This is a genomic window from Streptomyces sp. NBC_00094 (assembly GCF_026343125.1).
Taxonomy (GTDB): domain Bacteria; phylum Actinomycetota; class Actinomycetes; order Streptomycetales; family Streptomycetaceae; genus Streptomyces.
Genome location: NZ_JAPEMB010000001.1, coordinates 741,845 through 1,664,590 on the forward strand (window position 1 = coordinate 741,845; position 922,746 = coordinate 1,664,590).

Below are 922,746 nucleotides of genomic sequence, written 5' to 3' on the forward strand. Positions count from 1 at the left end.
GCCTTGTCCTTGCTGTCGTGCCGTGAGTGGTGACGGGGAACCCGGTGAGTCAGCACATTCCGGCCGGTTCCGAGAGCGTGCAGGTGTTGCGGGTGAAGGTGTTTCCCTGACCGGTGTCCCGGTTGGCCAGATCGGCGGGGCTGTTGCTCATCACCACGTTGTCGCGGATCGCGTTCTGCTCGTTCGGAACGCCCACGAAGCTCTTGAACAGCACGATGCCGCCCGAGAGCGGCGAGGTGCCCACGTTGTCGACGACCCTGTTCTTCTCCACCACCGTCTCCTCGGCGCCGGTGAGGACGATTCCCGTGCCTTGCAGGAAGGGCAGACGGGGGGTCTTCGGGCAGTACTTGTTGTTCGCGTGGATGTCGTTCCGGCGCAGGGTCATCGCCCCGGCGCGCGGGGTGGACTCGTCGCCCACCACGAACACCGCGGCGCAGTTCCCGGTCGCCTCGTTGTGCTCGACTGTCACGTTCCGCAGGCGCCTCACCGTGATGCCGATCCGGTTGCCGGACAGGGTGTTGTGCGTGAGCACCGTCCCCCCGGCATCCGTGGCGCCGTGCTCCGTGTCGGTGGTGTTGGCCAGGAACAGTCCGGCGTCCCCGTTGTTCCGGGCGATGTTGTGGCTGAACACGCCACGTACGGATCTCTCCTGGGCGATGCCCCACTTCCCGTTCTTGTCGGCGAGCACCTTGTGGACCGTGAGCCGGTCGGTCCTGGACGCCCACAGGCCGTTGCCGGTGAAGCCCCTGAGCGTGAGCGAGCGCACGGTGACGCCCTCGACGGGGCGGCTGTCCGTCCCGGTCACGCAGATGCCGTGACCGGCCTTGGCGCACGCGTCGTCGGCAGCGGAGTCGCCGGGCACGATGACGGTGGAGGGGTGGCCCGAGCCGCGCAGCGTCAGGCCCGACGTCGTGATGCGGACGCTCTCACGGTAGGTGCCGGGAAGCAGGATGATGGTGTCCCCCGGCTTCGCGGCGTCCACGGCCTTCTGGATCGATGCGCCGGGCCTCACCAGGTGCGCCGTCGGGCTGTCGGCCGGCGGGGCGGCTGCGCCCAGACCCGAGACCGAGAGAGCCACGGCGCAGGCCACGAGGGCAAGCTGTCGTTTGGTCATGTGCCGAAGCTATGAGCGCGTTTTCCGGCCTGCCACCGCTGATCCTCCAGGCGGACCTAGGCATACCTCCTTGTGGTCCACGCACGGGCGTGGCGCGCGGGTCCTGGCCGGGAACGCCTCTCCTCCATGAATCATGGAGGCCGCCGGGGGCACCTCTTCGGTGCAGCGGGCGGCGAAGGGGTTCGGATGCGTAAATGGTGGCCCTTGATCGCGATCTGCCTCGGCACCTTCATGCTGCTGGTGGACGTCACCATCGTGACCGTGGCGCTGCCCGCCATGGCGGCGGACCTCGGCACGACGCTCGCCGATCTCCAGTGGGTGGTCGACATCTACGCGCTGGCACTGGCGTCGCTGTTGCTCGGCGTCGGTTCCCGCGCAGACCGGATCGGCCGCAAGAAGGTGTACCTGGTCGGGCTGATCGTCTTCACCGCCGCTTCGGTGGCGTGCGCGGTCGCCCCGAACGCGGGTGTGCTGATCGGCGCCAGGGCCGTACAGGGCATGGGCGCCGCCGGGATGTTCGGTACGACGATCGCCCTGCTCGGCATGCACTACAGCGGCCGGGACCGGGGGGTGGCCTTCGCGGTGTGGGGCGCCACCAACTCGGTCGCCGCCGCGGCCGGGCCGATGGTCGGCGGACTCCTCACCCAGTACCTGGACTGGCGATGGATCTTCTTCGTCAACCTGCCGGTCTGCCTGGTCGCCGTCGTGATGACGCTGCGTTCGGTGCGAGAGGTCAAGGGCGAGGGCCGGCAGCGTACGGACGTGCTCGGCATGGTCACCTTCACGGTGGCGAGCGGGGCCCTCACGTTCGGGCTGATCCGAGCCCACTCCGACGGCTGGACGGCGTCCTTCACGCTCGCCCTGTTCGCGGCGGCGGCCGTCGCCCTCACCCTCTTCGTCGTGGTCGAGACGAGGCACGAGCACCCCATCCTCGACCTGTCGCTGTTCCGCAGGCCGTCGTTCACCGGCATCATGATCAGCGCCCTGTTCCTGCAAGGCGCCGCGTTCGCCTATCTGCTGTTCGAGTCGCTGTGGATGCAGTCCGTCCTGGGGTACGAGCCCGTCGAAGCGGGTCTGTACATCCTGCCCATGTGCGCCTCCGCGTTCGTCGTCTCGGCGCTCGCGGGCCGCTTCGGCCCCTGGTCGCCCCGGGCGTCCATCGGGGGAGGTCTCGCGCTCATCGCCCTGGGTTCCGGAATGCAGGCCACCCTCGACGCCGGGTCTTCGGGCGGCAGTCTTGTGGCGGGGCTCGTCGTCTCCGGCCTGGGGGTCGGGCTCGTGACGCCGAGCCTGTCGGCGGCGGCCCTGGCCACGGTGCCGCCGGAGCGCGGAGGCATGGCGGGTGGTGCGGTCAACACCTTCCGCCAGTTGGGCTTCGCCTTGGGGATCGCCGTGTTCGGCGTGATCTTCCAGTCGCGGATCGAAAGTGTGCTGAAGGCCGACGGCAGTGTCCCGGACCCGCACGGGACGGCCGTCGCTCTGAGCGGCGGACAAGCCCGGTCGATCGTCGCCGGCTGGCCGGAAGGCGACCGCGCCGAGATGGCCCACCTGGTACGTGAGGCGTTCGCGTCCGGCCTGAACGCGGTGCTGGTCGTGGCGGCGGCACTGGGGGCGGCGGCCTCCCTGCTCGTCGTCGCGACGGTACGCGTCCCCGCGGGCGGCGCCGAGCAGCGGAGGCCGCAACGGGGCGCGAGCCCGCACGGACACGAGACGCGCGCGGACGCCGCCCTGTAGCGCCGGCCGAGCAGCCCTTCGACAGCGCCACGAAACGTACCGCGCGCCGGCGGCTGAGGGGCGACGGCTCCGACGGCTAGCGGGCTCCCCGCGCGTACCGATCGCGGCGCAGGGTAGCCGGTCAGTGTGAGAGGCGAAGGAGGCGGTGCGGCATGAGGAGCTCGACGACCGGGCCGCCCACCCGTCCGATCCCCCGGGATCCTTCGGAGCCGCGCCCCGCGCCTCCCCCGCGTCCCTTCCCGGTCGATCCGGAGCCGCCGCGGCCCACGCCCGGGCCTGCGCCGGAACCGGCGCCGGGGCCCCGGGCCGGACCTCCGCCCTCGGGCTGCATGAAGATCATGAAAAGGCGATGCGCAGCCGGTCGCGGTGCGCGGCGATCCACGTGGCGAAGGACTGAAGGTCCGGGTCGAGGTCGCGGACGGCGGCGAGGTCGCGGGCCGCGACGAAGCGCTCCTCGCAGTCCGCGTAGTACTGGAACATGTTGCCCGCCTCGTCCGCGCCGGGAAATCCCTGGGCGCGGAACTCGTCCGGGGTCATCGGCTCGTACCGGACCGGCTCGTCGAGCGCGGCCCCGATCGACGCGGCCATGTCGGCGATCTTGAGGTGTTCCCCGGCGATGCTGACCGTGGCGGCGATGACGTCGGTGCCACGGCGGAAGAGGGCCAGCGCGGTCCTGCCGATGTCGGCGACGGCGATGCCGGAGAGCTTGTGGTCACCCATCGGGTAGGTCAGCAGGAAGGCGCCGTCCTCGCCGCGCCGTGGAGCGAAGTCGCTCAACAGGTTCTCCCAGTAGAAGGTGGTGCGCAGGAAAGTCGTGGGGACGCCCGCGTCGACGAAGTACCGGTCGGCCTCCGCCTTGCCGTCGAAGTGCGGCACCTTGTAGCGCTCCTGGAGCGTCGGCATCCGCTCGTCGTCCAGCGGGATGCACGCGCGCGTGTCCTCCAGCGTGGACCAGATCGCGTGCTGGACCCCGGCATGCGAAGCGGCCTGGGCGAGGGCCAGCGCCTGGGTCTTCTCCCGTTCGGCGGACATGTGTTCCCAGAAGGGAGTGACCAGATAGGCCCCGTACGCGTGCGCGAAGGCAGGGCCGAGGCTCGGTGGATCGTCCATGTCCGCGGCGACGATGTCCGTGACGCCGAGGCGCCTCAGTTCCTGAGCGGGATCCCCGTCGGGGTGGCGGGTGACGGCCCGTACCGTGAACTCTTCCTCCTGATCGGCCAGGACGGCTCGGACAAGGCCGCCGCCCTGCCGGCCGGTCGCCCCGATCACCGTGATGACCTTCTTCTCGGCCATGACTCGCCTCGTCTCGCAGCCGCCCGCCGATGCGGCGGACCTCGGGGGTGCCCTCCCTGTGTCTTCTATGACTCCTGGTGTCTTCTATGACTCCTGCTCCGTGCCGGGTTCCGGTGGCTCTGGTCGTACGGCTCACCCGCCGAGCCCACCGGCTCACGTTCCGTTGCCCGAAGTCTCGGGCCGCGACGTGAACCTCTGATCGGCTCCTGCCCGGGGTATCAGCCGGTATGCGCCCCGGCGAGCGCGTGAGGCGGGGGGTGACGTGGCGAGAGCACCACGCGCGCCGTGGTCCTTCACCGGGCTGACGGCGCTTGCCGTGAGCGGCGCGCTCGCGGACACGTGGCCTACCGACGAACCGTCGCCACCCGGTCCGTGCCGCCTGCCGGGCCTCAGGCCATGCCGTCCGCCCCGCCCGGTCCCATGCCCTGAGCCGGGCCGAGACCGGGCCTGCTCGCCCCGGGCACCGGGACCCTGCCGCGGGCCTCGGCCGCGCCCACACCGATGTCGGCCCTGCCGGGCGACTGCGGAACCGTGTCAAACCATGCCATAGCGGGCATCTCTCCTTCAGGACGCTCGACCGACGGACCGCCGCCGCTCCCCTCGCGACCGCGGCGGCAGGCCCACCGCCACCGTCGAAGGAGCTCTCATGTCGACCGTCAGAGCCCGCTCCGTCACCACGCGCTCCGCCACCCCCCGCCTGCCCGCGGCGGCCGCCCGGGGTGCGGAGGCCTCGACGCGCCGGGCGGCGCTGGGCCGACTGCCCGAGCCGGTCAACCCCACCGCCGCCTCCACGGACGACGCCCGCGCCCTCTCCGTCGGGCTCTTCACGCGGCTGCGGGAGCTGGACGAGGGCACCCCGGAGTACGCGTACGTCCGCAACACCCTGGTGGAGCTCAACCTCAGCCTCGTCAGGTTCGCCGCCCGCCGGTTCAGGAACCGCGCCGAGCCGATGGAGGACATCGTCCAGATCGGGACGATCGGCCTCATCAAGGCCATCAACCGCTTCGACCCCGACCGGGGCGTCGACTTCTCCTCCTTCGCCCTGCCCACGATCACCGGCGAGATGAAGCGCTTCTTCCGCGACACCAGCTGGGCCGTACGCGTTCCACGACGCCTCCAGGAACTGCGGATCGACCTGGCGAAGGCCACCGACGCACTGGAGCAGCGCCTCGGTCACCGTCCCACCCGGGCCGAGATCGCCACCCACCTCCACCTCACGCAGGAGGCCGTCGCCGAGGGCCAGCTCGCCGCCCACGCCTACTCCGCCCACTCCCTGGACATCCCCGCGAGCGACGAGGACGCGACCCCCGGAGCGAGCGAACGGCAGCTCGCGGCCTCGGAGCCCTCCTACGAACTGATCGAGTCCCTCATGGCGCTGCGGCCGCTCATCACCCGGCTCGACGCCCGCGACCGGCGCCTCCTCGAACTCCGCTTCGGCGAGGAACTCACCCAGGCCGAGATCGGCCTGCGGCTCGGCCTCTCCCAGATGCACGTCTCACGCCTGCTCAGCCGTGTCCTCGGCGAGCTCAGGCAGGGCCTGCTCCAGGACGGCGCCACGGCGGGCGGGACGGGCGACTGACCTCCACCCACACCACCTTGCCCACCGCCCCCGGCCCCTTCGCCTCACTGCCCCAGGCGCCGGCCAGCCGCTCCAGCACCATCAGACCGTGCCCGCCTGGCAGCGCGGGCGAGCGGGCCAGTACACGCGGGTGCTCGGGGCTCGAGTCGGCCACCTCCACCCGCAGCCGGTCGCCCTCGTGCCGCAGCACGAGCTCCTCGGGGCCTCCCGCGTGCAGACACGCGTTGGTGACGACCTCCGACACGAGGAGCAGGACGTCCTCCACCCGCTCCCCGGCCTCGTCGCTCTCCGCGGGGATCCACCCCCAGTCCGCCAGCGCCGCGGCGGTGAAGTCCCTGCACCGCGACACCACGCCCCGGGTCCCGTGCAGCACGAGCCTTCGCACCTGCTCCTGACGGCCGTCAGCCCTCTCGGCCATGGATCCCGCCACCTTCGCGCCCGTGCTCGGAGAGCGCCTCGTCCAAGGTCTCGTACACCCGGAAGACCGCCCGGGCCCCCGTGATCTCGAACATCCGGGCCACCGGCCGGCGGATTCCCGCGAGCTCCAGCCGTCCGCCTGCCTCCCGCATCCGCAGACGCGCCCTCAGCAGGGTGTTCAGCCCGGAGGAGTCGCAGAACCCCAAGGCGGAGCAGTCGACGACGATCCTGCCCGCTCCAAGGCGCTCCGCCAGCGCCTCCCGCAGCGGATCCACCGTGTCACGATCGAGTTCGCCGACCAGCACCAGGACGGCGGTTTCCTCCTGGGGCACGGGGCGGACCTCCACCCGGAACCTCTCGCGCGGGGACGCCTCCTTCTCTCCCTCCCCCGAAGCCTCGTCCTGCATGGGCTCGCCTTCCTCGCACGTTCCGTTCTCCCTTCACCTTCGCAGCGATCGGACGGTCTGTCGCGAGAAGCGGCGGCCGGTCAGGACCGGGGAATATCCCTCGGGATCCGGGGCAGGCGTCATGACATGGCCGAGCGCCGCGAAGAGACCCCAGCCCCGCCCCGAAAGCCGGGCAGGGAGTCGATGGACGAAGTGGCGACCAGGATCCCCGAGGAAGTCGGGCATGCCGCGCGCCGCCTGCGCCGTGGTGCCGCGCGGTTCGGGCGTGCCTCACCGACCGCTGCCGAAGACGGAGACGGAGACGGAGACGGGGACGGAACCGTCCGCACGTCTGACACTTCCGGAACCTCCAGCACCTCCCCCACTTCCCGCACCACCGGGACCTCCAGCAGCTCCGACACCTCCGCATCCCCTGGTCGGACGCGGACGGGCGGGTGAGTGCCATGGACGCCGGAGGCCCCCGTCTCCGCGTGGAGACCCGGCCCGGCGAGCGTCCCGGCATCGTCGTCCTGATGCTGGACGGCGTACTCGACCATGAGACGGCGGCTCCCCTGCGGGACGCACTCGAAGAGAACGTCGGCGCGGAGCGTGTCGTCGTCGACTGCTCCGGACTGCGGTTCTGCGATTCGACCGGCCTGAACGTCCTCCTGCGAGCGCGGTTGCGGGTGCTGGCCGAGGGAGGACGTGTGGAGCTCTCGGGCCTACACCCGCCCGTGGACCGGATGTTCGAGATCACCGGGGCTCGGAGGCTGTTCCGGGTGTACGCCGATCCCGGCACCGCGCTCCACGCCCCGCCGCCGGCGTCATAGGCGCGCTCGCGCGACAGGGCGCGTCCCCGCTGCCGTACCTCTCTCTCCTCCCTCTCCCCTATCCCTCTCCCCTCTCCCCTCCCTCTCTCCCTCGCGGATTCGTCGCCCCCTCACAGGGTTCGCCGCCGCTCACCGGGGCAGCGGCCGTATATGACCAGCCGGAACGTGCGGCCCGGGTGTGCCACCGACCGCACTCGCCGCTACGAGCTCACGGAGGGCGCAGGCGTGGCGCGGAAATGCCGTGACGTCACGCAGCAGGCGCTGACCGACTGGTTCGGGGCGGCGGGCGGACCCGGGCGGATCGCCGCCGAGGACGCGCTGCTGTTGGTGTCGGAGCTCGTCACCAACGCGTTCGCGCACGGTGGCGCCCCGTACGAGCTGCGCCTCGACCGCACCGACGGGCGGCTGTGGGTGCAGGTCAGCGACACGAACCCGAGACGGCCCCGCCCTCGTGGACCGCATCACGCGGAACGGTCCTCCGGTCACGGGCTGTATCTCATGGGACGGCTCTCCGCCGCCTGGGGATCGGTCCCGCGCGGACGCGGGAAGGCCGTGTGGTTCGCGGTGGAAGTGCCGCCCGGGGTCCGGCAGCCGTGATCGTCCTACAGTGGAGGGGTGGCATGGGGCCTCCGCCGTGCACCCCGCACTCGGGCCCGCACCACGATCGCCCTGTGCGAGGTCCTTCATGGCAGAGCGCAGACCGCCGCCCCCCGACGCGAAGCCACCGCCTGCGGAGCCCGGTGAGAACGGCCCTCATTCCGGGCTCGGCGACAACGGGCTCCGTCAGTTGCTCGCCGGGCTGACGGCCGTACGGGACGGGGACCTCAGCGTCCGGCTCCCCGAGGCCGGCGGCGACATCCTGGGAGAGATCGCCGGCGTCTACAACGACATGGTCGGCCGGCTCTCGCTCGTCACGTCCGAGGTCACCCGCGTGGCCGGCGAGGTCGGCGGGCAGGGCCTGCTGGGCGGCCGGATCCGCGAGCCCGGGGCACGCGGGGTGTGGCGGGAGCTGACCTCCGGCGTCAACACCATGGCCGACAACCTCACGTCCCAGGTGCGGTCCATCGCCCAGGTGGCGACGGCCGTCGCCCGCGGCGACCTCACCCGGAAGATCCAGGTGGACGCCCGCGGCGAGATCCTGGAGCTGAAGGAGACCATCAACACGATGGTCGACCGGTTGTCCTCCTTCGCCGAGGAGGTCACCCGTGTGGCCCGCGAGGTGGGTACGGAGGGCAAACTCGGCGGACAGGCCACCGTCCGGGGGGTGTCCGGCACCTGGAAGGACCTCACGGACAACGTCAACTCCATGGCGGACAACCTCACCAACCAGGTGCGCAACATCGCCCAGGTCACCACGGCCGTCGCCCAGGGCGACCTGACCAGCCGGATCGACGTCTCCGCCCGCGGCGAGATCCTCGAACTCAAGACCACGATCAACACGATGGTCGACCAGTTGTCGTCCTTCGCCGCCGAGGTCACCCGGGTAGCCCGAGAGGTGGGTACGGAGGGCAAACTCGGCGGACAGGCCGAGGTCGAGGGCGTGTCCGGCACATGGAAGCGGCTCACCGAGAGCGTCAACGAACTCGCCGGGAACCTGACCCGCCAGGTCCGTGCCATCGCCGAGGTCACCAGTGCCGTCGCCGAGGGCGACCTGACCCGTTCGATCACCGCGCACGCACCCGGCGAGGTCGGGGAACTCCGCGACAACATCAACGCGATGGTCGAATCGCTCCGTGCCACGACCCGGGCCAACGAGGAGCAGGACTGGCTCCAGACCAACCTCGCCCGGATCACCGGCCTCCTCCAGGGCACCCGGAGCCTGCCCGAGCTCGCCGAACTGATCACGGCCGAGGTGCCCCCGCTCGTCGCCGCCCAGTACGGCGCCTTCTTCCTCGCCGAGGACGGCGAGGACGGCACCGAGCTTGTCATGACCGCCTCCTACGGCTCCCCCGGCGGCCCCGACGCCGCACCGCGTCGCTTCTTCCTCGGGCAGGGCCTCGTCGGGCAGGCCGCCCGCGACCGGCGGACGCTCCTCGTCGAGCACCTGCCCGCCGGTTACGCCACGGTCGCCTCCGGGGCGGGTTCCGCCGAGCCGACCACGCTGATCGTGCTGCCGATCGTCGTCGAGGAACAGGTGCTCGGCACGGTCGAGTTCGCCTCACTGCACCCGTTCACCAGTCTGCGACGGGAGTTCCTGGACCGGTTCGTGGACAGCGCGGGAGCGGTGCTCAGCTCGCTGCTCGCCAATCTCCGCACCGACGAACTCCTGGGCCAGTCCCGCAGACTGGCCGACGAACTGCGTTCCCGGTCGAAGGAGTTGCAGAGCCGCCAGCAGGACCTTCAGCTGTCGAACGCCGAGTTGAAGGAGAAGGCGGCCCTCCTGGCCGTACGGAACAAGGACATCGAGTCGAAGAACCTCGTCATCGAGCAGGCCCGTCAGGAGCTGGAGGAGCGTGCCCGGCAGCTGTCGCGCACCTCCATGTACAAGTCCGAGTTCCTCGCCAACATGAGCCACGAGCTGCGCACACCGCTCAACAGCCTGCTGATCCTCGCCCGGTTGCTCGCCCAGAACACCGAGGGCAATCTGACGGGGAAACAGGTCGAGTACGCCGAGGTGATCCACTCCGCCGGTTCCGACCTGCTCCGGCTGATCAACGACATCCTCGACCTGTCGAAGGTCGAGGCCGGCAAGATGGACGTCACGCACGAGCCGTTCGCCCTTCACCAGCTCGTGGAGTACCTGGTCGCGACCTTCGGGCCGGTGGCCGACGAGCGACGGCTGGAGTTCGCCGTCACCGTGGCCGACGACGTGCCCGCCGAGCTGAACAGCGACGAGGCCCGCATCCGCCAGGTCCTGCGGAACCTCCTCTCCAACGCGCTGAAGTTCACCGAAGAAGGCCGTGTGGCGCTCACCGTCGAGTACGCGACCCCCAACGAGGTCCCGTCCGCCCTACGCGAGATTCGGCACGTCCTCGCCTTCCGGGTCGTGGACACCGGCATCGGCATCCCCACCGAGCAGCTGGAGCACACCTTCGAGGCCTTCCAGCAGGGCGACAGCACCGCTGCCCGCCGCTACGGCGGCACGGGCCTGGGGCTGTCGATCAGCCGCGAGGTGGCCGATCTCCTCGGCGGCACGATCACGGCGGAGAGCGCCCCCGGCCGCGGCAGCACCTTCACCTTCTACCTGCCCTCGGAGCGGTCGGCGCCGGGAACGGAAGCGGCTGTGACCTCCGACGTCGTCGCCCCGCGATCCCCTGGCTCCACCTCCACCTCCTCCTCCGACCGCCGGGCCCGGAGTGACATGCCGGAACGGCCCGAAGGGGAGGCGGTACTCGTCGTCGACGACGACGCCCGTAACGTCTTCGCCCTCACCGAGGTCCTCGAAGGTCACGGCCTGCGCGTGCTCACGGCCGACGGCGGCCGTGCCGGCCTCGACATGCTGGCCGCGCACGACGAGATCCGTCTCGTCCTGATGGACGTCATGATGGCCGGCATGGACGGCTACACCACGATCAAGGCCATCAGGGAGCTGCCGGGCCGCGCGAACCTCCCGGTCATCGTGGTCACCGCGAAGGCCATGCCCGACGACCGCGCGCACGCCCTGACGGCGGGCGCCGACGACTACGTGGCCAAGCCGGTCGACGAGGACGAGCTGACCGCCAAGATCCGCTCCTGGCTCTCCGGTTGACGCGACCGCTACCGGCTCCGCGGCGGTTCCAGCACGCGTACGACGACGATGCTGGTGTCGTCGTCGGTGTCGCCGGTCGCCGTGCTGAGCAGTTCGTCCACCAGCAGGTCCGGCGCGAGGTCCGCCAGCCGCTCGGCCTCGGCGGCGAGCCGGGCGAGGCCTTCGTCGAGGCCGTCGTGGCGGCGCTCGATCAGGCCGTCGGTGTACAGCAGGAGCGTGTCCCCCGGGCGCAGCCCGGTCCGCTGCTCCCGGTAGGAGAAGGCCGACACCGCACCCAGCAGGATGTCGTGGGGCGGGTCGAGCAGCCGCGCCCGGCCCTCCCGTATCAGCAGCATGGGCAGGTGCCCGGCGCTCGACCAGAGGAGGCCGCGGTCCTCGGGGTCGTACAGCGCGCACACCGCCGTCGCCGTGGTGCCTCCGCCGGTCCGCAGCGTCACCTCGTTGAGCCACCCCATCAGCCGCCGGGGCGAGTGGCCGGTGAAGGCGAGCGCCCGCTGGGCGTTGCGGAGGGCCACCATGCCGGTGACGGAGTCGATCCCGTGCCCCGCGATGTCCCCGACCGCCACCAGGACCTTGCCGCTCGGCAGGGCCAGGACGTCGTACCAGTCACCGCCGACCCGGTACTCCTCCGCGGCCGGCCGGTACCGGACGGCCACCACCAGGTCGCCCGGCAGCTCCTGGAAGGCGGGCACCTCGGGCACGATCGCCCGCTGGAGCTGGAGCGCCAGCTGGTGCCGGGTCTCCGCCTGGTCGTGCAGCGCGGTGAGACGGTCGAAGGTGGCCGTCAGGGCGGCCTCCGTGCGACGGACGGCCGACACGTCCTGGTACACGCCGGCGAATCCGGTGACCGTCCCTCCGGCGATCAACGGCTCCGCCGCCACCCGCACGTGACGCACGGTCCCGTCGGGGAGCACGATCCGCAGCACCGTCTGCGCGCCGGTCTGTCCCTCGGTCAGCTCCGAGAGCAGGTCGGTGAGGATGTCGCCGTCGTCCCGGTGCACCCGCGTCCGCAGGCCCAGCAGCGGCACCGGCGGCTCGTCGGGGTCCATGCCGAACATGCCGTACGTCTGCTCCGACCAGACCGTTTCCCCGCCGGTCAGGCTGTCCTGGAAGAGGGCCACGCTCCGCAACCGGCCGACCGCCCGGGCCGCGGCGAGACCGGGGTCGCCGACGGCGTGCCACAGGACGACGGCCCGCTCCTCGCCGACGGGCAGCACGCGGACGTCGAGCAGCGGCGCGCCCTCCTCCGGCAGGGGGGACGCCGGAAGCCGTGCGGCCCGCTGGGCACGAAGGGTGCCCAGGGCTCTCCGTGCCATACGGGTGAGGCCCGTGTGTACGAGAGGGAGGATCCGGGCGAGAGAGGCGTCCCCGGCAGGACGCGTGGCCTCGAGCGCGGTGACGGCCTCGTCGTTCAGGTGCTCCACGGTCGGAGTCCCGGCCCCTCCCGGCACGAGGAGCAGCATGGCCGGATGCGACAGGGAGTCGAGGAGGTCCACGAGTACGGGGACGGCGATCCGCACCGGTTCGGCGGTGTCCAGGACCGTGCCCGCCACCTCCAGGAGCCCGACGAGCGTCCGCCGCGCCGTTCCGTCGAGAGCTGTCGGTCCCGGCCAGCCGACGAGCGCCAGACCGACGGTCCTGCCCCGTCGCCGCAGCGGCAGCAGGGCGCGGGCCGCACGCCCGGACGGCCCCGGCAGCGGTTCGCCGCGGACCGGTCCCCCCTCCAGCCAGACGGGCCTGCCGTCCGCGAGGGCCGAACGGAAGGGCTCCGGCGCCGCTGGGGGGATCCACTGCCATGCCGTGGCTTCGACGGCCCCCACTCCCGCGTATCCGGCGAGCCTCAGGCAGCCGTCATCGGTCCGCTTCCAGAGCAGGAGGCTGTCCGCTCCCCAGGTCGAGAGACCGCTGTCCAGCAGGGTTCGTGCCGCTTCACCGACGGTCTCCGCGGTCTCGGCCGCGGCTGCGGCTCGGCGGACTCGTCTTCCCTCGTCAGGTCGCTCGACGTCGGAATCGCCTCGCGTCGAACCGGCGCCGGACAGTCCGTCCCCGCCCTCCCCGGCGACGGAGTTCACGATGTCCGCCGCGAGGTCACTGACCGACAGACCCGTGGCCTGCGCGAGCACGGTCAGGTGCTCGGCCGCGTCGGAGGTGGACAGGCGCATCTCGCCGGCGATCACGCCCGCGGCGAGATCGAGGAGGTGACGCTGCGCGATCCGGGTACGAAGCCACCGGTTCTCGGCGACCAGGCCGACGAGTGCGGGATCCACCAGGGCGTCGGCCGACGGCCCCGTGCCACCCGCCGAACCGGTCACGACGACCTCCGTTCCGTGACGGTCTGGACGTCCGGAGCACGAGCTCGCACCCGATCCGCATTCTACTCGTGAGACCGCTTTCACCCTTGGCTGTCCTGGTCGGGCGACTCACCGCGGGGGCTCCGAGCCGTGCGCGGCACGTAGGGCGGTCAGGCACGTCAGTCGGCCGGTCCCTCGCTCACGCGTCGTCGGCCGCCTTCCGGTGAGCCGTCCGGTCCGCATCGCGCGGAAGGGCGGCGTGATCCGGGTGACCCGGGGTTCGGCGCGGCCGCCTCGTCACCCCGCCCACGCCTCCCGCAAGGCCATGACCGGCGTCCGTCGCTGCGCATGACGGAACGGAAACCGGGAAGTCGCGAAGTGCAGGACACGACGCGTACGTGATCAGGGCCGAGATGCCCGGCGTTCGACGAGGCCGAGGCGGTCTCGGGCGGGCGGTCTCCGTCGCCGAGGTGGACGGCGTGCCCGTGGCGGGAATCGGCACCATCGCGAGTGAGCCGGCCGTCCCGGTCGCGTGGACCGCGTACTTCTGGACCACGTACTTCGCCGACGCCGACGCCGACGCCGACGAGGCCGTTGCCCACATCAGGGAGCGCGGCGGCACCGTCGGCGTCGGTCCCGTCTCCTACCCGCCGCGCGGCCGGGCAGCCCTCGCCACCGAGCCCGAAGGAGCCGGCCTCGGGATCCGGGAGGGCCGCATCCTCTCCGAGTGGCGCGTCGGCGACGTCCTGTGCGAGGGCACCGCCCCCCTGGTCCTCCTCGCCGACCAGGGCTGCGTCACCCCACACCGCCGGCCCTCCGGGGCGGACCGCCCCGACCCTCCGGACCGGCTCACCACGGCGGCCCGCAAGAAGGCGCGGGAAGGCCGGCGAGCTGTTCACCTCCGGCCTGCGGACGCCACAGGCGATGGCGGACTCCACCTGGCAGGAGCGCGTGAACGCCCTCGGACGGGCACATGACGTCCGGTACGACGAGAGCACCGCGACCGCGCTCGGAGACGGCGCGGAGTTGCTCCTCGACCGCTACGACGGCGACGGAGGAAACTCCGTGAGCAGGCAGGGGGCGACGAGGGAATGCTGCGCGAGCTCCTGCGGGAGGTCCCCCGCATCGGACCGGTGGGCGTGGACATCTTCTGCCGCGAAGTCCAGGCCGTGCGGCCGGAGTTGCGCCCGTACGCAGCCCTACGGGTGGGCCCCACTACCTGCCGGAACGGACCTCGGAGCGCCGGGACCCGGCCACCGGCCCTCCGATACGCGCACGCACGTGAGGTCCCCCTGGCTCACGCCCGCCGGACCACCCATAGATCCATGGGATCGGGGCAGGCGCTGTCCATGAGTGACGCAACGCGCCGGCATCGCCCGCGTCGCGCCCGTGGGCCTCACCAGGGGCCCGGCCCCCCCATCAAGAGATCGAGGCACGTCATGATCCTCGTCGGAGTCATTCTGCTCGTCATCGGCTTCCTCATCGGCAGCTCCGTCCTGTGGACCATCGGGATCGTCCTTGCCGTCGTCGGCGCCGTCCTCTGGATCCTCGGATCCGTCGGCCACGCCGTGGGCGGCCGGCGCCACTATTGGTAGCCGGGGCGGCGCCGACACTCCGCCGGTGGACGGAGAGGCCCCCAGCGCCTCACGGGTACCCGATACGGCCAGGGCTCGCAGGCCCCGGCCGTATCGGGTACCCGTATCGGAAGCGAGCAGGGGCCGCGAACTGGGTACGCGAGCAGTGGGAGAGGATCCGTACCGTCGGCGGGAGCGCGGCCCGCCGGCGTGCCGTCTTCCGTCACCACGGCCGGCTGAGCGCGGTGGTCGACGCGCTCGCCGCCGCCACCGCGAGGAGCTGACCCCGGTGACCTCAGCCGTCTCCGACCACCCCGGCTCACCCACAGCACTCTCCGCCCCCACAGCGAGAACGGGACGATCGCACCCCTACGTCCCGCGGCTCTTCGGGCTTCCGGGCGTGTACGCGCCCCGGAAGGGCAGCGACAGCGAGGCACCGGGCCCCGGCGTCGATGCCCCCTGTCGCCTCCTCATGGCCTCATGGCCTCATGGGGAGCCCGCCGGGCGCGTCCTTTCACGTCTTCGGATCGATCACGGGGTGGGGACAACGCGTCGGCCCGGGGCCGCCTTCGTCCCGACCACGGCCGCCACGGCCGCTCCGCTCCGTCGCGGGGCGGTCGAAGGTGGCCCAGGGGCGATGCGGAATCGGTGGAACTCCCTGGCGAGTTCGCGGCCGTCGGGGTCGATGAACCGTCCGGTCACCTCGTAGGTTCCCCAGTTCGTCCGCCCCTGGGGCATCCGCTCGGGAGGCAGGCGGAGTTCGTACGGTCCGCCCGTCCGGAATCCACCCAGCGCGGTACGGGTCGTGCCGACCACGTTCCCCTCGTACCGTCTGGTCTCCTCAAGGGTCAGCCCGTCGACCGCGCCCTTCACACGGAAGGCGAGGACGACGCTGATCACGGCCCCCTCACGCAGGACGACGGGCTCGCCACCCTGGGTGTCCAGGGAGAGGGTGCGCATGTCCCACGCGTCCGAGGCCACGGCCACGTCCAGCAGTTCGAGCTGCGCCATGGAACCTTCACGTCCTCTCGGCTCGACCTGGGCACCTGATTCGTCAGGCGACTACCCCACTCGGCACCCGCCAAGCAGCCTGGCCCCGTCAGGCCGTGGCCTCGGCGGAGCGCGGCGGGCCACGGGTCGGCAGGAAGTCGGTCAGGCCGCTGCGGCGAGGCGCCGTTCCGCCGCGAGGACGGCTTCATGGGTGGTCGCCCGGCCCATCAGCACGCACAGGGTGTACGCGGCGTCGTCCATCTCCCGGACCGCGGCGGGATCCTCGGGGGTGGACTCCAGGCGGGCACGACAGGCCCGCAACCGGGCCAGGACGCGCTCGGTCCTTTCCCGGCTCGGTGTGAGCGCGGTCGGCCCGGCGGCCGACGCCGGTGAGAGACGGGCGGCCTCGACGGCGCGCGCCAGGGCGCGTTCCACGCGTGCGGGGACTGGTCTGCCGGTCGCACCCGCGATCATCACGGTCGCCAGGTCGTCGACGGCGAGGAGGGCGAGGTCGGCCGCGGCCTCCAGGATCCGCTTCGCGTCCCGTGCCGAGCACGGAGTCGCAGCCATGAGCATCCCCATCGCCCGTGCGGCGGCCGAGGGCGCCAGGACCGGAGTGTTCGCCTGCCCCGTGGACGGAACGGGCAACCGGGAGCGATTCCCAGGTGTCGGCATGGCGGATCCTCTCGTTCCAAGGCAAAGGGGTGGGATGGCCGCGCAGAATCGATATGCCCAGCGGGCGGGGCCCGCACGCGGCTCGACTCACGAGTCCGGTGCGGCCGAGGGACCGTCGCGCCCGTCCCGGCCCTCCCGCCCTCTGCCTTTCTCCCATCGGAAGCGGGAACCTGCGGCCACGGTGCCGGTGATGTCGAGCAGGTCGCCGCAGGCGCGGCACAGCAGGACCGGCTCCGGACATCGCCACTCCGCCTAGGTCAGCTCGCCCCGACCAGTCGTTCATGAGCCAACGAGGCAGTAGACGGCATGAGCGCGGTCAACACCGGCGATGCCACCACGCCAACCCCGGATCCGACAGAGGCTCATGGTGCGTTCGTCCGAGGAGCACGTCGTCCAGGCGCTCGACCTGCACACGCAGTTCGGCGGCAGCCTTTGGCGGCAGCATGGACAGAGCCTGTTGCAGCTTGTCCCGGGCCCAGCCCCCGCCGCAGCACGGGCAGGTGAACTCGGCCTCCCACCTCTTCCACCGACGCTCGGTGCCGTGGACGCGGACCGACCACACGCTCAGCGCGACAGACACGATGCCCGGCGCCAGTCGACCTCGCTCGAGTAGGCGGACGGCCGCATTCGCCGCCCCCGACAGACCAGGGACATCGCGATAACGCACCCAGGGGCCCCTCCGGCCACGTTCCTGCGGCCGAAGCGAAGCCGGCGTTCTACGAGGCACGGCCCCTTCGCGTATCCGTCATGAACGGCATCCTCCCACAGCCGAGATCGGCCGGACGGAACCTGGCGGGCTGGGGGCGACGGCCGGTTCGCGCGGGTGTGTTGATCAGCTGTGCCCTACCCTGACGGGGCTTCGACCGTTCGAGCCAGGGGTGGGGATCCGCATGGCAACGCGCACGACCGACGACACGGGGGCGGGGCGGGTGTGGCGGCTGTCGGGCCGTCAGGGAACGGGGCGGCTCCGCCCCCTCCTCGCGGCCGTCACCGCGCTCCTCGTCGCCGGCCTCGCTGCGGGCTGCTCCGCCCTCGGGGGCTCGCTGCGCGTCGTCTGGGAGGCCCCGGTCGACAGCAGCGCCATGAACTACGGCAACGGGGCCTGGCTGGTCGGCGACACGCTCGTCCGCAGCCGTCATGACGCGGTCACCGCCTTCGACGCGGGGACAGGGAAGGGCCGCTGGGAGTACGCCCCACCCGGACAGGAACACATCTGCGCCGTCAGCCGCCGCACGGCCGGCTCCGTCGTCCTGATCGCCCGGGGGAGCATGGCGGACGCGGGCTGCTCGACCGTCGCCGCGCTGGACCTCACGACCGGCCGCGAACGATGGCACACGCCCCGTACCCCGGGAGGGGACCTGACCGAGACGTTCACCGACATGGTCGCCGTCGGGGGTGGGATCGCGGTCCTGCGGGACGCCGACGACATGTGGGCCCTCGACGACGACCTGTGGACCCCCGACGCCCGGCCCGCCGTCTCCGGAACGAAGGCCCTGCGCGCCTTCGACCTGCGGACCGGCGCCCCGCGCTGGACAGCGGCCGTACCCGAGGGCTGCGTGCCCGAGCAGGTCGCCGCCGGAGAGCGGCAGGTCGTCGCCGTACTCGCCTGTGCCCACACCGAACTGCGGCTCGCCGCGTTCGACCCGGCCGACGGCCGACAGCGGTGGACCGCACCCCTCGGCGGCCGGACGACGCCCGCACCGGACGGGCAGGTGACCCTGCTGTCCGCCGAGCCGGCGGTCGTGCGGACCGGCGGGACGACAGAGGGCCGGCCAGGCGCCTTCCTCGCCTTCGGCGAGGGCGGGAAGGCCGCCGGGCGGATCGAGACCACCGGCGGATACGGAACGGTCCAGGCGCACACGCCGGCCCTCGTGGCCGTCGCGGACGGGCGGCTCTATCTCGGCGCCGAGAGCAGGGAGCGCGAGGCGTACCGGGACCGCGTGGTCGCCTTCGACCTCACGAGCGGCAGCCAGGTCTGGCTGGAGGACGTGGCCGTCGCGGGCGGTCTGCGCGCCCTCGACGTGACCGGCGGCCGAGTGACCGTCCTCGCCGACCGCGGCTCCCGGCACGACGGCCTCGACGACCTGCGGGTGCTCGACGCCGCCACCGGAGACGAGAAGGAGAGCATCGACACCGGTCTCGACGTGGACCGGGCACAGGGCGAGCTGGCGGACCTGCTCGTGTACGAGGACCTGGTCGTCGCCGTGCGGCAGGGTTCGGGGGCGCGCCCCTTCTCGGTGTACGCGCGCGAGTGACGGACCGGGGCCTGCCCTGGCGATCACGACCGCGGGTTCACGGGGTGAGGACTACCCGCTCACGCCGGCCGACCTTGGCATCGGCCTCCCCCACCGCTGTACGAGCGCGCTCGTCCACGAGCCCGGTCCGTCGGCGGTGGCAGGATCGTGCATGGTGCGGAGGCAGGAGCATGCCAACGGGGGGTCCTGTGGAGGAGGGGGTTCGCTGCGATGCTTCCGATGTGGTCGGGGATCTCGTCCCGGGCACCTCTGAGGAAACGGCGCCGGGGCGCCGGGAGGGGAAGAACCATGATGCGTACCGCCACCAGCAAGGCTGCCCGAGGGATCGCGGCGGCGATGCTGACCGCGCTGGCGACGGCGGGGGCGTTCACCGCCCTCGCGGGGAGCGTCGCACCGGCGAGCGGTGACGCCGTCGCAGTGGCGAGCGGCTGTCTCGATCCCCGGAACCCGTGTTGGGTCAACGGCTGGCAGGAGAAGCCGGGCACCTGATCCTGTGCGGCGAGCCCGCCACGGGGGTGGGTCCAGCGGTCCGGGTGCCGAGCATGACGCGCGGCCCACCGCCTTTCCAGTACCTCGTCACCGACCGACCGTGGAGCACCGCCGATGCACCGCATGCAGATCCTGGGAATCACCCCCGCGGAGGAGCAGACGTACCGCCACCTGTTGAGGCATCCCGGCAGCGGCGTCGCCGAGATCGTTGCCGCGCCTTGGCACCCGTCCGGGGCCGGTGCGGCTGCCGTCGGGCGACTGAAGGCTCTGGGCGCCGTCGTCGAGAGCGACGGAGCGCTGTGGCCGGAAGAGCCGAAGGTGGTGGTGGGCCTGCTGGCCGAGCGGCTGCTGGCCGAGCTGCACACCATCACCCGCAGCCTTGCCCAGGTCTACACGGTGGTGCGCTCCCTGGAGGACGAGGCGGCCGCCGTCGGCCTGCCCGAGGAGGGTGACACGCCTCCGCCGGACAGCCGGCTGGTGGAGCGGATCACCGATCCCACCGCGTTGCGGGCGAGGGTGGAGGCCCTCGCCCTGAGCACCCGCTCCGAGGTGCTGGCGGGTGGGCTCTGCGAGGAGGTCGACCGCCGGGTCCTCCGGCTGACGTTGCCGCTGGGCCTGCGGATGCTGGGTCGCGGCGTCACCGTGCGGCTCCTGGTGCGGCAGTCCATGCTCGCCGACCCGGTGGTCGTCGCCCACCTGGGCCGGCTGGCCGACGCGGGCGCTCGGGTGCGGGTGCTGTCCTCCTCGGACAGCCCGATGGCGGTGTGCGACGGCGGGACCGCGCTGGTGCCGGTCGAGCCCTCGGACATCGCCAAGGGCGCGTTCGTCACGGCTGAACCCGGCATGGTGAGCACGGTCGTCAACCACTTCGAGCGGCTTTGGGCGGACGCCCGGGAATTCGGGGACGGCTGACGGCCGGGTCACGCCCCGGCCGTCAGACCCACCGACTGTCAGACCCACCCTCGTTCTCGGGCCAGCAACGCCGCATGGGCGCGGTTCTCCGCACCGAGGAGCCGCATCAGCTCCGATATGTGGCGGCGGTAGGTACGCAGTGCGGTGCCCACCTGGCGGGCGCCGGTCTCGTCCTTGCCGACCGTGCACATCGCCCGCAGCACCTGTACTTGCAGATCGGTCAGTTCGGGATCGCCCGACGCGTCGTCCCCCTGCCCGACCAGGTCGGTGAACTCCTCGGCCCCCGCCCACAGACGCTCGAAATTGTTGACGACGGTGGTGACGATCCCCTCCTCGCTCGAGCAGAGGGCGCCCTTGGAGGTGTTCTTCGGGTCCACCGGCACCAGCGTGGTGTGGTGGTCGTACACGATCATCAGCTCGCTCAGGTCCTCGACCACCCGGATCCGGGCCCCGGCGGCGGTCAGTTCCTGGAGGTAGGCCCGCGTGGTGTCGTCCGTCACCGCGGAGGCGCGGACCAGGTTGCGCAGGACGACGCCACGGCGCAGACAGCGCAGGTCGAGCGGGCGGGAGTGCTTGATGTTCTCCAGGGAGAGCGCGTCGTAAGGCTCGGAGGCCAGAACCTCCGTACGGGCGAAGAATGCCAGTTCGTCCAGACGTTCACGGATGGCCGATAACCCCATCAGCCGTTCCACCGGGGCGTGTTCGGAGTTCGGGCCCTGGTCGCGCGCGTCACGCGCCAGGGAGTCCACGATGGGTTTCAGGTCGGACAGCGTGCGGATGGTGTTGTAGAACTCCTCCAGGCGCTGCTGGGCCAGCCGGTTGACCACCAGGTCCGGCTTGTGCGGCCACGCCTTGCCGTCGTCCTCGCGGATGACGTGCAGTTCGCGCAGCCGACGTACCGCCGCGTCCAAGGTGAAGGGTTCCTGTCTCAACAGGACGTGCACTTCGTCGAGTTCGACGCCGGGGTTGCGCAGCAGGTGCCGGTAGAGCTCCTCTTCCGCCGCAGTGAGACCAAGGACCGCCATGTGGTGCACGAGCAAGAGGCACTCCCGTGGGAGAGGACATCGGGAAGGATCCGGCCGGCGTGTGCTGCGGGAATTGTAGAAGGGCGGTGCCCGAAGGGTAAAGGTTTCCCCAGGAGCCCCTGGTGACTCGGCAGTAGGATCTCCGGTGCGGGAACGATCAGGCCGGATCCTGCATCGGCTTGGCCGTATCTGGCCAACAGGCCTTGTTCCTCCCCGCCTTGGGCGCTGCCATATTCGGTCGGGAGGGAGGTGCGGTGCTGACCACGCGACGCGAGGGGGACAGGATGCCGCCGCCGGCGGCCCCTGCGGCCCGGGGCCGGTACCTGCCTCAGCACTTCACACGAGAGGTGGCAGAGCCAGATGCTTTTCCGACTGCTGGGGCCTGTGAGGATCGCGGGCGGTGCCGAGACGCAGTCGGCAGCCCGCCGCGCGCTGCTCACCGCGCTGCTCCTGCGCCGGGGACAGTTCGTCGGCATGGGCGAGCTGACCGAGCTGTTGTGGGACGACCCGCCGAGCTCGGCGGTGGCCAACATCAGGAGCCACCTCACCGGGCTCCGCCGCGGCCTGGACTCCGCACAGCCGGGACTGAGCAAGCGACTGACCACCAGCCGCGGCGCGGAGACCGGGTACGCCCTCGGCGTCGACGCGGACGAACTCGATCTGTCCTGCTTCCTGAAGCTCGCCCGGCAGGGCAAGGAACTGCTCGCCGCGGGCGACCACCGGGCCGCGGTCGGCCCCCTGGACGAGGCCCTCGCCCTGTGGCGCGGCCCGTTCGGCCAACGGCTTCCGGCCACCCGGTGGTTCCACGCGCATACCGTGGGCCTCAGCAACACCCGTTTCGAGGCCTGCCAGGACTTCTTCACCGCCTGCCTGCTGACCCATCGGACCGAGATGCTGTCGTACCGCATCGAGACCGTGCTGGCCGAGGCCCCCTACCGGCAGCGGCTGTGGCAGTTACTCGCCGCCACCTACTGCGCGCAGGGCGACGTGGCCGGCGCGCTGGGCGTGATCGAGCGATGTCGGACCGTCTTCGCCGACGAACTGGGCCTGGACGTCCCTCCCGGCGTCGAGGCCATCCGGGCCGCCGCGCTCACCTGGGACACGGAGCGGGCGCACCGCCTGGTGGCCGAGATGGCGCGCCAGTGACGGCGGGCATCCGGCCGGCGGGGGCTCGGGTCAGACGGCGACTTCGGTCGCTCGCGGTAGGGGAACTGGTCAACGTCCCGTTGCAGACGGCCATCTGGTTCGGCGTGGTCGGTGTGCCGGCGACGGCCGCCAACCTCTTCGGGTTCGCACTGGTCACGCTGCTCCTGCTGGAAGGCGCCGCGTACTGGACGGTCAAGCTCCGTGCCCTGTCCGCCGGTAGCGGCGCGCCGCTACCCGGGGCGGCGGTGTTCGCCGTCGCTCGGGTGGTCAACCTGGTGCTGCTCGGGCTCGGCGTGCCGCTCACCGTTCTCGCGGTGGCCGACGCCCCCGGGACCGGGAGCATCCCAGGCCTGCTCTTCACGCTCTTCGCCGTCCTGGAGCACGTCAACTATTTTCATACCCAGCTGATGTACGACACTCCCGAGGACCGGCGCAGCCGCCGCAGGAACGGGCGGCGCCGGGCACATCTGGCCCGTGACCTGGAGCGGGCTCGGAAGCTCGAGGCCGGGCAACCATCCGCCGATGAGGTCAGTCGCCCTGACGACTCAGGCGCACCGTGACCGGCCCGGTCACGGTGCGGCCTTCAGAATCTCGTAGAGGTCGGACGCGGCGGCCCGGGGTCCGTGCACCGCGCCGACCCCGGTGACGTTGAGGACCACCTCGTCCACGCCGAGCGCCCGGTAGGCGTCCAGCCGCTGGTGGATCTCCTCGGCCGTCCCGTAGAGGAAGATCCCGCCGTCCACCAGGGCGCGGACGTCGTCGGGTCCGCCGTCGCCGGTGACCTGGATCCCGGCCCGCCGCAGGACGGCCTGGTAGTGGGGGAACTGGATGTGCCCTCCGCAGGTCGCCCGCAGCAGTTTCGCCATGTCCCGGTCGGGGCCGGCCAGTGCCACCGGAACATAGGCGGTGACCTTGACCGGCTGCTCCGGACGCCGCTCCTTCGCGCTCCGCAGAGCCGGGATCAGGAACTCCTCGAGGTACGCCGCCGAGGCCATCCAGGTGATGGCCACATCGGCGAGTTCTCCCGCGAGTTCGGCCATCCGCTCCCGCAGGACGCCGAGGCCCAGCGACACCTCCGGCTTGTGGAACGGCATGAGCTGCGCCTTGGCGGAGAAGATCTCCCCCTCGCGGTCGCTGATCCCGCCGTCCAGCAGGTCCCGGACGATGGTGACGTACTCCCGGCAGGCGGTGAGCTGACTGGGGTAGGGCCGTCCCATGGCGCAGGTCTGCGCGGCGAGCGAGCCCGGGCCGTAGCCGGCCACCACCTCGTGCCCGGTGGCCAGCGCCACGGACCGGGCCTCGATCGCCGCGTTGTACGGCGAGCGGTAGGGCATCAGCGACACCCCGAACCCGGCGGGCACCCTGATTCCGGAGCCGGCCAACCAGCTCACGATCTGATGGCTGTCCAGGACGAGACCCTGGCCCTGCCACAGCCGGGCCGCGCCACCCCATTTGACGAGATTGGCGAAGGGGATCACCTGCTCGGGGCGGGTGGCGTTGACGGGGAGGAGGATCGAGTGCCGCATCCCGGCAGCCCTTTCGACGAGTGGTGGAGCGGATGACAGGCGGGCGGTCAGCTCCGGGAAGGCGCCGACAGTTCCAGCGGGAGGCGCAGACCGTCCGGGTCCGCGCCGCTGAGCAGGGCATCGACCATCAGGTCGGTGTCACCCACGCCGGCCCAGCCGAGCATGTATCCGATCAGTGAGGTCCGGCCGGCCGCGCCGGTGAAGTAGCCGTCCTCGCGGATCCGGCCGAGGACCTCGGTCTGATGGACGGCGGCCCGCTCGAACAGGTCCGGTCGTCCCAGGGTGCGGCCCGCGCCGATCAGGCACTGGACGACGCCGCTGCTGCCGTGGCAGACGGAGAGGTCCACCGCGCGGCCGGGCGCCAGGGCGGTCGCCCGGCCGACCAGATCGGCCAGCCGGGACTCGGTCAGCCAGTCCTCCCGGCCCGCCGCGGCGAGGATCTCCGAGCCGGCCAGCAGGAGGCCGGCAGCGCCCTTGCACCAGCCGTGCTCCGCCGGGACGCCGTCCCGCTCCCAGCGGCCGATCAGCCAGTCCGCCGCCTCCTTGGCGGTGCGCTCCAGTCCCAGGACGGATCCGGTCCGGGCGGCCGCCCAGCGCAGTCCCAGTTCGCCGTGGGCCAGGTCCGACCAGTGGGTGTCCCGCTCCCTGCCCAGGTGGGACAGGGTCAGGTCGGTGAGCCGCTCGACCGTCGTGGCGTCGGCGGGGAAGGAGGAGCCGTCGCGGCGGAGACGGTCGAGCAGGACCATCAGCAGCCCGGCCGGGCCGTTGGAGAGGTCGGTCTCCAGCACGCCTTCCGCCGCGCGGTCCTGGAGGGCCTGGAGCAGGCCGGCCAGCCGGGCGGACGCGGTCTCCGGGTCCTCGGGGCGGACCAGCAGAAGCGAGGCGGCCCCCGTGAACACCGACTCGGGGCGCTGCAGCAGCGCCTCGCCGTACTCGGCGAGCAGGGCGGTGAGCCCCCGGTCGGCGCTGCCGGCCGGACCGGCCAGGCTCTCGTCGCGGGCGGCGGCACGGTTGAGGAAGGAGACCACGCCGGCCGAGTCGTGGAAGGAGACGAAGTTGCCCGGGGTGATGGTGGAGGCGTCGCGGTCCGGGCCGATGCCGCCGACCCATCCGCACTCCTCTTGCCCGCCGGAAGCGGTGACCGGCACCCGCACCTCGGCGATCCGGCCGGCGATCGCCCGCCACCAGGTGCCGGGACGGGCCTCGGCCAGCAGGTGCCCCCCGAAGACCCCGGAGGCCGAGAGCCCGCCGGGCGTGTCCTCGCCGCACAGCTCGCCGAAGCACTCCTCCAGCAGGAAGTGGTGGTAGGCGTCGGTGCGGGCCGCGTTGTGGGCGACGCCGCGCCGGGCGAAGTCCAGCGCGGTCGCCGAATACACCCCGGGTGTCGACCCGTTGACCGTGCCGAGCGCGTCGGAGTCGCCCCGGGTGACGAAGTACGGCACGTTGCCGAGGTGCAGCGAGGCGCGCTCCGCGTCCTCCGCGAAGCGCTGCGCATCCGGGGACAGGTAGTCCTGGTGCATCTTCAGGAGTCCGAACAGCCGCTCGGCCTCCTTGGGGTCCACCAGGTACTTCGGGTGGGTGGAGGCGTCGATGAAGCGACCGTAGATCATGGTGGAGCGCAGCAGCAGCCGCACCGGCACCCCGGGGTGGGCCTCCAGGACGCGGGTGACGACGCCGTCCCGCAGAGCCGTCAGGGCCGCACGGCAGCCGGCCAGGATGGCGTCGAACCACTCGGTGGCGATCAGGTGCGTCTCGCCCAGCCGGGGCACGTTGTCGCCCTGCCGGTAGTTGAAAGGCTCCCGTGACACGGCGATGGCGTCCGTTGCCGGGTCGCGGATCACGGCGCTGGTCATGGACGACGGCTGGTCGCCCGCCACGCCGACGCCCGCCATGATGAAGTCGACCGGCGAGGTCGGGTTCACCATCGGCACCAGCATCGTGGAGGCGACGGACAGCTTGGTGTGGTTCATCAGCGCGTCGGGGAGCGACTCGTCGCCCACCCCGGCGTCCGGCCGGAGCATGGTCTCGGTGTCGATGACGCACGGGTGCTCGCCGCAGGCCAGCAGGTTCTCGTCGTGCAGGTCGGTGGCACCGATGGAGCCGAACAGCACCGCCAGCGCGCCGATCCGGTAGAAGTAGCGGTCGGGCTGGTCCGCCTGTTCCATGGCGGCCGGCACGGTGAACTCCTGCCAGCCGTGCGTGCCCACGGTGAACGACCGGGGGACGCAGCGGGACAGCGGGTGCTCCAGGTACGGGGCGACCGCCCGGTACAGGTCGCGGACGAAGTCGTCCGCGGTGAGCGGCCGCGGCTTGAACACCAGCCGGGTTCCGTTGGCCAGGTGGAGGATGTGTACCTGACGGTTGTCGTTGTGCAGGTCGGAGCCGCTGGGTGAGATCGCGGACAGCAGCCGGCCGTCGTCGCCCGGCTCGCCGAGCAGTCCGGCATCCGCCAGCAGCGGGTGGTCGTCGGCGAAGGCGGTGAGGAACTCGCGGTAGGCGTCCAGGGAGTGGGACAGCATCGCGGTCAGTCGCGACCGCAGCACCGGGTACTTCTCCAGCAGGGCGTCCGGGGTGCCGGGCTCCTCCAGACGGGCCGTGAAGCGGCGCAGGGCGGTGTCGCCGCCGGACTCCATCGGCAGGCCCAGCTGCTCGCGGAAGGCGTGGAACTCGCCGATGAGTATCCGGTAGGACTGCGTCTCCACCGTTTTCAGCAGGGCCTCGTGGGCCTGGTCCAGCACGCTGTCGCGGCGGTCCGGGACGGCAGCCCGCAGCAACGGCTCGCGCAGCTCCTTCTCGACCGCGGAGCGGGGGACCACATGGGAGTAGAAGGGGAGGAAGGCCTTGATGGCCACCATGCTCTCGCTCATGCCCCGGCACCTTCCACCAGCAGTTCGGCCGTCCGGCCGGCCCCATCGGCTGTCGCCGCGTACAGGTCCCGGTACACGCTGCCTCCGTCCATGAGTTCCGAATGTGTTCCTTGCTCGACGATCCGCCCCTGGTCGAACACGTAGATGAGGTCGGCGGACTCGATCGTCGACAGGCGGTGAGCGATGACGATCTGGGTGGCGCCGATTCCCTCGATCAGCCGGGTCACCCGGCGTTCGTTGACCGTGTCCAGGGAGGCGGTGGCCTCGTCCATGACGAGGATGGACGGCCGTTGCAGGAGGGTGCGCACGATCGCCAGCCGCTGCCGCTGCCCCCCGGAGAAGTTGGAGCCCATCTCGGCGACCAGGGTCTGCAGACCCATCGGCAGGTCGTCGAGGAAGTCCAGGATGCCGGCCTCGCGGCAGAACTCCCGGACGGTCTCCTCGGGGATGTCCTGGCCCAGGGTGAGGTTCTCCAGGATCGACCGGTTGTGCAGGTGGACCTCCTGCGGGATGTAGCCGATCACTCGGCGCAGGGAGTCCCGGTCGTACTCGCCGGCGTCCAGACCGCCGAAGCGGACCGAGCCGGAGGTGGGTTCGTGCAGGCCGCAGACGATCCGGGCCAGGGTGCTCTTGCCCGACCCGGAGGCGCCCACCAGGGCGACCCGGGCGCCGGCCGGGATGTCCATGGTGACGTCGCGGACCACCGGTTCGCTGTGCCGGGTGTAGCGGAAGGACACCTGGTCCAGTTGGACGGAAGCGGACGCCAGCTCCTTGCGGTCGCCGCCGGGGCCCTCGGGCTCGGTGCGGGTGATGTCGCTCAGACGGGACATGTAGCGGCTGGTCTCGGTGAACTCCGCGTACGCCTGGAACACCGAGGTGGAGATCGCGAAGTAGGTGGCGGCGACGGTCTGCACCGCGATCGCCCCGCCGATGCTGATGGTTCCCCTGCCGACGAAGTAGAGGCTGGCGAGCAGCAGGAGCAGCGGCCCGAACATCTGGATGGTGGCCGCCACACCGGTCACCTGGCCCTGCTGCAGCCGCATCCGCGCTTTCATCGCGTCGAGGGAGGCGGCGTAGGTCTCGCGCCAGGTGTCCAGGTACTGGTCGGCGTAGCCCCCCATCTTGATGGTCGGGATGGAGACGATGGCGTCCAGCTGCAGCGACTGGCTCCTGCCCAGGTGGGTGATCTCCATGTCGACCGCCTCGAGCACCCGCAGTCGGGTGGCGGCCAGATAGCCGGCGTTGGCCAGCACCAGGGCGAGCGCCATCAGCCCGAGCCGCCATTCCACGTGCAGCAGGTAGCCGCTGACGCAGACCATGGTGCCGACGTCCAGCACGCCCTGGGCGACCCGGGAGGAGAGCATGTCGCGGACGGCGTTGACGCTGCCGAGCCGGAAGAGCAGCTCGCCGGGCTGACGGGTGGTGAAGAACCGGTACGGCAGCAACAGCAGCCGGGTGAAGGCGTGGTCCATCAGATGCCGCCCGAGCGCCGACACCAGCGAGGACAGCAGCAGGATCCTCAGGAGATGCAGCAGGTAGTAGCCGACGGCGGCGCCGACCACCATGCCGATGACCCACAGATGGTCGCCGAGCTCCGTCCAGCCGGAGAACCGGTCCACGGACCATTCGGTGAGCAGCGGGATCCCCAGCACCGCGGCGTAGGCGGCCAGCGACAGCGCGCCGACACCGGCCATCCGGCGCCCCGCGCCCTCGGGCAGCAGGGGCATCGTCCGCCAGTCGGCGAATGGCCGGCGGCGCAGCCGGCGGAACGCGGGCCCGGGCTCGGCGGTGAGGACCACGCCGCTGAAGTGCCGGGCGAGTTCGTCCGAGGTCATCCGGCGGCGGCCGACGGCCGGGTCCATGACGACGGCCTGCTCGCCGTCGAAGCTCTCCAGGACCACGAAGTGGTGATCGTCCCAGAAAAGGATCACGGGCGAGTCGAACCGGGTGAGCGCTGCGATGCTCCGGGCGCTCAGCAGCCGGCTCCGCATGCCGCGGGACTCCAGGAACCGCGCGAGCTGCCGGGCGCTCAGGCCGTCCCGTCCCGCGTCCATGTCCTCGCGGACCTCGGAGATGCCTTCGTCCCGCCCGTAGTAACGGAGCAGGGACACGCAGCAGCACAGACCGCACTCGGTCTGGGCGACCTGGGTGACGGCCGGCACGCGTCGCGCGGTCCGACGTGATTCCGGGCGAGCGCCCATGGCTACCGCACCTCCGGGTTGTTGGACGTCGGGCAAGGAGAGGGGCTTGCATTGACGGGCCGTCGGACGGGGCGGGAGACCGGGAAGTCCGGCGCGGGCCGTCGGACCTCGGTCCGGCCCACCCCCACCCCGTCCGTCGTGACCGACGCGGCGGTCCGGTTCAGCGAGCCGCGCTTATCAGAGCCGTCAAGGACTTCAGCACTGGCTGGTGCACTTGGTGGTCGGGCAGGCGGAGGCGGACACCAGGGTCGCCACGGCGGTGACGATGGCGCAGCTCCAGGTCGTACCGCCGTACACGTCCGCCTCGCCCATCTCGACGAGCTCGAACTCGTCGTACCCGCCGAGGACGTCGGCCTGCATCTTCTCCATGGTCTTCTCCTTTTCGAGTTCTCCCGACACGCGCCCGGAACTCGTCTGGCGAAATACGGAACGCGTACCCTCCGCCTTCGGAGGACGCCTCCCAGTCTGTCCGCCCTCAATTCGTCGAACGCATAGACCTGGCGCCTTTGTACGCACACGCTGAAATGCGCCGGAAAACGCGCCGGGCCCCCACACATTCGCGTGGGGGCCCATTCACGGGGTGTGAGGTGCGTCGACCCCTCAGACATCCCGCCGCACAGTCATCCCCTGCCCGAGCGCCACCGCCCCCACCGTCCACACGGTGAGCACGCCAAGACCGGACCACGCTCCCAGCACCTCGTCGCCCCCTGAGCCGCGCAGCACCATCCCCCCCGCCACATCCGGCAGGAACCGTGCCACCTCCCCGACCCCCGGTATGTTGCTCAGGATCGTGGAGAGCATGAAGAACAGCGGAAGCAGAATGGACAGCGCCGCCGCCCCCGACCGCAGCAGCGTCGCCACTCCCATGGAGAACGCCACCAGCAGCATCGTGTAGAGCACCGCCCCCGCCACATGCCCCGCCGTGGCGAGTCCCGTCGGCGCCCGGTGCTCCCCGATACCGCTCTGCACGATCAGGAAGGCCGGCACGACGCCCACCACCGCCAGCACCCCGCTGACCAGGCTGACCAGTCCCACCTTGGCGTAGTAGAACCGGGCCCGGTCGGGGACGGCCAGCAGACTGCTCCTGATCGACCCCGACGCGTACTCGCCCGTCACCGCGAGAATCCCCATGATCACCAGAACGATCATCCCGAGCGGTACGGCCGACAGGCCGAGCCCGACCGGGTCGAACCCCGGCGCCGTCAGCTGCCTTTCGCCGGGAACCATCCCGTAGACGAAGGCCAGGCCGATCATCAGGACGAGATAAACCGCCGAGGACCATTTCGGGGACCGCAGCGTCGTCAACTTGACCCATTCCGCGGACACGGCGTGCTTCATCAGAACCCTCCCGTCGAAGCCCGGTATTCAGCGTGTTCCTGGGTCAGCTTCATAAACGCCTCCTCCAGCGAACCGGCGGAAGCGGTCAGCTCGAAAACGGCAATGTTCTCCGCGCTCGCGACAAGCCCGACCTTCTCCACGGACGCCCCGCTCACCGCCAGCGTCGCGTCGTCCTGCCGCACGGACTCGATGCCCTGCTCCCGCAGTGCCCGCCGCATCCCCTCCGGATCGGCCACCCGGGCCAACACGGTCCTGTCCGAGTGCGCGGCGATGAACGCGTCCACGGGGGTGTCCGCGAGCAGCCGGCCCCGGGCGACGACCACCAGATGGTCGGCGGTCACCGCCATCTCGTTCATCAGGTGGGAGGAGACCAGCACCGTCCGCCCCTCCCCGGCCAGTCCCCGCATCAGGTCCCGGATCCACCGGACACCCTCGGGGTCGAGCCCGTTGACCGGCTCGTCGAACAGCAACACCTCGGGGTCGCCGAGCAGCGCCGCCGCGACGCCGAGCCGCTGCCCCATGCCGAGGGAGAATCCGCGCACCCTCTGCCGGGCCACCGCAAGCAGGCCGACCCGGTCCAGGACCTCGTCGGCCCGGGTGGCGGGCAGGCCGTGGGAGGCGGCCAGCACCCGCAGGTGGTTCCGGGCACTGCGGCCCGGGTGCACGGCCCTGGTGTCGAGCAGCGCTCCCACCCGGGTCAGCGGGCGCGCCAGGCTCCGGTAGGGGACGCCGAAGACGGTGGCCCGGCCCGCGGTGGGCTCGTCCAGACCGAGGATCATGCGCAGGGTGGTGGACTTGCCGGCGCCGTTGGGGCCGAGGAATCCGGTGACCTTCCCCGGGGTCACGGAGAACGACAGACCGTCCACGGCGACCTTCGCGCCGTACCGTTTGGTGAGGTTCTCGACCTCGATCATCACAGCACCTCTCGTCCATGAACAGTCGTGACCGGACCGCCATGCCCACCGGCCCTCATACGGCCCCCGCCACCGGCTCCGCGTAAAGCCCCGCGTACACCCCGCCCAGGGCCAGCAACTCCTCGTGCGTCCCCCGCTCCACGATCCGGCCGCGGTCCAGGACGTGGATCAGGTCCGCGTCCTGGATCGTCGCCAGCCGGTGCGCGATGACGATCTGCGTGGCGCCGGTCTCCGCGATGATCCGGGAGACCCGCCGCTCGTTGGCGGTGTCCAGCGAGGCGGTCGCCTCGTCCAGGACGATGACCCGCGGCCGCTGCAGCAGTGTCCGCACGATGGCCAGCCGCTGCCGCTGCCCGCCGGAGAAGTTGGAGCCCATCTCGGACACCAGGGTCCGCAGCCCCATCGGCAGTTCCTCGACGAAGTCGAGGATCCCCACGGCCGCGCAGTACTCCCGGACCGTGGCCTCGTCGATGTCCTGGCCCAGGGTCAGGTTCTCGAGGATGGTCCGGTTGTGCAGGTGGACCTCCTGCGGGACGTACCCGATCTGCCCGCGCAGGAAGTCGGTCCGGTAGGCGCTCATGGGGTGGCCGCAGAACTCCACCGCCCCTCCGGTCGGCTGGTGGAGCCCGCAGACGACGCGCCCGACGGTGGACTTGCCCGAACCCGACGCGCCGACGAACGCCACCTTCGCGCCGGCCGGGATCTCCAGCGACAGGTCCTCCAGCACCGGCCTGCTGTGCCGGGTGTAGCGGAACGACACCTCCCTCAGCCGTATCGAGGTGTCGTGGAGTTCCGTGAGGGGCCCGCCCTCCGGCTCGCTCTCGTGCGCCGTGATGTCGCTCAGCCGGCTCACGTAGCGGGAGGTCTCGGTGATCTCCGTCAGCATCTGGAAGACGGACGTGCTCAGGGCGAAGAAGGTGCCCGCCACGGCCTGCACGGCGATGGCCGAGCCGATGGTCACCGTCCCCCGCGACACGAAGTGCAGGCCGGCCAGCAGCAGTGCCAGCGGGCCGAACATCTGCGTGGTGGCGGCGATTCCGGAGATCCAGCCCTGCTGGATCCGCATCCGGGTGCGCATCGCGTCCAGCGAGGCGCTGTAGGTCGCCTCCCATTCGTCGGCGAACCGGCCGGCGTAGCCGCCCATCTTGATGGTGGGGACGGACACGATGGCGTCGAGCTGTGTGGACTGGGAGCGGGAGAGCAGCGCGAGCTCGGTGTCCGTCACCTCCTTCACCCGGTGCCGGCTCAGCCACAGGAAGCCGCCGTTCAGCAGGAACAGCGCGAGCGCCAGAAAGCCGATGCGCCACTCGGTGACGAACAGGTAGACGCCGATGCAGGCCAGGGTCCCCACGTCCAGGACGCCCTGGGCGATCCGCGAGGAGAGCAGGTCCCGGACGCTGTTGACGGTGTTCAGGCGGAACAGCAGCTCGCCGGGCTGCCGGGTGGCGAAGAACTTGAAGGGCAGGGAGAGCAGTCTCCTGAAGACATGGCTCATCAGGTGATGGCCCGTCACGGCGATCAGCCCCGCCAGCGCGGCGGTGCGCAGCATCCACAGCAGCAGGTAGCCGATCGCGGCCGCCGTCACCGCCCCCGCGATCAGCCCCGTCTGGGACAGGTCGCTCCAGGCGTCGTCCCGGTCGACGGCCCATTTGGTCAGCGCCGGTATGCCCAGCACAGCCGCGTAGGAGCCCAGCGACAGCAGGGCGACCAGGGCGATCCGGCGGCCTGCCCGGGCCGGGACCAGCGGCAGCGACCGCCAGTGCCGGAAAGCGGGGAGGGACTGCCGGGTGAAGTCCGGGCCGGGGGAGGCCGCGATCACCACCTGGGAGAAGCCGGCCTCCAGTTCGTCGCGGGTGAGGCGCTTGCGGCCCACGGCCGGGTCCATCACCCAGGCCGTCGTGCCGTCGAAGCGCTCCAGGACCAGGAAGTGGTAGTCCTCCCAGAAGAGGATCACCGGCTCCGTGAAGCCCCGCAGGGCCTCCACGCTCCGGGCCCGGAACGCCTTGACCTCCATGCCCCTCGAGCGCAGGAAGTCCGCGAGCTGCTTGGCACCGAGACCGTCCCGGCCGGCCTCCAGGTCCTCCCGCACGGTCCGGAAGTCCTCGGTGCGGCCGTGGTACCCCATCACCGCGACGCAGCAGCACAGCCCGCACTCCGTCTGGGTGACCTGGGTGACGGAGGGAACCCGGAGGCCCATCAGAGGGCTCCGTGCCAGATCGGCGACACCCGGGGCCGCGCGTCGTCGAGGCGGCCGAGCAGGTGCAGCAGCACACCCGAGGAGCCCACCATGGCGCTGTCGGTGTGCGCGTAGCGGGAGCCGGTGTCGGCGAGCTTCTCCGCGATCACGTCGGGTCCCAGCCGGCGCGCCTCGACGGCGGCGGCCCGCTCCAGCAGCTCCTGGTCGTCGCCGGCGATCCGGCGGACCACGTCGATGTTGCCGAGGTCGCCGTGGCACCAGGTGAGGTTGCGTCCGAAGCCCTGCCGGAAGGTGTTGTCGAGGGCCGCCTCCAGGCGCTCGGCGGCCCGTTCGTCCGCTGTCCGGGCGGTCACGGCGGACAGCGCCATGGCGATGCCGGCGGCGCCGTGGCACCAGCCGGTCGAGAACCGGCCCGGGAAGGCGGAGTTGGTGGACCAGTTCCGCTCCTGGGGCACGTAGAAGGACTCCAGGCGGTCCGTCAGCACACCGATGGCGGTGTCGACGCGGCGTCCGGGGAGGTCGGGCAGCGTGGCGAGGGCGTACAGGACTCCCGCGACGCCGTGCGCGAAGCCCGACTGCTCCCACCAGGAGCCCGACGGTTCCTCCACATGGCCCAGCAGCCGGCCGGTGAGCCCGTCCAGGGCGTCGAGGCTGTGGTCGCCGCCGATCGAGGCGATCATCGTGGCGATCCCGGAGATCCCGGAGATCACCTCCGGGGTGTTCTCGGGGCCGAGCTGCTCCACGACCAGCGGCACGGCGTCCTGTGCCGCCTTGACCCAGCCCGGCTCCCGCAGGATTCGCCCGGCCTCGCACAGAGCGAACAGCAGGCCGGTGGTTCCCGTGTAGGCGCCGGCACCGCTCTGCCGGATGCTGCGCAGCTCGTAGACGCCGTCGGTGAGGATGCCGGCGCTGCGCTCGAAGACCTGGCGCGCCACCCGCTCGTAGCGTTCGTCGCCGAAGTGGGCCGCGGCCGCGGCCAGGGCCAGCGCGGGGCCGGTGCGTCCGGTGTACAGGTCGTACCCCAGCACGCCGGAGGGCCAGGGCCGGGCGGCCTGCGCGGAGGCCAGCGGGCCGATCCATGTGGCGGGGAGATGACCGTACTGGTCGGGGAGGCTGCCCGCGGTCAGGGCGTCGGCCAGCGACCGGGCGAGCCGCTCCAGGCCGGTGCGCTCTCCGGTGGAGGCCCGGCCGTTCCAGGCGGTCCCGCCGGAGAGGTGGTTGTCGGGGAAGCGGGAGCAGAAGGCCGAGTGGAGCAGCCGTAGCTGCCGCCTCACCGCCTGCTCGTCGAGCGCCGCGGCCTTGGCCAGCGCCCGGGAGAGCGGGGTGCGGTCGATCCGGACGCCGGTGTCCTCGCCGTCGCAGTCGTGGACGGTGGTGCCGGTGGCGGGCACGGTGAAGTAGGGGACGTCGCGTTCGGCCATCTGCCGCAGTTCCGAGCCGACCAGCCTGCGGTCGGAAAACCGGGAGGGGATGGCGATCCTGTGGAGCAGGGCCTGGGCGAGCGCCGGGTCGGCCATCGCGGCGGCGGAGGCTGCCATCCGCAGGATCTGCGCGTACTGCGACGTCGGGTTGTGGATGTAGCGGAGGCGCATGGCCGGAGCGAGCTCCTCCAGCAGGGTGGTCCACCAGGAGGGCCGGCGCATCACCGCCTCGCAGACCTGCCGGAACCCGTCGGCCATCTGTCCGGCGAGCCCGTGGATCTCCTGTTCGGTGCTCTCCCGGACCACGGTGGAGCGCTGCTCGGACGTGCGGGCCTGGAGGTGCACCCGGATCCGGTCGGTGAAGGGGTCCTCGAAGACCATGGTCTTGAAGGGGGAGACGCCCTGGTTGTCGCCGCCGAGGAAACCGAGGTCGACGTAGCCGGAGTCCTCGTTCTTGCCGGCCAGGACCAACGGGAGGATCCCGATGCCGTAGACGCTGCGGCCGATCTCGTCGTACGCGTTGCCCTCGGCCTCCGGGGTGGGGCCGGTGTGCACCCGGGAGGGGTGCAGCAGCGTCTCAAGGTCGATGGCCACCGGGCCCAGGCGGGTGGGCAGGATGTTCTCGAAGTGCATGTCCCGCGCGTCCAGCAGGTAGAACACGGCGGCCAACTGGCCGCAGGCCCGCATGAACGGCACGCTGAATCCGCCGATGTCCTCCTGTTCGACGTACTCGACGTACCCGTACCCGTCGCGCACCAGGGTGCGGGCGGCGGGCAGTGCGCAGTCGGCCTCCGCGTTGACGCGCTCGACGACGGTCTCGAAGGCCGCCTCACAGGAGACGTCGCGGGGCTTGTAGACCAGGCGGGCCCCCGAGGCGAACGTCAGGATGCTCACCGCCCTGCCGTGGGCGTGCGCGTCGCCGTCGGCCCGGCCGATGGACAGCAGCGGGTCGCCGGGGGCGATGCGGGAGAACCGGAACACCTCGTCCCGGTCGGCGTGGAGGCGCCGGACCAGTTCGCGCGCGGTCTCGCGGGCGTTGCGCACCACATGGCCGGCCGCGGAGCGGAGCACCGGGAACGGCTCCAGGGCGTCTCTCCACGCCCGGGTGACGAAGTCCTGGTAGCGCTCGTGCGGGGTCGCCCCCCGCAACAGCCCGTCGGTGGAGGCCTTGTTGACCGCGGCGACCAATGTACGGGTCGCCACGTCGCGCAGCCGGGCCTCGGCCCGGCCGAGTACCTGGAGCGTGAAGGCGTCCAGGTCGGCGACGGCCTCCGTGAGGTCCTCGGGGAGGAGCCTGCCGGCAGCCGGCAGTGCCAGCTGCCGGATCACGCGCTGGAACGGGTACTCCTCCGGCTCCAGCGACCAGGCGAGCGCGGCCGGCGAGGGGGCCTCTGGAGCGACGTCGGACGGAGCCGAGAGCTTGACGTGGACGGCGGGCGCGAAAACGCCGAGGGGCTCGATGGTTTCGCGGATTTCGACGCTGTCGAGTTCTGGGTAAAGATTCGCGGGCGAGATCAATGCTCCGGCTCCCTGCGCGGAAGATGATAGATTTCCACGTTGCGCCGGGGGCGGGGAGCATGAGCCGCTCCCCGCCCCCGGTCCATGCCCAGCCTTCGGGCTCAGTTGCAGTTGGGCTGGCACTCCTTGGTCAGCGTGCACCAGCCGCCCTGGTTGCCGAGGAAGTCGGACAGCGAGAACGTGTTGGTCGAACACGCGCCATAGGCGACGCCGTCGAAGTCCTGCTCCGCGATCTCCTCGATGAGCGAGATGTCACCGTCGAAGTTGTTCATGTGAATTCACATCCAATCCGGCCGCATATACCCGATGGGCCATTCTGCGGAAAGATTTCGGCCCATGGCTCGTCGCCCGGCTGAGCGACGAGGGAAAGCTATGCGCGTCGATAGCCAGTCCACAACCCATCGGTTGCCCGACGGGTCACTGAAATGCGTTTCCCGTGATGCTGCGGGAGCCCCCTGTGACACCGTTGAGCTGCAGCTTCGATGCCATGTGGCCGAATCCTGCCAGGGCGCTGGCAACTTGGTGCAGTTCATTTCCCGGCGGATTCGTGCGCGGTCGTATGCGCGACCCGATGCACTGGATATGCGCGGCGAATAGGGGGCCGAATGCGATCGGCCAATTTCCGCTCGCGATACTTTCGTGGCCGGGGATCGTCCCCGTGACACGGCCGGCCGGTCCGCGCCCGGCAGGAAGTGATGCACCGCCCGCGGCGCTCCTCGCGCAGGGGATCCCGGGCACCCCGCTTCGCCTTCGCCGTCCCGAGGTCAGTCGGGCGGTGGGGCCAGATCCCCGCGCAGCCGCCGGGTGCGGAGCGCCAGCTCCAGCTCGAAGCGGCGGTCCGGGTCGTCCAGGTCGTCGCCCCACAACTCACGGAGCTGCCTCAGGCGGTAGCGCACGGTCTGCGGGTGGACTCCGAGCCGGGCGGCCACCTCGGGAGCACCACCCCGCGTTTCCAGCCAGGCCAGCAGCGTCTCGGCGAGTCGTTGGGCGTGCGCCGGGCCGCCGGCCTCGTCCAGCCGCGCCAGCCGCCGCCGCGCCAGATCGTCGATCAGCTCACCAGCGGGCAGCAGCACCAGGGCTTCGACGTGCTCGCCACAGTGCAGGAGCCGCCCTCGTGGCAGCAGACCCTGCTCGATCATCCCGACGGCGGCCTCCGCCCAGCGCAGTGACGTGACGGCCTCCGCCAGCGGGACCGACGGCCCGATCGCCCCGGACCAGCCGGTCACCGCCCGGTCCAGCAGCTCCGCGCGTCCCGGGGCGTCCGGGTCCGGTACGACCAGACGCGGCTGCGCGCCCTCCATGTCGAGCAGCATCTCGTCGCCCACGGCAGGGGCGACGGCCTCCTGGGCAGGGCGGAGCAGCACCGCGACCGCCACCTTCCCGGGCAGCTGCCAGCCCAGGTCGGCCGCGCGGTCGGCGAGGAGGGCGGTCGGATCCGTGCGGTGTTCGGTGAGCAGGAGATCGACGAGCAGCCGTTGCAGGCGCAGGCGCTCCCCGGCCTGGCGGGCGACGGCTTCGGCGTAGCCGCGTACCGACTGGGCCACCATGACGTCGAGGTACTCGAACGCCGACTCGGCCAGTTCGTACATGGCCGACGGCGGGATGTCGACCTGCTGGCCGACCTCCGCCATGCGCCGCCAGGAGAGGCGGACGCCCAGCCGGTAGATCCCCTGCAAGGAATCCAGGCTGCGCCCTTGGGAGACCTCGCCGCGCCCGAAGTCACGGAACAGCTCCGGAAGGGCGCGCGGCCGGTCCGACCCCGTGGTCATCTGTTCCACGAAGAGCTCGAGGGCGTGCCGGATGGCCACCAGGGCCTTCGGTTCTCCGGACTCGTCGGGCAGGAGCACCAGGCCCGGATACTCCCGACGGATCTCGGCGAGGATGTCCTGGGCCAGTTCGGGGACCTGCTCCAAGGCGCGGTCGGCGAACTGCCGAATCCGTTCTCGTGGCACGTCGTGCCACGCTGACGACGTTTCCACCACACCGCTCCTGGGCGTCCGGTTCGTACGCACTCGGTCTGCGGGCCTCATGTTCCAACCTAGCCCGCACCGGAGCCGGCCGTGCCGGATGTGTCGTCCGCGGGCGGTTCGGGGAACGTGACGAGCGGCACATTCTGCTGCTCGGGTGTGGCGTCGAGAGCGGTGACGATTCCGAAGGCGGCGCCCGCGGCCAGGAGGGCGGCGGCGACGCAGGTCAGGAAGGCGGCAAGCAGTCTGGGCATGGGGATGATCGGCCTCTCGGTCATCGAGGTCTGTCACCCAGCGCACCGGCCCGGTCCGGCGCCGCCAGTATGAGAGGCGCATTGACAGGTGGTCAAGAGCCGCCTAATTTCGCCGCCACAGGACTGTTACTCCCGGGTACGCATTCTCGCCCCGGTCAGGCTGCACCCCATGTGTGCGCCTCCTTCCCACACGGCCCACGAGCCCCCTCGCACGTCGCGCCCGTATTGGAGTACCCGTATGCGTCGTTCAACATCACCTTTGTCCCTGATTCTGCTGGGTGTCGGAGTCTTCCTGCTGGTGCTCACCCAGCTGCTGGTCTGGTACGTGGAACCGCGCGCCAAACGCACACCGACCGATGTGGACTCCACGACGGTCTTCAGTGGTCAGGGCAGCTACTTCGACACCGGGTCCGTCTCCGCCGTGGACGGCCAGACGCTCACGATCACCCGTCGTGTCCTGGGAGACGTCGCCGCCGGCGAGCGCAGCGGAAACGCGATCTGGGACGTGTCGACCCAGATCGACTCGCCGAAGACGCTCGCGCTGGGCGACCCGCGCAAATCCCTGCAGTGGACCACCGAACGCTGGGTGACCGACCGCCGGACGAACCTGCCGGTGCGCTGCTGCGAGGAGAAGCCCGAGTTCGAGGGCGAGGCCTATCTGAAGTTCCCGTTCGACGTCGAGAAGCGCGCCTACTCCTGGTGGGACAGCACCCTGGGCGCCACCGTGCCGCTGGAGTTCGAGAAGGTCGCGAAGGTCAACGGGCGTGAGGGCTACCGCTTCGTCGGCAAGGTCGAGGCCACCGCGACCGGCACCCGCCTGGTGCCCGGCGTGCTGGTGGGCAGCTCGAAGGGGGGCCAGATCCTGGCGGAGGAGTGGTACTCCAACGCGAGGATCGAGCTGACCGTGGACCAGCGCACGGGCCGGATCATGAACGCGCTGATCGCGCCGAAGAAGACGCTGCGGGCCCCGGGTTCGCAGAAGGACGCGGTCACCCTGCTGGCCAGTGAGGGGTTGGAGTTCACGGACGCGACCCGTCGCGAGCAGGTCGCGCTGGCCTCCGACGACAGCGGCCGGCTGGAGCTGCTCGGCGAGACCGCGCCGCTCGTGGGCGGCGTGGCGGGCGGTCTGCTGGCGGTCGTCGGCGCCGTGCTGCTGATCCGCGGCCCTCGGCGGGGCGAACACTCAGCGGAGTGAGTAAAACGGGCCTGCCCGAAGTCCCGAAATTGTCATCGGCGTGAGTAGCCGGAACGAATGCTTGAACGAACACTGATGTTACCCCGCGGTAAGGCCAACGTTTCCGCTTGAACCGGCCGCCACCCTCGGCTGCCTGCCACCGCTGTGTCCGCAGTCCCGTACCCCGCAGTACCCGTGCCCGCAGTACACGTACCCGCAGCACCCCGTACGAGCCAGCCCAGCGCTTCATCCCCGGAAGCCCGGCACACCCTCATGCGTATCCCCCTACGCATCCCACCCGCAGCCGCCGAGTTGGAGCACCTCTATGCCCCAGCGCTCGTCCGCTCTGGCCCCCGGCCAGAAGGACTCCCGTTCCGTCCCCGCTCAAGCACGCACCGGCAGCCCCGTCACCGACTCGCTCGCCCTCGACCCGCACACCGCGTCCCCCGGGGCGCCCGTGCCGCGTCGGATCACCTTCCTCGCCCGCCGCGACCTGGCCAACCGGGCCGCCGGCGGATCGGAACTGCTCATCGACCGGATAGCCGACGGTCTGACCGCCGACGGCCACGACGTCACGCTCGTGTGCGGAGGCCCGGCCGCCGCACGCGACTACCGGGTGGTCTCCGCGGGAGGCGACGCGAGTCACTTCCTGCACGCCAGGTCGACCTTCGCCCGCGAGGTCGGCACCTGCGACCTGCTGGTCGAAGTGTGCAACGGCATGCCGTACCTGGCGCCGCTGTGGCACCGCGGGCCCACATTGTGCCTGGTCAACCACGTGCACACCGATCTCTGGCAGATGCGTTACCCGGGCCCGGCGGCACGGCTCGGACGAAGACTGGAGCACTGGGCACTGGCCGGCACCCATCGCGACAACCTGATGGTGGCCGTCTCCGAGTCGACCGCCGCCGAGCTGCGCGCCATCGGCGTGGCACCGGACCGCATCCGGATCGTCAACAACGGCGTCGAAGAGCCCGCCCCCCTGCTGCCCGAGGCGAAGGAACCGCTGTTCCTGGCCGTCGGCCGACTGGTGGAGTACAAGCGCGTCGACCTGCTCCTACGGCTGTGGGAGCGGGTGCGCCCCGTCACCGGCGGCCGGCTCGTCATCGTGGGGGACGGCCCCGAACGGGAGCGGCTCGAAGCCATGGCCGGCCCCTCGGTGACGTTCGCCGGCCGGGTGTCGGAAACCGAGAAGCACCGGCTGATGTGCGAGGCGTGGCTGCTGCTGCACCCCTCCCTCGTCGAGGGCTGGGGCCTGGTCGTCACCGAGGCGGCCACGCGGGCCACCCCCGCGATCGGATTCGACATACCCGGCCTGCGCGACTCCATCGAGGACGGGGAGACCGGGGTGCTCGCCCGGGGCGAGAGTTCGTTCGCCGCCGCGTGGTGTGCCCTGTCCCTCAGCGCCGACCGGCGCGCGGCCATGGGGCGTGCCGCGGTGCTGCGCGCCAAGCGCTTCCGCTGGAGCGCGACGGTCCGTCAGTTCCAGGCGGTCGCCGCCGAGGCCGTGGCCCGCACCGCGTCAACCGGACGCGGCAGGAGCGTCCATGGCTGAGACCACGGAACGCGAGCCCGGAGCTCCGTCGGCCGACGACGCCGCACACGGCTTCGACGACCCATCGGCGGGCACCGCCGAACACGGCTTCAAGGACCCGTCGTTGAGGCGGTCGGCCGCCCTCTTCCGGGCGTTCATGCGCGAACCCACCGATCCCGAGCGGTGTTACACCTTGCTCGCCCGTGACTCGGTCGCCCAGGTGGCACGCCATGTCGACCTGGCCGGCAAGATCGTCGTCGACATCGGCGGCGGCAGCGGCCACTTCACCGAGGAGTTCCGCCGCCGGGGCGCACAGAGCTACCTCTTCGAGCCCGACCCGCGGGAGCTGAACGCCCGCGGCCGTACCACCGAGGACGCGGTCCTCGCCGACGGATACCTGCTGCCGCTCGCCGACGGCGTCGCGGACGTGTGCTTCTCGTCCAACGTGCTCGAGCACGTGTCGGATCCGCAGACCTTCATCAGCGAGATGACGCGGGTGACCCGCCCCGACGGGCTGATCTACCTGTCGTTCACCAACTGGCTCTCGCCCTGGGGAGGTCACGAGACCGCGCCGTGGCACTACCTCGGGGCGGAGCGGGCCCGCGCGCGCTACGAACGCCGCACCGGCCGCGCGGCCAAGCACACGCTCGGGGAGAACCTCTTCCCCGTCCACATCGGTTCCACCCTGCGGCACGTCCGCGGTCGCGACGACGTGCAGGTCGTGACAGCGCGGTCACGCTACTGGCCGTTCCTCGCGAGCACGATCACCCGGGTGCCGGGACTCCGCGAGATCGCCACCTGGAATCTGCTGCTGATTCTCAGGCGAAGCCCATGAGCATGCGAAGCGAGGAACGGTCATGACCACTACGGTCCAGGCGCCCACCTGGGTGCCGCAGCCCGGCCCGACGCCGGCGGAGGCGTCCGGCGAACCGCGCGGACGCCGCCTGCTGTTCGGCTTCTGGGCCCTCGTCCTGGTGGCGTTCCTCGCGGTGTCACCGGGGAAGATGACGTTCGAGACCAAACTCGGCGTCGCCCTCGACCCCTGGCGCTTCCTCGGCGACCTCGGGTCGCTGTGGAACGGGAACGTCGGCCTCGGCGGCATAGCGAACCAGTACGTCGGCTATGCCTTCCCCGCACTCCCCTACTACGGGCTCATGGACCTGCTGCACGTGCCGGTCTGGCTGGCCGAACGGCTCTGGCTCTCGGTCATCGTGACCGCCGCCTTCTGGGGCGCGCTCCGGCTCGCCGAGCGGCTGCGCGTGGGGACGCCCGCGTCCCGGGTCCTCGGCGCCGCGGCCTACGCGCTGTGGCCCACCTTCACGATCGTCATCGGCTCGACCTCCGCCGCCGCGCTGCCCGGCGCCCTGCTGCCCTGGGTGCTGCTGCCGCTGACCTCCGCGGCGTACAGCCCCCGGAAGGCCGCCGCACGGTCGGCCCTGCTGATCCCCTTCATGGGCGGCGTGAACGCCGCCTCGACACTGGCCGCGCTGCTGCCGGTGGGCCTGTACCTCCTCAGCCGCCCGCCCGGCCGGCGCCGGCGCGCGCTGCTCGGCTGGTGGATACCGGGCGTCGTGCTTGCCACCGTGTGGTGGGTGGTGCCGCTGCTCCTGCTCGGCGCGTACGGCGAGAACTTCATGCCGTACGTCGAGCAGGCCGACACCACCACCGCCACCATGTCCGCGACCGAGCTGCTGCGCGGCGCCGGCAACTGGGTGGCCTATCTGCACTTCGGTGAGGCATGGCTGCCCGCCGGCTGGACCGTCGCGACCTCCGTCGTCACCGTCCTCGGCTCGGCGTTCGCCGCGGCGCTCGGCCTCGCCGGCCTGGCACGGCGGGACCTGCCGGAGCGCCGCTGGCTGCTCCTGACCGTCCTGGCCGTCGTCCTGATCGCGCTCGCCGGGTACGCCGGATCCTTCGGCGGTCCCTTCCACGGCGCCGTCCAGGACTGGCTGAACGGGCCGTTGAAGCCGTTCCGCAACATCTACAAGTTCCAGCCGGGACTGGCCCTCGCGCTCGTCCTCGGACTCGCCCATCTGACGGCCGTGCTGTCCGAGAGCAGAGGCTCTCGCGCACTCCGCGGTCGCCGCTGGGTGCCCGCGACCGCGGCCGTGCTCGTACTGCCCGGTCTGGCGCTCCCGTACGTCAACGGCTCGATCCTCCAGCCCGGGGCGTTCACCAAGCTGCCCACCCACTGGGAGAAGGCCGCCGGCTGGCTCAAGGACAACGCCCGGGACAGCAGGGCCCTGGTCGTCCCCGCGACGGCGCACGGCATCTACACCTGGGGCTCCCCCATCGACCAGCCGTTCGACGTGCTGGCCGAGACCCCCTGGGCACAGCGCGACTTCGTCCCCTTCGGCACCCCCGGAGCACGCCGCATGACGGACGCCGTCGAGCAGGCGCTGCTGTCCGGCGCCGAGGTCCCGGGCCTCCGGGCGTACCTCGCCCGGGCCGGTATGCACGAGGTGGTCGTCCGCAACGACCTCGACCCCGACCAGATCGGCTACGTCCCGCCGCAGACGGTGAAGCGGACCCTGGAGTCGTCCGGCTACCACAAGGTCACCGGATTCGGCCCGCTGGTGACCGGCGGACGCATCGCCGCCGGCACCCCGCTCCAGGTGCAGGGGCTCTACCCGCGGCTCCAGGCCGTGGAGATCTACCAGCCGCAGGACACCGAGCGGCCCGGCAGGGTCGGTGTCTCGGCCGTGGCCGACACGGCCGTGGTCAGTGGCGGACCCGAGGCGCTGCTCCAGCTGTCCGCCGATCCCTCGATGACCGGCCGTCCGGCCGTACTCGCCGGGGACACGCTTCCCCAGGGCGTCGTCGCACCGGTGAAGGCCGTCGCGGACGGGCTGCGCCGGGCCGACACCCGGTTCGGCCTGGTCAACAACAACACCTCGTACACCTACACCGCGGACGAGCGCAATCACTCCGGCAGCCTGCAGAACCCGGGCGAGAAGCCCCAGCAGATCCTGCCGTCGGAGGGCACCGGTCACCAGACGACGGCGGTGCTGCGCGGCGCCCAGGCCGTGACGGCCTCCAGCAGCGGCAACTGGCTGTTCCACCTGCCGCAGTACGACCCGGTGAACGCCTTCGACGGCAACCCGGACACCGCGTGGGCCGAGGGCAGCCCGGGCGAGCCGGTCGGACAGTGGCTCCGGGTGGACTTCTCCCGGCCGACCGACATCCCGGCCTCCCTCCAGCTGACGCCCCTGCCGGGCGACGCCATGCGCGCGGCGCCCACCCAGGTGCGGATCGAGACCGACCGCGGTTCGGCCGACAGCCCCCTGCGGACGGACGGCCTGCCGCAGACCGTCAAGGCTCCCGTCGGCGAGGCCTCCTGGATGAAGATCACCGTGCTTGCCGCGCAGCAGGCGCGCCCGGGACTCTCCGGCGCCGGATTCTCCGAGGTGTCGATCCCGGACGTGCAGGTGACGCGCCTGCTGGAGCTGCCCGCCGACGCGGAGAACACCGACGCGGAGGCGACCGTGTACTCCCTGCACCGCGGTACCGACGCGGGCGGCCTGTCGCCCGCATCGGCCGAGGTGGGACTGCACCGGCAGTTCGGCACCAAGGAGTCGGGCGAGTACCGGGTGTCCGCGCGAGCCGTCGCCGTACCCGGCGGCGCGCTGGACGAACTGCTCGACCGCTCGGCCCCCGGATCGAGGAACCGGCTGACGGCCGCCGTGGACTCCACCAGCCGCAACGGCACGTCACTCGGCGCCCGCAACCTGGTCGACGGCGATCTGACGACCGCCTGGATAGCGGGCGACCGGCCGGTCGTCCACCTGGGCTGGCCCGCGATGAAGAAGATCGACGAGATCATCCTCGCGCCGGCGGGCGGGGTGTCCACCCGGCCCGAGCAGGTGATGATCAGCTCCCCGCACGGCGCCGCGGTGGCCGACGTGGACGAGAACGGGCGGGTCCGCTTCCCGGCGATCGAGACGAACCGGCTCGACATCACGATCACCAGGGTCGCGCCGCTCACCGTCCACAACCCGGTGGCGGACGCGCAGTTGCAGCTGCCCGTCGGGCTGAGCGAGGTGCACGTTCCCGCGCTGGCCGACCTGCGGGTGCCGCGGCCGAAGCCGTCCGCCCGCTTCTCGCTGCCGTGCGGTGAGGGCCCGGACCTCGCCGTGGGCGGTGTCCTGCACAAGACGAAGGCCTCCGGGCTCGTCCGGGACCTCACCGAGCGACGCCCCGTCACCGTCACCCTCTGCGCGGGCGAGGAGAAGGACGGCACCCTGGAGCTTCCGTCCGGCGATCACGAGGTGGAGGCGAGTGACGCGGGCCCGCTGGCGATCACCGACGTCACGCTGACCCTCGGCACCCCGCGGGCCATGGACGGAGCGGCGGGCCGCGAGGCCACCGTCACCAGGTGGGCCGACGACAGCCGGACCGTCTCGGTGTCGGCGGGCGAGGCCGCCTACCTGCGGACCTACGAGAACGCCAACGACGGCTGGAAGGCCACCCTGGACGGCACGGACCTTGAGCCGGTACGCCTCGACGGCTGGCAGCAGGCCTGGGTGATCCCGGCCGGCGCCTCCGGCACGGTGACCATGGAGTTCGAGCCCTCCGGTTCGTACCGGACAGCCCTGGTCGGCGGTGCGCTCGCGCTCGTCGCCCTGGCCGCCCTGGCCTTCGTGGGCCGTCGGCGCGACGACGGTGGCACCGACGAGACGCTGCCCGAACCGGCGGCCCCGGGGATGCTGCTCGGAACGCTGGTGCTGACCGCGGTCGTCGCGGTGGCGGCGGGGCCGCCGGCTCTGATCGTGCCCGTACTCGCCGTGGCGGCGCGGTTCCGGCCGGGTGTGCTGGTGCCGACAGCGGCGGTGGCGATGGGCGGCGCCGGCGTCGTCGCGGCCCTGGGCGCCGGGGATCCGGTCGCCGACGGGGCCGGCGCGTTCAGCGGCCTGGCGCAGGTGCTCACGCTGGTGGCCCTGTCCGCCGCGCTGGTGACGGCGGTGCGGCCGACGGCCGCGGCCGCCGGGCGCGGGGACGACGACGGGCACGGAGGCGACGACGGATGGGCAGACGGCGACGGGCATGAAGGCGACGGCGGTTCCGCCGCGCCGGAAGCCGGACCGGTGGTCACGGCCAGGCCGCGAAACACCGGCGACGGGCACCGGCCCGAGCAGCCCGTCTGGCGGCCGGAGGGCGGTGGCCCCTCGTGACCGAGCCGTGCACCGCGACCGGGACGGGGACCGCGCCCGAGAAGGAGACCGCGACCGGGACGGGGGCCGCGCCCGGGACGGGGGCCGCCCCCGAGAAGGAGACCGCCGCCGGGAGGGGGACCGCTGTCCCTCCCGGCAAGGTCCGGATTCCCTTTCCGACCGTCGACGAGGTGTCGCGGCACTGCCTCAGCGACGACGAACCGGAGAGCGTACACATCGAGGTCCATCTGCCCGGCAGGCTGGACCCGGTACGGCTGCGGGCCGCGTTCCGGCAGGCCCTCCTCACCCACCCCCGGGTGCTGGCACGAGAAGTGCCCGGGCGTGGGCACCGGCGGTCCTTCGCGTGGGAGCTGACCGGTCGACCGGACGGCGATCCGGTGCGTTTCGTGGGGCCGGGACCCGACGCCCTGACGCAGGCCCGGGCCCGCGCCCTGACGGAATGCCCGCCGCTCACCCTGGTGCCGCCGATGCGCCTGGAAGTCGTCCAGGGGGAAGAGAGCGGGACCGTGCTGCTGCTGACGTTGCATCACACCGCTCTCGACGCCCCGTCGGGGCTGCGGGTGCTCGCCACGACCGCCGAACAGTACGGCGGCACGGCAGCCCTCCCGGTTCCCGGGCGGGTCCGGCCGGAGCACTCGGATCCGGCTCCGAGCGGGACCGGTGCCACCGGCCGCACCGTACGGGCGCGTCCCGTACGGGTCGCGCCGGACTCCCGCCCCGGGCCGGTGCGCGCGCGTGCCGTGGGCAACGGCATGGTCCAGGCGGACCTGCCCGTTCCGCGGCGTGTGGCGCGGAACGGAGGCCTCCCGCCCTGGACCGTCAACGACCAACTCCTTGTCGCCACCTCACTGATGGTGGGGCGCTGGAACGTCTCGCAGGGCCGGCCGGCCGGTCCGGTACGGCTCACGATGCCCGTGGACGACCGTCCGCGCGGCACGGACATGCCGATGGGCAACGGAACCCGGCTCGTCGAGGTGGCCATGACCTCCGAGGACCCGCGCGACACGGAGCTGCTGCTCGGTGAGCGGCCGGACCCGGAGGCCGTGGCCCGGCTGCTGCGCACCACCGCACGGCGCACCCGCGCGCTGAAGTCGGCCAACGGCGCCCCCATGGGTGCGGGGGCGAACCTGCTGACCGCACCGCTGCTGCCGGTCGGCGTCCGGGGCGTGCTCACCCGTGGCGCACGGCGGGCGGCGGCGTCCTGGACGTCGACGGCGCTGGTCACCAACATCGGACGCGTGCCGTACGCGCTGGACTTCGGCGACGCGGGACGGGCGACGGCCGTGTGGTTCTCCGCACCGGCGCGGATGCCGCGGGGGCTGAGCGTGGCGGCGGCGTCCACCGGCGGGCGACTGCAGGTGACGTTGCGCTGGTCGCGGGCGCTGCTCGGTGACACGGCAGGCGCGGAACTGGCCGGCCTGTTCGCGGAGTCACTGTCGACGACGTCTCTCACTCAGGCCGGGGACGACACACCGCGCCCGGACACGACACCGGTGGGAACCCGCTCCACCCAGGACAACCACAAGAGGCCGTCATGACCACCTCAGCCACCGACTCGGAAGTAGCCGACCCGGCAGCCACCGGCTCGGAAGTAGCCGACCCGGCAGCCACCGGCTCGGAAGTTGCCGATAAGTCGCCCGCGACAGAGGCGACTTCACCGGCCCCGCACGCCCCCGGGCTGCGGGACTTCTACGAGAACCCCACCGTTCCCGTCGCCTCCGGGGAGGCCCGGACACTGCGGCAGGCCCGGATGCTGGCCGACGCGCTCGGCCCCGTGGGGCCCGGCCGCCCCGCCGCGACCGTGCTCGACGTGGGCTGCGGGGACGGTTCGGCGGGCGCGATCGCGGCCCGCGTACTCGGCGGGCACCGCGTCGTGGGGATCGACTGGTCGCAGGACGCCCTGCGCCGGGCGGCCCCGCGCCTGAGCCAGGTCGTCCGCGGCGAGCTGACCGGCAGCGGGCTGCCGTTCGCCTCCGACAGCGCCGACGCCGTCCTGTTCAGCGAGGTCGTCGAGCACCTCGTCGACCCCGACAGCGCCCTCGACGAACTGCGCAGGGTCCTGCGCCCCGGCGGGCATCTCATGCTCTCCACGCCGAACCTCGGCGCCTGGTACAACCGCGCGCTGCTGCTCGCGGGAGTCCAGCCGGTGTTCTCCGAGGTGAGTCTGCGGCGCATCCACGGCAGACCGGGCAGCGAGGTCGTGGGCCATCTGCGGCTGTACACGGCGCGCGCGTTGCGCGAGTTCGTGGCCGCGTCCGGGTTCGAGGTGGTGAAGCTCGCCGGCGCGCCGTTCCACGGAGTCCCGCGCCCGCTCCGGCCGCTGGACCGGCTGGCCTGCGGGGCGCCGTCGCTCGCGTCCATCCTCCTCGTGCATGCGAGAAAGGTGTAGCCCGTGGTGTGGGGTGTGGCCGCCGCGCTGGTGGCGAACGTCCTGTACAGCACCGGCTTCGTCCTGGAGAAGCGGGCGCTGACCGGCATGCCGCCGTTGAGCGCCGCACAGCCGGGCCGGGCCCTCCTGCTGCTGGCCGGCCGGCCCTTGTGGATCTGCGGGGCCGTGGCGCTCGCCCTGGGGTTCGCCGCGCAGCTGGCCGTCTACCGCACCCTGCCGATCGCCGCCGCCCAGGGTCTGTTCCTGTCCGGTCTCGTCCTCCTGCTCGTGCTCTCGTCGGTGGTGCTCGGCGAGCGGCCCTCCGGCCGCGAGCGGCGTGCGGTGGCCGTCATCGGTCTGGCGCTGGTGATGGTGGTGGCCTCGCTGTACGAGACCAGCGAGGAGATCAGCCGTACCGCTCCCACCGGAATCCTGCTGGCCCTGTGCCTGCCGACCCTGGCCGCCGGTCTCGTGCTCTACGCGGCCGCGGAGCGGCGCGCCCGCCGACGGCATCGGCAGCCGACCACCGGAGTGGCCTACGCGGTCGCCGTCGGTCTGATCTACGGCGTCAGCTCGCTCGCGATCAAGGGCGTCTCCGGGCACCTGGACACCGAGGACCTCATGGGCTCCGTGCCCGCCGTGCTGGCCTCCCCGTACCCGTACCTCCTGCTGCTGACAGGCGTCAGCGGACTCGTGCTGTCGCAGACCGCCCTGCAGCGCTGCCGGGCGTCCCTGATCGTCCCGGTGTGCTCGACGGTGAGCTGCGTGTTCTCCATCGTGAGCGGCACGATCGCGTTCGACGAGCCGCTGCCCGACGACCCGTTGCGGCTGTTACTGCGTCTCGGCGGCACCGTACTGGCGCTGACGGTCCTGCTCACCCTGCCGCGACACGAGGCGAACACCCCCACTCCCGAAGGAACCCGGTCATGAAGTCCGACAACCCGCTGCTGAAGATTCTCGCCTGCCCGCTCGACAAGGGGCCGTTGATCCTGGACGAGATCGGGGGCGCGCTCTACAACCCGCGCCTGCGCCGGCGCTACCCGATCGTCGACGGCATCCCGCAGCTGCTTCCCTCCTCCGGTGTGCCCGCCGTCGCCGAGGAACCCGCCGTCGGGAGCGAACACGACGTGTGAGGTGCTCCCGGCCCGATGCGTGACAGCCCGATGCGCGCGGGCGCTCGGGATCGTCGTCCGTCCGCACAGAGAAGGACGACGAACCGCCGCCGTTGCCGGATGTCGGGCGTCGGGCGTCGAGGTTTCTACGCGCGTCGAATAGGCCTCGGCATATCGGAAAACACCATGCGGCTTCTTCTCGCTTGGAGTTACGACCACAACGTTCGACAGGGGGCACAATTCAGCCCCTAGCCGGGAGAGAATTTCGGACGCACTGTCTGAAAAGAACCAGAGGAAAGACCCATGCGACGAAGACTCTCCGGCATGACCACCTCCGTGGCCGCGTTCGGACTACTGGGCTCCCTCGTCACCGCCTGCGGCTCGTCCGGTAGCGAACCGACGACGCTGCGCCTGGTGGCACCCGAGTACGGCACAGGCCCCACGACCACCTCCAAGGCGTACTGGGACGAGCTGACCACCACCTTCACCGCCGCCCACCCCGACATCAGGGTCGAGGTGACGCTCTACCCGTGGGCCGACATCGACCGCAAGGTCACCCGCATGGTCGAGGAGAACAACGCCCCGGACGTGGCCCTGATGGGTGCGTACTCCGACTTCGCCGCACAGGGCCGCCTCTACGCCGCCGGCGAGGTGATGTCGGTCAGGACGGAGGCGAACTTCCTGCGGCCCCTCGCGGAGGCCGGCTCGGTCGACGGCGACCTCTACGGCTTGCCCTTCGTGGCAAGCAGCCGGCTGCTCTTCTACAACGAAGAGCTGTTCGACGAAGCAGGCGCGAAGCCGCCGAAGACCTGGTCGGACCTGAAGGACGCGGCCAAGGCGCTGAAGAAGGAGGGCGTGCTCTACCCGTACGCCCTACCGCTCGGCCCCGAGGAGGCGCACGCCGAAGCCCTGATCTGGGAACTGAGCAACGGCGGCGGGTACACCGACAGCAGCGGCGGGTACAGCATCGCGTCCGAGCAGAACGCGCAGACATTCCGCTGGATCAAGGCCAACCTGGTCGTGCCGGCCCTTACCGGCCCGGTCCCGCCGGCCGAGCTCAACCGGCAGGACGCCTTCGCCGCCTTCCTGCGCGGCGACGTCGGTATGGTCAACGGCTATCCCTCGCTCCTTCACGATGCGAGGGCGAGGGGCATGAAGGTCGGAACCCTGCCCATGCCGGTGTCGGACACACTGGATGACAGGGAGACCCCGCCGGCGGCGGGCGTCGCCGACTGGATGATGGCTTTCAAGCACGACGGCAATCGCGAACCGGTGGGCTCGTTCCTGGACTTTGTCTACCAGGACAAGAACATCAGCGAGTTCGCCGGGCGCTACCACCTGCTGCCGTCGACGGTGTCCGCCACCCAGGCATCCCGGTACGCGGCAGCAGACCCCAGCGCCGAGCAGTTCCTCACCGCACTGCGCACTGCCCAGCTCTACCCGGTCAACGACCCGTCCTGGCTGCAGGTCAGCAATACCATCAAGCAGAACATCGGCAAGGCCGTCGATCCCTCCGCCGACCCGAAGACGGTCCTGGAACACATCGCCCAGCAGACCCGGGACATGGCGCAGCCGAGATAGCGGTCTCCGACATCCGCGGGGACCCACGCGAAGGCATGGGCCGGGCAGCGACATGTGTCGGGGGTCACACGTCGGCCCCTTCGTGTCGCGGGCCGTCCCGATGCCCAGGATGAGGTCATGGAGATAGGCATCGCACTGCCCCAGTACGGCACCCACGCCCGCGCCGACCGCATCGCGGCCTTCGCGCGGGACGCCGAGGACGCCGGGTTCGACGCGTTCTGGGTCGGCGACCGCGCCCTGACCCCGGTCGCCCCCAGCGACCTCTATCCGGGACACACCCCGGAGAACCCGTACCCCCACCAGTACAAGACCTTCCTCGACCCGTTGACCGTGCTCACCGTCGCCGCCGGCGCGACTTCCCGCGCCCGGCTCGGCATGAGCACCCTCAACGGCCCCTGGTATCCGCCGGCCCTGCTAGCCCGCTCCCTCACCTCGCTCGATCAGGTCAGCGGTGGACGCCTCGACGTCGGCCTCGGCATCGGCTGGCTGCGGGACGAGTACACCGCCGTCGGCGCCGACTTCGGCCGGCGCGGCGCTCTCCTCGACGAGCTGCTCGACGTCCTCCACGGCTTCTGGACCCAGGCGGAGTTCGGCCACGAGGGACCCCACTGGACGATCCCCGTCTCGTATGTCGGCCTTCGCCCCGTCCAGCCCGCGGGACCGCCCGTCTATCTCGGCGGCTTCAGCCCGGCGGCTCTGCGCCGGGTCGGGTGCCGGGCGGCCGGCTGGGTCGGCGCCGTCCTGCCGCCGGGGGCGGCCGAGGGCCTGTGGGACGTGGCGCGGCGAGCCGCCGAGGAGGCGGGCCGCGACCCGGGGACGCTGCGTCGGCAGATCCGGCACAACCCCGCGCCCGGCGCCACGGCGGACGCGATCGCCGCCGTCCTCGCGGGCGTGCGGGACACCGGCGCCGACGGCTGCTTCATCGACCTCCAGCAGTCGGTCGACTCGCCCGACGAGGCCTTGGAGCTCGGGACCAAGGTCCTGGGCCTGCTGCGGGGCTGAGCACGGCGGAGGGGCCCTGACGTCGGGTGCCCCTCCGTGAATCGGGTACGACACAGAGCGCGACCCCAAGGCTGCCGTCGCCCGGTCGGCACGGAAGAAGGTGGCCCTCCCCTGGCGCGGAGGGCCACCTCCCGGTGGTTCACCGGCGTGCGGCCGTCACGCCGGGCGGTGGTGCGAGCCGTGATACGGCATGTGGTGCGGGCGGTGGTGCGGCCTGGGGTCCGGGCCGCACCACCGCCCAGTGGTGCGACGGTGTCGCTACGGGGCGACCTTCAGCAGCTTGTTGGCGGTGCCGGAGGAGGGGTTCTTGATGGCGTCCGCGGTGGCCGCCCCGGTCAGCGCGGCGGCGGTGTCGGCGGGCGTCGCGGACGGGTTGGCCGCCAGGTACAGGACGGCGGCGCCCGCCACGTGCGGGGCGGCCATGGATGTGCCGGAGATCGTCTTGGTGCCGGTGTCGCTGTCGTTCCAGGCGGAGGTGATGTCCGAGCCGGGCGCGTACAGGTCGACCACCGCGCCGAAGTTCGAGAAGTCCGACTGCTCGTCGTCCTTGGTGCTGGACGCCACGGTGAGCGCCTCCGGTACCCGGGACGGCGAGCCCTGCCCGGCGTCGGAGGACTCGTTGCCGGCGGCGACCGCGAAGGTCACACCGGAGTCGATGGCCCGCTTGACCGCCGCGTCCAGCGCCTCGTCGGCGCCGCCGCCGAGGCTCATGTTCGCGACCGAGGGCCCGGAGTGGTTCCGGGTGACCCAGTCGATGCCCGCCACGACCTGTTCGGTGGTGCCGGAGCCGTTGTCGTCCAGGACGCGAACGGCGACGACCTTGGCCTTCTTGGCGACGCCGTGGGAGGTGCCGGCGATGGTTCCCGCGACGTGGGTGCCGTGACCGTTGCCGTCGTCGGCGGTGTTGTCGTTGTCCACGGCGTCGAAGCCGTGGACGGCCCGGCCGCCGAAGTCCTGGTGCGAGATCCGTACGCCGGTGTCGATGACGTAGGCGGTCACGCCCTCGCCGCCGTTGTCGGGGTAGGTGTACTTCTGGTCGCCCGCCGTGTCGGCCTGGTCGATCCGGTCCAGGCCCCAGGACGGGGGCTTCTCCTGCGTCTCGTTGATGCTGAACCGCTTGTTCTGGACGACCGTCCCGACGGCGGGGTCGGCGGCGAGGCGCTTGGCCTCCTCGACGCTGAGGCCGGACGCGGAGAAGCCGTTGACCTCGGAGCCGTAGGAGCGCACGAGTGTGCCGCCGTACTTCTTCGCGAGGTCCGCCTTGTTCGCGGATGCGTCGAGGATGACGACGAAGCTGCCGGCGACGGCACCCGGGGCGCCGAGACCGTGCACGGTCCCTTCGGCCGGGGCTGCCGCCCCGGCAATGTTGCTCGCGAACAGCGCCACAGTGGCAGTGCCTGCCACACCAGCGGCTATGGCCGCGTGACGAAGACCGTGGGATCGCTTGTGAGTTGCCATGAAAGGGGATCTCTCCTCGTGTTGACGTGTGGGGCGTCAAACGTTCGAGAGAACCCTGTGCGGGTTGGCAGGAGCAAATCAAGAGCGAACCCGGGGTTCGGACTTATTCAGCAACGTTTCTTAATGATCTCTCCGCATCCTCTCCACGCCGCACACGCCGTCTGGCGAACTCCTGCCTGAAATGGGCACGTTCTCGCTCCGCCACACGACGGCCGGGGCTGCCCTCCGCCGCGGTCACGCCCCTTCGATCCGTTGCGCCGGCGCCGGGCCCTGTCCCGCCGCCTCGGGGACATCGCGGCCCGGTTGCTCCGCGTCGAAGCGGTCCGCCTCTACCACGACAACATCCTGTCCAAAGAGCCCGGTTGTGGCCGCACCCCCCGGCATCGTGACGGCGACCACTGTCCCCTGGACTCCCCCGCGGTGGTGACCTCGTGGGTCCCCCTGTACGACATCCCGACGGAGATGGGCCCGTTGGCCTGCCTGGCACGGCAGTTGACCCCAGCGGCACTCCACGCCCTACCTGCGTCTCCCCAGGAGCGGTCGTACGACGAACACGTTGCCGGTGAGATCCGCGCGGCGGGCGCGGTTCCCGATACGAGCCCGTACGCCATGAAGGACGACCCGGATGCCTCTCCGCTCACGCCCGTTCGAGCGGCGGATCACACGGAGCCGAGGCTGGGTGGCACCGCCCAACCGCGGCTCCTCGCCGGGCGGTCGTCCCTCACCACTCCGGACCGGTGGGAGCGCCCGACAACCGCGGCCGGTCCGGTCCTGGCGACGGGATCGAGGCCCACCCGCTCACCACCCGTCCGCCTGCACCAGGCGCCAGGACCGCTCCGGCCACGCGGCAGAGGAAGCGCGGCTTCAGACTGCCGGCGCCCCGCCGTCCACGGGGACACCCAGTCGGCCGGCCAGGGTGGTCAGGGTCGGCCCCAGAGGAAGAGCGACCCGGGCGACGGCGTGCCGGTCGCCCCGTGTGGGGTCCCGGTTGACGATCAGCACCGGCTTCCCCGTCTGGGCCGCCTGGCGGACGAACCGCAGCCCGGACATCACCGTCAGCGAGGAGCCCAGGACCAGGAGCGAGGTCGCCGCATCGACCAGTTCTCGGCAGTACTCGACCCGCTGCGGCGGAACGGCCTCGCCGAAGAACACCACGTCCGGTTTGAGGATGCCGCCGCACGCGGAGCAGGGCACCACGGAGAAGTCCCCGACCTGCTCGTCGGTGAGGTCGGCGTCGCCGTCCGGATTCAGTCCGGCGGCCACCGGCGCGAACCCCGGGTTGGCCTCCTCCAGTCGCCGGGCGAGTTCCCGGCGCGAGCCTGAGGCACCACAGGAGAGGCAGACGACCCTGCCCAGGCTTCCGTGGAGCTCCACCACGCCCTCGCTGCCGGCGGCGTGGTGCAGGCCGTCGACGTTCTGGGTGATCACACCCGAGAGCAGACCGTGCCGCCCGAACGCCGTCACAGCCCGATGCCCGGCGTTGGGCTGCGCCCGGCCGAACGTGCGCCAGCCGAGGTGACTGCGCGCCCAGTACCGGCGCCGGGCCCCGGCGCCGGCCGTGAACTCCTGATAGGTCATCGGCGTATGCCGCCGCAGGCTCCCGCCCTCACCCCGATAGTCGGGGATGCCCGACTCCGTGGACATGCCCGCCCCGCTGAGCACCAGCACACCGCCGGCCCTCAGCACCTCGGCGACCGGCTCGGGATCCGTGATGCCTGGCGGCAGATCCTGGGGCGGAGTCCAGCTCAGAGTGGGGCGCATGCGCATGCCGCCAGGATACGGAACGGGCCCGACAGCGACACGGGCCACGACCCCCGCGGAGCCGATGGCAACCGAAGGCCTCCTGCCACGGACGGGAGCGCACACGGCCTGCGAGGAAGGCGACAGCTTGCCCGACATCGCATTTCTGTCCGGTGCGTCCGGGGGCGCCCGCCAGCAGGGCGTCAGCGTTTGTCACACTGCTGACTGCGCTGTCATCGCGGGACCGGGAAGGAGACGACGGTGGGACTGGAAGAGCTCGGACTCACGGCGGAAGAGGCTGCCGTCTACCGTGCGCTCGTCGCCGTTCCTTCGGCGCAAGGGTCAGATGTCGCCGACGCGGCGCGACTGCCCCGGGAGCGAACCGACGGGGCCCTGAGTTCCTTGCTGGACCGGGGCATGGTGACTCTTGGCGGTGAGGGGGACGGGCGGTTCGCGGCGGCCCATCCGGCCGTCGCCCTCGGTGGCGAGCTCGTCGCGCATCGCGAACGCCTGGAGCACGCCGAGCTGACCGTCGCCCAGCTCGTGGAGACCTACCGTGCCGCCTCTGTCGACCGGGTCCAGCGTGAGCTGCTGGAGGTCGTCGAGGGCACCGAAGCCATTCGCAGGTGCTATCTCCAGATCCAGCTCTCGGCCCGGGAGGGTCTCGACATCCTGTCTGCCGGCGAACCCCGTGCGGTCACGCCGGACGACAGCGAGGAGGTGACCGTCATGAGTCGCGACGTGCGGGTGCGCGCCGTCGTCGACCAGGGGTTCCTCAAGCTGCCCGGAGCCGCCGGCCATCTGAACCGGTCCCTCGCCGACGGCGTGCATGTTCGTACCGTCGCCGAGGTGCCGTGCAAACTCATCGTCGCCGACGGCGAGGTGGCGATGCTGCCGCTGTCCGGCCGAGGCGTCGAGGTGGACCCGGCGGTCGTGCTGCGCGGTGGCCTCGCCCACGTCGCCCGCGAACTGTTCGAGCAGGTGTGGGAACGCGCCCACCCCTACCAGGATCCGGACCCGGCGATCGACCCGTCGGACGTCCACATTCTCCGCCTGCTGCTCGCCGGACTGACCGACACGGCGGTCGCGGGCCAGCTGGACATGTCGGTCCGCACTCTCCAGCGCCGACTCAAGGTCCTCATGGCCCAGGCCGGCGCGACCACGCGCATGCAGCTGGGCTGGCACGCACGGCATCACGACTGGGTCTGAAGGGCTCCGCACGCGGTGTTCGGCGACCGGATCACCTTCCGGGCACACCGACTCGTACGGATCCTCGGCGACCGGCGGACGGTGAGCGGCCGACGCCCCCGCGCGGCGCGACCCCGGCGGGGGCCGAGCCGATACGTGGCCCGGGACTGCCGTACGCGGCCGTACCCGGTCGCGATGCCCGCATCCCGAACTCGGACAGCAGCACCTGACCGCGGTTCCACCGAGCGTCCCGCTCCGGTCACAGGCGGTCCGATCGCCACCTCTCCGCCGTCACCTGGGTGTCGTACTTCCGACGTGTCGGAAGTACGACACCGCGTCAGGGGTGCGGCGGAGGCGGTGACTCCGGTAGACCGCTGGCATGAACCTGATACCCAGACGCCGCTCCGTGCTGGCCGCGACCGCCACCGCGCTCGCGATCAGCGGCGGGCTGCTGCTGCCTCCCACCGCGGCGACCGCCGAGGCGACCGCGCAGCCGTCGGCGAAGGCAGGCGCCGACGCGCCTACGTACGACATCACCCTGGTCACCGGCGACAAGGTCCACTACACGGACCTGCCCGGTGCCGACGACGTGGTCACCGTCGACCCCGCGCCCGGCACCGGCGCCGTCCACGTCCAGCGCAACGGCGACGACACCTACGTCATCCCGCGCCAGGCGATGTCCCTGCTCGCCGCTGACAAGCTCGACCAGCGGCTGTTCAACGTCACCGCCCTCGTCGAGATGGGGTACGACGACAAGCGCTCCGGCGGCATCCCGGTGATCGCCACCGGCACCACCGCCCGCTCCGCCAAGCCTCTCACCGCCCCCGTCGGCAGCGGCCGGGTGCGCGAGCTGCGCAGCATCAACGCCAAGGCCATGAAGGCCGAGTCCGACGAGGCACGCGCCTTCTGGCGGGACCTGGCGCCGACCGCCGCGTCCGGCGTTGCCAGGACGCTGGACAACGGTGTCACCAAGCTGTGGCTCGACGGCCGGGTGCGCGCCTCGCTCAGTGAGTCCGTCGCGCAGATCGGCGCGACGCAGGCCTGGGCCAAGGGCTTCGACGGCCGGGGCGTCAAGATCGCGGTGCTGGACACCGGCATCGACGCGACCCACCCGGACATGAAAGACCGGATCGTCGCGAGCAAGAGCTTCATCACCGGCGAGGAGGCGGACGACAAGAACGGCCACGGCACGCACGTCGCCTCCACCATCGCCGGCAGCGGCGCCGCCTCGGCCGGCGCCAAGAAGGGCGTCGCGCCCGGCGCGGACCTCATCATCGGCAAGGTGCTCTCCAACTCCGGCTACGGCCCGGACTCCGGTGTCATCAAGGGCATGGAGTGGGCGAAGGCACAGGGCGCCGACATCGTCTCCATGAGCCTCGGCGGCGGCAGCTCCGACGGCAACGATCCCATCTCGCAGGCCGTCAACACACTGTCCGCCAACGGCGGTCCGCTGTACGTCATCGCCGCCGGCAACGCGGGCGGCGCGGGCACGGTCGGCGCCCCGGGCGCCGCCGCCTCCGCGCTCACCGTCGCCGCGGTCGACAAGTCCGATGTGCGTGCCTCCTTCTCCAGCCAGGGCCCGCTGACCAACAGCTACGGCCTGAAGCCGGACATCTCCGCGCCCGGCGTCGCGATCTCCGCCGCCGCCTCGCAGTCCGTGCCGGGCTGGACGGGCGGCATGTACCGCTCGATGAACGGCACCTCGATGGCCACGCCGCACGTCGCCGGCGCCGCGGCCATCGTCAAGCAGGCGCACCCCGACTGGGACGGGGCTCGCATCAAGGACGCGCTGATGTCCAGCTCGAAGAAGCTGGACGCCTACAAGCCGTACTCGATGGGCACCGGCCGCGTCGACCTCGTGAACGCCCTGGACTCCACCATCGAGGCCACGGGCTCCGTCCCGGCCGCCGTCTACAAGTGGCCGCACGCCGCCGCGAAGCCCACCGAGCGCTCCCTCACCTACCGCAACACGGGCACCGCGGACGTCACCCTCCATCTGACGACCGGCACCCCGAGCCCGGCGTACACGCTCTCCGCCTCGTCCGTCACCGTCCCCGCGGGCGGCACCGTCGACGTAAGGCTCACGCTGGACCCGACGAACGTCGCGGCCGACACGTCGTTCTCCGGCCAGGTCGTCGCCACCGACGCCGCCACCGGCAAGGTCGCCGCGCACACCGGCTACGCGCTCCACAAGGAGCGTGAGCTGTACGACTTCACGATCAAGCTGAAGGGCCGGGACGGCAAGCCCGTCACGGACACCGTGGCCCTGACCTGGGCGGGCAACACCATCCCCGCGCAGATCACCGTCGATGGCGAGCGCACCCTGCGCCTGCCCCCCGGCACGTACTCGACCTGGGCCTGGATGGACGTCCCCGGGGACAAGCCCGACTCCAAGGGCCTGGCGATTGTCTCCGACCCCGAGACCGTGATGACCGACGGCCCGGCGACCGCCGAGCTGGACGCCTCGAAGACCAACCGGTCCTACGCCGTCACCCCGCGGGAGACCGAGGTCTCCCAGACCATCGTGCGTCAGCAGTACAGCTATGCCGGCGGCCGCGGCGGCATCAACGAGTCCAGTGTGGTGACGCCCTCCTACGACAGCGTCTACCTCGGCGCGGTCCCCGAGGTGGCCGTCGGCACCCTCCGGCTGAGCACGCACTGGCGGATGCGTGAGAAGTCGCTCGACGCCACGACCGGCGTGGGCGGCTCCGTCGAGATCGCGCCGCAGAGCGGTGGCGTCCGCAAGGACGGCACCCGCCTGTTGCGCACCGTCTACGCCGGAGCCGGAGCGCCCGCCGACTACGCGGGCCTCAACGCCGAGGGCAAGGCCGTCATCGTCGACCGGACCGACGCCGTCAAGCCCCTCGACAGGGCGAAGGCAGCCGCCGAAGCCGGCGCCGCCATGCTCATCGTCGTCAACGACGGCCGCGGCCGGCTGTACGAGGGCTACCCGGGCGACCACGGCCTGTCCGTGGCCAGCGTGATGAACGGCCAGGGCCAGGAGCTGATCCGGCAGGCCAAGAGCGGCCTGGGCGTGCTCCACATCAAGGAGAAGCTGGTCCCCGGCTACCGCTACGACCTGCTCCAGTCGTACGCGGGCGGCGTCCCGGACCGCGCCCTGCGCTACGCCCCGTCCCATGAGGAGCTGGCGGAGGTGAAGAGCACCTTCTACCAGGCCGTCAAGGGCAACTCCCTGGGCGGTGGCGGCCGTTACTTCCTGCCGGGTGGCGCTCCCGGAGTCGGCCTGGACGAGTACCAGAGCTACCCGTACACCGGCACGAGCTATGTCAGCGAGACCCCCGAGGACAGCTCCTGGTACGAGGGGTTCTGGCTGGCCCGCACCGACGGCCCCGGCAACCTGCTCGACGAGCGCAGCCCCAAGCTCACCTACCAGGCGGGCCGGCGCTATCGGAGCGAGTGGTTCAAGCCGGTGCAGGCCCCCCGCCTCGGTTCGGGCTACTGGGTCCCGTTCCGCGGCAAGTCCAACACCGTCCAGTGGAACGTCCCGCTCTGGTCGGGCAGTGGCGCGGGCCACGCCGCCAGCGCCACGTCCCAGTACGACGGCAGCGTCAGCAGCGCCCTGTACCAGGGCGACACGCTGCTGAAGTCGACCCCGAGCCAGTCGGGTTCGGCCTTCGGTCTGCGGCCGGAGAAACTACCGTACCGCCTGGTGATCGACGCCACCCGGCCCGCCGAGGAGTTCGCGACCTCCCTTAGCACGCACACCGAGCTGGGCTTCGGCTCGAAGTACCCGGCCGAGGGGGAGGCGTGGCAGAAGGAGATCGAGCTGCTGAACCTCACCTATGACGTCGACACCGACCTCGAAGGCTCGGTGCGGTCCGGACAGCGGGTGGACCTGGACCTCGGCTCGACCACCTACCCCGGCGGGATCAAGGCCACGAAGGCCGCGCTGGAGGTGTCGTACGACGACGGCGCGACCTGGCAGCGGGTAGAGCTGGACAAGCGGGCCGACGGCCGCTGGTCCGCGGAGCTCCGCACCCCACGCACGCCCGGCGGCTCCGTGTCGCTGCGAGCGTCCGCCGAGGGCCCGGACGGGCTGTGGATCAAGCAGGACGTGATCCGGGCGTTCGGCCTGAAGTAACCCCGAAACCCCATGACCGCGGCACCTCCCGCCAGGCGCCGCGGTCATGGCTTCCCGTGCTCCGCCGCCATCGCCCGTGACCGGGCCGCACGGCGTCAGCACCTTCACCCCCGAGGCAAGACGTGCGAGATCACGCACCCAGCCGCATCCGCCGGCTCACCCATCGCCGCGCTCGCGGTCGGTCTGACGGGCTCCCTGCCGAGCTTGTCCGACCTCTCCGCTCCGCTTGAGCCGGAGCACCCCGAGGTCGGCTCGTCCGGCGACCTCGACGGGAACGGCGCCGCCGGCCTGTGGCCCAGCCGCCGCTCTGTGGTCTCACCCGCCGCTCTGTGGTCTCACCCGCCGCCGAACCAGGCGCCCCAAGCCGACGATGCGGCGCTCGCCCGAATACCGTCGTCCGCCGCATCGCACCACCCGCGCCCGGATCGGAACCCGGCCTGTCGCAGATGTCGGAGTTCAACGCTGCGTAGTCAGCACCAAGTCAGCACGGGAGTCAGCACCCCACCATCAAAACGTTCCCGATCAGCGCAACCCGGACAGTCCCTCTCGGGCCTTCGGCAGGGTCGCCGCAGCAGGCCATGGAGGCCGCGCGCATACGACCCGCCCGAACTATGGTGTCCCACCGCATACGACCCTGACCTGCGTCTTCCTACGGTGTGGCGACACCGAATCGTCCCCGCACTTGCCTGGAAGTGGTGCACATGGCCGCCGCAACACCCTCCCCGGCCCCGCCCGGTTCCCTCACCGCGACGGATACCTCCCACGCGCGTGGGACACACGCGCCAGCACTGTTGAACTCGCCACCCCCAAGCTGCGGTAGGGCAGTTACTTCCCGCACTGGCTCCTGGAACGGTGCCGCCGGGCCGAGCAGGCCCTGATCTCGGTGGTCGCCACCGCCTACCTGCTCGGCGTTTCCACCCACCGGGTCGAGAAGCTCGCCGAGTCCCTCGGCGTCACGCGGCTGTCGAAGTCACAGGTCAGTGCGATGGCCAAGCACCTAGTACTCCAGCCGTAGTTCATGATCTCGATCGTGAGGGGCGCCGAGGAGACAGCCGGCAGCGTCGATCATCTGGACGAGACCGACCACGCCGTCGCGGGCGTCCGTTCCTTCTCCGCCTACCCGAGTCCACCGAGACGGAGGGCGTTCCTTATCTCGCTGAGCTTCGCGGTCGTCGCCGGGGTCCACTCCTTCGCCTGCTCACCGAGACGGAGGGCGTTCTCAATCTCGCTGAGTTTCACGGAGGACAGAACGCCCGCTCGCTCGATCAGGTCGTCCCGGGACACGGTGGTCAGCCACGTGCAAGGGGTAAAGCCCGGACGCGGCAACGCGAACCGCAGCACGCCTTCAAAGGGCAGTCCTTCCACGGCGCCTACTGCCACTTCGACGCCCAGACCGGTGATGTCGACACCCGCCCGAGCGACGACCTGCATCACCCGGATCCCGGACGCGTCGTCTCCCGACAGCAGCACGACCGGTCGCCGCTCGTCGAACTCCACCCACCAGACTTCGCCACGTTGCACATGTCCTCCTGACACAGGAACGGCGGGCGGACGCTGCGCGACCCCGACGCGCTGTGGAGACGGGTGCGGCCACCCGTTGATCATCGGTGTGTGAAGACAAACGATCACGCGGTGGCCGCAGGTCACAGCGTAGACCCTGCCCGCTGACAGGAGGCGTTCGAGGGCCTGATGAGCCGGATAGCGGGACGGTTCACACGGGTCGAACCCCGGTTCCGAGTCCGGAAGTTGGTGCTCGGACTGCTGTCGGACCTGCCGCGCAAGAACTGCTGGAGCATCGCCGAATGGGCCGGGGAGAGGACCCCGGACGGCATGCAGCAGTGGACCGGGAACTGTACGTCCCGCGTTCATGGACCTCCGACCCTGACCGCTGCCGGGATGCCGGGATGCCGGACTCGACCAGGACAACGCCTTCGCCACCAAGCCGGAACCGGCCACTCGTATGGTTGCCCGGTTCCTGGACGCCGGCCACCAGGCCGCATGGGTCGCCGGCGACGGGGTCTACGGCGGCAACCCCAGGCTGCGAACCGCGCTGGAGGAACGCGGCACCGGCTACGTCCTCGCGGTGGCCTGCTCGCACGAAGTCACCACCGGGGCGGGGAGGTTCCGTGTGGACACCCTGGCCAAGAAGGTGCCCAAGCGGGCCTGGCAGAAGCTCTCCACAGGGGCCGGGGCCAAGGGCCACCGTCTCTACGACTGGGCAGTCATCGACCTCGCCGACCCCCGACCCGGGAGTCGTCAGCTGCTGATCCGCCGTAACCGCAGCACCGGCGAACTCGCCTCGCCGCCTTCCGTAACCCGCCCTTGGACGCCGGGCCGTACTCGTTCGTCTGGGTCGACGCCCTGACCCAGAAGGCCCGCGAAGGCGGCCGCACCAGCAACGTCCACGCGCTGATCGCGGTCGGCGACAACGCCGACGGCCACCACGAGATCCTCGGCATCGACGTCGCCACCGCAGCGGACGGCGCCGGCTGGCCGGCCATCCTCCGCTCTCTGATCGCCCGCGGCCTCACGGGCGTCCAGCTCGTCATCTCCGACGCCCACACCGGTCTGGTGGCCGCGATCGGCGCCACCTTGCCGTGCGCCTCGTGGCAGACATGCCGCACCACCTGAAGCCGTAAGGATTCGACATGATGTTTCGCGGGGGCTGTAAACGACTTGCAGTCCCCGCAGAACCGCAGGCCGGCCCCCCATGACACGACGAAGCCCCTCCCAGCCCACGAAGGGCCGAGAGGGGCGTGCCGGTCTGCCGGGGCGTCAGAGAATGACGTCCAGGGCGCCCCAGCCGGTGCCGATCAGCGTGCGGCCGGCGGGGACGAAATCGTAGAGCTCCCCGTTGACCGTTCCGACCTGCTCTGCAGATCCGTCACTGTCGAGATCGCTGACGAAGGGGTTCCAGGAGCCGACCCACCAGCCGTTGCCGTAGAGCGAGCGGTCACCGAAGGTCATGGGACCGCCGGTCGTGGTGGTGTTGGGGTACAGGAACAGCTCGCTCTTGTCGGTGCGGCCGACGATGTCGATCTTGCGGCGTAGAAGGGGTAGGTCGCGGTGTCCGAGCGGTTGCCGGCCGCGTCCTGGCTGAACACATGGAGGAAGTGCGGACCGACGGCGGGCGGGGTCAGCTGGATGTCGGCCGAGGCTCCCGCGGCCACCTTGACGGTCTTGACGTCGGGGTCCCAGTCCGTGAAGTAGTGGTAATACACCACGTCGTCGGAACCGTTGGGCGAGAGGGTGAACGCGCCGGCCTTGCGGGCGGGCCCGGTGGTGGCGGGCCAGCCCTTGTCACCCTTGGGGAACGTGATGGAGCCGATCGCGGGGGCCTCAGCGGGCCTGGTGCGGTCGACGCTGAACTTGCAAGTGGCGCTCCAGTCGGAGTACTCGCTCTGGTCGTAGGCCCGCACCTTCCACGTGTAGTCGCCGGTCGGCAGCTTCGCGTCGGGAACGACGAGGGTGGAGATACGGTCGCGCAGGCCGGGGATCCACTCGTCGGCCACCAGGGTGGTGCCGCGGAAGACCTGGAACTGGGCGGAGAGGTTGCCCGCGTTGGGGTCCGTGACGAGCGCGTACAGGCTGATCGAGGTGTTGCCGATCAGGCCGCCGGTGGCACAGTGCGTGCGGGGGTTGGTCCCGAGGCTGGTGGGCGTCGCCGGGGGGGTGTTGTAGACGGTCTCCAGGGCCGCGGACTTCGCGTCGAACTTCTTCCAGGCGAAGGTGTCGCTCTCGTCGGCCGCGTACAGGCCGAGGGTGACGCTCGCGCTGCCCGCGGCAGCGACGCTCTGGATCCTGCTCGTCACGTCGAATTCGAGGTTGCCGGCGGCGCAGTCGCTGGACCAGCCCTTGGACTGGTTGACGCCGGCCACGAGCCCGCCGATCCTCCTGGGCGGGTTGTTCCAGGTGGTCTTGCTGCCGATGCCGGTGGTCTGGTAGAGATCCACGGCCCGCGCCTGGCAGGACCAGGACCACACGTTCTTGATCCGGAAGGTCGAACTGATGACCTTGGTCCCGCGGAGGTTCGCGGTGTCCACCTCGAAGAAGGACTGGGACAGGCCGTTGGTCTCGTTCTCGTAGCCGACCCGCGCCACTTCGTTGGCGTTCAGATAGTTCTTGTTCGGGTACTTCTTCGAGATCCGGGTCCAGTTGTTGCGGATGCCCCAGGCCCACGACGGGTCGATGAAGACCGGGTAGGACGTGTCGGGAGCCGTCAGCAGGCCCTGGTCCGGGGTGATCTGGAGGGTGCTGCCGTTCACGGTGGTCGGCATCACCGCTTCCTTGGCGCCCGGGGGCTGCTCGAAGGAGCTGCCCGGTGCGGCCTCGATCGCCGCGGCGACGGCCTGCGACGACGTCTGGGTGGCGACGAAGGACTGCGCGCTCGTGGCCGTGGTGGAGTCCCACATCACGGGGGACGGGCTCGTGAACACCAGCTGTCCGGCCGGGTTGGTCGCCGTGACCGCTCCGGTCGCCGGATCCGTGGCGACCGTGACGCCGACGGTGGACATCGTGTACTGGAGCGTGGCCAGCTGGGGGTTGGCGGCCGCCTCGCGGGTCTTGACGACCACGAGCTGGGAGAAGCCCTCGACCTCGGCCTTGAGCTGCAGGTCAACGCCGGGCAGGATCTCTGCGTACGTCGCCACGTTGCCGTTCAGCGTCGGCTTCGGCAGGGCGGTCGGCCAGGAGAGCGCCAGCGTACGGCCGTCCTTCACCCCACTCAGGATCGGTCCCGTGCCGCCGCCGGAGAAGGTGACCGCCACGGAAGTGGCCTTCGGCTTCACCGATCCGTCGGCGGCGAAGACCAGCGTCGGGTCCGTGTCCACCCACGCGCCGTCGCGCAGCACGCGCACGGGCGTGCCGTACTTCTTGACGACGAACTTGCCGTCGGGCCGGACCCAGGTGTCGGAGGCCTCGGTGCGTGCCGAGACCACCTCCACGGGGTTCCCGCCGGCCTGCGCGTCCCGGAGCGCCTTGTCCTCGGGGCTGACGCTGCCGTCGTCCTCCGCCGTGACGGCTGCCGGGCGGGCGAGCGCGCCGGCGGGTCCCATCGATGCCACCATGCCGCCCGACCCCACGCCGGCGACAACGGCAAGGGCGACGGCTCTTCGGAGAGAAGACCCTCATCCCCTGCGGACTTTCGTATTCAACACTCTCGTGACCCCTGTTGGCCGCCATTTTTCGTCGCGCCGACTGTAGCCGCTGATCAGCGATGCCAAATTCCCCGTACCGGACATTTGCGGACCTTGTCGAGCCAGAGGCCCAAGAGGAATGCCTAATTCCGAAAAATCCCTCGGCGACCGCCCCCACCTGCACCTCACCCCGGCCGAGCGCGGCAACCCAGCCGACGACCTGGAACATGGCGCCCCATTTGGGCAGCAAGATCATCTTTGCCACAATTTCCGGAGCACTGTGCGAATCAGAATCGCAGCCCAGCTTCCAAATCCATGAAATCCGGCTGTTAGCCTGCGCCGGTTGAATTTGCACGGATAAGTGGAGTAGATGTGAGAAGATTTCGCATGCGAGGGCTTTCTGCGGCGTTGGCCGCAGCGGTTCTCTCAGGCATGCTGCCGGGGGCTGTGGCCGTAGCGGCGAGCGAGGAGCGGCCCCGGCTGCCCGAGCTGAAGCAGCCGACGGCGGTTCCGGTGTCTCCGATGCGCGCGGGTGGGGCGAAGAAGACCGATGCGGCCGCAACCGGCTGGAAGGACCGGAGGGTCGCCTGGCCGGCGGCAGGTTCGGCGGAGGTGTACCTCGCCTCGACGGCGGTCTCGAACTCCTTCCTTTCGGATTCGGCCAAGGCCCGGATACCGGCCGCCGGGCCGGGCGCGGGCCGGGCAGGCATGCTTCCCGTCTCGGTGCGTCCGCTTCAGGCAGAGGCCGCCGAGACCCCCTCGAAGGTGAAGGTCACGCTCGCCGGCAAGGACGCGGCCCGCAAGGCCGGCATCGACGGTGTCCTGCTGTCGGTGGGACGCTCGGACGGCGGGCAGCGTGCCGCAGCCGCCCAGGTGGAGGTGGACTACACCTCCTTCCGCGGCGCCTACGGCGGCGACTACGCGTCCCGGCTCCGCCTCGTGGAACTCCCGGCGTGCGCGATGACGCAGCCGGAGCTCCCGAAATGCCGTACGCAGAAGCCTCTTTCGACACGCAACGACACGCGAGCGGGCAAGCTGTCGGCCCAGGTGAGCATGCCCGGGGCGTCCGAGCCGACGGCCAGGCCGGCCGGCGCACCGGCGAAGTCCGCCCTCGCACCGGCGAAGTCCGCCCTCGCAGCAGCGGATCCGGCCGGTGCGACCGTACTCGCCGCGACGGCCGGGCCCTCCGGTCAGTCGGGCGACTACAAGGCGACGCCGCTGAAGCCCTCGGGCTCGTGGAGCGCAGGCGGGGTCACCGGTTCGTTCAACTGGTCCTACCCCATCGACGTACCGGCGGTGCCCGAGGACCTCAAGCCCGGCATCACCCTGGGCTACAGCTCCCAGTCGGTCGACGGACTCACCGCGGCCTCGAACAACCAGCCTTCCTGGCTCGGTGACGGATGGTCCTACGAGCCGGGCTTCGTCGAGCGCAGGTACAAGTCCTGCAACGACGACAAGACCGGCGGCACCAACACCACCAAGGTCGGCGACCAGTGCTGGTTCAACGACAACGCCACACTGCACCTCGGCGGCAAGTCCACGGAGCTGGTGTATCAGGCGGGCAAGGGCTGGCACACCGAGGGCAACGGCGCCGAGAAGATCGAGAAGCTGACCGGTGCGTCCAACGGGGACCAGGGCACGGCCGGCGTCGACGGCGTCGGTGAGCACTGGAAGGTCACCACGCCCGACGGCACCCAGTACTTCTTCGGCCTGAACCGCCTGCCCGGCTGGAAGGACAACGGCGCCGCGGCCGACGACCCGGTGACCAACTCCGCCTGGACCGCGCCGGTGTTCGGCAACCAGTCCGGCGAGCCCTGCTACAACGCGGCCTTCGCCAACGGCTGGTGCCAGCAGGCCTGGCGCTGGCAGCTCGACTACGTGGTCGCCCCCGGCGGCGGTGCCATGGCGTACTACTGGAACACCGAGTCCAACAACTACGGCCGCAACGTCTCGGAGACGACCGGCAAGGCGACCGTCACCACGTACGTCCGCGGCGGCTGGCTGGACCGGATCGACTACGGTCTGCGCTCCGACGCGGTGTACACGGGCAAGGCCATGGGCCAGGTCGAGTTCGACGTCACCGAGCGCTGCCTGACCAACTGCGGCACCTTCGACGAGGCCAACGCCAAGAACTGGCCCGACGTCCCCTTCGACCTGTACTGCAAGGACGGCGCCACCGAGTGCAAGGACCAGTACTCCCCGAGTTTCTGGTCCCGCAAGCGCCTCGCCAAGATCACGACGAAGCTGCTGACCGGCGGGACGTACAAGGACGTCGACTCCTGGACGCTGGAGCAGGACTTCCCCGCTTCCGGTGACGGCATCTCCACACCCATGTGGCTGAAGTCCATCCAGCACACGGGTCTGGTGGGCGGCACGCTGGCCACTCCCCCGGTGACGTTCGCAGGCGAGCAGCGGGCCAATCGCGTCGACAAGCTGGGCGACGGGCTCGCGCCCTTCGTTCGTCTGCGGATGTACCAGATCACCACCGAGACCGGCGGCACCATCGGTGCCACCTACTCGCAGCCGGGGTGCACCAGCACCACCCTGCCGACGCCCGACGGCTCGAACAAGACGAGCTGCTTCCCCGTGAAGTGGGCGTACGAGGGCGAGACCGCCAAGCTCGACTGGTTCAACACCTACACCGTCGACCAGGTCGTCGAGGGCGACAACCTGGCCGAATCCCCGGACAAGGTGATCTCGTACTCCTACCTGGACGGCGCTGCCTGGGCGAAGAGCACCGACGAGTTCACCAAGGCCGAGGACCGGGTCCATTCCGTCGCGCGCGGCTACGAGCGCGTACAGACGCGCACGGGTGCCGCGAGCGACCCGAGGACCCTCACCGAGACCCGGTACTTCCGTGGTCTGGACGGCCAGGCGGTCCGGGACTCGGCGGGCGCCGCCGTGACCGATCGCGAGCAGTTCGCAGGCATGACCCGTGAGACCGCCACGTACAACGGTGACGACACCGCCAAGCTGGTCAGCGCCACTTCCTACACCCCGTGGCGCTCGTCCGCCGTGGCCACCCGCACCCGTGCGGGCCTGCCCGACCTGGTCTCCTACCAGACGGGCACGGAGCAGGAGTCGGTCCGCACCCCCGGCGCCGGCGGCACCCGGACCGTCGAGAGGTTCCGTACCTTCGACGGCTACGGCATGGTCACCAGCGAGTCGTCCACCGGTGACAAGGACAAGGCCGGCGACGAGTCGTGCACCACGACCGAGTACGCCCGCGACACCGGCACCGGGATCCTGAACAAGGTCAGCCGGGTCGAGAGCGTCGCCGTGGCCTGCGGTGCGGCCGTCAGCCGTCCCGGTGACATCGTCGACGACGTCCGCACGTACTACGACAAGGGCGCCCTGGGCACCGTGCCCGGCCGGGGCCTGGTCACCAGGACCGAGCGGATCAACGGCAAGGGCGACGGATACGACGTCCAGGCCGAGGTCCCCAGCCTCTGCGGCGCCGACGGCAAGCAGCTCTGCGCCGACGTCCACGGCCGTGTCCTGAAGGCGGCCGACGCCTACGGGAAGATCACGACGACCGCGTACACCCCCGCCACCGGCGAGGCGCCGACGAGCACGGTCGCGACGAACCCCCGCGGCCACGCGACGACCACGGTGCTGGAACCGCTGCGCGGCCAGGCGACCCAGACCACCGACGCGAACAGCAAGATCACCACCAGCGCGTACGACGCGCTGGGCCGGGTCTCCAAGGTGTGGCTGCCGACGCGCTCGGCCACCACCTACCCGGACTCGCCGAACTACGTCTTCGACTACCTGGTCCGCAACGACGGCCCGATCGTCACGACCAGCAAGGTCCTGACGCACGACGCCACGTACAAGTCCGCGTACGCCTTCGCCGACGGGCTGCTGCGCACGCGGCAGACCCAGGAGCCCTCGCAGGACGGGGCCGGCCGGATCGTCTCCGAGACGTTCTACGACACCCGGGGACTGGCCTGGCGCACGTCCGGTTCGTACTTCGCGACCGGTGCCGCCGAGCCCGTCCTCGTCACCGGTCAGGAGCTGAAGTACCCGGCGTCGACCGACACCGAGTACGACGGGGCCGGCCGGGTGACGGCCGTGATCTCCAAGAGGTTCGGCGACGAGACCAAGCGCACCACCACCCAGTACGCCGGTGACAGCACCACGGTGATCCCGCCGCAGGGAGGCACCGCGGTCACCGCCGTCGCGGACGCGCTCGGCCGGACTGTCGAGCAGAGGCAGTACACCGACGACGCCCGGACCGCGTTCCAGTCCACCCTGTACACGTACAACAAGGTGGGCAAGCTGGCGCAGGTGACGGACCCGTCCAACGCCAAGTGGACGTACACCTACGACGTCCGGGGCCGCCAGATCCAGGTCGACGACCCGGACGAGGGCACCACCAAGTCCGTGTTCGACCAGGGCGACCGGATCACCGACATCACCGATGCCCGGCAGGTCACCCTGCACTCGGACTACGACGAGCTGGGCCGGCGCACCGTCCTGAAGAAGGGCACCACCACGCTCGCGACGTGGGAGTTCGACACCGTCGCCAAGGGCCACGCAGCGAAGTCGACCCGCTGGGCGAACGGCAAGGCGTACGAGAGCGCGATCACCTCGTACAACAGCCGCTACCAACCGGTCGGCCAGCAGGTGACCATCCCCGACAGCGAAGGCGCGCTGGCGGGTACGTACAAGTGGATCAACTCGTACAACGCCCACACCGGCCAGGTCATGTGGGTACAGCACCCTGCTGCGGGCGGGCTGCCGCAGGAGAAGGTCAACAACACCTACACCGCCGGATCCGGCCTGCTCGGCACGGTCTACGCCGGCACCGACGCCATCATCTCCGGGAACACCTACGACCACTACGGCCGAAACGTCCGGCAGGAGTTCGGCGAGTTCGCCCAGCACCTGTGGGTGAGCAAGGAGTACGACGAGCACACCGGCGCGCTCCATCGCAGCTACATAGACCGCGAGGCGGCGCCGCAGAGGATCGAGGACGTCTCCTACTCCTACGACGCACTCGGCAACATCACGTCCATCGCCTCGGCGTTCGGCCAGGACTCCGCCCGGACCACCGACACCCAGTGCTTCGCCCTGGACGAGCTGCGCCGGATCACCGAGGCCTGGACCAACACCGGCACGGCCTGCGCCGGCGCACCCTCCACCTCGGCCGTCGGGGGACCGGACGCGTACTGGACCACGTACACCTACGACGCGGTCGGCAACCGCAAGACCGAGACCAAGCACAAGACGGCCTCCGGTCCCACCGACGACACGCTCCGTACCTACGCGGCCCCGGCGGCGGGTAAGCACAACCTGCCGAAGGTCACCCAGACCGGCACCAGCCCGCGCGACGAAGTCTTCACCTATGACGCCTCCGGCAATGTCAAGACCCGCAAGATCGGGTCAGCCGCCCAGCAGACCCTGACCTGGGACGACGAGGGCCACCTCGGCTCCGTCGTCCAGGGCACCAACACCAGCTCGTACCTGTACGGCACAGCGGGCGAGCGGCTGATCCACCGGGACTCCACCGGCACCACCCTCACCCTGCCGGGCGGCAACGAGCTCAAGCTCGACAAGGCCGGCACTACCGTCACCGGCACCCGCTACTACAGCGTCGCCGGGCAGACGGTCGCGATGCGCACCGGCGGCAAGCTGACCTTCGTGATCGGCGACCACCACGGCACCGGCACCACCCAGGTGTCCGCCGACGCCGCCCAGACCGTGGTCCGTCGCAAGACGGGCATCTTCGGCGAGGAACGCGGCGCCCAACCGGCCGGCTGGGCGGGCGACAAGGGGTTCGTCGGCGGCACGAAGGACGCGGACACCGGTCTGACCCATCTCGGCGCCCGTGAATACGACCCCGCCATCGGCCGGTTCGTCTCCGTCGACCCGCTGATGGACCTGTCGGATCCGCAGCAGACACACGGCTACACCTATTCCAACAACAACCCGGTCAGCCTTTCGGACCCGTCCGGTCTGAAGCCCATCGAGTGCATGGAGCACGGCTACACCTGCAAGTACAACGGTGGCGGCGGCTGGTCCGTCGAGGAGAAGGACTACACCCAGGAGTACAACGGGTACACGAAGCAGTACGCCAAGGAGGACCACGAGGAGCGCAAGACGCACTGGTCGAAGAAGGTCCGCGACAAGACGCGCAAGAAGCGGCTGGCGTATCTGGCTCAGAGCGACGAGGTCGATGTGCTCGTCCGGTTCCAGCAGAAGGAATGCGCCAAGATGCGCGGGCTCGGCAGGGCCTTCTGCGGCATCATCTCCCAGTCCCAGCGCGAGATGTTCGCGGAAAAGCTCTTCGGGGACGACCTCGACAGGATTGACGAAGGCTGGAAGGACGGCGGCCAGGACGCCTTCACGGAGGACGAGTTCGACCTGGCGTTCCAGCTGGCCCGCGAGGGGCACACCGTGGTGTCTCGCGGGGAGAACATCGCGGCCCCCGGCGCCGAGGGCAACAAGAGGTTCGACGCCTGGGTCGACGGCATCCGCTCGGAGTTCAAGATCCTTCCGACCGAGAAGGAGAAGGGCGTGCTCGATCAGCTGTCCGACGCGAACAAGAAGGGCGCGGACCGTCTCTACATCAAGTTGAAGAACATCGGTGAGGACGAGGGAAGGGCAATGATCGAGAAGTGGTCCAAGGACCCTCGCCGGACCGTCAAACTGAGCACGATCTTCTACGTGCACGAAGACGGCATCGAAGAGATCAACTTCCGCTAGCGAGAGAGGACCATGATGGAAGAGCGTGCAGCCGCAGCCGGGATGCTGGCCGCCGAGAGCGAGGCCGCCGGTCTCGTTCCCGGTCCAGTGACGGTGGAGTCCGCGGTCTCCGCGTCCGGCATCGCCGTGCACGGCTTCCGCGCGGAGCGCCGGTCCGTCCGGGCGGCGTGGACGTGGTGGCGGGACCGGCACGACATGACGGGACTGGTCCCCTTCGTCACCACCCTCGCGCCGCGCGCCCTGGTCGAACACGACCGGGGTGACGAGCCGTGGTCGGGGGGGAGCAGGGACCTCCTGGACTCCGCCCTGCGGGCCGTGCCGTCCGAGGTGATGGCCGAACTGCGTGCCTCGCGGCTGCGGGAGATGACCGACCTCTACGTTCCCCCGCAGGACGACGCCGACCGCAAGGAGATCGAGGAGTGCGAACTGCTCTTCGACCCGGAAGCCGTCGCGGCGGAAATCGCTGCCCGCCCCGAGCCCGGACCGGAGTCCACAGCTCGGACCGGGCTCGCGGGGGAGCCGGTGTGGTTGAACTTCGTGGAGGCGAAGGCCGGCTACGAGCTCCCGGCGCTCTTCCCTGGTCTCGTGCGGACGCCCAACTGGTCGGGCCATCAGGACCGGCAGCTGCTCCCCGCCGATCATGTCGCGGTGCTCCGTCATTGGCATGAGCGGTACGGAGCGGAGTTCTGCTTCGCGGACTCGTCGACACTGGAACTGGCCGTCAGCCGCCCGCCCCTGAACCTCCTGGAGATTGCGCGGGCCGCCGTGGAGCAGTACGCGTACTGCCCCGATCTCGGTGACGCGGCGATCGCCGGCGATCAGGTCCGGCGTTCCGTATGGACGTTTTGGTGGGACTGACGGACGGCTCACCACGCAATGCATAGGATCGGCGCCCCGGCGAGAATTTCGCCGGGGCGCCGGTGCGTCAGGGGACCCTGGCGGGCACGTCATTTCGATCAACACACTTGGACGCCGGCGTCTGATACTCCAGTGCGGTTTCGTGATCTATCCGCTGGTTTCATGGGCTGAGCGTCTTCGGTAGTGGCTGTGCCGGGCTGTTGCCTCGTGGCGTCTGCGCCGGCTCGACCACTGCAGCGTCTCGGGGGCGACCTTCAAATCGGCCGCGACGTCCCTGAACGTCCACCTGCCGTCCGAAGCCCGGCGCAACGCGATCGCGTCGTGCCGGGCTTCGGACTGTACTTCGAGGGCCGTGCCATGTGGATCTGCACCTTCCTGGACCATCAAGATCCGTTGTCAGGTGTGTCCACACTCCGGGAGTCACCTCAGGTGCCGTACACCTTGAACTCGTGGAGCGAGTAGCCGTACGGGGTGCCCCGCTGGGTGCCGTACATCCGTACGTAGCGGGCGTTGCCGCTCACCGTGAGTTCGTCGGTGCCGCCGTCGCCTCCCGTGACGGTGGCGAGGTCGGTCCAGTTCGTCCCGTCGGCGGAGGACTGGATCCGGTAGGCGGAAGCGTGGGCGGCCTCCCAGTCGAGACGTACGCGGGAGAGCGCGGCGGTGGTCCCGAGGTCGACGCGGAGCCACTGGGGGTCGATGCCCTCGGCGGAGGCCCAGCGGGTGGTGCTCTGGCCGTCGACGGCCTTGTCGGGCTCGTAGCCGGTGGCCTCCGTGGAAGAGGCGGTGGCCGGCCTGCCCTGCGAGAGCAGGGTCTCGGTGCCGGGTGCGGACGCAGTCGTGACGGAGAGGGGCACGGAGGCGGCGGAGCGGTTGCCGGCGGCGTCCTTGGCCCGGACGGTGTAGCTGTACGGGGTGGCGGCGGCGAGACCGGTGTCGGTGTACGTGGTGCCGGTGGCGGTGCCGACGAGGGCGGTGCCGCGATAGACCTCGTAGCCGGTCACCCCCACGTCGTCGGTGGCCGCGTTCCAGGCCAGGGAGACGCTGCCGGACGTGACGCCGGTCGCCCGCAGTCCGCCCGGGACGGTCGGGGCCTGGGTGTCACCGCCCGGAGCGGTGCCGGTCTGCTGGTAGGCGCGCATGTCGCGCAGGAGCAGATAGGTGTCGCGGAGGGAGCCCGAGGTGTCGCCGAGGGACCGGTAGATGCCCCACTTGGGGCGGACCCGGTCGGCGAGGAAGGTGTCGACGCCGGTCTTCGTCGCGTCGACGACCGTCGTGCCCGCGCTCTTGACCACCCAGCGGACGGCGCCGGCCGTCCCGTCGCCGATCTTGATCTCGTACTCGATGTCGATCCACTTGTTCTGGAGGGGCTCCAGGTTCGTCCGGCCCACCAGGACGTCCCCGGCGATGACCTTGTGCTCGATGGTCTGGACGCCGTCGACGCGCCGCAGCGACGTCACGGTGATCGGAGAGGTACCCGTGCCCGGCTGCTTGGTCTGCATGATGTGGGTGAAGCTGGTCGTCGCCATCAGCGAGCCGGGGATGTACATGGAGTACGTGACCCGCCAGGTCTCGCCGAGCCGCCACTGCAGATAGTTCGACGACGAGGTGCGGTTGCCGGTGACCTCGTGGCGCTGCCGGTCGGTGGAGGTGTCCCGATCCACCATGTGCATGTCAAATCGATAGGCGCCGTTCGCGACCTTGATGTGCGGTGCGGCCCCCGTGTGCGAATCGGCCCGGTCATCCTCGACGGTCTCGAAGGCGCCGAGGCCCTGGGTGGCCGGATCGGGCGACCAGCGAAGCGTCCAGACGGGAGCCGCTTCGGCGGGGGCGGAGGGAAGGCCGAGGCCGAGCAGCCCCAGGGCAAGTGCGGCCAGCAGGGCCGCCGTTGAGCGTCCGTACGTCATACGTCACCCCTCGATGAGGTTGTCAGGTACAGACCATGCTGCCTCAGGAGAGGAGGCAAGTAAAGCTTCCTAACAAACAACTTGGCGATGAGCTCCAGCCCCCGCCCGCACGCCGGGCCCCTCCCCCCATCGACCTCTTCGAAACCGAGGCGATCAAGCCGCAGCGGCCCTGACGATCCCTCGCCCAGGTCGAGCCGGCCACCGCTGAATGGACCGGTACACCACCCGGCTCCACAGTGAGACAGGGCACATCCCGCCCGCCGAATACGAAGCCGATCACTACCTGCGCACCACGAAGCCCAGGTCGCAACCACCGCCCGAGATCTCCACCGACCCCGGAACGGTTCAGACGCACGGAACTGTGGATGTGCGCGGTCTTGCGCGAGCGGTCCGGGATGCCTACCCTTCCGATCACTGTTAGGAAATCTTCCTAACGAAAGCAGCCGTCAACCCCACCTGGATGTCGACTGCATGGCCCTCCGAGGAGCCGGGATGAGACAAACCGCTCTCGTCTTCCGGCCGGACGCCGACACCCGTTACGTACGTATACGGCGCGCAGCGTGGCGCACGGTACGTCTGCTCCCTCTGGGCCTTCGAGGCATACGGGCCTCCGTACAGCTCTCCACTGAACAAAAAGGAGTTGTCATGCGCCGAAGAGGCGTCTCCCTGCTCGTCACGGCCGGCTTGCTGGGCCTGCCACTCACCCTGATGCCGCAGGCTCACGCGGCCGACAGCCTGGTCTCCGCGGGCAAGCCCGCCACCGCCTCCTCCGTCGAGGCTGCCGGCTTCGAGGCCGGCCGCGCCGTTGACAGCAACGCGACCACCCGCTGGGCCAGCGTTGAAGGCGTAGACCCGCAGTGGATGCGGATCGACCTCGGCACCAGCCACACGATCTCCCGAGTCAAGCTCAACTGGGAAGCCGCGTACGGCAAGACGTACAAGATCCAGACCTCCGCCGATGGGTCGACCTGGGCCGACGTCTACTCCACGTCGTCGGGTGACGGTGCGATCGACGACCTGACCATCGCAGGCACTGGACGCTACGTCCGCATGCACGGGACCACGCGCGGCACCCCCTATGGCTACTCCCTCTGGGAGTTCGAGGTGTACGGTTCGCCGGCCGGTAGTGGTGACACAGCCGCGCCTAGCGCTCCGGGCAGTCTCCGCTCCACCGGCTCCACGTCCACGAGCGTGTCGCTGGCGTGGAACGCCTCGACGGACAATGTGGGGGTCACGGGGTACAACGTGTACCGGAGCGGGACGCTGGTGGGCACGGCGGCCGGCACTTCGTACACCGACTCCGGTCTGACCGCGTCCACTTCGTACAACTACACGGTGAAGGCCAAGGACGCGGCCGGCAACCTGTCCGTTGCGAGCAACGCCCTCAGCGTCACCACCCCGGCGCCCGGTTCGGGCCCCGCGGTCCCCTTCGGCAGCCACAGCAAGCCGTACGCGGCCGGCATACTGAAGCCCTCCGGCTCCACGGCGACGCTGGATCAGCAGGTCGTCGACTACTACAACCGCTGGAAGGCCGCCTTCGTCCGGCAGAACTGCAACAACGGCTGGTACCAGATCATCTCGCCCGACGCCGATCACCCGTACGTCGCCGAGGCACAGGGCTACGGCATGGTGATCACGGCAACGATGGCGGGCGCCGACCCCGACGCGAAGAAGATCTTCGACGGCCTGGTGAAGTGGAAGCTCGACCACCCGTCCGCCATCAACCCCAATCTGCTCGCCGCCGAACAGGACGTGAACTGCGTCAGCGTCAACGGCGGAGACGGCGCCACCGACGGTGACATGGACGTGGCGTACGGTCTGCTCCTCGCCGACAAGCAGTGGGGCAGCACCGGCACGTACAACTACAAGGATCTCGCGGTCAAGCACATCAACGCGATCAAGAAGGACGAGATCAACGCCACGACCAACCTGCTCAAGCTCGGCGACTGGTCCAGCGCCGGCGACCAGTACTACTACATCACCCGCACCTCGGACTGGATGATCGACCACTTCCGTGCCTTCCGCACGGCGACCGGCGACGCGGCCTGGGACACCATCCGCACCGCCCACCAGAACCAGATCGCCAACCTGCAGTCCACGTACGCGCCGAACACCGGCCTGCTGCCCGACTTCGTCGTCAACACCAACACCACGCCCAAGCCCGCCCCGGGCCAGGTCCTGGAGGACCCCAACGACGGCCAGTACTGGTGGAACGCATGCCGTACCCCGTGGCGCATCGCCGATGACGCCGTGACCAGCGGCAACGCGCAGTCCCTCGCGGCGGCGCGGAAGATGAACAGCTGGATCAAGGCGAAGACCGGCGGTGACCCGAACAAGATCGCCATCGGCTACAAGCTCGACGGGACGCAGATCTCGGCGGGTAGCGAGGCCGCCTTCTTCGCCCCGTTCACGCTGGCGGCGATGACCGACCCGGGCAGCCAGGCGTGGCTGGACGCGCTGTGGAACAAGATGCTGGCGACGCCTGTCGCCACCAACAGCTATTTCTCGGCCAGCATCCAGCTCCAGGTGTTGATCACGGCCTCCGGCAACCACTGGGTTCCGTAACAGACCCGGCCCTGCTCATCGGGTGACGTCAGGCCGGTGAGCAGGGCCCTCTCCTTCCCGCGCCTCGAAGCAGTCGAGAAGGAGGAGTCGCGATGCGAAACGTGGTCCACTCCGACAACACAGTCCCCAAGGCGACCTCAGGGTTGTGGCTGTCCAGCATCACCGTCACGCCCTGACCGGACACCCCATGCCGGATGCCTGTCCTGGCGGCCATGGCCGCCAGGACAGGCATCCGTACGCGTGGCCGTCGGCTCCGGTGTTCACACCTCGCCCGCGCCCGGCACAGCCTCGCCGAACACTTCCTTGCGGGCGGCCGCGAGCGCCAGGTCCAGAGCACCGCTCAGGACGGGATTGTCTCCCACCGCCGACAGCCGGATCCGTGCCCTGGAATGGGCGAACACGCGCAGTTCCCGTTCCACGAGCTCGCGCAGGTACTCACCGCCCGCCGCGCTCAGGCGGCCCGCCAGCACCACGAGCCCCGGATCGACGACCGTCACGATGGACGCCAGACCGACAGCGAGTCGAGCCGCCACCACCCGCAGTCCCGCCCTGGCCTCTTCCGCCTGGCTCCCCGAGGTCTCGGTGGCCAGTCGCACGGCTTCCACCACCGCGTCAGGGAAGTCGGCGCCCCGCACACCGTAGGTGCGCAGCAGGTCGAGCACGGTCTCGCCGCCCGCCAACTCCTGGTATCCATGGCGCCCGAAACGGCCGGCGTCCCGGGCCGTGGCCGCGCCGGGGAGGGGCAGGTATCCGACTTCCCCCGCACCGCCGAAGAAGCCGCGGTGCAGCCTTCCGCCGATCACGAGGGCGGCGCCGATCCCCTCGTCGGCCCACAGCAGCACGAAGTCCGGGCAGTCGGCTGCCGCGTGCGTCTGTTCGGCCACGGCCGCGAGGTTGACGTCGTTCTCGACGCGGACCGGCACGCCCAACTCCTCGCTGAGGACCCGGTCCACATCGGGCAGCAGCCAGCCGGCCATGTCCGCCTCGCTGGCGTACTCGAGCCGCCCGGTCGTCGGATCGACGGCACCCTGCACACCGATGACGACATGGCGTGGCACCTGCGCGACGCGGACCTGGGACAGAGCCGCACGGAGGCCCTTGAGAACCGAGCTTCGGGTGGACGTCTCGGGTGCGGGTACCTCCGCCTCTCCGACGACGGTCCCCGCGATGTCGGCCACCCGGACCGCGATCCACTCCGGCGTGACATCGATGGCCGCGACGAACGCGGCGGAAGGATTGATGCCATACGTTTCCGGGACGCGGCCGGGCTGTCCCTTCCTGACGCCGTGGCTTACGACCAGACCCGCCTCTTCCAGGCGCGCCAGCACCTGGGAGGCGGTCGGCTTGGACAGGCCCGTGATCTTGCTGATCTCCGGACGAGTGAGCGGGCCCTGTTTGAGGAGCAGGTGCAGGGTGGTGCGGTTGTTGATGGCGCGGACGAGCCCCGGTGTCCCGCGGATGAGGTCGGTCACTTGTCCTCCGCACGCAGGCTGTCCGGCTTTCGAACGAGCAGCCTACATGCAGGTACGGTCCGGGCGGCCGATCGGTTGGGCGGTGATCGGCCCGGTGCGCTCTCGTTCAGTAGGCGAAGTCGTACGCGGAGTCCGGGGCGGGGCAGATTCGGCGCCCCTGGTGATCGAAGACGTAGAGGCGGTCGAGGTCGATCAGGAGGGGCACTCGGGTGCCCACGCGGATGTCGAACTCGGCGTTCGTACGGACCACCAGATCGGCGGTGGGCAGCTGCGGCGAGTCCGGTGAGGTGAGAGTGGGCCGCGTGCCGGACACGGAGGCGGACGAATCCGTCCGCGGGCCGTGCTTCCATTCCCGGGCATACGTCCGGAGCCGGCGCATCGCGCCGGGGGCCCGTCCGGCGCGTCCGCTGTGAACGTCGCGGTGCCGGGCGGCCTCCAATGCGGGCACGAGGGCCGGCCGTGCGCCGGTTCGTACATGGACCAGGCCTTCGTGGCCCTGATACTCGACGTGCTCGACGACGCCCTCAGCAGGTACTTCGTGGAGCCGTGCGTGCCTCGGATGGGCGATACGGATGGCTTCGGAGCGCAGTCCGATGATCACCGGTCTGCCCTGCTGGACACGGAGCAGCTGGTGATCGCGGCTGAGGGGTTCCGTGAGCGGCAGGCGCTGATGTCCGAGTTCGATGGTCATCCCGCCCCCGGGAGGCGCGTGCACCACGGCCTCCAGCAGGTTGATCCGGGGAGTGCCGATGAACGCGGCCACGAAGACATTGGCCGGCAGCGCGTACGCCTCGCGTGGGGTGGCGATCTGTTGCAGGACGCCGTCGCGCATGACGGCGATTCGGTCCCCGAGCGACATGGCCTCCGACTGGTCGTGGGTGACGTACACCGTGGTGACGCCGAGGTCACGAGTGAGGCGGGCGATCTCCGCGCGGAGGCGGCCGCGGAGCTTGGCGTCGAGATTGGACAGCGGCTCGTCCATGAGGAAGGCGGACGGTTCCCGGCAGATGGCGCGCCCCATGGCGACTCGCTGGCGCTCCCCGCCCGAGAGCTGGCCCGGGTACCGGTCCAGCGTGTCCTTGATGCCGAGCAGCTCGGCCGCGGCATTGATCCGGGGGGCGGACTCCTCACCGAGTCCCCGCATCTGGAGCGGGAAGCCGATGTTCTGGCTGCTGGTCATCCTGGGGTAGAGGGCGAAGCTCTGGAAGACCATGGCCATGTCCCGCTCACGCGCCGGAACGTGATTGGCGTACTGGCCGTCCAGCCTCAACTCGCCTTCCGTGATGTCCTCCAGGCCGGCGACAAGCCTGAGGACCGTGGACTTTCCACAGCCGGATGGGCCGAGGAGGACGAGGAACTCACCGGGCTCGATGTCGAGGGAGAGATCATCCACGACCCGGACCCCGGGTTCGTAGGCCTTGCTCACGTGGTGCAGGGAGATGGCTCGCGGCATGGGCGTGACCTGTCGTTCTGCAGTCGGGAATGAGGCAGCGTGCGATGCGTGGCGTGAGGGGTGAGCGAGAGGGTAGCGGAGGACCCCAGGTGCCGAGCAGGGTTTCGTAAACAACTCTTACGATGGCGGGCTTGGCGAACGCGTCGCGACGATCGGGAGGGTAACGAGTTGATTGCGCGCGACGACCGCGCATTGACGCGCCAAGGGAGGGGATCTACGTTCCCACACTAGTTAGGAAACTTTCCTTACTAGTGTGTCGGTGTGCCCGGCAGTCTCCACCGCCGGGCCTCTCTCTGGATCCCGCTCTCTCCCTGGAAGGAACCACCCATGCGAACCGCAAGCCGTTCTCCCCTGGGCGCGCTCACCTTGGTCGCGGCCCTGTCGTTCCTGGCCTCTGCCTGTACGGGCTCCACGAACAACGGTGCGACTGACGATCCCCAGGGCGAGACCACCATCACCTTCTGGCACGGCTGGTCCGCGCCGGCCGAGGTCAAGGCCATCGAGGACAGCATCGACGGCTTCGAGAAGGCCCACCCGAACATCAAGGTGAAGGTCGTCGGCAACATCAACGACGACAAGCTCGGCCAGGCGCTGCGCGCGGGCGGCTCCAACGGGCCCGACGTGGTCTCCTCGTTCACGACGGCCAACGTCGGCAAGTTCTGCCACTCGGGCGCGCTCGCCGACCTCAAGCCCTTCATCGAGAAGGACAAGCTGGACCTCGACACGATCTTCCCGAAGGTCCTGCAGGAGTACACCCAGTTCGAGGGCAAGCGCTGCACGCTGCCGCTGCTCTCCGACGCGTACGGCCTCTTCTACAACAAGGACGCCTTCGAGAAGGCCGGCATCAAGGCCCCGCCGAAGACCTGGTCCGAGTTCACCGAGGTCGCCAAGAAGCTCACCAAGGCCAAGGGCGACTCGTACGAGCAGCTCGGCTTCATGCCGAACTACCTCGGCTACGAGACCGTGGTCTCCCACTACATGTCGCAGTGGGACCACACGTACTTCGACGAGAGCGGCAAGTCCAACGTCGCCAAGGACCCGGCGTTCGCCGAGATGATGACGTACCAGAAGTCGCTGGTGGACGCCCTCGGCGGCTTCAAGAAGCTCGACAAGTACCGCACGACGTTCGGTGACGAGTGGGGCGCCAAGCACCCCTTCCACACCGGCCAGGTCGCCATGCAGCTGGATGGTGAGTGGCGGCTGAACTTCGTCAAGGACGCCAAGGTCGACTTCGAGGTCGGCGTCGCGCCGCTGCCGGTCGCGGACGACGAGGTCGCCGAGTACGGCAAGGGCTACCTCTCCGGCACGATCATGGGCATCGCGCCGCAGAGCAAGAAGCAGAACGCGGCCTGGGAGCTGGTCAAGTACATGACCACGGACACCGAGGCCGTGGTGAACTTCGCCAACGGCATCGGCAACGTGCCCTCCACCCTGGAGGCCCTGAAGTCCCCGAACCTGAAGTTCGACGCGCGCTTCAAGACCTTCCTGGACATCGCCCAGCACCCGCAGTCCACCACCTCGGACAACGCGGTCAACGGCTCCGCCTACCAGGACACTCTTCAAGGCTTCAGCCAGAAGTTCGAGAAGGGGCAGGTGGCGGACCTGAGGAAGGGGCTGGAGGAGACGGCGGCCCAGATCGACCGTGACATCGCCCAGGCGAAGTGACGGGGGCGCGTTCGATGAGGAGGGACATCCTGCCCGCGGTGGGGGCGGCCGCCCCGGTCGCCACTACCCGCGCCGCTACCCGCGCCGCTACCCGCGCCGCGCGGCACGAGCCGCGCCGGAACCGCCGCCGATCGGCGCTTCGGACGGCGGCATTCATGTCGCCCTGGCTGATCGGATTCGGCGTCTTCTTCGCCTACCCGCTCGTCTCGACCGTCTACTTCTCTTTCATGCGGTACGACGGCCTCAACCCGCCGACCTGGCGGGGCCTGGAGAACTGGACGTACGTCTTCACGGACCTGCCGAAATTCTGGCCGGCAATCCGGAACACGCTCTGGCTGGGCGTCGTCATGGTCGTCTGCCGGGTGCTCTTCGGCCTCGGCATCGGCATGCTGATCACCAAGATCAAGACGGGTGCGGGGGTCTTCCGGACCCTCTTCTACCTGCCGTACCTGGCCCCGCCGGTCGCCGCCACGCTCGCCTTCGTCTTCCTGCTCAACCCCGGCACCGGACCGGTCAACTCGCTCCTGGAGGCGGTCGGCATCCCCGCCCCCTCCTGGTTCAACGACGCGGCCTGGGCCAAGCCCGCCCTCACCGTCCTCGCCGTGTGGGGCGTCGGTGACCTCATGGTCATCTTCATGGCCGCGCTGCTCGACGTACCGAAGGAGCAGTACGAGGCCGCCGAGCTCGACGGGGCCTCTCCCTGGCAGCGGTTCCGCTTCGTGACATTGCCCTCGATCTCGCCGATCATCCTCTTCGCGGTCGTCACCGGGGTCATCGGCGCGATGCAGTACTACACCCAGCCGATCGTGGCGGCGAAGGTCGCCTCGGGCGTGATGGGGGGCTCGGGCGTCACCTTCGAACCGGGCTACCCGGACGACTCCACCCTGACCCTGCCGCAGCTGATCTACAGCCTCGGCTTCAGCCAGTTCAACTACGGCGCGGCCTGCGTGGTGGCGCTGGTGCTCTTCGCCTTCTCCATGGCCTTCACCGCCCTGCTCATGCGCAGGCGCGGCGGCCTGATCGGCTCGGGTGACTGAACCATGACGACCGCTACCGCTCCCGTCCGCCCCTCGGCCGGCGCCTCGGCGAGCTCCGCCGAGAAGCTGGCCCGCCGCAGGTCGCTGCTGCACTGGATCGCCGTGCACTCGCTCGGTATCGCCGCGGCTCTGTTCTTCGTGCTCCCGTTCGTCTTCGTCCTCCTGACGTCGCTGATGAGCGACCAGCAGGCGCTGACCCGGGACCTGACGCCGAACTCCTGGCACTGGGACAACTACATGAGGGTCTTCGAGACCCCGGGCTTCCTCACCTGGTGGAGGAACTCGCTGCTGTACGCGGGTCTCGGCACCGCCCTCGTGGTGGTGTCCTCGATCCCCGTGGCGTACGCGCTCGCCAAGTTCCGCTTCCGCGGGCGGCACCTGTCGCTGCTGCTCGTCATCTCGATGATGATGCTGCCGCCCCAGGTCGTGATCATCCCCATGTACCTGTTCTGGGCCCAGCAGATGGACCTCTCCGGCACGCTGTGGCCGCTGATCATCCCGATGGCGTTCGGCGACGCCTTCGCCGTCTTCCTGCTGCGTCAGTTCCTCATGACCATCCCGAACGAGTACATCGAGGCCGCGCGGATCGACGGATGCGGCGAGTTCCGCACCCTCCTGCGGATCGTGCTGCCGATGGCGAAGCCCGGCATCGCCGCCGTCGCCCTCTTCCAGTTCTTCTACTGCTGGAACGACTACTTCGGGCCGCAGATCTACGCCTCCGAGAACCCGGGCGCCTGGACACTGAGTTACGGCCTGGAGTCCTTCAAAGGCGCACACCACACCGACTGGAACCTGACCATGGCCGCGACCGTACTGGTCATGGCCCCTGTGATCCTCGTCTTCTTCTTCGCCCAGAAGGCGTTCGTCGAGGGAGTCACACTGACCGGAGTGAAGGGCTGAACACACCATGAAGCTCGCTGTCGTGGGGGGCGGTTCCACCTACACCCCCGAACTGATCGACGGATTCGCGCGGCTGCGCGACACCCTTCCCATCACCGAACTCGTCCTCGTCGACCCCGCCGCCGAACGCCTCGAACTGGTCGGCGGGCTCGCCCGGCGCATCTTCGCCAGGCAGGAACACGCCGGGAAGATCGTCACCACCACCGACCTGGACGCCGGCGTCGAGGGCGCCGACGCCGTCCTGCTCCAGCTGCGCGTCGGCGGCCAGACCGCCCGGAACCAGGACGAGACCTGGCCACTGGAATGCGGCTGCGTCGGCCAGGAGACCACCGGAGCCGGCGGCCTCGCCAAAGCACTGCGCACCGTCCCGGTGGTCCTGGACATCGCCGAGCGGGTCCGGCGCGCCAACCCGGACGCCTGGATCATCGACTTCACCAACCCCGTCGGCATCGTCACGCGCGCGCTGCTCCAGGCCGGGCACAAGGCCGTCGGCCTGTGCAACGTGGCCATCGGCTTCCAGCGGAAGTTCGCCAGGCTCCTCGACGTGGCCCCGTCCGAGATCCACCTCGACCACATCGGGCTCAACCACCTGACCTGGGAGACCGGCGTACGGATCGGCGGGCCCCAGGGCGAGGACGTGCTGCCGCGGCTGCTCGCCGAGCACGGCGACACCATCGCCGGCGACCTGCACCTGCCACGCCTGGTCATGGACCGCTTCGGCGTCGTCCCCTCGTACTACCTGCGGTACTTCTACGCGCACGACGAAGTGGTACGCGAGCTCGGCACCAAGCCCTCGCGGGCCGCCGAGGTCGCCGCGATGGAGAAGGAACTCCTGGAGATGTACGGGGACCCGACGCTCGACGAGAAGCCGGCACTGCTCGGCAAGCGCGGCGGCGCCTTCTACTCCGAGGCCGCCGTGGACCTGGCCGCGTCCCTGCTGGGCGGCGGAGGATCGCCGTACCAGGTGGTGAACACGTACAACAACGGCACACTGCCGTTCCTGCCGGACGACGCCGTCATCGAGACGCAGGCCGCGGTCGGGCCCGCGGGCGCGGTACCGCTGCCGGTCGCACCGGTGGACCCGCTGTACGCCGGTCTGATCGCGAACGTCACCGCCTACGAGGACCTGGCCCTCGACGCGGCGCTGCGCGGCGGCCGCGACCGGGTGTTCAAGGCACTGCTCGCACACCCGCTGGTCGGACAGTACGCGTACGCCGAGGGCCTCACGGACCGGCTGATCACGCACAACCGGGAGCACCTCACATGGGCCTGAACGCAGCCGTACTGGCGATCGACGCCGGCAACAGCAAGACCGACGTGGCACTGATCGGCGCAGACGGCCGGGTGCTCGGCAGGGCACGAGGCGACGGCTTCCAGCCGTCGGCCAGGGGGGTCGAGTCTGCGGTGGGCGTGCTCGACGCGGCGGTGCGGGAGGCAGCCGAGGCGGCCGGGCTCTCCGGCCCCGGCCCTGTCGCCCTGCACGTCGCCGCCTGTCTCGCCAACGCCGACTTCCCCGAGGAGGAGGGCGAGCTCGCCGACGAGATCGAGAGACGTGGCTGGGGCCGACAGGTCGCCGTACGCAACGACACCTTCGCCCTCCTGCGGGCGGGCACCGTGGAGCCCCGCGGGGTCGCCGTGGTCTGCGGGGCCGGGATCAACTGCGTCGGGATGACCCCCGACGGACGGACCGCGCGCTTCCCCGCGATCGGGAAGATCTCCGGCGACTGGGGCGGCGGCAGCGGCATGGCCGAGGAGGCGCTCTGGTTCGCCGCCCGTGCCGAGGACGGGCGCGGCGAGCCGACCGAGCTGGCGCGCGCGCTGCCCGCGCACTTCGGCCTGGAGACGATGTACGCGCTGATCGAGGCGCTGCACTTCGAGCGCATCCCGAAACAGCGCACCCATGAGCTGCCGCCCGTGCTGTTCGCGGTCGCGGAGGAAGGCGACCTGGTTGCGCGGGCCTTGGTGGACCGCCAGGCGGAGGAGATCGTGGCGCTCGCGACGGCCGCTCTGGAGAAGCTCGACCTGATGACCGGGCCGGCCGACGTCGTGCTGGGCGGGGGCATCCTGGCCGCGCGCCATCCCCTGCTCGACGGCGGCATCCGCCGGCGCCTGGCGGATCACGCCCCGATGGCCGTCCCCCTGGTGGTGACCGACCCGCCGGTGATGGGGGCCGCGCTGCTCGGGCTCGACGAGCTGGGCGCCCCGCCGAGCTCCTTCGCGAACCTCCGCGCCTGCTTCACATGACTCGTGGAACAAACCGTCCTGAACATCACTGCCTGGAGGCACCCAAGTTGACCCTCTCATCCGTGGACGTCGTCCCGGGCCGCTTGATGGCCCAGGAGCTGGCCGAGCAGCCGGACGTGCTGCAGCGCGTTCTGGACGACGGGACCCCGCGGATCAACGCGGTCGCGGCGGAGATCGTCGCTCGCGGACCTCGCTTCGTCCTGTTCACCGCGCGCGGCACCTCGGACAACGCCGCGCTCTACGGCAAGTACCTCGTCGAGGTCATGCTGGGCAAGCCGGCCGGCCTGTCCTCGATGTCGACGACAACGGTGTACGGAGCCCGGTCGGACCTGACCGGCTGCCTCGTCGTCACGGTCAGCCAGTCCGGCGGCTCGCCGGACCTGGTGGCCGCCGCCGAAGCCGCCCGCGAGGCCGGCGCGATCACGCTCGCCGTCACCAACACCCCGGGATCCCCTCTCGCAGCCGTCTGCGAGTACCACCTGGACGTTCTCGCCGGACCGGAACTCGCCCTGCCGGCCACCAAGACCTACACGGCCGAGCTGCTGACGCTCTATCTGCTGGTACGGGCACTGTCCGGGGTCGACGGCGCGTCGAGCGCGAGAGACATTCCGGCCTTGGCGCACACGGTTCTGAGCGGGAGCCTCGGCGGGCTCGCGGAGCGGTACCGGAACGCGGGCAGCCTCCTGCTCACCTCGCGCGGGTTCGCCTACCCCACGGCGCGCGAGGCCGCTCTCAAGCTGATGGAGACGAGCTACATTCCCAGTCTCGCCTTCTCGGGCGCCGACCTGATGCACGGGCCGCTGGCCATGGTGGACCGTGACACACCCGTGATCGCCGTGGTGCCCGGTGGGGCCGGCGGCACCGCCCTCCAGCCGGTGCTCGACCGACTGCGGGGGTGCGGCGCCGACCTGACCGTCATCGGGAACCCTGACCACGTGTCCGCGGTCGGTCGGGGCTTCGCCCTCCCGGACGGGGTACCGGAGGAACTGCAGCCGCTCCTCCAGATCCTGCCGCTCCAGCGGCTCGCCTACGAGCTGGCGATCGCCCGCGGTGTGGACCCGGATGCGCCGCGCGCTCTGGCGAAGGTGACCGAAACCCACTGAACGCCACGACGGGGCCGCCAGGCGATGCGCCTGGCGACCCCGTCGTCGTGTTCACGCACCACGCGGTGCGTCGGCGGCCCGGACCGCAGGCGCACCACGGAGGGGTCCGGACCGCAGACGCGACGCGGAGAGGTCCGGGCCGCAGACGCGCCGGATCGTCGGAGGCCTGCCCTCTCGGGCCTCCGACGATCCGGCAGTCAGCGTTCCGTGCGCCTGCCGACTACTGCGTGATCGAGAACGACTCGCCGTAGACGCTCCAGGAGAGCGGAGTGTTGAGGTCGAGGTTGTTCTCGTTCAGGAACCTGCGCTGGGCGGTACTGACCCGGGTGGTGTCGCTGTGGGCCTCTTCCGTACGCATCTCCTCCTCGCGGGCGTCGAGGAAGGCGTTCAGGTAGGTCTTCTCGTTCCCGCCCTGCGACGGCGGGACGGCGCGGGAGAGAGCGACCGCGCGGATGGAACGGAAGCCCGCCTCGCCGTGCATGACGGCCGCGTCGTAGTAGGCGAACTGGCCGAGGGCGCGCAGGCCGTCCTGCTTGGCTTGGGAGACCGCGGGGTTGAAGTAGACCCGGTCGCGCTCCTGCTCCTGCGTCTGCTGGAACACCGGGTCCTGCGCGGCCTCGTGCCAGGCGTCCTGGAAACCGGGGTCCAAGCCCTCGTGCGAGTCGGTGCCGTCCACCGCTCGCAGGGCAGGCAGGTAGGAGGCCAGCGGGTTGTCCGGGTCCTTGGCGGTGTAGCGCTCGACCAGGTCGAGCATGTCGCCCGTACCGGAGCAGAAACCGATGATGCCGGCGGTGTAGCCGCGACCGTCGGCGATGTCCTCGATGTAGGTGAACTGGGCGCGCCAGTCGAGGGAGGAGTTCTCGAAGGAGGACACCAGTTTCATGGCGACCTCCTTCTTGGCCGCGTTGTCGAGGTTCGTGCCGGTGGACGGCGGCGGGGTGGTCGGGCCGCCGCTGCCATAGGCCTCGACCTCCCAGAGCGAGTACCCGTACGCGGTGCCCCGCTGGGTGCCGAAGACACGGAGGTAGCGGCCGGTGCCGTTGACCGTGAGGTCGTCGGTACCGCCGTCGCCGGCAGTGGTGGTGTAGATCTGACGCCAGGTGGAGCCGTCGTCGGACAGTTCGACGCGGTAGGCCTTGGCGTAGGCGGCCTCCCACTTCAGGACCACGCGGTTGACGGCCGTGCCCGCGCCGAGGTCGATCCGTATCCACTGGTTGTCGACGCCCTCGGCGCTGGCCCAGCGGGTCGAGGTCGAGCCGTCGAGGGCCTTGGCGCCGCCGAAGGTGCTCGCCTCCGTGGAGGAGACGGTGACCGGCTTGTTGAGGGCGAGGTTACCGGCTGCGGCGGTGGCGGGCGTGAGGGTGATCAGGGTGGGCAGCAGGGCGCCCGCGACGACGGCAGCTCCGGCGGCAACCGCACGGCGGTGATTCCTCTTCAGGGACATGACGCTCCTCTGTTGAGACGGGAGATCGGTCGGTGTTGTTGGTTCGGCTTAGGGGGTGGCAACGCACTTGTAAGTTAGGAAAGTTTTCTAACTTACGATCCTGAAGGCTAGGGCGAGAGAAAGGCGCGGCGCAATACTTCTGCGCGTCGGAGGGGTCGGTCGGCGTCTACTTCCTGCTCGCGATGCGCGACGCGCTCGCGGGACCGCCGGCCCGGCCGACGGCGTCCGCCCAGTGAGCCTTGTCAGCGTGGCCACCGATCGGGTGACTGCGGCGGGTTGCGGGGACAGCCGCAACGCACGAGGCTCCCGCGCCGTTGGGGGGAGGTGTTCGAAGTCTCAACCCGTCGGCGCAGGAGCCTCGTTGGTTCCCTATCCTGCCGCACTCGACCTGCCGCACGCTCTGGTCGAGTGGGTCACCATGCTCAACGTCACCCGCGAGGGTGACCGGCGCTGCAAGCTGCGACCGCACCAGCGCGCACTGGTCGCGCTGGTGTACCTGCGCCGTCACGACAGCCTCGCCCGCATCGCGGCCGGCTTCGGAATATCTGTCGGCACCGCACACACCTACGTCACAGCCGTCGTCGGCTTGCTCGCCGACCGATCCCGGGGCCTGCTTAAAGGCCCTGCGCGAAAGCGACCCGGACTTCGTGCTGCTGGACGGGAGCCTCGCCGAAGTCGACTGCGTCGGCGACAGCCGCGCGGACTGCTCGGTCAAGCACCAACGCCAGTAAGTCAACGGATCAGGCAGTGGGATTGATGTGCCGACAAGGCCTCAGGCCGCCGCGGAGCAGGAACCCGCGCCGGTGCCGGGCTCGATCGTGCCACCCTGGTGCGAAGGGTTGCCCGTGACGGTGCTTGCGCCGGACTACCAGCGGATTCCGGGCGTGCCAGACGTCGACTCATCCGCGTGACCATCGACCACTGGACCACCACCGCGCTGGAAGCGGGCAGAGTCTCGTAATCCCTGGCCAGACGGCGGGAGTTCATCAGCCACGCGAACGTGCGCTCCGCCACCCAGCGTCTGGGGAATACCACGAACCCTGTCATGTCGTCGGTGCGCTTGACGATCTCCAAGGTCAGGGCGAGTTTGTCCCGGCACCAGCCGACAAGACCGCCGGTGTAGCCGCCGTCGGCCCAGACGAGGGTGATGTCGCGGTGCAGGCGGTGCAGGCGGTGCAGCCGGGTCCGCAGTCCCACCGCGGCGTCCCGGTCGCCGATGTTCGCGGCGGTGACCGCGGCGATCAGGAGCAGACCGAGTGTGTCGGTCACGATGTGCCGTTTGCGGCCCGGCACCTTCTTCCCGCCGTCGTAGCCGCGTGAGGATGTTGGCACCGTCGCGGCGGCCCGCACCGACTGCACGTCGGTGATCCCCGCCGTGGGCTCGGCCTCAGGGCGTTCGCGTTCACGGACCTTCCCGCGCAGCCGGTCGTGGAACTCGTTGATCAGCCCGTGCTCGCGCCGGCGGCAGAAGGAGGCGTGGACCCGGCCCCAGCCGGGGAAGTCCGCAGGCATCGCCCGCCACGAGATCCCGCCCGCGACCTGGTAGCGGATCGCGTCCAGCATCTGGCGATGGCAGTAGCCCTCGGGCTGCCCGCCCCGCCCCTGAAGCCAGGCCGGCACCGGCAGTACCAAACCAGCACGGGAGTCAGCACCGCACCACCAAAACGTGCCCGATCAGTGCAACCGGACAGCCTCTCTCCCGGCCCCTCTCGGGCCTTCGGCAGGGTCGCAACAGCAGGCCATGGAGGCCGGGCGCACACGACCCATCCGAACTATGATGTCCCACCACATACGACCCTGACCTGCGTCTTCCTACGGTGTGGCGACACCGAATCGTCCCCGCACTTGCCTGGAAGTGGTGTACAAGGGACACGGACGTGCTCGCTTCGGCTGGCCGTAGCCCTGATGGCATGCGCCGAGGACAGTCACTGATCGTGACGCAATCGACCCTTCGTAGCGATCGAGCCCCGCGCAAGCCGGCGGCTACACCGCAGGCCGCGCCCGCAGGCTCAACCCGGCCCAGGAGGAAGGCACCCGAGCCTCGCCGCCGGACGTGGGCCAGCCGAGAGAACCCAGGGCATAGGCCAGTCGAACCCCTCGTCGAGAGCGTCCGCAGGCCGGTGCCAGGCGATCACCGCATGGCGTTCCCGCCCCTCAGCCGCCGGCCGCGGCAGCCTCCTCGGAAGGAATCGGAAGGAAGTCGAAGGCGAGTCCGGATCCCTGGGCACCTCGATGGACCCGGCCCGCGCCATGCCATGCTCGAACATCGCAGCCGGCGACATCCGCAGCCCCGGCAGGCCCGAATCCACCAGACCGGCATGGGGCGGCAGCGGTAGATCACGGCTGTCCGCTCCCGGATCACCGCCTCCAACTCGTCGAGGAAGAACGCATCGCCTTCCGGATCCTCGCCGCGCGAATGATTGTCGGGCCCTTGTAGCCGGGCAGGGCCTCCAGGAGCCCTTCACGCAGCGTGCGGAAGAACCGCTCCACCGGGCAGGACCACGCCATGCGCGAGGAGAAGGTCCGTCGCGATGTCGCCCGCAACGAGACCTCTCGACCCGCCGCTTCAACCCGCTCGCCGCCGACGAAAGCCGAGGCCTCCTCCCCGTTCGAGCGCGATCTCAATGACGCGATGGCGCAGGGAGCGCGGCGAGAAGAAAAGCCGGTCAGGCGTCATAACCGACCTTCGCCCGTCTCGTTTCCCCTGTGGATGCCAGCAAGTCCTTGGCATCGATCATCCCATCGGATTGGAAGTTCACACGTGAGGCCTCAGGCCACCGACACGCGTCATATCGCCGAGCAGCGCCGGACGGCCGACCGTAGCAGCATCGGCCACCGCACCCTGACCGCGTCGGCCACAGTGCACGAGCCCACCGCCTGCCACCCCGGCCGGCACGGCCGTCTCGGCCCGCACGACCGTCCTGCCCTGCGCGCCGCCCTCGCCGCCGCCGCCGAGGACGTCATCATCTACGACCTGGACGGCATCGGTCGCCAGTACACCGCTCTGTGCGCCGAACTGCCTGGTGTCGTCATCCGGTTCGCGATGAAGGCCTGCTCCGTGGGCGAGGTGCTCGACCACCTCGCCCGCCTCGGTTCCGGCTTCGACGCGGCCAGCCCGCAGGAGATCGCCGAGGCACTGCGCACCGGGGTGGCCCCCGAATCGATCCACTACGGCAACACCGTCAAGTCCGACCGCAACATCGCCGAGGCCTACCGGCTGGGCGTGCGCGACTTCGCCACCGACAGCGTGGAGGACGTCGCCGCGATCGCCGAACACGCCCCTGAGTCGCGGGTGTTCTGCCGGATCGCGACGACCGGCGACGGCGCGTTGTGGGGCCTGAGCCATAAGTTCGGCTGTTCACCCGAGGATGCCCTGCGGGTGCTCGGTGCCGCCCGGGCCGCCGGGCTGGTGCCCTCTGGTCTGTCTGTGCACGTCGGCTCCCAGCAGATGACAGCCGAGGCCTGGGGTGAGGCGATCGAGACACTGGCCGCCTTACTGGAGAAGCTCAACCGTCACGGCGTCGTTCCGGACCGGATCAACCTCGGTGGTGGGCTGCCCGCCCTCGGTGTCCTCGACCGGCGCGGCCGGCCACTGGAACCACCGCTGGACAAGATGTTCACGGTGATCCGCGAAGGCATGGAACGGCTGCGCGCCGTCAATGCCGCTCCGCTGAACTTCCTGCTGGAGCCCGGCCGTCACCTGGTCGCCGACCACGGCGCGATCCGTGCCCACGTCGCCCGGCTCACCTCCCGCCATCGGCTCGACGGCACTCGTGAGGACTGGCTCTACCTCAGCTGCGGTAAGTTCAACGGCCTTTACGAGATGGACCAGTTGCAGTACCGGCTGGAGTTCCCGACCCGCCCCGGCGGGCAGTTCGTCAACGCCGTGGTGGCCGGTCCGACCTGTGACAGTGACGACGCGTACGCACAGGACGGCATGGTGCGGGTCCCGCGCACGATCGCGTCCGGCGACCCGGTCTGGGTCCACTCCTGCGGTGCGTACGCCGCCGCCTACGCCTCCCAGGGGTTCAACGGCTTCTCGCCGCTGCCGTACACCTGCATCGGCGGCCCGGCTCCGGAAGGAGACGGCGCATGACCGACACCCGGATCCGGCTGCTCCAGGAGGACGACTGGGACGAGTTGGTGACGTTGGAGGAACGCGCCTACGCGGCGAGCGGCCTGTCCGAGGGAGAGGCGGCGCTGCGCTCCCGGTACCGCGCCTCGCCCTCGACCTGCTTCGTGTTGGAGCACGCGGGCGGCTTCGGTGGCTACCTGCTCGCACTGCCGTACCCGCTCTTCCGCTGCCCGGACCTGAGCCTGGCCGAGGAAGGCGCGGCGCAAGGGAGCAACCTGCACCTCCACGACCTGGTGATCGCCGAGCGGGCGCGCGGTCGGGGTCTGGCTCACCGGATGCAAGAGCACCTGGAAGAGACCGGACGGGCAGCTACCTACCAGACACTCTCTCTGGTCGCCGTGAACGGCTCGCAAGTGCTGTGGACCACGCTGGGCTACCGCACCCAGCCCGGGATCGGGCTGCCCGCGAGCTACGGCGCCGAGGCGGTCTACATGACGAAGCCCCTGGAAATCGCTGTCACGAGCCGCCTCTCGGGTTCTCTTCCAGAGCCGAAGCGGGCTGACGCGGATGTTCCCGTCCCCGGCGTGTTCCGCCGATCCCGACCGGCCACCAGGGCGCTGTCCTTCCTCTCCGGGTTCCCGTACGCCACCAGGGCTTCCGGGTAACCGTCGCACATCTCGAACGACTGGGCGCACCATGGGCAACCGGGTGCGCCGGGCCACCTGTCGGTCCGAAGCAGCACTGGGCTGCGGCAGGCCCGGCGCGCCTGGCGCGCCTGGCGATCATCTGCCGAGCCGTCGGACCCTGGGCCGTTGCGTGATTCGCGCGTCAATACCGCCAGCGCGCCGCCTCGATGACGTACGCGTCGGTATGCGTCGCGAACAGCTCTGCCTCCGCCCGCCGGACGGCAAGCACGGCTTCGTACAGTTCGGCGCCGAGTGCCTGTCGAAGCAGAGTGGACTTCTCGTACGCGTCGGTCGTCTCCGGCAGGCTCGCCGGGAGGCGTTCGACGCTGCCGAGGGCGGCGGGGTCGCTCCGGGTCTCGGGGGGCAGGGGCAGGCCGGCGTCGAGACCGGCGAGTCCGGCGGCCAGCACGCCACCGATCACCAGATACGGGTTGGCGGTGGCGTCGAAGCACTTGAACTCGGCGTTGGCCTGCCCGGCGGTGGAGCCGGCGATCAGGCGCAGCGCCGCCTCACGGTTCTCCAGGCCCCAGCAGCGGTAGGCCCCGGCAAAGCGGGAGGGGACCAGGCGCAGGTAAGAGGCGACGCTGGGAGCGCCGAGGGCGAGCAGAGCGGGCAACTCGGTCAGTACGCCCGCGAAGAAGTGCTCGGCGTCAGGGTGCAACCCGTGGCGGCCGGTGCCGCCGTGTCCGAGGTTTCGGCCCTGTCGCCAGAGGCTGAGGTGCAGGTGGCCACCGTTGCCGATCTCACCCTCGGTGAAGACAGGCGCGTACGAGACACGGAGACCGTGCCGGGCGGATACGGCCCGGATGGTATGGCGCACCAGCATCGTGGTGTCGGCCGCCTCGACCGGCCCCTCGGCGGCCACCGAGACCTCGAACTGGCCGGCAGCGTACTCGGGGTGGAGCTGCAGCACGTCCAGTCCTTGCCCGGTGAGGGCGCGCAGCACCTCCCGCAGGTAGTCGGAGTGCTCGATGAAGCGGGTCATCCCATACCCGGGCCCGACCGTTGCGGGGTTTCCGGCGGCATCGGCCACCACCCACTCGATCTCGATCCCGGCGCGCACCGAGAGCCCGCGCCGCTCGACGGCCTCGGTAGCCCGGCGGGCGAAGCCGCGCTGGCAGCCGGGGTGCGGGGTGCCGTCCTGGGCGTACCGGTCGGCCGGGGCCCAGGCCCAGCCGGGCTGTGCGGCGAGCGGGGTGAGCCGGTCGAGGTCGGGGACGAGCCGCAGGTCGCCCATCGGGCCGGCACTCGAAGGCGCGGTGGTGAAAGAGTCGTCCATCAGGGAGACGTCGAAGCAGGGTAGGGCGCCGACACCGTACTGGGCGGCGTGTTCGAGCTGGGCGAGCGGGACGGATTTCACCCTGGTGAGCCCGGCGTTGTCGACCCAGCCGAACACCACCCCGTCGATTCCGTCGGTAGCGAGCTGGGCTTCGGCTGCCCGGGCCTGTGCGGCCCGTTCGGCCCGGGAGCGTGTGGTGGTCATGCCACCCATGCTGATGCTCGCGACAGCGGGTGCGTCAGGAATTGCCGAGAGTTCACTCGTCCGTGAACGGACAGAGCAGAGACGAGCCACGGGACGGAAAGCGACCGTGGAACACAGCGCCTTCCCTGTGCCCAGGGGTTCGCATTCCGGAGGCTCGCGTCGGCCGGGATCGACGGGGTTCGAGGTTCGACAATCCACCTCGGGGCATATCAGTTCCGTGGATCGGTCAGGCGTGCCGGAGGCAGAGGGTTCCCCACTGGAAGCCTGCGCCGATCCCGGACAACACGTAGGTGTCTCCCGGGAGGAGGGAGCCCTCGGCGACGGTGGTGTGCAGTGCGGTGAACAGTCCTGCCGATCCGGTGTTGCCCAGTCGGTCGATGGTGATGGGTGCCCGCTCGCGGGGAACGCCCAGGGCGGCCATGGCCTCCGTGAGGATGTTCACGTTGGCCTGGTGCAGGAAGAAGTACCGGACCTGGTCGATCGGCACGCCGGCGCGGTCGGCGGCGCTGGTGATGCTCTCGGGCAGGCGTGTGGTCGCGGCGTTCCAGACGGCGCGGCCGTCCATGGACATGTAGTGGTCTCCGGCGGCGACGGTGGCGCTGCTGGCGGGCAGCCGGGAGCCTCCGGCGGGGATCTGGACATCGTAGGAAAGCTGGGAGCCCAGGCTGTAGGAGAGCAGGCCCGCTCCAGGGGTGTCGGCACGGGTGAGGACGACGGCCGCGGCGGCGTCCCCGAAGAAGACACCGGTGGTCCGGTCGGTGGGATCGGTGACCCTGGAGGCGCAGTCGGCCGCGAGGAGCAGGACGGTGCTGACGGAGGGGTTCTGCAGGAGGTGGGCGGCGATCAGCATGGCCTGGACGCCGGAGGCGCAGGCGGCTTGGGTGACGTCCAGGGACAGAGCGCGGTGGGCACCGAGGGCGTCTTTGACGATCAGTGCGGTCGACACGAGCGGCTGGTCCCCCGTGTAGGTGGCGACGATGACCGCGTCCAGTTGTGCGGGCTCGATGCCGGCGGCGTCCAGAGCCGGGTGGGCGGCCGCGATACACATATCGGAGGTCGCCAGATGCGGCTCCAGACGGCGGCGTTCGCGGATGCCGGTACGGCTGGTGATCCATTCATCGCTGGTGTCCAGAGTGCGGGTGAGCTCCTGATTGGTGACGACCGTCGGTGGCAGGTGCATCCCTGTTCCGGCGACGGCGAACGGCACGGGCAGGCCGGCACCGGTCTGGTGGAACAGGGTCCGATCCAGGGCGACGGTCACTCGGCGGTGCTCCCCTCGGGCGCGTTCGGGGTACCTCGAAGAATTCCCATATTCCGTCCTCGATATCGGTTTACGAATGCCCGGCACTGCCAGGTCCGTCGTATTGCAACGCCGCCGCAGCATCTCACGGGGCACGGATCTGAAGTTCGCCCTTTAATCAATAAGAGTGCAGAAAGATACGACTGCTTGACGTCGCATTACTGGAAAGGCTTCGCCGTGCTCTGAGTGGGCGGGGGGCGGATACTGGCCGTGATCGATTTTCGAATACCTGCGCGGAGGGGCCGATGCGACGGGACCGGCGGGACGGACGAGTTGCGGATTCCTTGCTCGCGCTGTTGAGCCGGGACTGGATCGGGGTGCCGGTCGCGGTACTGATGGCGGGGGCGGGCGGAGGGCTGGCCGGAGCGGGGGCGGGGTGGGCGACGGTGCTCGGTGCCCTGGTCATGGCTGTCGGTGTGCTGCTGGCGGTGGGAGCCGTTCGTCACCTGGTGCTGATGGCCCGCGAGCGGCGGGAGAACCCGCCGCCGGGGCGGCTGGTCGATGTGGGCGGCCACAGGATGCACCTCCTCGCCGAGGGAGAGGCCGGGAGCGGGCCGACGGTGGTCTGGATGCCCGGCGGGCACGCCCCCGGGGAGGACTTCCGGGAACTGCACACGATGCTGTCGGCCGGAGCCCGGTCGGTGCTGATCGACCGGTTCGGTTCGGGCTGGAGCGATGTCGGGACCTTCCCGAGAACGACGGCGGGTGAGGCGGAGGAGCTTTGGGCAGCGCTGGAGGGAGCAAGGGAGCAGGCGCCCTTCGTGCTCGTCGGTCATTCCTTCGGAGGGTTGCTGGCCGCGAACGCGGCCCGGCGTCGGCCGGATCTGGTGGCCGGTCTCGTCCTGCTCGATCCGACGCCCCCGGAGGTTGTCGCCTTCGCGCCGCGCAGTCGGCAGCTCGCACGGATACGTCGCGGCTTCCTGCTGACGGCGGTGCGGGATCTGTTCGGTGCCCATCGCGGCACCGGGAGCCGGGCCGGGCAGGGCTGCGCCGCAGCGTCGATCTTCGCCGAGTTGTCGCCGTCCGGGCTGGCGAGAGTCGGCTGGGAGACAGTGGTGTACGACGGGGATCTCGGGGACCTGCCGCTGGTGCTGGTGATACCCCGGGATCTCATCGGCGGTGAGGCGGTGCTGGCCGGCGCCGGGGACGCTGCCGAGGCCGAGCGGATCAGCCGCTTCTACCTCCGGAGCAGGATCCGGTATCTGGCGACGTCGACGTCCTCACGACTGGTGCACACACCGGAGGGAACGGGCCACGACTTTCCGCACGAGGTTCCCTCGTTCGTGGTCGGCGTGGTCGGGGACCTGGTGCGGGAACTCCGCGCCACCGCCCCCTGACCATCCCCGCGGAGTCGGGCCCGACCGGGCGTCGGCGGGACGAGGAATCCAGGTTCATAACGGCCTCTCCTCGCCCGGGGACGTGCGCAGGGACGGCACGGAGGCGAGCAGTGTTCGGGTGTACGGGTGCCGCGGTGTGCGCAGGATCGTCTCGGTCGGGGCGGTCTCGACGATCCGGCCGTGCCGCATGACCGCCACGATGTCGGAAACATGGCAGACCGCCGGCAGGTTGTGGCCGATGAACAGCATGGACAGTCCGAGCCGTCGCTGCAGTTCGCGGATCGTGTTGAGGACGGAGGCCTGCACCGAGACGTCGAGCGCCGAGGTGATCTCGTCGGCGATCAGCAGGCCGGGGTCGACGGCCAGGGCGCGGGCGAGGGAGACCCGCTGGCGCTGGCCGCCGGACAGCTGCCGCGGCAGGCGATCGGCGAGCCGTGGCTCCAAGCCGACGAGGCCGAGCAGTTCGGTGACGCGCTCGGCGCGGGCGGTCCTGTCGAGTCGGCGGAAGACCGTGGCGGCTTCGACGAGAGTCTGGCGAACCGTCATCCGGGGGTCGAGCGCGGTGTCCGGGTCCTGGAGGACGACCTGGACACGGCGGCCGAGCCGACGCCGGTCGCGGACGGTGCGGGTGCGGACCTCCTGGCCGTCGATCAGGACCCGGCCACCCTGCACGGGGACGAGGCCGACGATCGCGCCGGCCAGGCTGGATTTTCCGGAGCCGGACTCCCCCACCAGACCGAGCGTGGTGCCGGACGGAATCTCCAGCGAGACACCGTCCACGGCGGCGAGGGAGCCGCGGGGGCCGGGGTGGCGGACGGTGAGGTCGGTCACCTGAAGGGTGGTCATGACGCGGTCACCGTCTCCAGGACCCCTGCCACCGGTGCCGGATGCCAGCAGGCGACCCGGTGGTCGGCATCAAGGTCCTCCAGTGGTGGAGCCTGCTCGGCGCAGCGGTCCTGGCGTCGCGGGCAGCGGGGCTCGAACGGGCATCCTGGTGCGAGTGCGAGCGGGTCGGGCGGTGCGCCCTCGATCGTCGGCAGCGGTCGGCCGCGGTCGGCGTCGAGGTTCGGCACCGAGGCGACCAGGGCCTGGGTGTAGGGGTGCTGGGCGCCGTCGGCGAGGCGGTCGGCGGGCAGGGCCTCGACGATGGTGCCCGCGTACATCACCAGCACCCGTTCGCAGAACTCGCCCACGAGGGCGATGTCGTGGCTGATGAACAGGATCGCGGCGGAGGTGTCCCGCCGGATGTCCGTGAGCAGCCGGGTGATCTGGCGCTGCACCGTGACGTCGAGCGCGGTGGTCGGTTCGTCGGCGATGATCAGCCCCGGTCGCACCATCAGCCCGGATGCGACCATCACGCGCTGGCGCTGGCCGCCGGAGAGCTGGTAGGGACGTGAACGCAGCAGTGCCGGGGGCAGGGCAACCTGGCGCAGGGCGTCGGCAGCCTCCGCAGCGGCCTGTGCCCGGCTCGCACCTCGGTGGGCCCGGACGGCCTCGGTGAGCTGGGTGCCGATCCGCAGGGACGGGTTGAGCGCCGAGGCCGGGTTCTGGAAGATCACCGACAGGCCTGTCGCAAGGTGCCGGTCCCGCTCCTTCAACGTCAGGGCTGCGAGGTCGGCTCCGAGCAGGCGGAGAGTGCGCCGGGACACCCGGGCACCGTACGGGAGCAGGTCGGCGATGGCGAGCGCGGTGAGCGACTTGCCCGACCCCGACTCGCCGACGAGTCCGACGATCTCCCCCGGCCGCAGCGAGAGGCACACACCGCGTACCGGCCGGATCGTGCCGTACGGGGTGGGGAGTTCGACCGAGAGGTCTTCGACCTGGAGGACCAGCCCGTCCTCGGCGGGGCCGCTCGGGGTGGGTGCCGGCACGGGTGTGCGCGGCGACGGGCCGCGGCGCGCGACGTTCCCGGCCAGGACCTCGCCGAGCAGCTGGAAGGTCAGGGCCGCGTAGAGGACGGCCAGGCCCGGGGCGAGAGCGGGCAGCGGTTCGGCGTAGATCCGGTCGAGCCCCTGGCTGAGCAGCTGCCCCCAGTCGTAGCCGGGCGGTTGGACGCCCAGGCCGAGGAAACTCAGCCCGGAGAGCGCGACCAGAGCGGTGCCCGCCGCCGTGGTGGTGCTCAGGAGCAGCGGCTCGGCGATGTTGGGCAGGACGTGCCGCCACAGCAGCCGGTGGCGGCGCAGGCCGAGGACCCGGGCCGCGGCCAGGTGGTCGGTTCCGGCGACGCCTGCGGCGAGGGTCTGGGCGAGCCGGGCGAAGCCGGGGACGCCCGCCGCTGCGAGCGCCAGCACCGCCCCGGCGGCGCCGGCACCGAACACGACCGCGAGGAACATCGCGACGAGGAGCGCCGGGAAGGCGAGCAGAAGGTTGATGAGCCCGGCGGTCAGCCGACGGCCGCGCCGGCCGAGGACGGCGGTGCAGGCCCCGAGGAGGACTCCCGCGGTCGCACTGAGCAGTGCCGCCGCCAGCGCGAGCAGCAGGGAGGGCCGGGCGGCCGTCAGGACTCGGGCGAGCAGGTCCCGGCCGAGGTTGTCCGTGCCGATCGGGTGTTCCGCGGAGGGGCCCTGGAGCACGGCCGAGGGGTCCGGGCGGTGTGCTGCCGCCCCCCAGACCAGCGGGCCGAACACTGCGAGCGCGACGAGCGACACCAGCATGGCCGCGGTGGCCCAGGCCATGGGCGAGCGCCGGAGGCCGGATGGAACGTTCATGATCACATCTCCCGGATCGCCGAACGAGGGTCGAGCACGGCGAGCAGCATGTCGACCAGGAGGCCTGTGAGCAGCACGGTGGTGCCCAGCACCAGCACCATGGCCTGTACCACCGGGTAGTCCTGTGCGACCACGGACTGGGCCATGGCGGAGCCGATGCCGGGCCATGCGAAGACCTTCTCGACCAGCACGGTGCCGGCGATCAGGCCAGGCAGCAGGCTCCCGGCGACGGTGAGTGCGGCGGAGGCCATGTTCGGTGCCGCGTGCCGGAGGTAGCGGCGTGCGGAGGACAGCCGTTTGCTCCGGGCGGTGCGCAGGTAGTCCTCGTTCAGCACCTTCAGCGCTTCCACCCGGATGATGCGAAGCAGGACGGCGGTGGGGGCGAGGGAGAGCGCGAGGACGGGCAGGACGAAGGACCCGACGCCCGCCGCACCGGCCACCGGGAGCAGGTTGAGGCCGACGGCCAGCAGCGCGGTGAGTCCGGCGGCGAGGACGAAGTCCGGCACTCCGGTCAGACCGGCGGTGACCGCGACGAACACCAGCTCGGTGCGCGGACGGCGGCCGTCGCGGGTGCGGACTGCCGCCAGCAGACCGCCGGGCAGGGCGACGGCGAGAGTGACCAGGAAGGCGAGGCCGGCGATCTCCAGGGTGGCCGGCAACCGGGTGCGCACCAGCTCCGCGACCGGTGCCCCGGTGACCAGCGAGGTACCGAGGTCGCCGTGCAGGAGGCCGCCGAGGTAGTGCTGGTACTGGGACAGGAAGGGCGTGTCGAGCCCGAGGGCGTGCCTGCGGGCGGCCACCAGGTCGGGGGCGGCGTCGACACCGAGCGCGGCCCGGACCGGATCGCCGGGGATGAGGCGGATCATCGCGAACGACGCGGTGATCACGACCCCGAGGGAGAGGAACAGCCGGAGGCTGCGGCGGCCGAGGAACACCGTCCAGGGGTGACGCAGCAGCTGGGGTAAGGACATGGTGGGCCCCAGGTCACTGGTGGAGGCGGATGCTGGTGGGAACGAGCTGGCCGCCGAAGGTGGTGGCGAAGGTGGTGCGGTAGCCGTACACGCTGCTTCGGCCTTCGGCGATCGGCAGCGCGTCGGCCGAGCGGAAGAGCGCGGCGGCAGCCCGGTTCCAGGTGCCGCATCCGGTCGTGTCGGTCTCCCGGAGGGCCTGGGCGACCAGGGCGTCGTACTCGGGATTGGTCACCCCCGCGAAGTTGAGGCCCTGGGCGGGGGTGGAGCCGGAGAAGAAGGGGATGAAACCGGCCGGCAAGGCGAAACCCGGGGTACTGCCGACCACCACGTCGAAGTCAGCGCTCTGGTACATGGCGTTGACGAGGGCGGGCAGGCTCTCGTTGACCAGGTGGACCTCGGCGCCGAGCGCCGTCCACTCCCGGGCCATCAGCTCGGCTACGGAGGCCAGGGTCGGGCCGAGGTCGGGGCTGGTGATCAGGCGGAGCCGGAGCGGCTGGCCGTCCTTGGTCAGCGGGTCGTCGGCGGAGCGGGTCCAGCCGGCGGAGCGCAGGGCCTCGACGGCGTTCTGCGCGGGCAGGTTGGCGTCGGCGAGGTCGGCGTGGCAGACGGCGCCTTCGGCGCCGAAGTCGGTGGCGGGGATGCCGGTGCCGCCGACGGCGACGTTGGCAAGGCCCCGGCGGTCGAGGGCGGAGACCAGGGCACGGCGCAGCGCCCGGTCGGCGAGTACCCGGCCGGGGCGCTGGTTGAAGAAGGTCAGCCCGACTACGGTCGCCACGTCGGCCGTGGCAAGACCGCGGCCGGTGAGCCGGGCCCGGTCGGGCCCGCTCACGCGCGCGATGTCGATGCCCCCGGTGAGCAGCAGGTTCGCCGCCGTGGAGGTCTGGGGCACCACCGAGATGACGATGTGCGCGGGGAGACCGGGTTCCGTTGTCGTAGCCCCGGCGGGTCCCCAGGAGTAGTCGTCGCGGACGGTGAACTCGTACGGCCCGCCCGGGGTGTAGTGGGTCAGTACGTAGGGGCCGGTCCCCTGGGTGGTGCGGTCCAGTGAATCGGGCCGGTCGAGGCCGGCGGGGCAGACGATCGGCAGCAGGCCGAGAGTGCGGGTGAGGAACGGGAAGGGAGCGGCTGCGGTCGCCGACACCGCGCCGGTCCCGTCGTCGGCGCTCGCGGTGAACGGGACGTTGGGGAGGACGGTCCGGGCACCGGCCAGCTGGTTGGCCGGGTCTCCCGCGTAGGTGAGTGCCCGGGCCACCGCCGAGGCGGTGAGGGGGGTGCCGTCGGAGCAGGTGACGCCCGGGCGGAGGGTGAAGGTGGCCGTGGTGGCCGTGGCCTGCCAGGAGGAGGCCAGGCCGGTGACCAGGGTGCCGTCGGGAGCGAGGTTGACCAAGGAGTCGTAGGCGTAGCGGGCCTGGGAGGCGCCGAAGGTCGAGTACGGGTCAAAACTCGGCGTCTCGCTCGAATCGGCGATCCGGACGGTGCCGTGGTCCACCAGGGGGGTGGTCGTCGAGGAGACGGCGCCACCACCACAGCCGGTCAGCGCGACGGCCGAGGCCGTCAGGGCGGCCGCGAGGGCGACCGTAGGGGGGCGTCGAAGCATGGCGTCATGCTGCCACCCGGGCTTGGCGGTGGTAAGTCAACCAAAGAGTGAGGCGCGGGTGTTCGAATGCCCGGAGATAATGTGGCCAATCTAGGGGTACGTAATCAAGCCATTGCATGAACTCATGTACGAACATGCGGGAATTCAGGTCGCACAGGATGGTCTTGAACACTCACAAGAGTGAACTCAGAGGCATCCATTTGGCCCAGGCGGGCATGGTTCCACTACGGTGATCACGGGATCGGACGGCGCGTTCCGATTTCTGGGAACCCGCTTCGTTAGGTGAATCCCGGATTTCGCGATGGAATGCTTTCACCCACCCGGCTGTGCGCTGCTCCGGTGGTCGCCGTACCCGGGTTCCCTGCCATACCTATCGTGGAGAGGATGGAGCATCATGCTGCCGCCCCTAGTCCCGCCCTTCCTGGTCGGCCTCATCGTCGCGCCGCTGGCCAAACGCCTGCTCAAGCCAGTGGTGAGTGGAGTCGTCAGGGCATCCGTCGGCATCGCGATGGAGGTGAAGAAGGCGGCAGAGGAGGCCGGCGAGAACATTCATGACCTCGCGGCCGAAGTGGCCGCCGACGTCATGGCCGCCCAAATCGCCGCCGGGGAAACCGGAGGACCTTCCGGTGACGGCCAGCGCGCCAATGGGCATGAAACCAAGGGGGAAGCGAGGACCCCTAAGATTCGCACGCCGTCCACCGGTAGCGCCGCCGGAAAGGCGCACTGACGACCCGTAGGAACTCACGGCCGCCGCCAGGCGCGTATGCCGATCGACATTCGGCGGAATGCGCCCGGGCGGCGGCCGTTCGCAGGCCGTTCGGCCGCAGAGATTTGCCGCCTAGAATTTCCCGCTCCGTCGCCGTAATTCCGTCGTGTCCGTGACGGTTTCCGCGACCTCCGCAAACAGGTGATCGTACACATGCCATCGCTACTGGGTGCCGCATCCGGATTCCGCTCCGTGGAATTGGGTGCAAGCCCACGCTCGGTCACACCGGGCCGCCAGCGCTGGGACGTCAAGCTGATTCTCGGACGACCCCGGACGGCCGAGGTCCTCGCCGCTACGCTGCGCCGCATTCCCGGGATCACCGAGGCCCAGGCCAACCCGGTCACCGGCGGGATGCTCATCCGGCATGACGCACGGCTGCGCGCCACGGACATCGGCCGGATCGTCCGCAGAGCCGTCGCCCGGGTTGCGGAGGAACCGACCGGGGTGGGACGTCCGGCACCCGCCCGCCCCGCCCCCGCGCCGGCCCCGCGGGCGGGCAGCGGCCTGGTCGTAGGCCCGGTACTCGCCGTCGGCGGCGGGGTCGCGGCCGGGGTCGCGCTGATCAAGGGGTCGGCGCTGAGCAGGCAGCTCGTGGCCGCGGCTGGCGTTGCCGCCGCGACCGCGGTCGTCCTCCGGAAGGCGTGGCGCGGAACGGTCGACACGTCCCGGGCCGCGGCCGGGCCCGGTGCCGAACGCCACGCCTTGCTGGAGATCGTCGGTCCGCACCGACGCCGCCTCTACCGCGCCGCCGCCCTGTCCGTCGCCTGCCAGGCCGCGGAGATGGCGCTCGGCACCTTCCTCGGATGGACCGGCCTGGTCCTCATCAAGGGCGAGGCAGCTCCGCTGGTCAGCCTCGGCCTGACCACGGCCTCCGCTCAACTGTGGGGCCTGGCCGGGCTGGTGGCCGCCGCCTGTGCCGCGGTGGCGGGCCTTTCCTACGCCTCGACCCTCCAGTGGCGCCGACTGGGCCAGGACATCGAGCACGACTGGCGGGGCCGCACGTACCGACACGTCCAGCACCTCGAACTGGGGCACCTGGAGGGTGAGCGGACCAGCCGGGTGGCCGGCGTGCTCACCAACGACGTCGGCCAGCTAGGCGCCTTCTTCGCCGGCCCGGCCAACGACGTGCTGCAACTCGCGACCAGTCTGGCCCTTTTGGTGCCGGCGTTCCTCCTGCTGGCACCGCAGATCGCCTGGATCGCGTTCCTGCCGATCCCGGTCATCGCCTGGCTGTCGCTGCACCACCAGAAGGAGGCTGCGGCAGAGTACGCCGTCACCGGCGAGTCCCGGGCCAGGCTGGGCAGCCAGGTGATCAACTCGCTGGAAGCCGGCGCGACCGTCAAGAGCTTCTGCACCGAGGACTACGAGGCCGAACGCATCGACGAGCTGAGCGAGGCGGTCCAGGAGAGCAACCGGCAGACCGACCGGAGCACGGGCCGCCACGCCGAGACCATCCGGTCCTGCACCACCGCATCGATGGCAGGCACCCTGCTGATCGGCGGTCGTTCGGTGCTCAACGGCACCCTGCGCTTCGAGGTGTTCAGCCCGCTGATCGGGTTGCCTCAGATGCTGCTGATGCGGATGAGCCGACTCGGCGGCATCGCCGACCAGTACCAGCGCACCCTCGCTTCCTACGACCGGGTCCAGCGGTTGCGCGCCCTGCCCGTCGAGGCCGACGGCGGCGACGGCGACGGCGACGGGACGCTCGACCTCGCCGCGGTGCAGGGCGAGATCGTCCTCGACCGGGTCACCTTCGCCTACCCCGGCCGATCGACGGCACTGAAGGATCTCTCGCTGACCGTCCCGGCCGGGCAGGTGACCGCCCTGGTGGGCGCCACCGGCTCCGGCAAGACGACGATCGCCAGACTGCTGATGCGATTCCAGGACGCCCAGTCCGGAAGGGTGCTGATCGACGGACAAGACATCCGGGGCCTGCGACGACACAGCTTGCGCCACGCCATCGGCTTCGTCGCCCAGGACCCGTTCCTCTTCGACGGCAGCATCGCCGACAACATCCGCTACGGCAGCTTCGACGCCTCGGACGAGGCAGTACTCCAGGCCGCCGCCATGGCCGAGGCGCACAGCTTCATCGCGACGCTGCCGGACGGCTACGACACCCTGATCGGTGAACGCGGTGCCGCGCTCTCCGGCGGCCAGCGGCAGCGGATCGCCCTGGCTCGGGCGATCCTCAAGGACCCGCCGGTCGTGATTCTCGACGAGGCCACCTCCGCGGTGGACAACGAGACCGAGGCCGCCATCCAGCGCACACTGCGCGGCTTCGCGGCCGACCGCACGATGGTCGTCATCGCCCACCGCCTCTCCACGGTCCGCCACGCGGACCGCATCTACGTCATGGACAAGGGCGGCATCGTCGCCGAACAGGGCACCCACAACGAACTCCTGGCCCAGCACGGCCTCTACGCATCTCTCTGGCAGCTCCAGGCCGGCGAACTCGCCGCCTGACCGCAGAAAAGCCGTTCCGCCCGCCGATCGCGTGACACCACCGCGGTCGGCGCGGCCCGGCACGTCCTGCGCGCATGCCCGCCCATACTTCTGGAGGTACCCCCATGTCCCGTCGCGACGGAGACGTCCTTCCCCTGACCGCGGCCCAGCGGGAGATCTGGCTCGCAGAGCAGCACTCCCGGACGCCCATCCCGGGCTACCGCGTCGGCGAATGCCTGGAGATCCACGGGCCGGTCGACCCGGAGCTGTTCGAAGCCGCGCTGCGCCTGGTGGTCGACGAGGTCGACGCCCTGCACGTGACCTTCGTCGACGACGGGGAAGGCCCGCGTCAGATCCTCCGCGAGACCTGGGACTGGGCACCCGTCCACCTCGACCTCGGCGCAGAGCCGGATCCCCGGGCGGCGGCCATGAACTGGATGGAGCGGGACCTGGCCCGTCCGTTGGACCTCGCCCGTGATCCGCTGTTCGGCCATGCGCTGATCCGGCTGTCGCCGACGGAGTTCCTCTGGTACCTGAACTACCACCACCTGGTGCTGGACGCGATCAGCAGCTCCATGGTCCGGCAGCGGGTCGGCGAGGTGTACTCGGCGCTGGCCGAGGACCGTGTTGTACCGCCCTGCCCGTTCGGCTCGCTACGGGACCTGGTCGACAGCGACGCCGCCTATCGCTCGTCCGCCGACTTCACCGCCGACCGCTCCTACTGGACCGAGCGCTTCACCGATCTGCCCGCCCCGACACGGCTCACCGACACCTCCGTGACCGACCCACACCGGACTCTGCGCGTGGCCGGGGAGCTGGAGCTGCGGAGCCCCGAGGCACTGCGGGCGGCGGCGGGCCGGGCCGGTGTCAGGTGGTCCCGGGTGGTGATCGCGGCGACGGCTCTCTACGCCCACCGGCTGAGCGGCGCCCAGGACGTGGTGCTCGCCCTGCCCGTCACCGCCCGTCGGGGCTCCGACCGGGACCTGATGTCGGTGCCCGGCACGATGTCCAACGTGGTGCCGCTGCGGCTGACCGTGCGACCGGACATGCCGTGGGGCGCTCTCCTCGCCCAGGTGGCGCGGGAGGTCGAGTCGGCCGTCGCGCACGAGCGTTACCGCAGCGAGGACCTGCTGCGCGACCTGGGCGCGCCGGGCAGCATCGGAACGGCGTTCCCGCTGATCGTCAACATCATGGCCTTCAACGCCAGGCCGAGCTTCGCCGGGCACTCCGCCTCGGTGCACCACTTCGTCTCGGGGTCGACCACCGACCTGGCCGTCTGGCTCTTCGACTACCGGGACGGCAATCCCCCGCTTCTCCGGCTGCACGGCGCGCCGGAGGCGTACGGCGACGACGACCTCGCCGCGCACCAACAGCGGCTGCTGGCCCTGCTCGACGCCGTCGCGGACTGCGACCCGGACGAGGCGGTCGGCCGGTTCGACCTGCTCTCGGCCGAGGAGCACGGTGAGCTGACGGAGCTGGGCACCGGGCCGACGGCGGCTTTGACGGAGAGCCTGCCGGAGCTGTTCCAGGAGCACGTCCGGGCGACTCCGGACCTCGTCGCGCTGGTGTGCGGCGACGTATCGCTGACGTACGCGGAGTTGGACGTGCGGGCGAACCGGTTGGCACACGCGCTGATCGCACGGGGTGCGGGGCCCGAGCGGCTGGTGGCGGTCGCGCTGCCGAGGTCGGCCGAGCTGGTGGTGGCGATCCTCGCGGTACTCAAGACCGGCGCGGCGTACGTCCCCGTCGACCCCGAGTACCCGGCCGCCCGCATCGCCTACCTCCTCGACGACGCCCGCCCGGTCCTCACCGTCACCGACACCCCCACCCTGGGCCGGCTGCCCGACGGTGGCCCTGTCGGCCGACTGGTGCTCGACGAACCGGACACGGCCGCCCTGGTGGAGGGATGCCCGGCAGCCGATCCGGCAGTGGCCGTCGATCCGAGCCACCCGGTCTACGTCATCTATACCTCCGGCTCCACCGGCAGGCCCAAGGGCGTGGTCGCAACCCACGGCAGCCTGCTCAACCTGCTCACCGACCACCGGCTGGTGCAGTTCGCACCCCTGCTGGAGGACCGGCGGCGGCTACGGGTGGCGCTGACCACCTCGGTGTCGTTCGACGCCTCCTGGAACCAGCTGATGGCCCTCTTCGCGGGCCACGAGCTGCACGTCCTGGATCACGCGACCTGGACCGACCCGGAGGCCTTCGTCGACTACGCGGCGTGCCACGGGCTGGACTACGTCGAGGCCACCCCTTCCTACCTCCACGTCCTCGTCGCCCATGGACTCCTGGACGATCCGCAGCGCCGTCCCGCGCTCGTCGCGGCGGGCGGCGAGGCCGTCCCCGAGCAGCTCTGGGAGCGGTTGCGGGCCTCCGACGGGGCCTTCGACGGGGCCTCCTGCCTCAACCTCTACGGACCGTCGGAGTGCACCGTCAACTCGGTGACGGCGCCCACGGCATCGAGCCCTCGTCCGGTCATCGGCCGGCCCGTCACCAACGCCCGGCTGCACGTGCTGGACGCCGCGTTGCGGCCCGTGCCCGTGGGTGTGCCGGGTGAGCTGTACATCGCCGGTGCGGGCCTGGCGCGGGGCTATCTGAACCGGCCGGGTCTGACCGCTGGTCGGTTCGTCGCGGACCCGTTCGGTCCCGGCGGCTCACGGATGTACCGCACCGGTGACCTGGTGCGATGGAACCCGGACGGAAACCTGGAGTTCCTCGGCCGCACCGACGACCAGGTCAAGGTCCGCGGCTTCCGCATCGAACTCGGCGAGATCGAGGCCGTCCTCGCCGAGCACCCCGGGATCACTCGGAACGCCGTCACGGTGCGCACCGACGAGGAACCCCTGCTGGTCGCCTACGCGGTACCTGCCGCGGGGCAGGTCGTCCACACGGACACACTGCGGGCCTGGCTGCGGGAGCGCTTGCCCGAGTACATGGTGCCGTCGGCGATCGTGGTGCTGGACGCGCTGCCGCTGACCCCGAACGGCAAGCTCGACCGGCGCGCCCTCCCGGCGCCCGAGCAGCAGCCCGCCGCGCCGGGCCGCGCACCGCGCACCGCTGTCGAGCACCTGCTGGCCGGGCTGTTCGCCGAGGTGCTGGGACTGCCGCAGGTCGGTGTCGACGACTCGTTCTTCGACCTCGGTGGGCACTCCCTGCTCGCCACCCGGTTGATTGCCAGGGCGCGGTCCGTGCTGGGCGTGGAGCTGAGGCTGCGCGACCTGTTCGACGCGCCGACGGTGGCGGAGCTGGCGGCCGCGGTGGACGCCGCGGGCCGGGCGCGCCCGGCGCTGGGGCGGCGCGAGCGGCCCGAGACGGTTCCGCTGTCCTTCGCGCAGCGCCGGCTGTGGTTCCTGCACCGGATGGAAGGTCCGAGTGCCACCTACAACATTCCACTGGCTCTGCGGCTGTCCGGAATCCTGGACCAGCGGGCCCTGGAAGCCGCCCTGACGGACGTGGTGGAGCGGCACGAGAGCCTGCGGACCGTCTTTCCGGTGGTCGACGGAGTGCCGTGCCAGCAGGTGCTCGGCATCGACGCGGTACGGCCGCGGCTGCGGGTGACCGAGGCCGACGAGCATGACCTGCCGGACCGGCTGGCGGAGGCGGCGCGGTACGGCTTCGAGCTCTCCGGGGAATCGCCGCTGCGCGCCGAACTCTTCCGGCTCGGCGCCGAGGAGCACGTACTGCTGCTGGTGGTGCACCACATCGCCGGTGACGGCTGGTCGACGGGCCCGCTCTCGCGGGATCTGGCGACCGCCTACGCGGCCCGCAGCGAGGGGGCGAAGCCGGAGTGGCCGCCGCTGCCGGTCCAGTACGCCGACTATGCCCTCTGGCAGCAGGAGCTGCTGGGTGACGGCGCCGACCCGGACAGTCTGCTCAACGGCCAACTCGCCTACTGGCGGGAACGGCTGGCGGACCTGCCCGACCAGGTCGAGCTGCCCTTCGACCGGCCCCGGCCGGCGGCGATGTCCTATCGGGGCGCCCACCTTCCGGTGCGCATCGACGCCGAGCTGCACCAGGGCCTGCGCGAGCTCGCCCGCGACGGCGGAGCCAGCCTCTTCATGGTGCTCCAGGCCGGTCTGGCCGCCCTGCTGGGCAAGCTCGGTGCCGGTACCGACGTCCCGATCGGCACACCGATCGCGGGACGCACCGACGAGGCCCTGGACGACCTGGTCGGCTTCTTCGTCAACACCCTGGTGCTGCGCACCGATCTGTCCGGCGATCCGTCGTTCATCGAGCTGCTGGGCCGGGTGCGTTCCGACGCGCTGGCCGCGTACGCGCACCAGGAGGTGCCGTTCGAGCACCTCGTGGAGGCGCTGAACCCGACCCGGACGCTCGCACACCACCCGCTGTTCCAGACCATGCTCACCCTGCAGAACGCTCCGTTCGGCACCTTCGACCTGCCGCGGCTGCGCGTGGCGACCGACCTGGTACCCACCGGAACGGCCAAGTGCGACCTGACCTTCGTCCTGGCCGAACAGCCCGGCGAGGACGGGTTGTCGGGCGTGGTGGAGTACAGCACCGATCTGTTCGACGCGGCCACCGTCACCGGGATCGTCGAGCGGTGGCTGCGGCTGCTGCGCTCCGTCGTCGCCGACCCCGGCCGACGGATCCGCCAGGTGGACGTGCTGTCCGCCGACGAGCTCCGGGCCTTGCTGCCGACCGGCACCGACCAGGGCGGGGAGCTGCCGGAGTGCGGCCTGGCCGCGCTGTTCGAGCGGCAGGTGCGGGCGAACCCTGCCGCGACCGCTCTCACCGACGGCGAGACCACTCTGACGTACGGTCGGCTGAACGCGCGTGCCAATCGGCTGGCGCACGCCCTGATCGACCGGGGGGTGGGGCCGGAGCAGCTGGTGGCGCTGGCCCTGCCACGCTCGGCGGAGCTGGTCGTGGCGGTGCTCGCGGTACTGAAGACCGGCGCCGCGTACGTACCGGTGGACCCGGAGTACCCGGCCTCCCGAATCGCCTATCTCCTCCAGGACTCCCGGCCCGCGCTGCTCGTGACGACGAGCCGGACCGGAGAACTGCCGGGAGCGGAGCACGTGGACCGGCTGCTGCTGGACACCGCCGACCTGGACGGGCTACCGGACACGGACCCGGAGGTCGCCGTCGGCCCGGACCACGCCGCCTACGTCATCCACACCTCCGGTTCCACCGGCAACCCCAAGGGCGTGGTGGTCCCGCACCGCAACGTGGTGCGCCTGTTCGACACGACACGGGAGCTGTTCGGCTTCTCCTCCGATGACGTGTGGACCCTCTTCCACTCCTACTCCTTCGACTTCTCGGTGTGGGAACTGTGGGGCCCGCTGCTGCACGGCGGCCGTCTGGTGGTCGTGGACCACGAGACCAGCCGCTCGCCCGGCCGGTTCCTGGAACTGCTCGCCCACGAGCGGGTGACGGTGCTCAACCAGACGCCGTCCGCCTTCTACCAGCTGATGCAGGCGGACGCGGAGGCCCCGGAGACCGGCCGTCGGCTCGCCCTTCGCACGGTGGTGTTCGGCGGCGAGGCGCTGGAGCACGCCCGGCTGGCGAGCTGGTACCAGAGGCACGCGGAGGACGCGCCGCGGCTGGTCAACATGTACGGCATCACCGAGACCACGGTGCATGTCACGTACGCGGCCCTCGACCGGTCCGGGACCGCCGCCGGCCAGGTCGGCACGGCCCTCCCGGACCTGCGGGCGTACGTGCTCGACGACGGCCTGCGGCCGGTGGCCCCGGGCGTGCCCGGCGAGCTGTACGTCGCGGGCGCGGGCCTGGCGCGCGGCTACCTGAACCGGCCCGGCCTGACCGCGGGGCGGTTCGTCGCGGACCCGTTCGGGCTACCGGGATCGCGGATGTACCGCAGCGGCGACGTGGTGCGCCGCTCGGCGGACGGCAGCCTGCGCTACGTCGGCCGGGCCGACCAGCAGGTGAAGGTGCGCGGCTTCCGGATCGAGCTCGGCGAGATCGAGGCGGCGCTGGCCGCGCACCCCGGCATCGCCCAGGCCGCCGTCCTGGCACGGCAGGACCGGTCCGACGACACCCGGCTTGCCGCGTACCTGGTGCCGGCCGCGGGCGCCGCACCGAGCACCGCCGACCTGCGGGGGCACCTGCGCGAGCGGTTGCCGGAGTACATGGTGCCGTCGGCGTTCGTCATGCTGGACGCGCTGCCGCTGACCGTCAACGGCAAGCTGGACCATCGGGCCCTGCCCGCCCCCGACCTCACCCCGGCGGCCACCTGCCGTGCGCCGCGCACCCCGCAGGAGCAGATCCTCTGCCGGCTGTTCGCAGAGGTCCTGGGGGTGGCGTCGGCCGGCGTCGAGGACGGGTTCTTCGATCTGGGCGGGCACTCGCTGCTCGCCACCCGCCTGGCCGCCCGGATCCGCGCGACGCTCGGCGTGGAGATGCCGCTGCGCACCCTGTTCGAGGCGCCGACCCCGGCGGGTCTGGCCGCCGCCCTGACAGCGGCTGGGCCGGCGCAGGCCGCCCTGGTCCGGCGCGAGCGCCCCGAGGTCATCCCGCTGTCGTTCGCGCAGCGGCGGCTGTGGTTCCTGCACCAGCTGGAGGGTGTCAGCGCGAACTACCACATCTCCCTGGCCTGGCGGCTGTCCGGTGATCTGGACCGGGGTGCCCTGGAGGCCGCCGTGGCGGACGTGACGGCTCGGCACGAGAGCCTGCGCACCGTCTTCCCGGCGGTGGACGGGGTGCCGCACCAGCAGGTGCTGGACGTGGAGGCGGCCCGCCCGCGGCTGCTCGTGAACCGGACCACCGAGGCCGAGCTGCCCGCTCTGATGACGGCGGCGAAGGACCGCCGGTTCGATCTGGCTGCCGATGTGCCGCTGCGGGCCGGGCTGTTCGAGTTGGCGCCGGACGAGCACGTCTTCCAGCTGGTGCTCCACCACATCGCGGGTGACGGCTGGTCGCTGGGCCCGCTCGCGCAGGGACTGACCGCCGCCTACACGGCACGCTGCCGCGGCCAGGAGCCGCAGTGGGCCCCCCTGCCTGTCCAGTACGCCGACTACACCCTGTGGCAGCACGAACTGCTCGGCGACTCCGCTGACGGGGACAGCCTGTTCGCCGGCCAGGCGGACTACTGGACCCGGCAGCTGGCCGGTCTGCCGGAGCGGATCCAGCTGCCCTCCGACCGGCCCCGCCCGGCGGTCGCCTCGCACCGGGGCGCTTCTGTGCTCGCCGGTCTCGACGCTGAGCTGCACCGCGGTCTTCGTGAGCTCGCCCGTGCGCACGGGACCAGTCTGTTCATGGTGCTCCAGGCAGGGCTGGCGGCGTTGCTGAGCAAGCTCGGCGCGGGCGACGACATTCCGGTCGGCAGCCCGGTCGCCGGCCGGACCGACCAGGCGCAGGACGACCTGGTGGGCTACTTCGTCAACACCCTGGTGTTCCGTACCGACACCTCGGGCGATCCGACGTTCGCCGAGCTGCTGGACCGGGTCCGGGACACCGCGCTGGCCGGATACGCCCACCAGGACCTGCCGTTCGAGTACCTGGTCGAGGTCCTGAACCCGTCCCGGTCGCTGGCGCACCACCCGCTGTTCCAGGTGATGCTGGTGCTGCAGAACGCGCCCCGGGCCGATTTCGCGCCGTCCGGGCTGCGCGTCGACGACATGCCGTCGACATCCACCACGGCCAAACTCGACCTGATCTTCACCATGTCCGAGCGGCACGCGGAGGACGGCTCCCCGGAGGGGATCGACGGGTCCGTCGAGTACGCCTGCGACCTGTACGACCCGGCAGCCGTCGAGACGATGATCGGGCGGTGGGAGCGGCTGCTCCGCGCCGCGGTCGCCGACCCGCGGCGGCCGCTCAGCCGGTTCGACCTGCTCTCGGCCGAGGAGCGCGGTGAGCTGACGGAGCTGGGTACCGGGCCGGCGGCGGCGGCTTTGACGGAGAGCCTGCCGGAGCTGTTCCGGGAGCACGTCCGGGCGACTCCGGACCTCGTCGCGCTGGTGTGCGGCGACGTGTCGCTGACGTACGCGGAGTTGGACGTGCGGGCGAACCGGTTGGCACACGCGCTGATCGCACGGGGTGCGGGGCCCGAGCGGCTGGTGGCGGTGGCGCTGCCGAGGTCGGCCGAGCTGGTGGTGGCGATCCTCGCGGTGCTGAAGACCGGCGCGGCGTACGTCCCGGTCGACCCCGAGTACCCGGCGGCCCGGATCGCCTACCTCCTCGAAGACGCCCGCCCGGTCCTGACCGTGACCGACACCCGCACCCTGGGCCGGCTGCCCGACGGTGGTCCTGTCGGGCGACTGGTGCTCGACGAACCGGACACGGCCGCCCTGGTGGAGGGCTGCCCGGCGGCCGATCCGATGGTGGCCGTCGATCCGAGCCACCCGGTCTACGTCATCTACACCTCCGGCTCCACCGGCAGGCCCAAGGGCGTGGTCGCAACCCACGGCAGCCTGCTCAACCTCTTCGCCAACCAGAACCCACTGGTCTTCCAGTCGGGGAAGCGGATGCGTGTGGGGCTGACTACATCCGTGTCGTTCGACGGCTCCTGCGACCAGCTGTTCGCCCTGTTCGCGGGCCACGAGCTGCACGTCCTGGACGAGGCGACCTGGTCCGACCCGGAGGCCTACCTCGAGTACGCCGTGCGGGCCGGGCTGGACACTGTCGGCGGCACCCCTTCCTATCTGCAGGTGCTGATCGAGCACGGTCTGCTGGACGACCCGCGATGGTGTCCTTCGGTGGTCGCGCTGGGCGGGGAGACCGTTCCGGACCAGCTGTGGAAGCGGCTGCGGGCGGCCGACGGGGTGCTCTCGCTCAACTACTACGGGCCCTCCGAGTGCACCGTGGACTCTGTCGTCGCGCGCCTGGAGTCGAGTCCGTGCCAAGTGATCGGCCGACCTCTCGGCGGCGTCCGGCTGCACGTACTCGACGCCGCGTTGCGGCCCGTGCCCGCGGATGTGCCGGGTGAGCTGTACATCGCCGGTACGGGCCTGGCACGGGGCTATCTGAACCGGCCGGGTCTGACCGCTGGTCGGTTCGTCGCGGACCCGTTCGGTCCCGGCGGCTCACGGATGTACCGCACCGGTGACCTGGTGCGATGGAACCCGGACGGAAACCTGGAGTTCCTCGGCCGCACCGACGACCAAGTCAAGGTCCGCGGCTTCCGCATCGAACTCGGCGAGATCGAGGCCGTCCTCGCCGAGCACCCCGGAATCACTCGGGCCGCCGTGATCGTCCGGCAGGACCGGGCGCAGGGCCCCCGTCTGGTCGCCTACCTGCAGACCGCCACCGGTGCGGAGCTTCGGCCGGAGGACCTCCGGACGCACCTGCGCGAGCGGCTGCCTGAGTACATGGTGCCGGCGGCGTTCGTCTCCCTCGATGCTCTGCCGCTGACCCCGAACGGCAAGCTGGACCGGCGCGCGCTGCCCGAGCCCGAGTCCACCGCGACGCCGGCCGGCCGGGCACCGCACTCTCCTCACGAACATGTGCTGGCCGGGCTGTTCGCCGAGGTACTGGGCCTGTCCCAGGTCGGTGCCGACGACGACTTCTTCGATCTCGGCGGGCACTCCCTGCTCGCCACCCGGCTGGTGGCCCGGGTCCGTGCGACGCTGGGCGTGGAGCTGGCCCTGTCCGCCCTGTTCCGTACCCCGACCGTGGCCGGGCTTGCCGCCGGGCTGGGCGGCGCGGACCGGGCCCGGCTCGCCCTGGAGCGGGCGGAGCGGCCCGAGCTGGTGCCGCTGTCGTCGGCCCAGCGGAGGCTGTGGTTCCTGCGCCAGTTGGAGGGCGCCGAGTCGGTCTACAACATGCCGCTCGCATGGCGGCTCTCGGGACCGCTGGACCTGGCGGCCCTGGAGGCGGCGCTGGGCGACCTCGTCGACCGGCACGAAACCCTGCGCACGGTCTTCCCGGCCACGGACGGCGTGCCCTACCAGCGGGTACTGGCCGCAGGGGAGGCGCGCCCGAAGCTGTCGGTCACCCCGGCCGACGAGCCGGCCCTGCCGGAACTGCTGACGGGAGCCGCTGCGCGCGGATTCGACCTTGCCGCCGAACCACCGCTGCGCGCCGAAGTGTTCGAGGTCTCGGCGAACGAGCACGTACTGCTCCTGGTGATGCACCACATCGCCGGTGACGGCTGGTCGCTGGGCCCGCTGGCCACCGACCTGACCACCGCGTACGCGGCACGCCGCCAGGGCGGGGCGCCGCAGTGGGCACCGCTGCCCGTGCAGTACGCCGACTACGCCCTGTGGCAGAACCGGCTGCTCGGCCATGCGGCCGACCAGGACAGCCTGTTCGCCCGTCAGACCGAGTACTGGACGCGGACGCTCGCGGACCTGCCGGAGCAGATCCGGCTCCCCGCCGACCGCCACCGGCCCGCGACCCCTTCCTTCTCCGGCGGCTACCTGCCGATCGAACTGGACGCGGAGCTCCACGCCGGGCTCGTCCGGCTGGGCCGGGAGCACGGCGCCAGCGTGTACATGGTGCTGCAGGCGGGCCTGGCTTCGCTGCTGGACAAGCTCGGTGCGGGTACGGACGTCCCGGTCGGCAGCCTGATCGCCGGCCGCACCGACCAGGCGCTGGACGACCTCATCGGGTTCTTCGTCAACACCCTGGTGCTCCGCACGGACACCAGCGGCGACCCGTCCTTCGCCGACCTGCTGGTCCGTGTCCGGGAGGGCGCACTCGGCGCGTACGCGCACCAGGACCTGCCGTTCGAGCATGTCGTCGAGGCCCTGAACCCGTCCCGGTCGCTCACCCGGCAGCCGCTGTTCCAGGTGCTGCTCGCGCTGCAGAACGTGCCCCGCGCCGAGTTCGAGCTGAGCGGTCTGACCGCCGAGATCGTCCTGGTGCGGACGCCGACGACGATGTTCGACCTCGGCTTCCACCTGCTGGAGCGCGGCGGCACCGGCGGGCCGGCCGAGGGCATCATCGGACGGGTCGAGTACAGCACCGACCTGTTCGACCCCGCCACGGTGGAGGCACTGGTCGCCCGGTGGCTGCGGCTGCTGGCCGCGGTGGTCGCCGCGCCGGAGCGTCCGCTGAGCCGGATCGACATCCTCACCGCCGAGGAGCGGCGCGAGCTGTTGGTCGACCGCAACGACACGGCCTGCCCGGCTCCTGATGCCACCCTGCCCGCGCTGTTCGAGGCACGTGCCCGGGCGACGCCGGAGGCCCCGGCCGTGGTGTTCGAGAGCACCGTGCTGACCTACCGCGAGCTGAACCGCCGGGCCAACCGCCTGGCCCACGCGCTGATCGCGCGAGGTGTGGGTCCTGAGCAGGTCGTCGCCCTGCGACTGCCGCGTTCGGCCGAGCTGGTGGTCGCCGTCCTCGCCGTGCTCAAGACGGGCGCGGCGTACCTGCCGATCGACTCGGACTACCCGGCCGCCCGCATCACGTACATGCTGGAGGACGCCCGCCCGGCCGTCGTACTCGACGACCTCGCGGCCGTCACACCGGCCGGCGAGCTGCCGGAGCACGATCCGGCCGTCCCCGCGGACGCCCGGCATCCTGCCTACGTCATCTACACCTCCGGTTCCACCGGCCGGCCCAAGGCCATCGAGATGCCCGCCGCCGGACTGTTGAACCTGCTGGAGTGGCACCACCGGACCGTCGGTGGCGAACCCGGCACGCGCACCGCGCAGTTCACCGCGATCAGCTTCGACGTCTCGGTGCAGGAGATGCTTTCCGCGCTGCTGTACGGCAAGACCCTGGTGGTGCCGACCGAGGAGCAGCGCCGCAGCGCGGAGCTGTTCGCCCACTGGCTGGACCGGCACCAGGTCGAGGAGCTGTTCGCGCCGAATCTGGTGGTCGAGGCACTGGCCGAAGCCGCCGAGGAGGCCGGGCTGGACCTGCCGCACCTGCGGCTGGTCGCCCAGGCCGGAGAGGCCATGCGGCTGAGCGGTGCACTGCGCCGCTTCCAGGCCCGTCGGCCGGGCCGGGTGCTGCACAACCACTACGGGCCTGCCGAAACGCACGTGATCACCGCCTACGCGCTTCCGGCCGACCCCGCCGACTGCCCGCTGCCGGTGCCGATCGGCCGTCCCATCGCCAACTGCCAGGCGTATGTGCTGGATTCGGCGCTGTGTCCGGTGGCCTCCGGCGTGCTGGGCGAGCTGTACCTGGCCGGAACGGGGCTGGCTCGCGGCTACCTGAACCAGCCCGGACTGAGCGCCGGGCGCTTCGTCGCCGATCCGTACGGTCCGGCGGGCGCGCGGATGTACCGCACCGGCGACCTGGTGCGCTGGCGTGCCGACGGCGAGCTGGAATTCGCCGGCCGGGTCGACCACCAGGTCAAGGTGCGCGGGTTCCGGATCGAGCCCGGTGAGATCGAGGCCGAGCTGACCGCGCACCCGGGCGTGTCCCAGGTCGCGGTACTCGCCCGGGAGGACCGGATCGTCGCGTACGTCGTCCCCTCGGACGCGACCGTGGCGACCGCGTCGGCGCTGGCGGTGTTCCTGCGCGACCGGGTGCCGGAATATATGGTTCCGTCCGCGTTCGTACTGCTCGACGCGCTGCCGCTGACGCCGAACGGCAAGCTCGACCGGGCGGCTCTGCCCGCGCCGGAGGCGGGCACGACCGCCGGCGGCCGGGCGCCGCGCACGCCCCAGGAGCAGATCCTGTGCGAGCTGTTCGCCGAGGTGCTGGGGATCGCGCGGGTCTGGGTCGACGAGGACTTCTTCGAGCTGGGTGGGCACTCCTTGCTCGCCACCCGGCTGGTCTCGCGGGTCCGGGCGACCCTCGGAGTCGAACTGCAGCTGCGCGCTCTGTTCCGGACCCCGACTCCCGCCGGACTGGCGGCCGGGCTGCACGACGCCGGAACCCCACGGCAGGCGCTGGTGCCCCGGCCCCGCCGCGAACTGATGCCGCTGTCGTTCGCCCAGCGCCGGCTCTGGTTCCTCCAGCAGTTCGGGGCGCCGAGCGCCACCTATCACATGCCGCTGGCCCTGCGGCTGTCGGGAGACCTCGACCGGGCCGCACTGAGCGCCGCGCTCGTGGACGTGGTGGCCCGGCACGAAACCCTGCGGACGGTCTTCCCGCACACCGGCGGAATTCCGTACCAGCGGGTGCTCGACACCGCCGAGGTCGCCGTCCCCCTGGCCGTGCGCAAGACCGGCGAGAGGGAGCTCTCCGCGACGCTGCGCGAGGCGGCAGTGCGCGGCTTCGACCTGACCTCGGAGGTACCGCTGCGGGCGGAACTGTTCTCGGTCGCGCCGGACGAGCATGTACTGCTGCTGGTCATGCACCACATCGTCGGAGACGGCTGGTCCATGGGCCCGCTCGCCCGGGACCTGGCCGCCGCCTACAGCACCCGGCAGAGCGGCGGGGCACCGGCATGGCCACCGCTGCCCGTGACGTACGGCGACTACACCCTGTGGCAGCACGAGATCCTGGGCGACGAGGACGACGCCGACAGCCTGTTCGCCCGCCAGGTCGCCTACTGGACGCAGACACTGGCCGGTTTGCCCGACCAACTGCAACTGCCTGCCGACCGGCCGCGCCCGGCCGCCATGTCGTACAGCGGTGACCTGCTGGAACTCCGCATCGGTGCCGAGCTGCACACCGCGCTCGTGGAGTTGGCACGACGATCGGGGGCGACCCTGTTCATGGTGCTGCAGGCGGCGCTGGCGGCGCTGTACACGCGGCTGGGTGCGGGTACGGACATCGCGATCGGGAGTCCGATCGCGGGGCGCACGGATGAGGCCTTGGACGATCTGGTCGGCTTCTTCGTCAACACGCTGGTGCTGCGCACCGACACGAGCGGTGATCCGAGCTTCGCCGAGCTGCTGGGCCGGGTGAGGGAGACGGCACTGTCGGCGTACGCGCACCAGGACGTGCCGTTCGAGCACCTCGTGGAGGCGCTGAACCCGTCCCGTTCCCTCTCCCACCACCCGCTGTTCCAGACCGGTCTGGTCGTGCAGAACGCGCCGGGCGGCGCCTTCGAACTGCCGGGCCTCCAGGTCACCGGGGTGGCCGTGCTCACCGGGACCGCGCGGCTCGACCTGACCTTCGGGTTCGCGGAGGAGTACGGTCCCGACGGCGAGCCGGCCGGACTCAGCGGTGCGATCGAGTACAGCACCGACCTGTTCGACCGCGCGACGGTCGAGACCCTGGCCGCCAGGTGGACCAGGCTGCTGGCCGCGGTCGCCGCCGCTCCCGACCGGCCGATCGGCGGGATCGACCTGCTGTCCGCCGAGGAGCGCGGCGAGCTGCTGCCCTCCGTCGAGGAGGAAGCGGGCGGGGAAAGCCTGCCTGAGCTGTTCGCGGCGCGGGTGGCGGCGGCACCGGACGCGATCGCGCTGGTCTGCGGCGAGGACGAGCTGACGTACCGACAGCTCGACGCGCGGGCGAACCGGTTCGCGCATGCACTGATCGCCCGGGGTGTCGGTCCGGAGCAGGTGGTCGCGGTCTCCCTGCCGCGATCGCTGGAATCGGTGGTGGCGGTCCTGGGCGTACTGAAGGCCGGGGCGGCCTACCTGCCGGTGGACCCGGCCTACCCGCCGTCACGGATCGCGTTCATGCTGGACGACGCCCGCCCGGCCGTACTGGTCGACGACCCCGCCATGGTGGTCGAAGGCGACTGGCCGGACACCGACCCGGAGATCACACTCGACATCCGCCACCCGGCCTACGTGATCTACACCTCGGGCTCGACCGGCCGCCCCAAAGGCGTCGTCGTGAGCCACGCCGGTGTGTCGGGCCTGGTGGCGGTGCAGGTCGAGCGGCTCGGCGTGGCGCCGGGCAGCCGGGTGCTCCAGTTCGCCTCGCCCAGCTTCGACGCGTCCTTCTGGGACCTGTGCAGCGCGCTGCTCACCGGTGCCTCCCTCGTACTGGCTCCTGCCGAGGCCCCGCTGGAGGCCCTGACGGACCGCCGGTTCTCCGTCACCCATGTGACGCTGCCGCCCTCCGCCCTGGCTGCGCTGGACGGCGCCGAACTCACGGCGACCACCCTGGTGGTGGCGGGAGAGGCGTGCCCGCCGGAGCTGGTGGAGCGCTGGGCACCCGGACGCCGGATGATCAACGCGTACGGCCCGACCGAGACCACGGTGTGCGCGACCATGAGCGACCCGCTGTCCCCAGGGTCCGGCGTGCCGCCCATCGGCCGGCCGGTCGCGGGCTTCCGGACGTACGTACTGGACGAGCGGCTGCGCGTCGTACCACCGGGCGTGCCCGGAGAGCTGTACATCGCCGGCCCGGGTCTGGCACGCGGCTACCTGGACCGGCCGGGCCTCACGGCGGGACGGTTCACGGCCTGCCCGTTCGGGCCGGCGGGCGCCCGGATGTACCGCACCGGCGACCTGGTGCGGCGTCGGCCCGACGGTGAGTTGGAGTACGTCGGCCGGGCCGACCAGCAGGTGAAGGTCCGCGGCTTCCGCGTCGAACTCGGCGAGGTCGAGGCCGCACTGGCCGAGCACCCCGCCGTCGCCCAGGCCGCCGTCGCGGCCCAGGACGACCGGCTCGTCGGCTACGTGGTGGCCCGGCACGACCTGGCCGCCCGTCCTGCGGAGCTGGCGGCGCACCTGCGCGAGCGGCTGCCGGACTACCTGGTGCCGACCGTCTTCATGGTGCTGGACGCGTTGCCGCTGACGCCCAACGGCAAGCTGGACCGGGCGGCACTGCCCGTGCCCGAAGCTGCTCCGGCGGGGAGCGGGCGGGTGCCGCGCACGCCGCAGGAGCAGATCCTCGCCGAGCTGTTCGCGGAGGTGCTCGGCGTGCAGCGGGTCTCGGTCGACGACGACTTCTTCGAGTTGGGCGGGCATTCCCTGCTCGCCACCCGGCTGGTCGCCCGGGTGCGCTCGGTGCTCGGCGTGGAACTCGGGCTGCGCGCACTCTTCCAGGCGCCCACCGTGGCGGGCCTGGCCGAGGCGCTGGCCGAGGCCGGCCGTGCCCGCCCGGCGCTGACCCCGTACGAGCGGCCCGAGGCAGTGCCGCTCTCCTTCGCCCAGCGCCGGCTCTGGTTCCTGCACCGTATGGACGCCGCCGCCGCGACGTACCACATCCCGCTGGCGCTGCGGCTGACCGGAACACTCGACCGCCCCGCACTGGATCAAGCGCTGGCCGATGTGGTGGCCCGGCACGAGAGCCTGCGGACGGTGTTCCCGGAGGCCGGCGGCGTACCCTGCCAGCGCGTGCTGGACCCGGCTGCGGTCCGCCTCCGGGCCCGGCCGACCGAGGTGACACACGGCGAACTGCCCGAGCGGCTCGCCGAGTCCGCCCGGCAGCCCTTCGAGCTCGCGACGGAGCCGCCGCTGCGGGCGGAGCTGTTCGCTCTCGCGCCGGACGAACACGTGCTGCTGCTGGTCATGCACCACATCGCCGCTGACGGCTGGTCCACCGGGCCACTGGCCCGCGACCTCGCCGAGGCCTACGCGGCCCGTTGCGAGGGCCGGACGGACAGCCGGCCGACCTTGCCCGTGCAGTACGCCGACTACACACTGTGGCAGCGCGAGCTGCTCGGCGACGCCGCCGACCCGCAGAGCCGGTTCGCCGAGCAGCTCGACTACTGGAAGCGGCAGCTGTCCGACCTGCCGGAGCTGCTCGCCCTGCCCGCCGACCGCCCCCGCCCGGCTGTCGCAGGCCGGCACGGGGACCACGTCGACCTGGAACTCGACCCCGAACTGCACGCCGCGCTGGCGGAGTTGGCGCGGGGTACCGGGACGAGTCTGTTCATGGTGCTGCAGGCGGCGCTGGCGGCGCTGTACACGCGGCTGGGTGCGGGTACGGACATCGCGATCGGGAGTCCGATCGCGGGGCGCACGGATGAGGCCTTGGACGATCTGGTCGGCTTCTTCGTCAACACGCTGGTGCTGCGCACCGACACGAGCGGTGATCCGAGCTTCGCCGAGCTGCTGGGCCGGGTGAGGGAGACGGCACTGTCGGCGTACGCGCACCAGGACGTGCCGTTCGAGCACCTCGTGGAGGCGCTGAACCCGTCCCGTTCCCTCTCCCACCACCCGCTGTTCCAGACCATCCTCGCCGTGCAGAACGCACCGATGGGCAGGTTCTCGCTGCCCGGCCTGGACGTCGCCACCTACGCGGTCGCGACCCGAACCGCCAAGTTCGACCTCGGCGTGAGCATGGTCGAGCAGTTCGGTCCCGACGGGAGCCCGGCAGGAATCGCCGGCGCGGTCGAGTACGCCACCGACCTGTTCGACCGCTCGACGGTCGCCGCCCTGGTCCGGCGCTGGACGCTCCTGCTGGAGGCCGTCACCGCCGACCCTGAGCTGCCGATCGGAGGGATCGACCTCCTCGGCGCCGACGAACGGCACCGGCTGCTGGAACGCGACAACGCCACCGCCCGGGACGTGGGCGCCGTACCGCTGCCGCAGGCCTTCGCGGCGCGGGTGGCGGCGGCACCGGACGCGATCGCGCTGGTCTGCGGCGAGGACGAGCTGACGTACCGACAGCTCGACGCGCGGGCGAACCGGTTCGCGCATGCACTGATCGCCCGGGGTGTCGGTCCGGAGCAGGTGGTGGCGGTCTCCCTGCCGCGATCGCTGGAATCGGTGGTGGCGGTCCTGGGCGTACTGAAGGCCGGGGCGGCCTACCTGCCGGTGGACCCGGCCTACCCGCCGTCACGGATCGCGTTCATGCTGGACGACGCCCGCCCGGCCGTACTGGTCGACGACCCCGCCATGGTGGTCGAAGGCGACTGGCCGGACACCGACCCGGAGATCACACTCGACATCCGCCACCCGGCCTACGTGATCTACACCTCGGGCTCGACCGGCCGCCCCAAGGGCGTCGTGGTCGGCCACGGGGGTGTCGCGAGTCTGGTCGCAGGACAGATCGAGCGCTTCGCGATCGAACCCGGCAGCCGGGTGCTCCAGTTCGCCTCGCCCAGCTTCGACGCCTCGGTGTCGGAGATCTTCACCGCCCTGCTGGGCGGCGCCACCCTGATGCTGCCCCCCGCCGCCGATCCGGTCGCCGCTTTGACCGATCCGGGCCTCGGCGCCACCCACGTGACGGTGCCCCCGTCCGTCCTCGCCGCTGTGCCGGACGGCACGGTGACCGTGTCGACGCTGGTGGTGGCGGGTGAGGCGTGCCCGCCGGAGCTGGTGGAGCGCTGGGCACCCGGACGCCGGATGATCAACGCGTACGGCCCGACCGAGACCACGGTGTGCGCGACCATGAGCGACCCGCTGTCCCCGGGGTCCGGCGTGCCGCCCATCGGCCGGCCGATCGCCAACGCCCGTGTGTACGTGCTGGACGACCGTCTGCGACCGGTGCCGCCGGGCGTGACGGGGGAGCTGTACGTCGCGGGCGCGGGCCTGGCGCGCGGATACCTTCACCGGCCGGGCCTGACGGCGGGGAGGTTCGTCGCCTGCCCGTTCGGACCCGGTGAGCGCATGTACCGCACCGGCGACCTGGTGCGCCGGCTGGGCGACGGCCAGCTGGAATACGTCGGTCGCGCCGACGACCAGGTGAAGGTCCGCGGCTTCCGCGTCGAACTCGGCGAGGTCGAGGCCGCACTGGCCGAGCACCCCGCCGTCGCCCAGGCCGCCGTCGCGGCCCAGGACGAGTCGCTCGTCGGCTACGTCGTCCCGCGTCAGGACACGGCCCGGGACAGCGGCCTGGAAGCGGACCACGTGGGCGAGTGGCAGGACGTCTATGACGCCCTGCCCATCGCCCCCGACGAAGCGGCCTTCGGTCACAACTTCGTCGGCTGGAAGAGCAGTTACGACGCCGGCCCGATCCCTGTCGAGCAGATGCGGGAGTGGCGGGACGCGACGGTGACCCGCATCCTGGCCCTGAACCCGCGCCGGGTACTGGAGGTCGGAGTCGGCACCGGTCTGCTGCTCTCGCAGATCGCACCCCACTGCGAGGCCTACTGGGCGACCGACTTCTCCGCCACCGCGATCGACGCCCTGACCGCCCAGGTCGCGAGGGAGGAGCGGCTGGCCGGGCGCGTGGTGCTGCAGACCCGTCCGGCGCACGACACCGACGGGCTGCCGGCCGAGGAGTTCGACACCATCGTGATCAACTCGGTGGTGCAGTACTTCCCGTCCGCCGACTACCTCGCGGACGTGATCGGGAAACTGATGAGGCTGCTCGCCCCCGGCGGCGCGCTCTTCGTCGGCGACGTCCGCAACCTGCGGCTGCTGCGCCCGCTGGCCACCGCTGTCGAGTTGCACCGGGCCGGCGACGGCGCCGACCGCGCGGCCGTGCGCCGCGCGGTGGAGCGGGCTCTCAGGGTGGAGAAGGAACTGCTGGTCGACCCGGACTTCTTCACCGTCCTGCGCCAGACCGGCACGGACATCGGCGCGATGGCCGTGGAGGTCAAGCGCGGCCGCCACCACAACGAACTGACCCGGTACCGCTACGACGTGACGCTGCACAAGCCACCCGTCACCCCGGAGACCCCCACCGGGTCCGTCGAGCTGGCGTGGGGGCGGCAGATCACCGGACCGGCCGAGCTGCGCGAGTTGCTCGCCCAGCCGCCCGCCGAGGTGCTGCGGATCACCGGGGTGCCGAACCGCCGTGTGGTGGGGGAAGCCGCCCTTGCCCGGGCGCTACAGGACGAGGACGGACCGCTCGCGGAACTGCTGGAGCGGTTGCACGCCCCGGAGGGAGGCGACCTCCCCGACCCGGAGGACTTCCACGCCCTCGGCAGGGAGTTCGACCACACGGTGGCCGTCACCTGGTCGGCCACCGCTGCCGACGCCGTGGACGTCGTCCTCGCCGGTCCACGGGCGCTCCACGGCCCGTCGGTCGAGCCGCGCCGGCCGGCCGGGGCCTCCGGCCGGGCACTGTCCTCGCTGACCAACCGCCCGGCCGGCAGCCGCGGCACCGGCGCCCTCCTCGGCGAACTCCGGGACTGGCTGCGCGAGCGGCTGCCGGACTACCTGGTTCCGTCGGCGTTCGTCGCGATGGACGCGCTGCCGCTGACGGCCAGCGGCAAGCTCGACCGCCGCGCACTGCCCGCCCCCGACCTCGGTCCGGCCGCTGCCGGACGGGCGCCTCGCACTCCGCAGGAGCAGGTCCTCGCGGAGCTGTTCGCCGAAGTGCTCGGGCTGGCACAGGTCGGGGTCGACGACAGCTTCTTCGACCTCGGCGGACACTCGCTGCTGGCGACCCGCCTGGCCGCCAGGGTCCGGGCGACCCTCGGCGCGGAGCTGGAGGTCCGGACCCTGTTCGAGAGCCCGACCGTGGCCGGGCTGGCGGCCCACCTGGACGGTTCCGGAGCAGCGCGGCCCGCGCTGACTGCCCGGCCCCGCCCGGAGCGCCTGGAACTGTCCTTCGCCCAGAGCCGCTTGTGGTTCCTGCACCGGATGGACGGACCGAGCGCCACCTACAACATGCCGCTCGCGCTGAGCCTGACCGGCAGCCTCGACCGGGCGTCCTTGCACGCCGCACTCGCGGACGTGATCGCCCGGCACGAGAGCCTGCGGACGGTCTTCCGCGAGATCGACGGCGTCCCGTACCAGGTCGTGCTGAGCACCGCGCAGGCACACCCGGCGCTGCCGGTGGTCGAACTCGACGAGAGCCGACTGGCCGAGCGCCTGGCGAACACGGCCCGACGCGGCTTCGACCTGGCCGCGGAGCCGCCGGTCCGGGCCGAGCTCTACGCGCTCGCCCCCGACCGGCACGTGCTGCTGGTCGTGGTGCACCACATCGCCGCCGACGGCTGGTCGATGGGGCCGCTCTCCGGCGACCTCGCGACGGCTTACGCGGCGCGCTGCCGGGGCGAGGAGCCGCAGTGGTCCCCGTTGCCGGTGCAGTACGCCGATTACACCCGCTGGCAACGCGACCTGCTCGGCGACGCCGCCGATCCCGAGAGTCTGTTCGCCCGGCAACTGGCCTACTGGAAGGACGAGCTGGCGGGAATTCCGCAGCAGGTGCAGCTGCCCGCCGACCGGCCCCGGCCGCCGGTGGCCTCCCAGCAGGGCGACCGGGTCGTGGTCCGGCTGGACCCCGAGCTGCACCAGGCGCTGCGGGACCTGGCCACCGCGCGCGGGGCCAGCATGTTCATGGTGCTCCAGGCCGGTCTCGCCGCTCTCCTCGACCGGCTCGGTGCCGGTACGGACATCCCGATCGGCAGCCCGATCGCCGGCCGTACGGACCAGGCACTGGACGAACTCGTCGGGTTCTTCGTCAACACCCTGGTGCTGCGCACCGACACCAGCGGCGACCCCGGCTTCGGCGAACTGCTCGGCCGGGTGCGGCATAAGGCGCTCTCGGCGTACGACCACCAGGACGTGCCCTTCGAGTACTTGGTCGAGGTGGCCAACCCGGTGCGGTCGCTGGCCCACCACCCGCTGTTCCAGGTCATGCTGGCCTTGCAGAACGCGCCGCTCGGCGAGTTCGCCCTGCCAGGGCTGGAGACGGGCCATCTGGAGGCGCCGACCGGCACTTCCCGGGTCGATCTGACGTTCAGCCTGGCCGAGCAGTTCCGCCCGGACGGCGGCGCCGACGGTCTGGTCGGCGCGGTGGAGTACGCCACCGACCTGTTCGACGCGTCCACGGTGGAGCTGCTGTTCGAGCGCTGGGCCCGCCTGCTGCGCGCGGCGGTCGCCGACCCTGACCGGCCGATCAGCCGGATCGACCTCATGTCCGACGCCGAACGCCACCGGCTGCTGTACGGCTTCAACGACACGGCCGTGGAGCTGCCGTCGGCCTCGGTGCCGAAGCTGTTCGCCCGTCAGGTGCGGGCCACCCCGGACGCGGTCGCGGTCGTGGCGGGCGGCACCGAGCTGACCTACGCGGAGCTCGACCTGCGGGCCGACCGCCTGGCAAGGGCGCTGATCCACCAGGGCGTACGGCCGGAGACGCCGGTCGCGGTCCTGATGGACCGCTCGGCAGAGCTGGTCGTGGCCATCCTGGCGATCGTCAAGGCGGGTGGCGCCTACGTACCGCTGGACTCCCGCTTCCCGTCCTCCCGGATCGACCTGATCATGCGGGAGAGTGGGGCAGCCCTGGTGCTCACCCCGGAGGTGCTCGCCGCGCTCATGCGGTCCGCGGCCGCCGACCCGTCCGACGTCGACGTCTCCTGTGAACCGGGGCAGGTGGCGTACATCATGTACACCTCCGGCTCGACCGGCCGGCCGAAGGGCGTGGCGGTCACCCACCGGGACGTGGTGGGCCTGGCGCTGACCCCCGAATGGCGCGGCGGCGGACACGAGCGGGTGCTGATGCACTCCCCGACGGCTTTCGACCTCTCGACCTACGAGTTGTGGGTTCCGCTGCTCAACGGGGGCCGGATCGTGGTCGCACCGCCCGAGCAGCTCGACCTCGATCTGCTGCAGCACACGATCGCCACGCACGGGGTGACCGGACTGTGGCTGACCGCCGGACTGTTCCGTCTGGTCGCCGAGGAGCGACCGGGCCTGCTCGCCGGGGTGCGGGAGGTGTGGACCGGCGGCGACGTGGTCTCCCCGGCCGCCGCCGCCCGGGTGCTCGCGGCCTGCCCGGGCATCGAGGTGGTCAACGGCTACGGGCCCACCGAGGCAACCACCCTGGCCACCCGTCACCCGGTGCACAGCCTCCCCGAGAACGCCGCGACCGTGCCGATCGGCGGGCCGATGGCGAACATGCGTGCCTACGTGCTCGACGACCGGCTGCGGCCGGTGCCGACCGGCATGGTCGGTGAGCTGTACCTCGCGGGAACGGGTGTGGCCCGCGGCTACTTCGGCCGGCCCGGCCTGACAGCGGAGCGCTTCACCGCCGACCCGTACGGGCCGGCCGGGAGCCGTATGTACCGCACCGGTGACCTTTCCTGGTGGCGCCCCGACGGCACGCTGGAGTTCGCCGGTCGCGTCGATCACCAGGTCAAGCTGCGCGGTCTGCGGATCGAGCCCGGAGAGGTCGAGGCCGTCCTGGCGGGCTGCCCGGGTGTCGCCCAGGCTGCCGTGGTCGCCCGGGAGGACCGGCCGGGAGAAAAGCGGCTGGTCGCCTACCTGGTGCCCGCGCCCGAGGGCGCACCCGAGACGTCCGAGCTGTCCGGCCGACTGCGTCGAGAACTGCCCGACTACATGGTGCCGGCGGCGTTCGTCACCGTGGACACGCTGCCGCTGACCGCCAACGGCAAACTGGACCGAGCCGCCCTGCCCGCCCCCGACTACGGGGCGTCGGACGCCGGGCGCGGCCCTCGGACGCCGCAGGAGCAACTGCTGTGCGGCCTGTTCGCCGAGGTCCTCGGGCGGGACCAGGTGAGCATCGACGACGGCTTCTTCGACCTGGGCGGGCACTCGCTGCTGGCCGCCCGGCTGGCCTCCCGGGTCCGCGAGATCCTCGGCCTGGAGTTGGGACTGCGCATGCTGTTCGAGGCGCCGACCGTGGCCGGACTCACCGAACGCCTGTCCATGAACGATCCGGACGACGCGTTGGATGTGCTGCTGCCACTGCGTTCGACCGGAGCGGACACACCGCTGTTCTGCGTCCACCCCGGCGGCGGCATCAGCTGGTCCTACAGCGGGCTGCTGAACCACCTCGGTCCGCAGCACCCGGTCTACGCGATCCAGGCACGCGGCCTCGGCCGGCCCGAGCCGCTGCCGACGTCCTACGAGGAGATGGCGGCCGACTACGCCGACCACGTCCAGAAGATCCAGCCGGAGGGCCCGTACCTGCTGCTCGGCTGGTCCGCGGGCGGGCTGATCGCCCACGCGCTGGCCTGCGAACTGCAGGCGCGCGGCGAGCGGACCGCACTGCTGGCGATCCTCGACGCCTATCCGGTGAAGGACGTGCAGTTCGAGGAGGAGCCGGTGCCCACCGTGCGGGACGTGCTCGTCGGGGTGCTCGACGTCGACCCGGACGAGCTGGGCGACCAGGAGATCACCTACGCCGAGGTCGCCGAGGTGCTGAACCGGCGGGGCAGCGCGCTGGCCGGCCTGAACGAGCGGCAGGTCGAGGTGATCGTCCAGATCATGATCAACAACGCGAAGCTGGCGGTCGACTTCGTCCCCGGCACGTACGAGGGCGACCTGTTGCTGTTCAACTCCACGATCGACCGGGGCCACGACGACGCCGGTCCAGAGGTCTGGCGCCCGTACATCACGGGCCGGATCGAATCCCACGAGATCACCACCCGGCACGATCAGATGACCCAAGCGGGATCACTGGCCCAGATCGGACCGATCCTGGCCGCCAGGATCACCGAGGCCACCGGCGACGCCGGTGGCACCACCCTTTCCCACCAGGAGGACTGACCCATGACCAACCCCTTCGACGACCAGGACGGCACCTTCCTCGTCCTCGTCAACGACGAGAACCAGCACTCGCTCTGGCCGCAGTTCGCGGACGTCCCGGCCGGCTGGACCGTCGTCCACGGCCCCGACTCCCACGCCGCCTGCCTGGAACACGTCGAGCAGTCCTGGACCGACATGCGGCCCAAGAGCCTCGCCGACGCCATGAACGCCCAGCGGTAGCGCGGCCGACGTGACCTCCACCGAAACACTGGGCGGGGCCCGCGACACCGCGGGCCCCGCCCGGCTCGACGACCTCGCCGCGGCCCTGCTCACCCCCGGGGCCCGGCGGGACCCGTACCCGTTCTATGCCCGCATGCGACGCGAGGACCCGGTCCACCGCAGTCCCCAGGGCATCTGGTACCTCACCCGGTACGCCGATGTCGAGGCGGCGCTGAGCGACCTGCGGCTGTCCAACGACCGGGACCGAATGACCCGCTCCTACAGCGCGCTCGGCGGCGACCTCAAAGCCCTCAGCCGGCTCACCGAGCGCCTCGGCCGGGTGATGACCAACACCGACCCGCCGGACCACGCCCGGCTGCGCAAACTGGCCAACAGAGCCTTCACCGCCCGGCGGGTGGAGGCCCTGCGCGACGGCGTCCAGCGGATCGTCGACCAGCTCATCGACGAGGCGGTCGCCGCCGGAACGACCATGGACCTGATCGAGGCGGTCGCCTCTCCGCTGCCGATGTCCGTCGTCTGCGAGCTCTTCGGCATTCCGGACGCGGACCGACCGCAGGTCAAGAGCTGGTTCCGCCGCTTCGGCCGGCTCAGCGAGGACATCGACAAGTCCGAGGCGGCGATCGACCAGTACGAGGAGTACCTGTCGGGGCTCATCCGGCAGCGCAGGCGTGACCCGGGCGACGACCTGATCAGCGCCCTGGTCGCCACCCAGGCACAGGACGACCGGCTCACCGACTCCGAACTGCTGTCCACCTGCTTCGTCCTGATCACCGCCGGCGACGAGACCACCACCCACCTGATCGGCAACGGCATGCTGGCCCTGCTGCGCCACCCGGACCAACTGGCCCGGCTGCGCGCGGACCCGGACCTGATCCACAGCGCCGTCGAGGAACTGGCCCGCTACGACACGGTGACCCAGGCGATCGTCCGGGTCGTCGCACAGGACCTGGAGATCGGCGGACGGACGCTGCGGGAGGGCGAGCTGGTGTACCTGTTCCTCGGCGCGACCAACCGCGATCCCGAGCGCTTCGAGGACCCCGACCGGCTCGTCCTGTCCCGCCCCGGCAACCGGCACCTGAGCTTCGGTCACGGACCGCACTTCTGCCTCGGCGGCCCGCTGGCCAAGCTCCAGGCGGAGGTGGCCGTCGGCACGCTGGTGCGCAGGCTCCCCGAGCTGCGGCTGGCCGACGGGGCAGCGCTGGACTGGCGGGACAACCCGCTGCAGCGGCGGCTGACCGCCCTCCCGCTCGCCTACTGACACCTGAACGACGACGAAGGAGAACCGACCATGGCCCGAGAGTTCGAGGTCTGCCGGGAGCAGGACCTGCCCGTCCCACCCGACCAGGTCTGGGACGCGGTCGCCACCGGCCCCGGCAACCTCGGCTGGCTCTATCCGATGGAGATCGAGCCGCGCGTCGGCGGCAAGGTCACCCGGGGAGACGCCACCGTCGTGGCGTGGGAGCCGCCGCACCATTTCGCCGTCCGGGCGACTCAGGAGGGCGGGTTCTCCAACACGCTCAGCTACCGCATCGTGCCGGCCGACGGCGACACGAGCCACCTGCGGATGGGAATCCACTGGGTCCACACGGGGATCGTCGACGACGCCTGGAACTGGGACGCCAAGACGGACGTGGCCGAGAAGTACGTCGACTTCCACCAGCACGCCCTCGCCGAGTACCTCCGGCACTTCGCCGGCCGCCCTGCCGTCTACGTCAGGTCCCAGCGCCCCGAACCCACCGCCGACCCGGCAGACTTCGCCGCCCTGCGCCGACGTCTCGGTCTCGCCGACGACGCGGCCGTCGGCGACCGGTTCACGCTGCTCGCCCCCGGCCCGGACCCTGACCCCGTGGAGGTGGTCGTCGACTGGCTCAGCGCCGACTTCGTCGGCTTGCGAGGCCCGGACGCCCTGTACCGGTTCTTCAACGGCAGCACCTGGAACGTGCCGATCTGGCTCGGCCACCACCTGTTCGCCGAGGACACCGACGAGGAGCAGGCCACCAAGGCGTGGACCGCCTGGCTCGACGACGACACCCATGCCCAGGAGCTCTGATGGAAACCTCCACGCAGACACTGCTCTTCGCCGCCGAACTCGTCGAGGAGAACGGCACCTACTCCCTCGTCGTCCAAGACGTGAGGCGGGATACCGTCCAGTCCACCCCGGTCCCCAAAGCCATGGTCGACAAGCTCCCGGCCTTCCTCTCGGCGCTCACCGCCAAGCTCCACCCGGTACCGCCGCGCCGCCGCTGGTAACCGGTCCGGGAAGCCGGCCCGGGCGCGGGAGCGCCGGGGCCGGTTCCCCGGCGACAGGGGCAGCGCGGCGGCACCGGACGACAGTCTCACCTCGCCGGCTCGAGCCGGCGGCGTCAGCCCGAAGCGATACCGCAAGGCGGAGGCCTTGGGAGCACTCACCCGTACCCCCTCCCACGGACACAGACGACAGGTGATCGTGAAGAAATCCGTGCCCGCCTGATCCGGCGTGGAAGTCGTCCTTGGTGACACGGTAGAAATCCGCTGCCGTCGTCAGGAGACACAGCCGAACAGCATCGACGATGGCCGGTGGGCGCAGGCGCATCCATCGGAACCGGTCTGTCGCAGATGTCGGAGTTCAACGCTGCGCAGTCAGCACCAAGTCAGCACGGGAGGGGTTGGCACGGGTGCCGACACGGGCTTTCAGTCAGCACCAAACCAGCACGGGAGTCAGCACCGCACCACCAAAACGTGCCTGATCGGTGCAACCCGGGCAGCTCCTCTCCGGGCGCATCGAAGGCCTTCAACAGGGGCGCGACAGCAGGCCATGGAGGCCGGGCGCACACGACCCGCCCGAACTATGGTGTCCCACCACATACGACCCTGACCTGCGTCTTCCTACGGTGTGGCGACACCGAATCGTCCCCGCACTTGCCTGGAAGTGGTGCACATGGCCGCCGCAACACCCTCCCCGACCCCGCCCGGATCCCTGAAGAGAATCGTCGCCGCCAGCCTCATCGGCACCACCATCGAGTGGTACGACTTCTTCTTGTACGGGTCCGCCGCGGCGCTCGTGTTCAACAAGCTCTTCTTCCCCGAGTCCGACCCGCTGGTCGGCACCCTGCTGTCCTTCCTGACGTACGCCGTCGGGTTCGCCGCCCGGCCGCTCGGCGCGCTCGTGTTCGGGCACTACGGGGACCGGCTCGGGCGGAAGAAGCTGTTGGTGCTGAGCCTGCTCCTGATGGGTGGGGCGACGTTCGCCATCGGACTCCTGCCGACGCACGCGACCATCGGGTCGGCCGCTCCGGTGCTGCTGACCGTGTTGCGCCTCGTGCAGGGCTTCGCGCTCGGCGGGGAGTGGGGCGGGGCCGTGCTCCTCGTGTCCGAGCACGGGGACGCCAGGCGGCGCGGGTTCTGGGCCTCGTGGCCGCAGACCGGGGCGCCGGCCGGGCAGTTGCTCGCGACCGGTGTGCTCTCCGCGCTGACCGCGTTGCTCTCCGACGCCGCCTTCGCCTCCTGGGGCTGGCGCATTCCCTTCCTGCTCTCCGGCGTCCTCGTGATCGTCGGGCTCTGGATCCGGCTCTCCGTCGACGAGTCGCCCGTCTTCAAGGCCGCCCTCGCCGCCGCCGAGGAGCGCAAGGCGGTCGCCGGGCAGGTCGAGAAGCTTCCGCTGGTCGCGGTCCTGCGCCACCACTGGCGGGACGTGCTCATCGCGATGGGCGCCCGGATGGCCGAGAACATCTCGTATTACGTCATCACCGCGTTCATCCTCGTCTACGCGACCACCCAGGTAGGCCTCTCCAAGCAGACCGCCCTGAACGCCGTCCTCATCGGCTCCGCCGTCCACTTCGCCGTGATCCCGCTCTGGGGCGCGCTCTCCGACCGGCTCGGGCGCCGTCCGGTGTACCTGATCGGCGCGGTCGGTGTCGGCGCCTGGATGTTCCCGTTCTTCACGCTGATCGACCGGGGCACCTTCGGCAGCCTGCTGCTCGCGGTCACCGTCGGCCTGGTCCTGCACGGGGCGATGTACGCGCCGCAGGCCGCCTTCTTCTCCGAGATGTTCGCGACCCGGGTGCGCTACTCCGGTGCCTCCATCGGCGCGCAGTTCGCCTCCGTGGCCGCCGGCGCCCCGGCGCCGCTCATCGCGACCGCGCTCCTCGCCGACTACGGCAACTCGACCCCGATCGCCCTGTACGTGATCGCCGCCGCGCTGCTCACGGTCGTCGCCATCGCCTGCGCCAAGGAGACCCGCGACCGCGACCTGGGCGAGATCGTCGAGCGGACCGCCGGGTCGTCCCGGGTCGGTGCCGACGTCTGACACCTGACACCTGACACCTGACGAAGCGCCCCCGTGCCCTGCTCCTCGCGAGCGGGGCACGGGGGCGCTTCGCGTCTCACTTCCCCGTGACCGCCGCCGCGAGCGCGTGCAGTCGCAGCGCGAGCTGGATCTCCAGGGCGCGGGCCGGGGACTGCCAGTCGGGACCGAGGAGCCGGCCGACCCGTTCCAGCCGCTGGGCCACCGTGTTGACGTGGACGTGGAGTTCGTCCTTGGTACGGGCGGGACTCATCCCGCTCGCGAAGTACGCGTCCAGGGTGCGCACCAGCTCGGTGCCGCGGCGCCTGTCGTACGCGACGACCTGGCCCACGGTCCGGTCGACGAAACCGTCGACGTCCCGGCTGTCCGCGAGCAGCAGCCCCAGGAACCCGAGGTCCTCGGCCGCCGCGCCCTGGCCGGAGCGGTGCAGCAGCCGGAGCGCATCGAGGCAGCGGCGGGCCTCCTCGTACGCGACGGCCACCTGGTCCGGGCGGTCGAGCGGCGCCCGGACCGGGGCGGAGGCGCCGACGGTGACGGGCTCGCGCAGGGTCTCGCCGAGGTGGCGGGCGGTCTGCCGGGCCAGGTCGGCGGCGCTCTCCCCCGGGCCGAGGGGCAGCAGCAGGACCGTGCCGCCGTCTCGGGCGGAGGCGAGTCCGTGCCGGGTGGCGGCGAGGTGCGAGGCGGCCGCGCCGAGGCGTCGCCGGTCGGCGCTCTCCCGGCGGCCGGCGTCGGTGTCGTTGCCGGTGTCGTCCGTGGGGCCCGCCCGGTCGACGCGGGCGGCGAGCACGACGTGCGGTGCCGCGCTGTCGGTACGGAGCCGGGCGGCGCGTTCGCGCAGCAGGCGGCGGTCCCGGTCGGGGGCGTCGAGGAGGTCGTCGAGCAGTTCGCCCCGTACCCGCTGCTCGGCCTCCCCCGCCGAACGGCGGGCGAGCAGCAGCAGGGAGGTGACGAGGGCGGCCCGCTCCAGGGTGCGCTGGTCGACGGGGTCGAGGTCGGGCTGCCCGTGGAGCACGAGGGCGCCCAGGGTCTCGCCGCCGGCGGCGACGGCGGCCACCCAGTCGTCGCCCTCGCGGACGGCATGCCCCTCGGCGCGGCGGACGGAGCCGGCGTCCGCCTCAGTGAACTCGACCGCCCCGCCGAGGACTTCGGAGACCGCGTCGGCCACGTCGAGGACGCCCCCGCCGTGCAGGACGAGCTCGGAGAGCCGGTCGTGGACCTCGGAGGCACGCTCGATGACACCGCTGTGCTCGCGGATGATGTCGTTGGCCCGCTCCAGCTCCGCGAGGGCCGAGCGGGTCTCGGCGAGGAGGTTGGCCGTGTCGATGGCGACGGCGGCGTGCGCGGCGAAGGAGCCGAGCAGCGCGACCTGCTCGCGCTCGAAGACCCTGGCTCTGCGGTCGGCGGCGAAGAGGACACCGATGACCTGGCTGCCGAGGCTGAGCGGCACGCCGAGGATGGCGACGAGGCCCTCGTCCCGTACGGCCGTGTCGATCGTCCGGGTGTGCTGGAAGCGCGCGTCGTCGAAGTAGTCGTCCGTGACGTACGGGCGGGCGGTCTGGGCGACGAGCCCGCCGAGCCCCTCGCCCATGCCCAGCCTCAGCTGCTGGAAGCGCGCGGAGACGGAACCCTCGGTGACCCGCATGTACGTGTCGCCCGCGGCGGTGTCGTTGAGGCTCAGGTAGGCGACCTCGGTGCCGAGGAGCGAGCGGGCGCGCTGGACGATGGCGCGCAGCACGGCGTCGAGGTCGCGGAGTCCCGCGAGGTCGTGGGCGGTCGCGAAGAGCGCGGAGAGCTCCGCCTCGCGGCGCCGCCGCCCCTCCAGCTCGGCCCGGACCCGCAGGGCCAGCACCTTGGCCTCTTCGAGTTCGGCCAGCGCCTCGGGGCCCGCACCGCTCGCACGGGCGAGGAGCACGGGCCGGTCGTAGGCCTCCGTCGCTGCTCCCCGAGTGAGGAGTTCCAGGTAGGAGACGTGTTCGTGGGACATGGACACAGGGATACCTGCCGAACGTGTGGTCGCACCACCCCTGTGGACGGCCTTCACCGGGGCATCCACAGGGGCATCCCTCAGTGGGCGGTCCAGCCGCCGTCGAGGATGAGCGAGGTGCCGGTGATGAACGAGGCCTGCGGAGTGCAGAGATAGAGGACGGCCTCGGCGACCTCCTCCGGCTCGATGAGCCGCTTCAGTGCCGAGTCCTTGAGCAGGATCTCGGTGAGGACCCGTTCCGGGGCGATGCCGTGGGCGGCGGCCTGGTCGGCGATCTGCCGCTCGACGAGCGGGGTGCGTACGTAGCCGGGGTTGACGCAGTTGGAGGTGACCCCGTGCGACGCGCCTTCGAGCGCGGCGGTCTTCGAGAGCCCTTCCAGACCGTGTTTGGCGGCCACATAGGCGGACTTGAAGGGGGAGGCGCGCACCCCGTGGACGGAGGAGAGGTTGACGATCCGCCCCCAACCCTGGCCGTACATGTGCGGCAACGCGCCCCGGATGAGCCGGAAGGGGGCCTCCAGCATCACGGTGAGCACGGTGTGGAAGACGTCCGGCGGGAACTCCTCGATGGGGCGGACGAGCTGCAGCCCGGCGTTGTTCACGAGGATGTCGGCCCCCGCGGCGGCGCCCTCGGCGGCGTCCAGATCGGTGAGGTCGAGGAGCCGGGGCTCGACACTCCCCGGGGACCCAGCGGCGGCCCCCGCCAGCGACTCCAGCCCCTCGGCCGCCCGGTCGACGGCTCTGACCCGGGCCCCGGCGGCGGCGAGCCGCAGCGCGCAGGCCCGCCCGATGCCGCTGGCCGCGCCCGTGACGAGCGCGGTGCGGCCGGTGAGGTCGAGGGCGACGGCGCGGGGCTGGGGGGAGGCGGAGGGGGAACCGGGGCCGAAGCCGGAGTCGGAGCCGGGTCCGAAGTCGGGTCCGGGTCCTGAACCGGGTCCGGAGTCGGAGCCGAGGACGGTGATGGGGGCGCTCATGCTCCGCACCCTATGAACGGCCCACTCCCCCACCGATGTGTGCCCAACCCACAGTTCAGCTGGTTCCTGTGGTGCGGAACCATGTGGGTTCGTCGGCGAGTGCCTTCTCGATCCGGAGGTACGAGAAACGCTTCATCTCCGGCAGGTCGTCCACCTCGAACCAGCCGACCTCCGTCGACTCGTCGTCGTTGACCTTGGCCTCGCCGCCGACGGCACGGCAGCGGAAGGAGACGTCCATGTACTGGCAGGTGTCGCCGTTCGCGTAGACGACGGGCTTGCGCAGGGTCTCGACGAGCACGATCCGCTCCGGTACGCAGCGCACGGCGGTCTCCTCGTACACCTCGCGCACCGCGCACTCCGCGGGCTGCTCGCCGGGTTCGACGATGCCGCCGATGACCGCCCAGATCCCGTTGTCGGACCGTCGCCCGAGCAGGACCCGGCCCCGGTCGTCGAAGACGACGGCGCTCACACCCGGCAGGAAGAGGAGCTGGTGGCCGGCCGTCTCGCGCAGTGCGCGGATGAAGTCAGGGGTACCCATGACACCGACCCTAGATCATCGGATCATCCGAGAGCCGGGGCGGAGGCCGGGTCCCGGCCGGATCCGGGGCTTGTGTCCGGAGCCCCGGATCGCGCGACGTCACTGCTCCGCGGGCGTGCGCCGGGCTCGTACCGAGCGGTAGGCGGACCAGCCGAGGCCGGCGGCGGCGAGTGCCACGAGCAGGGCCTCGGGCAGGGTGCCCATGCGGGTCGCCGGGGTGAGCGAGGAGCGCAGCGGCACCTCCTCGACCAGCACGTCCGGGGTGAACATCTTCGTCTGCGCGACGATCTCGCCGTCGGGCCGGATGACCGCGCTGACCCCGCTGGTCACGGGCACGACCACCGACCGGCTGTGCTCGACGGCCCGCACCCGGGACATGGCGAGCTGCTGGTAGGTCATCTCGCTGCGGCCGAAGGTGGCGTTGTTGCTGGGTACGGAGATGAGCTGGGCGCCGTGGGTGACGGTGTCGCGCACGGCCCAGTCGAAGGCCGCCTCGTAGCAGGTGGCGAGGCCGACCTGGGTCCCGGCGAGGTCGAAGACGCCGATCTTCGTACCGGGGCCGAAGTCGCGGCTGACCCGGTCGACGTTGCTGTTGAAGAGCCGTACGAAGGAGCGCATCGGGATGTACTCGCCGAAGGGCTGGACGTGCCGCTTGTCGTACGTCGCGACGGGGCCCCGCTCCGGGTCCCACTCGATGAGGGTGTTGCGGAGCTTGCCGGTCTCGGGGGCGATGACCGCGCCGATCACGGTGGGGACGCCGATGGCCCGGACGGCCTCGCCGATGACGTCGGCCGCGTCGGGGTTCGCGTACGGGTCGATGTCCGAGGAGTTCTCGGGCCACAGGACGAAGTCGGGCTGCGGCTCGCGGCCCGCCTTCACGTCCTGCGCGAGCTCGCGGGTACGGGCCGCGTGGTTGTCGAGGACGGCTCGGCGCTGGGAGTTGAAGTCGAGGCCGAGGCGGGGCACGTTGCCCTGGACGGCGGCGACGGTGGCGGTGCCGTCCTCGGCCGTGTCGTCGACGAGCGGCAGCGCCGCGAGGGCGCCGGTGACCGGGAGGAGCACGGAGAGCGCGGCGACGGTGAGCGGGCCGCGCGGGACGGCGCCGGTCGCGCGGTAGGCGCGGAACTGTCGGTACGCCTCGTACAGGCCGAAGCCGCAGAGGGCGACGGCGAAGCCGAGCACGGGGGTGCCGCCGACGGCGGCGAGCGGCAGGAAGACGCCGTCCGCCTGCCCGAAGGCGATCTTGCCCCAGGGGAAGCCGCCGAAGGGCACGCGCGCGCGTGCCGCCTCGCCGAGGACCCACACCCCGGCCGCGAAGAAGGGCCACCACGGAAGCCGGGAGACCGCCGCGATGCCGAGACCGGCGGCGGCGATGAACAGCGCCTCGATCGCGGCGAGGGCGAGCCACGGTCCCGGCCCGACTTCCTCGCCGGTCCAGACGAGCAGCGGCAGCATGAAGCCGAGACCGGCCAGGTAGCCGAGGCCGAACCCGGCGCGCAGCCGACGGCCCCGCAGGGTCCAGCCGAGCAGGGCGAAGGCGGGCAGCGCGAGCCACCACAGGGGGCGCGGCGGGAAGCTCAGGAAGAGCAGGACCCCGGACAGCAGAGCGGTCCCGGGCCGCACGAACCGTCGCAGCGGGGAACCCGGCGCGGGCGTGCTCTCGGCACCGGACGCGGGAGCGGGGGTGATGGTGGCGGTCACCTTGCGGAGTCTACGGGGCGTCCCTGTCGACGATGAGGCGGGACGCCGGGATACGGAACGCATACCTCCGGTACGACGGAGGCCTGGTACGGGGCGGGCCTCGGCCCCGCAACGACCCAGGCGCCCCGCAGGGGCGGGTGGCCGCCGACTCAGGCGCCCGCAGACCCAGGCGCCCGCCGACTCAGGCGCCCGCAGGGGCGGGTGGCCCCGCAGGACTCGGCGGCACCGTCGGGGCGGGCGGTGTGGGCGAGCCCGGCGAAGCGGGCGGGTCCTGCGGGGCCAGGTGCTGGAGGCGATCGCGGATGACGCGGACCGCGGACTCGGCGTCGTCGACCGTGACCGTGAACGTACGGCCGTCACCGAGGCGCAGGACCAGACCCTCGCCGCGCCGGACGATCACGGCCGTGCCCTTCTCGGGACGCCAGCGGTAGCCCCAGCCGCCCCACTGGCGCGGGGTGACGCTCGGGGCGAAGTCGGCGCCGACGACTTGGGAGAGGGGGATGCGCCGGCGCGGCAGGCCGATGTGCCCGCAGCGGACCTCCATCGCGCGGTCGTCGACCTTGACGGCCACGTGGACGAAGGCGAGCGTGCCGAGCATGACGAGGAGTCCGGCCGCGACGCAGCCGATCACCGCCATGAGGAGGGCCGCGACGCCGGAGGTCCAGGCCGACTCGACGGCGATCGTGATGCCGAGGGCCATACAGGCGGCACCGGCGGCCGCCGCCAGCCACTGGAGGCGGTTCGTGGCGCGGCCGGTCCAGACGGCGGGCGTCCGCTCGTCGGCACGCTGGTCCCGGTGATGCTGCCTCATATCAGGAAGCGTACCCAGGATCGGCCGCCCCAGCGCGTCGGAGAGCGGTCGCCCGCTCACGCTCAGTGAGCGGGTGCGGTGGCCCCGAGGAGACGGCCTTCGGCGTAGCCGAGGGCGGCGGCGGGGAGCGGTCCGGGGCGTCCGCTGAGCAGGACGGAGAGGCCGCCGGTGGGGTCCGCGTCGGGCGCGGGCTCGGCGCCGATCCGGCGGAGCGCCTGCGCGGCGACGGCGTCGGCGGAGCCGTGGAAGACGATCGGCGGCAGCCCGGCCCGGCGGCGCGGCTCCAGGGCGGCGAGGATCCGGTCCTCGACCAGTTCGTAGTGGGTGCAGCCCAGGACGACGGCGCGGACGTCGTCCGGAGTGAGGGCGGCCGCGGCCGCGACGGCCCGGTCCACGGCTTCCCGGTCGGCGTGCTCGACGGCGTCGGCGAGTCCCGGGCAGGGCACCTCGGTGACCTCGGCGCCGTCCGCGAAGTCGCGGATGAGCCCTCGCTGGTAGGCGCTTCCGGTGGTGGCGGGGGTGGCCCAGATGGCGACCTTGCCGCCGCCCGCGGCCGCGGGCTTGATGGCGGGGACGGTGCCGATGACCGGGATACGGGGTTCGAGCGCGGCGCGCAGCGCGGGCAGCGCGTGCACGCTGGCGGTGTTGCAGGCCACGATGAGCGCTTCCGGCCCGTGCTCGGCGGCGGCGAGGGCGACCGCGAGGGCGCGCTCGGTGAGGCCTTCGGGGGTACGCGGACCCCACGGCATCCCGTCGGGGTCGTTGGAGAGGAGCAGATCCGCGTCCGGTCGCAGCCGACGCACCGCGACCGCCGCCGGGAGCAGGCCGATTCCGGAATCCATGAGCGCGATCTTCACCCGGTCACCCTAGCCGATGGGCCGTGTGTCCCCGGCGAACTGGGGCAGACTGCGGCAAATGAGCATCCTCGCCTGGAGCGCGATCGTCTCCCTGGCCGTCTGGGTCTGGCTGCTGCTCGGCCAGGGCTTCTTCTGGCGGACCGACCAGCGTCTGCCGGCGGTCGACGACGGCCGCGCCCCGCTCCCGGCGGACGGGTGGCCGCGGGTGGTCGTGGTCGTACCGGCGCGGGACGAGGCCGAGGTGCTGCCCCTGAGCCTGCCCTCGCTGCTCGCGCAGGACTATCCCGGCGAGGCCGAGGTGATCCTCGTCGACGACGGGAGCACGGACGGGACGGGCGGGCTGGCCGGTGAACTGGCCGAACGGTACGGCGGGCTGCCCCTGACCGTCACGTCGCCCGGCGAACCGGAGCCCGGCTGGACGGGGAAGCTGTGGGCGCTGCGGCACGGCATCGCCCTGGCACGCGCGCGTGAGCCGGAGTTCCTGCTCCTGACGGACGCGGACATCGCCCATGAGCCGGACAGTCTGCGGCTGCTCGTGGCGGCGGCACGGGCGAACGACCTGGATCTCGTCTCGCAGATGGCCCGGCTGCGCGTCGCGAGCCGGTGGGAGCGGCTGATCGTGCCCGCGTTCGTCTACTTCTTCGCACAGCTCTACCCCTTCCGCTGGATCAACCGCGCACGGCCCCGCGCGACGGCCGCGGCGGGCGGCTGCGTGCTGCTGCGGACGGACACGGCGGTGGCCGCGGACGTACCGGAGGCGATCCGGCACGCGGTCATCGACGACGTGTCGCTGGCGCGGGCCGTGCGGCGGGCCGGCGGGCGGATCTGGCTGGGGCTCGCGGAGCGGGTCGACAGCGTGCGCCCCTATCCGGGGCTCGGCGAGCTGTGGCGGATGGTGTCGCGGAGCACGTACGCGCAGCTGCGGCTCAATCCGCTGCTGCTCGCGGGGACGGTAGCGGGTCTGGTGGTGATCTACCTGGTGCCGCCGGTGGCCCTGATGGCGGGCGCGGTGGCCGGGGACGCGCCGGCCGCCTGGGCGGGAGGTGCGGCCTGGGCGGTGATGGCGGGGACGTACCTGCCGATGCTCCGCTACTACCGGCAGCCGCTGTGGCTCGCGCCCCTGCTCCCCTTCACCGCTCTCCTCTATCTCCTGATGACCGTGGACTCCGCCGTGCAGCACTACCGAGGCAGGGGTGCGGCATGGAAGGGCCGCACGTACGCCGGCAGTTACGTGTCCCGGAACGGGGAGTAGCGCCGTCGACCGCCGGCACCGACACCGTCCGTCCCCGCCCCCACACCCCCACCGCACCGCCCCGCACCACGTCACGAAGCGGTGCGAGCGCACTCCACACCGGAGAGGAACCACCGTGCGCAGACGATCCGTCCTCCTCGCCGCGGGAACCCTGACCGCCTCGCTGGCCACACCCTTCAGCCGGGCGTTCGTCGCGTCACCCGCCGCACCCGCACCCGCACCCGCACCCGCACCCGTACTCGACCACCGGGTCGAGCGGGACTACGACGGGCGGTCGTACACCGACCTGTCCTCCGAGCTCGGGAAGGTCCGGGGACTGTCCTCGGGCACCGTCCTGGCCACGTTCCGCACCACGAGCCGCAACCTGGCGATGACGCTGATCAGCGCCTCGGACGCGACGAAGCCCGCCACCGACGTCACGGCCCGCGTCAGCGCCGGCAGACTGCAGTTCTCCGTCCGTCACGACGGCGTCGTGAAACAGAACCACCTCACCCGCACGATGTACGACGACGGCGCACTCCACACCGTGGCCATCACCGTCACCGACACCGGAACCACCTTCCACGCCGACGGGCGTCCCGTCCTCACCGCGAGCGCCTCGCACTTCTTCGACAGCGCCCCCGGCCTCACCGCGCTCGACATCGCCCGGAACCTCGACAGCGAACACCCGGGCGGCGAAGGCTTCTACACCGGCACCATCGCGCGCGTCGCCGTCTACGACCGCGCGCTGTCCGAGCAGGAGATCGCCGCCGAGAGCGTCCGCGTGGACCTCGCCGACCTCGGCCGGATCTCCGCGATCCTCAACTCCGACACCCCGGCCGTCTGGCTGACCACGGGCGACAGCATCACCCACGGCGCCCTGTGGACCAACGGCTGGCGCAGCTACGCCGAGCACTTCCAGGAGCGGGTGCGCTGGGAGCTCGGCAAGCCGAAGAACAGCGACTTCGTCATCGACACCGGGGTCAGCGGCAGCACCACCAAGGACCTGCTCGCGAAGTTCACCGAACGGGTCTCGGTGTTCCGGCCGAAGGTCGTGTCCATCATGCTGGGGACGAACGACGCCGCCACGGCCTCCACCGGCCCCGCCGTGTACCGGGCCAACCTGCGCAGCCTCGTGAACGACGTCCGCGCGCTGCCCGGCGGGGCGATCCCCCTGCTCCAGACCCCCAACCCCGTCGACGTGAACCGGTGGCCGAACCGGGCCGCCCTCGCCGACTACGCCCGGATCATGCGCGAGGTCGCGGCGGAACTGGAGGTCGTGCTCATCGACCACCACGCCCACTGGCTGGCGAGCAACGGCGGCACCGTGCCCCTCGGCCTCCTCGCCGACGGACTGCACCCGGACCAGCGCGGCCATCTCCTCCTGGCCAAGAAGATGGTCCGAGACCTGCGTGTCTTCGACCCCGCCAGCCGAGTGTGCGGGCTGACGATCCCCTGAGCGGGCGTCGGGCCGGCCCCGCGCGGCAGAACCGGACGGGCCGTCAGGACGTGTACACGTACGACAGTGATCACTGCGGAAGGAAGCACCGTGCACTCCGACGGATCAGGACCGTCCCGCCGAACCGCGCTCGCTCTGGGCGCCGGTACGGCACTCACGACCGCGCTCGCCCTGGGCGGCGGAACCGCGCAGGCCTTACCGGAGGCGGGCGGCGTCGTCGCGCGGCTGAGGCGCCTGGAGAGGGAACACACCGCACGGCTGGGCGTGTTCGCCCGCGACCTGCGCACGGGCAGGACCGTGGCGTACCGGGCGAAGGAACGCTTCCCGATGGCCTCCGTGTTCAAGACGCTGGCCGTCGCGGCCGTCCTGCGCGACCTCGACCACGACGGCGAGTACCTCGCCCGGCGAGTCCACTACTCCCAGGCGTACGTCGACAGGTCGGGCTACTCGCCGGTCACGGGCCTGGACGAGAACGTCTCGGGCGGCATGACCGTCGCCGAACTCTGCGACGCCACCCTCCGCTTCAGCGACAACGCCGCCGGCAACCTGCTCCTCAAGGAACTGGGCGGCCCCACCGGCGTCACCCGCTTCTGCCGTTCGATCGGGGACCCCGTCACCCGACTCGACCGATGGGAGCCCGAGCTCAACTCGGCGGAGCCCTGGCGCGTCACCGACACCACCACCCCGCACGCCATCGGCCTCGACTACGCCCGCCTCGTCCTCGGCGACGCACTGGAGCCCGACGACCGCCGGCGGCTCACCGACTGGCTGCTCCGCAACACCACCAGCACCGAGAAGTTCCGCCGCGGCCTGCCCGCCGACTGGCTCCTCGCCGACAAGACCGGCTCCCCGCGCTACGGCGGCGCCAACGACGTGGGCATCACCTGGCGGCCCGACGGCACGCCGATCGTCCTCGCCGTCCTCACCACCCAGCCGGAGGAGAACGCCCCGACCGACAACCCGCTCGTGGCCACGACGGCCGCCCTGCTCGCGGAGGCGCTCGGCTGAGAAGTCCCGCGGGACGGAGGCGTCGACCCGTGTCGGGGAACCCGGAGGCTCTTCGACGCGTTGACCGCGGGAGTTCCTCGACGGGTCGACAGCGGAAGTTCCTCGACGTGTCGACCGCTCGTCCAACTCCGTTACCCGACTCCGGCGATGGTGGCGGGCTCGATCTCGCGCTCGCGGCATGATCGATCAAATCGCAGGCGATTACTTTCGGTAATACGACGATAATCCTGAGTTTCGGTCACACAAGATCGAAAGCCGTCCGCCCTGGCCAGCGCAGGCGGACGTCAGCCGTACGCCCCTCCGCCACTCCATGCAGACCGTACTGCCGTCAACAGAAAAAGCCCTGCAGTTAACACAGGCTTTATCAATGTTTCGGCAGGTCAGGCGGACAAAACCAGCGTAAATCGGATGACCCGAAGTTGGGGGCTCCCCAATCAGCACATCGTGGGCTTAACTTATGTGCCATGACCTCCCCCCGCTCCTCCTATGGAGGCGGTTACCACACCGCGCCGTCCTTCCCGGACACCCCGATCTACGACTCCCTGGTCGCGGAGCGGGGCACGCCTCAGATCGCCCCGATCCGAGTGCCCGCCGCCTACGACACCGGCAGCAGCTTCCCCGGAAGCGGTTCCTACCTGCCGGCGCTCCCCGCGGCGCTGCCCGCCCTCCCGGCGGCGCCCACCCCGTACCCCGCCCCCGCCTATGGCGGCGGGTACGGCTACCCGCAGCCCTCGCCGCAGATGGCCCCCGCACCGCTCCAGCACGCTCCCGCCCCGTACATCCCGCAGCAGCCGGTGACCCCGCGCGGTTACCCCGGCGGCCAGTACCCGCAGCAGCCCCGCCCGGCGGCCGCCGGGTACGAGGCGATGCGCCCGGCGGCTCCGCGCCCCGTACCGGCTCAGGTCCCCGCCCCGGCCCCGTATCAGGACCCGTACAACCGTCCCTACCAGGGCGGGGGCTACTGACCGGCCCAAGCGAACCCGGCCGACGGCGGTGCGGAGCGGCTGGCAGGATGACGGTATGTCGACACCCGTACTCCGCTCCGTCCACGTCCACCCGGTGAAGGCCATGCGCGCACTGTCGCGCACGGAGGCCGAGGTGCAGCCCTGGGGACTGGCGCACGACCGACGCTGGACGGTCGTGGACGCCGGAGGCAAGATCGTGACCCAGCGCCGTCACCCCCGGATGGCGCTGGCCACGGCGGAGCCCCTGCCGGGCGGCGGGGTCGCACTGTCCGCCCCCGGCCACCCGACGCTGGAGGTCGAGGTGCCGACCCCCACGACCACGATCACGGTGGAGATCTTCGACGGGTTCGTGGAGGCGGTGCCGGCGGGTACGGAGGCGGCCGCCTGGCTCTCCGCGTACCTGGAGCAGGACGTCCGGCTCGTCCACATGGACGCGCCCGAGCACCGGCGCCCGGTCGACCCGGCGTACGCGCTGCCCGGTGAGACCGTGAGCTTCGCCGACGGCTACCCGCTGCTCGCCACCACCACCGCCTCGCTCGACGCGCTGAACTCGCTCATCGCGCGCGGCGACCGCGCCCACGAGGGCCCCCTGCCCATGAACCGGTTCCGGCCGAACCTGGTGATCGAGGGGACCGACCCCTGGGCGGAGGACGACTGGACCCGCCTCACCGTCGGCGAGGTCACCTTCCGCGTCGCCCGGCCCTGCGGGCGCTGTGTCGTCACCACGACGAACCAGCTCACCGCCGAGCGCGGGAAGGAGCCGCTGCGCTCCCTCGCCCTGCACCGCAAGCGGGACGGCCGCACGATCTTCGGGCAGAACCTCGTACCCGAGCACCGTGGCACGGTCCGGGTCGGCGACCCCGTGAAGATCCTCGACTGACGACCGGACGAGCCGCGCGACCCGCCCGATCCGCCCGACAGGCGGGGAACGCTCACCCAGGGCACACTCGTTGGAGCAGTGGCGATCAACGAGGGGGCCGACATGCGCGCAGCCACAGGAGTCTGGCGCTGGCGACGCAATCCCCTGCGCCGGAGCACGGATCTCATAGAGGCGTGGGTCGCCTTCGCGGCGGCCGCGCTGCTCTGCGTCGCCGTGCCCCTGGCCGGCTGGACGGTGGGTTCGTCCACGAACGGCTCGCTCCAGCGCGCGGTGCGCGTGCAGCAGGAGCAGCGGCTGCCGACGACCGCCCGGGTGGTGCGCGCGGCCGACGAGCCCACGGGCGGAGACCGTACCGGCGCGGACACCGGGGAGGCGGGTCTGCGCCGCTCCGTGGTGGCGCGGTGGACCTCCCCGGACGGCACGGCACGTACGGGCACGGTGACCACGGCGCGGGGGCACTCCGCGCCGGGTGACACCTTCTCCTTCTGGACGGACCGGGACGGGCGCCCGACGTCCCCGCCCATGCCGGCGGGTACGGCCCGCGCCCACGCGGCCATCGCCGGTCTGATGGCGGCGCTCCTCACCGGGCTCCTCGTCGAGACCGTCCGCCGCCTCGCCGTACGCCGGCTCGTCCTGCGGCGGTACGCCCGCCTGGACCGCGCGTGGGCCTCGGCCGGTCCCGACTGGGGCCGCGCCGACACCGGCAGCTGACCCGCGTCCGCGGCGGCGATCCCCCGCACGGTCAGCGGCGACAGCCCCGTAACGGCACCGGCGACCCACCCGTACGGGTAAGCCCTCACGACCCGTCAACCGCCCGGCGCCGCGCGCGCTACGGTGGGGCATCGGATCAGCGGCGAGGCGCGAGGCGGGGCAGGGCACACCCATGGCACAGGGCACGGTCCAGGTGACGCACACCGGTACATCGCGGTGGCGGCGCCGCACGGGTGAGTACGCCTCCCTCGCCGCCGCCCTGGAGGCCGCGAACGACGGGGACGTGCTCACCGTCGCGCCCGGCACCTACCGGGAGAACCTGGTCATGCGGCGGGCCGTCACCCTGCGCGGCCCCGAGGGCGGGGTCGGCTCCGTGCGGATCGCGCCGCCGGACGGGGTGGCGCTGACCGTCCGCGCCTCCGTCACCGTCCAGGACCTGCACATCGAGGGACAGGACGTGGCCGCGCCGGCCCTGCTGATCGAGGACGGCACCCCGGAACTGCTCGACCTGCGGATCATGACCCGCTCGGCCGCCGGGATCGAGGTCCGCGGCGCCGCCCGCCCGACGGTCCGCCGCTGCACGATCGACAACCCGGCCGGTGTCGGCATCGCCGTCGTCGACGGCGCGGGCGGGGTCTTCGAGGAGTGCGAGGTGGTCTCCGCCGGGCAGGCGGGCGTATCGGTGCGCGGCGGGGCGCATCCGCGGCTTGAGCGCTGCCGGGTGCACCACTCCTCGGGCGCCGGGATCGCCGTCACCGGCGAGGGCAGCGGCCTGGAGGGCGTCGGCTGCGAGGTGTACGAGATCAAGGGCGCGGGCCTCCAGATCGCGGCCCGCGCCACCGCGCACCTCACCGACTCGTCGGTGCACCGCACCTCGGCGGACGGCATCACGCTCGACACGGACGCCGTGCTGACGCTCTCGGACTGCGACATCCACGACGTCCCGGAGAACGCGGTCGACCTGCGCTCGCGCTCGGTGCTGACCCTGACCCGGTCGACGGTCCGCCGCTTCGGCCGCAACGGCCTCTCCGTGTGGGACCCGGGGACGCGGGTGGACGCCAACCAGTGCGAGATCCACGACAGTACGGGCGACTATCCGGCGGTGTGGGTGAGCGACGGGGCCACCGCCGTCCTCGACGCCTGCCGGGTGCACGACGTGCCGGACGCGTTGTTCGTCCTCGACCGGGGCTCGCGCGTGGACGTGGTCGACAGCGACCTGTCGCAGGTGCGGAACACGGCGGTGTCGGTGAGCGACGGGGCGACGGCCCAGCTCGACGACTGCCGGATCCGGGAGGCCTCCACGGGCGCCTGGTTCCGGGACCACGGCAGCGGCGGCACCCTGGCGGGATGCACGATCGACGCCGTGCAGACCGGGGTCATCGTGACCAAGGGCGCCGACCCGACCATCGAGCGGTGCACGGTCACCTCGCCCGCCGAGGCCGGTTTCTACGTGTCGGCCGAGGGCCGCGGCTCCTTCCACGGCTGCCGGGTCACGGGCAGCGGCGGGTACGGCTTCCACGTGACGGACGGCTGCCGGACGAGTCTGCGCAAGTGCCGTACGGAACGGTGTGCGCGCGGCGGGTACGAGTTCCCGGAGGAGGGCGCGGCAGCGGAGGACTGCACCAGCGACGAGAGCGCGGTGCGCTCCTCCGTACCGGACGGCGGCACCGTCCTGACGGCCACGCAGTCGCCCGGGCTCCTCGGGACCGTCCCCGTGCCGCGCGTCCAGCCGGCCGCTCCGGCGCCGGTGGTGGCGGAGCCCGCTCCCGAGGCCCGTGCCTCGCACGACGTGCTCGGCGAACTGGACGCCCTGGTGGGCCTGGAGAGCGTCAAGCACGAGGTGCGGACCCTCACCAACATGATCGAGGTGGGACGCCGGCGTCAGGAGGCGGGGCTCAAGGCGGCCTCGGTCCGCCGCCATCTGGTCTTCACCGGCAACCCCGGCACCGGCAAGACGACCGTGGCCCGGTTGTACGGGGAGATCCTCGCCTCCCTCGGGGTGCTGGAGCGGGGACACCTGGTGGAGGTCTCCCGGGTGGACCTGGTCGGCGAGCACATCGGCTCGACCGCGATCCGCACGCAGGAGGCCTTCGACCGGGCGCGCGGCGGGGTGCTGTTCGTCGACGAGGCGTACGCGCTCTCGCCGGAGGACTCGGGGCGGGACTTCGGCCGGGAGGCGATCGACACCCTGGTGAAGCTGATGGAGGACCACCGGGACGCGGTGGTGGTGATCGTCGCCGGGTACACGGCGGAGATGGAGCGCTTCCTCACCGTCAACCCCGGTGTGGCATCGCGCTTCTCACGGACCATCAGCTTCGGCGACTACGCGCCGGACGAGCTCCTCCGGATCGTGGGACAGCAGGCCGACGAGCACGAGTACCGGCTCGCGCCGGGTACGGACGACGCGCTGCTCACGTACTTCACGAAGCTTCCCAAGGGTCCGGCCTTCGGCAACGGCCGTACGGCGCGCCAGACGTTCGAGTCGATGGTGGAGCGGCACGCGGGCAGGGTGTCCGCGCTCGCCGAGCCGACCACGGACGACCTGACCCTTCTCTATTCGGAGGACCTCCCCGAACTCCCGTGACGGTCGGCGTCGTTGGGCTCGCGCTGGTGGGGCAGGGCAGGGGGAAGCCGGTCGAGGAGGCCGGAGCGCCGGTCGGCGAAGGCCGGGTCGGCCTGGTAGTCGGAGTGGCCCAGGATCGGTTCGGGCAGCGGGTGTTCACGGGTGCGGCCGTACGCGACGGGGTCGAGCAGCACGTCCCCGTCGACGGCCGGCCGGCCGTCCTCGGCGGGCACCCGGACAGGGCCGCCGATGGGGTCGGTGGCGCGGTGGAGGTTGCTCCAGCAGTGGACCGTGCGGTGGAGGGCGCGCAGCGCCTCGGGTCCGAAGTAGGCGGGGAACCAGCGGCCGTAGAGCCGCTCCAGTGGTGAGCCGTAGGTGAGCAGCGCGACCCGGCGGCGGGTGGTGGGCGCCAGCTGCCAGACGGCGGCCGCGGCGAGGACGCTGCCCTGGGAGTGGCCGGAGATGACGAGCCGGCCGCCGGTGCGGCGGGTCCAGGAGCTCATGCGCCAGGTGAGGTCGGGGACGGCCCGTTCGGCGTAGCAGGGCGGGGCGAAGGGGTGGGCGGCGCGCGGCCAGAAGGTGCCGACGTCCCAGAGGATGCCGATGGTGCGGCGGGCCGAGGCGTCCTTGTAGGCGCGGCGGCCCCAGGTGACGAAGAGCAGGAAGCCGAAGCCGACCATCCAGGAGCCGAGGGCCTGGGCGGCCGAGGCGGCGGAGGCGAGCGCGGGGTGGGCGCCGTCGAAGGCCCGGCCGGGAACGTTTCCGCTGGCCCAGGCGCCGGCGACGGAGCCGGCCCCGAGGAGCAGGGTGGCGCCGGAGACGACGCCGACGAGGACGGGTGCCGAGTCGGTGAGCGCCGCGCGGGCCCGGCCGGCCGCGATCTGTCCCGTACGGACCGGGTCGGGTGCGTCCGTGGCGTCGTAGTCGGCCTCGACGACCGGCCGGAGCCGCCGGGCCGTGAGGAGGGTCCGTACGACGAGGAGGGCGGCGGGCGCGAGCAGCAGCAGAAGCAGGACGGGGATCACGGACGCCTGCCAGCTGAGCAGCACGGGCGGCCCGATACGGGGCCCCTGTCCGGCGGCTCCCGGCCCGTCGAGCCAGTCGGCGACGCGCTGGGCGACGCCGCCGGACATGACCCCGGCGAGCGCGCAGGCGAGCATGGCGACGGCGGGGCCGCCGAGGCCGCGCAGGGCGGTGCGCGGGTCCCTGCGGGGCCGCTGGAGGAGCAGGGCGACGACACCGAGGGCGACGACCAGGCCGCCCTGGGCGAGGGTGAGGGCCCCGAAGACGGCGTCTCCGGGGAGGGTGCCCGCGGAGACCCAGCCGGGGCGCGACCAGCCGGCGTACAGGGCGGTGAGGGCGAGCAGGGCGAGGGCGGAGCCGGGCAGCCAGGAGACGAGGGCCCGCTCGACGCGCAGGTCGAGGCGGCGCTCGCTGCGGCCGCGACGGCACACGACCCACAGCACGACGGCGCAGAGGGTGACGAGGGCCCCCTGCAGGGCGAGGCCGAACGCGGCGCGCGCGCCGGTGTCGTGGCGAGCGGTGGCGGTGCCGAGGGCCGCGGCGACGGTGAGGAACCCGGCGGCGGTGTGCGCGGCCCGGAGCCGGGCGACGAGCCGCCGCCCGTACCAGAATCCCGGGCGCCCGAGCGCGGGGCGCGGCTCCTCGTCGGCCCCGGCCTCCGGGGCGGCGGGCCGCGGCTCCGGTGCCGGGGCGTCGTGGCCGGCGGGCGGGCGCTGCGCCTCGTACGCGCTCCACGTGCGGTTGGACAGGTACCAGAGCAGGCCGACGAGCGCGGTCGGCACCAGTGCGGCGAGGGCCAGGCGGCGCCCGGGCGAGGACCACCAGCCGCCGCGGTCGGCCGCGAGGAAGCCGAGCCAGGAGGACGCGTCGGCGCAGGCGGCGGTTCCGGCGCACTGCCAGGCCGTCAGATCGAGCGCGACCTCGCAGGCCGCGGCGGTGAGGAGCACGGTGAGGGTGAGGGCGACGAGCCGGACGAGGACCCCGTACAGCCGGACGAGTCCCGGTCGGCCCACGGTCGGCGGGCGCATCCAGTGGGCCAGGTTGGCGACCATGAAGGGCAGGAGCAGCAGCCAGAGGGCGCGGGCGCCGTCGCCCGAGGTGAGGTTGGACCAGCAGTACGCCTCCGGGACCGGGCGCGCCGCGTACCGCTCGGGGTGGTCCTCGGCGTCGAGGTCCTCGGCACGCCGGTGCACGGCGGCGGTGCGGTCTCCGGTCACTCGCACGGTCCTGGGATCGTCCAGCATGTCCTGCGGGGTGGCTCCGCCGACTCCGTGGACGAGGAGTTCGAGCGCCGCGCCCCCGGTCTCCGGGGCGGGTGTGGCAGGGGACACTTAGGGGACTTCCTCTCTGAGTGGGAGGATGCGACGTCGGCATCAGGATCGCGGACGACCGTGCGACCGCGCACGGTCTCTCACCGAATCCGACACTGATCCCCTTGTCTCCTGCGGAAGGACCGGCCCCGGCGGTGACTGACAACCAGAACCTCCTCGCGGAGCAGCGGCGCGCCCTGATCCTCGACGAGGTCCGGCGGCGCGGCGGTGTACGGGTCAACGAACTGACCCGCAGGCTGAACGTCTCGGACATGACGATCCGTCGCGACCTGGACGCGCTGGCCCGCCAGGGCATGGTGGCGAAGGTGCACGGCGGCGCCGTACCGGTGGTCGAGGCGAGCACCCACGAGCCGGGCTTCGAGGCCAAGTCGGTGCTCGAACCGAGCGCGAAGGACGAGATCGCGCGGACGGCCGCGGCGCTCGTCGCGCCGGGCACGGCCATCGCCCTGTCCGGCGGGACGACGACCTACGCGCTGGCCCGCCACCTGCTCGACGTACCGGACCTGACGGTCGTGACCAACTCGGTACGGGTCGCGGACGTGTTCCACGAGGCGCAGCCCGCGGAAGGCGGGGGCGAGGTGCGGCGCGGGGCGGCGACGGTCGTCCTGACGGGCGGGGTACGCACCCCGTCCGCGGCACTGGTGGGGCCGGTGGCGGACCGGGCGATCCGCTCGCTCCACTTCGACCTGCTCTTCCTCGGGGTGCACGGCATCTCCGTGGAGGCCGGCCTGTCGACGCCGAACCTCGCGGAGGCGGAGACCAACCGATGCCTCATGCGGTCGGCGCGCCGGGTGGTGGTGGTCGCCGACCACACCAAGTGGGGGACCACGGGCCTGAGTTCCTTCGCGGAACTGTCCGAGGTGGACACCTGGGTGACGGACCGCGGGCTGGGCGAGGGGATCCGGAGCGAGGTGGCGGAGCACCTGCCGGGGCTCCTGGTGGCGGGCGAGGAGCCGGCGTGACCCTGTTCCGGGTCGAGCGGACCGTTCCGCTGGCGCCTGAGGAGGCGTGGCTGCGGCTGACGGACTGGCCTGCGCACGGCTGCCAGGTGCCGCTGACCCGGACGAGGGTCCTGACGCCGGGCCCGGCCCGGGCCGGGACACGGTTCACGGCACGGACCGGGATCGGCAGGCTGGCCTTCGACGACCCGATGGAGGTCGTGCGCTGGGAGCCGCCGGGAGCGGGGCGGCCCGGCGGCCTGTGCGAGCTGGAGAAGTCCGGCCGGGTCGTGCGGGGTTGGGCGATCATCGAGGTGGCGGAGGCCGCGGGCGGCGGCTGCCGGGTGGCGTGGACGGAGGAACTCGCGGTACGGGGTCTCCCCCGCGTCTTCGACCCGGTCCTCGCGCGGGCGGGACAGGCCCTGTTCGGCCGGGCCGTGGACAGGCTGCTGCACGTCTAGGGGGTGTCTTGCCGATCAGACCGGGCTCGCGGGGCCGGGAGGCCGACCGGGGGACGTGGAAGCCGGGCGGGAGGGCCCGACCGCTTTTGCCCTCTGTGCTGTTGACATCGCGTCAGCTAGGGTTCACTTCCGCGTCCGTCCTGGGAGGTTCGGTCCATGGCACGCCGACTGAGGCCGGTGGAGCTCGACTTCACCGCATCCGCGCCCGTCCGTCTGACCTTCTCCGCGACACTCGCCGCACCACCCCAGGCCGTCTACCGGTCGGTGGCCGTGGAGGTGGGGAGCCTGCCCGCCTGGTTCACCCCCGTCGTCTCCGCCGTCCCCACGGGCGACGGGGCGGGCCGGACCATTCGGCTGCGGGGCGGAATCCGCTTCGAGGAGACGATCCTCGCCTCCGAGCCCGACGTCCGCTACGCCTACCGGGTGGACTCGACGAACGCCCCCGGCGTGACGGCCATGGCGGAGGAGTGGTTCCTCTCCCCCGCCGGGAAGGGCACGCACCTGCGGTGGATCATGGCCGTCGACGGGCCCGCGCCGCTCCGGACCGTGCTGCTCCTCGCCCGGCCGGGCGTGGGGCTGTCCTTCCGGGACGCGGCGCGGCGCCTGGACCGGCGGCTCACACCGGCCAGACCCCCGTCGCCAGGAACCGCTCGATAGCGGCGCTGTACGGGGCGATGTCGAGGCCCTGGGCGGCCAGCCAGTCGTCGGAGTAGTACTTGTCGAGGTAGCGGTCGCCCGGGTCGCAGATCAGGGTCACGACGCTGCCGGTGCGCTCCTGCTGGACCATCTCGGCCACGATCTTGAAGGCGCTCCAGAGGCCGGTGCCGGTGGAGCCGCCCGCCTTGCGCCCTATGGCGGTCTCCAGCGCGCGGACGGCGGCGACGCTCGCCGCGTCGGGGACCTTCATCATACGGTCGATCGCCCCGGGCACGAAGCTCGGCTCCATACGGGGGCGGCCGATGCCCTCGATGCGCGAGCCGCAGTCGGCGGTCGCGTCCGGGTCGCCGTGGGTCCAACCGTCGAAGAAGCAGGAGTTCTCCGGGTCGGCGACGCAGATCCGGGTGTCGTGCTGCATGTAGTGGACGTAGCGGGCGATGGTCGCCGAGGTGCCGCCGGTGCCCGCGGTGGCCACGATCCAGGCGGGCTCCGGGTAGCGCTCCAGCTTGAGCTGCTGGAACATCGATTCGGCGATGTTGTTGTTGCCGCGCCAGTCGGTGGCCCGCTCCGCGTAGGTGAACTGGTCCATGTAGTGGCCGCCGGTGCGCGCGGCGAGGGCCGCGGACTCCTCGTACATCGTGCGTGAGTCGTCGACGAAGTGACACTCCCCGCCGTGGAACTCGATGAGCCGGCACTTCTCGGGGCTGGTCGTGCGCGGCATGACGGCGATGAAGGGGACACCGACGAGCTTCGCGAAGTACGCCTCGGAGACGGCCGTCGAGCCGCTGGAGGCCTCGATGACGGGCTTGCCCGGCCGGATCCAGCCGTTGCAGAGCCCGTAGAGGAAGAGGGAGCGGGCGAGGCGGTGCTTGAGGCTGCCGGTGGGGTGGGTCGACTCGTCCTTGAGGTAGAGGTCGATGCCCCACTTCTCGGGGAGCGGGAAGCGCAGCAGGTGGGTGTCGGCGGAGCGGTTGGAGTCGGCCTGGACCTTGCGGACGGCCTCCTTCAGCCAGGCCCGGTACGCCGGGTCGCTGCGGTCGACGTCGACGGTCGCCGCGCTGGCCACCGGTGCGGTGGCCGTGCTGTTCTCCGTGGTGCTCATCCGTCCCACTCCTTGCTCACTGCCACTGGTCCCCACCGCCGACAATACCCCTCCGACCTGGGCAAACGTTCCCTTTGACGTCCCATAGGCCTCCCTTTGGCGGGGCCACTGGTGCCCTCGCCGACGGCCCGGCACACTGGTATCGGCAACCGGGTGAAAGGGGCGGACCGGCATGGCGGAACCCGAGTTCAGCGCGAGGGGCGTACGGATCGCACGCTGGCCCCGCTCCCTGACGCACGCCGGGGAGGTACGGATCGAGGACGGCCGGCTCGCGCTCCTCACGAGCTACGGCAGCGAGATCGACAGCGCGCCGGTGACCTCCGTCCGGGCGGGTCGGCCCTGGTTCGCCAAGGGCGACGAGGCGGTGGCGACCGTGAACGGGACCCGGTACCTGCTGACCCTGCGCCACGAGGACGGTGACGGGACCGAGGAGTACGGAAGCTTCCTCGCGGCGCTCAGGCGGGCGGGCGGCGGAAGTTGATCGACACCCCCTGGCATCGGACCTGACCTGCCGTGAATCGCCGCGAGTTGCGGTGCGGTCACCACTGGTTCACGCTGGAACCACCTCACCGAGGGTTCACCGGTGGTGACGTTACGCTTCGGTCGCCACCTTGCTGTACCGCACGAGAGATCCGAATCTTCGTCTTCTTCCGGACTACTTCGGGGAGTCGCAGCCGTGATCAGCGAGCCGAGCAGGTATTACGCGGTGGAGCTCCAGGCTCTGCCGTCGCGGATCGGTCAGGTCCGCAGGATTGTCTCCGCGCATCTCCGCCACTGGCATCTCGACGCCTTGATCGACCATGCGGCGCTCGGCGTCACCGAGCTTCTGACCAATGTCCACCGGCACGCGCAGCCGGACAAGCGGTGCACGGTCGAGATCGAGCTGCTGCTCGACCGGCTCACCGTCTCGGTCAGGGACCACGACCCCCGAATACCGGAGGCCGGAGCCCTGCACGACCGCGGCGGACTGAACGACCTCGACACATTCGACGGACTCGACGCATTCGACGCGTACGAGGGGCTCGCCACCTCCGGGCGGGGCCTCGCCATCGTCGGTGCGGTCAGCGAGAGTTGGGGCATCCGCCCGTGCGGCGCCGACGGGAAGGTCGTGTGGTTCACCCTCTCGGCGCCGCCGCCCGCCGTCCCGGTCGAGGAGCACGCGCACGCCGTGTACGGCTCCACGACCGAGGGTCCCTTCGCGGGGTACGGACAGTTCCCCGACGTCGTCCCGGACGTCCCCTTCGGTGCCCCGGTCGAACCGGCCCTGGCCCCGTTGCTCGCCGGCGCGGTCCTCGCGGGCCGGGCGGGCTGAGGTAGGCCGGTCCGGCTCGGCCGGTCCCGACCGGTCCGGCTCGGCCCGGCCCGGTCCCGACCGGCTCGGTCCAGTCCAGCCCTCCGGCTCGGTCCAGCCCGGTCCGGCTACTCCGTGGCGATCGCCCGGAGGATCTCCAGGCGCGCCGCGCGGCGCGCCGGACGCCAGGCCGCCACGACGCCGGCCAGCAGGCCTACCAGGGCAACGGCCGCCAGTCGCACCGCCGGTACGGCGAAGGCGAGGGCGCTGTCGCCCGACCCTTCCGAGGCGCGGACGAGGACCCAGCCGAGGAGGCCGCCGAGCACGAGCCCGCCGAGCGTTCCGAAGGCGGCGACGAGGACGGACTCCCAGCGGACCACCGCCCGCAGTTGGGCGCGGGTCTGCCCGACGGCCCTCAACAGGCCCAGTTCGCGGGTCCGTTCGTGGACGGCGAGGGTCAGCGTGTTCGCGATGCCGAGCAGGGCGATCAGGACCGCGAGCGCGAGGAGCGCGTAGACGAGGGTGAGCATCATGTCGATGCCGCCCGCCGAGGCCTCCGCGTACTCCTCACGGGTCTGCACCTCCGGGTGGCCGTACCGGTCCGCGACTCCGGTCACCGCCGCCTTGCCCTGCTCCGTGGACACACCGTCCGCGAAGGCGACGGCGACCAGCCGGTCGGCGTCCTGGGTGCGGTGCGGGGCCCAGGCCTCCCGGGTGACGAGGTAGTCGCCGGCGAGGTCGGCCCGCTCGTAGACCGCCCGGACGGTGAAGGTGTGCCGGGTGCCGTCCGTGAAGGTCAGCTCGGCCGTGCGGCCGGGTGCCAGACCGGAGGCGGCGGCCTCGCCGGCCGCGACGGCGAGCCCGTCCGTACCGAGGCCGGTGAGGGAGCCCCGTACCGCCCCCAGGTCGAGGGTGCGGGCGAGCGCGGCCGGGTCGGTGACGGTCAGGGCGCGGCCCCGGCCGTCGACCTCCGCGACTCCGCGCCCCAGACCGACGGCCGTGTCGACCTCCGGCAGCGCTGCGACGGCCGGGGCGAGGCGGGGGCTGAGCCCGCTGCCGCCCGCGCCGAACGAGGGTGCGCCGATCGCCACGTCGCCGGCGAAGGAGCGGTCGACGGTGCGGTCCGCGGTGGCCTTGAGGGAGGCGCCGAAGACGGTGAAGAGGGTGACGACGGCGACCCCGATCATCAGGGCGGTGGCGGTCGCCGCCGTACGGCCGGGGCTGCGCAGGGCGTTACGGCGGGCGAGGCCGCGGTTGGCACCGCGCAGGGGCCGGCCCAGTGCCCGTACGGCGACCGAGGCGGCGACCGGGCCGAGGACCACGAAGGCGGCGACGGCGAGCCCCGCACCGGTCGCGGCGAGCGCGAGCGAGGGGGTGCCGAGCGCTCCGGCGAGGACCGCTCCGACGGCGGCGGCCAGGAGGGAGGCACCGGTCAGCGCGCGGGCACGGGAGGTGCCCGAGCCGTCGACGTGCGTCTCGCGGAGCGCGGCGAGCGGGGACGTGCGCCCGGCCCGTACGGCGGGCAGGAGCGCCGATCCGGCACAGACCGCGAGTCCGACGCCGAGCGGGAGCGCGAGGGAGGTGGCGGTGACGACCAGGTCCCCTTCGGGGAAGGGGAAGCCGATGGCCGGGAAGAGCGCCTGGAGACCCGCGGCCACTCCGACTCCGGCGAGGAGTCCGGCGGCGGAGGCGAGCAGCCCCACGGCGAGCGCCTCGGTGAGTGTGGCCGTGACGGCCTGCCGGCGGGCGGCACCGATCGCCCGGAGCAGGGCGTTCTCCCGGGTCCGCTGGGCGACGAGGACGGCGAAGGTGTTGTGGATGGTGAAGACGGAGACGAGCACCGCGACTCCGCTGAAGACCAGCAGGAAGGTGGTGAAGAGGTCCAGGAAGCGGCCGGAGACCATCTCGGTGCTCTCCTCGGCGACGCGCTGCCCGGTGACCGCCTCGACTCCTTCCGGCAGGACGCGGCCGAGTGCGGCGACCAGCTCCGTCCGGGAGACGCCGGGCCCCGCGCGTACGGCGATGCCCGTGGCCTCGCCGGGCCGGGCGGTCAGGTACCGCTCGGCGTCGGCACGGGTCAGTCCGGCCCAGGTGACCTGGCCCATGCCGTCCGCGCCGCCGAAGGTGGCGAGACCGACGACGGTGACGCGTACGGGTTCGGGGGTCCGCAGGACGGTCGTGTCGCCGATGGCGAGGCCGGCGGCCTTGGCCGCGCCCCGGTTGACGACGACCTCGCCGGAGGCGCTCGGGGTACGCCCCTCCGCCAGCCGGTACGGGTTGAGGGCGGGGTCCTCGATCCAGTTCCCGGCCAGGGTGGGCGGGCCCTGGCCGCCGACGGGCGTCCCGTCGGCGGCGAGGAGCTGGCCCGCGCCCTCGATCAGGGGTGCGGCGGCGGCGACTCCGGGGACCTCGGCGAGGCGCTCGGCGAGGTCGGCGTCGACGGGGCCGCGCGTGCCCTGGGCCTCGCCGGCGGCCGTGACGGTGACCGCGCTGCGGACGACGGCGTCCGTGCCCCGGGTGGCGCCGGTGAACATGGCGTCGAAGCTCGCGCGCAGGGTGTCGCCCATGACGAGGGTGCCGGTGAGGAAGGCGACCCCGAGGAGGACGGCGGCGAAGGTGCCGAGGAAGCGGCGGCGGTGGGCGCGGAGGGAGGAGAGCGTGAGGCGGAGGGTGGTGCGGGTGGAGCGAGTGGTGCGGGTGGAGCGCGTGGCTTGCGGAGAGCGAGTCATGCGCGTGGAGTGAGTGGTACGGGTGTTCATCTCGACGCTCCTTGGGTCGCGTCGGCCCCCGGGGCACTCCCGGCACGCGTATCGGTCGCGGGCTCGAAGGCCTTCAGGCGGTCGAGGACGCGGTCGGCCGTCGGGGCGGCCATCCGGTCGACGAGCCGCCCGTCCGCGAGGAAGATCACCTCGTCGGCGTGGGCGGCGGCGACCGGGTCGTGGGTGACCATGACGACCGTACGGCCGGTCTCGCGCACCGTACGGCCGAGCAGGCGCAGGACCTCCTCGCCGGAGCGCGAGTCGAGGTTGCCGGTGGGCTCGTCGGCGAAGACGACGTCGGGGTCGCCGACGAAGGCGCGGGCGACGGCCACCCGCTGCTGCTGTCCGCCGGAGAGCTCGCTCGGCCGGTGGTGCAGCCGGTCGCGCAGACCGACGGTGTCGACGAGCCGGTCGAACCGGGCACGGTCGGCGGTCCTCCCGGCGAGGTCGAGCGGCAGGGTGATGTTCTCCGCGACGGTCAGCGTCGGCAGGAGGTTGAAGGCCTGGAAGACGAAGCCGATGCGGTCGCGGCGCAGCAGGGTCAGGCGCCGGTCGTCGAGCGTGGACAGGTCGGTGTCACCGATGAGCGCGGCACCGGAGGTGAGGGTGTCGAGTCCGGCGGCGCAGTGCAGGAGCGTGGACTTGCCCGAGCCCGAGGGGCCCATGACGGCGGTGAAGCGGCCGGCGGGGAAGCCGACGCTCACCCCGTCCAGGGCCCTGACCTCGGTGTCGTCGCGCCCGTAGACCTTGACGGCGTCCAGGACCCGGGCGGCGTCGGTGCCCGTGCCGGGAGCGTACGTGGCCGTGGTGGTCATGTCCGGCGCCCCTTGGCGGTCGCGGCGCGGCCGAACTGCTCCTCCAGGACGGTGAGCCGCCGCCAGTACTCGTCCTCGTCGATCTCGCCGGCGGCGAAGCGGTGGCCGAGGAGCGCGATCGGCGAGTGCTCGTCGGGCCCGGCGGGGCGGCCGCCGCGTCCGGGGCGCCATCCGGCGCGGCGGGCGAGGGTGACGAGCGCCGCGACGACGGCGACCCAGACGAGAGGGAAGAGGAGGATCCACGGGCCGGGGCCCGCGTGGGCGAGGGTGTTCATGAGGGTTCAGCTCCTCGGTGCGTGTGACGCGGTGATGTCCGTGGTTCGAGAGTCGCCCGAGGAGGGGGCTGATGGCGTCGTACGGGCAGCGGCTTCTCGCGTACGACAGCGGGAGTACGTCGGGAGGGCGTGACGGCCTTCCGCCGACCTCAGGCCGGCTTGCGCCACACGGAGACGTGCTTCGCGGAGTCCTGGGCGAACGGCGTCCCCTCCCAGTCCGCGACGCGACGTTCCAGCTCGAGCCCGGCGATCCGTGCCATCAGGTCGAGCTCTGCGGGCCAGGCGTACCGGTGCCGGGAGTTCTCACGACGGTAGCGGCCGTCGTCGCCGTCGCGGGTGAAGTGGTGCGAGACGAGGATCTGCTCGACGAGGTCGAAGGTGTCGAAGCCGAGGTGCTGCTCGGAGACGTCGAACGGCACCGCGATCTGGCCGGGCGGCAGGAACCGCAGCGGCGGCACGCCCAGTTCGATGACGAAGCGGCCGCCGGGCTCCAGATGACGTGCGGCGTTGCGGAAGCACTCGACCTGCTCGTCCTGCGTGAGCAGGTTCGTGATGGTGTTGTAGACGAGATAGACCAGGGTGAACTCGCCGGGAACGACGGTGGTGGCCATGTCCCCGATGACCACGGGGAGCGTGTCCTCGTCGATCTTGCGGCGCAGCACCGCCGCCATGTGCCGGGACAGTTCGATGCCTACTACCGGCACGCCGCGTTCCCGGAGCGGGACGCCCACTCGTCCGGTCCCGATGGCGAACTCCAGCGCCTGGCCGTCTCCGGCGAGGTCGGAGAGGAAGTCCAGGGTCGGTCCGAGAACGGCGGCCGAGGACGACTCGGTCTCCTCGGCGTCGTAGCGGTCGGCGGTCTCACGGGTCCACATCTCACTGCTCGTCACAGGGGGCCACCCTGCCGGGCGTTGAGGGGCGCTGTCGACGCATTTATCTTCCACCGGCTCCGGTCACACGGTTCAGGTAGGACCGGTACGGACCCTTCAAGGCACCGCCCGGCGCTGGGAACACCACCTCGAACCGGCCCGCCGGAGGCCCGCGCCGCTCCCGTCAATCGGTCGCCCCCTCGCCGTGGGGACTGCTCGCCTTCTTCCCGTGGGGCGGCCCGGAGGCGCCCGCCGACGAGGGCGAGCGCTTCCGGGGCATGCGCCGGTCGGCCCCCCGGGCGCGGGAGCCGCGGCCCAGGACACGACCACGGCCACGACCACGGCCGGGCTGCAGTGGTGACGTTGCGTCAGACCACGGCGACGAGGGTGAGGTAGGTGATGCCGAGGGCCCGGCGGTAGCCGTTGAGCCAGCTCGAACGCTGCCGGTCGACCCGCTCGCGGGTCTCGGCGGCGAGCGGGTGATCGGGGTGGGCGGCGAGCCAGACCTCGGTGTCGTACCGGTAGCCGGACTCGAACTCCTGCCACTCGTCGGCGCTCGCCGTCTCGATCCACGCGGGCCGGAAGCCCGCCTCGATGGCGAGGTCCACGAGAGCGCCGAGGGAGAGGTGGTCGCCCGTGCGGGCGCCGGGCCACATGGCGGCCAGCTCCTTGTCCGTCGGGGGGCGCTCCCAGAAGCCCTCGCCCAGCACGACCCGGCCACCGGGCCGGACCAGTCGACGGAGTTCCCGGAGGGCGACGGCGGGGTCGTGCCCCTCCTTGGGGTTGCAGAGCGCCTGGCTCGACCCGAGGCAGAGGATCGCGTCGACGGGGCCCCGGTCGGTGCCGAGCGCCGACTCCTCGACGAAGAGGACACGGTCGGCGAGACCGCGCTCCTCGGCGAGGGCCCGGCCCCTGGCCAGGTCCTCGGCGTTGATGTCGAGCCCGGTCCCCTTGGCCTCCGGCGCGCTCTCCAGGACACGGAGGAGCAACTCGCCCCAGCCGCAACCGATGTCGAGCACGTCGGCGGGTTGGGCGGCGGCGAGCCGCTCGATCATGCGGGTGGCGCGGGCCTCGGACAGCGGGCCGTGGAAGGTAAGGCTGCCGAGGCGCGGGGGAAGGTCTGAGTCAGAAGTGATCACGAGGCGGAAGGCTACGTCGTACGCCCTCCCCCGCCCACTTCATTTTCGCGACCCCGCGAGGAACAGGCTCTGTCGGGGATCCTGTGATGTCTCACAGGGCGGCGGCCATGGCCAGGCCTCGGCTCTGCCAGGCGTTGTCGGCGCCACGTACGGGATCTTGAGACCACGAGCAGCCCATGGCAGGCTCGTGCCGCATGAACGATGAATTCGCGAAAGCCAACCTGCACGGGAGACTGCGGCGGGACCGCGAGGCGCTGCTCTGGAAACTCGACGGCTTGTCCGAATACGACGCCCGCCGACCTTTGACAGCGACCGGGACCAACCTCCTCGGTCTGGTCAAGCACGTGGCCACCGTCGAGGCCCGGTACTTCGGCGAGGTCTTCGACCGCCCTTCCCCGGAACCGCTGCCCCGGTGGCAGGACTCCGACGGCAGCGATCAGTGGGCGACCGAGGACGAGACCCGCGATCAGATCATCGGGTTCTACCGGCGTACGTGGGAACACTCGGACGCGACGATCAACGAGCTTCCCCTCGACGCCCCCGGCCACGTGCCGTGGTGGCCGGAGCCTTTTTCCCACACGAACCTGTTCGCCGTCATGGTCCATGTCCTCGGCGAGTCCATCCGGCATGCCGGGCACGCCGACATCCTGCGCGAGGGCCTCGACGGCCGGACCGGATTGCGCGCCGAACACGAGAAGCAGATCGACGAGGAAGCCCGTGCGGCCTACTGCGCGAAGATCGAGCAGGCCGCCAGGTCGGCCGCACCGATCTAGGGGCCCTCGGACGCGCCCTGAACAGTCGGCCCGGCCTTCCTCAGCCACACCCCTTCGCGACCGCCTCGCGGACCGCGGGGGCGATCTCACGGGCCCAGCGCGCGAGGGTGTCGATGTCCTGCGTACCGCCGCCTGGAGAGAAGAGGACGAAGCCCGAGGCGCCGTGTTCCAGGACGGCGCCGGTGAGTTCCTCCACCCACTGGTCGACGGAGCCGCCGATCCAGCACCCGTCGCCGTCGCGGGTGGCGGTCAGCGGCCGCTCGGTGACGCGCCCCGGGAGGTTGAAGACGGTGCGTACGTCACGGGGGTCGCGGCCCACCGCTGCCGCCGCCTCGTCGACGACGGGCCGTGAGGTCCGGTACCGCTCGCTGTGCCGGTCCGCCGCGTGACCGGGGAGCCAGCCATCGGCGACCCGGCCGGTGGCGGCCAGGGACTTCCGGCCGCCGGAGAGCGCGGAGAGCGCGGTGACCGTCCGGTCGGAGCCCCGGGGAACGCCGCTCAGGCGGGTTCCCGGCCCAGCGCGGCCAGGGGGTCGTCGAGCACCGGCTGCCAGGCCAGTTCGGCCGCCCCGACCAGGCTGTTGTGGTCCAGGGTGCACGGCAGGATCGGGACGCCGCCGCTGCGGCCCCAGAGGCTGCGGTCGGCGACGACCGCGCGGAGGCGCTCGGGGTCGGCGTCGAGGAGCTCCCGGTGGAGCCCGCCGAGGATGATCCGGTCCGGATTGAGGATGTTCACCAGGCCGGCGAGGCCGAGCCCCAGACGGTCGATCAGTTCCCCGACGGCCACCCGCACACCCGGGTCGTCGCGGTTCGTCCGCAGCAGGTCACGGGCCTGCTGGAGCAGCGAGACCTCCGGGCCGGGGTCACGGCCGGCGACCATCAGGAAGGCGAGCGGGTCGGTCTCGACGTCGAGGCAGCCGCGGCTGCCGCAGTGACAGGGACGGCCCTCCGGGTTCACCGTCAGATGGCCGACCTCCAGGGCGAGGCCCGAGCTGCCGGTGTGCAGACGGCCGTCGAGGACGAGGGCACCACCGACGCCCCGGTGGCCGGTGGCCACGCAGAGGAGGTCGCGGGCGCCGCGCCCGGCACCGTGCCGGTGCTCGGCGAGGGCCGCGAGGTTGACGTCGTTGCCGGTGAAGGCCGGACCCTCGATGCCGGCGGCCCGTACCCGCTCGGCGAAGATCTCCCGGACCGGCGCCCCGGCGGGCCAGGCGAGGTGGAGCGGGTTGAGCGCGGTGCCCTCGGGTTCGGCGACGGCGGAGGGCGCGGCGAGGCCTGCGCCGACGCAGCGGCGCCCGGTCTCCCGGAGCAGGGCGGCGCCGGCGTCGACCACGGCGCCGAGGACCTGGGCGGGGTCGGCGGAGACGGTGACACAGCCGGGGGCCGTGGCGACGATGGTGCCGCCGAGGCCGACGAGCGCGGCGCGGAACCCGTCCGCGTGGACCTGGGCGGCGAGGGCGACGGGGCCCTTCTCGTCGACGGCGAGCCGGTGGGAGGGACGGCCCTGGGAGCCGGCGGCGGCACCGGGGTTGGAGTCGACGCGGATGAGGCCCAGCGCCTCCAACTCGGCGGCGACCGCGCCCGCGGTGGCCCGGGTGACGCCGAGTTCGGCGGTGAGGACGGCCCGTGTCGGAGCCCTTCCGGTGTGCACCAGCTCCAGCGCGGGGCCGAGCGCGTTGCGCCCCCTGTCCAGCCGAGTCCGGGTCGTCGTCGCCTTGCCGTTCATGGGGGCGAGTCTCCCATGATCGGACCCACGACCGGACCCGCACCCCGGCCCGACGCCACCGACGGACACCCCGAGCGGGCCGCGCCGCCGACCGGGCACGACCGGACCACCGACGGGCCGGCGGTCGACCCGCCTTCGACCCCTCGCCCCGTCTCGATCCCGCGCCGCGCCGCCTCGTTCCCGGGCCGACCCCGCCTCGTTCCCGGGCCGACCCCGCCTCGTTCCCGTGCCGACCCCGCCTCGTTCCCGCGCCGCCCGCCGCACCGGCCACCCGTCGACCTCACACCGGCCCGCGTGCCGGCCGGTTGAATCCGGGGCCCGTCTCCCCCTATCCTGAGTTTGTGCCGCTACTAAACAAAGTACGGACGGCCGCACCGGGGGGCCTCGGCGGAGACACCGCCATCCACTCCCTGTCCCGCCTCCGCTCCGCCCTGACCCTCTTCTTCGCCCTCGACGGATTCCTCTTCGCCGGCTGGGTGGTCCGCATCCCCGCCGTCAAGCAGCAGACCGGCGCCTCGGCGGGTGACCTCGGGCTCGCCCTCCTGGGCGTGTCCGCGGGAGCGGTCGTGACCATGACCCTGACGGGGCGGCTCTGCCGCCGCTTCGGCAGCCACGCCGTCACCGTCGCCACCGCCGTCCTGCTCTCCCTCTCGGTCGCCCTGCCGGCGCTCACCCGGTCCCCGCTCGCCCTCGGCCTCGTCCTGCTCGTCTTCGGCGCCGCGTACGGCGGGATCAACGTCGCCATGAACAGCGCGGCCGTGGACCTGGTGACCGCGCTGCGCCGCCCGGTGATGCCGAGCTTCCACGCCGCGTTCAGCCTCGGCGGCATGCTCGGTGCGGGCATCGGCGGGCTCCTCGCCGGAAGCCTGTCACCTGGCACCCACCTCCTCGGTCTCACCGTCGTCGGACTGGCCCTGACGGCCGTCGCCGGGCCCGTACTCCTGCGCCACCCCGCCCCCGTCCTGCCCGAAGCCCTCCCACGCGGGCCGGAGGCCGAGCCCGGGAAGCCGTCCGGGCCCGGGAAGCCGTCCGGGCCCGGGAAGCCGTCCGGGCCCGGGAAGCCGTCGCCGGCGGCACGCCGTACCGTCCTCGTCTTCGGCGTGATCGCGCTCTGCACCGCGTACGGCGAAGGAGCGCTGGCCGACTGGGGTGCGCTCCACCTCGAACAGGACCTGGGCGCCCACCCCGGAGTGGCCGCGGCCGGGTACTCCGTCTTCGCCCTGACCATGACCGCCGGCCGGCTTTCCGGGACGCTGCTCCTGGAGCGGCTCGGCCAGACCCGTACGCTCGTCGCAGGCGGGGCCACGGCCGCCGCGGGCATGCTCCTCGGCGCGCTCGCCCCGACCGTCTGGGCCACGCTCCTCGGCTTCGCGGTCACCGGCCTCGGGCTCGCCAACATCTTCCCCGTCGCGGTCGCCCGCGCGGGCGCGGTCGCCGGTCCCGGCGGGGTGGCGACGGCGTCCACCCTCGGCTACGGGGGCATGCTGCTCGGCCCGCCGTCCATCGGGTTCCTCGCCGACTGGTTCTCCCTGCCGGTGGCACTCACCACGGTCGCGGCGCTCGCCGCCGGTGCCGCGGCGATGGGCTACTGGGCCAGGAACGCGGCTTCCCAGCAGGCAAGTTGAGCACCCGTACTCCAGCGGACACCGCAAGGTCGCGCGACACCCCGGCCGACCAGTTCGCCCCGTAGCCGCGTAGCCCCGCCGACAGACACAGCCACGGCCGCGTGAGACGCCCGGCGCCCTTCGCCACCGCCGGGCGTCGGCGTCGGGCGTCGGGCGTCAGGCGTCAGGCGTCCAGCTTCGGACACCCGGCGGGCGGCATCGGGCGGGCGGCATCAGGCACCCGCCATCACGCCTCGCCGTCCAGCATCCGGGTCAGCACCTCGCGCTGCAGCGGCCGCACCTCGGCATGGCGCGCGAGTCCCTTCTCCGTGACGATCACCCGCACCCCGCGCCGGTCCTCGGGGCACATCCCCCGCGCCACCAGGCCGTCCTTCTCCAGCCGTGCGATCAGCCGGGACAGTGCGCTCTGGCTGAGATGGACCCGCCCGGCGAGCTCCTGGACGCGCCAGGAGGCCGGGGTGTCCTCGCTCCCACCCTCGGCCAGGACGTCGAGGACTTCGAAGTCGCTGGCACCGAGTCCGTACGGCTGCAGCGCCCGGTCGAGCTCGCAGGTCGTCCGGGCGTGCAGGGCGAGGACGTCACGCCACTCGTCCACGAGCGCGCGTTCGGACTTGTTCGCTGCCATGACCGCACGTTAGCAGAAACAACCCCTTTTGTTGCACGGGAATTAAATGCGCTTGCATTCAATGCACGTGCATGTACCGTGCTGCCCATGACCTCTCCGCTCACCGCCGCACCCACGGCCGCCGCGCAGGAACGCTGGAGTCCGCGGCTCTGGGGCACCCTTCTCGTCCTCTGCGCCGCGATGTTCCTCGACGCCCTCGACGTCTCCATGGTCGGCGTCGCCCTGCCCTCGATCGCCGCCGATCTCGACCTCTCCACCGCCACCCTCCAGTGGATCGTGAGCGGCTACATCCTCGGCTACGGCGGCCTGCTGCTCCTCGGCGGCCGCGCGGCCGACCTCCTCGGCCGCCGACGCGTCTTCCTGATCGCGCTCGCCGTCTTCGCCCTCGCCTCGCTCCTCGGCGGGCTCGTCGACTCCGGCCCGCTCCTGATCGCCAGCCGCTTCATCAAGGGCCTCAGCGCCGCCTTCACCGCCCCCGCCGGCCTGTCGATCATCACGACGACCTTCCAGGAGGGTCCGCAGCGCAACCGGGCCCTGTCGATCTACACCACCTGCGCCGCCACCGGCTTCTCCATGGGCCTGGTCCTGTCCGGCCTGCTCACCGAGCTGAGCTGGCGCTGGACCATGCTGCTTCCCGCCCCCGTCGCCCTGATCGCCCTCGTGTTCGCGCTGCGCCTCATCCCGCACAGCCCCCGCGAGAAGGCCGCCGGCGGCTATGACCTGCCGGGCGCCGTCACCGGTACGGCCGCGATGCTGCTGCTCGTCTTCACCGTCGTCCAGGCCCCCGAGGCCGGCTGGACCTCCGCCCGCACCCTGCTCTCGTTCCTGGCGTCCGCCGCCCTCCTCGTCGCCTTCGTCCTGATCGAGCGGCGCAGCGCCAGTCCGCTCGTACGGCTGGGGGTCCTCAGGTCCGGCTCCCAGGTCCGCGCCCAGCTCGGCGCGGCCGCGTTCTTCGGCTCGTACGTGGCCTTCCAGTTCATCGTGACCCAGTACATGCAGTCACTGCTCGGCTGGTCCGCGCTCCAGACGGCGCTGGCCTTCCTCCCGGCCGGCGTCCTCGTGGCGCTCTCCTCCACGAAGATCGGCGGGATCGTCGACCGTTTCGGCACGCCCCGGGTGATCGCCGTGGGCTTCACACTGCTCGTCGTCGCGTACGCGCTCTTCCTGCGGATCTCGCTGACCCCGCAGTACGCGGCCGTGATCCTGCCCTCGATGCTGCTGCTCGGCGCCGCCTGCGCACTGGTCTTCCCCTCGCTCAACATCCAGGCCACCAACGGCGTGGACGACGACGAGCAGGGCATGGTCTCGGGGCTGCTCAACACCTCGATCCAGGTCGGCGGTGCGATCTTCCTCGCCGTGATCACCGCCGTCATCACCGCGGACGGGGACGCGTCGGCCTCCCCGCAGGCGGCACTGGACAGCTTCCGCCCGGGTCTGGCCGTGGTCACCGCCATCGCCCTGGCCGGACTCCTGGTCACCCTGCCGGGCCTCCGGAAGCAGCGGAACGTCACCGAAACGGTCGTGGTGGCGCGCTCCGCGGCACCCGCCGACTCCCCGGCGAAGGTCGCGGTCCGCGACTGAGCCCCGATCGGCCGGGCCGACGGCTCCACGGCGCGGAGCGGCGCCGTCAGCCCAGCCATCCGGGCCGCACCAGGCCCGACTCATAGGCGAGTACGACGAGTTGGGCGCGGTCCCGGGCTCCCAGCTTCACCATGGCACGGCTCACATGGGTTTTGGCGGTCAGCGGGCTGACGACCAGTCGGCGGGCGATCTCCTCGTTCGAGAGCCCGATGCCCACCAGGGCCATCACCTCCCGCTCCCGCTCCGTCAGCGCCCCGAGCACGGCCGTCGCCCCCGGGGCCTTGGAGCGCGCCGCGAACTCCTCGATCAGCCGGCGGGTCACCCCCGGGGAGAGCAGCGCGTCCCCGTGGACGACGGCCCGCACCGCCCGCAGCAGCTCCTCCGGTTCGGTGTCCTTGACGAGGAAGCCGGAGGCGCCGGCGCGGATCGCCTCGAAGACGTACTCGTCGAGTTCGAAGGTCGTCAGCATCACGACCCGTACCTCCGCGAGCTCGGGGTCGTCGGTGATGCGCCGGGTGGCTTCGAGGCCGTCGAGCCGCGGCATCCGGATGTCCATGAGGACGACGTCCGGGCGCAGGGACCGCACCCGCTCCACGGCCTCGTCGCCGTCCGCCGCCTCCCCCGTCACCTCGATGTCCGGCTGGGCGTCGAGCAGCGCCCGGAACCCCGCCCGGACCAGCGACTGGTCGTCGGCGAGCAGCACACGGATCACGAGATCTCCTCGGTACGGAGCGGGAGCACGGCATGGACGCGGAAGCCACCGTCCGGCCTGGCCCCCGCCTCGATCGTGCCACCCAGGGCCGCGGCCCGCTCCCGCATTCCGGCGAGTCCGTTGCCGCTGCCGCCCGCCTCGGTGCCGGTGGCCGGGCCGTCGTCGTCGATGCGCAGGTCGAGACGGTCGGGGCCCTGCGCGATCTCCACCCGGGCGGTACGGGAGCCGGAGTGGCGGACCACGTTGGTGAGCGCCTCCTGCACGATCCGGAAGGCCGCGAGGTCGGCGCCGGGCGGCAGGGCGGCGGCCGGCGGCTCCGCTCCGTACGGGCCGCTCGTCGTGACCGTGACGGCGAGACCCGCGGCCGCCGCCTGCTCGACGAGTTCGGGGAGGCGGGCCAGCCCGGGGGCCGGCGCGCGGGGCGCGTCGCCGGGGGTACGGAGGGTGTCGAGGACCTGCCGCACCTCGCCGAGCGCCTCCTTGCTGGCCGCCTTGATGGTGGTCAGCGCGGTGCGGGCCTGCTCGGGGTCGGCGTCGAGCAGGGCGAGTCCGACCCCCGCCTGCACGTTGATCACGGAGATCGAGTGGGCGAGCACGTCGTGGAGTTCACGCGCGATACGGAGCCGCTCCTCGTCGGCGCGGCGCCGCTCGGCCGCGGCTCGCTCGGCCCGCTGCTGCGCCCCCTGCTCACGCCGGACCCGTACGAGCTCGGAGGCGGCGAGTACGGCCACGGCGAAGGCGCCCGCGGGCAGCTCCTGCCCCCAGGGCGCGGGGCCGTCACCGGTCGGGGGAAGCCACCGGTAGAGCCAGTGCGACAGCGCCAGATGACCCGCCCACAGCAGCCCGAGGGCCCACCAGGCGGCGGTCCTGTGACCGTGCACGACGGCGGCGAAACAGGCGACGGCGACGAGGACGAAGACCGGTCCGTACGGGTACCCGGCCGCGAGGTAGCCGAGGGTGACGGCCGCGACGCCGAACACGACCGGCACGGGCCGACGGTGACGGAACACCAGCGGCGCCGCCCCGAGCAGCAGCAGTGCCCGTCCGAGCGCGTCGAGCGTCTCCCGGTCGGGCTGGTTCCGCGCGGCGAACCCGGTCCCCGCCATGACGAGCACGGCGATCACCAGCGTGGACCGCCACGGCAGTTCGCCCGCGTCCGGCTCCTCGGCCCACCACCCCCGGCGCGCCCGGCCCATGCCCTCGCCACCGCGCCCGGCGGTCCGTTTCTCGTCCATACCCGCCACGCTATCCGCGTCCGCCCGACGGGGACGTCACCCCGACGGGGTGGTCACCCGTACTCCCGCCGGAGTAGGAGGGCGGCGTGCGGGTGTGGGTGCGGAGTACGGGGACGGGGGACGGGGACGGCGTACGAGGACGGGGTACGGGGACGTGGGTGGCGCACGGGGACGGGGTACGGGGACGGGCGTGGCCTACGGGGGACGGGCCCGGGTACGGGGCCGCGGCGGGCTCGTCAGCCGCGCGGGAGGAGGCCCACGTCCTGGCCGAGGCGGCGGGCGGCGGCCGTGAAGAAGGTGTCGCGGTCCTCGACGAGGCGGTTGAACTGGCCGAACACCTCGAAGGAGACCACGCCGAACAGGTGCGACCAGGCCGCCACCAGAGCGACGACGAGGGCCGGTGGGAGGTCCGGGGCGACCTCGGCGGCGAGACGGACGGCTTCGGGACGGAGCGCGTCCGGGAGCGGGGGCAGGGCGACGCCCTCGCCCGCGTGCGCCTCGCGGACGATGCCGACGAGCACGAGACCGGCACGGGCGGCCGGGGCATTGGTGTCCTGGGGTGCGGTGTAGCCGGGAACGGGTGAGCCGTAGATGAGCGCGTACTCGTGCGGGTGGGCGACGGCCCAGGCGCGGACGGCCCGGCAGACGGCGGTCCAGCGGACGAGGGGGCGCAGTCCCGCGGTCTCGGCGGCCGCGATCTCGGCGGCGGCGCCCAGGGAGTCGTACGCGTCGACGATGAGGGCGGTGAGCAGGTCGTCGCGGCTGGGGAAGTACCGGTAGAGCGCCGAGGACACCATGCCCAGCTCGCGGGCGACGGCGCGCAGGGACAGCTTGGCGGCCCCCTCGGCGGCCAGCTGGGCGCGGGCCTCGGCCTTGATGGCGGCGGTGATCTCGATACGGGCGCGGGCTCGGGCTCCCCTGACGGTACTCATGGAGAGCAGTGTGCCACTTGTGGAGCACTGGACCATAACAAGAGCAGTGCTCTTGCTTGAGAGCGCCGCTCCGTGCACACTGGAGGAGTCAAGCGAGAGCACTGCTCACACTTTGCCGCCCCAGCTGCCCAGGAGGACCCCATGTCCGCTCAGCCCGCCGCCTCCGGTACGCCCACCGACCCCACTGGGCTCACCAGCCCCGCCACTCCCGCCACCCCCACAGGCCCCACCAGCCCCACCGCGCACGTCATCAAGCCCGGCTGGTTCACCGTGAACGTCCTCAACCGCGCCGTCGCATGGATGACCCGTCGGGGCATCAGTGTCTGGGGCTCCCGGGTCCTCGCCGTCCGAGGCCGCAAGAGCGGCGAATGGCGCCGCACCCCCGTCAACCTCCTGACGGTGGACGGCGCCCAGTACCTCGTGGCCCCGCGCGGCCACGTCCAGTGGACCCACAACATGCGTGCCGCCGGCGGCGGTCGGCTGCACCTCGGCAAGCACGCCCAGGACTTCACCGCCGTCGAGCTGAGCGACGACGACAAGCCCGCACTGCTCCGCGCCTACCTCAAGCGCTGGAAGGCCGAGGTCGGCGTCTTCTTCGGCGGGGTCGGCCCCGACTCCTCCGACGCGGAACTCCGCGCCATCGCGCCGAAGCACCCCGTCTTCCGCATCACGACGACGGGCCCCGCCACCCCGGCCGCATGAACCGGCCGGGGCAGCGAAGCCCGTACGCGTCGACGACGCCGAAAGCGATGATCCGTCAGACCTGGTCCGCGGCCTCGGCAGCCCCGGCGGCCCCGGTGGTCTCCGCCCCGTCCGCTCCGTCCGCGCCCTTCGCAGCCGTGGCGCTCCGGGTGCCGTCCGGGCCTTCCGTGCCTTCCGTGCCCTTCGCAGCCGTGGCCTCCGCCGCCTCTCCCGTGTCCGGGAGCTCCTGGCCGTCGGCCTCGGCCCCGGACCCCGCGCGCTCCCGCGCCGTGACGCCGCGACCCGCCGGGCCGACGCCCGCCGAGGTGTCCATCCGCTTGTCCAGGATCTCCAGCGCCCGCCGGGCCATGCCGTTCGAGCGGACCATGCCACCGAGCGTGGCCGAGCCCCGCGTGATGTCGGCGAAGGCGTTCCAGGCGGGGCGGAAGCCCGTGATCGTGGCGTGCAGCAGCCCCGGGCGCCGCTCGAAGAGCGCGAGCATCCGGCGCCCGACCGCCATCTCCACGCCGAGGCCCGCCTTGATGGCGAAGGCGTAGTTCAGTGCCTGGCGCCGGGCGTCGACCGCGTCGTTCGCCTCGGCGACCCTGACCGCCCACTCCCCCGCGAGGCGCCCCGAGCGGAGCGCGTACGAGATGCCCTCGCGCGTCCACGGCTCCAGGAGTCCGGCCGCGTCACCACAGACCAGGACCCGGCCGCGGGAGAGCGGCGAGTCGTCGCTGCGGCAGCGCGTCAGGTGCCCGGAGGAGATCGTGGGCTCGAAGCCGGCGAGACCGAGCCGGGCGACGAAGTCCTCCATGTACCGCTTGGTGGCGGCGCCCTCGCCGCGCGCCGAGATGACGCCGACGGTCAGCGTGTCGCCCTTGGGGAAGACCCACCCGTAACTGCCGGGCATCGGGCCCCAGTCGATGAGGACGCGGCCCTTCCAGTCCTCGGCCACGGACGGCGGCACCGGGATCTCCGCCTCCAGGCCCAGGTCGACCTGGCCGAGCTTCACCCCCACATGTGCCCCTATGCGGCTGGCACTGCCGTCGGCGCCGACGACCGCCCGCGCGAGGACGGTCTCGCCGTCGGCGAGGACGACCGCGACGGTCCGCCGGTCCGGCACGGACGGACCGTGCTGCTCGACCCGGCTCACCGTGGCGCCGGTCCGCAGCTGGGCGCCCGCCTTCTGGGCGTGCTCGACGAGCTGCGCGTCGAACTCCGGCCGGTTGATGAGCCCGAAGAGCATCCGGCGCGAGCGGCGGGTGCGGGCGAAACGGCCGTCCAGGGAGAAGGTGACGGCGTGCACCCGGTCCTGGAGGGGCAGTTCGAAGCCGGGCGGAAGGGAGTCCCGGGAGGGGCCGATGATGCCGCCGCCGCAGGTCTTGTACCGGGGCAGCTCCGACTTCTCCAGGAGCAGGACCCGGCGGCCGGCGACCGCCGCCGCGTAGGCCGCGGACGCGCCGGCCGGGCCGGCGCCGACCACGACCACGTCCCAGACCTCCGCCGCCTCGTCCGCGCCCACGTCCTCGGGCACCGCGCCCTCGGGAACAGGGGCGCCGGGGGTGTCGGCGGCATCGGGGATGTCGGCGGCGTCGGGGATGCTCGCGGCGTCGGCGGTGTTGGCGGCGTTGGCGGCGTTCTCGGGACCGGCGTTCTCTACGTGCTCGCTGCTCACGATGTGCTTCTGCTCCTGATCCGACCGGTGGTCTGCTCTCGACGCATCCTACGGCGCGGTAGCCGGGGGCCCCGCGCCGTAGGATCTGCGGTGCGTTCGCCGTACCACGACATACGGAGAACGCCGTCCTTACGTCGTAACGTCGCACCCACCAGGAGCGTGCCCATGACCGCGAATCCGATCGCCGAGACCGTCCGGTCCCTGATGCCCCGCGCCAAGGCCGAGCTCACCGAACTCGTGGCCTTCGAGTCGGTGGCGGACGAGGCCGTGGCGCCCCGCAGCGAGTGCGAGGCGGCGGCGAACTGGGTCGCGGACGCGCTGCGCGCCGAGGACTTCCAGGACGTGGCGCTGCTCGACACGCCTGACGGTTCGCAGGCCGTGTACGGCATCCTGCCCGGCCCGGCCGGCGCGCCGACCGTCCTCCTCTACGCGCACTACGACGTGCAGCCGAAGCTGGACGAGTCCGCCTGGCTGACCCCGCCGTTCGAACTGACCGAGCGGAACGGCCGCTGGTACGGGCGCGGCACCGCCGACTGCAAGGGCGGCTTCATCCTGCACCTGCTCGCGCTGCGCGCCCTGAAGGCGAACGGCGGCGTCCCGGTGACGGTCAAGATGATCGTCGAGGGTTCGGAGGAGCAGGGCACCGGCGGTCTGGAGCGGTACGCGGAGCAGCACCCGGAGGTGCTGGCCGCCGACACGATCGTGATCGGCGACGCGGGCAACTTCCGCGTGGGTCTGCCGACGGTGACCGCGACCCTGCGCGGTATGACGATGATCCGGGTGCAGATCGACACCCTGGAGGGCAACCTGCACTCCGGTCAGTTCGGCGGCGCCGCGCCGGACGCGCTCGCCGCGCTGATCCGGGTCCTCGACTCGCTGCGCGGCCCCGACGGCTCGACCGTCATCGACGGCCTCCCGGGCGACAAGGCGTGGGAGGGCCTCCAGTACCCGGAGGAGGACTTCCGCAAGGACGCGAAGGTCCTCTCGGGCGTGGCCCTGCCGGGTGCCGGCACCGTCGCGGACCGGATCTGGGCGCGCCCGGCCGTGACCGTCATCGGCATCGACTGCCACCCGGTGGCCGGCGCGACCCCGTCGATCCCGGCGTCGGCCCGTGCGCAGATCAGCCTGCGGGTGCCGCCCGGTCAGGACGCCGTCGAGGCGACGAAGCTGCTCTTCGCCCACATCGAGAAGCACACGCCGTGGAACGCCCGGGTGTCCCTGGAGCAGGTCGGCCAGGGCCAGGCCTTCCAGGCGGACACGTCGAGCCCGGCGTACGCGTCGATGGCGGACGCGATGAGGATCGCGTACCCCGGTCAGGAGATGCAGACGGCGGGCATGGGCGGCTCGATCCCGCTGTGCAACACGCTGGCCTCGCTCTACCCGGAGTCGGAGATCCTGCTGATCGGTCTGAGCGAGCCGGAGGCGCAGATCCACGCGCCCAACGAGTCGGTCTCGCCGGAGGAGCTGGAGCGGCTCTCGGTCGCCGAGGCGCACTTCCTCGTCAACTACGCCCGCTCGAAGCAGGTCTGACGGTCTGACACCGGGGTCTGATTCAGCGCTCGGCGAAGCTCGCCGAGAGCGTATTGCCGTGCGGCGGACCCACGCGGGCCTTCGGGGCTGCGTAGGTTCGCCGTATGGAACTCCTCACGATCACCCCACGGCTGCATCTCCTCGACTTCTCCATCGGCCAGGCCTATCTCTGGCGGGACGAGGAAGAGCTGACGCTCATCGACGCCGGCTGGGCGGGCTCTGCCGACGCGACGACGGCGGCGATACGGGCGGCGGGCCTGGATCCGGACCTGCTGCGCCGGATCGTCCTGACCCACTGCCACCGGGACCACGTCGGCGCGGCGCAGGAGTTGGCGGACCGCCACGGCGCCGAGATCCTCGCCCACCGCCTGGACGCCCCCGTGATCAGGGGCGAGGACCCGGTCCCCGAGCCGGACCTCCTGGAGTGGGAACTCCCGCTGTACGAGCACGGTCTGACCGTGCCGGTGGCGCCGCCGACCCGGGTGGACCGGGAGGTGGAGGACGGCGAGGAGCTCGGCTTCGGCGACGGCGCGGTGGCGGTCCACACGCCGGGCCACACACCCGGCTCCCTCGCGGTTCATCTCCCCCGCCACGGCGTGCTGTTCACCGGTGACACGGTGGCGTCGGTGCAGGGCGTGACCTTCGGCGTCTTCCATGTCGACCGGCCCCTCGCCATGGAATCGATGCGCCGCCTCGCGAAACTGGCCCCCACGGTGCTCTGTTGCGGTCACGGCGCCCCGGTGACCACGGACACGGCGGACCGGCTCGCGGCCGCGGCCGACCAGAAGGGAACGGTGTGATCGTGGCACCTTCGCCCCGCACCACCACCGACCAGGCGCCGGCCGATCCGGCCGCCGCCGACGACGCCCTCGCCACGCAGCCGATCGGCTACTGGAGCGGCCTCGCCCACACGGCCGTCACACGGCATCTGCGCGACGCCATGGCGAGGGACGACGTCACGCAGCCGCAGTACTGGGTGCTCAACCGCGTGAACGGCGGGCCCGCGGCGCCGAGCCGCGAGGAGGTGGTCGACCAGTTGACCCACCTCGCCGACGGGCCGCACGAGATCGGGCGCGCCGTCGACCAGCTGCTGCACCGCGGCTGGCTCCGGATGGACGACGACGCCGGGCGCCTGCGCCTCACCGAGACGGGCGAGGCCGCCCGCGTACGGATCCGTCAGCTGGTGACCGAGCTCCGCGCCGAGGTCCACGAGGGCATCGACGACGAGGAGTACGTGGCCGCGCTGAAGGTCCTGCGCCGAATGGTCGCCAACATCCGGGGTGGCGCGGGCGGTTGACGGGCACGGCGGCGCGGCGGGCCCGTCCCGCCACTCCGCGCTCACCCCACCGGGACCCCGGCCTCCAGGTTGAGCACGGTGCCGCGTTCGCGGGCGCGCAGGGCCCAGTGGAGTCGGTCGTAGCGGACGGGAGGCAGGAGGCCGGCGGCCTCCTCCTCGGTGACGAAGCGCCAGCCGCGGAGTTCGGAGCCGGGGAGGCGGAGGCGCGCGGTCTCGGCGGCGCCGAGCCTGCCGCCGTCGAAGAGGAGCCGGAGGCCGCCGTATCCCGGTGGCTGGGGCCGTTCCCAGTCGACGAGCAACAGGCGGGGTACGGCGTCGAGTTCGAGCCCGATCTCCTCGGCCACCTCCCGCATCCCGGCGCGGGCCGGGGGTTCGCCCGGTTCGACGACGCCGCCGGGGAACTCCCAACCGGGCTTGTACGTGGGGTCGACCAGCAGGAAGCGGTCCTCCTCGTCGAAGAGCAGGACGCCGGCGGCGAGGGTCTCGCCGGTCGGCTCGGGCGTCTGGACGATCCCGGAGGGGGCGGCCCGGTCGGCCCGGACCGCGTCGGCGACGGCCCGGGCGGCCTCGGCCACGGTGAGCCGCGAGGTGTCGAGGACGTACGCGTCCCCGGCGAGCCAGTCGAGCGCGGCGCGGTACGGCGGGATGTGGCCGTGGCACCACTGGCGTACGCGGGCGTCGGCCTCGGGTTCGCCGTACTCGGCCCGGCCGTCGATCCGCTGACGCAGGATCGTTTCCTCCGGTGCGAGCAGGACATGGCGCACATCGATGCGGCGGGCGGCGAGCGCGCCGAAGATCTCGTCCCGGTACTCCTGCCGGAGCAGGGTCATGGGGACGACGAGCACTCCGCCGACCTCGGCGAGCAGGGCGGCGGCGGTGTCGACCACCATGCGCCGCCAGATCGCCAGGTCCTGGTAGTCCTCGACCTCGGCGAGCCGCTTCGCCGGCAGCAGCCGGGTCATGGCCCCGCCGATCAGCTCGGGGTCGTACAGAGTGCTGCGCGGGATCAGATCGACCAGCTCGCGCGCGGTACTGGACTTTCCCGCGCCGAACGCACCGTTGATCCAGACGATCACGATTCCCCCTTTTCGGTAGCCCCCAGTGGCTTGCCCGCAACACCCTGCCACGAAAACCACGAACACATGTCCGGGGACGGGCGCGCCGGTTCGGCCGGAGCCGGCGCCGACGGGACCGGGGCGAACACCGGTTGGACGGGGGTGAACGCCGGTTGGACGGGGGTGAACGCCGGTTGGACCGGGCGAGCGGGCCCGTCGGAGCGTGCGTGCGTGTGTGTGCCGCTTCGGCCGGGGCGGGCCGTCGGGGATCAGCAGGCGCGGCGGGGCCGGGCTCCCCCGCTCCCCGCGCACCCGGCCGCCGCCGCGGCGCCCAACAGGCCCGCGTCGGTGCCCGTTTCCGCCGGGACGACCGTCAGGTCCCGTACGAAGGAGAGCGTCGCGTAGGTCCCGAGGCTGCGCCTGAGCGGGCCGAAGAGGACCTCGCCCGCTCCCGCCACCCCGCCGCCGACGACCGCGACGTCGACCTCGACGAGGGTCGCGGTGGCGGCGATGCCCGCCGCGAGCGCCTGCGCGGCCCGCTCGAAGGACGCGACCGCGACGGGGTCCCCCGCGTGTGCGGCGACGGCCACCGCCGCCGCGGAGACGTCGCCGTCCCGCCCCGGCCGCCAGCCGTTCTCCAGGGCGCGGCGGGCGATGGACGGGCCGCTGGCGAGGCGCTCGACGCAGCCGCGTCCGCCGCAGGGGCAGAGGTCTCCGTCCAGATCGACAGAGATGTGCCCGAGGTGACCGGCGTTGCCGGTGGGACCGGGATGAAGCCGGCCGTCGAGGACGAGACCGCCGCCGACGCCCGTGGAGACCACGAGGCACAGCGCGTTGTCGTGGCCGCGCGCCGCGCCGAGCCAGTGTTCGGCGGCGGCCATGGCGACTCCGTCACCGACCAGGGTGACCGGGCGCCCGCCGGTCACGTGGCGGACCCGCTCGACGAGCGGGAAGTCGCGCCAGCCCGGCACGTTCACCGGGCTCACGGTCCCCCGCGCCGCGTCGACCGGGCCGGCGCTGCCGATGCCGACCGCCCCGGCCCCCGCCCAGAGCGGCGAGGCGGCGAGCTCTCCGAGCACTGCTTCGACGGCCCGCATGACCGTCTCGCCGTCCTCCCGCGCGGGCGTCGGCCGTCGGGCACGCGCCCGGAGCCGCCCCTCGCCGTCGACCAGCGCCCCGGCGATCTTCGTGCCGCCGATGTCGAGTGCGACCACGAGACCGGGGACGAGGCCGGTGGCGGGGTCGGTGCGCATGGGGATGGGGCCTCCAGTCGGCAGCCGGGAGTGGCCGAGGGCGTTCCGTACAGTCTGCCCGGTCTCCCGCTGCGTGACAACGTTGTCCAGGGCCTATGCTCGGACGGAGACCCTTGTACGGGACGGTCCGGGCGATCAACCGACCGATCGCCTGACCGGCCGGCCGGCCGGCTGAATGACTGCCTTCGTGCCGGACTAGCCGACTCACCGACTCACCGACTCGCTTACTGATCGACCGGACCGCTCACACGACGGAGGAACCGCACACCGTGGCCGACATCGCCCGCCGCACCGATCCCCGCTACGGCAACCGGCCCACGATGAAGGACGTCGCCGCCCGCGCCGGTGTCGGCCTCAAGACCGTGTCACGGGTCGTCAACGGCGAGCCGGGGGTCACCCCGGACACCGAGCGCCGCGTCCAGGAGGCCATCGAGGCCCTCGGTTTCCGCCGCAACGACAGTGCGCGCGTCCTGCGCAAGGGCAGGACCGCCACCGTCGGCCTGGTCCTGGAGGATCTCGCGGACCCCTTCTACGGACCGCTCAGCCGCGCGGTCGAGGAGGTCGCGCGGGCACACGGCGCACTCCTCATCAACGGCTCCAGCGCCGAGGACCCGAGCCGGGAGCAGGAGTTGGCGCTCGCGCTGTGCGCGCGCCGGGTCGACGGCCTCATCGTGATCCCCACCGGCGACGACCACCGGTACCTGGAGCCGGAGATCAGGGCGGGCGTCGCCACGGTCTTCGTCGACCGGCCGGCGGGGCGGATCGACGCCGACGCCGTCCTCTCCGACAGCTTCGGCGGGGCACGCGACGGCGTGGCCCATCTGATCGCGCACGGCCACCGCCGGATCGGCTTCGTCGGCGACCGTCCGCACATCCACACCGGCTCCGAGCGGCTGCGCGGCTACCACGCGGCGATGGAGGACGCGGGGCTGCCCGTCCGGGACGCGTGGGTCTCACTCGGGTCGACGGCCCCGGAGCGGGTGAGCTCCGCGGTACGGGAGATGCTGACCGGACCGGAGCCGGTGACGGCGCTGTTCACGGGCAACAACCGGATCACCGTGACCGCCGTACGGACCCTCGCGGAGCAGTCGTCGCCGGTCGCGCTCGTCGGCTTCGACGACATCGAACTGGCCGATCTGCTCGGCATCACGGTCATCGCCCAGGACGCCGCCGCGCTGGGACGGACGGCGGCGGAGCGGCTGTTCCGGCGCCTCGACGGGATCGACGCGGCGCCCGAGCGGGTGGTGCTCGGCACGAGGCTGCTCGCCCGTGGGTCGGGCGAGATCGCCGCGCCGCCCGCCTGAGGAGTCGGGCGGGACGCCCCTCAGCAGATCCTGAGGCCCTCCACGGGGCCTCCGGAGGCGCCGCCCGCGAGGTTCAGCACGCTGAAGTAGACGTTGGTGTTGCCGCTGTCGTCGTCGGCCCTGGCGAACCACCGGCTGCTCACTCCGCCGTACGACTCGCTGTGGTCGAGGTCGACCTGGCAGTGGAAGACGTGCGGTCCTGCGCCGATCGTGCCCATCTCGCCGCCGTCGTAGCGGGTCGTCGTGGCACTCCTGACGACCTGGCAGGTGGCGGAGGAACCGACGGGCTCGCAGCCTGCGGGCGGCTGCGGGGCCTGGGTGGTGGGCGCGGCCGAGCTCCCGCCGGCCCCGTCCCCGTCCCCGGAGGAGTCGCCCGTGGGCGCAGTGCCGCCGTCCGGGGTGCCCGGGGCCGTCGCTCCGCCGCCGACGGAGCCGCCTCCCGAGGCCGGGCCCGTGTCGTCGCCGGCGGTGCCGCTGTCCGCCCCTGTCGCGGTGCCCCCGGAGCCGGTGCCCGACCCCGTACCGGAGCCCGTGCCCGATCCCGTAGCGGAACCCGCACCGGAGCCCGTATCGGAGCCCGCGCTGGATCCCGCCACGGTTTCCGATCCGTCGCCCCCGGCGCCGTCCGTGGAGGAGCCGCGCTCGCCGGGTCCGCCGGGCTCCTGGCCGGAGGCGGTCGACCCGTCGGGACCCGTACCGGACGGCGAGGCGGAGCCGCCGGATGCGCCGGAGGGCGACGCGCCGGCGCTGCCGGGGTCCAGCAGGCGGCCGGTGTCCCCGTCCGGAGCGCCGCCGGAGCCCCCGTCCCCCGGGTTCCCGCCGGACGCCTGCCGCGTGGTGCCGTGGTCCATGAGGGTGTACGTGATGCCTCCCCCGGCCAGCAGGACGGCGGCCACGGACGCGGCGACGAGCGCGTTCCGCCGCCCTGCCGCCCCGGTCCCGGCCCCGGCACGGCGCCCGGCCCGGGCCCGACGGCCACCTGGCGCCACAGCCGCCGCAGAGGCCACAGGTGCCACGAGCCCCGCAGGTGCCTCAGGCCCCGCAGGCATCACCACCGCCACCGGCGGACCGAAGCCCTCGACCGGCGCGTCGAGCGGCCTCTCGTCCCGTACGCCCTCGTCCCGTGCGCCCTCGCCCCCTACCCCCTCGTCCCGTGCGCCCACCTCCGGAACCGTCACCGCGGGAACGGCCGTCTCCACGGCAGCCGCCGTCGTCGAGGTCTCCGCCACCGCCTCCAGGAGGAGTGCCGCCTCGCGGGCGCCCGGCCGGGAGGCGGGGTCCTTGTCGAGGAGGCGCAGCAGGACCGGGGCGAGCGGCCCCGCGCGGCGGGGCTCCGGAAGAGGTTCGGTGACGATGGCCGCGAGGGTCGACCAGGTCGACGTACGGCGGAAGGGCGAGGCGCCCTCGACCGCCGCGTACAGGGTCGCGCCCACCGCCCACACGTCCGAGGCGGGGCCCGGGTCCTGTCCGCGCGCCCGCTCGGGGGCGAGGAAGTCGAGGGAGCCGACGATCTCGCCGCTGCGCGTGAGGTGCGTCGCGGAGCCGTCGCCGGGGTCCTCCATCGTGGCGATGCCGAAGTCGGTGAGGACGATCCGGCCCCATGGGGTCTCCCCTGCTCGAGCGGAGTCGAGAGCTTGGGAAAAGTCGAGCAGGATGTTGCCGGGCTTCACGTCCCGGTGGAGCACGCCCACATCGTGCGCGGCAGCCAGCGCCTCCAGGACCCGGGCTCCGATCCGGGCGGCCTCGGCCGGGTCCAGGGTGCCCCGCTCCCTGAGGACGTCGTCGAGGGAGGGCCCGTCGACGAGCTCCATGACGATGACGGGCCGGCCCTCGTGCTCGGTGACGTCGTGGACGGCCACGACTCCGGGGTGGCGGACCCGGGCGGCGGCCCGCGCCTCGCGCGTCATCCGCAGGCGCAGATCGGCCAGTTCGGGTGCGGCGGCGTCCGAGTACGTACGGAGCTCCTTGACGGCCACCTCACGGCCCAGGACCTCGTCGACGGCCTTCCAGACCACTCCCATGCCACCGCGCCCGAGTTGGCGCACGATTCTGTAGCGGCCCGCGAGCCACCCGTTCTCCCCCGCTGACACCACTGCCCCGTTCCCCTGTCGAGCACATGCACGCTTCGCGCGCGAACTCGCACAGGGTACGGGGCAGTTGACTGGATCATGCCGTTCCGTCCATCAGGACGGGACGGTGCGGGACGGTGCGGGACGGTGCGGGACGGTTACTCGGCGGAGGCCGTGAGGTCGCCCCGGCGCGGGGCCGCGAAACGGTCGAGGGCGGCGCGGGTCATGCCGGTGAGCGCGTCGACCTCGGCGGTGTCGAGAGCGCCGCAGTCGATGCCGCGCAGCAGGTAGGAGGAGAGGGCCTTGGCGGTGGCGGGCTCGTCCATGACGTCGCCGCCCGCGTGGTTGGCGTAGGCCGAGAGGCGCTTGGCGGCGGCCTCGAAGCCCTCGCGGTAGAAGGCGAAGACGGCGGCGTAGCGGGTGGGGATGTGGCCGGGGTGCATGTCCCAGCCCTGGTAGTAGGCGCGGGCGAGGGCGCGGCGGGTGAGCCCGTAGTGCAGGCGCCAGGCCTCGTGGACGTGCTCGGTGGAGCCGACCGGGAGGACGTTGGTGGAGCCGTCGGAGACCCGTACGCCCGTGCCGGCGGCGGCGACCTGCATGATCGCCTTGGCGTGGTCGGCGGCGGGGTGGTCGCTGGCCTGGTAGGCGGCGGAGACGCCGAGGCAGGCGCTGTAGTCGAAGGTGCCGTAGTGCAGGCCGGTGGCGCGGCCCTCGGCGGCGCCGATCATGCGGGCGACGGCGGCGGTGCCGTCGGTGGCCAGGATGGACTGGCTGGTCTCGATCTGGATCTCGAAGCCGAGGCGGCCGGCGTCCAGGCCGTGGGCCTTCTCGAAGGCCTCCAGGAGACGGACGAAGGCGGTCACCTGCTCCGGGTAGGTCACCTTGGGGAGGGTGAGGACGAGGCCCTCGGGAAGGCCGCCGTTCTCCAGGAGGCCCGTGAGGAAGACGTCGGTGGTGCGGATGCCCCGGTCGCGTACGGCGGACTCCATGCACTTCATCCGGATGCCCATGTACGGGGCGGCGGTGCCCTTCGCGTACGCCTCCGAGATCAGCCGCGCGGCGCGGGCCGCGTCCTGGTCCTCGTCCGCGCCCGCGTAGCCGTCCTCGAAGTCGACCCGCAGGTCCTCGATCGGCTCGCGCTCCAGCTTGGCGCGGACGCGGCCGTAGACGTCCTCGGCAAGGTCGTCGCCGAGGCCGAGGACGGCGGCGAAGGAGGCCGCGTCGGGGGCGTGCTCGTCGAGCGCGGCGAGGGCCTGGTCGCCCCAGGAGCGGATGGTGCCGGCGTCGAAGACGTTGCCGGGTACGTAGACCGTGTGGACGGGCTGGCGGGTGCCGGGGTCTCCCGGGTAGCGGCGGTCGAGCTCTGCGTCCACCGGCGCCAGGGAGGCGCTGATGCCCTCGCTGACCGCGCCCGCGAGGCTCGTCGACACCTTCTCCTGCTGACCCATCCCATACCCTCCTGTTTTCCGCTGCACGGAATCAACAATCCGTATAGCGAAGTTAATAGTCGGTCGGGACCCACGTCAATGGGTGTCCGAAACGACCGGGGGCCGCGCGGCGACGAATCGCCACGCGGCCCCCGGACCGTACAGAACCGCAGGTCAGCCCTTACGGGCCTGAACCTCGGCGGTCAGCTGCGGGACGACGTCGAAGAGGTCGCCCACCACGCCGTAGTCGACGAGGTCGAAGATCGGGGCCTCGGCGTCCTTGTTGATGGCGACGATGGTCTTCGAGGTCTGCATGCCCGCGCGGTGCTGGATCGCGCCGGAGATGCCGGACGCGATGTACAGCTGCGGCGAGACCGACTTGCCGGTCTGGCCCACCTGGTTGGAGTGCGGGTACCAGCCGGCGTCGACCGCGGCGCGCGAGGCGCCCACGGCGGCACCGAGCGAGTCGGCGAGCGCCTCGATGATCGCGAAGTTCTCGGCACCGTTGACGCCACGGCCACCGGAGACCACGATCGCGGCCTCGGTCAGCTCCGGGCGACCGGTCGACTCGCGCGGGGTGCGCGCGGTCACCTTGGTGCCGGTGGCCAGCGGGCCGAAGGAGACCGCGAGGGCCTCGACGGCGCCGGCGGCCGGGGCGGCCTCGACCGGGGCCGAGTTCGGCTTGACCGTGATGACCGGGGTGCCCTTGGAGACACGGGACTTGGTGGTGAACGAGGCGGCGAACGCGGCCTGCGTCGCGACCGGGCCCTCGTCACCGGCCTCCAGGTCCACGGCGTCGGTGATGACACCGGAGCCGATGCGGACCGCGAGGCGGGCGGCGATCTCCTTGCCCTCGGCGGAGGACGGGACGAGCACGGCGGCCGGCGAGACCGCGTCGTACGCGGCCTGGAGCGCGTCGACCTTCGGGACGACGAGGTACTCGGCGAACTCGGGGGCGTCGGCGGTGAGGACCTTCACGGCACCGTGCTCGGCGAGCGCGGCGGCGGTGTCGGCGGCGCCGTTGCCCAGCGCGACGGCGACCGGGTCGCCGAGGCGGCGGGCCAGGGTCAGCAGCTCCAGGGTGGGCTTGCGGACGGCACCGTCGACGTGGTCGACGTAGACGAGAATCTCAGCCATGGGACTTCAATCTCCTGCGAACGAAAAGAGGGCGGACTGAAACGGCTCGCGCGAGCCTTAGATGAACTTCTGGCTCGCGAGGTACTCGGCGAGCTGCTTGCCGCCCTCGCCCTCGTCCTTGACGATCGTGCCCGCGGTGCGCGCCGGACGCTCGGCGGCCGAGTCCACCGCGGTCCAGGAGCCCTCGAGGCCGACCTCGTCGGCGTCGATGTCGAGGTCGTCCAGCTCCAGGGACTCCACCGGCTTCTTCTTGGCGGCCATGATGCCCTTGAAGGACGGGTAGCGCGCCTCGCCCGACTGGTCCGTCACGGACACGACGGCCGGAAGCGAGGCCTCCAGCTGCTCGGAGGCGGTGTCGCCGTCGCGACGGCCGGTCACCTTGCCGTCCTCGATCTTGACCTCGGAGAGCAGCGTGACCTGCGGGACGCCCAGGCGCTCGGCGAGGATCGCCGGCAGGACACCCATCGTGCCGTCGGTGGAGGCCATACCGGCGATGACGACGTCGTAGCCGGTCTTCTCGATCGCCTTGGCGAGCACGAGCGAGGTGGCCATGACGTCGCTGCCGTGCAGGTCGTCGTCCTCGACGTGGACGGCCTTGTCGGCGCCCATGGAGAGCGCCTTGCGGAGCGCGTCCTTGGCGTCCTCGGGGCCGACCGTCAGCACGGTGACCTCCGCGTCGTCCGCCTCTTCGGCGATCTGCAGGGCCTGCTCGACCGCGTACTCGTCGAGCTCCGACAGCAGGCCGTCGACGTCGTCGCGGTCGACCGTCAGGTCGTCCGCGAACTTGCGGTCTCCGGTCGCGTCGGGCACGTACTTCACACAGACAACGATCCTCAAGCTCACGCCGGCTCTCCTACTGCATCGTCATAACTTGGCTGCCTTGTTGCTCGCAGCATAGGCGCCTGAAGGGCTGGTTTCCGGTCGGGGCGCCGGACGCCCCGACCGAAATATTACTCGTCAGTACACCCAGTCCGTTACCAGTAAGCAAGCGCTCAGCCATGTGACCTTGACAACGCGCGGAGAGGGGCGCGGACGGGAACCGTCAGTCGCGCAGCGCGTTGAAGCGCCCGTGGTGGTAGAGGAGCGGCCGGCCCGCCCCGTCCGGGTCTCCCGCGACGGCCTGCGCGACCACGATCCGGTGGTCACCGGCGGGCACCCGGGCGATCACCCGGCAGACCAGCCAGGCGAGGACGCCGTCGAGTACGGGGACCCCCTCGGGTCCCACGCTCCAGCGGGTCGCCTCGCCGAAGCGGTCGGCGCCGCTGCGCGCGAAGGTGGCGGCCAGATCCTGCTGGTGCTCACCCAATATGTGGACACCGATGTGCTCGGCCTCGGCCAGCACGGGCCAGCTGGAGGAGGTGGTGCCCACGCCGAAGGAGATCAGCGGGGGTTCGGCGGCGACGGAGTTGAGCGAGGTCGCGGTGAAGCCGACCGGGCGCTCGCCGTGCGCGGTGATCACCGCGACACCGGCGGCGTGCCGGCGGAAGACGGAGCGGAGCAGATCGGGAGAGGCCTGCCGGGGCGCGCCGACGGTGGGGACGGTGCGGAGCTCGGGCGTAACCGTCATGGAATTGTCCTTCTGCGAGGGCGTCATGAGAGGGGTCCTGGGGTGGTCAGACACCCGGACAGCGCGAGCTCGCGTTGCGGGCCAGGTCCACGTGGGCCCGGCCGTAGAGAAGGAGTTCTGGGGGCACTCCGTCAGGGTGACGATCGGTGGCGGCTGCAGTCAAGTGCGTACCGCGATGTGGGAGATGTGTCACCGCGTCAGACCGCCCGCCCCAGTGCCGCGATGACGTCCGCCCTGCGGGGCTGGCCCGCGGCCCGGCGGACGATCCGGCCGGTCCGGTCGAGGACCAGGACGGTGGGCGTCCGCGCGATGCCCAGCTCCCGTACGAGGTCGAGCCGTTCCTCGGCGTCGATCTCGACGTGCCCCACGCCCGGCACCATGGCGGCGACTTCGGCGAGGGTGCGCCGGGTGGCACGGCAGGGCTGGCAGAAGGCGGTCGAGAACTGGACGAGCGTAGCCCGCTCCCCCAACGCGACGCCGAGCGTCTCCGGCCCCAACACCTCTCGCCCCGACGCCTCCTGCCCCGGCACCTCGGTCATCCCGCTCCCCTTCTCGCCCTTGGCTCCTGTGCGCCACTTCCCGCGCTTCCCGCGCTTCCCACCCCCTAGCAGCGTCGCACGGGACCGAGCGATTCCCGCCACGGCCACCGGGGGTGACGAGAATCTCCCTGTACGGAGCCGCCTGGACTGGTCACGGCGCCCCACATGGGGCACGATCTGCCCAAAGCCGAAAACCTACGGCTGCGTAACTTCGCCGGGAGAACCCGCTCCGGGCACACGAAGAAGAGGTTCCACTCCGATGGCAGAACTCGTCTATCGACCGGTCGTCGGCGCCGCGCTCACCCTGTTCAAGGCGCTCGACCTGAAGATCGACACCCAGGGTTCGGAGCACATCCCGCGCACGGGTGGTGCGGTGCTCGTGAGCAACCACATCAGCTATCTGGACTTCATCTTCACGGGCCTGGCCGCCCTGCCCCAGAAGCGTCTGGTGCGCTTCATGGCGAAGGACTCCGTCTTCAAGCACAAGGTCTCGGGCCCGCTCATGCGCGGCATGAAGCACATCCCCGTCGACCGCGCGCAGGGCGAGCACGCCTACGAGCACGCGCTGGCGGCGCTGCGGGCCGGTGAGATCGTCGGTGTCTTCCCCGAGGCGACGATCTCCCAGTCGTTCACCCTCAAGGGCTTCAAGACGGGCGCGGCGCGCCTGGCGCAGGAGGCGGGCGTCCCGCTGATCCCGATGGCGCTCTGGGGCACCCAGCGGGTCTGGACGAAGGGCCGCCCCCGGAACTTCAAGCGCAGCCACATCCCGGTGACGATCCGGGTCGGCGAGCCGATGGAGGCCCCCACCGACCAGTACGCGGGCGCCATCACGCGTCGCCTGCGCGAGCGCGTCCAGGAGCTCCTGGAGGCCGCGCAGCGCGCCTACCCGGTCCGTCCGAAGGACGCGAACGACACGTGGTGGGTGCCGGCGCACCTCGGGGGTACGGCTCCGACGCCCGCCCAGGTCAAGGAAGCCGGCTGACCGGGCCGGTACGCGGGCTCAGAGCTCCGTAGGGAGCGTCCGCCCGAGGTACGGCCGGTCCGGGGCGGCCTTCAGCGCGCCGAGGACGGCCGGATGCGGCGTCGCGTACAGCTCCGGGTAGTCCACCTCGCCGAGCTCCGGCCGTACGCTCCAGGCGAGGCGCTCCTCCCCCAGGGAGAACCGGGCGTCGACGCCCGGCTTGTTGCCCCGCACGTCCTGCCGGGCCCACTCCCGCTCCCCGGGCAGCAGTACGGCCACGAGGCCGTGGACCACCGGGTTCGAGCCGTCGTCGTCGGCGAGCCGCTGGTAGCAGAGGGCGGCCGGGACGCCACGGGCCCGCAGCAGCGCGGCGTACGCGACGGACTTGGCGTAACAGATGCCGGTGCGCTGCTCCAGGACGTCGGAGGCGCGCCAGGTGACGCGGAGGTCGCCCGAGTCCATGGAGTGCGGGATCGCGTCACGGACGTAGGCGTAGGCCGCCTCGGCGTATGAGTATGCGTCGTGATGCTCGCCGGAGAGCCGGGCGGCCACCTCTCGGACCGCCGGGTGTTCATGGTCGACGGCCTCGTCGGCCGCCAGATAGGCCGTGACGTCGGGGTGCTGCTGCACGAGTTCCATGCGGTGAGAGCCTAGGGAAACGGCCGGACGGAAGTCAATGACTTTCCATCCGGCCGTATATTCATGCAGACGCTTCCCTGTGATCCCGCCTGCGGTGCAGGTGCCGCTTGGGGCTACTGGCGCGCCATCTCTTCCTTCAGCGCCTGGAGGAAGGCGTCCACGTCGTCCTCCGTGGTGTCGAAGGCGCACATCCAGCGCACATCGCCGGCGACCTCGTCCCAGAAGTAGAAGCGGAAGCGTTCCTGCAGGCGCCTGGTCACCTCGTGCGGCAGCCGCGCGAAGACCGCGTTGGCCTGGACCGGGTAGAGGATCTCCACCCCGTCGACCTCGCGCACGCCCGCCGCGAGGCGCTGGGCCATCGCGTTGGAGTGCCGGGCGTTGCGCAGCCACAGGTCCTTGGCGAGGAGCGCCTCCAGCTGCACCGACACGAAGCGCATCTTCGAGGCGAGCTGCATGGACAGCTTGCGCAGGTGCTTCATGTGGCTGACCGCGTCCGGGTTCAGGACGACCACGGCCTCGCCGAAGAGCATGCCGTTCTTCGTCCCGCCGTACGAGATCACGTCCACGCCCACCGCGTTCGTGAACGCGCGCAGCGGCACGTCCAGCGAGGCGGCGGCGTTGGCTATGCGGGCCCCGTCGAGGTGGACCTTCATGCCCTTGGAGTGGGCGTGCTCGACGATCGCGCGGATCTCGTCCACCGTGTAGACGGTGCCCAGCTCGGTGTTCTGGGTGATCGAGACGACCTGCGGCATCGCCCGGTGCTCGTCCTCCCAGCCCCACGCCTGCCGGTCGATCAGCTCGGGGGTGAGCTTGCCGTCCGGGGTCGGCACGGTGAGCAGCTTGATGCCGCCCATCCGCTCGGGCGCCCCGCCCTCGTCCACGTTGATGTGCGCGGACTCGGCGCAGATGACGGCGCCCCAGCGGTCCGTGAGCGCCTGCAGCGCGGTCACGTTGGCGCCGGTGCCGTTGAAGACCGGGAAGGCCTCGGCACTGGAACCGAAGTGGCTGTGCATGATGCGCTGGAGGTGCTCGGTGTACTGGTCCTCGCCGTAGGCGACCTGGTGGCCTTCGTTGGCGAGGGCGAGGGCCGCGAGGACCTCGGGGTGGGCGCCGGCGTAGTTGTCGCTGGCGAAGCCCCGGACCGACGGGTCGTGGTGACGACGCGCGTCGGTCCGCGGGCCGAGGGCCGCTGTCACGGCTTGGGGGTCAGCCACAGACGCTGTCCATTCACTTCCTGGGCGGGCTTGGTCCACAGGCCGGCGATCTCGTCGGCCAGGTCCTTGACGTCGGTGAAGCCCGCGAACTTCGCGTTGGGACGCTCGGCGCGCATCGCGTCGTGCACCAATGCCTTGATCACCAGGATCGCAGCAGCCGCCTGCGGGCCGTCGTCGCCCCCCAGCTTGCGGAACGAGTCGGCCATGGCGAGGGTCCAGGCCTCGGCGGCCGCCTTGCCGGCGTTGTACGCGGCGTTGTTGGCGAGCGGCTTGTGCGCGCCGACCTGGCTGATCAGCGCGTACCGCCCGCGCCCGCCGGCGCGCAGCAGCCCGTCGTGGAAGGCGAGCGAGGTGTGCTGGACGGTGCGGATGAGGAGCTTCTCCAGGAAGTCCCAGTCCTTGAGGTCGGTCTCCGTGAAGGAGGCACTGCCGCGCCAGCCGCCGACGAGGTGGACCAGGCCGTCGATCCGGCCGAACTCCTTCTCGGTCTTCGCGGCCCAGTCGCGCGTGGCGTCCAGGTCGAGGAGGTCGACGGTGTCGCCGATGACCCGCGCGCCGCCGTGGGCGTAGCGGGCGGCGTCGACGGCCTCCGCGAGACGCGCCGGGTCGGCGTCCGAGCCGACCACGGTGGCGCCCGCCTCGGCGAGGCGCAGCAGGGTCGCGCGGCCCGCGGGGCCGGCCGCACCGGCCACCGCGATGACGGCGCCGTCCAGCGGCCCGCCGTTTCCGTTGGCGTTCATGGGCGACGCCTCCTCCGTGGTCTCCGTGCGGTCTGTGGAGTCGCTCACGCGGCGGCCCGCTCGGTGCGCGAGACGTCGGCGGCGGTGATCCCCTTGGTGTCGGCGATCACGCCCTTCAGCTTCTTGGCAAGGGCCTCGAAGAACATGCTGAGCGGAAACTCGTCCGGAAGCACGTCGTCGACGAGCTTGCGCGGCGGGAGGGACAGGTCGAGGGCGTCGGGACCCTTGGCCCACGTCGACCCCGGGTGCGGGGCGAGGTAGGTGGAGACGAGCTCGTACGCCTTGAACCAGTGGACCAGCTTCGGGCGGTCGATGCCGTCGCGGTAGAGATTCTCGATCTCGGCGCAGAGCTGGTTGGTGACCTCGGGGGCCCGCTGCCAGTCGATCTTGAGGGTGTTGTCCGTCCAGCGCACCACGTCGTTCTTGTGGAGGTACGCGAAGAGGAGCTGGCCGCCGAGACCGTCGTAGTTGCGGTTGCGGTCGCCGGAGAGCGGGAAGCGGAACATCCGGTCGAACAGGACCGCGTACTGCACGTCACGGCCGTGCGCGTTGCCCTCGGCCTCCAGCTTCACGGCCTCCTTGAAGGCGGTGAGGTCGCAGCGGAGCTCCTCCAGGCCGTACATCCAGAACGGCTGGCGCTGCTTGATCATGAAGGGGTCGAAGGGCAGGTCGCCGTGGCTGTGGGTGCGGTCGTGGACCATGTCCCAGAGCACGAAGGCCTGCTCGCAGCGGGTCTGGTCGCCGATCATCGCGGCGATGTCCTCGGGCAGCTGGATGCCCAGGGTGTCGACGGCGGCCTCGGTCACCTTGCGGAAGCGCGCGGCCTCGCGGTCGCAGAAGATGCCGCCCCAGGTGAAGCGCTCGGGGGCCTCGCGGACGGCGATGGTCTCCGGGAAGAGGACGGCCGAATGGGTGTCGTACCCGGCGGTGAAGTCCTCGAAGGTGATGCCGCAGAAGAGCGGGTTGTCGTACCGGGTGGCCTCCAGCTCGGCGAGCCACTCCGGCCACACCATGCGGAGCACGACGGCTTCGAGGTTGCGGTCCAGGTTGCCGTTCTGCGTGTACATCGGGAACAGCACGAGGTGCTGGAGCCCGTCCACGCGGTCGGCCGCCGGCTGGAAGGCCAGCAGGGAGTCCAGGAAGTCCGGGACCACGAAGCCGCTCTCGGCCCACTTGCGCAGGTCGGAGACGAGCACGCGGTGGTAGTCGCCGTCGTGCGGGACCAGCGGGGAGAGCTGCTCGACCGCGGCGGTGACCCGGTCGAGGGTGAGCTCGACGAGGGAGCGGGCGGGCGCGCCCTCGGGCTCGAAGTCGATGGAGCCGTCCGCGCTCTGCCAGGCGCGGATCTCCTCCACGGCATTCTTGAGCTCGGCCCAAGCCGGGTGGTCGATGACCCGGGCGTCGGTGGCTATCGCCCCACCGGTCACGTCCTGCACAAGAATTTCCGTCATGCCTCTTCCTCCACAGGAGAACCTCGCGTCAAGACACCGTAACCATTTACGGTTCCTCGCCACAAGTGGAGCAAGAGAAATTATCCTGCGCGACCCCCCCGATCGCAGAAGTTTTTCCTGTCAGTAGGGGTCGAAGCCGCGCTTCCGCCGTGCGGAACGGTTCCCGCGGGTCAGTCGAGCGGCGTGACCAGCAGCTTGATCAGCAGCTCGAACTGCAGATCGTCACGCTGCGGCACCCCGAAGCGCTCGTCCCCGTACGGGAAGGGGGTCATCCGCCCCGTACGCCGGTAGCCGCGCCGCTCGTACCAGGCGATGAGCTCCTCGCGCACGGAGATCACGGTCATGTGCATCTCGCGGACGTCCCACAGCTCGCGCACCCGCCGCTCGGCCTCCTCGATGATCCGCTTGCCCAGGCCCGCGCCCTGCAGCTCGGGACGGACCGCGAACATTCCGAAGTAGGCGGCCTCGCCCCGGTGCTCCAGCTGGCAGCAGGCGACGACCTCCCCGTCGCGCTCGACGACCAGGAGGCGGCTGCCCGGAGTGGTGATGACCGCGGCCACGCCCTCGGGGTCGGTGCGCTGCCCCTGGAGGATGTCCGCCTCGGTGGTCCAGCCGCCCCGGCTGGCGTCGCCCCGGTAGGCCGACTCGACGAGCGGGACGAGGACGGGGACGTCGTCCAGGACCGCCTCCCGGTAGTCGATCCGGCCGGTGTCCTGGGACGTGGCGGTCTCCATGTGTACGGGCTCCCCTCGGGTGCTGACGATCGGCGTGCGCGATCGTCCCGAGCCTAACGCGCGCCTTTCACTCCCCCTCGTACACCTGTGCGCGCCCGTGCGCCCGCGTGTGCGCTTGGGGAGGCGGGCATCCCTCTCCGAGAGGGGGAGGTGTGTGCCGTGCACGGAGGGGGCCTGTCCGGGTGGCTGCTGGTCGCGCTCTGCGCGGCCACGGGCGTGTACTGCCTGCTGCGCATGCGCGCGTGCGACGGGGCGGAGCGACAGGCGGCGGGCGGTGAGGCGGTGATGGGGTTCGGCATGGCCGCCATGGCTCTGCCCGCGGCGGTCCTGACGCCGCCTGGATGGAGCTGGGCCGTGTACGCGGCGGTGTTCGGCGGGACGGCGCTGTTCGCCTTGGCGGGGGCCGCCAGGGGGTTTCTTGTCGATCAGGCCGGGTCAGGGAGGCACGACGGTCACCGGCCGGACCATCTGCACCATCTCGTCGGCTCGCTCGCGATGTTCTACATGGCGCTGGCGATGGCGACGCCTGCCGGAGAGGGGGTACGAGCGGCTCAGGGGGCGCATGGGGGGCACGCGGCCGGCGCGGTGGGCGGCATACCCGTGCTGACGGGCGGACTGCTCCTCTACTACGTCGTGTACGTGCTCCGCTCGGGGGCGCGGCTGGTGCCGGTGCCGGCGCCGTCTCCCGTGCCGGCGGGTGGCCCCGGCATGACGGCGGGCGGCCCCGGGGCGGGTTGGGCGACCCGGCCCGAGCTGACGCTCGTGTGCCGCCTCTCGATGGCACTCGCGATGGTGGCGATGCTCGTGACGCTGTGAGCGCGGGTGCGGGGCCGCCGGGGCTGCGGGCCCGCGGGGCCACGGGCTCGGCGTCCGGGCAACGAAACCGTGGCGTACGTCACTTGCCGTCCGAGGCCATACCCCCGACCCGTACCGCGCTCATAGGCTGACGCCCATGTGGGTCTCCCTCGCGCTGCTTCTGCTCGGCGTCCTGACCGCCCTCGTCGCCCCCCGGCTGCTCGCGCGGGCCGACTGGGTGGAGCGAGAACCCGTGGTGGCACTCTGGGTGTGGCAGTGCGTGGTGGCGGCGGTGCTGCTGAGCTTCGCGCTCTCGATGACCTTCAGCGCGTCGACGGCCTGGCAGGCCGTGCGGGGGCAACTCTTCGCGCCCGCGCCGCGCGCGGTGGTCGACGCGTACGAACTCGGCACGACCGGCCCGTGGTCGGGGGTGCTCGCCGTCACCCTGGCCTGCGGCGGGGTCTGGTCCGGGGCGATGCTCGGCCGGGAGATCGGCCAGGCGCGCGCCCGGCGCCGACAGCGCCGCTGCGATCTCCTCGTGCGCGCCCCGCTGTTGCCCGGGGAGGAGCCCGGCACCGAGCGGCTCGTCGTCCTGGAGGGTGAGCGGGCGGACGTCTGGTGGATGGCGGGGGCCACGCCCCGGCTCGTCATCACCACGGCCGCGCTGCGGCGCCTGAAGGGCCGGCAGCTGGACGCGGTCCTGGCGCACGAGCAGGGGCACGCCCGGGCCCGGCACGACTGGCTGCTGCACTGTTCGGCGGCGCTGGCGGGCGGGTTCCCGGGGATCCCGGTCTTCGCGGCCTTCCGCGAGGAGATGCACCGGCTGGTGGAGCTGGCCGCCGACGACGTGGCCTCGCGCCGCTTCGGGCGGCTGACGATCGCCCTGGCGCTCGTCGAACTGAACGAGGACCGGGGCGTGTTCGGCCCCGGCCCGGCGCCGGACGCGGATCTGCCGCAGCGCGTGCACCGGCTCCTGACCGCAACACCCCGGCTCACGGCGGGGCGCCGGCTGCGACTGACGGCCGCCGCGGCCCTGGTGCCCGTGGTCCCGGTCCTCGTGGCCTTCGTCCCGGCGCTCACCGCGCTGGGCTAGGGCCTGTCTGACAATTGGCGTCGGATAGGCCGGGTCGTTCGGTGCGTGCGATCGGCGTGCGGCCGGGGCGTCCTCGTAGCGGAGCTACGGGGGCGCCCCGGCCGTGCGGCGAGCGTGCGTGCCGGGCGGGCCGGACCCGACGGGAATTGTCAGACAGGCCCTAGGGGGTGTCTTGTCGATCAGGCCGGATCAGGGAGCGGGGTCTGGTGCCGTGGATCGCAAGGCAGAGGAGGGAGTCATGGCGGAGTCATGGCGAGTGACGACAACGCGGCGAGGCGCGGTGCCAGACGCCGCGAGCCCGGCCTGATCGACAAGACGCTCCCTAGCGGGGCGGATCACCGGACGGGACCGGTCGTCGGGCAGGATCGGCGCATGCGCTCCTCCGCCGTGGTCTCCGGAGTCCTGTTCCTCGTACTCCTCGTGCTGGTCGCGGTGGGGTGGTCCCCCCTGCTCTCGCTCGACCGGTCCGTCGCGGAGGCGCTGCACCGCGACGCCGTCGCCCGCCCCGGCGTCACCGGGTTCAACCGCTTCCTCAGCGACTGGGTGTGGGATCCCTGGACGATGCGCGCCCTGGCCGCCGTGACCGTGGGGCTCCTGTGGTGGCGGCGGGAGCGACGCGCGGCCCTCTGGGTCGCCGGCACGAGCCTGGTGTCCGTGGGGCTGCAGCAGGGGCTCAAGTCGCTGGTGGGGCGGGAGCGGCCGCAGTGGCCCGACCCGGTCGACTCGGCGCAGTTCGCGGCCTTCCCCTCCGGCCACGCGATGACGGCGATGGTGACCTGCGGGCTGATCCTCTGGGTACTCGCGCTGCACTGGCGGGAGGAGTGGCGCGGCTGGGGCGTCCTCGCGTGCGCGGCGGTCGTGTCCGTGCTGGGGGTGGGCTGGACGCGGGTCTACCTGGGTGTGCACTGGGCCTCGGACGTCCTCGGCGGCTGGCTGCTCGGCTGGTGCTGCGTGGCCGTGGCCGTGCTCACGTACCGGTGGAGCGAGCGGAACGGCGGGACGGGCGGCGAGGGGCGCGGCCGGCCGGACGAAACCTCGCCGGCCCCCGGGGCCGCCGGGAGGAGAATGGGAGACACACGGTGAAACCGCCTGTTCTGGACGATCCCCCGTGTCGCCCAGAACAGACGGCCTCTGCCGTCGGCCTGCCACGGGGGCGCGCCGACGGATGCGCTGAGTATATTGGCCGACAGCCAGTCAACGCAGGAGCCAAGCATGTCCCCGCGTAGCCCATCGGTCAATGAAGAGCTCAGACGTCGCTCACGTGAGCGGATTCTGCAGGCCACGGTGGAACTGGTGTCGACACGTGGTTACGAGGCGACCACGCTGGGCGACATCGCGGAACGGGCGGGCTCGGCACGCGGACTGATCTCGTACTACTTCCCCGGGAAGCGGCAGCTGTTGCAGTCGGCGGTGCACCGGCTGATGCACCTCACTCTGGAGGAGGCGCTGGAGCGGGAGCCGCGCACGGAGGACGGCCGCGAGCGGCTGGCCAGGGCGATCGACGCGATCCTGGGTCTCGCCGTGGAGCGCCCCACCCTGATGCGGACCCACATGGCGGGAATCCTGCAGGCCGAGGGGTTCGTGCAGTGCCCGGAGCAGCAGCGACTCGCCTTCCTGCTGCGGGACACGGTCACCCGTTACGGCTCCGAGGACGTGGACACGGACTATCCGCTGCTGCGCGCGTTGCTGATGGGCGCGGTGGTCGCGGTGCTGCTGCCGGGAGCCCCGATGCCGATGGCGCGGCTGCGGTGGGAGCTCTTCCAGCGGTACGGGCTGGACTGGGAGCAGGGCGCGCCGCCGGACGGAGGTCCGCCCGACGGCGCGCCGGTGCCGCGGCTCGATCAGTCGTCGAGGTCGAAGTAGTCCGGCTGCGTCTGGACGTTGAGCTGGTCCATCCGGATCCGCTTCGCGGGGTCGGTACGGCGGTCGGAGAGCTTCAGGACGTCGAAGCCCTTGGCGATGTCGTTCGAGTAGATGTAGCCGTTGTAGTAGTACGCGGACCACGAGCCGGCCGTGGAGATCGCGGTGGCCGAGACCGGGCCGCGCTCGAAGAAGCCGATCTCCTTCGGCTGGGAGGAGTCGGTGAAGTCCCAGACGGAGACGCCACCCTGGTACCAGGCCTGGACCATGAGGTCCTTGCCCTTGACCGGGATCAGCGAGCCGTTGTGGGCGACACAGTTCTCGGTGTCGGCCTGGTGGCGCTGGATCTTGAAGTAGCTGCGGAAGACGAGCTTGCGGTCGTCACCCTTGCCGACGATGTCGTAGATGCCGTTGGCGCCCCGGTTCGGGCCGACCACGGCGTTGCAGGTGGCGCCGCTGCCGCCGCCGAGCTCGTCGGTGAAGACGACCTTGTTCGCCGTCTGGTTGAAGGTCGCCGAGTGCCAGAAGGCGAAGTTGACGTTGTCCTGGACCTGCTCGATCACCCTCGGGTGCTCGGGGTCCTTGATGTCGAAGAGGATGCCGTCACCCATGCAGGCACCGGCGGCGAGGTTCTTCGTCGGCAGCACGGTGATGTCGTGGCAGCCGGTGGTCTTGGAGACGCCCGGGTTGGTGGGTCCGCCCGGGTTGCCGCCGCCGTTCGGGCCCTCGCCCGGGAAGAGGACGGGGAAGTTGACGATCGCGGCCTGCTCGGGCGCCTTGCGGGGCACCTTGATGACCGAGATGCCGTCGTGCGGCGGCTGGCAGTCCGGGAAGGCCGCGTTGGGCGAGTACGAGGAGACGTACACGTACACGTTCTTGCCCTTCGGCAGGAGCGTGTGGGTGTGCGAGCCACAGGCGGTCTCGACGGCGGCGACGTACTTCGGGTTCGTGATGTCGCTGATGTCGAAGATCTTCATGCCCTCCCAGGATTCCTTCACCGAGGCGGGCTGCGTCGTGCTGGCGCACGAGTTGTCGCTGCGGGAGGAGTCGGTGGAGAGGAACAGGAGGTTCCCGGAGACGGAGATGTCGTTCTGACTGCCGGGGCAGAGCACCTGGGCGACCGTCTTCGGGGCCTTCGGGTCGCTGATGTCGAAGATCCGGAAGCCGTCGTAGTTTCCGGCGAAGGCGTACTTGCCCTGGAAGGCGAGGTCCGTGTTGAGGCTCTTGAGAGCGTCCTTCGGGACGTTCGCGAGGTGCTCGATGTTCTGGCTGTGGACGATCTCGTCCACGCCGGGTATCTCACCGCTCTGGATGGCGGATCGCGCCTCTGCGGCCTGCTCTGCCGAGACCGTGCCGCGGGTGAGGGCGTCTCCGGGATCGGGGGTGGCGGCCGAGGGGCCGGCCGCGAGCATGGTGGCCAGCAGGCCGGCCGCGGCGGAAGCCACGCCCAGGCGTCTGATCCGTGCACGCGGGGCACGCGGGGTACGCGGGGTTCGCAACGAAGTCACTCCGTCCTCGCTGGTATCCGTTCAGCCTTGAACGGATGTTGGACCCCGGCAGTATGGTCCGTGGCGTGCTCATCTCAACAGATGGCAACACAGACGTAATGAAGGTTTTTGATCGATCCCCCCGAGAAAAGTGCTAGGAACGGACACTGTCCCCGCAAGAACATCTGGAGGTCGCGTTGTTGATCCGCCGTCAGCGAGCCGTCGTCGCCGTGGCCCTGTCCGCCGTGGCCGTACTCGCCCTGGGCGCCTGCGAGTCGGGATCCGGCACCGCCGCCCCGGAGGCCCGGGCCACGGGCTCGGGTTCGGTGGTGGCGCCCGGGAAGCCCGGCGAGCCCGCCCGGCGGATATCGCCCGAGGAAGCCGCCAGGCTGCTCCCCGACGAGACCCCGAACAGCGCCGACTTCCGGTACGCGCAGATGATGGTCGTCCACCACCGCCAGGCCCTGACCATGACGGAACTCGCCCCCCAGCGGGCCGGATCCACGCAGGTCAAGAAGGTGGCCGAGCGGATCTCGGCCGCGCAGTTGCCCGAGATCACCGCGATGGAGGGCTGGCTGAAGAACAACGGCGGACCGCGCGAACAGAGCGGTCACGACGATCACTCGATGCCGGGCATGGCGACCGAGGCCCAGCTGAAGGAGTTGCGGAACGCGAAGGGCGCGGCCTTCGACACGCTGTTCCTGAAGCTCATGATCACGCACCACGAGGGGGCCGTGACGATGGCCGTCGAGGCGCTGAGCGAGGGCAACAACGTCCTCGTCGAGGAGATGGCCAACGACGTGATCGCCCAGCAGACCTCGGAGATCTACCGCATGAAGGCGCTCTAGGCCCACCCGCCTCGGGCGGCGCCGACATCTCCGTACGCCGCTGCGTACGTCGTTCCGTACGACCTCTCCGTACGGCCTCTCCGAACGGCCTCTCGCGACCCCTCCGTGCACCCCTCCCTGCGCGCCTCCGTGCGCGCCCTACGGCCTCTTCGCTATGCCTCTTCGGCGCCGTCCCGGCGGTCGGCCTGGGCCTGGGCCGCCGCCAGGACGGTGTCCAGGAGGCCGGGGAAGAGGGCGTCCAGGTCGTCCCTGCGCAGCGCGTTGAGCTTGGCCGTGCCGCGGTACATCTGCTGGATGACACCACTCTCGCGCAGGACCCGGAAGTGGTGCGTCGTCGTGGACTTGGTGACCGGGAGGTCGAAGTACGAGCAGCTCAGTGCCTCGTCCTCACGCGCCATGTCCCGCACGATGCGCAGCCGCACGGCGTCCGAGAGCGCGTGGAGCACCCCTTCGAGACCGATCTGGTCCCGCGTGGGGTGTTCGAGGGCGCGAGGGCTGGTGGCGGTCGTCATGACGGCGGCTCCACTTCATCCGGTTGACCCTCATTGTACGAGGCCTCTCGTAGTTTGACAGATGCCGTACTACGATGACTATCGTACGAGCATCCTTCGAGGCCCCCGAAACGGAGTCCGTCATGAGCGTTGCCCTGTTCCAGCCCTACTCCCTGCGTTCGCTGACCGTGCCCAACCGGGTCTGGATGGCGCCCATGTGCCAGTACTCGGCCGAGATGACCGGGCCGAACGCGGGTGTGGCCGGCGACTGGCACTTCGCGCACTACGCCTCGCGGGCCACCGGCGGCACCGGGCTCATCCTCGTCGAGGCCACCGCCGTCGCCCCCGAGGGCCGGATCAGCCCGGCGGACCTCGGACTGTGGAACGACGCCCAGACGGAGGGGCTGCGGCGGATCGCCGGCTTCCTCAAGGAGCACGGCACCGTGCCCGGCATCCAGATCGGTCACGCCGGGCGCAAGGCCTCGACCAAGCGCCCCTGGGAGGGCCGCGGCCCCGTACCGCCCGGCGGGCCCGGCTGGCAGCCGGTCGCCCCCAGCGCGGCGGAGTTCGCCGAGGGGTACCCGGTGCCGACCGAGCTGACCGTGGAGCGCATCCGGGAGATCACCGGACAGTTCGCGGCCGCCGCCCGCCGCGCGCTGGACGCGGGCTTCGAGGTCGTCGAGGTGCACGGCGCCCACGGCTACCTCATCGGCGAGTTCCTCTCCCCGCACAGCAACCACCGCACGGACGAGTACGGCGGCTCCTTCGAGAACCGGACCCGGCTCGCCCTGGAGGTCGTCGACGCGGTGCGGGCCGTGTGGCCCGAGGAGCTCCCCGTCTTCTTCCGGATCTCCGCCACCGACTGGCTGGAGGAGCAGGGCTGGACGATCGACGAGACCGTGCGGTTCGCCGCGCTGCTCCGCGAGCACGGCGTCGACCTCCTCGACGTCTCCAGCGGCGGCAACGGCGGACCGGCGGAGATCCCCGTGGGTCCCGGCTACCAGGTGCCGTTCGCTGCTCGGGTCAAGGCCGAGACCGGGCTGCCGGTGGCCGCCGTGGGCCTGATCACCGAGAGCGAGCAGGCCGAGAAGATCCTCGCCAACGGCGAGGCCGACGCGGTCCTCCTCGGCCGTGAGCTGCTCCGCGACGCCTCCTGGGCCCGCCGCGCGGCCCGCGAGCTCGGCGCGGAGACCCACGCCCCGGCACCGTACGCCTGGGCGATCTGACGGGAGCGGGGGGCGGGCTCAGGAGGCGTCGCGGCGCGCTGCAGGGAGCAGCCCGGGGGCGCCGCAGGGAGTGTCCTGAGGCGCTGCGGGGAGTGTCCGCGAGTGCCGCTGGAGTGTCCGGGGGCCGTTGTCAGTGGTCGGGTGCAGACTGGCCCGTATCCGCGACAACGGCGTCCTGGAGGTTGGCAGCCATGCCCGACGTACTCCTCACCGTAGGCACCCGCAAGGGGCTCTTCATCGGCCACAGGCACGACGGCCGTTGGGAGTTCGACGATCCGGCCTTCCCCGCACAGGCCGTCTACTCGGTCGCGATCGACACGCGGCGGCCGACTCCGCGCCTGCTCGTGGGCGGGGACAGCGCCCACTGGGGGCCGTCCGTCTTCCACTCCGACGACCTCGGCCGGAGCTGGACCGAGCCGGCGCGGCCGGCGGTGAAGTTCCCTGAGGACACCGGCGCCTCGCTCGAGCGCGTCTGGCAGCTGCACCCCGCGCCCGGGCACTCCCCCGACGTCGTGTACGCGGGGACGGAGCCGGCGGCGCTGTTCCGCTCGGCGGACGGCGGGGAGTCCTTCGAGCTCGTGCGCCCGCTCTGGGAGCACCCCACCCGCTCCCAGTGGGTGCCCGGCGGAGGTGGCGAGGCCGTCCACACCGTCGTCACCGATCCCCGCGACCCGGAGGCGATCACCGTCGCGGTGTCGACCGCCGGGGTGTTCCGCTCCCGGGACGGCGGGGCCGCGTGGGCGCCCTCCAACCAGGGCGTGTCCGCGGTGTTCCTGCCCGATCCGCACCCCGAGTTCGGGCAGTGTGTGCACAAGATCGCCCAGGACGCCGCCGACAAGGACCGGTTGTACCTCCAGAACCACTGGGGTGTGTTCCGCAGTGACGACGCGGGCGGCAGCTGGTCGGACATCGGCTCCGGGCTCCCCTCCGACTTCGGCTTCGCCGTCGCCGCCCACCCGCATCGCCCGGACACCGCCTACGTCTTCCCCATCACGGCCGACTCCGACCGCGTCCCGGCCGGTCGCCGCTGCCGCGTCTACCGGACCGTCGACGCCGGGGTCACCTGGGAACCGCTGACCCGGGGACTGCCCGAGGGCGACCACTACGGCACCGTGCTGCGGGACGCGCTCTGCACGGACGACGCGGACCCGGCGGGCGTCTACTTCGGCAACCGCAACGGCGAGGTGTACGCGAGTGCCGACGACGGGGACAGCTGGCACCTCCTGGCGGAGCACCTTCCGGACGTCCTGTGCGTGCGGGCCGCGGTGATCTGACGTCCAAGAGGCACGAACGCACGAGCGGCGATGCCGCGCACGGTCAGGGCAGGCGCCAGTCCACGGGCTGGGCGCCCTGGTTCAGGAGCAGTTCGTTGGCACGGCTGAACGGACGGGAACCGAAGAAGCCACGGTCCGCGGACATCGGGGACGGGTGCGCCGACTCGATCGCGGGCAGGTCGCCGAGGAGCGGACGGGCATTGCGCGCGTCCCTGCCCCACAGGATCGACACCAGGGGCTTGCCACGGGCGGCGAGGGCGCGGATGGCCTGCTCGGTGACCTCTTCCCAGCCCTTGCCGCGGTGGGCGGCCGGCTTGCGCGGGGCCGTGGTCAGGGCCCTGTTCAGGAGCAGGACGCCCTGGCGGGTCCACGGTGTCAGGTCGCCGTTCGACGGCCGGGGCAGGCCGAGGTCGGTATCGAGCTCGCGGAAGATGTTCTCCAGGCTCCCCGGCAGCGAGCGGACCTCGGGCGCGACGGCGAAGCTCAGCCCGATCGCCATTCCCGGTGTCGGATAGGGGTCCTGACCCACGATCAGGACCCGCACCTCGTCGAAGGGCTGCTGGAAGGCCCGCAGCACGTTCGCCCCGGACGGCAGGTACGTCCGACCCGCGGCGATCTCCGCGCGCAGGAAGTCGCCCATCTCCGCCACACGCCCCGCGACGGGGCGCAGGGCCTCCGCCCAGCCGGGCTCCACCAGTTCGTTCAACGGTCGCGCTGTCACGGTCCGTCACTCTACCGGCCTACAGTGACACCCAGGTCCGGTCCCGCCCGGTCCGGCCCGGCCCTCCGGACGACCTCCGGAATCCCGCCGCTCACCCGCTCCCCCACCGTCCCCCACCATCGCCTACCGCTCCCTACCGCTCCCTACCGACAGGACGTGCATCGTGGTCTCCGTGAACGATCCTTCCGACGGCCTGGTCGTCGGCGTCGACTCCGGTGGTTCAGGGCTGCGGATCGCCCTGGCCGAGGCGACGAGCGGCACCGTCCTCGGCACCGTCGCCTCCCGGGAACCGGTGCGGACCGGGCCGGGCGGGATCTCCGCCACCCACTTCCTGGAGCAGGTCCTACCGGCCGTCACCGACCTGCGGGAGCGCCTCGCGCCGGAGGTCACGCGGCGGGTGCTCGCGGTGGCCGTGGGTGCCGCCGGGATGGCGACGCTCGGAGACGAACTGCGGGCCGAGCTGCCCGGCGCCTTCGCCGGGGCGTGGGGCGTGCGGCGGCTCGCGCTCGCGGCCGACGCCGTCACCGCGTACGCCGGCGCACTCGGGCAGCGGCCCGGCGCGGTCGTCGCGGGCGGCACGGGGATGATCGCGCTCGGTACGGATCTGTCGACCTGGCGCCGGGCCGACGGCTGGGGACACCTCCTCGGCGACTGCGGCAGCGGCGCCTGGATCGGCCGGGCGGGGCTGGAGGCGGCGATGCGCGCGTACGACGGGCGGCGGGGCGGCTCGGCGGCGCTCCTGGCCGGGGCCGAGAAGCTGTTCGGCCCCGTGGCGGGGCTGCCGGGCGCGCTCTACCCCCGTACGGACCGGCCCGCGGTGCTCGCCTCCTTCGCCCCCGAGGTGGGGAGCTGCGCCGCGGCAGGGGACCCCGTGGCGGCCGGGATCCTCGCGCGGGCCGCCGACCATGTCGCGGACGCCGCCGAGGCCGTGTGCCCGGCGGGCTCCGGGGCCCTGGTGGCCCTGACGGGCGGCCTCTTCAAGATGGGCGACCCCCTCCTCGTACCCCTCCGGGCGGCGCTCGGGGAGCGGATTCCGCATGCCCGGACCGTGGCGCCGGCGGGCGATCCGTCGGCCGGGGCGGTCACCCTCGCATCGGCGCTGGCCACCGGCACGATGCGGCTGCCGGAGGACCCGTCGCTGCTCCGCCTGTTCGGCGACGGAACGCCGGAAGAGACGGCATCCGCCCAGGTCGGGGGTGGTGCAGCGGGCCCCGACGAACCACGCGGGGGCGCGGAGACCGGACATAGGGGGACAGACGGCATGCGACCGCACCTCACCGAACAACGTGGCGGGCGAAACCAGTAACATGCGGCGCCATGAGCTCCCCCACTGGGCCTGCTTCCGGCCTGCCTGTACGAATGCCTCGACCCCGCCAGTCCGGGCGGCACCGTCGCCCCGAACCCGCGGCGGCGCCCGAGGGCGCTCCCGCACTGGTTCTCGCCGTTCCCGGTGTGCCGTCGGCCGCCATACGCTCACTTGCCGAAGAGGTCGTGAGCATCGCCCGCTCGGAGCTGCCCGGTCTGGAGGCCGCGATCGGCTTCCTGGACGGCGACGACGGCGAGTACCCCTCGCTCACGACCGTCCTCGTGTCGACCGAGGCGCTGCGCACCCAGCGCTACGAGCTGGCCCTGGCGGCCGGCCGTGAGGTCGCCGCCCCGGCGGGTCCCGCCGCGGTCGTCGTCCCGCTCCTCGCGGGCCCGGACAGCGCCCTGATGCGCCAGATCCGCCAGGCCGTGATGGACAGCGGCAACACCGCCGAGCTGACCGAGGTCCTCGGTCCGCACCCGCTGCTCGCCGAGGCGCTGCACGTGCGCCTCTCCGAGGCGGGTCTCGCCCGTGCCGACCGCGCCCGGCTGTTCACGGTCGCGACGGCCGCCGACGGCATCATCCTGGCCACGGTCGGCGGCGAGGAGGCCGTGCAGGCCGCCGGGATCACCGGCATGCTGCTCGCCGCTCGCCTCGCCGTGCCGGTGATGGCCGCGGCGCTCGACCAGGAGGGTTCGATCACCTCCATCGCCGATCAGCTGCGTGCCTCGGGCTCGGCCCAGCTGGCGCTCGCGCCGTACCTGATCGGCCCGGAGCTGGCCGAGGGGCTGCTCGACGAGGCCTCGAAGGAGGCCGGGTGCGCCGCCGCCGAGGCGCTGGGCGCCTACCCGGCGATCGGCAAGCTGGTGCTCTCGCAGTACACGTCCGCGCTGGGCCTCCCGCCGCAGCAGCCGCAGGGCGCGCCGTCGTTCTGAGCCGTACCCACGGCAACGGAGAGGGCCCGCACCGGAACATCCGGTGCGGGCCCTTTCGCGCGTACGGACCGTTCGCGCCGACGGGTCAGCCGAAGACGACGCAGGAGGCGGCGGGGGCCTCGATCGCGCCCGCGCGGGCCGGAACGCCGGTCTCGGGGTCGATGTCGAACCAGGTGACATCCCCGGAGCGCTCGTTGGCGGCGTACAGACGGCGCCCGGCGGGTTCGAGGGTGAGGTCGCGGGGCCAGGTGCCGCCGCAGGGCACGGTGGCGACGAGGTGGGCCTTGGCGCCGTCCGGGTCGAGGGCGAGCACGGCGAGGGTGTCGTCGCCGCGGACGGCGGCCCACAGGAAGCGGCCGTCCGGGGCCACGACCAGCTCGGAGGGGTAGCTGGGGCCGGTGGTGCCCTCGGGGACGACGGGGGTCTCGGCGAGCGGTTCGAGGACGCCTGCCTCGGCGTCCCAGCGGCAGACGGTGAGGGTGGGCTCCAGCTCGTTGAGGACGTACGCGTGGGCGCCTGCCGGGTGGAAGGCCAGGTGGCGCGGCCCGGTGCCGGGGCGCAGCGGGGTCTCGCGGTGGAGGACGAGCGCGCCCGTGACGGGGTCGAGGGAGCAGATCCGTACGGAGTCGGTGCCGAGGTCCACGCTGACGATCCACCGGCCTGAGGGGTCGGGGAGCACCTGGTGGGCGTGGGGGGCGCTCTGGCGGTCGGCGACGGGGCCGCGGCCCTCGTGGCGCAGGACCGCCGTGGCCGCGCGGGCGGTGCCGTCCTCGGCCAGGGGCAGGGCGGTGACGCTGCCGGAGGTGTAGTTGGCCGTGAGGAGGTGGCCGGCGGCGAGGGCGAGGTGCGTGGGACCGGCGCCGTCGACGGGGACGGGCGGGCCGAGCGGCCGGGGTACGGGTCCGGTGACGTCGAAGGCCGCGACGGCGCCCGGCTCGGACTCGGAGACGGCGTGGAGCACGGGGCCCGCGAGGGCGAGGAAGGAGGGGTCGGCGACGGCGTCGGACGCGCCGCTGACGGTGAGCGCGCCCGTCTCCTCGTCGACGTCGGCGGCGAGGACGCCGAGCCCTCCGGCCGAGGTGAACGACCCGATGTACGCCCGCGGCGTGCTCCTGCCCCGTACCGCCCCTGTGTCGCCCATGGCGCCTCCCCTGTCCCGGGGCCGGTCACGGTCGACCGGCCGTCGTCCGGCCGACGGTAGCAGGCGGTCTAGACCAACCGCCTGCGGTGACGGAAGACCCGCCCCGCACGTCCCGTCTCAGGAACGGAGCATCCAGGCACCGGGCGGAGTCCGCAGCGGAGCGTCCAGCTCCGTGAGCACGCGAGCGAGCCCCCTGGCATGGGCGAGAGCCGGCGCACCCGCGTGGGCCTCGCTCTCGGACCGGAGGTGACCGTCCGGCTCCACCCCGGCCCCTTCGCGCGACGTGAGGGCTTCCACGGCGGCTTCGACTCGCCAGCAGGCGGCAGCCAGGCGGGCGTCGTGGCCGGCGTCCGGGTCGGCGGCGACGGCAACCAGTCCCCGCACCTCTCCGGCCGCTTCGTCGAGGAGCACGAGGACTCGGCGCGCCCGCTGCTTCCTCCCCCTGAAGGGGGTCAACGGATGTACCAGCGGAGCCAGCGAGAGCCGCACGCGCCCGAGAAGCGCCTCCAGCTCGGCGGCGTGCGGCGTCGGGTCGGCGGCGTCCTCGCCGGCCAGGCGGCGAACGGACGCCGAGGTGGCGGCCCGGACGCAGAGGAGCGCTCGCTGGATCCACGCGTCGTTCGTCGTATGCGTCCGGACGGGAAGGACCAGCGTCACGGCGAGGCCGGCGCACGCGGCCCCGACTCCGGTCTCGGCCACGCGCAGGAGGAGCAGCGCACCGTCGAGCACGCCCAGCAGCCCGTAGAGCAGGCTGGCCATCACGGTGACCGCGAGGATCATCCAGCTGTACGAAACGGCGGCGGTGTAGAAGATCCCGAACACGCAGGCGGCGACCAGCAACGCGGTGACGACGGGCGCGCCGCCCAACGGGATGGCGACGAGGAATCCTCCGGCGATCCCGGTGACGGTGCCGAGGACGCGGCGGAAGCCCCGTACGAGCGTCTCGCCCCGCGAGGCCGTGTTGACGAAGATCCACCAGACGGTGCCGACGGCCCAGTACCAGCGCTCCTCGGAGAGGAACTGTCCGATGACGAGGGCCGCACCCGAGGCGACGGCGACCTGGACGGCCTGACGGGTGGTGGCCCGGGCGAGCCCCGTCCCGGGCAGGGCGGCAGGGACCGCCGGCGGCGGGACCCGACGCTCGATGGGCCACAGGACGAAGCGCACGACCGCGACCGCGCCCAGGGCGATGCCGGTGGCCGCGTACAGCTCGGGGAGCTGGGCGGGCAGGGCGTGCAGGAACTGGGTCACGAAGAACTGCATGAAGGCGAAGATGCCGAGCGCGTGGCCGCGCGGTCCCCAGCGGCGCGCGTACACACCGGCGAAGATCACGAGCAGCCAGGCCGCGTCGCGCAGGAGCGGCACGCCGTGCAGGAGGGTCGCGACGGCGAGCACGGGAAATCCGACCGTCGGCAGCAGGGCCGTGGTGACGGCCTGGCGGCGCACGGTGGAGTCGGCGACCGTGAAGAGGGCGAGCAGCGCGGCGAGACCGGCGGTGATGGACGCGACGAGGGACAGACCGAGCAGCTCGGCCAGGGCGACGGCGAGCGCGACGCCGAGGACGGCACGCAGCGAGACCCTGAGCCTGACCCGCCCCGGATCCGGAGCCATGAAGTACTTCCGCACGGCGGCCAATCCCGCCCCCCTTGATCTGTTCCTCACCGCGCGAGGCTCCCCTGGGGTGGTGGGGGCTCGGACACGACGAAAGCACCGCGGGCCTGCCCGGCCTCGTCGCCGGACGGCGCTGCGCGGCGCCGAAAATGTGTGATGGCTACAAGGATAGACCGAAGGGGGTACAGCGGCTCAAACGACGGACGGAACAGTGGGCCATTGGCCCACCCCGACAGTGGGGCGGGTGACCGGACGGAGCCATTGGCCCAGGCCGCCGGACGGGGGGGCTCCGGCGGCCCTGCCCGTCCATGCGTTGCTTTTGCGCCCCATGCGCAGGTCAGAACCAGTGCAGGCAGTGAGGGGAGCGCTCGGCGCGGAAGAGGGCGTCGGCCAGGGTGGCCACGCCCGGGCGGTGAGCCCGGATGTGTCCGGCCCGCACCAGCGTGCTCGGGGCAGTGCCGCCGAGGTAGACCGAGCCCAGGTCGCTCACGTCCAGGGACAGGTCGGGCTCCCGGTCCGTCGGGACGCAGTCGGCCTTACCGTCCCGGACGGTCAGCAGATAGCGGCCGCGCTCGCCGAGGAACGGGTCCTCGACGTCGAGGACGAGCTCGCCGTCCATGAACCAGCCGCGCGCGGTCAGCGCGCCCGGGACGTCCAGCAGCCGCACCCAGAGCCAGTCGGTGTCGCCGCTCACCTCGCCGGCGCGGAAGTCCGCGAGCTGCCGGCGCAGCGGGTGCTCGGGCGGGACGTGCTTGAACACGACCCGAGAGACCAGGTCGTGTCCGAGTACGAACCGGGCCAGGGCCGTGAAGACGGTGTCGTCGGTGGCGATGGTCTCGTCGACCGTCAGGGTGCCGGACTCGATCGAGTAGCTCGCGTACCCGTCCGGGGCGCCGTGGGCATCCCGGTGGACGGCGACGTAGCGCGGCGCCGGCGAGATCGGGGGCTGCCCCGCGCGCAGGGCCCACCAGCGGTGCGGCCGGGACAACGCACCCGGCTGGGCACGGCGGTACCGGTCGTAGACCTCTTCCAGGATCTCGCCGCACTCGTCACGCCGCAGCACCTCGACCGAGCCGTTGTCCGCCCCGGTCACCGGCGCGTCGGCCGCCTCGCGCGCCCGGGGAGCGGCGAGGGCAGCCTGGTGGCGCGGCACGGTCAGCCGCGCCGTGTAGGTCGCCGGTCCGTAGCCGAACCTGCCGTAGATCGTGGCCTCGGAGGCCAGCAGAACGGCCAGGAACTCCCCGCGGGCCCGCAACTCTCCGAGCTGATGCCGCATCATCGCGCTGAGCACGCCCTGGCGCCGGTGCGAGGGCAGGACGCCGACGGCGGTCACCCCTGAGGCCGGGACGAGGGTCTCACCGGGCAAGGTGAGCTCGAAGGCGTGTGCGGCGGCTGTGCCGACGGGCCGCCCGTCCGCCGTCAGGGCAAGCAGGCAGCGGTCCTTCTCGAGCGCCGACCACCACAGCCCGCCGCCCTCGACCGGAGTCTCCGGGAAGCGCCCGAACGCGGCATGGACGGTGCCGACGAAGACGTCGAAGTCCTCGTCGGTCGTGGAACGGATCTCCATTGCTGCGGCCGCCTCCTCGAGATACCGGCACCACGACGTGTGATGTCCGGCCCCAGTGCAGCCTTGCCCCGTGGCCAGGGCAAGCGAATTACGGCCGGTGCGTGTCGATGCGGGCGTCGATGAACAACGGGACGCCTGCCTCGTCCGCGGACCGGCGTGCCCCGAGTTCCCCTTCAACCATTGAAGGTTGGACAGGCCCTGCCGGTGGCGCGCTCCTATCGTGGAGTTATGGACGGCTACGGAAGCAACACCGGCCGGTCCGAAGGGGACTCGGCCAACGTTCCTCTCCTTGAGGTCAGCCCGCGAACGTGTCGTCAGGGTATGGCGCTCGAGATCCGCGGCTCGGGCTGGCAGAGCTGGGCGGTCCGGATCACGGTCGACGGGCAGGGGGTACTGGCCGACCGGGTGCTCCAGGGGCTGGCGGTTCCCGATGTACGCGAAGCCGGCGACGATCTCGCGGCCGAGCGGCCCACGGAGTCCGATGTCCGGCAGGCCGTCGGCGAGGCGATCCTGCCCGACGGCAACGGTGCCTTCGTCTGTCGCCTCTCGACCTTCCGCCTGGACCCGGGTGAACACCACATCGCGGCGGCGTACGCACGGCGGGGATCGGACTACGTACAGGACGGGGACGGGACGGCCGCGTCCGTGACGGTGATCGTGCTGCCCCTCTCCGCCGCGGAGCACGGCCGGTCCCCGGAAGGCTCGGAGGAGGGGCCCGACGGTGAGCCTCCGGAGGAGGGAGACGCCCCCCTGGAGCGCGAGCGCTATCTGTGGGAGCGCCGCTTCGGTCACATCGGCCGCATCCCTCCCGGCGCGCGCGAAGCCCAGGTCTCGGGTGTCCGGGCGCTCCGCGAGCGCCGGGACCGACTGGAGGCGGGCATGCGGGCCGCTGCCGGCCGGGAGCCGGACGGAACGATCCGGTCGGCACCGGTTCCGGGCGGGACCAACTGGACGCCGATGGGTCCCGGTCCTGTGCTGGCCTGGAACGCCGCGTGGAGCGGCCGGGCGCTCTCCGTCGCCGTCGACCCCACCGACACGAACACGGTCTACCTCGGTACGGCGAACGGCGGGGTGTGGAAGAGCACGGACCGGGGACTGACGTGGACGCCGAAGTCCGACTACCAGCGCAGTCTGGCCATCGGGGCGCTGGCGATCGATCCCTCCGACCACCTCCACATCGTGGCCGGGACGGGTGAGCAGCAGGCCGCCCACGACACGTACTACGGCGCCGGTCTGATGAGTTCGTCCGACGGCGGTGACACCTGGACCGAACTGGCGGCGGCGTTCTTCGACAGGGCCCCCGTCACACGTGTGGTGTTCGACCCCACGGACAGCACGGGCAAGCGGCTGCTCGTGTCGTCCGGTATCGGTGTCTGCGAAAGCACCGACGGGGGCGTGAACTGGACGCGCCGGAGCCATGTCGGCCTGTTCACCGACATGGTGGTGTTCCGCGCTCCGGGGCCGCCCGGAACCGTGAGGGTCGTCGCCGCCCAGTTCGGCAAAGCCCTCTGGACGAGTACCCGCACCTCCGGGTCCTGGTCCGCATGGACGGCGATCAGCGGTCCGGGACTGCCGGCCCAACTGGAGTTCGAGCGGGTCGCGATGGCCCAGCAGGCGGGGAACCCCGACGTCGCCCTCGCCCTGTTCGCCTTCTACCCCGGCTTCGCAGCACTGGCGAGGACGACGGACGGGGGGAGCACCTGGGCGGCCGTACCGATGCGCCTCAACTCCGCCGCTGGAGCCGGGACATCGGGCAACGCGGGTCACGCCCACTCGGTCACGGTGCCCGCGGCGGACATGACGGCACCGACGGCCGCGCACAGCTACACGACCACCCCCGGCGGGACGACGCCCCACACGCACGTGGTCTCGTTCACGGCCCAGGAGTTCGCCAGGCTGGCCGGTGGCGGACGAGTGGGGCTCACCACGAACAGTGACGCCACGGGCCACACCCACACCGTCGATTTCTCCTTCACCAACCTGAGCTTCTACGCCCTGCACGTGGCGGTGCACCCCACCGACCCGAACGTCCTGTTCGTCGCGGAGCGGAGCCTGTGGCGCTCCGGCACCGGCGGTGGCGTGTTCGATGCCGTCCCCAACGTCCACGCCGACCACCACGCCTTCGTCTTCGATCCGGTCAACCCGGCCGTCTGCTGGGACGCCAACGACGGGGGCATCCAGATCTCCACGGACACCGGCGTGACGTGGACCGACCGCAACCGGGACCTGGCGACGCTCCAGTTCCACTCCATCGCCCAGCACCCCGAGTGGGAGAACGTGCTGATCGGCGGTACACAGGACAACGGCGTGCACCGCTACGCCGGCACACCGGCGTGGACGGTATCGGCGTATGGTGACGGCGGCTTCACCGCCATCGACCCGTCGAAGCCGGTCCGGATGTACCAGGAGTACACCAACGAGACCATCTACCGTTCCGACGACGCCGGCGCCTCCTGGTTCCTGAAGAACTCCGGAATCGGCGGCAGGGTCCCGTTCTACGCGCCGTTCGCGCTCGACCCGACCACCCCCACCACCTGCTATTTCGGCGGGGACCAGCTCTGGCGCAGCGCGAACAGCGCCGACAGCTGGGCAGCCATCAGCTCGGGGCCCGGACCGGCGGTCACCGCCATCGCCGTCCATCCGGGCGACAGCAACACCGTCTACGCCGGGACGGAGAACGGACGGGTCTACCGGTACCGGCGCACCGGGGCGACATGGAACCCCGCGGACGTGACGCGCACGGACCTGACGGGTCCGGCCCTGCCCCTGGTATGCGTGTCCGACATCGCCGTCGACGCCGCGGGAACCGTCTGGGTGACCATCGCCGGCCTGCTGAACGCCTTGGAGCCCGGCGAGTTCAGCTGTGACCACGTCTACCGGCGGGGCACGGCCGACACCGTGTGGACCTCGCGTTCCAACGGACTGGCGCCGGCCAATCCCGTCAACACGATCGTGATCGACCCGACGAACCCCAACCGGCTCTTCTGCGGCGCCGACAGCGGCGTGTTCCGCACCGAGGACGCGGGCCTGAACTGGACGCTGTGGGACCAGGGCCTCCCCAACACGCCCGTGTTCGACCTGGCCCTGCACGCCAAGCGCCGGCTGCTGCGCGCCGCCACGCACGGCAGGAGCGTCTGGGAGCGCCCCGTCGACGTGGCGCAGACCGCGATGGTCGACCTGTACGTGCGCGACACCGTGCTCGACTCCGGCCGGGTCCTTCCCTCCCCCTCGGGTGTCGCGGACCCCTTCGACCCGAGCGCCACGCCCGGCACCATGTGGTGGTGGCAGAGTCCCGACATCGTGGTGGACGCGCCGCAGCCCGACTACCAGACCGCCGGCCCGGTCGGCGACTACGTCGCCCTGGCCCGGCTGGCGCACCGCACGGCACGCCGGACGGCCGTGAACCGCTTCTACGTGCAGGTGCACAACAGGGGCGTACGTGCGGCGACGAACGTCCGGGTGCGGGCCTTCCTGGCCGACGCCTCGGCGAACCTGCCCGCCCTGCCCACGGACTTCTGGTCCAACGGCAAGCCCTTCGCCGCCGATCCCGTCAGCACGGCGTACACGCCTCTGGGCCCGGTCAGGACGATCGCCAGGCTGGAGGCGGCGGAGCCCGGCGTGGTCGAGTGGGACTTCCTCATCCCGTCCACGGCGGCCGCCCACTCGTGCATCCTGGCGGTCGTCACCTGCGACGAGGATCCCATCGCGGCGAGCGAGATCTTCGACGTGACGACGCTGGTCACCACCCGCAAGCACGCCGCGCTGAAGAACCTCCAGGTCGAGGACGCGCTGCCCGGCGGCGTCACACCGTCCCGCGCGTTCGTCATCCTCCTCAACAGCGTCAAGACGACCACCCAGCCCTCCGAGGTGAGGTTCGACTGGGCGAACCTGCCCGAGGGGACGCGGCTGTACATCGCCTTCGAGAAGCTCGGCAACGCCCAGGGGCCGCAGCCCGGCCACGGCGTCGAACTCCTCGACCACGCGGACGAGTTCCTGCCCGACCAGTTCGTCGACCGGCACGGGCGGATCCGCAAGTTCGACTTCGCGCGCTCGTACGTGATGAAGCCCGACGAGCACCGCAAGAACGAGCTGAAGGGCGTGCGCATCGACCCCGAGCTCGGTTCCCGGGGGATGGCCGTCAACGTCCGCCTCCCCGCGGACGCGCCGGACCGGCCCGTCGAGTTCCACGTCCTTCAAGAGGTGCAGAACAGGCTGGTGGGTGGCAGCACCTATGTGGTCCGTCCCACCACGCAGCAGGCCTCGCAAGCCGACGACGGGGAGCCCAGCGGGGAAGACGCGCCGTGACGGGTGCGACGGCGGTCGAAGCCGGGTGCCGCCGCATCGGGTGCGACGGCACCCGATGCGGAGTCACCCCGGTCTACGGGACCAGTGCCCAGCCCGTTCTCGCCATGGCGGCGGCCGCGCCGAAGGAGGCCGGGTCGTCGGCGATTCCGGCGCCGCCGGTGGCGACGTCCTCGGCGAGGGTGCCGACGATGAGCGCGCCGGCGCCGACGATGAGCAAGCCGGCGCCGACGTACTTCGCCGCCGTCTGGAGACGCGAGCGTTGCGGTTGCGGTGCGGTCACGGGCACCGGGACCGTCTGCGGTGCACGCTGCGAAGCGGAGTAGGTGATGACTCCCTTCCCGGGGTGCTTCGTCGACGACTCGACCTGCAGCATCGTGTTGGGCTGGGTTGCCGACGGAGCCTGCATGGGGAGCAGATCGAAGCCGGCCGCGACCCGGCGCATGTCGCCCTGGGCCCTGAGCTGCGCCGTGATGCCGGCGACGTACCACTCCACATCGCCGGCGCCGGAGTCCTCGGCCCGGCCGCCCTTGTTCTTGGCGTCCCAGACGTAGACCGTGGAGTCCGTCCACAGCAGCAGGTCGGCCCGGCCGCCGTTGGCGATCACCCTGTTCCGGGGATCGCCCCCGCCCTTGACCGACTGGAGGTCCATGGACACCTGCCAGGTGCCCCCGGGCCGTGCCGCGCCCATCGCCTGGAGCTGTGCCGCGGCCATCACGATCGCCTGGTCGTGGTGGAGCGTGTACTTCTCCCGCAGGTGCTGGCCCAGGTTGAACGGCTCTCCCGGCTGACGGCCGTCGTCATCGGTGTACCGCAGGGGGTTCTGGTAGGCGTAGCCGTAGAGCTGGAGGTTCGACGGCTGGTGGACGCCCTCGTTCGACCCGCCGTCCAGGTACTCGGTCAGCGCCGGGTCGGTGGACTCCCACATCCCGCCGCGCGGGTCGTAGTAGCGCGCGCCGTGGTAGGTGTAGCCGGTCTCCTGGTCGAGCTCCTTGCCGGTGAAGCCGTACGGATCCTTCTCGCCGGGGCTTTCGTCGACCCAGGTCTCACCGGACGGGAAGTAGTCCAGGTGCTCGGCCAGCCGGCCGGAGCCGTCCGTGCCGAAGTTGGCCGACCCCAGTTGGTCGCCGTGGAAGAAGAACTGGTCCTTCTCGTAGGCGTTGCCCGGCTTCGAGGTCTTGGTGGCGATGCGCGTGCCGCCGGCGTACACGTGCTTGAACTCGGTCTGGTTGCGCGCCGTGTAGAACTGGTTCGGGTAGAGGGTGGTCTGGGCTCCGTCCTTGACCACCCGGTTGCCCTGGTCGTCGTAGGTGAAGCGGACCGACGGCGGCTTGCCGGGCTGGTTGCAGGAGGACGGGTCCTGTGCCTGGTCCTGGTTCTTGGCCGTGTCGTGGACGCAGGCCAGCCGGTTCTCCTCGTCCCAGATCTGCTGGCGGCGTGGCTTGCCGGGCGCGGACGACACGCTGTCGGTCAGGTTGCCGTCGGCGTCGTAGGTGAGGGTCGCCCGGCCGATCACGGACGGGGCGTGCGGGCGAGAGGCCGCGTACGCGTAGCTCTGGCTGTACGTGGTGTTCTTCTGGACCTGCTCGTGACCGTTGCCCACGAGGATTCCGTGGCGCTGGTCCTTGGCGGTGATGTTGCCGATCGTGTCGTACGAGGTGGAGTAGGTGTAGCGGTCGGTCTTGTTCGCCATGAACCGGAAGGAGCCCTCGGCGCCGGTGAGCCGGTTCAGGTTGTCGTACGTGTAGGTCTGCTCCGTGGGGCCGCCCAGCTTGGGGGTTTCCGCCGGGAGTCGGGTCACGTTCTTCTGGCTGGTGAGGTTGCCGTTGGCGTCGTACTCGTAGGCGAGGTTCTGGAACGCGGACCCCGTCGGCAGAGTGGACGTGAGGGTGGCCATGCGGCGGTCCTCGGCACCGTAGGTGAAGGCGGTGCGGGTGCCGTTGCCCAGTTCCAGTGCGGCGCGGTCGCCGAACTTGTCGTACGTGAGCGACCGGACGTAGGTGTAGTCGAAGCCGTTCTTGGTGCCGACGGCGGCGCTGATCTGACCGCCACTGTCGTAGGTGTAGGACAGCCGCTCGCCGTCGGCATAGGTGAGGGACAGCATGCGGTTGAAGCTGTCGTAGCGGTAGCCGGTGGTGAAGGTGCGGACGTGCGGTCCGGGGCCGGGCAGGGTACGGGTCTCCTCGGTGACTTCGCCGAGCGGGCCGTACCGCCGTGTCACCTCGCCGCCCGCGTCCTCGATCCTCGTGACCCGGCCGGCGGCGTCGTGCTCCGCGCCCGGCGCGCCGTAGGTGTAGCGGACGTCGTTGTCGGTGAAGACCGGGTGGCTGATCTCGGTCACGCGGTCGAAGTCGTAGGTGTAGGTGATGGCCTGGTTCTTGGCCGCCAGGTTCGCGGTCTGCTGCCGGATCACGTTGCCGGCCGGGTCGTAGCCGGTGACGTTACGGCCGGCGTCCGGGGAGTCGACGACGGTGCGGCGTCCCAGGTTGTCGTAGGCGGAGGTGGTGATGTTGCCGTGGTCGTCGGTGACCTTGGTGATCTCACCCAGCGGGTCGTAGACGTAGCTGGTCCAGATCGGCGCGTCGCCGGTCTTCGCGCCGGGCTCGCGGACGGCGGTCTGCTTCTCCCGTACGTCGCTGTAGGCGGTGGTCCGGTTGCCCTTGGCGTCGGTGGACACGGTCTCGAACCGCACGGTGCCCGCGCGGTCCTCTCCGAAGCCGTACGCCACCGACGTGGAGTTCCCGTCCGGCAGGGTGGTGCGCAGCGTGCGGTCGAGGACGTCGTAGGTGAGGGTGGTGGGGCGGACGGTGTCGATGGCGGTGTTGAGGACGGTGCCGGCGTCACCCTTCGGTTCGGTGACGGGGTAGTGCTGCTCGACGGTGCGGCCCAGCGCGTCGAAGACGACATGGCCGGAGACCGTCATGACGTCCGCGCCGCCGACGGTCGCGTCCTTCTTCGTCTGGACCACGCGGCCGAGGCCGTCGGTGAAGGTGACGGTGTCGATCGTGTCGTTCTTCACCGTGCCCGCGGCGTCGCGGTCCAGATGGCGGGTCGCCGCGTACGGGACCGGCGCGTCGGGGTGGTACTCGAAGGCGATCGTCGGCCGCCCGGCGTCCAGGTCGTGCGGGCCGGTCACGGCGGTGAGGCGGCCCAGCGCGTCGTACTCCGACAGCGTCCTGCGGCCGTTGATGTCCGCGGACTCGGTCTGCTGGCCGAAGCGCAGGTCGTAGGAGGCGGTGGAGCGATAGCCGAAGCTGTCCACGATCGCCGTGGCCTGCGTGCCGGTCGGCTCGTCGTACTCGTAGGTGCGCTGGTAGCGCTGGCCCCGGTGGTTCTCGGGTGAGGTGATCGACTTGAGGGTGCCGTCGGCGTTGTACACGAGGTCGGTGACGGCTTCGGTGCCGTTCTCCAGGTGCGCGGTGTGCCGCGTCACGTCGCCCGTGGTGCAGTTCACCTCGGCGTCACGCGAGCGCATGAGCGTGCCCCCGCCGCGGACCTCCACCGACTGCCCGACGCCCACGATGTGGGTGTCGGCGCACGCGGTGTAGCTCGTCCTGGTCTCGACGTCGTCAGCGGCACCGGGCTCGCCGTAGTCCACCTTGCGCACCACGTTGCCGAGGTCGTCGTAGCTCATCTCGGTGGACGTGGACTGGCCCGGTGTCGCCCCGCCCTCGCCGTCGTACCAGCGTGCCTCGGTCCGCTCCAGCCGCGGGAAGACCGATCCGGAGAACACCTCCCGCAGCGCGTACGTGTTGAGGGTCTCGGTGAACAGGGCCCCGGAGGCATCGGTGACGGCCTCGCGCGTGAGCAGGCCGCGGGTGGCGTGGCCGCGGGTGTCGAACTCGCGGACCGTGGCGCGGTAGGGCTTGTCGGCCTCGCCCAGCTGGGTGCTGGTGACGGTGCCGTAGCCGAGGAACTCGCGCTCCAGGCGGTCGTACTTCCCGGCCTTGTACGAGAAGGAGAACGCCTGGGTGTCGGGGCCGTCGCCAGGCAGGGCGTCGTGGACCCGCGTGCCGGACAGCAGCCAGCGGGAGCCGGGCTGGTCGTAGGTGTTGCCGTCGCGCGTGTAGGTGAGGTCGATGCGCGAGCCCAGGGGTCGGGTCACGTTCTTGAGGAGGTTGGTGCGGCCGGTGCGGTTGGCGGCGACGACCAGCTCGTCGTCCTTGTCGGAGGCGAGGTGGTCGGCCAGGCCGTCGCCGTCGATGTCGCGGATCATCTGCTCGGCGCGCGAGGCGCCGGTGGACACGTTGACGCCCGGGTTGATGATCAGGCAGCCGACCACGAAGCAGATGGGGACGGTGAAGTAGACGCCGCCGCCGAGCTGGGCGTTGGAGTCGGCGTTGATGCCGTTGAGGCTGCCGTGGAAGGGGACGGGCTCGGCGAAGCCGGTGCCGGTGTTGAGCGCGACCCGCACCGGGTTGCCGGCGAACACCCGGTCGACGCGGCCGTCACCGTTGACGTCGGCCAGCGAGCTCTTCGTCGAGGACGACTGCTGCTGGAAGGAGGCGCCGCCGCCGAAGCCGTAGAAGTCGGTGTTGAAGCCGATGTTGAGGCCCGCGGTGGAGCCGCGGCCCTCGTTGAGCTTGCCGCCGGGCCAGGGTTCGGCCTGGGCGAAGCGGTATCCCAGGTTGAGGGCGACGCGGCCGTCCTCGTACGCCCGGTCCGGCAGGCTGTCGCCGTTGATGTCGAGCAGGTCGTACGAGGCGTCGGCACGGTTGGCGCCGAGGTTGCCGCCGATGCCGAGCGGGGGCATGTCGTTTCCGGCGGAGGAGGTGTCCGCCGTGACCCAGCCGGGCGGGGCGGCCTGGCCGCGGCCGGTGGCGATGGTGCGCGCCGCGCTGCCCGCGCTGGCGTTGCCGCTGCGGGTGTCGGAGGCGCGGACGGCTCCGCCGGGGACGGACCCGCGAGTGGTGCCGAGCACGCCGGTCGGGTCGGTGTACTGCACTCCGCCCGCGCCGACCACGTCCGGGAATCCGTCTCCGTTCATGTCGAGGTAGTCCAGCTCGCCGCGGGCGGTGCCCAGGGCGACGCTGCCGCCCACGCTGCCCACTCCGCCGCCGACCGAGCCGGTCAGGGAGATCTGCGTCGAGTGCGACATGCGGGGCACGGCGTGCGAGGAGGCCAGGGACTCGGCGGTGGGCAGGCCGATGGTCTGGCCACCGAACCGCGAGCTGGAGGTGGCGGAAGCCGCCACCCAGGTGAACTCCCCTGAGCCCCAACGGCCGTGTTCGGTGTCCGGGGCGAACGGCACGACGTCGGGCGGGGTGATCTTCGGGTTGTTCTCGAAGGCCTCGCGGTCCCGGTCCGGGTCGACGTCGGAGGGCAGTCGTTCCCTGATGTTGTCGGCGGTGAGGTCGGTCTGCTTGATCGGCTGTTCGGCGCGGTCCCTGTTGCCGTTGTAGCCGATGTAGGACCAGCCGCGGTACAGGCGGCCGAAGACGTCTTCGGCGGAGGGTGCGTGCAGGGTGGCGGGCACGGCCGGGCCGCCGTCCACCGCCACCGCGGCGCTCTCGATCTTCGCGGCGAGCTCCGGTGACGCCGCGGTGATGTCGACGTACAGGTTCTCGCCCGCGGGGGCCGTCACCTCGACCGACGGCTTGTCACCGACGTCGAAGGCCTTCTTCGCGAGGAGCGCGCCCTGCTTCTTGACCGTGAGCACCAGCCGGCCCGTGGTGCCCGCGGCGGCCGTCACGTCGGCGGTGACGGTGAAGGTGCCACCGGGGGACGTGATCGGCTGCTGGACGCCGGCCGGCCCGGAGGGCACGTACGTGTCGATGTCGTACGGGGGCCGGAACTGCAGCGGCTGGGCGTCGTCGCCGGCCGCCGGGGTCACGCCCTCCGCCTCGGTGTAGCGGGCGAGCGGCGCCCACTGCAGGGCGGTGACGTCGACCGGCGAGTCGGAGAGGATCCGCCAGGACAGCTTCTGGCCCTTGGTGACGCGGATCGTGGTGCCGGCCGGGAAGTCCCCGGTCTCGGCCGCGGCGATGGTCTTCTCCACCACCGGTGTCCCGGCCTGGGTGATCCGGACGGTGACGTCGTCGGTGGTCGCCGCGGTCTTGCGTACGTCACCGGTCAGCTGCAGCGTGCCGTCCACGGGGACCTCGACGCTGCCGGCCCGGCCGGCGAGGGTGAAGTCCTTCGAGGCGGCGTAGGAGTGGAGCGGCAGGCCGTTGGCGTCGGTCGCCTCGAAGCCGGTGTACGTGATCGACGGGTCCCAGGCGACCTTGTCGCCCGCGCCGTCGAAGACGGAGCCGACGCGGAAGTACAGCCGCTCGCCGCGCTTCACCTCGATCGCGTCCACGCCCTGGGGGGCGTACGCGGTGTCGTCGCCGGCCTCGATGCGCCGCGACCACAGTTCGCCGTCCTCGTGCTGCACGGCGACGCGCACGCCGTCCGGGCGGGAGAACTCCGCGCGCTCGTCGGTCTTCTCGAGCGCCACGGTCCCGGTGACGCGGATGGTGCCGTCGTACGGAGCCGTCCACCTGCGCACCGTGTCGACCAGCGGGGACGAGTCGATGCGCCGCTCGCGCTCGGCCGTGTAGTCGGGCAGCAGCCCGCCGGTGTCGACCTGGCCCGCGCCGATCGGCACGGGGGTCTGCGAGGCCGGTCCGTACGTCACCGTGCCGTCCGTGCCGACGCGGCCGAAGCGCACGGACGAGCCGTCGACCAGGTCCACCACGCCGTCGGCGTTGACATCGCTGAAGTAGCGCCGGGTGGTGGAGACGGTGTCGACGTAGTCCAGCTGTGCCGCCACGCCCAGGTAGCCCTCCACACCCACGGTGAGCGAGTTCGCGGACTCGCTGAGGATGCCCGGCAGGTTCCGCAGCTCGGTCGTGGTGTCGGAGAACCTCGGCTCACCGCCCGGCCGCGAGAGGTTCTTGCGGAAGACGAAGCCGCCGCCCTGCTTGAACACCTTGTCCGGCAGGCTGTCGCCGTCGACGTCCAGCAGCGAGAGGAGTCCCTCGTCGCCGGACCTGCTGTAGCCGGCCTTGATGCCGACCGAGCCGTTCTTGGAGGCCTTGGCGCCGTAGCCGACGTACAGGTGGCCGCCGACGCTCTTCGAGGTGTTGCCGTGCAGGGCGCCCGCCTCGCCGGCCCCCGGCTTCACGCTGTTGACGGCGCCGTTGCGGACGTTGTCGTCCGGCGAGGTCCAGTCCACCTTGGCGAAGGCGTCGTACGCGCCCTGCGCGTCGCGGATGTCGTCGAAGTACTCGAACGCGTGCCGGTTGAACTCCTTGCCGTCCGCACCGAGGTGGGCGATCGACGCCAGCAGCGTCTTGTTGAACGCACCCGTGGTGTAGGCGAGTTCGTAGGAGCGGACCGGCTTGTCCTGGAAGCGCACCTCGATCCGGCGGAGCAGGTCGGCCGTCACCCGCTTGAACCCGCCGCGTGCGTCGATCGACACGTCGGGCCGCCGCGCCTCGCCCAGCTCCCGGTCCCGTACGAACGTCACCGTGTAGGGCCCGTCGGTGTCCCCGAGCCCGGTGTACGAGATCCGCTGCACGTACAGGGCGCGGCCGGCGACGGTACCGCCCGCCACACCGGCGTCCTGGACCAGAGCGTGCCGGTAGCGCACCGTGTTGCCGTGCGGGTCGCGCACCTCGCGCAGGGCCCAGGAGAAGACGTTGCCCGCGTCGTCGGCGAGCGTGGCGCCCTCGCCTCCGTACAGGTAGCGCACCCCGGACTTGTCGGTCACCTCCCAGCCGTAGGTCGTCGGTGAGTCACCCGTCCGCACGATCCGCTCGAAGCCGCCCTCGACCCGTGCGTGGAAGACCTTGTCGCCGGTGCTCCGGGGTCCGGGTGTCCCTCGGTGGGCCAGGGGCGTCAGCTGATCGCCGCCCATCAGATAGGTCTCGGTCTCCCGGGCCGCGTCGTAGCGCGGCACACCCCAGCGGGTGTCGACGGAGATGGACGGGACGGACAGGTCCCAGCCCGTGCCCAGCCAGCCCTCGGCGGCCGACGAGGCGTACTCCACCGACAGGGACGGCGCCAGGCCGGCACGTCCGGACGGCAGTTCGATCGGGTACGAAAGCCGGGCGTCGCCCTGGGAGTTGGCGCCCGGAGCCGCCATCTGGTTGACGCCGGTGACCGGGGAGGCGGCCTGGATGTTCTGGATCCGGTTCGGGTCCGAGGAGACCTGATCGGGGCCCTCGGGGGCGGTGACCACCGCGTTCACCATGTCGGTGAAGTGATCCGTACGCGAGACGACGACCTGCGCCTCCTCGTCGACCGCGATCCGCTCGAGCGCCCGCCAGCAGGTGCCCGCCTCGTCGAAGTAGAAGGTCCTGATGTCGCCCGGGGTGTGCCCGGAGCTCTTCAGCGCCTCGGAGTCGTACGGCAGGGAGACGGTGATGCCGGTCTCGAAGGTGTGCGGCGTGGGGGTGAACCGGTAGCCCACCGGCCCCTTGGTGACGTTCTCCATGCCCGCGCCGAGCTCCGGCAGGGCGGCCTGGTCCAGCGGTTCGATTCCGACCTCGGTGGGTTCGGACACCGCCTCGGGCGCGAGCGTCACCTCGGCACCGGCCCGCGCGACGCGCTTGGTCACCCCGGTGTCCGGGTTGACCCACGCCGTCGACGGGCGCGCGGCCGTGTCCTCGGTACGCGCCGCAGCCCCCGGCACGCAGCCGCCGAGCGGCTGCACGACGGCGGCCACGGGCACCACGTCCGGCGAGTTCATCTCACTGGCCGAGACCATCGTCACCGGCAACGCGAGTGCCAGCATGAGCGCCGGCCCCCGGCTGCGAGCCCATGAGACCCGTGGAATTCTCCACGTCCAGCGATGTCTCCGTACCCCACTGGTCATCGTTCTCGCCCCGACCCTTCACACGCCAAAACGGCACACGACACCTGACACACGGCATGAACTGCGACAGCCCGCAGAGCAGCCACATCCTTCCCGCGGCTTCACCACAAAAACAGCAGCAAATCAGCCAGTACGTAAAGGAGTTGTGGATACGGCCATGTCGGTCGTCAGTGAGGTTCGACCGGTCCCCGCGCGGGAAGAACACCTTCCGCCCGCGCGGAGGATCCGGTCGCCGGTTCGGCCTCAGATGAGCCGGGGTCAGTACGTCAGGATGCCCGGGTCCGTGACGCTCGCGGCACCCGTCTCGACGTGTCCGGCCAGGCGGCGGAGGTACTCCGCGGACGACGAGGACGTGATCGTCACGTCGTACCAGCGGTGCGCGGCGGTCAGGTCCAGGGAGCGGGTGACCGTGGCGCCCTTGGGGACCGAGACCGTCTGCGGCCCGCCCGCGTAGACGTCGGCCACGGTGAGCTGGGCGTCGGCCGTGGTCGCGTTGGTGAAGGTGAGGTCGAGGTTGCCCGTGGTGGCGTTGTGGCGGGCGGTGACTTCGGGGACCGCCGTCTTGCCGGGGGAACGGAAGCGGCGCAGGAAGCCGTTGGGGCCGTGAACCGTGAGGTCGGTGAGGCTCTTGGAGTACTTGGTGTTCCAGGTGTCGGCGATCGACTTCCCGGCCTCGGCCGTGTACGTCCAGGGGGCGTCGGTGCGGTTGGCCGAGGTCACGTAGAACTGGGCGCCGGCCGAGGGTCCGCCACTGAAGGTGAGGCGGTAGGTGCCCGCGGTGGTGTCGGCGGCGCCGTCCACGTACGGGGCGTAGCGCAGCGGGCGCGTGGGCTTGGCGCCCGGCTCCTGGCGGGGCATCGCGCCGACGGCCGGGGCGGTGGCGAGGAAGTCGGGGTGGCGGTTCCGGTCCGGCGGGTAGTAGCCGTCGACCGGCGGGAGCGGGGCGGCCTGGGTGTCCGTCCGCGTGAAGTCGAAGGCGGAGGTCAGGTCGCCGCAGACGGCGCGCCGCCAGGGGGAGATCTGGGGCTCGTGCACCCCGAAGCGGCTCTCCATGAAGCGGATGACCGAGGTGTGGTCGAAGGTCTCGGAGCAGGTGTAGCCGCCGGTGGACCAGGGGGAGACGACGATCATCGGGACGCGCGGGCCGAGGCCGTACGGGCCGGCGACGTACCCCGTCTTCCCGGGGAAGTGGTCGAGCGTGGTCGGGGTGGTCGACAGGCCCTGCGCGGAGGAGGCGGGGACGTACGGCGGGACGACGTGGTCGAAGAAGCCGTCGTTCTCGTCGTAGGTGATGAAGAGGGCGGTACGCGCCCACACGTCCGGGTTCGAGGTCAGTGCGTCGAGGACCTGGGCGATGTACCAGGCGCCGTAGTTGGAGGGCCAGTTGGCGTGCTCCGAGAAGGCCTCGGGGGCCGCGATCCAGGAGACCTGGGGCAGCCGCCCCGCCTGCACGTCGGCGCGCAGGTCGGCGAGGTAGGTGTCGCCGTTCTTCACGTTCGTGCCCGTGCGGGCCTTGTCGTAGAGCGGGTTGCCGGGCTGGGCGTTCCGGTAGGTGTTGAAGTAGAGGAGCGAGTTGTCGCCGTAGTTGCCGCGGTAGGCGTCGTTGATCCAGCCCCAGGAGCCGGCGGCGTTCAGCCCGTCGCCGGTGTCCTGGTAGACCTTCCAGGAGACCCCGGCCGCCTCCAGTCGCTCGGGGTACGTCTTCCAGCCGTACCCCGCCTCGGCGTTGTTGAGGACCGGGCCGCCGCCGGTGCCGTCGTTGCCGGTGTGGCCGCTCCAGAGGTAGTAGCGGTTCGGGTCCGTCGAGCCGATGAACGAGCAGTGGTAGGCGTCGCAGATGGTGAAGGCGTCGGCGAGCGCGTAGTGGAAGGGGATGTCCTCACGGTTGAGGTACGCCATCGTGGCCTTGGTCTTGGCCGGGATCCACTGGTCGTACTTGCCCTTGTTGAAGGCCTTCTGCCCACCGGCCCAGTCGTGGTTGAGGCCCTGGAGGAACTCCATGCCGAGCTTGTCGCTCGTCGGCCGGAAGGGCAGGGTGACCTTCGAGCCGTCCGACTGGTTCCAGACCGACTTTCCGCTCGGCAGGGTCACCGGGCGGGGGTCGCCGAAGCCGCGTACGCCCTTCAGCGCCCCGAAGTAGTGGTCGAAGGAACGATTCTCCTGCATCAGCACGACGATGTGCTCGATGTCCTGGATGGTGCCGGTCGATCCCTGCGCCGGTATGGAGGCGGCGCGGGCGATGCTCTCGGAGAGCAGCGTGAACGCGGCGGCGCCGCCGGTCAGCTGGAGGAACCGGCGGCGATTGAGGTCGGTCATGGGGGGATTGCCCTCCGGGGGTGAGTACGGGCGGTGGGGGTACGGGTGCGCCGGCCGGGCCTTCCCGGCAAGCGCCCCAAGGACAGCGCCCGCGGGTCACCGCACGGCGACGGTCCCATGACTGCCCGCGGTACGGCGGGCGAACCCTCCGGAGGTCCCCGGGAGTCCTGAGGCGCACGGGGCGCGGGCTGACCCCCGGGGCACAGCCCGTTCGCCCATGCGCCGACGGGTCCGCGCCCGACGCCGCGGTCACCCTCGCCCCCGGACCCGGACCCGGACCCGGACCCGGTGCTCACCGACCTGGAGCGGCACCGCCGTCACCCGCGACCGGTTCCTCTCGCCGCGGGCCCCGTCCGGTCAGCGGGTGAGGTGCGCGTCCGTGAGGTAGGGGCCGGTTCCGGTCTCGTCGGCGATCGTGGTGAGGACGCCCGGTGTCGCGGTGACGGCGTCCAGGACCTGGTCCCGGTGGGCGGCGGTGGTCAGCAGGTGGACGTTGGGGCCGGCGTCGATCGTGGCGCAGACGTCCAGGCCGTCGGCGCGCAGTTCGCGTGCCAGGGCGAGGAGGGCGACGGTGGCCGGCTGCCAGTAGAAGACGGGCGGACTGGCCGACATCGCGATCAGGTGGAGGTCGACGGCCTCCTGCTCGACGGCTTCGGCGAGTGCGGCGAAGTCCCCTTCCCGTAGCGCGCGTTCGACGGTCGCTGTGCGCGCCGGGAGCGTCTCCAGGCGGCGGGAGAAGTAGGGGCTGGTGACGGCCCGCCGGTGGCCCTCTCGTGAGCTGATCTCCTTGGGCTCGTCGTCGACGACGGCGATCACGTCGCACAGGGGGAACGCGTCGGCGTCGAGGACCGGCGCGGCGGCGCTGTTCGGGTCCTCCGGTGTGCCCGGCCACCGGACGTAGCCGCCGTAGGCGGAGCGTGCGGCCGAGCCCGAGCCGGAGAGCCGTGAGAGGACGGACAGGTCGGCGGGGTCGGGCTGTCGGCCGAGCAGGGTGGTGACGGCGAGGGTGAGCGCGGTGAATCCCGAAGCGGACGAGGCGATGCCGGCGGCGGTGGGGAAGGTGTTGCCGGTGGTGATGCGCAGGGCCGGCCCTTCGTCGCCGCGCAGCCGCAGCAGGTGGCGGCGGATGCCGTCGGCGATCGGCGCCGGGGCGGGCACGGTGCCGCCGTCCGGGGTACGCCACCGGAGTTCGTCCTCTCCCGCCGCGTCCAGCTTCTCGGCGGTGCAGTGGGACACGCACCGGCTCAGCGTCATGGAGAGGGAGGGGTTGGCGGGCAGCACCGCCGTCGGGTCGGTCATGCCCCAGTACTTGATGAGGGCGATGTTGGCCGGTGCCACGGCCGTGACGGGGTTGGTCATAGCTCTTCCCAATGCAGTCCGGCGACGCCCAGCGGCGCGGCCACGGGTGTGAAGGGGGCGAGGCCCGGGGCGGTGGCCGGGCCGTCGTCGGGGCGGACGACGAGCAGGGCGCCCGCCCCCGGGCCGGTGAGTGATCCGGCGCCGCAGATCTTGGCCGCGCCGCCGTGCTCCTCCACGGTCCGGATCGCCGCCGCGACGCCCTCCGGTACGACCCCGAGCCGGGCGAGGAAGCGCGCGCTGTCCCGGATCGCGGCGATGACCTCCGACCGGTCGGGCCGTGGGCGGGCCAGTGCGGCGCTCAGAGAGGTGGTGGCGTGCTCGGACTGGGCCAGCGCCTGGGGTGTCAGGCGGGCGCGGACGGCTGCGACGACCTGGCCGGTGGGTTCGGCGGCCGGTCCCGTGTGATGGAGTGCGAACATGCTCAGCGCGGCCTCGTCGATGGGCAGGCCGACGGCCCCGGCGGTCCGGTGGGTGTCGCGAGGCAGCCACTGCGTACCGCCGCGTTGCACCGTCGCCGTGTCGATGCCGGAGGGGGTGCCGTGTTGCAGTTTCTCGGTGCGGGCGGCCACCGCGGCGACCGACTCCGCGTCGGGCGCCCCGTGGTGGTGCGCCAGCACGGCCGCGCAGGTGGCGACCGCGGTGGCGGCCGAGCTGCCGAAGCCCGCCCCGACCGGGAGGCCGGAGGTCACGGTGAGGCTGATGCCGGAGGGCGCGTGCCGCAGGTGCGGGAGTGTCTCGCCGAGGGTCGCGGCCACGACATGTGCCGGGTCGTCGCCGCGTACGGCCGCGAAGGCGGGACCCCCCGGGTCGGTGGCGAAGGCCGACCAGCGCCGCCGCGCCTCGGCGGTGTAGCGGCTGAGGGTCGGCCAGTCGGTGACACGTCGTACGCCGACGTCGGGCAGCAGCAGCTCGACGGCTCCGTCCCGGCGGGGACGTACGACGGCGGTGCAGTGCAGCCCGATGGCGGCGGCCAGTACCGGGCCGCCCACCACGGCGGCGTGCTCACCGGCGAGGATGAGCTTCCCGGGAGCCCGGGCGCGCACGGCCGCCGCGGTGGTCACGGTGCCACCGGTCGGCCGAGCCGCTGGTGCGCGGAGGCGAGCGCACCGCTCGACAGGGCGGCGAGGAGGTTCAGCTCCCCCGCGAGGACCACGGCGCCGAGGATCTCGGCGAGGCGTAGCGCGCCGTGCCCCTCCGCGGCGCCCGTGTCGGGGCCGGGGCGGATGCCGAGCAGGGCAAGGGCCTCGCGCTGGGTGTCGAGCCCGGTACCGCCGCCGACCGTGGCGAGCGGCACGTCGGGCAGGTAGACGGAGACGTAGACGCCGTCGCCGCGGGGTTCGACGCAGGTGATCCCCTGGCAGGCCTCCGCGACCTGGGCGATGTCCTGGCCGGTGGCGAGGAAGAGCGCCGCGACCATGTTCGCGTAGTGGGCGTTGAAGCCGCCGAGCGTGCCGGCCACGGCCGAGCCCAGCAGGTTCTTGCGGTACTGCACCTCGCACAGGCTCTTCCGGTCGGTGCGGAGGACCCGTGCGAGGACGTCCGCGTCGAGCCGGGCCTCGGCGAAGACGCGCTTGCCGCGGCCCTCCAGGAGGTTCACCGCTGAGGGCTTCTTGTCCGTGCAGTAGTTGCCCGACAGGGCGACGCAGCGGATGCCGGTGGCCGGTTCGATCAGCTCGCGCACGATCCGCTCGCAGGCGATGGTCGCCATGTTCATCCCCATGGCGTCACCGGTGGTGAACCGGAACCGCAGGTAGACGGAGCTTCCGACGGCCTGCGGCCGGACCTCCGCCACGTGCAGACGGCGGCTGCACGTGGCGGCGAGGTCCCGTATCTCCTCAAGGTTCTCCCGGACCCAGGCCATGAGGCGGCGGCTCTCCTCGATGCCGGAGGTCGCGAACACCGGCGCCCTGGTGATCCCGACGTCCTCCACCCGGGCGGTGACCCCGCCCGCTGCTCCCAGGGCCCTGCAGCCGCGCGCCACCGAGGCGATCAGGGCGCCCTCGGTGGTGGCCAGCGGCACGTACACCTCCTCGCCTCGCACCCGCTCCCCGTGGATGAGCAGCGGCCCGGCGACGCCCACAGGCACCTGGACGGCGCCGATGACGTTCTCGCAGCGGGCCCGCGCCAGGGTCATGGTGTAGTCGCCTGTCACCGGAAGCGCCACGCCGTGCTTGCGGGCCAGCGCGGTGCGCCGCACGAGCGCGGTCTCGTCCGCGTTCAGGTCGGCCGGCAGGGCGTGGAGGCCGCGGCCGCCCTGGGCGATCTCGTCGGCTAGGGCGTCGAAGGCGGAGGTCACCGCGGTCGCGGAGGTCACCGCGGTCGCGGAGCTCGCCTCGGTCATGGAGCTCGCCTCGGTCATGGATCGATGCGTGGCGTTCATGGATCGATTCGTCGCGTTCATGGCCGTCTCAGTACTCGTAGGCGTAGTAGTCCACGGCGAGGTCCTGGAAGTCCCGCCCGTACTCGGTGCCGGTCCGATCCACGGTGAACTGCTCCCACGGATGCAGGGCGAGGCCGGGGACCTCCCTCCGGTCGTGCAGTGCCTCGTACTGCTCGCGGTCGAGGTCGACGGGGTTGTCCAGGGCGTGCCGGAAACCGATCCGCGCCGCCGCGGCCTGCCATCCCTCGACGGCGGTGACCGGCAGGGCGAGCGCGGCGTCGCCACTGCCGTAGCCGACCGCCAGCAGGGGCGCGCCGGCGAGCTCGACGCCCCGCAGGGCGGCCTCCTCGATGCCGGCGGCCAGCCAGGCGGGCAGGGAGGCCGAGTAGAGGTTGCCGACCTCGACGAGCGGGTCCGCTCCGGACCCGAGCACACGCTGGGCGAACGCGCGGAAGGCGGGCTGCCCTCGCAGGTGGGAACTGACGGCGGCGGTGGCCGGCCACGGATCGGGTGCCTGCTGCCCGGCGAGGACGTAGCCGAAGAGGTCGGGTTCGACACGCAGCTCCGCCAGGACGTCATCGAGTCCGATGTCGCAGCCCTGGCAGAGCTGTTCCAGTTCCCGGTGGCGCGCCGGGGAGGCGGCCAGCGCGCGGACCCGCAGGAAGGAGAGCGCCTGCTGGGGCAGCTTTCGGTACGGACGGTGAATGAACAGGCCCTGGATGCCGTCGAGTTGGTCGGCCGGCGTTGCCGTGTCGGCGGCCCAGAGCGTCTCGACGGCACTGGTGACCGCATCCAGGTAGGCGGCGGCGGAGTACCGGCCACTGAAGACGGGAAAGTCGCTGAGCCGCTGCGTCCCGGCCGCGTAGCCGTCGACGCGGTGGCGGGCGGCGGGCTTGCGGAAGTCAGGGCCCCGGTAGGCGGATGCTCCGGCCGCCCGGCCGAGGTCGATGGCCAGCAGCGCCGGGGAGCGTTCCACCAGCATCGCCACGGCTCCCGCGCCCTGGGTCTGCTCGCCCGAGCTGCCGCGCTCGTACTCGGCGATGTCGGACGCGACGACGACGGCCTGCCGGCCGTTGCGGTCGAGCGCCGCGAAGCGGGCCGCTCCCTGGAGCGCGTACATCCCGCCCAGGCAGGCGTGCTTGTACTCGGGAACCTCCACGTCCCGGGGCAGGGAGGGCATCCCCCGCCTGCGCAGCTCCCGGTCGATCATCCCGCGCACGGTGACCGCCCCGAGGGCGTTGTCGGTGCTCGACTCGGTACCCAGCGCCAGGAACCCGATGCGACACGGGTCGACGCCGTTGTCCAGGATCAGCCGCAGGACGGCGGTGGCGGCCATGGTGTAGACGTCCTCGTCCGGGCCGGCCATCCGGAAGGCCCGGCCGGTGACGGCGGAGACCTTGTCCCAGTCGTGCGAGGTCCACTCGCACCACTGCCGCAAGTCCACCCGCAACCGGGGCAGGTAGCAGCTCATCGCGCTGATACCCACGGTTTCCTCATGCTCGAACATCGATACGCTCCCCGCTCCGGGCCCTGCGGTGGCCCTCGTGGTCTGCTCCGCATGTCCATTGCAGCAATCCGAGGCCGGGGAGATCGGCGGATTTCCGGTGGCATCGGTTGAAAGATCGCGGATGTTGAGAGGCCCGGCAGCGGTGCGATGCCACAGAGCCCCGACCGCATCAAGGAGGTCGGGAAGGCAGCTTGTTGAACCGTTGAAAGCTCTTGTCGCCTTATGTCCTGAATTATGAATATGTGTTGCTATTATCGACGCCCTGGAAGGTGTGTAGGACATATTCATGGGGCAGATTCCCGGCGCCGACCCGGCAGAGGAGCCGGGTCGGCCATCGCGCGGACCGAGGCCCCACCGCGCGAGAGCCCCCTCGGAGCACACGGAGCCAGGAGCACCCGATGGCAAGAAGCCGCAGACCGAACCTCGCGTTGCGCCGCACGATGGGCCAGGCCGGCTGGAACGGCCCCGCGCTCGCCACGGCCCTGCGCGAGATCGCGCGCGAGAGCGGACTGAGCGTCAGCTACGACCGGACCACCGTGGCTCACTGGCTGGCGGGGACTCAGCCCCGGCCGCCGGGGCCGCAGCTCCTGGAAGCGGCGTTCTCACGCCGGCTCGGCCGCGCCGTACTCCCGCACGAGATCGGCCTCCCGGCCGGCGGCCGGGCGGACGCCGAAGACCGGGACCCCCTGGAGAACGGCTCCCCGCTCGACGCCCTCGCTCTCCTGCATGACGAGATCCTGCGGTCCGAGAAGGGCGCAGAAACGATTCAGCACCGGATGTACGCGCTCGGCTGGCTGCCGGACCGCCGCAACCGGCCGGCCCCCACCGCGCCGGGCTCCGACGCCTCGCCCACCGTGCCACCCGCACCCGTCACCGGCCGGGGCGCCGGCAGAGCCACCCCCGGCCGCACCGAGCGGGTCGGATCACGGCACATCGAGGCGGTCAACGCGCTCAGCCGGTACGCGGCCCAGCACTACGACGCCTTCGGCGGAGCGGCGGCCCGCAGCCTGCTCACCGCCTGCCTGCGCGACCAGATCATGCCCTGGCTCCGGCAGCCCTCGACGAACGGCCATCACCGGGCCCTGCTCTCCGCGACCTCCCAACTCCTCCGCCTGCTCGGCCGCACCCACACCGACGACAACGCCCACGGCCACGCCCAGCGCCACTACCGGCTCGCCTACCTGCTGGCCGCCGAGGCGTCCGATCCGATAGCCCAGGCGATGGGGCTGCGCGACCAGAGCACCCAAGCCGGCGCCCTCGGACACCACCGCTACGCCGCGCAGCTCTCCGAGGCCGCGACGCTCTGCCTCCCGGCCTCCGCCGGCCCCGCGGTCAGGGCCTTCGCCCTCGCCCAGCAGGCGGTCTCCACCGCCCGGCTGAACCACGCGGCCAAAGCGCGGCGTGAACTGGACGAGGCCCAGGAACAGTTCATCCTGGCGGCGACCGAAGGCGGGCCCGACCGCTACCCCGAACCGGCGCTCCTCTACCAGAGCGCCCAGGTGCACCGGGTCCTCGGCGCACCCGAGCTGGCCCTCTCGCACCTGCGGGCATCGCTCCGCGCCCGGCCCGTGACGGAGCACCGCACGATCGGCGTCAGCCTGCTCCAGCTCGCCCAACTCGAGCTCGACAGCGGCAACATCCACGCCGCCCGCCTCGCCTACGAGAAGTACCTGGACCGGCACCACACGAACGGGTCGCCGGCCACGGCCGTCGAGCTGGCGAGGCTGCGCGGCCGGCTCTCCCGGCTGGGGCGCACCCCCGTGGCCAGGGCCCGGTGACTCCGGCAAACGGGTGACGGTCACCAGGGCCGTGCGTATGAGGCGCCCCCGGAAGGCACCACTAGTCCTATGAATGATCCGTCCGTGTATCAGTTCGCCAGTCGTCCGCCGTACGGGGTCCCCACGGCCCCGTACTCCACCGTGGCACCGCACGCGGTGGCGGCCCTCCCGCTCCTCGCCGGACGGTCGTCCTGCGCCATACCCGTATCGCACGCCGACCACGACCGGCCCCCGACACCCCCGCCCGGGAGTCACCGCTGATATCGAACGGCGGCCCGCTCGCCCTCCTCCGTCTCCTTGAGCCAGGCGGGCGTGCGGAACGTCCCTCCGTACATGGGGAGGTCGATGGTCGATCCGTACCGGGCGAGCTGGCTCCAGGGGCGGTTGATGCCCGCCGAGCCGTACCGGCGTACGCGGGTGACCGTGTCGAGGTCCAGGACGTCGACCAGGACCTCCTCCCCCGGGCCGGCCTGCTGGCGGACGGTGCCCTCCGGGTCGACGATCAGGCTTCCGCCCACGCCCGCCGGGTCGGAGGCGTTGACGTTGACGACGTACAGCTGGTTGGTCCAGGCGTTGGCCCGGGCGCAGACGATCTCCATCTCGCGGTCGCGGGTGGTGGTCAGGGTGGGCTGGATGACGATCTCGGCGCCGAGCCAGGCCAGTTGGCGCATGGTTTCGGGGAAGGAGCCGTCGTAGCAGATGGCCAGGCCCACGCGGCCCACCCCGGGCATGTCGAAGACGGTGAACGAGTCGCCGGGCTCGGCCCGTTCGTACGGCTGCCAGGGGAAGACCTTGCGGTAGCGCGCGGCGATCTCGCCCTCCGGGGAGATCGCCAGGGCCGTGTTGTGGATCGTGCTGTCGTCCGTGCGCTCGAAGACGCTGCCGGGCACCAGCCACAGGCCGGTCTCCACGGCCAGCTCGCAGAGCCGGTCGGTGAGCGGTCCGGGGACGGTGACGGCGGACCGCTCCATCCAGTCCTCGGGTGCCGCGGCGAGCAGGGGTCCCTCCGCGGCGAGCTGCAGTTCCGGTACGACGACGAGCTGGACGTGCGGGAAGAGCTCGCGGACGGTCCGGACCTGCTGGGCGAACCGGGACCAGGTGGCGTCGAGGTCGAACGGAACGGGTGCGGTCTGCAGCGCGGCGATGGCCAGGGTACGCATCGGTATCAGCTTTCGTTCCGGGGGGATTCGGTGGGGGTCGGCGGAGCGACGGAGGTTCTGCCCTCGCGGAAGAAGCGGGGGTGGCGGGCGCGGATCAGGACGACCACCGGCAGCCCCAGGACCATCGCTCCTACGCCCAGGAGGAAGACGCCGCCGACGCCGTGGAAGGAGGTGCTGCCGTAGGCGGCGTCGACCATGTCGTACGCGCTCCGCGCCAGGGCCGCGAGCATCATCAGGCCGCCGAGCAGCGGCAGTACGCCCTTGAACAGCAGGTCGCGCGCGGAGCCGTTCAGCCGGTGCCGGAAGTGCCAGACGCAGGCGAACGCGGTGGCGCCGTAGTAGCAGGCGATCAGCAGTCCGATGGAGAGGATCGCGTCGCCCAGGAAGCGCGGCGAGGCGAGCTTCAGGACCACCAGCGCCACGGCGGTGGCGGCGCCGAAGAAGACCGTGCCGACAGCGGGTGTGCGGTACCGGGGGTGGACGCGGCCGAAGGCCTTCGGCAGTGCTCCGTGGGCCGTCATCGACAGGAAGCCGCGGGGGCTGCCGACCAGGCAGGTGAGCATCGCGGACAGGGCGCTGACACAGACGGCGAGCTGCACTCCGGTGGCCATGGCGCCGCCGAGGAGGGGCGGCGCGAGGGCCGCCAGGACATCCGTGGCATTGTCGGGGTTGCCGAGGCCGATCCCGGTGGTGCCGGTTCCCGCGTAGCCGACGGCGGCGAACGCGGTGAAGAGATACGTGCCCAGCAGGACGAAGGTGGAGATCAGCACGGCCCTGCCGGGCACGCGGTCCGCGTCACTGGTCTCCTCGTTCACGGTGATCAGCGCGTCCCAGCCCCAGTAGATGAAGAGGCACAGCAGTACCGCCTCGGCGAACGGGCCGGCCCCGTCGAACGCGAAGGGGTTGAGCCAGGACAGCGAGGGCGCTGCGGCGCCGGGGCGGGCGAAGGCCGCGATGCCCAGTCCGAACAGGGCCACGAGCTGCAGCGCCAGGAGCACGTACTGGACTCCGGTGGCGATCTGCAGGCCGCGGCGGGCCAGGACCGTCGCCCCGCCGAGCAGGACGAGGGCGGTGACCGTCACGGCGGTGTCGTTGCCGGCCAGGGTGTCCAGGCCGAGGGCGGCGAGCAGGTACGTGGCGCCGACCTGGGCCAGCGCCGTCATCGCGAAGAGGGTGGCCATGGTGGGCACCCAGCTGCCGACGAGCCAGCCGACCCAGGGCCCGAAGGCCCGGGTGTTCCACACGAAGGTGGTGCCGCAGTCCGGCATGTCGCGGTTGAGCTCACGGAAGGCGAACGCGGTGAGCAGGATCGGTACGAAGCCGATGAGCAGCGCGGCGGGGGCCAGGTGCCCGACCGTCATCGTGACCAGGCCGAGCGTGACGGCGAGGGAGTAGGCCGGGGCGGTGGAGGAGAGCCCGAGTGCGACGGCGCCGAGCAGGCCCACGCTGCCGCTGCGCAGGCCCTTGCCGGGCGGGGCGGATGTGCCGGTTCTCGGACCGGGGTCGGTGGTGCCGGTCGTGCCGGCGTCGTGCGGGTCGAGCGTCACGGCGGAGACTCCTCACGGGGGACGCGTTTGTTAAACCGAGATTTAAGAAGAGCGATCCATCCCCGTCAAGAGCTGGATCGTTGTCGTTAAATCCAAACGCGGATACGATCGCCGCGACACGAGAGAAGGGCGGGACATGGCAGCAGGGAAGCAACGCAGGGAAGCCCGCCGGGCGGAGCTCAACGCGGCCGTGCACCGGGCGCTCCTGGCGCGCGGTCTGGACGGCCTGCGGCTGCGGGACGTCGCCGACGAGGCGGGAGTGACCCCCGCGGCGGTGCTCTACTACGGCGATCTGGACACGCTCGTCTACGAGACGTACCAGCAGGCCATCGAGCGGTACAGCCAGGAGCGGGAGCGGGCCGCCGACCGTTTCACGGACGCCAGGGAGCAGCTCCGCGCCTGCATCGACCTCGGCCCGGCCACCGGCCCGGACGACGCGCTGACGCGCCTGCTGTACGAGTACTGGCCGCGCTGCCTGCGCGATGCCAAGGCGGCCGCCCTGGACAGCGCGCTGACCGAGCGGCAGATCTCCGTCTACTACGGGGTCCTGGTGCTGGGCCAGGGGCAGGGCCACTTCACGCTCACCGACCCGCCCCGGCTCCTCGCGGCCAACTTCGTCGCCATGGAGGACGGCTACCAGATGGAGATCCTGGCGGGCCGGCGTACGCGTACGGAGGTCGTCACGGCCCTGCGGTCGTACGCGCGCGCGGTGACCGGCCACGACCTGGGCTGATCCGGGACGAAACGGGTGTCGGCGCCCCGCGGTCGCGGGACGCCGACACCGGCGGTGCTCACCGGCTACAGCAGCGCGGCCGCCTGGGTCAGCAGCTTCTCGTAGACCTCCGGGCGATCCTCGTCGATGACGGGGTAACCGACGCCGAAGTCGCCGTTGACCCAGCGCGCCCGAATGCCCGGGTTCGCGCTGTCCGTGCCGTCGTACAGGAAGACGTGCGGACTGCAGTCGACCCGGCCGTCCTGCGCCGACGCGTACTGGGCCATGATCGCCGGGCGGGCGGTGCCGCCGTCGAACGCCTCGGCGAGGGCCGCCACGTCGACCGCGCCCGTCTCCTCGGCCACGTCGAGGATCACATGGCGCTGGGAGACGCACCGGCCCTGGGCCCAGAAGGCACGGCGCAGGGCCCGGTCGAGCTGTTCACTGGCGTGCCAGCTCTGCGCCTTCGCTGCGTGGACCGCCTCCAGGGCAGGCAGCGTGGTCACCGGGTAGGTCCAGTCCGGCCCCTGCCACAGCCGCCAGCCGGCCTCCGGCTCCAGCGCGCCGAGGACCGAGATCTCCGAGTCCACCCCGGGGCGGGCGTTGACCTCACGGTTGAACAGCTCCAGCGGGAACGCCCGCAGGTCGAACCAGACGCGCCCTTCGAGGCCGAGACGCCGCCGGGTCTCGTGCAGCCGGTGCACGGCGACATGCGCGAAGGAGCAGTTGAGGTCGGTGTAGACGGCGATCGTGTCGGGGGCGGCGGGGAGCCGGGGGTCGGTCCACCCGTTCGCTTCCGAGGTCGCGACGGCGGTCGCGTCCGTCGCGCTGTCGGTCGTCCTGCAGGCGGTCCTGTCTGTAGTCCCGTCGGTGGTCCTGTCGGTGGCCTTGTCGGTGGTCCCGTCGGTCATGGTGCCTCCTCGACACGGATCAGTCCCCACCAGCCCTCACTGACACCCCAGTGGAGGTTGCCGGTGCGGTACACATGGTCGCCCGGGTGCTGCGCACGGAAGCGCACCGTCCGGGTGCTCCCCGTGCTGTTCATGTTCGTTGGCACTCCCCCGTGTTCGGATGCTTCCTTACGGTGGTCAGCCGGCGGCGCGACCGGTGCTGTGGGCGAACCGGTCCACCACCCGGGAGCCGGAGAGGACCTGCCCCTCCCAGCTGTAGGTCTGGCCGAAGGGGTTGCCGTCCCGGCCTCCCCCGCGGCTGAAGGTCAGGGCGATACGGTCCCCGCGCCGCACCCGCACCGGCCGCTCGACCGGCAGGTAGCAGTGCTTCCAGCTGTCGGACGTGGTGCGTCCCTCGATGTCGTCCCCGGAGATGTCCAGGGCGACGGTGTCCGAGAGCTGGGCGACGAAGTAGCCCTTGAACCCGGTGAACACGCCGTCCCGCTGCACCGTGTACGCCAGCGGTACGCGGTACGAGGTCCCGGCCGCCGGGGCCGCTGCCGGCTCGTAGCGCCGGACCGGCCGGGGCGAGGCGAGGTGGCCCGAGGCCGGCAGGATGACGTCGTAGTACAGGGAGAAGGCGTTCTCGGCGCCGCGGGCGGCGAGCAGGGCCGCGAACTCCCGTTTCCCTCCCGCGTCCTGGGGCGCCGAGCCGGTCAGCTGCGCGTGGGCGGACTCGGCGGCCACCGGGACCAGGAAGCTGTCCACCAGGCGGGGCAGCATGGTGCCGCCCGGCCGCAGGAATCGCTCCCGGGCGTCGTCGAGGATCGCGGAGAAGTTCTCGTTGTCGGCGAGGTTCCCCATGATCTCGGAGATCACGATGTCGACCCGCTCGGGCAGCTCCAGGTCGAAGGAGAGCCCGGCCACCGGGTGGAAGCGGTCGCCGAAGCCCGCTTCGGCGAGCCGTTCGGCCGCCGTGGCCAGCACCTTCTCGTTGAGGTCGATGCCGTACACCCGGGCCGCCCCGGCCTCCAGCGCCCAGCGGGCCAGGATGCCGGTCCCGGTGCCGAGGTCGAGGACGACGTCCCCGGGTCGTACGGCCTCGGCGATGGCGGTCCTGAACGCGGTCATCCGCAGGTCGTCCCCGAGCATCAGCTCGTGGAACTCCTCGCCCCATTCCAGCAGTTGCTCCGAGGCGGGGAGCCAGACCTGCTCGGCGCCGTAGTACCCGGGCCAGACGCCCGCCCGGTACACGGTCAGCGGGTCGCCGCAGGGGCCGCCGACCGCGGAGCCGGTGGCCAGGTCGAAGGTGCTGTGGTGGAGCGGACAACTGATGCGCAGGGTCCTGGGGTTCACGTGGCCGTGCGCCAGGCGCCCCTTCCGGTGCGGACAGGAGGCGTCGACCACGAACTCCCGGCCGGCCGCGCGGACGCGCAGCCGGTCACCGGGGAGCTCCCGGAGGGACGGCTCGGTGAGGGACGGCCCGGCGGTGGGTTCGCGGCCGGTCATGCCGCCACCCTTCCGGCGAGGCCCCTGGCCCGCGCCACGGCCGTGTCGAAGGCGTCGCCGATCAGCCCGGAGAGGAGCCGGGCGCCGGTCCACAGCCGCGCCGGGTCGAGTCCGTACACCGCCTCGTACTCCTTGATGGCCAGCTGCATCTCCCGCATGTGGAAGGTGTCGATGTGCAGGTGCTCCGTGTAGTAGCGGCCGTGCCGGATGGCGAGCCGCTCGCAGGCCCGCGCCTGGATCGTGAACGCGTCCGGTATGGAGGCCTCCAGGTAGGCCAGGGCGCCGAGGAAGTACTCGACGTGCGGGGCGCGCTGCGTCAGCCAGTAGAAGACGTTGAGGAACCGGAAGGTCTCGTCCCCTGTGGTGTCCAGGAACTCCTCGGGCTCCTGCGGCAGGCCCAGTTCGGCCAGGAGCAGCCGGTAGAGCTGGGAGTGCGCCTGCTGGAGGTTGCCGCAGCCGAACTCGTCGATGAGGACCCGCATCACGGCCATCTGCGCCTTGATCGGCAGCCTGGGCACGGCCGGGAAGAAGTTCTGCGCCTCGGTCAGTCCGTCGAGGGCGAACTCCCGTACCACCAGGGTGAATTCCTCCCGGGTGGCATGCTCGGCCAGATACGTCCCGGACGGGCCGCCCGACCGCTCATCCGCCAGCAGGCCGTCGAGCAGGCGCTGCCAGTCGGCCCGGTCGCGGACCGGCTCGCCGGTGGCGTCGAGGGAGGCCACGAGCGGGACGATCCACTCCCGCTCGATCTCCTCGACGCGGGCGAGCAGCCGGGAGTCGAGCAGCCCGCGGTTGTGCCGGAACAGCTCCCGGTGCGCCGATTCCGCACCGGCGGCACGGACGACGGTACGGGGGGTCTCCGACGCGACGCTCATGACGCGACCTCCCCGGCGTCCGCCGTACGGTCGTTCTCCAGCACTCCGCGGTGGAACAGCGCGGTCTTGACCCACCGGTACCAGTCGTCCTTCTCCAGTCCGTAGCGCTCGCAGGCGGCGGCGAGCGCGCCCGCCGGGTCGTCGAGCCGGCCGGCGAACAGATCGGCGCAGAGGGCCGGTTCGACGTTGGCGAGCGCGACCACGTACCCGTCGACGGGTCCGGACTCGAGCAGCAGGTGTTCGAGGCCGGCGAGCACCCGCGCCCCGGGTCCCGCCTCGACCAGCCGCCGGGTGAAGGCGGAGCTGCCGGAGGAGTCCTTGACGCCGACCACCGAGGGCAGCGCGCAGATCCGCAGCAGCGTGTCGAAGTCGGCGGCGTTCCCGGAGACCTCGGTGCCGTGGTAGACGATCACCGGAAGTCCGCCGCGCTCCCCGAGTTCCGCGAAGTGGCGGTAGATCTCGTCCTGCGTGACCCCGGTGCCGTACGGGCTGGTCGCGACGAGTCCGTGGGCGCCGAGGTCCGCCGCCACCCGGGCCCGTTCGAGGACCTGTTCCGTAGTGGGCCGCAGGGCGCCCGCGAGGACGGGCAGTTCACCGGCGTACCGCACGGTGGCCCCGAGCATGTCCTCCCACTGACGGTCCGTGAGCAGGCGCCCTTCGCCGGTGCTGAGGTTGGGCAGCAGCGCGTCGACGTGCGGGCGGAGGGTGTCGAGCAGCCGGGCGACGCCCTTCTCGGAGACCTCTCCGGTCTCCGAGAAGGGCGTCACCAGGGCCGCGATCACTCCCTGGTTCATCTCAGGCTCCCTCGGGTGCGGCACCGTGCCCGAGGGGCAGGCGCAGGGCGAGCGATGCGCGGTAGAGCTGTTCGAGCGGCTCGGGGAAGGAGGGCTCCGGCTCGCCGGCGGGCCAGGCGGCCACGGCGCGGACGGGAAGCCCGTCGACGTCGGACGACCGTGGACCGGCGGTGTGCAGCAGCCCCTTGCGGTTGATCACCTGCCCGAGCAGCATCCGGTCGACGAAGGGGAGGTGTCGCGGGGTGTCGGAGTCGGAGAGGGCGAGGCGGACGTCCGCCCGGTCGTACCCCTCCCGGCTGATGTGCATGACCGTGTGCAGGTGGTCCATGAACGGGTAGTAGAGGTCCTGGAGTTCGCGCGAGTAGCCCCAGATCACGTCGTCGCAGCGGCCCACCTGCTCCAGGCTCATCACCACGCGCGCGTCGAGGCGTCGCACGAAGAAGGCCTTGGCGGCCACGCGTAGGCCCTCGTCGGCGCTGTGCATGCCGAGGAAGAGCGCCGCGTCGATGAAGTCGTCGTGTGCCGTGGCGCTCTCGGCGCTCTCGGCTCCGGTGGCGTCAGCGGGCATGGCGGTCCAGCACCTCCCGCAGGCGCTTCATGGCGCCGGCGAACATCTCCGGCTCGCGCGCCAGGGCCATGCGGACGAAGGGCTCGCCGCGGCCCGGCTGGCTCCAGTAGAAGAACCGTCCCGGCAGGACGTACACGCCCACGGTCCGCAGCTCCCGCTGGAGTTCGGTGGCGGTCAGCTCGGGGTGCAGGATCCTCGCCCAGGCCACGCTGGTCTTCGCGACCGGCTCCTGGTACTCCAGGATCGTGCCCCGCAGGGCCTCCTGGACGGCCGCCCGGTTGACGTCGAGGACGTCCCGCACCGAGGCGAGGCCGTCCTCCTCGGCGCTCTCCACGTACTGGGTCAGCATGTTGAGCACGAAGGGCGAGACGTTCAGCAGGACGCTGGTGTGGAGGTTGTAGACCTCCTCCTTGATGTCGTCGCTGGCCGTGAGCATGGCGGCCTTGGCGTCCTGCACCGGCCAGGTCTTCCCGGTGTCCTCGATCGCCAGGTACCGCACCCCGGACTCCTCCAGCAGTTCGTATACGTCGAACCGGGCGAGCTCGGGGTCGTACAGGGTGAAGGAGGCGAAGCAGAAGTCGATGATCAGCAGCTTGTCGTGGTCCTTGCAGAACCGGACGACCTCCTCGAAGCCCCTGCGCCCGGACTGCATCAGGCTGAACCCGGTGGGGTTGTTGGGGTCGACGAGGAACAGAGCGTCGGTGCGGACACGGCTCCTGAGCTCGGCATAGATCCGGTCGGGGTCGTGCAGCGCCGACTCCTCGACGGGGTACAGCGGTACGCCCATGTTCGACAGGACGTCGTGCAGGTTGTCGAAACAGGGCTCGACGAGCGTGACGGCCATGCGCTGCCGCTTGAGGTACATCGCCACGACCATGGTGGAGATGGAGGCCGCGTACGACAGCAGCGTCTTCTTCTTGGCCAACGCGGTCGGCTGGCGGTGGAGGCGGAAGAACGCCTCGACGAACCGCTGCTCGTAGGTGGCCTGCAGCCCCTCCTCCGCCTCGTACCACAGCTCCGGAAGCCGGGAGACGATCTTGTGCTGGGCGGCGGACTGACGCTGGTGGGTATGGGCGTCGGCCAGGTTGAACTCGGTGAGCAGTGCCTGGATCTCATGCTGCGTCAGGTCGAGGAGTTCCTGGCTGCTCAGGGTGTTGCCGGCGTGCGCGGTCATGCTTCCTCCATGCGGACGGCATACGGGTCAGCGCGTGCGGGCGTGCGGGTGTGCCGGCGTGGCGTGAGACGCCACGGTGCTCTTCGCGTGCCGGCCGGCGGACTGCTGCTGCTGCTGCTGCAAGCCTCGCCCCCAGGGCACGCGGAAGACCGTCACAGACGGACGGCGGGGGGGGTTGCTCTTACGGGAGAAGGCCGAGACGCTCGACGGCGGGTGCGATGCGACAGCGGAAACAGGTACCGGACATGTTTCTCCCCCGTAAACGGACTGTGGTCCGATTGGGGGCGACTCTGCCACATCCCGCGGTGGCGGGACAAGCGATCCAGAAGGGTGCAAGGCACCGTCACCCGACGGCCGCGTGACGGATTCTGGCCGTAAACTGCGCAGACGCCGCCCGGCCCCCACCGGGACCCCCACGGAGCGAGAACCGAGAGGCCCCCAGGTGCAGCACGTGCAGCCCGACCGTCGCCCCGGCGCCCGCTCCGAGGCGACACCGGAGCGGTCGGACGCCGCGCGCAACCGGCTGCGCATCCTCATCGCGGCCCAGACGCTGTTCGACCGAGACGGGGTCGAGAGCGTCTCCATGGACCGCATCGCCGCGGAGGCCGGCGTCGGCAAGGGCACCCTGTTCCGCAGGTTCGGCAGCAAGGCGGGCCTCGCCGCGGCCCTGCTGGACGCCCAGGACAGCCGGCTCCAGGACCGCATCCTCTTCGGCCCTCCCCCACTGGGACCCGACGCGCCGGCCGCCGAGCGCGTCCTGGCGTTCTTCGACGCGTACCTGGACCTCCTGGACGACAACCTGGAGCTGCTGAGGCTCTCCGAGACGGCCGCTCCCGGGGCCCGCTACCGGATAGGTTCGTACGGCTTCTGGCGCGTCCATCTGGCGCTGATGCTCCGCGACGCCTGTCCGGATCTCGACGCCGACGCCACGGCCCACCTGCTGCTCGCCCCCCTCGACTCCGATCTCCAGCACGCCTTGCGGCAGGGCGAGTTCAGTTCCGAGCGCATCCGGACGACACTGCTCACACTGGTGGAGCGGGTCGTCGGCACCTGACCCGCCGTACCGCGACAGGGCACCGCGAAGCGCCCCGGTGCGCGTGCACGCGCACCGGGGCCCCTCACCAGGGTGGTCAGCCCTCCCTGACCGCCTCGAACTCGAGGGACAGCTCGATCTCCTTGGAGACGAGGATGCCGCCGGATTCCAGGACCATGTTCCAGGTCAGGCCCCAGTCCTCGCGGTTGACCTTGCCGTGGGCGGAGAAGACCGTACGGTCGCTGCCCCACGGGTCGCGCGCGTAGCCGAGGTAGTCCACGTCGAGCGTCACCGGGCGGGTGACGTCCTTGATGGTCAGGTCGCCGACGAGCGTGCCGCGCCGGCCGTCCCACGTCACCGAGGTGGAGACGAAGGTGGCCGTCGGGTACTTCTCCACGTCGAAGAGGTCGGCGGAGCGCAGATGGTCGTCGCGCGTGGAGTCACCGCTGGTGACGCTGGCCACGTCGATGACGGCGGTGACCTCGCTGTCCTCCGGGCGCTCGCCGATGACCAGGGTGGCCTCGACGCCGGTGAAGCGGCCGCGGACCTTGGTCAGCATGAAGTGACGCCCGACGAAGCCGACCTCGGCGTGTCCCGGGTCGATCCTCCACGGGCCGGCGGCGGGCAGCTCCACGCCGTCGACGGTACGGGTCGGTGCGGTGGTCATGTCCGTGCGCTCCTTCCGTCAGGCGACGGACTCGGTCGGCAGGCCGGCCTCGACCCAGTCGTCCTTGCCCTCGTAGTACTCGAACACCTGGGTGTAGCCGAGCTCGACGAGACGCTCGGCGGCGATGCCGGAGTTGGGGCACGGGCCGTTGGCGCAGTAGACGGCGATCTCCGCGTCCTTGTCGGGCAGCAGGCCCGGGGCCAGCGCGTCCACCTGGTCGTGCGGCAGGTTGAGGGCTCCGGGCAGGTGCTTGTCGTTGTAGTACTGGGCCGGCAGCGCCTCGACGACCGTGATCAGGTTCTCGTCGATCTTCTTCTTCAGTACGTCGCGCGCGATTCGCTGAGCCATGGGATCTCCCTCACCAATCAATAGTTCCGTGCGTCTGCACACACCTTAATAGTCTGTGCGTGCGCACACAAGCTATACTTTTCCCATGAGAGAAGGTGAGAGACGAGTCGAGGCCTGGCGAGCCCTGCTCCTGGCCCACAACGCCGCGGTGCGCGCGATCGAGAGCGATGTGCAGCGCAACGGCCGCATCCCGCTGACCTGGTACGACGTACTCCTCGAACTACGCGGGGCGGGCGAGCAGGGGCTGCGGATGCAGGAGGTCGCCGAGCGCGTGGTCCTCAGCAGGACCCGGGTGAGCCGGCTGGTCGACGAGATGGCGCGGTCCGGCCTGGTGAGCAAGGAGCCCGACGCGACGGACAAGCGCGTGACCTGGGCGGTGATCAACGAGGCGGGCCGGGCCGCGCTGCGCGAGACCGCGCCCGTCTACATGCGCGGCATCCAGGAGCACTTCGCCCGGCACCTCACGGACGAGGAGGCCGCCGTGATCACGACGGCCCTGCTGCGTGTGGCGCGCGCGGGCGACGACCTCAGACTGGGCTGAGCCGGCCCCCGGCCCCGCCCCCGCTCCCGCCCCCGCGGATCACGACGGTCGTCCGCCGAACTGCCAGCGGTGGACCTCGACGTCGGCGTACCCGTCGGCGCCGAGGACCGCGCGGGCCGTGGCCGGGTCCGGCGCGCGCACCAGCGCCGCGGTGCCCAGCCAGGCCTCGCCGTCGTCGGAGAGCAGCGGGCCGTACGCGATCAACTCGTCGCCGCCCGGCGGCACGGCGAGGTCGACGGGCTGTCCCGCGCCGAGGCCGAACACCAGGTACCGGTCACCCTCGGTCCCGCCGCCGGGGAACTCCCACATGGTGCGTCCCAGCATGTTGCGCCACCGGCGCAGCATCACGTCGCGGTACACGCCGGCCTGGTAGCCGGGCTCGTCGAAGGCGAACGCGCGGGCGGCGGCGGGATCCGGCAGGTCGACGATGTGCACGCTGCCGGTGGGCTCCTCACCGTCGCCGGTGAGGGTCGGGCCGCGCGCGATCATCTCCGCCCCGTACCCGTCCATGTAGGACCAGTGGGCCTCCAGCAGCTCCTGTCGCAGCTTCAGGGAGTCGGACCGGTCGCGGTGGTAACAGAAGAACTCCATGACCGCAGTCTTCAACACCGGTCCCGACGCTCCACCGGCGGCCCGAGGTAGGTTCGGGGGATGTGCAGCGGGGTCGTCGAGCGCCCCGGACGACCATCCGCAGGAGCGCCCGTGCCCACCCCCGCCCTCGTCTACGGCGACATCGCCACCGCCGCCGACCGCGTCTCCGGTCACGTCCGGCCCGTCGCCCTCGCCGGCCCCACCGAGCCCGGCGGGGTCCATCTCGCCCTTGAGCTGATGCAGCACACCGGCTCGTTCAAGGCCCGCGGCGCCCAGAACTTCCTGCTCGCGCACCGCGAGGCCGGCACCCTCCCCGCCGCCGGGGTCACGATCGCCTCGGGCGGGAACGCCGGGCTCGCCTGCGCCTGGGCCGCCGGCCGGCAGGGCGTCCCCGCCACCGTGTTCCTGCCGACGACCGCGCCGCGGGTCAAGGTCGCCCGGCTCCGGGAGTACGGCGCGGACGTCCGGCTGGTCGGCACCGAGTACGCCGACGCCCTCGCCGCCTGCGAGGAGTTCGCGCGGGTGTCCGGAGCGCTGGCCTCGCACGCGTACGACCATCCCCTGATCGCCGCCGGAGCGGGCACCCTGCTCGACGAGATCCACCGGCGGATCCCCGGCCTCGACACCGTCGTCGTCGCGGTCGGCGGCGGCGGTCTCCTCGCCGGTGTCGCCACGGCTGCCCTGCACCACGGCATCCGTACCGTCGCCGTCGAACCCGAGAACTGCCGCGCCCTGGACGCCGCCCTCCACGCCGGCCGGCCCGTCGACGTCACCGTCGACTCGGTCGCGGCGGACTCCCTCGGGGCCCGTCGCGTCTCCGCCACCGCCCTGCACGCCGCCCAGCAGGACGGCGTCCACTCCGTGCTCGTCCCCGACGCCGCGATCGTCCGTGCCCGGCAGGCCCTGTGGGACGACCACCGGCTCGCCGTCGAGCACGCGGCCGCCACCGCCGTCGCCGCGCTGGCCGGCCCCTGGGACGACACGGCCGGCTCCGGATACCGCCCCGCGCCCGACGAGACGGTCTGCGTGATCCTCTGCGGCGCCAACACCGACCCCACGGACCTCGTCGGCCCCTGATCAGGGCTCTCGTCCGGCGGATACTCGCGAAGGCGGCGGAGACGGTGGCAGACTGACCCGTCGATCCGCCGAGGGAGCACGTAGTGTCCATGATCCAGCGTCTGCGCAGAGCCGTCCGTCTGACGTACCGGCGCACCGTCGACCTCAGCCACCCGGCCCGCTCCCCGCTCGGCAGCGCGGTGGTCAACTGCGCCGTCTACCTCGACGGCGTACGAAGGAGCGGGCGCGGGTCGGCCGAGGAGGCCCTGCGCCAGGTCCGCAAGGCCGGCGACGGGTTCGTCTGGATCGGTCTGCACGAGCCGGACGAGAAGGAGTTCACGGGGCTCGCCGAGCTCTTCGGGCTCCACCCGCTCGCGGTGGAGGACGCGGTCAACGCCCATCAGCGGCCCAAGGTGGAGCAGTACGACGGTGTCCTCTTCGCCGTCTTCAAGACCGTCCGCTACGTCGAGCACGAGGAACTCACCGCCACCAGCGAGGTCGTGGACACGGGCGAGCTGATGGCCTTCGTCGGGCCCGACTTCGTCATCACCATCCGGCACGGCGGCCACGGTTCCCTCGGCCCGCTGCGCGAGGCCCTGGAGGACCTGCCCGAGCAGCTGGCGAAGGGGCCCTCCGCCGTGCTGCACGCGATGGCGGACCACGTCGTGGACGACTACCTCGCCGTCGCGGACGCCGTCCAGAACGACCTGGACGCGATCGAGAGCGCGGTCTTCTCCGAGCACGCGGACCGGCGGGACGCCGGGCGCATCTACCAGCTGAAGCGCGAACTCCTCGAACTCAAGCGGGCCGTGACGCCGCTGGGCCGGCCCCTCCAGCACCTCGCCACCCAGCCGATGCCGCTGGTCGACCCGGACATCAGGGCGTACTTCCGCGACGTGTCCGACCATCTCGCCCGGGTCGCCGAGCAGGTCACGTCCTTCGACGCCCTGCTGGACTCGATCCTCCAGGCCCATCTCGCGCAGGTGACCGTCGCCCAGAACGAGGACATGCGGAAGATCACCGCCTGGGCCGCGATCGTCGCCGTCCCCACGATGGTCTGCGGCGTCTACGGCATGAACTTCGAGCACATGCCCGAGCTGCGCTGGACCTACGGCTACCCGGTGACCCTCACCGTCATCGCCGTCGCCTGCTTCACCATTCACCGGGGCTTCCGCCGCAACGGCTGGCTCTGACACCGGGGTCGGGGCACCCCACGGGAACGCCCGGGGGTGCGGTGACCGCCGGTCCCGGCGGCTGGCACGCTGCTCCCATGACCGACCGAGAACTCCGCTCCCTCATGGACGACCCCGCCCTCGTCCTCCGCCACGACCGCGCCGAACTCCGCGCCCGGCTGGCCGCCCTGCCCGACGAGCTCGGCGGCGTGGGGCGCGAGGTGTTCACCCAGGCCGAGGCCGTGTTCGGGGGCGCCCGGGTGTCCTCCGCCGAGTTCGCCTCGTGGCTGCACTTCGCGGCGACCGTGCTGGGCCACGACGCCTACGCGGAGCGGGTCGCCGCCGCCGAACCGGGCCTTCCCTGGCGGACGGTGTGGGCGTGGTGGCGGCCGGTCGGCGTGTACGAGGCGGAGCCGAACCTGAGCGGCGACCGCTCGGCCGACGTGTACGAGGCCGGGGGCCGGCGGCTGGTGAAGGTGTGGGCGCTGTGGTGCGCGGACGCGTGGTTCGACCTGGCCACCGGCGAGCGCTGCGCCGCCCCCGAGGACGGCGACTTCGAGCCCCTCGACGACGAGGCCCCCGACGGGCCCTGGTTGTTCGACGGGGACGGGGACGAAGCGCCGCTGCACTGCCCGGAGTCCTGGGAGGAGCCCCTGGTGGTGGACGGGGGACGGTTCCTCTTCCTCGACGCGCGCGGGGTGGTGCTCGTCGAGCGGAACGAGGCGGCGGCCGCCCTCCCGAAGGACGGCACGGAGCCGTCCGGGTGGACGGCACCGGGCGACGGCGAGCCGTGGTTCCGGCCTGGGGGCGAGGGCGGGGTCGGAGCCGAGAGCGAGGTCGGTGACGGAGACGAAGGCGAGAACGGGGCAGGAGCCGGGAGCCAGGCCCGTGGTGACTCCAGGGGGCGGGCCGGAGTGCGAGGTGGTGTCGGGCCGCTCACCGGCGACCGGCTTGAGCGGGCGTTCGGGGCCGACGGGGTCGTCCGGGTCCCGGCGGCGGAGCTTCCCGACGTCCTCACCCACGAGCCGACCCGCGTCCTGCTCGCCCGGGTAGGCCTGCCCCGCCACTGGGGAGCCGGCGTCACCTCGTTCGCGCTGGAGAAGGACCTGCTGGGCCCCGGTCCCGACGGTCTGCTCCGGGTCGGCGTCTTCGACCTGGGTTTCTGCGACCCGGGCGAGGTCTTCGTCCACCCCGTCACCGGCGCGGTCGCGCTGCGGCAGCCCGACGGCAGCCACGGCCCCGGCGGGGACGCCGCCTTCCCCCTCGTACGCGATCTGGAGGCGTTCGTCCTGTTCCTTGAGGGCGTACGCCGTCACATGGGCGCCTGCTGGGACCCGTACCCCGGCGAGGAGGGCGCGGAGACGTTCCTGCGGGAGATGGCCGCCGTCGACGCCGAGGCGCTCGCCGAGGACGCGCCCGGTACGGAGGTCTGGGAGCACCTCTTCGCCTCCATCACCGAGCTGAGCGTCGAGGGCTACTGAGCGGGGTGCCGGGCGGCCGGGCGACGCGCCGCGGGCGGCCCGTCGGCACGTCGCCGCAGGCCACGCCATGGGTAGAGTCACGAACGGACAGCTCGACCCGCGGTGACGAAGGAGGCCGACCGGCCATGGCGGTGGACGAACTCGACACCCGAATCCTGCGTCTCCTCATCGAACAGCCGCGGACGAGCGTGCGGGAGTACGCGCGGATCCTGGGCGTGGCGCGGGGCACCGTACAGGCGCGGATCGACCGTCTGGAGCGGGACGGGGTGATCACGGCGACGGGCCCGGTCCTCTCCCCCGCCGCGCTCGGTCACCCGGTGCTCGCCTTCGTCCACGTCGAGGTGACCCAGGGCCGTCTGGAGGAGGTCGGCGACGCGCTCGCGGGCGTGCCGGAGATCGTGGAGGCCTTCTCGATCACCGGTGGCGGGGATCTGCTGACGCGTGTGGTGGCCCGGGACGCCGGGCACCTGGAGGACGTCATCCAGCGGCTGATCCGGCTGCCGGGGGTGGTCCGCACCCGGACCGAGATCGCGCTGCGTGAGCGGGTTCCGCACCGGCTGCTGCCGCTGGTCGAGGCGGTCGGACGCCGCTCGGGCAGCTCGTGAGGAGCGCCGCCCCGGCTTGTCGCTTCCTCCAATGAGGTGGGCAGATGCGCCGAGAAGCGCCTTGATCCATTGTAGATAGGAGGTCGAGCGGCCTACCGTGGCGCACATGCAGTCCTACACCATCGGACAGGCGGCGCGCCTCCTGGGCGTCAGCCCCGACACCGCACGCCGCTGGGCCGACGCCGGCCGGGTCGCCACCCATCGTGACGAGGGCGGCCGGCGTCTCGTGGACGGCCGTGACCTCGCCGCCTTCTCCGTCGAGCTCGCCCAGAGCGCCCCGGGCGACGAGGACGAGTCGTACACCTCGGCGCGGAACGCGTTCCCCGGGATCGTGACCGCGGTCAAGCTCGGTGACGTCGCCGCCCAGGTCGAGATCCAGGCCGGCCCGCACCGACTCGTCTCCCTCCTCACCCGCGAGGCCGTCGAGGAGCTGGGTCTGGAGGTCGGGATGCAGGCGACCGCCCGCGTGAAGTCGACCAGCGTGCACATCGACCGCGCCTGATCCGCGTGTGATCCCCACCTGATCCGCGCCACCGAAGATCCTCCGGGACGCCGGCCTCCCACGGCCGTGGCCCCGGAACCCTCCGTGGGGGCTGTCCGCGTCCGGGGGGACGGACAGCCCCCACCTCCACCTGCTGTCAGGGAACCCCGATGAAACGCCTCCGCGTCCGCCCCACCGGTCACGGCCCGCGCACCCCGATCGTGCTCGCCGTCCCCGCGCTCCTCGCCGTGGCGTTCCTGGTCCTGCCCCTCGTCGGCGTCCTGGCCCGTACCGAGTGGGGTGCCTTCGGGGCTCACCTGACGGACCCCGGCACCGTGGAGGCCCTGAGGCTGTCGCTGGTGGTCTCCTTCTGGGCGCTCGGCCTCTCCCTCCTGCTCGGCGTCCCGCTGGCCTGGCTGCTCGCCCGGGTGCCGTTCCGCGGCAAGGCGCTCGTCCGCTCGCTCGTCCTGCTGCCGATGGTGCTGCCGCCCACCGTGGGCGGTGTGGCACTGCTGCTCGCGTTCGGGCGGCGCGGCCTCCTGGGTCCCTGGCTGGAGTCCTCGTTCGGCATCACGTTCCCCTTCCACACCTCGGGGGCGGTCCTCGCCGCGACCTTCGTGGCCATGCCGTTCCTCGTCATCAGCCTGGAGGGCGCGCTCGGCGGGCTGCGGCCCCGGTACGAGGAGACGGCGGCCTCCCTCGGCGCCTCGCCGGTACGGGTCTTCTTCACCGTCACCCTCCCGATGGTCGCGCCCGGCCTGCTCGCCGGGGCCGCGCTCACCTGGGCGCGGGCGCTCGGCGAGTTCGGCGCCACGATCACCTTCGCCGGCAACCTCCCCGGCACCACCCAGACCCTGCCGCTCCACGTGTACCTGCTGCTCCAGGAGGAGCCCGAGGCCGCGACCTCCGTCTCCCTGCTGCTGCTCGCCATCGCCATGGCCGTACTCGTCGCCCTGCGCGGCCGCTGGACGGGCACGCCGTCGTCGCCCCGGCGGACCGCGCCCTTGCCCGAACCCGTCGTCGAGCCGGGCGCCGGTCCCGTCGACGGGGCGGCCCCCGTCCCGGCCGACGGGGCAGCCGACGCGGTGCCGGACGGCGGGGCGGCCGACGCGGTGCCGGACGGTGGGCGCTGGGCGTTGCGGGCGGAGGTCGGCGGCTTCACCGAACTGACCCTGGACGCCGACCCCGGCACGACGATCGCCGTCGTCGGCCCCAACGGAGCCGGCAAGACGACCCTCCTCCGCGCCCTCCTCGGCCTCACGCCCCGCGCCCACGCCACCCTGCGGCTCGGCGACACCGACGTCACCGACCTGCCGCCGCACCGGCGCCGGGTGGCCTGGGTGCCGCAGGACGGGGCGCTGTTCCCGCATCTGTCCGCACTCTCGAACACGGCGTACGGCCTCCGGGCCCACGGGGTTCCGCGCGCCGAGGCACGGCGGGCGGCCCACGGCTGGCTCGACCGGCTCGGCGTGGGGCACCTCGCGCACCGCCGCCCCGCGCAGCTGTCCGGCGGCCAGGCGCAGCGGGTCGCCCTCGCCCGCGCGCTGGCCGCCCGGCCCCGGCTGCTGCTCCTCGACGAGCCGCTCGCCGCGCTCGACCAGACGACACGGGCCCATGTGCGGCACACCCTGCGCACCCATCTCGCCGGGTTCGGCGGGGTCTGCCTGATCGTCACCCACGACCCCGTGGAGGCCGTCTCCCTGGCCGACCGGGTCCTCGTCCTGGAGGACGGGCGCACGCTCCAGGACGCCGCCCCCGGCGAGGTGTCCCGGCACCCCCGGTCGCCGTGGGTCGCCCGGATGCTGGGCAGCAACGCGTGGCCGGGTGCCGCGACCGCCGAGGGGCTCGCGCTCGACGGGGGCGGCGCGCTCGTCGCCGCCGAGCCGCCGCCGCCCGGCACGCGGGCCCTCGCGATCATCGCGCCCGAGGCGGTGGCCGTCCACCGGGAGAAGCCCGGCGGCAGCCCCCGTAACGTCTGGCCCGGCACCGTACGGGAGATCACCGCGAGCGGCAGCCGGCTGCGGGTCCTGGTCACCTCCGACCGGGCCCCGGACCTCGTCGCCGAGATCACGCCACAGGCGGCGGCCGAGCTGGGCCTGGCGGACGGGGTGCCGGTCTGGACGGGGGTCAAGGCGACCGAGGTGACCGTCGTCTCCCTCTGACCGCGAACGGCCGAGGGCAGCCCGGGGCAGAAAACTCCGAGCGCCTCGGAAAGGGCCTGTGACAGGCTCCGGACGCACTGTCCCCACCTGTTCCGGAGCACCTGATGGCCGTACCCGATCGCCTCGTCCCCCTGCTCGCCCAGTTCGACTTCGCGCGGCAGCGGCTCACCGACCGGATGTCGGGTCCGGTGATGGACAGCGGGAACGGTACGGATGTCGAGGTCGGCCCGATGACCGACGCGGAGTACCTCTGGGAGCCGGTCCCGGACTGCTGGTCCGTCCGCCGCCGCACCGACGGGCCGGGACCGCGCGCGACCGTCCTGACGGGCGTCGGCGGCTGGGGGCGGGACGCGACGCCGCCGCCGCACCCCACGCCGCCGCCGTTCACGACGATCGCCTGGCGGTTGAGCCACCTGAGCGAGCTGCTCGCGCTGCGCGCCGACCACACGAACGGCAGCCACTCCCTGACCCGCGACGACTACCGGATCAGCGGTGACGCGGCCTCCGCCGTGGCGGCCTTCGAATCCGCCGCCGGCTCCTGGCGGAAGGCGCTGCTCTCCGTCGACGACGCGGCGCTCGACACCGTCGGGTACAGCACCTATCCGCACGGCAGCGACCCGGAGGACCTGTTCCTGGAGACCGTCTGGTGGGTGAACCAGGAGCTCCTCCACCACGGCGCGGAGGTCGCCCTCCTCCGGGACCTCCACCGGCTCCACCGCCGGGACGCCTGAGCCGGTACGGCCGGACGGCGCCGTCAGCGGGTCGTACGGGCCATGAGGATCGCCACGTCGTCCTGCGCCGGACCGGCGGCGAGGAGCCGCGCGAGGACCTCGTCGCACAGGGTGCCCAGGGGCCGGTCGAGGCCCCGCAGCGCCTGGGCGAGCTGACTCATGCCCTGGTCGAGGTCCCGGTCGCGGGCCTCGATGAGACCGTCCGTGTAGAGGACGAGCAGGCCGCCCTCGGGCAGGGCGACCTCCTCCGTACCGAAGTCGTGGGCTCCGGTGCCCAGCGGGGTGCCGGGCGGGCCTTCGAGGAAGGTGATGGTCCCGTCCGGGGTCGCGAGCGCCGGCGGCGGATGGCCGGCGCGGGCGATGACCCAGCGTCCGGCCGCCGGGTCGTGGACCGCGTACACGCACGTGGCCATCTCGTCCTCGCCCAGATCGGTGACGACGTCGTCGAGCGAGCTGAGCATCCGGGCCGGGGCGATGTCGTGGCGGGCGAGGGTGCGTACGGCGGTCCGCAGCTGGCCCATGACGGCCGCGGCGTGGATGCCGTGCCCCATGACGTCGCCGATGACCAGGCCCGTGCGGCCGCCGGGGAGGGCGATGACGTCGAACCAGTCGCCACCGACGTCGTGGGCGCTCGCGGGCAGATAGCGGCCGGTGAGTTCGAGGCCGGTGACGGCGGGCAGCGCACTGTTGGTGAGGCTGCGCTGGAGGGTGAGGGCGGCCTCGCGCTGGGTGGTGTAGAGGCGGGCGTTGTCGATGTTGAGGGCGGCGCGGGCCACGACCTCGTCGATGAGGACGCAGTCCTGCGCGTCGAAGGGCTCACGGGTCCGCAGCCGGGTCACGGTGACCGCGCCGAGCACCTTCCCCCTGGCCACCAGGGGGATGAGGCGGGCCGAGCCGATCCGGGTGGCGAAGTAGGTGCGGAGCGCCTCCGTGCGCGGGTCGGTGAAGAGCGCCGGGAGGTCGGAGATGTAGAGGTTCGTGGGTCTCCCCCGGTCGACGACCTGCTCGTAGACGGAGTCCAGCGGGAGCTGGAAGGTCTGCCCCGGAGCGAGCAGCGACGTGGGCGCGGTCGGGTCGGGGAATCCTGCCGCGAGCCGGCGCAGGACTCCGCGCGTGGAGGCGGCCGGGTCGTCCGGTTCGAGGACGGCCTCCAGCATCTGCACGTCGGCGGAGTCGGCGAGCTGGGGTACGAGGAAGCCCACCACCTCCTCGGCCGTCTGCTGGAGGTCGAGGGTGGTGCCGATCCGGGCGCCGGCCTCGGCGAGCAGGGCGAAGCGGTGCCGGGCCCGCTCGACCTCGATGTGCGCCTCCTGGCTCTCGGTGATGTCGACGAGCGAGGCGATGAGCCCGAGGGGTTGCTCGGCCCGGTCGCTGAGAGGGGCGTACGAGCACGACCAGATGTGGTCGCGGCTGGGGTCGGCGGGCGTACGGCCCACCCGCCGGGCGTCGACGACGGCGGTTCCGCTGTCGAGGACCTGGCGCATGAGGGATTCGAGCGCGGTCGCGTTGACGCCGGGCACGACCTCGGTGAGACGCCGGCCGACGTGGCCGGAGGCCGGGACCCCGTTCATGTCGGCGAGGGCGTCGTTGACGCGGAGAAAGCGCAGGTCGGGGCCGAGGAGAGCGAGGCCGATGGGCGACTGGGTGAAGAGGCTCTCCATCGCCGCGAGGTTCTCCCGCATCCGCAGGACCTCGGACGTCTCCACGGCGATGAGCATCGCGCCGGGCCGTCCCTCCGGGTCCGCGGCGGGCACGATCCACATCTCCATGGTGATCGTGTGGCCGTCCCGGTGGCGGACGGGCAGCGTGCCGACCATGGTCTCGCCGTTCTGGACGCGCACGGTGAGCCCGGCGGCCAGCTCACGGTTGGCCTCGGGAACGAGGAGCGGGGTGGCGAGACGGCCGAGGACGTGCTCGGGCCGGTGGCCGAGGAGGTCCTGGGCGGCGAGGGACCATTCGACGATCCGGCCCTCGGCGTCCTCCCGCCAGAGGGCGATGGGCAGCAGCTCGCGAAGCACGCTCGCGTTGCCCACGGCCGCTCGGGGCGGCTGCGGAACCTTGCTCGACGACTGGTGAGTCTCCAACGCATCGACCTACGAATCGGCCTGGCCCCGGAGGGCGCAATCCCTACCGAATCACCCTAGCCGAGTCGTTCACGGCGGGCGCTGCGCAGTGCGGCCGTTCGATTCCGGTACGCGTGCCGGCGCGGGGTGCCGTCGGCTCCGTGGCGCTTCCGTGGATCTTCCGTAGTTCTACGGATGTGCGGGCGGGAGGCGGTCTGCGAGAGTCGTCGCGACCTCGATGAACGCGCGTCCGGCCCGCCGCGCGGAGATCCCGAGTACAGGGGTGCGTGTGAACAGAGTGATCGACGGCCGTTTCGAGCTCGTGGCGCGGCTCGGCGGAGGCGGGATGGGAACCGTCTGGCGCGCCCGCGACCTGGCCCTCCACCGTGACGTGGCCCTCAAGGAGGTACGGCCGCCGGACCCCGCCATGGCCGAGTACGACGTCGAGGGCGCCCGGACGCTGCGGGCGCGGGTGCTCCGCGAGGCCCGGGCGCTGGCCCGGATCGACCACCCCGGCGTGGTGACGATCCATCACATCGTGGACGCCGGCGAGGGGACGTACCCCTGGCTCGTGATGGAGCTGGTCACCGGCGGCTCCCTCCAGGACCGCCTCGACCGGGGCACGATGACACCCGTCGAGGCCGCCGTGCTCGGACACCGCCTGCTCGCGGCCCTGACGGCCGCCCACGAGCGGGACATCGAGCACCGCGACGTGAAGCCCGCCAACGTCCTGCTGCGGCCGGACGGGCGGCCGGTCCTCACGGACTTCGGCATCGCGGCGATCCGCGAGTCCACCGTCCTCACGGCCTCGGGTTCGATCATCGGCTCGCCCGACTACATGGCGCCCGAGCGGATCCGCGGCGGCGCGAGCGGTCCGGCCGCCGACCTGTGGTCCCTGGGGATGCTGCTGTACGTGGCGGTGGAGGGCCACCACCCACTGCGCCGGGAGAACACCCTCGCGACCCTGGCGGCCGTGATCTCCGACGACGTACCACCGCCGGTGCGGGCAGGCGTGCTGACCGACATCCTGACCCGCCTGCTGGTACGGGACCCTTCCGCCCGCCCGGACACGGCGGAACTCGACCGGGCCCTGACCGTCGCGGCGGCGGCGACGGGGGCGACGGACGCATCGGGCACGGTCGCCTCGGATGCCCAAGCCGCCCCGGACGCCCCGGACGCCGCGGAGCCTGCGGACGCGAAGCCGACGGACGCGCGGACCGGGAGCGTCGAGGCCCCGGCCCGTACGGAGACAGCCGGTACGGCGACGACAACCGGTAAGGGGTCGTCGGAAGGAGCCGAGGCGCACGACGGCGACGCCGCCACCTCGTTCCGGCTGGCGCCTCCCGGCGCCGTCCCTCCGGAGACGGCGCCGTCCATACCCGCCCCGGCCCCCGCCCCGCCCTCCGTCTCCTCCTCCCCCTCCCCGTCCGCGTCCGCGTCGGCGTCCGCGTCGGCGTCGGCGGACGGCGTGGAGCCGACCCCAGTGGTGCCTGCCTCCGGTGGCCGCCGGAGGGGGCGCGCCGGCCGGTTCTTCGGCAGCGCGCTCGTCGTGGTCCTCGCGGTCGGCATCCCCGTCGGCGCCATGACGTGGGACTGGGGGCCCGGTGAGGCCCAAGACGGTCCGACCACCGCGCCGGCCGCGCAGGGCCCCACCTCGTCGACGACACCGGGGTCGGGTAAGGGGACGGGGACCGGGAAGACCTCGGCCCCGAAGCCGCGCGATCTGCTCACGCCCGCCGGGATCAGGGCCGCCGTCGCCGCGGTCCACGCCGCCACGGACGGCGCGAAGGTCACCGGCTTCGTCGTGTACCCGGAGTACGCGGTGGCCGAGTCGATGGTCAAGGGCAGTACGAAGCGGTACGACCGGTACGTCTACCGGGGCGAGGACGTGGCCGTCCGTGAGGGCCCCGGCGGCACCGCCTTCCCCGGCGCGGTCCCGACCGACCTGGACGTCTTCGACTGGGGCGCCCTGACCGCGCTCATGAAGCGGGCCGACAAGGAGCTGGGCATCGACCGGCCCACCAGCCGGTACCTCGTCGTCACCCCGGGCTCGACGCTGCTCGGGAGCGGCCCCGGCCTGAGCATCTACCTCTCCGACACGTACGGCGTCGCCTATCTCAACGCCGACACGAAGGGCCGGGTGACCTCCGTCTATCCCCGCGAGAACTGACCTCCGCCCACCCCGTTCCTGACGACCAGCGAGGCGAGGCCCGCCCGGGTCTCCACGCCCGTCTTGCGGTACACCCGGGCGACATGGCTCTCGACCGTGCGGGGGCTCAGGCAGAGCCGGTCGGCGACGGCCTGGTTGGTCAGCCCCTCCGCCACGAGGACGGATATCTCGCGCTCGCGCGGGGTGAGCACGGCGAGACGTCCGCCCGCGGCGCCTTCCGTCGGGGCCTGCCCGGTCCGGTCGGCCAGGTCCACCAGCATGCCGGCGCCGCCCTCGGCCGCCAGCCGACGGCCTCTGCGCCAGAGCGCGGCGGCCCGCGGGCCGTCGCCCGAGGCGCGCACGTGCGGGGCGGCGAGGAGCAGGCTGTGGGCCTCGCGCAGAGCGGCGCCGGACAGCGCGCTCTCCCGTGCCGCCTCCGTGAAGGCCAGGGCGGCGGCCGCCGATTCGCCCCGGTGGGCCAGCACCCGCCCCCACGCGCGCCGGGCGGCGCCGCGCTGGACGGGCAGGCCGAGCCGTTCCGCCTCGGTCAGGGCGAGACGGGCCGCGCGCTCGGCCTCCGGGACGTCTCCGGCCGCGAGGGCCGCCGTGGCGAGGAGTTCGAGATAGCCCGGGCGCAGGGAGGGCTGGAGCCGGGACAGGTCCGGGTCGCCGCCCGCGAGCACGAGCGCCCCGCGCACCCGGTGCGGGTCCTGGCCCACCGGCACGCTGTGGGCGAGCATGCAGCGCGCCTGCGTGGCCCACCAGCCCTGGGCGGTGCCCACGGTGGCCGCGGCCTCCTCGGCGGCCGCCAGAGCCTCGGGGTCGTCGAGGGGACGGGCGTGGAGGAGGACCGTGGCGCGGATCGCGCGGCTGAAGCCGAGGAGTTCGGCGCCGCCCAGGGCGCGGGCGACGGAGAGGGACTCCTCGGCCAGGTCGAGGGCGGTGCCGACCCTGCCGGTCAGGAAGTGGACGTACGCCGAACAGAGGAGGAGCTGCGAGAGCGCGAACGGCCGTCCGGCGCGGCGGGCCACCACGATGCCCCGCGTGGTGTGGCGCTCCGCCGTCCCGTACGCCTCGAGGAAGGCCTCGCTCCAGCCCAGCCGCACCAGCGACTCGACGTGCCCGGCCAGTTCGCCGTCCGTGAGGGCGTCGATGAGGGCCGCGGCCTCGGTGGCGCGGGCGCGGGCGGTGGCGGTCTCGCCCTCGTACACCTCGCCGAGGGCGGACAGGGTCAGGGCCTCCGCCGTGTCCGCCTCGTCGTGGCGGCGCCGGGCCTCGCCGAGGGTCCGGTCGACCTCCTCGCGGACCTCGGGGTAGCAGGTGGCGAAGAGGGCCCGGGCGCCCCACTCGACGACCAGCCCGGTGCGCAGGCCGGCCCGGGGACCGGGGGTGCGCTCCAGTTCGCGGCGGACCAGCGCGTCCGCCTCGGGGTAGCGGCCGAGGTGGCGCTCCATGAACGCGCACAGCAGGACGGCCGAGGTCCGGATCCGTGCCGTGTCCGGGTCGTCCGCGCCGGAACCGGGACCGGGACCGGGACCGAAGCCGGAGCCGGAGTCCAAGTCGGAGTCCGAGTCCGAGTCCGAGTCGGAGTCGGAGTCGGAGTCGGAGTCGGAAGGGGGGTCGGAGTCGGGGAAGGGGCCGGAGCGAGGTTCGGGGCGGCAGCTGTCGATGAGGTGGTGGAGGAGGTCCCGGCTCTCCGCGACGCGGCCGGCCGAACCGAGGGACCTCGCCCGTCGGAGCGTCAGTTCGCGGCGGAGAGTGAGGTGTTCGGGGGTGTCGGGGAGGTGGTCGAGGGCGGCCGCGAGCCAGTGGGCGGCGCGCTCGGGATCGACCGCCCCGGTCCGCTCGGCCGCTTCGACGAGCACGGCGGCGGTCGCCTCGTCCCGGCCGGTCGCGGCGCCCACGACGTGCGGGGCCCGCGCGGTGGCGGGTGCGCCGGCCCGGTCGAGGGCGGCCGCCGCCCGTCGGTGCAACTCACGGCGCCGCCACGGGTCCAGGGCTCCCCGGACCAGTTCCGGGAGGGCCGGGTGGCGCGGGCCGAGGGTGCGTCCGTCCTCGTCGGACCGGACGAGGTCACGGCGGGCCAGGGCGCGCAGGGCCACGTCGATCGCCTCCCGCCCTTCCCCGTCCGCCCCTTCGGCGGCGTCGGCGATGGCCACCGCGGCGAGGAGCTCGGGCGTGGCACGGCCGTCGAGCACGGCGAGGGCGTCGACGACCGCCCGCTCCGCCCGGCCGAGCGGGGTCAGTTCGTCGAGGAGCACCGCCACAGGTCCGGTGCCGGGCGACGCCCCCCGGTGGGTACGGGTGTGGGCGAGGGCGCGGAGGTAGAGCGGGTTGCCGCCGCTGGCCGCGTACAACTCCCGGACGGTGTCCGGCGGAAGCCCGGGGGCGAGCGCCTCGGCGCAGGCGTGCCGCTCCAGCGGGCCGAGGGCCAGCCGGGCGAGGACGCCGGAGTCGGCGGCCCGGGCGAGCACGGAGGCGAGGGCGGGCGGCGTCTGACGCTCGCGGCGGGCCACCACGAGCAGGACCGGTGCGCGCAGCGGGTGCCGGAGAAGATGGTCGACGAGGGCGACGGTGGCCGGGTCCGCGCCGTGGAGGTCGTCGAGCAGGAGGACGAGCCCGGGCGCCGGGACCCGCCCCAGCGCCGCGCCGATCCCCCGCACCCGCCCGCCGTATCGCGGGCCGCCCTCGCCCGCGCGCGCGTCACCGCGGCGACCGCCCGGCTCCCGTGCCGTACCCGAGGCGGTCACGGCTCCCGGGACGGTCGTACCGACCGAGGCGCACGCCTCCGCCGGGGCACTTGCCTCGGCCCGGACACTCGCCTCGGCCGGGACTCTCGCCGCTGCCACGACGCCCGGAGCAGCCTCCACACGTACCCCGGCTCCCTCGCCCGGCTCGTCGCGCTCGACGAGCCGGGCGAGTTCGGCCAGGGCGGGGGCGGTGGCGCGGTCCCGGTGGTCGAGGTCGGCGAAGGCGTCGAGGACGGCGTGGAAGGGGGTGCCCCCGCCCCCGTCGAAGGCCGCGGCCCGCCCGCGCAGGACGGTCGCGCCGCGCCCTCTGGCCCGTACCGCGAACTCCGTCAGGAGCCGGGTCTTCCCGATGCCGGGCTCGCCCGTGACGTCCACGGCCACCGGGCCGCCCGGCCCCTCCGTCCGTCCGTCGAGGACCACGTCCAGCATCGCGCCCAGCCGGTCCAGTTCCCGGGCTCGCCCGACGAGAGGTGCGCGGTCGGCGCGTCCCCGGTCCACGAAAGTGTCCACGTACAGTCCCCCTCGTACGGTCGTACGCCCTGCGGTCGTGCCGTCCTGCGCTCTCCCCGCTCTCAGTTGTACGGCACGCGACCGACAACACCGTCGGCCGGATGGTCGCGGAGGACGGGGGCTGCGACCTCCGTACGCCCTCGGGACGGCCGCCCCTTCCCGAACGACCTGTCCGGAACTGGCCACGCCCCGCGGCGTGAGGAGGCCATCCGCGGCCCCCGGACCCTCCCGGCCGGCCTTCCGCACGTCGACTCCGAGGCTTCGGCGGCAGGTTCGAGGGTGTCGATCCGGCCAGCGCAGCGCGACTCACCTCGGGCGGTTCGGGGCCGGTGAGCGGCGCGGACGGCCGGATCCCCTCCCTCGTCACCCAAACGGAACAGATGATGCACAGGTCGTCATCTTCCCTGATCGCAGTGATCCCCGCGCCCCCGTGCACGCCCTGTTGAAGGTGATCTTCCGCAAGCACGCTGAACACCGGGACCGCGAGCGGAGCGTGGAGAACGGAAGGCGGGGGTGACCGGGTTGGACGCGGGAAGCGACAAGGACACCGGCGGGGACAGGAACGTCGGCCGGGCCGGGAACGTCGGCCGGGTCGGGAACGTCGGCCGGGTCGGGGAAGGAGCCCCGGCCGGCGACGTCGACGTGTGCGTGGTCGGGGCCGGCCCTGTCGGCCTCACCCTGGCCATCGGCCTGCGCCGGCTGGGGCTATGCGTCCGGATCGTCGACAAGGCGCCCGCGACCAAGCGCGAGGCCCGGGCCCTCGTCCTGTGGGCGCGGGCCAGGGAGGCACTCGGCGACCTGGGGGTCGGCGGGACGCTCGGGCGCCACGGGGTGGAGCTGGAGGCGGTGACGATCCACTCCCGTGACCGGGCGCTCGGCGAACTCACCACCGGCTGGGCGCGATCGGCCCACGCCCGCCCCCTCAACATCGAGCAGCACGACATCGAGCGCCTCCTCGCCGAGGAGCTGGCCCGGCTCGGCACCCGGGTCGAGTGGAACACCGAGCTGACGGACGTCAAGATCCATGACGACAGGGCCGAGTTCACCCTGCGCCACGAGGACGGCACGGTCGCGTCCGCGGCCGCTCCGTGGATCGTCGGCTGCGAGGGCACGGCCAGCGTGGTCAGGGACCGTCTCGGCATCCCCTTCGAGGGGCGCCGCCGCACCGGTCTCCAGGTCGTCCAGGGCAACGCCCACCCGACCTGGTCGCTGGGCGAGGAGCCCGGCCGGGGCCACATCTTCCTGGCCCCGCACCGCTCCCTGCTCGTCTTCCCGCTGCCCGGCGGCGGCTTCCGCTTCTTCTGCTTCCGGGACGACCCCGACCCCACGCTGACCGCCGCCCCGACCCTCGACGAGCTGCGGGACCTGGTCGCGGAGACGGCCCGGATGCCCGGCCTCCGGCTCGCCGCGACCGAGCACCGCTGGCTCAACCGGGCCCGGTTCAGCGACCGGGTCGCCGCCCGGCTCCGCTCCGGTCGCGGGCTGCTCGCCGGGGACGCGGCGCACGCCTGGGCCCCGGTCGGCGGCCACGGCATGAACGTCGGCATCCTCGGCGCCCACAACCTCGCCTGGAAGCTGGCCGCCGTGCACCACGGGCACGCGGGCGCGGAACTCCTCGACACGTACAGCGACGAACAACGCCTGATGGCCGTGCGGTACATCCGCGAGATGCGGTTCAACTTCATGGAGCTGCCGCTCCCGCCGCTCGGCTACCGGGCGTTCACGGCGACCGTGCCCGCCGCCCTCGCCCGGCGCCGCGTCCAGCGCCGGCTGGACCTGCGTCTGAGCGACCTGGGCCGCAACCACCGGGACAGCGCGCTGTCCCGGCACCGTCCGGGCCGCCGCCACCGCTCGGGCCCGCGCGCGGGCGACCGGATGCCGGACGTCACGGTCACCACCGGCCGCGCCACGGAAGATGCCGCCGACACCGACACCACCACCGCCGTCCGGCTGCACACCCTGCTCGGGTACGACCGATGGACGCTGGTCCTGCGCGCCGAACGGGCCCGCGCAGGCGTCGTCGACGCCCTGAGGGCGGCCTGCGACGGGTTTCCCGCTCAGGTCCGCGTCCTGCCCGTGACGCCCCGGGACGCCGCCGAGGGCCGGCGCCTCGGTCACCCGGACGACCTGCGGCTCGTACGGCCCGACGGATACGTGGGTCTGGTCGCCCCGCTGGCCCGTACCGCCCTGCTCCGCTCCTACCTCGTGGCGCTCGCCGCCGAGGGCCGGACGGCCGTCCATCAGTCCCAGGAGCACCACCCGCACCGTGCGCACTGATTCGAGGAGGAGGCGAACCGTCATGCAGACCGTCACCGCCACACAGCCGGCCACCGCCGTCACACGCGCCGGACCCGTGCAGGAACTCCTGCCGCGGACCGTGCCCCGCACCCGGCGCCGCACCCGCGCCAACAGCACGGTCAGCGTCGTGGGCGCCGGGATGGCCGGTCTGGTCGCCGCGTACGAGCTGGAGCGGCTCGGGTTCCGCGTCGAGGTCATCGAGGGCAGCCGCAGGCTGGGGGGCCGCGTCCACACGCACCGGTTCGGGGCGTCCGAGGGCGCCCCGTTCGTGGAGCTCGGCGCCATGCGCGTCCCGACCGCGCACCACCGCACGATGCGCTACGTCGAGCACCTCGGTCTCGCCGATCAGGTCCGCCCGTTCACCACCCTGCTCTCCGAGGAGAACGCCTATCTGACGACCAGTACCGGCCACGTCCGGCTCCGCGACGCGCCCCGCGCGCTGATCGCCGACGTCCGCGCGGCGCTGCCCGGCACCCACTACCGCGAGGAGACCGTGGTGTTCGGCGCGTGGCTCGCGGCCGTCGTGGACGCGGTGGCCCCGCCGGGGCTGCGGGCCGGTCTCCGCGGTGACCTCGCCCGTAACCTCCTCGACCTCGTCGAGGAGCTCGACGTGTCCCCGCATCTCCTGGGCAACGCCAAGGACCGGATCGACGTGCACGGTCTCTTCGCCGCCCACCCGGGGATCCGGGCCGGCTGCGGCACCCGTCTGAACAGCTTCCTCGACGACATCCTCACCGAGACGAGCCCCGAACTGGTGCGGCTGGCCTGCGGCATGGACCAGCTGGTGCAGCGGCTCGCCGCCCGCGTCCGCGGGCCGATCTGGTTCGGGCAGCGGGTGTCCGGCTTCGAGGTGGCCGCCGACCACGTCCTCGTACGGATCGGGAGCGGTCCCGGCGCGACCGTGCGGCGCTGCGACTACGTCCTGTGCACCGTGCCGTTCTCCGTGCTGCGGGGCCTCGCCCTGAGCGGCTTCGACGAGGACAAGCTCGCGGTCGTGCGCGAGGTGGACTACTGCCCGGCGACCAAGGTGGCGGTGCACTGCCGCGAGCCGTTCTGGGAGCGCGAGGGCATCCGGGGCGGCGCCTCCTTCAGTGGGGGCCGGATCCGGCAGACGTACTATCCGCCGTCGGCGGCCGACGGGCCCGGGGACCCTGCCCAGGGCGCGGCCCTGCTCGCCAGCTACACGATCGGCGAGGACGCCGACCATCTCGGCCGGATGCCTCCCCCGCTGCGGCACCGGAGGGTCGTCGAGGAGCTGGGGCGGATGCATCCGCAGCTGCTGCGCCGCGGGATGGTGCGGGGCGTCGCCAGCCTCGCCTGGGGCGGGCATCCGTGGACGGAGGGCGGCTGCACCATCCGTTGGGGGCGGGACGCCGCCGCCTGTGAGGAGCAGCGGAGGCGGGCCGTGCGGCCGCAGCGCCGGATGTTCTTCGCCGGAGAGCACTGCGCGACCGAACCCGCGTGGATCGAGGGGGCGGTGGAGTCGGCCCTTGAGGCCGTGGACCTGATCGCGCGGCACGCGCCGGGCCGGGGCGTGGCCCCGCGGGCCGGACTGGAGGCGGCATGAGCGTGTTCGACCTGCCCCGGCTGTACTTCGGCGGGACGGCCGTGACCCGTCTGCCCACGGGGCCGCGCGGCGGTCTCGTGGACCTGGCCCGCAACACCGCCCTGCGGGGTGCGGAGGGCGGGTCCGGACGTCCGTCGGCCGTGGGCCCGTTCGGGGAGGACGGGCCCGCCGAGGCGTACCACGAGCACCTGGCGGAACACGGGGCGCGCGGCGGCCACTTCTCAGGGAACGGCCATCTCGTCCTGGACGCCCGGGTGACCGGGGTGGAGCGGTCGGCCGGGGCGGTCGAGACGACCGATCCGGTCGTCGGGCGGGCCGTCGACCTGTGGGGGCACCACAACCCGTATCTGGGGACGACGGTGAACCGGGCCCGGGTCTTCGACGTCGATCCCGCCTCGGCGTGGACGACGACGCTGATGGGTGGTCAGTTCGCGTTCGGGCGTGAGGGCCGCTCGCACGACGCGGGATATCTGTGCCTCGGAGACGTGAGCGGCTTCATGCCGCCCCGGTGGCACGGCTTCACGCCGGTCCGCCGGACGCTCCACCAGTTCGCGATCGGCGCCGGGGAAGGTCTCGACTGGCCGGCGGGGGCGGCGGACTCCCCCGCCGTCCGCGCCCTGCGGGCCGCCGTGGAGGAGGGTGCGGGCGGCGGGATCCTTGTCCAGTTCGCCCTGGAGGCGGCGGCCACAGACCCGGAGAACCGGCCGGAGTCGGAGGACGCGCCCGGGGTGTGGCGGCTACGGGGCACCGTCGCGCCCTGGCGGCCGGACGAGCCGCGCACGCACCCCGCGGGGCGGCTGCTCGTCCCGTACGGGAGGGAGCCCCGCACGGACGGGGCGCCGGGCCCCTGCACGGTACGGGTCTCCCCGGAGGGGATCGCGTTCAACTGGCCTTTCGCGCACCGGCCCTTCGCCTCCGCCGGGGCGGTGCGGGACGGGGGCTCGGCCCTGGAGCTGCGGACGGCCCGCTCGGACCTCCCGGTCGCCGTGCTGCCCGCCGGAGCGCCCGAGGGCGGCGAGGTGGTGACCGTACCGGCCGTGTCCGTGGACGGGGTGCGGCGGGCCGAGGAGGAGGGCCTCGTCCTGGTGCGCCCGGCCGCGGACGGTGGGGGCGCGCGCACGGTGCTGCTGCGGGAGCGCGAGGCCGTCGTCCTGACCGACGAGGCCTGTCTGGTCCTGGAGCACCCGGACCCCGAGCGCGGCGACGAGCACGCGGTCGAGGTCCCGGTACGGACCTTCCTGCGGGGCGTTCCGGCGGCGCTCGACGAGGTCGTCGTGCGGCAGTTCCCCAACCCTCGCGCCCTCCCGCTGGATCCGGTGGCCTCCGCCCCGACGGCCCGCTGCGGGGACGTCGAGATCGTACGGCTCCGAGCCGGCCGGACCGCCGGGGAGAAGCCGCTCGCCGGGGAGGGGTCCGGTGGGGCCGGATCGTCCCGGTGCGGCTTCGCCACGGACGCGCGCGGGCGCGGCTGGTTCACCGTCTCCGGGGCGCGGGCCGGCACGGCACGGCTGCTGCTCGCGGCCGGCCCCGAGGATGCGCCGCCGCACGATCCGGCCGCCCCGGGCTCCGCCGAGGCCTGCTACGACCACGAGGACACCCTCGGGTTCTGGCCCTGGGCGGGCTCCGCCGCCGTCCGTGTCCTGCCCGACGACTGGCAGTTGGACGCCGTCCCCCCGCAGGACGTGACCTTCGCACTGCTGCACCGCGAGGTGTTCGCGTACTACGAGCAGTTGTTCCCGTTCATGCGCGACGAGGTGTTCAGCCTGGCGGACCGCTGCAAGGTGGAGACGTACGCGAAGCTCATCTGGCAGATGTGCGACCCGGCGAACAAGGACCGGACGTACTACATGCCCCCGACCCGGGACCTGTCCCTGCCCAAGGCGCGGCTGCTCCTCACGTACCTGCGCGCGCAGAGCTCGGCGGCGGCCGTACCCCCGGCGGCCGTTCCGTCGCCGGTCCGTTCGTCTCCGCAGATCACCACGCGGGCCCAGCTGCGGTCGGCGCTCTGGCAGGCCGTCACGGTGGAGCTCGCCACCTGTCTCCAGTACCTCTTCGCGGGGTACTCGGTTCCCACCCACGGCACGGGGTTCGCGTACGTCCGCAGCGGGGTGTGGACCCCCCGTCAGCTCCGGCTGGCCTGCGGGGACGGCGGGGAGAGCCTGGCGAAGGGCGTCAGGGACAGCCTCTTCGACGTCGCCAGGGAGGAGATGATGCACTTCCTCGTCGTCAACAACATCCTGATGGCGATGGGAGAGCCCTTCCACGTCCCGGAGATCGACTTCGGCACACCGGGCCGGCTGCCGCTGCCGCTGGACTTCGCCCTGGAGCCGCTGCACCTGGGCAGCCTCCAGCGGTTCATCGCCATCGAGCGGCCCGAGCGGCTCGCGGGCGGCACCGGGGCCCCGGACGGGCCCGGCCCGTTCGGCTCGCCGAGCGAGCTGTACGCCGGCATCCGGGAGGGCCTGACGCGCGTCCCCGACCTGTTCCCGGTGGAACGGGGCCGTGGCGGGGGCGAGCACCACCTCTTCGTCGGCGGCGCGGTCAACGCCGTCCATCCGGACTACCAGTTGGAGGTGGACGACCTGTCGAGCGCGCTCTTCGCCGTCGACTTCGTGACCGAGCAGGGCGAGGGCGGTGTCCTCGACACGGAGAAGGCCGGCTCCGAGTCCCACCACGACACCTTCGTACGCCTCGCCGACCTCCTGATGACGGAGCGCGCCGACGGACCGCGCGGGAAGGGAGCGCCGTGGCAACCGGCGTACCCGTCGCTGCGCAATCCGACGCTGGACCCCGGCCACCCCGGACGGGCGGCGGTGAGCGACCCGCACGCCCGGCAGGTGATGCGGCTCTTCAACCGCTGCTACTTCCTGATGCTCCAGCTGATCGTCCAGCACTTCGGGGAGAGCCCGGACGCGAGCCTGCGCCGCTCGAAGCTGATGAACGCGGCCATCGACGTGATGACGGGGATGATGCGCCCGCTCGCCGAGCAGCTCATGCCGCTGGAGTCGGGGTGGCGGGGGCGGACGGCCGGGCCCTCCTTCGAGCTGGAGGAGCCGCCCGTGTACATCGCGCGCGCCGACGTGGCGCGGCGCGGGTTCGCGATGCGGTTCCGGCACCTCGCGGCGATGGCCGGGGAGTGCGAGGGAGTGCCGGACCGGGTGCCGGAGCTGATGACGTGGTACGCGGAGCGTTTCGCGCACGAGGGGAGGAGCTGAGACCGTGTCGGAGAACAGGAAGTGGCCCCCGGTCGAGGAGACCGAGGTGCTGATCGTGGGCGGCGGGCCCGTCGGGCTCGCGCTCGCCCTCGACCTCACCCATCGGGGCGTGGACTTCATGCTGGTGGAGGCCGGGGACGGGCGGGTCGCCCACCCGAGGGTCTCCACCGTCGGCCCGCGCGCGATGGAGGCGTTCCGGCGCTGGGGCGTCGCGGACGCGATCCGGGGAGCGGGCTGGCCGGCGGACCACACCCTGGACATCGCGTGGGTGACCGCCGTCGGCGAGCACGAGCTGTACCGGCTGCGGCTCGGCACGGCCGGCGCACGGCCGCTGCCCTCGTACACGCCGGAGCCGGAGTCGATCTGCCCGCAGCACTGGCTGGCACCGCTGCTCACCGCCCGCCTGGGGGTCCGCCCGGCGGGGCCGGTGCGGCTCGGCACCCGGCTCGTCGAGTTCCGCCACAAGCCCGACCGGGTCGGCGCGGTCCTCGTGGACGGGGCCGGGGTCCCGACGACGGTGCACGCCCGGTTCCTGGTGGGCTGTGACGGGGCCTCCTCGCCCGTGCGCAAGGCCTGCGGCATCGACGCGCCCGAGCGGCACCGGACCCGCACCCTGCGGAACATCCTCTTCCGGGCCCCGGGGCTCGGGGCCCTGCTCGGTCCACGGACGGCGCTCGTCCACTTCGTCACGGAGCCGGGAGGCCTGCGGTACCCGCTGCGGGCGATCGACGGCCGGGACCTGTACCGGCTGACGTGTCCGGCGGGGCCCGCCGACGCCGAACGGGTCGTACGGCGGGCGACGACGGTGGACGTACCGGTCGAGGTGGTGTCGGACGCGACCTGGCACCTGACCCACCGGGTGGCCTCGCGGTACCGCGACGGCCGGGTCTTCCTCGCGGGGGACGCGGCGCACACCCTGTCGCCCTCGGGCGGCTTCGGGCTGGCGACGGGCGTCGGCGACGCGGCCGACCTCGGGTGGAAGCTGGCGGCGGAGCTGGCCGGCTGGGCGGGGGCGGGGCTGCTCGACACGTACGAGACCGAGCGGCGGCCGGTCGCCGTCGACAGCCTGGAGGAGAGTCACCGGAACCTGCGGCGGACGGTCGACCGGCGGCTCTCGGCCGCGCTGCGCGACGGGACGGAGGAGGGGGAACGGGCCCGCGCCGAACTGGCCCGGGAGATCGCGGACTCCGATCCGCTCCGGGAGTTCGACGCGCCCGACCTGCACTTCGCCCACCGGTACGCCTCCCCGGCGATCGCCGAGGAGAAGGGCGGGCCGGGCGCCGCGGACGGGGCGGGCGGCACCGGACTCGCGGGCCGGGCGGGTCCGGCGGACGGTGGGGAGCGGCCCGCCACGGCCGACGGGCCGGCCTGGAACCGTACGACACTTCCCGGGGTACGGGCTCCGCACGCGTGGCTCGGGCCGGGCCGGTCGACACTCGACCTCTTCGGCGGGGAGTTCGTCCTGCTCTGCTTCGACCTGGCCACCCGCCCGGAGGGCGGCGTCGGCACCATCCCGGGCCCGGGCCCGGGCCCACGTCCCCTGGACGGCTTCGTCCGTGCCTTCGCCGATCGCCGGGTCCCGCTGCGGGTACGGCACTGTCACGACAGGGAGGTGGCGTGGCGGTACGAGCGACCGTTCGTCCTGGTGCGCCCGGACGGGCACGTGGCATGGCGCGGGGGCACTCTGCCGGCCGATCCACTGCGGATCGCGGACCTCGTACGCGGGGCCGGCGCATGAGTGGGCGGACGGCGGGGGCCCGGGCGGGCGCGGGCTCACCGGAGCCCTTCGACCCGGCGCGGCTCGACCTGGCCGACCCGTACCCCGTCTACCGGCGCTACCGGGAGACCGACCCGGTGCACGCCGTACGGAACCCGGACGGCGGGGCGGGGCCGACCACCTGGTACCTCTTCGGCCACGTGGAGGTGACGCAGGTCCTGACGGGGCGGAGCTTCGGCCGGGCGTCCCCGCTGACGGCGAGGACGACGCCGGTCCCCGACGGGTACGTCACGCTGCGGCGGGTCGTCGAGAACTGGCTCGTCTTCCTCGACCCGCCCCGGCACACCCGGCTGCGCGCGCGGGTCACGCCGCCGCTCGGCGCCGCCGCGGTGGCGGCGCTGCGTCCGCGCGTACGGGAGATCGCGGAGGAGCTGGTCGCGCCGCTCGCGCGGCGACCCGTGGTGGAGTTCGTCGAAGGGTTCGCCGCCCCGTATCCGCTGCTGGTCATCGGCGGGCTGCTCGGGGTGGAGGCCGAGCGGTGGCCGTGGTTCCGTGCGCAGGCGCTCGCCCTCCAGCAGGCGGGCGGGACCCGGGGCGACCGGACACCGGACGCGCTGGCCGGGGCCGAGCGGGCCGCGGAGGAGCTGGACGGCTACTTCCACCGGGAGTTGGCGGCGAGGCGCACGGAGGACCGGGGGGACCTCCTCTCCGCGCTGGCCAGGGCCGGGGCCGAGGACCCGTCCCTGAGCGGGACGGAGCTCGCGGCGACCTGTACGCACCTGCTGACCGCCGGGCACGAGACGACGACGGGACTGCTGGGCAAGGCGGTGCTCGCGCTGATCGCCCGCCCCGAGGTCAGGGGCGAACTCCGGGACGATCCGGGCCTGTTACCGGGCGCCGTGGACGAGTTCCTGCGCTTCGATCCGCCGGTCCAGATGGTGACGCGGTGGGCGCACCGGGACACGGAGCTCGCCGGGCGGACGGTCCGCCGGGGCGACCGCCTGCAGCTCGTCCTGGGCTCGGCCCACCGGGACCCGGCCCGCTTCCCGGACCCCGACGTGCTCGACATCCACCGGGACGGCGGCCGGCACTGCGCCTTCGGGCTGGGCGTCCACTACTGCGCGGGGGCGGCGCTGGCGCGCGCGGAGGCCGAGATCGGCCTCGGCGTCCTCCTCGACCGGCTCCCCGCGCTCGGCCCGGGCGCCAGGCCCGGGGTGGAGGTGGAGTACGCCCCGGACTGGGTGTTCCACGGACCGTCCCGCCTGACGCTGTCCTGATCCCACCCGCCGCGCGGGAACGCGATCCCCTCCCTCCTCGTTATACCCCCCACGGGTATAATGAGGAGGATTCGTGACGACGAGAAGACTGACCGCGCTCACCCCCGAACAGGCACCGGGCCGCGCCGGCGAGCTCCTGACCGACATCGTCGAACGGCACGGTTCGGTCGGCGAGATGGTGTCGACGATGGCGCACTCGCCGGCGCTGCTCGACGGCTATCTGAGCCTGTCCCGGGCGATGAAGCGGGTGAAGATCCCCCGCGCCCTCAGCGAGAAGCTGTCGCTCGCCGCGCAGGAGTGGATCGGCTGCGGAACCTGCCGCGAGGCGCACCGGTCGGCCGGGCGCGCGGCGGGTCTGAGCGAGACCGACATCGAGCTGGCACGCCAGGGCACGTCGACCGATCCGCGCGAGGCCGCGCTCATCGGCCTCGCGCTCCGGGTCCTCGCCGAACCGGGCGCCCTGTCCGACGAGGACGTCGCCGAGGTACGGGCACACGGCTGGAGCGACCGGGTGATCGCGGAGGTGGTCGGGGTGGTCACCCTCAACCTGCTCACGGGGGCCTTCAACCTGCTCGCGGGGATCCAGCCGGAAGCGGAGGAGTGACCAAGGCGCCGGGGAGGAAGCCCGACTGACGGTCCGTCCGATCCGTACGACGTGCAGGGGGTCACGGCCTCCGGGGCGAGCCGGCCCGCAGGTCGGCGAGCAGTTCGGCCTGACCCGCGAGGACACCGGACAGGATCGAGCGTGCCACCAGCAGCAGTTCGGCCACCCTGGGGCTCGTCAGCGTGTAGTACACGGTGACGCCTTCGCGCCGGGCGACGACCAGGTTCGCCCGGCGCAGAACGGCCAACTGCTGGGAGAGGTACGCCGCTTCGACTCCGGTGTCGCGCAGCATCTCGGCGACCGCGTGCTCGCGTTCGCTCAGCAGCTCCAGGACGCGGATCCGGACGGGGTGTCCCAGAGTTTTGAAGAACTCCGCCTTCAACTGATAGAGCGGCGTACTCATCGCACCCACCCCGCACGTCGCGTCGACCCGGCTCTCTCCACCATGCCCCCATCCTCGCCCCTTTCGGGGCCGGCGATCTACCGGATCCCCCGGAGCCTCACTCGGCGGGCCACTCGTCACTGCGCCAGGCGCGCTGCTCCGTGCCCGCGTCGATGTGCGCGGCGAACGCGGCGGCCAGGTCGCAGTGGACCGGGATCGCCGGGCCGTCGCCCACGGGGACGAGGGAGCCGTCGGCGGGGATCGCGGCGAGTTCGAGACTCCGGCCCACGTCCCGGAGCCGGCGGGCGGCCTCCGCGACGGCGACCTGACCGCCCGCGGACCAGCCGCGCAGCCTGCTCAGGTCGAGGACGACCGGCCCGGTGCCGCGCGCCACCGCCCATCCGACGGCGCCGGTGAAGCGGCCGAGGGCGTCGGCGCCGAGGAATCCGGCCAGGGACAGCACGCCGAGCTCCTGCTGAACGGTGTAGCGCCATTCGATGGTCATGTGCGTCGACTTCCCTCTGTAGCGGGGGCGCCCCGCCCGCGGCTACCGGAGGGCGCAGCCGGACCAGGATGTAACTATTTGCAGAATTATGCAATTCACTCACTTGACGGCTCCCCGTTCCGCGCACGGAGTCGTCGGCGAAGGGCGGAGCCGAGCCGGAGCCGAGACGAAGCGGATGGAGCGGATGGAGCGGATACGAAGCGGATAAAGTGGCGGACGGCCCGGAGCCGGGCCGCGGGTTCCTTGTCTTCCCCCAGAAATTGAGGTAACCGGACGATGTCCGCGAGCCGCGAGCCGCGAGCCGCGAGCCGCGAGCCGCGAGCCGCGAGCCGCGAGCCGCGAGCCGCGAGCCGCGAGCCGCGAGCCGCGAGCCGCGAGCCGCGAGCCGCGAGCCGCGAGCCGCGAGCCGCGAGCCGCGAGCCGCGAGCCGCGAGCCGCGAGCCGCGTAGCTGACGCCGGCGGGCTCGACGTACGTCGGTGGCGTGGCCATGCACGCTGACCTGCCCCTCCGCGTTCCCGTCGGGCAGGACGCCGAGCGGTGGAGGACCTTCCCCGCCGAGCGGACACTCGTCGTCGCCGCGCGGACCGTCGTCTCCACCACCCGGGTCCTGGAGTGCCTCCCCGCCGTGCTGCGCGACGACAGCCGCGTGAGCGTCGTCTTCGCGTACGACCCCACCTCCGCGTTCAACGACGGCGTCCTCGATCTCCTCCACGACGCCGGCTGCCGCGTGATGCCCTGGTCGCAGCTGGGCGACATCGCCCCGGACCTCGTCCTCACCGCGAGCGAGAACGTCGACGTCCCCGCCGGCGTCTGCCCCGTCCTCGTCCTCCCGCACGGCATCGGATTCCAGAAGTACGTGCCGGACTCGCGCGCGGACCGCGTCCGGCTCTCTGGGCTCGTGCCCGACGCGCTCCTGGAAGCGGGCCGGGCGTGGCTCGCCACCTCCCATCCGGACCAGGCGGAACAGCTGGTCGCCGCGCACCCCAAGGCCGCCGGACGGACCCTGCTCGTCGGCGACCCGTGCTTCGACGAGCTGGCGGCGAGCGCGGGACGGCGTCCCGCGTACCGTTCCGCGCTCGGTGTCGGCGAGAACCAGCGGCTGGTGGTGGTCAGTTCGACCTGGGGACCGACGTCGCTGCTCGCCGAACACCCGGACCTCCCGGCGCGGCTCCTCGGCTCGCTGCCGTACGACGCGTACCGCGTGGCGGCGATCGTCCACCCCAACGTGTGGGCTGCGCACGGCTCCTGGCAGCTCCGCGGGAACCTCGCCGCGGCGCTCGACGCCGGGCTGCTCCTGGTGCCGCCGGTGCACGCGTGGCGCTCGGTGCTCCTCGCCGCGGACCTGGTCGTCGGCGACCACGGTTCGGTGACCCTGTACGGCGCGGCCCTCGGCCGTCCGGTGCTCCTCGCGGCCTTCGGGAGCGACTCGGTGCCCGGCACGGCGGCCGAGGTACTCGGACGTCACGCCCCGCGCCTCGACCCCCGTCGGGACCCGCGCCCGCAGGTGGAGGCCGCGTCGGAGCCGGTGGCGCGGGCGGCGTACGGAGACGTGGCGGAGCTGGCGTTCAGCGAACCGGGCCGGGCCCTCGGGCGGCTGCGAGCGGCGCTGTACGAGCTGCTGCGCCTGCCGGAGCCGTCGTCCGGCCCGCCGCCCGTCCGCACCCTGGCCCCGGTGCGGCTCACCGCCGAGCCCGTCACGTCCTGGCAGGTGCGCACACGCGTGTCCGAGGGCGCCGGAGCGTCCGGCAGGGTGGTGGTCGAGGTGGAGCGGATTCCGTCCGCCGTGGCGACGGACCCGTCCGCCCCGGAGTCCGACGGGCTCTTCGTCCATCTCGCGTGCACGGAGGCGGAGCGCGACCTGCGGATCGTGGAGAGCGCGTCCGTCGTCCTGGCAGCGGCCCCGGCCCCGGCTGTGGCGGCCGCGCTCCGCTGGATCGGCGAGACGCTCGCCGCACGGCCGGGCTGCCTCGCCGCCGCGGTCTCCCTCGGGTCGGGCGGCCACCTGGTGGGCCTGCGCGACGGCCGGATCGTCGAGACCGCCACGACGCGGCCCACCTCGGCCTCTCCTCGTACGGCAGATCCCGACGGAGGCCCCGACACCTCCACCGGCACCGCCGGCGGCCCTGAGCTGCCGGCGGCGGCCGTGTACGCGTGTCTGCTCGCCGGGCTCCCCCTGGACGGCCCCGTGTCCGTACGCGCGGGACTCCCCCTGCGGGGTCAGGGTCCGGCCTCCGTGCGTAGCGGCCCCCCTCACGCGGAGGATCTCGTCCTGCGCCAGCGCCTAGGACCGGCCGTCGGCTGAGGGCCACAGCGGCGTCCGCCGATGGCCCTCCTTCGGGTTCCGGTTCCTCACTCCGGCCGGGCTTCCCCCTCCGTAGCGGCTTCCCCCTCCGTACCGGCTTAGCCTTCCGAACCGGCTTCGTCCGCCGCCCCGAGCGCCCGCAGGCGTTCCCGCAGCACCGGCGCCAGCGGGCTCCCGCCGGCCTCGTGGACGCGGGCGGCCCGGTCCAGCCACTCGGGGACCTCGTCCCGGCGCGCGCCGGTGCGTTCGGCGATGTCCGCGAGGGCGACGAGGGCCTGGGCCTCGTAGTGGGTGGCCCGCTCGGCCCGCAGGACGCCGGCCGCGTCCTCCAGGGCACGCATCGCCTCCTCCGCGTCCCCCAGGTGGTCGTGGGCGATGCCGAGGGCGGCCGTGGCCCGCGCGGCCATGCGCGGGTCCCGGCACTCCGACAGCATCCGGTGGGCGGCGCGCAGGGTGGCGAGCGCGGTCGTGTGCTCCTCGGCGGCGTCCTGGGCGCAGCCGAGGAAGTACGTCGCGATGCCCGCGCCACGCGCTTCACCGGCCCGGATGTTGAGATCGAGGGACGCGCGGTACGCGTCGACGGCGCGGGCCGGGTCGTGCCGGTCCCAGTACCGCCCGTCGAACTCGCGGACGGAGGCGCTGAGCACGGTGTGCCCGGCGATCTCGGCGCAGGCGAGGGCGGCGTCCAGCTCCGCGCGTGCCCGCTCGTCCTCCCCCAGGTCGAGCAGCGGCCGCGAGAGCAGGCTGCGCAGCCGGGCCTCGGCGGCCGGGGCCACCGCCCGCGCGGCGGCCCGGGCGCCCAGTTCGAGGGATTCGCGCCACGGGCCGAGGGCCCGCTGGTGGAGGAAGAGCACGGTGTACGCCTCGGCCAGCTGCCACACGAGGGTGTCCAGGCCGTCCTGGGCGGCCCCGGCGCGCAGCACGTCGAGGAGGTCGGCACTGCGGCTCTCCAACCAGGAGAGCGGGTCGGTCCGCCGGCCGGACGGCGGGGCGGGCCGCGCGCCGGACGGCGCGTTCGGCCGCGAGCCGTTCCCCTCCGGCGCGGCGAAGGGGTCCTCCACCCCGGCCAGGAGCGCGTCGAGATCGGCGACCCGTAGCCGGTCCGCGCGGATCGCCCGGTCGGCGAGGGCGGTGCGGACCAGACAGTGGGTGAGGACCCGGCCGACGAGCGTGGCCTCGCCGGTGGGGGGCTCCTCCGCGTCCGCGCGCTCACGCGCGTGCAGCCGTACGAGGTCGTGCATGCGGTAGCGGCCGTCGGAGGTCCGCTCGATCAGGCCGTCTTCGGCGAGCCGGCCGAGGAGCGGCGCGGTGTCCGCGGCTGTGGCGCCGAGGGCTGCGGCGGCCGTGTCGACGTCGTACGTACGGCACGGGTGCCAGCCGAGGTACCGGTAGAGGCGGGCGGCCCCGGCGGGGAGCAGCCGGTAGGTCGGGTTCAGTACGGCGGACATCGAGTACGCGCCTCCCAGGGACATGCCGTCGAGCCTGCGGTTCTCGTCGGCGAGTTCCCGGGCCAGGGCGGCAGCCGTGAGCCCGGGGTCGGTGCGCAGCCGGGCCCCGACGATCCGCAGGGCGACGGGCAGCCCGCCGCACAGCTCGACGAGGCGCTCGGCGGCGGCCGGATCGGCCGCGACGGTCTCCTCGTCGCTGCCCTCGGCCAGCAGGAGCAGCGCGCCGTCCCGGTCGAGGGGCCGGAGCGCGAGTGTCCTGGCCCCGTCGAGGGCCAGCTCGCCAAGCGCCGACTGGCTGGTGACCAGCACCGCGCTGCCGGGGCCCTTGGGGACGAGGGGGCGGACCTGGGCCGGCTGGCCGACGTCGTCCAGGACGACGAGCAGCCGCCGCTCGGCGGTGCGGGAGCGGAAGAGCGCGGCCCGCTCCTGAAGGGTTCGGGGCATGTAGTCGTCGGTGACGCCGAGGCTGCGCAGGCACATGGCGACGGCCTCGGAGACGTCGCCGCCGCTCTGTCCGCGCAGGGCGGCGAAGTCCACGTACAACTGGCCGTCGGGGTACCGCTCCCGGGCCGACGCGGCCCAGTGCCAGGCGGTGGCCGTCTTGCCCACGCCGGGCAGTCCGTGGAGGACGCCGATGCCGACCCGGGGGGCCCGCGCCCCGGCCGCGGTGGAGGCCCCGGGCCGCGGGAACCAGCGGTCGAGCTCGCCGAGGTCGGCGGTCCGGTTGACGAACGCGGCGGTGAGTTCGGGAACCTGGTCGGGCGGCGGCTCGGAAGGCACGGGGGAGGGAGCGGGAGCCTGGTGCACGTGGAAGGTCATGTCGCCGCGGATCCGCGCGCCCTGGAAGGCGGGGCCGTGGTTCACATCACCGCTGATGTACGTGGTCGTGGTCGGCGGCCCGAACGCGGCGATCAGGTCCTGCAGTTCGGCGACGGCCCGCGGGTCGTCGCGGAGCACCTGGAGGAGCCGGTCGCCCCAGCGCTCCTCGATCGCGCGCGCTTCCGTCTCGTCCCCGGCGGCACGAGCCGAAGCCGCCTCGCGCCCGGCCTCCTCCAGCTCTCCGGCGACCTGCCCGGCGTCGCCGCCGGAACCCCGCCGGCCGAACAGTCGCCAGTCGCGCGACTTGGCCTGCTCCCAGGCGTCCGTGACGACGAGTCCGAAGACGGTCGTCACCCCCGCCATGGCGAGCGCCGCCAGCTCTTCCACCGCTCCCCCGTCTCCGTGTCGCGCGCGGCACCGAAGGGGCGCCCGCGCCGTGACCACCGTAGAGAGGGCGGCGGGCCTTTGGACAGTCAGCTCGCCGCCGTCCCGGGACGTCCCATGGCGCGATTCGTGCGGTGGTCGCGACCGGGTGACGGATGCTGGAGAACGACAGCCCGCGAACACGCACCGTCGCGACAGAAGGAACCCACCATGAAGATCGGCATCATCGGCGCCGGGAACATCGGCGGCAATCTGACCCGTCGTCTCACCGCCCTGGGCCACGACGTGTCCGTGGCCAACTCCCGCGGCCCGGAGACCCTGGCCGCGCTCGCGGCGGAGACGGGCGCCACGCCCGTCGCCGCCTCCGAGGCCGCCCGCGGCGCGGAGATCGTCGTCGTGACCGTCCCGCTCAAGAACGTCCCGGACCTTCCGGCGGGGCTGTTCGACGGCGCGGCCGAGGGCTTCACGGTCCTCGACACGAACAACTACTACCCCCGCGAGCGCGACGGCCGCATCGCCGCCATCGAGGACGACGGGCTGACCGAGAGCCGCTGGATCGAGCGGCAGCTCGGCCACCCGGTGGTGAAGGCCTTCAACGGCACCTACGCGGAGGACATACTGGACCGTCCGCGCCCGGCGGGCGACCCGGAGCGGCTGGCCCTGCCCGTGGCCGGGGACGACGCGGCGGCGAAGGCGAAGATCCGGCTCCTCATCGACGAGCTCGGCTTCGACACGGTGGACGCGGGCGGCATCGACGACTCCTGGCGCCAGCAGCCGGACACCCCTGTCTACGGCCTCCGGGAGGGCGTGGACTCCGTGACGAAGGCCCTCGCCGACGCCTCCCCCGTGCGCCCGGAGACCTTCCGGGGCTGACGCGGGGCCCGTTCAGCCGGCCGCGGGCGCCGTGAACGTGACGTCCGCGGCCGGTACGGTGACCTCCGCGTCGCTCCCGAGGGCGTACGCGGCGACCCGGGAGACCGTCGCGGCCGGCACGGCCTCGTGGACCCCCGGCACCGCCGGGCAGTCCTGGGTCGCGTGGGCGTCGTGGGGCACGACGACCCGGTAGCCGCGCGCCAGGGCCGTACGGGCCGTCGCCTGGACGCACATCTCGGACATCACGCCGCAGACGGCGACCGCCCGGATGCCCGCGGCGCCGAGTACGTCGCCGAGCGAGGTCGCGTGGAAGCCGTCGTCACGGGGCTTGCGGATGACGAGCTCCCGGGGGCCCGGCTCGACGGGGTGGTGGAGCTCCCAGCCCGGGGTGTGGGGCTCGTCCTCCGCCCCGGGCGGCCCGTCGTTCTGGAGATGGACGACGAGCGCGCCGCCCCTCCGGGCCCGGGCGATGAGGTCCGCCGTCCGCTCGACGAGCCGGCCGGCCGCGGGCACGGCCCCGTCCCCGACGACGAAGGCCGACTGCACGTCCACGACGATCAGGGCGTCCACGGGCTGCGAGAGCTGCGTCATCCGGCCATCCTCGCCCGCACCGCCCCCGCGGCTCCACAGGATTTCCCCGGTCCCCGCCGGCCGCCCGGAATCCCCCTACGCGGGCCGGACCTCGCGGGCTAGCCTGACGCCCATGAACACCGTCGAGAAGATCCACGGCATCCCCGCCCTCCTCTGCGCCGCCGAGGGCGCGTCCATCGCCGCCGAGGCCGACATCCTGGATCTCATCGGCGACGCCTGGTACCAGGAGGCCCGCTGGATCGTCGTCCCGGCCGAACGGTTCGACGCGTCCTTCTTCCAGCTGCGCACCCGGGTCGCGGGCGACATCATCCAGAAGGCCGTCAACTACCGGCTCGGGCTCGCCGTGGTCGGCGACATCTCCGTTCACACGGAGGCCAGTTCACCGCTCCGCGACTTCGTACGGGAGTGCAACCGCGGTACGCAGACCTGGTTCCTGTCCGACCTGGAGGAGTTCCGGGAGCGGCTGGCGGGCTAGGTCGCGTCCGGCCCTGATCCGCCGGACACGACCTAAGGCTGTCCCGTAGGCCAACAGCGGCCTTCGCTCCGGGCTCTTCCCGTGGCGTGCAGTCGGGTGAGGTTGCCCGGCCGGCCCGCGTCGGTGCCGGGGAGACCGCTTCCGTGGGCGCTCTCCCCAGCTGTGCTTCACACGGTGAGGTGCTGCTTCGCGTCGGAGCCGGTGGCGGGCTCGGTGGCGATGCCGTGCTGCTCGTCGTCAGGGCGACCCTTCCTGGGCAGCAGGAAGGTGATCGCGAGGAACGCCGTCAGCAAGCACGCCTGGACGATCAGCGCGCGGTGGAATCCGCCGGTGAAGTCACCGGTCTTGGCCTGGGCGAAGAACACCGAGCCGAAGATCGCGACGCCGATGGAGCCGCCGATGGCCTGCACGGCCGACAGGACACCGGAGGCGGAACCGATCTCGTCGTCGTCGACCGCGGCGAGGATGAAGCTGAACAGGGCGGCGATCACCATGCCGGCGCCGATGCCCGCCACCGCTGTGCCGGGAACGATGTCCCAGATCGAGAACGAGGCGGCGTCGAGGCCGTCGATCTCGAACCACAGTACGGCCGCGCCGGCCAGCTGGACGAGCGGTCCGATCTGCAGCACTTTGCGGCCGATCTTGTCGGCGAGGAACGCGCCGCTGATGGCGCCGCCGATCGCGGTTCCCACGGCGAGGGGCAGGTTGCCCAGTCCCGCGTCGCCGGCGGTGAAGTGCCGGCCGATCTGGAGGAACAAGGTCAGTACGAGCTGGGTGCCGATCAGTCCGCCGAAGAACAGGGCGATGCCGCCGAGGCCGACGGTGAAGGCCGGCTTGCGGAGCAGGCCCGGGGTCACCAGCGGCTCGCGGCCCGCGGCGGCCGCGCGGCGCTGCTGGAGGGCGAAGAGGGCGAAACCGATCACCGAGGCGGCCATGGACAGCCATGTCCACAGCGGCCAGCCGTTCTCCTGTCCCTGGTTGAGCGGCAGCACCAGCAGGGCGCAGGACGCCACGACCAGTGCGGCGCCGGTCATGTCGACCCGTACCGTGAGGTCGCCCGCCTTCTTGGGCACGAACTTCGCGGCGACGATCAGCGCCGCGATTCCGATGGGCAGGTTGATCAGGAACACCGATCGCCAGCCCAGGCCGAAGAAGTCGCCCTCGATGAGGAAACCGCCCAGGACCGGGCCGATGATGCCGCCCAGGCCCAGGACGGGTCCGAAGATCGCGAAGACCTTGGTGAGCTCGGGGCCGGAGAAGTTCTCCCGCAGCAGACCCAGACCCTGGGGCAGCAGGATCGCTCCGGCGGTGCCCTGCAGCAGGCGGAAGGCGATCAGCAACTCGATGCTCGGCGCGATGGCGCACAGCAGCGAACTCGCGGTGAAGGCCGCCAGGCCGATCAGGAACATCCGGCGCCGGCCGTAGCGGTCGCCGAGCCGGCCGCCGAGCACGAGCCCGGCGCCCAGGGTGAGGGCGTAGCCGCCGATCACCCACTGCAGTCCGACGGAACCGGCGCCGAGGGAGTCCTCCAGGGCCGGCCCGGCGACGTTGACGATCGAGGCGTCCAGGAGATCCATGATCTCCGCGACGATCATCACCGCCAGGATCAGCCACCGCCATCGGTAGGGCTCGGTCGTCTCGTCAGGGGTGGGGGACGGGTCACGCACGCCAGATACCTCCATGGTGAAGTAATTCCATCATGAAGGTAAAATGGTGAAGGTAGGTTGTCAAAGCGGGCCGCCCACCTGGACGCCCGGCAGGAGAGAAGAGGGCCCGGTGGAGGAAGCGATGGGCGACGGTGTCGCGGCGCGGCGCGAGCGGCTGATGGAAGGGCTGCGGATCTACGGCGGCCACTACGCCGAGCTCAGCCGGCGTTTCGCGGCATGGCTGGGCCTGCACTCCACCGACGCGACCGCGGTGCTGGAGATCGCGGCCGCCGAAGAACGCGGGACCCCGCTGTCACCGGCCCGGCTGAGCGAGCGCATCTCCCTGTCCACGGGCGCCACGACCGCGCTCCTGAACCGCCTCGAAGCGGCCGGGCACATCACCCGCACCCGCGAGCACTCCGACCGGCGCATCGTCACCCTGCGCGGCGGCCCGCACATCCAGGAGCGGGCGGACGAGTTCTTCGGCCCGCTCGCCGGCCGCCTCGATGCGGCGATGTCCCCCTACCCGCCACAACTCCTGGAACAGTTCGAGCAGTTCATGACCGATCTGAACGCCACCATGGACGCCCACCTCGCCGAGCGGAGCCCGGTGACACCGCGCCCCGACGGCACCCTCGGGGACCGCCGGCGCTAGGGCCTGTCTGACAATTCGCGTCGGATCAGGCCGGGGCGTTCGGTGCGTGCGATCGGCGTGCGGTCGGGACGTCCTCGTAGCGGAGCTACGTGGGCGTTTCGGCCGTGCGTCGAGCGTGCGTGCCGGGCGGGCCGGACCCGGCGGGAATTGTCAGACAGGCCCTAGAGGTCGCCTCGGCCGGCCTAGTGACCCGGAGTTTCGGTCTGTGGGGGGGCGTCATCCCTCGACGTCAAGAAGGCGCCTCCGGGGGATGACGCCCCGCCCGGCTCTCACCAGGTCTTGCCGGCCTGCTCCCGGACCGTGTGGTTGATCCGGTTGAAGAAGTTGGTCATCGCGATCTCCAGGGTGATCGCGCCCAGTTGCTCCTCGCTGAAGTGGTCGGCGGCGGCGTCCCAGATCTCGTCGGTGACCCCCGGTGCGCCGTCCTGGAGCCGGGTGGCGGCCTCGGTCAGGGCGAGGGCCGCCCGCTCCTCATCGGTGTAGAAGGGCGTCTCGCGCCACGCGACCACGTGGTGCAGCCGCTCCTCCGTCTCACCGGCCTGCTTCGCCGACTGGATCGTGGCGAAGACGCACGGGCTGCAGCCGTTGATCTGGCTGACACGCAGATGGACCAGCGACAGCAGACGCCTGTCCACGCCCCCGGCGTGAATCGCCTTGTAGAGGTGCTGGATCGCCGTGATCACGTCGGGATTAGCCGGGCTCTTCACACGTGCTTCCATCGGTCCTGCTCCTTCATCGATGGTTCATCGGTTACCTGCGCCCCTCCGGGCCCGTCATCACCCATGACGGAGCAGAGCCGAGGAAGGTAACAAGATGTCCGACACCAGCCCGACGGACCCGATAGCCGAGACGTTCGAGGCCCAGCGCGACCGGCTGCGCGCGGTCGCCCACCGCATGCTCGGGTCGCACGCCGATGCCGAGGACGTGGTCCAGGAGGCCTGGCTGCGGCTCTCCCGCCAGGACACGGCGACCATCCACAACCTCGCCGGCTGGCTGACCACGGTGGTCGGCCGGATCAGCCTCGATGTCCTGCGATCGCGCGAGGCCCGCCCGGAGGCGTCCTACGGCGACGGACTGTCCGAGCTCGTCGTGACGCTCGACGACAATCCTGCTCCCGAGGACGACGCGGTGCTCGCCGACTCGGTCGGGCTCGCGCTCCTCGTCGTTCTGGAGTCGCTCGGGCCGAGCGAGCGGCTGGCGTTCGTGCTGCACGACCTGTTCGCGGTGCCGTTCGACGAGATCGGCCAGATCCTCGGCAAGTCCACCGCCGCCGCCAAGATGCTCGCCAGCCGCGCCCGCAGGAAGGTGCAGGCGATCGAGCGGCCGACCGGCGGCGGACGGGAGCAGCGAGAGGTGGTCCAGGCCTTCCTGGCGGCGGCTCGCCGCGGCGACTTCGAGGGGTTGCTGCGGGTACTCGACCCCGAGGTGAAACTGACCGTCAACACCCCGTCCGGCGTGGTCGTCACCCTCGGCGCCACCAAGGTCGCAGCCGGCGCGCAACTGTCCGCCAGTGCGGCCACGCAGGGGCGGGCGGTGCTCGTCAACGGCCTCCCGGGGATCATTTCCTGGCGCGAGGACGGCGCCCCGCTCTCGGTCCTCGCGTTCACCGTCGCCGACGGCCGGATCACCGGCATCACGGTCGTGATCGACCCGGCCAAGCTCGCGCTGATGGACCTGCCGGATCCGGCGTGAGTCCCTGCCGGGCAGGTCGCCGCCGAACGGCCAAGGTCCGTGGATCATCGACCTGTTCCAGGCTGCGGGGGTTCGGTGGCGTTCGAGACCACGCCTGCCAGGTCGAGTTCGAGGGGGAGCTCCCTCGGCGCCGCAGCGCGTCCTTGCCACGACGCTCGGCCCCGGGCTCAGCGACCAAGGCGTGGACCGGAGCCACTTCCGGGGGAGCGACGACCGGCCGCCGGGGGGCTCTCCGGCGCGGCCTCGGCTCTTGTCAGGAGTCGGCGGCCGGAGACTCCGGTGGCCAGCAGGCCGGTGACGAGGGCGAGGAGCGAGGCGCCCGGGCCCGACGTCCAGTCGACGGTCCGGGCGTGGACGGCGAGGACGACGGCGGTCGCCAGGGCCACGGCGGGGACGGCCGTGAGGGCGGGGCGGATTCGGGCCAGGTCGTCCTCGACCAGGGAGGCGAGGACGCCGACGCCGAGCGAAAGCGCCCAGACGCCCAGGCCCTGCGCGTCGGCGCGGTTGACCGTCCACGGTACGAGCGGGCCCCAGAAGGCGGGGAAGGCCAGCAGGCCCGCGCCGATGCCGAGCCACCCCGATCCGAGAACCGCGAGCAGCGGCTTCGACCAGCCGGGCAGCGGTGCGACCCGAAGGCGCTCGACGCCCGGCGCCGGGGCGGGCCTGCGGTACTGCGCGGCGAGGCACACCACGGCGGCGAGGGCGAGCAGTCCGAGCGTGGCGACCCAGCCGAGGCTGAACAGGGCGAGGAACAACGGGCCGCCGTGGACGGCCTGGAGGGCGCCGCCGTTGAGCAGGGTCACCGTGAAGAGACCCACGAGGACGGTCACGAGCGGCAGGACGAGGCTCCGTACCTCCTCCCAGACGCGGGCCCGGCCGATGGTGAACAGCGCGGGTGCGACGCCGGCCATGGCCGCCCCGACGAGACCGGGGCTGAGCGCCTCCGGGGACACCCAGGCGCCCGCCGCGTGGCCGGTCAGGCTCGCCACCGCGAGGAGGGCGCCGACGGTGAGGCTGATGCCGCCGACGACGCTGCTCAGGATCACCACGGCGGGCGAGAGTTCCCTGCCGTCGAGCGTGTCGGCTTCGCGGGCCGTCGGCTTCTCCGTGGCGCTCATCGGTGGTCCCCTTCCCGCGCCGCGACGGACACGGGCGCGGGGCCGGTAGCCGGCCGCTCCGCGAACGGTCGCTGCCGCTTGAGGAGTTCACGGCCGTGCAGCACACGCAGGCTCACCACGGTGACGGCCGCGTAGGCGAGCACGCCGCAGCCGGTGCCGACGCCCGCGACGAGGGCCGTGAGCCGGTCGAGTCCCATGGTCCGCTCCAGTACGGGCACGGTCACCGCCGAGAACGCGGGGGCGAGGCACAGTGCCGCCAGGTGCATCCGCCACTCCTCCCGCGCCCAGTCGGCACCCCGCACGCGCGCGCGTGCCGCCCGCACCACGATGACGGCGTAGGTGACGGCGTACGGGACGACGTAGGCGAGGAGCAGTCGGCGTCCTCCGGCCCCGTGGTCGAGGAAGGCGACCGTGGTCCAGGCCAGTCCTGCGGCCCCGGCGAGGTGGACGGCGGCCATGACCGGAGCGGGGCACCAGGTGCCGGTCACGCCGGGGACGGTGGCACGCCGGTCGAGCGCGCGGGAGGCGAGCAGCGCGCCGAAGGAGACGAGGGCGCCGAGGTGCATGATCGCGACGCGGTTGATGTCCTGGATCGACAGCCCCGGGTAGAGCGAGGGCAGGAAGCCCCATTCGAGGCGGAGCAGCGGGGCGGTCATCAGGAAGCCATAGCAGAGCAGCATCCAGCGCTGGTGCAGGTCCGGGAGGCCCCGGATCGCGGCGAGGACGCCGAGGCTCACGCTGCCGACGGTGCCGACCAGGATCGTGGCGAGGACGATCCAGAACGCGGCCCCGCTGAACGCCTGCTCCGGTGGGGTGCGGACGAGGTAGAGGGCGGCACCGGCCATCGACACGTACACGGTGACGGCGAAGACGGTCCCGGTGATCCGGTGCAGCCGGACGCGCCGCCGCAGCGCCGTGAGCAGTTGTACGGGGCCGAGCAGCATCAGCAGGCCGCCGAGGACGGAGTGCAGGATCAGCGGGGCCAGGCTGCGGCTGTACGGTCCCATCCGGTCGCGCACGGCCTCGGCCACGAACTCCGGGGAGACGGACCGGCCGAGGAGCCACTCGCCGAGGGCGGGTGCCCCGGGGCGGGCGTAGGGCCAGAGCTCGGTGACCGCGATCGGCGCGTACGCCAGGCAGACCACCGTCACGGCGAGGGCGGCTGCCCTCCCTCGTCTCGTGCTTGTCGGACGCCCCACGGCGGTTCCCCCTCCGAACGCGCGATAGTCCTTATTGGACTATGGAGGAAGGTAGGGCCGGACGCGACGGAGGTCAACCGGTCGGTAACACCGTCGGTAACAACGTCGGCGACGGCGCGGTGCCGCCGGTGTCGCCGTCGCCGCGGATCAGGGTTCGCGGCCCTCCACCCACTGCCAGAAGTCGACCATCATCCGCTCGTACCGGATGCCGAACTCCAGCGCCTCGCGCTGACCGCGCGTCAGCAACGCGCCCACACCCTCGGCGAGTTCCTCGTACTCGTCGAGCGTGCGCCGATGCTCGTCGACCTGCACCGGGGCGTGGACGCGCGGGCTCGCGCCGAACCACAGCTTGAGGATGCCGCGCTCGCGGGCCTCCACCGGGACGAAGGAGGAGTCGGCGAGCCAGCCGCGCAGAGCCGCCTTCCCCTCCTTCGTCAGCTTCATCAGGCGCCGGTTCCGGCCACCGGCCTGCCGGACCTCCGACAACAGGCCCGCTTCGAGCAGCCGGTCGCACTGCGCGTAGACCTGCGCGTGGGGCATCGACCAGAAGGGGGCGACCGTGCGCGCGGCCTCGACCTTCACGTCGTACGGACTGGCCTCGCCCAGCTGGTCGATGATGCCGAGCACGAGGAAGGAGGGCGTGGTCAACCGGACTTCAGACATGCCGCGACGGTACCGCGACGCCCGCGAGAACCGGCCTCGGTGAACACGCCCGGCGGGCGGGCGTCCCAGCCCCCTCGTCACTCCGCCCGCAGCGCGCGTGCCGTGCCCGTACGCGCCGCCCAGCCGGCCGGCAGCAGGGCTCCGACCATCGCGATCCCCACGCCGGCGGCGGCGAGCAGCGCCAGCAGGGGCACGCCGTACACGTCGATGTCGGCGGGCGGGATCGTGGTGCCGACCGCGCGGCCCATCGCCGGCATCACCCAGCGGTGGAGCGCCACGCCCAGCGGTACGCCGACCGCGCCCGCCACCAGGCCGATGCCGCCGACGGAGGTGAGGACCTGGGCGACGGTCTGGCGCGGGGTCATCCCCAGGGCCTTGCAGACGCCCAGGTCGCGGACCCGCTCGCGGGTGTCCAGGACCACCGCGTTGAGCACCCCCAGACAGGCCACCACGACCAGCATCACCGTGAGCATGACGATCAGTGCCTGCATGGCCATGATGACGCTCGACCTGCTCTCGTCGGTCACGGCCGCCTGGGCGCCGAGCGGCCCCACGACCCCCTCCAGGCGCGCCGCGTACTCCGCCGGGTCCGTGCCGGCGGCGACCGTGACGGCGAAGTCGGCGGGCTGGTAGCGGAGGTGCAGCGCGGCGACCGACCCGGTCGTGGTGCGCAGGGTCATGCCGTCGTCGCCCAGGTCGAAGACCTCGCCGACGATCCGGACCCGGACCGTGCGCCCCTGTTCCGACAGGGCGACCGTCTCTCCCACCCGCAGGCCCGTGGCGCGCAGGAAGCGCGTCGCGGCCACCGCCTCCCCGGTGGCCGCGAACCAGCGGCCCGAGACCATCGTGTGGCGGCTTCCCGCGGTGTCCCCCTCGTACGCGACGAGCGGTGCGCCGCCCTTGAGTCCGGCGACGCCGATCCGGGTGCGGACGGTCCGGTAGACGGTCCCGGTCCCCGCGAGCTCGCCGATCTCCGCCGCCACGGCCGCCGGGTCGGCGGGCTCCCGCGGCATGCTCTCGCCCGGGCCCTCGCCGGGCCCGGCGAGGGTACGGACGGTCACGTCACCGCCCCGGTCCGGATCCCCGTCTGCCTTGACCGCGACGAGCGTGCTGCCGAGCCCCACCGCGAAGGTCACCGCGAGGGCGCCGAACGTCACGGCCGCGGCCGTGGTCGCCGAGCGCGCGGGGCGGGCGAAGGGCCCGGCGAGGCCCAGGGTGACGGGGCGGGGCAGCGGCAGCCGTCCGAGCAGCCCGCGGATCCGGCGGCCCCGCGCGCCGCCGGCGGCCGGACCGACGCGGAGGGCGGAGGCGGTCGGCAGCCGGGCCGCCCGCAGCGCCGGGACGAAGGCGGTGACGGTCACCAGCGCGAGGGCGGCGGCGGGCACCAGGACGTCCACCCGGAGGGGGATCGGCACGGTCGTCGTCCCGTACACCTCGGCGACCTCCGCCATGAGGGGCACGGCGAGCGCGTTGCCGAGGGCCACGCCGAGCAGGGCCCCGACGGAGCCCGGGAGCAGGGCCTGGGCCACGTACGCCCGCCCGACCTGGAACGGGGTGAATCCGAGGGACTTGAGGATGCCGATCCGGCGGGTGGCGGCGGACACCGCGCCGCTCACCACGATGCCGATGACCAGGACGGACAGGGCGAGTCCGAGGAGCGCGAAGGCCGAGACGAAGGGGACGAAGGCCGCCGTGCTCTCCTGGACGGCCTCGCGGACGTCGAGGTACGACTGGGTGCCGGCGACCGCGCCCGCCGGGGCGGCGGCCGTGATCGCCGCACGCCCCGCCGCGACCTCGGCGCGGGTGTCGGCCCCGGTGAACCGGTAGAGCATCTGGAGCGCGGGGCGCCGCTCACCCGCGAGCGGCGTGAGCTGCGCCGGTACGACCCAGGCGTCGGCGCTCGCGCCGGCCGACGCGCCGATGCCGACCACGGTCAGTTCCAGGGTGCCGGCCCACATCCGGGACCCGATCCCCAGGCCCTGCCCGGCGGCCCCCCTCTCCAGGACGATCTCCCCGGGGGCCAGGGCCCACCGGCCCTCGGTCAGGGCGACCGCGTCCACGGGGGCCGCGGCGGAGGCCCGGCCGACGACCGTCAGGGGCGGCGGTGCGAAGCCGGGCGGTGCGGCCGCGTCCGACCGCAGGCGCACGGAGACGACGCCGAAGGGGCCCGCCGCGGCGGCGACCCGGGGCGCCCGCGCCGTGCCGGCCAGTCCGTCGGCGGAGACGGCGGAGCCGTCGAACTCCACGGTCAGATGGGCCCCGTGCTGGCGGGCGAAGGCCCGGTCGAAGGGGGCGGCGGAGGCGACGAGGAGACCGACCGCGAGGACGGCGGCGGCGACCGAGAGCAGGGTCGTCAGGACCATCACGGCGGTCTGCGTCCGGCGCCGTCCGACCCCGGCGCGGACGACCCGGCCGAGGGCTCCACCGCGCCGGGTGCCGGTGACCGGCACGGTGCGGTCGTGCGTACGGGCGCTCATCGGGTCACCGCCGTGACGTCCCGGGCGAGGCGGCCGTCGACGAGTTCGATCGTGCGGGTGGCGCACGCCTCGGCGAGGGCCAGGTCGTGGGTGACGAGGACGATGGTCTGGCCTTCGGCGTTGAGTTCGCGCAGCAGTTCGCGGACGTCCGCGCCGGACGCGCTGTCCAGGGCGCCGGTGGGCTCGTCGGCGAGGAGCAGGGGCGGACGGTTCATCAGGGCCCGTGCGACGGCGACCCGCTGGCGTTCGCCCCCGGAGAGGCGGCCGGGGTGGGCGCGGGCGTGCCGGGCGATGCCGAGCCGGTCGAGGAGTTCGGCGGCGCGGGCCGCCGAACGGGCCCGGTCGGCGCCGGCCAGTTGGGCCGGGAGCAGCACGTTGTCGAGGACGGTCAGGTCGTCGAGGAGGTTGAAGAACTGGAAGACCATCCCGATCCGGCTCCGCCGGTACTTCGCGGACGCGGCCTCGCCCATCAGGTCCACGCGCAGCCCGTCCACGGTCACGCGGCCGCTGCTCGGGCGGTCGAGCCCGGCGAGGAGGTTGAGCAGGGTCGACTTGCCGCTGCCGGAGGGGCCGAGGACGGCGAGCGCCTCGCCGCGCCGCACCGTGAGGGACAGCTCGTCGAGGGCGACGAGGCCGTCGCCGTACGTCCTGCCGACCTCGCTCAGGTCGATCAGGTGGTCGGATTCGGACATGCGCCCTCCAGGGCTCGGGTAGCGGAACGGGGATGGGCGGGGATGGCCGGATGGGATGTACGGAAGCGCCCGGACGGCACCTCCCGTGCGACGCGGGCTCGGCGGCACGGCACCGATGCCGGCTCGCCCCCGCACCGAATCGCCCCCGCATCGATTCGGCGCCGCATCGATTCGGCGCCGCACCGACGCTAGGAGCGGCGGCCCCGGACGCGCGTCGGCCGCGGTGCCGAAGATCCGTACCGCGCGCGGTGGAGGTGCGGCCGCGTCATCCCCGGGATGTACGCCCTCCGGGCAGGGCCCTGCTCCCACGGGCTGATCCGCTTCCTCGCCCCGCTTGCCACACTGAGCCGGTGAGCAGGTACGAGGCATTCATCGACCGGGCGCGCGGGCGCCGGCCCCTGGGGGCGGCGCCCGCGCTGTCCCGCTGGGCGTGGGCGGCCGACGGGCTGCTCGCCCTGGCGCTCGCGATCGCGACGGTCATCGGCGACCTCAACCGCTCGTACGTGGAGGTGTGGCCGGACCTGGACGACCTTCCGGCCCCGCCGCCGGTGCCGGACCCGGTCACCGGTGAACTGCTGCCGCCTCCCCTGCCGTCGGCGGTCCCCTGGAAGACGGGCGCGCCCCATCCCGTACCCGCCGTGGAACACGTGCTGCCCCCGGTCGACACCTGGGAGATGGCGGCGGCCCTGCTCACGGCGCTGCCGCTGGTGCTGCGCCGCCGGTTCCCGCTCGCCGTCTTCTGGGTGGTGACCGGGGCCGCCGTCCTGCTGCACCTCGGCGACGTCTCGGAGGACGCCACGAAGGTCACCTTCGTGTCCGGTCTCGTCGCGGCGTACAGCGCGGCGATGTACAGCCCGCACCGCAAGGCGGTGTCGGCCTCGCTCGCGGCCGGCCTCGTGCCGTACGCGGTCCTGCCGCTGGTGCCCGACGTCGACGGCGGCCTCGTGCTCGTCCTCGTCCTGCTGCCGCTGGCCCTCGCCACGCACGGCGTCCATCTGTGGCGGCAGCGGACGCGGGAGCTGCGGGAGGAGCAGGAGGCGGCGCTGCACCGGGCGGTGGAGGCGGAGCGTTCCCGGATCGCCCGGGAGCTGCACGACGTGGTCACCCACAACGTCAGCATGATGACGATCCAGGCCGGGGCCGCGCGCATGGTCCTCGACAGCTCCCCCGACCAGGCCCGGGAGGCGATACGGGCGGTGGAGGAGGCCGGGCGGACGGCCATGTCGGAACTGCGGCACGTGATGGGGCTGCTGACGATGGCGGCGGACGGTCCCGATCCGGCGGCCGACGTGGATCTCGCACCGCAGCCGGGTCTGGACCGGCTGACGGAGCTGACGGACCGGGTGCGGTCGTCGGGGGTGCCGGTGGAGGTGGAGACGCGGGGCGTCCCGGCCGCGCTGCCGGCCGGGGTGGACCTGGCCGCGTACCGCGTGGTGCAGGAGGCGTTGACGAACGTGGTCAGGCACGCGCCGGGCGCGCGGGTGTCCGTCACCGTGGAGTACGGCCCGGACCGGCTGCTGGTGGAGGTCATGGACACGGGAGGGCGGGCGCGGGGGTCCGCGGACCCGGAACCCGGCGGCGGGCACGGTCTGCTCGGTCTCCGCGAACGGCTCGCGATCTACGGCGGTACGCTGCGGACGGGCGCGCGTCCGGGCGGCGGGTACCGGGTCCGCGCGGTGATTCCCGTGGAGGCCCCGTGACCGTGACCGACGCGCCGCGCGTGGTGATCGTCGACGACCAGGCCCTGGTGCGGACCGGTTTCCGGATGATCCTCGCCGCCGACGGCATCGAGGTGGTCGCGGAGGCCGCCGACGGCGACGAGGCCGTCTCCGCGGTCCGCAGGACCCGGCCCGACGTGGTCCTGATGGACATCCGGATGCCGGGCACCGACGGCCTGGAGGCGACGCGCCGGATCCTCGCCGAGGAGGCGGCCCCGCCGAGGATCGTGGTCCTCACCACGTACGACCTCGACCGGTACGTGTACGCGGCGCTCGGCGCCGGCGCGAGCGGCTTCCTCCTGAAGGACGTCACCCCCGAGCACCTGACGGCGGCGGTCCGGCTGGTCCGCTCCGGGGACGCCCTGCTGGCGCCGGCGATCACGCGCCGGCTGGTGGAGCGCTTCGCGGGGACCGGGGCACGGACGGCTCCCCTGCACCGTGACCTCGCCACGCTCACCCCGCGGGAGCTGGAGGTCCTCGAAGCGCTGGCGCGCGGCCTCACGAACGCGGAGCTGGCCGCGCGGTTCCGGCTGAGCGAGGCGACGGTGAAGACGCACGTCGCCCGCATCCTGTCGAAGCTCCGGCTGCGCGACCGGGCCCAGGCGGTCATCGCCGCCTACGAGACCGGGCTCGTCACCCCGGGCTCGGCGGGCCGGGCGCCCGGCGACGCCGCGCCGGGCGGGCAGCCGCCCGACTGAAGCTGCGGCCCGGGCGTCGGCCCGACCCCCGGCGCCGTCGCCTCAGGACGGAGGAGGTCGCCGAGCGCGGTCAGGCGGATGAGCCGGAGGATCCACGGCTGGTCGCAGACGAGTCGCCAGCGGGCGCCCCGTGCCTGGGTCCGCCCGGCGCAGTGGGCGAGCAGCCCGAGTCCGGTGGCGTCGCAGAAGGTGAGCCTGCGGATGTCGAGGGTCAGGGCCTGGGACTCCCGGACGAGGGCGTCGAGCTCGGGCCGCAGGTGCCGCACCAGGACGAGGTCGAGCTCACCGTGGAGCGCCGCGACGGTGTGTCCGCCGGTCGAGCGGACGACGAGGTGCGGGTCGTGACGGGGAATCAGCTGCATCGGACGCTCCACAGGGTGGATCCATGTGTCACGTCGAGCGTGGCCGCGTCCTCGGGGGGAGGGACGTTTCGCCTCGGCCCCTGTCACCTGAATCGGTGAATATGCGGGCCGGTCGGAGCCGCACGGACCCCCCGTTCCCGAACGTACGGACGAAAAAGGAGGGGCGGCGGCCGTGATCGACTCACGGCCGCCGCCCCTCCGCCGGGCACCCCGCCTACGCGCCGCGGCCGGCGGGCTGCCGGGCGTGGCGGGGGCGCCGGCGGCTCAGCCCGCGAACCTGGCCATCCAGGCCTCGACCTCGTCGGCGGTGCGCGGCAGACCGGCGGACAGGTTCTCGTGGCCGGTCTCGGTCACGACCAGGTCGTCCTCGATCCGGACGCCGATGCCGCGCCACTCCTCCGGCACGGTCAGGTCGTCCGCCTGGAAGTACAGTCCGGGCTCGACGGTGAGGACCATGCCGGGCACCAGGGGACCGTCGACGTACTCCTCGTTGCGCGCGTGCGCGCAGTCGTGGACGTCGAGGCCGAGCATGTGGCCGGTGCCCGCCATGGTGAAGCGGCGCTGGAGGCCGAGCTCGTAGGCGCGGTCGACGGGGCCCTCGATGAAGCCCCACTCGACGAGCTTCGCCGTCATGCTGCGCTGGCACGCCTCGTGGAAGTCGCGGTACGGGGCGCCGGGCTTGACGGTGGCGAGGCCCGCCTCCTGGGCCTCGTACACGGCGTCGTACACCTTGCGCTGCACCTCGGAGAAGGTGCCGTTGATCGGGAAGGTGCGGGTGACGTCGGCGGTGTACAGGGTGTTCGACTCCACGCCGGCGTCGAGCAGGAGCAGCTCGCCCGGGTTCACCGGACCGTCGTTGGTGGTCCAGTGCATGATCGTGGCGTGGTCGCCGGCGGCACAGATCGAGCCGTAGCCGAGGGCGTTGCCCTCCAGGCGCGCGCGGCGGAAGAAGGTGCCCTCGATCCAGCGCTCGGACGTGGCGACCGCACGGGACAGCTCGGAGACGCAGTCGGTGAAGCCGCGCACCGTGGAGTCCACGGCCTTGCGCATCTCCTCGATCTCCCAGGCGTCCTTGACGAGGCGGAGCTCGCTGAGGACCTCCTCCAGCTCGTAGTCGCGCTCCTCGTCGGTGGTGACGGCGGCCTCCAGGGCCGGGTCGTGACCGCGCACGATGCGGGTGGGGACGTCGGTGGAGGCGGCGGCCAGGTCCTCGGTGATCGTGCGGACGTCACGGCAGGGCAGGCCGAGGACGGTCTCCGCCTCGGCGAGCGAGCGGCGGCGGCCCATCCACAGCTCCGCGTGGTAGCCGATCCAGAACTCGTCGTCGTCGCGGCTGTCGCGGGGCAGCTGGTAGCAGTACGCGTCGTGGCCGCCGTCCGCGCGGGGTTCGAGCACGAGGGCGCCGTCACGGGCCTGGTCGCCGGTCATGTGCACGTAACCCGTGTACGGGCGGAAGGGGTACGGGTCGTCGTTCGAGCGGGTCTTGAGGTTGCCGGACGGGACGACCAGGCGCTCGCCGGGGAAGCGGGCCGAGAGGGCGGCACGGCGGGCGGCCGCGTACGGGGCCTGCTCGTCGGGCTCCAGGTCGTGACGCTCCGTGTCGGCCCAGCCGGTCCGCATGAGGGCGGAGAGCTCTTCGGAGACTCCGTCGTACAGCCCGTTCTTGCGACCCTTGGCCATGCGATGCACCTTCTTCTCGGTGGGTTCCTGGTGCCACCGGTCCTCGGCGGCACCCGGACAGTACTGCGCACGAAGCCCGCCGGGGGCCCAGGACCGCCAGTGGCACAGATCGGCCATCCGGGCCGGGTTTCCGCACCGGACGCCGGGCCGTCGATAATGCGGCGCATGGCGAACGCAAAGCTCAGCGAGGCCCTCCGGCTGCTGGGGATCGATCACGACGCGGGCCGGCTCTACCTGGAACTCCTGGAGCGGGCGCCGGCCCCGCTGAGTGCGATCGGCTCCGCGGCCGGGCTCGACGGCGCCGCGCTCTCGGCGGCGTACGGCGCGCTGGTCGACGCCGGTCTCGCGAGCGCCGCCGCGGAGCTCGGGGACGTCGTGGCGCCCGTGCCGCCCGCCGCCGGCCTGGAGATCCTCGGCCGGCACCGGGCAGCCGAGCTCGACGAGTCACGCATCACGGTCGGGGGCGCGTTCGAGTCGTTCCGGCGGCAGCGGCTCGCCGGCGAGCACGACCACCTCGTGGAGATCGTCACCGGCGACGCGATCGGTCTCCGGATGCGGCAGGCCTGGGCCAGTGCCCGTCGGCAGATCCGCCAGCTCGACTCCCCGCCCTACTTCCCGCTGCCCGGCGCCACCGAGGACGCGCTGGCCACCCTCGCTCGCGGGGTGACGCAGCGCGTCGTGTACTCGCGGGAGTCGCTGGAGCTGCCCGGCAACCTGGAGTCGGCGATCGAGCCCTGCATCGAGGCCGGCGAGCAGGCCCGGGTGCTGCCGTCGGTGCCGGTGAAGCTGGTGATCATCGACGAGGCGTACGCGCTCGTGTCGCTGTCGATCAAGGAGGCCGACGTCCACAACACGATGCTGGTCGTGCAGCCCTGCGGCCTGCTCTCCGCGCTCGTGGCGCTGTTCGAGCAGGCCTGGCAGAACGCACTGCCCTTCCACGGCCACACCGCCCGCCCGGGCGGCCTGCCGCCCGCCGACCGGCGCCTGCTGTGGCTGCTGGCCGGCGGGGCGAGCGACGAGGTCATCGCCCGCGAGCTGGGCATCAGCCGCCGTACGCTGTTCCGCCGGATCCAGATCCTGATGGCCCGTCTCGGCGCCACGAGCAGGTTCCAGATGGCCCTGCAGGCCCAGCGCTCCGGCTGGCTGTGACGCCGGGGCCGATCAGCGTGATGCGGGCCCGACCGCCGTGGCGCGGGCCCGATCACCCTGCCCGGGCCCGACCACCGTGGCGCCGGGCCCGATCAGCATGGCGCCGGGTCGGCGTGGCGCCCGGTCAGTGTGACGGGCCCGCGAGCCGCTGCCACAGGAAGGTGTGCACGAGGGCGCTGTTGTGGGCTGCCTGTTCGTTGTCGCCGGCGCCCGCGTGGCCGCCGCCGGTGTTCTCGTGGAACAGGACCGGATGCCCGAGCTCCCGCAGCCGTGCCGCCGTCTTGCGGGCGTGCCCGGGGTGGACGCGGTCGTCGCGGGTCGAGGTCATCAGGAGCACCGGCGGGTAGACCACGTCGGCCGCGAGCCGGTGGTACGGGGAGATCTCCCGGAGGTGCGGCAGGTCGGCCTCGTCGTCCGGGTCCCCGTACTCGGCGATCCAGGACGCGCCCGCGAGGAGCTTGTGGAAGCGGGTCATGTCGAGGAGCGGCACCTGGGCGACGATCGCGCCGAACAGGCCGGGGTACCGGGTGAGCATCGCGCCCATGAGCAGGCCGCCGTTGCTGCCGCCCGAGGCGCCGAGCATGGCGGGGGTGGTGACGCCCCGCGCGACGAGGTCCTCGGCGACGGCCGCGAAGTCCTCGAAGGCGCGCGGCCGGTCCGCGCCCAGCGCGGCCTGGTGCCAGTCCGGTCCGTACTCGCCGCCGCCGCGGATGTTCGCGAGCACGTACGTGCCGCCGCGCTCCAGCCACGCCCGGCCCGTCACGGACGTGTAGTACGGGGTGAGGGAGACCTCGAAGCCGCCGTAGCCGTAGAGCAGGGTGGGCCCGGGACCGGTGACGGCGTGGTCGGGTCCGATGACGAAGTACGGCACGCGGGTCCCGTCGAGGGAGGTCGCGAAGTGCTGCCGCACCGTGAGCCCTGCCGCGTCGAAGCGGTCCGGTGCCTGCTTGAGGAGTTCCGTGTCGGCGCCGATCCGCCCGTGGTACAGGGTGGAGGGCTGCAGGAATCCCGATACGTCGAGGAAGTACTCGTCGGAGACGTCGGGGTCGGTGTCGACGACGCTGACGGCGGACAACTCCGGTACGCCGACGAGGGGTTCGCGGGTCCAGCCGCCGTCGGGGGCGGGGGTGAGGATCTCGATGCGGGTGCTGACGTCGTGCATCGTCTCCAGGATCAGGTGGTGACGGGTCCACGCGTGCCCGGCGAGGGCGGTCCGCTCGTCCGGGGTGAACAGCACCTCGGGGGTGCGGTCGCCCGCCAGGAAGGCGTCGAAGGCGAAGGCGAGGAGCGAACCCGTCGGCTGACCGAGCCAGTCGGACTTCAGGGTGACGATCAGATGCCCGCGGTGGGCGTAGGCGACGGCGTCCTCGGGCACGTCGATCCTGACGAGCGTGGAGTCGGGCCGCAGGAGGTGCGTCTCGCTGCGGAAGAAGTCGAGGGAGCGGCCCACGAAGTCCCGCTCGAAGCCGGGCGTGGTGTCGCGGTATCCCCAGGCCGACACGTCCTCCTGCTCGGCCTCGAAGACGAGCTCGGCCTCCTCCAGCGGTGTGGACCGCCGCCACCTGCGGACCTGCCGCGGATAGCCGGAGTCGGTCAGCGAGCCGGGGCCGGTGTCCGTCCCGACGAAGACGGTGTCGGCGTCGATCCAGCCGATCCGGGTCTTCGCCTCCTCCACGTGGAAGCCGTCCTCGACGAACGCGCGGTCCGCGAGGTCGAACTCGCGGACCACCACGGCGTCCCCGCCGTCGCGCGACAGCCGCACCAGCGCCCGGTCGTGCTCGGGGCGGCGGACCCGCGCCCCGTCCCAGACCCACTTCTCGCCCTCGGCGGCGGCGAGCGCGTCGACGTCGAGGAGGACCTCCCACTCCGGGGCGTCCTTGCGGTACTGCTCCAGGGTGGTGCGCCGCCACACCCCCCGCACGTGCTCGGCGTCGCGCCAGAAGTTGTAGAGGTGGGCGCCGCGGCGGACGGTGTACGGAATCCGGTCCGCGGCGTCCATCACCTCGCGGACGCGCTCCTTGAGCGGCGCGAAGGCGGGGTCGGCGACGAGGACGTCGGCCGTCTCGGCGTTCCGCTCGGCCACCCAGGCGAGCGCGGCCTCGCCGGACACCTCTTCCAGCCACAGGTACGGATCGTCGTCGCTCACACGCTGCATGGACTCAGTTCCCGTTCTCGCGTCGGAGGCTCGCCGAAAGGTGGTGCTGCAGCGCCTGGCCGACCGCCGCGAGGTCATGGCGGAAGTCGAGCGTGCCGTCGTCCGCCAGGGTGTAGCGGCGACGGCTGCCGGTCACCTCCTTGGCGGTGGGGGTGAGCGCCACCTGATGGGTGGCGAGGTCGATCCCGCCGTCCGCCGCGCCGCCGACCAGGATCTCCGCGATCCCGGTGGGCTGGGTGATCAGCGCCTCGATCCGCCCCTCGGGCTGCAGCCGCCACCAGCCGCTCTCCCGGGCGGCGGGCCGCAGCGGGGTCCCGTCGGCGTCGATCAGCCAGGCGCGGGCCTCGTAGTGGAGGAACGGGCGCCCGTCGTGGCTGAAGGTGACCTCCTGCTCGTACGTGAACTCCTCGGCGAGCGTCGGGTACGTACCGCGGCCCCGGCCTGTCCAGGTGCCCAGGAGCCCGGTGACCGGCGCGAGCAGCGCGTGCGGCGCGGGCGCCGCGTCCGCCCGGAGGGCATCGGGGTACGGGTGCTTCCGGTCGCGGTCGAACATGAGGTGCGCTCCTGGGTCGGGGCCTGTGCCGGATGGCAGCTTAGGTCGTCGACCCGTCGGCCGCGGCGTCCCCTGCCGCGACGGCCCGATCCCTCCCCGCCCCTATCCCCGGCTGCGTATCAGCAGGTAGAGGAAGTACGGGGTGCCGATCACCGCGGTCATGAGGCCGGCGCCGAGCTGGGCCGGGGCGATCACCGTGCGGCCCACGAGGTCGGCGGTGCACACGAGGACGGCGCCGAGGAGCACCGCGACCGGGACGACCCGGGCGTGTCGGCGGCCCACCAGGGCGCGGGCCGCGTGCGGTGCCACGAGTCCCACGAAGCCGATCGTTCCCGCGGCGGCCACGGCGGTGGCGCTGAGCAGGACGGCGAGGGCGAGGAAGCCGAGGCGTGCGCGTCCCAGGCCGAGTCCCAGGAGGCGCGGGGTGTCCTCGTCGAGCGAGACGAGGTCGAGTTCGGCGCGCCGGGCGACGGCGACGGCCACGCCCACGGCGAGGACGGCGGCGAGGGGGGCCACGTCGGGCAGCGTGCGTCCGTAGGTGGAACCCGACAGCCAGGTGAGGGCCTTCGTCGCGTTGAACGGGTCGGTGAGGATGATCAGGAGGCTGATCAGGGCGGCCGCGCCGGTGGCGACGCCGAAGCCGACGAGGACGAGCCGGTTCTGCCGGAAACCGCCCCGCGCGGCCAGTCCGAAGACGAGGACGGAGCTGACGGCGGCGCCGACGAACGCCGCGCCCGCCATGCCCCACCCGCCGGCCAGGGGCACGGTCGTCACGAGGAGGACGGCCCCGAGCGCGGCGCCGCCGGAGACGCCCAGGATGCCGGGTTCGGCGAGCGGGTTGCGGGTGACGGCCTGGACGAGGGTGCCGGCCAGGGCGAGGGCCCCGCCCGCGAACAGGGCGGCGAGGACGCGGGGCACCCGGGTGTCGAGCACGAAGGTGACGGTCCGGCCGGCCTGCCCCTGGGCCCAGTTCGCGACATCGCCGAGGAGCAGCTTGCTGTCGCCGAGGAGGACGCCGGCGAGGGTGACGCCGACGGCGACGGCCACCAGGACGGCGGTGGTGGTGAGGAAGCGGGTCCTGCTCCTGATGCGGAGCCGCTCGGCGGCGGTGGCTCCGGCCGTGTCCCGTACGCGGGTGGCCATGGCGATCAGGAAGACGGCGCCGACGAGGCTGGTGACGACGCCGGTCGGCACGGCGACGGCGATGTCCGCCGGGACGACGGCCCGCAGGAGGACGTCGGAGCCGAGGACCAGGGCTGCGCCGGTGAGACCGGCGACGGGCAGGAAGCCGCGCGACCTGGTGAAACCGCGGAACCTGCGGGCGAGGGGCCGGACGAGCGCGGGGGCGCACAGGCCGACGAAGCCGATGGGTCCTGCGAGGGTGACGGCCGCCGTGGAGAGCAGGGCGGCGAGGACGACGGCGATGACCCGGGTGGCGCGGACGGGCACGCCGAGACCGCGCGCGGCGTCGTCCCCGAGGGCGAGGGCGTCGACCCGGCGGGCGAGGAGGAGCAGTCCGGCGAGGCCGAGGACGGCGATCGGGGCCATCTGGAGGACGCCGTCGAAGCCGTTCTGGGCGATGCTGCCCTGGTTCCACTGGTAGAGGCCCTCGGTCTGCCGGGGGAACAGCAGGAGCAGGCCTTCGGTGACGGCGGTGAGGCCGAGGGTGAGGGCGCTGCCCGCGAGGACGAGCCGGACCGTTCCGGCGCCGAGGCCCGAGAGCGCGAGGACGACGGCGGCCGCCGCGAGACCGCCGGCGAACGCGATGGCGGAGGAGGCGAACAGCGGCAGCGAGAGGCCGAAGGCGGCGGTGAGGCCGAGCGCGAGGTAGGAGCCCGCGTTGACGGCGAGGGTGTCGGGCGAGGCGAGGACGTTGCGGCTGACAGCCTGGAGGGCGGCGCCCGCGATGCCGAGGACGGCGCCGACCAGGAGGCCGGCGGTCATCCTCGGCAGGCGGGAGGCGATGACGACGGACGCGTCGGCCGGATCGGCCCGGCCCGTGAGCGCCTTCCACACCTCGGGGGCGCCGACCGCCGCCGTGCCCTGGGTGATGTCCACGAGCGCGAGGGCGACGACGAGGAGGACCAGGGCGGCCGTCACCGGCGCCGCGCCCGTCCGGGACGTGGCCGCCTGCGGACGGGTGGCGGGGGTGGTTGCGGTGACGGCCATGGTGTTACTTCGTCAGGGCGGTGACGACGGAGTCGACGTACTGCGTCATCGACTCGGGGCCGCCGAACATCCAGATGCCGTCGGGCAGCCGGTGCACGTTGCCCTTCTTGACGAACGGCAGGGACGTCCAGACCTTGTCCTTGGCGAGAACACCGGTGAACGGCGTGCTGCCGGCGTCGCCGTCGTTGCCGACGTAGGCGAACTGCACGTCACCGAGCGTGGTGAGGCCTTCGACGTCGGTGGTGCCGAGGCCGTAGGCCGGGTCGCCCTTGACGGTCCAGGCGTTCTTCAGGCCGAGCTTCTCGTTGACCGCACCGATCAGCGAGCCGCTGGTGTAGGGGCGGATCGAGACCTGGTTGGACATCACGTAGCCGTCGGCGAAGGCGTACCGCGTCCCGGCGAGACCGGCGTCGGCGAGCTTCTTCCTGCCCTCGTCGAGCTTCGCCTGGAACTGCTTCTTCAGCTCCTCGGACTTCTGCGTGGTGCCGGTCGCCTTGGCGATGGCGTCGAGGTCCGCGTTCATCCGGCCGATCGGGTCGGCGGCGTCGGCGGCCTTCAGCGTCAGGACCGGGGCGACCTTGCGCAGCTGCTTCACGGCGGCCGGCGGCAGGTCGGTGGTGGCGACGATGAGGTCGGGCTTCAGGGCGGCGACGGTCTCCACGCTCGGCTCTCCGCGCGTGCCGATGTCCTTGGGCTCGTTCGTGAGCGGGACGGCGGTGTCCCAGGTCTTGTAGCCCTTGACGTCGGCGACGCCCACCGGGTCGACACCGAGCGAGATCAGGCTCTCGACGACGTTCCACTCGGTCCCGACGACCTTCTTGGCGGGGCCGGCGAGCTCGACCTTCTCACCCGTGGAGTCGGTGAGGGTGATGGGCTCGGCGGACTTCTTGGCGTCGTCGGCGGCGGGCTCGGTGGTGCCGCAGGCCGTGAGGGCCAGCGCCGCGGAGGTCGCGATCGCCGTGGTGAGGAGGAGGCGCTTCATGAGGTGGCGCTGAGCCTTTCGCTTCGCGAGTGGTGCCGGCCGATCGCGCGGGTGCGCAGCCGTCCGGACAGGGGATCGGTGTCCACGTCGATGCGGATGCCGTACGTGTCGGTCAGCCGCTCGGGAGTCAGTACGTCCTCGGGGTCGCCGTCCGCGACGACCCGTCCCGCGTCGAGCAGGACGATCCGGTCGGCGACGGCCGCGGCCTGGTCGAGGTCGTGGAGGACGGCGCCGACGGCGATGCCGTGGTCGTCCGCCAGATCGCGTATGAGGTCGAGGAGTTCGACCTGGTAGCGGAGGTCGAGGTAGGTCGTGGGTTCGTCGAGCAGCAGGACGCCCGTCTGCTGCGCGAGGCAGCCGGCGAGCCAGACGCGCTGGAGCTGGCCCCCGGAGAGGTGCTCGGCGCCGCGTTCGGCGAGTTCCGTGACGCCGGTCATGGCGAGCGCGCGGTCCACCGCGGCCCCGCCGCCGGGATCGGCCTTGCCCCAGCGTCCCCGGTACGGGTAGCGGCCGAACTCGACCACGTCCCGGACGGTGAGCCCGCTGGGGGTGGGCCGTCCCTGGGTGAGCAGGGCGACGTGGCGCGAGAACTCACGGGGGCTCAGCGCGAGGCCGTCGGTGTCGCCGTCGAGGACGAGCGTGGCGGTCCTCGGCTGCTGGAGCCGCGCGATGGTGCGCAGCAGCGTCGACTTGCCGCTGCCGTTCGGGCCGACCAGGACGGTCACTTCGCCGGGGCGCAGTGTCAAGGAGGCGTCATGGACGACGTCGACGCCTTCGTATGCCACGGTGACACCCGTGGCCGAGAGTTCATGACCACGGGGGCCCGAGGCCGCGGAGGTCTGTTCACCTGCTTGCACGCCACGAAGGTTAGCCTAACCTTACTCAAGGGGGAAAGGGGGCCCCTCTGTGATCCACAAGACTCATTTCGGCCAAGGACACAGGGCCACCCCTCAAGGCATGGCGGCCTTCTGACGCCTCGCCGGCGGCGCGGACGCGCTCCGGGATCCCACCCGCCTCCACCACCCCCCGCCGCCCCCCGCCTCGCCCGGGAAGATCCCCACCCCCTCCCCTGTTAGTAGAACCGTGAACGATTTCGAGGTGGGTGCGGTCGCGGAGGTCAGGGCGATGGACGTCGTCGTCATCGGCGCCGGGCAGGCGGGCCTCTCGGCCGCCTTCCACCTGCGGCGCGCCGGACTGGAGCCGGACCGGGACTTCGTCGTCCTCGACCACGCCCCGCGAGCGGGTGGCGCCTGGCAGTTCCGGTGGCCCTCCCTCACGTACGGCAAGGTCCACGGCATGCACGCGCTGCCCGGCCTGGAGCTGACCGGCGCCGACCCGGCGCGCGCCTCCTCGGAGGTGATCGGCGCGTACTTCGACACGTACGAGCAGACCTTCGACCTGCGCGTCCACCGGCCCGTCGACGTCACCGCCGTCCGGGAGGGCGAGGGTGGGCGGCTGCGGGTGGAGACCTCCGAGGGCGCGTACGCGACACGCGCCCTGATCAACGCGACCGGCACCTGGGACCGCCCCTTCTGGCCGCGGTACCAGGGGCAGGAGACCTTCCGGGGGCGCCAGCTCCACACCGCCGGCTACCCGGGCCCGGAGGAGTTCGCGGGGAAGCGGGTGATCGTCGTCGGCGGCGGGGCCTCCGGGACCCAGCACCTCATGGAGATCGCCGAGGTCGCCGCGGGGACGACCTGGGTGACCCGGCGCGAGCCCGTCTACCGCGAGGGGCCGTTCGGCGAGGCGGAGGGCCGCGCGGCCGTGGCGCTCGTCGAGGAGCGGGTCCGGCTCGGGCTGCCCCCGCAGAGCGTGGTCTCGGTCACCGGACTCCCGCTCAACGACGCGATCCGCGCGGCGCGCGAGAAGGGCGTCCTGGACCGGCTGCCGATGTTCGACCGGATCACCCCGACCGGGGTGGCCTGGGACGACGGGCGGACCGTCGACGCCGACGTGATCCTGTGGGCGACCGGCTTCCGTGCCGCCATCGACCATCTGACACCGCTGCGACTTCGGGAGCCGGGCGGCGGCATCCGGGTGGAGGGCACGCGCGCGGCCCGGGACAAGCGCGTCCACCTCGTCGGCTACGGCCCCTCGGCCTCGACGATCGGCGCCAACCGGGCCGGCCGCGCGGCCGTCTCCGACATCCGTCGCCTGCTGGACCGCGAACCGGCGGCCGTCCCGGCGACGGCCTGAAGGCCGGGGCGTCGGTTCGCCCTCAGCCCGTCCGTTCCGCACGCCGGTTCGCGTTGAACTCCGCCACGTTCTCCTGGTGCAGCGCGTAGTCCGCCGTGAAACGGGTGTCCCCCGGGGACACGGTGACGAAGTACAGCCAGTCCCCGTCCGCAGGGCGGATCACCGCGTCCACCGCCTGGTCCCCCGGGTTCCCGATGGGCGTCGGCGGCAGGCCCTTGCGCTCGTACGTGTTGTACGGGCTGGCGATCCCGGTGTCCGCGAGGGTCGTGTCGACGGTGCTGCGGCCCAGCGCGTAGTTCAGGGTCGAGTCCATCTGCAGGGCCATGCCCCGGTCGAGCCGGTTGTGCACGACCCGGGCGACCTTCGCCATGTCCTCGGGGCTGTCCGCCTCGGCCTGCACGATGCTGGCCGCGATCACCGCCTCGTACACGCTCATCCCGTGCGCCCGCGCGCCCTCGGCGATCCGCTCCGTGCCGAACCGCTTGACCGCGGTGTCCACCATGTAGCGGAGGAGCCCCTCCGGGGTGGTGGCGGCGAGGATCGGATACGTGGCGGGGAAGAGGTAGCCCTCCGGGTTGCCGTCGGCCGCGGCGGGCAGGGCGAGGGCGGCGCCCGGAGCGGTCGCGGCCTTTCGCACGGTCCCCTCGGGCAGGCCGAGCGCCCGGTCGACGGCCGTGTAGACCTGCGCGGCCCGACGGCCTTCCGGGATGAGGAGGGTACGGGGTTGTTCGACGACGGGTTCGTCGCCCGGCGGCAGCAGGAGCGGGACGGTGATCGCGGCGGTCACCGCGACGACCGCTCCGAGCAGGAGCGCAAGGCGGCCGCGCCGGGTGAGCCGGGAGCGGCGGGGAGGCCGGGGAAGAGAGGGGCGGCGGGGGCGGTGTGGGGGTGCGTACGGTGACGGCTGCCGGTACGTCATGGCGGCACGCTAACCCGGCCCGTACGGGATTCCGGGGAGCCCCGCGCACACGGCGGCGCCGCCGGCCCCCTGGGACGGGGAACCGACGGCGCCGGGCACGGCGATCGTCAGACGAGCCAACCCAGGAAGTGGAAGAGGCCGGCGAGCAGATCGGTGATGACGTTCATGGTGGTACTTCTCCTCGTACAGATACATCAGTGGGACGGTGCGGTCGCGGTCTGCAGCCCGTCGCTCGCACTCCGTAATCTTCCGATGCCGTACGGGAGTTGGGCAACGATTCCCGGCACGATCACACGTTCTGGGGAACAACCGATCCCACGTTCGCCTGTTCGCCTTCGGCGGCGCCCGTCACGGCGGCCCGGGCGTCCCGGCGGACCAGGGCCGCGTACCGCCCGTCCCGCGCCAGAAGCTCCTCGTGCGTCCCGCGCTCGGCGATCCGCCCGGCCTCCAGGACGACGATCTGGTCGGCGTCACGGACGGTGGAGAGCCGGTGGGCGATGGTGATGGTGGTGCGGCCGGCCGACAGGGCGTCGATGGCCTGCTGCACCGCGTGCTCCGTCCGCGTGTCGAGCGCGCTGGTCGCCTCGTCGAGGATGAGCACGGGCGGGTCGCGCAGGATCGTCCGCGCGATGGCCAGCCGCTGCTTCTCGCCGCCCGAGAAGCGGTAGCCGCGCTCGCCGACCAGGGTGTCGTAGCCGTCGGGCAGCGAGGCGATGTGGTCGTGGATCTGGGCGGCGCGCGCGGCGGCCTCGATCTCCTCGCCGGTGGCGTCCGGCTTGGCGAAGCGCAGGTTGTCGGCGACGGAGGCATGGAAGAGGTACGTCTCCTGGGAGACGACCCCGACCGCGCGGGCGAGGGTGTCGAAGTCGAGGTCGCGCACGTCGACGCCGTCGAGGGCGACCCGGCCGCCGGTGACGTCGTACAGCCGGGGCACCAGGTAGCTGAGCGTGGACTTCCCGGAACCGGTGGGGCCGACGACGGCCAGGCTGCCGCCGGCGGGGACGGTCACGTCGATCCCGTCGAGGGTCGCGCGGCCCGGCCCCTCGGGGTCGTAACGGAAGTCGACCTTCTCGAAGGTCACCTCGCCGCGCACCTTCGCGAGCCGGACGGGCTCGGCGGGCTCGGTGATGTCGACGGGCAGGTCCAGGTATTCGAAGATGCGCTGGAAGAGGGCGAGCGAGGTCTGTATCTGCACGCCGGTGGAGAGCAGGCTCACGGCGGGCCGGAAGAGGCCCTGCTGGAGCGAGACGAAGGCGACGAGCGTGCCGAGCGAGATCGTGGAACCGCCCGACTGGAGCGAGATGCCGGCGGCCCAGTAGATCAGGGCGGGCATCGCGGCCATGACGATGCCGATGGTGGACATGCGCCACCGTCCGGCCATGGAGGAGCGCACTTCGAGGTCGACGAGGCGCTCGGACTCCTCGGCGAAGGACTTGGTCAGGGAGTCGGCGCGGCCCATGGTGCGGCCGAGCAGGATGCCGCTGACCGAGAGCGACTCGGTGACGGTCGCCGCCATGGCGGCCATCTGCTTCTGGCGCTGGGTGGTGATCGCCTTGCGCTCGCGGCCGACGCGGCGGCTGATCCAGACGAAGACGGGCAGCAGGAGCAGGGAGACGAGGGTGAGCCGCCAGTCGAGCGCGAGCATGGCGACGACGGTGGCCACGACGGCGGTGAGGTTGGAGACGAGGGAGGTGGCCGTGGAGGTCACGGTCGCCTGCATCCCGCCGATGTCGTTGGCGATGCGGGACTGGACCTCGCCGGTGCGCGTGCGCGTGAAGAAGGCGAGCGGCATCCGCTGGAGCTGCTCGTAGACCCCGGTGCGCAGGTCGTGCATGACGCGCTGGCCGACGGTGGTGGAGATCAGGGTCTGGAGCACGCCGAAGACGCTGGTCAGCACGGCGGTGGCGATCATGCCGAGGGCGAGCAGGCTGAGCAGCCCCGTCCGGCCCTGCGGGATCGCGGTGTCCAGGATCTCCTTGAGCAGGAACGGCGAGGCGACCGAGACCAGCGAGGCGGCGCCGACCAGAAGGCCGACGAGCACGAGGCGGGCACGGTAGGGGCGGAAGAGCCGCAGGATGCGCCGCAGCTGCGCGGGCTCCTTGGGCTTCGCGGAGTCGCGGGGCGGGGGCGTCCAGTCGGACTGGTCGTGGGGGCGCATGGGCTCCTTCGGGAGTTCGGTGGTCGATACGGACCCTAGCTCATTGTTACCTATACTCACAATGAACATGGTCCTGATATTGTTCCCGGCATGAGCACCCCCGACCGCTTGAGCACCTCCGCCCGCCCGAGCGGCATCGACCGACCGAGCGACACCGACCGCCCAGGCGACACCGACCGGCCGAGCGACAGCCGCCCGAGCGGCATCGACCGACCGAGTGACACCGCTCGGCCGAGCGGCATCGACCGCCTCAGCGCCTCCGACGCCGACGGGCTCCTCGCCGAGCAGCTGCTGCGGCTCACCCGGCGCCTGCACCGCATCCAGAAGCGCCACCTGGAGCCGATCGGCATCACCCCGGCGCAGTCACGGCTCCTGCGCACGGTCGCGCACTTCGGGGAGCCGCCCCGGATGGCCGATCTCGCGGCCCGGCTCGAAGTCGTCCCGAGAGCCGTGACCAGTCTCGTCGACGGCCTGGAGGCGAGCGACCGGGTGCGCCGGGTCCCCGATCCGAGCAACCGCCGCGTGGTGCGGATCGAGCTCACCGACGCGGGGCGCGCCACGCTGCGGGAGCTGCGGAGCGCGCGCCGGGCGGCCGCAGAGGACATCCTTGCTCCATTGACCGTCGACCAGCGCGAGGTGCTCGGAGGTCTGCTGTCCGCCCTGGTCGACCGTGGCCCGGAGAGCGGCTGCTGACCTCCCGCGCACGGGGCCGCGCCGAAGGGGAGCCGTGACATGCCGCTGCTTGAGCCGAACCCGCAGGCCCTTCGTCCGGGTACGGACCGGACTCCGGCGCCGGACCGGGTTCCGGAGCTGCAGGCACGGGGTACTCCGAGGCGGTTGAGGGAGGAGCTGGCGGAGCTCCTGGGCGCGGAGAAGGTCCTGTCGCACGTCTCGGATCTGGTCCGGTACGCCTCCGACGCGAGCCCGTACCGGTTCGTGCCGCAGGTGGTGGTGGTCGCCGAGGACATCGACGACATCTCGGCCGTGATGTCGTACGCGCACGGCAAGGGCCGCGAGGTGGTGTTCCGGGCGGCCGGGACCAGCTTGAACGGGCAGGCGCAGGGCGAGGACATCCTGGTCGACGTGCGCCGGCACTGGGCGGGGGTGGAGGTCCTGGACGGAGGCGCCCGGGCCCGGATCCGTCCGGGTACCACCGTCCTGCGGGCGAACGCGGCACTCGCCCCGCTCGGACGGGTGCTGGGGCCGGATCCGGCGAGTGCGATCGCCTGCACGCTGGGCGGGGTGGTCGCGAACAACGCGTCGGGGATGACGGCGGGGACCACCCGGAACTCGTACCGGACGCTGGCCTCGCTCACCTTCGTGCTGCCGTCAGGGACGGTGGTCGACACGGCCGACCCGGCAGCGGACGAGGAGCTGGCGCGCGCCGAGCCGAAGCTGTGCGAGGGGCTCATGGCGCTCAAGGCCGAGATCGAGGCGGACGCCGGACTCACGGCCCGGATCCGGGCCAAGTACACGATCAAGAACACCAACGGCTACCGGCTCGACGCCTTCCTGGACGGGGCCACCCCCGTCCGGATCCTGCGGGGTCTGATGGTGGGCTCGGAGGGCACGTTCGGTTTCATCGCCGAGACCGTCTTCGACACCCTCCCGCTGGACCGGAACGTGTCGACGGCCCTGCTCTTCTTCCCCTCCCTCCCCGCCGCCGCGGCCGCTGTCCCGCTCTTCAACGAGGCCGGGGCCCTGGCAGTGGAGCTGATGGACGGCAACACCCTGCGCGCCTCGGTCAGCGTGGCAGGGGTGCCGGCCGACTGGGCGGAGCTGCCGAAGGAGACGGCGGCGCTCCTGGTCGAGTTCAGGGCGCCCGACGAGGCCGGGCAGATCGCGTACGAGAGGGCGGCGGCCCGGGTCATGCAGGGGCTGGAGCTGGTCGCCCCGGTGGCTTCGGTGGACAACGCGTTCACCCGCGACCAGAGGACGATCCACGGGTACTGGAAGGCGCGGAAGGCGTTCGTGACGGCCGTCGGGGGCTCACGCCCTTCGGGGACGACGCTGATCACGGAGGACTTCGCGGTGCCGCCGGACCGGCTCGCCGAGGCCTGCGCCGAACTGCTCGACCTCCAGGCCCGGCACGGCTTCGACGCGGCGGTGGCCGGTCACGCGGCCCACGGCAACCTCCATTTCCTCCTCGCGTTCGACGCCGCCGACCCGGCTGATGTCGAGCGGTACGCCGCCTTCATGGACGAGTTCTGCAAACTGACCGTGGAGCGCTTCGACGGCTCGCTGAAGGCCGAGCACGCCACCGGCCGCAACATCGCCCCCTTCCTCGAACTGGAGTGGGGCACGCAGGCGACCGAGCTGATGTGGCGGACCAAGGAAGTCATCGACCCCGACGGGATCCTGGCTCCCCGGATCGTCCTCGACCGCGACCCCCAGGCCCACCTGCGTGGCCTGAAGACGATCCCCAGGGTCGAACGGATCGCGGACCCGTGCATCGAGTGCGGCTTCTGCGAACCCACCTGCCCCAGCCAGGACCTGACGACCACTCCACGTCAGCGGATCGTCCTGCGCCGCGAGATGATGCGCCAGCCCGACGGCTCCCCCGTCGAGGCCCGCCTCCTGGAGGCCTACGGCTACGACGCCGTCGACACCTGCGCCGGCGACTCCACCTGCAAACTCGCCTGCCCCGTCGGCATCGACACCGGCGCCCTCATGAAGGACTTCCGCCACCAGCGGCACTCGCCCCGCGAGGAGCGGATCGCCGCCCTGACCGCGAAGAACTTCCGCGCCGTCGAAGCCTCCGCACGCCTCGCCGTCGCCGCCGCCGACAAGATCGGCGACCGGGTCCTGGCGAAGGTCACCGGCGCGGCCCGCAAGGCCGTCCGCCCCGACCTCGTACCCGACTGGCTGCCGGAGATCCCCGGCGCCGCAGCACGCCGCCTGCCCCGCACCCACCGTCCCGCCGCCGTCGCCGTCTACTACCCCGCCTGCGTCAACCGCATCTTCGGCGGGCCCGAGGGCCATCGCGGCCCCTCCCTGCCGGAAGCCGTCGTCGCCCTGTCGGCCCGCGCCGGGAAGCCGGTGTGGATCCCCGACGACGTGGCCGGAACCTGCTGCGCCACGATCTGGCACTCCAAGGGGTACGAACAGGGCAACGAGATCATGGCCAACCGGATCGTCGAAGCCGCCTGGGGATGGACCGCCGGCGGGAAACTCCCCCTCGTCGTCGACGCCTCCTCCTGCACCCTCGGCATCGCCCACGACGTCGTCCCCTACCTCACCGACGACAACCGCGAGCTGCACGCCGAACTCACCGTCCTCGACTCCCTCGTCTGGGCCGCCGACCACCTCCTCCCCCGCCTCGACGTACGCCGCCGGATCGCCTCCGCCGTCGTCCACCCCACCTGCTCCATGCGCCACCTCGGCGACGAAGAACACCTGACCACCCTCGCCGAGGCCTGCGCCGACGAGGTCGTCGTCCCCGCCGACGCCGGCTGCTGCGCCTTCGCCGGCGACCGGGGCATGCTGCATCCGGAGCTGACGGCCTCCGCCACCGCCCGCGAGGCGGCCGAGGTCACCGCCCGCCCCTTCGACGCCCACCTCTCCGCCAACCGCATGTGCGAGATCGGCATGGACCGCGCCACGGGCCGCACCTACCAGTCCGTCCTCCTCACCCTGGAACACGCCACCCGCCCCTGACCCCTCGTCAGTCCCCGGCGGGACCTGCGGAAGAGGTGCCTCACCCCGCACGGTGAGGGGTCCTTCGTATGTTCGGGTGACGGTCGGAGTTCGGTACGGCTCGACGCGAGAGACGGAACAGTAAAGTCCGACTACCCGTCACGAGAGTCCTATCGGCGCCCTTGCGCACCGTCGGTCACCGGGGCCAGGGTCCTGTGCGGGATTCATGAAACAGCCGTGCACACAGCTCCTGGAGGTTCCATGAACGAGCAGGCACCGCACACCCCGAGCCGGCGGAAGGTCCTCAAGACCACCGCCGGAGCGGCCGGGGCGGGGCTCGGCATCGCCGCCGGTGCGCAGCCCGCCCACGCCACCACCGAATCCGTCCACGCCGCCGCCGTCGAATCCGCCCCCACCACGACGCCCGAGACCGCCGCCGCCCCCAGGCGTCGCGGGGCGACCATGGCCGGGGTCCCCTTCGACGGCCGTTCCACCGTCCGCGTCGGGATCGTCGGCCTCGGCAACCGGGGCAACGCCATGATCGGCCTCTTCCTCGCGCTCCCCTGGGTGCGGGTGGTGGCCGTCTGCGACCCGGTACGCGAGAAGACCGAGCGGGCCGCCGCGAAGGTCGTCGCCGCCGGGCAGCCGGCCCCCGCCGTGTACACCAACGGCGAGGACGACCACGAGAACCTCTGCGCCCGCACCGACCTCGACTTCGTCTACGTGGCCACCCCCTGGGACCGCCACTTCGCGATGGCCCGGGCCGCGATGCTGAACGGCAAGCACGTCGGCGTCGAGTGTCCGGTCGCGATGCGGCTCGAGGACCTGTGGGAGCTCGTCGACCTCTCCGAGCAGACCCGCCGCCACTGCATGCAGCTGGAGAACTGCTGCTACGGGCGGAACGAGATGCGGGTCCTGCGCATGGCGCACGCCGGCAAGTTCGGCCAGTTGCTGCACGGAGCGGGGGCGTACAACCACGACCTTCGCGGCCTGATGTTCTCGCCGACGTACTACGAGGGGCCCTGGCGGCGGCTGTGGCACACCCAGCTGCGGGGCGACCTCTACCCCAACCACGGTTTCGGTCCCGTCGCCAACTACATGGACGTCAACCGGGGCGACCGGGTGGTGAGCATCAGCAGCTTCGGCACCCCGGCGCTCGGTCTGGCCGAGTACCGGGCGGCGAACATGCCGCCCGGCGACCCGAGCTGGAAGGAGACGTACATCGAGAGCGACCGGACGATCAGCATGGTCCAGACGGCCAAGGGGCGGCTGATCCGCCTGGAGCACGACGTCTCCAGCCCGCACCCGTACAGCAGGATCAACAGCCTGGGCGGGACGAAGGGCGTGTTCGAGGACTTCCCGGCCCGGATCTACCTGGAGCCGGACCACACCAACGACCAGTGGGCCGACTTCTCGTCCTACGCCGCCGAGTTCGACCACTGGCTCTGGAAGGAGCACGCCGATCCGCCCGGCGGCCACGGCGGCATGGACTACATCATGATCTACCGGCTGATGCAGTGCATGAAGCTGGGTCTGGTGCCGGACTTCGACGTGTACGACGCCGCGACCTGGACGGCTCCGGTCCCGCTGAGCCACGCCTCGATGAAGGCGAACGGCGCGCCGCAGGAGATCCCGGACTTCACGCGCGGCGAGTGGCGCAAGGCACGCGCGGGCGTGGACTCGTTCAAACCCGCCTGAGAAGCCCGCCCGACAAGCCGATCCGACGAGCCGATCCGACGAGCCCGTCCGACGAGCCGGTCGTACGCGCCGGTTCGACGAGCCCGTCCCCCTACGCCGGCGCCCGGCCCCCGAGCGGGGCCGGGCGCCGGCGTCGGTTCAGCAGCGGCGCAGATCCCGCGTGAGGGTGCCCTGAACCGTCGTCAGCGTCCGGTCGTAGCAGCCGTCCGAGCCGTACAGCCGGTACCGCTCGGTCGTCGTTCCGACCGCGTGACGCTGGTCGCGCGGGACACCGGTGGTGTAGGTCGCGTCCCCGCTGTACGTGTTGTCGAGAACCGACCAGGACAGGCGTCGGCCGTCCCGTACGACGACGGTGTCGGCGCGGTCCCCGAGGGTGAGGACCGTCCGCAGCCGGTCGCCCGCGCCGACCGTCGTCTCGCCGTCCATGGTGTAGGCGCGGTGGACGCGGGTGACGGTGCGGCCGGTGGTCACGGTCTCGTCGTCCGTCCAGCGGGCGGTGAGGGCGTCGGGGTTCTCGTCGTCGCCCCAGCGGTGGACGGAGGTGTGGCCGACGGTCCTGCTGACCGTGGTGTCGACCCGGCCGTGGGAGGTGTCGAGGTGCCCGGCGACGGTGAGCCGGTGTCCGGCCTCGGTGTCGACGTGCTGCGGGGTGCTCCCGGAGACCGGGGTGTACACGGAGGAGTTGCGCGGGGCGCTCTCCTCGTGCCGGTCGAGCGCGCCGGTGACGACCCGGCTGCCCTCGTCCTGCCAGAGCAGCACGTTGGTGGGGGTGGACCAGCCCGCGAGACCGGCCGGGACCCCGGCGACCGTGACCTGCACCGCGTGGGGGCGGCCGTCGTTCAGGAGGGCGGCGAAGGGGGTGAGGTCGTAGACGACCGGCCGGACGTCGAAGGCGCGGGGGCCGGGGGTGACGTACCAGAGGAAGGGGTTGGACCAGCCGCCGGTCCAGACCGTGGGGAAGGGGGCCGCGATGCCCGCGAGCCGGCCGTCCACGGAGACCTGGACCTCCCGGTGGGGACCCTCGGCGGCCCGGCAGGAGTAGGGGGCGGGGTCGGGGACGGAGAGGTACCAGTACTCCTCGCAGCCGCCGCCGGAGCCGGTGGCGTACACCTCGGCGAGGACCCGTTCGGTGTTGCGCGGGGTGGTGAGGGTGGAGCCGGTGAGGGGGATCACCCGGTCGGGTGTGCCCTCGGCGGGCTTCACGCGGCCCTCGGCGGTGTGGAAGGTGAGGGTGACCCGGACGTCGAGGACGCCGGTGTACGTCTCGTTCACGACATTGCCGATGAGCATCTCGACCGGCTGCGGGCGGCTGAGGGTGTCGCGATAGCGGGTGACGTCCTTCTCGACCGACCAGGTGATGCCGTCGGGTGAGGGCTGGGGCGTCGAGGTGCGGAGGATCTCCACGCCGCCGACGGTGAGGTGGCCGAGCCGGTCGTACTGGCGGCCCTTCACGCTCCCTTCGAGGCGGAGGACGACCTTGTTCCAGCGGGTGCCGCACTCCTTCGGCGGGGTGTAGACGCCCTGGTACGGGGTGAAGTCGCGGAACTGCGCGGCGGCGAGGGTGACCTCGCAGCTGCGGGTGCCGGGGGTCGTGACGGGCGGGGCGGCGGTGACCGGGTCGTGCCAGTCGCTGGTGAACTCGGCCGGGGGTGCAGGGGTGTCCGCTCCCTCGGCGGCGGCCGGTTGCGCGGTGATCAGCGCCCCGGCGGCCAGGACCAGACCGCTGATCATGCTCATGATCTTGAGTGATCTCATGGGGCGGAAGTGAAGCGTGGTCACCTGTGCGCGGTCCAGAGGACGATGAGCGGACATGGCGCGATCTGTTCCCTCATGGGGAAAATCGATTGCCCCGCCCAGGGGAAAAAGCGAACCTTGCACGGTTTCCCCCTCGCCGTCGAACAGACGCAACCGCGCACCACCGGCGCGCGATCCACCAGACAGACCCGGAGACCCTGGGACGCCATGCAGATTCGAGATCTTCCCTACGCCGACCCAGGGGTCCCCGATGTACGGTCGGGCACCCGGTTCCTCCTCTGGCTCGGCCGCAACCAGCTCGGCGGGCAGGTGAAGGCCCTCCTGTGGGGGCTTCTCCTCCAGCTGGGCATCGCCGCGCTGCCGCTCGGTGTCGGCGTCGCCGTCCAGGCGGTCGTGGACCACGACGGCGGGCGGCTCGCCCTCGCCGGGGGCCTGCTCGTGGCCTTCGGGCTCGCGATCGCCGCCGGCGACACGATGATGCACCGCACCGCGGTCACCAACTGGATCACCGCCGCCGCCCGGGTCCAGCAGCTGCTCTCCCGCAAGACCGCCGAGCTGGGCTCCGTGCTCACCCGGCGGGTCGCCGCGGGCGAGGTCGTCGCGGTCTCCACGGGCGACGTCGAGAAGATCGGCTGGTTCGTCGAGGCGCTGTCCCGGTTCGCCGCGGCCGCCGTCTCCCTGCTGATCGTCTGCGTGGCGCTCGTCCTCTACCAGCCCGCCCTCGGCATCGTCGTCGCCCTCGGCGTCCCCGTCCTCGCCCTCGCCGTGCTGCCGCTCCTCCCCCGCGCCACGCGCCGGGCGGACGTCCAGCGCGAGAAGGCCGGCAAGGCCACGGAGCTGGCCTCCGACACCGTCGCCGGACTCCGCGTCCTGCGCGGCATCGGCGGCGAGGAGCTGTTCCTCGACCGCTACCGCGCCGCCTCCCAGGAGGTCCGCAGGGCGGCCGTGCACAGCGCGCGCATGTGGGCGCTGATCGCCGCGATCCAGGTCGTGCTGCCCGGCGTCCTGCTCATCGTCGTCGTGGCGTACGGGGCGCGGCTCGCGCTCGACGGCCGGATCACGGTCGGCGAGCTCGTCACCGTCTACGGCGCGGTGGCCCTCACCCATCATCCGATGCGGAACTTCGAGGAGATCGCCATGGCCTTCTCCTTCTCCCGGCCGTCCGCGAAGCGGGCCGCCAGGGTCCTCTCGCTGAACCGCACGACGTCCACCACCGACGCCGTCGAGGGCGAGGAGCGCAAGGCGACCGGCGATCTGTACGACCCGCTGACCGGGCTGCTCGCCCCGGCAGGCCGGTTCACCGCCGTCGTCTGCGGCGACCCGGACATGGCCGGACGGCTCGCGGACCGGCTCGGCGGCCACCCGGCCGAACAGGACCTCGTGGAACAGGCCCACACCTCGGTCCTGCTCGGCGGGGTCCCGCTGGACGAGCTGCCGCTGGAGGCGGCCCGGACGGCCGTCCTCGTGCAGGACAAGGACCCGGTGCTGCTCTCGGGCACGCTCCGGGAGCTCCTCGACGTGCCCTCCTCGGGAGCGGTCCGTGCCGCGGACGCGCTCGAAGCAGCCCAGTGCGGCGACGTCCTCGACGCGCTCGCGCAGGCCTCCGTCGACGCGGACGGCGACCCGATGCGGACGCGGATCACCGAGCGGGGCCGGTCGCTCTCCGGCGGCCAGCGCCAGCGGCTCGCGCTCGCCCGCTCGCTGGTGACCGACCCCGAGGTGCTCGTCCTGGACGAGCCCACCTCGGCGGTCGACTCCCACACCGAGTCCCGGGTGGCCGACGGGATCGCCCGGCTGCGCGCGGGCGGCACCACCGTGGTGCTCGCCTCCTCGCCGCTGCTCCTGGACCGCGCCGACCGGGTGGTCCTGATCCACGAGGGCCAGGCGGTCGCCGTCGGCACGCACCGCGAACTGCTCGCCGGCGAGCCCCGCTACCGCGCGGTCGTCACCCGTGAGACGGACGAGGAGCTCGCCGCGGCGAGCGACCCCCTCCGTGAACTCGAAGCACTGGAAGGGGAATCGGCATGATCGGCGTCGCGCCACCGGAGTACGACCCGGCGGCTCCCAAGACGGCGACGACGCTGCCCGTCGCGGGCAGCGCGACCGTACGGAGCTACGTGCGGGAACTCCTGCGCCGCCACCGCAGGGCGTTCGCGCTGCTCATCGGGGTGAACGCGGTCGCCGTCATCGCCTCGATGGCCGGCCCGTACCTCCTCGGCTCGGTGGTGGACGAGCTGGCCTCCGGGGCCCGTGACCTCCATCTGGAGCGCACGGTCGCCCTGTTCGCGGTCGCCCTCCTCGTCCAGACGGTCTTCGTGCGGCTCGTCCGGCTGCGCGGGGCGATGCTCGGTGAGGAGATGCTCGCCGATCTGCGCGAGGACTTCCTCGTCCGCTCCGTGGGCCTGCCGCCCGGCGTCCTCGAACGGGCCGGGACGGGCGACCTGCTCTCCCGTATCACCACGGACGTCGACCGGCTCGCCAACGCGATGCGCGAGGCCGTGCCGCAGCTGGCCATCGGCGTCGTCTGGGTGGGGCTGCTGCTCGGCGGACTCGCGGTGACCGCGCCGCCGCTCGCGCTCGCGGCGCTGCTCGCCGCCCCGGTGCTCATCGTGGGCTGCCGCTGGTACTTCAAGCGGGCCCCGTCCGCGTACCGCTCGGAGTCCGCGGGGTACGCGGCGGTGGCCGCGGCCCTGGCGGAGACGGTCGACGCGGGCCGGACGGTGGAGTCGCACCGCCTGGGCTCGCGGCGCATCGCCCTCTCCGACCGGCGCATCACCGAGTGGGTGGCGTGGGAGAGGTACACGCTCTTCCTGCGCTCGGTGCTCTTCCCCGTCGTCACGCTCACGCACACGACGGTGCTGTGCGGCGTCCTCCTCCTCGGCGGGGTCTTCGTCTTCCAGGGATGGATCGACGTGGGCCAGCTGACGACGGGCGCGCTGCTCGCGCAGATGCTGGTGGAGCCGATCGGAATCGTGCTCCGCTGGTACGACGAGCTGCAGGTCGCGCAGGTCTCGCTGGGCCGGCTCGTCGGCGTCCGGGACATCGAGCCGGACGCGGGTGACCAGGAGGTACGGCCCGAGGGGCGGGCCGTCCGGGCCGACGAGGTCCGGTTCGGCTACCGCGAGGGCGTCGACGTGCTGCACGAGGTGTCCCTCAAGGTGGCACCGGGCACCCGGCTCGCCCTGGTGGGCCCGTCGGGTGCGGGCAAGTCCACGCTCGGCCGGCTGCTCGCGGGCATCTACGCCCCGAGGACGGGCTCGGTGACCCTCGGCGCCGCCGAGCTGGCGCGGATGCCCGCCGAGCGGGTCCGCGAGCACGTGGCCCTGGTCAACCAGGAGCACCACGTCTTCGTCGGCTCGCTGCGGGACAACCTGCTGCTCGCCCGGACCGGTGCCGCCGACACCGAGCTGTGGGAGGCGCTGGAGGCGGTGGACGCCGACAGCTGGGCCCGGGGCCTCGACGAGGGCCTGGACACGGAGGTCGGCTCGGGCGGCCGTTCGCTCACCCCGGCGCAGGCCCAGCAGGTCGCGCTGGCCCGGCTCGTCCTCGCGGACCCGCACACGCTGGTCCTGGACGAGGCGACCTCGCTGCTCGACCCGCGGGCGGCCCGGCACCTGGAGCGGTCCCTCGCCCGGGTCCTCGACGGGCGTACGGTCGTGGCGATCGCGCACCGGCTGCACACCGCGCACGACGCCGATCTGATCGCGGTCGTCGAGGCCGGCCGGATCAGCGAGCTCGGCAGCCACGACGAGCTGGTCTCGGCGGACGGGGCGTACGCGGCACTGTGGAGGTCCTGGCACGGCTGACCGGCGGCTGGGGCGCGCCGGTCGGCGCGCCCCGGCCCTCAGTAGCCGATCGTGAAGCGGCGCTGGACGAAGCGGGGCAGCTCCGCCTCGTCGACGAGGGCCACGGCCGCGTCCTCCGCCGAGACGCGACTGCGTCCCTCGGCGTCCCGTACCGGCTGGTCCTCGCCGATGCGGAAGCGGCCGGTGCGCTCGCCGGGTGCGATGTCCTCGGCGGGGCTGAAGTAGGTCCACCGGCGGTTCGAGGTGCGCAGCACGTTCAGGGCGTCCCGGTGGCCGCGTACCGCTGCCGCGTAGTCACGGGGCAGTCCGACCGAGTCGAGGGTCTCGTGGAGGCGGTCCTCCGCGTCCGCGAGGACGAGCCCCGGCTCGATCTCCAGGCTGCCGGCACCGCCGATGACGATCAGCCGGGTCCTGGGGTGCGTCTCCAGGGCCTTGAGCAGGGCGCGGGCCGCGGCGGCGTAGACGGTGGCGTCGGCGATGGAGCGCCGCACGGTGTCGTCGAGGTCCCGGGCGGCGTTGCCGGGCTGGAAGGCGCTGATCAGGACGTCGAGTCCGGGCAGAACGGCGGCGATGCCCTCGGGGTCGAGGACGTCGAGGCTCGCCCAGGTGATGTTCTCGCGGGTCTCTCCGGCCGCCGCCTCGGTGGCGTCGCGGCCGAAGGCCCTGATGTGGTGCCCGCGCTCCAGGGCCTCCGCGACGACGCGGCTGCCGATGGTGCCGGTGGCTCCGATGACTCCGATGCGCATGACTCTCCCCTGTGTTCACCGCTCTGGCTGTGTCCACCACTCTGGCGTACGCCGTGAGAAAACTATACGCCGTGAAGTTCACGGTGTGCAGTTTTCATACGCCTCTCAGTAGAGCGGTAGGGTTCCCGGATGACCGGGACATCGGAAGCACGGACAGGAAAGCCCCCGGCCGGCCGGGGGCGCCGCGAGCGGCTACGGGCCGAGACGACGGCCGAGATCAAGGAGACCGCCCTGCGGCTGATGGCCTCGGGCGGGCCCGACGCGATCACCCTGCGGGCCATCGCCCGCGAGATGGGCATGACGGCCAACGCCATCTACGGCTACTTCGCCACCCGCGACGACCTGGTCACCACGCTCATCGACGACGTGTACTCCGCGCTCGCCGACGACGTGGACGCGGCCTGGGCACAGGCCCCCGCGGGAGACCCGGCCGCCCGCGTCCTGGCCTGGGCCCGTGCCTTCCGCGCCTGGGCCCTGGCCAACCCCGAGGGCTTCCGGCTGGTCTACGGCGACCCCGTCCCCGGCTACCGCGCCCCCGAGGACGGCCCCGCCCCCGACGCCGCCCGCCGGGTGTGCACCGGGCTCACCGCGCTCGCCGCTGCCGCCTGGCCGTACGCCGAGCCCCTCTACCGGGACAGCTCGTTCACCTGGTCCGACTTCGACGCCGGGCTCCTCGACAAGGTGCGCCCGGCCTTCCCGGAACTGCCACCCGCCGCCGTCGCGCTCGCCCTGCGCATCTGGGGGCACCTGCACGGACTGGTGGCCCTGGAGGTGTACGGCCATCTCGGGCGCCAGACGGCCAGCCCCGACAAGCTCTTCCAGGAGGAACTGGTCCAGCTGGTCAGGACCCTGGGCGTCCCCCGGGCCGACTCCCCGGAGCGCTGACCGACCCCGCGGAAGAAAAGAACCAGGGCCTGTCCGGCGGATCATGGCCGGACAGGCCCTGGCAGGAAGCCGGGAGGCCCTACAGGAAGCCGAGCGCCGAGGCTCCGCCGACCCCGCCGAGCAGCATGAAGACGGGCATGAGGACCTTCAGCTCGACCCAGCTGCCGGCCCGGAAGCGCATCCCCTTCGGCGGGCCGATCGGGTACCAGCGCTTGCGGCCCACCGGGATGGGCCACAGGATCGGGCAGCCCGAGACCGTCAGGGCGTCGCCGATGTCGTGGACGAGGGCGCCGAGGACGATCGGCAGCCCGAGCCACAGGTACTCCTGGCCCGGGCCGGTGAAGAACCAGTCCGCGCCGTTGCCGGGCTTGTCGAGGACGCCCGCGAGGATCCAGGCGCTGGTGGCGCCGAGCAGCCACACCAGGACGTCGCTGGACATCCGGGCCGCCCGCCACAGCAGGCCTTCCACGGCGAGGACCAGATGGACGAAGAGGATGGCCAGGACCGCCCACCGGCCGCCGGTGACCGCCGCGACGGAGGCTCCGGCGCCGATCAGGACGGCCCAGAGCCAGGTGTGGGTGAGCGTCCGGTGCCCGCCGGACCTGCGGGGGTCGGCGGAGGAGCGGGTGGCCTTGTAGACGGCGTACGAGAGCTTGTCGACGATCTCGCAGAGGCCCTTGGAGACCGGCCCGAAGGCGCGGGAGATCGTCGCCGACTTGTGGTCGAGGTCGGGGGCGAGGGCGGCCCCCGCGCAGATGAGCGCCCCGACGAGGAGAACGGGCCACGGCATCGGGCGGTCGAAGGCGGCGGCGGCCGCTCCCACACCCAGCCAGGCGGCCGCTCCGGACAGTGAGTGCGCCGGTCCCATCATGGTTGCTGCCGCCCCGTTCGTCGTACGCCGGCGCTCAGTTGACGACCGGTCGACGGACGAGCCTATCGTCCGTGATCAAGGACGTCTGCGGCCGGTTCCCTCATCCGAGCGGAATCCAGGCAAGATGGGGGCGTGACCCTTATCGATCAGCTGCCGCCGAACGCCGACCCCGACGCCCTCTTCGAGGCCTTCTCCTCATGGGCCGAGGACCAGGGCATCACGCTCTACCCGGCCCAGGAGGAGGCGCTGATCGAGGTCGTGTCCGGGGCGAACGTGATCCTGTCGACCCCGACCGGCTCGGGGAAGTCGCTGGTCGCTGCGGGGGCGCACTTCACGGCGCTCGCCAACGACCAGGTCACCTTCTACACGGCGCCGATCAAGGCGCTGGTGTCCGAGAAGTTCTTCGACCTGTGCAAGCTGTTCGGTACGGAGAACGTCGGCATGCTCACCGGCGACGCCTCCGTGAACGCGGACGCGCCGGTGATCTGCTGTACGGCCGAGGTGCTCGCCTCGATCGCGCTGCGGGACGGCAAGTACGCGGACATCGGCCAGGTCGTCATGGACGAGTTCCACTTCTACGCCGAGGCGGACCGCGGCTGGGCCTGGCAGATCCCGATCCTGGAACTGCCCCAGGCGCAGTTCATCCTCATGTCGGCGACGCTCGGCGACGTGTCGATGTTCGAGAAGGACCTGACGCGGCGGACCGGAAAGCCGACCTCGGTGGTCCGCTCGGCGACGCGGCCCGTGCCGCTCTCGTACGAGTACGAGCTCACGCCGATCACGGACACCCTGACGGAGCTCCTGGAGACGAAGCAGGCTCCCGTCTACATCGTCCACTTCACGCAGGCGCAGGCCGTCGAGCGGGCGCAGTCGCTCATGAGCATCAACATGTGCACGCGCGAGGAGAAGGACCGGATCGCCGAGCTCATCGGCAACTTCCGCTTCACCACCAAGTTCGGGCAGAACCTCTCGCGGTACGTCCGCCACGGCATCGGCGTCCACCACGCGGGCATGCTGCCGAAGTACCGGCGGCTCGTCGAGAAGCTGGCCCAGGCCGGTCTGCTGAAGGTGATCTGCGGGACGGACACGCTCGGCGTCGGCGTCAACGTGCCGATCCGTACCGTGCTGTTCACGGCCCTGACGAAGTACGACGGCAGCCGGGTGCGCACGCTGCGGGCCCGTGAGTTCCACCAGATCGCCGGCCGGGCCGGCCGGGCCGGCTTCGACACGGCCGGTTACGTGGTCGCGCAGGCCCCCGAGCACGTCATCGAGAACGAGAAGGCGCTCGCGAAGGCGGGCGACGACCCGAAGAAGCGCCGCAAGGTCGTCCGCAAGAAGGCCCCGGAGGGCTTCGTCGCGTGGAGCGACACGACCTTCGAGAGGCTCATCGCCGCCGAGCCGGAGCCGCTGACCTCGCGCTTCAAGGTCACCAACATCATGCTGCTCTCGGTGATCGCCCGGCCGGGCAACGCCTTCGACGCGATGCGCAAGCTCCTGGAGGACAACCACGAGCCGCGCAAGGCGCAGCTGCGGCACATCCGCCGGGCCATCGCGATCTACCGCTCGCTGCTCGACGGCGGTGTGGTGGAGCAGCTGGACACCCCGGACGCGGAGGGCCGCACGATCCGGCTGACCGTCGACCTCCAGCAGGACTTCGCGCTCAACCAGCCGCTGTCGACGTTCGCGCTCGCCGCCTTCGACCTGCTGGACCCGGAGTCCCCCTCGTACGCCCTCGACATGGTGTCGGTCGTCGAGTCGACGCTCGACGACCCGCGTCAGATCCTCGCGGCGATGCAGAACAAGGCGCGCGGCGAGGCCGTCGGGCAGATGAAGCGTGACGGCGTCGAGTACGAGGAGCGGATGGAGCGGCTCCAGGAGATCTCGTACCCGAAGCCGCTGGAGGAGCTGCTCTGGCACGCGTACGACGTGTACCGGAAGTCGCACCCGTGGGTCGGCGACCACCCGGTGTCGCCGAAGTCGGTCATCCGTGACATGTACGAACGGGCCATGACCTTCACCGAGTTCACGTCCTGGTACGAGCTGGCGCGGACCGAGGGCATCGTGCTGCGCTACCTCGCGAGCGCGTACAAGGCGCTCGACCACACCATCCCGGACGATCTGAAGACCGAGGACCTGGAGGACCTGATCGCCTGGCTGGGCGAGATGGTGCGGCAGGTCGACTCCTCGCTGCTCGACGAGTGGGAGCAGCTGGCGAACCCCGAGGTCCAGACGGCCGAGGAGGCCCAGGAGAAGGCCGACCAGGTCAAGCCGGTCACGGCGAACGCCCGCGCCTTCCGGGTCCTCGTGCGCAACGCGATGTTCCGCCGGGTGGAGCTGGCGGCCCTGGACAACGTGGACGCGCTGGGTGAGCTGGACGCGGAGTCCGGCTGGGACGCGGACGCGTGGGGCGACGCGATGGACGCGTACTGGGACGAGTACGACGACCTGGGTACGGGGCCGGACGCGCGCGGCCCGAAGCTCCTCGCGATCGAGGAGGACGCGGCACACGGACTGTGGCGCGTCCGGCAGACCTTCGCCGACCCGAACGGCGACCATGACTGGGGCATCAGCGCGGAGGTGGATCTCGCGGCCTCCGACGAGGAGGGCCGGGCGATCGTGCGTGTGACGTCCGTCGGCCAGCTGTAAGGAGAAGTGACGGTGACCAATCCCGCCGAGAGGCTCGTCGATCTGCTCGATCTGGAGCGGATCGAGGTGAACATCTTCCGGGGGCGCAGCCCTCAGGAGTCCTTGCAACGGGTCTTCGGCGGGCAGGTCGCCGGGCAGGCCCTGGTGGCCGCCGGCCGCACCACGGACGGCGAGCGCCCGGTGCACTCGCTGCACGCCTACTTCCTGCGGCCGGGGCGGCCCGGGGTTCCGATCGTGTACGAGGTGGAGCGGGTCCGGGACGGGCGGTCGTTCACGACCCGCCGCGTCACGGCGGTCCAGGAGGGGCGGACGATCTTCAATCTGACGGCCTCCTTCCACCGGCCCGAGGAGGGTGCCTTCGAGCATCAGCTGCCGCCCCGGCACCTGACCGACCCGGACAGCCTGCCGAACCTCGCCGACGAGATCCGCGAGCACCTGGGCGCGCTGCCGGAGGCCCTGGAGCGGATGGCCCGCCGCCAGCCCTTCGACATCCGGTACGTGGACCGGCTGCGCTGGACGAAGGAGGAGGTCAAGGGCGCGGACCCGCGCTCCGCGGTGTGGATGCGGGCCGTGGGGCCGCTGGGCGACGACCCGCTGGTCCACACCTGCGCCCTGACGTACGCCTCGGACATGACGCTCCTGGACGCGGTCCGTATCCCGGTCGAGCCGCTCTGGGGACCTCGTGGCTTCGACATGGCCTCCCTGGACCACGCGATGTGGTTCCACCGGCCGTTCCGCGCCGACGAGTGGTTCCTGTACGACCAGGAATCGCCGATCGCGACCGGCGGCCGGGGGCTCGCCCGGGGCAGGATCTACGACCGCGAGGGCCGGCTCCTGGTCTCGGTGGTCCAGGAGGGCCTGTTCCGGCCGTACGTCCCCCGGGACGAGGAGCACGGCGCGACGTGACCGACGGCCCCGGGCGGCCGGTGGTCAACCGTCCGCCCGGGCGTTGCGGGGTCCCCGCCTTGGACACCGTGGCAGGGCACACCGGCGTTCGCGTCCACCATGATCGGATCTTCGCCCTGTTCCACGATTCGCCCGAGGAAAGCATGAACACCGTGTCGACCGGCATCACGATCCGCGCCGCCCGCGCCGAGGACTTCCCGCAGTGGCGGGCCCTCTACCAGGGTTACGCCGACTTCTACGAGGTCGAGCAGACCGAGGAAGCGGCCGAGCGCGTGTGGTCGTGGGTGAACGACCCCGGCCACGAGGTGAACGCCCTCGTCGCCGAGGACGGCGAGGGCCGGCTGATCGGCCTCGCCCACTACCGTCCCTTCTCCCGGCCGCTCTCGGCGACCACGGGCGGCTTCCTCGACGATCTGTTCGTCGCCCCGGACAGCCGCGGCTCCGGCGCGGCCGACCTGCTGCTCGGGGCCCTGCGCGAGATCGCCGCCGAGCGCGGCTGGAGCGTCGTCCGCTGGATCACCGCGGACGACAACCACCGGGCCCGCTCCAAGTACGACCAACTGGCGACCCGCACCATGTGGGTGACCTACGACATGGCGCCCGGCGCCTGACACGGTCCCTACGGGGCCTGGTCGAAGCCCGGGAGGCTGTCCTGTGCCACCTCGTGGCGGCGCGAGCGGATGTCGGGGCCGGGCGGGTGGAGCTTGGCGTCGCAGGTCGGTCCGAGGCCCGTGCGACGGGAGTCGGTGCCGGTCAGGGGCCGGCCGCAGAGGCGGCAGCACACCCGGGGAGGTCTTTCCTCCGGTGCGGAATCGATCGCGATGGCCAGTGGTTCGTCTCCCATGGGGAGATCAAACCCTATTTCCGACGAGGAGCAGTCCATGAGCCTGTACGACATCCCGCTGAAGACCCTGACCGGCGAGCCGGTCTCGCTGGCCGACTACCGGGACCGCGCGGTGCTGGTCGTGAACGTGGCCTCGAAGTGCGGTCTGACCCCGCAGTACGCGGGTCTGGAGCGGCTGCAGAAGGAGTACGGGGAGCGCGGCTTCACCGTGCTCGGTGTGCCCTGCAACCAGTTCGCGGGCCAGGAGCCCGGCAGCGCGGAGGAGATCCAGAGCTTCTGCTCGGCGACGTACGGGGTGTCGTTCCCGCTTCTGGAGAAGGCGGACGTGAACGGCGACGCCCGCCACCCGCTCTACTCGGAGCTGACGAAGGTCGCGGACGCCGAGGGCGAGGCCGGTGACATCCAGTGGAACTTCGAGAAGTTCCTGATCGGCCGGGACGGCCGGGTCACCCGCTTCCGTCCGCGCACCGAGCCGGAGGCCGCCGAGGTCGTCGCCGCGATCGAGTCGCAGCTCGTCTGACGCGGGAAACGGCCCGCCCCCGGACAACGGAATCCGGGGGCGGGCCGTCCGCGTCTCCGCAGGCCTCCCTAGACCGTCCTGGGGCGGAGTCGGCAGCGGGCCGGGCCCGCCGCCTGGAGGGTGATCGCGGGGGCCACGGGGACCTCGGCGTCGACGGCCTCGAAGCCGTACCGCTGGAGCATCATCGCGAGGGCGATCACGGACTCCAGCATCGAGAAGTGCTGGCCTATGCAGGCGCGCGGTCCGCCACCGAAGGGGAACCAGGCGTACCGGGGGCGTGCGGCCTCCGCCTCGGGGGTGAAGCGGTCGGGGTCGAAGCGCTCCGGGTCCTCCCAGTAGTCCGGGTGGCGGTGGGTGACCCAGGGGACGACGATGACGTCCGCGCCCGCCGGGACGGCGACGCCGTCGATCTCGGTGGCGGCGACGGCGCGGCGGCCGATGGCCGGAGCGGCCGGGAAGAGCCGCATGGACTCCTTGAGGACCTGTGTGACGTACGGCAGGGAGTCGAGGTCGGCGGCGCCGGGGGTGCGGCCGGCGAGTACCCGGTCGACCTCCTCGTGGGCGCGGCGCTGGGCCTCGGGGTGGCGGGCCAAGAGGTGGAGGGCGAAGCCGAGGGAGGTCGCGGTCGTCTCGTGCCCGGCGAGCAGGAAGACGAGGACCTGCTCGCGCAGTTCGGTCGCGTCGAAGCTGCCGTCCTCGGCGCTCTCGGCCTCGGCGAGGAGGGTGAGCAGGTCCTCCCCGTCGCCGGGGGCCCGCCCCGCGCCGCGGCGCTCGGCGATGATCCGGTCGCAGACCTCGTACAGCGCCCGGTGGACGGCGGCGGCCTTGCGGTTGCCGGGTGTGGGCCACCCGCGGGGCGTGTTGAGCGGGGAGTAGCCGCGGCGGAGCACATAGGCGCCGAGTTCGGGGAAGCAGCGTTCGACGACCTCGACGGCCGTGTCGACGTCGGTGCCGAAGAGGATGCGGGCGACGGCGCGGAGCGCGAGCCGGGCCATCTGCTGGAGGACGTCGACGGTGTCGGTGGCCTCCTTCCGCCACTCCTCGGTGAGGGTGGTGACCTCGGCGGCGACCGCGGCGGCGTAGCCGTCGACGCGGCGCTTGGTGAAGAGCGGCTGGACGAGCCGGCGCTGGCGGAGGTAGTCCTCGTCCTGGCTGGTGAGCAGGCCGTTGCCGAAGGACTCGCGGATCTCCTGGTAGAAGGCGTTGTCCTTGCGGAAGTTGGCCGCTTCCCCGGCGAGCACCTGCTGGACGCCCTCGGCGGAGAAGACCCCGTAGACGGTGGCGCGGATGCCGGGCGGCCCGGCGGTGATCCGTACGACGTCGCCGTGGTCGCGCCGGGCGCGGAGGAAGGTGCCCAGCGAGTCGTTCTTGAGGTCGAACATGGAGCCGAGGAGCGGTAGTCCCGCGAGCTCCGGCGCCTCGGCGCTGGTGGTGCTGGCCATGATCGGTTCCCCCTTGGTCGTCACCGGCTGGGCGATTCTGCCCCAGGAAGTGACCCACGGGTAGCCCGGGCTGAACACCCGTCCGAATTCGGCTGGTTGGTTCGCCCCGGGCGGCTGTCAGTGCCGTCTGGGAGGCTCGCTCCATGGACCGACCCGAGCTCACGCTGCAGCTGACCATCGACTGCGCCGACCCCCGGCGCCTGGTGCCCTTCTGGCAGGAGGCCTTGCGGTACGTCCCCGATCCGCCGCCCGCGGGACACGCCACCTGGCGGGAGTACTGGCGGGCGATCGGCGTGCCCGAGGAGGAGCTGGGCGAGGGCGCCGGGGAGCTGCCCGAGTCCCTCGTGGACCCGAAGGGCGTGGGCCCCCGGGTCTGGTTCCAGCGGGTCCCGGAGCCGAAGACCGTCAAGAACCGCGTCCACCTCGACCTGAAGGTCGGCGGCGGCCGCGAGGTCCCGCTCGCGGTGCGCCGGGAGCGCGTGGACGGGGAGGTGGCCCGCCTGACGGCGATGGGCGCCACGATCCTGTACGCGATGGACGAGCCGGACGGCATGGACTACTACGCGGTGGTGCTCCAGGACCCGGAGGGCAACGAGTTCTGTCTGGTGTGAGCGGGACGGCCCGAAGCCGTCCCGCCGCCGCGTCGGCTACGTGCCGGCTACTTCGCGAGCGCGCGGCTGATGACCATGCGCTGGATCTCGCTCGTGCCCTCGAAGATGGTGTAGATGGCCGCGTCGCGGTGCATCCGCTCCACGGGGTACTCGCGGGTGTATCCGTTGCCGCCGAGGATCTGGATGGCCTGGCCGGTGACCTGCTTGGCGACCTCGCTCGCGTACAGCTTGGACATGGAGCCCTCGGCCGAGGTGAAGGGCTTGCCGGCGGTCGCCATCCAGGAGGCGCGCCAGACGAGGAGCCGGGCCGCGTCGATCTGGGTGCGCATGTCGGCGAGCTGGAAGGCGATGCCCTGGTTCTCGATGATCGGGCGGCCGAACTGGACGCGGGTCTTCGCGTAGTCGAGGGCGACCTCGTACGCGGCGCGGGCGGTGCCGACGGCCATGGCGCCGACCGCCGGGCGGGAGGCCTCGAAGGTGGCCATGGCGGCGTTCTTCACCCTCTCGCCGCCACCGGCCTTCGCCTTCTCGCGGGCCCGGGCGAGGCGCTCGTCGAGCTTGTCCTTGCCGCCGAGGAGGCAGTGGCCGGGGACGCGGACGTCCTCCAGGACGACCTCGGCGGTGTGGGAGGCGCGTATGCCGTGCTTCTGGAACTTCTGGCCCTGCGAGAGGCCGGGGGTGTTCGGCGGCACGATGAAGGAGGCGTGGCCCCGGGAGCCGAGTTCGGAGTCGACGACGGCGACGACGACGTGCACGTTGGCGATGCCGCCGTTCGTCGCCCAGGTCTTGGTGCCGTTGAGGACCCACTCGTCCTTGGCCTCGTCGTACACGGCCCGGGTGCGCATGGCGGCGACGTCCGAGCCGGCGTCGGGCTCGGAGGAGCAGAAGGCGGCGACCTTGACGTCGTTCGCGTCGCCGTACATCTGCGGGACCCAGGTGCCGATCTGCTCCTCGGTGCCGTTGGCGAGGACGCCGACGGCGGCGAGACCGGTACCGACGATGGAGAGCGCGATGCCGGCGTCGCCCCAGAAGAGCTCCTCCATGGTCATCGGGACGCCGAGGCCGGTCGGGTCGAAGAACTGCTGGGCGTAGAAGTCGAGGGAGTAGATGCCGAGCTTGGCGGCTTCCTGGATGATCGGCCAGGGAGTCTCCTCGCGCTCGTCCCATTCGGCCGCCGCGGGACGCATGACGTCGGCGGCGAAACCGTGCAACCAGTCGCGGACCTGCTTCTGGTCGTCGTTGAGCTCGAGCGTGAACTCGGCCATGGTTCCCTCCCAGCAGTATGTTACTTGCGGTAACACCAGTCTGTTACCGACGGGTACGGGCTGTCAACCTGCAGCGGAGCGGTTCGGGCCGCCCGGCACCGAGTGCCAGGCGGGTGTTACGTTGCGACAGCCTCACGGAATCGCACGGGCGGGGAGAAACGCTTATGGACATCACACACCGGACCACCGATCAGCAGAAGCCCGCGGAGCAGCGGCGCCGTGAACTGCTGGAGGCGGCGGACCGGGTGGTGCTCCGGGACGGGCCCAAGGCCTCCATGAACGCCATCGCGGCGGAGGCGGGCATCACCAAGCCGATCCTCTACCGGCACTTCGGCGACAAGGGCGGCCTCTACCGTGCCCTCGCCATCCGGCACACGGACGCGCTCCTCGCCGCGCTGCGGGCCGCGCTCGACGCGCCCTCCGACCGGCGCCGCCGCGTCGAGTCGACGCTCGACACCTACCTCGCCTCGATCGAGGCGATGCCCCAGGTCTACCGCTTCCTCATGCACCCGGCGGAGGAGTCGCACCAGTCCGAGCAGGGCTTCGACGTCGGCCGCCACTCGGCCCCGCTGCTGCGCCGCATGGGCGAGGAGCTCGGCCAGGTCATCGCCGAACGCGTCGACCTCGGACCCGGCGCCGAGGTCCAGGCCCGGATCTGGGGCCACGGCATCGTCGGCATGATGCACGCGGCCGGCGACTGGTGGCTCGGCGAGCGCCCCTGCTCCCGAGCCGAACTGGTCAGCAGCCTGGCCGACCTCCTCTGGGGCCGCCTGGCCATGGCCGACGACCTGCCCGGCGGGCCGGGCTTCTAGAAGCCCGGTTCGCCTCCGGGGCGCTCCAGCCGGACTCACGGCCCCGGGGCCGGCCGGTTCAGCGCGCGGCCTCCAGTACGGACGCGCCGCCGCCCCACGGCTGCTTGCGGATCGTGCGCAGCAGACGTGACTTGCGCCACCCCGTCACGTGGTCGGCGTAGACCCCGCCCTCCAGGTGGTCGGTCTCGTGCTGGAGGCAGCGGGCGAAGAAGCCCGTGCCCTCGATCCGTACCGGCGTGCCGTCCATCCGTACGCCCTCCACCACCGCACGGTCGAAGCGCGGCGTCGGCGCCTCCAGGCCCGGCAGCGAGAGACAGCCCTCCGGGCCCGGGATCACGTCGCCGTCCGCTTCCACCAACGTCGGGTTCACCACATGGCCCAGGTGGCGCGTGTCCTCGTCGTCGGGGCAGTCGTAGACGAAGACCCGCAGGCCCACACCCACCTGGTTCGCCGCCAGGCCCACGCCGTGCGCCGCGTACATCGTGGCGAACATGTCCTCGACGAGCCGGGCCAGTTCGGGGCCGAAGTCGGTGACGGGCGCGCAGGGGGTGTGCAGGACGGGGTCGCCGAGCAGAGTCATCGCTCGGACGAGGCCGGAACTGCCGGGGATGGGGCGGTTTCGCATGGCCGTAAGGGTACGGTCCGCTGTGACCAGGCTGTTTCGCGCACCTCTCGGCGGTGCCGCTGTTCGGGCTGCTGGCCGGATCTCGATAGGCTGAGCCCGGACCGACGCAAGGAGGAACAAGAACGATGTCAGGACACCCCGGTAATCCAGAGCCGCTTTCGCCGCGCGCCAAGCTGGCCGTGACGGCGGGCAAGGCCGCGGCCGCGGTGTCGCGTGCGGCCGGTCGCGGCAGCGGATCCGTGATCGGCGGCAAGGTGGCGCTGAAGCTCGACCCGGATCTCCTCGGGCGGCTCGCGCAGCACCTGGACGTCGTCCTGGTGTCGGCGACCAACGGCAAGACGACGACGACCCGGCTGATCGCCGAGGCGCTCCGCGCCGCCGGCCCCGTGGTCTCGAACGCCCTCGGCGCGAACATGCCGGCGGGCATCACGTCGGCGCTGGCCGGCGGCTCGGACTCCAAGTACGGCGTCATCGAGGTCGACGAGAAGTACCTCGCCGGCGTCGCCCGCGACACCACGCCCAAGGTGATCGCGCTGCTCAACCTCTCCCGCGACCAGCTCGACCGCGCCGCCGAGACCCGGATGCTCGCCGAGAAGTGGCGCGAGGGCCTCAACGGCACCAAGGCCGTGGTCATCGCCAACGCCGACGACCCGCTCATCGTGTGGGCCGCCTCCTCCTCCCCCAACGTGGTGTGGGTGGCCGCGGGCCAGGAGTGGAAGGACGACGCCTGGTCGTGCCCCGCCTGCGGCGGTGTGATGCAGCGCCCGGGCGACGACTGGTTCTGCGGCGAGTGCGGCTTCCGCCGCCCCGCGCCGAGCTGGGCGCTCAGCGGCGACCACGTGCTCGACCCGCACGGTTCGGCCTGGCCGATCCGCCTCCAGCTGCCCGGCCGCGCCAACAAGGCGAACGCCGCCACCTCCGCCGCGGTCGCCGCGGTCTTCGGGGTGCCGCCGCAGGTGGCCCTGGAGCGCATGTACCAGGTGCAGGCCGTGGCCGGACGCTACGACGTCGTCTCGTTCCAGGGCCGCGACCTGCGTCTGCTGCTCGCGAAGAACCCGGCCGGCTGGCTGGAGACGTTCTCCCTCATCGACGCGCCGCCGACCCCGGTGATCCTCTCCGTCAACGCGCGCGGCGCCGACGGCACGGACACCTCCTGGCTGTGGGACGTGGACTACGGGCGGCTCGCCGGCCACCCGATCATGGTGATCGGCGACCGGAAGCTGGACCTGGCGGTCCGCCTGGAGGTCGCGGGCGTGGACTTCCGCGTGTGCGAGACGCTCGACGAGGCCGTCACGATGGCCCCGCCCGGGCAGATCGAGCTGATCGCCAACTACACCGCCTTCCAGGACGTCCGCCGCCGCGTCGGCAACTGACCCGTAGAGGACTTGCAGCATGAGTGACAGCAGCCTGCGCCTGGTCTGGGTCTACCCGGACCTGCTCAGCACCTACGGCGACCAGGGCAACGTCCTCGTCGTCCAGCGCCGCGCCGAGCAGCGCGGCCTCCACGTCGAGCGCGTCGACGTCCGCAGCGACCAGCCGGTGCCGACCTCCGGCGACATCTACCTGATCGGCGGCGGTGAGGACCGTCCGCAGCGGCTCGCTGCCGAGCGGCTGCGGCGCGACGGCGGCCTCAGCCGGGCCGCGTCCAACGGCGCGATCATCTTCTCGGTCTGCGCCGGCTACCAGATCCTGGGCCACGAGTTCATCAACGACCTCGGTGAGCGCGAGGCCGGTCTCGGTCTGATCGACGTGATCTCGACCCGTGGCGAGGGCGAGCGGTGCGTCGGCGACGTCCTCGCGGACATCGACCCGCGGCTCGGCCTGCCCCAGCTGACCGGGTTCGAGAACCACCAGGGCATCACCCATCTCGGCCCGACGGCCCGGCCGTTCGCCCGGACCGTCTTCGGCAACGGCAACGGGACCGGCGACGGCACCGAGGGCGCGTACAACGACACCGTCTTCGGTACGTACATGCACGGACCCGTCATGGCCCGGAACCCGCAGATCGCGGACCTGCTCCTGAAGCTGGCCCTCGACGTGAACGCGCTGCCGCCGACCGACGACCGGTGGTACGAGGCGCTGCGCGCCGAGCGCATCGCGGCGGCCACGCAGCCCGCCTGATCCCCGCTCACGGGCTCGTACGAACGTACGGTGTCCACTGTGCGGACATCCGTTTCGGCCCCGCCACCCTGCACCGATAGGGTGGCGGGGATCCAGCCGGACGACGTGGTCCGGGAGTCGGCCCACGTTGCAAAGGTTTTTGGGCTATGCGCATTGGTGTGCTCACCTCCGGCGGAGACTGCCCCGGTCTGAATGCCGTCATCCGTTCCGTCGTGCACCGCGCCGTCGTCGACCACGGTGACGAGGTCATCGGCTTCCACGACGGTTGGAAGGGCTTGCTGGAATGTGACTACCGCAAGCTCGACCTCGACGCGGTGGGCGGCATACTCGCCCGCGGCGGCACCATCCTCGGCTCCTCGCGGGTCCAGCCCGCGCACCTGGTCGGCGGCGTCGAGCGCGCCCGCGGCCACGTCGCCGACCTCGGCCTCGACGCCATCATCCCGATCGGCGGAGAGGGCACGCTGAAGGCGGCGAACCTGCTCTCCGAGGCGGGCCTGCCCATCGTCGGGGTCCCGAAGACCATCGACAACGACATCGCCTCCACCGACGTCACCTTCGGCTTCGACACGGCCGTCACCGTGGCCACCGAGGCCCTCGACCGGCTGAAGACGACCGCCGAGTCCCACCAGCGGGTCCTCGTCGTCGAGGTCATGGGCCGGCACACCGGCTGGATCGCGCTCCACTCCGGCATGGCCGCCGGCGCTCACGCCGTGGTCGTCCCGGAGCGCCCCTTCGACATCGACGAGCTGACCGCCCGGGTCGGGGCGCGGTTCGAGGCCGGCAAGCGCTTCGCGATCGTCGTCGTCGCCGAGGGCGCGAAGCCGCGTGAGGGCTCGATGGACTTCAAGACCGCGGGCACCGACATCTACGGCCACGAGCGGTTCACCGGCATCGCCAACCAGCTCTCCGTCGAGCTGGAGCAGCGCCTCGGCAAGGAGGCCCGCCCGGTCATCCTCGGCCACGTCCAGCGCGGCGGTACCCCCACGGCGTACGACCGCGTCCTCGCGACCCGCTTCGGCTGGCACGCGGTGGAGGCGGCGCACCGCGGCGAGTTCGGCATGCTGACCGCGCTGCGCGGCACGGACATCGTCATGGTGCCGCTGGCGCAGGCCGTCGAGTCGCTCAAGACGGTCCCGGAGGACCGCTACGCCGAGGCGGAGTGCGTGCTCTGAGCGGCGCCATGAGGTGACGTCGTGAAGTGAGAACCGCCCCCGGTCGCAGTCGCGGCCGGGGGCGGTTCTAGTCTGGTGCGGACAACAAGCGCGAATCGGGCTCCAGGAGTACTAGATGGATCACAGCGGGCACGGCATGACCACGGATCTGCCGCCGTTCACGCTGGGGCGGGGCCTGGAGTTCTCTCCCGACCTCTTCTTCCTGATCGGCTGCCTCGCGGGGCTCGGTCTGTACGGCTGGGGTGTGGCGCGGCTGCGCCGGCGCGGTGACGCGTGGCCTGTGAGCCGGACGGTGTTCTTCACCATCGGCGTGCTGACCATCGCCCTGGTGATGTGCACCAAGCTCAACGACTACGGCATGGTCATGTTCAGCGTGCACATGGTGCAGCACATGGTGATCTCCATGCTGTCGCCGATCCTGCTGCTGCTCGGCGCGCCGGTGACGCTGGCGCTGCGGGCGCTCCCGGTGGCCGGCCGGGGGTCGACGGGGCCGCGTGAGCTGCTTCTGAAGCTGCTGCACAGCCGGTACATGAAGGTGATCACGCACCCCGGTTTCACGATCCCGATGTTCATCGCGAGCCTGTACGCGCTGTACTTCACGCCGCTGTTCGACTTCCTGATGGGGTCGAAGCCGGGGCACATCGGGATGATGGTGCACTTCCTGATGGTCGGTGTGGTCTTCTTCTGGCCGATCATGGGCGTGGACCCGGGCCCGCACCGGCCGGGTTACGTGATGCGGATGCTGGAGCTGTTCGCGGGGATGCCGTTCCACGCGTTCTTCGGCATCGCGCTGATGATGGCCAGCGAGCCGATGGTCAAGGCGTACCAGAACCCGCCGGCCTCCCTGGGGATCGACGCCCTCGCCGACCAGAACGCGGCGGGAGGCATCGCCTGGGCGTTCAGCGAGATCCCGTCGGTGCTCGTGCTGATCGCGCTGGTCTTCCAGTGGTACCGCTCCGAGCAGCGGCAGGCCGTCCGCCTGGACCGGGCAGCCGACCGGAACGGGGACAAGGAGCTGGAGGCGTACAACGCGTACCTGGCCTCGCTCCGGACCCGGAGCCAGTGAACGGCCCGATGAACGGCCCGATGAACGGCCCGGTGCACATCCTGGTGAACGGCCCTGTGCACGGACCCGTGGTCGACCGGGTGACCGCTCCGGCGCACGCCGGAGCGTCCGGGGAGTAGCGCGTGCCCCCCTCCCGGGGTCACGATGGGCTGGACAGCTTCCGCGGCCCCGGTCGGCAGGAGGGTGGAATGATGTCCGGTTCCACGAAGACGATGGCGGCGCTCACGGGCGCGGCTCTGGTGCTGACGACGACCTACACGGTGGCGCTCGGCAGCAGTGGCTGGCTCTGGTTCGGCCTGGTGGTGCTGATCGTGGCGACGATCGGGATGGCGGCGGCCGACAGCGCGGCCCCGGCCGCGCCGCGCACACGGCGCCCGCCGGACGGCCGGCCCGGTACGACGCAGCCCTGAACCGCGGCCCCGCCGTTCCCTGGTGTATCCGGGTCGTCCTCGCCTCGCGCGCTACCCGCGCGGGGCGAGGACGACCCAGGTCTGCCCCGGGGCGAAGGCGAGGGGCTTGCCGTCCGGGGTGGTGAAGGTGGTGCCCGAGGCCGTCGAGGGCCGTGACCAGCGAGCCTCGTACGACCGGCCGTCGCGGAGCACGAGCGCGCTGCCGCTGCCCGTGGTCTCGGTGTACGGGGAGACCGAGCCGTACCGGTCCTGGAAGTCGGACGGCCGGATGGTGACGCGCTGGACGACGACCGTCTCGGGGGTGAGCGGTCCGGTGTCGGTGGCGCGGGCCTCGCGGCCGTCCATCGCCACCCGCCAGGCGCTGTCGGCCGCGGACCAGGTGAAGGTGTAGCGAGCCGCCGGGAAACGGACGGTCGAGGAGTCGACCGGGGTGCCGCCGACCGGGGCGGCCCCGAAGCGGAAGCCGACGTCCCGGGCGTTCTCGGCCCCCGGGTCGGTGGCGAGGGCGCGCGCGGGGCGCAGGTAGAGGTTGTGCGGGGCGGCCCGGTCCGGAGAGCGCCGGAAGACCTCCGGGGCGGTGGTCTCGGTGACGAGGTGCAGCGGTGCGGCCTCCAGCAGGGGGGTCAGGGCGGTCTGGGCCCCCGAGTAGCCCAGTACGGGCCGGCCGAAGGCGGCGAGGAGGGCGATGTCGGACTCGCGGGCGCTGCGGACGGGGCCGGTGAGTTCGGGGAGGCGGGAGGAGTAGACGGCCAGGAGCCGGGTGACCCCGCCCTCGACCTGTTCGACGTAGACGAGGTCGGCCTCGCCGAGGCCGGTGTGGGGCCGGGCCGCCGCCACGTTGTCGATCTTGACCGCGAGCACCGGGGCAGGTCGCGCGGGGAGTCCGGTGAACGGTGACCGGCCGGTGGGCGCGGGGGCCGAGGTGGCGGGCGAGGCGGTGGGCGTCGGCGTGGGGGCCGGGTCCTTCGGGCCCTGTCCCGAGCAGCCGTACAGACCGGCCGCCGTCAGCGCGCAGAGCAGCGCGGTGAGGACGCGGCCGGGGCGCCCGAGGGGTGTCCTGTCTCCGCGCTCGCCTGTCATGGTGACGCTCCCCCACCAGTGGACCACGGGCCCTGGTGGGGATACAACGGGCGTGACGGACAGACGAACGGGGGCCGCGGGTGTTCTACCACCTGATGAAGTACGTACTGCTCGGTCCGCTCCTCAGGCTGCTCTTCCGGCCGCGGATCGAGGGGCTCGAACACGTCCCGGAGGAGGGCGCGGCGATCGTCGCGGGCAATCACCTCTCCTTCTCCGACCATTTCCTGATGCCGGTCGTGCTCGACCGGCGGATCACCTTCCTCGCGAAGCAGGAGTACTTCACGGGGCCGGGGATCAAGGGGCGGCTGACGGCCGCCTTCTTCCGGGCCGCCGGTCAGATCCCGGTGGACCGGTCCGGTAAGGAGGCAGGGCAGGCGGCGATCCGTGAGGGGCTCGGCGTCCTGGACAAGGGCGAGCTGCTCGGCATCTATCCCGAGGGGACCCGTTCGCACGACGGACGGCTCTACAAGGGCAAGGTGGGGGTGGCGGTGATGGCGCTGACCGCCGGGGTGCCGGTGGTGCCGTGCGCGATGGTCGGCACCTTCGAGATCCAGCCGCCGGGGAAGGTCGTGCCGCGGATCCGCCGGGTCACGATCCGCTTCGGGGCGCCGCTGGACTTCTCCCGCTTCGCGGGGTCGGCGGGCGAGCGGGCCGTGGTCCGCGCGGTGACCGACGAGATCATGTACGAGATCCTGCGGCTGTCCGGGCAGGAGTACGTGGACGCGTACGCGGCGGTGGTGAAGGCGGCGGAGGCGGGGAACGACGTACCCGCGCGAAAGTTCCGCCGCCGGGAACGCTGACGGCGGATCCGCGCACGGCGCAATCCTTTGGACCGGTGCTCCCGGCCCCCGTAGCGTCGTGATCATGACCAAGGGAAACGCGTTCGTACTGGGTGGGTCGGGACAGGTGGGGCGGGCGGCCGTGCGGGCCCTCGTCGCGGACGGCTGGGAGGTGACGGCCGCCTCGCGGGGCGGCGTCAGGGACGAGAGGTGGCCGGACGAGGTCCGCTCGGTGCGGCTCGACCGGACCGAGGAGGGGGCGCTCGCGGCGGGGCTGGGCGACGGCTGTGACGTGCTCGTCGACATCGTCGCGTACGACGGTGCGCACGGCAGGCAGCTGACCGGTCTCGCCGACCGGATCGGTTCGGCGGTGGTGGTGTCGAGCGGCGCCGTCTACGAGGACGCGCAGGGCCGCAGCTTCGACACCCAGGACCGGCCGGACGGCTTCCCCGCCTTCCCGGTGCCCACCCCGGAGGAGTGGCCGACGGTCGCGCCCGGCGACACGACGTACAGCACGCGGAAGATCGCCCTGGAGCGGGAGTTGCTGGCGGCGGGCGACGCGCTGCCGACGACGCTGCTGCGGGCGGGCGCGATCCACGGGCCGTACAGCCCGGGTCCGCGCGAGCTGTGGTTCGTCAAGCGGGCGCTCGACGGGCGGCCGGTGCGCGTCCTCGCGTACGGCGGCACCTCGCGGTTCCACCCGGTCCACGTGGACAACCTCGCGGAGCTCGTCCGGCTCGCGGCGGCGAAGCCGGGCAGCCGGGTGCTCAACGGCGGCGACCCCGAGGCGCCGACGGTGGCCGAGATCGGGGCGGCGATCGACGCGGTCATGGGGGTGACGAGCGAGACGGTACTGATGGACGGGGAGCCGGACGGCACGGTGGGGTCCACTCCGTGGACCGCGCCGCATCCCGTCGTCTACGACATGACGGCGGCCGAGCGGGAGCTGGGGTACCGGCCGGTGGTGTCGTACGCCGAGACGCTGCCGGAGACGGTGGAGTGGCTGACGGGGCACCTGGGCGACCGGGAGTGGCGGGAGGCCTTCACGGGGCTCGCGAAGTACGGCGTGGACCTCTTCGACTACGCGGCGGAGGACGCCTGGCTGGCGTCCCGGGGCTGACCCGGACGCGGGAAGAGGAGCGGTCGTCGGACGACCGCCCCTCTCCTCAGCGCTCTGCGGCGGCCGTTACGGCTTCGGCGCGGCGTGCGGGGCGCACGTCTGGTCCGTGGCGTCCAGCTGCCCGGTCAGCAGGTAGGCCTCGACCTTCGTGTTGAGGCACGGGTTGACCAGGTTGGTGATGCCGTGCGAGCCGGCGTCCTTCTCCGTGATCAGGCGCGAGCCCTTGAAGCGCTTGTGCAGCTCGACCGCGCCGGCGTACGGCGTGGCGGCGTCGCGCTCGGACTGGGTGATGAGCACCGGCGGCAGGCCCTTGCCGGTCTTCACCTGGGTCGGGCGCTGGCGCGGGGCGGACCAGGTGGCGCAGGGCAGGTTCATCCACGCGTTGGCCCAGGTCATGAACGGGTACTGCTCGTGGAGGCGGGTGTTGTCCCGGTCCCACTTCTTCCAGCTCGTCGGCCAGGGGGCGTCCGCGCACTCGACCGCGGTGTAGACGGCGTTGCCGTTCTCCGAGGCGGCGTTGCCGACGGTGTCGGTGGGGTCGGAGGCGGCCGACTCGATCAGCGGCTGCGGGTCACCCGCGGCGTAGGCGCTCCAGGCCTCCGCGACCGGGGCCCACATGGAGTCGTAGTACGGGGCGTTCTGGAAGAAGCCGATGAGCTCGGCCGGGCCGACCTTGCCGCCGAGGGGCTCCTTCTTGGCGGCGGCGCGCAGGGTCTCCCACTGCTGCCGGACCTCCTCGTAGGTGTCGCCGAGGTGGTAGGCGGCGTCGTTCTGGGCGACCCAGGTCATCCAGTCCTTGAGGCGGCCCTCGAAGGCGATGTCCTGGTCGAGGTTGACCTCGTACCAGATCTTGCGCGTCGACGGGTTCACGACGCTGTCGAGGACCATGCGGCGGACGTGGGTCGGGAAGAGCGTGCCGTAGACCGCGCCGAGGTAGGTGCCGTAGGAGACGCCGACGAAGTTGAGCTTCTTCTCGCCGAGGGCGGCCCGGACGACGTCGAGGTCACGCGCGGTGTTGGGCGTGTTCATGAAGGGCAGCATGTCGCCGCTCTTCTCGGCGCAGCCCTCGGCGTACTCGGCGGCGAGCTTGCGCTGGGCGAGCTTGTCGGCCTCGGTGTCGGGGACCGGGTCGGCCTTGGGTCCCTTGACGAACTCGGCCGGGTCGACGCAGGAGATGGGGGCGGACTTGCCGACGCCGCGGGGGTCGAAGCCCACGAAGTCGTAGGCCTTGGCGGTGTTCGCCCAGATCGCGTTCTTGGTGGTGACGCGGCGCGGGAAGCGGAGGCCGGAGCCGCCGGGGCCGCCCGGGTTGTAGAGCAGGGCGCCCTGGCGCTCGGCGGGGGTGCCGGTGGCCTTGATGCGGTCGACCGCGATCTTGATCTTCTTGCCGTCGGGCTTGGCGTAGTCGACCGGGACGGTGACCCAGCCGCACTGGATCGGCTTCTCCAGGCCCCACTCGGCAGCACAGTCCTGCCAGTCGATGCCCGTCTGGGCGGCCCGCGCGGCGGCGACGGCGACACCGATGGCCTCCGCGTCGCGCAGGTGGCGGTCGCTGTCCGCGTTCGCCGCCGGGGCGGTGAGCGCGCCCACGACGAGCGTGCCCGCTATCAGAGTGCCTGCCGAGCCGAGCACTGCCGTACGTCGCACGTGTTCTCCCCCTGGATGGGCGCCGCCCCCGTGGCGGCGCCGGTGTGTTGGGTTGTCCGGGGGATCCTTTCGTCCCTGGGGCTCACGAGGTAAGGGCGTACATGCGTTTCTTTACCGAACCAATAACCGGAGAGGGGTGTACCGCTGAGCGGTGACCTCCCGGACCCGCGTCACCGCGGGGCGAGTTCGGCCAGAGCCGCGTCGAGCAGCCGGCGCAGCGCGAGGGCGTCGGGGGCGACGGCGGTGACGAGGGCGGCGGGGCCGGCGAGCGGGGCGATGACGGCCCCTTCGCCGAGAAGTCGGGATTCCACCGGTTTGTCAGTGAAGTCGGGGTCGACGACGAGGAGTTGTCCGGTGGCCCGGTGGCCGCCGAGGACCGCGCCGCCGTCCCAGCCGTCGGGGGCGCCCGGTCCGTACGCCAGCTCCTGGTCGAGCAGGGGGCGCCCGGCGCGGCGGACGGTGAGGCGGGTGGCGAGGGTGCCGGGCGGTTCGCCGTGCCGGCCCAGGATCTGTTCCTCACGGAGGACGAGCCGTGCCGTGGCGGCGAGTTCGACGGTGGTGCGCATCCGCAGGTCCGATCCGTGCGCGGAGACGAGCTGTTCGGGGAGCCAGCGGAGCGCGCCCCCCTCCCCCACGGTGATCCGGACGTCGTACGTGGCGGGTTCCGGGCTCCGGCCCGGCAGGGCGATCGTGGCGGCGGCGGCGTCGACCAGGAGCCGGGCCCCGTCCCGTACCTCGGTCTCGATCGCGAGCCGGTCACCGCCGAGCGGGGCGCTCATCGCCCCGACGACGGTGACCCGGGTCCAGCCGCCGGTGGCCCTGGTACGGCGCAGGGCGAGAGGGCCGTCGCTCTCCAGGAGCGGCAGCCCGCCGTCGGCCGCGGCGGCGATCCGTGCGGTGGCGCGCAGACTCACGCGGCCCGTTCCCCGGGCGCGGTCCAGGCGGCGAGCTGGGCGCGGACCCAGTCGGCGACGGGCGCCACGCCGTCCTCGGCGCGCAGCGAGGTGAAGGCGACGGGCAGCTCGCCGCGCTGCTCCTCGGCGTCGCGGGCCATCCGCCCGAGGTCGGAGCCCACGTACGGGGCGAGGTCGGTCTTGTTGACGACGAGGAGGTCGGCGGTGGTGACGCCGGGGCCGCCCTTGCGGGGGATGTCGTCGCCGCCGGCGACGTCGATGACGAAGATCTGGGCGTCGACGAGCCCCTTGGAGAAGGTGGCGGTCAGGTTGTCGCCACCGGACTCGACCAGGATGAGGTCGAGCGGTCCGACGGTCTCCTCCAGCTCCTCGACGGCTTCGAGGTTGGCGGAGATGTCGTCGCGGATGGCGGTGTGCGGGCAGGCGCCGGTCTCCACGGCCTGGATGCGTTCGGGCGGCAGGACGGCGTTGCGGAGGAGGAACTCGGCGTCCTCGCGGGTGTAGATGTCGTTGGTGACGACGGCGAGGGAGAGGGTGTCCCGCAGGACCCGGCAGAGGGCGGCGACGGTGGCGGTCTTGCCGGAGCCGACGGGGCCGCCGAGGCCGATGCGCAGGGCGCGGCGGGTGCCGTCGGGGCGGTGGGCGTCGGCGGAGACGGCTCCGTGGTGGGGGTGACCGTGGTCGAGGTGCATGGGGCGGCTCCCGTGGGTCGTGGGTGGGATGAGCTGGCGTCCCGGTGTCCGGGCGGCGTTTCAGGAGGCGAAGAGGCGGACGGGCCAGTTCGCGTGCTGTTCGGCGGTGAGGTCGAGCAGGGGCGCGGAGGCGGCCGGGAGGGCGTCGACGCCCTGCCGTGCGGCGGCCGCCGCGCGCTGGGCGACCCGGTCCATCTCGGGCGCGAGGCGGGCGAGGACGGCGGTCGCCCGGTAGGGGTCGAGGCCGAGGAGACGGACGACCGCGGTGGCGGGGCCGCCGACCGTCTCGTACGCGACGCAGTGGGCGGCGTCCTCGGGGCCGAGTCCGGCGGCCCGGGCCGTGGCGCCGAGGACGACGGGCTGGTGGGCGCCGCGCGGGAAGGCGGCCGCGAGGGCGTCGAGTTCGGGGCTCGGCCAGGTGGCGCGGGCGGCCCGCATCAGCTGGCGGCCGAGCCTGCGGGCGGCGGTGCGCAGGGCGGGTGAGGGCGTACGGGCGTCGGCGGCGGCGTCGAGGTCGTACGGGTCGAGTCCGTGGGCGGCGGCCGCGGCCAGAGCTGCCGAGGTGAGGCCGGTGGTGTGGAGTCGGCCGCGGCAGAAGGCCTCCAGATCGTCGGCGTCCTTGATCCGGCCGGCCTTGACCGCCGCCTCGGCGCCGCCGGAGTGGGCGTGCCCGCCGGCGGGGAAGCGCCCGTCGGCGAGCACGAGAAGTGCGGAGCGTGTCATCGCCGGGCCCTCAGAAGAGGAAGTAACGCTGGGCCATGGGCAGTTCGACCGCGGGCGCGGGCTCGACCGTCTCGCCGTCGATGGTCACCGAGAAGGTGTCGGCGTCGACCTCGACCCGGGGCAGGGCGTCGTTCTCCCGCATGTCGGCCTTGGTGACCCGCCGGGTGTCCCCGATGGCGGTGAACTCCTTGTGGACGCCGAGCCTTCGGGGTAGGTCGTCCTCGATCGCCGCCCTGGACACGAAGTTGACGGAGCCGGCGGCGGCCGCCTTGCCGAGGGCGCCGAACATCGGGCGGGGCATGACGGGTTGCGGGGTGGGGATGGAGGCGTTGGCGTCGCCCATCTGCGCGTACGCGATCTGACCGCCCTTGACGACGGTGAGCGGCTTCACGCCGAAGAAAGCGGGGTCCCAGAGCACGAGGTCGGCCAGCTTGCCGGTCTCGACCGAGCCGATCAGGTGGTCCATGCCCTGGGCGACGGCCGGGTTGATCGTGTACTTGGCGACGTAGCGGCGGGCCCGGTGGTTGTCGGCGCGGCCGTCGCCGGGAAGGGCGCCGCGCCGCTTCTTCATGACGTGGGCGGTCTGCCAGGTCCGCATGATCACCTCGCCGACGCGGCCCATGGCCTGGGCGTCGGAGGAGATGATCGAGATGGCGCCCAGGTCGTGGAGGACGTCCTCGGCGGCGATCGTGGAGGGCCGGATGCGGGACTCCGCGAAGGCGAGGTCCTCGGGCACGGCCGGGTTGAGGTGGTGGCAGACCATCAGCATGTCGAGGTGTTCCTCGATGGTGTTGACGGTGTGTGGGCGGGTCGGGTTGGTCGAACTGGGCAGGATGTACGGCTCGGAGACGACCGTGATGATGTCGGGGGCGTGCCCGCCGCCGGCGCCCTCCGTGTGGTACGCGTGGACGGTCCGCCCCGCGATGGCGGCGAGGGTGTCGCCGACGAAGCCCGCCTCGTTCAAGGTGTCGGTGTGGAGGGCGAGTTGGGCGCCCGTCTCCTCACAGACGCCGAGGCAGGCGTCGATGACGGCGGGGGTCGCGCCCCAGTCCTCGTGGATCTTGAACCCGAGGGCGCCGCCCCGGAGCTGGGAGTACATGGCCTCCCGCGACATGGTGTTGCCCTTGCCGAGCAGACCGATGTTGACGGGAAAGGTGTCCAGGGCCTCGAACATCCGGGCCAGATGCCAGGGGCCGGGCGTGATGGTGGTCGCCTTGGTGCCCTCGGCCGGTCCGGTGCCGCCGCCCACGAGCGTGGTGACGCCGGTGGCGAGCGCCTGCTCGACGACGGTCGGGGAGATGAAGTGGACATGGGCGTCGACGGCGCCGGCGGTGACGATCTTGCCGTTGCCGACGATCACCTCGGTCTCGGGGCCGATCACGAGGTCGGGGTGGACGCCGTCCATGGTGTCGGGGTTGCCGGCCTTGCCGATGCCGGTGATCCGGCCGTCACGGATGCCGATGTCGGCCTTGACGACGCCCCAGTGGTCGAGGATCACGGCTCCGGTGATCACGGTGTCGGGGGCGCCCTCGGCGCGGGTGGTGCGGGCCTGCCCCATGGACTCGCGGACGACCTTGCCGCCGCCGAACACGGCCTCCTCGCCGGCTCGGCCGGGCCCGCCGCAGCGGTCCTCCTCGATCTCGACGAGGAGGTCGGTGTCGGCGAGCCGGATGCGGTCGCCGGTGGTGGGGCCGAACAGATCGGCGTAGACGGCGCGGTGCAGGTCAGGCACGAGGGCCTCCGTTCGGGCCGGTGACCCCGGCTTCGGCATCGGCATCGGCATCGGCTGTCTCGTCCAGCGGGCCGGCGGTCTCGCCGCGCAGCCCCGGGACGATCCGGCGGCCGGCGATCGGGACGAGTTCGACCTCGACGGGGATGCCGGGTTCGAAGCGGACGGCGGTTCCGGCGGCGATGTGGAGGCGGTGCCCGCGCGCGGCGGCGCGGTCGAACTCCAGGCCGGGGTTGACCTCGGCGAAGTGGTAGTGGGAGCCGACCTGCACGGGGCGGTCGGCGGCGTTGAGAACGGTCACGCGGGTGACGGGGCGCCCCTCGTTGAGGGTCACGGGGTCCTCCGCGTACAGGATCTCTCCGGGGATCATCGGCGCGCCCCGCTCAGACGATCGGGTCGTGGACGGTGACGAGCTTGGTGCCGTCCGGGAAGGTGGCCTCGACCTGGACGTCGTGGATCATCTCGGGGATGCCGTCCATGACCTCGTCACGGGTGAGCACCTTGCGCCCGGAGGCCATCAGCTCCGCGACGGTGCGGCCGTCCCTGGCGCCTTCCAGGATGTGGGAGGTGAGCAGGGCGACGGCCTCGGGGTGGTTGAGCCGCACACCCCGCGCCCGGCGCTTCTCGGCCACGTCGGCCGCGACATGAATGAGCAGGCGTTCCTGTTCGTGCGGGCTCAGTTGCACTCTTCCACCTCACAGTCGTCGACCGGGACGGCACCCGGACAGCTGCGGACCCTACCCAGCGTCAACGCCGTGTTGAGCTGCGGAGAAGCGGTACGCGGCCGGACATTGCACGTTAGGGCGGAAGTTTTTCCGGCTCGTTAACTCCGGCTTTGCGTTTCCATGATCATCCGATCGCCGGGAGCTGCCGGGCACTCGCCAGGAGGCGCCGGGGTCGCGGTGATGGGCGGCGATGCCGAAGCGGCGTTGTCGGCCCGCGGCGAAGTCGATCGGGCGCAGCGCGGAGACCGGGCCGACCGCCCGCTCACCGCCGTATACGACGCGGTCGACCAGGTCGGCGAGCCACGGCACGATGCGGACGCTCTCCTGCGACATGGAGACCACCCGCCTCGGCCAGGCCGCCTCGATCGAAGATCAGTCCATCCAGAGATACGCATACCTATGGGGCGTTGCGTGCGGCTCAGGCGCTGGTGGGACGGGTCGAGGCGCCCCGCGAGGCCCTGACGCTCATGCATATACGGGGCGAGAACGAGGTGCGCGCGGGCACATTGGCGTGCGCCTCAAGGGTGTTGGACGGGGAGCACCGGACGGACCGGTTCACCGCCCCCCGGAGTCGGGCGAGTTGACATTCACGCGTGTCGTGTCGAGGGCCGGTCGGCCGACACGCGTCGCAGAATCCCTCCCCCGTTCGGCGTAGTCGACGAGTCGACACAGGAAGCGGGCGAGTTGCGCAACAGGTGTACGCATTTGGCGGAATCGAACGTTCCATCGCTGGTACGCGGCTCGTAGGCCAAACCTCCAAAGATCACAAAGGCTTCTTGTCCACCCGAATGGATCAGTCGTGAGGAGCCTCACATATCGCCGTTTCAGCTCGGTTTTCACCCATGTCGTGGGTCAAGATCCGTGACGACGACAAGCCCCCGCCGCCGCGGCGGGGCGGTCCGGGCGGACGCCGAGTCCTGCCGCTGTCCCGGACGTCTGGTCGACAGGAGTGGATCGGCAGGAGTGGAGGACCCAATCAGTACGGGACGTTCGCGCTGTTTTCGCAGCGGGGCCGTTCCTTGGGGTGAAGCCGCAGCCGCGGCCGGGCATCTTCGCCTGCCCGAACCCGACAGGTCATCCTTCTCAGGCGGCTGACGAAGGGTTGCGCATGACCGCGCAGATGCATGTCCCGTCCCTGCTGTCCCGGGCCGGAGCCGTCTCGGCTCTCACCCTCGCCGCCGTCGGCGGCACGTTGTTCGCACCAGGTGCGGCACCGGAGGCCCAGGCGGCGACGGCCTACGCGAACAAGGCATTGAACGTCGCCGCCGCCAAGAAGGGATCGCCTTACCGGTACGGAGCCACCGGACCGACACGGTTCGACTGCTCCGGCCTGACGCTCTACGCGTACAAGAAGGCGGGCAAGTCGCTGCCCCGCACAGCGCAGCAGCAGTACAACAAGACCCGGCACATCTCCGCCTCCAGCCGGCAGAAGGGGGACCTGGTCTTCTTCCACTCGGGCGGACGTGTCTACCACGTCGGCATCTACGCCGGCAGCGGCAAGATCTGGCACTCGCCCAAGACGGGCTCGTGGGTGAAGCTCGACAGAATCTGGTCGTCGAAGGTCTACTACGGCCGCGTCCGGTGACGGACCCCGGGCGCTGACCCCTGGTGAGTGAAGGGTGCGGTGGCGCCGCCGCACCTCTCACGGCCGGGACAGGCCCCCAAGCGCATCACAGCCCTCCGCGACACGCTTCAGAGGAGCTGCACGCCGGCCGAGCCGGCCCGGACGACGGCGGCCGTCCACGGGATCGTGATCCAGACCGTCTTGCCGCCCTCCTCGGTCGGGGTGACCGAGAGACGGCCGCCGGCCTCCGCCGCCAGGACCCGGATGATGACCATGCCGCGGCCGTTGTCCTGCTGGACCGCCGCCGGGAGACGGCGGGGCCAGCGGGGATGGCTGTCGGTCACACCGATGTGCAGCCGTTCCTCCCGCTCCAGCCGGAGGTCGACCGTGAAGGTCGGCGACTGCCCGAAGGTGTGCTGGACGGCGTTGGTGGCCAGCTCCGAGACGATCAGCCGAATGGAGTCCGCGGTCTCCGCGGCTCCGTCGAGCCCCCAATCGCCCAGGACGTCCGCGACGTACCTCCGTGCCGTGGGAACCGAGGCGGGATCGCTCGGCAGAGTGACGGATGCTTCCAGATGGTCTGCCATGGCGACGCTGTCCCTTTCCCACCGGGGACGCCGCCCCGGTTTGCGCTTCGCGTCAGAGTGCCACCGATCGTGCCGCCCCGGGTGGCGTTCCACCACGATATGTGCGCATCTATCGCCCGAAGCGGTGAACTCTGCTGCCCGGAAACGCTCTTGGGCACCCTGGCCGACGGGTCAGACGGCGTCGGGCGCCGTCCGCAGGATCGTCTCCACCGCCCGCGCGACCTCGGCGTCCGTCAGGTCGGCGCGGGCCGTGAGACGCAGCCGCGAGATGCCGTCCGGGACGGACGGCGGCCTGAAGCAGCCGACCGCCAGGCCCTGTTCGCGGCAGTCGGCGGCCCAGCGCAGCGCCGCCTCCGGCGAGGGGGCGCGCACCGACACGACGGCCGCGTCCGGCCGGGCGGCCGTCAGTCCGGCCGCCGTGAGCAGCTCGTACAGGGTGGTGGCGACCGTGCGCGCCCGCCCGGCGAGCTCCGGTTCGGCGGCGATCAGCCGCAGGCTCGCGAGCGCGCCGCCCGCGGCGGCCGGTGCGAGACCGGTGTCGAAGATGAAGGTGCGCGCCGCGTTCACCAGGTGCTCGACGACTCGGGCGGGGCCGAGGACGGCGCCGCCCTGGCTGCCCAGGGACTTGGAGAGGGTGAGGGTCGCGACGACGTCCTCGTCGCCCGCGAGACCGGCCTCGTGCAGGGCGCCCCGGCCGCCGTCGCCGAGGACGCCGAAGCCGTGGGCGTCGTCGACGACGAGACCCGCGCCGTGGGCGCGGCAGGCCTCGGCGAGCTCCGGCAGCGGCGCCTTGTCCCCGTCGACGGAGAAGACGGAGTCGCTGACGACGAGGGCCCGCCGCTCCGGACGCGCCTCAAGGGTCTTGCGTACGGACTCGGGGTCGGTGTGCGGGACCACGGCCGTCTCGGCGCGCGCGAGCCGACAGCCGTCCACGATGGACGCGTGGTTGGAGGCGTCCGAGACGATCAGCGAGTCCCGGCCGCCGAGCGCGGTGAGCACGGCGAGGTTGGCGGTGTAGCCGGAGGAGAAGACGAGGGCCGCCTCGAATCCGCAGAACTCGGCGAGTTCGCGTTCGAGCCGGGTGTGCAGCCGGGTCGTCCCGGTGACGAGCCGCGAGCCGGTGGAGCCGGCGCCCCAGCGCCGGGCCGCCTCGGCCGCCGCCTCGGTGACCGCCGGGCGCCGGGTCAGGCCGAGGTAGTCGTTGCTCGCCAGGTCGAGGAGGTCCGATTCGGCGGCCCTGGGCCGCAGCGTACGGACGAGGCCGGCAGCCGCCCGGCGGCGCGCCTCGGCGTCGGTCCAGTCGAACGCGGTCCGGCGCGGGCCCTCGGCCCGGGCGTCGTCGGCCTGTGGCATGCGGCGATCCTTTTGTAGGCAGCGCACAGACCTTAACCGGAGCGTGCCGAGGTCGGGATGTGGTCATCCACACACCTCGTTCGGCGGCGTTTGTTCGGTTCCTCCTTGGCCCGGGGGTGGGCGGTAGGCAAGGATCAGCGCTTATGGACCTGCTGAACACGCTGGTGGAGAAGGGGCTGCGGCGCGAGCTGCCGACCCGTGAAGAAGCGCTCGCCGTACTGGCGACCTCCGACGACGAGCTGCTCGATGTGGTGGCGGCGGCCGGCAAGGTGCGCCGTCAGTGGTTCGGGCGGCGGGTGAAGCTCAACTACCTCGTCAACCTGAAGTCGGGGCTGTGCCCCGAGGACTGCTCGTACTGTTCGCAGCGACTCGGCTCCAAGGCCGAGATCCTCAAGTACACGTGGCTGAAGCCGGACGAGGCGTCCCAGGCCGCCGCGGCGGGCGTCGCCGGCGGCGCCAAGCGTGTCTGCCTGGTCGCGAGCGGGCGCGGTCCGACGGACCGGGACGTCGAGCGGGTCGGCAGGACCATCGAGGCGATCAAGGAGCAGAACGAGGGCGTCGAGGTGTGCGCCTGCCTCGGTCTGCTCTCCGACGGTCAGGCGGAGCGGCTGCGGGACGCCGGCGCCGACGCGTACAACCACAACCTGAACACGTCCGAGGCGACGTACGAGGGGATCACCAAGACCCACACGTACGCGGACCGGGTGGACACCGTGCAGAAGGCGCACGCCGCCGGTCTGTCGGCCTGCTCGGGTCTGATCGCGGGCATGGGCGAGACCGACGAGGACCTCGTCGACGTCGTGTACGCACTGCGCGACCTGGACTCGGACTCGGTGCCCGTCAACTTCCTCATCCCCTTCGAGGGCACGCCGCTCGCGAAGGAGTGGAACCTCACCCCGCAGCGCTGCCTGCGGATCCTCGCGATGGTGCGGTTCGTCTGCCCCGACGTCGAGGTGCGGATCGCGGGCGGCCGTGAGGTGCACCTGCGCTCGATGCAGCCGCTGGCGCTGAACATCGCGAACTCGATCTTCCTCGGCGACTACCTGACCAGCGAGGGCCAGGCCGGCCAGGCCGACCTGGACATGATCGCGGACGCGGGCTTCGAGGTGGAGGGCGCGGGCACGACGACGCTGCCCAAGCACCGGGCGGACGCGCTCGCGGCGGCGGGTGCGGCGGCGGGCGGCTGCGGTTCGCACGCCTCCACGGAGGGCGCCGGCTGCGGTTCGCACGCCTCGGCCGAGGGCGCGGGCTGCGGCTCCGCCGGCGGCGGCTGCGGTCCCTGCGGCGGTCACGCGGCGCCTGCCCCGGAGGCCGTGGAGCCCGCGGCGGCCGAGCCCGCGGCGAACGCCGCCAGGACCGACCTCGTGGCGGTTCGCCGCCGGGGTGCCGGCACGGACCTCGCACCGAATGCGTAACGACGAACTCCTCGCCCTGGACCGGGCGCACGTCTGGCATCCGTACGGCCCCATGCCGGGCCGTACGGACCCGCTCGTCGTCGCGTCCGCGTCCGGGGTGCGGCTCCGGCTGGCCGAACCCGCCGAGGGACAGGCCGAGTTGATCGACGGCATGTCCTCGTGGTGGTCGGCGATCCACGGCTACAACCACCCCGTGCTCAACGAGGCGGCACACGGTCAGATCGACCGGATGAGCCACGTCATGTTCGGCGGACTCACCCATGAGCCGGCCGTCCGGCTCGCCACCCGGCTCGTCGAGATCACCCCGGAACCGCTGCGGCACGTCTTCCTCAGCGACTCGGGTTCGGTCGCCGTCGAGGTCGCGGTCAAGATGTGCCTCCAGTACTGGCGCTCGGTGGGCCGCCCCGGCAAGCAGCGGCTGCTCACCTGGCGCGGCGGCTACCACGGCGACACCTGGCAGCCGATGTCGGTGTGCGATCCCGAGGGCGGGATGCACGAGCTGTGGTCGGGGGTCCTGCAGCGGCAGGCGTTCGTCGAGGCCCCGCCGGCCGCGTACGAGGAGTCGTACGCGGACATGCTGCGGACCGAGATCGGGCGCCACGCGCACGAGCTGGCCGCGGTGATCGTCGAGCCCGTGGTGCAGGGCGCGGGCGGGATGCGGTTCCACGACCCGGCGTACCTGCGGGTGCTGCGGGAGGCCTGCGACGCGCACGACGTGCTGCTCGTCTTCGACGAGATCGCCACCGGCTTCGGACGGACGGGCACGCTGTTCGCCGCGGACCAGGCGGGGGTCTCCCCCGATGTGATGTGCCTGGGCAAAGCGCTGACCGGCGGTTATCTGTCGCTGGCGGCGACGCTCTGCTCCAGCCGGGTGGCCGACGGGATCTCGCGGGGCGAGGTCCCGGTCCTCGCCCACGGGCCGACCTTCATGGGCAACCCGCTGGCCTCCGCGGTGGCCTGCGCCTCTCTCGACCTGCTCCTGTCGCAGGACTGGGCGGTGGACGTCAAGCGGATCGAGGCGGGGCTGCGGGACGGGCTCGCTCCGGTCGCCGAGCTCCCGGGCGTGCGCGAGGTGCGGGTGCTCGGCGCGATCGGTGTCGTCCAGCTCGACCACGACGTCGACATGCCCGCGGCGACGCGGGCCGCCGTCCGGGAGGGCGTGTGGCTGCGCCCGTTCCGGGACCTGATCTACACGATGCCGCCGTACGTGACGGGCGACGAGGACCTGGCGCGGATCTGCGCGGCGGTCCGCGCGGCCGCCGCGGCGGGCTGAACGGCCGAACGGGCTGAACGGAAGGACTGAGGAAGCAGTGGGAATCGTCGTCGTCTCCGGTACGGGGACGGAGATCGGCAAGACGGTCGTGACCGCGGCGATGGCCGCCGTCGCCACGGCCGCCGGGCGGTCCGTCGCGGTCCTGAAGCCCGCGCAGACGGGCGTGGGGCCGGACGAGACCGGTGACGCGGACGAGGTCGTCCGGCTTTCGGGCGCCGTGGCCTCGGCCGAGTTGGGACGTTTCCCGGAGCCGCTGGCTCCGGGCACGGCCGCCCGGCGGGCCGGACTCGCGCCGGTCGGGCCCCGGCAGGTCGCCGACGCCGCCCGGGAGTTGGCGGCCTCGCACGACCTGGTGCTCGTGGAGGGGGCGGGCGGACTGCTCGTCCGCTTCGACGAGGAGGGCGGCACGCTCGCGGACGTGGCGGCGCTGCTCGGCGCCCCGGTCCTGGTCGTGGTCCCGGCCGGGCTCGGGACGCTCAACTCGACGGCCCTGACGGGCGAGGCGCTGCGGGCGCGCGGCATCGAGCAGCTGGGCGTGGTGGTCGGCAGCTGGCCGGCCGCGCCGGACCTGGCGGCCCGCTGCAACCTCGCGGACCTGCCGGAGGCGGCGGGCGCCCCCCTGCTCGGGGCCGTACCGGAGGGCTCGGGCGCGCTGGACCCGGCGGCCTTCCGGGCGACGGCGGGCGGCTGGCTGTCCCCGTCGCTCGGCGGCACGTGGGACGCGGAGTCCTTCACCACGGACTTCGCGGCCGACTTCACGGCGGACCTCGCGTAGTCCTTCGCGCGGACCTCACGCCGGATCTCGCGTAGTCCGTCGCGCGGCCCTCACGTAGTCCGTCGCGCGGACTTCACGGTGGGCCTCGCAGCGGAATTCACCACGGACTTCGCACCCGACTCCACGGCGGGCTTCGACGCGAGATCCGTGGCGGAATCCGTACGCTGGGCCCATGCGTGCTCACGTTCAGGAGATCGTCTTCGACTGTGCCGATCCGGCCGTGCTCGTCCGTTTCTGGGCGGGACTCCTCGGCGGTGATCCGGTCGACCGCTCCGGCGACTGGTCGTACGTCGACCCGCCGGGGTTCGTCCGGCTCGCCTTCCAGCGCGTGCCGGAGGGCAAGACGGTGAAGAACCGGGTCCACCTCGATCTCGGGGTGGACGACCCGGACCTGGCCGCCACCGAGGCGCTGTCCTCGGGAGCGGTCCGCTTCGGCGGGCTCGTGACGGACGAGCAGGGCTCCTTCCAGGTCATGCGGGACCCGGAGGGCAACGAGTTCTGCTTCGTGACCGGGTGAGGGGCGAACGATGACGCCCACGACTCCCCCGGATCCCCCGCCGCCCCCGCGCCCCGGTTCCGGGGTGCCCCACGTCCACCACCCGCTCTTCGCCCGCTTCTACGCCCGCGTCAGCGTGTCCGCCGACGCGCGCGGCGGGCTCGGCGCCCTGCGCGAGGAACTGCTCGCGGGGCTCACGGGCCGGGTCGTCGAGATCGGCGCCGGGAACGGGCTGAACTTCGCGCACTACCCGGTCGGCGTCTCCGAGGTCGTGGCCGTCGAACCGGAACCGCATCTGCGGCAGCTCGCCGAGGAGGCCGCGCGGCGCGCGCCCGTCCCGGTGACCGTGCTGCCGGGCACGGCGGAAGCCCTGCCGACGGAGGACGGCGTCTTCGACGCGGCCGTCGCCTCGCTCGTCCTCTGTACGGTACGCGGCGTCCCGGCGGCCCTCGCGGAGGTACGGCGCGTCCTGCGCCCCGGCGGCGAGCTCCGTTTCCTCGAGCACGTGGCGGCGCGGACACCCGGACTCGCCCGCGTGCAGCGGGGCCTGGACCGCACGGTCTGGCCCCTGCTCTTCGGCGGCTGCCACACCTCCCGCGACCCGCTCGCGGCGATCGAGGACGCGGGCTTCACCCTCGCCTCGTACCGCTCCTTCGACCTCCCGGAGCGCGGGCCGCGCCTGCCCACCTCCCCCTGTGTCCTGGGGGTGGCCCGGCGGTGAGGAGGGCGTCCCGCCGGGCGGAACTCCGTGGCACCGCCTCCGCCCCGCGTGATGGGATCCGGCCATGATCGAACTGCAGATACGTGCCGCCCGCCCCGACGAGGCCGAGGCCGTCCTGGCCTTCTGGCAGGAGTCCGCCAAGGGGACGTCCGTCTCCGACGACGTCGAGGGGGTGACCCGGCTCGTCGAGCGGGATCCGGACGCGCTCATCCTCGCGCTGGCAGACGGTCTGATCGTCGGGTCCGTGATCGCCGGCTGGGACGGCTGGCGCGCCTCCCTCTACCGGCTCGCCGTGCTGCCCTCCCACCGCCGGCGGGGCATCTCCACCGTGCTTCTGCGCGCGGCCGAGGAGCGGTTCGCCGCGCTCGGCGGGCGGCGGGCGGACGCGATGGTCCTGGAGGCGAACGAGACGGGCCGACGGCTCTGGACGGCCGCCGGGTACGAGCGGGAGGACCGCTGGCGCCGTTGGGTGAAGCCCCTCACCGGGTGATCACCCGGTGAGGGGCGAGACCCGCTGAACGAGCCCCGCCGAGGCTGATCACCACCCCGTTTTGCCCGTCCTTTACCATGGTTCCTCAACCCGACGACCGAAAGGTGTGAGCGTCCGCCCATGGGCGAGCCTCCCAGTAGCACTGGTTCCACGTTCCGACATCGAGCGATCCCCTCCCCCCTGACTGATCATGGGACGGAGGTGAACCGATGACCGAAGTGCTTCTGCTCGTGCTGGCGCTCCTGCTCTCGCTGGCGTGCGGCGCTTTCGTCGCGGCCGAGTTCTCGCTGACGACGGTCGACCGCGGACAGCTCGAGGGCGCCGTGGAGCGCGGCGAGCGCGGAGCGGCGGGCGCGCTCAAGGCCGTCCGTTCGCTGACCTTCCAGCTGTCCGGCGCCCAGCTGGGCATCACCGTCACCAACCTGGTCGTCGGCATGCTCGCCGAGCCCTCGGTCGCCAAGCTGATCGGGGGCCCGCTCGAGGCCCTCGGCTTCTCCCCCTCGGTGGCCTCCTCGGTGGCCCTCGTCCTCGGCACGGCCCTGTCGACCGTCGTCCTGATGGTGGTCGGCGAGCTGGTCCCGAAGAACTGGGCGATCTCCTCCCCCCTCGCGGTCGCGAAGGTGGTGGCGACCCCGCAGCGGGTGTTCACGGCCGCTTTCAAGCCGCTCATCAGCCATCTCAACAACACCGCGAACCGGATCCTGCGCCGTCTCGGCATGGAGCCGGCCGAGGAGCTGGCCTCCGCGCGTTCCCCGCAGGAGCTCGTGGCACTCGCCCGGCACTCCGCCAAGGAGGGTGCGCTGGAGGCGGACACGGCCGAGCTGTTCGTCCGTACGCTCAACCTGGCGGAGCTGACCGCCGAGAACGTGATGACGCCCCGCGTCCAGGTCACCGCCCTCGAGATGCAGGCCACCGCGGAGGACGTGGCGAACGCGACCCGCGCGACCGGCCTCTCCCGCTTCCCCGTCTACCGGGGCAACCTCGACTCGGTCGTCGGCATCGCGCACATCAAGGACGTGCTCGCCATACCGGCCGACGAGCGGGCGCGCCGCCGGATCGGCGAGATGCTGCGCGAGCCGCTGCTGGTCCCGGAGACCCTGACCGTGGACCGTCTCCTCGACCGGCTCTCCGGCAAGCAGACGATGGCGGTCGTCATCGACGAGTACGGCGGTACGGCCGGCGTGGTCACCCTGGAGGACATCGTCGAGGAGGTCGTCGGCGAGGTCCGCGACGAGCACGACCCGCACGAGACGCCGGACCTGGCGCGGGCGGGCGAGGACGCGGACGGGCGCGAGCTGTGGTCCGCCGACGGCGCCGCCCGTACGGACCAGGTGGGGGCGATCGGCCTCCGGGTGCCGGACGGCCCGTACGAGACGCTCGCGGGTGTCGTCGCGACCGAGCTGGGCCGTATCCCGGCCGTCGGCGACAGCGTGGAGCTGGCCGGCTGGCGGCTGGACGTCGTGGACGCCTCGGGCCGGCGTGCCGCGCGCGTGCTGCTGCACGCCCCCGCGCACGCCGACTCGCATGACTCCGACGAGACCGGGGAGGCCGGCCGATGATCGTCATCCAGCTGTTGATCGGTCTGCTGACCCTGGTCGTCAACGCGTTCTTCGTCGGCGCCGAGTTCGCCCTGATCTCGGTGCGCCGCAGCCAGGTCGAGCCGCTGGCCGAGGCCGGGAACCGGCGGGCGCGCAGCGTCATCTGGGGCCTGGAGCACGTCTCCGCGCTGCTCGCGGCGGCCCAGCTCGGCATCACGCTCTGCACCCTGGTGCTCGGCATCGTCGCCGAGCCGGCCATCGCGCACCTGCTCGAGCCGGTCTTCGACGCGGTGGGCGTGCCGCACGGTCTGGTGCACCCGATCTCGTTCGTGATCGCGCTGTCGGTGGCGACGTACCTGCACATGCTGCTGGGCGAGATGGTGCCGAAGAACATCGCGCTGGCGGAGCCGACGCGCACCGCGCTGGTCCTCGGCCCGCCGCTGGTGACGCTCGCACGGGCGCTGCGTCCGGTGATCTTCACGATCAACGCCTTCGCCAACGCCCTGCTCAGGCTGTTGCGGGTGGAGGTCAAGGACGAGGTCGCGGCGACGTTCTCGGACGACGAGCTGGCCCGTATGGTCACCGACGCGGGCCACGCCGGACTCCTGGACGACCGGGCCGCCGAGCGGCTGCACGACGCCCTGGAGCTGGGCCGCCGGCCCGTCCGGGACGTCGTGATGCCGGCGGAGAAGGTGGTGTACGCGCAGGTCGGGACCACTCCGGAGGAGTTGGAGGCGCTGTCGGCCTCGACGGGCTACTCGCGCTTCCCTGTGGTCGACGCGGAGCGCCGGATCCTGGGCTACCTGCACGTGAAGGACGCCCTGGACGTCACGCCGCGCGATCTGCCGTTCCCGGTGTCGGCGCTGCGTCCGATCGCCCGGGTCCGGGCGGCCACGCCGCTCGACGACGTCCTGACCGCGATGCGGCGCAGCCGTACGCACCTGGCGGCGGTCCTCGACGAGGACGACAAGCCCGCCGGCCTGGTGACGATGGAGGACGTGCTGCGCGAACTGGTGGGGCGCCCGGCGGCGCCGTGACCCGCACCGCGTGACGAAGGGCCCCGGGAGTCTTCCCGGGGCCCTTCGGGCGTCCCAAGGCGGTACGACGCCGTCGCGGTCGTGCGACGCGTCACGGTCTGACGACGCCTCAGGCCGTACGGCGCTCCACGGTCGAACGACGTCTCAGGCCGTACAGCGCGCCACGGTCGTACGACGTCGTGCGACGCCTCAGAGTGCGGTGGCGGTCAGCCAGGCGTCGAGGAGGGCGCGGTCGCCGGTGCGGGCGAAGCGCGGGTCGTCGGCGGCGTACCGGCGGTGCAGGAGGAGGAGCAGCTCGCCACTGTCGCCCGTGACGCTCACGGTCGGTTCCGTGCGCGCGGTGGACGCCGCGCTTCCGCGCCGCCAGGTGAAGCCGCCCCCGCCGAGGGTGAGGGTCCAGACGGCCCCGGTGTCACGGGCCGTGAGCCGGAGCAGCTCGCCGTCGCGGTCGAGGTGGGCGATCCGCTCGGCGGTCCACGGGACGTACAGCAGCGTGGCCAGGTGGTGTTCGATGCCTTCGGCGGCCGTACCGGCGTCGATCGGGCGTGCCGTCCCGTCGAGGGCGATCTCGGCGTCGGCGAGGTGCACGACGGCCTCGAAGAGCAGATGGCGCGGGTAGTACCCGGCGCGCGGTTCGGGTCCCGGGGACCAGAGCGGGGTGTCCGGGTCGGTGGCGCTCAGGGTCGTGACGAAGGTCTCGGCGCCCGCGGCGAGCCAGCCGGGGTACGCGGCGGGGTCCGCCGGCGGGTCGAGGGGGAGGTCCCGGGCGTGGACCCGGGTGGTGGCCCCGGTCCGTACGAGGTGCTCGGCCCAGTGGTGCACGGTGCCGAGGTGCCGGGTCAGATCGGCCAGGGTCCAGCCGGGGCAGGTGGGTACGGGGGTGGCCGGGTCGGCCTCGCGGACGGTGGCGACGAAGCGCCGGGTCTGCTCGGCCACGGCCGCGCAGGAGGCGGCGTGGGTGTCCTCGGTGAGCCCGAAGCCCTCCGAGACCGTGAGCAGCTCGTCCCGCCAGGGCCCCTCCGGGTGACGCAGGGCCGCCGCGCGGAAGAGCCCGTCGAGGGCCCGCCGGTCGGCCGCCGGAAGCCCGGAGAGCGTGGCCCCGGTGCTCTCCAGCCACTTCACCGCCGTGTCGGCGTCGAGGACCTCGTCGCCGCCGGTCCCGACGGCTGTCACCAGGTCGGCCAGGGCCTCCGCCAGTGTGCTCAGCAGCGCGTCGCTCATCGGGTCTTTCCCCTCCAGGGTTCTTCGGACATCCGCGCATACCGCGCGGTATGATCTCTCCGCCATGGAGATCAATGCCACCTACACCAGTCTCGTCGCCCTCGGCGACAGTTTCACCGAGGGTATGTCGGACCTGAAGCCCGACGGTTCGTACCGGGGCTGGGCCGACGTCCTCGCGGGCCGGCTCGCGAGCCGTACGCCCGACTTCCGGTACGCGAACCTCGCCGTGCGCGGAAAGCTCATCGGCCAGATCGTCGAGGAGCAGGTGGACGCCGCCGCCGCGATGAAGGCGGACGTCGTGACGCTCGTCGGCGGACTCAACGACACCCTGCGTCCCAAGGTTGACATGGTCCGGGTGCGGGACCTGCTCACGGAGGCGGTGGAACGCCTCACACCCGCCTGCGGGCAGCTCGTCCTGATGCGCAGTCCCGGCCGCGACGGCTCGGTCATGGAGCGCTTCCGCCCCCGCATGGAGGAGCTCTTCCTCCACCTCGACGAGCTCGCCGACCGGCACGGCGCCCTCGTCGTCGACCTGTACGGGACGCCGGTGCTCGGCGACCCCCGGCTGTGGGACGTGGACCGGCTGCATCTGACCGCCGACGGCCACCGGCGGGTGGCCGAGGCCGTGTGGCAGTCGCTCGGCCTGGCGCCCGAGGCCGACTGGCGGGCCCAGCTGCCCCCGGCCGAGCGGCCCGGCTGGACGAGCCGGCGGGTCGCGGACGCCCGGTTCGCCCGGGAGCACCTGGGGCCGTGGATCGGGCGCCGGCTCACCGGGCGCTCCTCCGGCGACGGCCGCGCGCCGAAGCGCCCGGAGCTGCTGCCGTACGAGGCGCCGGCCGGCCCGTAGGCGCACGCCCGCCCGCAGGCCGTCCCCGGACAGCCGCCCCGGGGGCGCGTGAGCTGCGTCTCGTAGCAAGCTCCACATCGGACCGTGGCGCTGGCCTGCAGAAACCGCCAGTAGAATCTGTCCACGTGACTGCTGTGACTGCGAAGCCCCGCATCCCCAACGTTCTGGCCGGCCGCTACGCCTCCGCGGAGCTCGCCGTCCTCTGGTCCCCCGAGCAGAAGGTGAAGCTGGAGCGTCAGCTGTGGCTCGCCGTGCTCCGTGCGCAGAAGGACCTCGGGATCGAGGTTCCGGACGCCGCCCTCGCCGACTACGAGCGCGTGCTCGACCAGGTCGACCTCGGTTCCATCGCCGAGCGCGAGAAGGTCACCCGGCACGACGTGAAGGCCCGGATCGAGGAGTTCAACGCCCTCGCCGGCCACGAGCACGTCCACAAGGGCATGACCTCGCGCGACCTCACCGAGAACGTCGAGCAGCTCCAGATCCGCCTCTCCCTGGAGCTGATGCGGGACCGTACGGTCGCCGTCCTCGGCCGCCTCGGCAAGCTCTCCGCCGAGTACGCGGAGCTGGTCATGGCCGGCCGCTCGCACAACGTCGCCGCCCAGGCGACCACCCTCGGCAAGCGCTTCGCGACTGCGGCGGACGAGCTGCTCGTGGCGTACGCCCGCCTGGAGGAGCTGCTCGGCCGCTACCCGCTGCGCGGCATCAAGGGCCCGGTCGGCACCGCGCAGGACATGCTGGACCTGCTCGGCGGCGACGCGGGCAAGCTGGCGGACCTGGAGCAGCGGATCGCCGGTCACCTCGGCTTCGCGCACGCCTTCACCTCGGTCGGCCAGGTCTACCCGCGCTCGCTCGACTACGACGTGGTCACCTCGCTGGTGCAGCTGGCCGCCGCGCCGTCGTCGATCGCCAAGACGATCCGCCTGATGGCGGGCCACGAGCTGGTCACCGAGGGCTTCAAGCCCGGCCAGGTCGGCTCCTCGGCGATGCCGCACAAGATGAACACCCGCTCCTGCGAGCGCGTCAACGGCCTGATGGTCATCCTGCGCGGCTACGCGTCGATGACCGGTGAGCTCGCCGGCGACCAGTGGAACGAGGGCGACGTGTCCTGCTCCGTGGTCCGCCGCGTCGCCCTGCCGGACGCCTTCTTCGCGCTGGACGGCCTCCTGGAGACCTTCCTCACCGTGCTCGACGAGTTCGGCGCCTTCCCGGCGGTCGTCGCCCGCGAGCTCGACCGCTACCTGCCCTTCCTGGCGACCACGAAGGTCCTCATGGGTGCCGTGCGCGCCGGTGTCGGCCGCGAGGTCGCCCACGAGGCCATCAAGGAGAACGCCGTCGCCTCCGCCCTCGCCATGCGCGAGCAGGGCACCGTGCAGAACGAGCTCCTCGCCAAGCTGGCCGCCGACGAGCGGATCCCGCTGGACCGGGCGCAGCTCGACGAGCTGATGGCGGACAAGCTGTCCTTCACGGGCGCCGCCGCCGACCAGGTCGCGTCCGTGGTCTCCCGTATCGAGGAGATCCTGAAGCAGCACCCGGAGGCCGCCGCCTACGCCCCCGGCGCGATCCTCTGACCGGGACTCCCCGGTTCACCCAGCAGGAGCTGGAGGCCGCTCGTGACCGCGTCGTTCCCGACGTGGTGGCGGGCGGCCTTTCCGTGCTCTTCTGCGGGATCAACCCGGGTCTCATGACGGCGGCGACGGGCCACCACTTCGCCCGGCCGGGCAACAGGTTCTGGCCGGTGCTCCACCTGTCCGGGTTCACCCCGAGGCGGCTGCGGCCCGACGAGCAGGAGGAGCTCCTGTCGTACGGGCTCGGGATCACGAACGTGGTGGCGCGGGCGACCGCGCGGGCCGACGAGCTGAGCCGTGAGGAGTACCGCGAGGGCGGGCGACTGCTCGTGGAGAAGGTGGAGCGGCTGGCGCCGCGCTGGCTCGCGGTCGTGGGTGTCACGGCGTACCGCACGGCCTTCGGCGAGCCCGGGGCCGCCATCGGGCCGCAGGAGCGCGTGATCGGTGCCACCCGGGTCTGGGCGCTGCCCAATCCGAGCGGCCTCAACGCCCATTGGACCGCGGCGACGATGGCCGAGGAGTACGCCAGGCTCCGGGAGGCCGCGCGGACGCCCGGTCCGTGACGGGGGTGCCGCCGGACAGGCCCTGGGGAGCGCCCTCCGAGCTCACGGCGGATCCGCCCTCGTGACCACGGCGAGGAGCTGGAGCGGCAGCTCCTCGCCCCACCGGGAGATCCCCAGCCCGATCCGCGCGCGCGGAGGGCGTCGATCGTCGCCAGATGGTGGGCCGTGGTCATGGGGCCGGTAAAGCGCCCGGCGCTGACAGCCGACGGCGTGTCAGACGGGCCGGAGGGGGCCTCGACCGCATGGTCCGGGGGCGGCGGTCGCCGCACCCCGGACCATTGAGTACCATCCGCCTGAAGAGGTGCACGAGCTGGAAGGACACACAGTGGGGCGGCTGACCGGCGGGGATCCGTCCCTGTTGCGGCGGATCAACTCCGCGGTGGTACTCCATGCTCTGCGTGGCGCCGACGCGCCCACGCTCACGGACCTGACCCGGATCACGGGGCTGTCCCGGCCGACGGTCGAGGGGGTCGTCGAGGGGCTCATGGAAGGCGGTCTCGTCGTCGAGTCGGCACCCGAGGAGGGTGAGGCCCGACGCCAGGGACGCCCGGCGCGGCGGTTCCGCTTCCGCGCGGAGGCCGGCCATCTCCTCGGCATCGAGATCGGCCCGCACCGCGTGGCCGCCCTGCTCTCCGGACTGGACGGCCGGATCATCGGCGCCGGGTCCCGCGAGGTGTCGGAGGCGGCCCCCGAGGACGAGCGTCTGGACAAGGTGCGCGCGGTCGTCGCGGACGTGCTGCGCAGGGCCGGGGTCGCCCGGTCCAATCTGCGGGCCGTCGGCGTCGGCACGCCCGGCATCGTGGAGGCCGACGGCACGGTACGCCTCGGCACGGCGCTGCCCGGCTGGACGGGCCTCGCGCTCGGCGAGCGGCTGCGGCGCTCCTTCCGCTGCCCGGTGATCGTCGAGAACGACGCGAACGCGGCGGCGGTCGCCGAGCACTGGAAGGGTGCGGCGACCGACTCCGACGACATCGTGTTCGTCCTGGCGGGGCTGAGCCCGGGCGCCGGTTCGCTGATCGGCGGCCGACTGCACCGGGGCTACGGCGGGGCGGCCGGCGAGATCGGCGCCCTGCACCTGCTGGGCCGCGGGGTCACCCCCGAGCATCTGCTCTCGACGACGGACGAGCCGCTGCACCCGCTGGACGAGCAGGCCGTCGCCGAGGTCTTCGCGCTGGCCCGCAAGGGCGACGCGCGGGCGGAGGCGGCGGTGGAGCGGTTCATCCAGCGGCTCGTGCACGACGTGGCGGCACTGGTCCTCGCGATCGACCCCGAGCTCGTGGTCGTCGGCGGCTGGGCGGCCGGACTCGACGGCGTACTCCCGCCGCTCCGCGAGGAACTGGCGCGCTTCTGTCTGCGTCCGCCGCGCGTGGTGCTCTCGCTGCTCGGCGAGGCCGCCGTGGGGACGGGTGCGCTGCGGCTGGCCCTCGACCACGTCGAGGAGCAGCTCTTCGCCGTCGACGGAACGGTGACGGCCCGCCGCTGAACCGCCAAGGGCGGTCCCACGACGGGCCGTTGTGCGCGGAGCGGCGGGTGACGTCAGGAAGCCATGACCAGGTCGACCGAGTCGCCGAAGGTGAGGCGGCAGGTGTCGGCGCGGTACGTGGCCACGGAGACGGCGGCGGTACGCCCCTCGGAGAGGTAGCGGGTCGTCACGACGAGGACGGGCGCGCCCGGCAGGCGGTCGAGCTCCTTCGCGTCGTCGGCGCGGGCCGAGCCGAGCTCCACGGAGCGGTCCTGGCCGTCGAGGGCGAGGTGCTGGAGCTCGCGCAGCACCGTGCGGGCGCGCGCGGGTCCCGCGGGGGCGTCGATGGCGCTGAGGCCCGGCACGGAGGCGGCGGGCACGTACAGCAGTTCGGCGGCGACCGGCTGGCCCTGGGTGACGCGGAGGCGGCGGACGATGTGCACCGTCTCGTCGGCCGCGGTCTCCAGGATGCGCGCGACGGCGGCCGGGGCCACGTCGGCGGAGGAGTCCAGGGACTCCCAGGTCTCGTCGCCGACACCGGGCCAAGCGTGCTGGGCGGTGGAGACGTCCACGCCGACGCGCGGCGGGGCGACCGTGGTGCCGACACCACGGCGGCGCTGCAGACGGCCTTCCAGCTCCAGCTGCTCCAGGGCCTGGCGGAGCGTGGCACGGGCGACGCCGAAGCGTGCCGCGAGCTCCCGCTCGTTGGGCAGGATCTCTCCGACGGCGAAGTCCGAGTCGAGCGCTTCGCCGATCACTGTCTTGAGGTGCTGGTACTTCGGCTCCGGCACCGATTCCAGCTGCGTGGTCCCCACCCTGATCCTCCGCAATTCGCCGTGTCCCGCGGCGTTTTTCCGCGCCCTTGTTTATTAAAGGTTCCTGCACTAACTCTGCGACCATAAGGCGAGCCACCCCCTTGGTCAAGACCAATCATCAGGCAAAAGCCCCTGAATGTGACCCTCTGACCTAGATCGTTCACAGGACGTTCGCGCCCCCGTGAGGCCCGCGCAGCAAAAGGCCCCGCCTCCCGGGGCGGGAGGCGGGGCGTGAAGCGGGGCGGGAAGCCTGGCCGGACGCGGGGGCCGGAGCCCGGTGATCGTCAGAGGTCGGCGAGGCCCTGGAGCTTGTCGGGGTTGCGGATGAGGTAGACGCACTGGACGCGCCCGTCCTGGATCTCGATCTGGAAGAACGAGTCCGGCGTGCCGTCCACGAAGGCGATCACGGCGGGACCGCCGTTGAGCTCGGCGAAGCGGTAGTCGTACGTGACATCCGCACCCCGGGCCACGCCGCAGAGGAAGCGGCCGATCTTGTCCGCGCTGTCGATGACCCGCAGCGGGCCCTTGGCCTTGCCGCCGCTGTCCCCGACGAGACGCGCGTCGGGGGCGAGCAGCGCGAGGAGTTCGCCGAGGTCGCCGCCGGCCGCGGCGGAGAGGAAGCGCTCGGTGAGGTCGCGGCGCTCGGTCGGGTCGACGTCGTAGCGCGGCTTGCCCTCGTCGACGTGGCGGCGGGCCCGCCCGGCGAGCTGGCGCACGGCGGCCTCGGAGCGGTCGAGCGCGGTGGCGATCTCCCCGAACGGGAAGCCGAACGCCTCACGGAGCACGAAGACCGCCCGCTCCAGGGGCGAGAGGGATTCGAGGACGACGAGGACGGCGAGCGAGACGGAGTCGGCGAGCAGGGCGCGCTCGGCGGTGTCGGGTGCGGTCGGCCCGAAGTCGGTGACGACGGGCTCGGGCAGCCAGGGGCCGACATAGGACTCGCGGCGCGCCTGCGCCTGGCGCAGCCGGTCGATGGCGAGCCGGGTGGTGATCCGGACGAGGAAGGCGCGCGGCTCGCGGACGGCGGCGCGGTCCTCGGCGGTCCAGCGGAACCAGGCCTCCTGGACGACGTCCTCGGCGTCGGCGGCGCGGCCGAGCATCCGGTACGCGACGCCGAGGAGCATCCGGCGGTGCTCCTCGAACAGGTCGGTCAGGGTGTCGGTCACGGCGCCGGTCGGCGTGTCGGTCACAGCGCCGGTCGGCGTGTCGGTCACGGCCTCGTTCGGCGTGTCGGTCTGCGTGGTCGGCGTATCGGTGGGCACCGGACCATCCCAGCCGACCACCGCCGCCCTGTCCAGTTTCGGCCTCCGCTCTTGAACTGGGCGCTACTGAGCGGTAATTCTTGCTGACGAGTCGTCTAAGGAACTCCAGGGAGCCGGAATGCCCGCACGGATCGCGTTCACGACCGAGACCCCGGCGGGCCCCCGCACGGTGTCCCTGGCGTACGAGCGGAGGGGCGCGGGAGAACCGCTGCTGCTGCTCCACGGCATCGGGCACCACTGGCAGGCCTGGGAGCCGGTGCTCGACGTCCTCGCCACCGAGCGCGACGTCATCGCCGTCGACCTGCCGGGGTTCGGCGCCTCGGACGGGCTTCCGGAGGGCTGTCCCTACGACCTCCCCACCGTGACCTCGGTACTCGGCGCCTTCTGCGAGGCCGTCGGGGTCGTCCGTCCGCACGTCGCGGGGAACTCGCTGGGCGGGCTGCTCGCCCTGGAGCTGGGCCGGGAGAAGCTGGTGCGCTCGGTGACCGCCCTCTCCCCCGCCGGCTTCTGGTCGGAGGGCGAGCGGCGGTACGCCTTCGGGACGTTGCGGGCCATGCGGGGCGCGGCGCTGTCGCTGCCCGTGCCGGTGATCGAGCGGCTGTCCCGTACGCCCGCCGGCCGGGCCGTGCTCACCAGCACCATCTACGCGCGCCCCGGCCGCCGCTCACCCGAGGCGGTCGTCGCCGAGACCCTCGCGCTGCGCGGGGCCTCCGGCTTCCACCAGACCCTGGCCGCGGGCCGGACCGCGCGCTTCCACCCGGGCGTGCCCGCCGTCCCGGTCACCGTCGCCTGGGGCACCGGGGACCGGCTGCTCCTTCGCCGCCAGGGGGTCCGCGCCAAGCAGGCCCTGCCCGACGCCCGGCTCGTGCGGCTGCCCGGCTGCGGGCACGTGCCCATGAACGACGACCCCGCGCTCGTCGCCCGCGTGATCCTCGACGGCAGCCGCTGACCTCGCGCGGGTGAACAGGCCGGTGCCCAGGGCAGCGCCGGCGCCCACCAGGAGGCCGCCGACCGCCTGCGGGAGGCCGAAGGCGGCGCCCGCGACCAGGGCGGCGCTCAGCGCGGCCGCGACCGGGATCGCCCCGGTGTAGAGGGTGGCCCGCTCCATGCCGATCCGCTGGACGCCCATGTAGAAGAGGACGAAGCCGACGACCGTGGCCAGGGCCGCCTGCCAGACCAGGGCACCCGCCTCCACGGCCGTCGGCGTCCGGACGAAGCCCGCCCCGTCCACGGCGAGGCCGACGAGCGTCGCCTCGACCGCGCCGACCCCGCAGACGGCGGCGGTCAGCAGCTTCGGCCCGAGCAGCCGCAGGACCGGTACGGCGAGCACGGTGAACCCCACCTCGCCCGCCAGCGCCGCCACCGACCAGCCGATCCCGGCGAGGTCCGTACGCCCCCAGCCCTGCACGGTGAAGGCACCGGCGGCGACGAGCAGCGCCCCGTACAGGACAGCGGGGGCGGGCCTGCGGCCCTCGGTCAGCGGGACGAGGACGGCGACGACGACGGGGGCGCAGCCGACCAGGACGCCGGGCACGGCCGGTTCGGCGGTCCGTTCGGCGGCGAGGACCGCGAGGTTGAAGCCGACCATGCCGACGCCGGCGACCGCGCCGAGCCGGAGCCAGTGGCGGAGCGTCAGGGTCCGGAGCGGGGCGAGGCCGCCGCGGCCCAGCAGCGGGAGCAGGAGCAGACAGGCGGCTCCGTACCGCAGCGCCTGCCCACCCGCGTACGGATAGGCGCCGAGCAGGCTGTTCGCTGTGAAGGAGGCGCCGACGAGGGCGTAGGCGAGGGTCACGAGGAGGACCCCGCGCAGGGAGTTCGCGTTCATGGTTCCGACGCTAGGAAGGGGCGCGGTCCTGTGTAAGGTCCACTTTCCTCACGCCATCGGGGACCACTTCGGGCCGTCGGCCGGTCCGTCCGAAATTGCACGGGCCATGTCGTTTCCACCACTCACCCGAGTCGATCAACGCCATGCACGATGTACACAGTTGAACATTCGAGAGCGGCAACGGGGAGAAGACGATGACGACAGGTCACGTGGTAACGGTTTTCGGCGCCTACGGACACACCGGGCGCTTCGTGGTGGCGGAGCTGCTCAAGCGGGGCTTCGTCCCCGTCCTGACCGGACGCGACGAGCGGAAGCTGCGGGAGCTCGCCGAGGCCCACCAGGGGCTCGACGTCCGGCCGGCCGCCGCCGACGACCCGGCCGCGCTGGACCGCGCCCTCGCCGGTACGGCCGCCGTGATCAACTGCGCCGGGCCCTTCGCCTCGACCGCCGCCCCGGTGATCGACGCGGCGCTGCGCGCCGGGATCCCCTACGTGGACGTGGCCGCCGAGATCGAGGCCAATGCCGACACGTTCGCGCACTTCGCGGAGCGCGCCGCCGCGGCGGGCACCGTGGTGCTCCCCGCGATGGCCTTCTTCGGCGGCCTGGGCGACCTCCTCGTCACCGCGGCGATGGGTGACTGGACCTCGGCCGACGAGGCGCACGTCGCGTACGCGCTGAGCAGCTGGCACCCCACCGCGGGCACCCGCAGCGCGGGCACCGTCTCGCGGGAGCGCCGGGAGGGGCGGCGCGTGGTGTTCAGCAACGGGCGGCTGGAGCACCGCACCGACGCCGCGCCCACGCTGAAGTGGACCTTCCCCGAGCCGGTGGGGGTCCGGTCCGTGATCGGCGAGTTCACGATGGCCGACGTCGTGACCGTCCCCAGCCACCTCGCCATTCCCGAGGTGCGGACCTACATGAACGTCGAGGCGGCCAAGGACGTGGTCGCTCCGGACTCGCCGACGCCGGCCGCGGTCGACGAGAGCGGGCGGTCCGCGCAGACCTTCCTCGTCGACGTCGTGGTGCGCAACGGCGACGAGGAGCGGCGTGCCGTGGCGAGCGGCCAGGACATCTACGCCGTCACCGCGCCCCTCGCGGTGGAGGCGGTCGACCGCCTCCTCACGGGACGGACCAGGGCGACCGGTGTCGTCTCCGCCGGCGCGCTCTTCGACGCGCCCGACTTCCTGCGCGCGCTCTCCCCGGAGATCGGCGTCGACCTGCCCCGGTAGCGGAGGGGTCGCTCTGCGACGGTCGGGGGATCGTCAAGCGCCGGTCGTCGTCAAACGCCGGTCGTCGTCAAGCGTTGGGCGGCGCACGGGCGTTCCCCCGCGTGCCACTCTTGATCTCCGCGCGCCAAGAACACGTCAAAGGCGCGCCGGGCAGGGGGAGGCGCCGTGACGGAGAGCGGGACGGTCAAGGAGCACGAGGGGGTCGAGGGGTACCTGGAGGGGTACGCCGAGATCCTGACGGGCGCGTGCGTGACAGGCCGCAACCTCACCCGCGAGGAACGCGCGGCCCTGCGCTCCCGTGGGGAACGGGCCGCGGAGGTCGGCATCGGCCTGCGCGCCCTGGTCCGCGCCCATCTCTCCGCCGCGCAGCGGGTCCTCCCCGGGGTGCCGGGCTCCGCCGCCGGCCATCTGCTGAGCGCCGTCGAGCAGGCCGTCGACGCCTTCGCCGAGGGGCACGAGCGGGCGCAGCGGCTGGCGATACGTCAGGAGGAGGCGGCGAGACGGGAGTTCATCGACGACCTGCTCTACGGCCGCAGCGACCTCGGCAGGCTCGCCGAGCGCGCGGTGCGCTTCGGACTGCTCCTGTCCCACGCCCATGCCGTGGCGGTGGCCCAGGGCCCGGAGCCGTACGACGACGGCTGCGCGGTCACGCGGACCGTCGAGTCCTCGCTGCTCGCCCGCTTCGGCGACCGCCGCATCCTGCTCACCACCCGGACCGGGCGGCTGATCTGCGTCGCGCCGGAGGACGAACCGGAGGTCCTCACCCACTTCGCCGAGCAGGCGTACGCGGCGACGGGCGGGCAGGTCGCGATCGGCCGTGCCCACCCGGGCGCCGGCGGCGTCGTCCACTCCTACGAGGAGGCCCTCAACGCGCTCGACCTCGCGGCCCGCATGGGCATGGGCGAGCCCGTCCTGCGCGCCGCGGACCTCCTCGTCTATCCCGTCCTCGCCCGCGACCGGCAGGCCATGGCCGATCTCGTACGCACCGCGCTCGGCCCGCTCCAGCAGGCGCGCGGCGGCGCGAAGCCCCTCCTCGACACGCTCGCGGCGTACTTCGACACCGGCTGCGTCACCGCGCAGGCGGCCCGTCGCCTCAACCTCAGCGTGCGGGCCATCACGTACCGCCTCGACCGCATCCACCGCCTCACCGGCGCGGACCCCGGCGACCCGGTCCAGCGCTACACGCTCCAGACGGCCGTCGTCGGCGCCAGACTCCTGGACTGGCCGGACCAGCCGCTGTGACCTCGGACCCCGGGCATTCGGCCCCTGGAAACTCGGCACCTTGGAATCAGGAACAGGATCGTGAGGCGGACGTGTCATCGCCCTGGGCGGGTCGGACGGATGAGACCCGTGGCAGCGCGGCGGAGGGGGACCCGCCGACCGCAGGACCGCACGGGCAGCCCGCCTGGGAGCTGCTGCTCCCGGCGGTCGCCGCACCGGCCCGGCGACGGGGCCGGGCCCTCCAGGAGGCGCTGCGGGACGCGGTCCGTTCGGGGCGGCTGACGGCGGGGACCCGGCTGCCGTCGAGCCGGGAGCTCGCGGCCGATCTGGGCGTCTCGCGGGGCCTCGTCACCGAGGCGTACGAGCAGCTCACCGCCGAGGGATACCTGCGCAGCGACCGGGGCGCGGGGACGTGGGTGGGCGGTGCGGCGCGGTCGGCCGTGCGCGGGGCCCGCGACCTGGCCCCCGGGGCGCCCGGGGTCCGGGTGGACTTCCATCCGGGGACGCCGGACCTGTCGCTGTTCCCGCGCGCCGCCTGGGCGGCGGCCCAGCGGTCCGTCATGGCGCGGCTCCCCCACCCGGCGCTCGGCTACCCGGACCCGCGCGGGCTGCCCGAGCTGCGCGAGGCGCTGGCCGGGATGCTGGCGCGGCGGCGGGGTGTGGTGGCCGATCCCGAGCGGCTCGTGGTCTGTTCGGGTGTGGCGCAGGCGTCGACGCTGCTGGGCTTCGTCCTGCGGGCGCGCGGCCTGCGGTCGGTCGGCATCGAGGATCCGGGCAGCCCGGAGCACGGCCGGCTGTTCGCCTCGACCGGCATGGACACGGTGTGGCTGCCGCTGGACGAGGAGGGCCTGCGGCCCGGGCCGCTCGCCGACTCGGGGGTGCGCGCGGTGGTCGTGACGCCCTCGCACCAGTTCCCGTCCGGGATCAGCTGGTCGGCGGAGCGTCGCGCGGCGCTCCTCGACTGGGCGCGGACGGTGGACGGGTACGTCCTGGAGGACGACTACGACGGCGACTTCCGGTACGACCGGGCCCCGGTCGGCGCGCTGCAGGGGCTCGATCCGGAGCGGGTCGCCTACGCGGGCACGGTCAGCAAGTCCCTGGCGCCCGGACTGCGGCTCGGCTGGATGCTCGTCCCGGGCGCGCTGCTCGGCGAGGTCGTGGAGCGCAAGCGGACGATGGACCTCGGCAATCCCGTACTCGACCAGGCCGTGCTCGCGGAGTTCGTGACGCGGGGCGGGTACGACCGGCAGTTGCGGCGCTGCCAGCGCGCCTACCGGGAGCGGCGGGACGCGCTGCTCACCGCCCTCGACGCGCATCTGCCCGGCACCCGGGTGAGCGGGATCGCGGCCGGGCTGCACGTCATCGCGCGCGTGCCGGGGCGCTTCGGGCCTCCCGAGCGGTTCCTGGCGCGGGCCGCGGAGGCCGGGGTGGCGCTGCGGCCCTTGGAGGACTACGGCACGGCGCGGCCCGCCGACGGGGACGTACGGCTGGTCGTCGGGTACGCGCATCTGGCGCCCTCGGTCATCGCGCGGGGCATCCGGCTGGTGGCGGAGGCGGTGGGCGGGGAGTGACGGCGGTGGTGGGGCCGCCGGATCCGCCGGGCCCGATCTGTTCACGCGGGGTTGGTGTGGGCGCCGCTCCCTGCCGTTAGGCAGGGTGCGGCGGCGCGACTCCCGCGCCCGGACACGCTTTCGGAGGTTCTTCCATGTCCCACTCCGTGCCCGGCTCCCCTCCCTCCCCCTCCCCCGCGCGGCGCGCCCTGCTGCGCGGGTCGCTGGCCGCCTCGGCCGCCCTCACGCTCGGCGGCGCCGGCCTGGCGGCCCCGGCGTTCGCGCTCTCGGGGCGGCCGCGGGCCAGCTGGGGTGTCCAGACGGGCGATGTCACGGCCTCCTCGGGCCTCGTGTGGGTGCGGTCGGACCGGCCGGCGCGCATGGTCGTCGAGACCTCGGCGAGCGAGTCGTTCCGGCGGGTACGCCGGCACCACGGGCCGCTGATCGGCGCGGGCAGCGACTTCACGGGCACGACCGCGCTGCGCGGGCTGCCGGCCGGCGAGCAGATCCACTACCGGGTCACGCTCGCGGACCCGGACGACCCGCGCCGGACGGGCGAGCCGGTGGTCGGCACCTTCCGTACGGCCCCGGAGCGGCGCGGGAACGGCGTCCGCTTCCTGTGGTCGGGGGACGTCGCGGGCCAGGGCTGGGGCATCAACCCGGACATCGGCGGCTTCCGCGCGTACGAGGAGATGCGCCGTCTCGACCCGGACTTCTTCCTGTGCAGCGGGGACTCGGTCTACGCGGACGGGGTGATCCAGCCGAGCGTGACGCTGCCCGACGGGCGGATCTGGCGGAACGTCACGACGCCGGAGAAGTCGAAGGTCGCGGAGACGCTCGACGAGTACCGGGGCAACTTCCGGTACAACCTCCTCGACCACAACGTCCGGGCGTTCAACGCGCAGGTGCCGTCGGTGGTGCAGTGGGACGACCACGAGGTGCGCAACAACTGGTACCCGGGCCAGATCCTGGACGACGCGCGGTACGCGGAGAAGGACGTGGACGTCCTCGCGGCCCGTGCGCTGCGTGCCTTCGGCGAGTACACGCCGGTGTCCACCCTTCACGCGCGCGGGAGCGCGGGCGTAGGCGCGGGCGGGAGCGCGCGTGCGGGTCGTATGCACCGGGTGGTGCGGTACGGGCCTCTGCTCGACGTGTTCGTGCTCGACATGCGCTCGTACCGGAACGCCAACTCCCCCGGCCGGCAGGCCGACGACACCAACGGCATCCTCGGGGCGGAGCAGCTCGCCTGGCTGAAGCGGGAGCTGGCCGCGTCCACGGCGGTGTGGAAGGTGCTCGCGGCGGACATGCCGCTCGGCCTGGTCGTGCCCGACGGCTCGGCGAACTTCGAGGCGGTCGCGCAGGGCGACCCGGGCGCGCCGCTGGGCCGGGAGCTCCAGATCGCGGAGCTGCTGCGGTTCGTGAAGCACCGAAGGATCACCGGCACGGTGTGGCTGACGGCGGACGTGCACTACACGTCGGCGCAGCACTACGCGCCCGAGCGGGCGGCCTTCCAGGACTTCGCGCCCTTCTGGGAGTTCGTGTCCGGGCCGCTGGCCGCGGGCGGGTTCCCCGCGAACGCGCTGGACGCGACCTTCGGTCCGGAGCGGGTCTTCGTCCGGGCGCCGGAGCGGGCGAACCTGTCGCCGATGGAGAGCCCGCAGTACTTCGGCGAGGTCGACATCGACGGGGGCAGCGGCGAGCTGACGGTGCGGCTGCGGGCCGAGGGCGGCTCGGTGCTGTTCAGCACGGTGCTGCAGCCGGGGCTCGTCGGGCAGTAATTCCTGGTCAGAGGTGGTACGGAGGACCTCCCCCGGTCATTGTCAGTGGCGGGTCCTACCGTTCTCCCATGACCCGATCCGTACAGGCGCTCGCCTACGCACGCTCTTCCGCGTTGGAGTCCACACACTCCGGGCGGCTGCTCGGGCTGGAGACGGCGGGGGGTCTCACGCCCCGGGGCGCGGAGGCGCATCCCCGGTTCTTCTCCGGCTTCCTGGCGGCGCCGCAGGTCGCCGCCCGCGGTCTGCTCGCGGTCGCCGACGTGGCGGCGGCCCGGTACCACCAGCGGGTGCGGACCGGTTCGCTGGACCCGGTCGTGACCGGGAACGGGGACCGGCTGCGGTTCGAGTCCTTCTCCGGCTGCGGCGGGGTGTACGCGCGTCTGGACGTGCTGGAGGAAGGGCTCGGCGGCGCGGAGACGGGCCACGGCACGACCAATGTGGACGTCAACGACCCGCTGCGCGAGGCGCTGTCGCGGATGGTCGGGGACGATCCGCTGCACCTGCGGGTCGGCCCCGAGGAGATGGCGGTGACCACCCTCGCGGGGGCGGTCGTGGAGAAGAAGGTCCCGTTGCCGGACCGGTGGCTGCGGGGCTTCGCCGAGGCGCAGGTCGCGTCGGCCCGGTTCGACCTCCGGGCCGAGCTGACCGGGTCGGAGTCCGTCCGCTTCCTGCGGTCCCTGCCGCGCACGGGGGCGCGGGGGCGCGGGCCGCTGTGGATCGTCCCGTCCGGCCGGACCCTGCGTCCGACGACGCGGCCGGGTCCGGGGGCGGTGTGCCTGCCGGGTCCCGAGCGGCTGGTCGCGCTGGAGCGGGTGCTGCGGTACGCGACGGGGCTGCGGGTGTACGGGCCGGTGCCGGACGGCGCGGCCACGGCGAGCGCCTGGGAGGTGGTCCTGCCGGGGATGCGGCTCACGCTGACGCTGTCGCCCGACCCGGCTCGGGGCTTCTCCGGGGAGGGCGGGGTCCTGGAGGCGCTGGCCACGGAGGAGGCGGCGCAGGACGCCGAGCTGGTGGCCGTGCTGCTGGCGTGGGAGCCGCGGATCGACCTGGCGGACCTCGCGGAGCAGGCCGGGCTCACGGTCGACCGGGTGCGCGGGGCGCTGACCCGGCTGGGTACGGCGGGGCGCGTGGGGTACGACGTCGCGGAGGCGGCCTACTTCCATAGGGAGCTGCCGTACGACGCGGACCGCGCGGAGCGCCACAACCCGCGTCTGGTGAGCGCGCGCCGGCTGGTCGCGGAGGGCGCGGTGGAGCTCGAAGGGGAGCTGGCGACGGTGGCCTCGGGCGAACGGCGCTACCGGGTGCGGGAGTCGGCCGGCGCGTTGAGCTGTACGTGCCGGTGGTGGGCGGACCACCGGGGCCGGCGGGGGCCGTGCAAGCACGCGCTGGCGGTGCGGATGGTTCGCCGGGGCGCGACGGTCACGGAACCGGGGGCGGACCCGGAGGCACCGGAGTGGGCCGTGCCGGGAGCGGGCCGGTGACGGGGCGCGAGGCGGAGGAGCGGAACATGGGGGCAGGGCAGTGACGCGAGGGACGGAGAAGGCCGTGGGGACGACGAAGGTCGAGGGGGAAGGGCAGTCCGTGGGGATCGAGAAGCTGATCGAGGCGGTGCGCGGCGGGCGCGCCGACGACGTGCCCGCGCTGCTGGAGGGACTGGGAGCGGCGGAGCGGAGCACGGCCGTCGCGAAGCTGAAGTCGCTGCGCACCGAGGTGCGGGGCTGGGAGACGAAGCGCCCGCGTGAGGCGGCCGACGCACAGCGCGCGCTGTACGTCGCGGGGGCCGGCTGCCACGCGGGGGCCTCGGCGGCGGCGACCTGGCTCGGCGGTCGTGACCTGGTGCCCTGGCGCTCGGAGGGCTGCGGCCCGGCGCTCCGGGCGGTGTCCGACCGGTCTCCGGAGTGGCTGGCCGACGTGGCGGGCCGGCTCGCCGCGCGGCCGGCCGTGGCGGAGCACAGTTACGAGCTGATCCGCGGGATGGTGGAGCGGTCCGGTTGCGCGGTGCCGGCGACCGACGGCTACGTCCTGGGCTGGGCGTGGCAGTTCCGCGCCGGCAGTCGCTGGCGGCTGTCGTTCGAGGGCCCCGAGCTCCTGGAGCGGCTGCGGGAGGACCCGCAGACGCCGGTCCTGGTGCTCCACGCCCTGTCGATGGCGGAGAGCCCCGACCAGTTGACCTGGACGGTCACCGAGGCCCCCCATGCGCACTGGCCCACGGCGGTCGCGACGCTCGTCGGGGAGGGCCTGCTGGACCGGGCGGAGGTGCTGGGCGCCGCCGTCTCCCGGCTGTTGCGGGGCGGTCGCCCCCGCGACCTGCGGTTCCCGATGGAGGTGCTGCGACTGGTCGAGCCGACCGCGGAGGAGTTCCGGGAGCGGATCCCCGACCTGGTCGGGATGACGGCGGACACGCCGTCGCCGATCGCGGGGTACGCGCAGGAGGTGCTGGCGGGGCTGGCTGCGGACGGGGCGCTGCCGACCGCGATGCTGTCCGAGATGACGAGTGCGGTGCTCTTCCGGACCGAGAAGAAACTGGTGCGGGCCCAGTTGACGCTGGTCGGCAAGGCGCTGGCGCGGGACCCCGGCGCGGCGGCCGAGCTGCTGCCCGCGGTGGCGGAGGTCTTCGGGAACGAGGACACCGAGCTCCAAGGGCGGGCGCTGAAGCTGGTGGGCCGTCATCTGGCCGCCGTGGACGCCTCTGTACGGCGGGAGCTGGCCGGTCAGGCCGGTCTGCTGAGCCCGCAGCACCACCAGGCCGCCGCGGAGCTGTTCGGGGACGCCCTGGAGACGGGGCCGGGGGCTCCGTACGAGGAGATCCTGCCGCCCGTGCCCGAGCCGCAGCGGGTCGAGCCCCCGGCGGCCACGGTCGAGGAGCTCGTCGAGGACATGCTCACGAAGGGGGTCTCCGACGACCCGGTGCGCTTCGAGCGGGCCCTCGACGGACTGGTGCGGCACGCGCACAGGGACCGGGCCGAGGTGACACGGGCGGTGCGGGAGGCGTTCACCACCAAGAGCTGGCAGGAGCCGTACCACTTCACGTACGACTTCCGCGGGCTCCACGCGGTGCTCGCGGGATTGCTCGGGCTCCTGGAGCCGTCGTGGATCGAGGACCGGCGGGCGCGGGAACCGGAGAGCACGGCCTGCTTCCACGAGGTGCTGACGGGCATCGTGCACGCGCGACTGTGGGAGGCCGCCGCTCTGATCGGCACGGACGCGCTGCCCTTCCTGCTCGCCTCGCCGACCGTGAGCACCGGCGGCATCGATCCTCAGGTGCTCGTCGGGCGACTGCGCGCCTACCGGGACGCGGGCGTCGAACCCGCCCCCGCCGATCTGGCCCAGGCGCTGCTGCGGGTCCTGCGGACCGGCCCCGACGTCGAGCGGGCGGAAGAGGAGGCGTCGGCTCTCGGCACCGTCGCCGGTCGGCGACTCGCCGCGTGGCTGCGGACGGACGAGCCGCCGGCGGCGACCGTGCGGTTCCTCGCGCGGGAGGAGGACCGGACGCTGGAGAGGTGGTACGTCCACCAGCGGGTGGTGGTCGAACTCGCCGACCGGGCCGTGGTGCGGGAGGAGTTCCCGCCCGCTTTCCGGTGGCTGGGCGGCACGCTGGAGACGGCGCCCCGTCGCTGCTACCACTGGATCTCCGCCGAGGGGCACTGGACCTCGATCCTGCCGTCCGACCGCGAGGTGCTCGCGGCCCTTATCGTGCCGTCGCTGGCGCGGGCGGGCGGCTCGCAGGACACGACGGGACCGCTGACGGGGCTCGCCGAGGCGGAGGGCCGGGTCGGCCGGGCCATCGCCCTCGCCCTCGCCCTCGGCATGGGCTACGGGGACGCCGACGACCGGCTGCGGGCCGTGGACGCGCTGCTCGTGCTCGCGTCCCGGGGTGATCTGGACGCGCGCCAGGTGGGCGAGGAGCTGGGGTGGCTAGTCACCGAGGGGGTGGTCAAGCCGAACCGGCTGGCGGACGCGGTCCGGACGGCGGCGGCCACGGGGGCGTACGCGACGGTCTGGGCGGTGCTCGGGGCGGCGCTGCCCGGACTGCTGAGTGCCGCGCCGCCGGTGCGCGGGCTCGGCGAGGTGCTCGCGGTGGCGGCCGACTGCGTGGAGCGGTGCGGGGCGCGGGGTGAGCTCCCCGGGCTCGCCGGCGTGGCCTCGGCGAAGGGCTCCTCACAGCTGGTCGTCCAGGCGAAGCGGCTGCTGGCGGCACTCGGCTAGGCCATGATCCGCCGGACAGGCCCTAGGGGGCTGGGCGAGCGCCGATCAGAGGTCCGGTCCGGGGACCGATCAGACTGTGACCCAAACGGTCTGAATCGGTCTCTAGGGGACCAGATCGGCGCTTAACCCGTCAGTCACAAAACGTTCGTGATCACGCAACACCGCTGGGTCACAGTGAAGCCATGACCGATGTGACGTCTTCGAAGAGCACCCGCCGCCCCCACCACTGGCGGCACGACCTGATCGAGCTCGCCGCCCTGTTCACCGCCGTGGTGGTGGCCGACACGATCGCCAAGACCATCGTCAAGGGCCCCGACGGCCAGTACCTCCTGGTGTTCTCGGCGATCGCGCTGGTCGCCACCGCCGCCTTCCACACCTGGTGGGCGCGGAGGCACAGTCATGCCAGCCATGCGCCCCCCTCGGACGTGACGGGGGGTGACACCGGCGGGCGCTCCACCACGGCTCCGTCGTCCGGCGCGGGGAGCGGACCGGACGAGACCGAGCGCCCGGCCGTCGAGACCGTGCTCTGGCGGATGCGGACCACCGTCCGGGACACCCCGGGCAGCCTGGCCGCCCTCTGCACGGTCCTCGCCCGCCTGGGCGTGGACATCCTGACCCTCCAGACCCACCCGCTCGCCCGGGGCACGGTCGACGAGTTCCTGCTGCGCGCCCCCGCCGACCTCTCCGCCCAGGCCCTCGCCCGCGAGATCGCGGCGGCCGGCGGCCGCGACACCTGGACCGAGCGGGCCGACGCCCACGACCTGGTCGACACGCCGACCCGGGTCCTCGGCCTGGCCACCCGTACCGCGCTCGACGCCGCCGAACTCCCGCTCGCGCTGCGCCAGCTCCTCGGCCGCTGCACCCTCCACTCCGTGCCCGCCCTCTCGCTCACCGGTCGTCCCACCGGTGAACAGGCCCCGGTCGAAGGGGTCCTGGAGGAGACGGTGATGCGGCTGCGCGACCCCCACGGCGGCACGCTCATCGTCGAGCGGCCCTATCTCCCCTTCACCCCGACCGAGTTCGCCCGCGCCCGCGCACTGGTGGAGCTCGACGCCCGGCTCGGGCCGCGCGTCCCGCACAGCCAGGACGTGCTGACCCTGCCGGAGGGCAACGAGATCACCGTCCGCCGCGCCGACCAGCGCGACCTGACCGCCGCACGGGCCATGCACGACCGCTGCTCGGCCCGCACCCTGGGCCTGCGGTACCACGGCCCGGTCGGCGACGCCGACCGCTACCTCGGCCATCTGCTCAGCCCGCGCTTCGGACGGACGCTCGCCGTGCAGACGACCTCCGGCCGGCTCGTCGCCCTCGGCCACCTACTGTGGGACGGCGACGAGACCGAGGTCGCCCTGATGGTCGAGGACGACTGGCAGCGGCGCGGCATCGGATCCGAGCTCCTCGGCCGGCTGGTGGCGATGGCCGAGGAGGCCGGCTGCGAGAGCGTGTACGCCGTGACCCAGTCGTCCAACACCGGGATGGTGGCCGCCATGCGGGCGCTGAACCTCCCCCTCGACTACCAGATCGAGGAGGGCACCCTCGTCATCACGGCGCGACTGGCCGCAGCACCGCGCCGGAGCCCTCGCCCGCAGTCGCTGCCGCATGGAGAGGTCCGGCCGGCGGAGCGCTGAGCGCCTGCGTGAGGTCCCGCCACAGGTCCTCGACGTCCTCCAGACCGACCGACATGCGCAGCAGCCGGTCGCTCACGCCCGACGAGCGACGGTCTCCCTCGGCCACGATCCGGTGGCTGATGGAGGCCGGGTGCTGGATGAGGGTGTCGACGCTGCCGAGGCTGACCGCCGGGGTGATCAGCCGGACTCCGGCGATCACGTCGTGCGGGTCCCCGTACACCTCGAAGGCGATCATCGCGCCGCCGATCCGCGGGTAGTGGACGCGGGCGATCCGGGGGTCGGTGGCGAGCCGCCGGACGAGCTCCGCGGCCGTGCCGGACGCCGCCCGCACCCGTACCGGCAGGGTGGAGAGGCCGCGCAGCAGCAGATAGCCGGCGAGCGGGTGCAGCACCCCGCCGGTGGCGAAGCGGACCTGGCGGAGGGTACGCGCGAACGCCTCGTCGCAGGCCACGATCCCGCCCATGACGTCGCCGTGTCCGCCGAGGTACTTCGTCGCGCTGTGCAGCACGATCCGCGCGCCCAGCTCGACGGGCCGCTGGAGGACCGGCGTGGCGAAGGTGTTGTCGACCAGGAGCGGCACGGAGCCGCAGGAGTGGGCGATGGCCCGGATGTCGGCCTCGGCGAGGGTCGGGTTCGCCGGCGTCTCGACCATGACGAGCCCGGTGTCGGGGCGTATCGCGTCGGCGATGCCCGCCGGGTCGGTCCAGGTCACCTCGGTGCCGAGAAGTCCCGCGTCCAGGAGGTGGTCGCTGCACCCGTACAGCGGGCGGACCGCGACCACGTGGCGCAGGCCCTGGCTCGCCCGGGCGAGCAGGACGGCGGTGAGCGCCGCCATGCCGCTGGCGAAGGCCACGGCGGACTCGGCGCCCTCCAGGCGGGCGAGGGCCTCCTCGAAGCGGGCCACCGTGGGGTTGTCGAGCCGGGCGTAGACGGGCGGACCGTCGAGCCGGGCACCCGTGGTGGCGAACTCGTCGATGCGGGCGGCCTCGGCCCGGGCGTCGTACGAGGGGTAGGTGGTGGACAGGTCGATCGGCGGGGCGTGCAGACCGAGCGTGGCGAGGTCCTCGCGGCCGGCGTGCACGGCTTCGGTGGCGAGCGCCCTCGGGGTGGCCGAGGGGTCGCGATCCATGGCGTCCATGGCGGCACTGTGAACGTTTACCGGAAGGTAGCGGGAAATAGCCGTGCTACGTTCGGCGAATGGCCGAATCTGTCGTACTGGACGCGGTCGATCTGCACATTCTTCGCCTCCTGCAGAACGACGCCCGGACCACTTACCGCGAGCTCGCCGCCGAGGTCGGCGTGGCACCCTCGACCTGCCTGGACCGGGTGGCCCGGCTCCGTCGCACCGGGGTGATCCTGGGTCACCAGCTGCGACTGGATCCGGCCAAACTCGGCCGCGGGCTCGAAGCCCTTCTCCTCGTGCAGGTGCGACCCCACCGGCGGGAACTGATCGGTCCGTTCGTCGACCGGATCCGGGCCCTCCCCGAGTCCCGGGCGCTCTTCCATCTCACGGGCCCCGACGACTACCTGGTCCACGTGGCCGTCTCGGACCCCGCTGACCTGCAACGACTCGTCCTCGACGAGTTCACCTCACGCCGCGAGGTGGCCCGGGTCGAGACCCGGCTGATCTTCCAGGAGTGGGAGTGCGGCCCCCTCCTGCCGCCTTCCCCGGGCCCCTCCTTGTCAGCCGACTGAGCCCGGACGAGGGTGACGGGGGCCCGCCCGAGAGGCCAGGATGTGCCCATGCCAGAGACTTCCAGCAGCTCGCTGCCTCGCCAGGTCGCCGACGCCCACGTCGACGCACTCATCGCCCTCGACCCGATCACCGGTACGTACCTGGGAGTCAAGGAGAGCGCCGGTGGCCTGCCCGACTTCTCGCCCGCCGGGCAGCAGGCCGTGGCCGACCTCGCCCGCCGAACGCTCGCCGCCCTCGACGCGGCGGAGCGGGTCCCCGGCGCCGAGGCCGAAGCCGAGCGGCGGTGTGCCCGGCTGCTGCGGGAGCGCCTCACGGCCGAACTCGCCGTGCACGAGGCCGAGGAGGGGCTCTGCGCGGTCAGCAACATGCGGTCGCCCGCGCACAGCGTGCGCATCGTCTTCACGATGATGCCGACGGAGACCCCGGAGGACTGGACGGCGGTCGCCTCCCGGCTGCGGGCCGTCCCCGGCGCCCTGGAGGGCTACCGGTCCGCGCTCGCCCTCGGCCTGGAACGCAAGCTCCTCGCCGGGCCGCGCCCCACCGCGACCTTCATCGACCAGCTCACCGAGTGGGCGGGCGGGGAGAGCGGGAAGCCCGGCTGGTTCGAGGAGTTCGCCGCCGCCGGCCCCGACACCCTGCCCGAGGAGCTCCGCACCGAGCTCGCGGCGGCCGCGCGGGGCACCACCGAAGCGGTCGTGGCCCTGCGGGACTGGATGCGGGACGTGTACGCCCCGGCCGTCGCGGACGCGCCGAACACCGTGGGCCGTGAGCGCTACCAGCGCTGGACCCGCTACTTCAACGGCACCGACCTGGACCTCGACCAGGCGTACACGTACGGCTGGTCCGAGTACCACCGGCTGCTCGGCGAGATGCGGAGCGAGGCCGAGCGGATCCTGCCCGGGGCGGACCCCTGGGAGGCGCTCGCCCACCTCGACGAGCACGGCACGCACATCGAGGGTGTGGAGGAGGTCCGGGTCTGGCTCCAGGGCCTCATGGACGAGGCCGTCACGGCCCTCGACGGCACCCACTTCGAACTCGCCGACCGCGTACGGCGGGTGGAGTCCCGGATCGCCCCGCCCGGCGGCGCCGCCGCGCCGTACTACACCGGCCCGTCCGAGGACTTCACGCGCCCCGGCCGCACCTGGCTGCCGGTGGACGGCCAGACCCGCTTCCCGGTGTACGACCTGGTGTCGACCTGGTACCACGAGGGCGTGCCCGGCCACCACCTCCAGATCGCGCAGTGGGTGCACGTCGCCGACCGGCTCTCCCGCTACCAGGCGACCATCGGGAAGGTGAGCGCCAACATGGAGGGATGGGCGCTGTACGCCGAGCGCCTGATGGACGAACTCGGCTTCCTGCCCGACGCGGAGCGGCGCCTCGGCTACCTCGACGGCCAGATGATGCGCGCGTGCCGGGTGATCGTGGACATCGGCATGCACCTGGGTCTGGAGATCCCTGCGGACGCGCCGTTCCACCCGGGCGAGCGGTGGACACCGGAGCTCGCGCAGGAGTTCTTCCAGCTGCACAGCAGCCGCCCGCCGGCCTTCGTGGAGAGCGAGATGACCCGCTACCTCTCGATGCCGGGCCAGGCGATCGGCTACAAGCTGGGCGAGCGCGCCTGGCTGCTCGGGCGGGCCAACGCACGGGCCGCGCACGGCGACGCGTTCGACGCGAAGGCCTGGCACATGGCGGCGCTCTCGCAGGGCCCGCTGGGTCTCGACGACCTGGTCGACGAGATCTCCCGCCTCTGACCGGCCCTCGCGATCACCCGGATCCCCGGCCGATCTCTTGATCAGCCGGGGATTCCCCTGCTATCCCTCGTACATGACCAGTGCTTACACCCCGGACGCCACCGACTGGCGCATTCTCGAAGCCCTCCAGTCCGAGGGCCGGTCCAGCTTCGCCGAGCTGGCCCGTGCCGTGTCGATGTCGCCGTCCGCGGTGACCGAGCGGGTGCGGCGCCTGGAGGACACGGGGGTCATCGCCGGGTACACGGCGATCGTCGACCAGGACCGGCTGGGGCTCCCCATCCTCGCCTTCGTACGGCTGCGCTACCCCCACGGCAACTACAAGCCGTTCCACGACCTCATCGCCTCCACGCCGGAGGTCCTGGAGGCCCACCACGTGACGGGCGACGACTGCTTCGTCCTCAAGGTCGCCGCGCGCTCGATGAAGCACCTGGAGGAGATCACCGGGAAGATCTCCACGCTCGGCGCGGTCACCACCAGCGTCGTCTACTCGTCACCGCTGCCCCGCCGCTCCCTCAGCCGCTGAGCCCGCCCGCGCCGGGCCGCCGCCGCCGAACCGCCGGCGGTTCGGTCAGCCGCCGAGCGCGTCCCCGCCGGTGCGCAGTGTGACCGCCGAGCCGTGCCGTGCCTTGACGACCTCCAGCTGGGCGGGGATGCGGCGGCGCAGATCGCCGACGTGGCTCACGATGCCGACGCTGCGGTCACGCTCGCGCAGCGAGTCGAGGACGTCGAGCACGTCGTCGAGCGTCTGCTCGTCGAGGCTGCCGAAGCCCTCGTCGATGAAGAGGGTGTCGAGCCGGACCCCGCCCGCCTCGTCGGTGACGACGTCCGCGAGGCCGAGGGCGAGCGCGAGGGAGGCGAAGAAGGTCTCGCCGCCGGAGAGCGTGGCGGTGTCGCGCTCGTTGCCGGTCCAGGCGTCGACCACGTGCAGCCCGAGGCCGGCCCGCTTGCCGCCGGAGCGCGCGTCGGAGTGGACGAGGGTGTAGCGGCCGGAGGACATGGCCTGCAGGCGGGCGGTCGCGGCGGCGGCGACCTGTTCCAGCCGGGCGGCCAGGACGTACGACTCCAGGCGCATCCGGCGCTCGTTCTCGGCGGAGGTGCCCGCGGTGAGCGCGGCGAGCCGGGCCACCCGGTCGTACTCCTCGCGGAGCGGTCCGAGCCGGCGGACCTCGGTGCCGGCCTGCCGGGAGAGACCGGTCAGCTCGCTCCCCCGCTCGCGGGCCGCCGCCAGGGCGGACGCGGCCTGCCGGAGCCCGCGGTCCGCCGCCGTGTGGACGGCCTCGGCGGCCGCCGGGTCGGCGGGCGGGAGAGCGGCGGCAGCGGCGGTGCCGGGCTCGTCGAGGCGGTCGGCGACGGCCGCCGCCTCTGCCTGCCAGGCGTCCACCCGCTGCTGGAAGGCGCGGCGGTCGGCCTCGTCGAGAAGCGCGGCACGGGCCTCGGCCGGGGTGGCGAAACCCGCGCGGTAGGCGGCGTCGGCGAGCCGGTCGTCGGCCTCCTTGAGCCGCTGGGCGGCGAGTTCGGCGGAGCGTACGGTCCCGGCGGCCTCGACGAGGACGGCGATCTTCCGCTCCAGGCGCGTGGCGTGCTCGGCGACGCTTCCGAACGCGCCTCGCCCACGGGCGACTTCCTCGTCGAGAGCGAAGTGCTCCCGCTCCAGCGCCTCCCGTCGCGACGTACGCGCGGCGACGCGACGCTCGGCCTCCCGCTGCGCGCCGACCCGCTCCTCGTACTCCCGCTCGGCCCGCGCGAGCGCCTCCCGAGCGCCGTGCGCCTGCCCGGCGAGCGCGTGCGCATCGACGTGCAGCCGGGTCAACTCCTCGACCTCGCGGGCGAGTTCGTCGACGGTGGGTTCGCCGCCGGTCGCGGACTCCGTACGGGTCACGGCCTCCACGCCGGTCGCGGACTCCGCACGGGTCGCGGGTTCCGTACCGGTCACAGCCTCCGTACCGGTCACAGCCTCCGTGCCGGTCGCAGCCTCCGTACGGGTCGCGGACTCCGCGGCGGTCAGGACCTCCGCGCGGGCCGCGGACAAGGCCTCCCGGGTGACGGCCAGCTCGCGCTCGACGGCGGAACGAGCGGCGTCGGCACGGCTGTAGACCTCGTAGGCGGCGTCCTCCGAGGCGCGGTCGACGTGGTCGGCGGTGGCGCGGGCGGGGGCCGGGTGAGCGGTGGAGCCGCAGACCTGGCAGGCCTCGCCCTCGGTGAGGGTGGCCGCGAGTTCGGCCGCGATCCCCCGCAGGCGGCGGGACTTGACGTCGAGCCAGGTCTCATGGGCGGCGTTCCGCCGCTCCCGGGCGTCCGTGAGCCGCGCCTCGGCGGCCGCGGTGTCCCGCTCAAGGCCGTCGCGGCGACGGGCCGCGGCGAGCCGGCGACGGGCGGGCTCCAGACGGCCGGCGAGGTGCTCGGCGCGGGCCGCGGCGTCCGTCGTGGTCCGGACGCGCTCGGTGAGGGCGGCCCGGCGGGGCTCCCAGTCCACGAGCCAGTCGGCCGCGTCCCGGAGGGCGTCCTCGTCGGCCCTGGCCTCCCGCGCCAGCACGGCGCGCTCCTCGGCGACGGCGGCGGCCCGGCGCTCGGCGCGGCGGGCGGCGTCGAGCCCGCCGAGCTCCCCGCGCAGCCGGTGTTCGAGCGCGGAGAGGTGTTCGGCGCCCTGGTCGGCGAGGTCCGGGGGCAGCAGGGCGCGGGAGCGTGCGCGGGCCGTGGACGCGGAGGCGTGCTCGCGCTCGGCGTCCTGGCGCAGCCCGAGCGCGGGCGCGACGCGCTCGGCCTTGAGGGACCGGTCGAGGGCGGCCTGGTGCCGGTCGCGCTCGGGGGCGCGGGCGGTGAGCTGATCGCGGCGCCGGAGCGCGTCGGCGTGCCGGGCCTGCCGGACCGCGAGCTCCTTCTCGGCGTCGAGGGCGGCGCGCGCGGCGGCCTGCCCGCGCTCGGCCGCCCCGAACCGTACGCCGGCGATGTCGAGGGCCTCGCGGGCCTCCGTACGGGCGACGGCGGCCCAGGTCAGCACGGACTCGGCGAGGCCGGGGTCGCCGGGCCGCCCCTCGACGGGGGTGCGGGCGGATTCGAGTCCACCGGCGGCCTGTGTCATGCGGTGGGCGAGGGTGAGGAGCCGCTCGTCCCCGTCCCGTACCTGCTGCTCGGCGGCGCGCCGGAGGTCGGCGAGGCGCTCTTCGACGGCGGCGAAGCGTCGGGTGTCGAAGAGGCGGCCGAGGAGCTTGCCCCGGGCCTCGGCGTCGGCGCGCAGGAACTTCGCGAAGTCGCCCTGCGGGAGGAGCACGACCTGGCAGAACTGCTCGCGGCTCATGCCGACGAGCTGGGTGATCTCCTCGCCGATCTCCTGGTGGGAGCGGCTGAGCCCGGCCCATTCGCCGGTGGCCGGGTCGTATTCGCGCAGCCAGGTCTGGGCCTTCTCGGTGGTGAAGCCGCCGCCGCGCTTCTTGGGCCGCTGCTGGGCGGGGCGGCGGGTGATCTCGACACGCCGATCGCCCACGGTCAGTTCGAGGAGGACCTCGGTGTACGTGCCGACGGGGGCGTGGTCGCTGCGCAGGGAGGTGCCGGGGCTCTGGCGGACGCCGGGCACGCTGCCGTACAGGGCGAAGCAGACCGCGTCGAGGACGGAGGTCTTGCCCGCGCCGGTCGGTCCGTGGAGGAGGAAGAGTCCGGCGGAGGACAGGGTGTCGAAGTCGACGGTCTGCGTGGTGCCGAAGGGCCCGAACGCGGTGATCTCCAGGCGGTGCAGCCTCACCGGCCCACCTCGCGCTCGGCCGCGTCGACCCGTACGTCGTCGAAGGCGCCGTACAGGACCGTCCGCTCCGGGCCGTCGAGGCCCGCGCCGCCGCGTACGTGGGCCACGAAGTCCTCCGCGATCTGCTGGTCGGTGCGGTCCCGGAGCCGCTGGGCGTAGGAGGCGCCGGAGTCGCTGTCGGTCCGCTCGGGATCGAAGACGAGGTTCAGGGCGTGCGGGAACCGCTCGGCCAGCCGGGCCATGGGCTCGGCGGGCCGTACGGGATCGGTGAGCGTGGCCTCGACCCAGGACTGCTCATGGGGCGTGAGGGCGGGGTCGGCGAGCAGGTCGTCGAGCCGTCCCCGGATCCGGGCGAGGGGGCGCGGGACCGGGCAGTCGAGGCGCTCCGCGCCGATGACCGTCCCCTCGGGGCCGGCCGACGGGCCGAGATCGACGAGCCACATCGTCTTGCGGTGGTCGGTCTCGGAGAAGGAGTACGCGAGCGGGGAGCCGGAGTAGCGCACCCGGGGGGTGAGGGTCTGGCTGCCGTGGAGGTGGCCGAGCGCGACGTAGTCGACGCCGTCGAAGACCCCGGCGGGGACGGCGGCGACGCCGCCGACGGTGATGTCCCGCTCACTGTCGCTGGGGGCGCCGCCCGCCACGAAGGCGTGGGCGAGGACGACGGAGCGGGTGCCGGCGGGCCGCGCGGCGAGGTCGGCGCGGACGCGGTCCATGGCGGCGGCGAGGACGGCCTCGTGGCCGCCCTTCGCGGCGCCGAGCTGTTCCCGGACGAGGGCGGGTTCGAGGTAGGGCAGACCGTAGAGGGCGACGTCGCCGTGGGCGTCGGTGAGGACGACGGGGGTTCCGATGCCTGCCGGGTCGGTACGGAGGTGGATGCCGGCGCGCTCGATGAGCCCCGCGCCGACGCCGAGGCGGCGGGCCGAGTCGTGGTTGCCGGAGATCATGACGGTCGGCACCCCGGCCTCGGCGAGGCGGTGGAGGGCGGTGTCGAAGAGCTCGACGGCGGGCAGCGGCGGCACGGCCCGGTCGTAGACGTCCCCGGAGACGAGGACGGCGTCCACCCGGTGCGTGTGGACGGTCGTCACGAGGTGGTCGAGGAAGGCGGCCTGGGCGTCGAGGAGCCCGACACGGTGGAAGGACCGGCCGAGGTGCCAGTCCGAGGTGTGCAGGAGCCTCACGATGCCGTCCCACCCCGCATGTGTGCCGCTCCTCGCCGCCGGTTCCCGTTCGTGTGCGCCCTCCACGCTATCCCGAGCGGATGTATGGGTGGGGCCGTACGGGATTCCCGCCGGAGAACCGGAGAACCCGAGGACCGAGGACCGAGGACCGAGGACCGGAGGACCGGAGGACCGAGGAGCAGCGCGGGTCGCGGGGGCGTGACCGGCGAACGGGCTCAGGCGTCGCCGTACGCCTCTCCGCCGAGTGCGAGCTCCGCCGTGCCGGCCGTGGTGTCGGCGAGCCAGGCGCGGAAGGCCGGGACGTCCGCGTCCGGGAGGCCGATCTCGATCGTGACGGCCTCCGCGTACCGCACGTCCCGTACGGCACGGCCGGTCGCCCGCAGGTCGTTCTCCAGCTTCCCCGCCCGCTGGTGGTCGACGGTGACGGTGGCGAGCCGGAAGCGCTGCCGGGTCACCGTGCCGAGCTCGTCGAGCGCCTCGCCGACGGCGCCGCCGTACGCGCGGATGAGGCCGCCCGCGCCGAGCTTCACACCGCCGTAGTACCGGGTGACGACGGCGGCGACGTAACGCATCTCACGGCGCAGGAGCATCTGGAGCATCGGCACGCCCGCCGTGCCGCCGGGCTCGCCGTCGTCGCTCGCCTTCTGGACGGAGGCGTCGGCGCCGAGGACGTACGCGAAGCAGTTGTGCGTGGCGGTGGGGTGCTCCTTGCGGATGCGCGCGACGAAGTCCTGCGCCTCCCGCTCGTCGGCGACGGGTGCCAGCGCGCAGAGGAAGCGCGAGCGGTTGATCTCGGTCTCGTGCACACCCTCGCGGGCGAGGGTGCGGTACTGCTCCTGCATCCCGCCAGCCTACGTTCCGTCCCCCTCGTACTCACCGGCGGCCGGTTCGGGGGCGGGGGCCAGGCCCGCGTAGGGCAGCGCGCGCAGGGCCAGGGCCCAGCCGAGGCGGGCCTCGCCGGACTCGCTGGAGCGGCCGGTGAGCTCGGCGATGCGGCCGATGCGGTTGAGGACGGTGTTGCGGTGGCAGTAGAGCTGTTCGGCGGCCCTCGCCGCCGAACAGCCGTGGTCCAGCCATACGCGGAGCGTGGTCAGGAGGGCGGCCCGCTCGCCGCCCGTGGCCAGCACCGGCCCGAGGTGGACGGTGACGATCCGCTCGGCGATGTCGCCGCGGGTGCCGAGGAGCACCTCGGCGAGCCGGTCGTCGAAGACGGCGGCCTCGCCGCTGCCCGCCGGGAGGGTACGGAGGGTCTGCTCGGCGAGCCGGAGCGCGCGGCCGGCCTGGGAGAGCCGTTCGAACTCCGGGGAGATCCCGGCGGTGGCGCCGGTCAGCTCCCGCAGGGCGTCCAGGAGGGCGCGCGCGGCCGGGTCGGCGGAGCCGCGGGGACCGGCTGCGGGCCGGCCGGCGGGCGTGTCACGGCGGGGCAGCCGGACGATCCCCACGTACCGGCCGGAGCGGGGCCGCCAGAACGACCACATCCCCCGGGCCTCCAGGAGGGGCGCCGGGTGCGGCGGGGCGGCGGGGTCCTGGGCGGCGACCACGACGACGTACCGGTCGTGCGCGGGGACGCCGAGCGCGGCGGCCGCGGCCGAGGCGACGGCGGGGTCGTCGGCGCGGCCGTCGAGGAGCGCCTCGAAGAGGGCGACGCGCCGGGTGTCCCGGCGGCTCTGGAGCTCCAGCTGGGCGAGCCGGTACTCGTCGGCCATGGCGACGGAGTAGCGGTCGATGGTCTCCCAGACGCCGCCGGCCATGTCGAGCTCCACGTCCCTGCTGTCGGCCTCCCGCCCGGCCCTGGCCCTGAGGTGCTCGGCCATGACCTGCCACAGCACCCGGCCGCCACGCCGGTAGGCCTGGAGGACGGTGTCGAGGGGCACGCCCTGCTCGGCGCGGCGGCGGCCGGTCTCGCGGGCCGCCCGCTCGAAGTCGCCGCCGGTCGGGGCGAGGCCGCCGAAGTCCTCCAGGGCGCGCAGGAGGTTGTCTCGGCAGATCTCCCAGAGGTCGTCGCGGGTCACGGGGGCGTCGGAGGCGTACGTACCGGAGTGGGCGCGGATGTCGTCGACGGCGCGGTCGGTGAGCCGGTCGACGTCGGCCAGCATCGCCGTGGAGAGCGCGCGCCGGAGCGCCCCGGAACCGGCGTCGGACCCGAGGAGCGTATGGGCTCCGCCGGGGCGGGGGGCGCTGGGGTAGGAGGTGCCGGGGCGAGGGGCGGCGGGGCGGGGCGTGCGCCCGGCACCGTCGGCGCGGACGGCACCGTCGGTGCGGTCCGGGCGCGCGGCGGTCGCGCGGGGTTCGCCGCCGGGGCGAGGGGCGGCCGGGCTGTGCGTCATGGCTCGCACCGTAGCCCCGGGATTTGGCGAATGCCACGGGTCGCGCACGGCAGGGGGGCCACTGCCCACCTCCGTACCGCACATGGTGGGCACCTGCACATGGCATCCGGACGGCGCCGCGGCGGATTCTGTGCCGTGTCAGCCGATCGTCAACAGCGCTGTTGACTCCGCATCCCTGGAGCGTGAAATGTCACTGAGCGTCGCCGACGTCCTGGGCGAGTCCGCCCGCCACTTCCCCGACCGGATCGCGGTCGTCGAGGGCGCGGCCCGCCTGACCTACCGGGAGCTGTGGACGGAGGCGCTGCGCTGCGCGGCCGGACTGCGGGAGGCGGGCCTGAAGCCGGGCGACCGGCTGGCCGTGCTGCTGCCGAACACCACCGAGTTCCTGCGCGTGTACTACGGCGCCCTGGCCGCCGGCCTGACCGTCGTGCCGGTGCACGCGCTGCTCGTCGCCGACGAGGTCCGGTACGTCCTGGAGCACAGCGGCGCGGCGGGCATCGTGAGCGGCGGCCCGCTCTGGGCGGTGGCCGACGAGGCCGCGCGAGCGGCCGGCGTGCGCGCCTTCCAGGGGGCGCCCACGGCGTCGGAGCCGCTCGCCTCGGCGGAGCCTGCCGATCCCCAGGACGTCGCGGTGATCCTCTACACGAGCGGCACGACGGGCCGCCCCAGGGGCGCCCTCCTCACCCACCTCAACATCGTCATGAACGCCTCCGTGACCTCGCAGGACCTCCTCGGGCTCGGCGAGGGCGACGTGGTCCTCGGCTGTCTGCCGCTCTTCCACAGCTACGGCCAGACCTGCGCCATGAACGGGACGCTGCGCCAGGGCGCGACGCTCGTCCTGATGCCCCGTTTCAGCGGCCCCGCGGCCCTGGCGGTGCTCGCCGACGAGGGCGTGACGGTCTTCATGGGGGTGCCGACGATGTACCACGCGCTGGTGGAGGCCGCCGCGGGCTCCGACCGGCGCCCGACGGCCCTGCGCGCCGCCGTGTCGGGCGGCGCGGCCCTGCCGGTCGCCGTCCTCGAGCGGTTCGAGGAGGCCTTCCGTACCCAGGTCCTGGAGGGGTACGGCCTGACGGAGACCTCACCGGTCGCCACCTTCAACCAGCCGCACATCGGCCGCCGGCCCGGGACGGTCGGGCACCCGGTGTGGGGCGTGGAGACGAGGATCGCGGACGAGGCCGTCGAGCGGGAGATCCTGCTGCTCGCGGACGGCGAGGTCGGCGAGGTCGTGGTCCGGGGCCACAACGTCTTCGCGGGCTACCTCGACGACCCGGCGGCGACGGAGGCGGCCGTCGTGGACGGCTGGTTCCGCACGGGCGACCTGGGCGTCCTGGACGAGGACGGCTTCCTGCGGATCGTGGACCGGAAGAAGGACCTGGTCATCCGGGGCGGCTTCAACATCTACCCGCGCGAGGTCGAGGAGGTGCTCGTGCGCCATCCCGGGGTCTCGGAGGTGGCGGTGATCGGCGTCCCCGACGACGCGAAGGGCGAGGAGGTGTGCGCCGTGGTGGTACGCCGGGAGGGCGCCGCCCCGCTCTCCGAGGAGGAGCTCGTGAAGTGGTCGCGGGAGCGGCTCGGCCGGCACAAGTACCCGCGGATCGTGCGCTTCGTGGAGGCGCTCCCGCTCGGCCCGACCGGAAAGGTGCTCAAGCGGGCGTTGGTGTCGGGGGGTTGACCGGAAGCCCTGCCCGAGCCGCATGATCTGGACGGTGCGTCACCGTCGACCCAGGAAAGTCGACCCAGGAAAGGTGAATCGATGTCGGAGTACGTCGCGGAACACGTCCAGGACGGTCCCGGAGCCCGCACACGGCACGGCGTTCTGCGGGGCGCCCTGAAGGACGGTGTGGCGTCGTTCCTCGGAATCCCCTACGCACAGGCGCCCGTCGGGGCGCTGCGGTTCCGCGCGCCGGAGCCGGTGGAGGCCTGGGAAGGGATACGGGAGGCCACCGCCTTCGGGCCGACGGCGCCCAAGCGCCCGTACGCCCCGCCGCTCGACGCGCTGCTCCCCGACCCCGAGGTGGCGGGCGACGACTGCCTCAACCTCAACGTCTGGGCTCCCTGGCCGGCCGCCGGTCTCGGCGAGGACGGTCCCGGCAAGGACGGTCCGGGCGACGGAGGCACCGCCGACGGCGGGCGCCCCGTCATGGTCTGGATCCACGGCGGGTCACTGGTCCACGGCTCCTCGGCGGTCCCCGTCTACGACGGCACCGCCTTCGCCCGGGACGGCGTCGTCCTCGTCTCGATCAACTACCGGCTCGGCATCGAAGGGTTCGGGGTCTTCCCCGACGCGCCCACCAATCTCGGTCTGCGCGACCAGATCGCCGCGCTGACCTGGGTACGGGAGAACATCGCGGCCTTCGGCGGGGACCCGGAGCGGGTCACCGTGTTCGGCGAGTCGGCCGGGGCGATCTCGATCGCCGCCCTGCTCGCCTCACCGCTCGCGAAGGGCCTGTTCCGGCGGGCCGTGATCCAGAGCGGGGCGCCGATCGCCCGGTCGATCGACGTCGCCCGGATGACCACGGAGGCGATCGCCGCGCGGCTCAAGGTGCCGGCGACGGCGGAGGCGTTCGCCGGTGTCGACCCGGAGCAGCTGCTCGCGGCGCAGACCGCGGTGACGGGCAAGGGCAATCCCGTGCTCAACAGGCACACCTTCCACATCGCCGTGGACGGCGACGTCCTGCCGGACCATCCGGGGGACCTGCTCGCGGACGGCGCTTCGGCGGACGTGGAGCTGCTGATGGGCACGAACACGGACGAGTACCGGCTGTGGTTCGTGCCGGGCGGGCACACCGAGAAGGTGGGGTCCCTGGCGCAGCGGTTCCTGCTCCGGAAGGGGCGGATATCGCCCCGGGTGGCGAAGGTGTACCGAGAGGGCCGGCCGCAGGAGAAGCCGGGCGAGGTCCTGGGCGTGATCGCGGCGGACAAGCTGCTGCGGATTCCGCTGAACATGCTCGCGGACGCCCGGCTGAACTCCGGCGGGTCCGCCGCGACGTATCTGTACGAGTTCGGCTGGGGCTCGCCCGTGCTCGGCCTCCGCGCCTGCCACGCGCTCGAACTCGGCTTCGTCTTCGACACGCTCGACCTGCCGGAGACGCGCGCCCTGACGGGGCCGGACGCTCCTCAGGACCTGGCCACGGCGATGCACGCGGCATGGGTGGCCTTCGCCGAGACCGGCGACCCGGGGTGGCGTCCGTGGGGTCCTGCGCGCCCGGTGATGACGTTCGGCCCGGGCCTCCCGTCCGTGGTCGAGGCCCCGCGCGAGGCCGAACGGCGCGCGTGGGAGGTCTGAGGGTCCCGGCGGGAATCACGGCGGGGCGCGGCTCGTTCTCCACGGGGACGGGCCGATCCGACGAGAGGCAGCAGAAGCGATGAGCGTCGACACCACGACCACCGAGCCGACGGAGGAGCCGGCGGCGTCGGTGGAGCCGGCCGAACCGGCCGCGTACTCCGCGGCGGAGACGGTACGGCGGATCCTGACGTCCACCGGCGACACCTGGGCGGTGGTGGGCCTCTCCTCCAACCGGGCGCGGGCCGCGTACGGCGTGGCGGGCGTGCTCCAGCGCTTCGGGAAGCGGATCGTCCCGGTCCACCCGAAGGCGGAGACGGTCCACGGCGAGCAGGGGTACGCCTCGCTGGCCGACATCCCGTTCCCGGTCGACGTCGTGGACGTGTTCGTCAACAGCGAGCAGGCGGGCGGGATCGCCGACGAGGCCGTCGCGATCGGTGCCAAGGCGGTCTGGTTCCAGCTGGACGTGATCGACGAGGCCGCGTTCGCCCGGACCCGCGGGGCGGGCCTGGACATGGTCATGGACCGCTGCCCCGCGATCGAGATCCCGCGCCTCGGCTGACGTGCGACCGACCGACCGGCCGCCCAGCCCGTCGGTCGGTCGGAAGGACGGACGCGACGGACGCGACGGACGCGACGGCTCAGCGCGCGGGCGGGATGGAGACGGCCATCGTCATCTCGACCGGTTCGTCCCCGTCGTTGCGGTAGGCGTGCGCCACGTTGGCCTCGAAGACCGCGGAGGTGCCGGCCGGAAGCCGGTGCTCCACGTCGTCCACGACCAGGGTGAGGACACCGGCGGAGACGTTCAGAAGCTCGGTCGTGCCGTCCGGGTGCGGGTCTGACGCGGAGCCGTCGCCCGGCATGAGGGTCCAGGACCACAGCTCCAGCGGGCCGCGGGCCTCGGTGCCGACGAGCAGGGTGGTGTGGCTGCCGGTGGAGGTGGACCACATGCGGACGGCCTGGTCGGGCGGGACGAGCCTGACCTGGGGGCCCTGCTCGTAGTCGAGGAGGGTCGTGATGGAGACGCCCAGGGCGTCGGCCAGCTTCACCGTGGTGCCGACGCTGGGGTTCGTCCGGGCCTGCTCGATCTGGATGATCATTCCCCGGCTGACCCCCGCCCGTGCGGCGAGCGCGTCCAGGGTGAATCCCCGCTCCTTGCGCCAGCGCTTCAGGTTCCGGGCGAGCGACTGCGTGAGCTGGTCGAGGTCCGACACATTCCGTCCAATATTTTGGATGACAGAGTTCAATAGAGTGAACTACGGTGAGCTGTACCCGATCGTTCACTGCACTGTACTGCGTCCCGTCCGACGCGACTGCGAGGATCCATGACCGCCTTGTTCGCCCTGGCCACCAGCGTCCTGTGGGGCCTCGCCGACTTCGGCGGCGGACTGCTCACCCGCCGGATCCCCGCCCTCACGGTCGTCGTGGTCTCCCAGGCCCTCGCGGTCCTCGTCCTCGGCGCCGTCGTCCTCGCGACCGGAGCCTGGACCGAGGCGGGGCCCGAGCTCTGGTACGCGGTCGGGGCGGGCGTCGTCGGCCCGGTGGCGATGCTCGCCTTCTACAAGGCGCTCGCCCTCGGACCGATGGGCGTGGTCTCCCCGCTCGGCTCGCTCAGCGTGGTCGTCCCCCTCTCGGTCGGCCTGCTCACCGGCGAGCTTCCCGGGCTGTGGCAGGTCGCCGGGATCGTGGTCGCGATCCTCGGCGTGGTCCTCGCGGGCGGCCCCGAACTGCGCGGCGCGCCCGTCCAGCGCCAGGCCGTGCTCCTGACCCTGATCGCGGCCGTCGGCTTCGGCGCGGTCATGGCGTTCATCGCCGAGGCCTCGACGACCGTCACCGGCCTGTTCCTGGCCCTGTTCGTCCAGCGCGTCACCAACGTCCTGGTCGGCGGCGGAGCCCTGTACGCATCGGTCAGGCGCGGCGGCCGGGCCCTGCCCGAGGGCGGCCCCCAGGTCATCCGCGCGGCCCTCCCGGCCCTGGCCTTCGTGGGCCTCGCGGACGTCGCCGCCAACGGTACGTACGCGATCGCCGCACAGCAGGGCCCCGTCGCCCTCGCCGCGGTCCTCGCGAGCCTCTACCCCGTCGTCACCGCCCTCGCGGCCTTCGCGGTCCTCAAGGAACGCCTCCGCGCGATCCAGGCGGCCGGCGCGGTCCTCGCCCTGGGCGGCACGGTCCTCCTGGCCGCGGCCTGATCGGCAAGACACCCCCTAGGAGGACGCGCTCGCCTGCTCGGTCTCCCAGGCGGCCAGCGCGGCGAGCTGCTCCGGCGTCACGTCCTCCGGGATCGGCTTGGGGGCCGGGGTCCGCAGCGGCGGCTGCCAGCCCTTCTCCGCGTCCCAGCTGCGGACGACCCTGGCCGGGGCGCCCGCCACGACCGAGTGGTCCGGGACCTCGCCGCGTACGACCGCGCCCGCCGCGACGACCACGTTCCGGCCGATCCGCGCGCCGGGCAGGATCACCGCCCCCGTGCCGAGCCAGCAGCCGGGGCCGATCGAGACCGGTTCCGAGCGGGGCCACTGGCGGCCGATGGGCTCGTCGGGGTCGTCGTAACTGTGGTTGGTCGAGGTGATGTAGACGTACGGACCGCAGTACGTGTCCGAGCCGATGGTCACCGTCGTGTCGGCGATGACGTGGCTGCCGCGGCCGAGGACCACCCCGTCCCCGAGGGTCAGGACGGTCTCCGTGCCCAGGTCGAGGTCCGGCAGCATCCCCGCCGTCAGCGTGACCTGCTCGGCGATGATGCAGCACTCGCCGATCTCGATCCACTGCTCGCCGAAGACCGTGCCCTGCGGGAACGCCAGCCGGGTGCCGGCGCCGAGCCGGCGGAATCGCAGCCGACCCGGGTGCTCGGCGGTGACGGAACCGGCCTGCTGCGCCCAGCGCCAGGCGCCCTGCACGGCACCGGCGACGACCCGGCGCCGCCAGGCGGCGAGAGAAGAGAACGTGTTTCTGTTCCTGGGCACCCGGCCACGGTAGTCGGCGACGTCGTACCTGATCACCGCGGTGCGCTGTGATGTCCGTCATGGGCACGGCATAAGGTGCGGCCGGGGGCCTCCCCCGGGCGTGACACGACGGCTGACGATCAGGAGCGAACCATGGCAGAGGCGTTGATCAAGGGTGTGGGCGGCAAGGAGCCGCAGATCGACCCGACCGCGTTCACGGCCCCGACCTCCGTGGTGCTGGGCGAGGTCACGCTCGGCGCCCGGGCCAGCGTCTGGTACCACGCGGTACTGCGCGCGGACTGCGGTCCCATCGTGATCGGCGAGGACGCCAACATCCAGGACAACACGACGGTCCACGTCGACCCCGGCTTCCCCGTCTCGATCGGAGCGCGGGTGACCGTCGGCCACAACGCGACCGTGCACGGCTGCGTGATCGAGGACGACGTCCTCGTGGGCATGGGAGCGACGGTGCTCAACGGGGCCCGGATCGGCGCGGGCTCGCTCGTCGCCGCCCAGGCGCTCGTCCCGCAGGGCATGGAGATCCCGCCGGGCTCGCTGGTCGCGGGCGTACCGGCGAAGGTGCGCCGCCCGCTGACGGAGGAGGAGAAGGCGGGGATCAAGCTGAACGCGGAGATGTACCTGCTGCTGGCCAAGGGCCACGCCGAGGCCTTCGCGGACTGAGCGGAGCAGACGGAGCAGACGGAGCAAGCGGACTGAAGAGACCGAGCGGACCGGTCCGTACGTGTAGGAGGGCGGCACCCGCACGGGTGCCGCCCTCCTACACACGAGGTGTCTCACTCCGCGACGACGACCTTCGCCGGCTCCGGCTCCGGCTCCACGGCGTCCTGCCGCTCCGCCGCCGCCTTCTTGGCGCGGTTCTTGATGATCAGCATCGAGCCGACGCCGATCAGCACGGCGAGGACGAGACCGAGCCAGGAGAAGCGCTTCAGCCAGGCCTCGGCGACGACGCCGACCGAGTAGATGACGGCCGTGGTGCCACCGGCCCACAGGATGCCGCCGAAGACGTTGGCGATGAGGAACTTCCAGTACGGCATGTGCAGGACGCCCGCGAGCGGCCCGGCGAAGATGCGCAGCAGGGCGATGAAGCGGCCGAAGAAGACCGCCCACATGCCCCACTTCTGGAACGAGCGCTCGGCCAGCGCGACGTTGGCCTCGCTGAAGTGCTTCGGGAACTTCTTCCCCAGCCAGGCGAGCAGGGGCCGGCCGCCCCTGCGGCCGATGGCGTAACCGATCGAGTCGCCGATGATCGCGCCGGCGGTGGCACAGGCACCGAGCACGTACGGGTTGATGTCGCCGTGCTGCGAGGCGAGCAGCGCGGAGCTGACGAGCACGATCTCGCCGGGCAGCGGGATGCCCAGGCTCTCCAGCCCGATCACCACGCCCACCAGTGCGTAGATCGCGACCGCCGGAATCGTCTCCAGCCATTCCTGCACGTGCAACGCGGTTCCTCCCGTGTCGGCCGCCCGGCGTGCACCGCGTCGGGCACGCCGGGGCAGCCTACCCGGTCAGGAGGGGCCGACCTCGACTCCGAGGGTGAGGCCGGGGTCGGCGGAGGAGGCGCCGACGCGGACGGTCCGGCGGCCGGTGCCGAGGCCCCAGTCGTGCCGAGCGGTGTCCCAGGAGGACAGGGTGCGGGCCGTGACGTGGACGGTCACCCGGCGCCGTTCGCCGGCGGCGAGCTCCAGTCGGCGGTAGCCGGCGAGGGCGGAGCGCGGCTGGTCGACGCCGAGGGCGGTCAGGTCCGGGGAGGGCCCGAGGTAGACCTGGGCGACCTCGACGCCGGCCCGGCGTCCGGTGTTGCGGACGGTGAAGGTGACGTCGAGCCCTCCCGTACCGTCCTCGCCTCCCGGGGCGACGGTCAGGTCCTCGTACCGGAAGGTCGTGTACGAGAGGCCGTGCCCGAAGGGGAACAGCGGGGTGACGCCCTGTGCCGCGTACCAGCGGTGGCCGACGTGGACGCCCTCGCCGTACTCCTCCACGCCGCCCTCGCCCGGGTAGCGGCGCGGGTTCCCCGCCGTGGGGTGGCGGTCCTCGGCGGCCGGGAAGGTCTGGGTGAGACGTCCGCCGGGGTCGGCGTCGCCGAAGAGGACGGCGGCGGTCGCGGCCGCGCCCTCCTGCCCGGGGTAGTACATCTGGAGCACGGCTGCGGTCCGTTCCAGCCACGGCATGGTGACGGCCGACGAGGTGTTGAGGACGACGGTGGTACGGGAGTTGGCCGCCGTCACCGCCTCGATGAGGGCCTCCTGGTGGCCGGGGAGGGCGAGGCTCGCCCGGTCCCGGCCCTCGGTGGCGTCCTCGTACGCGAAGAGCACGACGCTGTGCGCGGCGCGCGCGACGCGTACGGCCTCGGCGACGTCGGCGGCCCGGGTCGCTCCGGTGACCGCGCGGAGCCGGAAGAGCTGTCCGACGGGTCCGCCGTGGGCGGTGACGGTCAGTTCGTGCGGTCCTGCGGCGAGGCTCCGGGTGGTGCGGCGGACGTGGAGCCCGTCGGGTGCCCGGCCGAGGAGGCCGCCGGCGAAGTACTCGGCGACGCCCTGGGCGACGGGGAAGAGTTCGGTGCCGTCGAGGGTGACGGTGGGCCGGGCGCCGCTGTAGTGGACGAGAAAGGTCCACTCGTCGGGATCGGTGGCGGTGAGCGTGAGGGTACGGGTCCAGGTGGCACCGGCGGCGACGCCGACGCCCTCCAGGTCGACGGCGGGCGACAGCGGGGGCAGCGGCCGCCCGAACAGCTCCTCGCCGACGGCGTACGCCACGGAACCGCCGCCCTCCCCCGCCCTGCCCCGGATCGCCTCCAGGGGACCGGCGGCGGCATCGGGGACGACATGGGCGCTGCCGCCGCCGCTGACGAAGGGCACGGCGGCGGTCGGCCCGACGACGGCGAGCGACCGGGCGGCGGGGGCGGTGAGCGGGAGGGCCCCGTCCTCGTTGCGCAGGAGCGTCGCCCCGGCGAGGGCGACCCGCAGGGCGAGCCGGGCACCGGAGGCGGCGTCCCTGGCCGGACGAGGCGCCGACGTCTCGTCGAGGAGCCCGAAGCGTTCCCGTACGGAGAGGATCCGGCATACGGATCGGTCGACCGCGGCCTCGTCGATCCGGCCCGCGCGGACCGCGTCCCGGAGGGCGGCGCCGTAGCGGGAGCCGCCGGGCATCTCCATGTCGAGTCCCGCGGCGAGGGCGGGGCCGGTCGTGTGGACGGCGTCCCAGTCGCTCATGACCCAGCCGTCGAAGCCCCAGCGGTCCCGCAGGATCCCGGTGAGCAGGGTCGCGTTCTCGGCGGCGTGGACGCCGTCGACCTTGTTGTACGCGGCCATGACGGCACCGGCCCCGGCGGCCACGGCGGCCTCGAAGGCGCGCAGCTCGGTCTCGTGCAGGGTCTGCTCGGAGGCGCGGACGTCGACCGTGGTGCGGTCGCGTTCCTGGTTGCCGAGGGCGAAGTGCTTGACGGTGGCGACGAGGCCCTCGGCCTGGATGCCGCGGATCTCCTCGGCGACGAGGTCGGCGGTGAGGAGCGGGTCCTCGGAGAAGGTCTCGAAGTTCCGTCCCGCGTAAGGGGTGCGGATGAGGTTGGCCATCGGCGAGAGCAGCACGTCCTGGCCGAGGGCGCGGCCCTCGCGGCCGATGACCCGCCCGTAGGCGCGGGCGAGTCCGGGGTCGAAGGCGGCGGCGAGCATGACGGGCGCGGGCAGCGCGGTCGCGGTGCGCCGGACCCGGATCCCCGCGGGCCCGTCGGCGAGCCGGAGCGCCGGGATGCCAAGCCGGGGTACGCCGGGAACGTACCCGGCCTGGCCGAGGCGCGCGGGGTCGGCGGCCCCGTGGAGGAGGGAGACCTTCTCGTCGAGGGTGAGCCGCCCGAGGAGCGCGTCGACCCGCCCGACGGGCGGGGCCGCCCGTCGGATCCGCGCGCGGGCCACGGCGGGCGAGGCGGCGGCGAGGACGGCGCCACCGGCGAGGGCGAGCAGCAACGCCCGCCGGGAGAACCGCGGGCCGCGCCGTCGGAGCGGGGTGGAGGCGGCTCGCGCCGGTTCCGCCGGGACGGCGGGGTCGGGTGACGGTTCGTCGGACACGCGGCTGCTCCTCGGCACGGGGTGCGGGCCCGGCCCGGCTGCGTCCGCGCCCTGATCGCACTATGCGTGACGGGATGTCCGATTCCGTGCCGACGGCCCGGAACGCGACCGCCCCCGCACCCGAAGGGGGGTGCGGGGGCGGTGTGCGGCGTCCGAGGGTCAGGCGTTCGGGCGCAGGGTCCAGACGACGGTCATCTCGCCGGTCACGGCGCCGTCCTCACGGGTGATGGCGATGTGCACCGGGAACTCCGGTCGCTCGCCGGCGTCGAGTTCGGCGACGACCTCGGACGCGGGGCGGCCCAGGGTGGCGGTGGCCGTGACGATGCCCATGGCCAGCTTCTTGTAGCCGATCTCGGCCTTGACGGCGAGCGGGACGGCCCGGCTCAGCTGGTCGCCGAAGGCGGCGAGCACGATGGCGCCGCTGGCGGACTCGGCCAGGGTGAACATCGCTCCGGCGTGCGGGCCGCCGACGTGGTTGTGGTAGGCGGGCTGGTCCGGCAGGCGCACGACGGCGCGCTCGGCGGTGGTCTCCAGGAACTCGAGGTTGAGGGTTCCGGCCATGGGAACCGTCGCGGCGAGCATCTCGCCGACGGTCATCTGGTCTGCGCTCATGGACCGTGATGTTACCCACCAGTAGCAGCAATGGCCATCCCTCTCGTGGTCCTACCGCCCCCACACCTCTATCGTTACTGGCCATGTGGCCAGGACAGCAGCCGCCCGGGGGCGAGCAGAACCCGCAGGACCAGAGTCAGAACCCCTACCAGCAGTCGGGGTACCAGCAGCCGAACCCGTATCAGCAGCCGCCGGCCCAGCCCGGGTACCCGCAGCAGCCGCCGACGCAGCCCGGGTACCCCCAGCAGGGGTACGGGCAGCAGGGGTACCCGCAGCAGCCCGGTTACGGGCAGCCGAACCCGTACCAGCAGCCGACCGTGCCCCAGTACGCGGTCCCCGGGCAGGGGCCGGGACAGCCCGGTGCGCCCGGGCCCGGCGGGAAGAAGAAGCAGACGACCCTCGTGGCCATCGTGGCGGCGACCGCCGTGGTCGTCGCGGCCGGCGTCACCGGCTTCCTCGTGCTCTCGGGGAACGACGACGAGAAGCCGAACGCCGACGACCAGAAGCCGTCCGTGACGGCGTCCGCGCCGGCGACGCCTTCCGGCGAGCCCTCCGAGGGCGCCGAGTCGTCCTCGCCGCCGATCGACAACCCGCGTGACGGCGCGGCCCACCAGCCGACGATCCCCGGCTGGAAGGTCGTCCACAACCCCAAGTACGGCACCCTGTTCGACGTACCGCCCGAGTGGGAGGTGCTGAAGCCGGGGATGATCACGTACTTCGACGACGAGAAGAAGAACGACGGCACCCCGCTCGTCACGATGTCCAGCCCCAGCCGCTTCAAGAGCAACTGGTGCGCCTACGACACCGACAAGAACGGCACCGCGGAGACCTGGGGCCTGAGCACCGCGGGCACCAAGGGCGGCCAGGGCGCCAAGAACACGGCGGACGCCGCGCGCGGCGAGGCCGGCACCTGGGTGTGGGGCGGCTACGCCCAGCACATGCCCAAGGACACCATCAAGATCAGCAAGCCCGTGCCGTACACGACGGCGTCCGGGCTCACCGGCAGCATGGCGACCGCCACGGCGCCGGGCGTCAAGAAGCGCAACAAGTGCGAGTCGGACGGCAAGTCGATCGCCTTCACCTTCAAGAACGCCCAGGGCGACTTCTCGACCTGGGTCCTCTACGGGGCCGACGGCGTCAAGGACGAACTCCCGGACGCCACCATCAAGAAGATCCTCTCCACGGTCAGGCTCACCCCGACGTCCTGACCCCACCGGCCGCTGGACGTTCCGCCCCGTCCGTTTATCGGTTTGGCAGGAGGGGGAGGCGGCAGGGATAGTCCCGGAGTGACGAAACCCGCCGCCTCCCCCAGCCGCACCTCCCTCCGCTCCCGCCGCCCCGAATGGGCGGGCCGGAACTACGTCCTGCTCACCGCCGCGACGGTCGTGACCAATCTCGGTGCGCACGGCGCTCTGATCGCCACCACCTGGGCGGTCTTCGAGGCCGGGGGCAGCGCCGGCGACGTCGGGCTCGTGGCGATGGCCCGCTTCCTGCCGCTCGTCCTCTTCCTGCTCATCGGCGGCGCGGTGGCCGACCGGATACCCCGGCACCGCGTGATGGTCGCCGCGAACGCCCTCAACTGCGTCTCTCAGGCCGTCTTCGCCGTCCTCGTGCTCTCGGGCCAGGCGCAGATCTGGCAGATGATGGTGCTCACCGCGCTCTGCGGCACCGGGCAGGCGTTCTTCAACCCGGCGGCCGAGGGCATGCTGATGTCCAGCGTCACCGGGGAGCAGGCGGGCCGGGCCTTCGCCGTCTACCGGATGGCCATGCACGGCGCCGGAATCGGCGGCGCCGCGCTCGGCGGCGCACTGGTCGCCTTCGTCGGTCCCGGCTGGGTCCTCGCCATCGACGCGCTCGCGTTCGCCGTCGCCGGCGGGCTGCGCGCCTTCCTCGATGTGAGCGGCACCCCCGAGCGGGCCCCGGGCGGCGGGCTCTTCGCCGACCTGCGGGAGGGATGGCACGAGTTCATCGGGCGGCCGTGGCTGTGGTCGATCGTCGCCCAGTTCTCCGTGGTGGTCGGGCTGATCGGCGCGGTCGAGGCGGTGTTCGGGCCGCTCGTCGCCCGTGACGAGCTGGGCGGCGCCCGCCCCTGGGGCATCGCGCTCGCCGCGTACGGCGTGGGAACGGTCGCGGGTGCGATCCTGATGACCCGGTGGAAGCCCCGCAGGATGCTCTTCGTCGGCACGCTCTGCGTCTTCCCGATCGCGTTGCCCTCGGCGGCCCTCGCCGTGCCGCTGGACGCGGCGGGGCTCACGATCGCGATGTTCGTCAGCGGCGTGGCGATCGAGGTCTTCGGCGTCTCGTGGATGACGACCATGCACCAGGAGATCCCGGAGGAGAAGCTCTCCCGGGTCTCCGCCTACGACTGGTTCGGCTCGACCGCCCTGCTCCCGCTGTCCACGGCGCTGGCCGGCCCCGCCGAGAGCGCGTTCGGCCGGAACGAGGCCCTGTGGGGCGCGGCGGCGCTGATGGTGCTCGTCACCGCGCTGGTCCTGCTGGTGCCGGACGTACGGAACATGACCCGCCGTCCGCACGCGAAGCAGGAGGCCGCGGGCGGCCCGGCGACGACCGGGGACACGACGCCGGAGACGGCGGGGTCGCAGGCCGCGGGGTAGCGGGCCGCCGGGTCGCAGGCCGCGGGAGCGTACGCGGCCGGAGCCCCCGCGCCGCAGCCGTCCGGAGGCCCACAGGCCTGGGGCCGCGACCCGCCGCCCGCCGCCCGCCGCCCGTCAGCCGATCCCGAACGCGCCCTCCGGTGGAACGGGAGAGGGTACGGCCCCGGCGTCCACGACCGGCTCCGCGTCCCCCGTGAACCGGTCCAGCGCCTTCCCGTGCTCCACGCGCGCCGGGAAGGCGTCCGCCGCGGCCCGTCGGGCGAGGTGCGCGATGTCGATCTCCCGGCCGGAGGCGACCAGGACCGCGTTCCCGAAACGGCGGCCGCGCAGCACGGCCGGTTCGGCGACCAGGGCCAGCTCCGGGAAGACCGTCGCGAACGTCGCGAGCTGGGAGCGGAGGAAGGCGAACGGCGCCCCGTCGGCCAGGTTGGCGGCGTACAGACCGCCGGGCCGCAGCACGCGCCGGACCTCCCGGGCGTACTCGACGGAGGTGAGGTGCGCGGGCACCCGCGAGCCGCCGAAGACGTCGCCGACGATGAGATCGGCGGAGGCGGCAGGCGCCCCCTCCAGCCAGGCCCGGGCGTCGGCGCCGTGCACGGTCACTCCCGAGCCCTCGGGCAGCGGCAGGTGCTCGGCGACGAGGGCGAGCAGCTCGCGGTCCGCCTCCACCACGTCCTGGCGGGAGCCGGGGCGGGCGACGGCGACGTACCGGGGCAGCGAGAGCGCCCCGCCGCCCAGGTGCAGGACGTCCAGGGGCTCGCCCTCGCCGGCCGCGCCGTCGACGACATGGGCGAGCCGGCGCGCGTACTCGAACTCCAGGTACGCCGGATCGTCCAGGTCGACATAGGACTGGGGTGCGCCGTCGACCGTCAGGAGCCACGCCTGCTCCCGGTCCACATCGGGCATGAGGCGCGCGGTGCCCTGGTCGACCTCGCGGATGACGGGAATGTGCTCGTTCACGCCCTCATTGTGCCGGTGCTTCCCGTACGGGACGTCAGCCGAGGTGCTTGAGGGCCTCGCGGACGGAGAGCGGGGAGAGCAGCGAGCGGTTACCGGCCACGAAGGCGCGCACCTCGCCGGGGGCGGTCTTGCCGTACTCGCGCAGGCTCCAGCCGATCGCCTTGCGGACGAAGAAGTCGGGGTGGGCCGCGCACCGCAGGCAGTAGGCGAAGAGCCGGTCGGCGTCGGTGGCGTCCTTGAAGCGGAGCTGGTGGAGGAGCGCGGTGCGGGCCACCCACAGGTCCTCGTCCTCGATCCACTCGTCCATGCGGGCCGCGAGGGCGGGGTCGGCCGCGACGAGGCCGCCGACGACGTGGGCGGCGAGGTGGTCGACGGTGTCCCACCAGGAGACGGTGGTGACGAGTCGGCGGGCGACGGGGAGGAAGCCGGAGGAGCAGCGCTTCACATGGCGGCGCAGGTAGTCGACGGCGAAGTAGTGGTACTCGCGCTCGGGCAGTGCGAAGCAGCGCAGGGCGATCGCGGTGCAGTCGTCCTCGTCGGGGCGGGGCGTGCCGTCGAGGACGGTGCGGGACAGGGCGCGGCGCTCCGGCGTGCGTACCCCGAGGAAGGGGGCGACGCCCTTCATGTACGCGACCATCTCCTGCGCCCGGAAGGGGTTCCCCGCGGCGGGGTAGAGGGTGGTGAGCCGGTCCAGGACGGTGTCGGCGAGGGCGCTCCCGGGGAAGGCGCCGCCGGGGGCGACGCCGTCGGCGGGCCGACGGGAGGCGGCGGACGGGAGGCCGGTGGACGGCGCGGTGTCGGTCATGGGGCCCTCCGGGTCACGGCGCGCTCCGGGCTCCGGTCCGGACGGACATGACGCACATTACGGCGATCATACGGACCCGTCCGCTACTCTCCCCGAATGCTCGCCACCGTGCCCCGGCCGCCGGGCTCCCTCGCCGTCCGCTGTTCCCGGGCTCTCCTCGCGCCCCGTTCGCGGCTCTCGATCCTCGCCCTGCTGCTGCTCATCGCGGCGGGGCTCGTCCTGCTGTACGAGCCGCAGCGGCTGCTCTCCTCGGGCTGGCCGCAGCAGACGAGCGGCGCCGGGGCGGTGCTGCTCTTCGCCCTCGCGTACGGCGTGTGCACGGCGGCGTTCGTGCCGCGCCCGGTCCTCAACCTGGCGGCGGGGGCGCTGTTCGGCTCCGCCGCCGGTCTGACGGCCGCGGTGGCGGGCACGGTGCTCGGCGCCGGGATCGCCTTCACGCTCGGCCGGGTCCTGGGGCAGGACGCGCTGCGGCCGTTCGTACGGGGCCGCTGGCTGACGGCGGCGGACGGGCAGCTCAGCCGGCACGGCTTCCGCTCGATGCTGGCGATCCGGCTCTTCCCGGGGGTCCCGTTCGCGGCGGCCAACTACTGCGCGGCGGTCTCCCGCATGGGGTACCTGCCCTTCCTCCTCGCCACGGCGATCGGCACGGTGCCGAACACGGCGGCGTACGTGATCGCGGGCGCCCAGGCCGGTTCGCCGGGCTCGCCGGCCTTCCTCTTCTCCGCGGGCTTCATCGTGCTGTCGGGCCTCGGCGCGGCGGTGGTGGCCTGGCGCAAGCGTCACGGCCTGCGGGCTCCGGCCGAGGTCCCCGCCGCGGTCCCGGCGCCGGCCTCGGCCCCCTCTTCCGCGCGGGAGCCCGTCGGTACCGTCTGAGGTGCGGAGCGCCGCGCCGCCCGCCGGGCCGGGTCACGGGAGCATCACGGACCTGATCATGGGCTCGTCACTTCGGGACGGTACAGTGCGCACGACCTTCTGACCGCACACGTACATAACGGGACGGCCCTAGCCCCATGAGTTGGTTCGAATCGTTCATCCTCGGACTCGTACAGGGGCTGACGGAGTTCCTTCCCATCTCCTCCAGCGCGCACCTCCGGCTCACCGCCGCCTTCGCCGGCTGGGAGGACCCGGGCGCGGCCTTCACCGCGATCACCCAGATCGGCACGGAGACGGCCGTCCTGATCTACTTCCGCAAGGACATCGCGCGGATCGTCACGGCCTGGTTCCGCTCCCTCACCGACAAGGCGATGCGCTCCGACCACGACGCCCAGATGGGCTGGCTGGTGATCGTCGGATCGATCCCGATCGGTGTCCTCGGTGTCACGTTCAAGGACCAGATCGAAGGCCCCTTCCGCGACCTGCGGCTGATCGCCACCACGCTGATCGTCATGGGCGTGGTCCTCGGCGTCGCGGACCGGCTGGCCGCCCGCGACGAGGCCGGCGGCCGCCACCGGGTGGTCCGGGAGCGCAAGTCGCTCAAGGACCTCAGCGTGAAGGACGGCCTGATCTTCGGCTTCTGCCAGGCGATGGCGCTGATCCCCGGCGTCTCCCGCTCGGGCGCGACGATCTCCGGCGGTCTGCTCATGGGGTACACCCGCGAGGCGGCCGCCCGCTACTCGTTCCTGCTCGCGATCCCGGCGGTCCTCGCCTCCGGTGCCTTCGAGCTGAAGGACGCGGGCGAGGGCGGTCACGTCTCCTGGGGCCCGACGATCTTCGCGACGCTCATCGCGTTCGCCGTCGGCTACGCGGTGATCGCCTGGTTCATGAAGTTCATCACCACCAAGAGCTTCATGCCCTTCGTGATCTACCGGATCCTGCTGGGCATCCTGCTCTTCATCCTCGTCGGCACCGACGCCCTGAGCCCGCACGCGGGCGAGTCCGCGGGCTGACGGCCTGGGCCGTCTGCCCGCCGGCGGTCCCGGACCTCAGGCCCGGTAGGGCACTCGGGCGATCTCCTTGATGCCGCCCAGGGTGCCCCACTCGTTCTTGCCGAGCCGGGTCAGCGGGCGCATCAGCGTCATCTCGGGGTGGCCGTCGCGCATGACCGACTCGTCGACGGCCGCGTGCACGACCCGGCCGAAGACGACCGTCGAGTCCCCGATCCGCACCGTGCTGTGCAGCTCGCACTCGAGCGCCACCGGCGACTGGGCCACGCGCGGCGGCTTCACCCGGAGGCTCGGCTCGCGCTCGACGGCGCAGGCGTCGAACTCGCTCACCCCGTGCGGGAAGTCGGTCGCCGTGGCGTTGATCTGCTCGAAGAGCCCTTCGGGCGCGAGATTGACCACGAACTGCCCGGTCTCCTCCACATTGCGCAGCGAGTCCTTGCGGCCCACCGAGGTGAACTGCACGACGGGCGGCGTGACGGAGGCGATGGTGAAGAAGGAGTGCGGGGCGAGGTTGTCCGTCCCGTCGGCCGACGTCGTGGAGACCCAGGCGATCGGCCGGGGTACGACGGTGGCGGTGAGCAACCGGTAGAAGGACGTCCGGTCGCTGAGTTCGGGATCGATGTTCACGCGCATGTCGGACAGTATGACTGCGCCCTTCAACTCCCCACGCGCACGCCCCTTGGCGCCGGGCGCCCGCTGCCCGAGACTGAACCGATGACGCAGCGCGTGGACCTCGCGGTCGTGATGGACCGGCTCGCCATCGACGATCTGATCACCGGATACGCGGCGGCCGTGGACGACGCCGACTGGACCGCCTACCGGGCCCTGTTCACCTCCGACGGCCGTGCCGACTACCGCGGCTCGGGCGGGGTCGAGGGGCCGGCGGGCGAGGTGGCCGACTGGCTCGCCGAGACGATGACCCTCTTCCCCGTACGCCAGCACCTCATCGTGAACCGGCGGGTCCTCTTCCGGGAGGCCGGCGGATACCGGGAGTCCGGCGACGGCGCGGACATCCGCGCCGACTACGTGAACCCGATGCGCTTCGCCACCGGCGAGGACTTCCTCTGCGGCGGCCGCTACGCCTTCACGGCGCTGCGCACCGCCGACGGCTGGCGGCTCCGCTCGGTGGTCGTCGACGAGCGGTGGCGCCGGCACTGAACCGGCGGCCGGGACAGCGGCACGCCCGGAAGGGCCGCGGTGAGCCGCGCCCGGGTCCGGGAGCGTCGGACACTGGAGGCAAGGGCGGGAGGCCGCCATGCGCATGCCGTTCGCATACCGGGGTCAGCGCGAGGACCAAGGCCGCGGCCGGGACCAGGACCGGCGTCGGGATCGGCGCCGGGCCCCGGCTCGCCGGCGTGCCGTCGTCCGGTCCCTCCTCGCCCTCGGCTGCGGCGCACTGCCCGCGCTCGCCTTCCCCGCCCCCGGTCTCTGGTGGTGGGCGTACCTGGCGCTCGTCCCGTGGATGCTCCTGATCCGTACGGCTCCGGGGGCCCGCCGCGCCGGTCTGGACGGCTGGCTGGGCGGGGTCGGCTTCGTGCTCGCCGTGCATCACTGGCTGCTGCCCAGTCTGCACGTCTTCCTCCTGCCGCTCGCCGCGCTGCTCGGCCTGCTGTGGCTGCCGTGGGGGTGGCTCGTACGGTCCCTGCTCGGCGGCACGCCGTCACCGCTGCGGGCGGTCGCCGCCCTGCTCGCGGTGCCCTCCGGCTGGCTGCTGATCGAACTGGTCCGCTCCTGGGAGGGCCTCGGCGGCCCGTGGGGGCTGCTGGGGGCGAGCCAGTGGGAGGTGCCGGCGGCGCTGCGGCTCGCCTCCGTCGGCGGGGTCTGGCTGGTGAGCCTGCTCGTGGTGGCGGCGAACACCGCCGCGGTGCTGCTCGTCGCGGTGCCGGGGCCGCGTGCCGTCGGGGTCGCGGGGCTCGCCGCCTGCGCGCTCGTGGCGGGCACCGCGGCCTGGGGCGTCGGGGCGCCGCGCGAGGCCGGGACGGTGCGCGTGGCCCTCGTACAGCCCGGGGTCTTCGGCGGTCCGGACGGGGCCTCGCGGCGCTTCGACCGTGCCGAGGAGCTGACCCGGTCGCTCGCGGGGCAGCGGCTCGACCTGGTGGTCTGGGGCGAGAGCGGCGTGGGCGCCGATCCGGCCGGGCAGCCCGGGATCGCCGCCCGGCTCACCGCGCTGGCGCGGGCGGTCGACGCGCCGCTCCTGGTGAACGTGGACGCGCGCGGGGCCGACCGCCCGGGCATCTTCAAGAGCGCCGTCCTGGTCGGTCCGACGGGGCTCACGGGCGATCGCTACGACAAGATGCGGCTCGTGCCGTTCGGCGAGTACATCCCCGCGCGTACCGTCCTGGGCTGGGTGACGTCGGTCGGGAAGGCGGCCCCGGAGGACCGGCGGCGGGGCACCGCGCCGGTCGTGATGGCGCTGCCCACCACCGCGGAGGCCGAGGGGCCGCTGATCGGGCCGCTGATCTGCTTCGAGTCCGCCTTCCCCGACATGAGTCGGCGGCTCGTACGGGACGGGGCCGGGCTCCTGGTCGTCCAGTCGGCGACCAGCACCTTCCAGGAGAGCTGGGCACCCGTCCAGCACGCGTCGCTCGCGGCGCTGCGGGCGGCGGAGACGGGCCGGCCCGTCGTCCACGCGACGCTCACCGGGGTCAGCGCCGCGTACGGTCCCGACGGGCGCCGGATCGGACCCGTGCTCGACACGGACGCGAGCGGCGTCGCCGTCCGCGAGCTGCCGCTCTCCGCGACGACGACGGGCTACGTCCGGTGGGGCGACTGGCCGTTGTACGGGGCGCTCGCCGTGGTGGGCGCGGTGTGCGCCGCCGAGGGCGCGGGCGCCCTCAGACGGCCTGGAGCAGCGCCTCGCGGACCACGCGCTCGCACAGTTCGTGGGTGAGCAGGGCGTCGCGGGCGCTGAGCAGCCGCCCGTCGCGTACGGCGTCGAGGAAGGCCAGTACGGCCTGCTCGATCCCGCGCTGGCGGGCCACCGGCACCCAGTCGCCGCGCCTGCGCACGGTCGGCTGGCCCTTGTGGTCGACGACGTCGGAGAGGTTGAGGACCTGGCGCTTGGTGTCCTGGCCCGAGACCTCCAGGACCTCTTCGGTGGAGCCGTTCATCCGGTTCATCATGCCGATGGCGGTGAACCCGTCGCCGGAGAGCTGGAGCACGACGTGGTGCATGAGCCCTTCGCGCATGCGGGCGCGCACGTCGATGTGCTCGACCTCTCCGGGGAGGAGGAAGCGCAGGGTGTCGACGACGTGGATGAAGTCGTCGAGGACGAGCGTGCGGGGGTCCTCGGGCAGCCCGATCCGGTTCTTCTGGAGGAGGATCAGCTCGCGCGGGTGCTCGATGCACTGGGCGTAGGCGGGGGCGAGGCGCCGGTTGAAGCCGACGGCGAGGCTGACCGCGCGCTTCTCGGCGAGCTCCACGATCCGCTCGGAGTCGGCGTAGTCGTACGCGAGGGGCTTGTCGACGTACGTGGGGACGCCCGCTTCGAGGAGGCGGCCGGCGATCTCGGCGTGGGCGGCGGTCGGCGCGTGGACGAAGGCCGCGTCGAGCCCGGCGGCGAGCAGCGAGTCGAGGTCCCGGTGGCGCTGCGCGGCGGGCAGGTGGAGGGTGTCGGCGACCCGGTCCAGGGTCGCGGCGGTGCGGGTCTGGAGGTGGAGTTCGACCCCGGGGAGGGTGGCGAGGACGGGGAGGTAGGCCTTCTGCGCGATGTCGCCGAGTCCGATGCAGCCAACCTTCACGGGGTCTCCCTTGTCGTGTCGCTCTTGTCGTGACGCTCGTTCCACCGGCCGCGCTCGCACGGGCCGTTCGCGCTGGTCAGCTTACGCGGGGCGGGCCGGGACCACCGGCGGGTGCCAGTCGGCGATGCCGTCGAAGCCGCGCAGCACGAGGCCCGGGCCGAGGCGGGAGACGGCGCCGACGAGCGCGGCGCGCAGGGCTACGGCGGGGCGGGCGGAGAGCATGGTGACCGCCCCGGTGCGGGCGGCCTTGCGGACGAGGGCGGTGGTGCGCGGCAGCCGGTCGGCGGTGTACGCGGCGAGCGCGCGGGTCGGGACGAAGCCGGGGGCGGAGCGGGCGTGGTGGGCGAGGACGACGGCGTCCTCGATGGCCTGGTTCCCGCCCTGGCCGAGGCTCGGCATCATCGCGTGCGCGGCGTCGCCGAGCAGGGCGACCCTGCCCTGGTGGAAGGCGGGCAGCGGGTCGGTCAGGTGGTGGACGTCGTGGCGCAGGACCTGACCGGGGTCGACGGCGGCGAGGATCTCGGGGACGGGGTGGTGCCAGTCCCCGAAGAGCCGCAGGAGTTCGGCCTTCTCGTCGTCCGGCGCGTGGCCGCCCTCGGGGGCGGTGGCCATGGCGTACGCGTAGATCCGGCCGTCCTTGAGCGGCTGGGTGCCCCAGAGTCGTCCGGCACCCCAGGTCTCGTGCGGGGCGAAGGGCCGCTCGGGGGCGGGGACGACGACCCGCCAGGTGGTGCAGCCGGAGTACCGGGGACCGGGGTGCTCGGGGAAGAGGGCGTGCCGGGTCTCGGACCGGATGCCGTCGGCGGCGACGACGAGCTCGGCCTCGGTCTCGCCGTCCGGGGTGGTGAGCCGGGCGGGGCGGTGGTCGTCGCCGGGGGCGACGACGGAGGCGGCGGCTCCGGTGCGGACGGTTCCCTCGGGGAGGGCCGAGGCGAGGATGTCGATGAGAGTGGCGCGGTGGAGCAGGACGAGCGGGCCGCCGAAGCGAGCGGCGGCGGCGTCGGCGTTCGTCCGGGCGATCCAGCGGCCGTCGGGGGCGCGCATGCCGCCGTCGCCCTGCCAGGCGGCGAGGGAGCGGACGCGGTCACCGAGGCCGATGACGTCCAGGGCCCGCTGGGCGTTGGGGGCCAGGCCGATGCCGGCGCCCACGGGGGCGAGGTCGGCGGCGCGCTCCAGGACGGTGACGTGCCAGCCGTTGCGGTGGAGGGCGACGGCGGCGGTGAGCCCGCCGATTCCGGCTCCGACGACGATGGCGCGGTGCTGTTCCATGGCTGCTCCCGGATCGCGGAACTACAGGTGTAGTGACTCCGACGCCATGACCGTACTACAGGTGTAGTCGCGCCGGTAGTAGGTTGTCCCCATGACCACCCCGCCCGCGCCCACCGGACCCGACTCCCCGGCTGCCCAGGCCGCCCCGGCCTCCCGCGCCGAGCGGATCGGTGACGCCGCTCTCGACCTGCTCGTCGAGCGGGGCATGCGGGGCCTGACCCATCGCGCCGTGGACGAGCGGGCGGGTCTGCCGCAGGGGTCGACGTCCAATCACGCCCGGACCCGCCAGGCCCTTCTGGAGACGGCCGTACGGCGGCAGGTCCACTGGGAGGCGCGCGTCCTGGCCCCGGACGCGTTGCCGGGCAGCGGCGGCCCGGACACTCCCGGCGGCGGTGTACCCCCGGGCATCGACGCCCTCGTGGACGCGCTCGCCCTCGCCCTGCACCGCTACCTCACGGACCACCGCGCCCTGCTCGTCTCCCGGTACGAGCTGGCCCTTGAGGCCACCCGCCGCCCCGAGCTCCGCGCCTTCTTCGACGCGGCGGGCTCCGTGTTCCACGGCCCGCTCGTCGCGGCGATGACCGCGGCCGGCTCCCCGGCGCCCGAACGCCACGCGCTCTCCCTCATCGCCTGGTGCGAGGGGCTGTTGTTCTCGTGCGCCGCCGGCTCCTTCCACGCGATGGTGCCCACCCACGCGGAACTGCGCACCGGCTTCGACGAGTTGCTCCGGGGCATGCTCGGGGTTCACCGGGCGTAGACCGGCGACCGACCCTGCGGCCCCGCCACAAACCGGTGGCGCGGCCGGTGATCATGGGGGACGATGCCGCGCATGACCACCGAACGCACCGAATCCGTGCCCCGTGTCGACCCGTCCACCACCTCGGGCGAGCGTGAGGCGCTGGAGCAGTGGCTCGACTTCCACCGTGCGACCCTCGCGAGGAAGTGCGAGGGGCTCGACGACGCCCAGCTCCGCACCCCCTCCGCCGCTCCGTCCGACCTCAACCTGCTGGGTCTCGTCCGGCACATGACCGAGGTCGAGCGCGGCTGGTTCCGCAACGTGCTGGCCGGCGAGGAGGCCCCGTGGTTCTACTCCACCGACGAGGACTACGACCGTGACATCCACACCACGGACGAGGACACCTACGAGGAGGCCTACGCCAACTGGCAGGCCGAGATCGCCCACGCGCGCGCCCTGGCCGCCCCGCACGGTCTCGACGACCTGGGCGCGGGCAAGCACCGCACCGGACGGACCTTCAACCTCCGCTGGATCTACCTGCACATGATCGAGGAGTACGCCCGTCACAACGGCCACGCGGACCTGATCCGGGAGCGGATCGACGGCGCCACCGGCGACTGAGCAGGTCAAGACGGGGCCCACGGAGACACCCGTGCGGGGCATTCCCGGCCGGTAGGGACGCGAAGATCCCCACCGGACCAGCAGAGTGGCGCGGTGCATGGAACCCGAACCACAGCGAAGATCCTGGTCGGGGCGGCGGTAGCCGCCCTGGCGGGCTGCGTCTCGGTCGACACACCGCCCCCGGCGCCCGTCCCCGCGCCCGCGGCGGAGTCCTCCGTCCTCCCCGCCCAGGAAGTCGCGCCGCAGATCGTCGAGGGCCCGGCCCGCGAGGCCCTCGAAGCGGCGCTCCCCGCTCCCCCGCCGCCCCCCGCGCCCCGCGCGACACCCGCGCCCGGACCCGTACCGGAACAGCACCGACGGACGGCGGCCCCGCCACGCCCGCAGCCCTCGCGCCCCGCCGCCGTACCGCGGCACCGCGAGATTCCGCGACCGGCGCCCCGGCCGGCCGTTCCCGAACTGCCGACGCTTCCGGCGCTGCCGAAGGGGCCGAAGGGGCCGCCGATGTCCCGGGCCGACGTGTGCGACCTGGGTCAGCGGTACGGGGGCTGGGATCCCGACAGCGATCAGGCCAGGATCTGCCGCGGTACGTACGGCCGGTGAGCCGCGACTGACGGTCCGAAGGCCTGTCAGCCTGTCGATCCGTCAGCCCGTCACCCTTCAGCCCCTCAGCCCGTCGCCCGTCAGCCCGTCAGCCCGTCAGCCCGTCAGCCCGTCAGCCCGTCACATGCTTCTGAGGCGCAGCTCCAGGCGCTCGATCGCGGCCCGCACCCCGTTCCCGTAGCCGTCGTCGTCGAGCGTGTCGGAGGCCGCGCGGGCCCGGTCCAGATGGATCCGCGCGGCGTCCGGCTGCTGGAGCTTGACGTAGTCGGCGGCGAGGTTGAGATGGAGCGACGGGTACAGCGCCCGCAGCGCGACGGCCGAGCCGTGCGCGGCGAGCCGCTCCTCCGCGAGCCCCTCGGCCGCGCTCAGCGCCCGGAGGTCCCAGGCCAGCTCGGTGTCGAGGTCGTCCTGGGCGTCGGCCATGTAGTGCGCGAGGGTGCAGCGGTGCAGCGGGTCCCCGTCGGGGCCGATCTGCTGCCACAGCACCCCGAAGCGGTTGCGGGCCTCCTCGCGGTCGCCGCCGTGGAGCAGCATCATGGCCTGCCCGATCCTGGTCATGACCCCGTCGTCCGACGCCTGCTGCTGCTCGGTCACGCCGACCTCCACCCGCTCGCTCATTGGGAGAGCCGACGCTAGCCGCACGCGGCCCCGATCCGGTCGAGGCTCAGCCGAGGTCGGGGATGCGCCAGTCGATCGGCTCGTGTCCCTGGGCCGCGACGGCCGCGTCGATCTGGGTGAAGGGCTGGGAGCCGAAGAACTTCTTCGCCGACAGCGGGGAAGGGTGGGCCCCCTTCACGACGACGTGCCGCTCCTCGTCGATGAGCGGCAGCTTCTTCTGCGCGTAGTTGCCCCACAGGACGAAGACGACGGGGTCGGGCCGGGCGGCCACGGCGGTGATCACGGCATCCGTGAACTTCTCCCAGCCCTTGCCCTTGTGCGAGTTCGCCTCGCCGGACCGGACCGTGAGGACCGCGTTGAGCAGCAGGACGCCCTGCTCCGCCCACGGCATCAGATAGCCGTTGTCCGGGATGGGGTGGCCGAGCTCCGCCTGCATCTCCTTGTAGATGTTCCGCAGGGAGGGCGGGGTCTTCACGCCGGGGCGGACGGAGAAGCAGAGGCCGTGGCCCTGCCCCTCTCCGTGGTAGGGGTCCTGACCGAGGATCAGGACCTTCACCTTGTCGTACGGGGTGGCGTCGAGGGCCGCGAAGACCTCGTCCTTCGGCGGGAAGACCGGCCCGTTGGCGCGCTCCTCCTCGACGAACTCGGTGAGCTGCGTGAAGTACGGCTTGCGCAGCTCCTCGCCGAGAACACCCCGCCAGGACTCGGGCAGCATGCTGGTGTCGGTCACGGTGAACAACCTCCGGTGGACGTTCCTGTCTACGTCCCAGAACCTACCGGGGGCCACTGACAACGGCCCCCGCCAGGCCCGCGGCCGGAGACGGACACGGGGGCCGTCTACCAGCTGGCGCGACGGTGCAGCTCCCAGAGCTGCATGACCGTCTGCGGGTCGAGGGCCCGCTCGCCGCCGCCGATGTCCTCGCCGGCCGCGATGTAGAGCTTGCCCTGCCACAGGGGCAGCAGACGGACGTCCTGGACCAGGATCTCCTGGGCCTCCACGAACTCGTCCGTGACGGTCCCGCGGTCGCTCTCGCGACGGGACTTCGGGAGCAGCTCGTTGGTGATCCGCGGGCTCAGGTAGGGCGTACCGAGGACGTTCTCCTTGCCCACGAAGGGGGCGACGAAGTTGTCCGGGTCCGGGAAGTCGGGGAACCAGCCGCGCCCGAAGACCGGGTACTCGCCCTTCTGGTAGCCCGCCTGGAACTCCTTCCAGGGCTTGCCGTGCAGCTCGACCTTGAAGAGGCCGGACTCCTCCAGCTGGCGCTTCAGCTCGGCGAACTCGGCGGCCGTCGAGGAGCCGTACCGGTCCGTCGTGTACCAGAAGGTCAGCTCGACGGGCTTGGTGATGTCGGCGGCCCTGAGGATCTTCTTGGCCTCGGCGGCGTTCGGAGCTCCGAAGCGGTCGAAGAACTTGGTGGTGTGGGCCGCGATGCCCTTGGGCACCATGGAGTACAGGGGCTCGGCGGTGCCCTGGTAGACCTTGTTGACCAGTTCGTCGCGGTCGACGAGCTGGGCGATGGCCTTGCGGACGGCGAGCTTGGCGACCGAGGGGTCCTGGGTGTTGAAGACCAGGTAGCGGATGTCGGCGCCGGTCGACTCGACGAGCTGGAGGCCCTTGTTCTCGGGCTTGTCGTCCTGGAGCGCGACGACGTCCTCGGCGGAGAGGCCGCGGTAGGTGGCGTCGATCTCGTCCTTCTTGAGCGCGGCGACCATCGCGTCGGACTGATCGAAGTACCGGATGGTCACCCCCCCGTTCTTGCGCTCGGCGAAGCCCTTGTAGGTGGGGTTCTTGGTGAGCTCGGCGGTCTTCCGCTCCTCGTACGAGTCGAGGACGTACGGTCCCGAGCCGACGAGCTTGCCGTCCGTGCGGAGCTTGTCGGCCGGGTACTCGGCCGGGTCCACCAGCGACATCGCGGGGGTCGCGAGGATGAACGGGAAGGTGGCGTCCGACTTGCTGAGGCGGAAGATGATCGTGCGGTCGCCGACCGTCTCGATCTTGCCGAGCGAGCCGAGCATCCCGTTGGGGCCGCCCTTGTGGTCGATCGTGCGGATGCGCTCGATCGAATGCCGTACGGCCTCGGCGTCCAGCTTGTGTCCGTTGGAGAACGTCAGGCCGTCCTGGAGTTTGCACTCGAAGACCCGGCTGGAGGTGTCCGTGAACTTGCAGTCGGCGGCGTCCGACTGCGGGGTCGTACTGCCCGTCGGGAAACTCACCAGCGTCTGGAAGACATTCCGGAAGAGCTCCCAGGAATTGTCCCAGGCCGCGGCCGGATCAAGCGTGGTGGGAGAACTCGTCGTACCGATGACGATTCTCTGCTCCCCGGCGGAATCACTATCCGAAAACACACCACATCCGGACACCAGGGATATGGACACAAGGGCTGCAGCCGCCTGCAGACTGGTCCGGTTGAACACGTGCACGCTCCTCGTTCAGCCACGGGTCGGCCGACGATACCGCAGCACCCCGTCAGGTCAATGTTCGAGCCTGACGGGGCACTTAAGGCATTCGACGTATAACCGGGTCCAATCCGGACAGTAATTCCGGAAAGTGTCCGGATACCGGTCAGCCGACTCCGGCGTTCAGAAAAATACCGCCGTCGACGACGAGGGTCTGGCCGGTGATCCACTCCGCTTGCGAGGAGGTCAGGAACGCGGCCGCGCCGCCGATGTCCGCGGGGACACCGAGCCGGCCGAGCGGATAGGCGGCGGCCGCCTCCGCCTCCCGTCCCTCGTAGAGCGCCTGCGCGAACTTCGTCTTCACCACGGCCGGGGCAATGGCGTTGACCCGCACGAGCGGGGCGAATTCGTGCGCCAGCTGGAGGGTCAGATTCACCATCGCGGCCTTGCTCATGCCGTACGCGCCGATGAAGGGCGAGGCGGAGACGCCGGCGATGGAGGCGATGTTCACGATTGCACCGCCGTGCTGCTTCTGCCAGGCGTGCCAGCTGCGCTGGGCGAACCCGAGCGCGGAGATCACGTTGGTCTCGAAGACCTTCCGGGCCACCCCGAGGTCGAGATCGGCGATGGGGCCGAAGACCGGGTTCGTGCCCGCGTTGTTGATCAGGAAGTCCAGCCGGCCGAAGCCGTCCATCGCCGCCTCGACGGCAGCGGCCTGGTGGTCCAGGTCGTGGGCCTTGCCGGGGACGCCGATCACCCGGTCGGCGCCGAGCCGCTCGGTGGCCTCCTTGAGGGCCTCCTCGCCCCGCCCGGTGATGACGACCCGGTCGCCACGGGCGACGAGCGCCTCGGCGATGCCGTAGCCGATGCCCCGGCTCGCGCCGGTGACGAGGGCGACCTTGCCGGAGAGCTCCGGCCGTTCGTTCGCGGTCATGCGCGCCTCTTCCTCTCGCTGCTGCCGGTACGTCAGTTGAGCGGGCCGCCGGCCACGTACATGACCTGACCGGAGACGAAGCCGGCGTCGTCGCCCGCGAAGAAGGCGATCGCGTTCGCGACGTCCTCGGGGCGGCCGACCCGCTGGACCGGGATCATGGAGGCGGCGGCGGACTGGAACTCCTCGAAGCCCATGCCGACGCGCTCGGCGGTCTGCGCGGTCATCTCGGTGACGATGAAGCCGGGGGCGACGGCGTTGGCGGTGACGCCGAACTTGCCGAGCTCCTTGGCGAGGGTCTTGGTGAGGCCCTGGAGGCCCGCCTTGACGGCCGAGTAGTTGGCCTGGCCGCGGTTGCCGAGCGCCGAGGAGGAGGACAGGGAGACGATCCGGCCGAAGCCCGCGTCCACCATGTGCTTCTGGCAGGCCTTCGCCATCAGGAAGGCACCCTTGAGGTGCACGTTCATGACGAGGTCCCAGTCGGACTCCGACATCTTGAAGAGCAGGTTGTCGCGGAGCACGCCCGCGTTGTTGACGAGGATCGTCGGCGCCCCGAGCTCGGCGGCGATCCGCGCGACGGCGGCCTCCACCTGGGCGCTGTCGGAGACGTCGCAGCCGACCGCGAGGGCGGTGCCGCCCGCGGCGGTGATCTTCTCGACGGTGTCCTTGCAGGCCGCCTCGTCGAGGTCGAGTACGGCGACGGCGCGGCCCTCGGCCGCGAGGCGGATCGCGGTGGCGGCGCCGATGCCTCGTGCGGCACCCGTGACGACGGCTACGCGCTGCTCGGTGGTGGACATGCTTGGTTCTCCTCGCCCTTGGATCGTCCCTGACCGCGGTCGGCCCGGTCGTCCGCTCCTGCATCCCGCACATGAGCGACCGCTTAGTATCGACCGCAGAACGAGACGCTAGAAGCGATGGCACCCGGTGTCAACGGCCCACCGGGTGCACCAGGGGGTGTCTGGTCGATCGGGCCGGATCAGGGAGCGGGGCCTGGTGTCGTGCATCGCAAGGCGGAGGAGGGAGTCAACGCGGAGTGTTGGCGACCGACGCCAACGCGGCGAGGCGCGGCACCAGGCCCCGCGAGCCCGGCCGGATCGACCGGACACCCCCTTGGTCACCCCCCCGTGGCGGAACGGCGACCGGCGCCCTCCGCCGACGGCCTCAGCGCACGAGCAGATCGAGGAGGCGCTCCACCTCGGCCTCCGGGTCGGCGGTGAGCCCCGTGTGTACGGGACCCGGCTGCACGACCGTGGAGCGCGGCGCGATCAGCCAGCGGAAGCGCCGCCCCGCGTCGTCGCGCGCCGCCTGGCCGGCGTCGTCGCCGCCCAGGCAGACCCCCTCGACCGCGCGCAGCGCGGCCCGGACGCCCAGGACGTCCGCCGCCGGGTCGAGGACGGACAGCTTGGCCTCGTCCAGATGGGTACGGGCGGCCACGTACGACCGGGCACGGCAGTAGACGACCACGCCGGCGTTGAAGCACTCACCGCGCTCGACCCGCGGCACCACACGCAGCAGGGCGTACTCGAAGACATCGCGGTCGGTCACGTGGTGCTGTCCTTCTCGGTGGAGTGCGTCCGGGGTGCGAGGCGCTCGGCCAGCCAGCCGGGCGGCTGCTGGGGCCGGGTCTCGGAGCGGGGGCCGAGCGTGATCCGCTCGTGGATGGTGGCGGCGCGGGGCAGGAGCGCCCCGACGTAGGCCGCGCGCACCTCGTCGGTGCTCGCGAAGCCGGGCTCGTCGACGAGCCACTCGTCGGGCACGTCGGCGGCGACCTCGTCGAGCAGCTCGCGGGTGACGAGCGGCGCGAGCTCGGCGGCCGCGGCGGCGACGTCCGGCGCGAAGGGCGCGAGCGCGTGGTCGGAGGCGTCGTACGGCTTGGCGGCGGAGGCCTGCGCGCCCCGCCAGTTGTGGTGCCAGATCATGGTGGCACCGTGGTCGATGAGCCACAGGTCGCCGTGCCAGACCAGCATGTTCGGGTTCCGCCAGGACCGGTCGACGTTGTTGATCACGGCGTCGAACCAGACGACCTTGCCGGCCTCCTTCGGGTCCACCTCGTACGCCAGCGGGTCGAAGCCGAGCGAGCCGGGCAGGTAGTCCATGCCCAGGTTGAGCCCGCCGCTCGCCTTGAGCAGCTCCTGCACCTCCTGGTCGGGCTCGGAGAGGCCGATGACCGGGTCGAGCTGGATGGTGGCGAGCTCCGGCACCCGCAGCCCGAGCCTGCGGGCGAGCTGCCCGCAGACGACCTCGGCGACGAGGGTCTTGCGCCCCTGCCCCGCGCCCGTGAACTTCATGACGTACGTGCCGAGGTCGTCGGCCTCGACGATCCCGGGGAGCGAGCCGCCCTCACGCAAGGGCGTGACATAGCGGGTCGCTGTCACTTCTGTAAGCATGATCCCAGGCTATCCACTGGACCGGCCGTGCCATCGGGCCTCGGGGACCGCCCCGCCGTCACGGGGTCATCGGCTACCCCTCGCCGCCCTCCAGCCACCCGAGCCCGCTCTCCACCATGGCCGGCAGGTCGCCCGTGCCTCCGCTCGCCACCCAGTGGTCGACGGCGATCCGGATGACGGCCATGGCGTGCGCGGCGAGGTAGTGCGGCCGCAGGTCGGTCGGGGCCAGGGGGCCGAAGCGGCGCGCGAGGCTCTCGGCGAGCGCGGCGGCGTAGGTCTCCTGGAACTCCAGGCTGCGCGAGCGAAGGGCCGGCGAGGCGGCGACGATACGCCCCTGAAGGAGGTCGAACTCCCTGAGGTCCGCGTTCTGCTGGAAGCCTCCGATCAGGGCGCGGATCGCTCCCGCCATCGCCCGGCGCGGGTCGATGCCCTCGGGCTGCTCCGCGAGCGCGTTCAGGAGGGCGGCGAGGCGGTCCTCGTAGAAGCCGACGACGACCGCCGCCTCCTTGGAGTCGAAGTACCGGAAGAAGGTGGCACGCCCCACCTCGGCGGCCTCGGCGATGGCGTCGACGGTGACGCCGTCGAGGCCCCGCTCGCGTACGAGTCCGGAGGCCGCCGCCACGATCCGCTCCCGGCGTCTGCGCTTCTTGAGCTCCCGCAGCCCGGTCCCTCCGCCTCCCTCGCGCTCTGCCTCGCCACGACGCATCGCGAACTCCCCTCCACTGTCGGTCTCGTTGACTTTCTGACGCATAGTCAGGACTATACGGTGTCTCAACTGAGCCGGAGTCTCGGTTCGTTGGGACGTGCGGACAACGGGACGGTCACACGGAGGATTCGCGATGCTCACGAAGTACGACGAACTGCTGTGCCACCAGAACACCACCACCTTCGACCACGTGAACCAGAGTGATCTGCGCTGGACGGAACGGGTCGTCATGTACGGCTTCGACACCTCGAAGGAAGGGGGCGAAGGGCTCAACTTCATGACGGGTATGGCCCGTTACCCCAACAGGAACGTGCTGGACGCCTACGGGATGGTCACCGTCGGCGACAAGAACGCCCATGTCGTCCGCATGTCCGGCGAGCTCCAGCCCGAGACGGGCGCCCTGGCCTCGAACACGGTCGGCCCGTTCACGTACGAGATCGTCGAACCGCTCAAGAAGATCCGGGCCTCGCTCGCGGAGAACGAGCACGGCGTCAGCTTCCAGCTGGACTTCGACGCGGCGTTCCCCGCCTACGAGCAGGCCCCGGCCTTCTTCCGCTCGCGGGGCCGCGTCCTGGAGGACGCCCGGCGCTTCTACCAGAACGGCCGCCTCAGCGGCTGGATCAAGACCGGGAACCAGGAGTACGAGATCGACCCGGCGACCTGGCGGGTGGGACGCGACCACTCCTGGGGCGTACGGCGCGGAGGCGGCGGCGGAAGCGTGCCGGAGGGCCGGTTCCTCCAGCCCGCCGAGCACCGGGACGGCGGCATGTACTTCATGGGCATCTTCGACTTCGGCGACAGGCTCGTCCACTTCGCGCAGCGCGAGACGTCATCGGGGCAGCGGTACCACTTCGAGGGCGATGTCCATCCCGCTCTCGGCGGTGCCGGGGACGCGCTGCCGGTGCTCTCCGTGGAGCACGACTTCCGCTTCCGCGACGGGGGCAGGCTGGTCGACTCCGGGGTGGTCGGCGTCACCACCGCCGACGGGGTGACCCGCTCGATCACCCTCCGCGCGATGACCGACTTCTGGCCGGGCCTCGCGGGCTACGACCACTACCGCGACTACATGTCCGGCATGTGGAAGGGCGCCTCCTTCATCGACGGCTTCACGGCCGACGTCACCGATCCCACCGTGCGCGAGCGCGTCAGCATGCTCACCGAGACGCTGTGCGAGGTCGAGTGCGACGGCCGGATCGGCTACGGCCTGCTCGAAATGGTCTGCGTGGGGAACTATCCGCGCTACGGCTTCCGAGCCGGCTCCGCCGGACGCGCGTGAGAGGGCGGGACCGATGACAGCACCTGCGCAGGCGCACGCGGACACCCCCGAGCCGTCCCTGCTGACGAAGCAGCTCGCCGACTGGCTGCGCGAACGGCTGCCCGAACGGCACGGACTCGCCGTGTCCGAGCCGCGGCCCGCCGAACGGGGCATGTCCACCGACACCCGCCACTTCACCCTGACGTGGGAGGACGACGGCGAGCCCAGGTCCGAACGACTCGTGCTGCGCCGCCCGCCCACCGAGCCGCTCCTCCCCGACTACGACCTGGCCCGGCAGTTCCGGATCATGCGGGCCCTCGAGGACACCCCGCTGCCCGTTCCCCGGACCCGATGGCTGGAGTCCGACGCGAGCGTCATCGGCACCCCCTTCTACGTGATGGACGAGATCTCCCACTGCGTCACCGCGTCCGACTTCCCGACCTACCACGTCTTCGGCACCTACTTCGAGGCGACGCCCGAGGGCCGGGAGACGATGTGGCGGCGCTGCGTGGAGACCATCGCCGACGTGCACGCGCTCGACTGGCGTCAGCTCGGGCTCTCCTTCCTGGAGCGACCCGAGTACGGCGACGATCCGCTGGAGCAGCAGGTCAACTACCTCGACCACTGCCTCCGTTGGGCGCTCGCCCAGGAGTCCGAGGGCCCGCAGCCCGTCCTGGAGCGCGCGGTGGCCTGGCTCAAGGAGCACCGCTACACCCCCGAGCACATCACGCTCTGCTGGGGCGACAGCCGCATGAGCAACATCCTCTACTCGCCTGCCGGTTACGAGGTGCGCGGCGTCCTCGACTGGGAGATCGCCTTCCTCGGCGACCACGAGAGCGACCTCGCGTGGATGCTGTTCCTCGAGTGGATGAACACCGTCGCCGGCGGGATCGCACCGGCCGACGGCACCCCGTCGCGCGAGGAGACCGTCCGCCACTACGAGGAGATAACGGACCTGCCGGTCCGCCATCTCCGCTACAACGAGGTGCTCGCCGCCCTTCTGCTCGCCATCCCGCTCCTCGGCATCACCCGCCGGATGCGCGCGGAAGGCCAACTCCCGGCCGAGGCCGACCCCGTCCTCCACTGCTGCCTGCGCATCACCGAACTGATCGGATCGGAGTCGGTCTGAGCCGGGGCAGCCCGGCCTTCCTACTTCGGCATCAGGACGGTGTCGACGATGTACACGGTGGCGTTGGCCGTGGGGACGTTGCCGCAGACGACCTTCGAGGTGTCGTTGACGGTGTACTCCTCACCCGAACCCTTCGTGGTGAGCGTGCTCTTCTGGAGGGTCTCGAAGGTGCCGTCCTCCAGCTGCTTCGGCGTCAGCTTCTGCCCCACGACGTGGTAGGTGAGGATCTCGGTGAGCTTCTCCTTGTCGGCCAGGACCTTGTCCAGGTCGGCCTTCGGGATCTTCGCGAAGGCGTCGTCGGTGGGCGCGAACACCGTGATGTCCTGTGCGGTGTTGAGGGTGTCCACCAGGCCGGCCTGCTTGACGGCGGCCACGAGCGTGGACAGCGCCGGGTTGTTCGAGGCGGCCGTGGCCACGGGGTCCTTCGCCATGCCGGCGAAGGAGCCCGCGCCGTCCTGGGGCACCGAGGCGCAGCCCGGGCCGAACGGGTCGCCGGCGGATGCGTCCGTACCGGCGGCCATGTCGGAGCCCGTACCGGTGGACGCGGCGGCGCTCGCGCCGGAGTCCGTACCTGCGGCGCCGGTGTCCGCGCCGGAGTCCGAGCAGGCGGCCAGGGCGAAGGGCAGGACGGCCGCGGCGGCGACGGCGACGGCTGCGCGGCGGAGACGGAGAGCGTTCATGAGGAGGAACCCCTTGGATCGAGTGCGCGGATGACCGCGCACGGCAGGAGGAACGGCACGACCACCCCGGCCGGGAGTGCGGTGACGCGTCCGGGCCGCCGGGGGAAGCTCCCCGCCGAGGCCCTGTTGTCATAGGTGTTTCGGAGCGGGCCGCCGACCGGATGGGTCCTTCACCCGTACGAGTGAGATAGGGCCGCGCGCTAGGGTGTGGGGTGCTTCCGCGAACCCTTCTGACCAGCGCGTCCCTCGCCGACGCCGCTCTCCTCTCCCATGTGGACCAGGGCCGGGAGTGGCCGCTCCTGGCGTGGGCCCCGGGACCGGGCGTCCGCATGGTGTCGAGCGCCGTGCTCGGCGGAGGCATCGGCGAACGCGCGTGGGTGGTGAACGCCCAGGTGCCGCCCGGCTACCGGCGGCTCGACCCCGTGGCCCACCTCCGCGAGCTGGCCTCCGGTGCCGGTCTCGAAGGCGTCGGTGTGGGGCTGATGACGGCGGCCTCCGTCGCGGACCGGCGCCACGCCGTGGACGACGGAGCGCAGGCCGTGGTCACCGCCGGGATCGGGGTACGGGGCTGGGCCGCCGCACCGGGGGCCGGCCACTCCGGGCTCCGCCCGCCCGGGACGATCAACATCATCGTGTCGTTGCCCGTGCCCCTCACGGACGCGGCGCTCGTGAACGCGGTCGCCACCGCCACCGAGGCGAAGACACAGGCGCTCGTCGAGCTGGGCGCCGACGCCTCCGGCACGCCCACGGACGCCGTCTGCGTGGCGGCGCCCTCGCCCACGGGGGACGACGCGGAGGCGTTCGCCGGCCCCCGCTCCCTCTGGGGAGCGCGGCTCGCCCGCGCGGTGCACCGAGCGACCCGGGCCGCCTGTGCGGGAGCTCTCGCCTCCGAAGGGGCCGGGCGCGTCGGCTGACGTCTCCGGTGACCCCGCGGCCGCCCACTCGCATCGTTTGCGCGTCGTAAGCTGGCCGTATGTCCGACACGGGGCACGGCCTCACGACCGGAGCGGTGGCGCGGCACCTCGGGGTGTCGCCGACCACGCTGCGCTCATGGGACCGGCGGTACGGCATCGGCCCCGCGGCCCGCGAGGGCGGACGGCACCGGCGGTGGACTCCTGGGGACGTCGCCGTACTGGAGGAGATGTGCCGGCTCACGGCGTCCGGCATCCCTCCGGCCGAAGCGGCACGGGCGGCGCGGACGGACCGGCCTCCCCGGCAGCCGGAAACACGACCGCGACCAAGATCAGCACCAGCACCAGCACCAGCACCAGCACCGAGGTCGGAGCCGATAACGGGACCGGGATCGAAATCGGGATCGGAGTCGGAGTCGGAGTCGGAGTCGGAGTCGGGCGACGGTCCTCCGCTCGACGTCGACGTGCGGCGGCTGCGTCGCGGGCTGTCCCGGGCCGCCGTACGCCTCGACGGTCCCACCCTCGACACCCTCCTCCGGGCCATCGTCGCCGAACACGGCCTCGTCACCGCCTGGGAGGAGGTGATGGCACCCACCCTGCACGCCGTGGGGCGCAAGTGGGAGTCGTCCGGGGACCGTTACGTCGAGGTGGAGCACCTGCTGTCCTGGCACGTGTCGACCGCGCTCCGCCAGACCGCTCCTCCCGCCGCCCACTCCCCCACGCCCCCGGTCCTCCTCGCGTGTGTTCCCGCCGAACTGCACACCCTTCCGCTGGAGGCGCTGGCGGCGGGGCTCGCCGAACTCGGCCTGCCCGCCCGCATGTTCGGCGGGGCCGTCCCCGCCGAGGCGCTCGACGCCGCCGTGCGGCGCACGGGCCCGTCCGCGGTCGTCCTCTGGTCGCAGGCACGCTCCACCGCGCACCACGCCCTCGCCCGGCATGTCGCCGAGATCTCGTTCGGCGTCCGAGGCGCGCGGACGCATCCCCGCGTGGTGCTGGCCGGCCCCGGCTGGGCGGGCCGCGCCGTACGGGCGGGCATGTGGCGCCCCGGCGGCCTGCGGGAGGCGCTCGAACTTCTCTCCCGCCTCTCCGCGGAAGCGCCGACGGCGGCCACCGACTCCGCGTGACGGATCGTCAGCCGTGCGACAGCAGCGAGGCGGTGAGCTCGGCGGCGCGGCGATGCCAGAGGTCGGCGCCCCGCAGCATGGCGTGCCCTCCGGTCGGCATCGGGATGCCCGCGGCGTCGGCGCCGGCCGCCCGGGCCCTGCGGACGAAGTCCCAGGACTCGCGGGCCGAGGTGACGCGGTCGGTCTCGTCGTGGAGCACGTAGAGGCGTCGGCCGCCGAGGTGGTCCACCGGCTCGTCGGCGGGGCACCACGGTGCCAGGGCGACGACCCCGCGCACGGCCGGGTCTCCCGCTGCCCGGAGGGCCGCGCGACCGCCCATGGAGTGGCCGAGCAGGACGACGGGTACGGGCCCGGCCTGCTCCCGGAGGCGTACGAGCGCGGCCTCGGCGTCCCGGGCGGCGTCGGCGCGCGGCCCGTTCCAGCCTCGGTGCCGGTAGCGCACCTCCGCGACGAGCACGTCCCGGCCGCGGACGGCACGGGTCACGGCGGCGGCGAAGGGCCGCATCCGCAGCGCGGGCAGGTTGAGGGCGGGCGGCGGCTCGGGGCCGTCGGCGCGGCCTCCGTGGAGCAGCAGCACGGCCGCGGTGGGAACGGCCGGTGCACTGCGGACGATCAGGGCGCTCGGATCGGCACGTCGTATGCGGCAGCCGTTCATCGCGCGGCCGTCCCGCTCGCGCGCCGACGCGGTGGCCGGGGGAAGAACCCGCTCGTGCGGGCCGTGTAGGCCGCGTATCCGGGCCGCTGCGCCATATGGGCCTCCAGGAGTCGCTTGCCGCTTCCCCGGATGAGCAAGCCGCTCATGACGAGGGGGGAGACGACCGTGAGGGCCGCAGTCTGCCAGGTCCCACAGGCCGTCAGATACAGACCCCACCAGACGAGGAAGTCACCGAAGTAGTTGGGGTGCCTGGTCCAGCTCCACAGCCCCCGGTCCATGACCCGCCCGCGGTGTGCGGGGTCCGCCTTGAACCGGGCGAGCTGGTGGTCCCCCACGGCCTCGAAGAAGAGACCGACGGCCCAGACGGCGAGCCCGAGCAGGGCCAGGACGTCGAGGGGCGAGGGCAGGTACGCCGCGGCCTGGACGGGGAGGGAGACCAGCCACACGAGGGCTCCCTGGAGGAGGTAGACCGTCCGCAGGGCGTAGAGCGTCGGGCTGCCCGGGGCACGGGCGAGCATCCGGGCGTACCGGGGGTCCTCGCCGTGGCCGCGGCCGCGCCGGGCGATGTGCGCGGAGAGGCGGAGCCCCCACACGGCGGTCGCCAGGACGACCGCGAAGCGACGCCCCTCGTCCCCGTACCCGTCCGACAGGAACCAGGTGACGACGGCGACGGCGGTGAAGGCGAGACCCCAGGCCACGTCGACGATCCGGTGCACCCCCTTCACGGTGGCGACGGCGAAGGTCAGCAGCATGACCGCGAGCGCGGCACCCGCCGACACCGCCAGGTTGAGGCCGAGGGCACCCGCGTCGACTCCGGTCACGACGACCCGCCTCCTTCCCTGACCAGCAGGAGTTGGCGCACGTCGAGGGCGCGGGCGCGGAACCCGGCCTCCGAGTACGCCAGGTACAGCTCCCACATGCGGCGGAAGACGCGGTCGAACCCGAGCGCCTCGACGGCCTCTGCCTGGCACAGGAAGCGTTCCCGCCACAGGCGCAGGGTCTCGGCGTAGTGCGCGCCGAATCCGGTGTCGCGGGTGATGCGCAGCCCTGCGGCGGCGCTCTCCCGGACGATGGCCGTCGGGGAGGGGATGAGTCCTCCGGGGAAGACGTACGCGCTGATCCAGGTGTGGGTGCGCGCGGTGGCGAGCATCCGGTCGTGGGGCATCGTGATGGCCTGGAGCGCGACGCGCCCGCCGGGGGCGAGGAGGCGGCGCAGCGCGCCGAAATAGGCGGGCCAGTACTCGGCACCGACCGCCTCGATCATCTCGACGCTGACCACCGCGTCGTAGCGGCCGTCGACCTCCCGGTAGTCGCGGAGCTCGACGGTCACCCGGTCGGCCACACCGGCCTCGGCGATCCGCCGGAGCGCGAGGGCGCGCTGTTCGGCGGAGAGGGTGACGGTCAGGACGCGGGCACCCCGGGCGGCCGCGCGGATGGCCAGCTCTCCCCAACCGGTGCCGATCTCCAGGAGATTCGTCCCGGGGCCCACCTCGGCCAGGTCGAGCAGCCGGTCGATCTTGCGGTGCTGGGCGGCGGTGAGGAGCTCGGGCGTGGCGGGGAGGGTGGCGAAGACGCCCGAGGAGTAGCTGAGGCTCGGGTCGAGGAAGAGGCCGAACAGGTCGTTGGAGAGGTCGTAGTGCCGCTGGACGTTCTCACGGGCCCCGCCGAGGGTGTTGCGGTCGCGGGAGGGCCTGCGGTGGACCCAGGCACCGCGCAGGCGGCGCAGGGGGGCGGGCACCAGCTCGTCCACGTGGGCGGCGAGGACGGTGAGGAGCCCGGCGAGGTCGTCGCTGTCCCACTCGCCCGCCATGTACGACTCGCCGAAGCCGATGAGCCCGCGGGCGGCGATCCGCCGGTGGAAGGCGGCGGAGTCGTGGAGCGTGAGGGTGGGCGGGGAGCTGGAGGGCTTGGAGGGCGCGGAGAGCTCGGAGGGCGCGGAGAGCTCGGAGGGCGCGGAGGGTTCGGAGGGCGCGGAGGGTTCGGAGGAAGCGCAAGGGGCGGAAGGGGCCGTGGTCTTGGAGGGCGCGGAGGGCTCCCCAGGCGCGGACTGCGCGGGGATCGTGAGAGCCGGGTCGCCGCCGTGGCGGACGCGGATCGGGAGCCCGCGGAAGGCGCGCTCCACGATCCGCCGGGCGACGGCGGTTCGCAGGGCGGAGACCCGCGGAAGCCGGGCGACGTCGGGCCAGCGCGCCGGATCCACGGTCGGGTTGCCGCGTGCGGCGCCGGCCGGACGGACCGAGGGGAGGAAGAACGTCACAGCGAGCCTTCTCGGGTGGACGGGGTGGAGTGCGTGGACGGGGTGGTGTCCCTGGACGCGGCGGTGTCCAGGGACGCGGCGGTGTCCAGGGACGCGGTGGACCAGGTGCAGCGGCGGCGGGGCTCGGACCGGGATTTCGGCTCAGCGCCTGGGCGCGGATGGACCGGAAGTCCCTTGAGGTACAGGCGGATTCCGTGCAGCCGGATGCCGAGGGAGACCGCGGCCGTGGACCAGGGCCGGAGCAGCGCGGCGGCCAGCAGCGTGCGGGTCGTAGCCGGGCGGTACCGTCCGCGGACCGTGGCCGTCAGCGGCCGTGAGCCGTCGTCGTGGCACAGCTGGACGGTGAGGTCGAGTCGGTCGCCGGGGAGCGGCAGCCGCATCCTGTACCCGCCCTCGACGGCGAAGAACGGCGAGACGGGGAAGTCCTTCGCGACCCGCGCGTCGCCGTGGGCGTCGGGCCGCAGCAGGTAGAGGTGGCGCCCTCCGTAGGTGTTGTGCACCTCGGCGACGACGCAGACCGGGTTTCCGGCACGGTCGTGGCACCAGTAGAGGGTCAGGGGGTTGAACACGTGCCCGAAGACGCGTGCGTGGCCGAGCATCAGGACCCGGCCCTCGGCGTTCCGTACACCGTGGGACACGAGGTACCCGTCGAGAGCCGCGCGCAAGGTCGGCGCCGTGCCCTCGAAGTGGTCCCGGGGGTCGAAGCGGGCGAGCGGGCGCAGGAGGCGCGGCAGCGTCGGCAGGGCGTCGAGGTCGACGAGCCAGAGGTACGTCCGGTGGTGGAACCCGTACCGGATCGGGCGTACGCGCGTGTGGACGACCTCGGACAGGTAGAGCGCGGGGACGCGCGGCGGGGACGCGGGCACCGGCCCGGCGGCCCGTGCGTCGGCGGAGGCGTGGTCGGCGGAGCGGGTGGTCACCACCTCACCCCCAGCGCTCGGGCCGCCTCGACGCCGGAGCGGCAGCCGTCCTCGTGGAAGCCCCAGCCGTGGTGGGCACCGGCGTAGGCGGTGACGGCGGTGCGGAGTGCGGGGAGTTCGCGCTGGGCGGCGACGGACTCCGGTGTGAAGACCGGGTGCTCGTAGACCGTGCGGGCCAGGACGGCGGACGGGTCGAGCCGGTCGTCCGCGTTGAGGGTGACCAGATGGGGCTCGCTGACGGGGAGTCGCTGGAGCCGGTTCATGTCGTAGCTGACCTGGACCGTGTCGGGCCGGGCCGTACAGGAGGGGAGCCGGTAGTTCCAGGAGGCGCGGGCGTGCGGTGAACGGGGCAGTACGGAGGTGTCCCGGTGGAGGGCGGTGGGGTTGCGGGAGTACGGGAAGGCGCCGAGGACGCGCCGCTCGTCGGGGGTGGGGTCGGCGAGGAGCCGCAGGGCCCGGTCGGCGTGCACGGCGATGACGACGGCCGCGTGGACGGCCGTCTCGCCGTCCTCGGTGGTCACGCGCGCGTGGTCGGTGCCACGGGCGATCGCACGAACGGGCGTGGCGGTCCGGACGGAGGCGATCCCCTTGGCCACGCGGTCGACGTAGGCGGCGGATCCGCCGGTGACGGTCTTCCACTGCGGGGAGCCGGTGAGGGAGAGGAGCCCGTGGTGGTCGAGGAAGCGGAAGAGGTACGCCGCCGGGAAGCGCAGCGCGGTGTCCGCCGGGCAGGACCAGACGGCCGATACGAGGGGGATGGCGAAGTGCCCGGTGAAGTACGGGGAGAAGCGGTGTTCCCGGAGGAAGGCGCCGAGCGTCGCCGTGTCGTCCCCGGTCGCGAGCAGCCGCCGGGCGGCACGGTGGAAACGGGGTACGTCCGCGAGCATCCGGAGGTACGTTCCGCGCCGGAGGTTGCCGGCGCCGAGGAGACCGCGCGGGCCCCGGGCGCCCGCGTACTCCAGGCCGCAGCCGTCACAGCGTACGGACATGCTCATCTCGGAGTCCTGCGTGGCGACGCCCAGTTCGCGGAAGAGGCGGAGCAGATGCGGGTAGGTCCGCTCGTTGTGGACGATGAATCCGGTGTCGACGCGGACGGTGCCGCCCTCGCGGGTGGGCAGTTCGTGCGTGTGGGCGTGGCCGCCGAGCCGCCCCTCGGACTCGTACAGCACGACGTCGTACACCCGGGACAGCACGCGCGCCGCCGTCAGGCCCGCCACTCCCCCGCCCACCACCGCGACACTTCGCCGGTCCATCGTCTCGTCTCCACCCTTCGTGTCCGGACCCCCCGACGTTCGGTGCGTGAGGTGCTCCTGCCGGTACTTCGGTGCCGCGGGCCCGTCGGATGGGCCCGGTTTCCTCCGGTGCCGCTCAGTCGGTGTCCTCCCGGCCCGCCGGCGCCTCGTCCGGGGCCCCTCCACCCGGGGCCGATGCGGCGTCGAGGCTGCGGCGCATCCGCTGGAGCCCCCGGCGCGCGTGGCTCTTGACGGTGCCCAGCGGCAGGCCCGTCCGGCGGGCGATCTGCGTCTGTGTCAGGTCCGCGAAGAACGCGAGGGTCAGCACATCGCGCTGGACGCGCGGCAGGCGGGCGAGTTCGCCGGTGACCACGATCCGGTCGAGGACGTCCTCGGGCCCCTCCCGCGTGCCGGCGGCCGGCGGCAGGGCCGCGCCCGCGGCGGCGACGAGAGCGAGTCTGCGTGTCCGGGCGGTGAGCGCGTCGGCGGTCTTCCGCCGGGTGATGCCGACCAGCCAGGCGGGCACGGGGCCGCGCTCGGGGTGGTAGCCGGCACGGCCCCGCCAGGCGGCCAGGAAGACCTGCTGGGTGACGTCCTCGGCCTCGCGGGGGTCGCCCAGGGCGCGGGTGGCCAGGGTGTGCACGAGGCCCGCCCAGCGCCGGTGGGCGAGGGCGAGGCAGTGCTCGTCGCCGCGGGTGAGCCCCAGGCCGATCTCCTCGTCGGAGAGCGCGTCGTGCGACGCGCCCTGAGGTACGTCGCCCACGTCCGGCAGCACGGCGTCCACGTCTCGCGCGTCACGGACATCGGGCGCGTGGCTCGGGGTCAGGGGACGGACGGGGGTGAGTACGGCGGTCATGACGAGCCTCCTCCCGGGGCTCGGTGCGCCCGGCTCCTTCAGCGTCCGGCCCAGGAAGGAGGTGCCTCAACTCGCATCGATCGTGCGTCGTATTTCCCGCTTACCCGCCCTCGCCCCTGTCCTCGCCCCTGCCCTGGTCCCCGCCCTCGCCCCGCTCTCGGCCTCCTCCAGGCACACCGGCCATCGCCTCGCCCCCTCCCCCTCGGCCCAGGACCCGGCCCCAGCCCCAGCCCCAGCCCCAGCCCCAGCCCCAGCCCCAGCCCCAGCGTCAGTCCCTGCCCCGCGCGTGCCGGAAGCGGGCGAGGCCGTCGGCGAGGTCCACGATCGGGTCGGGGTACTCGTACGAGGCCCGGTCCAGGCCCTTCAGCCGCCAGGGTTCGTGGATCGCGGCACCGGGCAGGTCCGTCAGCTCCGGGACCCAGCGGCGGACGTAGGCGCCGTGGGGGTCGTACCGCTTGCCCTGGAGCACGGGGTTGAGGACCCGGTGGGGCCGGGTGTCGGTCCCGGTCCCGGCCACCCACTGCCAGTTGAGCTGGTTGTTGGCGACGTCGCCGTCGACGAGGAGGCCGAGGAAGTGCCGGGCGCCTTCGCGCCAGTCGACGTAGAGCGTCTTGGTGAGGAAGGAGGCGACGAGGAGGCGGCCCCGGTTGTGCATCCAGCCCTCGTGGGCGAGTTGGCGCATGGCCGCGTCCACCACGGGGTAGCCGGTACGGCCCTCCCGCCAGGCCAGCAGGTCCGCCTCGGCCTCCTCGTCGCGCCGCCAGTGGTCGAGCCGGGGGCGGTAGTCCTCGACGGCCGTCTCCGGCCGCGCCGCGAGCACCTGGTGGTGGAAGTCCCGCCAGCACAACTGCCGTACGAAGGCCTCGGCGCCCGGGCCGCCGCGGGCCCTCGCCCGATGGACCACCTCGGTCGCCGAGACGGCCCCGAAGTGGAGGTACGGCGAGAGGCGCGAGGTCGCGTCGCCCGCGAGGTCGTCGTGGCGCACCTCGTAGTCGTCGGCATGCCGGGACAGCCAGGCCCCCAGGATCCGGCGCCCCCTGCTCTCCCCTCCCGTGGCGAGGCCATCGGACACGTCGGCGACGGAGGCGCGCGACGGGAACCCTTCGGAGCGCGGCCCCTGCGGCACCGGCACCGACCGGGGTGCCGGGAGGGGCGTGCGGAGCGGCTCGGCGGCCCAGCGCCTGAAGTACGGGGTGAACACCGCGAAGTGGTCGGAGCCCTGCGGGGTGACGTCGCCGGGCGGTACGACGGTGGTCACGGCGTCGTGCACGTACAGCCGGCGCCCGTCGGACTCCAGGGCGCGCCGCAGACCCGTCTCGCGGGCCCGGGCGAAAGCCGTGTGCCCGGCCGCCATGTGCACCTCGTCGGCGTCGGCCTGGCGCGCCACGGCACAGACCTCGGTCACCGTGTCGCCGCTGCGGACGACGAGCCGGCCGCCGCGCTCCTTCAGCCCGGCGTCGAGGTCGGCCAGGCAGTCGGCGAGGAAGGCGAGCCGGTTGGGCGCCGCGAACCCGGCCCGGTCCACGGCGGGGTCGCGGACGAACAGGGGCACGACCTCCCGCGCCCCGTCCAGGGCCGCGCGCAGCGGGGGATGGTCGTGCAGGCGGAGGTCGGAGGTGAAGAGGACGACGGAGACGGTCATGGCGCCACTCCCGGAGGTCGGCCACCGGACGGGCCGCGAGGGCCGGGCACCCGGTGGGCTGCTGTGCGTGTGTGCCGCCCCCTTCTCCGGCACGCCGGTTCACGGATGCGGGGGTCCGGTGTCCGTATCCGATCGGGTGGTGGACGCACGCGCCGAGTCGTCGGAGGACGAGTGGCCCGCGTCGGCGGAGGAGGGACGGTCCACGTCGGCGGAGGACGTACGAGCCGCATCCGCGGAGGAGGAACGGTCCACGTCGGCGGAGGACGTACGAGCCGCATCCGCGGCCGCCGTACGGGCCGAGGACGCACCCGCCCCGGCGGCCCGCTCGGCCGTCCGCGCGATGTTCCGTGCCATGCCGCCGAAGACGACGGCGTGGAACGGCGCCACGCTCCACCAGTACACCTGTCCCGCGAGGCCCCGCGGGTGGAAGAGCGCACGCTGGCGGTAGCGGGTCCGCCCGGTGTCGTCCCGCTCGACCCGCATCTCCAGCCAGGCGAGGCCAGGAAGTCTCATCTCGGCCCGCAGCCGGAGCAGGGCGCCCCGCTCGATCTCCTCGACCCGCCAGAAGTCGAGCGCGTCACCGACCCTGAGGCGCTGGGCGTCGCGCCGCCCCCGGCGCAGCCCGACGCCGCCGCCGAGCCGGTCGAGCCAGCCGCGTACGGCCCAGGCCAGCGGGAACGAGTACCAGCCGTTCTCCCCGCCGATGCCCTCGACCACTCGCCACAGAGCCGACGGGTCGGCGTCGACGGCCCGCTCGCGCTCGTCGGTGTAGAGACTGCCGCCCGCCCAGTCGGGGTCGGTGGGCAGCGGGTCGCTGGGAGCTCCGGGCAGCGAGGCGGAGGACCAGCGGGTGGTCACCCGGGCCTCCCGCACCCGCTGGAGGGCGAGGACGAGGGCACGGTCGAAGGGGACGGGGGTGCCGGGCGGGTCGGGGACGTACGCGGCGATGTCGTGCTCGGCGCAGACCACCTCGTACTTCAGCGACTCGGCGAGCGGGCGGGCCAGGGCCGCGGGCACGGGGGTCACGAGTCCGATCCACTGGCTGGACAGGCGCGGGGTGAGCATCGGGACGGGCACGATGAGCCGCCGGGGCAGCCCGGCGACCCTCGCGTAACGGATCATCATGTCGTGGTACGTGAGGACGTCCGGGCCGCCGATGTCGAAGGCGCGGTTGACGTCCTCCGGCATGTGCGCGCTGCCGACGAGGTAACGGAGCACGTCGCGCACGGCGATGGGCTGGACACGGGTCCCGACCCAGCTCGGCGTCACCATCACGGGGAGCCGTTCGGTGAGGTAGCGGAGCATCTCGAAGGAGGCGGAGCCGGAGCCGATGACGACGGCGGCCCGCAGCACGGTGGTCGGTACGCCGGAGCCGAGCAGGATCCGGCCGACCTCGGCGCGGGAGCGCAGGTGCGGGGAGAGCTCCCTTTCGGGGACGTCCGCCGGGGTGAGTCCGCCCAGGTAGACGATGCGGCGCACACCGGCGGCGCGGGCTTCCTCGGCGAAGGTCAGGGCCGCGCGCCGGTCGGTCTCCTCGAAGTCGCGCCCGGATCCGAGGGAGTGCACCAGGTAGTAGGCCACCTCCACGTCGCGGAACGCGGGCCGCAGGGTCGCCGCGTCGGTGACGTCCCCCTTGAAGACCTCCGCCCGGTCCGCCCAGGGATGGTCCCGGAGGTTGGCGGGGGTGCGGGCGAGGCAGCGGACGCGATGGCCGGCGTCGAGGAGTTCGGGCACGAGCCGCCCGCCGATGTAGCCGCCGGCACCCGTCACCAGACAGAGGGCACCGCGGGAGGTGCTCCGGGGGTCAGTCGCCATGGAGTGTGCTCCGTTCCGTACCGGGGGGGGAACTGCCGGGACCGGGGACCCCCTGTGCGGGGGTGCCTCATGGGATTCTTCTCCGCCCGTGGCCCGGGCGGATGCGTGGGAGCGATGTCTATAGGCTGAACGCGTGGCCCGCGAAGAAGACCGAGACGCTCCCGCCGCCCCCCAGGGCACGGCGGCTGACCTGCAGAGCTTCGCCGTCGCGCTGCGGCGGACGCAGGGCGAGATCAATCGCCTGGTGCACGGCTTCGCCCAGGCGCAGGGGCTGCATCCGACGGACGTGCAGGCGCTGGCCGTGGTCCTGGACAGCCCCGAACCGCTGACGCCGGGCCGGCTCCGGGAGCATCTCGGGCTCACCTCGGGGGCGGTCACGGCCTGTCTCGACCGGCTGGAGAAGGCCGGGCACATCCGCAGGTCCCGGGAGAGCGCGGACCGCCGGGTCGTCCACGTGCGGTACGAGGACGGCGCGAAGGCCGCGGCCAGGCGGTACTTCCTGCCGCTCGCGGAGGCGGCGGAGCGAGCACGGGAGCAGTTCGACCCGGCGGAGCTCACGGTGGCCCTCCGCTTCCTGAACACGCTGAACGACGAGCTCGGAGCCCTGCGCGTACCGCGTCGCTGAAACGGTGCATCCGACCTCGCGACCCTGACCGAAGAGGCGTCGAGAACACCATGATACAAATCTCTCTCAATCATTGAGATAGTTAATGGTCGAGATATCACTCGGAGTCCCGATGCCACGCTCCCTCCGCCGCACCCGCCTCCTCCTGCCCCTGGCGCTCCTCGTCGCCTGGCTGGCCGTGGGCGGCGGGCTCGGCCCCTTCGCCGGACGCCTCGGCGAGGTCGCCACCAACGACCAGGCGGCCTTCCTGCCGCGCGGCGCGGAATCCACCCGCGTCATCGAAGAGCAGAAGGCGTTCCGCGCCTCCGGGACCGTGCCCGCGATCGTGGTGTGGACCGCGCGGGACGGCGGGCCGCTGGACGCCGGCGCGGCGAGCGGGGCGACCCGGGCCCTCGCCCCGCTGGCGGACCGCCCGGGCGTCGCCGGCCCGCCCTCCCCGGCGCTGGCCTCCGACGACGGTCTGGCGCTGCGCGCCGTGGTCCCGCTGCGGCCGGAGCTCGGCGACGCCCTGCCGACGACGCTCGACACGATCCGGGAGGCGGCGGCCTCGGTACCGGGGGCGACCGTGTCGCTCGCGGGACCGGCCGCCACCCAGGCCGACCTCTCCGGCGCCTTCGCCGGAATCGACGGGCTCCTGCTCGGCGTCGCCCTGGCCGCCGTGCTGCTCATCCTGCTGGTCGTCTACCGGAGCGTCCTGCTGCCCCTGATGATCATCCTGGGTGCGGTCTTCGCCCTCGGGCTGGCCTGCGCCGTCGTGTACGTGCTCGCCGACGCCGGCGTCCTCAGGGTCGACGGCCAGGTCCAGGGCATCCTGTCCATCCTGGTGATCGGCGCCGCGACGGACTACGCGCTTCTCCTCGCGGCCCGGTACCGCGAGGAGCTCTCCTCACCCGGCGCGGACCGTTACGCCGCCATGAGCCGGGCTCTGCGCCGCTCCTTCGAACCGATCGTCGCGAGCGCCGCGACCGTCGCCCTCGCCCTGATCGCCCTGCTCGTGAGCGACCTGGCCAACAACCGGGCGCTCGGCCCCGTAGGCGCCATCGGCATCGTCTGCGCGGTCCTCAGCACGCTCACCTTCCTCCCGGCGGCCCTGGTCCTGACCGGCCGCGCGGCCTACTGGCCGGCCCGCCCGAAGCAGACCCCGACCGAGACGCAGCCGACCGAGGCGCAGCCGACTTCGGCCCCGGCCGACCCGAAGCAGACCCCCACCCAGACCCCGACCCCGACCCCGGCCACCCCGAAGGGCGGGCAGGCCGTCTGGCACCGGATCGCCGCCCTCGTCGACCGCGCCCCCCGCAAGGTCTGGGCCGTCACCCTCGCCGGGCTCCTGGCCTGCGCCGCCTTCGCCCCCACCCTGAACTCCCGGGGCGTCCCCTTCGACGAGATCTTCGTCAACGACGCGCCCTCCGTCGCCGCTCAGGAGACCCTCGGCCGCCACTTCCCCGGCGGCGCCGGCAATCCCGCGGTGATCATCGCCGACGCCGGCGCGGTCCCCGGAGTGGTCGCCGCCGCCCAGGACGTCGAGGGCGTCGACTCGGCGTATCCCGTGGACGCCGCGGGCCGCCCGGCCCCCGGAGCACCGCTCGTCGTCGACGGCAGGGTCCGCGTCGACGCCACCCTCACCACCGCGGCCGACAGCGACGCGGCCCGGCAGACCCTCGCCCGGCTCCGTACCGCCGTCCACGCCGTCCCCGGGGCGGACGCCCTGGTCGGCGGCTCCACCGCCCAGCAGTACGACACCCAGCGCACCGCCGCGCGGGACCGCGCGCTCATCGTCCCGGTGGTCCTGGCGATCATCCTGGTGATCCTGATGGCGCTGCTGCGCTCCCTCGTCCTGCCGCTGCTGCTCGTCGCCACCGTGGGGCTCAACTTCGCCGCCACCCTGGGTGTCTCCGCCCTCGTCTTCGAGCACGTCCTCGGCTTCACCGGCACGGACGCCTCCGTGCCGCTGTACGGCTTCGTGTTCCTCGTCGCGCTCGGCGTCGACTACAACATCTTCCTGATGTCCCGGGTACGGGAGGAGTCGCTGCGCCACGGGGTGCGCGAGGGGGTCCGCCTCGGCCTGACCGCCACCGGCGGCGTGATCACGTCGGCGGGCGTGGTGCTCGCCGCGACCTTCGCCGCGCTCGGGGTGATCCCGCTGGCGTTCCTCGTACAGATCGCCTTCATCGTCGCCTTCGGCGTCCTGCTCGACACCCTGGTGGTCCGCTCGCTCCTCGTCCCGGCCCTGGTCCGGGACCTCGGCCCGGCCGCCTGGTGGCCCGGCGCCCTGAGCCGCCGTCCCACGACCCACGGAGACGAACACCGAGACGGAGACAGGGACGGAGACGGAGACGGGGACGGAGACGGAGACGGTCCCGGAGACCGAGTTCGAAGCGAAGGAGGCGCTACCGACCAATCCGCCGAGTCCTCGGCGCCGAATGAGGGGGGCACCCGAGGACACGCAGGAGGGCACATCCGGTGAGAGAGTACGCACGCGTCGTCGGCGACGGTCCGGCCCCGGACCGGGGCGGCGACCTGCCCACGCTGATGGCCCGGGTCGCACACGGGGACCGCGACGCCTTCGCGGCCGTCTTCGACCAGGTCAACGGCCCCGTCCTGGGCGTGGTCCGCTCCGTACTGCGGGATCCTGCGCAGTCCGAGGAGGTGGCCCAGGAGGTGATGGTCGAACTCTGGCGGTCCGCCGCCCGCTACCGGCCGGACCGGGGGTCCGTCCTGAACTGGGCGCTCACGTTCGCCCACCGTCGCGCGGTGGACCGGGTGCGTTCCGAGCAGGCCGCGTCGGACCGGGCCCGACGGGTCGCGCTGCTCGAACACACCCCCGCGTACGACGAGGTGACGGAGGAGGTGGAGAACCGTCTCGACCGCGAGCGGGTACGGCGCTGTCTGCGAGGTCTCACCGAGCGCCAGCGCCAGTCCGTCACCCTCGCCTACTACCGCGGTCTGACCTACCGCGAGGTCGCCGAGCTCCTCTCGCTGCCACTCGGGACCGTGAAGACCCGGATGCGCGACGGGCTCATCCGGCTCCGCGACTGCCTGGGGGTGACAGTGTGAGCGCCGACGACCTGCACACGCTGACCGGCGCCTACGTCCTCGACGCCCTGGACACGGTCGAGGAGCGGGACGCCGTCGAGGAGCACCTCCTCCACTGCGCCGCGTGCGCCCAGGAGGTCCGCGAACTCTCGGAGACCGCCGCCCGCCTCGGCCTCGCCGTCGCCGAACCCGCCGGTCCGGCGCTACGGGCCGAGGTCTTGCGCCGGATCGCGGACGTCCGCCAGCTGCCCCCGGTCACCACACCCGTCGGCCTCCCGTCCCGTGGGGGCGGCGTCCTGCGCCGACTGCCCCGCTGGGCGCTCGCCGCCTCGCTCGCCGGGGTGGTGGCGCTGGCCGGGGTCGCGGGTCTGGAGTACCGGCGCGCCGAGGAGGCCGGGCTCCGGGCGGCGCGGGCCGAGGCGCAGGCCGAGGCCGTCGCCGCGGTGCTCGCCGCGCCCGACGCCCGGGTCGCCACCACGCGTCTCGCGGACGGCGCCGTGGGCACGCTCGTCCACTCCCCCTCGCTCGACCAGGCGGTCTTCGCCGCGGCCGGGATGCCGACGCCGCCGGCCGGCAAGGTCTACCAGCTCTGGTACGACGACGGGGGCACGATGCGGCCGGCCGGTCTGATGGATCCGGATGCGGAGACCTCGACGACCCTCCTGGCGGGGCCGGCCAACCGGTCCGCCGGCATCGGCATCACGGTGGAACCGGACGGCGGCTCGCCGAGCCCGACGTCGGCCCCGGTGGCCACCATGACCATGCCGGAAGCCTGACGGAGCACGCCCGGCACGGCGTCCACCCGGCACGCCCGATCCGGCGCATCCGGCACATCCAGGCCCTCCGGCACGGCGTCCCACCCCACACGTCCCACCCGGCACCCCCGGCACGGCCTCACGGCGTCCCGGGCGTTCCGGTGGGCGCGGGCGGCGCGGGGCAGGCGACCGTGCCGGGCTTCACGCTGAGCTTGAGCTTCGGGGCGGTGAGGAGGCCGGGGATCTGGAAGTCCTGGGCGGTGCCGACGATCCGGTCGAACTTGGCGTAGCGCGCCTGGATCCCGAAGCGGTGCTGCGGACTGTTCAGCGGGTTGGCGACGTACGCCCCCGAGGCGTCCTTGACCGTCTTCACGTCGGCGCCGTTGACGTTGAGGTCGACGATGCCGTCCATGTCGAGGACCCCGGTGGCGTTCCGCAGGTCGAGGACGGTGTTCTTCGTCCGGATCTCCCAGGAGCCGGGGTTGTCGTCGCCGAGGGTGAGCATCAGCGTGTACGTGGCTCCCGCGATCGTCTGCCGCTGGCTCAGGCACAGGCCGTTGAGCATGCCGTCCGCGAAGCCCATGCGGAGCACCCGCACCGTGGCGCCGGAGCCGTCGGGCCGTACGACCTCCTGGTCGACGACGGCGGCACCGTACTGCGTCCCGTACAGGCTGCTGGTGGTGAAGTCGACGGGCCGGTCCTGGATCCGGAGCCCGACGGCCAGCGCGCCGCCGGCCATCGCGGTGCCGAGACCGGCCGCCGCCAGGAGCGCGGGCACGGCGACGGCGAGCGAGCGGCGCCAGTGGGTGCGCCCTTCCGGAGCAGGGTGGCTGCCGGGGCTCATGGGGTGGTCACCGTGATGGTCCCGGGGAGGTGCACGGGGTTGTCGGTGGAGTCGAGGGCGGCGTGGTCGTCGACCGTACGGATCGCGTAGATGTCCCCGACGAAGTCCTCGGCCCCGGCGGTGAGCGGGATGAGGGAGCCGAAGAAGTCGAGCAGTCCCTGCACCCCGCAGATCTTGAGGAGGACCCGGACGCAGACGTTGGTGATGGTCCCCCACATCGTCGTCGTCTCGGGATTCCCCGCGCTGTCGTAGCCGCCCAGGGAGCCCTCGTCGGGCACGTCGATGGTGACGGTGTGCCCGGCCGCCCGCTGGGTCACGTTCATGTGCGAGCGGATCTTGAGCTTGGTGAAGGTGTACTGGGTCGTGGTCCGTGTCGTGCCGTCGGAGAGCCGGATGGTGACGTTCTTGTCGACGGTCATCGAGACGGCGACCATGCTCGCGATGGTCACGTGCAGCGGTTCCGGGGCGGGCAGGAAGGGAACGCCCAGCGGCTCGACCGCGGCGGCCGCCCGGCCGGCGGCGCTGCTCGGCTGCCCGGACCAGACGGCCGTGGCCACGGCGAGCAGCAGGGCGGTGGTCACGGCGAGGAGCTTGGACCGCACGCGGCGCGTCACCCTTCCACCGTCCTGTCCGCCGTCCTGTCCACTGCCCCGCACACCATGCCGTCCACCGCCCCGCGGCGCGGGCGCCTGGCGCCCCAGCCCACCAGCATCGAGCCGCCGAGGACTCCGAGCGTCATCCCGAGGAGGAACCCGCCGAGGTTGGAGACGACGAGCGAGACGACCGCGAGGACCGTGCCGATGAGCCCGAAGGTGTAGCGCTGGGCGGGCAGCGCGATCGGGATCAGGCCGCAGAGGATCATCCCGCCGCCGACGAGGTAGCCGGCCACTCCCCCGAAGCCGGTGCTCACGATCAACTGGAGTGAGCTGAGGGAGAACTTGAGGACGGTCCACCCGCCGGCGACCAGCCACGCCCCGCCCCAGAACGGCCGGGTCCGACGGAAGGCCCGGAACCATCCGTACGCGGCCTTCACCCGGCTCAGCACGTCGTGGCCGATCCCGCGACGACCCTGATCCTCAGGTCCGGCAGCACGAGCGCCCCCGCCATCTCGGCGTCGTACGCCGTCGCGTTCAGTCCGTGCAGGGTGATCGAGCTGCCGCCCTCACCGCCCGCCGAGCCGAGTCCGAACCCACCGGGCAGCGCGCCCGTGAGCGGCTTTCCGGCCACCGTGACCTGGTCGGCGGACTGGCCGAGCACCGCGTTCTGGAGGGTGGTGGGTCCGTACGCCTGCAGTTCCGTGGCCTGGATGTAGAGGTTCGACGCGTCGATGTCGGTGGTGAACGTGCCGGGCGGGGTGGCCGTCACCTTCTGGCCGCCCGTCAGGAGCAGCGAGTAGGGGACTCCCGCGATGGTCTGGTGGACGATCCCGCAGAGCCCGGCGAGCCCGGCGCTCGCGAAACCGACCCGTGCCATCGCCGTGTTCGTGGTCGTGGTGCCGTCCGGGCGCCCGACGGCCGGGGTGTTGACGATGGCCCCGAAGCCGGAGCCCTCGACCCCGTTGGAGGTGAGGGTGAAGGGCTGCCCGGTGACGCTGAAGTTGGCGGCGAGGGCGCCCTGCGCCAGGGCGGTGCCCAGCACCCCGACGGCGAGCACGGAGGGGACGAGGGCGAACGCGCCGCGCCCCCAGCGGGTGCCGCGCCGGGTACCGTCGGCCGCCTCGGCGAGCATCCGGGCGTTCCATTCCGCGGCGGCGCGGGTGCCGGTCGTACGTATCCGGCCGAGGGACGGGCCGAGACGGACTGTCATGCGATTCATACGGATCCGCTCCCAACGGACACGGGGGGTACGGGACTCTCGCCGGTCGGCCGCGTACGGCGGAGCAGTCCGCCGCGCCGCCCGGCGGGCTTCTCGGGCAGCCAGGCGAAGGCCATGGAGCCGCCGAGGACGGAGAGGACCATGCCGACGAGGAGGCCGCCGAGGTTCGACAGGGGGAAGGAGGCGACTCCCGCGATCACCGCGATGACTCCCGCGGTGTGGCGCTGGCCGGGGAGCAGCAGGATGAGCAGCGCCATCGCCATCAGGACGACACCGCCGGCCATGCCCGCGATGCCTCCGACACCGACCTGGAGGATCTTGCCGAGCGGCGCCATCGGCAGGAAGAAGATGACGAAGCCGCCGGCCCCGGTCCAGACGGCCGCCCAGAAGGGCCGGGTACGCCGCCAGTGCCGGAAGGCCCGGCGCGCACCGCGCGGGGCGGGGGCGGGAACCGCGGCTCCGGTCGGCTCGCAGGGCGGATCAGTGGTCATGAGGGCCCTCGCAGTCGGGGGTGGGTCGGGTCGGGAGGAGCCGGGGATCCGCGTCCTTCGCGGGAGTGCGGCGGCGCGGATCCCCGGCGGCGTCGAGTCGGGCTCAGCAGGGCTTGTCGCCGTGGGCGACGGCGATGGCGAGGTCGGGCAGGGTGAGGGCGCCGGAGATCGTGGCGCCGTTGGCGTCGGCGTTGAGGTTCTTGATGTCGGTCCGGCCGCCGGTGGCGTCCAGACCGAACTGGCCCGGGGTGCCGTCGTTGATGCCGGTGCCCTTGATCCCGGCGCCGTCGGCGGCGGCGCCGATGACGTTCGGGGTGGTGTCGCTCGCGTTGAGCGTGGCCGTGGCCGCCTTGAGCGACTGGGCGTCGAGGACCAGCTTGTTCGCCTGGAGCCCGGCTCCCGCGACGAGCTGGTCGCTGGTGAGCGGGGTCGCCGCCGCCGGTGAGGAGATGTTGAGCGACCAGGTGCCGAGGCTGCCGATCACCGGAAGGTTGACGGACTGGACGGCGTGGACGCAGATGCCGTCGAGTCCCGCCTTGGCGATGCCGACCTCGGCGGCGCCCTTGGCCCCGCCGGCGTCGATGGTGTGCAGGACCGCGCCGATGCCCTGCGGCGCGGCGACGGTCTTCGAGCTGAGGGTGAACGGGACGCTCGTCAGCGAGAGGTTCGCGGCGAGCGCGCCCTGGACCATCGCCGTCGCCATGGCCGCCACGGCCGCGGTCGCGGGCAGGGCCAGGAACGCCGATCTGCGCCAGCGGGTGACGCCTCTGTTCTCTTCTTCCTGCATGTGCTCTCTCCAACCGTCGTCCCGCGCCGTCGGCGCGGGTGGGGATGTGAACACAGCCGTGCGTCCCGCGGCCGGATGGTCGGAGACGGATGACACTCTGCGGCTGCCTGTTCGAGAATTGGACAGTTACTGAGGATGTGTCAACACTCTGGACAATCCTGGGGAGAAATCCCGCTGGACTAGGCTGGGCCGATGGCACGGTTCAGGGAGACGGTCCGGACGCTGCTGCGCGAACGCCTGCTGGACGCCGCGTTCGAGGCGGTGGCGGAGCGCGGCTTCGACAAGCTCCGGATGGCGCACCTCGCCGGCGCGGTCGGCGTCAGCCGGCAGACGCTGTACTCGGAGTTCCCCTCCAAGGAGGCGGTCGGCGAGGCGCTGTTCCAGCGCGAGTTGGAGCGCTGCCTCCTCGGGATCCAGGAAGGACTGGACGCGCACCGCGACGACCTGCGGGCCGCCGTCGAGGCGACCGTCGGATTCACGCTCACGCTGGCCGGCCGGAACCCGCTGATCAAGGCCATGCTGACGAGCGTCGGCGACGACGGGCTCCTCCCCTACCTCACCACCCGGTCCGCCGCGGCCTTCGCCACCGCCACGGCGATGGCCGACGCGTACGTCACCGAGGCCTGGCCCGAAGTGGACCCGGTCGCGCGCGAGTTGGCGGTGGACGCGGCGGTCCGGCTCACCGCGAGCCACATCGTCCAGGCGACGGCCTCGCCCGAGGAGTCGGCCCGACGCGTCGCGGACACCGTGGTACGGGTCGCACTGAGCACCGGCCACGAGAGCCTCGCACCGCGCGCGTAAGCCCTGCCCCGGGCGAAAGTCCTCCCCACAGCTGCCCCAGCTGCCCCTACGGCCCGGGCCCGGGCCATCGCTCCAGACCGGGCCGGTTCCCGAGGCCGGGCGCGATGGAGACGGGGAAGGCCCGCAGCCCGACCCTCCCCTCCACCCGACCGAGGTCGCCCCAGCCGTACACCCGTGAGTCGTCCGACAGGTCGGGGTTGTCGCCCAGGTAGAAGAAGGCCCCCTCGGGTACGGTCCGCAGCTCCGGCCGCGCCGACCGGGTGCCGTCCGGCGCGCAGCAGGCGCCCGTACGCCGGGCCTGCGCCGTCCACTGCGGTGCCACCACCCGCTGGACGGGGCCCTTCCCGCGCTCCTGGAGGAGGACCTCGAAGGGCCGGTCCGGCGTGGAGACGACGGCGACCCGGTCGCCGGGCAGTCCGATCACCCGCTTGACGAGCAGCGCGTCCTTGCCGGTGACCCGGAGGAGGACGACGTCGAAGCGGCGCGCCTCGCCCGCCGACCCCGGGGCGACGAGGACGCGGTCCCCCGACTGGAGGGTGGGGGTCATGCTGGTGCCGTCGACGCGGACGCTCAGGGACGTGACGGCCACCGCCGCGAGGAGGCAGAGCAGGACGGCGGTCCCGAGGACGGCACCGGCCGCCCGGCGCGCGTTCATCGGCGGTCGGCGGGGTCCGGGGGCCGCGCGGCGCCGGACGGGTCGATTTCGGTCATGGCGGGACGGTAGGCCCGGCGACGGACGGCGGCTGTGACCGTACCGCTCACGCTTGTTGACCGCGCGCACAGGAACCGCACGCCACCTCCACCGTCCCCTCCCTCATCCGCCCCGGCCCTGGTACGCCCTGGGCGTCTCCCCGGTCCAACGCCGGAACGCCCGGTGGAACGCGCTGGGTTCGGAGAATCCGAGCTGCCGCGAAAGCAGCTCGATGGAGACCCGGCCGCCCGCGAGCGCGGCGATGGCGTGATCGCGGCGCACCTGGTCACGCACCCGCTGGTACGTGGTCCCCTCGGCGGCGAGCCGGCGGCGGAGGGTCTGCGGGCTGAAGGACAACCGGTCGGCGAGCTGCTCGGGTGTCGGGACCGGCTCCACCGACAGGGCCTTGCCGATCAGGTGCCGTACGCGGCCGGTCACGGACCTGCCGTAGTCCGCGCAGACGAGGACGTCGACCGGGGCGCGGCGCAGGAAGACCTTGAGGGCCGCCGCGTCCCGCAGGACGGGTTCGTCGAGGTCGGCGCGGTCGAAGACGGCCGCCGTCCGGCCGGCGCCGAAGACACAGGGCGCCCCGAACAGGAAGGCGTACTCCTGGGCGTGCCGGGGCTCGGGGTAGGCGAACTCGACGCGTCGCAGGCCGATCCGGCGACGGATGAGCCAGCCCGCGAAACGGTGGGCGACGAGCACGGTGGACTCCGCGCCGAAGTGGAGAGGGTCGTCGTATCCGGCGACGTCGAACTCCATCCGGGCCTCGTCGATCCCGCCCTCCGGAGCGCCGCTCTCCGGATCAGCGCCCTCCGGACCACCGGCCTCCCCGGGCCGGGACGGGTCCGGCCGACGCCCGCCTCCCGGCTCGACGAGCCGGAAGCGCGGCCCCGCCGGAAAGAGGGAGTAGAAGGTCTGACTGCGCCGGAGCGCCTCGCGGAGGTCACGGCTGCCGTGGACGGCGACATGACCCATCATCGCGAAGGTCCCGACCTTGCTGGGCGCGCCACCGAAGCCGATCAGCTCGTCGTCGAGGAGCGCCCACAGCATCCTGACGAGCCGCCCGAACTGTTCCGCCGGCACCCTGGCCGCCTGCTCGTCCCCGAGCAGCTCGGCGGGCAGCCCGGCCCGGGCGAGCAGCGGCGCGGCGGCGATTCCTCGCCGTTCGCCGCCGAGCAGCGCGGCCCGTACGTGGTGGGCGCTGACCGACCTCGTCAGCATGCGCGTCGCCTCCGTTCCGGCCGCGTCGCGCTCCGAGGTCACCGGAGATTGACACTTCCATCGCAGGGTGTCCAAGTTCCGACACTCTACTCGGAACTGTAAGGCTCCCGAAGGCGGGAACTGTGAACGGGGCACAGGTCACACCCGTACCGTCGGGTGCCAACACACCAGCGCGTGAGGGAAAGAGGGGCAGCACATGAGCGGAGTGGCACGCAGGACGGTGGTCGCGGCGGCGGGCGCCGCGGGCCTGACGGCGGCGCTCGCGGCCTGCGGCGGCGGCGGTACGGAGGACAAGGCGGAGGGGCAGGAGGGCGCGACCCTCGCCAGGACCGGGGACATCCCGGTGGGCGGCGGCAAGGTCCTCGCCGGCCAGAACCTGGTGATCACCCAGCCGAAGGCCGGCGAGTTCAAGGCCTTCTCGTCCAAGTGCACGCACGCCGGCTGCGCCGTCAGCGGCGTGGAGAACGGCGTCATCGTCTGCCCGTGCCACCAGAGCCACTTCGACGTGTCGGACGGCAGCGTGAAGTCCGGCCCGGCCACCGCCCCCCTGCCGCCGACACCGATCCAGGTGGTGGGCGACGAGATCAGCCTCGGCTGACGGGACCCCCGTCGCCCCGGGCGGACCGGGCAGACCGGGCAGACCGGGCGGACCCGGCGGGACCCGCGGACCCGGCGGACCGGGCAGACCCGGCAGACCCGGCAGACCCGGCAGACCCGGCAGACCCGGCGAGGCCTGAACGCCCCGCACGCCTGGGCGCCTTCCAGCAGCCCAGCACCTCGTCGGTCGTCGTGATCGTGGCGACGAGCGCGAGGGTGTGACGGATCATCGCGGGGGTGTAGTCGGCCGGCACCCCCGCGATGGCGTCCCCGGGCACGACGACCGTGTAGCCGAGGTTGACCGCGTCGAAGACCGCGTTGGGTATGGCCACGTTGGCGGAGACGCCGGTCACGATCAGCGTGCGGCAGCCGAGGTTGCGGAGCAGCGCGTCGACGTCCGTGCCCGCGAGGGGCGAGAGTCCGTGAAGGCGTCGCACCACGAGGTCCTCGTCCGCGACCTGGATCGGTTCGGCGATCCGTACCGCCGTACTCCCGCTGTGCTGCTGCACCGGCAGGCGTGCGGCGGCGCGGAAGAGCCGCGCGTTGCTGTTCGCGCCGCGCCCGTCGGGGCGCCGCTCGGCGACCGCGTGGATCACCTGGACGTCGGCGTCGTGCGCGGCGGCCACCAGCCGCGCCACGTTCCGCAGGGCGCCCGACGCCCGGGCGACGGCGGCGAGTTCGGGCAGCGCGCTCTCCGGCCCGACGACGCCCCGCTGGCACTCGACGGTGAGCAGCACGACTCCGCCGTCCGGCCGGATCCACTCCCCGAGCCGCTCTCTCGCACTCTCACCCATGGTCTCCCCTTGCCTGCGCGCGGTTGGCCCTCCATGCTTTCTGACGTCTCATCAGAAATCCAGAAGGGTGCGGACGATGACCGTCGCACAGCGCCGTGGACGCCGGATCATGATGACCCCGGCCGAGCTCGACTCGTTCCTCGCCGAACAGCGCACCTGCCGGGTGGCGACCGTATCCGCCGACGGGCGCCCGCACGTGAGCGCGCTCTGGTTCGCCTGGGACGGCAGCTCTCTGTGGCTGTACTCGCTGACGCGCAGCCGCCGTTGGGCGGAGATGTGCGCGGACGGGCGGATCGCCGTCGTGGTGGACGACGGCGAGGAGTACGGCGAGCTGCGGGGCGTGGAGCTCTCGGGGACGGCCGTCTTCGTCGGCGAGGCACCGCGCACCGGCCTACCCTGCGCCGAACTCGACGCGCCGGAGCAGCTCTTCGCCGCCAAGAACTTCGGTCTGGACGCGATGCCGCACGACGGCCGGCACGCCTGGATCCGGCTGACCCCGGACGCCATCGCGTCCTGGGACTTCCGCAAGCTCGCGGGCCTCTGACGCCGGCACGCGGCCTCTGACACCAACTCGCGTACCTCTGCCGTCACCTCGCGTCCCATACGTCACCTCGCCGGGCCTCCGACGTGAGCACGCGGACTCTGACGTCAGCACGCGGCCTCCGACATCAGCTCGCCGGCCTCCGACGTCAGCTCGCCAGCGGCACGGCCGCCGCCCGCAGCGCCCCGACGACCGCCCGTACGGAGGGACGCCGGCCGGCGTCGGCGCGCCAGGTGGCGTAGATGTGCCGCCGCATCTTCTGCCGTACGGGCACGAAGACGACGCCGTCCGGCAGCGGGCGGCCGAGGCGGGGCGTCACGCACACCCCGAGCCCGGCGGCGACGAGCGCCAGCTGGGTGTGGTGCTCTCCCGCCAGGTGGCCGATGCGCGGCTCGATGCCCTGGGAGCGCAGCGTGAACATCAGCCAGTCGTGGCAGAACTCGCCCTCCGGCCAGGACACCCACTCCTCGTCGGCGAAGTCCTCCAGGTCCACCGAGTCACGCCCGGCCAGCCGGTGCCCGCTGGGCAGCGCGACGTCCGCGGAGTCGTCGAGGAGATGGGTCCGCTCCAGACTGCCCGGCACGGGCGCCCGCTTGTTGCTCCAGTCCAGGACGACGGCGAGGTCCGCGTCGCCGCGGAGCACCGCGCGCACGCCCGGCTCGGGCTCCAGCTCCGTCGTACGGACCCGGAGTTCGGGATGGCCGGCGCGCAGGGAGGCGAGCGCGGCGGGGAAGAGCCCGCGGGCCGCCGTGGGGAAGGCCGCGAGCCGCACCTCGCCCACCACCTGGCCGCGCTGGGCCTCGATGTCGGCCTGGGCGAGCTGGACGTGGGAGAGGATCCGGGCCGCGTGCTCGGCGAGGAGCAGCCCGGCGTCGGTGAGCCGGACCCCCCGGCCGTTCTTGGCGAGCAGCTGCTGCCCCACCTCGCGCTCCAGTTTGGCGAGCTGTTGGGAGACGGCCGAGGTGGTGACGTGCAGCCCGTCGGCGGCGCCGCTCACCGAACCGTGCCGCGCGACGGCGTCGAGGGTACGGAGGCGCTCCAGATTCAACATGTAAGCGATACTAAGGGAAGGGGTCGAAGAATTCTCACTTGTCCTAAGAGATCGTGGCCCCCACGCTGAGCACATGAGCCCCGCAACGCCACCGCCCCTCGCCGCCTCCGCCTCCGCCTCCGCCTCACGCTCCGTCTCCATCTCCCCCTCCGCCTCACGCTCCGTCTCCATCTCCCCCTTCCCCTCCCCCAGTCCGTCCCGCGGCGCCCGTCTCCTCGACTGGCGCGTCCGTTTCGGCGCGCTGGCCCTGATCTGGGGGTTCAGCTTCCTCTTCATCAAGGTCGGCACGGAGGGCTTCGCGCCCTTCCAGGTGACGTTCGGACGGCTCCTGTTCGGTACGGCGGTGCTCGCCGCGGCCCTGGTCGTCAAGCGGGACCGGCTGCCGCGCGGCGCCCGGGTCTGGGGCCATCTGACGGTCGCGGCCTTCCTGCTCAACGCGCTGCCGTTCTCGCTCTTCGCGTACGCGGAGCTGACGATCCCCTCGACCCTGGCGGGTATCTGCAACGCGACGACCCCGCTGTGGGGCATGCTGCTCTCGCTGGTCGCACTCTCCGAGGACCGCCCGACCCGGGTCCGCGCCGCCGGCCTCGGCATCGGCTTCATGGGGGTGCTCACGGTGCTCGGCGCCTGGCAGGGCTTCTCCGGCCTCGACGTGACCGGCACCGCGCTGGCCCTGCTGGCCTCGTTCAGCTACGCGGTGGGCTGGATCTACGTCCGCAGGACGCTGAGCGCCACAGGCGTCTCGCACCTCTCGCTGGCCGGCTCGCAGGTGGCCCTGGCGACGCTCCAACTCGCCGTGGTCACCCCTCTGTTCACCTCGATGCCGACGTCGGTGGAGGTCGTGCCGCTGCTCGCCGTGATCGCGCTCGGCGCGCTCGGCACCGGGTACGCGATGCTGCTCCAGTACGGGGTCGTGGCGGAGGTCGGCCCGACGACGGCGGCCATGGTCACGTACTTCATCCCGGTCATCGCCACGGCGGCGGGCGTGGCGCTCCTGGACGAGGGGCTCGCCTGGAACACCCCGGTGGGCGCGGTGATCGTCCTCGCCGGAGCCGCGCTCACCCAGACCCGCGCGTCCCGTCGTACGGCTCCGAGGACGAAGGCCCCGGAACCGCATCCCGCACCCGAGCCCGGCCCCGCGCTCCACCGGCAACCCGCCTCTGACCACATCCCGATGACCACGCTCCGATGACCACACCCCCCTCCGAAGCCGCCGCCGAACCCTCCGGCGGGCACCGGCCGGCGCCCTCCACCGCACCGCGCCCCCGCCCTACCCGTAACTCCGCGCGGGCGCCCGGCCCGCCGCCCGGGCGACGGCATCGGCCAGGGACTCGACGTCCCCGGCGGTGAGCCCGGAGACGGTGAGCCGGACGGCCGGCCCCGTGTCCATCCGGAACCGCGCCCCCGGCGCGACCGCCCACCCGTCGGCCATGAGCCGCGCCACCGCGCCCGTCTCGTCGGCGACGGGCACCCAGACGTTCATGCCGCCGCGCCCGTGGGCCTCGATGCCGCGCCGGGCGAGCGCCCGGACGAGACCGTCACGCCGCCTCCCGTACGACCGCGCGACGACGGCCGGGTCCACCGCCTCGGAGGCCCAGAGGTGGGCGACGGTCCGCTGGAGCAGCCGGCTGACCCAGCCGGGACCGAGCCGCTGCCGGCCGAGGACCCGGTCGACGGTCTCCGCGTCCCCGGTGAAGGCGGCGATCCGCAGGTCGGGGCCGTAGGCCTTGGCGACCGAGCGCACCAGCACCCAGTGACCGCTCACCCCGGCGAGCGGGTGGAGGGGCTGCTCGACGATGCCGTGCCCGTGGTCGTCCTCGACGAGGAGGACGTCGGGGTGGGCGGCGAGGACCCGCCGCAGATCCCGGGCCCGCTCCTCGGTGACGCACGCACCGGTCGGGTTCTGCGCCCGGTCGGTGACGATCACCGCGCGCGCCCCGTCCTGCCGGATCGCGCGCTCGACCTCCTCCGGCAGCGGCCCCTCGTCGTCGACGCGGACCGGCACCGGCCTCAGCCCGAGCGCCGGTACGAGGTCGAGGAGGCTGCCCCAGCCCGGGTCCTCGACGGCGACGGCGTCTCCCGGCCTGAGGTGCGCGGCGAGCACCCGCTCGATGGCGTCGAGGCAGCCGGAGGCGACGCCGACCGGCCCGGCGGGTACGCCGTCCGCGTCGAACGCGGCGCGCGCGAGCCGCCCGAACTCCTCGTCGACGGGGGCCTCTCCGTACATGCCGGGCTGCTCGGCGTACCGCCGGGCGACCTCCGCGAAGGCCTCTCCGAGCGGGGGCAGCAGCGCGGGGTCGGGGCTTCCGTTGCTCACGTCCCTGACCCCCGCGGGGGCCTCCACCCCGATCGAGCCGCGCGCGGTCGTGGCGGGCCGCGGCCGCACCCGGCTGCCGCGCCGCCCGTCCGTCTCGATGACCCCGCGCTCGCGCAGGGTCCGGTAGGCGGCGGCGACCGTGTTGGGATTCACCCCGAGTTCGCGCGCCAACTCCCGCATGGGCGGCAGATGCTGCCCGGGCTCCAACGCGCCCGCGCCGACACCGCGCTCGACGCTGGCGGCGATGTCCGATGCGCGTCGACCTTCGATCCGATACTCTCCTAGCACAAACATCATTATGCACTAGTGCAATGGAGTTCGCCATGACCGCCGCCGCCGAGAGCTACGCGCCGACCGACCGGACCGTGCCCACCCGCAACCGCGACCGCGCGTCGTACGACAGGTCACTGGTCCACTCGATACTCGACGAGACCGCCGTCTGCCACCTCGGATTCGTCCGCGACGGCGCGCCGGTCGTGCTCCCGACGCTCTTCGGCCGGGTCGGCGACCGGCTCTACGTCCACGGCTCGACCGGCTCGCGCCCCCTGCGCACGGCGGGCGACGGCGTGCGGGCGCCCGGCCTCCCCGTCTGCCTGACCGTGACCCTCGTCGACGGCCTCGTGCTGGCGCGCTCCGCGTTCCACCACTCCCTCAACTACCGCTCGGTCGTCGTCCACGGCACCGCGCACCAGGTCACCGACCCCGAGGAGCTGCGGATCGCCCTCGACGCGCTCGTCGACCACGTCGTCCCCGGCCGCTCCCGCGACTCGCGCCCGGCGAACGCCAAGGAGCTCGCCGCGACCGCCGTGATCCGACTCGACCTGGACGAGGTGTCCGCGAAGGTCCGCGCCGGCGGCCCCAACGACGACGCCGAGGACCTGACCCTTCCGCACTGGACGGGCGTGGTCCCCGTTCGCACGGTCCACGGCACCCCGGTCCCGGCCGACGACCTGGACCCTGCCGTCGCCCTGCCCGACTACCTCGCCGCGCGCTGAGAACGGGAGCATCCACGATGCTGATCCATCCCTGGGACGCCGCCCACGACGAGGGCGAGTGGCGCGACTGGCTCTCCCGGCACGACTTCGGCCAGCTCGCCGTCAACGGCCTGCCCGGAGACCCGCCGTCGGTGCAGCCGATGCACTTCCGGTACGAGCCCGAGGCCGGCCCGCACGGCCGCGTCCTGGCGCACCTGGCCCGCCCGAACCCGCTGTGGCGAGCCCTCGAAGCGAACCCGACGGTGCTGCTGAGCGTCGTCGACGACTACGTCTTCGCCCCCGGCCCGTGGACGGCCCCCGAGGGCACGCCGCCCGAGCACGGAACCCCGACCTCGTACTACGCGGCCGTCCAGCTCCGGTGCACGGCGCACGTGGTCGACGACCCGGCGGAGAAGGCCGAGCTCCTCAACCGCCAGGTCGCCCACTTCCAGCCGGACGGGGCCACTGCCCTGGCGACCCCCGGCGAGGCTCCCTTCGGCCGCCTCCTCTCGGGCATCCGCGTCCTGAACCTGGAGGTGACCGAGGTCCGGGCCAAGTTCAAGTACGCGGGCAACAAACCGGAGGAGGTCCAGGCCCGCATCGCCACCCACCTCGCGGAACGCGCGGGCCCCGGCGACCTCGCCGCCCGCACCCACCAGCTACGCAGGGGCGCCAGGGACTGACGGCAACGAGGCCTGCTCCACGCGCGGGGGCGACCGCCCGGCCGACCGTCGCCGCCCAACCCGGAAACGCGCCCCGCACCCGCCCTACCCGACCACCGCCCCCACGCCCCTCTCCGACTCCGCCTCCGTCTCCGTCTCCCGCTTGTGCGCCACCGCCGTCCGGGCCTCGGCGAAGGCGAGGCCCATGACGGCGGCGAGCAGCAGCGACGTCCCCAGGACGATCGCGGCGGTGAGGTGCTCACCCAGCAGGGAGACGGCGATCAGGGCCGCGCTCACCGGCTCCAGGAGCATGATCACGGAGACCGTGGCGGCCCGGACGACGGCGGCCCCGGCGAAGTAGAGCGCGTACGCGAGGGCGGTCGGCACGGCCGCCACGTACACGAGCAGGAGTACGACCCGTACCGGCGATTCGGTGTGCGGGACGAGTCCCTCCGCGGCCGCGAGCGGCAGCAGCCCGACCGCTCCGATGGCGAAGGCCCACGTGGTCGTCGCGAGGGCGTCCGTACCGCCGCCGTCACGGCCGAGCCACCGGGTGAGCAGGGTGATCGCCGCGTACCCGGCCGCGGACACGACCGCGAGGGTCACGCCCAGCGGCCGCACCTCCGCGTCCCCGCCGCCCAGGACGAGGACGGCCAGTCCGGCAAGCGCCCCCGCCGCCGCGAGGAGACCGCCGCGACCGAGGTGTTCGCCCATCGTGAGCCGGGCGCCGACGGCGATGAGGACGGGCCCCGCACCCAGGGTGACGACGGTGCCGACGGCGAGACCGGTGTCCTGGACCGCGGCGAAGTAGGCGCTCTGGAAGACGGTGAGCCCGACCCCCGTACCGAGGATGCGGGCCGCACGTCGGCCACGCGGTTCCCCGGCGGTACGGGCGACCGCGCGCCGGGGCCGCAGGGCCAGCGCACCCAGCAGCAGGACGAGCCCGCCGACGCAGCGCCAGAAGGAGAGGGCCAGCGGGCCCATGTCGCTGACGCGGAAGACCAGCGAGGCCGCGGCACCGGCGGTGCCCCAGGCGATCCCGGCGACGATGAGATAGACGAGGCTCCGCCCGACGGACAGGGCGGATCCCGAGGAGTTCGACACGTGACTTCTCCGTGGAGGAAGAGAGGGAAGGAGGGTCGCTCGGCTCCGCGCGCGGACAGCGACGCACCACTCGGGGGCGAGGAGTCGCCCACCCGAGCCCGGTCTTCGTCAGGAGATGTCGCCGCGCGCGCTAGGCGGCGGGCGGCGGAAGTACGGTCGCGTGCATGATCGGCACCCTAGGCGCCGGTCCGCCCGGCCGACAACTCCGTTTCCCGCCCGACACCTTCCGGCTCCGCCCCGGACCCGGCCACGGGGCCGGACGGCGGCGCCTTGGGCGTCGAGGACTGGGCGATGAAGGCCCCGACCAGGACCAGCGCGCCGCCGAGGATCTGCGGCGCCTCCAGGTGCTCACCGAGCAGGACCCAGGCCAGGACGGTCGCCACGACGGCCTCCAGGCAGGCCACGACGCCCGCGACCTGCGGGGAGAGCCGACGCACGGAGATGACACCGGTGACGTACGAGAGGACGGTGGCGATCAGGACGATCCAGCCGAGCAGCAGCCACGCGGGCACACTGCTGCCGTCCATGTCGGCACTGCCGCCGAGGATCGCCCAGTCCATGTTCCACGGCCGGGCCACGACGGTGAGGACGAGCGCGCCGATCAGCAGTCCATACGCGATGACACCGAGCGGATCGGCCTGCTCGGCCTCGTCGGCGCCCTGGTCGGAGAGGACGAAGTAGCCGACCTGGCAGCAGGCGGCGGCGAGCGCCAGGAGCAGACCGACGAGGTCGAAACTCAGCCCGGACCAGACCTGGACGACACAGGCGAGCCCGCCGACGGCCAGGACGACGCCGAGGGCGGCGGCGCGGGTGACGGGCCGCCGCTGGACGAAACGGACCCAGCCGAGGACGAGGGCCGGGGCGAGGTACTCGATGAGCAGCGCGACACCGACGGGGATGCGGGAGATCGAGGCGAAGTAGAAGGCCTGGACGCCGGCGACGGCGAGCAGGCCGAAGCCCAGGAGGAGGGCGGGTTTGCGGCGCAGGAGGTCGCGGTGGCGCCAGGCCACCGGAAGCATGACGAGCGCGGCGCCGGCGACCCGCAGCCACACCACGTGCAGCGGATCGAGTCCCGCCTCGATGAGCGGCTTGGCCGCCACTCCTGAACCACCGAATGCGAAGGCCGAGGCCAGGGCAAGTCCCAGGCCGGCGCTTCTCCCCTGAGACGCGTGCATCGGGCCATCATGACAGGACGCCGTCAGGTGCGTAACCCCCGTTACGCCTGTTGAGACGGCAGCTCCCCGGAGCCGTCCGCCCCACCCCTCAAGGGGGCGTCGATCAGCCCCGCGATCCGCGCCTCGGCACGGGCGACGAGCGCGCCCGGATCGACCCCGGCCCGCCGCAGCACGTCGACGGCCCGACTCTCGGAATCGGCGGCGAGGGCGGCGAACAGATCGAGCCCCCGAACACGCTCGGCACCATGCCCGGCTCCGTGCCCGGCTCCGCGCTCGGCACCATGCCCGGCTCCGCGCTCGGCGGCCCGCCGGAACGCGCCTTCCAGGGCGACGACCGCACACGGCGACCAGCCGAAGATCCGGTCGTCACCAGCCGCCGGCTCGGCCTCACGTACGGCGGGCAGCAGTCGCGCACTCGAGACCTCGACGGATCGCTGCCAGCGCAGACCGTAGCCGATGGACCGCTGGGCGAGGTAGCCGAGGACGCGGGCGAGCCGGCGATCGTCGTCGAAGGCGGCACCGACGTCCGGGTCGGACTCGACGAGCGCGTGCAGCAGGTGCGCGGTGTCGATGTGCCGGTCCCCGTCCCGGAGCGCTCTGCGGCGCGCACCCGCCAGGACCGCCGCGAGCGACGGCGTGAGGAAGGAGTCGAGCTCGGCGCGCGGGGCGACGATCTGCCCGAGCGGCGGAGGGAGAGGAACGGGACGGTGCACCCTCCCACCTCATCAGGCCGGGGCGGCCGGAACATCGGCGGGGAGAAGCATGTCCGCATCCCACCGGAGTCTGGCACGGACGCACGACCCCTCCTCCTTACGGAGGAGATTGCGGCCGTTCGCAACCAAGGGGCGCGCGCCGCCTTGCATTGCGCCCCCGATGCAACCGCGGGCCCGTTGCCGATCGTCCTCCGGTCGTGTTCTGGATGGTCGCTCTGCTCGCGCTCGATGGGCGGCAGCACGTGTACCGGGTGTACGCACCCCGGGAGGCGCTGCCCGCCGATCTGTTCTGGGCCGCGTTCCACTGCCACGAGGAGGACGGGGGGCCACGCGTCTCCGACAGCTTCGACTCGTCGGAGATCTGGTGGATCGGCGACGGCGCGGGCCCGGCCGCAGCAGAACTGACGATTCATCAGTATTGAATGTTCACGGCCGTACGGCTACGTTCCGCGACACCGGAACCAGTTGGCACGCCTGAAGGGGTGGTCGCATGGCCGAAGTCAGCGCGGAGGCACGGATCGAGGCCCCGGCCGGAAAGGTCTGGGCGCGGCTCACGGACTTCTCCTCGTACGGCGAGTGGAACGCCACCCACACCAGCTTCCCGAGCGGCGGCCCGGCGTCCCTGGAGACGGGCGCCACCTTCACCGAGAACATGAAGCTGATGGGCTTCCCGGCCGAGGTGCTCTGGACGGTCGAGGAACTGGAGACCGACCGGGCGCTCGGCATCAAGGGCAAGGGCCCGATGGGCGTCACCGTCACCACCCGCTACTCGCTCGCCGCGGACGGCGAGGCGACAACGGTGCGGATCGAGGGAGAGTTCACCGGAGCCGCGGTCTCCCTGATGGCGGGCAAGCTCAAGGACTCGGCGACGGCGGCGCTGACGGAGTCACTCCGAAAGCTCTCAGGCCTGGTCGTCTGAGCCGAACCGAACGCAACGCAACGCGTGCGAGGGCCCTGCGGTGTACACCGCAGGGCCCTTGCACATGCCCTCAAACCTCAAACCTCGGACCGCAGCCCTCAGTCCTCAGCCCTCAGCCCTCAGCCCTCAGTCCTCAGTCCTCAGTCCTCAGTCCTCATCGGCAAGGATGAGATACAGCTTCTTGCGGGCCTCGTTGATCACACCGACGGCCTTCTGCCGCTGCTCGGTGGTCCCGGTCTTCCAGACCTGCCCGAACGCCTCCATCAGACCGAAGCCGGCCTGCCGAATCTCGTTCACGGCCTCCCAGTCGACCCCGCGCCCGGCCTCTTCCCACGGGGCCTCCGGCCCCGCCTCGGCCTCGGCGCGCCCGGCGTCGGTGAGCGTGAACAGCTTCTTGCCACCCTCACTCGCGCTGGTGATCAACCCCTCGTCCTCCAGCATCTGAAGGGTGGGGTAGACCGAGCCGGGACTGGGCTTCCAGGCCCCGTCGCTGCGCTCGCCGATCTCGCGGATCATCTCGTAGCCGTGCATGGGGCGGTCCTTCAGGAGGGCCAGGATCGACGCACGCACGTCACCGCGCCGCGCCCTCCCACGCACCCCGCCACGACCGCGCCCCCCGAACCCGCCGCCGAAGGGCCCGCCGCCACCGAAGCCGGGCCCGAAGGGCCCGAACGCGGCACGCCGTCCCTCGAAGTCCCCCCGAGGGCCGGGGCCGCAGCCTCCACGACCGGCTCCGTGTCCGTTTCCGTACTCGTGTCCATGTGAACGCATCGCAACGCTCCTTCCATCGGGATTCCATCGTCGAACTGTCGCGATGCCTCAACGATATATCGGAACTGTTCACCGAGCAAGGCAACGACACAGAAGTCGCCTGCCTCAGCGACGGCGACCCGAGGCCGTCGGGAGTGACGCCCAGGAACCGGTCCAGTTCTCGGCGATTGGCCTTGGCCCGCGGATTTCCGCACCTTGTACGGTCAGCGGCATGCGGATCCGAATCGTCGACGCCTTCACCGACCAGCCCTTCTCCGGAAACCCGGCCGGAGTCCTCCTCCTCGACTCCTTCCCGGACGACGCCTGGCTCCAGAAGGTCGCCGCGGAGGTGAACCTCTCCGAGACGGCCTTCGCCCACCCTCTGCCCGCCGGCGGCGACGCGGACTGGGCCCTGCGCTGGTTCACCCCCACCACCGAGGTCGACATGTGCGGCCACGCCACCCTCGCCACGGCCCACGTCCTGCACACCACGGGCACGGCGAGCGGCACCGTCCGCTTCGCCACCCGGTCCGGAATCCTGGGCGCCACCGCCGCCGCGGACGGCTCCATCACGATGGACTTCCCGACCTCGTCCCTCTCCCCCGTCCCCGTCCCCGAGGGGCTGGAGAAGGCGCTCGGCGCCGAGGTCGTCGCCGTCCACGACACGGCCGCCCACATCGGCGACCTCGTGGTCGAGCTTCGCGACGAGGCCACCGTCCGCGCCCTGACACCGGACTTCGGCGCCCTCGTGGGCCTCTCCTCGCGCGGCATCATCGCCACCGCCGCGGCCGAGAACCCCGCCAACGGCTACCACTTCGTCTCCCGCGGCTTCTTCCCGGCCGTCGGCATCGACGAGGACCCGGTGACCGGCAGCGCCCACACGGCACTCGCCCCCTACTGGTCGGCCCGCTTCGGCCGCGAGGACCTCACCGGCTTCCAGGGAGGCGCCCGCACCGGCCACGTCCACACCCGGCTCCGCGGCGAGCGCACCCTGCTGACCGGCCACGCCGTCACGGTCATCGAGGGCGACCTGCACGCCTGACGGATCCCCTACGGAAACAAGGGTGGGGCGTACGGCTCAAGCCGTACGCCCCACCCCGCCGAATCGCCGCTCCTCACCCCGCCGAATCGCCGCTCCTCACCCGGTCGGCAGCCACCCCACCTTGCCCGCCAGCAGCCCGTACCCGACGAAGGCCACGATGTCGAGCAGCGCATGCGCCACGACAAGCGGCCCGACCCGCCCCCAGCGGCGGTACAGCAGGACGAAGACGACGCCCATCACCACGTTGCCGAGGAAGCCGCCGATGCCCTGGTAGAGGTGGTACGAGCCGCGCAGCACCGAACTCGCCACCAGGGCCGCCATCGGCGTCCACCCCAACTGCCCGAGTCTGCGCAGCAGGTAGCCGACGACGATGACCTCCTCCAGTACGGAGTTCTGGATCGCCGACAGGATCAGCACCGGGTACTTCCACCACACGTCCGGCAGCGACTCCGGCACCACCGTCAGGTTGAACCCGGTCGCCCGCGCCGCCAGGTAGAAGGCGAGCCCCGCACTCCCGATCCCGGCCGCGACCAGCGCCCCGCGCCCCAGGTCGGGCCAGGGCCGGGTCCGGTCGAAGCCGATCACCCGGAGCCCGACGCCCTCGCGCAGCAGGAGATGGGCGACGAGGAGCACCGGAACGAGCGCCGAGGCGATGCCGAAGAGCTGCCAGGACAGATCGAGCCACGGTCGGCCCGGCGCGTACGAGCCGTTGAGCGTCGCCGCCTGCTCCTTCAGCGACCCCGGCTTGGTCAGGGAGCCGATGAAGCTGATGAGGGACGACAACGCGCTGGCGCCGAGCGAGAGCGCGAGCACGATGAGGGTCTCGGAGCGCAGCACCTTGCGCGGCAGACCTCCGGGGGGCAGGGAAGCGTCCCTCACGTCTTGCTCCGACACCACACCTGTCTCCTCTTCCCCTCGCGGGCGCACGCCGTTCCGGCGGTCCCGGCGGACACCGTCCGGCCGCGACCACCTTGACATGATCACCCATGCTCCGGGCCGCCGCCCGGAGCCGAGGGGCAGGGGTCAGTCGATCCCCACGGGCCAGGTGTGCACCGGCTCCCCCTCGTGCATGAGCGTCCGGTAGCGGCGGGTGGTCGCCGCGAGCGCCGCCTCCCGGTCGAGACCCGACTCCAGCGCCTTGTGGAAGGTGTCGGCCTGCCAGGAGGCGCCGTTCACCTTCCGCAGGCAGCGCTGCTCGATCACCCCGAGGTAGAAGTCCCGGTCGGCCGGCTCGATGTTCCAGGCGTCCAGACCGGCGGCGGCGAGCGGCAGGAGTTCGTCGAGGACGAGCCGTACCGCCGGCAGGGTCGCGACACCGCCCGCGCGGCCCGAGCGGGGCCAGCGCAGCTCCGCCTCGATGCCGTGGCGGCAGGCCGTGTCGAAGTTGGCCTCGGCGTCCTCGAAGGCCATCCGCTTCCAGACCGGCCGCGGCTCGTCGGCGAGCGAGCGTACGAGCCCGTAGTAGAAGGCGGCGTTGGCGATCACGTCGGTCACGGTGGGCCCCGCAGGCAGGACCCGGTTCTCGACGCGCAGGTGCGGGACCCCGTCGACCCAGCCGTACACGGGTCTGTTCCAGCGGTAGACCGTGCCGTTGTGCAGGACGAGCTCCTGGAGCTTCGGCACCCCGCCCTCGTCGAGGACGAGCAGCGGGTCCTCCTCGTCGCAGATGGGGAGCAGCGCGGGGAAGTAGCGGAGGTTCTCCTCGAAGAGGTCGTACACCGAGTCCACCCACCGCTCCCCGAACCAGGTGCGCGGCCGGACTCCCTGGGACTGCAGCTCGGGCGGCCGGGTGTCGGTGGCCTGCTGGAACAGCGGCGGGCGGGACTCGCGCCACACCTCGCGGCCGAAGACGAAGGGGGCGTTCGCACCGAGGGCGATCTGTACGCCCGACACCGCCTGGGCCGCGTTCCAGACGGCGGCGAAGCGGGCGGGCGTCACCTGGAGGTGGAGCTGGACGGAGGTGCAGGCGGCCTCGGGCACGATCGACTCCGAGGTGCACAGGAGCCGTTCGACACCGTGGATGTCGAGGGTGAAGTCCTCGCCCCGGGCGGCGAGGATCTGGCCGTTGAGGAGCGCGTACCGGTCGGCGGCCGACAGGTTCTCGAGGACCAGGTCGCTCTGGGTGAGCGTGGGCAGTATGCCGATCATGACGACGCCCGCGTCGAGTTCCCTGGCCTTGCGGTCGGCATATCCGAGTCCGGTGCCGATCTCCTCCGCGAGCCGGTCGAATACCCTCCCGCCGAGCCGGTGCGGAGCGATGTTCACTTCCAGATTGAACAATCCGAGTTCCGTCTGGAAATCGGTGCTGGCGATCCTTTCCAGGACCGGCGCGTTGAGCATCCGGGGCAGTCCGTCGGCGCCGGCGAGATTGAGTTCGATCTCCAGGCCCATGAGATTGCGGGGCCGGTCGAACCTCTTCTCCGCCAGGAGCCTCGCGAGCCCCGCGAGACACTGCTGGAGCTTTCTCCGGTACTGCTGCCGGTCGGACGGTCCAAACCCGTCCGCGTCGACCTTCTCCCCCATCGAAGCGTCCCTCCCACAGTGGGCAGCCGCCACGACGGCCGCGCGTCACGGACCATGATGCCCAGCCCACTGATCCACAACGCCTGCGGCGGGAAGCCTTCGGAAGATAGGCTGGAGGGAGCTCTCCGGCGGCACATCCCGAAGGCATGGAACGGTCGACATATACCAATGTCCTATTGTCCCGTGACGGGGGATGTGAATTCAGCCGTCCGGCTCGGCGAGGAATACGCAGGTGAGAGGCGTGCAGGAGCCGTGATTCCGCCTGAACGGCCGTTGAATAAGGCTTGATGACGTCTTGTCAGGAATATCGGTGACGTCTAGCGGAAACACTGTGTGAACACGTGTCGTATAAACTCCGCGGACGAGGCAGAGTGTTGGCGCCCGGCCACGGCCCCAAGGCCCCTCTCTGGCCGCGCCGCCGACAGCGCCGTCGTACCTGCCCACGCATCACCGTGTCTCCTGAGTGAGAGGCGACCCACCATGCTCCGACCCTCCCCGGCCCCTGCGCCGGCCCTCCGCAGTGTCCTCGCGGCCCTCGGCTCACCGACCGCCGTCCGTGAGGCGCGAACTCCCGCCCTGCGGGCCACGCAGGGACCACTGAGCCCCGAACTCCCCTTGCCCGTGCACGTCCTCGGCGTCACCGGGACACCGGGACGGACCCCCCGCACCCGGCTCACCGGCTGGCGGTTCCTGATCCGGAACGGGGGGCGGGCGATCGCCGCCGCGGACACCATGCTCACCCCGGACGGCTGGACGTTCTCGCACTTCTTCGAGGGGCCGTACGTCACGGCGACGGAACAGGCCCTCGCCCACGCCGAGTCGCTGGCCACCCCGTACCAGCCCCGGCTGCTCTCCGTGCCCGAGCTCTACATGCTGACGCTCTGGCTGCACGCCGAACCGGAGGCGGACGGCACGACCGTCACCCCGGCCGCGCCCGACCTCCTGGTACCCCTGGCGCCCGCGCCGCCGGGGATCGCGGCCCACCGGCCGTACCAGGTCGCCGACCTCCTGCCCGTCCTCAGCACGCGTCTCGCGCCGCCGCCCCTCCTGGGCTCGGCGGCGCCCGCCTGATGCACCTCACGCGCGGCTCGGCCCCTTAGAGCCGACCGGCCCCCGCCCCGTGACCCGCCCGGGTCACGGGGCGCACTGCTGTCCGAGAACCGCACCCGAACAGGCCCCCCGAACACCCCTCCCGTACGGACTAGCCCGCTTGGGCCACCCCGAACCACCCGAAGAGACCGTGCAGTTGACCTGAACCGCCCCTGCGGGTGATGCGTCTTCCCCGGAGAGGACGAGCTGCCGCGAAATACCTGCGGAAGACCGTCCATGGGGCAAGACTGGGACCGGAACCGAACCGACCGACGGGGGCGGCGATGAGCGCGAAGAGCCGCAGGACATCCACCACGACGCAGCGAAAGAACCCACCCATGTGCCAGCACCAGCCTGCCTGTCCCACCGCCGACTCCGCCGACCGGGAGGCGGCCCGCCTGATGGCGCACCACCCGGAACAGGGCTGGAGCCTGCTGTGCAACGGTGTCCTGCTCTTCGAGGACACCGGTGAACTGCTGCCGGACGGGCAGATCATCGCCCCGCACCGGCCGCTGACCGCGGGACAGGTGACGACCGCCGCCTGAGGGCGCGGAAGGCGACACCGTACGTACGAGGGAAACGCCGAGGGCCGGCCCGGAGGAGATCCCCCGAACCGGCCCTCGACTCATGCTCAGTTGTCGTACTCGTCCATCGGCGGGCACGAGCAGACCAGGTTCCGGTCGCCGAAGGCGCCGTCGATGCGGCGCACCGGCGGCCAGTACTTGTCGGCGGCCGAGACGCCGGCCGGGAAGACCGCCTCGTCACGGGTGTACGCGTGGTTCCACTCGCCGCCCAGCGCGGCCGCGGTGTGCGGGGCGTTGTGCAGCGGGTTGTCGTCGGCGGGCCACTCGCCGGAGGAGACCTTCTCGATCTCGGCCCGGATCGCGATCATCGTGTCGCAGAAGCGGTCCAGCTCGGTGAGGTCCTCGGACTCCGTCGGCTCGATCATCAGCGTGCCGGCCACCGGGAAGGACATCGTCGGCGCGTGGAAGCCGTAGTCGATCAGGCGCTTGGCGATGTCGTCGACCGTGACACCCGTCTCCTTGGAGAGCGGACGCAGGTCCACGATGCACTCGTGGGCGACCAGACCGGCCGGACCGGTGTAGAGCACCGGGAAGTGCGGCTCCAGGCGCTTGGCGATGTAGTTCGCCGCGAGCACGGCCACCTGCGTGGCGCGCTTGAGGCCCTCGCCGCCCATCAGGCGCACGTACGACCAGGAGATCGGCAGGATGCCCGCGGAGCCCCACGGAGCGGCCGAGATCGGACCGACGCCGGTCTCCGGGCCCGCGGTGGGCTGGAGCGGGTGGTTCGGGAGGTAGGGGGCGAGGTGGGCGCGGACGCCGACCGGGCCGACACCCGGGCCGCCACCGCCGTGCGGGATGCAGAAGGTCTTGTGCAGGTTCAGGTGCGAGACGTCGCCACCGAACTTGCCGGGCTTGGCCAGACCGACCAGCGCGTTGAGGTTGGCGCCGTCGACGTACACCTGACCGCCGGCCTCGTGGACCTCGGCACAGATGTCGGCGACGTGCTCCTCGAAGACGCCGTGCGTCGACGGGTAGGTGATCATCAGCACGGACAGCTCGTCGCGGTACTGCTCGATCTTGGCGCGCAGGTCCGCGACGTCGACCTCGCCGTCGTCGGCGGTCTTGACGACGACGACCTTCATGCCGGCCATCACCGCGGAGGCGGCGTTGGTGCCGTGCGCGGAGGACGGGATGAGGCAGACGGTGCGCTGCAGGTCGCCGTTGGCGCGGTGGTACGCGCGGACGGCGAGCAGACCGGCCAGCTCGCCCTGCGAACCGGCGTTGGGCTGGATCGACACCTTGTCGTAGCCGGTGACCTCGGCGAGGCGCTCCTCGAGCTCGGTGATGAGCGTGACGTAGCCCTGCGCCTGGTCGATCGGGGCGAAGGGGTGGATCTGGCCGAACTCGGGCCAGGTCACCGACTCCATCTCGGTCGTCGCGTTCAGCTTCATCGTGCAGGAGCCGAGCGGGATCATGCCGCGGTCCAGCGCGTAGTCGCGGTCCGCGAGCTTGCGCAGGTAGCGCAGCATCGAGGTCTCGGAGCGGTGCGCGTGGAAGACCGGGTGGGTCAGGTACGCGTCGGAGCGCAGCAGCCCGGCGGGCAGCGTGTCCTCGACGGCCGCGTCCAGGGCCTCGACGTCACCGTCGACACCGAAGGCGGCCCACACGGCGGCGATCTGCTCGCGCCCGGTGGTCTCGTCACACGAGGCGGACACCAGGTCGGCGTCGACGCGGTAGAGGTTCACACCGGCCTCACGGGCGGCGGCCACGACCGCGTCGGCACGACCGGGCACCCGGACGGTCACGGTGTCGAAGAAGCTTCCGTGGACGACCTCGACGCCACCGTTCCGCAGGCCCGCGGCAAGGATCGCGGCGTACCGGTGGGTACGGCGCGCGATGCCCTTCAGCCCCTCGGGCCCGTGGTAGACGGCGTACATCCCGGCCATGACGGCGAGCAGGACCTGCGCCGTACAAATGTTGCTGGTGGCCTTCTCGCGGCGGATGTGCTGCTCGCGGGTCTGCAGGGCGAGGCGGTACGCGCGGTTGCCGTCGGCGTCGACGGACACACCGACCAGACGGCCGGGCAGCGAGCGGGCGTGCTTGTCCTGGACGGCCATGTAGCCGGCGTGCGGCCCGCCGAAGCCCATCGGCACACCGAAGCGCTGCGTCGTACCGACGGCGATGTCCGCGCCCAGCTCGCCGGGCGAGGTGAGCAGGGTCAGCGCGAGCAGGTCGGCGGCGACGGTGACGATCGCACCGAGCTCGTGGGCCTGGTCGATGACGGCCTTGATGTCACGCACGGCGCCGGAAGCACCCGGGTACTGCAGCAGCACGCCGAAAACACCACGCGCGGCGATCTCGTCGGGAATCCCGTCGCTGAGATCGGCGACGACGACCTCGACCCCGGTCGGCTCGGCGCGGGTCTCGATGACGGCGATCGTCTGCGGCAGGGCGTCGGCGTCGACGAGGAAGACACCGTTCTTGACCTTGCCGACGCGCCGGGCGAGGGACATGGCCTCGGCGGCGGCGGTGCCCTCGTCGAGGAGGGAGGCGCCCGAGGTGGGCAGACCGGTCAGGTCGGCGACCGTGGTCTGGAAGTTGAGCAGCGCCTCCAGGCGCCCCTGCGAGATCTCCGGCTGGTACGGCGTGTAGGCCGTGTACCAGGCCGGGTTCTCCATCACGTTCCGCAGGATGACCGGCGGGGTGAAGGTCCCGTAGTAGCCGAGACCGATCATGGGGGCGAGGACCTGGTTGCGGTCGGCGAGCGTGCGCAGCTCGGCGAGCACCTCGGCCTCGGTGCGCGCGGCCGGCAGGCCCAGCGCCTCGGTGTTCTTGATCACGTCCGGCACCGCGGCGGCCGTGAGCTCGTCGAGCGAGCCGTAACCGACCTGGGCGAGCATCTTGGCCCGCGCTTCGGCGTCGGGCCCGATGTGCCGCTGCTCGAACGGGATGCCCTGTTCGAGTTCGGAGAGCGGAATGCGGTTGGCGGTCATGTGCGGAGGCCTCCTGGTCGTCACGACCTGCGAGGGGCACCACGGCGCGGGTACCCGGACGGCCTCCCCCTCTGTCATCTCAACCTGAGAGTTTCACCGGCACGCCTCACGGCACGCCGGCTTTCACCGTCGGTGAGAGCGCATGCCGTCGGACACCGCTCTGCTTTCCAGAGTGACCTCGTCCGCGCGGTACAGGGGCCTGAGAGATTCCGGGGAGGATTTGCTCCTTCGGCGCCCTCCGGAAGGTTTCTCCGGGGGACTCTCCCGCACAGGGTCGACAGCCACAGCCAGCCTACCAGCGAGGTTGCGGCTCCCATCGCTCAAGTGGCCGACATCCCAGTTGTGCACTTTCGTAGGGGTGTAGAGCAGTTGCGACCAGTTGGAGGGACCGTGCAGACCGACATCGATCCGCGCAGCCTGATCGGCCGCAAGGCGTTCGACCGGAACGGAAACAAGATCGGAACCGTGGACGAGGTGTACCTGGACGACGCGACCGGCATCCCGGAATGGGCCGCGCTCCGCACCGGCCTCTTCAGCCGGGACGCGTTCGTCCCTCTGGAACCGAGCGACCTGATGGAAGACGGCCTCCACATCCCGTTCGAACGCGCCCTCATCAAGGACGCCCCCGACTTCGGCGTGGGCCGCCACCTCTCCCCCGAGCAGGAACTCCAGCTCTACCGCCACTACAGCCTCACGCTCCCCCCGCCACCCCAGGACACCGACTTCGGCCGCCTGGCGGGCCAGGAAGGCCCCTGACGCCGAACACGGCCCCGGGCACGCACTCGACCTGACTCCGAGCCCCTGCCGGCCCACGGGGCCATGGGGCGCGATCCACGGGCCCGCACGGCGGTCCGCCGCGAGGGGTGGGAACCCCAGCCCGGCCGCAAGGCCGGGCGCACCCCATCGGACCCGCACCCAGCCGGCACCGGACCCGCACCGGCCCGCGCCCCTCACGCCCCCGCGCGACACCCGTCCCGCACCAGCGGCAACGGCTCCGCCGGCTCCAGCTCCGGATCGTCGACCGAGAACGTCCGTACGCGCCCCGGCTCCGACCACGGCTCCTCGAACCGCACCGTGACCCTCCCGACCCCGCTTCCCTGTACCCACCCAGGCCCGTGCACCGCGTGCCGTACGTCGTGCCCGGGCGCCCAGCGCCGCTCGACGGCAACGGACGCGGCAACCTCATCGGCCCCGCCCGGCTCAGGGTCGACCGCCGCCACGGCCCCGACACCACCGGCACCCGCGCCGCCGCCCCCGGCCTCCTCCGCCTGCGCGAAGAGGTCCTCCTGCGTATAGTCCGCGAGCCCGCTCACTCCCACACCGAGCAGCCGCACACCCCCGGTCGTGTCGACCGCCTCGAGGAGCCGCCCCGCGGCCTCCCGGACGACCACCGGATCGTCCGTGGGCCCCCGCAGCGTCTCGGACCGCGTCAACGTCGAGAAGTCGAACCGCCGCACCTTGAGGACGATGGTCCGCCCCGAGTGCCCGGACGCCCGCAACCGCCCCACACACCGCTCCGCGAGCCGGTCCACCTCGGTCCGGATCCGTACCCGGTCGTGCAGGTCCACGTCGAAGGTGTCCTCGACCGACACCGACTTGGCGTCCCGCTCGGCCACCACGCGCCTGTCGTCGTACCCCTGGGCCATCCGATGGAGCGAGGCCCCGTGCGCCCGCCCCAGCAGCCGTACGAGCTCGTCCTCGCCCGCCTCGGCGAGATCCGACACCGTGGTCATCCCGGCACGCCGCAGATGCTCCCCGGTCGCGGGCCCGACCCCGGGCAGGATCCGCACCGAACGCGGCCCCAGGAGCTCCCGCTCGGTCCCCGGCTCGATGAGCACGAGCCCGTCCGGCTTGGCCTCCTCGGAGGCGATCTTCGCGATCATCTTCGACCCCGCGAGCCCCACCGACCCGGTGAGGCCCGTCGTCGCCAGGATGTCGACCCGGAGCCGCTCGCCGACGGCCCGCGCGCCGGCGCTGTCGTGGGCGAGGTCCCCGGCCTCCAGATCGACGAAGGCCTCGTCGAGGCTGAGCGGCTCGACAAGCGGCGAGAGCCGCCCGAGGAGTTCCATGACCTGTTCGCTGATCGACCGGTAGAAGGCGAAGCGCGGGACGAGATAGGCGGCGTTCGGCGCGAGCCGCCGCGCCTGCCCCATGGGCATGGCCGAGTGGACGCCGAAGCGGCGCGCCTCGTACGAGGCGGTGGCGACCACCCCCCGCGGCCCGAGGCCGCCCACGACCACGGGCTTTCCGCGCAGGCTGGGCTTCGCCGCCTGCTCGGCGGCGGCGAAGAAGGCATCCATGTCGAGATGCAGGATCGTCGGCGCGGCTCTCACACTTCCGATGCTGCCCCATGCCACTGACAACGGGCCCGCGACCACCCCGGCGCACCGACAGCAGTCACAGCCTCAGCCGCCGCAGGAAGCCTCACGAGGCACCCGCAAGCCCACCAGCAGCCGCAGGCCGCCCCCGCACCCGGGAAGCGGCCCCACGACACCACCCAAGGGGAACCAACGCCCCCAGCGGCCTCTCAGACCGCCCTGTCGCGCCGCCGCCGGGCAAGCTCGTCACCCGGGTTGTGCCCGACCAGCGTCTCGCCGGTGTCGACCCGCTCCCCGTGCAGCTGCGAGAGCGCGGCCTCCACGTCCTGCCAGACGACCCCCACGGCGATCCCGAAGACGCCCTGACCGCCCTGGAGGAGGTCGACGACCTCGTCGGGCGAGGAGCACTCGTACACCGTGGCCCCGTCGCTCATGAGCGTCATCCGCTCCAGACCACGGAAGCCCCGGGCGCGCAGGTGCTGCACCGCCGCCCGGATGTTCTGCAGGGCCACCCCGGTGTCGAGGAAGCGCTTGACGATCTTCAACACGACGACGTCGTGGAAGCTGTAGAGCCGTTGCGTGCCCGACCCGTAAGCGGGCCGCACGCTCGGCTCCACGAGCCCGGTGCGCGCCCAGTAGTCCAACTGGCGATAGGTGATTCCGGCGGCCGCGCAGGCCGTGGGGCCGCGATAGCCGACCACCTCACCCGCCGGGCTCGCACTCACGTCCGCCCCGAGGTCGCCCACACTGCCGTGAAGCGGATACGGACCGGACTCCCCGGACACGCGTCCGAGCGAGCTCCCTGTCGTACCGTCCGCGCTGCTCATCACGCCGACCCTCCGTCCTTGACCTGCCCACACGAAGGTAGGCAGTCACTCGGGGTGCGTCAACGATCGCCACACTCGGCACGCCGAGTGATAATCACCCTGAGAGTGGTTTCCCGTGTCTCTCTCCGGGGAAAGGCTACTCGAATGCTCTGACAGCACCCCTGGAACGGCTCGTACGCGGCCCACGCGCGCCCCGGCTCATCACCGGAGCGCACGGCCGAGCGCTCGCCCTCGGCCGGGCCCCGGAAGCGACCTCACGGCCGCAGCACTCACTGGCTGTTGGTCCCGAAGTCCTCCGGTGAGATCTGGTCGAGAAATTCGCGGAACTTCTCGACCTCGTCCTCCTGCTCGTCCGGAATCGCGATACCGGCGTCGTCCAGCACACCGTCACTGCCGTAGATCGGCGTCCCGGTCCGCAGGGCCAGCGCTATCGCGTCGGACGGCCTGGCGCTCACCTCGACGCCGCTGGCGAAGACCAGCTCGGCGTAGAAGACCCCGTCACGCAGATCCGTGATGCGGACCTCGGTGAGCTCCTGCCCCACGGCCTCCAGCACGTCCTTGAACAGGTCGTGCGTCAGCGGCCGCGGAGGGGCCATCCCCTGCTGGGCGAAGGCGATCGCGGTCGCCTCACCCGGTCCGATCCAGATGGGGAGGTACCGATCGCCTCCCACTTCCCGCAGGAGCACGATCGGCTGGTTGGAGGGCATTTCCACCCGGACACCCACAACGTCGAGCTCGTTCACACAGCAACCCTAGGACGTGCCCGGCCGGTTTGGATAGTCGGGCCCGTCCAAGATCACTGGAGCCGGATGCCCAGAGCCGTCCGCACGAACGTCGCATGCAGCCTCACCGACAGCTCGGCGAGCTCCTTCGCGGTGGCCTCCGCATGTGCTCTGGTCTGCGGATTACGGTGCCGACGCAAGGGCGCGACCATCTGTTCGAGCAGCCCGGCCTCCCGGTCTGCGGCCGCCTTCATGCCCCGCAGGTGACGCGGTTCGAGACCGAATCTCCCCAGATCCGCGACAAGTCTGACGACCGTGACGGCCTCGGCGTCGTAGCCGCCGCCCCTCGCCTCGGCGAGCAGCCCGTACGACTCCCACTCGGCGAGCTCGGCCTCGGTGACCTCCGTGGCGGCGAGCAGCTCGGCCCTGCCGATGCGCGCGGCCGTAGGACGTTCGCCGTCCTGCTCCCAGGGCCCGTCGAGTACCTCGCCCCGGCGCCCGGGCGCCGGCAGCGCGATCTGCTCGCCACGGGCGAGGGCATCGAGGTGCTCACGGATGACCTTCAGCGGAAGATAGTGGTCCCGCTGCATCCGCAGGATCTGAGCGAGCCGCTCCACGTCCTGCGGGCTGAACTTCCGGTACCCGGACGCCGTGCGCAGGGGCTCGACGAGCCCCTCGGCCTCCAGGAACCGGATCTTCGAGATCGTCACTTCGGGAAATTCGTCGCGCAGCCGGTTCAGCACCGTCCCGATGCTCACCAGCCCGTCGCCCGCGGTGGCGGTGCCGGATCCGGCACCGCCCGTCGGTGTTCGCAGCATGGACCTTCCCTGAAGGCTTCTCCGAGGCGTCACACGCCTCGCTGGCTCGAGTAGAAGACCAGCCGGTACTTGCCGATCTGCACCTCGTCGCCGTTGGACAGAACGACCGATTCGATCGGCTCACGGTTGACGTACGTGCCGTTGAGGCTGCCGACATCGGCGACGGTGAAGCTGCCGTCCTGGGCCCGCCGGAACTCGACATGACGCCGGGAGACGGTGAAGTCGTCCAGGAAGATGTCGCTCTGCGGGTGACGGCCGGCCGTCGTCAGCTCTCCGTCGAGCAGGAACCGGCTGCCGGAGTTCGGCCCCCGGCGCACCACGAGGAGCGCGGAACCCAGAGGCAGTGCCTCCACGGCCGCGAGCGCCTCGGGAGACAGCGACGGAAGGGGAGTCTGGCCGGTGACCTCCGCTTCGTACGCCTCGAGCCCCGAGATGGAGATCGTCGACGTCGTCTCGGACGCACGCTCGGGGGCGACCCCGCCCCGCAACGGCGTACCGCAGTGGGAGCAGAAGCGACTGTCGGCCGCGTTGCGATGACCGCACCTCGTACACACCGGCATGGACGCATCCTCCTGCCGCGGCAGCCCCGCGGAGGTCTGTGTCGCGTACGGGTCGGGGGTAAACCCTCCACCCGTACTTGAGGTTGATGGTTCCCCGAAACCTATGCGGGCAGCCCCGGCCGGGTCAACAGACGACGCGCCCTCAGCGCCCGAAATGTCACCGCCCTGACCATCGACCTCATCGCGGAAGAGCGGGCGCTCGCCGCCCTGCTCCTCGCTCTGGGCATGGCGCGGCGCGCGGTGCCTGGCGTTGCCGCCGTCCTCGCGTGCGCTCTTGCCGAACAACTTCGCAAACAACTTCACGGGCGATTCCCCTTGACCGAAACAGACCCGCCCGTGGGGCAGGACGAACCGAGATCCATCACACCTGCCGACCCGGACACCTTCACAACGTCCGTATCCTCCGGACAGTTTCCACCACGCACCACCGTTGTGGTGCGCCGACCCCCCGCAACGTCATGCGCTTGTCGCGGGACCCCCTCGTCCCCGACTCACTCCGAGGACGACTGAGCGTAGTCAGGCCGCTTCGCGGGTCGCAAGGCGTCGACGACGATCTTCGCCGACCGCTCCACCGTGGCTGTGGCCTGCTCCTTCTCCAGAGTCTGGACGACACCGCCGGGGATGTTGAGCGCGGGCTCGAGATCCTCCGGCTTGCCGATGACCTTGAAGACGTACGGAGCGGTCACCTTCGTTCCATCGATCCGCATGTCGTCACCGCTACCGGTGAAATAACTGTCCGCCACCACCCGCACACCGTTGACCTGGATCGCCTCGGCACCCGCGGCCCGCAGCTCCTGGATGGCGTCGAGCAGCATGTCCGACTCGACGGCACCGGTGGGGTCCCCCACGGTGAGCGTGATCCCCGGCCCCTCGGCGGCGACCGTGCCGGCGAGGATCCCGAGCTGCTGCTCCTTCTCCTGGGTCTGCTTGCGCGCCTCTTCGGCCTGGTCCGAGCTGGACTCCAGCTCGGACCGCTGCTTCTCCAGCCGCGCCTTCTCGTCCTCCAGGCGCTGCGTACGGTCGTCGAGCTCGTCGAGGATCCGCACCAGGTCCTCCTGCCGCGCCCCGCGCAGCGCGCTGTTCTCGCTGGTCGAGGAGACCTGGATGGCGAGGCCGAGTCCGAGGACGAACAGCAGCAGGGCGACGATGAGTTGGGCGCGCGTGACCCGCGGCGGCCACAGAGCGGAGGCGAGCCTACGCCGCCCACTCGGCGACCCGGCCCCGGCCGGCGCGACGGGAGAGACGGGAGCGACGGACTCCGACGTCCCGCCCTTCTCGGGGCTCGGGACGCTCGCGGAGTCCGCGGACTCCGCGGACTCCGCGGCCTCCCCGGGCTTCTCCGCCTTCCGGGAAGGCTCGGGGTCCTGCGTCGCTTCCGCGCCCTGCGAGGCTTCACGCTCCTGCCGGCCCTCGGAGCTCCCGGAACCCTCCGAAATCTCGGGGCTCTCGGGGTTCTCGGGCTTCCGGAGGTTCTCGGGCTTCTCGGGGTTCTCGGAGTTCTCAGGCGTCTGAGGGTTCTCGCTCATCGGCCTCACGCCCGGAACACGTGGCGCCGGATGGCGGCCGCGTTGGAGAAGATCCGGATACCGAGCACGACGACCACACCGGTCGACAGCTGCGCGCCCACGCCCAGCTTGTCGCCGAGGAAGACGATCAGCGCGGCGACGACGACGTTCGAGAGGAACGACACCACGAAGACCTTGTCGACGAAGATGCCGTCGAGCATGGCCCGAAGACCGCCGAAGACCGCGTCAAGGGCGGCGACCACGGCGATCGGAAGATAGGGCTCGACCACCGCCGGAACCTCGGGTCGGACCAACAGTCCGACCACGACTCCGACGATCAGGCCCAGTACGGCGATCACGATGTGCCCTTCCCTGTGTCAGCCGTGGCCCGGCCGGAAGGCGTCGCCCCGGCCCCCCTCGGCTCTGCTGTCCGTACGGTCAGGCTCGGCGCGGCCGGCAGGCGCACGTCGCCCTCGGCCGAGATGCTGCTCCTGATCCCGAAGTTCTCCACCAGCGCGTGCAGATACTGCCCGTCGGCGCTGTCCTGGAACGCTGTGCTCAGCCGCTGTCCGTCCCCGATCGCAAGGACGGTGTACGGCGGCACCAGCGGCTTGTTGTCGACCAGTATGGCGTCACCGGCGGCCCGGATCGCGGACAGCGACGTCAGCCGCTGCCCGTTGATCGAGACGGCTTCGGCGCCGGACTCCCACAAGCCGTTGACCACCCGCTGCATGTCCCGGTCGCGGACGCGCCCCGTGTCCGAGAAGCCACTGCTCTCCCGCGGTCCGCCGCCACCGGTGTCGGTGCCCTTGGCGTCGTCGACGACCAGTTTCACCCCGGGGCCGTGCACCGGGGTCGCCCCCGAGAGCAGACCCACGAGCTCCGCCTGGTCCCCGCCGTGCTGCTCCAGCGCCTGCCGCTGCCGTGCCCCGACCTCGGTCCGGATCCGCTCGACGTCCCGCTCCAGCTGATCGGCTGCCGAGGTCTCCCCCTCGATCCGGTCGATCAGGTCCTGCCGCTCTTTGGCGACCACCGGCGCCGAGATCCGCGCCTCGGCGGCACCCACGGTCACCACGGCCGCGGCCAGCACGAGGCCGACGGCGACACCGAGCTTGGCACGCAGGGTACGGGGCAGACCACCGCCCTCGGCCTCGCGCCGGGCCGTGGCCTCCGCGTAGCCGTCGTCGAGCGCGTGGTCGATCACGTTGTTCAGCAGCGACATCGACGCGTCCGGGCGCGGCGGCGGTGATCCGGTGCTCCGAACGGGGGGCTGCTGCGACATGCCGCACATCGTCGCACGTCGTACGCCCTACCACCGAATGGCCCCCACAAAGGGCCGGGAGGCACCCGCAGGGGTGCCTCCCGGCCTCACTGTCCGATCCGTCAGCGACCTGCGCTGTCGACCACCTCGGCCCACTCGTCGAGCAGCGCCTGTGCGGAGGCGTCGTCGGGGCCCTCCGCCCACAGATGGGTGACGGCCTCGGCGGGGTCGGGCAACACCATCACCCAGCGCCCGTCGGCCTCCACCACCCGCACACCGTCGGTGGTGTCCACCGAGCGGTTGCCGGCCGCCTCGACCACCCGGCGCATCACCAGCCCCTTCACGGCCCACGGGGTGGCGATGTCCTTCTTCAGCACGTGCGCACGCGGAATCCGCGCGTCGATCTGGCTCAGCGTGAGCTGCGTCCGCGCCACGAGACCGATCAGCCGCACGAAGGCGGCCGCGCCGTCGAAGACGCTGCTGAACTCGGGCACGATGAACCCGCCGCGCCCGTCGCCACCGAAGATCGTCGACTCCTCACGCCCCACGCGCGTGAGGTCGTCGGGCGAGGTCGTCGTCCACTCCACCTGGGTGCCGTGGTACGCGGCGACCTGCTCGGCGATCCTCGTGGTCGTCACGGGCAGCGCGACCCGCCCCGACCGCCGCTCGGCCGCCACCAGGTCCAGCATCACCAGGAGCGCCCGGTCGTCCTCGATGATCCGCCCTCGCTCGTCCACGAGCGACAGCCGCTCACCGACCGGGTCGAACCGCACGCCGAAGGCCGCCCGCGCCGACGCCACGATCTCCCCCAGCCGTACGAGCCCGGCCCGCCGGCTCTCCACCGACTCGGTGGGTCGGGACTCGTCGAGCCCGGGGTTGATCGTCAGCGAGTCCACCTGGAGCCGACCGAGCAGGCTCGGCAGGACGAGCCCGGCACTGCCGTTGGAGGCGTCCACGACGACCTTCAGCCCGGCCTCCGCGATCCCGGTGGTGTCGACGTTCCGCAACAGCGACCCGGTGTACGAGTCGAAGACGCTCGCCGGGAACGAGAGGTCCCCGATCTCCCCCGGGAAGGCCCGCCGGTACTCCTGCCTCGCGAACACCCGGTCCAGCTTCCGCTGCCCGGCCTGGGAGAGGTCCGCCCCTCGCTCGTCGAAGAACATGATGTCCACCGAGTCCGGCACACCGGGCGAGGTCCGCACCATGATCCCGCCGGCGCTTCCGCGCGCGGTCTGCTGCCGGGCCACCGGCAGCGGCACGTTCTCCAGATCCCGTACGTCGATGGCGCTGGCCTGCAAGGCCGAGATCACCGCCCGTTTCAGCGCCCGGGCACCTCGGGAGTGGTCACGGGCCGTGGTGACGGTCGCGCCCTTCTTCAGCGTCGTCGCGTAGGCCCCGGCCAGACGTACGGCCAGCTCCGGCGTGATCTCCACGTTGAGGATGCCGGAGACCCCGCGCGCCCCGAAGAGATGGGCCTGCCCCCGCGACTCCCAGATGACCGAGGTGTTGACGAAGGCACCGGCCTCGATCGTCTTGAACGGATAGACCCGTACGTTCCCCTGCACGATCGATTCTTCGCCGACCAGGCACTCGTCCCCGATGACGGCCCCGTCCTCGATCCGGGCCGCCCGCATGATGTCGGTGTTCTTTCCGATCACACAGCCGCGCAGATTGCACTGCTCGCCGATGTAGACGTTGTCGTGCACGACGGCCTTGTGCAGGAAGGCCCCGCTCTTCACGACCACGTTCGACCCGATGACGGTGTGCTCCCGGATCTCGGCGCCGGCCTCGACCTTGGCGTAGTCACCGATGTAGAGCGGCCCGCGCAGCACGGCGTCCGGATGCACCTCTGCGCCTTCCGCCACCCACACGCCCTGGGAGATCTCGAAGCCGTCGATGTCGACCTGGACCTTGCCCTCGAGAACGTCCGCCTGGGCCTTCACATAGCTTTCGTGGGTGCCCACGTCCTCCCAGTAGCCCTCGGCGATATAGCCGTAGATCGGCTTGCCGTCCTTCATGAGCTGCGGGAAGACATCACCCGACCAGTCCACGGAAGTATCCGCCGCGACGTAGTCGAACACCTCGGGCTCCATCACGTAGATGCCCGTGTTCACCGTGTCCGAGAAGACCTGCCCCCATGTGGGCTTCTCCAGGAAACGCTCGACCTTTCCCCCTTCGTCCACGATGGTGATACCGAATTCCAGAGGATTCGGCACCCTGGTCAGACAGACCGTGACAAGGGCGCCCTTCTCCTTGTGGAAGGCGATGAGATCGGTGAGATCGAAATCTGTGAGCGCGTCACCCGAGATGACGAGAAAAGCGTCGTCCTTCAACGCTTCCTCGGCATTCTTGACACTGCCCGCTGTACCGAGCGGCTTCTCCTCGTTGGCGTACGTGAGCTCCATCCCGAGCTCTTCGCCGTCGCCGAAGTAGTTCCTGACGAGGGAGGCGAGAAACTGCACGGTGACGACGGTCTCGTTGAGACCGTGCCTCTTGAGCAGTCGCAGGACGTGCTCCATGATCGGCCGGTTCACCACCGGCAGAAGAGGCTTGGGCATGCTCGATGTCATGGGGCGAAGTCGGGTTCCTTCGCCACCGGCCATCACGACGGCCTTCATGTCGGAAGCGTCCTCCTTGAAGAGACGACGGTCCTGCCGACTTCACCTGTCCGCTCGGTGGCCCTCGGGCGTCCTCGTTCCTGCCGGCGACGTTGCACGGCACGGGACGGACGGGCTCAATCGGCCGCGGTATCCGCCTTCACGAGTCGACGGACCTGGACCACGTAGAGGATCCCTGCCCACCAATACAGAGTTGTACCCCATCCGGCGAAGGCCCACCCGAAAACTTCGGCGAGTGACGAAAGCCAGCCCGTTCCGTCACTGAGAAGCAGCAACGGGAACGCGTACATCAAGTTGAAGGTCGCAGCTTTCCCGAGGAAGTTCACCTGCGGCGGCGGGTAGCCGTGTCGGCGGAGGATTCCCACCATGACCAGCAGCATGGCCTCGCGCGCCAGGAGGGCTGCGGTCAGCCACAACGGCAGGATCTCGCGCCAGGTGAGCCCCACGAGCGTGGACAGGATGTACAGCCGGTCCGCGGCGGGGTCAAGCAGCCGGCCGAGGTTGCTGATCTGGTTCCAGCGCCTGGCGAGCTTGCCGTCGAGATAGTCGCTGACACCGCTGAGCATCAGAACGAGCAGCGCCCACCCGTCACTGTTGGGGCCGCCGAACTCCGGACGGAGAATGAGCCACAGAAACAGCGGCACGCCGAGAAGACGCGCCATGCTGAGAATGTTGGGGATGGTGAGGACCCGGTCGGTCTGAACGCGAGTCTCCTGGACCTCCACCCGGGGGCCTCCTGCTGCTGGGATGGTGCCGACGTTGCCCCCCGACCTTACCCTCAGCCACGACGCCCCAGCGCACAGGGTCCCGAGTCTCCCCGGAACGCAAAAATGCCTCAACCCCCGGACAGAGTCCGGGGGTTGAGGCTAAAAATTGTTCGGCGGCGTCCTACTCTCCCACAGGGTCCCCCCTGCAGTACCATCGGCGCTGAAAGGCTTAGCTTCCGGGTTCGGAATGTAACCGGGCGTTTCCCTAACGCTATGACCACCGAAACACTATGAAGATATGAACCGCCGCACCACCCGAAAGGGGGGCGTGTTCGTTACTTCAGAACTAACACAGTGGACGCGAGCAACTGAGGACAAGCCCTCGGCCTATTAGTACCGGTCAGCTCCACCCATTACTGGGCTTCCACATCCGGCCTATCAACCCAGTCGTCTACTGGGAGCCTTACCCTCTCAAGGAGGTGGGAATACTCATCTCGAAGCAGGCTTCCCGCTTAGATGCTTTCAGCGGTTATCCCTCCCGAACGTAGCCAACCAGCCATGCCCTTGGCAGGACAACTGGCACACCAGAGGTTCGTCCGTCCCGGTCCTCTCGTACTAGGGACAGCCCTTCTCAATATTCCTGCGCGCGCAGCGGATAGGGACCGAACTGTCTCACGACGTTCTAAACCCAGCTCGCGTACCGCTTTAATGGGCGAACAGCCCAACCCTTGGGACCGACTCCAGCCCCAGGATGCGACGAGCCGACATCGAGGTGCCAAACCATCCCGTCGATATGGACTCTTGGGGAAGATCAGCCTGTTATCCCCGGGGTACCTTTTATCCGTTGAGCGACGGCGCTTCCACAAGCCACCGCCGGATCACTAGTCCCGACTTTCGTCCCTGCTCGACCCGTCGGTCTCACAGTCAAGCTCCCTTGTGCACTTACACTCAACACCTGATTGCCAACCAGGCTGAGGGAACCTTTGGGCGCCTCCGTTACCCTTTGGGAGGCAACCGCCCCAGTTAAACTACCCATCAGACACTGTCCCTGATCCGGATCACGGACCGAGGTTAGACATCCAGCACGACCAGAGTGGTATTTCAACGGCGACTCCACCATGACTGGCGTCACGGCTTCAAAGTCTCCCACCTATCCTACACAAGCCGAACCGAACACCAATATCAAACTGTAGTAAAGGTCCCGGGGTCTTTCCGTCCTGCTGCGCGAAACGAGCATCTTTACTCGTAGTGCAATTTCACCGGGCCTATGGTTGAGACAGTCGAGAAGTCGTTACGCCATTCGTGCAGGTCGGAACTTACCCGACAAGGAATTTCGCTACCTTAGGATGGTTATAGTTACCACCGCCGTTTACTGGCGCTTAAGTTCTCAGCTTCGCCACACCGAAATGTGACTAACCGGTCCCCTTAACGTTCCAGCACCGGGCAGGCGTCAGTCCGTATACATCGCCTTACGGCTTCGCACGGACCTGTGTTTTTAGTAAACAGTCGCTTCTCGCTGGTCTCTGCGGCCACCCCCAGCTCACGGAGTAAATCCGATCACCAGTGATGGCCCCCCTTCTCCCGAAGTTACGGGGGCATTTTGCCGAGTTCCTTAACCATAGTTCACCCGAACGCCTCGGTATTCTCTACCTGACCACCTGAGTCGGTTTAGGGTACGGGCCGCCATGAAACTCGCTAGAGGCTTTTCTCGACAGCATAGGATCATCCACTTCACCACAATCGGCTCGGCATCAGGTCTCAGGCTTAATGTGTGACGGATTTGCCTATCACACGCCCTACACCCTTACCCCGGGACTACCACCGCCCGGGCTGGACTACCTTCCTGCGTCACCCCATCGCTTACCTACTACAAGTCTGGTTCGCCGGCTCCACCACTTTCCTTTCCCCGAAGGGTCCGGAACGGCTTCACGGGCTTAGCATCGCCTGATTCGATATTGGGCGTTTCAAAGCGGGTACCGGAATATCAACCGGTTGTCCATCGACTACGCCTGTCGGCCTCGCCTTAGGTCCCGACTTACCCTGGGCAGATCAGCTTGACCCAGGAACCCTTAGTCAATCGGCGCACACGTTTCTCACGTGTGTATCGCTACTCATGCCTGCATTCTCACTCGTGAACCGTCCACAACTCGCTTCCGCGGCTGCTTCACCCGGCACACGACGCTCCCCTACCCATCACAGCGGGCGTTGGCCCTATTGCTGCAATGACACGACTTCGGCGGTACGCTTGAGCCCCGCTACATTGTCGGCGCGGAATCACTTGACCAGTGAGCTATTACGCACTCTTTCAAGGGTGGCTGCTTCTAAGCCAACCTCCTGGTTGTCTCTGCGACTCCACATCCTTTCCCACTTAGCGTACGCTTAGGGGCCTTAGTCGATGCTCTGGGCTGTTTCCCTCTCGACCATGGAGCTTATCCCCCACAGTCTCACTGCCGTGCTCTCACTTACCGGCATTCGGAGTTTGGCTAAGGTCAGTAACCCGGTAGGGCCCATCGCCTATCCAGTGCTCTACCTCCGGCAAGAAACACACGACGCTGCACCTAAATGCATTTCGGGGAGAACCAGCTATCACGGAGTTTGATTGGCCTTTCACCCCTAACCACAGGTCATCCCCCAGGTTTTCAACCCTGGTGGGTTCGGTCCTCCACGAAGTCTTACCTCCGCTTCAACCTGCCCATGGCTAGATCACTCCGCTTCGGGTCTTGAGCGTGCTACTGAATCGCCCTATTCGGACTCGCTTTCGCTACGGCTTCCCCACACGGGTTAACCTCGCAACACACCGCAAACTCGCAGGCTCATTCTTCAAAAGGCACGCAGTCACGACCCATTGGGTAAACCCAATGAGCGACGCTCCCACGGCTTGTAGGCACACGGTTTCAGGTACTATTTCACTCCGCTCCCGCGGTACTTTTCACCATTCCCTCACGGTACTATCCGCTATCGGTCACCAGGGAATATTTAGGCTTAGCGGGTGGTCCCGCCAGATTCACACGGGATTTCTCGGGCCCCGTGCTACTTGGGTGTCTCTCAAACGAGCCGTTAATGTTTCAGCTACGGGGGTCTTACCCTCTACGCCGGACCTTTCGCATGTCCTTCGCCTACATCAACGGTTTCTGACTCGTCTCACAGCCGGCAGACTGTGAAAGAGAGATCCCACAACCCCGCATGCGCAACCCCTGCCGGGTATCACACGCATACGGTTTGGCCTCATCCGGTTTCGCTCGCCACTACTCCCGGAATCACGGTTGTTTTCTCTTCCTGAGGGTACTGAGATGTTTCACTTCCCCTCGTTCCCTCCACATGCCCTATGTGTTCAGGCATGGGTGACAGCCCATGACGACTGCCGGGTTTCCCCATTCGGAAACCCCCGGATCAAAGCCTGGTTGACGGCTCCCCGGGGACTATCGTGGCCTCCCACGTCCTTCATCGGTTCCTGGTGCCAAGGCATCCACCGTGCGCCCTTAAAAACTTGGCCACAGATGCTCGCGTCCACTGTGTAGTTCTCAAACAACGACCAGCCACCCATCACCCTGCTCCATAAAGAAGCAAGTTCACTGGGGCCGGCATCACGAAGGCAACGACCATACGGCCGCACCCTCAGATACCCAACAACGTGCCAAGCACAGCCGATTCATCGATCCCGTTTTCCACGCCGAAGCAGTACTCACGATCTCTCAGACAGCGACTGTGCCAACTAATCAACGTTCCACCCATGAGCTGACCGTGCAGAACGTTTGTCTGCAATCGGTACTGTGCTCCTTAGAAAGGAGGTGATCCAGCCGCACCTTCCGGTACGGCTACCTTGTTACGACTTCGTCCCAATCGCCAGTCCCACCTTCGACAGCTCCCTCCCACAAGGGGTTGGGCCACCGGCTTCGGGTGTTACCGACTTTCGTGACGTGACGGGCGGTGTGTACAAGGCCCGGGAACGTATTCACCGCAGCAATGCTGATCTGCGATTACTAGCAACTCCGACTTCATGGGGTCGAGTTGCAGACCCCAATCCGAACTGAGACCGGCTTTTTGAGATTCGCTCCGCCTCGCGGCATCGCAGCTCTTTGTACCGGCCATTGTAGCACGTGTGCAGCCCAAGACATAAGGGGCATGATGACTTGACGTCGTCCCCACCTTCCTCCGAGTTGACCCCGGCGGTCTCCTGTGAGTCCCCATCACCCCGAAGGGCATGCTGGCAACACAGGACAAGGGTTGCGCTCGTTGCGGGACTTAACCCAACATCTCACGACACGAGCTGACGACAGCCATGCACCACCTGTATACCGACCACAAGGGGGGCACTATCTCTAATGCTTTCCGGTATATGTCAAGCCTTGGTAAGGTTCTTCGCGTTGCGTCGAATTAAGCCACATGCTCCGCTGCTTGTGCGGGCCCCCGTCAATTCCTTTGAGTTTTAGCCTTGCGGCCGTACTCCCCAGGCGGGGAACTTAATGCGTTAGCTGCGGCACCGACGACGTGGAATGTCGCCAACACCTAGTTCCCAACGTTTACGGCGTGGACTACCAGGGTATCTAATCCTGTTCGCTCCCCACGCTTTCGCTCCTCAGCGTCAGTAATGGCCCAGAGATCCGCCTTCGCCACCGGTGTTCCTCCTGATATCTGCGCATTTCACCGCTACACCAGGAATTCCGATCTCCCCTACCACACTCTAGCCTGCCCGTATCGGATGCAGACCCGGGGTTAAGCCCCGGGCTTTCACACCCGACGTGACAAGCCGCCTACGAGCTCTTTACGCCCAATAATTCCGGACAACGCTTGCGCCCTACGTATTACCGCGGCTGCTGGCACGTAGTTAGCCGGCGCTTCTTCTGCAGGTACCGTCACTTTCGCTTCTTCCCTGCTGAAAGAGGTTTACAACCCGAAGGCCGTCATCCCTCACGCGGCGTCGCTGCATCAGGCTTTCGCCCATTGTGCAATATTCCCCACTGCTGCCTCCCGTAGGAGTCTGGGCCGTGTCTCAGTCCCAGTGTGGCCGGTCGCCCTCTCAGGCCGGCTACCCGTCGTCGCCTTGGTAGGCCATTACCCCACCAACAAGCTGATAGGCCGCGGGCTCATCCTTCACCGCCGGAGCTTTTAACCAGCCTCCATGCGGAAGCCGGTGTTATCCGGTATTAGACCCCGTTTCCAGGGCTTGTCCCAGAGTGAAGGGCAGATTGCCCACGTGTTACTCACCCGTTCGCCACTAATCCACCCCGAAGGGCTTCATCGTTCGACTTGCATGTGTTAAGCACGCCGCCAGCGTTCGTCCTGAGCCAGGATCAAACTCTCCGTGAATGTTTACCCGTAATCGGGTCGACACCACGAGAGCGGAACGATCGAGTCGGAATAAGACCGATCGTTCACAGCGTCCTCGCTGTGCGCCACCCGGCTAAGGGTGGACTTTTTCAAAGGAACCTCGACCATCCGAAGATGGACGGGGTATCAACTAATCTGGCGTTGATTTTTGGCACGCTGTTGAGTTCTCAAGGAACGGACGCTTCCTTTGTACTCACCCTCTCGGGCTTTCCTCCGGGCTTCCCTTCGGTATTTCGTGTTTCCAGCTTAGCAGACTCGATTTCTCGTTTCCGCCACCCGCTGGAGCGGGTTGCCGGTGGGGAATTCGCTTTCGCGTTTTCCGTTCCCGGCGGGGTCAAACATTACCAGGCTTTCCCGGTCCCCCTGACCACTCCCCTAGCGAGCTGACGCACGCAGAGGTGTAGACCACTGGGGTTAGGATCTGGCTTGATAGGTGCTGCCGACCCGCGACTCAAGGCCGCGTTGGGGTCAGGCAGGAGTACGACAGTACATCCCACCGTCAGTAGAGGCAAATCGTTTCGGGGTAGCCCTAGGTCCGCCAAGTGGTACGTCTCGTGCGGAACTGGGACTTCCTATGACATACGCTTCTGAACAGTACGCCGTCCAGGACAGGTAGTGACGGCGCCACACAATCTCCGCCCCTGGGAGGCTTCCCATGACAACCGTGACGTCGCCGCTTGTTGGACGCGCCATCGGTCTCGCCGCAGTTCCCGACCCGGTCTTCTCCGGTGCGATGGTCGGTCCCGGTACCGCCATCGATCCCGTACGTGAGCCCTCGGAGGCCGTCTCCCCCATTGACGGGGTCATCGTCTCCATGCACCCGCACGCCTTCGTCGTCGTCGACGCCGAGGGGCACGGGGTGCTCACGCACCTGGGTATCGACACCGTTCAGCTCAACGGGGAGGGCTTCGAGCTCCTCGTCAACAAGGGTGACACCGTGACGCGCGGACAGGCCGTCGTGCGCTGGAACCCTGCCGCGGTCGAGGCCGCCGGCAAGTCCGCCATCTGTCCCATCGTGGCCCTGGAGGCCACTGCGGACTCGCTCTCCGACGTCGTCGAGGACGGCGACGTGAAGGCCGGCGACCAGCTCTTCAACTGGAGCTGAGCCCGGTTCGTCGTCGTGACGACCGCGAGTTCGACATTCAACGCGGCGGCCCGGGCCGTCGCTCAATCGGAGACGGGTGAGATGGAGACAACGCTGCGAGGCGTCGGCGTCAGCCACGGTGTGGCGATCGGCGAGGTCCGGCACATGGGCACGGCGGTTCTCGAACCGCCGGCCAAGCAGATTCCGGCCGATGAGGCGGAGCGCGAACAGGGGCGCGCCCGTCAGGCCGTGGAAGCTGTGGCCGCGGACCTGATCGCGCGGGGCAATCTGGCCGGCGGTGAGGCCCAGGCGGTGCTCGAGGCCCAGGCGATGATCGCCCAGGACCCGGAGCTCATCGCCGACGTCGACCGCCGGATCGTGGTCGGCAGCACGGCGGAGCGCGGTATCTACGACGCGTTCTCGCACTACCGGGAGCTGCTCGCGGGTGCCGGTGAGTACATGGCCGGGCGGGTCGCCGACCTGGACGACGTGCGGAACCGGATCGTCGCCCGGCTGCTCGGTGTCCCGATGCCGGGTGTGCCGGACAGTGACGAGCCCTACGTGCTGATCGCGCGGGACCTTGCTCCCGCGGACACGGCGCTGCTCGACCCGGCGCTCGTGCTCGGCTTCGTGACCGAGGAGGGCGGGCCGACCAGCCACAGCGCGATCCTCGCGCGGGCGCTGGGTGTGCCGGCCATCGTGGCGATGCCGGGCGCGGGTGAGCTGGCCGAGGGCACGCTCATCGCGGTCGACGGATCCACCGGTGAGCTCTTCGTGGACCCGAGCGAGGAGAAGAAGGCCGAGCTGACGGCGGCTGCCGCCGCGCGGAAGGCCGCGCTGTCCTCGTCCAGTGGTCCGGGTGCGACCTCGGACGGGCACAAGGTGCCGCTGCTCGCCAACGTCGGTGGTCCGGCGGACGTGCCGGCGGCGGTGGAGGCCGGTGCCGAGGGTGTCGGGCTGTTCCGTACGGAGTTCCTCTTCCTGGACGACAGCAAGCACGCTCCGTCCGAGGAGAAGCAGATCGAGGCCTACCGCAAGGTGCTCGAGGCGTTCCCCGAGGGCCGTGTGGTCGTGCGGGTGCTCGACGCGGGTGCGGACAAGCCGCTGGACTTCCTGACTCCGGTCGACGAGCCGAACCCCGCGCTCGGTGTGCGGGGGCTGCGGTCGCTGCTCGACCACCCGGAGGTGCTGCGGACGCAGCTCACCGCGCTGGCGAAGGCGGCCGAGGGGCTGCCGGTGTACCTCGAGGTCATGGCGCCGATGGTGGCCGACCGTACGGACGCGAAGGCTTTCGCCGACGCGTGCCGTGAGGCGGGGCTGCGGGCGAAGTTCGGTGCGATGGTCGAGATTCCCTCGGCCGCGCTGCGGGCGCGCTCGATCCTCCAGGAGGTCGAGTTCCTGTCGCTGGGCACCAACGACCTGGCCCAGTACACCTTCGCCGCCGACCGTCAGGTCGGTGCGGTGTCGCGGCTCCAGGACCCGTGGCAGCCGGCGCTGCTCGACCTGGTGGCGCTGTCCGCCGACGCGGCCAAGGCCGAGGGCAAGAGCTGTGGTGTCTGTGGCGAGGCCGCTTCGGACCCGCTGCTGGCCTGTGTCCTGACGGGTCTGGGGGTCACCTCCCTGTCCATGGGCGCGGCGTCGATTCCGTACGTGCGGGCAACGCTGGCCAAGTACACGCTGGCGCAGTGCGAGCGGGCCGCGGCCGCGGCGCGTGCGGCGGACACGGCGCACGAGGCGCGCCTGGCCGCTCAGGCGGTGCTGTCCGGGGAGTGATCCCGGGCGGTTCTGGACGTAGGGAATCGGAGGGGCTTCCCGTCACCTTGGTGGCGGGGAGCCCCTTCGGCGTTGGTGCTCAGTGGTGGGCGGTCCAGTCGTCGTCGGGGTCGGGGGCGAGGGGGAAGCCGGCGCGGTAGTCGACGCCGGGTTCCGGGGAGAGGGGCTCTCCGGTGCGGGCGTCGGTGCAGTAGGCGGCGAAGACCTCGGCCTCGGTGAGGGGGGTCAGTGTGCCTTCGGTGAGTCGCCAGCCGTGGAGGTGGTCGCGGGTGGCGGGGGCGGTGGTGCGCAGGACGAGTCCGCCGGGGGCGGCGAGGGCGATGCCCGCGGCGAGGACGGCGGTGAACTCGGCGGCCGCCGCGTCTTCGGGGGGCGTGGTGCCGTGGGCGTGGAGGACGGCGAGGAGTTGGTCGTCGGCGGCGGGGACGCTGCAGACGAGGTGGTGGTTACCGGGACCGGCGGCTTCCAGGAGGCGTACGAGCAGGCGGGAGGCCTGGGCGAAGGCGGCCTTGCCGATGTCCTTGCCGCAGGTGGCGCAGTCGCCCGCGGTGGCGAGGACCGTGGTCGCGTACTCCCAGGTGGCATGGCGGACGGCGGTGTCGACGAGCTCGGGCAGGAGGGTGCTGAGAGGTTGCCCGGTGTAGGTGACGCGGGCTCCGGTGGTGGCGAGGTGGTCGGTGAAGCGGCTGCGGCTCGTGGGGTGGTCGGGGTCGATGGCGTTCTCGGCGCAGTAGGTCGCGTATTCCTCGGGGTCGAAGAGGGTGACGGTGGTGTGTCCGCCTTGGGTGGCGAGGGTCTTGAGGAGGGCTTCGACCTGCTGGAGGTAGGTGGTGTGGTCGTCGAAGGCGAAGGTGCGGTAGCGGCGCATGGCCGCGAAGTCCCGCGCGTCGGCGAGGAGGCCGACGGTGCTGGGGATCTCGCGGCGCAGGGCGCGGCGGAGGTGGGTCGTGGTGGTGCCGGTCCGGGTCATGTCTCCCCCTGGTGACTGTCCGATCAGTGCTCACTCACCGTAACCTTCAGCACTGACAGTGACGGTTCGGGGAGGCGTCGGCGGACCAGGCGGTTCTGTGCGGCGCAGGTGGCGACGAGGGCGGCGCCGAGGAAGGGCCAGGCGAGCGGGCCGGCGGAGACGAGGCCGGTCATGAGGAGGGGGCCCGCGAAGCGCTGGGTGGACTGGGCGAGGCCGTGGACGCCGAGGTAGGCGCCCTGGGCGTCGTCGGCGGCGAGGGCGACCGAGAGCTCCCAGGAGGCGATGGTGTGGATCATCTCGGCGAAGGTGAGGGCGACGGCCGCGGTGATCAGGGCCGTGATGGAGAGGGCGCGGCCGCCGAGGGCGGACGCGGCGACGGAGAGGGTGCCGACCGCGAAGAGGGCGGCGAGCGGGGTGTAGAGGCGGCGCGCGGCTTCGGTGGTGGCGCCGAAGCGGGCGAGCGGGACCTGGAAGGCGACGACGAGGGCGCTGTTCAGGACCATCAGGAGCGGTGCGAGGCCGACGGGGGCGTCGGTGGCGTGGACGATCCAGAGGGGCAGGGCGACCTGGAGGATCGAGTCGTGGAGGAAGAACACGGCGTCGCCGGCGGTGAAGGTGAGGAAGCCGCGGTCGCGCCAGGGGGTGGAGGGCTTCGGGGCGGTCGCGTCGGTGGAGGCGGCGACCACGCGGGAGGCCGCGGGGGCGGGGGGCTCGGCGCAGCGGAGGGTGAGCGCGGCCATGACCAGGTAGGAGAGGGCGTCGCCGACCAGGAGGAGCTGGAAGGCGGTGGTGGAGCCGAGGGCGAGCGCGGCGGCGGCGCCGAGGCCGCCGAGGGTCCAGCCGAGGTTGGAGGTGGTGCGGTTGATGGCCTGGTAGCGGACGCGGTCGGGGCCGGCGACGCGGGCGGCGTACAGCTTGGTGAGGACGTTGGTGGCCCGGTCGGGGAGGGCGCCGGCGGCGGAGAAGAGGACGAGGAGCAGGTAGTCGTCGGTGGTGAGGAGCGCGAGGAGGGCCGCGGCGCGCAGGAGCTGGGTGCAGATGATGACGCGGACGAGGGGGAAACGGTCGGCGAGGCGGCCGCCGAGGGGGGCGCCCGCGATGCCGGCGGCGCCGGATACGGCGATGAGGAGGCCGACCTGGCCGAGGCCGAGCCCCGTGACGTAGGTGAAGTAGAGGGCCATGGCGGTGGACCAGAGGCCGGTGCCGCACTTGTCGATGAAGCCGATGACGAGCATGCGGCGCCCGTCGGGGCCGCCGGGGATGCGTTCCTTGAAGGGTGGGCGGGTCGGGTGGGTGGAGCGGCTCATGGGTCCCCCTTGCGCTCTGCTTTGTATTGATACATACTTGTTTACGTGGCAGCACAATATGCGATCGAGGGGACGACGGCCAAGGGGATTGCCGCGTCCGTGGAGCGGGGCGTCGCCGAGGGCGGGCTCTCGCCGGGCCACGCCCTGCCGCCGGTGCGGCGGCTCGCCGACGACCTGGGGGTGAGTCCGGGGACGGTGGCGACGGCCTACAAGGAGTTGCGGCAGCGGGGCCTGATCGTCACGCGGGGCCGGGGCGGGACGGTGGTGGCGGAGGTACCGTCGGTGGCCTCGCGACGGCCCCCGCGCGTGCCGGACGGGCTCGTGGATCTGGCGGGCGGCCATCCGGACCCGGCCTTCCTGCCCGTACTGCGGCCGCCGTCGGCCGTCGCCCCGGTGTACGGATCCCATCGCGCGGCCCCGCGCCTCCCGGCGCTCGAAGCGCTGACCAGGGCCTGGTTCGAACGGGACGGGGTGCCTTCGGAGCACGTGACGTTCGCGCACGGCGCGCTGGACTGCATCGCGCGGCTGCTGTCGACGGAGCTGCGTCCCGGCGACGCGGTGGCTGTCGAGGATCCCGGTTTCCATCACCTGCTCGACCTCGTACCCGCGTTGGGCCTGCGGACGGTCCCGGTGGCGGTGGACGGCGAGGGGCTCGTACCGGAGGCGCTGCGGGCGGCGCTGCGGGGTGGGGTGCGCGCGGTGGTGTGCAGTCCGCGCGGGCAGTGTCCGACCGGGGCCTTCTTCACCCGTTCACGGCGGGACGAACTGGTCGCGGTGCTGCGGGAGTTCCCGGAGGTGCTCGTCGTCGAGGACGATCACAACGCGGAGGTGGGCGGGGTCGCGGCGTACACGCTCGCGGCGGCGGGGCTCGACCGGTGGGCGCAGGTGCGGACCGTGTCCAAGCATCTCGGGATCGACCTGCGGTGGGCCGGGGTCGCGTGCGACGCCGTGACGTCGGCGCGGCACGACGGGCGGATGCTCATGACCTCGGGCTGGGTCAGCCACGTGCTCCAGGAGACGGTGGCTGGTCTGTTCACCGACGCGGCGGCGCGAAAGCTGGTGGCGGCGGGCGAGGCGGCGTATGCCGAGCGGCGCGCGGCGTTGATCGGCGCGCTCGGCGCGTACGGGATCCGCGCGGTCGGGGCGAGCGGGCTGAACGTGTGGGTGCCGGTGCGGGACGAGTCCGCCGTGGTGAACGGGCTGCGGACGCAGGGCTGGTGGGTCGCGGCGGGTGCGCGGTTCCGGATCGCGGCGCCGCCGGCCGTACGGATCACGACGGCGACGCTGGCGCCGGCGGACGCGGTGCGGCTGGCGGCGGACTTCGCCGGGGTACTCGGGGACGCGCAGGCGACGTACGGGGGGTGAGGGGGTGATCTGCGGGAGCTCCGGAGGAGGGCTGGGGCCTCCCCCGGAGCTCCCGGCCGTGCCGCGCCCGCGCCCGTGTCAGGGCACGGGCCGGTGGCGGTTCATCGGGTGCGGAAGGCGTTCCGCAGCGTCTGGGTGAGGGTGTTGCCCTCGGTGTCGGTGAGTTCGGCGCGGAGCGAGACGGTGCCGCCGGGTCCGGGGGTGCGGAATCCGGCCAGGCCGTCGAGGACCGGGACCCGGGTCCAGGTGGTGCCGCCGTCCGTGGACACCGAGACGGCCAGGGAGCGGACGCCGGTCGTGGCCGCCGCGCCCTGAACCGTCACCGGGACGCGGAGCAGGGCTCCCGCCGGGGTGGTGCCGTCGAGGGCCAGGTCCGGGGCGAAGCGGACGGTGCTGAGCGGAATCGCGGTGGGGTGGGAGCTCGCCGCCGAGGTGAAGCTCCAGGACGCGGTGGTGCGTCCGCCCGCCGTCGGGCCGCTGCCGTGGGTGGCCGTGGCGGTCAGCCGGTACGCGGCACGGCCGGGCGTGGTGGTGAACTCCGCGTGGCCGGGGGCGCCCTGCCGGGTGCCGGTCAGGACGGCGTCGCGGTGGAGCGTGGTGGTGGCGCCGTGGAAGCGTGGTGCGCTCGACACGTGGCCCTCGCCGTCGGCGAGCAGGGGGATGTCGAGGGCGAGGGTGTCACCGTCGCGGACGCCCGCGGGGCGGGCGCCGGGGGTCGTGTCGAGGGCCGGGCCGAAGACCGCGTTGTCGAAGGTGTGGGTGGTGGTGGCGCCCGCGCGGACCGGGAAGGCCTGCGCGGAGTAGCGGTTGGGCGGTGTCTCGGGGCCGGCGGGGGCCGCGTAGCCGACGTCCCACAGGCCGCGCTCGGGGGTCACGAGGAAGGTCGCGGTGGCGAGCTGCTGCAGGGGCTGGACGAGTCCGACGGTGGGGCCCGCGCTGGGCTGGATCTCGACGAACCCGGTTCCGGTCCCTCCGCCCGGGGCGGCGGCGCGGGCCGTGACGGTGGCCAGCGCGCCGGGCGCGGGGTGCCGGACGAGGCCGGTCAGGGCGCGGTCGGAGGTGAAGGTGTAGCCGAGTGCGTAGTCGGCGCGCTCGCCCGACCAGTAGGTGTCGATCCACTCCCTGACCGAGCCCTGTTCGGCCGCGGGGCCGAGGTGGGCGACGCGGAGGCCTTCGCCGGACATCATGAGGTTCGCGGAGCGGGTCGTTCCGTCGTGGGTGGCCTCGACGAACGCCATGCTGCGGAGGTAGCGGGCTCCGGCTTCCTGTGGGCGTACGTCGACCGGGGCGGTGGTGCGGGCGTCGACCGTGACGGTCGTGTCGCGGTCCAGGTCCAGGCGCGGCTGGACGATCCAGTCGGTCCCGGAGTCCGGTTCCGTGCCGTCGAGGGTGGAGTCGAGCAGGTAGCGGCCCTCGGGCAGGCGGACGGTGACGGTGCCGGACTCGTCGTAGGGGGCAGCGGAGGTGTCGGCGCCTGGACCGGAGAGGCCGGAGACGTTCGTCCGGTACGTGCCGGTGGGGGCTCCGTCGCGGTCGAGGTGGCGGATGGTCAGTGTGTACGTCTCCGGGGCGGCGGCCGCGGCGATCGCCGCGGGGGAAGGAGCGGCGACGGCGACGGCTGCGGCCGCCGCCGTGGCCAGGGTGCGCAGGGCTGAGAGCCGGGGCGTGCGCCGGGGCTCGGGTCGGGCCGTGTGGTCTCGGGGGGGCTGCCGGCGGGGTCGTACTCGGGGTGGTGTGTCGCGGGATCGTTCATGTCCAGCACTGCTCGTGCCGGGCGGGGTGTACGACGAGCACGCGCGGGTCCTGTACCACTACGCGTACCGGGTGTGCGGCGACCGGGCGGCGGCCGAGGACGTCGTCTCGGCCACCTTCCTGGAGGCGTGGCGCTGTCGCGGGAAGGTGCACGCCGACGGCGGGTCCTTGCGGCCGTGGCTGCTCGGCATCGCGACCAACGTCATGCGCGGTGCCGCTCGGGAGGCGCGTCGGCGCGACGCGACGCTGGCCCGGCTCCCCGAGCGCGGTGTGCTGCCCGACTTCGCCGACGACGTCCTCGCCCGGATGACCGACGGGGAGCAGGTACGGGCCGCCCGCGCCGCGCTCGCCCGGCTCCGGCCCCTGGACGGCAGGCCCGCCAGGCGCCCGTGTGCCCCCCGTACGGTCCCCCGCTTCACCTGGATCGCCGCGCCCGCCGCCGCCTGCGCGCTCGTGGCCGGTGTCGTCGTCCTCGCTCCCCCGGAAGGTCCGGCCCGGCCTTCGGGCCGGGTGTCGGCCGCGCAGCCCTCGGCGGCCGACGCCGGGCGGGTCCTGTCCCGCGCCGCGCTCGCCGCCGCAGCCTCCCCTGCGCCTGATGCCCGGCCGCAGGACTTCGTCTACGTCAGGAGCCTCGTCGCCTACGCGGGGCGCGGCGCCGCTGGGGGCGCCGCCACGCTGCCGCCCGCCCGTCAGCGCGAGGTGTGGCTCTCCGCCGACGGCAGCCGCCCGGGGCTTCTCCGCGAGGGCGGTGCCGCCGACGCCGTGCTCTCCCCGCGCCTGCCCGTGTACGAGCTGGACCACCGCGGGGCCGGTCCGCGGCCGTCCGCCCTGGAGGCGGCGCCTCCCTCCGTCACGAACCCGACCCACGCGTACGTGGCCGCGCTGCCGACGGATCCGGAAGCTCTGCTGCGGCTGATCCGGGAGGGGACCCGTGGGGACGGGAGCGATGCCGACCAGCGGGCCTTCCGGGCGATCGGGACCCTGCTCGCCGAGACCTGGGCTCCCCCGAAGGTCACCGCCGCGCTGTACGAGGCCGCCGCGCGGGTCCCCGGCGTCGCCGTCCTGCCGTCCGCGAAGGACGCCGCCGGACGCGAGGGCGTCGCCGTCGCCCGTACCGCCGACGGCGAGCAGTCCCAGTGGATCTTCGACCGGACGACGTCGGCCTTCCTCTGCGAGCGCACCGTCCTGACGGAGACCACGGCGGCGGGCAGGAAGGGCACGGTGCTCGGGGTGTCCGCGGTCCTCGCCAAGGCCGCCGTCGCCCGGACCGGTGACCTGCCGGGCGCGCCCCGCTCCTGAGTCCCGCACACGGACGACGCGAGGCCGGTCCCCCGTTCCGGGACCGGCCTCGGCTCGTGTGCGTCAGGACCTGCGGGTGGCCGCCAGGGTCTCGTAGAAGTGGAGGAGACCGAGGTTGTCGACCGAGCCGGCGTTGACGGCCTTGGCCAGGGGAGTGCCCTGGAGGAGGCGCTTGACCGGGACCTCGATGCGCTTGCCGGTGAGCGTGTGCGGGACGCCCGGCACCTCGATGATGTCGTCGGGAACGTGGCGCGGGGAGAGCTCGCTGCGGATCGTCCGCTTGATCTTGCCGATGAGCTCGTCGTCCAGGGTGGCGCCCTCGACGAGGTGGACGAAGAGCGGCATCCAGTACCCGCCGTCCGGCTCCTCCAGGCCGATCACGAGGGATTCGCGGATCTCCGGGAGGCGTTCGACGGCCTCATAGATATCGGCGCTCCCCATCCGGACGCCCTGCCGGTTGAGGGTGGAGTCGGAGCGGCCGTGGATGACGACGGAGCCGTGGTCGGTGATCGTGATCCAGTCGCCGTGGCGCCAGACGCCCGGGAACATCTCGAAGTAGCTGTCGCGGTAGCGGCTGCCGTCGGGGTCGTTCCAGAAGTGGATCGGCATGGACGGCATGGGGTTGGTGACGACGAGCTCGCCCACCTCGCCGATCACCGGCTTGCCGGAGGGGTCCCAGGACTGGAGGTCGGTGCCGAGGCCCGCCGCCTGGAGCTCGCCGATGTGAACGGGGAGCGTGGGGACGGCGCCCGCGAAGCAGGAGCAGACGTCCGTGCCGCCGCTGACGGAGGCGATCCACAGGTCCTCGCGGACCTCGTCGTGGAGCCAGCGGAAGCCGTCGGGGGGCAGCGGGGAACCGGTGGTGGCCACGCACTTCACGGCCGACAGGTCGAAGTCCCGGCCCGGGTGCACGTCGGCCTTCGCGCAGGCCATCACGTACGCGGCGGAGGTGCCGTACAGGGTGGCGCCGGTGCGTTCGGCGACGCGCCACTGGGCGCCGGTGTCGGGGTAGCCCGGGCTGCCGTCGTACAGGACGACGGTCGTACCGGTGAGCAGGCCGGAGACGAGGAAGTTCCACATCATCCAGCCGGTGGAGGTGTACCAGAAGAACACGTCCTCGGGCCCGAGGTCGCAGTGGAGGCCCAGCTGCTTGACGTGCTCGACGAGGATGCCGCCCTGGGACTGGACGATCGCCTTCGGCAGGCCGGTGGTGCCGGAGGAGTACAGGACCCAGAGGGGGTGGGCGAACGGGACCTGCTCGTAGACCGGCTCGACGTCGCCGGCGACGAGGTCGTCCCAGGCGAGGGTGCCCTCGGGGGCCGGGGTGCCGAGCAGCGGGACGTGGACGACCGCGCGGAGGGTGGGGAGTTCGGAGCGGAGTTCGGCGACGGTCTCGCGGCGGTCGTGCTCCTTGCCTCCGTAGCGGTAGCCGTCGACGGTGAAGAGGACGACCGGCTCGACCTGCTGGAAGCGGTCGAGGACGCTGCGGGCGCCGAAGTCCGGGGCGCAGGAGGTCCACACGGCGCCGACGGCGGCGGTGGCGAGGAGGGCGACGACGGACTGCGGGACGTTCGGCAGGTAGCCGCTGATCCGGTCGCCGGGGCGTACGCCGAGGGTGCGCAGTTCGGCGGCGAGGGAGCCGACCTGGCGGCGGAGCTCGGCCCAGGTGGTCGGCACGGGCTCATGTGTCTCGTCCACATGGAGCAGGGCCGTGTCGTGGGGGCGCTCGGCGGCGGCGCGCAGGGCGTGCTCGGCGTAGTTGAGGGTGGCGCCGGGGAACCAGTCGGCGCCGGGCATGGAGCGGTCGCCCAGGACCCGCTCGTACGGGGTGGAGAAGCGGACGTCGAACCACTCGACGACGGCCTGCCAGAAGGATTCGAGCTCCTCGACCGACCAGCGGTGGAGCGCCGGGTACCCGCCCTCGGCGGGGGCGCCGTGGTGCTCCGCCGCCCAGGCCTGGAAGCGGGTGACGGCGGCCGCGGCGATGCGGTCACCGTCCGGCTGCCAGAGCGGCTCGGTCTGGGCTGATGTCATGAGGGTGCTCCCTGGCTGTACGCGGGGTCGGCGTGTGTCCCGCGCACGTGCTGGGGTGTGCGCGTGACGCGGCTGACAGGACGATGCCATGTGATCGTCTTTCGCACCAGCTCTCTCCACCCATGGTCGGGTAGTTGAATATGTGCCCCCACCACGGGTGAACGGCAGTTGAACGGAGCTCGTATCGCCCCTGGTGGCTGGCAGGGTGATCACCATGGACGGTCGGGAACTGGTGCGTTCGATCAAGGTGTTCGGCTCTGTGCGGGGTTTGCGGACGGTACGGGCGGCGTGGCGGCAACGGCGCACGGACGCGTGGGGGCTGCCGCCGAGGGGGGCGGAGCGGGCTCGGGTGCCGGGGCTCGCGACGGAGGCGGAGGCGCTGCCGGGCGGGGGGATCGTCCGGTTCGCGCGTTCCTCGCTGCGGATCTGCGTGTCGGCGGGCGGGGCGGTGTTCTGGGGCTGGGACGGGGCCGAGCCCGAGCCGTCGTACGCGCTGGCCGGCGAGGGGCCGGAGCCCGACCTGCGGGCCTCGCTCGAACCGGACACGGACGGTGGGTGGCGGATCGTCTCGGAGCGGGTGACGGTGGCGGTCTCCCGTCACGGGGCGGTGGAGATCCGCACGCCGGGTGGGGTGATGCTGCGGCGGGATCTGCCGCCGCGTTGGTGGGAGCCGGTGGGGGGTGCCGGGCAGGTCGCCGGTGCCGGTGCGGAGCCGGTGAGGGGTGCCGAGCAGGTTGAGGGCGCCGGCGCGGAGCCGGTGGGGTCGGACGCGCGGTGGGTCCAGCGCAGTGAGGTGCCGGCGGACGCGCGGTTCTTCGGTCTCGGCGGGCGGTCGGCGGGGCCGCGCCTGCGGGACGGCTCGTACCGGCTGTGGAACACCGACCCCAAGGGGGGCTTCGTCCCCGGCGACGATCCGCTGTACCTCACCATGCCCGTGCAGTTCGTCGTCTCGGACGCCGGTACGCACCTGGCGTTCCACGACAACTCCTGGGACGGGCGGGTCACCCTCGCCGAGGGCGAGGAGGGTGCCGGGTCGGGGCACGACCGGCCGGGGACCAGCGAGGTCCGGATGGACGGCGGGCCCCTGCGCTGCTGGGTGGTGGTCGGTACCCCCGCGCGCGTGCTGCACGGCTGGGCGGCGCTCACGGGCGCGCCCGCGCTGCCGCCCTCCTGGGCGCTCGGTCCCCAGCACGCGCGCTGGGGCTTCGGCAGCGCGCGGGAGGTACGGCGGGTGGTGGCCGGGTACCGGGAGCGGGGGCTCCCCCTGTCCGCCGTTCACCTGGACATCGACCACTACGACGGGCACCGGGTGTTCACGGTGGACCGGGAGCGGTTCCCGGACCTGCCGGGGCTCGCGGCGGAGCTGCGGGAGCAGGGCGTGCGGCTCGTGTCGATCGTCGACCCGGCGGTGAAGGCCGAGGTGGGGAACGCGGTGTACGACAGCGGGCGGGCGGTCGGGGCCTTCGTCCGGGACGCGCGGGGCGGGGAGGTCCACGGGGAGGTGTGGCCCGGTGCGTGCGCGTATCCGGACTTCACCGATCCGGCGGTACGGGAGTGGTGGGGCGGCCTGTACGAGGAGCGGCTGCGGCAGGGCTTCGCCGGGGTGTGGCACGACATGAACGAGCCGGTGTCCTTCGCGCCCTTCGGCGACATGACGCTGCCGCGGTCGGCGCGCCACGCGCTGGACGGGCGGGGCGGCGACCATCGCGAGGCGCACAACCTGTACGGGCTCACGATGGCCCGGGCCGGGTACGAGGGGCTGCGTCGGCTGCGGCCCGACGAACGCCCCTTCCTCTTCTCCCGTTCGGGCTGGGCCGGCATGCAGCGGTACGGCGGGACCTGGTCGGGTGACGTGTCGACCGGGTGGCCGGGGCTGCGGGCCTCGCTCTCGCTGGTGCTGGGGCTCGGGCTGTGCGGGGTGCCGTACTCGGGGCCGGACGTGGGCGGTTTCGACGGGAGTCCGTCGCCCGAGCTGTACCTGCGCTGGTTCCAGCTGGGGGCGTGGCTGCCGTTCTTCCGCACCCACTCGGCGATCGACGCGGGGCGGCGCGAGCCGTGGGAGTTCGGCCCCGAGGTCCTGGAGCACGCGCGCGTGGCGCTGGCCGAGCGGGAGCGGCTGCGGCCGTACTTCGAGACGCTGGCCCGGCTCGCCCGGATGACGGGGGCTCCGTACGTGCGCCCGGTGTGGTGGGGGACGCCGGAGGACCGGGCGCTGCGCGACTGCGAGGACGCGTTCCTGCTGGGTGACGCGCTGCTGGTGGCGCCGGTCCTGACCCGGGGCGCTGACCGGCGCGCGGTGCGGCTGCCGCGCGGCCGCTGGTACGACACGGCGACGGGGCAGGCGTACGAGGGGCCGGGGCAGGTGCTGCTCGACGCGCCGCTGTCGCGGGTGCCGGTGCTGGCCCGGGCGGGGGCGGTGCTCCCGGTGCGGGGCGAGGGGGGCGGCCAGGCCCTGGAGGTCTGGGCGCCGGCGGCGGGGCGGACGGGCGGTGGGCTCGTCGTGCGGGACACCGGGGACGGCTGGGAGCCGGCCGAGATCGAGCGGTACCAGTCGCGGCTCGTGGACGGCCGGGTGGTGGTGGAGAGGGTGACGGACGACGGGGTCGAGGCGGTGGGGCTGCCGGTGCGGGTGCGGGGGGTGTGAGGGGCGGGCCGGCGGGGTGGATGGCGCCCGCCGGTTCCGGGCCTGGCTCGGGCGGTGGCCGGGCTGACAAGGCTGGTGGGGGAAGGGCTCGGGTGACGGTTCCTCAGCCGTACGATCCCGCGAACCACTTCCGTACCGCCTCCGTGTGGAGCGGGAAGGCCAGGTCCTCCGGAGCGTGGAGCAGGTGGTGGCCGCTCGTCTCGTCCGTCGGGGTCGACGGCGGGAGGGTCGCGGCCGGGCGGGGCGGGAGGAGGCCGAAAAGCAGCAGGTGGCCTGCCGGGGAGCTCATCGCGTCGGCCAGGCGGACCTCCTCGGCGGAGGTCTCGATGCCGGTCTCCTCGCGCAGTTCGCGGGCGACGGCGGCGCGCCAGTCCTCGGCGTGGTCGATGAAACCGCCGGGCAGCGCGACCCCGCCCCGGCAGGGCTCGATGGTGCGGGTGATGACGACGAGCCCTGTCCGCCGGTCCCCGTCCGTGACCGGGAGGAGGGCGACGGCGACGGGCAGCGGGTTGCGGTAGGCGGTGTGGCCGCAGGCCGGGCAGGTGCGGGGCCAGCCGGCGCCGGTCGGGTGCGCGGCGCCGCAGGCGGTGCAGTGGGAGTCCATCACGAGCCGACCGTATGCGATCACCCTTTCCCGGCGCTGCGGGAACTGATAGACGGTGCCCATGACAGGACCTATGACAGGACTCGGTTCCGCACTCCGTACCCTCGCCGTCGCTGCCGCGGCGGGTCTGCTCGCCGCGACGGGCGTCGTCGCCGCCCCCGCTCCCCCGGCCTCCGCCGCGCCGGAGCCCAAGGCTCCACGGGAGTTCGTGGCCCTGAGCGCGGTGGACCGGACGATCCTCCAGGAGATGCGCTACACGACGGCGCACAACTTCGTGGGCGAGCCGATCGACGGCTACCGGCAGCCGCTGTGCATCCTGACCCGGCCGACCGCCGAGGCGCTGCACCGGGCGCAGGTGGGGCTGCTTGCCCGGGGCTACACGCTGAAGGTGTACGACTGCTACCGGCCGCAGCGGGCGGTCGACCACTTCGTGCGCTGGGCGAAGGACCTGGACGACGAGCGCACGAAGGGCGAGTTCTATCCGCTCGTCGACAAGTCCCGGCTGTTCGCCGACGGTTACATCGCGGAGAAGTCCGGGCACAGCAGGGGCTCGACGGTGGATCTGACGATCGTGCGGCTGCCGGCCGCACGCACGCGCGCGTATGTGCCGGGCGAGGACCTGGTGGAGTGTTACGCGCCCCGGGAGGAGCGGTTCCCGGACAACTCCGTGGACATGGGGACCGGGTACGACTGCTTCGACACGCGCTCGCACACCGACGACCCACGGATCCAGGGGGTGCAGCGGGACAACCGGCAGCTCCTCAAGGGGGTGCTCGCGGAGCAGGGGTTCGTGAACCTGCCCGAGGAGTGGTGGCACTTCACCTTCAAGCCGGAGCCGTTCCCGAACACGTTCTTCGACTTTCCGGTGGCGCGGAGGTCGGTGGCGGGGCACTGAGCCGCCGGCTTTCCGGTGGCGCGGAAGTCGGTGACCGGGCACTGAGCCGTCCGTTCGCCGGGCCTTCTCAGGCACGTCGTCCCGTGGCACACTTCTGACGGTTCGTCAGATCTGCTCGCTCGGCACGGCTCGGGAGGCCTTGGTGGCACGGACACGCAGACCGGTGGTGGCCCGGTGGTTCACCGACGACTCGGTTCCGGAGGCGGAGTTCCGACTGCTCGGGACCCGCTGCACGGCCTGCGCCTCGGTCTTCTTCCCGCGCGAGGACGACTGGTGCCGCAATCCGGGCTGCCCCGGCGGCGGCGAGCTGGCCGAGGTCCCGCTCTCGCCGCGCGGCCGGGTCTGGTCGTACACCGACGGGCGGTACCGGCCGCCCGCCCCGTACGTCTCCGACCCGGACGCGCCCTGGGAGCCGTACACGCTCGTCGCCGTCGAGCTGGCGGCCGAGGCGATGGTGGTCCTCGGGCAGGCGGCCCCCGGAGTACGGCCGGCCGATCTCGCCGTCGGCACGGAGGTCGAGGTGGTGCCGGGCGTCCTGAACGAGGACGACGCGCACACCTGGACCACCTGGAACTGGCGGCCCGTCGCACGGGAGGAACTGTCGTGAACGACATCGCGATCCTCGGGGCCGGAATGCACCCATGGGGCAAGTGGGGGCGGAGTTTCGTCAGTTACGGAACGGCGGCCGCTCGTGCCGCGCTCGCCGACGCCGGGCTCGGCTGGGAGGACGTCGGCTCGATCGTCGGGGCGGACACCATGCGGTGCGGCTACCCGGGGTACGTGGCGGGGGCGACCTTCGCCCAGGCGCTCGGCTGGCAGGGCGCGCGGGTCTCCAGCGTGTACGCGGCCTGCGCCTCGGGCGCGCAGGCCATCGGGGCCGCCCGGGCCCAGATCCTGGCCGGGCTCGCGGACGTGGTCCTGGTCGTCGGCGCGGACTCGACGCCCAAGGGGTTCTTCGCCCCGGCCGGCGGCGAGCGGCCGGACGATCCGGACTGGCTGCGGTTCCGGGTGCTCGGGGCGACCAACCCCGCGTACTTCGCCCTCTACGCCCGCCGCAGGATGGCCCTGTACGGCGATACCCCCGAGGACTTCGCCGAGGTGAAGGTGAAGAACGCGGCGGCCGGAGCGCTCAATCCGCTCGCCCGCTACCGCGCGCGCGTGACCACCGAGGAGGTCGCGGCCTCCGCCGTCGTCGCCGATCCGCTGCGGCTCCTCGACATCTGCGCGACCTCGGACGGGGGCGCCGCGCTCGTCCTGTCCAGCATGGAGTTCGCGCGCCGGCACGGGCGGCCCGATCCGGTGCGGGTCCGGGCCGTGTCCACGGTCTCCCCCACGTACCCCAAGGCGGTGCTCGACCTGCCCGACATCGCGACCGACTCGGCGGTCGCGGTCTCCCCCGCGCCGCACGGCTTCCGCGCCTCGATCGCGCGGGCCGCGTACGAGGAGGCGGGGATCGGGCCCGAGGACCTGTCCCTCGCGGAGGTGTACGACCTGTCCACCGCGCTGGAGCTGGAGTGGTACGAGGACATCGGGCTGTGCGGGCCGGGTGAGGGCGCCAAGCTGGTGCGGGAGGGGGTCACCGCCCTCGGCGGACGGCTCCCGGTCAACACCAGCGGCGGTCTCGCCTCCTTCGGGGAGGCGGTGCCGGCACAGGCGATCGCCCAGGTCTGCGAGCTGACGTGGCAGTTGCGGGGCACGGCGGGCGACCGGCAGGTGCCGGGGGCGCGGGTCGGCATCACCGCGAACCAGGGCCTGTTCGGCCACGGTTCGGCGGTGGTGGCGGTGCGCTGAGCCCCTGTCCTGCGGGGGCCCTCAGGGGATGGCTGTCCGCGCCTCCGCCCTGCGGGGCCCTCAGGTGATGACTGCCTGAGCCCCCGTCCTCCGGGGCCCTCAGTCAGTGGCTGTGCCGAGCCCCCCGTCCTCCGGGGGGCTCGCTCAGGTGGTGGCCGGTGCGTGGTTCCTGTCCGCGAGGACCAGCGCGTGCTGGACCACCGCGACCAGGATGTTCTTGACGGACTCCCGGTCGCGTGCGTCGCACATCAGGAGCTCGACCTCAGGATCCAGATCGAGCGCCCCGCGCACGCTCTCGGCGGGGAACCGGCGGGCGCCCTCGAAGCAGTTGACGGCGACCGTGAAGGGGATGCCGCGCCGCTCGAAGTAGTCGATGGCCGCGAAACTGTCCTCCAGACGGCGGGTGTCCGCCAGGACGATCGCGCCGAGCGCACCCTGGGCGAGCTCGTCCCACAGGAACCAGAAGCGGTCCTGGCCGGGGGTCCCGAACAGGTACAGGACGAGGTCCTCGCGGAGGGTGATCCGGCCGAAGTCCATGGCGACCGTGGTGGTGGTCTTGTTCTCGACGCCGTGCAGGTCGTCGACGGGCCGCCCCGCCTCACTGAGGATCTCCTCGGTGCGCAGGGGCCTGATCTCGCTGACCGCGCCCACCAGCGTCGTCTTGCCGACCCCGAACCCGCCCGCGACGAGGATCTTCAGGGTCACCGGCTCGACGAGCGGCTTCTTGCGGCTAGAGCGCCCGAAGGCCATTGATCACCTCGCGAAGGATGCTCACGTCCGGCAGTTCTGCCGGCGGAACGGGGCGGGTCACATGGACGAGTTCGTCCTCGACGAGATCACCGACGAGGACCCGGACCACCCCGACGGGGAGGTCGAGTCCGGCGGCGAGCTCGGCGATCGACTGGGGCTGCTCGGAGCAGCGTTCGACGATCTCCACGTGTTCCGGGGAGAGCGTCTGGTCACGGCCGGGATCGTCGGCGGCGGGCTCGGGGACCACCAGCGCGATCAGGTCGAGCCGGTGACGGGTGGCGGCACTGGTCCGGCCGCGGGTCATCGCGTACGGACGGACCACCGGTCCCGCGTCGGCGTCGAACCAGTGGTGGGGGCCAGGGGTACGGCCTTTCGTCGCCTGGTCGCGCTCGGCTTCGTCACTCATGCCGTCCCACTCACCCTCCGGTGGGCAGGCCGGTCCGGGGAGCCGTCGTGAGGTGGACCCCGACCCGCTTCACCATGAGCGTCATCTCGTAGGCGACCTGGCCGACATCGGAGTCGGCGTCGGCCAGGACGGCCAGGCAGCTGCCGTCCCCGGCGGCCGTCACGAAGAGGAACGCGTCCTCGAGTTCGACGACGGTCTGACGGACCCTGCCCGCCTCGAAGTGGCGTCCGACGCCCTTGGCGAGGCTGTGGAAGCCGGAGGCGACGGCGGCCAGGTGCTCGCCGTCCTCGCGGGTCAGCTCCTGGGAGGCGCCGGTGGGCAGCCCGTCGCTGGAGAGCACCAGGGCCTTACGGATGGACCCGACCCGCTGGACGAGCTCGTCGAGGAGCCAGTTCAGCTCGCCGTTTCCGTGTCCGCGTCCGGCGGTGGTGCTGGGTGCTGCGGCGTTCGGTGCGGTCATCGACCGTCCCCCTCGGGTGTCGTTCCTGGTGCTGACGTGTCGTCCGGGTCCGCGGTGTGCTGCCGTCCGCGCTGCCAGCCGCGCTGCATGGCGGCCATGCGGGCGCGTACTTCCTCGGCGTCGCGCTCGAAGGACTCGGGCCCGGCGTCCGCGACGGCCGGGCGGTCGTCGGAGTGCGCTCCGGCACCGCGGCCGGCCTGACCCTCGGACTCGCGCAGCTGGGGCGCGAGGTTGGCCTGGCGGACGCGGCGGGGCAGCCCGCCGAACGCCTCGGGGCCGTCCGCCGCCACGGCACCGTCCAGGGGTACGGGACGCTGCGGGCGTACGAGACCGTGCGGGGGTACGGGACCCTGCGGGGGTACGGGACCTTCCGGCGGTACGGGGACGAGGGTCGGGCCCGAGGTGAGGGACGGGCCGTGGCCCTGCGGCGGTACCGGGCCGGAGTCCGGGCGGGTGCCGCGGGCGGCGGAACGATACTCCTCGGGCTCCCGGCCCGGCGCGGGGTGCGACCGGCCCGGCTCGTCGACGCGACGGCCGTGGTCCACGACGAGCATCGGGGTGTGGCGGCGCGGCAGCAGTACGGGACCGGGCGCGGCGCCGTCGGGGCGCGCGTCCTCGTCGTCGCGTCCGGTCGCCCGGTCGGGGACCTGCTGGTGCTGCTCGCCGGCGGGCGCGGGCGCGAGGCCGGAGCGACGGCGGTCGCGGGGCCGGAAGAGGCCGCCGCGCTCGCTCTCGGTGTCGAGGAGGTCCGCGGACCGGTCGAAGAGCACGTCGAACTCGTCGGCGCCGAGCGGAGCCTCCAGTTCGACGGGTCCGTCCAGGGCTCCGGGGGCCTCGGTCACGTCCGGGACCCGGGCGAGCACGGGACGGCGGGTGGGGAGCTGGGCGGGGCCTGCCGCGTCCCCGTCGGTCGCGTCGGTGCCGTCGGCGGCGCGGTCCGGGGACGTGGAGTCCGTGTTCTTGCGGTCCAGGCGGAATCCGGCGCCCTGGGTCTCGGGGGCGTCGGTGAGCAGCGCGGCCGGGATGAAGACGACCGCGGTGGTGCCTCCGTACGGGGAGGTCTGGAGCGAGACCCGGACGTTCTGCCGCTGGGCGAGCCGGCTGACCACGAAGAGGCCGAGGCGGTCGGTGTCCGAGAGCTCGAACTCGGGGGTCTCGGCGAGCCGGAGGTTGGCGTCGAGCAGGGCGTCGGGGTTCATGCCGAGGCCGCGGTCGTGGATCTCCAGGGTGAAGCCGTTGGCGACGCGCTCGCCGAGCACCTGCACGGCGGTGTGCGGGGGCGAGAACACCGTGGCGTTCTCCAGGAGTTCCGCGATGAGGTGGGTGAGGTCCGCGACGGCGGGGCCGCCCACGCCGAGGCGGGGCAGTCGGCGCACCTCGATCCGCTCGTAGTCCTCGACCTCGGCGACGGCGGCGCGGACCACGTCCATGAGCTGGACGGGCTTGCGCCACTGCCGGGAGGGCGCGGCGCCGGAGAGGATGACGAGACCCTCGGCGTGCCGTCGCATACGGGTGGTGAGGTGGTCGAGGCGGAAGAGGTCCGCGAGCTCGTCGGTGTCCTCCGTACGCCGTTCCATGGTGTCGAGGAGGGTGAGCTGACGGTGGAGCAGGACCTGGTTGCGGCGGGCGAGGTTGACGAACACCTCGGAGACCCCGCGTCGCAGCTCCGACTGCTTGACCGCGGCCTCGACGGCGGCGCGCTGGAGGGTGTTGAGGGCCTGGCCCACCTGGCCGACCTCGTCCTGCCCGTACCGCAGGTGGGGCACTTCGGTCACGACGTCGACGTGCTCGCCCGCGGCGAGCCGGCGCATGACGCTCGGCAGGCGCACTCCGGAGACCTCCTGGGCCTCCTTCTGCAGGCGGCGCAGGTCGTGGACGAGGGAGCGGCCGATGCGGACGGAGATGACGACGGAGGCGAGGAGGGCGAGGAAGCCGAGGACGCCGGCGACGCCGACCTTGAGGAGCACGCTGTAGGCGGCGGGCTGCACGCGGTCCTGGTAGCGGTCGCCCGCCGCGGTGTTGTCGCGGGCCAGGTCGTCCAGGACGGGGCTGGCCTCGTCCTGCCAGTAGGAGGCGGTGACGGCGCGCGGTTCGTCGGTGGGACCCTCTTCGATGATCGCGTTCTCGGCGGAGCGCAGGGCGGCGGTCTCGGGGCCGGCCCAGTACTTCTCGAACCGTTCGCGCTCGGAGGTCGGCAGGAGTTCGAGGTTGACCTCGTAGAACTGCTGCCGGTTGGCGACGAGGTCGGATATCGCGCGGATCTCCGGGGCGGTGACCCGGTCCGCGACGAGCGCGGAGAGGACGAGGGCGTCCTCGCGGGAGAGCAGCTCCCGGGCGCGGGTCACGCCGACGAGGGCGCGGCCCTGCTTGTCCATCTCCACGTTCTCGAGGGCGTGGAGGGTGATGAGGAAGCTGTAGCAGGGGTCGACGAGCCGGTTGTAGAACTCGAGGGCCTGGATGCGGCCGATGCCGCGCTTCTCGACGGAGCGGCGCAGGGAGGCGAGGTCGTCCAGCGCTTCGAGGAGGGAGTTGAGCCGCTGCGTGGTGACGGGCCTCATCTCGTCGCGTACGCCGGGGTCGGCGGCGTTCGCGCGGATGCGGGCGATCTGCCGGTCGGTGGCGCGGCGGGTCTCGCGCAGGGAGGCGAGGGTGGTGGATCCGCGCGGGTCGGCGAGGTAGATGAGCGACTGGCGGCGTTCGAGCTGGATGACCCGTGCGGTGTCCTCCAGCGGGTAGCCGATCTTCTCGACGATGTAGGCGACGTCGAGGAGCTGGTCGGCCTCGCGGCCCGTCAGGACCGTCGCGAAGCCCCACAGGCCGGTCAGGGAGACGAGCGGTACGAGGAGCAACGCCACGATCTTCCGGCGGATGGACTTCCCGCGAAAGCGCATGGCCTCCCCCAGCTCGGCCCCCGCGCACCACGGGGGTCCTTCACGTTCGTGACGTCGCGCGTCAACACGCGGCGTCAACCTTCGGTTTCAAACAAACGGCGGCGTGAGCCTACTACTGCATCACGGCCATCCCGAAGGCATGTCCGAGCGATTTTCAGCCTGTCGAGTGAGTGTTGATCATGACTTGTCCCGGTATTCGGGGAGTTGGGATCGGCCATTGTGGTGGAGGACACCTGATGGTGTGCCATTTCTCCCGCCTGCGGAGATGGCTGGAACTCTGCGTTCCGCTCCGGCCGGTTTCACATTCCGTCCAGTTCACCCCGGGACGGGCGAAACCTTTTCCCTCTCTCGTGCGTCAATAAGTACGGGGAGGGTTCTGTCCGCGTAAAGGCACTCTCAGCGGGCAGCCAACCCTGGAGTCGTTCGGTGGTGGGGAGTGACAGGACAATGGAACACGAGTCGCGGTCGGCGCGGCAGTTGTGGGTGGACGACGAGAAGGGCCGGCAGCGGATGCCCGATCCGGTCCGTACCGCGGCCGTACGGGCCGTGATGATCACGTCCGTGACGCTCATCCAGGCGGTGGTGGCCTTCTTCTGCTCCGTCGCGGGGTCATGGCTGGCCTTCCCGATGACGGTCAGCTCGGTGGCGTTCACGGTCGTGGCGACCTGGAGCGTCCTCGACGTCTGGATCACCCGTCAGGTGTGGCGCCAGCGCAACGGGGTCGTCTCGGAGCCGAGCAGCACGGCACGTCAACTGCGCCGAGAGCGGCGCGGGGAGAACCGGTCGGAGACGGCCCGGCTCTCCGAGGCGGCCTGATCGGCAGTCGGACACGGTGAGCGGCCCGGTCCCCTTGGGGACGCTGTTGGTTAATTCGGGCCCGTGCGTGACGTCGGCCTTCCAGACCTGGTTGTGGTCTGGAAGGCCGACGTTGTCGTATGGGGTGGGTTCGGGTGTCGTTGCAGTCGAAGGGGTCGGGGGAGATCCCGGCGGAGACGGTGCGGGTGGCGCGGGCCGCGTTCCCGAAGGGCAGTCTTGCGATCCGGGTGAGGGACGAGCTGGGGCCGCTGTTCACGGACGAGGAGTTCGCGGACCTGTTCCCGGCACGGGGCAGGCCTGCGTGGTCACCGGGCCGGCTCGCGCTGGTGCTGGTGTTGCAGTTCGTCGAGGGCCTGACCGACCGGCAGGCCGCGGAAGCCGTGCGGGCCAGGATCGACTACAAGTACGCCCTCGGTCTGGACCTGGGTGATCCGGGTTTCGATTTCTCGGTGCTCTCGGAGTTCAGGGACCGTCTGACCGGTGCGGATGCCGGGCGCCGGGTGCTGGACGGCATCCTCGCCGGATGCCGTGAGAAGGGACTGCTGAAGAGTTCCGGCCGCGCTCGCACCGACTCCACCCACGTGGAATCCTCAGCCCGGGCCCTGAACTGGCTGGAGCTGGTCACCGAGACACTGAGGTCGGCGCTGAACGCCATGGCCGAGGCCGCTCCCGACTGGCTGACCGGGGTCAGTGATCCGGAGTGGTTCAAGCACTACGCCACCCGGGCGGAGGATTCCCGCTTCCCCAAGGCCCGGGCGGCGAGAGATGCCGTGGGCCGTCGCGTCGGCATCGACGGGACGCGTCTGCTGGAAGCAGTCCTCTCCGCCGACACTCCTCCTGGGCTGGTGGTTCTGCCGGAGGTCGAGATCCTGCGCCAGGTCTGGGTCCAGCACTTCCACCTGGTCGAAGGCGAGGTGCAGCGGCGTGCCCCAAAAGACCGCCCGCCAGGCGCGTTACGCCTGGTCACCCCCTATGACATCGAAGCCAGGGCCAGCGGGAAACGCGACATCCTCTGGGACGGCTACAAGGTCCACCTGACGGAAACCTGCGAGCCCGACAGCCCGAACCTGATCACGAACGTCACCACCACCATGGCCACCGTTCCCGACAACGCGATAGCCGGCGCCATCCACGCCGACCTCTCCCGCCGGGACTGCCTTCCGGCCGAGCACTGGGTCGATGCCGGATATCCCACGGCGTCACAGATCGTCGCCGCCCAGCAGGACCACGGTGTCGCGCTGCACGGCCCGGTCCAGGCCAACACCAGTGCCCAGACCAGCGCCAAGGGCGGCTACGACCAGGAGGCATTCACCATCGACTGGGACGCCAAGCAGGTCACCTGCCCCAGTGGACAGACCAGCCGAACCTGGAGCAACCGGCTCTCCCAGCAAGGGCTCCCCGTCATCAGAGTGATGTTCTCGGCGAAGGACTGCCGCCCCTGCCCCGAGCGGACCCAGTGCATCAGCTCACCCACTCGCGAACGGCGCGAACTACGCCTGCGCCACCACGACGAACACCACGTCCTGCGAGCCGCCAGAACCGAGCAGCAGACCGACCAGTGGAAGAACCGCTACCAGATCCGTGCCGGCGTCGAGGGCACCATCTCCCAAGGCATCCTGCGCTGCGGCCTGCGCAGATCCCGCTACCGAGGTCTGACCAAGACCAGTCTCCAGCACCAGCTCACCGGTGCCGCCATTAACCTCGCCCGCATCGACGCCCACCTCACCGGCCAACGCAGAGCCCCCACCCGGATCAGCCCCTTCGCAGCACTCCGCCCCGCTGGATGACATCCAGCGGGGCGGAATTGACCAACAGCGTCCCCTTGGGGGCCGGGCCGCTCTGTCGTTCCGTCAGGAGGAGGCCGGCGGTGCGGTGGGGTCGTCGGAGGCGTGTCGGCGGAACATGCGCGTCGCCGTGATCTCGCCGTGGATCGACTCGCCCTCCCCCGCAGCCTGCGGAAGGCCCGGACGCAGGTGCTCCTCCACGCTGATGTACTTGAGTCCGGCCCGCAGGTCGGCGTCGTTGCGCAGCCGGATCACCAGCGGGAACTCGGCGAGCGCCGTCGTGTCGAACAGGCCCGTCGTGTACAGCAGCTGGACGCCGAGCGCGTCCGACACCGCCCGCTGGAGTTCGAGCAGATACGTGGCGTTGGCGCGGCCGATCGGGTTGTCCAGGAACAGCGTGCCCGCGTGCCGGTGCTTGTCGCGGCCCCGGTCGTTGGAACGGAGCGCCGCCATCGTGCAGTACAGGGCGATGGCCGCGGTGAGCAGCTGGCCGCCGGAGAAGACGTCGCCCATCTGACCGACGGGCACGCGCTCGGCGCGCAGCACCGCGTCCGGCTTGAGGATCTCGACGGAGACGCCCTTGGGTTCGAGCGCCGCCTGGACGCCCCGCAGCAGCAGGGACATACCGTCACGGCGCAGGTCCGCGTTCTTCTTGACGGCGGCGCGGGTCGCCTCGTCGACGACTTCGCCGAGCCGCTCCGCGAGGGACGCCTGGTCGGGCTCCTCGAAGCGGATCCGCAGGAACTCCTGGCCCGACCACTCGCCGAGCCCCTCCGGGAGACGGGAGAGCCGCTGCGCGGAGCGGAGGGTCGCGAGCGAGGACTCCACGAGGCCGCGGAGCCGGTCCACGATCGAGTCCCGGTTGCGCTCCAGCTGCTCCAGCTCGTCCGTGAGGACCCGGAGCCGGGGCGCGAAGGCCTCGGCCCACTTGGCGGCGTGCTCGGGCAGCGCGGAGGCGGGCAGTTCGCGGATCTGCTGGCGCGCGGGGGTGCGGACCTGCTCGTAGCGGGTGGAGTTGGCGTGCCGTACGAGGATGTCGCTCGCCTCGCGCACGGCGGCGTCGGCGGCGGACAGCTCGGCGGTGCAGCCGCGCAGCGAGCGGCGCGCCTCGCCGGCCGTCGTACGGGCCTCCTCCAGGGTTCCGGTGTACGCCTCGGTCTCGTCCCGCTCCTCCTCCGTGTGGTCGCGGAGGAGGTCGCGCAGGAGGGCCGCCGTCTCGTCGAAGCCGCCCGCCGCGTCCTCGGCGGCCCGGTGGTCCCGGAGCAGCCCGGCGTGCGCGGCGCGCGCCGACTCCAGGGCGTCGGTACGGGCGGCGAGTTCGCCGGTCGCGGTACGGAGCAGGGCCTGGGCCTGTTCGGCGTCGGCGGGCACCCGGTCCTCGGGCAGCTCGGTGTGCGCCTCGCCGTCCTCGGGGGCCAGCCGCTCGGCCTCGCCGCGGAGCCGGCCGAGCTTCTCGCTCGCCTCGGTGGCGCGCGACTCCAGCATCTGCACCAGGGACTCGGCCCGGGCCGCGGCCGCCTGGCGGGAGGGGCTGTCGGCGCCGTCGGTGGACTCCAGGAGCTGTTCGGCGCGGATGCGGACCTTGTTGGTGAGACGGTCGAGCTCGGCGACGGCGGCGGACTCGTCGCTCTCGGCGCGGGCCTGCTCGGCGCGCAGGTCTGCGCCGACACCGACCTTCTCGTACAGCTGGGAAGCGGCACGGTACGCCTCGCGGAGGGTGGGCAGCGCGGTACGGGGCGCGGCCGGGTCCTCCTCGGGCAGGGTGTCGGGGGCGCCGGCGATCTCGGCGCGCTCGGCGCGCAGGGCGCGGGCGGTGCGGTGGGCGTCGTCGGCGGCGCGCTGGGTCGCGCGACGGTCCTCGTCGGCGGCGCGGGCGCGCTCCAGGCACGTCTGGGCGCGGGCCTCGGACTCGGCGGCGTCGTCGGCGAGTTCGCGGAGCTTCGCCTGCCAGACGGACCGCTCGCGCAGCCGGAACGCCAGGCCGGCGAGGGCGTCGGCGACACGGCGGGCACGCTGGGCGGCCTCCTGGCGCTCGTCCCGGAGCTGCGCCGCCTCGGCGGCGGCCTCGTCGGCCTCGCCGCGCGCCGTACGGGCCTCGGCGAGGGTCGCGGCGGCGGCCTCGGCGGTCTCACGGGCGGTCGTGGCGACGGCGGCGAGTTCGGCGAGCATCCCCGGCGGGCAGTCGGCTCGCCAAGCCCCGATCCGGGAGGCGAGGGCACGGTCGCCGGCGAGGCGGGCGGCGAGGGTACGGATCTCCTCGTCGCGGGCGGCCGCGCGGGCGCGCAGGGCATGCCGTTCCTCGTCGGCGGCCTGCTCGTCGTGCATGGCGGGGTTCGGCGGTACGAGGAAGACGCTGTGGACCCCGGTGTCCTCATGCTCGCCGGTCTCCTGGGCCGGTACGGGGGCGAGCAGGGCGGCGGCCGTGCCGACGGCCACGGTGGAGCGGGGCAGCAGGGCGGCCGTGCCGAGGACCTCGCGGGCGCGGCCGTACGAGACGGGGTCGGTGATCACGACACCGTCGACGAGCTCGGGGCGGGCGGCGAGGACCCGGGCGTGATCGGCGGGGTCCACGGACTGGGCGAGGTAGCGCCAGCCGGGGAGCGCCGGGATGCCCTGCTCGCCGAGGTACTCGACGGTGGCGAGGACGTCGGGCCCGGGCGGCAGCAGGCCGCCGTCGCCGAGGGCGCCGAGGATGCGGGAGTCGTCGGCCGCGGCGGTGCGGAGCTCGAAGAGCTGGCGCTCGGCGGAGGTGACGGCCTGGTCGAGCATGCCGCGCAGCTCGTCGGCGTACCGGTCGAACTCGGTGACGGTGAGCGGCCCCTGGGGGGCGGTCCCGGAACCGGGGGTGGTCTCGTTCTCGGCGGTCCCGTCCTCGGCCGCGCCCTCGGTGCCGTCCTGCGGGGCGGGGGCGCCGGTGGCGCCGGCGCGCTGGCCCGGGAGGGGGGAGCCGGCGGACGGGAGGCTCAGGAGTTCGGCGAGACGCTCCTCGGAGGCGAGGGACTCGGCGGCGCGGCGCTCCGCGTCGTAGGCGTTCCCCGCGGCCTCGGCGGCGTCCGCGGCGCGGGCGGCGGCGAGTTCGGCGCGGGATTCGGCGGCGGCGGTCTCGCGGGCGCGGTCGGCGGCCGTACGGGCGGCGTCACGGGCCGTGTCCCAGACGGCGACGGCGGTCTTCTCCGCGTCGCTCGCGGCGAGGGCGGCGCGGGCCGGGTCGGCGTCGGGCGCGGTGTCGTCGAGCCAGCCGGCCCGTACCGCCTCCGCGGTCTCCTGCTCGACCTCGGCGAGCCGCTGGCGCAGGTGGCCGGCCTCGCTGCGGGCCCGCTGGGCCTCGGTCGCGGCGGCCGTGGCGTCGCGGTGGGCGGTCTCGCTCGCGTCCTGGAGGGCGGTGGAGCGTTCCTCCTCCTCGGCGGCGTGGCGCTCGCCCTCCTCTGCGGCTGCGGCGAGGGCGCGGACGAGATCGCCGGCGGCCAGGGCGCGGGCGGCCAGGGCCGGGGCGGCGTCCCGCTCGGCCTCGCGGATGGCGGCGGCCACGCGCGCGGAGCGGTCGCCCGCGGCGCGGTGCCGGAGCACGACCTCGGCCGCCTGCCAGGCGGAGTGCATGGTGCGGGCGTCGGTGAGCTCGCGGCGCTGGGATGCGGCGCCCTTCTCGGCGGCGGTCAGGGCCAGGGAGGCGTGCCGGTAGGCGAGTTCGGCGGCGATGCGGGCGCCGCGGCCCCGGGCGGTCTCGGCCTCGGCGACGGTGTGGGCGGCCGAGGTGACCTGCTGGGCGAGTTCGGCGGCCCGGCCGCGCTCCTGGTCGGCGCGGCCGGAGAGGCGGCGGGCGAGGGTGCGGGTGCGCCGCTCGGCGGCCGTGTGGACGTCGCGCGCCTGGGAGCGGGTCCCGGCGGCCTCGACGATCCGGCCGAGGAGGTCCACGGAGCCGGCCGTGAACTCGCGCTCGGCATTCAGCTCGGCGCGGCGGCCCAGCTTGTTGCCGAAGCCGCCGACGAGGTCGGCGAGGCCGTCGGTGTCCCGGGTGTCGGTGACGGCGCGCAGCAGCAGGTCCGTGAAGTCGGAGTCCTTCTTGACGGCGAAGAGGCCGGCGGCCTCGCCCTCGTCGGCGTTCATCTCGCGCTGGTAGCGGAAGAGTTCGGGGTCGAGACCGAGCTCGCCAAGGTGCTCGTTCCAGCGGTCGTGGATCTCCTCCCAGACGACCTCCAGGTGCGGGTACGCCTTTCCGGCCTCGGTGAGGGCGTCACGGAAGCCCTTCATCGTGCGGCGGCGGCCGCTGGCTCCGGAGGCGCCTTCCACGGGCGGGCGGACCGAGGTCGCCTCGGCGACGGGGAGGTTGTCCAGGCTGAGTCCGGGGCCGGGACGGAAGGAGTACCAGGCCTCGGCGAACTTCCGCGGGTCGTTGGAGACCTGGCGGCCGCGCCACTCGCTCGCCTTGCCGACGACGACGAGTTCGCCGGTGAGGGTGTGCTGCCACTCCAGGGCGACGTGTCCGCAGTCGTCGGCGAGGAGGAACTTGCGCAGCACGCCGGAGCTGGCGCCGCCGAGGGTGTTGCGGTGGCCGGGGAGCATGACCGAGAAGATCAGTTTGAGGAGGACGGACTTGCCGCCGCCGTTCTCCAGGAAGAGCACGCCCGCGGGGGCGGGGCGGCGCGGCGGGCCGACCGGCTCGTCCTCGAAGAACTCCGCCTGGGTGGGTGCGGGGTGGGGCACGGGCGCGCCGACCCCGCGCAGGTCCAGGACGGTGTCGGCGTAGCGCGCACCGGCGGGGCCGATGGAGTACAGGCGGACCCGGGACAGCTCGTACATGGCGGGGGACTCTCGTGCTCGTCGTGCTCAGGAAGGTCGGTCGGGCTGCGGGACGGCGGCTACGCGTGGAACGGGAGGCCCGCGTCGGCGGCGAGCTCCAGGTCGTCGCCCTCGGGCGGCGGGAGGAGGGTCGCCGAGCCGTCGCTGACGGGCACGACACCGAGTTCGAGGAGCTCGGCCATCGCCGCGGAGCCGGCCATGTCGCGGACCTGGAGCTGGTAGCGGGCGGTGGTGCGGTAGGAGCCGCCGCCCTCGTCGCCGGTGCGCTGGAGGAAGCCGGAGTCGGTGAGGAAGGCGGCCGCCTTGCCGACGATGCCGGTGGTGGATCCGGCGAGGCGGCGGGCGTCCTTGGTGGCGCCGGTGGCGCTGCGGCGGGCGTACGTCCGCCAGGCGGCCTCCAGGCCGGGGGCGTCGGACGCCGGGTCGGTGTTCTCGCCCTGCTCCTCGGCCCGCTGCTCCAGACGCAGACAGGCCTGACGTACGAAGGCGTCGACACCGTTGACGGTGAGGCGGCCGATGTAGCCGTCGTCGGCGAGGTCCTCGGGGCGGGGGAAGGCCATGGCGGCGACGGCGAGGTGGGCCAGGCCGTGCAGGAACCGGTCGGCGGAGTCCGTCGAGGCGCGGCGGGCGTAGTCGCCCATCCGGACGGCGAAGACGGAGTCCTCGCCGGCGGTGACGGCCATCCCCGCGCGCGGGGAGACCTCCAGGACGACGAGGCCGAGGCCGGTGGCGACGGCGTCGGCGACGCGCGCGAAGGCGGAGTCCTCGCGGTAGCGGCGGAGCAACTCCGTGTACTCGGCGTCCCGGGCCGGGAGCAGCTTGGGCTGGAGCCCGAAGGAGACGAGCCGGGCCGCGTCGGCCGCGTCCGCGGGGGTGACGGCCGACGGGGAGGCCGGGGTGGGGGCGGGGGCCGCCTGGGGGTGCGGGGGCTCCTGCTCGCTCCACGCGTCGGCGTACTCGGCGTGGGTTTCGCTCACGGCTGGGGCTCCTCGGTACGGCTCTCGGTCGGTACGTCTCGGGTGACGGGGCGCGGCAGGGGCAGCGGGACGGGCGTGACGGCCGCCGGTGCGGAGGCCGGGCGGCGGGACGGCGTGGGCGGCTCGGCCGTGAGCCGCACGGCGCGCACGGTCGGGACGCTCCTGCGCCGGGACGCGGCGTCGGCGCGGTGCGGCTCCCCCGCCGGTACGGCTCCGAGCCGGGGCCGGGTACCGGCCGGCAGACGGGACTCGTCCCGGGCCTCGGTACGGGGGCCGGAGGGCGGGTCCACCTGCACGGCGCGCACGCGCGGACCGGATTCCTGGTCGGAGCGGGCGGCGATTCCGGGCCTGGCGGGCGCGGGTGCGGGCGCGGGCTCGGGCTCGGGCTCGGGTGCGGGCTCGGGTGCGGGCTCGGGTGCGAGTGCGAGTGCGAGTGCGAGTGCGGGCTCGGGCTCGGCTGCGAGTGCGGGTGCCGGCTCCTGCTCCACCTCCAGCTCGGGCGCGAGCTCAGGTACCGGTACCGGCTCGGACTCAGCCTCACGTACCGGCTCGGACTCGGTCCGAGGTGCCGGCTCCGTCTGTGCCTCCGGCTGCGGCCCCGTCCGCGGCGCCGCCGTCTCCGGCCTCGGGCCGGGTACGGCGGTGGCGCCGGTCGGTCCGTCACACGGGGTCGGATCCGCGGCGGCGGGGGCGATCGGGGTGAGGGTCACGTGGCCTCCGAGCGGTCGGCGGCCATGCCTGCCGCGTCGAGCAGAGCCGTACCCACGATGAGGTCGGCGCCACCGAATTCGGGGTCGTCCAGAGGGGTGCCGTCGTCGACGGCGAAGAGGAGACGCTCCTCGCCCTGGCGGTAGGCCGTGCCGACCGGGGGGCTCGCCGCGTGCACGGCGAGCAGCGCGACGAGGTAGGGCAGGTCGTCGTCGAGGAGGCGGGCCTCGGCCAGCAGACCGGAAAGCCGGCGCGGGGCGTCGTGCTCCAGGTCGAGCAGGCGCATGGCGCTCGCGAGCTGCTCCTCGCTGAAGCGGGAGTCGTCGGGGGTGGCGATGAGGTCCGGCTCGGGCATCTCCGCGCCGAGGTGCTCACGCTCGACGGGCGGGGTGAGGAGCAGGTCGACGAGGTCGCCGAGGCGGACGGAGGCGGGGGTGCGCAGTCCGGTGCCGTGGGCGAAGAAGGCGTCGGTGACCTTGGTGGCGTCCTCGACGGCGAGCGGCAGGATCGGGGCGACGAGCTGCCCGTACAGGTCGAGACCGGTGTACGCGGTGGGGGCGGCGAAGGCCTGCCGGTCCTGCTCGGCGCGGAAGAGCGGTCCCGCCTCCAGGAGGCGGGACTGGAGCTGGGTGTGGCGCCGGATGCAGTCCTTGACGATGTCGACGAGCTCGGCGGCGCGGCGCTTGTGCTCATGGTCCTCGGCCTCGTCGCGGGCCTTGCGGATGTTGGTGAGGATCGCGTTCTCGTGGCGGTAGCGGTCGGCCACGTGGTCGAGCGCCTCGTCGATCATGTCCGGGACCGCCTGGAGCCAGTCCACCGCGCGGACGTTGCGCCGGGTGGCCTCCAGGGTCTTGCGGAGGGTCTCGGCGTACTGCACGGTCCGGTACCGCGCCTGCTCCGCGGCGAGCTGGGCGTCGGCGAGGCGGCCCCGGCTGATGAGGACCTCCAGCTTCACCTCGGCGGCGATCTGGGCGCTCGTGACGTCGGTGTCGAGGGCGCCGACGAGGACGTTGACCGCTTCGTCGGTGGTACGGAGGTAGACGCCGCCCCCGTAGCCCGGGACCTCTTCGATGAGCTTGAAGTCGTAGTCCCTGCGGACGTAGACCCCGTCGGTGCCGAAGGTGCCGTAGACGGCGCGGAAGCCGCGGTCGACGCTGCCGACGTTGATCAGGTTCTCCAGCACCCAGCGGGCCACGCGCTCGTGCTCGGCGGCGGGGCGGCCCGGGGCCTGGGCGGCGACGCGGGGCAGCAGCCGGGCGACGATCTGCTCGTGATCGGCGCCGGTGTCGAAGTCCATGTTGAGTGTGACGAGGTCGATCGCGGAGAGGGCCACCTCGGCCATCGCGTAGACCGTGTACTCGCCGGCCAGGTTCGCCTTGCGCGCGTCGAGGTCGTGCAGCGGGGCGGTGCACGCGAGCGCGCGGAGGCGCCGCGCGAGCCCTTCGTCGGCGGCCGGGCCCTGCGCGGGCCGCGGCGCCGCGCTGAGCTGGGGCGGAGCGAGGTCCGTCGAGGCAGGCGAAGTCACGGTGGACAGATTAGGTCCTCGAACTGACAACGGTCGAAACGGCGCAGATGCGACCGGACCCGGGAAGGCCGCCGCACCGGGACCTCAGGGGCCCGTCGACTCGTCCACGGCCTGGGCGTAGGCGGCGCCGACCCGGGTGCGGGAGTCGTCGAGGTAGCGGGCGAGGAGCCGCTCCGCCGAGGCCCGCTCACCGGCGCGCAGGGCGTCCAGGATCTCCTGGTTCCGCAGGAGGTAGGGCTCGTGCAGGGCGCGCGCGTCGTCCACGACGTGGAAGGCGAGGCGGAGTTCGGCGAGGACGCCGCGCATCAGCTCGTCCGTCCGCGCGCTGCCCGCGAGGGCGACGAGTTCGCGGTGGAAGTGGATGTTGGCCGTGGAGACGCCCGTCCAGTCCTCCGCCCCGGCCGCGGCCTCGCCCTCCGCGACGGCGGCCGCGAGGCCGTCCAGGGCGAAGGGCGGCTGCCCCAGACCCCGTACGACGGCGCATTCGACGAGTCGCCGGGTGCGGTAGATGTCGTCCACGTCACCCACGGCGAGGACCCGGACGAAGACCCCGCGGTTGAGTTCGTGGACGAGCAGCCGCTCGTGGGTGAGCAGCCGGAAGGCCTCGCGGAGTGTGTTGCGGGACACACCGAGGGCGCCGCCGATGCTCTCCTCGGAGAGGCGGACGCCGGGTGGGAAGTACCCCTCCGCGATCCGGGTCCGCAGGATGTCCGCGACCCGTTCCGCCGTGCTCGTACGCCCGAGCAGCGCGCGGTCGTCCGCCAGGCCTCCGGCCGCCTCGCTCACGTCCACAGCGCCTCTCCTCTTTCCGTGCCCTCCGTCGTCCGCGGCCGAGTCAACCGCAGAAGCGGGGGAAGCGACAACACGTCTCTTGTCGGATCGTTGAACAATCCCCTACGTTGACGGCACCGCACGGTCGCTCGGCATGTCTCCCGCACGTCTGCCGCGCGTCCCCCCGCACTTCCTCGAAGCGACGACAGGCACCCCGTACGACCCGGTGGGAAAGGAAGCACCCCATGACCTTGGCCTCGATCGACCTCAACGCCGACCTCGGCGAGGGCTTCGGCCGCTGGACGTTGACCGACGACGAGCAACTGCTCTCCGTCGTCACCAGTGCCAACGTGGCCTGCGGCTTCCACGCCGGGGACGCGGCCACCATGCGGCGCGTCTGCGAGCTGGCGGCCGCACGCGGGGTACGGATCGGGGCCCAGGTGTCCTATCGGGACCTGGCCGGCTTCGGACGGCGTGCCATGGACGTCCCGGCGGCGGAGCTGGCCGCCGAAGTGGCGTACCAGATCGGCGCCCTGGAGGTCTTCGCCCGGGCGGCGGGCTCGCGCGTCGCGTACGTGAAGCCGCACGGCGCGCTCTACAACCGGGTGGTCCGGGACGAGGAGCAGGCGACGGCGGTCGTCGAGGGCGTGCTGCTCGCCGACCGGTCGCTGCCCATCCTGGGGCTGCCGGGGTCCCGGCTGCACGAAGCCGCGGCGGAGGCCGGCCTTCCGGTCGTCCCCGAGGCCTTCGGGGACCGGGCCTACCGGGCGGACGGCTCCCTTCTGCCGCGGGGGCAGGAAGGGGCCGTCGTCAGTGATCCGGCCGAGGTCGTGGAGCGCTCGGTCGCCCTGGCCCGGTTCGGGGCGGTCACGGCGCACTGCGGGAGTTCCGTCGCCGTACGGGCCCGGTCGCTGTGCCTGCACGGGGACACCCCGGGCGCGGTGGGCCTCGCCCGCCGGGTCCGGGAACGCCTGGAGGCCTCCGGCGTCCGCGTGGAGGCCTTCGCGTGAGCGTGCGGACGCTGCGCGTGGGCGAGCGGGCGCTCTTGGTGGAGCTGGGTGGCGGCGCGGAGACGGAGGCCTTCCACGCGGAGCTGCTGCGGCGGCGGGCGGCGGGTGCCCTCCCCGCCGTACGGGAGATCGTGCCGGCGGCGCGGACGGTGCTGCTCGACGGGGTGGCGGACCCCGACCGGCTCGCGGCCGAGCTGGCCGCGTGGGAGGTCGGCCCGCTCCACGCGCGCGTGGGCGCGACGGTGGAGGTGCCGGTCCGGTACGACGGGCCCGACCTGGCGGAGGTCGCCGGGCTGTGGGGGGTGTCCGTCGAGGAGGCGGTACGCGTCCACACGGCGACCGAGTTCCGGGTCGCCTTCTGCGGGTTCGCGCCCGGCTTCGGCTATCTGACCGGTCTCGGCGAGCGGTACGAGGTGCCGCGCCGGGCCACCCCGCGCACCGCCGTCCCCGCGGGGTCCGTCGCCCTCGCCGGGCCGTACACGGGCGTGTACCCGCGCTCCTCGCCCGGCGGCTGGCAGGTGATCGGTACGACGGACGTGGCGCTGTGGGACGCCGGCCGGGAGCCCGCCGCGCTGTTCGCGCCCGGTACCCGGGTCCGGTTCACCGTGGACGGCGGACCGGCGGAGGGCGGGCGATGACCGACCGTGCCGTCGCCGTGGTGCGTGCCGGGGCGCTGACCACCGTGCAGGACCTGGGGCGCCCGGGGTACGCGCATCTCGGCGTGCCCCGCTCCGGCGCCCTCGACCCGGGGGCCGTACGGCTCCTCAACCGGCTCGTCGGCAATTCCGGCGGCGCCGGGGTCCCGGAGGGGGCGGCGGTCCTGGAGACCACCCTCGACGGATGCGCGCTGCGGCCCCGGTGCGCGGTCACCGTCTCCGTGGGCGGGGCGCCCTGCCCGGTCCGGGTGGACGGGCGCCCGGCGGCCTGGGGGACGGTGATCCGGGTCGGGGCCGGATCCCTCCTGGAGGTCGGCGCGGCCGTCCGCGGGCTGCGCTCGTACGTGGCGTTCGGCGGCGGGATCGCGGTGGAACCGGTCCTCGGCAGCCGCTCCACCGACCTGCTGTCCGGGCTCGGTCCGGCGCCGCTGTCGGAGGGCGCGGTGCTGCCGCTGGGAGCGGAGACGGCCGTACGGGGACCGGTCGACGCTCCCCCGTGGCCGGGTCCGCCGGACGAACTCGTCCTGCGGGTCCGCATGGGCCCCCGCGACGACTGGTTCACCGCCGGGGCGCTGCGCACGCTCTCCACGCGCGCGTACCGGGTGTCGTCGGCGAGCAACCGGATCGGGCTGCGGCTCGAAGGACCGGCCCTGGAGCGGGCCCTGCCGGGCGAGTTGGCGAGCGAGGGCATGGTCCTGGGCGCGGTCCAGGTACCGCCGGACGGGCGCCCGGTGGTCTTCCTCGCGGACCATCCCACGACCGGGGGCTACCCGGTGGTCGCGGTGGTCCGGGAGGCCGATCTGTGCGCGGCGGCGCAGGCCGTGCCGGGGACACCGGTGCGGTTCGTGCCGGTGCGCTGAGCGGGGGCCGCCGGGCCCCGGCGATGACCCGTCGGACAGGCCCTAGGTGGCCGGTGGCGGGCCGTAGCCTCCGCCGCCCGGGGTGCGGACGACCAGGACGTCGTCGGGGGCCATCTCGGTCGTGGCGGCGCCTCCGAGGTGCTCCACGGTGCCGTCGGCGCGTTCCACGAGGTTCTCGCCGAGGGCGCCCGGTTCGCCGCCGGCCATCCCGTACGGCGGGATCCGACGGTGACCGGTGAGGAGGGTCACCGTCATCGGCTCCAGGAACCGGATGCGCCGCTCCACGCCGTGGCCGCCGTGCCACCGGCCGCGCCCGCCGCCGTCCTCCCGTACCGCGAAGGCGTCGACCCGGACCGGGTGGCGCCACTCCAGGATCTCGGGGTCGGTGAGCCGGGAGTTGGTCATGTGGGTCTGGACGGCGTCGGCGCCGTCGAAGCCGTCACCTGCGCCCGAACCGCTCGCGACCGTCTCGTAGTACTGCACGCGCGCGTTGCCGAAGGTGACGTTGTTCATGGTGCCGGAGCCCTCGGCCTGGACGCCGAGTGCCGCGTACAGCGCGCCCGTGACGGCCTGGGAGGTCTCGACGTTCCCCGCGACGGTGGCCGCCGGGTGGACGGGCGCGAGCATGGAGCCGGGCGGGACGCGGACCTCCAGGGGTTCCAGGCAGCCGCTGTTGAGCGGGATGTCCTCGTCGACGAGGGTGCGGAAGACGTACAGGACGGCGGCCATGACGACGGACGTGGGCGCGTTGGCGTTCCCGTCCAGCTGAGGTGAGGTGCCGGTGAAGTCGACGACGGCGGAGCGCCGTTCGCGGTCGACGCGGACCGCGACCCGGATGACCGCGCCGCCGTCGGTCTCGTAGCGGCAGGTGCCGTCGTCGAGGCGCTCGACGATCCGGCGCACGGACTCCTCGGCGTTGGCGCGGACGTGCCGCATGTAGGCCTGGACGACGTCGAGCCCGAACTCGTCGACCGTCCTGCGCAGTTCCTCGATGCCCTTCTCGTTGGCGGCGATCTGGGCGCGCAGGTCGGCGAGGTTGGTGTCGGGGTCGCGGGAGGGGTGGCGGGCGCCGGTGAGCAGGTCCCGGGTCTCGGCCTCGCGCAGCCGTCCGTCCCGGACGAGCAGCCAGTTGTCGAAGAGGACGCCCTCCTCCTCGATGGTGCGGCTGAAGGCGGGCATGGAGCCTGGGGTGATGCCGCCGATCTCGGCGTGGTGGCCGCGGGAGGCCACCAGGAAGCGGAGTTCGCGTCCTGGACCGGCGGTGCGGCCCGTGCCGCCGCCCGTGCCTCCCTGGCCGCCCTCGTCGCTCTCGTCGCTCTCGTCGCTCTCGTCGCCGAAGACCGGGGTCACGACGGTGACGTCGGGCAGATGGGTGCCGCCGTGGAACGGGTCGTTGATCGCGACCACGTCCCCTGGCCGCAGGTCGTCCCCGCGCCGCCGCAGCACCTCCTTGATGGACTCGCCCATGGAGCCGAGGTGGACGGGGATGTGGGGCGCGTTGGCGATGAGGTTGCCCTCGGCGTCGAAGAGCGCGCAGGAGAAGTCGAGGCGTTCCTTGATGTTGACCGAGTGGGCGGTGTTCTCCAGGCGGACGCCCATCTGCTCGGCGATGGCCATGAAGAGGTTGTTGAAGACCTCCAGGAGGACGGGGTCCACGTCCGTCCCTGCGGCCACGCGCACGGGCCGTGGGGTGACCCGGTGCAGGAGGAGGTGTCCTCCGTCGGTCGCGGTGGCCCGCCAGCCGGTGTCGACGACGGTCGTGGCGTCGTCCTCGGCGAGGAGGGCCGGCCCGTCGACGGTGTCGCCCGGCCGCAGGTCCTCGCGCCGGTGCAGCGGGGTGTCGTGGGGCATGCCTCCGCTGTGCATCCGGACGGTCGCCCGGGGCGTGAGGGGGCCCGTCCGCTCGCCGGTGTCGACGCGGACCGGTCCGTGCGGGCCCGCGCGGCCGACGGCCTCCACGGAGACGGTCTCGACGACGAGCGGCTTCTCCATGGTGAACGCGTACCGCGCCCGATGGACGGCTGTGAATGCTGTTTTCATCGATTCCGCCGGGGCGAGGTCGACGGGAAGGCTCGCGTCGGTCCCCGCGTACCGCAGGAACACGCGCGCGTTGGTGGCGATCGCCTCGTCAGGCAGCCCGTCGGCGCGCAACTCCTCTCGGGTCCGTTCGGCCAGTTCGGCGCAGAGGTCCGTCACGCGCGCGAGGGCACCGGGGGCGTCGAGCTCGGCCTCGACGGACCGCTCCCGCATCGCGGTGGCGTCGGCGAGACCGATGCCGTACGCGGAGAGCACGCCGGCCAGCGGGGGTACGAGGACGGTGTCGACGCCCAGGGCGTCGGCGACGGCGCAGGCGTGCTGGCCGCCGGCGCCGCCGAAGCTGGTGAGGGCGTACCGGGTGACGTCGTGGCCGCGCTGGACGGAGATCTTCTTCACGGCGTTGGCCATGTTGAGGACGGCGATCTCCAGGAAGCCCGCGGCGACCTCCTCCGGGGTCCGGCCCCCGCCGATCTCCTCGGCGAGGGCAGTGAACCGCTCCCGTACGACCTCGGTGTCCAGGGGCAGGTCGCCGGTCTCGCCGAACACGGCGGGGAAGTGGGCGGGCTGGACGCGGCCGAGCATCACGTTGGCGTCCGTGACGGTGAGTGGGCCGCCGCGGCGGTAACAGGCGGGGCCGGGGACGGCGCCCGCCGAGTCGGGGCCCACGCGGTAGCGGCGGCCGTCGTAGTGGAGGACGGAGCCGCCGCCCGCCGCGACGGTGTGGATGCTCATCATGGGTGCCCGCATCCGTACCCCGGCGACCTGTGTACCGAGTTCACGCTCGAATTCGCCGGCGTAGTGCGACACGTCCGTGGACGTACCGCCCATGTCGAAGCCGATGACACGGTCGTGTCCGGCCTGCGCCGAGGTGCGGGCCATGCCGACGACACCGCCTGCGGGTCCGGACAGGACGGCGTCCTTGCCGCGGAAGTGGGCCGCCTCGCGCAGGCCGCCGTTGGACTGCATGAACATGAGGCGGATTCCGGCGAGCTCGCGGGCGACCTCGTCGACGTACCGGCGCAGGATCGGCGAGAGGTAGGCGTCGACGACGGTGGTGTCCCCGCGCGGGATCAGCTTGATGAGCGGGCTGACCTCGTGCGAGCAGCTGACCTGGGTGAAACCGGCGGCGCGGGCGGCCTCGGCGATCCGGGTCTCGTGGGCGGGGTGGCGGTAGCCGTGCAGCAGGACGACGGCGACGGAGCGGAACCCGTCACGATGGGCGGCGGCGAGGGCCTCGGCGACGACGGCCCCGTCCAGGGGGCGGACGACGTGGCCGTGGGCGTCGACGCGCTCCGGGACCTCGATCACGCGCGCGTACACCGCCTCGGGCAGCACGATGTGCCGGTCGAAGAGCCGGGGCCGGTTCTGGTAGGCGATGCGCAGCGCGTCGCGGAAGCCCTCGGTGACGAGGAGGACGGTCGGTTCGCCGCGTCGCTCCAGGAGGGCGTTGGTGGCGACGGTGGTGCCCATCTTGACGACGGCGATCCGGTCGGCGGGCACCGGTTCGCCGGGGTCGAGGCCGAGGAGCGCCCGGATGCCGGCCACGGCGGCGTCCTGGTCGCGGGCGGGGTCGTGCGAGAGCATCTTGCGGGTGACGAGCCGTCCGTCGGGCCGCCGTCCGACGACGTCGGTGAAGGTGCCGCCCCGGTCGATCCAGAACTCCCAGCGCCCGTTCATCCCCCCATTGTCGCCGTGAGCGCGGCCGCGAGGGCGGCGTCCGCGCGCGCGTCGAGGGGTGCGGTGCCGGTGCCGTCGGCCCAGTGGCGCAGTTCGGCGCCGGCGAGCAGGAGGAGCTGCGGGAGCAGGTCGCGGCTGCGGCGCAGGACCCATCCGGTGCCCGCGGTGGCCAGCCAGAGCAGGGCCTCCGACCGGGTCGGCGGCGGCTGTACGGGCTCCCGCGCGGGCGGTGCGCCGTGGGCGAGCCCCCGGGCGGCGAGGAGCCGGTGGAAGTCGGCGGCGACGGCACGGTGACCACGCTCTCCCGGGTGGAGCCGGTCGGCGCTCCACAGGCCACGGTCCTCGGTCCAGCGGTCGTCGGCGAGGTGCAGATGAACCGCGCCGTACCGGTCGGACAGGGCGTGGACGACGGTGTTGACGGAGCGCTGGCGGCGGGCGAGCGGGCGGGCCAGGGGCGGCGGCAGGCCGAGCATCCGCCCGGGGTCGGGCAGACAGGCGGTCAGGAGTACGGCTCCGGTGGCGTCGAGGTCCGTGAGGACCCGGTCGAGGCGGTGGGCGAGGAGCCGGATGTCGAAGGTGTGGCGCAGGGTGTCGTTGACCCCGACGACGACGGAGGCGAGGTGCGGCCGGAAGGCGAGGGCCCTGGGTGTCTGCCGGTCGGCGACGTCCCGGCTGAGGGCGCCGGCGACGGCGAGGTTCAGGAGCGCCGTCCCGCGCCCCTCGGCCGCGAGCCCGTCGGCGAGCAGCGGCGCCCACCCGCGCCAGGCGCCGGCGACCCGGTCGCCGACGCCCTCGCTGAACGAGTCGCCGAGCACGGCGAACCGGAGGGGGCCGGTTCCGTCGGCCCCTTTCGGGGGAGCCGCCCGCTCCGGGGACTCCCTTGTCATCGACGCGCCTCCTCGGGACGGGACGGAACGGCCTGCGCCTGCGCCTGCGCCTGCGCCTGCGCCTGCGCCTGCGCCTGCGCCTGCGCCTGCGACGGAACCGACGGCCAGGGATCGGGACACGGCTCCGGCCCCTCGACGGGCGACGGCAGCGCGTCGTGGGCGTGCAGGAAGGCCGCGACCGACCGGTCCCACGCGAAACCCTCCGCACGCGCGCGTGCCGCCGCGCGGCGGCACGCCTCGGGAACGGCCAGCACCCCCCGTACCGCCTCCGCGAAGGCCCCCGGGGTGTCGGCGGCAACGGCCCCGGCGGCCCCGACGACCTCCGGGAGCGCGGAGGAGGCGCTGACGACGACCGGGGTCCCGCAGGCGAGGGCCTCCAGGGCCGAGAGGCCGAAGGTCTCCGCCGGCCCCGGGGCGAGGCACACGTCGGCTGCCGCCTGGAGGTCCGCCAGGGCCTCCCGGTCGGCGACGTGCCCGAGGAACCGCACCGGGAGCCGCCGCTCGCGCGCCCGTCGCTCCAGGGCGCCCCGCAGGGGCCCGTCCCCCGCGACGACCAGCGCCGCCCGGACCCCGGCGGCCCGCAGCTCCGCGAGGGCGTCCAGGGCCGTACCGGGCCGCTTCTCGACGGAGAGGCGCGAGCACAGCACCAGGAGGACCCGCTCCCCGTCCGCGTACCGGGCGCGCAGCACGGTGCTGCGGCGGCCGGGTCTGCAGCGGTCCAGGTCGACGCCGAGCGGAGCCCGTACGACGTTGCGGGCACCGATCCGTACGAACTCGCGCTCCGCCCATTCCGTGGTGCAGACGATCCGGGCGAAGGCCCAGGCCGTCCGGCGGTTCAGCCGGTCCGCGGTACGGGCCGCGAGCGCGCCCGGAACGCCCCAGGTGCGCAGCACCCCGTCCGCCGTCTCGTGGGAGACCATCACCGACGGCACGCGGGCGCGGCGGGCCCACTCCCCCGTCCAGCGCAGGGTCGTGCGGTCCGAGACCTCGATCCGGTCGGGGGCGAGCTCGTCGAGGAGGCGGCGGACCCTGCCCCGGTCGGCGAGGACCCGGTAGCCGCCGGTCCCGGGCAGGACGGGACCCGGCAGGGTCACGACCCGGCCCTGCTCGGTGAGATGGTCGCTCGCGACGTCGCCGGGGACGACGAGGACGGGTTCGTGCCCGGCGGCGAGGTAGCCGCGGCCGAGCTGGTCGAGCGCGGTGCGCAGACCGCCGGAGGTGGGGGTCACGAAGTTGGCGAGCCGCACGATCCGCAGTCCGCCGCCCGCGGTCCTTCCCCGGGCGGTACGGGCGCCGTTCACGCGGCGACCGCCGTCCGGTCGCCCAGGACCTCCCGGTAGTGGCCGATCAGCTCGTCGCCGAGCGCCTCCCAGGTGCGGCCCTCGACGGCGGCCCGGCCGGCCAGGCCGTAGGCGGCGCGGACGTCCGGGGCGGCGGCGAGCCAGGCGACGGCCTCCCGCAGCGCGTCCGGGTCGCCGGGCGGTACGAGGAGCCCGGTGCGCCCGTGATCGACCAGGTCCAGGGGTCCGCCGGCGGCCGGGGCGATCACCGGGACCGCGCTCGCCATGGCCTCCTGGACCGTCTGGCAGAAGGTCTCGTGCGGACCGGTGTGGACGAAGAGGTCGAGCGAGGCGAAGATCCGGGCCAGGTCGTCACCGGTGCGCCGGCCCAGGAACCGGGTCTCCGGGAGGGCGGCGCGCAGCGCGGGCTCGCTGGGCCCGTCGCCGACGACCACGGTCCGGACGCCGGGCAGCCCGCGGACCCCGGCGAGCAGGTCCACGCGCTTCTCCGGCGCGAGGCGGCCTATGTAGCCGACGAGGAGCTCGCCGGCGGGGGCGAGTGCGCGGCGCAGGCCGGCGTCGCGCAGGTCGGGGCGGAAGCGGACGGTGTCCACGCCGCGCCCCCAGAGCCGGACGCGGCCGATGCCGTGGGCCTCCAGGTCACGTACGGCGGCGGAGGACGGGGCGAGGGTGCGGTCGGCGGCGCCGTGGACGGCGCGGAGCCGGCGCCAGGCGGCGCCCTCGCCGGTTCCGACGTACGTACGGGCGTAGCCGGCGAGGTCCGTCTGGTAGACGGCGACGGCGGGGATGCCGAGCCGGGCGGCGGCCGTCATCCCGCGCACCCCGAGGACGAACGGTCCGGCGAGGTGGACGAGGTCGGCGCGGTGCGCGGCGATGGCGGCGGCGACCCGGCGGCTGGGCAGGGCGACCCGTACCTGGGGATAGCCGGGCAGTGGCAGGGAGGGCACCCGGACGACGGCGCAGGGTGCGTCGGCGTCCGCGGCCGGGTCGGCGACGGCGGGGGCGATGACGAGCGGGGCGTGGCCCCGGCGGACGAGGTGGCGCGCGGTCTGCAGGGCGCAGTGCGCCACACCGTTGACATCGGGAGGGAAGGACTCTGTGACGATGACGACACGCATACGGGTGTTGTCGTCGTGCTTGGCGTGTACCCGCCGACGTCGATCTGGACGGCGGGGGAACGTCCCATGAGCGTTTCGCCGCGGGGACGGGCCGGCCGCCCGGGCGGGCGGTCGATCTGCCGGTCGCCGGGCCGGCCACCGGGTCGGCCACCGGAGGCACCCGTCCGGGCCACCGGACGCCCGGGGCGGGGCCACGATCGGCGGGATCACCGCCGCAGGCCGCGCCGCCCCGGGGTCCGGGCAGTGGTCGGAACGGGCCGTCAGACCTGGGGAGGGGTCAGATCTGGGGCCGGTTCAGACCTGCAGGTCCGGGCCTATCCGGTTGCGCACCGCCGTCTGGACCTCGGCTTCCTCGGCCGGATCGGCGGCGAGTCGGCGGAGGCGGTCGGCGACCCGTACGTCGCCCGTCTCGGCGTGCAGGGCAGCCACCTCGCGGGTGGTCTCCTCGCAGTCCCAGAGGCATTCGACCGCGAACCCGGTCGCGAAGGTGGCGTCGGTGGCCGCGAGGGCGCGGGCCACGCGGCCGCGCAGCTGGGAGGAGGACGTCTCGCGATAGACGTGCCGGAGCACGGGGGCGGCGCAGGCGATGCCGAGGCGGCCCGCTCCGTCGACGAGGACGGCGAGCTCCGGGGCGTCGGGGCCCGCGGCGCGGACGGTCCCGCGCAGGGCTCCGAGGACGAGGCCGGCGTCCTCGGCCGTGCCGCGGCCCGCGAGGACCTCGGCGGCGGCCGTGCCGAGCTCGTCGGTGCGCCGGACCCACGCGCGGGCGCGGGCGACCGCGTCCTCGCCGCACATGCGCCGGTAGGCGGCGACGGCCGCCTCGGCGACCGCACGGGAGGCGCCGTCGGCGGCGGCCTCCACGAGGTCGAGGACGGCGGGGTCCCGTGATTCGGCGAGGTGGTGGAGGGCGGCGCCGCGCGCCCCCTCCGAGCCGTTGCGGGCGGCGGCGAGGATCTCGGGGCGGTCCTCGGGGCCGGCGACGGCGGTCAGGCAGCGGGCGGCGGGACCGTACAACACGGCTCCGCGCTCGTACCCCTCCTGTGCCCAGTCGAGGACGGCCCGCACGCTCCAGCCGGGACGGGGCCCGGCGGGTCGCATCTGGCGCTGCCAGCGGTCGAAGGAGCCCTGTTCCTGGGCGGCCCTGACCCGGGCGCCGACGGCGTCCCGCTGGTCCTCGGCCCACAGCCGCCACGGCCGGGGCTCGAAGGCGTCGCGCACGACGCTCGCCAGCTCGGCGTCGCCCGCCGGGTCGGCCGGGAAACGGGCCAGCACGGGGAGGGCGAGCCCGCGGAGTCCGGCGTCGTCGTCACGGAGGGCCAGCTCGTCCAGGGCCCAGGCCCAGTTCGTGCCGGTCGCCGCGTAGCGCCGGAGCAGGAGCAGGGCGTCCTGGCGTCCGTAGGAGGCGAGGTGCCCGAGGACGGCGAGCGCGAGCCCGGTCCTGGACTCCTCGGTGTCGAGACGGTCCTCGGCACCGAAGAGATGCGCCTCGAGCACGTCCAGACCTCCGTGGAGGTCCAGGTAGAGACGGGCGTAGTAGAGGGAGCGGTTCTCGACGTGCCAGTCGTGGCGGGGGTCGTCGAGGACGCAGTGGTTGAGGGCCGCGAGGGCCTCGGCACGTGGCGCGGCGAGCGCGTGCAGGGTGCCGTCGCCGCGGCCCCTCTGCAGCAGACCGAGCAGGGTGCCGCTCGGCGCTATGACTGGTTCGAACATGGAAGACGCCTCACATCAAGCTGTCGACACGACCGGGGGAGACCGGGATGACCCGGGTCAGGCGATACATCTCTGTACGCCTAGGCCGTGCGGCAACATGTCGGGCCGCTTGTCGTCCTGCGCTTGCCAGTGACCATCTTCCTCTGCCTCTCGTCGGTGGCCCGGTCCACCGGGCCCGACGTCATGATGACCCACCCATTTCGCCACCGCGACCACATTTACGACCCTGCTCTCACCTGGGGTTCAGTGCCCGTTCACCGGGCGCTGAAGAGCTCCAGGAGATCGGTCTTGCCGAACATGCGGGCGGTGTCGACGGCGGACGGAGTCCCGGACTCCGGATTTGCGCCGCCGGCGAGCAGAGCGCGGATCACGGCGTCCTCGCCCTTGAAGACGGCGCCCGCGAGCGGGGTCTGGCCGCGGTCGTTTGCGCGGTCGGCGTCGGCACCGCGCTCCAGGAGGGCCGAGACCGCGGCGGCGTGGCCGTGGTAGGCGGCGAGCATGACGAGGGAGTCGCCCTTGTCGTTGGTGAGGTTCGCGGGGACGCCCGCGTCGACGTAGGCGGCCAGGGCCTCGGCGTCCCCCGTGCGCGCGAGGTCGAAGACCTTGGACGCCAGCTCGATGACCTCGGGGTCCGGAGTCTCGCTCATCGGGTGGGACCGCCTTTCTCCTGCAGTGTCGGCCTGCGCACGACAAGCGCGGCCGTACGAGTGAATCGACAGGGTACTGCCCGTTCGGTGACATGACCGCGCCCCACTGAGGCAAAGATCACCGCACCACGCCCTCGCTAGCGCACCGCGGGATTTTCGCCACCCGGCGGAGCATCCGCACTGCGCCGATCCAGTGAAATCATCCGAATTTCACCCCAATGCACCTTTAGTCACATAGATACTTGCTGTGAACCTGGAAGGACTCATGGTGACTGTCCCCTCAACCAGGAGAACACCAAATGATCCTGTCCATCTCAGGCGTGGTCCTGCTCGGCATCATCTGCTTCCTGTTCTTCAAGAAGGACGGGATGAAGGCCTCGCACGCCCTCGTCAGCGCGCTGTTCGGCTTCTACCTCGCAGGCACGGCCATCGCCCCGAGCATCACGGCGGGCGGGCAGAGCCTCGCCGGTCTCCTGGGCGGAATCAAGTTCTGACGCCCCCCAGAAAGTGCCTTGCCCCTTCCATGAAACCTGGAGTACGACGTGGCCCGGCGACCACTCCCCCGCATTCTGAGCAGCGGCAGCGCGCAGATCGCTCGTAGCCGAGAGATCGCGCGCACGGCCGCCGACAGCGCCACCGACGTGCTCCATCCGCTGATCACGGTCTCCCGTGGTCTGCGGAAGCTGGCCGCGACCGCGCGCGCCAGGTGGGCCGCGACCCCCAAGGAGCGGCGCGGTCCCACGCTGCTCCTGGTCGCGGCCTGCGTCCTGGTCGTCGCCCTCGTGCCGTACGGGCCGCTGCTCGCGCTCGTCACGCTCATGGGCGCCGCCGCATGGAAGGGGCGCGAACGCCCGGTCGTGAAGACCGGGCCCGACGACGCGGAGATCGCGCGGCTCAAGGGCCTGTACGAGGCCCTCGTGCCGTACCTCTCCGTCCCCGAAGACCCCTCTCCGCTCTTCTCCCACGGCGGCGACTGGAGCGGCGCCTTCGGGGAGTACGCCTTCGACGAGGACGGGCGGCTGACCCGGCTGAGGATCGCGTACCCCCCGTACTTCACCGACGGCGAGCCCGCCGCGCGCGCCCGGATCGAGCAGCTGCTGCACGCCAAGTCGGGGCGCGGCCGCGAGTACCTCTTCGACTGGGACGAGGAGGGCAACCGGCTCGTCATGCGTGTGCTGCCCGCCCTGTCCACCGCCATCGCCGCCCAGCGCTTCGTCACCGTGCCGGGCGAGACCGTGCTCGGCTTCACCGACGGGGACGCCGTGCAGCGGACCGTGCCCGTGGTCGCCGCGGACGGTACGGAGGACGCCCCCGCCGTGGTCTGGCGCACCGGCCCCCGTTCCACCGAGCCGCACCTGCTGGCCGTGGGCCAGCCGGGCAGCGGCACCACCTCCCTGCTGCGCTCGATCGCGCTCCAGGCCCTGCCGCACGGCGACGTCCTGATCGTCGAGGGCGGCGGCACCGGCGAGTACGCCTGCCTGACCGGCCGCGCCGGGGTCCTCGCCGTCGAGTGCGGGCTCTCCGGCGCCCTGGCCAGTCTGGAGTGGGCGGCGCACGAGACGGAGCGGCGGCTCATCGCGGCCAACCGCGCCCGGCAGGCGGGGCACCCCGCGCCGGAGGACACCCGTCGGCCGCTGTGGATCCTGCTCGACCGGCCGAGCATCCTCGGTCACCTGGCCGCCGCCGACGGCCGTCCCGACCCGCAGGAGCTGCTCCAGGTGCCGCTGCGGCACGGGCGCGCGGCGCAGGTCACGGTGGTGGTGGCCGAGCAGTTCGACAGCACGGACACACTGAGCGAGACGGTACGGACCCACACCCGCGCGCGGATCGTGCTCGGCCCCGCCACGCCCGGGCAGATCGAGTCGGTCCTCGGCGTCGCCCCGCACACCACGCCGACGCCCCAGGTGCCGCAGGGCCGCGGATACGCGCGCCTCGGTACGGGCCCGGTCCTGCGGCTCCAGGTGCCGGCGACGCCCGACCCGTACGACGACGCGACGAGCGAGGCGCACCGCCAGGCGGTGCTGGAGCTCCTCCCGGAGCGCCGCTCGGTGACGGCGGCCGCGGTCGAGACGGTCCCGGGCTCGGCCCCCGACCCGACCCCCGCGCCCCGCCACGCGCCGGACCCGGCTCCGGCGGCGCCCCGCCACGATCCCGACTCGGCCCCCGCGGTGCCGCTCTACGAGCCCGACTCCACCCTGGCCGCCCGCTACGAGAGCGACCCCGCTCCCCGTCTGGAGGCGGAGCCGGGCCCGGTGCCACGCCACGCCCCGGTGGCGGCCGAGGGCTGAGCACGGGCCGAAGGTCGAGGACGAGCCGAGGATCCCTCCCCAGGGCTCATCGCACCCGCCACGGCCCAGAGCCCAGAGCCGAGCACCGAACGTCGAACGTCGGAGCGCGCCGCCGAAACGCCGAGAGGCCGGTACGGACCCCTGGTCCGTACCGGCCTCTCGGCGTGCGGCTCGACTCACGCCACGAACGACCGGGGCGGTTCCACTCCCCCGCCCACGCCGGACTCGACCAGGCGGGCCGCGGCGGCCAGCCGGACGGCCGCCTCGTCGGCGACCGGCCCACCGACCGTGAAGGGCAGCCGGATGAAGCCCTCGAAGGCGCCGTCCACACCGAACCGCGGGCCCGACGGGACCCGGACGCCGACGCGTTCGCCCGCCTCGGCGAGCCGGGAGCCGGAGAGCCCGCCGGTACGGACCCAGAGCGTCAGTCCACCGCGCGGCACCGAGAACTCCCACTCCGGCAGCTCCCTGCGGATCGCGGCGACGATCGCGTCCCTGTTCCCGCGCGCCTGCTCGCGCCGGAGGCGCACGGCCTCCTCCCAGCCGCCGGTCCCCATCAGCCAGTTCACCCCGAGCTGTTCGAGCACGGGGGTGCCGAGGTCCGCGTACGCGCGCGCGGCCACCAGGGAACGGATCACATCGGGCGCGGCCCGGACCCAGCCGATCCGCATCCCCGCCCAGAAGGCCTTGCTGGCCGAGCCGACCGTGAGGACCGTCGAGCCCGCCGGGTCGAAGGAACAGACCGGCCGGGGCATCTCCAGGTCGTCGTCGAGGTGGAGCTCGGTCATGGTCTCGTCGACGACGAGGACCGTGCCGGCCGAGCGGGCGGCCTCCACGAGCTGCCGCCGCTGGTCCTCGTCGGCCAGGGCGCCGGTCGGGTTGTGGAAGTCGGCGACGACGTACGCGAGGCGGGGCGCCGCGTCCCGCAGCACCTGGCGCCAGCGGCCCATGTCCCAGCTGCCGAGGCCCTCGGACATGGCGACGGGCACGAGCCGGGCCCCGGCCTCCCGCATGAGCTGGAGGATGTTGGCATACGAGGGGGACTCGACGGCGATGCGCTCGCCGCGTCCGGCGAAGAGGTGGCAGATGGCGTCGATGGCGCCCATGGCACCGGTCGTCACCATGATCTGCTCGGGCATGGTGGGGATGCCGCGCGCGGTGTAGCGGTCGGCGAGCATCTGCCGCAGCGCGGGCAGCCCGGCCGGGTAGTCCCCGTGCGTGTGGGCGTACGGAGGCAGCTCCTCCAGGGCGCCCTGGACGCCCCGGGTGAGCCAGGGCTCGGGCGCGGGCAGCGCCGCGCAGCCGAGGTCGATCATCGAGCCGAGGGCCTCCGGCGGCAGCGGTTCGAGGCCACGGGCGGGCAGCGGGTTCCCGGCGGGTACGGCGGTCCAGCTGCCGGCCCCGCGCCGCGATTCCAGGAAGCCCTCGCCGCGCAGTGCCTCGTAGGCGGCGGCCACGGTCGTCCGGCTGACGTTCAGGGCGACGGCGAGCTCCCGCTCGGCGGGCAGGCGCGCGGCGACGGGGACGCGGCCCTCCAGGACGAGCAGACGGATGCCGTCGGCGAGGGCGCGGTAGGCGGGCGGCTTGCGGGCACCGGGCCCGGCGGGCCTGGGCTGCTGCGCCTGGAGCTGCCGGGCGAGCTGGGCCGGCCCCACCGCCGAAGTCCACTGAGCCATCGAAATCAGTCCACCTTCATCGAATTGGCCATGGTTGGCACCCGATCCCCCGCCACAGAGTGTCATGAGCCAGTCCACTACCACCACCCTGGGGGCAGTCCTTTGTCCATCGCCTCCGGCCTCCACGGCCGGCACCTCACCCGTCGGCTCGTCCAGCTCTACGTCGGACTGACGCTGTACGGGGTCAGCTCGGCGCTCCTTGTGCGCAGCGGGCTCGGCCTGGAGCCCTGGGGGGTCCTCCACCAGGGTCTCGCCGAGAAGACCGGGCTGACCATCGGGGTGGTGTCGATCGTCGTCGGGGCGGCGGTGCTGCTCCTGTGGATCCCGATCCGGCAGCGGCCCGGCCTGGGCACCGTCTCCAACGTCTTCGCGATCGGCCTGGCGATGGACGGCACCCTGGCCCTGGTCCCCGACGTCCACGGTCCGGCCGGGCAGGTCCCCCTCCTCGTGCTCGGCATCGTCCTCAACGGTGTCGCGACCGGCCTCTACATCGCGGCGCGGTTCGGCCCCGGTCCGCGCGACGGGCTGATGACCGGTCTGCACCGGCTCACCGGACGGTCGATCCGGCTGGTGCGGACGGCGATCGAGGTGGCCGTCGTCGCGACCGGCTTCGTCCTCGGGGGTTCGGTCGGCGTCGGCACGGTCCTGTACGCGCTGGCGATCGGGCCGCTCGCCCAGTACTTCCTGCGCTGGTTCGCCGTCCCGGAGGCGGAGCCCGCCCGCCCCGAGGTCGCCCCGGGGCCCGAGGCCGGTCTCCCCGAGGTCGCCCGCGCGACACCGGAACAGGCCATACTGCGCCCGTGACTCACGTACGCCACCCTTATCTCGACCACCCCTCCCCTCTCGCGTTCGCCCATCGCGGCGGCACGGCGAACGGCCTGGAGAACACCGCGGCCGCCTTCCGCCGGGCCTCCGCGGAGGGCTACCGCTATTTCGAGACCGACGTCCACACGACGGCGGACGGGGTGCTCGTCGCCTTCCACGACGCGACCCTCGACCGGGTGACGGACGGCTCGGGCCGCATCCGCGACCTGCCGTGGGAAGCCGTGCGCGAGGCGCGGGTGGCCGGCCAGGAGCCGCTGCCGCTCTTCGCCGACCTCCTGGAGGAGTTCCCGGAGGCCCGCTGGAACGTGGACCTCAAGACCGAGTCGGCCCTGCTTCCCCTGGTGGACCTGGTCCGCAGGACCGGCGCCTGGGACCGGGTCTGCGTGAGCTCCTTCACCGAGGCCCGGGTGGCGCGGGCCCAGCGTCTCGCCGGTCCGCGGCTCGCCACCTCGTACGGCGTGCGGGGCATCGTCGGCCTGCGGCTGCGCTCGCTGGGCATCCCGGCGGCGCTGCGGGCGGGCGCGGTGGCGGCGCAGGTTCCGGAGCGCCAGGGCGGGATCCCGATCGTCGACCGGCGCTTCGTCCGGGCGGCGCACGCGCGCGGGCTCCAGGTGCACGTGTGGACGGTGAACGATCCGGCCCGGATGAACTCTCTCCTGGACCTGGGCGTGGATGGCATCATGACCGATCATCTGGAGACGCTGCGCTCGGTGCTGACCGAGCGGGGTGCGTGGGTCTGAGCGCGTGCCCGGGCGGCGCGGGACGGATCACGGGGACGAACGAGGGGGCGCGGCCTTGACCGCAGACACCACCGAACCGGAGGAGTACGCCGCCGGTCCCGCCGAACGGCGGCGTGAACAGCACGGCTGGTACTTCTACGACTTCGCGTGCTCCGTGTACTCGACGAGCGTCGTGACCGTGTTCCTCGGCCCGTACCTGACCTCGGTGGCTCGGGCGGCGGCCGACGCCGAGGGGTTCGTGCACCCGCTCGGCATACCCGTGCGGGCCGGCTCGCTCTTCGCGTACGCCGTGTCCGCCTCGATCGTCGTCGCGGTACTGGTGATGCCGCTGGTGGGCGCGGTGGCGGACCGTACGGGACGGAAGAAGCCCCTGCTCGCGGCGGCGGCGTACCTGGGGGCGACGGCGACGGCGGGGATGTTCTTCCTCGAGGGCGACCGCTACCTCCTCGGCGCCTTCCTGCTGATCGTGGCGAACGCCTCGCTGTCGGTCTCGATGGTGCTCTACAACGCCTATCTGCCCCAGATCGCGGAACCGGACGAGCGGGACGCGGTCTCCTCGCGCGGCTGGGCCTTCGGCTACACCTCCGGCGCGATCGTCCTCGTACTGAACCTGGTCCTGTACTCGGGGCACGACTCCTTCGGCCTCACGGAGGGCGAGGCGATCCGGATCTGCCTCGCCTCGGCCGGTGTGTGGTGGGGTGCCTTCACCCTCGTACCGCTGCGGCGGCTGCGGGACCGGCACGTGCGGGCGGACGGGCGGGAGAAGACGGACGGGGGTGCGGTCGGCAGCGGCTGGAAGCAGCTGCGGGCGACCCTCAAGGACATGCGCAGGCATCCGCTGACGCTGTCGTTCCTGCTCGCCTATCTGGTCTACAACGACGGCGTACAGACGGTGATCTCCCAGGCCTCGGTGTACGGCTCGGAGGAGCTGGGCCTCGATCAGACGACCCTCATCACGGCGGTGCTGCTGGTCCAGGTGCTCGCGGTGGCGGGCGCCCTCGGCATGGGGCGACTCGCCCGGTCGTACGGCGCCAAGCGGACGATTCTCGCCTCGCTCGCGGTCTGGACGCTGATCCTGGTGGCGGGCTACTTCCTGCCCGGCGACGCGCCCGTGTTCTTCTACTGTCTGGCGGCCGCGATCGGCCTGGTCCTGGGCGGGAGCCAGGCCCTGTCCCGTTCGCTCTTCTCCCACCTGGTGCCGCGCGGCAAGGAGGCGGAGTACTTCTCGGCCTACGAGATGAGCGATCGGGGACTGAGCTGGCTGGGTCCACTTGTGTTCGGTCTCGCGTATCAGCTGACCGGAAGCTATCGGGATGCCATCATCTCTCTCGTGATCTTCTTCGCTGTCGGTTTTGCCCTGCTCGCCCGGGTCCCGGTGCGACGCGCGGTGGAGGAAGCGGGAAACCCGCTACCGGAGCGTATTTAGACGCGGAAGTGAAAGGCCGGTAGTGTACGCCTTTGGCCTGCCAGGCGGACCGTTACTGCGTGCTGCTTTGGTGAAGACAGTGAGTCACATCTGACGTTAGGTGTGACAAAACGGGCACTGGTGGGTACAACAAGGGGCGGCACGACGGGCGACGCATGACCCGGCACGGGAATCTTTACCGCCGACCGGACGTTGACCGGATAACGACGACAGCGACACCTGTCCTGTGGGCGACAAGCCCGGGAGGCACGATTCATGAGTGAGCGAGCTCTTCGCGGCACGCGCCTCGTGGTGACCAGCTACGAGACCGACCGCGGCATCGATCTGGCCCCGCGCCAGGCGGTGGAGTACGCATGCGAGAAGGGACATCGCTTTGAGATGCCCTTCTCGGTTGAGGCAGAAATTCCGCCCGAGTGGGAGTGCAAGGTCTGCGGAATCCAGGCACTCCTGGTTGACGGGGACGGACCTGAGGAGAAGAAGGGCAAGCCTGCGCGTACGCACTGGGACATGCTCATGGAGCGGCGCACCCGCGAGGAGCTGGAGGAAGTCCTTGCCGAAAGGCTGGCCGTCCTGCGTTCCGGCGCCATGAACATCGCCGTGCATCCGCGCGACAGCCGCAAGTCCGCCTAGCGGACAGCCGGACGAACAACGCCGCGGGGCCCGGTACACGATTCGTGTACCGGGCCCCGCGGCGTTTCCGCGTACCCCGCGGCGTGTCCCGCGTACCCCCGAAGGGATACGCGGGACACGCATGGCTCCGAAGGGGCACGCGGGTGGCGCGTGGCTCGACGTGGCTCAGGGCGTCAGGGGCGGACGGGGCTCCTCGGACCGGCGGGGGCCCTGGTGCGCGTCCTCGCGGACGACCTCGCCCTGGACGACCTTTCCGTCCGGGCGGTGGATGCGCGCCTGCTGGAAGGCGTCCTGGAGGCTGCCGGGAGGCGCGGCCGCCATACGGCGCTCGACCGCCTTCTCGGCGTACCGCCCGAGGAGGGAGCGGACCTGCGGGATCAGCAGCAGAAGTCCTGCCGCGTCCGAGACGAAGCCGGGGACCATCAGGAGCAGGCCGCCCAGCATCAGGAAGCCGTTGCGGTCCTCCGCGCCGGTCCGCTCGGGCGCCGTGGGCGCTTCGCCGGTCTGCGCGGCCGCCTGGGCCTGCTGGAAGGTCGTCGTGAGGTTACCGAAGGCACGCCGGCCCGCCCGCTTGACCACGGTGGCGCCGAGTACGGCGCCACCGACGAGCAGGGCGAGCACGGTCAGCACGCCCGCCGCGTCCGCCACCACCGTGAGCAGCCAGATCTCCAGGACCAGCCAGGCGGCGACGGCGAGCGGAAGGAACGTGCGTGCGCGGGAGCGTTTGGGGGCGAGGGGAGGCGGTGCGCCGGTCGTCATGGTCCCCAGTGTGCCTGGGACCCCGCCGGAACGTCGTAAAGGAGAGATCAGCACACAGCGGAGGAAACGATCAGGCGGACTTGCGGCCCAGCATCCGGCCGACCTTCTCCGCCCGCGCCGTCAGACCCCAGCCGGTGACCCGCCACAGCGCCTCGACGACGATGTTCCGGCTCATCTTGGAGTCGCCGATCTCACGCTCCACGAAGGTGATCGGGACCTCGACGACGTGGAAGCCGGCGGCGATGGCGCGACGGGCCAGGTCGACCTGGAAGCAGTAGCCCGCGGAGGCCACGTCGTCCAGGCCCAGGCCCTCCAGGGTCTCCTTGCGGAAGGCCCGGTAGCCGCCGGTGACGTCACGGATCGGCACGTCGAGCATCACGCGCGAGTAGAGGCTGCCGCCGCGGGAGATGAACTCGCGGGACTTCGGCCAGTTCACGATCCGGCCGCCCGGCACCCAGCGGGAGCCGAGGACGAGGTCCGCGCCCTTCAGGGCGGTGAGCAGTCGCGGCAGCTCCTCGGGCTGGTGCGAGCCGTCCGCGTCCATCTCGACGAGGACGCCGTAGCCCTGCTCGATGCCCCAGCGGAAGCCGGCGAGGTAGGCGGCGCCGAGCCCCTCCTTGCCCTTCCGGTGCAGGACGTGGACGTGGTCGTCCTCGGACGCGATCTCGTCCGCGAACTTGCCCGTACCGTCAGGACTGTTGTCGTCGGCGACGAGAATGTGCGCCTCGGGTACGGCCTCCCGCACCCGCGCGACGATCGGCTTGATGTTCTCCGCCTCGTTGTAGGTCGGAATGATCACCAAGGCCTTGCCGAGCGGGCCGTAACGCCTCTGGCCACCGTCGTTCACTACTGCCCCTTCGGATACAAACGCAGGACCCCACCATAGCGAGGTCCTCGGAGTGTTCCGCCGCGGCGGTCGTGTGGGACAGGACATACGGGGGGCGAGTGCCGTGCGGTGCGGGGCCCGTCGTCCTTCGGTCCGACCTGGGATCCGCTGGCTGCGGGTCGACCGAGAGCCGTTGTCTACTGAACGTCCGGGCCCCACCCGGGTCGCACCTTCCGCCGGAGAAACCTTCCCTCGCGGCCGAGGCGCGGGCGGCGGTCGGCGACTGCGTGGGTGTGTGAACCGGTCGGACGTCCCGTGGTGGACGCGGAGAACCTACCCGCCGGTGATAGTCGACTGTCAACACCCGCTTGACCTGCGGAGATGCCCCAAAAGGCCAGGCTGGAGGGGAAGATCCGCAGGTCGGGGACAAGCATACGGACGAGCGGCCGGGGGCCGGAAATGTCGCTACATCACTCGTTCGGCCGTACGAACACCGTCTGCCCGTACACCACCGTCCGCAGGCAGACGGGGAGGTCGGCACCGGGCGACAGATCGGGCAGACCGGGCGTACCGGAACGGGGGTCGGTGGACCAGCGGGCCACCCTGTCGTCGGGCGCCTGGACGAGGAGCTCCCCGGTGCGCCAGACCGCGTAGTCGGCGGGGGCGCCGGGGACGAGCGTCCCGGCGTCGTCCCGGCCCACGGCCCGCCAGCCGCCCCGGGTGTGGGCGGTGAAGGCGGCCCGGACGGAGATCCGGTGCTCGGGGGTGCGGTGGAAGGCGGCGGCCCGGACGGTGCCCCACGGGTCGAGCGGCGTGACCGGGCTGTCGGAGCCGAAGGCCAGCGGCACACCGGCGCGCAGCAGCGCCGCGTACGGGTTGAGGGTACGGGCCCGCTCGGCGCCGAGCCGGTCGGCGTACATGCCCGCCTCGCCGCCCCACAGCGCGTCGAAGGCGGGCTGGACCGAGGCCGTCAGGCCCAGCTCCGCGAAGGCGGCGATCGTCTCGGGGGTGAGCATCTCGGCGTGCTCGACGCGGTGCCGCGCGGCGCGGACACGAGCCAGGCCGACCTTCTCCGCGGCGGCGCGGACGCCCTCGACGACCGCGGTCACGGCGGCGTCCCCGATGGCGTGGAAACCGGCCTGGAGCCCTTCCTCGGTGCAGGCCACGACATGGGCGGCGACGGCGGGCGCGTCCAGATGGGCGGCCCCCGTGTGGGCGGAGTCGGCGTGGTCCGCGTACGGCTCGTGGAGGCAGGCGGTGTGCGAGCCCAGGGAGCCGTCGGCGAACAGGTCGCCGGCCGCGCCGAGGGCGCCCAGCGCGCGGGCCCGCTCGACGTCGAGGTCGGCCCAGTAGCCGACGACCCGGGGCCCCGCCTCCGCCCGGGCCAGATCCAGGAGGCCGGTGAAGTCCTCCTCGGAGGAGATCTGCGGGCCGCCGCACTCGTGGAGGGTGCCGATGCCGAGGGAGGCGGCGTGGCTCCGGGCGGCGCGCTGCGCCTCCGTGCGCTGCGCCGGGGAGACGGCGGCGAAGGCGGCGGCCCGTACGGCGTGATGTGCGTCACCGGTGAGCGGCCGCTGTCCGTCGTGGAAGCCGTCCAGGTCGCGGACACCGGGAACGAGGTCGAGGAGGGCGGTCGTGACGACGGCCGAATGGACGTCGATCCGGGTCAGGTAGAGGGGCCTGCCCCCGGTGAGCCCGTCGAGCTCGGCCCGGGTGAGCGGGCGGCGCTCGGGCCAGCGGGAGGCGTCCCAGCCGTGGCCGATGAGGATGCGGTCGTCGGGGCGGGCCGCGGCGTGGGCCCGGATCAGCTCGGCCGCCTCGGCGAGCGAGACGGCGGAGGACAGGTCGAGGCCGGTGAGGGCGAAGCCGGTGGCCGTGGTGTGCACGTGCGCGTCGACGAACGCCGGGGTGACGAGCGCGCCTTCCAGGTCGACCACCTCGTCCACGCCGGAGGCGAAGGCGTCGGCCGCGCCCTCCGAGCCCACCCAGGCGACGTGTCCGCGCTCCACCACCATGGCGGTGGCGAAGGGGTCGGCTGGGCTGTGGACTTCTCCACCGCGCAGCAGCACGGTGCGGTGTTCGGCGGCGGAGGTGACAGACGTGGTCTCACTCATGCGACCAGGCTAGGACCTGGGGGGACCTGCTTCGTCCGGCAGGCCCCCTCTGCGCGGCGGGCCTCCTCCGTGCGGCCGGCCCCGCCCGCGAGGCGGGCCCGCTCCGCGCGGCCGGACGCGATGCGCGACGATCCCGCCGAGATGCGCCACGATCCCGCCGCGATCCCGCCCGCGGTCGACCACGGGCGGGCGCGGTCAGATGCGCGGCGGCCGGGCCTCGTACGGGGTGGACAGGACGACGGTCGTGCGACTGGAGACCCCGGCCTGGGAGCGGATGCGGCTGAGCAGGTGCTCCAGCTCCAGCGGGGTGGCCACCCGGACCTTGAGGATGTAGTTCTCGTCGCCCGCGACGCTGTGGCAGGCCTCGATCTCGGGGATGTCGGCGAGCCGGTCGGGGGTGTCGTCGGGCGCGCTCGGGTCGAAGGGTTTGACCGAGATGAAGGCGGTGAGCGGCAGGCCCACGGCCTCCGGGTCGACGACGGCGGCATAGCCGCGGATGACACCGCGCTGCTCGAGTCGGCGGACGCGCTGATGCACAGCCGAGGTGGACAGGCCGGTGGCCTTGCCCAGGTCGGTGTAGCTCATGCGCCCGTCCTTGACGAGCAATTCGACGATCTGACGATCCAGCTCCTCCATGCGGTGACCCTAGTGCGCCCCGGAGCCAGGGGGGCAATCGGGGGTGGCTCGTATAGGGCGGTTTGGGCGGTCACGGGGCACCTGCGCCGGGCATGTGACGAACACCACAGGTTTGTGTCCGCTCTCAGGTGTGAGCTCACGGTTATGCGGAGTTCCGTATGGGAAGTGCTTGCTGTGGTCGAGGCCGTACAGACCCGGCCCGACGCACCCGAGGGGGAGATTCTCCATGCAGGAGCCTGTTGATTCGGTCGACACGTTCGACGAGCTCGACGCGTACGACACCTTTGAGATGTTCCGGGTCATCTGCCCGGAGTGCGTGCAGCCGATCGCGCTGCTCGCCGACGAGGACGTGCTGCCGGAGCACGCGCTCTGCCCCACGCCGTGGAACCCCTTCGTCCTGACGGTCTGCCAGGGCACGGGGCTCGCGGCCGCGGCGGCTCGGCCGGCGGACGACACCCTGGAGGTCCAGGAGCAGGACACCGCTCTGCTCCTGACGCTCCCCCAGGGCCTCGACTGGCGGACGCAGCCCTTCTCGCACGTCGGCGGTCCGGGCTCGCGTCCGCTGCGGGTGCCGCAGATGCGACGCGCCGCCTAGCCCTGTCTCACCAGTAGCTTCCCCGCACCATCGCCGCGAGCGTGGCGTGGTGCAGGATGAGGGCGTCCGGATCGGCGGGCACCTCGACCTCGCCGAAGTAGGCCTGTCGGTACGCGATCCTCAGCATCACGATCGCGTGCCGCAGCGCCGCGTAGAGGGTGTGGAACTCCATGTCGCGCGGGGTGTGCCCGGTGAGCTCCGCGTAGCGCCGCTCGATCGCGTCACGGCGCAGGAAGCCGGGCAGACCGGGCTGGCCGAAGGCGACCGTCAGGTCCTGGAAGAAGCGGTGGAGGTAGACCGTCCAGCCGAGGTCGACCTCGCGCGGGACGCAGGACGCCATCTCCCAGTCGAGGACGGCGGCGGGCGTGAAGCCGTCGTAGACGATGTTCCCGATCCGGGCGTCGCCCCAGCCGAGGACGGCCGGGCCCTCGTCGGCCGGCCAGTGCGCCTCCAGCCAGTCGAAGGCCGACTCGATGAGCGGCGAGGGGGCGAGTCCGTCCACCACCCAGCCGTAGTAGGCGCGCTGGGCGTCGACATGACGGCGCAGTGGGGTGCCCTGGCCGTCCGGCAGCAGGAACTCGGCCTCCTTCGCCGGGACCTGGTCGTGCAGCCGGGCCAGCACGGAGACGGACTCGGCCTCCAGGTGGGCGCGCTCGGCGTCGGTGGCGGCGTGCAGCCAGTTCCCCTCGTACGTGTAGGGCATGACGTCCGGCGGCACCCGGCCCTCGGCCCGGGCCATCACGAAGAAGGGGGCGCCCAGCGGCCCCGGGTCCTCCTCCAGCCACAGCACGCGCGGCACGGGGACGTCGCTGTGCTCCGCGACCAACCCCATCACGCGGTACTGACGGGCCATGTCGTAGACGGGGAAGACGGTGTACGCGGCGGGGTCGGCCGCCAGCCGCAGGGCGCAGCCGCGTACGGGGGCGTCGGGGTGGTCCAGGTCGAAGAGCAGGGTCTCGCTGGACATGCCGTTGGAGCCGGGCACGGCGAGCCCGGTGACACGGGCGCCGGGCAGGTGCCGGTCCAGCCAGACGGTGAGCCGTCGGCCGAGCTCCTCGGGGTCACGGGTGGTGGTGCGGGGTCGGGGCGCGGTAGCCACGGGAGCCTCCTCAGTTGGCCGTCGAGGTGTGGTCGGCGAAGCCGCTGGGGTCGTGGCGGCCGAAGGAGCCGTGTTCGAAGATGCCGTAGCCGGTGTGGCCGTCGAGGGTGAAGCGGGCGGCGTGGTCGGTGACGCCGTACGCGGCCATGGGGTGCGCGGACGGGTCGGAGAGGTCGTAGACGCGTCGGTCCGTCCAGCCGCGGCCCTGCCAGGTGCCGTGCTGCCAGTCGGTGGCGGGCGGGTAGCCCGCGCCGACGGCCAGCGGCGAGGAGGCGAGGATCTCGACGCCGATCTCCAGGGGTTTCCCGGCCGGGTCGGCGAGGTGGACGACGGCCCGTTCGGGGTGGCGGGTGCCCGGGCGGTACGTGATGTCGGTGCGGGGCCAGCCGAGTTGGGTGTCGCGGCGGTCGTTCCGTACGAGCAGGGCTTCGTTGAGGGTGCGGTAGCCGTCGGCGTCCTCCTGGGCGATGACCATGAGGAAGCGGTCCTCGAAGCGCATGGGTATCCAGAGCCAGTGGAAGCCCTCGGGTCGGAACTCGACGGCGCGGCCCGGTTCTTCGCCGGGTATGGGGCGCACGCCCCAGCTGCGGTCGCGGGTGCCGGTCCACTCCCCCGCGGTGACCGTGAACACCTCGCCGCCGGCCCTGATCTCGCCCGTGCAGTGCCCGGCCTGGACGAAGCGTCGGCCTTCGAGGGTGAGGCGGCCGCCGTGGCGCTGGGTGTGGTGGGGCTCCCAGACGGTGGGGAAGTCGCCGGTCCAGGTGAGGTCGAAGGAGAGCCCGTCGGGGTCGTCATCGCCGTCGGGGGCGGCCTCGCAGCGCAGGGAGAGGCGTTTGAGGGGTTCGTCGACCGTGATCGTGAGGGGGCCGACGGAGAGGTTCGTGCGGTCGTCGCCGAGCGCGTCGGAGGCGCGGACGGCGTGGAGCCGGTCACCGACGCGCAGGGTCGCGTAGGCGTCGATGACACCGGTGTTCGGGTAGACGCCGAGGCCGGCGATGAGCAGGGCCCGGCCCTCGTGGTCGAAGACATGGAAGATGCAGCGGTCGTAGGCGTTGCGGTCGCTGCTGACGTGGTGCTTCATCGAGAGCGGGGCCTGGTGCACGGGGTATTCGTCGAGCGCGACGGGCCGGTCGTCGACGTGCCGGTTCACCGACATGGCTGGCCTCCTGAGCGGCGGTTGGTTCCGCGTCGGCGGGTGCTTCCGCGATGGAAGCTGACGGTACGTCAGGTAAACGGTGAGGGGCCAGAGCCGCGCACCGGGTACCGGACGAACTGCCGCTCGATTCCGCTCGGGGGTGACCCCTGCAGCCGGGGAGCGTTGGTCCCGACATGACCACGCTGTACACGACTCCCAGCGGTTACGGTCGGCACCGGCAGGCCGAACCGCACGGTGAAGAATCGGTTCCTCGGAAGATGCCCCTGCCGCCGCAGACACCCGCGCCCGCCGCCCCCGTCCCCGCTGCCCCCACGCCCGCACCCGCACCCGCACCCGCCACTCCCGTACCGGCTGCGGTGCCGGTCCCGGTCCCGGCCCCGGCCCCGGTCCCGGTGCCCGTCCAGGTCCTCCCCGACCCGCCCATCTACCAGGACGTCCTCAGTCTCTGGGCCAGTCAGGGCCGTACCCTCCCGGGCCACCGCGACCAGGAGTGGAGCCGGCTCGCCGCCGGTCCCGTCTGGGCGGACCGCACCGTACGCGTCAGCGGGACTCTGGTCCGACCAGGTGACGCGCGATGACGACCCGCTGGATCTGATTGGTCCCCTCGACGATCTGCAGCATCTTCGCCTCCCGCAGATACCGCTCCACGGGGAAGTCCGCGGTGTAGCCGTACCCGCCGAGCACCTGCACCGCGTCGGTCGTGACCCGCATGGCGGCGTCCGAGCAGAAGAGCTTCGCCATCGCCGCCGCCCGCCCGAACTCCCGCCCCTCGTCCCGGAGCCGCGCCGCCTCCAGGTAGAGCGCCCGGCCCGCCTCGACCAGGGTCGCCATGTCGGCGAGCAGAAAGCGGAGCCCCTGGAAGTCGGCGATCGGCCGCCCGAACTGCCGGCGTTGCCGCGCGTACGCGACGGCCTCGTCGAGCGCCGCCCGGCCGAGCCCGACGGCGCAGGCCGCGATGCCCAGCCGCCCCGAGTCCAGGGCGGCGAGCGCGATCGCGAAGCCCTGCCCCTCCGCGCCGAGCCGCCGCGCGTCGGGGACCCGTACGCCGTCGAAGTGGAGCTGGGCGGTGGGCGAGCCCTTCATGCCCATCTTCCGCTCGGGCGCGGCCGCGCTCAGCCCCGGGGCGTCCCCCGGCACCAGGAAGGCCGTGATGCCGCGTGCGCCCGCGCCGCCGGTGCGGGCCATGACCGTGCAGAAGTCCGCGACGCCGCCGTGGGTGATCCAGGCCTTGGTGCCGTCGATCACCCAGTCCTCGCCGTCCCGGACGGCCCGGGTCCGCAGCGCCGCAGCGTCGGAGCCCGCCGAGGGTTCGGAGAGGCAGTACGCGCCGAGGAGTCCGCCGCCCAGCATCGCGGGCAGGTGCGCGGCCCGCTGCTCCGCGGTGCCGAAGCCCGCGAGGGCGTGGCAGGAGAGCGTGTGGACGCTGACCCCGAGGCCCACGGTGAGCCGGGCCGCGGCGAGCTCCTCGAGGACCTGGAGGTAGACCTCGTACGGCTGGCCTCCCCCGCCGTACTCCGGGTCGTAGGGCAGCCCGAGCAGCCCCGACCGGGACAGCAGCGCGAAGAGCTCCCGGGGGAAGCGGCCCTCGGCCTCCTCCTCCGCGGCGCGCGGGGCGATCTCCCGCCGGGCGATGTCACGGACCAGGGCCAGCAGCTCCCGGGCCTCGTCGGTGGGCAGTCGGCGTTCCACGCCGTCCGCGGGGCTCTCGGACATGGCCGGGTGCTCCTCCCTGCCGGGGCGCGCGGGCGCGCGGTGCCGGGTCGCGGGGAGTATGCCCGTTTCGTACGGGCGGATCACACGGTCGACGTCACATGAGGCCCGCTCGGGTGACGAACACGGCGAGCACGACGACCAGGGTCCAGCCGAGCACGTGTTCCAGGATCTTGGGGCCGTCGCCGTCCCGGGGGCCGCCCGTCCGGGCGCGGGAGAGGAAGCGGGCGTAGGTGGTTGCGGTCATGGCCACCACCTTGCGGCACGGGGGCGGCCCCGGGGTAGAGACGTCGGTCACGTCCCCCGGCGCCGCCCGGCCGGGTCAGCCGCAGCCGAGGGCCGCGAGGGCCTTGCGCCGGGCGGGCGAGGGGCGGTCCGGGAAGGAGAGGCAGCAGACCCCTCCTGTGCCGGAGACCACTGTGCCGACTCGGTGCCGGCTTCCGTGGAATCGCGTGCGGCGCACCTACCGCGCGGGGGTCTCTCCGCCGTTCTCGCCCTCGGTCGCCGTCCGGCTCTGCTGTCTCAGGCCCCGCTGGACCGCCTCGACCAGCAGTTTGGCCGCCACGCCGATCAGTACGAGGTCGATCAACATGTTCCCCGTGACGAGCAGGCGCGCGGGCTCGCTGCGCGGGCTGATGTCACCGAAGCCGACCGTGGTGAAGACGGTGACGGTGAAGTACAGCGCGTCGGTCCGCGACAGGGGTTCGCTGAAGCTCTCCGGTGCACTGTCATCCAGGAGGTAGTAGACGACGGCGAACAGCAGGAGGAAGAACGGGAGCGCCGTCGCCACCGCCTCGACGGCGCGCAGTTGGGGCCGCGGAGACCTGGTGATCACCGCGGCCTGCCAGGCCAGCAGCAGCGATACCGCCGCGAGGCCGCCGACGAGGGCGATGACGGTGCCGGCGGTGAACTCCGAAGTGAGGGGCAGCAGGTAGTAGGCGGCGATGAGGGCGCCTGTCATGAGGAGCGAGCGCACGGTCGCAAGCACGATCTCCCGGCGACGCCCGCTCGGCTTTCCGTCCACCTGAGTCCCCTTCGGCCGCGCGGACCCGTGACAGCCACTCTCCGTCGGGACCCGCGTCGCGGGGTGGCAGGCGCACCATGGATGTCACTGGTCTGGAGGCACCCGGGGAGTCCGGCCGGCGGCCTCAGGGGCGTACCGCCCTATGAGCCTTCGGCTTCGATCTCGGCCTCCGCGACGGCGATGGCGATGCCGAGGGCTGCGGCGATGTTGCCGGCCGCCGTCATGACACGGGCCGTGCCCACGATCGGGGCGATGGCGACCAGGACGTCCTGCAGCCTTTCGGCCGTCAGGTCCGCCTGCATGGCCGGTTCGAGGTGGGCGGCGTAGGAGATGGGCGGTGCGTCGGAGGCGGCGAGCGCGGCGATGCGGGTGAGGATGAGCATGTCCGCGGGCAGCCCGCACCGTTCGATCGAATCGACGGTCATGGCGGCGAGGGTGTCCAGGACGGGCGTTTCAGAGGCGGTGGCCATGGCGATGTGCCTTTCCGAAGTCGCGGGGTGGCGGACGCCGGACAGGGGCAGACCACAACGGGGCCGCACGTGCCGAGCGCCCTACCTCTCCACCGTAGGTGCCCTCCTCTCGAACCGCGCTGCGAGCCGACCGGGGCCCTCCGCCCGATCGGCGGGCGGGCGGTGTCGCGGCGGCCGTGCTACCGCTCGTCGGGGTGCCCGGCTGCCGCCTTGCCGACCCGTCCGGTCGCGGCCAGCAGTGCGAGGACGGCCAGCACCACGAGGAGGATGAGCACCAGCAGGAGGACGGTCAGCACCGTCGGGTGATTCCACAGCGCGAAGGCGAGGGCCAGCACCAGCAGCACGCCCAGGATGAGCCAGCGCCGATGGGCGTCCGTCCACGTGCCGACCCGCCCGGTGTGCACCCCGTGCGTGTCGCCCCACCGCGCGGCGGAGTCGGCCGTGCGGTCGGCCCACCCGCGTAGGGCACGCGGCATCCGGCCTGCGCCGGACAGGTAGGCGCCGATCGCCACGACCACGCCGAGGACGATCGCCGTGCGCAGGCTGACGCGCAGGAAGCGCAGCAGCGTGTCGAAGATCGCGGCGGCGGCGTCCTCGGACTGCACCTGCGCCGGCAGATGGTCGAGGTAGTACTGGCGGGCGATCACGAGGCCGATGGCCACGACCAGGCAGGCGAAGGCCGCGCAGAGCATCGTGGTCACCAGGGCCCGGCGGCGGCGCCGGGCGAGGAACACGCCGATCGCGCCGAGCACCACGGTGATCACCGGCAGCCAGTTGCCGACCGTGTCGAGCAGATCGACGGCGCCTCGGATCTTGGCCAGCTTGTCGGACTGGAACAACACCATCTGCTTGTCGACGTCAGGAATCTTCTCGGCCGGGGAGATGCCGGCCTCCACGAGGTCCTGCTTGACCCGCTCCACCGCGGCGCCGACGTCCAGCGTCACGGTGCCCTCGCTCACCTCGACCGCGCCCCGGCCCTCGCCGGTCAGCGCGTGCACGACCGCGTTGTGGGCAGCGCGGTTGGCCTCCGTCCAGAGCGCCTCGAACCGGTCGCCCTCCACGAAACGCGTCGCCACCTTGGAGACCGCCCCCTGGATCGCCGACTCCAGCTGCGGGCCCAGGGACTTGACCGCGGCCGCCGCCCGCGGGGGCAGGCCCTGCGCCTGCAGCCAGGCAGCGACGTCCGAGGTGATCTCCGCGCCGTCGACCCGAACGTCGACAGCCTCGGTGATGCGGTTGGCCGCGGCCGCCTCGATCGCCGGATCCGACGCGAGCGGCGCGACGGTCGAGACGTATCGGTCGGTGTCCAGCACGATGTCGTGCACCCAGACCGTGAGCAGGGAGACCGGCACCAGGATGCAGGTGAGCGTGATCAGGATCGCCGAGACGGTGCTCATCGCGATCCGCCCGGCACGCGAGCCCCCCTTGGGGTGGCCGGGTGCCGTCCCGCCCGGGGGCGGTACGGACGAGGGCTCCGCGTCATTCATGGCGCTCCTACGGGCGGTCGCTTCGAGAATGCTACGAACCTCCATTGACACGGAAAGTGACGACGACGGCACGCTGGGTTGCTCCGGTCGGGCTGTCCCGCCACCTCGACCCTCGTCGCGACAGACGCTCCCCTGCGGCAACCGCGCAAGGCGCGTTACTGCGAGAGGGGGAGGTCCGGGCGAGGGCGGCACGACCGAGAGGCGGGCCGCCGCTGTACTGACCCCGGACTCGCTGCCCGGTGAGTCCGGGATGAAGGGGTGGTGGCGCCATGCCTCAGGGCCGCGACAGTGGCAGCGACCGCTTGTTCACGGGACTGTCGCCCACCAACCGCAAGGCCGCGGCCTGGTCGGCGTCCGTCCTGTTGGCGCTCGGCGTGGCAGCGTTCATCATCTGGATCGTCGTCGTCCTGCGTGCCGCGACGGTGCCCTTCGTCCTGGCCCTGCTGGGCACCGCGCTGCTCCAGCCGCTGATGCCATGGCTGATGAAGCGCGGGGCCTCTCGCGCACTCGCCTCCGGGCTCACCTGTGCCGGCCTCGTCGTGCTGGTGTGCGGCGCGCTCGTCGGCGTCATCCATTCCCTCACGGAGAGCGCCGGGGAGATCGCCGACGGTCTCGCCGAAGCAGGGGACGAACTCGCCGAGCACCTCGGCCCGGTGGGCGACAAGCTGCAGAGCGCGGTCAACGGCATGTCCGACGCGGGCGCCGAAGTCGCAAGCTCCGCGGCGTCGGGGCTCGTGGCAGGGCTGAGCCTGGCGACGCAGGCCCTCGCGACTCTGGTCCTCGCCCTCGCCCTCGCCCTCGTCTTCCTCTTCCTCTTCCTCTTCCTGCGCGACGGCAACCGCGGCGAGGCCTTCGTACGCCATCTGGTCCCCGGCGGCCAGGCCGACACCGCGGTGGCCATCGCACGGCGCGCCTATGCCTCGCTGGCCGGCTACATGCGCGGCACCACCCTCGTCGCGCTGATCGACTCCCTGCTCATCTTCGTCGGGCTGCTGATCCTCGACGTTCCCGGGGCCGCCGGGCTGGCCGCCCTCGTCTTCATGGGCGCCTACATCCCCTTCGTGGGCGCGTTCCTGTCCGGCCTCGTGTCCGTACTGGTCGCTCTGGCCCACGGCGGGACGTCCACGGCGCTGTGGGCGCTGCTTGTCGTCCTGGTCGTACAGGCCATCGAGGGGAACTTCCTGCAACCGGCCATCCAGAGCCGCACGGTGTCCCTGCACCCGGCCACCGTGATGCTGTCCGTGGCGGCAGGCGCCGGCATCGCCGGCGTACTGGGAGCCCTCCTCGCCGTCCCGCTCTCCGCCGCGGGCGTCGGAGTCGTCGAGGAGCTGCGCACGCGGGGCCGGCGCTACGCCCGAAGGCGATGATGCAGACCGTCCGCGAGGCGGGTGAACCAGTGACGCGTCAGGCAGGCCTGGACCGCGTCGGTGTCGGGCTGTCCGAAGAGCGTCGGTAGCAGGGTGGCCACCCGTAGCTGAGCCGGCTCGGGGACCCGGCTCAGCGGATCTCGGGCGCAACGCGTGCGTCATCGCGGGCACGACGTGCCCGGCAGGACCGAGCCGATCGCGTACACCGAGCCCGTTGGTCCGGGCCGTATCCGGGTGCCCCGGCTCGGACCGGGCCGCCCGCGCGCCCGGCCGGACACGGTTCGTGCCGACAGGGCCTACGGCTCCGCGCGAACCTCTCCTGCCGACGCAAGCGCGGTATCCGCCACACGATCCCGGAGACGCGCGACCAGATCGCCCACCGCACGACGTGCGGCTCCCATGGAGGCCGGCCGCCGAAGTTCGACAAGGCCGACCACGCGAACCCACGGCACCCCTCCCCCTCTCTCCCTGGGCAAGCCGACCGACAACGCAGAGAACTGTCAGTTTCCCCGCCACGAGGGGCAGTTCCAGCCGGAAAGCACCCCAGACAACTGGGATGTCCGAGGGCCCGGAACCTCGTACAGAATCGGTCCGCGGGCGCCGCTCAGCTGTTCGACGGCGGGACCGTCGGCACGTCCGACGGTTCGCTACCGCGCCATACGAGAGAGCCACAAGTGACCGGAAGGCTCCATTGACCACTACAGCGTTTCGTCGGGCGACGATCCGATTCGCCCACATGAATGCCGGGGAACTCGTCGACCGGTCATCCGTGGCGGCCTCCACGGCGGTGGACCGGGAATGGGCCTGGGGCGGGTCGCGCGGGGCGGGAATCCGGATCTGCGTCATCGACAGCGGAGTCACGCCGGACCATCCCGAGATCGGGCCCCTGGAGGGGTCGTACGCGGTGGAACGCATCGAGCAGGACGCCGCGGGCGACGGCCGGCCCAGCTACCGGATCGTCCCGGACGACGAGGGCGACGCCGCCGGCCACGGCACCGCGTGCGCGGCGATCATCCGGCGGATCGCGCCGGACGTGAGCCTGACCAGCGTACGCGTCCTCGGGCCGCGGCTCGCGGGCGACGGCAACATGCTGCTGGCCGCCCTGCGCTGGGCGGTGGCGGAGCGCTTCCACGTCGTCAACCTCAGCCTCTCGTCACGCAAGGGCGACTTCAAGGCCTCGCTGCACGACATCGCGGACGAGGCGTACTTCAACCGGGTGGCGATCGTGGCCTCGGCGCACAACAGCCCGGTCCGCAGCTATCCCTGGATCTTTCCCTCGGTGATTTCCGTCGGGTCGCACGAGGTCGCCGACGCGGAGCGCATCGAGGTCAGTCCGCAGCCCCCGGTCGAATTCTTCGCGGCCGGTGTCGGAATCGAGGTCCCCTGGATGGGCGGCGGCCGTTCGTTCCTCTCCGGGAACAGCTTCGCGACCCCGCATGTCACCGGATTCGTGGCCCGCATCCTCGGGAAGCACCCGCATCTTCCGGTGAGCGAGGTCAAGCACGTTCTCGCCTCCCTCTCGGACAACTTCACCGACGCGTCCGACCCACCCCGCGCCCCCACTCCTGTCACCGCTTCCGGCGTACCCGTCTCGCCCACCCCATCCGCCTCATCCGCCTCATCCACCCCATCCACCTCATCCGCCGAAGGAGCCGGCCATGACGAATCCGGCGTATGACGCCCCTCTCAGCGGCCCTCCGCTGTCCCGGCGCGACGAGGTGTTGCGCTCGACCGTACGGCTGGCCCGGCTTGTCTTCGGCGCTCCCGCCTCGTCGGTCTTCCTGCACGACGCGGCGGGCGAGGCACTCGTCCTGGAGGCGATCTCCGACCCCCAGGAGGACAGCCTGGTGGGCTGGACCATCCCCGACTACAGCGGCATAGCCGGGTGGGTCTTCCAGAGCGGGGAGGCGGTGATCGCCGACAACCTCGACAACCACCCGCAGTTCAACCGGGACTTCGCGGCCTCCACCGGCCGGATACCGAAGGCCATCATCGCCGCGCCGCTGGACACCGACGGGTCCGTCTTCGGCGTCCTGGAGGTGCTCGACCCGGTGCTGGGCCCGCGCAGCACGACCTCCGGCCTGGAGTTGGTCTCGGAGCTGGCGCGCCAGTGCGCGGCGGCCCTGGTTCTGGCGGGCCCGCCGCCCGGCCCCGCCGGACGGCACGCGGCGGCCGCCGCACGGCTGACCACCCTGGTGGCCGACCTGGCCAGCACCGACGACCCGAATGCCGCGCGGACGCTCGCCTCGCTCGAGGAGATCGCCAGCGCCCTGTCATCGAGAAGGGGGTGATCCCGTGCATCTGCTGGAAATAGGCGCCATCCGCAACAAGCCCGCCGCCGGCCTCTATCTGGCCTTGACCCGCCGCTGCCCGCTGTCGTGCGCCCACTGCTCCACCGACTCCTCCAGTACCAGCGAACAGCATCCCGAGACGCCGTTCCGTCGGCTCGTGGAGTCCTTCGACCACGAGACCCGACCGGACCTGCTGCTGATGTCCGGCGGCGAGGCGCTGCTGCGGGCCGCGCTCGTCGCCGACCTCGCCCGCACCGCCCGGGCCGTGGGCACCCGTTCGTACGTGCTGTCGGGCATGTGGTTCGCCCGGGAGGACCGGCGGCTGCCCGCCCCGGTGTCCGCGGCGATCCGCGAGGTGGACCACTTCGCGGCCAGCCTCGACGAGTTCCACGAACGCGAGGTGAGCCGGGCCGACGTCTTCCGGGCGATGCACCGCATACGCGAGCTGGTGCCGCAGGTGAGCTTCCAGCTCACCGGGCGGGGGGACGACGATCCCTACCTCCAGGGCCTGATCGACGATGTGCGCCGCGAGTTCGACGACCAAGTACCCATCCTGGTAGGCACCTTGAGTCCGATCGGCCGTGGCCGCCAGCTCGGCGGGCTGACTCCCACGCCCTCCTCCGGCGTCCCGGTCGCGCCCGTCGACCCGTGCGACCGGATCACCTGGCCGCTGGTCACCTACGACGGCACCGTCTACGCCTGCTGTAACCAGGACCTGGTGGAGCGGCGCATGCCGGAGCACCTGATCGTCGGCCACGCGTCCCGCCAGTCATGGCCCGAGCTGCGCGAGAAGTTCCTGCAGCGTGAGCTGTACCGGGCGCTGCGCGTGCTCGGACCCAGCTTCGTGGCCGCCCGGTTCTCGGACGGACCGTGCGACAAGGGCATGTGCGGCAACTGCGTCGCGCTGTCCGGCGACGCCGCGGCCGAACGGCAGGTGACGGAGTACCTGCGCAGCGAATCCGGGCGACAGGTGGAGGCCGCCGCCCGCCGCATGGTCGAGCAGGTGGACGGGACCGCCTTCTCGGAGCGCCGCTCCGGCCGCTATGGCGGCCTGGTGTCCCTGGGATGGGAGGCGGACCGTGAACAGTCGTCCTCCGCGCGCTGACACCGAGGCGGTCCGCAGCCGCCCCACGCTGGCGGACACCGAGGCGATGCGCCACCGTCGCGGTGAGTCGGTCCTGCTGTACATCACCGACCAGTGCCCGGTCGGCTGCGCGCACTGCTCGGTGGACGCCCGCGCGGACGGCGGCAGGGTCGCCGACTGGGAGGTCTTCCACGACGTCGTCGCCGGCATCGTCGCGCTGCCCGGCCTACGGTCGGTGGCGGTCTCCGGCGGCGAGCCCTTCGCCGAGCAGCGGGCGCTGCCGTACGCGATCGGGGTGTTCGCCGACGCCGGGCTGGAGACCGTCGTCTTCACCAGCGGGTACTGGGCGCGCGAGAGCGGCTCCGCGCCCGGCTGGGTACGGCGGCTGCTGCCGCGGATCTCCACGCTCTTCCTGAGCACGGACGGCTTCCACCAGGGCGGTGTGTCCAACAACCGGTTCGTCGGCGCACTGCGCGCGGCCCACCAGGCGGGCTGCCGCATCGTCGTCCAGGAACTGGACACGGGCGACGGCGCGCGGGTGGCCGAGGAACTGCTGCTGGAGGCGCTCGGCCCGCGGTGGGCCGACGAGGCGGAGACCAAGCTGATCACCCCCCTGCGGTACGGGCGGGGCTCGGGGGTCTTCGCCCTCCAGCGCCGGCACGAGGTGGGGGCGTTCTCGGCGTGCACCCTGCTCGGCTCGCCCACGGTCCGCTACGACGGGGTGGTGATCCCCTGCTGCAACGAGGGGCTGATCACCGGTCACGGGCCGGCCGCGCTGCGTGCCCCGACCCGGCGGCCCGAGGGCGTGGCGCAGGCGCTGACCGGCTTCCGGGAGGATCCGCTGCTGCGGGTGATGGGGCGCCTCGGCCCGGGGGCGGCGGCCGACCTGCCCGGCTTCGAGGCCCTGCGCGAGGAACGCTTCGAGAACGTCTGCGGCGGTTGCTGGAAGGCGTACGACATCGCCGGCCGCCCGGGGAGGGCCGCGGACTCCGTGACAGCACTGGGCGTGGCCCTGAGGGAAGGCGGTTGACGGTGGAGGAGCAGACGAGGTCGCAAGCGCTGCGCCGCAAGATCGGGCTGCTGATGCCGGCGGTGGACGCCGCGTCCCGGCAGATGTGGACCCATCCGCGCAGCGACCAGGTGTACCTGGAGTGGCTCAGGACGCTGCACGGGACGATCCGGGCCACGGTGCCGCTGATGCTGGCGGCCGTCGAGCAGTGCACCGCCCGTCAGGACGACCCGGTGGCCGACCTGGTGGGCCGCTACCTGGCCAAGCACATCCGTGAGGAGTACGGGCACGACCAGTGGGTGGCCGAGGACTACGTGGTGGCCGGGGGTGATCCCGAGACGCTGCGCACGACGCTGCCCGGGGCGGCCGTCGCCTCGCTGGTCGGCTCGCAGTACTACTGGCTGCGCCATGCGCATCCGGTGGCACTCGTGGGGCACATCGCGGTACTGGAGGGCAACCCGCCCGGTCCCGGGCTGGCCGATGACCTGGCCGTCCGGACCGGGCTGCCGGAGGCGTCGTTCCGCACCATCGCCCGACACGCCCAGCTGGACGTGCAGCACCGCGACGACGTGCACCGGCTGATCGACCGGCTGCCGCTCGACCCGGCGCAGGAGGAACTGCTCGGCGTGAGCGCGCTGCACTCCATGAGGGGGCTGATCGAGGTGATGGAGGACGTACTCGGCCGGGTCCACCGGCGCTCCCCGGTGGCCCTGGCCGGATGAGCCGCGTGCGGGTTCCGGGCCCGCTGGCGGGCCGCGACTTCCGGCTGCTGTACACCAGCGCGGTGGTCTCCGGTCTGGGCGACTGGCTGGACCAGGTGGCACTGCTGGTGCTGGTCACCACGGTCTGGCACGGCGGCGCGGGCGATCTGGCGCTGGTGGTGGCCGCGAGCATGCTGCCGCTGCTGGCGACCCCGTTCCTGGCGGTGCTGGTGGACCGTCGGCAGTCGCGCCGGGTGCTGATCCTCACCGACCTCGTACAGGCGGGGCTCACCCTGGGCCTGGTGGTCGCCCCCGGGGTGTACTGGGCGGCCGGGCTGGTGCTGGTCCGTTCGGCGCTGGGCTCGGTCGGCGGGCTCGCGGGCCAGATCCAGTTGCGGGTCTCGGTGCCGCCCGACGGTGTCCAGGCCGCCACCGTGCTGCTCCAGACGGCGATGCAGTCGGTCAAGATCCTCGGGCCCGCGCTCGGTGGTCTGCTGGTCGCCTTCATGTCGCCCCGGGCGGTGTTCGCGGCCAACGCGTGCACGTTTCTCGTCGGGGTGATCGCCGCCCGTGCCCTGCGCACCACGTCGTCACCTTCCCGGAGTGCAGATCTGCATTACTTCAAAGAACTGGGGGAAGGATTCCAGCACGTTTTCGGATCACGTCTTCTGCGTTCCCTTCTGCTCGTCATGTGCAGCCTGATGTTCGTCGTCTTCCTTTACGACTCCATGGCCGCACTGATCGTGCCGGCACTGGGAATGGGTACGTCCTACATCGGCTACATGGTGTCCGCCGTCGGATTGGGCGGGGTCACAGGTTCGCTGCTCATGGGCAAGTTCGCCGCGCGCCTTCGGCCTTTCCTCACCATGGCGGGGTCGATCCTGGCAATCGGCTGCATCATCGTCGCCATCGGATTCGCCATTGTCCATGAATTGCGTATTGACTCCGCCGTATGGCTGTGTGTAATTTTCCTTCTGGGAATCGCAAGCGCCGGAATTCTCGTCACTTTTCCCAGCGTCGTACATTCCGAGACGCCGGTCGAACTGACCGGCCGGGTATGGGCGCTCATGAATTCCGTGCCGGCCGTACTGAACGTACTGGCCCCCGTGCTGGCGGCGGCCCTGGTCGTGTGGATCGGGCTCGGAAGCCTCCTGCTGCTGGCGGGTGCCGCCCTCCTGCTCACCGCTGTCGTGGTCGCCGTCCGACTCGGCGGCGTACCGCCCACCGCACCGCCGCCCACCGCTCCGTCCGACGCGGACGACGCGGACGACGCGGACGACGCGGACGACGGTGCCGGCCTGGCCGAGGAGCCGACGCCCGGCCCGGCCCCCCTGAACTCCGGTGCACCGCACCGGGAAACCAGAGCCCCGTGCGTGAAACGCACAGGCTCGTCAACCGAGGAGATCACCATGGCAGACAAGATCGACAAGCTGGCCGAAGCCGGTTTCTCCCTGAACGACGCCAACGACGCCCAGCAGGCGGTGCTCAAGTCCCTCACCGAGGACGAGGTCAACGTCCTGCTGAGCGTCAAGTCCCGGGTCGAGGCCGCAGGTTCGGACGTGGAGGGCCACTCGCTCTCCGACCCCAGCGGTGGCTACCTCTGGTAGTGCCGGCCCTCGTCAGGGGATCGGCCCCGGACCGGTGACGTCTGGGCCGTAGCACAGACCGGGTGGTTCACGACGAGGCAAGCGTCGTGAACCACCCGATTGCCGCTCAGTGAACGGGGAGGACAGCATGAGCAAGCCCACCGGTCCCATCGTAACCACCGCGAGCCGGTGCACCGGTTGTGGTGTGGACAACCCGTCGGCGGCCCGCTTCTGCATGGCCTGCGGGGTGGAGATCGGCCTACCCGTCACTCCCGCCAGCGGCCTGCGCTTCGTCTCCGTCGTCTTCTGCGACGTGGTCGGCTCCACCGGGTTGGCCACCTCACTCGAACCCGACCGGTGGGCGGCCGTCCTGGACGGCTACTTCTCCCTGGTCGGCTCGCTGGTGGAGGGTTACGGCGGCAAGGTGGAGAAGTTCATCGGCGACGCGGTCGTCGCCGTGTTCGGCGTCGAGGGGCACGGCGAGTCGGCCGCCGCCACCGCCGTCTCCGCCGCCACCGCCATCGCGCACCGCACCGGCGAGTACGCGCGCGGCTTGGGCGAGCTCCTGCGGGGCGACTTCCCGGTGCGCTGCGCGGTCGCCTCCGGTCATGTCGCGGTCAGCGGGCGGACGTCGAGCTTCGTCATCGGCTCGGTGCTCAACCGGGCGGCCCGGCTCCAGGAGCACGCCCCCGACGACGGGGTGATCGTGGACCTGGCCACCCGGCTCCAACTGCAGGACCACTTCCCGCTGCGCGCGATCGAACCGATCACCGCCAAGGGCTTCGCCCGGTCCGTCCCGGCCTGGATCGTCGGCAAGGCCGACACCCAGGCCCCCGGCACGGGCACCGTCGGAAGGACCGACCTGGTCGGCGAGCTGGCCGCCCGTATCGGCGCGGCCGCCACTGCCACCGGCCCGACCCTGATCCTGGTCGGGGGCCCCTCCGGGGTGGGCAAGTCCCGCCTGGTCACCGAGGCGCTCGACCACTGCACCGGCCTGGCCACAGCCATCCTGCGCTGCCCGCCCGCCGGGACCGGACTCGACCTGCTGGCCTGCTGTCTGTTCCTGGAGGAGATCGAGAACGCCGCACGGCAGGGCCACGACAGGGTGGACGTGACGGTGCAGCTGACCGGCGCCTCCACTCGCGCCGAGCAGGCCCTGGCCCAGGACCGCGGCGAGCTGGGCCGTTCGCTCACCGCGGCATTGGACCGTCTGCGCGGCGCGCGGCCCCTGCTTCTGGTGGTCGAGCACAGCGAGTGGACCCCCGGCGCACTGGCCGACCTGCTCGACGAGCTGACCGCCGCACCGGGGCGGCCGGTCGTGGTGCTGCTGGTCGGGGTCTCGGCCCCCGAGGCGCTGGCCGACCGGGGCGGCCACCGGCTCACCGTGCCACCACTCGGACGGCCCGACGCGCGGCGGCTGGCCCACCGGCTGCTCACCGCGCAGCACGACCCGACCGCCGCCGACCGCTCCCGGTCCACCGGCACCGGGGCCCCTGGACATGACCCGGCCCCTGCCGCCCTCCTCGCCCCCGACTCCGCCGCCGAGGAGATCGCCTCACGGGCCGGCGGCATCCCCCGGTACATCGAGCAGATGGTCGTCCTGAGCCGCTTCGCCCAGCCCGGCGACGACTGGGCGCCACCCAGCGCCCATGCCGCGCTCGGTGCCCGGCTGGACCGGCTGGACACCGACTCCCGGGAACTCCTGGTGCTGCTCGCCGCCGCCGGCCGGGACCTGTCCCTGGAGGACCTGGGCGCCCTGATGGCCCCCGACAGGGTCGCCGCGGCCGCGGCCTGCCTCCTCGAAGCCGGTCTTGTGGAGTCCGCCGACGCCCACAAGGGCCGTCTGGCCCCGGCCTTTCCGGTCGTGGCCGAGGTGGCACTGCGGCGGCTGACGCTCTCCGAGACCGCCGACGTACACGCCAGGCTCGCGCGCTCCCTGGAACCGTTGGCCGAACGGCGCCCCGCTGTCGCCGAGTTGCTGGCCGGGCACTGGGAGGCGGCGCACACCGCGTTGCGCGGGGTGGAGCCCGGCTCCGACCGGACGGCCCGGGCCGCGGAGTCCGCCGTGACCGCATTCGGCGTCGCCGCCCGCTTCGCCCTCTCCCGTGGGCGACCCGAACTGGTGCTGACGCTCACCGGACGCGCCCGCACGCTGGCGGAGGCGGACCGCGCGCAGGCCTACGGCCTGGACGTCCTTGAGGCGTATGCCCTCGGCACTCAGGGAATGCCGCAGGCCGCCCTCGAACGCGTCGAGCGCGTGCTGTCGGACCCGGGCCGGGCCGCCCCGGCCGCCCGGATCCACGCCCGCCTCAACTCGCTGTACTCCCGCACCTATCTGACCGGCGACGCGCCCGCCGTACCGGACGATCCGCACTACCTCGCCGCGGTCGCCTCCCCGGAGCCCGAGGCCCGGGTCGGGGCACACCTGTACGCCGGGCTCCAGTCCCTGCGGGCGGGCGACCACCCCGCCGCCGAGCGGGCGCTGCGCTCCGCGCTGCAGTCAGCCGACGGCGCCGGGACCTGCCTGGGCCTGACCGAGGTGTACGCCAACCTGGCGATGGCCCTGGTCAACGGCGACACCCCGGTCCCCGCCGCACTCGCCGACTGCGAGCGGCTGCATCAGGAGGTCGCCGGTTCCCGGCTGCTGAGCTCGGCAACCGGCGTCGCGCTGGCGCTGGTGCGCCACATGTCCGGCGACCGGGCGGCGGCCGACTCCGCGATGGACGGGGCCGAGGAGGTGCTGCGCGATCTGGGCCAGGGCACCGGGGCCGCGACCATCGCGGGCTGGCGTGCCGTCCTGGCGGCCCGGTCCGGCGACTGGGGTGCCGCGGCCGACTGGTGGACCGCCCAGGGCGATCGCTGCGCCGCCCTCGGCATGGTCCGCCAGGCGTCGCTGTCCTGCCTCCAGGCCGAGCTGGCCCGGGAGGCGTCCGGTGAAGGACGGTCCGGCGGCGCGGGGGGCGGGCCCGCGCTCGACGAGATGCCCCTTCCACCCCCCGAGGCCTGGGCGGAGTACACCGTCGCCCTGCAGGCCCGCGCCGTACGGGCGTTGCGGGCCGGTGACCCGGAGCCGGCCGCGACGCACCTGGACGCCGTGGTCCGCCATCTGGGCACGGTGCGCGGCAGCGGCGCGGTGATCACACCGCTGCTCTTCAGCGCCGTCCTCGCCCGCCGTACCGACCTCCCGGTGGCCGGGCGGGCGTTGACCGCGCTCCAGCGGGCGATCGAAGCCAAACAGGACCTGGGCGTACGCGCCCCGCAGGCGTAGCGGTACGCACCGCCCCACCGCACGACCCGTACCCCGCGAGGGAACTCCGAGAAAGCAGCCGCCCGTGCGCGTCCTCCTGCTCTACGCCAACCCCCACCAGGTCCTGCCGGTCGGCCCGTACGGACTGGAGATCCTGCGGGCCGCGGTCACCGAAAGCGGACTGCCGGTCGAGGTGTCCGTGTGCAACCCGTTCCTCGAATCGCTCGACCACACCGGCCTGTTGACCGAGGTGCTCGACCGCGTACGGCCCGACCTCGTCGCACTGTCGATCCGCAACATCGACAACGCCGTGGTCGCCTGCGACACGGCGGCCGGCGCGGACGGGCGGTGGATCGACGTGGTGGACTACCTGACGCCCATCGCCGAGCTGACCGCGACGCTGCGCGCCTGGGACCCCGGACTGCCGGTGGTGGCGGGCGGCGCGGCGTTCACCTCCTGCCCGGTGGAGGTGATGGACCGGCTCGGACTGGACTTCGGCCTCGCCGGTCCCGGTGAGGCCGCGTTCACCACCCTGCTGGCGCGCGTGGTCGCCGACGGCGGCGCACGGGGCGTGCGGCGGGTGGTCGCCGAGACGCTGTCCACGCTCCCCGGCGGTCTGGTGCGCACCGCCGACGGAGCCCTGGGGCCCGGCCTGCGGCCGCAGCCCGACGTGGTGTCCCGGCCCACCACCGCGCTGCCGCGGATCGCACCGGAGTACGTGCTGTTCGCCAAGGCCCGGGGCATCCCCACCGCGCTGCGCAGCCACGCGGGCTGCCCGCTGCGCTGCTCGTACTGCGTCGATCCGCTGAACGTCGGCAGGGTGGACGCGCGCCCCGCCCAGGCTGTCGCCGCCGAGGCGGAACACTACGTCGAGCAGTACGGGCTGACCCACTTCCATCTGGCCGCCCCCGAGGTCAACCTCCCCTACGAGGGGGCGCTGATCGAGGTGTGCGAGGCACTGGCCGGAAGCCGCCACGGCGAAGTGATCAGCTGGCACGGCTACTTCAACGTCAGGCCGTTCTCCGAGCGGCTGATGGACGCCTTGATCCGGTCCCGCTGCGTGCGTCCGAGTTTCTCGGTGGACGCCTTCGACGACCGGATGCTGCGCGGGCACCACAAGAACTACCGGATGTCCGACGTCGAGGACACCTTCGGTCTGTTGCTGCGGCGTCGGCCGGAGTGGATGGACGTCCAGATCGGGGTGCTGTTCGGCCAGCCCGGCGAGACGGCCGCCACCCTGGAGAACGCGATCCGCCACATCCGCCGGCTGGCCGACCAGGGCGTGTCGGTGGGCTACTCCTGCGGGCTGCGGGTCTACCCGCACACCCCGCTGGCCCGGACTCCTCTCGACCCCCGGCACCTGTACCGGGCGGACGGGCCGCTCTCCCCGACCGGTGCCGCCGGACCCCGCACCGTCTCCGCGGCCGACCTGCTGACACCGCTGGTGTACTGCGAGCCGATGCCGCCCCGGGAGCTGGCTGCCCACCTGGCCGACCGGCTGTCCGACTGCCCCGGAGTGACCTTCATCGACGAGGGGCCGGTGAAGGAGGCCCGGCAGCCGGACTGGCTGCGCCCCCTCAACGTGGCCACCGTGCACCTCGCGAACGGGCGTCCGGGGCCGGCGGCCGAGATGCTGCGGCTGGTGCTGGGCTCGGGCGACACGCGGGCGGCGGGCATGGCGCAGCGACTGCTCCAGGAGGCGGCCGCACGGCCACCCGTCCCGGTGGGCGCCGGGGGCCTCCGGACCGCCCTCGCCTGACCGGGCCCACCCCTCCCCTGCCGTACCGCCTTCCCCGTCCACGGAGGACACCCATGGAACTGACCTGGAGCACGGATGACTTCGCCGTCTTCGACGACTTCCTCGCCCCAGAGGCCGCAGCCACGCTGTGGGAGCGACTGCGCACCGAGGACTACCACTTCGTACACGGACGCCGGGACGGGGCGTGGAACAAGGTCTACGGACTGCTGGACGGCAGTCCCCTCAGCGGGCCCGGCACGCTGAACGACCCGGAAGGCCACTTCACGGGACGCTTCGCCGACCACGCTCCGCACCCGTCCGGCGGGGCGACCGACGCCGTGGTGAAGCAACTGACCGAGGAGGCGGACCGCATCGAGCCGTGGACCGGGCGGTTCGGAACGGACTGGCACGCCTTCACCTGCCGCCCCTTCCTCTACCCGCAGGGCTCCGGGCTGGCCTGGCACGACGACTCCGGCGACCGGGCCGCCTCGTTCGTGCTGTACGTGCACCCCGAGTGGCAGGCGTCCTGGGGCGCCGAACTGCTCGTCTCCAGCGGAACACCCGGGGCGCGGTCCGCCGACCAGAACGCCCACCTCACCTCGCGGGTCGGACACTACGTCGCCCCGCACCCCAACCGGCTGGTCGTCCTGCGGTCGGGCGTACCGCACATGATCAAGAAGGTGGAGCCGCACGCCGGGGACCGGGTCCGGGGCTCCGTCGCGGGCTTCTTCCTGCGCCGCCCCGCCGATCGGCCGCAGTGACCGGGGCCGCCGCCGGGACCCGCCCGCCGCCTGGACGGGCCGTCCCGCACCGTGCGGTCGGCCCTCAGGCCCGGTCGTCGAAGGGTTCCGCCGCGGGCCGGTCCTCCCCCGCGCCCCGGGCCCGCCGGGCGGCCGCCTCACGGACGGCGATCACGTCGATGAGGTCGCTGACGGTGCCGAGCGCCTCGGAGGAGAGCCCCACCGCACGCAGGGCCACACTGCGCACCCCGGCGTCCCGCAGGGCGCCGAGGAGTTCGATCTCCGCGGCGATCTTCGCACCGTGCTCGTCGTCGAAGAAGTAGGAGACCGGGACCTCGAAGTGGTCGGCCAGGGCCTCCAGATGGCGCTTCGTCGGGTTGTTCCTGCGCCCGGTGCGCAGCTGCCAGAGGTACGTGGTCGAGAAGGACACCCCCGTGGCCTCCCGGCACGCGGTGGCGACCTCCTCATTGCTGAACGGCAGACCGTCGGGCCTGCGGGCGAGCCGGAAGAGTCCGTCGATCCTCCGGCTCAGTGACGTCGGCGTGGGTTCCGTTTCGGCCACGGCCTACTCCCTTCTGCCGCCGCCCTCCAGTGCGCCTACCCGCACGGGCGAAGGCAAGTCCGTTGATTTTCACTGTAGTTGACACCCCCAGAGTCGGCAGCCATGCTGAAGTGGCAAACGGATATGAAAACTGCGAAATGGTTGTTCATCTCAGCTGAAACGCCTGGCTGTCCCCACCCGCCTGGGTCCACCTCCCGGAGCCGTCCTTGACGATCCCCGTGCCCTCATCTGTGAAGAACGCCCATCCGTCCGCCGCAGGCCCACCCACCGCGTTCCCCGCCGACATGGTCGGACGGGACGCCGAGATCGCCGCGCTGTCGGCGCTGCTGGCGGATCCGTCGATCCCCGGAGTGCTGCTGACCGGTGTCCCGGGTGCGGGCAAGACGCGGCTCGCGGCCGAGGCGGCGGCCGCGTACCGCGCGTCGACCGGCGCGACCACCGTGCACGTGGAGACCGCGGCCGAGCCGTACGCGGAGAGCGCGCTCGACCTTCTCGCGGACCTCACCGCCGGCCGGGACGCGGGAGGGGCCCGGCCGCTCCTGCTCGTCGACGACCTCGACCGCTCGGACCACCACCGGCTGCTGCGGGCCTGCGCGGTCGCGTCCGTCGTGGTTCTCGGCACGGCCCGCCAGCCCCCCGCGGCCCACGGCCTCATCCCCTTCCCGGTGGACCCGCTGCCCGTGCCGCTCGACTGCTCGGCGCTGGACCTCGGCGCACTGGCGCGCGTTCCCTCGGTGCAGATGTACCTCGCCTGCCTGCGCACGATCAACCCCGCGTTCTCCCTCCAACTGCACAATCAGCAGGTCATCGCCCGGACCTGCGTCGAGGTGGGAGGCAACCCCGGCGCGCTCTGCCGCACCGCGCGGGTCGCCGCACTGGAGAGCCCCGAGGTGGCGTGGGCCTCGCTGGGCGGCCGGACCGTCCCGTACCCGGTCCATGCCGAGGACGACGACCCCTCCGCGGCGTCCGGTGGCGATCCGTGCGGCGCCCCTCCCCAGACCGCCGACGGAACGCCGAGCCGACTGCTGGCCCACTGCCAGGTGTTCAGCGGCGGCTTCGGCCCCGAGGCGCTGCGCCAGATCACGGCCGTCGCGCCGGAGGAGTTCTCCTCGGCGCTGGAGACCCTGCTGCGCAGCCATCTGCTCACCGCCTCCACCCTGCCGTCCGGCCGCCTGGACGGCACGGCCCGGTTCCGGCTGCGGCTGCCGCCGGACGGGCCCGCGCGCCGGCTCCCGCCGCCCGAGGACACCGCGGCCCGGCTGGCGCACGCCCGCTACTACGCGGCCCTGGCCCGCACCGCCGCCGACCGGATCATCTCGGGCCACCAGCGCTCGGGCCTGATCGCCTTCTGGAGCGAGGAACGCAACCTCCGTACGGCACTGGAGACGCTGCTCCGCCACGGGCGGACCGGCGAGGCGCTCGACCTCATCGACGACACCCGCGTCTACTGGTGGGCCACGGGCGGCTGGAGCACCTGGACCGAAGGACGCCCCCGCCCCGACCCGTCGTGGACCGCGACCGGCCACCGCGACCGGATCCGCGTCGACCTCCTGCTCGGCGAGGCGGGCATCCTGGCGGGCCAGCCCGAGGCCGCCACGGACCTGCTGGACCGGATCACGCCGGATGCCGCCCAGGCCGCGGGGCTGTCCGCGCGGGTGACGCGACTGCGGGCGCTGTGCGTCCTGGCCACCGACCCCTACCGCGGCACCGGCCTGCTCCTCGAGGCGGCCGACCGGCACCGGACCGAAGGCGACCTCCACGAGGCCCGCTACGTGTCGCTGGAGGCCGCACTCGCGGGATTCCGTCTCGGCGACACGGCGTCCGCGGCGGCCACCGCACTGGAGGTGCTGGCCGCGGCCCAGCAGGGGCGCGACACGCTCGCCGCCGGTGCCGCCCTGCTGCACCTGGCCGTCTTCGCGGCCGCGGAGGGACGCGCGCAGGCCACGGCGCACTACTGCGAGCGGGCCCTGTCGGCCCTGCGCGCCCTGGGGCCGCCGGCCGTCCTGGGCGCCATCGCCACCACGCTGGGCAGTCCCGCCCTGCCCGACGTCGTCGAACGCGCCGTCGGCACCGCCCGCGGCCTGGGCGCCTTCCACACCTGGCGCGGCGCGTTCCCGGAGGAGGCGGGCACGCCCGACTTCGCCATGGCCCGGCTGGAGGAGCCGGTGCGGGAGCTGCTGGGCGAGGCCGCGTTCTCCCGTGCCCTGGTCGAGGGTTCCAAGGTGTCACTCCCGGACCTTCTGGCCTCCCTCGTCCCGGCCCCCGCCCCTCCGGCCGCCACGCCCGCGGGCCCGTTACCCCCCGACACCCGAACCAGGATCGAGCCACTGACGCCGCGTCAGACCGAGGTCTCGCGCCTGGTGACGGCCGGTCTGAGCAACCGGCAGATCGCCCACCGGCTGGCCATCTCGGAGTGGACCGTGGTCAACCACATCCGGGACACGATGAAGAAGCTGGGCTGTTCCTCCCGAGTGGAGATAGCGAGCTGGATGCACCACTCCGGCCTGGGCCCGTCACCGGAACCGCCCCTGTTCCTCCGCACGGCCCTTCCTCCGTCCGCGCCTCCGTCCGCCCCCGCCCTGTCCAGACCGACGCTCATCCCGTCCTAGGCGGCCGTCACGAAGGGGCAGGCGTGCCCTACCTGGCGCGCTCCACCCGGTGGCGCATGTGCTCCACCAGTCCGGCCACGGTGAACGCCTCGGCCACCTGGACCAGCCACGCCGCCTCCTCCTCGACCGAGCAGTCGACCGGGTAGGCGAGCGCGACGTCCTGGTCCCCCGAGGCGCCGGCGCCGATCCTGGCGGACTCCAGCGCGGCGGCGATGACCGCGGCCTCGGCCATCGCCGCGCGGCCCGCGGGCGGCACGGGGAACCGGGCCAGCGCCGCGTCCGACAGCGCGCGGGCGTCGGGGGGAACGAAGGAACGGAGTACCAGGTAGCCGTCCCGGATCTCGATCACCCGGCGATAGAGGGCGAACTCGGACCGGTGCAGGGAGAACAGACGCACCGACGGCCAACCCAGGTCCAGGGTCGCCCCGGGAGAGACGGCTCGTAAGGCCGACCACAGTGGCTCCAGGGCACGGTAGGTCCGGTAGGCCCGTAGCCACCGCCCGACCGCGGTGGTGACGGGGACCCACCTCGCGGCGGTGCCGCCGAGGACGCCCAGGACCAGACAGCACAGACCGAGCACCCGGCCCACCGGGTCCAGCCCGGCGCTCTGCCGGTGGTCCACGACCATGGTGACGATGGACGACACACCCCACAGGGCCCAGACGAGGCCCACCGCGGCACTGGCCGTGATCAGGCGCAGGCCCGTGCGCAGCGCGCCCGGACCCAGCCCGCGGGCGAACCGGTGCACCGGGAACAGGAACCCGGCCAGGCACCACAGGCTGTAGCCGGTGAAGACCGTGTCGAAGGAGGCGAGGAGCACCACTCCGTCCCCCTCCGCGAGAAGCGAGCCGTGCCGGGTGCGTACGCCGGAGGAGAGGAACAGCACCGCGCACAGCGCGGTGGCCGCGAGGGTGACGCCGATGTGCAACCGTCCGGTCAGCAGGCGGGGCCGGGGCAGGCCGATCTCGATGACGGTCAGCGGGAGGAAGGCGAGGGCGGCCATCTCCATCTCACGGCCCAGGAAGTGGGTCACCCGCGGGAACCACGGCCACAGCCCCTCCAGGTACGTCGTCGGGGCGGCCAGCAGGGCCATCGCCGCGGCCATGCAGAATCCGAAGCGGCACAGGCAGCGCACCGCGAAGGGCGAGTCGCTTCCGGTGCGCAGCAGACGCAGTTCGTAGCAGCCCAGCCACAGCGCGGCGACGGCCGGGAGGTACGCGAGCAGGTCAGACACGTGGCCGCTCGGGGCGGCGGGAGGGGGCCCCGACGAGGGTTCCGGCCTGTCCGTGGTCCCGTCCCGGCACGGGACCTTCCCTCAGCACGCGGTGCAGGATGAGAGAGGCGAGCAGTTCCGCCTCCTGCTCGGCGGGCTCGGCGTACACGGTGCGGCCCAGGACCCGGCGCACCAGGTCGGGAGAGAGTCCGGGCAACAGCGCGCGTACGCCGGGTGTGTCGGGGGTGGGCAACCGATCGTGCCCGCAGAGCAGATGGGCCGCCTCGTGCACGAGGATGTGCTGCCGGTGCAGTGCGCTGGTCCCTGGGGTGCACAGGATGTAGTCGGCGTGGTCGGTCGTCACCAGCAGACCGCACGGGATCGCCGCGTCCACCGCGACCGGCAGGACCTCGATCGGGCGGCCACGCCGTTCCGCCAGGAGGGCCAGGAAGGCCTCGGCGTCGAAGGGGTCCGGCAGTTCGAGCCCCTCCGAGAGGGCGCGAACCCTCCGCCACAGGCGTCTGTGCGACCGATCGGTGAGCATCAGGGACCCCTCCCACCGGAACGGCGCCACCGCTCCGCGTCTGCTGCCTTCGAGCGACCCGGCGTCCCTCCCCTGGACCGCTCGGACATCCGCTCTGCAGGATCAGCTCAACGAGCAAAGCCTATTTTTTGATTGTATGCGCGTCCTGTCATGTACGGACAGAGTGCATATCGCGCCCCCGTCGGGCCCCTCCCGGCCCCGCCCGAACGACACCGCGCGCACCCACGGATCCCACCGACGGACACGCTGCGCGCCACAAGGGGAAGGGGGCTGACGCACACTCAGGCACGGACTGCAGGGGCGACCGTTCAGGCACACGCAGCGGGGCGGCAGTTGCCGAGGTGCCGGCGGACGGCCCGGGCAGAGCCGGTCCTGGGCGAGGAGTCCGGGGCGGGCCCTTTGCTGGACCACCATGGCCGCCTCCCTCAGGACGGCCAGGAGCGCTGCCCGCCAGGTCTCCGAGACAGCCGGGGGGGTTACTGCCGTCAGACGCACTGAAGCCCCGCCAGGACGTACCTGACGGGGCTCCATATGTGCACCAGCCCGCGGGGTCTATCGCCCCCAGGCGGACTCACGGAACCGCCGTACCTGAGAGGCGCTCGTCGACCACTCAGAGATGCGGTTTCCATCCTCGTCGACCGACGATCGAGCCTCTACGTACCGCCACGGCTCCTGCAGGTTGAACTGTTCGTGGAGTTCGGCCAGGAAGATGATCGAGTTCTGCACGTAGACCTCTTCCCCGTCTCGATACATCGGCCAACACGAGATGAAATTACTGGCCGCCGGATCGGTGATTGAGGCGATGAGGCAGGAGGTCGAATTCTCGGCCTCTTCAAGTCTCCTCAGCGCACCATCCCAGCTTCGACGGTAGTCATCCAACGTCCAGAAACTCAGGTCCATCAGGAACGTCTCCGTGAACTCGCCGACCCTGATCCGGCCGACCGCCTTGGAGGGCAGCGAACTCGCACCCTCTGAGGTCGGGTAATCGATAACCTCGATCACGAAGTCGTCATCCCTTGAGGTAGTTGAGGTCCGGGTCATAAGTTCCGATCCGCTTTCCCTTGTGATTGAACATCTTCCAGCCATCGGACACGTTATGCCCGTCAACATCAGGCGTGATGTAGTTCTTTCCATTGGAGAAGACCACCTGGCCGTGCGAATCGAACGGGGCCTTTTGTGCGGGAATTCTCGTTCCGTATCCCAGAGCCCCGGCCCGATCCCCTACGGTTCCCGCGTACAGCTCTCGGTTCTGCTGACTCCGCGCAGCCACCGAGTCCGGATGATACGGATCACCCTTGAGCGCAGGGGAAGAGGTGTATCCCTGAGGAAGATCACAGCTGCTGTTGTGAACGAGTACTGGCGTTGCCCCAGCCAGCACATAATACGTGTGCAGGTCATCGACCGTGAGGTTGTGGACCCGCTTGTGCTGGGTCCACGCGCGCACGGCGCTCACCTGGGTGTAAGAGCCGTTGCCGGTCCGCAGCAGCATTCCGGGGACGATTTCCTTGGCGTAGACCCACTTGCCTGGTTCGGGCGCCCAGAACGGGTGGTTGTCCGTCGCAACGACCTTGCCCGGGTGTCCGCCGGGGTTGGTGACGGTGATCTCGACCAGGTTCTTCTCGCCCTCACCGGTGATGAGCGCGGTGACCGTGCGCGGGCCGGTTTCTCCGGTCACCGGGTCGGTGGCGGTGACCTTGTCGCCGACGCGCACCTGTTCTATGGCCTTGTGGTTGCCGTCGGCCATCATGACCCCGGTGTCCGGGGTGAAGCTGTTGCAGCTCCCTGCCCCGCTGTCGGCCGGTTTCGGTGCGGGAGGGCTGTCCGCCGCCTTCGGTACGGGTGCGGTGTCGGCGGCTTTGGCCGTCGTTGCCGCATCGGCGGCGTTGTTGGCGGTCTTGGCGGCCTGAGCCGCGTCGAGGGCCTTGTTGCCGTACTTGGCGGCGTTCGCCGCGTAGCCCGCGCCCGGGATGGCCGAGGCGGCGGAGAGGCCGGCGTTGACGTAGTCGCCTTCCGCGGCGTACCAGCCCGCGTTGGCCAGGTCGCCGACCTCACCGACGACCGGGACCATGCCGACGACGTCCAGGGTGGTGTGGCCGATCGTCTTCCACGACGGCATCTTCGGCCACTTGCCGGTCGGGTCGGTGAGCTTGACCGGGTTGTTGTGGGTGTAGGTGTAGGCGGCGAGGTTGCGCGGCTCGGCGATGCCGCCCGCCATGCTCCCGTCGAGGTAGTCGGGCAGCGCCGGGTCGGTGCTCGCCCAGAGCTGGGTCCGTGGGTTGTAGTAGCGGGCTCCGTAGTAGTAGAGCCCGGTCTCCGCGTCGAGTTCCTTGCCGGTGAACTGGTAGGGCGTGTCCGCCTGTCCGGTCCGTTCCTCCACCCAGGTCTCCCCGTACGGGAAGTACTCCAGGTGCTCGGTGACCTTGCCCTGCTCGTCGGTGACGTAGCCGGAGGAGCCGATGTGGTCGGCGTGGAAGAACTGCTGGGCGGCCTCGGGACCGGTGGTCGCGACGGTCTTGGTCGTCACGCGGCTGTCGCCGACGAAGACGTGCTTGTAGCCGGTGGTGTCGCGTTCGCTGTAGTATCGGTTCGGGTACAGCGAGAGCCCGTCCTCGCTCCGCTTGACGAGGCGGTCGCCCTTGTCGTCGTAGACGTAGGAGACGGTGGCGCCGGCGCAGCCGCTCGGGTCCTGCGTGAGGGTGCCGGTCGCCGTGTCCTGGTTGCAGACGAGGCGGTTCTCCTCGTCCCACACGTACTGCCGGCGCTTGTCGGTGGCAGCTGTGTTGACCGTGCCTGTCAGGTTGCCGTTGGCGTCGTAGGCATGGCTGATCGGACCGACCTTGGTCGGGGCATGCGGTGTGGCGCCGTCGTAGGCGTACGTGTAGGCGTAGGTCGTCCGGTCCTGGACGTCGCTCGGGTTGGACGGGTCCTCGACCGGTTCGATCGGCCCGGCTCCGCCGCCTCCGACCGGGAAGGCCGGGGTGCCGCCGGTGACCTCGTGGGTCTGCGACTTGCTCGTGGTGTTGTGGATCGAGTCGTAGCCCAGGCTCAGTGTGTACGTGTTGACCGCGTTGTTCTTGTCCGTGTACCGGCCGGACGCGGAGGTGAGCCGGTACTGGTCGTCGTATCCGTAGGTCTGGCTGCTCGGACCGCCGATGTCCCCGCCCTGCGGCGCGTTGTTCGCCAGCGAGGTGATGTTGCCGATCTTGTCGTACGTGTAGCCCAGGTTCTGGAACGCGGTTCCGCCCGGCGCCACGGACTTCAGCGCTCCGAGTCGGCGGTCCTCGGTGTCGTAGGTGTAGGTGGTGCGGACCCCGTTGCCGGTCTGCTGGAGGACCTTCTGCCCGAACTTGTCGTAGTCGACCCGGTCCAGGTACGTGTAGCCGGTGCCGTTCTTGGATCCGGTGGCCCGGCCGACCTGGCCGCCCGAGTCGTAGGCGTAGGTGAGGACCTCGCCGTCGGGATAGGTCATCTGCAGCACACGGTTGAAGGCGTCGTACCGCCAGGCGGTGGTGTAGGTGCGCGGGGCGTCGCGGACCGCGGTGATCGTGCGGGTCTCCTTGATCACCTCGCCCAGCGCCCCGTAGGCGCGCTGCACCGTTCCCGCCGCGTCGTGGACCTCGGTGACGCGCGAGGCCGCGTTGTCCGGTGCGCCGGGGGCTCCGTACTCGTAGGAGACATTGTTCTCCGGGAACGTCGGGTAGCGGATGGCCTTCAGCCGCGAGTACTCGTAGTCGTACTCGACGGCCTTGTCCGCTGCCCGCAGGTTCGCGGTGATCTTCGAGGTGACGTTCCCCGCGAGGTCGTAGCGGGTCTCGGAGCGCCCGGCGTCCGGGCTGTCGAACGACGTGCGGCGTCCCAGTGCGTCGTAGCCGGCGCGCGTGACGTTGTTCTTGTCGTCGGTGATCGTCGTGACCTGACCCGTGGGGTCGTACGCGTAGCTGGTCCAGATCTCCGAGGAGCCGTCGAACTCCTTCACCGAGGTGGTGGCACCCCGGACGTCGGTGTAGGTGCGGCGCTCCTTGCCGTTGCCGTCGGTCACCGTCCGCTCGAAGCGGGTCGTGCCCGCCCGGTCCTCGCCGAAGCCGTATCCGGTGCTGGTGGTGACGCCGTCCGGTTGCACGGTCCTGACCGAGCGGTCCAGGACGTCGAAGGTGTCCTTCGTGGGTGCCACGGAGTCGAAGGAGGCGTTGAACGTGGTGTTCGCGGCTCCCTTGTCCTCGGTCACCGGGTAGTACTTCTCCACGGCGCGGCCGAGGTGGTCGAACTTCAGCCGGCCGGAGACCGTCATCACCTGGGTGGGCGTGGCCCCGGGCGAGGCGGACACCGAGGCGTCCTTCTTGGTCTGCAGGACACGCTTGAGGCCGTCGCTGAAGGTGACGGTGTCGATGGTGTCGTCGCGTACCTCCGAGGCGGCACGGTCGAGGTGCTCGGTCGTGGCGTACGGGACGGTCGCCTCGGGGTGGTAGCCGAAGGTGATCGTGGCCTGGTCGCCGTCCTTCTCGTAGGGCCCGATCACCTTGTCGAGTCGGCCGACACTGTCGTAGGACATCCGGAGCGGCTGGCCGTTGTGGTCGGTGTTCCGCTCGGGCCGGCCGTACTTGAGGTTGTGCGCCGTGGACGAGCGGTAGCCGAAGCTGTCCTCGACGGACTCGACGTGCACGCCGACGGTGGTGTCGTAGCCGTACTCCAGCTTGTAGCGCTGCCCCTTCGCGTTGGCCGGACCGGTCACCGATTCCAGGTTCCCGTCCGGGTGGTACGTCAGGTCGGAGACGGCCGCGGTGTCGTCGTCGAGGTACTCGCGTGTCTGGCGCACGGCGCCGGTCGCGCAGTCGACGGTGGATTCGCGGTGCCGCAGGAGTGCGCCGGTGGCCGCGGCCTTCTGCCGTATCGCGTTGGCGGTGCCGACGAGGTACCGGTCGCGGCACTGCGTGTCGGAGCCGCTGTACGCGAAGACGGTCTCCACGTCGTCCGCGGTGCCCTCGTCACCCGTGTCGAAGGTGCGGGTGACGTTGCCGTACTCGTCGTAGGAAAGGTCGGTGAAGGTGGACTTCTCCGCGGCGGCCGCGCCTTCGTAGTGCTTTTCCTCGACGCGGGTGAGCTGCGGGAAGACGGTGGCGGTCCGGCTCTTCGGGTCGGCTTCCTGCTCCGTGGAGGTGTCGAGCAGCCGGTAGGTGTTGAGCGTCTCGCGGTACGGGTGGCCGGCGCCGTCCTCGGTCAGCGTGCGGGTGAGCAGGCCGCGGCTCACGTATCCGTCGGTGCGGTACTCGTCGGTCACCGTGCGGCGAACGGCGTCGTCCGTACCGGTGTCGCGGTCCTCGGTCACCACGCGGCCGAAGCCGAGGAACTCGCGCTCCAGCCGGTCGTGGCGGCCCTGCTCGTAGCGGAAGGTGGTCAGACGTGTGTCGGCACCATCACCCGCGAGCCCGTCGAACACCGAGGTGCGGGACAGCACCCAGCGGCTCTCCTGCATGTCCGCGGTGTTGCCCGAACGGGTGTAGTCCAGGTCGATACGGGCGCCCATCGGCCGGCTGACCGAGCGCAGCAGGTTGGTGCGACCGGTCTTGTTGACCGCGACAAGGAGTTCGTCGTCCCGGGTGGACTTGACGTGGTCGGCCAGGCCGTCGCCGTTGACGTCCCGCAGGCTGGTCTCGGCCCGGCTGATGCCGGTGGACGCGTTGACGCCGGGGTTGAAGACGAAGACGCCGACGGGTGTGGGCAGGCCGACGGTGAAGTAGACGCCCCCGCCGAGACTGGCGTTCTTGTCGACGGCGATCTCGGGGAAGCTGCCGCGGAAGGGGGCGGGCGCGGTGAAGCCGGTGCCGGTGTTGACCGCGACCTTGATCGGGTTGGCCCCGTCGGTGAACACCCGGTCGGTGAGGCCGTCGCCGTTGACGTCCGTCATGCTCGCGTGGGTGAACGAGGTTCCCAGCTCGGCGGAGACACCGCCCGCGAAGCCGTAGCGGTCGACGTTGAACCCGAGGTTGACGCCGACGTTGCGGGTGGACGCGTCGTTGATCGGTCCCGCCGACCAGGGTTCGCGGGCGGCGAAGGAGTAGCCGAGGTTCAACTGGGCGTCGCCGTCGCCGAACACCTTGTCCGGCAGCCCGTCCCCGTTGATGTCGATCAGGTCGACGCGGACGTCGGACTCGCCGCCGCCGAGGCTGCCGCCGATGCCGAGCGACGGCTGGACCGCGCCGGTGGAGGCGGTGTTGGCGCTGGTGCCCGCGTCGGGCGCGGCCATGCCCAGGGCGCTGGCGATGGTGGCGGACTCGCTGCCCGCGGAGTACGACACGTTGCCGGAGACGTTGTCCGCCTCGCGGACGTTGCCGCCGAGGGTGCCGCGCGTGGTGCCGAGCGCGCCGGTCATGTCGGAGAACTGGATCCCCTTGGCGCCCACGACGTCGGGGTAGCCGTCGCCGTTGAGGTCGAGGTAGTCGACCGAACCCGCGGTGATCCCGCCGACCACGGTGCCGCCGAACGGGCCCGCCGCGAGGGTGGCCGACACCTGGCCGGTGACACCGCGGCGCATCACCGCCCGGTCGCCCGCCACGTCGGCGTCGGTGACGATGTCGATGGTGTCCGCGCCGAGACGGGAACTCGTCGCCATCGCGGCGGTGATCCAGGAGGACTCGTCCTGAGCGGCCCATCCGCCCTTGGCGGGAACGGGGGCGAACACCGCGAGCCGCGGCATGGTGAGCCGGGGATTCGCGGTGAAAGGCGCGACGTCCGCTTCCTTGGGCTCCTTGGGAAGCGCGTCCTTGAAGCTCTGGTCCAGCGTGAGTTCGGCCTGCTTGAGCGGTTGGGTGGCGCGGTCGCGGTTGCCCTGGTAGCCGATCACACCCCAGCCGCGGTAGGGCTGGGCGAAGGCGCCCTGCCCGACGGAACCGTGCATGGCGCTGGGCGCCGGGGTGAAGGTCGGCCAGCTGGAGGTCACGTCATAGGTGACCGACGCGGACTGCGAGACGAGCAGGCCGAGCAGTCCGGTCTCCGCCGTGGAGTAGTCGATGTAGAGCTCGTCGCCGGCGGTGACCGGCACGGTCAGGTCCAGGTTCGGGCCACCGAAGGGAGACGTGTCCCTGGCTTGGAAGATCCGTTTGCCGAGCAGCTGCCCGCCGCGCTTCTTCACGGTGAACGCGATCTTGGCATCACCGAGGAGGTTGAAGTTCAGGGAGATCTTCGGCCGCACCTTCAACTGGCCGCTCTTGGTCGCCTTGTAGGTCTGCTGCGGCGCGGTGAGGGTGTCCGCCGGGTACATGGTCATGTCGTACGGCGGGGTGATCACCAGCGTGGGATCGCCCTTGGCGTCGACGACCGACTCGACGCCCTGGGCGGCCGTGTAGTGCGCCTTCGGCGCCCAGTTCACCGCCGAGGCGTCGATCGGGGAGTCGGTCTTCAGCTTCCACGACATCTTCTCGAACGTGCTGACCGGAATGCTCACGTCGATCGCGGTGGTGCCGGTCGACGCGGCGGGCAGGACCTTGCGGAACACCTCCGTGCCGGGGTGGACGCCGTTGCCCTTCTCGATCACGACGGTCACGTCGTCCGAGGTCGCCTTGGACTTGACCACGTCACCGGTCAGCCGCAACGTGCCGTTCACCGGCACGGTCACCAAGGACGGCCTGCCACCGAAGGTGAAGTCGGCCGACGCGCGGAACACGGTGTTCGCCAACCCGTTCGCGTCCGTGCCGGCCGGCAGGTTGGTGTAGGTGATCTCCGGGTCCCAGGCCACGGTGTCGTACGTGCCGTCCAGAATGGACTGGGTGCGGAAGTAGAGCGCGTCGCCCTTCTTCACCGGAATCGACGCCACATTGCCCGGGGTGAACTCGCTGTGGTCGTCGGGGCCGATCCGCTGCGCCCAGAGTTCGGCGTCCTTGTGCTGGATGGTGACCCGCACGCCGTCGGCCTTGGTGTAGGCCGCCCGCGCCGGTGAAGGGTCCTGGGTCAGCTGCACGCGGCCGTCCACGCGGACGTTGCCGTCGAACGGCGCGACCCAGCGGCGCACCGTGTCAAGGAGCGGCGAGTTGTCCACCTGCTGGTCGAACTGCGCGGTCTGATCGCCGACGATCTCGCCGGTCACCGCGCCGCCCCCGATCGGCACCGGGGTGCGGGTGGAGTCCGCGCTGTAGGCGGGTTGCCCCTGCGCGTCCAGGTAGCCGAACAGCACGCCGCCGTTGTTCACCAGGTCGGCTATGCCGTCGCCGTTGACGTCGCTGAAGAACCGGTCCGAGGTGGTCGTGGTGCCCACGAAGTCCAGCTGGGCCGAGGTGGTGAGGACGTACGACTCGACGCCGATGGTGCCGGACAGCGTGCGCTCGGTCGAGATTCCCGGGAGGTTGGTCAGCTTGATCGGGGTGTCGCCGAACTTCGGCTCACCCCCCGGTGTGGCCAGATTGGGCCGGTAGAACACGTCCTTGTTCTTGCGGAACACCTTGTCCGGCAGATTGTCGCCGTTCACATCGGCCAGCGTCGACAGGCCATCGGACTGGCCCGCGCTGAACCCGACCTTCAAGCCGACGGCACCCTCCTTGGTGGTCAGCCCCTGCACGTTGTAGCCCGCGAACAGGTGCGCACCGAAGCCGACCGACGTGTTGGCCGAGATCGCGCTGGCCTCGCCTTCGCGGATGTTCACCCCGAGGTCGTCGTCCGGCACCGACCAACCCGCCGCGTCGGCGAAGGCGTTGTAGTTGCCCGACTGGTCGCGCACGTCGTCGAAGTAGTCGAAGGTGTGGGTGTGGAACAGCTGGTTGCTCTCGCTGAACTGCGACACCGAGGTGAGCAACGTCTTGGCGAACGCGCCGGTCCGGTAGTTCAGCTCGTAGGCGCGGATCAGCTGGTCGTCCAGCTTGACCTCGACGCGCCGCAGCAGGTCGGCGGTGACCTTCTTGAACCCGTACTTGGCGTCGATCCGCACGTCCGCCCGGCGGGGCTCGCCGCGCTCACGGTCCCGGATGAACGTCACCGAGTACCTGCCGTCGGTGTCGCCGCGGCCGGTGTAGGTGATCTTCTGCGGGTACAGGTCGCTGCCCGGAACCGCGGAGCCCGTGGTGCCGCCGTCGGCCACCTTGGCGTACCGGTAGCGCATGACGTTGTCGTTGCCGTCGCGGATCTCCCGCGCCGCCCAGGTGGCGACGCGACCCGTGCCGTCGGCCAGCGTGCTGTCGGCCGTGCCGCCGAAGAGCGTGCGGACACCCTGCTTGTCGGTGACCTCCCACCAGTAGTTCGTGGGGCTGTCGCCGTGGCGCACGATGCGGTCGAACTGGCCCTCCACCCGGGAGTGGAACACCTTCTCCGCCGTGCGCGCCTGTAACGCGCTCCGGTGCGCCACCGGCGTCAGCTGCTCACCGTTGAGCAGGTAGGTCTCGGTCTCCAGTCCGGCGTCGTAGCGCGGCACACCCCACCGTGTGTCGACCGTGACCATCGGGATGGCGAGGTCCCACCCGACGCCGAGCCATCCGTTCGTCCCCGACGAGTTGTAGGTGACGGCCAGATTCGGCTCCAGGCCCGCGCGGCCCTTCGGCACCTCCAGCGGGTACGACAACCGCGCGTCACCGCTGTTGTTCGCCGAGGGCGCCTCGACCAGGTTCACTCCGGAGCCGGGGTCGGCCGCCTTGATGTCCTTGATCTGGTTCGGGTTGAACGACGTGCCCTCCGGCCCCTCCGGCCCGGTGACCGCCGAGCCGGCGTCCGGCACCGTCGCGGCGGCGCTGCGCAGCAGCTCGGGCGAGGTCAGCCCGGACATGGTGAGCACCATGGCCAGGATGATGGTCACGCCCGTCCGGCTGCGGACCACGCGCTGGACAGTCATCAAAGAGCCCCCGTACCGCCGGACGTCCCCGGAGCACGAGTCGACCGACGACCTCCGCCCCCTGTTCTACCGAACGGTAGTTTGTTGGCCGGGTCGTTCGTACAGGCTTTCCGGACAAGACCCACCGGTGTGGTCATGATCCGGCCACGGGAGTCCCGACCGGCGTGAGGAGGCAATCGCCCAGGCCGTTCTCGCTCCTTGAGTCAGGTCGTCCAGGCGGCCGTGGGGCCGTACATGCTCACGCCAGGCCGAGCGCCTGCAGTGCGCGGTGCTGGCTCGGTGTCGGCCGAGCGGGCCAGTAGATGTAGCAGACACCGCCCGTACCGCCTCTGACCTTGCCGTTCGCGTCGTAGCGCTTCGTACGCAGCCAGATGTTCTCCCACTCGCGCCGGAGGTAGACCCGGCGGACGGCCTCGTTACCCGGTGAGGCGGGGTCGTTGGCGATGACGTCGCCGTCCTCGGTGAAGCCGATGACCGTCATCAGGTGGCCCGAGGTGCCGTAGCCGGCCCCGGTCAGTTCCTCCTTGCGGAAGGACTGGGACGTTATGGCCGGGATGCCCGCCCGGACCAGCGTTTCGAGTTCCGTGAGCGTGCGCAGCCGGGTGACCACCGCGTTCATGTCGGGGTAGGTGGCCGCGTAGGCGGCGTTGAAGGGCCAGTTGCCGCAGCCCTGGTACTGGTGGTCGTAGGTGAAGCGGGCCGCGTGGCAGACCTGCGGGTCGGCGAAGGCCGGGTTCACCCAGGCCAGATCCTCGGCCGAGGGCCGGCGTCCCCAGTACTCGACGATCATCTGGGAGGAGGTCGGGCTGCACCAGGCCTCGCCGCCGTTGTCGTACTCGGGGTACTGCCCGACATGGGTGTTCTGCGAGTAGCGCGGCACGGCCAACTCATGGGCGGCGCCGGGCACGGAGGCCGGGACGGTGAACCGGTCCGGGACGTCCGAGGCCATCGCGCCGAGCCGCCACACCGTCGGGGTGAGGTCGCTTCCGGGCGTGCGGTACAGGGTCAGTCGCAGCCGGTACGAGACCAGCCGGAGCCCGCTCGCCGCGTCGTCGATCGCGAAGGTGTCGGTCCAGACGGAGCTCTTGCCGTCGGTCTGGTCGTCGACCGAGGTGCGCCGGACGTCGCCGTCGCCGGATGCCCAGCGGCCCAGCACGTACCAGGGGGTGGCGGCGGTGTCGGAGTAGGTGCCGGAGAGCTCGACCTGGAGCCAGGTACCGGGGGGTGTGTGGGCGTTCCAGGAGGCGATGACCTCGGTGGCCGGCACGGTCGACGTGTGCACGGGCGAGGTCCAGCTCGCGTACTCCCAGGCCGAGGTCCTGCCGGTGTGCGGATCGACGTACTCGGTGCGGCCCGCGGGGGTGGCGAGGACGAGGCCGGGCCGGCGGCCGGCCACCGCCTTCGTCCCGGCCGCGCTTCCGCACCGCCAGTCGGTGTACGAGGACCAGAAGCGGTTGTCGACGAGCCCGGGCGCCGGTGCGTGGCCCCGGCCGGCGGCGCTCTCCGCGGGAGCGCAGCCGGGGTCCGCGCAAGCGGCGGAGGCGGGGACCACAGAGGCCGAGGCCGAGGCCGTGGCGGCGGAGGCGGTGGTGGTGGCCGCGGCCGTGCCCGCGGCGGCCGCGAGGGCCGCGGCGAGGACGGTTCTGCGCGGGGTGGAGCTGGTCATGGGCGGTGACCCCCAGTCGAGAACGGCGTAAGGAACTGTGGACGGGCGGGGCTGCGCGGGCCCCACTATCGCCGCTCGCGAGGGGCCTCCGCCAGCACTTCGCCCCGCGTCGCCCCACCAATATTGGTCTCGACCGGTGGCGGTGGAACCTCCCTGACCTGCGGCGGTCCCCCACTCCCCTACCCTGGGCCCATGAACGACCTCGACCGCGCGGCACACGCCCTGCTCCGGCTCCCGCCCTCCTGCGGACCGGTCCGGCTGGTCGCGGTCGACGGCCACGCGGGCTCCGGCAAGTCCACCCTCGCGGCCCGCCTCTCCGCCGCCCTCGGCGACGCGCCCGTCCTCCACCTCGACGACCTCGCCACCCACGAGGAGCTCTTCGCCTGGACCGAACGGCTGCGGCAGCAGGTCCTGGAGCCGCTCTCGCGCGGCGGGACCGCGTTCTACCGACCGTACGACTGGCACCTCCGGAGCTTCGGCGAGGCCCGCGCGCTGCCGCCGGCCCCGGTCGTCCTCGTCGAGGGCGTCGGAGCGGGCCGGCAGGCGGTGCGCCCGTTCCTGGCGTGGCTGCTGTGGATGGAGCGGACAGCCGAGGATTCCTGGGTCCGGGGGCGGCACCGGGACGGTCCGGAGCAGGCCGCGTTCTGGGACGGCTGGACCCTGGCGGAGACTCGCCACTTCTCCGAGGACCCCTCCCGAGCCTTCGCCGACACCCTGGTACGAGAGCGTCCCGAGGGGTACGACTGGCTCCCCGGGCCCTCTGTGACAGCGGGCGCAGACCAGATCATCACGCACAGTGACGGCTCGATGTCCGTGAACTGAGAGCCCGGAAGTCCGCTTCCGCAAGTGCCTCAACGACGCTTGACCCCAGGGGCGTACAGGTCTTACGTTCTCAATGTGCGGCTTTTCGGAGCTGCCGCAGACACGAAGCCCCCGGTTGTTCCCCCGTGATCGGGGGCTTCGTTCTGCCCCTACAGGCCCCCTCGAAGGCCCTTCGCGACCCCTGACGCTCACCCAGGGTCACCGCTTCCGGATCATGCGCTTCTTCTTAATCACCCACCGCCTGCGCAGGTACGATGCCCGCAGGTGCGGTCAAATCCCGTCCATGCGAAGACGGTTGTGGGGGACCCGATGGACATCGGCACGCAGGGCTCGCAGGCCCCGGCCGAGCTCGCCTGGCTCCGCGGAGTCGACGCCTACACGATGGGCGCCTATCCGCAGGCCGAGGACGAGTTCCGGACGGCGGTACGGATCGATCCCGGGATGGCGGACGCCTGGCTCGGGCTGCACGCGCTCAGGGTCGACACCACGACCGCGCTGTTGCGCATGTACCGCAATCGAGAACGGTTCGGCGAGCAGCGCGCCCGGCACCGCCGCACACTGAACTCCTGGTACTGGCTGGGCTGGTGGGTCCAGCCCGTCCTGGAGAGCCCCCGCGACCTGCTGCTCGCGCACGCCTCCCACTGGCTCGACGGACGCCACGTACCGGAGCTGGACCGGGCCCTCGCCGGGCTCCCCCCGGTCGACACCGACCCGCAGGTCCGCTTCCTGCACGCCTGCCGCGCCTATCTCGTCAAGGACTGGGAGCAGCTCGTCCGGCACACCGAGACCCTCGTCGACGACCCTCTGCTCGGCATCGAGGCGGGGCTCTTCGGCGGCATGGCCCGGGTCCGCCTGGAGATGTACGGCCAGGCCGAGCCGCTCCTCTCGGCCTCGCTGATGCGCTGCCGCAGCGAACAGCCGCAGCGCAAGGAGCTCCGCTACTGGCTCGCCCGCGCCCACGAGGGCACCGGGCGCAGCGCCGCCGCCCTGCCCCTCTACCGGGCCGTGCACCGGATCGACCCGGCGTTCATGGACACGGCAGCCCGGCTCGCCGCCATCGCCGAGTACGACGGCTTCGAGGGGTACGACGGCGTGGACGACCCGTCGGGGCTCGCGACGGTCGCCCTCGGCACCCTCGGCGGCGGCCTCGGCCAGGAGACGGTGGAGACCGTCCAGGGCGCCGAACCCGACGCCGGGCCGCTGGGCGACGGACTGCGGCTCGCACCCGAACCCGTACCGCCGATCGTTCCCGTCACGCCGCCCGAGACCGTACGGCAGAAGACGCCGCTGCCCTCGCAGCCCGGGCCGCCGCGCTTCCCCGCCGGGCCCACCGATCCGGTCCTGCTCGCGGAGGCGCTCGCCGAGCTGGAGGGCATGGTCGGGCTCGACCCGGTGAAGCGCCAGGTCAAGGCGCTCTCGGCGCAGCTGGAGATGGCGCGGCTGCGCGCCGGCCAGGGGCTTCCGGTCCAGCCGCCGAAGCGGCACTTCGTCTTCTCCGGCCCCTCCGGCACCGGGAAGACGACGGTCGCCCGGATCCTGGGGCGGGTCTTCTACGCCCTCGGGCTGCTCGGCGGCGACCACCTCGTGGAGGCGCAGCGGGCCGATCTCGTCGGCGAGTTCCTCGGACAGACGGCGGTCAAGGCCAACGAACTCATCGACTCGGCGCTCGGCGGAGTGCTCTTCGTCGACGAGGCGTACGCGCTCTCCAACACGGGCTACAGCAAGGGCGACGCCTACGGGGACGAGGCCCTCCAGGTCCTCCTCAAGCGGGCCGAGGACAACCGGGACCATCTGGTGGTCATCCTGGCCGGCTACCCCGAGGGCATGGACCGGCTGCTCACGACCAACCCCGGGCTGTCCTCCCGGTTCACCACGCGGGTCGACTTCCCCTCGTACCGGCCCCTCGAACTCACCGCGATCGGCAAGGTGCTCGCGGCGGCCAACGGGGACGGCTGGGACGAGGAGGCCCTGGACGAGCTCCGCTCGATCAGCGGGCACGTCGTGGAGCAGGGCTGGATCGACGAGCTGGGCAACGGCCGCTTCCTGCGCACCCTGTACGAGAAGTCCTGCGCCTACCGGGACCTGCGGCTCTCCGGATACCCGTCCACCCCGACCCGGGACGACCTGGCCACCCTCCGGCTCGCCGACCTGATGCAGGCGTACGGCGAGGTCCTGTCGGGCCGCGGTCCGATCGACCGCGGCCCGCAGCAGGAGCAGCCGCCCGGCTACTAGGGCCTGTCTGACGCCAATTGTCAGACAGGCCCTAGGGGGTGTCCGCCCCTGTTCCGCCGGGCACCGCTAGGCCCGGGTCGGCGTCAGCCGGTGGGCGGGGTCGCGGACCTCGCCCACCAGCATCTCCAGGGCGTCCTCCAGGGCGACCAGGCCCAGGACCCGGCCCGAGCCGTCCGCGACCTGCGCCAGGTGGGTTGCGGCGCGGCGCATCACGGTCAGGGCGTCGTCGAGCGGCAGCTCGGCGCGGAGCGTCGCCATCGGGCGCCACAGCTGGTGCGGCACGGCCCGCTCCCGCTCCTCCAGGTCGAGGACGTCCTTCACGTGGACGAAGCCCATGAAGGTGCCGCTCGCCGCGGCGCGGACCGGGAAGCGGGAGTAGCCGGTCCGTACGGTCAGCTCCTCGATCTCCCGGGGCGTGACGGACGGCGGGACCGTCACCAGGGAGGCCGGGGCGATGAGGACGTCCGTCACCGGGCGGCTGCCCAGTTCGAGGGCGTCCTCCAGGCGCTCCTGTTCGGCCGGGTCGAGCAGCCCGGCCTGCCCGGCGTCCTCGACGAGCCGGCCGAGCTGCGTACGGGTGAAGACCGCCTCCACCTCGTCCTTCGGCTCGACCTTGAACGCCCGCAGGACGAGCCGGGCGCAGGCGCCCAGCGCGACCGTCACGGGCCGGCAGAGCCGGGCGAAGCCGACCAGTCCGGGGGCGAGCCAGAGCGCGGTGCGCTCGGGCGCGGCCATCGCCAGGTTCTTCGGCACCATCTCGCCGATGACGAGGTGGAGGAAGACGACCGCGGCGAGCGCGATGACATAGCCGAGCGGATGGATCAGCCCCTCGGGGACGCCGACCGCGTGGAAGACCGGTTCGAGGAGATGGGCGACGGTCGGTTCGGCGACGGCGCCGAGCGTCAGCGAGCAGACGGTGATGCCGAACTGCGCGGCCGCCATCATCTGCGGCAGGTTCTCGAGCCCGTACAGGACCTTCTGGGCGCGGGCGCCGTCGAGCGGTTCGATCTGGCTGCGGCGGACGGAGACGAGCGCGAACTCGGCCCCGACGAAGAACCCGTTGGCCAGCACCAGGACGAGGGCGAAGAGCAGCGGGAGGGTGCTCATCGGACCGCCTCCGCCACCAGGGACGCCCCTACGGTCTCCGTCGCCGGTTCCGTACGGACGATCCGGACGCGCTCGGCCCGGTAGCGGTCGACCTGGCGCACCGAGAACCGCCAGCCGGGCAGTTCGGCCCGGTCGCCCGGGGCCGGGATGCGCCCCAGGAGGTCGGCGACGAGCCCGGCGACGGTCTCGTACGGCCCGTCGGGCACGTCGAGGCCTATCCGGCGCAGGGTGTGGACCCGGCAGGAGCCGTCGGCCTCCCAGACGGGCCTGCCGTCCTCGGCGGGGGCGGCCGCCAGCTCGGGGCGCCCGTCGGCGGGGGTGTCGTGCTCGTCGCGCACCTCGCCGACGAGCTCCTCGACGATGTCCTCCAGGGTCACGACACCGGCCGTACCGCCGTACTCGTCGACGACGACCGCGATGGGCTGTTCCCTGCGCAGGCGCTCCAGGAGGGTCTGGGCGGGCAGCGTCTCGGGGACGAGGAGCGGCGGGACCGCGATCCGGCCGACGCGGGTGCGCAGCCGGGCGTGCGGGGCGACGGCGAGGGCGTCCTTGAGGTGGACCATGCCGACGATCTCGTCGATGCGGTCGCGGTAGACCGGGAAGCGCGAGAGGCCGGTGGCCCGGGTGAGGTTGAGGACGTCGGCCGCGGTGGCGTCCCACTGGAGGGCGCTCACCTTCACGCGCGGGGTCATGACCTGCTCGGCGGTGAGGCCGCCGAGGGAGAGGGTCCGTACGAAGAGGTCGGCGGTGTCCTGTTCGAGCGCGCCGGCCAGGGCGGAGTGCCGGGCGAGCGAGACGAGCTCGCCGGGGGTCCTGACGGAGTCCAGCTCCTCGGTGGGTTCGACGCCCAGGAGCCGGACGAGCCGGTTGGCGACCCGGTTGAGCAGGGCGATCACCGGACGGAAGAGCGCGGAGAAGCGGCGCTGCGGGGTGGCCACGAAGCGGGCCACCTGCAGCGGCCGGGAGACCGCCCAGTTCTTCGGTACGAGCTCGCCGACCACCATCTGGACGGCGGAGGCGAGCAGCATCCCGACCACCACCGAGACGCCGGAGACGGCCCCCGCGGGCAGTCCGGTCGCGGTGAGCGGCCCGTGCAGCAGTCCGGCGAGCGCGGGCTCGGCGAGCATGCCGACGACGAGCGAGGTGAGCGTGATGCCGAGCTGGGTGCCGGAGAGCTGGAAGGACAGCTCGCGGAGGGCGGTGACGACGGTGCGGGCGCGCCGGTCGCCGGCGGCCGCGGCGCGCTCGGCCTCGGCCCGCTCGACGGTCACGAGACCGAACTCGGCGGCCACGAAGAAGCCGTTGGCGAGGATGAGGAGAAAGGCCGCGACGAGCAGCAGAAGAGAGATGATCATGCCGCCGCCTCCGGGGAGGGGGCGGCGCGGGTACTACCGGATGATCCGTCCATTGCTGGAGGGAGTCACTCCTCGGGTCGAAGGGTGGCCCCGCGGGCCGCCGCAGCGGCCCTGCACACGCGAGGCGGCGGTGCCGCTCGGCACCACCGCCTCCAGAGTAGTCACGCGAACGCCCCGCGTGGCAGGGGGTCGGCTCCGGATGGGGGATCCCTCCGGGTTCTCCCGCCGGGTCTCAGACCCGCTCCGCGCCCGTCCCCCGGCTGTCGGCCAGGGCCCGCAGGGCGCGGGCGTCGCGGATCGCCGACTCCTTGGCGATACCGGGCTGGATGCCGAGTACGGGCATGCTCGTGCCGTCGCTCAGGTCCAGGAAGACCCAGGGGTCGCCGGGGCGGAGGTTCACCTTGACGATCTCCGCCCAGGCGAGCCGCCTGGTCCGGGTGATGTTGACGACCGTGACGCCCTCGTCGTCGGCGACGACCTTGGGGCGGCTCAGCAGGACGAGGACCCCGGAGAGCAGCGCCGCCGTGAAGACGAAGCTCACGCGCTCCCCCGTTCCCAGCCGCTCCAGCATCAGCGCGACGGCGGTGATGACGGCGAACATCGCCGCCCCGATGGTCAGCAGGACGGCCCGGGTACGACCGGGACGGAAAGTGACCGGAAGGGTGGTCGGCAGTGGCTGGGACATCGGCTGTTCCTCGGTGCCTCGGGGCGAGTGACGGACCGCGCCGTCAGAGGCGGCAGGCGTGGATGGCGGTGGTGAGGATGGCGCGGGCGCCGATCTCGTACAGGTCGTCCATGATCCGCTGCGCCTCCTTGGCGGGGACCATCGCGCGGACGGCGACCCAGCCCTCGTTGTGCAGCGGGGAGACGGTCGGCGACTCCAGGCCCGGGGTGAGGGCGACGGCCTGCTCCAGGTGCTCGGCGCGGCAGTCGTAGTCCATCATCACGTACGAGCGGGCGACGAGGACGCCCTGGAGGCGGCGCAGGAACTGCTGGACCTGCGGGTGGTCGTCCGTGGCGCCGTGGCGGCGGACGACGACGGCCTCGGAGGTCAGGATCGGCTCGCCGATGACCTCCAGGCCCGCGTTGCGCAGGCTGGTGCCGGTCTCCACGACGTCCGCGATGACCTGGGCGACGCCGAGCTGGATCGCGGTCTCGACCGCGCCGTCCAGGTGGACGACGGAGGCGTCGATCCCCTGGTCGGCGAGGTGCTTGGCGACGATGCCCTCGTAGGAGGTCGCGATGGTCATGCCACCGAAGTCCTCCGGGCCGTTGGCGGTGCCGGGCCGCGTGGCGTAACGGAAGGTGGAGCGGCCGAAGTTCAGCGGGAGGATCTCCTCGGCGCTGGCTCCGGAGTCCAGGAGCAGGTCACGGCCGGTGATGCCGATGTCCAGCTTCCCGGAGGCGACGTAGATCGCGATGTCCTTCGGCCGCAGGTAGAAGAACTCGACCTCGTTGTCGGGGTCGATGACCACGAGCTCCTTGGACTCTTTGCGCTGCCGGTAGCCGGCCTCATGGAGCATTGCCGACGCAGGTCCGGAGAGGGAACCCTTGTTGGGAACGGCGATGCGCAGCATGGGGTGAGCTTCCTTTGCCTGAGAGTGGTGGGGAGACCGAAAAAGTCGTGCTCAGAGGTGGGCGTAGACGTCGTCGAGCGAGATCCCGCGGGCGACCATCATCACCTGGACGTGGTACAGCAGCTGCGAGATCTCCTCGGCGGCCGCTTCCTTGCCCTCGTACTCGGCGGCCATCCAGACCTCGGCGGCCTCCTCGACGACCTTCTTGCCGATGGCATGGACGCCCTTGTCCACCAGTTCCGCGGTGCGGGAGGTGGCCGGGTCGCCGGTCTCGGCCTTGAGCTTGAGCTCGGTGAAGAGCTCTTCGAAGGTTTTGTTCGCCATGATGGTCCTAAGAGTACGGGGTGCAATAAGAGGGGCGCGCAGCGCCTCGTACGAGGGGTGGTGGTGGGGCGACGGGCGTGCCTAGCGCCAGGGTTCGCTGACCGTGCGCAGCGTGGTGGCGGTGGCGACGGCGGCGGTGACCGCTTCGTGGCCCTTGTCCTCGGAGGAGCCTTCGAGGCCGGCCCGGTCGAGGGCCTGCTCTTCGTTGTCGACGGTGAGGACGCCGAATCCGACGGGTACGCCGGTGTCGATCGAGACCTGGGTGAGGCCGTTGGTCACGCCCTGGCACACGTACTCGAAGTGCGGGGTTCCGCCACGGATGACGACACCGAGCGCGACGATGGCATCGTAGCCGCGTCCGGCGAGGACCTTCGCCACGACCGGGAGCTCGAAGCTGCCGGGGACGCGCAGGAGGGTCGGTTCGTCGATGCCGAGCTCGCTCAGGGCGCGCAGGGCGCCGTCGACGAGGCCGTCCATGATCTTCTCGTGCCACTGGGCCGCGATGACCGCGACCCGCAGGTCGCCGCAGTTCTTCACGCTGAGGACGGGTGCGCCCTTGCCGCTCATGTTTCTCCTTGCCGGATTCCGGTCGTACGTACGTGGTTACTGGTTGCCGCAGGTGGAGGTCGGGGAGCCGTCCAGCCAGGGGAGGTCGTGGCCCATCCGGTCCCGCTTGGTGCGGAGGTAGCGGAGGTTGTGCTCGCCGGCCTGGACGGGCATGGGCTCCCGGCCCTCGACCCTGATCCCGTGCCGTGTGAGGGCATCGATCTTGTCGGGGTTGTTGGTCATGAGCCGCACGCTGCGGACGCCGAGGTCGGTGAGGATCTGCGCGCCGGCCGCGTAGTCGCGGGCGTCGGCGGGCAGTCCGAGCTCCAGGTTGGCGTCGAGGGTGTCGCGGCCCTGCTCCTGGAGCTCGTACGCGCGGAGCTTGGAGAGCAGACCGATCCCGCGGCCCTCGTGGCCCCGCAGGTAGACGACGACACCGCGGCCGGCTTCCTGGATGCGGTCCATGGAGGCCTGGAGCTGGGGTCCGCAGTCGCAGCGCAGCGAGTGGAAGATGTCGCCGGTCAGGCACTCGGAGTGGACCCGGACCAGCAGGTCCTCGCCGGCGCCGATCTCGCCGTGGACGAGGGCGACGTGCTCGACGCCGTCGACGGTGGAGCGGTAGCCGTACGCGGTGAAGTCGCCGTGCGCGGTGGGCAGCTGGACCTCGGCCTCGCGGCGGACGGTCGGTTCGGCGGACCGCCGGTAGGCGATCAGGTCCTCGATGGAGATGATCGTGAGGCCGTGCTTGCGGGCGAAGGGCACCAGCTCGGGCAGGCGCAGCATGACGCCGTCCTCGCCGGCGATCTCGACGATCGCGCCGGCCGGACGCAGGCCCGCGAGGCGGGCCAGGTCGACGGCGGCCTCGGTGTGGCCGTTGCGGACGAGGACGCCGCCGGCCTTGGCCCGGAGCGGGAAGATGTGGCCGGGGCGGACGAAGTCGGACGGCTCGTGGCTGCCGCTCGCCAGCATCCGCAGGGTGGTGGCGCGGTCGGCGGCGGAGATGCCGGTGGTGACGCCGTGCGCGGGCGACGCGTCGACGGAGACGGTGAAGGCCGTGCGCATCGACTCGGTGTTGTGCTCGACCATCTGCGGGAGCTGGAGGCGCTCCAGTTCCTCGTCCTCCATGGGGGCGCAGATCAGGCCGCGGCACTCGCTCATCATGAAGGCGACGATCTCGGGGGTCGCCTTCTCGGCGGCGATGACGAGGTCTCCCTCGTTCTCGCGGTCCTCGTCGTCGACGACGACGACGGGGCGTCCGGCGGCGATGTCGCGGATGGCCTGCTCGACGGGGTCGAGGGCGAGGTCGGTGGCGTCCCAGAGGGGATGTGCGCTCATGCGTGGGCTCCTTCCAGGACGGTGGTGGTGGTGCGGGAGCGCAGCCACCAGTCGCGCATGCCCCACAGGACGAGCGCGCCGTAGATGACGTAGACGAAGCCGGAGAAGGCGTAGCCGTTGGCGAAGTTCAGCGGGACGCCGACCAGGTCGACGAGCAGCCAGGCGAACCAGAACTCGACCATGCCCCGGGCCTGGGCGTACATGGCCACGACGGTGCCCACGAAGATGTACGCGTCGGGCCACGGGTCCCAGGACAGGTCCGGGAAGGCCTTGAAGAGCAGGGCCACCGCGACGGTGCCGGCGGCGGCCGCGGCGATCATGCCGGCGCGCTCGCCCCAGGTGGCGAAGCGCACGGTGAGGTGGCCGTCCTTGCCCTGTCCCTTGCCGCGCTGCCACTGCCACCAGCCGTAGAGCGCCACGACCATGACGACGGCCTGCTTGCCGGCGCTGCCTGCGAGGTGACCGTAGAAGGCGCCGAAGAGTATGAGGCCGGCGAGGAACTGTACGGGCCAGGTCCAGACGTTGCGGCGCCAGCCGAGGGCGAGGGCGACGAGTCCGAAGATGTTGCCGATCATGTCGGCCCACTTGATGTGCTGGTCGAGGACGGTGAACGCCTCGGAGTTGAGCCAGTTCACTTGCCGTTCTCCAGGGCGTTCGGGCCGAGCAGCCGCTCGACGTACTTGGCGATGACGTCGACCTCGAGGTTGACCGGGGCGCCGCTCTGCTTGATGCCGAGCGTGGTCAGGGCGAGGGTGGTGGGGATGAGGCTGATGGTGAACCAGTCGTCGGCGACCTCGACGACGGTGAGGCTGACGCCGTCGACCGTGATCGAGCCCTTCTCGACGACGTAGCGGGAGAGGTGGGCGGGCAGGCCGACCTTGACGAGTTCCCAGTGCTCGGACGGGGTCCGGTCGAGGATCGTGCCCGTGCCGTCGACGTGTCCCTGGACGATGTGTCCGCCGAGGCGGTCGCCCACGGCCATGGGCCGCTCCAGGTTGACCCGGGAGCCGGCTTCGAGGGCGCCGAGGCTGGACCGCTTGAGGGTCTCGGCCATGACGTCGGCGGTGAACTCGCCGTCGCCGAACTCGACGACCGTGAGACAGACACCGTTGACGGCGATGGAGTCGCCGTGCCGGGCGTCTTCCGTGACCAGGGGACCTCGCAGCCGGAAGCGGGAGGCGTCCTCCAGCTGCTCGACGGCGACGACCTCGCCCAGTTCTTCGACGATTCCGGTGAACACGGTCAGCGCTCCTTGGGGGTGGCGGTGATACGGAGGTCGGGGCCGATGCGCACGGTCTCGGTGATGTCGAGCCGCAACGCGTCGGTGATGGTGCCGATTCCCGCGTCGGCGAGGGCCTGCGGGCCGGCGCCGAGGAGGACCGGAGCGAGGTAGCCGACGACCTGGTCGACGGCGCCCGCGGCGACGAAGGCGCCCGCGAGGGTGGGGCCGCCTTCGAGAAGGACGGAGCGGACGCCGCGCTCGTGCAGGGCGTCCAGGAGGGCGGGTACGGACAGGCCGCGCTCGGCCCTGGGGAGGCGTACGACGTCGGGCAGGCCGGATTCGGCGTCCTCGGCGATCGCGATCAGGGTGGGGGCCGCGTCGTCGAGCACCCGGGCGTCGGGCTTCACGGCGGTCGCCTCGGTGTCGACCACGACCCGGAGCGGCTGCACGGCACCTTCGATGCCACGTACCGCCAGGTGGGGGTCGTCGGCGCGGGCGGTGCCGGAGCCGACGACGACGGCGTCGGACTCGGCGCGCAGCCGGTGGACGTCGGCGCGGGACTCGGCGGAGGTGATCCAACGGGAGGTGCCGTCGGCGGCGGCGGTCCGGCCGTCGAGGGTGGCGGCGTACTTCCACCGGACGAAGGGCCGGCCGTGGCGTACGGAGGTGAGCCAGGCGATGTTGACCGCCTCGGCCTCCTCCTCCAGAAGGCCCCCTGCGACCTCGACGCCGGCCGCGCGCAGGGTGTCGGCGCCGCCCGTGGCCTGCGGGTTCGGGTCGCCGACCGCGTACACGACCCGGCTGACCCCGGCCTCGATCAGGGCCTGGGCGCAGGGGCCGGTGCGGCCGGTGTGGTTGCAGGGTTCGAGGGTGACGTACGCGGTGCCGCCGCGGGCCAGGACGCCGGCCTCGCGCAGGGCGTGGATCTCGGCGTGCGGGCCGCCGGCACGCTGGTGCCAGCCCTCGCCGACCGGGTGTCCGGACACGTCGGTGACGACGCAGCCGACGACGGGGTTGGGGCTGGTGGCGCCGAGTCCGCGTGCGGCGAGCTCGACGGCTCGGTGCATGGCGGTGATGTCGGCCTGCTGGGCCACCGGGTCCTCCTGCCTCTTCGGGCACGGACTCCGGGGCCTGTCGATGACGACAGAGAGCGGGAAAGACGCCTCGCGCAGGGTGCGCCGAGGCCGCGTCCTGCGGGTACGCCGATCGCATGCGACACGGCGACCAGCGGACGTACGGCTGACACACCCCTGACAGGGTTCGCCCGCCGCGCACTGCCTCCCATCCGGACTTTCACCGTCGGTCCAGGAATCTCACCTGGTCAACCGGCCGCTGGCTGCGGACGGGTCGCGGACTATAACCGCCGGTTCGGAATTACACCGACCCCGGAGTGCGCTGCTGCTGATACAGGGCCAGTGTGCCACGAACCGTGACCGGTCATGCGGGCGAGGTTCTGTGGGCTGGCTCACATGGACCCATAAACACCTTCTTTGGTCCAGACCTATTGACGCACTGGTCTAGTCCTCTTAATCTCCGAGTCACCTCCGAGGTACTCGGTCCGACGGCGTGCGCACTCCCCGGGCCCAACACGACCCACCCCCTTGTTCGTTGTGTTTTTTCCACCTCCCCAGGAGGAAACGATCGTGTTGTCCCCCACCACGAAGAGAGCATCGCTGCTCGCTTCCGGCGCGGCCGTCGCCGGTCTGCTGCTCAGCTCGCTCTCCGGCGGCGTCTCGTACGCGGCCGACAACGAGTCCTGTCGGCCCGACGGGCTCTACAAGACCCCGGGCGTCGACGTGCCGTACTGCTCGGTCTACGACGCCGAGGGCCGCGAGAAGATGGGCGCGGACCACCAGCGCCGGGTCATCGGCTACTTCACCGGCTGGCGCGACGGCAAGAACGGCCAGCCCGCGTACCTGGCCAAGGACATCCCGTGGGAGAAGATCACCCACATCAACTACGCCTTCGGGCACATCGGCAGCGACAACAAGCTCTCCGTGGGTACGGACGGCCCGAACAACGCGGCCACCGGGATGACCTGGCCCGGTGTCGCGGGCGCCGAGATGGACCCCGCTTACGCGTACAAGGGGCACTTCAACCTGCTCAACAAGTTCAAGAAGCAGCACCCGAACGTCAAGACGCTGATCTCGGTCGGCGGCTGGGCGGAGACCGGCGGCTACTTCGCGGACAACGGCGACCGGGTGAACTCCGGCGGCTTCTACTCGATGGCCACCAACGCCGACGGTTCGGTCAACCAGGCCGGGATCGACACCTTCGCGGCCTCGTCCGTCGACTTCATCCGGAAGTACGGGTTCAACGGCGTCGACATCGACTACGAGTACCCGACCACGATGAAGGACGCGGGCAACCCGCTCGACTGGCAGCTCGCGAACGCGCGCCGCGCCGGGCTCGTGCAGGGCTACGCGGCCCTCATGAAGTCCCTGCGCGAGAAGCTGGACGCGGCCGGTGCCTCCGACGGCAAGCACTACATGCTGACCGTCGCCGCCCCCTCCTCCGGCTACCTGCTGCGTGGCATGGAGACGTTCCAGATGCAGAAGTACCTGGACTACGTCAACATCATGTCCTACGACCTGCACGGCGCCTGGAACGAGTACGTCGGCCCCAACGCCTCGCTCTTCGACGACGGCAAGGACGGCGAGCTCGCCGCCGCCAACGTCTACGGCTCGGCGCAGTACGGCAGCCTCGGCTACCTCAACACCGACTGGGCGTACCACTACTTCCGCGGCTCGATGCCGGCCGGCCGCATCAACATCGGCCTGCCCTACTACACCCGCGGCCACAAGAACGTCCAGGGCGGCACCGACGGTCTGTGGGGCAAGGCCTCCGCGACCACCTGCCCGGCCGGCGCCGGTCTGACCAAGTGCGGTGACGGTGCCGTCGGCATCGACAACCTGTGGCACGACAAGGACACCAACGGTGTCGAGTCGCCCGCCGGCTCCAACCCGATGTGGCACGCCAAGAACCTCGAGAAGGGGATCGTCGGCGACTACGTCACCCAGTACGGCTTCCCGGCGAACACCACCCTGACCGGCACCTACGCCCGCAAGTACGACTCGACCCTGGTCGCGCCGTGGCTGTGGAACGCGCAGAAGAAGGTCTTCCTCTCCACCGAGGACGAGCAGTCGGTGGCCGCCAAGGCCGACTACGTGGTCGACAAGGGCATCGGCGGCACGATGGTCTGGGAGATGGCCGGCGACTACGGCTGGAACGCGACCAAGGGCCAGTACGAGATGGGCTCCACGCTCACCTCGCTGATGTACGACAAGTTCAAGGCGGCCGCCCCGTACGGCGCGAAGAAGTCCAACGCGACCCTGCCGACCCAGGCCGTGAAGATCGACACCCAGTTCACCGAGTTCAAGCTGGGCGACTCGAACTACCCGATCACCCCGAAGATCAAGATCACCAACAACACGGCGACGGCGCTTCCGGGCGGCACGGAGTTCCAGTTCGACTACGGCACCTCGGCGCCGGGCAACGCGTCGGACCAGTCGGGCTTCGGTACGAAGGTCATCAGCAGCGACCACACGGGCAGCAACGTGGGCGGCCTGAAGGGCGACTTCCACCGCGTCTCCCTGAAGCTCCCGGCCTGGCAGTCGCTGGCCCCGGGCGCCTCGGTCGACCTCGCGTTCAACTACTACCTGCCGGTGTCCACCCCCTCCAACTGGACGGTGAACATCAACGGCACGACGTACGCCCTCGCCGGTGACCTGGCGCGCGGGACGACGGTCGTGGAGCCCGGCTCCACCACGCCGCCCACCACGCCTCCGACCACGCCGCCCACCACCCCGCCGACGACTCCCCCGACCACGCCGCCGACGACCCCGCCGACGACGCCGCCCACCACGGGCTGCACCGTCCCGGCGTACGTGGCCGGCACGGTCTACAACGCGGGCAACGAGGTGTCGCACAAGGGCAGCAAGTGGAAGGCCCAGTGGTGGACGCAGAACGAGGAGCCGGGCACGACCGGCGACTGGGGCGTCTGGAAGAACCTCGGCGCCTGCTGACGACCGACTGACGCACTCCTCCGAAAGACCCCCGGCGGCGGACTCTCACGGCCCTTGGCCGCCGCCGGGCTCCCACCGCGCCGCGCCCCCCTGTCCGGGGCGCGGCGCCTGGCGTTTCCGGGGCGCGGCACCTGACGCTGACGGGTCGCGGCGCCTGACGTTGACGGGTCGCGGCGCCTGACGCTTCCGCGGATCGCGGCAGGTTTCCCCTACGGGAACAGTTCGTCCTGGGCCGCGTCGCGGGCCCTGAGCAGGGCGCCGCGGAGGACCGCCGCGTCCCCGAGCGCGGTCGGGCGGACCTCGGTACGGAGGGGCGAGAGCCCCGAGAGCGCCGACTGCACGCGGGCGGCGAGCTCGGCGCCGCCCTGGTGGCCGGTCTCGCCGGCGAGGACCACACAGCCGGGGTCCAGGACGGAGGCGACGGCGGCCGTGCCGACGGCGAGACGGCCGGCGAGGGCGTCGAGGAACGGGCCGTCGCCCGAGGTGAGCGCGGTGGCCGGGTCGAGGCCGTGGGCGACGGCGAGCGAGCCGACGGCGGCCGCGCAGGCCAGCTCGTGGAAGCCGCCGTCGCAGCCGGTGGCCGAGGGGAGGACGGCGGTGCCCGGCACGGGCAGGAAGCCGATCTCGCCGGCGCCGCCGGAGGCCCCGCGGCGCAGCCGTCCGTCGAGGACGACGGCGGCACCGACGCCCTGGCCGAGCCAGAGCAGCACGAAGTCCTCGCGGTCGCGGGCCGCGCCCTCGCGGAGTTCGGCGACGGCGGCGAGGTTCGTCTCGTTCTCGACGAGGACGCGGGCGGGCAGCCGTTCCTGGAGGTCGGCGACCAGGCGGCGGTGCCAGGCGGGCAGTTTGGCGGAGTCGCGCAGCTCGCCGGTGGCGGGGTCGATCAGTCCGGGCGCGCCGACGGCCACCGTGTGCAGCCGGTCGACGCCGGCTTCCTCGGCGGTCCGCTCCAGGAGCGTGACCGCCTTCTCCACGGCCGGGCCCGTGCCGCCGTCGTCGCCGACGGGCGCGGAGGCCTCGGCGAGGGTGGTGCCGAGGAGGTCGGCGACGGTGACGGAGACCGAGCGGGTGCGCACGTCGAGCGCGGCGAGGTACGCGCGGTGGGCCACGATCCCGTACAGCTTGGCGTTGGGGCCGCGGCGTTCCGCCCCGGACTCCCCGACGACGTGGACGAGCCCGGAGTCGCTGAGCCGGTCGACGAGGTCGGCGACGGTCGGGCGGGAGAGCCCGGTGAGCGTCTTGAGCTGAGTGGCCGTCAACGGACCCTCGTCCTGGAGCAGTCGCAGGGCGAGCCGGTCGTTGATGGCCCGTGCGGTGCTCGGGGATGCGGCCATGCGGCGATCCTCTCAGACTCGATCCTGCCCGGAATCCCCCCGCGGACTATTTATCAGGCAGGGTCCCTGATAGTTTACCGCCCACACCACGAACCAGGGAGGGCCCATGGCGGCGGAGACCGTCTTCAGCACCGAGCGCCTGCGGCGGGCGCGCTTCGCCGTCGCCGCCGTCTTCTGCGTCCACGGCGCGGTGACCGGCAGCTTCGCGACCCGTATCCCGTGGATCCAGGAGCACGCGGGCGTCAGCGCCGGACAGCTCGGGCTCGCCCTCGCCTTCCCCGCGCTCGGCGCCTCCCTCGCGATGCCGCTCGCCGGAGCCATCAGCCACCGCTTCGGCGCCCGTACGGCGCTGCGCGGCCTGCTCGCGCTGTGGACGCTCTCCCTGACACTGCCCTCGCTGGCCCCGAACATCTGGGGGCTGTGCGGCGCGCTCTTCGTGTACGGCGCGACCGCGGGCATGTCCGACGTGGCGATGAACGCGCTCGGCGTCGAGACCGAGAACCGGCTCGGCAAGTCCATCATGTCGAGCCTGCACGGCATGTGGAGCGTCGGCGCGCTGCTCGGCTCCGCCGCCGGCACGGTCGCCGCCCACCTCGGCGGTGACGCCCGGATCCACCACCTGATCGCCGCCCTGACCCTCACGGCGCTCGGCCTGGCCTTCTGCCAGGGCGTCCTGGACGTGCACGACACCCCGGACGAGGAGGCGCCGCCGCGGTTCTCGCTGCCGCCGAAGTCCGCGCTGATCATCGGCGCCATCGGCTTCTGCGGGGTGTTCGCGGAGGGCGCCAGCCTCGACTGGTCGGCCGTCTACCTGCGGGACGAACTGGGCAGCTCGGCCGGGCTCGCGGCCGCCTCGACGACCGCCTTCGCCCTGACGATGGCCGTGGCGCGGCTGGTCGGCGACCGGGTCGTGGACCGCTTCGGCGCGGTCCGTACGGTACGGGTCGGGGGCGCCGTCGCGACCCTCGGCGGACTCATGGTCGTCCTCGCCCCGCACGCCGCCGTCGCGATGGCCGGTTTCGGTCTCATCGGGCTCGGCATCGCGGTCGTCGTCCCGCTCGCCTTCGCCGCGGCGGCCCGCAGCGGCCCGAACCCCAGCCAGGCCATCGCGGGCGTCGCCACCATCACGTACACCTCGGGTCTCATCGCCCCCTCGGCGATCGGCGGCATCGCCGACGCGACCTCCCTGGTCTTCTCCTTCGGCCTGGTCACGTTGCTGACCCTGGGCCTCGTGGTCGGCGCGGGCGTCCTGCGGCCCGGTGCGCGCGGGGCCGCGGCGTCGGCCAGGAAGGACGGCGCCCCCGCGAAGAGCTCCGGCCCGGTCGCGTGAGGGCGCGGGCCGGCGCGATCCCGGCCGGCCCGCCGTGGCGCATACCATGTGGCTGATCTTTTGCGGCCACGCCACGGCCGCCGGAACCTCGGAACGGGAGCGACCTCATGAACCTCGGCGTGCGCTGGACCCTGCACGGCGACGGGAAGACACCCGCTCCCGGGGCGGTCGTCCGGCCTGACGAGCGGCTCTCCTGGCCCCGTACCGCGGGACTCGGCGCCCAGCACGTCGTGGCGATGTTCGGGGCGTCCTTCGTGGCCCCGGTCCTCATGGGTCTGGATCCGAACCTCGCGATCATGATGTCCGGTGTCGCGACCGCGATCTTCCTCCTCGCGACCCGCGGCACCGTCCCGTCCTACCTGGGCTGCTCGCTCTCCTTCGTCGGTGTCGCCGCCGCCATCCGGGCCTCGGGCGGCACCAGCGCCACCGTGACCGGCGCGATCCTCGTCGTCGGCGCGGTGCTCTTCCTCGCGGGTCTCGCGGTACGGAAGTTCGGCGCGCGGATCATCCACGCGGCGATGCCCCCGATCGTGACCGGCGCCGTCGTCATGCTGATCGGCTTCAACCTGGCCCCGGTCACCGCCTCGACGTACTGGCCGCAGGACCAGTGGACGGCGCTGCTCGTGATGCTGTTCACCGGTCTCGCCGTGGTCTGTCTGCGCGGCTTCTGGTCCCGGATCGCGATCTTCCTCGGGCTGATCTTCGGCTACGGCATCTCCTGGGTCTTCGACCTCGTCTTCGGCAAGATCCACTCGATGTCCCCGAGCGGCCAGGTCACCGACCACTGGCGGCTCGACCTCTCCGCCGTCTCGCAGGCCGACTGGATCGGTCTGCCCTCCTTCCACGGACCGAGCTTCGAGTGGTCCGCGATCCTGGTGGCGCTGCCCGTGGTCATCGCCCTGATCGCCGAGAACGCCGGACACGTCAAGGCCGTCGGCGAGATGACCGGCGACGACCTGGACGACAAGCTCGGCACCGCGATCGCCGCCGACGGCGCCGCCTCGATGCTGTCGACGGCCGTGGGCGGCCCGCCGAACACCACGTACTCCGAGAACATCGGCGTCATGGCCGCCACCCGGGTCTACTCGACCGCCGCCTACTGGGCCGCGGCCGGCTTCGCGCTCCTCTTCGGACTCTGCCCGAAGTTCGGCGCGATCGTCGCCGCCATCCCCGGCGGCGTGCTCGGCGGCATCACCGTGATCCTGTACGGCATGATCGGCCTGCTCGGCGCCCAGATCTGGATCAACGCCAAGGTCGACCTGCGCAACCCGCTCAACCTGGTCCCGGCCGCCGCCGGCATCATCATCGGCGTCGGCGGTGTGAAGCTCACCTTCACCGACACCTTCGAGCTGGGCGGCATCGCGCTCGGCACGATCGTCGTCATCACCGGCTACCACGTGCTGCGGGCCTTCGCCCCGGCCCACCTCAAGACGCAGGAACCCCTCCTGGACTCCGGCACCAGCTCGTACGAGAGCACCTCCGGCGAGGATCCGCTGTCGAAGAACTGAGTGATTCGCCCGTTCTGGGTAAGCCGGGCCCAGGGAGTTCCCTCCCGGCCCGGCGACTGGAAACCTGCCCCCATGGCGCAGACCCAGCAGATCGGGCAGGACAGCGAGCAGGTCGGCAGGCAGGACGGCAGGCAGGTCGGCAGGCGGGGCATCGGGCCGGACATCAGGTCGGACGTCGGGTCGGACGTCGGGCAGTTCCTGGCCGTCGGCCCCGTGGTGGACCGGATGCGGGCCATCCGTTCCGCCTGGCATCCGGCCGACGGGGTCGCCGTCTTCAACCGGGTCTATCTGACCGTCACCGAGGAGATCGGCCACGCCATCGAGGCGGGCACGTTCGCCGACCGCCGGGCGGCCTCCACCCTCGACGTGCGCTTCGCCGAGCGGTATCTCACGGTGGTCGACACCGTCGCCGGCGGCGGCCCGGCGCCCGCCTGCTGGCGGCCTCTCTTCCACTACCGGCGCCATCCCGGCGTACGTCCGCTGCAGTTCGCGCTCGCCGGGATCAACGCCCACATCGGCCACGACCTGGCGCTCGCGGTGGTCGACGCGTGCCGGATCCTGGAGTGCGCGCCCGCCGACCTGGAGGACGAGTTCGACCGGGTCGGCGACATCCTCGTCCTCCTGGAGGAGCGCATCAGGGAGGAACTGATGCCGGGCCCGGACCTCCTGGAGATCACGGACCCGCTGACGCATCTGCTCGGCTGCTGGAGCCTGGACCGGGCCCGCGACGGGGCCTGGCTGGCCGCACGGTCGCTCTGGCAGCTGCGCGGGCTGCCCGAGCTCGCCGGGGAGTGCACGGAGCGCCTCGACCGGTCGGTGGGCCTGGTGGGGCGGATGCTGCTCACGCCGCTCACCAGGCCGTGACCCGTACGGGATCAGCCCGCCGGCGGATCAGTCCTCCGGCAGCTCGACCGGGGCGATCTCCTCGTAGACGTCGCCCGGACCCGGGTTGCCGGCGTCGGTGCCGCCGCCGAAGTGGTGCATCACGCCCCACACCGCGTTGAGCGCCGTCTGCACCGCGCCCTCGGCCCAGCCGGCCGTCCACGAGATGTCGTCGCCCGCGAGGAAGATGCCCCGCTTGTCCTCGGGCAGGCCGTCCTGCATGAAGTGCGTGAACAGACGGCGCTGGTAGCGGTAGTGGCCCGGCAGGTTGGCCTTGAAGGCGCCCATGAAGTAGGGCTCGTTCTCCCAGGAGACCGTCACCGGGTTGCCGATGATGTGCTTCCGGATGTCGACCTTCGGGTAGATCTCGCCGAGCGACTTGAGCATGACCTCCATCCGCTCGTTGGCGGAGAGCGGCAGCCACTTCAGGCTGTCGTCGCACCAGGTGTACGAGAGGCAGATCGTGGCCGGCTTGTCCGGGCCGTCGTCCAGGAGGTACGTGCCGCGGGTCATCCGGTCGGTCAGCGTCATCGACATGACGTCCCGGCCGGTCTCCTCGTCCTTGTCCAGCCAGAACGGCCGGTCGACGGGGACGAACAGCTTCGAGCTCTCCATGTAGTGGGTGCGCTCGATCGCCGTCCAGTGGTCGATCGGGAAGAGCGAGTCGTCGCAGGCGATCTTGGAGAGCAGCATCCAGGACTGGGCGGTGAAGATCGCCGCCTGGTACGTCCGGATGTCGCCGGACGCGTCGGTGACCGTGATCCGGTTGCCGGCGGTCCGGTTCAGCCGGGTCACGGCCGGCTTCGGGTCGCCCTCGTGCAGGGACTTCAGGGACGTGCCCGGCGCCCAGTGGACGAGCTTCTCCGGCTCGCGCTCCCACAGGCGGAGCGGCAGCTGCTGCGAACCGCCCACGATGCCGCGGTGGTGGTCGTCCGCCTCGGTGTAGACGACGCGGAGGATCTCCAGGATGGAGTTGGGGAAGTCGGTGTCCCAGCCGCCGGTGCCGAAGCCGACCTGACCGAAGATCTCGCGGTGCCGGAAGGACTTGAAGGACTCCGACTCGCAGAGGAAGCCGTAGAAGGTCTGGTTGTCGAGCTTCTCGACGAGCTTCGACCAGATCTCGCGGATACGCGGGACGTCGCGCTCGCGCATGGCCTGGTTCATGTCCGAGAAGTCGGCGCCCTCGTCCAGACAGGCGTTCCACGCGTTCATCACGTCGCGGTAGACCTGCGGCAGGTCGTCGACGGTGGTGGCGTAGTGCGACTCGCCCTTGAGGTCGACGACGGTCGAGGGGGTCGACTCGGCCAGCGGGTTCGGGAAGGGCGTGGTCTCCAGGCCGACGAGGTCGATGTAGTACTGGAGCGCGGTCGAGGAGGGCGGGAAGCGCATCGCGCCCATCTCGGCGGTCAGACCCTCGGTGGCGGTGCCCTCGAAGCCCACCGTGCGGAGCCGCCCGCCGATCTGGTCGGCCTCGTAGACGACGGGCTTGAGGCCCATCTTCATCAGCTCGTACGCGGCGATGATCCCCGAGAGACCGCCGCCGATGACGGCGACCTCGGTGCCGTGCTCGGTGGCCGGTATCTGGCCGAGACCGGCCGGGTGGGCCAGGAAGTCGTCATAGGCGTACGGGAAGTCCGGACCGAACATGGTGATCGGCGGCTGGCCGTCGCTGTGGGGGACGGCGGTCGTGGGCACCGTGGACGTCATGGGGTACGGACTCCTTGCACGGAAAAGAAGGAAAGAAGAGGAAGGTCGGGGGGCGGGGCTGCTCAGACGAGGGAGCCGTAGAGCCCGGGGCGGCGGTCGGCGAGGTACGGGTTGTTCTCGCGGGAGGCCGCCAGGAAGTCGGGGTCGACCTCGCCGAACACGAGGTCCTCGCCCCGGCCGGCGCGGGCACGGGCGGTGCCGTCGGGGCCGGCGAGCGTGGAGAGGCCCACGAACTCGAACTCGCCCTCGGGACCGGTCCGGTTCACGTACGCCACGTACATCTGGCTCTCGAAGGCGCGGACCGGGACGACCGACTCGGCGACGAACTGGAACGGGTGCATCTGCGCGGTCGGGACCACGAGGAAGTCGGTGCCGGCGAGCGCGTGCGCCCGGACGTTCTCCGGGAACTCGACGTCGTAGCAGATCAGCATGCCGAGACGGACGCCGTCGACCTCGGCCTGGACGACGGCCCGCTCCCCCGGGGTGAACCACTTCTGCTCGAAGCAGCCGAAGAGGTGGGTCTTGCGGTAGTTCGCCAGGAGGGTGCCGTCGGCACCGATGAGCTGCGAGGAGTTGTAGAGGACCCCGTGCTGCTCGGTGTCCCGCTCCGGGTAGCCGTAGACGATCGCGAGACCGTGCCGGACGGCGATCGCGGCGATCGCCCGCGCGGAGGGACCGTCGGCGGGCTCGGCGAGCCTCGGCACGTCGTCACCGATCGCGTACCCGGTGAGGAAGAGCTCCGGGGCGATCAGGAGACCGGCGCCGGTGGCCGCGGCGCGGCCGGCGGCCTCGTCGAGGACCGCGAGATTGGCGGCCACGTCACCGGGCTGTCCGGAACTCTGGAGCAGGGCGGTGCGCAGCGCGGGCATCGGCGGTCCTCAAGGGTCTGATGTGGGGAGGGAGACGTTAAAAACGGTACGGTTCCGGACTCTCCCGGGACAAGGCGGCAGCGTTGCGGACCGACCGTCGAACCGTTGCGCGATCGGAGAAGTCGGCGGCGATTCGTTGCGTACGGCTCCACCCGGGGGCGTACGGCTCCCCCGCCACGCGGCGGAGACGAGGACCGTCCCTCGGCGCGACGCCCCGGCGCGGTCCGCGCGGAAGAGTGGTGGTCGTCCGGAGGAACCCCGGACGACCTGCCGAAAGGACCGTGTAGCCATGAACCGCCCCACCAAGATCGTCGCCGTCGCCGCCGCCGTCCTGCTCGCCCTGGGAGCCGGGGGCATCGCCGTCGCCGCGGCGGACGACGCTCCCGCGCCGGCCGCGGCCCCTGCCGCCGTCTCGGAGGCCGCCGCGCTGACCGGTACGGCCAAGCTGTACCGGCCGGCCGGGGACGACATCACCTTCACCTTCGACGCGCATCTCGCGGAGAAGGACCGGCAGGATCCGATGAAGGCCACCGGCACGTTCCGCTTCAGCCACTACAAGGGCGACTGGGGCGGCTACGCCGAGGTGAAGGTCGACTGCCTCACGACGGGCGGCAAGGTGGCCGTCGTGTCCGGTGTCGTCGTCGAGACCGATGTGAAGGAGTTCCGGAAGGCGCGCGTCGGGGTCACGGTGCACGACGACCCCGCCGGCGACCGGCTCGGCTACACCTGGATGACCGCCGACCCGCAGAAGGACAAGGTGCCGCCGTGCGTCAGCGGCGCGCCCTTCGAGAAGGTCAAGGAGGGGACGGGCGACTTCGAGGTCACGCCCTGGGAGTTCGTCTACCCGACCGAATAGGCCGCCCCACGGGGGTGGGTGGGCGAAGGGGCGGTGCGGGAACCACGGCCCGCACCGCCCAGACCGCCCGACCCCCTACGCAGGCGAGCCCGAGGAGAAGCGCCGCAGCAGCGGCGAGAGCACCAGGACGGACTTGGTGCGCTCCACGAAGGGCTCGCCCGCGATCCGCTCCAGGACGCGCTCGAAGTGGCGCATGTCCGAGGCGAAGACCTGGACGACGGCGTCCGCGTCACCGGTGACGGTCGACGCGGACACCACCTCGGGATACCGCTCCAGACCCCGCCGGATGTCGTCCGGCGAGGTGTTGTGGCGGCAGTAGATCTCGACGAAGCCCTCGGTCTCCCAGCCGAGCGCCGCCGGGTCCACCCGTACGGTGAATCCGGTGATGGCGCCCTCGGCCCGGAGCCGGTCCACGCGCCGCTTCACGGCGGGCGCGGAGAGTCCGACGAGCGAGCCGATGTCGGCGTAGCTGCGGCGGGCGTCCTCCGCGAGGGCGTGGACGATGCGTTCGTCGAGGTCGTTGAGTCGCACTACGGGTGGATCACTTCTCTGCTGATGCTGCTGACGCTGCGGTGGCCAGTCGGGAGCGGCGCATGCCGTACAGGAAGTAGACCACGAGGCCCACGGCCATCCAGCCACCGAAATACTTCCACGTGATCAGGTCGAGGCTGAACATGCTGTACACGCAGAAGAGGAAGCCGAGCACGGGGAAGAGCGGCCCGAGCGGCACCTTGAACGAGCGGTCCATGTCGCGCCGGGTGTAGCGCAGCACCACGACGGCGATGTTGACCAGGGCGAAGGCGAAGAGCGTGCCGATGCTCGTGGCGTTGACCAGCTCGCCGAGCGGGACGGCGGCGGCGAGGACGCCGCAGAAGAGCGAGACGATCACCGTGTTGGCACGCGGGGTGCCGGTCCTGGGGCTGACCTTGCCGAAGACCTTGGGGACGAGGCCGTCGCGGGACATCGCGAAGAGGATGCGGGTCTGGCCGTAGAGGACGGTCAGGACGACGCTGGCGATGGAGATGACGGCGCCGGCGGCGAGGAGCGTGCCCCAGAAGCTCTGTCCGGTGACGTCGTTCATGATCGCGGCGAGCGTCGCGTCGGTGCCCTCGAACTTCTTCCAGTTCCACGCGCCGACGGCGACTGCGGCCACGAGGACGTACAGCGCCGTGACGATCACCAGGGAGAGCATGATCGCCCGGGGCAGGTCGCGCTTGGGGTTCTTGGCCTCCTCGCCGGCGGTGGAGGCGGCGTCGAAGCCTATGTACGAGAAGAAGAGGATGGCCGCCGCCGCACCGATGCTGTCGCGGCCGAGCGGCAGGAAGTCGGAGTAGTTGCCGGACGTGAAGCCCATGAAGCCGATCGCGCAGAACAGCACCAGCGAGGCGATCTTGACGAACACCATGATCGTGTTGGCGCGGGCGGATTCCTTCGCGCCACCGAGCAGGAACATCATCGCGAGCACGACGACGATCAGGGCCGGCAGGTTGAACACGCCGCCGTCGCCGGGAGGCGCGGTCAGCGACGCCGGGAGGGTGACACCGATCGTCCCGTCGAGGAGCTCGTTGAGGTAGTCACCCCAGCCGACGGCCACGGCGGCGACGGAGACGCCGTACTCCAGAAGCAGACACCAGCCGCAGACCCAGGCGACGAGTTCACCCATGGTTGCGTACGCATACGAGTACGAGGAGCCGGCGACGGGGATCGTTCCGGCCAGCTCGGCGTACGAGAGGGCCGAGAACAGCGCCGTGAGACCGGCGAGAACGAAGGCGACGGTGACGGCCGGGCCCGCCTTGGGCACTGCCTCGCCGAGGACGACGAAGATGCCGGTGCCGAGCGTGGCGCCGATGCTGATCATGGTCAGCTGCCACATGGAGAGCGAGCGGCGGAGGCTGCCGCCCTCACCCTGCCCACCCTCACTGACCAGCTGTTCCACCGGCTTGCGTCGGGTGAGCGCGCCGAGCGCCGAGGTCTTGGGGGTGGCCGTGTCGACGACCGGTGGGGCTGCGCCGTGGTCCAGCACTGCGGAGGCTCCTTATCGCTGCCTGTAGGCGAGGAGACGACCACGGCGGCACGCGGGCATGCCGAGACAAGCCCACGGGGGAAGGGGAACCGCCGAGCAGGCGGTCGCCGCCACTCCTGGTACGGGGCACGAGCCTAAGCGGAGTGGGTTCGCACTCGTAATGCAGGGTTGTTGCGCAGTGCCGGATGATCATTGCGCGCTTGCGACGCAGACGGGGAAACATTGCGCTCCCCTGCATGAATCGGCACATTGGGGGCTTCGGTGGGGCTCACGCACGCACGCGTGCGTGAGCCCCACCGAACCGTCACGCGCGCGTGCACGTGCCTTGACTCCTCGTACCCGGTGCCCCACGCTGCGAGCCCCCGGCAACCCCACGATCGGAGGCCTCGGTGGGCTGGCTCGCCCCGGCGCCCTTCCTGCGCGGCACGGCCTGGCTCGACGGAGAGCGGGCGGTACGGGCGGACCCGGACGACCTGGAACGGCTGCCGTGGGACATCGCCGAGCGGGCCGCGCTGCCCATCGGGGTACGGATCGAGTTCACGGCCGCGCCGGGGACGCGCGCGGTGGAGCTGCGCTACCGGGCGGCCGTCCCGGAGCCCGACGACCCGCTCGCCGCGCTGCGCCACTGCTTCGCGCTCTGGCAGGGCCGGCGGCTCGTCGGAGAGACCTGCGCCGTCCCGGCGCCCGAGGGCACGGTCAGCCTCCCGCTGCCCCCGTCCGGCGGTGTCTTCGCCGTCCACCTCCCGGAGGGCCAGTCACCGGTCCCGCTCGCCCTACGGGCCGTAGGCGGCCATCTCTCCCCCGCCCCGGTGCGGCCCCGCTGGCTCGTCCACGGCGACTCGATCACCGAGGGCTGGTGGGCGACCCGCCCCGCGCACTCCTGGCCCGCCACGACGGGGCGGCTGCTCGGTCTCGACCCGGTCAATCTGGGGTACGCGGGCGGGGCCCGGGGCGAGCTGCCCCTCGCCGAGCATCTCGCGCGGCTCCCGGGCGAGCTGGTGACGCTCGCCTTCGGCACCAACTGCTGGTCCCGGGTGCCCGCGACGGCGGACTGGCTGTACGCGACGGTCCGGGCCTTCGTCGGCCTGATACGCCGGGGCCATCCGGACACCCCGCTGCTGATCGTCTCGCCCGTCCTGCGCCCGGAGGCCGAGCACACCCGCAACGCCCTCGGAGCCACCCTCACGGAGCTGCGCAGGGCCATGGAGCGCGCGGGCCGGGACCTGGCCGCCGAGGGCGACGAGGGGCTCCTGGTCCTGCCGGGGCGGTCCCTGCTCCGCCCGGAGCACCTCGCGGACGGACTGCACCCGAACGACGCGGGCCACGCGCGGATCGCGGCGGCGGTGGCGGAGGCCCTGGGGGGTGTCTTGTCGATCAGGCCGGATCAGGCACCAGAGGGCGCGAGCCCGGCCCGATCGGCAAGACACCCCTTGCGCCCCCACGTGCCGGTCAGCCGCCCCGTACCGCCAGGGACCTGACCAGGAAGATGCACGCGTCCGCGCACGCGTGCGTGCGACCCTCCGCGTCCGTCCAGCCGTAGCGGTCGGTGTAGGTGACGGCGGCCTCGTAGCCGAGCCGGGCGTACAGCGCCGCGGCCCGGGGGTTGTCGTGCGCCACGCCGAGCCCGAGGGCAGTCCCGCCGCGCTCCCGCACCAGTGCTTCCGCCGCGTGGACCAGGGCCGTCCCGATGCCCTGCCCGCGGAATCCCTCGGGCCACACGTCCAGGCCGTTGAGCTCCGGGCAGTCGCCGAGCACGGCCCGTACCTCGGGCGCGGCACAGCCGTCCCAGCGCACCTGCCCGTAGCCGACGGGCACGCCGTCACGCCAGGCGAGGAGGTACGTCCCGAGTCCGGCCTCCTGGCGCGCGAACCGGTCGGCGTGCCGGGCCGGCGCCCCGGGGTTGGGGATGTGGCGGTCGAGCAGGGGCACGTCGGCGGCGCGGCAGGGCCTGATCTCCATGCGTCCGACCGTACGGGAACGCCGTGGACCCCCAGGAGGATTTTCCCGGGGGCCCACGGCGTGACGGACGAGAGGTACTAGCTCCAGCTGGCGTGCAGCGGCTTGCCCTCGGCGTAGCCGGCGGCGGACTGGATGCCGACCACGGACTTCTCCTCGAACTCGGCGAGCGAGCCCGCACCGGCGTAGGTGCAGGAGGAGCGGACGCCCGCGATGATCGAGTCGATCAGGTCCTCGACGCCCGGACGGGTCGGGTCGAGGAACATGCGCGAGGTGGAGATGCCCTCCTCGAACAGCGCCTTGCGGGCGCGGTCGTAGGCGGACTCGTCGCTGGTGCGGTTCTTGACGGCGCGCGCGGAGGCCATGCCGAAGGACTCCTTGTAGAGCCGGCCGTTGGCGTCCTGCTGGAGGTCGCCCGGGGACTCGTACGTGCCGGCGAACCAGGAACCGATCATCACGTTCGACGCGCCGGCGGCGAGCGCCATGGCGACGTCGCGCGGGTGCCGGACGCCACCGTCTGCCCAGACGTGCTTGCCGTACTTCTTCGCCTCGGCGGCGCACTCCAGGACGGCCGAGAACTGCGGGCGGCCGACACCGGTCATCATGCGGGTGGTGCACATGGCACCGGGGCCGACGCCGACCTTGATGATGTCCGCGCCCGCCTCGATGAGGTCCTTGACGCCCTCGGCGGCGACGATGTTGCCCGCGACGATCGGGACCTGCGGGTCGAGCGCCCGCACGGCCTTGATCGCGGCGATCATCGACTCCTGGTGGCCGTGCGCCGTGTCGATGACGAGCGTGTCCACGCCCGCGTCGAGCAGCTGCTTGGCCTTGCCCACGAAGTCGCCGTTGATGCCGACGGCGGCGGCGATGCGCAGCTTGCCCTCGGCGTCGGTGGCCGGGGTGTACAGGGTCGCGCGGAGCGCGCCCTTGCGGGTCAGGATGCCGACCAGGCGGCCGTCCTTGTCGACGGCCGGGGCGTAGCGGCGGTTGGCGTGGTCCAGCGTGTTGAACGCCTCGCGCGGCTCGATGTCGGCGTCGATGAGGAGCAGGTCCTTCGACATGACCTCGGACAGCTGGGTGAAGCGGTCCACGCCGGAGAGGTCGGCGTCGGTGACGACACCGACCGGGCGGCGGTTCTCGTCGACGACGACGCCGGCGCCGTGGGCCCGCTTGGGCAGCAGGGAGAGCGCGTCGGCGACGGTCTGGTGGGGCTCCAGGACGATCGGGGTGTCGAGCACGTGGTGGCGGCTCTTGACCCACGAGATGACGTCGGTGACGACCTCGATCGGGATGTCCTGGGGGATGACGACCAGGCCGCCGCGCCGGGCGACGGTCTCGGCCATGCGACGGCCGGCGATGGCGGTCATGTTGGCGACGACCAGCGGGATCGTCGTCCCGGTCCCGTCCGGCGAGGAGAGGTCCACCGCCTGGCGGGAACCGACGGCCGAGCGGCTCGGCACCATGAACACATCGTCGTACGTCAGGTCGTAGGGCGGCTTGACGTCATTGAGGAAACGCACGTGCTGACATCCCAGTCGTTCGGATCGGCCCCTAGGCATTTCAGCCAGGGGAAAAAGCACGTAGTTCATTGTCCCACGGCAGTACGAATACCAGCCCCGGGCGATTCATCCGAGGCTTGCGGGAGGTGGTTCGTGGGATCCTCCGAAGGTCTCCCCCAGGGCGAGGAGGACGGAGAGGCGGGTGGGGCGCTCGTCGACGGCCGTGGCGAAGACGTCCTGGGCGGTCTCCCACTCGTGGGGACGTGTCCTGGCGTACTCCTGCCAGCCGGTGACGACGAGGGTGACCGGTTCGGGGAGATCGGTGAGGCAGTCCGCCAGGGCGTCCCAGTTGCGGCCGAACCACGCGGGCAGCGCGAGGGCGACGGCGCACCGGTCCATGAGGACGGTCTTGTCCGTGACGCCGGCCAGATCGAGGACGACGGTGTCGTCGAGTCTCATGCGAGCACCTCACGGAAGGTCTCGTAGTGGTCGTCGGTCCAGTAGATCTCGCCGCTCCGTCCGGTGACGATCCGGCGCGCCCCTCGGTCGCGTTCACCGGGGGTCTTCACGGTGTACTCGTGGTAGTAGCCGCGTTCCTTCCGCGGCAGGACCCGCTCGAAGTTCGAGAAGACGCTGCCGTCCTTGGTGTACGGGTAGGGGCCGCCCCGCGCGATGAGATCGAGCGTCCGCCGCGCCTCGGCCGGCAGGTCGGCGACGCGCACGGTGGGCAGGCCCGAGGTCCCGGTCGCCGCCTCCGCCACGGCGGAGCGCGCGGGTGTGGCACCGGTCGACCCCGTGGAGACCGTCTCGCTCGCGGCGGAGCACCCGGCCAGGAAGACGCACAGGACGAGAGCGAGGAGTACGCGAAGGGGCCGGAGCAACATGTCCCGAACATACCGTTACGGGATGGCTCCAGCCCCTTGGTTCACCCGGCCGCGCCCGCCGGGACAGGCCCCGGGACGCGGCCGTCGGACCGCCGCTCGGCTACGGCCGGACCGCCGCTCAGCTGCCGTCGGGGTCCGTCCGGTCGAGCGCCGGGTGCGTGCCCGGACTGGACTCGGTCAGCAGGAAGTCCGCCGCGGCGCGGTCCGTCACCAGGCTGGTGACGAGGCCGGAGCGGAGCACCGCGCCGATCGCCGCCGCCTTGCGCTGCCCACCGGCGATCGCGACGACCTCGGGGATGCGGCGCAGCCGGTCCGCCTCGACGGTGATGCAGCGCTCGCCCAGGTCACGGCCGACGCGACGGCCCTCGGCGTCGAAGAGGTGCGCGGACATCTCGGCGGCGACGCCCAGCGAGGCGTAGTGGGCGCGCTCCGCGTCGGAGAGCATGTCGTGCACGGTCGAGATGCCCGGCTCCCAGGAGCCGATGGAGACGCAGGCGACCGTCACCTTGTCGAAGTACTCGAAGGCCCGCGCGATGCCGGTCTGGCTGCGCAGCGCCGCCGCGGTCGCCGGGTCGGGCAGCAGCATGGGCGCGTAGATCGGGTGGGCCTCGCCACCGGAGACCTGGGCGGCACGCCGTACCGCCTCGACCGAGCCGCGCTCGGCGGTCCCGGCGTCGTACACGCCGGTGAGCTGCACGACCGTGCAGGGCGGCAGCCGGTCGAGCGCCGCCGCCATGTGGATGGTGGAGCGGCCCCAGGCGAGGCCCAGGACGTCGCCCTCGGTGACCAGCTCGCCGAGCAGGTCGGCCGCGACCTCACCGAGGTTCTCCGGGTCGGGCGACTCGTCCTCGCCCTCCGCCGGGGATTCGACGACGACGGCGTGACGGAGCCCGTAGCGGGCGCGGAGCGCGTCGGAGCGCTCGGCGTCCAGCTCGGCCGGCACGCGGATCTCGATGCGTACGAGATCGCGCTCCAGGGCGGTCTCCAGGACCCGTGCCACCTTGAAGCGGCTCACGCCGAACTCCTCGGCGATCTGGATCTTGGACTTGCCCTCGAGGTAGAAGCGGCGGGCCATGGCCGCCGCCTGCACCAGCTCCGCGGGGCCCATCCGCAGGGCTGACCGTCCCGCCGACATACCCGCCACCGCGATCTCCTCACTGCTGTTCACGTACCGCTGTTCACATACGGCTGTTCGCATACGGCTGTTCGCATACGGCTGTCGTTCACACTCTGGACTCGCCGTTCATCCTGTCAGATACGGCGGGCCTTGATCAGTCCTGTCGGCGGCCCGACGGACCGCGTTCATCCCGCGGAGGCTCAGTGGCCACACGCCCACGCGGCGGTGGCCGTCGTGGCCTCGGCGCGGGCCCGCAGCGAGGCCACGGCCGCGGCCGGGTCCGCCGCGCCGTAGACCGCCGAGCCCGCGACGAAGACGTCGGCACCGGCCTCGGCACACCGCTCGATCGTGGACTCCGCGACCCCGCCGTCGACCTGGAGCCACAGCTCCAGACCGTGCTTGGAGATCAGCTCACGGGTACGGCGGATCTTGGGCAGCATGATGTCGAGGAAGGACTGCCCGCCGAAGCCCGGCTCGACCGTCATGATCAGCAGCATGTCGAGCTCGGGGAGCAGGTCCTCGTACGGCTCGATGGGCGTGGCCGGCTTGAGCGCCATCGACGCCCGCGCGCCCTTCGCCCGGATCTCCCGGGCGAGCCGCACGGGAGCGGCGGCGGCCTCCACGTGGAAGGTCACCGAACCGGCGCCCGCCTCCACGTACTGGGGGGCCCAGCGGTCGGGGTCCTCGATCATGAGGTGGCAGTCGAGCGGCGTGTCGGTGGCCCTGGCGAGCGACTCGACCACCGGCACACCCAGCGTCAGGTTGGGCACGAAGTGGTTGTCCATCACGTCGACGTGCAGCCAGTCGGCGCCGCCGACGGCCTTCGCCTCCTCGGCGAGCCGCGCGAAGTCCGCGGACAGGATGCTGGGGTTGATCTGCGCCATGTGCCAAGCCTCCCACGTTCTTGGGTACTTCTTTGCCGCTGAGCGGTTTCGGATTCGGTCCAGACCAATTTCGGTACGAAGCGACGAGTTCGCGACAGGGACGGACCCACCGAAAGCGGTCAGGTGAGCGAGGGGTCGGCCACCGGTCCGGTGGCCGACCGGTCAGACCGTACGGCGCAGCAGCGCCAGGTACATCGCGTCCGTACCGTGCAGATGCGGCCACAGCTGGATGTCCGGGCCGTCGCCGAGGGCGGGCACGCCCGGCAGCAGGGGGCGGGCGTCGATCAGCTCGGCGCCGCCGACCTTCTTCAGGACGTCGTCCACGACCACGCGCGTCTCGGCGAGGTGCGGGGAGCAGGTCGCGTACCCGACGATCCCGCCGACGCGCACGGCGCGCAGCGCCTCCGTCAGCAGGCCGCGCTGGAGCGGGGCGAAGCCGTCCAGGTCCTCGGGACGGCGGCGCCAGCGGGCCTCGGGGCGGCGGCGCAGGGCGCCGAGACCCGAGCAGGGCACGTCCATCAGGACCCGGTCGAAGGAGCCGGGGCGCCACGGCGGGCGGGTGCCGTCGGCGGCGATGACCTGGTAGGGGCCGGGGTTGCCGGCGAGGGCGCACTCGACGAGCCGGGCGCGGTGCGGCTGCTTCTCGGAGGCCAGCAGGGCGGCGCCGCGCTCGGAGGCCAGGGCGGCGAGGAGGGCGGCCTTGCCGCCGGGGCCCGCGCAGCCGTCGAGCCAGCGGGCGTCGGACCCTTCGAGGGGCGCGTTGGCGAGGGCGAGGGCGACGAGCTGGCTGCCCTCGTCCTGGACGCCGGCCCTGCCTTCCTTGACCGCCTCGATGGCGCCGGGCTCGCCGCCCTCGACCATCCGGAGGGCGTACGGGGACCAGCGGCCCGGCAGCGTCTCGGTGACCGCGGCGAGCTCCTCGGTGGTGGAGCGGCCGGGGCGCGCGACGAGGGTGACCTCGGGGCGCTCGTTGTCGGCCTCCAGGAGGTCCTCGATGCCGGCGCGGCCGCCGCCGAGGGCGTCCCAGAGCGCCGACACGACCCAGCGGGGGTGCGAGTGGACGACGGCGAGGTGGTCCTCGGCGTCCTGGTCGTACGGCGGGGCGACCTGCGCCACCCAGGCGTCGAGGTCCTGCTGCGAGATCTTCCGCAGGACGGCGTTCACGAACTTGGCCCGCCCGTCGCCGAGCACCACCCGGGCCAGCTCGACGCTGGCGGAGACGGCGGCGTGGGTGGGGATCCGGGTCCCGAGGAGCTGGTGGGCGCCGAGCGCGAGCACGTCCAGCACGGGCGGGTCGACCTCGCGCAGCGGCCGGTCGATGCAGGCGGAGATGATCGCGTCGTACGTGCCCTGGCGGCGCAGCGTCCCGTAGACGAGCTCGGTCGCGAGGGCCGCGTCCCGCCCGTCGAAGTCGCCCTTCTCCCGGGCCTTCTTCAGGAGCGGCGGCAGCACCAGGTTCGCGTAGGCGTCGCGCTCGTCCACCGCCCTCAGCGCCTCGAAGGCGAGCATCCGGACGGGGTCCTTCTGGGGCCTCCGGTAGGGCTTGTGGGGACGGCGACGTGCCTGCTCGCTCAAAGGTGCTCCGCGTGACGAAATGAAGAGGTCGAACCCTGCAAGACTACGTCCGCCGCACCCCTACCCGCGCCCGGGGCCGTGGCCCCGGGGCCGTCGGTCCCGGCCGCGCGTCACGGCCCGGACCGGCCCCGGCCTCGCGTCACGGCCCCGGACCCTCTCCCGCTGCCCCGGGGGTCGTCGCTACGCGCCCAGCCGCTCGCCCGGCGCGATGCGGACGCCACGGGCCCAGTCGGCGGCCTTCATGGGCTTCTTGCCCTGCGGCTGGACCCAGAGGAGCTCGACGCCGTACGAACCGGTGCCCGCGTACACGTTGTTCTTGCCCACCGCGAGCTCACCCGGGGCCAGGTCGGTGTGGTCCGGGAGCGGGGTGACCTGGATCAGCTTGAGGCGCTCGCCGCGGAAGACGGTCCAGGCGCCGGGGGCCGGGGTGCAGCCGCGGACCACCCGGTCCACCCGGAGGGCGGGGGCGGCGAAGTCGACGTGCGCGTCCTCGACCTGGATCTTCGGGGCGAGGGTGATGCCCTCGACGGGCTGCGGGACCGCGTGGAGGGCGCCCTCCTCGATGCCGTCCATGGTCGCGGCGAGCAGCCCGGCGCCCGCGAAGGCGAGCCGGGTCAGCAGGTCGCCGCTGGTGTCGGTCGGGCGGACGTCCTCGGTGACGACGCCGTAGACCGGGCCGGAGTCGAGGCCCTCCTCGATGAGGAAGGTGGAGGCGCCCGTCACCTGGTCGCCGGCCATCAGGGAGTGCTGCACGGGCGCCGCGCCGCGCCAGGCGGGCAGCAGCGAGAAGTGCAGGTTGACCCAGCCACGGGCGGGGATGTCGAGGGCGACCTTGGGGAGCAGCGCTCCGTAGGCGACGACGGGGCAGCAGTCCGGGGCGATCTCCCGGAGCCGGGCGAGGAAGTCCTCGTCACGCGGCCGGACCGGCTTGAGGACCTCGATCCCGGCCTCCTCGGCCCGCTGGGCCACCGGGCTGGCGACGAGCCGCCGGCCGCGGCCCGCCGGGGCGTCCGGCCGGGTGACCACGGCGGCCACCTCGTGCCGACCGGAGGCGAGCAGGGCGTCCAGGGCGGGTACGGCGACCTCGGGGGTGCCTGCGAAGACGAGCTTCATGGGTGGCGGCTGCCTGTCTGTCCGGGGGCGTGGCGGGCGACACACCAGTCTAGGCGGCGGGACGCCAGGGGGTGGCGCGGGGACCCGGGCCCGGCCTGGTCACCACGCCACCCCCAGGGGCGTACGTGGGGGCGAGCGCCCCGCGCATATGCGTGTACGCCCCCGCAGCGTGACCCAACTCCCGGTGGCGCGTTGGTCAAGAGAGATTGACCGAATCGGGTCGCCGTTCCCTCCTGCGACCCGCTCCCTTACACGCCGGTTCGAGAGGCTTTCACATGGCCGACCACGCAACCCACGACGCCCAAGCCCGGGCGAGTCTGCACCTGTTGGTGCGGGACATCGAGCGGGTCCGGCGGCAGGTGGACGCACTGCGCACGCTCACGGCCCAGCTGGGCAATGTCTACCGCCCCCGCCGCTCCGGCCCGTCCACGGGCTTCGTCGTCTACGGGCGCGCGCCCGCCCCGACCGTACGCCTCGCCCAGGAACTGCGGGACAGCGTCGAGACCCTGGTGACCGCCGCGGTCGACTTCGACCGCTCGCTCGGTTTCTCCTGGGACGCGGTCGGCTCCGCGCTCGGTGTCACCAAGCAGGCCGTCCACCGCCGTTACGGCGCCCGGCGCGCGCCCCAGCAGGGCATCGCCGTGGACCAGGACCCGACACCCGAGCCGAGCGTGACCCGCACGATTCCGTCGGTGCCCGCCGCCCGCTCGATGCCGCCGCAGCCCACCTCCGGCAGCGCGACCCTCCGCGAGGACCCGCGCCCGTCGGCCTTCCCGGGCCCGCGCAACAACTGACCCGCGAGACCTCGACGGCCGCCCGCCCCTCTGGGGACCGGCGGCCGTCGCGCGTGTCTGCCCCTGCGCGCCGACGCCGGCCGATGTCAGCCGATGTCCGGCGGGTCCACGCGGATCCGCACCGGTTCCCCGCCGCCGCGCGCCAGGCCGGCGGCCCGCGCCTGCTTGAGGGCCGCCGCGAGGGCCGCCCCGCTCCCCGGCGGCACCCGCACGAGGGCCCGGTCCCACTGCTCGCCCGGCGGCGGGTCCCCGGGACGGCGCGGCCCGCCGGGGCGGACCACCGGCAGGGGCACAGGACCGAGGATCTCGGCGTCGCCGGGCAGCCCCGCCCCCGCCAGGAACCCCGAGACCGCCTCCGGCAGGCCGCTCACCGCCGCCATCCGGGAGACCGGCGGGAAACCCAGCTCGGCCCGCTCGGCCAGCTCCCGCTGGGCGTGCCCCACCGGGTCCCAGCGGACGAGCGCCTGGACCGGGCGGAGCGTCGGCTCGGCGACGACGACGACCGTGCCGCCCTCCGCCTGGCCCCGCACCAGCGAGGCCGCGTCGATCCAGCGGCGCAGCGCCTCCTCGCCCGCGCGCAGGTCGGGCCGGCCGAGCATGGCCCAGCCGTCGAGGAGCAGCGCGGCCGCGTAGCCGCCCTCGGCGACGGGTTCGGCGCCGGGGGTGGAGACGACCAGCGCGGGGCGCCCGGGCACGCTGTCCAGGACGTGGTCGCGCCCCGAGGTCCTGACCGGCACCGCCGGGAACGCCCTGCCCAGCTCCTCCGCCGTGCGCCGCGCGCCGACGACCTGGGCCCGCAGCCGGTTCGAGCCGCACTCCACGCAGTGCCAGTCGGGAGCGCCGCGCCCGCACCAGCCGCAGCGCAGCTCCTGCTGCTCGGGAGCCTCCAGGGGCCCGGCGCAGTGCCGGCAGCGGGCGGGTGTCCGGCAGCGCTCGCAGGCCAGCCTCGGTACGTATCCGCGCCGGGGCACCTGGACGAGCACCGGCCCGGTCTTCAGCCCCTCCCGTACGGCCTGCCAGGCCAGCGAGGGCAGCCGGGCGGCTCGCGCGGCCTCGTCGCGGGCCAGCTCGCCGTCGCCGACGGTCCGGATCAGGGGGGCGGCCCTGCGGACCTCCTCGCGGCCCGCGCCGAGCGCCTGGGCCCAGCCGGACTCGACGAGCTGGGCGGCCTCGACGGTGCAGCTCGTGCTGCCGAGGAGGAAGGCGCAGCGGTCGTGGGCGGCGCGCAGCAGCAGCACCTCGCGCGCGTGGGGCTGCGGGGCGTGGGGCTCGCTGTGGCTGCCGTCGCCGTCGTCCCAGATGACGGCGAGCCCGAGGTCCCGTACGGGCGCGAACATCGCGGCCCGGGTGCCGACGACGGCCCGCACGGCGCCGCGCCGGACGGCGAGCCACTGCCCGTACCGCTTCTCGGGGCCCGCCTCGGCGGTGAGCAGCGCGTGCCGCCCCTGCCCCAGGACCTCGGTCAGCGCCGCGTCGACCCGCCCGGCCGCCCGGCCGTCCGGTACGACGACGAGGGCGCCACGACCGGAGGCCAGGGTCGCGGCGACGGCTCGGGCGATCTCCTCGGCCCAGTGCGGACCCGGGAGCGCGTTCCACACGGCCCGGGGCGCGCCGCCGCGCGCGAGGGAGTCGAGGAAGGCCGGCCCCCGCTCGTACCGCGTCCAGGTCCCCGGCTCCGGGGGGCGCGGCGGCGGCAGGGGCTCGGGAGAGGGCCGGCCCTCGGCGCGGGCGCTGCGCGGCGGCACGGCGAGCTGGAGCACGTCGGCGAGGCTGCCCGCGTACCGGTCGGCGACGGCCCGGGCGAGGCCCAGCAGCTCGGGGCCGAGCACCGGCTCGGGCGAGACGACGTCGGCGAGGGCGGCGAGCGGACCGGAGTAATCGGAGGTGGCCCGCCGCTCGACGAGGAAGCCGTCGATCAGCCGCCCGCCCTCGCGGCGCCCGCCCCTCACCTGGTGCGCGCCCGCCCCGAACCGCACCCGCACCCGCACCCCGGGCCGGGCGGTCTCGTCCAGCTCCTCGGGGACCGCGTAGTCGAAGAACTGGTCGAGATGGAGCGACCCCTTGTTCACGACGACCCGGGCGACGGGCAGTTCCTTGGCCAGGGCGGCGCCCCGCCAGGTCCGCGGCTTGGCCCGCGGCACGTTCGCCTTCCGTACGGTCTCCCGAATGAGCGCGAGCTGCTCGGGCCCGTCGGAATTCTCCTTCTCGCTGCTCACAGCCCCATACCTACCAGACGCCACCGACAGCCGGGCATACGGAAGCCCGGCACCCCCGAGGGGTGCCGGGCTTCCGTCACGTACGACCGGGAAATCCCGGGACTACAGACCGGCGGCCTTCTTCAGGGCGTCCACGCGGTCGGTGCGCTCCCAGGTGAAGTCCGGCAGCTCACGGCCGAAGTGGCCGTAGGCGGCGGTCTGGGAGTAGATCGGGCGGAGCAGGTCGAGGTCGCGGATGATCGCGGCCGGGCGGAGGTCGAAGACCTCGGCGATGGCGTTCTCGATCTTCTCGTTGTCGACGGTGTTGGTACCGAAGGTCTCGACGAAGAGACCGACGGGCTCGGCCTTGCCGATCGCGTAGGCGACCTGGACCTCGCAGCGCGAGGCGAGGCCCGCGGCGACGACGTTCTTGGCGACCCAGCGCATGGCGTAGGCGGCCGAGCGGTCGACCTTCGACGGGTCCTTGCCGGAGAAGGCACCGCCGCCGTGGCGGGCCATGCCGCCGTAGGTGTCGATGATGATCTTGCGACCGGTGAGGCCGGCGTCGCCCATCGGGCCGCCGATCTCGAAGCGGCCGGTCGGGTTCACGAGGAGGCGGTAGCCCTCGGTGTCGAGCTTGATGCCGTCGTCGATGAGCTGCTTGAGCACGTACTCGACGACGAACTCGCGGATGTCGGGCGCGAGCAGCGACTCAAGGTCGATGTCGGAGGCGTGCTGCGAGGAGACGACGACCGTGTCGAGACGGACGGCCCTGTCGCCGTCGTACTCGATGGTGACCTGGGTCTTGCCGTCGGGACGCAGGTACGGGATGGTGCCGTTCTTGCGGACCTCGGTCAGGCGGCGCGACAGCCGGTGCGCGATGTGGATCGGCAGCGGCATCAGCTCGGGGGTCTCGTTCGACGCGTAGCCGAACATCAGGCCCTGGTCGCCGGCGCCCTGCTTGTCCAGCTCGTCCTCATCGCCCTCGACCCGCTTCTCGTACGCGGTGTCGACACCCTGCGCGATGTCCGGGGACTGCGATCCGATGGACACCGACACGCCGCAGGAGGCGCCGTCGAAGCCCTTCTTCGAGGAGTCGTAGCCGATCTCGAGGATCTTGTTCCGGACCAGGGTGGGGATGTCCGCCCACGCCTTGGTGGTCACCTCGCCGGCGACGTGCACCAGGCCCGTGGTGATCAGCGTCTCGACGGCGACGCGCGAGGTGGGGTCCTCTCGCAGCAGTGCGTCGAGGATGGTGTCGCTGATCTGGTCAGCGATCTTGTCGGGGTGACCCTCGGTGACGGACTCCGAGGTGAACAGACGACGGGACACAACGCTCCCTGGGGTTGCAGCGGCTGCTGGCTACTCGATACGGACCGGCAGGGGGCTGCGCCCCGCGACGTTCCACGAACAGTCTATCGGTCACGGTCGGGCAATGGACCAGGTGTCTCGACTGGCGAATGGTCGAAGGCGCACGGAATCGGCCTCCGGCGCGGCGGAGACGCCTCTTCGAGTGGGGCGTAAATCACTCGGGAGTCGGCGTTTCTCGTCTCTTCCGGGTGAGATCACGCCAAGATCGCACTCCGGTCACGAAGCACGCGATCCGTCAGGTTCCGGAGCGCAGCCGCGGCAGGACCAGGTCCCAGACCGTCTCCGCCAGCGCCTCCTTCGGCCCGTACGGTACGGGAGTCTCGGCGCCGTCCGCCGCGAGCACCACGGCCTCGTTCTCCTCGGAGCCGAAGGTCTTGCGCTCCCCCACCTCGTTGACGACGAGCAGGTCGCATCCCTTGCGGCGGAGCTTCTCGCGCCCGTTGGCGAGGACGTCGTCGGTCTCGGCGGCGAAACCGACGACCACCTGGCCCGGCAGGGCGCGGTCGGCGGAGAGCTCGGCGAGGACGTCGGGGTTGCGGACGAGTTCGACCGTCGGCGCTCCCCCGTCGTCCTTCTTCTTGATCTTCCCCGTGGCGTAGACGGCCGGGCGGAAGTCGGCGACGGCGGCGGCCATCACCACGGCGTCGGCGTCCGCCGCCGCCTTGAGGACGGCCTCGCGGAGCTGGACGGCGGTGCCGACGTGGACCACGTCGACGCCGGCGGGGTCGGCGATGCCGGTGTTGGCCTCGACGAGCGTGACGCGGGCGCCGCGCGCGGCCGCGGCCTTGGCGAGGGCGTACCCCTGCTTGCCGGAGGAGCGGTTGCCCAGGTAGCGGACGGGGTCGAGGGGCTCGCGCGTGCCGCCGGCGCTGACCACGACATGACGCCCCGCGAGGTCGGGGGTTGCGGTGCCGCGCGCCAGGATCCTCCGGCAGACCTCGAAGATCTCGCCGGGGTCGGGCAGCCGGCCCTTGCCGGTGTCGACGCCGGTGAGCCGCCCGACGGCCGGCTCGATGACGACGGCGCCACGGCGGCGCAGGGTGGCCACGTTCTCCTGGGTCGCCGGGTGCTCCCACATCTCGGTGTGCATGGCGGGGGCGAAGACGACGGGACAGCGCGCGGTGAGCAGCGTGTTGGTGAGGAGGTCGTCGGCGAGGCCGTGGGCGGCCTTGGCGAGCATGTCGGCGGTGGCGGGGGCGACGACGACGAGGTCGGCGCCCTGGCCGATCCGTACGTGCGGGACCTCGTGGACGGACTCCCACACCTCGGTCGAGACGGGGTGACCGGAGAGGGCGGACCAGGTCGCCGCGCCGACGAAGTGGAGGGCGGAGTCGGTGGGCACGACGCGGACGTCGTGGCCCGACTCGGTCAGCCTGCGCAGCAGCTCGCACGCCTTGTACGCGGCGATGCCGCCGCTGACCCCCAGAACGACCTTCGGCTTCGTCACCACTGCCACTCACTCCCCGCACTCGGATGCGTACGTCTCCATGAGACACCACAGGCCCGGCGGATGTTCCGCCGGGCCTGTGGTGACAAGCGTTACGTGCTGTACCTGCTGTACGTGCTTACTGCGCCGGGCCCTCGATGGCCTCGGACGTCAGCAGACCCGCGTTGATCTCCCGCAGGGCGATCGAGAGCGGCTTCTCGTGGACGTGGGTGTCGACGAGCGGACCCACGTACTCCAGCAGGCCCTCGCCGAGCTGGGAGTAGTACGCGTTGATCTGGCGCGCGCGCTTGGCGGCGTAGATCACGAGGCTGTACTTCGAGTCGGTTGCCTCGAGCAGCTCGTCGATCGGCGGGTTGATGATGCCCTCGGGCGCAGTCATCGAAGAGGACACGCTCTACCTTCCGAAGATGGAGAAAAGATTTTCAGACAATGCTGTGGGGTTTGGGGTCCCGCGGCGTCAGCCGCTGATGTCCGGGTCCCCGGAAGACAGCACCATCAACGTTAGCAGCTCGCGCGCGACGTCCTCGACGGAGGTGTTGACGAGCGTGGTGTCGAACTCCGCCTCGGCGGCCAGCTCGATCTTCGCGGCCGCCAGCCGGCGCTCGATCACCTCGGGCGACTCGGTGCCGCGGCCGGTGAGCCGGCGGACCAGCTCCTCCCAGCTCGGCGGGGCCAGGAAGACCAGCTGCGAGTCGGGCATCGAGTCCTTGACCTGACGCGCTCCCTGGAGGTCGATCTCCAGGAGCACGGGCTCGCCGGAGTCGAGGCGGTCGAGGACCGCGCCTCGCGGGGTGCCGTAGCGGTTGCCCGCGAACTCGGCCCATTCGAGGAGTTCACCGTTGGCGATCAGCTTGTCGAACTCGTCGTCCGTGACGAAGAAATAGTGGACGCCGTGCTTCTCGCCGGGGCGGGGCTTCCGTGTCGTGGCCGACACCGAGAGCCAGACCTCGGGGTGGACCTTGCGCATATGAGCGACGACCGTGCTCTTACCGACCCCTGAGGGGCCGGAGAGCACGGTCAGCCGCGGACGTACCTCTGCTGCCATGCAGCGATTATTCCAGCTTTACCGGTGTGCCCGGGACGCGAGTCCCGGATCAGGCGCCGGTGCTGCCGAACTCGCGCTCCAGGGAGGCGATCTGGTTGGAGCCGAGCCCACGGACGCGGCGGCTCTCGGAGATGCCGAGGCGCTCCATGATCTGCTTGGCGCGGACCTTGCCCACGCCGGGCAGGGACTCGAGCAACGCGGAGACCTTCATCTTGCCGATGACGTCGTTCTCCTGGCCGGTCTTGATGACCTCGTGAAGCGAGGCGCCGGAGTGCTTGAGTCGATTCTTGATCTCGGCCCGCTCCCGGCGAGCCGCGGCGGCCTTCTCGAGCGCGGCTGCGCGCTGTTCAGGGGTAAGGGGCGGAAGAGCCACGCCTACGTCACCTCGGATGTCGATCTGTCGGATACGGACCGGTGAGGAACCTAGCGCCCCACACCAGTGGAGCAACGTGCAACGGAGTGGCCGTTGAACGCCTGCTCTGCCCCGGAGACTAGCGGCCGAGGCCGCTCCAGTCAGCGAGAACAGCGGAAAAGTCCTGGTCAGCATCGACCGACCGGGACTTTTCCGGCAAAACGACCCGGTTTTGAGACAAGATTTCGTCAAGTAGTGAGACGGCCCGGCGGAACGAGTCGTCCCACCGGGCCGATCCGCTCCGACCTGCGGATTGACCGCGAGGCCGGCGCGGAGCCGGTTACGCGCCGACGGCCGCGCGGATCTCGTCCGCGTACCGGTCCGCCGAGGCCCGCAGGGCGGACACGTCCGGACCGTGACGCAGAACACCCCGACTGACGTTCGGTACGACGTTGCGGACCGCCGCGCCGAAGACGGCGGGGAGGTCCGCCGGCGTCGCGCCCTGGGCGCCGATGCCCGGCGCGAGGAGCGGGCCGTTGATGTCCAGGTCGAAGGAGGACAGGTCGCCGAGGGTGGCGCCGACGACCGCGCCGAAGGAGCCCATGGGGGTCTCCCCCGCGTTCTCCTCGGCGAGGTGGGCCAGCATGGTCGCGCCGATGGTCCGGCCGTCCTCGCGGACGGCCCGCTGGACCTCCGCGCCCTCCGGGTTCGAGGTGAGCGCCAGGACGAAGAGACCGGCGCCGGACTCCCGTGCCAGGTCGACGGCCGGCTTCAGGGAGCCGTAGCCGAGGTACGGGGAGACCGTCAGCGCGTCGGAGAAGAGCGGGGAGTCCTTGCTGAGGAAGGCCTCCGCGTACGCGGCCATCGTGGAGCCGATGTCGCCGCGCTTGGCGTCCATGACGACCAGGCCGCCGGCCGCGCGCAGGTCGGAGACGGCACGCTCCAGGACGGCGATGCCGCGCGAGCCGAAGCGCTCGAAGAAGGCGGCCTGCGGCTTGAAGACGGCCACGGAACCGGCGAGCGCCTCGACGACGGTGAAGGTGAAGCGCTCCAGGCCCGCGATGTCGTCGGACAGGCCCCAGGAGTCGAGCAGGGCGGCGTGCGGGTCGATGCCGACGCAGAGGGGGCCGCGCTCGTCCATGGCGGAGCGCAGGCGGGTACCGAATGTCAGGGGCCGCCCGGAGGGCGTCGGTGAGGGGCGGTGGTCGGGCGACGGGAGGGCGGTCACTTGGCGGCCTTTCGGGAGTCGGCGCCGACGGCCTCGGCGAGGGTGGCGTACGGGGAGGCCGCGAGGCGCGCGGCGAGGCCCTTGTGGATCGCGCGGGCGTAGAACGGGCCCTCGTAGATGAAGGCGCTGTAGCCCTGGATCAGGGTGGCGCCGGCGAGGATGCGCTGCCAGGCGTCCTCGGCGTTCTCGATGCCGCCGACGCCCACCAGGACCAGCCGGTCCCCCACGCGCGCGTGGAGGCGGCGCAGGACGGCCAGGGAGCGCTCCTTGACGGGCGCGCCGGACAGGCCGCCGGTCTCCTTGACCAGAGCCGGGTCCGAGGTCAGGCCGAGGCCCTCGCGGGCGATGGTGGTGTTGGTGGCGATGATGCCGTCGAGGCCGAGCTCCAGGGCGAGGTCGGCGACCGCGTCGACGTCCTCGTCGGCCAGGTCGGGGGCGATCTTGACGAGGAGGGGGACGCGGCGGTCGGTGACCGCGCGGTCGGCCGCCTCCCGTACCGCCGTGAGCAGCGGGCGGAGGGACTCGGTGGCCTGGAGGTTGCGCAGCCCGGGGGTGTTCGGCGAGGAGACGTTCACGACGAGGTAGTCCGCGTGCGCGGCGAGGCGCTCGGTGGACTTCACGTAGTCGGCGGCGGCCTCGGCCTCCGGGACGACCTTGGTCTTGCCGATGTTGACGCCCACGACGGTCCTGAAGACCGGCACGCGCGCGTGGAGGCGGTCGGCGACGGCGGCGGATCCCTCGTTGTTGAAGCCCATGCGGTTGATCAGGGCGCGGTCCGGGACCAGTCGGAAGAGGCGCTTCTTGGGGTTGCCGGGCTGGGCCTCGCCGGTGACCGTGCCGATCTCGACGTGGTCGAAGCCGAGCATGGCCATGCCGTCGATGGCGACGGCGTTCTTGTCGAAGCCGGCCGCGAGGCCGAAGGGGCCGTGCATCCGCAGGCCGAGGGCCTCGGTGCGCAGCTCCTTGTACCGGGGGGCGAGGACGGCGGCGACGAAGGTCCGCAGGACGGGGACGCGGGCGGCGAAGCGGATCCACCGGAAGGCCAGGTAGTGGGCCTTCTCGGGGTCCATGCGCTTGAAGACGAGGTCGAAGAAGAACTTGTACATGGAGCCGAATCCCTCGTGTGAGTGATGGTGTAGAGCGCCGCCACGGCTCTACGCTGCCCACACCCGGCACCCAAATGTCGGGGCTACCGCCGGGCTGGCGGGAAGTGATGTCTGTGGAGCCGGTGTAAGACCGTTGGACAGTTCCCTGTCCCTCGCCTTAACCGGGACGGCGGTCGGCGTCGAAGCAGAAAGACCCGCGGGTGACCGTCGGGATCCGCCCGCACTGGGCGGAAGAGGTCAAGAAGAGGGGGACACCGTCGTGCCATCCGGTGTCCCCCTGATTCTCACCCGCTGCTAGTCGCGGGCCGCGGTCAGATGCTCCGCGTGTTCCTGGAGCGAGCGGACGCCGACGTCGCCGTGGTTGAGCGCGTCGATGCCCTGGACGGCCGCGGCGAGCGCCTGGACCGTGGTGAGGCACGGGACGCTGCGCGCCACCGCTGCCGTACGGATCTCGTAGCCGTCGAGGCGGCCACCGGTGCCGTACGGCGTGTTGACGATCAGGTCGACCTGGCCGTCGTGGATCAGCTGGACGATCGTCTTCTCGCCGTTCGGGCCCTCGCCCTCGCTGAGCTTGCGGACGACGGTGGCGTTGATGCCGTTGCGCTTGAGGACCTCGGCGGTGCCGGAGGTGGCCAGCAGCTCGAAGCCGTGGGCGACGAGTTCGCGGGCCGGGAAGATCATCGAGCGCTTGTCGCGGTTGGCGACGGAGATGAACGCGCGGCCCTTGGTGGGCAGCGGGCCGTAGGCGCCGGCCTGCGACTTGGCGTAGGCCGTGCCGAAGACCGCGTCGATGCCCATGACCTCGCCGGTGGAGCGCATCTCCGGGCCGAGGACGGTGTCGACGCCGCGGCCGTGGATGTCGCGGAAGCGCGACCACGGCATGACGGCCTCCTTGACGGAGATCGGCGCGTCGATCGGCAGGGTGCCGCCGTCGCCGTTCTTCGGCAGCAGGCCCTCGGCGCGCAGTTCGGCGATGGTGGCGCCCAGCGAGATGCGGGCGGCGGCCTTCGCGAGCGGCACGGCGGTCGCCTTCGAGGTGAAGGGGACGGTCCGGGAGGCGCGGGGGTTCGCCTCGAGCACGTACAGGATGTCGCCGGCCATGGCGAACTGGATGTTGATCAGGCCGCGGACGCCGACGCCCTTGGCGATCGCCTCGGTGGAGATGCGCAGGCGCTTGATGTCGAAGCCGCCGAGGGTGATCGGGGGCAGGGCGCAGGCCGAGTCGCCGGAGTGGATGCCGGCCTCCTCGATGTGCTCCATGACGCCGCCGAGGTAGAGCTCCTCGCCGTCGTAGAGCGCGTCGACGTCGATCTCGATGGCGTCGTCGAGGAAGCGGTCGACCAGGACCGGCCGGGTGGGGCTGATCTCGGTGGACTCGGCGATGTACGACTCCAGCCGGGTCTCGTCGTAGACGATCTCCATGCCGCGGCCGCCGAGCACGTACGAGGGGCGTACGAGGACGGGGTAGCCGATCTCGTCGGCGATGGCCTTGGCGCCGGCGAAGGTGGTCGCGGTGCCGTGCTTCGGGGCGGGGAGGCCGGCCTCGGCGAGGACCTGGCCGAAGGCGCCGCGGTCCTCGGCGGCGTGGATGGCCTCCGGCGGGGTGCCGACGACCGGCACGCCGTTGTCCTTGAGCGCCTGCGCCAGGCCCAGCGGGGTCTGGCCGCCGAGCTGGACGACGACACCGGCGACGGGGCCGGCGAGGGTCTCGGCGTGGACGATCTCCAGCACGTCCTCGAGCGTCAGCGGCTCGAAGTACAGGCGGTCGGAGGTGTCGTAGTCCGTCGAGACGGTCTCGGGGTTGCAGTTGACCATCACGGTCTCGTAGCCGGCGTCGCTGAGCGCGAAGGAGGCGTGGACGCAGGAGTAGTCGAACTCGATGCCCTGGCCGATGCGGTTCGGGCCGGAGCCCAGGATGATCACCGCGGGCTTGGTGCGCGGCGCGACCTCGCTCTCCTCGTCGTACGAGGAGTAGAAGTACGGGGTCTTGGCGGCGAACTCGGCGGCGCAGGTGTCGACCGTCTTGTAGACCGGGCGGACGCCGAGGGCGTGCCGGACCTCGCGGACGACGTCCTCGCGCAGGCCGCGGATCTCGGCGATCTGGGCGTCGGAGAAGCCGTGGCGCTTGGCCTCGGCCAGGATCTCGGGGTCGAGCTTCTCGGCGCCGGCCAGCTCGTCGGCGATCTCCTTGATCAGGAAGAGCTGGTCGACGAACCACGGGTCGATCTTCGTGGCGTCGAAGACCTCCTGCGGGGTGGCGCCGGCGCGGATGGCCTGCATGACGGTGTTGATGCGGCCGTCGGTCGGGCGGACCGACTCGCGCAGGAGCTCGTCCTTGTCACCGGGCTCGCCGACGAAGGTGAACTGCGAGCCCTTCTTCTCCAGGGAGCGCAGGGCCTTCTGGAGCGCCTCGGTGAAGTTGCGGCCGATCGCCATGGCCTCGCCGACCGACTTCATGGTCGTGGTCAGCGTGGAGTCGGCGGAGGGGAACTTCTCGAAGGCGAAGCGCGGGGCCTTGACGACGACGTAGTCGAGCGTGGGCTCGAAGGACGCCGGGGTCTTCTCCGTGATGTCGTTCGGGATCTCGTCCAGCGTGTAGCCGACGGCGAGACGGGCCGCGATCTTCGCGATCGGGAAGCCGGTCGCCTTGGAGGCGAGCGCCGAGGAGCGGGAGACGCGCGGGTTCATCTCGATGACGATGATCCGGCCGTCGACCGGGTCGATCGCGAACTGGATGTTGCAGCCGCCGGTGTCGACGCCGACCTCGCGGATGATCGCGATGCCGATGTCGCGCAGCCGCTGGTACTCGCGGTCGGTGAGCGTCATCGCCGGGGCGACGGTGATCGAGTCACCGGTGTGGACGCCCATCGGGTCGAAGTTCTCGATGGAGCAGACGACCACGACGTTGTCGTTCTTGTCGCGCATCAGCTCCAGCTCGTACTCCTTCCAGCCGAGGATGGACTCCTCGAGGAGCACCTCGGTGGTCGGGGAGAGCGTGAGGCCCTGGCCGGCGATGCGGCGCAGCTCTTCCTCGTCGTGGGCGAAGCCGGAACCGGCGCCGCCCATCGTGAAGGAGGGGCGGACGACGACGGGGTAGCCGCCGAGCGTCTCGACGCCCTGGATCACGTCGTCCATGGTGTGGCAGATGACCGAGCGGGCGGACTCGCCGTAGCCGATCTTGGCCTTGACGGCCTCGACGACACCCTTGAAGAGGTCGCGGTCCTCGCCCTTGTTGATCGCCTCGACGTTGGCGCCGATGAGCTCGACGCCGTACTTCTCCAGGACGCCCTGCTCGTGCATGGAGATCGCGGTGTTGAGCGCGGTCTGGCCGCCGAGGGTCGGCAGGAGGGCGTCGGGGCGCTCCTTGGCGATGATCTTCTCGACGAACTCGGGGGTGATCGGCTCGACGTACGTGGCGTCGGCGATCTCCGGGTCGGTCATGATCGTGGCCGGGTTGGAGTTGACCAGGATGACCCGCAGGCCCTCGGCCTTGAGGATGCGGCAGGCCTGGGTGCCGGAGTAGTCGAACTCTGCGGCCTGTCCGATGACGATCGGGCCGGAGCCGATGACCAGGACGGACTGGATATCGGTGCGCTTAGGCACGCTCGGCCTCCATCAGGGATACGAAGCGGTCGAAGAGGTACGCGGCGTCGTGCGGGCCCGCGGCCGCCTCGGGGTGGTACTGGACGGAGAAGGCCGGCTGGTCGAGCAGCCTGAGGCCTTCGACGACGTCGTCGTTCAGGCAGACGTGGGAGACCTCGGCACGCCCGAAGGGGGTGTCGGAGACCTTGTCGAGGGGCGCGTCGACGGCGAAGCCGTGGTTGTGCGCGGTGACCTCGACCTTGCCGGTGGTGCGGTCCTGGACCGGCTGGTTGATGCCGCGGTGGCCGTACTTCAGCTTGTAGGTGCCGAAGCCGAGGGCGCGGCCGAGGATCTGGTTGCCGAAGCAGATGCCGAAGAGCGGGGTCTTGCGCTCCAGGACGGCGCTCATGACGGCGACGGGGCCGTCGGCCGTGGCCGGGTCGCCCGGGCCGTTGGAGAAGAAGACACCGTCGGGGTTGACGGCGTAGATGTCCTCGACGGCGGCGGTGGCGGGCAGCACGTGGACCTCGATGCCGCGCTCGGCCATCCGGTGCGGGGTCATGCCCTTGATGCCGAGGTCGACGGCGGCGACGGTGAACTTCTTGGTGCCGATCGCGGGGACGACGTACGTCTCCTTGGTGGCGACCTCGGCGGAGAGGTTCGCGCCCTTCATCTGGGGCTGCTCCTGGACCTTGGCCAGCAGGGCCTCGTCACGGACGCCGTCCCAGGCCGCGCCGGAGAAGATGCCGACGCGCATGGCGCCGCGCTCGCGCAGGTGGCGGGTGAGGGCGCGGGTGTCGATGCCGGAGATGCCGACGACGCCCTGGCGCTCCAGCTCCTCGTCCAGCGAGCGCTGGGCGCGCCAGTTGGAGGAGACGCGGGCGGGGTCGCGGACGACGTAGCCGGAGACCCAGATGCGGCCGGACTCGGGGTCCTCGTCGTTGACGCCGGTGTTGCCGACGTGCGGGGCGGTCATGACGACGACCTGGCGGTGGTACGACGGGTCGGTGAGGGTCTCCTGGTAGCCGGTCATGCCGGTGGAGAACACGGCCTCGCCGAAGGTCTCCCCCACGGCCCCGTAGGCGCGGCCGCGGAAGATGCGGCCGTCCTCCAGGACGAGTACGGCGGGAGTCGCCTTCTGCCTCTGAGAGGCGTCTCCCTGGATGGAGGTCGTCATCGTGCGATGCCTTCCGTCGTGGTTGCGTGGTTCATGGAGTTGAGGGCCTCGACCCAGGCGGTGTGCTCGGCCGCCCGGTCGGAGCGGAAGCCGGAGTCGAGCAGCTTCTCGCCGTGGGCCCAGGTGACGATCAGGAGACCGCCCTCGGCGAGGACCTTGCCGGCGATGCCCTTGTCGAGACGGGCCTCGCGCAGGGCCGCCGCCGGGATGAAGAAGTCGTTCGCCCCGGGGCGTACGACCGCGATCCCCGCGTCGGTGAGCGTGAGCTCGACGCGGCTGCGGGTGCCGAGGCCGTGGGCGACGATCCGGTCGAGCCACTGCCCGGCGGTCGTGGACCCGTGGTAGCGCCCGCTGAGGGTCAGTTTCGCCGGACCGGCGGTCTCCGGCGCGGTGGGCAGCTCGGGCAGGTCCGACTGGAGGCTGCCGCGCCACTTCCATCCCTGGCGCATCAGCCAGTAGACGAAGGCGATGAAGAGCAGCAGTCCGGCGACCCAGCCGAGGCGGTCGGCCCAGTCGGTCACCTCCGCCGACTTCTGTTCCGCCTCTGCGGCGATTGCGATGAGTGGTGTCACGCCAGCTTCCCGTCCACGACCGTTGCCCGGCCCCGCAGGATGGTGTGGGTGACGCGTCCCGGCAGCTCACGACCCTCGTAGGGGGTGTTGCGGCTGCGGGAGGCGAAGTCCGCGGGGTCCACGACACCACGGTAAGCCGGATCGACCAGCGTCAGGTTCGCGGGCTCACCAGCCGAGACGGGTCGTCCGTGGCCCTTGGCCCGTCCGATGCGGGCGGGCGCGAAGGACATGCGGTCGGCGACGCCGGCCCAGTCGAGGAGGCCGGTCTCGACCATCGTCTGCTGGACGACGGAGAGCGCGGTCTCCAGGCCGACCATGCCCATGGCGGCCGCGGCCCACTCGCAGTCCTTGTCCTCGTGCGGGTGCGGGGCGTGGTCGGTGGCGACGATGTCGATCGTGCCGTCGGCCAGCGCCTCGCGCAGCGCGAGGACGTCCTTCTCGGTGCGCAGCGGCGGGTTGACCTTGTAGACGGGGTTGTACGAGCGGACCAGCTCGTCCGTGAGGAGGAGGTGGTGCGGGGTGACCTCGGCGGTGACGTCGATGCCGCGGGACTTGGCCCAGCGGACGATCTCGACGGAGCCGGCGGTGGAGAGGTGGCAGATGTGGACGCGGGAGCCGACGTGCTCGGCGAGGAGGACGTCGCGCGCGATGATCGACTCCTCGGCCACGGCCGGCCAGCCGCCGAGGCCGAGCTCGGCGGAGACGATGCCCTCGTTCATCTGGGCGCCCTCGGTGAGGCGGGGCTCCTGGGCGTGCTGGGCGACGACGCCGTCGAAGGCCTTCACGTACTCCAGGGCGCGGCGCATGATCACGGCGTCGTCGACGCACTTGCCGTCGTCGGAGAAGACGGTGACACCGGCGGCGGAGTCGTGCATGGCGCCGAGCTCGGCGAGCTTCTTGCCCTCCAGGCCGACGGTGACGGCGCCGATGGGCTGGACGTCGCAGTAGCCGGACTCCTTGCCGAGCCGGTAGACCTGCTCGACGACGCCGGCGGTGTCGGCGACCGGGTGGGTGTTGGCCATGGCGAAGACGGCGGTGTAGCCGCCGGAGGCGGCGGCGCGGGTGCCGGTGAGGACGGTCTCGGAGTCCTCGCGGCCGGGCTCGCGCAGGTGGGTGTGGAGGTCGACCAGGCCGGGCAGCAGGATCCGGCCCTCGGCCTCGATGACCGTCGCGCCCTCGGCCGACAGGCCCGTACCGACCGCCGCGATGGTCTCGCCGTCGATCAGGACGTCCTGGACCTCGCCGCCGAGCACCTGCGCACCACGGATAAGAATCTTGCTCATGGTTACTTGCTCTCCTCGGTGCGGGTGGTGCTGGGGGCGGGGGCGGCGGAGTCGTTGCCGCCGAGCAGCAGATAGAGGACGGCCATCCGGATCGAGACGCCGTTGGCGACCTGCTCGATCACCGTGCAGCGGTCGGAGTCGGCGACCTCCGCGGTGATCTCCATGCCGCGGACCATCGGCCCGGGGTGCATGACGATGGCGTGCTCGGGCATCTTCGCCATCCGGTCGCCGTCGAGCCCGTAGCGGCGCGAGTACTCGCGCTCGGTGGGGAAGAAGGCCGCGTTCATCCGCTCGCGCTGCACACGCAGCATCATCACCGCGTCGGACTTCGGCAGCACGCTGTCGAGGTCGTACGAGATCTCGCAGGGCCAGGTCTCGACGCCGACGGGGACCAGGGTCGGCGGGGCCACCAGGGTGACCTCGGCGCCGAGGGTGTGCAGCAGGTCGACGTTGGAGCGGGCGACGCGGCTGTGCAGGACGTCGCCGACGATCGTGATGCGCCGGCCGTTCAGGTCCTTGCCGAGGCCCGCGTCACGGCCGACCAGCCGGCGGCGCATGGTGAAGGCGTCCAGGAGGGCCTGGGTGGGGTGCTGGTGGGTGCCGTCGCCGGCGTTGACGACGGGGGCGTCGATCCAGCCGGAGGTGGCGAGGCGGTACGGGGCCCCGGAGGCGCCGTGCCGGATGACGACCGCGTCGACGCCCATGGCCTCCAGGGTCTGCGCGGTGTCCTTGAGGGACTCGCCCTTGGAGACGCTGGAGCCCTTGGCCGCGAAGTTGATCACATCGGCGGAGAGGCGCTTCTCGGCGGCCTCGAAGGAGATCCGGGTCCGGGTGGAGTCCTCGAAGAAGAGGTTGCAGATGGTCCGGCCGCGCAGGGCGGGCAGCTTCTTGATGGGCCGGTCGGCGACCCGGGCCATCTCCTCCGCGGTGTCGAGGATCAGGACGGCGTCGTCGCGGCTGAGGTCGGCGGCCGAGATGAGGTGGCGCATCATCGGGGTTTCACTCCGTGGTGGGGAGGTGTGAGGGCATGCGGGGGCGCAGGGGGGTGCCCCGGCCCCGCGGGGAAGCCGGTCCGGCTAGGAGGCGGTCTGGGTACCGAGCAGGACGGTGTCGCGACCGTCTTCCTCGGCGAGCTGGACCTTGACCGTCTCCCGCAGCGACGTGGGGAGGTTCTTGCCGACGTAGTCGGCGCGGATCGGAAGTTCACGGTGGCCGCGGTCGACGAGGACCGCGAGCTGGACGGCGCGCGGGCGGCCGATGTCGCCGAGGGCGTCGAGGGCGGCGCGGATGGTGCGGCCGGAGAAGAGCACGTCGTCGACGAGGACGACGAGGCGGCCGTCGATGCCGTCGCCGGGGATCTCGGTGCGACCGAGGGCACGTGCGGGCTTCAGCCGCAGGTCGTCCCGGTACATGGTGATGTCGAGGGAACCGACCGGGATCTTGGTGCCGGTGATCGATTCGAGCTTCTCGGCGAGCCGGCGGGCGAGGAAGACACCGCGGGTGGGAATACCGAGGAGGACCACGTCGTCGGCGCCCTTGGCGCGCTCGACGATCTCGTGGGCGATGCGGGTCAGGACCCGCGCGATGTCCTGGGCCTCGAGGACGGGCCGGGCTTCATCGCTGTGCTGCTGAGCGTCCATGATTAAACGGACCTCCTTCTCCGCCTCACGGGACGGTTCTTAAAGGACGTCGGATGTGCGGCTCCACACTACCAGGGGCGGGCGCTCGCGCTTCCGGAGCCCCGGGCGCCACCCCGGGCGCCACCCCGGCTCCGTCCCCCGGGAGGAGGCGGCACGGACCGTTCAGCTTGACGGGCGAGCGTAACGCTGCGTAACCTCACAGTGAGTTACCAGCCGCGCGGCGCAGCCGCATGTCGTCACAGCGTCCGGGAGCGTTATGTCCAGCGAATACGCAAAGCAGCTCGGGGCCAAACTCCGCGCCATCCGCACCCAGCAGGGTCTCTCCCTCCACGGGGTGGAGGAGAAGTCCCAGGGCCGCTGGAAGGCCGTGGTGGTCGGCTCCTACGAGCGTGGTGACCGCGCGGTGACCGTGCAGCGTCTCGCCGAGCTGGCCGACTTCTACGGGGTGCCGGTGCAGGAGCTCCTGCCGGGCACGACTCCGGGCGGGGCCGCCGAGCCGCCGCCGAAGCTCGTCCTGGACCTGGAGCGCCTCGCGCACGTCCCCCAGGAGAAGGCCGGCCCGCTGCAGCGCTACGCGGCGACGATCCAGTCGCAGCGCGGCGACTACAACGGCAAGGTGCTGTCGATCCGTCAGGACGACCTGCGCACGCTCGCCGTCATCTACGACCAGTCCCCCTCGGTCCTCACCGAGCAGCTGATCAGCTGGGGCGTCCTCGACGCGGACGCGCGCCGCGCCGTCGCCCACGAGGAGAACTGACTCTTCCGCTGCCCTTCCGAGGCAACAGCAGAAACGTACCGCCGGGCCCGTGGACGTCATCCGACGTCCACGGGCCCGGCGTCGTCGTGCGGCCTGCGCGGGCCTGGTGTCGGTGTCCGCGGCCTCCGACGAGGCCGGTATCGGTGTCCGGCCCGCACGGGGCCCGGTCATCGGTGTCCGGGGCCTGCACGGGCCGCTCAGGTCCTCCCGGAAGCCCGGCAGGCACCTTCCCGGACCCTCCGGAACCCGGCAGGCTCCTGCGGGACGTCCGCCCCCTCCGGAGCCGCCACGTCGCCCTCCTAGGGGGCGTCTTGTCGATCAGGCCGGATCAGGGAGCGGGGTCTGATCGACAAGACACCCCCTAGGGCCCGGACACGCCGAAGGGGCCCGCAGCACGAATGCTGCGGGCCCCTTCGGTGTGCCGGTGACGTCCTACGGACTCAGGCGTCCGCGTCCCGGCGCAGACGCGGCTTCAAGTCCTTGAAGCGCGCCAGCAGGCCGTTGACGAAGTTCGGGGACTCGTCGGTGGAGAACTCCTTGGCGAGCTGCACCGCCTCGTCGATCGCGACCGCGTCCGGCGTACCGTCCTCCCAGATCAGCTCGTACGCACCGAGGCGCACGATGTTCCGGTCGGCGACCGGCATCCGGTCGAGGTCCCAGTCCACCGCGTAGGTGGCGATGAGCTCGTCGATGCGGTGGACGTGCGACGCGTACCCCTCGACCAGCTGCATGGTGAAGTCGCTGACCGGCGGCTGACGGTCGTCCGACCGTGCGAGCCGGACCTGGTCCGCGAGGACCTCCTGCACGGAGGCGTCGCGCTGGTCGGCCTCGAAGAGGATCTGGAAGGCGCGCTTGCGGGCCTTGCTCCGAGCGGCCACGGTTAGCTGTTCACCCGGCCGAGGTAGTCGCTGGTGCGGGTGTCGACCTTGACCTTCTCACCGGTGGTGATGAAGAGCGGGACCTGGATCTCGTGACCGGTCTCCAGCTCGGCGGGCTTGGTGCCGCCGGTGGAGCGGTCGCCCTGGACGCCCGGGTCGGTGTGCTTGATCGTCAGGACGACGGCGGCGGGGAGCTCGACGTAGAGCACCGAGCCCTCGTGCTGCGCGACCGAGGCGGTGAAGCCCTCGATCAGGAAGTTGGCGGCGTCGCCGACCGACTTGCGGTCGACGTGCAGCTGGTCGTACGTCTCCTCGTCCATGAAGACGAAGTAGTCGCCGTCCATGTAGGAGAACTGCATGTCGCGGCGGTCGATGGTGGCCGTCTCGACCTTCACACCGGCGTTGAAGGTCTTGTCGACGACCTTGCCGGACAGCACGTTCTTGAGCTTGGTGCGCACGAAGGCCGGGCCCTTGCCGGGCTTGACGTGCTGGAACTCGACGACGGACCAGAGCTGGCCGCCTTCGAGCTTGAGCACCATGCCGTTCTTGAGGTCGTTCGTGGAAGCCACGGTTGCGGAATCTCCTGGACTGACGTGGGACCGTGGAGGCCTGCGCGCCTTACAGCGCGAGCAGCTCCTTGGTCGTGATGGTGAGTAGCTCGGGTCCGCCGTCCGCCTCCTGGCGTACGACGAGCGTGTCATCGATCCGGACCCCGCCCCGGCCCGGGAGGTGGACCCCCGGTTCGACGGTGACCGGCACACAAGCGTCCAGTTTACCCATGGCCGAGGGTGACAACTGCGGGTCCTCGTCGATTTCGAGTCCCACCCCGTGCCCGGTGAGCGGCACGGCGGCCTCCGCGTGGCCTCCGGCGTCCAGGATCTGGCGGGCCGCCCGGTCCACGTCCCGGTACTCGGCGCCCGGTGCGAGGGACTCGCGACCGGCCCGCTGAGCGGCGAAGACGAGGTCGTACAACTCGATCTGCCAGTCGGCCGGAGTCGTACCGATCACGAAGGTGCGACCGATCTCGCACCGGTAGCCGCGGTAGTCGGCGCCCAGGCAGACGGAGAGGAAATCACCCTCCTCCACCCGGCGGTCGGTGGGCCGGTGCCGGCGGCGCCCGGAGTGCGGGCCGGTCGCCACGGAGGTGGGGAAGGCGGCCCCGTCGGCTCCGTGGTCGACGAGTCGCCGCTCCAGCTCCAGGGCGAGGTGGCGTTCGGTACGCCCCACGAGGATCGACTCCAGGAGCTCACCGAGTGCCTGGTCGGCGATCTCGGCGGCGATCCGCAGACAGGCGATCTCGTCCTCGTCCTTGACGATCCTGAGCTGTTCGACGGCGCAGGCCAGGTCGGCCAGGTGGAGGCCGGGCGCGACGGAGCCCATCGCACGGTGCCGCGCCACGGTCAGGTCGTGTTCCTCGACGGCGAGCGCGTCCGCGCCCGCCCGGCGGGCGAGATCGGCGGCCGCGACCGCCGGGTCGCCACCGCCCGCGGGGAGGACCTGCTGCCGGAGCAGCTCGTCGAGCCGTCCGTCGGCCGGCTCGCCGCCCGGCGCGACGGGGCAGAGCAGGACGTCCGCGGCCGGCTCCGTGCCGATGAGCAGGACGGCTCCGGGGGGTGAACCGCCCGCGAGATAGCGGACGTTGGCGGGGCGGGAGACCAAGGCCGCCGGGCTGCCCGCGGCCGCGCAGCGATCGCGCAGCCGTACACGGCGGTCCGCATACACCTCTGACATGCTCCGAGCCTACGAGGAGCCGGGCGCGGTGGCCTGTTCTGCGCGGCCGACCGAGCGGGACGCCCCCGGGGCCCGGCGGGTCACCAGGCGGGCGGGCTGGCTATCGCGCGGGCGAGGACGTCGTCGAGGACCCGCGCGGTGGTCTCGACGTCGTACGTGGAGTTGTCGATGATCGGCAGGCCCGAGCCGTACCAGCCGGCCATCCGGCCGTGGATGGCGGCGACCTCCTCGTCCGAGAGGCGCCGGTTGCCGCTGCGCTCCGCATTGCGCTCCAGGACGATCTCCAGGCCGGGCAGGAGCACCACCGGCAGCAGACCGGGGCCCACGTGGCGCTTCCAGCCGCCCAGGCCGACGACGGGCCGGTCCGGGAAGACCGCGTCGTCGACGATGCAGGAGATGCCGTTGGCGAGGAAGTTGCGCGCGGCGAAGCCGCAGGTGCGGCGGGCGAGCCGGTACTGGGCCTCGGAGTGCTCGTTCCACCCGGACTGCGGGTCGGCGAAGCCGGAGCAGACCCACTCGCGGACGTCGTCGAGGCTGATGTGCGCGGTGGGCACGCGGCGGCGCTGCGCCCAGTGGCGGGCGACGGTCGTCTTGCCGGCGCCGGCGGGGCCGATGAGCAGGACGGCGAGGGTCGCGGCGCCCGTTCCGCCGCCGTACTCCACGGGTGGTGCGAGAGGCATGCTCACGGGCGGCAGCGGGACGTGTCCGGTGAGGTCCGCGCGGTGCGGCTGCGGGGACGAGTGCTGCGGTACGGCTCCGGGGGCGCCCCACCCCGGCGCGGGCGGCGCGGGGTGCGGGGGCCGGGGAGCGCCTGCCTGGAGCATGGGGTGCACTCCGAGCCTGGACCCGGCGGTCGGCGCCGGGTACGGGGCGGGCTGCGGAGGCGCCGGCGGAACCTGCGGGTGCGCGCCCGGACCGGCCGCGGACCCCGCTGCGGAACCGGGAGCCACTCCGGGAGCAGGTCCCGGCCCAGGACCGCCCGCGGGACCTGCCACGGGGATGGGCGCAGGGCCGGGTGCCTGACCCGGTGACTGCTCGGGCGGTGGCAGCGGGCCCCCCACTGCTTGCTGCATCCGGTGGCACTCCGTCTCGTACGACTGACTGATGTATCCGGGACGCCGGAACGTTACCGCCCCCACCCCCCACAGGGGGAACGGCCGGGGGCGGCGCGTAGTGCCCTGCCCGCCCCCGCCGTGCCTACTCCTCCGTCAGCCGGCCAGTTCCTCGGCCAGCGCCCGCAGGGCCAGCCGGTAGGAGCCGATCCCGAAGCCGGCGACCGTGCCGGTCGCCACGGCCGCGACGACCGAGGTGTGCCGGAACTCCTCCCGGGTGTACGGGTTCGAGATGTGCACCTCGATCAGCGGGGCCGTCCGCTGCGCGGCCGCGTCCCGTATCCCGTACGAGTAGTGCGTGAACGCCCCGGGGTTGAGCACCACGGGAACCGAACCGTCCGCCGCCTCGTGGAGCCAGCGGATCATCTCGCCCTCGTCGTTGGTCTCCCGGACCTCGACGTCGAAGCCGAGCTCCTCGCCGAGGGTCCGGCAGGACTCGACGAGCCCCTTGTAGGAGGTGGCGCCGTAGATGTCGGGCTCGCGGGAGCCGAGCCGCCCGAGGTTCGGGCCGTTCAGCACCAGTACGGGTCGGCGGTCGGTCACACCGCCACCTCGCCGTACGCCGCGAACAGGACGGCCGGGTCGGGACCCTCCAGGACGGACGGCTTGCCGAGCCCGTCGAGCACGATGAAGCGCAGCAGGTCGCCGCGGGACTTCTTGTCCACCTTCATCGTCTCCAGGAGCTTGGGCCACTGGTCGCCGCGGTAGGTGAGCGGCAGGCCGACGGACTCCAGGACCGCGCGGTGCCGGTCGGCGGTGGCGTCGTCGAGCCGGCCGGCGAGCCGGCCCAGCTCGGCCGCGAACACCATGCCGACGGAGACGGCGGCGCCGTGCCGCCACTTGTACCGCTCGTTCTTCTCGATCGCGTGGGCCAGCGTGTGGCCGTAGTTGAGGATCTCGCGGCGGCCGGACTCCTTGAGGTCGCCGGAGACGACCTCCGCCTTGACCCGGATCGACCGCTCGATGAGCTCGGCGGTGTGCGGGCCCGCGGGCGTACGGGCCGCCTGCGGGTCCTCCTCGACGAGGTCCAGGATCACCGGGTCGGCGATGAAGCCGGTCTTGATGACCTCGGCCAGACCGCTGACGTAGTCGTGCACCGGCAGCGAGTCGAGCGCGGCGAGGTCGCAGATGACCCCGGCCGGCGGGTGGAAGGCGCCGACGAGGTTCTTGCCCTCGGCGGTGTTGATGCCCGTCTTGCCGCCGACACCCGCGTCGACCATGGCCAGGACCGTGGTCGGCACGGCGATCCAGCGGACGCCCCGCAGCCAGGTCGCGGCCACGAAGCCGGCCAGGTCGGTGGTCGCGCCGCCGCCGACGCCGATGATGACGTCGGTCCGGGTGAAACCGGTCTGGCCCAGCGCCTTCCAGCAGTAGGCGGCGACCTCGACGGTCTTCGCCTCCTCCGCGTTGGGCACCTGGATGGCGACGACCTCGTAGCCCTGGTCGGCGAGGTCGGCGCGGAGCGCCTCGCCGGTGTCGGCGAGCGCCTCCGGGTGGATCACGGCGACGCGCTTGGCCTGGGAGCCGATCAGGGCCGGGAGCTCGCCGAGCAGCTGCCGCCCGACCAGCACCTCGTACGGATCCGTGCCCGCGCTGCCCGCGACCTGGATACGGGTCACTTCCTGGTCCGTCGTCATGCGTCCTTCTTCAGATCCAGTGCCGAGAGGATCGCGTCCGCGACCTCTTCGGGAGTGCGGTCGTCGGTGGCGACGACGACCCGTGCGACTTCGGTGTAGAGCGGTCGGCGCGCCTCCATCAGCTCGCGCCACTGGCGGCGCGGGTTGACGGCGAGCAGCGGCCGCGCGGTGTTGAGGCCGACACGGCGGACCGCCTCGTCGACGTCCATCGAGAGGTACGCGACGGGCAGTCCGGAGAGCAGGGCGCGCGTGTCGGCGTCGAGGACCGCGCCGCCCCCGAGGGCGAGGATGCCCTCGTGCGTGGCGACCGCCTCGCGGACGGCGGCCCGCTCCAGGGCACGGAAGTGCTCCTCGCCGTCCTCGACGAAGATGTCGGAGATCTCGCGGCCTTCGGCGGCGACGATGTCGGCGTCCGTGTCCCGGTAGGGCGCGCCGAGCCGTTCGGCCAGGAGCGCGCCCACCGTGGACTTGCCGGAACCCATGGGCCCGACGAGGACGACCAGCGGTCCGGCGGTCACCGGATGTGCAGGTTGTCGAGGTACGACTGCACGTTGCGGCGGGTCTCCGGGACGCTGTCGCCGCCGAACTTCTCGACGACCGCGTCCGCGAGGACGAGCGCGACCATGGCCTCGGCGACGATGCCGGCGGCGGGGACGGCGCACACGTCGGAACGCTGGTGGTGGGCGGCCGTGGCCTCACCGGTGACGACGTCGATCGTGGCGAGCGCGCGCGGGACGGTCGCGATCGGCTTCATCGCGGCGCGGACGCGCAGCAGCTCGCCGGTGGTCAGACCGCCCTCGGTGCCGCCGGAGCGACCGGAGGTGCGCTTGATGCCGTCCTCGGTACGGACGATCTCGTCGTGGGCCTGGGAGCCGGGCACGCGGGCGAGGTCGAAGCCGTCGCCGACCTCGACGCCCTTGATGGCCTGGATTCCCATGAGCGCGGCGGCGAGCCGGGCGTCGAGACGACGGTCCCAGTGGACGTGCGAGCCGAGGCCGACGGGCACGCCGTAGGCGAGGACCTCCACCACTCCACCGAGGGTGTCGCCGTCCTTGTGGGCCTGGTCGATCTCGGCGACCATCGCCTTCGACGCGTCGGCGTCGAGGCAGCGGACCGGGTCGGCGTCGAGCTTCTCGACGTCGGCGGGGGTCGGGTAGACGCCGTACGGGGCCTTGGCGGCCGCCAGTTCGACGACGTGCGACACGATCTCGATGCCCGCGGTCTCCTTGATGAAGGAGCGGGCGATGGCGCCGAGCGCGACGCGGGCGGCGGTCTCCCGGGCGCTGGCGCGCTCCAGGATCGGGCGGGCCTCGTCGAAGCCGTACTTCTGCATCCCGGCGAGGTCGGCGTGGCCGGGCCGGGGGCGGGTCAGGGGCGCGTTGCGGCCCGTCTCCTTCAGCTCGGCCGGGTCGACGGGGTCGGCCGACATGACCTTCTCCCACTTGGGCCACTCGGTGTTGCCGACCATGACGGCGATCGGGGAGCCGAGGGAGAGCCCGTGGCGGACGCCGCCGAGGAAGGTGATCTCGTCCTGTTCGAACTTCATCCGGGCGCCGCGCCCATAGCCGAGGCGACGCCGCGCGAGGTGGTCCGCCACCAGCTCGGTGGTGACGGGGACGCCGGCGGGAAGACCCTCCAGCGTCGCGACCAGCGCGGGTCCGTGGGACTCCCCAGCGGTCAGCCAACGCAACCTGCTCAACGATGCTCCTCATGCTCGCGCCTGGGCACTGCGACGGCGCGGCCGGGTGCGCGGCCCTGGCCCGCCGCCCCCGATCCTCCCACGTCCGAAGGCCGAACCCGTCCCCCGGTCCAGCTGTCGGACGCCGGTCTCGCTCTCCGGGCCCTTTAGTGCGTCACCAGCGCCCGTTCGCCCGCCGCCCGCATCGCCGCGAGCGGCCCGGGCCGGATACCCGTCATCTGCTCGAACTGGAGGACGGCCTGGTGGACGAGGAGGTCGAGGCCGCCGACCACCTTTCCACCGCGGTCGGACCAGGCCGCGGCGAGCGCGGTCGGCCAGGGGTCGTACAGCACGTCGAAGAGGGTGCCCACCGTGTCGGGCACGGCGGTCGCCAGGGCGTTCGTGGCGCCGGCGGGGGTGGTCGCGATGACCAGCGGCGCGGCGAAGGCCTCGGCCGCGTCCTCCCAGGCGGCGGTACGGACGTCCACACCGAGCCGCTCGCCCCAGCCGCGCATCTCCTCGGCGCGGGCCTCGCTCCGTACGTACGCGGTGACCGGGCCCTCGCAGATCCGGGCGAGCGCGGCCAGCGCGGAGGAGGCGGTGGCGCCCGCGCCGAGGATCGCCGCGGACTCCACCTTCTCGACGCCCCGCTCGCTCAGGGCGGCGATCATGCCGGGGATGTCGGTGTTGTCGCCGACGCGGCGGCCGTCCTCGTGGAGGACGAGGGTGTTGACGGCCTCGACGGCCGCGGCCGTGTCGCTGATCTCGTCGAGCAGCGGGATGACCGCCCGCTTGAGCGGCATGGTCAGCGAGAACCCCGCCCAGCTGCCGTCCAGCCCGTCGACGAAGCCGGGCAGCCCGGCCTCGTCGACCTCGAAGCGGTCGTAGGACCAGTCGTCGAGACCCAGCTCCGCGTACGCGGCCCGGTGCAGGACCGGGGAGAGGGAGTGGGCGATCGGCGAACCGAGGACGGCCGCGCGGTGTTGCTTGCTCACTGACCCTGTTCCCGTTCCTTCTCGTACTCCGCGACGTTCTGGTTGTGTTCCTTGAGGGTCACGGAGAAGACGGTCTTGTTCTCGTTGATCGACACGAAGTAGTACCACGGACCGTCGGCCGGGCTCATCGCCGAGTTCAGCGCCTCGATGCCGGGGTTGCTGATGGGGCCGGGAATGAGGCCCTTCACGTCGTACGCGTACGTGTTGTACGGGTCCTTGATCTTGCGCATCTCCTCGACCGTGCCGACGTCCAGGGTGCTCGTGCCCCTGAAGTAGTTCACGGTCGAGTCGAACTCCAGACGGCCCACGGTCTCCACGTTGTTCGGCTTGAGCCGGTTGTAGACGACCCGCGCGACCTTGTCGAAGTCGTGCTTGTACTTGCCTTCGACCTGCACGAGGCTCGCGACGGTGAGCAGCTCCCAGGGCCCTTCCAGGCCGTGCTCCTTCGCCTTCGCGTCCAGGTCGAGCTTGGTGTACTCCGCGTTCGCGCGGGACACCATCTTGCGCAGGACTTCCTCGGGTTTCGCCGTCTTGGAGACCGGGTAGCTGGCCGGGAAGAGGAAGCCCTCCAGGGGGTCCTTGACGTCCTTGTGGTTCTTGGCCCAGTCGGGCAGGCCGAGGGAGTCCGCCTTCGCGCGGGCGATGCCCTTGGTCGTGCCTTCCTTGAGGTCGAGGCGCTTGTCGAGCTCGTTGTACACCCAGGTGTTGCGCTTGCCCTCGGGGATGACGAAGTTGGCCTGGCTCGCCGGGTTGAGCATGAGGGCGACCGCGCTCTCGGCCGACATCTCCTTCTTCAGCGTGTAGACGCCGGCCTGGATGGAGAGACCCTTGGGGTTCCGCTGCTGCGCGGAGACGAAGGCGTCGACGCTCTTGACGACGCCGGCCTTCTTGAGGATGTTGCCGATCTCGTAGCCGCCCGCGGACTTCGGGATCTCGATCTGGACGTCACCGCTGCCGCCACCCACGTAGTCGGGTGCCGCGCCGAACTCGCCCTGCCAGAACTGGTAGCCGAAGTAGCCGATGCCGCCGACGCCGCCGACCAGGACGAGCGCGACGACCAGGCAGGCCACGCCGTTCTTGCCCTTGCGTTTCTTCGCCTTGCTCCGGCGTTCGCGATCGCCACCGCGGGAACCGCGGCCGCGCGCCGGCTCCTCGTCGTACTCGTCCTCGGGGTCGTCCTCACCGGTGAAGAAGGGGTGCTGCTCCTCCTCCGGCTCCGGACGCGCCTCCTCCTCCGGCGCCCAGTCGATCACCGGCTCCGGCGGGTTCCGCCGACGGCCGGGAGGCTGGGGCGGGGGGTACGCCTCGGGGGTGCCGTAGAGGTCCGGGTTCTGACCGCCGTACGGATCGGCCGGGGGCGCGCCGTACGGCATCGCCGCCTGGCCGGTCTCCCAGGTGCTGTCGTACTGCTGTCCGAGGTGCCCGGGCGTGTCGTAACCGCCCGGGTACCCCGTCCCGTACTGCTGCTGATCCTGGTACTGATGCAGGTGCTGATGCTCCTGCTGCTGGTACTGCTGCTGCTCCTGCTGCGGGTAGTGCTGCTGATGCATCGGCTGCTGGTACTGCGGATCCACATAGCCCTGAGGCTGCTGCGGCTGCTGGTACTGCTGCTGCTGATGCTGTTGCTGCTGGTACGGGTCGCCCTCGTACCCCTGACCGCCGCCCTGACCGTACGGGCTCGCCTGCTGCGGGTGCTGGTACTGCTGCTGACCTTCCCACCCCTGGTCCCCGAACAACGGGTCCGTGGGGTGCCACGGTTCGGAGCCGGGGCTCCGGCCATACTCAGTCATCGATCCCCAAACAGCCGCGAGGCTTCCGGACGATCCGCCTCTACGTAGTGCGGCAGCTGTTCGAACACCGCCGCATCGCGCGGAACGTTACCGTATCGCGATCAGATGACCACTTCGACGCCCTCGCCGGGCGGATTACCTGATACCCGTTCGGACTCAAGAGCGTTCTGCAGGATGATCACAGCGGCGGCCTGGTCGATGACGGACCGCCCCTTCTTCGCCTTCACGCCGGAGGCCCGCAGCCCCTGCGTCGCGGTGACCGTCGTCATCCGTTCGTCCACGAGCCGGACCGGCACCGGGGCGATGCCCTTGGCCATCTCGCGGGCGAAGGCACGGACCTTGGTCGCGGCCGGGCCTTCCCGCCCGCTGAGCGAGCGGGGCAGGCCCACGATGACCTCGATGGGCTCGTACTCCTCGACGATCTGGCGGAGCCGCCGGTGGGCGGCCGGGACGTCGCGTCCCGGCACGGTCTCCACCGGCGTGGCGAGGACCCCGTCGGGGTCGCAGGAGGCGACCCCGATCCGGGCGTCCCCGACGTCGACCGCGATACGGCGGCCGCGACGCATCGTCACGCCGTCTCCGTCACGAGGCGCTCGACGGCGGCGATGGCGTCGCCGACGGCCTGCGGGTTCGTGCCGCCGCCCTGGGCGACGTCCGGCTTGCCGCCGCCTCCGCCACCGAGGGTCTTGGCGGCGGTGCGGACCAGCTCGCCGGCCTTGAGGCCACGCTCGCGGGCGGCCTCGTTGGTGGCGATGACCGTGAGCGGCTTGCCGTTGGCCGTGGTGAACAGGGCCACGACGGCCGGACGGCCGCCGGAGATGCGGCCACGGACGTCCAGGACCAGCTTGCGCAGGTCGTCCGCGGTGGTGCCGTCCGGGACCTGACCGGTCACCAGGGCGACGCCACGGACGTCCTGGGCGGAGTCGACGAGACCGGCGGCGGCCTGGAGGACCTTCTCCGCGCGGAACTTCTCGATCTCCTTCTCGGCGTCCTTCAGCTTGCCGAGCATGGCGGAGATCTTCTCCGGCAGCTCCTCGGGGCGGCCCTTGACGAGCTCCTGGAGCTGGGCGACGACCGTGTGCTCCTTGGCGAGGAAGTTGTACGCGTCGACGCCGACGAGGGCCTCGATGCGGCGCACGCCGGAGCCGATGGACGACTCGCCGAGCAGCTTCACCAGACCCAGCTGTGAGGTGTTGCGGACGTGCGTACCGCCGCACAGCTCCTTGGAGAAGTCGCCGATGGTGACGACGCGGACCTGCTCGCCGTACTTCTCGCCGAACTCGGCGATGGCGCCCTGGCGCTTGGCCTCGTCGATCGCCATGACCTCGGCGTGGACCTCCAGCTCGCGCGAGAGGATCTCGTTGATCTTCTGCTCGACATCGACGAGGACCGTGCCGGGGACGGCGTTCGGCGAACCGAAGTCGAAGCGGAAACGGCCGGGCTGGTTCTCGGAACCGGCCTGGGCGGCCGTCGGGCCGAGGGCGTCGCGCAGCGCCTGGTGGGTGAGGTGGGTGGCCGAGTGGGCGCGGGCGATGGCCGTCCGGCGCCGGACGTCGATGGTGGCGTAGGCGGTGGAGCCGACGGTCACCTCGCCGACCTGGACGGTGCCCTTGTGCACGGAGACGCCCGGGACCGGCTGCTGGACGTCACGGATCTCGATCACGGCGCCGCTGTGCAGCTTGATACGGCCCTGGTCGGCGATCTGACCGCCGCCCTCGGCGTAGAACGGGGTGCGGTCGAGGACGACCTCGACGTCGTCGCCCTCGGAGGCCGCCGGCGAGGAGACACCGTTGACGAGGAGACCCACGACCGTGGTCTCGCCCTCGGTGTTGGTGTAGCCGGTGAACTGGGTGGCGCCGTTGCCGTCGGCGATCTCCCGGTACGCGGTCATGTCGGCGTGACCGGTCTTCTTGGCCTTGGCGTCCGCCTTGGCGCGCTCCCGCTGCTCCTTCATCAGGCGGCGGAAGCCGTCCTCGTCCACGGAGAGGCCCTGCTCGGAGGCCATCTCCAGGGTGAGGTCGATCGGGAAGCCCCAGGTGTCGTGGAGCAGGAACGCCTTGTCGCCGGAGAGGATCGTGCCGCCGGCGGCCTTGGTCTCGGTGACGGCGGTGTCGAGGATGTTGGTGCCGCCCTTGAGGGCCTTCAGGAAGGCGGCCTCTTCGGCGAGGGCGACCGTCTCGATGCGCTTGCGGTCGGTGACCAGCTCCGGGTACTGCTCGCCCATCGTGTCGATCACGGTGTCCACGAGCTCCTGGACGACCGGGTCGGTGGCGCCGAGCAGGCGCATGTTGCGGACGGCGCGGCGCATGATGCGGCGCAGCACGTAGCCGCGGCCCTCGTTGCCGGGGGTGACGCCGTCGCCGATGAGCATCACGGACGTGCGCATGTGGTCGGCGACCACGCGGAGCGAGACGTCGCTCTCGTGGGCCTTGCCGTAGGCGACGCCGGTGAGCTCGGTGGCCTTGTCGATGACGACCTGGAGGGTGTCCGTCTCGTACATGTTCTGGACGCCCTGGAGGATCATCGCCAGGCGCTCCAGGCCGAGGCCCGTGTCGATGTTCTTCGACGGCAGCTCGCCGAGGATCGGGAAGTCGTCCTTGCCGGAGCCCTCACCGCGCTCGTACTGCATGAAGACCAGGTTCCAGATCTCCACGTACCGCTCGTCGTTGACGGCCGGGCCGCCCTCGACGCCGAACTCGGGGCCGCGGTCGTAGTTGATCTCGGAGCACGGGCCACAGGGACCGGGGACGCCCATCGACCAGTAGTTGTCCTTCTTGCCGAGGCGCTGGATGCGCTCGGCGGGGACGCCGACGACGTCGCGCCAGATCTGCTCGGCCTCGTCGTCCTCCTGGTAGACGGTGATCCAGAGCTTCTCCGGCTCAAGCCCGTAGCCGCCGTGCTCCACCGAGGAGGTCAGCAGCTCCCAGGCGAGCTTGATGGCGCCTTCCTTGAAGTAGTCGCCGAAGGAGAAGTTGCCGCACATCTGGAAGAACGTGCCGTGGCGGGTGGTCTTGCCGACTTCCTCGATGTCGGGCGTCCGCACGCACTTCTGCACGCTGGAGGCGCGCGTGAAGGGCGGCTTGACCTCACCCAGGAAGTAGGGCTTGAAGGGCACCATGCCGGCGGGGACGAGCAGCAGAGTCGGGTCGTCCGCGATGAGCGACGCCGAAGGGACGACGGTGTGCCCGCGCTCCTCGAAGAAGCTCAGCCAGCGGCGGCGGATTTCAGCCGACTCCATCAGTGGTCCTCATTCCGGTTGTACGAGATCGTGGGGATTGAATACGTGGTGTGCGGGCGCTTGGTGGGATCGAGCGCGGCCCTGCGGCGCGGCGACGGAAGCTCGCGGTCCCGGTCGTCGTCGGCCGGCGCGGCGTCCAGGCCGAGTGCCTCGCCCAGTTCGACCTCCCGCTGGACCATGCCCGCCCTCACGTCGAGGGCGAAGTCCTTGAGCCGGTGCCCCGTCTCGACGGCCTTGTTCGCCGCCTGCGCGGCGAGGCTCTCGGGGGTCAGCTGTTTCAGCTTCCGGTTGACCTTGGCGGTGGCCCACACGCCGGCGGCTGCGCCGGCCGTGAACCAGAACGTGCGGCGGAACATGGCGGTCAGCCCTTCTGCTTCCGGCGCCGAGCGGACGGCACCGTACGGCCGACGATCACAGTACGGCGCGCGGTGGCCCGCGGCACGTCCTCACCGTCCCGGCTCCGGCCGAGCGCCTTCCGCACGCCGTAGCCGAACGCGGCCACCTTGACGAGCGGGCCGCCGAAGGTGGAGGCGACGGTGGAGGAGAGCGCGGACGCGTTGGAGGTGACCTCCTGGACGTCCGAGGCGATGGCGTCGACCCGGTCGAGCTGGGTCTGCGCGGAGCGCACGGTCGCGGAGGCGTCGGCGAGGAGGGGGACGGCCTGTTCGGTCACGTCCGCCACCAGCTTGGTGGTCGCCCTGAGCGTCTGGGCCAGCCTCACCAGCACCACGGCGAGGAAGGAGACCAGGATCGCCCAGAAGACGGCCACCAGGATCCCGGCAACCTCTCCACCGGTCACTCTGCACCGCTCTCTGCTGTCGTTGGGCCTTGCCAAAAGTAGTCCCCCGACCCTATCGCGCCCGGGCTGTCCTGCCGTACCGCATTACCGCCCGTGGGAAGGGAGTTACGGAAGTCGATTGTACGGAGCGCGCGCGGGTGAGTACGCTCCGTGTCCCATGCGACGGAGCAATCTCCCGGCCGAGCTGAACCGGTTCGTCGGACGGGCCGCCGAGCAGGCCGAACTGGCACGACTCCTGGGGGAGTCACGCCTCGTCACGGTCGTCGGGGTGGGTGGGGTCGGCAAGACGAGGCTCGCGCTGCGGGCGGCCGCGGAGGCGCAGAAACGCTACGGCGACGACGTGCGGCTCGCCGAGCTCGCGCCGCTGCGCGACCCCGACCTGGTGGAACACGCCCTGGTCGAGGCGCTCGGGCTGACCGACCACACGCTGAGGGCCCCGCGTGAGGTGCTGCTCGAGCACCTCGCCGAGCGGCGGCTCCTGCTGGTGCTCGACGGGTTCGAGCACCTGGTGGAGAGCTGCGCGCCGCTGGTACGGGAGCTCCTCGCGCACGCCCCCGGGCTGACCGTGCTCGCGGTCGGCCGGCGCCCGCTGCGGGTGGCGGGCGAGGCCGTGTTCACGCTGGCGCCGATGGCCGAGGAGGACGCGGTGACGCTGCTCGCCGAGCGGGCGGCGGAGGCGGGCGCGCCGGTCGTCCACGCACACGACTCCGTACGCGAGCTCTGCCGTCGGCTCGACGGCATTCCGCTCGCCCTCGAACTGGCGGCCGGGCGGCTGCCGCTCCTCTCCGTCGAGCAGATGCTGTGCCGTCTCGACGACCGCTTCCGGCTCCTCACGCTCGGCGCGCGCGGAGCGCTCCCCCGCCATCAGACCCTGCGCACGGCGATCGGCTGGAGCCACGAGCTGTGCACGCCGGAGGAGCGCCTGCTGTGGGCGCGGCTCTCGGTCTTCGCCGGGCCCTTCGACCTGGAGGCGGTGGAGTACGTGTGCGGCGGCCCCGAGCTGCCGTCGGACCGGATCCTGGATCTGCTCGGGGACCTGCTCGCGCAGTCGCTGGTGGCGCGGGAGGACACTCCCGCCGGTCCCGGCTACCGGATCCTGGACACGGTCGCCGCGTACGGGGCGGAGTGGCTGGCCGCGCTCGGCGACACGGAGCGGCTGCGCAGGCGTCACCGCGACTGGTACATGGGGCTCGCGACCTGGTGCGAGCTGGAGTGGTTCAGCCCGCGCCAGGCGGAGGTGGCGGCCAGGACTGACGCGGCGCTGCCGAATCTTCGGGCGGCGCTCGACCTGTGCCTGGAACTCCCGGAGGACGCGCACCTCGCCCAGCACCTGGCGGGCACGCTCTGGTTCGCCTGGGTGGGCTGCGGGCGGCTGTCGGAGGGCCGGCACTGGCTGGAGCGGGCGGTCGCGCTGGAGTCCGGGCACGAGGAGGCCCGGCTGAAGGCGCTGTGGGTGCTCGGCTACGTGTCGATCCTGCAGGGCGACGGTACGGCGGCGGTGGCGGCGCTCCACGAGTGCGGGGAGCGGGCCCGGGCGTCGCGGAACGCGCTGGCGGAGGCGTACGCGACGCATCGGATGGGCTGCCTCGCGCTGCTCTCGGACGACATGCCGCGGGCGGAGGAGCTGATCGGGCGGGCCCTGGATGCGTACCGGGAGCTCGGCGAGCTCAACAGCAACGTGCTGATGGGGCAGGTCGAGCTGGCGATGGCGCGGGCCTTCGGCGGCGATCTGGAGGGCGCGGTCGCGATCTGCCGTGAGGTGCGCGAGGTCTGCGAGGAGCGCGGCGAGCGCTGGACCCGGGCGTACGCGCTCTACGTGCTGGCGTTCTCGGCGTGGACCAGGGGCGCGTACGGGGAGGCGCGGAAGCTGCTCGCGGAGTGCGTCACGATCAACCACACCTTCCGTGACCTGGTCGGGCTCGTCCTCGCGATCGAGTTGCTCGCGCTGGTGACGATGAGCGAGGGCGATCCGGCGGAGGCGGCGGTGCTCCAGGGCGCGACGGTGCCGGTGTGGGACACGGTGGGCATCCGGCTCTTCGGCTCGGGTTCGTTCAACGGGCCGAGGACGCTGTGCGAGCAGCTGGCGGGTGAGGCGCTGGGTGCGGAGTCGTACGCGGCGGCGTTCCGCGCGGGGCGCGGCCTGTCCTTGGACGCGATGGTGGAGCGCGTGCTCGCGCGCCGTCTGGTTCCGGCCGACGGCGGCCCGGCGGGGGCCGTGGCCCACGCGGCCCCTCGGCCCTTCCGTACGGCCCGTTCGGCGGCGGTCCCGGGAACGCGGAAGCCCGCCGGCTCCCCCACCGGAAAGGGTGGGGAAGCGGCGGGCTGAACACCGCGGGGGTGGTACTACGTCCCCCGGCTGTCGCCGGGGGCCCGGATCAGCGGGCGTAGTACTCGACGACCAGCTGCTCGTCGCAGATGACCGGGATTTCCTTGCGGTTCGGGTCGCGGTCGAGGCGGAAGGCCAGGGCCTTCAGGTTGACCTGCAGGTAGCGCGGGGTCTCACCGTCGGCGGCGAAGCCACCCTCACGGGCGACCTCGAACAGCGGCTTGGTGCGGCTGCGCTCGCGGACCATCACGACGTCGTCGGGACGGACACGGAACGACGGCTTGTCGACCTTGCCACCGTTGACCTGGATGTGGCCGTGGACGACCATCTGGCGGGCCTGGTAGATGGTGCGGGCGATGCCCGAACGCAGGACCAGGGCGTCGAGGCGACGCTCGAGCTCGACGACCAGCGCCTCGCCCGTCTTGCCTTCGGCCTTCTTGGCGCGGTCGTAGGCGCGCGCCATCTGGCGCTCGCTGATGTCGTACTGGGCGCGCAGACGCTGCTTCTCGAGCAGACGGACCTTGTAGTCCGAGTTCTGCTTGCGGCCACGGCCGTGCTCGCCCGGCGGGTAGGGGCGGGCCTCGAAGTACTTGACAGCCTTCGGGGTCAGCGCGATGCCGAGGGCACGCGACTTCTTGACCTTGGGACGGGACTGGTTCGGCATGAACCAACCTCTCTACTGTGTACGAAACGGCTTCACCAGGGTTAGGGGAGGTCGCATCCGCAGCCGGGAAACCCGCCGGGTCCGTACGAGACGGACCTGTTGGGCAGCCGCTCCCAGGTCTGGGCACATACGTGCAGCACGCGAACGACCCACCGCCGTTCCCGGGATCCGGGTGGTGATGGGTGGCACGCGACACCTTCGAAGGTGCGCGACGCTCCTGGAAACCCCGCCCGAGGGCAGGGTCTCCGGCTGACTGTCCCGTTCTGGTGGCGCCGACCGGAGTCGGTCACGGGACGCAGCAATCCGCACCAGTGTACCGGGTCCGCGGGGCGCCCTCGCACAGGGGCCGGCGGACTCGGCGGCGGGCGGCCGGGGACTCCGCTACTCGTCGCCCCTCAGCCGCGTTCTGACCCGCTCCACCACGTCCGCGTAGCGGGCCTCCGCGCCGTACCGGGTGGGCTCGTAGTACCGGCGGCCGTGGATCGCGTCCGGGGCGTACTGCTGGGCCGCGATCCCGCCCGGCACGTCGTGTGGGTACACGTACCCCTGGGCGTGGCCCAGCTTGGCCGCGCCCTTGTAGTGGCCGTCGCGCAGATGCGGCGGGACCGAACCCGCGAGGCCGTTGCGCACATCCGCCAGGGCGGCGCCGATCGCGGTCGTCGCCGTGTTCGACTTCGGGGCCAGGGCCAGGGCGATGGTGGCGTGGCTCAGGGTGAGCGCTGCCTCCGGGAATCCGATCATGGCGACGGCCTGCGCGGCGGCGACGGCGATCGGCAGTGCGTTCGGATCGGCGAGGCCGATGTCCTCGCTCGCGGAGATCATCAGGCGTCGGGCGATGAAGCGCGGGTCCTCCCCCGCCTCGATCATCCGGGCCAGATAGTGCAGGGCGGCGTCCACGTCCGAGCCGCGGATCGACTTGATGAGCGCGCTGGCCACGTCGTAGTGCTGGTCGCCGTCCTTGTCGTACTTCACGGCCGCGCGGTCGACGGTCTCCTCGACCGTCTGGAGCGTGATCCCCGGCTCGCGCTTGGCGAGGGCGGCGCCGGCCGCCGCCTCCAGGGCGGTCAGGGCGCGCCGGGCATCGCCGCCGGCGACCCGGAGGAGGTGGGCCTCGGCGTCCTCCGGCAGGGTCACGGCGCCGCCGAGCCCCCGCTCGTCCGTGAGCGCGCGGGCGAGGAGGCCGCGCAGGTCGTCGTCGGTGAGCGGCTCCAGGGTGAGGAGCAGCGAGCGGGAGAGGAGCGGGGAGATCACCGAGAAGTAGGGATTCTCCGTGGTGGCGGCGATCAGCGTCACCCAGCGGTTCTCCACGGCGGGCAGGAGCGAGTCCTGCTGGGCCTTGGAGAAGCGGTGGATCTCGTCGAGGAAGAGGACCGTCTCCTTGCCGTAGCCGCCGACCGCGCGCCGGGCGCCGTCGATGACGGCCCGGACCTCCTTGACGCCCGCGGTGATCGCGGAGAGCTCCACGAACCGCTTGTCGGTCGCCTTCGAGACGACGTACGCGAGGGTCGTCTTCCCGATTCCGGGCGGGCCCCAGAGGATCACCGAGGAGGCGCCGGCCGGGCCTCCGTCGCCGTCCACGAGCCGGCGCAGCGGTGAGCCGGGCTTGAGCAGGTGCTGCTGGCCCACCACCTCGTCGAGGGTGCGGGGGCGCATCCGGACGGCCAGCGGGCTGCTGGACGGGTCCTTCTCCTGGCGGTCTTCGGCGGCTGCGGTAAAGAGGTCGGGCTCCACAGTCATGAAGCCTAGGTCACGCCGCTGACAGCGCTGCCACCGTCAGCTGGTCCAGAAGTCCCACCAGCGGGTCAGGATCAGCATCCCGATGATCCCGATGTGCAGGACGGGCAGGAGCCAGGTGAACTCGTCGAAGAAGGTCCTGAGGCCGCCGGGGGCGGGGATGACACCGCGCCGGACGTTGTGCGAGGTGACGTACCAGAACATGACGATGGTCGCGACCCAGGCAAGGCAGCACCACAGGCAGAGCGAGTTGATCTCGTACAGCGACTGGTACATGAGCCAGGTGCAGAAGCCGACGCCGAACAGCGTGCCGGCGTTGAGGCCGAGCCAGTACCAGCGGCGGTAGCGGGCGCCCGCGAGCAGGCCCACGCCGATCGCGATCACCATGGCGTACGTGACGAGCCCGAGCATCGGGTTGGGGAAGCCGAAGACCGACGCCTGCTCGCTCTTCATGATGTTGCCGCAGGAGACGATCGGGTTGAGGCTGCAGCCCGGCGTGAAGTTCGGGTCCTCCAGGAGCTTGATCTTGTCGATCGTGATGACCCAGGAGGCGAGCAGTCCGGCCGCTCCGGTGATCACGAGGAGCCACGAGAAGGCCCGGCCCGCCCCGATCGTGCCGCCGCCGTCCCGGTCGGACGCGACCTCGTCCACCGCTGCCTTCGCCATGTCACCTGTTCCCTCGCTCGCGGGCCTTGTGGGCACGGTCATTCTGCCGCACCGGGCCCCATGTCCACCGTTCGGTGGACATAAGGACAAGGGGACCCGGCCGTCGGACACACGCGGAGGGGCCCGGACCGCTCGACGCGGTCCGGGCCCCTCCGTGCGTACGGTCCGTCAGGCCAGCTTGGCGCGCACGGCGTCCAGCAGAGCGTCCACGGCGACGGACTGCTGCTCGCCGGACTCCATGTCCTTGAGCTGGACGACGCCCTCGGCGAGGTCACGCTCACCGGCGACGACGGCGAGACGGGCACCCGAGCGGTTGGCGTCCTTCATCGCGCCCTTGAGGCCCTTGCCTCCGAAGGAGAAGTCCGCGGCGATGCCCTCCCTGCGCAGCTCGGTGACCTTGCCGAAGAGGACGCGGCGCGCCTCGTCGCCGAGGGCCACCGCGAAGACGCTGGTGGCGGCGGGGATGTCGAGCGTGACGCCCTCCGCCTCCAGGGCGAGGACCGTGCGGTCGACGCCGAGCGCCCAGCCCACGGACGGCAGTGCGGGGCCGCCGATCATCTCGGAGAGGCCGTCGTAGCGGCCACCGCCGCCGACCGCCGACTGCGAGCCGAGACCGTCGTGGACGAACTCGAAGGTCGTGCGGGTGTAGTAGTCGAGGCCGCGCACCAGCTTGGCGTCGTCCTCGAAGACCACACCGGCCGCGCCGATCAGCTCGCGCACCTCCTCGTGGTACGCCTTGCACGCGTCGCACAGGTAGTCGCGCAGCAGCGGCGCGCCGACCAGCTGCTTCTGCACGGACTCGCGCTTGTCGTCGAGGACGCGCAGCGGGTTGATCTCCGCGCGGCGCAGGGTCTCCTCGTCGAGGTCGAGGCCGCGCAGGAAGGTCTGGAGCGCCTCGCGGTAGACGGGGCGGCACTCCTTGTCGCCGAGCGAGTTCAGCAGGATGCGGAAGTTCCGCAGGCCGAGCGAGCGGTACGCCTGGTCGGCGAGGATGATGAGCTCGGCGTCGAGCGCCGGGTCCTCGGCGCCGATCGCCTCGGCGCCCACCTGCGAGAAGTGGCGGTAGCGGCCCGCCTGGGCCCGCTCGTAGCGGTAGTACGAACCGGAGTACCAGAGCTTGACCGGCAGGTTGCCGAGCTTGTGCAGGTTGCCCTGGAGCGCCGCGCGCAGGACGGACGCGGTGCCCTCCGGCCGCAGCGCCAGCTCGTCGCCGCCCTTGGTCGTGAGGGTGTACATCTCCTTGGACACGATGTCGGTGGACTCGCCGACACCGCGGGAGAACAGCTTCACGTCCTCGAAGCCGGGGGTCTCGACGTAGCCGTAGCCGGAGTTGCGCAGCGGCGTGGAGATCGCCTCGCGCACCGCGAGGAAGGTCGCGGAGCGGGGCGGCAGGAGGTCGTACGTGCCCTTGGGGGCCTTGAAGGTGCTCACGTGAATCGTCACATTCCTCGTCGGGGAGCCTTCGTGCTCCCGAGGCCGGAGGCCACGTCCCGCAGATAGGGGTTCGTGGCGCGCTCCTGGCCGATGGTCGTCTGGGGACCGTGCCCCGAAAGCACCACGGTCGAGTTGTCGAGGGGCAGGCACACGCGGGCCAGCGATGCGAGCATCTCGTCCATGTCACCGCCGGGCAGGTCGGTGCGTCCGATGGAGCCGGCGAAGAGCAGATCCCCCGAGAAGAACACGGACGGGACGTCCGCGCTCTGGGGCATCCGGAAGGTCACCGACCCCTTGGTATGACCGGGCGCGTGGGCGACGGAGAAGTCCAGACCGGCGAGCTTCAGCTCGGCGCCGTCGGTGAGCTCCCGCACGTCGTCGGGCTCCCCCACGGTCAGCTCGCCCATGAGGGGCATCCCGATGGAGCGGCCGAGGGCCTTCTCCGGGTCGCTCATCATGTACCGGTCGGACGGGTGGATCCACGCGGGGACGTCATGGGCGCCGCACACCGGAACGACGGAGGCGACGTGGTCGATGTGTCCATGGGTGAGGACGACGGCGACGGGCTTGAGCCGATGCTTCTTGAGCGTCTCCTCGACTCCCTGGGCGGCCTGGTGGCCCGGGTCGATGATCACGCACTCCTCGCCTGCGGCGGGGGCGACCAGGTAACAGTTGGTCCCCCAGGCCCCGGCGGGGAACCCGGCAATCAGCACGTTCGTCCTTAGTTGTCGTCCGGCACAGGGCGCGGAAATCACGGGAAACACGGAATTCAGCAGATCAGAGCCTACCGGCGGTGCCGCTTCCACAGCCAACCCGTATACGGTACGGGCACATCCGGCCAGGACAGGAACAGACGAGCGACAGGAGCGGACCCGGTGGTCACCAGCGATCAGCGGCGGCGGCAGCTTGCCAGGGAGAAGTACGCGCGGCAGCAGCAGCGGCGGGAGGAGAACCGGCGCAAGGCGAAGCGCCGCAACACCGTCATCGCGGCCGCCCTGGCGGTGGTGCTGGCCTCCGGCGCCGCCGTGTACGCCTCCGTGGCGCTGACGGAGGACACGAAGGGCACGGACAACGCGGCGGGCGAGTCACCCACCACCGCGGCGCCCACGCCCACGCAGAGCGAGTCGGCGAACCCCGAGCCGAAGATGGCCGTGGACGCCAAGGGCGCGTACGAGATGACCCTCAAGACCAACGAGGGCGACATCGCGATCACCATGGACGCGGCGAAGACCCCGCGCACGGTGAACTCGTTCCACCACCTCGCCGCGAAGAAGTACTTCGACGGGACCAAGTGCCACCGCCTCACGACCGAGGGCATCTTCGTGCTCCAGTGCGGCGACCCCAAGGGCGACGGGACCGGCGGCCCGGGCTACACCATCCCGGACGAGAACCTGACCGCCCTGGGCAAGGCGGGCGCGGACGGCTCGGTGACCTACCCGGCCGGCACCGTCGCCATGGCGAACACGGGCCAGCCCGGCACCGGCGGTTCGCAGTTCTTCCTCGTGTACAAGGACACCAAGCTGCCGCCGACCTACACCCCGTTCGGGAAGATCGACGCGGCCGGTCTCCAGGCGGTCAAGGACGTGGCCGCGGCCGGTGCCGTGGGCGGTGCCAAGGACGGCGCTCCGAAGAAGGCCGTCACCATCGAGAAGGCCACCGTCGCGAAGAAGTGAGCGGGGTACGGCCGGGTGTCCGCACACGCGCGTGACCGTTGAATTTCGGTCGCGCGGAGTGCGGACAGCCGGGCCGCCGTTCGCCTAGATTGGCGTTGTGCAGCGTGGGCCGTCGGCCGCGCTGCGGAAGGCGGGCGAGGCCCGCCGGGAAACTGTGGACGATGCCCGGGGGGTACCACCCCACGACGGCATCATGGTGAGGAGGCGCTGTGAGCAGCGACCCGTGGGGCCGCGTCGACGAGACGGGCACCGTGTACGTGCGGACGGCCGAGGGTGAGCAGGTCGTCGGATCGTGGCAGGCCGGCACCCCTGAGGAGGCCCTGGCCTACTTCGAGCGCAAGTACGAGGGCTTGGTGGTCGAGATCGGCCTCCTCGAGAAGCGCGTGAGGACCACCGACCTCTCGACGAAGGACGCCACCGCCGCGATCGAGCACATCCGCCAGCAGATCGACGAGCACCACGCCGTCGGCGACCTGGCCGCGCTCGGCGCCCGGCTGGACAAGCTCGTCGCGTCGGTCGACTCGCGCCGCGAGGAGCGCAAGGCCCAGAAGGCCAAGCAGACCGACGAGGCGCGGGCCGCCAAGGAGGCGCTCGTCACCGAGGCCGAGGAGCTGGCCCAGAGCGAGCAGTGGCGCTCGGCGGGCGAGCGGCTGCGGGCCCTCGTGGACACCTGGAAGGGTCTCCCCCGGCTGGACCGCAAGTCCGACGACGAGCTGTGGCACCGCTTCTCGCACGCCCGCTCGGCGTTCTCGAAGCGCCGCAAGGCCCACTTCGCCTCGCTGGACGCCCAGCGAGAGGACGCCCGCAAGACGAAGGAGCGTCTGGTCGCCGAGGCGGAGGCGCTGTCGAACTCCACCGACTGGGGCACGACGGCGGCCCGTTACCGCGAGCTGATGACGGACTGGAAGGCGGCCGGCCGGGCGCAGCGCGAGCACGAGGACGACCTGTGGAACCGCTTCCGCGGCGCCCAGGACGTCTTCTTCGCTGCGCGGGGCGAGGTCTTCGCCGAGCGGGACGCGGAGCAGACCGACAACCTCAAGCTGAAGGAGGAGCTCGCCACCGAGGCCGAGAAGCTGGTGCCGGTGTCGGACCTGAAGGCGGCGCGTGCGGCCTTCCGCTCCCTCAACGAGCGCTGGGAGGCCATCGGCCACGTGCCGCGTGACGCCCGCCCGAAGGTCGAGGGCCGGATGCACACGGTGGAGCGGGCGATCCAGGAGGCCGAGGAGGCCGAGTGGCGCCGGACGAACCCGGAGGCACGCGCGCGTGCCGCGGGTCTGACCGGTCAGCTCCAGGACGCGGTCGAGAAGCTGCGCAAGCAGATCGATGCGGCCCGCGCCGCCGGCAACGACAGCAAGGCCGACAAGCTCTCCCGCGAGCTGGAGGGCCGCCAGGCCCTGCTCGACCAGGCCATGAAGGGCCTGGAGGAGTTCGGCGGCTGAGACTCCGCCACGAAGAGGCGGCTCCGGTACGCGGGTACCGGAGCCGCCTCTTTCGTCGTGTGGGCCGTTACGGCCTGCGCGCCGAGGTCACACGGTAGACGTCGTAGACGCCCTCCACGCCCCTGACCGCCTTCAGGACGTGGCCCAGGTGCTTCGGGTCGCCCATCTCGAAGGTGAAGCGCGAGGTGGCCACCCGGTCGCGGGAGGTCTGGACGGCCGCGGAGAGGATGTTGACGTGCTGGTCCGAGAGGACCCGGGTGACGTCCGAGAGGAGCCGGGACCGGTCCAGCGCCTCGACCTGGATCGCGACCAGGAAGACCGAGGACTGGGTGGGCGCCCACTCGACCTCGAGGATGCGCTCCGGCTCACGGGAGAGCGACTCCACGTTGACGCAGTCGCTGCGGTGAACCGATACGCCACTGCCCCGGGTGACGAAGCCGATGATCGGGTCGCCGGGGACGGGCGTACAGCAGCGCGCCAGCTTCACCCAGACGTCCTCGACGCCCTTGACGACGACGCCCGGGTCGGCGTTGGAGCGGCGCTTGGAGCGGCCGCGGGTCGGCGGGGCGGCCTCGTCGATGTCCTCGGTGGCAGCCTCCTCGCCGCCGAGCGCCTGCACCAGCTTCTGGACGATGGACTGGGCGGTGACATGGCCCTCGCCGATCGCCGCGTACAGCGAGGAGATGTCGCTGTAGCGCATCTCGTGGGCGAGCGTGACGAGCGAGTCGCCGGTCAGGATCCGCTGGATCGGCAGGTTCTGCTTGCGCATGGCCCGCGCGATGGCGTCCTTGCCCTGCTCGATCGCCTCGTCGCGGCGCTCCTTGGAGAACCAGGCGCGGATCTTGTTGCGGGCGCGCGGTGACTTGACGAATCCCAGCCAGTCGCGGGAGGGGCCGGCACCGGCGGCCTTGGAGGTGAAGACCTCGACCAGGTCGCCGTTGTCGAGGGTCGACTCCAGCGGCACGAGCCGCCCGTTGACCCGCGCTCCTATCGTGCGGTGGCCGACCTCGGTATGGACGGCGTAGGAGAAGTCGACGGGGGTGGCGCCGGCGGGCAGCGCGATGACGTCGCCCTTGGGCGTGAAGACGAAGACCTCGTTGCGCGAGAGGTCGAAGCGCAGGGACTCCAGGAACTCGCTGGGGTCCTCGGTCTCCTTCTGCCAGTCGAGGAGCTGGCGCAACCACGCCATGTCGTTGAGGTGGTCGTCCTTGCCCGTCCTCTTCGGCACGTCGGCGCGCACCTTGGAGGCACCGGCGACGGCCTCCTGCTTGTATTTCCAGTGCGCGGCGATGCCGTACTCGGCACGCCGGTGCATGTCGAAGGTGCGGATCTGGAGCTCGACGGGCTTGCCGTTGGGTCCGATGACCGTCGTGTGCAGCGACTGGTACATGTTGAACTTCGGCATCGCGATGTAGTCCTTGAACCGGCCGGGGACCGGATTCCATCGCGCGTGGACGGTGCCGAGGGCCGCGTAGCAGTCGCGGACGGTGTCCACGAGGACGCGGATGCCGACCAGGTCGTAGATCTCCGCGAAGTCCCGGCCGCGGACGATCATCTTCTGGTAGACGCTGTAGTAGTGCTTGGGGCGGCCGGTGACGGTGGCCTTGATGCGGGCGGCGCGCAGGTCCGTCTGGACCTCGTCGGTCACTATGGCGAGGTACTCGTCCCGCTTGGGGGCGCGCTCGGCGACGAGCCGGACGATCTCGTCGTACATCTTGGGGTAGAGGATCGCGAAGGCGAGGTCCTCCAGCTCCCACTTGATGGTGTTCATGCCCAGGCGGTGGGCCAGGGGCGCGTAGATCTCGAGGGTCTCGCGGGCCTTCTTCTCCTGCTTCTCCCGCTTGAGGTACCGCATGGTACGCATGTTGTGCAGGCGGTCGGCGAGCTTGATGACCAGGACGCGCGGGTCCTTGGCCATGGCGACGACCATCTTGCGGACGGTCTCGGCCTGCGCGGCCTCGCCGAACTTGACCTTGTCGAGCTTGGTGACGCCGTCGACGAGCAGGGCGACCTGGTCGCCGAAGTCCCGGCGCAGGGTGTCGAGGCCGTACTCGGTGTCCTCGACGGTGTCGTGCAGGAGGCCGGCCATCAGCGTCGCCGGGTCCATGCCGAGCTCGGCGAGGATCGTCGTGACGGCGAGCGGGTGCGTGATGTACGGGTCGCCGCTCTTGCGCTTCTGGCCGCGGTGCCAGCGCTCGGCGACCTGGTAGGCGCGCTCGATCTGGCGGAGGGTGGCCGTCTCGATCTTCGGGTCGTTGGAGCGGACGATCCGCAGCAGCGGTTCGAGGACCGGGTTGTACGGGGACGAACGCTGGACGCCGAGGCGGGCGAGGCGGGCGCGGACCCGGTTGGACGAGCCGCCCGAGCGGGCCGGCGCGGCCGGTGCGGGCCGGGCGGCGGGGGCCGGGGTGGGCGCCGGGGTCGGGGTGGGCGCCGGGGCCGCCGTCTCGGGCACGGGCCCGGTCTCCGCGGGCTTGTTCTCGGGCGTGCCGGTTCCCGGCGCGGCCTTCTCGGCCTTCGGGTCGGGCTGCGCGGCGGAGAGTGACTGGGCCTCGTCTGGCAAGAGCGCTCCTCGTGCGGTGCCGGGTCCCCCGGTCAGGCCCGGAAAGGCCATCGTATCGAGCCCCGACCCGCCGTGCTCACGCGCCCGGCGCGCGGACGGCGTGGGCACGGAGGAAGCCCGCCCCTTGGGCCCCGTACAGGGACATAAGGGGAAAACAGCAGGGGCGCCCCGGGGATTCCCCGGAGCGCCCCTGCGGGCCCTGCTGTCGGACCGCGTCGTGTCAGACCGTGATCAGCGCCTTGAGCGGGGCGCCGTTCAGGACCGGCTCCAGGCGGGAGCGGCCCGGCAGGAAGCCGAGCTCCATGAGGACCGCGACTCCCGCGACCTCGGCGCCCGCGCGGCGGATGAGCTCGATCGAGGCCTCGGCCGTACCGCCGGTGGCGAGGACGTCGTCGATGACCATGACGCGGTCGCCCGCGGCCAGGTCCTCGGCGTGCACCTCGATCTCGGCGGTGCCGTACTCCAGCTCGTACGCCTGGCTCAGCGTGGCCCCGGGGAGCTTGCCGGCCTTGCGGACCGGGATGAAGCCCAGGCCCGCGCGGACGGCCACCGGGGCGGCCAGGATGAAGCCGCGGGCCTCCAGGCCGACGATCTTCGTCGCACCGTGCGCGGAGCACAGGGCGGCGAGGACGTCGGTGAGGGCCGTGAACGCCACCGGGTCCGCGAGCAGCGGCGTGATGTCCTTGAACAGCACGCCCGGCTTCGGGTAGTCGGGGACGTCGCGGATGCGGCTGAGCAGGAGGTCGGTGACGTCCTGGGCCTCGGCGGTCATCCTCGGTACTCCTGGCTGTCCCGGCGGCTCACCCGCGGACCGACGACGGCGGCCTCGGCAGGCAGGTCGTCGGCGGCGTCCAGCGGCTCACCCTTGGCCGCGGCGGAGGCCCGCTTGGCCAGGATGCGCTTCTTGAGCGCCTTGATCGCCGGCTCGCGCTCCTTGAGGTCGGCGACGAGCGGGGTGGCGATGAAGATCGAGGAGTACGCGCCGGCGGCGAGACCCACGAACAGCGACAGCGAGATGTCGTTGAGCATGCCGGCGCCGAGGACGCCGCCACCGATGAAGAGCAGGCCGGCGACCGGCAGCAGCGCGACGACGGTGGTGTTGATCGAACGGACCAGGGTGCCGTTGATCGAGCGGTTGGCCAGCTCGCTGTAGGTGAAGCGGGTCTGCTTCGTGATGTCCTTCGTCTGCTCCTTGAGGGAGTCGAAGACGACGACTGTGTCGTACAGCGAATAGCCGAGGATCGTCAGCAGACCGATGACCGTACCGACGGTGACCTCGAAGCCGACCAGTGAGTAGATACCCACGGTGATCGTGAGGTCGTGGATCAGGGCGATGAGTGCCGCGATCGCCATTCTCCACTCGAAGGCGATCGCCAGATAGATCACCACCAGGATCATGAAGACCCCTAGGCCGGTCCAGGCCTTGGTGGCGATCTGCTCACCCCAACTGGGGCCGACGAGCTCCGCCGCGATCTTTTCCTCGGGGACGTTCAGGTCCTTGGCGAGCTCTTCGCGGACCTGGTCGGACTGGGCCGTGTCGAGGCCGCCGACCTGGATGCGGAGCGAGCCGTTGCCGAGCTGCTGGACGATCGCGTCGTGGCCCGAGGCCTCTTCCGCGTACTCCTGGGCCTGGCTGACGGAGACGTCGGTCTTCGGGGTGGTGAAGACGGCGCCGCCCTGGAACTCGATGCCCATGTTGAGGCCGCGGACGGCCAGGGCGACGATGGCGGTGATGGTGATCAGGATGGACAGGCCATACCAGATCTTGCGGTTGCCGATGAAGTCGTAACCGACCTCACCGCGGTGGAGCCGGGCGCCGAGATCGCCGAGCTTCGACATCTCACGCCTCCTTCGCGTCGACGGGGGCGGTGGCACGGCGGGAGCGGCGCAGCGGCGGCTTGGCGCCGAGCCGCTTCGGGTCGAGACCCGACCACGGGTGACCGTTGCCGAAGAACTTGGTCTTCGCCAGCATCGTCATGACCGGCTTGGTGAAGAGGAACACCACGACGATGTCGAGCAGGGTGGTGAGGCCGAGCGTGAACGCGAAGCCCTGGACCTTGCCGACGGTGACGATGAAGAGCACGGCCGCGGCCAGGAACGACACGAAGTCGGAGACCATGATCGTGCGGCGGGCGCGCGGCCAGGCGCGCTCGACGGCCGGGCGGAGCGTGCGGCCCTCGCGGAGCTCGTCACGGATGCGCTCGAAGTAGACGATGAACGAGTCCGCGGTGATACCGATGGCGACGATGGCGCCGCAGACGGCCGGCAGGTTCAGCGCGAAGCCGATGGCCGGGCCGAGCAGGGCCATGATCACGTAGGTCAGCAGCGCGGAGACGCCGAGGCTGAGGATCGCGACCAGCGAAAGACCGCGGTAGTACGCCACCAGGTAGATGATGACCAGCGCGAGGCCGATGGCGCCCGCGATCAGGCCCGCCTCCAGCTGGTCGCCGCCGAGGGCGGCGGTGACGGTGTCGACGCTCTGGGTCTCGAAGGAGAGCGGCAGGGCGCCGTAGGACAGGATGTTGCCGAGGTCCTGGGCGGTCTGCTGGGTGAAGTTGCCGGAGATCTGGGCGTTGGCGCTCAGCGTCGTGCGCACCGACGGGGCCGAGACGACCTCGCCGTCGAGGACGATCGCGAAGCGGTTCTGCGGGTCGGCCTGCTGCGACAGCTTGCCGGTGATCGCCTGGAACTTCTTGGAGCCCTCACCGGTGAAGGCCATGTCGACGATCCACTGGCCGCTCTGCTGGTCGATGCCGGCGCTGGCGTCGTCGACGTCACGGCCCTCGACCTCGGCCGGGCCGAGGAGGTACTTCGCCCACACGCCCGGGTTGTCCTCGCCGCAGGCCACGGTGGGCTCGGTCGGCTTGACGCCCTGGCCGGCAGCGGCGCGCTGCTTGGGGTCGAGGCAGTTCAGGTCCGTGAACTTCTTCTGGAGCGCCAGGGTGGCCGCGTCGGCCGCGGGCGGCGTCGTGGGGGTGTCCGTGGCCTTCGGCTTCGTGGAGGCCGAGGAGCTCGCGGTGGGCGTCGGGCTCGGGGCCTTGAGGGCCTCGCTGACCGCGCGTCCCTGCGTGGTGGCCGTGGCCGTCGGCGTGGCCGACTTCTCACCCACGGTCGCACCGGAGGAGGACGGCTTGGCCGAGGGGGTGCCCGTGGGAGAGCCGGAGGTGGTGGCGCTCGGCGCCACCTGGGGTCCGCCGTCCGCGACGGTGAGAACGGGCCGGAAGTAGAGCTGGGCCGTGGTGCCGACCTGCTCGCGGGCCTGCTTCTCGTTCGTGCCGCGGGGGATGTTGACGATGATGTTCTCGCGGCCCTGGGTCTGAACCTCGGCCTCGGAGACGCCCAGACCGTTGACACGGCGCTCGATGATGCCGACCGCGGTGTTCATGTTGGTCTCGTTGACCGCCGACTCCTGGCCGGGCTCGGCCTTCGCCTTGAGCGTGATCGACGTTCCGCCGGCGAGGTCGATGCCGAGGCGCGGGGTGGTGTGCCCCGACCAGAACATGCCGCCGGTGAGCGCGACCATGGCGATCAGGATGAGTGCCAGGGCGCGGCCCGGACGGCTCTGTCCCCCCGCCGGCCTTCGGCCCTTGTTCGGTGCTGCCACCTGTCGTATCTCCCTGTCCAACCGCCCCGCGCCGGGTATGCGTGAGACGGCCACGAAGTGTGTGTGGGGACCTTCCCCCGCAGACGTGGAACCGTTCCGGGGACCGCGCACGCCGGGTGGGCGTGCGCGGGGTGCCCGGCCGCGACTACTTCGCGTCGGTCTCGCCGTCGGTCTTGCCGTCCTTCTGACCCTCGGTGCCGGCCTCGGCCGCGTCCGCCTTCTTCGTCAGATCGGCCTTCGGCTGCGCGTCCTCGGCCTCGACGGCCTCCGCGTCCTTCGTGACCTCGGCGGTCTCGGTGAGCGAGGAGGCGTCGTCGGGAACGACGGCCTCGGTCTCCGAGTCCTCCTCGTCACCGTGGACGATGCGGTTGTACTCGGCGTCCGGAAGGACCGCGCCGATCGCGTTCTTCGCGTAGACGGCGTGCACGCCGGGCGCGACCTCGAGGAGGACGGTCTCGTCGCCGATCTCCTTGACGGTGGCGTACATCCCCCCGATCGTCCGCACGCCGGTACCGGGCTGCATCTCATCGCGCATCTGCGCGGCCGCCTGCTGCTTCTTCTTCGCAGAGCGGGTCATCAGGAACATGGCCCCGATGAGGACGATGAAGGGGAGGAGGGTCACGATGCTCACGGGACGGGTTTCCTTCGCACGGTCGCGGAGAACCCGCGGCCTGATCTTCGGGGGTGGGCGCGCCGACCAGAAAGGGCGGCATCGGCGGAGTCTAGGCGAGTCCGCATCGATGGAACAACGTCCAGCATCGCACCCTGGTTCCGGTCCGGGCGAGTGTCACTACCGTCACGCCCCGAAGAGCCCCTGTTGTCCGCTTCCGTGCGCTCCCGGCCCCGCTGCCTGCGGCGGAACGAGCCCGAGGTGGGTCCATGCGGCGGGAGTGGCGACCCGACCACGGGGCGTGCGGGCCAGTAGTCCTTCGCGTACGAGGAAGGGCTCGGCGACCTCCTCGACGGTCTCGCGCTCCTCCCCCACGGCGACCGCGAGGGTGGAAAGTCCGACCGGTCCGCCGCCGAAGAGCTTGAGCAGGGCCTCCAGGACGGCGCGGTCGAGCCGGTCGAGGCCGCGGCTGTCCACCTCGTACACCCGGAGGGCGGCCTCGGCGATCTCCCGGGTGATCGCTCCGTCGGCCCTGACCTGCGCGTAGTCCCGGACGCGGCGCAGCAGGCGGTTGGCGATACGGGGCGTGCCGCGGGAGCGGCCGGCGATCTCGGCGGCGCCTGCCGCGTCGATCTCGACGTCGAGGAGGCCGGCGGAGCGGTGGATCACGCGCTGGAGCTCGGCGGGGTCGTAGAACTCCATGTGGCCGGTGAAGCCGAAGCGGTCGCGCAGCGGGGGCGGCAGGAGGCCGGCCCGGGTGGTGGCGCCGACCAGGGTGAAGGGCGGGAGTTCCAGAGGGATGGCGGTGGCGCCGGGGCCCTTGCCGACGATGACGTCGACGCGGAAGTCCTCCATCGCCATGTAGAGCATCTCCTCGGCGGGCCGGGACATCCGGTGGATCTCGTCGAGGAAGAGGATCTCGCCCTCCTGGAGGGAGGAGAGGATCGCGGCGAGGTCGCCGGCGTGCTGGATGGCGGGGCCGGAGGTGATGCGGATCGGCGCGTTCATCTCGGCCGCGATGATCATCGAGAGGGTGGTCTTGCCGAGGCCGGGGGCGCCGGAGAGCAGCACGTGGTCGGCGGTGGCGCCACGCTGACGGGCGGCCTTGAGGACCAGGTCGAGCTGCTGGCGGACCTTCTCCTGGCCGACGAACTCGCTGAGGTCCTTGGGGCGCAGGGCGGCCTCGACGGCCTGGTCGTCCCCCTCGGCGGCGGCGTCGACGATGCGCGCCTCGGCCTCGGCCGACTCGGCGGTGGTGTCGTCGTCCCAGTTCACGGTGGATGCCTTCTCGTTCGTACGGCGGGGTCAGCGGCTCGGCGGCAGGTCCGCCCGGACCGCGAGGGGGCCGGGGGCCGGGCGGGTCAGCGGGTGCGGTTGAGGGCCTGGAGGGCGGCGCGGAGCAGCTGCGGTACGGGTGCGGCGCCGGTCTCGGCGAGGGCGGCCTCGGCAATCGGGGTGACGGCGCCGACGGCCTCCTCCGCCTCGCGGCTCGCGTAGCCGAGTCCGATCAGCGCGGCGGACAGCTGCTCGGTCCATGGCGCGGGCCCGGAGGCCGCGGCACGCTGGGCGCCGACCAGGCCGCTGCTGCCCAGGGGGGCGCCGAGCTTGTCCTTCAGTTCGAGGAGGAGCTTCTGCGCGCCCTTCTTGCCGATGCCGGGGACGGCCATGAGGGCCTTCTCGTCACCGGTGGAGACGGCGATCCGCAGCGCGTCGGGGCTGTGCACGCCGAGCATGGCCTGCGCGAGGCGGGGGCCTACGCCGCTGGCGGTCTGGAGCAGCTCGAAGACCTGCCGCTCGTCGTCGTCGGCGAAGCCGTACAGGGTGAGCGAGTCCTCACGGACCACCAACGAGGTGGCGAGCCGGGCGTCCTGACCGACCCTCAGGGCGGAGAGGGTGTTCGGCGTGCACTGCACGGCCATGCCCACGCCGCCGACCTCGATCACGGCGACGGAGGGGGCGAGGGCGGCGACCGGGCCGCTGACGAAGGCGATCATCGGGTTCGGCCTTTCACGGCGGATGACGGGTGCTGGGCGGGGGCCTGAGGGTGGGCGGAAGCCCGAGCGGCCGCCTGGTGCTGGGCGGCCGCCTGCTGGAGCCGGTTCTGGGCGACGGCCTGCTGGAGGCGGTTCTGGGCGGGAGCCCGCCAGATGTGGCAGATGGCGAGCGCGAGGGCGTCGGCGGCGTCGGCCGGCTTGGGTGGCGCGGAGAGCCGCAGGAGCCGGGTCACCATGGCTCCGACCTGCGCCTTGTCCGCGCGCCCGCTACCGGTGACGGCGGCCTTGACCTCGCTGGGCGTGTGCAGGGCGACGGGGATCCCGCGCCGCGAGGCGCAGAGCATGGCGACCGCGCTCGCCTGGGCCGTGCCCATCACCGTACGGACGTTGTGCTGGCTGAACACCCGCTCCACGGCTACCAGTTCGGGCGAGAAGCGGTCGAGCCACTCCTCGATTCCACGCTCGATGCCGACCAGCCGCACACCGATGTCCGCGTCGGCCGCAGTCCGGACCACACCGACGCCGAGCATGGTCAGGGGCCGCCCGGCGACGCCTTCGACGACACCGACGCCGCACCGGGTCAGTCCGGGGTCCACCCCGAGAACGCGCACTGTGTCCCTCCCTGGACCGCTGTCGCTCACCTGTTTGTGCAGGCTATCGGCTGCCACTGACAACGCAGCGGGCCGACGGGGGTGTGTCCCCGTCGGCCCGCTGTGGAACGGCCGCGCTCAGGCGTCGACCTTCTCCATGACCTCGTCGCTGACGTCGAAGTTGGCGAAGACGTTCTGCACGTCGTCGCTGTCCTCCAGCGCGTCGATCAGCTTGAACATCTTGCGCGCGCCCTCTTCGTCGAGCTCGACCTGCATGGTCGGGACGAAGCTGGACTCGGCCGAGTCGTAGTCGATGCCGGCCGCCTGGAGGGCGGTACGGACCGCGACCAGGTCGGTGGCCTCGCTGATGATCTCGAAGGACTCACCGAGGTCGTTGACCTCCTCGGCGCCGGCTTCGAGCACCGTCTCCAGGACATCGTCCTCGGACAGCTCGCCCTTGGGGAGCACGACGACGCCCTTGCGGTTGAACAGGTACGAGACCGAGCCCGGGTCGGCCATGGAGCCGCCGTTGCGGGTCATGGCGACGCGCACGTCGGAGGCGGCGCGGTTGCGGTTGTCGGTGAGGCACTCGATGAGCACCGCGACACCGTTCGGGCCGTAACCCTCGTACATGATCGTGGCGTAGTCGGCGCCGCCGGCCTCGAGGCCCGCTCCGCGCTTGAGCGCGGAGTCGATGTTCTTGTTCGGGACCGACTGCTTCTTCGCCTTCTGAACGGCGTCGAACAGCGTCGGGTTACCGTCCAGGTCGGCACCACCGGTACGGGCGGCGACCTCGATGTTCTTGATCAGCTTCGCGAAGAGCTTGCCGCGCTTGGCATCGATCACGGCCTTCTTGTGCTTCGTCGTAGCCCATTTAGAGTGGCCGGACATCTGCCTGTCTCCTTCGCGTAACCCATTTCTGAACGAACCCGAGAGATCCTACCGGGATCGAGTCACCGTGCCGCGCGCGCCATGTCGACGAACAGGCCGTGCAGTCGGTGGTCCCCCGTGAGCTCGGGGTGGAACGAGGTCGCCAGGGCGTTCCCCTGCCGTACGGCGACGATGTGACCGCCGTGCTCGGCGAGGACCTCGACCTGGGCGCCGATGGACTCGACCCACGGGGCCCGGATGAAGACGCCCTCGACGGGGCCGTCCTCGATGCCCGTGACCGTGACGCCGGCCTCGAAGGACTCGTTCTGACGCCCGAAGGCGTTACGGCGGACGATCATGTCGATGCCGCCGAAGGTCTCCTGGCCCGAGCGCGGGTCGAGGATCTTGTCGGCGAGCATGATCAGCCCGGCGCAGGTGCCGTAGACCGGCATGCCGGCGGCGATGCGCTCGCGGAGCGGCTCCATCAGGCCGAAGAGCACGGCCAGCTTGGAGATGGTGGTGGACTCGCCACCGGGGATGACGAGACCGTCGACCTCGGCGAGCTCCTCGGGGCGCCTCACCGGCCTGGCCACGGCGTCAGCCGCGGCCAGGGCGATCAGGTGCTCCCGTACGTCGCCCTGGAGAGCCAGGACACCAATCACGGGAGTGCTGCTCATCGGTGCTTACCAGCCCCGGTTGGCGTAGCGCTCGGACTCGGGGAGGGTGTCGCAGTTGATGCCGACCATGGCCTCGCCCAGGTTGCGGGAGGCGTCCGCGATGATCTTCGGGTCGTCGTAGAAGGTGGTGGCCTTCACGATGGCGGCGGCGCGCTTGGCCGGGTCGCCCGACTTGAAGATGCCGGAGCCGACGAAGACGCCCTCGGCGCCGAGCTGGCGCATGAGCGCGGCGTCGGCGGGGGTGGCGACGCCACCGGCGGAGAACAGCACGACCGGCAGCTTGCCGAGCTCGGCGACCTCCTTGACGAGCTCGTACGGGGCGCGGAGCTCCTTGGCGGCGGCGAACAGCTCGTTGTTGTCGAAGCCGCGCAGCTTGGCGATCTCGTTCTTGATCTGGCGCAGGTGACGGACGGCCTCGACGACGTTGCCGGTGCCGGCCTCGCCCTTGGAGCGGATCATGGCCGCACCCTCGGCGATGCGGCGGAGGGCCTCGCCCAGGTTGGTGGCGCCACAGACGAAGGGGGTCGTGAAGGCCCACTTGTCGGAGTGGTTGACCTCGTCGGCCGGGGTCAGGACCTCGGACTCGTCGATGTAGTCGACGCCGAGGGACTGCAGGACCTGCGCCTCGACGAAGTGACCGATGCGGGACTTGGCCATGACCGGGATGGAGACCGCGCCGATGATCTCTTCGATCATGTTCGGGTCGGACATACGGGCCACGCCGCCGTCCTTGCGGATGTCCGCGGGGACCCGCTCCAGGGCCATGACGGCCACGGCGCCGGCGTCCTCGGCGATCTTCGCCTGCTCGGCGTTGACCACGTCCATGATCACGCCGCCCTTGAGCTGCTCGGCCATGCCGCGCTTGACGCGCGCGGTGCCGGTCTCGGGGGACTGGAAGGTGGTGGAAGGCGTGGTGGACACAGGTACCTCACTCGTGACAACGGGGGTTGACGACAAGAAGAGGAAACAGGCCACCTGGGGTCCACATCAAGGGCCAATGTGGACTCGGTGGATCGTTTTCCCAGGTTAGGGGGGTCAGGCCGGGCGATCGGCAAGGGCCACTGGCGGCTCGTCGTCCATTTCGAAGGCCAGCGGGAAGGGCGCGTGGCCCGCGAGCCGGAACCAGCGGACCGTGCGGTGGCGGCGCAGGGCGCGGGCGGCCCGTACGGCGTCGTTGTGGAAGCGGCGCGCCATCGGCACCCGGCGCACGGCTGCGGCGAGCTCCCCGGCGGCCTCCTCGCCGCCGGGCGCCTCCCGTACGACCTCCACCTGCTCGGGCTCGCCGAAGACGACCCGCAGGGCCTGGCTCAGCTCGCTCTCGGCGACCTCCCGCTGGTCCTCCTCGGCCTGCCGGGCGGCGTGCGCGGCCTCGTACAGCACGATCGAGGCGGCCGGGTCGAGGACTCCGGAGGTGGCCAGCTCCTGGGTGACCGAGGCCCGGCGGAGAAGCTGTGCGTCCAGGGCGGCGCGGGCGGCGTCGATACGGGAGTGCAGCCGGTCGAGCCGTCCGGCGGTCCAGCTGAGATAGACGCCGATGAGGATCAGCGCGACAACGGTCCAGATCAGGGTTTCGGTCACGGGCGCACAGGCTACCGGGGCGACGGGCGGCGGATGCCGGACCGTCCCCGCCCCGCGGTGGGCATTCGTTCCGCCGGAGCGGGACGATTGCCCACCGCGGGGCGGGAGGATTGCCCGCACGGGGCGAGGCGGGTGCCCACGCGGGGCCGGGGCAGGGTGCCCACGCGGGGCGGAGGCAGGTGCCCATCCGGGGCCGAGGCGGGTGCCCACCCGGGGCCGAGGCCGGGACCCGGATCAGCCGAAGGGTGGGCCCCCTACAGCCCCAGCCTCGCCCGCAGCCCCACGCGTTCGTCCGTGTCCACCGCCGCCGCGCCGTCCGTGACCGTCTCGTAGACGGCGAGGATGTCCGCGCCGACCGTGCTCCAGTCGAAGCGGCGGACATGCGCCGAGCCGCGGGCGCTGAGCTCCGCGCGTCGCGCCTCGTCACCCAGGAGTCGGATCGCCGCGTCCGCGAGCGCCTCCGCGTCCTCGTTGGCGAAGAGCTCGCCCGCGCCGCCCTGGTCGAGGACCTGGGCGAAGGCGTCGAGGTCGGCGGCGAGCACCGGCGCGCCGGCCGACATCGCCTCGACGAGGATGATGCCGAAGCTCTCCCCGCCGGTGTTGGGCGCCACGTACACGTCGACGCTGCGCAGCAGCCGCGCCTTGTCCTCGTCGCTGACCATGCCGAGGAACTCCACCCGGGAGCGCATCTCGGGCGGCAGCGAGGCCACCGCCTCCTCCTCGTCCCCGCGCCCGGCGACGAGCAGCCGGGTCCCCGGCCGCTCCGTGAGGATCCTGGGCAGGGCCCGCATCAGGACCGGCAGGCCCTTGCGCGGTTCGTCGATCCGGCCGATGAAGCCGAGCGTCCCGCCCTGCCACTCCTTCTTCGGCTCGGCGCGGGCGAAGAAGTCCACGTCGACGCCGTTGGGGATGAGGACCGCGTCACCGCCGAGGTGCTCGACGAGCGTCCGCCGCGCGTACTCGCTCACGGCGATGCGGGCGCTGATCTTCTCCAGCGCCGGCTGGAGGATCGGGTACGCGGCGATCATCGCCCGCGAGCGCGGGTTCGAGGTGTGGAAGGTGGCCACGATCGGCCCCTGCGCCGCCCAGCAGGTGAGCAGTCCGAGCGACGGTGAGGTCGGCTCGTGGATGTGCACGACGTCGAAGGTGCCGTCGTGCAGCCAGCGCCGTACGCGGGCGGCGGAGAGGAAGCCGAAGTTGAGCCGGGCCACCGAGCCGTTGTACGGGACGGGCACGGCCCGGCCGGCCGAGACGACGTACGGCGGGAGCGGGGTCTCCTCGTCGGCGGGGGCGAGGACGGAGACCTCGTGCCCGAGCCGGATGAGGTGCTCGGCGAGGTCGCGGATGTGGAACTGGACGCCGCCCGGCACGTCCCAGGAGTACGGGCAGACGATCCCGATCTTCACGCGGTCCGCTCCCCGTCACGGTCTCGGCCCGGGTTCCGGTCCGCGGCCTGGGCCGGGGCCGGAGCCGGAGCCGGGGTCGACGGCTCGTCCCGGACCGACAGCTCGTCCCGGTCCGACGCCGGGCTCGCCTCCCGGTCCGCGCCCGAGGCCGGGCGTTCCTCCAGGTCCGCGAGCCACAGTCGCTGCAGCATGTGCCAGTCCTCCGGGTGGTCCGCGATGCCGCCGGCGAAGACGTCCGCCAGCGCCTGTGTCGCCGCGGCCGTCCGCTCGGCCCGGGTACCCGACTCGGGTACGTCGAGAGGCGGGTGGATCTGCCCCCGCATGACCGACGTGTCGTCGTACCAGAGCGTCACCGGCATCAGCAGCGCGCCCGTCTGCTGGGCGAGGATCGCCGGTCCCGCCGGCATCCGCGCCGTGTCACCGAAGAACGAGACCTCGACCCCGGAGGCCGACAGGTCCCGGTCGGCGACGAGACAGACCAGCCCGCCGGCCCGCAGCCGTCGCGCGAGCGTCCCGAAGGCGGAGCCCCCGGTGTGCGGGAGGACCTCCATGCCGAGGGACTCGCGGTAGGCGACGAAGCGGTCGTACAGCGTCTCCGGCTTGAGCCGCTCGGCGACCGTCGTGAACGGCACGCCGAGCGTGCGGGTCACCCACACGCCCGCCAGGTCCCAGTTGGCCAGGTGCGGCAGCGCGATGATGACGCCCCGCCCGGAGGCGATCCCGTCGAGCAGATGCTCGGCGCCCTTGATGTCGACGTCCCTCCCGACCCGCTCCTCGCTCCAGGTCGGCAGCCGGAAGGACTCCATCCAGTACCGCATGTACGAGCGCATGCCGGCCTTCGACAGCTCGGCGAGCCGCTCGGGCGTGGCGTCCGGCACCACGCGCGCGAGGTTGGACTCGAGCCGCAGCACGCTCTTGCCGCGCCGCTTCCAGGTGAAGTCGGCGATCCGCCGGCCGAGGCCCGCCGCCACCGGCTCCGGCAGCCTCTTCACGGTCGACCAGCCGAGGCCGTACACCCCGTCGGTCAGTCTGTCCTTCAGCGCGCTCACGATGCCGCCTCGCTCCCCCGGGCCGCGGCGTCCGCCTCGGCCGATTCCCGTCGTACCGTCACCACGCGCTGCCCCAGGGTCACCGCGCTGCCGACCGCCACGATCCACAGGGCGATCGGAAGCAGCACCTGGACGCCGGGCACGCCGAAGGCGTGCAGTCCGGCGAGACCGGCGGCGACCAGCGAGATGACGAGGCGCTCGGCGCGCTCGATGAGGCCGTTGACGGCGACCGGCAGGCCAATCGATTCGCCACGGGCCTTGGTGTACGACACGACCTGGCCGCTCGCGAGGCAGAAGATGGCGACGGCGCACAGCATGTTGTCGTCGCCTGTGCCCGCGTACCAGAGCGCGAAGCCGCCGAAGATGGCGCCGTCCGCGACCCGGTCGAGCGTCGAGTCGAGGAAGGCCCCCCAACGGCTGGAGATCCCCGCCTGCCGGGCCATGTTGCCGTCGACGAGGTCGGAGAAGACGAAGAGGGTGATGACGATCGTGCCCCAGAAGAATTCTCCCCGGGGGAAGAAGACCAGCGCACCGGCCATCACTCCCGCCGTGCCGATGAGCGTGACCGCGTCGGGGCTGACGCCCCGGCGGAGCAGAAACGCGGCGAACGGTGTGAGGACACGCGTGAAAAAGGCACGCGCGTACTTGTTCAGCATGGCCTTCCCGAGGTTCGGTGGGCCGCGCGGCCCCTATGACCACCGGCTCACCCATCGTAGCCACGCGCGTGGCGCCGACGTGGCGGGCACCCGCCCCGCCGCGTCGCGGTCCCCCCGAGGATCGGTCCGGGTACGACGTATGGACGCGTCCCTGCGCCGGTGCAAAGCTCGAAGAACCACCGCGGGCACCCGCCGGAGCCGCACCGCGACACGCCACTCCCCCGCGCCCGCGTCCCGCCGCACCGTGCGAGCAGTCGGGAGGAACACATCATGGGTGACAAGGCGAACACGGCCGCCGGAGCCGCCGGCAGGGCTTTGACGGCCGACCGGCCCACGTCCGTACGGAACGTGGTGCTGGTCGGCCACAGCGGATCCGGCAAGACGACCCTCGTCGAGGCGCTCGCCCAGACCGCCGGAGCGGTCAACCGGGCCGGGCGCGTCGAGGACGGCGGGACGGTCTCCGACTACGACGAGATCGAGCACCGCCAGCAGCGCTCCGTGCAGCTCTCCCTCGTCCCGGTCGGCTGGGACGGGTTCAAGATCAACCTCCTCGACACCCCCGGGTACGCCGACTTCGTCGGGGAGCTGAGGGCCGGTCTGCGGGCGGCGGACGCGGCCCTCTTCGTCGTCTCGGCCGCGCAGGAGGCCGACGCCGTCGCCGCCTCCACCCGCATGATCTGGGAGGAGTGTGCGGCCGTCGGCATGCCCCGCGCCATCGTCGTGACCCACCTCGACACGGCCCGCACCGACTTCACCGAGCTCACCGCCGTCTGCGCCGACCTCTTCGGGCGCGACGACCCGGACGCCGTCCTCCCTCTCTACCTGCCCGTCCGGGGCGCGGAGGGGGCCGACGGCCACGCGCCCGCCACCGGGCTCGTCGGTCTGCTCTCGGAGCGGATCCTCGACTACTCGACGGGCGTACGACGGGAGGAGGCGCCCGACGAGAACCAGCGGGAGCTCATCGCGGAGGCCCGCGCCCGGCTCATCGAGGGGATCATCGCCGAGAGCGAGGACGAGACCCTCATGGACCGCTACCTCGGCGGCGAGGAGATCGACGTGAAGACGCTCGTCGACGACCTGGAGAAGGCCGTCGCCCGGGGTAGCTTCCACCCGGTCCTCGCGGCCGCCCCCGCCGCCGACGGCGGGACACAGGGCCTCGGCACCCTCGAACTCCTGGAGCTGATCACCGGCGGCTTCCCCTCACCCCTGGAGCACGAGCCCCCGGCCGTGACCACGCCCGACGGGCAGCCCCGGCCGGCGATCACCTGCGACCCCGACGGCCCCCTGGTCGCCGAGGTCGTGAAGACCGCCTCCGACCCGTACGTGGGCCGGATCTCCCTGGTCAGGGTCTTCTCCGGCACCCTGCGCCCGGACGAGACCGTGCACGTCTCCGGCCACGGCCTCACCGACCGGGGCCACGAGGACCACGACGTCGACGAACGGATCGGCGGCCTCACCTCCCCCTTCGGCAAGCAGCAGCGGCCCCTGCCGCACTGCATCGCCGGGGACCTCGCCTGTGTCGCCCGGCTCGGCCGCGCGGAGACCGGCGACACCGTCTCGGCAAAGGACGACCCGCTCCTGATGGAGCCGTGGAGCATGCCCGAACCCCTGCTTCCGCTCGCCGTCGAGGCCCACGGCAAGGCCGACGAGGACCGGCTCTCGCAGGGCCTCGCCCGGCTGGTCGCCGAGGACCCGACGATGCGCCTCGAACAGAACCAGGACACCCGCCAGGTGGTGCTGTGGTGCCTGGGCGAGGCCCACCAGGACGTCGTCCTCGAGCGCCTCAGGGGCCGGTACGGCGTGCAGGTCGACGCCGTCCCGTACGAGGTGCCGCTGCGCGAGACCTTCGGCAGCGCCTCCTCCGGCCGGGGCCGGCACGTCAAGCAGTCCGGCGGCCACGGCCAGTACGCCATCTGCGAGATCGACGTGGAGCCGCTGCCGGTGGGCAGCGGCATCGAGTTCGTCGACAAGGTGGTCGGCGGGGCGGTCCCGCGCCAGTTCGTCCCCTCCGTCGAGAAGGGCGTGCGGGCCCAGGCCGCCCGGGGCGTCTCCGCCGGCCATCCCCTCGTCGACGTCCGGATCACCCTGCGGGACGGCAAGGCGCACTCGGTCGACTCCTCCGACGCCGCCTTCCAGACGGCCGGGGCGCTCGCGCTGCGCGAGGCGGCCGCCGAGGTCCCCGTCCACCTCCTGGAGCCGGTCGCCGAGGTCCAGGTCCTCGTCCCCGACGAGTACGTCGGCCCGGTCATGAGCGATCTGTCGGGGCGGCGCGGCCGGGTCGTCGGCACCGAGCAGGCCGGCCCGGGGCGGACCCTCGTCCGGGCCGAGGTGCCCGAGATCGAGATCAGCCGGTACGCGATCGACCTGCGCTCCGTGTCGCACGGCACCGGCCGGTTCGACCGTGCGTACGCCCGGCACGAACCGATGCCCCCGCACCTCGCGGAAAAGATCCGCGAACAGGCCGAAAAGCGAGCATAGTTGAGAGGTGTCGCCTACTGCCGCCCAGCCGGTCGCGCACCGGCTGGCGGCATTCGGCCGTGACCGCTCACTACGGTGACGCATCAGCCGGTACCCGGTTACGCTGTGGTGCCCAGCTCAGAAGGTGTGCGGGGCGCGGCAGTTGGGCACAGCCCGCACAGGTACTCGCGGCGATGGGGGCGGCAGTGGCTTTCGACGGATTCGGACCCGGGGCACAGATCCCCCTCCAGGGGTCGGACGGACAGACGGCGGCGACCCATGCCCTCGCCTCGGTCGCGTACCGCGACAGCCCGGTCGCCACGATCCTGGAGGCCGACAACGAGCTGCACAAGTCGACGGTCAAGGAAGGGAAATGGAACAAGCTGTTCCATCCCGACCTCGGTGAGGCCTTCTCCCGTGCGGTCCAGGTCAGGATGCTCGGCGGCGGCCGCAAGGCCCTCATCCAGTCCTTCGGCGCCGAACCCCAGCCGGTGGTCGAGCACTGCCTCGCCGCGTCGCGGATCCGCAGGCAGCGTGACGTCAAGCTGACCATGGTCACCTTCTTCTGCGGTGTCCTCTTCCTGCCCGGCCTGCTCCTCTGGCTCGGTGTCATCCAGCTCCGCCGGAGCGTCGCCGGAACCGAGAACAAGCGCGCCGGCGCCGTGGGCACGGCCCTCCTGCTCGCGGCCGGCGTCTTCGCGCTGCTCGTCCTGCTCAAGCTGCCGTTCGACGGGGTCCTGCCGAACTACCTGCGCGCCATGATCGCGGCTCCGGTGATCGGCTGGTTCCTCGCGCGCCGGATCTGCGAGAAGACCGCCGTCGACCTGCGCCGGCAGTGGACCTCCCTGATCGACGGCGGCGGCGCCGGTCCCAAGATCCCCGAGGCCGTGCCCCAGGACCCGAGCGAGAAGTCGGCCGAGGCCCTGCGGCTCAACCTGGAGAAGCTCTCCGCCGAGCAGCAGTCCAACATCGTCTTCTACGCGGGCACCAAGGGCATCCTCGGCATGGGGACGCGCTGGGGCAGCTGGTCCCTCGCCGAGGACCTGGTCCCCCAGCCCGGCCGGGAGATCCACGACTTCCGCGCCTGGGACGTCATACGGAAGATCCACGACCAGCTCACGCTCCTGGAGCGCGGCTCCCTCAAGACCGGCTTCCCCAAGCCGACCGTCAAGCACTGGATCGTCTCCCCGGTCGGCGAGGGCGCCGACGAGGTCACCCGCCCCGAGGGCGACAGCATCGTCCACTACCAGGTGAAGCCGCACGAGATACAGCGCATCTGCAACGAGCAGCAGTTCGACGCCGGCAACCGCCACTACCTCGGCGTGCAGTTCACGCTCTGGGGCGGGAACGTGGTCCTCACCATGCTGGTCACCGTCACCTCGCTCCACCACACCCTGCGGATCGACGTCACCGGCCACGCCCTCGGCCCCGTGCACTCCCTCTTCACCACGAAGCCCAAGGCGAAGACCAAGGAGGTCTCGAAGGCCGTCCGCTTCTGGGAGACGAAGGAGATCCCGCAGGCGCTGATGGAGACCGACGAGGTGGTCCGGCTGGCGGTCCGCGCCCCGTTCACCTGGTACCCGCCGATCCTGGAGTTCCTCGGCGGCAAGATCGTGCTCCCCGAGCCGTTCGGTCTGCGGCACGCCTGGGCGGGTCCGATCTGGAAGAACCGCTTCATGGCCGACGACGCCATCCGCATGGCCACGCCGGTGCTGCGGGCCGTCCACACCGCGGCCGTGAAGATGCTCGACGACCACGGGGTGGACACGGAGCGCTTCACCAACCGCTCGCTGATCCTCGGCGGCATGATCCAGGACCCGGGACCGAAGAAGGCCGACGTCTACGACGCCTGACGGGGGTTCGGGCAGCCCGGGCCGATCGGCCCGGGTCACCCTCCGCGTACGGATCAGATGGTGGCCGGCCAGGCGTCGGCCAGCATCTTCCGGGTGTCGGCGAGCAGTTGCGGCAGCACCTTGGTGTGCCCGACGACCGGCATGAAGTTGGTGTCGCCGCCCCAGCGCGGCACCACGTGCTGGTGCAGGTGGGCGGCGATCCCCGCGCCCGCGACGGCGCCCTGGTTCATGCCGATGTTGAAGCCGTGCGCACCGGACGCGCTCCGCAGCGCCACCATCGCGCGCTTGGTGAAGTCGGCGAGCTCCGCCGTCTCCGCCACGTCCAGGTCCGTGTAGTCGGCGACGTGACGGTACGGGACGACCATCAGGTGGCCGCCGTTGTACGGGTACAGGTTGAGGACCGTGTAGACGCTCGCGCCGCGGGCGATCACCAGACCGTCCTCGTCCGACATCGACGGGATCGAGCAGAACGGACAGCCGTCGTCGGCCCCCGGCCCGGTCGGCTTGTTCTCGCCCTGGATGTACGCCATCCGATGAGGCGTCCACAGGCGCTGGAACGCGTCCTGCGTCCCGACTCCGATCTGCTGCTCCGGCTCAGTCGTCATGCTGTGCAGCATATTGCGTCGCCCGTTCGGAACGTGTCGTCGGGGCGGAAGATCCATGCAGCCGCCATGCTGATCAGATGAGCGACAGGCCAAGGAACCCGCCCCGGCAGGAATGCTGGGACCGCCGTATGGAGACCCCGCTCGCCGTGGCCTCCCTCGCCTTTCTGGCCAGTTACGCGATCCGCGTCCTCGGCCGCAACAGTCTTTCCCAGGGCTGGCTCGACCTCTGCCTCGCCGTCACCCTCACGTCCTGGGCCGCGTTCATCGTCGACTACGCGGTACGGCTCCGCCTCAGCGGCCTCGGCCCGCTCCGCTTCGTCCGTACCCATCTCCTCGACACGGTGGTGCTGCTGATTCCGCTGCTGCGGCCGGTGCGGATGGTCAGCATCTACGAGCGGCTCCAGCGCCGCCGGGAAAAGCCGAGGCTCAGCCTGTACGCGCGCGTGATGGTCTACTCCGGCCTCACGGTCAGCCTGCTGGGCTTCGCCGGCGCGCTCGTGGTCTTCCAGTTCGAGGCGGACGCCCCCGGTGCCACGATCGTCACCTTCGGCGACGCGGTGTGGTGGGCCTGCTCCACGCTCGCCACGGTGGGGTACGGGGACGTGGTCCCGGTGACCCCGGTCGGGCGGCTGACGGCGGTCGGCATGATGGCCTGTGGCCTGGCGCTGCTGGGCGCGGTGACGGGTTCGTTCTCGTCCTGGCTGATCCAGGCGTTCACGCGGGAGGACGAGAAGAGGCCCCCGGGGGATTCCCCGGGGGCCTGATCACGCCTGCGGTCGTCAGACCTGGACGCGGTCCTCGACGATCTTGGCGATCTTGGCGATGGCCTCGTCGACGGGGATGCCGTTCTCCTGCGAACCGTCGCGGTAGCGGAAGGAGACGGCGCCGGCGGCCATGTCCTCGTCACCCGCGATGATCATGAACGGGACCTTCTGCTTCTGCGCGTTCCGGATCTTCTTCTGCATCCGGTCCGAGGAGGAGTCGACGTCCACTCGCAGGCCCTGCTTCTTCGCCTTGGCGGCGAACTCGTGCAGGTAGTCGACGTGGGCGTCACCGATCGGGATACCGGTCGCCTGCACCGGCGCGAGCCACGGCGGCATCGCACCCGCGTAGTGCTCCAGGAGCACCGCGAAGAAGCGCTCGATGGAGCCGAACAGCGCGCGGTGGATCATGACCGGACGCTGCTTGGTGCCGTCCGGGGAGGTGTACTCCAGGTCGAACCGCTCGGGCAGGTTGAAGTCGAGCTGCACGGTCGACATCTGCCAGGTACGGCCGATGGCGTCCCGCGCCTGCACCGAGATCTTCGGGCCGTAGAACGCGGCGCCGCCCGGGTCGGGGGTCAGCGGGAGGCCCTGCTTCTCGGCGACCTGCTGGAGGACCGCGGTGGCCTCCTCCCACACCTCGTCCGAGCCGACGAACTTCTCCGGGTCCTTGGTGGAGAGCTCCAGGTAGAAGTCGTTCAGACCGTAGTCGCGCAGCAGGTTGAGGACGAAGGTGAGGGTCTTGTCCAGCTCCTCCGCCATCTGCTCGCGGGTGCAGTAGATGTGCGCGTCGTCCTGGGTGAAGCCACGGGCCCGGGTCAGACCGTGGACGACGCCGGACTTCTCGTACCGGTACACGGTGCCGAACTCGAACAGGCGCAGCGGCAGCTCACGGTAGGAGCGCCCGCGCGCGTCGAAGATCAGGTTGTGCATCGGGCAGTTCATGGGCTTGAGGTAGTAGTCCACGCCCTCGTCGAGCTGCATGGGGGGGTACATGCCCTCGGCGTACCAGTCCAGGTGGCCCGACTTCTCGAACAGCTTGCCCTTGGTGGCGTGCGGCGAGTAGACGAACTCGTAGCCCTCCTCCTCGTGGCGCTTGCGCGAGTAGTCCTCCATGACCCGGCGGATGATGCCGCCCTTGGGGTGGAAGACCGCGAGGCCGGAGCCGATCTCGTCCGGGACGGAGAAGAGGTCGAGCTCGTTGCCGAGCTTGCGGTGGTCGCGCTTCTCGGCCTCGGCGAGGAAGTCGAGGTGCGCCTTCAGCTCGTCCTTCGACGGCCAGGCGGTGCCATAGATGCGCTGCAGCATCGGGTTCTTCTCGCTGCCGCGCCAGTAGGCCGCCGCGTTGCGCATGAGCTTGAACGCCGGGATGTTCCGGGTGGTCGGCAGGTGCGGACCGCGGCAGAGGTCCTTCCAGCACAGCTCGCCGGTCTTGGCGTCGAGGTTGTCGTAGATGCTCAGCTCGCCGCCGCCCACCTCGACGTTGGCCCCGTCGTCGGTGGAGGCGGAGCCCTTGATGCCGATGAGCTCCAGCTTGTACGGCTCGTCCGCGAGCTCCTCGCGGGCGGCCTCGTCGGTCACCACGCGGCGGGAGAAGCGCTGACCGCGCTTCTGGATCTCCTGCATCTTCTTCTCGATGACCTTGAGGTCCTCGGGAGTGAAGGGCTTCTCGACGTCGAAGTCGTAGTAGAAGCCGTCCCGGACCGGCGGGCCGATGCCCAGCTTGGCCTCGGGGAAGAGCTCCTGCACGGCCTGGGCCATGACGTGGGCGGTGGAGTGGCGCAGGATGTCGAGACCGTCCGGGGAGGAGATCTCGACGCCCTCGACGACATCGCCTTCGGCGAGCTCGTACGAGAGGTCCTTCAGCTCGCCGCCTACGCGGGCGGCGATGACGGTGCGGTCGTCGGCGAAGAGGGCACCGGCGGTGGTGCCCGCGCTCACCGCCCTCTCCTCTGCCTCCGAGGCGGACTGGACGGTCACACGGACTTCAGACACTGGTGTTCTTCTTCCATTGGGGCGCAGGCAGGCACGAGGTGCCGGCGCCGACGGTGTGCGACAGAGACGAGGTGCCGCATCACGCCGATCTTACCGAGCCGACCGATCCGTCCGCGAAACGGTTTCCCCCACCCGTCGCCCCACCCGTCACCCCTCGTCCGGGCCGCACGCCTCCTCGAAGAAGTCGAGGTTCTCGTGGAGCGACTTCATCAGCCGGTCCCGCTCGGCCTCGTCCACCTGGACGGGTACGACGTCGGAGGCGTCGGTCAGCCGCCGAAAGCCGCCCCGGCTCTCCAGGCGGCCGACGACCCTGATGGGCAGCCCGACCAGATGGGCGTGGACGGCGGTGCGGTACGCCTCCTCGCCGAGGGTGACGCGGACGTGCGGGACCTCCGCCCCGCCGAGGACCCGCAGCCGGACGGTGCCCTCGCCGCGCGGCCCGGAGCGCCGCATGCGGACGACGGCCCCCGTGAGGCGTACCGGTACGGAGGGCTCGTCCGTCAGATAGCGGGCGCTCGCCTCGCGCAGGGCGGGCAGGTCACCGGGCGAGAACTCGACGGGTTCGGGGCGGGCCGCGCACCCCTCGGGAGCTCCGGCGGCCGGGGCCCATTCGAGGGCGATCCTGGCTCCCTCGGTGCCCCGGACCAGGGCGATGAGGGCCTCGGTGAGCTCGCGGCTGACGCCCGCCTCGACGGCGGCGTCGAAGGCCTCCATGCCGCCGGTGGCCCGCTGGTAGTCGGTGGCCTCCCGGGCCGCGTAGAGCGCGTGGTAGAGCCGGACGGCGATCGGCCGGCCCGGTGCGACGGGCAGGAAGGCGGTCAGACCGCGCCCGCCGGGCGCCGCGCCCACGACGACGGTCTCCAGGGAGGCCTGGGCGGGGCGGCGGTGGCGGGCGCCGTGGTAGCCGGCCCTTCCGCGGACGGCGAGGGCGCCGGCGAGGAGGAGCTGACGGGCCGACGACCTGAGCTGTTCCTGCACGGTCCACGGGACCGTGCCGGCCGGGCCCGGCGGTACGTCGCGCCACCAGCGGATCTCGTCGCTGGGGACGGAGAGGCCGGTGAGGACCTCGCGCGCGGAGGGCGTACCGCTGTGGGCGAGGGCGGCGAGCGCCTCGCCGAGCAGGTCCTCGCAGTCCGGGAAGGCCCGGCTCTCCGGGACGAGCAGGCTCGTGCCGCCGTTTCCGGCGACGCCGGGGCTGCCGGGCGGGGTCCAGCGGCTGTAGCGGCCGGCCGCCCCGCCGCGCCGGCGCCAGCCGTGGCGGGCGAGGAGGGCGCCGAGGACCCGCGGGTCGACCCGCCCCGGGTCGGGCGGGCCCTGTGTGTCGGCCCAGGGTCCCGTGGGCGGCGCGGGAATCCCGGTCCAGGGGCCGGGGGTGTCGCCGGGCGCCGGGTGGGGCCGGTAGGGAGGCGGTACGGAGCCGGAGCCACTCCCGCTCCCGGTCCCGCCTCCGTACCCGCCGTCTCCGTACCCGCCGTCGGGGTCGTCGATCGGTCGGTGCATCAAGGTCTCCCTCCCACGCCGACCCGGGTCATGATCTCGCAGAGCGCCCGGTCGTCGAAGATCCGCGCCGTCGGGACGCGCACCGTGGTCCGACGGCGTCCCGTGACCGGGTGTCCGGCCAGGTTGATCCAGTAGCAGCAGTGCCGCAGGTCGAGCCGGTCGTGACTCGCCCTCAGCCAGTCCTCCTGCGCCCTCGGGACGAGCATCACGACCAGGATCTTGTGCACGGACACGGGGGTCCGGGCGAGCTTCACCAGGTGGTCGTTGTCGAGGGTGAACGAGAACGCGTTCCCCGGCGGGCGCGGCGGTATCTGGTAGGTGCACTTGAGCTGCACCTTGATGGTCACTTCGTCGTCGACGGTGTGTCCGGGAGAACCGTGGCTGACGTGCCAGTCGATGCCGTTGTCCGGGAACGGCTGGGACAGCGAGCAGCCGGCCGCCGCGGCGACCGCGTGGAGGTAGCCCACCTGGAGGGTCTCCATGCAGGCGGTGGTGGCGAGTGAGCCGCGCGTCGATGCTGCCCGCTGGGGCGGCAGCCCTCCCGACTCGGGCTGGGCGAGCGCCATGTCGATTTCCTTCCCCGTCACTGGTGTTGTCACCGGTCCGCGTACGGCGCAAACAGTCCGGGTATCACCGTTTCGGGCAGGGGGTTGGCCATCTGCCGCTGGGGTGCGAGGAGTTCGGGGATGACAACGCACTGGTACGAAGGGCCCCTGGCCGCTTTCGACACGGAGACCACGGGAGTCGACGTCGAGGAGGACCGGATCGTCTCGGCCGCCCTCGTCGTGCAGGACGCGGCAGGGGCGCGGCCGCGGGTGACGCGCTGGCTGGTCAATCCGGGCATAGCCGTGCCCGAGCAGGCCACCGCGATCCACGGCCTGACGGACGCTCACCTCCAGCGGAACGGCCGGTGGCCGGCTCCGGTGATGGAGGAGCTGGCCCGGGCGCTGGCCGAGCAGACCGCCGCGGGGCGGCCGCTCGTGGTGATGAACGCACCGTTCGACCTGACGATGCTGGACCGGGAGCTGCGCCGGCACCGGGCGTCGTCGCTGGGGACCTATCTGGCGAGTTCGCCGCTGTGCGTGCTCGACCCGCGGGTCCTGGACAAGCACCTGGACCGGTACCGCAAGGGCCGCCGCACGCTCACCGACCTCTGCGCGCACTACGAGGTGGAGCTGACCGGGGCGCACGACGCGGCGGCCGACGCGACGGCCTCGCTGGAGGTCGTACGGGCGGTCGCGCGGCGCTTCTCGTCCCGGCTGGAGCGGCTGACGCCTGCGGAGCTGCACACGCTCCAGGCGGTCTGGCACGCGGCCCAGGCCCGGGGGCTGCAGGCGTGGTTCACGCGGCAGGGGACGCCGGAGACGGTGGACCCGGCATGGCCGCTGCGTCCTGAACTCCGCACGGCGGCCTGACGGATGGGCCTGCCGCATGACAAAGGCCGGTCCGTCTTTCGACGGACCGGCCTTTCCCGGTGGGCGATACTGGGATCGAACCAGTGACCCCTTCGGTGTGAACGAAGTGCTCTCCCGCTGAGCTAATCGCCCGGGAACGGGTTGAACCATACAGGCCCGCGCAGGGTTCCTTCAAACCGGCCCGCCCGTCGGCCACCTCACCTCATCGACGCTCTCCGAGCTGCCGCTTCAGATGGGCGGCGAGTCCGCGCCGCCCACCCCGCATCATCAGGGCGTGGTTGGCCCGGAAGACGGGCCGTCCGGGGACGGCGAGGGCGCGCAGGAGCCGGGCGCGGACCTCGACCTCCTGCTCGTACAGGGCGCGGGTGCCGGTCCCTTCCGGCGTGAGGGTCCAGCGGACCCGGCCCTCCAGGTCCCCGGCGAGGCCGACCTCCAGGATCCGGGCGGCGGGGTCGCGGCGCAGGGCGCGGGCGGTGACGACGAGTTCGTACGGGAGGAGGGAGCGGAACCGGGCCGTGCCGGTGACGTCGTCGAGGGGGACGACCTCGCGGACCTGGGGCCACCAGCGGGGGTACTCCTCGGCGCGTTCGAGTACGGCGTAGACGGCGTCGGGCGGGGCGGCGAGCCGCCAGACGCTGCGGAAGCGGTACCTGCACCAGTCCATGGCCCCAGTGTGGGGGTACTCAGACCGGGATCTGAGTACGGGGACGTATTCCCGCCACGTGTGGCCGGGGCCACACTCCGGATATGGACACTTCCCTGCCGCCCGCGGACGAGCTGGTGCTCGTCGACCGCGAGTTGGCTCAACTCGACGCACGCCGGACCCAGTTGCTGGTTCGGCGGGCCTGGCTGATCCAGGTGCTGTACCCGCCGCTGCCGGCGGTCCCGCAGTCGCGTCCCGGCCCGGCGGTGGCCGACTCGACCCCGCGGAGCGCGCAGAACGTGCTGCTGACGCTGGGCGGGACGCTGCTGACGATCGCGGCGGTCGCCTTCACCCTGGTGAGCTGGGGTTCGATGGGGATCGGCGGCCGCGCGGCGGTGCTGCTCGTGGTGACCGCGGCGGCCCTCGCGGCGCCGGTGGCCCTGCTGCGCAGGGGTCTGGTCTCGACGGCCGAGTCGGTGGCGGCGCTGGGTCTCGTCCTGATGGTGCTCGACGCGTACGCGCTGCACCGGGTGGCGCCGGCGGAGACGGGCGGCCTGGGGTACACGGCGGTGGCCTCCGCGGTTCTGGCGGGCGCGTGGACGGCGTACGGCTCGGCGCTGCCCCGGCTGCGGATCCCGCTGCCGGTGGCCGTGGTCGCCGCCCAGCTGCCGCTGCCGCTGGGCGTCCTCGCGGGCGGCGGCGGGCCGACGGCCTTCGCCTGGGCGGCGCTGGTCACGGCCGCCGCGGACGGGGCGGTGGCGCTGTGGACCCGTCCGGCGGCGGTCCGGATCACCGCGGCGGTCGGCGTGACGGCACTGGGCGGCTGGTCGCTCCTGACAGGCGCGTGGCTCTCCCTGGCCTCCCCCTGGAGCGGCGCGCCGCTCCTCCTGGCGGGCGCGGCCCTGGCCCTGTACGCGGCCTGGCGCAGGCCCCCGCTCGCGACGGCGGCCTCGGCACTCGCGGGCCTCGCGACGGTGGCGGCCCTCGGCGGCCTCCTCCGCGCCGCTCTCCCGGCGGACTGGTCGGTCCCGGGGTACGTGCTGTGCGGCCTCGCCCTGACGGTGGTGTGGCGCGCGACCACGCCTGGCGCGACCGGCACGGACCCGGCCGGTGCGGGCGCGGCCGCGCCCGCCTCGGGCGGCGGTGTGGCGCTGCCGGCCGGGGTCCGGCTCGGTCTTGCCGGCGCCGGTGCCGGGGTCGCGGCGCTCGGTGCCGTGTGGGCGCTTCCGCCCGTGGCGACGGGGCTGCTGGGCCCGGTGGGCCGGACGACGGCCGTGTGGTCCGGCGAGCACGCCGGGCCCGCCATGACCTGGTACCCGGCGAGCGCCGCCCTGGTGCTCCTGGTGACCGCTGCCGCGCTCGCGGTCGTCCCCCGGCTCTGGGCCCGCTGCGGCGCGCTCGCGCTCGTCTGGGCGCTGCTCACGGCCTTGCCGGTCTCGCTCGACCTGCCGTACGCGGCGACGCTCGCCCTCCAGCTCCTCACCACGGCGGCGGCCCTCGGGCTCGCGGTCCGCCCGGGGCCCGTGGCGCGCGGCCTGCGCCGGACCGAGGCGCCCGGCACGTCGGCCGGTCCCTCCGTGCCGAGCTTCGGCCCCGGGACTCCCTGGGGCACCTGGGACCCCCGGAAGCCCCAGCGGCCGGCGCCCGTCACGGAGCCCCGTACCGTGCTCGGCCGGAGCGCGTACGTCGGCGGGCTCGCGTCCGCCGTGAGCGCGCTCGCGCTCGCCCTGGACGTCCGAGGGGCCACCTTCGTCTCGCTCGGGGTGCTGCTCGGGCTCTTCGCGGGCGTCGCGGTGCTCGGCGGGGGCGGGCGCCGGGTGGTCTCCGCCTGTGCCGCCGTGCTCGCGGCGACGGGCCTGGTGTTCGCGGTGGCGGCCACCGCCGGGTTCGAGGACCACTGGACGGCGCTGGCCCTCCTCCTGGTCCCGGCGGCCACGGCGGCGCTCGGCGCCAGGACGCGCACGGGCCCGGTGGCCCTGGCGGTCGAGGTCACCGGCGCGTCCGTGGGCCTTGTCGCCCTGGGGATCGCCGCCTCCCGGCCCGCGTTCCTCGCGCTCACCCTGGCCCTCGGCGGAGTGATCGCGGCGGCGACGGCGGTCCGGCCGGAGCGGCGACGGTTCGCCTCGTGGACGGCCGCCGCGCTGTTCCTGCTGGCCACCTGGGTGCGGCTCGCGGTCTCCGAGGTGACGGTCCCGGAGGCGTACACGCTCCCGGTGACGCTGCCCGCGCTGGCCGTCGGGTTCCTGCGGCGGCGCCGGGACCCGGAGGCCTCGTCCTGGACGGCGTACGGCCCCGGGCTCGCGGCGACGCTGCTGCCGAGCCTCGTCGCGGCCTGGGCGGACCCGGACTGGGTGCGCCCGCTGCTCCTGGGCCTCGCGGCGCTCGCCGTGACGCTGCTCGGCGCGCGGTTCCGGCTCCAGGCGCTGCTCGTGCTCGGCGGCGCGGTGCTGGCCCTGGACGGGCTGCACGAGCTGGCCCCGTACGTCGTGCAGGCGGTCGGCGCGCTTCCCCGCTGGCTGCCGCCGGCCCTCGCCGGGCTCCTGCTGCTCGCGGTGGGCGCCACGTACGAGCAGCGGCTGCGGGACGCCCGGAGGCTGCGGGAGCGGCTGGCGCGGATGCGGTGACCGAGAACGCCGAAGGCCCGGAGACGGTGTTCCGTCTCCGGGCCTTCGGGCCGGGTGGTGGGCGATACTGGGTTCGAACCAGTGACCCCTTCGGTGTGAACGAAGTGCTCTCCCACTGAGCTAATCGCCCGGCGCACCGCAAACATTACCCCATGTCAGCGGGGCTCCCGAACCATCGGAAGGTCACTCTTCGATCTTCCACGGCATGACGACGCCGAACTTCCAGAGGTAGACCCCGAGCAGGGCGGCGATGATCACCAGCCCGACGGTGGTGAGGATGATGTTCCTGCGGCGGACCTTGGGATCGAGAGCGCGCTGGGCGGCCTCGGTGACCTTCCGCTTGGTCCAGCGGAGCACGAGCTGCGCCCAGACGAACTCGGTCGCCCAGATCGCCATGCCGCCGAAGATGACCAGCCAGCCGGGACCGGGCAGCGGCAGCATCACGACGCCCGCGCCGACCACGGCGAGTCCCACGATGAAGACGCCGACCTGCCAGCTCAGGTGCAGGCCTCGTCGGGACTTGATGAACTCCGGTGCGCGGGATCCCAGTTCGGCTTCCTGGCCGGCTGCGGAATCCCCTGTGCGCTCGTCACTCTCCGCATGCATACTCCCCAACTTACCGGACGCGGAGGCCCCACCGGTATGGCGGTATTACCCCAAGTTACATACCGCCATACGAGCTACCTGAACGATCACAAAACCGACAGAGGGGTTTACAACGGCACTGGAGGTGGCATGTCGATTTCGCCGACGTGCGAATCCCCGAGCGCACACTGAGCGAAAGGCCCTGGCGCTTATGAACACCACGGTCAGCTGCGAGCTGCACCTGCGCCTCGTTGTGTCGAGCGAGTCCTCACTGCCTGTACCCGCGGGCCTGCGGTATGACACGGCCGATCCGTATGCCGTGCACGCCACCTTCCACACCGGAGCCGAAGAAACGGTCGAATGGGTATTCGCCCGCGACCTCCTCGCCGAGGGGCTCCACCGGCCCACCGGCACGGGCGACGTCCGCGTCTGGCCATCCCGTAGTCACGGCCAGGGAGTCGTCTGCATCGCGTTGAGCTCACCCGAGGGAGAAGCCCTGCTCGAGGCCCCGGCGCGGGCCCTGGAGTCGTTCCTGAAGAGGACCGACGCTGCCGTGCCACCGGGCACCGAGCACAGGCACTTCGATCTCGATACGGAGCTCTCCCACATCCTGGCGGACAGCTGAGCCAGGCCGAGAGCCGCACGACGCCGTCCGACTCGGGGCGACGGCGCCGCGCGTGCAGTCACATAGGCAGGACAACGGCGCTCCCCACCGCGCAGCCGGCGCGGTGGAGGGCGCCGTTGTCCCGTTCCCGGCCGCGCTAGAGTCAGCGCCATTCCGCGGGCGCCCGCCCGTGGCCGGCCAGGGAGCGAATCGTGCTGATCCCCCACGACACCCGGATCGCCCTCGACCACGTCGTCGATCTGATGAACACCGCGCCCCAGGGCGACCGCCCCGACGAGCTCGCGGACCTCGACGGTCTGCGGACCTTCGTGCAGGCCCACACGATCAGCGACGTGGGCGAGCTCGGCCCCGCCGACCTGAAGGCCGTGCGCGAGGTGCGCGAGAAGTTCGCCGCGGTCTTCTCTGCCCCCGACCCCCGGATCGCGGCCCCGCTGATCAACCAGCTCGTGGCGGCGGCAGGCACCACCCCGCAGCTCACCGACCACGACGGCTACGACCTGCACGTGCACTACTTCGCACCCGGCGCCTCGGTGGCGGACCATCTCGCCGCCGACTGCGGCATGGCCCTGGCGTTCATCGTCGTGGCGGGCGAGCAGGAGCGTCTGCGCCGCTGCGAGGCACCGGACTGCGGCCGGGCCTTCGTCGACCTCTCCCGCAACCGCTCCCGCCGCTACTGCGACAGCCGCACCTGCGGCAACCGGCTGCACGTGGCCGCGTACCGCGCGCGCCGCAAGGAAGCGGCGGGCTGACGGCCCGCCCCGGCCGTCACAGCACGAAGAGATCGTTGACGGCCGCCACCAGCAGCAGACAGCCGATCACCGCCAGGAAGATCATCAACGGTGGCTGCGAGAGCGCGAAGAGACAGCCTCGCGCCTCTTCGGCAGGGGTGTGGGCGGGGGCATCGGCAGCGGGGACGGGTTCCCGCGAGGTATCCAGCATCTCGGGGGGATGATGGCGCACGCCATGCCCCGGATTTCTCGCAACACACCCCACAGCAGAGGCTGTTCACCCCTTCCCGTGGATCACCGGAACGGGAAGCGCCAGAAGTGATCAGATTCCGTGCTTCTTCAGAATCGCCTCGATGTCACTGAAGTCCTCCGCCCCGGACTGACCGGCCTTCCCCGTCTGCGGCTTCGGCGCCACGGCGCGCGAGGGCGTCGAGGCGGTCGGGGCCACGGCTCCCGGCTCCGCTCCCCCGGCGACCTCCTTGCGGCCACCCCGGCGTCGCTCGACCGCCCGCGTGGACGAGAGGAGCAGCCAGGCGCCACCCAGCACACCGAACCCGGCCCAGGCCACCGGACTGAACGCGGTGTCCGCGATCCACTCCACGGCACCCGTCATCACCAGGCCGAGCGGCACCAGGGCGTAGGCCGCGATCCTGGCGGCGGCGAGGAAGCGCTTCCGGTACGCCGTGATCCCGGCGATGCCCAGGCCCGCCACGGCCGCCGCGGAGCAAATGGTCTCGGCGAGCATGCGATCCTCCTGGTCCCGGGTGATACGTCCCTTCCATCCTGCACCGCCGAGGCCGCCCGGGGCCACGTTCCGGGACGGTTCTCAGGGAGATCTCCGGGTCGTCCCGGCCGGATCTCCTCCCCAGGGCGCAGTGAGGGAGACTGCTGGCATGAGTGACTCCACCACCGCACCCACCTCCCCCGTCGTCCTGGAGGCCTGGTTCGACCTCCAGTGCCCCGACTGCTTCGTGGCCCTCGACGACGTCCGCGCTCTCCGTGAGACGTACGGCGACCGGCTCGACGTACAGCTACGCCACTTCCCGCTGGCGAAGCACAAGCACGCGTACGCCGCGGCCCAGGCCGCCGAGGAGGCCGTCGAGCAGGGCAAGGGCTGGCCGTACGTGGAGGCGCTGCTCGCCAGGACCGCCGAGCTCGGCGACCGGGGCGAGCCGGTCCTCCTGGAGGTGGCGACCGAGCTGGGCCTGGACGCCGAGGAGTTCGACACCGCTCTGATCGACGGCCGGCACCTGCTGACCGTCGACGCGGACGAGGCCGAGGGCAAGGCGATCAAGGTCACCGGCACCCCGACCTATGTGATCGACGGCGAGCGCCTCGACGGCGGCCAGAGCCAGGAGGGCCTGCGGCAGCGGATCGCGGAGACCGTCGACCGCCTCCTCAAGGGCTGAGCCCCCTCTCACCGGGCACCCTCCGGCCGAGCACCCTCGGGTTTGAGCACCCCCTCGGGGAGCTCCTCGGCTACCGGAGCTCCTTGGCGCTGTTCACATGGGTCGTGCGGTAGCCGAGCGACTCGTAGAGCCGGATCGCCGGGGTGTTGCCCGCGAAGACGTGGAGTCCGAGCACGTCCTCCCCCGACTCCCTGGCGACCCGCTCGGCGAGCAGCATGAGCGCCCGGCCGTAGCCGCGCCCGCGCTGCCCCTCGGCGACCTCGATGTCGAACACGAAAGCGGCCCACCGCCCCGGTTCGAGCTCGTGGCGGCCGGTCCACAGGTAGCCGGCGGGCCGCTCGTCCCGGACGACCACGTGGATCGCGATGCCGGGAGTCGCCAGGCCCTGCGGCAGGTACCGGCGGTAGCTGTCGTCGGCCTTGGCACGGGCCTGCGCCTCGGGGACGCCCCGGTCGATCCAGCTCTGCGCGAAGGACTTCTTGGCGCGCGCCTCCCACTCCGTGAACTCGGCCCCGGTCATGGGCCGCACCTCGACGCCCTCCGGCAGGACCGGCGGGGCGGCGGCCAGTTCCTTGACCATGTTCCGGCTGCGCTCGGTGTAGCCGAGCGAGCGGGCCATCCGCAGCGCCGCCTCGGCGTCGGCGGGCACCGATATCTGGACCTCGACACAGCCCCAGCCGCGCAGCACCTCCTCGGAGGCGAGCGCGGCGACCATGCCCCGGCCCCGCCGCCGGTCCGGCTCGTCGACCCGGAGCCCCTGGATCACGCCCGAGGCCCCACCGAAGGCGGGATCGGTCGAGAGGTGGACGGAGCCGACGCGGCGGCTGTTCACGCACACGTCGTAGGTACGGGAACGGCCGCCGTCGGGCGACTGCTGAAGCGGCTCGGCCGGCCGCAGGGTGGTGGTCATCATGGGTGTTCTACCCACCCCGGGGCCGTCCGTCATCCGGATTTACGCACGGCGGTTCCCACGGTCCGGTTCAGGCGAGGCGCGGGTCCCTGTCCTGGGCCGCGCGCTCGTCGAAGACCCGCATGGCCTTGGCGGTGACCGGCCCCGGAGCGTCGGCGAGCAGGCGCCCGTCGACCCGGTGCACGGCCTGGACGTCGCGGAGGGTCGAGGTCAGGAAGATCTCCTCGGCGCTCTCCAGGACGTCCAGCGGCAGGTCGGTCTCCACGGCGCCGGTCCACTCCACCGCGAGGGCACGGGTGATGCCCGCGAGGCAGCCGGAGGAGACGGGCGGGGTGTGGATCGTGCCGTCGATCACGACGAAGACGTTGGAGCCGGTGCCCTCGCAGAGCCGGCCCACGGTGTTGCCGAAGAGCGCCTCGGAGGCCCCCTGCTCGCACGCCCTGGCGAGGGCGACGACGTTCTCCGCGTACGAGGTGGTCTTCAGGCCCGTGAGGGCGCCACGCTCGTTGCGGGTCCAGGGCACGGTGATCACGGCGGTGGAGTCGGCGCGACGGCCGGTCTCGCCCAGGCCGACGACGAGGCCCGCGCCGGAGTCGCCGCGCTCCGACCCGAGCGGGGAGAGACCGCCGGTGTACGTGATCCTCAGCCGCCCGAGCTCCATCGGGTTGGCGGCGAGGACGGCGGCGCAGGCGCGGCGGACCTCGTCCAGGTCCGGCTCGGGCAGGCCCAGGCCGCGGGCGGAGCGGGCGAGGCGCTCCAGATGGAGGGTGAGAGCAAACGTTTCTCCGCGCTCGGCCTTGACCGTCTCGAAGACGCCGTCGCCGACGGTCAGCCCGTGGTCCAGTACGGAGACCCGGGCGGCCTCCGCGTCGTGCAGCCCGCCGTTGACCCAGAGTTTCATCGAGAAATGGCCTTTCCGCTCGCCTCGTAGGCGCCTGACTCGTAGGCGCCCGACGCTATCGCGACGAGCCGGGCCGCCTTCAGCTCGGTCTCCTCCCACTCGCGCTCGGGGTCCGAGCCCCAGGTGATCCCGGCGCCGGTACCGAAGCGGAGCACGCCCTCGGGGCGGTCGATCCAGAAGGTACGTATGCCGACGGCCAGCTCCGCGGTGCCCGCGTCGGCGTCGACCCAGCCGATGCCTCCGCAGTACGGGCCACGGGGTGCGGTCTCCAGGGCCTCGATGATCCGCAGGGCGCTGGACTTGGGCGCGCCGGTGACGGAGCCGGGCGGGAAGGTGGCGGCGAGGAGCTCCGGCCACCCGGCCTCCTCGCGCAGGATTCCGGTGACCGTGGAGACGAGGTGGACGAGGCCGGGGTGTTCCTCGACCGCGCAGAGGGCGGGGACGGCGACGCTGCCGGGCTCGCTGACGCGTCCCAGGTCGTTGCGGACCAGGTCGACGATCATCACGTTCTCGGCGTGGTCCTTGGGGAGGAGGTCCGCGACGGTGCGGCCCGTTCCCTTGATGGGGCCCGAGGTGACGAGGGCCCCCTCGCGGCGGAGGTACAGCTCGGGGGACGCGGTGGCGATCTCCACGCCATGGGCGGGCAGCCGAATCGTTCCCGCGTACGGAGCGGGGTTGCCCCGGGCCAGCAGCGCGGTGAGGGCGTCGACGTCGGCGGCGGCCGGGTCCGGCAGCGGCGCGGTCAGCACCCTGCAGAGGTTCGCCTGGTAGACCTCGCCGCGCGCGATGTGTTCGCGCACGCGTCGGACGCCCGCGATGTACGCGGCGCGGTCGAGCGAGGACGTCCAGTCACCGGTCCCGGGTCCGCGCCAGGCACCCGGCAGGGGCGTGGGCACCGGGTCGGGCCGCACGTCCCCGAAGCGGGCGCAGGTCAGGCGGCCTTCGAAGTCCGCACAGACGGCCCAGAAGCCGGCGGAGTCCAGGGCCTCGGGATCATGGGTGACGTCCCGGAGGTCGGTCGCGACGAGGCCGCCGAAGCGGGCCAGAGGAGCAAAGTCGTGCACGCATCGAGTCTAGGTCGGCCGACGGCGTGACCCCGGGCCGTCGCCGGAGGGCGGCTCCGCGCCACTCGGGGAACACGGCGAGTGAACGCCGTACGAACCCTCCGGGGTGCCCGACCGGGTGCCTCGGTCGGTGCGCAGGTCAGCACGCTGCGGAAACGCGTTTTTGTGCTGGCCCAGGAATCCGCTAGAGTTCAACACGTCGCCGGGACGCGCAAGCGGATCGGAAACGACAAGCGGACGTGGCTCAGTTGGTAGAGCATCACCTTGCCAAGGTGAGGGTCGCGAGTTCGAATCTCGTCGTCCGCTCGATGTGGGGGATCTTCCCGAACCCCTGTTATCACTCCTGGTGGAGTGGCCGAGAGGCGAGGCAACGGCCTGCAAAGCCGTCTACACGGGTTCAAATCCCGTCTCCACCTCCAAGGACGATTAGCTCAGCGGGAGAGCGCTTCCCTGACACGGAAGAGGTCACTGGTTCAATCCCAGTATCGTCCACTGGATCCTCGGATCCTGGATCTTCGGATCACCCGCGCGATTAGCTCAGCGGGAGAGCGCTTCCCTGACACGGAAGAGGTCACTGGTTCAATCCCAGTATCGCGCACACAGTTCGGAGCACGTTCGAGTACGACGTGTGGACCCCGCGCGATTAGCTCAGCGGGAGAGCGCTTCCCTGACACGGAAGAGGTCACTGGTTCAATCCCAGTATCGCGCACGCAGTACGCAGTACCTTCGGGTACGTCGTGTGCACCCCGCGCGATTAGCTCAGCGGGAGAGCGCTTCCCTGACACGGAAGAGGTCACTGGTTCAATCCCAGTATCGCGCACCACCTGAAGAAGCCCCCGGCCCTGCGGCCGGGGGCTTCTTCGTGCTCAGGAGGAGAAGAGCATCCGGCCGAAGCCGCGCTGGCGGTAGTGACCGCCGTGGTGGCCGCCCTGGTGCGGGGCGCCCCAGGCGGGGGCGGCGGGAGCGGGCTGCGCCGGGTAGGCCGGCGGGGCGGGCGGGGCCTGCTGGGACCACTGGGACTCCAGGCGGGTCAGGGCCTCCAGCTCGCCGAAGTCCAGGAATATCCCGCGACAGCCGCTGCACTGCTCGATCTGGACGCCGTTGCGGTTGTACGTGTGCATGGCCGCATGGCACTTGGGACACTGCATGCTCGGCTCAACTCCCTGACATTGCCGTTCGAATGGTGGCTTCACCCTATGTGGACGCCGAAGGGGCCCGGTCGGTTCGATGTCCGGCGATACGCGCGCAGGTGTCGATCATCACGTCCTCCACCTCGTCGAGCGGCCGGCCCTCGGCCGTGGACTTCGCGAGCGCGAGGGCGGCCGTCTGGACCGTCAGGGCCCGGGCCGGGACGTCGAGTTGGATCCACGGATCGGCCCCGACGGCAGGACCCCCCGCCTCCTGGTACGCGCCGAGGAACCGGGACCACACCTCCGGTGGCAGGATCCCGGCCGCGAACCAGGCGGCGGGGCGGGCCAGATCCCACGCGGGGTCGCCGAGGCCGAGGTCGTCGATGTCGATGAACCGCCAGGGGCGGTCATCCGCCGTGCGGACGTCGCGGACCAGTTGGCCGAGGTGGAAGTCGCCGTGGCAGAGGAGCCGGGGGCCGGACGCCCTGGTGTCGGGGACGGTCCGCCAGGCGCGGAGCACGGTGGCGGTGGCCGGGTGGTCCGGCGCCGTGCGACGCATCCGGTCCACCGCGAGGGACACCTTGAGCGGCGCCCGCATGGCCGGGAGCCGCGGGGCGGGCGCCGGCGGAGGCGCGGTGCGGTGGAGCAGGGCGAGGAGCCGCGCCGCGTCCTCCCAGGGGGCGGCGTCGGGGTCCTCCGGGTCGACGGGCGGACCGTACGGCCAGACGGTGACGGGCCGGCCGTCGAGCCCGGCGGTGCCGGACGGCGCGTCCGGCAGCGGGAGCGGAGGCAGGAACACACCGGCGACGTCGGGGTGGGCGGCCAGCGCCAGGCGGGCGCGGTGCTCCTCGGGGTGGGTGCCGGGGGCGTGCGCCTTCGCGACGAGCACTCCGTGGCGTACGACGGTCCCGTCGTCCCGGTCCGCGAGCACACCGACGAGTCCGCTCGCGCAGTGGCAGGGGGTGCCGGGCAGCGGGTGAGCGGCGGCCCGCGCGACGGCGGCGAGCCGGTCGAGCGCGGTGGGGGCGGTGGGGGGAGCGGGCGAGGCCTGGGGTGGCACGGTCGGGGTCTGGGAGGGCTGCGTGGGGGAGGTCGGGGCTGCGGAGTCCACGCGGGGAGCGTACGCGTCGGGGCGGGACCCCGGTCGGGAGGGGAAGGGTTCCGGGAAGCGCGAAGGCCGGTCAGCTCCCCAGCTGACCGGCCTCACGCTGCCGTCCGCCACACCCCCGTCCCCACGGGGTTGATGGCCGGATGTTCCCGACCCGGGCCGCTCTCCCGGGTCCGGGACGCTGTTCAGCGCCCCAACATCACGCCCACGGACGACGCCTGTGTGACCACCGCGTCCCAGCCGCCGAAGACGACCACGAGCAGGGCCGCGAGAGGGAGGACCATGGCCGTGGCCACCAGGGGGTGACGTCGGCCCGAAGGGCTGCTGATCGACCGCGGTGCCGTGTACGCCATGGTTCCTCTCCTGTCGTGTTCTGGCGCGGCGGGTGCGTGACCTCGGGGGACGAGTGCTGCACCCGCCGCTGATGACAACACTAGGGAGCCGGGGGCGCCCGGACGTCATGCCCGCGTACCGACTTACGGGCCTCCCGGAGGATGACGCCCCACCGCACGGCGTACTCCCCTGGGTGGAGACGGCCGTCCGGAAGTGGGGGTCTTCCCGGAGGGGTCGTCGGGGCGGCAGCGCGTACCGGGCAGGCCACGGGGCGTGACATCGCTCACTTCGCCGGAGCCCGCGCGCACCTCAGGGCCCCGGAGCCCGCCGAACCGCCCTCCGCGGCTCGTCGGCCGTTTCGCGACCGTCCGTCAAGTGATCGGTGGCGAAGGGATGTTGGGCCGTGACCTGAGGCCGTACGGTCCCCCCTCGTCCCCCTCAGCACTGACAATCGATCCCGGTGCGAGGGCGCGGCCTATGAGCACGTGCGGGCGCCACTACGTAAGCTGTGCCACGTCGAACGGACGAGGGGACGGACATGGCGATGATGCGGCTCCGGCGCGAGGATCCGCGGATCGTCGGGTCGTTCCGGCTCCACCGCAGGCTGGGGGCCGGCGGGATGGGGGTCGTGTACCTCGGGTCCGACCGGCGGGGGCAGCGCGTGGCGCTCAAGGTGATCCGGCCGGATCTGGCCGAGGACCAGGAGTTCCGGTCGCGCTTCGCCCGTGAGGTGTCGGCGGCCCGGCGGATCCGCGGCGGCTGCACGGCCCGGCTGGTCGCCGCCGACCTGGAGGCCGAGCGCCCCTGGTTCGCCACCCAGTACGTGCCCGGCCCCTCCCTGCACGACCGGGTCGCCGAGGAGGGCGGGCTGCGCGCCGCCGACGTCGCCTCGATCGGGGCCGCGCTCTCGGAGGGCCTCGTCGCCGTCCATGAGGCCGGGGTCGTGCACCGGGACCTCAAGCCCTCGAACATCCTGCTCTCCCCCAAGGGCCCCCGGATCATCGACTTCGGTATCGCCTGGGCCACCGGGGCCAGCACGCTCACCCACGTGGGGACGGCCGTGGGTTCGCCCGGCTTCCTCGCGCCGGAGCAGGTGCGCGGCGCGGCCGTCACCCCGGCCACGGACGTGTTCTCGCTCGGTGCCACCCTCGCGTACGCGGCGATGGCCGACTCCCCCTTCGGGCACGGGAGTTCGGAGGTCATGCTCTATCGGGTGGTGCACGAGGAGCCGCAGCTGAACGGCGTCCCCGACGCGCTGGCCCCGCTGATCCGGGCCTGTCTGGCGAAGGACCCGGAGGAACGCCCCAGCACGCTGCAGCTGTCGATGCGGCTCAAGGAGATCGCCGCGCGCGAGGCTCAGGGTCTGCCGGTGTCGCGTCCGCCCGTCCAGCGGGAGCGGGCCGAGGAGCGGAACACCGTCCGGCCCACCGAGCGGTACACCGAGCGGGACACCCACGGCCCCGAGCGGGACGCGGAGCGGGCGCAGGGGCGTGGCCCCGGGCCTTCCTCCCGGCCCTCGGCGGGTCCGCGGACGGGTGGCTCACGGGCCTCTCAGTCACGTCCCGGCACCCGGCCCGGCGCCCGTACGACGTCGACGGGGCGCCGCCCCGCCAACCCCCGCCTGCTGCGGCAGCGGCTCTTCGTCTTCGTGGTCGTGACGCTGGTCGTCGCCCTGGGCATCGCCGCCGCGCAGGCCTTGCAGGGCTGATCCACAAGGCACCTCCCAGGACGGCGAAGAGCCGACCGGAAGGTCGTGGGACCTCGGTCGGCTCGTCACTACCGGGAGGTCCCTGGACCTCGGTCGGCTTGCGCTGTCAGGACTCCGGGCGGCCCGTCGCCACCGCGTAGAACGCGACCGCGGCCGCCGCACCGACGTTGAGCGAGTCGACGCCGTGGGCCATCGGGATGCGCACCCATTCGTCGGCCGCGCGCAGCGCCTGCGTCGAGAGGCCGTCGCCCTCCGCGCCGAGCATCAGCGCCACCCGCTCCAGCCGGTGCGGGGCCGCCTCGTCGATCGACGCCGCCTTCTCCGCCGGGGTGAGCGCGAGGAGCTTGAACCCCGCCTCCCGTACGGCCTCCAGGCCGCGGGGCCAGCTGTCCAGGCGGGCGTACGGGACGGAGAAGACCGCGCCCATCGAGACCTTGACGGAGCGCCGGTAGAGCGGGTCCGCGCAGTCCGGGGAGAGCAGGACGGCGTCCATGCCCAGGGCCGCGGCGCTGCGGAAGATGGCGCCGATGTTGGTGTGGTCGTTGACCGACTCCATGATCACCACCCGGCGGGCACCGGCGAGCAGCTCGGTCGCGTCCGGGAGCGGCTTGCGCTGCATGGAGGCGAGGGCGCCACGGTGCACGTGGTAGCCGGTGACGCGCTCGGCGAGGTCCGGCTGGATCGCGTACACCGGCGCCGGAACCTCGTCGATGACGTCCCGCATGACGTCGACCCACTTGGCGGAGAGCAGCATCGACCGCATCTCGTAGCCGGCCTGCCTGGCCCGGCGGATGACCTTCTCGCCCTCGGCGATGAACAGGCCCTCGGCGGGCTCGCGTCTGCGCCGGAGCTCGACGTCGGTCAGGCCGGTGTAGTCACGCAGGCGCGGGTCGTCGGGGTCGTCGATCGTGATGAGTTCGGCCACGGGGTGATACTGCCTTGTCCGGGGTGTGGTGCCAATGGTGCGCGACGGTTGGTTACAGGTTTCAGTTACCTGTGGTTACTTCACCAGCTTGCCGGGACCCTCGGTGACGACGTCACCGATGACGATGACGGCAGGCGGGCGGACCTCCTCGGCCCTGACGGTCTCCGCGACCGTCGCGAGCGTGGCGTCCACCCGGCGCTGGGACGCCGTGGTGCCCTCCTGGACGAGCGCCAGCGGCGTGGCCGGGTCCTTGCCGTGCGCGATGAGCGCCTCGGCGATCTTCCCGATCTTGTCGACGCCCATGAGGATCACCAGCGTGCCGGTGAGCTTGGCCAGCGAGGCCCAGTCGACGAGGGAGCGCGGGTCGTCGGGGGCGACGTGACCGCTCACCACGGTGAACTCGTGGGCCACACCCCGGTGGGTGACCGGGATGCCCGCCGCACCCGGGACCGAGATGGAGCTGGAGATGCCCGGGACGACCGTGCAGGCGATGCCCTCGACGGCGAGCGCCTGGGCCTCCTCCATGCCGCGGCCGAAGACGAAGGGGTCGCCGCCCTTGAGTCGCACGACGGACTTGCCCGCCTTGGCGTGCTCGATCAGCGCGTTGTTGATGGCCTCCTGGGCCATGAAGCGGCCGTACGGGATCTTGGCCGCGTCGATCACCTCGACGTGCGGGGGCAGCTCGTCGAGGAGGTCGCGGGGGCCGAGCCGGTCGGCGATGACCACGTCGGCCTCGGCGAGCAGTCGGCGTCCGCGCACGGTGATCAGGTCCGGGTCGCCCGGGCCGCCGCCGACCAGGGCGACGAAGGGGGTACGGGAGCGGTGCGCGGGTGCGGCGATGGAGCCGTCGCGGAGGCCCTCGACGATCGCGTCGCGCACGGCGGCGGAGCGGCGGGGGTCGTGGCCGGTGAGCACGGCGACGGTGACGCCCGCGTCGCGGCCGGTGGCCGGGGTCCAGGCGGTGGCCGCCTCGGCGTCGTCGGAGCGCACGCACCAGGTCCGGGTCCGCTCGGCCTCTGCGGAGGCGGCGGCGTTGGTGGTCGCGTCGGTGGTGGCCACCAGCGCGTACCAGGTGTCGGCGAGGTCACCGTCCTCGTACCGCCGCTTCACCCAGGTGATCTCGCCCGCCTCGGCCATCGCCTCCACGGAAGGGGTAGCGGACGGGGAGATCAGCGTGATCTCGGCGCCCGCGGCGATCAGCGCGGGCAGGCGGCGCTGGGCGACCTGGCCGCCGCCCAGGACGACGACGCGTCGGCCCGCTAGACGCAGACCGACGGGGTAGGCGGGGTGCGCCGTGATCTCGGTGTGCTCGGCCATGGGTGAGCGGCTCCTCGGAAGGATGTGTACGGGGGCCGCTGCTGCGGTGAAGCGGCTGGTGGGGCTGGTGGCGTTGGCTTGGGCTCACGATATCGGGGGTGCGTGGCCGTCACGCTGTGACGGATCTCCCGGTCGGTGCGTCCGTGCGCGGGGGCCGCGCGTGGGCCGTGTTCGGGACTGCACGCTTGACGGCGCCTTCGGGCGCACGAGGGCCGGAGGCTCTGATGCGCCACGAAACACGCTCTACGTCCCGAAACACGGCCCCTGCGCGTCCCCCACTCCCGTGCGTGGGCGGGGGACGCGCCGGTGGTGCTACTTCTCGGTGACGCCCGCCGAGTCGAACGTGGCCACCTCGTGCATCGCGCGGGCCGCGCTCTGCACCAGGGGGAGGGCCAGGAGGGCGCCCGTACCTTCGCCGAGGCGGAGGTCCAGGTCGACCAGGGGGCGCAGGCCCAGCTTGTTCAGGGCCGCCACGTGGCCCGGCTCGGCGCTGCGGTGGCCGGCGATGCAGGCCGCGAGCGACTCGGGCGCGACCGCCCGGGCCACGAGCGCCGCCGCACCGGTGGAGACGCCGTCCAGGATCACCGGGGTACGGAGCGAGGCCGCGCCCAGGATCAGGCCGACGAGGGCCGCGTGCTCCAGGCCGCCGATCGCCGAGAGGACACCGATCGGGTCCGCCGGGTCCGGCTTGTGCAGGTCGAGGGCGCGGCGCACCACGTCCACCTTGCGGGCGTGCGTCTCGTCGTTGATGCCGGTGCCGCGGCCGGTGACCTCGGCGGCGTCGACCCCGGTGTAGACCGAGATCAGCGCGGCGGACGCGGTCGTGTTCGCGATGCCCATCTCGCCGGTGAGGATCGCCTTGTTGCCGGCGGCGACCAGGTCACGGGCGGTCTCGATGCCGACCTCGATGGCGGCGAGCACCTCGTCGCGGGTCATCGCGAGACCCGTGGTGAAGTCGCCCGTGCCCGGACGGACCTTGCGGGGCAGCAGGCCCGGGGTGGCCGGCAGCTCGGAGGCGACGCCCACGTCGATGACGCAGACCTCGGCGCCGACCTGGTTGGCGAAGGCGTTGCAGACCGCTCCCCCGCCGAGGAAGTTGGCCACCATCTGGCCGGTGACCTCCTGCGGCCAGGGGGTCACGCCCTGGGCGTGGACACCGTGGTCGCCGGCGAAGATCGCGACGGCCGCGGGCTCCGGGATCGGCGGCGGGCACATCCGCGAGAGGCCGGAGAGCTGTGCGGAGATGATCTCCAGCATGCCCAGGGCCCCCGCGGGCTTGGTCATGCGCTTCTGCCGCTCCCAGGCCTCACCGAGCGCCTTGGCGTCCAGCGGGCGGATGTTGGCGACGGTCTCCTGGAGCAGGTCGTGCGGCTCCTCGCCGGGCAGGGCGCGACGGCCGTACGTCTCCTCGTGGACGACCCAGGCCAGCGGGCGGCGCTTGGACCAGCCCGCCTGCATCAGCTCGGGCTCCTCGGGGAACTCGTCGACGTAACCCACGCAGAGGTACGCGACGACTTCGAGGTGATCGGGCAGGCCGAGCGTACGGACCATCTCGCGCTCGTCGAAGAAGCTGACCCAGCCGACGCCGAGGCCCTCGGCGCGGGCGGCGAGCCAGAGGTTCTCCACGGCGAGCGCCGAGGAGTACGGGGCCATCTGCGGCTGCGTGTAGCGGCCCAGGGTGTGGCGGCCGCCCCGGGTGGGGTCGGCGGTCACGACGATGTTCACCGGGGTGTCGAGGATGGCCTCGATCTTCAGTTCCTTGAACTGCTTCGCCCGGGCCTTCGGCAGCGACTTGGCGTAGGCGTCACGCTGGCGCTGGGCCAGTTCGTGCATCGTCTGCCGGGTCTCCGCGGAGCGGATGACCACGAAGTCCCAGGGCTGCGAGTGGCCGACGCTGGGGGCCGTGTGAGCGGCCTCCAGGACGCGGAGCAGCACCTCGTGCGGGATCGGGTCGGAGCGGAAGCCGTTGCGGATGTCGCGGCGCTCGCGCATCACGCGCAGGACGGCCTCGCGTTCGGCGTCGGCGTAGCCGGGAGCGGGAGCGCCGGGGTCGGGCGTGCCCGGGGCGGGCACCTCTTCGGCTTCTCCGGACTCCGCCGTGTCGCCCTGCTCGGCGTCGCGGGTGGCGTCGGTGCCGCTCGGCTCCGCGGCCTCGCTCGGCACTTCGGCGTCGCCCAGCTCGTCGGCCTCCACCAGCTCGGTGGCGTCGACGAAGCCCTCGGGAACCGTCTCGGTCTCGGGCGCCTCGGGAGCCTCGGCCGGCTCGGCCTCGGGAGTCCCGGCCTCTGTCGTCACTGTCTCGGGCGTCACTGTCTCGGGGGCCGTCGCGTCAGGGACCGCTGTTTCGGGGGCCGCCGTCTCGGGGGTCACCGTCTCGGGGGCAACCGTCTCGGGCGCAACCGTCTCGGGGGCAACCGCGAGGTCGGCCTGCGGGGCTACGGCCTCGGCCGGCTCCTCCGCCTCGGCCGCCTCGACAGCCGGCTCGGACTGCTCGTCGGACGCCGTCACCGTGTCGGCTGCGGCGGGCTGCTCGGGGGCCAGGGCCTCCGGCGCGGGCTCCGCTTCGGGGGTCTGCTCGGGCAGGGCCTCGGCGATGTCCTCCGTGACCACGGGGGTCTCCTCGGGAGCCTGCTCCACGGGGGCCTCGGGGGCGACCTCGGCCTCGACCGGCTCGGGCTGCGACTCGGCCGCGGCCTCCGGGGCCTGCTCGGCCTCGGGTACGGCGACGGGGGCGACCTCCACGGCGGGCTCCGGCTCGGCGGCCTCGGCCGTCACGAGGACGGGAGCCTCGGCGGCGGGCTCGCCCTCACGCGGGGCGGGCACCGTGGCCACGGCGTCCGCGAGCTCCGGGGCGGCCGGCTCCTCCGTCTGCTCGGGAGCGGCGGCCTGGGCCGGCTCCTCCGCCTCGGCGACCGGAGTCGGGGCCAGGTGCGGGGCCGTCGGGACGACTCCCTCGACCTGGACGAACTGCCCGCTCTGCGGGACGACCGTTTCTGCGGAGAGGACCGGCTGCGGGGCCATGGCCTCCTGCGGCTGCGCGGCCCACGGCTCGGCGCCCTGCGGCGCGAGCTGCTGGTCCTGCGGGATGTCGAAGTACTCGGGGCCGGTCGTCGGCGGGCCCGGGTTCCGTACCGGCATCGGCGCGGGACCGGTGGCCACGACCGGCGCGGGCTGCGCGACCTGGACGGGCGCGGCGGCCGGGCCTCGGTCGGCCAGCGACAGCACGACGCCACCGGTGACGTCCGGCACCGGCGGGCCCATGTGCAGCGGGCGCCGGGCGGGCGGCGGAGTCGGTGCGGCGGCGGGCGGCGGTACGCGGACACCGCCGAGGTCGACGGAGCCGGTGTCCCGGCCCGCGGCCTCGTGGGCACCGGTGTCGAGGATGCCGGGCTCGTAGCCGTGGTCGGCGACGACGGGCTCCTGCGCGGCGGCGGGAACGCCGTGCGCCGGGGTCCCGTGCACGGGGACGCCGTGCGCCGGAGTGGCGTGCGCCGGGGTCCCGTGTGCCGGGGTGGCGACGGCCTGCGCGAGCGGGACGCCCTGCGGCGGGGTCTGGCCCTGAGGGGCGGTCAGTACGTCGGCGAGGACGAAGGAGTCCGGGAGCGGGCCCGTCAGCGGGTCCGGCAGCGGATCGGTGAGCGGGTCGCCCATCGGGACCGCCGTCTCCGGGGCCGCCGGATGCGGACCGGCCGCGTGCGGAGCGCCCTGCTGCGGCGTCGCCTGGTTCGGGACCACGGGTGCCGCGAGGGGCGCCTGCGGGGCCGGAACGGCCACCGGCGGCGCGGGCGGCATGCCCGGCGGGTGCTCGCTCCAGGCGCCCTGGGCGCCCGGCATCAGAAGCAGGTCGTCGTCTTCGGCTGCGTGCTCGGAGGGGTCCAGGAAGGTGTACGCGCCCGGTGCGGGGATGCCCGGCTGCTCGACCATGCCTGAGTTCTCCGGCAGCCCCTCGCCCGGGACCTGGCCGGTGTCCGTCATGCGTACCCCTCGCCCATCGCTTGTGCTCCTTCAGACCTGCGCCCGTAGACAACAACGAGCGCGCGCGCCGCGCGGCACGAAGGACGCGCGGACACCCACTCATTGTCGCGGCCCCCGGCCATGGTGGCAGGCAGATCCGCCAGGGTGCGCTGTGGACTGCGCCACGTCGCGCGGTCCCCCCTTGCTGCGTACCACATCGGCGAGTCGGAACGGCTACTAATTCCGGATATTGGAGCCCGAAATGCCGAACGTCCCGCTGCGGTACAACAATCGGCCAGCCTACCTGTCCCTTGGGGGCGGAAAGGTCACGGGTGGGGTCACCCCCGCGAAGCGGCGGGGAGGTCGATCCTGCGGCCTGCCAGCAGGAACACGACCGAACGCTCGCGTTCCGTCCAGTCGGCGGGGTCCAGTCCGACGGTCTGGAGGAGCAGGCTCTCGACGGCGTAGCCCCCTTCGGCGAGGGCGGTGCCGATGGCCTCGGCCTCGTCGCGGGTGGAGGCGTGGGCGACGATCCGCTCCGGCCGCCGGTCGGTGCAGGCGGTGACGACGGGGACGCCGCCGGCCGCGATCCGTACGACATCGGGTTCGGGCAGCCGCTCCAGTACGTGCGGGGCGCGGCCCTGGACGGTCTGCAGCGGTACGCCGTGGCGCCGGGCGGCCGCCTCGGTGCGGGCGCAGGCGGCCGGGTCGGTGTCCACGGCGATGACGGCGGCGCCGAAGCGGGCGGCCTCCACGGCGAAGGCGCCGCCCGCGCAGCCGATGTCCCAGACGAGGTCGCCGATTCGGGGGCCGAGGCGGGCCAGTTGGGCGGCGCGCAGGGCCGGGTCCTCGCCGGCTCCGGGCCGGAGCGCGGGGGCGGTGCCGGGGGCCCCGGGACCGTGTCCCCGTGTGCCGTGCCCCTCGGGGGCGTACTCCTCCATGGGCAGGCCCCAGCCCCGTACGGACCGCGCTGCCGTGTCCTGGCCCATCAGCCAGGGGACCGTCGGGGTGCCGGCTGCTCCCCCGCCGCCCGTGCCTCCGATGACGAGGACGACGTTCGGGTCGCGCCAGGAGTGGTCGGCGGCCCGGTCGGAGGTGAGGACCGAGACCTGTTCGCGGTCGGTGCCGAGTTCCTCGCAGACGACGAAGGTGCGGTGGACCCCGTCGAGGAGGAGGGCGAGTTCCGCGGGGCCCGCGCCCGGTGAGGTGAGGACGGCGACCTTGGGGTGGGCGCGGCAGACGTTGACGGCACGGCGCAGGGTGCGCTGGTGGGCGACGACGATCCGGGCGTCCTCCCACGGCATCCCGGCCCGGGCGAAGGCGGCGGCGACGGAGGAGACGGCGGGGACGACCTCGATCTCCAGGCCGTGCTCGGGGGCGCGCAGGGTGCGGACGACGCCGAAGAAGCCGGGGTCGCCGTCGGCGAGGACGACGGCGGTGCCGCGGTGGCCGGCGATGCGGCGGGCGGCGAGGTCGACGCTGCCGAGGCGGACGCGCTCGGCGGCGGGCGGCACCTCGGGCAGCGCCAGGTGGTGGGCGGCGCCGGCCACGAGGGTGGCGGCGGAGAGCGCGGACCGGGCCGCCGAGGTGAGGGGCGAGCCGTCCCAGCCGATCACCGTGACCCGGTCGGCCATCGTCGTCTGTCTCCTGTGGTGTTGTCGCAGGTCGGGGGCGTGCCGAGCGTACCCCGGCGGCGGCCTGCGGGCTCGGCGCCCCGAGCCGCTCCCGGCTCCCGGGCTCGGTTCTCCGGGCCTGGCTACCGCTCGGTCCTCCGGGCCCGGCTCCCGGGCGAGGCGTTCCCGCTCAGCTCCAGTCGGTGTACGAGGAGTACCCGGCCTCGGCCATCTGGTCGGCGACGCCGTCGAGGTCCTCGGGGAGGAGGCCCCAGACGATGAAGTCGGTGCGCAGGTCGGTCCAGCCGCCGTCCTCGGTGCGGGTGCGGGCTATGCAGGCGTTCCGCAGGACGCCTTCGCTGATGCAGCCGATCTTCTGGGCGACCTGCTGGGAGGCGGTGTTGTCCGCCGCGGTGCGCAGTTCGAGGCGCTCGAACTTCTGGTCGCCGAAGAGCCACTGGGCGGTGGCGAGCGCGGCTTCGGAGGCGTAACCCTCACCGCGGGCCCAGGGGGCGATGATGTAGGAGATCTCGGTGGATCTGACCCGCCAGTTGGTGTTGCCCAGCTGGATCACCCCGACCAGACGCTGGGTCAGGAACTCGGTGACGGCGAGGTCGATGCCCCGCCCCGCGGCGCGTTCGGCGGGCGCGTACTCGGTGATCCAGGTACGGGCGGCCGCCTCGCTGTAGGGCTGGGGCACGGCGGTCCAGGCGCCGACCTGGTCGTCGTTCATCATCTCGGCGAGGGCGGGGGCGTCCGCCTCTTCGAGCGCGCGCAGCACCAACCGGTCCGTGTTGATGGAGATGTCCGGGAAGGTGGTAGTCATGCGCAGCTCCATGCCGTGGACCGTCCGAATCGACCGTGAACGCACAGCATGCAGTATGCGACCGCCGGTGCGCATGGCCGGGTCGGGTGTGCGGGAGGACGCGACGAAGGCCCCGCGCATCGGACGGGATGCGGGGGCCTTCGTCACAAGGACTGTACGGGGGAACCGGCCTGACGGTCCCTCGGACGGATTTTCGGGCGTCGGGCCCTGCTGGGCGGGCCCTTGCTCGACGGGGTCCGGCGGGCCTTACTTGGCGACGGCGCCGAAGGCCGGGATGACCGAGCCCTTGTAGGTGTCCTCGATGTACTTCTTCACCTCGGGCGAGTTGAGGAGCTCGGCGAGCTTCTGCACGCGGGCGTCCTTCTCGTTGCCCTCCTTGACGGCGAGGAAGTTGGCGTACGGGTTGCCTTCCGACTTCTCCAGGACGAGGGCGTCGTTCGCCGGCGAGAGCTTGGCCTCGATGGCGTAGTTGCCGTTGATGACGGCGGCGTCCACGTCGTTCAGGGCGCGGGGCACGGTGGCGGCCTCCAGCTCCTTGAACTCCAGGCCCTTCTTGTCGGTGATGTCGGAGAGCTTGGCGTTGGTGCCGACGCCCGGCTTGAGGGTGATCAGGCCGTTCTCGGCGAGCAGCTGGAGCGCGCGGCCGCCGTTGGTGGTGTCGTTCGGCACGGCGATGGTCTGGCCGGCCTTGATGTCCTTCACCGACTTGAGGCTCTTGGAGTAGAGACCCAGCGGCTCCAGGTGGACGTTGACCACGGGGACGATGGTGGTCTTGTTCTTCTGGTTGAAGTCGTCGAGGTACGGCTTGTGCTGGAAGAAGTTGGCGTCGACCTGGCCGGACTGGGTGGCGGTGTTCGGCAGGACGTAGTCCGTGAACTCCTTCACCTCCAGCTTCAGGCCCGCCTTCTCGGCCAGGTTCTCCTTGACGAAGTTGAGGATGTCGGCGTGCGGCGTCGGGGACGCGGCGACGACGAGCGGCTTGGAGGTGTCGCCGGAGCCGGCCGTGTCCTTGGTGGAGGACGGGTCCGAGGAGGTGCCGCAGGCGGAGAGGCCGAGGGCGAGGGCGGCGGTGGCGGCGATACCGGCGGTGAGCTTGATGTTCTTACGCACGAAGAGTGCCTCTTTCCGGTGGTGCGGTGGACGCCTGGACAACAAGTCCGGGCTGTTCTTCGAAAGACGAAGCCTTGGGGTGGGGCGGTACGGCTCAGGCCGTGCGGCCCCGGCGGGCGAGGAGCCGGACGGCTCCGTCGCCGATGAGCTGGACGACGGTCACGATCAGGACCAGGACGACCACGGTGACGAGCATGAACGTGGTGTCGAAGCGCTGGTATCCGTAGGTCACGGCCTTGGAGCCGAGGCCTTCGCCGCCGACCGCGCCGGCCATCGCGGAGTAGCCGATGAGCACGATCACGGTGGTGGTGACGCCCGAGACGAGCGAGGGCAGGGCCTGCGGGAGGAGCACCTTGCGGACGATGGTGGGGATGCCGCCGCCCATGGCCTGGACGGCCTCGACGAGCCCGTGGTCGACCTCGCGGATCGCCGTCTCGACGAGGCGCGCGAAGAAGGGGATGGCGCCGATGGCGAGCGGCACGATCATCGCGGTGGGACCGATGAAGGTGCCGACGACGAAGGTGGTGAAGGGGATCAGCGCGATCAGCAGGATGATGAAGGGCAGCGAACGCCCGATGTTCACGATCGCACCGACGGTCTTGTTCACCGCCCGGTTCTGCAGCAGTCCGCCCTTGTCCGTGAGGACGAGGAGGATGCCGAGCGGCAGGCCGCCCAACACGGTGACGACGGTGGCCCACAGGACCATGTAGAGCGTGTCGACGGTGCCCTGCTCCAGCAGGGGCTGCATCTCGGACCAGGTCACTTGGCACCTTCCTTGACCAGTACGGGCGCGGTGGCGGCCTGTGCGGTGTCCTCTTCGGGGGTCTCGTCGACGGGCTCGACCTGGAGACCCTGCTCGCGCAGGAAGCCGACCGGGACGACGTTGTCCTCGTACCGTCCGGGGAGCTCGATCCGCATCCGGCCGATCTGCTTGCCGCCCACGGTGTCCATCGCCGCCCCGAGGATCGAGATGTCGATGTTGTACGTGCGGGAGAGCTGCGAGATGACCGGCTGGGTCGCGGACTCGCCGTGGAAGGTGACGTCGACGACCGTGCGGTCGGGGCCCGTGGAAGTGCCGCTGACCGGGAAGAGCTCGGCCGCCAGCTGGGAGCCGGGGGTGGCGAGCAGTTCGCCGACGGTGCCGGACTCGACGACGCGGCCGTGCTGCATCAGCGCGGCGGAGTCGCAGACGGTCTTGACGACGTCCATCTCGTGCGTGATGAGCAGGACGGTGAGGCCGAGCTGCTGGTTGAGGTCGCGCAGGAGCTGGAGGATGGAGCGGGTGGTCTCCGGGTCGAGGGCGCTGGTCGCCTCGTCGGAGAGGAGGACCTTGGGCTTGCCGGCGAGGGCGCGGGCGATGCCGACGCGCTGCTTCTGGCCGCCCGAGAGCTGACCCGGGTACGAGGTGGCCTTGTCGGCGAGGCCGACGAGGTCGAGGAGTTCGAGGGCACGGCGGGAGCGCTCGGCGCCGGAGACGCCGAGGATCTCCAGGGGGAGCTCGATGTTGTCCTTGACCGTGCGGGAGGACAGCAGGTTGAAGTGCTGGAAGACCATGCCGATGCTGCTGCGCGCCCGGCGCAGGTCCTTGCCGGCGCGGCGGCTCTTTCCGGCGAGCGCGGTGAGGTCGAGGCCGTCGACGGTCACGGTGCCGGAGGTGGGGCGCTCCAGGAGGTTGACGCAGCGGATGAGCGAGGACTTGCCGGCGCCGCTCTGGCCGATCACGCCGAAGACCTCGCCCTCACGGACGTGCAGGTCGACGCCGTCCAGAGCGGTGACCTGGCGGCCGCGCGACTCGTAGACCTTGGTCAGGCCCGAAGTGGTGATCACAGGGTTTCCGTCACTATCGAGTGCGCGACGCGGGTTCCGCCGGGCACGGGGCATTCGTCTTTCGGACAGTCAGGCGCACGGAGGCCGGTCCGGCGGATGGCCGGGGGGCACGGGTGCGCGGGGCGGGCACGGTCCGCCGCCACGTGGCGGGAGGAACGGCTCGGCCGTCGGTCTCGCTTCGGGGCGCGAAACTCAGGCGGGGGCCCTCAGAAGGCGCACATTCGACACATACAACGAGCACCGGGCGTCGTGATCGCCTCGGTCGCAAGGATGCGGCTGCTCGTCGTGGTCATGTCTGCAAGTAAAGCATGCGCAGTCGCGAACGAAAGTGCGATGTCCGAATAGCGGACGCCGCTGAGACACCCTGTGGACAGCCCCCAGGGGGCGCGCGACCCCCGCTCCCCCGCGTGTGGCCTGCGGGGAAGGCCGCCGTGGGCCGGTGCCGTCCGTGCCTGCTCCGGACCGGCCGAGGGTCGGGTTCCGGGCCGGGTGTGGCCAAGGCCACGCACGCGGTGCGCCCACCGCCGGCCGGGGCTCGGCGGGGCGCCGCGGACCCCGTGGAGGAGGAGACGGGGGTCGAGCGCATCGGGCCTTTCAGGCCGTAATACCCTCGGGCGCATGCTCGACGCCCTGACGGTCGCGGTCTCCGTGGCCGCCCTCGCCCTCGCCGCCTGGTGCGGCTTCGCCGCCTACCGGGACCAGCCGACCAAGGACTGGCACTTCATCGGCATGGCCGTGGTGACGTTCCTCGTCCTGGTCCAGCTGATCGTCGGCATCGTGCAGCTCGTGCGCGGCGAGAAGGCCGAGGAAGGCGCGACGATCTTCGTCGCCTATCTGCTGGGCGCGCTGTGCGCGGTGCCCATCGCGGGATTCATGTCGCTCGCGGAGCGCAGCCGGTGGGGCTCGGCGACGGTGGCCGCCGGTGCGGTCGTCCTCGCCGTACTCGAAGTACGTCTCCACGACATCTGGACGGTGGGCTGACCATGACCGCGACGCAGGAGAAGGCGGCACAGGGCACGAGGACCCGTCTCGTCACGGGCCCGGGCATCCTGCTCGTCTGGCTGTACGGCGTGATGTCGGTCGGCGCGGTCTCCCGCTCGATCTACCAGATCGCGACCGAGTTCGACCGGGCGCCGCTCGCGTACGCCCTCTCGGCGGTGGCGGCGGTGGTCTACGCGTTCATCACGTACACGCTCGTACGGGGCGGGGAGACGGCCCGCAGGGCGGCGCTGTTCTGCTGCGCCGCCGAGCTCGCGGGCGTCCTGGTCGTAGGGACGTGGACGCTGGTCGAACCGTCCGCCTTCCCGGACGCGACGGTCTGGTCGGACTACGGCTACGGCTACCTGTTCATTCCGGTGCTGCTGCCCGTGACCGGCATCTGGTGGCTGCGCAGGTCCCGCGCGGTGACGCCGGCCTGAATCAGGCGGCCTTCTCCAGGGTGACCAGGGTGAGCTTCGGGCCCAGTTCCCGAACGCCCACCTGTGCGTACCCCTTGCTGCGGTAGAGCCGCAGATTGCCCTCGCTGCGGTGGCCGGTGAAGAGCTGGAAGCGCTTGGCGGAGGGCTCCGCCGGGGCGGTCGCGGCGGCGAAGTGGCGCTCGATGCCGTCGAGGAGCCGGCCACCGAGGCCGTGGCGCTGCATGCGCGGATGGACGATCAGCTTGGCGATCCGTACCGTGCCGTCCTCGTCGAGGCGGGCCCGCACGGAGGCGACGACCTCGTCACCGAGCCGGGCCACGAGCCCGTACCCCTCGTCCAGTTCGGCGCGCAGGGCGTCGAGCGACTGGGTGAGCGGTTCGATGGACCAGTCTCCGTACAGCTCCGCCTCGCTCTGGTAGCAGAGGTACTGCAGCTTCAGGATGTGCTCCGCGTCCTGCGCGTCCGCTGCTGAGATGGTCACACTCAGGCCCATGTGTGCACGCCTCCCGCTCATGTGGTTCGCCGTCGGTTTATCGCACCCTTCCCCGTCGGCCGGGGGCGGGAACCTCTGCCGCGAGCATTCTGCGCAGGCATCCCAGGCAACGGGAACGCATCGGCCCCAGACTGCCCTGTGAGATACCCAACTCTCCTGCGATTTCCCGGTACGTGGGGTCTTCCGGATCGAGCATCGCGGTGAGCAGCCGGGGGCATCGGCCGGGTGTGCGGGTGACGGCGGCGCGGAGGGTGCGGTGGCGTTCGGCGACGAGGAGGGAGCTCTCCGGGGAGCCGTGCGGCCCGTCCGCGTCCGGTCGGGGCGCGGGCTCGTCCGGGTAGGGGCGCTCCCGGTCGGTGGTCCGGCGGGCGCGGCGGGCCTCCGCGCGGACGGCGCGGCGGAGCCAGTCCGCGGGGCGCTCGGGGACGCCCGTGTCGCGGAGGCGTTCCAGGAGCCGGAGCCAGACGGCCTGTTCCAGATCGCCGGGATCGACGCCGGCGGCCGGGGCCTCCGCGTCCGACTCGGCGGCGAGCAGCGGGGCGAGGGCGGCGAGGAGGCCTCGGGCGGAGTCGGCGGCCGATTCGGCGGCGGCGTCGACGATGGCGTCGGCGGCCGATTCGGCGGCGGCGGGGACCGGGGCCGGGGCGGAGGTGGTCACGGGGGTGGTCATGACCGGCACGATGTCCGGGCGGGTGGTCGCGGTTGCGGTGCGGGGCGTAAACCACCCGGGAGGAGGTCATGCGGCTCCGGCTCGGCTGCCGGAGCCGTACAACCTCCTCCCCTGGGAAGCCGTCAGTCGCGGGCGGCGGCCGTGAGGTCGGCGGCGGCGAGCAGCGCGGTGTCGGGGTTGTCCGAGAAGATGCCGTCGATCCCCGTCTCCAGGTACCGCTTCAGGGCCCCGAAGGAGTCGCCGTACGCCGTCGGGTCGGTGCCGCGACGGAAGTCGGCGGGCAGGAAGGCGTTCTCGTTGCGGTGTGTGTACGGGTGGAGGATCAGCCCCTCCGCGTGCGCGTCGCGGACGAGGGTGGTCGGGGTGCCGAGGCGGCCCGTCGCGTCCTTCGGGATCACCAGGTCGAGCGTGGGGCCGATGCCCTGCGCGTACGAGGCGATCCAGCGCAGGCCCTCGGGGGTGACCAGGTCGGCGACGGTGCGCGGGTCCCCGGCCTGGACGAAGTCCCAGGGGCGGGTGCTCGCACCGGAGAGCAGGACCACTCCCGGGGAGTCCACCAGCCGCGCCAGGCGCTGGATGCTGCCGGGCTCGAAGGACTGCAGGAAGACCGGGGAGTTCGCGCGGTGGCGTCCGTACCGGCGCAGGAGCCTGGCGAGGCGCTCCTCCAGGCCGAGGCCGAGGGAGCGGAAGTAGGTGGGGTGCTTGGTCTCGACGTGGAGCCAGATCTCGCGGCCCCGGCGGCGGCCCTCCTCCTCGGCCCAGCGGAGGACCTCCTCGAAGGTCGGGATCGTCCAGCGGCCGTCGTAGAGGGTGTTCTTCTGGCGGGTGCCGGGGATGCGCTCCTTCGCCCGCAGCGTCTTGAGTTCGGCGAGCGTGAAGTCCTCGGTGAACCAGCCGGTGAACGTGGTGCCGTCGACGCTCTTGGTGGTCTTCCGGGGGGCGAACTCCGGGTGGTCGGCGACGTCGGTGGTGCCGGTGATGTCGTTCTCGTGCCGGCAGACGAGGTGGCCGTCCCGGGTGGGGACGAGGTCCTGCTCGATGACGTGGGCGCCGAGGTCGAGGGCGTGGCGGTAGGAGCCGAGGGTGTGCTCGGGGCGGTAGCCGCTGGCGCCCCGGTGGGCGATGACGGTGGGGACGGGGAGGGAGCGGTAGCCGTGGCCGCGACCGCGGCTGCCGGCCTCGTCGGCGTGGTCCTCGTCGGCGTGGGCGGTGCTCGTGGGGAGGGCCGCCGAGGCCCCCAGTACCGCCGCCGCTCCGGCCGCTCCGAGAACGGTCCGCCGTGCCGGGGTCCGGCGCGCGCCCTGTGTCATGAAGGCTCCTCGTGTGTGATGTCCCGCACCTGTCAACGGGGAGCTACGACGCTAGGCAAGGACGCCCTACGGACGGCAGACCTGTGCCGAACATGGCGGAAACACACGTCAACACCGCGTATCCACTCGGTGAACCCGATGTGCGCGTGGCGGTGACCCGCGAGTATCGTCGCCAGCTGCACACTCAGCTGGCCGACCCCCGCGTCATCCCGGAGGAACCGTTGTCCCGTCTCGCGATCATCAAGGCAGTGCTCGGGCCGGTCATGCGCCTGATGTTCCGCCCCCGCGTGGAGGGCGCCGAGAACATCCCGGGGACCGGTCCCGTGATCCTCGCGGGCAACCACCTGACCTTCATCGACTCGATGATCATGCCGATCTGCCTGGACCGCCAGGTCTTCTTCATCGGCAAGGACGAGTACGTCACGGGCAAGGGCATCAAGGGCCGGGCGATGGCCTGGTTCTTCACCAGCGTCGGCATGATCCCGGTGGACCGGGACGGCGGCCGCGGCGGTGTGGCGGCGCTGATGACGGGGCGCCGGGTCCTGGAGGAGGGCAAGATCTTCTCGATCTACCCGGAGGGCACCCGCTCCCCCGACGGCCGCCTGTACCGGGGTCGGACGGGCATCGCCCGGCTGACGCTGATGACCGGTGCGCCGGTGGTGCCGTTCGCGATGATCGGCACGGACAAGATCCAGCCGGGCGGGTCGGGGCTGCCGCGGCCGGGCCGGGTCACGGTCCGCTTCGGCGAGCCGATGGAGTTCTCGCGGTACGAGGGGATGGACCGCGACCGGTACGTCCTGCGTGCGGTGACGGACTCGGTGATGGCCGAGGTGATGCGGCTCTCCGGGCAGGAGTACGTGGACATGTACGCCACCAAGGCGAAGGCCGCGTAACTCTCGTAGACGTAGGACGGTGCCCCCGTACAGCCTCGGCTGTACGGGGGCACCGTCGTCTGCGCGGGCGTCAGTGCTCGACGCCGTCCTCCAGCTTCTGGCCCCTGAGGAGGAACCAGGCCGCGACCGAGGCCGCGAGGAGGACCGCCGCGCCGACGCCGGCCGCGATCCGCAGACCGTCGACGAAGGCGAGCTGGGCGGCCGACACCAGGGCCGTCGCGGTGTCCGGGGCGAGGGCGCCGGATGCCTCCACCGCGCCGCCGAGCGACTCGTGGGCGGCCGAGGCGATGTCGGAGGGGACACCGGCCGGGGTGGCGAAGTCCCGGTAGACGCCGGTGACGATGGAGCCGAGTACGGCGATGCCGAGCGCGGCGCCGAGTTCGTACGCCGTCTCGGAGACGGCCGAGGCGGAACCCGCCTGCTCCTTCGGGACGCTGGAGAGGATCACGTCGGCGGTGACGGTGAAGGCGAAGCCGGCGCCCACACCGACGACGAGCAGGCTCGCACCGAGCATCGGGTAGGCGGTGGACTGGTCGAGGGTGGTCAGTACGGCGAGGGAGAGGCCGACGGCCGCGAGACCGCCCGCCACCACGGACCGCACGGAGAACCGTCGGGCCACGAGACCCGCGACGAGACCGGCCGTGACCGCGCCGACCGCGGCGGGGAGCTCGGCGAGACCGGCCTCCAGGGGCTCGCGGCCCTGGACCAGCTGGAAGAACTGGGACAGGAAGAACACCAGGCCGGAGAGGCCCAGGATGGTCAGCAGGTCCGCGAGGACGGCGCCCGAGAAACCGCGGTGCCGGAAGAGGCGCATGTCCAGGAGCGGCGCGGGCAGGGTGAGCTGCCTGCGGACGAACCAGGTCAGGGCGCCGGCGCCGGCGAGGGCGGCGAGGCCCGCGTCGAGGGAGAGGCCGTGGGAGGCCAGCTCCTTGATCGCGTATACGACGGCGATCACGCCGACGAGGGAGAGGCCGACGCTGGGGAGGTCCCAGGGGCCGGGGTTCGGGTTCTTCGACTCGGGGATCATCTTGATGCCGACGAGGACGAGGACCGCCATGACGGGCAGGTTGATGAGGAAGACCGAGCCCCACCAGAAGTGCTCCAGGAGGAATCCGCCGACGACCGGTCCGACGGCGGCGCCGGCCGAGGCCATGGCACCCCAGATGCCGATGGCGAGGCTGCGCTCGCGCGGGTCGTGGAAGAGGTTCCGGATGAGCGCCAGGGTCGACGGCATCAGGGTGGCACCGGCGACGCCGAGCAGCGCGCGGGCCACGATCATCATCTCGGGGCTGGTCGCGTAGGCGTTCAGCACGGAGACGGCGCCGAAGGCCGTGGCACCGATGAGCAGCAGCTTCTTGCGGCCGATGCGGTCGCCGAGGCTGCCCATGGAGACCAGGAGTCCGGCGATGACGAACGAGTAGACGTCGCCGATCCAGAGCAGCTGGGTGCCGGAGGGCTTGAGGTCCTCGGAGAGGAAGGGGGTGGCCAGGCCGAGCACCGTGGCGTCCACGGCCACGAGGAGGACGGCCAGGACGAGGACGGAAAGGGCGAGCCACCGGCCGGGGCGGTGCACGCCCTCGATATGGTCCGGGTGCTTGATGGTGCTGGTGCTCACTTCTCCACGCTCCTGCGCGCTCCGCCGAGCAGCAGCTCGACGATCATGTACTGGAAGTCCTTGGCGGCGACCCGGCCGTCCTGCACGGACCAGGCGGCGGAACCGACGAGCCCGTAGAGGGCCTCGGTGAGCCAGGCGGGGGTCAGATCGATCCGGAAGACGCCCTGCTCCTGGCCGCGCCGGAAGAGGTCGGAGACCCGGGCGTCGAGACGGGCCCAGCCGTCGTTCTGCTGGTCGCCCTCGAAGAGCTGGTTCTCGGTCACGAGGAACGACAGCAGGGGTGCCATCGGCTCCATCCCGGCGACGAGCCGGCGTACGGCCTCGTCGGCGGGCCCGTCGTCGAGGCGGGCCTCGTCGAGGGCCGACTCCAGCTCCTGGATCCCGAGCTGTTCCAGAGCCCTGACCAGGGCGTCGCGCCCGGCGAAGTGCCGGTGCAGCGTGGCCCGCCCGATCCCGGCGGCCCGCGCGACCTCGTCCATGGTGGCGGTCGCCTTGCGGGAGAGCAGGGCGGCGGCGCTGTGGAGCACCTGGGTGCGATCGACTGACATGAGACGACCATACACCGAATGAGACATCAATGTCTCGCTTGATATTGAGATGCCTCACCGGAGGCGGGACGGAATGCTGTGAACATGACGAAGCCACTGCTGCTGATCGATGTGGACGGGCCGCTGAATCCGTACGCGGCGCAGCGCGAGCGACGCCCGGAGGGGTACACGACGCACCGGATGCGGCCGGGCGGCTGGTTCGAGACGAAGCCGCTGCGGGTGTGGCTCAACCCGGCGCACGGGGGTGAGCTGCTCGCGCTCGCCGAGGCGTACGAGCTGGTGTGGGCGACGACGTGGAAGGGCGAGGCGAACGACTGGATCGCGCCGCACCTCGGGCTGCCCGAGCTGCCGTTCATCGACTGGCCCCGGATGCACGGAAAGGCCCCTCGCGGGACCTTCTGGAAGACGCAGTACATCCTGGAGTACGCGGAGGGGCGGCCGTTCGCCTGGGTCGACGACGACATCACGTCGTACGACCACGAGTACGTGGAGCAGAACCACCTCGCCGCCGCCCTGTTGCTGCACATCGATCCCCGGCTCGGACTGCTCCGGCCGGACTTCGACGCGCTCGCGGAGTGGGCGGCGGCGCTGTGACGTACTGGGCTACTGGGGTACTGGGCTACTGGGGTACTGGGCTACTGGGGTACTGGGCTACTGACTTACCGAGCCCCTACTTCTTCGCGGTGGCCCAGGCGTGCTGGATCACCAGGTCCGCCTTGACCTCGATCAGCTGGGTGGCGACCGCCGAGGGGGCCGTGCCGCCGCGGCCGTCCCGGGAGGCGAGGGCGCCGGGGACGTTGAGGACCGTGCGGACCTCGGGGGTGAGGTGCTCGGAGATCTTGGCGAACTGCTCGTCCGTCAGCTCGTCCAGCTCCTTGCCCTCGGACTCGGCGACCTTCACGCACTCGCCCGCGACCTCGTGCGCCACCCGGAACGGCACGCCCTGCTTGACCAGCCACTCCGCGATGTCCGTCGCGAGCGAGAAGCCCGCCGGGGCCAGCTCCTCCATGCGCTCACGGTTGACCGTGAGCGTGGCCATCATGCCGGTGAAGGCGGGCAGCAGGACCTCCAGCTGGTCGCAGGAGTCGAAGACCGGCTCCTTGTCCTCCTGGAGGTCGCGGTTGTACGCGAGCGGGAGGGCCTTGAGGGTGGCGAGGAGGCCCGTCAGGTTGCCGATGAGACGGCCCGACTTGCCCCGCGCCAGCTCGGCGATGTCCGGGTTCTTCTTCTGCGGCATGATCGACGAGCCGGTGGAGAAGGCGTCGTGCAGGGTCACGAAGGAGAACTCCTTCGTGTTCCAGATGATGATCTCCTCCGCGATCCGCGAGAGGTTGATGCCGATCATCGCGGTGATGAAGGCGAACTCGGCGACGAAGTCACGGGAGGCCGTGCCGTCGATCGAGTTGCCGACCGAGCCGCGCTCGAAGCCCAGGTCCTTGGCGACCGCCTCCGGGTCGAGCCCGAGCGAGGAGCCCGCGAGGGCGCCGGAGCCGTACGGGGAGACCGCCGTCCGGGTGTCCCACTGGCGCAGCCGCTCGGCGTCCCGGGAGAGGGACTGGACGTGGGCCAGGACGTGATGGGCGAAGAGCACCGGCTGGGCGTGCTGGAGGTGCGTACGGCCCGGCATGGCGACGTCCGCGTGGGCCTCGGCGAGGCCGACCAGGGCGTCCTGGAGCTCGGCGATGAGCCCGCCGACGATCCGGGCGTGGTCCCGCAGGTACATCCGGAAGAGGGTCGCGACCTGGTCGTTCCGGGACCGGCCGGCGCGCAGCTTGCCGCCGAGGTCGGCGCCGAGGCGCTCCAGGAGGCCGCGCTCCAGGGCGGTGTGGACGTCCTCGTCGGCGATGGTGCCGACGAAGGAGCCGTCGGCGACGTCCGCCTCCAGCAGGTCGAGGCCGGCGATCATGCGGGTCAGCTCGTCCTCGGTGAGCAGGCCCGCCTTGTGCAGCACGCGCGCGTGGGCGCGGGAGCCGGCGATGTCGTACGGCGCGAGGCGCCAGTCGAAGTGGACCGACGCGGACAGCTTCGCGAGGGCCTCGGCGGGACCGTCGGCGAACCGGCCGCCCCAGAGCCGGACGTCACCGTTGTTGCTGCTCACAGCTGCTCCTCAAACCTCGCGACCATCATCATGCATGAGTATGCAGACCTCCGCATGATTCGTCAATCTGCTCCTGGCGTGGGCGGCTAATTCGCAGGTGGCGGCCCGCCGGACACCGCTAAGGTCCCCCGCATGACGCCGCCCGCACTCCTGCCACCCCTCCTGCCCGTACAGCACTACTCCTCCGGAGAACGACTGCTGCACGGGAAGGGCATCGCCTCGGCCGTGGGAGCGGGCCGCGCCGAGGACTGGGTGGCACTCGACCAGAGCGTCTCGATCCACACCTGGCGCCCGGGCCCCCGCTGGTCCCGGGGCCGGATCCGGGTCGGCTTCCACTGGTTCGACGACCGCGAGCTCGCCGACTGGACCACGGCCCCGCACTGGCACGAGGCGGGACCGGACGGCGGACCGGGCACGGTGGCCTGGTCCCGGCCGCCCACCGAGTCCGAGATCGCGCTGTCCCTCTGCCATGACGACCCCCGGCTCCGCACGGCCGCGCTCCGGCTCTCGGAGGTCGGAGCGCTGCCCGCGTCCGCACTCCCCCTCGTCCTGATCCGGTGCGCCGACACGGACGGAACGGTCCGCGATCTCGCCCGATCGGTCCTCGACCGCGCGTTCGCCGAGGCCGGAGTCGGGGCCGGGGCCGGAGTCGGGGCCGGGGCCGGGGCCGGAGTCGGGGCCGGGGCCGGAGTCGGGGCCGGGGCCGGAGTCGGGGCCGGGGCCGGAGTCGGGGCCGGGGCCGGAGTCGGGGCCGGGGCCGGAGTCGGGGCCGGGGCCGGAGTCGGAGTCGGAGTCGGAGTCGGAGTCGGAGTCGGAGTCGGAGTCGGAGTAGGGAACGGCGTCGTCCGGGCCCTGGTGCCGCTCGCCCTCCTGCTGGACCTGCGTCGGCACGGGGGCTGGGCCCGGGTGGCGGTTCTCTCCCGGGCCGAAGGGACACCCGCGGAGGTGGAGGCGGTGGCCCAGCTGCTTGCGAGCCGCAGGAGGGAGTGCCGTATCGCCGGGCTGCGGGCCGGAGCGTCCTCGGCGCTGCTCGACGTGGAGGAGGCCTACGCGATCGCCGAACGCGACGTCGACACGGGCGTCGCCGGGCACGCGGTGCGCGCCGCGATACGGATCACGCTCCGGTCCCTGCGGGCGGAGGACGACGCGGCGCGCGAGGACGCCGTCGCCCGGTTCCGCGCCTTCCTGCGCTCCTGCCGGGACGCCGGGCTCGGGCGCATCGCCCTGACCGCCGCCCACGTGGAGGGACTCCTCCGTCCCGAGGACCTGGCGCGGCTGGCCGTCTCCCACCACGAGCGGGGCGCCCGGCGGTACGCCCTCACCACCCTGCTGGCCGAGCACGACCCGATCCCCTTCCTCGACGCTCTGTCGACCGCGCCCGATGCCGTCGTCCGGGCGGCGGCCGTCGGACGTCTGCGGTCCGCCGGGCGGGTCGACGACCTCGCGCGGCACCTGACGGACTCGAACGACCGGGTGCGCGCCGTGGCATGCCGGGAGCTGCGGGCGACGGGAACCGATCCGTACCCGGCGTACCGCGCCTTGTGCGCGGACCCGGCGGCCGTCACCCCGGCGGCGATCACGGAGCTCGCCGAACGGCGGAGCCCCGAGGACGTCCCGCTGTTCCACGAGCTGACCCGGCACGCCCTCGGTCCCGTGCGGGCGCGGGCGCTCGCCGCCCTGCGGATGCTGGGCGCTCTTCCCGGCGACGGACCGGTCGCCTTCGCCGACGACCCGGACCCTTCGGTGCGGAGCACCGCCCTCGGAGCCGTACACCACAGCCCGGACGCCTTGCGGGCGCTTCTGACGGCGCGTCACGAGGACGTACGGGCCAGGGCGTTGAACCTTCTGGCGTCCCGGCACGGACTCGATCGACAGGAGGCCCTGCCCTTCCTGGAGGACCCCGCGGCGAGAGTGACGCGCGTGGCCCAGGACGTGGTGCGGCCGATGGCGAGCCGTGTCCCGCTCTCCTCACTGCTCCGTCTGGCCGCGCCCGGCCGCCCGCTCGCCCAGCGTGCCGCCGGACTCGCCCTGATCACGCATCAAGACGACGCCGGGGAGCTGCTCGCCGCCCTGCGGCTGGCCGACGACCCGGACTTCGCCCTGCGGTGGACGGCGCGCGACAGGGTCGTCTGGGTGCTGCGCCGGCTGGACGAGGAGGTCGGCGGCCCGTACGGGGCCGAGATCCGGCGGCTCATCGAGCGCCACGCCGCCGAAATTCCCGGCTGGTACGAGGAGATACAGCGACGGAATCGGGTGGCGAGGCAACGCGGGGGCCCGGCCCGGTAGGTGGGACCTTCCGGGCACCCTTCTCGCCCTCGGTGCCGCGTGCTCTCCCTGGGCTCCGCGCCCGCGCCCGTACCCCGGCTCCGCCGCTGCCCGCGCGGCACGTGGCGACGGCCGGTGCGCCGGACGCACATCGCCGTCGGAACGCTGAGCGTTCCGACGGCGATGCGGTACCGACCGAGGTCGGGGTCAGCGGTCCTTCTGGGCCAGGCGCAGCAGGTGGTCGGCGAGGGCCTGGCCGCCCGACGGGTCGCGGCTGATGAGCAGCAGGGTGTCGTCGCCGGCGATCGTGCCGAGGATCGCGTGGAGTTCGGCCTGGTCGATGGCCGACGCGAGGAACTGGGCCGCGCCCGGCGGCGTCCGCAGCACCACGAGGTTGGCCGAGGCCTCGGCGGAGATCAGCAGTTCGCCGGAGAGGCGCCGCATGCGCTCCTCCTTGGCGGACTCGCCGAGCGGCGCCTGCGGGGTGCGGAAGCCGCCCTCGCTGGGCACCGCGTAGATCAGCTCTCCGCCGGTGTTGCGGATCTTCACCGCGCCGAGCTCGTCGAGGTCACGGCTGAGCGTCGCCTGGGTGACGCTCAGTCCGTCGTCCGCGAGGAGCTTGGCGAGCTGGCTCTGCGAGCGCACCGGCTGTCGGTTGAGGATGTCGACGATCCTGCGGTGGCGTGCGGTGCGGGTCTGCGGAACGGACGGCCCGCCGTGCTCGTTCTCCTGCGCGTCGGTCATCGTCGTCTCATTCTCCGCTTCGTCCTTGCCCGTTCACCACGTCGAGGACTCCGGGGAGGGCCCGGAGGAAGGTGTCCGCCTCGGCGTCGGTGAGGACCAGCGGAGGCATGATCCGTACGACATCGGGGGCGGGCGCGTTCACCAGGAGGCCGGCGTCCTGAGCCGCCTGCTGCACCTGGGGTGCGAGGGGCTCGGTGAGCACGATACCCAGCAGGAGGCCCGCACCGCGGACGTGGGAGACAAGCGGGTGCCCGAGACCCTCGATTCCCTGGCGCAGTCGCTCCCCGACGGACTTGACGTGGTCGAGGGCCGCGTCGGCCCCGAGGGTGTCCAGGACGGCGAGTCCGGCGGCGCAGGCGATCGGGTTGCCGCCGAACGTGGTGCCGTGGTGGCCGGGCCCGAAAAGCTCCGCGGCCGGGCCGAAGGCGACCGTCGCGCCGAGCGGCAGCCCGCCGCCGAGGCCCTTGGCGAGGGTCACGATGTCCGGGTCGACGCCTTCGTGGGCCTGGTACTCGAACCAGTGGCCGCAGCGTCCGATGCCGGTCTGGACCTCGTCGAGGACGAGGAGCGTGCCGGTGGCGCGGGTGATGTCCCGGGCGGCCTTGAGGTAGCCGGGGGGCGGGACGACGACGCCGTTCTCGCCCTGGATCGGCTCGATGATGACGAAGGCCGTCTCCTCGGTGACCGCGGCCCGCAGCGCTTCGACGTCTCCGTACGGGACGTGCGTGACGTCACCGGGCAGCGGCAGGAAGGGCGTCTGCTTGCCGGGCTGGCCGGTGAGGGCCAGGGAACCCATGGTCCGGCCGTGGAATCCGCCGTCGGTGGCGACCATGTGGGACCGGCCGGTGAGCCGGCCGAGCTTGAACGCGGCCTCGTTGGCCTCGGCGCCCGAATTGCAGAAGAAGACCCTGCCGGGCCGGCCGAAGAGGCCGAGCAGCCGCTCGGCGAGGGCGACGGGCGGCTCGGCGACGAAGAGGTTGGAGACGTGACCGAGGCTCTTGACCTGCCGGGTCACGGCCTCGACGATCGCCGGGTGCCCGTGGCCGAGGGCGTTGACGGCGATGCCGCCGACGAAGTCCAGGTACTCGGTGCCGTCGGCGTCCCAGACCTTGGCGCCCTCACCGCGGACGAGGGGCAGCCGGGGGGTGCCGTAGTTGTTCATGAGCGAGCCCTCCCACCGCTGGGTCAGCTGCTCGTTGCCGGTGCTGCTCATCAGTCCCCCTGTCCGTCCGGCACGACCATCGTGCCGACACCCTCGTCGGTGAAGATCTCCAGCAGGATCGCGTGCTGGACCCGGCCGTCGATCACGCGGGCCGTGGTGACCCCGTTCCGTACGGCGTGCAGGCAGCCCTCCATCTTGGGGACCATGCCGCTGGAGAGCTCGGGCAGCAGCTTCTCCAGCTGGCTCGCGGTGAGCCTGCTGATGACCTCGTCGCTGTTCGGCCAGTCCTCGTAGAGGCCCTCGACGTCGGTCAGGACCATCAGCGTCTCGGCACCCAGCGCCGCAGCGAGTGCCGCAGCCGCCGTATCAGCATTGACGTTGTAGACATGTCCGTCGTCCTCGGAGCGGGCGATGGAGGAGATGACCGGGATCCGGCCGTCCTCCAGGAGCGCCTCGATGGCGCCCGTGTCTATGGCGGTGATCTCGCCGACCCGGCCGATGTCGACCTTCTCGCCGTCGATGACCGGCTGGTGCTTGGTGGCGGTGATGGTGTGCGCGTCCTCACCGGTCATGCCGATGGCGAACGGGCCGTGCTGGTTGAGCAGTCCGACGAGCTCGCGCTGCACCTGGCCGGCGAGGACCATCCGTACGACGTCCATGGCGTCCTCGGTGGTGACGCGCAGGCCGGCCTTGAACTCGCTGACGATGCCGTGCCGGTCGAGCGCGGCGCTGATCTGGGGGCCGCCGCCGTGCACCACGACCGGCTTGAGGCCGGCGTGGCGCAGGAAGACGACGTCCTGGGCGAAGGCGGCCTTCAGGTCCTCGTCGATCATGGCGTTGCCGCCGAACTTGATGACGACGGTCTTGCCGTGGTGGCGGGTGAGCCAGGGCAGGGCCTCGATGAGGATCTGGGCCTTCGGGAGGGCGGTGTGCTTCCGCGTGGGGTTCTCGGGCTTTCCGGGATTGTTCACGACGAGTACGCGCTGTTCTCGTGGACGTAGTCGGCGGTGAGGTCGTTCGCCCAGATGACGGCGGACTCGGTGCCGGTGGAGAGGTCGGCGGTGATGACGACCTCCCGGTAGCGCATGTCGACGAGGTCGCGGTCCTCGCCGACGGAGCCGTTCTTGCAGACCCAGACGCCGTTGATGGCGACGTTGAGCAGGTCCGGGTCGAAGGCGGCCCGCGTGGTGCCGATGGCGGAGAGCACCCGGCCCCAGTTGGGGTCCTCGCCGTGGATGGCGCACTTGAGGAGGTTGTTACGGGCGATCGACCGGCCCACCTCGACGGCGTCGTCCTCCGTGGCGGCGTTGATCACCTCGATGCGGATGTCCTTGCTGGCGCCCTCGGCGTCGCCGATGAGCTGGCGGGCAAGGTCGTCGCAGACGGCCCGTACGGCCTCGGTGAACTCGTCCTGCGCGGGGGTGACGCCGGAGGCGCCGGAGGCGAGGAGGAGGACCGTGTCGTTGGTGGACATGCAGCCGTCGGAGTCGACCCGGTCGAAGGTGACGCGGGTGGCACCCCGGAGGGCGGTGTCCAGGCCCTGGGCGTCGACGTCGGCGTCGGTGGTGAGGACGACGAGCATGGTGGCGAGTCCGGGGGCGAGCATGCCGGCGCCCTTGGCCATGCCGCCGACCGTCCAGCCGTCCTTGCCGACCACGGCGGTCTTGTGGACGGTGTCGGTGGTCTTGATGGCGATGGCGGCCTTCTCGCCGCCGTGCTCGGAGAGTTCGCCCGCGGCCTTCTCGACGCCGGGGAGGAGCTTGTCCATCGGGAGCAGGATGCCGATGAGGCCGGTGGAGGCGACGGCGACGTCACCGGCGCCGACCTCCGAGCCCGTCGCGCCCTTCGCGCTGAGGACCTCGGCGACCTTCTCGGCGGTGGCGTGGGTGTCCTGGAAGCCCTGCGGGCCGGTGCAGGCGTTGGCCCCGCCGGAGTTGAGGACGACGGCGGTCAGCTCGCCGTCGGCGAGGACCTGCTGGGACCAGAGGACGGGCGCGGCCTTGACGCGGTTGGAGGTGAAGACTCCCGCGGCGGCGCGGCGGGGCCCGGTGTTGACCACGAGGGCCAGGTCCGGGTTGCCGTTCTGCTTGATCCCGGCGGCGATGCCCGCCGCCGTGAATCCCTTCGCTGCGGTGACGCTCACGGAGCGACTCCAATCGTGGAAAGTCCGGTGGCCTCGGGGAGGCCGAGGGCGATGTTCATGCTCTGCACCGCACCGCCGGCGGTGCCCTTGGTGAGGTTGTCGATGGCGCTGATGGCGATGATCCGGTTCGCGGCCGCGTCATACGTGACCTGCACCTGAACGGCGTTGGAACCGTAGACGGACGCCGTCGCCGGCCACTGCCCCTCGGGGAGCAGGTGGACGAAGGGCTCGTCCGCGAAGGCCTTCTCGTACACGGCCCGTACGGACTCGGCGGTGACGCCCGGCTTCGCGGCGGCCGTGCAGGTGGCGAGGATGCCGCGGGGCATCGGGGCCAGCATGGGCGTGAAGGAGACGGTGACCCGCTCCCCCGCCGGCCCGCTGAGGTTCTGGATCATCTCGGGGGTGTGGCGGTGGCCGCCGCCGACGCCGTACGGGGACATGCTGCCCATGACCTCGCTGCCGAGGAGGTGCGGCTTGGCGGCCTTGCCGGCGCCGGAGGTCCCGGAGGCGGCGACGATCACGGCCTCGGGCTCGGCGAGCCCGTTCGCGTACGCCGGGAAGAGGGCGAGCGAGACGGCAGTGGGGTAGCAGCCGGGCACCGCGATGCGCCGGGAGCCCTCGAGGGCGGCGCGGGCGCCCGGCAGCTCGGGGAGCCCGTAGGGCCAGGTCCCGGCGTGCGGGGAGCCGTAGTACGTCTCCCAGTCGGCGGGGTTCTCCAGGCGGAAGTCGGCGCCCATGTCGACGACGAGGACGTCGGGTCCGAGCTGCTCGGCGACGGCGGCCGACTGCCCGTGCGGCAGGGCGAGGAAGACGACCTCGTGCCCGGCGAGCTCCTCGGCGACGGTCGGCGCGAGGACGCGGTCGGCGAGCGGGAGCAGGTGGGGCTGGAGGGCGCCGAGCTTCTGACCCGCGTTGGAGTGGCCCGTCAGGGTGCCGATCTCGACGTGGGGGTGGGCGAGAAGGAGACGCAGGACTTCACCGCCCGCGTATCCGCTCGCGCCCGCGACTGCTGCTCGTACCTTCATCGGAAACCCTCCTCATGGATGGCATGACTATACGTGCGCCCGCAGTTTTATGCAACGACACTGATCGGCCACGCGTACAGGCCAGTCTCCCGCCGGGTCTCCCGCCGAGGGGCCTCCGGGACCCTGCGGAACGCCGTCGCGTAGGGGCCGGACGTCGCACTCCGCGCTCGCCTTTGTGGGGGCCTTGAGGGGCTGTACGGCCGTGTCGACTACACCAGACTCGCAGCCACACCGCTTCCTTTCACCTAGTGCTCCGAGGTGCCCATGCTCCGGCCGACGCCGCCTTCCATCCGGGATTCGGAACAACTCTTTCCGGACGGTTTCGCCGTCCGGGGCGCCACGGAGACCCGGGAGGAGCTCGACAGCTTCGCTCACACCACCACGCGGCTGCTCCTCGGCAGTGACGGGCTGACCACGCCCCTGCTGGAGGCCTGGGTCGGCTCCGCGGTCTCGGTCCGCCGCATGAGCCACCGTCTGGTCCGCGCCTGCGACGCCCCCGTGGCGGCGGTGGACCTGCTGGAGGCCTCCTGGGACGAGATCCTGCTGGAACGGCGCTCCGTACTGGCGTCGTCGGGCGGGGTGGACCTCTCCCGGAACGTGATCGTGGCCCGGTCCGGCGTGTCCGCGGCCGTCGAACGGTGCCTCACCGACGGTTCGGCGACGATCGGCCGGATGCTCCAGGCGGCCGGAACCGGCCACCGGCGCACGATCGTCGGGGTCGGCCTGGGCACCTGGGGAGGGGAGCCCGCGGCGTACAAGACCTACCTTCTGTGGCACGGCGAGCAGCCCCTCGCCACCATCACGGAGCTGTTCAACCCCGAGATCGTCCCGGCCGCCCTGCGCGCCCCCCTGGCCCTGGCGGGCCGGCCGTGACCGCGCCCCGACGCCACGTACAGGTGGCCATCGTCGGTGCGGGTCCCGCCGGACTGGTCCTGGCCAACGTGCTGCACCGGGCCGGCGTCTCGGTCGAGGTCCGGGAACGGGCCGGCCGGGCCGAGGTGGAGCAGCAGGCCCGCGCGGGACTGATCGAGCACCGGGTGGTCGAGTACCTGCGCGACCACGGGCTCGCCGATCGGCTGCTGGCCGAGAGCGGCCGCCATGACTGGTGCGAGTTCATGTGTCTCGGGGAGCGGATTCACATCCCGTACGGGGACCTGTCCGGCGGAGCCGGGCACTGGGTGTATCCGCAGCAGTTCCTGGTCCGCGACCTGATCGCCTCGTTCGAGGAGGCGGGCGGCGTGGTGCGGTTCGACTGCCCTGTCCTCGACGTGGACACCTCGGGTCCCCGTCCGCTCGTCCGGTGTCAGGACGATGTCCTGGCGGCCGATCACGTCGTGGGCTGCGACGGCCCGCGCAGTACGGTCGCGCGTGCGTTCCCCGCGCACCTGGACGGAGCCGTCGAGCGGCGCTACCCCTACGACTGGCTGACCGTGCTCGCCGAGGTGGACCGTCCCGTGGACGGGATCCGGTACGCCCTCCATGAGGCGGGCTTCGCCGGGATGATGCCCCGCACGTCCCGGCTGGCACGCTTCTACCTCCAGGTGGCGCCGGACGCGGAGCTCTCGGAGTGGTCCGAGTCGCGCATCCGCTCGCAGCTGTCGCTGCGGCTGGGGCTGCGGCCGGAGGCGGGAGACCCCCGGTTGGGCGGGCTGACCGAGGTCGGCATGCTGCGGCTGCGGGGCCGGGTCCGCCACCACGTGCAGGCCGGCCGGCTGCTGCTGGCCGGGGACGCGGCGCATGTGCTGACGCCTTCGGGAGCCAAGGGACTCAACCTGGCGGTGGCCGATGTCGCCGACCTCGCGGACAGTCTGCTGCACTACCACCACGACGGCGACGAGGACGTCCTGGCCGGTTACGAACGGCGTCGCCACCAGGACGCCTGGGCGACGCAGGAGTTCTCCGACCGGCTGCTCGAGCTGCTGCACCTTCCGTCGGGGGACGCGGCGGAGTCCGCCTTCGGCCTCCGGCTGCGCCGTGAACGGCTCGCCCTCCTGTCCGCTCCGGGCCCGGAGGGGGAGGCGTTCGCCCGCACCTACGGCGGCGCGGGGCGCCTGCGCCCGGCATCGGCATCCGTGACCCGACGGACCCCCCTTCCGGGTCGGGAAAGCCTGCCCGAGGCCACACCGCTCCCCAGCGCGACGAACGCCCTGTGCGGGGTGGCCGGGTAAGCCTTACAGCCGGCGGAAGTCGGCGCCGACTTCCGCCGGCCTCCGTCGGTCTCCGCCCACTTCCGCCGGCCTCCCCAGAGGCCGAGACGCGGCTGGGCACACGGAAGCGCCTCCTCGGCCGGACCCGCCGCGCAGGATGCATAGTCACAGCCGGTTAACCTCTCCGCCATGCATGACGCGGCCCGTCAGGGCCGCAGGGGAGGGACAGGACATGACAGTGACGACCGACGTCGTCCAGGGGGCCGAGCGGCAGTGCCCCGAATGCGGGGAGCCCGTCACGGGCGGCGGGCGGTACATCGCCTGGTGTGCCGCGTGCGAGTGGAACATCGACCCCGAGGTGCGGGAGGAGCGGCCGCCGGGACGGATCGAGAGGATCCGCCGGCGGCTCGCACAGCGCCACGGGGAACAGCTCTTCACGGAGCTCACCACGGGGGGAACAGGCGGCGGTACGGCAGCGGGGCAGCGGCCCCGGCGCGGCGCCGCCGGGGCGCTCGCCACCGCGCTCGCCCTGGTCGTCCACGGGGTCACCTTCGCCCTGCTCGCCGGCGGTCTGGTGCTGCTCGTCGCGGGCTGGGGCAAGGGCGTCCTGCCCGCGCTCGGGGCGCTCCTGCTCGGCCTGGCCGTGGTCCTGCGGCCCCGGTTCGCCAGCCTGGCGAAGGTCGAGAAGCAGGACCTTCCCGTGCTGCGCCGGGCGGACGCGCCTCGGCTCTTCGCCCTGCTCGACGAGGTCGCCGAGGGCGTCGGCACCACCGGCGTACGAGCCGTGGTCATCGACGCCGACACCAACGCCTCGGTCAGCACGTACGGGATCCGGCAGCACCGGGTGCTCCACCTTGGGCTCGGGCTGTGGGAGACCCTGTCCCCGCAGGAGCGGGTCGCGCTCCTCGGCCACGAGTTCGGGCACTACGCCCATGGCGACACCCGCCACTCCCTGCTCGTCGGCAACGCGTTCCGCTCCCTTTCCACCTGGCGCTACACGCTTGCCCCCGAGCCCGCAGACAGTCTCCTGGGGCATTTCGTGAACCTCGCGACCGCGCTGCCGCGCCTGCTCGTCGACGGCGTCCTCGTCCTCTTGGACCAGCTGACCCTGCGCGGCTCCCAGCGCTCCGAGTACCTCGCCGACACCACCGCCGCCCGCGCGGCGGGCACGGAGGCGGCGGCCGGGCTGATGAACCGGCTCCTCGTCTCCGACGGTGTCACGGGCGAGCTCCGCCGGGAGGCCGTGGCGGCGCGGACCCGGATCGGCGGCGCGCGCCGCGAGGATCCCGCCGAGGGGCTGTGGGAACGGCTCGCCGCCCATGCCGCTTCGGTGCCGGAGCACGAGTACGAGCGGCTGCGCCGGGTCGCGGAGCGGCGCGGGCACAGCGTGGACTCCACGCACCCGCCCACCCATCTGCGCCATCGACGGCTGGCCGGGGGCGAGCCGTGCGAGGCCGCGATCGTCCTGGACCCGGCGAGGGCGGCGGAGGTCGACGCGGAGCTCGCCGGGGCCCGGCGAACCCTCGCCAGGGAGGTCGTACGGGGGTAGCCGCGGCCCTCGGGCGGTCGGGGTGTGTCACATCGGGGGACGCCCTCGCGTCAAGACGGTGACGGAACCGACGAGAAGCGAGGCCCCATGCACGACGACACGTTTCCGGCCGCCCTGACGAGGCGGTTCGACGCCGACCAGGAGCGGCTGCGGGCCGTGGCCCTGCGGATGACGGGGTCGCGGGCCGAGGCCGAGGAGGCGCTCGCGACGGCCCGCACGGAGCTCGGGCGGGACGGCGGGGTCCTCGTCCGGGCCTGGCTGGCGGCTCATGTGGGGCGGGTATGCGTGCGCGGGCTCCAGGAACGGACGGCCACCGGGCAGCAGGGGCGGGGGGCCGGTGGGGGTGTGCGGGATGCCGGGGCCGACGGGGGCGTAGGCACTGTCGGGGCCGGAGAGGCCGTGCGGGGCATCGGGGCCGGAGAGGCCGTGCGGGGCATCGGGGCCGGAGAGGCCGTGCGGGGCATCGGGGCCGGAGAGGCCGTGCGGGGCGTCGGGGCCAGTGAGGTCCTGAGGGGCGTCGGTGCTGGGGTGGACTCCGTGTGGCTCGCGCTGCTCGTCGTCCTGGAGTCCCTCGGGAGCCAGGAACGGCTCGCGTACGTGCTCCACGACCTGTTCGGGCTGCCGCCGCACGAGACCGCGCGGATCACCGGCGGCTCCCCCGTGGACGCCGCCCGGCTCGCCCGGCGGGTCCGTGAGCGGGTCCGGGGCGGCGGGGCGGCCCGTACCAAGGGCGATCCGGGACGGCAGCGGGCGGTCGTGGAGCGGTTCCTGGCGGCCGCACGCGCGCGTGACGCCCGCGCCCTGGCGGCCGTCCTGGACCCGGACGTCGTGGCGTACGGCGAACACGGGCCGGTGCACGGCGCCCCGGCCGTCTCGGAGGCGGCGGCGGCCTTCGCGCGGCTCGCCGACGTGGCGAGGCCCGCGCTCGTCGACGGGGCCGTCGGGCTGGTCGCCTTCGGGGCCGGCGGCCCGGTCGCGGCGGTGGCGTTCACCCTCCGGCAGGACCGGATCGTCGTCCTCGACATCGCCACCGGGGAGAACCGGGTGCGCGCGCTCGACCTGGCCTTCCCCGACTGGTGAGAGGCGAGGAGGGAAGGGCGTGGCGGCGGACGGGGCCGTGGCGGATACGCCGGAGCCGTGCCCCGGTCCGCGCATAACCTGACGGCATGATCGTCAACGCGCAGACCCGGGTGCGCGCGCTCGACCTGGCCTTCCCCGACTGGTGAGAGGCGAGGAGGGAAGGGCGTGGCGGCGGACGGGGCCGTGGCGGATACGCCGGAGCCGTGCCCCGGTCCGCGCATAACCTGACGGCATGATCGTCAACGCGCAGACCCGGGTGACGAGTACGGCGTCACCGTCGCCGACCCCGACGGCTACCGGCTCGTCCTCTGCTCCCGCGACTGGGGCCGGTGACCCCCGGGGGGCTTGCCGATCAGGGCCGGACGGGGCCGACTGCCATGATCGACAAGACACCCCCTAGCGGTCCTCTTGCCTGACCGCCCGCAGGACCACGAACTTCGCGTCGCTCCCGACGAGTTCGCTGTTCCCGAAGATACGGCGGAGGGTGACGTGGTAACCGAGGTGCCGGTTGCCGACGACCCACAGTTCGCCGCCCGGCCGCAGCGCGCGTCGCGCGTCGGCGAACATCCGGCGCGCGGTGCGGTCGGTGGTGGCCTGGTGGCTGTGGAACGGCGGGTTGTTGAGGACCAGGTCGACCGAGCCGGCGGGCAGGTCGGTGAGCCCGTCGCCGACGAGGAACTCGGCCGCGCGGCTGTCGCCGAGGTGCGTGCGGAAGTTCTCCTTGGCGGAGGCCACCGCCGGGTACGACTCGTCGGCGAAGACCAGTTCCGCGTCGGGCTCGGCCAGGGCGATGGCGATGCCGACCACGCCGTTGCCGCAGCCGAGGTCCGCGACCCGGGCGTCGCCGATGTCCTGGGGCAGGTTCGCGAGGAGGAAGCGCGTACCGATGTCGAGGCGGTCGGCGCAGAAGACCCCGGCGTGGTTGGTGACGGTCAGCCCGGGGAGGCCCGGCGCGGGGGTGTCGGCGGGGAGGTCGTACCGGTGCGGCCAGGGGTTCTGGCCGGGGGTGAGCGCCGGGTCGGGGGTGGTGTGGATCAGTCGGGCCTTCTTCACCGCGAGCGAGGTGCGGGTGGGGCCGAGGATCCGCTCGAACAGCCGGAGCGTGGAGGTGTGGATCTCCTTGACCATGCCGGTGCCGACGACCACGGTGCCCTCGTGCACGGCGGGAGCGAGCCGGTGCAGCTGGTCCTCCAGGAGCGCGAGGCTCTTGGGGACGCGGACGAGGAGCACGTCGATCCGCTCGGGCGGCGGGTCCTGCGTGGTCAGCAGCCGGACGGCGTCCGGGTCCGCGCCGGCGCGTGCCAGGTTGGCGCGGGTGGCCTGTCGGCCGAGGTAGGAGTCGGAGATCTGGACGAGCGCGCCGGGATCGGCGGCGTGCAAGGCGGTGACGAGGGCTCCCCAGCGGTCGCCGAGGACGGCGACGGTGCCGGAGAGGTCGGTACCGGTCTCGGCCAGGTGGCCCAGGAGGTATTCGTCGGCCGCGTCCCAGGCGCGCAGCTGATCGCGCGGGTCCTCGGGAAAGCGGGTCAGCGTGAAGGCGCCCCATGACGTGGTCAAACGGTTCATCGTGCCCTCAGGCTAACCGGTCCCGGCCACCTCCCCCGCCGTACGGCACCCGACCGCGTGGCTCCCCACCCCTGGCCTCCCCGCCGGGTACTCGCCTGCCGCACACTCCCGCGCCGTGCCCTCCGCCGCCGTGCCCTCTGCCCGCACACTCCTCGCCGTGCCCTCCGCCGCGGACTGCCCCGCCACGCACTCCCCCGCTGCACCCTCCGCCGCCGTGCCCTCCGTCGCGCACTCGGCTGTCGTGGCGTCGAGCCGGTCAGCGGACGGCCGCGTCGAGCTGGAGGTGCCAGAGGCCGGGGCGGCCGGTGAGGGTGACGGTCGAGAGCGGGCGGACGTCGACGTTCCAGTACGTGGCGGGCGGCGCCTTCAGCGCGTACACGAGGGCGGCCCGTACGACGGAGGGCTCGGCGACGGCGACGATCGAGCAGTCCTCGGCGGGGCGGGTGTCGAGCCAGTTCCCTATCCGGGTGATGAACGCGAGGAGCGGCTCCCCGCCGTGCGGGGCGGTACGGGCGTCCGTGAGCCAGGCGTCGACGGCGGCCGGTTCGAGGGCGGCGACCTCGGCGAGGGTGAGGCCCCGCCAGCGGCCCATGTCGCACTCGCGCAGCGCGGGCTGGGCGAGCGGCGCGTAGCCGAGGGCGGTGCCGGTGGCGCGGCTGCGCGGGGTCGGGGAGCAGTAGCGCAGTTCGGCCGCGCCGAGCGGGATGAGCGCGGGTGCGGCGACCTGCACCTCGTACCATCCGGCCTCGTCGAGCGGCCGGTCGTCGTCGAAGCGTTCGGCGAGCAGGGAGGAGCTGCGTGCCGCCGCGACGAGCGTCACCCGAAGACTCATGGCCGCGATCGTGAGGCCGGTGGCCTCCCAGGTCAAGGGGTCATTTTCCGGGACCGGAGAGGTGCCGGGTCACTGCTGCCCGAGAGCCATCCACTTGTCCGGATTCTGCAGTGGCGTGAAACCTACCTTCTCGTACACCCCGTGCGCGTCGGCGGTGGCGAGCAGGATGCGGCGCAGGCCGGACGGTGCGAGGTGGTCGCGGACGGCGGCGACGAGCGCGGTGCCGAGGCCGGTGCCGCGGGCCCCCCGGTCGACGTAGACGTCGCAGAGCCAGGCGAAGGTGGCGTAGTCGGTGACGATGCGCGCGTAGGCGGCCATCTCGCCGGTCTCGCCGTCGTAGGCGCCGAAGTTGAGCGATCCCGCGATGGCCGCGTCCTGCTTCTCCCGAGGTCGGCCGAGGGCCCAGTAGGCGTCCGTGGAGAGCCAGTGGTGGACGCGGGCCGCGTCGATCCGTGCGGGATCGGCTGAGATCTCGTACGCCCCGTGCATGACGGTGGTACCGGGGAGGGTGGGGGCCGGGCTGTCGTTCATGGCCGCAGGGTTCCAGGATCGCGGGTTCCTGTCAGGTGAATTTGCCCGGGGGCGGGAGACCGACGGAGGCCCGGTCCGGCGGCCGCTCCGGACCGGGCCTCCGCTCAGGCGGTGAGCTCGTCGACCGCCGCCCGCAGGCGGCGCACGCCCTCCACGATCTCGATGGGGCCCGCCACACCCGCGAAACTCAGCCGGATGTGCCCGGCGGGGGGCTCGGCGCAGAAGTAGGGGCGGCCGGGGGCGGCGGCGACGCCGGTGCGCAGGGCGGTGGCGAGGAGCGAGGCCTCGGGCAGGGTGTCGGGGAGCCGGAGCCAGAGGTGGTACCCGCCGGAGGGGACACGGGGCAGGGCGAACTCGGGGAGGTGGAGGGCGACGGCCCCGGTCATGACCTCGCGGCGGCTCCGCAGCTCCTGGGAGACGGCCCGGAGGTGGCGGTGCCAGGCCGGGGAGCCGACGAGTTCGAGGGCGGCCTCCTGGAGGGGCCGGGGGACGAAGAAGCTGTCGACGACCTGGATGGCGCGCAGCCGCTCCAGAACGGGGCCGCGGGCGGCGAGGGCGCCGACGCGGAGGCTGGGCGAGGTGGGCTTGGTGAGGGAGCAGACGTGGACGACGACGCCGTCGGGGTCCTCGGCGGCGAGCGTCGCGGGGAGCGGCCCGGCGTCCTCGTGGACGAGGCGGCGGGCGAAGTCGTCCTCGACGACGAAGGCCCCCGCGGCGCGGGCGATGCGGACGACCTCCCGGCGCCGTTCCGGCGGGAGCGCGCTGCCGGTCGGGTTCTGGAAGAGCGGCTGGCAGACGAAGACCCGGGCGCCGGTGGCGCGGAAGGCGGCTTCGAGGAGCTCGGGACGGACCCCGTCGGCGTCGGCCGGTACGGGGACGGGGCGGAGTCCGGCGGCTCGGGCGACGGCGAGCATCCCGGGATAGGTGGGCGACTCGACGAGGACGGGGGTGCCGGGCGGGGCGAGGGCGCGCAGGGCGGTGGTGATGGCCGACTGGCCGCCCGCGGTGATCAGCACCTCGGCGGCGGTGACGCTGCCGCCGATCTCGCGGGCGAACCACTCGCGCAGTTCGGGCAGGCCGTCGGTGGGCGGGCGGCTCCAGGCACCCGGGCGGCGGCCGGCCCGGGCGAGGGCGGCGGCGAGGGCCCGCTCGGGCTGGAGGGAGGAGTGGAGGTAGCCGCCGTTGAACTCGATCACTCCCGGCGGCGGAGCGGAGAGGGTGACGAGGACGCCGGAGGCGTCGACGGCCCGGGGGACGAGTTCGGTGGCGGTGTCGGCGCTGAGCGCGAGTTCCTGCCAGGAGGTGTCGCCCGCGACGGGCGTGGCGCGCGGCTCGGCGCGGAAGGCGCCGGCGCCGGGGCGGGTGACGACGAGCCCTTCGGCGGCGAGCTGGGCGAGGGCCCGGGTGACGGTCACCGGGGAGACGCGGTAGCGCTCGACGAGCGTGCGACTCGACGGCAGCTTTCCACCTGGTGAGTAGCGGTTGAGCTCCGCCCTCAGGGATTCCGCCAGTTCTGCGACGCTGCTACGCTCATGCATGAGACCACAGAATAGCGCTACTGCCTCCACCGCGATAGCGGTCACCGCCCCGGAGGGAAGCACTTCCGTACGGAGCGCGGGTGCCTGTGTCCGTACCGGCGCCGGATCCGCCGCCACGGACGCCGCGGGCACCACAGGCGTCACCGCCGCCGAGGTCTCCGACCGGAGCGCGGGCCGCGGCACCCTGCTCGCCCTGCTCGGCGTGGTCTCCTTCTCGCTCACCTTCCCGTCGACCGTCTGGGGCCTGGAGAGCTTCGGCCCCTGGTCCCTGGTGGCCGTGCGCTCCACCCTCGCCGCCCTCATCGCGGGCGCCTTCCTCCTCGTCGGCCGGGTGCCCCTGCCGGAGCGGCGCCACTGGGCCGGCCTCGCCGTGGTCGCCTGCGGTGTCGTCATCGGCTTCCCGCTGCTGACCACGCTGGCCCTGCAGACCTCCACCACCTCGCACGCCGCCGTCGTCGTGGGCCTGCTGCCGCTCACCACGGCGACTCTCGCCGCGATACGGACCGGCCGACGCCCCTCCCGTACCTTCTGGTTCGCCGCCGTCTCCGGGGCCGTCGTGGTCATCGCCTTCACGCTCCAGCAGAGCGGCGGAGCGGTGTCCACGGGCGACGTGTACCTCTTCGGGGCGCTGCTCGTGTGCGCCGCCGGCTACACCGAGGGCGGGCGGCTCGCCGCGCTCATGCCGGGCTGGCAGGTCATCGGCTGGGCCCTCGTCCTGTGCCTGCCGCTGATGGTGGCCGCCTCGGCGGTCACGCTGTCGATCGAGCCGGTCCGCCTGAACGCCCACGGCGTCATCGGCCTGGTGTGGGTGGCCGCCGGCTCCACCTTCTTCGGCCTGTACGTCTGGTACCGGGGCATGGCCGAGATCGGCATCCCCAAGGCGAGCCAGCTCCAGCTCGCCCAGCCGCTCCTCACCCTGTTCTGGTCGGTCTTCCTGCTCGGCGAGGCCCTGCCGCTCGCCGCCCCGCTCGCCGCCACGGGGGTGCTGGTCTGCATCGCGGTCACCCAGAAGGCGAAGAGCTGACACGGAAACCGACACCGACGCGACGGATCGGGGTGACGCGGGTCACAATGGCAGACATGGACCCCGAGTAGGACAGGCGCGTTCGCGAGGAGGTCAACCCGATGCAGGCGAGTGTGGGTGACAAGCTGCTGGTGCACGGTCGGACCGTCGGTCACCACGACCGTACGGCCGAGGTGCTTCAGGTACTGGGGGAGAACGGCACTCCCCCGTACCGCGTGAAGTTCGACGACGACGGCCACGAGGCCCTGATGTCACCGGGCCCCGACACCGTCGTACGCCATCACTCGGAGGCGGAGGCCCGCTGAGGCCGCTCCTTCGGAGGCCGGACCCCGGTCGGGTAGTGATCGGCCACCACGGCGGCCATCGCCCCGGCCCGGTCCGCGGCCATCTCCTTCGCCGCGAAGTAGCAGTGCCCGCCGACCGACGGGTACGAGGCGGCGAGCTCCAGGTGGCGTGACAGCTCCTTCGGGTCCTGCCAGGCCGCCGGCTGGGCGGGGTCACCCGCCTTGTAGAGCGCCTCGCCGATGTAGAGGCCGACGCCGGTCCCCCGTACCACCGCGTCCCACCAGGGCAGCAGCTTCGCGTAGTCGGCGGCGGGCAGGCCGATGTGCCAGTACAGCTGCGGGACGACGTGGTCGATCCAGCCCTCACGGATCCACTTCCGCGTGTCCGCGTACAGGTCGTCGTAGGTCTGGACTCCGGCGCGGGAGTCCGATCCCTCCGGGTCGGTGGCGCGGTTCCGCCACACGCCGAAGGGGCTCATCCCGAAGGCCACGTGCTTCTTCGTCTCCTTGATCCGGGCGGACATCTCGGAGACGAGCAGATCGGTGTTGTTCCGCCGCCAGGACGCCTTGTCGGGGAAGTCCCCGCCGTACCGCGCGTACGTCGCGTCGTCGGCGAAGACCTGCCCGGCCACCGGGTACGGATAGAAGTAGTCGTCCCAGTGCACGGCGTCGAGGTCGTAGCGGCGGACCGCGTCCAGCATCGCGTCCTGGACGAAGCGGCGGACCTCGGGCAGGCCCGGGTCGTAGTACAGCTTCCCGCCGTAGGGCAGCACCCACTCCGGGTGGAGCCGGGCCGGGTGGTCGGCGACGAGCCGGGCCGGATCCGTGTGATTCGCCACGCGGTACGGGTTGAACCAGGCGTGCAGTTCGAGGCCGCGCGCATGGGCCTCGGCGACCGCCGTGCCCAGCGGGTCCCAGCCCGGGTCGCGCCCCTGCGTGCCGGTCAGGCACTGCGCCCACGGCTCGTACGGCGAGGGCCACAGGGCGTCCGCGGTCGGTCTGACCTGGAGGACCACCGCGTTGAGGCGGCGCTCGACGGCCGTGTCGAGATGGGCGAGGAGCTCGGCGCGCTGCTCCTGGGCGGTCAGGCCGGACCGGGAGGGCCAGTCGCGGTTGGCGACCGTGGCCACCCACACACCGCGGAACTCGCGCCGGCGATGCGCCCCCTTCCGCCCCGGGGGTGCGGCGGCCGTGGTCCCCTCTCCTGTCGCCCCCGTCACGGCGAGCACCGCCCCGGTGGCGCCGGCGACGAACCCTCTTCTGCCGATAGGCCGCACTTGTACCCCTCCTCTGTCGGATACGTCACACGCACCCGGACAGCATGCCCGGCCCGGACGATCGATCATCGGTTAATGAGCGGTAACGTCGTGGGGTCGAGGCGGACGCACCGGAATCACACGGGGCCCGCCGCCAGAGAAGAGCGAAAGGCACGAGGTGACGGACTCCATGGCCGACATTGAGCGCGTCGGAGTGGTGGGTTGCGGCCAGATGGGCGCGGGCATCGCAGAGGTGTGTGCCCGGAGCGGCCTTGAGGTGAAGGTCGCCGAGACCACCGGCGAGGCGCTGGAGCTCGGCCGTACACGGCTCTACAACTCGCTGTCGAAGGCCGCCGAACGCGGCAAGATCAGCGAGGAGGAGCGGGACGCGACGCTGGCGCGCCTCAGCTTCACCACCGACCTGGGCGAGTTCGCCGACCGGGACCTCGTCATCGAGGCGGTCGTGGAGAACGAGCAGGTCAAGACCGAGATCTTCCAGGTGCTCGACCAGGTGATGACCCGGCCGGACGCCATCCTGGCCTCGAACACCTCCTCCATCCCGCTCGTGAAGCTGGCCGTGGCGACCTCCCGCCCCGACCAGGTCATCGGCATCCACTTCTTCAACCCGGCCCCGGTGCAGAAGCTCGTCGAGCTGATCCCGGCGCTCACCACCTCCGAGGGCACGATCAGCCGTGCGCAGGCCTTCGCCGAGAAGGCGCTGGGCAAGCACGCGATCCGCGCGCAGGACCGCTCCGGCTTCGTGGTCAACGCCCTGCTGGTGCCGTACCTGCTCTCCGCGATCCGGATGTTCGAATCGGGCATCGCGAGCCGCGAGGACATCGACAACGGCATGGAGTACGGCTGCGCCCACCCGATGGGCCCGCTGAAGCTCGCCGACCTCATCGGTCTGGACACGATCGCCTCGATCGCGGACTCGATGTACGCCGAGTTCAAGGAGCCGCTGTACGCCGCTCCCCCGCTGCTCCAGCGCATGGTGGACGCGGGCCGGCTCGGCCGGAAGACGGGGTCGGGCTTCTACCCGTACTCCTGACCTCCCCTGAACACCGGACGGCCCGTACACACGCACAGGTACGGGCCGTCCGGCATGTCACGCGCCACTCCTCCCCCGGGCGTCAGCCGAGGCGCAGATGGTGGAGCATCAGCAGCCCGGCGGCCATGTTGGCGGCCGGGATCTCGCCCCGGGCGATCATGTCGGGAACCTGTTCGAGCGGGATCCAGGCCCGCCGCGAGGACTCGAACGCGTCCTCGGGCGGTCCCGTGTACGTGGCCCGCTCCGCCCAGTAGAGGTGGTGACGGGCGTCCGTGAGGCCGTTGGAGGGCTCGACGGTGAGGAGATGACGCAGCGGCCCCGGCCGCCAGCCGGTCTCCTCCTCCATCTCGCGGGCGGCGGCGGCCTCCAGGTCCTCGCCGTCCTCGACGACGCCGGCGGCCAGCTCCCAGCCCCAGCTGTCGGTGATGAAGCGGTGGCGCCAGAGCATCAGGACTTCGTCCGCCTCGTTGACGACGGTCGCGACGGCGACCGGGCGGAGCCGGATCAGATAGTGGTCGAGGTGACGGCCGTCCGGGAGTTCGACGTCCGCGAGGTTCACCCGGAACCAGCGGTTCTCATAGACAGAGCGTTCGCTCAGTTTCGTCCACTGCACGTTCTTGCCACCTTCCGACTGGTCGGTGCTTGTTTGGTGGCAATATCGCAGCAGTTTGTGACTCACAGGGGAACGCGCAGAGCCCCGTCGATGAGAGCCGCCGCCTCCCGGGCGTCGCCCCCGCCGCTCGCGAGGAGATCCACCCGCACCTGCCGCAGCCGGTCCCGCAGCCGCCGCGACTCCATGCCCCGCGCCCTCTCGGTCATCTCCACCGCCGTACGGGCCGCCCCGTCGGCCTCGCCCTGGCGCAGCTCGACCTGGCACAGCATGGCGAGCCGGTGCACCCGGCCCCGGTCGTGCGAGGGCGTCCGTACCGCCGCCGCCGCGTGCTCGTGCGCCGCCGGGAGATCGCCCAGCCTGAGCAGGGCCTCCGCGACCTGCACGTTGACGAGCCCCGGCTGGACGTATCCCGTCTCGGCCGGCTCCGCGCCCGGGCTGATCCGCTCCGCCTCCGCCTCCGCCCGCCGGATGCAGGCCAACGCGGCCGCCCCGTCGCCCAGGTGTGCGTACGCCTTCGCCTGCATCGCCGTCAGATCGGCGGCCAGCGCCGGGGTGATCTGCCGCCCGGCCGCCCTCAGCGCCGCCTCCGCGAACGCCACCGCCTGCCGGTACTCCCCCATGAACAGCGACTGGTTGACCAGAAGCGCGATCACATAGGCGCCGAGCCCCCGGTCACCGCTGGCCTTCGCGAGCCGCAGTGCCTGATGGAAGTAGCGCTGGGCCAGCCCGTGCGCGTCCGCGTCGTAGGCGCAGATTCCGGCCACCGCCACGAGTCCGCCCGTGGCCCGGTGCAGTCGGCGGCCGACCGCGTCGCTGTACGCGCCCCGCAGCAGCGGCGCGGTCTCGGTGGTGAGGAAGCCGACGATCCGGGCCCGCGTCGCGATGCCCCCGGCCTTGCGGTACATCTGCTCGTAGTGGGACCGGGCTGCGCTCAGCACGGCGATGTCGGCCGCCGAGACCGTCGTCCCCCGGCCGTCGCGGGAGACGTCCGCGTCCTCAGGAGGGTTCTCCCACTCCCACACCGGCATCACCGCCGGTGTACCCGTCACGGCCTGCGCGCCGACTATGTGCGGACGTTGCTGCTCGTCGGAGCGCCAGAGCGCGGCCGCCCGCTCGACGAATCCGGAGAGCGGCGTGCCGAAGGCCGGCGGCGGCCCGCCCGGCACCCCGAGGCCGATGTCGTCCAGGGTCACCTGGCGGTGCAGCCGGGCGGCGAGCACCTCGCAGATCAGGTCGGGCACCTGGCCGCGTGGCCGCTGCCCCTTCAACCAGCGCGCCACGGCGGTGTGTTCGTAGCGCAGGGTGATCCCCCTGGCCTGGCCGGCCCGGTTCACACGGGCGGCGAGGCCGGCGTTCGAGACGCCCGCTTCGTCGAGCAGGGCGTCGAGCAGGGTGTTGGGCTGCATGCCCCCTCCGGTCGCTCGGTGGACCCAGCCTAGGGGTCGGCGGACCCTGCCCGTGGCCGAATCCCTACGGGTCGGTTTCGCACGGGGTGTGAACGAAGTACCCGTTCTTCCGGTCCGCGTACTCTGCCGGGCCCGGTCCCGCACCGATTGACTGTGCTTCTCGCCGCAAGGCGACGACCGGGCCGCCGGCTCCCCCTCGTACAGTGCGGCCGCCCGGTCCGCGTCGCCCGCCCCGCTGATCTGCCCGACACTCCGTGGCGGGGCGGGCGTCGCCGGCCCAGGACCCCTTCGCTCAACAGTGGGAGGAGGGGGCGGGCCGGGGGCGGCGCAGCCCGGGTTCGGCGGGCTGCGCCGGAACCCGGACGCGGTCGTTGCGTACGACGAGGAGCGCGATGTCGTCCGCGAGCCGGCCGCCCGTGTGGTCCAGGAGCGCCGCGTGGAGCCGTCGGACCAGCCTCGGCGGCGCCTCACCCGCCAACCCGGCCAGGGCCGCGTCGAGCGCGAAGAACCGGCCGTGGTGGTCCCTGGCCTCCTCCGCGCCGTCGGTGTGCAGGACCAGCGTCTCGCCGGAGAGCAGCCGGGATCCGGCGTACGGCACGAGCGCGGCGGGCAGCGGCAGGACGCCCAGCGGTGGGAGCGGGTCGCCGAGCGGCAGCCGCTCCACCCGCCGTCCGATGCGGTACGGGCCGGGGTGACCGCAGTTGAACACGGACAGCCGCCCGTCGGCCCCGATCTCCAGGAGCAGCAGGGTCACGAACTCCTCCGCCACCGGGTGCGCCGGCTCCGCCCCGCCCCGCGCCGGATGCTCGTCGCGCGCCCGCTCCCGCAGGTGCCGTTCGAGCGCCCGCTCCAACCGCCGCAGGACGCCCCCGAGTTCGGGCTCGTCATGGGCGGCCTCACGGAAGCTGCCGAGGACGGCCACCACGGCGCCGAGCGCGGCGAGCCCGTGTCCCCGCACGTCCCCGACGACGATCCGCACGCCGTACGGAGTGGCCACCGCCTCGTACAGATCCCCGCCGACGGACGCGCCCCGGGAGGCCGACAGTTGCCCGGCGGCGAGCGCGAGTCCGTCGAGCCGGGCGGGAGGTGGACGCAGAAGGACCTGCTGGGCGGCGTCGGCGACGGCTCGCACCTGGGCCAACTCGCGGGCGAGCCCGCGCCGGATGCCGAGGACGAGCCCGGTGCCGACGGTGAGGAAGACGACGCTGGTGGCGATGCGCATGGGCAGCCCCGGCTGCCGGGCCAGCGGGCACCCGAACTTCCACACCACGGCCACCGCGCCCCACGCGGTGGGAAGAGCGAGCGGGGCCAGCCGGCGGAGCCGGGAGCCAGCGGAGACCAAAGACCTGGTACGGATCATGCACGGCCCTTCCCGAGCCTCGACAGCGCCCGAAGGCCCTGCGGCCCACAGGTCCGCCCCTGCGGCCGCGTCGATTCTCCCGACCGTGCGGACCACGGGGGAACACCCCCCGGCGATCTCACCCGAAGGAGTGAGCGCCCTGGGCGCGCCGCACTTCGCCAGGGATCCGCCACGCGTACGGGTGGCCGTCTCCCGCGCACCCGTACGCCACTTCGTGGGCCGGGAACGGCGGAGGGCCGCCCCGGGATGTTCCCGGGACGGCCCGCCGTGTCGTGCTCGTGCGCGTCAGGCGCCGCGCAGGACGGCGCCCGTGCGCTCGGCCGCCAGGGCGACGGCCGCGTCGCGGGCGGCGCTGGCCTCGTCGACCGTGAGGGTGCGGTCCGTGGCGCGGAACTTCAGCGCGTACGCCAGGGACTTGGCGCCCTCACCCAGCTGGTCGCCGGTGTAGACGTCGAACAGACGGATGGACTCCAGGAGTTCACCCGCGCCCTCGGTGAGGGCGGCCTCGACCTCGGCGGCCGGGACCTCGGTGGCGACGACCAGGGCGACGTCCTGGGTGGCGACCGGGAAGGAGGAGATACGGGGGGCCTTCAGGGGGCCCTCGTTCGCCTTCTCCAGCAGGTCCAGGTCGATCTCCATCGCGCAGCTGCGGGCCGGGAGACCGAAGGCCTTCACGACGCGCGGGTGGAGCTCGCCGGCGTGGCCGACGAGGACCTTCTCGCCGTCGACCTCGACGTGGAACGCGGCGCAGCGGCCCGGGTGCCACGGGGCGTGCTGGTCGGCGCTGATGATCAGCTCGACCCCGGACTCGGCGGCCACGCTGCGGCCGGCCTCGACCGCGTCCGCCCAGTCGGACGGGCGGCCCTTGCCCCACCAGCCGGCCTGCTCGCGCGCACCGGCGAGGACGACGGCGGCGCGGCGCGGCTGCGCGGGCAGCGCGGCGTTGACCTCGGCGACCTCCTCGTCGGTGGGACGGCGGTCGACGGGCAGCCGGACGGCGACGCCGGGCTGTCCCTCGGGCCGGAAGACCAGACCGGTCTCGAAGAGCGCCAGGTCGTGGCTGCCGCGGCTGTCGTTGCGACGGAGCGCACCGAGCAGGCCCGGGAGCAGCGTCGTACGGAGCGCGGGCTCCTCGTCGGAGAGCGGGTTGACCAGGGTCACGACCCGGCGACGGGCGTCGTCCGCGTCGAGACCGAGGTTGTCGAGGGCCTGCTCGCCGATGAACGGGTAGCTCAGGGCCTCGACGTAACCGGCGCCGGCCAGGGCGCGGCCCACGCGGCGGTGGGTGCGCTGGCGCTCGGTGAGCCCGCGGCCGGCCGGGGGCTTCGGCAGCGTGGAGGGCAGGTTCTCGTAGCCCTCCAGGCGGATGACCTCTTCGGCCAGGTCGTTCGGCTCGTTGAGGTCGGGGCGCCACGAGGGCACGGTCACGACGAGCTCGTCCTGACCGTAGACGTCGCAGCCGACCTCCTGGAGGCGGCGGACGACGGTCTCACGGCCGTAGTCGACGCCCGCGACCTTGTCCGGGTGGTTCGCCGGCATGGCGATCGTACGGGGCGCGGAGGGGGCGCTGATCTCGGTGACGCCGGCCTCGGCCGTACCGCCCGCGAGCAGCACGAGGAGGTCGACGGTGCGCTGCGCGGCAGCGGCGGCGGCCTGCGGGTCGACGCCACGCTCGAAGCGCTTGGACGCCTCGGAGGACAGCTTGTGGCGGCGGGCCGTGCGCGCGATCGAGATCGCGTCGAAGTGCGCGGCCTCGATGACGACCTCGGAGGTGCCGGTGACGATGCCGGTCTCCGGGTCGGTCACCGGGTCGGCGATCTCCGTGTTGGCACCGCCCATGACTCCGGCGATGCCGATCGGCCCGCGGTTGTCGGTGATGACCAGGTCCGCGGCGTCCAGGACGCGCACGGTGCCGTCGAGGGTGGTGATCTTCTCGCCGGCCTCGGCGCGGCGCACCCCGATGGGGCCGTCGATGCGGCTCCGGTCGTAGGCGTGCAGCGGCTGGCCGAGCTCCAGCATCACGTAGTTGGTGACGTCCACGGCCAGCGAGATCGGGCGCATGCCGGCCTTCTGCAGGCGGCGCTGCAGCCAGATCGGGGAGCGCGCCTCGGGCGCGAGGCCGACGACCGTACGCGCGGCGAAGCGGTCGCAGCCGATCGGGTCGGCGATCTGGACCGGGTAGCCGTACGCGTTCGGCGCGGGCACGTCGAGGAGCGCCGGGTCGCGCAGCGGCAGGCCGTACGCGGTGGCGACCTCGCGGGCGACGCCGCGCATCGAGAGGCAGTAGCCGCGGTCCGGGGTGACGGCGATGTCGAGGACCTCGTCGTACAGCTCCAGGAGGACGGTGGCGTCGATGCCGATCTCGTACTCCGGCGGGAGCACGATGATGCCGTGCGTGCCGTCGTCGCCCATGCCGAGCTCGTCGCCGGAGCAGATCATGCCGCGGGACACCCGGCCGTACGTCTTGCGCTCGGCGATCCGGAAGTCACCGGGGAGGACGGCGCCGGGCAGGGCCACGACGACCTTGTCGCCCACGGCGAAGTTCCGGGCGCCGCAGATGATCTCCTGCGGCTCGCCCGTGCCGTTGGCCTGGCCGACGTCGACGGTGCAGAAGCGGATGGGCTTCTTGAACTCCGTCAGCTCCTCGACGGTGAGGACCTTGCCGACCACCAGCGGGCCGGTGAGGCCGGTGCCGAGCTTCTCGACGGTCTCGACCTCGAGGCCTGCCGAAATGAGTGTGGCCTGGACGTCGCGGCCGGTCTCCGTCGCCGGCAGGTCGACGTACTCCCGCAGCCAAGAAAGCGGGACCCGCATCAGATCTCCATCCCGAACGGCCGGGTGAACCGGACGTCACCCTCGACCATGTCTCGCATGTCGTCGACGTTGTGGCGGAACATCAGCATCCGCTCGATGCCGAACCCGAAGGCGAATCCGCTGTACTTCTCGGGGTCCACACCGCAGGCGACGAGCACCTTCGGGTTGACCATGCCGCAGCCGCCGAGCTCGATCCAGCCCTCGCTGCCGCAGGTGCGGCAGGGACGGTCCGGGTTGCCGACGGACTCGCCACGGCAGACGTAGCAGAGCATGTCCATCTCGGCGGACGGCTCGGTGAAGGGGAAGAAGTTCGGGCGGAGCCGGGTCTTCATGTCCGGGCCGAAGAGCGCCTGGACCATGTGGTCCAGGGTGCCCTTGAGGTCGGCCATGGTCAGGCCCTCGTCGACGGCGAGCAGCTCGATCTGGTGGAAGACCGGGGTGTGCGTGGCGTCGAGCTCGTCGGTGCGGTAGACGCGGCCGGGGCACACCACGTAGACCGGGGGCTCCCGGTCGAGGAGGGTGCGGGCCTGGACCGGCGAGGTGTGGGTGCGCAGGACGACACCGGACTCGTCGCCCGTGGTGCCTTCCGGCCCCTGGACGAAGAAGGTGTCCTGCATCTGGCGTGCCGGGTGGTCCGGGACGAAGTTGAGGGCGTCGAAGTTGAACCACTCCGCCTCGACCTCGGGACCCTCGGCGACCTCGTACCCCATGGAGACGAAGACGTCCGCGACGCGCTCCATGAGCGTGGTCAGCGGGTGCCGGGCGCCTGCCGGGACGCGGTCGTACGGCAGGGTGACGTCGACGGCCTCCTCGACGAGGACGCGGGCGTCCCGCTCGGCCTCCAGCTCGGTCTGCCGGGCGGCGAGCGCCTTGGAGACGGCGCCGCGGGCCTGGCCCACGACCTTTCCGGCGGCGGCCTTGGCCTGCGGCGGCAGGGCGCCGATCTCGCGGTTGGCGAGCGCCAGCGGCGAGGTGCCGCCGGTGTGCGCGGTCTTCGCGTGCGCGAGCGCGTCGAGGTCGCCGGCGGCCGCGAAGGCGGCGAGCGCCTCGTCCCGCATGCGCTCGATCTCTTCCGGTTTCAAGGCCTCGACCTCGACCGGGTCGTACGACTTATTCGGTGCCGACATCTCTTCCCGTGCTTCCGTTTGGCTGGCTGGGCGCGGCCCCGCTCGACGACAAGGGCGCAAACGTGCCAAAGGTCGAGTCTAACGGGGCGCTCGGACGGTGATGAGCCCGTGGGCAGGCCGGGCGGCCTCGGATCTCGTCTGGAACGTGTCTGGAACTCGTCAGATCTCGTCAGATGAGATGGGCCGGGGTGCCGACGGGCAGGATAAATCGGAACTCGGCCCCGCCGCGGGGGCCCCGTCCGACGGTGATGGTGCCGCCGTGGGCCTCGACGATGCCCTTGACGATGTAGAGGCCGAGGCCGGTGCCGCCGCGTTTGCTGCCCCGCCAGAAGCGGGTGAAGACGCGGCTCATCGACGCTTCGGGGATGCCGGGGCCCTCGTCGCTCACGGTGACCTCCGTCCCCTCTTCTCCGTCGTCGCCCGCCGTGCGGGGTGCCACCTCGATGGTGACGGTTCCGTCGCCGTGGCGCACCGCGTTTTCCAGGAGGTTGCCGAGGATCTGGTCGATCTTGTCGGGGTCGGCCCACAGCTTGGGCAGGTGCGGCCTGATCCGTACGAAGAAGCGGTCCGGGGACTGGCCGCCGGTCGTCTGGACCTGGACGTGGCGGCCGATGGCCGCGGCGAGGTCGACGGGCTGGCGGCGCACCTCCAGGCGGCCGGAGTCGATCCGGGAGATGTCGAGGAGCTCGGCGATGAGGCGCTTGATGCGGCCCGCGTCGGCGTCGACGGTCTCCAGCATCAGCCGCTTCTGCTCGTCGGTGAACCGCTCCCACTTGTCGAGGAGGGTGGCGGTGAAGCCCTTGACGGAGGTGAGCGGGGAGCGCAGCTCGTGGGCGACGGTGGCGATGAGCTCGGCGTGGCTGCGCTCGGTACGACGACGGGCCTCGGTGCCGCGCAGGGAGACCACGACGCGGCGGACCGGTCCCTTGGGGCGCTCGCGGACGTACCGGGCGGAGACGAGGACCTCACGGCCGCCGGGGAGCAGCAGGTTGCGCTCGGGCTGGCCGCGGCGGATGGCGAGTCCGCCGTACGGGTCGGTCAGGGTCCACCAGCGGCATCCCTTGAGGTCCTCAAGGGGCAGCGCCTGGTCGAGGGGGAGGCCGAGGGCCTGGCCGGCGGGGACGGCGGTGATGCGGGCCGCGGCGGCGTTGAAGCAGACGACCCGGCCGGTCTCGTCGGCGACGACGAGACCGTCGGGCAGGTCGTCGGGGTGGACTCCGGCGAAGTCGGAGTACGAGTCCGCTTCCGGGGCGTGCGGCGCGGCGCTCCGTGCCTGTGCGGGACTGTCCGTATCGACCGTCATCCCCGTTCCCCACCCCTCCGTGTAGCGCAGTGGGCCCCCGAGTGCGTCACTCTACTGGGCGGAGACGCCGGAATGGACCCCTCAGGCCGAGGTTCGGGGGCGCTGGGCGCGGGCGGAGGCGTACAGGCAGACGGCGGCCGCCGTCGCGAGGTTGAGGCTCTCGGCCTTGCCGTGGATGGGGACGCGGACGACCGCGTCGGCGAGCGCCCGGGTCTCCTCGGGCAGCCCCCAGGCCTCGTTGCCGAAGATCCAGGCGGTGGGCCCGCCCATCGTGCCGGCGTCCAGCTCGTCGTCGAGGTCGTCCTGGCCCGCTCCGTCGGCGGCGAGGATCCGTACGCCCGCGCTCTTGAGCCCGGCGACGGCCTGCTCCACGGGGACGCCGACGGCGACCGGCAGGTGGAAGAGGGAGCCGACGGAGGCCCGGACGGACTTGGGGTTGTAGAGGTCGACGGAGGCGTCGGTGAGGATGACGGCGTCGGCGCCGGCCGCGTCGGCGCAGCGCAGCACGGTGCCGGCGTTCCCGGGGTCGCGTACGTGGGCGAGGACGGCGACCAGCTTGGGCCGGGCCGCGATGATCTCCTCGAAGGGCGAGTCCAGGAACCGGCAGACGCCGACGATCCCCTGCGGGGTGACGGTCTGGGAGACCTCGGCGAGGACGGCGTCGGAGGCGTGGTGGACGCGGGCTCCGGAGGCGACGGCGGCCTCGATGATCGGGGCGTAGCGCTCGGCCGCCTCGACGGTGGTGAAGAGCTCGACGAGGGTGGGCTCGCCGCCGGCCCCGCGGTGCTCGACGGCCTCACGCACGGCCTGCGGGCCCTCGGCGATGAAGAGGCGGTCCTTGCCCCGGAAGTTGCGCTTGGCGAGCCGCCGGGCGGCGACGACGCGCGGGGAACGCGGGGAGATCAGCTCGGGGGTGACCATGAGGTGCGGCGGTTCTCTCTTCGAGGGGGACGGCGACTGCGGGGGCCCGAAGCACCCGGACCCGCAGGCGCACGCGCCTGCGGGTCCGGGCAGAGGTACTGCGGCCTGGAAGATCAGGCAGCGGCCTTCGGGGCGTTGACGTCGGCCGGCAGAGCCTTCTGCGCGACCTCGACCAGCGCGGCGAACGCGTTGATGTCGTTGACGGCCAGCTCGGCGAGGATCTTGCGGTCCACCTCGATGTTGGCGGCGTTCAGACCCTGGATGAGGCGGTTGTACGTCATGCCGTTCTGACGGGCAGCGGCGTTGATGCGCTGGATCCACAGACGGCGGAAGTCGCCCTTGCGCTTCTTGCGGTCGTTGTAGTTGTAGACCAGGGAGTGGGTGACCTGCTCCTTGGCCTTGCGGTACAGGCGCGAACGCTGACCGCGGTAGCCGGAGGCCGCCTCGAGGATCGCCCGGCGCTTCTTGTGGGCGTTGACTGCCCGCTTGACGCGTGCCACTTGTTAACTCCTTGTAGCGGGGTCGTGGTTGGACTCACACGACCCGAAAAACGAATGGGTCCCGGACCTGGCCGGAAGCCCCCGTTGCCGAGGGCGGGTGATCAGATCAGATGCCCAGCATCTTCTTGATCTTGGCCGCGTCGCCCGGGGCCATCTCCGCGGTGCCGGTGAGGCGGCGGGTCAGCTTGGACGACTTGTGCTCGAGCAGGTGGCGCTTGCCGGCGCGCTCGCGCAGGATCTTGCCGGAGCCGGTGACCTTGAAGCGCTTCTTGGCACCGGAGTGCGTCTTGTTCTTCGGCATCGCGCCGTATCTCCTCGTCAGTGGCGCTCCCCCCGGTGCGGGCACCGGACATCCGGGAGCGTCAATTCTTGGTGTGGTGGTTCGGGGCGGGGCCCAGGGCTGCCTGGATGGCAGCCCGTGGGGTCACGCCTCGGTGTTCTCGGCCGGAGCCTCGACCTCGGCCTCGACGGCCGGAGCGTCGGCGACCTCGGCCTCGGTGACCGGAGCCTCCTCGACCGCGACCTCCTCGGCCGCGACCTCGGACACCTCGGACGCCTCGTCGGAGGCGACGCCCTGGCGCTCGGCCTTGCGTGCGGCCTGGGCCTCACGCGCCTCGGCCATGGCCTCGGTCTTCTTCTTGTGCGGGCCGAGAACCATGATCATGTTCCGGCCGTCCTGCTTCGGGTTGGACTCGATGAAGCCAAGCTCCTCGACGTCCGACGCCAGCCGCTGAAGCAGCCGGAAACCAAGCTCGGGGCGGGACTGCTCACGACCACGGAACATGATCGTGATCTTGACCTTGTCGCCCTGCTTGAGGAACCGGACGACGTGACCCTTCTTGGTGTCGTAGTCGTGCGGGTCGATCTTCGGCCGGAGCTTCATCTCCTTGATGACCGTGTGCGCCTGGTTCTTGCGCGCCTCACGGGCCTTCATGGCCGACTCGTACTTGAACTTCCCGTAGTCCATGAGCTTGCACACGGGCGGACGGGCGGTCGCCGCGACCTCGACCAGATCGAGGTCGTACTCCTGTGCGAGCTCCAGGGCCTTGGCAAGCGGAACAATCCCGACCTGCTCGCCGCTGGGTCCGACAAGTCGCACCTCGGGAACGCGAATCCTGTCGTTGATGCGGGGCTCGGCGCTGATGGATCCTCCTAGGTAGCACCACGCGACCGCCTGGCGGACGGACGCGCAACGTCTGTTTCACTGAGACCAACCGAGCCGGTACGCAAAAAACGCCCCGGACGGGACACAGGCGGGGCTCCTGGGAATACCGGAGCACCGTCGCGATCAACCGCGGGGCGCGCATCGGGCGGCTCCATCGTCCGTACGGAACGATGGGCGCCACCTGACCGGTGACCCGCCACCCGTGAGGGTGGTAGGTGGGAGTACGGAGCCTCCACTTGTGGGCCGGGCACACAGGTGTCCGGCCGGTCGTGACACAAGGTTAGCAGGACCGGCCCCTCTACGCGAACCGGGGCGGGGGCGACAGGGAGGCGCGCCGATCGGCTTATCGTGTGAGGCATGAGCGAGACGCCCCAGAACGAGTCCGCGGACTCCCCTGAAACCCCCGACTTCGACGCCATGACCCGCGACATCGCGGAGGTCCCGGCCGTCGAGGTGATCGTGACGGTCGCCGTCAACCTGATGAGCGCCGCCGCGGTGAAGCTCGGGCTCACCGAGGAGGGCGACAAGTACAAGGACCTCGACGAGGCGCGCAAGCTCGTCCACGCCCTCGCGGGCCTGCTGGACGCCGGCGCGACGGAGGTCTCCTCCTTCCACGCCGCACCCCTGCGGGACGGCCTGAAGTCCCTCCAGCTCGCCTTCCGCGAGGCGTCCCTGATCCCGGACGAGCCGGGCCAGGGTCCTGGCGAGAAGTACACGGGACCGGTGTACGGCTAGGGCTTCCGGGGGTACGGGGGTCGTCCCCCGGAAGAGAACAGCCACGGGACCGGTGTACGGCTAGGGCTTCCGGGGGTACGGGGGTCGTCCCCAGGCCCCCGGAAGAGAACAGCCACGGGACCGGTGTACGGCTGAGACTTCCTATCGCTTCACGTAGAAGGGCTCGCCCGGAGGCGTGGCCGAGGCCGGCAGCAGTGCCAGGTCGAGGCCCCGCACCAGGCGGGCCCTCAGTGTTTCGTCGGCGGCCAGGACGCGGGCCACGCGCTGGGCGGCCTCCGCCGGGGACGCGTCCTCGGTGAGGACCAGGGCGAGGGTGCCGTCGGCGGCGCCGGGGCCCAGGTGGGCGCGGAGGACCGCGGGCTCGGCGGCGACGGCGGCCCGTACGGCCTCCCGTACGGCCGGGTCGTCGAGCGGATCCACGCTGGAACGGCCCTCGGCGAGGGCGAGCAGGGCCGGGCCGGTCACCTGGTACGGAACGGGGCCCGCGAGGTCCAGGACGACCGTGTCGGCCTTCTCGTGCGCGGCGGCCTGGAGTGCCTGGTGCAGCGGGACCGCCACGGGGCGGGCCTCCGGGTCCCACAGGGCCAGCGAGGCGATCGAGGTGAAGGCGGGCAGGGCCCTGCGGTCGCCCGCCGTGAGGGTGGGGACCGCCATGTCGCTGGTCTTCTCGCGGCGCAGGCCGTTCTCGTCGGTCTCGACCTCGCCGAGGACGGCGACCACGGGGACGAGCAGCCGGGCGCCCTTGAGCGCTTCGAGGACCGGGCCGTGGGCGGTTCTGTCCTCCGCCCAGGCCGCGAGGGCCGCGGCGAGCCGCGGGTCGGCGGTGCCGTCGTCGTCGGAGAAACCGGGGTCCGGGATGTTCTTGAGCGCCACGCACCGAGCCTAACGGGCGGCGGGGGCGACGGGACGCGGCGGGTGGGGTGGCCGACGGGCGGGGTGGCCCGTGGTCAGCGGGGGCGTCTCGTGCGGCGGAGGGCCACGGCGGTCAGGAGCAGCAGGGCGCCGGCTCCGCCCGCGGCGGGGGCCAGCAGGCCGAAGGGGCGGCTCTCCTCGATCGCGGGGGTCGGGCCCGGGCCGAAGTACTGGCCCCGGTAGCCGGAGGTGGCGTTCTTCGGGTCGCCGCCCTTGCGCCCGGCCCCGGCCTCGATGGCGGCGGCCGGGTCGACCGTCCCGTACCCCTTGGCGTCGCTGCGACCGCCCTTGGGCCGGTTGCGGGCGGTGTCGATCAGCAGCTGCTTGATCTGGGCCGGGGTGAGGTCGGGGTGGGCGGACCGGACGAGGGCGACGGCGCCGGAGACGAAGGCGGCGGCGGCGCTGGTGCCCCAGCCCTCGTAGTAGCGGCGGTCGGGGTCGGCGATGACGATGTCGACGCCGGGGGCGCTGACGGTGGCGTACCAGCGGCGGGTCGAGAAGGAGGCGTGGGTGCCGTACCGGTCGACGGCGGTGACGGCGATGACGCCGGGGTAGGCGGCCGGGTACGAGATGTGGTCGCCCTTCTCGCCGCCGTTGCCGGCGGAGGCGACGACGGAGACGCCCTTGGCGAGGGCGTACTGGACGGCGGCGTCCTCGCCCGCGTCGGGGTGGGCGGACTTCGAGTCGTCACCGAGGGAGAGGTTGATGACGTCGGCGCCGTGGTCGGCGGCCCAGCGGATGCCTTCGGCGAGGGCGGTGCCGCGGGATTTGCGGGCCTTGTCGCGGGCCTTGTCGCTGCTTTCGAGGATGACCCGGACGGGGAGGATCTCGGCGCCGGGGGCGATGCCGAGGACCCCGTTCCCGTCGCCGGGGCCGTGGCCGTGCCCGGCGATGATGCCGGCCATGGCGGTGCCGTGGCGGGCCCAGGCGCGGTCGCCGTCGGAGGCGCCGAAGCCGATGAGGTCGTGGCCGGGGAGGACGGAGCCGGTCAGGTCCGGGTGGTCGGCGTCGACGCCGGTGTCGAGGACGGCGACCTTGACGCCCTCGCCCTTGGTGGTGCGCCAGGCCTCCGTGGTGTGGAGGGCCTCCAGGCCCCACTGCCGGGCGCGGATGGTGTCGGCGTGGGCGGGGGCGGTGGTCGCGGGGAGTACGGAGAAGGCGGCGGCGAGCAGCACGGCCGCGGCGGGCCGGGGGCGGAGGGGCCGGATGCGGCGGGCGGCGCGCGTGGGGTGAGCAGAGCGGGTGGGGCGGGTCACCGGGCCTTCTCCTTCTCCGTGGCCGCCGGGGCGACGGTCGTGCGGAGCAGTGTCACGAAGCGCTCGGCGATGCCCTTGGCCTCGTGGCCGAGGCCGGACTGCGCGGTGGCGTCGGTACGGCCCTGGGCCATGGCGCCGTCGGCGGGCTGCGGGCGGTCGACGGCCCGGCCGTCGGCGAAGCCGGAGACGGCGGTGACGACGACGGGGAGGTCGGCGGGGGCGTTCAGCCACCAACTCGCGCGCTGTCGGGCGCCGAAGCGGGCGGCGACGGTGGAGGGGGCGGAGAGGGCCGGGGGGACGTCCTCGCCGAGCCGGGCGGTGAGGCCCGTGCCGAGGGTGCGCTGCGCGGTGACGTCGGCGCGGGTGAAGACGAGGCCGACGGTGATCACGCTGCTGGCGGTGGCGTCGGTGTACGTGGCGCGCAGGACGCGTTCGCAGCCGAGCGGCGTGACGGTGGCGAGGAGGCCCTTGGCCAGGACCGCGGGCGAGCAGGGGGCGTCCTGGGCGACGACGATCCGGGTCCAGGTGCGTGCGGAGGCGCCGGGGCCGGCGCCGGCCCCCGTGAGGGTGCGGGGGAAGAGGGTGTCGACGGGTGCGTTGCGCCAGAGGTCCTTCGCCTCGGTGTACCCGGCGGGTTCGGCGGGCCGCGCGGGGTCGGCGGCGGCCAGCCACATCCCGGCGAGCGCCCCGCCGATGAGCCCGACCCCGAGGACGACGCAGGCCGTGACGGCGAGCACGCGCCCGGTGCGGCGCTCGCGTACGGGCCGCAGCCGGGTGGTGGTCTCGACGGGCGTCTCGGGAGGCAGGGCGCCGGCGAGCCCGTACGCGGGAAGGGGCCGCGCGGGCTTCGGCGCGTCCACCGCGTCCCGGATCGGCCGCAGGCGGGTGGTGGTCTCCACCTCCGGTACGTCGGCCTGACGGGGCGACGGGGACCGGTCGCCGCGCGGCGCCGAACCGGAGGCCCCGACGCCGGCGGCGGTCACCTCGGAGGCGCCGGAAGCCGGCCGGGCGGGCGGGGCGGCGGGCACGGAGCCCGCGACGCGCGGGGACGACGGGGCGGCCGTGTGCGGGTGCCGCGATATGGGGAGGCCGGCCGCACGAGACGCGGGCGTCCCGGAGGGACCCGCGGCGGGCGGCGGGGGCGCAGTCGGCGGGGCCGGGGCCCCGAGGGCCGTCCGAGGCACAGGAGGCGGGGCCGGCGACGCCACAGGGTGTGGGCTCGGCGGCGCCGTCGGGCGCTTCGGGGCCTCGGGCGGCGGAAGGGGCACAGACGGTCGGGCCGGCGACGCCACAGGGGGCGGGCTCGGCGGCGCCGTCGGGCGCTTCGGGGCCTCGGGCGGCGGAAGGGGCACAGACGGTCGGGCCGGCGACGCCACAGGGGGCGGGCTCGGCGGCGCCGTCGGGGCCTCGGGGGCCGGGCCGCCCGGTGCCGTCGGCGGCTTCGGGGGCGCCTGGTGGGGCCGGGCGTTCGGGGCCGACGGGCGCTTCGGGGCCGGGGGGAGGAGGGCGTCGGTGATGCGGGACGTGGGGCGTGGGTGTTCGGCGGTCATCCCCGTCCCCCGGCTCGTGTCGACAATGGCCGTCACTCTACGGGCTGTTCCCCGCCCTACGGGAACCCGGGCCGACCTGGCTCGGGGGCTACCCACCCGTATAGCTGTCTGGCAAGCTCGGGCCATGACTCCCCGCGCCGCCGACCGGGCCCGTTACGACCGTGCCACCGCTCATCTCGACGCGCCCGTGGCGATCGTCGATCTTGAGGCCTTCGACGACAACGCGGCGGATCTCGTGCGCCGGGCCGGTGGCAAGCCCGTCCGGGTCGCGAGCAAGTCCGTGCGGTGCCGGGCCCTCCTGGAGCGGGTGCTCGCGCGCGAGGGCTTCGCCGGGATCATGTCGTTCACGCTCGACGAGTCCCTGTGGCTGGCCCGCGCCGGGTTCGAGGACGTACTGCTGGCGTATCCGTCGGCGGACCGTTCCGGGTTCGGGGAGCTCGCGCGCGATCCGAAGCTCGCCGCGGCCGTGACCGTGATGGTCGACGACGTGGCGCAGCTCGATCTGATCGACGCCTCCCGGGCCGGCGGGGCGGAGGAGATCCGGGTCTGTCTGGAGCTGGACACGGCGTTCCACCTCCTCGGGGGGCGGGTCCGGATCGGGGCCCTGCGCTCGCCGCTGCGCACCCCCGCCGAGCTGGCCGAGGTGGCCCGTTCCGTGGTGCGGCGCCCCGGTTTCCGGCTGGTCGGGATCATGGCGTACGAGGGGCACGTCGCCGGCGTCGGCGACGCGGTCGCGGGCCGGCCGCTGCGCTCGCGGGCGATCCGGCTGATGCAGTCCGCCGCCCGCCGGGAGCTGGCGGAGCGCCGCGCGGCCGTCGTCCGGGCCGTCCGGGCGGTGGCGCCGGACCTGGAGTTCGTGAACGGCGGCGGCACCGGCAGCGTGCAGCACACGGCCGCCGAGGACGCCGTGACGGAGATCGCCGCCGGTTCCGGGCTCTTCGTGCCGCGTCTCTTCGACAACTACACCTCCTTCAGCGGACGCCCGGCCGCGCTGTTCGCGCAGCCCGTCGTCCGCCGTCCCGGTGTGGGCGTGGTGACCGTGCTCGGGGGCGGCTACCCCGCGTCCGGGGTGGCGGGCCCGGACCGGCTGCCCGTGCCGTACCTGCCGGAGGGGTTGCGGTACGACCCGCAGGAGGGCCCCGGCGAGGTCCAGACTCCGCTGCTCGGCTCGCCGGCCGACGACCTGCGGATCGGCGACAAGGTGTGGTTCCGGCACGCGAAGGCCGGCGAGTTGTGCGAGCGGTTCGATCAGCTGAGGTTGGTCGAGGGCGACCGGGTCACGGCCACCGTGCCGACGTATCGGGGGGAAGGCCGGACCTTCCTCTAGGCCGGACCTTCCTCCAGGGCGGAGGTTCCTCCAGAGCGGCCGTTCCTCTAGTAGGAGGGCGGGAAGAGCGTGTCCTGTTGGTCCGGGATCACGGTGCCGTCGGGGCGGCGCACCGGCTGCGGCGTGCCGTCGCCCGCCGTGTAGCCCGTCGTGGCGCAGGGGTACGGCGTCGCCTTCCGCTTCTTCGGCTCGATGAACATGGGGTTGACGATCCAGCGGCCGTCGCCGTTCTCGTAGGCCCGGCACATGAGTTCGTTCTTGTTGCGGTTGAGGACCAGGCGCAGCCCGGTCGCGTCCCGCAGGAACGAGATGTCCGTGTCGGAGTCCCCGGCGGCGAACACCTGGCGCCGGGAGGCCGGTTGGACCCGCTCGGCGGCGGGTCCGCGCACGCCGAGGATCTCCTGGTTGATCCAGCAGCGTTTGCCGTCGATGTAGGTGATCATCTCGTCCTCGCCGTCCCGTACCGTGCCGCAGCCCTTGAAGTGGGCGGTGAGGCGGCCGTGTTCGGTGGTGTTGCGGATACCGATCGTGTGGGAGGGATCGACCCCGACGCCCTTCGCCCAGACGTCGACGACGGGTTCGGGTGAGGCGGAGACGATCCAGACGTCGAAGCCCGCGGCCTTGAGCGTGCGGATGAGGTCGCGCTGCTGCTCGTAGTAGCGGACCCAGCCGGTGACCCGGTCCGTGCCGACCTGCTGGGTGGATCCCTGCGGGGCGGCGAGGTTCTCGGTGCGGGCCGCGGCGGCGAAGGACTCGACCTGGCGGGTGGTCCAGCCGCGCAGGAGCTGGGCCAGCCAGGCGTACTGAGGTTCCGTGCGGCGGCGGTCGAAGCCGTCGAAGGCCGGCTCGCCGCCGGTGGTGGCGCCGCCTCCGTACACGGAGAGGATCTCGTCGGCGCAACGCGTGTCGGTGGACGTGGGGAGGGTGCGTACGCCCGGTCGGACACGCCTCGCCGTGAACGCGTCGGCCCCCGAAGCACGACGGTTGGTGTTGGACCAGTCGCCATGCTCCGGGGGCCGAGTGCTCTCGTTGCGGAGGAGCCATTGGAACTCTCTCCCGGATGGATCCGGGAGACTCCCTCCTCCCTCACGGGGGCGGGTTTGACGGCGCTTACGTCCGTCCGACGACGATCCTCCCGACCGCCGGAGCAAGTACGAGACCCACTCGGGCTGTTGAGGGCTTGGCTATCGCCCCCGACATTGCGCTGACCCTATCAGCGCAATGGAGCAATGTTGCAGCGTTTCGCACCCTTGCTACCGGTTCGCTCCCTCCCGGGTGTACGCGGAACAGCCGGGCGCCTTGCGACGCCCGGCTGCCGGGTGAGGGAAGTGGAGTGAGCGGGGTCTAGAGCGGGGGCTAGAGGGGGGTCACGTACGCGCCCGAGATGCCGCCGTCGACGAGGAAGTCGCTGGCGTTGACGAAGGAGGAGTCGTCGCTCGCGAGGAACGCGACGGCGGCGGCGATCTCCTCGGCCTCGGCGAAGCGGCCGACCGGGATGTGCACGAGGCGGCGCGCGGCCCGCTCGGGGTCGCTGGCGAACAGCTCCTGAAGAAGGGGGGTGTTGACCGGCCCGGGGCAGAGGGCGTTGACCCGGATGCCCTCGCGGGCGAACTGGACGCCCAGCTCGCGGGACATGGCGAGGACGCCGCCCTTGGACGCGGTGTAGGAGATCTGGCTGGTGGCCGCGCCCATGATCGCGACGAAGGAGGCCGTGTTGATGATGGAGCCCTTGCCCTGGCGGCGCATGTAGGGCAGGGCGGCCTTGCAGCAGAGGTAGACGGAGGTGAGGTTGACGTCCTGGACCCGCTTCCAGGCCTCCAGGCCGGTCTCCAGGATGGAGTCGTCGTCGGGGGGCGAGATGCCGGCGTTGTTGAAGGCGATGTCGACGGAGCCGTACGTGTCGAAGGCGGTCCTGAACAGCGCCTCGACCTGCTCGGGGTCGGTGACGTCGACCTTGACGAAGGTGCCGCCGACCTCCTCGGCGGCGGCCTTGCCGGCCCGCTCGTCGATGTCGCCGCAGACGACGTTCGCGCCCTCGGAGGCGAGGCGGCGGGCGGTGGCGAGTCCGATGCCGCTGCCGGCTCCGGTGATGACGGCGGTGCGGCCGACGAGGCGGCGGCAGATGATGGCTTCGGTGCTGGTCATGGGTGCTCAGGCCTCCGTGCTGATGAAGACGTTCTTGGTTTCGGTGAAGGCGGTCAGGGCGTCGGGGCCCAGTTCGCGGCCGAGGCCGGACTGCCGGTAGCCGCCGAACGGCGTCCAGTAGCGGACGCTGGAGTGGGAGTTGACGGAGAGGTTGCCGGCCCGGACGGCACGGGATGCGCGCAGGGCGCGGCCGACGTCCCGGGTCCAGATCGAGCCGGAGAGGCCGTACTCGGTGGCGTTGGCGAGCCGGATCGCGTCGGCCTCGTCGTCGAAGGGGAGGACGACGGCGACCGGGCCGAAGACCTCCTCGACGGCGCAGGGGGCGTCCTCGGGCACATCGGTGAGGACGGTCGGCGGGAACCAGAAGCCGGGGCCTTCGGGGGCCTTGCCGCGGATCCCCCGGAGGTCTTCGGTGACGTACGAGCGGACCCGGTCGAGCTGCGCCCGGGAGATGAGCGGGCCCATCTGGGTGCGCTCGTCGAGCGGGTCGCCGACGACGATCTCCTCGATCGCGGGGGTGAGGAGCTCCAGGAAGCGGTCGTACGCGCTCCGCTGCACGAGGATGCGGGTGCGGGCGCAGCAGTCCTGGCCGCTGTTGTCGAGGAAGGCCATCGGCGCCGCGGCGGCGGCCGCCTCGACGTCCGCGTCGGCGAAGACGATGTTGGGGCTCTTGCCGCCGAGTTCGAGGGTGAGCCGCTTCACCTGGTCGGCGCACTTGGCCATGATCGATTTGCCGACCCTGGTGGAGCCGGTGAAGACGATCTTCGCGATTCCGGGGTGCTCGACGAGGGCGTTGCCGGCCACCGGGCCCGTGCCGGGGAGGACCTGGAAGAGACCTTCGGGCAGGCCTGCCTCCAGGGCGAGCTCGGCGAGGCGGAGCGCGGTGAGCGGGGTGGTCTCGGCGGGCTTGAGGATCACCGCGTTGCCGGCGGCGAGGGCCGGTGCGGTGGCCCAGGCGGCGATCGGCATGGGGAAGTTCCAGGGCGCGATGACGCCGACGACCCCGAGGGGTTCGAGGATCGTGACGTCGAGGCCGCCGGCCACCGGGATCTGGCGCCCGTTGAGGCGCTCCACTCCCCCGGCGGCGAAGTCGAGCAGGTCGCGGACGTTGCCGGCCTCCCAGCGGGCGTTGCCGATGGTGTGCCCGGCCTCGGTGACCTCCAGGCGGGCGAGCTCCTCGACGTGCCCGTCGACGACGGCGGCGAAGCGGCGCAGCAGCCGGGCGCGGTCGGCGGGCGCCGCGGCGGCCCAGCCGCGCTGGGCGGCGGTGGCGCGGACGACGGCGGCGTCGACGTCGGCCGGGGTGGCGGCGGGGACGGTGGCGACCACTTCCTCCGTCGCCGGGTTCAGTACCTGGAGCAACTCGTTCCTCTCGGAGACGTGCGAATCAGAGGCGTACGGATCAGAGACGTATGGATCAGAGACGTACGGATCAGAGGCGTTCGAAGGAGCGGCGCAGTTCCCAGTCGGTCACCGCGGCGTCGAAGGCGTCGAGCTCGACGCGGGCCATGTTCCGGTAGTGGGCGACGACCTCGGCGCCGAAGGCGGCCTTGGCGATCTCGCTCGTCTCCCAGAGCTCGGCGGCCTCGCGCAGGGTCGTGGGGACGTGCGCGTACTCGGCGGTGTAGGCGTTCCCGGTGCAGGGCTCGGGCAGTTCGAGGCGCTGCTCGATTCCGTACAGGCCGGCGGCCACCAGGCCCGCGACGGCGAGGTAGGGATTGACGTCGCCGCCGGGGAGGCGGTTCTCGAAGCGGGTGGAGCGGCCGTGGCCGACGACCCGGAGCGAGCAGGTGCGGTTGTCGTGGCCCCAGGCGACCGCGGTGGGGGCGAAGGAGCCGGGCTGGAACCGCTTGTAGGAGTTGATGTTCGGGGCGTACAGGAGGGAGAAGTCGCGGAGGGCGGCGAGCTGTCCGGCGAGGAAGTGCCGCATGGTCTCGGACATGTGGTGGGGGTCGTCGCCGGCCATCACGTTCTCTCCGTCGGCGTTCTGGAGGGAGAGGTGGATGTGACAGGAGTTGCCCTCGCGCTCGTTGTACTTCGCCATGAAGGTGAGCGAGTAGCCCTCCTGCGCGGCGATCTCCTTGGCGCCCGTCTTGTAGACGGCGTGCCGGTCGCAGGTGACGAGGGCCTCGTCGTACTTGAAGGCGATCTCGTGCTGGCCGGGGTTGCACTCGCCCTTCGCGGACTCGACGGTGAGTCCGGCGGCGGTCATCTCGTTGCGGATCCGGCGCAGGAGGGGTTCGATGCGACCGGTACCCAGGACGGAGTAGTCGATGTTGTACTGGTTGGCGGGGGTCAGACCGCGGTAGTTCGCGTCCCAGGCCTGCTCGTAGCTGTCCTTGAAGACGATGAACTCGAGCTCGGTGCCGACGTGGGCGGTGAAGCCGTGCTCGGCGAGGCGCTCCAGCTGGCGGCGGAGGATCTGGCGGGGCGCCGCGACCACCGGGGTGCCGTCGCCCCAGGCGAGGTCGGCCGTCACCATGGCGGTGGCCTCGTTCCACGGGAGGCGGCGGAGGGTGGTGAGGTCGGGGTGCATCGCGAAGTCGCCGTAGCCGCGGTCCCACGAGGACATCTCGTAGCCGTCGACGGTGTTCATCTCGGTGTCGACGGCCAGAAGATAGTTGCAGCCCTCGGTGCCGTGGCCGAGGACGTCGTCGAGGAAGAACTGCGCGGCGAACCGCTTGCCCTGCAGCCGTCCCTGCATGTCGGGGAAGGCCAGGACGACGGTGTCGATCTCTCCGCTCGCGACGAGGGCGCGCAGCTCCTCGACCGAGAGCGGGGGTGTGCGGTCTGCCACGGGATTGCTCCTCCTTCGGCCTGCCGGGAGCCATAAGGTATTGCGGAAGACCATTGCTTGGGAAGTGCTGGAGAAGGGAAAACGAGAACGTGGCCAGTACGAGTGAATCGGCGGACCGGCTGACGCCCGTGCTGCGGCCGGTGAGGGCGGGCAACGGCTTCGAGGAGGCCCTGGAGCAGATCCTCCAGGTGGTGCGGCTCGGTCTCGTGCCGGGCGGGGACCGACTGCCCGCCGAGCGCGAGCTGGCCGACCGGATGGGGATCAGCCGGGTGACCCTGCGCGAGGTCCTCAAGGTCCTCCAGGACCAGGGGCTCGTGGAGAGCCGGCGCGGCCGGTACGGCGGAACGTTCGTGCTGCCCCGGGTCCAGACGGCCGACGAGGACGAGCTGCGCCGCCGGATCGCCTCGGTCGACATGGAGGACACCCTGCGCTTCCGTGAAGTCCTCGAAGTGGGGGCCGCCGGGCTCTGCGCGGCGCACGGGCTCGACGCGGCGGGCGCCGAGCGGCTGCGGGCCGCCGTGGCGGCGACCCATGACGCCCCGCTGGCCGATTACCGCCGCCAGGACACCCTGCTCCACCTCACGCTCGCCGAGCTCTCCGGCTCGCCGACGCTGACCGCCCAGTACGCCGCCGTCCGGGCGACGGTGAACGACCTGCTGGACTGCATCCCCCTGCTCGTACGCAATCTGGAGCACTCCCAGCACCAGCACACCGCCCTGGTGGAGGCGGTCCTCGACGGGGACGCGGACGCGGCGCGCGAGGTGATGCGGGAGCACTGCTCGGGGACGGCGGCGCTGCTGCGGGGGTTCCTGACATGAGACGGGCGTCCCCGGGTACGTAACCCGAAAGTAACGCACGGGGGTTGCGCTCCCCCGTCGGCCACCGCAAAGGTATGGCTCCAATCCATTGGGCCCGTTGCGGGGAGCTGACGCTGCCATGACGCTCGAAGACACCACACCGGCGAAAGACGACTACCTGGAGCGGCGCGCGCTGCGCCGCGGCAGCGCGGGCTGGCTGCTGCTCACCGGACTCGGCGTCGCCTACGTCGTCTCCGGGGACTTCTCCGGCTGGAACATCGGTCTGTCGAAGGGCGGCTTCGGCGGACTCGGCGTCGCCACCGTCCTGATGGGCGCGATGTACGCCTGTCTGGTCTTCGCGCTCGCCGAGCTCTCCGCCATCCTCCCCACGGCGGGCGGCGGCTACGGCTTCGCCCGCCGGGCGCTCGGCACCTGGGGCGGGTTCCTCACCGGCACCGCGATCCTCATCGAGTACATCCTCGCGCCCGCCGCGATCTCGATCTTCATCGGCGACTACGTCGAGTCCCTCGGCCTCTTCGGCCTGGAGTCCGGCTGGCCCGTCTACCTCGTCTGCTTCGCGCTCTTCATCGGGATCCATCTGTGGGGCGTGGGCGAGGCGCTGCGTTTCAGCCTCGTCGTGACGGCGATCGCGGTCGCGGCGCTCGTCGTCTTCGCGCTCGGCGCGTTCACCGACTTCCACGTCGACGGCCTGAACGACATCCCCGTCGACGGCGAGGCCTTCGGGTCGAACTCCTGGCTGCCCTTCGGACTCCTCGGGATCTGGGCCGCGTTCCCCTTCGGCATGTGGTTCTTCCTCGGCGTGGAGGGCGTGCCGCTCGCCGCCGAGGAGGCCAAGGACCCGGTGCGGTCGATGCCGAGGGCCCTCTCCCTCTCCATGGGCATCCTGGTGCTGCTCGCCGTCGTGACGTTCCTCGCCGCCACCGGCGCGCGCGGCTCGGCGGCCGTCCAGGAGGCGGGCAACCCGCTCGTCGTGGCGCTCCAGGGCGACGGGGAGCCGACGGCGCTCAGCCGGTTCGTGAACTACGCGGGCCTCGCGGGTCTGGTCGCCTCCTTCTTCTCCCTCATCTACGCCGGTTCGCGCCAGCTGTTCGCCCTGTCCCGGGCCGGCTACCTGCCCCGCTTCCTCTCCCTGACCAGTCGCCGCAAGTCGCCGTACCTGGGGCTGCTCATCCCGGGCGCGATCGGCTTCGCGCTCGCCGCCGGGACCGGGAACGGGGCGCGGATGCTGAACATCGCGGTCTTCGGCGCCACCATCTCGTACGCCCTCATGGCGCTCTCGCACATCGTGCTGCGGCGCCGCGAGCCGGGGCTGCACCGGCCGTACCGGACGCCCGGCGGTGTCGTGACCTCCTCCGTCGCCTTCGTCCTGGCCCTTTCGGCGCTGGTCGCGACCTTCCTGGTGGACCGGGCGGCGGCGTTCATGGCGCTCGGGGTGTACGTGATCGCTCTCGCCTACTTCGCGTTCTACAGTCGGCACCATCTGGTGGCCGGCGCGCCGGAGGAGGAGTTCGCGGCGCTCGCCGCGGCCGAGGCCGAGCTCGCACGCGACTGATTCGTCGAGTCGCCGCGCCACCGAGTCGCCGCGCCACAGCGTCACAGTGCCACTGACGCTCCGTACCTCTGGAGGAAGCACGTGTCCAAGCCGCTCATCGGCGTGACCACCTATCTGGACCAGGCCCGTTGGGGGGTGTGGGACATGCAGGCCGCGCTGCTCCCCGCGCCGTACCCGCGGCTCGTCCGGGAGAGCGGGGGGCTCGCCGTGATGCTGCCGCCGGACGAGCCGGCCGCCGCCGCGCAGGTCGTGGCCCGGCTCGACGGCCTCGTCGTCGCGGGCGGCGCGGACGTCGAGCCCGTACGGTACGGAGCCGAGCCCGACCCCCGTACGGGCCCGCCGGCTCGCGCCCGGGACTCCTGGGAACTGGCCCTGATCGACGCGGCCCTGACCTCCGGCACCCCGCTGCTCGGCATCTGCCGGGGCATGCAGCTGCTGAACGTGGCCCTCGGCGGGACGCTGATCCAGCACCTGGACGGGCATGTGGAGGCGGTCGGGGTGATCGGCCGGCATGCGGTCAAGCCGGTGCCGGGCAGCCTGTACGCCTCCCTGGTGCCCGAGTCGGCCGAGGTCCCGACCTACCACCACCAGGCCGTGGACCGGCTGGGCGCGGGTCTCACGGCCACGGCCCACACGGAGGACGGCACGGTGGAGGCGGTGGAACTGGCCGCCCCCGCCTGGGCCCTCGGCGTGCAGTGGCACCCGGAGATGGGCGAGGACACGCGGGTGATGCGGGGACTCGTCGAGGCCGCGGCAGCGGCTTCGACTTCGGCTTCGGCTTCGACTTCGGCTTCGGCTTCGGCTTCGGCTTCGGCTTCGGCGGCCGCTCGGCGGTGAGGAGCCGGTCCTCGCGTCACCGCCCGGATGCCGTGGACCGGGTCCAGGCCGACGGCCGGTGGGAGCTACTCGTGGACGCTCCACGCGCGCGTGATGCCCGCGGCGCGGGCCCGCCGGCCCCGGTTCCGCCGAGGGACCTTGGCGTGTCCCCGCCGATCCGGAGGGTCGTACGGCCGTTCACGCGGGTGTCCGGGCGGCGCGCACGGTGGCGTCGTTCCTCATGAGCAGGGCGTAGAGGGCCGCGGAGACCGTCATGCCGACGGGCAGGGAGAGGTCCACGCCGCCGAGGGCCGTGGCGATCGGGCCGGTGTAGAGGGTGTTGACGCAGAGCGCGGCCGAGGCGACGCCCGCCGCGAGGGAGAGGGCACCCGCGAGGTTGACGCCGCCGGTGTACCAGAAGGGGCTTCCGGGGGTCTCGTCCGTGAGCGCGAGGCCGTCGTAGCGGCATCGGCGCAGCACGACGTCGGTGGCGTAGACGGCCATCAGGGGGCCGATCAGGACGACGATCGCCTGGAGGGCGTTGCTGACGGTGTCGAGGAACCGGGAGACGAGCAGGCCGTAGAGGGTCAGGGCGACGGCGACGGCGCCGTCGAAGAGGACGCTGACGGTCCGGCGGATGCGCAGGCCGACGGCCTGGAGGGCGAGGCCCGCGCTGTAGGCGGTCAGGGCGTTGATGGAGATCGTGCCGAGGACCAGGGCGAGCAGGAAGACGGGGGTGAACCAGCCGGGCAGGATCGTCTGGAGGGCGTTCTGCGGGTCGGTCATGTCGACGGCGGTCGCGGCGAACGCGCCGAGCGAGCAGACGACGACGCTGGGAAGGAAGGCGCCGAGGGCGGTCCAGCCGACGATCGCCTTCTTCGAGGCCGTACGCGGCAGGTAGCGGGAGAAGTCCGCGCTCGTCGTGTACGAGAGCGGCCCCGAGGCGACCATCGTCGTGCCCGCGACGAGGAGGGCCCAGAGCTCGGTGCCACCGAGCGGCTCGGCGGGGGTGTACGAGAAGTCGGCGTGCCGCAGGACGGCGAACGCGACGATCGTGAAGGCCCCGACGAGCGCGAGGGTGATCGGCAGGTACAGCTTGATGATCAGGGCGTGCCCGTAGACGCTGATGGCCAGGGTGAGCGCGGCGATGACCACGATGACGGCCACTTTGACGGGGGTGTTCGCCGTGATGCCGGTCTTCTCGACGAGCGCGAAGGCGGCGGTCGCCGCGGCGGCGAGGTTGAGGGCGAAGTAGCAGACGGAGACCAGCCAGCCGCCGATCGCGTTGTTCACGCGGTTGCCGAGGACGCCGTACACGGCCCGGGTGATCACCTCGCTGGGTGCGCCCGCGGCGGGGCCCGAGGTGGCGAGGAGGCCGGTGAGCAGCCAGAAGAGGTTGCCGACGACGATCACGGCGACGGCCTGCCAGAGGCTCAGGCCCATCAGGACGAGGGCTCCGCCGATGACGAGGCTGAGGTAGTTGACGTTGGCCGCGGCCCATACGGAGAAGAGCTCGCGGGGGTGTCCGTGGCGTTCTGCGTCGGGGATGTGGTCGATGCCGTGGGCCTCGATACGGCCGGGTCCGTCGGTGACCGACGGGGTGATCGGAACGCCCCGGGAGCCGGGGGCCGAATCGGGGGTGGGATCGGGGATCGTGGAAGCCATGCGGCCCTCCGGATGCGGGATGTGCCCACCAGGTACCCACCTGGTTGCTTATTGGTCGCACACTCAATAGCATCCTGGGTATGTCGTCAAGCGTCCAGCGCAAGCGAGTTCGGAAGTCCCCGGAAGCCCGGCGGGCGGAGATCGTGGAGACCGCGGCCCGCGTCGCCCTGACCGAGGGCCTGGAGTGCGTCACCCTGCGGCGGATCGCCGAGGAGCTCGCCGTACGGCCCGGTCTGATCAGCCACTACTTCCCCTCGGCGGAGGATCTGGTGGCCGAGGCCTTCAGCGTCGCCTCCACCGGCGAGCTCGACGCCCTGCTGCCGGCGGACCGGCCGCACGGCACCCCCACCCAGCACCTCGCGCGCTACTTCGCCCTCTCGGCGGGGGACGCCTACGACGACATCAGCCGCCTCTGGATCAACGCCCGGCACCTCAGCCGCTACCGGCCCGTCCTGCGTGACCGGGTCGCCGAGCAGGAACTCGCCTCCGACAACCGGCTCGAAGGACTCATCCGCGAGGGCGTGGAGCGCGGGGAGTTCCGTACGGACGATCCGCGGGCGGCGGCCATCCAGATCCTGGTGGTGCTCGACGGCCTGGGCGCCCACGCCAACACGGACCGGAGCAACCGGCCGGAGGCCGTGACCCGGATGGCCGTCACCACGGCGGAACGGGAGCTCGGCCTGGCCCACGGCACCCTGACCGAGGCGGCGCCGCTCGCCGAACCGGCGAGGCCTGTCGAGCCCGCTGAGCCCGTCCTACCCGACGCGCCCGACGCCCCCGACGCTCCGACCGCTCCCCACTGACGACCGCCTCCTCACCGGCACCCACCGACACCACCAGCACCACCGACACCCCACGGCCACCCGCGACCGCACCCCACCACCCATACGACCACCCCCGTCCCCTCCCTGGAGCCCACCCGTGCGCACCCGACTCGTCCTCCTCTCCGCCCGGCTGCTCGACCCCGGCACGGGGGCGTTCCTGCCGCAGACCGCGCTCGCCGTCTCCGACGACGGCCGGATCTCCGCCCTGGGTGACAACGGCGAGATCCGCGCCCTCGCCGGCCCCGCCACCACCGTCGTCGACCTGAAGGGCGCCGTCGTCACCCCCGGTCTCGTCGACGGCCATGTCCACCCGGTCACCGGCGCCGAGCTGACCGGCGGCCTCGACCTGTCCGGCTGCGCCGGCCTCGACGACGTACGGGAGGCGCTCGCCCGTGCGGTGCGGTCGCTCGCCCGCGGGGAGTGGCTGTTCGGCTGGGGCCTCGACCCGAACGTCTTCGGCGACCGCCCCGTCGGGACCGCCCCCTTCGACGCCGTACTGGAGGGCGTGCCGGCCTTCCTGCTGCTCTTCGACGCCCATTCGGCGCTGGCCAGCCGCCGGGCGCTCGCCCTCGCCGGGGTCGACGGGCCGCGTACCTTCGCCCAGGCATCCGCCGAGGTCGTCTGCGACGCGGAGGGCCGCCCGACCGGCCTCCTCCAGGAGGACGCGGCCTGCGCGCTCGTCGAGCGGGTCGCCCCGCAGCCGACGCACGAGGAGCGCCGGGAGGGGCTCGCGGCCGCCCTGCGGTCCATGGCGGCGGCCGGTCTCACCGGCGGCCACGTCATGGACGCCAACGGCGAGAGCCTCTCGCTGTACGGGGAGCTCGACGCCGCCGGCGAGCTGCCGCTGCGGCTCCGCGTCGCGCCCTGGTGCCAGCCCGGCATCGACGCGGACGGGGTCCGGGCCCTGATCGAGCAGCAGGCCACCGGCGGGGAGCTGTGGCGGGTCGCGGGCGTGAAGCTCTTCATGGACGGGACCATCGACAACGGCACCGCGTGGCTGGAGCGGCCCGACCACCACGGCCAGTCCACGCACGCGTTCTGGCCGGACCCCGCCGCGTACACCCGTATCGTCGGCGAACTGCACCGGGCGGGTGTGGCCACCGCGACGCACGCGATCGGAGACGCGGCCGTACGGCACGTCCTCGACTCCGTCGAGCAGGCGCAGGCCGCCGACGCGGTCCGGGTACGGCACCGGGTGGAGCACATCGAGACGGTGCCGGACGACACCCTGCGCCGCTTCGCGAAGCTCGGCGTCGTCGCGTCCATGCAGCCCACCCACTGCTGCGACTTCACCCGCGCCGACCACACCGACAACTGGTCGCGCCGCCTCGGCGAGGAGCGCGCCTCGCGGGCGTGGCGCTGCCGCGACCTGGCGGACTCGGGGGCGACCGTGGTCCTCGGCTCCGACTGGCCCATCGCGCCGTTCCCGCCGCTCGGCGTGATGGCCGGGGCCCGGCACCGCCGCCCCAGCCGCGACCTCGGCCAGGCGCCGCACGGCCCCGAGCAGGCGCTGACGGCGTGGGAGGCGCTGCGGGGCATGACGACGGGACCGGCGTACGCGGCGGGCGAGGAGCAGGTGTCGGGCCGGCTCGTCGTCGGTCACCGCGCGGACCTCGCGGTCTTCGCGGAGGATCCGGTCGCCACGGCGGCGACCGAGCTTCCGGACCTGCCGGTCCTGCTCACGGTCCTGGACGGCCGGATCACCCACCGGGCGGCGGGCGTCTGACGCTCCCGGGGATCCGTCAGCCCGTTCGTCAGCCCGCGGGCCCGTCGCCCGTCCCCCAGCCCGTCGGCCGCTGGGCCCGCACCCCAGCCCGTCGGCCGCTGGGCCCGCACCTCAGCCCGTCGGCCGCTGGGCCCGCACCTCAGCCCGTCGGCCCCTCGGTCCGCACCTCAGCCCGTCGGCCGCGCCTGTGTCAGGGAAAGAAGGTCGCGGGCCGGGCCCGTGGGGCGGTGTCCCGCGGGCCAGACCGCGCGCAGGTCGCGGCGGAGCAGGACGCCCGCGACCGGGATGGCGACCAGGCGGCGGGAGCCCAGCTCCTCCATGATGGCGAGTTCGCTGAGGACGGCCGGGCCCGCCCCGCTGACGGCGGCGGCCTTCACGGCCGTCGTGGAGGCGAGTTCGAGGAGCGGCTCGGCGAGACCGCCGTGGCCGGCGAGCGCGGCGTCCAGGACCTGCCGGGTGCCGGAGCCGCGCTCCCGCAGGACCAGCGGTGTCGCGGCCAGCTCCGCCGGGTCGAGGGCGCCGCGGCGGCGTGCCCAGGGATGCGACGGCGCGGCGACGACCGCGAGCCGGTCGTGGGCGACGACGACGCCGTCGAGACCGTCCGGCACGGCGAGCCCCTCCACGAAGCCGACGTCGGCCTCGCCGCTGAAGAGCCGTTGCGCGACCGCCGCGGAGTTCCCGGCCTGGAGCGACACCGCCGTGTCCGGGCGCTGGGCGCGGAGCGCGATCAGCCAGCCCGGCAGCAGGTACTCGGCGATCGTCATGGACGCGGCGACCCGCAGACGCGAGTCACGCCGCCCGCGCAGGGCCTGCGCCCCCGCGTCGAAGGCCTCCGCCGCCTCGACGATCCGGCGTGCCCAGTCGGTGACGAGCGCCCCCGCGTCGGTGAGCCGTGAGCCGCGCGGTGAGCGGTCGACGAGCGCCACCCCGAGCTGCCGCTCCATCGAACGGATCCGGCTGCTCGCGGCGGGCTGGGTGATCCCGACCTCGCGTGCGGCCGCGCCGAGGCTGCCGTGCCGGGCGACGGCGAGGAGCAGTTCGAGCGCGCCGAGGTCCGGGACCCGGTGGGAGAGGTGCGGCTTCGGTTCGCCGCCCTGAGAGCCGGCCGACCCCTGGGAACCAGCCGATCCCTGGGAACCAGCCGACCCCTGGGAGCCGGCTGATCCCTGCGGCCCCGCTTCCCCCTGCTGCCCAGCCATCCCACTGCTCATAAAGCCAGCTTATGACGTCATAGCCACAAGATCCCTGGTGGGGGCGGAGAGGGAGAGCGACGGTGGAGCCATGGCAAGCCTCGCAACACCCCGCTCGGCCCCCCGTCCGGTCCCCCGCGCCACCACCCCCGGCGCGCGCCCGGCCTCCCCGGCCCGTTCCGTCCGTCACCTCGGACCCAACTGGTACGCCTCCGTCATGGGGACGGCCATCGTCGCCAACGCGGGCGCGGCCCTCCCGGTGGACGTCCCCGGTCTCCGTACGCTCTGCGCGGCCGTCTGGGCGCTGTCGCTCGCGATGCTGCTGGTCCTCGTCTCCGCCCGCGCGCTGCACTGGGCGCACCACCGTGACCAGGCCCGCGCCCATCTCCTGGACCCCGCGATGGCCCCGTTCTACGGCTGTCTCTCGATGGCGCTGCTCGCGGTGGGCGGCGGCGCGATGATCGTGGGACAGGACTGGATCGGGCTCCCCGCGGCCGTGGCGCTCGACACGGTCCTCTTCACGGCCGGCACGCTGATAGGCCTGGCGGCCGCGGTCGCCGTCCCGTACCTCATGGTGGTGCACCACCGGATCGAGAGCGCGTCCCCGGTCTGGCTGCTGCCGGTCGTCGCCCCCATGGTCTCCGCCGCGCTCGGCCCCCTGCTCGTGCCTCACCTGCCCGCCGGGCAGGCCCAGGAGACGCTGCTGATCGCCTGCTACGCGATGTTCGGCATCAGCCTGCTCGCCACCCTGGTGATGCTGCCGCTGGTCTTCGGCCGGCTCGTCACCGGCGGTCCGCTGCCCCTCGCGCTGACCCCCACGCTCTTCCTGGTCCTCGGCCCCCTGGGCCAGTCGACGACCGCCGCGAACAAGTTCGCCGACGTGGCGCCGGGCGTGCTGCCCGCCCCGTACGCGCACGGCTTCGCCGCCTTCGCCGTGCTCTACGGGGTGCCCGTGATGGGCTTCGCTCTCCTGTGGCTGGCGCTCGCCGGCGCGATGGTGCTGCGGGCACGGCGGCGGGGCATGGGCTTCGCGATGACCTTCTGGGCGTTCACGTTCCCGGTCGGGACCTGTGTGACCGGTGCGGAGGGGCTCGCCCAGCACACCGGTCTGGCCGCCTTCCGCTGGCTGGCCGTCATGTTGTACGTGTTCCTCGTGGCGGCCTGGCTGGTGGCCGGGTTCCACACCGTGCGCGGGCTGCTCAGCGGCGCGCTGCTCGCAGGGCCCGGGACAGCGCCTTCGGGGCCTCGGCCAGTGACGGCCCGTACCAGGTGAGCAGGCGCCCGTCGACGAGCGCCGCGGCGGTCCCGGGGAAGGCCTCGGGGCCGTCGTCCGGCGTGAAGCGGTAGGGCTCGTCGGGCAGGACGACGAGGTCGGGTGCGGTGGCGCGGAGTTCGTCGAGCGGGATACGGGGGTAGCGCTCGGGATGACCTTCGTACAGATTGCGGACGCCGAGGCGGGCGAGCAGGTCACCGGCGAAGGTGTCCCTGCCGAGGACCATCCACGGACGGCGCCAGATCGGCACGAGGGCGGCGAGCGGTCGGCCGTCCGGCCTGGGCTCCAGCGGTGTCACGCCCGCCCAGGCGGCCTCGGCCTCCTCGAGCCAGCGCGGCCGTCGGGGCGCGCCGCAGGCGGCGAGGACCCGCTCCAGCTCGCGCAGGCCCTGGTCGAGGGTGCGGATCTCGGTGACGAGGACGTCGAGCCCGGCGGCCCGCAGGGCGGCGAGGTCGGGGGCGCGGTTCTCCTCCTCGTTGGCGAGGACGAGGTCGGGCCGGAGCGCGGTGATCGCGGCGACGTCGGGGTTCTTGGTGCCGCCGACGCGGGCGACGTCGAGGTCGGCGGGGTGGCTGCACCACTCCGTCGCGCCGACGAGGACGCCGGGTGCGGAGACGGCGACCGCCTCCGTCAGGGACGGGACGAGGGAGACGACCCGCATCTCACGGGAGGCGGCCCTCACTCCTCCTCGACCTCGACGTGGTCCGCGACGGCGACGACGACGAGGCGGGTGCCGGGCTCGGTGGCGCGCCAGCGGTGCCGTACGCCCCCGGAGAGGTAGAGCGTGTCGCCGCGGCCCAGCCGGTGGGCACGGCCCTCGGCCTCGACCTCGGCGGCGCCGTCGGCCACGTACAGCAACTCGTCGTTCCGGTGCTGGAATTCGCGGCCCGCGTCCTGTTCGCCGGTGAACTCCAGGGCGTGCAGTTGGTGGCGTGCCCGGACGAGGCGCCGGACGCCCGGGGGCAGCTCCGGGGAGTGCTCCTCGGCCCGTACGACATCGACGGTCCTGGCGGCCTCGGCGGCTGCGAGGAGTTCACCGGCGGTGGTCTCCAGGGCTCCGGCGACGAGCTCGAGGGAGCGGCGGCTCGGCCGCGCGCGCTCGTTCTCGATCTGGCTGAGGAAGGGCACGGAGAGACCGCTGCGGGAGGCGACGACGGCCAGCGTGAGCTGGAGCGATCGGCGGCGCCTCTTGACGGCCGCGCCCACGCGGGGTGATTCCTTCTCGTCCATGTCGGCTCCCTCCCTCGTGCCTCGTACCGGTCGGTTACCTGCACCTTACGCAGCTTTGGCTCCGGGTTTCGCGTCGTGACGAAAAGGGGTGGCCGCCGAATACACTCGGCGACCACCCCTTTCCGGACAGGGACGGATCCCGGCCCTCCGGGCCCTACTGCGGGGCGAGCTTCTCCGCCAGGCCGGGGTTGTGGTCCAGCCAGTCGCGGACGGCCTGCTGCTCCTTGCCCTTGCCGGTCTCCTGGATGGCGGCTTCGAGGTCCGTGAGCTGCTTCTCGGTCAGCTCGAAGTTCCTCAGCCAGGCGCCGACCTCGGGGTTCTCGGCGGCGAAGCCCTTGCGGGCGAGGGTGTGGACGCCGTCGCCCTTGCCCCAGGTGCCCTTGGGGTCGGCGAGCTTCTTCAGGTCGTGGGCGGAGTAGGCCCAGTGCGGCGACCAGAGGGTGACGACGACGGGCTCCTTGCGCTCGTACGCGCGCTTCAGCTCGGCCAGCATGCCGGGGGTGGAGCCGTCGACGACCTCGTACTCGCCCTCAAGGCCGTACTCCTTGAGCACCTTGTCCTTGAGGATGCCCATCATTCCGGCGCTCGGCTCGATGCCGACGATGCGGCCCTTGAACTGTCCCGCCTTCCCCTTGAGGTCGGCGAGCGAGTCGACGCCCTTGACGTACGAGGGGACGGCGAGCTCCAGGGAGGTGGGGCCGTACCAGGAGCCGAGGTCTTCGAGCTTGTTCCCGTACTTCTCCCAGTACTGGGCGTGGGTGACGGGGAGCCAGGCGTCGGTCTGGAAGTCGAGCTGCCCGCCGGCCAGACCGGTGTAGAGGGCGCCGGCCTCCAGCTGCTTGGTGTCGACCTCGTAGCCGCGTCGCTCCAGGAGCTCCTTCCAGAGGTACGTGGAGGCGATGCCCTCGTCCCAGGGGATGTAGCCGATGCTGATCTTCTTGCCGTGGCCGCTGTTCGGGCCGGCGGCGGTGGTGGAGGTCGCGCCGCCGGAGCCGAGGTAGCCCGTACCGCCGGCGACGAGGGCCAGGACGACGACGCCGACGAGAGCGGTGACGGGCTGCGGGCGGTGGGCCCAGAGCTTCGCGCCGGGCCGCTTGGCGCTCGCGGCGCGCGCCTTGGCGGCGGCGCGGCGGCCCAGCGGGGAGACCTGGCGGCCGAGCGCACCGGTCATCCGGTCCAGGTACATGGCGAGGACGACGATGGAGACGCCGGCCTCGAAGCCGAGGCCGATGTCGACGTTGCCGATGGCGCGGTAGACCGCGCCGCCGAGGCCGCCGCCGCCGACCATGCCCGCGATGACGACCATGGACAGGCCGAGCATGATGACCTGGTTGACGCCCGCCATGATCGTCGGCAGGGCGAGCGGGAGCTGCACGCGAAGCAGGGTGTCGCGCGGGGTGGTGCCGAAGGCCTCGGCGGCCTCGACGAGTTCGCCGTCGACCTGGCGGATGCCGAGCTCGGTCATCCGGACGCCCGGGGGCAGGGCGAAGACGATGGTGGCGATGATGCCGGGGACGACGCCGACGCCGAAGAAGATGATGCCGGGGATGAGGTAGACCATCGCCGGCATGGTCTGCATGAAGTCGAGGACGGGCCGCAGGACGGCGCTGACCGTCGCGGAGCGGGCCGCCCAGATGCCCAGCGGGACGGCGATCACCAGCGTCACGAGGGTGGCGACGAGGACGAGGGAGAGCGTCGCCATGGCCTCGTCCCACAGCTGGACCGAGTCGACGAGCGCGAAGCCGGCGAAGGCGAGGACACCGGCGGCGAGGCCGCGCAGCCACCAGGCGACGACGGCGAGGATGCCGGCGAAGAGCAGCGGCTGGGGTGCGGAGAGGACTGCGTCGATGCCGTCGTAGAGGCCGGTGACACCGGTGCTGACGGCGTCGAAGAGCCAGGAGAACTGCGCCTGGAGCCAGTCGACGGAGCTGTCGACCCACTCGCCGAGGGGGAGCCTAGGCACGGGCGGTCACCTCCTGGACGCCCGTCGGGACATCCTTCCGGACGCCCGTCCGGACATCCTTCTGGACGCCCGTCTGGACGTCCTTCGCTGCGAGTCCGCCCAGGACGCCGAGGAGGCGTTCCGTGGGGACGACTCCGAGGACCGTGCCGTCGGAGTCCTCGACGGTCACGGGGTGCGGGGCCAGGGCGGCGACGGCGCACAGGTCGGCGACGAGAGTGTCGGGCCCGACCGGCCGACAGGCGCAGTCGGCGGGGCAGTCGGCCGGGAGGGCGCCCTCGGTCATGACGGCGGCGGCGGTGAGCACCCGGGAGCGGTCGACGTCCTGGATGAAGGAGGCGACGTAGTCGTCGGCGGGGCGCACGAGGATGTCCTCGGCGGTACCGAGCTGGACGATCCGGCCGTCGCGCATGACGGCGATCCGGTCGCCGATGCGCATGGCCTCGTTGAGGTCGTGGGTGATGAAGACGATGGTCTTCTTCAGCCGCTGCTGCAGGACGAGGAGCTGGTCCTGCATGTCGCGGCGGATGAGCGGGTCGAGCGCGCTGAAGGACTCGTCCATGAGGAGCAGGTCGGCGTCGGTGGCGAGGGCGCGGGCCAGGCCGACGCGCTGCTGCATGCCACCGGAGAGCTCGTCGGGCCAGGACTTCTCCCAGCCGGCGAGGCCGCAGAGCCCGAGGGCCTCGGTGGCGCGGGACTCGCGCTCGGCGCGCGGGACGCCCTGGACCTCCAGGCCGTAGCCGGCGTTCTCCAGGACGTTGCGGTGCGGGAACAGTGCGAAGTGCTGGAAGACCATGCTGATCTTGGTGGACCGCACGGTGCGCAGCTCGCGGGGGGAGAGCGCGGTGAGGTCGCGGCCGTCGAAGAGGACCCGTCCCGCAGTGGGTTCGAGCAGGCCGTTCAGCATCCGGAGGAGGGTGGACTTCCCGGAGCCGGACAGGCCCATCACGACGAAGATCTGACCGGGTTCGACGACGAAGCCGGCGTCGACGACGGCGGCCGTCGTCCCTTCGGCCCGCAGTTCCTCGCGGTCGGCGCCGTCGGCGAGGCGCCGGACGGCTTCGTCGGGTCGTCTGCCGAAGACCTTGTACAGATGGTCGGCCTGGAGCCTGGACACATACACCTCACGGGTAGCGACGAGAACGGCCCCGCCACCCCCGCGCGGCCGGGCCGTGGAGCGGTGCGGGATCGGCCCGCGGCCCGTCGCGTACGGGAATTCCGTTGTTGAATTCCGTACCGGGTTCCGCTCCGGGCTCGCGCCTGCCCGGCTTCACAGGGTGCAAACGCAAAGGTGACGGGGGTCACGCGAGGGTGCGGCATGGGGACTCGGGAACGTTCGCCTCCGGGCCCGGCGAGTGAGCCGAAGGGGCGCGCCGGGGGAACGGCCCCGAGCGCGCGGAGGCCCCGACGAAGGAGGGGCCGAGCACGATCGGGGCCGTGAGCCCGGCTGGAGCGCCCCGGAGGCGAACCGAGCCTTAAAAAGGGGGAGCGCCCCGGAGGCGAACCGAGCCCTAAAATCGAGCGGGTGACGCGACGCCTGATGCTCCTCGACACCGCCAGCCTCTACTTCCGCGCGTACTTCGGCGTGCCGGACTCGGTCCGGGCCCCCGACGGCACCCCCGTCAACGCCGTCCGCGGACTCCTCGACTTCATCACCCGGCTCGTCCAGGACCACCACCCGGACGACCTGGTGGCCTGCTGGGACGAGGACTGGCGGCCGCAGTGGCGGGTCGACCTGATCCCCTCGTACAAGGCGCACCGGGTGGCGGTCGAGACGGAGACCGGCCCGGACGAGGAGGAGATCCCGGACACGCTCTCCCCGCAGGTGCCGGTGATCGAGGAGGTCCTGGCGGCGCTCGGCATCGCCCGGATCGGCTCCGCGGGGTACGAGGCGGACGACGTGATCGGGACGCTGGCGGGCCGCGCCGAGGGGCCGGTGGACATCGTCACGGGCGACCGGGACCTGTTCCAGCTGGTGGACGACGCGCGCGGGGTACGCGTGCTGTACCCGCGCAAGGGCGTCGGCGACTGCGACCTGGTGGACGCGGAGCTGATCCGTACGAAGTACGGGGTGCGCCCCGACCAGTACGCGGACTTCGCGGCGCTGCGCGGGGACGCGAGCGACGGGCTGCCCGGGGTGAAGGGCATCGGGGAGAAGACGGCCGCGCAGCTGATCACGGAGTACGGGGACCTGGCGGGCGTACGGGCGGCGGCCGAGGACCGGACGTCGAAGCTGACGCCCGCCAAGCGGCGCGGCATCGTGGAGGCGGCCGCCTACCTGGACGTGGCGCCGACGGTGGTGCGGGTCGCCGGGGACGTACCGCTGCCCGCGTTCGACCCGGCCCTGCCGTCGGAGCCCCGCGACCCGGCGGCGCTGGACGCGCTGGTGAAGCGCTGGGGTCTGGGCGGGGCGGTGGGGCGGCTGCTTCCGGTACTCGAACGCTGATCCACTCTGGGCGGTGCAGCGCCAGGGTGCTAGCTTAGGCATACCTAAGTTCGTCGAGTCAGGAGAGCCCCTCGTGGCAGAGCAGCCGGCCCGCAAGGCACCGAAGGCCACCGAAGCGCGTGTGGTGCGCACCGAGCGGATCACCCCGCACATGGTGCGGGTCGTCCTGGGAGGCCCCGGGCTCGACGCCTTCGAGGTCGGCGAGTACACCGACCACTACGTGAAGCTGCTCTTCGCCCCCGAGGGGGTGGCCTACCCGGAGCCGTTCGACATGGATCGGATCCGGGAGGAGTTTCCCCGCGAGCAGTGGCCGACGACGCGGACGTACACGGTACGGGCCTGGGATCCGGTCCACCGCGAGCTGACCGTCGACTTCGTCGTCCACGGCGACGAGGGCCTCGCGGGCCCGTGGGCGGCGCGGGCCCAGGCGGGCGACACGATGCGCTTCCTCGGCCCGGGCGGCGGGTACGCGCCGGACACGGCGGCCGACTGGCATCTGCTCGCGGGCGACGAGAGCGCGCTGCCGGCGATCGCGGTGGCGCTGGAGCGGCTGCCCGCGGGGTCGCGGGTGCACGCCTTCATCGAGGTGGCGGACTCCTCGGAGGAGCAGAAGTTCGCGACGGCGGCGGGGGTGGACGTCACCTGGCTGCACCGCGGCGACCGCCCGGCGGGCGAGGCCGTCGTCGCGGCCGTGCGGGAGCTGGACTTCCCGGCCGGTGACGTCCACGCCTTCGTCCACGGCGAGGCGGGCTTCGTGAAGGACCTCCGCCGGCACCTGCGGATGGAGCGCGGGGTGGCACGCGAGCGGCTGTCGATCTCGGGGTACTGGCGTCTGGGGAAGACGGACGAGGCGTGGCGCGCGATCAAGCGCGAGTGGAACGACCAGGTGGAGCGCGAGCAGGAGAACTGACGCGCGGACCACCGGAGAGGGGGGGGGGGCTGATGCCCCCACCCCCCTCTCGCTTTCTCCGGGTTCAGGTCGCGCGGCCGAAGATCCGGTCCGAGGCGTCCACCTGCGCGAGCCGGCGCATCGCCGCGAAGATCGCGTCGCCGATGACCGTGCCGACGACCGCGCTCTCCACGAGTTCCTCGCGCGCCACGTGGTGCGCGACGTACTCCACGTCCGCCTGCGCCACCCGCTCCGCCGCGTCCGCGTACGCGCCCAGGACCTCGCGGAAGTCGCCGTGGCCGACGCCTTCGAGGGCCGCGAGGGCCGTCGCCAGCGCCTCCCCCGCCGGGTTCTCCGGATAGGCGTGCCAGCCGCGCTCGGCGACCAGCTCCGCGACCTTCTTCCGCGCCTCCTCGATCCCGGCGCCGGGCTCGTGGTCGAAGCGCGGGAGCATCCGGCTCGCCACGACGCCCAGCACCTTGTGCACCGGCCGCTCGGGCTCGTCGACCGCCACGAGCACGTCGCGGATGCCCGCGACCGACAGGCCGCCCACGTCGAGGAGCGCCCGGATCAGGCGCAGCCGCCTGACGTGCGTCTCCCCGTACGAGGCCTGGTTCGGGCTCGTCAGCTCCCCGGCCGGCAGCAGCCCCTCCCGTACATAGAACTTGATCGTCGGTACGGACACCCCGGTCCTGCGACTCAACTCTCCGATGCGCACCGCGCGTTCACCTTCCCGGTCTTTCAACGGCCTTGCCGACCGACATCCCCATCATAGATAGTGGAGCTATCAGATAGCGGCGAGTGCCACTATCCATACTTTCCACGGGGGGATCCGTATGTCTTCACCCGCGTTGAGGCCACTCGCCCGGCTGCACCGGCCGCTGGTCTGGTTCGCCGCCTCGATGGTCGCGCTCGCGCTCGTCTCCGCCGTCGGTCTGGTCGTCGACGACCGGGTCCTGGTGGGCGCGCCGATCTGGACCAAGCCGTTCAAGTTCTCGGTCTCGCTGATCGCCTACACGCTCTCACTCGCCTGGATGCTCTCCCTGCTCGCCCCGCCCTCCCGCGCCCACCGCGTCGGCTGGTGGGCCGGAACCGTGGTCGCCGTCGCCTTGCTGGCCGAGATGGTGCTCATCACCCTCCAGGTGGTCCGCGGCACCCAGAGCCACTTCAACCACGCGACTCCCTTCGACAACGCGGTCTTCCAGATCATGGGAGCCAGCATCGCCGTCCTGTGGCTGAGCGCCCTGGTCATCGCGGTGCTCCTGCTGCGCGCCCGGATCCTCGACCGCGCCACCGCCTGGGCCGTCCGCCTCTCCTCACTCATCGCCCTCGCGGGCGCCGCCGTGGGCTTCCTGATGGTGCGTCCGACCCCGGAGCAGCTGGCTGTCGACGAACCTCCGATCACCGGCTCCCACAGCGTCGGGGTCCCGGACGGCGGCCCCTCGATGCCGCTGACCGGCTGGTCGACCACCGGCGGCGACCTGCGCATACCGCACTTCTTCGGCATGCACGCGCTCCAGCTGCTCCCGCTGCTGCTGCTCGTCCTGGCCGCGCTCGCCCCGCGCTTCGCCCGCCTCGCCGACGAGCGGGTCCGTCTGCGCCTCACGCTCACGGCCTCGGGGGCGTACGCGGCGACCTTCGTCCTGCTGACCTGGCAGGCCCTGCGCGGCCAGGCCCTGTTCTCACCGGACGGCCTGACGCTCGCCGCAGCGGGCGCGATCGTGCTGCTCGGCGGCGCGGCGACAGCCCTGTCCCTCCGCGCCCCCTCCCCCGCTCCCACCCTCAACGAGAAGGTCTCGGCATGACCGGCTTCCTCTTCGAGCTGACGTTCCTCCTCGCGGCACCCGTCTGGCTCCTCATGGTCTTCGCGCCGGCGTGGCACGTCACCGAACGGATCGCCGCCTCACCCCTGACCGTCCTGCCGCTCCTGGCGCTGTGGGCCGTCCTGGCCGCCCCTGTCCTCCCGGAACTGTGGACGGCGGTGAGCAGCCCCGACCTCGACACCTTCCGAGAGCTGGCGACGCTCCCGAACGGTGCCGCGGCGATCTGGGCCCAGATCATCGCCTGGGACCTGCTGCTCGGCCAGTGGATCTACCGCGAGGGCCGCCGCCTCGCCCTCTCCCCCTTCCTGATGGCCCCCCTCCTCCTCCTGACGATCCTTCTCTCCCCCCTGGCCCTACCGCTCTTCCTCGCGCTACGAGCCACGAGGACCCGCAACACGGCCCCACGACCCGCCTGAACCCACGGGGGCCGAGCAGGCTCGCCGCATGCGTGGCGCCGGGCCTCTTCGACCGGTTCCCACAGGGGGCGACGGCCGACCCGAAGGACCCCGGTCTACCGCTCGGCGGCGTGCTCAGGCGGTGTGCTTTCGGGCCGTCAGTTGGAAGAGGCGGGCGGTGTGCGGGTAGGGGTGGCGGGCTGTCGTGGCGAGTTCCAGGCGCTCCAAGTCGTCGTAGTACGCCTGGTCGTACTTGCGGGCGTCGTCGGTGATGTAGTCGCAGAAGTTGCGGATGCCGTAGTGCCGTACGTCCTGGCATCCGAGGTCCTGGAGGACCGGGATGACCTCCTCCGCCGTGTGCAGGGTCAGCTCCGCGTCGAACATCGCGCTTCGGAGCCGGTCGTCGTCGAGTGCGGCCAGTGCCGCCGCCGGATCCATCTGCCGGACGGTGATGTTCAGGGGCGCCGAGTGCCGGTTGATCGCCATCACGGAGATCAGCCCTCCGGGCCTGAGCGGGGCGACCGCCCTCGCCAGGGTGGCGGCCATGTCGTCCACGTAGGCGAGGAGGTTGTGGCACAGCACCACGTCGAACCGACCCGTGGTGAGGTCGGCCGGCAGCGCGGCCACATCGGCCTGAACGCATGTCACCCGCTCCGTCAGGCCGCCCGCGGCGGCGCGGGCCTCCGCGGCGGCGAGCATGGCCGGTGCGTAGTCGACGATGGTGACGTGGTGCCCACGGGCGGCGAGGCGCATCGCGTCGCCGCCGTCGCCGCCCGCGAGGTCGAGGATCCGCAGGGGCCGTCCGCCGTCCTGGTCTCCCAGGTGACGCGTCAGGTTCGCCTCGGCGACCGTGAAGCGGAGGCGGCCCCAGGGGGCCTCCTGCCACTCCCGCCAGCCGGCCATCGCGGTGTCGAACTTCTCAGGGTCTTCAGGCATTCGGTGACCTTAGCCGCCCGCGACACCCGGACCTGTCGGAGCGTCACCCCCGGGCGCGGACCGTCGCGAGGACCTCCCGGTCCGGCTGCAGGGTGAGGCTCGGGACCGGGCGGATGTCGTCGGTGACGAGGTCCAGGTCGTAGCGGCGGGCGAGGACCGCGAGGACGAGGACTGCTTCCACCAGGGCGAACCGGGTGCCGAGGCAGACGCGGGGGCCGCCGCCGAAGGGGAACCAGGCGTACTCGGGTATCTGCTCGGCGGGCTCGCCGTCCTCGGTGGTGAGCCAGCGCTCCGGGCGGAAGGCCTCCGCGTCCCCGTACCACCTCGGGTCGCGCTGGGTGGCCCACTGGCTGGACCAGACGCGGGTGCCGGCGGGCACCGCCGTGCCTCCGAGGGTGGCGCCCTCCTTGGCGATGCCGGTGATGAGCCAGATCGTCGGGTAGAGACGGAGGGTCTCCTTGACGACGGCCTGGGTGTAGGTGAGGGAGGCGTAGTCGTCGTAGCCGGGCTCGTGGTCGGCGAGGACCCGGTCGAGCTCCTCCGTGAGGGCGTCACGGACCCGCGGGTTGCGGGAGAGCAGGTGCCAGGCCCAGACGAGGGTCGAACTGGTCGTCTCGTGACCGCCGATGTAGAGGGTGACGGTCTCGTCGCGGATCTCCTGGTCGGAGAGGCGGGCGCCGGTCTCGTCACGGGCGGCGAGGAGCCGGCTGAGAAGGTCCGGCCGCTCGGTGTCGCCCTCGCGGTGGCGGGAGACGACGCGGGAGACCTCGGCGTCGATGACGGCGGTGGCCCGCTTGATGCGAGCCCGCCCCCGAGTCGGGACCCAGTCGGGCAGGAGGGCTCCGATGCCGCTGAACTCGGCGCCGATCTCCTGCTGAGCGATGTCCATGGCGCGGCCGATGGCCTCGGCATCGGCGGCGGTGTCGACGCCGAAGATGGTGCGGACGGCGACGAGTTGGGTGAGGGCCGCCATCTCCTTCTTGATGTCGATCCGCTGCCCGTCGGCCCACCGGTCGGCGAGGTCGACGGCGCACTCGGTCATGGTCGCCGCGTAGGAGCGGACCTGCTTGGGGCGGACGGACGGCTGGACGAGGGAGCGCTTGCGTCGCCAGTCGGCACCCTTGGCGACGACGACCCCGTTGCCGAGGAGGGTACGGAAGGCGATGCCGAGATCGGGCTGGTCGAAGGTGCGCTCGACCTCGGTGAGGAGTTCACCGATGGTGTCGGGGTGGGCGATGAAGAGGGCGGGGCCACGGCCGAAGCGCCAGCGGACGAAGTCACCGCGCTCCCGGAGCTGTTCGAAGAAGGCGAGGGGGTCCTTGCCGAAGGCGGGAAGGTTCCCGAGGAGCGGTACTCCTCGGGGGCCTTCGACGATGCCCGGTGTCGGCCGCGCCGTCTCTCCGCGTGCCCCGGCGTCCGGACCGGCTTGCGTGGTCATGTACGTCCCCTCCCCAACTGGCCTTCCCCGTGTGCGAGTCCATGCAAGCGGAAGTGTCCGCCCACGCGCCAGCCCTGTGGACAACGGCCTGTGGACAACGCCCCTGTGCTACGCCTCGCGGGGCGGGGAACGCCGAGTGCCCGTGGCGTGATCACCACGGGCACTCGGCCGGAAAGGAACCTCCTGGGAAGCCGTCAGCCCACCGAGCTGTAGGCGACGACACCCCGCAGCAGCGAGTCGACGGCCTTGCGGGCGTTCTTGGAGACCGTGCTGTTCTCCCTGGGCGCCGCGGCCGCGATCTGTCCGAGGACGTCGATGACCTGCTTGCACCAGCGGACGAAGTCACCGGCCGGCATCTCCGCCTCGCGGAGCACCTCGTCGAGACTCTTGTCGGAGGCCCACTGGTAGGCGGCCCAGGCGAAGCCGAGGTCCGGCTCGCGCTGCCCGACCCCCTCCGCCTGGTTGATCTTGAACTCCTCTTCGAGAGCGTCGAGACGCCCCCAGATCCGGACCATCTCGCCGAGCGCCGCCTTGGCGTTGCCCGTGGGCAGCTTCGGCGCGACGGCGTCGTCCGCCTGGCGCGATTCGAACACCAACGCCGAGACACATGCCGCGAGTTCCGGCGGGGTGAGCCCCTCCCAGACACCGTCGCGGAGGCACTCGCTCGCCAGCAGGTCGAGCTCGCCGTAGAGCCGGGCGAGCCGCTTGCCGTTGTCGGTGACCTCGTTGCCGCGCAGGTAGTCGAGCTCGGTGAGGAGCGCGACGATCCGGTCGAAGGTGCGGGCGATGGTGTTGGTGCGGCCCTCGATGCGCCGCTCCAACTGATGGGTGTCGCGCTGGAGCCGGTGGTAGCGCTCGGCCCAGCGGGCGTGGTCCTCGCGCTCGTCACAGCCGTGGCACGGGTGGGCACGGAGCTCGGTCCGCAGCCGGGCGATCTCCCGGTCGTCCGCGGCGGCCGCGCGCTGCTTGTGGTGTCGCTCGGGGTTGACGTGCCCGGCCTTGGACCGCAGCGCCGACGCGAGGTCCCTGCGGGACTGCGGCGAGCGGGGGTTGAAGGTCTTGGGGATCCGCATCCGGTCGAGCGCCTCGACGGGGACCGGGAAGTCGATGGAGGCGAGCCTCTTGACCTGCCGCTCGGCGGTGAGGACGAGGGGCCGCGGTCCGTCGTGCTGCTCGAAGCCGCGGTGGCCGTTGGTCCGCCCCGCGGGAATGCCCGGGTCGAGGACGAGGGCGAGGCCCGCGAACTTGCCGGTGGGGACGTGGATGATGTCGCCCGGCTTCAGCTTCTCCAGCGAGCCGGCGGCCTGGGCGCGCCGCTGGGCGGCACCCTGCCGGGCCAGGTCGGTCTCGCGGTCCTTGAGGTCGCGGCGGAGCCGCGCGTACTCCTCGAAGTCTCCGAGGTGGCAGGTCATGCCCTCGCGGTAGCCCTCCAGGCCCTCCTCGTTCTTCTGGACCTGGCGCGAGATGCCCACGACGGAGCGGTCGGCCTGGAACTGGGCGAAGGACGTCTCGAGGAGCTCGCGGGAGCGGTGCCGGCCGAACTGGTCGACGAGGTTGACCGCCATGTTGTACGAGGGCCGGAAGCTGGAGCGCAGCGGGTACGTCCGCGTGCCCGCGAGTCCGGCGAGGTGGCCCGGGTCGAGGCCGCGCTGCCAGAGGACCACGGCGTGGCCTTCGACGTCGATGCCACGGCGGCCGGCGCGGCCGGTGAGCTGCGTGTACTCGCCGGGGGTGATGTCGGCGTGCTGTTCGCCGTTCCACTTGACGAGCTTTTCCAGGACGACGGAGCGCGCGGGCATGTTGATGCCGAGGGCGAGCGTCTCGGTGGCGAAGACGGCCTTCACGAGGCCGCGGACGAAGAGCTCCTCGACGACCTCCTTGAAGGTGGGGAGCATGCCGGCGTGGTGGGCGGCGATGCCCCGCTCCAGTGCTTCGAGCCACTCGTAGTAGCCGAGGACGTGGAGGTCCTCGGTGGGGATGGAGGCGGTGCGCTCCTCGACGATCTCGCGGACGCGCAGACGTCCCTCGTCGTTGTTGAGCCGGAGTCCGGCGTGGAGGCACTGCTGGACGGCGGCCTCGCAGCCGGCGCGGCTGAAGATGAAGGTGATGGCGGGCAGGAGCCCTTCGGCGTCGAGGCGCTCGATGACCTCGGGCCGGCCGGGGGTCCAGATGCGGGAGCGCTGGCGGCGCTCGCGCTCGCGGTCCGCCTCGCGGATCATCTTGCCGCGTCGCCGGTCACGCGGGTTGTACGTGGTGTTCTCGGTGCGGGCGAGGCGGACGAGGTCGGGGTTGACCTCGCGGCGGGCGGAGCCGCGGCCTCCGTGGTCGGTCTCCTCCTCGAAGAGGTCGTACATCCGACGCCCGGCGAGCACGTGCTGCCAGAGCGGTACGGGGCGGCTCTCGGAGACGATGACCTGGGTGTCGCCGCGGACGGTGTCGAGCCAGTCGCCGAACTCCTCGGCGTTGGAGACGGTCGCGGAGAGCGACACGAGCGTGACGGATTCGGGGAGGTGGATGATCACTTCCTCCCAGACGGCGCCACGGAAGCGGTCGGAGAGGTAGTGGACCTCGTCCATGACGACGTATCCGAGGCCGGAGAGCGCCTGGGAGCCCGCGTACAGCATGTTGCGGAGGACTTCGGTGGTCATGACGACGACCGGCGCGTCACCGTTCACGCTGTTGTCGCCGGTGAGCAGGCCGACCTTGTCGGCGCCGTAGCGCTTGACGAGATCGGCGTACTTCTGGTTCGACAGCGCCTTGATGGGGGTCGTGTAGAAGCACTTGCGGCCCTGGCCGAGGGCGAGGTGGACGGCGAACTCGCCGACGATGGTCTTGCCGGAGCCCGTGGGCGCGGCGACGAGCACGCCCTTGCCCGCTTCGAGGGCCTTGCAGGCCTCGATCTGGAAGGGGTCGAGACCGAACTCGTACATCTCGCGGAAGGGGGCCAGCGCGGTGGCCCGCTCGGCGTTTCGGGCGCGGGCGGCTGCGTACGCTTCGGCTGGTGTGAGGTCCTCTGTCATCTTGTCGTCGAGCCTACCCGCCACCTGTGACAGTGACGCGGCCTTTATCGGGGCAATGGTTCCGGGGGTACGGGAGGCACCAGGACGCCCGGCACGTAGGGCCCTCACTCCACCGTGAGGCGACGGCGGAGGCGACAGCGACGGTGACAGTGACGGTGACGCCGACGGCATGAGGGTGCCCCCGGCGCCGACGGCATGAGGGTCCCCCCGGACGAAGCCCGGGGGGACCCTGCGAGATCAGGTGATGTCGTCGTAGCCGTTCAGCCGGTGCGCTGCGGCTCCGCCGTTCTCCCCGGATCCGGTGGCCTGCTCGGGCAGGGCGCGGGCGCTGCCGACGGACTCGACGGCGCCGACGGTCTCGGGCGTCAGGTCGAGCTCGGAGGCCTCGTCGTCGTCGAGCGCGGCGTCGGGGTTGTTGCGATTGCGTCGCCGGTCGTTGAGGAGCGAGAAGCCGACGGCCCCGAAGTACAGGACCGTGATGGGTCCGGCGAGGGCGATCATGCCGATCGGGTCGGTGGTGGGGGTGATGACGGCGCCGAAGACGAAGACGCCCATGATCACGCCGCGCCACCAGCCGGCCATGCGGCGACCGGTGAGGACACCGGTGAGGTTGAGCATCACCAGGACGAGCGGCAGCTCGAAGGCGAGACCGAAGACGAGCACCATGCGCAGGGTGAAGTCGAGGACGTCGCCGAGCGAGAGGATGTTCGCGGAGCCGCTGGGCGTGAGGCTGATGAGGACCTTCACGCTGATGGGGAGGATCAGGTACGCGAGGTAGGCGCCGGCGGAGAACAGCGGCACGGCCGCACCGACGAACGCGTACGTGTACTTCTTCTCGCTCTTGTGGAGTCCGGGCGCGACGAACGCCCACAGCTGGTACAGCCAGACCGGACTCGCGACGACGAGGCCCACCGTCAGGGACAGCTGGATCGTCGTGCTGAACGGGGCCATCAGCGTGTTGAAGGAGACGATCGCGCAGTTGCCGCCGTCACTGGTGACGCCCGGTGCGCAGGTGGGCACCGATTGCGTCAGGAACTGCATGAGCTCCTCGCTGTACACGAGGGCCACGATCGTCACCGCGGCGACGGCGAGGAGACCCTTCGCCAGTCGGTTGCGGAGTTCACGCAGGTGCTCCACGAGGGGCATCCTGCCCTCGGGGTCCTTCTCCTGCTTGCGGGCAGACTTGGGCAACCCACGTCCTCATCTCGTGCGGCAGGCCGCCGCCCGGTGCGGCGGCCGCGGCGGACCGGGTCAGCGCTTGGTGGTGTCCGACGGCTCGGTCACGGGACGCGAGCTCGTCACGTCGCCGGGAGCGGCCTGGATGGTACGCGGCGCGGGCTGCTGGTCCTGCGTTCCGGTGCCGGCGTGCGGCGGGTCGGCGGGGGCGCTCTGCTGGTCGTCCGACTTCATCGCCTTGGCCTCGCTCTTGAGGATGCGGGCCGACTTGCCCAGCGAGCGGGCCATGTCCGGAAGCTTCTTGGCGCCGAACAGGAGGATGATGACGACGAGGATGAGAATGATCTCGGTGGGGCCGAGCCTACCCATAGCTGTTTACCTTCTTCACCGAGGCGACATGGAGTGCGTGCCCGGCGGGTCGGACAGGTGTCCGGCCACCGCGCTGCCTGCGATCGTAACCTGCAGGAGTAAACGTGAGGCAATGGCCGTGCATACTCCCGATTGCGTCCGACGAGCCCCGTCAGGGACCCCTTGACGCAGCGTACGGCACCGAATCAGCGCAGCGCCTCGCCCGTTCGGGCCAGTCCCGTGGCCGCGGTTTCGAGCTCCTCGGCCGCCCGGCTGATCCGCTCTGTGGTGCGGGCCACCTGACGGCCGAGGCGCTGGACCTCCAGGAAGACCTTGATGCCGAGGACGCCGAGAACGGCGATACCGAGGAAGCCGAGGGCGATGGCGAGCATGGGCCAGAACATGGGCAGAGCCTAGACCTTGAGCGGGTACGGGTCGTTCAGACGGTGCTGTGGAGACGCAGGGTGCGGACGCCGCCGCCGGTGAGGAGCTCGACGATGCGCTCCCCCGCGGGCTTGCGGACCGAGCTGCCGCACTCGGGGCAGGTGAAGGAGTAGAAGGTGGTGCGGCGGCTCGCCCCGATGGCGAGGCGCAGGGCGCTCGCGGAGAGCTCGAAGCGGGAGCGGCAGTCGGGACAGGCGGCCTTGAAGAGGACCGGGGCCATCGTCGTCGCAAGGCCGTGCATCACGGACATTTCCCTCATCTCTCTACGGCAACAACGTCGTTAATTCTGGGGTGCCCCTTACTTCGACCCCTACGCCGACCCCTACACCGAAATCCTGAGCCGACTCCTGCGTCGGCACCCACGGCGGCTCGGCTCCTACGTCGACAACAGCGTCCCCGGAGCGGGAAACGTCACACGCCCTCGTACGCGGCGAGCGCGGCCTTCGCCGCCTCCCTGGCGCTGTCCGCGAGCTCGCGCGGCGCGACGATCCGTCCGTCGCTGCCCAACCGGAGCGCGAGCCGTCGCAGCGAGGCGGGGTCCGGCGTGCGGAGCGTGATCCGCAGTCCGCCGTCGGGCAGCTCGTCGGCGCGGTCGTGCGGGTAGTACTCGGCGACCCACCGGCCACCGGGGCCCACCTCGACCACGACCTCGGGGTCGTCGGCGGAGGGCTGGACCAGCCCCTCGGAGAGGTCACGGAGTTCGAGCTCCGGAGGAGCGGCGTGCTCGTCGAGGAGCCGGATCTCGACGACCCGGTCGAGGCGGAAGGTGCGGCGCGCCTCGGAGAGCCGGCACCACGCCTCCATGTAGGTGTGGCCGACCGCGAAGAGCCTGATCGGGTCCACCTCGCGCTCGGTGAGCTCGTCGCGCGCGGGCGAGTAGTAGCGCACCCACAGCCGTCGGCGCTCGGAGATCGCCCGGTCGACCTCGGCGAAGACGCCGCCCTCGGACTCGAAGGTGACCGACAGGCGGGCGCTGGCCCCGGCGGCCTCGCCGGCCGCGGCCTCCAGCTTGGCGGTGGCGCGGACCAGGGCGTCCCGGTCGCTCTCGCGGAGCCCGGGCAGGGTGGCGACGGCGCGGGCGGCGACCAGGAGGGCGGTCGCCTCGTCGGCGGCCAGCCGCAGCGGCGCGGCGACGTCGTCGGGGTTGTGCCACCAGATCCGGTCACCGTCGGTGTCGATGTCGAGCAGGTCGCCGCCGCGGAAGCTGGTGCCGCACATGGGCAGCACGTCCAGGTCGGAGATCAGCTCGTCCTCGGTGATCCCGAAGGCGCGCGCGACATCGGCGACGTGGGCGCCGGGGCGCTCACGGAGATAGGTGACGAGGGACAGCATCCGCCTCGTCTGGTCGATCGCGTTGGCAGCCATGCGGTACGTCTCCCCCTCAGTCCTTGGCCACGGCGCGCAGCCGGTCCAGTACATCCGCCCGCAGATCGGCGGGTTCCCGTACGACGACGTCGGGGCCGAACTCGACCAGCCAGGCGTCGAGCCCGTGCCCGTACGGGATCTCCAGCTCGTCCCACCCGTCGGCGCCCTCCTGTACGGACTGGGCGCGGGCCCGCAGCGGGTAGCCGCTGCCGGCGCGCAGCCGGATCCGGGCGGAGCGGGTGGCGGTCTCGCCGGCCCAGCTCTCGACGGTCTCGCGGACGGTGACGACGTCGGGCACGGGCGCGGTGAAGGCACCGGCCCTGGAGCGGACCTTTCCGGTGATCCGGGAGAGGCGGAAGACGCGCTCGGCGCCCCGGTCGCGGTCCCAGCCCGCCAGGTACCAGTGGCCGCGCCAGCATTCGAGGGTCCAGGGCTCGACCTGGCGGGTCTCGGGGCGGGCGGCGTTGGCCTTGCGGTAGTCGAAGACGACCGGGCGTCGGTCGCGGCAGGCCAGCATGAGCGGCTCGAAGGCCGCCTCGTGCACCGGGATGCGGGGTTCGAGGGCGCTGGGCTGGACGTCGTACGAGTCCTCCGCCTCGGGCATCCCGGCGGCGCGCAGCTTCTGGAGGGCGCCGCTGGCGGCTCCCGCGAGCCGGGCCTGCTGCCAGACCTTGGCGGCCAGGCCGAGGGCGGCGGCCTCCTCGGCGTCGAGGGTGATGGGCGGGAGGCGGTTGGAGTCGCGGCGGGCGAGGTAGCCGGTCTCGCCCTCCAGGTTCTCGACGGTCTCGATGACGAGGCCCAGCTCGCGCAGGTCGTCCTTGTCGCGCTCGAACATCCGGTTGAAGGCGTCGTCCCCGCTCGCTTCGAGGTAGGCCTCGATGGAGCCGCGGAGTTCGCGCTTGCTCAGCGGGCGGCGCGTCCCGAGCAGGCACAGCGCGAGATTCATCAGCCGCTCGGACTTGGCAATCGCCATCGACGCCCCGCACCCCTTTTACCGGATCCACTTGTCGGACGTCCGACCGTACCGCCCCGGAGTCGCGGGACAAAAGCCGAGGGCCCCCGCCATGGATGGCGGGGGCCCTCGGAGGACCGTCACCGGTCGGACACGACCGATCAGACGGCGACGAGGTCGCAGACGAAGATCAGCGTCTCGCCCGGGCCGATCTTGGCGCCCGCGCCACGGTCACCGTAGGCGAGGTGGGCGGGGATGATCAGCTCGCGACGGCCGCCGACCTTCATGCCCTGCACGCCCCGGTCCCACCCGGAGATGACCTGGCCGACGCCGAGGCGGAACTGGAGCGGCTCGCCGCGGTTCCAGGAGGAGTCGAACTCCTCGCCGGTGGAGAAGGCGACGCCCACGTAGTGGACGGAGACGGCGGCGCCGGCCTTGGCCTCCGCGCCGTCGCCCTCCCAGATGTCCCTGATCTTCAGGTCCGCCGGCGGCTCGCCACCCGGAAAGTCGACCTCGGGCTTCTCGATGCTCACTGAACTGCTCCTCATACTGATGAACTACGCGATCGGGACAGTCTTACATCTTCGTCAGGATGTCCACGGCGAACACCAGCGTGGACCCCTTCGGGATGCCCTGCTTCTCCTCGTTGCCGAACGCCTCGGACGGCGGGGCGACGATGAGGACGCGGCTGCCGACCTTCTTGCCGACGAGGCCGTCCTTGAGGCCCTTCAGCGTGAGCTGCGCGAGCGGGAAGTTCGCGGGCTTGCCCGTGGTGTAGGTGGAGTCGAAGACCTTGCCGTCCTTCCACAGGGCGGCGACGTAGTTCACGACGACCGTGTCGGTGGCCGTGACGGCCTCGCCCTTGGACTCGAGCACGTAGTTCGAGACGAGCTTGGTCGGCGGGTCGACCTTGGGGACGGTCAGCGTGGGCGCCTTGCCGTCCGTGTTGGTGCCGACCTGCGGCAGCTTCTTGTCGTTCTGCGGGACGACGGTGCCCTCGGCGGACTTCGGGATCGTGACGGCCTTCAGGATGTCGACGACGAAGACGAGGGTGGCGTTGGGCTTGATGTCGCCCTGGCCCTGCGCCCCGTAGCCGAGCTCCGGCGGGATGCCGATCTCGATGCGGCTGCCGACCTTCTGGCCTTCCAGGCCCTGGTCCCAGCCCTTGATGACCTGGCCGGCGCCGAGGGTCAGGTCGAAGGGCTGACCGCGGTCGAAGCTGTTGTCGAAGGGGGTCGTGGAGTCCCACGCCTGCCCCAGGTAGTTCACCTGGAGCGCGTCGCCCTTCTTCGTCACCGGGCCGTCACCCTCGCTGATGACGTTGACCTTCAGTTCCTTCGGCGGATCGCCCTCGCCCTTGGCGAGGGTCGGCTTCTCGCCGAACTTGACCCCCGCGGTGATGGCGGGCAGCCCGTTCTTCATCGAGGCGGAATCGGAGCCCTTGTCGCTGCCGCACGCCGCTGTCGAGAGCAGCAGCAGCGGGACGACGAGAAGGCCGGCAAGTCGGCGCACGTGTTCCTCAGATCTCAGACGGCACAGTAGTTGTGCCGACACTCTAGGGGGTCCTCCTGTCACGTCGAGGGCCCCGCACGCCGAACGTGCGGGGCCCTGCGGCTCGTACGCGCCGTCCTACATTCCGGCGATCAGCTTTTCCACCCGGTCGTCGATGGAGCGGAACGGGTCCTTGCACAACACGGTGCGCTGTGCCTGGTCGTTGAGCTTGAGGTGGACCCAGTCGACGGTGAAGTCCCGTCGCTGCTCCTGAGCGCGGCGGATGAAATCGCCGCGGAGCCGTGCCCTGGTGGTCTGCGGGGGCACCGACTTGCCCTCGAAGATCTTCATGTCGTTGCAGATCCGGGCCGCCTGCCCGTTCTTCTGCAGCAGGTAGTAGAGCCCGCGGCGGCGGTGGATGTCGTGGTACGCGAGGTCTATCTGCGCGACCCGCGGATTCGACATGGTCATGTTGTGCTTGGCCCGGTACCGCTCGATGAGCCGGTGCTTCATGACCCAGTCGATCTCGGTCTCGATGCGGTCGAGCCGCTCGCTCTCGATGGCGTCGAGGGTGCGACCCCACAGCTCCAGGACCTGCGCGACGTTGCCGGAGCGGATGCCGCGCCGGTCGACGAAGTCGACGGCCTTCTCGTAGTACTCGCGCTGGACCTCCAGGGCGGAGGCCTCTCGGCCACTGGCGAGACGGACTTTGCGCTGGCCCGTGATGTCGTGGCTGACCTCGCGGATCGCCCGGATGGGGTTCTCCAGGGTCAGGTCGCGCATCACCGTGCCGGCCTCGATCATGCGGAGCACCAGGTCGGTGGCGCCGACCTTGAGCAGCATGGTCGTCTCGGACATGTTCGAGTCGCCGACGATGACGTGAAGGCGGCGGTAGCGCTCGGCGTCGGCGTGCGGCTCGTCCCGGGTGTTGATGATGGGCCGCGAGCGGGTCGTGGCGGAGCTGACGCCCTCCCAGATGTGCTCGGCACGCTGGGAGACGCAGAAGACCGCGCCGCGCGGGGTCTGGAGGACCTTTCCCGCCCCGCAGATGAGCTGCCGCGTGACGAGGAAGGGAATGAGGATGTCCGCGAGCCGGGAGAACTCCCCGTGGCGGGCGACGAGATAGTTCTCGTGGCAGCCGTAGGAGTTTCCGGCCGAGTCGGTGTTGTTCTTGAAGAGATAGACGTCGCCCGCGATTCCCTCCTCGTGCAGGCGGCGTTCGGCGTCGACGAGCAGACCCTCGAGAATGCGCTCGCCGGCCTTGTCGTGGGTGACCAGTTCGGTCACGTTGTCGCATTCCGGTGTGGCATATTCCGGATGCGAACCCACGTCCAGGTACAGGCGGGCGCCGTTCCGCAGGAAGACATTGCTGCTGCGGCCCCATGACACGACACGGCGGAAGAGGTAGCGCGCCACTTCATCAGGAGACAGTCGGCGCTGTCCCCTGAACGTGCACGTGACGCCGTACTCGTTCTCCAGCCCGAAAATGCGGCGGTCCATGTCTGAACATTACGCCTGACGGCGTGTGATGAAACCGGGTTGGGCGTTCCCGTTTCGATCATTTTCCGATCAGTGCGCGTTCTTTTCGGTGTGTACGGGGGTGGGGGCGCCCGCGCTGACGGCGTGTCGCGTGTCGGGCTCCGCCGGGCCGGAGGCCCCTCCTCCGGGGGAGGACGCGCCCAGGACACGGCCGGTGGCGAGGAGGACGAGGAAGGCGACGAGGCCTCCCGCTCCGGCGACGGCGAATCCGGTGACCGTCCCGGCGAGTTCGACGGCGGGTCCGGCCAGCGCCGAGCCGAGGGCCGAGCCGACGCCGAAGGTGGTGACGAGCCACGAGAAGGCCTCGGTGACGGTCCCGGCCGGGGCGTGCCGGTCGACGACGATGAAGGCGCAGGCGAGGGCGGGCGCGAGGAAGACACCGGAGAGGGCCGCCAGGCCGGTCATGGCGACCGGTCCGGGGGTCAGGGTGAGGGGCAGGTAGCAGAGCGCGAGGAGCAGGACGAGGACGCGCAGCCGCTTCTCGGGCGCTCCCGCCCACTCGCGGGCGCCGTACGCGACGCCGCCGATGAGGGCGCCGAGGCCGAGGGCCGCCATCAGCCATCCGTAGACGGAGGGAGTGCCGGCGTCGTCGGCGTAGGAGAGGGCGGCGACGGTGATGGAGCCGAGCGCGAGGCCGACGAAGAAGAAGGAGCCGAGGAGGGCGAGGAGTCCGGGCGAGCGCAGGGCGCCCAGCCAGTGGGCCTCGCGGGGCGCTGAGCGCCAGGCGCGGGAGGGCTCGGAGAGGACGACGGCGAGGGCCCCGAGGACGCCGAGGGCGTTGATGACGAGGAGGGCGGCGGCGGGCGACCAGAGGGAGACCAGGAGGGTCAGCAGGAGCGGGCCGACGGTGAACATGACCTCCTGGGCGACCGCGTCGAGGGCGTAGGCGCGGTGGACCCGATCCTCGCGGCCCAGGACGCTCGGCCACAGGGCCCGCAGTCCGCCCTCCAGGGGCGGTGTGAAGAGCCCGGCGAGGACGACGGCCGCGTAGGCGAGGGCGAGGTGGCCGATGCCCGTGAGGGCGAGCAGCGCCATGCCGAGCGCGGAGAGGACCGCGGCGGGCAGCTGGACGCGGGGCTGGCCCTTGAGGTCGACGGCGCGGCCGAGGAGCGGCTGGCCGATGGCGGTGGCCACGCCGTAGGCCGCGATCAGGCCGCCGGCGAGGGTGTAGCTGCCGCCCTGGTCGCGGACGAACAGGGTCAGGGCGATGGGGCCGACGCCGTTGGGCAGGCGCCCGACGAGCGTGCCGGCGAGCAGCCTGGCGGCGTGCGGCGCCCGGAGTATGTCGAGATAGCCGCCGTGTGCCCTGGCCTCGGTGGCCATGTCGGTCTCCCCTCACCCTCGGACCCGGCCGAGGTTTTACGTATAACTAACGAGGTCATACGTACCATGTCGGCAGCGCGCGGGTCCACCCCGCGCCCTGGAGGCGACCGGGTACTGTCCGGATTCCACCCGACGTACCGACCGGGACCCGTCCGACGCGGAGGCTTGTGTGCAGAACCCGGAACCGCTCGGCGGAACCCGCCCGACCAGCCGGGACGTCGCCCGGGTCGCGGGCGTCTCGCAGGCCACCGTCTCGCTCGTCCTCGGCGACAAGTGGCGCGGCCGCGTCTCCGAGCGCACCGCGGACGCCGTGCGGGAGGCGGCCCGGAGCCTCGGCTACCGTCCCAACCTCGCCGCCCGCAACCTCCGCCTCGGCCACACCCGTACGGCGCTGCTCGTCGTCCCGGCGCTCACCAACGAGTTCTTCGCCCGCGTATACACGGGCGCGGCGACCGTCGCGGCCCGGCACGGCTTCGGCGTCGTCCTGTACCCCTCCCCCGACGGCGTCGGGCCCGCCAAGGACCCCTTCGCGTCGGCCCGCGCCGCCCTGGACGGGGTCATCGCCTCCTCGATGGCCTCGGACGCCCTCAAGGCCTTCCGGGGCACCGACCTGCCCCTGGTCATGCTCGACAGCGACCCCGCCGACACCGGCGCCGCCGCCCACGTCAACCTCGACATCGCGGACGGTATGCGCCAGGTCACGGGCCACCTGCTCGCCCTCGGCCACCGGCGCTTCGTCCACCTCGCCTCGGCCGTGCCGTCCTGGACCTTCGACGTCCGGGCCGCCGCGCTCGCCGAGGCCCTCGCCGGCGTGTCGGTACGGACCGTCCGCGCGCCCCTGGACGTGCACGGCGCCATGGCCGCCACCGAGCGCGCCCTCGCCGCGCCCGGACCGCGCCCCACCGCCCTCGTGTGCGACGACGACATCCTCGCGGCCGGCGCCTGCAAGGCCCTGCGGCGCCTGGGGCTGCGGGTCCCCGAGGACGTCTCGGTCACCGGCTTCGACGACCTCGCGCTCGCGACCGCCGTCGAACCGGAGCTGACCACCGTCGCCCTGCCCGCCGAGCGCATCGGGGAGCGCGGCATGGCGGCCCTCCTGGCCGTCCTCGCGGGCGAGCCGCCGCGCCCCGACGACCTCCCGGTCACCCTGGTCCCCCGCGGCTCCTCGGGGCCCGCACCGACCGGCTGAGCCGCTCGCGGGAACAGCCGAGGGGCCCCGGTCCGCTCACGCGCACCAGGGCCCCTCGGGCAAAGCTCGGACAGAACTCGGTCGGAACCGGAAGTCGGTCGGAACCGACTACTCCTCGGGAGCCTCGTCCGAGGGCTCGTCCGTCTTCGCGATGGCCGCGTTGTCCGCCTCCAGGAGGCGGGACAGCTGACGGCCGACGATCCGCTTGAACTTGCGCTGCTGCGGGCGCGTCCGGTCCAGGACCGCCACTTCGAGGCGCTCCGCGGGGATCTCCCGCTCGCTGCCGTTGGTGTCCCGCGACAGCGCCTGCACGGCCAGCTTCAGGGCCTCGGCCAGGGACATGCCGTCCCGGTGCCGCTGGTCCAGGAAGGAGCCGATCTGCTCCGCGTTGCCGCCGACCGCGACCGAGCCGTGCTCGTCCACGATCGAGCCGTCGTGGGGCAGTCGGTAGATCTGGTCGCCCTCCGGCTCGTCGCCGACCTCGGCGACGACCAGCTCCACCTCGTACGGCTTCTCCCCCGCGCTGGAGAAGATCGTGCCCAGCGTCTGGGCGTAGACGTTGGCCAGGCCGCGCGCGGTGACGTCGTCCCGGTCGTAGGTGTAGCCCCGCAGGTCGGCGTAGCGCACGCCGCCGATGCGGAGGTTCTCGTACTCGTTGTACTTGCCGGCGGCGGCGAAGCCGATCCGGTCGTAGATCTCGCTGAACTTGTGCAGTGCGCGCGACGGGTTCTCGCCGACGAAGACGATGCCGTCGGTGTACTGGAGGACGACGAGGCTGCGGCCTCGGGCGATGCCCTTGCGGGCGTACTCCGCCCGGTCGGCCATGGCCTGCTGGGGTGAGACGTAGAACGGAGTGGACACCGGCGGTCCGTCCCTTTCTTCTGGGCTTCTACAGAGCGACGAGTGGTCAGAGCAGGGCGGCGCGCGGCCCGTCGGGCTGCGTGAGACGCCCGTCGGTGACCGCCCGGGCCAGCTCGGAGGACTCGGCGTCGGTGAGCCTGCGGAAACCCTCCTCGGTGATGACGGTGACGAGCGGGAAGATCCGGCGGGCCATGTCGGGGCCACCGGTCGCCGAGTCGTCGTCCGCCGCGTCGTACAGCGCCTGCACGACCAGGGTCGTGGCCTGCTGCTCGGTGAGGTCGGAGCGGTAGAGCTTCTTCATCGACCCGCGCGCGAAGATCGAACCGGAGCCGGTGGCCGCGAAGCCCTGCTCCTCGGAACGGCCGCCGGTCACGTCGTAGGAGAAGATCCGGCCCTTGCCCTTGCCCTCGTCCCAGCCCGCGAAGAGCGGCACGACGGCGAGCCCCTGCATGGCCATGCCGAGGTTGCCGCGGATCATGGTGGACAGGCGGTTCGCCTTGCCCTCCAGGGAGAGCGTGGCGCCCTCCACCTTCTCGAAGTGCTCCAGCTCCAGCTGGAAGAGCTTGACCATCTCCACGGCGAGGCCGGCGGTGCCGGCGATGGCGACGGCCGAGTACTCGTCGGCCGGGAACACCTTCTCCATGTCCCGCTGCGCGATCATGTTGCCCATGGTGGCCCGCCGGTCGCCGGCGAGGACGACTCCGCCGGGGAAGGTGACCGCCACGATGGTCGTGCCGTGCGGGGCCTCGATGACGCCCTCGGGCAGCTTCCGGTGGCTCGGCAGCAGCTCCGGCTTGTGAGCGGACAGGAAGTCCAAGAACGAGGACGATCCCGGCGTCAGGAAGGCCGCCGGCAGACGCCCGGTGCTACGAGGGTTGGCTTCCACGCGATTCCTTCCGGGTGGGAGAGTCGGCCCGCCGTGGGACGCGCGGGCCGATCTTGGTTGCTGTGCACGGACCATACCCGTGCCACCGCCTGTCATCCGTCCCCGGACCCACGGCTTTCTCCGGGGCTCCGGGGACGGAGGAGTACAGGCGCGAGAGGCGGCTACTCGCCGCCCTTCTGGACGAAACTACGAACGAACTCCTCCGCATTGGACTCGAGTACGTCGTCGATCTCGTCCAGGACGGAGTCCACGTCGTCGCTCAGCTTCTCCTGGCGCTCCTGGAGATCGGAGCTCGCCTCCGTGGTGGTCTCCTCGACCTCCTCCGTGGATCGCGTCGCCTTCTGCTGTCCGCCGCCGGTGTCCTTGGTCGCCATATCCCTCACCCCGCTCGAATCGGCCCGCTCGGTTGAGTCCGTACAAGATCAGACCCTATAGGTCGGGTCTGACTTCGGCCCCGCAGTTTCCACAACGCCCGGGCACTGTTTCCATGATTCCCAGTGCCGGGGTATTTCAGGCCCGTACCGGGCCCCCGATCAGCCGCCGGAAAGTACGCGCACGAGTTCCTCCGCCGTGCGGCAGCGGTCCAGGAGCGACTTCACGTGGGCCTTGGTGCCGCGCAGCGGCTCCAGGGTCGGGACGCGCTGGAGCGAGTCCCGGCCCGGCAGATCGAAGATCACCGAGTCCCAGGAGGCCGCGGCGACGTCGTCGGCGTACTGCTCGAGGCAGCGGCCCCGGAAGTAGGCCCTGGTGTCCTCGGGAGGCGCCGTCTCGGCCCGCCGCGCCTCGGTCTCGTCCAGGAGCCGCTTCATGCGCCCACGGGCCACCAGGCGGTTGTACAGGCCCTTCTCGGGGCGCACGTCCGCGTACTGGAGGTCCACCAGGTGGAGGCGGGCCGCGTCCCAGTCCAGGTCGTCGCGGCGCCGGTAGCCCTCCATGAGCTCCAGCTTGGCGATCCAGTCGAGCTCGCCGGCCAGGCTCATCGGGTTGTTCTCGAGCCGGTTGAGGGTGTCCTCCCAGCGCGTCAGGACGTCCTTCGTCTGCTCGTCCGCGTCCGAGCCGTACCGCTCCTCCACGTACTTCCTGGCCAGCTCGAAGTACTCCATCTGCAGCTGGACGGCGGTGAGCGTCCGGCCGCTGCGGAGCGTGACCAGGTACTGGAGGGTCGGGTCGTGCGAGACCTGGTGGAGGGTGCGGACCGGCTGGTCGACGGCGAGGTCCACGGTGATGAACCCGTCCTCGATCATCGACAGGACCAGCGCGGTCGTGCCCAGCTTGAGGTAGGTCGAGATCTCCGAGAGGTTCGCGTCGCCGATGATCACGTGCAGGCGACGGTACTTCTCGGCGTCCGCGTGCGGCTCGTCGCGCGTGTTGATGATGGGCCGCTTGAGGGTGGTCTCCAGCCCCACCTCGACCTCGAAGTAGTCGGCGCGCTGACTGATCTGGAAGCCGTTCTTCCGGCCGTCCTGACCGATGCCGACCCGGCCCGCCCCGGTCACGACCTGGCGGGAGACGAAGAAGGGGGTCAGGTGGCGCACGATGTCCGAGAAGGGGGTCTCCCGCTTCATCAGGTAGTTCTCGTGCGTGCCGTAGGAGGCGCCCTTGTTGTCGGTGTTGTTCTTGTAGAGGTGAATGGGCTGGGCCCCGGGGAGCTGGGCGGCGCGCACGGCCGCCTCCGCCATGATCCGCTCGCCGGCCTTGTCCCAGAGGACGGCGTCACGCGGGTTGGTGACCTCGGGCGAGCTGTACTCCGGGTGGGCGTGGTCCACGTAGAGCCGTGCCCCGTTGGTGAGGATCACGTTGGCGAGGCCGATGTCCTCGTCGGTGAGCTGGCTGGAGTCGGCGACCTCGCGGGCGAGGTCGAAGCCGCGGGCGTCCCGCAGCGGATTCTCCTCCTCGAAGTCCCAGCGGGCGCGGCGCGCCCGGTGCATCGCCGCCGCGTAGGCGTTGACGATCTGGGACGAGGTGAGCATGGCATTGGCGTTCGGGTGGCCCGGGACGGAGATCCCGTACTCCGTCTCGATGCCCATTACTCGCCGTACGGTCATGCGGCCCTCCTTGCCCGGCGTCGCTCACAGTGCGCGACTCGGCGTTACCGAAGAGCCTAGAGCGGCTCAGCGCTGGTGGGGAGATCACTTGCGGTATTTCCCGTACTACCGGGAGAAACCGGGGCTGCCGGGGGAAACCCCGGCTGCCGGGGAAATGCTGGACGGAATGCGACGGCTGCGGATGCCCGGTCTCCGGACATCCGCAGCCGGTACGCGTTTTACAGGTACTGACCGGTGTTGGCCACCGTGTCGATGGAGCGTCCGGTGTCCGCGCCCTGCTTTCCGGTGACGAGCGTACGGATGAACACGATCCGCTCGCCCTTCTTTCCGGAGATACGGGCCCAGTCGTCGGGGTTGGTGGTGTTGGGCAGGTCCTCGTTCTCCTTGAACTCGTCCACGCACGCCTGGAGGAGGTGGGAGACGCGGATGCCCTTCTGGTTGTGGTCGAGGAAGGCCTTGATGGCCATCTTCTTGGCCCGGTCGACGATGTTCTGGATCATCGCGCCGGAGTTGAAGTCCTTGAAGTAGAGGACTTCCTTGTCGCCGTTGGCGTACGTGACCTCGAGGAAGCGGTTCTCCTCGGATTCCGCGTACATCTGCTCGACGACCGACTGGATCATTCCGTGGGCCGCGGCGGCCTTGGAGCCGCTGTGCTCGGAGATGTCGTCCGTGTGGAGCGGCAGGGTGGCCGTGAGGTACTTCGCGAAGATGTCCTTCGCGGCCTCCGCGTCCGGACGCTCGATCTTGATCTTGACGTCGAGCCGGCCGGGTCGAAGGATCGCGGGGTCGATCATGTCCTCGCGGTTGGAGGCACCGATGACGATGACGTTCTCCAGGCCCTCCACGCCGTCGATCTCGGCGAGCAGCTGGGGGACGATGGTGTTCTCCACGTCCGAGCTGACACCGGATCCGCGGGTGCGGAAGAGGGATTCCATCTCGTCGAAGAAGACGATGACGGGGGTGCCCTCGCTCGCCTTCTCCCGCGCACGCTGGAAGACGAGGCGGATGTGCCGCTCGGTCTCGCCGACGTACTTGTTGAGGAGTTCGGGGCCCTTGATGTTGAGGAAGTAGGACTTCCCCGCGGGCTGGCCGGTCACCTCGGCGACCTTCTTGGCCAGGGAGTTGGCCACGGCCTTCGCGATCAGCGTCTTGCCACAGCCTGGCGGGCCGTAGAGCAGGATGCCCTTGGGCGGTCGGAGTTCGTGCTCCTTGAAGAGGTCGGGGTAGAGGTACGGAAGCTCGACCGCGTCGCGGATCAGCTCGATCTGGTTGCCCAGACCGCCGATCTTCTCGTAGTCGACGTCCGGGACCTCTTCGAGGACGAGCTCTTCGACCTCGCTCTTGGGGATGACCTCGTACACGTAGCCGGACCTGGCGTCGAGCAGCAGGGCGTCGCCGGGGCGGATGGTGACGTCCAGCAGAGGCTCGGCGAGCCTCACCACCCGCTCCTCGTCGGTGTGCCCGACCACCAGGGCGCGCTCGCCGTCCTCAAGGATCTCCTTGAGGGTGACGATGTCCCCGGCACGCTCGAACTCCATGGCCTCGACCACGTTGAGCGCTTCGTTGAGCATGACTTCCTGGCCACGCCGGAGCTCTTCGAGCTCGACGCTGGGGCTCACGTTCACCCGGAGCTTGCGGCCCCCGGTGAAGATGTCGCACGTGCCGTCCTCATTGGCGTGCAGGAAGACACCGAAGCCGGCCGGAGGCTGTGCGAGCCGGTCGACCTCCTCCTTGAGAGCCACGATCTGGTCGCGGGCCTCACGGAGCGTATGGGCGAGCCGCTCATTCTGAGCGGACACGCCGGCCAGGTTCGTCTGCAGCTCGACGATCCGCTCTTCGAGAATCCTCGTGTGTCGCGGAGAGTCGGCGAGCTTGCGGCGCAGGACGGCGATTTCCTGCTCGAGATAGGCAACCTGACCGGCGGGGTCCTCAGACCCTCGTCCCGGCCGGATGCCGCGGTTGATGTCGTCGTCGTGGGCTGCCACGGTCCTCACCTCCTCCAAGGGGAGCTGGACGCTTCCTGACCCTACCTGCGTGGGTGGTGATTGAAACCCCTAGATCAAAAAGACTCCGGGCTGTGTCCGATCTTCACCCTTGCGCTTCCCCTCTCGCCAGCTGAATACCCACCCTTCACCGTCTGAAAGCGGGCGGTTGTATCGTCGTCATTGGTCAACACCCGTCAGAGGTGGCCCGACTTACCCGCGAGAAGCAGAAACGGCAGGAGAAATGACCGTGCAGAACGAGGCCCCGGCCAAGGGCGCCGGAGAGGCGCTGGAGGTCTGGATCGATCAGGACCTGTGCACCGGGGACGGGATCTGCGCGCAGTACGCTCCCGAGGTCTTCGAGCTGGACATCGACGGGCTCGCGTATGTGAAGAGCGCCGACGACGAGCTGCTCCAGGACAACGGGGCGACGACCCCTGTGCCCCTGCCGCTGCTTCAGGACGTGGTGGACTCCGCGAAGGAGTGCCCGGGCGACTGCATCCACGTGCGCCGGGTCGCGGACAAGGTCGAGGTCTACGGCCCCGACGCGGAGTGACGGGTCAGGCGCTCCGCGCCTCGTCACGGGTGGCGCGGACGAAGGCGCCACCCTCCCAGGCCCAGCTGACCTGCTCCTTCTGGTCGGGGCAGCAGCGGGGTACGTCGAGGGACGAGTAACCGAGCAGCGTGGCGTGCACCGCTCCGTCGCGTACGGCGAGCTCGGCGACGTTCTTGTGCTGGTCGGGCGCGACGAGCGTGGCGACGACGCGCGCGGGGGCGTCCGCGCCCTTGCCCCGGGTGAGGACGTAGACGCCGCTCGGCGGCGTGCCGGAGCCGGCTTCGCAGTGCACGACCGCAACGGTCTCCGGGTTCCCGTCGCCGTCGAGGTCCCCGGAGGCGCGCTTCGCGATCTTGTGGGGGCCTCCCCCGCACTCCAGGGGGAAGTCGGCCGTGGCGGCCTCGGGAGCGGGCGCCGGGCGCGGGGCGACAGGGGTCGCGGTGGCGCCGGCGGGGCCGGGCTGGAGCAGTCCGGCGAGGGCGACGACGGCGGCGATCGCCGTGGCGGTGGCCAGCCAGTGGGTCGGCCGGGCGTGCGTGTGCGCGAGGTCGGGCAGGTCCGCGGGGTCCTGGGGAGCGGAGGGCTGCACGCGAGACGTCTCCTGTGGGGGTGGCGCGATGGGTTCTGGGCATCGTGCCATACGTCACAGGGCGACGGAACAGCCGGGGCCCGGCTGTGCGCGGCGAGTCCTCGCCGCGCACCCCGAGGGAATCGCTCCCCGCCCGACCGCGCGCCTCGGCGCTCCGCCACACGCCCCGTCCGTCGCACGCCCACCGTGTCTCGGCACTCCGCCACGCGCCTCGCCCGTCGCCCGCTCACCGCGCCTCCGGCGTGCCCCGAACATGAGGACGCCGCCGCCGAGTTCCCTCCCGTGGGCGGGAACTCGGCGGCGGCGCGCTGTGGATGTCGGGACGTCAGCCCTTGTTGGGGCCTTCGTAGTCCTCGCCGTACGCGCCCTTCGCGGGGCGGCGACGGCGCATCGGGGGCTCCACGCCGTCCGCGAGGCGGCGGGCGGTGACGAGGAAGCCGGTGTGGCCGATCATGCGGTGATCGGGCCGGACGGCGAGACCCTCGACGTGCCAGTTGCGGATCATGGACTCCCACGGCTGCGGCTCGGCGTAGCAGCCGAACTCGCGGATGGACTCCACGGTGCGCGCGAGCTGGGTGGTGGTCGCCACGTAGCAGCAGAGGATGCCGCCGGGGACGAGGGCCTTGGAGACGGCCTCCAGGCACTCCCAGGGAGCGAGCATGTCCAGGATGACGCGGTCGACGTCGGTGTCGGACAGGTTGTCCTGGAGGTCGCCCACGGTCAGCTGCCAGGCCGGGTGGGGGCCGCCGAAGTAACGCTCGACGTTGCCCTTCGCGATCTCGGCGAAGTCCTCGCGGCGCTCGTAGGAGTGCAGCATTCCGCTGTCGCCGATGGCGCGGAGCAGGAAGCTGCTGAGCGAGCCGGAACCCACACCCGCCTCGACGACGCGCGCGCCGGGGAAGATGTCGGCGAAGGCGAGGATCTGTCCCGCGTCCTTCGGGTAGACCACGGCTGCGCCGCGGGGCATGGACAGGACGTAGTCGGGGAGCAGGGGGCGCAGCGCGAGGTAGGCGACGTTTCCGGTGGTGCGGACAACGCTGCCCTCGGGGGCGCCGATCAGTTCGTCGTGCGGGAAAGAACCCTTGTGGGTGTGGAAGTTCTTTCCCTCTTCGAGCGTGAACGTGTAGTGACGGCCCTTGGGGTCGGTCAGCTGAACCTGGTCCCCGACCTTGAAGGGCCCGCGTCGGCGGGCGGCACCGGTCGGTTCGGACATGTGAACAGAGTACCGGGGTTACGAGGACGGTCGTGCCATGGCCTTGACGAAGGCGCGCTCGACGTCGGTCGTCGCGAGGACACCGTAGATCTCGCCGGTCTCCTCGACGACCAGGTACTCCGTGGCGGGGCTGGCGCGGAGGTGGTCGAGGAGGGGCTGTCCCGCGAGTTCGGCGGGGACGCGCATCCCGTCGGCGAGGTCCTGGGTGAGGGCGCTGACGGCGACCCAGGGGCGGCGGTGCTGGGGGACGGCGGCGATGGCGGTCTCGCGGACGATGCCGGTGGGGTCGCCGCCGGGGTCGACGACGACGAGCGCGCGGGCGCCGGCCTCGTTGGCGCGGCGGAGGGCCTCGGAGAGCGGGGTGGCGGGTTCGACGGGGATGGCGCGCCGGGTGAGGGCGCGGGCGCGGAGCTCGGGGAGGTGCTCGCGGAGGCGGGCCATGCGGAGGCTGTTGCCGGCGCCGGTCCAGATGATCGCGGCCAGGATGGCGGCGAGGAGTGCGTCGGTGACGGTGTCGAGGCCGCTGATCTCGTCGGTGGCGTTGCCGAGGAGGCCGGTGCGGGTGAGCAGGGGCAGCCCGACGAGCACGAGGACGGCGAGGGCGCGGCCGACCCAGGCGGCGGCGACGGTGCCGCTCATGGGCTTGCCGGTGATCTTCCAGATGACGGCGCGGAGCATCCGGCCGCCGTCGAGGGGAAGGCCCGGGAGCAGGTTGAAGGCGGCGACGATCAGGTTGGAGATCATCAGGCCGGCGAGGAGGACGCCGGGGACGGTGCCGGGCTCGACGGCGTACAGGGAGAGGTAGAACACACCGGCGAGGACGAGGGAGAGGAGCGGGCCGACGAAGGCGAGGACGAATTCGCGGCCGGGGGTCTCGGTCTCCTTCTCGATCTCGGAGACGCCGCCGAAGAACTGGAGCTGGATGCGGCGCACGGGGAGCTTGAAGCGGAGCGCGGCGATCGTGTGGGCCAGTTCGTGGACGAGCACGGAGGCGTAGAAGGCGACGGCGAAGAAGAGGGAGACGAGGTACCGGGCGGCGCCGAGCTCGGGCAGGACCCGTTCGATCTGGTCGCCGAAGACCCAGGTGATGAGGGCGGCGACCAGGAACCAGCTGGGCGCGACGTAGACGGGCACGCCGAAGGGGCGGCCCATCAGGATCCCGCCGCCGGGCTCCTCGGTCCGCTGCGGCTTGGGCTCGTCCTGGTTCACGGGTTCCTTTCGTCGCGAGGCGTGACCCACGCCGGTGCGTCACGGTTCGATCATGCAGTGCGACGGGGTCTCAGGTCGATGGTATTCCGCTCGCTGTCGGTGGCGGGTCGTAGGGTCTCTGTCATGAGTACGAGCGAGCAGGTGCCGGCGGAGCCCCGGGCGCCCATGTCGTTGTCGCCGTCGCGGGCGAACGATTTCATGCAGTGTCCGCTGCTGTACCGGTTCCGGGTGATCGACCGGCTGCCGGAGAAGCCGAGCGCGGCGGCGACGCGGGGCACGCTGGTGCACGCGGTGCTGGAGCGGCTCTTCGACGACGCGGCGGCGGAGCGGACGGTTCCGCGGGCCAAGGCGATGGTCCCGGGGCAGTGGGAGCGGCTGCTCGAGTCGAAGCCGGAGCTGGGCGAGCTGTTCGCGGAGGATCCGGAGGGGGAGCGCCTCGCGGGCTGGCTGGGTGAGGCGGAGCGGCTGGTCGAGCGGTGGTTCACGCTGGAGGATCCGACGCGTCTGGAGCCGGCCGAGCGTGAGCTGTTCGTGGAGACGGAGCTGGATTCGGGGCTGCGGCTGCGCGGGGTGATCGACCGGGTCGACGTGACGCCGTCGGGTGACGTGCGGATCGTCGACTACAAGACGGGCAAGGCGCCCCGGCCCGAGTACCGCGAGGGCGCGCTGTTCCAGATGACGTTCTACGCGCTGGTCGTCTGGCGGCTGAAGCGGGTGCTGCCGCGGCGGTTGCAGCTGGTCTATCTGGGCAGTGGGGACGTGTTGACGTACGACCCGGTGGAGGCGGACCTGCTGCGGGTGGAGCGGAAGCTGCTGGCGCTGTGGGACGCGATCCGGCTGGCGACGGAGACGGGCGACTGGCGGCCGCGGCCGACGAAGCTCTGCGGCTGGTGCGACCACCAGGCGGTCTGTCCGGAGTTCGGTGGGACTCCCCCGGTGTATCCGCTGAAGATCGTCTCCGCGCGCCCGCCGGAGTCGGGCGAATCCGGGCAGGGCAGAATGGACCCGGCGCCGCCCGCCCCGTGACCTCGGCCCGTCTCCCGGGTTCGTCCGTCACTCGACCTCAGCTCATCCCTTGAGCTCAGCCCGCCCCGTGAAGGAGCCCTTGTGACGATCCGCGTCCTCCTGGTCGACGATCAGCCGCTGCTGCGCACCGGCTTCCGGATGATTCTGGAGGCCGAGCAGGACATCGCGGTGGTGGGCGAGGCCGGTGACGGTCTCCAGGCTCAGGAGCAGGTGCGCGCGCTCCAGCCCGACGTGGTGCTGATGGACATCCGTATGCCGCGGATGGACGGCGTGGAGGCGACGCGGCAGATCACCGGTCCTGGCCGGGACGGCCCGGCGAAGGTACTGGTGCTGACCACGTTCGATCTGGACGAGTACGTGGTGGAGGCGCTGCGGGCGGGGGCGAGCGGCTTCCTGCTGAAGGACGCCCCGGCCAACGAACTGGTGCAGGCGATCCGTGTGGTGGCGGCGGGCGAGGCGATGCTGGCGCCGTCGATCACGCGCCGGCTGCTCGACAAGTACTCGGCGCATCTGCCGACGGGCGAGGAGCAGGTGCCGGGCGCGCTCGCCACCCTGACCGACCGCGAGGTCGAGGTGCTGAAGCTGGTGGCGCGGGGCCTGTCGAACGCGGAGATCGCGGCGGACCTGTTCGTCAGCGAGACGACGGTGAAGACGCACGTGGGCCATGTGCTGACGAAGCTGGGGCTGCGGGACCGGGTGCAGGCCGCGGTGTACGCGTACGAGAGCGGTCTGGTCCGGCCCGGCGGTCAGCAGTAGCGCCGTCCCGGAGCGGGAGTACGGCGGAGGGCCCGGTGCGCGTGTCGCGCGCCGGGCCCTCTTCCGTACTCGTCGTCCCAGGGCTGTGTCAGCCCTTCTTCAGCTCCCAGAAGCGGAAGACGGTGGAGGCGTCGAGGGTCCATTCGAGGCCGGTGACGTCGTCGCGGGCGACGGCGTACTGCTTGCCCTGCCAGAGCGGGAGGACCGGGAGTTCGTCGGCGACGATGTCCTGGAGCTTCCCGTACTCGTCGGCGGTGGCGGCGCGGTCGGCGGTGGCGGCGGTCTTCGGGAGGACGCTGCCGGTGATGGTGGCGTTCTCGTAGTGGTTGCCGAGGACGTTGCCCTCGCCGAAGAAGGGTGCGGTGAAGTTGTCGGCGTCGGGGTAGTCGGGGACCCAGCCCTTGACGTAGACGCCGTACGTGCCGGCGGCGATGTCCTTCTCGTACTGGTCGTAGGCGACGGACTTCACGTCGGCGTCGAACAGGCCGCTGTCGTTGAGCTGGCCGGCGATGGCCTTGAGCTCCTGGTCGGTGGCAGGGCCGTAGCGGCTGGGCGTGGACCAGAGGGTGAGCTTCACCTTGCCGGTGATGTCGGCCTCGCGCAGCGCCTTCTTCGCCTTCGCCTTGTCGGGGGCGCCGTAGGTGTCGAAGAAGGCGGTGTTGTGGCCGGCGATGCCCGCCGGGACGATCGAGTAGAGCGGCGTTGCCGTCGACTTGTAGACGTCCTCGACGAGGGCCTCGCGGTTGACGAGGTGGGCGATGGCCCGGCGGACGCCGAGCTTGCCGACGACGGGGTCCTTCATGTTGAAGACGAGGTGCTGGACCTCGGCGCTGCTGCCCTGGACGACCTCGATGCCCCGGTCGTCGGTGGTGTCGGAGGCTTCGAGGGCGGCGACGTCGCCGGCCGAGAGGCCTCGGTAGGCGACGTCGATGTCTCCGTCGGCGAGGGCCTTCGAGAGGGCCGCGCGGTCGCCGCGGTAGAGCTTGAGGGTGACTCCGCCGTTCTTGGGCTTGGCGGTGCCCCGGTAGCCGGAGTTGGCGGAGAAGGTGGCCTCGGTCTCGCTGAAGGAGTCCAGCTTGTACGGGCCGGAGCCGGTGGCCTTGCCGTCGGTGCGCAGGGCGTCGGCGGGGTACTCGCGGTGGTCGACGATGGAGCCGGCGCCCGACGCGATCTTGCTGGGGAAGGTGGCGTCCGGGACCTTGAGCCGGAAGACGACGGTCCGCTCGTCGGGGGTCTCGATGGAGTCGATGGTGGCGAGCAGCGGCGCCGGACCGGAGGGGTCGGCGATCTTGAGGGCCCGCTCGAAGGAGAACTTGACGTCCTCCGAGGTGAGCTTGTTGCCGTTGGAGAAGGTGAGGCCTTCCCGGAGGGTGCAGGTGTAGACCTTGCTGCCCGCGGCGAAGGCGCACTGGTCGGCGGCCTCGGGCTCGGGCGCGGAGCCGCCCTTGGGGAAGGCCAGCAGGGACTGGAAGACGTTGTTGAACAGCAGCCAGGAGCCGGGGTCGTAGCCGGCCGCCGGGTCGGTGGCGAGGATCTCGTCCGACATGCCGACGCGGACGCCGTCGCCGGAGGCGGAGCCTCCGCCCTGCTCGGTGCCGCAACCGCTGAGGAGGGCGGCGGACAGCCCCGCGGCGAGCGGGGCCGTCAGCCACTTGGTGTGTGCCTTCACAGAACTTGCCTCTTGATCTCTTGCCAGGCCGGCCGCGCGCTGGTGCGCGGCCGGTGTAACCGATCCAGTCGAGGGGGTTATGCGGTGCCGCGGCCCAGTTCCCAGAGCAGCAGGTCGGAGGACGTGTTGAGCGCGTACTCGACGCCGGTCAGGTCGTTGCGCGCGGCGACGTACTGCTTGCCCTGCCACAGGGGCAGGACGGGTACGTCGCGGGCGACGATCTTCTGGATCTGCGCGAAGACGGGGCTCGCGGCGGTGCGGTCCGCCTGGCGGCGGGAGCGCGGGATGAGCTGGTCGCGGACGACCTTGTTGACGTACGGGGTGTTGAGGAAGTTGTCGCTGTCGAGGAACGGAGCGATGTAGTTGTCGGGGTCCGGGTAGTCCGGGAACCAGCCGAGGCCGTAGACGGCGTAGTCGCCGCGCTTCTGGGCGGGGCGGAAGGTGGACCACTCGGCGCCGCGGACGGTGGCGTCGAAGAGTTCGCTGGCGATGAGCTGCTTCTTGATCGCCTCGAACTCCAGGGCGGTCTCGGCGCCGTAGTGGTCGGTGGTGTAGTTCAGCGTGATCTTGACCGGGGTCTTGACGCCGGCGTCCTTGAGGATCCGGGCGGCGCGGCCGGTGTCCGGCTCGCCGTACTCGTCGAAGAAGGGGGTCGCGTGGCCGGTGATGCTGGAGGGGATCAGCGAGTAGAGCGGCTCGGCGGTGGGGCCGTAGACGAGGTTGACGAGGGCGCCGCGGTCGATGACGGCGGCCATGGCCTGGCGTACGGCCTTCTCCTGGACGGAGGGGTCCTTGGTGTTGAAGCCGAGGTAGCGGATCTCCAGGCCGGGGACCTCGGTGACGGTGATGCCGTCCTTGGGGGTCTCGGTGAGGTCCTTGATCTGCTTCTGCGACAGGGAGCGGGCCATCATGTCGATGTCGTCGCTCTCCAGGGCCTTGCCCATGGCGCCCGCGTCGGCGAAGGCGCGGAGTTCGACCTTGTCGTTGCGCGGTTCGATGTCGCCCTTGTACTTCGGGTTCCGGGTGAAGACGAAGCGGGAGGCCTTGTCGCCCTCGCGCTCGACCGACATGGTGTACGGGCCCGAGCCGTCGACCTCGAAGCCGTCACGGAGCTCCCCCGCGGCGTACTTGTCCTTGCTGAGGATGCCGGCGACCGGGGTGGAGAGCTTGTACGGGAAGGTGGCGTCGGGGGACTTGAGGTGGAAGACGACCTCGTCCGCGCCCTTGGTCTCGACCGTGTCGACGTTGGCGAGGAGCGCTGCCGTCCCGTTGTCCGACTTGATCTTCAGGACGCGCTCGATGGAGTACTTGACGTCCTCGGCGGTGACCGGCGTGCCGTCGGCGAAGCTGAGGCCCGAGCGGAGCTTGCAGCGGTAGCTCTCGCTGGCCTTGTCGGAGAATCCGCAGCTCTGGGCGGCCTCGGGGACGGGCTCGCCGCCGCCGCGGGGCACGTGCAGCAGGGTCTGGACGGTCTGCCGCAGGATGTTCCAGGTGCCGGTGTCGTAGGCGAAGGCCGGGTCGAGGGGCGCGGGGGCGTCCTCGGTCGCGATGAACTGGTCCGTGGTGCCGACGACGATGGCTCTGCCGTCCTCGGCTCCGCCACAGGCGGCGAGCAGGGGGGCCAGCAGTACGGCCGCGGCGGGCAGCACCAGGGTCTTGCGGTTCATCAGGGACGTTCTCCTCATCCGGCACGGGGATACAGAGGTCTGGGACACTCCGCCGCCGGCCGCCCGGTCGGGGCGGGAGCGATCGGGCCGGGTGTTGCGATCGGTCCTGTGTTCACGGCGACTTGGGTGTGCGCCGGTGCACGCGGTTATACGGCGAAGTACTCGCGAAAGATTAGTCGTCGGCGCCGCTATTGCCGGACCGGGACCGGGTACGGGAGTAATCGCACGGTGAGCATGAATGCGGTCGGCTCGATAGTCATGCGTCGCCACGATGCGGACGCGGGCCACCGAATCGGGACACATGGGATCGATGAAACCGGCCGATTTCGGGCGCCGAACGCCCGCAGGCCACTCACCGGCGGGTACTCTGCGTGACGAAGGTCACGCGGAGGCCGTCTCGGTGAATGGCCTGCGGGATATCCGCGCGCGAAAGCGCATTCAGTTGGGAAAGCTCAGATAAAGCTCAGATTCCGGTGATCAAGGTACGCAGGAAGGGGACGTCGACTTCTTCCAGGGAGCGCACGACGACCCGGCCGGGGGAAGGCGCGATCGGGGCGACGGAGGGCACCGCGACGACCCGGCAGCCCGCCGCCTCCGCGGCCGCCACACCGGTCGCCGTGTCCTCGATGACGGCGCACAGCGCGGGGTCGGCGCCCACACCGCGCGCGGCCGTCAGATACGGCTCGGGGTGCGGCTTGGTGCGGACGACCTCGTCCCCGGCGACGGTGAGGGCGAACCGGTCGCGACCGAGCGAGGCCAGGATCCGGTCGATGATCCGCCGGTGCGAGGCGGAGACCAGGGCGGTGGGGATGGAGTGCCGGGCCAGTTCGGCGAGGAGGCGCTCGGCGCCCGGCATGAGCGGGACGCCCCGGGTGATGCGCTGCTCGAACTTCTCGTTGAGCAGGACGGTCAGCTCGGCGAGGGTGATGTCGGCGCCGGTGGACTCGATGAGGTAGCCGGCGCTACGGGTCATCGGACCGCCGACCACGATGTCCCGCCAGGCCTCGTCCAGCCGGTGCCCGAGGTCGGCGAAGACCTCGACCTCGGCGTCCCACCAGAACCCCTCCGTGTCGACGAGGGTCCCGTCCATGTCGAGGAAGACCGCCTGCAGCGCGGAGCTTCCGTTCGTACGGAACAGGGACGCGGGGACCGTACTGGTCATCCGGCACACCTTCCATGGAGGGACGAGAAGGCCGGTCTCCCTCCCCGGTACGGGGAGGAGGACCGGCCTGCACTGGACCGACAAGTGTACGTCGCCCCTGGCAGGGGCGCCTGGATTTACACCGTGGGGGTCACCGTGCGTTGAAGTACGTCGCCTCCGGGTGGTGGATCACGATGGCGTCGGTGGACTGCTCGGGGTGGAGCTGGAACTCCTCCGACAGGTGCACGCCGATCCGCTCCGGCCGCAGCAGGTCCGCGATCTTCGCACGGTCCTCCAGGTCGGGGCAGGCGCCGTAGCCGAGGGAGAAGCGCGCGCCGCGGTACTTCAGCGCGAACATGTCCTCGACGGCGGCCGGGTCCTCGCCGGCGAAGCCCAGCTCGGCGCGGACGCGGGCGTGCCAGTACTCGGCGAGGGCCTCGGCGAGCTGGACGGAGAGACCGTGCAGCTCCAGGTAGTCGCGGTAGGAGTCGGACGCGAACAGCTCGGCCGTGGCCTCGCCGATCTTCGAACCGACGGTGACGACCTGGAGGCCGACGACGTCGGTCTCGCCGGACTCCTCCGGGCGGAAGTAGTCCGCGAGGCAGAGACGGCGGCCCCGGCGCTGGCGCGGGAAGGTGAAGCGGGTCCGCTCGTTGCCGGCCTCGTCCAGGATGATCAGGTCGTCGCCCTTGGAGACGCAGGGGAAGTAACCGTGGACGACGGCCGCCTCCAGGAGGTTCTCCGTGTGGAGCTTGTCGAGCCAGCCGCGCAGCCGCGGCCGACCCTCGGTCTCGACGAGCTCCTCGTACGAGGGGCCGTCCCCGGCCCGGTTCTGCTTGAGGCCCCACTGGCCCTTGAAGAGGGCGCCCTCGTCGAGCCAGGACGCGTAGTCCTTCAGCGGGATGCCCTTGACGACACGGGTGCCCCAGAAGGGCGGGGTCGGCACCGGGTTGTCGGTGGCCACGTCGGAGCGGCCGCCGGGCTCCGGCTCGTCCACCTGGAGGGCGGCGGCGTCCCGCTTCACGACCCGGCGCTGCTTGAGCTCGGGCAGCGCGGCTCCGGGGACGCCCCGCTTGACGGAGATGAGGGCGTCCATGAGGCGCAGGCCCTCGAAGGCGTCGCGGGCGTAGCGGACCTCGCCCTGGTAGATCTCGTGCAGGTCCTGCTCGACGTACGCCCGCGTGAGGGCGGCGCCGCCGAGGATCACCGGGTACTTGGCGGCCAGCTCGCGCTGGTTCAGCTCCTGCAGGTTCTCCTTCATGATCACGGTGGACTTCACGAGGAGACCGGACATGCCGATGACGTCGGCCCGGTGCTCCTCCGCGGCCTCCAGGATCGCGGAGACGGGCTGCTTGATGCCGATGTTGACGACGTTGTAGCCGTTGTTGGAGAGGATGATGTCGACGAGGTTCTTGCCGATGTCGTGGACGTCCCCGCGGACGGTGGCGAGGACGATCGTGCCCTTGCCGTCCGCGTCGGACTTCTCCATGTGCGGTTCGAGGTGGGCGACCGCGGTCTTCATGACCTCGGCGGACTGGAGCACGAACGGCAGCTGCATCTGGCCCGAGCCGAAGAGCTCGCCGACGACCTTCATGCCGTCGAGGAGGGTCTCGTTGACGATGTCGAGGGCGGGCCGCGAGGTCAGGGCCTCGTCGAGGTCGGCCTCCAGGCCGTTCTTCTCGCCGTCGATGATCCGCCGCTTGAGCCGCTCGTCGAGCGGCAGCGCGAGGAGCTCCTCGGTCTTGCCCGCCTTCATCGACTTGGTGTTGACGCCCTCGAAGAGCGCCATCAGCTTCTGCAGCGGGTCGTACCCCTCGGCGCGCCGGTCGTAGATCAGGTCGAGGGCGGTGGTGACCTGCTCGTCGTCGAAGCGGGCGATCGGCAGGATCTTCGAGGCGTGCACGATCGCCGAGTCGAGGCCGGCCTTCACGCACTCGTCGAGGAAGACCGAGTTGAGGAGGATGCGCGCGGCCGGGTTGAGGCCGAAGGAGATGTTGGAGAGGCCCAGCGTCGTCTGGACGTCGGGGCGGCGCCGCTTCAGCTCGCGGATCGCCTCGATCGTGGCGATGCCGTCCTTGCGGGACTCCTCCTGACCGGTGCAGATGGTGAAGGTCAGGGTGTCGATGAGGATGTCCGACTCGTGGATGCCCCAGTTGCCGGTGAGGTCCTCGATGAGCCGCTCGGCGATGGCGACCTTGTGCTCGACGGTACGGGCCTGGCCCTCCTCGTCGATGGTGAGGGCGATGAGCGCGGCACCGTGCTCCTGCGCCAGCCGGGTGACCTTGGCGAAGCGGGACTCCGGGCCGTCGCCGTCCTCGTAGTTCACGGAGTTGATGACGGCCCGGCCGCCGAGCTTCTCCAGGCCGGCGCGGAGGACGTCGACCTCGGTGGAGTCGAGGACGATCGGCAGGGTGGAGGCGGTGGCGAAGCGGCCGGCCAGCTCCTCCATGTCGGCGACGCCGTCGCGGCCCACGTAGTCCACGCAGAGGTCGAGCATGTGCGCGCCCTCGCGGATCTGGTCGCGGGCCATCTCGACGCAGTCGTCCCAGCGGGCTTCGAGCATGGCCTCGCGGAACTTCTTCGAGCCGTTGGCGTTGGTGCGCTCGCCGATCGCCATGTACGCGGTGTCCTGGCGGAACGGCACGGTCTGGTAGAGCGAGGCGGCACCGGGCTCGGGGTGCGGGGAGCGCTCGGGCGGCGTGACGCCCTGCACCCGCTCGACGACCTGGCGCAGGTGCTCGGGGGTGGAGCCGCAGCAGCCGCCGACGAGCGACAGGCCGTAGTCGCGGACGAAGGTCTCCTGCGCGTCGGCCATCTCGGGCGGCGTCAGCGGGAAGTACGCGCCGTCCTTGGTCAGCACGGGCAGGCCGGCGTTGGGCATGCACATCAGCGGCGTACGCGAGTGGCGGGCGAGGTAGCGCAGGTGCTCGCTCATCTCGGCCGGGCCCGTCGAGCAGTTCAGGCCGATCATGTCGATGCCGAGCGGCTCCAGCGCGGTGAGCGCCGCGCCGATCTCCGAGCCGAGCAGCATGACGCCGGTGGTCTCGAAGGCGAGCGAACAGATCAGCGGCACGTCGAGGCCCAGGGCGTCCATCGCGCGGCGCGCGCCGATCAGGCTCGACTTGGTCTGCAGCAGGTCCTGGGTCGTCTCGACGATCAGGGCGTCCGCGCCACCGGCCAGCAGGCCCTCGGCGTTCTTCTGGTAGCCGTCGCGCAGCACGTCGTACGCGATGTGGCCGAGCGACGGCAGCTTGGTGCCGGGGCCGATCGAGCCGAGCACCCAGCGCTGACGGCCGTCCTTGGCGCCGAACTCGTCGGCGACCTCGCGGGCGATCCGGGCGCCCGCCTCGGAGAGCTCGACGATCCGGTCCGCGATCTCGTACTCGCCCGCTGCCGAGTGGTTGGAGCCGAAGGTGTTCGTCTCCACGCAGTCGACGCCGACCTCGAAGTACGCCTCGTGGACCGAGCGGACGATGTCCGGCCTGGTCACGTTCAGGATCTCGTTGCAGCCTTCGAGGTTCTGGAAGTCCTCAAGGGTGGGGTCCTGAGCCTGGAGCATGGTGCCCATGGCTCCGTCGGCGACGACGACTCGGGTGGCAAGCGCCTCACGGAGGGCTGCGGCGCGGTTCCGGCTGTCAGCGGAGGGGGTCGGCAACGAGGCCATGGATGAGCTCCCTGGGATGCGACGGCTGTCGGCTTTGCACCCTCGGTGGAGGGTGCACGGAGCCAGCGTAACCGCGCTCGGCCCGGGGTGGACACGGCGTCCCACGGGGCGGACGGCATCCTGTGTGCGGGGACTCCCCGTCCGGCCTGTTCGTGACCGACACTGTCCTCAGTAACCCAAGGTCGACATCGACCGATAGTGTTCAGCATTGCCGAACAACGTAAGAGGGAGAGGGTCGGGCGATGGCGAAGAACATCCAGTCGCTTGAACGGGCTGCCGCGATGCTGCGACTGCTCGCCGGCGGCGAGCGCCGGCTCGGCCTGTCCGACATCGCGTCCTCGCTGGGGCTCGCGAAGGGCACGGCCCACGGGATCCTGCGCACCCTCCAGGCGGAGGGCTTCGTGGAGCAGGAGGCGGCCTCGGGCCGCTACCAGCTGGGGGCGGAGCTGCTGCGGCTCGGCAACAGCTATCTGGACGTGCACGAGCTGCGGGCCCGGGCCCTCGTCTGGACCGACGACCTCGCGCGGTCGAGCGGCGAGAGCGTGCACCTGGGGGTGCTGCACCAGCGGGGCGTCCTGATCGTGCACCACGTCTTCCGGCCCGACGACAGCCGCCAGGTCCTGGAGGTGGGGGCCATGCAGCCGCTGCACTCCACGGCCCTCGGCAAGGTCCTCTCGGCGTACGACCCGGTGGCCCACAGCGAGGTGCTGGAGGTCGAGCGCGAGGCGTTCACGCCCCGTACGACGACCGAGCTCGACGCGTTCGAGTCCTTGCTCGACCTGACGCGGGCCAAGGGCTGGGCGGCGGACGTCGAGGAGACCTGGGAGGGCCTGGCCTCGGTGGCGGCGCCGATCCACGACCGGCGGCGGATGCCGGTGGGTGCCGTGGCGGTCACGGGCGCGGTGGAGCGGCTCTGCCCCGGCGGGGAACTGCGCCCCGAACTGGTGGCGGCGGTGCGGGACTGCGCCCGCGCCGTCTCGCGCGACCTGGGGGCCGGCCGCTTCTGACGCGGCCGGGGCGCCCCTCGCCTCCGAGCCGCCCCCCGTACGGTCGAACCCGTCGGTAACGATCCCGTTATCGGCGGGTTTTTCGCATCCCGGGGCCTTGACGTGCTGTTAACCCTGGGGCAAAACTTCCGTTCACCGGTCGGCATTGTCGAACGCTTAACGGCAATACACGCTAGAGTGTGGCAGTGCCAAGGGCCGGCAACGCCCTCACACGAGGGCGCGGACCACCGGAGGGACCCGGGGTTCGGCTTCCCCTGGACGAAGGACAAAGGAGTCGCGGGTGTCCAGCTCCGACATCTTCCTCGGCGAGACCATCGGTACCGCCGTACTCATCCTGCTCGGCGGCGGTGTCTGTGCCGCCGTCACGCTCAAGAGCTCGAAGGCCCGTAACGCGGGCTGGCTCGCGATCACCTTCGGGTGGGGCTTCGCCGTCTTGACGGCCGTCTACATGACGGCTTCCCTCTCCGGCGCCCATCTGAACCCCGCCGTCACGGTCGGAATCGCGGTCAAGGACGGGGAGTGGGGCAACGTCCCCGTGTACCTCGCCGGCCAGCTGCTCGGCGCGATGATCGGCGCCGCGCTGGTCTGGGTGGCCTACTACGGCCAGTTCCAGGCCCACCTCACGGACCCGGAGACCGTCGGCGAGAAGCCGATCGAGGGCCCCGGCCCGGTGCTCGGCATCTTCTCGACCGGCCCCGAGATCCGGAACGTCTGGCAGAACCTGGCCACCGAGATCATCGGCACGGTCGTGCTGGTCCTGGCGGTGCTCACCCAGGGCCTCAACGACAGCGGCAAGGGCCTCGGCGTCATAGGCGGCCTCATCACCGCGCTCGTCGTGGTCTCCATCGGCCTCTCGCTCGGCGGCCCGACCGGCTACGCCATCAACCCGGCCCGCGACCTCGGTCCGCGCATCGTGCACGCCCTGCTCCCGCTGCCGAACAAGGGCGGCTCCGACTGGAGCTACTCCTGGATCCCGGTCGCCGGTCCGCTGATCGGTGGCGCCGTCGCCGCGGGTATCTACAACATCGCGTTCGCCTGAGCCGTCCTTCTTTCCGACCCCCTTGGAGCACACCGTGACCGACGCACACACGTCCGGCCCCTTCATCGCGGCCATCGACCAGGGCACCACCTCCTCGCGCTGCATCGTCTTCGACAAGGACGGCCGGATCGTCTCGGTCGACCAGAAGGAGCACGAGCAGATCTTCCCGAAGCCCGGCTGGGTCGAGCACGACGCCGCCGAGATCTGGACCAACGTCCAGGAGGTCGTCGCCGGCGCCCTCGCCAAGGCGGACATCACCTCCGCCGACGTCAAGGCCATCGGCATCACCAACCAGCGCGAGACCACGCTGCTGTGGGACAAGAACACCGGTGAGCCCGTCCACAACGCCCTCGTCTGGCAGGACACCCGCACCGACGCCCTCTGCAAGGAGCTCGGCCGCAACGTCGGCCAGGACCGCTTCCGCCGCGAGACCGGCCTGCCGCTCGCCTCGTACTTCTCCGGCCCCAAGGTCCGCTGGCTGCTCGACAACGTCGAGGGCCTGCGCGAGCGCGCCGAGCGCGGCGACATCCTCTTCGGCACCATGGACTCCTGGGTCATCTGGAACCTGACCGGCGGCGTCGAGGGCGGTCACCACGTCACCGACGTCACCAACGCCTCGCGCACCATGCTCATGAACCTGCACACCATGGCCTGGGACGAGAAGATCCTGCAGTCCATGGAGATCCCGGCCGCGGTGCTGCCGGAGATCCGCTCCTCCGCCGAGGTCTACGGCACGGTCAAGGGCGGCGTCCTCGACGGCGTCCCGGTCGCCTCCGCGCTCGGCGACCAGCAGGCCGCCCTCTTCGGCCAGACCTGTTTCGCCGAGGGCGAGGCCAAGTCCACGTACGGCACCGGCACGTTCATGCTGATGAACACCGGCGACAAGATCATCAACTCCTACAGCGGCCTGCTGACCACCGTCGGCTACCAGATCGGCGACGCGAAGCCGGTCTACGCCCTGGAGGGCTCGATCGCCGTCACCGGTTCGCTGGTGCAGTGGATGCGCGACCAGATGGGCCTGATCAAGTCCGCCGCCGAGATCGAGACCCTCGCGTCCTCGGTCGAGGACAACGGCGGCGCCTACTTCGTGCCGGCGTTCTCCGGCCTGTTCGCCCCCTACTGGCGCTCCGACGCCCGCGGAGTGATCGCCGGCCTCACCCGGTACGTCACCAAGGCGCACATCGCCCGCGCCGTCCTGGAGGCCACCGCCTGGCAGACCCGCGAGATCACCGACGCCATGACGAAGGACTCCGGCGTCGAGCTGACCGCGCTCAAGGTCGACGGCGGCATGACCTCCAACAACCTGCTGATGCAGACGCTCTCCGACTTCCTGGACGCGCCGGTCGTGCGTCCGATGGTCGCCGAGACGACCTGCCTCGGCGCCGCCTACGCCGCCGGCCTGGCCGTCGGCTTCTGGCCGGACACCGACTCGCTGCGCGCCAACTGGCGCCGCGCCGCGGAATGGACCCCTCGCATGGACGCCGACAAGCGTGACAGCGAGTACAAGAGCTGGCTCAAGGCCGTGGAACGCTCCATGGGCTGGCTCGATGACGCATCCGAGGAGTAATACGAGATGACCACCCTGCAGAGCGTCCCTGCCCTCGGGACGCACCCGGCCGCCGGTTCGCTCCCGAGCCGCGCCGAGACCAGAGAACAGCTCTCCAAGGCGACGTACGACCTCCTGGTCATCGGCGGCGGCATCCTGGGCATCTCCACCGCCTGGCACGCCGCGCAGTCCGGTCTGCGGGTGGCCCTGGTGGACGCCGGCGACTTCGCCGGCGCCACCTCCTCCGCCTCCTCCAAGCTCCTCCACGGCGGTCTGCGCTACCTGCAGACCGGTGCGGTGAAGCTGGTGGCGGAGAACCACTTCGAGCGGCGTGCGGTGTCGCGTCAGGTGGCACCGCACCTCGCCAACCCGCTCACGTTCTACCTGCCCGTCTACAAGGGCGGCCCGCACGGCGCCGCCAAGCTGGGCGCCGGTGTCTTCGCGTACTCCGCGCTCTCCGCCTTCGGCGACGGTGTCGGGCACCTGCTCTCCCCCGCCAAGGCCGCGCAGGACGTACCGGAGCTGCGGACGGACAACCTGAAGGCCGTGGCCGTCTACGGCGACGACCAGATGAACGACGCCCGCATGGCGCTGATGACGGTCCGCGCCGCCGTCGACGCCGGGGCGACCGTCCTCAACCACGCCGAGGTCACCGGCCTCCGCTTCACCCGGGGCCGGGTCACGGGCGCGGAGCTCAAGGACCGCACCAGCGGCGACGAGTTCGGCGTCACCGCCCGCCTCGTGCTCAACGCGACCGGCCCGTGGGTCGACCACCTGCGCAGGATGGAGGACCCGAACGCGGCCCCCTCCATCCGCCTCTCCAAGGGCGCGCACCTGGTCCTCAAGCGGACCTCGCCGTGGAAGGCCGCGCTGGCCACGCCGATCGACAAGTACCGCATCACCTTCGCCCTCCCCTGGGAGGACATGCTGCTGCTCGGCACGACCGACGAGGAGTACGAGGGTGACCCCGGCCAGGTCGAGGTCACCGAGAAGGACACCGCGCAGATCCTCGACGAGGCCGCCTTCTCCATCCGCGACCAGCAGCTCTCGCGCGATCTCATCACGTACGCCTTCGCCGGTCTGCGGGTGCTTCCGGGCGGGCCCGGCGACACCTCCAAGGCCAAGCGCGAGACGGTCGTCACCGAGGGCCGCGGCGGGATGCTGTCGGTGGCCGGCGGCAAGTGGACGACCTTCCGCCACATCGGCCGTACGGTGATGAAGAAGCTGGAGGCCCTGCCGGGCCACCCGCTGGGCGACGACTACGAGTCGGTCTCCACGCTGCCGAAGCGGCTCCCGCTGCCCGGCATCGCCAACCCGAACGCGGTCGCGCACCGGCTCCTCGTCGACGGCCCGGCGCCCGGCCCGCGCATGTCCGCCGACACCGCCAAGCACCTGGCGACGCACTACGGCTCGCTCGCCTTCGACATCGCCCGCATGGCGAACGAGAACCCGGACCTGGCGCGGCGGATCCACCCGGACGCCCCGGAGATCTGGGCGCAGGTCGCCTACGCCCGCGACCACGAGTGGGCCGAGACGGCGGACGACGTGCTGCGCCGCCGTACGACGCTGACGATACGAGGCCTGGCGACGGACGAGATCCGCGCGGGGGTCGAGTCCATGCTGCGGAAGTAACTCCTGCAGGGAGTGATTCGCACAGGGAGCGATTCACGCGGGGAGCGCTTCCCGCGGGGAGCGACTCCCGCGGGGAGCGACTCCCGTACGCACAAGGGCGGTTCCTCTCCGAGGGGCCGCCCTTCGCGCGTGCCATGCGCCGTCCACACCGCCGCAACACTCCGCGCGCAGAGTGGACGCATGAAGTTTCAGGTCCTCACGATCGTCCACCACTCCCCGCACCCGCTCACCGGCGAACTCCTCACCGCCGCCGACCGGTTGGAGCAGGTCGTCACGCTCGGCGAGACCGCCGAACGCCTCGGCTTCGACGCCTACGCGGTCGGCGAGCGGCACGCGGGCCCGTTCCTCTCCTCCGCCCCGACCGTGCTGCTCGCCGCGCTGGCCGCCCGTACCCGCCGGATCCGGCTCCTCACCGGTGTCACCGTCCTCGCGATCCTCGATCCCGTCCGCGTCGCCGAGGACTACGCCACGCTCGACCAGCTCTCCCGGGGCCGGCTCGAACTCGTCGTCGGCAAGGGTGCGGAGGCCGGTCACTTCGACCTCTTCGGCCTGGACGAGGAGCGGCAGTGGGAGCTCCAGAAGGAGAAGTACGAGCTGCTGCGCCGGCTCTGGGCGGAGGAGAGCGTCGACTGGGAGGGCGAGTTCCGGCCGCCGCTGAAGAACGTCACGACGGTGCCACGCCCGTACGCGGGTCCGCCCCGGATCTGGCACGGCTCCGCCACCAGCCTCCACTCCCCCGAGCTCGCGGCGAGACACGGGGATCCGCTCTTCACCGCCAACGCGATCCAGCCGAGGGAGGCGTACGCGCGGCTCATCGCCCACTACCGCGAGAAGTTCGAGGAGTACGGGCACGATCCGGCCCACGCGCGCGTGGCGGCCGGTTCGGGCGGGCTGCTCATCGCCGACACCGCCGAGCAGGCCGTCGCCCGCTACCGGGACCTGTACGAGGCGAAGGTGCGGCAGAGCTTCAAGCCGCACCTGGAGGGGAAGGCCGGCTACAACACCCCGTTCCGCACGATCGAGGACGCCGTCGCGGACGGCCCCCAGCTGATCGGTTCGCCGCAGCAGATCATCGACAAGATCCTCGGCTACCACGAGCACTACGGCCACGACCTCCAGTCCGTCACCGTCGACACCTTCGGCCAGTCCACGGCCGAGCAGATCGAGACGCTCCAGCGCTTCGCCGAGGAGATCGCGCCGGTGGTGCGGAGGGAGGCGCCGAGCACGCTCTGGGAGGAGTGAGTCCGCCGTGTGCGGAGGCGAGTTCCTGGGTAGTCGATCAAGGCCGCACGGGTTTTCGGGGATGTCCGGGGGCTGCGGACGGACCGCCGGAAAGCCGTAAGGTTGGTCCGTACGACAGGAACTTCGAAAAGGAGGCGCTGGGTGATCGAGCTCGAGGGGGTACCCGAGCTGATCGACCCGGTCATGGTGGCCGCGTTCGAGGGCTGGAACGACGCCGGCGACGCCGCCTCCACCGCGGTCGCCCATCTGGACCGGGAATGGAAGGGCGAGGTGTTCGCGGCCCTCGACGCCGAGGACTACTACGACTTCCAGGTCAACCGCCCCACGGTCTTCCTGGACAACGGCGTCCGGAAGATCACCTGGCCGACGACCCGGCTCTCCGTGGTCCGGATCGGCGGCGACAAGCCCCGCGACCTGGTGCTCGTGCGCGGGATCGAGCCCTCGATGCGCTGGCGCTCCTTCTGCAACGAGCTGCTCGCCTTCGCCCACGAGCTGGGGGTGGAGATGGTGGTGATCCTGGGCGCGCTGCTCGGGGACACCCCGCACACCCGGCCGGTCCCCGTCAGCGGGGTGACGTCCGATCCGGACCTGGCGCGGACGATGGACCTGGAGGAGACCCGGTACGAGGGTCCGACGGGCATCGTCGGCATCCTCCAGGAGGCGTGCACGCACGCGGGCGTGCCGGCCGTGAGCCTCTGGGCCGCGGTGCCGCACTACGTGTCGCAGCCGCCGAACCCGAAGGCGACGCTGGCCCTCCTCAACCGTCTGGAGGACCTGATCGGGCTGCGCATCCCGCTGGGCGAGCTGGCCGAGGACGCGCGGGCCTGGCAGCTGGGCGTGGACCAGCTGGCCGCCGAGGACAGCGAGGTCGCCGAGTACGTGCAGACCCTGGAGGAGGCGCGGGACACGGCGGAGCTGCCGGAGGCCTCCGGCGAGGCCATCGCCCGCGAGTTCGAGCGCTACCTGCGGCGGCGCGAGCCGGGCAGCGGGCCCGGCGGCGGTCCCGGGGTCGCGACGGAGGGCGGCGACTCGCCGTTCCTCCGGGACACCGGGAGCGGCCGGACGAGGCCGCCGAAGCCGGAGCGGCCGGGGCCGGAGGCGGCGCCCACGCCGGACGCGGGAACCGAGGCGGCGCCTGCGACGCCGGACGCGGAGGCGGAGACGGAGACGGAGGCGGCGACCGAGGCGCCCGCCGCCGAGTCGCCCGCGGAGTCGTCTGCGGAACCGCCCGAGGAATCGCCGGAGGAATCGCCCGGGGAGTCGCCCGGCGAGAGCGGGAACGGCGACTCGGAGCAGTAGACATCGATACGGGAGGGGTGCCCGAGGGCGCCCCTCCCGTACGTGTCTCAGGCCGTCAGGCCGTCACGCGCAGCTGAACCGGGCCGCCGCCCAGTCGCCGTGGTCGCCGCTCTTGGACCCGTTGGTGTCCGTGATCCGCAGCCGGACGTGCCGGGCTCCGGTCACGTCGACGTCCACCGGCAGGGTCGCGGACGCCCCCGTCAGCCGGGGCGAGGTCCACAGGACCCTGCCGTCCGCCTCGACGGAGAAGGCGACGTCCCCGTAGCCGTTGATCTCGTCGTCGATGCCGACGTCCGCGGTGAAGGCGGTGCAGCGCCCGCCGAGGTAGAACTCGATGTCGGAGTCGGCGTGGCCGCCGATCCCCTTCTCGTAGGTCTTCCCCGCCAGGGTGAGGGCGTTGCCGTCGGCGGCGCCGGACTCGCCGTTGGAGCGGTCGCGTTCGGCCGGCCCCCAACCGTTGGTGGAGCGCAGCCAGTCGAGGTCGCTCGCCCAGGCGTCGGCCGTCGGCGGCGAGGGCATCACCCCGACCGCGAACCGCTGCACGGCGGTGCGGTCGGTGCCCGCCGAGCGGTGGCGCGCCGTCGCGGTGAGGGCGGCCTCTCCGATCCTCACGTCCGCGGCCGGAGTGACGGTGACCTCGACGCGCCGGGTGGTGCCGGCCGGGATCCGGTCGATCGCCGCCGCCGGGGTGACCTGCCAGCCGGCCGGGGCGTCGACGGTGACACGGACGTCGGTGGCGTCCCGGGTGCCCGCGGTGACGTCCACGACGACCGTGCCCGGGCTGCCCGCGCCGAGCTCCTGTCCGGTGGGGGCGGCGAGGGTGGCGGAGGCGCCCTGTACGGCGCCACCGACCGCGCTGGTGTCGGTCAGTCGCAGTTCGAAGCCTCGGTCGGTGGGCAGGGCCGCGGTCTTGACCCGGACGACTCCCCCGCGCTCGTCGCGGTCGTACCACCAGCCCTGGGTGGCGGCGTCGAAGGCGGCGCGGGAGGTGAGGGCGGGCAGCTTGCTCCCGTCGAGCCGGACGGTGCCGGGGGCGTCGCCGGTGTGGACGGTGAAGGCGTACGGCCGGGCGGTGGGCTTTCCGGTGTACGTGCCCTTGCTCGCGCCGATCCGGACGGAGACGTCGCCGGGGCCGCCGTTCGGGGCGCGGACGTCGGCGCGCTGGGTGGCGTACCTGCCGCCGCGGTGCTCGCGGGTGACGCCGTCGTCCTCGTACAGCTCGAAGGAGGAGTCGCCCTTCGGGTAGACGTCCCAGGCGATCGGGTCGCCGGGGGCGCGGTCGGTGTACGAGCGGATGTCACCGGGCCACATGGGGACGGTGGCACCGGCCCGGACGAACAGGGGCAGGGTGTCGAGCGGGGCGCTGTAGTCGTCGAGGGTGAGCGGGCCCTCGTACGTACGGCCGCTCCAGTAGTCGATCCAGGTGCCCTTGGGGAGGTAGATGCCGTCGCGTTCGACGGCGTCGCGGTAGACGGGGGCGACGAGGAAGTCCTCGCCGCTGAGGAACTCGTACTTCGCGGCCTCGCCCGCGGCCTTCGGGTCGTCCGGGTACTCCAGGGCGAGCGGCCGGGCGAGGCCGATGCCGGTCTTCGTGGCCCGGTGGGCGTGGCTGTAGATGTACGGGAGCAGGGCTTCGTGGAGCTTGAGGGAGGCGCGGTTGATCGAGGTGTACGGCTCGCCGTACCGGAAGGGCTGCTTGTCCTCGGCGGCCCAGCCGTCCATGGTCATGGTGACCGGGAGGAACGTCTTCCACTGGAGGTCGCGGGTGTACGTCTTGGCGCTGCCGCCGAAGATGCCGTCGACGTCGCCGGTGGTGTAGGCGAGGCCGGACATGGAGGCGCCCGCGTAGGTCGGGATCTGCCAGCGGATGTACTCCCAGCTGCCGGACTGGTCGCCGGACCACTGGACGCCGCAGCGCTGGGCGCCGGACCAGCTCTCGGGGGCCCAGGTGAAGCCGCGGGCGTCGCTGTGGGCCTCGATGCCGGCGTGGGCGTCCTTGCAGCCGTCGAGGGCGAACTTGTAGCCCTCGCCGACCCAGGCGACGTCGAGCTTGGCGACCCGTTGGCCGGCCTTGACCTGCTCTTCGAGCGTGTCGATGCCGTCCTCGGTCCACAGGCCGAGCTTCATGCCGCGCTCGCCGAGTCCGGCGGAGGCCTCGGCGAGGTTCTCGTAGCCGCAGCCGTAGCCGTCGTTGACGAGCATCCAGCCGTTGGGCATGTCGTTGGCGACGTAGCCGTCCGCGACCTCGAGCGCGTCGAGGGTGTGGCGTTCGCCGCGGTTGGCGTTGTGGAGGTAGCAGTCGGCGTCGCCGATCTCCAGGCCGTACACGGGCGGCAGGAAGGGCTTGCCCGTGAGGCGGGTGTACTGGCCGATGACGTCCTTGGCGGCGTCGCCGCCGGTGCCGGCGAAGTAGTAGGCGTCGAAGCGCCGTTCCCGCGCGGTGGTGGTGACGGGTTCGGTGAAGGCGTAGGTGTTCGGGGCGTAGGTGTTGCGGTAGACGCCGTATCCGGCGGAGGAGAGGTAGAAGGGGACGGAGTTGGGGTGGCCTCCGTCGTTCCAGTTGTAGTCGACGCCGACCTCGACGGTCTTGTCGCGGTGGGAGGTGTTGCCGCGGCCGTTCTGCATTCCGGCGCCGTAGAACTGCTCGTCGGCGCCGCGGGCGAGCGTCTGGGTGGTGCGGTCCTGGTTCCAGCTGAGGCCCTGGGTCTCGGACCAGAGAGGGGTGCCGTCGGCGCGTACGGCGGAGAAGCGCAGCGGCGACTTGGCCACGCGCAGGGTCACCTCGGCGGTGGCGAGTTCGTACCGGTCGCCGAGGTCGCGCCAGTGGGTGGCCGGGGGCGGGCCCTGGGGCAGGGTGATGTCGGTGCCGGTGGGGTCGGTGAACTTGCCGTCGGGGGCGAGTTCGATGCGGAAGGTGTCGGCGGTGACGAAGGAGACGCGGGCCTCCGCCTGGCCCGCGGTCAGCCGGTAGACGGCTCCGTCGGCGGCGAATCCCGTGACGTCGCCGACGGTGGTGTCGGACGGTTCGGCCGTGGCGCTGCCACCGGGTCCCGCGAAGGCGGTGAGCAACCCGAGCAGTGCACCGGCGACTGCAGCTCTCATGCGCATTGATGATTGCATGAGGCCTATTTAGCGCAGATTCGAGCATGACGACAGGACAAAAAGGAACCGCCCTCGGACTTCGTCAGGAAGTCCAAGGGCGGTTGCACAAAAGGGAGTTGCTCCGAAGCACCCGCTACAGGGCGACACCCATGAGGGCGTCGACGGCACGGGAGACGAGACCGGGCGCGGACTCGTCGGTGCCACCCTCGGCCGTCTGGAGCGCGGCCCAGCGGTCGACCGCGGCCAGCGCGGCCGGGGTGTCCAGGTCGTCGGAGAGGGCCTCGCGGAGCTCCTCCACGAGCGCGTCGGCGGACGGGCCGTCGGGACGGGAGACGGCGGCGCGCCAGCGGTCGAGCCGCTCCACGGCGTCCTGGAGGACCTGGTCGGTCCACTCCCAGTCGGCACGGTAGTGGCGGGAGAGGAGCGCGAGCCGGATGGCGGCCGGGTCGACGCCGTCGCGGCGCAGCCGCGAGACGAAGACGAGGTTGCCCCGGGACTTGGACATCTTCTCGCCGTCGAGGCCGACCATGCCGGCGTGGACGTACGCCTTGGCCATCGGGTACTCGCCGGTGAGGGTCTGGGCGTGGGAGGCGCCCATCTCGTGGTGCGGGAAGATCAGGTCGGAGCCGCCGCCCTGCACGTCGAAGCTCATGCCGAGGTGGTCGAGGGCGATGGCGACGCACTCGATGTGCCAGCCGGGGCGCCCGGCGCCGAGGCTGGCGCCGTCCCAGCTCGGCTCGCCCTCACGGGCGGCCATCCAGAGCATCGGGTCGAGCGGGTTCTTCTTGCCGGGGCGCTCCGGGTCCCCGCCGCGCTCGGCGGAGAGGTGGCGCATCAGCTCGGTGGAGTAGTTCGAGACCTGACCGAAGTGCGGGTCGGCGTCGACGGAGAAGTAGACGTCACCCTCGAGCTCGTACGCGGCGCCGGAGTCCCGGAGGCGCTCGACGAGCGGGACGATGCCCGGTATGGCCTCGACCGCGCCGATGTAGTGCTGCGGGGGCAGCATCCGCAGGGCGGTCATGTCCTCGCGGAAGAGGGCGGTCTCCCGCTCGGCGAGGCCGACCCAGTCGATGCCGTCGCGCATGGCTCGCTCCAGCAGCGGGTCGTCCACGTCCGTGACGTTCTGGACGTAGTGCACCTGCCGCTTGGTGTCGAGCCACACGCGCTGAACGAGGTCGAACGCGTTGTAGGTCGCCGCGTGACCCATGTGGGTCGCGTCGTACGGCGTGATGCCGCACACGTAGATACGGGCGACGGGGCCGGGGGCGAGGGTCACTCGCCCGCCGGTCGCGGTGTCGTGGATCCGGAGGTCGCGGCCCTTGCCGGGAAGGGCGGGGACCTCAGAAGCGGGCCAGGCATGCATGACCCGAGCGTAACCGGACAGGTGTTCCGGATACGAACCGGATCCGGGATCTTGACCGATTAGGCGCTCTTGCGGGTCGGAGGCTTGCGTGCATACCCCCCAGGGGTGCGCACGCTTCCGCGGCCATGGCCGAAACCTTTCGGTCCGGAGGGCCGGGGCCGCCGAGGCAGGCCTAGGGCCTGTCCGGCGGCCCCGGCCATGATCCGCCGGACAGGCCTCAGACCGGCGGCCAGGGGATCGCGGGCCACTGCCCCGAGGGCTCCGGGTGCCGCCCGCTCGCCCGCAACGCGGCCACACGCCCGCGTACCGCCGCCACCTCGGCCCCGGTCAGCAGCTCCGCCAGACGGGTCGCGAGCGGCGCTCCGGGGGCCAGGGACCGGTCGAGCCCGTCGAGGACGGCGGCCGACTCGGCGGGCAGCTCCTCGCCCGCCCAGCCCCACAGGAGCGTGCGCAGCTTGTCGTCGACGTGGAAGGTGACCCCGTGGTCGATGCCGTACAGCCGCCCGTCGGACGTCGGCAGCAGGTGCCCGCCCTTGCGGTCGCCGTTGTTGATGACCGCGTCCAGGACCGCGAGTCTGCGCAGTTCCGGGGTGTCGGCGTGGACGAGGAGCGCCGTGCGGTCCTCGGCGACCTGGGCGGGCCCGACGGCCTTCCAGCCCTCGCCCGCCTCCTCGTCCTCGGTCAGGGCGAGGAGCCGCGCCTCCGGGTCGGCCTCGATCCACAGCTGGACCATGCCCTCCCCGTACGGGCCCTCGCGGAGCACGGTCGGCGGGACCAGGCCCCAGCCGGTGGCCTCGGAGATCTCGTACGCGGCGACCTCGCGCTGCGCGAGGGTGCCGTCGGGGAAGTCCCACAGCGGCCGCTCCCCCGCGACGGGCTTGTAGACGCAGGCCGCCTCACGGCCCTCGTACGCGACGGAGCAGTACAGCACGGCGTTGGACGCCTCACCGATCCGGCCGCGCACGGTCAGCTCACCGTGGGCGAGCAGCTCGGCGGCCGGCAGGGTCTCGGGGCTGCTGCTCATGCTCCGCGGCGGTATCCGTTCTGGCGCGGGCAGACGTGCCCCTCGGGGTCGAGCGGCAGGCTGCACAGCGGGCACGGCGGCCGGCCGGCGTTGACCACGTCCAGGGCGCGCTTCGCGAAGGCCCGGGCCTGGGCGCCGGAGAGCCGGACCCGCAGCATCGGCGGACCGTTCTCCTCGTCCTGGAGCAGCCGCTCCTCGGCCTCCGCGAGGTCCTCCTCGGAGTCCACGTCGAGCTCGACGAGCGCCTGCGCCTCGACGATCAGGCGCTGCTCCTCGCCGTCCCAGGCGAGCGCCATCGTGCCGACCCGGAACTCCTCCTCGACGGGGGCGTCGAGCGGGGCGGTGTCCGCGATGTCGGCGGGGGCGATCGAGGGGACCGGCGCGTTGCCGCCGGTGCGGCGGACGACCTCGTCCAGGAGCTCGTCGATGCGCTCGGCGAGAGCGGTGACCTGGGCCTTCTCCAGGGCGACGCTCGTGACCCGGCCACTCGCGGACGCCTGGAGGAAGAACGTACGGCGGCCAGGTAGCCCGACCGTACCGGCTACGAAACGCTCCGGAGGGTCGTAGAGGAACACCTGACGGGACACGTTCCCGGCTCCCTAAAGTCTCGACAGTCGTACTACAGCGGCGCGTCCACCCTACTGCGCGAAGGGATCACGGTGCGCCCGCACCACCCCCCACCTCCGCCGTACCACTGCTGTCAGGGGTCTCTCCGGGGACGAGTCCCGCGAAGTCACCGGTGTCGCCGAGGCGGAGCAGGAAGGGGCGCAGCCGCGAGTAGCGGATGACGGTGACCGAGCACGGGTCGACGTGGATGCGCTGGAAGAGGTCGAGATGGAGGCCGAGGGCGTCCGCCACGATCGACTTCACGATGTCCCCGTGTGAGCACATGAGGTACGTGGCGTCCTCGCCGTGCTCGGCCTCGATCCGGGCGTTCCACTCCCGTACGGCCTCGACGGCGCGGTCCTGCATGGCACGCATGGATTCGCCGCCGGGGAACGCCGCCGCGGAGGCGTGCGCCTGGACGATCTCCATGAGGGGTTCGTCGTTCAGCTCGGCCAGCTTGCGGCCGGACCAGTCGCCGTAGTCGCACTCGCTGATCCGCTCCTCGACGTGGAGCGGGAGGTCGGGGCGGGCGTCGAGGAGGGGCCGCAGGGTCTCCTGGCATCGCTGGAGGGGGCTGGAGACGGCGGCGGCGATCGGAACGCCCGCGAGGCGCCCGGGAAGTGCCGCGGCCTGCGCCGCCCCGCGCTCGTCGAGCGCGATCCCGGGCGTGCGGCCGGCGAGGACGCCGGAGGTGTTCGCGGTGGAGCGTCCGTGCCGGACGAGGATCAACGTGGCCATGCGGGCCAGCCTAGGGGGTGTCTTGGCGAGCCCGGCCTGATCGGCAAGACACCCCCTAGGGGGCCGCACGCGCGCGTGGTCGCGGGAGAGCGTCCTGCGCGGAAGGACCGGCTCGAACTCGCGCGTGCGTGGCGGAGGGCGGCAGGGGAGAATACGGCGCGTGATCGTGGACTCTGCCATCTACCGGGGCGGGCGCCGTACCGACGGACCCGCCGACCTCTCGGACGCCCTGGACGAGGCACGGACCACCGGGGACGCCTTTCTCTGGGTGGGGCTGCACGAGCCGACGGAGGAGGAGTTCGCCTACGTCGCCTCGGAGTTCGCGCTGCACCCGCTGGCCGTGGAGGACGCCCTGAAGGCCCATCAGCGGCCCAAGCTGGAGGTCTACGACGACTCGCTGTTCGTGGTGCTCAAGCCGATCGTCTACGAGCCGGAGAGCGACCGGGTCTCCTCCGGCGAGCTGATGCTGTTCGTCGGCGACTCGTTCGTGGTCACGGTCAGGCACGGCGAGGGCGCGCCGCTGGCGGCGGTACGAAAGCGTCTGGAGTCGGAGCCGGAGGTCCTGAAGCACGGGCCGACGGCGGTGCTGTACGCGGTGAGCGACGCGATCGTGGACCACTACCTCGACGTGGCGGGCGAGCTCCAGGTGGACCTGGAGGAGCTGGAGGCGGACGTGTTCGCGCCGACCGGCGGCAATCCGTCCAACACCGCGGAGCGGATCTACACGGCGAAGCGGCAGGTCCTGGAGTTCCGGCGGGCGAGCGGCCCGCTGGCCGGTCCGCTGGCCCGGCTGACGGCCGGGTCGGTGCCGTTCGTGAACGAGGCGGCGCAGCCCTTCTTCCGTGACGTCAACGACCATCTGCTGCGCTCGAACGAGCAGGTGGAGGGGCTGGACCGGCTGCTGTCCGACGTGCTCTCCGCCCATCTCGCGCAGATGGGCGTGCGGCAGAACGACGACATGCGGAAGATCTCGGCGTGGGCGGCCATGGCCGCGGTCCCCACGATGGTCGCGGGGATCTACGGGATGAACTTCGACCACATGCCGGAGCTGACCTGGACGTGGTCGTACCCGTTGGTCATCGTCCTGATGACGGGCGCCGTCGTCACGCTGTACCGGATGTTCAAGCGACGCGGCTGGATGTGAGGCGCCGCCGGAACGCCGGACGCCGACCGGTGGGTGTCCGGCGTCGACGACCGGCGGGCGTCCGGCGTCGGGCGTCAGAAGGCCGGGGCCGGGGTCGCGGGCCCACCGAGGGCGTCACGCCGCTCGGGCATGTGCAGCGCGACCATCCTGTGCCAGCCGGCGGCGCGCTCGTACACGTACATGCCCCGGATCCCCGCGGCGAGGGCGGCCGCCTTGGGCTTGGGCCAGCGCAGGATGCGGCCCATGTGCTCCATGACGGCGAGGCTGACGTCGCGGTAGACCTGGATCTCGGCGAGCGCGGACTCGCGCAGGGTGCGCTGGATGAGCCGGCCGCGGCCGGCGCGGGCGAGCCGGAGCAACTCCTCGTGACAGTAGGCGAGGTGGTTCGCCTCGTCGTTGTCGATCATGTGGATGGCCTTGCCCAGTTCGGGATGCTCCCCGAAGTACGTGACGAGCATGTCCATCTGGTCGGCGGCCCGCTGCTCGGTGACCCGGCTGTGGGCGAGGTAGACGACGATGTCCTCGTCGGTCAGCGGCTCGTCGCGGCGCAGCTTGTCGTGCGCGAGGCCGATGCCGCGCTGTTCGAGCAGCATCGTGTAGTCGGTCTCGGGCGGTACGGGGACCGGTTCGAGGCCGCGCTTCTTCATCAGGGCGTTGAAGATCCGCCCGTGCTTGTCCTCGTCGGCACCGTGCCGGGTGATCTTGGGCGCGAGGTCGCGCATACCGGGGGCGACGAGAGCCGCGATCCGCGCGTTCTCCCAGCCCCCCTGGGTTTCACCGCTCGCGGCGATCGAGCAGAAGAGCCGGAAGGACTCGTCGTCGTCGATGATTTCCTGGAACAGGCTCTTGGCCGTGAGCATCGCCGTCACCTCCGTGTGCCCCCGGAACAACGAGTCAAGTCCCGTCCGGGGCGAGCGGCAACAGGAGGGCCCGGCGACTCGGCCGAAAGAGTGAGTCCCGGGGGCGTAACCAGGGGCCCTGTGGAGCCGTTGTGCTGTGTGACGGCCGTGGCGGGGAAGACCCCCGAGCCCCCACCACGGCCGCAGACCACCTCTCCCCCATGGCGCTCTCGCGCCGATCGGCCCCCGCGCGCCAAACGCGCTTCGGCCACCTGCGCCGGACTCCGTCCGTCGGGTCCGGCGCAGAGCGGGGCCATCGGGCGCGGAGGCGGGGTCACGCCAGTCCGGCGCGCTCCATCGCCTCGACGCCCGCCCGCAGCGCCGCCACCCGCTCGTCGAGCGTGAAGCCGGCCGGGGCGAGGGTGAGGGTGGTGACCCCGGCCTCCGCGTAGGCCGTCATCCGCTCGGCGATCCGCTCGACGGAGCCGAGCAGCGTGGTCTGGTCGATCAGGCTCTGGGGCACGGCGGCCGCCGCCCCCGCCTTGTCGCCGGCCAGGTACTTGTCCTGGATCTCGGCGGCCTCCTTCTCGTACCCCATGCGCTGGGCGAGCTGGTTGTAGAAGTTCTGCTTGCGGCTGCCCATGCCGCCCACGTACAGCGCGGTGTACGGGCGGAAGATGTCCGCGAGCGCGCTCACGTCCTCGCCGAGGGCGAGGGGCAGCGTCGGGCAGACGTCGAAGCCGTCCATGGTCAGCCCGGCCTTCTCGCGGCCCGCGCGCAGGTGCCGGATCGCGGTCTCCTCCAGGTGGGCGGCGGAGGGGAAGATCAGCAGCGCGCCGTCGGCGATCTCGCCGGTCTGCTCCAGGTTCTTGGGTCCGATGGCGGCGATGTAGAGCGGGATGTGCTCGCGCTGCGGGTGGACCGTGAGCTTGAGGGGCTTGCCCGGGCCGTCGGGCAGCGGCAGGGTCCAGTGCTCGCCCTCGTAGCTGAGGCGCTCACGGGACATCGCCCGCCGGACGATCTCGACGTACTCGCGGGTCCTGGCGAGCGGCTTGTCGAACTTCACGCCGTACCAGCCCTCGGAGACCTGGGGTCCCGAGACACCGAGGCCGAGGCGGAAGCGGCCGCCGGTGAGGGAGTCCAGGGTGGCGGCGGTCATCGCCGTCATGGCGGGCTGACGTGCCGGGATCTGCATGATCGCGGAGCCCACGTCGATCCGCTCCGTCTGGGCCGCGACCCAGGCGAGGACGGTGGGGACGTCGGACCCGTAGGCCTCGGCGGCCCAGCACACGTCGTAGCCGAGGCGGTCGGCCTCCTGGGCGACGGCGAGGTTGTCGCCGTCCATTCCGGCGCCCCAGTAGCCGAGGTTGATGCCGAGCCGCATTCCACACACCCCTTACCCATCGGTAACGTCTCTGTGGGCCGGACTCTAGCGCGCGGTCCCGGCATCCGTCAGGAGCCGGTTGTCCACAGGCTCTCTCCGCGTGGTGCCCTGGCCAGTAATCTCGCGCCCATGGAGCAGAGGCATCTCGGACGCACCGGCCTGCGCGTGTCGCGCATCGGACTCGGCACGCTCACCTGGGGGCGGGACACCGACGAGCACGACGCCGCCGAGCAGTTGAAGGCGTTCTGGGACGCGGGCGGCACCCTCGTGGACACCGCCGACGTGTACGGCGGGGGCGAGGCGGAGTACCTGCTCGGGCGGCTCATGGAGCGCCTCGTGCCCCGGCAGGACCTCGTCCTGTCGACCAAGGCGGGCAGCGTGCCGGACCCCGACCGACGCACCGACGGCTCCCGGGGGCATCTGCTCGCCGCGCTCGACGCGTCCCTGGCCCGGCTCGGCACCGACCACGTGGACCTGTGGCAACTGCACGCCTTCGACCCGTGCACGCCCCTGGAGGAGTCCCTGCAGGCGCTCGACATCGCCGTACGGAGCGGGCGGGCGCGGTACGCGGGCGTGGCGAACTTCTGCGGCTGGCAGCTGGCCAAGGCGGGCACCTGGCAGCTCGCCGGGGACCGGACCCGGCTCGCGGGCGCGCAGCTGGAGTACTCCCTCCTCCAGCGGGGCGTGGAGCGCGAGGTGCTGCCGGCCGCCCAGGACCTCGGCATAGGTCTGCTGCCCTCCTCGCCCCTCGGCCGCGGGGTCCTGACGGGCAAGTACCGCAGCGGAACCCCGTCGGACTCGCGAGGCGCGTCGGAGACGATGGCGCCGTTCGTGGAGCCGTACCTGGACGAGGCGGCGAGCCGGATCGTGGACGCGGTCGCGACCGCCGCCGACGGGCTCGCGACGACCCCGCTGGAGGTGGCGCTCGCCTGGGTCCGCGACCGGCCGGGGGTGACCGCGCCGATCGTCGGCGCGCGCACGGCGCGGCAGCTCACGGCCGCGTTGTCGGTGGAGAGCCTTAGTCTTCCTGACGAGATCTGCCGGGCGCTGGACGATGTGTCGGCGCCTGTGCACCGCTATCCGGATCACGACTGGAGCACCCTGTGACCGAGCCTGCCGGGGAGACCGCGCCCGAGGCACCCGAGGCCGTGGCCCCCATCGAGGAGCCCGTCGTGGAGCCTGCCGCCGAGCCCGCCGAGGACGCACGAGAGGGCGCCGGAGCCATCGAAGCCGCCGAGCCGGAAACGCCTGCCGCAGGGGCCGAGGAAGAGGGAGAGACCACCGCCGACGAGGCCGGCGCCGAGTCCGAGTCCGAGTCCGGCGCCGCTGGGACCGAGGCGGAGGCGCCCGGTGCCGAGGCCGCTCAGGGTTCCGACACGCCCGAGTTGAGCGACGCGCAGGCCGAGCTCGCCGCGCAGCGGGAGTTGAGGGCGCGCATCGAGGCGCGGAAGGCCGAGAAGGAGGGCCCCGTGGCGAGCGGCGCCAAGCTGAGCGGCACGGCGGCCGATCTCCTCGCGGCGGTCCGGGCCGTGGAGGGCGGCGCGGCCACCGGCAGCGCGTTCTACGAGACCCCGGAGCCCGCGCCCCGGCGCCCCGCCCCCGAGGCCGCGCCCGCGATGACCGTGCGGCCCCCCGTCCAGGCCGCCGCGCCGGCTCCGGCGCCCGGCGCCACGGCGGCCGTACGGGAGGTACTGGCCCGGGGCGGCGCGCCCGAGACGCTGGCCGGACCTGTCGCCGCCGCGCTCGGCGAGGGTGCGGCGGACGTGCTGCGTGACGACCCGTGGCAGCTCCTCGCCGTGCCCGGGGTGCGCCCGGAGCAGGCCGACGGTTTCGCTCGGGCGCTGCTCGGCGCCGAGTGCGGGCCCGACGACCCTCGCCGGACCGTCGCGCTGACCGTGTGGCTCCTGGAGCAGGCCGCGCTCCAGGGACACACCGCGCTGGAGCTCGGCACGGTCCGGTCCGGGCTCGCGCGGCACGCGGTGCCCGACCCGGACAAGGCCGTCGAGGTGGCCGTCTCCGAAGGGGCCGTCCTCGTCTTCCAGGAGGAGACGGCGGAGGAGCCCGACACGGACGAGGAGGAGCCCGGCCACGAGGCCGAGGCCCCGGCCGAAGAGGAGCCGGCCACGCCCGTACTGCTCGGTCTCGACCGGTACGCGATGGCGGAGGAGAGCCTCGCCGACGGCCTCTCCCGGCTGGTCAGAACGGCCACCGCCGCCACCTGGGAGGGCTCCGAGCTCGAGCGCGCCGCCGGCGAGCACGGACTGGTCCTCCACACGGGCGGCGAGGCGGCCCGCGCCGAACCGGTCGCGCTCGTCGCGGCCGCCCGCGCGCGGGGGTTGCGTGCCCTGCTCGCCGTCCACGGCGAGGACGGGCGGCGGGCGCTCGGCGACGCCGGCGCGGACGCGGTGACGGTCGCCGCGCTGCTCTCCGGGGCCGCCGGTCCCGACCGTGACGAGGACGGCGCCTTCGCCCTGGACCTGCTGGCGGTCCTGGACGCGCCGCAGCTGGACGTCGAGACGGCCACGATGCTCGTGGAGTCGCTGCCGGACGGCTGCCACCTGGTCCTGAGCGGTGACCCCGAGGTCCTGGGGGCGCCGGGCGCGGGCCGGGTCTTCACGGACGTGCTCGCGGCCCGGGTGTGCCCGCGGATCGCCTCGCGCGTGCCCGATCCGGGGCCGCTCGGCGAGCTCGTCTCGGGTATCGGCGTCGGTGAGCTGAACCAGGTCGAGGCACCCGGCAAGGAGGTCGTCATCGTGCCCGTGCGCGACGCCGGCGAGGCCGTGCACCGTACGGTCCAGCTGGTGGCGGACTCGGTGCCCCGGGCGATCGGGGTGCCGTCCGAGCAGACCCAGGTGCTCACGGTCGGCCACGGCGGCTCGGCGGGCACGCGCGCGCTGAACGCCGCCCTCAAGCAGCGGCTCAACCCGGGCCCCGGCCGCTTCGGCGGCTACGACCCCGGGGACCGGGTGGCGTACGCGCCGATGCCGGGCCGGACGGTGACGGGGACGGTCCTGTCGGCCGACGCCGCGGGCCTGCGGCTGCGGTGCGGGGACGAGGCCGTCCTCGTACCGAAGGAGCGGGTGGAGTCGGAGCTGCGGCACGGCTGGGCGCTCACCGCGCACCAGGCGGCCGGGGCGCGCTGGCCCGCGGTGGTCGTGGTGCTGCCCGGGGACGCCGCGGCGGGCCTGAGCCGCCCCTGGGTGTACACGGCCTTCGGCCGGGCCGAGCGTCATCTGTCGGTCGTGCACGGCGTGGACCAGGCGCTGGCCCGCGCCGTGGCGGAGGGGGTGGCCCCGGAGCGTACGACACGGCTGCGGCCGCTCCTGGAAGGGCTCCTCGCCACTCCCGAGGAGTGAGGGCCGGGGAATCGACGGAGGGCCGGGACACCACGCTGGTGTCCCGGCCCTCCGCCGTCTTCTCAGGAGTCGTCGCCCGCGGCCGCGGGCCCGCCCTGCTCGCGCCCGTGGTCGTCCCCGTCGTCGCCCTCGTCGTCCTCGTGGTCGTCGAAGACGGAGCTGACGTCGAAGCGGCAGACGATCCGCTCCGGATCGGCGTGCTCGAAGGGGGCGTCGAGCCACTCCCCCGGTTCCGGGAGCTCCTCGGCGGCGGTGACCCAGAGCGTGGAGTCGCCCTCCTCCAGGCCGAACTCCTTGTGCCGGGAGGCGATCTCGTCGGGTTCGTACTCGCCGAAGAGGACACCGAGCGCGGCGAGGGGGGAGACACCGGCCTTGGCCGCCTCCCCCGCGGCCCCGGTGTCCTCGCCGTCGGCCTCGGCGACGCGCCGGGCCTGGGCGAACAGACGCTGCGGCTCCACCACGGCGTAGTCGCGGCGGATCAGGAGGCTGAGGGCATGGGGTTCCTCGGGTCCGGCGTACGGCGGCAGTCCGTCGTCCGCGCCGGGGATCTCGAAGGGGGTGACCTCGTCGTACCGGTCGTAGAGGAGTTCGTCGTACTCCTCTGCCGCCGCGGCGAGGGCGTTGAAGGCTTCGTAGACGGCCGTGTCGTCGTCCCCCGTGCGGCGTTCGACCGCCGCGAGGTGACGGTCCAGTGCGGCTTTGACCGCCTCGGCGGCGGCACGTACCTCGGCAGCGGTGGGCTGCGCAGCATCAGACATGGGACAGACGCTATCCGTACCGGGCCCGTGCCCGCACAATAGATGCGATGCCGGAATACGAATTTGTCGACGTGTACGTGCCGCGCGGCGTCTCCCGCAAGGAGGCGGCGCGGCTGCTGACCGACCATGCCGAGTACGGACACTGGGAGTTGGACCGTCTGAGCCTGCACCGGGACGGGAGCCGCAGGGTGCGGCTGAAGCGGCGGATCATCCGCCAGATCCGAGCGACCTGGTAGGAGACGAGAAGGGGCCCCGCATCGTGCGGGGCCCCTGTGCGTGGTGCGGTCGGATCAGGCGGCGCTGCGGGCGCGCCGGTAGATCAGCGAACCGGCGAGCAGCAGTCCTGCGCCCGCGGGAACGATCACACCGAGCGGACCGGAACCGGTCTCGGCGAGCTCCTCGACGGCACGCGGCTGCCCGGGGCCGTGGGCTTCGGGGGTGTTCCCTTCGGGGGTGTACGAACCTCCGTCGCCGTTCGGAGTTCCGGGGTTACCCGGAGTGCCCGGAGTTCCGGGGTTACCAGGGGTGCCGGGGTTACCCGGATTCCCAGGGTTGCCGGGGTTGCCGGGGTTACCCGGGTTCCCAGGGTTGCCGGGGTTGCCCGGGTGCGTCGGCTCGATGCCGTTGCCGCAGTCGTTGCCCGCGGCGGCGTTGCCCAGGCCGATGCCCGTGACGCTGTTGCCGCACACGTTCACCGGAACGTCGACCGGCACCTGGACCGTGTTCCCGGAGCCCACGCCGGGAGAGTCGCTCGTGTGCCCGCCGGCGGAGGAACCCCCGCCCGGCTTGCCGGGCTTGGAGGTGTTGGCGCACTTGTTGCCCATCGCCGGGTTCAGCAGCCCGACGACGTTGACGGTGTTTCCGCAGGCGTTCACCGGTACGTGTACCGGGACCTGGACGGTGTTTCCGGACGCGACGCCCGGGGAATTCGTCGCCGTACCGCTCGCACCGGAATCGGCGTGCGCGTAGCCGCCACCGACGGCGGCGAAAACGCCTCCCGCGGCCGCGACGGTGATGAGACCTTTACGCGTGACCTGTCGCATAGCTTGTTCCCTGCCTTTTCGGCTGACGCCTTCTCGGCTTCGAAAGAGGGCCACCGGGTGGCACACCCGGGGCGGAAATGGCCACCGGCCCCGGAGTGCATGGCACGCACTCCGGGGCCGGACCGGCTCACACCCTCACGGGCGAGGCACAACGTCAGGCGTTGACGCAGGTGTTGCCGAAGGCGGGGTTCAGCAGGCCGATCACGGAGACCGTGTTGCCGCACAGGTTCACCGGGACGTGAACCGGAACCTGGACGACGTTGCCCGAGAGCACGCCGGGGGAACCGATGGCGGCACCCTGAGCACCCGCGTCGGCAACGGCCATGCCCGCACCCGCGAGAACGAGACCGCCAGTGGCAGCCGCAGCAGCGACGACCTTCTTGATCATTATTCCTCCTAGTTGCCAAGTGCGATCCCAGCCGCGGACCGCACCACCTGTAACGAGGGGGAATGAAGGGGGCTACGAGCCCCCGAGTTCATTCACTCTTTCCGGTCACATGCGAAAGGGTGGGCGAATTCAGCAGGCGTCGAGGAAACGGTCCAGGACGCGGGCGCCGAACTTCAGGCCGTCGACCGGCACACGCTCGTCCACGCCGTGGAACATGCCGGCGAAGTCGAGCTCGGGCGGCAGCTGGAGCGGAGCGAAGCCGAAGCAGCGGATGCCGAGGTCGTCGAAGGACTTGGCGTCGGTGCCGCCGGACAGCATGTACGGCACGGCGCGGGCGATCGGGTCCTCGGCGCGCAGGGCCAGCTGCATCGCGTCGACCAGGGCGCCGTCGAAGCTGGTCTCCAGGGCCTTGTCGCCGTGCACGTCCTCGCGCTTCACGTTCGGGCCGAGGATCCGGTCGAGATCGGCCAGGAACTCCTGCTCGTACCCGGGCAGGAAGCGGCCGTCGACGTGCGCCGTGGCCTGGCCGGGGATCACGTTCACCTTGTAACCGGCGCCCAGCATGGTCGGGGCGGCCGAGTTGCGGAGGGTCGCGCCGACCATCTTGGCGATGCCGCCGAGCTTGGCGAGCGTGCCGTCCATGTCCTCGGGGTCGAGCGGGGTGCCCAGGGCGTCCGAGAGCTCGTCGAGGAAGGACCGCACGGTCTTGGTGACCCGCACCGGCCACTGGTGGCGGCCGAGGCGGCCGACGGCCTCGCAGAGCTCCGTGATCGCGTTGTCGTCGTTGGTCATCGAGCCGTGGCCGGCCGTGCCCTCGACGGTCAGCCGCATCCAGTGCATGCCCTTCTGGGCCGTCTCGACCAGGTAGAGCCGCAGGTTCTCGTTGACGGTGAAGGAGAAGCCGCCGACCTCGCCGATCGCCTCCGTGACCCCGTCGAAGAGGCCCCGGTGCTTGTCGACCAGGTGCCGGGCGCCGTAGGTGCCGCCGGCCTCCTCGTCGGCGAGGAACGCGAGGACGACGTCGCGCGGGGGCTTGCGGCCGCTGCGCATCCGGTCCCGGACGACCGCGAGGGTCATCGCGTCCATGTCCTTCATGTCGACGGCGCCGCGGCCCCAGACGCAGCCGTCGGCCACCTCGCCCGAGAAGGGGTGGTGGGTCCAGTCCTCGGCGTTGGCCGGGACGACGTCGGTGTGGCCGTGGATGAGCAGGGCCGGGCGGGACGGGTCCTCGCCCTCGATGCGGGCGACGGTGGAGGCCCGCCCCTTGTGCGACTCGATGATCTGCGGCTCGAGTCCGACCTCCGCGAGCTTCTCGGCGATGTACTCGGCCGCCGCCCGCTCGCCCGGGCCGGAGTGGTCGCCGTAGTTGCTGGTGTCGATGCGGATGAGGTCGCGACAGAGGTCGACGACCTCGTCCTCGCCGGTGATGCCCCGCGCCGTGTTCGACTCGCTCACGCTGCTTCCTCCCACTACGTGCCCCACGTGATTGCTGGTGGTCGCCCCCATCCTCCCGCGTCGGCCCCTCGCCGCCCAAGGGCGCCCATCGGCCGACATGCCGCCGTCACACGACGGAGGCCCGGAAGGGGGTGGTGATCGACCCCCTCGAATGTTTGCTATTGTTTTCCTCGTCGGAAGGGCCCAGCGGCCAGGAAGACAAGACACCTTGTCCGGGTGGCGGAATGGCAGACGCGCTAGCTTGAGGTGCTAGTGCCCTTTATCGGGCGTGGGGGTTCAAGTCCCCCCTCGGACACCACACGGAAGTCCCGGTCGAGATCATCTCGACCGGGACTTCTTGCATGAGTACGCGGTGGCACGAGGCGGAGCGGTGAGACGGAGAGCGAAGGCGCCGGCCGCGCCGCTGGCGCAGCGGTACGGGATCGATCCCGTACGGGTGCGGCTGCCGGAGGACCCCGAGGGGGTCTGGTCGACCGTGCGGGACCATCTGCTCGACAGGTACGCGGCGGCCGTCGGGGCCGGGCGGGTCGAGGAGATGCTGCGCGAGGGACGGTTCGTCGGGGTCGACGGACCGGTTGCCGGGGACGAGCCGTACACCGTGGGGCGGTACCTCTGGTTCCACCGTGACTTCCCGGCCGAGGCGCCGGTGCCCTTCGACATCGGGATCGTGCACCGGGACGAGCGGATCCTGGTCGTGGACAAGCCGCACTTCCTGGCCACCATGCCCCGGGGGCGGCACGTCACGGAGACCGCGACGGCCCGGCTGCGGCGGGAGCTCGACCTGCCGCGCCTCCAGCCCGCGCACCGGCTGGACCGGCTGACGGCGGGGCTCGTGCTGTTCGTCGTGCGGGAGGAGGACCGGGGGGCGTACCAGACGCTGTTCCGGGACCGGCTCGTACGGAAGGAGTACGAGGCGGTGGCGCCGCACGATCCGGCGGTGGAACTGCCGGTCACGGTGCGGAGCCGGATCGAGAAGGAGCGCGGGGTGATGGCCGCCCGGGAGGTGCCGGGCGAGCCGAACAGCGAGAGCCGGATCGAGCTGACCGGACACGCGGGAGGCCTTGGGCGCTACCGGCTGGTGCCGGTGACCGGGCGGACCCATCAGCTGCGGGTCCACATGAACGCCCTGGGGCTGCCGATCCTGCACGATCCGGTCTATCCGGTGGTCCGTGAGGACGGGTCGGAGGACTTCGGGCGGCCGCTGCAGCTGCTGGCGCGGACGCTGGAGTTCACCGACCCGGTCACGGGCGATGCGGTGAGGTTCGAGAGCCGGCTGCGGCTCAGTGGCCTCGGTTGATCCATTCCTGGAGGTGAGGGGCCTCGGCGCCGATCGTCGTCGGGGCGCCGTGACCGGTCCGTACCACCGTCTCGGGCGGCAGGGTGAGGAGCTTCTCGCGGATCGAGTCGACGATCGTCGGGAAGTCCGAGAAGGACCGGCCCGTCGCGCCGGGGCCGCCTTGGAAGAGCGTGTCCCCGGTGAAGACCGTGCCCAGGTCGGGGGCGTGGAGGCAGACCGCTCCGGGGGCGTGGCCCGGGGTGTGGAGGACCGTGAGGTCGGTGCCGGCGATGGTGAGGACCTGACCGTCGGCGAGGTCGCCGTCCGGGCTGTGATCGGGGTGGGTCTGCTTCCACAGGGGCTGGTCGGCGGGGTGGAGCAGGATGCGGGCGCCGGTGGCGGCCGCGAGGGCCGGGGCCGCGTCGACGTGGTCGTTGTGGGCGTGGGTGCAGACGATGGCGAGCAGGGCTCGGCCGTCGAGGGCGGCGAGGATCGCCTCGGCGTCGTGGGCGGCGTCGATGACGATCGCCTCGGTGTCGTCGCCGACGATCCAGACGTTGTTGTCGACGTCCCAGGTGCCGCCGTCGAGGCTGAAGGTGCCGGAGGTGACGAGGTGGTCGATGCGGGCGCTCATCACAGCACCACCACCGAGCGGAGGACGTCGCCCTCGTGCATGCGGGCGAAGGCCTTCTCGACCTCGCCGAGGCCGATGGTCTCGGTGACGAAGGCGGCGAGGTCGATGCGGCCCTGCTGGTGGAGGTCGATCAGCATCGGGAAGTCGCGGGAGGGCAGGCAGTCCCCGTACCAGGAGGACTTGAGGGCGCCGCCGCGGCCGAAGACGTCGAGGAGCGGGAGTTCGAGCTTCATCTCGGGCGTGGGGACGCCGACGAGGACGACGGTGCCGGCGAGGTCGCGGGCGTAGAAGGCCTGCTCGTACGTCTCGGGGCGGCCGACGGCCTCGATGACGACGTCGGCTCCGAAGCCGCCGGTGAGCTCGCGGACGGCCTCGACGGCGTCGGTGGAGCGGGAGTTGACGGTGTGGGTGGCGCCCATCCCCTTGGCCGTCTCCAGCTTCCGGTCGTCGATGTCGACGGCGATGATCTTCGCGGCTCCGGCGAGGCGGGAGCCGACGATCGCCGCGTCGCCGACGCCGCCGCAGCCGATGACGGCGACGGTGTCGCCGCGGCCGACGTTCCCGGTGTTGATGGCGGCGCCGATGCCGGCCATGACACCGCAGCCGAGGAGGCCCGCGACCTCGGGGGCGACGGTGGGGTCGACCTTGGTGCACTGTCCCGCGGCGACCAGGGTCTTCTCGGCGAACGCGCCGATGCCGAGCGCCGGGGAGAGCTCCGTACCGTCGAGGAGCGTCATCCTCTGCTTGGCGTTGTGGGTGGCGAAGCAGTACCAGGGGCGGCCGCGCTCGCAGGCACGGCAGGTGCCGCACACCGCACGCCAGTTGAGGATGACGAAGTCGCCGGGGGTCACCTCGGTGACTCCCTCGCCGACCGACTCGACGATTCCGGCGGCCTCGTGGCCGAGCAGGAAGGGGAACTCGTCGTTGATCGCGCCCTGCTTGTAGTGGAGATCGGTGTGGCAGACGCCGCACGCCTGGATCTTCACGACGGCCTCACCGGGGCCGGGATCGGGGATCACGATCGTCTCGACCCGTACCGGTTCGTTCCTGCCGGGGGCGATGACCCCCTGGACGTGCTGCGGCATCGCGAACTTCCCTTCCTCCGACCGGATCTTGTAAGGCTCTTGCGTACCACTATCTCCTGACAAAAGGCGAGTCCCCCGCAGGCCGTGCCTGCGGGGGACTCGCCGTTCCCGTGGGGGGAGGCTCAGTGACGGTGTGTCGAGGCCGTCGTACGGACCCGGCGGCGGACCAGGAACCAGCCGCCGACGAGCGCCGCGGCGATGAGCGGCAGGCAGTTCACGGTGGTGCGGCTGATGCCCTCGTCCATCCACATGAGGACGAGGACGGAGGCGAGGAATACCAGGGTCACGATCTGGGTGTACGGGGCCCAGGGGAGGTTGTAGCCGGGGCGGGTCAGCTTGCCCTGCCGGGCGCTGCGCCAGAAGAGCAGCGAGCAGACCATGATCATGGCCCAGGTGCCGATGATGCCGATCGAGGCGAAGTTGAGGACGAGCTCGAAGGCCTCGCCGGGCATGACGTAGTTGAGCGCGACGCCGAGGACGCCGAAGCCCGCGGTGAGCAGGATGCCGCCGTAGGGGACACCGCCCTTGTTCATGACGCCGGTGAACCGGGGCGCGGAGCCGGAGAGCGACATGGAGCGCAGGATGCGGCCGGTGGAGTACAGGCCCGAGTTGAGGCTGGAGAGGGCGGCGGTGAGGACGACGAGGTTCATCACGCCCGCGGCGCCGGGGATGCCCAGCTTGTCGAAGACGGTGACGAAGGGGCTCTGATCGCCGGAGTACGCGGTGTACGGGAGGATCAGCGCGAGCAGGATCACGGAGCCGACGTAGAAGAGGCCCACGCGCCACATGATCGAGTTGATCGCCTTCGGCATGATCTTCTCGGGGTTCTCGGTCTCGCCTGCGGCGACGCCGCAGAGCTCGACGGAGGCGTAGGCGAAGACGACGCCCTGGATGAGCAGCAGCATCGGCATCATGCCGTTGGGGAAGATGCCGCCGTTGTCGGTGATGTTGGCGAGGCCCGGGGTGTGGCCGCCGACGTCGTGCGAGGTGACGACGAGGAAGATGCCGATCAGCATGAAGGCGACGAGGGCGCCGACCTTGATGATCGCGAACCAGAACTCCATCTCGCCGAAGTACTTCACGGAGATGAGGTTGGCGGCGAGGACGACCGCGAGGGCGATCAGGGCGAGGACCCACTGCGGGACGTCGCTGAACATGGCCCAGAAGTGGGCGTAGGTCGCGGCCGCGGTGATGTCGGCGACGGCGGTGGTCGACCAGTTGAGGAAGTAGAGCCAGCCGGCCGTGTAGGCGCCCTTCTCGCCCATGAACTCACGGGCGTAGGAGACGAAGGCGCCGGACGAGGGGCGGTAGAGCACCAGCTCGCCCAAGGCCCGCACCACGAGGAAGGCGAACACGCCGCAGACGGCGTAGGCGATGAAGAGGGAGGGGCCCGCCTGGGCCATCCGGCCTCCGGCGCCCAGGAAGAGGCCGGTGCCGATGGCGCCGCCGATGGCGATCATGTTGATGTGCCGGGACTTGAGGTCCTTGCGGTATCCGGCGTCGCCTGCGTCGACGTGGGGGGTTGCGGCCGGGCTCGCCGGAACGGCGGACAGCGGCTCGGCCGCGGTGACGCGGTCACTCATGGAGTTGTTCGCCTTCGTGAGGGGGCTGTGCTGTGCGGTACCCGACCGTGCCTGGCGGGGTCTCCCCGGCACGGTCAGCGCACATCCTCACGGCAGGAGGGACGGCTGGCAGTGGCGCATGTCACTGAACGCCCGTATTTGAGCTAGTTCAGAGCTTGGCGGGCCTAGGGGGTGTCTTGTCGATCAGGCCGGATCAGGGAGCAGGGCCTGATCGGCAAGACACCCCCTAGGGCGCGAGGACGTCCAGTTCCCGGAGGGCGCCGACCGCGATCCGGCGGGTGAGCTCCTCCGCGCGGGACGCGTCCCGTTCGCGTACCGCCTCGGCGACCTGGACGTGGAGGGTGACGGCGGCCGGGTCCGGGTCCTCGAACATCACCTGGTGGTGGGTGCGGCCGGTGAGCACCTCGGCGACGACGTCGCCGAGGCGGGCGAACATCTCGTTCCCCGAGGCGTTGAGGACGACCCGGTGGAAGGCGATGTCGTGGACCAGGTACTCCTCCAGGCGCCGGCCGCGCGAGGTGGCGACCATGCCGAGGGCCTGCTCGGTGAGCTCGCGGCACTGTTCGGGGGTGGCGTGCAGCGCGGCGAGGCCGGCGGCGACGGGTTCGACGGCCGAGCGCAGCACGGTGAGGGAGCGGAGCTGGCGGGGACGGTCGGCGCCGGCGAGCCGCCAGCGGATGACCTGGGGGTCGTACACGTTCCAGCTCGCGGTGGGGAGCACGGTCACGCCGACGCGGCGGCGGGACTCGACGAGGTGCATGGACTCCAGGACGCGTACGACCTCGCGGACCACGGTCCTGGAGACGTCGAAGCGCTGGGCGAGCTCGTCGGTGCGCAGCACGGTGCCCGGCGGGTACTCCCCCGCGGTGATCGCGAGACCCAGGGTGGCGAGGACGTGCGAATGAAGCCCCTGGGCCGGTGTCGTCATGGTGGCAAGCCTATGCGCGCCCGCGGGGATGATCACCTCGGGAATTAAAAGTACGACTTTTTCGTCACAGCCTCTTGAATACGTCGTACCCAATGGGTTTCATGGGCGCGACGGATCGATGTCGAAGAAGACAGCGAGGCACCACCCATGAGCACCACCCCCCAGCCCAGGACGAGGACAGTCGTCGTCGTGATGGGCGTCGCCGGGACCGGCAAGACCACCATCGGTCCGCTGGTCGCCGAGGCGCTGGACCTCCCCTACGCGGAGGGCGACGACTTCCACCCGGCGGCGAACGTGGCCAAGATGTCGGCCGGCGTCCCCCTGGACGACACCGACCGGGAGCCGTGGCTCGACGCCATCGGGGCGTGGGCGCACGACCGGGCCGGGCGCGGCGGGGTGGTCAGCAGCTCCGCGCTGAAGCGGGCGTACCGGGACCGGCTGCGCGCCGCGGCCCCGGGTGTGGTCTTCCTCCATCTGACCGGCGACCGGGAGCTGATCGAGCGGCGGATGGGGGCCCGCGAGGGCCACTTCATGCCGACGGCGCTCCTGGACTCCCAGTTCGCCACCCTGCAGCCGCTGCGGGAGGACGAGGCCGGCGTCGCCGTCGACGTCTCCGGCACCCCCGAAGAAATCGCCGCCCGGGCCGTCGCCGCGCTCCGCCGGCTCACCCACTGACCCCCGAGGACCCCACACCGTGACCAGTCTCAGCGTCGAGATCCTGGCAGCGGACGCCGCCGAACCCATCACCTCGGCAGGCAACGCCCAGCTCGGCATCGCCGTACTCGCCGGCATCGCCCTCATCGTCGTGCTCATCACCAGGTACAAGCTCCACGCGTTCCTGGCGCTGACCATCGGCTCGCTCGCGCTCGGCGCGTTCGCCGGAGCGCCGCTCGCGGACACCATCAAGTCCTTCACCACCGGTCTCGGCAACACCGTCGCCGGTGTGGGCGTGCTGATCGCCCTCGGCGCGATCCTCGGCAAGCTCCTCGCCGACTCGGGCGGCGCCGACCAGATCGTCGACACGATCCTGGCGCGGGCGAGCGGCCGGGCCATGCCCTGGGCGATGGTCCTCATCGCCTCCGTGATCGGCCTGCCGCTCTTCTTCGAGGTCGGCATCGTGCTGCTGATCCCGGTCGTCCTGCTCGTCGCCAAGCGCGGCAACTACTCCCTGATGCGGATCGGCATCCCGGCCCTGGCCGGTCTCTCCGTGATGCACGGGCTCATCCCGCCGCACCCCGGTCCGCTCGTCGCGATCGACGCGCTCGGCGCGAACCTGGGCGTCACCCTCGCGCTCGGTCTCGTCGTCGCCATTCCGACCGTGATCATCGCCGGTCCGCTGTTCTCCCGGTACGCCGCCCGCTGGGTGGACATCCCGGTCCCCGAGAACATGGTCCCGGTCCGACCCTCCGAGGACCTGGAGAAGCGTCCCGGCTTCGGCGCCACCGTGGCGACCGTCCTGCTGCCGGTCGTCCTGATGCTGGTCAAGGCGCTCGTCGACATCGTCGTCGACGACCCGGAGAACGGTGTCCAGAAGGTCACCGACGTCATCGGCTCGCCGCTGATCGCGCTCCTCGCCGCCGTCATAGTCGGCATGTTCACGCTGGGCCGGGCGGCCGGCTTCACCAAGGAGCGACTGTCCTCGACCGTCGAGAAGTCGCTCGCCCCGATCGCGGGTGTGCTGCTGATCGTCGGCGCGGGTGGCGGCTTCAAGCAGACCCTGATCGACATCGGCGTCGGCCAGATGATCCTCGAATTCTCCGAGAGCTGGTCCATCCCGGCGCTGCTGCTCGCCTGGCTGATCGCGGTGGCGATCCGGCTCGCGACCGGATCCGCGACGGTGGCGACGATCTCGGCGGCGGGGCTCGTGGCTCCGCTGGCGGAGGGCATGTCGACGAGCGAGACGGCGCTGCTGGTGCTCGCGATCGGTGCGGGGTCGCTCTTCTTCAGCCATGTCAACGACGCCGGGTTCTGGCTGGTGAAGGAGTACTTCGGGATGAACGTCGGCCAGACGATCAAGACCTGGTCGGTGATGGAGACGATCATCTCGGTCGTGGGCATCGTGTTCGTGCTGCTGCTGTCACTGGTGTTGTGACCCGAGCGTGTGTACGGCCGTGAGGGCCGGTCATGGCTGACAGACTGTCGGCCATGACCGGCCCTCACGCACTCAAGCCCTTCCTGCTCGCCTACCCCGGCCCCCTGCGGGACCTTCTCGTCGCCGCAGTGCTCGCCGGCGAGAAGGTCTCCACGACCGGCCTCCTGGTGGAGTGGCAGGTCGAGAACGAGGACCTGCCGGAGGTCGGCGAGCGCTCGGCCCTCATCGACTCGGACGGGCGCGAGGTCGCGGTCGTGGAGGTGACGGAGGTCCGGGTCCTGCCCCTCGGCGAGGTCGGCCTCCGGCACGCGCTCGACGAGGGCGAGGGGCACACGACGGTCGCGGAGTGGCGGTCGGCCCATGAGCGCTTCTGGCACAGCGAGGAGATGCGCGAGGGGCTCGGCGACCCGGAGTTCGTGGTGGACGACGGGACGATGGTGGTCGCGGAGCGGTTCCGGGTGGTGGAGACGCTGTAGCTGCAGAGGGGCTGCGCGGGTCGGTTCGAGTGGTGGAGACGCTGCAGAGGGGCGGCGCGGGCCGGGGTTCGGGTGGGCGCGCCGCCCCGGGGTGTCAGCCGGTCGCCTGCGCCGCTGCCCGGCCCGCCGCCCGGCCCGAGAAGATGCAGCCGCCGAGGAAGGTGCCTTCGAGGGAGCGGTAGCCGTGGACTCCGCCACCGCCGAAGCCGGCCGCCTCGCCCGCCGCGTACACGCCCTCCAGCGGTTCCCCGCTCTCCGTCAGAACCCGGGAGGAGAGGTCCGTCTCCAGCCCGCCGAGTGACTTGCGGGTGAGGATGTTGAGGCGGACGGCGATCAGCGGGCCCGCCTTGGGGTCGAGGATGCGGTGCGGGGCCGCCGTACGGATGAGCTTGTCGCCCAGGTACTTGCGGGCGCCCCGGATCGCCGTGACCTGGAGGTCCTTCGTGAAGGGGTTGGCGATCTCGCGGTCGCGGGCGGTGATCTCCCGGCGGAGGGCCTCCTCGTCGATGAGCGGCTCCTCGGTGAGCGCGTTCATGCCGCGGACGAGCGCGGAGAGGTCGTTCTCGACGACGAAGTCGACGCCCCGGTCCATGAAGGCCTGGACCGGTGCGGGGACGTCGGCGCGGGCGCGGCCGATCACGTCGCGGACGGACTTGCCGGTGAGGTCGGGGTTCTGTTCGGAGCCGGAGAGGGCGAACTCCTTGCCGATGATCCGCTTGTCGAGGACGAACCAGGTGTGGTCGTGGCCGGTCCGCATGATGTGTTCGAGCGTGCCGAGGGTGTCGAAGCCGGGGAAGAGCGGGACGGGCAGGCGCTTGCCGGTCGCGTCGAGCCAGAGCGAGGACGGGCCGGGCAGGATGCGGATGCCGTGCCGGGCCCAGATCGGGTTCCAGTTCTCGATGCCCTCGGTGTAGTGCCACATCCGGTCCCGGTTGATGTGGTGAGCGCCGGCCTTCTCCGCGACGCCGAGCATCAGGCCGTCGACGTGGGCGGGGACGCCGGAGAGCATCCTGGCGGGCGGGGTGCCGAGGCGGGCGGGCCACTGCTCGCGTACGAGGTCGTGGTTGCCGCCGATGCCGCCGGAGGTGACGATCACGGCCTGGGCCCGCAGTTCGAAGGTGCCGGTGGGCGTGCGGGTGCTGGCCGTCCCCCGCTCGGCGGTGGAGGGTTCCAGGATCTCGCCCGTGACGGTGTCGACGGCTCCGGCGGTGCGGCCGAGGGCGGTGACGCGGTGACGGAAGCGGAGCTGGACGAGGCCGCGGGCGACGCCCTCGCGCACACGCTGCTCGAAGGGGGCGACGAGGCCCGGGCCCGTACCCCAGGTGATGTGGAAACGGGGTACGGAGTTGCCGTGGCCGTTGGCGTCGTATCCGCCGCGCTCGGCCCAGCCGACGACCGGGAAGAACCGGACCCCGCGCGCGTGGAGCCAGGAGCGCTTCTCGCCGGCGGCGAAGTCGACGTACGCCTCGGCCCACTTCCTCGGCCAGTGGTCCTCGGTCCGGTCGAAGCCGGCGGTGCCGTACCAGTCCTGGAGGGCGAGGGCGTGGCTGTCCTTGACGCGCATCCGGCGCTGCTCGGGCGAGTCGACGAGGAAGAGGCCGCCGAAGGACCAGTGGGCCTGGCCGCCGAGCGACTGCTCGGGCTCCTGGTCGAGGAGGATCACGGTACGGCCGGCTTCGACCAGCTCGGCGGTGGCGACGAGCCCGGCGAGGCCGGCCCCGATCACGATCACATCAGCGTCGTAGGACATGGGTCGCATCTTGGATACACGGATGTATCGAGTCAACTGTTTCGCCACTCCCCTCTTGTCTCCCCCGCCCCTCCCGCTTTCTAATGTCGGGCATTAATATGTTCGTATGGCAAGGACGTCGGGGCCCGAGACCCGGGACAAACTGATCCGTGCGGCGGAGGAGCTCTTCGCCGCCCAGGGCGTCGACGGCGCGCAGCTGCGGGACGTCGTGGCACTGGCCGGGCAGGCCAACCCCTCCGCGGTGCAGTACCACTTCGGCTCACGCGCCGGGCTGCTCGACGCGGTCATGGCCGGCCGCCAGGCCCGTACGCGCGAGGTGCTCGCACCGCTGCTCGACGCGGCCGGCGACGACCTGAAGGAGCTCGTCGCCGCCCTCGTCACGGCCGAGGCGAGCGAGTTGCGCACCGACCGGGGCCGCCGCTGTCTGCGGATCTCCGCGCAGCTCAGCCACGAGAGCGGGATCCGCACCCGCACCCCGCACCCCACGCTCGCCGGCACCGTCTACTGGCACCTGATCGAGCGGCTGGCGGACCGCCTCGCCGCCGGCGGCCTGCCCGAGCCCCTGCTCCTGGAGCGCCTCGATCTGACGCTGACCGTGGTGGGCGCGGCCATGGCGGACCGGGCCCGGCAGTACCTCGACGGCGCCGAACCCCTCACCGGCGAGGCCCTCTTCCTCGCCGACCTGGTCGAGATGACCACCGCGCTTCTCCGGGCCGCACAGCCCCGGAGCGTCTGAGAAAAGCACCCTGCTGCACGGCACCCGCCCGGACAGCACCCGCAGACCCCGAAGGGACCCCCTCATGAACGACCTCACCGGCAAGACCGTGCTCATCACCGGCGGCGCGCGCGGCCTGGGCGCCGAGGCCGCCCGGCAGGCCGTGTCCGCCGGGGCCAACGTCGTGATCACCGACGTGCTGGACGAGGACGGCAAGGCGACCGCCGACGCGCTCGGCGAGCGGGCGCGCTTCCTCCACCACGACGTGACCTCCGAGGAGGGCTGGGCGGCGGCCGTCGCGTACGCCGTGGCGGAGTTCGGCGGCCTGCACGGCCTGGTGAACAACGCGGGCATCTCCACCGGCGCCTTCCTGGAGACCGAGTCCGTCGAGCACTTCCGCAAGGTCCTGGACATCAACCTGACCGGTGTCTTCATCGGCATGAAGGCCGCGATCCCCGCGATGAAGGAGGCGGGTGGCGGTTCGATCGTCAACATCTCCTCGGCCGCGGGCCTGATGGGCCTGGCCCTGACCGCCGGCTACGGCGCCTCCAAGTGGGGCGTGCGCGGGCTGACGAAGATCGGTGCGGTGGAGCTCGGCACGGCGAGGATCCGGGTCAACTCCGTCCACCCGGGCATGACGTACACCCCGATGACGGCCTCCGTCGGCATCGAGCGCGGCGAGGGCAAGTACCCGAACACGCCGATGGGCCGGGTCGGCGAGGCCGACGAGATCGCGGGCGCGGTCGTCTTCCTGCTGTCGGACGCCGCCTCGTACGTGACGGGTGCGGAGCTGGCCGTGGACGGCGGCTGGACCACCGGTCCGACGGTCAAGTACGTCATGGGGCAGTGACCGCGGCGGACTGCTTGGATGGCGGTCATGAGTGCCGCTGAAGAGATCCACGACGTCGTCGACGAGCACGACCGGGTGATCGGCCAGGCCCCACGCGGTGAGGTGTACGCGCGGGGCCTGATCCATCGCTGCGTCTTCGTCCGGGTCCGGGACGCCGAGGGCCGGACCTTCGTCCATCGCAGGACCGCGGACAAGCTGCTCTTCCCCTCCCTGTACGACCTGTTCGTCGGCGGGGTCCTCGGCGCGGGCGAGTCCTACGACGAGGCCGCCCTCCGCGAGGCCGAGGAGGAGCTGGGGGTCTCCGGACTGCCCCGGCCCGAGCCGGTGCTGAAGTTCCTGTACGACTCCGGGGGCGTGGCCGGGAAGTGGTGGTCGGCGGTGTACGAGGTCCGCTGCGACCTGCCGGTGAACCCGCAGGCGGAGGAGGTCGCCTGGCACGACTTCCTGACGGAGGAGGAGCTGGCCGCCCGGCTCGGCGAGTGGGAGTGGGTGCCTGACGGCTTGGCCGCGTACGAGCTGCTGCGGGCGCACGGGACGGATGGCGCGAGCGGGTGACGGAGGCGGGTGACGGAGGAGACGACGGAGGCGGGCGACGGGTGTCGGGCGGGTGACGGAGGCGGGCGAGGGGTGCCGGGCAGGGCGAACATCCGACCGCTAGGGTGCACGTGTGAGCGATTTCGTGCAGAGCCTGCGGCTGTGGTTCGCGCCGCAGCGGATCCGGGAAGAGGGAGAGACGCCGGACTACCGCTTCTCCCTGGCCAACGAGCGGACCTTCCTGGCCTGGATCCGTACCGCTCTCGCCCTCGTCGCCGGCGGTTTCGCCGTCGACCAGTTCCTGCCGGACCTGCGCTGGGGCGTTCGGATCGGGCTCGCGCTCGCGCTGCTCGCCTCCGGCGTGCTGTGCGCGCTGCGGGCGGTCAACCACTGGGTGCGCTGCGAGCGGGCGATGCGGCGCGGTGAGGACCTGCCCACGTCCCGGTTCCCGGCGGTGCTGAGCCTCGCGGTGGCCGTGGTGGCGCTCGCGATGGTGGTGGTCGTGCTCTTCGGCTGGACGGGTCGGTGACCGGGCGGTGACCGAGGCCCGTGGCGCCGGGGCCGACGGTCGGGAGGCCGGCCGTGCCGGGACCCCCGACCCGGAGGTCCGCGATCCCGGGCTCCAGCCGGAGCGGACGCGGCTCGCGTGGCGGCGTACGACCCTGTCGTGGACGGTCGTGGCGGTCCTCGCCGTGAAACTGGCCCTCCACGACGACACCACGGCGACGGGGCTGACCGCACTCGCGCTGTCGGCACTGGTCTGGATCGGCTTCCTCGCCGTCGCCCACCGCCGGATCCGCTCCCTGAGCACCGCGCGGCCACGCCCCCTCTCCCACCGGGGCGCGCTGCTCGCGGCGGGATGCACGATCGCGCTGGCCGCCTGCGGGGCGGCGATGATCTGGTGACCCGACGGACCTGAACGTCTCGTCGACCTCGCCGTTCAGGGGACGGTGACGACGACCTTGCCGTTCAGTCCGCCCTCGGCGTTTGCGCGCTGGGCGTCGGCCGCCCGCTCCAGGGGGAACGTAGCGGCCACCCGTACCGTGAGGACGCCCTCGTCGACCAGGTCCGCGAGGGCCGCGAGGTCGGCGGCGTCCGGGCGGACCCAGAAGTAGCGGCCTCCGAGGGCGAGGACCTCGCCGTCGGCGATCGAGGCGAGGCGGCCGCCCGGGGCGAGCAGGTCGGCGGAGAGCCGCAGGAACGGGCCGCCGATCGTGTCGAGGACGGCGTCCACGCCCTGCGGCGCGAGGGCCCTGAGCTGCTCGGCGAACGTGAGCTCGTCGTAGCGGACGGGCTCGGCGCCGAGCTCCGCCACCCTCGCCTGCCCGGCGTCCCGCGCCGCGCCGATGACCCGGCAGCCGAGGTGGCGGGCGATCTGCACCGCCATCGAGCCGACCCCGCCGGCCGCCGCGTGCACGAGGACGGTCTCGCCGGGGCGGACCGCGAGGGCGTGGTGGAGCACCTGGTAGGCGGTGAGGCCGACGAGGGGCAGGGCGGCGGCCTCGTCGAAGCCCAGGGTGCGCGGCTTGCGGGCGAGGGTGCGGACGGGTGCTGCGACCAACTCGGCGAAGGTCCCCCGGGAGAGGAAGTCCTCGCGTACGTACCCCATGACCTCGTCGCCCACGGCGAACTCGGTGACGGAGACGCCGGGCCTGACGACGACCCCGGAGACGTCCCAGCCGGGGATGACCGGGAAGACCGCGTCCATCATGCCGTCGAGGTATCCGGCCTGGCACTTCCAGTCGACGGGATTGACGGAGGCCGCCCGCACCTCGACCAGGACCGCGTCCGGCCCGACCTTCGGGTCGGGCAGCTCGCCGTACTCCAGGACCTCGGGGCCGCCGTACCGGCGGTAGCTGATCGCCTTCATACCCCGACCCTCGGCGGGGCGCCGGGCTCTCGCAAGTCAGGACGGAGGGAGTAGTCGCGACAATCCGTGCGAATCAGGACGATAGGGATGTAGGGCACTAGCCTGGAAGGGTCAGCCGACCCCTCACAGAGGCCACGTCATGACCGTCCTCCACCACGAACACCCCACGCACGCACACAGCCACGGTCCGTCGTGCGGGCACACCGCCGTCACGCACCGGGACCATGTCGACTACGCCCACAACGGACACCTGCACCGCGAGCACGCCGGACACTGGGACGAGTGCGAGACCACCTCACACGTCGCGCACACCCACCCCGACCACACGCACGGGCCGGAGTGCGGACACGCCGCCGTCGCGCACGGCGACCACCTCGACTACGCGCACGACGGGCACCGGCACGCGGCGCACGGCAACCACTGGGACGACCACTGACGTGGATGCGGGAGTCCCGTGCGAGACGTTTCCGGGACCGCTGCCGCAGGCCTGATCCGTGCCTGTGATCGCCGGGTGGGCGTCGTCTCTCAGCGTCGGGCCGGCGGCGGGGTTGCGGCGCCGTTCAGGCAGCGGTCGAGGAGTGCGCGCATGCGGGCGGCGGGGAGGGACGGGTTGGCCGCGGCGCCTTCTGCGGTGCGGGGGTCGGCGAGGAGGGCCTCCAGGGTCTCCGGCGTCAGGCCCGGGTTGGCGGCGGCGGCCCGGCGCACCGACTCGTCGGGGTCGTCCACCGGGGGGTCGGGCAGGGTGGGATCGGCCGCGGCCAGGGCGCGCACCTCGGGGTCCGGGTGACCGATGAGGTGGGTCCGGCCCGTGCGGGGGAAGCCGGGCAGCGTCAGCAGGTCCGAACGGTGGTCCGGGCGGGTGACGAAGACGTCCAGGAGGAGGTGTGGCGGGGCCAATGGGTGGTTGCAGGCCAGCCGGATCCGGACCTCCTCGTCGTCGTCCTGCGCGAGTGTCCCGACGAGTTCTGCGGGCAGGCCGCACCAGCTCGCCGCAACCCGGCGGAGCACCGGTTCCCCGGACGCCGCGCAGGCGGCGAACCAGTCGGGCGACGGCACGGTGGCCGGGTCGGGGTCCGGCTCGGTGATCGGGCAGATGCATTCAGGACCGTGCCCGATGACCCGGTCGATCACGTCGTACTCGGCCCAGGTGCGGGGGAAGGGGTGGAGGCGTGCGCGCATCCGCACGTCCTCGTCCGGGTCCTCCCTCAGCTCCGCCACCAGGTCCGGTCCCAGGTCGGGCCGGGCGGCGACCATCTCGCGGACCTTCGCCTCGGGATGCCGGGCGAGCCGGGCGACGGCGTCGGCCGGAGTGTGGGGGTTCCGGGCCAGGGGGTGCACCGTGTCGTCCGCGAAGCACTGCTCGACGAGCGCGGGCGACAGAGCGCACCTGCCGAGCACGAACGGCCTGCTGCTCGGACGGATGGACGGCAGCTCGGCCTCCACCCGTTCCGGGTCCAGCTCCCAGTTCCTGTCCTGCGCCGCTTCACGGACCGCGGGGTCCGGATCGTCGAGCAGCCCCGCCCGCTGCGCCGGGGTCAGCGACTCCCACCGCCAAGTGGCCCGTATCCGGAGTGCGGGGTCCTCGCGGCCGGCCATGGAGCGGAAGAAGGACAGCGGGATCTGCCGGGACGAGTCGAGCTCCCAGATGATCTCGTTCGCGGTGACCTTGCCGTCCTCGCCCCCGTCCTGGGCGGTCAGGAGGGTGACGAGGATGTCGTCCGGCAGTGGTCGGACCCAGCGGGGCCAGGGGCGGAGGTGGGGGTTGGCGAGCCGCGCGCGGACGAGCCCCGACGGGTCCGTTGCCAAGGAGGCGAGTCGCGAAGGATCTACGTGCTGGTTGCGGGCGAGCGCGCCGCGGATCCGCCACTCGGGGTGGCGCAGGGCTGCGTCGATGACGGCGTCGGGCAGGTCGCGGTCCATACACATCAGCTGGCCGAGATCACCGGCCGCTTGACCCATCAGGCGTATCAGTACGTCGGAGGGCGCCGCCGGATTGAACGCGACGCCACGCAGCCACAGCGCTTGGAGAGAATCGGACACCGCGCCATCCTGCCAGCGCTTGTCACCAGGACCGGGGCCTTGTGGCGACCAGTCCGCGCCTGTGGCGGCCGGAGCCACACGCCGCGCGTCCCGGCTCCCCGCGAGGGATGGGCCGGACCGGCCCCAGCCGTAGGCCATGTGGGAGAGGGCGGGCGTGTCCTCGCCGGGCGGTTCGTCGGTGCGGGCCAAGCTCGGGCCATGAGACCCACTCGTATGCGCACGGCCGCGCTCGCCGCCGTGGCGGTCGCGGTGCTGACGGGCACGGGCGCCGCCCAGGCCCAGACTCAGGCCAGGCCCGTCACACAGGTCGCGGTACCTCCCGCGGACCACAACTGCATCAGTCCCGACGGGACCAACCTCAACACCTTCCTCGGCATCAGCGAGCGGATCATGGGTCCGCCGGCCTGCCGCGAGGCCTTCGTGGGCGAGCAGTGGTACCGCGGCTTCCCCTCCTGGGGCACGGCCACCGGCGGCGACGACGCCCGCTATCCCCGCGGCTACACGCCCGCCCGCTTCGACCCGATGGACGACTTCGTCTCGAAGTTCCAGGGGGTCCGGGTCGTCAGCGACATCGGCACGGCCCGGGAGCAGAGCCGGACCTTCGGTCCGGAGACCCTCCGCCGGATCGCCCCCTTCGACGGGCTCCCCTTCGCCACCTTCGCAGCGGGCCCGCTCCCCACGCTCCCGGCCGGCCGGCACACGTCGACGGTCTTCATGCGGCTGAGCGCGGAGCACTGCGACGGGTTGAGCCGGCGGCGCGAGGTCAGCTGCCTGCCCGGAGGCGAGTTCGCCTACACGGGCCCGACGCCCCTCACCCTCTTCCTCAAGAACACCTGACCGAAGCGTGGGGCCGGGGTGTGGACGACGCGCCCCGGCTTCCCCCGGACCGGGCCGACTGGCACGCTTCCCCTGTCCAGTTGAGCTCTCAGCCGGGGGAATCCCTTTGTCTGCCACCGATCCCTATGTGGTCGAACTCGCGCCGAACGTCCATGCCTTCGTCCAGCCCGACGGCGGCTGGTGTCTGAACAACGCCGGGTTCCTCGGCGACGCCCGCGAGTCGCTCCTCGTCGACACGGCCGCGACCGAGCGGCGGGCGCGGCTGCTGCGCGACGCGGTGCTTGCCGAGGGGCTGCCGCTGCCCCGGACCATCGTCACGACGCACCACCACGGCGACCACACCTACGGCAACGGGGTGTTCCTGCCGGAGGCGCGGATCGTCGGGCACGAGAACTGCCGGACCGAGCAGCTCGCCGCCGGCCACCAGCTCCATCTGCTGTGGCCGCAGACCGACTTCGGTCAGGTCGACATCCTGCCGCCGTCCGTCACGTACCGCGAGCGGCTGACGCTGTACGTCGGCGAGATCGAGGTGCGGGTGATCCACCCGGGCGCCGCGCACACGACCGGCGACTCGATCGTGCACCTCCCGGAGCAGGGCGTGGTCTTCACCGGCGACCTCGTCTTCCACGGCGGGACGCCCTTCCTCCCGATGGGGTCGCTCGCCGGTTCGCTGCGCGCGCTCGATCTGCTGCGCTCGCTCGACGCGCCGACGGTGGTGCCGGGGCACGGCCGGGTGACCGACCCCTCCGCGTACGACACGACGGAGCGGTACCTGCTCTGGGTGCGGGAGCTGGCCGCCGAGGGGTACGCGAAGGGGGCGACGCCGCTGGAGACGGCGCGCGGCGCGGAGCTCGGCGAGTTCGCGGCGTGGCAGGAGAGCGAGCGGCTCGTCGCCAACCTGCACCGGGCGTACGCGGAGCTGGAGGGGCTGCCGGAGGGGGCGCCCCTGAATCCGGTGACGGTCTTCGGTGACATGGCGGCCATGAACGGCGGGGTGCCGGTGGCCTGCCACGCCTGAGGCCGTCCGGCCCCCGTCCTCACCAGCGCGGGACCCGGGGGGTGCGCCACTCCGGGTCCGCGACGCGCATCGCCGCCGCGTCGTCGCGCTCCCGCAGCGTGCCGTCGTCGTCGAGCCAGCGGCGGTGCAGGGCGGCGAGCGCGGCCCGGTCGAGCTCGACACCGAGGCCGGGGGCGTCGGAGACGGTCAGCCGGCCCTCGCGGAAGACGGGACGGGTGGTGACGACGTCCTCGGTCTGCCAGGGGTAGTGGGTGTCGCAGGCGTGGTGGAGTGCGGGCAGGGTGGCGGCGACCTGGGTCATGGCGGCGAGGCTGATGCCCAGGTGGGTGTTGGAGTGCATGGAGAGCCCGACGCCGTACGTGCGGCAGAGCGCGGCCAGTTCGCGGGTGCGGTGGAGGCCGCCCCAGTAGTGGTGGTCGCAGAGGACGATCCGTACGGCCTCCTTCGCGAAGGCCTCGGGGACCTCCTCGAAGGTGGTCACGCACATGTTGGTCGCGAGCGGCACCTTCGTACGGGCGGCGATCTCGGCCATCGCGGCGGTGCCGCTCGCCGGGTCCTCCAGGTACTCCAGGACGTCCGCGAGCTCGTGTGCGACGGCCAGTGAGGTCTCCACGGACCAGGCGCCGTTGGGATCGAGGCGGAGCGGGCGGCCGGGGAACTCCTCGGCGAGCGCGCGGATCGCGGCGACCTCCCGCTCGGGCTCGTACACCCCTCCCTTGAGCTTGAAGGAGCGGAACCCGTGGAGGCGGTCGAAGCGGCGTGCCTGGGCGACGATCCCGGCGGGATCGAGGGCCGCGCCCCAGTCGTCCGTCGGGCCGGCGCCCGGGTGGGCGGCCCAGCGGTGGAAGAGGTAGGCGCTGTACTCGACGGTGTCGCGGACCTTGCCGCCGAGGAGGGCGTGGACGGGCAGGCCGAGGGTCTTGCCGAGCGCGTCGAGGCAGGCGGTCTCGAAGGCGGAGACGACGGAGAGGCGGAGCTTGTCGGCGGTCCGGACACCGCGCAGGCCGCCCGCGTCGACACCCTCGTCCAGGGGGATCCCCGTGTCCGTACTCGTCCCGAGAGCCGCGAGGGCGAAGAGCCCGTTCACGTCCGTGACCGGGTGTCCGACAAGGGCCTCCGCCAGCGGGCGGGCGAGGTCGAGGTAGACGCCGTCGCCGTAGGTCTCCCCGAGGCCGCTCACTCCTCCCCTGGTGATCACTTCCACCACGAGTCGGGGCGTGTAGGGCTGATGGACGCCCTGGACGTTGAGGAGAGGCGGGTCGGAGATGAGGATCGGGGTCAGCCGGACTTCGTCGACGAGCATCTTCATCATCGCATCCATACGTGAACTCTATTCAGGGATGCGATCCAGGGACAGAGTGCGGCACGGGGTTTCCCGGCGCCCCTCTGGACGACATACCGACTGGTCGGTCATCATGAACGCCGACCGAAGACGATCCGGAGGTACGCACCATGAGTTCCGCCCCGCCACCAGGTCTCGACCCCGAAGAGCTGCGCCGGTACCTCGACCGCGAGCGGCCCGGCCTGGTGTCCGGCCCCCTCGAAGCCCGGCTGATCGAGGGCGGCCGGTCGAACCTGACCTACGTCGTGACCGACGGCACCGGCCGCTGGGTCGTCCGGCGCCCCCCGCTCGGCCACGTCCTCGCCACCGCGCACGACATGCGGCGCGAGCACCGCGTCATCAGCGCCCTGCACGCGACGGACGTGCCCGTGCCGGAGACGCTGCTGCTCTGCGAGGACGAGTCCGTCCTCGGATCGCCCTTCTACGTCATGGAGTTCGTCGACGGGACGCCGTTCCGCTCGGCCCGGGAGCTCTCGCCGCTCGGCCCCGAGCGCACCCGCGCCGCCGTCCTCGGCCTGGTCGACACCCTCGTCGACCTGCACGCCGTCGACCCGGCGGCGGCGGGGCTCGGGGACTTCGGCCGCCCCGAGGGCTTCCTCGACCGGCAGCTGCGCCGCTGGGGCAAGCAGCTCGACGCCTCGCGCGGCCGCGAGCTGCCGGGGATCGCGGAGCTGCACGCGGCCCTCGGCCGGGCGCTGCCCGCCTCTCCCCCGCCGACCGTCATCCACGGCGACTACCGCCTCGACAACGTCCTCATCGGCGAGGACGACCGCATCCGGGCCGTCCTCGACTGGGAGATGTCCACACTCGGCGACCCGCTCACCGACCTCGGCCTCCTCGTCATGTACAGCACGCCGCTGGACCTGCCGGACTCCCCCATCTCCACGACCGCCACGGCCGCCGGGCACCCGAGCGCCGCCGAACTGGTCGAGCGCTACGCGGCCCGCTCGGGCCGGGACACCTCCGCCCTCGCCTGGTACACGGCCTTCGCCTGGTTCAAGCTCGCCGTGATCCTGGAGGGCATCCACTACCGCTGGACCCTCGGACAGACGGTCGGCGCCGGCTTCGACCGCATCGGCGAACTCGTCCCCGTCTTCATCGAGCACGGCCTGACCACCCTTCAGGAGGGCTGACCCGCCATGGACTTCGCCTACGACGCACGCACCGAGGAGCTCCGCGCGCGACTCCTCGCCTTCATGGACGAGCACGTGTACCCGGCCGAGGCCGTCGCCGAGGAGCAGCGCGCGCTGCTCGCCTCCCCCTGGGACACCCCGGCGGTGGTCGGGGAGCTCAAGGCCGAGGCCAGGCGGCAGGGCCTGTGGAACCTCTTCCTTCCGGACGCCGAGTACGGGGCGGGGCTGACCAACCTCCAGTACGCGCCGCTCGCCGAGATCACCGGCCGCAGCCCGCACCTGGCCCCCACCGCCCTCAACTGCGCCGCCCCGGACACCGGGAACATGGAGCTGCTCGCCCAGTTCGGCGACGAGGCGCAGAAGAAGCAGTGGCTGGAGCCGCTGCTCGCGGGCGAGATCCGCTCGGCCTTCGCGATGACCGAGCCCGAGGTCGCCTCCTCCGACGCGACCAACATCGAGACCCGGATCCGGCGGGACGGCGACTCTTACGTCATCGACGGGCGCAAGTGGTACATCTCCGGCGCCATGAACCCCGACTGCGCCGTCTTCATCGTCATGGGCAAGACCGATCCGGACGAGCCGGACCTCCGCCGCCAGCAGTCGATGATCCTCGTGCCCCGCGACACCCCCGGCGTCGAGGTGCGGCGCGCGATGCAGGTCTACGGGTACGAGGACCACTCCCACGGCGGCCACGCCGAGGTGGTCTTCGACAACGTCCGCGTCCCCGCCTCGCACCTCATCGGCGAGGAGGGCGGCGGCTTCGCCATCGCGCAGGCCCGGCTCGGCCCCGGCCGCATCCACCACTGCATGCGGCTCATCGGCATGGCGGAGCGGGCCGTCGAGCTGATGTGCCGGCGGGCCGTCAGCCGTACGGCCTTCGGAAAGCCGCTCGCCCAGCAGGGCGTCGTACAGAACTGGATCGCGGACGCCCGCGTGACGATCGAGCAGCTGCGGCTCCTCGTCCTCAAGACGGCCTGGCTCATGGACACCGTCGGCAACCGGGGCGCGCACACCGAGATCCAGGCCATCAAGATCGCGACCCCGCGCGCGGTCGTCGACATCCTCGACAAGGCCGTGCAGGCACACGGGGCGGGCGGGGTCTCGCAGGACTTCCCGCTGGCCGAACTGTGGGCCGCGGCGCGGACGCTGCGGCTCGCCGACGGGCCGGACGAGGTGCACCAGCGGTCGCTGGCGCGCCGGGAGCTGAAGAAGTACCTGTAGTCATCGCTCAGCCAGTCGTCGGTCAGCCGAGGCGGAGGCAGAGGACTCCCGTCGCGGTGTGGACGCACAGCCGTTCGTCGTCGAGCCACTCCAGGCCGAGGATCTCCCCGCCGAGGAAGACCCGGTGCAGGACCTCGGTGGTGTCGGCGGCGAACAGCGTCAGGCCGCCGTCGGCGGTGGCCGTCAGGACCGTGGGGCGGCCGTGCCGGGTCTGCAGCCGGAGGGCGGTGACCCGGACGCGGTCGGGGCGCGGGACGACGTCCGGCTCGCCCGCGTAGTCCTCTTTCCGGGTGGGCCAGTTGATCCGGGCGGTGAACCGGCTCCGGACGGTGAGTTCGCCGTCCGGGTCGACGATGCCGAGGACCGGGCCCTGCGGCCAGCGGCCCAGGTCGTGGACGACGTCCCAGCCGTCCACGACCGCCTCGTGGGCTATCTCCCGGCCCGGCAGCGAGCGCACCTCCACGGCGAACCGGGGGTCCGGGGAGTCGGAGCCGCCGTCGTCGCTGGTCATGGGGAAGGGGTTCCAGCGCCCGATGAAGGCCACCACGACTCCCTCGCCGTCGGGCAGGACCCGGACCGAGCGGATCCCGTGCGACCTGGTGTCCACGTAGACACCCTCCGGCGAGTCGCCCGTGTGCAGACCCACGAACTGCTCGGAGTGCTTGGAGTACTTCACGAAGGCGACGAGGCGCGGTGTCCCCTCGTTCGGGGCGGAGGGCGACACCGCCACGGCTCTGAACAACCCGCGCACCCGTGGCAAGGGCCCCGGGGCGCTCTCCGTCGCCTCGCCCGCGCCTTCCGCCTCTCCCGCGATCCAGTGACTCACCTCGACCGGGTGCCGCCACCGGCGTGGGCGCCGCCAGCGGACCACGGGAGCACCCGGGTGCGTGGCGACGACGTACGTGTCGTCCGGATCCTCCAGGCTGTCCAGCGGTACACCGCTCGCACCGTCCAGGAGACGGACGAGGGCGTCGCGGCGGACGCTCACGACGGGGCGGCCGCCGCTCAGCCCGGTCCCGAGGGTCGTCGGGGTCTCCGTGGCCTCGGCTTCGTCCTCGCCCGGCGGGCCGAGATGCCAGGCCTTGGCGGACCAGGCGTCGGCGGCCAGCGAGACCAGCCGGAGGCCGTCGGGGCCGTGGCCCACGGGCAGCAGGAACCGTACGGGGGCGTCGGTGCGGGTGCGGCCGGGCACGGCTCCACGGCTGTCCAGGGCTGTCACCGCGTGCGCGGTGGCGGTGAGGCAGACCGGTTCGGCGTCCGGGCCGGACGTGATGAGGAGGGCGGGGGCGACGACGAGGCCCGCCCACTCGACGACGCGCAGCCCGCCCTTCTCGACGGTGGACGGTGTGCGCCCCCGCCGGACGGTGAGGGCACGTTCGGTGGCCACGGCGGCGGTTCCCCCGCACAGGGCGAGGGCCGAGACCGTACGCCCGCGCAGGAGGCGCCGCAGTTCCCGGTGGACGGTCAGGCTCCCGGGGGACTCGTCGTCGAGCTCCCACACCGTCAGACGGACCCGCCGCCACGGAACGTCCCAGCGGTGACCGCGGGTGACGGCCACGCGCAGACGTCCTCCGTGACGCTCCAGGGCCAGCCCCGTGCCGTCGAACGGGCGCCTCAGGTGCCGGCGGGGGTCGGCGCGCAGGGTGAGCAGGGTGCGCCCGCCGGAGGCGGCGGTCAGGGTGACCGTTCCGGTCCGGTCGAGGACGGCGACGACGCACTCCCCGCCGACCTCGGTCAGGGCGCAGTCCACCACGTGGGGCGGCACGTCCACGGCCCCGATCAGGTCGCGGCTCGCCACGTCCCAGGCCCAGATCCGCTCCTCGCTCCGGAGCGCCGCCCAGGGGCGGGTCGGGCAGCCGTGGACGGCGGTGATCCGACCGAGGTCGCCGGGGAGTTCGGCGAGGAGTTCGCCGCCCTCGGTGTCCCAGGCCCGGACGGGTCCGTCGCGTTCGGCGGTGACCAGGACGGCGGGCCTGCCGTCGACGGGCACGACGGCGGCTCCCCGCACGCCTCCGGTGAACGTGCCGATGGTGGTGTACGGCACGGGGGCCACCTCCGCCCACTCGGTGTCCCAGGGCAGCGACGGGTACCGCCGGCGCACGGCGGCGGCCAGTTCCTCCGCGCCGGACTGAAAGGCGGAGAGGCGCAGTTGGGCGGCGCGTGTGCCGGGGTCGGTCCGGGTGTGCAGGAGGGCGGCGCAGTGCCCGACGGCGCGGGCGGCGGCCCGGGCCTGCTCGGTCGTGGCCCGGTTCAGGACCCGCTGGAGGGCCGAGGTCCCGGCGGTGAGCAGGTACTCCGGGTCGAGGGCGAGGACGTCGAGGAGCTCCGTCCCCTCCGCGTGCTCGGCGAGATGACGGCGTACGTACGGGGGTGCCTCGGCCCAGTCGGGGCCGTGCGGGCCCTCGGGGACGAGCCGGGCCAGGGCGCGGGCCACGCGGTCGCGGACCCCGTCGTCGAGGGTGGTGCGCAGCGCGTCGGCGTACGCCTGGTGGTAGAGGCGGTAGACGGAGCGCCCGTCGGCGTCGAGCTCCTCGACGAGGTGCTCCCCTGCGGCGCCGAGGAGCCAGGCGATGTCCTCCCAGGCGAAGGCGGCGGACGGGCCCGAGCGGGCGGCGGACGGCCCGGCGGACCGAGCCGCTCCGGTCCCGGACGGGCCGGTCGTGCAGGCGCCCGCGATCGTGCGCCAGACACGGTCCGGGGGGAGGCCGGGGCCCTCCGCGAGGGCGAGGGCGGCGAGGAGGGCGAGGCCGCGTGCGTGGTCCGCGCCCAGTTGGTGGCGGAGGACCCGGAGGAAGGTGACGCCCGGGGTCTCGCCGACCTCGGGCACGCGCGCGTGCCAGTCGGGTTCGGCGGTGTCGATCGGGCGGGCCGCACGGCCCAGGTAGCGGGCCGCGATACGGGCCGACAGGAAGCTGCCGTGGACCCGGGCGGCGATCTCCCGGGCGACCGTCTCGGCGGTGGGGTCGTCGTACGGGCCGCGGCTGCCGGGGCCGTCGGGGGCCTGGAGCAGACGGCGGGCGTAGTGGGCGATGTCCCGGCCGCTGCTCTCCCGGGTGTCGTCGAGGTCGAGGACCACCGTGTCCTCGCCGTCGAAGGCGTCGAGGACGTGGGGGCGGGTGCCGACGAGGAGCCGTACGCAGGGGACCCGGAGCAGGGGGCGCAGCAGGTCCTCGGTGATGCGCCGGGCCTCGGTGTCGTCCCCGTGGGCCTCGCCCGCCTCGTCGAGCGCGTCGACGATCAGGTGGAGCGGGGCGCGGCGGGCGGCGAGGGCGCCGAGGAGCGCCTGCGGAGTGTCCGCGGTGAGCCCGGCCGCGTCGGCGACCCCGGCCACGAGGTCTTCGAGGAAGCGGTGCCGGGCGTGGATCGCGGTGGGGGCGGGGGGCTCCGCCGTACGCGCTCCGGAGCGCAGCAGGAGCTTGCCGAGCAGGGCGGACTTGCCGACGCCGGGGCCTCCGGTGACGACCAGGCCCCGGCGCCGGTCGCGGCCGTCATCGGCCAGCCAGTGGCCGATGCGGTCGAGTTCGGCGGTGCGGCCGACGAAGTACGAGCCGTGCCGGCCGGGGGCCATGTGCTCGAAGCCCTGGCCGCGCGGGGCGAAGTGGGTCTCCAGGTCGGCACGTCGGCGGATGCCCTCGGTGCCGGTGCGGGCGAGCCGGGCCGCCAGTTCGGCGACGTCGCCCTCGTCGTACCGGGCCTCGGGGCGGTAGCCGGTGTTCTCGAAGGAGAAGAAGGCGTAGCCCTCGGTCTCGACGTGCGCGCGGGCGGTCTGGTGGATTCCGGCGCTGCGGTAGACGTCGTTGACGGTGTCGACGGTCTGCTCGACGGAGAGGTACCGCTGCTTGTGGGAGACGGAGAGCCGGGCGAGCGCGGTTTCGAGGGCGGCGGCGAAGACCATCGGGGAGGCGGGTTCCCCGGCGCGCGCGACGGCGATCACGGCGAGGTCGGTGAGCCGGCGGCCGCCGGCGGCGCCCTGCCGCAGGGCGGCACGGAGCCCCTCGGCGGCGGTGGCCGCGTCGGCGCCGCCCTGCCCGGCGCCGCAGGTGTCGATGACGAGGAGGACCCGTTCGGCGCCTGATTCGAGGACGTAGCGGGTGAGGTCCTCGGCGGCGAGCGCGGTGCCGGCGAGCCGGTCCGGGTGACTGTCCGAGCAGAGCAGGTAGTGGCGGCCGGGGCCCGCGACGCCGTGGCCGGTCCAGTAGAGGGCGACGGCGGTGCCGGTGCGGTCGGCGCGGTAGGCCCAGTCGAGGAGCCGGTCCCTGGTCTCGCCGAGGGGGGCGTCGGCTATGCGCTCGTCGACGCGGTAGCCGAGCTCGCCGAAGAGCCGGACGGCCGCGTGTAACTCCTCGTCGGCGAGGGGGAGTCCGGCGGCGTGCCGATAGCTTCCCGTGCCCACGACGACGAGCCTGCGGTCGACGCCCGCCCGCTCGTGTGTCCCGTTCGCCCCGCCCGCCCCGTCCACGCCGCCAGTTATACCCGTACCGGCGTCAGGGGCGCAGGGCCCGCAGCAGGAGGTCGGCGAGGTGGTCGGCGACCTGCGCGGAGGTGAGCGGGCCGTCCGGGCGGTACCAGGTGGAGAGGTGGTGCACCGAGCCGAAGTGGTAGTCGACGACCAGGTCGGCGGGGGTCGCCGAGGAGAACACCCCGGCCTTCTGCCCCTCTTCGACCAGGGCCCGGAACCGCTCGTGGTAGCGCCGCCGCTCGGCCCTGACCTGCTTGTTCTTCTCCGGGCTGAGGTGGTGCATGGAGCGGAAGAAGATGGCGGCGTCGTCGAGGTTCTCGATGGTGGTGACGACGACGTCGGCGGCGGCGGCGCGCAGCCGCTCCTCGATGGGCGCGTCGGCGTCCGCGTACGCGTCGAGCCGCTCCTGCTGGAGGCGCAGGACCCGGGAGTAGACCTCCTGGAGGAGGTCCTCCTTGGAGCCGAAGTAGTGGTAGAGGGCGCCCTTGGTGACCCCGGCGGCCTCGACGATCTCCTGGACGGAGGTGCGGTCGTAGCCCTGCTCCGCGAAGAGCCGGGTGGCGGCGGCGAGGAGCCTCTGAGGGACCGGCGCCCCGCTCTCGTCCGTCGTCCTGGCCATGCCGCCGCCTTCCCTCGTGATCGTTCCTGGTCGGGGGAACACCGTTCCCGTCCGTAGATCTTCCCACCCGCCGGGACCCCGGCTAGCGGGCGCCCGTCTCCCATGTGCGCTGGACGTGGTTCATGGTGCCGAGCCAGCGTTCGGGGTCGGTGGCGCGGTTGCGGTAGTAGGCGGCGACCTCGGGGTGGGGCAGGACCAGGAACCGGTCGGCGTCGATGGCCTCGATGAGGGCCTCGGCGACGTCCTCGGGCTCGATGGCGGTAGGGGTGAGGACGAGCTCGCCGGCCGATCCGGCGGCGGTCAGCATGTCCGTACGGACGCCCTGCGGGCAGATGGCGTGGACCTTGAGGCCGCGGTGGCGGTAGGTGAGGGAGAGCCATTCGGCGAAGGCGTACGCGCCGTGCTTGGAGACGCTGTACGGCGCCGCGCCGATCATGGTGAGCAGTCCGGCGGCGGAGACGGTGGAGACGAACCGGCCGCTGCCTCGCTCCAGCCACTCGGGGAGCAGGGCGCGGGCCGCGCGGACGTGGGCCATGACGTTGACGTCCCAGGCGGCGGCCCAGACGTCCTCGTCGGCGAAGACGTCGCCGGGCGAGGAGAGTCCGGCGTTGGCGCACCAGACGTCGATGGTGCCGCCGAGGGCCTCGCGGGCCTCCTCGACGACGGCGGAGGCGTCGCCCGGGACGGCGAGGGCGCCGATCTCCTCGGCGACGGCCTTGGTACGGACGGGGTCGAGGTCGTTGACGACGACCCGGGCCCCTTCGGCGGCGAAGCGGCGGGCGAGGGCGGCACCGATCCCGCCACCCGCTCCCGTGACGACCACGCCGGCGCCCTGAACGGCACTCGCGTCCGCGCTCATGGATGAACCCACCTCTCCGAACCCCACCGGGACGGTGACGACGATGACGATGACGATGACGATGACGACAGCGGCAGACTAACCGGTCGGTATGTCGTGAGGGAAGAGTCCGTCCGCACGCCTCGTTCCCCGGCGCGGTCAGGAGCGCTAGCGTGCGTGCCCATGTCACGCGCCCCGGCCGGGGACGGCGATCGAGGAGGTTTCCGCATGAACCTGTCGCGACGGAGTCTGCTGGCCGCCGGGGGCGCGGTGGGCGCGGTGGCGGCCGTCGCCCCCACCGCCTCGGCCGCCTCCGGCGGGCGCCCCCGGGTGCGTACCGGCTTCGAGCGCCTCGCGGCGGACGGGTACGCCCTGCTGGCCGGCGAGCGGGTGGGCGTCGTCACCAACCCGACCGGGGTCACCGCGGACGCCCGGCACGTCGTGGACGTGATGCACGCCGACGAACGGGTGAACCTGGTCGCCGTCTTCGGCCCCGAGCACGGCTTCCGGGGCACCGCGCAGGCCGGCGGCTCCGAGGGGCGGTACGACGACCCGGCGACCGGGCTGCCCGTCTACGACACGTACCTGAAGAGCGGGCAGCCGCTGGCGGACGTCTTCACCGCCTCCGGGGTGGACACCGTCGTCTTCGACATCCAGGACGTCGGCGCGCGCTTCTACACGTACATCTGGACGCTGTACGACTGCATGGTGGCCGCCGCTCTCGCCGGGAAGCGTCTCGTCGTCCTCGACCGGCCGAACCCGGTGACCGGGCGGGCGGCGCTCGGCCCCGTCCTCGACCGGGCGTTCGCGACCTTCGTCGGACGTGAGCCGATCGCGCAGGCGCACGGCATGACGGTCGCCGAGCTCGCGCTGCTCTTCAACGCGGAGTTCCTGGCCACCCCCGTGGCCCTGGAGACCGTCCGGATGACAGGGTGGCGGCGCGCGGAGTTCTTCGACGCGACCGGGCTGCCCTGGGTGCCGCCGAGCCCGAACATGCCGACGCCCGACACCGCGCTCGTCTACTCCGGCACCTGCCTCTTCGAGGGGACGAACCTCTCCGAGGGCCGGGGCACGACCCGCCCCTTCGAGCTGCTCGGCGCCGAGGGGATCGACCGGCGGTGGGCGGAGGCGGCGAACGCCCTCGGGCTGCCCGGAGTCCGCTTCCGCGAGGCGTACTTCGCCCCGACCTTCTCCAAGTTCCAGGGGAAGACCGTGGGCGGGGTGCAGCTGCACGTCCACGACCGGGAGTCCTTCGACCCGGTCCGGACCGGGATCGGGCTCCTGGTCACCGCCCGGCGTTCGTGGTCCGGCTTCGCCTGGCGGGCGGACAACTGGATCGACAAGCTGACCGGCTCGACGCGGGTACGGACCCTGATCGACGCGGGCGCGGACACCGGCGAGGTCGTCGGGGCGTGGGAGGCGGAGCTGGCGGCCTTCCGCGCGGTACGGACGGAGCATCTGCTGTACCGCTGACGGGCGGTGGCTCCCACCCCCCGCGCTCGGGGAGGTCTGGCGGGCGCCGGGCGCGGGCATGCTGGCCATGGAGCCGCCGCCCGCGCACCCGCGCGCCCTCGGCGCGGCGGCCACCTCGACGTGGAGGGACGGTCGGGCCGTGAGCGGGATGAGTGTGGAGCCGTACCGGGAAATCACCTTCGACAAGGACGGCGACGGGCCGGCAGGGCAGTCCGCGGCCCTCACCGCGCTGGCCCGGCAGGGGGTGACGGACCTGGTGCTGCTCGCACACGGGTGGAACAACTCCCCGTCGGGCGCCACCCGTCTCTGCTCGGACTTCTTCGCCCCCTTCCCCGGGCTGTTCGGGCCGGGGGTCGAGGCCGGGTACGCGGGGGTGATCTGGCCCTCGATGATCTTCACCGACGAGCCGGTGCCCGACTACCGCGCCCTCGTGACGGTCCTCCCGGAGAAGGAACCGGTCCTCGTGCGGCTCACGGAGCTGCTGACGCTCGCCCCGCCGGAGGAGGCCGCCTTCGTCGAGTTCGGGGAACTGCTGCGGGAGCTGACGGACGTGTACGAGGTCGGGGACGGGATCGGGGGCGGGATCGGGGGCGGGGACGAGGACGGAGGCGGGATCGGGATCGGGATCGGAGACGGGATCGGAGACGGGATCGGAGGCGTCGGGGCTGTCGGGGCCGAGGGGGTCGTCGGGGCGTCGGCGGCGGTGCCGGAGTTCCTCGTCGCGGACCCGGTGGCGGTGTGCGCCCGGTTCACCGAGGCACTGGAGGAGACCGGCGGCACCGTGCCGCCCGAGGGCTTCGGGGAGGGGCTGAAACGGTACTGGAAGGGGGCCAGGGAGGCGCTGCGGCAGGCCGCGTACTACGTGATGAAGCGGCGGGCCGGGCGGGTCGGCGAGTTCGGGCTCGGGCCGCTGCTCGGCGAGGTCGCCCGGACCGCCCCCGGTCTCCGCGTCCACCTCGTGGGGCACAGCATGGGCGCCCGGCTCGTCGCGTACGCGCTGCGGGGGCTCCCGCCCGGGGCGCGGCCGGTGGCCTCCGTGACCCTCCTGCAGGGCGCCTTCTCGCACTACGCCTTCGCCCCGCGGCTGCCGCACGATCCGCGGCGGCCCGGTTCCCTGCGGGACATGCAGCACCGGGTGCGCGGGCCCCTGGTGGCCTGCTACTCGCGGCACGACACGGCGCTCGGGGTGATGTACCCGCTGGCGTCCCGGCTCGCGGGCGACTCCGAGTCGCTCGCGGGGCCGCTCTCCGGGCAGCTCGCGGGGCCGCTCACCGGGCTGCTCGGCGCCGATGATCCGCGCTGGGGCGCGATCGGGCACGACGGGGTCAAGGCGGTGCCGGGGACGGTGGAGCGGACCCTGGCGGCGGTGCTGCGCGAAGGGGTGCCGGGGTCGGGGTGCGTGAGCGTGGACGCGGCGGACGCGGTCCGCTCGCACAGTGACATCGTCCGTCCCGAGCTGGCCCGGGTGGTGGTGTCGGCGGCCCGGGCGGGCCGTGCCTGAACCACACCGGACGCCTGGGTTCCGCTGCGTGTCGGGGGTCCCTCCGGCCCCGTTGATGGCTGCCATCCGTAATTCGATGGAACACGGCGGGCCCCCCGTTCGTCCCTCTGATACCGCGGAAGGACCAGCGACGGAGGTGGCGAGAGATGGCCGGTTTCCGGAGTCTCGCGAGACAGGTGCGCGATCCCGGGTGTGACACGGCGCTGCGCAGGTACTCCCTGCGCAAGTGCCTGGAGCGGTTCGCACCGTACGGACACCGGGCGACCTGGGACCATCTGTGCCGGCGGCACAGGTTCGGTCCCGAGGACCGGGAGCTCGATCCGGGGCGGCTGGTGGCCGCGCTCGACGAGCTGGAGGAGGCGCGGGCCGTGTGGCTCGCGTACGAGAAGCAGTTCGCCGAACGGCGGAGGCGCGAGAAGCACGACGGACTGCGCGGGCTCGGCGCGCTCGACGACTGGCACCGGCGCGTCTGGGGCGGCAACGGCGTGGTGCGCTGCGGCGACCCGGCCGTGCACCCGTCGGACCCGCTGCCGGAGGTGCTGCGCCGGCTGATCGCCGCGCTGGAGGACGGCCCGGGCGAGCGGTGTCCGGTGTGCGCGGGGCCGCGGATCGAGTGGCGGTCCGGATCGGGGGACGCGTACGAGCCGTGGCTGGGCCCCGTGTGCGGCGACTGCGGCGTGGGCGTCCCGCGAGCGGTGCTCACGTCGGGCGCCCTGGCCCGCGCCCGCGGGGACCGGCACCGACCACTGGCTCCGGCGGCGTGATGCCCGTGGGGTGTCGGCGGGCGGCCGGACGACACCCGGGCCCGCTCCCCCGCCGACCCGGTCGCGGCGGCGCCGCCGGCCCCGCGACCCCGCGACCCCGGCCGGACGAAACCTAGGTCCGGCGTACCGGCAGCAGGCGGGAGCCCGTCATCCGCTCGCCGAGGACGTCGTCGGGGTTGGACAGGACGCAGTTCTCCAGGGACAGGCAGCCGCAGCCGATGCAGTCCGTGAGGTGGTCGCGCAGCCGTCCCAGCTGCTTGATGCGCTCGTCGAGTTCGGTGCGCCAGGCCGCCGAGAGCCGTGCCCAGTCCTCGTTCGTGGGGGTGCGCTCCTCGGGGAGCTGGGCGAGCGCGTCGCGGATCGTGGCGAGCGGGATGCCGACGCGCTGCGCGGCCCGGACGAAGGCGACCCGGCGCAGGGTGTCACGGGCGTACCGGCGCTGGTTGCCCGCGGTGCGGCGGCTGCTGATGAGCCCCTTCGCCTCGTAGAAGTGCAGGGCCGAAACAGCGGCCCCGCTTCGGGCGGAGAGCTGGCCGACGGTGAGTTCGTGGATCTTCTCTGGAATCTGCGGCACTCCCCGAACCCTACGGGACAAGGCCCGGTGCCCGGCCGTCCGTTGACAGGAGGCCACCGGCACCACAATGCTGAGCAAGCGCTTAGGCAGCGCCCGAGAGAGCCGATCAGAGGGACAGACAGAGGGAGCTAGGGACATGGCCGAGCCGAGGATCTTCACCTCCGCCGAGGAGCTGCGCGCGGGCGTCGGCGAGCAGCTGGGGTACAGCGACTGGCTGGAGATCGACCAGAAGCGCATCGACCTCTTCGCCGACGCGACCGGCGACCACCAGTGGATCCACGTCGACCCGGAGCGCGCCGCCGACGGCCCCTTCGGCGCGACGATCGCGCACGGCTATCTGACGCTGTCGCTGCTGCCGCTGTTCGTCCCGCAGGTCCTGCGGGTCGAGGGCATGAAGATGGGCCTCAACTACGGCACCGAGAAGGTCCGGTTCCCGTCCCCCGTACCGGTCGGCTCGCGGCTGCGCGCGACGGCGGTCCTGACGAAGGTCGAGGAGGCGGGCGGCGGCGTACAGGTGACGGCGGCGGTGACCGTCGAGCGCGAGGGCGCCGACAAGCCCGTCTGCTTCGCCGAGTCGGTCTCCCGCTACTTCTTCTGAGCAGCGAGGCCCCTGGACCGCCGCGCCCTCAGGGGTTGCGGACGCCGACCATCCGGAGGACGAGGTCGGCGTAGAGCGCGCCGATCTCGTCGGGCGTCCGGCGGCCCTGCGTCGTGAACCAGCGAGCGACGTCGATGCAGAGCGAGAGCACCGCGATCGTGGTGCCGGACACGTCCGGCACCACGAACTCGCCCGCCGCCACGCCCTCCTCGATGATCCGGCGCACGGCCGCGTCGGACTCCCGGCGCAGCTCCACGATCTCGGCGCGGTGCTCGGGGCCCAGGGCGTCGAACTCGTACTGGACGACCCGCGCTGTGGTGTGGCGCTCGGCGTGCCAGCGGACGAAGGAGCGTACGGCGTCGGAGAGCCGCTCGGCGGCCGTACCGTCGCCGTCGGCCGCGGCCCGGAGGATCTCCAGGGCCTTGTCGTGACCGATCCGGCTGATCCGGTGGAGCAGCTCTTCCTTGGTCTTGTAGTGGATGTAGAGCGCGGCCGGGCTCATGCCCGCCCGGCCCGCGATGTCCCGAGTGGTGGTGGCGTGGTAACCCCGCTCGGCGAACGCCTCGACGGCGGCCACCAGCAGTCGCCGGGCCGCCTCGGGCGTGACCTCGCCCCAGGGCATGTCCTCGACCCCGGGCGTCTCCTCCGCCGCGCTCATCCCACACTCCTTCTCGGACCCCGTCAGAACGCACACCATACAACGAGGGTGAGCAAGCGCTTAGGGTCTTGCGGGGCCGGGCCCGGATCGGAGGGGAGGTCGGGGCCGGATCAGATCTGCGGTCGGTGGCCCGGATCACGCTTCTGGAAGGGGTCGTGTTCGGCGAGGAGCTTCTCCAGCCGGGCCTGATCGACCCTGCTGACGATCTGGCCCTCCTCCTGGCGGTCACGGACGACCTTGGCCAGCGTGAAGGCCGAGGTCGTGAGGTAGAGGACCGAGACGGCGAGGAAGGCCCGCACCCAGGCGCTGGCCTCCAGCTGGTAGATGCCGACGGTCACGGCCGTGCCGGCGACTCCGAAGGAGATGACGGCCTGCGTGTAGTAGGCGGCGGTGTTCTGCTGCTTGACCGGTGTGTCGCTCATGCCCCAAGCATCGGGCGGACGTGGCCCCCGCCACATCCGCCCGGCTACTCAGTCGCGGCCCGCAGGGTACTCAGAAGGCCGAGACTCCCGTGAGCGCGCGCCCGATGATGAGCTTCTGGATCTGGCTGGTGCCCTCGTACAGCGTCATGACCCGGGCGTCCCTGAGCAGTTTGCCGACCGGGTACTCGTCGATGTAGCCGTAGCCGCCGAAGACCTGGAGGGCGTTGTTCGCCGCGCGGACGGCGGCCTCGGAGGCGTACAGCTTCGCCTTGGACGCGGCGGTGGCGAAGTCCTGGCCCCGGTCGATCAGGTCGGCGACCCGCCAGGTGAGGAGCCGGGCGGCGTCCACGTCGACCGCGATGTCGCTGATCAGTTCCTGCACCAGCTGATACGAGGCGATGGACTTGCCGAACTGCTCGCGCTCCCCCGCGTAGCGCACGGCGGCGTCGAGCGCGGCCTGGGCGATGCCGACACAGCCGGCGGCGACCGACATGCGGCCCTTGGCGAGGGCGGACATGGCGACGGTGAAGCCCTTGCCCTCGGGGCCGAGCATCGCGGCGGCGGGGACGCGGACGTCCTCCAGGACCAGTTCGGCGGTGGCCTGGCCGCGCAGGCCGAGCTTGCCGTGGACGGCGCGGCGGGTGAGGCCGGGGGTGTCCGTGGGGACGAGGAAGGCCGAGATGCCCTTGTGGCCCGGGGTGTCGTTGGTGCGGGCGAAGAGCAGGACGACATCGGCCCAGGTGCCGTTGGTGATGAACATCTTGGTGCCGCTGACGAGGTAGTCGTCACCGTCGCGCACCGCGCGGGTGGTCAGGTTCCCGGCGTCGGAACCGGTGCCCGGCTCGGTGAGGCCGAAGCAGCCGAGCGCCTCACCGGACGCGAGCCGGGGCAGCCAGGCGTGCTTCTGGTCCTCGGTGCCCCAGGTGGCGATCGTCTTCGCGACCAGACCGAGGGAGACGGAGACGATGCCGCGCACGGAGGAGTCGCCGCGGCCGAGCTCCTCGGTGACGAGGCAGTACGCGAGGTGGTCGCCGCCCGAACCCCCGTACTCCTCCGGGACGGTGAGGCCGAGGAAGCCGACGGCGCCGAGCTTCTTGACGATCGAGCGGTCCACCTCCTCGGCGCGGTCCCACGCGACGGCGTGCGGGGCGACCTCGCGAGCGACGAAGTCCTCGGCGAGCCGCCGTACGGCTTCCTGCTCCTCACTCAGCGCCAGATCCACCGTGCCACCTCATCCATCAGTTTAATTACCACTGCTAGTTTTATTGCGCAGGCCTACTATGTGCGCCATGGCCCGACCGCGCAAGCCCCTGCTCAGCCGAGACCGCATCGTCGAGACGGCGGGTGCGCTGGTGGACGCGGAGGGCCTCGCCGCGCTCTCCACCCGGCGGCTGGCGGCCGAACTCGGGGTGAGCGGGCCCTCGCTCTACAACCACTTCCGCACGAAGGACGAGATCCTCGACGCGATCGCGGACGCGGTCTCCACCAAGATCGACCTGTCGATGTTCGCGGAGACCGACGGGCGCGACTGGCGCACCGCGCTGCACGACTGGGCGGTCTCCTACCGCGCGGCCCTCGCCGATCATCCGCACATCGTCCCGGTCCTCGCCCAGGGCCCCGGCCGCCGCCCGGCGGGCCTGCGCGTCGCCGACGCGGTCTTCGGGGCGATGGTCCGGGCGGGCTGGCCCCCGGCCCAGGCCACCTCCATCGGCGCGCTGATGCGGTACTTCGTCACCGGGTCCGCGCTCGGCTCCTTCGCCCGCGGGTTCGTCGACGACGAGACGGCCTACGACCCGGCCGACTACCCGCACCTCGGCCAGGCCCACCTTCTCGCCGAGCACCGGCAGAAGGTGGACGAGCGCGCCTTCGAGACGGGCCTGCGGGCGCTGCTCGACGGGTTGCGGATGCAGTACGAGACGCTCGCACGGCCCGCGGAGACGGAGAGCCCGGCGGCGGACGCGGCTTCGGGGCCTGACAGTTCGGTGTCCGCCGAAGCGTGAGTGCGGGACCCTGGGCGCATGGCAGCCAGTGATCTCGCCGCGCTCGCGGCGCTCTTCGCGGACGAGAGCCGCGCCGCGTTCCTGCTCGCCCTGCTCGACGGCCGGGCCTGGACCGCCGGGGAGCTCGCGCGGCACGCGGGGGTGGCGCCGTCCACCGCCAGCGAGCACCTGGGGAAGCTCGTCGCGGGTGGGGTACTCACGGAGGAACGCCAGGGCAGACACCGGTACGTCCGCCTGGCCGACCCCGGGATCGCGCACCTCGTGGAGGACTTGGCCGCCCGGTCCGAGCCCGAGGCACCGCCGCCGCCCCGCTCGCTGCGGGCCGCGAGCGCCGGGCGGGCGATGGCCCGGGGGCGGACCTGCTACGACCACCTCGCCGGGCGTCTCGGGATCGCGATCACCGAGGCGATGACGGTGCGCGGACTGCTGCGCCAGGACACGGGGTTCGCGCTCACCGACCGGGGCGTCGCGTGGTTCGACGAGCGGGGCATCACCCTCGTACGGAAGGGGCGGCGGCCCGTGGCGCGCGGCTGCCTCGACTGGACCGAGCGCAGGCCGCACCTCGCGGGGATCGCGGGCGCCGCGCTGTGCCGGCACGCGTTGGACGCCGGGTGGTGCGTACGGATCGGGTCGGAGCGGGCCGTGCGGGTGACGCCGGAGGGCGAGTCCGCGCTGCACGCGACCCTGGGTATCGCGCCGGCGACCCTGCGCTGAGCTGCCGGGTCCCGCGCCGGGCGGCCCCGCCCGTCCCGGCCCGCGATATTGCGGTGAGCGCCGAAGGGTTCACACCCTACGGTCGAGCCATGCCGAACCGATCCTCACGTCTCGCCCTCGCCGCCGCCGGTGTCACCGTCGTCCTGTGGGCCTCCGCCTTCGTCTCCATCCGCAGTGCCGGGGCGGCCTACTCCCCCGGTGCGCTCGCTCTCGGGAGGCTCCTCGCCGGGGCCCTCGTCCTCGGGTGCGTCCTTCTGATCCGGCGGGAGGGGCTGCCTCCCCGGGCGGCCTGGCGCGGGATCCTGGTCTCGGGGCTGCTCTGGTTCGGGGTCTACATGGTGGTCCTCAACTGGGGCGAGCAGGAGGTCGACGCGGGTACGGCCGCGATGGTGGTGAACATCGGACCGATCCTGATCGCGCTGCTCGGCGCGCGGTTCCTGAAGGAGTCGCTGCCGCCCCGGCTGGTCGCGGGCATGGCGGTCTCCTTCGCCGGCGCCGTGGCCGTCGGCCTCTCCATGTCGAGCGACTCGGGCGACGGCGGGCACGCCTCGGTGCTCGGCGTACTGCTCTGCCTGGTCGCGGCGGCGGCGTACGCGGGCGGGGTCGTGGCCCAGAAGCCGGCGCTCGCGCACGGCAGCGCGCTCCAGGTGACGACCTTCGGCTGCCTGGTGGGTGCGGTGGCCTGCCTGCCGTTCGCCGGGCAGCTGGTCGAGGAGGCGGGCAGGGCCCCGCTGTCGGCGACCCTCAACATGCTCTACCTGGGCGTGTTCCCGACCGCGCTCGCCTTCACGACCTGGGCTTACGCCCTGGCCCGTACGACCGTCGGCCGGATGGGCGCGACGACGTACGCCGTGCCCGCCCTCGTCGTACTCATGGCCTGGCTGTTCCTGGGCGAGCTGCCGGGGCCGCTGACCCTCGCCGGGGGTGCGCTGTGCCTGGCGGGCGTGGCCGTGTCCCGTTCACGACCGAGGGCCTCCGTCGCCGCCGGGACGGCCGGGTCGGCCTGACGCAGGCGGGGCGGCCTGACAGGCGGGGCGGCCGGCAGGCCCGGCCGGCGACAGGCCCGGCCGGCGTCCCCCCTAGGCAGCCGTCACGCCGGGGCCACCGTCAGGCCGGTCCGCCGGAGCGCAGCAGCTGGCGGGCGAAGGTCGTCAGCGATCTGCCGATGCGTTCGGTCGACAGCCCGAGCCGGTCCCGCTGGAACCGGAACAGCTCGGGCGACAGCGGGCTGAGCGCGATGTCGACCAGCGGGTCCGGATCCTCGACCCCGTGGTCGACCAGGAGCGTGCGGACGTGCACGCGCCAGAATCCGTACGCACCCGTGCCGAAGCGCGCGGGCCCGGTCTCCGCCCCCAGCGCCAGCGGGAGATGACGCTCCAGCAGATCGAGCATCGCCAGATAGAACGCGGCGAGGCGCTCCCCCGCCTCCGCGCCGGGACCGAGCGGCGGCGGTCCGTGGATCAGCAGGCCCTGGAGCCGCCGCTCGTGCTCGTCGAGGAGCGCGACGGCGACGGAGGGCGGGTCGGGGAAGCTCCGGTAGAGGGTGGCGCGGCCCACGCCGGCGGCCTTGGCGATCCGGTCCATGGTGACCGAGCGCGGGTCCTGCTCGGCGAAGAGCCGCTCGGCGGCGGCCAGGATCTGGGCGCGGTTCCGCTCCGCGTCCGCACGCCGGCGAGGCGCGACCGGCTGCTCGTCCGCCGCCCGCAGATCACCGAGGAGCCCGTCGACCCGATGCGCGGAGGAGGCTCCACGCCCTCGCTGCTCGTCGTCGCTCATGGATCAGACCCTACTTCCCTCCAAGCCAAGTGGACAGCTTGTCCGCTTAGAGCGCCGCGTGGCATGGTAAACGGACACAGCGTCCACTTATCTGCTCGTCGCCTCCCCAGGGAGATCCAGATGCACACCGCGCTCCTCGCCGCGGCCCTGCTGGTCGGCTGCCTCCTGGCCGTCCAGGCCTCGGTGAACCTCCAGCTCAACTCGGCCGTCGGCACCCCGTACGGCGCTTCGACCCTCCAGCTCGGCGTCGCGACCGGCCTGCTCACCGTGCTCGCGGTGGCGGCCGGGGCGCTCGGTGCCCTCGGCAAGCTGCCCGACGTGGAGGCCTGGCAGCTGCTCGGCGGGCTGGCGAGCCCGCTCTACATCACCAGCGGCATCCTGCTCTTCCCGCGGCTCGGCGCCCTCGCCGCCGTCGGGCTCTTCGTGACCGGCCAGATGTTCGCCTCGCTCGCGCTCGACCTCTTCGGTCTCCTCGGCCTCGACCGGAAGGACCTCGACGCCGGGATCGTCGTCGGCGCCGTCGCCGTGCTCGCGGGCATCGTCGTGATCATCCGGGGCATGAAGGCGGCCGCCCCTCCCGGCGCTCCCCGGATGTCGGGCGCCGGCCGCGCCGGGTGGCTCGCCCTGGGCGTCCTCGCCGGCGCCGTACTGCCCGTACAGGGCGCGATCAACGCGCAGTTGCGCACCCGGATCGAGGAGCCCCTCACCGTCGCCGTGATCAGCTTCGCGGTGGCGACCTTCACGATCGCCGTCGTCCTGCTGGTGCTCCACGCGGCCCGGCGCACGCCGACGCCCAGGATCGCCCCTCTCAGGAAGATGCCCTGGTGGGGCTGGCTCGGTGGCGCGTGCGCCGCCGCCTATGTCACCGGCACGTTCCTGCTCATCCCGTCCATCGGCGCGGCCGTGACGATCGCGCTGACCGTGACGGGGCAGCAGCTCACCTCGGCGCTGATCGACCACAAGGGGCTGTTCAGGCTCCCGCGGCGCGCCCTGACGAAGCCGCGCGCCCTGGGCCTCGCCCTGCTGCTCGCCGGCTCCCTGGCCATCCAGCTGGCCTGACCGGGCGCCTCGGCGGTACGCCCCGTCCGCACCGCCGCCGGTTCCCGGGCGGTGCGGACGAGGCGTAACCGGGCCCATCCAGGCGTCAGGGGAAGATCACCAGAGCCCGTCCGCCCTTGCCCGCGAGCATGTTGTCGAAGGCCGCGGGGATGCCGTCGAGGGTGATCCGCTCGGTGACGAGGGCGCCGAGGTCGAACCGGCCGGCCCTGATGTGCTCGGCGAGGACCGGCAGGTCCACGGCCGGGTTCGAGTTGCCGTAGACGCAGCCGGACAGGGTGCGGCCCCAGTGGAAGAGCTCCAGGGCGTGGAAGGTGACCTGCTGGTCCTTGCCGCCGATGCCGACGACCGTGGTGCGGCCGCCGCGCCGGGTGGATTCCCAGGCGGTACGGATGGTGACGGCGCGGCCGACGCACTCGACGGCCACGTCGACGCCCTGGCCGCCCGTCAGCTTCCGGATGTCCTTCGCCGTGGTCTCGGAGGCGACGACGTACTCGGTGGCGCCCGCCGCCCTCGCCAGGGCCTCCTTCTCCGGGGAGACGTCGACCGCGACGATGGTGGACGCGCCCGCGATCCGGGCGGCCTGGAGCGTGGCGAGGCCGACGCCGCCGACGCCGAACACCGCGACGGTCTCGCCCTGCCGGACCCGGGCGGAGTGGTGGACCGCGCCCCAGCCGGTGAGGACGGCGCAGCCGAGCAGGGCCGCGTCGGTGAGCGGGACGCCGTCGGGGACGGGCAGGACGCAGTTCGCCGCGACGACCGTCTCCTCCGCGAAGGCGGCGACGTTGAGACCCGGGTGGAGCTCGGTGCCGTCCTCGGTCCGGGCGTGGACGTTCGCGGCGCCGGCGAGGGCGTTCACGCAGAGCCAGACCTCGCCGAGCGAGCAGGGGTGGCAGGCGCCGCAGGACGGCGCCCAGTTGAGGACGACGCCGTCGCCGGGGGCGACGTGCGTGACGCCCTCGCCGACCGAGACGACGGTGCCGGAGCCCTCGTGGCCGAGGACGGCCGGGACCGGCACGCGCATGGTGCCGTTGGAGAGGGACAGGTCGGAGTGGCAGACCCCGGCGGCGGCGAGCCGGACCCGGACCTGGCCGGGGCCGGGCTCGGGGAGTTCGATGCCGGTGATCTCCAGGGGAGAGCCGACGGCGGGCAGGACGGCGGCGCGGATCACGCTCGTTGCTCCTTCTGCGCTCGGGACCGGAAGGCTTGGCCGGTCGGAACTGGAGGACTCGGAACTGAAGGACCCAGAACTGAAGGACTCGGAACTGTGAGGCCTCAGAACTGGAGGGACTTCGTCTGGAGGTACTCGGCGAGGCCGTGCGCGCCGAGCTCCCGGCCCACGCCGGACTGCTTCCAGCCGCCGAAGGGGGCCAGCGGGTTGAACCGGCCGCCGTTGATGTCGACCTGGCCGGTGTCCATGCGGCGCGCGAAGGCGACGGCCGCCTCGGGCTCGCCCCAGACCGCGCCGGCGAGGCCGTACTCGGTGCCGTTGGCGATGGCGAGCGCGTCGGCCTCGTCCTCGTACCGGATGATCGAGACGACCGGGCCGAAGATCTCCTCCCGGGCGATGGTCATGTCCGGGGTGACGTCGGCGAAGACGGTCGGGGAGACGTAGTAGCCGGTCTCGCGCGGGGCCTCGGGGCCGCCGGCGACGAGCCGGGCACCCTCCTCGACGCCCTTCTCGATGTAGCCGCGGACGCGCTGCTGCTGCTTGGCGTTGACGAGGGGGCCGACGCGCTCGCCGGGGACGTACTTGGCGACGGCCTCGGCGGCGAGTTCCACCGCCTCCTCGTACCGCTCGGCCGGGACGAGCATCCGGGTCCAGGCGCTGCACGTCTGGCCGGAGTTGGACATGACGTTGGCGATGCCGACGGCGACGGCCTTGGGGAGGTCGGCGCTCGGCAGGATCACGTTGGCGGACTTGCCGCCGAGTTCGAGGGCGACCCGCTTGACGGCGCCGCCCGCGAGGGCGCCGATGCGGCGGCCGACGGCGGTGGAGCCGGTGAAGGAGACGAGGTCCACGTCCGGGTGTTCGGCGAGGGCCTGTCCGGCGACCGGGCCGAGGCCGGTGACCAGGTTGAAGACACCGGCGGGCAGGCCCGCCTCGTGCGCGGCCTCGGCGAAGAGCTGGGCGGTGAGCGGGGTGTCCTCGGCGGGCTTGAGGACGGTGGTGCAGCCCGCGGCGAGCGCGGGGGCGACTTTGGCGACGATCTGGTGGAGCGGGTAGTTCCAGGGGGTGATCGCGGCGACGACGCCGACCGGCTCGGCGTAGACGGTGGAGTTGCCGACCTTCTCCTCGAAGGGGTGGGTCGCGGCCAGTTCGGCGTACGTGCCGGCGACCGCGATCGGCAGGCCGGCGTGGACGGCGGCGGCGAGCTGCGGCGGGGCGCCGAGCTCGGCGGTGACGGTGGCGGCGATCTCCTCGGCGCGGGCGGCGAGCGCGTCGCGCAGGGCGGCGATGCGGGCGGCGCGCTCGGCGGGCGGGGTGGCCGCCCAGCCGGGGAGCGCGGCGCGGGCGGCGCGTACGGCGGCGTCGACGTCCTCGGCGGTGCCCGCCGGGACGTGGGCGATGACCTGCTCGTCGGCCGGGTTGATCACCGGGATGGTCTCCGCCGAGGAGGCGGGGCGCCACTCCCCGCCGATGTACATCGCGTCGTGGGCCTTCATCCGCTGTCTCCTCACGTTACCGACCGGTTCGTCGCCCGACCCAAACTAGCGCTGTTAGTTTTCCGGCGCCAGGGTCCGCCGGAGTGCCCTCCGTCTCGCCGGACTCCCCCGGGGCTTACGCCGTCGGACTGCCCAAGGGCGTATGCCGTCGGGCTCCCCGGGGCCTACGCCGTCGGACTACCCAAGGGCGTGCGCCCCCGGGCTCCTCAGGGGCGTACGCCGTCGTCGGCCCGGCCGCCCCCGCGCGTACGCCACCGTCGGCCGGGCCGCCCCGCGCGGCGCCGTCCCCGATCGTGCCGCCCCCGTGCGGGCGCTGTCCACGGACGCCCCTGACAGCCGTCCGCCCCCGGAACTGGCGGTTGCCTCCTTGCCCTCCGGTAATTCCCCAGTAACGGCCCGGTCCTAGCGTCCCCGACCGAGCCCGCCCCGCCTTCCCCAGGGCCGTTCCCCCAGGCCCGTCCGGGGTGGCGGGGCGTCGGCTTCCCCCGTACCAGCGTTGGAGGAGCCACCCACATGCACCTGCCCCGCTCACCGCTCCGGGCACCTCTCCGCGCGCCGATCCGGCGCGGAACCACCGCCTGGGCCACGGCCGCCGCCACCCTCACGGCCCTCCTCGTGGCCCCCGCCGTGGCCGCGGCGCCGTCCACGGCCCCGGCGGCCTCCCCCCAGGCGCCCCGGGCCGCGGTCGACCCCGGTGTCACCGCCGCCGTCCAGGCCGGCGGCGAGGCGACCTTCTTCGTCGTCCTCGCCGACCGCGCCGACCTCTCCCCGGCACGCGCCCAGCGCGGCCACGAGAAGAAGGCCCGGACCACCTTCGACGCCCTGCGCACCGAGGCCACCCGCAGCCAGGCCTCCCTGACCGCCTTCCTCGACCGGGCCAAGGTCGGCTACGAGGCGTACTGGATCGCCAACGCCGTGAAGGTCACCGGCGACAAGGCCCTCGTCGCGAAGCTGGCCGCCCGCCCCGACGTGGCCTCCCTCCGCCAGGAGCGGCACTACGCCCTCGACACGGTCGAGCAGGCCTCCGTGAGCACCGAGGAGGCCGTGACCCCGGAATGGGGCGTCCAGGACATCGGGGCCGACGAGGTCTGGTCCCGGTACGACAACCGCGGCGAGGGCATCGTCGTCGCCAACATCGACTCGGGCGTGCAGTACGACCACCCGGCCCTGAAGGGCAACTACCGGGGCAACCTCGGCGACGGCACCTTCAGCCACGACTACAACTGGTACGACCCGACCGGGCAGTGCACCGCCGGCGCACCCTGCGACAACAACGGCCACGGCACCCACACCATGGGCACGATCGCCGGCGCGGGCGGCATCGGCGTCGCCCCCGGCACCACGTGGATCGCCGCCAAGGGCTGCGAGGCGCGCAGCTGCTCGGACTCGTCCCTGCTGAAGTCGGGCCAGTGGATCCTGGCGCCGACCGACCACAACGGCGAGAACCCGCGCCCGGACCTCGCCCCCGACATCGTCAACAACTCCTGGGGCGGCGGCAACACGACCTTCTACCAGGACATCATCGAGTCCTGGAACGCCGCCGGGATCTTCGAGGCCTTCGCCGCCGGAAACGCCGGCAACGGCACCAGCTGCTCCACCACCGAGGCCCCCGGTGCCCAGGCCCCGGCCTACGGCGTCGGCGCCTACGACGTCGACGGGAAGATCGCCGACTTCTCCGGCTTCGGCCCGTCCCTCGTCGACGGCTCGATGAAGCCGAACATCTCGGCCCCCGGCGTCAACGTCCGCTCCGCCTGGCCGGGCAACGCCTTCCGCGCCATCTCCGGTACGTCGATGGCGACCCCGCACGTCGCCGGCGCCGTCGCCCTGCTCTGGTCCTCGGCCCCGTCCCTCATCGGGGACATCGACGGCACCCGCGCGGCCCTGAACGGCTCCGCCCGTGACGTCGACGACACCCACTGCGGCGGGACCGCCGCCGCCAACAACGTGTGGGGCGAGGGCAAGCTCGACATCCTCGCCGCCGTCGACCGCGCCCCGCACACCGCGGCCACCGTCACCGGCACGGTCACCGACCGCGCGACCGGCTCCCCGCTCGCCGGGATCACCGTCACCGCCACCGCGGGCGAGGCCCGCCGCTCGGTGACCACGGACGCCTCCGGCGCCTACCGGCTGACGCTGGCCGCCGGCACGTACTCCCTCACGGTCGGCGGCTACGGCTACCGGGACCTCGTCGAGGACGCGCTCACCGTCACCACCGGCCAGGCCCTGGCACACGACCTCGGCCTGGACGCCGTGCCCGCGCACGCCGTCACCGGCACCGTCCTGGACGTCACCGGCAAGCCCCTGAAGGGCGCCACCGTCCGCTTCACGGACGCCCCGCTCGCCCCGGTCGTCACCGACGCCGCCGGCGCCTTCCGCTTCCCGGCGGTCGCCGAGGGCGCGTTCACCCTCACCGCCACCCCGGCGGAGCCCGTCCTCTGCAACGGCGTCTACAGCACCCCGCTCGCCGTGGACGCGGCGGAGACCGTGACGGCCGCGCTGCCCGCCCGTACCGACGCCGCGGGCAACAGCTGCCTGCCCGCCGCGTACGCGTGGACCTCCGCGTCGACGAAGCTGGCGCTCTCCGGCGACGAGAACGCGAAGACGATCGCCCTGCCGTTCCCCGTCTCGTTCTACGGCGTCACCTACAGCCAGGCGAGCGTCACCACCAACGGCCTGGTGAACTTCCTCGCGCCCCGGCTCGGCGACTACGCCAACACCGCGCTGCCGTCCCCCGGCCAGCCCAACGGCATCCTCGCCGCGTACTGGGACGACCTGACCCTGGACTCCAAGTCGGCCGTGAAGACCTCCACGAGCGGCATCACCGGCCAGCGGAAGTTCGCGATCGTCTGGGAGAACGCGGCCTTCGCCGCCGACACCGCGAAGCGCGTCACCTTCGAGGCCGTCTTCGAGGAGGCGACCGGCGCGATCGTCCTCCAGTACCAGTCGATCGGCGCGAACGCCCTGGAGGCCGGCGGCAGCGCGACCGTCGGCATCGAGAACCAGGCGGGCACGGACGCCCTCCAGTACTCCTTCGGCCAGTCGGTCCTCATGGACCGTTCGGCCATCCGTATCTTCCCGAAGGCGGCGTGATGACCAACCGTTCCCGGCGGGCCGTGCGCCTCGCCTCCGCCCTCGTCGCGGCCGGACTCGCGCTCACCGCGCTGCCCGCGACCACCGCGTACGCCGACGACGAGCCCCTCGGCCGGGTCCTCACGGACGCCCAGGCCGACGCCCTGGAGCGGCGCGCCGAACCGCCGGCACCGCTCGGCATCACCCCGCAGGACGCGCCGCGGAGCACGCTCCAAGGCACCGCTGACACCGCCGACACCACGGCCGGCGGTCTGGCCGTCACCAAGACCTCCGCCCTGGAGACCTACCGGGGCCAGGCGGACACCGACCAGCTCGGCGGCGGGCGCGGCGACTTCCTCGCCGTGCACAGCCTCGGCACCGTCACCCGGCTCACCGAGGACGGCCGCACGGTCTGGAAGCGGGACAACGCCTCGCTCTACGCCGACTGGCAGGTCACGAACATCCGTCCGTGGCAGACCGAGCCCTACCCGGCCCGGATCACCACCGGCTACCACGCCAACAGCCCGTACGCCGACAGCTCCGACCGGGGCTGGACACAGGGCGACCTGACCGGCGACGGGATCGCGGACGTCGTCTTCACGGCCGACGTCGGCACCAGCCCGTACCGTCCGTTCACCTCGCCCGGCTCCACGCTGACCACCGGCACCTTCGTCACGGTCCTCGACGGCGCCACGGGCCGGACGCTGTGGTCGAAGCTCTTCGCCGACGCCCAGCAGGTCACGCTCGTCGGCGACACCCTGCTCGTCGGCGACCAGCCGTCGACGAGCCTCAACTCCCCCAAGGACGCCACCGCCGCCCTCCGCGCCTTCCGCTTCTCGTACGACGGCACGAAGCTCACGCCGTCGACGACCTGGACGTACGAGACGGGGCAGCGGCACGGCCGGTGGGGCTCGACCGTCCCGCTCGCCGACGGCCGCGTCGCCGTCTCCTGGTACGTGAAGAAGACCGCCACGGCCCCCGCCGCGGGCCGCACCCTGGTCCTCGACACGGCCGACGGCTCGGTGGCCTGGCAGACGGACAACGACCTCTACTCCCGCCAGCTCGCCTACGACCCGGCGCGGAAGCGGCTGGTCGCCCTGGAGCAGGCCGACTACCGGGACGGCGTGCGCTACGAGCTGGCCGCCTATGCCCCGGCCGACGGGACCCGCACCACCCTGGACACCCGGGTCAACGCCCTCGGCATCGGGCTGCGGATCGGCCAGCTGCGCGGGGACTCCGCCCCGGAGTACGCGATCAGCGAGGCGACGCTCGACGCGGACCTGTGGGTCAACTCCTCCACCGTGCGCGCCCTGGACGGCGGCGACGCCGCCGAGCTGTGGTCCCGCACGGTCAAGCGTGCCGAGGACAACGCCAAGGACGGCGACTCGGCGCTCGGGCTGCGGATCGTCGACGGCAAGGTGCTCGCCTCGTACGTCGCCACCGAGGGCAAGGAGACCGCCGTCAACCCGGGCGGCACCCGCTTCGGCACCCTCGTCGCGCTCAACGGCCGGGACGGGGAGGTGCGCTGGCAGCACACGGGCGCGACCGCCTCGCCGATCTACGCCCAGCCGTACCGCGAGGGCGACGAGTGGCGCGTGCGAACCGTGGACAACGAGCAGAACATCCGCTCGTACGGACTCGGCAGCGGCCGGCAGACGGCGCTCACCCCGCTCCAGGGCGACCTGAGCACCGGCCTCGCGGCCGACGTCAACGGCGACGGGCGCGAGGACGTGATCGTCGGCGGCCAGTCCCACGGGCTGTGGGCCTACGACGGTCCCTCGCTGGTCTCCGGGAAGCCCCGGGTGCTGTGGCAGGCCACGCTGCCCGGTTCCGTGCAGGGTGACATCCGGATCGCCGACACCGACGGCGACGGCCGGCGCGACGACCTCGTCGTCGCGGCCGACACGGCGGCGGCGGTCGTGGACGCCCGCACCGGCCGCGTCCGCGAGACCATCGACGGGAAGGGCCAGTTCGTCCGCTCCGTCACGGTGGCGGACCTGGACGGGGACGGCGCCGAGGAGATCCTCGTACCGACCGACGCGGTCCGCGCCTACAGCGGCGGCGGACGGTCCCTCTGGGAGTACGCGCCCGCGGCCGGCCTGGTCTTCTCCGACCTCGCCGTCGCCGAGGGCAAGGTTCTCGGCTCGTACCAGACGCGCGGGGTGAGCGACGGGACGGCCGTCGTCGGCGGGACCGCCCTGGACGCCCGTACGGGCAAGGCCCTCTGGTCGGCGGACCCGTCCTGGACCGGCGACGCGGACACGAAGGTGTACGCGGCGCAGCTCTTCCACGGCGTGTACGCCTCGCCCGGCATCCCGTACGCGGACGGCCACGCGGCCGTCTACTCCTGGATCGTGAGGGAGGGCGGCAACTGGAGCACGTACTTCGAGTTCCGTGACGTCCGCACGGGCGAGGTCGTGCGGACCTCGTCCGGCGGCGGCGCCTGGACGCTCGGCAACTGGTTCACCGGCGACGAAGGCCTTGTCCTCGCCGGGACGGCCTCGCTGCGGACCTTCGGCAAGGACGGTCTGGAGTACGGGATCTACACGCTGCCGACCTTGCACAACGCGCGGTTCGGCACGGGTCCGGGCGGGCGGCGTCTGATCTTCGGCGGCACCGAGGGCGCGGCCTACCTGTGGGATCCGTCGGTGCTCACCGCGGGCGACCAGTACCCGAACCACCTCGCCAAGCTGGGCGGCTACGCGACCCAGAACCTGGTCGTCGCGGACCTCGACGGCGACGGTGTGGACGAGGTCGTCGGGCTCGGCAAGGACGAGACGGGCCACGACCGGACGATCGAACTGTCCGGCGGGCGCTACCTGCTCCAGGACGACGCGATCCACGGCATGGTGACGGGTCGGCTGACCGCTCAGTAGTCCGCCACGGATCACGGACCCCGCCCGCGCCACCGGGCGGGGTCTCCGGATATCTCCGGACATCCCCGGACCGCACCATTCCGGTGCACAGGGCACCCATTACAGTGGGCGCCCTCATGAGCGCAGAGATACCAGCGGGCACACCAGCGGGCGCACCTCCCCTGCTGCGCGTGCGCCTCTTCGACGGGTTCCGGGTCGACCGGGACGGCGGGCCGCCGCTCTCCGAGCGGTGGCCGCGACCGAGCGCCCGCACGCTGGTGAAGCTGCTCGCGGTCTCCCCCGGGCACAGCCTCCACCGCGAGCAGGCCATGGAGATCTGCTGGCCGGACGCGGATCCGCAGGCCGCGCTGGGCAGTCTGCGGGTGGCGCTGCACGCGGCCCGCCGGGCCATCGAGCCCGAGCTGACACCCCGCTCCGCCTCCTCCTATCTGATCGGTGAGGGCTCGCTGCTGCGGCTCGATCCGCGGACGGTACGGATCGACGCCGACGAGGCCGAGACCCTGGCGGAGGCGGCGCTCGCCGGTGGCGGGCGCGCCGAACTCGCCGCAGCGCTGGAGGCGTTCACGGGCGAGCTGCTGCCCGAGGACCGCTACGCGCCCTGGGCCCAGCACCGCCGCGAGCGGCTGTCGGCGCTGCGGGAGCGCACCCTGCTCGCCCTCGCCGCCGCGCACCTGGCCGCGGGCTCCCCCGAGGAGGCGGTGCCCACGGCCGAGCAGGTCCTCGCGGCGGCCCCCGCCGAGGAGGAGGCGCACCGGATCCTCATCGAGGCGTACGTACGGCAGGGTCTGCGGCGCCGCGCGGTGGCCCAGTACCACCTGTGCCGGGAGGCGCTGGACGGGGAGTTCGGCGTGCGCCCGGGACCGGAGACCGAGCGGCTGCACCGGGCGGCCCTCGCCGCACGCGTGCCGGCCCCCCGCTCCGTGGGGCCCACGCTCCCGGCCGTGGTGCGGCAGCCTCCCACCGCCCCGCTGCGCGGCCGGGACGACCTCCTCGCCCGACTGCTCGCCGCCGGCTGCCCGCCCGTGCTCCTGCTCACCGGGGAGGCCGGACTCGGCAAGACCAGGCTGGCCGGGGAGGCGGCGCGGCGCGCGGCCGCCGAGGGGACGGCCGTGCTGTGGGGCGCGGCTCACGACGCGGAGGGCCACACCCCGTACGGCCCGTTCACCGAGGCCCTGGACGGCTGGCTGGCGGACCGGCCGGCCGCGGAGCGGGCCAGGGCGGGTGCGGAGTATCCCGAACTGGCGGCGCTCCTGCCGTCCTTGGGCCGGGTGCGTCCGGAGAGCGGGCGCAGTCCCGAGGAGGAGCGGGACCGGCTCTTCCGGGCGACGGCGGGGCTGCTCGGAGAGCTGGCGGCCGAGCGGCCCGTGATGGTGGTGCTGGACGACCTCCACGCGGGGGACGCGGGCTCGTTCCAGCTCCTCAGCCATCTTGCGCGACGGGCCCGTGAGGTGGGAAGTGCCTGGCGATTTGTCGCCACTGTGCGCCCGGAGGAACTTCCCGCGACCGACGCTCGTCGCCAGGTGCTCGACCTGCTGCTGCGCCAGTCCCTCGCCACCGCGGTCGAGCTGCCCCGGCTGTCCCGCGAGGCGTGTCTGGCGCTGACCGCGGACGCACTCGGCGCCGACGGAGCCGTACCGGAGCGGGTGTGGGAGCTGTCGCTCGGCAATCCGCTGTTCGCGCTCGAACTGGCCCGAGCCGTGCGCGAAGGGGACGGGCGTCCCAGCGCCCCGGAGGGCGTACGGCAGTTGGTGGCCGAGCGGCTGGGCCGGCTGGGTCCCGCGGCCCGCCGGGTGGTCGACGCGGTCGCTGTCGCCGGCCAGGACGCGGCCCTCACCGAGGTCCTCGACGTGGCCCGGCACGGCGGCCACCCGCGGCTCTCGGCGGCCGAGGCCACGGAGGCCGTGGAGGCGGCGGTCGCGGCCTCGGTGGTCGAGGAGCGGCGGGTCGTCTCCGAGGGCCGGCCGGTGGCCGGGCTCGCCTTCCGCCACCCGCTGGTCCGGCTGACCTGCTACGAAGGGCTCTCGGCCGCCCGCCGCCGGCTCCTGCACTCGGCGTACGCGGAAGCGGTGCTGCGCCGGCGCCCCGACGCCGTGGACACGCTCGCCGCCCATCTGACCCGGGCGGACGACCCGCGTGCCACCGGCTATCTGCGGCAGGCCGCGGAGCGGGCCGCGGCCCTCTACGCGAACGACACCGCCGATCGCTACTACGCCGAACTCACCGGCCGTCTCGACGCGCTGGCCGCCGAGTCCGCGCGGGCCCGGATCGACCGCAGCGCCGTTCTGCGCCGCCTCGGCCGGTTCGAGGAGGCGGCGCGGCTGCTCGGGGAGGCCCTGGAGGAGCTGGGTAGGCGCGGGGACGCGGACGGCCGGGTCCTGGCGGCGGCGCGGCTCGCCGAGCTGATGCCGAAGACCAGCGGCACGGACGACGGGTTCCGGCTGCTCGACGCCTGCCCGCCCGGGCCCGGGACGCCGCCGGCCGTGGCGAGCGCCCACCATCTGGCCCGTGCCGTGCTGTGTTTCGTCTCCGGCCGGTACGAGGAGGGGGTGGTCGCGGCGCGGGCCGCGGAGGACGCGGCGCAGGCGGTGACGGGGCCCGAGCGGCGCGGCCTGCTGGCCAGGGCGCTGGCCGCGCGGGCGACCTCGCTGGGTCTCGCCGGCCGGTTCGGGCAGGCGGGTCCGGTCGCGGACCGGGCGCTTCCGCACGCGGAGGCGTACGGCGATCCGCAGTTGCTGGGCTCGGTCCTCTCGGTGCTGCGCGAGACGTCCCGGCGGGCGGGGCGGCTACGGGAGGCGATCGCGACGGGCCGCCGGGCGCTCGCGCTCGCGGAGCGCTCGGGCGATCCGACGGCGACGGTCTTCGAGCGGGCGAACCTCGCGGAGCTCCATCTCCTCGTGGAAGAGGCGGCGGAGGCGCGGGAGCTCGCCGAGGCGGCGGTGCGGGACACGGAGTCGCACTCCGGGTGGTGCGCACCGTACGCACTGGTGGCGCTCGCCCGTGTACGGATGCGGGAGGCCGGCTCCGATGCGGGCGAGCTCCTCGAACCGGCCGAGCGGACGGCGTCGTCCCAGGGTGACCACCAGGCCGAGTACGAGGTGCGGTCGGCGCGGGCCGAGCTGGCCGTGCGGGAGGGCCGTCCGGAGGAGGCGCTGCGGCTGCTCGCCGGGTACCGGGAGGCGGGCACGGCTCACTTGAAGGCCTGGGCGCTGCTGGCGTGCGGGCGGGCGCCGGAGGCCGTCGCGGTGGCGGCCGCCGAGGCCGAGCGGGCGGAGCGGGCCGGGGAACGGCTCGCGGAGACCGAGGCCCGTACGGTCCACGCCGCCGCGCTCGCGGCGCTCGGCCGGGAGCGGGAGGCGGTGGAGGGATTCGACCGGGCGGCGGCCCTCGCGGAGGAGCTGCCGTATCCGGCGGGCGCCCGCCGGGTGGCGGAGGCCCGCCGGTGCGGGGTGGACGGAAACGGGATCGGGAACGGGAACGGGAACGGGGACAGGGACGGGGACAGGGACAGGGGGAGAGTCGCGGACGGGGAGTGAGCGACGGACGCGGCTGGGGCCCGTCGGTCAGATCGTCCGGTCGATGCCGGTGAGGTGGGCGAAGACGACGATGTTCGCCTCGTAGCCCGCGCGGCGGTCGAAGGCTCCGCCGCAGGTGAGCAGCCGTAGTTCGGGCCGCCCTGTGGTTCCGTACACCTCCTTGTCGGGGAAGTCGGCCTTGGCGTACGTCCGGACCCGGTCGACCGTGAAGACGGCGACTCTGCCGTCGGCGCGGGCGACCCGGACGGTGTTGCCGGGGCTGAGCGAGTCGAGGTTGAGGAAGACGGCGGGCCCGCTGCGGGTGTCGCGGTGGCCGACGACGACGGCCGTCCCGCGCTCCCCCGGGGTGGCGCCCTTCGCGTACCAGCCGACGACCCGGGGGTCGTCGACGGGCGGTGTCGCGAGGCGGCCGTCGCCGTCGAGGCCGAGTTCGATGACCGGGGCCTCGATGGTGATGGCCGGGACGGCGAGCGCCGTGGGCCGCGAACGGGCCAGCGGCGGGGGCGGCGGCGTCGGCCGGGCGGGGGGCGTGGCCTTCGGGAGCGCCCCGGTTTTCGCCTTGTGGTCGAGGGCGGCCGGGGCGCCGGCCGCCGCTCCCGCCGCTTCCGCCGCGGCCGGCGCCCCGGCGGCCGGCGGCGGGTCGGCCGGTCCCCCGTCACCGGCCCACCAGGCGCCGCCGGCCACCAGGACGCACGTCACCGTGACGGTCCTGGCGAGCCGGATCAGGCGCCGTTGCCGACGTGTGAGACGGGACCGAGGCGTGAGGCGGAACCTACGCGGCGCCATTGTCGCGGCGGCGCGAGCGGCGGATCAGGACCAGCCCGGCCGTGCCGGCGAGGCCGGCCGCGACGGCCGCCCCGATGCCGAAGGCCGAGGAGTCCTCGGCGGCGATCGGCGCGCTGCCGCCGCCGCCCGCGCCGACGGGGCCGTGCGGGGGCTTGTGGTGACCGTGGCCGCCGTTGCCGCCGGGACCGCCGCCGGGACCGCCGTTGCCGTTGCCGCCGGTGGTCGGCGGCTGGGTCGGGTTGGTGATCACGTCGCAGTTGACCCGGAAGACCTTCGACTTCGCCGCGCCGTTCTGGCCCACCCACGTCCATTCGACCTTGTACATGCCGGACGACAGGCCGGTGATGTCGTCCGTGTGTCCGTCACCGTTGCTGTCGACGGCGATGCTGCCGTTCTTCAGCGACGGGTCCTGGTTGCCTGGCTGGCCCGGCTGCTCGTAGATGTTCCACTGGATGCTCTGCAAGCCGTCGAAGTTGAAGGCCGCGAAGCGGAAGATGCATCCGACCTGGGGCTCGTTGGCCTGGCTGGAGTCGGGGGTGCCCTGGCGGTGGACCTTGACGTCACCGTTGTCGCCGGGCGCGGCGAAGGCCGCCGGGGCGCCGGCGAGGGTCACACCGCCGAGCGCCAGGGTGGCGAGCGCCGCGCGGAGCAGAGTGCGGGTGGGGGGAGTCGTCATGGGGGATGTCCTCCAGTCGTGAATGAGCACAGCGGATGCGCATTGCGATAATCCGACTATCTGTCACGACATGGACACAGAAGGTGACGACTCGACCGCACCGCCCTCCGTCTCCACCCGTCCGGCCCACTCCCCGTCACCACACGGGACGGGGAGCGGGCCGGGTCGGGGCGGGTCGGGGCGGGACGGGACGGGTCGGGGCGGGACGGGACGGGGCGGGCGGGACGGGACGGGGCGGGTCGGGGCGGGGCGGAAACGGCTCAGATGATGCCGAAGAGGATCCCCGCCGCCAGCACGACCAGCGAGGTCAGCGCGGCCCACTTCACCGTGAACCGGGTGTGGTCGCCGAACTCCACCTTCGCCATGCCGACCAGGACGTACACGGCCGGCACCAGCGGGCTCGACATGTGCAGCGCCTGGCCGACCAGCGAGGCGCGGGCGATCTCCAGGGACGACACGCCGTGCGCCGCGCCCGCCTCCGCGAGGACCGGCAGCACGCCGAAGTAGAAGCCGTCGTTCGACATGAAGTACGTGAGCGGGAGGCTCAGCACGCCCGTGACCAGGGCCATGTGCGGCCCCATGCCCTCGGGAATGGCCCCGACGAGCCAGTCGGCCATGGCCTTGACCATGCCGGTGCCGGTGAGGACGCCCGTGAAGACGGCGGCGGCGAAGACCATGCCCGCGACGTTGAGGACGTTGTCCGCGTGGGCGGCGATCCGGGCCTTCTGCTCGGTCATGTTCGGGTAGTTGACGGTGAGCGCGAGCGCGGCGCCGAGGAGGAACAGGACCGGGATCGGCAGCAGTTCGAGGATCATCGCGGTGAGCAGCGCGATCGTGAGCCCGGCGTTGAACCAGTACAGCTTGGGCCGGAGGGTCGCGCGGTGGGGGTCGAGCCCCTGGAAACCGTCGCCCGTACCGGCACCCTCACCCGTACCGGCACTCTCACCCGTCCCGGCACCCTCGGCGGAGCCGCCGACCGCCCGCTTCGGCGTGTCCGTGTCCCTGTCCGTGTCCTTACCGCCGCCGCCCGCCGCGACCAGCACGGTCTCGGCCTCCGGCACCAGGACCTCGTCGAGCGTGAGGTAGCCGATACGCCGGCGCTCGCGGCGCCCGAGGACGTACGCCAGGGCGAAGACGAAGAGCAGGCCCACGCCGAGCGCGGGGATCATCGGTACGAAGATGTCGGCGGCGTCCAGCTTCAGCGCGGTCGCGGCGCGGGCCGTCGGACCGCCCCAGGGCAGGGTGTTCATGACGCCGTTGGCGGTGGCGGCGACGCCGGTCATGACGACCAGGCTCATACCGAGCCGCTTGTAGAGCGGATACATCGCCGAGACGGTGATCATGAAGGTGGTGGAGCCGTCGCCGTCGAGGGAGACGATCGCGGCGAGCACCGCCGTACCGACCACGACGCGCAGGGGGTCGGCCTTGCAGAAGCGCAGGATGCCCCGGACGATCGGGTCGAAGAGGCCTACGTCGATCATGACGCCGAAGTAGACGATCGCGAACATCAGCATCGCGGCGGTCGGCGCCAGTTTGCCGACCCCCTCGATGACGTAGTCGCCGAGCTGGGCCCCCTGCCCGACCGCGACACAGAAGAGCGCGGGGATCAGCACGAGCGCCGCGATCGGCGACATCTTCTTCATCATGATCAGGACCAGAAAGGTCGCGATCATGGCGAAGCCGAGGACGGTCAGCATGGAGGACACCTCACGTTCACCGTTGAACTGCCGCCGAGCGGCGGTCCGGATGACGGTAGGTGCCGCCTTCAGCCGTTAACAAGACGTTGACGCGTGAGCAATACGAGCAAAAGTCCAGGTCAGAGCCGGGGTCAGGGCAGCGGCGCCACCTCGACGGGGAAGCCGTTGAGGACGGCGGTGCCGGAGAGCGGGTCGATCCGGGAGCCGTCGAGCAGCTGGTTGACGTTGACGCCGGGGCGGGCGGCCGCGACGGTCAGCCGGGTGCCCGGCCGGTCGTGGCCCCAACCGTGCGGAAGGCTCACCACACCCGGACGCACCCCGTCGGTGACCTCCACCGGCACGTCGAGCGCGCCGCCCTCCCCGGTGACCCGGGCGAGCCCGCCGTCGGCCAGCTCCAGCCGGGCCGCGTCCTCGGGGTGCACCTGGAGGGTGCAGCGGTTCGAGCCGCCGGCCAGGGCGGGGGTGTTGTGCAGCCAGCTGTTGTTCGAGCGCAGGTGCCTGCGGCCGACGAGCTGGAGGGTCCCCGCGGCGGGTACGGCGTGGAGGGCGGCGCGCAGCCGGGGCAGATCGGCGGCGAGGGGCGCGGGGAGGAGCTCGATCCGTCCGCTGCGGGTCTTGAGGAGCTGCGGGAGGCGCGGCTTGAGCGGGCCGAGGTCGATGCCGTGCGGGTGCGCCTTCAGCTCGTCGAGGGTGAGTCCGTACGGGCCGAGGCGGAGCGACAGGTCGAGCCGGCGCTCGGGTCCGGTGGTTCCGGTGAGCCGGTCCGCGAACTCCTTGGGGTCCGCGCCGTACGCCGGTGAGTGCTCCTGGGTGACCGCCTTGGCGAGGGTGGTCTCGATCGCGAGGTCGTCGACGGCGGACGGCGGCGCGCCGTGCATGCCGGTCGCGGCGAGGATCAGCCGGGCGTGGATCTCGCACTCGTCCATGCCGTCCGCGTCGAGGGGAACGGCCGCAGGGGTGTAGCGGACCTGGTCGCGGACGGCGAAGCCGTTGAAGGCGAAGTCGAAGTGGGCGCTCCGGGAGGGCGGAGGCGGGGGCAGCAGGACGTCGGCGTGGCGGGTGGTCTCGTTGAGGTACGGGTCGACGGCGATCATGAGGTCGAGGGTGCCGAGGGCCGCGTCGAGCCGGTTCCCGTCGGGGGCGGAGAGGACGGGGTTGGCGGCGATGGTGATCAGCGCCCGGATGCGGCCGTCTCCCGGCGTCGTGATCTCCTCGGCGAGCGCCACCAGCGGCAACTCCCCCTTGACCTCGGGGTGGTGCGAGACCCTGCTGTGCCGGCGACCCAGGGCGAAGCCCCTGCCGGGTCCCGCCGGGCGCGGGGCGGGGGCGGTCGCGGAGAGCGGGAAGAGCGCGCCCCCGGGCCGGTCGAGGTTTCCGGTGAGGACGTTGAGGACGTCGACGAGCCAGTTGCCGAGGGTGCCGTACTCCACGGTGGAGCTGCCCATGCGCCCGTAGACGGCGGCGGTGGGCGCGGCGGCGAGTTCGCGGGCGAGGGTACGGATGGTGGCGGCGTCCACGTCGCAGGCGGCGGCGACGGCCTCGGGGCTGAACTCCCCCACCGCGGCCCGTACCTCCTCGACCCCTTCGACATGGGCGGCGAGCGGGCCGAGGTCGGTGAGCCCCTCCTCGAAGAGGGTGTGGACGAGGGCGGCGAGGAGCAGCGCGTCGGCTCCGGGGCGGATGGCGACGTGCCGGTCGGCGAGGCGGGCGGTACGGGTCCGCCGGGGGTCGACGACGGTGAGCGTGCCGCCGCGGCGGCGCAGGGCCTTGAGCCTGCCGGGGAAGTCGGGTGCGGTGCAGAGACTGCCGTTGGAGTCCAGCGGGTTGGCGCCGAGGATCAGGAGGTGGTCGGTGCGATCCAGGTCCGGTACGGGCACGGCGAAGGGGTCTCCGAACAGCAGGCCGCTGGAGACGTGCTTGGGCATCTGGTCGAGCGTGGACGCGGTGAAGAGGTTCCGCGTGCGCAGGGCGCCGATCAGCAGGGGCGGGTAGAGGGCGCCGGCCATCGTGTGCACGTTGGGGTTGCCGAGGACGATACCCACGGAGTCCGGCCCGTACTCCTCGATCAGTGGACGGATCCGGGCGGCGATCGTGTCGAACGCCTCGGCCCAGCTCGCCTCCCGCAGGCGGCCGTCCTTCCGGACGAGCGGGCCGCGGAGCCGGTCCGGGTCGGCGTCGACCTCGGGGAAGGCGGCGCCCTTGGGGCAGACGAACCCCTGGCTGAACACGTCCTCGCCGTCCCCCCGGGCCCCGGTGACCCGTGAGCCGTCGAGCGTCAGGGTCAGTCCGCAGGTCGCTTCGCAGAGGGGGCAGATGCGCAGGGCGGTGGACATGGCGTCTCCCTGGGGCGGCGTCGGGTGGCGCCGAGCATACCGACCGGTAGGCACGTAGGGGAGGGGTCCGCGGGAACGGCGTACGGAAGCCGTCGGCGAGACGGCCTACGAGAGCGTGGGCGCCAGGTACGCGTACAGGAGTTGGCGGGTCTCGTCGACGAGCGCCGGATCGCCCGCGGGGTCCGTGCGGAAGGCGAGCCGGACGAGGGCGTCGGCGGTCTCGACACCGACGAGGACCTTCCGGCGCAGGGCCTCGTCGACGGGGCGGCCGAGGTGGGTGGCGAGCAGGGCGCAGAGGCGCTCGGCGACGAGGTGGTTGGGGTGCTCGGCCGCGCCCTCCTCCTCCACGCCCGCGCCGGTCTCGTCGCCGGCCGGGGCGGGGGCGCCCTCCGTCCCCGTCTCGCCGGGCGCGGCGCCCGGCACGCCGAAGTCGACGAGCGCGAAGCCCGGGACGGTCCGCTTCATCGCGATGAACTCGTCGAGGACCCCGTCGATGGCTCCGTACGCGTCGAGGAGCGGCGTCGCCGCGAAGCGGGTGGCGATCCGCTCGGCGTACTCGTCGAGGTTGCGGTGGGCGAGGGCGGCGACCATCGCCCGCTTGTTGCCGAAGAAGCGGTAGACGGAACCGATGGGGACTCCCGCGCGGGCGGCGACGGCGCGGGTGCTCAGCTGCTCGTAGCCGGTCTCGTCGAGCAGCGCGGCGCAGGCGTCGAGGATCCGGGCGAGCCGCTCGGCGCTGCGCTGCTGGACGGGGGTGCGGCGGAGCGCCGGTGGGGTCTTCGGGCTGGTCTGGGGCACGGGGACCATGATGCCGCTCCGATCGGGGTCAGGCGATGAGCAGGCCGATGCCTCCGAGGGTGTACGCGATCATCAGCACGAACAGCGGCAGTTGGCCCGCGACGGCCCGGGCGGGCGGGAAGAGGCGGACGGACCGGTCGTGGGCGGCGACGACACCGAGGACGTGACCGGTGACGATCGCGGCGACCTGGAGGGTCGCGAGGCCGCCGGGGCCCAGTGGTGGAGCGGGTGCGAGGGCGTTGTCAGACCCCGCTGCCATGATGACGGTACGTGGTCCTTCGGTGACGAGAAGTGAGAAGTAGTGGGCCACGAGGTAGCCGAGGGCGATGGGCAGGAGCGAGTGGGCGAAGGAGGTGAGGGGGGTGGTGAGGGTCCGGTCCATGAGTCGGAGCGCGCCCGAGCAGAGCCCGTAGCAGGCGGCGGCGAGGGCGACGGTGGCGAGGAGGCCGAGCGTGGCGGTGACGGTGGGGCCGAGGGAGGAGGTCTGGAGGGTGGTGATCCAGCGGGGGTTGTCGGAGAGGCCGTCGTAGGCGGTGGAGCCGAGGAGGACGCAGACGGTGGCGACGAGGCCGGGGACCTGCGGGGTGGAGTCGAGGCCGTGGAAGGGGGAGCGCAGGACCAGGCGGCCGTCGGTGCGGCGGCCGAGCGGTGAGAGCCGGGCGAGGAGGGAGGAGTAGACCTCGAAGGGGTCCGCGTGGGCGAACCAGCGGTCGCCGTGGCGGGCGGCGCCGAGGAGCTGGACGCCGGCGTGGACGGCGAGGGCGATGAGGAGCGTGGTGGTGGACGCGTTGTCGGGGGCGACGAGTTCGAGCCAGGTGAAGAGGAGGAGGCCGGCGGCGGCCGGGCGGATGCCGACCGCGGCGGGGAGGGGGCGCGGACTCCGTGGAGGGCGGAGGGCGTGGAGGGTGCGCAGGGGGTTGAGGAGGCGCCAGACGGGGCCGAGGAGGAGGGAGGCGGGGACGAGTCCGACCCAGAGGAGGACGTAGAGGGCGCCCGGTGCGGGGTTGCGGTCCGGGTCGTCGGGGCCGAGGAGGAGGTGGAGCAGGAAGACCAGGGCGACGGCCGCGCCGAGGAGCCGGAGGGCGGTGCGGGTGGCCGGCGCGTCGGCCACCCGCTGGACGGCGGCCGGGAGGGGCCGCCCGGCCTCCTCGCCGCGGAAGCGGGAGGAGGACCAGAGCAGGCCGAGGGCGAGGAAGGAGACGAGGAGTGCGGTGAAGGCGCCGGCGTAGGCGTAGAAGGGCGAGAGGGGGAGGTCGTGCCGGGAGCCCACGCCGTGGGCGAGCTGCAGCCCCGGCGCGGGGGCGAGAGGGAGGCCGGACAGGGAGGCCGGGACGCCGGTCACCGGACGACGAGTTGGGTCAGCAGGAGTCCGGAGTCGTGGGTCTCGACCTCGAAGAGGCCGGTGCGGTCGGCGGTGAGGGTGAGGGTGGCGGGGACGCCGGGAGAGAGGGGGAGTTCACGGTCGTAGCCGTGCACGTGGAGGGTGTCGGCGCGGTCACCGGTGACACGGAGGGTGAGGCGCTCGCCCTTCTTCAACTCGATGCGGGAGGGGGGTGGCTGGACGGTCTTTCCGGTGATGGTGAGGGTGACGGTCCGGCCGGTGTCGGACGGCCGGGGGCTCGGCGGCGCCGAGGCGGGGGAAGAAGCGGGGGCGGAAGCGGAGGCGGGGGCGGAGGCCGGGGTGCCGGACGGTCGGGGGCTCGGCGGCGCCGAGGTGGCGGCGGCGCCGTCCAGGCGGACGGTGGCCTGTACGGGGGCGCCGGCGACGGCCCAGACGGTGTGGTCGTCCGCGTGGAGGCGGACGGTCAGCGTACGGACACCGGGCGGTACGTAGCCCCAGGAGCCGTACAGGCGGGCCGTCTCCCGGCCGTCGGCCAGGAGACGGGCGTGGCCACGCCCGGGGAGGGCGGCGCCGCCGGTGCTGTCCGGCGTGAAGCGGAACCTCTCCACCGTGAGGTGGACGTTCCAGCCGCCCTCGCTGTCGGGCCTGGTCTCGACCCGGACGGTGGGCGCGGTCGCCGCGGGGACCTCCCGCAGGCGGTGGCCGGCCTCGTCGCGGGCCGTGAGCAGGGTGCCGCTGGTCCCGGTGGCCTGCTCGTGGCTGGTGCCGGGGTTGTGGTGGGTGGTGGGCCGGTCGGCGCAGCCCGCGAGGGACAGTGCGGCGGCCAGGACGAGCGTCAGGGAGAGGAGGGGTGCCGCCGCCCCGCGCGGAGGCGTCACGCCGTCCCCTCCTCACGCGGTCGCGCGTCGGCGGAAGCGGAGACGGGCTCGGGCCCGGGCTCGGCGTCGCCGCCGGACTCCTCGTCCGCCGCCCGGGACGTACGGGTGCCTGCCGCGATCACGGCCCAGAGCACCCAGACGACGCCGAGCAGCAGGCGGAACCAGGCAGGGCTCAGCGGGATGCCCGGGACCATCAGGACGGCCTTGTCGAAGGCGTCGAGCAGGGTGAGGGCGCCGAGGACGACCGTGGTCCAGGCGAAGACGGGACGGGTGGGCCGGAGGGCCAGGCCGATGAGGGTCCACCACACCCCGGTGAGCAGCAGCCCGAGCGCCGGGACGACGGTCGGGGTGAGCGCGAGGGTCGAGCCGGCCACGTCCAGGACCAGGCCCGCGAGACCGATGAGGGTGGCCACGCCCGCGAGACGGTTGCCACGCAGGCGGCGCCACCACAGGGCGAAGCCGGTCAGGGCGAGGACGAGGGCGCTGCCGAGGGCGAGTTGGGTCTCGACGCGCTGGAGGCCACGGGCGCCGTACCAGTCGCAGCCTGCCGGGAGGCGGCGGTCCGAGACGCTGTAGTCGGCGCAGACGAGGAGCTGGGCGAGCTTGACCGGCTCGCCGACGAGGCGGTCGGTGTTCCCGGAGACGTCGCCGCGGCGTTCCCCGCAGCCGGGCAGGGCGCCGGGACTGGCGGCGCCGGCGTCGGCCTGCCAGCAGTTGCCGCTGCCCTGGCCGTCCCACCAGACGTCGGTGCGGTTGGGGCGGGAGTTGCCGGCCTTGTCGACGCCGAGGTGGTTGGCGGCGTAGCGGTTGTGGTGGGAGGTGTCGAACTGCTTGCCCCAGGCGGACTCGCCGCGGATGAAGGCGGGGACGGCGTTCAGGTAGAAGGCGGTGCGCTGGTGTCCGTACACCCAGTTGTTCTCGTAGAGGTTCCAGTTGCCGCCGGCGGTGATGATGCCGGTGCCGGGGGGCATGGAGATCTGGGGGCAGACGACGCCCCGCTCGTAGCCGCGGTCGACGGGCGGCTTGGCGCAGGTGCCGTCGGCGACGTACGGGTAGTAGTTCTCGTTGTTGTCGTGGATCAGGTTGCGCTCGAAGCGGGCGTGGTTCTGGGGCAGTCCGGGGTGGCCGGGGAAGGCGGAGTCCATGGAGGCGCCGCCCATGTTGTGGTCGAACTCGTTGTCGTGCACGTAGACCGAGTCCCCGGCGGTGCCGGAGTAGCCGACCATGTTGTGGTGGCTGCGGCAGCCGGTGATCTCGATGGAGTAGCGGGGCACGTCGTAGCCGCGGCCGTCGTTGATGTTCGAGGCCGAGCCGGGGTAGATGCCGGAGTCGCCGTTGCCGTACGACTCGCAGTTCTTGTAGAGGCCGTGGTCCGAGGCGAACGTGAGGAAGCCGTACTCGTCGTTCCAGCGGGTGAGGACGTCGTCGATGACGAAGCCGTCGGCGGCGAGCACGTACAGCGAGTTGAAGGTCGTGCGCTGGGCGGTGAAGTTACGGAAGTAGACGCCGTCGGACCCGTCGGCCCGGACGCCGTTCAGCTTCTGGTACTTGGCGTCGATGACGACGTCCATGCGGGTGGCGCCGGTGCCCTCGATCTGGAGGTTCTTCTTGCCGAAGATCGCGACCAGGTTCTGGTTGTGCGGGCACTGCCGTTGCTGCTCGTAGCTGAGGATCTGGTAGCCGAACGAGGAGGTCGGCGCCTTGAGCGAGGCGCACGCGCCGGTGGGCGCGGGCAGCGAGGGCTCCTCCTCGTAGAGCCCGGGGAGGATCGCGATCGTCATGCCCGGCCGGTCGACGGCGTCGACGGCCTGCTGGAGGTGGCGGTATCCCTCGCGGGCGCAGCGGTCGAGGAGGGCGAGGTTGCGGGCCTTGAGGGGGGCCGGGAAGGCGGATATCCGGCGCGTGAAGTCCGCCCGGTCGGTCTTGCAGACGAGGAGGTCGGGTTCTCCGGTGCGGAGCGTCGGCACGCTGCCGGAGCCGTCGGGGAAGGTGACGGGCCGCTCCTCGTGGGCCTGGGCCCCGGGCGCGGTGAGCAGGGTCGCGGCGAGGGCCGCGAGCACGGCGGAAAGGGCGAGGACGAATCTTCGGGTCCAGGACATGCGCGTGAGAGTAGAGCATTGTTCACCTTTTCTGACCCCCTCGCGCGGTATCAATCCGGAACACCTCCCACCCCCACCCCGTTGACGGAAGGGTCGCGGAATCCTACGGTCGTCCATAGGATTCCCTTGTGGGCTCAGGACAGGAGCGGTCGATGACCACGGAGCAGGCCAGGAAGACGGCCGAGGCGCTCACCTACAGCACCGGTTTCGGCAACGAGCACAGCTCGGAGGCGGTCCCCGGGGCGCTGCCGGACGGCCGCAACTCGCCGCAGCGCGCACCCCTCGGCCTCTACGCCGAGCAGCTGAGCGGCAGCGCCTTCACCGAGCCGCGGGCGCACAACCGGCGCTCCTGGCTCTACCGGATCCGCCCCTCGGCCGCGCATCCGCCGTTCACCCGGACCGACGACGGCGCGCTGCGCGGGGCCCCGTTCACCGAGACCGTGCCCGACCCCAACCGGCTCCGCTGGAACCCGCTGCCCGAGCCGGCCCCCGGCACGGACTGGCTCGCGGGTCTGTGGACCCTCGGCGGCAACGGCGACGCGACCCAGCGCACCGGCATGGCCGTGCACCTCTACCACGCCAACGCCTCCATGGAGCGGGTCTTCGGCGACGCCGACGGCGAGCTCCTGATCGTCCCCGAGCGCGGCGGCCTCCTCCTCCGTACGGAGCTGGGCCTGCTCGCCGCGCATCCCGGCGAGGTCGCGCTGATCCCCCGCGGTGTCCGCTTCCGCGTCGAGCTCCTCGACGAGACGGCCCGCGGCTACGTCTGCGAGAACTACGGGGCGCCCTTCCAGCTCCCCGACCTCGGGCCGATCGGTGCCAACGGCCTCGCCAACGCCCGCGACTTCCGGGCGCCCGTCGCCGCGTACGAGGACGTCGAGGGCCCCGTCGAGGTGGTCAACAAGTACTGCGGCCACCTCTGGTCGGCGACCTACGGCCACTCCCCGCTGGACGTCGTCGCCTGGCACGGCAACCACACCCCGTACGTCTACGACCTCCGCCGCTTCAACGTCATCGGGACGATCTCCTACGACCACCCCGACCCGTCGATCTTCACGGTCCTCACGGCGCCGTCCGACACCCCGGGGCTCGCGGGCGTCGACTTCGTGGTCTTCGCCCCTCGCTGGCTCGTCGGCGAGGACACCTTCCGGCCGCCGTACTTCCACCGCAACGTGATGAGCGAGTACATGGGCCTCATCGAGGGCGCGTACGACGCCAAGGCCGAAGGCTTCGTGCCCGGCGGCGGCTCGCTGCACAACATGATGTCGGCGCACGGCCCCGACCGGGAGACCTTCGACAAGGCCAGCGCGGCGGAGCTGCGGCCGCAGAAGATCGACGACGGCCTTGCCTTCATGTTCGAGACCCGCTGGCCGGTGACCGCGACCCCGCAGGCCGCGAACGCCGACCATCTGCAGAAGGGGTACGACGACGTATGGCAGGGTCTGGAGCGCCACTTCCGGCCGTAGTGTCTCGGCCGTAAGCCCGTAGCCTTCGTACGGAGATCCCGTGACCGCCTTCGCTCCCGACTCGCTGGTCCTGAACCGCAAGCTGCCGCTCTGGTATCAGGTCTCGCAGTCCCTGCGCGCCTCGATACTGGGCCGCACGCCCGACGCCTCGCTGCGGCTGCCCACCGAGGAGCAGCTCGCCGCCCACTACGGCGTGAGCGTGCTGACCATGCGCCAGGCCCTCAAGGAACTGGAGGAGGAGGGGCTGATCAGCCGGCACCGGCGGCGCGGCACCTTCATCGAGCCGGGTGCCCGCCGCTCCACCCCGCGCCGGCTGCTCGGCTCGATCGACGCGATCGTGGCCCAGCAGTCGGGCGAGCGGACGACGGTCCTCGGGCACGGCGCCGGACCGGTGCCGGGCGAGCTCACGGAGTACTTCCCGGACGTGACGGAGATCGTGGCGTACCGGCGACTGCGCCGCGACGGGGAGAGCGGCGAGCCGACGAACTGGGTGGAGAACGCGGTGCGGCCGGAGCTCGCCGCCTCGATCGACCCGGCCGACCTGGAGCGCTGGCCGATGACGAAGGTGCTGCGGGACGTGGTCGGGGTGCGGATCAGCCGCATCACGGACACGGTCGAGGCCCGCCTCGCCGACCCGGAGACGGCGGGCCTGCTCCAGGTCCCGCTGCTCTCGCCGATCCTCCACTACACCGGTGTGACGTACGACGAGGACGGCCGGGTCGTGGACGTGGCCCGCATCCGCTACCGCGGCGACCGCTTCTCCTTCACCGTCACGGTGGAGGCGCACTGAGAGGGATCGTCAGCATGCGGGGCGTGACGACAGCGCCCGGTGCGGACGACGGCCCGCCCCTCCTCGACGACCTCATGCCGTGGTCCGTCGCGCCGCCGCCCTTCGGGCGGTCCTGGATCGTCGCCCCGGACGCACGGACGCTGCGCGCCCGCTGGGACCGGCTGACCGCCGCCGAGGGGGCCGAGCGCGAGGCGCTCTTCCGGCCGAGCCGGGCGCGGACCCCGTCGAGCGCGGTGGCGGCGCTGCCGGGGCAGCGCACCGGGACCGTGTGCTTCGCCCGCGAGTCGGGCCCGTGTCCGGCACCAGCGGCGCCTCAGGCAGGCGTGGGCACGAAGGAGTCCAGCACCCGCCGCAGGGTCCGTTCGAAGACCTCTTCGGGGTCGAGGGGTTCGGCCCCGGACCCGGCGAGGACGGCGGCCAGCCGGGGGTAGCCGCCACCCGCGATCTGCCGCATCAGATAGGCGGTGCGGACGGCCTGTTCCTGCTCGCCGGACCAGGGCAGGGCGCGGGCGCGTTCGGCGAGGGCGATCTCGTTGGCGACGATGGTCATCACGGTGCCGTTGACGCTCGCGATCAGCTCCATCTTGGTGCCGCCGGGCAGGTCGAGGCCGTCGAGGCAGCCGAGGCAGTGCTCAAGGAACCGCAGGGCGTTCGGCCCGTAGGCGTATCCGGTGGTCATCAGCCGGATCACCCAGGGGTGACGGCGCAGGATCCCGCGCGCCTGCCGGCCCATGTCGAACATGTCCGCGCGCCAGTCGCCGCCGGACGTGCCGAGCGGGTCGGAGAGCACGTACTCCCCGCTGACGGCGTCGACCATCAGCTCGTACAGGTCCTCCTTGCGCGGGACGTAGTTGTAGAGCGACATCGTGCCGCAGCCGATGTCGCCCGCGACGCGCCGCATCGAGACCGCGTCGATGCCGTCGGCGTCGGCGATGCGGACGGCCGCGGCCACGATGTCACCCCTGCTGTACGCCGGTCTCGGGCCGCGCCCCGCGCGCTCGGGCCGGGCCCAGATCACTTCCGGTTCGGCCGCTCGGCCCGCCATGGATCATCACCTCGACCCCCATCCTAGTTACGTACACCGTACGTAGTGCGGTACCGTCAGGCCATGACTACTACGTACGCTGTACTTAGTGAGGGTCTGCGGAAGCGGTACGGAGACGTCCACGCCCTGCGCGGGCTCGACCTGGCCGTCCCCGAGGGCACCGTCTGCGGCGTCCTCGGCCCGAACGGCGCCGGCAAGACCACCGCCGTCCGTGTCCTCACCACCCTGGTCGCCCCCGACGCGGGCAGCGCCCGGGTCGCCGGCCACGACGTGGTGCGCGACCCGGCCGGGGTACGCCGGAAGATCGCCGTCACCGGCCAGTACGCCTCCGTCGACGGCGACCTGACCGGCGCCGAGAACCTCCGGCTCTTCGCCAGGCTGCTCCGCGCCCCGCGCTCCCGCGCCGACGAACTCCTGGAGCGGTTCGACCTGACCGCCGCCGCCGACCGGCCCGCGCGCACGTACTCGGGCGGGATGCGGCGCCGCCTCGACCTGGCAGCGAGCCTCCTCGTCCGGCCGGACGTCCTCTTCCTCGACGAGCCGACGACCGGGCTCGACCCGCACAGCCGGAACGGCATCCGGGACGCCGTACGGGAGCTGGCGTCCGAGGGCACCACCGTGCTGCTGACCACCCAGTACCTGGAGGAGGCCGACCAGCTCGCCGACGACATCGTCCTGATCGACGAGGGACGGGTCGCGCAGCGCGGCACGCCGGCCGGGCTCAAGGCGCTCATCGGCAACTACGCCGAGGTCGTCGTCGCCGACCCCGCGCTCCTCGACGCGGCCGCCGCCGTCCTCGACCGGCTCACCGGCGGAGCCCCGGCCCTGGACGCCGAGCGGCGCACGGTCGGCGCCGTGACCGTCGACACCACGCTCACCCTCCCCCGGATCGTCCGCGAGATCGACGCCACCGGGGTCCACATCCTCGACGCCTCCCTGCGTCCACCCACCCTCGACGAGGTGTTCCTCCGCCTCACCGACCGGAAGGAGATCGCCGCGTGAGCGCGCTCGTCCACGACGGGACGGCCGTCCTCGGCCGCCATCTGCAGCGGCTCCGGCACGCGCCGGCCATCACCGTCATGACCCAGACGATGCCGATCGTCTTCCTGCTCTTCTTCGGGTACGTCTTCGGCAGCGCGCTCGCCGTGCCGGGCGCCGAGTACCGCGCCTACCTGGTCCCCGGGATACTCGTGGCGACCGCGGCCGGCGGGCTGATGACCGGGATGTTCCAGGCCGCGCAGGACTCGCACCGGGGCGTCATGGACCGCTTCCGGACCATGCCCATGAGCCGGGCCGCCGTCCCCCTCGGGCAGGCCCTCGCCGACCTGGTGGCGAGCGCGGTCGGCACGGTCCCGCTGGTCCTCGTCGGCCTCGCCATGGGCTGGCGGATCGAGGGCACGGCCCCGGAGGCCCTGGGCGCCTTCGGACTGCTGCTCCTCTTCCGCTTCGCGACGACCTGGATCGGCATCCTGCTCGGACTGGCCTCGCGGAGCGAGGAGGCGGCCGGCCAGCTGGGCAGCGCCACCTTCATGCTGCCGCTGCTCTCGAACGCGTACATCCCGACGGAGGGCATGCCGGGGTGGCTGCGGACGATCGCCGAGTGGAACCCGATCTCGGCGGTCACGACGGCCGTACGGACACTCTTCGGCAACGCGCCCGTACCGGCGGACGCGGCCTGGCCGGTGGCGCACCCGGTGGCGGGGGCGCTGCTCTGGTCGCTGGCCCTGATCGCGCTCTTCGCGCCGCTCGCGGTCCGCCGCTACGCCCGCCGCTGACCGGCACCGACCGACGCCGACCGGCGCCGACCGCGCGGTGGACACGCCGGGCGTGACGCATCCCCTGATGACAAGGGCCGCCCGGCACGGTAGTCAGGGCTGTCATGAGCACCCAGCCACTCCCCCTCGAAGGGGTCACGGTCGTCGCCGTCGAACAGGCCGTCGCCGCCCCCTTCGCCACCCGGCAGCTCGCCGACCTCGGCGCCCGGGTCGTCAAGATCGAGCGCCCCGACGGCGGGGACTTCGCCCGGGGGTACGACACGGCGGCCCGCGGCCTCGCCTCGCACTTCGTCTGGTGCAACCGCGGCAAGGAGTCGGTGGCGATCGACCTCAAGACCCCCCGGGGCCTGGAGCTCGTCCGGCGCATGGTGGCCGGCGCCGACGTCTTCGTCCAGAACCTGGCGCAGGGCGCCGCCGCCCGGCTCGGCCTCGACGCCGCCACCCTGTGCGCCGCGCACCCCCGGCTGATCGCGGTGGACGTCTCCGGATACGGGGCGGAGGGGCCGTACGCGCACAAGCGGGCCTACGACATGCTCGTCCAGTGCGAGGCGGGCCTCGTCTCGGTGACCGGCACCCCGGACCATCCGGTGAAGTCGGGGATCCCCGCGGCCGACATCGCGGCCGGCATGTACGCCTTCTCGGGCGTCCTCGCCGCCCTCGTACGGCGCGGCACGACCGGGCGCGGCGGCCCGGTGGAGGTCTCCCTGCTCGACTCGCTGGCCGAGTGGATGGGGCACCCGCTGCACCACGGGTCGCACGGAGGCACGGCCCCGGCGCGAACGGGGCTCGCGCACGCGGTGATCGCCCCGTACGACGCCTATCCGACGGCCGACGGGGGCCTGGTGCTGCTCTCCGTGCAGAACGACCGCGAGTGGCGGCGGCTCGCCGAACAGGTCCTCGGCCGCCCCGAGCTGGCCGAGGATCCGGCCTTCGCGACGAACGCGGCCCGGGTCGCCGGGCGCGGGGCGACGGACACGGCGGTCGCGGCGGCGCTGGCCCCGCTGACCGCCCCGGAGGCGCTGGCCCGCCTCGACGCGGCGGGCGTCGCCTGCGCCCGGCTCAACTCGGTCGCGGAGCTCGCGGACCATCCCCAGCTGACGGCCCGTGACCGGTGGAGGCCGGTGGACTCCCCGGTCGGACCCCTGCGTTCACTACTGCCGCCGATCGTGTTCCCGGACGGGCCGGAGCCCCGGATGGACCGGATCCCGGCGCTCGGTCAGGACACGGACGAGATCCTCGGGGAGCTCGGGGTGTCCGAGGCGGAGGTGAAGGAGCTCAGGAGCGCGGGCGTGATCGCCTGACGGGCGCCCGGCGGAGGAGTCGGCCGGGGCGGGAGGCACGGACGCGGGCACGACGGAACGCCGGACGGGTGGGGACACGTCCGGCGTCGTCGCGAGCGGAGTCATACAGGAGGCCGCGCGGAAGCGGGCGGGTACTCGGGGTACGCGGCCGGCCCCCGGCCCGTCAGCGGCGCGTGCCGAAGAGCGAGCGGCGCAGGCGGCGGAGCGGGGCGAAGAGCGAGACACGCGCACTGCGGCTGCGGTGACCGTGCACCGGTGCCTCGTGCGTACGCGACGTCAGTTCCCGCATCAGCAGCGTCGCCTCGGCCACCTCGCGCTGGGGCACGGCGGGGCCGCCGAGCACCGCGAGATGACGGTCGAGACGCGAACTCGTCGCGCTGCTACCGCAGGTGATGGCAGGCACTCGCGGCCTGCTACGCATTGCTATCTGTTCCATGTCACTCCCCACCCGTACAAGGGCACCCGGCCCGGGCAGGTTAACCCTATCGCCCCACCGTCACACCCGTGTATCCCGCCGTCGGGATTCACCACACCTGTACGAGGGTTGACGGTCACTGTGCGAATCCATCTGATTCCAGGGCGAGTTGGACAGCGCTCGAACACCTGCCGAACCGTCACGAACCATCCTGCACCCAGGGCCGTGACCTCCGGCCATGGAGGCCGGTGTGATCTCCACCACCAAGATCGTCCACTCGCGGGTCCCGTACGGAGCGGAGCCGGACGGGCACCGCTCGGTTACCGTGGATCCATGACGGTGATCGCGGGTCGTTACCGGCTTCTGGGCGTTCTCGCGGAGGGGGCGACGGGGACCGTCTGGCGCGCCCTCGACGAGACCCTCGTCCGCGAGGTGGCCCTCAAGGAGTTCCGCGCCCCGGCCGGACTCCCGGCCGACGAAGTCCCTCTGTCGTACGCGCGCCTGGAGCGCGAGGCGCGGGCAGCGGCCCGGATCTCGCACCCCTCGCTGGTGACGGTGCACGGAGTGGCCACCGAGGACGGACGGCCATGGGTGGTCATGGAGCTGGTCCGCGGCCTCACCCTCGCCGAGACCCTGGAGGCCGACGGCCCCCTGCCCCCGCCGGAGGCCGCGCGCGTCGGCGCCGAGGTCCTCGCCGCGCTGCGGGCGGCGCGGGAGGCGGGCATCCCCCACCCGGGTGTGGAACCGGGGCACGTCCTGCTCGCCAACGACGGACGGATCGTCGTCACCGGATGCGGTACGGGAGTCGGCGCCGCATCGGAGGACGTTCCCGACCCGGCGGCGGAACTGAGGGCCCTCGGTGCGCTCCTCGACGCTGCCACCGGAGGCGACGCCGGGCCGCTGGCCTCCGTGATCGAGGGAGTGCGGAGCGACGGCCCGGAGTCACCCCTGACCATCGATCAGGCCGAGCGGGAGCTACGGCGGCTGGCCCCGGGCGCCGGACCCCGGAGTGCGGGGTCCGTCCGGCCGGGGTCCGGCGCGCCGGGGTCCGTCCACACGGAGTCCGCCCACTCGGAGTCCGTCCGTACGGAGTCCTCGACCCGGAGGCCGAGGGAGGACGGGGACGAGGATCCGCCGGCCGGAAGGTCGACGGGTCCCGCAGGTGGCTCGCGGTCACCCCGCCGACCGGGACCGCGCCCGGCACGGCCCCGACGGGGCCCGGTCCTCACGGCCGGGCTCGTCGGAGTCCTGCTGATCACGGGGTCGTTGACCTATCGGCTCGTACGGGACGAGGAGCCGGGCGCCGGTCCCGGTCCGGGTGGGGTGACGAGCACCGCTCCGGCCAGGCCCGACGCCACGGGTACGGGCGACGGCCCTGCCGCTACGCCGCCCCGTTGAAGGAGGGCAGGTAGCCGCCGGACTGTCCGGCGGCGGTCGGGTGGTAGGACTCGCCGATGTTGAGCCAGTTGACGCTGTGGAGCCAGGCGGATCCCGAGCAGATCTCGTGGCCGGTGAAGGGCGGGACGACGCTGGCGAAGGTGTAGCCGTGGTCGGCGGCGCGCTTGGCGACGGCCGCGTTGAGGTAGTCGGAGGCGCCGTTGATGGCCTTGCGCTCGTTCTCGCTCAGACCGGCGATACAGCTGCCGCCCAACTGGTAGAAGCGCGGGTAGCCGAGGACGACGACCCGGGCGACGGGCGCCTTGTTCCTGATGGCCGTGTAGACCGAGTCGAGCTTGCCGGGCAGCGTGGAGTCCACGTAGGCCCTGGCCTGATTCACACGGTTGATGCAGGTGCTCTCGGACTGCAGCACACAGGTCGTCATGACGTCGGCGAAACCGGCGTCGTTACCCCCGATCGTGATCGAGACCAGGTCGGTGGCGGCGGACAGGGGGGCGAGCTGATTCGCGGTCACATCACCCGTTCGGGCGCCCGAGCAGGCGGTGAAAGCGAAGGACGAGGGGGCGTTGGCGTTCTTCCACAGCACCGGATAGGCCTTCGTGGAGCGCTTGCAGTCGCCGCTGGCGCTGTCGTAGCTGCCGGCGCCGACGCCCGAGGAGTACGAGTCCCCCAGCGCCACGTAGTCGAGTGCGGCGGTTTCGGCTGCCTGTGCGGCGCTCGCCCCGGTGAGGGCGAGGACGGCACCGAGCAGGAGCGAGGACGAAAGGGCCGCGAAGCGGGACAGTCTCATGGAACCTCCCTGTAGCAGGATCTCTGCGTTACCAGGTAGTAGCATCGGATCCGCTCAACCGGAAGTGTTCATGTCAAAAGTAGGGGTGAACCTCCAGCGATTCCGTAACGATCCATCGACGGCGCTTCGACGATCCCGCCACCGGTGACCATCGAGATCCGGCCACGGCAGGAACCGGAACCTCCGCTCCCGATAAACGTTCGAACGGGATCGCGACACATTCGCACAACAATGCACAGGAGCGTGATCCTGCATCACTGTTCCCTGCATGCAAACGGATTGACCGAATCCGACCGGGACAGTTGCGCACGTGACCGACGAAGCTTCGCCAAACTGCGGAAAAGTGGGCCACCGATCCGGGACTTGCCATACAGTCCCATTCATCAATACCGTCGTACATCTCACCCGCACCGGTCCATCAAGCAAAGCGGCTCAGGGGAGGGCTCTAGCGTCGCGATGGTTCCGGGGTGGGGCGCGGTAGGGGGGTGCCGTGCTCGGTGTCCGTACGTGTGCCGAGACGCGGGTACCGCGCGGCCAGTCATGCCAACTCGCCGATCCCGCAAGGAGATCGTTCCTGTGCGGGCGGGGCGAGAACCCCCCTTTCGAACCGGACACACCATCGGACCGCCCAAGGGGTGGGCGGCCCACCGGACGAGAGGGAATAAAGACCCATGAGCTCGTTCCTGCGCCCTGCCATCACGGGCCAAGAAATGACCGAGCCGAGTCGAATAGCGGCCCAGTACCGGGCCATCACCTCGCATTTGGCGATCACTCCTCCCGTGAGTGTCGTCATTCCCGCGATGAATGAGGCAGAAAATCTTCCGTACGTCTTCAAGACGTTGCCGGAATGGATTCACGAAGTCGTGCTCGTGGACGGAAATTCCACCGACGACACCGTGAACGTCGCCCGCGAACTCTGGCCGGACGTCAAGGTCATCAAGCAGGTCGGCAAGGGCAAGGGCGACGCGCTGATCAGCGGCTTCGCCGCCTGCACCGGCGACATCATCGTCATGGTCGACGCCGACGGCTCGGCCGACGGCCAGGAGATCGTCTCGTACGTCTCCGCCCTCGTCGGCGGCGCCGACTTCGCCAAGGGCTCCCGATTCGCCAACGGCGGCGGCACGGACGACATGACGACCATTCGCCGACTCGGCAACTGGGCCCTCTGCTCGCTCGTCAATCGCAAATTCGGCGCCCGCTACACCGACCTCTGCTACGGCTACAACGCCTTCTGGCGCCACTGCCTCGACAAGGTCACCCTCGACTGCACCGGATTCGAGATCGAGACCCTCATCAACATCCGGGTCGTCAAGGCCGGCCTCAAGGTGCAGGAGGTGCCCAGCCACGAGTACCTGCGCATCCACGGCGTCAGCAACCTCAACGCCGTGCGGGACGGGATCCGGGTCCTCAAGGTCATCCTGAAGGAGAAGGGCGTCCGGAAGGCGGCCCGCCGCCGGCCCGCCGCGTTCTCCGTCAACGTCCCCCGGGGAGAGGTGTCTTGAGCGACCGCACGTCCCCACACGGCTTCTCGGTGGTGATCTGCGTCTACACGGAGGAGCGGTGGGAGGACATCCTCGCCGCCGTCGACTCCGTCCGGAAACAGTCGCTTCCGCCGCTGGAGACGCTGCTCGTGGTCGACCACAACGAGCGGCTGCTGGAGCGGCTCACCGAGGAGTACGCGGACGTACGGCTCCACGAGGAGGTGCGGGTGCTCGCCAACGCGGGCCCCCGCGGCCTCTCCTCCGGCCGCAACACCGGAATCGCCGCCGCCCGTGGCGAGTTCGTGGCCTTCCTCGACGACGACGCCGTCGCCGAGCGGGACTGGCTCCACCACTTCGCCGCCGCCTACGACGACGCGCACGTCATGGCCGTCGGCGGCCGTACCCTGCCCGCCTGGGCCTCCGGCCGCCGCCCGGCCTGGTTCCCCGAGGAGTTCGACTGGGTCGTCGGCTGTACGTACCGGGGCCTGCCCCCGGGCCGGGTCCGGGTACGCAACGTCCTGGGCGGCAACGCCTCCTTCCGTCGTACGGCCTTCGACGCGGCGGGCGGCTTCGCCACCGGCATCGGCCGGGACGGCGACCGGCGGCCCCTCGGCTGCGAGGAGACGGAGCTGTGCATCCGGCTGGCCAAGGCGCTGCCCGGAGCGGTCCTGCTCATCGACGACCGTGCGGTCATCCACCACAAGGTGCCCGCCGCCCGCGAGCGCTTCGGGTACTTCCGTACCCGGGTCTACGCCGAGGGACTCTCCAAGGCGCTCGTCGCGCAGAGCGTCGGCGCACAGAAGGGCCTGGAGTCCGAACGGCGGTACACGACACGGGTGTTGCCCGCCGGCGTCCTGCGCGGGATGCGCGACGCCCTGCGCGGCCGCTCCGGCGGAGCCGGTCGGGCCGGGGCGATCGTGACCGGGGTGACGGTCGCGGCCGGCGGCTACGCGCTCGGCACCCTGCGGGCCCGGCGCGGCGGACCGACCTTCTCGTGGGGGCCGATCGAACGAGCCGAGTCCGCCACCACGAGGGATGACACCACCAGGGACGTCACCACCGAAGACGGCACCACCAGGGACGGCATGGTCGAGGACGCCGCCACCAGCCACGGCATCGTCGAGGACACCGCCACCGAAGGAGCGACCACGTGACCGGGGCCGAGGGGGCGAGGGTCCCCCGAGGGGTGCCCATCCTCATGTACCACGCCGTCGGCCGGGATCCCGCTCCCGCCACCCGGGGGCTCTCCGTCACCCCCGAGGCCTTCGCCGACCAGATGGCGGTGGTGGCCGAGCGCGGGTTCACCCCGCTGACGACCGCGGCGCTCGCCGCCGCCTGGCGCACCGGCGGTCCACTGCCCGAACGGCCGCTCCTCATCACCTTCGACGACGGCTACGAGGGCGTGCACCGCCACGCGCTCCCCGTGCTCTCCGAGCACTCCTTCGCGAGCACCGTCTTCGTCTCCACCGGCTGGCTGCGCGGCAAGCACGACGAGGGCGGCGCGCTCGACACCATGCTCGACTGGGGTCAGGTGCGCGAACTGGCCGACGCGGGCACGGAGATCGGCGGTCACAGCCACACCCACCCGCAGCTCGACCAGCTCGACGCGCGTCGGCTGCGCTTCGAGACGCTGCGCTGCCGCGAGATCGTGGGCGAGGAGCTCGGGAGCGCCCCGGTCTCCTTCGCCTACCCGTACGGGTACTCCAGCCGCCGGGTCCGGCGGACGGTCCGCGAGGCCGGCTTCGCCCAGGCGCTCGCCGTCGGGAACGCGCTGGCCTGCCGCTGTCAGGGGCCGTACGCCCTGGAGCGCGTCACCGTGCGCCGGTCGACGGGGATCAAGGAGTTCACCCGGCTCGTGGAGGGCCGGGCGATCGTGCGGAACTTCGCGGTCGACCGGACCGTGACGAAGGGGTACGCGATCGTGCGGCGCGCCCGGGGTACCGTGCGGGGCCACTGGATCTGACGTACCGCCGTACCGGCGGCCGGGGGAACGTCCCGTTCAAAACACGGTGCACGGAATGCCCGGTTGCCGGATCATGGGCGCCATGTCCGACACCCCACCGGTACCGTCCGAACCGCAGCGATCGCTGCCGATCAGGCTCAACCTCGACGACAGCGACTCGCCGGCGGATGTCGTCGACGCGCTGTTCCTCGGCCGCTTCGCGACCGGCGAGCAGCCCCACTCCCACAGCACCACCCTGGACCGGGTCAAGCCGGAGGCGACGCTCCTCCCGGCGGGCGCGCGAGTGCTGCGGGCCGCGAAGGACGACGACCGCAGCGCCGTACTCGCCGAGGGCGAGGGGTGGACGCTGCTGATCTCCCGCTGGAACCGGGGCGCGGACGTCACGGTCACGGCCTCGGAGGCCGAGCTCGCGGAGCGTGTCCTGAAGGAGGCGACCGACGGAGCGAAGGACGAACCGGAGCCGCAGCCCGAGAACGTGACGATGGGGTTCTGGTACGTGTCGCCGCGGCGCGGACCGCACCGGACGACCCGCCAGATCAGCGCCGGGACGTGGGAGGAGGTGCGCCCCAACTACTCGGCGCCCGTGGCCGATTCGATGGACCGGCTGATGAAGGTCACGCCCGAGTCCATCGCCGGCCGGCTCCTGCTGCTGCACGGGCCGCCGGGGACGGGCAAGACGTCGGCGCTGCGGACCCTGGCCCGGTCCTGGCGCGAGTGGTGCCAGGTCGACTGCGTCCTGGACCCGGAGCGGCTGTTCAACGACGTCGGCTATCTGATGGACATCGCCATCGGGGAGGACGAGGGCACGGCGAAGGGCCGCTGGCGGCTGCTGCTGCTCGAGGACTGCGACGAGCTGATCCGCGGCGAGGCGAAGCACACGGCGGGGCAGGCGCTTTCGCGGCTGCTCAACCTGACGGACGGTCTTCTCGGGCAGGGGCGCAACGTGCTCGTGGGGGTCACCACCAACGAGGACCTGGAGCGGCTCCACCCGGCCGTGGTCCGCCCGGGCCGTTGCCTGGCCCGTATCGAGGTCGGACCGCTGACCCGGGCGGAGTCGGTGTCCTGGCTGGGCCGCGAGGAGGACGTGCCGCGCGAGGGCGCGACGCTGGCGGAGCTGTTCGCGCTGCGCCGCGGCACGCCCCCGGCGGACTTCCCCGAGCCCCGTACGGCGGGGGCGGGGCTCTACCTGTAGAAGGCGGTCCGGTCAGTCGTCGTAGGCCGCTCGGAGCGCCTCGCTCAGCGCCGCCTCCGCCGCCTCGCGGCTGAGGCCGAGGCGGTGGGCCTCCTCGGCGTACTGGGCGGCGGCGGTGGCGGCCCGGCGGGTAGCCGCGTCGCCCGCCGCCGCGACGAAGGTGCCGTGACGTCCGCGCGTCTCGATCACCCCGTCCGACTCCAGCGCCTTGTACGCCTTGGCGACGGTGTTCGCGGCGAGGCCCAGCTGCTCCGCGAGCCCCCGTACCGTCGGCAGTTTGTATCCGACCGGCAGTCTGCCCGACCGGGCCCGCTCCGAGATCTGGGCACGCAACTGTTCGTACGGAGCGGTGGTGGATTCGTGGTCCACGGCGATGGTGAGTGTCACCCCTCCGATTCTGCCCCCACCCCACCGGAAAATGGGAGGCGGCGGCGCACCATCCGCCCGTAGCGTGCGGACACATGACTGTGATCGTCCGTGATGTACGGCCCGAGGATGCCGAGGGTTTCGCCCGGGTCCGCCGCGCCGCCGTCCCCTTCATGCTCGCCACCGCCGAGCAGCTCGTGTTCGACTGGGCGCGCGCCCACCCCGACAGCCACGAGCGGCCGCTGGTCGCGGTGACCGAGGACGGCGAGATCATCGGGACGGTCCAGCAGCGAATCGCCCACGACGCGCCGGAGCCGGGGATCGGCTCCGTCAACGTGTACGTGCATCCCGCGCACCAGCGGCGCGGTGCCGGGGCGGCGCTGCTGCGCGCCGCCGAGGAGCACCTCGCGGAGCAGGGCGCGCGGACCCTGTACAGCTGGGTCATGGACACGCCGGAGGATCGCGCGTGGGCCGAGCGGCGGGGCTACGCGCCGAGCCGTTCCGCGCACTTCCTCCGCCTCGACCTGACGACGGCCGGACTGCCGCCGCTCCAGGAGCCGCCGGCCGGTGTCGAACTGCTGCCGGCCGAGGACTTCGCGGCCGATCCGCGGCCGATCTTCGAGCTGGACGCGGTGACGACCGCCGACGAGCCGGGTGACGTGGGGGCCTCGCTGGACGACTACGCGCACTGGCGGGAGACCACCTGGAACCATCCCCTCCACGACCGGGCGCTGACGACGGTCGCCGTGGTGGACGGGGTGCCCGCCGCGTTCAGCGCGGCGCAGACGGACGGTCTGGGCCGGTACAACTCGGGAATGACGGGCACGGCCCCCGCCTTCCGCGGCCGCGGGCTCGCGAAGCTCGCCAAGAACGCGTCCCTGCACCGGGCCCGTGCGGCGGGTTGCGTGGAGGCGTTCACCAGCAACGACGCCGGCAACGAACCGATGCTGGCGATCAACAAGTGGTTCGGCTACGAGATCGGCGCGGTGGAGGTACGGCATGTCCGGACGATCGGTTGAGATCACCCTGGTGAAGGCGGGCCGGACGAAGATCCGGTATCCGGCCGAGGTCCTCACGGAGGAGGGCGGCCGGCTCTCGGTCCGTGCCCCGTGGGCGGCGGAGGGGGTACGGGACTTCGGCTTCGTCCGGTTCGAGCCGGGTGACGTCTTCGTGGAGCACTTCTGGCGCGACCGCTGGTACACGGTCAAGGAGGTGTGGTCCGCCGACGGCGCCCTCAAGGGCTGGTACTGCGACATCACCCGGCCGGCCGAGATCGACGGCTCGGGAGTGGTGGTCGAGGACCTGGACCTGGACCTGTGGGTGTCGGCGGACGGCAGCGAGGTGCTGCGGCTCGACGAGGACGAGTTCGCGGCGAGCGGCCTCGCCACCTCCGACCCGGAGGCGGCGGTGCGCGCCGTCGTGGCCCTCGACGAGCTCGAAGTGCTCGGCCGTGAGGGCCTGATCGACCTGCTGGGCTGATGCCGGCCGGCTGGGAGGTATCCCCCTGGTGAAGCTCGGGGGTATCTCCTAGTGCAGCTCGACGTCCGACTTCTCCAGGGCGAGGAAGCCGGGTGTCGGCAGGCCCATCTCGCCGGCCGTGAGCTGCATGAGGGTGGCGTCGACGCGGGCGGCGCCCGGCTGGTAGGCGGGGTCCTTCACGACGGAGGTGTTGACCCACTCGTGGACCTGCCCGTCGCAGACGGCCCGGGTGCCGCCGATCCCGGCGGAACGGTTTCCCTGGACGAGGGTGGAGCTGACGAGGACGGGGCCCGCGCTGTCGTCGACGCAGCGGTAGGTGCCGGAGACGGTGACGGTGCCGTCGGCGCCGATGGTCCCGTGGCCGTCGACGGAGAGGCCGTCGGCCCCTCCCGCGTGGGCCAGGGGGGCGACGGCGAGCGGGGCGGCGACGACGGCGGCGAGCAGGGCGCCTGCGGCGAGGGCGGTACGGACGCGCATGAGCGGGGTCCCTTCGGGATGTGGGGGGGGGATGGTGCTGCCCGCCAGGGATACCGGATCAAGCCGCCGGATGTCCGAAACTCACCCCATCGGGGGCGAGTTGAGGCGCTTTCGGTAGTGGATACGATCGTACGGTCCGTCCGCGCGGCGCTCGACGACCTCGCACACGGCCTTCACCGCGGGCACGTCGGCGGTGACCGCCGGACGGATCAGAACGTCTGTCATACCGTCACGTGACGACGGCGGATGATCACCTTCCTCAGCAGCGGCCAGGCGAGCAGGAGCACGACGACGACGTACACGGTGACGGAGAACGGGGTGTTCACCAGCCCCGTCAGGGAGCCGTCGCTGATCTGGAGGGCACGGCGGAGCTGCTGTTCGGCGGCCGGGCCGAGGATGACGCCGATGACGGCCGGCAGGACCGGGAGTCCGTACCGCCGCATCCCGAGGCCGATGAGGCCGATCACCAGCAGGACGACCAGGTCCAGCGCCTCGCCGCCCACCGCGTACGCGCCGACGGCGGCGAAGAAGAGGATGCCGGCGTAGAGGTACGGGCGCGGGATGCGCAGCAGCTTGGCCCAGACGGGCGCGAGCGGCAGGTTGAGGGCGAGCAGCAGCACCATGCCGACGAAGAGCGAGGCGATCAGGCCCCAGACCAGCTCGGGTTCCCGCTCGAACAGCAGGGGGCCGGGCTGGATGCCGTACTGCTGGAAGGCGGCGAGCATCACGGCGGCGACGGCGGTGGTGGGCAGGCCGAGGGTGAGCATCGAGACGAGGGTGCCGGCCGCGGAGGCGGAGGCCGCCGACTCGGGTCCGGCGACGCCCTCGATGGCGCCCTTGCCGAACTGTTCCCTGTGCTTCGAGAGCCGCTTCTCCGTGACGTACGAGAGGAAGGTCGGGATCTCGGCGCCGCCGGCCGGGATGGCGCCGAGCGGGAAGCCGATCAGCGGGCCGCGCAGCCAGGACTTCCAGGTCCGCTTCACGTCGTCCCTGTCCAGCCACGGCCGTCCGACGGGGATGGCGTCGCCCGCGGTGCGCCGCAGGTGCGCGGCGACCCACAGGGCCTCGCCGATCGCGAAGAGGCCGACCGCGACGATGACGACGTCGACGCCGTCGGCGAGCTGGAGGGAGCCGAAGGTGAGCCGCTGCTGGCCGGTCAGCTGGTCGAGGCCGACCAGGCCGATCGTGAGGCCGATGAGGAGGGAGGCGAGACCGCGGATGCGGGAGGAGCCGAGGACCGAGGTCACCGCGATGAAGGCGAGGACCATCAGGGCGAAGTAGTCCGGGGCACCGATGTCGACGGCGAGGGCGGCGACGGTCGGGGCGAGGACGACGAGCAGGATCGTGCCGATCATGCCGCCGGCGAAGTGACCGATGGCGGCCGCGGCGAGCGCCTGCGCGCCCCGGCCCGCCTTCGCCATCGGATTGCCCTCGATGGCGGCGACGACGGCGGCGCTCTCGCCGGGGGTGTTGAGCAGGATCGAGGTGGTGGAGCCGCCGAACATGGCGCCGTAGTAGATCCCGGCGAACATGATGAAGGCGCCGGTCGGTTCGAGTCCGTACGTCACCGGGAGCAGCAGGGCGACGGCCATGGCGGGGCCGATGCCGGGCAGGACGCCGATGGCGGTGCCGAGGAGCACGCCGACGGCGGCCCACAGCAGGTTCATCGGGGTGAGGGCGGTCCCGAACCCGTCCATGAGGGAGTACAGGGAATCCATGGATCAGATCACTCCCATCAGCGGGCCGCCGGGCAGCGGGACGCCGAGCAGCTTGTCGAAGACGCCGTAGGTGAAGAGCGAGAGGGCGGCCGCGATCAGCGGGTCGCGGTGGAGGTGGCGGCTGCCGAGGGCGTAGGCCGCTCCCCAGAAGAGGAGGGCGCCGGCGACGGGGAAGCCGAGGGGGCCGATGAGGACGGCGAAGGCGAGGAAGACGCCGGCGAGGAGGAGGACGGTGCGCCAGTCGGCGGGCTCGGACAGGTCGACGTCCTCGCCGGCCTCGGCCTCGCCGCGGCCGCCGCGCAGGACGTCGACGGTGAGGAGGACGGCGACGACGAGGAGGCCGCAGCCGACGACGAGGGGGACGGTGGCGGGGCCGACGGGGCCGCGCCCGGTGACGTCGGCGTCGAGGGTGAGGGCGTCGGTGAGGACGAGGACGCCGAGGAGGAAGAGGAGGACGCCGACGCCCAGCTCGGAGCGCTCGCGCAGCCAGTTCTTCACCGTGGTCTTCGCGGGGGTCGCGGTCACAGGCCCAGCTCCTTGAGGACGGAGCCGACGCGGCGGTCCTGCGCGGTGAGGAAGGCGCCGAACTCCTCGCCCGGCAGGAAGGCGTCGTTCCAGCCGTGGGTCTTCAGGGACTCGCGCCACTGCGGCGAGCCGTGCAGCTCGGTGACGAGGTCGACGAGCTTCTCGCGTTCGGCGTCGGAGAGGCCGGGTGGGGCGACGATGCCGCGCCAGTTGGTGAACTCGGTGTCGAGGCCGGCCTCGCGGAGCGTGGGGGCGTCGAGGCCGGGGACCCGCTTCGGGCCGGTGACGGCGAGGAGGCGCAGTTCGCCCGCCTTGATCTGGTCGAGGTACTCGCCGACGCCGGAGACGCCGAAGCCGACCTTGTTGCCGAGGATGGAGGCGAGGAGCTCGCCGCCGCCGTCGAAGGGGACGTAGTTGACGTCCTTGGGGGCGATCCCGGCGGCCTGGGCCATCAGCATCGGGGCGAGGTGGTCGGGCCCGCCGGGCGAGGAACCGCCGCCGACGGGCAGCTTGCCGGGATCCTCCTTCCAGGCGCCGAGGAGCTCCTGGATCGTCTTGTACGGGGAGTCCTTGCCGACCACGACGATGTCCTGCTCCTCGGTGAGCCGGGCGATCGGGGTGGTGTCGGCGAGGGTCCTGGGGGTCTTGTTGGTGTGGACGGCGCCGACGACGCCGAGGCCCATGGACATGGCGAGGCGGCCGTTGCCGCGCTCGCCGACGAGCCGGGTGAGGCCGACGGTGCCGCCCGCGCCGGGCAGGTTGAAGACCTCGATGTCGCCGGTGAGGCCGGCTTCCTCGGCGTTCTTGGCGGCGGTACGGGCGGTGATGTCGTATCCGCCGCCGGGGGTGTTGGGGACCATGAAGCGCAGGCCGGGTATCTGCGTGCCGGTGTCGGAGCCGCTGCCGGTGGTGAGCAGCGGGGGTCCCACGAGGACCAGCAGCGCCGACCCGAGGAGAGCGAGGGGGGTGCGCAGACGCACGTGTGCCGCCTCTCAGGAAGGAGGGAAAGGGGAGTGTGAGGTGGCCCACATGTTGCCGGTACGTGAAGAAGCTGTCTCTCTTCCGCAATCAATGGACGTTGTGGTCGTTGTGGTCGGGACCTAGCGTGTCGGCGTGACGAATGTGCTGGTGGTGGACGACGACTTCATGGTCGCCAAGCTGCACTGCCGCTATGTGTCGGCGGTGGAGGGCTTCTCGGTGTCCGGGGTCGCCCACAACGGGGCCGAGGCGCTGCGCGCGGCCGAGCGGCTCCGGCCCGACCTGGTCCTGCTCGACGTCTTCCTGCCGGACATGGACGGCATCCGGGTGCTGCGGGAGCTGCGGTCCGCCGGCCTGGGCATGGACGCGCTCTTCATCACGGCGGCGCGGGACGTGGGCACGATCCGCTCGGCGCTGCGCGCCGGGGCACTGCACTATCTGATCAAGCCGTTCAGCCAGGCGGCGCTGCACGAGCAGCTGCGCCACGTCGCCTCGCTGCGCAGCCGCCTGGACGCCCTCGACGAGGCTCGTCAGGAGGACGTGGACCAGATCTTCGGCACCCGTCCCCGAGGCTCCCGCGAACTCCCGAAGGGCCTCGCCGCCCACACGGCCGACCTGGTCGAGTCGATCCTCCGCACCCATCCGGAGGGCCTCTCTGCCACGGAGTGCGCGGAGGCGGGCTCCCTGTCCCGCGTGAGCGCCCGCCGCTACCTGGAGTACTTCGCGCAGACGGGCCGCGCGGAGATCACCCTGCGCTACGGGGGCACGGGGCGCCCGGAACGGCGCTACCGGCGCTTGGGCTGAGGTTCCTCAGGCGCTGCTTACCTCCACCTTAAAGCGGTCCTAAGGATCGTCATCTCCCCGTCTCCACAAGCTTTTTCACGGTTCCGGGCGGCTAGCTTTCCGGGTAACCCCCCACACCCACCCTCGTGAAGGAGCTGTCCCCCCATGACTTCTCGCCGTACGGCCGCGGCCGTCACCGTCACCGCGTTGCTGGGCCTCTCGGGGCTCGCCTCCGGGTCCGCGTTCGCGCACGGGTCGATGACGGATCCGGTGAGCCGGGTCTCGGCCTGTTACGCGGAAGGGCCCGAGGCACCGAAGTCGGCGGCCTGCCGGGCGGCGGTGGCGGCGAGCGGGGCGCAGGCGTTCTACGACTGGAACGCGGTGAACATCGCGAACGCCGCGGGGAAGCACCGGGAGCTCATCCCGGACGGCAAGCTGTGCAGCGCGGGCAACGACAAGTACCGGGGGCTCGACCTGGCCCGGACCGACTGGCCCGCGAGCCGGCTGGACTCCGGGTCGCACACCTTCCGTTACAAGGGGACCGCCCCGCACAAGGGCACGTTCGAGCTGTACGTGACGAAGGACGGGTACGACCCGTCGAAGCCGCTGGCCTGGTCGGACCTGGAGGCGGAGCCGTTCGCGACGGTGACCGACCCGAGGATGGAGAACGGCGACTACGTCTTCGAGGGGACGGTGCCGGAGAGGTCCGGCCGGCACCTGATCTATTCGATCTGGCAGCGCTCCGACTCCCCCGAGGCGTTCTACACCTGCTCGGACGTGGTGTTCGGGACGGAGAGCGGCGGCACCGCGCCCGCTCCGGCCGATCCCGCCCCGACCGCTTCCGCGCCGAGCGAGGAGCAGATCGAGGAGGGGAAGGACGAGTCCTCCGTCGAGCACGGTGGGCACGGGGACGCCGACGCGTCGACCGGTGCGGAGGAGACGGCGGCCGCGCCCGAGCCCACCCGGCCGGCGGAGCCGAGTGCCGCCGCACCCGCCACGCCGGCGCCCAACGCGCCTGCCCCCGCGGCCGGTTCCGGCTCCGGCTCCGGCTCCGGCTCCGATGTGCTCCTGGCCGAGACCGGGGGCGACGCGACCACCCCGTATCTCGCGGTCGGTGGCGCCGCCGTGCTCGCACTCGGCGCGACCGTGCTCCTCGGGACGGCCCGGCGGCGCCGGACCCACCGCTAGGGGGTCGGATGTCGGCGACCGGTCAACGGCCGCCGACGTCCGGCCGGGGGTCAGATGCCGCAGCTGGAGGCGGACCAGAAGCGACTGGGGCGGTGGTCGACGTGGGTGTGGTCGCTGTGGCCGGGGTACCCGGGGCCGAGGATGCCGTTGAAACCGTGGTTGCGGGCCTCCTGGGCGAGGCGGCACAGCGAGTGGGGTCCGGAGCCGAGGTCGGCCGCGTCCCCGTACAGGTGACGGCTCGACGAGGCTCCGCCGACCGCGTCGTTGCAGGCCTGGCTACGGAAACCGCTGGTGACCCGGATGGACTGGTCACCGAGCGCGTGCCGGAGGGCCTCCAGCTTCCACATCGTGCGCAGCGCGTTGGACTTGGCGGTGGTCGCGCTCACCGCGCCGCCCGCCCAGGTGGTGTTGCAGTTGTTCAGCTCGGCGTAGGAGAAGTGGATCGGCGTGCAGTCGTCGTCCTGCAGGCTGTAGATCTTGCTGAAGGTCGCGGGGCCCGCGACACCGTCGGCGGCCAGTCCGTAGGCGGCCTGGAAGCGCTTGACGGCCGCGGCGGTCCCGGGGCCGTAGGCTCCGTCGATCGCGAGCACCGCGCCGTAGCCGGGGTAGCCGGCCACACGGATCTGCAGTTGCGTCACATCGGCACCGGAGGCTCCCTGGGAGAGGGTGCGCGACCAGGTGTAGCAGCCGTCCGCGTGGGCCGTGCCGGCGGTGGCCACCACTCCACCCACTACGGAAGCCATGAGCATGACAATCGAGAGAAGAAGGCGTACGGACGGGGAATGTGCGGTACGTCGGGGCATCGAGCCTCCATTGCCTCACAAGACCGGGGGTGACCCGTGACGTCGGGCCACCCCCGAGACTGGCCGCCTTGTCGACGCGCGTCAACCACGCCTGACGAGCGTCATTTGTCGGCCCAATGAAAGCGCCGCCCGTCCGGCCGGATCACTCCGCCCGACCAGCCGTCAGCCGGTCGGCCATCAGCCGACCAGCCGTCAGCCGATGACCGAGAGGCAGGTGGTCGGGGTCGCGTGGGCCGGGTCGAGGGCGTTGGCCACCTCGTGGAAGGTGACCCGGTCCACCGTGCCGATCGCCACGTGCTCGGAGAGGTCGAGCGCGCACTTGTCCTGGATGAGGACGTTGGTGACGTTCGGGCCGGACAGGAACTGCGAGCGGTACGGGGTGACGACCTCGTCGTACTGGCTCGCGATGACGTGGTAGCGGACCCCGGGGACCGTGTCGCCGCCCTCGTTGAGCTTCGTGATGAAGGCCGAGCCGGCGATCTGGTCGGCGAGGCCCGGGGTCGTGGCGCTGATCAGGTCCTCGGCGCCGGGGAAGTACGGCAGGAGCTTGGTGAGGCCGAGGAGGGTGGTGCCGTGGTTGTCGGGGGCGATCCCGACGAGCGCGTTCACCTTCTCGGCCCCGCCGAGGAACTTGAGGTACCAGCGGGGCATCATGCCGCCCTGCGAGTGTCCGACGAGGTCCACCTCGGGGGCGCCGGTGGCGGAGACGACCCGGTCCACGTAGGCGTCGAGCTGCTCGGCGGACTTCGCGATGGGGCCGAGGCCGTGGAAGAGCGGGACGTTCGGCAGCTGGCCGTAGTCGAGTGAGAAGACGCAGTACCCGCGGTTGACCAGGTACGGCGCGAGGACGAGCCAGTTGTCGACGGAGTTCCCGAAGGTGCCGTGGACGAGGACGACCGGGCGGGGGTGCGCGGCGGAGGGCTTGCAGGACCAGTCGTTCCAGCCACGGCTGGAGGTGACGGTCTCCGTCTGGGCCGAGGCGGCGGCGGTAGGGGCGAGTGTGGCGGCGGCGGTCAGCAGCAGAACGGACAGCGCTCTGACGGCGTGCTTCCAGGGCAGCATCGGGCGATCTCCTTGCGGCTCAAGGGGAAGGTGGGGTGCTACGCCCTGCGGTCCGGACCACAAGTGGGGATGCGCTCCAGCCAAGCTACGCACGGGTAGCCATGGCTGGGAAGTTACGCGTCGGTAAAAAGTGCTGTGTCGTCAGATGGGGCGTGAGCGCGGGGATCTCAGGCCGCAAGCGAGCCCGGCAGCACCGCCTTCGGCCCGAACTTCGCCCGCGCCCGGTCCGCGACCGCCTCGATCAGCCGCGCCTTCTCGCCCGCCGGATCCAGGGACAGCTGATACGCGGCCCCCTCGGCGCCCGCCAGCCCCTCGGCACGCAGCGCGATCCCCCGCACCCGGGCCCGCTGGAAGCCGAGTGCGTCGTGGAGCGCGTACGCGAGGGAGGTGAGCGACGCCGAGTGGGCGGCCGGTTCGGGCAGGGTACGGATCCGGGTCGTCGTGGTCCGGTCCGCGTACCGCACGGTGATCGCGAGCGAGCGGCACACCTGTCCCTCCGTCCGGAGCCGGGCGCCGAGTTCGCCGGCGAGCGAGAGGAGCGCCCTGCGCTGCTCCGACCGGTCGACCTCGTCGTACGGGAAGGAGCGCGCGGCCGCCGTCGAGAGGGAGACCGCGTTCGGGACGACGACGACGCGGTCGACGCCCCGGGCCCGCTCCCACAGCTCACGGCCGGCCTTCGCGCCGACGAGTCGTTGGAGCACGGCGAGCGGCGCGGCGGCGACCCGGCCGACGGAGTCGAGTCCGTAGCCGCAGAGGGTACGGGCGGTGGCGCTGCCGACGCCGTCGAGCGCGTCGAACCGGGCGAGCCGGACAGTCGAGTACGCCTTCCGGCGGGCAGACTTCCGGCCGATCAGCCAGAGAGAGCCGCCTCGCGCCCCGCGGCGGACGGACAGGCTCCCCCTTTCCAGGTCGCGATCCCCTCCGAGCTCGTCTACGCCGACGGCCCTCCACGCCTCCTGACCAGGCGAGATGGAGGCGGGCGCAGGGTTTGGCCGAGAACGCATGGGTGTGGCACACATCGACTGGAAGGTCGCCTTCCGCATCTGAATGAATACGGAGCGTTCCATACTCCGCTCGCCTCTCCTCGTGAGCCCCGACGAAAGGGCACAACCATGCCCCCGGCCGTGCGCAAGACGACGAACACTCCCGTAGCCCGGCGGCTGGCCGCCGCGGCCGTCGCGCTGGGCAGCTGCCTGGCGCTCGCAGGCCCGGCGGGCAACGCCGGCGCGGCTCCCGCCGATCCCGTACCGACCGTCTTCTTCGGCGACTCCTACACCGCCAACTACGGCATCGCCCCCTGGAACCAGGACGGCATCGACCGGTACTTCTGCTTCCAGGCGAAGGAGAACTACCCCGCCGTCGCCACCCGGCGCCTCAAGGACAAGAACATCACGCTCGACGTCCGGTCGGACGTCTCCTGCGGAGGAGCGCTCGTCCACCACTTCTGGGAGGAGCAAGAGCTGCCCATCGGAGGCCGGCTCCCGGCGCAGCAGGGCGCTCTCAAGGACGACACCCGGCTGGTCGTGGGCAGCATGGGCGGCAACTCGCTCGGCTTCACCCGCATCCTCAAGCAGTGCTCCGACAAGCTGCGGTCCCAGGACCACGGCCTGCTGCCCGGCAATCCGGTGGACGGCGACCAGCCGGCCGCCGAGTGCCGCGAGTTCTTCGAGTCCGGGGACGGAAAGGCCTGGCTGGACGACCAGTTCGAGCGGGTCGGATGGGACCTGGAGGAGATGCTGGAACGCGTCAGGTACTTCTCCCCCGACGCCAAGCCCGTCCTGGTCGGCTACCCGCGGCTCGTCCCCGCGGACACGGACAAGTGCCTGACCCCGGCACCCGGCCAGACGGAGCTGCCGCTCGCCGACATCCCCGAGGACGCCCTGCCGGCCCTGGACCAGATCCAGAAGCGGCTGGACGACGTCATGAAGAAGGCCGCCACCGACGCCGAAGGGGGCGTCGACTTCGTGGACCTCTATGCCCACACCGGCGGCAACACCGCCTGCGACGGAGCCGACCGGGGCATCGGCGGCCTGCTGGAGAACTCCCGGGTCGGCAACGGCGAGGAGTTCCTCCCCTGGTACGCGCACCCCAACGAGAAGGGCCGCGACCTTCAGGCCGCACGCGTCGCCGACACGGTCGAGGAGGTCCTCGCCAGGTAGAAGGCACCGGCCGCCGAGGCATGCGTCAGCCTGGAGAACCCGGGCTGCTGTGCCAGAGCTTCCCGGGCGGTGTCGCCGCGCCTTCGCCGGCCGGCTTCAGGTCCGCCCAGGGGTTCCTCTCGTATCCGGTCTCCATCCTGATGCGGCGGCCGCCGGCACCGCTCCCGGAGACCGCACCCGGCTCCGAGGCCCGCTCCGGGGCAGGCCCCGCGACCGGCCCCGTGGCCGGCTCCGCGAGGCGGGCCCCCACCGCGTCCAGGCCGCCGGACACCCGCAGTTCGACCAGTTCCGCGAGATTCCAGGCGGCCGAGCCGACCACGCCGAGGCTGCGCGGGCCGCGCCGCTGCACCACGCCCCGGACCAGGAGCAGCCAGGAGTGGAAGACGGTGTGGGCGCAGTTTATCTATGGTTGTCAACTCTTCTCCCAGGTCAAAGCACCATACGTTCTTAAGGCACGTAAGGCACATGGAGTCGCGTCTGAGCAGGTGGGCGACCGCTCCAGGGAGAGCTGGTGAGACGAGGCCGTCAAAGGTCGCCTCGCTGAGGGTCCAGGTGGCACTGCACCTGCCTCAGGCGCAGGCCTCATCACGAACGACCAGCCATGACCAGGCCGGACATCACGCATCCATGTCCAGCAGTCGGGTTCTGGCGCCTCCAGGGGTAGGCATGCCGGCAGATTGAGCACGCGTTCCGACTATTCCTCTCGACCCCTCATGATTGACCGTCAGGGACGAGTAGTGTGGGTCCATGTCTACGGTGAGGCCCCGACGCCAAGCATCGGATCCCGGGCTGGCTGCGGAAATTAATGCAGCACTCTCGGGTGAGTCATTGGCGGTGTTTCTATACGGCAGCAGAGCCCGCGGCGCACCCAGAAGCGATAGCGATGTCGACGTTCTGCAGTTGGTCGCCGAAAATCCTCGGACATACTCGCAAGGGCGCGTGAACGTGGCTGCGTACACGCCGGACCACCTCACACTATTAGCCCGGCGCGGCAGCTTGTTTGTGCGCCATTTGCGTGATGATGGACTTATAGTTAGCGACCCGATGGATAGGCTCATAAGCATCCTCGGCGAATACAAACCGCCGGTGAGCTATGACCGCCTGAAGCGCGAAATGGCACTGGTCCTCTCGATCTCATGGGCCATTGACGCCCGCGAATATGAGCAAGGGGTGTTGCGCGCTGCCCGATACGCATCGAGAACAGCGCTCTACATCAAGGCCGAGGAATGCGGCAGGCTTACGTTTGATGTAGAACGGGCTTCTGTCGACAGCGGGGTCCCCCACCTGGCGCACCTGCTTCGCAGGGCACGCCCAGACCAAGCAAAAGAGATCAGCCAGCTCGGATTTACCCTCCTCCAAACCCCGCGCCCTACCAACCTCCCAACAGACCTGCCATCTCTAGCTCTCTGGTCGCAGGATGCGCATCCAATGGCCTTCCGACTTTTGGAAGCCGTAGTGGCCGGCGCCGCTGAGATTAAGTACACATCCATGACACTACCGATTGGATGACGATGATGGAAAATTTCGAGAAGACAGTTATCTTTGGCGACGTGCACGGAGATGCCGATCGCCTCGAAAGAGCGCTTGAGTATTCTTTGAAAGATCCGTCGTCTCGGCTAATCTTTACTGGAGACTACGTAAATCGAGGAAAACGGAGCCGGCAGGTTCTAGATCTGCTCATAGACGCAAGATCCGGGCACCCGGGTGAAGTTGTTCTCCTCCGTGGCAATCATGAAGAATCATTCTTAAAATTCCTTGACGGCGGAAGGCTGTCAGACTTTGCCGCCCATGGGGGTCTCGCCACGATCCGATCGTATCTCGGGGAAGTCCAGTCAGGGGCACTGGAAGATTTTAAGAAGATATTCCCCAAGGGGCATCGGAAGCTACTCGAAGGAACTCTCCCATTTTATGAAGATCAAAATATTCTGGTGTCCCACGCGGGATTTGATCCGCGGGATCCAGAATCCCGAGACCCTGCTGCACTGTACTCCAGGGGGCATCCCGATATCTTCGCGCACACAGGGCCATGGCCCAGCCCCCTTACCATCTGTGGGCATTATGTCCAGAATTCACTAAGACCCTACGATACCGAGAATCTGGTGTGCATCGACACTGGATGCGGAACTCTTCCGAGTGGACCTCTCACAGGCCTGATTTTGCCCGAGCACAGGTATGTTCAATTCTAACCATTGGCGGTAGCACATGGATAAGGCAAGGCTTACCCTGCAGCAATTGCGCAGAGCGGTCGAGCTTAACAGTTCATTGATGTCGGTGCATTATGCATGTGAATCATTTGCTACCGCCAAGGATCATCCGGCAGGGGTAGCTTGCGTGGCGTTCCACGATCTACAGACCGCCGAAACACTGGCATTCAGTCGATCGGATGCTCCGCCCTCCAAGGTGACTGATGAGGAAAAGGAGATCCACGTCCTGGAGAGGTTCTACTCGGAGCTACAGTCCCGCGAAGGGGCCTATTTTCTGCATTGGAATATGAATCGCCCTGAGTATGGCTTCAATGCTCTCGCCGCGCGCTATGAATATTTGACCGGGAATACTCCTCCCGTATCTCCGCCGCATCAGCGCGTTGATGTTGACGGACTCCTGGCGGCCACTTTCGGCGACACCTATGCTCCACATGGGAGGCTGGAGGGAATTGCCCGAATGAATAATATGGACATGCGTTCATTCAGGGCCGGAAAGGAAGAAGCCGACCTGTTTGCGAAGAAAGAGTGGGGCACGCTCAGCCGCTCAACTGCCAGCAAAGCCTGGATCATCGCCAACTCGCTCCGACGCCTTGTGGATGGAACGATCCTAACGTCCAGCTCAGCAGGTTCTGTTGAATTTTCCGGTGCCAGTCTGGATGCTGTGGCGCTAGTGCTAGCCCTTGGCGATCGGATGCTCCCCGTCATGCGAAGCCTTGGCGTGCGGCCTCACGGTGTGCCGATTGAATTCAAGACCGAGTACGATGATCAGTACCTCTACCGCGCGCTTCTGGTCCAGTTCTTCGACGATGTCCGTGACGAAGAATATGTTCCATCCTATGCTGGTGGAAATTCAAGGATGGACTTTCTGATTCCCCGATTTAAGCTTGGGATTGAACTAAAGCACACTCGAAGCGGGCTCAAAGATAAGGATGTCGGCGATCAGTTGGTGATCGATGTAGGGCGATATTCCACACATCAGTCCGTCAATCATCTACTCTGCCTAGTGTTCGATTATGATGGCCATTTGCGCAACCCGCGTGCCCTCGAAGAAGACCTGCGGCGCGATGTCAGCACTCCCGACATGGCAGTGACGGTAAGGATTTATGACCGGTGATGCGCTGATGAATCCTTGCCGGGGGTATCGGGCGGTTACTGAGGTTGAACTCGTGGTGTCGTAGGGGCTGACGGCTCCTCGCCCGTGCGGTATCACCGGTGCATGCGGTATCCACAAGGGGGAGGGCTGACCCCCGAACGCCAGCAGTTCCGTCAGGAGTTACGGCTCAAGGCGGCCGAGCGGTTCGCCCGGGACGAGGCGAGTTCGGTGATCGCCAAGGACCTGCGGGTCAGCGTCCGCTCGGTGCAGCGGTGGCGGCACACGTGGGGCGAGGGCGGTCCGCGGGCTCTGCGGTCACAGGGTCCGGCGTCGCTGCCGAGGCTGAGTCAGGAGCAGTTCGCGCAGTTGGAGGCGGAGCTGGCCAAGGGGCCGGCCGCCCACGGCCGGGAGGACCAGCGATGGACCCTGAGCCGTGTGAAGACGGCGATCGGCCGACGCTTCCACCTGACCTATACGGTCCAGGGCGTGCGGAAGCTGCTGGTGCGTAACGGTTGGTCCTGCCAGGTTCCGGCCCGGCGCGCGATTGAGCGGGACGACGACGCGGTGGCCGGGTGGGCCCGGGAGGTGTGGCCCTGCGCGGAAGACTCGCGGCGGTGAGTGGAGCGTGGCTTGTCTTCGAGGACGAGGCCGGATTCTCCATGACGCCGCCGCAGGCCAAGACCTGGTCGCAGCGCGGCCGGACACCGGTGGTGAGGGTCCGCGGCCGTTCCCGCAGACGGATATCGATCGCGGCGCTGACCTGCTACAAACCCGGCCACCGCTCGAGGCTGATCTACCGGCCGCGAAGGGACGACGGCCAGCGCGACGGACGCAAGAGCTTCTCCTGGCGCGACTACCGCGATCTGCTGATCGCCGCCCACCAGCAGCTCGGCGGCCCGATCGTGCTCATCTGGGACAACCTGAACGTCCACAAGGCCGCCGGACTGCGGGAGTTCGCCGAAGCCAGGGACTGGCTGACCATCTACTACCTGCCGCCCTACGCACCCGACCTCAACCCCGTCGAAGGGATCTGGTCCCTGCTGCGACGCGGCTGGCTCTCCAACGTCGCCTTCAGCACACCCG

Annotated in this window: 758 protein-coding genes, 9 tRNA genes, 3 rRNA genes, 15 pseudogenes and 3 riboswitches (1 of these 788 running past the window's edge); of the genes and pseudogenes, 334 read left to right on the forward strand and 451 right to left on the reverse strand. The window is 72.3% G+C overall.

Annotation, left to right across the window (positions count from 1 at the left end; translation table 11 throughout):
* Window positions 1-49 precede the first annotated feature (49 nt).
* Window positions 50-1,114, reverse strand: coding sequence for a nitrous oxide reductase family maturation protein NosD (locus OG580_RS03205; RefSeq protein ID WP_267042113.1), 1,065 nt, complete (start codon window positions 1,112-1,114; stop codon window positions 50-52).
* 204 nt (window positions 1,115-1,318) lie between these two features.
* Between OG580_RS03205 and OG580_RS03210 the strand changes: the two genes are divergently transcribed.
* Window positions 1,319-2,848, forward strand: coding sequence for an MFS transporter (locus OG580_RS03210; RefSeq protein ID WP_267042114.1), 1,530 nt, complete (start codon window positions 1,319-1,321; stop codon window positions 2,846-2,848).
* A gap of 336 nt (window positions 2,849-3,184) precedes the next feature.
* Here OG580_RS03210 and OG580_RS03215 read toward each other — a convergent pair whose 3' ends face one another.
* Both OG580_RS03215 and OG580_RS03220 read right to left on the reverse strand, forming a co-directional pair.
* Window positions 3,185-4,141: an NmrA/HSCARG family protein gene (locus tag OG580_RS03215; protein WP_267042115.1), complete on the reverse strand. Its 957-nt coding sequence runs from the start codon at window positions 4,139-4,141 to the stop codon at window positions 3,185-3,187.
* Window positions 4,142-4,530: 389 nt separating this feature from the next.
* Entirely contained in the window at window positions 4,531-4,689 is a 159-nt protein-coding gene (locus OG580_RS03220; protein WP_267042116.1) for a hypothetical protein, read from the reverse strand.
* 98 nt (window positions 4,690-4,787) lie between these two features.
* Between OG580_RS03220 and OG580_RS03225 the strand changes: the two genes are divergently transcribed.
* A complete protein-coding gene (locus OG580_RS03225) occupies window positions 4,788-5,720 on the forward strand; it encodes a SigB/SigF/SigG family RNA polymerase sigma factor (protein WP_267042117.1) in 933 nt (310 codons plus the stop codon).
* On the opposite strand, the gene OG580_RS03230 is transcribed toward OG580_RS03225, so the two are convergent.
* Together OG580_RS03230 and OG580_RS03235 are read right to left on the reverse strand one after the other, a co-directional pair.
* On the reverse strand, window positions 5,668-6,138 hold the full coding sequence (locus OG580_RS03230) for an ATP-binding protein (RefSeq protein WP_267042118.1): 471 nt from the start codon (window positions 6,136-6,138) through the stop codon (window positions 5,668-5,670). The genes OG580_RS03225 and OG580_RS03230 overlap by 53 nt on opposite strands.
* Window positions 6,122-6,544, reverse strand: a complete 423-nt coding sequence (locus tag OG580_RS03235; RefSeq protein WP_267042119.1) for an STAS domain-containing protein — start codon at window positions 6,542-6,544, stop codon at window positions 6,122-6,124. Before OG580_RS03235 ends, OG580_RS03230 begins: the two co-directional genes overlap by 17 nt.
* 443 nt (window positions 6,545-6,987) lie before the next feature.
* Between OG580_RS03235 and OG580_RS03240 the strand changes: the two genes are divergently transcribed.
* The 3 genes from OG580_RS03240 (at window position 6,988) to OG580_RS03250 (ending at window position 11,041) form a co-directional block, all read left to right on the forward strand.
* Window positions 6,988-7,353 carry an STAS domain-containing protein gene (locus OG580_RS03240; RefSeq protein ID WP_267042120.1) on the forward strand — a complete coding sequence of 122 codons (366 nt, stop codon included), beginning with the start codon at window positions 6,988-6,990 and terminating at the stop codon, window positions 7,351-7,353.
* A gap of 150 nt (window positions 7,354-7,503) precedes the next feature.
* Entirely contained in the window at window positions 7,504-7,950 is a 447-nt protein-coding gene (locus tag OG580_RS03245) for an ATP-binding protein (protein ID WP_267042121.1), read from the forward strand.
* 88 nt (window positions 7,951-8,038) lie between these two features.
* Window positions 8,039-11,041, forward strand: a complete 3,003-nt coding sequence (locus OG580_RS03250; RefSeq protein WP_267042122.1) for a HAMP domain-containing protein — start codon at window positions 8,039-8,041, stop codon at window positions 11,039-11,041.
* A gap of 8 nt (window positions 11,042-11,049) precedes the next feature.
* On the opposite strand, the gene OG580_RS03255 is transcribed toward OG580_RS03250, so the two are convergent.
* Complete coding sequence (locus OG580_RS03255; protein ID WP_267042123.1) at window positions 11,050-13,353, reverse strand: SpoIIE family protein phosphatase; 2,304 nt, start codon at window positions 13,351-13,353, stop codon at window positions 11,050-11,052.
* Between the two features lie 458 nt (window positions 13,354-13,811).
* On the opposite strand from OG580_RS03255, the gene OG580_RS03260 reads away from it, so the two are divergent.
* The 3 genes and pseudogenes from OG580_RS03260 (at window position 13,812) to OG580_RS03270 (ending at window position 14,927) form a co-directional block, all read left to right on the forward strand.
* A complete protein-coding gene (locus tag OG580_RS03260) occupies window positions 13,812-14,309 on the forward strand; it encodes a hypothetical protein (RefSeq protein ID WP_267048243.1) in 498 nt (165 codons plus the stop codon).
* A pseudogene (locus OG580_RS03265) lies at window positions 14,215-14,522 on the forward strand (endonuclease); the annotation flags it as partial. The gene OG580_RS03260 and the pseudogene OG580_RS03265, both read left to right, overlap by 95 nt.
* A gap of 249 nt (window positions 14,523-14,771) precedes the next feature.
* On the forward strand, window positions 14,772-14,927 hold the full coding sequence (locus OG580_RS03270) for a DUF6131 family protein (RefSeq protein ID WP_267047873.1): 156 nt from the start codon (window positions 14,772-14,774) through the stop codon (window positions 14,925-14,927).
* A 510-nt stretch (window positions 14,928-15,437) separates the two neighbouring features.
* Here OG580_RS03270 and OG580_RS03275 read toward each other — a convergent pair.
* Both OG580_RS03275 and OG580_RS03280 read right to left on the reverse strand, forming a co-directional pair.
* Window positions 15,438-15,917, reverse strand: a complete 480-nt coding sequence (locus OG580_RS03275) for a hypothetical protein (protein ID WP_267042124.1) — start codon at window positions 15,915-15,917, stop codon at window positions 15,438-15,440.
* 141 nt (window positions 15,918-16,058) lie between these two features.
* Window positions 16,059-16,466, reverse strand: coding sequence for a DUF5133 domain-containing protein (locus tag OG580_RS03280; protein ID WP_267042125.1), 408 nt, complete (start codon window positions 16,464-16,466; stop codon window positions 16,059-16,061).
* 995 nt (window positions 16,467-17,461) lie between these two features.
* Here OG580_RS03280 and OG580_RS03285 point away from each other — a divergent pair.
* From OG580_RS03285 to OG580_RS03295, 3 genes are all read left to right on the forward strand, one after another.
* Entirely contained in the window at window positions 17,462-18,826 is a 1,365-nt protein-coding gene (locus OG580_RS03285) for a PQQ-binding-like beta-propeller repeat protein (RefSeq protein WP_267042126.1), read from the forward strand.
* Window positions 18,827-19,114: 288 nt separating this feature from the next.
* Window positions 19,115-19,315, forward strand: a complete 201-nt coding sequence (locus OG580_RS03290) for a hypothetical protein (RefSeq protein ID WP_267042127.1) — start codon at window positions 19,115-19,117, stop codon at window positions 19,313-19,315.
* Between the two features lie 123 nt (window positions 19,316-19,438).
* Complete coding sequence (locus OG580_RS03295) at window positions 19,439-20,227, forward strand: helix-turn-helix transcriptional regulator (protein ID WP_267042128.1); 789 nt, start codon at window positions 19,439-19,441, stop codon at window positions 20,225-20,227.
* A 38-nt stretch (window positions 20,228-20,265) separates the two neighbouring features.
* On the opposite strand, the gene OG580_RS03300 is transcribed toward OG580_RS03295, so the two are convergent.
* On the reverse strand, window positions 20,266-21,261 hold the full coding sequence (locus OG580_RS03300; RefSeq protein WP_267047874.1) for a helix-turn-helix transcriptional regulator: 996 nt from the start codon (window positions 21,259-21,261) through the stop codon (window positions 20,266-20,268).
* 351 nt (window positions 21,262-21,612) lie between these two features.
* Here OG580_RS03300 and OG580_RS03305 point away from each other — a divergent pair, with 351 nt between their 5' ends.
* Together OG580_RS03305 and OG580_RS03310 are read left to right on the forward strand one after the other, a co-directional pair.
* Entirely contained in the window at window positions 21,613-22,398 is a 786-nt protein-coding gene (locus OG580_RS03305) for a BTAD domain-containing putative transcriptional regulator (RefSeq protein ID WP_267042129.1), read from the forward strand.
* 80 nt (window positions 22,399-22,478) lie between these two features.
* Complete coding sequence (locus OG580_RS03310; protein WP_267042130.1) at window positions 22,479-22,958, forward strand: hypothetical protein; 480 nt, start codon at window positions 22,479-22,481, stop codon at window positions 22,956-22,958.
* 9 nt (window positions 22,959-22,967) lie between these two features.
* Here OG580_RS03310 and OG580_RS03315 read toward each other — a convergent pair whose 3' ends face one another.
* The 11 genes from OG580_RS03315 to OG580_RS03365 all read right to left on the reverse strand — a co-directional run bounded on the left by OG580_RS03315 (window position 22,968) and on the right by OG580_RS03365 (window position 38,601).
* Complete coding sequence (locus OG580_RS03315) at window positions 22,968-23,924, reverse strand: LLM class flavin-dependent oxidoreductase (protein WP_267042131.1); 957 nt, start codon at window positions 23,922-23,924, stop codon at window positions 22,968-22,970.
* 47 nt (window positions 23,925-23,971) lie between these two features.
* Window positions 23,972-26,791: a type 2 lanthipeptide synthetase LanM gene (lanM, locus tag OG580_RS03320; protein ID WP_267042132.1), complete on the reverse strand. Its 2,820-nt coding sequence runs from the start codon at window positions 26,789-26,791 to the stop codon at window positions 23,972-23,974.
* Entirely contained in the window at window positions 26,788-28,953 is a 2,166-nt protein-coding gene (locus tag OG580_RS03325) for a peptidase domain-containing ABC transporter (protein WP_267042133.1), read from the reverse strand. The genes lanM and OG580_RS03325 overlap by 4 nt, the downstream gene beginning before the upstream one ends.
* 234 nt (window positions 28,954-29,187) lie before the next feature.
* Window positions 29,188-29,361, reverse strand: a complete 174-nt coding sequence (locus tag OG580_RS03330) for a class II lanthipeptide, LchA2/BrtA2 family (protein ID WP_167346869.1) — start codon at window positions 29,359-29,361, stop codon at window positions 29,188-29,190.
* A gap of 231 nt (window positions 29,362-29,592) precedes the next feature.
* Window positions 29,593-30,330: a hypothetical protein gene (locus tag OG580_RS03335; protein ID WP_267042134.1), complete on the reverse strand. Its 738-nt coding sequence runs from the start codon at window positions 30,328-30,330 to the stop codon at window positions 29,593-29,595.
* Window positions 30,330-31,244 (reverse strand): ABC transporter ATP-binding protein, encoded by a 915-nt coding sequence (locus OG580_RS03340; RefSeq protein WP_267042135.1) that lies wholly within the window; start codon window positions 31,242-31,244, stop codon window positions 30,330-30,332. Before OG580_RS03340 ends, OG580_RS03335 begins: the two co-directional genes overlap by 1 nt.
* 55 nt (window positions 31,245-31,299) lie before the next feature.
* Window positions 31,300-33,441 carry a peptidase domain-containing ABC transporter gene (locus OG580_RS03345; RefSeq protein WP_267042136.1) on the reverse strand — a complete coding sequence of 714 codons (2,142 nt, stop codon included), beginning with the start codon at window positions 33,439-33,441 and terminating at the stop codon, window positions 31,300-31,302.
* Window positions 33,441-36,380 carry a type 2 lanthipeptide synthetase LanM family protein gene (locus OG580_RS03350; RefSeq protein WP_267042137.1) on the reverse strand — a complete coding sequence of 980 codons (2,940 nt, stop codon included), beginning with the start codon at window positions 36,378-36,380 and terminating at the stop codon, window positions 33,441-33,443. Before OG580_RS03350 ends, OG580_RS03345 begins: the two co-directional genes overlap by 1 nt.
* A gap of 101 nt (window positions 36,381-36,481) precedes the next feature.
* Window positions 36,482-36,652, reverse strand: a complete 171-nt coding sequence (locus OG580_RS03355; RefSeq protein WP_017237622.1) for a plantaricin C family lantibiotic — start codon at window positions 36,650-36,652, stop codon at window positions 36,482-36,484.
* 492 nt (window positions 36,653-37,144) lie between these two features.
* Window positions 37,145-38,332, reverse strand: coding sequence for a CdaR family transcriptional regulator (locus OG580_RS03360; protein WP_267042138.1), 1,188 nt, complete (start codon window positions 38,330-38,332; stop codon window positions 37,145-37,147).
* A gap of 86 nt (window positions 38,333-38,418) precedes the next feature.
* Window positions 38,419-38,601 (reverse strand): hypothetical protein, encoded by a 183-nt coding sequence (locus tag OG580_RS03365; protein WP_267042139.1) that lies wholly within the window; start codon window positions 38,599-38,601, stop codon window positions 38,419-38,421.
* Window positions 38,602-38,839: 238 nt separating this feature from the next.
* Between OG580_RS03365 and OG580_RS03370 the strand changes: the two genes are divergently transcribed.
* The 10 genes from OG580_RS03370 to OG580_RS03415 all read left to right on the forward strand — a co-directional run bounded on the left by OG580_RS03370 (window position 38,840) and on the right by OG580_RS03415 (window position 52,540).
* A complete protein-coding gene (locus OG580_RS03370; protein WP_267042140.1) occupies window positions 38,840-39,796 on the forward strand; it encodes a DUF3068 domain-containing protein in 957 nt (318 codons plus the stop codon).
* A 304-nt stretch (window positions 39,797-40,100) separates the two neighbouring features.
* Entirely contained in the window at window positions 40,101-41,327 is a 1,227-nt protein-coding gene (locus tag OG580_RS03375; RefSeq protein ID WP_267042141.1) for a glycosyltransferase family 4 protein, read from the forward strand.
* Window positions 41,328-41,463: 136 nt separating this feature from the next.
* Window positions 41,464-42,141: a bifunctional 2-polyprenyl-6-hydroxyphenol methylase/3-demethylubiquinol 3-O-methyltransferase UbiG gene (locus tag OG580_RS03380; protein WP_267047875.1), complete on the forward strand. Its 678-nt coding sequence runs from the start codon at window positions 41,464-41,466 to the stop codon at window positions 42,139-42,141.
* Between the two features lie 22 nt (window positions 42,142-42,163).
* The gene (locus tag OG580_RS03385; RefSeq protein ID WP_267042142.1) at window positions 42,164-46,477 is read left to right on the forward strand and encodes an alpha-(1->3)-arabinofuranosyltransferase family protein; all 4,314 of its coding nucleotides are present in this window, start codon (window positions 42,164-42,166) and stop codon (window positions 46,475-46,477) included.
* 146 nt (window positions 46,478-46,623) lie between these two features.
* Window positions 46,624-48,015, forward strand: a complete 1,392-nt coding sequence (locus tag OG580_RS03390; protein ID WP_267047876.1) for a condensation protein — start codon at window positions 46,624-46,626, stop codon at window positions 48,013-48,015.
* Entirely contained in the window at window positions 48,012-48,866 is an 855-nt protein-coding gene (locus OG580_RS03395; RefSeq protein ID WP_267042143.1) for a bifunctional 2-polyprenyl-6-hydroxyphenol methylase/3-demethylubiquinol 3-O-methyltransferase UbiG, read from the forward strand. The genes OG580_RS03390 and OG580_RS03395 overlap by 4 nt, the downstream gene beginning before the upstream one ends.
* 3 nt (window positions 48,867-48,869) lie before the next feature.
* Entirely contained in the window at window positions 48,870-49,775 is a 906-nt protein-coding gene (locus OG580_RS03400; RefSeq protein ID WP_267042144.1) for a DMT family transporter, read from the forward strand.
* Entirely contained in the window at window positions 49,772-49,978 is a 207-nt protein-coding gene (locus OG580_RS03405; RefSeq protein WP_267042145.1) for a Trm112 family protein, read from the forward strand. Before OG580_RS03400 ends, OG580_RS03405 begins: the two co-directional genes overlap by 4 nt.
* Window positions 49,979-50,281: 303 nt before the next feature.
* Window positions 50,282-51,538: an extracellular solute-binding protein gene (locus OG580_RS03410; protein ID WP_267042146.1), complete on the forward strand. Its 1,257-nt coding sequence runs from the start codon at window positions 50,282-50,284 to the stop codon at window positions 51,536-51,538.
* A gap of 117 nt (window positions 51,539-51,655) precedes the next feature.
* Complete coding sequence (locus OG580_RS03415) at window positions 51,656-52,540, forward strand: TIGR03619 family F420-dependent LLM class oxidoreductase (RefSeq protein ID WP_267042147.1); 885 nt, start codon at window positions 51,656-51,658, stop codon at window positions 52,538-52,540.
* A gap of 258 nt (window positions 52,541-52,798) precedes the next feature.
* On the opposite strand, the gene OG580_RS03420 is transcribed toward OG580_RS03415, so the two are convergent.
* Together OG580_RS03420 and OG580_RS03425 are read right to left on the reverse strand one after the other, a co-directional pair.
* On the reverse strand, window positions 52,799-53,998 hold the full coding sequence (locus OG580_RS03420) for a S8 family peptidase (protein WP_267042148.1): 1,200 nt from the start codon (window positions 53,996-53,998) through the stop codon (window positions 52,799-52,801).
* An 864-nt stretch (window positions 53,999-54,862) separates the two neighbouring features.
* A complete protein-coding gene (locus tag OG580_RS03425) occupies window positions 54,863-55,765 on the reverse strand; it encodes an NAD-dependent protein deacetylase (protein WP_267042149.1) in 903 nt (300 codons plus the stop codon).
* A gap of 234 nt (window positions 55,766-55,999) precedes the next feature.
* Here OG580_RS03425 and OG580_RS03430 point away from each other — a divergent pair, with 234 nt between their 5' ends.
* From OG580_RS03430 to OG580_RS03440, 3 genes and pseudogenes are all read left to right on the forward strand, one after another.
* Window positions 56,000-56,947, forward strand: a complete 948-nt coding sequence (locus tag OG580_RS03430; protein ID WP_267042150.1) for a helix-turn-helix domain-containing protein — start codon at window positions 56,000-56,002, stop codon at window positions 56,945-56,947.
* Window positions 56,948-57,305: 358 nt separating this feature from the next.
* Window positions 57,306-61,028, forward strand: a complete 3,723-nt coding sequence (locus OG580_RS03435; RefSeq protein WP_267042151.1) for a S8 family serine peptidase — start codon at window positions 57,306-57,308, stop codon at window positions 61,026-61,028.
* Between the two features lie 745 nt (window positions 61,029-61,773).
* Window positions 61,774-62,019, forward strand: a pseudogene (locus OG580_RS03440) (transposase); the annotation flags it as partial.
* A gap of 125 nt (window positions 62,020-62,144) precedes the next feature.
* Here OG580_RS03440 and OG580_RS03445 read toward each other — a convergent pair.
* Window positions 62,145-62,549 carry a type II toxin-antitoxin system PemK/MazF family toxin gene (locus OG580_RS03445; protein WP_267042152.1) on the reverse strand — a complete coding sequence of 135 codons (405 nt, stop codon included), beginning with the start codon at window positions 62,547-62,549 and terminating at the stop codon, window positions 62,145-62,147.
* Between the two features lie 168 nt (window positions 62,550-62,717).
* On the opposite strand from OG580_RS03445, the pseudogene OG580_RS03450 reads away from it, so the two are divergent.
* Both OG580_RS03450 and OG580_RS03455 read left to right on the forward strand, forming a co-directional pair.
* A pseudogene (locus tag OG580_RS03450) lies at window positions 62,718-63,321 on the forward strand (transposase); the annotation flags it as partial.
* Window positions 63,322-63,326: 5 nt separating this feature from the next.
* A pseudogene (locus OG580_RS03455) lies at window positions 63,327-63,653 on the forward strand (transposase); the annotation flags it as partial.
* A 150-nt stretch (window positions 63,654-63,803) separates the two neighbouring features.
* Here OG580_RS03455 and OG580_RS03460 read toward each other — a convergent pair.
* Window positions 63,804-63,995 carry a hypothetical protein gene (locus tag OG580_RS03460; protein ID WP_267042153.1) on the reverse strand — a complete coding sequence of 64 codons (192 nt, stop codon included), beginning with the start codon at window positions 63,993-63,995 and terminating at the stop codon, window positions 63,804-63,806.
* Window positions 63,992-66,082, reverse strand: a complete 2,091-nt coding sequence (locus OG580_RS03465) for a DNRLRE domain-containing protein (protein ID WP_267042154.1) — start codon at window positions 66,080-66,082, stop codon at window positions 63,992-63,994. Before OG580_RS03465 ends, OG580_RS03460 begins: the two co-directional genes overlap by 4 nt.
* 528 nt (window positions 66,083-66,610) lie before the next feature.
* On the opposite strand from OG580_RS03465, the gene OG580_RS03470 reads away from it, so the two are divergent.
* Together OG580_RS03470 and OG580_RS03475 are read left to right on the forward strand one after the other, a co-directional pair.
* Window positions 66,611-72,874, forward strand: coding sequence for an RHS repeat domain-containing protein (locus tag OG580_RS03470; protein WP_267042155.1), 6,264 nt, complete (start codon window positions 66,611-66,613; stop codon window positions 72,872-72,874).
* Window positions 72,875-72,886: 12 nt separating this feature from the next.
* Window positions 72,887-73,732: a DUF4253 domain-containing protein gene (locus OG580_RS03475; RefSeq protein ID WP_267042156.1), complete on the forward strand. Its 846-nt coding sequence runs from the start codon at window positions 72,887-72,889 to the stop codon at window positions 73,730-73,732.
* A 425-nt stretch (window positions 73,733-74,157) separates the two neighbouring features.
* Here the strand turns inward: OG580_RS03475 and OG580_RS03480 are convergent, their stop codons facing one another.
* Window positions 74,158-74,871 carry a discoidin domain-containing protein gene (locus OG580_RS03480; protein ID WP_267047877.1) on the reverse strand — a complete coding sequence of 238 codons (714 nt, stop codon included), beginning with the start codon at window positions 74,869-74,871 and terminating at the stop codon, window positions 74,158-74,160.
* A pseudogene (locus OG580_RS03485) lies at window positions 74,857-75,636 on the reverse strand (Tat pathway signal sequence domain protein); the annotation flags it as partial. The pseudogene OG580_RS03485 and the gene OG580_RS03480, both read right to left, overlap by 15 nt.
* 645 nt (window positions 75,637-76,281) lie before the next feature.
* Between OG580_RS03485 and OG580_RS36125 the strand changes: the two are divergent.
* The gene (locus OG580_RS36125) at window positions 76,282-78,201 is read left to right on the forward strand and encodes a glycosyl hydrolase family 8 (RefSeq protein WP_323182548.1); all 1,920 of its coding nucleotides are present in this window, start codon (window positions 76,282-76,284) and stop codon (window positions 78,199-78,201) included.
* Between the two features lie 260 nt (window positions 78,202-78,461).
* Here OG580_RS36125 and OG580_RS03505 read toward each other — a convergent pair whose 3' ends face one another.
* Together OG580_RS03505 and OG580_RS03510 are read right to left on the reverse strand one after the other, a co-directional pair.
* The gene (locus OG580_RS03505) at window positions 78,462-79,673 is read right to left on the reverse strand and encodes an ROK family transcriptional regulator (protein WP_267042157.1); all 1,212 of its coding nucleotides are present in this window, start codon (window positions 79,671-79,673) and stop codon (window positions 78,462-78,464) included.
* Between the two features lie 106 nt (window positions 79,674-79,779).
* On the reverse strand, window positions 79,780-81,126 hold the full coding sequence (locus OG580_RS03510) for an ABC transporter ATP-binding protein (protein WP_267042158.1): 1,347 nt from the start codon (window positions 81,124-81,126) through the stop codon (window positions 79,780-79,782).
* Window positions 81,127-81,453: 327 nt separating this feature from the next.
* Here OG580_RS03510 and OG580_RS03515 point away from each other — a divergent pair, with 327 nt between their 5' ends.
* The 6 genes from OG580_RS03515 to OG580_RS03540 all read left to right on the forward strand — a co-directional run bounded on the left by OG580_RS03515 (window position 81,454) and on the right by OG580_RS03540 (window position 88,075).
* Window positions 81,454-82,791 carry an ABC transporter substrate-binding protein gene (locus OG580_RS03515; protein WP_267042159.1) on the forward strand — a complete coding sequence of 446 codons (1,338 nt, stop codon included), beginning with the start codon at window positions 81,454-81,456 and terminating at the stop codon, window positions 82,789-82,791.
* 155 nt (window positions 82,792-82,946) lie between these two features.
* On the forward strand, window positions 82,947-83,828 hold the full coding sequence (locus OG580_RS03520) for a carbohydrate ABC transporter permease (RefSeq protein WP_267042160.1): 882 nt from the start codon (window positions 82,947-82,949) through the stop codon (window positions 83,826-83,828).
* Window positions 83,829-83,831: 3 nt separating this feature from the next.
* Entirely contained in the window at window positions 83,832-84,728 is an 897-nt protein-coding gene (locus OG580_RS03525) for a carbohydrate ABC transporter permease (protein ID WP_267042161.1), read from the forward strand.
* A gap of 7 nt (window positions 84,729-84,735) precedes the next feature.
* Window positions 84,736-86,001, forward strand: a complete 1,266-nt coding sequence (locus tag OG580_RS03530) for a 6-phospho-beta-glucosidase (RefSeq protein WP_267042162.1) — start codon at window positions 84,736-84,738, stop codon at window positions 85,999-86,001.
* On the forward strand, window positions 85,992-86,972 hold the full coding sequence (locus tag OG580_RS03535) for an N-acetylglucosamine kinase (protein ID WP_267042163.1): 981 nt from the start codon (window positions 85,992-85,994) through the stop codon (window positions 86,970-86,972). Before OG580_RS03530 ends, OG580_RS03535 begins: the two co-directional genes overlap by 10 nt.
* Window positions 86,973-87,058: 86 nt before the next feature.
* On the forward strand, window positions 87,059-88,075 hold the full coding sequence (locus OG580_RS03540; protein ID WP_267047879.1) for an SIS domain-containing protein: 1,017 nt from the start codon (window positions 87,059-87,061) through the stop codon (window positions 88,073-88,075).
* Between the two features lie 220 nt (window positions 88,076-88,295).
* On the opposite strand, the pseudogene OG580_RS03545 reads toward OG580_RS03540, so the two are convergent.
* Together OG580_RS03545 and OG580_RS03550 are read right to left on the reverse strand one after the other, a co-directional pair.
* Window positions 88,296-88,988, reverse strand: a pseudogene (locus tag OG580_RS03545) (chitosanase); the annotation flags it as partial.
* Between the two features lie 117 nt (window positions 88,989-89,105).
* Window positions 89,106-89,519 (reverse strand): annotated as a pseudogene (locus OG580_RS03550) (discoidin domain-containing protein); the annotation flags it as partial.
* Between the two features lie 361 nt (window positions 89,520-89,880).
* On the opposite strand from OG580_RS03550, the pseudogene OG580_RS03555 reads away from it, so the two are divergent.
* Window positions 89,881-90,247: pseudogene (locus OG580_RS03555) on the forward strand (transposase family protein); the annotation flags it as partial.
* A 4-nt stretch (window positions 90,248-90,251) separates the two neighbouring features.
* Here the strand turns inward: OG580_RS03555 and OG580_RS03560 are convergent.
* Both OG580_RS03560 and OG580_RS03565 read right to left on the reverse strand, forming a co-directional pair.
* Complete coding sequence (locus OG580_RS03560; protein ID WP_267042164.1) at window positions 90,252-91,151, reverse strand: IS5 family transposase; 900 nt, start codon at window positions 91,149-91,151, stop codon at window positions 90,252-90,254.
* 578 nt (window positions 91,152-91,729) lie between these two features.
* A pseudogene (locus tag OG580_RS03565) lies at window positions 91,730-92,012 on the reverse strand (transposase); the annotation flags it as partial.
* Window positions 92,013-92,445: 433 nt separating this feature from the next.
* On the opposite strand from OG580_RS03565, the gene OG580_RS03570 reads away from it, so the two are divergent.
* Together OG580_RS03570 and OG580_RS03575 are read left to right on the forward strand one after the other, a co-directional pair.
* Window positions 92,446-93,615, forward strand: a complete 1,170-nt coding sequence (locus OG580_RS03570) for a type III PLP-dependent enzyme (protein ID WP_267047880.1) — start codon at window positions 92,446-92,448, stop codon at window positions 93,613-93,615.
* A complete protein-coding gene (locus tag OG580_RS03575) occupies window positions 93,612-94,259 on the forward strand; it encodes a GNAT family N-acetyltransferase (protein ID WP_267042165.1) in 648 nt (215 codons plus the stop codon). The genes OG580_RS03570 and OG580_RS03575 overlap by 4 nt, the downstream gene beginning before the upstream one ends.
* A gap of 163 nt (window positions 94,260-94,422) precedes the next feature.
* Here OG580_RS03575 and OG580_RS03580 read toward each other — a convergent pair whose 3' ends face one another.
* Window positions 94,423-95,763, reverse strand: a complete 1,341-nt coding sequence (locus tag OG580_RS03580) for a glutamine synthetase family protein (protein WP_267042166.1) — start codon at window positions 95,761-95,763, stop codon at window positions 94,423-94,425.
* A 226-nt stretch (window positions 95,764-95,989) separates the two neighbouring features.
* Window positions 95,990-97,024: a 3-oxoacyl-ACP synthase III family protein gene (locus tag OG580_RS03585; RefSeq protein WP_267042167.1), complete on the reverse strand. Its 1,035-nt coding sequence runs from the start codon at window positions 97,022-97,024 to the stop codon at window positions 95,990-95,992.
* A 323-nt stretch (window positions 97,025-97,347) separates the two neighbouring features.
* Between OG580_RS03585 and OG580_RS03590 the strand changes: the two genes are divergently transcribed.
* Window positions 97,348-98,400, forward strand: coding sequence for an alpha/beta hydrolase (locus tag OG580_RS03590; protein WP_323182549.1), 1,053 nt, complete (start codon window positions 97,348-97,350; stop codon window positions 98,398-98,400).
* 54 nt (window positions 98,401-98,454) lie between these two features.
* Here the strand turns inward: OG580_RS03590 and OG580_RS03595 are convergent, their stop codons facing one another.
* The 4 genes from OG580_RS03595 to OG580_RS03610 are packed head-to-tail and all read right to left on the reverse strand — an operon-like array spanning window position 98,455 to window position 103,676.
* Window positions 98,455-99,246 (reverse strand): ABC transporter ATP-binding protein, encoded by a 792-nt coding sequence (locus OG580_RS03595; protein WP_267042168.1) that lies wholly within the window; start codon window positions 99,244-99,246, stop codon window positions 98,455-98,457.
* Window positions 99,243-101,108 carry a dipeptide/oligopeptide/nickel ABC transporter permease/ATP-binding protein gene (locus OG580_RS03600; RefSeq protein ID WP_267042169.1) on the reverse strand — a complete coding sequence of 622 codons (1,866 nt, stop codon included), beginning with the start codon at window positions 101,106-101,108 and terminating at the stop codon, window positions 99,243-99,245. Before OG580_RS03600 ends, OG580_RS03595 begins: the two co-directional genes overlap by 4 nt.
* 2 nt (window positions 101,109-101,110) lie before the next feature.
* Window positions 101,111-102,079 carry an ABC transporter permease gene (locus tag OG580_RS03605; RefSeq protein ID WP_267042170.1) on the reverse strand — a complete coding sequence of 323 codons (969 nt, stop codon included), beginning with the start codon at window positions 102,077-102,079 and terminating at the stop codon, window positions 101,111-101,113.
* Between the two features lie 13 nt (window positions 102,080-102,092).
* Window positions 102,093-103,676 carry an ABC transporter substrate-binding protein gene (locus OG580_RS03610; protein WP_267042171.1) on the reverse strand — a complete coding sequence of 528 codons (1,584 nt, stop codon included), beginning with the start codon at window positions 103,674-103,676 and terminating at the stop codon, window positions 102,093-102,095.
* A gap of 394 nt (window positions 103,677-104,070) precedes the next feature.
* Between OG580_RS03610 and OG580_RS03615 the strand changes: the two genes are divergently transcribed.
* The 8 genes from OG580_RS03615 (at window position 104,071) to OG580_RS03650 (ending at window position 135,468) form a co-directional block, all read left to right on the forward strand.
* Window positions 104,071-104,403, forward strand: a complete 333-nt coding sequence (locus OG580_RS03615; protein ID WP_267042172.1) for a DUF5132 domain-containing protein — start codon at window positions 104,071-104,073, stop codon at window positions 104,401-104,403.
* 231 nt (window positions 104,404-104,634) lie between these two features.
* A complete protein-coding gene (locus tag OG580_RS03620; RefSeq protein ID WP_267042173.1) occupies window positions 104,635-106,905 on the forward strand; it encodes an ABC transporter ATP-binding protein/permease in 2,271 nt (756 codons plus the stop codon).
* A gap of 104 nt (window positions 106,906-107,009) precedes the next feature.
* Window positions 107,010-130,964, forward strand: coding sequence for a non-ribosomal peptide synthase/polyketide synthase (locus tag OG580_RS03625; RefSeq protein WP_267042174.1), 23,955 nt, complete (start codon window positions 107,010-107,012; stop codon window positions 130,962-130,964).
* A gap of 3 nt (window positions 130,965-130,967) precedes the next feature.
* Window positions 130,968-131,183, forward strand: a complete 216-nt coding sequence (locus tag OG580_RS03630) for an MbtH family protein (protein ID WP_123467710.1) — start codon at window positions 130,968-130,970, stop codon at window positions 131,181-131,183.
* A 10-nt stretch (window positions 131,184-131,193) separates the two neighbouring features.
* On the forward strand, window positions 131,194-132,441 hold the full coding sequence (locus OG580_RS03635; protein ID WP_267042175.1) for a cytochrome P450: 1,248 nt from the start codon (window positions 131,194-131,196) through the stop codon (window positions 132,439-132,441).
* A gap of 30 nt (window positions 132,442-132,471) precedes the next feature.
* Window positions 132,472-133,233 (forward strand): SRPBCC domain-containing protein, encoded by a 762-nt coding sequence (locus OG580_RS03640; protein WP_267042176.1) that lies wholly within the window; start codon window positions 132,472-132,474, stop codon window positions 133,231-133,233.
* A complete protein-coding gene (locus OG580_RS03645) occupies window positions 133,233-133,433 on the forward strand; it encodes a hypothetical protein (protein ID WP_267042177.1) in 201 nt (66 codons plus the stop codon). Before OG580_RS03640 ends, OG580_RS03645 begins: the two co-directional genes overlap by 1 nt.
* 667 nt (window positions 133,434-134,100) lie before the next feature.
* A complete protein-coding gene (locus tag OG580_RS03650) occupies window positions 134,101-135,468 on the forward strand; it encodes an MFS transporter (protein ID WP_267042178.1) in 1,368 nt (455 codons plus the stop codon).
* Window positions 135,469-135,544: 76 nt separating this feature from the next.
* Here OG580_RS03650 and OG580_RS03655 read toward each other — a convergent pair whose 3' ends face one another.
* The 6 genes from OG580_RS03655 to OG580_RS03680 form a co-directional block, all read right to left on the reverse strand.
* On the reverse strand, window positions 135,545-137,449 hold the full coding sequence (locus OG580_RS03655; RefSeq protein WP_267042179.1) for a GAF domain-containing protein: 1,905 nt from the start codon (window positions 137,447-137,449) through the stop codon (window positions 135,545-135,547).
* 80 nt (window positions 137,450-137,529) lie between these two features.
* Window positions 137,530-138,423, reverse strand: coding sequence for a 3-hydroxybutyrate dehydrogenase (locus tag OG580_RS03660; RefSeq protein WP_267042180.1), 894 nt, complete (start codon window positions 138,421-138,423; stop codon window positions 137,530-137,532).
* Between the two features lie 55 nt (window positions 138,424-138,478).
* Window positions 138,479-138,961, reverse strand: a complete 483-nt coding sequence (locus tag OG580_RS03665) for an NUDIX domain-containing protein (RefSeq protein ID WP_267042181.1) — start codon at window positions 138,959-138,961, stop codon at window positions 138,479-138,481.
* A gap of 99 nt (window positions 138,962-139,060) precedes the next feature.
* On the reverse strand, window positions 139,061-140,662 hold the full coding sequence (lnt, locus tag OG580_RS03670; RefSeq protein ID WP_267042182.1) for an apolipoprotein N-acyltransferase: 1,602 nt from the start codon (window positions 140,660-140,662) through the stop codon (window positions 139,061-139,063).
* A gap of 181 nt (window positions 140,663-140,843) precedes the next feature.
* Window positions 140,844-141,473 carry a hypothetical protein gene (locus OG580_RS03675; RefSeq protein ID WP_267042183.1) on the reverse strand — a complete coding sequence of 210 codons (630 nt, stop codon included), beginning with the start codon at window positions 141,471-141,473 and terminating at the stop codon, window positions 140,844-140,846.
* A gap of 62 nt (window positions 141,474-141,535) precedes the next feature.
* The gene (locus OG580_RS03680) at window positions 141,536-142,330 is read right to left on the reverse strand and encodes a glutamate racemase (RefSeq protein WP_267042184.1); all 795 of its coding nucleotides are present in this window, start codon (window positions 142,328-142,330) and stop codon (window positions 141,536-141,538) included.
* A 58-nt stretch (window positions 142,331-142,388) separates the two neighbouring features.
* Between OG580_RS03680 and OG580_RS03685 the strand changes: the two genes are divergently transcribed.
* From OG580_RS03685 to OG580_RS03715, 7 genes are all read left to right on the forward strand, one after another.
* Window positions 142,389-143,582 (forward strand): glycosyltransferase, encoded by a 1,194-nt coding sequence (locus tag OG580_RS03685; protein WP_267042185.1) that lies wholly within the window; start codon window positions 142,389-142,391, stop codon window positions 143,580-143,582.
* Window positions 143,583-143,697: 115 nt separating this feature from the next.
* The gene (locus OG580_RS03690; protein ID WP_267042186.1) at window positions 143,698-145,020 is read left to right on the forward strand and encodes a GDSL-type esterase/lipase family protein; all 1,323 of its coding nucleotides are present in this window, start codon (window positions 143,698-143,700) and stop codon (window positions 145,018-145,020) included.
* A 90-nt stretch (window positions 145,021-145,110) separates the two neighbouring features.
* Entirely contained in the window at window positions 145,111-146,028 is a 918-nt protein-coding gene (gene bla, locus OG580_RS03695) for a class A beta-lactamase (RefSeq protein WP_267042187.1), read from the forward strand.
* Between the two features lie 464 nt (window positions 146,029-146,492).
* Window positions 146,493-146,993 carry a DUF6643 family protein gene (locus OG580_RS03700; RefSeq protein ID WP_267042188.1) on the forward strand — a complete coding sequence of 167 codons (501 nt, stop codon included), beginning with the start codon at window positions 146,493-146,495 and terminating at the stop codon, window positions 146,991-146,993.
* Between the two features lie 55 nt (window positions 146,994-147,048).
* On the forward strand, window positions 147,049-147,873 hold the full coding sequence (locus OG580_RS03705; protein WP_267042189.1) for an MOSC domain-containing protein: 825 nt from the start codon (window positions 147,049-147,051) through the stop codon (window positions 147,871-147,873).
* 102 nt (window positions 147,874-147,975) lie between these two features.
* Window positions 147,976-148,584 (forward strand): hypothetical protein, encoded by a 609-nt coding sequence (locus OG580_RS03710; RefSeq protein ID WP_267042190.1) that lies wholly within the window; start codon window positions 147,976-147,978, stop codon window positions 148,582-148,584.
* A gap of 172 nt (window positions 148,585-148,756) precedes the next feature.
* Entirely contained in the window at window positions 148,757-151,168 is a 2,412-nt protein-coding gene (locus OG580_RS03715; protein ID WP_267042191.1) for a right-handed parallel beta-helix repeat-containing protein, read from the forward strand.
* Here OG580_RS03715 and OG580_RS03720 read toward each other — a convergent pair.
* On the reverse strand, window positions 151,138-153,501 hold the full coding sequence (locus tag OG580_RS03720; protein ID WP_267042192.1) for a hypothetical protein: 2,364 nt from the start codon (window positions 153,499-153,501) through the stop codon (window positions 151,138-151,140). The genes OG580_RS03715 and OG580_RS03720 overlap by 31 nt on opposite strands.
* Before the next feature lie 134 nt (window positions 153,502-153,635).
* Here OG580_RS03720 and OG580_RS03725 point away from each other — a divergent pair, with 134 nt between their 5' ends.
* From OG580_RS03725 to OG580_RS03735, 3 genes are all read left to right on the forward strand, one after another.
* Window positions 153,636-154,463, forward strand: coding sequence for a DeoR/GlpR family DNA-binding transcription regulator (locus OG580_RS03725; RefSeq protein ID WP_267042193.1), 828 nt, complete (start codon window positions 153,636-153,638; stop codon window positions 154,461-154,463).
* Window positions 154,460-154,900, forward strand: a complete 441-nt coding sequence (locus OG580_RS03730; RefSeq protein ID WP_267042194.1) for an SRPBCC family protein — start codon at window positions 154,460-154,462, stop codon at window positions 154,898-154,900. Before OG580_RS03725 ends, OG580_RS03730 begins: the two co-directional genes overlap by 4 nt.
* Window positions 154,901-155,056: 156 nt before the next feature.
* Entirely contained in the window at window positions 155,057-155,557 is a 501-nt protein-coding gene (locus OG580_RS03735) for an SRPBCC family protein (protein ID WP_267042195.1), read from the forward strand.
* Here OG580_RS03735 and OG580_RS03740 read toward each other — a convergent pair.
* Window positions 155,517-156,659, reverse strand: coding sequence for a PLP-dependent cysteine synthase family protein (locus OG580_RS03740; protein WP_267042196.1), 1,143 nt, complete (start codon window positions 156,657-156,659; stop codon window positions 155,517-155,519). The two genes, OG580_RS03735 and OG580_RS03740, sit on opposite strands and share 41 nt — an antisense overlap.
* A 172-nt stretch (window positions 156,660-156,831) precedes the next feature.
* Here OG580_RS03740 and OG580_RS03745 point away from each other — a divergent pair, with 172 nt between their 5' ends.
* Window positions 156,832-157,140, forward strand: coding sequence for a hypothetical protein (locus OG580_RS03745; RefSeq protein ID WP_267042197.1), 309 nt, complete (start codon window positions 156,832-156,834; stop codon window positions 157,138-157,140).
* Between the two features lie 195 nt (window positions 157,141-157,335).
* The gene (locus OG580_RS03750) at window positions 157,336-157,971 is read left to right on the forward strand and encodes an ATP-binding protein (RefSeq protein ID WP_267042198.1); all 636 of its coding nucleotides are present in this window, start codon (window positions 157,336-157,338) and stop codon (window positions 157,969-157,971) included.
* 107 nt (window positions 157,972-158,078) lie between these two features.
* Here the strand turns inward: OG580_RS03750 and OG580_RS03755 are convergent, their stop codons facing one another.
* The 5 genes from OG580_RS03755 to OG580_RS03775 all read right to left on the reverse strand — a co-directional run bounded on the left by OG580_RS03755 (window position 158,079) and on the right by OG580_RS03775 (window position 163,807).
* Complete coding sequence (locus OG580_RS03755; protein ID WP_267042199.1) at window positions 158,079-160,679, reverse strand: FtsX-like permease family protein; 2,601 nt, start codon at window positions 160,677-160,679, stop codon at window positions 158,079-158,081.
* Between the two features lie 26 nt (window positions 160,680-160,705).
* A complete protein-coding gene (locus tag OG580_RS03760; RefSeq protein ID WP_267042200.1) occupies window positions 160,706-161,524 on the reverse strand; it encodes an ABC transporter ATP-binding protein in 819 nt (272 codons plus the stop codon).
* The gene (locus OG580_RS03765) at window positions 161,521-161,799 is read right to left on the reverse strand and encodes an SHOCT domain-containing protein (protein WP_267042201.1); all 279 of its coding nucleotides are present in this window, start codon (window positions 161,797-161,799) and stop codon (window positions 161,521-161,523) included. The genes OG580_RS03760 and OG580_RS03765 overlap by 4 nt, the downstream gene beginning before the upstream one ends.
* A gap of 149 nt (window positions 161,800-161,948) precedes the next feature.
* Entirely contained in the window at window positions 161,949-162,689 is a 741-nt protein-coding gene (locus tag OG580_RS03770; protein ID WP_267042202.1) for a class I SAM-dependent methyltransferase, read from the reverse strand.
* 347 nt (window positions 162,690-163,036) lie between these two features.
* Entirely contained in the window at window positions 163,037-163,807 is a 771-nt protein-coding gene (locus tag OG580_RS03775) for a cyclopropane-fatty-acyl-phospholipid synthase family protein (RefSeq protein ID WP_267042203.1), read from the reverse strand.
* Window positions 163,808-164,001: 194 nt separating this feature from the next.
* Here OG580_RS03775 and OG580_RS03780 point away from each other — a divergent pair, with 194 nt between their 5' ends.
* Window positions 164,002-164,580 carry a DinB family protein gene (locus OG580_RS03780; RefSeq protein ID WP_267042204.1) on the forward strand — a complete coding sequence of 193 codons (579 nt, stop codon included), beginning with the start codon at window positions 164,002-164,004 and terminating at the stop codon, window positions 164,578-164,580.
* Window positions 164,581-164,620: 40 nt separating this feature from the next.
* Here OG580_RS03780 and OG580_RS03785 read toward each other — a convergent pair whose 3' ends face one another.
* Together OG580_RS03785 and OG580_RS03790 are read right to left on the reverse strand one after the other, a co-directional pair.
* Window positions 164,621-164,899 carry a hypothetical protein gene (locus OG580_RS03785; RefSeq protein ID WP_267042205.1) on the reverse strand — a complete coding sequence of 93 codons (279 nt, stop codon included), beginning with the start codon at window positions 164,897-164,899 and terminating at the stop codon, window positions 164,621-164,623.
* Between the two features lie 179 nt (window positions 164,900-165,078).
* Window positions 165,079-166,305: an ROK family protein gene (locus OG580_RS03790; protein WP_267042206.1), complete on the reverse strand. Its 1,227-nt coding sequence runs from the start codon at window positions 166,303-166,305 to the stop codon at window positions 165,079-165,081.
* Between the two features lie 15 nt (window positions 166,306-166,320).
* Between OG580_RS03790 and OG580_RS03795 the strand changes: the two genes are divergently transcribed.
* Window positions 166,321-166,614: a hypothetical protein gene (locus OG580_RS03795; protein ID WP_267042207.1), complete on the forward strand. Its 294-nt coding sequence runs from the start codon at window positions 166,321-166,323 to the stop codon at window positions 166,612-166,614.
* 32 nt (window positions 166,615-166,646) lie between these two features.
* A complete protein-coding gene (locus OG580_RS03800) occupies window positions 166,647-167,930 on the forward strand; it encodes an MFS transporter (RefSeq protein ID WP_267042208.1) in 1,284 nt (427 codons plus the stop codon).
* A gap of 226 nt (window positions 167,931-168,156) precedes the next feature.
* Here the strand turns inward: OG580_RS03800 and OG580_RS03805 are convergent, their stop codons facing one another.
* Window positions 168,157-168,555: a MarR family winged helix-turn-helix transcriptional regulator gene (locus tag OG580_RS03805; protein WP_267042209.1), complete on the reverse strand. Its 399-nt coding sequence runs from the start codon at window positions 168,553-168,555 to the stop codon at window positions 168,157-168,159.
* 87 nt (window positions 168,556-168,642) lie between these two features.
* Between OG580_RS03805 and OG580_RS03810 the strand changes: the two genes are divergently transcribed.
* Window positions 168,643-170,136, forward strand: coding sequence for an MFS transporter (locus tag OG580_RS03810; RefSeq protein WP_267042210.1), 1,494 nt, complete (start codon window positions 168,643-168,645; stop codon window positions 170,134-170,136).
* Window positions 170,137-170,182: 46 nt separating this feature from the next.
* On the opposite strand, the gene OG580_RS03815 is transcribed toward OG580_RS03810, so the two are convergent.
* The 3 genes from OG580_RS03815 to OG580_RS03825 all read right to left on the reverse strand — a co-directional run bounded on the left by OG580_RS03815 (window position 170,183) and on the right by OG580_RS03825 (window position 173,015).
* Window positions 170,183-170,848 carry a response regulator transcription factor gene (locus OG580_RS03815; RefSeq protein WP_267042211.1) on the reverse strand — a complete coding sequence of 222 codons (666 nt, stop codon included), beginning with the start codon at window positions 170,846-170,848 and terminating at the stop codon, window positions 170,183-170,185.
* Entirely contained in the window at window positions 170,845-172,044 is a 1,200-nt protein-coding gene (locus tag OG580_RS03820; RefSeq protein WP_267047882.1) for a sensor histidine kinase, read from the reverse strand. Before OG580_RS03820 ends, OG580_RS03815 begins: the two co-directional genes overlap by 4 nt.
* Before the next feature lie 275 nt (window positions 172,045-172,319).
* On the reverse strand, window positions 172,320-173,015 hold the full coding sequence (locus tag OG580_RS03825) for a TetR/AcrR family transcriptional regulator (RefSeq protein WP_267042212.1): 696 nt from the start codon (window positions 173,013-173,015) through the stop codon (window positions 172,320-172,322).
* A 141-nt stretch (window positions 173,016-173,156) separates the two neighbouring features.
* Here OG580_RS03825 and OG580_RS03830 point away from each other — a divergent pair, with 141 nt between their 5' ends.
* Window positions 173,157-173,717: a nitroreductase family deazaflavin-dependent oxidoreductase gene (locus OG580_RS03830; RefSeq protein ID WP_267042213.1), complete on the forward strand. Its 561-nt coding sequence runs from the start codon at window positions 173,157-173,159 to the stop codon at window positions 173,715-173,717.
* A gap of 55 nt (window positions 173,718-173,772) precedes the next feature.
* On the opposite strand, the gene OG580_RS03835 is transcribed toward OG580_RS03830, so the two are convergent.
* Entirely contained in the window at window positions 173,773-175,233 is a 1,461-nt protein-coding gene (locus OG580_RS03835; protein WP_267047883.1) for a geranylgeranyl reductase family protein, read from the reverse strand.
* 306 nt (window positions 175,234-175,539) lie between these two features.
* Here OG580_RS03835 and OG580_RS03840 point away from each other — a divergent pair, with 306 nt between their 5' ends.
* The 3 genes from OG580_RS03840 to OG580_RS03850 all read left to right on the forward strand — a co-directional run bounded on the left by OG580_RS03840 (window position 175,540) and on the right by OG580_RS03850 (window position 178,201).
* Window positions 175,540-176,904, forward strand: coding sequence for a dipeptidase (locus tag OG580_RS03840; protein ID WP_267042214.1), 1,365 nt, complete (start codon window positions 175,540-175,542; stop codon window positions 176,902-176,904).
* 104 nt (window positions 176,905-177,008) lie between these two features.
* On the forward strand, window positions 177,009-177,704 hold the full coding sequence (locus OG580_RS03845; RefSeq protein ID WP_267042215.1) for an MBL fold metallo-hydrolase: 696 nt from the start codon (window positions 177,009-177,011) through the stop codon (window positions 177,702-177,704).
* A gap of 2 nt (window positions 177,705-177,706) precedes the next feature.
* The gene (locus tag OG580_RS03850) at window positions 177,707-178,201 is read left to right on the forward strand and encodes a MarR family winged helix-turn-helix transcriptional regulator (protein WP_267042216.1); all 495 of its coding nucleotides are present in this window, start codon (window positions 177,707-177,709) and stop codon (window positions 178,199-178,201) included.
* Window positions 178,202-178,242: 41 nt separating this feature from the next.
* On the opposite strand, the gene OG580_RS03855 is transcribed toward OG580_RS03850, so the two are convergent.
* Window positions 178,243-179,277 (reverse strand): NUDIX hydrolase, encoded by a 1,035-nt coding sequence (locus OG580_RS03855; protein ID WP_267042217.1) that lies wholly within the window; start codon window positions 179,275-179,277, stop codon window positions 178,243-178,245.
* A gap of 248 nt (window positions 179,278-179,525) precedes the next feature.
* Window positions 179,526-180,509 carry an ROK family protein gene (locus OG580_RS03860; RefSeq protein WP_267042218.1) on the reverse strand — a complete coding sequence of 328 codons (984 nt, stop codon included), beginning with the start codon at window positions 180,507-180,509 and terminating at the stop codon, window positions 179,526-179,528.
* Window positions 180,510-180,829: 320 nt separating this feature from the next.
* Between OG580_RS03860 and OG580_RS03865 the strand changes: the two genes are divergently transcribed.
* Complete coding sequence (locus OG580_RS03865) at window positions 180,830-181,813, forward strand: LacI family DNA-binding transcriptional regulator (protein ID WP_267047884.1); 984 nt, start codon at window positions 180,830-180,832, stop codon at window positions 181,811-181,813.
* 20 nt (window positions 181,814-181,833) lie between these two features.
* On the opposite strand, the gene OG580_RS03870 is transcribed toward OG580_RS03865, so the two are convergent.
* The 6 genes from OG580_RS03870 to OG580_RS03895 form a co-directional block, all read right to left on the reverse strand.
* Window positions 181,834-183,906, reverse strand: coding sequence for a serine/threonine-protein kinase (locus tag OG580_RS03870; protein ID WP_323182550.1), 2,073 nt, complete (start codon window positions 183,904-183,906; stop codon window positions 181,834-181,836).
* 134 nt (window positions 183,907-184,040) lie between these two features.
* Window positions 184,041-185,330 carry an aldolase/citrate lyase family protein gene (locus OG580_RS03875; RefSeq protein WP_267042219.1) on the reverse strand — a complete coding sequence of 430 codons (1,290 nt, stop codon included), beginning with the start codon at window positions 185,328-185,330 and terminating at the stop codon, window positions 184,041-184,043.
* A gap of 153 nt (window positions 185,331-185,483) precedes the next feature.
* Window positions 185,484-186,446 carry an electron transfer flavoprotein subunit alpha/FixB family protein gene (locus tag OG580_RS03880; RefSeq protein ID WP_267042220.1) on the reverse strand — a complete coding sequence of 321 codons (963 nt, stop codon included), beginning with the start codon at window positions 186,444-186,446 and terminating at the stop codon, window positions 185,484-185,486.
* A gap of 57 nt (window positions 186,447-186,503) precedes the next feature.
* Window positions 186,504-187,289 (reverse strand): electron transfer flavoprotein subunit beta/FixA family protein, encoded by a 786-nt coding sequence (locus tag OG580_RS03885; protein WP_267042221.1) that lies wholly within the window; start codon window positions 187,287-187,289, stop codon window positions 186,504-186,506.
* Between the two features lie 199 nt (window positions 187,290-187,488).
* Window positions 187,489-188,013: a flavin reductase family protein gene (locus tag OG580_RS03890; protein ID WP_267042222.1), complete on the reverse strand. Its 525-nt coding sequence runs from the start codon at window positions 188,011-188,013 to the stop codon at window positions 187,489-187,491.
* Window positions 188,014-188,210: 197 nt separating this feature from the next.
* Window positions 188,211-188,552, reverse strand: a complete 342-nt coding sequence (locus OG580_RS03895) for a thioredoxin family protein (RefSeq protein ID WP_267042223.1) — start codon at window positions 188,550-188,552, stop codon at window positions 188,211-188,213.
* 259 nt (window positions 188,553-188,811) lie between these two features.
* Between OG580_RS03895 and OG580_RS03900 the strand changes: the two genes are divergently transcribed.
* Window positions 188,812-189,534 carry a 1-acyl-sn-glycerol-3-phosphate acyltransferase gene (locus OG580_RS03900; RefSeq protein ID WP_267042224.1) on the forward strand — a complete coding sequence of 241 codons (723 nt, stop codon included), beginning with the start codon at window positions 188,812-188,814 and terminating at the stop codon, window positions 189,532-189,534.
* A gap of 18 nt (window positions 189,535-189,552) precedes the next feature.
* On the opposite strand, the gene OG580_RS03905 is transcribed toward OG580_RS03900, so the two are convergent.
* From OG580_RS03905 to OG580_RS03925, 5 genes are all read right to left on the reverse strand, one after another.
* Window positions 189,553-190,152: a transglutaminase family protein gene (locus OG580_RS03905; RefSeq protein WP_267042225.1), complete on the reverse strand. Its 600-nt coding sequence runs from the start codon at window positions 190,150-190,152 to the stop codon at window positions 189,553-189,555.
* Between the two features lie 113 nt (window positions 190,153-190,265).
* Window positions 190,266-191,348, reverse strand: a complete 1,083-nt coding sequence (locus tag OG580_RS03910; RefSeq protein ID WP_267047886.1) for a low specificity L-threonine aldolase — start codon at window positions 191,346-191,348, stop codon at window positions 190,266-190,268.
* Window positions 191,345-192,106, reverse strand: coding sequence for an SDR family oxidoreductase (locus tag OG580_RS03915; RefSeq protein ID WP_267042226.1), 762 nt, complete (start codon window positions 192,104-192,106; stop codon window positions 191,345-191,347). Before OG580_RS03915 ends, OG580_RS03910 begins: the two co-directional genes overlap by 4 nt.
* Before the next feature lie 44 nt (window positions 192,107-192,150).
* Complete coding sequence (locus tag OG580_RS03920) at window positions 192,151-193,557, reverse strand: DUF6421 family protein (RefSeq protein WP_267042227.1); 1,407 nt, start codon at window positions 193,555-193,557, stop codon at window positions 192,151-192,153.
* Window positions 193,558-193,727: 170 nt separating this feature from the next.
* Window positions 193,728-194,291, reverse strand: a complete 564-nt coding sequence (locus OG580_RS03925; protein ID WP_267042228.1) for a GNAT family N-acetyltransferase — start codon at window positions 194,289-194,291, stop codon at window positions 193,728-193,730.
* Between the two features lie 159 nt (window positions 194,292-194,450).
* On the opposite strand from OG580_RS03925, the gene OG580_RS03930 reads away from it, so the two are divergent.
* The 4 genes from OG580_RS03930 to OG580_RS03945 all read left to right on the forward strand — a co-directional run bounded on the left by OG580_RS03930 (window position 194,451) and on the right by OG580_RS03945 (window position 198,042).
* On the forward strand, window positions 194,451-195,107 hold the full coding sequence (locus OG580_RS03930; protein WP_267042229.1) for a DUF5134 domain-containing protein: 657 nt from the start codon (window positions 194,451-194,453) through the stop codon (window positions 195,105-195,107).
* 136 nt (window positions 195,108-195,243) lie between these two features.
* Window positions 195,244-196,179, forward strand: a complete 936-nt coding sequence (locus tag OG580_RS03935) for a M56 family metallopeptidase (protein WP_267042230.1) — start codon at window positions 195,244-195,246, stop codon at window positions 196,177-196,179.
* 372 nt (window positions 196,180-196,551) lie between these two features.
* Window positions 196,552-197,262, forward strand: coding sequence for a phosphatase PAP2 family protein (locus OG580_RS03940; protein WP_267042231.1), 711 nt, complete (start codon window positions 196,552-196,554; stop codon window positions 197,260-197,262).
* A gap of 129 nt (window positions 197,263-197,391) precedes the next feature.
* Entirely contained in the window at window positions 197,392-198,042 is a 651-nt protein-coding gene (locus tag OG580_RS03945; protein ID WP_267042232.1) for a TetR/AcrR family transcriptional regulator, read from the forward strand.
* On the opposite strand, the gene OG580_RS03950 is transcribed toward OG580_RS03945, so the two are convergent.
* Window positions 198,021-199,451 carry an LVIVD repeat-containing protein gene (locus OG580_RS03950; protein ID WP_267047887.1) on the reverse strand — a complete coding sequence of 477 codons (1,431 nt, stop codon included), beginning with the start codon at window positions 199,449-199,451 and terminating at the stop codon, window positions 198,021-198,023. The genes OG580_RS03945 and OG580_RS03950 overlap by 22 nt on opposite strands.
* Before the next feature lie 272 nt (window positions 199,452-199,723).
* On the opposite strand from OG580_RS03950, the gene OG580_RS03955 reads away from it, so the two are divergent.
* Window positions 199,724-200,374 (forward strand): DUF305 domain-containing protein, encoded by a 651-nt coding sequence (locus OG580_RS03955; RefSeq protein ID WP_267042233.1) that lies wholly within the window; start codon window positions 199,724-199,726, stop codon window positions 200,372-200,374.
* 152 nt (window positions 200,375-200,526) lie between these two features.
* On the opposite strand, the gene OG580_RS03960 is transcribed toward OG580_RS03955, so the two are convergent.
* Window positions 200,527-200,886: a helix-turn-helix transcriptional regulator gene (locus OG580_RS03960; protein WP_267042234.1), complete on the reverse strand. Its 360-nt coding sequence runs from the start codon at window positions 200,884-200,886 to the stop codon at window positions 200,527-200,529.
* A gap of 122 nt (window positions 200,887-201,008) precedes the next feature.
* On the opposite strand from OG580_RS03960, the gene OG580_RS03965 reads away from it, so the two are divergent.
* Both OG580_RS03965 and OG580_RS03970 read left to right on the forward strand, forming a co-directional pair.
* Entirely contained in the window at window positions 201,009-202,091 is a 1,083-nt protein-coding gene (locus tag OG580_RS03965) for an NADH:flavin oxidoreductase/NADH oxidase (RefSeq protein WP_267042235.1), read from the forward strand.
* A 191-nt stretch (window positions 202,092-202,282) separates the two neighbouring features.
* Window positions 202,283-203,365: an exo-alpha-sialidase gene (locus tag OG580_RS03970; RefSeq protein WP_267042236.1), complete on the forward strand. Its 1,083-nt coding sequence runs from the start codon at window positions 202,283-202,285 to the stop codon at window positions 203,363-203,365.
* Between the two features lie 43 nt (window positions 203,366-203,408).
* Here the strand turns inward: OG580_RS03970 and OG580_RS03975 are convergent, their stop codons facing one another.
* Window positions 203,409-204,086, reverse strand: a complete 678-nt coding sequence (locus OG580_RS03975) for a uracil-DNA glycosylase (protein ID WP_267042237.1) — start codon at window positions 204,084-204,086, stop codon at window positions 203,409-203,411.
* Between the two features lie 163 nt (window positions 204,087-204,249).
* Between OG580_RS03975 and OG580_RS03980 the strand changes: the two genes are divergently transcribed.
* Window positions 204,250-205,392, forward strand: coding sequence for an N-acetylglucosamine kinase (locus tag OG580_RS03980; RefSeq protein WP_267042238.1), 1,143 nt, complete (start codon window positions 204,250-204,252; stop codon window positions 205,390-205,392).
* An 11-nt stretch (window positions 205,393-205,403) separates the two neighbouring features.
* Entirely contained in the window at window positions 205,404-206,327 is a 924-nt protein-coding gene (locus OG580_RS03985; RefSeq protein WP_267042239.1) for a hypothetical protein, read from the forward strand.
* Between the two features lie 85 nt (window positions 206,328-206,412).
* Here the strand turns inward: OG580_RS03985 and OG580_RS03990 are convergent, their stop codons facing one another.
* The 3 genes from OG580_RS03990 to OG580_RS04000 all read right to left on the reverse strand — a co-directional run bounded on the left by OG580_RS03990 (window position 206,413) and on the right by OG580_RS04000 (window position 210,646).
* A complete protein-coding gene (locus tag OG580_RS03990; RefSeq protein ID WP_267042240.1) occupies window positions 206,413-207,468 on the reverse strand; it encodes a lactonase family protein in 1,056 nt (351 codons plus the stop codon).
* A gap of 117 nt (window positions 207,469-207,585) precedes the next feature.
* Window positions 207,586-209,079: an FUSC family protein gene (locus OG580_RS03995; RefSeq protein ID WP_267042241.1), complete on the reverse strand. Its 1,494-nt coding sequence runs from the start codon at window positions 209,077-209,079 to the stop codon at window positions 207,586-207,588.
* Between the two features lie 337 nt (window positions 209,080-209,416).
* The gene (locus OG580_RS04000) at window positions 209,417-210,646 is read right to left on the reverse strand and encodes a GNAT family N-acetyltransferase (protein ID WP_267042242.1); all 1,230 of its coding nucleotides are present in this window, start codon (window positions 210,644-210,646) and stop codon (window positions 209,417-209,419) included.
* A 321-nt stretch (window positions 210,647-210,967) separates the two neighbouring features.
* Between OG580_RS04000 and OG580_RS04005 the strand changes: the two genes are divergently transcribed.
* Window positions 210,968-214,951, forward strand: coding sequence for a glycosyl hydrolase (locus OG580_RS04005; RefSeq protein ID WP_267042243.1), 3,984 nt, complete (start codon window positions 210,968-210,970; stop codon window positions 214,949-214,951).
* Between the two features lie 73 nt (window positions 214,952-215,024).
* Here OG580_RS04005 and OG580_RS04010 read toward each other — a convergent pair whose 3' ends face one another.
* The 6 genes from OG580_RS04010 to OG580_RS04035 form a co-directional block, all read right to left on the reverse strand.
* The gene (locus OG580_RS04010; protein ID WP_267042244.1) at window positions 215,025-223,670 is read right to left on the reverse strand and encodes a SpvB/TcaC N-terminal domain-containing protein; all 8,646 of its coding nucleotides are present in this window, start codon (window positions 223,668-223,670) and stop codon (window positions 215,025-215,027) included.
* Between the two features lie 339 nt (window positions 223,671-224,009).
* Window positions 224,010-226,067 carry a phosphocholine-specific phospholipase C gene (locus tag OG580_RS04015; RefSeq protein WP_267042245.1) on the reverse strand — a complete coding sequence of 686 codons (2,058 nt, stop codon included), beginning with the start codon at window positions 226,065-226,067 and terminating at the stop codon, window positions 224,010-224,012.
* A gap of 357 nt (window positions 226,068-226,424) precedes the next feature.
* Window positions 226,425-227,426 (reverse strand): diphosphomevalonate decarboxylase, encoded by a 1,002-nt coding sequence (gene mvaD / locus OG580_RS04020; protein ID WP_267042246.1) that lies wholly within the window; start codon window positions 227,424-227,426, stop codon window positions 226,425-226,427.
* Window positions 227,423-228,487: a mevalonate kinase gene (locus OG580_RS04025; RefSeq protein ID WP_267042247.1), complete on the reverse strand. Its 1,065-nt coding sequence runs from the start codon at window positions 228,485-228,487 to the stop codon at window positions 227,423-227,425. Before OG580_RS04025 ends, mvaD begins: the two co-directional genes overlap by 4 nt.
* Complete coding sequence (locus tag OG580_RS04030; RefSeq protein ID WP_267042248.1) at window positions 228,484-229,785, reverse strand: hydroxymethylglutaryl-CoA reductase; 1,302 nt, start codon at window positions 229,783-229,785, stop codon at window positions 228,484-228,486. The genes OG580_RS04025 and OG580_RS04030 overlap by 4 nt, the downstream gene beginning before the upstream one ends.
* A gap of 49 nt (window positions 229,786-229,834) precedes the next feature.
* The gene (locus OG580_RS04035) at window positions 229,835-231,313 is read right to left on the reverse strand and encodes a hypothetical protein (protein WP_267042249.1); all 1,479 of its coding nucleotides are present in this window, start codon (window positions 231,311-231,313) and stop codon (window positions 229,835-229,837) included.
* A gap of 398 nt (window positions 231,314-231,711) precedes the next feature.
* On the opposite strand from OG580_RS04035, the gene OG580_RS04040 reads away from it, so the two are divergent.
* Complete coding sequence (locus tag OG580_RS04040) at window positions 231,712-233,091, forward strand: hypothetical protein (RefSeq protein ID WP_267042250.1); 1,380 nt, start codon at window positions 231,712-231,714, stop codon at window positions 233,089-233,091.
* Window positions 233,092-233,342: 251 nt separating this feature from the next.
* Here the strand turns inward: OG580_RS04040 and OG580_RS04045 are convergent, their stop codons facing one another.
* Complete coding sequence (locus OG580_RS04045) at window positions 233,343-234,251, reverse strand: carbon-nitrogen hydrolase family protein (RefSeq protein ID WP_267042251.1); 909 nt, start codon at window positions 234,249-234,251, stop codon at window positions 233,343-233,345.
* Between the two features lie 5 nt (window positions 234,252-234,256).
* Window positions 234,257-235,798: an APC family permease gene (locus tag OG580_RS04050; RefSeq protein WP_267042252.1), complete on the reverse strand. Its 1,542-nt coding sequence runs from the start codon at window positions 235,796-235,798 to the stop codon at window positions 234,257-234,259.
* Between the two features lie 136 nt (window positions 235,799-235,934).
* Here OG580_RS04050 and OG580_RS04055 point away from each other — a divergent pair, with 136 nt between their 5' ends.
* The gene (locus OG580_RS04055) at window positions 235,935-236,531 is read left to right on the forward strand and encodes a TetR/AcrR family transcriptional regulator (protein WP_267042253.1); all 597 of its coding nucleotides are present in this window, start codon (window positions 235,935-235,937) and stop codon (window positions 236,529-236,531) included.
* Between the two features lie 65 nt (window positions 236,532-236,596).
* Here the strand turns inward: OG580_RS04055 and OG580_RS04060 are convergent, their stop codons facing one another.
* The 7 genes from OG580_RS04060 to OG580_RS04090 are packed head-to-tail and all read right to left on the reverse strand — an operon-like array spanning window position 236,597 to window position 242,320.
* Window positions 236,597-237,421, reverse strand: a complete 825-nt coding sequence (locus tag OG580_RS04060; protein ID WP_267042254.1) for a DsbA family protein — start codon at window positions 237,419-237,421, stop codon at window positions 236,597-236,599.
* Window positions 237,418-237,555, reverse strand: a complete 138-nt coding sequence (locus tag OG580_RS04065; RefSeq protein WP_267042255.1) for a hypothetical protein — start codon at window positions 237,553-237,555, stop codon at window positions 237,418-237,420. Before OG580_RS04065 ends, OG580_RS04060 begins: the two co-directional genes overlap by 4 nt.
* A 43-nt stretch (window positions 237,556-237,598) precedes the next feature.
* The gene (locus OG580_RS04070; RefSeq protein WP_267042256.1) at window positions 237,599-238,909 is read right to left on the reverse strand and encodes a methyltransferase domain-containing protein; all 1,311 of its coding nucleotides are present in this window, start codon (window positions 238,907-238,909) and stop codon (window positions 237,599-237,601) included.
* A complete protein-coding gene (locus tag OG580_RS04075) occupies window positions 238,906-239,784 on the reverse strand; it encodes an iron-containing redox enzyme family protein (RefSeq protein WP_267042257.1) in 879 nt (292 codons plus the stop codon). Before OG580_RS04075 ends, OG580_RS04070 begins: the two co-directional genes overlap by 4 nt.
* Window positions 239,781-240,578, reverse strand: a complete 798-nt coding sequence (locus OG580_RS04080; protein WP_267042258.1) for a dihydrodipicolinate synthase family protein — start codon at window positions 240,576-240,578, stop codon at window positions 239,781-239,783. Before OG580_RS04080 ends, OG580_RS04075 begins: the two co-directional genes overlap by 4 nt.
* Before the next feature lies 1 nt (window position 240,579).
* Entirely contained in the window at window positions 240,580-241,146 is a 567-nt protein-coding gene (locus tag OG580_RS04085) for a DUF6190 family protein (protein ID WP_267042259.1), read from the reverse strand.
* A complete protein-coding gene (locus OG580_RS04090; protein WP_267042260.1) occupies window positions 241,136-242,320 on the reverse strand; it encodes a pyridoxal phosphate-dependent aminotransferase in 1,185 nt (394 codons plus the stop codon). Before OG580_RS04090 ends, OG580_RS04085 begins: the two co-directional genes overlap by 11 nt.
* Before the next feature lie 451 nt (window positions 242,321-242,771).
* Here OG580_RS04090 and OG580_RS04095 point away from each other — a divergent pair, with 451 nt between their 5' ends.
* Entirely contained in the window at window positions 242,772-243,374 is a 603-nt protein-coding gene (locus OG580_RS04095) for a TetR/AcrR family transcriptional regulator (protein WP_267042261.1), read from the forward strand.
* A gap of 76 nt (window positions 243,375-243,450) precedes the next feature.
* Here OG580_RS04095 and OG580_RS04100 read toward each other — a convergent pair whose 3' ends face one another.
* The gene (locus OG580_RS04100; protein ID WP_267042262.1) at window positions 243,451-244,020 is read right to left on the reverse strand and encodes a YceI family protein; all 570 of its coding nucleotides are present in this window, start codon (window positions 244,018-244,020) and stop codon (window positions 243,451-243,453) included.
* An 18-nt stretch (window positions 244,021-244,038) separates the two neighbouring features.
* Complete coding sequence (locus OG580_RS04105) at window positions 244,039-244,368, reverse strand: rhodanese-like domain-containing protein (protein WP_267042263.1); 330 nt, start codon at window positions 244,366-244,368, stop codon at window positions 244,039-244,041.
* Window positions 244,369-244,453: 85 nt separating this feature from the next.
* Here OG580_RS04105 and OG580_RS04110 point away from each other — a divergent pair, with 85 nt between their 5' ends.
* A complete protein-coding gene (locus OG580_RS04110; protein ID WP_267042264.1) occupies window positions 244,454-244,909 on the forward strand; it encodes a MarR family winged helix-turn-helix transcriptional regulator in 456 nt (151 codons plus the stop codon).
* A 39-nt stretch (window positions 244,910-244,948) separates the two neighbouring features.
* Here the strand turns inward: OG580_RS04110 and OG580_RS04115 are convergent, their stop codons facing one another.
* A complete protein-coding gene (locus OG580_RS04115) occupies window positions 244,949-245,500 on the reverse strand; it encodes a YciI family protein (RefSeq protein WP_267042265.1) in 552 nt (183 codons plus the stop codon).
* 111 nt (window positions 245,501-245,611) lie between these two features.
* On the opposite strand from OG580_RS04115, the gene OG580_RS04120 reads away from it, so the two are divergent.
* The 7 genes from OG580_RS04120 (at window position 245,612) to OG580_RS04150 (ending at window position 253,188) form a co-directional block, all read left to right on the forward strand.
* Entirely contained in the window at window positions 245,612-246,577 is a 966-nt protein-coding gene (locus OG580_RS04120) for a serine/threonine dehydratase (RefSeq protein WP_267042266.1), read from the forward strand.
* 89 nt (window positions 246,578-246,666) lie between these two features.
* On the forward strand, window positions 246,667-247,749 hold the full coding sequence (locus tag OG580_RS04125) for a magnesium and cobalt transport protein CorA (RefSeq protein ID WP_267042267.1): 1,083 nt from the start codon (window positions 246,667-246,669) through the stop codon (window positions 247,747-247,749).
* A gap of 77 nt (window positions 247,750-247,826) precedes the next feature.
* Window positions 247,827-249,209, forward strand: coding sequence for an SUKH-4 family immunity protein (locus tag OG580_RS04130; protein ID WP_267042268.1), 1,383 nt, complete (start codon window positions 247,827-247,829; stop codon window positions 249,207-249,209).
* 125 nt (window positions 249,210-249,334) lie between these two features.
* Entirely contained in the window at window positions 249,335-249,814 is a 480-nt protein-coding gene (locus OG580_RS04135; protein WP_267042269.1) for an Lrp/AsnC family transcriptional regulator, read from the forward strand.
* A gap of 106 nt (window positions 249,815-249,920) precedes the next feature.
* Window positions 249,921-250,316: a molybdopterin-binding protein gene (locus tag OG580_RS04140; RefSeq protein WP_267042270.1), complete on the forward strand. Its 396-nt coding sequence runs from the start codon at window positions 249,921-249,923 to the stop codon at window positions 250,314-250,316.
* Between the two features lie 149 nt (window positions 250,317-250,465).
* Complete coding sequence (locus OG580_RS04145) at window positions 250,466-252,457, forward strand: ABC transporter permease (protein ID WP_267042271.1); 1,992 nt, start codon at window positions 250,466-250,468, stop codon at window positions 252,455-252,457.
* A 104-nt stretch (window positions 252,458-252,561) separates the two neighbouring features.
* Window positions 252,562-253,188, forward strand: a complete 627-nt coding sequence (locus OG580_RS04150; RefSeq protein WP_267042272.1) for a DinB family protein — start codon at window positions 252,562-252,564, stop codon at window positions 253,186-253,188.
* 23 nt (window positions 253,189-253,211) lie between these two features.
* Here the strand turns inward: OG580_RS04150 and OG580_RS04155 are convergent, their stop codons facing one another.
* A complete protein-coding gene (locus OG580_RS04155; protein ID WP_267042273.1) occupies window positions 253,212-255,272 on the reverse strand; it encodes a SpoIIE family protein phosphatase in 2,061 nt (686 codons plus the stop codon).
* A 217-nt stretch (window positions 255,273-255,489) separates the two neighbouring features.
* Between OG580_RS04155 and OG580_RS04160 the strand changes: the two genes are divergently transcribed.
* Window positions 255,490-257,421: a serine/threonine-protein kinase gene (locus tag OG580_RS04160; RefSeq protein WP_267042274.1), complete on the forward strand. Its 1,932-nt coding sequence runs from the start codon at window positions 255,490-255,492 to the stop codon at window positions 257,419-257,421.
* Here OG580_RS04160 and OG580_RS04165 read toward each other — a convergent pair.
* Window positions 257,403-260,660 (reverse strand): LuxR family transcriptional regulator, encoded by a 3,258-nt coding sequence (locus tag OG580_RS04165; RefSeq protein ID WP_267042275.1) that lies wholly within the window; start codon window positions 260,658-260,660, stop codon window positions 257,403-257,405. The genes OG580_RS04160 and OG580_RS04165 overlap by 19 nt on opposite strands.
* Window positions 260,661-261,173: 513 nt before the next feature.
* Between OG580_RS04165 and OG580_RS04170 the strand changes: the two genes are divergently transcribed.
* From OG580_RS04170 to OG580_RS04195, 6 genes are all read left to right on the forward strand, one after another.
* Window positions 261,174-262,937: an FAD-dependent monooxygenase gene (locus tag OG580_RS04170; protein ID WP_267042276.1), complete on the forward strand. Its 1,764-nt coding sequence runs from the start codon at window positions 261,174-261,176 to the stop codon at window positions 262,935-262,937.
* A 22-nt stretch (window positions 262,938-262,959) separates the two neighbouring features.
* Window positions 262,960-264,525 (forward strand): NAD(P)/FAD-dependent oxidoreductase, encoded by a 1,566-nt coding sequence (locus tag OG580_RS04175; RefSeq protein WP_267042277.1) that lies wholly within the window; start codon window positions 262,960-262,962, stop codon window positions 264,523-264,525.
* Entirely contained in the window at window positions 264,522-267,740 is a 3,219-nt protein-coding gene (locus OG580_RS04180; protein WP_267042278.1) for a ferritin-like domain-containing protein, read from the forward strand. The genes OG580_RS04175 and OG580_RS04180 overlap by 4 nt, the downstream gene beginning before the upstream one ends.
* Window positions 267,741-267,744: 4 nt before the next feature.
* The gene (locus tag OG580_RS04185; RefSeq protein ID WP_267042279.1) at window positions 267,745-269,478 is read left to right on the forward strand and encodes an FAD-dependent monooxygenase; all 1,734 of its coding nucleotides are present in this window, start codon (window positions 267,745-267,747) and stop codon (window positions 269,476-269,478) included.
* Window positions 269,475-270,734, forward strand: a complete 1,260-nt coding sequence (locus OG580_RS04190) for a cytochrome P450 (protein WP_267042280.1) — start codon at window positions 269,475-269,477, stop codon at window positions 270,732-270,734. Before OG580_RS04185 ends, OG580_RS04190 begins: the two co-directional genes overlap by 4 nt.
* A 73-nt stretch (window positions 270,735-270,807) precedes the next feature.
* Window positions 270,808-271,338 (forward strand): carboxymuconolactone decarboxylase family protein, encoded by a 531-nt coding sequence (locus OG580_RS04195; protein ID WP_267042281.1) that lies wholly within the window; start codon window positions 270,808-270,810, stop codon window positions 271,336-271,338.
* 61 nt (window positions 271,339-271,399) lie between these two features.
* Here the strand turns inward: OG580_RS04195 and OG580_RS04200 are convergent, their stop codons facing one another.
* Together OG580_RS04200 and OG580_RS04205 are read right to left on the reverse strand one after the other, a co-directional pair.
* The gene (locus tag OG580_RS04200; RefSeq protein ID WP_267042282.1) at window positions 271,400-271,741 is read right to left on the reverse strand and encodes a helix-turn-helix transcriptional regulator; all 342 of its coding nucleotides are present in this window, start codon (window positions 271,739-271,741) and stop codon (window positions 271,400-271,402) included.
* Between the two features lie 97 nt (window positions 271,742-271,838).
* Window positions 271,839-272,225: an STAS domain-containing protein gene (locus OG580_RS04205; protein ID WP_267042283.1), complete on the reverse strand. Its 387-nt coding sequence runs from the start codon at window positions 272,223-272,225 to the stop codon at window positions 271,839-271,841.
* Window positions 272,226-272,713: 488 nt separating this feature from the next.
* Between OG580_RS04205 and OG580_RS04210 the strand changes: the two genes are divergently transcribed.
* Entirely contained in the window at window positions 272,714-274,528 is a 1,815-nt protein-coding gene (locus OG580_RS04210) for a hypothetical protein (protein WP_267047888.1), read from the forward strand.
* Window positions 274,529-274,626: 98 nt separating this feature from the next.
* On the opposite strand, the gene OG580_RS04215 is transcribed toward OG580_RS04210, so the two are convergent.
* Entirely contained in the window at window positions 274,627-277,182 is a 2,556-nt protein-coding gene (locus OG580_RS04215) for an NB-ARC domain-containing protein (protein ID WP_267042284.1), read from the reverse strand.
* 114 nt (window positions 277,183-277,296) lie between these two features.
* On the opposite strand from OG580_RS04215, the gene OG580_RS04220 reads away from it, so the two are divergent.
* Window positions 277,297-278,052, forward strand: coding sequence for an NADPH-dependent F420 reductase (locus tag OG580_RS04220; protein WP_267042285.1), 756 nt, complete (start codon window positions 277,297-277,299; stop codon window positions 278,050-278,052).
* Window positions 278,053-278,064: 12 nt separating this feature from the next.
* Here OG580_RS04220 and OG580_RS04225 read toward each other — a convergent pair whose 3' ends face one another.
* Window positions 278,065-278,643, reverse strand: a complete 579-nt coding sequence (locus tag OG580_RS04225; RefSeq protein ID WP_267042286.1) for an isochorismatase family protein — start codon at window positions 278,641-278,643, stop codon at window positions 278,065-278,067.
* 112 nt (window positions 278,644-278,755) lie between these two features.
* Here OG580_RS04225 and OG580_RS04230 point away from each other — a divergent pair, with 112 nt between their 5' ends.
* The gene (locus OG580_RS04230) at window positions 278,756-279,118 is read left to right on the forward strand and encodes a DUF4180 domain-containing protein (RefSeq protein WP_267042287.1); all 363 of its coding nucleotides are present in this window, start codon (window positions 278,756-278,758) and stop codon (window positions 279,116-279,118) included.
* A 167-nt stretch (window positions 279,119-279,285) separates the two neighbouring features.
* Here the strand turns inward: OG580_RS04230 and OG580_RS04235 are convergent, their stop codons facing one another.
* Window positions 279,286-280,785 carry an MFS transporter gene (locus OG580_RS04235; protein ID WP_267042288.1) on the reverse strand — a complete coding sequence of 500 codons (1,500 nt, stop codon included), beginning with the start codon at window positions 280,783-280,785 and terminating at the stop codon, window positions 279,286-279,288.
* A 121-nt stretch (window positions 280,786-280,906) separates the two neighbouring features.
* On the opposite strand from OG580_RS04235, the gene OG580_RS04240 reads away from it, so the two are divergent.
* Window positions 280,907-281,419 carry a MarR family winged helix-turn-helix transcriptional regulator gene (locus OG580_RS04240; RefSeq protein WP_267042289.1) on the forward strand — a complete coding sequence of 171 codons (513 nt, stop codon included), beginning with the start codon at window positions 280,907-280,909 and terminating at the stop codon, window positions 281,417-281,419.
* Window positions 281,420-281,688: 269 nt separating this feature from the next.
* Here OG580_RS04240 and OG580_RS04245 read toward each other — a convergent pair whose 3' ends face one another.
* Window positions 281,689-282,138, reverse strand: coding sequence for a carboxymuconolactone decarboxylase family protein (locus OG580_RS04245; protein WP_267042290.1), 450 nt, complete (start codon window positions 282,136-282,138; stop codon window positions 281,689-281,691).
* A gap of 94 nt (window positions 282,139-282,232) precedes the next feature.
* Here OG580_RS04245 and OG580_RS04250 point away from each other — a divergent pair, with 94 nt between their 5' ends.
* Window positions 282,233-283,111 (forward strand): sigma-70 family RNA polymerase sigma factor, encoded by an 879-nt coding sequence (locus OG580_RS04250; RefSeq protein ID WP_267042291.1) that lies wholly within the window; start codon window positions 282,233-282,235, stop codon window positions 283,109-283,111.
* Window positions 283,112-283,278: 167 nt separating this feature from the next.
* Here the strand turns inward: OG580_RS04250 and OG580_RS04255 are convergent, their stop codons facing one another.
* The 5 genes from OG580_RS04255 to OG580_RS04275 form a co-directional block, all read right to left on the reverse strand.
* The gene (locus OG580_RS04255; protein WP_267042292.1) at window positions 283,279-284,229 is read right to left on the reverse strand and encodes a hypothetical protein; all 951 of its coding nucleotides are present in this window, start codon (window positions 284,227-284,229) and stop codon (window positions 283,279-283,281) included.
* Complete coding sequence (locus OG580_RS04260) at window positions 284,226-285,380, reverse strand: DUF2306 domain-containing protein (RefSeq protein ID WP_267042293.1); 1,155 nt, start codon at window positions 285,378-285,380, stop codon at window positions 284,226-284,228. Before OG580_RS04260 ends, OG580_RS04255 begins: the two co-directional genes overlap by 4 nt.
* A gap of 195 nt (window positions 285,381-285,575) precedes the next feature.
* A complete protein-coding gene (locus tag OG580_RS04265) occupies window positions 285,576-286,091 on the reverse strand; it encodes a PadR family transcriptional regulator (RefSeq protein ID WP_267042294.1) in 516 nt (171 codons plus the stop codon).
* Between the two features lie 77 nt (window positions 286,092-286,168).
* Complete coding sequence (locus OG580_RS04270; protein ID WP_267042295.1) at window positions 286,169-288,568, reverse strand: ABC transporter permease; 2,400 nt, start codon at window positions 288,566-288,568, stop codon at window positions 286,169-286,171.
* Window positions 288,565-289,260 (reverse strand): ABC transporter ATP-binding protein, encoded by a 696-nt coding sequence (locus OG580_RS04275; protein ID WP_267042296.1) that lies wholly within the window; start codon window positions 289,258-289,260, stop codon window positions 288,565-288,567. The genes OG580_RS04270 and OG580_RS04275 overlap by 4 nt, the downstream gene beginning before the upstream one ends.
* 350 nt (window positions 289,261-289,610) lie before the next feature.
* Between OG580_RS04275 and OG580_RS04280 the strand changes: the two genes are divergently transcribed.
* Both OG580_RS04280 and OG580_RS04285 read left to right on the forward strand, forming a co-directional pair.
* The gene (locus OG580_RS04280) at window positions 289,611-290,960 is read left to right on the forward strand and encodes a sensor histidine kinase (protein WP_267042297.1); all 1,350 of its coding nucleotides are present in this window, start codon (window positions 289,611-289,613) and stop codon (window positions 290,958-290,960) included.
* 2 nt (window positions 290,961-290,962) lie between these two features.
* Window positions 290,963-291,676 (forward strand): response regulator transcription factor, encoded by a 714-nt coding sequence (locus OG580_RS04285; protein WP_267047889.1) that lies wholly within the window; start codon window positions 290,963-290,965, stop codon window positions 291,674-291,676.
* Here the strand turns inward: OG580_RS04285 and OG580_RS04290 are convergent.
* The gene (locus OG580_RS04290; RefSeq protein ID WP_267042298.1) at window positions 291,595-292,038 is read right to left on the reverse strand and encodes an STAS domain-containing protein; all 444 of its coding nucleotides are present in this window, start codon (window positions 292,036-292,038) and stop codon (window positions 291,595-291,597) included. The genes OG580_RS04285 and OG580_RS04290 overlap by 82 nt on opposite strands.
* A 264-nt stretch (window positions 292,039-292,302) precedes the next feature.
* Complete coding sequence (locus OG580_RS04295; RefSeq protein WP_267042299.1) at window positions 292,303-293,718, reverse strand: aminopeptidase P family protein; 1,416 nt, start codon at window positions 293,716-293,718, stop codon at window positions 292,303-292,305.
* A 165-nt stretch (window positions 293,719-293,883) separates the two neighbouring features.
* Between OG580_RS04295 and OG580_RS04300 the strand changes: the two genes are divergently transcribed.
* A complete protein-coding gene (locus OG580_RS04300) occupies window positions 293,884-294,867 on the forward strand; it encodes a LuxR family transcriptional regulator (RefSeq protein ID WP_267042300.1) in 984 nt (327 codons plus the stop codon).
* A 124-nt stretch (window positions 294,868-294,991) separates the two neighbouring features.
* On the opposite strand, the gene OG580_RS04305 is transcribed toward OG580_RS04300, so the two are convergent.
* The 5 genes from OG580_RS04305 to OG580_RS04325 all read right to left on the reverse strand — a co-directional run bounded on the left by OG580_RS04305 (window position 294,992) and on the right by OG580_RS04325 (window position 301,583).
* Window positions 294,992-297,022, reverse strand: a complete 2,031-nt coding sequence (locus OG580_RS04305; protein ID WP_267042301.1) for a prolyl oligopeptidase family protein — start codon at window positions 297,020-297,022, stop codon at window positions 294,992-294,994.
* A gap of 4 nt (window positions 297,023-297,026) precedes the next feature.
* Complete coding sequence (locus tag OG580_RS04310; RefSeq protein WP_267042302.1) at window positions 297,027-297,575, reverse strand: FABP family protein; 549 nt, start codon at window positions 297,573-297,575, stop codon at window positions 297,027-297,029.
* 102 nt (window positions 297,576-297,677) lie between these two features.
* Window positions 297,678-299,744 carry an iron ABC transporter permease gene (locus tag OG580_RS04315; protein ID WP_267042303.1) on the reverse strand — a complete coding sequence of 689 codons (2,067 nt, stop codon included), beginning with the start codon at window positions 299,742-299,744 and terminating at the stop codon, window positions 297,678-297,680.
* Window positions 299,745-299,748: 4 nt separating this feature from the next.
* Window positions 299,749-300,726 carry an iron-siderophore ABC transporter substrate-binding protein gene (locus OG580_RS04320; RefSeq protein WP_267042304.1) on the reverse strand — a complete coding sequence of 326 codons (978 nt, stop codon included), beginning with the start codon at window positions 300,724-300,726 and terminating at the stop codon, window positions 299,749-299,751.
* Entirely contained in the window at window positions 300,723-301,583 is an 861-nt protein-coding gene (locus OG580_RS04325; protein WP_267042305.1) for an ABC transporter ATP-binding protein, read from the reverse strand. The genes OG580_RS04320 and OG580_RS04325 overlap by 4 nt, the downstream gene beginning before the upstream one ends.
* Window positions 301,584-301,851: 268 nt before the next feature.
* On the opposite strand from OG580_RS04325, the gene OG580_RS04330 reads away from it, so the two are divergent.
* Window positions 301,852-302,922 (forward strand): NAD(P)-binding domain-containing protein, encoded by a 1,071-nt coding sequence (locus tag OG580_RS04330; RefSeq protein ID WP_267047890.1) that lies wholly within the window; start codon window positions 301,852-301,854, stop codon window positions 302,920-302,922.
* Between the two features lie 22 nt (window positions 302,923-302,944).
* Here OG580_RS04330 and mltG (OG580_RS04335) read toward each other — a convergent pair whose 3' ends face one another.
* Both mltG (OG580_RS04335) and OG580_RS04340 read right to left on the reverse strand, forming a co-directional pair.
* The gene (mltG, locus tag OG580_RS04335) at window positions 302,945-303,841 is read right to left on the reverse strand and encodes an endolytic transglycosylase MltG (RefSeq protein WP_267042306.1); all 897 of its coding nucleotides are present in this window, start codon (window positions 303,839-303,841) and stop codon (window positions 302,945-302,947) included.
* Window positions 303,842-304,130: 289 nt separating this feature from the next.
* On the reverse strand, window positions 304,131-305,999 hold the full coding sequence (locus OG580_RS04340) for an ABC transporter ATP-binding protein (protein ID WP_267042307.1): 1,869 nt from the start codon (window positions 305,997-305,999) through the stop codon (window positions 304,131-304,133).
* Window positions 306,000-306,203: 204 nt separating this feature from the next.
* Here OG580_RS04340 and OG580_RS04345 point away from each other — a divergent pair, with 204 nt between their 5' ends.
* The 3 genes from OG580_RS04345 (at window position 306,204) to OG580_RS04355 (ending at window position 311,333) form a co-directional block, all read left to right on the forward strand.
* Window positions 306,204-306,692, forward strand: a complete 489-nt coding sequence (locus tag OG580_RS04345) for a MarR family winged helix-turn-helix transcriptional regulator (RefSeq protein WP_267047891.1) — start codon at window positions 306,204-306,206, stop codon at window positions 306,690-306,692.
* Between the two features lie 39 nt (window positions 306,693-306,731).
* On the forward strand, window positions 306,732-309,656 hold the full coding sequence (locus tag OG580_RS04350) for an FAD-binding and (Fe-S)-binding domain-containing protein (protein ID WP_267042308.1): 2,925 nt from the start codon (window positions 306,732-306,734) through the stop codon (window positions 309,654-309,656).
* A 240-nt stretch (window positions 309,657-309,896) separates the two neighbouring features.
* Window positions 309,897-311,333, forward strand: coding sequence for a Gfo/Idh/MocA family protein (locus OG580_RS04355; protein WP_267042309.1), 1,437 nt, complete (start codon window positions 309,897-309,899; stop codon window positions 311,331-311,333).
* Window positions 311,334-311,471: 138 nt separating this feature from the next.
* Here OG580_RS04355 and OG580_RS04360 read toward each other — a convergent pair whose 3' ends face one another.
* Entirely contained in the window at window positions 311,472-313,088 is a 1,617-nt protein-coding gene (locus tag OG580_RS04360; protein ID WP_267042310.1) for a peptide-N4-asparagine amidase, read from the reverse strand.
* A gap of 207 nt (window positions 313,089-313,295) precedes the next feature.
* Between OG580_RS04360 and OG580_RS04365 the strand changes: the two genes are divergently transcribed.
* The gene (locus tag OG580_RS04365) at window positions 313,296-315,116 is read left to right on the forward strand and encodes an ABC transporter ATP-binding protein (RefSeq protein WP_267042311.1); all 1,821 of its coding nucleotides are present in this window, start codon (window positions 313,296-313,298) and stop codon (window positions 315,114-315,116) included.
* On the forward strand, window positions 315,113-316,894 hold the full coding sequence (locus tag OG580_RS04370) for an ABC transporter ATP-binding protein (protein WP_267042312.1): 1,782 nt from the start codon (window positions 315,113-315,115) through the stop codon (window positions 316,892-316,894). The genes OG580_RS04365 and OG580_RS04370 overlap by 4 nt, the downstream gene beginning before the upstream one ends.
* Window positions 316,895-316,932: 38 nt before the next feature.
* On the opposite strand, the gene OG580_RS04375 is transcribed toward OG580_RS04370, so the two are convergent.
* A complete protein-coding gene (locus tag OG580_RS04375) occupies window positions 316,933-317,640 on the reverse strand; it encodes an NAD(P)-dependent oxidoreductase (RefSeq protein ID WP_267042313.1) in 708 nt (235 codons plus the stop codon).
* Between the two features lie 129 nt (window positions 317,641-317,769).
* On the opposite strand from OG580_RS04375, the gene OG580_RS04380 reads away from it, so the two are divergent.
* Window positions 317,770-318,525: a TetR/AcrR family transcriptional regulator gene (locus tag OG580_RS04380; RefSeq protein WP_267042314.1), complete on the forward strand. Its 756-nt coding sequence runs from the start codon at window positions 317,770-317,772 to the stop codon at window positions 318,523-318,525.
* A gap of 79 nt (window positions 318,526-318,604) precedes the next feature.
* On the opposite strand, the gene OG580_RS04385 is transcribed toward OG580_RS04380, so the two are convergent.
* Complete coding sequence (locus OG580_RS04385; protein ID WP_267042315.1) at window positions 318,605-319,396, reverse strand: metal-dependent hydrolase; 792 nt, start codon at window positions 319,394-319,396, stop codon at window positions 318,605-318,607.
* 132 nt (window positions 319,397-319,528) lie between these two features.
* Here OG580_RS04385 and OG580_RS04390 point away from each other — a divergent pair, with 132 nt between their 5' ends.
* The 3 genes from OG580_RS04390 (at window position 319,529) to OG580_RS04400 (ending at window position 323,559) form a co-directional block, all read left to right on the forward strand.
* Window positions 319,529-322,042: an RNA helicase gene (locus OG580_RS04390; RefSeq protein WP_267042316.1), complete on the forward strand. Its 2,514-nt coding sequence runs from the start codon at window positions 319,529-319,531 to the stop codon at window positions 322,040-322,042.
* 12 nt (window positions 322,043-322,054) lie between these two features.
* Entirely contained in the window at window positions 322,055-322,948 is an 894-nt protein-coding gene (locus tag OG580_RS04395; protein WP_267042317.1) for an acyl-CoA thioesterase II, read from the forward strand.
* Window positions 322,949-323,091: 143 nt separating this feature from the next.
* Window positions 323,092-323,559, forward strand: a complete 468-nt coding sequence (locus tag OG580_RS04400; RefSeq protein ID WP_267042318.1) for a GNAT family N-acetyltransferase — start codon at window positions 323,092-323,094, stop codon at window positions 323,557-323,559.
* An 8-nt stretch (window positions 323,560-323,567) separates the two neighbouring features.
* Here OG580_RS04400 and OG580_RS04405 read toward each other — a convergent pair whose 3' ends face one another.
* Window positions 323,568-323,792 (reverse strand): DUF6011 domain-containing protein, encoded by a 225-nt coding sequence (locus OG580_RS04405; protein WP_267042319.1) that lies wholly within the window; start codon window positions 323,790-323,792, stop codon window positions 323,568-323,570.
* Between the two features lie 37 nt (window positions 323,793-323,829).
* On the opposite strand from OG580_RS04405, the gene OG580_RS04410 reads away from it, so the two are divergent.
* Window positions 323,830-324,312: a glutathione peroxidase gene (locus OG580_RS04410; protein WP_267042320.1), complete on the forward strand. Its 483-nt coding sequence runs from the start codon at window positions 323,830-323,832 to the stop codon at window positions 324,310-324,312.
* Window positions 324,313-324,380: 68 nt separating this feature from the next.
* Here the strand turns inward: OG580_RS04410 and OG580_RS04415 are convergent, their stop codons facing one another.
* Window positions 324,381-325,754 (reverse strand): cytochrome P450, encoded by a 1,374-nt coding sequence (locus tag OG580_RS04415; protein WP_267042321.1) that lies wholly within the window; start codon window positions 325,752-325,754, stop codon window positions 324,381-324,383.
* 143 nt (window positions 325,755-325,897) lie between these two features.
* Between OG580_RS04415 and OG580_RS04420 the strand changes: the two genes are divergently transcribed.
* The gene (locus OG580_RS04420) at window positions 325,898-326,365 is read left to right on the forward strand and encodes a VOC family protein (protein ID WP_267042322.1); all 468 of its coding nucleotides are present in this window, start codon (window positions 325,898-325,900) and stop codon (window positions 326,363-326,365) included.
* A 47-nt stretch (window positions 326,366-326,412) separates the two neighbouring features.
* On the opposite strand, the gene OG580_RS04425 is transcribed toward OG580_RS04420, so the two are convergent.
* Window positions 326,413-327,630, reverse strand: a complete 1,218-nt coding sequence (locus tag OG580_RS04425; protein WP_267042323.1) for an acyl-CoA dehydrogenase family protein — start codon at window positions 327,628-327,630, stop codon at window positions 326,413-326,415.
* A gap of 164 nt (window positions 327,631-327,794) precedes the next feature.
* On the opposite strand from OG580_RS04425, the gene OG580_RS04430 reads away from it, so the two are divergent.
* Window positions 327,795-328,442: a TetR family transcriptional regulator gene (locus tag OG580_RS04430; protein ID WP_267042324.1), complete on the forward strand. Its 648-nt coding sequence runs from the start codon at window positions 327,795-327,797 to the stop codon at window positions 328,440-328,442.
* A gap of 58 nt (window positions 328,443-328,500) precedes the next feature.
* On the opposite strand, the gene def is transcribed toward OG580_RS04430, so the two are convergent.
* Window positions 328,501-329,067: a peptide deformylase gene (gene def, locus OG580_RS04435; protein ID WP_267042325.1), complete on the reverse strand. Its 567-nt coding sequence runs from the start codon at window positions 329,065-329,067 to the stop codon at window positions 328,501-328,503.
* A 125-nt stretch (window positions 329,068-329,192) separates the two neighbouring features.
* Between def and OG580_RS04440 the strand changes: the two genes are divergently transcribed.
* The 5 genes from OG580_RS04440 to OG580_RS04460 all read left to right on the forward strand — a co-directional run bounded on the left by OG580_RS04440 (window position 329,193) and on the right by OG580_RS04460 (window position 333,836).
* Window positions 329,193-330,440: a MurT ligase domain-containing protein gene (locus tag OG580_RS04440; protein WP_267042326.1), complete on the forward strand. Its 1,248-nt coding sequence runs from the start codon at window positions 329,193-329,195 to the stop codon at window positions 330,438-330,440.
* A gap of 19 nt (window positions 330,441-330,459) precedes the next feature.
* On the forward strand, window positions 330,460-331,188 hold the full coding sequence (locus tag OG580_RS04445) for a type 1 glutamine amidotransferase (RefSeq protein WP_267042327.1): 729 nt from the start codon (window positions 330,460-330,462) through the stop codon (window positions 331,186-331,188).
* Window positions 331,189-331,334: 146 nt separating this feature from the next.
* Window positions 331,335-332,360: a 6-phosphofructokinase gene (locus OG580_RS04450; protein ID WP_267042328.1), complete on the forward strand. Its 1,026-nt coding sequence runs from the start codon at window positions 331,335-331,337 to the stop codon at window positions 332,358-332,360.
* Between the two features lie 115 nt (window positions 332,361-332,475).
* Window positions 332,476-333,426 (forward strand): cytochrome c oxidase assembly protein, encoded by a 951-nt coding sequence (locus OG580_RS04455; protein WP_267042329.1) that lies wholly within the window; start codon window positions 332,476-332,478, stop codon window positions 333,424-333,426.
* A 188-nt stretch (window positions 333,427-333,614) separates the two neighbouring features.
* A complete protein-coding gene (locus tag OG580_RS04460) occupies window positions 333,615-333,836 on the forward strand; it encodes a hypothetical protein (protein ID WP_267042330.1) in 222 nt (73 codons plus the stop codon).
* Window positions 333,837-333,887: 51 nt separating this feature from the next.
* On the opposite strand, the gene OG580_RS04465 is transcribed toward OG580_RS04460, so the two are convergent.
* Window positions 333,888-334,916 carry a DUF3048 domain-containing protein gene (locus tag OG580_RS04465; RefSeq protein WP_267042331.1) on the reverse strand — a complete coding sequence of 343 codons (1,029 nt, stop codon included), beginning with the start codon at window positions 334,914-334,916 and terminating at the stop codon, window positions 333,888-333,890.
* 80 nt (window positions 334,917-334,996) lie between these two features.
* Between OG580_RS04465 and OG580_RS04470 the strand changes: the two genes are divergently transcribed.
* Together OG580_RS04470 and OG580_RS04475 are read left to right on the forward strand one after the other, a co-directional pair.
* The gene (locus OG580_RS04470; protein ID WP_267042332.1) at window positions 334,997-335,716 is read left to right on the forward strand and encodes a 1-acyl-sn-glycerol-3-phosphate acyltransferase; all 720 of its coding nucleotides are present in this window, start codon (window positions 334,997-334,999) and stop codon (window positions 335,714-335,716) included.
* Between the two features lie 64 nt (window positions 335,717-335,780).
* Window positions 335,781-336,815 carry an NAD(P)-dependent oxidoreductase gene (locus OG580_RS04475; RefSeq protein WP_267042333.1) on the forward strand — a complete coding sequence of 345 codons (1,035 nt, stop codon included), beginning with the start codon at window positions 335,781-335,783 and terminating at the stop codon, window positions 336,813-336,815.
* A gap of 66 nt (window positions 336,816-336,881) precedes the next feature.
* On the opposite strand, the gene OG580_RS04480 is transcribed toward OG580_RS04475, so the two are convergent.
* The 8 genes from OG580_RS04480 to OG580_RS04515 all read right to left on the reverse strand — a co-directional run bounded on the left by OG580_RS04480 (window position 336,882) and on the right by OG580_RS04515 (window position 343,578).
* Window positions 336,882-338,462 (reverse strand): alpha/beta hydrolase, encoded by a 1,581-nt coding sequence (locus OG580_RS04480; protein WP_267042334.1) that lies wholly within the window; start codon window positions 338,460-338,462, stop codon window positions 336,882-336,884.
* 170 nt (window positions 338,463-338,632) lie between these two features.
* Entirely contained in the window at window positions 338,633-339,376 is a 744-nt protein-coding gene (locus OG580_RS04485; RefSeq protein WP_267042335.1) for an urease accessory protein UreD, read from the reverse strand.
* Complete coding sequence (gene ureG, locus OG580_RS04490; RefSeq protein WP_267042336.1) at window positions 339,373-340,068, reverse strand: urease accessory protein UreG; 696 nt, start codon at window positions 340,066-340,068, stop codon at window positions 339,373-339,375. The genes OG580_RS04485 and ureG overlap by 4 nt, the downstream gene beginning before the upstream one ends.
* A 60-nt stretch (window positions 340,069-340,128) precedes the next feature.
* On the reverse strand, window positions 340,129-340,791 hold the full coding sequence (locus OG580_RS04495) for an urease accessory protein UreF (protein ID WP_267042337.1): 663 nt from the start codon (window positions 340,789-340,791) through the stop codon (window positions 340,129-340,131).
* A gap of 10 nt (window positions 340,792-340,801) precedes the next feature.
* A complete protein-coding gene (locus OG580_RS04500; RefSeq protein WP_267042338.1) occupies window positions 340,802-342,523 on the reverse strand; it encodes an urease subunit alpha in 1,722 nt (573 codons plus the stop codon).
* On the reverse strand, window positions 342,516-342,890 hold the full coding sequence (locus OG580_RS04505) for an urease subunit beta (RefSeq protein ID WP_267042339.1): 375 nt from the start codon (window positions 342,888-342,890) through the stop codon (window positions 342,516-342,518). The genes OG580_RS04500 and OG580_RS04505 overlap by 8 nt, the downstream gene beginning before the upstream one ends.
* Window positions 342,891-342,903: 13 nt before the next feature.
* Window positions 342,904-343,206, reverse strand: a complete 303-nt coding sequence (locus OG580_RS04510; protein ID WP_033201785.1) for an urease subunit gamma — start codon at window positions 343,204-343,206, stop codon at window positions 342,904-342,906.
* Window positions 343,207-343,257: 51 nt separating this feature from the next.
* Complete coding sequence (locus OG580_RS04515; protein WP_267048244.1) at window positions 343,258-343,578, reverse strand: hypothetical protein; 321 nt, start codon at window positions 343,576-343,578, stop codon at window positions 343,258-343,260.
* Window positions 343,579-343,613: 35 nt separating this feature from the next.
* Between OG580_RS04515 and OG580_RS04520 the strand changes: the two are divergent.
* Window positions 343,614-343,829 (forward strand): annotated as a pseudogene (locus OG580_RS04520) (hypothetical protein); the annotation flags it as partial.
* Window positions 343,830-344,143: 314 nt separating this feature from the next.
* Window positions 344,144-344,350: riboswitch (cyclic di-AMP (ydaO/yuaA leader) on the forward strand.
* 3 nt (window positions 344,351-344,353) lie between these two features.
* Window positions 344,354-344,830, forward strand: coding sequence for a C40 family peptidase (locus OG580_RS04525; protein WP_267042340.1), 477 nt, complete (start codon window positions 344,354-344,356; stop codon window positions 344,828-344,830).
* A 107-nt stretch (window positions 344,831-344,937) separates the two neighbouring features.
* On the opposite strand, the gene OG580_RS04530 is transcribed toward OG580_RS04525, so the two are convergent.
* Window positions 344,938-345,396 (reverse strand): ATP-binding protein, encoded by a 459-nt coding sequence (locus OG580_RS04530; protein WP_267042341.1) that lies wholly within the window; start codon window positions 345,394-345,396, stop codon window positions 344,938-344,940.
* Window positions 345,397-345,567: 171 nt separating this feature from the next.
* Complete coding sequence (locus tag OG580_RS04535; RefSeq protein ID WP_267042342.1) at window positions 345,568-346,749, reverse strand: 8-amino-7-oxononanoate synthase; 1,182 nt, start codon at window positions 346,747-346,749, stop codon at window positions 345,568-345,570.
* 143 nt (window positions 346,750-346,892) lie between these two features.
* Here OG580_RS04535 and bioB point away from each other — a divergent pair, with 143 nt between their 5' ends.
* The 8 genes from bioB to OG580_RS04575 all read left to right on the forward strand — a co-directional run bounded on the left by bioB (window position 346,893) and on the right by OG580_RS04575 (window position 354,494).
* Window positions 346,893-348,164, forward strand: coding sequence for a biotin synthase BioB (bioB, locus tag OG580_RS04540; protein WP_267042343.1), 1,272 nt, complete (start codon window positions 346,893-346,895; stop codon window positions 348,162-348,164).
* Complete coding sequence (locus tag OG580_RS04545; RefSeq protein ID WP_267042344.1) at window positions 348,157-349,437, forward strand: adenosylmethionine--8-amino-7-oxononanoate transaminase; 1,281 nt, start codon at window positions 348,157-348,159, stop codon at window positions 349,435-349,437. Before bioB ends, OG580_RS04545 begins: the two co-directional genes overlap by 8 nt.
* Window positions 349,438-349,474: 37 nt before the next feature.
* Window positions 349,475-350,212 (forward strand): dethiobiotin synthase, encoded by a 738-nt coding sequence (gene bioD, locus OG580_RS04550; RefSeq protein WP_267042345.1) that lies wholly within the window; start codon window positions 349,475-349,477, stop codon window positions 350,210-350,212.
* Between the two features lie 172 nt (window positions 350,213-350,384).
* A complete protein-coding gene (locus OG580_RS04555; RefSeq protein ID WP_267042346.1) occupies window positions 350,385-350,729 on the forward strand; it encodes a VOC family protein in 345 nt (114 codons plus the stop codon).
* Window positions 350,730-350,739: 10 nt separating this feature from the next.
* Window positions 350,740-351,429: a class I SAM-dependent methyltransferase gene (locus OG580_RS04560; RefSeq protein ID WP_267042347.1), complete on the forward strand. Its 690-nt coding sequence runs from the start codon at window positions 350,740-350,742 to the stop codon at window positions 351,427-351,429.
* A 64-nt stretch (window positions 351,430-351,493) separates the two neighbouring features.
* Window positions 351,494-351,919, forward strand: a complete 426-nt coding sequence (locus OG580_RS04565; RefSeq protein WP_267042348.1) for a GNAT family N-acetyltransferase — start codon at window positions 351,494-351,496, stop codon at window positions 351,917-351,919.
* A 209-nt stretch (window positions 351,920-352,128) separates the two neighbouring features.
* Entirely contained in the window at window positions 352,129-353,478 is a 1,350-nt protein-coding gene (locus OG580_RS04570; protein WP_267042349.1) for a hemolysin family protein, read from the forward strand.
* Window positions 353,475-354,494, forward strand: coding sequence for a hemolysin family protein (locus OG580_RS04575; protein WP_267042350.1), 1,020 nt, complete (start codon window positions 353,475-353,477; stop codon window positions 354,492-354,494). The genes OG580_RS04570 and OG580_RS04575 overlap by 4 nt, the downstream gene beginning before the upstream one ends.
* Before the next feature lie 189 nt (window positions 354,495-354,683).
* Here the strand turns inward: OG580_RS04575 and OG580_RS04580 are convergent, their stop codons facing one another.
* Window positions 354,684-355,715 carry a maleylpyruvate isomerase family mycothiol-dependent enzyme gene (locus OG580_RS04580; RefSeq protein WP_267042351.1) on the reverse strand — a complete coding sequence of 344 codons (1,032 nt, stop codon included), beginning with the start codon at window positions 355,713-355,715 and terminating at the stop codon, window positions 354,684-354,686.
* Between the two features lie 64 nt (window positions 355,716-355,779).
* Between OG580_RS04580 and OG580_RS04585 the strand changes: the two genes are divergently transcribed.
* From OG580_RS04585 to OG580_RS04600, 4 genes are all read left to right on the forward strand, one after another.
* Entirely contained in the window at window positions 355,780-356,562 is a 783-nt protein-coding gene (locus OG580_RS04585; RefSeq protein ID WP_267042352.1) for an SGNH/GDSL hydrolase family protein, read from the forward strand.
* A gap of 125 nt (window positions 356,563-356,687) precedes the next feature.
* Complete coding sequence (gene purB / locus OG580_RS04590) at window positions 356,688-358,130, forward strand: adenylosuccinate lyase (protein WP_267042353.1); 1,443 nt, start codon at window positions 356,688-356,690, stop codon at window positions 358,128-358,130.
* A 62-nt stretch (window positions 358,131-358,192) separates the two neighbouring features.
* Window positions 358,193-358,690, forward strand: coding sequence for a G/U mismatch-specific DNA glycosylase (gene mug, locus OG580_RS04595; protein WP_267042354.1), 498 nt, complete (start codon window positions 358,193-358,195; stop codon window positions 358,688-358,690).
* 325 nt (window positions 358,691-359,015) lie between these two features.
* A complete protein-coding gene (locus OG580_RS04600) occupies window positions 359,016-360,173 on the forward strand; it encodes an ROK family transcriptional regulator (protein ID WP_267042355.1) in 1,158 nt (385 codons plus the stop codon).
* Between the two features lie 53 nt (window positions 360,174-360,226).
* Here OG580_RS04600 and OG580_RS04605 read toward each other — a convergent pair whose 3' ends face one another.
* On the reverse strand, window positions 360,227-360,967 hold the full coding sequence (locus tag OG580_RS04605; protein WP_267042356.1) for a GntR family transcriptional regulator: 741 nt from the start codon (window positions 360,965-360,967) through the stop codon (window positions 360,227-360,229).
* A 284-nt stretch (window positions 360,968-361,251) separates the two neighbouring features.
* The gene (locus OG580_RS04610; protein ID WP_267047892.1) at window positions 361,252-362,133 is read right to left on the reverse strand and encodes an RNA polymerase sigma-70 factor; all 882 of its coding nucleotides are present in this window, start codon (window positions 362,131-362,133) and stop codon (window positions 361,252-361,254) included.
* A gap of 214 nt (window positions 362,134-362,347) precedes the next feature.
* Here OG580_RS04610 and OG580_RS04615 point away from each other — a divergent pair, with 214 nt between their 5' ends.
* Complete coding sequence (locus OG580_RS04615) at window positions 362,348-363,178, forward strand: alpha/beta fold hydrolase (RefSeq protein WP_267042357.1); 831 nt, start codon at window positions 362,348-362,350, stop codon at window positions 363,176-363,178.
* Window positions 363,179-363,217: 39 nt separating this feature from the next.
* Here the strand turns inward: OG580_RS04615 and OG580_RS04620 are convergent.
* A pseudogene (locus OG580_RS04620) lies at window positions 363,218-364,054 on the reverse strand (EamA family transporter); the annotation flags it as partial.
* A 194-nt stretch (window positions 364,055-364,248) separates the two neighbouring features.
* On the opposite strand from OG580_RS04620, the gene OG580_RS04625 reads away from it, so the two are divergent.
* From OG580_RS04625 to OG580_RS04655, 7 genes are all read left to right on the forward strand, one after another.
* The gene (locus OG580_RS04625; RefSeq protein ID WP_267042358.1) at window positions 364,249-365,280 is read left to right on the forward strand and encodes a saccharopine dehydrogenase NADP-binding domain-containing protein; all 1,032 of its coding nucleotides are present in this window, start codon (window positions 364,249-364,251) and stop codon (window positions 365,278-365,280) included.
* Window positions 365,281-365,445: 165 nt separating this feature from the next.
* Window positions 365,446-366,522: a CdaR family transcriptional regulator gene (locus OG580_RS04630; protein ID WP_267042359.1), complete on the forward strand. Its 1,077-nt coding sequence runs from the start codon at window positions 365,446-365,448 to the stop codon at window positions 366,520-366,522.
* Between the two features lie 170 nt (window positions 366,523-366,692).
* On the forward strand, window positions 366,693-368,072 hold the full coding sequence (locus OG580_RS04635; protein ID WP_267047893.1) for a PLP-dependent aminotransferase family protein: 1,380 nt from the start codon (window positions 366,693-366,695) through the stop codon (window positions 368,070-368,072).
* Between the two features lie 134 nt (window positions 368,073-368,206).
* A complete protein-coding gene (locus OG580_RS04640) occupies window positions 368,207-369,829 on the forward strand; it encodes an alkaline phosphatase (RefSeq protein ID WP_267042360.1) in 1,623 nt (540 codons plus the stop codon).
* Between the two features lie 68 nt (window positions 369,830-369,897).
* Window positions 369,898-371,310: an SWIM zinc finger domain-containing protein gene (locus OG580_RS04645; protein ID WP_267042361.1), complete on the forward strand. Its 1,413-nt coding sequence runs from the start codon at window positions 369,898-369,900 to the stop codon at window positions 371,308-371,310.
* Window positions 371,311-371,374: 64 nt separating this feature from the next.
* On the forward strand, window positions 371,375-374,035 hold the full coding sequence (locus OG580_RS04650) for a DUF6493 family protein (protein WP_267042362.1): 2,661 nt from the start codon (window positions 371,375-371,377) through the stop codon (window positions 374,033-374,035).
* A 182-nt stretch (window positions 374,036-374,217) separates the two neighbouring features.
* Window positions 374,218-375,663 carry a GNAT family N-acetyltransferase gene (locus OG580_RS04655; RefSeq protein WP_267042363.1) on the forward strand — a complete coding sequence of 482 codons (1,446 nt, stop codon included), beginning with the start codon at window positions 374,218-374,220 and terminating at the stop codon, window positions 375,661-375,663.
* On the opposite strand, the gene OG580_RS04660 is transcribed toward OG580_RS04655, so the two are convergent.
* Window positions 375,578-376,792, reverse strand: coding sequence for a PLP-dependent aspartate aminotransferase family protein (locus OG580_RS04660; RefSeq protein WP_267047894.1), 1,215 nt, complete (start codon window positions 376,790-376,792; stop codon window positions 375,578-375,580). The genes OG580_RS04655 and OG580_RS04660 overlap by 86 nt on opposite strands.
* 68 nt (window positions 376,793-376,860) lie before the next feature.
* On the opposite strand from OG580_RS04660, the gene OG580_RS04665 reads away from it, so the two are divergent.
* From OG580_RS04665 to OG580_RS04675, 3 genes are all read left to right on the forward strand, one after another.
* Window positions 376,861-377,358 carry an Lrp/AsnC family transcriptional regulator gene (locus tag OG580_RS04665; RefSeq protein ID WP_267042364.1) on the forward strand — a complete coding sequence of 166 codons (498 nt, stop codon included), beginning with the start codon at window positions 376,861-376,863 and terminating at the stop codon, window positions 377,356-377,358.
* Window positions 377,359-377,406: 48 nt separating this feature from the next.
* Window positions 377,407-379,110 (forward strand): DUF885 domain-containing protein, encoded by a 1,704-nt coding sequence (locus OG580_RS04670; RefSeq protein WP_267042365.1) that lies wholly within the window; start codon window positions 377,407-377,409, stop codon window positions 379,108-379,110.
* Window positions 379,111-379,183: 73 nt separating this feature from the next.
* Window positions 379,184-379,633 carry an Lrp/AsnC family transcriptional regulator gene (locus OG580_RS04675; RefSeq protein ID WP_267042366.1) on the forward strand — a complete coding sequence of 150 codons (450 nt, stop codon included), beginning with the start codon at window positions 379,184-379,186 and terminating at the stop codon, window positions 379,631-379,633.
* A gap of 45 nt (window positions 379,634-379,678) precedes the next feature.
* Here the strand turns inward: OG580_RS04675 and OG580_RS04680 are convergent, their stop codons facing one another.
* The 4 genes from OG580_RS04680 to OG580_RS04695 form a co-directional block, all read right to left on the reverse strand.
* On the reverse strand, window positions 379,679-382,846 hold the full coding sequence (locus tag OG580_RS04680) for an SMC family ATPase (protein ID WP_267042367.1): 3,168 nt from the start codon (window positions 382,844-382,846) through the stop codon (window positions 379,679-379,681).
* A complete protein-coding gene (locus tag OG580_RS04685; RefSeq protein WP_267042368.1) occupies window positions 382,843-384,024 on the reverse strand; it encodes an exonuclease SbcCD subunit D in 1,182 nt (393 codons plus the stop codon). Before OG580_RS04685 ends, OG580_RS04680 begins: the two co-directional genes overlap by 4 nt.
* 215 nt (window positions 384,025-384,239) lie before the next feature.
* Window positions 384,240-384,866 (reverse strand): YigZ family protein, encoded by a 627-nt coding sequence (locus tag OG580_RS04690; RefSeq protein WP_267042369.1) that lies wholly within the window; start codon window positions 384,864-384,866, stop codon window positions 384,240-384,242.
* Between the two features lie 9 nt (window positions 384,867-384,875).
* Window positions 384,876-386,351 (reverse strand): CdaR family transcriptional regulator, encoded by a 1,476-nt coding sequence (locus tag OG580_RS04695; RefSeq protein ID WP_267042370.1) that lies wholly within the window; start codon window positions 386,349-386,351, stop codon window positions 384,876-384,878.
* Window positions 386,352-386,538: 187 nt separating this feature from the next.
* Here OG580_RS04695 and OG580_RS04700 point away from each other — a divergent pair, with 187 nt between their 5' ends.
* The 3 genes from OG580_RS04700 (at window position 386,539) to OG580_RS04710 (ending at window position 390,199) form a co-directional block, all read left to right on the forward strand.
* Window positions 386,539-388,026: a long-chain fatty acid--CoA ligase gene (locus OG580_RS04700; RefSeq protein ID WP_267042371.1), complete on the forward strand. Its 1,488-nt coding sequence runs from the start codon at window positions 386,539-386,541 to the stop codon at window positions 388,024-388,026.
* A gap of 81 nt (window positions 388,027-388,107) precedes the next feature.
* Entirely contained in the window at window positions 388,108-389,640 is a 1,533-nt protein-coding gene (locus OG580_RS04705; RefSeq protein WP_267042372.1) for a carboxylesterase/lipase family protein, read from the forward strand.
* Between the two features lie 79 nt (window positions 389,641-389,719).
* Complete coding sequence (locus OG580_RS04710; RefSeq protein ID WP_267042373.1) at window positions 389,720-390,199, forward strand: CoA-binding protein; 480 nt, start codon at window positions 389,720-389,722, stop codon at window positions 390,197-390,199.
* A 79-nt stretch (window positions 390,200-390,278) separates the two neighbouring features.
* Here the strand turns inward: OG580_RS04710 and OG580_RS04715 are convergent, their stop codons facing one another.
* Entirely contained in the window at window positions 390,279-390,851 is a 573-nt protein-coding gene (locus tag OG580_RS04715) for a helix-turn-helix domain-containing protein (protein ID WP_267042374.1), read from the reverse strand.
* A 111-nt stretch (window positions 390,852-390,962) separates the two neighbouring features.
* Here OG580_RS04715 and OG580_RS04720 point away from each other — a divergent pair, with 111 nt between their 5' ends.
* Complete coding sequence (locus OG580_RS04720; RefSeq protein ID WP_267042375.1) at window positions 390,963-391,826, forward strand: DMT family transporter; 864 nt, start codon at window positions 390,963-390,965, stop codon at window positions 391,824-391,826.
* Window positions 391,827-391,841: 15 nt separating this feature from the next.
* On the opposite strand, the gene OG580_RS04725 is transcribed toward OG580_RS04720, so the two are convergent.
* Window positions 391,842-392,597 (reverse strand): acyltransferase, encoded by a 756-nt coding sequence (locus OG580_RS04725; RefSeq protein WP_267042376.1) that lies wholly within the window; start codon window positions 392,595-392,597, stop codon window positions 391,842-391,844.
* 132 nt (window positions 392,598-392,729) lie between these two features.
* Here OG580_RS04725 and OG580_RS04730 point away from each other — a divergent pair, with 132 nt between their 5' ends.
* Window positions 392,730-393,257 (forward strand): gamma carbonic anhydrase family protein, encoded by a 528-nt coding sequence (locus OG580_RS04730; RefSeq protein ID WP_267042377.1) that lies wholly within the window; start codon window positions 392,730-392,732, stop codon window positions 393,255-393,257.
* A gap of 113 nt (window positions 393,258-393,370) precedes the next feature.
* Here OG580_RS04730 and OG580_RS04735 read toward each other — a convergent pair whose 3' ends face one another.
* From OG580_RS04735 to OG580_RS04745, 3 genes are all read right to left on the reverse strand, one after another.
* On the reverse strand, window positions 393,371-394,036 hold the full coding sequence (locus OG580_RS04735; RefSeq protein WP_267042378.1) for a DedA family protein: 666 nt from the start codon (window positions 394,034-394,036) through the stop codon (window positions 393,371-393,373).
* A gap of 66 nt (window positions 394,037-394,102) precedes the next feature.
* On the reverse strand, window positions 394,103-396,658 hold the full coding sequence (locus OG580_RS04740) for a beta-glucosidase (RefSeq protein ID WP_267042379.1): 2,556 nt from the start codon (window positions 396,656-396,658) through the stop codon (window positions 394,103-394,105).
* Between the two features lie 159 nt (window positions 396,659-396,817).
* The gene (locus tag OG580_RS04745; RefSeq protein ID WP_267047895.1) at window positions 396,818-397,255 is read right to left on the reverse strand and encodes a DUF4442 domain-containing protein; all 438 of its coding nucleotides are present in this window, start codon (window positions 397,253-397,255) and stop codon (window positions 396,818-396,820) included.
* A 98-nt stretch (window positions 397,256-397,353) separates the two neighbouring features.
* Between OG580_RS04745 and OG580_RS04750 the strand changes: the two genes are divergently transcribed.
* On the forward strand, window positions 397,354-398,478 hold the full coding sequence (locus tag OG580_RS04750; protein ID WP_267042380.1) for a hypothetical protein: 1,125 nt from the start codon (window positions 397,354-397,356) through the stop codon (window positions 398,476-398,478).
* 78 nt (window positions 398,479-398,556) lie between these two features.
* Window positions 398,557-399,885: an MFS transporter gene (locus tag OG580_RS04755; protein ID WP_267042381.1), complete on the forward strand. Its 1,329-nt coding sequence runs from the start codon at window positions 398,557-398,559 to the stop codon at window positions 399,883-399,885.
* A 114-nt stretch (window positions 399,886-399,999) separates the two neighbouring features.
* On the opposite strand, the gene OG580_RS04760 is transcribed toward OG580_RS04755, so the two are convergent.
* Window positions 400,000-400,845, reverse strand: a complete 846-nt coding sequence (locus tag OG580_RS04760) for a spermidine synthase (protein ID WP_267042382.1) — start codon at window positions 400,843-400,845, stop codon at window positions 400,000-400,002.
* A 34-nt stretch (window positions 400,846-400,879) separates the two neighbouring features.
* Window positions 400,880-401,650 carry a DNA alkylation repair protein gene (locus OG580_RS04765; RefSeq protein ID WP_267042383.1) on the reverse strand — a complete coding sequence of 257 codons (771 nt, stop codon included), beginning with the start codon at window positions 401,648-401,650 and terminating at the stop codon, window positions 400,880-400,882.
* A gap of 96 nt (window positions 401,651-401,746) precedes the next feature.
* On the opposite strand from OG580_RS04765, the gene OG580_RS04770 reads away from it, so the two are divergent.
* Both OG580_RS04770 and OG580_RS04775 read left to right on the forward strand, forming a co-directional pair.
* On the forward strand, window positions 401,747-402,523 hold the full coding sequence (locus OG580_RS04770) for a TVP38/TMEM64 family protein (RefSeq protein ID WP_267042384.1): 777 nt from the start codon (window positions 401,747-401,749) through the stop codon (window positions 402,521-402,523).
* A 137-nt stretch (window positions 402,524-402,660) separates the two neighbouring features.
* The gene (locus OG580_RS04775; protein WP_267042385.1) at window positions 402,661-403,536 is read left to right on the forward strand and encodes an undecaprenyl-diphosphate phosphatase; all 876 of its coding nucleotides are present in this window, start codon (window positions 402,661-402,663) and stop codon (window positions 403,534-403,536) included.
* Window positions 403,537-403,572: 36 nt separating this feature from the next.
* Here the strand turns inward: OG580_RS04775 and OG580_RS04780 are convergent, their stop codons facing one another.
* Window positions 403,573-404,166 carry a flavin reductase family protein gene (locus OG580_RS04780; protein WP_267042386.1) on the reverse strand — a complete coding sequence of 198 codons (594 nt, stop codon included), beginning with the start codon at window positions 404,164-404,166 and terminating at the stop codon, window positions 403,573-403,575.
* 81 nt (window positions 404,167-404,247) lie between these two features.
* Between OG580_RS04780 and OG580_RS04785 the strand changes: the two genes are divergently transcribed.
* Both OG580_RS04785 and lnt (OG580_RS04790) read left to right on the forward strand, forming a co-directional pair.
* Window positions 404,248-404,691 (forward strand): nuclear transport factor 2 family protein, encoded by a 444-nt coding sequence (locus OG580_RS04785; protein WP_267042387.1) that lies wholly within the window; start codon window positions 404,248-404,250, stop codon window positions 404,689-404,691.
* Window positions 404,692-404,788: 97 nt separating this feature from the next.
* Window positions 404,789-406,423 carry an apolipoprotein N-acyltransferase gene (gene lnt / locus OG580_RS04790; RefSeq protein WP_267042388.1) on the forward strand — a complete coding sequence of 545 codons (1,635 nt, stop codon included), beginning with the start codon at window positions 404,789-404,791 and terminating at the stop codon, window positions 406,421-406,423.
* Here lnt (OG580_RS04790) and OG580_RS04795 read toward each other — a convergent pair.
* Complete coding sequence (locus tag OG580_RS04795; RefSeq protein ID WP_267042389.1) at window positions 406,368-407,273, reverse strand: Gfo/Idh/MocA family protein; 906 nt, start codon at window positions 407,271-407,273, stop codon at window positions 406,368-406,370. The two genes, lnt (OG580_RS04790) and OG580_RS04795, sit on opposite strands and share 56 nt — an antisense overlap.
* 81 nt (window positions 407,274-407,354) lie before the next feature.
* Entirely contained in the window at window positions 407,355-408,542 is a 1,188-nt protein-coding gene (locus tag OG580_RS04800) for an FAD-dependent monooxygenase (RefSeq protein WP_267042390.1), read from the reverse strand.
* Between the two features lie 91 nt (window positions 408,543-408,633).
* Here OG580_RS04800 and OG580_RS04805 point away from each other — a divergent pair, with 91 nt between their 5' ends.
* The 3 genes from OG580_RS04805 (at window position 408,634) to OG580_RS04815 (ending at window position 410,499) form a co-directional block, all read left to right on the forward strand.
* Window positions 408,634-409,299, forward strand: a complete 666-nt coding sequence (locus OG580_RS04805) for a TetR/AcrR family transcriptional regulator (protein ID WP_267042391.1) — start codon at window positions 408,634-408,636, stop codon at window positions 409,297-409,299.
* A 72-nt stretch (window positions 409,300-409,371) separates the two neighbouring features.
* Complete coding sequence (locus OG580_RS04810; protein ID WP_267042392.1) at window positions 409,372-409,899, forward strand: DinB family protein; 528 nt, start codon at window positions 409,372-409,374, stop codon at window positions 409,897-409,899.
* Window positions 409,900-409,992: 93 nt separating this feature from the next.
* A complete protein-coding gene (locus OG580_RS04815; RefSeq protein ID WP_267042393.1) occupies window positions 409,993-410,499 on the forward strand; it encodes a hypothetical protein in 507 nt (168 codons plus the stop codon).
* A 120-nt stretch (window positions 410,500-410,619) separates the two neighbouring features.
* Here the strand turns inward: OG580_RS04815 and OG580_RS04820 are convergent, their stop codons facing one another.
* The 8 genes from OG580_RS04820 to OG580_RS04855 all read right to left on the reverse strand — a co-directional run bounded on the left by OG580_RS04820 (window position 410,620) and on the right by OG580_RS04855 (window position 417,583).
* Window positions 410,620-411,093 carry a hypothetical protein gene (locus OG580_RS04820; RefSeq protein ID WP_267047896.1) on the reverse strand — a complete coding sequence of 158 codons (474 nt, stop codon included), beginning with the start codon at window positions 411,091-411,093 and terminating at the stop codon, window positions 410,620-410,622.
* Window positions 411,094-411,163: 70 nt separating this feature from the next.
* Window positions 411,164-411,847: a uracil-DNA glycosylase gene (gene ung / locus OG580_RS04825; RefSeq protein WP_267042394.1), complete on the reverse strand. Its 684-nt coding sequence runs from the start codon at window positions 411,845-411,847 to the stop codon at window positions 411,164-411,166.
* 107 nt (window positions 411,848-411,954) lie between these two features.
* A complete protein-coding gene (locus OG580_RS04830; RefSeq protein WP_267042395.1) occupies window positions 411,955-413,532 on the reverse strand; it encodes an ABC transporter substrate-binding protein in 1,578 nt (525 codons plus the stop codon).
* Window positions 413,533-413,680: 148 nt separating this feature from the next.
* Entirely contained in the window at window positions 413,681-414,448 is a 768-nt protein-coding gene (locus OG580_RS04835) for an SDR family oxidoreductase (RefSeq protein WP_267042396.1), read from the reverse strand.
* Window positions 414,449-414,480: 32 nt separating this feature from the next.
* Entirely contained in the window at window positions 414,481-415,242 is a 762-nt protein-coding gene (gene fabG, locus OG580_RS04840; protein ID WP_267042397.1) for a 3-oxoacyl-ACP reductase FabG, read from the reverse strand.
* A gap of 364 nt (window positions 415,243-415,606) precedes the next feature.
* Window positions 415,607-415,990, reverse strand: a complete 384-nt coding sequence (locus OG580_RS04845; RefSeq protein ID WP_267042398.1) for a DUF3037 domain-containing protein — start codon at window positions 415,988-415,990, stop codon at window positions 415,607-415,609.
* Window positions 415,987-416,832, reverse strand: coding sequence for a HipA family kinase (locus tag OG580_RS04850; protein WP_267042399.1), 846 nt, complete (start codon window positions 416,830-416,832; stop codon window positions 415,987-415,989). The genes OG580_RS04845 and OG580_RS04850 overlap by 4 nt, the downstream gene beginning before the upstream one ends.
* 73 nt (window positions 416,833-416,905) lie before the next feature.
* A complete protein-coding gene (locus tag OG580_RS04855) occupies window positions 416,906-417,583 on the reverse strand; it encodes a TetR family transcriptional regulator (protein WP_267042400.1) in 678 nt (225 codons plus the stop codon).
* 88 nt (window positions 417,584-417,671) lie between these two features.
* Between OG580_RS04855 and OG580_RS04860 the strand changes: the two genes are divergently transcribed.
* Window positions 417,672-418,814, forward strand: a complete 1,143-nt coding sequence (locus OG580_RS04860; protein WP_267042401.1) for a hypothetical protein — start codon at window positions 417,672-417,674, stop codon at window positions 418,812-418,814.
* A 13-nt stretch (window positions 418,815-418,827) separates the two neighbouring features.
* Entirely contained in the window at window positions 418,828-419,922 is a 1,095-nt protein-coding gene (locus tag OG580_RS04865) for a phosphotransferase family protein (protein ID WP_267042402.1), read from the forward strand.
* A gap of 20 nt (window positions 419,923-419,942) precedes the next feature.
* On the opposite strand, the gene OG580_RS04870 is transcribed toward OG580_RS04865, so the two are convergent.
* Window positions 419,943-420,602 carry a fasciclin domain-containing protein gene (locus tag OG580_RS04870; RefSeq protein WP_267042403.1) on the reverse strand — a complete coding sequence of 220 codons (660 nt, stop codon included), beginning with the start codon at window positions 420,600-420,602 and terminating at the stop codon, window positions 419,943-419,945.
* 272 nt (window positions 420,603-420,874) lie between these two features.
* Between OG580_RS04870 and OG580_RS04875 the strand changes: the two genes are divergently transcribed.
* Both OG580_RS04875 and OG580_RS04880 read left to right on the forward strand, forming a co-directional pair.
* Window positions 420,875-421,516 (forward strand): adenosylcobinamide amidohydrolase, encoded by a 642-nt coding sequence (locus OG580_RS04875; protein WP_267047897.1) that lies wholly within the window; start codon window positions 420,875-420,877, stop codon window positions 421,514-421,516.
* A 59-nt stretch (window positions 421,517-421,575) separates the two neighbouring features.
* Window positions 421,576-422,637 (forward strand): MerR family transcriptional regulator, encoded by a 1,062-nt coding sequence (locus OG580_RS04880; protein ID WP_267042404.1) that lies wholly within the window; start codon window positions 421,576-421,578, stop codon window positions 422,635-422,637.
* A 7-nt stretch (window positions 422,638-422,644) separates the two neighbouring features.
* Here the strand turns inward: OG580_RS04880 and OG580_RS04885 are convergent, their stop codons facing one another.
* The 8 genes from OG580_RS04885 to OG580_RS04920 form a co-directional block, all read right to left on the reverse strand.
* Entirely contained in the window at window positions 422,645-423,292 is a 648-nt protein-coding gene (locus tag OG580_RS04885) for an alpha/beta hydrolase (RefSeq protein ID WP_267042405.1), read from the reverse strand.
* Window positions 423,289-424,113 (reverse strand): DUF1295 domain-containing protein, encoded by an 825-nt coding sequence (locus OG580_RS04890; RefSeq protein WP_267042406.1) that lies wholly within the window; start codon window positions 424,111-424,113, stop codon window positions 423,289-423,291. Before OG580_RS04890 ends, OG580_RS04885 begins: the two co-directional genes overlap by 4 nt.
* Window positions 424,110-425,549 (reverse strand): class I SAM-dependent methyltransferase, encoded by a 1,440-nt coding sequence (locus OG580_RS04895; protein ID WP_267042407.1) that lies wholly within the window; start codon window positions 425,547-425,549, stop codon window positions 424,110-424,112. Before OG580_RS04895 ends, OG580_RS04890 begins: the two co-directional genes overlap by 4 nt.
* A complete protein-coding gene (locus tag OG580_RS04900) occupies window positions 425,546-426,379 on the reverse strand; it encodes a DUF1365 domain-containing protein (RefSeq protein WP_267047898.1) in 834 nt (277 codons plus the stop codon). The genes OG580_RS04895 and OG580_RS04900 overlap by 4 nt, the downstream gene beginning before the upstream one ends.
* Window positions 426,380-426,465: 86 nt before the next feature.
* Complete coding sequence (locus OG580_RS04905) at window positions 426,466-427,722, reverse strand: NAD(P)/FAD-dependent oxidoreductase (protein ID WP_267042408.1); 1,257 nt, start codon at window positions 427,720-427,722, stop codon at window positions 426,466-426,468.
* Between the two features lie 115 nt (window positions 427,723-427,837).
* On the reverse strand, window positions 427,838-428,557 hold the full coding sequence (locus OG580_RS04910) for a sigma-70 family RNA polymerase sigma factor (protein ID WP_267042409.1): 720 nt from the start codon (window positions 428,555-428,557) through the stop codon (window positions 427,838-427,840).
* 268 nt (window positions 428,558-428,825) lie between these two features.
* Window positions 428,826-430,199, reverse strand: a complete 1,374-nt coding sequence (locus OG580_RS04915) for a deoxyribodipyrimidine photo-lyase (protein ID WP_267042410.1) — start codon at window positions 430,197-430,199, stop codon at window positions 428,826-428,828.
* Between the two features lie 99 nt (window positions 430,200-430,298).
* Window positions 430,299-432,014: an SDR family oxidoreductase gene (locus OG580_RS04920; RefSeq protein ID WP_267042411.1), complete on the reverse strand. Its 1,716-nt coding sequence runs from the start codon at window positions 432,012-432,014 to the stop codon at window positions 430,299-430,301.
* A gap of 133 nt (window positions 432,015-432,147) precedes the next feature.
* On the opposite strand from OG580_RS04920, the gene OG580_RS04925 reads away from it, so the two are divergent.
* The 4 genes from OG580_RS04925 to OG580_RS04940 all read left to right on the forward strand — a co-directional run bounded on the left by OG580_RS04925 (window position 432,148) and on the right by OG580_RS04940 (window position 436,448).
* Entirely contained in the window at window positions 432,148-432,639 is a 492-nt protein-coding gene (locus OG580_RS04925; RefSeq protein WP_267042412.1) for a MarR family winged helix-turn-helix transcriptional regulator, read from the forward strand.
* Between the two features lie 112 nt (window positions 432,640-432,751).
* A complete protein-coding gene (locus tag OG580_RS04930) occupies window positions 432,752-435,103 on the forward strand; it encodes an MMPL family transporter (protein WP_267042413.1) in 2,352 nt (783 codons plus the stop codon).
* Window positions 435,104-435,156: 53 nt separating this feature from the next.
* On the forward strand, window positions 435,157-435,693 hold the full coding sequence (sigK, locus tag OG580_RS04935; protein WP_267047899.1) for an ECF RNA polymerase sigma factor SigK: 537 nt from the start codon (window positions 435,157-435,159) through the stop codon (window positions 435,691-435,693).
* A complete protein-coding gene (locus OG580_RS04940) occupies window positions 435,690-436,448 on the forward strand; it encodes an anti-sigma factor (protein ID WP_267042414.1) in 759 nt (252 codons plus the stop codon). Before sigK ends, OG580_RS04940 begins: the two co-directional genes overlap by 4 nt.
* Window positions 436,449-436,566: 118 nt before the next feature.
* Here the strand turns inward: OG580_RS04940 and OG580_RS04945 are convergent, their stop codons facing one another.
* The 6 genes from OG580_RS04945 to OG580_RS04970 all read right to left on the reverse strand — a co-directional run bounded on the left by OG580_RS04945 (window position 436,567) and on the right by OG580_RS04970 (window position 440,364).
* On the reverse strand, window positions 436,567-437,271 hold the full coding sequence (locus tag OG580_RS04945; RefSeq protein ID WP_267042415.1) for a DUF6230 family protein: 705 nt from the start codon (window positions 437,269-437,271) through the stop codon (window positions 436,567-436,569).
* Entirely contained in the window at window positions 437,268-437,885 is a 618-nt protein-coding gene (locus OG580_RS04950; RefSeq protein ID WP_267042416.1) for a hypothetical protein, read from the reverse strand. Before OG580_RS04950 ends, OG580_RS04945 begins: the two co-directional genes overlap by 4 nt.
* Window positions 437,882-438,316: a DUF6114 domain-containing protein gene (locus tag OG580_RS04955; protein WP_267042417.1), complete on the reverse strand. Its 435-nt coding sequence runs from the start codon at window positions 438,314-438,316 to the stop codon at window positions 437,882-437,884. Before OG580_RS04955 ends, OG580_RS04950 begins: the two co-directional genes overlap by 4 nt.
* Entirely contained in the window at window positions 438,310-439,077 is a 768-nt protein-coding gene (locus OG580_RS04960) for a DUF6230 family protein (protein WP_267042418.1), read from the reverse strand. Before OG580_RS04960 ends, OG580_RS04955 begins: the two co-directional genes overlap by 7 nt.
* A gap of 5 nt (window positions 439,078-439,082) precedes the next feature.
* Window positions 439,083-439,577: a DUF6114 domain-containing protein gene (locus tag OG580_RS04965; protein WP_267042419.1), complete on the reverse strand. Its 495-nt coding sequence runs from the start codon at window positions 439,575-439,577 to the stop codon at window positions 439,083-439,085.
* 103 nt (window positions 439,578-439,680) lie between these two features.
* Complete coding sequence (locus tag OG580_RS04970; protein WP_267042420.1) at window positions 439,681-440,364, reverse strand: DUF6230 family protein; 684 nt, start codon at window positions 440,362-440,364, stop codon at window positions 439,681-439,683.
* A 192-nt stretch (window positions 440,365-440,556) separates the two neighbouring features.
* Here OG580_RS04970 and OG580_RS04975 point away from each other — a divergent pair, with 192 nt between their 5' ends.
* Entirely contained in the window at window positions 440,557-441,165 is a 609-nt protein-coding gene (locus OG580_RS04975) for a TetR/AcrR family transcriptional regulator (RefSeq protein WP_267042421.1), read from the forward strand.
* A gap of 46 nt (window positions 441,166-441,211) precedes the next feature.
* On the opposite strand, the gene lepB is transcribed toward OG580_RS04975, so the two are convergent.
* Both lepB and OG580_RS04985 read right to left on the reverse strand, forming a co-directional pair.
* Window positions 441,212-441,820 carry a signal peptidase I gene (lepB, locus tag OG580_RS04980; RefSeq protein WP_267042422.1) on the reverse strand — a complete coding sequence of 203 codons (609 nt, stop codon included), beginning with the start codon at window positions 441,818-441,820 and terminating at the stop codon, window positions 441,212-441,214.
* A 159-nt stretch (window positions 441,821-441,979) separates the two neighbouring features.
* Window positions 441,980-443,080 carry an AraC family transcriptional regulator gene (locus OG580_RS04985; RefSeq protein WP_267042423.1) on the reverse strand — a complete coding sequence of 367 codons (1,101 nt, stop codon included), beginning with the start codon at window positions 443,078-443,080 and terminating at the stop codon, window positions 441,980-441,982.
* A 196-nt stretch (window positions 443,081-443,276) separates the two neighbouring features.
* Here OG580_RS04985 and OG580_RS04990 point away from each other — a divergent pair, with 196 nt between their 5' ends.
* A complete protein-coding gene (locus OG580_RS04990; protein WP_267042424.1) occupies window positions 443,277-443,678 on the forward strand; it encodes a Rieske (2Fe-2S) protein in 402 nt (133 codons plus the stop codon).
* Here OG580_RS04990 and OG580_RS04995 read toward each other — a convergent pair.
* A complete protein-coding gene (locus OG580_RS04995; protein ID WP_267042425.1) occupies window positions 443,665-444,471 on the reverse strand; it encodes a cysteine hydrolase in 807 nt (268 codons plus the stop codon). The two genes, OG580_RS04990 and OG580_RS04995, sit on opposite strands and share 14 nt — an antisense overlap.
* A 76-nt stretch (window positions 444,472-444,547) precedes the next feature.
* Here OG580_RS04995 and OG580_RS05000 point away from each other — a divergent pair, with 76 nt between their 5' ends.
* Window positions 444,548-445,015, forward strand: coding sequence for a pyridoxamine 5'-phosphate oxidase family protein (locus OG580_RS05000; RefSeq protein ID WP_267042426.1), 468 nt, complete (start codon window positions 444,548-444,550; stop codon window positions 445,013-445,015).
* Window positions 445,016-445,160: 145 nt separating this feature from the next.
* Here the strand turns inward: OG580_RS05000 and OG580_RS05005 are convergent, their stop codons facing one another.
* Window positions 445,161-446,063 carry a LysR family transcriptional regulator gene (locus OG580_RS05005; protein ID WP_267042427.1) on the reverse strand — a complete coding sequence of 301 codons (903 nt, stop codon included), beginning with the start codon at window positions 446,061-446,063 and terminating at the stop codon, window positions 445,161-445,163.
* 73 nt (window positions 446,064-446,136) lie between these two features.
* Between OG580_RS05005 and OG580_RS05010 the strand changes: the two genes are divergently transcribed.
* The gene (locus OG580_RS05010; protein WP_267042428.1) at window positions 446,137-447,255 is read left to right on the forward strand and encodes a DMT family transporter; all 1,119 of its coding nucleotides are present in this window, start codon (window positions 446,137-446,139) and stop codon (window positions 447,253-447,255) included.
* Window positions 447,256-447,333: 78 nt separating this feature from the next.
* Here the strand turns inward: OG580_RS05010 and OG580_RS05015 are convergent, their stop codons facing one another.
* A complete protein-coding gene (locus OG580_RS05015; RefSeq protein WP_267042429.1) occupies window positions 447,334-448,668 on the reverse strand; it encodes an aminotransferase class I/II-fold pyridoxal phosphate-dependent enzyme in 1,335 nt (444 codons plus the stop codon).
* 35 nt (window positions 448,669-448,703) lie between these two features.
* Between OG580_RS05015 and OG580_RS05020 the strand changes: the two genes are divergently transcribed.
* Both OG580_RS05020 and OG580_RS05025 read left to right on the forward strand, forming a co-directional pair.
* On the forward strand, window positions 448,704-449,375 hold the full coding sequence (locus tag OG580_RS05020) for a pyridoxamine 5'-phosphate oxidase family protein (protein WP_267042430.1): 672 nt from the start codon (window positions 448,704-448,706) through the stop codon (window positions 449,373-449,375).
* A gap of 17 nt (window positions 449,376-449,392) precedes the next feature.
* The gene (locus tag OG580_RS05025; RefSeq protein ID WP_267042431.1) at window positions 449,393-450,037 is read left to right on the forward strand and encodes an FMN-binding negative transcriptional regulator; all 645 of its coding nucleotides are present in this window, start codon (window positions 449,393-449,395) and stop codon (window positions 450,035-450,037) included.
* Between the two features lie 84 nt (window positions 450,038-450,121).
* Here OG580_RS05025 and OG580_RS05030 read toward each other — a convergent pair whose 3' ends face one another.
* The 3 genes from OG580_RS05030 to OG580_RS05040 form a co-directional block, all read right to left on the reverse strand.
* Window positions 450,122-451,120: a DMT family transporter gene (locus OG580_RS05030; protein WP_267042432.1), complete on the reverse strand. Its 999-nt coding sequence runs from the start codon at window positions 451,118-451,120 to the stop codon at window positions 450,122-450,124.
* Window positions 451,121-451,296: 176 nt separating this feature from the next.
* Window positions 451,297-452,295 (reverse strand): DMT family transporter, encoded by a 999-nt coding sequence (locus tag OG580_RS05035; RefSeq protein WP_267042433.1) that lies wholly within the window; start codon window positions 452,293-452,295, stop codon window positions 451,297-451,299.
* A 41-nt stretch (window positions 452,296-452,336) separates the two neighbouring features.
* Window positions 452,337-453,008, reverse strand: a complete 672-nt coding sequence (locus OG580_RS05040) for a Clp protease N-terminal domain-containing protein (protein ID WP_267042434.1) — start codon at window positions 453,006-453,008, stop codon at window positions 452,337-452,339.
* Between the two features lie 197 nt (window positions 453,009-453,205).
* On the opposite strand from OG580_RS05040, the gene OG580_RS05045 reads away from it, so the two are divergent.
* Together OG580_RS05045 and OG580_RS05050 are read left to right on the forward strand one after the other, a co-directional pair.
* Window positions 453,206-453,430, forward strand: coding sequence for a hypothetical protein (locus OG580_RS05045; RefSeq protein WP_267042435.1), 225 nt, complete (start codon window positions 453,206-453,208; stop codon window positions 453,428-453,430).
* 68 nt (window positions 453,431-453,498) lie between these two features.
* Entirely contained in the window at window positions 453,499-453,927 is a 429-nt protein-coding gene (locus OG580_RS05050) for an SRPBCC family protein (protein ID WP_267042436.1), read from the forward strand.
* A gap of 147 nt (window positions 453,928-454,074) precedes the next feature.
* On the opposite strand, the gene OG580_RS05055 is transcribed toward OG580_RS05050, so the two are convergent.
* Window positions 454,075-454,497: a PadR family transcriptional regulator gene (locus OG580_RS05055; RefSeq protein ID WP_267042437.1), complete on the reverse strand. Its 423-nt coding sequence runs from the start codon at window positions 454,495-454,497 to the stop codon at window positions 454,075-454,077.
* Window positions 454,498-454,909: 412 nt separating this feature from the next.
* Here OG580_RS05055 and OG580_RS05060 point away from each other — a divergent pair, with 412 nt between their 5' ends.
* A complete protein-coding gene (locus tag OG580_RS05060) occupies window positions 454,910-455,719 on the forward strand; it encodes a PhzF family phenazine biosynthesis protein (RefSeq protein ID WP_267042438.1) in 810 nt (269 codons plus the stop codon).
* Between the two features lie 96 nt (window positions 455,720-455,815).
* On the opposite strand, the gene OG580_RS05065 is transcribed toward OG580_RS05060, so the two are convergent.
* The gene (locus OG580_RS05065) at window positions 455,816-456,598 is read right to left on the reverse strand and encodes a CPBP family intramembrane glutamic endopeptidase (protein WP_267042439.1); all 783 of its coding nucleotides are present in this window, start codon (window positions 456,596-456,598) and stop codon (window positions 455,816-455,818) included.
* A gap of 144 nt (window positions 456,599-456,742) precedes the next feature.
* Window positions 456,743-458,242, reverse strand: coding sequence for a glutamate--cysteine ligase (locus OG580_RS05070; RefSeq protein ID WP_267042440.1), 1,500 nt, complete (start codon window positions 458,240-458,242; stop codon window positions 456,743-456,745).
* 480 nt (window positions 458,243-458,722) lie between these two features.
* On the opposite strand from OG580_RS05070, the gene OG580_RS05075 reads away from it, so the two are divergent.
* Entirely contained in the window at window positions 458,723-459,313 is a 591-nt protein-coding gene (locus OG580_RS05075; RefSeq protein WP_267042441.1) for a hypothetical protein, read from the forward strand.
* Window positions 459,314-459,669: 356 nt separating this feature from the next.
* Window positions 459,670-459,876: a DUF5999 family protein gene (locus tag OG580_RS05080; protein WP_017238438.1), complete on the forward strand. Its 207-nt coding sequence runs from the start codon at window positions 459,670-459,672 to the stop codon at window positions 459,874-459,876.
* Window positions 459,877-459,962: 86 nt separating this feature from the next.
* Here OG580_RS05080 and gcvP read toward each other — a convergent pair whose 3' ends face one another.
* Window positions 459,963-462,848: an aminomethyl-transferring glycine dehydrogenase gene (gcvP, locus tag OG580_RS05085; protein ID WP_267042442.1), complete on the reverse strand. Its 2,886-nt coding sequence runs from the start codon at window positions 462,846-462,848 to the stop codon at window positions 459,963-459,965.
* Between the two features lie 177 nt (window positions 462,849-463,025).
* A riboswitch (glycine riboswitch) is annotated at window positions 463,026-463,125 on the reverse strand.
* A gap of 113 nt (window positions 463,126-463,238) precedes the next feature.
* Here gcvP and OG580_RS05090 point away from each other — a divergent pair.
* Entirely contained in the window at window positions 463,239-463,604 is a 366-nt protein-coding gene (locus OG580_RS05090; RefSeq protein WP_267042443.1) for a PRC-barrel domain-containing protein, read from the forward strand.
* A 194-nt stretch (window positions 463,605-463,798) separates the two neighbouring features.
* On the opposite strand, the gene OG580_RS05095 is transcribed toward OG580_RS05090, so the two are convergent.
* The 13 genes from OG580_RS05095 to OG580_RS05155 form a co-directional block, all read right to left on the reverse strand.
* A complete protein-coding gene (locus OG580_RS05095) occupies window positions 463,799-465,181 on the reverse strand; it encodes a DNA polymerase IV (protein ID WP_267042444.1) in 1,383 nt (460 codons plus the stop codon).
* A 194-nt stretch (window positions 465,182-465,375) separates the two neighbouring features.
* A complete protein-coding gene (locus OG580_RS05100; protein WP_267042445.1) occupies window positions 465,376-465,993 on the reverse strand; it encodes a MerR family transcriptional regulator in 618 nt (205 codons plus the stop codon).
* A 269-nt stretch (window positions 465,994-466,262) separates the two neighbouring features.
* Complete coding sequence (locus tag OG580_RS05105) at window positions 466,263-466,736, reverse strand: bifunctional nuclease family protein (RefSeq protein ID WP_015032172.1); 474 nt, start codon at window positions 466,734-466,736, stop codon at window positions 466,263-466,265.
* 53 nt (window positions 466,737-466,789) lie between these two features.
* Window positions 466,790-467,533, reverse strand: coding sequence for a MerR family transcriptional regulator (locus OG580_RS05110; protein ID WP_267042446.1), 744 nt, complete (start codon window positions 467,531-467,533; stop codon window positions 466,790-466,792).
* A 29-nt stretch (window positions 467,534-467,562) separates the two neighbouring features.
* On the reverse strand, window positions 467,563-468,504 hold the full coding sequence (locus OG580_RS05115) for an FHA domain-containing protein (RefSeq protein WP_267047900.1): 942 nt from the start codon (window positions 468,502-468,504) through the stop codon (window positions 467,563-467,565).
* 80 nt (window positions 468,505-468,584) lie between these two features.
* Entirely contained in the window at window positions 468,585-469,628 is a 1,044-nt protein-coding gene (locus tag OG580_RS05120; RefSeq protein WP_267042447.1) for a DUF881 domain-containing protein, read from the reverse strand.
* Complete coding sequence (locus OG580_RS05125; protein WP_015032176.1) at window positions 469,625-469,957, reverse strand: small basic family protein; 333 nt, start codon at window positions 469,955-469,957, stop codon at window positions 469,625-469,627. The genes OG580_RS05120 and OG580_RS05125 overlap by 4 nt, the downstream gene beginning before the upstream one ends.
* The gene (locus tag OG580_RS05130; RefSeq protein WP_267042448.1) at window positions 469,954-470,880 is read right to left on the reverse strand and encodes a DUF881 domain-containing protein; all 927 of its coding nucleotides are present in this window, start codon (window positions 470,878-470,880) and stop codon (window positions 469,954-469,956) included. Before OG580_RS05130 ends, OG580_RS05125 begins: the two co-directional genes overlap by 4 nt.
* Before the next feature lie 101 nt (window positions 470,881-470,981).
* Complete coding sequence (locus tag OG580_RS05135; protein ID WP_267042449.1) at window positions 470,982-473,477, reverse strand: mannose-1-phosphate guanyltransferase; 2,496 nt, start codon at window positions 473,475-473,477, stop codon at window positions 470,982-470,984.
* Window positions 473,478-473,593: 116 nt separating this feature from the next.
* Window positions 473,594-474,202, reverse strand: coding sequence for a CDP-alcohol phosphatidyltransferase family protein (locus OG580_RS05140; RefSeq protein ID WP_024756906.1), 609 nt, complete (start codon window positions 474,200-474,202; stop codon window positions 473,594-473,596).
* Window positions 474,203-474,352: 150 nt separating this feature from the next.
* A 5S ribosomal RNA gene (gene rrf / locus OG580_RS05145) occupies window positions 474,353-474,469 on the reverse strand.
* An 85-nt stretch (window positions 474,470-474,554) separates the two neighbouring features.
* Window positions 474,555-477,677 (reverse strand): 23S ribosomal RNA (locus OG580_RS05150).
* 288 nt (window positions 477,678-477,965) lie between these two features.
* Window positions 477,966-479,491 (reverse strand): 16S ribosomal RNA (locus OG580_RS05155).
* Together the 16S, 23S and 5S rRNA genes form the textbook arrangement of a ribosomal RNA operon.
* A gap of 135 nt (window positions 479,492-479,626) precedes the next feature.
* Here OG580_RS05155 and OG580_RS05160 point away from each other — a divergent pair.
* The 3 genes from OG580_RS05160 (at window position 479,627) to ptsP (ending at window position 482,369) form a co-directional block, all read left to right on the forward strand.
* On the forward strand, window positions 479,627-479,899 hold the full coding sequence (locus OG580_RS05160; protein ID WP_267042450.1) for a hypothetical protein: 273 nt from the start codon (window positions 479,627-479,629) through the stop codon (window positions 479,897-479,899).
* Between the two features lie 268 nt (window positions 479,900-480,167).
* Entirely contained in the window at window positions 480,168-480,617 is a 450-nt protein-coding gene (locus tag OG580_RS05165) for a PTS glucose transporter subunit IIA (RefSeq protein WP_267042451.1), read from the forward strand.
* A gap of 81 nt (window positions 480,618-480,698) precedes the next feature.
* Window positions 480,699-482,369, forward strand: a complete 1,671-nt coding sequence (ptsP, locus tag OG580_RS05170; protein WP_267042452.1) for a phosphoenolpyruvate--protein phosphotransferase — start codon at window positions 480,699-480,701, stop codon at window positions 482,367-482,369.
* Window positions 482,370-482,448: 79 nt separating this feature from the next.
* On the opposite strand, the gene OG580_RS05175 is transcribed toward ptsP, so the two are convergent.
* Both OG580_RS05175 and OG580_RS05180 read right to left on the reverse strand, forming a co-directional pair.
* Complete coding sequence (locus tag OG580_RS05175) at window positions 482,449-483,339, reverse strand: hypothetical protein (protein ID WP_267042453.1); 891 nt, start codon at window positions 483,337-483,339, stop codon at window positions 482,449-482,451.
* 23 nt (window positions 483,340-483,362) lie between these two features.
* Entirely contained in the window at window positions 483,363-484,646 is a 1,284-nt protein-coding gene (locus OG580_RS05180; protein ID WP_323182551.1) for an MFS transporter, read from the reverse strand.
* A gap of 45 nt (window positions 484,647-484,691) precedes the next feature.
* On the opposite strand from OG580_RS05180, the gene OG580_RS05185 reads away from it, so the two are divergent.
* Window positions 484,692-486,011 (forward strand): aminotransferase class I/II-fold pyridoxal phosphate-dependent enzyme, encoded by a 1,320-nt coding sequence (locus OG580_RS05185; RefSeq protein WP_267042454.1) that lies wholly within the window; start codon window positions 484,692-484,694, stop codon window positions 486,009-486,011.
* Window positions 486,012-486,112: 101 nt separating this feature from the next.
* Here the strand turns inward: OG580_RS05185 and OG580_RS05190 are convergent, their stop codons facing one another.
* Window positions 486,113-487,249 carry a serine protease gene (locus tag OG580_RS05190; RefSeq protein WP_267042455.1) on the reverse strand — a complete coding sequence of 379 codons (1,137 nt, stop codon included), beginning with the start codon at window positions 487,247-487,249 and terminating at the stop codon, window positions 486,113-486,115.
* Between the two features lie 529 nt (window positions 487,250-487,778).
* Between OG580_RS05190 and OG580_RS05200 the strand changes: the two genes are divergently transcribed.
* A complete protein-coding gene (locus tag OG580_RS05200; RefSeq protein ID WP_323182552.1) occupies window positions 487,779-489,062 on the forward strand; it encodes a CU044_5270 family protein in 1,284 nt (427 codons plus the stop codon).
* Between the two features lie 63 nt (window positions 489,063-489,125).
* On the opposite strand, the gene OG580_RS05205 is transcribed toward OG580_RS05200, so the two are convergent.
* Window positions 489,126-491,096: an acetoacetate--CoA ligase gene (locus tag OG580_RS05205; protein ID WP_267042456.1), complete on the reverse strand. Its 1,971-nt coding sequence runs from the start codon at window positions 491,094-491,096 to the stop codon at window positions 489,126-489,128.
* Between the two features lie 214 nt (window positions 491,097-491,310).
* On the opposite strand from OG580_RS05205, the gene OG580_RS05210 reads away from it, so the two are divergent.
* Window positions 491,311-493,740 (forward strand): glycoside hydrolase family 31 protein, encoded by a 2,430-nt coding sequence (locus tag OG580_RS05210; protein WP_267042457.1) that lies wholly within the window; start codon window positions 491,311-491,313, stop codon window positions 493,738-493,740.
* A gap of 103 nt (window positions 493,741-493,843) precedes the next feature.
* On the opposite strand, the gene OG580_RS05215 is transcribed toward OG580_RS05210, so the two are convergent.
* Window positions 493,844-494,344 carry an NUDIX domain-containing protein gene (locus OG580_RS05215; RefSeq protein ID WP_267047903.1) on the reverse strand — a complete coding sequence of 167 codons (501 nt, stop codon included), beginning with the start codon at window positions 494,342-494,344 and terminating at the stop codon, window positions 493,844-493,846.
* A gap of 73 nt (window positions 494,345-494,417) precedes the next feature.
* Between OG580_RS05215 and OG580_RS05220 the strand changes: the two genes are divergently transcribed.
* From OG580_RS05220 to OG580_RS05230, 3 genes are all read left to right on the forward strand, one after another.
* Complete coding sequence (locus OG580_RS05220) at window positions 494,418-495,239, forward strand: M15 family metallopeptidase (protein ID WP_267042458.1); 822 nt, start codon at window positions 494,418-494,420, stop codon at window positions 495,237-495,239.
* Between the two features lie 142 nt (window positions 495,240-495,381).
* Window positions 495,382-495,846 carry a Zn-ribbon domain-containing OB-fold protein gene (locus OG580_RS05225; RefSeq protein ID WP_267042459.1) on the forward strand — a complete coding sequence of 155 codons (465 nt, stop codon included), beginning with the start codon at window positions 495,382-495,384 and terminating at the stop codon, window positions 495,844-495,846.
* Window positions 495,843-497,030, forward strand: a complete 1,188-nt coding sequence (locus OG580_RS05230; RefSeq protein ID WP_267042460.1) for a lipid-transfer protein — start codon at window positions 495,843-495,845, stop codon at window positions 497,028-497,030. The genes OG580_RS05225 and OG580_RS05230 overlap by 4 nt, the downstream gene beginning before the upstream one ends.
* A gap of 144 nt (window positions 497,031-497,174) precedes the next feature.
* Here OG580_RS05230 and OG580_RS05235 read toward each other — a convergent pair whose 3' ends face one another.
* From OG580_RS05235 to OG580_RS05250, 4 genes are read right to left on the reverse strand one after another with little or no spacing between them, the layout of a single operon-like run.
* Window positions 497,175-497,780, reverse strand: coding sequence for an ATP/GTP-binding protein (locus OG580_RS05235; protein ID WP_267042461.1), 606 nt, complete (start codon window positions 497,778-497,780; stop codon window positions 497,175-497,177).
* Window positions 497,761-498,186: a DUF742 domain-containing protein gene (locus OG580_RS05240; RefSeq protein ID WP_267042462.1), complete on the reverse strand. Its 426-nt coding sequence runs from the start codon at window positions 498,184-498,186 to the stop codon at window positions 497,761-497,763. The genes OG580_RS05235 and OG580_RS05240 overlap by 20 nt, the downstream gene beginning before the upstream one ends.
* Before the next feature lie 10 nt (window positions 498,187-498,196).
* Window positions 498,197-498,646 carry a roadblock/LC7 domain-containing protein gene (locus OG580_RS05245; RefSeq protein WP_267042463.1) on the reverse strand — a complete coding sequence of 150 codons (450 nt, stop codon included), beginning with the start codon at window positions 498,644-498,646 and terminating at the stop codon, window positions 498,197-498,199.
* Window positions 498,643-501,537, reverse strand: coding sequence for a nitrate- and nitrite sensing domain-containing protein (locus tag OG580_RS05250; protein WP_267042464.1), 2,895 nt, complete (start codon window positions 501,535-501,537; stop codon window positions 498,643-498,645). Before OG580_RS05250 ends, OG580_RS05245 begins: the two co-directional genes overlap by 4 nt.
* Before the next feature lie 447 nt (window positions 501,538-501,984).
* Here OG580_RS05250 and OG580_RS05255 point away from each other — a divergent pair, with 447 nt between their 5' ends.
* Both OG580_RS05255 and OG580_RS05260 read left to right on the forward strand, forming a co-directional pair.
* Window positions 501,985-502,353 (forward strand): hypothetical protein, encoded by a 369-nt coding sequence (locus OG580_RS05255; RefSeq protein ID WP_267042465.1) that lies wholly within the window; start codon window positions 501,985-501,987, stop codon window positions 502,351-502,353.
* 134 nt (window positions 502,354-502,487) lie between these two features.
* Window positions 502,488-504,140: an IS1182 family transposase gene (locus OG580_RS05260; protein WP_267042466.1), complete on the forward strand. Its 1,653-nt coding sequence runs from the start codon at window positions 502,488-502,490 to the stop codon at window positions 504,138-504,140.
* 63 nt (window positions 504,141-504,203) lie between these two features.
* On the opposite strand, the gene OG580_RS05265 is transcribed toward OG580_RS05260, so the two are convergent.
* From OG580_RS05265 to OG580_RS05285, 5 genes are all read right to left on the reverse strand, one after another.
* Window positions 504,204-508,934: a hypothetical protein gene (locus tag OG580_RS05265; RefSeq protein ID WP_267042467.1), complete on the reverse strand. Its 4,731-nt coding sequence runs from the start codon at window positions 508,932-508,934 to the stop codon at window positions 504,204-504,206.
* Between the two features lie 59 nt (window positions 508,935-508,993).
* The gene (locus tag OG580_RS05270) at window positions 508,994-509,911 is read right to left on the reverse strand and encodes a hypothetical protein (protein ID WP_267042468.1); all 918 of its coding nucleotides are present in this window, start codon (window positions 509,909-509,911) and stop codon (window positions 508,994-508,996) included.
* Window positions 509,908-510,621, reverse strand: a complete 714-nt coding sequence (locus tag OG580_RS05275) for a hypothetical protein (RefSeq protein WP_267042469.1) — start codon at window positions 510,619-510,621, stop codon at window positions 509,908-509,910. Before OG580_RS05275 ends, OG580_RS05270 begins: the two co-directional genes overlap by 4 nt.
* Entirely contained in the window at window positions 510,618-512,144 is a 1,527-nt protein-coding gene (locus OG580_RS05280) for a hypothetical protein (RefSeq protein WP_267042470.1), read from the reverse strand. The genes OG580_RS05275 and OG580_RS05280 overlap by 4 nt, the downstream gene beginning before the upstream one ends.
* Window positions 512,145-512,228: 84 nt before the next feature.
* A complete protein-coding gene (locus OG580_RS05285) occupies window positions 512,229-512,930 on the reverse strand; it encodes a GntR family transcriptional regulator (protein WP_267047904.1) in 702 nt (233 codons plus the stop codon).
* A 230-nt stretch (window positions 512,931-513,160) separates the two neighbouring features.
* Here OG580_RS05285 and OG580_RS05290 point away from each other — a divergent pair, with 230 nt between their 5' ends.
* From OG580_RS05290 to OG580_RS05300, 3 genes are read left to right on the forward strand one after another with little or no spacing between them, the layout of a single operon-like run.
* Complete coding sequence (locus OG580_RS05290; protein WP_267042471.1) at window positions 513,161-513,925, forward strand: LamB/YcsF family protein; 765 nt, start codon at window positions 513,161-513,163, stop codon at window positions 513,923-513,925.
* Complete coding sequence (locus tag OG580_RS05295; RefSeq protein WP_267042472.1) at window positions 513,922-514,563, forward strand: allophanate hydrolase subunit 1; 642 nt, start codon at window positions 513,922-513,924, stop codon at window positions 514,561-514,563. Before OG580_RS05290 ends, OG580_RS05295 begins: the two co-directional genes overlap by 4 nt.
* Window positions 514,560-515,441: a biotin-dependent carboxyltransferase family protein gene (locus tag OG580_RS05300; RefSeq protein WP_267042473.1), complete on the forward strand. Its 882-nt coding sequence runs from the start codon at window positions 514,560-514,562 to the stop codon at window positions 515,439-515,441. The genes OG580_RS05295 and OG580_RS05300 overlap by 4 nt, the downstream gene beginning before the upstream one ends.
* A gap of 42 nt (window positions 515,442-515,483) precedes the next feature.
* Here OG580_RS05300 and OG580_RS05305 read toward each other — a convergent pair whose 3' ends face one another.
* The 6 genes from OG580_RS05305 to OG580_RS05330 all read right to left on the reverse strand — a co-directional run bounded on the left by OG580_RS05305 (window position 515,484) and on the right by OG580_RS05330 (window position 524,818).
* The gene (locus tag OG580_RS05305; RefSeq protein ID WP_267042474.1) at window positions 515,484-519,155 is read right to left on the reverse strand and encodes a hydantoinase B/oxoprolinase family protein; all 3,672 of its coding nucleotides are present in this window, start codon (window positions 519,153-519,155) and stop codon (window positions 515,484-515,486) included.
* Entirely contained in the window at window positions 519,152-520,042 is an 891-nt protein-coding gene (locus OG580_RS05310) for an SGNH/GDSL hydrolase family protein (RefSeq protein ID WP_267042475.1), read from the reverse strand. The genes OG580_RS05305 and OG580_RS05310 overlap by 4 nt, the downstream gene beginning before the upstream one ends.
* Window positions 520,039-521,343 (reverse strand): glycosyltransferase, encoded by a 1,305-nt coding sequence (locus OG580_RS05315; protein ID WP_267042476.1) that lies wholly within the window; start codon window positions 521,341-521,343, stop codon window positions 520,039-520,041. The genes OG580_RS05310 and OG580_RS05315 overlap by 4 nt, the downstream gene beginning before the upstream one ends.
* Window positions 521,340-522,461 carry a glycosyltransferase family 1 protein gene (locus tag OG580_RS05320; RefSeq protein ID WP_267042477.1) on the reverse strand — a complete coding sequence of 374 codons (1,122 nt, stop codon included), beginning with the start codon at window positions 522,459-522,461 and terminating at the stop codon, window positions 521,340-521,342. The genes OG580_RS05315 and OG580_RS05320 overlap by 4 nt, the downstream gene beginning before the upstream one ends.
* A 294-nt stretch (window positions 522,462-522,755) precedes the next feature.
* A complete protein-coding gene (locus tag OG580_RS05325) occupies window positions 522,756-524,171 on the reverse strand; it encodes a HEAT repeat domain-containing protein (protein WP_267042478.1) in 1,416 nt (471 codons plus the stop codon).
* A gap of 254 nt (window positions 524,172-524,425) precedes the next feature.
* Entirely contained in the window at window positions 524,426-524,818 is a 393-nt protein-coding gene (locus OG580_RS05330) for an ankyrin repeat domain-containing protein (protein ID WP_267042479.1), read from the reverse strand.
* A 299-nt stretch (window positions 524,819-525,117) separates the two neighbouring features.
* Here OG580_RS05330 and OG580_RS05335 point away from each other — a divergent pair, with 299 nt between their 5' ends.
* Window positions 525,118-525,312, forward strand: a complete 195-nt coding sequence (locus OG580_RS05335) for a hypothetical protein (RefSeq protein ID WP_015032212.1) — start codon at window positions 525,118-525,120, stop codon at window positions 525,310-525,312.
* Window positions 525,313-525,360: 48 nt separating this feature from the next.
* Window positions 525,361-527,106 (forward strand): hypothetical protein, encoded by a 1,746-nt coding sequence (locus OG580_RS05340; RefSeq protein ID WP_267042480.1) that lies wholly within the window; start codon window positions 525,361-525,363, stop codon window positions 527,104-527,106.
* Window positions 527,107-527,282: 176 nt separating this feature from the next.
* Here OG580_RS05340 and OG580_RS05345 read toward each other — a convergent pair whose 3' ends face one another.
* Window positions 527,283-528,782 (reverse strand): PLP-dependent aminotransferase family protein, encoded by a 1,500-nt coding sequence (locus OG580_RS05345; protein ID WP_267042481.1) that lies wholly within the window; start codon window positions 528,780-528,782, stop codon window positions 527,283-527,285.
* A gap of 102 nt (window positions 528,783-528,884) precedes the next feature.
* Here OG580_RS05345 and OG580_RS05350 point away from each other — a divergent pair, with 102 nt between their 5' ends.
* The 4 genes from OG580_RS05350 (at window position 528,885) to OG580_RS05365 (ending at window position 532,403) form a co-directional block, all read left to right on the forward strand.
* Complete coding sequence (locus tag OG580_RS05350; RefSeq protein ID WP_267042482.1) at window positions 528,885-529,586, forward strand: YitT family protein; 702 nt, start codon at window positions 528,885-528,887, stop codon at window positions 529,584-529,586.
* Window positions 529,583-530,347, forward strand: coding sequence for a glycerophosphodiester phosphodiesterase (locus OG580_RS05355; RefSeq protein ID WP_267042483.1), 765 nt, complete (start codon window positions 529,583-529,585; stop codon window positions 530,345-530,347). Before OG580_RS05350 ends, OG580_RS05355 begins: the two co-directional genes overlap by 4 nt.
* Before the next feature lie 55 nt (window positions 530,348-530,402).
* Window positions 530,403-531,773, forward strand: coding sequence for an MFS transporter (locus tag OG580_RS05360; RefSeq protein ID WP_267042484.1), 1,371 nt, complete (start codon window positions 530,403-530,405; stop codon window positions 531,771-531,773).
* A gap of 255 nt (window positions 531,774-532,028) precedes the next feature.
* Window positions 532,029-532,403: an RNA polymerase-binding protein RbpA gene (locus tag OG580_RS05365; RefSeq protein ID WP_015032218.1), complete on the forward strand. Its 375-nt coding sequence runs from the start codon at window positions 532,029-532,031 to the stop codon at window positions 532,401-532,403.
* A 165-nt stretch (window positions 532,404-532,568) separates the two neighbouring features.
* Here OG580_RS05365 and fxsA read toward each other — a convergent pair whose 3' ends face one another.
* The 4 genes from fxsA to OG580_RS05385 all read right to left on the reverse strand — a co-directional run bounded on the left by fxsA (window position 532,569) and on the right by OG580_RS05385 (window position 536,738).
* Window positions 532,569-533,162 (reverse strand): FxsA family membrane protein, encoded by a 594-nt coding sequence (gene fxsA, locus OG580_RS05370; RefSeq protein WP_267042485.1) that lies wholly within the window; start codon window positions 533,160-533,162, stop codon window positions 532,569-532,571.
* Between the two features lie 70 nt (window positions 533,163-533,232).
* Window positions 533,233-534,009: a polyprenol monophosphomannose synthase gene (locus tag OG580_RS05375; protein ID WP_267042486.1), complete on the reverse strand. Its 777-nt coding sequence runs from the start codon at window positions 534,007-534,009 to the stop codon at window positions 533,233-533,235.
* 449 nt (window positions 534,010-534,458) lie between these two features.
* Window positions 534,459-536,102, reverse strand: coding sequence for an amidohydrolase (locus tag OG580_RS05380; RefSeq protein WP_267042487.1), 1,644 nt, complete (start codon window positions 536,100-536,102; stop codon window positions 534,459-534,461).
* A 195-nt stretch (window positions 536,103-536,297) separates the two neighbouring features.
* Entirely contained in the window at window positions 536,298-536,738 is a 441-nt protein-coding gene (locus OG580_RS05385; RefSeq protein ID WP_017242178.1) for an Lrp/AsnC family transcriptional regulator, read from the reverse strand.
* 226 nt (window positions 536,739-536,964) lie between these two features.
* On the opposite strand from OG580_RS05385, the gene OG580_RS05390 reads away from it, so the two are divergent.
* Window positions 536,965-537,333 carry a hypothetical protein gene (locus tag OG580_RS05390; protein ID WP_267042488.1) on the forward strand — a complete coding sequence of 123 codons (369 nt, stop codon included), beginning with the start codon at window positions 536,965-536,967 and terminating at the stop codon, window positions 537,331-537,333.
* 7 nt (window positions 537,334-537,340) lie between these two features.
* Here OG580_RS05390 and OG580_RS05395 read toward each other — a convergent pair whose 3' ends face one another.
* On the reverse strand, window positions 537,341-538,432 hold the full coding sequence (locus OG580_RS05395) for a phosphotransferase family protein (protein WP_267042489.1): 1,092 nt from the start codon (window positions 538,430-538,432) through the stop codon (window positions 537,341-537,343).
* 10 nt (window positions 538,433-538,442) lie between these two features.
* Complete coding sequence (locus OG580_RS05400; RefSeq protein WP_267042490.1) at window positions 538,443-539,588, reverse strand: hypothetical protein; 1,146 nt, start codon at window positions 539,586-539,588, stop codon at window positions 538,443-538,445.
* Window positions 539,589-539,761: 173 nt separating this feature from the next.
* Here OG580_RS05400 and OG580_RS05405 point away from each other — a divergent pair, with 173 nt between their 5' ends.
* A complete protein-coding gene (locus OG580_RS05405) occupies window positions 539,762-540,166 on the forward strand; it encodes a hypothetical protein (protein WP_267042491.1) in 405 nt (134 codons plus the stop codon).
* On the opposite strand, the gene OG580_RS05410 is transcribed toward OG580_RS05405, so the two are convergent.
* From OG580_RS05410 to OG580_RS05430, 5 genes are all read right to left on the reverse strand, one after another.
* Complete coding sequence (locus OG580_RS05410; RefSeq protein ID WP_267042492.1) at window positions 540,129-541,301, reverse strand: acyl-CoA dehydrogenase family protein; 1,173 nt, start codon at window positions 541,299-541,301, stop codon at window positions 540,129-540,131. The two genes, OG580_RS05405 and OG580_RS05410, sit on opposite strands and share 38 nt — an antisense overlap.
* 94 nt (window positions 541,302-541,395) lie before the next feature.
* On the reverse strand, window positions 541,396-541,545 hold the full coding sequence (locus OG580_RS05415) for an SCO1431 family membrane protein (protein ID WP_267042493.1): 150 nt from the start codon (window positions 541,543-541,545) through the stop codon (window positions 541,396-541,398).
* Between the two features lie 216 nt (window positions 541,546-541,761).
* Window positions 541,762-542,322: a potassium channel family protein gene (locus OG580_RS05420; RefSeq protein ID WP_267042494.1), complete on the reverse strand. Its 561-nt coding sequence runs from the start codon at window positions 542,320-542,322 to the stop codon at window positions 541,762-541,764.
* A gap of 140 nt (window positions 542,323-542,462) precedes the next feature.
* The gene (locus OG580_RS05425) at window positions 542,463-542,792 is read right to left on the reverse strand and encodes a carboxymuconolactone decarboxylase family protein (RefSeq protein WP_267042495.1); all 330 of its coding nucleotides are present in this window, start codon (window positions 542,790-542,792) and stop codon (window positions 542,463-542,465) included.
* 179 nt (window positions 542,793-542,971) lie between these two features.
* Window positions 542,972-544,279, reverse strand: a complete 1,308-nt coding sequence (locus OG580_RS05430; RefSeq protein WP_267042496.1) for a hypothetical protein — start codon at window positions 544,277-544,279, stop codon at window positions 542,972-542,974.
* Between the two features lie 269 nt (window positions 544,280-544,548).
* Between OG580_RS05430 and OG580_RS05435 the strand changes: the two genes are divergently transcribed.
* From OG580_RS05435 to OG580_RS05485, 11 genes and pseudogenes are all read left to right on the forward strand, one after another.
* Window positions 544,549-545,646, forward strand: a complete 1,098-nt coding sequence (locus OG580_RS05435) for an AI-2E family transporter (RefSeq protein ID WP_267042497.1) — start codon at window positions 544,549-544,551, stop codon at window positions 545,644-545,646.
* Between the two features lie 326 nt (window positions 545,647-545,972).
* A pseudogene (locus tag OG580_RS05440) lies at window positions 545,973-546,077 on the forward strand (IS5/IS1182 family transposase); the annotation flags it as partial.
* Window positions 546,078-546,382: 305 nt separating this feature from the next.
* Window positions 546,383-547,324, forward strand: a complete 942-nt coding sequence (locus OG580_RS05445) for a S8 family serine peptidase (RefSeq protein ID WP_267042498.1) — start codon at window positions 546,383-546,385, stop codon at window positions 547,322-547,324.
* Window positions 547,305-547,937: a GAF domain-containing protein gene (locus tag OG580_RS05450; protein ID WP_267042499.1), complete on the forward strand. Its 633-nt coding sequence runs from the start codon at window positions 547,305-547,307 to the stop codon at window positions 547,935-547,937. Before OG580_RS05445 ends, OG580_RS05450 begins: the two co-directional genes overlap by 20 nt.
* A 4-nt stretch (window positions 547,938-547,941) precedes the next feature.
* The gene (locus OG580_RS05455) at window positions 547,942-549,042 is read left to right on the forward strand and encodes an SPASM domain-containing protein (RefSeq protein ID WP_267042500.1); all 1,101 of its coding nucleotides are present in this window, start codon (window positions 547,942-547,944) and stop codon (window positions 549,040-549,042) included.
* The gene (locus tag OG580_RS05460) at window positions 549,017-550,051 is read left to right on the forward strand and encodes a radical SAM protein (RefSeq protein ID WP_267042501.1); all 1,035 of its coding nucleotides are present in this window, start codon (window positions 549,017-549,019) and stop codon (window positions 550,049-550,051) included. Before OG580_RS05455 ends, OG580_RS05460 begins: the two co-directional genes overlap by 26 nt.
* 2 nt (window positions 550,052-550,053) lie before the next feature.
* Window positions 550,054-550,752 (forward strand): iron-containing redox enzyme family protein, encoded by a 699-nt coding sequence (locus OG580_RS05465; protein ID WP_267042502.1) that lies wholly within the window; start codon window positions 550,054-550,056, stop codon window positions 550,750-550,752.
* On the forward strand, window positions 550,749-552,338 hold the full coding sequence (locus OG580_RS05470; protein ID WP_267042503.1) for an MFS transporter: 1,590 nt from the start codon (window positions 550,749-550,751) through the stop codon (window positions 552,336-552,338). The genes OG580_RS05465 and OG580_RS05470 overlap by 4 nt, the downstream gene beginning before the upstream one ends.
* 127 nt (window positions 552,339-552,465) lie before the next feature.
* Window positions 552,466-555,585 carry an adenylate/guanylate cyclase domain-containing protein gene (locus tag OG580_RS05475; RefSeq protein ID WP_267042504.1) on the forward strand — a complete coding sequence of 1,040 codons (3,120 nt, stop codon included), beginning with the start codon at window positions 552,466-552,468 and terminating at the stop codon, window positions 555,583-555,585.
* 64 nt (window positions 555,586-555,649) lie between these two features.
* A complete protein-coding gene (locus OG580_RS05480; RefSeq protein WP_267042505.1) occupies window positions 555,650-557,323 on the forward strand; it encodes a radical SAM protein in 1,674 nt (557 codons plus the stop codon).
* Between the two features lie 53 nt (window positions 557,324-557,376).
* A complete protein-coding gene (locus OG580_RS05485) occupies window positions 557,377-558,063 on the forward strand; it encodes a 2OG-Fe(II) oxygenase (protein ID WP_267042506.1) in 687 nt (228 codons plus the stop codon).
* Window positions 558,064-558,127: 64 nt separating this feature from the next.
* Here OG580_RS05485 and OG580_RS05490 read toward each other — a convergent pair whose 3' ends face one another.
* Window positions 558,128-558,604: a helix-turn-helix domain-containing protein gene (locus OG580_RS05490; RefSeq protein WP_267042507.1), complete on the reverse strand. Its 477-nt coding sequence runs from the start codon at window positions 558,602-558,604 to the stop codon at window positions 558,128-558,130.
* A 218-nt stretch (window positions 558,605-558,822) separates the two neighbouring features.
* On the opposite strand from OG580_RS05490, the gene OG580_RS05495 reads away from it, so the two are divergent.
* Entirely contained in the window at window positions 558,823-561,213 is a 2,391-nt protein-coding gene (locus tag OG580_RS05495; RefSeq protein ID WP_267042508.1) for a LuxR C-terminal-related transcriptional regulator, read from the forward strand.
* A 28-nt stretch (window positions 561,214-561,241) separates the two neighbouring features.
* On the opposite strand, the gene OG580_RS05500 is transcribed toward OG580_RS05495, so the two are convergent.
* The 5 genes from OG580_RS05500 to OG580_RS05520 all read right to left on the reverse strand — a co-directional run bounded on the left by OG580_RS05500 (window position 561,242) and on the right by OG580_RS05520 (window position 574,441).
* A complete protein-coding gene (locus OG580_RS05500; protein WP_267042509.1) occupies window positions 561,242-562,447 on the reverse strand; it encodes an MAB_1171c family putative transporter in 1,206 nt (401 codons plus the stop codon).
* Window positions 562,440-562,970, reverse strand: coding sequence for a ParH-like protein (locus OG580_RS05505; RefSeq protein WP_267042510.1), 531 nt, complete (start codon window positions 562,968-562,970; stop codon window positions 562,440-562,442). Before OG580_RS05505 ends, OG580_RS05500 begins: the two co-directional genes overlap by 8 nt.
* Window positions 562,971-563,522: 552 nt before the next feature.
* Window positions 563,523-563,972 (reverse strand): hypothetical protein, encoded by a 450-nt coding sequence (locus tag OG580_RS05510; protein WP_267042511.1) that lies wholly within the window; start codon window positions 563,970-563,972, stop codon window positions 563,523-563,525.
* Between the two features lie 7 nt (window positions 563,973-563,979).
* On the reverse strand, window positions 563,980-572,775 hold the full coding sequence (locus tag OG580_RS05515; protein WP_267042512.1) for a SpvB/TcaC N-terminal domain-containing protein: 8,796 nt from the start codon (window positions 572,773-572,775) through the stop codon (window positions 563,980-563,982).
* A 238-nt stretch (window positions 572,776-573,013) separates the two neighbouring features.
* On the reverse strand, window positions 573,014-574,441 hold the full coding sequence (locus tag OG580_RS05520) for a peptidase C39 family protein (RefSeq protein WP_267042513.1): 1,428 nt from the start codon (window positions 574,439-574,441) through the stop codon (window positions 573,014-573,016).
* A 192-nt stretch (window positions 574,442-574,633) separates the two neighbouring features.
* Between OG580_RS05520 and OG580_RS05525 the strand changes: the two genes are divergently transcribed.
* Window positions 574,634-575,263, forward strand: a complete 630-nt coding sequence (locus OG580_RS05525) for a uridine kinase (RefSeq protein ID WP_267042514.1) — start codon at window positions 574,634-574,636, stop codon at window positions 575,261-575,263.
* Between the two features lie 309 nt (window positions 575,264-575,572).
* Window positions 575,573-577,495 (forward strand): AAA family ATPase, encoded by a 1,923-nt coding sequence (locus OG580_RS05530; protein WP_267042515.1) that lies wholly within the window; start codon window positions 575,573-575,575, stop codon window positions 577,493-577,495.
* Between the two features lie 66 nt (window positions 577,496-577,561).
* Here the strand turns inward: OG580_RS05530 and OG580_RS05535 are convergent, their stop codons facing one another.
* The 10 genes from OG580_RS05535 to ribD form a co-directional block, all read right to left on the reverse strand.
* Entirely contained in the window at window positions 577,562-578,602 is a 1,041-nt protein-coding gene (locus OG580_RS05535; RefSeq protein WP_267042516.1) for a hemolysin family protein, read from the reverse strand.
* Window positions 578,599-579,957: a hemolysin family protein gene (locus OG580_RS05540; RefSeq protein ID WP_267042517.1), complete on the reverse strand. Its 1,359-nt coding sequence runs from the start codon at window positions 579,955-579,957 to the stop codon at window positions 578,599-578,601. The genes OG580_RS05535 and OG580_RS05540 overlap by 4 nt, the downstream gene beginning before the upstream one ends.
* 232 nt (window positions 579,958-580,189) lie before the next feature.
* Window positions 580,190-580,642, reverse strand: a complete 453-nt coding sequence (locus OG580_RS05545; RefSeq protein WP_267042518.1) for a PH domain-containing protein — start codon at window positions 580,640-580,642, stop codon at window positions 580,190-580,192.
* A 43-nt stretch (window positions 580,643-580,685) separates the two neighbouring features.
* Window positions 580,686-581,534, reverse strand: coding sequence for an ATP phosphoribosyltransferase (hisG, locus tag OG580_RS05550; RefSeq protein ID WP_267042519.1), 849 nt, complete (start codon window positions 581,532-581,534; stop codon window positions 580,686-580,688).
* A 51-nt stretch (window positions 581,535-581,585) separates the two neighbouring features.
* Window positions 581,586-581,858 (reverse strand): phosphoribosyl-ATP diphosphatase, encoded by a 273-nt coding sequence (locus OG580_RS05555; protein ID WP_267042520.1) that lies wholly within the window; start codon window positions 581,856-581,858, stop codon window positions 581,586-581,588.
* A gap of 81 nt (window positions 581,859-581,939) precedes the next feature.
* Complete coding sequence (gene ribH, locus OG580_RS05560) at window positions 581,940-582,425, reverse strand: 6,7-dimethyl-8-ribityllumazine synthase (RefSeq protein WP_267042521.1); 486 nt, start codon at window positions 582,423-582,425, stop codon at window positions 581,940-581,942.
* A gap of 36 nt (window positions 582,426-582,461) precedes the next feature.
* Window positions 582,462-583,739 carry a bifunctional 3,4-dihydroxy-2-butanone-4-phosphate synthase/GTP cyclohydrolase II gene (locus tag OG580_RS05565; protein WP_267042522.1) on the reverse strand — a complete coding sequence of 426 codons (1,278 nt, stop codon included), beginning with the start codon at window positions 583,737-583,739 and terminating at the stop codon, window positions 582,462-582,464.
* Window positions 583,736-584,374, reverse strand: a complete 639-nt coding sequence (locus OG580_RS05570) for a nicotinamide mononucleotide transporter family protein (protein WP_267042523.1) — start codon at window positions 584,372-584,374, stop codon at window positions 583,736-583,738. Before OG580_RS05570 ends, OG580_RS05565 begins: the two co-directional genes overlap by 4 nt.
* Entirely contained in the window at window positions 584,371-584,979 is a 609-nt protein-coding gene (locus tag OG580_RS05575) for a riboflavin synthase (protein ID WP_267042524.1), read from the reverse strand. The genes OG580_RS05570 and OG580_RS05575 overlap by 4 nt, the downstream gene beginning before the upstream one ends.
* Window positions 584,980-584,981: 2 nt before the next feature.
* A complete protein-coding gene (gene ribD / locus OG580_RS05580; protein WP_267042525.1) occupies window positions 584,982-586,055 on the reverse strand; it encodes a bifunctional diaminohydroxyphosphoribosylaminopyrimidine deaminase/5-amino-6-(5-phosphoribosylamino)uracil reductase RibD in 1,074 nt (357 codons plus the stop codon).
* A gap of 173 nt (window positions 586,056-586,228) precedes the next feature.
* A riboswitch (FMN riboswitch) is annotated at window positions 586,229-586,359 on the reverse strand.
* A gap of 245 nt (window positions 586,360-586,604) precedes the next feature.
* Between ribD and OG580_RS05585 the strand changes: the two genes are divergently transcribed.
* Complete coding sequence (locus tag OG580_RS05585; RefSeq protein WP_267042526.1) at window positions 586,605-588,986, forward strand: chitinase C-terminal domain-containing protein; 2,382 nt, start codon at window positions 586,605-586,607, stop codon at window positions 588,984-588,986.
* Window positions 588,987-589,195: 209 nt separating this feature from the next.
* Here OG580_RS05585 and OG580_RS05590 read toward each other — a convergent pair whose 3' ends face one another.
* A complete protein-coding gene (locus OG580_RS05590) occupies window positions 589,196-590,320 on the reverse strand; it encodes an ROK family transcriptional regulator (protein ID WP_267042527.1) in 1,125 nt (374 codons plus the stop codon).
* A 106-nt stretch (window positions 590,321-590,426) separates the two neighbouring features.
* Between OG580_RS05590 and OG580_RS05595 the strand changes: the two genes are divergently transcribed.
* The 3 genes from OG580_RS05595 to OG580_RS05605 all read left to right on the forward strand — a co-directional run bounded on the left by OG580_RS05595 (window position 590,427) and on the right by OG580_RS05605 (window position 594,022).
* Window positions 590,427-591,650 (forward strand): MFS transporter, encoded by a 1,224-nt coding sequence (locus tag OG580_RS05595; RefSeq protein WP_267042528.1) that lies wholly within the window; start codon window positions 590,427-590,429, stop codon window positions 591,648-591,650.
* 107 nt (window positions 591,651-591,757) lie between these two features.
* A complete protein-coding gene (locus tag OG580_RS05600) occupies window positions 591,758-593,158 on the forward strand; it encodes a uracil-xanthine permease family protein (protein ID WP_267042529.1) in 1,401 nt (466 codons plus the stop codon).
* Window positions 593,159-593,230: 72 nt separating this feature from the next.
* Window positions 593,231-594,022 carry a DUF5995 family protein gene (locus OG580_RS05605; RefSeq protein ID WP_267042530.1) on the forward strand — a complete coding sequence of 264 codons (792 nt, stop codon included), beginning with the start codon at window positions 593,231-593,233 and terminating at the stop codon, window positions 594,020-594,022.
* Window positions 594,023-594,049: 27 nt separating this feature from the next.
* Here OG580_RS05605 and OG580_RS05610 read toward each other — a convergent pair whose 3' ends face one another.
* Both OG580_RS05610 and OG580_RS05615 read right to left on the reverse strand, forming a co-directional pair.
* On the reverse strand, window positions 594,050-595,747 hold the full coding sequence (locus tag OG580_RS05610; RefSeq protein WP_267042531.1) for an NAD(P)/FAD-dependent oxidoreductase: 1,698 nt from the start codon (window positions 595,745-595,747) through the stop codon (window positions 594,050-594,052).
* Between the two features lie 62 nt (window positions 595,748-595,809).
* Window positions 595,810-596,616 (reverse strand): carbon-nitrogen hydrolase family protein, encoded by an 807-nt coding sequence (locus OG580_RS05615; protein WP_267042532.1) that lies wholly within the window; start codon window positions 596,614-596,616, stop codon window positions 595,810-595,812.
* A gap of 289 nt (window positions 596,617-596,905) precedes the next feature.
* Between OG580_RS05615 and OG580_RS05620 the strand changes: the two genes are divergently transcribed.
* Window positions 596,906-597,472 carry a Repetin gene (locus OG580_RS05620; RefSeq protein ID WP_267042533.1) on the forward strand — a complete coding sequence of 189 codons (567 nt, stop codon included), beginning with the start codon at window positions 596,906-596,908 and terminating at the stop codon, window positions 597,470-597,472.
* Between the two features lie 75 nt (window positions 597,473-597,547).
* On the opposite strand, the gene OG580_RS05625 is transcribed toward OG580_RS05620, so the two are convergent.
* Window positions 597,548-598,003: an Lrp/AsnC family transcriptional regulator gene (locus OG580_RS05625; protein WP_015032260.1), complete on the reverse strand. Its 456-nt coding sequence runs from the start codon at window positions 598,001-598,003 to the stop codon at window positions 597,548-597,550.
* A gap of 10 nt (window positions 598,004-598,013) precedes the next feature.
* Entirely contained in the window at window positions 598,014-599,495 is a 1,482-nt protein-coding gene (locus OG580_RS05630) for an amino acid permease (RefSeq protein WP_267042534.1), read from the reverse strand.
* A 389-nt stretch (window positions 599,496-599,884) separates the two neighbouring features.
* Between OG580_RS05630 and OG580_RS05635 the strand changes: the two genes are divergently transcribed.
* Entirely contained in the window at window positions 599,885-600,973 is a 1,089-nt protein-coding gene (locus OG580_RS05635; protein ID WP_267042535.1) for a GDSL-type esterase/lipase family protein, read from the forward strand.
* On the opposite strand, the gene OG580_RS05640 is transcribed toward OG580_RS05635, so the two are convergent.
* From OG580_RS05640 to fmt, 8 genes are all read right to left on the reverse strand, one after another.
* Complete coding sequence (locus OG580_RS05640; protein WP_267042536.1) at window positions 600,945-601,454, reverse strand: GNAT family N-acetyltransferase; 510 nt, start codon at window positions 601,452-601,454, stop codon at window positions 600,945-600,947. The genes OG580_RS05635 and OG580_RS05640 overlap by 29 nt on opposite strands.
* Window positions 601,455-601,531: 77 nt before the next feature.
* Window positions 601,532-602,974, reverse strand: a complete 1,443-nt coding sequence (locus OG580_RS05645; protein WP_267042537.1) for a GuaB1 family IMP dehydrogenase-related protein — start codon at window positions 602,972-602,974, stop codon at window positions 601,532-601,534.
* A gap of 105 nt (window positions 602,975-603,079) precedes the next feature.
* Window positions 603,080-603,412 carry a barstar family protein gene (locus OG580_RS05650; protein ID WP_267042538.1) on the reverse strand — a complete coding sequence of 111 codons (333 nt, stop codon included), beginning with the start codon at window positions 603,410-603,412 and terminating at the stop codon, window positions 603,080-603,082.
* On the reverse strand, window positions 603,409-603,837 hold the full coding sequence (locus OG580_RS05655) for a ribonuclease domain-containing protein (RefSeq protein ID WP_267042539.1): 429 nt from the start codon (window positions 603,835-603,837) through the stop codon (window positions 603,409-603,411). Before OG580_RS05655 ends, OG580_RS05650 begins: the two co-directional genes overlap by 4 nt.
* Before the next feature lie 118 nt (window positions 603,838-603,955).
* The gene (locus OG580_RS05660) at window positions 603,956-605,005 is read right to left on the reverse strand and encodes a sugar-binding transcriptional regulator (protein WP_267042540.1); all 1,050 of its coding nucleotides are present in this window, start codon (window positions 605,003-605,005) and stop codon (window positions 603,956-603,958) included.
* Between the two features lie 149 nt (window positions 605,006-605,154).
* Window positions 605,155-605,838, reverse strand: coding sequence for a ribulose-phosphate 3-epimerase (rpe, locus tag OG580_RS05665; RefSeq protein ID WP_267042541.1), 684 nt, complete (start codon window positions 605,836-605,838; stop codon window positions 605,155-605,157).
* 162 nt (window positions 605,839-606,000) lie between these two features.
* Entirely contained in the window at window positions 606,001-607,413 is a 1,413-nt protein-coding gene (locus tag OG580_RS05670) for an RsmB/NOP family class I SAM-dependent RNA methyltransferase (RefSeq protein ID WP_267042542.1), read from the reverse strand.
* A gap of 180 nt (window positions 607,414-607,593) precedes the next feature.
* Window positions 607,594-608,526 carry a methionyl-tRNA formyltransferase gene (fmt, locus tag OG580_RS05675; protein ID WP_267042543.1) on the reverse strand — a complete coding sequence of 311 codons (933 nt, stop codon included), beginning with the start codon at window positions 608,524-608,526 and terminating at the stop codon, window positions 607,594-607,596.
* 275 nt (window positions 608,527-608,801) lie between these two features.
* Here fmt and OG580_RS05680 point away from each other — a divergent pair, with 275 nt between their 5' ends.
* Window positions 608,802-609,320, forward strand: a complete 519-nt coding sequence (locus OG580_RS05680; RefSeq protein WP_267042544.1) for a hypothetical protein — start codon at window positions 608,802-608,804, stop codon at window positions 609,318-609,320.
* A gap of 86 nt (window positions 609,321-609,406) precedes the next feature.
* Here the strand turns inward: OG580_RS05680 and OG580_RS05685 are convergent, their stop codons facing one another.
* The 14 genes from OG580_RS05685 to pyrR form a co-directional block, all read right to left on the reverse strand.
* Window positions 609,407-611,536 carry a primosomal protein N' gene (locus OG580_RS05685; RefSeq protein WP_267042545.1) on the reverse strand — a complete coding sequence of 710 codons (2,130 nt, stop codon included), beginning with the start codon at window positions 611,534-611,536 and terminating at the stop codon, window positions 609,407-609,409.
* Window positions 611,537-611,638: 102 nt separating this feature from the next.
* Window positions 611,639-612,847 carry a methionine adenosyltransferase gene (gene metK, locus OG580_RS05690; protein WP_267042546.1) on the reverse strand — a complete coding sequence of 403 codons (1,209 nt, stop codon included), beginning with the start codon at window positions 612,845-612,847 and terminating at the stop codon, window positions 611,639-611,641.
* A 274-nt stretch (window positions 612,848-613,121) separates the two neighbouring features.
* Window positions 613,122-614,333: a bifunctional phosphopantothenoylcysteine decarboxylase/phosphopantothenate--cysteine ligase CoaBC gene (coaBC, locus tag OG580_RS05695; RefSeq protein WP_267047905.1), complete on the reverse strand. Its 1,212-nt coding sequence runs from the start codon at window positions 614,331-614,333 to the stop codon at window positions 613,122-613,124.
* A 118-nt stretch (window positions 614,334-614,451) separates the two neighbouring features.
* Entirely contained in the window at window positions 614,452-614,724 is a 273-nt protein-coding gene (rpoZ, locus tag OG580_RS05700; protein WP_017242218.1) for a DNA-directed RNA polymerase subunit omega, read from the reverse strand.
* Window positions 614,725-614,790: 66 nt separating this feature from the next.
* A complete protein-coding gene (gene gmk / locus OG580_RS05705; RefSeq protein WP_267042547.1) occupies window positions 614,791-615,378 on the reverse strand; it encodes a guanylate kinase in 588 nt (195 codons plus the stop codon).
* 49 nt (window positions 615,379-615,427) lie between these two features.
* On the reverse strand, window positions 615,428-615,751 hold the full coding sequence (locus OG580_RS05710) for an integration host factor (protein ID WP_017242220.1): 324 nt from the start codon (window positions 615,749-615,751) through the stop codon (window positions 615,428-615,430).
* Between the two features lie 319 nt (window positions 615,752-616,070).
* Entirely contained in the window at window positions 616,071-616,901 is an 831-nt protein-coding gene (gene pyrF / locus OG580_RS05715; RefSeq protein ID WP_267047906.1) for an orotidine-5'-phosphate decarboxylase, read from the reverse strand.
* 53 nt (window positions 616,902-616,954) lie between these two features.
* The gene (locus OG580_RS05720; RefSeq protein ID WP_267042548.1) at window positions 616,955-618,064 is read right to left on the reverse strand and encodes a quinone-dependent dihydroorotate dehydrogenase; all 1,110 of its coding nucleotides are present in this window, start codon (window positions 618,062-618,064) and stop codon (window positions 616,955-616,957) included.
* A 294-nt stretch (window positions 618,065-618,358) separates the two neighbouring features.
* On the reverse strand, window positions 618,359-621,667 hold the full coding sequence (gene carB / locus OG580_RS05725; RefSeq protein ID WP_267042549.1) for a carbamoyl-phosphate synthase large subunit: 3,309 nt from the start codon (window positions 621,665-621,667) through the stop codon (window positions 618,359-618,361).
* Window positions 621,660-622,823, reverse strand: a complete 1,164-nt coding sequence (gene carA / locus OG580_RS05730) for a glutamine-hydrolyzing carbamoyl-phosphate synthase small subunit (protein WP_267042550.1) — start codon at window positions 622,821-622,823, stop codon at window positions 621,660-621,662. Before carA ends, carB begins: the two co-directional genes overlap by 8 nt.
* Window positions 622,820-623,395 (reverse strand): hypothetical protein, encoded by a 576-nt coding sequence (locus OG580_RS05735; protein ID WP_267042551.1) that lies wholly within the window; start codon window positions 623,393-623,395, stop codon window positions 622,820-622,822. The genes carA and OG580_RS05735 overlap by 4 nt, the downstream gene beginning before the upstream one ends.
* Entirely contained in the window at window positions 623,392-624,678 is a 1,287-nt protein-coding gene (locus OG580_RS05740) for a dihydroorotase (RefSeq protein ID WP_267042552.1), read from the reverse strand. Before OG580_RS05740 ends, OG580_RS05735 begins: the two co-directional genes overlap by 4 nt.
* 2 nt (window positions 624,679-624,680) lie before the next feature.
* Entirely contained in the window at window positions 624,681-625,670 is a 990-nt protein-coding gene (locus tag OG580_RS05745; protein WP_267042553.1) for an aspartate carbamoyltransferase catalytic subunit, read from the reverse strand.
* Between the two features lie 84 nt (window positions 625,671-625,754).
* On the reverse strand, window positions 625,755-626,318 hold the full coding sequence (gene pyrR, locus OG580_RS05750) for a bifunctional pyr operon transcriptional regulator/uracil phosphoribosyltransferase PyrR (RefSeq protein WP_267042554.1): 564 nt from the start codon (window positions 626,316-626,318) through the stop codon (window positions 625,755-625,757).
* 256 nt (window positions 626,319-626,574) lie between these two features.
* Between pyrR and bldD the strand changes: the two genes are divergently transcribed.
* Entirely contained in the window at window positions 626,575-627,075 is a 501-nt protein-coding gene (gene bldD, locus OG580_RS05755) for a transcriptional regulator BldD (protein ID WP_015032294.1), read from the forward strand.
* Between the two features lie 440 nt (window positions 627,076-627,515).
* Here the strand turns inward: bldD and nusB are convergent, their stop codons facing one another.
* From nusB to OG580_RS05825, 14 genes are all read right to left on the reverse strand, one after another.
* Complete coding sequence (gene nusB, locus OG580_RS05760) at window positions 627,516-627,953, reverse strand: transcription antitermination factor NusB (RefSeq protein ID WP_267042555.1); 438 nt, start codon at window positions 627,951-627,953, stop codon at window positions 627,516-627,518.
* Window positions 627,954-627,955: 2 nt separating this feature from the next.
* Complete coding sequence (gene efp / locus OG580_RS05765) at window positions 627,956-628,522, reverse strand: elongation factor P (RefSeq protein ID WP_024758650.1); 567 nt, start codon at window positions 628,520-628,522, stop codon at window positions 627,956-627,958.
* 49 nt (window positions 628,523-628,571) lie between these two features.
* The gene (locus tag OG580_RS05770; protein ID WP_267042556.1) at window positions 628,572-629,684 is read right to left on the reverse strand and encodes an aminopeptidase P family protein; all 1,113 of its coding nucleotides are present in this window, start codon (window positions 629,682-629,684) and stop codon (window positions 628,572-628,574) included.
* An 80-nt stretch (window positions 629,685-629,764) separates the two neighbouring features.
* Window positions 629,765-630,757 (reverse strand): AAA family ATPase, encoded by a 993-nt coding sequence (locus OG580_RS05775; protein WP_267042557.1) that lies wholly within the window; start codon window positions 630,755-630,757, stop codon window positions 629,765-629,767.
* Window positions 630,758-630,892: 135 nt separating this feature from the next.
* Window positions 630,893-631,339 carry a type II 3-dehydroquinate dehydratase gene (gene aroQ / locus OG580_RS05780; RefSeq protein ID WP_267042558.1) on the reverse strand — a complete coding sequence of 149 codons (447 nt, stop codon included), beginning with the start codon at window positions 631,337-631,339 and terminating at the stop codon, window positions 630,893-630,895.
* Entirely contained in the window at window positions 631,336-632,433 is a 1,098-nt protein-coding gene (aroB, locus tag OG580_RS05785; RefSeq protein WP_267042559.1) for a 3-dehydroquinate synthase, read from the reverse strand. The genes aroQ and aroB overlap by 4 nt, the downstream gene beginning before the upstream one ends.
* Window positions 632,430-632,951 carry a shikimate kinase gene (locus tag OG580_RS05790; RefSeq protein ID WP_267042560.1) on the reverse strand — a complete coding sequence of 174 codons (522 nt, stop codon included), beginning with the start codon at window positions 632,949-632,951 and terminating at the stop codon, window positions 632,430-632,432. The genes aroB and OG580_RS05790 overlap by 4 nt, the downstream gene beginning before the upstream one ends.
* Window positions 632,948-634,132: a chorismate synthase gene (gene aroC, locus OG580_RS05795; RefSeq protein WP_267042561.1), complete on the reverse strand. Its 1,185-nt coding sequence runs from the start codon at window positions 634,130-634,132 to the stop codon at window positions 632,948-632,950. The genes OG580_RS05790 and aroC overlap by 4 nt, the downstream gene beginning before the upstream one ends.
* A 146-nt stretch (window positions 634,133-634,278) precedes the next feature.
* Complete coding sequence (locus OG580_RS05800; protein ID WP_267042562.1) at window positions 634,279-635,106, reverse strand: shikimate dehydrogenase; 828 nt, start codon at window positions 635,104-635,106, stop codon at window positions 634,279-634,281.
* The gene (gene mltG / locus OG580_RS05805) at window positions 635,103-636,896 is read right to left on the reverse strand and encodes an endolytic transglycosylase MltG (RefSeq protein ID WP_267042563.1); all 1,794 of its coding nucleotides are present in this window, start codon (window positions 636,894-636,896) and stop codon (window positions 635,103-635,105) included. Before mltG (OG580_RS05805) ends, OG580_RS05800 begins: the two co-directional genes overlap by 4 nt.
* A 101-nt stretch (window positions 636,897-636,997) precedes the next feature.
* Window positions 636,998-637,462: a Holliday junction resolvase RuvX gene (ruvX, locus tag OG580_RS05810; RefSeq protein ID WP_267047907.1), complete on the reverse strand. Its 465-nt coding sequence runs from the start codon at window positions 637,460-637,462 to the stop codon at window positions 636,998-637,000.
* Window positions 637,463-637,464: 2 nt separating this feature from the next.
* Window positions 637,465-640,134: an alanine--tRNA ligase gene (gene alaS / locus OG580_RS05815; RefSeq protein WP_267042564.1), complete on the reverse strand. Its 2,670-nt coding sequence runs from the start codon at window positions 640,132-640,134 to the stop codon at window positions 637,465-637,467.
* Complete coding sequence (locus OG580_RS05820; RefSeq protein ID WP_267042565.1) at window positions 640,134-640,490, reverse strand: hypothetical protein; 357 nt, start codon at window positions 640,488-640,490, stop codon at window positions 640,134-640,136. Before OG580_RS05820 ends, alaS begins: the two co-directional genes overlap by 1 nt.
* Window positions 640,491-640,495: 5 nt before the next feature.
* The gene (locus OG580_RS05825) at window positions 640,496-640,933 is read right to left on the reverse strand and encodes a DUF948 domain-containing protein (protein WP_267042566.1); all 438 of its coding nucleotides are present in this window, start codon (window positions 640,931-640,933) and stop codon (window positions 640,496-640,498) included.
* A 157-nt stretch (window positions 640,934-641,090) separates the two neighbouring features.
* On the opposite strand from OG580_RS05825, the gene OG580_RS05830 reads away from it, so the two are divergent.
* A complete protein-coding gene (locus OG580_RS05830) occupies window positions 641,091-643,259 on the forward strand; it encodes an AAA family ATPase (RefSeq protein WP_267042567.1) in 2,169 nt (722 codons plus the stop codon).
* Window positions 643,260-643,308: 49 nt separating this feature from the next.
* On the opposite strand, the gene rpsD is transcribed toward OG580_RS05830, so the two are convergent.
* The 5 genes from rpsD to OG580_RS05855 all read right to left on the reverse strand — a co-directional run bounded on the left by rpsD (window position 643,309) and on the right by OG580_RS05855 (window position 648,470).
* Window positions 643,309-643,923, reverse strand: coding sequence for a 30S ribosomal protein S4 (gene rpsD, locus OG580_RS05835; RefSeq protein ID WP_024758279.1), 615 nt, complete (start codon window positions 643,921-643,923; stop codon window positions 643,309-643,311).
* Window positions 643,924-644,304: 381 nt separating this feature from the next.
* On the reverse strand, window positions 644,305-645,654 hold the full coding sequence (locus OG580_RS05840) for a replication-associated recombination protein A (protein WP_267047908.1): 1,350 nt from the start codon (window positions 645,652-645,654) through the stop codon (window positions 644,305-644,307).
* Between the two features lie 42 nt (window positions 645,655-645,696).
* Window positions 645,697-646,323, reverse strand: a complete 627-nt coding sequence (locus OG580_RS05845; RefSeq protein WP_267042568.1) for a vitamin K epoxide reductase family protein — start codon at window positions 646,321-646,323, stop codon at window positions 645,697-645,699.
* 168 nt (window positions 646,324-646,491) lie between these two features.
* Entirely contained in the window at window positions 646,492-647,754 is a 1,263-nt protein-coding gene (gene hisS, locus OG580_RS05850; RefSeq protein WP_267042569.1) for a histidine--tRNA ligase, read from the reverse strand.
* 8 nt (window positions 647,755-647,762) lie between these two features.
* Window positions 647,763-648,470, reverse strand: coding sequence for an MBL fold metallo-hydrolase (locus OG580_RS05855; RefSeq protein WP_267042570.1), 708 nt, complete (start codon window positions 648,468-648,470; stop codon window positions 647,763-647,765).
* Window positions 648,471-648,632: 162 nt separating this feature from the next.
* Here OG580_RS05855 and OG580_RS05860 point away from each other — a divergent pair, with 162 nt between their 5' ends.
* Window positions 648,633-649,430: a peptidylprolyl isomerase gene (locus OG580_RS05860; protein ID WP_267042571.1), complete on the forward strand. Its 798-nt coding sequence runs from the start codon at window positions 648,633-648,635 to the stop codon at window positions 649,428-649,430.
* A 209-nt stretch (window positions 649,431-649,639) separates the two neighbouring features.
* Window positions 649,640-650,869, forward strand: coding sequence for a DUF349 domain-containing protein (locus tag OG580_RS05865; protein ID WP_267042572.1), 1,230 nt, complete (start codon window positions 649,640-649,642; stop codon window positions 650,867-650,869).
* Window positions 650,870-650,936: 67 nt separating this feature from the next.
* Here OG580_RS05865 and OG580_RS05870 read toward each other — a convergent pair whose 3' ends face one another.
* The 15 genes from OG580_RS05870 to pgsA all read right to left on the reverse strand — a co-directional run bounded on the left by OG580_RS05870 (window position 650,937) and on the right by pgsA (window position 666,466).
* A complete protein-coding gene (locus OG580_RS05870) occupies window positions 650,937-653,432 on the reverse strand; it encodes a bifunctional (p)ppGpp synthetase/guanosine-3',5'-bis(diphosphate) 3'-pyrophosphohydrolase (RefSeq protein WP_267042573.1) in 2,496 nt (831 codons plus the stop codon).
* 220 nt (window positions 653,433-653,652) lie between these two features.
* On the reverse strand, window positions 653,653-654,204 hold the full coding sequence (locus OG580_RS05875; RefSeq protein WP_267042574.1) for an adenine phosphoribosyltransferase: 552 nt from the start codon (window positions 654,202-654,204) through the stop codon (window positions 653,653-653,655).
* Window positions 654,201-655,271: a protein translocase subunit SecF gene (secF, locus tag OG580_RS05880; RefSeq protein ID WP_267042575.1), complete on the reverse strand. Its 1,071-nt coding sequence runs from the start codon at window positions 655,269-655,271 to the stop codon at window positions 654,201-654,203. The genes OG580_RS05875 and secF overlap by 4 nt, the downstream gene beginning before the upstream one ends.
* A 1-nt stretch (window position 655,272) precedes the next feature.
* Window positions 655,273-657,036, reverse strand: coding sequence for a protein translocase subunit SecD (gene secD, locus OG580_RS05885; protein ID WP_267042576.1), 1,764 nt, complete (start codon window positions 657,034-657,036; stop codon window positions 655,273-655,275).
* 145 nt (window positions 657,037-657,181) lie between these two features.
* Window positions 657,182-657,667: a preprotein translocase subunit YajC gene (gene yajC, locus OG580_RS05890; protein WP_267042577.1), complete on the reverse strand. Its 486-nt coding sequence runs from the start codon at window positions 657,665-657,667 to the stop codon at window positions 657,182-657,184.
* A 165-nt stretch (window positions 657,668-657,832) separates the two neighbouring features.
* Window positions 657,833-658,921: a Holliday junction branch migration DNA helicase RuvB gene (ruvB, locus tag OG580_RS05895; protein WP_267042578.1), complete on the reverse strand. Its 1,089-nt coding sequence runs from the start codon at window positions 658,919-658,921 to the stop codon at window positions 657,833-657,835.
* Between the two features lie 86 nt (window positions 658,922-659,007).
* Window positions 659,008-659,640 carry a Holliday junction branch migration protein RuvA gene (gene ruvA, locus OG580_RS05900; RefSeq protein WP_267042579.1) on the reverse strand — a complete coding sequence of 211 codons (633 nt, stop codon included), beginning with the start codon at window positions 659,638-659,640 and terminating at the stop codon, window positions 659,008-659,010.
* Window positions 659,637-660,251 (reverse strand): crossover junction endodeoxyribonuclease RuvC, encoded by a 615-nt coding sequence (gene ruvC, locus OG580_RS05905; protein ID WP_267042580.1) that lies wholly within the window; start codon window positions 660,249-660,251, stop codon window positions 659,637-659,639. Before ruvC ends, ruvA begins: the two co-directional genes overlap by 4 nt.
* A gap of 117 nt (window positions 660,252-660,368) precedes the next feature.
* A complete protein-coding gene (locus tag OG580_RS05910) occupies window positions 660,369-661,121 on the reverse strand; it encodes a YebC/PmpR family DNA-binding transcriptional regulator (RefSeq protein ID WP_267042581.1) in 753 nt (250 codons plus the stop codon).
* A gap of 62 nt (window positions 661,122-661,183) precedes the next feature.
* On the reverse strand, window positions 661,184-661,777 hold the full coding sequence (gene pdxT, locus OG580_RS05915) for a pyridoxal 5'-phosphate synthase glutaminase subunit PdxT (RefSeq protein WP_267042582.1): 594 nt from the start codon (window positions 661,775-661,777) through the stop codon (window positions 661,184-661,186).
* Window positions 661,778-661,783: 6 nt separating this feature from the next.
* A complete protein-coding gene (gene pdxS / locus OG580_RS05920) occupies window positions 661,784-662,698 on the reverse strand; it encodes a pyridoxal 5'-phosphate synthase lyase subunit PdxS (RefSeq protein WP_056649994.1) in 915 nt (304 codons plus the stop codon).
* A 114-nt stretch (window positions 662,699-662,812) separates the two neighbouring features.
* The gene (locus OG580_RS05925; protein ID WP_267042583.1) at window positions 662,813-663,355 is read right to left on the reverse strand and encodes a hypothetical protein; all 543 of its coding nucleotides are present in this window, start codon (window positions 663,353-663,355) and stop codon (window positions 662,813-662,815) included.
* 254 nt (window positions 663,356-663,609) lie between these two features.
* Entirely contained in the window at window positions 663,610-664,761 is a 1,152-nt protein-coding gene (locus tag OG580_RS05930) for a glycosyltransferase family 4 protein (RefSeq protein WP_267042584.1), read from the reverse strand.
* Complete coding sequence (locus tag OG580_RS05935) at window positions 664,758-665,801, reverse strand: phosphatidylinositol mannoside acyltransferase (RefSeq protein WP_267047909.1); 1,044 nt, start codon at window positions 665,799-665,801, stop codon at window positions 664,758-664,760. Before OG580_RS05935 ends, OG580_RS05930 begins: the two co-directional genes overlap by 4 nt.
* 5 nt (window positions 665,802-665,806) lie before the next feature.
* Complete coding sequence (gene pgsA / locus OG580_RS05940) at window positions 665,807-666,466, reverse strand: phosphatidylinositol phosphate synthase (RefSeq protein ID WP_267042585.1); 660 nt, start codon at window positions 666,464-666,466, stop codon at window positions 665,807-665,809.
* A 270-nt stretch (window positions 666,467-666,736) separates the two neighbouring features.
* On the opposite strand from pgsA, the gene OG580_RS05945 reads away from it, so the two are divergent.
* Window positions 666,737-668,944, forward strand: coding sequence for an elongation factor G-like protein EF-G2 (locus OG580_RS05945; RefSeq protein ID WP_267042586.1), 2,208 nt, complete (start codon window positions 666,737-666,739; stop codon window positions 668,942-668,944).
* Window positions 668,945-669,117: 173 nt separating this feature from the next.
* Window positions 669,118-670,776, forward strand: a complete 1,659-nt coding sequence (locus OG580_RS05950; protein ID WP_267042587.1) for a hypothetical protein — start codon at window positions 669,118-669,120, stop codon at window positions 670,774-670,776.
* Between the two features lie 53 nt (window positions 670,777-670,829).
* Here OG580_RS05950 and OG580_RS05955 read toward each other — a convergent pair whose 3' ends face one another.
* The gene (locus OG580_RS05955) at window positions 670,830-671,393 is read right to left on the reverse strand and encodes an HIT domain-containing protein (protein ID WP_267042588.1); all 564 of its coding nucleotides are present in this window, start codon (window positions 671,391-671,393) and stop codon (window positions 670,830-670,832) included.
* Between the two features lie 65 nt (window positions 671,394-671,458).
* On the opposite strand from OG580_RS05955, the gene OG580_RS05960 reads away from it, so the two are divergent.
* Window positions 671,459-672,145 (forward strand): potassium channel family protein, encoded by a 687-nt coding sequence (locus tag OG580_RS05960; RefSeq protein ID WP_267042589.1) that lies wholly within the window; start codon window positions 671,459-671,461, stop codon window positions 672,143-672,145.
* A 15-nt stretch (window positions 672,146-672,160) separates the two neighbouring features.
* On the opposite strand, the gene thrS is transcribed toward OG580_RS05960, so the two are convergent.
* The 3 genes from thrS to OG580_RS05975 form a co-directional block, all read right to left on the reverse strand.
* Window positions 672,161-674,137 (reverse strand): threonine--tRNA ligase, encoded by a 1,977-nt coding sequence (thrS, locus tag OG580_RS05965; protein ID WP_150272056.1) that lies wholly within the window; start codon window positions 674,135-674,137, stop codon window positions 672,161-672,163.
* A gap of 147 nt (window positions 674,138-674,284) precedes the next feature.
* Window positions 674,285-675,637: a hypothetical protein gene (locus OG580_RS05970; protein WP_267042590.1), complete on the reverse strand. Its 1,353-nt coding sequence runs from the start codon at window positions 675,635-675,637 to the stop codon at window positions 674,285-674,287.
* Complete coding sequence (locus OG580_RS05975) at window positions 675,637-676,203, reverse strand: DUF4365 domain-containing protein (RefSeq protein WP_267042591.1); 567 nt, start codon at window positions 676,201-676,203, stop codon at window positions 675,637-675,639. Before OG580_RS05975 ends, OG580_RS05970 begins: the two co-directional genes overlap by 1 nt.
* A gap of 120 nt (window positions 676,204-676,323) precedes the next feature.
* Here OG580_RS05975 and OG580_RS05980 point away from each other — a divergent pair, with 120 nt between their 5' ends.
* Complete coding sequence (locus OG580_RS05980; protein WP_267042592.1) at window positions 676,324-677,052, forward strand: 3'-5' exonuclease; 729 nt, start codon at window positions 676,324-676,326, stop codon at window positions 677,050-677,052.
* 60 nt (window positions 677,053-677,112) lie between these two features.
* Here OG580_RS05980 and OG580_RS05985 read toward each other — a convergent pair.
* Both OG580_RS05985 and OG580_RS05990 read right to left on the reverse strand, forming a co-directional pair.
* Window positions 677,113-677,184, reverse strand: a tRNA-Val gene (locus OG580_RS05985).
* A 70-nt stretch (window positions 677,185-677,254) separates the two neighbouring features.
* Entirely contained in the window at window positions 677,255-677,716 is a 462-nt protein-coding gene (locus tag OG580_RS05990; RefSeq protein WP_267042593.1) for an SRPBCC family protein, read from the reverse strand.
* A gap of 83 nt (window positions 677,717-677,799) precedes the next feature.
* Here OG580_RS05990 and OG580_RS05995 point away from each other — a divergent pair, with 83 nt between their 5' ends.
* Complete coding sequence (locus tag OG580_RS05995; RefSeq protein ID WP_267042594.1) at window positions 677,800-680,319, forward strand: SCO7613 C-terminal domain-containing membrane protein; 2,520 nt, start codon at window positions 677,800-677,802, stop codon at window positions 680,317-680,319.
* A 55-nt stretch (window positions 680,320-680,374) separates the two neighbouring features.
* Here OG580_RS05995 and OG580_RS06000 read toward each other — a convergent pair.
* A tRNA-Val gene (locus OG580_RS06000) sits at window positions 680,375-680,449 on the reverse strand.
* Between the two features lie 53 nt (window positions 680,450-680,502).
* Window positions 680,503-680,925: a TIGR02611 family protein gene (locus tag OG580_RS06005; protein WP_267042595.1), complete on the reverse strand. Its 423-nt coding sequence runs from the start codon at window positions 680,923-680,925 to the stop codon at window positions 680,503-680,505.
* A gap of 190 nt (window positions 680,926-681,115) precedes the next feature.
* Between OG580_RS06005 and OG580_RS06010 the strand changes: the two genes are divergently transcribed.
* Entirely contained in the window at window positions 681,116-681,529 is a 414-nt protein-coding gene (locus tag OG580_RS06010) for an SsgA family sporulation/cell division regulator (protein ID WP_015032345.1), read from the forward strand.
* Window positions 681,530-681,720: 191 nt separating this feature from the next.
* The gene (locus OG580_RS06015; protein WP_267042596.1) at window positions 681,721-682,278 is read left to right on the forward strand and encodes a CGNR zinc finger domain-containing protein; all 558 of its coding nucleotides are present in this window, start codon (window positions 681,721-681,723) and stop codon (window positions 682,276-682,278) included.
* A gap of 16 nt (window positions 682,279-682,294) precedes the next feature.
* On the opposite strand, the gene OG580_RS06020 is transcribed toward OG580_RS06015, so the two are convergent.
* Both OG580_RS06020 and OG580_RS06025 read right to left on the reverse strand, forming a co-directional pair.
* Window positions 682,295-682,468, reverse strand: coding sequence for a hypothetical protein (locus tag OG580_RS06020; RefSeq protein ID WP_267042597.1), 174 nt, complete (start codon window positions 682,466-682,468; stop codon window positions 682,295-682,297).
* A 111-nt stretch (window positions 682,469-682,579) separates the two neighbouring features.
* Window positions 682,580-683,002 (reverse strand): hypothetical protein, encoded by a 423-nt coding sequence (locus OG580_RS06025; protein WP_267042598.1) that lies wholly within the window; start codon window positions 683,000-683,002, stop codon window positions 682,580-682,582.
* A 148-nt stretch (window positions 683,003-683,150) separates the two neighbouring features.
* Between OG580_RS06025 and OG580_RS06030 the strand changes: the two genes are divergently transcribed.
* Complete coding sequence (locus OG580_RS06030; protein WP_267042599.1) at window positions 683,151-683,666, forward strand: DsbA family protein; 516 nt, start codon at window positions 683,151-683,153, stop codon at window positions 683,664-683,666.
* Between the two features lie 70 nt (window positions 683,667-683,736).
* Here OG580_RS06030 and OG580_RS06035 read toward each other — a convergent pair whose 3' ends face one another.
* From OG580_RS06035 to OG580_RS06045, 3 genes are all read right to left on the reverse strand, one after another.
* A complete protein-coding gene (locus OG580_RS06035) occupies window positions 683,737-684,576 on the reverse strand; it encodes a GNAT family N-acetyltransferase (protein ID WP_267047910.1) in 840 nt (279 codons plus the stop codon).
* 70 nt (window positions 684,577-684,646) lie between these two features.
* Window positions 684,647-685,477 carry an aminotransferase class IV gene (locus OG580_RS06040; protein WP_267042600.1) on the reverse strand — a complete coding sequence of 277 codons (831 nt, stop codon included), beginning with the start codon at window positions 685,475-685,477 and terminating at the stop codon, window positions 684,647-684,649.
* On the reverse strand, window positions 685,474-686,541 hold the full coding sequence (locus tag OG580_RS06045) for a chorismate-binding protein (protein ID WP_267042601.1): 1,068 nt from the start codon (window positions 686,539-686,541) through the stop codon (window positions 685,474-685,476). Before OG580_RS06045 ends, OG580_RS06040 begins: the two co-directional genes overlap by 4 nt.
* Before the next feature lie 233 nt (window positions 686,542-686,774).
* Here OG580_RS06045 and OG580_RS06050 point away from each other — a divergent pair.
* From OG580_RS06050 to OG580_RS06075, 6 genes are all read left to right on the forward strand, one after another.
* A tRNA-Gly gene (locus tag OG580_RS06050) sits at window positions 686,775-686,847 on the forward strand.
* A gap of 39 nt (window positions 686,848-686,886) precedes the next feature.
* Window positions 686,887-686,960 (forward strand) — tRNA-Cys (locus tag OG580_RS06055).
* Between the two features lies 1 nt (window position 686,961).
* Window positions 686,962-687,033 (forward strand) — tRNA-Val (locus OG580_RS06060).
* 34 nt (window positions 687,034-687,067) lie between these two features.
* Window positions 687,068-687,139, forward strand: a tRNA-Val gene (locus tag OG580_RS06065).
* 39 nt (window positions 687,140-687,178) lie between these two features.
* Window positions 687,179-687,250: transfer RNA gene (locus OG580_RS06070), tRNA-Val, on the forward strand.
* A gap of 39 nt (window positions 687,251-687,289) precedes the next feature.
* A tRNA-Val gene (locus tag OG580_RS06075) sits at window positions 687,290-687,364 on the forward strand.
* 43 nt (window positions 687,365-687,407) lie between these two features.
* Here OG580_RS06075 and OG580_RS06080 read toward each other — a convergent pair.
* The 3 genes from OG580_RS06080 to OG580_RS06090 form a co-directional block, all read right to left on the reverse strand.
* Window positions 687,408-687,689 carry a zf-TFIIB domain-containing protein gene (locus tag OG580_RS06080; RefSeq protein ID WP_267042602.1) on the reverse strand — a complete coding sequence of 94 codons (282 nt, stop codon included), beginning with the start codon at window positions 687,687-687,689 and terminating at the stop codon, window positions 687,408-687,410.
* Between the two features lie 46 nt (window positions 687,690-687,735).
* Entirely contained in the window at window positions 687,736-688,644 is a 909-nt protein-coding gene (locus tag OG580_RS06085; protein WP_267047911.1) for a phosphotransferase family protein, read from the reverse strand.
* Window positions 688,645-688,964: 320 nt separating this feature from the next.
* Entirely contained in the window at window positions 688,965-689,132 is a 168-nt protein-coding gene (locus tag OG580_RS06090) for a hypothetical protein (protein ID WP_267042603.1), read from the reverse strand.
* Window positions 689,133-689,650: 518 nt separating this feature from the next.
* Here OG580_RS06090 and OG580_RS06095 point away from each other — a divergent pair.
* Window positions 689,651-690,820, forward strand: coding sequence for a serine/threonine-protein kinase (locus tag OG580_RS06095; RefSeq protein WP_267042604.1), 1,170 nt, complete (start codon window positions 689,651-689,653; stop codon window positions 690,818-690,820).
* A 106-nt stretch (window positions 690,821-690,926) separates the two neighbouring features.
* Here OG580_RS06095 and OG580_RS06100 read toward each other — a convergent pair whose 3' ends face one another.
* The 8 genes from OG580_RS06100 to OG580_RS06135 all read right to left on the reverse strand — a co-directional run bounded on the left by OG580_RS06100 (window position 690,927) and on the right by OG580_RS06135 (window position 702,392).
* A complete protein-coding gene (locus OG580_RS06100; protein ID WP_267042605.1) occupies window positions 690,927-691,745 on the reverse strand; it encodes an RNA methyltransferase in 819 nt (272 codons plus the stop codon).
* Window positions 691,746-691,820: 75 nt separating this feature from the next.
* The gene (gene cobA / locus OG580_RS06105) at window positions 691,821-693,062 is read right to left on the reverse strand and encodes a uroporphyrinogen-III C-methyltransferase (RefSeq protein ID WP_267042606.1); all 1,242 of its coding nucleotides are present in this window, start codon (window positions 693,060-693,062) and stop codon (window positions 691,821-691,823) included.
* A gap of 312 nt (window positions 693,063-693,374) precedes the next feature.
* Window positions 693,375-697,037, reverse strand: coding sequence for a nicotinate-nucleotide--dimethylbenzimidazole phosphoribosyltransferase (gene cobT / locus OG580_RS06110; protein ID WP_267042607.1), 3,663 nt, complete (start codon window positions 697,035-697,037; stop codon window positions 693,375-693,377).
* Between the two features lie 317 nt (window positions 697,038-697,354).
* Window positions 697,355-698,650: a precorrin-6y C5,15-methyltransferase (decarboxylating) subunit CbiE gene (gene cbiE / locus OG580_RS06115; protein ID WP_267042608.1), complete on the reverse strand. Its 1,296-nt coding sequence runs from the start codon at window positions 698,648-698,650 to the stop codon at window positions 697,355-697,357.
* Between the two features lie 169 nt (window positions 698,651-698,819).
* Entirely contained in the window at window positions 698,820-699,455 is a 636-nt protein-coding gene (locus OG580_RS06120; protein ID WP_267042609.1) for a GNAT family N-acetyltransferase, read from the reverse strand.
* Window positions 699,456-699,701: 246 nt separating this feature from the next.
* Entirely contained in the window at window positions 699,702-700,565 is an 864-nt protein-coding gene (locus tag OG580_RS06125; RefSeq protein ID WP_267042610.1) for a MetQ/NlpA family ABC transporter substrate-binding protein, read from the reverse strand.
* A 94-nt stretch (window positions 700,566-700,659) separates the two neighbouring features.
* A complete protein-coding gene (locus OG580_RS06130; RefSeq protein ID WP_267042611.1) occupies window positions 700,660-701,328 on the reverse strand; it encodes a methionine ABC transporter permease in 669 nt (222 codons plus the stop codon).
* On the reverse strand, window positions 701,325-702,392 hold the full coding sequence (locus tag OG580_RS06135) for a methionine ABC transporter ATP-binding protein (protein WP_267042612.1): 1,068 nt from the start codon (window positions 702,390-702,392) through the stop codon (window positions 701,325-701,327). Before OG580_RS06135 ends, OG580_RS06130 begins: the two co-directional genes overlap by 4 nt.
* Before the next feature lie 618 nt (window positions 702,393-703,010).
* On the opposite strand from OG580_RS06135, the gene OG580_RS06140 reads away from it, so the two are divergent.
* Window positions 703,011-703,373 (forward strand): hypothetical protein, encoded by a 363-nt coding sequence (locus OG580_RS06140; RefSeq protein WP_267042613.1) that lies wholly within the window; start codon window positions 703,011-703,013, stop codon window positions 703,371-703,373.
* Window positions 703,374-703,375: 2 nt separating this feature from the next.
* Window positions 703,376-703,810: a hypothetical protein gene (locus tag OG580_RS06145; RefSeq protein ID WP_267042614.1), complete on the forward strand. Its 435-nt coding sequence runs from the start codon at window positions 703,376-703,378 to the stop codon at window positions 703,808-703,810.
* A 1-nt stretch (window position 703,811) separates the two neighbouring features.
* Here OG580_RS06145 and OG580_RS06150 read toward each other — a convergent pair whose 3' ends face one another.
* The 3 genes from OG580_RS06150 to OG580_RS06160 all read right to left on the reverse strand — a co-directional run bounded on the left by OG580_RS06150 (window position 703,812) and on the right by OG580_RS06160 (window position 706,283).
* A complete protein-coding gene (locus tag OG580_RS06150; protein ID WP_267042615.1) occupies window positions 703,812-704,303 on the reverse strand; it encodes a GNAT family N-acetyltransferase in 492 nt (163 codons plus the stop codon).
* Between the two features lie 37 nt (window positions 704,304-704,340).
* Window positions 704,341-704,973 carry a sigma-70 family RNA polymerase sigma factor gene (locus OG580_RS06155; protein WP_267042616.1) on the reverse strand — a complete coding sequence of 211 codons (633 nt, stop codon included), beginning with the start codon at window positions 704,971-704,973 and terminating at the stop codon, window positions 704,341-704,343.
* Between the two features lie 122 nt (window positions 704,974-705,095).
* Entirely contained in the window at window positions 705,096-706,283 is a 1,188-nt protein-coding gene (locus OG580_RS06160; protein ID WP_267042617.1) for a glycerophosphodiester phosphodiesterase, read from the reverse strand.
* Between the two features lie 221 nt (window positions 706,284-706,504).
* Here OG580_RS06160 and OG580_RS06165 point away from each other — a divergent pair, with 221 nt between their 5' ends.
* Entirely contained in the window at window positions 706,505-707,176 is a 672-nt protein-coding gene (locus OG580_RS06165; protein ID WP_267047912.1) for a 1-acyl-sn-glycerol-3-phosphate acyltransferase, read from the forward strand.
* A 70-nt stretch (window positions 707,177-707,246) separates the two neighbouring features.
* Here the strand turns inward: OG580_RS06165 and OG580_RS06170 are convergent, their stop codons facing one another.
* Both OG580_RS06170 and OG580_RS06175 read right to left on the reverse strand, forming a co-directional pair.
* Window positions 707,247-708,791: an MFS transporter gene (locus tag OG580_RS06170; protein ID WP_267042618.1), complete on the reverse strand. Its 1,545-nt coding sequence runs from the start codon at window positions 708,789-708,791 to the stop codon at window positions 707,247-707,249.
* Entirely contained in the window at window positions 708,788-709,339 is a 552-nt protein-coding gene (locus OG580_RS06175; protein WP_267042619.1) for a TetR/AcrR family transcriptional regulator, read from the reverse strand. Before OG580_RS06175 ends, OG580_RS06170 begins: the two co-directional genes overlap by 4 nt.
* A gap of 84 nt (window positions 709,340-709,423) precedes the next feature.
* On the opposite strand from OG580_RS06175, the gene OG580_RS06180 reads away from it, so the two are divergent.
* A complete protein-coding gene (locus tag OG580_RS06180) occupies window positions 709,424-709,933 on the forward strand; it encodes an HAD domain-containing protein (RefSeq protein ID WP_267042620.1) in 510 nt (169 codons plus the stop codon).
* Between the two features lie 76 nt (window positions 709,934-710,009).
* On the opposite strand, the gene argH is transcribed toward OG580_RS06180, so the two are convergent.
* Window positions 710,010-711,437 (reverse strand): argininosuccinate lyase, encoded by a 1,428-nt coding sequence (gene argH / locus OG580_RS06185; RefSeq protein ID WP_267042621.1) that lies wholly within the window; start codon window positions 711,435-711,437, stop codon window positions 710,010-710,012.
* Between the two features lie 132 nt (window positions 711,438-711,569).
* On the opposite strand from argH, the gene OG580_RS06190 reads away from it, so the two are divergent.
* Window positions 711,570-713,723, forward strand: coding sequence for a hypothetical protein (locus OG580_RS06190; RefSeq protein ID WP_267042622.1), 2,154 nt, complete (start codon window positions 711,570-711,572; stop codon window positions 713,721-713,723).
* Between the two features lie 186 nt (window positions 713,724-713,909).
* On the opposite strand, the gene OG580_RS06195 is transcribed toward OG580_RS06190, so the two are convergent.
* From OG580_RS06195 to argC, 5 genes are read right to left on the reverse strand one after another with little or no spacing between them, the layout of a single operon-like run.
* Window positions 713,910-714,446: an arginine repressor gene (locus OG580_RS06195; protein WP_056566545.1), complete on the reverse strand. Its 537-nt coding sequence runs from the start codon at window positions 714,444-714,446 to the stop codon at window positions 713,910-713,912.
* Window positions 714,447-714,453: 7 nt separating this feature from the next.
* Window positions 714,454-715,659: an acetylornithine transaminase gene (locus tag OG580_RS06200; protein WP_267042623.1), complete on the reverse strand. Its 1,206-nt coding sequence runs from the start codon at window positions 715,657-715,659 to the stop codon at window positions 714,454-714,456.
* Entirely contained in the window at window positions 715,659-716,579 is a 921-nt protein-coding gene (argB, locus tag OG580_RS06205; RefSeq protein ID WP_267042624.1) for an acetylglutamate kinase, read from the reverse strand. The genes OG580_RS06200 and argB overlap by 1 nt, the downstream gene beginning before the upstream one ends.
* On the reverse strand, window positions 716,576-717,751 hold the full coding sequence (argJ, locus tag OG580_RS06210; RefSeq protein WP_267042625.1) for a bifunctional glutamate N-acetyltransferase/amino-acid acetyltransferase ArgJ: 1,176 nt from the start codon (window positions 717,749-717,751) through the stop codon (window positions 716,576-716,578). The genes argB and argJ overlap by 4 nt, the downstream gene beginning before the upstream one ends.
* The gene (argC, locus tag OG580_RS06215) at window positions 717,748-718,776 is read right to left on the reverse strand and encodes an N-acetyl-gamma-glutamyl-phosphate reductase (protein WP_267042626.1); all 1,029 of its coding nucleotides are present in this window, start codon (window positions 718,774-718,776) and stop codon (window positions 717,748-717,750) included. Before argC ends, argJ begins: the two co-directional genes overlap by 4 nt.
* 264 nt (window positions 718,777-719,040) lie before the next feature.
* Here argC and OG580_RS06220 point away from each other — a divergent pair, with 264 nt between their 5' ends.
* From OG580_RS06220 to OG580_RS06235, 4 genes are all read left to right on the forward strand, one after another.
* Entirely contained in the window at window positions 719,041-719,649 is a 609-nt protein-coding gene (locus OG580_RS06220; protein WP_267042627.1) for a chorismate pyruvate-lyase family protein, read from the forward strand.
* Window positions 719,646-720,944, forward strand: coding sequence for an FAD-dependent monooxygenase (locus OG580_RS06225; RefSeq protein ID WP_267042628.1), 1,299 nt, complete (start codon window positions 719,646-719,648; stop codon window positions 720,942-720,944). The genes OG580_RS06220 and OG580_RS06225 overlap by 4 nt, the downstream gene beginning before the upstream one ends.
* Window positions 720,945-721,155: 211 nt before the next feature.
* The gene (locus OG580_RS06230; RefSeq protein WP_267042629.1) at window positions 721,156-722,472 is read left to right on the forward strand and encodes a M48 family metallopeptidase; all 1,317 of its coding nucleotides are present in this window, start codon (window positions 721,156-721,158) and stop codon (window positions 722,470-722,472) included.
* Between the two features lie 87 nt (window positions 722,473-722,559).
* Complete coding sequence (locus OG580_RS06235) at window positions 722,560-723,552, forward strand: DUF4440 domain-containing protein (protein WP_267042630.1); 993 nt, start codon at window positions 722,560-722,562, stop codon at window positions 723,550-723,552.
* 396 nt (window positions 723,553-723,948) lie between these two features.
* Here OG580_RS06235 and OG580_RS06240 read toward each other — a convergent pair whose 3' ends face one another.
* The 4 genes from OG580_RS06240 to OG580_RS06255 form a co-directional block, all read right to left on the reverse strand.
* Complete coding sequence (locus OG580_RS06240) at window positions 723,949-725,118, reverse strand: methyltransferase (RefSeq protein ID WP_267042631.1); 1,170 nt, start codon at window positions 725,116-725,118, stop codon at window positions 723,949-723,951.
* 256 nt (window positions 725,119-725,374) lie between these two features.
* Entirely contained in the window at window positions 725,375-725,950 is a 576-nt protein-coding gene (locus OG580_RS06245; RefSeq protein ID WP_267047913.1) for a histidine phosphatase family protein, read from the reverse strand.
* A gap of 69 nt (window positions 725,951-726,019) precedes the next feature.
* The gene (locus OG580_RS06250) at window positions 726,020-726,481 is read right to left on the reverse strand and encodes a GNAT family N-acetyltransferase (RefSeq protein WP_267042632.1); all 462 of its coding nucleotides are present in this window, start codon (window positions 726,479-726,481) and stop codon (window positions 726,020-726,022) included.
* A 104-nt stretch (window positions 726,482-726,585) separates the two neighbouring features.
* Window positions 726,586-728,019 (reverse strand): PLP-dependent aminotransferase family protein, encoded by a 1,434-nt coding sequence (locus OG580_RS06255; protein WP_267042633.1) that lies wholly within the window; start codon window positions 728,017-728,019, stop codon window positions 726,586-726,588.
* Here OG580_RS06255 and OG580_RS06260 point away from each other — a divergent pair.
* Window positions 728,018-729,043 carry a DMT family transporter gene (locus tag OG580_RS06260; protein WP_267042634.1) on the forward strand — a complete coding sequence of 342 codons (1,026 nt, stop codon included), beginning with the start codon at window positions 728,018-728,020 and terminating at the stop codon, window positions 729,041-729,043. The genes OG580_RS06255 and OG580_RS06260 overlap by 2 nt on opposite strands.
* Window positions 729,044-729,144: 101 nt before the next feature.
* On the forward strand, window positions 729,145-729,348 hold the full coding sequence (locus tag OG580_RS06265) for a DUF1918 domain-containing protein (protein ID WP_267042635.1): 204 nt from the start codon (window positions 729,145-729,147) through the stop codon (window positions 729,346-729,348).
* On the opposite strand, the gene OG580_RS06270 is transcribed toward OG580_RS06265, so the two are convergent.
* Window positions 729,324-730,556 carry a glycoside hydrolase family 10 protein gene (locus OG580_RS06270; RefSeq protein WP_267047914.1) on the reverse strand — a complete coding sequence of 411 codons (1,233 nt, stop codon included), beginning with the start codon at window positions 730,554-730,556 and terminating at the stop codon, window positions 729,324-729,326. The genes OG580_RS06265 and OG580_RS06270 overlap by 25 nt on opposite strands.
* Window positions 730,557-730,773: 217 nt before the next feature.
* On the opposite strand from OG580_RS06270, the gene OG580_RS06275 reads away from it, so the two are divergent.
* On the forward strand, window positions 730,774-731,634 hold the full coding sequence (locus OG580_RS06275) for a 3-hydroxybutyryl-CoA dehydrogenase (RefSeq protein WP_267042636.1): 861 nt from the start codon (window positions 730,774-730,776) through the stop codon (window positions 731,632-731,634).
* An 82-nt stretch (window positions 731,635-731,716) separates the two neighbouring features.
* On the opposite strand, the gene OG580_RS06280 is transcribed toward OG580_RS06275, so the two are convergent.
* From OG580_RS06280 to infC, 10 genes are all read right to left on the reverse strand, one after another.
* On the reverse strand, window positions 731,717-732,247 hold the full coding sequence (locus tag OG580_RS06280) for an NUDIX hydrolase (protein ID WP_267042637.1): 531 nt from the start codon (window positions 732,245-732,247) through the stop codon (window positions 731,717-731,719).
* A gap of 62 nt (window positions 732,248-732,309) precedes the next feature.
* Window positions 732,310-733,653: a transcriptional regulator gene (locus OG580_RS06285; protein ID WP_267042638.1), complete on the reverse strand. Its 1,344-nt coding sequence runs from the start codon at window positions 733,651-733,653 to the stop codon at window positions 732,310-732,312.
* A gap of 292 nt (window positions 733,654-733,945) precedes the next feature.
* Window positions 733,946-735,013 carry a PP2C family protein-serine/threonine phosphatase gene (locus OG580_RS06290; RefSeq protein WP_267042639.1) on the reverse strand — a complete coding sequence of 356 codons (1,068 nt, stop codon included), beginning with the start codon at window positions 735,011-735,013 and terminating at the stop codon, window positions 733,946-733,948.
* A gap of 285 nt (window positions 735,014-735,298) precedes the next feature.
* Entirely contained in the window at window positions 735,299-737,827 is a 2,529-nt protein-coding gene (gene pheT, locus OG580_RS06295; RefSeq protein WP_267042640.1) for a phenylalanine--tRNA ligase subunit beta, read from the reverse strand.
* Window positions 737,827-738,954: a phenylalanine--tRNA ligase subunit alpha gene (gene pheS, locus OG580_RS06300; RefSeq protein WP_267042641.1), complete on the reverse strand. Its 1,128-nt coding sequence runs from the start codon at window positions 738,952-738,954 to the stop codon at window positions 737,827-737,829. Before pheS ends, pheT begins: the two co-directional genes overlap by 1 nt.
* A 169-nt stretch (window positions 738,955-739,123) precedes the next feature.
* Complete coding sequence (locus OG580_RS06305) at window positions 739,124-740,257, reverse strand: ATP-binding protein (RefSeq protein WP_267042642.1); 1,134 nt, start codon at window positions 740,255-740,257, stop codon at window positions 739,124-739,126.
* Between the two features lie 81 nt (window positions 740,258-740,338).
* Window positions 740,339-741,178: an RNA methyltransferase gene (locus OG580_RS06310; protein ID WP_267042643.1), complete on the reverse strand. Its 840-nt coding sequence runs from the start codon at window positions 741,176-741,178 to the stop codon at window positions 740,339-740,341.
* Window positions 741,179-741,291: 113 nt separating this feature from the next.
* Complete coding sequence (rplT, locus tag OG580_RS06315) at window positions 741,292-741,678, reverse strand: 50S ribosomal protein L20 (protein ID WP_024760684.1); 387 nt, start codon at window positions 741,676-741,678, stop codon at window positions 741,292-741,294.
* A 106-nt stretch (window positions 741,679-741,784) separates the two neighbouring features.
* Entirely contained in the window at window positions 741,785-741,979 is a 195-nt protein-coding gene (gene rpmI, locus OG580_RS06320) for a 50S ribosomal protein L35 (RefSeq protein WP_073818494.1), read from the reverse strand.
* A 123-nt stretch (window positions 741,980-742,102) separates the two neighbouring features.
* A complete protein-coding gene (gene infC / locus OG580_RS06325) occupies window positions 742,103-742,822 on the reverse strand; it encodes a translation initiation factor IF-3 (protein WP_267047915.1) in 720 nt (239 codons plus the stop codon).
* Between the two features lie 378 nt (window positions 742,823-743,200).
* On the opposite strand from infC, the gene OG580_RS06330 reads away from it, so the two are divergent.
* On the forward strand, window positions 743,201-743,578 hold the full coding sequence (locus OG580_RS06330; protein WP_267042644.1) for a DUF1844 domain-containing protein: 378 nt from the start codon (window positions 743,201-743,203) through the stop codon (window positions 743,576-743,578).
* A gap of 141 nt (window positions 743,579-743,719) precedes the next feature.
* Here the strand turns inward: OG580_RS06330 and OG580_RS06335 are convergent, their stop codons facing one another.
* The 3 genes from OG580_RS06335 to OG580_RS06345 all read right to left on the reverse strand — a co-directional run bounded on the left by OG580_RS06335 (window position 743,720) and on the right by OG580_RS06345 (window position 746,774).
* Window positions 743,720-744,451: an SseB family protein gene (locus OG580_RS06335; RefSeq protein ID WP_267042645.1), complete on the reverse strand. Its 732-nt coding sequence runs from the start codon at window positions 744,449-744,451 to the stop codon at window positions 743,720-743,722.
* 74 nt (window positions 744,452-744,525) lie between these two features.
* Window positions 744,526-745,698, reverse strand: coding sequence for a type VII secretion-associated serine protease mycosin (mycP, locus tag OG580_RS06340; protein WP_267047916.1), 1,173 nt, complete (start codon window positions 745,696-745,698; stop codon window positions 744,526-744,528).
* A 44-nt stretch (window positions 745,699-745,742) separates the two neighbouring features.
* Window positions 745,743-746,774, reverse strand: a complete 1,032-nt coding sequence (locus OG580_RS06345) for a hypothetical protein (RefSeq protein WP_267042646.1) — start codon at window positions 746,772-746,774, stop codon at window positions 745,743-745,745.
* A 646-nt stretch (window positions 746,775-747,420) separates the two neighbouring features.
* Here OG580_RS06345 and OG580_RS06350 point away from each other — a divergent pair.
* Entirely contained in the window at window positions 747,421-748,623 is a 1,203-nt protein-coding gene (locus OG580_RS06350; RefSeq protein WP_267042647.1) for an amino acid deaminase/aldolase, read from the forward strand.
* A gap of 47 nt (window positions 748,624-748,670) precedes the next feature.
* On the opposite strand, the gene OG580_RS06355 is transcribed toward OG580_RS06350, so the two are convergent.
* The 4 genes from OG580_RS06355 to OG580_RS06370 form a co-directional block, all read right to left on the reverse strand.
* Complete coding sequence (locus tag OG580_RS06355) at window positions 748,671-749,501, reverse strand: HAD family phosphatase (protein WP_267042648.1); 831 nt, start codon at window positions 749,499-749,501, stop codon at window positions 748,671-748,673.
* 478 nt (window positions 749,502-749,979) lie between these two features.
* Window positions 749,980-750,768, reverse strand: a complete 789-nt coding sequence (locus tag OG580_RS06360) for a 3-oxoacyl-ACP reductase (RefSeq protein ID WP_267042649.1) — start codon at window positions 750,766-750,768, stop codon at window positions 749,980-749,982.
* 6 nt (window positions 750,769-750,774) lie between these two features.
* Entirely contained in the window at window positions 750,775-752,130 is a 1,356-nt protein-coding gene (locus tag OG580_RS06365) for an aldehyde dehydrogenase (protein WP_267042650.1), read from the reverse strand.
* 70 nt (window positions 752,131-752,200) lie between these two features.
* Window positions 752,201-753,565 (reverse strand): glutamine synthetase family protein, encoded by a 1,365-nt coding sequence (locus tag OG580_RS06370; protein ID WP_267042651.1) that lies wholly within the window; start codon window positions 753,563-753,565, stop codon window positions 752,201-752,203.
* Window positions 753,566-753,654: 89 nt separating this feature from the next.
* On the opposite strand from OG580_RS06370, the gene OG580_RS06375 reads away from it, so the two are divergent.
* From OG580_RS06375 to OG580_RS06385, 3 genes are all read left to right on the forward strand, one after another.
* Window positions 753,655-754,383, forward strand: coding sequence for a FadR/GntR family transcriptional regulator (locus OG580_RS06375; protein WP_267042652.1), 729 nt, complete (start codon window positions 753,655-753,657; stop codon window positions 754,381-754,383).
* Window positions 754,384-754,501: 118 nt separating this feature from the next.
* Window positions 754,502-755,935 (forward strand): ethanolamine permease, encoded by a 1,434-nt coding sequence (gene eat, locus OG580_RS06380; RefSeq protein WP_267042653.1) that lies wholly within the window; start codon window positions 754,502-754,504, stop codon window positions 755,933-755,935.
* A gap of 81 nt (window positions 755,936-756,016) precedes the next feature.
* Entirely contained in the window at window positions 756,017-756,772 is a 756-nt protein-coding gene (locus OG580_RS06385) for a gamma-glutamyl-gamma-aminobutyrate hydrolase family protein (RefSeq protein ID WP_267042654.1), read from the forward strand.
* Between the two features lie 177 nt (window positions 756,773-756,949).
* On the opposite strand, the gene OG580_RS06390 is transcribed toward OG580_RS06385, so the two are convergent.
* Window positions 756,950-758,416, reverse strand: coding sequence for a cytosine permease (locus OG580_RS06390; RefSeq protein WP_267042655.1), 1,467 nt, complete (start codon window positions 758,414-758,416; stop codon window positions 756,950-756,952).
* An 80-nt stretch (window positions 758,417-758,496) separates the two neighbouring features.
* Here OG580_RS06390 and OG580_RS06395 point away from each other — a divergent pair, with 80 nt between their 5' ends.
* The gene (locus tag OG580_RS06395; RefSeq protein ID WP_267042656.1) at window positions 758,497-759,219 is read left to right on the forward strand and encodes a TetR/AcrR family transcriptional regulator; all 723 of its coding nucleotides are present in this window, start codon (window positions 758,497-758,499) and stop codon (window positions 759,217-759,219) included.
* A 118-nt stretch (window positions 759,220-759,337) separates the two neighbouring features.
* Complete coding sequence (locus OG580_RS06400; protein WP_267042657.1) at window positions 759,338-760,966, forward strand: amidohydrolase; 1,629 nt, start codon at window positions 759,338-759,340, stop codon at window positions 760,964-760,966.
* A gap of 167 nt (window positions 760,967-761,133) precedes the next feature.
* Here the strand turns inward: OG580_RS06400 and OG580_RS06405 are convergent, their stop codons facing one another.
* Window positions 761,134-762,165, reverse strand: a complete 1,032-nt coding sequence (locus OG580_RS06405) for a LysR substrate-binding domain-containing protein (protein ID WP_267042658.1) — start codon at window positions 762,163-762,165, stop codon at window positions 761,134-761,136.
* Window positions 762,166-762,247: 82 nt separating this feature from the next.
* Between OG580_RS06405 and OG580_RS06410 the strand changes: the two genes are divergently transcribed.
* A complete protein-coding gene (locus OG580_RS06410) occupies window positions 762,248-763,429 on the forward strand; it encodes a TDT family transporter (protein ID WP_267042659.1) in 1,182 nt (393 codons plus the stop codon).
* Here OG580_RS06410 and OG580_RS06415 read toward each other — a convergent pair.
* The 4 genes from OG580_RS06415 to OG580_RS06430 all read right to left on the reverse strand — a co-directional run bounded on the left by OG580_RS06415 (window position 763,356) and on the right by OG580_RS06430 (window position 767,736).
* On the reverse strand, window positions 763,356-764,090 hold the full coding sequence (locus tag OG580_RS06415; protein ID WP_267047917.1) for a helical backbone metal receptor: 735 nt from the start codon (window positions 764,088-764,090) through the stop codon (window positions 763,356-763,358). The genes OG580_RS06410 and OG580_RS06415 overlap by 74 nt on opposite strands.
* Before the next feature lie 17 nt (window positions 764,091-764,107).
* Window positions 764,108-764,659 carry a helix-turn-helix domain-containing protein gene (locus tag OG580_RS06420; protein WP_267042660.1) on the reverse strand — a complete coding sequence of 184 codons (552 nt, stop codon included), beginning with the start codon at window positions 764,657-764,659 and terminating at the stop codon, window positions 764,108-764,110.
* A 154-nt stretch (window positions 764,660-764,813) separates the two neighbouring features.
* Entirely contained in the window at window positions 764,814-766,622 is a 1,809-nt protein-coding gene (locus OG580_RS06425; protein ID WP_267042661.1) for an ABC transporter permease/substrate binding protein, read from the reverse strand.
* Window positions 766,615-767,736, reverse strand: coding sequence for a glycine betaine/L-proline ABC transporter ATP-binding protein (locus OG580_RS06430; RefSeq protein WP_267042662.1), 1,122 nt, complete (start codon window positions 767,734-767,736; stop codon window positions 766,615-766,617). Before OG580_RS06430 ends, OG580_RS06425 begins: the two co-directional genes overlap by 8 nt.
* A 423-nt stretch (window positions 767,737-768,159) precedes the next feature.
* Here OG580_RS06430 and OG580_RS06435 point away from each other — a divergent pair, with 423 nt between their 5' ends.
* The gene (locus OG580_RS06435) at window positions 768,160-769,065 is read left to right on the forward strand and encodes a 5'-3' exonuclease (RefSeq protein ID WP_267047918.1); all 906 of its coding nucleotides are present in this window, start codon (window positions 768,160-768,162) and stop codon (window positions 769,063-769,065) included.
* Between the two features lie 73 nt (window positions 769,066-769,138).
* On the forward strand, window positions 769,139-769,975 hold the full coding sequence (locus tag OG580_RS06440) for a siderophore-interacting protein (protein WP_267042663.1): 837 nt from the start codon (window positions 769,139-769,141) through the stop codon (window positions 769,973-769,975).
* Window positions 769,976-770,039: 64 nt separating this feature from the next.
* Here the strand turns inward: OG580_RS06440 and OG580_RS06445 are convergent, their stop codons facing one another.
* A complete protein-coding gene (locus OG580_RS06445; protein WP_267042664.1) occupies window positions 770,040-770,672 on the reverse strand; it encodes a MerR family transcriptional regulator in 633 nt (210 codons plus the stop codon).
* 184 nt (window positions 770,673-770,856) lie between these two features.
* Here OG580_RS06445 and OG580_RS06450 point away from each other — a divergent pair, with 184 nt between their 5' ends.
* Together OG580_RS06450 and OG580_RS06455 are read left to right on the forward strand one after the other, a co-directional pair.
* Entirely contained in the window at window positions 770,857-771,759 is a 903-nt protein-coding gene (locus tag OG580_RS06450) for a hypothetical protein (protein ID WP_267047919.1), read from the forward strand.
* Complete coding sequence (locus OG580_RS06455; RefSeq protein ID WP_267042665.1) at window positions 771,756-772,193, forward strand: abscisic acid-deficient protein Aba4 family protein; 438 nt, start codon at window positions 771,756-771,758, stop codon at window positions 772,191-772,193. The genes OG580_RS06450 and OG580_RS06455 overlap by 4 nt, the downstream gene beginning before the upstream one ends.
* A 114-nt stretch (window positions 772,194-772,307) precedes the next feature.
* Here OG580_RS06455 and OG580_RS06460 read toward each other — a convergent pair whose 3' ends face one another.
* The 13 genes from OG580_RS06460 to OG580_RS06520 form a co-directional block, all read right to left on the reverse strand.
* A complete protein-coding gene (locus OG580_RS06460) occupies window positions 772,308-773,108 on the reverse strand; it encodes a methyltransferase domain-containing protein (protein ID WP_267042666.1) in 801 nt (266 codons plus the stop codon).
* 43 nt (window positions 773,109-773,151) lie between these two features.
* Window positions 773,152-774,546: a cytochrome P450 gene (locus tag OG580_RS06465; protein ID WP_267042667.1), complete on the reverse strand. Its 1,395-nt coding sequence runs from the start codon at window positions 774,544-774,546 to the stop codon at window positions 773,152-773,154.
* A 194-nt stretch (window positions 774,547-774,740) separates the two neighbouring features.
* A complete protein-coding gene (locus OG580_RS06470) occupies window positions 774,741-777,566 on the reverse strand; it encodes an RNA helicase (RefSeq protein WP_267042668.1) in 2,826 nt (941 codons plus the stop codon).
* A gap of 237 nt (window positions 777,567-777,803) precedes the next feature.
* Window positions 777,804-778,712 (reverse strand): twin-arginine translocase subunit TatC, encoded by a 909-nt coding sequence (gene tatC, locus OG580_RS06475; RefSeq protein ID WP_267047920.1) that lies wholly within the window; start codon window positions 778,710-778,712, stop codon window positions 777,804-777,806.
* Between the two features lie 105 nt (window positions 778,713-778,817).
* Window positions 778,818-779,111: a Sec-independent protein translocase subunit TatA gene (gene tatA, locus OG580_RS06480; RefSeq protein WP_267042669.1), complete on the reverse strand. Its 294-nt coding sequence runs from the start codon at window positions 779,109-779,111 to the stop codon at window positions 778,818-778,820.
* A gap of 185 nt (window positions 779,112-779,296) precedes the next feature.
* Complete coding sequence (locus tag OG580_RS06485; protein WP_267042670.1) at window positions 779,297-779,494, reverse strand: hypothetical protein; 198 nt, start codon at window positions 779,492-779,494, stop codon at window positions 779,297-779,299.
* Window positions 779,495-779,529: 35 nt separating this feature from the next.
* A complete protein-coding gene (locus tag OG580_RS06490; protein WP_267042671.1) occupies window positions 779,530-779,793 on the reverse strand; it encodes a hypothetical protein in 264 nt (87 codons plus the stop codon).
* A gap of 152 nt (window positions 779,794-779,945) precedes the next feature.
* Window positions 779,946-780,899: a YafY family protein gene (locus tag OG580_RS06495; RefSeq protein ID WP_267042672.1), complete on the reverse strand. Its 954-nt coding sequence runs from the start codon at window positions 780,897-780,899 to the stop codon at window positions 779,946-779,948.
* Window positions 780,900-780,915: 16 nt separating this feature from the next.
* The gene (locus OG580_RS06500) at window positions 780,916-781,872 is read right to left on the reverse strand and encodes a YafY family protein (RefSeq protein ID WP_267042673.1); all 957 of its coding nucleotides are present in this window, start codon (window positions 781,870-781,872) and stop codon (window positions 780,916-780,918) included.
* Between the two features lie 140 nt (window positions 781,873-782,012).
* The gene (locus tag OG580_RS06505) at window positions 782,013-782,384 is read right to left on the reverse strand and encodes an FKBP-type peptidyl-prolyl cis-trans isomerase (RefSeq protein ID WP_267042674.1); all 372 of its coding nucleotides are present in this window, start codon (window positions 782,382-782,384) and stop codon (window positions 782,013-782,015) included.
* Window positions 782,385-782,427: 43 nt separating this feature from the next.
* Entirely contained in the window at window positions 782,428-783,363 is a 936-nt protein-coding gene (locus tag OG580_RS06510) for an FKBP-type peptidyl-prolyl cis-trans isomerase (protein WP_267042675.1), read from the reverse strand.
* Window positions 783,364-783,480: 117 nt separating this feature from the next.
* Entirely contained in the window at window positions 783,481-784,842 is a 1,362-nt protein-coding gene (gene pafA / locus OG580_RS06515; RefSeq protein ID WP_267042676.1) for a Pup--protein ligase, read from the reverse strand.
* Between the two features lie 69 nt (window positions 784,843-784,911).
* Window positions 784,912-786,204, reverse strand: coding sequence for an MFS transporter (locus OG580_RS06520; RefSeq protein ID WP_267042677.1), 1,293 nt, complete (start codon window positions 786,202-786,204; stop codon window positions 784,912-784,914).
* 169 nt (window positions 786,205-786,373) lie between these two features.
* Here OG580_RS06520 and OG580_RS06525 point away from each other — a divergent pair, with 169 nt between their 5' ends.
* Window positions 786,374-787,393: a LacI family DNA-binding transcriptional regulator gene (locus OG580_RS06525; protein ID WP_267042678.1), complete on the forward strand. Its 1,020-nt coding sequence runs from the start codon at window positions 786,374-786,376 to the stop codon at window positions 787,391-787,393.
* 108 nt (window positions 787,394-787,501) lie between these two features.
* On the opposite strand, the gene prcA is transcribed toward OG580_RS06525, so the two are convergent.
* The 5 genes from prcA to arc form a co-directional block, all read right to left on the reverse strand.
* Window positions 787,502-788,254 (reverse strand): proteasome subunit alpha, encoded by a 753-nt coding sequence (gene prcA / locus OG580_RS06530; protein WP_267042679.1) that lies wholly within the window; start codon window positions 788,252-788,254, stop codon window positions 787,502-787,504.
* A gap of 46 nt (window positions 788,255-788,300) precedes the next feature.
* Complete coding sequence (gene prcB, locus OG580_RS06535) at window positions 788,301-789,140, reverse strand: proteasome subunit beta (protein ID WP_267042680.1); 840 nt, start codon at window positions 789,138-789,140, stop codon at window positions 788,301-788,303.
* Window positions 789,141-789,301: 161 nt separating this feature from the next.
* Window positions 789,302-789,514, reverse strand: a complete 213-nt coding sequence (locus OG580_RS06540) for a ubiquitin-like protein Pup (RefSeq protein WP_055644448.1) — start codon at window positions 789,512-789,514, stop codon at window positions 789,302-789,304.
* 159 nt (window positions 789,515-789,673) lie between these two features.
* The gene (dop, locus tag OG580_RS06545) at window positions 789,674-791,185 is read right to left on the reverse strand and encodes a depupylase/deamidase Dop (protein WP_267042681.1); all 1,512 of its coding nucleotides are present in this window, start codon (window positions 791,183-791,185) and stop codon (window positions 789,674-789,676) included.
* Window positions 791,186-791,403: 218 nt separating this feature from the next.
* On the reverse strand, window positions 791,404-793,170 hold the full coding sequence (arc, locus tag OG580_RS06550; protein ID WP_267042682.1) for a proteasome ATPase: 1,767 nt from the start codon (window positions 793,168-793,170) through the stop codon (window positions 791,404-791,406).
* A gap of 241 nt (window positions 793,171-793,411) precedes the next feature.
* Between arc and OG580_RS06555 the strand changes: the two genes are divergently transcribed.
* Entirely contained in the window at window positions 793,412-793,723 is a 312-nt protein-coding gene (locus OG580_RS06555; protein WP_267042683.1) for a ferredoxin, read from the forward strand.
* Window positions 793,724-793,727: 4 nt separating this feature from the next.
* Here the strand turns inward: OG580_RS06555 and OG580_RS06560 are convergent, their stop codons facing one another.
* From OG580_RS06560 to OG580_RS06570, 3 genes are all read right to left on the reverse strand, one after another.
* Complete coding sequence (locus tag OG580_RS06560; RefSeq protein ID WP_267042684.1) at window positions 793,728-794,312, reverse strand: hypothetical protein; 585 nt, start codon at window positions 794,310-794,312, stop codon at window positions 793,728-793,730.
* 325 nt (window positions 794,313-794,637) lie between these two features.
* Complete coding sequence (locus OG580_RS06565; protein ID WP_015032448.1) at window positions 794,638-795,525, reverse strand: tRNA (adenine-N1)-methyltransferase; 888 nt, start codon at window positions 795,523-795,525, stop codon at window positions 794,638-794,640.
* Between the two features lie 18 nt (window positions 795,526-795,543).
* Window positions 795,544-796,677, reverse strand: coding sequence for a site-2 protease family protein (locus OG580_RS06570; RefSeq protein ID WP_267047921.1), 1,134 nt, complete (start codon window positions 796,675-796,677; stop codon window positions 795,544-795,546).
* 180 nt (window positions 796,678-796,857) lie between these two features.
* Here OG580_RS06570 and OG580_RS06575 point away from each other — a divergent pair, with 180 nt between their 5' ends.
* Both OG580_RS06575 and OG580_RS06580 read left to right on the forward strand, forming a co-directional pair.
* Window positions 796,858-797,760, forward strand: a complete 903-nt coding sequence (locus OG580_RS06575) for a PD-(D/E)XK nuclease family protein (RefSeq protein ID WP_267042685.1) — start codon at window positions 796,858-796,860, stop codon at window positions 797,758-797,760.
* Window positions 797,761-797,841: 81 nt separating this feature from the next.
* Window positions 797,842-798,516 carry a response regulator transcription factor gene (locus OG580_RS06580; protein ID WP_267042686.1) on the forward strand — a complete coding sequence of 225 codons (675 nt, stop codon included), beginning with the start codon at window positions 797,842-797,844 and terminating at the stop codon, window positions 798,514-798,516.
* Between the two features lie 88 nt (window positions 798,517-798,604).
* On the opposite strand, the gene OG580_RS06585 is transcribed toward OG580_RS06580, so the two are convergent.
* The 4 genes from OG580_RS06585 to metH all read right to left on the reverse strand — a co-directional run bounded on the left by OG580_RS06585 (window position 798,605) and on the right by metH (window position 806,657).
* The gene (locus tag OG580_RS06585; RefSeq protein ID WP_267042687.1) at window positions 798,605-800,185 is read right to left on the reverse strand and encodes an ABC transporter substrate-binding protein; all 1,581 of its coding nucleotides are present in this window, start codon (window positions 800,183-800,185) and stop codon (window positions 798,605-798,607) included.
* A gap of 77 nt (window positions 800,186-800,262) precedes the next feature.
* Window positions 800,263-801,852, reverse strand: coding sequence for an ABC transporter substrate-binding protein (locus tag OG580_RS06590; RefSeq protein WP_267042688.1), 1,590 nt, complete (start codon window positions 801,850-801,852; stop codon window positions 800,263-800,265).
* A gap of 463 nt (window positions 801,853-802,315) precedes the next feature.
* Window positions 802,316-803,014: an HAD family phosphatase gene (locus OG580_RS06595; protein ID WP_267042689.1), complete on the reverse strand. Its 699-nt coding sequence runs from the start codon at window positions 803,012-803,014 to the stop codon at window positions 802,316-802,318.
* Between the two features lie 130 nt (window positions 803,015-803,144).
* Window positions 803,145-806,657 carry a methionine synthase gene (metH, locus tag OG580_RS06600; protein ID WP_267042690.1) on the reverse strand — a complete coding sequence of 1,171 codons (3,513 nt, stop codon included), beginning with the start codon at window positions 806,655-806,657 and terminating at the stop codon, window positions 803,145-803,147.
* A gap of 242 nt (window positions 806,658-806,899) precedes the next feature.
* On the opposite strand from metH, the gene OG580_RS06605 reads away from it, so the two are divergent.
* From OG580_RS06605 to OG580_RS06630, 6 genes are all read left to right on the forward strand, one after another.
* Window positions 806,900-807,664, forward strand: coding sequence for an IclR family transcriptional regulator (locus tag OG580_RS06605; protein WP_267042691.1), 765 nt, complete (start codon window positions 806,900-806,902; stop codon window positions 807,662-807,664).
* 280 nt (window positions 807,665-807,944) lie between these two features.
* Complete coding sequence (locus tag OG580_RS06610; protein ID WP_267042692.1) at window positions 807,945-808,703, forward strand: MIP/aquaporin family protein; 759 nt, start codon at window positions 807,945-807,947, stop codon at window positions 808,701-808,703.
* Window positions 808,704-808,737: 34 nt separating this feature from the next.
* Window positions 808,738-810,270 carry a glycerol kinase GlpK gene (gene glpK / locus OG580_RS06615; protein ID WP_267042693.1) on the forward strand — a complete coding sequence of 511 codons (1,533 nt, stop codon included), beginning with the start codon at window positions 808,738-808,740 and terminating at the stop codon, window positions 810,268-810,270.
* A gap of 6 nt (window positions 810,271-810,276) precedes the next feature.
* Entirely contained in the window at window positions 810,277-811,881 is a 1,605-nt protein-coding gene (locus tag OG580_RS06620) for a glycerol-3-phosphate dehydrogenase/oxidase (protein ID WP_267042694.1), read from the forward strand.
* 180 nt (window positions 811,882-812,061) lie between these two features.
* The gene (locus tag OG580_RS06625; RefSeq protein ID WP_267042695.1) at window positions 812,062-813,123 is read left to right on the forward strand and encodes an LLM class flavin-dependent oxidoreductase; all 1,062 of its coding nucleotides are present in this window, start codon (window positions 812,062-812,064) and stop codon (window positions 813,121-813,123) included.
* Window positions 813,124-813,264: 141 nt separating this feature from the next.
* Window positions 813,265-814,422, forward strand: coding sequence for a PAC2 family protein (locus tag OG580_RS06630; protein ID WP_267042696.1), 1,158 nt, complete (start codon window positions 813,265-813,267; stop codon window positions 814,420-814,422).
* Window positions 814,423-814,485: 63 nt separating this feature from the next.
* Here the strand turns inward: OG580_RS06630 and OG580_RS06635 are convergent, their stop codons facing one another.
* From OG580_RS06635 to OG580_RS06655, 5 genes are all read right to left on the reverse strand, one after another.
* A complete protein-coding gene (locus OG580_RS06635; protein ID WP_267042697.1) occupies window positions 814,486-817,542 on the reverse strand; it encodes an NPCBM/NEW2 domain-containing protein in 3,057 nt (1,018 codons plus the stop codon).
* Between the two features lie 115 nt (window positions 817,543-817,657).
* Window positions 817,658-818,887 (reverse strand): cysteine--1-D-myo-inosityl 2-amino-2-deoxy-alpha-D-glucopyranoside ligase, encoded by a 1,230-nt coding sequence (gene mshC, locus OG580_RS06640; protein WP_267042698.1) that lies wholly within the window; start codon window positions 818,885-818,887, stop codon window positions 817,658-817,660.
* Window positions 818,888-819,104: 217 nt separating this feature from the next.
* Window positions 819,105-819,911, reverse strand: a complete 807-nt coding sequence (locus tag OG580_RS06645; RefSeq protein WP_267042699.1) for an SCO1664 family protein — start codon at window positions 819,909-819,911, stop codon at window positions 819,105-819,107.
* Window positions 819,908-820,498: a DUF3090 domain-containing protein gene (locus OG580_RS06650; RefSeq protein ID WP_267042700.1), complete on the reverse strand. Its 591-nt coding sequence runs from the start codon at window positions 820,496-820,498 to the stop codon at window positions 819,908-819,910. The genes OG580_RS06645 and OG580_RS06650 overlap by 4 nt, the downstream gene beginning before the upstream one ends.
* 67 nt (window positions 820,499-820,565) lie before the next feature.
* Entirely contained in the window at window positions 820,566-821,255 is a 690-nt protein-coding gene (locus OG580_RS06655) for a histidine phosphatase family protein (protein ID WP_267042701.1), read from the reverse strand.
* 151 nt (window positions 821,256-821,406) lie between these two features.
* Between OG580_RS06655 and corA the strand changes: the two genes are divergently transcribed.
* Window positions 821,407-822,399 carry a magnesium/cobalt transporter CorA gene (gene corA, locus OG580_RS06660; protein ID WP_267047922.1) on the forward strand — a complete coding sequence of 331 codons (993 nt, stop codon included), beginning with the start codon at window positions 821,407-821,409 and terminating at the stop codon, window positions 822,397-822,399.
* Between the two features lie 74 nt (window positions 822,400-822,473).
* On the opposite strand, the gene OG580_RS06665 is transcribed toward corA, so the two are convergent.
* On the reverse strand, window positions 822,474-823,259 hold the full coding sequence (locus OG580_RS06665; RefSeq protein WP_267042702.1) for a ferritin-like domain-containing protein: 786 nt from the start codon (window positions 823,257-823,259) through the stop codon (window positions 822,474-822,476).
* 313 nt (window positions 823,260-823,572) lie between these two features.
* A complete protein-coding gene (locus tag OG580_RS06670; RefSeq protein WP_267042703.1) occupies window positions 823,573-824,622 on the reverse strand; it encodes an LLM class F420-dependent oxidoreductase in 1,050 nt (349 codons plus the stop codon).
* 129 nt (window positions 824,623-824,751) lie between these two features.
* Here OG580_RS06670 and OG580_RS06675 point away from each other — a divergent pair, with 129 nt between their 5' ends.
* Both OG580_RS06675 and OG580_RS06680 read left to right on the forward strand, forming a co-directional pair.
* Window positions 824,752-825,729 (forward strand): aldo/keto reductase, encoded by a 978-nt coding sequence (locus OG580_RS06675; RefSeq protein WP_267042704.1) that lies wholly within the window; start codon window positions 824,752-824,754, stop codon window positions 825,727-825,729.
* Window positions 825,726-827,978 (forward strand): helix-hairpin-helix domain-containing protein, encoded by a 2,253-nt coding sequence (locus tag OG580_RS06680; protein ID WP_267042705.1) that lies wholly within the window; start codon window positions 825,726-825,728, stop codon window positions 827,976-827,978. Before OG580_RS06675 ends, OG580_RS06680 begins: the two co-directional genes overlap by 4 nt.
* 62 nt (window positions 827,979-828,040) lie before the next feature.
* On the opposite strand, the gene OG580_RS06685 is transcribed toward OG580_RS06680, so the two are convergent.
* On the reverse strand, window positions 828,041-828,736 hold the full coding sequence (locus tag OG580_RS06685; RefSeq protein ID WP_267042706.1) for a hypothetical protein: 696 nt from the start codon (window positions 828,734-828,736) through the stop codon (window positions 828,041-828,043).
* Between the two features lie 47 nt (window positions 828,737-828,783).
* On the opposite strand from OG580_RS06685, the gene OG580_RS06690 reads away from it, so the two are divergent.
* Entirely contained in the window at window positions 828,784-828,972 is a 189-nt protein-coding gene (locus OG580_RS06690) for a DUF5703 family protein (RefSeq protein ID WP_267042707.1), read from the forward strand.
* 54 nt (window positions 828,973-829,026) lie between these two features.
* Here OG580_RS06690 and OG580_RS36130 read toward each other — a convergent pair whose 3' ends face one another.
* The 3 genes from OG580_RS36130 to OG580_RS06710 form a co-directional block, all read right to left on the reverse strand.
* Window positions 829,027-829,779 (reverse strand): chaplin, encoded by a 753-nt coding sequence (locus OG580_RS36130; protein WP_323182553.1) that lies wholly within the window; start codon window positions 829,777-829,779, stop codon window positions 829,027-829,029.
* 154 nt (window positions 829,780-829,933) lie between these two features.
* Complete coding sequence (chpH, locus tag OG580_RS06705; RefSeq protein WP_030218232.1) at window positions 829,934-830,167, reverse strand: chaplin ChpH; 234 nt, start codon at window positions 830,165-830,167, stop codon at window positions 829,934-829,936.
* A 129-nt stretch (window positions 830,168-830,296) separates the two neighbouring features.
* Window positions 830,297-831,622: a M20/M25/M40 family metallo-hydrolase gene (locus OG580_RS06710; RefSeq protein ID WP_267042708.1), complete on the reverse strand. Its 1,326-nt coding sequence runs from the start codon at window positions 831,620-831,622 to the stop codon at window positions 830,297-830,299.
* A gap of 210 nt (window positions 831,623-831,832) precedes the next feature.
* Between OG580_RS06710 and OG580_RS06715 the strand changes: the two genes are divergently transcribed.
* Both OG580_RS06715 and OG580_RS06720 read left to right on the forward strand, forming a co-directional pair.
* Window positions 831,833-831,920, forward strand: a tRNA-Leu gene (locus OG580_RS06715).
* A gap of 72 nt (window positions 831,921-831,992) precedes the next feature.
* Window positions 831,993-832,919 (forward strand): pseudouridine synthase, encoded by a 927-nt coding sequence (locus OG580_RS06720; protein WP_267042709.1) that lies wholly within the window; start codon window positions 831,993-831,995, stop codon window positions 832,917-832,919.
* Here OG580_RS06720 and OG580_RS06725 read toward each other — a convergent pair.
* The 4 genes from OG580_RS06725 to OG580_RS06740 form a co-directional block, all read right to left on the reverse strand.
* Window positions 832,903-833,532: an MBL fold metallo-hydrolase gene (locus OG580_RS06725; protein ID WP_267042710.1), complete on the reverse strand. Its 630-nt coding sequence runs from the start codon at window positions 833,530-833,532 to the stop codon at window positions 832,903-832,905. The two genes, OG580_RS06720 and OG580_RS06725, sit on opposite strands and share 17 nt — an antisense overlap.
* A complete protein-coding gene (locus OG580_RS06730; RefSeq protein ID WP_267042711.1) occupies window positions 833,532-834,617 on the reverse strand; it encodes an S-(hydroxymethyl)mycothiol dehydrogenase in 1,086 nt (361 codons plus the stop codon). The genes OG580_RS06725 and OG580_RS06730 overlap by 1 nt, the downstream gene beginning before the upstream one ends.
* Window positions 834,618-834,739: 122 nt before the next feature.
* Complete coding sequence (locus OG580_RS06735) at window positions 834,740-836,200, reverse strand: amino acid permease (RefSeq protein WP_267042712.1); 1,461 nt, start codon at window positions 836,198-836,200, stop codon at window positions 834,740-834,742.
* Window positions 836,201-836,426: 226 nt separating this feature from the next.
* Entirely contained in the window at window positions 836,427-837,128 is a 702-nt protein-coding gene (locus OG580_RS06740; RefSeq protein ID WP_267042713.1) for a FadR/GntR family transcriptional regulator, read from the reverse strand.
* A 147-nt stretch (window positions 837,129-837,275) separates the two neighbouring features.
* On the opposite strand from OG580_RS06740, the gene OG580_RS06745 reads away from it, so the two are divergent.
* Genes OG580_RS06745 through OG580_RS06755 form a run of 3 tightly spaced genes read left to right on the forward strand, consistent with a single transcriptional unit; the run spans window position 837,276 to window position 839,696 of the window.
* Window positions 837,276-837,803, forward strand: coding sequence for a gluconokinase (locus OG580_RS06745; RefSeq protein ID WP_267042714.1), 528 nt, complete (start codon window positions 837,276-837,278; stop codon window positions 837,801-837,803).
* Between the two features lie 19 nt (window positions 837,804-837,822).
* A complete protein-coding gene (locus tag OG580_RS06750; RefSeq protein ID WP_267042715.1) occupies window positions 837,823-839,220 on the forward strand; it encodes a GntP family permease in 1,398 nt (465 codons plus the stop codon).
* 53 nt (window positions 839,221-839,273) lie between these two features.
* Complete coding sequence (locus OG580_RS06755) at window positions 839,274-839,696, forward strand: ASCH domain-containing protein (protein WP_267042716.1); 423 nt, start codon at window positions 839,274-839,276, stop codon at window positions 839,694-839,696.
* A 94-nt stretch (window positions 839,697-839,790) separates the two neighbouring features.
* On the opposite strand, the gene OG580_RS06760 is transcribed toward OG580_RS06755, so the two are convergent.
* Window positions 839,791-841,446, reverse strand: a complete 1,656-nt coding sequence (locus tag OG580_RS06760) for an FAD-binding dehydrogenase (protein WP_267042717.1) — start codon at window positions 841,444-841,446, stop codon at window positions 839,791-839,793.
* A 106-nt stretch (window positions 841,447-841,552) separates the two neighbouring features.
* Here OG580_RS06760 and OG580_RS06765 point away from each other — a divergent pair, with 106 nt between their 5' ends.
* From OG580_RS06765 to OG580_RS06785, 5 genes are all read left to right on the forward strand, one after another.
* Window positions 841,553-842,182, forward strand: coding sequence for a TetR/AcrR family transcriptional regulator (locus tag OG580_RS06765; protein WP_267042718.1), 630 nt, complete (start codon window positions 841,553-841,555; stop codon window positions 842,180-842,182).
* 64 nt (window positions 842,183-842,246) lie between these two features.
* A complete protein-coding gene (locus tag OG580_RS06770; RefSeq protein ID WP_267042719.1) occupies window positions 842,247-843,011 on the forward strand; it encodes a glucose 1-dehydrogenase in 765 nt (254 codons plus the stop codon).
* 27 nt (window positions 843,012-843,038) lie between these two features.
* Window positions 843,039-843,566 (forward strand): NUDIX hydrolase, encoded by a 528-nt coding sequence (locus tag OG580_RS06775; RefSeq protein WP_267042720.1) that lies wholly within the window; start codon window positions 843,039-843,041, stop codon window positions 843,564-843,566.
* Between the two features lie 112 nt (window positions 843,567-843,678).
* Window positions 843,679-844,074 carry a YidH family protein gene (locus OG580_RS06780; protein WP_267042721.1) on the forward strand — a complete coding sequence of 132 codons (396 nt, stop codon included), beginning with the start codon at window positions 843,679-843,681 and terminating at the stop codon, window positions 844,072-844,074.
* A 7-nt stretch (window positions 844,075-844,081) separates the two neighbouring features.
* Entirely contained in the window at window positions 844,082-844,450 is a 369-nt protein-coding gene (locus OG580_RS06785; protein ID WP_267042722.1) for a DUF202 domain-containing protein, read from the forward strand.
* A gap of 35 nt (window positions 844,451-844,485) precedes the next feature.
* On the opposite strand, the gene OG580_RS06790 is transcribed toward OG580_RS06785, so the two are convergent.
* The gene (locus tag OG580_RS06790) at window positions 844,486-845,415 is read right to left on the reverse strand and encodes an NADP-dependent oxidoreductase (protein WP_267042723.1); all 930 of its coding nucleotides are present in this window, start codon (window positions 845,413-845,415) and stop codon (window positions 844,486-844,488) included.
* 139 nt (window positions 845,416-845,554) lie between these two features.
* On the opposite strand from OG580_RS06790, the gene OG580_RS06795 reads away from it, so the two are divergent.
* On the forward strand, window positions 845,555-845,851 hold the full coding sequence (locus OG580_RS06795) for a hypothetical protein (protein ID WP_267042724.1): 297 nt from the start codon (window positions 845,555-845,557) through the stop codon (window positions 845,849-845,851).
* A gap of 89 nt (window positions 845,852-845,940) precedes the next feature.
* Here the strand turns inward: OG580_RS06795 and OG580_RS06800 are convergent, their stop codons facing one another.
* A complete protein-coding gene (locus OG580_RS06800) occupies window positions 845,941-847,455 on the reverse strand; it encodes a hypothetical protein (RefSeq protein ID WP_267042725.1) in 1,515 nt (504 codons plus the stop codon).
* Between the two features lie 198 nt (window positions 847,456-847,653).
* Here OG580_RS06800 and OG580_RS06805 point away from each other — a divergent pair, with 198 nt between their 5' ends.
* On the forward strand, window positions 847,654-848,292 hold the full coding sequence (locus tag OG580_RS06805) for a hypothetical protein (RefSeq protein ID WP_267042726.1): 639 nt from the start codon (window positions 847,654-847,656) through the stop codon (window positions 848,290-848,292).
* 106 nt (window positions 848,293-848,398) lie between these two features.
* Window positions 848,399-849,310, forward strand: coding sequence for an MBL fold metallo-hydrolase (locus tag OG580_RS06810; RefSeq protein WP_267042727.1), 912 nt, complete (start codon window positions 848,399-848,401; stop codon window positions 849,308-849,310).
* Window positions 849,311-849,329: 19 nt separating this feature from the next.
* On the opposite strand, the gene OG580_RS06815 is transcribed toward OG580_RS06810, so the two are convergent.
* Entirely contained in the window at window positions 849,330-850,631 is a 1,302-nt protein-coding gene (locus tag OG580_RS06815) for an enolase C-terminal domain-like protein (protein ID WP_267042728.1), read from the reverse strand.
* Window positions 850,632-850,762: 131 nt separating this feature from the next.
* Between OG580_RS06815 and OG580_RS06820 the strand changes: the two genes are divergently transcribed.
* Together OG580_RS06820 and OG580_RS06825 are read left to right on the forward strand one after the other, a co-directional pair.
* A complete protein-coding gene (locus tag OG580_RS06820) occupies window positions 850,763-851,785 on the forward strand; it encodes a phosphotransferase family protein (protein ID WP_267042729.1) in 1,023 nt (340 codons plus the stop codon).
* Window positions 851,786-851,791: 6 nt separating this feature from the next.
* A complete protein-coding gene (locus tag OG580_RS06825) occupies window positions 851,792-853,006 on the forward strand; it encodes an acyl-CoA dehydrogenase family protein (RefSeq protein ID WP_267042730.1) in 1,215 nt (404 codons plus the stop codon).
* A 22-nt stretch (window positions 853,007-853,028) separates the two neighbouring features.
* On the opposite strand, the gene OG580_RS06830 is transcribed toward OG580_RS06825, so the two are convergent.
* The 3 genes from OG580_RS06830 to OG580_RS06840 all read right to left on the reverse strand — a co-directional run bounded on the left by OG580_RS06830 (window position 853,029) and on the right by OG580_RS06840 (window position 858,943).
* Window positions 853,029-857,465, reverse strand: coding sequence for an AAA family ATPase (locus OG580_RS06830; RefSeq protein WP_267042731.1), 4,437 nt, complete (start codon window positions 857,463-857,465; stop codon window positions 853,029-853,031).
* A 25-nt stretch (window positions 857,466-857,490) separates the two neighbouring features.
* Entirely contained in the window at window positions 857,491-858,084 is a 594-nt protein-coding gene (locus OG580_RS06835; RefSeq protein ID WP_267042732.1) for a TetR/AcrR family transcriptional regulator, read from the reverse strand.
* An 82-nt stretch (window positions 858,085-858,166) separates the two neighbouring features.
* On the reverse strand, window positions 858,167-858,943 hold the full coding sequence (locus tag OG580_RS06840) for an SDR family oxidoreductase (RefSeq protein WP_267042733.1): 777 nt from the start codon (window positions 858,941-858,943) through the stop codon (window positions 858,167-858,169).
* A 207-nt stretch (window positions 858,944-859,150) separates the two neighbouring features.
* Between OG580_RS06840 and OG580_RS06845 the strand changes: the two genes are divergently transcribed.
* From OG580_RS06845 to OG580_RS06855, 3 genes are all read left to right on the forward strand, one after another.
* Window positions 859,151-860,395 (forward strand): DUF1343 domain-containing protein, encoded by a 1,245-nt coding sequence (locus tag OG580_RS06845; RefSeq protein ID WP_267042734.1) that lies wholly within the window; start codon window positions 859,151-859,153, stop codon window positions 860,393-860,395.
* Between the two features lie 148 nt (window positions 860,396-860,543).
* Window positions 860,544-861,896 carry a serine-threonine protein kinase gene (locus OG580_RS06850; protein WP_267047923.1) on the forward strand — a complete coding sequence of 451 codons (1,353 nt, stop codon included), beginning with the start codon at window positions 860,544-860,546 and terminating at the stop codon, window positions 861,894-861,896.
* Window positions 861,897-862,042: 146 nt separating this feature from the next.
* On the forward strand, window positions 862,043-862,660 hold the full coding sequence (locus OG580_RS06855; RefSeq protein ID WP_267042735.1) for a hypothetical protein: 618 nt from the start codon (window positions 862,043-862,045) through the stop codon (window positions 862,658-862,660).
* Window positions 862,661-862,772: 112 nt separating this feature from the next.
* On the opposite strand, the gene soxR is transcribed toward OG580_RS06855, so the two are convergent.
* Window positions 862,773-863,234 carry a redox-sensitive transcriptional activator SoxR gene (gene soxR, locus OG580_RS06860; protein WP_267042736.1) on the reverse strand — a complete coding sequence of 154 codons (462 nt, stop codon included), beginning with the start codon at window positions 863,232-863,234 and terminating at the stop codon, window positions 862,773-862,775.
* A gap of 136 nt (window positions 863,235-863,370) precedes the next feature.
* Here soxR and OG580_RS06865 point away from each other — a divergent pair, with 136 nt between their 5' ends.
* Window positions 863,371-863,832 carry a MaoC family dehydratase gene (locus OG580_RS06865; RefSeq protein WP_267042737.1) on the forward strand — a complete coding sequence of 154 codons (462 nt, stop codon included), beginning with the start codon at window positions 863,371-863,373 and terminating at the stop codon, window positions 863,830-863,832.
* Between the two features lie 28 nt (window positions 863,833-863,860).
* On the opposite strand, the gene OG580_RS06870 is transcribed toward OG580_RS06865, so the two are convergent.
* From OG580_RS06870 to OG580_RS06880, 3 genes are all read right to left on the reverse strand, one after another.
* Window positions 863,861-864,490 (reverse strand): TetR/AcrR family transcriptional regulator, encoded by a 630-nt coding sequence (locus OG580_RS06870; RefSeq protein ID WP_267042738.1) that lies wholly within the window; start codon window positions 864,488-864,490, stop codon window positions 863,861-863,863.
* A gap of 110 nt (window positions 864,491-864,600) precedes the next feature.
* Window positions 864,601-864,912, reverse strand: coding sequence for a YiaA/YiaB family inner membrane protein (locus OG580_RS06875; protein ID WP_267042739.1), 312 nt, complete (start codon window positions 864,910-864,912; stop codon window positions 864,601-864,603).
* Window positions 864,913-864,982: 70 nt separating this feature from the next.
* Entirely contained in the window at window positions 864,983-866,134 is a 1,152-nt protein-coding gene (locus OG580_RS06880) for an acyl-CoA dehydrogenase family protein (RefSeq protein WP_267042740.1), read from the reverse strand.
* A 67-nt stretch (window positions 866,135-866,201) separates the two neighbouring features.
* Between OG580_RS06880 and OG580_RS06885 the strand changes: the two genes are divergently transcribed.
* From OG580_RS06885 to OG580_RS06895, 3 genes are all read left to right on the forward strand, one after another.
* Window positions 866,202-866,912 (forward strand): TetR/AcrR family transcriptional regulator, encoded by a 711-nt coding sequence (locus OG580_RS06885; protein ID WP_267042741.1) that lies wholly within the window; start codon window positions 866,202-866,204, stop codon window positions 866,910-866,912.
* 18 nt (window positions 866,913-866,930) lie between these two features.
* Entirely contained in the window at window positions 866,931-867,626 is a 696-nt protein-coding gene (locus tag OG580_RS06890; RefSeq protein ID WP_267042742.1) for a helix-turn-helix transcriptional regulator, read from the forward strand.
* Window positions 867,627-867,715: 89 nt separating this feature from the next.
* A complete protein-coding gene (locus OG580_RS06895) occupies window positions 867,716-868,633 on the forward strand; it encodes a DMT family transporter (RefSeq protein WP_267042743.1) in 918 nt (305 codons plus the stop codon).
* Window positions 868,634-868,733: 100 nt separating this feature from the next.
* Here the strand turns inward: OG580_RS06895 and OG580_RS06900 are convergent, their stop codons facing one another.
* Window positions 868,734-869,402: a TetR/AcrR family transcriptional regulator gene (locus tag OG580_RS06900; RefSeq protein ID WP_267042744.1), complete on the reverse strand. Its 669-nt coding sequence runs from the start codon at window positions 869,400-869,402 to the stop codon at window positions 868,734-868,736.
* Window positions 869,403-869,522: 120 nt separating this feature from the next.
* Here OG580_RS06900 and OG580_RS06905 point away from each other — a divergent pair, with 120 nt between their 5' ends.
* Entirely contained in the window at window positions 869,523-870,461 is a 939-nt protein-coding gene (locus OG580_RS06905; protein ID WP_267042745.1) for a DMT family transporter, read from the forward strand.
* A gap of 85 nt (window positions 870,462-870,546) precedes the next feature.
* On the opposite strand, the gene OG580_RS06910 is transcribed toward OG580_RS06905, so the two are convergent.
* Both OG580_RS06910 and OG580_RS06915 read right to left on the reverse strand, forming a co-directional pair.
* Complete coding sequence (locus OG580_RS06910; RefSeq protein ID WP_267042746.1) at window positions 870,547-871,629, reverse strand: Zn-dependent alcohol dehydrogenase; 1,083 nt, start codon at window positions 871,627-871,629, stop codon at window positions 870,547-870,549.
* A 104-nt stretch (window positions 871,630-871,733) separates the two neighbouring features.
* A complete protein-coding gene (locus OG580_RS06915; protein WP_267042747.1) occupies window positions 871,734-873,125 on the reverse strand; it encodes an aldehyde dehydrogenase family protein in 1,392 nt (463 codons plus the stop codon).
* 513 nt (window positions 873,126-873,638) lie between these two features.
* Here OG580_RS06915 and OG580_RS06920 point away from each other — a divergent pair.
* The 3 genes from OG580_RS06920 to OG580_RS06930 all read left to right on the forward strand — a co-directional run bounded on the left by OG580_RS06920 (window position 873,639) and on the right by OG580_RS06930 (window position 882,603).
* On the forward strand, window positions 873,639-876,215 hold the full coding sequence (locus tag OG580_RS06920) for a S8 family serine peptidase (RefSeq protein ID WP_267042748.1): 2,577 nt from the start codon (window positions 873,639-873,641) through the stop codon (window positions 876,213-876,215).
* Window positions 876,215-879,070, forward strand: coding sequence for an FG-GAP-like repeat-containing protein (locus OG580_RS06925; RefSeq protein WP_267042749.1), 2,856 nt, complete (start codon window positions 876,215-876,217; stop codon window positions 879,068-879,070). Before OG580_RS06920 ends, OG580_RS06925 begins: the two co-directional genes overlap by 1 nt.
* 116 nt (window positions 879,071-879,186) lie before the next feature.
* Complete coding sequence (locus OG580_RS06930; protein WP_267042750.1) at window positions 879,187-882,603, forward strand: AAA family ATPase; 3,417 nt, start codon at window positions 879,187-879,189, stop codon at window positions 882,601-882,603.
* 27 nt (window positions 882,604-882,630) lie between these two features.
* Here the strand turns inward: OG580_RS06930 and OG580_RS06935 are convergent, their stop codons facing one another.
* The 8 genes from OG580_RS06935 to OG580_RS06970 form a co-directional block, all read right to left on the reverse strand.
* Window positions 882,631-883,302 carry a class F sortase gene (locus OG580_RS06935; protein ID WP_267042751.1) on the reverse strand — a complete coding sequence of 224 codons (672 nt, stop codon included), beginning with the start codon at window positions 883,300-883,302 and terminating at the stop codon, window positions 882,631-882,633.
* A 73-nt stretch (window positions 883,303-883,375) separates the two neighbouring features.
* The gene (locus OG580_RS06940; protein ID WP_267042752.1) at window positions 883,376-884,065 is read right to left on the reverse strand and encodes a hypothetical protein; all 690 of its coding nucleotides are present in this window, start codon (window positions 884,063-884,065) and stop codon (window positions 883,376-883,378) included.
* Between the two features lie 260 nt (window positions 884,066-884,325).
* A complete protein-coding gene (locus OG580_RS06945; RefSeq protein WP_267042753.1) occupies window positions 884,326-885,762 on the reverse strand; it encodes a CitMHS family transporter in 1,437 nt (478 codons plus the stop codon).
* A 131-nt stretch (window positions 885,763-885,893) separates the two neighbouring features.
* Window positions 885,894-888,095 (reverse strand): molybdopterin oxidoreductase family protein, encoded by a 2,202-nt coding sequence (locus OG580_RS06950; RefSeq protein WP_267042754.1) that lies wholly within the window; start codon window positions 888,093-888,095, stop codon window positions 885,894-885,896.
* A 105-nt stretch (window positions 888,096-888,200) separates the two neighbouring features.
* The gene (locus OG580_RS06955; protein ID WP_267042755.1) at window positions 888,201-888,902 is read right to left on the reverse strand and encodes a TetR/AcrR family transcriptional regulator; all 702 of its coding nucleotides are present in this window, start codon (window positions 888,900-888,902) and stop codon (window positions 888,201-888,203) included.
* Between the two features lie 19 nt (window positions 888,903-888,921).
* Complete coding sequence (locus OG580_RS06960) at window positions 888,922-890,235, reverse strand: hypothetical protein (RefSeq protein WP_267042756.1); 1,314 nt, start codon at window positions 890,233-890,235, stop codon at window positions 888,922-888,924.
* Window positions 890,232-891,113: a hypothetical protein gene (locus OG580_RS06965; RefSeq protein WP_267042757.1), complete on the reverse strand. Its 882-nt coding sequence runs from the start codon at window positions 891,111-891,113 to the stop codon at window positions 890,232-890,234. Before OG580_RS06965 ends, OG580_RS06960 begins: the two co-directional genes overlap by 4 nt.
* Window positions 891,110-893,212: a right-handed parallel beta-helix repeat-containing protein gene (locus OG580_RS06970; protein WP_267042758.1), complete on the reverse strand. Its 2,103-nt coding sequence runs from the start codon at window positions 893,210-893,212 to the stop codon at window positions 891,110-891,112. Before OG580_RS06970 ends, OG580_RS06965 begins: the two co-directional genes overlap by 4 nt.
* Window positions 893,213-893,364: 152 nt before the next feature.
* On the opposite strand from OG580_RS06970, the gene hmgA reads away from it, so the two are divergent.
* From hmgA to OG580_RS06985, 3 genes and pseudogenes are all read left to right on the forward strand, one after another.
* Entirely contained in the window at window positions 893,365-894,678 is a 1,314-nt protein-coding gene (gene hmgA / locus OG580_RS06975) for a homogentisate 1,2-dioxygenase (RefSeq protein WP_267042759.1), read from the forward strand.
* Between the two features lie 40 nt (window positions 894,679-894,718).
* Window positions 894,719-895,468: a GntR family transcriptional regulator gene (locus OG580_RS06980; protein ID WP_267042760.1), complete on the forward strand. Its 750-nt coding sequence runs from the start codon at window positions 894,719-894,721 to the stop codon at window positions 895,466-895,468.
* A gap of 14 nt (window positions 895,469-895,482) precedes the next feature.
* Window positions 895,483-895,773 (forward strand): annotated as a pseudogene (locus tag OG580_RS06985) (DNA methyltransferase); the annotation flags it as partial.
* 8 nt (window positions 895,774-895,781) lie between these two features.
* Here OG580_RS06985 and OG580_RS06990 read toward each other — a convergent pair.
* Window positions 895,782-896,513 carry a TetR/AcrR family transcriptional regulator gene (locus tag OG580_RS06990; RefSeq protein ID WP_267042761.1) on the reverse strand — a complete coding sequence of 244 codons (732 nt, stop codon included), beginning with the start codon at window positions 896,511-896,513 and terminating at the stop codon, window positions 895,782-895,784.
* Window positions 896,514-896,576: 63 nt separating this feature from the next.
* Here OG580_RS06990 and OG580_RS06995 point away from each other — a divergent pair, with 63 nt between their 5' ends.
* From OG580_RS06995 to OG580_RS07005, 3 genes are all read left to right on the forward strand, one after another.
* A complete protein-coding gene (locus OG580_RS06995) occupies window positions 896,577-897,515 on the forward strand; it encodes an ATP-binding cassette domain-containing protein (protein ID WP_267042762.1) in 939 nt (312 codons plus the stop codon).
* Window positions 897,512-898,288 carry an ABC transporter permease gene (locus OG580_RS07000; protein WP_267042763.1) on the forward strand — a complete coding sequence of 259 codons (777 nt, stop codon included), beginning with the start codon at window positions 897,512-897,514 and terminating at the stop codon, window positions 898,286-898,288. The genes OG580_RS06995 and OG580_RS07000 overlap by 4 nt, the downstream gene beginning before the upstream one ends.
* 104 nt (window positions 898,289-898,392) lie before the next feature.
* Window positions 898,393-899,589, forward strand: a complete 1,197-nt coding sequence (locus tag OG580_RS07005; protein WP_267042764.1) for a CaiB/BaiF CoA-transferase family protein — start codon at window positions 898,393-898,395, stop codon at window positions 899,587-899,589.
* Between the two features lie 163 nt (window positions 899,590-899,752).
* Here the strand turns inward: OG580_RS07005 and OG580_RS07010 are convergent, their stop codons facing one another.
* Window positions 899,753-900,025, reverse strand: coding sequence for a hypothetical protein (locus OG580_RS07010; RefSeq protein WP_267042765.1), 273 nt, complete (start codon window positions 900,023-900,025; stop codon window positions 899,753-899,755).
* 312 nt (window positions 900,026-900,337) lie between these two features.
* Between OG580_RS07010 and OG580_RS07015 the strand changes: the two genes are divergently transcribed.
* Window positions 900,338-901,402: a protein kinase gene (locus OG580_RS07015; protein WP_267042766.1), complete on the forward strand. Its 1,065-nt coding sequence runs from the start codon at window positions 900,338-900,340 to the stop codon at window positions 901,400-901,402.
* Here OG580_RS07015 and OG580_RS07020 read toward each other — a convergent pair.
* Window positions 901,386-902,192: an SGNH/GDSL hydrolase family protein gene (locus OG580_RS07020; protein ID WP_267042767.1), complete on the reverse strand. Its 807-nt coding sequence runs from the start codon at window positions 902,190-902,192 to the stop codon at window positions 901,386-901,388. The genes OG580_RS07015 and OG580_RS07020 overlap by 17 nt on opposite strands.
* Window positions 902,193-902,863: 671 nt before the next feature.
* On the opposite strand from OG580_RS07020, the gene OG580_RS07025 reads away from it, so the two are divergent.
* The 4 genes from OG580_RS07025 to OG580_RS07040 all read left to right on the forward strand — a co-directional run bounded on the left by OG580_RS07025 (window position 902,864) and on the right by OG580_RS07040 (window position 906,828).
* The gene (locus OG580_RS07025) at window positions 902,864-903,694 is read left to right on the forward strand and encodes a glycosyltransferase family 2 protein (RefSeq protein WP_267042768.1); all 831 of its coding nucleotides are present in this window, start codon (window positions 902,864-902,866) and stop codon (window positions 903,692-903,694) included.
* A complete protein-coding gene (locus OG580_RS07030; RefSeq protein WP_267042769.1) occupies window positions 903,691-904,827 on the forward strand; it encodes a glycosyltransferase family 2 protein in 1,137 nt (378 codons plus the stop codon). Before OG580_RS07025 ends, OG580_RS07030 begins: the two co-directional genes overlap by 4 nt.
* Window positions 904,828-904,871: 44 nt before the next feature.
* Complete coding sequence (locus OG580_RS07035) at window positions 904,872-905,636, forward strand: polysaccharide deacetylase family protein (RefSeq protein ID WP_267047924.1); 765 nt, start codon at window positions 904,872-904,874, stop codon at window positions 905,634-905,636.
* 73 nt (window positions 905,637-905,709) lie between these two features.
* Complete coding sequence (locus OG580_RS07040) at window positions 905,710-906,828, forward strand: DUF5925 domain-containing protein (RefSeq protein ID WP_267042770.1); 1,119 nt, start codon at window positions 905,710-905,712, stop codon at window positions 906,826-906,828.
* A gap of 12 nt (window positions 906,829-906,840) precedes the next feature.
* Here the strand turns inward: OG580_RS07040 and OG580_RS07045 are convergent, their stop codons facing one another.
* Window positions 906,841-907,215 (reverse strand): GntR family transcriptional regulator, encoded by a 375-nt coding sequence (locus tag OG580_RS07045; RefSeq protein WP_267042771.1) that lies wholly within the window; start codon window positions 907,213-907,215, stop codon window positions 906,841-906,843.
* A gap of 74 nt (window positions 907,216-907,289) precedes the next feature.
* Between OG580_RS07045 and OG580_RS07050 the strand changes: the two genes are divergently transcribed.
* Both OG580_RS07050 and OG580_RS07055 read left to right on the forward strand, forming a co-directional pair.
* Window positions 907,290-908,213, forward strand: a complete 924-nt coding sequence (locus OG580_RS07050; RefSeq protein WP_267042772.1) for a GNAT family N-acetyltransferase — start codon at window positions 907,290-907,292, stop codon at window positions 908,211-908,213.
* Window positions 908,194-908,673 (forward strand): DUF402 domain-containing protein, encoded by a 480-nt coding sequence (locus OG580_RS07055; RefSeq protein ID WP_267042773.1) that lies wholly within the window; start codon window positions 908,194-908,196, stop codon window positions 908,671-908,673. The genes OG580_RS07050 and OG580_RS07055 overlap by 20 nt, the downstream gene beginning before the upstream one ends.
* A gap of 48 nt (window positions 908,674-908,721) precedes the next feature.
* On the opposite strand, the gene OG580_RS07060 is transcribed toward OG580_RS07055, so the two are convergent.
* From OG580_RS07060 to OG580_RS07080, 5 genes are all read right to left on the reverse strand, one after another.
* Window positions 908,722-909,150, reverse strand: a complete 429-nt coding sequence (locus tag OG580_RS07060) for a DUF6299 family protein (RefSeq protein ID WP_267042774.1) — start codon at window positions 909,148-909,150, stop codon at window positions 908,722-908,724.
* A gap of 81 nt (window positions 909,151-909,231) precedes the next feature.
* Window positions 909,232-909,375, reverse strand: a complete 144-nt coding sequence (locus OG580_RS07065) for a hypothetical protein (protein ID WP_267042775.1) — start codon at window positions 909,373-909,375, stop codon at window positions 909,232-909,234.
* Entirely contained in the window at window positions 909,372-910,868 is a 1,497-nt protein-coding gene (locus OG580_RS07070; protein ID WP_267042776.1) for a tripartite tricarboxylate transporter permease, read from the reverse strand. The genes OG580_RS07065 and OG580_RS07070 overlap by 4 nt, the downstream gene beginning before the upstream one ends.
* A 3-nt stretch (window positions 910,869-910,871) precedes the next feature.
* Window positions 910,872-911,393 carry a tripartite tricarboxylate transporter TctB family protein gene (locus OG580_RS07075; RefSeq protein ID WP_267042777.1) on the reverse strand — a complete coding sequence of 174 codons (522 nt, stop codon included), beginning with the start codon at window positions 911,391-911,393 and terminating at the stop codon, window positions 910,872-910,874.
* Complete coding sequence (locus OG580_RS07080) at window positions 911,390-912,373, reverse strand: tripartite tricarboxylate transporter substrate binding protein (protein WP_267042778.1); 984 nt, start codon at window positions 912,371-912,373, stop codon at window positions 911,390-911,392. The genes OG580_RS07075 and OG580_RS07080 overlap by 4 nt, the downstream gene beginning before the upstream one ends.
* 133 nt (window positions 912,374-912,506) lie before the next feature.
* On the opposite strand from OG580_RS07080, the gene OG580_RS07085 reads away from it, so the two are divergent.
* A complete protein-coding gene (locus tag OG580_RS07085) occupies window positions 912,507-913,175 on the forward strand; it encodes a response regulator (RefSeq protein ID WP_267042779.1) in 669 nt (222 codons plus the stop codon).
* Window positions 913,176-913,319: 144 nt separating this feature from the next.
* Window positions 913,320-914,342 (forward strand): lytic polysaccharide monooxygenase, encoded by a 1,023-nt coding sequence (locus tag OG580_RS07090; protein WP_267042780.1) that lies wholly within the window; start codon window positions 913,320-913,322, stop codon window positions 914,340-914,342.
* A 50-nt stretch (window positions 914,343-914,392) separates the two neighbouring features.
* On the opposite strand, the gene OG580_RS07095 is transcribed toward OG580_RS07090, so the two are convergent.
* The 3 genes from OG580_RS07095 to OG580_RS07105 form a co-directional block, all read right to left on the reverse strand.
* Window positions 914,393-915,145, reverse strand: a complete 753-nt coding sequence (locus OG580_RS07095) for a D-Ala-D-Ala carboxypeptidase family metallohydrolase (RefSeq protein ID WP_267042781.1) — start codon at window positions 915,143-915,145, stop codon at window positions 914,393-914,395.
* A 192-nt stretch (window positions 915,146-915,337) separates the two neighbouring features.
* Entirely contained in the window at window positions 915,338-916,207 is an 870-nt protein-coding gene (locus OG580_RS07100; RefSeq protein ID WP_267042782.1) for a triacylglycerol lipase, read from the reverse strand.
* A gap of 167 nt (window positions 916,208-916,374) precedes the next feature.
* Entirely contained in the window at window positions 916,375-917,211 is an 837-nt protein-coding gene (locus OG580_RS07105) for a hypothetical protein (RefSeq protein ID WP_267042783.1), read from the reverse strand.
* Between the two features lie 108 nt (window positions 917,212-917,319).
* Here OG580_RS07105 and OG580_RS07110 point away from each other — a divergent pair, with 108 nt between their 5' ends.
* Window positions 917,320-918,366, forward strand: a complete 1,047-nt coding sequence (locus tag OG580_RS07110; RefSeq protein ID WP_267042784.1) for an SGNH/GDSL hydrolase family protein — start codon at window positions 917,320-917,322, stop codon at window positions 918,364-918,366.
* 25 nt (window positions 918,367-918,391) lie between these two features.
* Here OG580_RS07110 and OG580_RS07115 read toward each other — a convergent pair.
* A pseudogene (locus OG580_RS07115) lies at window positions 918,392-918,763 on the reverse strand (DNA polymerase III subunit alpha); the annotation flags it as partial.
* A 350-nt stretch (window positions 918,764-919,113) separates the two neighbouring features.
* Here OG580_RS07115 and OG580_RS36260 point away from each other — a divergent pair.
* From OG580_RS36260 to OG580_RS07140, 6 genes and pseudogenes are all read left to right on the forward strand, one after another.
* A pseudogene (locus OG580_RS36260) lies at window positions 919,114-919,269 on the forward strand (nucleotidyltransferase domain-containing protein); the annotation flags it as partial.
* A gap of 42 nt (window positions 919,270-919,311) precedes the next feature.
* Window positions 919,312-919,875 carry a hypothetical protein gene (locus tag OG580_RS07120; RefSeq protein WP_267042785.1) on the forward strand — a complete coding sequence of 188 codons (564 nt, stop codon included), beginning with the start codon at window positions 919,312-919,314 and terminating at the stop codon, window positions 919,873-919,875.
* Entirely contained in the window at window positions 919,872-920,552 is a 681-nt protein-coding gene (locus OG580_RS07125; protein WP_267042786.1) for a metallophosphoesterase family protein, read from the forward strand. The genes OG580_RS07120 and OG580_RS07125 overlap by 4 nt, the downstream gene beginning before the upstream one ends.
* Before the next feature lie 46 nt (window positions 920,553-920,598).
* Window positions 920,599-921,684 carry a hypothetical protein gene (locus OG580_RS07130; protein WP_267042787.1) on the forward strand — a complete coding sequence of 362 codons (1,086 nt, stop codon included), beginning with the start codon at window positions 920,599-920,601 and terminating at the stop codon, window positions 921,682-921,684.
* Between the two features lie 102 nt (window positions 921,685-921,786).
* Window positions 921,787-922,281: a winged helix-turn-helix domain-containing protein gene (locus tag OG580_RS07135; RefSeq protein ID WP_267042788.1), complete on the forward strand. Its 495-nt coding sequence runs from the start codon at window positions 921,787-921,789 to the stop codon at window positions 922,279-922,281.
* Window positions 922,278-922,746: the 5' portion of an IS630 family transposase gene (locus OG580_RS07140; protein WP_267042789.1), read on the forward strand. The gene runs 107 nt beyond the window's last position; only the first 469 of its 576 coding nucleotides appear in the window; it begins with the start codon at window positions 922,278-922,280; its stop codon lies beyond the right edge, outside the window. Before OG580_RS07135 ends, OG580_RS07140 begins: the two co-directional genes overlap by 4 nt.

Bases quoted from the DNA above. Each gene is read 5' to 3' on its own strand.
- OG580_RS07035 (WP_267047924.1), top strand. From the start codon at position 904,872: ATGTACCACGCCGTCGGCCGGGATCCCGCTCCCGCCACCCGGGGGCTC.
- OG580_RS04380 (WP_267042314.1), top strand. From the start codon at position 317,770: ATGACCGGGACATCGGAAGCACGGACAGGAAAGCCCCCGGCCGGCCGG.
- OG580_RS03460 (WP_267042153.1), bottom strand. From the start codon at position 63,995: ATGACCTTCGGTGACCGCTCGCTCTACGGCAACGGCTGGTGGGTCGGC.
- OG580_RS07070 (WP_267042776.1), bottom strand. From the start codon at position 910,868: ATGGATTCCCTGTACTCCCTCATGGACGGGTTCGGGACCGCCCTCACC.
- OG580_RS06465 (WP_267042667.1), bottom strand. From the start codon at position 774,546: ATGACCACGCAAGCCGGTCCGGACGCCGGGGCACGCGGAGAGACGGCG.
- OG580_RS06840 (WP_267042733.1), bottom strand. From the start codon at position 858,943: ATGAGCGCGGACGCGAGTGCCGTTCAGGGCGCCGGCGTGGTCGTCACG.
- OG580_RS06575 (WP_267042685.1), top strand. From the start codon at position 796,858: ATGAGTACGAGCGAGCAGGTGCCGGCGGAGCCCCGGGCGCCCATGTCG.
- OG580_RS03805 (WP_267042209.1), bottom strand. From the start codon at position 168,555: ATGGCAGCGAACAAGTCCGAACGCGCGCTCGTGGACGAGTGGCGTGAC.
- OG580_RS05190 (WP_267042455.1), bottom strand. From the start codon at position 487,249: ATGGCGTTCGTCGAGGCCACCCACGACGGAACGACCCGCTCCGCGAAC.
- OG580_RS04065 (WP_267042255.1), bottom strand. From the start codon at position 237,555: ATGAACAGCACGGGGAGCACCCGGACGGTGCGCTTCCGTGCGCAGCAC.
- OG580_RS05430 (WP_267042496.1), bottom strand. From the start codon at position 544,279: ATGAATGACGCGGAGCCCTCGTCCGTACCGCCCCCGGGCGGGACGGCA.
- OG580_RS05540 (WP_267042517.1), bottom strand. From the start codon at position 579,957: ATGATCATCTCTCTTCTGCTGCTCGTCGCGGCCTTTCTCCTCATCCTC.
- OG580_RS06455 (WP_267042665.1), top strand. From the start codon at position 771,756: ATGACCGGCTTCCTCTTCGAGCTGACGTTCCTCCTCGCGGCACCCGTC.
- OG580_RS03755 (WP_267042199.1), bottom strand. From the start codon at position 160,679: ATGACTCGCTCTCCGCAAGCCACGCGCTCCACCCGCACCACTCGCTCC.
- OG580_RS06255 (WP_267042633.1), bottom strand. From the start codon at position 728,019: ATGCATGAGCGTAGCAGCGTCGCAGAACTGGCGGAATCCCTGAGGGCG.
- OG580_RS03580 (WP_267042166.1), bottom strand. From the start codon at position 95,763: ATGACCACCACACGCTCCCGGGCCGAACGGGCCGCACAGGCCCGGGCA.
- OG580_RS04300 (WP_267042300.1), top strand. From the start codon at position 293,884: ATGGCGAACGCAAAGCTCAGCGAGGCCCTCCGGCTGCTGGGGATCGAT.
- OG580_RS03790 (WP_267042206.1), bottom strand. From the start codon at position 166,305: ATGAACGGCAAGGCGACGACGACCCGGACTCGGCTGGACAGGGGGCGC.
- OG580_RS03595 (WP_267042168.1), bottom strand. From the start codon at position 99,246: ATGACCACCCTTCAGGTGACCGACCTCACCGTCCGCCACCCCGGCCCC.
- OG580_RS04350 (WP_267042308.1), top strand. From the start codon at position 306,732: ATGCCGCTGCTTGAGCCGAACCCGCAGGCCCTTCGTCCGGGTACGGAC.
- OG580_RS06730 (WP_267042711.1), bottom strand. From the start codon at position 834,617: ATGCCGCAGCACGTCCAGGGGGTCATCGCCCCCGGCAGGAACGAACCG.
- OG580_RS04530 (WP_267042341.1), bottom strand. From the start codon at position 345,396: ATGGCAGACCATCTGGAAGCATCCGTCACTCTGCCGAGCGATCCCGCC.
- OG580_RS03535 (WP_267042163.1), top strand. From the start codon at position 85,992: ATGGGCCTGAACGCAGCCGTACTGGCGATCGACGCCGGCAACAGCAAG.
- OG580_RS04615 (WP_267042357.1), top strand. From the start codon at position 362,348: ATGCCCGCACGGATCGCGTTCACGACCGAGACCCCGGCGGGCCCCCGC.
- OG580_RS03820 (WP_267047882.1), bottom strand. From the start codon at position 172,044: ATGGGCCGGGCGCGCCGGGGGTGGTGGGCCGAGGAGCCGGACGCGGGC.
- secF (WP_267042575.1), bottom strand. From the start codon at position 655,271: ATGTCGAAGCTCGGCGATCTCGGCGCCCGGCTCCACCGCGGTGAGGTC.
- OG580_RS07020 (WP_267042767.1), bottom strand. From the start codon at position 902,192: ATGAGACTGTCCCGCTTCGCGGCCCTTTCGTCCTCGCTCCTGCTCGGT.
- metH (WP_267042690.1), bottom strand. From the start codon at position 806,657: ATGGCCTCGTTGCCGACCCCCTCCGCTGACAGCCGGAACCGCGCCGCA.
- OG580_RS04505 (WP_267042339.1), bottom strand. From the start codon at position 342,890: ATGATCCCCGGAGAGATCCTGTACGCGGAGGACCCCGTGACCCTCAAC.
- OG580_RS03405 (WP_267042145.1), top strand. From the start codon at position 49,772: ATGAAGTCCGACAACCCGCTGCTGAAGATTCTCGCCTGCCCGCTCGAC.
- OG580_RS04990 (WP_267042424.1), top strand. From the start codon at position 443,277: ATGAGCGGAGTGGCACGCAGGACGGTGGTCGCGGCGGCGGGCGCCGCG.
- OG580_RS05160 (WP_267042450.1), top strand. From the start codon at position 479,627: ATGGACGGGGTATCAACTAATCTGGCGTTGATTTTTGGCACGCTGTTG.
- gmk (WP_267042547.1), bottom strand. From the start codon at position 615,378: ATGGCAGCAGAGGTACGTCCGCGGCTGACCGTGCTCTCCGGCCCCTCA.
- OG580_RS06360 (WP_267042649.1), bottom strand. From the start codon at position 750,768: ATGACCAGCACCGAAGCCATCATCTGCCGCCGCCTCGTCGGCCGCACC.
- OG580_RS06940 (WP_267042752.1), bottom strand. From the start codon at position 884,065: ATGACGACTCCCCCCACCCGCACTCTGCTCCGCGCGGCGCTCGCCACC.
- OG580_RS03995 (WP_267042241.1), bottom strand. From the start codon at position 209,079: ATGGCTCCGGATCCGGGGCGGGTCAGGCTCAGGGTCTCGCTGCGTGCC.
- OG580_RS07110 (WP_267042784.1), top strand. From the start codon at position 917,320: ATGCCCCCGGCCGTGCGCAAGACGACGAACACTCCCGTAGCCCGGCGG.
- OG580_RS04660 (WP_267047894.1), bottom strand. From the start codon at position 376,792: ATGGATCGCGACCCCTCGGCCACCCCGAGGGCGCTCGCCACCGAAGCC.
- OG580_RS06735 (WP_267042712.1), bottom strand. From the start codon at position 836,200: ATGAGTGACCGCGTCACCGCGGCCGAGCCGCTGTCCGCCGTTCCGGCG.
- OG580_RS05475 (WP_267042504.1), top strand. From the start codon at position 552,466: ATGAGCAAGCCCACCGGTCCCATCGTAACCACCGCGAGCCGGTGCACC.
- OG580_RS06850 (WP_267047923.1), top strand. From the start codon at position 860,544: ATGAGTGTGGAGCCGTACCGGGAAATCACCTTCGACAAGGACGGCGAC.
- OG580_RS03795 (WP_267042207.1), top strand. From the start codon at position 166,321: ATGATCGGACCCACGACCGGACCCGCACCCCGGCCCGACGCCACCGAC.
- OG580_RS06435 (WP_267047918.1), top strand. From the start codon at position 768,160: ATGCTCCTCGACACCGCCAGCCTCTACTTCCGCGCGTACTTCGGCGTG.
- OG580_RS03900 (WP_267042224.1), top strand. From the start codon at position 188,812: ATGGCAGAACTCGTCTATCGACCGGTCGTCGGCGCCGCGCTCACCCTG.
- OG580_RS05605 (WP_267042530.1), top strand. From the start codon at position 593,231: ATGGCGCAGACCCAGCAGATCGGGCAGGACAGCGAGCAGGTCGGCAGG.
- OG580_RS03660 (WP_267042180.1), bottom strand. From the start codon at position 138,423: ATGAGCGCCCCCATCACCGTCCTCGGCTCCGACTCCGGACCCGGTTCA.
- OG580_RS04225 (WP_267042286.1), bottom strand. From the start codon at position 278,643: ATGACGCAGCTCTCGCAGCCCGTGGACGCCCTGATCGTCGTGGACGTG.
- OG580_RS04805 (WP_267042391.1), top strand. From the start codon at position 408,634: ATGACCACCCCGCCCGCGCCCACCGGACCCGACTCCCCGGCTGCCCAG.
- OG580_RS06605 (WP_267042691.1), top strand. From the start codon at position 806,900: ATGGCGAAGAACATCCAGTCGCTTGAACGGGCTGCCGCGATGCTGCGA.
- OG580_RS03515 (WP_267042159.1), top strand. From the start codon at position 81,454: ATGCGAACCGCAAGCCGTTCTCCCCTGGGCGCGCTCACCTTGGTCGCG.
- OG580_RS05435 (WP_267042497.1), top strand. From the start codon at position 544,549: ATGCCTCAGGGCCGCGACAGTGGCAGCGACCGCTTGTTCACGGGACTG.
- OG580_RS04575 (WP_267042350.1), top strand. From the start codon at position 353,475: ATGATCGTCATCCAGCTGTTGATCGGTCTGCTGACCCTGGTCGTCAAC.
- OG580_RS04220 (WP_267042285.1), top strand. From the start codon at position 277,297: ATGGCGCGATTCGTGCGGTGGTCGCGACCGGGTGACGGATGCTGGAGA.
- OG580_RS05520 (WP_267042513.1), bottom strand. From the start codon at position 574,441: ATGACCAGCTCCACCCCGCGCAGAACCGTCCTCGCCGCGGCCCTCGCG.
- OG580_RS04995 (WP_267042425.1), bottom strand. From the start codon at position 444,471: ATGGGTGAGAGTGCGAGAGAGCGGCTCGGGGAGTGGATCCGGCCGGAC.
- OG580_RS06120 (WP_267042609.1), bottom strand. From the start codon at position 699,455: ATGACTACCACCTTCCCGGACATCTCCATCAACACGGACCGGTTGGTG.
- OG580_RS03520 (WP_267042160.1), top strand. From the start codon at position 82,947: ATGTCGCCCTGGCTGATCGGATTCGGCGTCTTCTTCGCCTACCCGCTC.
- OG580_RS05020 (WP_267042430.1), top strand. From the start codon at position 448,704: ATGACCGCCGCCGCCGAGAGCTACGCGCCGACCGACCGGACCGTGCCC.
- OG580_RS03865 (WP_267047884.1), top strand. From the start codon at position 180,830: ATGAAGGACGTCGCCGCCCGCGCCGGTGTCGGCCTCAAGACCGTGTCA.
- OG580_RS03970 (WP_267042236.1), top strand. From the start codon at position 202,283: ATGCCCGACGTACTCCTCACCGTAGGCACCCGCAAGGGGCTCTTCATC.
- OG580_RS05320 (WP_267042477.1), bottom strand. From the start codon at position 522,461: ATGCGTGTCGTCATCGTCACAGAGTCCTTCCCTCCCGATGTCAACGGT.
- OG580_RS06175 (WP_267042619.1), bottom strand. From the start codon at position 709,339: ATGTCAGTCGATCGCACCCAGGTGCTCCACAGCGCCGCCGCCCTGCTC.
- OG580_RS03235 (WP_267042119.1), bottom strand. From the start codon at position 6,544: ATGCAGGACGAGGCTTCGGGGGAGGGAGAGAAGGAGGCGTCCCCGCGC.
- OG580_RS03715 (WP_267042191.1), top strand. From the start codon at position 148,757: ATGGCACAGGGCACGGTCCAGGTGACGCACACCGGTACATCGCGGTGG.
- OG580_RS05775 (WP_267042557.1), bottom strand. From the start codon at position 630,757: ATGCAGCAAGCAGTGGGGGGCCCGCTGCCACCGCCCGAGCAGTCACCG.
- OG580_RS04920 (WP_267042411.1), bottom strand. From the start codon at position 432,014: ATGGCGACTGACCCCCGGAGCACCTCCCGCGGTGCCCTCTGTCTGGTG.
- OG580_RS06690 (WP_267042707.1), top strand. From the start codon at position 828,784: ATGCCGGAATACGAATTTGTCGACGTGTACGTGCCGCGCGGCGTCTCC.
- ruvX (WP_267047907.1), bottom strand. From the start codon at position 637,462: ATGCGTCGCGGCCGCCGTATCGCGGTCGACGTCGGGGACGCCCGGATC.
- OG580_RS04410 (WP_267042320.1), top strand. From the start codon at position 323,830: ATGAGCCTGTACGACATCCCGCTGAAGACCCTGACCGGCGAGCCGGTC.
- OG580_RS04135 (WP_267042269.1), top strand. From the start codon at position 249,335: ATGGCGGTGGACGAACTCGACACCCGAATCCTGCGTCTCCTCATCGAA.
- OG580_RS05530 (WP_267042515.1), top strand. From the start codon at position 575,573: ATGGACATCGGCACGCAGGGCTCGCAGGCCCCGGCCGAGCTCGCCTGG.
- OG580_RS04075 (WP_267042257.1), bottom strand. From the start codon at position 239,784: ATGAGCGTCGCGTCGGAGACCCCCCGTACCGTCGTCCGTGCCGCCGGT.
- OG580_RS05505 (WP_267042510.1), bottom strand. From the start codon at position 562,970: ATGCTCACCGATCGGTCGCACAGACGCCTGTGGCGGAGGGTTCGCGCC.
- OG580_RS05100 (WP_267042445.1), bottom strand. From the start codon at position 465,993: ATGAGCAGCGCGGACGGTACGACAGGGAGCTCGCTCGGACGCGTGTCC.
- OG580_RS05525 (WP_267042514.1), top strand. From the start codon at position 574,634: ATGAACGACCTCGACCGCGCGGCACACGCCCTGCTCCGGCTCCCGCCC.
- OG580_RS04305 (WP_267042301.1), bottom strand. From the start codon at position 297,022: ATGCAGCGTGTGAGCGACGACGATCCGTACCTGTGGCTGGAAGAGGTG.
- OG580_RS06140 (WP_267042613.1), top strand. From the start codon at position 703,011: ATGCTCGACGCCCTGACGGTCGCGGTCTCCGTGGCCGCCCTCGCCCTC.
- OG580_RS04905 (WP_267042408.1), bottom strand. From the start codon at position 427,722: ATGGACCGGCGAAGTGTCGCGGTGGTGGGCGGGGGAGTGGCGGGCCTG.
- OG580_RS06635 (WP_267042697.1), bottom strand. From the start codon at position 817,542: ATGCAATCATCAATGCGCATGAGAGCTGCAGTCGCCGGTGCACTGCTC.
- OG580_RS04915 (WP_267042410.1), bottom strand. From the start codon at position 430,199: ATGACCGTCTCCGTCGTCCTCTTCACCTCCGACCTCCGCCTGCACGAC.
- OG580_RS04190 (WP_267042280.1), top strand. From the start codon at position 269,475: ATGAGTGGGCGGACGGCGGGGGCCCGGGCGGGCGCGGGCTCACCGGAG.
- OG580_RS05215 (WP_267047903.1), bottom strand. From the start codon at position 494,344: ATGGACTCCCACTGCACCGCCTGCGGCGCCGCGCACCCGACCGGCGCC.
- OG580_RS07100 (WP_267042782.1), bottom strand. From the start codon at position 916,207: ATGCTGCCCTGGAAGCACGCCGTCAGAGCGCTGTCCGTTCTGCTGCTG.
- OG580_RS06740 (WP_267042713.1), bottom strand. From the start codon at position 837,128: ATGACGACACCGGCCCAGGGGCTTCATTCGCACGTCCTCGCCACCCTG.
- OG580_RS07025 (WP_267042768.1), top strand. From the start codon at position 902,864: ATGAGCTCGTTCCTGCGCCCTGCCATCACGGGCCAAGAAATGACCGAG.
- OG580_RS04015 (WP_267042245.1), bottom strand. From the start codon at position 226,067: ATGACCGACCTCAATCGCCGCCGGTTCCTCCAGCTGACCGGCGGCGCC.
- OG580_RS06815 (WP_267042728.1), bottom strand. From the start codon at position 850,631: ATGGATGCGATGATGAAGATGCTCGTCGACGAAGTCCGGCTGACCCCG.
- OG580_RS04255 (WP_267042292.1), bottom strand. From the start codon at position 284,229: ATGAGCGCCACGGAGAAGCCGACGGCCCGCGAAGCCGACACGCTCGAC.
- OG580_RS05380 (WP_267042487.1), bottom strand. From the start codon at position 536,102: ATGAGTGAGACCACGTCTGTCACCTCCGCCGCCGAACACCGCACCGTG.
- ureG (WP_267042336.1), bottom strand. From the start codon at position 340,068: ATGCACCTCGACCACGGTCACCCCCACCACGGAGCCGTCTCCGCCGAC.
- OG580_RS03950 (WP_267047887.1), bottom strand. From the start codon at position 199,451: ATGCTCGCGGCCGGCCCCTCGGCCGCCACCCCCGATCCCGGAGACGCC.
- OG580_RS06655 (WP_267042701.1), bottom strand. From the start codon at position 821,255: ATGGCCACGTTGATCCTCGTCCGGCACGGACGCTCCACCGCGAACACC.
- OG580_RS06415 (WP_267047917.1), bottom strand. From the start codon at position 764,090: ATGCGGGTCGTCTCCCTCGTCCCGTCCCTGACGGAGGCGGTCGCCGTC.
- OG580_RS03290 (WP_267042127.1), top strand. From the start codon at position 19,115: ATGATGCGTACCGCCACCAGCAAGGCTGCCCGAGGGATCGCGGCGGCG.
- OG580_RS03480 (WP_267047877.1), bottom strand. From the start codon at position 74,871: ATGCGCGCCTACCAGCAGACCGGCACCGCTCCGGGCGGTGACACCCAG.
- OG580_RS03765 (WP_267042201.1), bottom strand. From the start codon at position 161,799: ATGAACACCCTCGCCCACGCGGGCCCCGGCCCGTGGATCCTCCTCTTC.
- OG580_RS04495 (WP_267042337.1), bottom strand. From the start codon at position 340,791: ATGACACGCTCCGCACTTCTCGTGCTCGCCGACGGGCGCTTCCCCGCC.
- OG580_RS04340 (WP_267042307.1), bottom strand. From the start codon at position 305,999: ATGCGCCCCCACGACCAGTCCGACTGGACGCCCCCGCCCCGCGACTCC.
- OG580_RS06540 (WP_055644448.1), bottom strand. From the start codon at position 789,514: ATGGCGACCAAGGACACCGGCGGCGGACAGCAGAAGGCGACGCGATCC.
- OG580_RS05680 (WP_267042544.1), top strand. From the start codon at position 608,802: ATGGCCGACCACGCAACCCACGACGCCCAAGCCCGGGCGAGTCTGCAC.
- OG580_RS03880 (WP_267042220.1), bottom strand. From the start codon at position 186,446: ATGGCTGAGATTCTCGTCTACGTCGACCACGTCGACGGTGCCGTCCGC.
- argC (WP_267042626.1), bottom strand. From the start codon at position 718,776: ATGAAGGTACGAGCAGCAGTCGCGGGCGCGAGCGGATACGCGGGCGGT.
- OG580_RS06675 (WP_267042704.1), top strand. From the start codon at position 824,752: ATGGAGCAGAGGCATCTCGGACGCACCGGCCTGCGCGTGTCGCGCATC.
- eat (WP_267042653.1), top strand. From the start codon at position 754,502: ATGACGCTCGAAGACACCACACCGGCGAAAGACGACTACCTGGAGCGG.
- OG580_RS05305 (WP_267042474.1), bottom strand. From the start codon at position 519,155: ATGAACGGGCGCTGGGAGTTCTGGATCGACCGGGGCGGCACCTTCACC.
- fxsA (WP_267042485.1), bottom strand. From the start codon at position 533,162: ATGACGACCGGCGCACCGCCTCCCCTCGCCCCCAAACGCTCCCGCGCA.
- OG580_RS05000 (WP_267042426.1), top strand. From the start codon at position 444,548: ATGACCGTCGCACAGCGCCGTGGACGCCGGATCATGATGACCCCGGCC.
- OG580_RS06625 (WP_267042695.1), top strand. From the start codon at position 812,062: ATGAAGTTTCAGGTCCTCACGATCGTCCACCACTCCCCGCACCCGCTC.
- OG580_RS06725 (WP_267042710.1), bottom strand. From the start codon at position 833,532: ATGAGCGCCCGCATCGACCACCTCGTCACCTCCGGCACCTTCAGCCTC.
- OG580_RS04245 (WP_267042290.1), bottom strand. From the start codon at position 282,138: ATGGAAGCACGTGTGAAGAGCCCGGCTAATCCCGACGTGATCACGGCG.
- OG580_RS05425 (WP_267042495.1), bottom strand. From the start codon at position 542,792: ATGGCCACCGCCTCTGAAACGCCCGTCCTGGACACCCTCGCCGCCATG.
- OG580_RS04370 (WP_267042312.1), top strand. From the start codon at position 315,113: ATGATCGGCGTCGCGCCACCGGAGTACGACCCGGCGGCTCCCAAGACG.
- OG580_RS05980 (WP_267042592.1), top strand. From the start codon at position 676,324: ATGACAACGCACTGGTACGAAGGGCCCCTGGCCGCTTTCGACACGGAG.
- OG580_RS05545 (WP_267042518.1), bottom strand. From the start codon at position 580,642: ATGTCCCAGCCACTGCCGACCACCCTTCCGGTCACTTTCCGTCCCGGT.
- OG580_RS06990 (WP_267042761.1), bottom strand. From the start codon at position 896,513: ATGGCGGGCCGAGCGGCCGAACCGGAAGTGATCTGGGCCCGGCCCGAG.
- OG580_RS06005 (WP_267042595.1), bottom strand. From the start codon at position 680,925: ATGCATGCGGAGAGTGACGAGCGCACAGGGGATTCCGCAGCCGGCCAG.
- OG580_RS06665 (WP_267042702.1), bottom strand. From the start codon at position 823,259: ATGCTCACGGCCAAGAGCCTGTTCCAGGAAATCATCGACGACGACGAG.
- OG580_RS05405 (WP_267042491.1), top strand. From the start codon at position 539,762: ATGACCACGCTGTACACGACTCCCAGCGGTTACGGTCGGCACCGGCAG.
- OG580_RS04545 (WP_267042344.1), top strand. From the start codon at position 348,157: ATGCGTAACGACGAACTCCTCGCCCTGGACCGGGCGCACGTCTGGCAT.
- OG580_RS06955 (WP_267042755.1), bottom strand. From the start codon at position 888,902: ATGGTCCCCGTGCCCCAGACCAGCCCGAAGACCCCACCGGCGCTCCGC.
- OG580_RS06555 (WP_267042683.1), top strand. From the start codon at position 793,412: ATGACCGTGCAGAACGAGGCCCCGGCCAAGGGCGCCGGAGAGGCGCTG.
- OG580_RS06570 (WP_267047921.1), bottom strand. From the start codon at position 796,677: ATGGGCCGCCCCTTCGGCGTGCCCGTCTACGTCGCGCCCAGCTGGTTC.
- OG580_RS04400 (WP_267042318.1), top strand. From the start codon at position 323,092: ATGAACACCGTGTCGACCGGCATCACGATCCGCGCCGCCCGCGCCGAG.
- OG580_RS06095 (WP_267042604.1), top strand. From the start codon at position 689,651: ATGGCGATGATGCGGCTCCGGCGCGAGGATCCGCGGATCGTCGGGTCG.
- OG580_RS06035 (WP_267047910.1), bottom strand. From the start codon at position 684,576: ATGACCACCACCCTGCGGCCGGCCGAGCCGCTTCAGCAGTCGCCCGAC.
- OG580_RS03740 (WP_267042196.1), bottom strand. From the start codon at position 156,659: ATGAGCACCACGGAGAACAGCACGGCCACCGCACCGGTGGCCAGCGCG.
- mvaD (WP_267042246.1), bottom strand. From the start codon at position 227,426: ATGACCAACCCCGTCACGGCCGTGGCACCGGCCAACATCGCCCTCATC.
- rpe (WP_267042541.1), bottom strand. From the start codon at position 605,838: ATGGCGCAGATCAACCCCAGCATCCTGTCCGCGGACTTCGCGCGGCTC.
- OG580_RS06890 (WP_267042742.1), top strand. From the start codon at position 866,931: ATGGCAGCCAGTGATCTCGCCGCGCTCGCGGCGCTCTTCGCGGACGAG.
- OG580_RS06745 (WP_267042714.1), top strand. From the start codon at position 837,276: ATGAGCACCACCCCCCAGCCCAGGACGAGGACAGTCGTCGTCGTGATG.
- OG580_RS04270 (WP_267042295.1), bottom strand. From the start codon at position 288,568: ATGAGCGCCCGTACGCACGACCGCACCGTGCCGGTCACCGGCACCCGG.
- OG580_RS06305 (WP_267042642.1), bottom strand. From the start codon at position 740,257: ATGACGGTCGATACGGACAGTCCCGCACAGGCACGGAGCGCCGCGCCG.
- OG580_RS03245 (WP_267042121.1), top strand. From the start codon at position 7,504: ATGACCAGCCGGAACGTGCGGCCCGGGTGTGCCACCGACCGCACTCGC.
- OG580_RS05250 (WP_267042464.1), bottom strand. From the start codon at position 501,537: ATGCGCTTTCGCGGGAAGTCCATCCGCCGGAAGATCGTGGCGTTGCTC.
- cobT (WP_267042607.1), bottom strand. From the start codon at position 697,037: ATGACGGACACCGGCCAGGTCCCGGGCGAGGGGCTGCCGGAGAACTCA.
- OG580_RS03420 (WP_267042148.1), bottom strand. From the start codon at position 53,998: ATGGCAACTCACAAGCGATCCCACGGTCTTCGTCACGCGGCCATAGCC.
- OG580_RS03280 (WP_267042125.1), bottom strand. From the start codon at position 16,466: ATGGCTGCGACTCCGTGCTCGGCACGGGACGCGAAGCGGATCCTGGAG.
- OG580_RS06265 (WP_267042635.1), top strand. From the start codon at position 729,145: ATGCAGGCGAGTGTGGGTGACAAGCTGCTGGTGCACGGTCGGACCGTC.
- OG580_RS05615 (WP_267042532.1), bottom strand. From the start codon at position 596,616: ATGCCCGCGCTGCGCACCGCCCTGCTCCAGAGTTCCGGACAGCCCGGT.
- OG580_RS05365 (WP_015032218.1), top strand. From the start codon at position 532,029: ATGAGTGAGCGAGCTCTTCGCGGCACGCGCCTCGTGGTGACCAGCTAC.
- OG580_RS03465 (WP_267042154.1), bottom strand. From the start codon at position 66,082: ATGGGACCCGCCGGCGCGCTCGCCCGCCCGGCAGCCGTCACGGCGGAG.
- OG580_RS04355 (WP_267042309.1), top strand. From the start codon at position 309,897: ATGAACGAGCAGGCACCGCACACCCCGAGCCGGCGGAAGGTCCTCAAG.
- OG580_RS04315 (WP_267042303.1), bottom strand. From the start codon at position 299,744: ATGGCCGTCACCGCAACCACCCCCGCCACCCGTCCGCAGGCGGCCACG.
- OG580_RS06025 (WP_267042598.1), bottom strand. From the start codon at position 683,002: ATGCTCGCCGAGACCATTTGCTCCGCGGCGGCCGTGGCGGGCCTGGGC.
- OG580_RS04960 (WP_267042418.1), bottom strand. From the start codon at position 439,077: ATGACAGTCCGTCTCGGCCCGTCCCTCGGCCGGATACGTACGACCGGC.
- gcvP (WP_267042442.1), bottom strand. From the start codon at position 462,848: ATGACCGCCAACCGCATTCCGCTCTCCGAACTCGAACAGGGCATCCCG.
- OG580_RS04275 (WP_267042296.1), bottom strand. From the start codon at position 289,260: ATGTCCGAATCCGACCACCTGATCGACCTGAGCGAGGTCGGCAGGACG.
- OG580_RS03685 (WP_267042185.1), top strand. From the start codon at position 142,389: ATGAGCATCCTCGCCTGGAGCGCGATCGTCTCCCTGGCCGTCTGGGTC.
- OG580_RS03890 (WP_267042222.1), bottom strand. From the start codon at position 188,013: ATGACGGTTACGCCCGAGCTCCGCACCGTCCCCACCGTCGGCGCGCCC.
- OG580_RS03650 (WP_267042178.1), top strand. From the start codon at position 134,101: ATGGCCGCCGCAACACCCTCCCCGACCCCGCCCGGATCCCTGAAGAGA.
- OG580_RS07135 (WP_267042788.1), top strand. From the start codon at position 921,787: ATGCGGTATCCACAAGGGGGAGGGCTGACCCCCGAACGCCAGCAGTTC.
- alaS (WP_267042564.1), bottom strand. From the start codon at position 640,134: ATGGAGTCGGCTGAAATCCGCCGCCGCTGGCTGAGCTTCTTCGAGGAG.
- OG580_RS04975 (WP_267042421.1), top strand. From the start codon at position 440,557: ATGGCACGGTTCAGGGAGACGGTCCGGACGCTGCTGCGCGAACGCCTG.
- OG580_RS06620 (WP_267042694.1), top strand. From the start codon at position 810,277: ATGACCACCCTGCAGAGCGTCCCTGCCCTCGGGACGCACCCGGCCGCC.
- OG580_RS04570 (WP_267042349.1), top strand. From the start codon at position 352,129: ATGACCGAAGTGCTTCTGCTCGTGCTGGCGCTCCTGCTCTCGCTGGCG.
- OG580_RS03645 (WP_267042177.1), top strand. From the start codon at position 133,233: ATGGAAACCTCCACGCAGACACTGCTCTTCGCCGCCGAACTCGTCGAG.
- OG580_RS03250 (WP_267042122.1), top strand. From the start codon at position 8,039: ATGGCAGAGCGCAGACCGCCGCCCCCCGACGCGAAGCCACCGCCTGCG.
- OG580_RS04865 (WP_267042402.1), top strand. From the start codon at position 418,828: ATGACAGCACCTGCGCAGGCGCACGCGGACACCCCCGAGCCGTCCCTG.
- OG580_RS05310 (WP_267042475.1), bottom strand. From the start codon at position 520,042: ATGACAAGGGAGTCCCCGGAGCGGGCGGCTCCCCCGAAAGGGGCCGAC.
- OG580_RS06190 (WP_267042622.1), top strand. From the start codon at position 711,570: ATGACGCCGCCCGCACTCCTGCCACCCCTCCTGCCCGTACAGCACTAC.
- OG580_RS06310 (WP_267042643.1), bottom strand. From the start codon at position 741,178: ATGGTCACCCCCGAGCTGATCTCCCCGCGTTCCCCGCGCGTCGTCGCC.
- cobA (WP_267042606.1), bottom strand. From the start codon at position 693,062: ATGGCCGAGCACACCGAGATCACGGCGCACCCCGCCTACCCCGTCGGT.
- OG580_RS06395 (WP_267042656.1), top strand. From the start codon at position 758,497: ATGTCGTCAAGCGTCCAGCGCAAGCGAGTTCGGAAGTCCCCGGAAGCC.
- OG580_RS03895 (WP_267042223.1), bottom strand. From the start codon at position 188,552: ATGACCGAGGTGCCGGGGCAGGAGGCGTCGGGGCGAGAGGTGTTGGGG.
- OG580_RS07055 (WP_267042773.1), top strand. From the start codon at position 908,194: ATGTCCGGACGATCGGTTGAGATCACCCTGGTGAAGGCGGGCCGGACG.
- OG580_RS05005 (WP_267042427.1), bottom strand. From the start codon at position 446,063: ATGTTGAATCTGGAGCGCCTCCGTACCCTCGACGCCGTCGCGCGGCAC.
- OG580_RS05970 (WP_267042590.1), bottom strand. From the start codon at position 675,637: ATGCACCGACCGATCGACGACCCCGACGGCGGGTACGGAGACGGCGGG.
- OG580_RS06795 (WP_267042724.1), top strand. From the start codon at position 845,555: ATGACCGTCCTCCACCACGAACACCCCACGCACGCACACAGCCACGGT.
- OG580_RS05950 (WP_267042587.1), top strand. From the start codon at position 669,118: ATGGGGGCGGCAGTGGCTTTCGACGGATTCGGACCCGGGGCACAGATC.
- OG580_RS03830 (WP_267042213.1), top strand. From the start codon at position 173,157: ATGTCCGCTCAGCCCGCCGCCTCCGGTACGCCCACCGACCCCACTGGG.
- fmt (WP_267042543.1), bottom strand. From the start codon at position 608,526: ATGAAGCTCGTCTTCGCAGGCACCCCCGAGGTCGCCGTACCCGCCCTG.
- OG580_RS05640 (WP_267042536.1), bottom strand. From the start codon at position 601,454: ATGGAGATCAGGCCCTGCCGCGCCGCCGACGTGCCCCTGCTCGACCGC.
- OG580_RS03960 (WP_267042234.1), bottom strand. From the start codon at position 200,886: ATGACGACCGCCACCAGCCCTCGCGCCCTCGAACACCCCACGCGGGAC.
- OG580_RS04675 (WP_267042366.1), top strand. From the start codon at position 379,184: ATGACCAGTGCTTACACCCCGGACGCCACCGACTGGCGCATTCTCGAA.
- OG580_RS06765 (WP_267042718.1), top strand. From the start codon at position 841,553: ATGGCAAGGACGTCGGGGCCCGAGACCCGGGACAAACTGATCCGTGCG.
- OG580_RS06490 (WP_267042671.1), bottom strand. From the start codon at position 779,793: ATGAGGGAAATGTCCGTGATGCACGGCCTTGCGACGACGATGGCCCCG.
- lepB (WP_267042422.1), bottom strand. From the start codon at position 441,820: ATGAACGCGCGCCGGGCGGCCGGTGCCGTCCTCGGGACCGCCGTCCTG.
- OG580_RS06790 (WP_267042723.1), bottom strand. From the start codon at position 845,415: ATGAAGGCGATCAGCTACCGCCGGTACGGCGGCCCCGAGGTCCTGGAG.
- OG580_RS05010 (WP_267042428.1), top strand. From the start codon at position 446,137: ATGAGCCCCGCAACGCCACCGCCCCTCGCCGCCTCCGCCTCCGCCTCC.
- OG580_RS03665 (WP_267042181.1), bottom strand. From the start codon at position 138,961: ATGGGTACCCCTGACTTCATCCGCGCACTGCGCGAGACGGCCGGCCAC.
- OG580_RS04835 (WP_267042396.1), bottom strand. From the start codon at position 414,448: ATGACCGCGAACGAACGGCCGGAGCTCTCCGGCAAGGTCGCCCTCGTC.
- OG580_RS07105 (WP_267042783.1), bottom strand. From the start codon at position 917,211: ATGCGTTCTCGGCCAAACCCTGCGCCCGCCTCCATCTCGCCTGGTCAG.
- OG580_RS06235 (WP_267042630.1), top strand. From the start codon at position 722,560: ATGCACGACGACACGTTTCCGGCCGCCCTGACGAGGCGGTTCGACGCC.
- OG580_RS06040 (WP_267042600.1), bottom strand. From the start codon at position 685,477: ATGAAACTCTGGGTCAACGGCGGGCTGCACGACGCGGAGGCCGCCCGG.
- OG580_RS04140 (WP_267042270.1), top strand. From the start codon at position 249,921: ATGCAGTCCTACACCATCGGACAGGCGGCGCGCCTCCTGGGCGTCAGC.
- OG580_RS06825 (WP_267042730.1), top strand. From the start codon at position 851,792: ATGGACTTCGCCTACGACGCACGCACCGAGGAGCTCCGCGCGCGACTC.
- OG580_RS03295 (WP_267042128.1), top strand. From the start codon at position 19,439: ATGCAGATCCTGGGAATCACCCCCGCGGAGGAGCAGACGTACCGCCAC.
- OG580_RS04705 (WP_267042372.1), top strand. From the start codon at position 388,108: ATGTCGGAGTACGTCGCGGAACACGTCCAGGACGGTCCCGGAGCCCGC.
- OG580_RS05070 (WP_267042440.1), bottom strand. From the start codon at position 458,242: ATGGGGGAGAAGGTCGACGCGGACGGGTTTGGACCGTCCGACCGGCAG.
- OG580_RS05060 (WP_267042438.1), top strand. From the start codon at position 454,910: ATGCGGATCCGAATCGTCGACGCCTTCACCGACCAGCCCTTCTCCGGA.
- OG580_RS04580 (WP_267042351.1), bottom strand. From the start codon at position 355,715: ATGAGCGACGCGCTGCTGAGCACACTGGCGGAGGCCCTGGCCGACCTG.
- bldD (WP_015032294.1), top strand. From the start codon at position 626,575: ATGTCCAGCGAATACGCAAAGCAGCTCGGGGCCAAACTCCGCGCCATC.
- OG580_RS06865 (WP_267042737.1), top strand. From the start codon at position 863,371: ATGGCCGAGCCGAGGATCTTCACCTCCGCCGAGGAGCTGCGCGCGGGC.
- OG580_RS05080 (WP_017238438.1), top strand. From the start codon at position 459,670: ATGTGCCAGCACCAGCCTGCCTGTCCCACCGCCGACTCCGCCGACCGG.
- OG580_RS06460 (WP_267042666.1), bottom strand. From the start codon at position 773,108: ATGCCTGAAGACCCTGAGAAGTTCGACACCGCGATGGCCGGCTGGCGG.
- OG580_RS03305 (WP_267042129.1), top strand. From the start codon at position 21,613: ATGCTTTTCCGACTGCTGGGGCCTGTGAGGATCGCGGGCGGTGCCGAG.
- OG580_RS03655 (WP_267042179.1), bottom strand. From the start codon at position 137,449: ATGTCCCACGAACACGTCTCCTACCTGGAACTCCTCACTCGGGGAGCA.
- OG580_RS05995 (WP_267042594.1), top strand. From the start codon at position 677,800: ATGGACACTTCCCTGCCGCCCGCGGACGAGCTGGTGCTCGTCGACCGC.
- OG580_RS04175 (WP_267042277.1), top strand. From the start codon at position 262,960: ATGCAGACCGTCACCGCCACACAGCCGGCCACCGCCGTCACACGCGCC.
- OG580_RS04425 (WP_267042323.1), bottom strand. From the start codon at position 327,630: ATGGCCGAGTTCACGCTCGAGCTCAACGACGACCAGAAGCAGGTCCGC.
- OG580_RS05565 (WP_267042522.1), bottom strand. From the start codon at position 583,739: ATGAGCGCACATCCCCTCTGGGACGCCACCGACCTCGCCCTCGACCCC.
- OG580_RS05345 (WP_267042481.1), bottom strand. From the start codon at position 528,782: ATGGCTCAGTGGACTTCGGCGGTGGGGCCGGCCCAGCTCGCCCGGCAG.
- OG580_RS06145 (WP_267042614.1), top strand. From the start codon at position 703,376: ATGACCGCGACGCAGGAGAAGGCGGCACAGGGCACGAGGACCCGTCTC.
- OG580_RS05220 (WP_267042458.1), top strand. From the start codon at position 494,418: ATGACAGGACTCGGTTCCGCACTCCGTACCCTCGCCGTCGCTGCCGCG.
- OG580_RS04775 (WP_267042385.1), top strand. From the start codon at position 402,661: ATGAGTTGGTTCGAATCGTTCATCCTCGGACTCGTACAGGGGCTGACG.
- OG580_RS04785 (WP_267042387.1), top strand. From the start codon at position 404,248: ATGACGCAGCGCGTGGACCTCGCGGTCGTGATGGACCGGCTCGCCATC.
- OG580_RS04535 (WP_267042342.1), bottom strand. From the start codon at position 346,749: ATGCCACAGGCCGACGACGCCCGGGCCGAGGGCCCGCGCCGGACCGCG.
- OG580_RS05955 (WP_267042588.1), bottom strand. From the start codon at position 671,393: ATGCTGCACAGCATGACGACTGAGCCGGAGCAGCAGATCGGAGTCGGG.
- hisG (WP_267042519.1), bottom strand. From the start codon at position 581,534: ATGCTGCGCATCGCCGTTCCCAACAAGGGTTCCCTCTCCGGACCTGCG.
- OG580_RS04210 (WP_267047888.1), top strand. From the start codon at position 272,714: ATGCACGCTGACCTGCCCCTCCGCGTTCCCGTCGGGCAGGACGCCGAG.
- OG580_RS04180 (WP_267042278.1), top strand. From the start codon at position 264,522: ATGAGCGTGTTCGACCTGCCCCGGCTGTACTTCGGCGGGACGGCCGTG.
- OG580_RS06150 (WP_267042615.1), bottom strand. From the start codon at position 704,303: ATGGGCCTGAGTGTGACCATCTCAGCAGCGGACGCGCAGGACGCGGAG.
- OG580_RS04515 (WP_267048244.1), bottom strand. From the start codon at position 343,578: ATGTCGCAGGAGAGCGTCCGCATCGTGCCGTGGCTCGCCGACCTGGTC.
- OG580_RS06920 (WP_267042748.1), top strand. From the start codon at position 873,639: ATGCACCTGCCCCGCTCACCGCTCCGGGCACCTCTCCGCGCGCCGATC.
- OG580_RS03945 (WP_267042232.1), top strand. From the start codon at position 197,392: ATGTCCCCGCGTAGCCCATCGGTCAATGAAGAGCTCAGACGTCGCTCA.
- OG580_RS06520 (WP_267042677.1), bottom strand. From the start codon at position 786,204: ATGGCCACCGAGGCCAGGGCACACGGCGGCTATCTCGACATACTCCGG.
- OG580_RS03985 (WP_267042239.1), top strand. From the start codon at position 205,404: ATGAGCTCCCCCACTGGGCCTGCTTCCGGCCTGCCTGTACGAATGCCT.
- OG580_RS04555 (WP_267042346.1), top strand. From the start codon at position 350,385: ATGCGTGCTCACGTTCAGGAGATCGTCTTCGACTGTGCCGATCCGGCC.
- OG580_RS05595 (WP_267042528.1), top strand. From the start codon at position 590,427: ATGGCGGCGGAGACCGTCTTCAGCACCGAGCGCCTGCGGCGGGCGCGC.
- OG580_RS04070 (WP_267042256.1), bottom strand. From the start codon at position 238,909: ATGACCGGCCGCGAACCCACCGCCGGGCCGTCCCTCACCGAGCCGTCC.
- OG580_RS05110 (WP_267042446.1), bottom strand. From the start codon at position 467,533: ATGCTGCGAACACCGACGGGCGGTGCCGGATCCGGCACCGCCACCGCG.
- OG580_RS04160 (WP_267042274.1), top strand. From the start codon at position 255,490: ATGAACGCGCGTCCGGCCCGCCGCGCGGAGATCCCGAGTACAGGGGTG.
- OG580_RS06290 (WP_267042639.1), bottom strand. From the start codon at position 735,013: ATGATCCGTACCAGGTCTTTGGTCTCCGCTGGCTCCCGGCTCCGCCGG.
- OG580_RS04445 (WP_267042327.1), top strand. From the start codon at position 330,460: ATGAGTGACAGCAGCCTGCGCCTGGTCTGGGTCTACCCGGACCTGCTC.
- OG580_RS05210 (WP_267042457.1), top strand. From the start codon at position 491,311: ATGGACGGTCGGGAACTGGTGCGTTCGATCAAGGTGTTCGGCTCTGTG.
- OG580_RS04040 (WP_267042250.1), top strand. From the start codon at position 231,712: ATGGCAAGAAGCCGCAGACCGAACCTCGCGTTGCGCCGCACGATGGGC.
- OG580_RS06875 (WP_267042739.1), bottom strand. From the start codon at position 864,912: ATGAGCGACACACCGGTCAAGCAGCAGAACACCGCCGCCTACTACACG.
- OG580_RS04420 (WP_267042322.1), top strand. From the start codon at position 325,898: ATGGACCGACCCGAGCTCACGCTGCAGCTGACCATCGACTGCGCCGAC.
- OG580_RS05130 (WP_267042448.1), bottom strand. From the start codon at position 470,880: ATGTCGCAGCAGCCCCCCGTTCGGAGCACCGGATCACCGCCGCCGCGC.
- OG580_RS05265 (WP_267042467.1), bottom strand. From the start codon at position 508,934: ATGTACGAGCTGTCCCGGGTCCGCCTGTACTCCATCGGCCCCGCCGGT.
- OG580_RS03745 (WP_267042197.1), top strand. From the start codon at position 156,832: ATGGCGGAACCCGAGTTCAGCGCGAGGGGCGTACGGATCGCACGCTGG.
- OG580_RS03710 (WP_267042190.1), top strand. From the start codon at position 147,976: ATGCGCGCAGCCACAGGAGTCTGGCGCTGGCGACGCAATCCCCTGCGC.
- OG580_RS05205 (WP_267042456.1), bottom strand. From the start codon at position 491,096: ATGACATCAGCCCAGACCGAGCCGCTCTGGCAGCCGGACGGTGACCGC.
- OG580_RS03615 (WP_267042172.1), top strand. From the start codon at position 104,071: ATGCTGCCGCCCCTAGTCCCGCCCTTCCTGGTCGGCCTCATCGTCGCG.
- OG580_RS06870 (WP_267042738.1), bottom strand. From the start codon at position 864,490: ATGAGCGCGGCGGAGGAGACGCCCGGGGTCGAGGACATGCCCTGGGGC.
- OG580_RS03845 (WP_267042215.1), top strand. From the start codon at position 177,009: ATGGAACTCCTCACGATCACCCCACGGCTGCATCTCCTCGACTTCTCC.
- OG580_RS03605 (WP_267042170.1), bottom strand. From the start codon at position 102,079: ATGTCCTTACCCCAGCTGCTGCGTCACCCCTGGACGGTGTTCCTCGGC.
- OG580_RS03395 (WP_267042143.1), top strand. From the start codon at position 48,012: ATGACCACCTCAGCCACCGACTCGGAAGTAGCCGACCCGGCAGCCACC.
- aroB (WP_267042559.1), bottom strand. From the start codon at position 632,433: ATGACGACGGACCAGGAAGTGACCCGTATCCAGGTCGCGGGCAGCGCG.
- cbiE (WP_267042608.1), bottom strand. From the start codon at position 698,650: ATGGCCGACCGGGTCACGGTGATCGGCTGGGACGGCTCGCCCCTCACC.
- OG580_RS03275 (WP_267042124.1), bottom strand. From the start codon at position 15,917: ATGGCGCAGCTCGAACTGCTGGACGTGGCCGTGGCCTCGGACGCGTGG.
- OG580_RS04440 (WP_267042326.1), top strand. From the start codon at position 329,193: ATGTCAGGACACCCCGGTAATCCAGAGCCGCTTTCGCCGCGCGCCAAG.
- OG580_RS03410 (WP_267042146.1), top strand. From the start codon at position 50,282: ATGACCACCTCCGTGGCCGCGTTCGGACTACTGGGCTCCCTCGTCACC.
- OG580_RS04100 (WP_267042262.1), bottom strand. From the start codon at position 244,020: ATGACCACCGCACCGACCCGTACCGTCGACGGCGTGGAGCTGCCCGCC.
- OG580_RS05330 (WP_267042479.1), bottom strand. From the start codon at position 524,818: ATGAGCGAGACTCCGGACCCCGAGGTCATCGAGCTGGCGTCCAAGGTC.
- OG580_RS03825 (WP_267042212.1), bottom strand. From the start codon at position 173,015: ATGAGTACCGTCAGGGGAGCCCGAGCCCGCGCCCGTATCGAGATCACC.
- fabG (WP_267042397.1), bottom strand. From the start codon at position 415,242: ATGTCCACCACCGAGCAGCGCGTAGCCGTCGTCACGGGTGCCGCACGA.
- OG580_RS03675 (WP_267042183.1), bottom strand. From the start codon at position 141,473: ATGAGGCAGCATCACCGGGACCAGCGTGCCGACGAGCGGACGCCCGCC.
- OG580_RS04780 (WP_267042386.1), bottom strand. From the start codon at position 404,166: ATGCGCGTGAACATCGATCCCGAACTCAGCGACCGGACGTCCTTCTAC.
- carA (WP_267042550.1), bottom strand. From the start codon at position 622,823: ATGACGACCTCCATCCAGGGAGACGCCTCTCAGAGGCAGAAGGCGACT.
- OG580_RS05075 (WP_267042441.1), top strand. From the start codon at position 458,723: ATGCTCCGACCCTCCCCGGCCCCTGCGCCGGCCCTCCGCAGTGTCCTC.
- OG580_RS04230 (WP_267042287.1), top strand. From the start codon at position 278,756: ATGAACACCGTCGAGAAGATCCACGGCATCCCCGCCCTCCTCTGCGCC.
- OG580_RS05960 (WP_267042589.1), top strand. From the start codon at position 671,459: ATGAGCGACAGGCCAAGGAACCCGCCCCGGCAGGAATGCTGGGACCGC.
- OG580_RS05650 (WP_267042538.1), bottom strand. From the start codon at position 603,412: ATGAGACTCGACGACACCGTCGTCCTCGATCTGGCCGGCGTCACGGAC.
- OG580_RS04710 (WP_267042373.1), top strand. From the start codon at position 389,720: ATGAGCGTCGACACCACGACCACCGAGCCGACGGAGGAGCCGGCGGCG.
- OG580_RS04145 (WP_267042271.1), top strand. From the start codon at position 250,466: ATGAAACGCCTCCGCGTCCGCCCCACCGGTCACGGCCCGCGCACCCCG.
- OG580_RS05390 (WP_267042488.1), top strand. From the start codon at position 536,965: ATGCAGGAGCCTGTTGATTCGGTCGACACGTTCGACGAGCTCGACGCG.
- OG580_RS04460 (WP_267042330.1), top strand. From the start codon at position 333,615: ATGATGTCCGGTTCCACGAAGACGATGGCGGCGCTCACGGGCGCGGCT.
- OG580_RS06245 (WP_267047913.1), bottom strand. From the start codon at position 725,950: ATGAGTCTTCGGGTGACGCTCGTCGCGGCGGCACGCAGCTCCTCCCTG.
- OG580_RS04405 (WP_267042319.1), bottom strand. From the start codon at position 323,792: ATGGGAGACGAACCACTGGCCATCGCGATCGATTCCGCACCGGAGGAA.
- OG580_RS03735 (WP_267042195.1), top strand. From the start codon at position 155,057: ATGGCACGCCGACTGAGGCCGGTGGAGCTCGACTTCACCGCATCCGCG.
- OG580_RS03915 (WP_267042226.1), bottom strand. From the start codon at position 192,106: ATGAACGCCAACGGAAACGGCGGGCCGCTGGACGGCGCCGTCATCGCG.
- chpH (WP_030218232.1), bottom strand. From the start codon at position 830,167: ATGATCAAGAAGGTCGTCGCTGCTGCGGCTGCCACTGGCGGTCTCGTT.
- rpmI (WP_073818494.1), bottom strand. From the start codon at position 741,979: ATGCCGAAGAACAAGACGCACTCCGGTGCCAAGAAGCGCTTCAAGGTC.
- OG580_RS06390 (WP_267042655.1), bottom strand. From the start codon at position 758,416: ATGGCTTCCACGATCCCCGATCCCACCCCCGATTCGGCCCCCGGCTCC.
- OG580_RS05720 (WP_267042548.1), bottom strand. From the start codon at position 618,064: ATGTACAAGTTCTTCTTCGACCTCGTCTTCAAGCGCATGGACCCCGAG.
- OG580_RS05740 (WP_267042552.1), bottom strand. From the start codon at position 624,678: ATGAGCAAGATTCTTATCCGTGGTGCGCAGGTGCTCGGCGGCGAGGTC.
- ptsP (WP_267042452.1), top strand. From the start codon at position 480,699: ATGGAGACAACGCTGCGAGGCGTCGGCGTCAGCCACGGTGTGGCGATC.
- ruvA (WP_267042579.1), bottom strand. From the start codon at position 659,640: ATGATCGCCTTCGTCAGCGGCCCGGTCGCCGCCCTCGCCCCCTCCGTC.
- pheT (WP_267042640.1), bottom strand. From the start codon at position 737,827: ATGCGGGTCCCGCTTTCTTGGCTGCGGGAGTACGTCGACCTGCCGGCG.
- OG580_RS04945 (WP_267042415.1), bottom strand. From the start codon at position 437,271: ATGAGCCCCGGCAGCCACCCTGCTCCGGAAGGGCGCACCCACTGGCGC.
- OG580_RS05845 (WP_267042568.1), bottom strand. From the start codon at position 646,323: ATGGCGAAGGCAGCGGTGGACGAGGTCGCGTCCGACCGGGACGGCGGC.
- OG580_RS04010 (WP_267042244.1), bottom strand. From the start codon at position 223,670: ATGCTGGCACTCGCGTTGCCGGTGACGATGGTCTCGGCCAGTGAGATG.
- OG580_RS05600 (WP_267042529.1), top strand. From the start codon at position 591,758: ATGAACCTCGGCGTGCGCTGGACCCTGCACGGCGACGGGAAGACACCC.
- OG580_RS06250 (WP_267042632.1), bottom strand. From the start codon at position 726,481: ATGAACGACAGCCCGGCCCCCACCCTCCCCGGTACCACCGTCATGCAC.
- OG580_RS04060 (WP_267042254.1), bottom strand. From the start codon at position 237,421: ATGACCGACGGGACCACCGACAAGGCCACCGACAGGACCACCGACGGG.
- pgsA (WP_267042585.1), bottom strand. From the start codon at position 666,466: ATGCTGAACAAGTACGCGCGTGCCTTTTTCACGCGTGTCCTCACACCG.
- rpsD (WP_024758279.1), bottom strand. From the start codon at position 643,923: ATGCCGAACCAGTCCCGTCCCAAGGTCAAGAAGTCGCGTGCCCTCGGC.
- mshC (WP_267042698.1), bottom strand. From the start codon at position 818,887: ATGCATGCCTGGCCCGCTTCTGAGGTCCCCGCCCTTCCCGGCAAGGGC.
- OG580_RS05180 (WP_323182551.1), bottom strand. From the start codon at position 484,646: ATGAGCCGCTCCACCCACCCGACCCGCCCACCCTTCAAGGAACGCATC.
- OG580_RS03240 (WP_267042120.1), top strand. From the start codon at position 6,988: ATGGACGCCGGAGGCCCCCGTCTCCGCGTGGAGACCCGGCCCGGCGAG.
- OG580_RS03760 (WP_267042200.1), bottom strand. From the start codon at position 161,524: ATGACCACCACGGCCACGTACGCTCCCGGCACGGGCACCGACGCCGCC.
- OG580_RS06030 (WP_267042599.1), top strand. From the start codon at position 683,151: ATGAGTGACTCCACCACCGCACCCACCTCCCCCGTCGTCCTGGAGGCC.
- OG580_RS03435 (WP_267042151.1), top strand. From the start codon at position 57,306: ATGAACCTGATACCCAGACGCCGCTCCGTGCTGGCCGCGACCGCCACC.
- OG580_RS04250 (WP_267042291.1), top strand. From the start codon at position 282,233: ATGTCCGACACCAGCCCGACGGACCCGATAGCCGAGACGTTCGAGGCC.
- OG580_RS06760 (WP_267042717.1), bottom strand. From the start codon at position 841,446: ATGTCCTACGACGCTGATGTGATCGTGATCGGGGCCGGCCTCGCCGGG.
- OG580_RS04855 (WP_267042400.1), bottom strand. From the start codon at position 417,583: ATGCGTCAGAAAGTCAACGAGACCGACAGTGGAGGGGAGTTCGCGATG.
- dop (WP_267042681.1), bottom strand. From the start codon at position 791,185: ATGACCGTACGGCGAGTAATGGGCATCGAGACGGAGTACGGGATCTCC.
- OG580_RS04525 (WP_267042340.1), top strand. From the start codon at position 344,354: ATGACCGCGCAGATGCATGTCCCGTCCCTGCTGTCCCGGGCCGGAGCC.
- OG580_RS06160 (WP_267042617.1), bottom strand. From the start codon at position 706,283: ATGACACAGGGCGCGCGCCGGACCCCGGCACGGCGGACCGTTCTCGGA.
- OG580_RS05025 (WP_267042431.1), top strand. From the start codon at position 449,393: ATGCTGATCCATCCCTGGGACGCCGCCCACGACGAGGGCGAGTGGCGC.
- OG580_RS03935 (WP_267042230.1), top strand. From the start codon at position 195,244: ATGTGGGTCTCCCTCGCGCTGCTTCTGCTCGGCGTCCTGACCGCCCTC.
- OG580_RS06670 (WP_267042703.1), bottom strand. From the start codon at position 824,622: ATGCGGCTCGGCATCAACCTCGGCTACTGGGGCGCCGGAATGGACGGC.
- OG580_RS04850 (WP_267042399.1), bottom strand. From the start codon at position 416,832: ATGCTTACAGAAGTGACAGCGACCCGCTATGTCACGCCCTTGCGTGAG.
- OG580_RS04970 (WP_267042420.1), bottom strand. From the start codon at position 440,364: ATGCAGGAAGAAGAGAACAGAGGCGTCACCCGCTGGCGCAGATCGGCG.
- OG580_RS07090 (WP_267042780.1), top strand. From the start codon at position 913,320: ATGACTTCTCGCCGTACGGCCGCGGCCGTCACCGTCACCGCGTTGCTG.
- OG580_RS04700 (WP_267042371.1), top strand. From the start codon at position 386,539: ATGTCACTGAGCGTCGCCGACGTCCTGGGCGAGTCCGCCCGCCACTTC.
- OG580_RS06195 (WP_056566545.1), bottom strand. From the start codon at position 714,446: ATGACCGACGCGCAGGAGAACGAGCACGGCGGGCCGTCCGTTCCGCAG.
- OG580_RS06260 (WP_267042634.1), top strand. From the start codon at position 728,018: ATGAGACCACAGAATAGCGCTACTGCCTCCACCGCGATAGCGGTCACC.
- OG580_RS05415 (WP_267042493.1), bottom strand. From the start codon at position 541,545: ATGACCGCAACCACCTACGCCCGCTTCCTCTCCCGCGCCCGGACGGGC.
- OG580_RS04005 (WP_267042243.1), top strand. From the start codon at position 210,968: ATGGCGCTCGAGATCCGCGGCTCGGGCTGGCAGAGCTGGGCGGTCCGG.
- lanM (WP_267042132.1), bottom strand. From the start codon at position 26,791: ATGAGCGAGAGCATGGTGGCCATCAAGGCCTTCCTCCCCTTCTACTCC.
- OG580_RS05300 (WP_267042473.1), top strand. From the start codon at position 514,560: ATGACCGACCGTGCCGTCGCCGTGGTGCGTGCCGGGGCGCTGACCACC.
- OG580_RS04415 (WP_267042321.1), bottom strand. From the start codon at position 325,754: ATGGCCAGCACCACCAGCGCCGAGGCGCCGGAGCTCGCGGGACTACCG.
- OG580_RS03990 (WP_267042240.1), bottom strand. From the start codon at position 207,468: ATGGGCGACACAGGGGCGGTACGGGGCAGGAGCACGCCGCGGGCGTAC.
- OG580_RS05050 (WP_267042436.1), top strand. From the start codon at position 453,499: ATGGCCGAAGTCAGCGCGGAGGCACGGATCGAGGCCCCGGCCGGAAAG.
- OG580_RS04320 (WP_267042304.1), bottom strand. From the start codon at position 300,726: ATGAAGCGCCTCCTCCTCACCACGGCGATCGCGACCTCCGCGGCGCTG.
- OG580_RS04205 (WP_267042283.1), bottom strand. From the start codon at position 272,225: ATGACCATCGAATGGCGCTACACCGTTCAGCAGGAGCTCGGCGTGCTG.
- OG580_RS04430 (WP_267042324.1), top strand. From the start codon at position 327,795: ATGGACATCACACACCGGACCACCGATCAGCAGAAGCCCGCGGAGCAG.
- OG580_RS06275 (WP_267042636.1), top strand. From the start codon at position 730,774: ATGGCCGACATTGAGCGCGTCGGAGTGGTGGGTTGCGGCCAGATGGGC.
- OG580_RS04810 (WP_267042392.1), top strand. From the start codon at position 409,372: ATGACCACCGAACGCACCGAATCCGTGCCCCGTGTCGACCCGTCCACC.
- OG580_RS03225 (WP_267042117.1), top strand. From the start codon at position 4,788: ATGTCGACCGTCAGAGCCCGCTCCGTCACCACGCGCTCCGCCACCCCC.
- OG580_RS06470 (WP_267042668.1), bottom strand. From the start codon at position 777,566: ATGACAGAGGACCTCACACCAGCCGAAGCGTACGCAGCCGCCCGCGCC.
- OG580_RS03205 (WP_267042113.1), bottom strand. From the start codon at position 1,114: ATGACCAAACGACAGCTTGCCCTCGTGGCCTGCGCCGTGGCTCTCTCG.
- OG580_RS06805 (WP_267042726.1), top strand. From the start codon at position 847,654: ATGAGACCCACTCGTATGCGCACGGCCGCGCTCGCCGCCGTGGCGGTC.
- OG580_RS03355 (WP_017237622.1), bottom strand. From the start codon at position 36,652: ATGAACAACTTCGACGGTGACATCTCGCTCATCGAGGAGATCGCGGAG.
- OG580_RS06080 (WP_267042602.1), bottom strand. From the start codon at position 687,689: ATGCAGTGTCCCAAGTGCCATGCGGCCATGCACACGTACAACCGCAAC.
- OG580_RS05875 (WP_267042574.1), bottom strand. From the start codon at position 654,204: ATGACCGCCGAGGCCCAGGACGTCACCGACCTCCTGCTCAGCCGCATC.
- OG580_RS04265 (WP_267042294.1), bottom strand. From the start codon at position 286,091: ATGTCTGAAGTCCGGTTGACCACGCCCTCCTTCCTCGTGCTCGGCATC.
- OG580_RS06895 (WP_267042743.1), top strand. From the start codon at position 867,716: ATGCCGAACCGATCCTCACGTCTCGCCCTCGCCGCCGCCGGTGTCACC.
- OG580_RS05290 (WP_267042471.1), top strand. From the start codon at position 513,161: ATGACCTTGGCCTCGATCGACCTCAACGCCGACCTCGGCGAGGGCTTC.
- OG580_RS06155 (WP_267042616.1), bottom strand. From the start codon at position 704,973: ATGACCACCCCCGTGACCACCTCCGCCCCGGCCCCGGTCCCCGCCGCC.
- OG580_RS06090 (WP_267042603.1), bottom strand. From the start codon at position 689,132: ATGGCGTACACGGCACCGCGGTCGATCAGCAGCCCTTCGGGCCGACGT.
- OG580_RS04560 (WP_267042347.1), top strand. From the start codon at position 350,740: ATGACGCCCACGACTCCCCCGGATCCCCCGCCGCCCCCGCGCCCCGGT.
- OG580_RS05975 (WP_267042591.1), bottom strand. From the start codon at position 676,203: ATGGCGCTCGCCCAGCCCGAGTCGGGAGGGCTGCCGCCCCAGCGGGCA.
- pheS (WP_267042641.1), bottom strand. From the start codon at position 738,954: ATGTCGGCACCGAATAAGTCGTACGACCCGGTCGAGGTCGAGGCCTTG.
- OG580_RS03315 (WP_267042131.1), bottom strand. From the start codon at position 23,924: ATGCGGCACTCGATCCTCCTCCCCGTCAACGCCACCCGCCCCGAGCAG.
- OG580_RS04665 (WP_267042364.1), top strand. From the start codon at position 376,861: ATGGCCGAATCTGTCGTACTGGACGCGGTCGATCTGCACATTCTTCGC.
- OG580_RS06770 (WP_267042719.1), top strand. From the start codon at position 842,247: ATGAACGACCTCACCGGCAAGACCGTGCTCATCACCGGCGGCGCGCGC.
- OG580_RS05820 (WP_267042565.1), bottom strand. From the start codon at position 640,490: ATGTTCCGCCGCACGTTCTGGTTCACGGCCGGCGCAGCCGCCGGCGTG.
- OG580_RS05255 (WP_267042465.1), top strand. From the start codon at position 501,985: ATGGAACACGAGTCGCGGTCGGCGCGGCAGTTGTGGGTGGACGACGAG.
- OG580_RS06845 (WP_267042734.1), top strand. From the start codon at position 859,151: ATGAACCTGTCGCGACGGAGTCTGCTGGCCGCCGGGGGCGCGGTGGGC.
- OG580_RS03905 (WP_267042225.1), bottom strand. From the start codon at position 190,152: ATGGAACTCGTGCAGCAGCACCCCGACGTCACGGCCTATCTGGCGGCC.
- ribH (WP_267042521.1), bottom strand. From the start codon at position 582,425: ATGAGCGGCAAGGGCGCACCCGTCCTCAGCGTGAAGAACTGCGGCGAC.
- OG580_RS04045 (WP_267042251.1), bottom strand. From the start codon at position 234,251: ATGCGTACCCTGGCCATCGCCGCGCTGCAGACCGCACCCGTTCCGTTC.
- OG580_RS04800 (WP_267042390.1), bottom strand. From the start codon at position 408,542: ATGGAACAGCACCGCGCCATCGTCGTCGGAGCCGGAATCGGCGGGCTC.
- OG580_RS05535 (WP_267042516.1), bottom strand. From the start codon at position 578,602: ATGAGCACCCTCCCGCTGCTCTTCGCCCTCGTCCTGGTGCTGGCCAAC.
- OG580_RS05485 (WP_267042506.1), top strand. From the start codon at position 557,377: ATGGAACTGACCTGGAGCACGGATGACTTCGCCGTCTTCGACGACTTC.
- OG580_RS04730 (WP_267042377.1), top strand. From the start codon at position 392,730: ATGGCAGAGGCGTTGATCAAGGGTGTGGGCGGCAAGGAGCCGCAGATC.
- OG580_RS06820 (WP_267042729.1), top strand. From the start codon at position 850,763: ATGAGTTCCGCCCCGCCACCAGGTCTCGACCCCGAAGAGCTGCGCCGG.
- OG580_RS03705 (WP_267042189.1), top strand. From the start codon at position 147,049: ATGTCGACACCCGTACTCCGCTCCGTCCACGTCCACCCGGTGAAGGCC.
- OG580_RS03530 (WP_267042162.1), top strand. From the start codon at position 84,736: ATGAAGCTCGCTGTCGTGGGGGGCGGTTCCACCTACACCCCCGAACTG.
- OG580_RS36125 (WP_323182548.1), top strand. From the start codon at position 76,282: ATGCGCCGAAGAGGCGTCTCCCTGCTCGTCACGGCCGGCTTGCTGGGC.
- OG580_RS04200 (WP_267042282.1), bottom strand. From the start codon at position 271,741: ATGAGTACGCCGCTCTATCAGTTGAAGGCGGAGTTCTTCAAAACTCTG.
- OG580_RS05910 (WP_267042581.1), bottom strand. From the start codon at position 661,121: ATGTCCGGCCACTCTAAATGGGCTACGACGAAGCACAAGAAGGCCGTG.
- OG580_RS04910 (WP_267042409.1), bottom strand. From the start codon at position 428,557: ATGACCGCCGTACTCACCCCCGTCCGTCCCCTGACCCCGAGCCACGCG.
- OG580_RS03875 (WP_267042219.1), bottom strand. From the start codon at position 185,330: ATGGGTCAGCAGGAGAAGGTGTCGACGAGCCTCGCGGGCGCGGTCAGC.
- OG580_RS04030 (WP_267042248.1), bottom strand. From the start codon at position 229,785: ATGACCGAGGCGAGCTCCATGACCGAGGCGAGCTCCGCGACCGCGGTG.
- OG580_RS07040 (WP_267042770.1), top strand. From the start codon at position 905,710: ATGGGCGCCATGTCCGACACCCCACCGGTACCGTCCGAACCGCAGCGA.
- OG580_RS03810 (WP_267042210.1), top strand. From the start codon at position 168,643: ATGACCTCTCCGCTCACCGCCGCACCCACGGCCGCCGCGCAGGAACGC.
- OG580_RS06590 (WP_267042688.1), bottom strand. From the start codon at position 801,852: ATGAACCGCAAGACCCTGGTGCTGCCCGCCGCGGCCGTACTGCTGGCC.
- OG580_RS06595 (WP_267042689.1), bottom strand. From the start codon at position 803,014: ATGACCAGTACGGTCCCCGCGTCCCTGTTCCGTACGAACGGAAGCTCC.
- OG580_RS05385 (WP_017242178.1), bottom strand. From the start codon at position 536,738: ATGGAGGAGCTGGATCGTCAGATCGTCGAATTGCTCGTCAAGGACGGG.
- OG580_RS03780 (WP_267042204.1), top strand. From the start codon at position 164,002: ATGAACGATGAATTCGCGAAAGCCAACCTGCACGGGAGACTGCGGCGG.
- OG580_RS07050 (WP_267042772.1), top strand. From the start codon at position 907,290: ATGACTGTGATCGTCCGTGATGTACGGCCCGAGGATGCCGAGGGTTTC.
- OG580_RS03340 (WP_267042135.1), bottom strand. From the start codon at position 31,244: ATGATCGAGGTCGAGAACCTCACCAAACGGTACGGCGCGAAGGTCGCC.
- OG580_RS05325 (WP_267042478.1), bottom strand. From the start codon at position 524,171: ATGTTCGAACCAGTCATAGCGCCGAGCGGCACCCTGCTCGGTCTGCTG.
- OG580_RS04000 (WP_267042242.1), bottom strand. From the start codon at position 210,646: ATGGAGATCCGTTCCACGACCGACGAGGACTTCGACGTCTTCGTCGGC.
- lnt (WP_267042388.1), top strand. From the start codon at position 404,789: ATGCGCATGCCGTTCGCATACCGGGGTCAGCGCGAGGACCAAGGCCGC.
- pyrR (WP_267042554.1), bottom strand. From the start codon at position 626,318: ATGGACGCTCAGCAGCACAGCGATGAAGCCCGGCCCGTCCTCGAGGCC.
- OG580_RS04085 (WP_267042259.1), bottom strand. From the start codon at position 241,146: ATGCCCGCTGACGCCACCGGAGCCGAGAGCGCCGAGAGCGCCACGGCA.
- OG580_RS05555 (WP_267042520.1), bottom strand. From the start codon at position 581,858: ATGGCGAACAAAACCTTCGAAGAGCTCTTCACCGAGCTCAAGCTCAAG.
- OG580_RS04765 (WP_267042383.1), bottom strand. From the start codon at position 401,650: ATGACCGACACCGCGCCGTCCACCGGCCTCCCGTCCGCCGCCTCCCGT.
- OG580_RS04035 (WP_267042249.1), bottom strand. From the start codon at position 231,313: ATGTTCGAGCATGAGGAAACCGTGGGTATCAGCGCGATGAGCTGCTAC.
- OG580_RS04090 (WP_267042260.1), bottom strand. From the start codon at position 242,320: ATGACCGCGCACGCCGGCAACACCCTGAGCAGCCAGGAACTCCTCGAC.
- tatC (WP_267047920.1), bottom strand. From the start codon at position 778,712: ATGCCCCTCGTGGAGCACCTGCGTGAACTCCGCAACCGACTGGCGAAG.
- OG580_RS04930 (WP_267042413.1), top strand. From the start codon at position 432,752: ATGCCACGCTCCCTCCGCCGCACCCGCCTCCTCCTGCCCCTGGCGCTC.
- OG580_RS06500 (WP_267042673.1), bottom strand. From the start codon at position 781,872: ATGGCGATTGCCAAGTCCGAGCGGCTGATGAATCTCGCGCTGTGCCTG.
- OG580_RS07065 (WP_267042775.1), bottom strand. From the start codon at position 909,375: ATGACAGACGTTCTGATCCGTCCGGCGGTCACCGCCGACGTGCCCGCG.
- OG580_RS03575 (WP_267042165.1), top strand. From the start codon at position 93,612: ATGACCGACACCCGGATCCGGCTGCTCCAGGAGGACGACTGGGACGAG.
- OG580_RS04720 (WP_267042375.1), top strand. From the start codon at position 390,963: ATGACCGCCTTGTTCGCCCTGGCCACCAGCGTCCTGTGGGGCCTCGCC.
- OG580_RS04965 (WP_267042419.1), bottom strand. From the start codon at position 439,577: ATGACCACTGATCCGCCCTGCGAGCCGACCGGAGCCGCGGTTCCCGCC.
- OG580_RS04885 (WP_267042405.1), bottom strand. From the start codon at position 423,292: ATGAACGGCTGCCGCATACGACGTGCCGATCCGAGCGCCCTGATCGTC.
- OG580_RS06230 (WP_267042629.1), top strand. From the start codon at position 721,156: ATGACAGTGACGACCGACGTCGTCCAGGGGGCCGAGCGGCAGTGCCCC.
- OG580_RS04375 (WP_267042313.1), bottom strand. From the start codon at position 317,640: ATGCGCATCGGAGTCATCGGAGCCACCGGCACCATCGGCAGCCGCGTC.
- mltG (WP_267042306.1), bottom strand. From the start codon at position 303,841: ATGACGTACCGGCAGCCGTCACCGTACGCACCCCCACACCGCCCCCGC.
- OG580_RS06835 (WP_267042732.1), bottom strand. From the start codon at position 858,084: ATGGCCAGGACGACGGACGAGAGCGGGGCGCCGGTCCCTCAGAGGCTC.
- OG580_RS06970 (WP_267042758.1), bottom strand. From the start codon at position 893,212: ATGTCCTGGACCCGAAGATTCGTCCTCGCCCTTTCCGCCGTGCTCGCG.
- OG580_RS06885 (WP_267042741.1), top strand. From the start codon at position 866,202: ATGGCCCGACCGCGCAAGCCCCTGCTCAGCCGAGACCGCATCGTCGAG.
- OG580_RS03370 (WP_267042140.1), top strand. From the start codon at position 38,840: ATGCGTCGTTCAACATCACCTTTGTCCCTGATTCTGCTGGGTGTCGGA.
- OG580_RS07010 (WP_267042765.1), bottom strand. From the start codon at position 900,025: ATGGAACAGATAGCAATGCGTAGCAGGCCGCGAGTGCCTGCCATCACC.
- OG580_RS05610 (WP_267042531.1), bottom strand. From the start codon at position 595,747: ATGACGTCCACGGTGCCCACGACCGCCGTCCCCCACAGCGACGGCCAG.
- OG580_RS06950 (WP_267042754.1), bottom strand. From the start codon at position 888,095: ATGTCCACCGCCCTGCGCATCTGCCCCCTCTGCGAAGCGACCTGCGGA.
- OG580_RS07015 (WP_267042766.1), top strand. From the start codon at position 900,338: ATGACGGTGATCGCGGGTCGTTACCGGCTTCTGGGCGTTCTCGCGGAG.
- OG580_RS04055 (WP_267042253.1), top strand. From the start codon at position 235,935: ATGGCAGCAGGGAAGCAACGCAGGGAAGCCCGCCGGGCGGAGCTCAAC.
- OG580_RS06330 (WP_267042644.1), top strand. From the start codon at position 743,201: ATGAGCGAGACGCCCCAGAACGAGTCCGCGGACTCCCCTGAAACCCCC.
- OG580_RS03385 (WP_267042142.1), top strand. From the start codon at position 42,164: ATGACCACTACGGTCCAGGCGCCCACCTGGGTGCCGCAGCCCGGCCCG.
- OG580_RS04080 (WP_267042258.1), bottom strand. From the start codon at position 240,578: ATGAACCAGGGAGTGATCGCGGCCCTGGTGACGCCCTTCTCGGAGACC.
- OG580_RS03425 (WP_267042149.1), bottom strand. From the start codon at position 55,765: ATGCGCATGCGCCCCACTCTGAGCTGGACTCCGCCCCAGGATCTGCCG.
- OG580_RS05165 (WP_267042451.1), top strand. From the start codon at position 480,168: ATGACAACCGTGACGTCGCCGCTTGTTGGACGCGCCATCGGTCTCGCC.
- OG580_RS04565 (WP_267042348.1), top strand. From the start codon at position 351,494: ATGATCGAACTGCAGATACGTGCCGCCCGCCCCGACGAGGCCGAGGCC.
- tatA (WP_267042669.1), bottom strand. From the start codon at position 779,111: ATGGGTAGGCTCGGCCCCACCGAGATCATTCTCATCCTCGTCGTCATC.
- OG580_RS06755 (WP_267042716.1), top strand. From the start codon at position 839,274: ATGACCGGCCCTCACGCACTCAAGCCCTTCCTGCTCGCCTACCCCGGC.
- OG580_RS06915 (WP_267042747.1), bottom strand. From the start codon at position 873,125: ATGAAGGCCCACGACGCGATGTACATCGGCGGGGAGTGGCGCCCCGCC.
- OG580_RS03330 (WP_167346869.1), bottom strand. From the start codon at position 29,361: ATGGAGAAGATGCAGGCCGACGTCCTCGGCGGGTACGACGAGTTCGAG.
- OG580_RS07005 (WP_267042764.1), top strand. From the start codon at position 898,393: ATGAGCACCCAGCCACTCCCCCTCGAAGGGGTCACGGTCGTCGCCGTC.
- OG580_RS03700 (WP_267042188.1), top strand. From the start codon at position 146,493: ATGACCTCCCCCCGCTCCTCCTATGGAGGCGGTTACCACACCGCGCCG.
- OG580_RS03345 (WP_267042136.1), bottom strand. From the start codon at position 33,441: ATGGGCCTCCGGGTTCCCTCCGTCACCCAGGTCACCCAGACGGAGTGC.
- OG580_RS04125 (WP_267042267.1), top strand. From the start codon at position 246,667: ATGATCCAGCGTCTGCGCAGAGCCGTCCGTCTGACGTACCGGCGCACC.
- OG580_RS03925 (WP_267042228.1), bottom strand. From the start codon at position 194,291: ATGGAGACCGCCACGTCCCAGGACACCGGCCGGATCGACTACCGGGAG.
- OG580_RS04640 (WP_267042360.1), top strand. From the start codon at position 368,207: ATGTCCCACTCCGTGCCCGGCTCCCCTCCCTCCCCCTCCCCCGCGCGG.
- OG580_RS04985 (WP_267042423.1), bottom strand. From the start codon at position 443,080: ATGCTGACGAGGTCGGTCAGCGCCCACCACGTACGGGCCGCGCTGCTC.
- OG580_RS06450 (WP_267047919.1), top strand. From the start codon at position 770,857: ATGGTCGCGCTCGCGCTCGTCTCCGCCGTCGGTCTGGTCGTCGACGAC.
- OG580_RS03630 (WP_123467710.1), top strand. From the start codon at position 130,968: ATGACCAACCCCTTCGACGACCAGGACGGCACCTTCCTCGTCCTCGTC.
- OG580_RS05450 (WP_267042499.1), top strand. From the start codon at position 547,305: ATGACGAATCCGGCGTATGACGCCCCTCTCAGCGGCCCTCCGCTGTCC.
- OG580_RS04870 (WP_267042403.1), bottom strand. From the start codon at position 420,602: ATGAACGCTCTCCGTCTCCGCCGCGCAGCCGTCGCCGTCGCCGCCGCG.
- OG580_RS03220 (WP_267042116.1), bottom strand. From the start codon at position 4,689: ATGGCATGGTTTGACACGGTTCCGCAGTCGCCCGGCAGGGCCGACATC.
- OG580_RS06900 (WP_267042744.1), bottom strand. From the start codon at position 869,402: ATGAGCGACGACGAGCAGCGAGGGCGTGGAGCCTCCTCCGCGCATCGG.
- OG580_RS03920 (WP_267042227.1), bottom strand. From the start codon at position 193,557: ATGACGGAAATTCTTGTGCAGGACGTGACCGGTGGGGCGATAGCCACC.
- OG580_RS05655 (WP_267042539.1), bottom strand. From the start codon at position 603,837: ATGTTGCTCCGGCCCCTTCGCGTACTCCTCGCTCTCGTCCTGTGCGTC.
- OG580_RS05135 (WP_267042449.1), bottom strand. From the start codon at position 473,477: ATGAAGGCCGTCGTGATGGCCGGTGGCGAAGGAACCCGACTTCGCCCC.
- OG580_RS06485 (WP_267042670.1), bottom strand. From the start codon at position 779,494: ATGTTCTGGCCCATGCTCGCCATCGCCCTCGGCTTCCTCGGTATCGCC.
- OG580_RS04655 (WP_267042363.1), top strand. From the start codon at position 374,218: ATGACCGATGTGACGTCTTCGAAGAGCACCCGCCGCCCCCACCACTGG.
- OG580_RS07060 (WP_267042774.1), bottom strand. From the start codon at position 909,150: ATGCGCGTCCGTACCGCCCTCGCCGCAGGCGCCCTGCTCGCCGCCGTC.
- OG580_RS07095 (WP_267042781.1), bottom strand. From the start codon at position 915,145: ATGCCCCGACGTACCGCACATTCCCCGTCCGTACGCCTTCTTCTCTCG.
- OG580_RS06350 (WP_267042647.1), top strand. From the start codon at position 747,421: ATGACTCCCCGCGCCGCCGACCGGGCCCGTTACGACCGTGCCACCGCT.
- hmgA (WP_267042759.1), top strand. From the start codon at position 893,365: ATGACCACGGAGCAGGCCAGGAAGACGGCCGAGGCGCTCACCTACAGC.
- OG580_RS04365 (WP_267042311.1), top strand. From the start codon at position 313,296: ATGCAGATTCGAGATCTTCCCTACGCCGACCCAGGGGTCCCCGATGTA.
- OG580_RS06420 (WP_267042660.1), bottom strand. From the start codon at position 764,659: ATGGACGAGAAGGAATCACCCCGCGTGGGCGCGGCCGTCAAGAGGCGC.
- OG580_RS03475 (WP_267042156.1), top strand. From the start codon at position 72,887: ATGATGGAAGAGCGTGCAGCCGCAGCCGGGATGCTGGCCGCCGAGAGC.
- OG580_RS03380 (WP_267047875.1), top strand. From the start codon at position 41,464: ATGCGCGAACCCACCGATCCCGAGCGGTGTTACACCTTGCTCGCCCGT.
- OG580_RS06405 (WP_267042658.1), bottom strand. From the start codon at position 762,165: ATGGCTGGGCAGCAGGGGGAAGCGGGGCCGCAGGGATCAGCCGGCTCC.
- def (WP_267042325.1), bottom strand. From the start codon at position 329,067: ATGCGAAACCGCCCCATCCCCGGCAGTTCCGGCCTCGTCCGAGCGATG.
- OG580_RS04105 (WP_267042263.1), bottom strand. From the start codon at position 244,368: ATGGCTCAGCGAATCGCGCGCGACGTACTGAAGAAGAAGATCGACGAG.
- OG580_RS06010 (WP_015032345.1), top strand. From the start codon at position 681,116: ATGAACACCACGGTCAGCTGCGAGCTGCACCTGCGCCTCGTTGTGTCG.
- OG580_RS03415 (WP_267042147.1), top strand. From the start codon at position 51,656: ATGGAGATAGGCATCGCACTGCCCCAGTACGGCACCCACGCCCGCGCC.
- OG580_RS03540 (WP_267047879.1), top strand. From the start codon at position 87,059: ATGGCCCAGGAGCTGGCCGAGCAGCCGGACGTGCTGCAGCGCGTTCTG.
- OG580_RS05400 (WP_267042490.1), bottom strand. From the start codon at position 539,588: ATGTCGGTGAACCGGCACGTCGACGACCGGCCCGTCGCGCTCGACGAA.
- OG580_RS05745 (WP_267042553.1), bottom strand. From the start codon at position 625,670: ATGATGCGCCACCTCATCTCGGCCGCCGACCTCAGCCGCGACGACGCC.
- OG580_RS05410 (WP_267042492.1), bottom strand. From the start codon at position 541,301: ATGTCCGAGAGCCCCGCGGACGGCGTGGAACGCCGACTGCCCACCGAC.
- OG580_RS06200 (WP_267042623.1), bottom strand. From the start codon at position 715,659: ATGAGCAGCACCGGCAACGAGCAGCTGACCCAGCGGTGGGAGGGCTCG.
- OG580_RS05235 (WP_267042461.1), bottom strand. From the start codon at position 497,780: ATGGCCTTCGGGCGCTCTAGCCGCAAGAAGCCGCTCGTCGAGCCGGTG.
- OG580_RS04360 (WP_267042310.1), bottom strand. From the start codon at position 313,088: ATGAGATCACTCAAGATCATGAGCATGATCAGCGGTCTGGTCCTGGCC.
- OG580_RS04670 (WP_267042365.1), top strand. From the start codon at position 377,407: ATGCCAGAGACTTCCAGCAGCTCGCTGCCTCGCCAGGTCGCCGACGCC.
- OG580_RS03230 (WP_267042118.1), bottom strand. From the start codon at position 6,138: ATGGCCGAGAGGGCTGACGGCCGTCAGGAGCAGGTGCGAAGGCTCGTG.
- OG580_RS03270 (WP_267047873.1), top strand. From the start codon at position 14,772: ATGATCCTCGTCGGAGTCATTCTGCTCGTCATCGGCTTCCTCATCGGC.
- OG580_RS04110 (WP_267042264.1), top strand. From the start codon at position 244,454: ATGAGAGAAGGTGAGAGACGAGTCGAGGCCTGGCGAGCCCTGCTCCTG.
- OG580_RS05335 (WP_015032212.1), top strand. From the start codon at position 525,118: ATGATCCTGTCCATCTCAGGCGTGGTCCTGCTCGGCATCATCTGCTTC.
- OG580_RS05240 (WP_267042462.1), bottom strand. From the start codon at position 498,186: ATGAGTGACGAAGCCGAGCGCGACCAGGCGACGAAAGGCCGTACCCCT.
- mltG (WP_267042563.1), bottom strand. From the start codon at position 636,896: ATGACTGAGTATGGCCGGAGCCCCGGCTCCGAACCGTGGCACCCCACG.
- OG580_RS03965 (WP_267042235.1), top strand. From the start codon at position 201,009: ATGAGCGTTGCCCTGTTCCAGCCCTACTCCCTGCGTTCGCTGACCGTG.
- OG580_RS04385 (WP_267042315.1), bottom strand. From the start codon at position 319,396: ATGATGGGACCGGCGCACTCACTGTCCGGAGCGGCCGCCTGGCTGGGT.
- OG580_RS06020 (WP_267042597.1), bottom strand. From the start codon at position 682,468: ATGCTGGATACCTCGCGGGAACCCGTCCCCGCTGCCGATGCCCCCGCC.
- OG580_RS05590 (WP_267042527.1), bottom strand. From the start codon at position 590,320: ATGGCCGCATCCCCGAGCACCGCACGGGCCATCAACGACCGGCTCGCC.
- OG580_RS05035 (WP_267042433.1), bottom strand. From the start codon at position 452,295: ATGCACGCGTCTCAGGGGAGAAGCGCCGGCCTGGGACTTGCCCTGGCC.
- OG580_RS03625 (WP_267042174.1), top strand. From the start codon at position 107,010: ATGTCCCGTCGCGACGGAGACGTCCTTCCCCTGACCGCGGCCCAGCGG.
- OG580_RS06930 (WP_267042750.1), top strand. From the start codon at position 879,187: ATGAGCGCAGAGATACCAGCGGGCACACCAGCGGGCGCACCTCCCCTG.
- OG580_RS03640 (WP_267042176.1), top strand. From the start codon at position 132,472: ATGGCCCGAGAGTTCGAGGTCTGCCGGGAGCAGGACCTGCCCGTCCCA.
- OG580_RS03610 (WP_267042171.1), bottom strand. From the start codon at position 103,676: ATGCTTCGACGCCCCCCTACGGTCGCCCTCGCGGCCGCCCTGACGGCC.
- OG580_RS04295 (WP_267042299.1), bottom strand. From the start codon at position 293,718: ATGGCCAAGGGTCGCAAGAACGGGCTGTACGACGGAGTCTCCGAAGAG.
- OG580_RS03335 (WP_267042134.1), bottom strand. From the start codon at position 30,330: ATGAAGCACGCCGTGTCCGCGGAATGGGTCAAGTTGACGACGCTGCGG.
- OG580_RS05945 (WP_267042586.1), top strand. From the start codon at position 666,737: ATGGGTGACAAGGCGAACACGGCCGCCGGAGCCGCCGGCAGGGCTTTG.
- OG580_RS07125 (WP_267042786.1), top strand. From the start codon at position 919,872: ATGACGATGATGGAAAATTTCGAGAAGACAGTTATCTTTGGCGACGTG.
- OG580_RS05770 (WP_267042556.1), bottom strand. From the start codon at position 629,684: ATGTCAGAGGTGTATGCGGACCGCCGTGTACGGCTGCGCGATCGCTGC.
- OG580_RS04750 (WP_267042380.1), top strand. From the start codon at position 397,354: ATGTGGCCAGGACAGCAGCCGCCCGGGGGCGAGCAGAACCCGCAGGAC.
- OG580_RS06495 (WP_267042672.1), bottom strand. From the start codon at position 780,899: ATGGCTGCCAACGCGATCGACCAGACGAGGCGGATGCTGTCCCTCGTC.
- OG580_RS06240 (WP_267042631.1), bottom strand. From the start codon at position 725,118: ATGAACCGTTTGACCACGTCATGGGGCGCCTTCACGCTGACCCGCTTT.
- OG580_RS06220 (WP_267042627.1), top strand. From the start codon at position 719,041: ATGCTCCGGCCGACGCCGCCTTCCATCCGGGATTCGGAACAACTCTTT.
- OG580_RS03285 (WP_267042126.1), top strand. From the start codon at position 17,462: ATGGCAACGCGCACGACCGACGACACGGGGGCGGGGCGGGTGTGGCGG.
- OG580_RS04475 (WP_267042333.1), top strand. From the start codon at position 335,781: ATGACCAAGGGAAACGCGTTCGTACTGGGTGGGTCGGGACAGGTGGGG.
- OG580_RS06855 (WP_267042735.1), top strand. From the start codon at position 862,043: ATGGCCGGTTTCCGGAGTCTCGCGAGACAGGTGCGCGATCCCGGGTGT.
- OG580_RS03525 (WP_267042161.1), top strand. From the start codon at position 83,832: ATGACGACCGCTACCGCTCCCGTCCGCCCCTCGGCCGGCGCCTCGGCG.
- OG580_RS03860 (WP_267042218.1), bottom strand. From the start codon at position 180,509: ATGCGCACCGACCCCGCCACCGGCCTCGTCCCCGGTCTCGTGGTCGCA.
- OG580_RS06565 (WP_015032448.1), bottom strand. From the start codon at position 795,525: ATGTCCGAACCGACCGGTGCCGCCCGCCGACGCGGGCCCTTCAAGGTC.
- OG580_RS05470 (WP_267042503.1), top strand. From the start codon at position 550,749: ATGAGCCGCGTGCGGGTTCCGGGCCCGCTGGCGGGCCGCGACTTCCGG.
- OG580_RS05620 (WP_267042533.1), top strand. From the start codon at position 596,906: ATGAACCGCCCCACCAAGATCGTCGCCGTCGCCGCCGCCGTCCTGCTC.
- OG580_RS04450 (WP_267042328.1), top strand. From the start codon at position 331,335: ATGCGCATTGGTGTGCTCACCTCCGGCGGAGACTGCCCCGGTCTGAAT.
- OG580_RS04880 (WP_267042404.1), top strand. From the start codon at position 421,576: ATGTCCGACACGGGGCACGGCCTCACGACCGGAGCGGTGGCGCGGCAC.
- OG580_RS04455 (WP_267042329.1), top strand. From the start codon at position 332,476: ATGGATCACAGCGGGCACGGCATGACCACGGATCTGCCGCCGTTCACG.
- OG580_RS06410 (WP_267042659.1), top strand. From the start codon at position 762,248: ATGGCAAGCCTCGCAACACCCCGCTCGGCCCCCCGTCCGGTCCCCCGC.
- OG580_RS05990 (WP_267042593.1), bottom strand. From the start codon at position 677,716: ATGGACTGGTGCAGGTACCGCTTCCGCAGCGTCTGGCGGCTCGCCGCC.
- OG580_RS04310 (WP_267042302.1), bottom strand. From the start codon at position 297,575: ATGTTCGACCGCGACCGGAAGCACCCGTACCCCGATGCCCTCCGGGCG.
- pafA (WP_267042676.1), bottom strand. From the start codon at position 784,842: ATGGACCGCCGCATTTTCGGGCTGGAGAACGAGTACGGCGTCACGTGC.
- OG580_RS04465 (WP_267042331.1), bottom strand. From the start codon at position 334,916: ATGACAGGCGAGCGCGGAGACAGGACACCCCTCGGGCGCCCCGGCCGC.
- OG580_RS04130 (WP_267042268.1), top strand. From the start codon at position 247,827: ATGACCGACCGAGAACTCCGCTCCCTCATGGACGACCCCGCCCTCGTC.
- OG580_RS04745 (WP_267047895.1), bottom strand. From the start codon at position 397,255: ATGACCGTCGGCGAGATGCTCGCCGCGACGGTTCCCATGGCCGGAACC.
- OG580_RS04695 (WP_267042370.1), bottom strand. From the start codon at position 386,351: ATGACGCACAGCCCGGCCGCCCCTCGCCCCGGCGGCGAACCCCGCGCG.
- OG580_RS03840 (WP_267042214.1), top strand. From the start codon at position 175,540: ATGACCGCGAATCCGATCGCCGAGACCGTCCGGTCCCTGATGCCCCGC.
- OG580_RS05245 (WP_267042463.1), bottom strand. From the start codon at position 498,646: ATGACCGCACCGAACGCCGCAGCACCCAGCACCACCGCCGGACGCGGA.
- OG580_RS06995 (WP_267042762.1), top strand. From the start codon at position 896,577: ATGACTACTACGTACGCTGTACTTAGTGAGGGTCTGCGGAAGCGGTAC.
- OG580_RS04860 (WP_267042401.1), top strand. From the start codon at position 417,672: ATGCTCACGAAGTACGACGAACTGCTGTGCCACCAGAACACCACCACC.
- OG580_RS04690 (WP_267042369.1), bottom strand. From the start codon at position 384,866: ATGCAGGAGCAGTACCGCACCCTCGCCCGCGAGGGTGTGCACGAGACC.
- OG580_RS06925 (WP_267042749.1), top strand. From the start codon at position 876,215: ATGACCAACCGTTCCCGGCGGGCCGTGCGCCTCGCCTCCGCCCTCGTC.
- OG580_RS04330 (WP_267047890.1), top strand. From the start codon at position 301,852: ATGGACGTCGTCGTCATCGGCGCCGGGCAGGCGGGCCTCTCGGCCGCC.
- OG580_RS04625 (WP_267042358.1), top strand. From the start codon at position 364,249: ATGACGACAGGTCACGTGGTAACGGTTTTCGGCGCCTACGGACACACC.
- OG580_RS36130 (WP_323182553.1), bottom strand. From the start codon at position 829,779: ATGCGACAGGTCACGCGTAAAGGTCTCATCACCGTCGCGGCCGCGGGA.
- OG580_RS03940 (WP_267042231.1), top strand. From the start codon at position 196,552: ATGCGCTCCTCCGCCGTGGTCTCCGGAGTCCTGTTCCTCGTACTCCTC.
- OG580_RS04290 (WP_267042298.1), bottom strand. From the start codon at position 292,038: ATGCAGCTGATTCCCCGTCACGACCCGCACCTCGTCGTCCGCTCGACC.
- OG580_RS06775 (WP_267042720.1), top strand. From the start codon at position 843,039: ATGAGTGCCGCTGAAGAGATCCACGACGTCGTCGACGAGCACGACCGG.
- OG580_RS04645 (WP_267042361.1), top strand. From the start codon at position 369,898: ATGACCCGATCCGTACAGGCGCTCGCCTACGCACGCTCTTCCGCGTTG.
- OG580_RS03600 (WP_267042169.1), bottom strand. From the start codon at position 101,108: ATGAACGTTCCATCCGGCCTCCGGCGCTCGCCCATGGCCTGGGCCACC.
- OG580_RS03510 (WP_267042158.1), bottom strand. From the start codon at position 81,126: ATGCCGCGAGCCATCTCCCTGCACCACGTGAGCAAGGCCTACGAACCC.
- OG580_RS03215 (WP_267042115.1), bottom strand. From the start codon at position 4,141: ATGGCCGAGAAGAAGGTCATCACGGTGATCGGGGCGACCGGCCGGCAG.
- OG580_RS03375 (WP_267042141.1), top strand. From the start codon at position 40,101: ATGCCCCAGCGCTCGTCCGCTCTGGCCCCCGGCCAGAAGGACTCCCGT.
- OG580_RS06645 (WP_267042699.1), bottom strand. From the start codon at position 819,911: ATGAGCAGCAGCCCCGAGACCCTGCCGGCCGCCGAGCTGCTCGCCCAC.
- OG580_RS04585 (WP_267042352.1), top strand. From the start codon at position 355,780: ATGGAGATCAATGCCACCTACACCAGTCTCGTCGCCCTCGGCGACAGT.
- OG580_RS04240 (WP_267042289.1), top strand. From the start codon at position 280,907: ATGGGCGACGGTGTCGCGGCGCGGCGCGAGCGGCTGATGGAAGGGCTG.
- OG580_RS04770 (WP_267042384.1), top strand. From the start codon at position 401,747: ATGCTCGCCACCGTGCCCCGGCCGCCGGGCTCCCTCGCCGTCCGCTGT.
- OG580_RS06285 (WP_267042638.1), bottom strand. From the start codon at position 733,653: ATGCAGCCCAACACCCTGCTCGACGCCCTGCTCGACGAAGCGGGCGTC.
- bioB (WP_267042343.1), top strand. From the start codon at position 346,893: ATGGACCTGCTGAACACGCTGGTGGAGAAGGGGCTGCGGCGCGAGCTG.
- OG580_RS06945 (WP_267042753.1), bottom strand. From the start codon at position 885,762: ATGCTGACCGTCCTCGGCTTCGCCATGATCGCGACCTTTCTGGTCCTG.
- OG580_RS04115 (WP_267042265.1), bottom strand. From the start codon at position 245,500: ATGGAGTTCTTCTGTTACCACCGCGACCGGTCCGACTCCCTGAAGCTG.
- pdxT (WP_267042582.1), bottom strand. From the start codon at position 661,777: ATGAGCAGCACTCCCGTGATTGGTGTCCTGGCTCTCCAGGGCGACGTA.
- OG580_RS05445 (WP_267042498.1), top strand. From the start codon at position 546,383: ATGAATGCCGGGGAACTCGTCGACCGGTCATCCGTGGCGGCCTCCACG.
- OG580_RS03365 (WP_267042139.1), bottom strand. From the start codon at position 38,601: ATGCCCAGACTGCTTGCCGCCTTCCTGACCTGCGTCGCCGCCGCCCTC.
- OG580_RS06905 (WP_267042745.1), top strand. From the start codon at position 869,523: ATGCACACCGCGCTCCTCGCCGCGGCCCTGCTGGTCGGCTGCCTCCTG.
- OG580_RS06180 (WP_267042620.1), top strand. From the start codon at position 709,424: ATGACGAAGCCACTGCTGCTGATCGATGTGGACGGGCCGCTGAATCCG.
- OG580_RS06685 (WP_267042706.1), bottom strand. From the start codon at position 828,736: ATGTCTGATGCTGCGCAGCCCACCGCTGCCGAGGTACGTGCCGCCGCC.
- OG580_RS05175 (WP_267042453.1), bottom strand. From the start codon at position 483,339: ATGACCCGGACCGGCACCACCACGACCCACCTCCGCCGCGCCCTGCGC.
- OG580_RS05830 (WP_267042567.1), top strand. From the start codon at position 641,091: ATGCGACGGAGCAATCTCCCGGCCGAGCTGAACCGGTTCGTCGGACGG.
- OG580_RS05515 (WP_267042512.1), bottom strand. From the start codon at position 572,775: ATGACTGTCCAGCGCGTGGTCCGCAGCCGGACGGGCGTGACCATCATC.
- OG580_RS04150 (WP_267042272.1), top strand. From the start codon at position 252,562: ATGGCCGTACCCGATCGCCTCGTCCCCCTGCTCGCCCAGTTCGACTTC.